Source organism: Rhabdothermincola salaria, assembly GCF_021246445.1.
GTDB lineage: Bacteria > Actinomycetota > Acidimicrobiia > Acidimicrobiales > Acidimicrobilacustridaceae > Rhabdothermincola_A > Rhabdothermincola_A salaria.
This window is the reverse complement of record NZ_JAJQXW010000001.1, coordinates 1-922,746: the sequence shown is the minus strand read 5'-3', so window position 1 is coordinate 922,746 and position 922,746 is coordinate 1. Positions and strand designations below refer to the sequence as shown.

General features: G+C 72.0%; 832 protein-coding genes, 10 tRNA genes, 1 other RNA gene, 10 pseudogenes and 1 riboswitch (1 of these 854 only partly in view). Of the genes and pseudogenes, 342 read left to right on the top strand and 511 right to left on the bottom strand.

Translation table 11 applies throughout. The features are described from left to right. The 16 genes from LUW87_RS04250 to LUW87_RS04175 all read right to left on the bottom strand — a co-directional run. A protein-coding gene (locus LUW87_RS04250) for a phage holin family protein (protein ID WP_232669832.1) crosses the window boundary here: on the bottom strand, positions 1 to 6 show its beginning. Its footprint begins 369 nt before the window's first position; 6 of the gene's 375 nt are visible here — the first part of the coding sequence; the start codon lies at positions 4 to 6; its stop codon lies beyond the left edge, outside the window. A 69-nt stretch (positions 7 to 75) separates the two neighbouring features. Beyond that, the gene (locus LUW87_RS04245; protein WP_232669831.1) at positions 76 to 783 is read right to left on the bottom strand and encodes an LON peptidase substrate-binding domain-containing protein; all 708 of its coding nucleotides are present in this window, start codon (positions 781 to 783) and stop codon (positions 76 to 78) included. Positions 784 to 831: 48 nt separating this feature from the next. Beyond that, positions 832 to 2,307: a proton-conducting transporter transmembrane domain-containing protein gene (locus LUW87_RS04240; RefSeq protein WP_232669830.1), complete on the bottom strand. Its 1,476-nt coding sequence runs from the start codon at positions 2,305 to 2,307 to the stop codon at positions 832 to 834. After that, positions 2,304 to 2,813 carry a cation:proton antiporter subunit C gene (locus LUW87_RS04235; RefSeq protein WP_232669829.1) on the bottom strand — a complete coding sequence of 170 codons (510 nt, stop codon included), beginning with the start codon at positions 2,811 to 2,813 and terminating at the stop codon, positions 2,304 to 2,306. Before LUW87_RS04235 ends, LUW87_RS04240 begins: the two co-directional genes overlap by 4 nt. After that, positions 2,810 to 3,247, bottom strand: a complete 438-nt coding sequence (locus LUW87_RS04230; RefSeq protein ID WP_232669828.1) for an MnhB domain-containing protein — start codon at positions 3,245 to 3,247, stop codon at positions 2,810 to 2,812. Before LUW87_RS04230 ends, LUW87_RS04235 begins: the two co-directional genes overlap by 4 nt. Next, entirely contained in the window at positions 3,244 to 3,774 is a 531-nt protein-coding gene (locus tag LUW87_RS04225) for a DUF4040 domain-containing protein (RefSeq protein ID WP_232669827.1), read from the bottom strand. Before LUW87_RS04225 ends, LUW87_RS04230 begins: the two co-directional genes overlap by 4 nt. Next, positions 3,771 to 4,079 (bottom strand): monovalent cation/H(+) antiporter subunit G, encoded by a 309-nt coding sequence (gene mnhG / locus LUW87_RS04220; RefSeq protein ID WP_232669826.1) that lies wholly within the window; start codon positions 4,077 to 4,079, stop codon positions 3,771 to 3,773. The genes LUW87_RS04225 and mnhG overlap by 4 nt, the downstream gene beginning before the upstream one ends. Next, positions 4,076 to 4,375, bottom strand: coding sequence for an MrpF/PhaF family protein (locus LUW87_RS04215; RefSeq protein WP_232669825.1), 300 nt, complete (start codon positions 4,373 to 4,375; stop codon positions 4,076 to 4,078). Before LUW87_RS04215 ends, mnhG begins: the two co-directional genes overlap by 4 nt. Then, on the bottom strand, positions 4,372 to 4,929 hold the full coding sequence (locus tag LUW87_RS04210; protein ID WP_232669824.1) for a Na+/H+ antiporter subunit E: 558 nt from the start codon (positions 4,927 to 4,929) through the stop codon (positions 4,372 to 4,374). The genes LUW87_RS04215 and LUW87_RS04210 overlap by 4 nt, the downstream gene beginning before the upstream one ends. Continuing rightward, the gene (locus LUW87_RS04205) at positions 4,926 to 6,578 is read right to left on the bottom strand and encodes a Na(+)/H(+) antiporter subunit D (protein ID WP_232669823.1); all 1,653 of its coding nucleotides are present in this window, start codon (positions 6,576 to 6,578) and stop codon (positions 4,926 to 4,928) included. Before LUW87_RS04205 ends, LUW87_RS04210 begins: the two co-directional genes overlap by 4 nt. Next, complete coding sequence (locus LUW87_RS04200) at positions 6,571 to 6,864, bottom strand: hypothetical protein (RefSeq protein ID WP_232669822.1); 294 nt, start codon at positions 6,862 to 6,864, stop codon at positions 6,571 to 6,573. Before LUW87_RS04200 ends, LUW87_RS04205 begins: the two co-directional genes overlap by 8 nt. Then, positions 6,861 to 8,330 (bottom strand): proton-conducting transporter transmembrane domain-containing protein, encoded by a 1,470-nt coding sequence (locus LUW87_RS04195; RefSeq protein ID WP_232669821.1) that lies wholly within the window; start codon positions 8,328 to 8,330, stop codon positions 6,861 to 6,863. The genes LUW87_RS04200 and LUW87_RS04195 overlap by 4 nt, the downstream gene beginning before the upstream one ends. A 391-nt stretch (positions 8,331 to 8,721) precedes the next feature. Then, the gene (gene dacB / locus LUW87_RS04190; protein ID WP_232669820.1) at positions 8,722 to 10,164 is read right to left on the bottom strand and encodes a D-alanyl-D-alanine carboxypeptidase/D-alanyl-D-alanine endopeptidase; all 1,443 of its coding nucleotides are present in this window, start codon (positions 10,162 to 10,164) and stop codon (positions 8,722 to 8,724) included. 11 nt (positions 10,165 to 10,175) lie between these two features. After that, complete coding sequence (locus LUW87_RS04185; protein ID WP_232669819.1) at positions 10,176 to 11,654, bottom strand: CoA-binding protein; 1,479 nt, start codon at positions 11,652 to 11,654, stop codon at positions 10,176 to 10,178. Then, positions 11,654 to 12,325, bottom strand: coding sequence for an acetate--CoA ligase family protein (locus tag LUW87_RS04180; protein ID WP_232669818.1), 672 nt, complete (start codon positions 12,323 to 12,325; stop codon positions 11,654 to 11,656). Before LUW87_RS04180 ends, LUW87_RS04185 begins: the two co-directional genes overlap by 1 nt. 46 nt (positions 12,326 to 12,371) lie before the next feature. Further along, positions 12,372 to 12,983, bottom strand: a complete 612-nt coding sequence (locus LUW87_RS04175) for a TetR/AcrR family transcriptional regulator (protein ID WP_232669817.1) — start codon at positions 12,981 to 12,983, stop codon at positions 12,372 to 12,374. A gap of 86 nt (positions 12,984 to 13,069) precedes the next feature. Between LUW87_RS04175 and LUW87_RS04170 the strand changes: the two genes are divergently transcribed. The 7 genes from LUW87_RS04170 (at position 13,070) to LUW87_RS04140 (ending at position 21,998) form a co-directional block, all read left to right on the top strand. Further along, positions 13,070 to 13,459: a hypothetical protein gene (locus tag LUW87_RS04170; RefSeq protein ID WP_232669816.1), complete on the top strand. Its 390-nt coding sequence runs from the start codon at positions 13,070 to 13,072 to the stop codon at positions 13,457 to 13,459. A 10-nt stretch (positions 13,460 to 13,469) separates the two neighbouring features. Next, positions 13,470 to 14,603, top strand: coding sequence for an FIST signal transduction protein (locus LUW87_RS04165; RefSeq protein WP_232669815.1), 1,134 nt, complete (start codon positions 13,470 to 13,472; stop codon positions 14,601 to 14,603). Positions 14,604 to 14,708: 105 nt separating this feature from the next. Continuing rightward, positions 14,709 to 16,673, top strand: coding sequence for a transketolase (gene tkt / locus LUW87_RS04160; RefSeq protein ID WP_232669814.1), 1,965 nt, complete (start codon positions 14,709 to 14,711; stop codon positions 16,671 to 16,673). A 72-nt stretch (positions 16,674 to 16,745) separates the two neighbouring features. Beyond that, on the top strand, positions 16,746 to 17,837 hold the full coding sequence (gene tal / locus LUW87_RS04155; RefSeq protein WP_232669813.1) for a transaldolase: 1,092 nt from the start codon (positions 16,746 to 16,748) through the stop codon (positions 17,835 to 17,837). After that, entirely contained in the window at positions 17,834 to 18,505 is a 672-nt protein-coding gene (gene pgl / locus LUW87_RS04150) for a 6-phosphogluconolactonase (protein ID WP_232669812.1), read from the top strand. The genes tal and pgl overlap by 4 nt, the downstream gene beginning before the upstream one ends. 89 nt (positions 18,506 to 18,594) lie before the next feature. Beyond that, positions 18,595 to 20,943, top strand: a complete 2,349-nt coding sequence (locus LUW87_RS04145) for a bifunctional FO biosynthesis protein CofGH (protein WP_232669811.1) — start codon at positions 18,595 to 18,597, stop codon at positions 20,941 to 20,943. Continuing rightward, positions 20,940 to 21,998, top strand: coding sequence for an LOG family protein (locus LUW87_RS04140; protein WP_232669810.1), 1,059 nt, complete (start codon positions 20,940 to 20,942; stop codon positions 21,996 to 21,998). The genes LUW87_RS04145 and LUW87_RS04140 overlap by 4 nt, the downstream gene beginning before the upstream one ends. Positions 21,999 to 22,016: 18 nt before the next feature. Here LUW87_RS04140 and LUW87_RS04135 read toward each other — a convergent pair whose 3' ends face one another. Further along, positions 22,017 to 22,226 carry a hypothetical protein gene (locus LUW87_RS04135; RefSeq protein ID WP_232669809.1) on the bottom strand — a complete coding sequence of 70 codons (210 nt, stop codon included), beginning with the start codon at positions 22,224 to 22,226 and terminating at the stop codon, positions 22,017 to 22,019. A 71-nt stretch (positions 22,227 to 22,297) separates the two neighbouring features. Here LUW87_RS04135 and LUW87_RS04130 point away from each other — a divergent pair, with 71 nt between their 5' ends. From LUW87_RS04130 to LUW87_RS04120, 3 genes are read left to right on the top strand one after another with little or no spacing between them, the layout of a single operon-like run. Then, complete coding sequence (locus LUW87_RS04130) at positions 22,298 to 23,071, top strand: DUF3109 family protein (RefSeq protein ID WP_232669808.1); 774 nt, start codon at positions 22,298 to 22,300, stop codon at positions 23,069 to 23,071. Positions 23,072 to 23,074: 3 nt separating this feature from the next. Further along, positions 23,075 to 24,010 carry an AAA family ATPase gene (locus LUW87_RS04125; RefSeq protein WP_232669807.1) on the top strand — a complete coding sequence of 312 codons (936 nt, stop codon included), beginning with the start codon at positions 23,075 to 23,077 and terminating at the stop codon, positions 24,008 to 24,010. Between the two features lie 10 nt (positions 24,011 to 24,020). Beyond that, on the top strand, positions 24,021 to 25,043 hold the full coding sequence (locus LUW87_RS04120; protein ID WP_232669806.1) for a hypothetical protein: 1,023 nt from the start codon (positions 24,021 to 24,023) through the stop codon (positions 25,041 to 25,043). Positions 25,044 to 25,052: 9 nt separating this feature from the next. Here the strand turns inward: LUW87_RS04120 and typA are convergent, their stop codons facing one another. Together typA and LUW87_RS04110 are read right to left on the bottom strand one after the other, a co-directional pair. Next, positions 25,053 to 26,873 (bottom strand): translational GTPase TypA, encoded by a 1,821-nt coding sequence (gene typA / locus LUW87_RS04115; protein WP_232669805.1) that lies wholly within the window; start codon positions 26,871 to 26,873, stop codon positions 25,053 to 25,055. A gap of 135 nt (positions 26,874 to 27,008) precedes the next feature. Then, positions 27,009 to 27,194, bottom strand: a complete 186-nt coding sequence (locus tag LUW87_RS04110; RefSeq protein WP_232669804.1) for a hypothetical protein — start codon at positions 27,192 to 27,194, stop codon at positions 27,009 to 27,011. Between the two features lie 85 nt (positions 27,195 to 27,279). On the opposite strand from LUW87_RS04110, the gene LUW87_RS04105 reads away from it, so the two are divergent. Then, positions 27,280 to 28,845: an alpha-amylase family glycosyl hydrolase gene (locus LUW87_RS04105; protein WP_430300528.1), complete on the top strand. Its 1,566-nt coding sequence runs from the start codon at positions 27,280 to 27,282 to the stop codon at positions 28,843 to 28,845. A 3-nt stretch (positions 28,846 to 28,848) separates the two neighbouring features. On the opposite strand, the gene LUW87_RS04100 is transcribed toward LUW87_RS04105, so the two are convergent. From LUW87_RS04100 to LUW87_RS04065, 8 genes are all read right to left on the bottom strand, one after another. Next, positions 28,849 to 30,009, bottom strand: a complete 1,161-nt coding sequence (locus LUW87_RS04100; protein WP_232669802.1) for a ribonuclease D — start codon at positions 30,007 to 30,009, stop codon at positions 28,849 to 28,851. A 70-nt stretch (positions 30,010 to 30,079) separates the two neighbouring features. After that, positions 30,080 to 30,715: a molybdenum cofactor guanylyltransferase gene (gene mobA / locus LUW87_RS19065; RefSeq protein WP_346742421.1), complete on the bottom strand. Its 636-nt coding sequence runs from the start codon at positions 30,713 to 30,715 to the stop codon at positions 30,080 to 30,082. Positions 30,716 to 30,732: 17 nt separating this feature from the next. Next, entirely contained in the window at positions 30,733 to 31,998 is a 1,266-nt protein-coding gene (locus LUW87_RS19060) for a pyridoxal phosphate-dependent decarboxylase family protein (protein WP_232669800.1), read from the bottom strand. 80 nt (positions 31,999 to 32,078) lie between these two features. Next, the gene (locus LUW87_RS04085) at positions 32,079 to 32,834 is read right to left on the bottom strand and encodes a class I SAM-dependent methyltransferase (RefSeq protein WP_232669799.1); all 756 of its coding nucleotides are present in this window, start codon (positions 32,832 to 32,834) and stop codon (positions 32,079 to 32,081) included. A gap of 11 nt (positions 32,835 to 32,845) precedes the next feature. Beyond that, a complete protein-coding gene (locus LUW87_RS04080; RefSeq protein WP_232669798.1) occupies positions 32,846 to 33,301 on the bottom strand; it encodes a DUF3151 domain-containing protein in 456 nt (151 codons plus the stop codon). After that, positions 33,298 to 34,086 (bottom strand): alpha/beta fold hydrolase, encoded by a 789-nt coding sequence (locus LUW87_RS04075; RefSeq protein WP_232669797.1) that lies wholly within the window; start codon positions 34,084 to 34,086, stop codon positions 33,298 to 33,300. The genes LUW87_RS04080 and LUW87_RS04075 overlap by 4 nt, the downstream gene beginning before the upstream one ends. 220 nt (positions 34,087 to 34,306) lie before the next feature. Beyond that, positions 34,307 to 35,740 carry a pyruvate kinase gene (gene pyk, locus LUW87_RS04070; RefSeq protein ID WP_232669796.1) on the bottom strand — a complete coding sequence of 478 codons (1,434 nt, stop codon included), beginning with the start codon at positions 35,738 to 35,740 and terminating at the stop codon, positions 34,307 to 34,309. Between the two features lie 89 nt (positions 35,741 to 35,829). Continuing rightward, positions 35,830 to 36,615: a SirB1 family protein gene (locus LUW87_RS04065; RefSeq protein ID WP_232669795.1), complete on the bottom strand. Its 786-nt coding sequence runs from the start codon at positions 36,613 to 36,615 to the stop codon at positions 35,830 to 35,832. 33 nt (positions 36,616 to 36,648) lie between these two features. Between LUW87_RS04065 and LUW87_RS04060 the strand changes: the two genes are divergently transcribed. After that, a complete protein-coding gene (locus LUW87_RS04060) occupies positions 36,649 to 37,416 on the top strand; it encodes a glycerophosphodiester phosphodiesterase family protein (protein ID WP_232669794.1) in 768 nt (255 codons plus the stop codon). A 33-nt stretch (positions 37,417 to 37,449) separates the two neighbouring features. Here LUW87_RS04060 and LUW87_RS04055 read toward each other — a convergent pair whose 3' ends face one another. Continuing rightward, entirely contained in the window at positions 37,450 to 38,823 is a 1,374-nt protein-coding gene (locus LUW87_RS04055) for an FAD-binding oxidoreductase (RefSeq protein WP_232669793.1), read from the bottom strand. Positions 38,824 to 38,993: 170 nt separating this feature from the next. Between LUW87_RS04055 and LUW87_RS19055 the strand changes: the two genes are divergently transcribed. The 6 genes from LUW87_RS19055 (at position 38,994) to LUW87_RS04025 (ending at position 45,566) form a co-directional block, all read left to right on the top strand. Then, on the top strand, positions 38,994 to 40,364 hold the full coding sequence (locus LUW87_RS19055; protein ID WP_232669792.1) for a lytic transglycosylase domain-containing protein: 1,371 nt from the start codon (positions 38,994 to 38,996) through the stop codon (positions 40,362 to 40,364). A gap of 342 nt (positions 40,365 to 40,706) precedes the next feature. Further along, complete coding sequence (locus LUW87_RS04045) at positions 40,707 to 41,660, top strand: ABC transporter permease (RefSeq protein ID WP_232669791.1); 954 nt, start codon at positions 40,707 to 40,709, stop codon at positions 41,658 to 41,660. Then, positions 41,641 to 42,630, top strand: a complete 990-nt coding sequence (locus LUW87_RS04040; protein WP_232669790.1) for an ABC transporter permease — start codon at positions 41,641 to 41,643, stop codon at positions 42,628 to 42,630. Before LUW87_RS04045 ends, LUW87_RS04040 begins: the two co-directional genes overlap by 20 nt. Continuing rightward, positions 42,627 to 43,823, top strand: coding sequence for an ABC transporter ATP-binding protein (locus LUW87_RS19050; RefSeq protein WP_232669789.1), 1,197 nt, complete (start codon positions 42,627 to 42,629; stop codon positions 43,821 to 43,823). Before LUW87_RS04040 ends, LUW87_RS19050 begins: the two co-directional genes overlap by 4 nt. Further along, entirely contained in the window at positions 43,823 to 44,869 is a 1,047-nt protein-coding gene (locus LUW87_RS04030; RefSeq protein WP_232669788.1) for an ABC transporter ATP-binding protein, read from the top strand. Before LUW87_RS19050 ends, LUW87_RS04030 begins: the two co-directional genes overlap by 1 nt. 4 nt (positions 44,870 to 44,873) lie before the next feature. After that, positions 44,874 to 45,566, top strand: coding sequence for a TetR/AcrR family transcriptional regulator (locus tag LUW87_RS04025; protein WP_232669787.1), 693 nt, complete (start codon positions 44,874 to 44,876; stop codon positions 45,564 to 45,566). Here LUW87_RS04025 and LUW87_RS04020 read toward each other — a convergent pair whose 3' ends face one another. Beyond that, the gene (locus LUW87_RS04020) at positions 45,567 to 46,193 is read right to left on the bottom strand and encodes a DNA-3-methyladenine glycosylase family protein (protein WP_232669786.1); all 627 of its coding nucleotides are present in this window, start codon (positions 46,191 to 46,193) and stop codon (positions 45,567 to 45,569) included. Positions 46,194 to 46,246: 53 nt separating this feature from the next. On the opposite strand from LUW87_RS04020, the gene LUW87_RS18630 reads away from it, so the two are divergent. The 3 genes from LUW87_RS18630 (at position 46,247) to LUW87_RS04005 (ending at position 47,315) form a co-directional block, all read left to right on the top strand. Continuing rightward, positions 46,247 to 46,726, top strand: coding sequence for a peptidylprolyl isomerase (locus LUW87_RS18630; RefSeq protein ID WP_346742393.1), 480 nt, complete (start codon positions 46,247 to 46,249; stop codon positions 46,724 to 46,726). A 7-nt stretch (positions 46,727 to 46,733) separates the two neighbouring features. Continuing rightward, positions 46,734 to 46,940, top strand: a complete 207-nt coding sequence (locus LUW87_RS04010) for a hypothetical protein (RefSeq protein ID WP_232669785.1) — start codon at positions 46,734 to 46,736, stop codon at positions 46,938 to 46,940. Positions 46,941 to 47,084: 144 nt separating this feature from the next. Further along, entirely contained in the window at positions 47,085 to 47,315 is a 231-nt protein-coding gene (locus tag LUW87_RS04005) for a hypothetical protein (protein ID WP_232669784.1), read from the top strand. 12 nt (positions 47,316 to 47,327) lie between these two features. On the opposite strand, the gene LUW87_RS04000 is transcribed toward LUW87_RS04005, so the two are convergent. The 3 genes from LUW87_RS04000 to LUW87_RS03990 all read right to left on the bottom strand — a co-directional run bounded on the left by LUW87_RS04000 (position 47,328) and on the right by LUW87_RS03990 (position 48,433). After that, positions 47,328 to 47,636 (bottom strand): DUF1905 domain-containing protein, encoded by a 309-nt coding sequence (locus LUW87_RS04000; protein ID WP_232669783.1) that lies wholly within the window; start codon positions 47,634 to 47,636, stop codon positions 47,328 to 47,330. Next, entirely contained in the window at positions 47,633 to 47,959 is a 327-nt protein-coding gene (gene cutA, locus LUW87_RS03995; RefSeq protein WP_232669782.1) for a divalent-cation tolerance protein CutA, read from the bottom strand. Before cutA ends, LUW87_RS04000 begins: the two co-directional genes overlap by 4 nt. Positions 47,960 to 48,037: 78 nt before the next feature. Continuing rightward, positions 48,038 to 48,433 carry a hypothetical protein gene (locus LUW87_RS03990; RefSeq protein WP_232669781.1) on the bottom strand — a complete coding sequence of 132 codons (396 nt, stop codon included), beginning with the start codon at positions 48,431 to 48,433 and terminating at the stop codon, positions 48,038 to 48,040. 58 nt (positions 48,434 to 48,491) lie between these two features. Between LUW87_RS03990 and LUW87_RS19045 the strand changes: the two genes are divergently transcribed. Next, complete coding sequence (locus LUW87_RS19045) at positions 48,492 to 49,043, top strand: VOC family protein (protein ID WP_232669780.1); 552 nt, start codon at positions 48,492 to 48,494, stop codon at positions 49,041 to 49,043. Here the strand turns inward: LUW87_RS19045 and LUW87_RS03980 are convergent. Together LUW87_RS03980 and LUW87_RS03975 are read right to left on the bottom strand one after the other, a co-directional pair. After that, positions 49,031 to 50,140 carry a hypothetical protein gene (locus LUW87_RS03980; protein ID WP_232669779.1) on the bottom strand — a complete coding sequence of 370 codons (1,110 nt, stop codon included), beginning with the start codon at positions 50,138 to 50,140 and terminating at the stop codon, positions 49,031 to 49,033. The two genes, LUW87_RS19045 and LUW87_RS03980, sit on opposite strands and share 13 nt — an antisense overlap. Then, complete coding sequence (locus LUW87_RS03975) at positions 50,137 to 51,714, bottom strand: glycosyltransferase family 39 protein (RefSeq protein WP_232669778.1); 1,578 nt, start codon at positions 51,712 to 51,714, stop codon at positions 50,137 to 50,139. Before LUW87_RS03975 ends, LUW87_RS03980 begins: the two co-directional genes overlap by 4 nt. A 124-nt stretch (positions 51,715 to 51,838) precedes the next feature. Between LUW87_RS03975 and LUW87_RS03970 the strand changes: the two genes are divergently transcribed. From LUW87_RS03970 to LUW87_RS03945, 6 genes are all read left to right on the top strand, one after another. After that, positions 51,839 to 53,452 (top strand): NAD(P)/FAD-dependent oxidoreductase, encoded by a 1,614-nt coding sequence (locus LUW87_RS03970; RefSeq protein ID WP_232669777.1) that lies wholly within the window; start codon positions 51,839 to 51,841, stop codon positions 53,450 to 53,452. Positions 53,453 to 53,540: 88 nt separating this feature from the next. Beyond that, complete coding sequence (locus LUW87_RS03965; RefSeq protein WP_232669776.1) at positions 53,541 to 54,707, top strand: glycosyltransferase family 4 protein; 1,167 nt, start codon at positions 53,541 to 53,543, stop codon at positions 54,705 to 54,707. Between the two features lie 71 nt (positions 54,708 to 54,778). Then, positions 54,779 to 59,215: an alpha-(1->3)-arabinofuranosyltransferase domain-containing protein gene (locus LUW87_RS03960; RefSeq protein WP_232669775.1), complete on the top strand. Its 4,437-nt coding sequence runs from the start codon at positions 54,779 to 54,781 to the stop codon at positions 59,213 to 59,215. Beyond that, positions 59,212 to 59,892 carry an alpha/beta fold hydrolase gene (locus LUW87_RS03955; protein ID WP_232669774.1) on the top strand — a complete coding sequence of 227 codons (681 nt, stop codon included), beginning with the start codon at positions 59,212 to 59,214 and terminating at the stop codon, positions 59,890 to 59,892. Before LUW87_RS03960 ends, LUW87_RS03955 begins: the two co-directional genes overlap by 4 nt. A gap of 18 nt (positions 59,893 to 59,910) precedes the next feature. Further along, positions 59,911 to 60,594 (top strand): 5' nucleotidase, NT5C type, encoded by a 684-nt coding sequence (locus LUW87_RS03950; protein ID WP_232669773.1) that lies wholly within the window; start codon positions 59,911 to 59,913, stop codon positions 60,592 to 60,594. A gap of 176 nt (positions 60,595 to 60,770) precedes the next feature. Then, entirely contained in the window at positions 60,771 to 61,034 is a 264-nt protein-coding gene (locus LUW87_RS03945) for a hypothetical protein (RefSeq protein ID WP_232669772.1), read from the top strand. 119 nt (positions 61,035 to 61,153) lie between these two features. Here the strand turns inward: LUW87_RS03945 and LUW87_RS03940 are convergent, their stop codons facing one another. From LUW87_RS03940 to LUW87_RS03925, 4 genes are read right to left on the bottom strand one after another with little or no spacing between them, the layout of a single operon-like run. After that, positions 61,154 to 61,777 carry a GTP-binding protein gene (locus tag LUW87_RS03940; RefSeq protein ID WP_232669771.1) on the bottom strand — a complete coding sequence of 208 codons (624 nt, stop codon included), beginning with the start codon at positions 61,775 to 61,777 and terminating at the stop codon, positions 61,154 to 61,156. Next, a complete protein-coding gene (locus LUW87_RS03935; RefSeq protein WP_232669770.1) occupies positions 61,758 to 62,147 on the bottom strand; it encodes a DUF742 domain-containing protein in 390 nt (129 codons plus the stop codon). Before LUW87_RS03935 ends, LUW87_RS03940 begins: the two co-directional genes overlap by 20 nt. Beyond that, complete coding sequence (locus LUW87_RS03930) at positions 62,144 to 62,566, bottom strand: roadblock/LC7 domain-containing protein (RefSeq protein WP_232669769.1); 423 nt, start codon at positions 62,564 to 62,566, stop codon at positions 62,144 to 62,146. Before LUW87_RS03930 ends, LUW87_RS03935 begins: the two co-directional genes overlap by 4 nt. Positions 62,567 to 62,626: 60 nt before the next feature. Beyond that, positions 62,627 to 65,254, bottom strand: a complete 2,628-nt coding sequence (locus LUW87_RS03925; protein ID WP_232669768.1) for a nitrate- and nitrite sensing domain-containing protein — start codon at positions 65,252 to 65,254, stop codon at positions 62,627 to 62,629. 471 nt (positions 65,255 to 65,725) lie between these two features. On the opposite strand from LUW87_RS03925, the pseudogene LUW87_RS03920 reads away from it, so the two are divergent. Continuing rightward, a pseudogene (locus tag LUW87_RS03920) lies at positions 65,726 to 66,157 on the top strand (RDD family protein); the annotation flags it as partial. Positions 66,158 to 66,200: 43 nt separating this feature from the next. Further along, positions 66,201 to 66,938, top strand: coding sequence for a hypothetical protein (locus LUW87_RS03915; protein ID WP_232669766.1), 738 nt, complete (start codon positions 66,201 to 66,203; stop codon positions 66,936 to 66,938). An 87-nt stretch (positions 66,939 to 67,025) separates the two neighbouring features. Here the strand turns inward: LUW87_RS03915 and LUW87_RS03910 are convergent, their stop codons facing one another. Both LUW87_RS03910 and gltB read right to left on the bottom strand, forming a co-directional pair. Next, entirely contained in the window at positions 67,026 to 68,489 is a 1,464-nt protein-coding gene (locus LUW87_RS03910; protein WP_232669765.1) for a glutamate synthase subunit beta, read from the bottom strand. Positions 68,490 to 68,520: 31 nt separating this feature from the next. Beyond that, positions 68,521 to 73,083: a glutamate synthase large subunit gene (gene gltB, locus LUW87_RS03905; protein WP_232669764.1), complete on the bottom strand. Its 4,563-nt coding sequence runs from the start codon at positions 73,081 to 73,083 to the stop codon at positions 68,521 to 68,523. A gap of 175 nt (positions 73,084 to 73,258) precedes the next feature. Here gltB and LUW87_RS03900 point away from each other — a divergent pair, with 175 nt between their 5' ends. Then, complete coding sequence (locus LUW87_RS03900; RefSeq protein WP_232669763.1) at positions 73,259 to 74,608, top strand: M18 family aminopeptidase; 1,350 nt, start codon at positions 73,259 to 73,261, stop codon at positions 74,606 to 74,608. Between the two features lie 118 nt (positions 74,609 to 74,726). Here LUW87_RS03900 and LUW87_RS03895 read toward each other — a convergent pair whose 3' ends face one another. Further along, complete coding sequence (locus LUW87_RS03895; RefSeq protein ID WP_232669762.1) at positions 74,727 to 76,238, bottom strand: AMP-binding protein; 1,512 nt, start codon at positions 76,236 to 76,238, stop codon at positions 74,727 to 74,729. A gap of 108 nt (positions 76,239 to 76,346) precedes the next feature. Here LUW87_RS03895 and LUW87_RS03890 point away from each other — a divergent pair, with 108 nt between their 5' ends. The 4 genes from LUW87_RS03890 to LUW87_RS03875 all read left to right on the top strand — a co-directional run bounded on the left by LUW87_RS03890 (position 76,347) and on the right by LUW87_RS03875 (position 78,517). Beyond that, positions 76,347 to 76,838 carry a hypothetical protein gene (locus LUW87_RS03890; RefSeq protein WP_232669761.1) on the top strand — a complete coding sequence of 164 codons (492 nt, stop codon included), beginning with the start codon at positions 76,347 to 76,349 and terminating at the stop codon, positions 76,836 to 76,838. Positions 76,839 to 76,853: 15 nt separating this feature from the next. Next, positions 76,854 to 77,453: a hypothetical protein gene (locus LUW87_RS03885; protein WP_232669760.1), complete on the top strand. Its 600-nt coding sequence runs from the start codon at positions 76,854 to 76,856 to the stop codon at positions 77,451 to 77,453. Between the two features lie 80 nt (positions 77,454 to 77,533). Next, entirely contained in the window at positions 77,534 to 78,133 is a 600-nt protein-coding gene (locus LUW87_RS03880) for a hypothetical protein (protein ID WP_232669759.1), read from the top strand. 39 nt (positions 78,134 to 78,172) lie between these two features. Then, positions 78,173 to 78,517 carry a YbjQ family protein gene (locus LUW87_RS03875; protein WP_232669758.1) on the top strand — a complete coding sequence of 115 codons (345 nt, stop codon included), beginning with the start codon at positions 78,173 to 78,175 and terminating at the stop codon, positions 78,515 to 78,517. Positions 78,518 to 78,526: 9 nt separating this feature from the next. Here LUW87_RS03875 and LUW87_RS03870 read toward each other — a convergent pair whose 3' ends face one another. The 5 genes from LUW87_RS03870 to LUW87_RS03850 form a co-directional block, all read right to left on the bottom strand. Beyond that, the gene (locus LUW87_RS03870; protein WP_232669757.1) at positions 78,527 to 78,928 is read right to left on the bottom strand and encodes a hypothetical protein; all 402 of its coding nucleotides are present in this window, start codon (positions 78,926 to 78,928) and stop codon (positions 78,527 to 78,529) included. A 37-nt stretch (positions 78,929 to 78,965) separates the two neighbouring features. Further along, positions 78,966 to 81,509 carry an FtsX-like permease family protein gene (locus LUW87_RS03865; RefSeq protein WP_232669756.1) on the bottom strand — a complete coding sequence of 848 codons (2,544 nt, stop codon included), beginning with the start codon at positions 81,507 to 81,509 and terminating at the stop codon, positions 78,966 to 78,968. Continuing rightward, positions 81,510 to 82,781 carry an amidohydrolase family protein gene (locus LUW87_RS03860; RefSeq protein ID WP_232669755.1) on the bottom strand — a complete coding sequence of 424 codons (1,272 nt, stop codon included), beginning with the start codon at positions 82,779 to 82,781 and terminating at the stop codon, positions 81,510 to 81,512. It lies immediately after the preceding gene. Further along, positions 82,778 to 83,680: an LCP family protein gene (locus LUW87_RS03855; RefSeq protein ID WP_232669754.1), complete on the bottom strand. Its 903-nt coding sequence runs from the start codon at positions 83,678 to 83,680 to the stop codon at positions 82,778 to 82,780. Before LUW87_RS03855 ends, LUW87_RS03860 begins: the two co-directional genes overlap by 4 nt. Positions 83,681 to 84,124: 444 nt before the next feature. Next, complete coding sequence (locus tag LUW87_RS03850; RefSeq protein ID WP_232669753.1) at positions 84,125 to 84,823, bottom strand: class I SAM-dependent methyltransferase; 699 nt, start codon at positions 84,821 to 84,823, stop codon at positions 84,125 to 84,127. Positions 84,824 to 84,934: 111 nt separating this feature from the next. Here LUW87_RS03850 and LUW87_RS03845 point away from each other — a divergent pair, with 111 nt between their 5' ends. Both LUW87_RS03845 and LUW87_RS03840 read left to right on the top strand, forming a co-directional pair. Next, complete coding sequence (locus LUW87_RS03845) at positions 84,935 to 86,179, top strand: NAD(P)/FAD-dependent oxidoreductase (protein ID WP_232669752.1); 1,245 nt, start codon at positions 84,935 to 84,937, stop codon at positions 86,177 to 86,179. A gap of 160 nt (positions 86,180 to 86,339) precedes the next feature. Next, positions 86,340 to 86,723 carry a hypothetical protein gene (locus LUW87_RS03840; protein WP_232669751.1) on the top strand — a complete coding sequence of 128 codons (384 nt, stop codon included), beginning with the start codon at positions 86,340 to 86,342 and terminating at the stop codon, positions 86,721 to 86,723. 27 nt (positions 86,724 to 86,750) lie between these two features. On the opposite strand, the gene LUW87_RS03835 is transcribed toward LUW87_RS03840, so the two are convergent. Both LUW87_RS03835 and LUW87_RS03830 read right to left on the bottom strand, forming a co-directional pair. Beyond that, the gene (locus LUW87_RS03835; RefSeq protein WP_232669750.1) at positions 86,751 to 87,098 is read right to left on the bottom strand and encodes a hypothetical protein; all 348 of its coding nucleotides are present in this window, start codon (positions 87,096 to 87,098) and stop codon (positions 86,751 to 86,753) included. 121 nt (positions 87,099 to 87,219) lie between these two features. Beyond that, on the bottom strand, positions 87,220 to 87,648 hold the full coding sequence (locus LUW87_RS03830) for a flavodoxin family protein (protein WP_232669749.1): 429 nt from the start codon (positions 87,646 to 87,648) through the stop codon (positions 87,220 to 87,222). Between the two features lie 140 nt (positions 87,649 to 87,788). Between LUW87_RS03830 and LUW87_RS03825 the strand changes: the two genes are divergently transcribed. After that, entirely contained in the window at positions 87,789 to 89,429 is a 1,641-nt protein-coding gene (locus LUW87_RS03825) for a fumarate hydratase (protein ID WP_232669748.1), read from the top strand. A 182-nt stretch (positions 89,430 to 89,611) separates the two neighbouring features. Next, positions 89,612 to 89,917 (top strand): hypothetical protein, encoded by a 306-nt coding sequence (locus tag LUW87_RS03820; RefSeq protein ID WP_232669747.1) that lies wholly within the window; start codon positions 89,612 to 89,614, stop codon positions 89,915 to 89,917. An 88-nt stretch (positions 89,918 to 90,005) separates the two neighbouring features. On the opposite strand, the gene LUW87_RS03815 is transcribed toward LUW87_RS03820, so the two are convergent. Next, entirely contained in the window at positions 90,006 to 90,296 is a 291-nt protein-coding gene (locus LUW87_RS03815) for a hypothetical protein (RefSeq protein WP_232669746.1), read from the bottom strand. An 84-nt stretch (positions 90,297 to 90,380) separates the two neighbouring features. Next, positions 90,381 to 90,566 carry a cold-shock protein gene (locus LUW87_RS03810; RefSeq protein WP_346742392.1) on the bottom strand — a complete coding sequence of 62 codons (186 nt, stop codon included), beginning with the start codon at positions 90,564 to 90,566 and terminating at the stop codon, positions 90,381 to 90,383. Between the two features lie 321 nt (positions 90,567 to 90,887). On the opposite strand from LUW87_RS03810, the gene LUW87_RS03805 reads away from it, so the two are divergent. Further along, the gene (locus LUW87_RS03805; protein ID WP_232669744.1) at positions 90,888 to 92,300 is read left to right on the top strand and encodes a C40 family peptidase; all 1,413 of its coding nucleotides are present in this window, start codon (positions 90,888 to 90,890) and stop codon (positions 92,298 to 92,300) included. Positions 92,301 to 92,447: 147 nt separating this feature from the next. Here LUW87_RS03805 and LUW87_RS03800 read toward each other — a convergent pair whose 3' ends face one another. The 7 genes from LUW87_RS03800 to LUW87_RS03770 form a co-directional block, all read right to left on the bottom strand. After that, positions 92,448 to 93,968: a class I adenylate-forming enzyme family protein gene (locus tag LUW87_RS03800; protein WP_249419851.1), complete on the bottom strand. Its 1,521-nt coding sequence runs from the start codon at positions 93,966 to 93,968 to the stop codon at positions 92,448 to 92,450. Between the two features lie 169 nt (positions 93,969 to 94,137). Continuing rightward, positions 94,138 to 94,692: a MarR family winged helix-turn-helix transcriptional regulator gene (locus tag LUW87_RS03795; RefSeq protein WP_232669742.1), complete on the bottom strand. Its 555-nt coding sequence runs from the start codon at positions 94,690 to 94,692 to the stop codon at positions 94,138 to 94,140. Between the two features lie 28 nt (positions 94,693 to 94,720). Next, positions 94,721 to 95,917: an amidohydrolase family protein gene (locus LUW87_RS03790; protein WP_232669741.1), complete on the bottom strand. Its 1,197-nt coding sequence runs from the start codon at positions 95,915 to 95,917 to the stop codon at positions 94,721 to 94,723. Between the two features lie 601 nt (positions 95,918 to 96,518). Next, positions 96,519 to 96,980: a 2,4'-dihydroxyacetophenone dioxygenase family protein gene (locus tag LUW87_RS03785; RefSeq protein ID WP_232669740.1), complete on the bottom strand. Its 462-nt coding sequence runs from the start codon at positions 96,978 to 96,980 to the stop codon at positions 96,519 to 96,521. 203 nt (positions 96,981 to 97,183) lie between these two features. After that, the gene (locus tag LUW87_RS03780) at positions 97,184 to 98,254 is read right to left on the bottom strand and encodes an ecdysteroid 22-kinase family protein (protein WP_232669739.1); all 1,071 of its coding nucleotides are present in this window, start codon (positions 98,252 to 98,254) and stop codon (positions 97,184 to 97,186) included. Between the two features lie 14 nt (positions 98,255 to 98,268). Further along, complete coding sequence (locus tag LUW87_RS03775) at positions 98,269 to 99,948, bottom strand: N-acyl-D-amino-acid deacylase family protein (protein WP_232669738.1); 1,680 nt, start codon at positions 99,946 to 99,948, stop codon at positions 98,269 to 98,271. Next, complete coding sequence (locus tag LUW87_RS03770) at positions 99,945 to 101,096, bottom strand: amidohydrolase family protein (RefSeq protein WP_232669737.1); 1,152 nt, start codon at positions 101,094 to 101,096, stop codon at positions 99,945 to 99,947. The genes LUW87_RS03775 and LUW87_RS03770 overlap by 4 nt, the downstream gene beginning before the upstream one ends. A gap of 341 nt (positions 101,097 to 101,437) precedes the next feature. On the opposite strand from LUW87_RS03770, the gene LUW87_RS03765 reads away from it, so the two are divergent. From LUW87_RS03765 to LUW87_RS03730, 8 genes are all read left to right on the top strand, one after another. Continuing rightward, a complete protein-coding gene (locus tag LUW87_RS03765) occupies positions 101,438 to 102,535 on the top strand; it encodes an Rv3169 family protein (RefSeq protein ID WP_232669736.1) in 1,098 nt (365 codons plus the stop codon). After that, a complete protein-coding gene (locus LUW87_RS03760; protein WP_232669735.1) occupies positions 102,532 to 103,419 on the top strand; it encodes an LLM class flavin-dependent oxidoreductase in 888 nt (295 codons plus the stop codon). The genes LUW87_RS03765 and LUW87_RS03760 overlap by 4 nt, the downstream gene beginning before the upstream one ends. A gap of 199 nt (positions 103,420 to 103,618) precedes the next feature. Then, complete coding sequence (locus LUW87_RS03755; RefSeq protein WP_346742420.1) at positions 103,619 to 104,554, top strand: aldo/keto reductase; 936 nt, start codon at positions 103,619 to 103,621, stop codon at positions 104,552 to 104,554. Positions 104,555 to 104,604: 50 nt separating this feature from the next. Continuing rightward, positions 104,605 to 105,408 (top strand): FadR/GntR family transcriptional regulator, encoded by an 804-nt coding sequence (locus LUW87_RS03750; protein WP_232669733.1) that lies wholly within the window; start codon positions 104,605 to 104,607, stop codon positions 105,406 to 105,408. Next, positions 105,408 to 107,774, top strand: a complete 2,367-nt coding sequence (locus LUW87_RS03745) for a xanthine dehydrogenase family protein molybdopterin-binding subunit (protein WP_232669732.1) — start codon at positions 105,408 to 105,410, stop codon at positions 107,772 to 107,774. Before LUW87_RS03750 ends, LUW87_RS03745 begins: the two co-directional genes overlap by 1 nt. A gap of 52 nt (positions 107,775 to 107,826) precedes the next feature. After that, a complete protein-coding gene (locus LUW87_RS03740) occupies positions 107,827 to 109,065 on the top strand; it encodes an amidohydrolase family protein (RefSeq protein WP_346742419.1) in 1,239 nt (412 codons plus the stop codon). A 5-nt stretch (positions 109,066 to 109,070) separates the two neighbouring features. Then, complete coding sequence (locus LUW87_RS03735; protein ID WP_232669730.1) at positions 109,071 to 109,769, top strand: class II aldolase/adducin family protein; 699 nt, start codon at positions 109,071 to 109,073, stop codon at positions 109,767 to 109,769. A gap of 53 nt (positions 109,770 to 109,822) precedes the next feature. Next, positions 109,823 to 111,307, top strand: a complete 1,485-nt coding sequence (locus LUW87_RS03730; protein ID WP_232669729.1) for a DUF2254 domain-containing protein — start codon at positions 109,823 to 109,825, stop codon at positions 111,305 to 111,307. A gap of 47 nt (positions 111,308 to 111,354) precedes the next feature. Here LUW87_RS03730 and LUW87_RS03725 read toward each other — a convergent pair whose 3' ends face one another. The 8 genes from LUW87_RS03725 to LUW87_RS03690 form a co-directional block, all read right to left on the bottom strand. Continuing rightward, positions 111,355 to 112,113: an SDR family NAD(P)-dependent oxidoreductase gene (locus LUW87_RS03725; RefSeq protein ID WP_232669728.1), complete on the bottom strand. Its 759-nt coding sequence runs from the start codon at positions 112,111 to 112,113 to the stop codon at positions 111,355 to 111,357. Further along, positions 112,110 to 112,796 carry an SDR family oxidoreductase gene (locus LUW87_RS03720; protein ID WP_232669727.1) on the bottom strand — a complete coding sequence of 229 codons (687 nt, stop codon included), beginning with the start codon at positions 112,794 to 112,796 and terminating at the stop codon, positions 112,110 to 112,112. The genes LUW87_RS03725 and LUW87_RS03720 overlap by 4 nt, the downstream gene beginning before the upstream one ends. Then, a complete protein-coding gene (locus LUW87_RS03715) occupies positions 112,793 to 114,505 on the bottom strand; it encodes an N-acyl-D-amino-acid deacylase family protein (RefSeq protein WP_232669726.1) in 1,713 nt (570 codons plus the stop codon). The genes LUW87_RS03720 and LUW87_RS03715 overlap by 4 nt, the downstream gene beginning before the upstream one ends. After that, the gene (locus LUW87_RS03710) at positions 114,505 to 114,978 is read right to left on the bottom strand and encodes a MarR family winged helix-turn-helix transcriptional regulator (RefSeq protein WP_232669725.1); all 474 of its coding nucleotides are present in this window, start codon (positions 114,976 to 114,978) and stop codon (positions 114,505 to 114,507) included. Before LUW87_RS03710 ends, LUW87_RS03715 begins: the two co-directional genes overlap by 1 nt. Beyond that, positions 114,975 to 115,757, bottom strand: coding sequence for an SDR family NAD(P)-dependent oxidoreductase (locus LUW87_RS03705; RefSeq protein ID WP_232669724.1), 783 nt, complete (start codon positions 115,755 to 115,757; stop codon positions 114,975 to 114,977). Before LUW87_RS03705 ends, LUW87_RS03710 begins: the two co-directional genes overlap by 4 nt. Further along, positions 115,757 to 116,710, bottom strand: a complete 954-nt coding sequence (locus LUW87_RS03700; protein WP_232669723.1) for a cyclase family protein — start codon at positions 116,708 to 116,710, stop codon at positions 115,757 to 115,759. Before LUW87_RS03700 ends, LUW87_RS03705 begins: the two co-directional genes overlap by 1 nt. 112 nt (positions 116,711 to 116,822) lie before the next feature. Continuing rightward, positions 116,823 to 117,941 (bottom strand): Rossmann-fold NAD(P)-binding domain-containing protein, encoded by a 1,119-nt coding sequence (locus LUW87_RS03695; RefSeq protein WP_232669722.1) that lies wholly within the window; start codon positions 117,939 to 117,941, stop codon positions 116,823 to 116,825. Beyond that, the gene (locus tag LUW87_RS03690) at positions 117,938 to 118,357 is read right to left on the bottom strand and encodes a nuclear transport factor 2 family protein (protein WP_232669721.1); all 420 of its coding nucleotides are present in this window, start codon (positions 118,355 to 118,357) and stop codon (positions 117,938 to 117,940) included. Before LUW87_RS03690 ends, LUW87_RS03695 begins: the two co-directional genes overlap by 4 nt. 112 nt (positions 118,358 to 118,469) lie before the next feature. Between LUW87_RS03690 and LUW87_RS03685 the strand changes: the two genes are divergently transcribed. From LUW87_RS03685 to LUW87_RS03675, 3 genes and pseudogenes are all read left to right on the top strand, one after another. Further along, positions 118,470 to 118,895, top strand: coding sequence for a hypothetical protein (locus LUW87_RS03685; RefSeq protein WP_232669720.1), 426 nt, complete (start codon positions 118,470 to 118,472; stop codon positions 118,893 to 118,895). A 12-nt stretch (positions 118,896 to 118,907) separates the two neighbouring features. Next, positions 118,908 to 119,570: pseudogene (locus tag LUW87_RS03680) on the top strand (TlpA family protein disulfide reductase); the annotation flags it as partial. A 28-nt stretch (positions 119,571 to 119,598) separates the two neighbouring features. Then, positions 119,599 to 119,934, top strand: coding sequence for a c-type cytochrome (locus LUW87_RS03675; protein ID WP_232669719.1), 336 nt, complete (start codon positions 119,599 to 119,601; stop codon positions 119,932 to 119,934). Between the two features lie 22 nt (positions 119,935 to 119,956). Here the strand turns inward: LUW87_RS03675 and LUW87_RS03670 are convergent, their stop codons facing one another. From LUW87_RS03670 to LUW87_RS03635, 8 genes are all read right to left on the bottom strand, one after another. Next, positions 119,957 to 120,208, bottom strand: a complete 252-nt coding sequence (locus LUW87_RS03670) for a hypothetical protein (RefSeq protein WP_232669718.1) — start codon at positions 120,206 to 120,208, stop codon at positions 119,957 to 119,959. Between the two features lie 162 nt (positions 120,209 to 120,370). Next, the gene (locus tag LUW87_RS03665) at positions 120,371 to 121,816 is read right to left on the bottom strand and encodes an aldehyde dehydrogenase family protein (protein ID WP_249419845.1); all 1,446 of its coding nucleotides are present in this window, start codon (positions 121,814 to 121,816) and stop codon (positions 120,371 to 120,373) included. A gap of 217 nt (positions 121,817 to 122,033) precedes the next feature. After that, the gene (locus tag LUW87_RS03660; RefSeq protein WP_232669716.1) at positions 122,034 to 122,612 is read right to left on the bottom strand and encodes a fasciclin domain-containing protein; all 579 of its coding nucleotides are present in this window, start codon (positions 122,610 to 122,612) and stop codon (positions 122,034 to 122,036) included. Between the two features lie 148 nt (positions 122,613 to 122,760). After that, positions 122,761 to 124,737: a hypothetical protein gene (locus tag LUW87_RS03655; RefSeq protein ID WP_232669715.1), complete on the bottom strand. Its 1,977-nt coding sequence runs from the start codon at positions 124,735 to 124,737 to the stop codon at positions 122,761 to 122,763. 109 nt (positions 124,738 to 124,846) lie between these two features. Beyond that, the gene (locus tag LUW87_RS03650) at positions 124,847 to 127,042 is read right to left on the bottom strand and encodes a heavy metal translocating P-type ATPase (protein ID WP_249419844.1); all 2,196 of its coding nucleotides are present in this window, start codon (positions 127,040 to 127,042) and stop codon (positions 124,847 to 124,849) included. Between the two features lie 71 nt (positions 127,043 to 127,113). Further along, a complete protein-coding gene (locus tag LUW87_RS03645; RefSeq protein ID WP_232669713.1) occupies positions 127,114 to 127,278 on the bottom strand; it encodes a hypothetical protein in 165 nt (54 codons plus the stop codon). Positions 127,279 to 127,300: 22 nt separating this feature from the next. Next, a complete protein-coding gene (gene hrpA / locus LUW87_RS03640; RefSeq protein ID WP_232669712.1) occupies positions 127,301 to 131,251 on the bottom strand; it encodes an ATP-dependent RNA helicase HrpA in 3,951 nt (1,316 codons plus the stop codon). A gap of 85 nt (positions 131,252 to 131,336) precedes the next feature. Continuing rightward, positions 131,337 to 131,813, bottom strand: a complete 477-nt coding sequence (locus LUW87_RS03635) for a carboxymuconolactone decarboxylase family protein (RefSeq protein ID WP_232669711.1) — start codon at positions 131,811 to 131,813, stop codon at positions 131,337 to 131,339. 100 nt (positions 131,814 to 131,913) lie between these two features. Here LUW87_RS03635 and LUW87_RS03630 point away from each other — a divergent pair, with 100 nt between their 5' ends. Next, positions 131,914 to 132,303, top strand: coding sequence for a DUF1622 domain-containing protein (locus LUW87_RS03630; protein ID WP_232669710.1), 390 nt, complete (start codon positions 131,914 to 131,916; stop codon positions 132,301 to 132,303). Between the two features lie 3 nt (positions 132,304 to 132,306). Here the strand turns inward: LUW87_RS03630 and LUW87_RS03625 are convergent, their stop codons facing one another. Beyond that, a complete protein-coding gene (locus LUW87_RS03625; protein WP_232669709.1) occupies positions 132,307 to 133,263 on the bottom strand; it encodes an NAD(P)H-dependent flavin oxidoreductase in 957 nt (318 codons plus the stop codon). Between the two features lie 133 nt (positions 133,264 to 133,396). Then, positions 133,397 to 133,783: a PilZ domain-containing protein gene (locus LUW87_RS03620; RefSeq protein ID WP_232669708.1), complete on the bottom strand. Its 387-nt coding sequence runs from the start codon at positions 133,781 to 133,783 to the stop codon at positions 133,397 to 133,399. Positions 133,784 to 133,944: 161 nt separating this feature from the next. Between LUW87_RS03620 and LUW87_RS03615 the strand changes: the two genes are divergently transcribed. The 4 genes from LUW87_RS03615 to LUW87_RS03600 are packed head-to-tail and all read left to right on the top strand — an operon-like array spanning position 133,945 to position 139,492. Continuing rightward, positions 133,945 to 134,964, top strand: coding sequence for a glutathione S-transferase family protein (locus LUW87_RS03615; protein WP_232669707.1), 1,020 nt, complete (start codon positions 133,945 to 133,947; stop codon positions 134,962 to 134,964). A gap of 51 nt (positions 134,965 to 135,015) precedes the next feature. Continuing rightward, complete coding sequence (locus LUW87_RS03610; protein ID WP_232669706.1) at positions 135,016 to 136,029, top strand: 3-oxoacyl-ACP synthase III; 1,014 nt, start codon at positions 135,016 to 135,018, stop codon at positions 136,027 to 136,029. 8 nt (positions 136,030 to 136,037) lie between these two features. Further along, on the top strand, positions 136,038 to 138,536 hold the full coding sequence (locus LUW87_RS03605) for an alpha/beta fold hydrolase (RefSeq protein WP_232669705.1): 2,499 nt from the start codon (positions 136,038 to 136,040) through the stop codon (positions 138,534 to 138,536). After that, a complete protein-coding gene (locus LUW87_RS03600) occupies positions 138,533 to 139,492 on the top strand; it encodes an NAD-dependent epimerase/dehydratase family protein (protein WP_232669704.1) in 960 nt (319 codons plus the stop codon). Before LUW87_RS03605 ends, LUW87_RS03600 begins: the two co-directional genes overlap by 4 nt. A gap of 57 nt (positions 139,493 to 139,549) precedes the next feature. Here the strand turns inward: LUW87_RS03600 and galE are convergent, their stop codons facing one another. Continuing rightward, positions 139,550 to 140,572, bottom strand: coding sequence for a UDP-glucose 4-epimerase GalE (gene galE / locus LUW87_RS03595; RefSeq protein ID WP_232669703.1), 1,023 nt, complete (start codon positions 140,570 to 140,572; stop codon positions 139,550 to 139,552). Between the two features lie 199 nt (positions 140,573 to 140,771). Here galE and LUW87_RS03590 point away from each other — a divergent pair, with 199 nt between their 5' ends. Further along, entirely contained in the window at positions 140,772 to 141,518 is a 747-nt protein-coding gene (locus LUW87_RS03590) for a hypothetical protein (protein ID WP_232669702.1), read from the top strand. Between the two features lie 13 nt (positions 141,519 to 141,531). Here LUW87_RS03590 and LUW87_RS03585 read toward each other — a convergent pair whose 3' ends face one another. Then, positions 141,532 to 141,921, bottom strand: coding sequence for a PaaI family thioesterase (locus tag LUW87_RS03585; protein WP_232669701.1), 390 nt, complete (start codon positions 141,919 to 141,921; stop codon positions 141,532 to 141,534). Positions 141,922 to 141,971: 50 nt separating this feature from the next. Then, positions 141,972 to 142,397 carry a DUF3237 family protein gene (locus LUW87_RS03580; protein WP_232669700.1) on the bottom strand — a complete coding sequence of 142 codons (426 nt, stop codon included), beginning with the start codon at positions 142,395 to 142,397 and terminating at the stop codon, positions 141,972 to 141,974. A gap of 58 nt (positions 142,398 to 142,455) precedes the next feature. Here LUW87_RS03580 and LUW87_RS03575 point away from each other — a divergent pair, with 58 nt between their 5' ends. Then, positions 142,456 to 142,857: an RNA-binding S4 domain-containing protein gene (locus tag LUW87_RS03575; RefSeq protein WP_232669699.1), complete on the top strand. Its 402-nt coding sequence runs from the start codon at positions 142,456 to 142,458 to the stop codon at positions 142,855 to 142,857. 41 nt (positions 142,858 to 142,898) lie between these two features. Here the strand turns inward: LUW87_RS03575 and LUW87_RS03570 are convergent, their stop codons facing one another. Both LUW87_RS03570 and LUW87_RS03565 read right to left on the bottom strand, forming a co-directional pair. Continuing rightward, on the bottom strand, positions 142,899 to 143,060 hold the full coding sequence (locus LUW87_RS03570) for a hypothetical protein (RefSeq protein WP_232669698.1): 162 nt from the start codon (positions 143,058 to 143,060) through the stop codon (positions 142,899 to 142,901). A 42-nt stretch (positions 143,061 to 143,102) separates the two neighbouring features. Then, positions 143,103 to 144,155, bottom strand: coding sequence for an NAD(P)H-dependent amine dehydrogenase family protein (locus tag LUW87_RS03565; RefSeq protein WP_232669697.1), 1,053 nt, complete (start codon positions 144,153 to 144,155; stop codon positions 143,103 to 143,105). A gap of 63 nt (positions 144,156 to 144,218) precedes the next feature. On the opposite strand from LUW87_RS03565, the gene LUW87_RS03560 reads away from it, so the two are divergent. Beyond that, positions 144,219 to 144,521 (top strand): hypothetical protein, encoded by a 303-nt coding sequence (locus LUW87_RS03560; RefSeq protein ID WP_232669696.1) that lies wholly within the window; start codon positions 144,219 to 144,221, stop codon positions 144,519 to 144,521. A 32-nt stretch (positions 144,522 to 144,553) separates the two neighbouring features. Here LUW87_RS03560 and LUW87_RS03555 read toward each other — a convergent pair whose 3' ends face one another. The 7 genes from LUW87_RS03555 to LUW87_RS03525 form a co-directional block, all read right to left on the bottom strand. Beyond that, positions 144,554 to 145,162 carry a mismatch-specific DNA-glycosylase gene (locus tag LUW87_RS03555; protein WP_232669695.1) on the bottom strand — a complete coding sequence of 203 codons (609 nt, stop codon included), beginning with the start codon at positions 145,160 to 145,162 and terminating at the stop codon, positions 144,554 to 144,556. Continuing rightward, positions 145,159 to 146,025: a potassium channel family protein gene (locus LUW87_RS03550; RefSeq protein WP_232669694.1), complete on the bottom strand. Its 867-nt coding sequence runs from the start codon at positions 146,023 to 146,025 to the stop codon at positions 145,159 to 145,161. The genes LUW87_RS03555 and LUW87_RS03550 overlap by 4 nt, the downstream gene beginning before the upstream one ends. A gap of 63 nt (positions 146,026 to 146,088) precedes the next feature. Next, positions 146,089 to 146,760 (bottom strand): hypothetical protein, encoded by a 672-nt coding sequence (locus LUW87_RS03545; protein WP_232669693.1) that lies wholly within the window; start codon positions 146,758 to 146,760, stop codon positions 146,089 to 146,091. Positions 146,761 to 146,784: 24 nt separating this feature from the next. After that, positions 146,785 to 147,234, bottom strand: coding sequence for a glycine/sarcosine/betaine reductase selenoprotein B family protein (locus tag LUW87_RS03540; RefSeq protein ID WP_232669692.1), 450 nt, complete (start codon positions 147,232 to 147,234; stop codon positions 146,785 to 146,787). 18 nt (positions 147,235 to 147,252) lie between these two features. Then, the gene (locus LUW87_RS03535) at positions 147,253 to 148,296 is read right to left on the bottom strand and encodes a cytochrome d ubiquinol oxidase subunit II (RefSeq protein ID WP_232669691.1); all 1,044 of its coding nucleotides are present in this window, start codon (positions 148,294 to 148,296) and stop codon (positions 147,253 to 147,255) included. Then, positions 148,293 to 149,639 (bottom strand): cytochrome ubiquinol oxidase subunit I, encoded by a 1,347-nt coding sequence (locus LUW87_RS03530; protein ID WP_232669690.1) that lies wholly within the window; start codon positions 149,637 to 149,639, stop codon positions 148,293 to 148,295. The genes LUW87_RS03535 and LUW87_RS03530 overlap by 4 nt, the downstream gene beginning before the upstream one ends. A 99-nt stretch (positions 149,640 to 149,738) precedes the next feature. After that, positions 149,739 to 151,739 (bottom strand): NHL repeat-containing protein, encoded by a 2,001-nt coding sequence (locus tag LUW87_RS03525; RefSeq protein WP_232669689.1) that lies wholly within the window; start codon positions 151,737 to 151,739, stop codon positions 149,739 to 149,741. A 137-nt stretch (positions 151,740 to 151,876) separates the two neighbouring features. On the opposite strand from LUW87_RS03525, the gene LUW87_RS03520 reads away from it, so the two are divergent. From LUW87_RS03520 to LUW87_RS03465, 12 genes are all read left to right on the top strand, one after another. Then, the gene (locus LUW87_RS03520; protein WP_232669688.1) at positions 151,877 to 153,070 is read left to right on the top strand and encodes a saccharopine dehydrogenase family protein; all 1,194 of its coding nucleotides are present in this window, start codon (positions 151,877 to 151,879) and stop codon (positions 153,068 to 153,070) included. Between the two features lie 48 nt (positions 153,071 to 153,118). Continuing rightward, positions 153,119 to 153,559: a DUF6325 family protein gene (locus LUW87_RS03515; RefSeq protein WP_232669687.1), complete on the top strand. Its 441-nt coding sequence runs from the start codon at positions 153,119 to 153,121 to the stop codon at positions 153,557 to 153,559. Between the two features lie 49 nt (positions 153,560 to 153,608). Next, positions 153,609 to 153,917, top strand: coding sequence for an SHOCT domain-containing protein (locus tag LUW87_RS03510; RefSeq protein WP_232669686.1), 309 nt, complete (start codon positions 153,609 to 153,611; stop codon positions 153,915 to 153,917). Between the two features lie 35 nt (positions 153,918 to 153,952). Beyond that, positions 153,953 to 154,408 carry a universal stress protein gene (locus tag LUW87_RS03505; protein ID WP_232669685.1) on the top strand — a complete coding sequence of 152 codons (456 nt, stop codon included), beginning with the start codon at positions 153,953 to 153,955 and terminating at the stop codon, positions 154,406 to 154,408. Between the two features lie 61 nt (positions 154,409 to 154,469). After that, positions 154,470 to 154,958, top strand: a complete 489-nt coding sequence (locus tag LUW87_RS19040) for a cation:proton antiporter regulatory subunit (protein WP_232669684.1) — start codon at positions 154,470 to 154,472, stop codon at positions 154,956 to 154,958. Further along, positions 154,955 to 156,640: a cation:proton antiporter gene (locus LUW87_RS03495; RefSeq protein WP_232669683.1), complete on the top strand. Its 1,686-nt coding sequence runs from the start codon at positions 154,955 to 154,957 to the stop codon at positions 156,638 to 156,640. Before LUW87_RS19040 ends, LUW87_RS03495 begins: the two co-directional genes overlap by 4 nt. A 51-nt stretch (positions 156,641 to 156,691) precedes the next feature. Then, positions 156,692 to 157,477 carry an enoyl-CoA hydratase/isomerase family protein gene (locus LUW87_RS03490; protein ID WP_232669682.1) on the top strand — a complete coding sequence of 262 codons (786 nt, stop codon included), beginning with the start codon at positions 156,692 to 156,694 and terminating at the stop codon, positions 157,475 to 157,477. Between the two features lie 70 nt (positions 157,478 to 157,547). Beyond that, positions 157,548 to 158,666: an AI-2E family transporter gene (locus tag LUW87_RS03485; protein WP_232669681.1), complete on the top strand. Its 1,119-nt coding sequence runs from the start codon at positions 157,548 to 157,550 to the stop codon at positions 158,664 to 158,666. 57 nt (positions 158,667 to 158,723) lie between these two features. Continuing rightward, positions 158,724 to 160,112 carry a sensor histidine kinase gene (locus LUW87_RS03480; RefSeq protein ID WP_232669680.1) on the top strand — a complete coding sequence of 463 codons (1,389 nt, stop codon included), beginning with the start codon at positions 158,724 to 158,726 and terminating at the stop codon, positions 160,110 to 160,112. Next, entirely contained in the window at positions 160,109 to 160,705 is a 597-nt protein-coding gene (locus tag LUW87_RS03475) for a GerMN domain-containing protein (RefSeq protein WP_232669679.1), read from the top strand. Before LUW87_RS03480 ends, LUW87_RS03475 begins: the two co-directional genes overlap by 4 nt. A gap of 173 nt (positions 160,706 to 160,878) precedes the next feature. After that, a complete protein-coding gene (locus tag LUW87_RS03470; protein WP_232669678.1) occupies positions 160,879 to 162,108 on the top strand; it encodes an amidohydrolase family protein in 1,230 nt (409 codons plus the stop codon). Positions 162,109 to 162,314: 206 nt separating this feature from the next. After that, on the top strand, positions 162,315 to 163,976 hold the full coding sequence (locus tag LUW87_RS03465; RefSeq protein WP_232669677.1) for a chloride channel protein: 1,662 nt from the start codon (positions 162,315 to 162,317) through the stop codon (positions 163,974 to 163,976). A 12-nt stretch (positions 163,977 to 163,988) separates the two neighbouring features. Here the strand turns inward: LUW87_RS03465 and zwf are convergent, their stop codons facing one another. Next, positions 163,989 to 165,455 carry a glucose-6-phosphate dehydrogenase gene (gene zwf, locus LUW87_RS03460; protein WP_346742418.1) on the bottom strand — a complete coding sequence of 489 codons (1,467 nt, stop codon included), beginning with the start codon at positions 165,453 to 165,455 and terminating at the stop codon, positions 163,989 to 163,991. Positions 165,456 to 165,567: 112 nt separating this feature from the next. Then, positions 165,568 to 166,416 (bottom strand): SDR family NAD(P)-dependent oxidoreductase, encoded by an 849-nt coding sequence (locus LUW87_RS03455; RefSeq protein WP_232669675.1) that lies wholly within the window; start codon positions 166,414 to 166,416, stop codon positions 165,568 to 165,570. Positions 166,417 to 166,670: 254 nt separating this feature from the next. Between LUW87_RS03455 and ahpC the strand changes: the two genes are divergently transcribed. The 3 genes from ahpC to LUW87_RS03440 all read left to right on the top strand — a co-directional run bounded on the left by ahpC (position 166,671) and on the right by LUW87_RS03440 (position 169,917). After that, the gene (ahpC, locus tag LUW87_RS03450) at positions 166,671 to 167,234 is read left to right on the top strand and encodes an alkyl hydroperoxide reductase subunit C (protein WP_232669674.1); all 564 of its coding nucleotides are present in this window, start codon (positions 166,671 to 166,673) and stop codon (positions 167,232 to 167,234) included. 93 nt (positions 167,235 to 167,327) lie between these two features. Further along, positions 167,328 to 168,920, top strand: a complete 1,593-nt coding sequence (gene ahpF / locus LUW87_RS03445) for an alkyl hydroperoxide reductase subunit F (protein WP_232669673.1) — start codon at positions 167,328 to 167,330, stop codon at positions 168,918 to 168,920. 85 nt (positions 168,921 to 169,005) lie between these two features. After that, positions 169,006 to 169,917, top strand: coding sequence for a LysR substrate-binding domain-containing protein (locus tag LUW87_RS03440; protein WP_232669672.1), 912 nt, complete (start codon positions 169,006 to 169,008; stop codon positions 169,915 to 169,917). Positions 169,918 to 169,950: 33 nt separating this feature from the next. Here the strand turns inward: LUW87_RS03440 and ppc are convergent, their stop codons facing one another. Beyond that, positions 169,951 to 172,674 (bottom strand): phosphoenolpyruvate carboxylase, encoded by a 2,724-nt coding sequence (gene ppc / locus LUW87_RS03435; RefSeq protein ID WP_232669671.1) that lies wholly within the window; start codon positions 172,672 to 172,674, stop codon positions 169,951 to 169,953. A gap of 143 nt (positions 172,675 to 172,817) precedes the next feature. Here ppc and nifJ point away from each other — a divergent pair, with 143 nt between their 5' ends. The 3 genes from nifJ (at position 172,818) to LUW87_RS03420 (ending at position 178,712) form a co-directional block, all read left to right on the top strand. Then, a complete protein-coding gene (gene nifJ / locus LUW87_RS03430; protein WP_232669670.1) occupies positions 172,818 to 176,387 on the top strand; it encodes a pyruvate:ferredoxin (flavodoxin) oxidoreductase in 3,570 nt (1,189 codons plus the stop codon). Continuing rightward, on the top strand, positions 176,380 to 177,399 hold the full coding sequence (locus LUW87_RS03425; protein WP_232669669.1) for a dihydroorotate dehydrogenase-like protein: 1,020 nt from the start codon (positions 176,380 to 176,382) through the stop codon (positions 177,397 to 177,399). Before nifJ ends, LUW87_RS03425 begins: the two co-directional genes overlap by 8 nt. A gap of 65 nt (positions 177,400 to 177,464) precedes the next feature. Next, positions 177,465 to 178,712 carry an amidohydrolase family protein gene (locus tag LUW87_RS03420; protein WP_232669668.1) on the top strand — a complete coding sequence of 416 codons (1,248 nt, stop codon included), beginning with the start codon at positions 177,465 to 177,467 and terminating at the stop codon, positions 178,710 to 178,712. Positions 178,713 to 178,722: 10 nt separating this feature from the next. Here LUW87_RS03420 and LUW87_RS03415 read toward each other — a convergent pair whose 3' ends face one another. Then, on the bottom strand, positions 178,723 to 181,284 hold the full coding sequence (locus tag LUW87_RS03415; RefSeq protein WP_346742417.1) for a DEAD/DEAH box helicase: 2,562 nt from the start codon (positions 181,282 to 181,284) through the stop codon (positions 178,723 to 178,725). A gap of 138 nt (positions 181,285 to 181,422) precedes the next feature. Between LUW87_RS03415 and LUW87_RS03410 the strand changes: the two genes are divergently transcribed. Next, positions 181,423 to 182,094: a PaaI family thioesterase gene (locus LUW87_RS03410; protein WP_232669666.1), complete on the top strand. Its 672-nt coding sequence runs from the start codon at positions 181,423 to 181,425 to the stop codon at positions 182,092 to 182,094. Positions 182,095 to 182,110: 16 nt separating this feature from the next. On the opposite strand, the gene LUW87_RS03405 is transcribed toward LUW87_RS03410, so the two are convergent. Together LUW87_RS03405 and LUW87_RS03400 are read right to left on the bottom strand one after the other, a co-directional pair. Further along, a complete protein-coding gene (locus LUW87_RS03405; RefSeq protein ID WP_232669665.1) occupies positions 182,111 to 182,938 on the bottom strand; it encodes a TauD/TfdA dioxygenase family protein in 828 nt (275 codons plus the stop codon). After that, positions 182,935 to 184,674 carry an N-acyl-D-amino-acid deacylase family protein gene (locus LUW87_RS03400; RefSeq protein ID WP_232669664.1) on the bottom strand — a complete coding sequence of 580 codons (1,740 nt, stop codon included), beginning with the start codon at positions 184,672 to 184,674 and terminating at the stop codon, positions 182,935 to 182,937. The genes LUW87_RS03405 and LUW87_RS03400 overlap by 4 nt, the downstream gene beginning before the upstream one ends. 155 nt (positions 184,675 to 184,829) lie before the next feature. Between LUW87_RS03400 and LUW87_RS03395 the strand changes: the two genes are divergently transcribed. Together LUW87_RS03395 and LUW87_RS03390 are read left to right on the top strand one after the other, a co-directional pair. Next, a complete protein-coding gene (locus LUW87_RS03395; RefSeq protein ID WP_232669663.1) occupies positions 184,830 to 185,267 on the top strand; it encodes a MarR family winged helix-turn-helix transcriptional regulator in 438 nt (145 codons plus the stop codon). A gap of 41 nt (positions 185,268 to 185,308) precedes the next feature. Then, positions 185,309 to 185,701: a cupin domain-containing protein gene (locus LUW87_RS03390; protein ID WP_232669662.1), complete on the top strand. Its 393-nt coding sequence runs from the start codon at positions 185,309 to 185,311 to the stop codon at positions 185,699 to 185,701. A gap of 45 nt (positions 185,702 to 185,746) precedes the next feature. Here LUW87_RS03390 and LUW87_RS03385 read toward each other — a convergent pair whose 3' ends face one another. From LUW87_RS03385 to LUW87_RS03365, 5 genes are all read right to left on the bottom strand, one after another. Beyond that, positions 185,747 to 186,514, bottom strand: coding sequence for a metal ABC transporter ATP-binding protein (locus LUW87_RS03385; RefSeq protein WP_232669661.1), 768 nt, complete (start codon positions 186,512 to 186,514; stop codon positions 185,747 to 185,749). Further along, complete coding sequence (aztB, locus tag LUW87_RS03380) at positions 186,511 to 187,353, bottom strand: zinc ABC transporter permease AztB (RefSeq protein ID WP_232669660.1); 843 nt, start codon at positions 187,351 to 187,353, stop codon at positions 186,511 to 186,513. The genes LUW87_RS03385 and aztB overlap by 4 nt, the downstream gene beginning before the upstream one ends. Positions 187,354 to 187,375: 22 nt before the next feature. Continuing rightward, the gene (locus tag LUW87_RS03375) at positions 187,376 to 188,608 is read right to left on the bottom strand and encodes a metal ABC transporter substrate-binding protein (RefSeq protein ID WP_232669659.1); all 1,233 of its coding nucleotides are present in this window, start codon (positions 188,606 to 188,608) and stop codon (positions 187,376 to 187,378) included. 65 nt (positions 188,609 to 188,673) lie between these two features. Beyond that, positions 188,674 to 189,792: an Rv3169 family protein gene (locus tag LUW87_RS03370; RefSeq protein ID WP_232669658.1), complete on the bottom strand. Its 1,119-nt coding sequence runs from the start codon at positions 189,790 to 189,792 to the stop codon at positions 188,674 to 188,676. Between the two features lie 72 nt (positions 189,793 to 189,864). Continuing rightward, positions 189,865 to 190,425 (bottom strand): TMEM165/GDT1 family protein, encoded by a 561-nt coding sequence (locus LUW87_RS03365; protein WP_232669657.1) that lies wholly within the window; start codon positions 190,423 to 190,425, stop codon positions 189,865 to 189,867. A gap of 156 nt (positions 190,426 to 190,581) precedes the next feature. Between LUW87_RS03365 and LUW87_RS03360 the strand changes: the two genes are divergently transcribed. Beyond that, complete coding sequence (locus LUW87_RS03360; RefSeq protein ID WP_232669656.1) at positions 190,582 to 192,675, top strand: heavy metal translocating P-type ATPase; 2,094 nt, start codon at positions 190,582 to 190,584, stop codon at positions 192,673 to 192,675. An 87-nt stretch (positions 192,676 to 192,762) separates the two neighbouring features. Here the strand turns inward: LUW87_RS03360 and LUW87_RS03355 are convergent, their stop codons facing one another. The 3 genes from LUW87_RS03355 to LUW87_RS03345 all read right to left on the bottom strand — a co-directional run bounded on the left by LUW87_RS03355 (position 192,763) and on the right by LUW87_RS03345 (position 197,091). Further along, complete coding sequence (locus tag LUW87_RS03355) at positions 192,763 to 195,213, bottom strand: glycoside hydrolase family 65 protein (protein WP_232669655.1); 2,451 nt, start codon at positions 195,211 to 195,213, stop codon at positions 192,763 to 192,765. Between the two features lie 118 nt (positions 195,214 to 195,331). After that, entirely contained in the window at positions 195,332 to 196,135 is an 804-nt protein-coding gene (locus LUW87_RS03350) for an ABC transporter permease (RefSeq protein ID WP_232669654.1), read from the bottom strand. Beyond that, complete coding sequence (locus LUW87_RS03345; RefSeq protein ID WP_232670876.1) at positions 196,132 to 197,091, bottom strand: ATP-binding cassette domain-containing protein; 960 nt, start codon at positions 197,089 to 197,091, stop codon at positions 196,132 to 196,134. Before LUW87_RS03345 ends, LUW87_RS03350 begins: the two co-directional genes overlap by 4 nt. Positions 197,092 to 197,298: 207 nt before the next feature. On the opposite strand from LUW87_RS03345, the gene LUW87_RS03340 reads away from it, so the two are divergent. Beyond that, complete coding sequence (locus LUW87_RS03340; RefSeq protein WP_232669653.1) at positions 197,299 to 198,831, top strand: MFS transporter; 1,533 nt, start codon at positions 197,299 to 197,301, stop codon at positions 198,829 to 198,831. A gap of 57 nt (positions 198,832 to 198,888) precedes the next feature. Here the strand turns inward: LUW87_RS03340 and LUW87_RS03335 are convergent, their stop codons facing one another. Further along, positions 198,889 to 199,125 (bottom strand): hypothetical protein, encoded by a 237-nt coding sequence (locus LUW87_RS03335; RefSeq protein WP_232669652.1) that lies wholly within the window; start codon positions 199,123 to 199,125, stop codon positions 198,889 to 198,891. A 125-nt stretch (positions 199,126 to 199,250) separates the two neighbouring features. Here LUW87_RS03335 and LUW87_RS03330 point away from each other — a divergent pair, with 125 nt between their 5' ends. The 3 genes from LUW87_RS03330 (at position 199,251) to LUW87_RS03320 (ending at position 202,287) form a co-directional block, all read left to right on the top strand. Further along, positions 199,251 to 200,909 (top strand): ABC transporter permease, encoded by a 1,659-nt coding sequence (locus tag LUW87_RS03330; RefSeq protein WP_232669651.1) that lies wholly within the window; start codon positions 199,251 to 199,253, stop codon positions 200,907 to 200,909. Positions 200,910 to 200,984: 75 nt separating this feature from the next. Beyond that, positions 200,985 to 201,410, top strand: coding sequence for a nitroreductase family deazaflavin-dependent oxidoreductase (locus tag LUW87_RS03325; protein ID WP_232669650.1), 426 nt, complete (start codon positions 200,985 to 200,987; stop codon positions 201,408 to 201,410). Between the two features lie 55 nt (positions 201,411 to 201,465). After that, entirely contained in the window at positions 201,466 to 202,287 is an 822-nt protein-coding gene (locus LUW87_RS03320; RefSeq protein WP_232669649.1) for an SDR family NAD(P)-dependent oxidoreductase, read from the top strand. A 172-nt stretch (positions 202,288 to 202,459) separates the two neighbouring features. On the opposite strand, the gene LUW87_RS03315 is transcribed toward LUW87_RS03320, so the two are convergent. From LUW87_RS03315 to LUW87_RS03305, 3 genes are all read right to left on the bottom strand, one after another. After that, complete coding sequence (locus LUW87_RS03315) at positions 202,460 to 202,921, bottom strand: hypothetical protein (RefSeq protein ID WP_232669648.1); 462 nt, start codon at positions 202,919 to 202,921, stop codon at positions 202,460 to 202,462. A gap of 462 nt (positions 202,922 to 203,383) precedes the next feature. Continuing rightward, complete coding sequence (locus LUW87_RS03310; protein WP_232669647.1) at positions 203,384 to 203,887, bottom strand: hypothetical protein; 504 nt, start codon at positions 203,885 to 203,887, stop codon at positions 203,384 to 203,386. Positions 203,888 to 204,264: 377 nt separating this feature from the next. Then, positions 204,265 to 205,470, bottom strand: a complete 1,206-nt coding sequence (locus tag LUW87_RS03305; protein ID WP_232669646.1) for an amidohydrolase family protein — start codon at positions 205,468 to 205,470, stop codon at positions 204,265 to 204,267. A gap of 250 nt (positions 205,471 to 205,720) precedes the next feature. Here LUW87_RS03305 and LUW87_RS03300 point away from each other — a divergent pair, with 250 nt between their 5' ends. Both LUW87_RS03300 and LUW87_RS03295 read left to right on the top strand, forming a co-directional pair. Next, positions 205,721 to 206,524: a crotonase/enoyl-CoA hydratase family protein gene (locus LUW87_RS03300; protein WP_232669645.1), complete on the top strand. Its 804-nt coding sequence runs from the start codon at positions 205,721 to 205,723 to the stop codon at positions 206,522 to 206,524. Positions 206,525 to 206,664: 140 nt separating this feature from the next. Next, positions 206,665 to 207,003, top strand: a complete 339-nt coding sequence (locus tag LUW87_RS03295; protein WP_232669644.1) for a hypothetical protein — start codon at positions 206,665 to 206,667, stop codon at positions 207,001 to 207,003. Positions 207,004 to 207,065: 62 nt separating this feature from the next. On the opposite strand, the gene LUW87_RS03290 is transcribed toward LUW87_RS03295, so the two are convergent. From LUW87_RS03290 to LUW87_RS03270, 5 genes are all read right to left on the bottom strand, one after another. Then, positions 207,066 to 208,163 (bottom strand): alanine/ornithine racemase family PLP-dependent enzyme, encoded by a 1,098-nt coding sequence (locus LUW87_RS03290; RefSeq protein ID WP_232669643.1) that lies wholly within the window; start codon positions 208,161 to 208,163, stop codon positions 207,066 to 207,068. Continuing rightward, complete coding sequence (locus tag LUW87_RS03285; RefSeq protein ID WP_232669642.1) at positions 208,160 to 209,263, bottom strand: N-acetyltransferase DgcN family protein; 1,104 nt, start codon at positions 209,261 to 209,263, stop codon at positions 208,160 to 208,162. Before LUW87_RS03285 ends, LUW87_RS03290 begins: the two co-directional genes overlap by 4 nt. Positions 209,264 to 209,360: 97 nt before the next feature. Further along, positions 209,361 to 210,104, bottom strand: coding sequence for a dipeptidase PepE (gene pepE, locus LUW87_RS03280; protein ID WP_232669641.1), 744 nt, complete (start codon positions 210,102 to 210,104; stop codon positions 209,361 to 209,363). A gap of 113 nt (positions 210,105 to 210,217) precedes the next feature. Continuing rightward, positions 210,218 to 211,345 (bottom strand): site-2 protease family protein, encoded by a 1,128-nt coding sequence (locus LUW87_RS03275; protein WP_232669640.1) that lies wholly within the window; start codon positions 211,343 to 211,345, stop codon positions 210,218 to 210,220. Positions 211,346 to 211,468: 123 nt separating this feature from the next. Next, positions 211,469 to 211,690, bottom strand: coding sequence for a hypothetical protein (locus tag LUW87_RS03270; protein WP_232669639.1), 222 nt, complete (start codon positions 211,688 to 211,690; stop codon positions 211,469 to 211,471). Positions 211,691 to 211,845: 155 nt separating this feature from the next. Here LUW87_RS03270 and LUW87_RS03265 point away from each other — a divergent pair, with 155 nt between their 5' ends. From LUW87_RS03265 to LUW87_RS03255, 3 genes are all read left to right on the top strand, one after another. After that, the gene (locus LUW87_RS03265; RefSeq protein ID WP_232669638.1) at positions 211,846 to 212,541 is read left to right on the top strand and encodes a mycothiol-dependent nitroreductase Rv2466c family protein; all 696 of its coding nucleotides are present in this window, start codon (positions 211,846 to 211,848) and stop codon (positions 212,539 to 212,541) included. After that, on the top strand, positions 212,541 to 213,362 hold the full coding sequence (locus LUW87_RS03260) for a maleylpyruvate isomerase family mycothiol-dependent enzyme (RefSeq protein WP_232669637.1): 822 nt from the start codon (positions 212,541 to 212,543) through the stop codon (positions 213,360 to 213,362). The genes LUW87_RS03265 and LUW87_RS03260 overlap by 1 nt, the downstream gene beginning before the upstream one ends. Positions 213,363 to 213,572: 210 nt before the next feature. Continuing rightward, positions 213,573 to 214,358: a thioesterase family protein gene (locus LUW87_RS03255; RefSeq protein WP_232670875.1), complete on the top strand. Its 786-nt coding sequence runs from the start codon at positions 213,573 to 213,575 to the stop codon at positions 214,356 to 214,358. A gap of 44 nt (positions 214,359 to 214,402) precedes the next feature. Here LUW87_RS03255 and LUW87_RS03250 read toward each other — a convergent pair whose 3' ends face one another. From LUW87_RS03250 to LUW87_RS03235, 4 genes are all read right to left on the bottom strand, one after another. Beyond that, the gene (locus LUW87_RS03250) at positions 214,403 to 214,936 is read right to left on the bottom strand and encodes a TetR/AcrR family transcriptional regulator (protein WP_232670874.1); all 534 of its coding nucleotides are present in this window, start codon (positions 214,934 to 214,936) and stop codon (positions 214,403 to 214,405) included. Positions 214,937 to 215,095: 159 nt separating this feature from the next. After that, positions 215,096 to 217,024, bottom strand: coding sequence for a hypothetical protein (locus tag LUW87_RS19035; protein WP_232669636.1), 1,929 nt, complete (start codon positions 217,022 to 217,024; stop codon positions 215,096 to 215,098). A gap of 363 nt (positions 217,025 to 217,387) precedes the next feature. Then, a complete protein-coding gene (locus tag LUW87_RS03240; RefSeq protein ID WP_232669635.1) occupies positions 217,388 to 218,635 on the bottom strand; it encodes a cytochrome P450 in 1,248 nt (415 codons plus the stop codon). 49 nt (positions 218,636 to 218,684) lie between these two features. Then, positions 218,685 to 218,921 (bottom strand): hypothetical protein, encoded by a 237-nt coding sequence (locus tag LUW87_RS03235; protein WP_232669634.1) that lies wholly within the window; start codon positions 218,919 to 218,921, stop codon positions 218,685 to 218,687. A 177-nt stretch (positions 218,922 to 219,098) separates the two neighbouring features. Between LUW87_RS03235 and gtfA the strand changes: the two genes are divergently transcribed. The 3 genes from gtfA to LUW87_RS03220 all read left to right on the top strand — a co-directional run bounded on the left by gtfA (position 219,099) and on the right by LUW87_RS03220 (position 222,278). Next, positions 219,099 to 220,586, top strand: coding sequence for a sucrose phosphorylase (gene gtfA / locus LUW87_RS03230; RefSeq protein ID WP_232669633.1), 1,488 nt, complete (start codon positions 219,099 to 219,101; stop codon positions 220,584 to 220,586). A gap of 91 nt (positions 220,587 to 220,677) precedes the next feature. Beyond that, positions 220,678 to 221,838 carry a thiolase C-terminal domain-containing protein gene (locus tag LUW87_RS03225; protein ID WP_232669632.1) on the top strand — a complete coding sequence of 387 codons (1,161 nt, stop codon included), beginning with the start codon at positions 220,678 to 220,680 and terminating at the stop codon, positions 221,836 to 221,838. Positions 221,839 to 221,846: 8 nt separating this feature from the next. Continuing rightward, a complete protein-coding gene (locus LUW87_RS03220; RefSeq protein WP_232669631.1) occupies positions 221,847 to 222,278 on the top strand; it encodes a Zn-ribbon domain-containing OB-fold protein in 432 nt (143 codons plus the stop codon). 53 nt (positions 222,279 to 222,331) lie between these two features. Here LUW87_RS03220 and LUW87_RS03215 read toward each other — a convergent pair whose 3' ends face one another. The 5 genes from LUW87_RS03215 to LUW87_RS03195 all read right to left on the bottom strand — a co-directional run bounded on the left by LUW87_RS03215 (position 222,332) and on the right by LUW87_RS03195 (position 228,859). Beyond that, on the bottom strand, positions 222,332 to 223,129 hold the full coding sequence (locus LUW87_RS03215) for a hypothetical protein (RefSeq protein WP_232669630.1): 798 nt from the start codon (positions 223,127 to 223,129) through the stop codon (positions 222,332 to 222,334). Then, positions 223,126 to 224,301, bottom strand: a complete 1,176-nt coding sequence (locus LUW87_RS03210) for an ATP-binding cassette domain-containing protein (protein ID WP_232669629.1) — start codon at positions 224,299 to 224,301, stop codon at positions 223,126 to 223,128. The genes LUW87_RS03215 and LUW87_RS03210 overlap by 4 nt, the downstream gene beginning before the upstream one ends. A 166-nt stretch (positions 224,302 to 224,467) precedes the next feature. Then, on the bottom strand, positions 224,468 to 225,214 hold the full coding sequence (locus LUW87_RS03205) for a hypothetical protein (RefSeq protein ID WP_232669628.1): 747 nt from the start codon (positions 225,212 to 225,214) through the stop codon (positions 224,468 to 224,470). After that, positions 225,211 to 226,161, bottom strand: a complete 951-nt coding sequence (locus LUW87_RS03200; RefSeq protein WP_232669627.1) for an ABC transporter ATP-binding protein — start codon at positions 226,159 to 226,161, stop codon at positions 225,211 to 225,213. Before LUW87_RS03200 ends, LUW87_RS03205 begins: the two co-directional genes overlap by 4 nt. A gap of 79 nt (positions 226,162 to 226,240) precedes the next feature. Beyond that, positions 226,241 to 228,859, bottom strand: a complete 2,619-nt coding sequence (locus LUW87_RS03195) for a polysaccharide deacetylase family protein (protein ID WP_232669626.1) — start codon at positions 228,857 to 228,859, stop codon at positions 226,241 to 226,243. Between the two features lie 154 nt (positions 228,860 to 229,013). On the opposite strand from LUW87_RS03195, the gene LUW87_RS03190 reads away from it, so the two are divergent. Together LUW87_RS03190 and LUW87_RS03185 are read left to right on the top strand one after the other, a co-directional pair. After that, positions 229,014 to 229,856 carry a PPK2 family polyphosphate kinase gene (locus tag LUW87_RS03190; protein ID WP_232669625.1) on the top strand — a complete coding sequence of 281 codons (843 nt, stop codon included), beginning with the start codon at positions 229,014 to 229,016 and terminating at the stop codon, positions 229,854 to 229,856. Between the two features lie 363 nt (positions 229,857 to 230,219). Continuing rightward, positions 230,220 to 231,143 (top strand): type 1 periplasmic-binding domain-containing protein, encoded by a 924-nt coding sequence (locus LUW87_RS03185; RefSeq protein WP_232669624.1) that lies wholly within the window; start codon positions 230,220 to 230,222, stop codon positions 231,141 to 231,143. A gap of 444 nt (positions 231,144 to 231,587) precedes the next feature. Here LUW87_RS03185 and LUW87_RS03180 read toward each other — a convergent pair whose 3' ends face one another. Beyond that, positions 231,588 to 231,953, bottom strand: coding sequence for a hypothetical protein (locus tag LUW87_RS03180; protein ID WP_232669623.1), 366 nt, complete (start codon positions 231,951 to 231,953; stop codon positions 231,588 to 231,590). Positions 231,954 to 232,422: 469 nt separating this feature from the next. After that, positions 232,423 to 232,704, bottom strand: coding sequence for a DUF4190 domain-containing protein (locus tag LUW87_RS03175; protein ID WP_232669622.1), 282 nt, complete (start codon positions 232,702 to 232,704; stop codon positions 232,423 to 232,425). Positions 232,705 to 232,841: 137 nt separating this feature from the next. On the opposite strand from LUW87_RS03175, the gene LUW87_RS03170 reads away from it, so the two are divergent. After that, the gene (locus LUW87_RS03170) at positions 232,842 to 233,759 is read left to right on the top strand and encodes a class I SAM-dependent methyltransferase (RefSeq protein WP_232669621.1); all 918 of its coding nucleotides are present in this window, start codon (positions 232,842 to 232,844) and stop codon (positions 233,757 to 233,759) included. A gap of 54 nt (positions 233,760 to 233,813) precedes the next feature. On the opposite strand, the pseudogene LUW87_RS03165 reads toward LUW87_RS03170, so the two are convergent. The 3 genes and pseudogenes from LUW87_RS03165 to LUW87_RS03155 form a co-directional block, all read right to left on the bottom strand. Further along, positions 233,814 to 233,933 (bottom strand): annotated as a pseudogene (locus tag LUW87_RS03165) (DUF1801 domain-containing protein); the annotation flags it as partial. A gap of 26 nt (positions 233,934 to 233,959) precedes the next feature. After that, positions 233,960 to 235,009, bottom strand: coding sequence for a zinc-binding dehydrogenase (locus LUW87_RS03160; protein ID WP_232669619.1), 1,050 nt, complete (start codon positions 235,007 to 235,009; stop codon positions 233,960 to 233,962). A 319-nt stretch (positions 235,010 to 235,328) separates the two neighbouring features. Beyond that, positions 235,329 to 236,375, bottom strand: coding sequence for a phosphatase PAP2 family protein (locus LUW87_RS03155; protein WP_232669618.1), 1,047 nt, complete (start codon positions 236,373 to 236,375; stop codon positions 235,329 to 235,331). Between the two features lie 248 nt (positions 236,376 to 236,623). On the opposite strand from LUW87_RS03155, the gene LUW87_RS03150 reads away from it, so the two are divergent. Further along, positions 236,624 to 237,553, top strand: a complete 930-nt coding sequence (locus LUW87_RS03150; protein WP_232669617.1) for an LLM class F420-dependent oxidoreductase — start codon at positions 236,624 to 236,626, stop codon at positions 237,551 to 237,553. Then, on the top strand, positions 237,550 to 238,407 hold the full coding sequence (locus LUW87_RS03145) for an acyl-CoA thioesterase (protein ID WP_232669616.1): 858 nt from the start codon (positions 237,550 to 237,552) through the stop codon (positions 238,405 to 238,407). Before LUW87_RS03150 ends, LUW87_RS03145 begins: the two co-directional genes overlap by 4 nt. Before the next feature lie 60 nt (positions 238,408 to 238,467). Here LUW87_RS03145 and LUW87_RS03140 read toward each other — a convergent pair whose 3' ends face one another. The 4 genes from LUW87_RS03140 to LUW87_RS03125 all read right to left on the bottom strand — a co-directional run bounded on the left by LUW87_RS03140 (position 238,468) and on the right by LUW87_RS03125 (position 242,709). Further along, on the bottom strand, positions 238,468 to 238,728 hold the full coding sequence (locus tag LUW87_RS03140; protein WP_232669615.1) for a hypothetical protein: 261 nt from the start codon (positions 238,726 to 238,728) through the stop codon (positions 238,468 to 238,470). A gap of 85 nt (positions 238,729 to 238,813) precedes the next feature. Further along, complete coding sequence (locus LUW87_RS03135; protein ID WP_232669614.1) at positions 238,814 to 240,805, bottom strand: hypothetical protein; 1,992 nt, start codon at positions 240,803 to 240,805, stop codon at positions 238,814 to 238,816. Then, entirely contained in the window at positions 240,798 to 242,024 is a 1,227-nt protein-coding gene (locus LUW87_RS03130) for an ATP-grasp domain-containing protein (protein ID WP_232669613.1), read from the bottom strand. The genes LUW87_RS03135 and LUW87_RS03130 overlap by 8 nt, the downstream gene beginning before the upstream one ends. Positions 242,025 to 242,241: 217 nt before the next feature. After that, a complete protein-coding gene (locus LUW87_RS03125; RefSeq protein WP_232669612.1) occupies positions 242,242 to 242,709 on the bottom strand; it encodes a hypothetical protein in 468 nt (155 codons plus the stop codon). Between the two features lie 567 nt (positions 242,710 to 243,276). Here LUW87_RS03125 and LUW87_RS03120 point away from each other — a divergent pair. Then, a complete protein-coding gene (locus tag LUW87_RS03120; protein WP_232669611.1) occupies positions 243,277 to 244,350 on the top strand; it encodes a S1 family peptidase in 1,074 nt (357 codons plus the stop codon). A gap of 423 nt (positions 244,351 to 244,773) precedes the next feature. Here the strand turns inward: LUW87_RS03120 and LUW87_RS03115 are convergent, their stop codons facing one another. The 9 genes and pseudogenes from LUW87_RS03115 to LUW87_RS03075 form a co-directional block, all read right to left on the bottom strand. Then, entirely contained in the window at positions 244,774 to 245,295 is a 522-nt protein-coding gene (locus tag LUW87_RS03115; protein WP_232669610.1) for a DUF6036 family nucleotidyltransferase, read from the bottom strand. Beyond that, positions 245,295 to 245,876, bottom strand: coding sequence for a helix-turn-helix domain-containing protein (locus tag LUW87_RS03110; protein WP_232669609.1), 582 nt, complete (start codon positions 245,874 to 245,876; stop codon positions 245,295 to 245,297). Before LUW87_RS03110 ends, LUW87_RS03115 begins: the two co-directional genes overlap by 1 nt. Before the next feature lie 319 nt (positions 245,877 to 246,195). Beyond that, positions 246,196 to 246,723: pseudogene (locus tag LUW87_RS03105) on the bottom strand (DUF418 domain-containing protein). Between the two features lie 304 nt (positions 246,724 to 247,027). Further along, entirely contained in the window at positions 247,028 to 247,600 is a 573-nt protein-coding gene (locus LUW87_RS03100; protein WP_232670873.1) for an iron-sulfur cluster assembly protein, read from the bottom strand. Beyond that, positions 247,593 to 248,810 (bottom strand): Fe-S cluster assembly protein SufD, encoded by a 1,218-nt coding sequence (sufD, locus tag LUW87_RS03095; RefSeq protein ID WP_232669608.1) that lies wholly within the window; start codon positions 248,808 to 248,810, stop codon positions 247,593 to 247,595. The genes LUW87_RS03100 and sufD overlap by 8 nt, the downstream gene beginning before the upstream one ends. Then, a complete protein-coding gene (sufC, locus tag LUW87_RS03090) occupies positions 248,807 to 249,583 on the bottom strand; it encodes a Fe-S cluster assembly ATPase SufC (RefSeq protein WP_232669607.1) in 777 nt (258 codons plus the stop codon). Before sufC ends, sufD begins: the two co-directional genes overlap by 4 nt. Beyond that, a complete protein-coding gene (sufB, locus tag LUW87_RS03085) occupies positions 249,583 to 251,025 on the bottom strand; it encodes a Fe-S cluster assembly protein SufB (RefSeq protein WP_232669606.1) in 1,443 nt (480 codons plus the stop codon). Before sufB ends, sufC begins: the two co-directional genes overlap by 1 nt. Before the next feature lie 79 nt (positions 251,026 to 251,104). Further along, positions 251,105 to 251,455, bottom strand: coding sequence for a HesB/IscA family protein (locus LUW87_RS03080; protein ID WP_232669605.1), 351 nt, complete (start codon positions 251,453 to 251,455; stop codon positions 251,105 to 251,107). A gap of 77 nt (positions 251,456 to 251,532) precedes the next feature. Beyond that, complete coding sequence (locus tag LUW87_RS03075; RefSeq protein WP_232669604.1) at positions 251,533 to 251,799, bottom strand: ferredoxin; 267 nt, start codon at positions 251,797 to 251,799, stop codon at positions 251,533 to 251,535. Between the two features lie 145 nt (positions 251,800 to 251,944). On the opposite strand from LUW87_RS03075, the gene LUW87_RS03070 reads away from it, so the two are divergent. Beyond that, positions 251,945 to 252,610, top strand: a complete 666-nt coding sequence (locus tag LUW87_RS03070) for a helix-turn-helix transcriptional regulator (RefSeq protein WP_232669603.1) — start codon at positions 251,945 to 251,947, stop codon at positions 252,608 to 252,610. Between the two features lie 502 nt (positions 252,611 to 253,112). On the opposite strand, the gene LUW87_RS03065 is transcribed toward LUW87_RS03070, so the two are convergent. Then, a tRNA-Leu gene (locus LUW87_RS03065) sits at positions 253,113 to 253,199 on the bottom strand. A gap of 244 nt (positions 253,200 to 253,443) precedes the next feature. Between LUW87_RS03065 and LUW87_RS03060 the strand changes: the two genes are divergently transcribed. Together LUW87_RS03060 and LUW87_RS03055 are read left to right on the top strand one after the other, a co-directional pair. Then, on the top strand, positions 253,444 to 253,755 hold the full coding sequence (locus LUW87_RS03060) for a DUF1330 domain-containing protein (RefSeq protein WP_232669602.1): 312 nt from the start codon (positions 253,444 to 253,446) through the stop codon (positions 253,753 to 253,755). 94 nt (positions 253,756 to 253,849) lie between these two features. Beyond that, positions 253,850 to 254,341 (top strand): hypothetical protein, encoded by a 492-nt coding sequence (locus tag LUW87_RS03055; protein ID WP_232669601.1) that lies wholly within the window; start codon positions 253,850 to 253,852, stop codon positions 254,339 to 254,341. Positions 254,342 to 254,355: 14 nt separating this feature from the next. Here the strand turns inward: LUW87_RS03055 and LUW87_RS03050 are convergent, their stop codons facing one another. After that, positions 254,356 to 255,762 (bottom strand): carotenoid oxygenase family protein, encoded by a 1,407-nt coding sequence (locus tag LUW87_RS03050; RefSeq protein ID WP_232669600.1) that lies wholly within the window; start codon positions 255,760 to 255,762, stop codon positions 254,356 to 254,358. Positions 255,763 to 255,882: 120 nt separating this feature from the next. On the opposite strand from LUW87_RS03050, the gene LUW87_RS03045 reads away from it, so the two are divergent. Beyond that, positions 255,883 to 256,032 (top strand): hypothetical protein, encoded by a 150-nt coding sequence (locus LUW87_RS03045; RefSeq protein WP_232669599.1) that lies wholly within the window; start codon positions 255,883 to 255,885, stop codon positions 256,030 to 256,032. 111 nt (positions 256,033 to 256,143) lie between these two features. On the opposite strand, the gene LUW87_RS03040 is transcribed toward LUW87_RS03045, so the two are convergent. Then, entirely contained in the window at positions 256,144 to 257,973 is a 1,830-nt protein-coding gene (locus tag LUW87_RS03040) for a M3 family oligoendopeptidase (protein WP_232669598.1), read from the bottom strand. Positions 257,974 to 258,300: 327 nt separating this feature from the next. On the opposite strand from LUW87_RS03040, the gene LUW87_RS03035 reads away from it, so the two are divergent. Next, positions 258,301 to 259,902, top strand: a complete 1,602-nt coding sequence (locus tag LUW87_RS03035) for an MBG domain-containing protein (protein ID WP_232669597.1) — start codon at positions 258,301 to 258,303, stop codon at positions 259,900 to 259,902. A gap of 99 nt (positions 259,903 to 260,001) precedes the next feature. On the opposite strand, the gene LUW87_RS18620 is transcribed toward LUW87_RS03035, so the two are convergent. Together LUW87_RS18620 and LUW87_RS03030 are read right to left on the bottom strand one after the other, a co-directional pair. Next, entirely contained in the window at positions 260,002 to 260,127 is a 126-nt protein-coding gene (locus tag LUW87_RS18620) for a hypothetical protein (protein ID WP_283250860.1), read from the bottom strand. A 19-nt stretch (positions 260,128 to 260,146) separates the two neighbouring features. Beyond that, positions 260,147 to 260,734, bottom strand: coding sequence for a hypothetical protein (locus LUW87_RS03030; protein ID WP_232669596.1), 588 nt, complete (start codon positions 260,732 to 260,734; stop codon positions 260,147 to 260,149). 340 nt (positions 260,735 to 261,074) lie between these two features. Here LUW87_RS03030 and LUW87_RS03025 point away from each other — a divergent pair, with 340 nt between their 5' ends. Further along, positions 261,075 to 261,566, top strand: coding sequence for a pyridoxamine 5'-phosphate oxidase family protein (locus LUW87_RS03025; RefSeq protein ID WP_232669595.1), 492 nt, complete (start codon positions 261,075 to 261,077; stop codon positions 261,564 to 261,566). Between the two features lie 446 nt (positions 261,567 to 262,012). On the opposite strand, the gene LUW87_RS03020 is transcribed toward LUW87_RS03025, so the two are convergent. The 6 genes from LUW87_RS03020 to LUW87_RS02995 all read right to left on the bottom strand — a co-directional run bounded on the left by LUW87_RS03020 (position 262,013) and on the right by LUW87_RS02995 (position 270,768). Further along, positions 262,013 to 263,611 carry a glycosyltransferase gene (locus tag LUW87_RS03020; RefSeq protein WP_232669594.1) on the bottom strand — a complete coding sequence of 533 codons (1,599 nt, stop codon included), beginning with the start codon at positions 263,609 to 263,611 and terminating at the stop codon, positions 262,013 to 262,015. 277 nt (positions 263,612 to 263,888) lie between these two features. Beyond that, positions 263,889 to 264,953, bottom strand: coding sequence for an ABC transporter ATP-binding protein (locus tag LUW87_RS19030; RefSeq protein WP_232669593.1), 1,065 nt, complete (start codon positions 264,951 to 264,953; stop codon positions 263,889 to 263,891). A gap of 1 nt (position 264,954) precedes the next feature. Further along, on the bottom strand, positions 264,955 to 266,706 hold the full coding sequence (locus LUW87_RS03010; RefSeq protein WP_232669592.1) for an ABC transporter permease: 1,752 nt from the start codon (positions 266,704 to 266,706) through the stop codon (positions 264,955 to 264,957). Between the two features lie 54 nt (positions 266,707 to 266,760). Next, complete coding sequence (locus tag LUW87_RS03005) at positions 266,761 to 267,993, bottom strand: thiamine ABC transporter substrate-binding protein (protein ID WP_232669591.1); 1,233 nt, start codon at positions 267,991 to 267,993, stop codon at positions 266,761 to 266,763. Between the two features lie 32 nt (positions 267,994 to 268,025). Then, a complete protein-coding gene (locus tag LUW87_RS03000; RefSeq protein WP_232669590.1) occupies positions 268,026 to 268,826 on the bottom strand; it encodes a thiamine diphosphokinase in 801 nt (266 codons plus the stop codon). 121 nt (positions 268,827 to 268,947) lie between these two features. Next, positions 268,948 to 269,061: riboswitch (TPP riboswitch) on the bottom strand. A gap of 648 nt (positions 269,062 to 269,709) precedes the next feature. Beyond that, positions 269,710 to 270,768, bottom strand: a complete 1,059-nt coding sequence (locus tag LUW87_RS02995; protein ID WP_232669589.1) for a hypothetical protein — start codon at positions 270,766 to 270,768, stop codon at positions 269,710 to 269,712. Between the two features lie 224 nt (positions 270,769 to 270,992). On the opposite strand from LUW87_RS02995, the pseudogene LUW87_RS19025 reads away from it, so the two are divergent. Both LUW87_RS19025 and LUW87_RS19020 read left to right on the top strand, forming a co-directional pair. Next, positions 270,993 to 271,214 (top strand): annotated as a pseudogene (locus LUW87_RS19025) (EAL domain-containing protein); the annotation flags it as partial. 53 nt (positions 271,215 to 271,267) lie between these two features. Beyond that, positions 271,268 to 271,381 carry an EAL domain-containing protein gene (locus LUW87_RS19020; RefSeq protein WP_346742416.1) on the top strand — a complete coding sequence of 38 codons (114 nt, stop codon included), beginning with the start codon at positions 271,268 to 271,270 and terminating at the stop codon, positions 271,379 to 271,381. A gap of 633 nt (positions 271,382 to 272,014) precedes the next feature. On the opposite strand, the gene LUW87_RS02985 is transcribed toward LUW87_RS19020, so the two are convergent. Continuing rightward, entirely contained in the window at positions 272,015 to 273,136 is a 1,122-nt protein-coding gene (locus LUW87_RS02985; protein ID WP_232669587.1) for a baeRF2 domain-containing protein, read from the bottom strand. A 43-nt stretch (positions 273,137 to 273,179) separates the two neighbouring features. On the opposite strand from LUW87_RS02985, the gene LUW87_RS02980 reads away from it, so the two are divergent. Next, positions 273,180 to 274,799 carry an alpha/beta hydrolase gene (locus LUW87_RS02980; protein WP_232669586.1) on the top strand — a complete coding sequence of 540 codons (1,620 nt, stop codon included), beginning with the start codon at positions 273,180 to 273,182 and terminating at the stop codon, positions 274,797 to 274,799. A 22-nt stretch (positions 274,800 to 274,821) separates the two neighbouring features. Here LUW87_RS02980 and LUW87_RS02975 read toward each other — a convergent pair whose 3' ends face one another. Both LUW87_RS02975 and LUW87_RS02970 read right to left on the bottom strand, forming a co-directional pair. Beyond that, positions 274,822 to 276,174 (bottom strand): ABC transporter permease, encoded by a 1,353-nt coding sequence (locus tag LUW87_RS02975; protein ID WP_232669585.1) that lies wholly within the window; start codon positions 276,172 to 276,174, stop codon positions 274,822 to 274,824. Further along, complete coding sequence (locus LUW87_RS02970) at positions 276,171 to 277,499, bottom strand: ATP-binding cassette domain-containing protein (protein WP_232669584.1); 1,329 nt, start codon at positions 277,497 to 277,499, stop codon at positions 276,171 to 276,173. Before LUW87_RS02970 ends, LUW87_RS02975 begins: the two co-directional genes overlap by 4 nt. 477 nt (positions 277,500 to 277,976) lie before the next feature. Between LUW87_RS02970 and LUW87_RS02965 the strand changes: the two genes are divergently transcribed. Further along, on the top strand, positions 277,977 to 279,737 hold the full coding sequence (locus tag LUW87_RS02965; protein WP_232669583.1) for an SLC13 family permease: 1,761 nt from the start codon (positions 277,977 to 277,979) through the stop codon (positions 279,735 to 279,737). 324 nt (positions 279,738 to 280,061) lie between these two features. Continuing rightward, complete coding sequence (locus LUW87_RS02960) at positions 280,062 to 281,210, top strand: SGNH/GDSL hydrolase family protein (protein WP_232669582.1); 1,149 nt, start codon at positions 280,062 to 280,064, stop codon at positions 281,208 to 281,210. A gap of 318 nt (positions 281,211 to 281,528) precedes the next feature. Here LUW87_RS02960 and LUW87_RS02955 read toward each other — a convergent pair whose 3' ends face one another. Next, on the bottom strand, positions 281,529 to 281,714 hold the full coding sequence (locus tag LUW87_RS02955) for a helix-turn-helix domain-containing protein (protein ID WP_232669581.1): 186 nt from the start codon (positions 281,712 to 281,714) through the stop codon (positions 281,529 to 281,531). Between the two features lie 210 nt (positions 281,715 to 281,924). Next, positions 281,925 to 282,350 (bottom strand): RES family NAD+ phosphorylase, encoded by a 426-nt coding sequence (locus LUW87_RS02950; protein WP_232669580.1) that lies wholly within the window; start codon positions 282,348 to 282,350, stop codon positions 281,925 to 281,927. 251 nt (positions 282,351 to 282,601) lie between these two features. On the opposite strand from LUW87_RS02950, the gene LUW87_RS02945 reads away from it, so the two are divergent. Next, positions 282,602 to 283,288 (top strand): ferredoxin, encoded by a 687-nt coding sequence (locus tag LUW87_RS02945; RefSeq protein ID WP_232669579.1) that lies wholly within the window; start codon positions 282,602 to 282,604, stop codon positions 283,286 to 283,288. Positions 283,289 to 283,711: 423 nt separating this feature from the next. Here LUW87_RS02945 and LUW87_RS02940 read toward each other — a convergent pair whose 3' ends face one another. After that, positions 283,712 to 283,876: a hypothetical protein gene (locus LUW87_RS02940; RefSeq protein ID WP_232669578.1), complete on the bottom strand. Its 165-nt coding sequence runs from the start codon at positions 283,874 to 283,876 to the stop codon at positions 283,712 to 283,714. A gap of 172 nt (positions 283,877 to 284,048) precedes the next feature. Beyond that, positions 284,049 to 284,378, bottom strand: coding sequence for a hypothetical protein (locus LUW87_RS02935; protein WP_232669577.1), 330 nt, complete (start codon positions 284,376 to 284,378; stop codon positions 284,049 to 284,051). A 274-nt stretch (positions 284,379 to 284,652) separates the two neighbouring features. On the opposite strand from LUW87_RS02935, the gene LUW87_RS02930 reads away from it, so the two are divergent. Together LUW87_RS02930 and LUW87_RS02925 are read left to right on the top strand one after the other, a co-directional pair. After that, entirely contained in the window at positions 284,653 to 285,219 is a 567-nt protein-coding gene (locus LUW87_RS02930) for a TetR/AcrR family transcriptional regulator (protein ID WP_232669576.1), read from the top strand. A gap of 251 nt (positions 285,220 to 285,470) precedes the next feature. Beyond that, complete coding sequence (locus tag LUW87_RS02925) at positions 285,471 to 287,567, top strand: EAL domain-containing protein (protein WP_232669575.1); 2,097 nt, start codon at positions 285,471 to 285,473, stop codon at positions 287,565 to 287,567. Between the two features lie 286 nt (positions 287,568 to 287,853). On the opposite strand, the gene LUW87_RS02920 is transcribed toward LUW87_RS02925, so the two are convergent. From LUW87_RS02920 to LUW87_RS02895, 6 genes are all read right to left on the bottom strand, one after another. Next, positions 287,854 to 288,840, bottom strand: a complete 987-nt coding sequence (locus tag LUW87_RS02920; RefSeq protein ID WP_232670894.1) for a hypothetical protein — start codon at positions 288,838 to 288,840, stop codon at positions 287,854 to 287,856. A gap of 187 nt (positions 288,841 to 289,027) precedes the next feature. Further along, positions 289,028 to 290,788 carry a hypothetical protein gene (locus LUW87_RS02915; protein WP_232669574.1) on the bottom strand — a complete coding sequence of 587 codons (1,761 nt, stop codon included), beginning with the start codon at positions 290,786 to 290,788 and terminating at the stop codon, positions 289,028 to 289,030. 335 nt (positions 290,789 to 291,123) lie between these two features. Next, entirely contained in the window at positions 291,124 to 292,053 is a 930-nt protein-coding gene (locus tag LUW87_RS02910) for a glycosyltransferase family 8 protein (protein WP_232669573.1), read from the bottom strand. 245 nt (positions 292,054 to 292,298) lie between these two features. After that, positions 292,299 to 293,288, bottom strand: a complete 990-nt coding sequence (locus LUW87_RS02905) for an HD-GYP domain-containing protein (protein ID WP_232669572.1) — start codon at positions 293,286 to 293,288, stop codon at positions 292,299 to 292,301. 194 nt (positions 293,289 to 293,482) lie between these two features. After that, the gene (locus tag LUW87_RS02900; protein WP_232669571.1) at positions 293,483 to 295,585 is read right to left on the bottom strand and encodes a 13E12 repeat family protein; all 2,103 of its coding nucleotides are present in this window, start codon (positions 295,583 to 295,585) and stop codon (positions 293,483 to 293,485) included. A 756-nt stretch (positions 295,586 to 296,341) separates the two neighbouring features. Then, positions 296,342 to 299,194, bottom strand: a complete 2,853-nt coding sequence (locus LUW87_RS02895; RefSeq protein ID WP_232669570.1) for an AMP-binding protein — start codon at positions 299,192 to 299,194, stop codon at positions 296,342 to 296,344. 452 nt (positions 299,195 to 299,646) lie between these two features. On the opposite strand from LUW87_RS02895, the gene LUW87_RS02890 reads away from it, so the two are divergent. Together LUW87_RS02890 and LUW87_RS02885 are read left to right on the top strand one after the other, a co-directional pair. Further along, a complete protein-coding gene (locus tag LUW87_RS02890) occupies positions 299,647 to 300,102 on the top strand; it encodes a PH domain-containing protein (protein WP_232669569.1) in 456 nt (151 codons plus the stop codon). Positions 300,103 to 300,386: 284 nt separating this feature from the next. Then, positions 300,387 to 302,192 carry a PH domain-containing protein gene (locus tag LUW87_RS02885; protein WP_232669568.1) on the top strand — a complete coding sequence of 602 codons (1,806 nt, stop codon included), beginning with the start codon at positions 300,387 to 300,389 and terminating at the stop codon, positions 302,190 to 302,192. A gap of 24 nt (positions 302,193 to 302,216) precedes the next feature. On the opposite strand, the gene LUW87_RS02880 is transcribed toward LUW87_RS02885, so the two are convergent. From LUW87_RS02880 to LUW87_RS02850, 7 genes are all read right to left on the bottom strand, one after another. After that, entirely contained in the window at positions 302,217 to 302,618 is a 402-nt protein-coding gene (locus tag LUW87_RS02880) for a type II toxin-antitoxin system VapC family toxin (protein WP_232669567.1), read from the bottom strand. After that, entirely contained in the window at positions 302,615 to 302,848 is a 234-nt protein-coding gene (locus LUW87_RS02875) for a FitA-like ribbon-helix-helix domain-containing protein (RefSeq protein ID WP_232669566.1), read from the bottom strand. Before LUW87_RS02875 ends, LUW87_RS02880 begins: the two co-directional genes overlap by 4 nt. 157 nt (positions 302,849 to 303,005) lie before the next feature. Further along, positions 303,006 to 304,955, bottom strand: coding sequence for an EAL domain-containing protein (locus LUW87_RS02870; RefSeq protein WP_232669565.1), 1,950 nt, complete (start codon positions 304,953 to 304,955; stop codon positions 303,006 to 303,008). Positions 304,956 to 305,160: 205 nt separating this feature from the next. Continuing rightward, a complete protein-coding gene (locus LUW87_RS19015) occupies positions 305,161 to 306,603 on the bottom strand; it encodes a lipocalin family protein (protein WP_232669564.1) in 1,443 nt (480 codons plus the stop codon). A 315-nt stretch (positions 306,604 to 306,918) separates the two neighbouring features. Next, the gene (locus LUW87_RS02860; protein ID WP_232669563.1) at positions 306,919 to 308,145 is read right to left on the bottom strand and encodes a branched-chain amino acid ABC transporter substrate-binding protein; all 1,227 of its coding nucleotides are present in this window, start codon (positions 308,143 to 308,145) and stop codon (positions 306,919 to 306,921) included. 325 nt (positions 308,146 to 308,470) lie between these two features. Beyond that, positions 308,471 to 308,839, bottom strand: a complete 369-nt coding sequence (locus tag LUW87_RS02855) for a hypothetical protein (protein WP_232669562.1) — start codon at positions 308,837 to 308,839, stop codon at positions 308,471 to 308,473. 159 nt (positions 308,840 to 308,998) lie between these two features. Then, the gene (locus LUW87_RS02850; RefSeq protein WP_232669561.1) at positions 308,999 to 311,212 is read right to left on the bottom strand and encodes a hypothetical protein; all 2,214 of its coding nucleotides are present in this window, start codon (positions 311,210 to 311,212) and stop codon (positions 308,999 to 309,001) included. A 567-nt stretch (positions 311,213 to 311,779) separates the two neighbouring features. On the opposite strand from LUW87_RS02850, the gene LUW87_RS02845 reads away from it, so the two are divergent. The 7 genes from LUW87_RS02845 to LUW87_RS02815 all read left to right on the top strand — a co-directional run bounded on the left by LUW87_RS02845 (position 311,780) and on the right by LUW87_RS02815 (position 321,049). After that, positions 311,780 to 313,585 (top strand): hydantoinase B/oxoprolinase family protein, encoded by a 1,806-nt coding sequence (locus LUW87_RS02845; protein WP_232669560.1) that lies wholly within the window; start codon positions 311,780 to 311,782, stop codon positions 313,583 to 313,585. After that, positions 313,582 to 315,723: a hydantoinase/oxoprolinase family protein gene (locus tag LUW87_RS02840; RefSeq protein ID WP_232669559.1), complete on the top strand. Its 2,142-nt coding sequence runs from the start codon at positions 313,582 to 313,584 to the stop codon at positions 315,721 to 315,723. Before LUW87_RS02845 ends, LUW87_RS02840 begins: the two co-directional genes overlap by 4 nt. Positions 315,724 to 315,936: 213 nt before the next feature. Then, a complete protein-coding gene (locus LUW87_RS02835; RefSeq protein ID WP_232669558.1) occupies positions 315,937 to 317,082 on the top strand; it encodes a sugar ABC transporter substrate-binding protein in 1,146 nt (381 codons plus the stop codon). A gap of 2 nt (positions 317,083 to 317,084) precedes the next feature. Further along, positions 317,085 to 318,119, top strand: coding sequence for an ABC transporter permease (locus LUW87_RS02830; RefSeq protein WP_232669557.1), 1,035 nt, complete (start codon positions 317,085 to 317,087; stop codon positions 318,117 to 318,119). After that, positions 318,116 to 319,624, top strand: a complete 1,509-nt coding sequence (locus tag LUW87_RS02825) for a sugar ABC transporter ATP-binding protein (RefSeq protein WP_232669556.1) — start codon at positions 318,116 to 318,118, stop codon at positions 319,622 to 319,624. Before LUW87_RS02830 ends, LUW87_RS02825 begins: the two co-directional genes overlap by 4 nt. A 132-nt stretch (positions 319,625 to 319,756) precedes the next feature. Then, positions 319,757 to 320,503, top strand: coding sequence for a GntR family transcriptional regulator (locus LUW87_RS02820; protein ID WP_232669555.1), 747 nt, complete (start codon positions 319,757 to 319,759; stop codon positions 320,501 to 320,503). Positions 320,504 to 320,623: 120 nt separating this feature from the next. Then, the gene (locus tag LUW87_RS02815; protein WP_232669554.1) at positions 320,624 to 321,049 is read left to right on the top strand and encodes a VanZ family protein; all 426 of its coding nucleotides are present in this window, start codon (positions 320,624 to 320,626) and stop codon (positions 321,047 to 321,049) included. Positions 321,050 to 321,361: 312 nt separating this feature from the next. Here LUW87_RS02815 and LUW87_RS19010 read toward each other — a convergent pair whose 3' ends face one another. The 3 genes from LUW87_RS19010 to LUW87_RS02800 all read right to left on the bottom strand — a co-directional run bounded on the left by LUW87_RS19010 (position 321,362) and on the right by LUW87_RS02800 (position 325,471). Then, a complete protein-coding gene (locus LUW87_RS19010) occupies positions 321,362 to 322,582 on the bottom strand; it encodes a post-COAP-1 domain-containing protein (RefSeq protein ID WP_232669553.1) in 1,221 nt (406 codons plus the stop codon). A gap of 35 nt (positions 322,583 to 322,617) precedes the next feature. Then, on the bottom strand, positions 322,618 to 323,271 hold the full coding sequence (locus tag LUW87_RS02805) for a hypothetical protein (protein WP_232669552.1): 654 nt from the start codon (positions 323,269 to 323,271) through the stop codon (positions 322,618 to 322,620). Positions 323,272 to 323,656: 385 nt separating this feature from the next. After that, the gene (locus tag LUW87_RS02800; protein ID WP_232669551.1) at positions 323,657 to 325,471 is read right to left on the bottom strand and encodes a polysaccharide biosynthesis protein; all 1,815 of its coding nucleotides are present in this window, start codon (positions 325,469 to 325,471) and stop codon (positions 323,657 to 323,659) included. A 320-nt stretch (positions 325,472 to 325,791) separates the two neighbouring features. On the opposite strand from LUW87_RS02800, the gene LUW87_RS02795 reads away from it, so the two are divergent. Continuing rightward, positions 325,792 to 326,439, top strand: a complete 648-nt coding sequence (locus tag LUW87_RS02795; RefSeq protein ID WP_232669550.1) for a NeuD/PglB/VioB family sugar acetyltransferase — start codon at positions 325,792 to 325,794, stop codon at positions 326,437 to 326,439. Between the two features lie 747 nt (positions 326,440 to 327,186). On the opposite strand, the gene LUW87_RS02790 is transcribed toward LUW87_RS02795, so the two are convergent. After that, positions 327,187 to 328,455 carry a nucleotide sugar dehydrogenase gene (locus LUW87_RS02790; RefSeq protein ID WP_232669549.1) on the bottom strand — a complete coding sequence of 423 codons (1,269 nt, stop codon included), beginning with the start codon at positions 328,453 to 328,455 and terminating at the stop codon, positions 327,187 to 327,189. Between the two features lie 207 nt (positions 328,456 to 328,662). Between LUW87_RS02790 and LUW87_RS02785 the strand changes: the two genes are divergently transcribed. The 8 genes from LUW87_RS02785 to LUW87_RS02745 all read left to right on the top strand — a co-directional run bounded on the left by LUW87_RS02785 (position 328,663) and on the right by LUW87_RS02745 (position 337,426). After that, positions 328,663 to 330,489, top strand: a complete 1,827-nt coding sequence (locus tag LUW87_RS02785) for an ABC transporter ATP-binding protein (RefSeq protein WP_232669548.1) — start codon at positions 328,663 to 328,665, stop codon at positions 330,487 to 330,489. A gap of 31 nt (positions 330,490 to 330,520) precedes the next feature. Beyond that, positions 330,521 to 331,498 carry a UDP-N-acetylglucosamine 4,6-dehydratase (inverting) gene (gene pseB / locus LUW87_RS02780; RefSeq protein ID WP_232669547.1) on the top strand — a complete coding sequence of 326 codons (978 nt, stop codon included), beginning with the start codon at positions 330,521 to 330,523 and terminating at the stop codon, positions 331,496 to 331,498. A gap of 2 nt (positions 331,499 to 331,500) precedes the next feature. Further along, the gene (gene pseC / locus LUW87_RS02775) at positions 331,501 to 332,589 is read left to right on the top strand and encodes a UDP-4-amino-4,6-dideoxy-N-acetyl-beta-L-altrosamine transaminase (protein WP_232669546.1); all 1,089 of its coding nucleotides are present in this window, start codon (positions 331,501 to 331,503) and stop codon (positions 332,587 to 332,589) included. Between the two features lie 235 nt (positions 332,590 to 332,824). Continuing rightward, positions 332,825 to 333,673, top strand: a complete 849-nt coding sequence (locus LUW87_RS02770) for a hypothetical protein (RefSeq protein ID WP_232669545.1) — start codon at positions 332,825 to 332,827, stop codon at positions 333,671 to 333,673. Continuing rightward, positions 333,670 to 334,218 (top strand): UDP-4-amino-4,6-dideoxy-N-acetyl-beta-L-altrosamine N-acetyltransferase, encoded by a 549-nt coding sequence (gene pseH, locus LUW87_RS02765; protein ID WP_232669544.1) that lies wholly within the window; start codon positions 333,670 to 333,672, stop codon positions 334,216 to 334,218. Before LUW87_RS02770 ends, pseH begins: the two co-directional genes overlap by 4 nt. Beyond that, the gene (pseI, locus tag LUW87_RS02760; protein ID WP_232669543.1) at positions 334,215 to 335,270 is read left to right on the top strand and encodes a pseudaminic acid synthase; all 1,056 of its coding nucleotides are present in this window, start codon (positions 334,215 to 334,217) and stop codon (positions 335,268 to 335,270) included. Before pseH ends, pseI begins: the two co-directional genes overlap by 4 nt. Positions 335,271 to 335,304: 34 nt before the next feature. Continuing rightward, on the top strand, positions 335,305 to 335,997 hold the full coding sequence (gene pseF / locus LUW87_RS02755) for a pseudaminic acid cytidylyltransferase (protein ID WP_232669542.1): 693 nt from the start codon (positions 335,305 to 335,307) through the stop codon (positions 335,995 to 335,997). Between the two features lie 296 nt (positions 335,998 to 336,293). After that, a protein-coding gene (locus tag LUW87_RS02745; protein ID WP_430300457.1) for an IS3 family transposase occupies positions 336,294 to 337,426 on the top strand; the annotation gives its coding sequence in 2 pieces (ribosomal slippage) (positions 336,294 to 336,558 and positions 336,558 to 337,426; 1,134 coding nt in all). Positions 337,427 to 337,623: 197 nt separating this feature from the next. Here the strand turns inward: LUW87_RS02745 and LUW87_RS02740 are convergent. From LUW87_RS02740 to LUW87_RS02725, 4 genes are all read right to left on the bottom strand, one after another. Next, entirely contained in the window at positions 337,624 to 338,217 is a 594-nt protein-coding gene (locus tag LUW87_RS02740; protein ID WP_232669540.1) for a class I SAM-dependent methyltransferase, read from the bottom strand. Positions 338,218 to 338,707: 490 nt separating this feature from the next. Beyond that, on the bottom strand, positions 338,708 to 339,334 hold the full coding sequence (locus LUW87_RS02735) for an FkbM family methyltransferase (protein WP_232670872.1): 627 nt from the start codon (positions 339,332 to 339,334) through the stop codon (positions 338,708 to 338,710). A 436-nt stretch (positions 339,335 to 339,770) separates the two neighbouring features. Continuing rightward, positions 339,771 to 340,349 carry a glycosyltransferase family 4 protein gene (locus tag LUW87_RS02730; protein ID WP_232669539.1) on the bottom strand — a complete coding sequence of 193 codons (579 nt, stop codon included), beginning with the start codon at positions 340,347 to 340,349 and terminating at the stop codon, positions 339,771 to 339,773. 589 nt (positions 340,350 to 340,938) lie between these two features. Beyond that, positions 340,939 to 342,036, bottom strand: a complete 1,098-nt coding sequence (locus tag LUW87_RS02725; protein WP_346742415.1) for a glycosyltransferase — start codon at positions 342,034 to 342,036, stop codon at positions 340,939 to 340,941. 197 nt (positions 342,037 to 342,233) lie between these two features. On the opposite strand from LUW87_RS02725, the gene LUW87_RS19425 reads away from it, so the two are divergent. After that, on the top strand, positions 342,234 to 343,154 hold the full coding sequence (locus LUW87_RS19425) for a class I SAM-dependent methyltransferase (RefSeq protein WP_430300455.1): 921 nt from the start codon (positions 342,234 to 342,236) through the stop codon (positions 343,152 to 343,154). Positions 343,155 to 343,235: 81 nt separating this feature from the next. On the opposite strand, the gene LUW87_RS02715 is transcribed toward LUW87_RS19425, so the two are convergent. Beyond that, a complete protein-coding gene (locus tag LUW87_RS02715; RefSeq protein ID WP_430300527.1) occupies positions 343,236 to 343,643 on the bottom strand; it encodes a transposase in 408 nt (135 codons plus the stop codon). A 169-nt stretch (positions 343,644 to 343,812) separates the two neighbouring features. On the opposite strand from LUW87_RS02715, the pseudogene LUW87_RS19420 reads away from it, so the two are divergent. Next, a pseudogene (locus tag LUW87_RS19420) lies at positions 343,813 to 344,172 on the top strand (transposase); the annotation flags it as partial. Here the strand turns inward: LUW87_RS19420 and LUW87_RS02710 are convergent. The 11 genes from LUW87_RS02710 to LUW87_RS02660 form a co-directional block, all read right to left on the bottom strand. After that, complete coding sequence (locus LUW87_RS02710) at positions 344,085 to 344,642, bottom strand: 2OG-Fe(II) oxygenase (protein ID WP_232669537.1); 558 nt, start codon at positions 344,640 to 344,642, stop codon at positions 344,085 to 344,087. The pseudogene LUW87_RS19420 and the gene LUW87_RS02710 overlap by 88 nt on opposite strands. A 54-nt stretch (positions 344,643 to 344,696) precedes the next feature. Further along, positions 344,697 to 344,870 carry a hypothetical protein gene (locus tag LUW87_RS02705; RefSeq protein ID WP_232669536.1) on the bottom strand — a complete coding sequence of 58 codons (174 nt, stop codon included), beginning with the start codon at positions 344,868 to 344,870 and terminating at the stop codon, positions 344,697 to 344,699. A 218-nt stretch (positions 344,871 to 345,088) separates the two neighbouring features. Continuing rightward, positions 345,089 to 345,928: a glycosyltransferase family protein gene (locus tag LUW87_RS02700; RefSeq protein WP_232669535.1), complete on the bottom strand. Its 840-nt coding sequence runs from the start codon at positions 345,926 to 345,928 to the stop codon at positions 345,089 to 345,091. A gap of 1,560 nt (positions 345,929 to 347,488) precedes the next feature. Continuing rightward, the gene (locus LUW87_RS02695; RefSeq protein ID WP_232669534.1) at positions 347,489 to 348,835 is read right to left on the bottom strand and encodes a hypothetical protein; all 1,347 of its coding nucleotides are present in this window, start codon (positions 348,833 to 348,835) and stop codon (positions 347,489 to 347,491) included. Then, complete coding sequence (locus LUW87_RS02690) at positions 348,832 to 350,034, bottom strand: glycosyltransferase (RefSeq protein WP_232669533.1); 1,203 nt, start codon at positions 350,032 to 350,034, stop codon at positions 348,832 to 348,834. The genes LUW87_RS02695 and LUW87_RS02690 overlap by 4 nt, the downstream gene beginning before the upstream one ends. Before the next feature lie 2 nt (positions 350,035 to 350,036). After that, positions 350,037 to 351,776: a tyrosine-protein kinase domain-containing protein gene (locus tag LUW87_RS02685; RefSeq protein ID WP_232669532.1), complete on the bottom strand. Its 1,740-nt coding sequence runs from the start codon at positions 351,774 to 351,776 to the stop codon at positions 350,037 to 350,039. 47 nt (positions 351,777 to 351,823) lie between these two features. Then, the gene (locus tag LUW87_RS02680) at positions 351,824 to 352,765 is read right to left on the bottom strand and encodes an NAD-dependent epimerase/dehydratase family protein (RefSeq protein ID WP_232669531.1); all 942 of its coding nucleotides are present in this window, start codon (positions 352,763 to 352,765) and stop codon (positions 351,824 to 351,826) included. Continuing rightward, entirely contained in the window at positions 352,762 to 353,937 is a 1,176-nt protein-coding gene (locus LUW87_RS02675) for a DegT/DnrJ/EryC1/StrS family aminotransferase (RefSeq protein ID WP_232669530.1), read from the bottom strand. The genes LUW87_RS02680 and LUW87_RS02675 overlap by 4 nt, the downstream gene beginning before the upstream one ends. Beyond that, positions 353,934 to 354,551 carry a sugar transferase gene (locus LUW87_RS02670; RefSeq protein ID WP_488169000.1) on the bottom strand — a complete coding sequence of 206 codons (618 nt, stop codon included), beginning with the start codon at positions 354,549 to 354,551 and terminating at the stop codon, positions 353,934 to 353,936. The genes LUW87_RS02675 and LUW87_RS02670 overlap by 4 nt, the downstream gene beginning before the upstream one ends. 168 nt (positions 354,552 to 354,719) lie before the next feature. Further along, positions 354,720 to 356,363 carry an ABC transporter substrate-binding protein gene (locus LUW87_RS02665; RefSeq protein ID WP_232669529.1) on the bottom strand — a complete coding sequence of 548 codons (1,644 nt, stop codon included), beginning with the start codon at positions 356,361 to 356,363 and terminating at the stop codon, positions 354,720 to 354,722. A gap of 613 nt (positions 356,364 to 356,976) precedes the next feature. Then, positions 356,977 to 358,290, bottom strand: a complete 1,314-nt coding sequence (locus LUW87_RS02660; protein ID WP_232669528.1) for an O-antigen ligase family protein — start codon at positions 358,288 to 358,290, stop codon at positions 356,977 to 356,979. Positions 358,291 to 358,503: 213 nt separating this feature from the next. Between LUW87_RS02660 and LUW87_RS19005 the strand changes: the two genes are divergently transcribed. Both LUW87_RS19005 and LUW87_RS02650 read left to right on the top strand, forming a co-directional pair. Next, on the top strand, positions 358,504 to 360,132 hold the full coding sequence (locus LUW87_RS19005; protein ID WP_232669527.1) for a polysaccharide biosynthesis tyrosine autokinase: 1,629 nt from the start codon (positions 358,504 to 358,506) through the stop codon (positions 360,130 to 360,132). 2 nt (positions 360,133 to 360,134) lie between these two features. Continuing rightward, entirely contained in the window at positions 360,135 to 361,382 is a 1,248-nt protein-coding gene (locus tag LUW87_RS02650; RefSeq protein ID WP_232669526.1) for a glycosyltransferase, read from the top strand. 15 nt (positions 361,383 to 361,397) lie between these two features. Here the strand turns inward: LUW87_RS02650 and LUW87_RS19000 are convergent, their stop codons facing one another. Then, on the bottom strand, positions 361,398 to 362,531 hold the full coding sequence (locus LUW87_RS19000) for a glycosyltransferase (protein ID WP_232669525.1): 1,134 nt from the start codon (positions 362,529 to 362,531) through the stop codon (positions 361,398 to 361,400). A 105-nt stretch (positions 362,532 to 362,636) separates the two neighbouring features. Between LUW87_RS19000 and LUW87_RS02640 the strand changes: the two genes are divergently transcribed. From LUW87_RS02640 to LUW87_RS02620, 5 genes are all read left to right on the top strand, one after another. Continuing rightward, on the top strand, positions 362,637 to 363,416 hold the full coding sequence (locus LUW87_RS02640; RefSeq protein ID WP_232669524.1) for a sugar transferase: 780 nt from the start codon (positions 362,637 to 362,639) through the stop codon (positions 363,414 to 363,416). Beyond that, positions 363,413 to 364,258: an ABC transporter permease gene (locus tag LUW87_RS02635; RefSeq protein ID WP_232669523.1), complete on the top strand. Its 846-nt coding sequence runs from the start codon at positions 363,413 to 363,415 to the stop codon at positions 364,256 to 364,258. The genes LUW87_RS02640 and LUW87_RS02635 overlap by 4 nt, the downstream gene beginning before the upstream one ends. Then, positions 364,248 to 365,549, top strand: coding sequence for an ABC transporter ATP-binding protein (locus LUW87_RS02630; protein ID WP_232669522.1), 1,302 nt, complete (start codon positions 364,248 to 364,250; stop codon positions 365,547 to 365,549). The genes LUW87_RS02635 and LUW87_RS02630 overlap by 11 nt, the downstream gene beginning before the upstream one ends. Continuing rightward, positions 365,546 to 366,628, top strand: coding sequence for a glycosyltransferase WbsX family protein (locus LUW87_RS02625; RefSeq protein WP_232669521.1), 1,083 nt, complete (start codon positions 365,546 to 365,548; stop codon positions 366,626 to 366,628). The genes LUW87_RS02630 and LUW87_RS02625 overlap by 4 nt, the downstream gene beginning before the upstream one ends. Before the next feature lie 83 nt (positions 366,629 to 366,711). Then, the gene (locus LUW87_RS02620) at positions 366,712 to 367,599 is read left to right on the top strand and encodes a glycosyltransferase family 2 protein (RefSeq protein WP_232669520.1); all 888 of its coding nucleotides are present in this window, start codon (positions 366,712 to 366,714) and stop codon (positions 367,597 to 367,599) included. 80 nt (positions 367,600 to 367,679) lie between these two features. Here the strand turns inward: LUW87_RS02620 and LUW87_RS02615 are convergent, their stop codons facing one another. The 4 genes from LUW87_RS02615 to LUW87_RS02600 are packed head-to-tail and all read right to left on the bottom strand — an operon-like array spanning position 367,680 to position 371,792. Next, entirely contained in the window at positions 367,680 to 368,723 is a 1,044-nt protein-coding gene (locus LUW87_RS02615; RefSeq protein ID WP_232669519.1) for a glycosyltransferase family 2 protein, read from the bottom strand. After that, a complete protein-coding gene (locus LUW87_RS02610) occupies positions 368,720 to 369,634 on the bottom strand; it encodes a sulfotransferase family protein (protein WP_232669518.1) in 915 nt (304 codons plus the stop codon). Before LUW87_RS02610 ends, LUW87_RS02615 begins: the two co-directional genes overlap by 4 nt. Further along, positions 369,631 to 370,815, bottom strand: a complete 1,185-nt coding sequence (locus tag LUW87_RS02605; protein WP_232669517.1) for a glycosyltransferase family 4 protein — start codon at positions 370,813 to 370,815, stop codon at positions 369,631 to 369,633. Before LUW87_RS02605 ends, LUW87_RS02610 begins: the two co-directional genes overlap by 4 nt. Beyond that, positions 370,812 to 371,792: a glycosyltransferase family 2 protein gene (locus LUW87_RS02600; RefSeq protein WP_232669516.1), complete on the bottom strand. Its 981-nt coding sequence runs from the start codon at positions 371,790 to 371,792 to the stop codon at positions 370,812 to 370,814. The genes LUW87_RS02605 and LUW87_RS02600 overlap by 4 nt, the downstream gene beginning before the upstream one ends. A 117-nt stretch (positions 371,793 to 371,909) precedes the next feature. Here LUW87_RS02600 and LUW87_RS02595 point away from each other — a divergent pair, with 117 nt between their 5' ends. Further along, a complete protein-coding gene (locus LUW87_RS02595; RefSeq protein ID WP_232669515.1) occupies positions 371,910 to 372,941 on the top strand; it encodes a glycosyltransferase family 4 protein in 1,032 nt (343 codons plus the stop codon). Here the strand turns inward: LUW87_RS02595 and LUW87_RS02590 are convergent. The 3 genes from LUW87_RS02590 to LUW87_RS02580 are packed head-to-tail and all read right to left on the bottom strand — an operon-like array spanning position 372,914 to position 377,594. Further along, a complete protein-coding gene (locus tag LUW87_RS02590) occupies positions 372,914 to 376,222 on the bottom strand; it encodes a glycosyltransferase (protein WP_232669514.1) in 3,309 nt (1,102 codons plus the stop codon). The genes LUW87_RS02595 and LUW87_RS02590 overlap by 28 nt on opposite strands. Further along, positions 376,219 to 377,370 carry a glycosyltransferase gene (locus LUW87_RS02585; protein WP_232669513.1) on the bottom strand — a complete coding sequence of 384 codons (1,152 nt, stop codon included), beginning with the start codon at positions 377,368 to 377,370 and terminating at the stop codon, positions 376,219 to 376,221. Before LUW87_RS02585 ends, LUW87_RS02590 begins: the two co-directional genes overlap by 4 nt. Next, complete coding sequence (locus LUW87_RS02580) at positions 377,367 to 377,594, bottom strand: hypothetical protein (protein ID WP_232669512.1); 228 nt, start codon at positions 377,592 to 377,594, stop codon at positions 377,367 to 377,369. The genes LUW87_RS02585 and LUW87_RS02580 overlap by 4 nt, the downstream gene beginning before the upstream one ends. A 259-nt stretch (positions 377,595 to 377,853) precedes the next feature. Here LUW87_RS02580 and LUW87_RS02575 point away from each other — a divergent pair, with 259 nt between their 5' ends. From LUW87_RS02575 to LUW87_RS02565, 3 genes are all read left to right on the top strand, one after another. Beyond that, positions 377,854 to 378,435, top strand: coding sequence for a DUF1269 domain-containing protein (locus LUW87_RS02575; protein ID WP_232669511.1), 582 nt, complete (start codon positions 377,854 to 377,856; stop codon positions 378,433 to 378,435). Beyond that, positions 378,432 to 381,008, top strand: a complete 2,577-nt coding sequence (locus tag LUW87_RS18610) for a DUF4012 domain-containing protein (protein WP_232669510.1) — start codon at positions 378,432 to 378,434, stop codon at positions 381,006 to 381,008. Before LUW87_RS02575 ends, LUW87_RS18610 begins: the two co-directional genes overlap by 4 nt. A gap of 242 nt (positions 381,009 to 381,250) precedes the next feature. After that, positions 381,251 to 381,724, top strand: coding sequence for an LPXTG cell wall anchor domain-containing protein (locus tag LUW87_RS02565; RefSeq protein WP_232669509.1), 474 nt, complete (start codon positions 381,251 to 381,253; stop codon positions 381,722 to 381,724). Between the two features lie 190 nt (positions 381,725 to 381,914). Here LUW87_RS02565 and LUW87_RS02560 read toward each other — a convergent pair whose 3' ends face one another. Next, on the bottom strand, positions 381,915 to 382,586 hold the full coding sequence (locus LUW87_RS02560; protein WP_232669508.1) for a TetR/AcrR family transcriptional regulator: 672 nt from the start codon (positions 382,584 to 382,586) through the stop codon (positions 381,915 to 381,917). Positions 382,587 to 382,755: 169 nt separating this feature from the next. Between LUW87_RS02560 and LUW87_RS02555 the strand changes: the two genes are divergently transcribed. Then, positions 382,756 to 385,326, top strand: a complete 2,571-nt coding sequence (locus LUW87_RS02555) for a DUF6351 family protein (protein WP_232669507.1) — start codon at positions 382,756 to 382,758, stop codon at positions 385,324 to 385,326. A gap of 240 nt (positions 385,327 to 385,566) precedes the next feature. On the opposite strand, the gene LUW87_RS02550 is transcribed toward LUW87_RS02555, so the two are convergent. Next, entirely contained in the window at positions 385,567 to 385,782 is a 216-nt protein-coding gene (locus LUW87_RS02550; RefSeq protein ID WP_232669506.1) for a helix-hairpin-helix domain-containing protein, read from the bottom strand. A gap of 415 nt (positions 385,783 to 386,197) precedes the next feature. Between LUW87_RS02550 and LUW87_RS02545 the strand changes: the two genes are divergently transcribed. The 6 genes and pseudogenes from LUW87_RS02545 to LUW87_RS18995 all read left to right on the top strand — a co-directional run bounded on the left by LUW87_RS02545 (position 386,198) and on the right by LUW87_RS18995 (position 391,890). After that, a complete protein-coding gene (locus LUW87_RS02545) occupies positions 386,198 to 386,911 on the top strand; it encodes an acetolactate decarboxylase (protein ID WP_232669505.1) in 714 nt (237 codons plus the stop codon). 87 nt (positions 386,912 to 386,998) lie between these two features. Then, entirely contained in the window at positions 386,999 to 387,403 is a 405-nt protein-coding gene (locus tag LUW87_RS02540) for a hypothetical protein (protein WP_232669504.1), read from the top strand. A gap of 193 nt (positions 387,404 to 387,596) precedes the next feature. Then, on the top strand, positions 387,597 to 388,745 hold the full coding sequence (locus LUW87_RS02535) for an acyl-CoA dehydrogenase family protein (protein WP_232669503.1): 1,149 nt from the start codon (positions 387,597 to 387,599) through the stop codon (positions 388,743 to 388,745). A gap of 265 nt (positions 388,746 to 389,010) precedes the next feature. After that, positions 389,011 to 389,217 (top strand): annotated as a pseudogene (locus tag LUW87_RS19415) (type IV toxin-antitoxin system AbiEi family antitoxin domain-containing protein); the annotation flags it as partial. A 72-nt stretch (positions 389,218 to 389,289) separates the two neighbouring features. Beyond that, entirely contained in the window at positions 389,290 to 390,060 is a 771-nt protein-coding gene (locus LUW87_RS02530) for a DUF559 domain-containing protein (protein WP_232669502.1), read from the top strand. Positions 390,061 to 390,543: 483 nt separating this feature from the next. After that, positions 390,544 to 391,890 (top strand): TetR/AcrR family transcriptional regulator, encoded by a 1,347-nt coding sequence (locus LUW87_RS18995; protein ID WP_232669501.1) that lies wholly within the window; start codon positions 390,544 to 390,546, stop codon positions 391,888 to 391,890. Positions 391,891 to 392,049: 159 nt separating this feature from the next. Here LUW87_RS18995 and LUW87_RS02520 read toward each other — a convergent pair whose 3' ends face one another. Next, entirely contained in the window at positions 392,050 to 392,466 is a 417-nt protein-coding gene (locus LUW87_RS02520; protein WP_232669500.1) for an ATP-binding protein, read from the bottom strand. A 396-nt stretch (positions 392,467 to 392,862) separates the two neighbouring features. On the opposite strand from LUW87_RS02520, the gene glgX reads away from it, so the two are divergent. The 4 genes from glgX to LUW87_RS18605 all read left to right on the top strand — a co-directional run bounded on the left by glgX (position 392,863) and on the right by LUW87_RS18605 (position 397,969). Beyond that, positions 392,863 to 395,106 carry a glycogen debranching protein GlgX gene (gene glgX / locus LUW87_RS02515; RefSeq protein ID WP_232669499.1) on the top strand — a complete coding sequence of 748 codons (2,244 nt, stop codon included), beginning with the start codon at positions 392,863 to 392,865 and terminating at the stop codon, positions 395,104 to 395,106. A gap of 179 nt (positions 395,107 to 395,285) precedes the next feature. Further along, the gene (locus LUW87_RS02510) at positions 395,286 to 395,708 is read left to right on the top strand and encodes a hypothetical protein (protein ID WP_232669498.1); all 423 of its coding nucleotides are present in this window, start codon (positions 395,286 to 395,288) and stop codon (positions 395,706 to 395,708) included. A gap of 147 nt (positions 395,709 to 395,855) precedes the next feature. Beyond that, complete coding sequence (gene treZ / locus LUW87_RS02505) at positions 395,856 to 397,715, top strand: malto-oligosyltrehalose trehalohydrolase (RefSeq protein WP_232669497.1); 1,860 nt, start codon at positions 395,856 to 395,858, stop codon at positions 397,713 to 397,715. Between the two features lie 131 nt (positions 397,716 to 397,846). Continuing rightward, the gene (locus LUW87_RS18605; RefSeq protein ID WP_283250858.1) at positions 397,847 to 397,969 is read left to right on the top strand and encodes a hypothetical protein; all 123 of its coding nucleotides are present in this window, start codon (positions 397,847 to 397,849) and stop codon (positions 397,967 to 397,969) included. Positions 397,970 to 398,252: 283 nt separating this feature from the next. Here LUW87_RS18605 and LUW87_RS02500 read toward each other — a convergent pair whose 3' ends face one another. The 4 genes from LUW87_RS02500 to LUW87_RS02485 form a co-directional block, all read right to left on the bottom strand. Further along, positions 398,253 to 399,026 (bottom strand): SigB/SigF/SigG family RNA polymerase sigma factor, encoded by a 774-nt coding sequence (locus LUW87_RS02500; protein ID WP_232669496.1) that lies wholly within the window; start codon positions 399,024 to 399,026, stop codon positions 398,253 to 398,255. A 2-nt stretch (positions 399,027 to 399,028) separates the two neighbouring features. After that, a complete protein-coding gene (locus LUW87_RS02495) occupies positions 399,029 to 399,415 on the bottom strand; it encodes an ATP-binding protein (RefSeq protein ID WP_232669495.1) in 387 nt (128 codons plus the stop codon). A 179-nt stretch (positions 399,416 to 399,594) separates the two neighbouring features. Then, a complete protein-coding gene (locus LUW87_RS02490) occupies positions 399,595 to 399,921 on the bottom strand; it encodes an STAS domain-containing protein (protein WP_232669494.1) in 327 nt (108 codons plus the stop codon). An 82-nt stretch (positions 399,922 to 400,003) separates the two neighbouring features. Beyond that, positions 400,004 to 400,204 (bottom strand): hypothetical protein, encoded by a 201-nt coding sequence (locus LUW87_RS02485; protein ID WP_232669493.1) that lies wholly within the window; start codon positions 400,202 to 400,204, stop codon positions 400,004 to 400,006. Positions 400,205 to 400,797: 593 nt separating this feature from the next. Between LUW87_RS02485 and LUW87_RS18990 the strand changes: the two are divergent. Continuing rightward, positions 400,798 to 400,908, top strand: a pseudogene (locus LUW87_RS18990) (plasmid stabilization protein); the annotation flags it as partial. A gap of 120 nt (positions 400,909 to 401,028) precedes the next feature. Here the strand turns inward: LUW87_RS18990 and LUW87_RS02475 are convergent. Next, a complete protein-coding gene (locus LUW87_RS02475; RefSeq protein ID WP_232669491.1) occupies positions 401,029 to 402,069 on the bottom strand; it encodes a glucose 1-dehydrogenase in 1,041 nt (346 codons plus the stop codon). Between the two features lie 235 nt (positions 402,070 to 402,304). Here LUW87_RS02475 and LUW87_RS02470 point away from each other — a divergent pair, with 235 nt between their 5' ends. Continuing rightward, positions 402,305 to 402,691, top strand: a complete 387-nt coding sequence (locus tag LUW87_RS02470) for an S-adenosylmethionine decarboxylase (protein ID WP_232669490.1) — start codon at positions 402,305 to 402,307, stop codon at positions 402,689 to 402,691. A gap of 3 nt (positions 402,692 to 402,694) precedes the next feature. After that, positions 402,695 to 403,453, top strand: coding sequence for a hypothetical protein (locus LUW87_RS02465; RefSeq protein WP_232669489.1), 759 nt, complete (start codon positions 402,695 to 402,697; stop codon positions 403,451 to 403,453). Positions 403,454 to 403,486: 33 nt separating this feature from the next. Here the strand turns inward: LUW87_RS02465 and LUW87_RS02460 are convergent, their stop codons facing one another. Continuing rightward, positions 403,487 to 405,829, bottom strand: a complete 2,343-nt coding sequence (locus LUW87_RS02460) for a putative bifunctional diguanylate cyclase/phosphodiesterase (protein WP_232669488.1) — start codon at positions 405,827 to 405,829, stop codon at positions 403,487 to 403,489. Positions 405,830 to 406,046: 217 nt separating this feature from the next. Between LUW87_RS02460 and LUW87_RS02455 the strand changes: the two genes are divergently transcribed. Next, positions 406,047 to 407,654, top strand: coding sequence for an ABC-F family ATP-binding cassette domain-containing protein (locus tag LUW87_RS02455; RefSeq protein ID WP_232669487.1), 1,608 nt, complete (start codon positions 406,047 to 406,049; stop codon positions 407,652 to 407,654). 272 nt (positions 407,655 to 407,926) lie between these two features. On the opposite strand, the gene LUW87_RS02450 is transcribed toward LUW87_RS02455, so the two are convergent. After that, entirely contained in the window at positions 407,927 to 409,051 is a 1,125-nt protein-coding gene (locus LUW87_RS02450; protein ID WP_232669486.1) for an Rv3169 family protein, read from the bottom strand. Between the two features lie 199 nt (positions 409,052 to 409,250). After that, entirely contained in the window at positions 409,251 to 410,516 is a 1,266-nt protein-coding gene (locus LUW87_RS02445) for a Dyp-type peroxidase (protein ID WP_232669485.1), read from the bottom strand. 95 nt (positions 410,517 to 410,611) lie between these two features. Between LUW87_RS02445 and LUW87_RS02440 the strand changes: the two are divergent. Beyond that, positions 410,612 to 412,885 (top strand): annotated as a pseudogene (locus tag LUW87_RS02440) (sensor domain-containing protein); the annotation flags it as partial. Then, entirely contained in the window at positions 412,827 to 413,264 is a 438-nt protein-coding gene (locus tag LUW87_RS19410; protein WP_430300450.1) for an EAL domain-containing protein, read from the top strand. The pseudogene LUW87_RS02440 and the gene LUW87_RS19410, both read left to right, overlap by 59 nt. A gap of 9 nt (positions 413,265 to 413,273) precedes the next feature. Here LUW87_RS19410 and LUW87_RS02435 read toward each other — a convergent pair whose 3' ends face one another. From LUW87_RS02435 to LUW87_RS02410, 5 genes are all read right to left on the bottom strand, one after another. Further along, the gene (locus LUW87_RS02435) at positions 413,274 to 413,609 is read right to left on the bottom strand and encodes a hypothetical protein (protein WP_232669483.1); all 336 of its coding nucleotides are present in this window, start codon (positions 413,607 to 413,609) and stop codon (positions 413,274 to 413,276) included. Positions 413,610 to 413,630: 21 nt separating this feature from the next. Next, positions 413,631 to 413,816: a hypothetical protein gene (locus LUW87_RS02430; RefSeq protein ID WP_232669482.1), complete on the bottom strand. Its 186-nt coding sequence runs from the start codon at positions 413,814 to 413,816 to the stop codon at positions 413,631 to 413,633. Positions 413,817 to 413,824: 8 nt separating this feature from the next. Further along, entirely contained in the window at positions 413,825 to 414,346 is a 522-nt protein-coding gene (locus LUW87_RS02425; protein WP_232669481.1) for a hypothetical protein, read from the bottom strand. 93 nt (positions 414,347 to 414,439) lie between these two features. Continuing rightward, positions 414,440 to 417,226: a cation-transporting P-type ATPase gene (locus LUW87_RS02415; RefSeq protein WP_283250857.1), complete on the bottom strand. Its 2,787-nt coding sequence runs from the start codon at positions 417,224 to 417,226 to the stop codon at positions 414,440 to 414,442. A gap of 133 nt (positions 417,227 to 417,359) precedes the next feature. Beyond that, the gene (locus tag LUW87_RS02410) at positions 417,360 to 418,340 is read right to left on the bottom strand and encodes a DUF389 domain-containing protein (RefSeq protein WP_232669480.1); all 981 of its coding nucleotides are present in this window, start codon (positions 418,338 to 418,340) and stop codon (positions 417,360 to 417,362) included. A gap of 90 nt (positions 418,341 to 418,430) precedes the next feature. Here LUW87_RS02410 and LUW87_RS02405 point away from each other — a divergent pair, with 90 nt between their 5' ends. Beyond that, the gene (locus LUW87_RS02405; RefSeq protein ID WP_232669479.1) at positions 418,431 to 419,108 is read left to right on the top strand and encodes a GAP family protein; all 678 of its coding nucleotides are present in this window, start codon (positions 418,431 to 418,433) and stop codon (positions 419,106 to 419,108) included. Between the two features lie 10 nt (positions 419,109 to 419,118). Here the strand turns inward: LUW87_RS02405 and LUW87_RS02400 are convergent, their stop codons facing one another. Further along, positions 419,119 to 420,471: a hypothetical protein gene (locus LUW87_RS02400; protein ID WP_232669478.1), complete on the bottom strand. Its 1,353-nt coding sequence runs from the start codon at positions 420,469 to 420,471 to the stop codon at positions 419,119 to 419,121. A gap of 181 nt (positions 420,472 to 420,652) precedes the next feature. On the opposite strand from LUW87_RS02400, the gene LUW87_RS02395 reads away from it, so the two are divergent. Further along, the gene (locus LUW87_RS02395) at positions 420,653 to 421,009 is read left to right on the top strand and encodes a hypothetical protein (protein ID WP_232669477.1); all 357 of its coding nucleotides are present in this window, start codon (positions 420,653 to 420,655) and stop codon (positions 421,007 to 421,009) included. A 137-nt stretch (positions 421,010 to 421,146) separates the two neighbouring features. Here the strand turns inward: LUW87_RS02395 and LUW87_RS02390 are convergent. The 3 genes from LUW87_RS02390 to LUW87_RS02380 all read right to left on the bottom strand — a co-directional run bounded on the left by LUW87_RS02390 (position 421,147) and on the right by LUW87_RS02380 (position 422,341). Next, a tRNA-Val gene (locus tag LUW87_RS02390) sits at positions 421,147 to 421,220 on the bottom strand. 74 nt (positions 421,221 to 421,294) lie between these two features. Beyond that, complete coding sequence (locus tag LUW87_RS02385; RefSeq protein WP_232669476.1) at positions 421,295 to 421,669, bottom strand: VOC family protein; 375 nt, start codon at positions 421,667 to 421,669, stop codon at positions 421,295 to 421,297. 27 nt (positions 421,670 to 421,696) lie between these two features. Beyond that, positions 421,697 to 422,341 (bottom strand): J domain-containing protein, encoded by a 645-nt coding sequence (locus LUW87_RS02380; protein WP_232669475.1) that lies wholly within the window; start codon positions 422,339 to 422,341, stop codon positions 421,697 to 421,699. A 136-nt stretch (positions 422,342 to 422,477) separates the two neighbouring features. On the opposite strand from LUW87_RS02380, the gene LUW87_RS02375 reads away from it, so the two are divergent. Together LUW87_RS02375 and LUW87_RS02370 are read left to right on the top strand one after the other, a co-directional pair. Then, positions 422,478 to 424,124, top strand: a complete 1,647-nt coding sequence (locus LUW87_RS02375) for a serine/threonine-protein kinase (RefSeq protein WP_232669474.1) — start codon at positions 422,478 to 422,480, stop codon at positions 424,122 to 424,124. After that, positions 424,121 to 425,056, top strand: coding sequence for a LysM peptidoglycan-binding domain-containing protein (locus LUW87_RS02370; RefSeq protein ID WP_232669473.1), 936 nt, complete (start codon positions 424,121 to 424,123; stop codon positions 425,054 to 425,056). The genes LUW87_RS02375 and LUW87_RS02370 overlap by 4 nt, the downstream gene beginning before the upstream one ends. Positions 425,057 to 425,064: 8 nt before the next feature. Here the strand turns inward: LUW87_RS02370 and hemW are convergent, their stop codons facing one another. The 8 genes from hemW to lepA form a co-directional block, all read right to left on the bottom strand. Beyond that, a complete protein-coding gene (gene hemW, locus LUW87_RS02365) occupies positions 425,065 to 426,162 on the bottom strand; it encodes a radical SAM family heme chaperone HemW (protein ID WP_232669472.1) in 1,098 nt (365 codons plus the stop codon). A 4-nt stretch (positions 426,163 to 426,166) separates the two neighbouring features. Beyond that, entirely contained in the window at positions 426,167 to 426,688 is a 522-nt protein-coding gene (locus LUW87_RS02360) for a transcriptional regulator (RefSeq protein WP_232669471.1), read from the bottom strand. Positions 426,689 to 426,831: 143 nt separating this feature from the next. After that, complete coding sequence (locus LUW87_RS02355; protein WP_232669470.1) at positions 426,832 to 427,539, bottom strand: RsmE family RNA methyltransferase; 708 nt, start codon at positions 427,537 to 427,539, stop codon at positions 426,832 to 426,834. An 11-nt stretch (positions 427,540 to 427,550) separates the two neighbouring features. After that, the gene (gene dnaJ, locus LUW87_RS02350) at positions 427,551 to 428,657 is read right to left on the bottom strand and encodes a molecular chaperone DnaJ (protein ID WP_232669469.1); all 1,107 of its coding nucleotides are present in this window, start codon (positions 428,655 to 428,657) and stop codon (positions 427,551 to 427,553) included. Positions 428,658 to 428,668: 11 nt separating this feature from the next. After that, positions 428,669 to 429,700 carry a heat-inducible transcriptional repressor HrcA gene (gene hrcA / locus LUW87_RS02345; protein WP_232669468.1) on the bottom strand — a complete coding sequence of 344 codons (1,032 nt, stop codon included), beginning with the start codon at positions 429,698 to 429,700 and terminating at the stop codon, positions 428,669 to 428,671. A 272-nt stretch (positions 429,701 to 429,972) separates the two neighbouring features. Next, on the bottom strand, positions 429,973 to 430,836 hold the full coding sequence (locus tag LUW87_RS02340; RefSeq protein ID WP_232669467.1) for an FxLYD domain-containing protein: 864 nt from the start codon (positions 430,834 to 430,836) through the stop codon (positions 429,973 to 429,975). Beyond that, positions 430,817 to 431,443: a hypothetical protein gene (locus LUW87_RS02335; protein WP_232669466.1), complete on the bottom strand. Its 627-nt coding sequence runs from the start codon at positions 431,441 to 431,443 to the stop codon at positions 430,817 to 430,819. The genes LUW87_RS02340 and LUW87_RS02335 overlap by 20 nt, the downstream gene beginning before the upstream one ends. A 171-nt stretch (positions 431,444 to 431,614) precedes the next feature. Continuing rightward, positions 431,615 to 433,399 (bottom strand): translation elongation factor 4, encoded by a 1,785-nt coding sequence (gene lepA, locus LUW87_RS02330; protein ID WP_232669465.1) that lies wholly within the window; start codon positions 433,397 to 433,399, stop codon positions 431,615 to 431,617. A gap of 237 nt (positions 433,400 to 433,636) precedes the next feature. Between lepA and rpsT the strand changes: the two genes are divergently transcribed. Further along, positions 433,637 to 433,918, top strand: a complete 282-nt coding sequence (rpsT, locus tag LUW87_RS02325) for a 30S ribosomal protein S20 (protein ID WP_232669464.1) — start codon at positions 433,637 to 433,639, stop codon at positions 433,916 to 433,918. Between the two features lie 283 nt (positions 433,919 to 434,201). On the opposite strand, the gene holA is transcribed toward rpsT, so the two are convergent. The 5 genes from holA to LUW87_RS02300 form a co-directional block, all read right to left on the bottom strand. Next, positions 434,202 to 435,248, bottom strand: coding sequence for a DNA polymerase III subunit delta (gene holA / locus LUW87_RS02320; RefSeq protein WP_232669463.1), 1,047 nt, complete (start codon positions 435,246 to 435,248; stop codon positions 434,202 to 434,204). 187 nt (positions 435,249 to 435,435) lie between these two features. Further along, positions 435,436 to 436,266, bottom strand: coding sequence for a dihydropteroate synthase (gene folP / locus LUW87_RS02315; protein ID WP_232669462.1), 831 nt, complete (start codon positions 436,264 to 436,266; stop codon positions 435,436 to 435,438). Between the two features lie 53 nt (positions 436,267 to 436,319). Continuing rightward, complete coding sequence (locus LUW87_RS02310; protein WP_232669461.1) at positions 436,320 to 438,233, bottom strand: ComEC/Rec2 family competence protein; 1,914 nt, start codon at positions 438,231 to 438,233, stop codon at positions 436,320 to 436,322. Continuing rightward, entirely contained in the window at positions 438,230 to 439,093 is an 864-nt protein-coding gene (locus tag LUW87_RS18985; protein WP_232669460.1) for a ComEA family DNA-binding protein, read from the bottom strand. The genes LUW87_RS02310 and LUW87_RS18985 overlap by 4 nt, the downstream gene beginning before the upstream one ends. A gap of 218 nt (positions 439,094 to 439,311) precedes the next feature. Then, positions 439,312 to 440,025, bottom strand: coding sequence for a tetratricopeptide repeat protein (locus LUW87_RS02300; protein WP_232669459.1), 714 nt, complete (start codon positions 440,023 to 440,025; stop codon positions 439,312 to 439,314). Between the two features lie 113 nt (positions 440,026 to 440,138). Here LUW87_RS02300 and LUW87_RS02295 point away from each other — a divergent pair, with 113 nt between their 5' ends. From LUW87_RS02295 to LUW87_RS02285, 3 genes are all read left to right on the top strand, one after another. Next, positions 440,139 to 441,179: a phosphotransferase family protein gene (locus LUW87_RS02295; RefSeq protein ID WP_232669458.1), complete on the top strand. Its 1,041-nt coding sequence runs from the start codon at positions 440,139 to 440,141 to the stop codon at positions 441,177 to 441,179. Between the two features lie 79 nt (positions 441,180 to 441,258). Continuing rightward, the gene (locus tag LUW87_RS02290; RefSeq protein ID WP_232669457.1) at positions 441,259 to 442,209 is read left to right on the top strand and encodes a hypothetical protein; all 951 of its coding nucleotides are present in this window, start codon (positions 441,259 to 441,261) and stop codon (positions 442,207 to 442,209) included. Between the two features lie 94 nt (positions 442,210 to 442,303). Further along, positions 442,304 to 443,158 carry a proteasome assembly chaperone family protein gene (locus LUW87_RS02285; RefSeq protein WP_232669456.1) on the top strand — a complete coding sequence of 285 codons (855 nt, stop codon included), beginning with the start codon at positions 442,304 to 442,306 and terminating at the stop codon, positions 443,156 to 443,158. Here the strand turns inward: LUW87_RS02285 and leuS are convergent, their stop codons facing one another. Next, positions 443,159 to 445,630, bottom strand: a complete 2,472-nt coding sequence (gene leuS, locus LUW87_RS02280; protein ID WP_232669455.1) for a leucine--tRNA ligase — start codon at positions 445,628 to 445,630, stop codon at positions 443,159 to 443,161. It abuts the gene before it with no gap. Positions 445,631 to 445,746: 116 nt separating this feature from the next. Here leuS and LUW87_RS02275 point away from each other — a divergent pair. Beyond that, positions 445,747 to 445,819, top strand: a tRNA-Ala gene (locus LUW87_RS02275). A gap of 224 nt (positions 445,820 to 446,043) precedes the next feature. Here the strand turns inward: LUW87_RS02275 and rsfS are convergent. The 3 genes from rsfS to nadD all read right to left on the bottom strand — a co-directional run bounded on the left by rsfS (position 446,044) and on the right by nadD (position 448,398). Beyond that, positions 446,044 to 446,463, bottom strand: coding sequence for a ribosome silencing factor (rsfS, locus tag LUW87_RS02270; protein ID WP_232669454.1), 420 nt, complete (start codon positions 446,461 to 446,463; stop codon positions 446,044 to 446,046). Next, positions 446,456 to 447,604, bottom strand: a complete 1,149-nt coding sequence (locus LUW87_RS02265; protein WP_232669453.1) for a LytR C-terminal domain-containing protein — start codon at positions 447,602 to 447,604, stop codon at positions 446,456 to 446,458. Before LUW87_RS02265 ends, rsfS begins: the two co-directional genes overlap by 8 nt. Before the next feature lie 191 nt (positions 447,605 to 447,795). After that, positions 447,796 to 448,398 (bottom strand): nicotinate-nucleotide adenylyltransferase, encoded by a 603-nt coding sequence (gene nadD / locus LUW87_RS02260; RefSeq protein WP_232669452.1) that lies wholly within the window; start codon positions 448,396 to 448,398, stop codon positions 447,796 to 447,798. Positions 448,399 to 448,656: 258 nt separating this feature from the next. Between nadD and LUW87_RS02255 the strand changes: the two genes are divergently transcribed. Continuing rightward, positions 448,657 to 449,487: a sigma-70 family RNA polymerase sigma factor gene (locus LUW87_RS02255; protein ID WP_232669451.1), complete on the top strand. Its 831-nt coding sequence runs from the start codon at positions 448,657 to 448,659 to the stop codon at positions 449,485 to 449,487. Positions 449,488 to 449,551: 64 nt separating this feature from the next. Then, positions 449,552 to 450,895 (top strand): class II 3-deoxy-7-phosphoheptulonate synthase, encoded by a 1,344-nt coding sequence (locus LUW87_RS02250; RefSeq protein ID WP_232669450.1) that lies wholly within the window; start codon positions 449,552 to 449,554, stop codon positions 450,893 to 450,895. 36 nt (positions 450,896 to 450,931) lie between these two features. Here the strand turns inward: LUW87_RS02250 and LUW87_RS02245 are convergent, their stop codons facing one another. Beyond that, positions 450,932 to 452,875 (bottom strand): glycosyltransferase family 2 protein, encoded by a 1,944-nt coding sequence (locus tag LUW87_RS02245; protein WP_232669449.1) that lies wholly within the window; start codon positions 452,873 to 452,875, stop codon positions 450,932 to 450,934. Between the two features lie 195 nt (positions 452,876 to 453,070). Between LUW87_RS02245 and LUW87_RS02240 the strand changes: the two genes are divergently transcribed. The 3 genes from LUW87_RS02240 to LUW87_RS02230 all read left to right on the top strand — a co-directional run bounded on the left by LUW87_RS02240 (position 453,071) and on the right by LUW87_RS02230 (position 456,533). Further along, positions 453,071 to 454,840, top strand: a complete 1,770-nt coding sequence (locus LUW87_RS02240; protein ID WP_232669448.1) for a nitrite/sulfite reductase — start codon at positions 453,071 to 453,073, stop codon at positions 454,838 to 454,840. After that, positions 454,837 to 455,520 (top strand): phosphoadenylyl-sulfate reductase, encoded by a 684-nt coding sequence (locus LUW87_RS02235; RefSeq protein WP_232669447.1) that lies wholly within the window; start codon positions 454,837 to 454,839, stop codon positions 455,518 to 455,520. Before LUW87_RS02240 ends, LUW87_RS02235 begins: the two co-directional genes overlap by 4 nt. A 65-nt stretch (positions 455,521 to 455,585) precedes the next feature. Continuing rightward, positions 455,586 to 456,533, top strand: coding sequence for a PaaX family transcriptional regulator C-terminal domain-containing protein (locus LUW87_RS02230; RefSeq protein ID WP_232669446.1), 948 nt, complete (start codon positions 455,586 to 455,588; stop codon positions 456,531 to 456,533). Between the two features lie 9 nt (positions 456,534 to 456,542). Here the strand turns inward: LUW87_RS02230 and LUW87_RS02225 are convergent, their stop codons facing one another. The 4 genes from LUW87_RS02225 to LUW87_RS02210 form a co-directional block, all read right to left on the bottom strand. Then, positions 456,543 to 457,727, bottom strand: a complete 1,185-nt coding sequence (locus LUW87_RS02225; protein ID WP_232669445.1) for an acyl-CoA dehydrogenase family protein — start codon at positions 457,725 to 457,727, stop codon at positions 456,543 to 456,545. 11 nt (positions 457,728 to 457,738) lie between these two features. Next, positions 457,739 to 459,238, bottom strand: coding sequence for a vWA domain-containing protein (locus LUW87_RS02220; protein ID WP_232669444.1), 1,500 nt, complete (start codon positions 459,236 to 459,238; stop codon positions 457,739 to 457,741). Then, positions 459,235 to 460,137: an AAA family ATPase gene (locus LUW87_RS02215; protein WP_232669443.1), complete on the bottom strand. Its 903-nt coding sequence runs from the start codon at positions 460,135 to 460,137 to the stop codon at positions 459,235 to 459,237. Before LUW87_RS02215 ends, LUW87_RS02220 begins: the two co-directional genes overlap by 4 nt. Before the next feature lie 416 nt (positions 460,138 to 460,553). Then, the gene (locus tag LUW87_RS02210) at positions 460,554 to 461,843 is read right to left on the bottom strand and encodes a glutamate-5-semialdehyde dehydrogenase (protein ID WP_430300526.1); all 1,290 of its coding nucleotides are present in this window, start codon (positions 461,841 to 461,843) and stop codon (positions 460,554 to 460,556) included. Between the two features lie 168 nt (positions 461,844 to 462,011). Here LUW87_RS02210 and LUW87_RS02205 point away from each other — a divergent pair, with 168 nt between their 5' ends. From LUW87_RS02205 to LUW87_RS02195, 3 genes are all read left to right on the top strand, one after another. After that, positions 462,012 to 462,536, top strand: coding sequence for a hypothetical protein (locus LUW87_RS02205; RefSeq protein WP_232669441.1), 525 nt, complete (start codon positions 462,012 to 462,014; stop codon positions 462,534 to 462,536). Further along, positions 462,533 to 464,155 carry a murein biosynthesis integral membrane protein MurJ gene (gene murJ, locus LUW87_RS02200; protein ID WP_232669440.1) on the top strand — a complete coding sequence of 541 codons (1,623 nt, stop codon included), beginning with the start codon at positions 462,533 to 462,535 and terminating at the stop codon, positions 464,153 to 464,155. Before LUW87_RS02205 ends, murJ begins: the two co-directional genes overlap by 4 nt. Before the next feature lie 141 nt (positions 464,156 to 464,296). Further along, the gene (locus tag LUW87_RS02195; protein ID WP_232669439.1) at positions 464,297 to 465,127 is read left to right on the top strand and encodes a PspA/IM30 family protein; all 831 of its coding nucleotides are present in this window, start codon (positions 464,297 to 464,299) and stop codon (positions 465,125 to 465,127) included. Positions 465,128 to 465,617: 490 nt separating this feature from the next. Here LUW87_RS02195 and proB read toward each other — a convergent pair whose 3' ends face one another. The 6 genes from proB to LUW87_RS02165 all read right to left on the bottom strand — a co-directional run bounded on the left by proB (position 465,618) and on the right by LUW87_RS02165 (position 471,613). Next, a complete protein-coding gene (gene proB, locus LUW87_RS02190; RefSeq protein ID WP_232669438.1) occupies positions 465,618 to 466,712 on the bottom strand; it encodes a glutamate 5-kinase in 1,095 nt (364 codons plus the stop codon). Positions 466,713 to 466,743: 31 nt separating this feature from the next. Next, positions 466,744 to 468,036 carry a GTPase ObgE gene (gene obgE, locus LUW87_RS02185; protein ID WP_232669437.1) on the bottom strand — a complete coding sequence of 431 codons (1,293 nt, stop codon included), beginning with the start codon at positions 468,034 to 468,036 and terminating at the stop codon, positions 466,744 to 466,746. 68 nt (positions 468,037 to 468,104) lie between these two features. Next, positions 468,105 to 469,715: a pilus assembly protein TadG-related protein gene (locus LUW87_RS02180; RefSeq protein WP_232669436.1), complete on the bottom strand. Its 1,611-nt coding sequence runs from the start codon at positions 469,713 to 469,715 to the stop codon at positions 468,105 to 468,107. Positions 469,716 to 469,719: 4 nt separating this feature from the next. Continuing rightward, entirely contained in the window at positions 469,720 to 470,292 is a 573-nt protein-coding gene (locus tag LUW87_RS02175) for a TadE/TadG family type IV pilus assembly protein (protein ID WP_232669435.1), read from the bottom strand. A 41-nt stretch (positions 470,293 to 470,333) separates the two neighbouring features. Continuing rightward, positions 470,334 to 470,963: a TadE family protein gene (locus LUW87_RS02170; protein WP_232669434.1), complete on the bottom strand. Its 630-nt coding sequence runs from the start codon at positions 470,961 to 470,963 to the stop codon at positions 470,334 to 470,336. Further along, positions 470,963 to 471,613, bottom strand: coding sequence for a hypothetical protein (locus LUW87_RS02165; protein ID WP_232669433.1), 651 nt, complete (start codon positions 471,611 to 471,613; stop codon positions 470,963 to 470,965). Before LUW87_RS02165 ends, LUW87_RS02170 begins: the two co-directional genes overlap by 1 nt. 311 nt (positions 471,614 to 471,924) lie before the next feature. Between LUW87_RS02165 and LUW87_RS02160 the strand changes: the two genes are divergently transcribed. Continuing rightward, positions 471,925 to 473,028, top strand: coding sequence for an HD domain-containing protein (locus tag LUW87_RS02160; protein WP_430300525.1), 1,104 nt, complete (start codon positions 471,925 to 471,927; stop codon positions 473,026 to 473,028). A 70-nt stretch (positions 473,029 to 473,098) separates the two neighbouring features. On the opposite strand, the gene rpmA is transcribed toward LUW87_RS02160, so the two are convergent. Genes rpmA through LUW87_RS02135 form a run of 5 tightly spaced genes read right to left on the bottom strand, consistent with a single transcriptional unit; the run spans position 473,099 to position 478,625 of the window. After that, a complete protein-coding gene (gene rpmA, locus LUW87_RS02155) occupies positions 473,099 to 473,350 on the bottom strand; it encodes a 50S ribosomal protein L27 (protein ID WP_232669431.1) in 252 nt (83 codons plus the stop codon). A 4-nt stretch (positions 473,351 to 473,354) separates the two neighbouring features. Further along, complete coding sequence (rplU, locus tag LUW87_RS02150; protein WP_232669430.1) at positions 473,355 to 473,660, bottom strand: 50S ribosomal protein L21; 306 nt, start codon at positions 473,658 to 473,660, stop codon at positions 473,355 to 473,357. A 52-nt stretch (positions 473,661 to 473,712) separates the two neighbouring features. Then, positions 473,713 to 475,902 carry an Rne/Rng family ribonuclease gene (locus LUW87_RS02145; protein WP_232669429.1) on the bottom strand — a complete coding sequence of 730 codons (2,190 nt, stop codon included), beginning with the start codon at positions 475,900 to 475,902 and terminating at the stop codon, positions 473,713 to 473,715. A gap of 15 nt (positions 475,903 to 475,917) precedes the next feature. Continuing rightward, positions 475,918 to 476,652: a TIGR03936 family radical SAM-associated protein gene (locus LUW87_RS02140; protein WP_232669428.1), complete on the bottom strand. Its 735-nt coding sequence runs from the start codon at positions 476,650 to 476,652 to the stop codon at positions 475,918 to 475,920. Beyond that, positions 476,649 to 478,625, bottom strand: a complete 1,977-nt coding sequence (locus tag LUW87_RS02135; protein ID WP_232669427.1) for a TIGR03960 family B12-binding radical SAM protein — start codon at positions 478,623 to 478,625, stop codon at positions 476,649 to 476,651. The genes LUW87_RS02140 and LUW87_RS02135 overlap by 4 nt, the downstream gene beginning before the upstream one ends. A gap of 112 nt (positions 478,626 to 478,737) precedes the next feature. On the opposite strand from LUW87_RS02135, the gene LUW87_RS02130 reads away from it, so the two are divergent. Further along, positions 478,738 to 479,403: a hypothetical protein gene (locus tag LUW87_RS02130; RefSeq protein WP_232669426.1), complete on the top strand. Its 666-nt coding sequence runs from the start codon at positions 478,738 to 478,740 to the stop codon at positions 479,401 to 479,403. 20 nt (positions 479,404 to 479,423) lie between these two features. Here the strand turns inward: LUW87_RS02130 and aspS are convergent, their stop codons facing one another. The 3 genes from aspS to LUW87_RS02115 form a co-directional block, all read right to left on the bottom strand. Beyond that, positions 479,424 to 481,160, bottom strand: a complete 1,737-nt coding sequence (gene aspS / locus LUW87_RS02125; protein ID WP_249419771.1) for an aspartate--tRNA ligase — start codon at positions 481,158 to 481,160, stop codon at positions 479,424 to 479,426. Between the two features lie 61 nt (positions 481,161 to 481,221). Beyond that, complete coding sequence (hisS, locus tag LUW87_RS02120; RefSeq protein ID WP_232669424.1) at positions 481,222 to 482,502, bottom strand: histidine--tRNA ligase; 1,281 nt, start codon at positions 482,500 to 482,502, stop codon at positions 481,222 to 481,224. A gap of 88 nt (positions 482,503 to 482,590) precedes the next feature. After that, positions 482,591 to 482,860, bottom strand: a complete 270-nt coding sequence (locus LUW87_RS02115) for a hypothetical protein (RefSeq protein WP_232669423.1) — start codon at positions 482,858 to 482,860, stop codon at positions 482,591 to 482,593. A gap of 95 nt (positions 482,861 to 482,955) precedes the next feature. On the opposite strand from LUW87_RS02115, the gene LUW87_RS02110 reads away from it, so the two are divergent. Beyond that, positions 482,956 to 483,168 carry a hypothetical protein gene (locus LUW87_RS02110; protein ID WP_232669422.1) on the top strand — a complete coding sequence of 71 codons (213 nt, stop codon included), beginning with the start codon at positions 482,956 to 482,958 and terminating at the stop codon, positions 483,166 to 483,168. Between the two features lie 352 nt (positions 483,169 to 483,520). On the opposite strand, the gene LUW87_RS02105 is transcribed toward LUW87_RS02110, so the two are convergent. From LUW87_RS02105 to LUW87_RS02045, 13 genes are all read right to left on the bottom strand, one after another. Further along, the gene (locus LUW87_RS02105) at positions 483,521 to 484,258 is read right to left on the bottom strand and encodes a ZIP family metal transporter (protein WP_232669421.1); all 738 of its coding nucleotides are present in this window, start codon (positions 484,256 to 484,258) and stop codon (positions 483,521 to 483,523) included. Positions 484,259 to 484,315: 57 nt separating this feature from the next. Further along, positions 484,316 to 484,864 (bottom strand): ferritin-like domain-containing protein, encoded by a 549-nt coding sequence (locus LUW87_RS02100; protein WP_232669420.1) that lies wholly within the window; start codon positions 484,862 to 484,864, stop codon positions 484,316 to 484,318. A 168-nt stretch (positions 484,865 to 485,032) separates the two neighbouring features. After that, positions 485,033 to 487,258, bottom strand: coding sequence for a RelA/SpoT family protein (locus LUW87_RS02095; RefSeq protein ID WP_232669419.1), 2,226 nt, complete (start codon positions 487,256 to 487,258; stop codon positions 485,033 to 485,035). 5 nt (positions 487,259 to 487,263) lie between these two features. Continuing rightward, a complete protein-coding gene (locus tag LUW87_RS02090) occupies positions 487,264 to 487,806 on the bottom strand; it encodes an adenine phosphoribosyltransferase (protein ID WP_232670868.1) in 543 nt (180 codons plus the stop codon). A 118-nt stretch (positions 487,807 to 487,924) separates the two neighbouring features. Then, a complete protein-coding gene (gene secF / locus LUW87_RS02085; RefSeq protein ID WP_232669418.1) occupies positions 487,925 to 489,076 on the bottom strand; it encodes a protein translocase subunit SecF in 1,152 nt (383 codons plus the stop codon). Continuing rightward, a complete protein-coding gene (secD, locus tag LUW87_RS02080; RefSeq protein WP_232669417.1) occupies positions 489,073 to 490,815 on the bottom strand; it encodes a protein translocase subunit SecD in 1,743 nt (580 codons plus the stop codon). Before secD ends, secF begins: the two co-directional genes overlap by 4 nt. Before the next feature lies 1 nt (position 490,816). Continuing rightward, positions 490,817 to 491,299 carry a preprotein translocase subunit YajC gene (yajC, locus tag LUW87_RS02075; RefSeq protein ID WP_232669416.1) on the bottom strand — a complete coding sequence of 161 codons (483 nt, stop codon included), beginning with the start codon at positions 491,297 to 491,299 and terminating at the stop codon, positions 490,817 to 490,819. Positions 491,300 to 491,463: 164 nt separating this feature from the next. After that, the gene (tgt, locus tag LUW87_RS02070; protein WP_232669415.1) at positions 491,464 to 492,621 is read right to left on the bottom strand and encodes a tRNA guanosine(34) transglycosylase Tgt; all 1,158 of its coding nucleotides are present in this window, start codon (positions 492,619 to 492,621) and stop codon (positions 491,464 to 491,466) included. After that, positions 492,618 to 493,697 (bottom strand): tRNA preQ1(34) S-adenosylmethionine ribosyltransferase-isomerase QueA, encoded by a 1,080-nt coding sequence (queA, locus tag LUW87_RS02065; protein ID WP_232669414.1) that lies wholly within the window; start codon positions 493,695 to 493,697, stop codon positions 492,618 to 492,620. Before queA ends, tgt begins: the two co-directional genes overlap by 4 nt. Positions 493,698 to 493,870: 173 nt before the next feature. Further along, positions 493,871 to 494,617 carry a YoaK family protein gene (locus LUW87_RS02060; protein WP_232669413.1) on the bottom strand — a complete coding sequence of 249 codons (747 nt, stop codon included), beginning with the start codon at positions 494,615 to 494,617 and terminating at the stop codon, positions 493,871 to 493,873. A 91-nt stretch (positions 494,618 to 494,708) separates the two neighbouring features. Next, entirely contained in the window at positions 494,709 to 495,794 is a 1,086-nt protein-coding gene (ruvB, locus tag LUW87_RS02055) for a Holliday junction branch migration DNA helicase RuvB (RefSeq protein WP_232669412.1), read from the bottom strand. Between the two features lie 16 nt (positions 495,795 to 495,810). After that, positions 495,811 to 496,425, bottom strand: coding sequence for a Holliday junction branch migration protein RuvA (gene ruvA, locus LUW87_RS02050; RefSeq protein WP_232669411.1), 615 nt, complete (start codon positions 496,423 to 496,425; stop codon positions 495,811 to 495,813). Continuing rightward, positions 496,422 to 496,949, bottom strand: a complete 528-nt coding sequence (locus LUW87_RS02045; RefSeq protein WP_232669410.1) for a crossover junction endodeoxyribonuclease RuvC — start codon at positions 496,947 to 496,949, stop codon at positions 496,422 to 496,424. The genes ruvA and LUW87_RS02045 overlap by 4 nt, the downstream gene beginning before the upstream one ends. Before the next feature lie 89 nt (positions 496,950 to 497,038). On the opposite strand from LUW87_RS02045, the gene LUW87_RS02040 reads away from it, so the two are divergent. Further along, entirely contained in the window at positions 497,039 to 498,184 is a 1,146-nt protein-coding gene (locus LUW87_RS02040; protein WP_232669409.1) for an ABC transporter ATP-binding protein, read from the top strand. Beyond that, positions 498,181 to 499,065, top strand: a complete 885-nt coding sequence (locus LUW87_RS02035; RefSeq protein WP_232669408.1) for an ABC transporter permease subunit — start codon at positions 498,181 to 498,183, stop codon at positions 499,063 to 499,065. The genes LUW87_RS02040 and LUW87_RS02035 overlap by 4 nt, the downstream gene beginning before the upstream one ends. A 9-nt stretch (positions 499,066 to 499,074) precedes the next feature. Here the strand turns inward: LUW87_RS02035 and LUW87_RS02030 are convergent, their stop codons facing one another. From LUW87_RS02030 to LUW87_RS01990, 9 genes are all read right to left on the bottom strand, one after another. Next, complete coding sequence (locus LUW87_RS02030; protein ID WP_232669407.1) at positions 499,075 to 499,551, bottom strand: redoxin domain-containing protein; 477 nt, start codon at positions 499,549 to 499,551, stop codon at positions 499,075 to 499,077. Between the two features lie 5 nt (positions 499,552 to 499,556). Continuing rightward, a complete protein-coding gene (locus LUW87_RS02025; protein ID WP_232669406.1) occupies positions 499,557 to 500,306 on the bottom strand; it encodes a YebC/PmpR family DNA-binding transcriptional regulator in 750 nt (249 codons plus the stop codon). Between the two features lie 43 nt (positions 500,307 to 500,349). Next, positions 500,350 to 500,934, bottom strand: a complete 585-nt coding sequence (gene pdxT / locus LUW87_RS02020; RefSeq protein WP_232669405.1) for a pyridoxal 5'-phosphate synthase glutaminase subunit PdxT — start codon at positions 500,932 to 500,934, stop codon at positions 500,350 to 500,352. A 76-nt stretch (positions 500,935 to 501,010) separates the two neighbouring features. Continuing rightward, positions 501,011 to 501,919, bottom strand: coding sequence for a pyridoxal 5'-phosphate synthase lyase subunit PdxS (gene pdxS, locus LUW87_RS02015; RefSeq protein ID WP_249419595.1), 909 nt, complete (start codon positions 501,917 to 501,919; stop codon positions 501,011 to 501,013). A gap of 75 nt (positions 501,920 to 501,994) precedes the next feature. Beyond that, a complete protein-coding gene (locus LUW87_RS02010; protein WP_232669404.1) occupies positions 501,995 to 503,122 on the bottom strand; it encodes a DUF3048 domain-containing protein in 1,128 nt (375 codons plus the stop codon). Beyond that, the gene (locus LUW87_RS02005) at positions 503,119 to 503,919 is read right to left on the bottom strand and encodes a M48 family metalloprotease (RefSeq protein WP_232670893.1); all 801 of its coding nucleotides are present in this window, start codon (positions 503,917 to 503,919) and stop codon (positions 503,119 to 503,121) included. Before LUW87_RS02005 ends, LUW87_RS02010 begins: the two co-directional genes overlap by 4 nt. Before the next feature lie 40 nt (positions 503,920 to 503,959). After that, positions 503,960 to 505,048 carry a glycosyltransferase family 4 protein gene (locus LUW87_RS02000; RefSeq protein ID WP_232669403.1) on the bottom strand — a complete coding sequence of 363 codons (1,089 nt, stop codon included), beginning with the start codon at positions 505,046 to 505,048 and terminating at the stop codon, positions 503,960 to 503,962. 3 nt (positions 505,049 to 505,051) lie between these two features. After that, complete coding sequence (locus LUW87_RS01995; protein WP_232669402.1) at positions 505,052 to 506,041, bottom strand: phosphatidylinositol mannoside acyltransferase; 990 nt, start codon at positions 506,039 to 506,041, stop codon at positions 505,052 to 505,054. Between the two features lie 5 nt (positions 506,042 to 506,046). Then, positions 506,047 to 506,730 carry a CDP-alcohol phosphatidyltransferase family protein gene (locus LUW87_RS01990; protein WP_232669401.1) on the bottom strand — a complete coding sequence of 228 codons (684 nt, stop codon included), beginning with the start codon at positions 506,728 to 506,730 and terminating at the stop codon, positions 506,047 to 506,049. A 169-nt stretch (positions 506,731 to 506,899) separates the two neighbouring features. Here LUW87_RS01990 and fusA point away from each other — a divergent pair, with 169 nt between their 5' ends. Together fusA and LUW87_RS01980 are read left to right on the top strand one after the other, a co-directional pair. Next, positions 506,900 to 508,966: an elongation factor G gene (gene fusA, locus LUW87_RS01985; RefSeq protein WP_232669400.1), complete on the top strand. Its 2,067-nt coding sequence runs from the start codon at positions 506,900 to 506,902 to the stop codon at positions 508,964 to 508,966. Between the two features lie 10 nt (positions 508,967 to 508,976). Further along, positions 508,977 to 509,483 carry a DinB family protein gene (locus tag LUW87_RS01980; RefSeq protein WP_232669399.1) on the top strand — a complete coding sequence of 169 codons (507 nt, stop codon included), beginning with the start codon at positions 508,977 to 508,979 and terminating at the stop codon, positions 509,481 to 509,483. A 107-nt stretch (positions 509,484 to 509,590) separates the two neighbouring features. Here LUW87_RS01980 and LUW87_RS01975 read toward each other — a convergent pair whose 3' ends face one another. The 10 genes from LUW87_RS01975 to LUW87_RS01930 all read right to left on the bottom strand — a co-directional run bounded on the left by LUW87_RS01975 (position 509,591) and on the right by LUW87_RS01930 (position 520,185). Further along, positions 509,591 to 510,358: a hypothetical protein gene (locus tag LUW87_RS01975; RefSeq protein WP_232669398.1), complete on the bottom strand. Its 768-nt coding sequence runs from the start codon at positions 510,356 to 510,358 to the stop codon at positions 509,591 to 509,593. A gap of 5 nt (positions 510,359 to 510,363) precedes the next feature. Next, complete coding sequence (locus tag LUW87_RS01970) at positions 510,364 to 511,107, bottom strand: SCO family protein (RefSeq protein WP_232669397.1); 744 nt, start codon at positions 511,105 to 511,107, stop codon at positions 510,364 to 510,366. Between the two features lie 102 nt (positions 511,108 to 511,209). Continuing rightward, entirely contained in the window at positions 511,210 to 511,782 is a 573-nt protein-coding gene (locus tag LUW87_RS01965) for an HIT family protein (RefSeq protein WP_232669396.1), read from the bottom strand. A gap of 7 nt (positions 511,783 to 511,789) precedes the next feature. Beyond that, the gene (gene thrS / locus LUW87_RS01960; protein WP_232669395.1) at positions 511,790 to 513,739 is read right to left on the bottom strand and encodes a threonine--tRNA ligase; all 1,950 of its coding nucleotides are present in this window, start codon (positions 513,737 to 513,739) and stop codon (positions 511,790 to 511,792) included. 134 nt (positions 513,740 to 513,873) lie between these two features. After that, positions 513,874 to 514,602 (bottom strand): lysophospholipid acyltransferase family protein, encoded by a 729-nt coding sequence (locus tag LUW87_RS01955; protein ID WP_232669394.1) that lies wholly within the window; start codon positions 514,600 to 514,602, stop codon positions 513,874 to 513,876. A 181-nt stretch (positions 514,603 to 514,783) separates the two neighbouring features. After that, positions 514,784 to 515,965, bottom strand: a complete 1,182-nt coding sequence (gene cysS / locus LUW87_RS01950) for a cysteine--tRNA ligase (RefSeq protein ID WP_232669393.1) — start codon at positions 515,963 to 515,965, stop codon at positions 514,784 to 514,786. A gap of 106 nt (positions 515,966 to 516,071) precedes the next feature. Further along, the gene (npdG, locus tag LUW87_RS01945) at positions 516,072 to 516,731 is read right to left on the bottom strand and encodes an NADPH-dependent F420 reductase (protein WP_232669392.1); all 660 of its coding nucleotides are present in this window, start codon (positions 516,729 to 516,731) and stop codon (positions 516,072 to 516,074) included. Positions 516,732 to 516,787: 56 nt separating this feature from the next. Beyond that, the gene (gene fabI, locus LUW87_RS01940) at positions 516,788 to 517,555 is read right to left on the bottom strand and encodes an enoyl-ACP reductase FabI (RefSeq protein ID WP_232669391.1); all 768 of its coding nucleotides are present in this window, start codon (positions 517,553 to 517,555) and stop codon (positions 516,788 to 516,790) included. A 114-nt stretch (positions 517,556 to 517,669) separates the two neighbouring features. Continuing rightward, positions 517,670 to 518,779, bottom strand: coding sequence for a hemolysin family protein (locus tag LUW87_RS01935; RefSeq protein ID WP_232669390.1), 1,110 nt, complete (start codon positions 518,777 to 518,779; stop codon positions 517,670 to 517,672). After that, entirely contained in the window at positions 518,776 to 520,185 is a 1,410-nt protein-coding gene (locus tag LUW87_RS01930) for a hemolysin family protein (protein WP_232669389.1), read from the bottom strand. The genes LUW87_RS01935 and LUW87_RS01930 overlap by 4 nt, the downstream gene beginning before the upstream one ends. Before the next feature lie 47 nt (positions 520,186 to 520,232). Between LUW87_RS01930 and LUW87_RS01925 the strand changes: the two genes are divergently transcribed. Further along, on the top strand, positions 520,233 to 521,051 hold the full coding sequence (locus LUW87_RS01925) for an ABC transporter ATP-binding protein (RefSeq protein ID WP_232669388.1): 819 nt from the start codon (positions 520,233 to 520,235) through the stop codon (positions 521,049 to 521,051). Positions 521,052 to 521,330: 279 nt separating this feature from the next. Here LUW87_RS01925 and LUW87_RS01920 read toward each other — a convergent pair whose 3' ends face one another. Beyond that, on the bottom strand, positions 521,331 to 522,977 hold the full coding sequence (locus tag LUW87_RS01920; protein WP_346742391.1) for an ABC transporter substrate-binding protein: 1,647 nt from the start codon (positions 522,975 to 522,977) through the stop codon (positions 521,331 to 521,333). Positions 522,978 to 522,985: 8 nt separating this feature from the next. Then, on the bottom strand, positions 522,986 to 523,216 hold the full coding sequence (gene secG, locus LUW87_RS01915; RefSeq protein ID WP_232669387.1) for a preprotein translocase subunit SecG: 231 nt from the start codon (positions 523,214 to 523,216) through the stop codon (positions 522,986 to 522,988). Between the two features lie 243 nt (positions 523,217 to 523,459). On the opposite strand from secG, the gene LUW87_RS01910 reads away from it, so the two are divergent. Next, positions 523,460 to 524,491: a linear amide C-N hydrolase gene (locus LUW87_RS01910; protein ID WP_232669386.1), complete on the top strand. Its 1,032-nt coding sequence runs from the start codon at positions 523,460 to 523,462 to the stop codon at positions 524,489 to 524,491. 69 nt (positions 524,492 to 524,560) lie between these two features. On the opposite strand, the gene tpiA is transcribed toward LUW87_RS01910, so the two are convergent. From tpiA to uvrC, 6 genes are all read right to left on the bottom strand, one after another. After that, positions 524,561 to 525,340 (bottom strand): triose-phosphate isomerase, encoded by a 780-nt coding sequence (gene tpiA / locus LUW87_RS01905; protein ID WP_232669385.1) that lies wholly within the window; start codon positions 525,338 to 525,340, stop codon positions 524,561 to 524,563. Continuing rightward, positions 525,330 to 526,457: a phosphoglycerate kinase gene (locus LUW87_RS01900; RefSeq protein WP_232669384.1), complete on the bottom strand. Its 1,128-nt coding sequence runs from the start codon at positions 526,455 to 526,457 to the stop codon at positions 525,330 to 525,332. Before LUW87_RS01900 ends, tpiA begins: the two co-directional genes overlap by 11 nt. Before the next feature lie 12 nt (positions 526,458 to 526,469). Continuing rightward, on the bottom strand, positions 526,470 to 527,480 hold the full coding sequence (gap, locus tag LUW87_RS01895; RefSeq protein ID WP_232669383.1) for a type I glyceraldehyde-3-phosphate dehydrogenase: 1,011 nt from the start codon (positions 527,478 to 527,480) through the stop codon (positions 526,470 to 526,472). Positions 527,481 to 527,588: 108 nt separating this feature from the next. Beyond that, the gene (gene rapZ, locus LUW87_RS01890) at positions 527,589 to 528,443 is read right to left on the bottom strand and encodes an RNase adapter RapZ (RefSeq protein WP_232669382.1); all 855 of its coding nucleotides are present in this window, start codon (positions 528,441 to 528,443) and stop codon (positions 527,589 to 527,591) included. Between the two features lie 85 nt (positions 528,444 to 528,528). Further along, complete coding sequence (locus LUW87_RS01885; RefSeq protein WP_232669381.1) at positions 528,529 to 529,302, bottom strand: class I SAM-dependent methyltransferase; 774 nt, start codon at positions 529,300 to 529,302, stop codon at positions 528,529 to 528,531. Further along, complete coding sequence (gene uvrC / locus LUW87_RS01880) at positions 529,299 to 531,191, bottom strand: excinuclease ABC subunit UvrC (RefSeq protein ID WP_232669380.1); 1,893 nt, start codon at positions 531,189 to 531,191, stop codon at positions 529,299 to 529,301. Before uvrC ends, LUW87_RS01885 begins: the two co-directional genes overlap by 4 nt. 151 nt (positions 531,192 to 531,342) lie before the next feature. Between uvrC and nadA the strand changes: the two genes are divergently transcribed. The 4 genes from nadA (at position 531,343) to LUW87_RS01860 (ending at position 535,777) form a co-directional block, all read left to right on the top strand. Next, on the top strand, positions 531,343 to 532,530 hold the full coding sequence (gene nadA, locus LUW87_RS01875; protein WP_232669379.1) for a quinolinate synthase NadA: 1,188 nt from the start codon (positions 531,343 to 531,345) through the stop codon (positions 532,528 to 532,530). Positions 532,531 to 532,590: 60 nt separating this feature from the next. After that, positions 532,591 to 533,490 carry an FkbM family methyltransferase gene (locus LUW87_RS01870; RefSeq protein WP_232669378.1) on the top strand — a complete coding sequence of 300 codons (900 nt, stop codon included), beginning with the start codon at positions 532,591 to 532,593 and terminating at the stop codon, positions 533,488 to 533,490. Positions 533,491 to 533,726: 236 nt separating this feature from the next. Next, positions 533,727 to 534,407, top strand: coding sequence for a hypothetical protein (locus LUW87_RS01865; protein WP_232669377.1), 681 nt, complete (start codon positions 533,727 to 533,729; stop codon positions 534,405 to 534,407). Beyond that, positions 534,404 to 535,777 (top strand): lipopolysaccharide biosynthesis protein, encoded by a 1,374-nt coding sequence (locus LUW87_RS01860; protein ID WP_232669376.1) that lies wholly within the window; start codon positions 534,404 to 534,406, stop codon positions 535,775 to 535,777. The genes LUW87_RS01865 and LUW87_RS01860 overlap by 4 nt, the downstream gene beginning before the upstream one ends. A gap of 16 nt (positions 535,778 to 535,793) precedes the next feature. Here the strand turns inward: LUW87_RS01860 and LUW87_RS01855 are convergent, their stop codons facing one another. Genes LUW87_RS01855 through uvrB form a run of 8 tightly spaced genes read right to left on the bottom strand, consistent with a single transcriptional unit; the run spans position 535,794 to position 548,450 of the window. Next, positions 535,794 to 536,912: a glycosyltransferase family 4 protein gene (locus tag LUW87_RS01855; protein ID WP_232669375.1), complete on the bottom strand. Its 1,119-nt coding sequence runs from the start codon at positions 536,910 to 536,912 to the stop codon at positions 535,794 to 535,796. Further along, entirely contained in the window at positions 536,909 to 537,889 is a 981-nt protein-coding gene (locus LUW87_RS01850; protein WP_232669374.1) for a glycosyltransferase, read from the bottom strand. Before LUW87_RS01850 ends, LUW87_RS01855 begins: the two co-directional genes overlap by 4 nt. 20 nt (positions 537,890 to 537,909) lie before the next feature. Then, on the bottom strand, positions 537,910 to 539,247 hold the full coding sequence (locus LUW87_RS18980; RefSeq protein WP_232669373.1) for a sugar transferase: 1,338 nt from the start codon (positions 539,245 to 539,247) through the stop codon (positions 537,910 to 537,912). Between the two features lie 53 nt (positions 539,248 to 539,300). After that, complete coding sequence (locus LUW87_RS01840; RefSeq protein ID WP_232669372.1) at positions 539,301 to 540,062, bottom strand: class I SAM-dependent methyltransferase; 762 nt, start codon at positions 540,060 to 540,062, stop codon at positions 539,301 to 539,303. A gap of 14 nt (positions 540,063 to 540,076) precedes the next feature. Continuing rightward, on the bottom strand, positions 540,077 to 542,929 hold the full coding sequence (gene uvrA, locus LUW87_RS01835) for an excinuclease ABC subunit UvrA (RefSeq protein ID WP_232669371.1): 2,853 nt from the start codon (positions 542,927 to 542,929) through the stop codon (positions 540,077 to 540,079). 46 nt (positions 542,930 to 542,975) lie between these two features. Next, positions 542,976 to 544,715: a hypothetical protein gene (locus LUW87_RS01830; RefSeq protein ID WP_232669370.1), complete on the bottom strand. Its 1,740-nt coding sequence runs from the start codon at positions 544,713 to 544,715 to the stop codon at positions 542,976 to 542,978. After that, positions 544,699 to 546,393, bottom strand: coding sequence for a hypothetical protein (locus LUW87_RS01825; protein WP_232669369.1), 1,695 nt, complete (start codon positions 546,391 to 546,393; stop codon positions 544,699 to 544,701). The genes LUW87_RS01830 and LUW87_RS01825 overlap by 17 nt, the downstream gene beginning before the upstream one ends. A gap of 41 nt (positions 546,394 to 546,434) precedes the next feature. Next, positions 546,435 to 548,450 carry an excinuclease ABC subunit UvrB gene (gene uvrB / locus LUW87_RS01820; RefSeq protein WP_232669368.1) on the bottom strand — a complete coding sequence of 672 codons (2,016 nt, stop codon included), beginning with the start codon at positions 548,448 to 548,450 and terminating at the stop codon, positions 546,435 to 546,437. A 117-nt stretch (positions 548,451 to 548,567) separates the two neighbouring features. On the opposite strand from uvrB, the gene dprE2 reads away from it, so the two are divergent. Genes dprE2 through dprE1 form a run of 3 tightly spaced genes read left to right on the top strand, consistent with a single transcriptional unit; the run spans position 548,568 to position 551,626 of the window. Beyond that, positions 548,568 to 549,332 (top strand): decaprenylphospho-beta-D-erythro-pentofuranosid-2-ulose 2-reductase, encoded by a 765-nt coding sequence (dprE2, locus tag LUW87_RS01815; protein WP_232669367.1) that lies wholly within the window; start codon positions 548,568 to 548,570, stop codon positions 549,330 to 549,332. A gap of 1 nt (position 549,333) precedes the next feature. Further along, on the top strand, positions 549,334 to 550,245 hold the full coding sequence (locus LUW87_RS01810; RefSeq protein ID WP_232669366.1) for a decaprenyl-phosphate phosphoribosyltransferase: 912 nt from the start codon (positions 549,334 to 549,336) through the stop codon (positions 550,243 to 550,245). Continuing rightward, complete coding sequence (gene dprE1 / locus LUW87_RS01805; protein WP_232669365.1) at positions 550,226 to 551,626, top strand: FAD-binding protein; 1,401 nt, start codon at positions 550,226 to 550,228, stop codon at positions 551,624 to 551,626. Before LUW87_RS01810 ends, dprE1 begins: the two co-directional genes overlap by 20 nt. 9 nt (positions 551,627 to 551,635) lie before the next feature. Here dprE1 and coaE read toward each other — a convergent pair whose 3' ends face one another. Beyond that, positions 551,636 to 552,256 (bottom strand): dephospho-CoA kinase, encoded by a 621-nt coding sequence (coaE, locus tag LUW87_RS01800; protein ID WP_232669364.1) that lies wholly within the window; start codon positions 552,254 to 552,256, stop codon positions 551,636 to 551,638. A 95-nt stretch (positions 552,257 to 552,351) separates the two neighbouring features. On the opposite strand from coaE, the gene LUW87_RS01795 reads away from it, so the two are divergent. The 4 genes from LUW87_RS01795 (at position 552,352) to LUW87_RS01780 (ending at position 555,516) form a co-directional block, all read left to right on the top strand. Further along, positions 552,352 to 554,145 carry a GAF domain-containing sensor histidine kinase gene (locus LUW87_RS01795; protein WP_232669363.1) on the top strand — a complete coding sequence of 598 codons (1,794 nt, stop codon included), beginning with the start codon at positions 552,352 to 552,354 and terminating at the stop codon, positions 554,143 to 554,145. 56 nt (positions 554,146 to 554,201) lie between these two features. Next, positions 554,202 to 554,858 (top strand): response regulator, encoded by a 657-nt coding sequence (locus LUW87_RS01790; RefSeq protein ID WP_232669362.1) that lies wholly within the window; start codon positions 554,202 to 554,204, stop codon positions 554,856 to 554,858. 209 nt (positions 554,859 to 555,067) lie between these two features. After that, positions 555,068 to 555,259 (top strand): Flp family type IVb pilin, encoded by a 192-nt coding sequence (locus LUW87_RS01785; RefSeq protein ID WP_232669361.1) that lies wholly within the window; start codon positions 555,068 to 555,070, stop codon positions 555,257 to 555,259. Between the two features lie 86 nt (positions 555,260 to 555,345). After that, on the top strand, positions 555,346 to 555,516 hold the full coding sequence (locus LUW87_RS01780) for a hypothetical protein (RefSeq protein WP_232669360.1): 171 nt from the start codon (positions 555,346 to 555,348) through the stop codon (positions 555,514 to 555,516). A 59-nt stretch (positions 555,517 to 555,575) separates the two neighbouring features. On the opposite strand, the gene LUW87_RS01775 is transcribed toward LUW87_RS01780, so the two are convergent. The 11 genes from LUW87_RS01775 to LUW87_RS01725 all read right to left on the bottom strand — a co-directional run bounded on the left by LUW87_RS01775 (position 555,576) and on the right by LUW87_RS01725 (position 569,936). Continuing rightward, a complete protein-coding gene (locus tag LUW87_RS01775) occupies positions 555,576 to 557,036 on the bottom strand; it encodes a hypothetical protein (protein WP_232669359.1) in 1,461 nt (486 codons plus the stop codon). Further along, complete coding sequence (locus LUW87_RS01770; RefSeq protein ID WP_232669358.1) at positions 557,017 to 557,943, bottom strand: type II secretion system F family protein; 927 nt, start codon at positions 557,941 to 557,943, stop codon at positions 557,017 to 557,019. Before LUW87_RS01770 ends, LUW87_RS01775 begins: the two co-directional genes overlap by 20 nt. 11 nt (positions 557,944 to 557,954) lie before the next feature. Further along, positions 557,955 to 559,982 carry a type II secretion system F family protein gene (locus tag LUW87_RS01765; protein ID WP_232669357.1) on the bottom strand — a complete coding sequence of 676 codons (2,028 nt, stop codon included), beginning with the start codon at positions 559,980 to 559,982 and terminating at the stop codon, positions 557,955 to 557,957. 10 nt (positions 559,983 to 559,992) lie between these two features. Beyond that, positions 559,993 to 561,348: a TadA family conjugal transfer-associated ATPase gene (locus LUW87_RS01760; protein ID WP_232669356.1), complete on the bottom strand. Its 1,356-nt coding sequence runs from the start codon at positions 561,346 to 561,348 to the stop codon at positions 559,993 to 559,995. A 47-nt stretch (positions 561,349 to 561,395) separates the two neighbouring features. Then, positions 561,396 to 562,634: a CpaE/TadZ family protein gene (locus LUW87_RS18975; RefSeq protein WP_232669355.1), complete on the bottom strand. Its 1,239-nt coding sequence runs from the start codon at positions 562,632 to 562,634 to the stop codon at positions 561,396 to 561,398. An 11-nt stretch (positions 562,635 to 562,645) separates the two neighbouring features. Continuing rightward, the gene (gene cpaB, locus LUW87_RS01750; protein ID WP_232669354.1) at positions 562,646 to 563,464 is read right to left on the bottom strand and encodes a Flp pilus assembly protein CpaB; all 819 of its coding nucleotides are present in this window, start codon (positions 563,462 to 563,464) and stop codon (positions 562,646 to 562,648) included. A gap of 300 nt (positions 563,465 to 563,764) precedes the next feature. Continuing rightward, on the bottom strand, positions 563,765 to 565,156 hold the full coding sequence (rpsA, locus tag LUW87_RS01745) for a 30S ribosomal protein S1 (RefSeq protein ID WP_346742414.1): 1,392 nt from the start codon (positions 565,154 to 565,156) through the stop codon (positions 563,765 to 563,767). Positions 565,157 to 565,403: 247 nt separating this feature from the next. After that, positions 565,404 to 566,243 (bottom strand): class I SAM-dependent methyltransferase, encoded by an 840-nt coding sequence (locus tag LUW87_RS01740; RefSeq protein ID WP_232669352.1) that lies wholly within the window; start codon positions 566,241 to 566,243, stop codon positions 565,404 to 565,406. A 13-nt stretch (positions 566,244 to 566,256) separates the two neighbouring features. After that, on the bottom strand, positions 566,257 to 568,953 hold the full coding sequence (gene polA / locus LUW87_RS01735) for a DNA polymerase I (RefSeq protein ID WP_232669351.1): 2,697 nt from the start codon (positions 568,951 to 568,953) through the stop codon (positions 566,257 to 566,259). 37 nt (positions 568,954 to 568,990) lie between these two features. Further along, positions 568,991 to 569,575, bottom strand: a complete 585-nt coding sequence (locus LUW87_RS18970) for an ANTAR domain-containing response regulator (protein ID WP_232669350.1) — start codon at positions 569,573 to 569,575, stop codon at positions 568,991 to 568,993. A gap of 67 nt (positions 569,576 to 569,642) precedes the next feature. Next, the gene (locus LUW87_RS01725; protein ID WP_232669349.1) at positions 569,643 to 569,936 is read right to left on the bottom strand and encodes a hypothetical protein; all 294 of its coding nucleotides are present in this window, start codon (positions 569,934 to 569,936) and stop codon (positions 569,643 to 569,645) included. Positions 569,937 to 570,020: 84 nt separating this feature from the next. Between LUW87_RS01725 and LUW87_RS01720 the strand changes: the two genes are divergently transcribed. The 7 genes from LUW87_RS01720 to LUW87_RS01690 all read left to right on the top strand — a co-directional run bounded on the left by LUW87_RS01720 (position 570,021) and on the right by LUW87_RS01690 (position 574,732). After that, positions 570,021 to 570,104 (top strand) — tRNA-Leu (locus tag LUW87_RS01720). Positions 570,105 to 570,107: 3 nt separating this feature from the next. Continuing rightward, entirely contained in the window at positions 570,108 to 570,260 is a 153-nt protein-coding gene (locus tag LUW87_RS01715; protein ID WP_232669348.1) for a hypothetical protein, read from the top strand. Between the two features lie 91 nt (positions 570,261 to 570,351). Next, complete coding sequence (fabD, locus tag LUW87_RS01710; RefSeq protein ID WP_232669347.1) at positions 570,352 to 571,527, top strand: ACP S-malonyltransferase; 1,176 nt, start codon at positions 570,352 to 570,354, stop codon at positions 571,525 to 571,527. Continuing rightward, positions 571,524 to 572,522, top strand: a complete 999-nt coding sequence (locus LUW87_RS01705; RefSeq protein WP_232669346.1) for a beta-ketoacyl-ACP synthase III — start codon at positions 571,524 to 571,526, stop codon at positions 572,520 to 572,522. The genes fabD and LUW87_RS01705 overlap by 4 nt, the downstream gene beginning before the upstream one ends. Continuing rightward, positions 572,519 to 573,238, top strand: a complete 720-nt coding sequence (gene fabG / locus LUW87_RS01700) for a 3-oxoacyl-ACP reductase FabG (RefSeq protein ID WP_232669345.1) — start codon at positions 572,519 to 572,521, stop codon at positions 573,236 to 573,238. The genes LUW87_RS01705 and fabG overlap by 4 nt, the downstream gene beginning before the upstream one ends. A gap of 79 nt (positions 573,239 to 573,317) precedes the next feature. Further along, positions 573,318 to 573,554, top strand: a complete 237-nt coding sequence (gene acpP / locus LUW87_RS01695) for an acyl carrier protein (protein ID WP_232669344.1) — start codon at positions 573,318 to 573,320, stop codon at positions 573,552 to 573,554. Beyond that, positions 573,554 to 574,732 (top strand): beta-ketoacyl-[acyl-carrier-protein] synthase family protein, encoded by a 1,179-nt coding sequence (locus tag LUW87_RS01690; RefSeq protein WP_232669343.1) that lies wholly within the window; start codon positions 573,554 to 573,556, stop codon positions 574,730 to 574,732. The genes acpP and LUW87_RS01690 overlap by 1 nt, the downstream gene beginning before the upstream one ends. Before the next feature lie 93 nt (positions 574,733 to 574,825). On the opposite strand, the gene LUW87_RS01685 is transcribed toward LUW87_RS01690, so the two are convergent. From LUW87_RS01685 to LUW87_RS01665, 5 genes are all read right to left on the bottom strand, one after another. Then, positions 574,826 to 575,308 (bottom strand): methylated-DNA--[protein]-cysteine S-methyltransferase, encoded by a 483-nt coding sequence (locus LUW87_RS01685; RefSeq protein ID WP_232669342.1) that lies wholly within the window; start codon positions 575,306 to 575,308, stop codon positions 574,826 to 574,828. A gap of 13 nt (positions 575,309 to 575,321) precedes the next feature. After that, on the bottom strand, positions 575,322 to 575,744 hold the full coding sequence (fabZ, locus tag LUW87_RS01680) for a 3-hydroxyacyl-ACP dehydratase FabZ (RefSeq protein ID WP_232669341.1): 423 nt from the start codon (positions 575,742 to 575,744) through the stop codon (positions 575,322 to 575,324). Further along, complete coding sequence (gene bcp, locus LUW87_RS01675) at positions 575,741 to 576,205, bottom strand: thioredoxin-dependent thiol peroxidase (RefSeq protein WP_232669340.1); 465 nt, start codon at positions 576,203 to 576,205, stop codon at positions 575,741 to 575,743. The genes fabZ and bcp overlap by 4 nt, the downstream gene beginning before the upstream one ends. 122 nt (positions 576,206 to 576,327) lie before the next feature. Then, positions 576,328 to 576,609, bottom strand: coding sequence for an HU family DNA-binding protein (locus tag LUW87_RS01670; RefSeq protein ID WP_232669339.1), 282 nt, complete (start codon positions 576,607 to 576,609; stop codon positions 576,328 to 576,330). A gap of 120 nt (positions 576,610 to 576,729) precedes the next feature. Continuing rightward, a complete protein-coding gene (locus LUW87_RS01665; RefSeq protein ID WP_346742390.1) occupies positions 576,730 to 577,143 on the bottom strand; it encodes a globin domain-containing protein in 414 nt (137 codons plus the stop codon). Between the two features lie 101 nt (positions 577,144 to 577,244). Between LUW87_RS01665 and LUW87_RS01660 the strand changes: the two genes are divergently transcribed. Next, a complete protein-coding gene (locus LUW87_RS01660; protein WP_232669338.1) occupies positions 577,245 to 578,390 on the top strand; it encodes an acyl-CoA dehydrogenase family protein in 1,146 nt (381 codons plus the stop codon). Positions 578,391 to 578,420: 30 nt separating this feature from the next. Here the strand turns inward: LUW87_RS01660 and LUW87_RS01655 are convergent, their stop codons facing one another. From LUW87_RS01655 to LUW87_RS01600, 12 genes are all read right to left on the bottom strand, one after another. Beyond that, positions 578,421 to 579,605 carry an alpha/beta hydrolase fold domain-containing protein gene (locus tag LUW87_RS01655; protein ID WP_232669337.1) on the bottom strand — a complete coding sequence of 395 codons (1,185 nt, stop codon included), beginning with the start codon at positions 579,603 to 579,605 and terminating at the stop codon, positions 578,421 to 578,423. Beyond that, entirely contained in the window at positions 579,602 to 580,477 is an 876-nt protein-coding gene (gene trpA / locus LUW87_RS01650; RefSeq protein ID WP_232669336.1) for a tryptophan synthase subunit alpha, read from the bottom strand. The genes LUW87_RS01655 and trpA overlap by 4 nt, the downstream gene beginning before the upstream one ends. Further along, positions 580,474 to 581,631, bottom strand: a complete 1,158-nt coding sequence (gene trpB / locus LUW87_RS01645) for a tryptophan synthase subunit beta (protein WP_232669335.1) — start codon at positions 581,629 to 581,631, stop codon at positions 580,474 to 580,476. Before trpB ends, trpA begins: the two co-directional genes overlap by 4 nt. Positions 581,632 to 581,742: 111 nt before the next feature. Further along, complete coding sequence (locus LUW87_RS01640; RefSeq protein WP_232669334.1) at positions 581,743 to 582,408, bottom strand: phosphoribosylanthranilate isomerase; 666 nt, start codon at positions 582,406 to 582,408, stop codon at positions 581,743 to 581,745. Positions 582,409 to 582,523: 115 nt separating this feature from the next. Continuing rightward, complete coding sequence (locus LUW87_RS01635) at positions 582,524 to 583,777, bottom strand: TrpB-like pyridoxal phosphate-dependent enzyme (RefSeq protein ID WP_232669333.1); 1,254 nt, start codon at positions 583,775 to 583,777, stop codon at positions 582,524 to 582,526. 86 nt (positions 583,778 to 583,863) lie between these two features. Then, positions 583,864 to 584,655 carry an indole-3-glycerol phosphate synthase TrpC gene (gene trpC / locus LUW87_RS01630; protein ID WP_249419730.1) on the bottom strand — a complete coding sequence of 264 codons (792 nt, stop codon included), beginning with the start codon at positions 584,653 to 584,655 and terminating at the stop codon, positions 583,864 to 583,866. Then, complete coding sequence (locus LUW87_RS01625) at positions 584,652 to 584,966, bottom strand: putative quinol monooxygenase (protein ID WP_232669332.1); 315 nt, start codon at positions 584,964 to 584,966, stop codon at positions 584,652 to 584,654. Before LUW87_RS01625 ends, trpC begins: the two co-directional genes overlap by 4 nt. A 50-nt stretch (positions 584,967 to 585,016) precedes the next feature. After that, positions 585,017 to 585,565: a J domain-containing protein gene (locus tag LUW87_RS01620; RefSeq protein ID WP_232669331.1), complete on the bottom strand. Its 549-nt coding sequence runs from the start codon at positions 585,563 to 585,565 to the stop codon at positions 585,017 to 585,019. Positions 585,566 to 585,584: 19 nt separating this feature from the next. Next, positions 585,585 to 586,526 carry a CAF17-like 4Fe-4S cluster assembly/insertion protein YgfZ gene (ygfZ, locus tag LUW87_RS01615; RefSeq protein ID WP_232669330.1) on the bottom strand — a complete coding sequence of 314 codons (942 nt, stop codon included), beginning with the start codon at positions 586,524 to 586,526 and terminating at the stop codon, positions 585,585 to 585,587. 60 nt (positions 586,527 to 586,586) lie between these two features. Beyond that, on the bottom strand, positions 586,587 to 588,107 hold the full coding sequence (locus tag LUW87_RS01610) for an anthranilate synthase component I family protein (RefSeq protein ID WP_232669329.1): 1,521 nt from the start codon (positions 588,105 to 588,107) through the stop codon (positions 586,587 to 586,589). A 4-nt stretch (positions 588,108 to 588,111) separates the two neighbouring features. Beyond that, positions 588,112 to 588,495, bottom strand: a complete 384-nt coding sequence (gene hisI / locus LUW87_RS01605) for a phosphoribosyl-AMP cyclohydrolase (protein WP_232669328.1) — start codon at positions 588,493 to 588,495, stop codon at positions 588,112 to 588,114. A 48-nt stretch (positions 588,496 to 588,543) separates the two neighbouring features. Further along, complete coding sequence (locus LUW87_RS01600; protein WP_346742413.1) at positions 588,544 to 588,840, bottom strand: GroES family chaperonin; 297 nt, start codon at positions 588,838 to 588,840, stop codon at positions 588,544 to 588,546. A 97-nt stretch (positions 588,841 to 588,937) separates the two neighbouring features. Between LUW87_RS01600 and LUW87_RS01595 the strand changes: the two genes are divergently transcribed. After that, a complete protein-coding gene (locus LUW87_RS01595; RefSeq protein ID WP_232669326.1) occupies positions 588,938 to 589,594 on the top strand; it encodes an alpha/beta hydrolase in 657 nt (218 codons plus the stop codon). A 704-nt stretch (positions 589,595 to 590,298) separates the two neighbouring features. Here the strand turns inward: LUW87_RS01595 and hisF are convergent. From hisF to nth, 9 genes are all read right to left on the bottom strand, one after another. Continuing rightward, entirely contained in the window at positions 590,299 to 591,075 is a 777-nt protein-coding gene (hisF, locus tag LUW87_RS01590) for an imidazole glycerol phosphate synthase subunit HisF (RefSeq protein ID WP_232669325.1), read from the bottom strand. Next, positions 591,072 to 591,740 carry a class I SAM-dependent methyltransferase gene (locus tag LUW87_RS01585; RefSeq protein ID WP_232669324.1) on the bottom strand — a complete coding sequence of 223 codons (669 nt, stop codon included), beginning with the start codon at positions 591,738 to 591,740 and terminating at the stop codon, positions 591,072 to 591,074. The genes hisF and LUW87_RS01585 overlap by 4 nt, the downstream gene beginning before the upstream one ends. Positions 591,741 to 591,796: 56 nt before the next feature. Further along, positions 591,797 to 592,516: a 1-(5-phosphoribosyl)-5-[(5-phosphoribosylamino)methylideneamino]imidazole-4-carboxamide isomerase gene (hisA, locus tag LUW87_RS01580; RefSeq protein WP_232669323.1), complete on the bottom strand. Its 720-nt coding sequence runs from the start codon at positions 592,514 to 592,516 to the stop codon at positions 591,797 to 591,799. Further along, positions 592,516 to 593,178, bottom strand: a complete 663-nt coding sequence (gene hisH / locus LUW87_RS01575) for an imidazole glycerol phosphate synthase subunit HisH (RefSeq protein WP_232669322.1) — start codon at positions 593,176 to 593,178, stop codon at positions 592,516 to 592,518. Before hisH ends, hisA begins: the two co-directional genes overlap by 1 nt. After that, entirely contained in the window at positions 593,175 to 593,789 is a 615-nt protein-coding gene (gene hisB / locus LUW87_RS01570) for an imidazoleglycerol-phosphate dehydratase HisB (protein ID WP_232669321.1), read from the bottom strand. The genes hisH and hisB overlap by 4 nt, the downstream gene beginning before the upstream one ends. Further along, positions 593,786 to 594,850, bottom strand: a complete 1,065-nt coding sequence (gene hisC / locus LUW87_RS01565) for a histidinol-phosphate transaminase (RefSeq protein WP_232669320.1) — start codon at positions 594,848 to 594,850, stop codon at positions 593,786 to 593,788. Before hisC ends, hisB begins: the two co-directional genes overlap by 4 nt. Further along, positions 594,847 to 596,163, bottom strand: coding sequence for a histidinol dehydrogenase (gene hisD / locus LUW87_RS01560; protein WP_232669319.1), 1,317 nt, complete (start codon positions 596,161 to 596,163; stop codon positions 594,847 to 594,849). The genes hisC and hisD overlap by 4 nt, the downstream gene beginning before the upstream one ends. Before the next feature lie 52 nt (positions 596,164 to 596,215). Then, positions 596,216 to 596,410, bottom strand: a complete 195-nt coding sequence (locus LUW87_RS01555) for a hypothetical protein (protein WP_232669318.1) — start codon at positions 596,408 to 596,410, stop codon at positions 596,216 to 596,218. A 324-nt stretch (positions 596,411 to 596,734) separates the two neighbouring features. Beyond that, complete coding sequence (nth, locus tag LUW87_RS01550) at positions 596,735 to 597,382, bottom strand: endonuclease III (RefSeq protein WP_232669317.1); 648 nt, start codon at positions 597,380 to 597,382, stop codon at positions 596,735 to 596,737. Positions 597,383 to 597,455: 73 nt separating this feature from the next. Here nth and mshD point away from each other — a divergent pair, with 73 nt between their 5' ends. The 6 genes from mshD (at position 597,456) to LUW87_RS01520 (ending at position 603,766) form a co-directional block, all read left to right on the top strand. Next, positions 597,456 to 598,070 (top strand): mycothiol synthase, encoded by a 615-nt coding sequence (gene mshD / locus LUW87_RS01545; protein WP_232669316.1) that lies wholly within the window; start codon positions 597,456 to 597,458, stop codon positions 598,068 to 598,070. Between the two features lie 9 nt (positions 598,071 to 598,079). Then, the gene (gene rlmN / locus LUW87_RS01540; protein ID WP_232669315.1) at positions 598,080 to 599,156 is read left to right on the top strand and encodes a dual-specificity RNA methyltransferase RlmN; all 1,077 of its coding nucleotides are present in this window, start codon (positions 598,080 to 598,082) and stop codon (positions 599,154 to 599,156) included. Positions 599,157 to 599,160: 4 nt separating this feature from the next. After that, positions 599,161 to 599,520, top strand: a complete 360-nt coding sequence (locus LUW87_RS01535; RefSeq protein WP_232669314.1) for a hypothetical protein — start codon at positions 599,161 to 599,163, stop codon at positions 599,518 to 599,520. Between the two features lie 131 nt (positions 599,521 to 599,651). Further along, complete coding sequence (locus LUW87_RS01530; RefSeq protein ID WP_232669313.1) at positions 599,652 to 600,110, top strand: MaoC family dehydratase; 459 nt, start codon at positions 599,652 to 599,654, stop codon at positions 600,108 to 600,110. A 103-nt stretch (positions 600,111 to 600,213) separates the two neighbouring features. Further along, positions 600,214 to 601,848, top strand: coding sequence for an acyl-CoA synthetase (locus LUW87_RS01525; protein ID WP_232669312.1), 1,635 nt, complete (start codon positions 600,214 to 600,216; stop codon positions 601,846 to 601,848). Positions 601,849 to 602,182: 334 nt separating this feature from the next. Then, positions 602,183 to 603,766, top strand: coding sequence for a SpoIIE family protein phosphatase (locus LUW87_RS01520; RefSeq protein ID WP_232669311.1), 1,584 nt, complete (start codon positions 602,183 to 602,185; stop codon positions 603,764 to 603,766). Positions 603,767 to 604,103: 337 nt separating this feature from the next. On the opposite strand, the gene LUW87_RS01515 is transcribed toward LUW87_RS01520, so the two are convergent. Both LUW87_RS01515 and LUW87_RS01510 read right to left on the bottom strand, forming a co-directional pair. Then, positions 604,104 to 605,330 (bottom strand): acyl-CoA dehydrogenase family protein, encoded by a 1,227-nt coding sequence (locus LUW87_RS01515; RefSeq protein ID WP_232669310.1) that lies wholly within the window; start codon positions 605,328 to 605,330, stop codon positions 604,104 to 604,106. Positions 605,331 to 605,372: 42 nt separating this feature from the next. Then, positions 605,373 to 606,494, bottom strand: coding sequence for a metalloprotease (locus LUW87_RS01510; protein WP_232669309.1), 1,122 nt, complete (start codon positions 606,492 to 606,494; stop codon positions 605,373 to 605,375). Positions 606,495 to 606,518: 24 nt separating this feature from the next. Between LUW87_RS01510 and LUW87_RS01505 the strand changes: the two genes are divergently transcribed. From LUW87_RS01505 to LUW87_RS01495, 3 genes are all read left to right on the top strand, one after another. Continuing rightward, on the top strand, positions 606,519 to 607,892 hold the full coding sequence (locus tag LUW87_RS01505; RefSeq protein ID WP_232669308.1) for a GNAT family N-acetyltransferase: 1,374 nt from the start codon (positions 606,519 to 606,521) through the stop codon (positions 607,890 to 607,892). A gap of 163 nt (positions 607,893 to 608,055) precedes the next feature. Next, positions 608,056 to 608,766: a ubiquinone/menaquinone biosynthesis methyltransferase gene (locus LUW87_RS01500; protein WP_232669307.1), complete on the top strand. Its 711-nt coding sequence runs from the start codon at positions 608,056 to 608,058 to the stop codon at positions 608,764 to 608,766. A gap of 47 nt (positions 608,767 to 608,813) precedes the next feature. Continuing rightward, complete coding sequence (locus tag LUW87_RS01495; protein ID WP_232669306.1) at positions 608,814 to 610,079, top strand: isochorismate synthase; 1,266 nt, start codon at positions 608,814 to 608,816, stop codon at positions 610,077 to 610,079. A 158-nt stretch (positions 610,080 to 610,237) separates the two neighbouring features. Here LUW87_RS01495 and menD read toward each other — a convergent pair whose 3' ends face one another. Continuing rightward, complete coding sequence (gene menD / locus LUW87_RS01490; RefSeq protein WP_232669305.1) at positions 610,238 to 611,998, bottom strand: 2-succinyl-5-enolpyruvyl-6-hydroxy-3-cyclohexene-1-carboxylic-acid synthase; 1,761 nt, start codon at positions 611,996 to 611,998, stop codon at positions 610,238 to 610,240. Positions 611,999 to 612,079: 81 nt separating this feature from the next. On the opposite strand from menD, the gene LUW87_RS01485 reads away from it, so the two are divergent. From LUW87_RS01485 to LUW87_RS01475, 3 genes are read left to right on the top strand one after another with little or no spacing between them, the layout of a single operon-like run. Beyond that, positions 612,080 to 612,877, top strand: coding sequence for an alpha/beta fold hydrolase (locus LUW87_RS01485; RefSeq protein WP_232669304.1), 798 nt, complete (start codon positions 612,080 to 612,082; stop codon positions 612,875 to 612,877). 50 nt (positions 612,878 to 612,927) lie between these two features. Further along, complete coding sequence (locus LUW87_RS01480) at positions 612,928 to 614,073, top strand: phospholipase D-like domain-containing protein (protein WP_232669303.1); 1,146 nt, start codon at positions 612,928 to 612,930, stop codon at positions 614,071 to 614,073. Continuing rightward, positions 614,070 to 614,978: a diacylglycerol/lipid kinase family protein gene (locus LUW87_RS01475; RefSeq protein WP_232669302.1), complete on the top strand. Its 909-nt coding sequence runs from the start codon at positions 614,070 to 614,072 to the stop codon at positions 614,976 to 614,978. The genes LUW87_RS01480 and LUW87_RS01475 overlap by 4 nt, the downstream gene beginning before the upstream one ends. A gap of 44 nt (positions 614,979 to 615,022) precedes the next feature. On the opposite strand, the gene LUW87_RS01470 is transcribed toward LUW87_RS01475, so the two are convergent. Then, positions 615,023 to 615,913, bottom strand: a complete 891-nt coding sequence (locus tag LUW87_RS01470; protein ID WP_232669301.1) for a 1,4-dihydroxy-2-naphthoate polyprenyltransferase — start codon at positions 615,911 to 615,913, stop codon at positions 615,023 to 615,025. Positions 615,914 to 615,988: 75 nt separating this feature from the next. Here LUW87_RS01470 and LUW87_RS01465 point away from each other — a divergent pair, with 75 nt between their 5' ends. After that, positions 615,989 to 617,104: a class I adenylate-forming enzyme family protein gene (locus tag LUW87_RS01465; protein ID WP_232669300.1), complete on the top strand. Its 1,116-nt coding sequence runs from the start codon at positions 615,989 to 615,991 to the stop codon at positions 617,102 to 617,104. 52 nt (positions 617,105 to 617,156) lie between these two features. Here the strand turns inward: LUW87_RS01465 and LUW87_RS01460 are convergent, their stop codons facing one another. Further along, positions 617,157 to 617,900, bottom strand: a complete 744-nt coding sequence (locus LUW87_RS01460; RefSeq protein ID WP_232669299.1) for an SDR family oxidoreductase — start codon at positions 617,898 to 617,900, stop codon at positions 617,157 to 617,159. Positions 617,901 to 617,964: 64 nt separating this feature from the next. Between LUW87_RS01460 and LUW87_RS01455 the strand changes: the two genes are divergently transcribed. Both LUW87_RS01455 and LUW87_RS01450 read left to right on the top strand, forming a co-directional pair. Next, positions 617,965 to 618,792 carry an enoyl-CoA hydratase-related protein gene (locus LUW87_RS01455; protein WP_232669298.1) on the top strand — a complete coding sequence of 276 codons (828 nt, stop codon included), beginning with the start codon at positions 617,965 to 617,967 and terminating at the stop codon, positions 618,790 to 618,792. Positions 618,793 to 618,873: 81 nt separating this feature from the next. Then, a complete protein-coding gene (locus tag LUW87_RS01450) occupies positions 618,874 to 619,479 on the top strand; it encodes a DJ-1/PfpI family protein (RefSeq protein WP_232669297.1) in 606 nt (201 codons plus the stop codon). A 39-nt stretch (positions 619,480 to 619,518) separates the two neighbouring features. Here LUW87_RS01450 and LUW87_RS01445 read toward each other — a convergent pair whose 3' ends face one another. Next, the gene (locus LUW87_RS01445; protein WP_232669296.1) at positions 619,519 to 620,325 is read right to left on the bottom strand and encodes an aldo/keto reductase; all 807 of its coding nucleotides are present in this window, start codon (positions 620,323 to 620,325) and stop codon (positions 619,519 to 619,521) included. A 151-nt stretch (positions 620,326 to 620,476) separates the two neighbouring features. Between LUW87_RS01445 and LUW87_RS01440 the strand changes: the two genes are divergently transcribed. Beyond that, complete coding sequence (locus tag LUW87_RS01440; protein WP_232669295.1) at positions 620,477 to 622,486, top strand: thioredoxin domain-containing protein; 2,010 nt, start codon at positions 620,477 to 620,479, stop codon at positions 622,484 to 622,486. Next, positions 622,486 to 624,564 (top strand): RecQ family ATP-dependent DNA helicase, encoded by a 2,079-nt coding sequence (locus LUW87_RS01435; protein WP_232669294.1) that lies wholly within the window; start codon positions 622,486 to 622,488, stop codon positions 624,562 to 624,564. Before LUW87_RS01440 ends, LUW87_RS01435 begins: the two co-directional genes overlap by 1 nt. A 116-nt stretch (positions 624,565 to 624,680) precedes the next feature. Here the strand turns inward: LUW87_RS01435 and LUW87_RS01430 are convergent, their stop codons facing one another. The 5 genes from LUW87_RS01430 to dnaE all read right to left on the bottom strand — a co-directional run bounded on the left by LUW87_RS01430 (position 624,681) and on the right by dnaE (position 631,263). Continuing rightward, positions 624,681 to 625,883, bottom strand: coding sequence for a thiolase family protein (locus LUW87_RS01430; RefSeq protein WP_232669293.1), 1,203 nt, complete (start codon positions 625,881 to 625,883; stop codon positions 624,681 to 624,683). A gap of 1 nt (position 625,884) precedes the next feature. After that, entirely contained in the window at positions 625,885 to 626,286 is a 402-nt protein-coding gene (locus LUW87_RS01425) for a Zn-ribbon domain-containing OB-fold protein (protein ID WP_232669292.1), read from the bottom strand. A 43-nt stretch (positions 626,287 to 626,329) separates the two neighbouring features. Beyond that, positions 626,330 to 626,932 carry a nitroreductase family protein gene (locus tag LUW87_RS01420; protein ID WP_232669291.1) on the bottom strand — a complete coding sequence of 201 codons (603 nt, stop codon included), beginning with the start codon at positions 626,930 to 626,932 and terminating at the stop codon, positions 626,330 to 626,332. A 32-nt stretch (positions 626,933 to 626,964) separates the two neighbouring features. Continuing rightward, positions 626,965 to 627,633, bottom strand: coding sequence for a hypothetical protein (locus LUW87_RS01415; RefSeq protein ID WP_232669290.1), 669 nt, complete (start codon positions 627,631 to 627,633; stop codon positions 626,965 to 626,967). A 90-nt stretch (positions 627,634 to 627,723) separates the two neighbouring features. Then, entirely contained in the window at positions 627,724 to 631,263 is a 3,540-nt protein-coding gene (gene dnaE, locus LUW87_RS01410; protein WP_232669289.1) for a DNA polymerase III subunit alpha, read from the bottom strand. Between the two features lie 283 nt (positions 631,264 to 631,546). Between dnaE and LUW87_RS01405 the strand changes: the two genes are divergently transcribed. Further along, positions 631,547 to 632,086, top strand: coding sequence for an HdeD family acid-resistance protein (locus LUW87_RS01405; protein WP_232669288.1), 540 nt, complete (start codon positions 631,547 to 631,549; stop codon positions 632,084 to 632,086). A gap of 114 nt (positions 632,087 to 632,200) precedes the next feature. Here LUW87_RS01405 and LUW87_RS01400 read toward each other — a convergent pair whose 3' ends face one another. Then, the gene (locus LUW87_RS01400) at positions 632,201 to 632,632 is read right to left on the bottom strand and encodes an RrF2 family transcriptional regulator (protein WP_232670864.1); all 432 of its coding nucleotides are present in this window, start codon (positions 632,630 to 632,632) and stop codon (positions 632,201 to 632,203) included. A 147-nt stretch (positions 632,633 to 632,779) separates the two neighbouring features. On the opposite strand from LUW87_RS01400, the gene LUW87_RS01395 reads away from it, so the two are divergent. Further along, positions 632,780 to 633,172 carry a hypothetical protein gene (locus tag LUW87_RS01395; protein ID WP_232669287.1) on the top strand — a complete coding sequence of 131 codons (393 nt, stop codon included), beginning with the start codon at positions 632,780 to 632,782 and terminating at the stop codon, positions 633,170 to 633,172. 13 nt (positions 633,173 to 633,185) lie between these two features. Here LUW87_RS01395 and LUW87_RS01390 read toward each other — a convergent pair whose 3' ends face one another. The 4 genes from LUW87_RS01390 to LUW87_RS01375 form a co-directional block, all read right to left on the bottom strand. Further along, a complete protein-coding gene (locus LUW87_RS01390) occupies positions 633,186 to 633,941 on the bottom strand; it encodes a YwiC-like family protein (protein ID WP_232669286.1) in 756 nt (251 codons plus the stop codon). A gap of 159 nt (positions 633,942 to 634,100) precedes the next feature. Then, positions 634,101 to 634,607 (bottom strand): bacterial proteasome activator family protein, encoded by a 507-nt coding sequence (locus LUW87_RS01385; RefSeq protein WP_232669285.1) that lies wholly within the window; start codon positions 634,605 to 634,607, stop codon positions 634,101 to 634,103. Between the two features lie 68 nt (positions 634,608 to 634,675). After that, positions 634,676 to 635,050, bottom strand: a complete 375-nt coding sequence (locus tag LUW87_RS01380; protein ID WP_232669284.1) for a DUF2203 domain-containing protein — start codon at positions 635,048 to 635,050, stop codon at positions 634,676 to 634,678. Continuing rightward, positions 635,047 to 636,153 carry an alkaline phosphatase family protein gene (locus LUW87_RS01375; protein WP_232669283.1) on the bottom strand — a complete coding sequence of 369 codons (1,107 nt, stop codon included), beginning with the start codon at positions 636,151 to 636,153 and terminating at the stop codon, positions 635,047 to 635,049. Before LUW87_RS01375 ends, LUW87_RS01380 begins: the two co-directional genes overlap by 4 nt. 158 nt (positions 636,154 to 636,311) lie before the next feature. Between LUW87_RS01375 and LUW87_RS01370 the strand changes: the two genes are divergently transcribed. Beyond that, positions 636,312 to 636,803, top strand: coding sequence for an RrF2 family transcriptional regulator (locus LUW87_RS01370; protein ID WP_232669282.1), 492 nt, complete (start codon positions 636,312 to 636,314; stop codon positions 636,801 to 636,803). Between the two features lie 49 nt (positions 636,804 to 636,852). Here the strand turns inward: LUW87_RS01370 and LUW87_RS01365 are convergent, their stop codons facing one another. From LUW87_RS01365 to LUW87_RS01355, 3 genes are read right to left on the bottom strand one after another with little or no spacing between them, the layout of a single operon-like run. Continuing rightward, entirely contained in the window at positions 636,853 to 637,773 is a 921-nt protein-coding gene (locus LUW87_RS01365; RefSeq protein ID WP_232669281.1) for an RluA family pseudouridine synthase, read from the bottom strand. 2 nt (positions 637,774 to 637,775) lie between these two features. Continuing rightward, entirely contained in the window at positions 637,776 to 638,414 is a 639-nt protein-coding gene (lspA, locus tag LUW87_RS01360) for a signal peptidase II (RefSeq protein ID WP_232669280.1), read from the bottom strand. An 11-nt stretch (positions 638,415 to 638,425) separates the two neighbouring features. Then, positions 638,426 to 639,046 (bottom strand): TraR/DksA family transcriptional regulator, encoded by a 621-nt coding sequence (locus LUW87_RS01355; RefSeq protein WP_232669279.1) that lies wholly within the window; start codon positions 639,044 to 639,046, stop codon positions 638,426 to 638,428. A gap of 251 nt (positions 639,047 to 639,297) precedes the next feature. Between LUW87_RS01355 and ileS the strand changes: the two genes are divergently transcribed. Further along, on the top strand, positions 639,298 to 642,387 hold the full coding sequence (ileS, locus tag LUW87_RS01350; protein WP_232669278.1) for an isoleucine--tRNA ligase: 3,090 nt from the start codon (positions 639,298 to 639,300) through the stop codon (positions 642,385 to 642,387). 51 nt (positions 642,388 to 642,438) lie between these two features. Here the strand turns inward: ileS and LUW87_RS01345 are convergent, their stop codons facing one another. The 18 genes from LUW87_RS01345 to LUW87_RS18965 form a co-directional block, all read right to left on the bottom strand. Continuing rightward, positions 642,439 to 643,518 carry a DivIVA domain-containing protein gene (locus tag LUW87_RS01345; RefSeq protein ID WP_232669277.1) on the bottom strand — a complete coding sequence of 360 codons (1,080 nt, stop codon included), beginning with the start codon at positions 643,516 to 643,518 and terminating at the stop codon, positions 642,439 to 642,441. Between the two features lie 74 nt (positions 643,519 to 643,592). Next, positions 643,593 to 643,850 (bottom strand): YggT family protein, encoded by a 258-nt coding sequence (locus LUW87_RS01340; protein WP_232669276.1) that lies wholly within the window; start codon positions 643,848 to 643,850, stop codon positions 643,593 to 643,595. A 9-nt stretch (positions 643,851 to 643,859) separates the two neighbouring features. Beyond that, positions 643,860 to 644,483, bottom strand: coding sequence for a cell division protein SepF (locus LUW87_RS01335; protein WP_232669275.1), 624 nt, complete (start codon positions 644,481 to 644,483; stop codon positions 643,860 to 643,862). A gap of 121 nt (positions 644,484 to 644,604) precedes the next feature. Then, the gene (locus tag LUW87_RS01330; RefSeq protein WP_232669274.1) at positions 644,605 to 645,345 is read right to left on the bottom strand and encodes a YggS family pyridoxal phosphate-dependent enzyme; all 741 of its coding nucleotides are present in this window, start codon (positions 645,343 to 645,345) and stop codon (positions 644,605 to 644,607) included. Further along, positions 645,342 to 646,163, bottom strand: coding sequence for a purine nucleoside phosphorylase YfiH/LACC1 family protein (locus tag LUW87_RS01325; RefSeq protein WP_232669273.1), 822 nt, complete (start codon positions 646,161 to 646,163; stop codon positions 645,342 to 645,344). The genes LUW87_RS01330 and LUW87_RS01325 overlap by 4 nt, the downstream gene beginning before the upstream one ends. A 114-nt stretch (positions 646,164 to 646,277) precedes the next feature. Further along, positions 646,278 to 647,363 carry a cell division protein FtsZ gene (gene ftsZ, locus LUW87_RS01320; RefSeq protein ID WP_232669272.1) on the bottom strand — a complete coding sequence of 362 codons (1,086 nt, stop codon included), beginning with the start codon at positions 647,361 to 647,363 and terminating at the stop codon, positions 646,278 to 646,280. A gap of 185 nt (positions 647,364 to 647,548) precedes the next feature. Next, on the bottom strand, positions 647,549 to 648,355 hold the full coding sequence (locus tag LUW87_RS01315) for a cell division protein FtsQ/DivIB (RefSeq protein WP_232669271.1): 807 nt from the start codon (positions 648,353 to 648,355) through the stop codon (positions 647,549 to 647,551). Continuing rightward, positions 648,352 to 649,323 carry a UDP-N-acetylmuramate dehydrogenase gene (gene murB / locus LUW87_RS01310; protein WP_232669270.1) on the bottom strand — a complete coding sequence of 324 codons (972 nt, stop codon included), beginning with the start codon at positions 649,321 to 649,323 and terminating at the stop codon, positions 648,352 to 648,354. Before murB ends, LUW87_RS01315 begins: the two co-directional genes overlap by 4 nt. A gap of 10 nt (positions 649,324 to 649,333) precedes the next feature. Further along, entirely contained in the window at positions 649,334 to 650,797 is a 1,464-nt protein-coding gene (murC, locus tag LUW87_RS01305) for a UDP-N-acetylmuramate--L-alanine ligase (protein WP_232669269.1), read from the bottom strand. Further along, the gene (locus LUW87_RS01300; RefSeq protein WP_232669268.1) at positions 650,787 to 651,923 is read right to left on the bottom strand and encodes a UDP-N-acetylglucosamine--N-acetylmuramyl-(pentapeptide) pyrophosphoryl-undecaprenol N-acetylglucosamine transferase; all 1,137 of its coding nucleotides are present in this window, start codon (positions 651,921 to 651,923) and stop codon (positions 650,787 to 650,789) included. The genes murC and LUW87_RS01300 overlap by 11 nt, the downstream gene beginning before the upstream one ends. Then, positions 651,923 to 653,134: a putative lipid II flippase FtsW gene (gene ftsW, locus LUW87_RS01295; protein ID WP_232669267.1), complete on the bottom strand. Its 1,212-nt coding sequence runs from the start codon at positions 653,132 to 653,134 to the stop codon at positions 651,923 to 651,925. The genes LUW87_RS01300 and ftsW overlap by 1 nt, the downstream gene beginning before the upstream one ends. Beyond that, the gene (murD, locus tag LUW87_RS01290; RefSeq protein ID WP_232669266.1) at positions 653,131 to 654,504 is read right to left on the bottom strand and encodes a UDP-N-acetylmuramoyl-L-alanine--D-glutamate ligase; all 1,374 of its coding nucleotides are present in this window, start codon (positions 654,502 to 654,504) and stop codon (positions 653,131 to 653,133) included. Before murD ends, ftsW begins: the two co-directional genes overlap by 4 nt. Continuing rightward, positions 654,504 to 655,538, bottom strand: a complete 1,035-nt coding sequence (gene mraY / locus LUW87_RS01285) for a phospho-N-acetylmuramoyl-pentapeptide-transferase (protein ID WP_232669265.1) — start codon at positions 655,536 to 655,538, stop codon at positions 654,504 to 654,506. The genes murD and mraY overlap by 1 nt, the downstream gene beginning before the upstream one ends. Continuing rightward, positions 655,535 to 656,980 carry a UDP-N-acetylmuramoyl-L-alanyl-D-glutamate--2,6-diaminopimelate ligase gene (locus tag LUW87_RS01280; RefSeq protein ID WP_232669264.1) on the bottom strand — a complete coding sequence of 482 codons (1,446 nt, stop codon included), beginning with the start codon at positions 656,978 to 656,980 and terminating at the stop codon, positions 655,535 to 655,537. The genes mraY and LUW87_RS01280 overlap by 4 nt, the downstream gene beginning before the upstream one ends. 6 nt (positions 656,981 to 656,986) lie before the next feature. After that, positions 656,987 to 658,936, bottom strand: coding sequence for a peptidoglycan D,D-transpeptidase FtsI family protein (locus LUW87_RS01275; protein ID WP_232669263.1), 1,950 nt, complete (start codon positions 658,934 to 658,936; stop codon positions 656,987 to 656,989). A gap of 350 nt (positions 658,937 to 659,286) precedes the next feature. Next, positions 659,287 to 659,715: a septum formation initiator family protein gene (locus LUW87_RS01270; protein WP_232669262.1), complete on the bottom strand. Its 429-nt coding sequence runs from the start codon at positions 659,713 to 659,715 to the stop codon at positions 659,287 to 659,289. Then, a complete protein-coding gene (rsmH, locus tag LUW87_RS01265) occupies positions 659,712 to 660,686 on the bottom strand; it encodes a 16S rRNA (cytosine(1402)-N(4))-methyltransferase RsmH (RefSeq protein ID WP_283250896.1) in 975 nt (324 codons plus the stop codon). Before rsmH ends, LUW87_RS01270 begins: the two co-directional genes overlap by 4 nt. Positions 660,687 to 660,927: 241 nt before the next feature. Beyond that, complete coding sequence (locus LUW87_RS18965; RefSeq protein ID WP_232669260.1) at positions 660,928 to 661,368, bottom strand: division/cell wall cluster transcriptional repressor MraZ; 441 nt, start codon at positions 661,366 to 661,368, stop codon at positions 660,928 to 660,930. 260 nt (positions 661,369 to 661,628) lie between these two features. On the opposite strand from LUW87_RS18965, the gene LUW87_RS01255 reads away from it, so the two are divergent. From LUW87_RS01255 to LUW87_RS01245, 3 genes are all read left to right on the top strand, one after another. After that, positions 661,629 to 662,930, top strand: coding sequence for a TrkH family potassium uptake protein (locus tag LUW87_RS01255; RefSeq protein WP_249419701.1), 1,302 nt, complete (start codon positions 661,629 to 661,631; stop codon positions 662,928 to 662,930). A gap of 16 nt (positions 662,931 to 662,946) precedes the next feature. Next, entirely contained in the window at positions 662,947 to 663,633 is a 687-nt protein-coding gene (locus LUW87_RS01250) for a potassium channel family protein (protein ID WP_232669258.1), read from the top strand. A gap of 139 nt (positions 663,634 to 663,772) precedes the next feature. Beyond that, positions 663,773 to 664,156 (top strand): hypothetical protein, encoded by a 384-nt coding sequence (locus tag LUW87_RS01245; protein WP_232669257.1) that lies wholly within the window; start codon positions 663,773 to 663,775, stop codon positions 664,154 to 664,156. Here LUW87_RS01245 and LUW87_RS01240 read toward each other — a convergent pair. The 4 genes from LUW87_RS01240 to LUW87_RS01225 form a co-directional block, all read right to left on the bottom strand. Beyond that, positions 664,153 to 664,842 carry a lipoate--protein ligase family protein gene (locus LUW87_RS01240; RefSeq protein ID WP_232669256.1) on the bottom strand — a complete coding sequence of 230 codons (690 nt, stop codon included), beginning with the start codon at positions 664,840 to 664,842 and terminating at the stop codon, positions 664,153 to 664,155. The two genes, LUW87_RS01245 and LUW87_RS01240, sit on opposite strands and share 4 nt — an antisense overlap. Continuing rightward, positions 664,839 to 665,345, bottom strand: coding sequence for an HNH endonuclease (locus LUW87_RS01235; RefSeq protein ID WP_232669255.1), 507 nt, complete (start codon positions 665,343 to 665,345; stop codon positions 664,839 to 664,841). Before LUW87_RS01235 ends, LUW87_RS01240 begins: the two co-directional genes overlap by 4 nt. Positions 665,346 to 665,458: 113 nt before the next feature. Beyond that, positions 665,459 to 665,761 carry a hypothetical protein gene (locus LUW87_RS01230; protein WP_232669254.1) on the bottom strand — a complete coding sequence of 101 codons (303 nt, stop codon included), beginning with the start codon at positions 665,759 to 665,761 and terminating at the stop codon, positions 665,459 to 665,461. Positions 665,762 to 665,770: 9 nt separating this feature from the next. After that, positions 665,771 to 666,694, bottom strand: coding sequence for an ROK family protein (locus LUW87_RS01225; RefSeq protein WP_232669253.1), 924 nt, complete (start codon positions 666,692 to 666,694; stop codon positions 665,771 to 665,773). 198 nt (positions 666,695 to 666,892) lie between these two features. Here LUW87_RS01225 and LUW87_RS01220 point away from each other — a divergent pair, with 198 nt between their 5' ends. The 3 genes from LUW87_RS01220 to LUW87_RS01210 are packed head-to-tail and all read left to right on the top strand — an operon-like array spanning position 666,893 to position 671,514. Further along, a complete protein-coding gene (locus LUW87_RS01220) occupies positions 666,893 to 667,861 on the top strand; it encodes an AAA family ATPase (protein WP_232669252.1) in 969 nt (322 codons plus the stop codon). Positions 667,862 to 667,864: 3 nt separating this feature from the next. Then, positions 667,865 to 669,073: a DUF58 domain-containing protein gene (locus LUW87_RS18960; protein WP_232669251.1), complete on the top strand. Its 1,209-nt coding sequence runs from the start codon at positions 667,865 to 667,867 to the stop codon at positions 669,071 to 669,073. Continuing rightward, entirely contained in the window at positions 669,070 to 671,514 is a 2,445-nt protein-coding gene (locus LUW87_RS01210) for a transglutaminase TgpA family protein (RefSeq protein WP_232669250.1), read from the top strand. Before LUW87_RS18960 ends, LUW87_RS01210 begins: the two co-directional genes overlap by 4 nt. Before the next feature lie 134 nt (positions 671,515 to 671,648). Here the strand turns inward: LUW87_RS01210 and LUW87_RS01205 are convergent, their stop codons facing one another. The 5 genes from LUW87_RS01205 to LUW87_RS01185 form a co-directional block, all read right to left on the bottom strand. Next, entirely contained in the window at positions 671,649 to 672,029 is a 381-nt protein-coding gene (locus LUW87_RS01205) for a DUF3040 domain-containing protein (RefSeq protein WP_232669249.1), read from the bottom strand. Positions 672,030 to 672,164: 135 nt separating this feature from the next. After that, on the bottom strand, positions 672,165 to 673,406 hold the full coding sequence (locus LUW87_RS01200) for a DNA polymerase IV (protein ID WP_249419697.1): 1,242 nt from the start codon (positions 673,404 to 673,406) through the stop codon (positions 672,165 to 672,167). A 35-nt stretch (positions 673,407 to 673,441) separates the two neighbouring features. Then, a complete protein-coding gene (locus LUW87_RS01195; protein WP_232669247.1) occupies positions 673,442 to 673,927 on the bottom strand; it encodes an NUDIX hydrolase in 486 nt (161 codons plus the stop codon). A gap of 75 nt (positions 673,928 to 674,002) precedes the next feature. Next, positions 674,003 to 674,737, bottom strand: a complete 735-nt coding sequence (locus tag LUW87_RS01190; RefSeq protein ID WP_232669246.1) for a helix-turn-helix domain-containing protein — start codon at positions 674,735 to 674,737, stop codon at positions 674,003 to 674,005. Between the two features lie 46 nt (positions 674,738 to 674,783). Then, entirely contained in the window at positions 674,784 to 675,548 is a 765-nt protein-coding gene (locus tag LUW87_RS01185) for a polyprenol monophosphomannose synthase (RefSeq protein ID WP_346742389.1), read from the bottom strand. A gap of 65 nt (positions 675,549 to 675,613) precedes the next feature. On the opposite strand from LUW87_RS01185, the gene LUW87_RS01180 reads away from it, so the two are divergent. Continuing rightward, on the top strand, positions 675,614 to 675,988 hold the full coding sequence (locus LUW87_RS01180) for a hypothetical protein (protein WP_232669244.1): 375 nt from the start codon (positions 675,614 to 675,616) through the stop codon (positions 675,986 to 675,988). A 10-nt stretch (positions 675,989 to 675,998) separates the two neighbouring features. Then, a complete protein-coding gene (locus tag LUW87_RS01175) occupies positions 675,999 to 676,841 on the top strand; it encodes an inositol monophosphatase family protein (RefSeq protein WP_232669243.1) in 843 nt (280 codons plus the stop codon). Positions 676,842 to 676,879: 38 nt separating this feature from the next. On the opposite strand, the gene LUW87_RS01170 is transcribed toward LUW87_RS01175, so the two are convergent. Beyond that, a complete protein-coding gene (locus LUW87_RS01170) occupies positions 676,880 to 677,287 on the bottom strand; it encodes a hypothetical protein (RefSeq protein WP_232669242.1) in 408 nt (135 codons plus the stop codon). Positions 677,288 to 677,482: 195 nt separating this feature from the next. On the opposite strand from LUW87_RS01170, the gene LUW87_RS01165 reads away from it, so the two are divergent. Genes LUW87_RS01165 through LUW87_RS01155 form a run of 3 tightly spaced genes read left to right on the top strand, consistent with a single transcriptional unit; the run spans position 677,483 to position 680,348 of the window. Beyond that, entirely contained in the window at positions 677,483 to 678,163 is a 681-nt protein-coding gene (locus LUW87_RS01165; RefSeq protein WP_346742411.1) for a response regulator, read from the top strand. A gap of 14 nt (positions 678,164 to 678,177) precedes the next feature. Continuing rightward, a complete protein-coding gene (locus LUW87_RS01160; protein ID WP_232669240.1) occupies positions 678,178 to 679,707 on the top strand; it encodes a sensor histidine kinase in 1,530 nt (509 codons plus the stop codon). Beyond that, on the top strand, positions 679,704 to 680,348 hold the full coding sequence (locus LUW87_RS01155) for a GerMN domain-containing protein (RefSeq protein ID WP_232669239.1): 645 nt from the start codon (positions 679,704 to 679,706) through the stop codon (positions 680,346 to 680,348). The genes LUW87_RS01160 and LUW87_RS01155 overlap by 4 nt, the downstream gene beginning before the upstream one ends. A gap of 57 nt (positions 680,349 to 680,405) precedes the next feature. Here the strand turns inward: LUW87_RS01155 and LUW87_RS01150 are convergent, their stop codons facing one another. After that, entirely contained in the window at positions 680,406 to 681,440 is a 1,035-nt protein-coding gene (locus LUW87_RS01150) for a 6-phosphofructokinase (protein WP_232669238.1), read from the bottom strand. A gap of 162 nt (positions 681,441 to 681,602) precedes the next feature. After that, positions 681,603 to 682,286, bottom strand: a complete 684-nt coding sequence (locus tag LUW87_RS01145; RefSeq protein WP_232669237.1) for an ACT domain-containing protein — start codon at positions 682,284 to 682,286, stop codon at positions 681,603 to 681,605. 183 nt (positions 682,287 to 682,469) lie between these two features. Between LUW87_RS01145 and LUW87_RS01140 the strand changes: the two genes are divergently transcribed. Continuing rightward, complete coding sequence (locus LUW87_RS01140; protein WP_232669236.1) at positions 682,470 to 683,105, top strand: TetR/AcrR family transcriptional regulator; 636 nt, start codon at positions 682,470 to 682,472, stop codon at positions 683,103 to 683,105. Between the two features lie 67 nt (positions 683,106 to 683,172). Here the strand turns inward: LUW87_RS01140 and LUW87_RS01135 are convergent, their stop codons facing one another. The 11 genes from LUW87_RS01135 to LUW87_RS01085 all read right to left on the bottom strand — a co-directional run bounded on the left by LUW87_RS01135 (position 683,173) and on the right by LUW87_RS01085 (position 693,894). Then, positions 683,173 to 684,348 (bottom strand): aminotransferase class I/II-fold pyridoxal phosphate-dependent enzyme, encoded by a 1,176-nt coding sequence (locus tag LUW87_RS01135; protein ID WP_232669235.1) that lies wholly within the window; start codon positions 684,346 to 684,348, stop codon positions 683,173 to 683,175. A 41-nt stretch (positions 684,349 to 684,389) separates the two neighbouring features. Continuing rightward, positions 684,390 to 685,355 carry an ROK family protein gene (locus LUW87_RS01130; protein ID WP_232669234.1) on the bottom strand — a complete coding sequence of 322 codons (966 nt, stop codon included), beginning with the start codon at positions 685,353 to 685,355 and terminating at the stop codon, positions 684,390 to 684,392. Between the two features lie 84 nt (positions 685,356 to 685,439). Then, entirely contained in the window at positions 685,440 to 686,561 is a 1,122-nt protein-coding gene (locus LUW87_RS01125; protein WP_232669233.1) for a baeRF10 domain-containing protein, read from the bottom strand. A 68-nt stretch (positions 686,562 to 686,629) separates the two neighbouring features. Continuing rightward, entirely contained in the window at positions 686,630 to 688,720 is a 2,091-nt protein-coding gene (locus LUW87_RS01120) for a hypothetical protein (RefSeq protein ID WP_232669232.1), read from the bottom strand. A gap of 48 nt (positions 688,721 to 688,768) precedes the next feature. Beyond that, positions 688,769 to 689,116 (bottom strand): hypothetical protein, encoded by a 348-nt coding sequence (locus tag LUW87_RS01115; RefSeq protein WP_232669231.1) that lies wholly within the window; start codon positions 689,114 to 689,116, stop codon positions 688,769 to 688,771. Beyond that, positions 689,113 to 690,273, bottom strand: a complete 1,161-nt coding sequence (locus tag LUW87_RS01110) for an ArsA family ATPase (RefSeq protein ID WP_232669230.1) — start codon at positions 690,271 to 690,273, stop codon at positions 689,113 to 689,115. The genes LUW87_RS01115 and LUW87_RS01110 overlap by 4 nt, the downstream gene beginning before the upstream one ends. A 16-nt stretch (positions 690,274 to 690,289) precedes the next feature. Then, on the bottom strand, positions 690,290 to 690,760 hold the full coding sequence (locus LUW87_RS01105) for an SRPBCC family protein (protein WP_232669229.1): 471 nt from the start codon (positions 690,758 to 690,760) through the stop codon (positions 690,290 to 690,292). 45 nt (positions 690,761 to 690,805) lie between these two features. Further along, positions 690,806 to 691,423 (bottom strand): hypothetical protein, encoded by a 618-nt coding sequence (locus LUW87_RS01100; RefSeq protein ID WP_232669228.1) that lies wholly within the window; start codon positions 691,421 to 691,423, stop codon positions 690,806 to 690,808. Further along, complete coding sequence (locus LUW87_RS01095; RefSeq protein WP_232669227.1) at positions 691,420 to 692,604, bottom strand: glycosyltransferase family 4 protein; 1,185 nt, start codon at positions 692,602 to 692,604, stop codon at positions 691,420 to 691,422. Before LUW87_RS01095 ends, LUW87_RS01100 begins: the two co-directional genes overlap by 4 nt. Continuing rightward, complete coding sequence (queG, locus tag LUW87_RS01090; protein WP_232669226.1) at positions 692,601 to 693,641, bottom strand: tRNA epoxyqueuosine(34) reductase QueG; 1,041 nt, start codon at positions 693,639 to 693,641, stop codon at positions 692,601 to 692,603. The genes LUW87_RS01095 and queG overlap by 4 nt, the downstream gene beginning before the upstream one ends. Before the next feature lie 52 nt (positions 693,642 to 693,693). After that, positions 693,694 to 693,894: a hypothetical protein gene (locus LUW87_RS01085; RefSeq protein WP_232669225.1), complete on the bottom strand. Its 201-nt coding sequence runs from the start codon at positions 693,892 to 693,894 to the stop codon at positions 693,694 to 693,696. Between the two features lie 538 nt (positions 693,895 to 694,432). On the opposite strand from LUW87_RS01085, the gene LUW87_RS01080 reads away from it, so the two are divergent. Continuing rightward, positions 694,433 to 696,706, top strand: a complete 2,274-nt coding sequence (locus tag LUW87_RS01080) for a molybdopterin-dependent oxidoreductase (protein ID WP_232669224.1) — start codon at positions 694,433 to 694,435, stop codon at positions 696,704 to 696,706. A 13-nt stretch (positions 696,707 to 696,719) separates the two neighbouring features. Here LUW87_RS01080 and LUW87_RS01075 read toward each other — a convergent pair whose 3' ends face one another. Together LUW87_RS01075 and LUW87_RS01070 are read right to left on the bottom strand one after the other, a co-directional pair. Continuing rightward, positions 696,720 to 697,967 carry a hypothetical protein gene (locus LUW87_RS01075; protein ID WP_232669223.1) on the bottom strand — a complete coding sequence of 416 codons (1,248 nt, stop codon included), beginning with the start codon at positions 697,965 to 697,967 and terminating at the stop codon, positions 696,720 to 696,722. Then, positions 697,964 to 700,120 carry an arylsulfatase gene (locus LUW87_RS01070; RefSeq protein ID WP_232669222.1) on the bottom strand — a complete coding sequence of 719 codons (2,157 nt, stop codon included), beginning with the start codon at positions 700,118 to 700,120 and terminating at the stop codon, positions 697,964 to 697,966. Before LUW87_RS01070 ends, LUW87_RS01075 begins: the two co-directional genes overlap by 4 nt. Positions 700,121 to 700,370: 250 nt before the next feature. On the opposite strand from LUW87_RS01070, the gene LUW87_RS01065 reads away from it, so the two are divergent. Then, the gene (locus LUW87_RS01065) at positions 700,371 to 700,988 is read left to right on the top strand and encodes a hypothetical protein (RefSeq protein WP_232669221.1); all 618 of its coding nucleotides are present in this window, start codon (positions 700,371 to 700,373) and stop codon (positions 700,986 to 700,988) included. Between the two features lie 15 nt (positions 700,989 to 701,003). On the opposite strand, the gene LUW87_RS18955 is transcribed toward LUW87_RS01065, so the two are convergent. Next, positions 701,004 to 702,416, bottom strand: coding sequence for an NYN domain-containing protein (locus LUW87_RS18955; protein ID WP_232669220.1), 1,413 nt, complete (start codon positions 702,414 to 702,416; stop codon positions 701,004 to 701,006). A 50-nt stretch (positions 702,417 to 702,466) separates the two neighbouring features. Then, positions 702,467 to 702,721 (bottom strand): hypothetical protein, encoded by a 255-nt coding sequence (locus LUW87_RS01055; protein ID WP_232669219.1) that lies wholly within the window; start codon positions 702,719 to 702,721, stop codon positions 702,467 to 702,469. 83 nt (positions 702,722 to 702,804) lie between these two features. On the opposite strand from LUW87_RS01055, the gene LUW87_RS01050 reads away from it, so the two are divergent. Together LUW87_RS01050 and LUW87_RS01045 are read left to right on the top strand one after the other, a co-directional pair. Then, a complete protein-coding gene (locus LUW87_RS01050) occupies positions 702,805 to 704,496 on the top strand; it encodes a DEDD exonuclease domain-containing protein (protein ID WP_232669218.1) in 1,692 nt (563 codons plus the stop codon). A gap of 8 nt (positions 704,497 to 704,504) precedes the next feature. Then, positions 704,505 to 705,164 (top strand): hypothetical protein, encoded by a 660-nt coding sequence (locus LUW87_RS01045; protein ID WP_232669217.1) that lies wholly within the window; start codon positions 704,505 to 704,507, stop codon positions 705,162 to 705,164. A gap of 55 nt (positions 705,165 to 705,219) precedes the next feature. On the opposite strand, the gene trpD is transcribed toward LUW87_RS01045, so the two are convergent. The 5 genes from trpD to LUW87_RS01020 form a co-directional block, all read right to left on the bottom strand. Next, on the bottom strand, positions 705,220 to 706,293 hold the full coding sequence (gene trpD, locus LUW87_RS01040) for an anthranilate phosphoribosyltransferase (RefSeq protein WP_232669216.1): 1,074 nt from the start codon (positions 706,291 to 706,293) through the stop codon (positions 705,220 to 705,222). A gap of 55 nt (positions 706,294 to 706,348) precedes the next feature. Continuing rightward, on the bottom strand, positions 706,349 to 706,585 hold the full coding sequence (locus LUW87_RS01035; protein WP_232669215.1) for a WhiB family transcriptional regulator: 237 nt from the start codon (positions 706,583 to 706,585) through the stop codon (positions 706,349 to 706,351). A gap of 90 nt (positions 706,586 to 706,675) precedes the next feature. Then, positions 706,676 to 707,296, bottom strand: coding sequence for a DUF3501 family protein (locus LUW87_RS01030; RefSeq protein ID WP_232669214.1), 621 nt, complete (start codon positions 707,294 to 707,296; stop codon positions 706,676 to 706,678). A gap of 135 nt (positions 707,297 to 707,431) precedes the next feature. Continuing rightward, positions 707,432 to 707,851, bottom strand: a complete 420-nt coding sequence (locus LUW87_RS01025) for a rubrerythrin family protein (protein ID WP_232669213.1) — start codon at positions 707,849 to 707,851, stop codon at positions 707,432 to 707,434. Continuing rightward, entirely contained in the window at positions 707,844 to 708,356 is a 513-nt protein-coding gene (locus LUW87_RS01020) for a Fur family transcriptional regulator (protein WP_232669212.1), read from the bottom strand. Before LUW87_RS01020 ends, LUW87_RS01025 begins: the two co-directional genes overlap by 8 nt. 132 nt (positions 708,357 to 708,488) lie before the next feature. Here LUW87_RS01020 and LUW87_RS01015 point away from each other — a divergent pair, with 132 nt between their 5' ends. The 7 genes from LUW87_RS01015 (at position 708,489) to rnpB (ending at position 715,945) form a co-directional block, all read left to right on the top strand. Beyond that, positions 708,489 to 710,180 (top strand): glycerol-3-phosphate dehydrogenase/oxidase, encoded by a 1,692-nt coding sequence (locus LUW87_RS01015; RefSeq protein WP_232669211.1) that lies wholly within the window; start codon positions 708,489 to 708,491, stop codon positions 710,178 to 710,180. Between the two features lies 1 nt (position 710,181). Then, positions 710,182 to 711,744: an FAD-binding oxidoreductase gene (locus LUW87_RS01010; RefSeq protein WP_232669210.1), complete on the top strand. Its 1,563-nt coding sequence runs from the start codon at positions 710,182 to 710,184 to the stop codon at positions 711,742 to 711,744. Next, entirely contained in the window at positions 711,741 to 712,115 is a 375-nt protein-coding gene (locus LUW87_RS01005) for a hypothetical protein (protein WP_232669209.1), read from the top strand. The genes LUW87_RS01010 and LUW87_RS01005 overlap by 4 nt, the downstream gene beginning before the upstream one ends. Before the next feature lie 14 nt (positions 712,116 to 712,129). Further along, positions 712,130 to 713,572 (top strand): FGGY family carbohydrate kinase, encoded by a 1,443-nt coding sequence (locus LUW87_RS01000; protein ID WP_232669208.1) that lies wholly within the window; start codon positions 712,130 to 712,132, stop codon positions 713,570 to 713,572. Between the two features lie 255 nt (positions 713,573 to 713,827). Continuing rightward, positions 713,828 to 714,595 carry a ferritin-like domain-containing protein gene (locus LUW87_RS00995; protein WP_232669207.1) on the top strand — a complete coding sequence of 256 codons (768 nt, stop codon included), beginning with the start codon at positions 713,828 to 713,830 and terminating at the stop codon, positions 714,593 to 714,595. A 17-nt stretch (positions 714,596 to 714,612) separates the two neighbouring features. Further along, a complete protein-coding gene (locus LUW87_RS00990) occupies positions 714,613 to 715,413 on the top strand; it encodes a ferritin-like domain-containing protein (RefSeq protein WP_232669206.1) in 801 nt (266 codons plus the stop codon). A 150-nt stretch (positions 715,414 to 715,563) separates the two neighbouring features. Beyond that, an RNA gene (gene rnpB / locus LUW87_RS00985) (RNase P RNA component class A) lies at positions 715,564 to 715,945 on the top strand. A 31-nt stretch (positions 715,946 to 715,976) separates the two neighbouring features. Here the strand turns inward: rnpB and LUW87_RS00980 are convergent. The 7 genes from LUW87_RS00980 to LUW87_RS00950 all read right to left on the bottom strand — a co-directional run bounded on the left by LUW87_RS00980 (position 715,977) and on the right by LUW87_RS00950 (position 723,980). Next, a complete protein-coding gene (locus LUW87_RS00980; protein ID WP_232669205.1) occupies positions 715,977 to 716,162 on the bottom strand; it encodes a hypothetical protein in 186 nt (61 codons plus the stop codon). 210 nt (positions 716,163 to 716,372) lie between these two features. Further along, positions 716,373 to 717,740, bottom strand: coding sequence for an ABC transporter substrate-binding protein (locus tag LUW87_RS00975; protein ID WP_232669204.1), 1,368 nt, complete (start codon positions 717,738 to 717,740; stop codon positions 716,373 to 716,375). A gap of 231 nt (positions 717,741 to 717,971) precedes the next feature. Next, positions 717,972 to 720,368, bottom strand: a complete 2,397-nt coding sequence (locus LUW87_RS00970) for a family 78 glycoside hydrolase catalytic domain (protein WP_232669203.1) — start codon at positions 720,366 to 720,368, stop codon at positions 717,972 to 717,974. Between the two features lie 79 nt (positions 720,369 to 720,447). After that, positions 720,448 to 721,221, bottom strand: coding sequence for a DeoR/GlpR family DNA-binding transcription regulator (locus LUW87_RS00965; RefSeq protein WP_232669202.1), 774 nt, complete (start codon positions 721,219 to 721,221; stop codon positions 720,448 to 720,450). Next, a complete protein-coding gene (locus LUW87_RS00960; protein ID WP_232669201.1) occupies positions 721,218 to 721,979 on the bottom strand; it encodes a class II aldolase/adducin family protein in 762 nt (253 codons plus the stop codon). The genes LUW87_RS00965 and LUW87_RS00960 overlap by 4 nt, the downstream gene beginning before the upstream one ends. Next, positions 721,963 to 723,342: an FGGY-family carbohydrate kinase gene (locus LUW87_RS00955; protein ID WP_232669200.1), complete on the bottom strand. Its 1,380-nt coding sequence runs from the start codon at positions 723,340 to 723,342 to the stop codon at positions 721,963 to 721,965. The genes LUW87_RS00960 and LUW87_RS00955 overlap by 17 nt, the downstream gene beginning before the upstream one ends. Continuing rightward, positions 723,339 to 723,980: a histidine phosphatase family protein gene (locus tag LUW87_RS00950; RefSeq protein ID WP_232669199.1), complete on the bottom strand. Its 642-nt coding sequence runs from the start codon at positions 723,978 to 723,980 to the stop codon at positions 723,339 to 723,341. Before LUW87_RS00950 ends, LUW87_RS00955 begins: the two co-directional genes overlap by 4 nt. A gap of 279 nt (positions 723,981 to 724,259) precedes the next feature. On the opposite strand from LUW87_RS00950, the gene LUW87_RS00945 reads away from it, so the two are divergent. Together LUW87_RS00945 and LUW87_RS00940 are read left to right on the top strand one after the other, a co-directional pair. Then, positions 724,260 to 725,552, top strand: a complete 1,293-nt coding sequence (locus LUW87_RS00945; RefSeq protein ID WP_232669198.1) for a sugar isomerase — start codon at positions 724,260 to 724,262, stop codon at positions 725,550 to 725,552. A gap of 35 nt (positions 725,553 to 725,587) precedes the next feature. Continuing rightward, complete coding sequence (locus LUW87_RS00940) at positions 725,588 to 726,910, top strand: rhamnulokinase (RefSeq protein WP_232669197.1); 1,323 nt, start codon at positions 725,588 to 725,590, stop codon at positions 726,908 to 726,910. Between the two features lie 64 nt (positions 726,911 to 726,974). On the opposite strand, the gene LUW87_RS00935 is transcribed toward LUW87_RS00940, so the two are convergent. From LUW87_RS00935 to LUW87_RS00910, 6 genes are all read right to left on the bottom strand, one after another. Continuing rightward, the gene (locus LUW87_RS00935) at positions 726,975 to 727,169 is read right to left on the bottom strand and encodes a ferredoxin (protein WP_232669196.1); all 195 of its coding nucleotides are present in this window, start codon (positions 727,167 to 727,169) and stop codon (positions 726,975 to 726,977) included. Next, positions 727,169 to 728,401: a cytochrome P450 gene (locus LUW87_RS00930; protein WP_232669195.1), complete on the bottom strand. Its 1,233-nt coding sequence runs from the start codon at positions 728,399 to 728,401 to the stop codon at positions 727,169 to 727,171. The genes LUW87_RS00935 and LUW87_RS00930 overlap by 1 nt, the downstream gene beginning before the upstream one ends. 63 nt (positions 728,402 to 728,464) lie before the next feature. After that, complete coding sequence (locus LUW87_RS00925) at positions 728,465 to 729,046, bottom strand: histidine phosphatase family protein (RefSeq protein ID WP_232669194.1); 582 nt, start codon at positions 729,044 to 729,046, stop codon at positions 728,465 to 728,467. A 34-nt stretch (positions 729,047 to 729,080) separates the two neighbouring features. After that, entirely contained in the window at positions 729,081 to 729,578 is a 498-nt protein-coding gene (locus LUW87_RS00920) for a metal-dependent hydrolase (protein ID WP_232669193.1), read from the bottom strand. Continuing rightward, entirely contained in the window at positions 729,575 to 730,288 is a 714-nt protein-coding gene (locus LUW87_RS00915; RefSeq protein ID WP_232669192.1) for a zinc ribbon domain-containing protein, read from the bottom strand. The genes LUW87_RS00920 and LUW87_RS00915 overlap by 4 nt, the downstream gene beginning before the upstream one ends. A 69-nt stretch (positions 730,289 to 730,357) precedes the next feature. Further along, positions 730,358 to 732,619, bottom strand: coding sequence for a transglycosylase domain-containing protein (locus LUW87_RS00910; RefSeq protein WP_232669191.1), 2,262 nt, complete (start codon positions 732,617 to 732,619; stop codon positions 730,358 to 730,360). Between the two features lie 76 nt (positions 732,620 to 732,695). On the opposite strand from LUW87_RS00910, the gene LUW87_RS00905 reads away from it, so the two are divergent. Then, positions 732,696 to 733,721 (top strand): Gfo/Idh/MocA family protein, encoded by a 1,026-nt coding sequence (locus tag LUW87_RS00905; protein WP_232669190.1) that lies wholly within the window; start codon positions 732,696 to 732,698, stop codon positions 733,719 to 733,721. Positions 733,722 to 733,731: 10 nt separating this feature from the next. Here the strand turns inward: LUW87_RS00905 and LUW87_RS00900 are convergent, their stop codons facing one another. Then, positions 733,732 to 734,016, bottom strand: a complete 285-nt coding sequence (locus LUW87_RS00900; protein ID WP_232669189.1) for a hypothetical protein — start codon at positions 734,014 to 734,016, stop codon at positions 733,732 to 733,734. 34 nt (positions 734,017 to 734,050) lie between these two features. Between LUW87_RS00900 and upp the strand changes: the two genes are divergently transcribed. Next, a complete protein-coding gene (gene upp, locus LUW87_RS00895; RefSeq protein WP_346742388.1) occupies positions 734,051 to 734,677 on the top strand; it encodes a uracil phosphoribosyltransferase in 627 nt (208 codons plus the stop codon). A 49-nt stretch (positions 734,678 to 734,726) separates the two neighbouring features. Next, positions 734,727 to 734,800 (top strand) — tRNA-Val (locus tag LUW87_RS00890). 29 nt (positions 734,801 to 734,829) lie between these two features. Here the strand turns inward: LUW87_RS00890 and LUW87_RS00885 are convergent. Next, on the bottom strand, positions 734,830 to 735,363 hold the full coding sequence (locus LUW87_RS00885; RefSeq protein WP_232669187.1) for an NUDIX hydrolase: 534 nt from the start codon (positions 735,361 to 735,363) through the stop codon (positions 734,830 to 734,832). Positions 735,364 to 735,367: 4 nt separating this feature from the next. Next, positions 735,368 to 736,114, bottom strand: coding sequence for an inositol monophosphatase family protein (locus LUW87_RS00880; RefSeq protein WP_232669186.1), 747 nt, complete (start codon positions 736,112 to 736,114; stop codon positions 735,368 to 735,370). Positions 736,115 to 736,204: 90 nt separating this feature from the next. Between LUW87_RS00880 and LUW87_RS00875 the strand changes: the two genes are divergently transcribed. The 3 genes from LUW87_RS00875 to LUW87_RS00865 all read left to right on the top strand — a co-directional run bounded on the left by LUW87_RS00875 (position 736,205) and on the right by LUW87_RS00865 (position 737,788). Continuing rightward, complete coding sequence (locus LUW87_RS00875) at positions 736,205 to 736,765, top strand: hypothetical protein (protein WP_232669185.1); 561 nt, start codon at positions 736,205 to 736,207, stop codon at positions 736,763 to 736,765. 28 nt (positions 736,766 to 736,793) lie between these two features. Then, a complete protein-coding gene (locus LUW87_RS00870) occupies positions 736,794 to 737,288 on the top strand; it encodes a hypothetical protein (protein WP_232669184.1) in 495 nt (164 codons plus the stop codon). A 110-nt stretch (positions 737,289 to 737,398) separates the two neighbouring features. After that, positions 737,399 to 737,788: a hypothetical protein gene (locus LUW87_RS00865; protein WP_232669183.1), complete on the top strand. Its 390-nt coding sequence runs from the start codon at positions 737,399 to 737,401 to the stop codon at positions 737,786 to 737,788. Positions 737,789 to 737,840: 52 nt separating this feature from the next. On the opposite strand, the gene LUW87_RS00860 is transcribed toward LUW87_RS00865, so the two are convergent. From LUW87_RS00860 to LUW87_RS00825, 8 genes are all read right to left on the bottom strand, one after another. After that, positions 737,841 to 737,913: transfer RNA gene (locus LUW87_RS00860), tRNA-Ile, on the bottom strand. A 129-nt stretch (positions 737,914 to 738,042) separates the two neighbouring features. Beyond that, positions 738,043 to 738,115: transfer RNA gene (locus tag LUW87_RS00855), tRNA-Asn, on the bottom strand. A 9-nt stretch (positions 738,116 to 738,124) separates the two neighbouring features. Further along, positions 738,125 to 738,757 (bottom strand): hypothetical protein, encoded by a 633-nt coding sequence (locus tag LUW87_RS00850; RefSeq protein ID WP_232669182.1) that lies wholly within the window; start codon positions 738,755 to 738,757, stop codon positions 738,125 to 738,127. A 136-nt stretch (positions 738,758 to 738,893) separates the two neighbouring features. Continuing rightward, positions 738,894 to 739,217 (bottom strand): YtxH domain-containing protein, encoded by a 324-nt coding sequence (locus LUW87_RS00845; protein ID WP_232669181.1) that lies wholly within the window; start codon positions 739,215 to 739,217, stop codon positions 738,894 to 738,896. Positions 739,218 to 739,318: 101 nt separating this feature from the next. Next, the gene (rpoD, locus tag LUW87_RS00840) at positions 739,319 to 740,656 is read right to left on the bottom strand and encodes an RNA polymerase sigma factor RpoD (protein ID WP_346742387.1); all 1,338 of its coding nucleotides are present in this window, start codon (positions 740,654 to 740,656) and stop codon (positions 739,319 to 739,321) included. 10 nt (positions 740,657 to 740,666) lie between these two features. Further along, positions 740,667 to 742,478, bottom strand: coding sequence for a DNA primase (gene dnaG / locus LUW87_RS00835; protein WP_232669180.1), 1,812 nt, complete (start codon positions 742,476 to 742,478; stop codon positions 740,667 to 740,669). A 91-nt stretch (positions 742,479 to 742,569) separates the two neighbouring features. After that, on the bottom strand, positions 742,570 to 745,215 hold the full coding sequence (gene ppdK, locus LUW87_RS00830) for a pyruvate, phosphate dikinase (protein ID WP_232669179.1): 2,646 nt from the start codon (positions 745,213 to 745,215) through the stop codon (positions 742,570 to 742,572). Between the two features lie 145 nt (positions 745,216 to 745,360). Then, entirely contained in the window at positions 745,361 to 746,491 is a 1,131-nt protein-coding gene (locus LUW87_RS00825; protein WP_232669178.1) for a helix-turn-helix transcriptional regulator, read from the bottom strand. Positions 746,492 to 746,657: 166 nt separating this feature from the next. Between LUW87_RS00825 and LUW87_RS00820 the strand changes: the two genes are divergently transcribed. Further along, on the top strand, positions 746,658 to 747,512 hold the full coding sequence (locus LUW87_RS00820; RefSeq protein ID WP_232669177.1) for an MBL fold metallo-hydrolase: 855 nt from the start codon (positions 746,658 to 746,660) through the stop codon (positions 747,510 to 747,512). A 102-nt stretch (positions 747,513 to 747,614) separates the two neighbouring features. Here LUW87_RS00820 and LUW87_RS00815 read toward each other — a convergent pair whose 3' ends face one another. From LUW87_RS00815 to LUW87_RS00805, 3 genes are all read right to left on the bottom strand, one after another. Further along, complete coding sequence (locus tag LUW87_RS00815) at positions 747,615 to 750,059, bottom strand: glycoside hydrolase family 65 protein (RefSeq protein WP_232669176.1); 2,445 nt, start codon at positions 750,057 to 750,059, stop codon at positions 747,615 to 747,617. Then, a complete protein-coding gene (locus LUW87_RS00810; RefSeq protein WP_249419680.1) occupies positions 750,056 to 750,793 on the bottom strand; it encodes an HAD family hydrolase in 738 nt (245 codons plus the stop codon). The genes LUW87_RS00815 and LUW87_RS00810 overlap by 4 nt, the downstream gene beginning before the upstream one ends. Positions 750,794 to 750,876: 83 nt before the next feature. Further along, positions 750,877 to 752,169: a glycine--tRNA ligase gene (locus tag LUW87_RS00805; protein ID WP_232670862.1), complete on the bottom strand. Its 1,293-nt coding sequence runs from the start codon at positions 752,167 to 752,169 to the stop codon at positions 750,877 to 750,879. A 157-nt stretch (positions 752,170 to 752,326) separates the two neighbouring features. Here LUW87_RS00805 and LUW87_RS00800 point away from each other — a divergent pair, with 157 nt between their 5' ends. The 3 genes from LUW87_RS00800 (at position 752,327) to LUW87_RS00790 (ending at position 754,682) form a co-directional block, all read left to right on the top strand. Then, positions 752,327 to 753,301, top strand: coding sequence for an RDD family protein (locus LUW87_RS00800; protein WP_232669174.1), 975 nt, complete (start codon positions 752,327 to 752,329; stop codon positions 753,299 to 753,301). 70 nt (positions 753,302 to 753,371) lie between these two features. Then, entirely contained in the window at positions 753,372 to 753,938 is a 567-nt protein-coding gene (locus LUW87_RS00795; RefSeq protein WP_232669173.1) for an RDD family protein, read from the top strand. 261 nt (positions 753,939 to 754,199) lie between these two features. Then, on the top strand, positions 754,200 to 754,682 hold the full coding sequence (locus LUW87_RS00790) for a Dps family protein (RefSeq protein WP_232669172.1): 483 nt from the start codon (positions 754,200 to 754,202) through the stop codon (positions 754,680 to 754,682). Between the two features lie 45 nt (positions 754,683 to 754,727). Here LUW87_RS00790 and recO read toward each other — a convergent pair whose 3' ends face one another. Beyond that, entirely contained in the window at positions 754,728 to 755,453 is a 726-nt protein-coding gene (gene recO, locus LUW87_RS00785; RefSeq protein ID WP_232669171.1) for a DNA repair protein RecO, read from the bottom strand. A 19-nt stretch (positions 755,454 to 755,472) separates the two neighbouring features. Further along, on the bottom strand, positions 755,473 to 756,192 hold the full coding sequence (gene uppS, locus LUW87_RS00780) for a polyprenyl diphosphate synthase (RefSeq protein ID WP_232669170.1): 720 nt from the start codon (positions 756,190 to 756,192) through the stop codon (positions 755,473 to 755,475). 71 nt (positions 756,193 to 756,263) lie between these two features. Between uppS and LUW87_RS00775 the strand changes: the two genes are divergently transcribed. Continuing rightward, the gene (locus tag LUW87_RS00775) at positions 756,264 to 758,156 is read left to right on the top strand and encodes an ATP-dependent DNA helicase (protein ID WP_232669169.1); all 1,893 of its coding nucleotides are present in this window, start codon (positions 756,264 to 756,266) and stop codon (positions 758,154 to 758,156) included. A 108-nt stretch (positions 758,157 to 758,264) separates the two neighbouring features. On the opposite strand, the gene era is transcribed toward LUW87_RS00775, so the two are convergent. From era to LUW87_RS00755, 4 genes are read right to left on the bottom strand one after another with little or no spacing between them, the layout of a single operon-like run. Continuing rightward, positions 758,265 to 759,104 carry a GTPase Era gene (era, locus tag LUW87_RS00770; RefSeq protein WP_232669168.1) on the bottom strand — a complete coding sequence of 280 codons (840 nt, stop codon included), beginning with the start codon at positions 759,102 to 759,104 and terminating at the stop codon, positions 758,265 to 758,267. After that, complete coding sequence (locus tag LUW87_RS00765; RefSeq protein WP_232669167.1) at positions 759,101 to 760,459, bottom strand: hemolysin family protein; 1,359 nt, start codon at positions 760,457 to 760,459, stop codon at positions 759,101 to 759,103. The genes era and LUW87_RS00765 overlap by 4 nt, the downstream gene beginning before the upstream one ends. 26 nt (positions 760,460 to 760,485) lie before the next feature. After that, the gene (gene ybeY, locus LUW87_RS00760; protein ID WP_232669166.1) at positions 760,486 to 761,139 is read right to left on the bottom strand and encodes an rRNA maturation RNase YbeY; all 654 of its coding nucleotides are present in this window, start codon (positions 761,137 to 761,139) and stop codon (positions 760,486 to 760,488) included. Next, positions 761,136 to 762,101, bottom strand: a complete 966-nt coding sequence (locus LUW87_RS00755) for a PhoH family protein (protein WP_232669165.1) — start codon at positions 762,099 to 762,101, stop codon at positions 761,136 to 761,138. Before LUW87_RS00755 ends, ybeY begins: the two co-directional genes overlap by 4 nt. 70 nt (positions 762,102 to 762,171) lie before the next feature. On the opposite strand from LUW87_RS00755, the gene LUW87_RS00750 reads away from it, so the two are divergent. Continuing rightward, a complete protein-coding gene (locus LUW87_RS00750) occupies positions 762,172 to 762,723 on the top strand; it encodes a hypothetical protein (RefSeq protein WP_232669164.1) in 552 nt (183 codons plus the stop codon). Positions 762,724 to 762,726: 3 nt separating this feature from the next. On the opposite strand, the gene LUW87_RS00745 is transcribed toward LUW87_RS00750, so the two are convergent. Both LUW87_RS00745 and LUW87_RS00740 read right to left on the bottom strand, forming a co-directional pair. Next, a complete protein-coding gene (locus LUW87_RS00745) occupies positions 762,727 to 763,149 on the bottom strand; it encodes a cyclic nucleotide-binding domain-containing protein (RefSeq protein ID WP_232669163.1) in 423 nt (140 codons plus the stop codon). 16 nt (positions 763,150 to 763,165) lie between these two features. Further along, complete coding sequence (locus LUW87_RS00740) at positions 763,166 to 763,381, bottom strand: helix-turn-helix domain-containing protein (protein WP_232669162.1); 216 nt, start codon at positions 763,379 to 763,381, stop codon at positions 763,166 to 763,168. Between the two features lie 313 nt (positions 763,382 to 763,694). Here LUW87_RS00740 and LUW87_RS00735 point away from each other — a divergent pair, with 313 nt between their 5' ends. The 11 genes from LUW87_RS00735 to LUW87_RS00685 all read left to right on the top strand — a co-directional run bounded on the left by LUW87_RS00735 (position 763,695) and on the right by LUW87_RS00685 (position 773,419). Further along, the gene (locus LUW87_RS00735; RefSeq protein WP_232669161.1) at positions 763,695 to 764,363 is read left to right on the top strand and encodes an SAF domain-containing protein; all 669 of its coding nucleotides are present in this window, start codon (positions 763,695 to 763,697) and stop codon (positions 764,361 to 764,363) included. Then, positions 764,360 to 765,655: a hypothetical protein gene (locus tag LUW87_RS00730; protein ID WP_232669160.1), complete on the top strand. Its 1,296-nt coding sequence runs from the start codon at positions 764,360 to 764,362 to the stop codon at positions 765,653 to 765,655. Before LUW87_RS00735 ends, LUW87_RS00730 begins: the two co-directional genes overlap by 4 nt. Then, positions 765,652 to 766,995 (top strand): TadA family conjugal transfer-associated ATPase, encoded by a 1,344-nt coding sequence (locus LUW87_RS00725; protein WP_232669159.1) that lies wholly within the window; start codon positions 765,652 to 765,654, stop codon positions 766,993 to 766,995. Before LUW87_RS00730 ends, LUW87_RS00725 begins: the two co-directional genes overlap by 4 nt. After that, positions 766,992 to 767,882 (top strand): type II secretion system F family protein, encoded by an 891-nt coding sequence (locus LUW87_RS00720; RefSeq protein ID WP_232669158.1) that lies wholly within the window; start codon positions 766,992 to 766,994, stop codon positions 767,880 to 767,882. Before LUW87_RS00725 ends, LUW87_RS00720 begins: the two co-directional genes overlap by 4 nt. Then, positions 767,879 to 768,793: a type II secretion system F family protein gene (locus tag LUW87_RS00715; protein WP_232669157.1), complete on the top strand. Its 915-nt coding sequence runs from the start codon at positions 767,879 to 767,881 to the stop codon at positions 768,791 to 768,793. The genes LUW87_RS00720 and LUW87_RS00715 overlap by 4 nt, the downstream gene beginning before the upstream one ends. A gap of 45 nt (positions 768,794 to 768,838) precedes the next feature. After that, entirely contained in the window at positions 768,839 to 769,102 is a 264-nt protein-coding gene (locus LUW87_RS00710; protein ID WP_232669156.1) for a hypothetical protein, read from the top strand. After that, the gene (locus tag LUW87_RS00705; RefSeq protein WP_232669155.1) at positions 769,099 to 769,560 is read left to right on the top strand and encodes a TadE/TadG family type IV pilus assembly protein; all 462 of its coding nucleotides are present in this window, start codon (positions 769,099 to 769,101) and stop codon (positions 769,558 to 769,560) included. Before LUW87_RS00710 ends, LUW87_RS00705 begins: the two co-directional genes overlap by 4 nt. Continuing rightward, complete coding sequence (locus LUW87_RS00700) at positions 769,557 to 770,048, top strand: hypothetical protein (RefSeq protein ID WP_232669154.1); 492 nt, start codon at positions 769,557 to 769,559, stop codon at positions 770,046 to 770,048. Before LUW87_RS00705 ends, LUW87_RS00700 begins: the two co-directional genes overlap by 4 nt. Positions 770,049 to 770,155: 107 nt before the next feature. After that, the gene (locus LUW87_RS00695) at positions 770,156 to 770,551 is read left to right on the top strand and encodes a hypothetical protein (RefSeq protein WP_232669153.1); all 396 of its coding nucleotides are present in this window, start codon (positions 770,156 to 770,158) and stop codon (positions 770,549 to 770,551) included. A gap of 448 nt (positions 770,552 to 770,999) precedes the next feature. Further along, positions 771,000 to 771,776, top strand: a complete 777-nt coding sequence (locus LUW87_RS00690; protein ID WP_232669152.1) for a hypothetical protein — start codon at positions 771,000 to 771,002, stop codon at positions 771,774 to 771,776. A gap of 296 nt (positions 771,777 to 772,072) precedes the next feature. Beyond that, a complete protein-coding gene (locus LUW87_RS00685; RefSeq protein WP_232669151.1) occupies positions 772,073 to 773,419 on the top strand; it encodes an MFS transporter in 1,347 nt (448 codons plus the stop codon). On the opposite strand, the gene LUW87_RS00680 is transcribed toward LUW87_RS00685, so the two are convergent. Together LUW87_RS00680 and LUW87_RS00675 are read right to left on the bottom strand one after the other, a co-directional pair. Next, entirely contained in the window at positions 773,412 to 775,439 is a 2,028-nt protein-coding gene (locus LUW87_RS00680; protein ID WP_232669150.1) for a penicillin-binding transpeptidase domain-containing protein, read from the bottom strand. The two genes, LUW87_RS00685 and LUW87_RS00680, sit on opposite strands and share 8 nt — an antisense overlap. An 84-nt stretch (positions 775,440 to 775,523) precedes the next feature. After that, positions 775,524 to 776,828, bottom strand: a complete 1,305-nt coding sequence (locus LUW87_RS00675) for a UDP-N-acetylmuramoyl-tripeptide--D-alanyl-D-alanine ligase (protein WP_232669149.1) — start codon at positions 776,826 to 776,828, stop codon at positions 775,524 to 775,526. Positions 776,829 to 776,903: 75 nt separating this feature from the next. On the opposite strand from LUW87_RS00675, the gene LUW87_RS00670 reads away from it, so the two are divergent. Both LUW87_RS00670 and LUW87_RS00665 read left to right on the top strand, forming a co-directional pair. Beyond that, positions 776,904 to 778,070: a D-alanine--D-alanine ligase family protein gene (locus LUW87_RS00670; protein ID WP_232669148.1), complete on the top strand. Its 1,167-nt coding sequence runs from the start codon at positions 776,904 to 776,906 to the stop codon at positions 778,068 to 778,070. Then, on the top strand, positions 778,067 to 778,921 hold the full coding sequence (locus LUW87_RS00665; protein WP_232669147.1) for an SMP-30/gluconolactonase/LRE family protein: 855 nt from the start codon (positions 778,067 to 778,069) through the stop codon (positions 778,919 to 778,921). The genes LUW87_RS00670 and LUW87_RS00665 overlap by 4 nt, the downstream gene beginning before the upstream one ends. Before the next feature lie 34 nt (positions 778,922 to 778,955). Here LUW87_RS00665 and LUW87_RS00660 read toward each other — a convergent pair whose 3' ends face one another. Next, the gene (locus LUW87_RS00660) at positions 778,956 to 779,192 is read right to left on the bottom strand and encodes a hypothetical protein (protein ID WP_232669146.1); all 237 of its coding nucleotides are present in this window, start codon (positions 779,190 to 779,192) and stop codon (positions 778,956 to 778,958) included. After that, entirely contained in the window at positions 779,189 to 779,824 is a 636-nt protein-coding gene (locus tag LUW87_RS18585) for a TetR/AcrR family transcriptional regulator (protein WP_346742386.1), read from the bottom strand. Before LUW87_RS18585 ends, LUW87_RS00660 begins: the two co-directional genes overlap by 4 nt. 47 nt (positions 779,825 to 779,871) lie before the next feature. Between LUW87_RS18585 and LUW87_RS00645 the strand changes: the two genes are divergently transcribed. The 8 genes from LUW87_RS00645 to LUW87_RS00610 all read left to right on the top strand — a co-directional run bounded on the left by LUW87_RS00645 (position 779,872) and on the right by LUW87_RS00610 (position 793,799). Continuing rightward, positions 779,872 to 782,229 (top strand): HAD-IB family hydrolase, encoded by a 2,358-nt coding sequence (locus LUW87_RS00645; RefSeq protein WP_232669144.1) that lies wholly within the window; start codon positions 779,872 to 779,874, stop codon positions 782,227 to 782,229. Beyond that, on the top strand, positions 782,226 to 783,443 hold the full coding sequence (locus LUW87_RS00640) for a zinc-dependent alcohol dehydrogenase (RefSeq protein WP_232669143.1): 1,218 nt from the start codon (positions 782,226 to 782,228) through the stop codon (positions 783,441 to 783,443). The genes LUW87_RS00645 and LUW87_RS00640 overlap by 4 nt, the downstream gene beginning before the upstream one ends. After that, complete coding sequence (gene larAH, locus LUW87_RS00635; protein WP_232669142.1) at positions 783,436 to 785,031, top strand: NPN-dependent hydroxyacid isomerase, LarAH14/15/16 family; 1,596 nt, start codon at positions 783,436 to 783,438, stop codon at positions 785,029 to 785,031. The genes LUW87_RS00640 and larAH overlap by 8 nt, the downstream gene beginning before the upstream one ends. 13 nt (positions 785,032 to 785,044) lie before the next feature. After that, a complete protein-coding gene (locus tag LUW87_RS00630; RefSeq protein ID WP_232669141.1) occupies positions 785,045 to 786,085 on the top strand; it encodes a lysophospholipid acyltransferase family protein in 1,041 nt (346 codons plus the stop codon). An 85-nt stretch (positions 786,086 to 786,170) separates the two neighbouring features. After that, positions 786,171 to 787,919 (top strand): Ig-like domain-containing protein, encoded by a 1,749-nt coding sequence (locus tag LUW87_RS00625; RefSeq protein ID WP_232669140.1) that lies wholly within the window; start codon positions 786,171 to 786,173, stop codon positions 787,917 to 787,919. Positions 787,920 to 788,126: 207 nt separating this feature from the next. Further along, positions 788,127 to 792,653 carry a glutamate synthase-related protein gene (locus LUW87_RS18950; RefSeq protein ID WP_232669139.1) on the top strand — a complete coding sequence of 1,509 codons (4,527 nt, stop codon included), beginning with the start codon at positions 788,127 to 788,129 and terminating at the stop codon, positions 792,651 to 792,653. A gap of 29 nt (positions 792,654 to 792,682) precedes the next feature. After that, complete coding sequence (locus tag LUW87_RS00615) at positions 792,683 to 793,210, top strand: MauE/DoxX family redox-associated membrane protein (protein ID WP_232669138.1); 528 nt, start codon at positions 792,683 to 792,685, stop codon at positions 793,208 to 793,210. A 13-nt stretch (positions 793,211 to 793,223) separates the two neighbouring features. Beyond that, positions 793,224 to 793,799 carry a DUF4190 domain-containing protein gene (locus LUW87_RS00610; RefSeq protein WP_232669137.1) on the top strand — a complete coding sequence of 192 codons (576 nt, stop codon included), beginning with the start codon at positions 793,224 to 793,226 and terminating at the stop codon, positions 793,797 to 793,799. 60 nt (positions 793,800 to 793,859) lie between these two features. On the opposite strand, the gene LUW87_RS00605 is transcribed toward LUW87_RS00610, so the two are convergent. Beyond that, complete coding sequence (locus LUW87_RS00605; RefSeq protein ID WP_232669136.1) at positions 793,860 to 794,591, bottom strand: GntR family transcriptional regulator; 732 nt, start codon at positions 794,589 to 794,591, stop codon at positions 793,860 to 793,862. A 114-nt stretch (positions 794,592 to 794,705) separates the two neighbouring features. Here LUW87_RS00605 and LUW87_RS00600 point away from each other — a divergent pair, with 114 nt between their 5' ends. Beyond that, positions 794,706 to 796,982, top strand: coding sequence for an aconitate hydratase (locus tag LUW87_RS00600; protein WP_232669135.1), 2,277 nt, complete (start codon positions 794,706 to 794,708; stop codon positions 796,980 to 796,982). Between the two features lie 70 nt (positions 796,983 to 797,052). Here the strand turns inward: LUW87_RS00600 and LUW87_RS00595 are convergent, their stop codons facing one another. Together LUW87_RS00595 and LUW87_RS00590 are read right to left on the bottom strand one after the other, a co-directional pair. After that, positions 797,053 to 798,456: an HAD-IB family hydrolase gene (locus LUW87_RS00595; protein ID WP_232669134.1), complete on the bottom strand. Its 1,404-nt coding sequence runs from the start codon at positions 798,454 to 798,456 to the stop codon at positions 797,053 to 797,055. A gap of 81 nt (positions 798,457 to 798,537) precedes the next feature. After that, positions 798,538 to 799,425: a beta-keto acid cleavage family enzyme gene (locus tag LUW87_RS00590; protein WP_232669133.1), complete on the bottom strand. Its 888-nt coding sequence runs from the start codon at positions 799,423 to 799,425 to the stop codon at positions 798,538 to 798,540. 441 nt (positions 799,426 to 799,866) lie between these two features. Between LUW87_RS00590 and LUW87_RS00585 the strand changes: the two genes are divergently transcribed. The 4 genes from LUW87_RS00585 to LUW87_RS00570 all read left to right on the top strand — a co-directional run bounded on the left by LUW87_RS00585 (position 799,867) and on the right by LUW87_RS00570 (position 804,843). Continuing rightward, the gene (locus LUW87_RS00585) at positions 799,867 to 800,856 is read left to right on the top strand and encodes a LysR family transcriptional regulator (protein ID WP_232669132.1); all 990 of its coding nucleotides are present in this window, start codon (positions 799,867 to 799,869) and stop codon (positions 800,854 to 800,856) included. A 111-nt stretch (positions 800,857 to 800,967) separates the two neighbouring features. Beyond that, the gene (locus LUW87_RS00580) at positions 800,968 to 802,287 is read left to right on the top strand and encodes an acyl-CoA carboxylase subunit beta (protein WP_232669131.1); all 1,320 of its coding nucleotides are present in this window, start codon (positions 800,968 to 800,970) and stop codon (positions 802,285 to 802,287) included. A gap of 141 nt (positions 802,288 to 802,428) precedes the next feature. Beyond that, the gene (locus tag LUW87_RS00575) at positions 802,429 to 803,697 is read left to right on the top strand and encodes a citrate synthase (protein WP_232669130.1); all 1,269 of its coding nucleotides are present in this window, start codon (positions 802,429 to 802,431) and stop codon (positions 803,695 to 803,697) included. A 9-nt stretch (positions 803,698 to 803,706) separates the two neighbouring features. Next, positions 803,707 to 804,843 (top strand): acyl-CoA dehydrogenase family protein, encoded by a 1,137-nt coding sequence (locus LUW87_RS00570; protein ID WP_232669129.1) that lies wholly within the window; start codon positions 803,707 to 803,709, stop codon positions 804,841 to 804,843. A gap of 207 nt (positions 804,844 to 805,050) precedes the next feature. On the opposite strand, the gene LUW87_RS00565 is transcribed toward LUW87_RS00570, so the two are convergent. Next, positions 805,051 to 807,798: a bifunctional acetate--CoA ligase family protein/GNAT family N-acetyltransferase gene (locus LUW87_RS00565; RefSeq protein WP_232669128.1), complete on the bottom strand. Its 2,748-nt coding sequence runs from the start codon at positions 807,796 to 807,798 to the stop codon at positions 805,051 to 805,053. A gap of 66 nt (positions 807,799 to 807,864) precedes the next feature. On the opposite strand from LUW87_RS00565, the gene LUW87_RS00560 reads away from it, so the two are divergent. Then, the gene (locus LUW87_RS00560; protein WP_232669127.1) at positions 807,865 to 810,174 is read left to right on the top strand and encodes a molybdopterin oxidoreductase family protein; all 2,310 of its coding nucleotides are present in this window, start codon (positions 807,865 to 807,867) and stop codon (positions 810,172 to 810,174) included. A 58-nt stretch (positions 810,175 to 810,232) separates the two neighbouring features. Continuing rightward, positions 810,233 to 810,616, top strand: a complete 384-nt coding sequence (locus tag LUW87_RS00555; protein ID WP_232669126.1) for a DUF302 domain-containing protein — start codon at positions 810,233 to 810,235, stop codon at positions 810,614 to 810,616. A gap of 35 nt (positions 810,617 to 810,651) precedes the next feature. Here the strand turns inward: LUW87_RS00555 and LUW87_RS00550 are convergent, their stop codons facing one another. Together LUW87_RS00550 and LUW87_RS00545 are read right to left on the bottom strand one after the other, a co-directional pair. Next, positions 810,652 to 811,779, bottom strand: coding sequence for an Rv3169 family protein (locus LUW87_RS00550; RefSeq protein WP_232669125.1), 1,128 nt, complete (start codon positions 811,777 to 811,779; stop codon positions 810,652 to 810,654). A 204-nt stretch (positions 811,780 to 811,983) separates the two neighbouring features. After that, positions 811,984 to 812,060: transfer RNA gene (locus LUW87_RS00545), tRNA-Val, on the bottom strand. Between the two features lie 154 nt (positions 812,061 to 812,214). On the opposite strand from LUW87_RS00545, the gene LUW87_RS00540 reads away from it, so the two are divergent. The 4 genes from LUW87_RS00540 to LUW87_RS00525 are packed head-to-tail and all read left to right on the top strand — an operon-like array spanning position 812,215 to position 815,278. Further along, a complete protein-coding gene (locus LUW87_RS00540; RefSeq protein ID WP_232669124.1) occupies positions 812,215 to 812,583 on the top strand; it encodes a hypothetical protein in 369 nt (122 codons plus the stop codon). A 7-nt stretch (positions 812,584 to 812,590) separates the two neighbouring features. Beyond that, positions 812,591 to 813,421, top strand: coding sequence for a polysaccharide deacetylase family protein (locus LUW87_RS00535; RefSeq protein ID WP_232669123.1), 831 nt, complete (start codon positions 812,591 to 812,593; stop codon positions 813,419 to 813,421). A gap of 46 nt (positions 813,422 to 813,467) precedes the next feature. Continuing rightward, the gene (locus LUW87_RS00530; RefSeq protein WP_232669122.1) at positions 813,468 to 814,250 is read left to right on the top strand and encodes a DUF6817 domain-containing protein; all 783 of its coding nucleotides are present in this window, start codon (positions 813,468 to 813,470) and stop codon (positions 814,248 to 814,250) included. Further along, positions 814,247 to 815,278: a glycosyltransferase family 2 protein gene (locus tag LUW87_RS00525; protein ID WP_232669121.1), complete on the top strand. Its 1,032-nt coding sequence runs from the start codon at positions 814,247 to 814,249 to the stop codon at positions 815,276 to 815,278. Before LUW87_RS00530 ends, LUW87_RS00525 begins: the two co-directional genes overlap by 4 nt. Before the next feature lie 61 nt (positions 815,279 to 815,339). On the opposite strand, the gene LUW87_RS00520 is transcribed toward LUW87_RS00525, so the two are convergent. Further along, positions 815,340 to 815,606, bottom strand: a complete 267-nt coding sequence (locus tag LUW87_RS00520; RefSeq protein ID WP_232669120.1) for a hypothetical protein — start codon at positions 815,604 to 815,606, stop codon at positions 815,340 to 815,342. A gap of 367 nt (positions 815,607 to 815,973) precedes the next feature. Further along, positions 815,974 to 816,045 (bottom strand) — tRNA-Cys (locus tag LUW87_RS00515). 66 nt (positions 816,046 to 816,111) lie between these two features. On the opposite strand from LUW87_RS00515, the gene LUW87_RS00510 reads away from it, so the two are divergent. Next, a complete protein-coding gene (locus tag LUW87_RS00510; protein ID WP_232669119.1) occupies positions 816,112 to 816,300 on the top strand; it encodes a hypothetical protein in 189 nt (62 codons plus the stop codon). A gap of 48 nt (positions 816,301 to 816,348) precedes the next feature. Here LUW87_RS00510 and surE read toward each other — a convergent pair whose 3' ends face one another. The 6 genes from surE to LUW87_RS00480 form a co-directional block, all read right to left on the bottom strand. Continuing rightward, positions 816,349 to 817,257, bottom strand: coding sequence for a 5'/3'-nucleotidase SurE (surE, locus tag LUW87_RS00505; RefSeq protein ID WP_232669118.1), 909 nt, complete (start codon positions 817,255 to 817,257; stop codon positions 816,349 to 816,351). A 125-nt stretch (positions 817,258 to 817,382) separates the two neighbouring features. Continuing rightward, complete coding sequence (locus tag LUW87_RS00500) at positions 817,383 to 817,982, bottom strand: hypothetical protein (RefSeq protein ID WP_232669117.1); 600 nt, start codon at positions 817,980 to 817,982, stop codon at positions 817,383 to 817,385. 144 nt (positions 817,983 to 818,126) lie between these two features. Continuing rightward, positions 818,127 to 819,071 (bottom strand): zinc-binding dehydrogenase, encoded by a 945-nt coding sequence (locus tag LUW87_RS00495; RefSeq protein WP_232669116.1) that lies wholly within the window; start codon positions 819,069 to 819,071, stop codon positions 818,127 to 818,129. 59 nt (positions 819,072 to 819,130) lie between these two features. Then, positions 819,131 to 819,445 carry a rhodanese-like domain-containing protein gene (locus LUW87_RS00490; RefSeq protein WP_232669115.1) on the bottom strand — a complete coding sequence of 105 codons (315 nt, stop codon included), beginning with the start codon at positions 819,443 to 819,445 and terminating at the stop codon, positions 819,131 to 819,133. A gap of 235 nt (positions 819,446 to 819,680) precedes the next feature. Then, positions 819,681 to 820,634, bottom strand: a complete 954-nt coding sequence (locus LUW87_RS00485) for a cupin domain-containing protein (protein ID WP_232669114.1) — start codon at positions 820,632 to 820,634, stop codon at positions 819,681 to 819,683. Beyond that, a complete protein-coding gene (locus LUW87_RS00480; protein ID WP_232669113.1) occupies positions 820,609 to 821,793 on the bottom strand; it encodes a lysylphosphatidylglycerol synthase domain-containing protein in 1,185 nt (394 codons plus the stop codon). The genes LUW87_RS00485 and LUW87_RS00480 overlap by 26 nt, the downstream gene beginning before the upstream one ends. Before the next feature lie 175 nt (positions 821,794 to 821,968). On the opposite strand from LUW87_RS00480, the gene LUW87_RS00475 reads away from it, so the two are divergent. Next, entirely contained in the window at positions 821,969 to 823,495 is a 1,527-nt protein-coding gene (locus tag LUW87_RS00475; RefSeq protein WP_232669112.1) for an acyl-CoA synthetase, read from the top strand. A 66-nt stretch (positions 823,496 to 823,561) separates the two neighbouring features. Here LUW87_RS00475 and LUW87_RS00470 read toward each other — a convergent pair. From LUW87_RS00470 to LUW87_RS00455, 4 genes are all read right to left on the bottom strand, one after another. Continuing rightward, positions 823,562 to 823,637 (bottom strand) — tRNA-Gly (locus tag LUW87_RS00470). 737 nt (positions 823,638 to 824,374) lie between these two features. Then, complete coding sequence (locus tag LUW87_RS00465; RefSeq protein WP_232669111.1) at positions 824,375 to 825,058, bottom strand: DUF4202 domain-containing protein; 684 nt, start codon at positions 825,056 to 825,058, stop codon at positions 824,375 to 824,377. Next, complete coding sequence (locus LUW87_RS00460; RefSeq protein WP_232669110.1) at positions 825,048 to 825,293, bottom strand: hypothetical protein; 246 nt, start codon at positions 825,291 to 825,293, stop codon at positions 825,048 to 825,050. Before LUW87_RS00460 ends, LUW87_RS00465 begins: the two co-directional genes overlap by 11 nt. Positions 825,294 to 825,347: 54 nt before the next feature. After that, positions 825,348 to 826,547, bottom strand: coding sequence for a hypothetical protein (locus LUW87_RS00455; RefSeq protein ID WP_232669109.1), 1,200 nt, complete (start codon positions 826,545 to 826,547; stop codon positions 825,348 to 825,350). On the opposite strand from LUW87_RS00455, the gene LUW87_RS00450 reads away from it, so the two are divergent. Next, positions 826,531 to 826,926: a hypothetical protein gene (locus LUW87_RS00450; protein WP_232669108.1), complete on the top strand. Its 396-nt coding sequence runs from the start codon at positions 826,531 to 826,533 to the stop codon at positions 826,924 to 826,926. The two genes, LUW87_RS00455 and LUW87_RS00450, sit on opposite strands and share 17 nt — an antisense overlap. Positions 826,927 to 827,218: 292 nt before the next feature. On the opposite strand, the gene LUW87_RS00445 is transcribed toward LUW87_RS00450, so the two are convergent. Genes LUW87_RS00445 through metX form a run of 3 tightly spaced genes read right to left on the bottom strand, consistent with a single transcriptional unit; the run spans position 827,219 to position 830,470 of the window. Beyond that, the gene (locus tag LUW87_RS00445; protein WP_232669107.1) at positions 827,219 to 827,998 is read right to left on the bottom strand and encodes a DNA-formamidopyrimidine glycosylase family protein; all 780 of its coding nucleotides are present in this window, start codon (positions 827,996 to 827,998) and stop codon (positions 827,219 to 827,221) included. Between the two features lie 13 nt (positions 827,999 to 828,011). Next, positions 828,012 to 829,271, bottom strand: coding sequence for a trans-sulfuration enzyme family protein (locus LUW87_RS00440; RefSeq protein ID WP_232669106.1), 1,260 nt, complete (start codon positions 829,269 to 829,271; stop codon positions 828,012 to 828,014). Then, positions 829,271 to 830,470, bottom strand: coding sequence for a homoserine O-acetyltransferase MetX (gene metX, locus LUW87_RS00435; RefSeq protein WP_232669105.1), 1,200 nt, complete (start codon positions 830,468 to 830,470; stop codon positions 829,271 to 829,273). The genes LUW87_RS00440 and metX overlap by 1 nt, the downstream gene beginning before the upstream one ends. A gap of 257 nt (positions 830,471 to 830,727) precedes the next feature. On the opposite strand from metX, the gene LUW87_RS00430 reads away from it, so the two are divergent. Then, positions 830,728 to 832,176, top strand: a complete 1,449-nt coding sequence (locus tag LUW87_RS00430) for an MBL fold metallo-hydrolase RNA specificity domain-containing protein (RefSeq protein WP_232669104.1) — start codon at positions 830,728 to 830,730, stop codon at positions 832,174 to 832,176. 47 nt (positions 832,177 to 832,223) lie between these two features. Here LUW87_RS00430 and LUW87_RS00425 read toward each other — a convergent pair whose 3' ends face one another. The 6 genes from LUW87_RS00425 to LUW87_RS00400 form a co-directional block, all read right to left on the bottom strand. Beyond that, entirely contained in the window at positions 832,224 to 832,898 is a 675-nt protein-coding gene (locus LUW87_RS00425) for an ABC transporter ATP-binding protein (RefSeq protein WP_232669103.1), read from the bottom strand. Between the two features lie 20 nt (positions 832,899 to 832,918). Next, positions 832,919 to 834,022: an ABC transporter permease gene (locus LUW87_RS00420; RefSeq protein ID WP_232669102.1), complete on the bottom strand. Its 1,104-nt coding sequence runs from the start codon at positions 834,020 to 834,022 to the stop codon at positions 832,919 to 832,921. After that, on the bottom strand, positions 834,019 to 835,143 hold the full coding sequence (locus tag LUW87_RS00415; protein ID WP_232669101.1) for an ABC transporter permease: 1,125 nt from the start codon (positions 835,141 to 835,143) through the stop codon (positions 834,019 to 834,021). The genes LUW87_RS00420 and LUW87_RS00415 overlap by 4 nt, the downstream gene beginning before the upstream one ends. A 10-nt stretch (positions 835,144 to 835,153) precedes the next feature. Further along, positions 835,154 to 837,109, bottom strand: coding sequence for an N-6 DNA methylase (locus tag LUW87_RS00410; protein ID WP_232669100.1), 1,956 nt, complete (start codon positions 837,107 to 837,109; stop codon positions 835,154 to 835,156). Continuing rightward, entirely contained in the window at positions 837,076 to 838,245 is a 1,170-nt protein-coding gene (locus LUW87_RS00405) for a DEAD/DEAH box helicase (RefSeq protein ID WP_232669099.1), read from the bottom strand. The genes LUW87_RS00410 and LUW87_RS00405 overlap by 34 nt, the downstream gene beginning before the upstream one ends. 156 nt (positions 838,246 to 838,401) lie before the next feature. Next, entirely contained in the window at positions 838,402 to 838,890 is a 489-nt protein-coding gene (locus tag LUW87_RS00400; RefSeq protein WP_232669098.1) for a glutathione peroxidase, read from the bottom strand. A gap of 218 nt (positions 838,891 to 839,108) precedes the next feature. On the opposite strand from LUW87_RS00400, the gene LUW87_RS00395 reads away from it, so the two are divergent. Next, a complete protein-coding gene (locus LUW87_RS00395) occupies positions 839,109 to 840,143 on the top strand; it encodes a phosphotransferase family protein (protein WP_232669097.1) in 1,035 nt (344 codons plus the stop codon). On the opposite strand, the gene lgt is transcribed toward LUW87_RS00395, so the two are convergent. Together lgt and LUW87_RS00385 are read right to left on the bottom strand one after the other, a co-directional pair. After that, positions 840,106 to 841,116, bottom strand: coding sequence for a prolipoprotein diacylglyceryl transferase (gene lgt / locus LUW87_RS00390; protein WP_232669096.1), 1,011 nt, complete (start codon positions 841,114 to 841,116; stop codon positions 840,106 to 840,108). The two genes, LUW87_RS00395 and lgt, sit on opposite strands and share 38 nt — an antisense overlap. A gap of 10 nt (positions 841,117 to 841,126) precedes the next feature. Beyond that, positions 841,127 to 842,932 carry an acyl-CoA dehydrogenase C-terminal domain-containing protein gene (locus tag LUW87_RS00385; RefSeq protein WP_232669095.1) on the bottom strand — a complete coding sequence of 602 codons (1,806 nt, stop codon included), beginning with the start codon at positions 842,930 to 842,932 and terminating at the stop codon, positions 841,127 to 841,129. 100 nt (positions 842,933 to 843,032) lie between these two features. Between LUW87_RS00385 and LUW87_RS00380 the strand changes: the two genes are divergently transcribed. Continuing rightward, positions 843,033 to 843,716: an enoyl-CoA hydratase/isomerase family protein gene (locus LUW87_RS00380; protein WP_232669094.1), complete on the top strand. Its 684-nt coding sequence runs from the start codon at positions 843,033 to 843,035 to the stop codon at positions 843,714 to 843,716. A 16-nt stretch (positions 843,717 to 843,732) separates the two neighbouring features. Here the strand turns inward: LUW87_RS00380 and LUW87_RS00375 are convergent, their stop codons facing one another. After that, a complete protein-coding gene (locus LUW87_RS00375; protein ID WP_346742385.1) occupies positions 843,733 to 845,025 on the bottom strand; it encodes a sensor domain-containing protein in 1,293 nt (430 codons plus the stop codon). A gap of 275 nt (positions 845,026 to 845,300) precedes the next feature. Here LUW87_RS00375 and LUW87_RS00370 point away from each other — a divergent pair, with 275 nt between their 5' ends. Next, the gene (locus LUW87_RS00370; protein ID WP_232669093.1) at positions 845,301 to 845,774 is read left to right on the top strand and encodes a nuclear transport factor 2 family protein; all 474 of its coding nucleotides are present in this window, start codon (positions 845,301 to 845,303) and stop codon (positions 845,772 to 845,774) included. Further along, positions 845,771 to 846,538 carry an SDR family oxidoreductase gene (locus LUW87_RS00365; protein WP_232669092.1) on the top strand — a complete coding sequence of 256 codons (768 nt, stop codon included), beginning with the start codon at positions 845,771 to 845,773 and terminating at the stop codon, positions 846,536 to 846,538. Before LUW87_RS00370 ends, LUW87_RS00365 begins: the two co-directional genes overlap by 4 nt. A gap of 350 nt (positions 846,539 to 846,888) precedes the next feature. On the opposite strand, the gene LUW87_RS00360 is transcribed toward LUW87_RS00365, so the two are convergent. Continuing rightward, positions 846,889 to 847,110 carry a hypothetical protein gene (locus LUW87_RS00360; protein ID WP_232669091.1) on the bottom strand — a complete coding sequence of 74 codons (222 nt, stop codon included), beginning with the start codon at positions 847,108 to 847,110 and terminating at the stop codon, positions 846,889 to 846,891. A gap of 87 nt (positions 847,111 to 847,197) precedes the next feature. On the opposite strand from LUW87_RS00360, the gene LUW87_RS00355 reads away from it, so the two are divergent. Continuing rightward, entirely contained in the window at positions 847,198 to 849,009 is a 1,812-nt protein-coding gene (locus tag LUW87_RS00355; RefSeq protein WP_232669090.1) for an AMP-dependent synthetase/ligase, read from the top strand. A gap of 126 nt (positions 849,010 to 849,135) precedes the next feature. On the opposite strand, the gene LUW87_RS00350 is transcribed toward LUW87_RS00355, so the two are convergent. Continuing rightward, on the bottom strand, positions 849,136 to 850,554 hold the full coding sequence (locus LUW87_RS00350; RefSeq protein ID WP_232669089.1) for a wax ester/triacylglycerol synthase family O-acyltransferase: 1,419 nt from the start codon (positions 850,552 to 850,554) through the stop codon (positions 849,136 to 849,138). Between the two features lie 101 nt (positions 850,555 to 850,655). Here LUW87_RS00350 and LUW87_RS00345 point away from each other — a divergent pair, with 101 nt between their 5' ends. Both LUW87_RS00345 and LUW87_RS00340 read left to right on the top strand, forming a co-directional pair. Beyond that, the gene (locus LUW87_RS00345; RefSeq protein ID WP_232669088.1) at positions 850,656 to 851,537 is read left to right on the top strand and encodes an MBL fold metallo-hydrolase; all 882 of its coding nucleotides are present in this window, start codon (positions 850,656 to 850,658) and stop codon (positions 851,535 to 851,537) included. A gap of 34 nt (positions 851,538 to 851,571) precedes the next feature. Beyond that, complete coding sequence (locus tag LUW87_RS00340; protein WP_232669087.1) at positions 851,572 to 852,327, top strand: NUDIX hydrolase; 756 nt, start codon at positions 851,572 to 851,574, stop codon at positions 852,325 to 852,327. Positions 852,328 to 852,369: 42 nt separating this feature from the next. Here LUW87_RS00340 and LUW87_RS00335 read toward each other — a convergent pair whose 3' ends face one another. Continuing rightward, a complete protein-coding gene (locus tag LUW87_RS00335; RefSeq protein WP_232669086.1) occupies positions 852,370 to 852,594 on the bottom strand; it encodes an FmdB family zinc ribbon protein in 225 nt (74 codons plus the stop codon). Between the two features lie 22 nt (positions 852,595 to 852,616). Next, complete coding sequence (locus tag LUW87_RS00330; RefSeq protein WP_232669085.1) at positions 852,617 to 853,387, bottom strand: SDR family NAD(P)-dependent oxidoreductase; 771 nt, start codon at positions 853,385 to 853,387, stop codon at positions 852,617 to 852,619. A gap of 190 nt (positions 853,388 to 853,577) precedes the next feature. Between LUW87_RS00330 and LUW87_RS00325 the strand changes: the two genes are divergently transcribed. Both LUW87_RS00325 and LUW87_RS00320 read left to right on the top strand, forming a co-directional pair. Continuing rightward, positions 853,578 to 854,411 (top strand): enoyl-CoA hydratase/isomerase family protein, encoded by an 834-nt coding sequence (locus LUW87_RS00325; protein ID WP_232669084.1) that lies wholly within the window; start codon positions 853,578 to 853,580, stop codon positions 854,409 to 854,411. A gap of 52 nt (positions 854,412 to 854,463) precedes the next feature. After that, a complete protein-coding gene (locus LUW87_RS00320) occupies positions 854,464 to 854,889 on the top strand; it encodes a nuclear transport factor 2 family protein (protein ID WP_232669083.1) in 426 nt (141 codons plus the stop codon). Positions 854,890 to 854,941: 52 nt separating this feature from the next. Here the strand turns inward: LUW87_RS00320 and LUW87_RS00315 are convergent, their stop codons facing one another. From LUW87_RS00315 to LUW87_RS00300, 4 genes are read right to left on the bottom strand one after another with little or no spacing between them, the layout of a single operon-like run. Beyond that, the gene (locus tag LUW87_RS00315) at positions 854,942 to 855,241 is read right to left on the bottom strand and encodes a TehB-like domain-containing protein (RefSeq protein ID WP_232669082.1); all 300 of its coding nucleotides are present in this window, start codon (positions 855,239 to 855,241) and stop codon (positions 854,942 to 854,944) included. Continuing rightward, positions 855,238 to 855,993: a TetR/AcrR family transcriptional regulator gene (locus tag LUW87_RS00310; protein WP_232669081.1), complete on the bottom strand. Its 756-nt coding sequence runs from the start codon at positions 855,991 to 855,993 to the stop codon at positions 855,238 to 855,240. The genes LUW87_RS00315 and LUW87_RS00310 overlap by 4 nt, the downstream gene beginning before the upstream one ends. A gap of 35 nt (positions 855,994 to 856,028) precedes the next feature. Further along, complete coding sequence (locus tag LUW87_RS00305) at positions 856,029 to 856,934, bottom strand: SDR family oxidoreductase (RefSeq protein WP_232669080.1); 906 nt, start codon at positions 856,932 to 856,934, stop codon at positions 856,029 to 856,031. 23 nt (positions 856,935 to 856,957) lie between these two features. Continuing rightward, positions 856,958 to 858,475 (bottom strand): class I adenylate-forming enzyme family protein, encoded by a 1,518-nt coding sequence (locus tag LUW87_RS00300; RefSeq protein WP_232669079.1) that lies wholly within the window; start codon positions 858,473 to 858,475, stop codon positions 856,958 to 856,960. A 218-nt stretch (positions 858,476 to 858,693) separates the two neighbouring features. Here LUW87_RS00300 and LUW87_RS00295 point away from each other — a divergent pair, with 218 nt between their 5' ends. Genes LUW87_RS00295 through LUW87_RS00285 form a run of 3 tightly spaced genes read left to right on the top strand, consistent with a single transcriptional unit; the run spans position 858,694 to position 861,542 of the window. Continuing rightward, positions 858,694 to 859,146 (top strand): Zn-ribbon domain-containing OB-fold protein, encoded by a 453-nt coding sequence (locus LUW87_RS00295; protein ID WP_232669078.1) that lies wholly within the window; start codon positions 858,694 to 858,696, stop codon positions 859,144 to 859,146. Further along, complete coding sequence (locus LUW87_RS00290; protein WP_232669077.1) at positions 859,143 to 860,345, top strand: lipid-transfer protein; 1,203 nt, start codon at positions 859,143 to 859,145, stop codon at positions 860,343 to 860,345. The genes LUW87_RS00295 and LUW87_RS00290 overlap by 4 nt, the downstream gene beginning before the upstream one ends. 48 nt (positions 860,346 to 860,393) lie before the next feature. Beyond that, positions 860,394 to 861,542 carry an acetyl-CoA C-acetyltransferase gene (locus LUW87_RS00285; protein ID WP_232669076.1) on the top strand — a complete coding sequence of 383 codons (1,149 nt, stop codon included), beginning with the start codon at positions 860,394 to 860,396 and terminating at the stop codon, positions 861,540 to 861,542. Positions 861,543 to 861,546: 4 nt separating this feature from the next. On the opposite strand, the gene LUW87_RS00280 is transcribed toward LUW87_RS00285, so the two are convergent. After that, entirely contained in the window at positions 861,547 to 862,983 is a 1,437-nt protein-coding gene (locus LUW87_RS00280; protein ID WP_232669075.1) for a sulfatase-like hydrolase/transferase, read from the bottom strand. 94 nt (positions 862,984 to 863,077) lie between these two features. On the opposite strand from LUW87_RS00280, the gene LUW87_RS00275 reads away from it, so the two are divergent. The 3 genes from LUW87_RS00275 (at position 863,078) to LUW87_RS00265 (ending at position 867,312) form a co-directional block, all read left to right on the top strand. Beyond that, positions 863,078 to 863,860, top strand: a complete 783-nt coding sequence (locus LUW87_RS00275) for a phytanoyl-CoA dioxygenase family protein (RefSeq protein ID WP_232669074.1) — start codon at positions 863,078 to 863,080, stop codon at positions 863,858 to 863,860. Further along, entirely contained in the window at positions 863,857 to 864,426 is a 570-nt protein-coding gene (locus LUW87_RS00270) for an HD domain-containing protein (protein ID WP_232669073.1), read from the top strand. Before LUW87_RS00275 ends, LUW87_RS00270 begins: the two co-directional genes overlap by 4 nt. 156 nt (positions 864,427 to 864,582) lie before the next feature. Further along, complete coding sequence (locus LUW87_RS00265; RefSeq protein ID WP_232669072.1) at positions 864,583 to 867,312, top strand: sensor domain-containing protein; 2,730 nt, start codon at positions 864,583 to 864,585, stop codon at positions 867,310 to 867,312. Between the two features lie 160 nt (positions 867,313 to 867,472). Here the strand turns inward: LUW87_RS00265 and LUW87_RS00260 are convergent, their stop codons facing one another. From LUW87_RS00260 to LUW87_RS00250, 3 genes are all read right to left on the bottom strand, one after another. Continuing rightward, positions 867,473 to 868,480 (bottom strand): glycine-rich protein, encoded by a 1,008-nt coding sequence (locus LUW87_RS00260; protein WP_346742384.1) that lies wholly within the window; start codon positions 868,478 to 868,480, stop codon positions 867,473 to 867,475. Between the two features lie 168 nt (positions 868,481 to 868,648). Next, the gene (locus LUW87_RS00255; RefSeq protein ID WP_232669071.1) at positions 868,649 to 869,848 is read right to left on the bottom strand and encodes an acetyl-CoA acetyltransferase; all 1,200 of its coding nucleotides are present in this window, start codon (positions 869,846 to 869,848) and stop codon (positions 868,649 to 868,651) included. Next, positions 869,841 to 871,229: an OB-fold domain-containing protein gene (locus tag LUW87_RS00250; RefSeq protein WP_232669070.1), complete on the bottom strand. Its 1,389-nt coding sequence runs from the start codon at positions 871,227 to 871,229 to the stop codon at positions 869,841 to 869,843. The genes LUW87_RS00255 and LUW87_RS00250 overlap by 8 nt, the downstream gene beginning before the upstream one ends. 298 nt (positions 871,230 to 871,527) lie before the next feature. Between LUW87_RS00250 and LUW87_RS00245 the strand changes: the two genes are divergently transcribed. From LUW87_RS00245 to LUW87_RS00230, 4 genes are all read left to right on the top strand, one after another. After that, positions 871,528 to 872,763 (top strand): cytochrome P450, encoded by a 1,236-nt coding sequence (locus tag LUW87_RS00245; protein ID WP_232669069.1) that lies wholly within the window; start codon positions 871,528 to 871,530, stop codon positions 872,761 to 872,763. A 218-nt stretch (positions 872,764 to 872,981) separates the two neighbouring features. After that, complete coding sequence (locus LUW87_RS00240) at positions 872,982 to 874,034, top strand: TIGR03857 family LLM class F420-dependent oxidoreductase (protein WP_232669068.1); 1,053 nt, start codon at positions 872,982 to 872,984, stop codon at positions 874,032 to 874,034. Next, positions 874,031 to 876,133: a molybdopterin-containing oxidoreductase family protein gene (locus tag LUW87_RS00235; RefSeq protein WP_232669067.1), complete on the top strand. Its 2,103-nt coding sequence runs from the start codon at positions 874,031 to 874,033 to the stop codon at positions 876,131 to 876,133. The genes LUW87_RS00240 and LUW87_RS00235 overlap by 4 nt, the downstream gene beginning before the upstream one ends. A gap of 10 nt (positions 876,134 to 876,143) precedes the next feature. After that, positions 876,144 to 877,391, top strand: coding sequence for a CaiB/BaiF CoA transferase family protein (locus LUW87_RS00230; protein WP_232669066.1), 1,248 nt, complete (start codon positions 876,144 to 876,146; stop codon positions 877,389 to 877,391). Between the two features lie 166 nt (positions 877,392 to 877,557). On the opposite strand, the gene leuA is transcribed toward LUW87_RS00230, so the two are convergent. Further along, on the bottom strand, positions 877,558 to 879,270 hold the full coding sequence (gene leuA / locus LUW87_RS00225; RefSeq protein ID WP_232669065.1) for a 2-isopropylmalate synthase: 1,713 nt from the start codon (positions 879,268 to 879,270) through the stop codon (positions 877,558 to 877,560). 186 nt (positions 879,271 to 879,456) lie between these two features. On the opposite strand from leuA, the gene LUW87_RS00220 reads away from it, so the two are divergent. Continuing rightward, the gene (locus tag LUW87_RS00220) at positions 879,457 to 879,903 is read left to right on the top strand and encodes a nuclear transport factor 2 family protein (protein WP_232669064.1); all 447 of its coding nucleotides are present in this window, start codon (positions 879,457 to 879,459) and stop codon (positions 879,901 to 879,903) included. Between the two features lie 24 nt (positions 879,904 to 879,927). On the opposite strand, the gene LUW87_RS00215 is transcribed toward LUW87_RS00220, so the two are convergent. The 6 genes from LUW87_RS00215 to LUW87_RS00190 all read right to left on the bottom strand — a co-directional run bounded on the left by LUW87_RS00215 (position 879,928) and on the right by LUW87_RS00190 (position 885,227). Continuing rightward, positions 879,928 to 881,085 (bottom strand): Rv3169 family protein, encoded by a 1,158-nt coding sequence (locus tag LUW87_RS00215; RefSeq protein WP_232669063.1) that lies wholly within the window; start codon positions 881,083 to 881,085, stop codon positions 879,928 to 879,930. A 70-nt stretch (positions 881,086 to 881,155) separates the two neighbouring features. Further along, complete coding sequence (locus LUW87_RS00210; RefSeq protein ID WP_232669062.1) at positions 881,156 to 881,632, bottom strand: MaoC family dehydratase; 477 nt, start codon at positions 881,630 to 881,632, stop codon at positions 881,156 to 881,158. A 43-nt stretch (positions 881,633 to 881,675) separates the two neighbouring features. After that, a complete protein-coding gene (locus LUW87_RS00205; RefSeq protein ID WP_430300524.1) occupies positions 881,676 to 882,764 on the bottom strand; it encodes an NAD(P)H-dependent flavin oxidoreductase in 1,089 nt (362 codons plus the stop codon). Between the two features lie 28 nt (positions 882,765 to 882,792). Then, positions 882,793 to 883,566: a CoA-transferase subunit beta gene (locus LUW87_RS00200; RefSeq protein WP_232669060.1), complete on the bottom strand. Its 774-nt coding sequence runs from the start codon at positions 883,564 to 883,566 to the stop codon at positions 882,793 to 882,795. After that, on the bottom strand, positions 883,563 to 884,420 hold the full coding sequence (locus LUW87_RS00195; protein ID WP_232669059.1) for a CoA transferase subunit A: 858 nt from the start codon (positions 884,418 to 884,420) through the stop codon (positions 883,563 to 883,565). Before LUW87_RS00195 ends, LUW87_RS00200 begins: the two co-directional genes overlap by 4 nt. Beyond that, positions 884,421 to 885,227, bottom strand: a complete 807-nt coding sequence (locus LUW87_RS00190) for an enoyl-CoA hydratase family protein (protein WP_232669058.1) — start codon at positions 885,225 to 885,227, stop codon at positions 884,421 to 884,423. Positions 885,228 to 885,316: 89 nt separating this feature from the next. On the opposite strand from LUW87_RS00190, the gene LUW87_RS00185 reads away from it, so the two are divergent. Both LUW87_RS00185 and LUW87_RS00180 read left to right on the top strand, forming a co-directional pair. Next, positions 885,317 to 885,751: a PPOX class F420-dependent oxidoreductase gene (locus LUW87_RS00185; protein ID WP_232669057.1), complete on the top strand. Its 435-nt coding sequence runs from the start codon at positions 885,317 to 885,319 to the stop codon at positions 885,749 to 885,751. Positions 885,752 to 885,868: 117 nt separating this feature from the next. Continuing rightward, on the top strand, positions 885,869 to 886,327 hold the full coding sequence (locus LUW87_RS00180; RefSeq protein WP_232669056.1) for a group III truncated hemoglobin: 459 nt from the start codon (positions 885,869 to 885,871) through the stop codon (positions 886,325 to 886,327). On the opposite strand, the gene LUW87_RS00175 is transcribed toward LUW87_RS00180, so the two are convergent. After that, complete coding sequence (locus LUW87_RS00175; RefSeq protein WP_232669055.1) at positions 886,320 to 887,390, bottom strand: hypothetical protein; 1,071 nt, start codon at positions 887,388 to 887,390, stop codon at positions 886,320 to 886,322. The two genes, LUW87_RS00180 and LUW87_RS00175, sit on opposite strands and share 8 nt — an antisense overlap. 149 nt (positions 887,391 to 887,539) lie before the next feature. Here LUW87_RS00175 and LUW87_RS00170 point away from each other — a divergent pair, with 149 nt between their 5' ends. The 5 genes from LUW87_RS00170 to LUW87_RS00150 all read left to right on the top strand — a co-directional run bounded on the left by LUW87_RS00170 (position 887,540) and on the right by LUW87_RS00150 (position 892,223). Next, positions 887,540 to 887,857 (top strand): hypothetical protein, encoded by a 318-nt coding sequence (locus LUW87_RS00170; RefSeq protein ID WP_232669054.1) that lies wholly within the window; start codon positions 887,540 to 887,542, stop codon positions 887,855 to 887,857. Continuing rightward, positions 887,854 to 888,531: a helix-turn-helix transcriptional regulator gene (locus LUW87_RS00165; RefSeq protein ID WP_232669053.1), complete on the top strand. Its 678-nt coding sequence runs from the start codon at positions 887,854 to 887,856 to the stop codon at positions 888,529 to 888,531. The genes LUW87_RS00170 and LUW87_RS00165 overlap by 4 nt, the downstream gene beginning before the upstream one ends. A gap of 90 nt (positions 888,532 to 888,621) precedes the next feature. Beyond that, entirely contained in the window at positions 888,622 to 890,001 is a 1,380-nt protein-coding gene (locus LUW87_RS00160; RefSeq protein ID WP_232669052.1) for an NADH-ubiquinone oxidoreductase-F iron-sulfur binding region domain-containing protein, read from the top strand. A gap of 80 nt (positions 890,002 to 890,081) precedes the next feature. Further along, complete coding sequence (locus LUW87_RS00155; RefSeq protein ID WP_232669051.1) at positions 890,082 to 890,837, top strand: SDR family oxidoreductase; 756 nt, start codon at positions 890,082 to 890,084, stop codon at positions 890,835 to 890,837. 24 nt (positions 890,838 to 890,861) lie between these two features. Further along, entirely contained in the window at positions 890,862 to 892,223 is a 1,362-nt protein-coding gene (locus LUW87_RS00150; protein ID WP_232669050.1) for a phosphotransferase family protein, read from the top strand. A gap of 33 nt (positions 892,224 to 892,256) precedes the next feature. Here the strand turns inward: LUW87_RS00150 and LUW87_RS00145 are convergent, their stop codons facing one another. The 11 genes from LUW87_RS00145 to LUW87_RS00095 form a co-directional block, all read right to left on the bottom strand. Continuing rightward, positions 892,257 to 893,084: an enoyl-CoA hydratase/isomerase family protein gene (locus LUW87_RS00145; protein WP_232669049.1), complete on the bottom strand. Its 828-nt coding sequence runs from the start codon at positions 893,082 to 893,084 to the stop codon at positions 892,257 to 892,259. Positions 893,085 to 893,271: 187 nt separating this feature from the next. After that, entirely contained in the window at positions 893,272 to 893,862 is a 591-nt protein-coding gene (locus LUW87_RS00140; protein ID WP_232669048.1) for a GNAT family N-acetyltransferase, read from the bottom strand. Between the two features lie 37 nt (positions 893,863 to 893,899). Continuing rightward, positions 893,900 to 895,048, bottom strand: coding sequence for a CaiB/BaiF CoA transferase family protein (locus tag LUW87_RS00135; protein ID WP_232669047.1), 1,149 nt, complete (start codon positions 895,046 to 895,048; stop codon positions 893,900 to 893,902). A 17-nt stretch (positions 895,049 to 895,065) separates the two neighbouring features. Beyond that, positions 895,066 to 895,830, bottom strand: a complete 765-nt coding sequence (locus tag LUW87_RS00130; RefSeq protein ID WP_232669046.1) for an SDR family oxidoreductase — start codon at positions 895,828 to 895,830, stop codon at positions 895,066 to 895,068. Beyond that, complete coding sequence (locus LUW87_RS00125; protein WP_232669045.1) at positions 895,827 to 897,011, bottom strand: acyl-CoA dehydrogenase family protein; 1,185 nt, start codon at positions 897,009 to 897,011, stop codon at positions 895,827 to 895,829. Before LUW87_RS00125 ends, LUW87_RS00130 begins: the two co-directional genes overlap by 4 nt. Beyond that, on the bottom strand, positions 897,011 to 897,919 hold the full coding sequence (locus LUW87_RS00120; protein ID WP_346742409.1) for an SDR family oxidoreductase: 909 nt from the start codon (positions 897,917 to 897,919) through the stop codon (positions 897,011 to 897,013). The genes LUW87_RS00125 and LUW87_RS00120 overlap by 1 nt, the downstream gene beginning before the upstream one ends. Before the next feature lie 235 nt (positions 897,920 to 898,154). Then, a complete protein-coding gene (locus LUW87_RS00115; protein WP_232669043.1) occupies positions 898,155 to 899,048 on the bottom strand; it encodes an amidohydrolase family protein in 894 nt (297 codons plus the stop codon). A gap of 89 nt (positions 899,049 to 899,137) precedes the next feature. Beyond that, positions 899,138 to 900,061 carry a cyclase family protein gene (locus LUW87_RS00110; protein WP_232669042.1) on the bottom strand — a complete coding sequence of 308 codons (924 nt, stop codon included), beginning with the start codon at positions 900,059 to 900,061 and terminating at the stop codon, positions 899,138 to 899,140. A gap of 61 nt (positions 900,062 to 900,122) precedes the next feature. After that, a complete protein-coding gene (locus LUW87_RS00105) occupies positions 900,123 to 900,878 on the bottom strand; it encodes an SDR family NAD(P)-dependent oxidoreductase (protein ID WP_232669041.1) in 756 nt (251 codons plus the stop codon). 58 nt (positions 900,879 to 900,936) lie between these two features. Further along, a complete protein-coding gene (locus LUW87_RS00100; protein WP_232669040.1) occupies positions 900,937 to 902,043 on the bottom strand; it encodes an alcohol dehydrogenase catalytic domain-containing protein in 1,107 nt (368 codons plus the stop codon). 102 nt (positions 902,044 to 902,145) lie between these two features. Continuing rightward, positions 902,146 to 903,615: an aldehyde dehydrogenase family protein gene (locus tag LUW87_RS00095; RefSeq protein ID WP_232669039.1), complete on the bottom strand. Its 1,470-nt coding sequence runs from the start codon at positions 903,613 to 903,615 to the stop codon at positions 902,146 to 902,148. Positions 903,616 to 903,949: 334 nt separating this feature from the next. Here LUW87_RS00095 and LUW87_RS00090 point away from each other — a divergent pair, with 334 nt between their 5' ends. After that, complete coding sequence (locus LUW87_RS00090; protein ID WP_232669038.1) at positions 903,950 to 904,228, top strand: hypothetical protein; 279 nt, start codon at positions 903,950 to 903,952, stop codon at positions 904,226 to 904,228. A gap of 5 nt (positions 904,229 to 904,233) precedes the next feature. Continuing rightward, positions 904,234 to 904,602 carry a hypothetical protein gene (locus LUW87_RS00085; RefSeq protein ID WP_232669037.1) on the top strand — a complete coding sequence of 123 codons (369 nt, stop codon included), beginning with the start codon at positions 904,234 to 904,236 and terminating at the stop codon, positions 904,600 to 904,602. A 161-nt stretch (positions 904,603 to 904,763) separates the two neighbouring features. Here LUW87_RS00085 and LUW87_RS00080 read toward each other — a convergent pair whose 3' ends face one another. Further along, positions 904,764 to 905,648: a TIGR03619 family F420-dependent LLM class oxidoreductase gene (locus tag LUW87_RS00080; RefSeq protein WP_232669036.1), complete on the bottom strand. Its 885-nt coding sequence runs from the start codon at positions 905,646 to 905,648 to the stop codon at positions 904,764 to 904,766. Positions 905,649 to 905,756: 108 nt separating this feature from the next. Here LUW87_RS00080 and LUW87_RS00075 point away from each other — a divergent pair. The 6 genes and pseudogenes from LUW87_RS00075 to LUW87_RS00050 all read left to right on the top strand — a co-directional run. Then, positions 905,757 to 907,514, top strand: a pseudogene (locus LUW87_RS00075) (N-acyl-D-amino-acid deacylase family protein); the annotation flags it as partial. 181 nt (positions 907,515 to 907,695) lie between these two features. Further along, positions 907,696 to 908,880, top strand: a complete 1,185-nt coding sequence (locus LUW87_RS00070) for an EAL domain-containing protein (RefSeq protein ID WP_232669034.1) — start codon at positions 907,696 to 907,698, stop codon at positions 908,878 to 908,880. Positions 908,881 to 908,921: 41 nt separating this feature from the next. Next, a complete protein-coding gene (locus LUW87_RS00065) occupies positions 908,922 to 910,676 on the top strand; it encodes an oxygen-binding di-iron domain-containing protein (RefSeq protein ID WP_232669033.1) in 1,755 nt (584 codons plus the stop codon). A gap of 91 nt (positions 910,677 to 910,767) precedes the next feature. Further along, a complete protein-coding gene (locus LUW87_RS00060) occupies positions 910,768 to 911,736 on the top strand; it encodes a calcium/sodium antiporter (protein WP_232669032.1) in 969 nt (322 codons plus the stop codon). A 21-nt stretch (positions 911,737 to 911,757) separates the two neighbouring features. Next, complete coding sequence (locus tag LUW87_RS00055) at positions 911,758 to 912,738, top strand: pirin family protein (protein WP_232669031.1); 981 nt, start codon at positions 911,758 to 911,760, stop codon at positions 912,736 to 912,738. Next, positions 912,735 to 913,514, top strand: coding sequence for a sulfite exporter TauE/SafE family protein (locus LUW87_RS00050; RefSeq protein WP_346742408.1), 780 nt, complete (start codon positions 912,735 to 912,737; stop codon positions 913,512 to 913,514). Before LUW87_RS00055 ends, LUW87_RS00050 begins: the two co-directional genes overlap by 4 nt. 173 nt (positions 913,515 to 913,687) lie before the next feature. On the opposite strand, the gene LUW87_RS00045 is transcribed toward LUW87_RS00050, so the two are convergent. Both LUW87_RS00045 and LUW87_RS00040 read right to left on the bottom strand, forming a co-directional pair. Next, complete coding sequence (locus LUW87_RS00045) at positions 913,688 to 914,749, bottom strand: acyl-CoA dehydrogenase family protein (protein ID WP_232669029.1); 1,062 nt, start codon at positions 914,747 to 914,749, stop codon at positions 913,688 to 913,690. Between the two features lie 34 nt (positions 914,750 to 914,783). Continuing rightward, positions 914,784 to 915,959, bottom strand: coding sequence for an acyl-CoA dehydrogenase family protein (locus LUW87_RS00040; protein WP_232669028.1), 1,176 nt, complete (start codon positions 915,957 to 915,959; stop codon positions 914,784 to 914,786). A 116-nt stretch (positions 915,960 to 916,075) separates the two neighbouring features. Between LUW87_RS00040 and LUW87_RS00035 the strand changes: the two genes are divergently transcribed. The 6 genes from LUW87_RS00035 (at position 916,076) to LUW87_RS00010 (ending at position 921,274) form a co-directional block, all read left to right on the top strand. Continuing rightward, on the top strand, positions 916,076 to 916,696 hold the full coding sequence (locus LUW87_RS00035) for an SDR family oxidoreductase (RefSeq protein WP_232669027.1): 621 nt from the start codon (positions 916,076 to 916,078) through the stop codon (positions 916,694 to 916,696). Beyond that, positions 916,693 to 917,454, top strand: coding sequence for an SDR family NAD(P)-dependent oxidoreductase (locus tag LUW87_RS18570; protein ID WP_232669026.1), 762 nt, complete (start codon positions 916,693 to 916,695; stop codon positions 917,452 to 917,454). The genes LUW87_RS00035 and LUW87_RS18570 overlap by 4 nt, the downstream gene beginning before the upstream one ends. A gap of 342 nt (positions 917,455 to 917,796) precedes the next feature. Beyond that, the gene (locus tag LUW87_RS00025) at positions 917,797 to 918,603 is read left to right on the top strand and encodes a hypothetical protein (RefSeq protein WP_232669025.1); all 807 of its coding nucleotides are present in this window, start codon (positions 917,797 to 917,799) and stop codon (positions 918,601 to 918,603) included. Beyond that, entirely contained in the window at positions 918,600 to 919,532 is a 933-nt protein-coding gene (locus tag LUW87_RS00020; RefSeq protein ID WP_232669024.1) for an NAD-dependent epimerase/dehydratase family protein, read from the top strand. Before LUW87_RS00025 ends, LUW87_RS00020 begins: the two co-directional genes overlap by 4 nt. A 9-nt stretch (positions 919,533 to 919,541) precedes the next feature. Further along, on the top strand, positions 919,542 to 920,471 hold the full coding sequence (locus LUW87_RS00015) for an NAD-dependent epimerase/dehydratase family protein (RefSeq protein WP_232669023.1): 930 nt from the start codon (positions 919,542 to 919,544) through the stop codon (positions 920,469 to 920,471). After that, positions 920,468 to 921,274: an SDR family NAD(P)-dependent oxidoreductase gene (locus tag LUW87_RS00010; protein WP_232669022.1), complete on the top strand. Its 807-nt coding sequence runs from the start codon at positions 920,468 to 920,470 to the stop codon at positions 921,272 to 921,274. Before LUW87_RS00015 ends, LUW87_RS00010 begins: the two co-directional genes overlap by 4 nt. Before the next feature lie 81 nt (positions 921,275 to 921,355). Here the strand turns inward: LUW87_RS00010 and LUW87_RS00005 are convergent. Continuing rightward, a partial coding sequence (locus LUW87_RS00005) for an HNH endonuclease (protein ID WP_232669021.1) occupies positions 921,356 to 922,746 on the bottom strand: 1,391 nt, incomplete at its 5' end.

Below are 922,746 nucleotides of genomic sequence, written 5' to 3'. Positions count from 1 at the left end.
GGTCAACGGCCAACCCTACCCACACCGCCGAAAGCCGATCTCCATGCCGGCGCAACGTCCTCCAGCGACGAGCGATCAGGTGTCGTCGTCCGGCGGGTCGTCGCCGGGTTCGGGCCGAGGGCGGTCGTCGTCGTCCGGGGGGCCGAGGTCCTCGGAGGCCATGGCCAGTCGACGCTCCAGGTACTCGGTCTCCTCGACCAACAGGTGCCGGAGGTGGGCCAGCCGGGCCTCGGGGCCCGGTTCGGCGAGGAGGTCGTGGTGGTCGGCGGGGCCGAAGGGGGCCAGGGCGCTGGCCTGGTAGCTGGCCAGGACCGGGTCGTCGGCCAGCTCGAGGGTGGCGGGCGCCGCGGGCAGGCCGAGCTCCGCGGTGGCCGCCAGCACCTGACGGAGGCGGGCGGTCACCTCGACGAGGAGGTCGGTGGCTGCCGGCCCGACCTGCTCGTCCTCCCAGTCGGCGATCTCCGCACGGGGATAGGGGTCGTCGGGCAACCAGTGATCCACCCGGACCCGGCGCACGCCCACGCAGCCCAGACCCCAGCGGCCGTCGTCGAAGCGCACGGCCTCCACGATGCGGGCGACGGTGCCGACGTCACGGCGCAGGTCACCGCCGCCGACCTCGCTCCCCCGTTCGATGAGCACCACGCCGAACTCGGGCTCCCCGGCGAGGCAGTCGTCGACGAGGGTCCGGTAGCGGGGTTCGAAGACGTGCAACGGCAGCGCCATGCCCGGGAACAGCACCGACCCCAGCGGGAACATGGGCAGCACGGTCGGCTCCTGGGTCATGGCCGCAACGCTACGCCTGGCTCGCGACAGTGGTCCGGTCCGGGCCGGTCACCGGCCGGTGAGGGCGACGACCGGCTCGAGCACGTTCTCCACGATCACCAGGTTGACCAGGCCCAGCACGATGGTGCCGACGGCGAGGACGGCGATCGGGAACACGACCGACGGGCGTGCCTCGTGGACGTCGACGTCGCGCTCGGGGGCGGGTCGGAACCAGATCGTCTCGATGACCCGGAGCATGTAGATCAACGTGATGACGCTCGACGCGACGATGACGACCGCCACCAGCCACGCTCCTGTCTCGGCCGCGCCGGCCACCAGGTACCACTTGGAGAAGAACCCGGCCGTGGGCGGCAGCCCGACCATCGACAGCGCGGCGATGGTGAAGCCCGCCGCTGTCCAGGGCATGCGGGGTCCGAGGCCGGCGAGGTCCCCCACCTTCTTGGCGCCGGCTTGTTGCTGGACGCTCCCGGCGACGAAGAACATGCACGCCTTCATGGCAGCGTGGTTCACCATGTGCAACAGGGCGCCGACCAGGGCGAGTGGCGAACCCAGGCCGATCCCGAGCCCGATGTAGCCGATCTGGGCGACGGTGGAGTGCGCCAGCATGCGCTTGATCCCCTCCTGGCGAACGGCCATCCAGGAGCCGACCAGCACCCCGGCGGCAGACGCCCAGGTCAGGACGGTGAGAAGGGAGGTGTCCTCGATCACGCCGAGGGGCACCACCAGGAACAGGATGCGGAACAAGGCGTAGGCGGCCACCTTGACCTGGACGGCGGCCAGGAGGGCGGCCACGCCCGGTGGGGCGTGGCTGTGGGCATCGGGCAGCCAGACGTGCAGAGGGAACACCGCCATCTTGATGCCGAGCCCGATCACGATCATGGCGATGCCCACCGCCACCGAGGGCGTGGCCCCGATGCGGTCGAGCTCGTCGCCCACCCCGGCCATGCTCAGGGTTCCGGTGCGGAAGTACAAGAAGCCCACCCCGAGCAGGTAGAAGCTCGAACCGACGGTGCCCACGAGCAGGTAGCGGAAGCTGGCCACCGCAGCCGCGGGACCGCCGAGGGCGACGAGCGCGTAGGAGGCCAGCGAGTAGATCTCGAGGGCCACGAAGAGGTTGAACAGGTCGCCGGCCAGCGTCACCCCGAGGAGGCCACCGACGAGGAGCAGCACCAGCCCGTGGATCGGGAATCGGGGCTCGGCCGAGGTTCCGAAGGCCAGCTTGGTCGGATACAGCAGCACCAGGAGTCCGATGGTGCCCACGAGGAGGGCGACGAAGGCCGAGAGCCCGTCGAGGATGTACTCGATGCCGAGGGGAGCAGCCCATCCCCCGACGGCGTGGACGAGCGCCTCGCTCTGGTCGATGTTGTGCCAGAGCCCCCAGGCTGCGAGCACGGTCACCACCGCGAGGGTGGCGACGGCGACAGCACGGGCGACGGTGGGACGCCACCAGCCCGCCAGGGTGGCGACAACTGCCGCCGTGAAGGTGATCGCCGGAAGCAGCGCGGGCAGGGCCGAGGTGGTCATGGTGTCTCACCGTCGCCGGAGCACGCCGGGTCCTGCCCCGCTGCCGAGGGGGCGGTACCCGTGGTCGGCGTGCTGTGCCCGCCCTCGGCGGTCTCGCCGACGGCTGCCGGCTGTCCGCCCGCATCGACGCCCTGCTCCGGGGTGCGGAGGCCGGACAAGACGTGGTCGTCGAGGGTCCCGTAGGAGCGCTGGATGACGACCATCAGGGCCAGGGCCACGCCGATGACGGCCGCTCCCACGACCAGCGCGGTCAGGATCAGCAGGTGCGGCAGGGGGTTCATGTAGCGGGTGGCGTCCGCACCGACCTCGGGATCGATCACCGGCACGTCCGCGCCGTCGCGGATGCTGCCCTGGATGAAGAACAAGAAGATGGCGGTCTGGAAGATCACGAGACCCACCAGCTTCTTGAGCAGGTGCCGCTCGATCACCATCGTGGCCAGGCCGATGACCACGAGGGCCACCACGGCCAGGTAGCCGGCTCGTCCGGAGAGCAGAGCGAGGGTCACGGCCGGTCCCCCGCTCGGCTGAGCTGATCGAAGAGGGTGAGGATGCCGCCGAACACCACCGCGCCGACCGCGACCTCGACCACGAGGATCCCGAGGTACCGCAGTCGCGAGGCGCTGGCGTCACCGGGCAGCGCGGCGTAGTCGAGGAGCTCGGCACCGGTGACGACGGGCAGGACGGCCACGGCGAGGAACAGCAGCATGCCCGTACCCATGGCCGCGATCCCGAGTCCCGGGGGGAAGCGGCGATCGCCGACGTCGCGGTCGAGGATCACCCGAGCCAGGACCACACCCACGGCGAGGACCACCCCACCGGCGAAGCCCCCGCCGGGGCCATAGTGGCCGTGGGCGATGACATAGGTGCCGAAGACGAACACGAAGGGGAGGACGAGCGCGCCGACGACGCGCACGTTCTCGCTCGGATGACGGCCGATCACGACGTGGACCTCCGGAACAGGATCACCAGGGCGGCCACCGCCGCGGTGAAGATGACGAGCGTCTCCCCGAGGGTGTCGAGCGAGCGGTAGTCGGCGAGCACGGCCGTCACCACGTTCGGTGTCTCCGTGTCGTCGAGGGCTCGCTCGACGTAGGCGCGTGACGCGCCGGCGTGGGCCGGTGCCTCGGTGTCGCCTCGCGCGGGCAGGTCGGTCGTGCCGTAGAAGAGAGCCCCCCCGATCACGAGGACGAGGGGGAGGCCGAGGACGGCTGCGCGACGATCGCGCCCTGCCGGACGGTCGCCGGTCGAGCGCAGCGCGACCAACACCAGCACGCCGACGAAGGCGGAGCCGAGCACGGCTTCCACGAAGGCGACGTCGGGCGCCCCCATGGCCGTGAACAGGAGGGCGACGAAGAGGCTGAAGGCGGCCAGCACCGCCACCGTGGCGACCATCGAGCGGACGAGGACCGCACCGATCGCGGTCAGCACGAGCAGGACCAGCAGCACGGCTTCGAGCTCCCAGCTCATGCCCCGTCCTCCTCGGGTGCGAGGCTCGACCCGCGGCGACGGGCGGCCGATCGGGCGAGGGCGTGGATCGCCGTCGGGTTGACCAGGAGGGAGAAGCCGGCGATCAGCACCAGCTGCAGGCTTCCCGGCCCGGCCCGTTCGAAGACGACGAGCCCACCCAGCACCAGGACCACGCCGAGGGTCTCGGCCTTGGCCAGGGCGTGGGCGCGGGTCCAGAAGTCGGGGAAGCGCCAGAGGCCGAGCGCGCTCACGGCGAGGAAGGCGACCCCAGACACCAGGAGGACGCCGGCGATGGCGTCGATCATTCGGACTCCTCTCCGGACGCGCCTGACTCGTCGGCTGCCGACGTGGCGTCGAGGTAGCGGGCCAGGGCGACGGGGAACAGGAAGGCGAGCAGGGCGTAGGCCAGTCCGATGTCCACGAAGAGCTCGGGGCGTCCGTAGCGGACGCCGATCAGCATGAGCATGATCACGCTGTTCACCGCGGCGAACGACGCGGCCAGGATGCGGTCGAAGACGGTGGGTCCGATGGCGACGCGGATGATCCCGACGATGGTGAGGCCGGCCACCACGAACGACGCGACGGTCAACAGCAGGTTCACGACACCGCCTCTCGGCTGATCTGGGAGGGGTCCAGCGGAGGTTGGGGGCCCTCGAGGAACAGGCCGGCCACCTTGTTCTGGAGCCGTCCGCTGGTCAGGTCACCGACCTGGGCCGGCGACAGCGCATGGACCCAGATCTCGTCGCCGTCGATGTCGACGGTGATCGTCCCCGGGACGAGCGAGATGGCGTTGGTCAACAAGGTGCGGGCCAGGGGGCTTTGCAGCTGGGTCCGGAAGCGGACCTCGCACGGCGCCAACGACAACCGCGGCCGGACGGCCAGCACACCGATCTGCACGCTGGACACGAGGATGCGCCCTGCCATCCAGAGGACGAAGCCGACCCATCGGCCCACCAGCAGGGGAACCCGGCTCAGCGGGATCGGCGCCTTGTCGGCGGCCAACGCCGAGCTCACCAGCCGAGCGGTGACGGCGGTGACGATGGTCGTGGTGGCCAGGCCCATGGCGAGGAACAACGGGTCCGTCCGACCGGAGAGCACGACCCAGAAGGCCGTCAGGCCGAGGAAGAGGGCGACGGTGATGCGGCGTGAGGTCATGAGAGCACGCTCGTCAGGAGCAGGGTGGCCATGGCCGCCATCAAGACGGTGCCGAGCACCCATCCCGGAAGAGCCCCCGGACGGGGTGGTCGGTCGGGCACGGGGATGTGCAGCCGGGGAGGACGAAGGGGGGGCACGCGCTCGCGGAGCGCGCCGGCACGGGCGCTGACCATCGCCGGGAGCTCCCGGTAGGCCCAGTCGGTGTCGACGCTCTCCCGGGCCTTGGGCACCAGGCGGGAGCGGAGCAGCCAGTAGCCGACTGCGGTGAAGGCCAGCAGCTGGACGGCCATCACCACCGCGTCCAGCGAGTAGGGCGCGAAGGTGACCGGGCCCGGCAGCTGGTCGTAGAGGAGGCCGGGGCGCAGCCCGAGCGCCAGGTTGGCTGCCGCGGCGAGGCCCATGGCGACGTACATCGAAGTCGGGATGCGCCGGACCGTGGTCGAACCACGAGCGGTCCCCGCCCAGGTGAAGAGCGGGAGCTTCAGCGCGACCGAGAGCACCGTGCCGACGGAGGCCGCCTTCAGCAGCCACTGGGCCGCGTACTCGCCGGCGTCCCCGACCGATCCGACCGACAGCTCCTTGGCGGGGAACCCGCTGAAGAGCGGCGCACCGGAGATGGACAGCGCACCGACCATGTAGAGGACCAGCACCCAGGGGAGGGCCCGGCTCAGGCCGCCGAGCTCGGAGGCCCGGCTGCGACCGGTGGCGTGGAGCACGGCCCCTGCGGCCATCAGCAGCAGGCCCTTGTAGAGGACGTGGGCGTAGGCGTGGGCGGTGGCGCCGTCGACGGCCATGGAGGTCCCCACGCCGATGGCGGCCACCATGAAGCCCACCTGCGACACGATGTGGTAGCTGAGCAGGCGGCGGATGTCGTCTTCGAGGATGGCGAAGACGACACCGAAGACCGCCATCGCCACCCCCAGCCACAGCAGCAGTTCGAGGCCGGGGAAGCCACGGGCCAGGGCGTAGACCGCCGACTTGGTGGTGAAGGCACTGAGGGCGACGGTGCCGGCCACCGTGGCGACCGGGTAGGCATCGGGCAACCAGGCGTTGAGCGGTGGGACAGCAGCCGACAGCAGCATCCCCACGAGGATCAGCGCGGCGGCCCAGGAGCCGAGACCGATCTCGTCGAAGGCCAACGAGCCGGTCGCCTGCCACCACCACAGGACGCCGGTGAGCAGGACCACGCCGCCGACGAGGTGGACGCCGAGGTAGCGCATGCCCGCGGGGTTCGAACGGGAGCTACGCCGAGCGAGGATCAAGAGCACCGCGGTGGAGACCTTGAGCTCCCAGAAGAAGAAGAGGGTGAGCAGGTCGCCCGCCAGCACGACGCCGAGTCCCGCACCGGCCGTGGCCAGGGCGGTGACCTGCTCCTGTCGGCCCATCGTCGCCCAGCCGTAGATCCCGACCAGCACGGTGACGGCGGCGAAGACCGTGGCGAAGGCCAGGGAGAGCGCGTCGGCGCGGAGCAGGACGACCTCGATGCCGTAGAAGTCGTAGGTCACCCGGTCCCCGGCGGCCAGCGTGAGCGTCAGCGCCAACGCGCCGATCCCGGCTCCGACCGTGAGCGCCGAACGCCACCTCAGGGGGGCCACGGCCACGACTGCGGCGGCCAGGAGGAGGAAGAGGCCAGGGTGGAGCTCAGCCATCAGACGCCTCCGTCGCTGCGTTGTGAGCTGCGACCGGCGGTTCGGAGCCCGCGTCCGTGGGTGCGAGGTCGTGGTGCACCGGTGCCGGGTCCACGTCACCCGGCCGGGAGTCGACAGGACGATCGAGGAGGTGGCGTCCGAGCCACTTGGCGCCGAGGATCAAGACCCCGGTCACCCCCGTCACGAAGACGGGCATCACCCCCGGTGGGTAGTAGCTGTCGGTCGCGAGGTCGGTCGCCAGACCGAGCACCAGCGCGGCGACGATGACGATGGCGTTCTCCCTCATGACGGCCCCCCGGTGACGGCGCGTCCGACGTTGCCCGCGAGGTCGCCGAGCGAGAAGAGATCGCCCAGGCCGAGCAACACGCCCAGCAGGGCGGTGATGCCGAGCGGGACGAGCATCGACGGCGCGGCCTCGCGGCGGACGGTGAACTCCGGCGACGACCGGAAGAATGCCCGGTGCACGATGGGCAGCAGGTAGCCGGCTGTGAGCAGCCCTGATCCGATGACGACTGCGGCGAGCAGCGGTTCGGCGGCGTCGATGGTGCCCTGGCCGAGGAACCACTTGCTCACGAACCCGCTGATCGGGGGCACGCCGGCCAGGCCGAGCGCGGCGATCCCGAACGCCGCCATGGTGAGGGGCATGCGACGGCCGATGCCGTCCATCGCCGACACGCGGTCGACGCCGGTGGTCACGTAGATCGCGCCGGCACAGAAGAACAGGGTGATCTTGAGCACCGCGTGGTTGGCGAGGTGCAGCAGCGCCCCTTGCCAGGCGGCTGCGGAGAGGATGGACACGCCGAGGACGATGTAGGAGAGGTGGGCGATGGTCGAGTACGCCAGACGTCGTTTCAGGTTGTCCTGGCGGAAGGCGATGATCGAGGCGACCACGATGGTCACCGAGGCGAGGACGGCCACGACGACTCCGGCTCCCACCTCTGCGAGCCGGTCCGGGCCGATCACGTAGCCGAAGACCCTGGTGAACCCGAAGACGCCCGCCTTCACCACGGCCACGGCGTGCAGCAGCGCGCTCACCGGTGTCGGGGCCACCATCGCCCGAGGCAGCCAGCCGTGGAACGGCATCATGGCGGCCTTGGTGCCGAAACCCACCACGGTGAGGGCGACGAGGACGAGCACGCCGGCGTCGGACAGCTTCCCGTCGAGCACTCCCCCAGCCGTGAAGGCCGCACCGGGCACCGTGGTCTGCACGATCACCACCACGAGCAGCACCGCGGTCCCGCCACCGAGGAGGGTGAACAGGTAGCGGCGACCGGCGGCGAGAGCCTGCGGGGTCTGCTTGTGGACGACGAGGGGATAGGTGGCTGCGGTCAACAGCTCGTAGAAGACGAAGAAGGTGAACAGGTTGCCGGCGAAGGCCAGCCCGAGGGTGGTGGCCACGCACAGGGCGAAGGCGGCGAAGAACCGGGTCCGGTGGGACTCGCCGGCACCGGCGACGTAGCCGAACGAGTAGCTGGCGGCGAGCACCCACAGGGCGCTGGCCGTGGCCGCCAACAAGACCCCGGCGGCGTCCACCTTGAGGACGACCTCGAGTGCGGGCGCCAGGGTCACCAGCGTGACCTCGGGCTCTCGGCCGTCGAGCACGGCGCGCAGGAGCACCACGACCAGACCGAAGGTGGAGACCGACGCCAGGGCCGTCCACAGCACCCGGAGCCGGTGCCGATCACCCGACAGCGCGATGGCCAGGGCGGCGAGGGCCGGGAGCGAGACCGCCATCACGGCGATCACGGGCATCGAGCGGAGCCTCCGGTTGGGTTGGGGCACCACGGATGGCGGGGGGGCATCGGACCTCGGGGGGGTACTCGAACGGGGGGCGGTGGTGGTCCGGGCGCGAGAACGCGGCGGGACGGGGACGGCGACGGGCCGTCGGTCTGCCCTACTCCCCTGTGCTCGGCCCGAGGGGCGGCACCAGTGCGCTGCCCACGGTCAGGGGCGCGCCGGAGGTGGCGGGCAGGAGTGGACAGGGCATGCGGTCCCCGCGGTGCCGGATGCGACGACGTCTCGACTCGGAGTCGAGCGGTGCACCTCGGTCAGTGGCGGTGGGCCGAGGCCTGATCCGCGCGGAGCCGTGTCGGGGGGTCCGGGATCCAAGGCATCCGAAGAGTCTAGAGGATGAGAACCCGAATCACTCCGCGGGCCCGACGAGCGCAGGCTCGGGTGACGACGGGCCGAGCTCGGCCAACGGGGGTGCGGCCGGGTAGCTCACGAGGGCATCGGCGAAGCGGTCGGCGGCCACGTTGCCCCTGGGGTCGTTGCCGTTGCCGAGGCCCACGAAGGTGAGGCGGGCTCCCGACGTGTCGGCCCAGCCCGCGAGGGCGTTGACGGTGTTGAGCGTGCCGGTCTTGGCCCGGACCTGTCCGGTCGCGGGCGATCCCACCATGCGCCGGTGCAAGGTGCCGGTCTGGCCGGCCACGGCCAACGACCCCGACAGCAAGGAGTCCGGCCCGTGGTGGTCGAGGACGGCCATGACCGCCCCGCACGTCACGCGGTTCTCGGGATCGAGACCGGACCCGTCCTTCAGTCCGAGGTCGCCGGTGGGCAGGCCCAGCTCGTCGAGCACGGCCACGACCTCGGCCAGGCCGGCGGCCGTGGTGCCCTGCCCGGCACGATCCAGGCCCAGCTCCTTGACCAGCATCTCGGCGGTGTTGTTGTCGGATTCGAGGACCATCTCGCCCACCAGCTCGCTCATCGGGCGGGAATCGACCCCCGCCACCTCGACCGCGTCGGGCGGACGTGCTCCGGCGACGCCACCACCGCCGACGGCGACACCCCGCTGCTCGAGCAGGGTCACCAGGGTCTGGGCAGCGAGCTCGGGCGGGTCGCCGGCTCGACGGTCGGCGTTGGGCTGGTCGGGCGTCTCGACGTAGCCGGTGAAGCCGTCGTTGATGTTGAGGGCGCTGATGGGGCCGACGGACGGGTCGCTGCGATACCGGGTGGGCCAGCTGGCGACCCAGCGCTCGCCGTCGTGGCGGCTGTCGTCGCCCACCACGTTGCCCCGCACCTCGCGGACACCCGCGTCGACGAGGGCATCGGCGATGAGGCCGGCGTCGACCCAGGGGTTCGCCGGGTCGTCGAAGCTCTGGGCGTATCCCGAGGTGGCCCAGAGGGGGTCGCCTCCCCCCACCAGGTAGAGGTCGCCGTCGATGACGCCGTCGACCGCAGGCTGCGCCGCCGCCAGCACAGTGCGCAACGTGTGGTCGGGGCCGAAGTGCTCGAGGAGCGCCGTGGCGGTGAACAGCTTGGTGACCGACGCAGGCGCGAGCGGCAGGTCCGGGTTCACCGTGACGACCGGGCGTCCCGCATCCTCGGCGACGAAGCACCAGGTCTCGGGGTTGCGGTCGATGGTGCCCTCGACGGCGGCCGCCAGCGCCGGACCGGCGACGGCACCCTGCACCAGGCCCGGGACGCGGCGGGCCGACAGCACGGGCGTCGAGGCCGGTGGTGCGACGACCTCGTCCTCCTGGGCCCCGCCCTCTCCGGCGAGCGGCACGACCAGCGCCAGCAGGGCCACGACGACGGCCACCACCAAGGGGGCACGTCGCGACCGGGAGCTCCAGGGGACCAGCACGGGCGGCAACCCTAGAAGCTGGGATCGAGCCCGCGGGCGCGGCGCCATCGGGCCAGCTTCCAGGCGTGCTCGAGCGCCAACACGGCCCGGTCGGCCGACGGGTAGCAGTACCGGCCGCTGTCGCGGACCCCCCGCACCGCGGCGTTGTGGGGGTCGGCGGCGGCCAGCTCGGTGGCGGTGAGCACGGGCTTGCCGTAGCGCTCGGAGACCTCGGCGGCGAAGGTGGTGTAGCGGTGGTCCTGGCGCTCGTGGAAGGCCGCGATGCGCTCGAGCCCGTGATCCGGGTAGAAGGGCCCGGCCTCCTCGAGGCGGCCCTGGTTGGATTGGATGCCCATGCCGAGGAAGACCACTGCGTCGACGGCGGGATGGGCGACGACCGCCTCGAGCACGGCGGGAACGGTGTCCTTGGTCTCCCCGCCGGCGAGATCGATCGGGTTGTTGCGGCTCCAGCGCGGGGGCAGGAGCCCGTCGAGCGTGTCGGTGAGGTCGGCGGGGAGGGCGATCAGCTCGAGCGTGGTGGCGGCGAGGGCATCGGCGGTGATGACGCCCCACCCCCCGACGGTGGTCACCACGGCCACCCGGGGTCCCGCCGGGACGGGCTGGCTGGCGAGCGTGGCCGCGGCCTCGAAGGCGTCCTCGACCGTGGTCGCCCGGGTGGCGCCGGCCTGGCGGCAGAGCCCCTCGAAGACCCGGTCGTCGGTCGCCAGCGAGCCGGTGTGGCTGGCCGCGGCCCGGGCACCGGTGGCCGAGGCTCCGCCCTTGAGGATCACGACCGGGAGGCGCTCGGCGACCGCCCGCAGTCGCCGGGCGAAGTCGGGACCGTCGGTGATGCCCTCCACGTAGGCGAGCGCGACGGTGGTGGCCGGATCGTCGGCGTAGTGCTCGAGGAAGTCGATGACCCCGACCTGGGCGGCGTTGCCGGCGGAGACCGCCCGGCTCACCCCGATGCCCGATGCCCGGGCCAGGTTCATGAACGACGAGACGAAGTTCCCGGATTGGCTGGCGATGCCGATGCCGCCGGCCGGCGGGTAGGGCGCCACGATCTGGGCGCACAGCGACGACGGGGTGGACACCACCCCCTGGCCGTTCGGGCCGACGATCAACAGGTCGAGCTCGTGGGCCAGGGCCACCAGCTCGTCCTGGGCCCGCCGGCCCTCGTCGCCGGCTTCGCCGTACCCGGCCGACGCGATGAAGGCCGCCCTGATGCCCTTGGCTGCGGCCTGGCGCAACAGGTCCGGGTTGGCCCGTGCCGGGGTGCACACGAAGACCAGATCGGCCGCGCCGTCGGGCATCTCGTCGAGCGAGCGGAGCGTCGGGCGGCCCAGCACCTCGGCCCCGTCCCGGTTGGTGGCGAACACCTCGCCCCGGTAGCCGGCGGCCAGGATGTTGTGGAGGGCCACGAAGCCGAACTTGCCGGGATGCGTGGACGCCCCTGCGACCACCACTCCGTCGGGATCGAAGAGGGCTCGGAAGTGCTCGGGACCGGGCATCAGCGGGCGCCTCCGGGGCCGGCGGGCTCGGCCATCTCGACCAGCGCGTCGACCGCCACCGGTCGACCATCGACGATCATGAGCGGGTTGAGGTCGACCGACACGAGCCCCGGCACGTGGCGGCTGGCCTCCGACAGGGCGAGCAGGACGTCGGCCAGCGCGGACCGGTCGACCTCGGGCTCCCCCCGGAAGGCCCCGAGGAGAGCCTGGCTGGCGAGGTCGCCGATCATCTCGCTCGCATCGATCTCGGTGACGGGCACGAGCCGGACCACCACGTCGGCGATGGCTTCGGCGAGGACGCCGCCGACGCCGAGCAGCACCGTGGGACCGAACTGCGGGTCCTGGGCCACGCCGGCGATCAGCTCCCGCGTGGCGCGGACCATGGGCGCCACCAGCACGGTGACCTCGCCGTCCTCGGGCTGTGCCGCGGCGAAGAGCTCGGCGGCCGCCACCTCGGTGGCCACCGGGTCGGCGAGTCCGAGGCGCACCAGACCCCGCTCCGTCTTGTGGGCGATGGCGTCACCACAGAGCTTGGCCACCACGGGACCCCCGAGCTCGACGCAGGCCGACGCGGCCTCGGCGGGTGTGGCCACCACGCGCTCGGGGAGGAAGGGGACTCCGTAGGGGGCGAGGAGGGCCTTGGAATCGGCTTCGGAGAGGGTTCGGGTCATGGTCGATCGGGGTGGGCGGGCGACGGGGACGGCCCGGTGCGGGTGGTCAGGGTTCGAGCGCGGCGCGAAACAGCGACCGCACGTGTTCGAGGCGCTGGTCGAGCGCCTCGGGCCCCGCGGGGTCCCGGCCGAGGAGCCCCTCGATGAAGGGCAGGTCCGAGAAGTAGCTGAGCAGGGCGCCGTAGCCGGTGAGCAGGAGCTGCTCGGCGTCGAACTGGCGGAAGCGGCCCGCAGCCATCTCCGCCTCGAAGTAGGCCACCGCCTGCTCGAAGAGCGGTCGCAGCGCCACGCCGAGGTCGATGCCGTGGCGGTCGGCCCCGTCGAGCGCCTCACGTCGGACCAGGCGGACGAACTCCGGGTGCTCCTGGAAGAAGCGGAAGCCGGCGGTGAGCACGAAGTCGACCTTGGGCCAACCCTCGACCGGGCTGGCCGTCGCCGTACCCACCCGGAGGAGCCACTCGCCCAGCGCCTGTTCGAAGACCTCGCGGTAGATGGCGTCCTTCGAGGGGAAGTGGTGCAGGACGCTCGACCGACGGATGCCGACGGCCTCGGCGATGTCGTTCAGCGAGGTCCCGTCGTAGCCGTGCTCGGCGAAGCAGCGCTGCGCCTCGATGAGGATCGCTTCGCGCGTGGAAGTGGTCCCCTCGCTCACGGCCATGCCGGCACCCTACCGGTCGCCCGGTCGGCGACAGCGGGACCGGCACCGGTGTGGCGCCATGGGGTGGGCTGCCTAGGGTGAAGTCCATGAACATCCTCGCCGCCTTGTTCATCGAGGCCATCGACCTGCGTCAGGTCGCCGGGCCGTCGACCCGCATCGACCTCTCCGGCGTGCAGTTCTCCGCGACCGCGCCGGCCCCGGTGCCCGTCACCGTCGAGCCGCACCTGGTCGTCATCGTCCACAACCCACCCGACGGCAGGGCCTCAGCGGCCCTGGAGGTGACCTACCTGCGCGACGGCGAGCAGGTGGCTCGCAACGTGCAGCCCCTCCAGGTGGAACCGGGGAAGTTCAACTACCGGCTGGTGCGCGCCGAGCTGGCCTTCGACGACTACGACACGGTCGAGGCTCACTGCCGCGTCGACATGGGGCCGGTCACCGTCGTGCCCTACACCCTCCTGCCGCCCGTCCCGGCCTAGGACCCCGCCCGTGCCCTTCGCCGCTGCGCTCTCGGAGCACCCGCTGCCCACCCACGCCACCGGCGAGGTGGTGGGCGAGGTGCTCGAGCGTCTGGGAGGCCAGCCCCCCGATCTGGCGGTGCTGTTCGTGACCCGAGCGCACCTCGGCGCGCTCGAGGACATCGCCGCCTCGGTGCGCACCATGCTCTCGCCGGGGGTGCTGCTGGCCGCCACCGCGGTCTCGGTGCTCGGCGGCCGCGACGAAGCCGAAGAGGTCCCGGCCGTGTCCCTCTGGGCCGGCCACACCGGGGCGGTCCGGCCCGTCAGCCTCTCGGCGGTGCCCACCGGCGAGGGGATGGCCGTCGTCGGGCTCGAGCCGGAGGCCCTCCAGGAGGCCGACACGTTGCTCCTGCTCGCCGACCCGTCGTTCCCGGTCGAGCCGCTCCTCGCCACGCTGCAGGAGCACCAGCCCCAGCTCCGGGTGGTGGGCGGACTGGCCTCCGCCGGCTTCGGTCCGGGCGGCAACCGCCTCGTCGTCGACGACCAGATGTTCGACCAGGGTGCGGTCGGTGTCGTGCTCGGAGCGCACCAGGTCGCCGACTCGGTGGTGAGCCAGGGCTGCGCCCCGGTGGGCTCCCCGCTCACCGTCACCCGCGCCGAGGGAAACATGGTCCACGAGATCGCCGGCCGCCCGGCGCTGGAGCGGGTGCAGGAGCTCATCGTGTCGCTGAGCGACGACGAACGGGCCAAGGCGGCCCAGGGACTGCACGTGGGGCGGGTCATCGACGAGCACAAGATCGACTTCGAACGGGGTGACTTCCTCGTCCGCAACGTGCTCGGCGCCGACCGGGACAACGGGGCGGTGGCCATCGGCGACGAGGTCAACATCGGCGACACGATCCAGTTCCAGGTGCGCGACGCCGAGTCCGCCGACACCGACCTGCGGCTGGCGCTCGACGGCCGCCGCGCCTCGGGCGCCTTGGTGTTCACCTGCAACGGGCGCGGCTCCCGCCTGTTCGGCACCCCCCACCACGACGCCGGGGTGGTGGCCGAGACGCTGGGCACCGTGGCCGTCGGCGGCATGTTCTGCGCCGGCGAGATCGGGCCGGTCGGCGGCCGCAACTTCCTCCACGGCTTCACCGCCAGCATCGTGCTCTTCCCCTGAGAGGTCCACACCGACCGGAGCCTGGTCAGGGTCCGGTCACGTGATCGCCATCTCGGGCCCCCGGAGCCGCCCACTAGAGTCCGCGGGGCCCGCCGAGGAGGACATGTGAGCGACCGCGCACTCGAAGCCCGAACCATCGACGTCATCCGTGGCCTGGCCATGGATGCGCCCCAGAAGGCCAACTCCGGCCATCCGGGCACGGCCATGGCGTTGGCCCCGTTGGCGTACACCCTCTGGACGCGGGTGCTGCGCTACGACGCGTCGGCCCCGCAGTGGCCCAACCGCGACCGCTTCGTGCTGTCCAACGGCCACGCGTCGATCCTGCAGTACTCGATGCTGCACCTCACCGGCTACGGCCTCACGCTGGAAGACCTCGAGGACTTCCGTCAGTGGCAGTCGGCCACCCCGGGCCACCCCGAGGTGCACCACACCGCCGGCATCGAGGTCACCACCGGTCCTCTCGGCCAGGGCGTCGCCAACGCGGTCGGGATGGCACTGGCCGAGCACTGGCTGCGGGCCCGCTTCGGACCGCAGCTGTTCGATCACCACACCTTCGCCATCTGCGGCGACGGCGACCTCGAGGAGGGCATCAGCCACGAGGCCGCCTCGCTGGCGGGCCATCTCGGGCTCGGCAAGCTGGTGTTGGTCTACGACGACAACCACATCTCCATCGACGGGCCCACGGAGCTGGCCCTCAGCGACGATGCCGCCCTGCGCTTCGAGGCCTACGGCTGGCACGTCGACCGGGTCGGGGAGATCGCCGAGGACGTCGACGCCCTCGAGGCGGCCCTGCGCCGGGCGAAGGACGTCGACGACCGTCCGTCGCTCATCGTGCTGCGCAGCCACATCGGCTACCCCTCGCCCAAGTACACCGACACGGCGCACGCCCACGGCAACCCGTTCGGGGCCGAGGAGATCTCCGCCACCAAGGCGGTCATGGGCATCCCCGACGAGGCGTTCTGGGTGCCCGACGACGTCCTCGAGCACATGCGGGCCGCCGGGCGGCGCGGCCGGGAGGCCCGCGAGGCATGGGAGGCCCTCCACGAGGGGTGGACCGAGGACCGTGAGGCCCTCGACGCCGCCCTCGGGGCCACCGGCGTGCCCGGCTGGCGAGACGCGCTCCCCACGTGGGAGCCGGGCGAGAAGGTGGCCACCCGCAACGCGGCCAAGAAGGTCGTGAACGCGCTCGTCCCGGTGGTGCCGGGCCTCATCGGAGGGGGTGCCGACCTCACGGGCAACACCGGCACCCAGATCGACGGTGCCGACGCCTTCTCGACGAGCGACCGAGGCGCCCGCCAGCTCCACTACGGCGTCCGTGAGCACGCCATGGGCGGCGTGATGAACGGGATGGCTGCCCACGGCGGCATCGTTCCCTTCGGCGGCACCTTCTTCGTCTTCTCCGACTACATGCGCCCCGCGGTCCGGCTGGCGGCGCTCAGCCAGATGAAGGTGGTCTACTCCTGGACCCACGACTCCGTCGGCGTGGGCGAGGACGGCCCTACCCACCAGCCCATCGAGCACCTGGCTTCGCTGCGGGCCATGCCCGGCCTGCGCCTCATCCGTCCGGCCGACGCCAACGAGACCGCCACCGCCTGGCGGCTGGCCATCGAGCTCGAGGGGCCGACGGCGCTGGTCCTGAGCCGCCAGAACCTCCCGGTGCTCGAGGGCACCGCCGGCAACGAGGGCGTCGCTCGGGGTGCCTATGTCCTGACGGCCACCGACGGGGATCCCGACCTGGTCCTCATCGGCACCGGCTCCGAGGTCCAGCTCTGCGTCGACGCCGCCGCCCGGCTGGCCGCGGACGGCGTGGCCGCTCGCGTGGTGTCCATGCCGAGCTGGGATCTCTTCGCCGCCCAGGACGACGACTACCAGGTCTCCGTCATGGGCGTGGGCACCCCGCGCCTGTCGGTCGAGGCCGGCTCGACGTTCGGGTGGGCCGCCTGGGCCGACGCCTCCATCGGCATCGATCACTTCGGCGCCAGCGCCCCCGGGCCGGTGGTGATGGAAGAGCTGGGCCTCACCGTCGACAACGTCGTCTCTCACGCCCGGATGCTGCTGGCGGCCGGCTGAGCTCCCGGGCTGCCCCCGGCCCACCTGTCCTCTCTCTCCCCCGACCCCATCGAACCTCGGAGCGATCCACCCATGAGCCGTCTCATCGATCTCCATGTCGTGCACGGGCAGAGCCCCTGGCTCGACAACATGCGCCGCGACTGGCTGGTGGACGGCCAGATGCAGGACTGGATCGACCGCGGGGTCAGGGGCATGACGTCCAACCCCACGATCTTCCAGAAGGCCATCGCCGGCGGTGAGGCCTACGACGACCAGTTCGCCGACCTCGTCGGATCCGGCACCAGCGTGATCGACGCCTACTGGGAGATGGTCGTCGACGACATCGAGGCGGCCCTGGGCCTGCTGCGTCCCGTCCACGACGCCAGCGGTGGTGAGGACGGCTTCGTGTCCGTGGAGGTCTCCCCCCTGCTGGCGCGCGACACCGACGGCACGTTGGAGGCGGCGCGAGGGCTCAACGAGCGCATCGCCCGGCCCAACCTGTACGTCAAGATCCCGGGCACGGCCGAAGGCCTCCCCGCCATCCGTCAGATGATCACCGAGGGGCGCAGCGTCAACGTCACGCTGCTGTTCTCCGTCGAGCGCTACCGCGAGGTGATGGAGGCCTACCTCTCCGGGCTCGAGGCCAACGACGGCGACCTGTCCGCCGTCTCGTCCGTCGCCTCGTTCTTCGTGAGCCGGGTCGACGGCGAGGCCGACAAGCGCCTCGATGCCGTCGGGACCCCCGAAGCGGCGGCGCTCAAGGGCAAGGTGGCGGTCGCCAACGCCCAGCGCGCCTACCAGGCGTACCTGGAGACCTTCTCCGGCCCGCGCTGGGAGGCTCTGGCGGCACGGGGCGCTCGGGTCCAGCGCCCCCTGTGGGCGTCGACGTCGACCAAGAACCCGGCGTACCCCGACACGCTCTACGTCGACACCCTCATCGGTCCCGATACCGTCAACACCATGCCCGAGGGCACCCTGGCCGACTTCGACGACCACGGCACCCTGGCCCGTACTGTCGACGCCGACCCCGCCGCGGCCGAGGACGTGCTCGAGGCGCTGGCCGGGGTCGGGGTCGAGCTGGCGGACATCACCCGGGTCCTCGAAGACCAGGGGGTGGCGTCGTTCTCGGCCTCCTTCGACGATCTGCTCGGAGCGCTCGAGCAGAAGGCGGCCACGTTCAGGTGAACGGGGACCTCGTCGTCGTCGACGACGTCCCGGGCGCGTTCGCGGCACGGGTCGTCGACGCCTTCCGCGAGCGCGAGGGCGACGCCTTCAGCATCGCCTTGTCCGGAGGGGGGACGGCCCGTCGCTGCTACGAGCGCCTGGCCGTCGACGGCGAGGACGCCATCGACTGGTGGCAGGTCGACGTCTACTGGGGAGACGAACGCTGCGTCTCGCTCGAGGATCCGGACTCCAACTACCGACTGGGCCGCGAGGCGTTGCTCGACCGGGTCGGCGCCGCCAACGCGACGTGGCCCATGCGCTGCGACGAGGGGGCCGAGCCCTACCAGCTCCGGGTCGGGGAGCTCGGTCGCTTCGACGTCGTCCACCTGGGCCTCGGCCCCGACGGCCACACCGCATCGCTGTTCCCCGAGTCGGCGGCGCTCGAAGCGACCAGCGGTCGCCTCGTCGTCATCAACGACGACCCGCTCGGCCACAACCCCCATCCGCGCATGACCCTCACCTTCGAGGGGATCGCCCGGGCCCATCTCGTGGTGGTCACGGTGGAGGGCGAGGCCAAGGCCGACGCCATGGCCCGGGTGGCGGCCGGCGACCCGACGGCACCCGCCAGCCGGGTGCAGGGCGGCCACGTCGTGTGGTTGGTGGACCCCGCCGCTGCCTCGCGGCTCTGATCGACCCCGCACGGGGCGCGGCCAGCGCCCTCCTCGAGCGGTCGTGCCGGAGGGGTCGGAGAACCCGGGCCCGGCAGTAGGGTTCGGGCATGCCCGAGCCCTGGGACCAGCCGCTGCACGATCTGATGGCCGAGGCGAGGAAGGTCCGTGACCTCGCCCACGGCAACCGGGTCACCTATTCCCCGAAGGTCTTCATCCCGCTCACCATGCTGTGTCGGGACAAGTGCGGCTACTGCACCTTCGCCCAACCCCCGGCCCGCCTCGAGGCCCCCTACCTCTCACCCGATGAGGTGCTGGCCATCGCCCGCGCCGGCGCACGCCAGGGCTGCCACGAGGCGCTGTTCACCCTGGGCGAGCGCCCCGAGCTGCGCTACCCGAGCGCGGCGTCATGGCTCGAGGCCCACGGCCACGCCTCCACCGTCGACTACCTGGCGGCCATGGCCCGCCTCGTGCTCGACGAGACCGGACTGCTCCCCCACGCCAACGCCGGTGCCCTCTCCCGCGACGAGCTGGCCCGGCTGCGGCCGGTCTCTCCCTCCCAGGGCATGATGATCGAGACCTTGCGGGACGACCTCGAGTGCCATCGGGGTGCGCCCGACAAGGAGCCCCAACGGCGCCTGGACACCCTCGAGTGGGCGGGCGAGCTGCACATCCCCTTCACGACCGGGATCCTCGTCGGCATCGGCGAGGACCGGGCCGATCGCGTCGCCGCTCTGGAGGCCATCGCCGCCTCGCACCGCCGGCACGGCCACGTGCAGGAGGTGATCGTGCAGAACTTCCTCCCGAAGCCGGGCACGGCGATGCACGCGGCGCCGCCCTGTCCACCCGACGTCTACCTCGAGGCCATCGCCTTGGCGCGCCTCATCCTGCCCCCGGAGGTGCACCTCCAGGTCCCGCCCAACCTCTCCGACGACTTCGGCGTCCTGCTCGATGCCGGGATCGACGACTGGGGTGGCGTCTCTCCGGTCACCGCCGACCACGTCAACCCCGAGCGGCCGTGGCCGGCGCTCGACCGGCTCCGAGAGGTCACCGAGGCCCGGGACTTCACCGTGGCCCCCCGGCTCACGGCCCACCCGGAGTACGTCACCGAGCCTGAGCGCTGGTTCGATCCCGATCTCGCCTTCGCGGTCATGGACCGCTCCGATGCCGAGGGCCTCGGCCGCGACGATCCCGGCGCAGTGCTGGTGCAGCAACTGAGCCCGGCCAGCCCCGAGCAGGTCGACGACGGGGTCGAGGTGCTCCACATCGGCCCTCGCTCCACCGCCTGGTACGCCGGCACCTCGAACCGACCGCCGGAGCTGGTCCCCGCCCCGCCGGGTGGTGCCGGTGCGGTGGCCGACGTCCTGGCCGGGGTGGCCATGGGCCACCAGGTCGGCATCGAAGAGATCGTCACGCTGTTCTCGGCGCGGGGCCCCGAGGTGGCAGCCGTGGCGGAGGTGGCCGACGAGCTGCGGCGCCAGGTGAACGGCGACGCGGTGACCTACGTCCACAACCGCAACATCAACTACACCAACGTGTGCACGTTCAAGTGCAAGTTCTGCGGCTTCAGCAAGGGCCCGTTGTCGCTGAACCTGCGGGGCACGCCGTACCTGCTCACGCTCGACGACATCGCCGGCCGGGCCCGGGCGGCAGCCGACCTCGGCGCCACCGAGGTGTGCCTGCAAGGGGGCATCCACCCCGACTTCGACGGCGACTACTACGTCGACGTGGCCCGGGCCGTGCACGACGCCGCCCCCGAGCTGCACATCCACGGGTTCACCGCCCTCGAGGTCACCGAGGGAGCCAAGCGCCTCGGGGAGCCCCTGGCCGACTACCTGCGCCGCCTGCAGGCGGCCGGCCTGCGCACGCTGCCGGGTACTGCGGCCGAGATCCTCGACGACGAGGTGCGGGCCGTGCTCTGCCCCGACAAGGTCACCACCGACGAGTGGCTCGAAGCCCACCGCACCGCCCACTCGGTCGGCCTGCGCTCCAACATCACGATCATGTTCGGGGCCGTCGAGCGACCGCGACACTGGGCCCGCCACATCGTGCGCACCCGTGATCTGCAGGCCGAGACCGGTGGCTTCACCGAGTTCGTGCCGCTCCCGTTCGTGCACATGGCCACCCCTCTGTACTTGCAGCACCGGGCCCGCCGCGGACCCACGTTCCGGGAGACCCTGCTCATGCACGCCGTGGCCCGCATCGCCTACCACGGCTTCGTCGACAACATCCAGACCTCGTGGGTGAAGCTGGGCCACGCGGGCGTGGCCCAGACGCTGCGGGCCGGCGCCAACGACGTCGGCGGCACGCTCATGGACGAGAACATCAGCCGGGCCGCCGGTGCCGACCACGGCCAGGGCATGGACGAGCTCGACTTCCGCCAGTGGGTCGAGCCCCTGGGTCGCACCCTCGAGCAGCGCACCACGCTCTACGGCCGGGTGACGCCGGCCCCGGTGTGAGCGACCGCCGGACCCCGAGCGCCCGCTCCCGGTACCGCACGGGCGACTCAGAGCTCGACCGTCGCCTCGCCGAGGTGCTGGCCACCGCCGGGATCGATCGCAACGACGACCTGCTGTTCGAGATGCTGGTCTCGGTGGTGCGGATGGGCCGGGAGTACCGCGACCGGGGTGACCTCAAGCTGGCCAACTCGGCCCTGAAGGAGCTGCGCTACTCCGCCAGCGTGTTCGAGCCCTACCGCGACATCCGCAAGGCCTCGATCTTCGGGTCCGCCCGGACCCGGGTCGACGATCCCGGATACCGCGCCGCCCGCGACTTCGGACGGGCCATCGCCGAGCAGGGCTGGATGGTCATCACCGGTGGCGGCCCGGGGATCATGGAGGCCGGCATCGAGGGGGCCGGGGTCGACGCCGCCTTCGGCGTCAACATCATGTTGCCGTTCGAGCAGGAAGCCGCCGCCATCCTGGCCAACGACCCCAAGCTGGTGAACTACCGGTACTTCTTCACCCGCAAGCTGGCGTTCATGAAGGAGTCCTCGGCGTTCGCGCTGCTCCCGGGTGGGTTCGGCACCCTCGACGAGGCGTTCGAGCTGTTCACCCTCATGCAGACCGGTCGTTCACCCATCTGCCCCGTGGTGCTGATCGAGCCCGAGGGCAGCTCCTACTGGCAGAGCTGGATGCGCTTCACCGAGACCGAGCTGGCCGGGCGTTCGCTGATCTCCCCCGACGACATGAGCTTCGTGAAGGTGTGCGAGCACGTCGACGAGGCCGTCGATGAGGTCTGCCACTTCTACCGTCGCTACCACTCCATGCGCTTCGTCGGGCGACGCTTGGTCCTGCGCCTGCTCGATCGACCTGACGACGACGAGCTGGCCGAGCTCAACGCGGAGTTCGGCGACATGGTCACCGGGGGGCCGATCGCCGTGGTCGACACGTCGGAGAGCGAGCTCGAGGACGACGACGTGCCGGACCTGCCCCGCATCGGGTTCGGCTTCGATCGGCGCAGCTACGCCCGCCTGCGCCACCTCATCGACCGCATCAACGACAACGCGGCCTGATCCGGCGCAGGGCGCGGGTCAGGCCTCGGCGAAGCCGTCCTCGTCGGTGCGCAGGAGGTTGGCGGCCTTCTCCACGGCCCGTCGGGCCCGCGTGAGGCGCTTCTCGTCGACGGGGAGCTCGTGGCCGCCGGCATCGATGGACTCCCGCAACCGCACGATGGCCAGGTCGGCCAGCTCCTCGGCGATCCCCTCGAGCCGTTCCCGGATGTCGTCGAACTCTCCAGCCATCCCCCCATCCTGACCGATCGACCCCGGTAGCCTGCGCTCGCCCCCCCACCGTCGACCGACAGGCTCCCGTCGTGGCTCGAACATCCCTGCCGATCCCAGTCGTGCCCGCCGGGGCCGGCGACGTGCACGAGTGGCTCTCGTTCGACCACGGAGGTGACACCTACACCTTCGACGTGACCTTCTTGTCGTCGAACTGGACGTGCATCTACGGCGACGGCTGCCCCGGCATCGGTGAGGAACCCGACATCGAGCGCGAGTTGGGCTGTTGCAGCTGGGGGGCCCACTTCACCGGCAAGAAGGACCGCAAGCGCACGCTCGCCTACGCCGCTCTCCTGGGTGACGACGAGTGGCAGTACGCCGCCGAGGCAGAGGCGGTCGGAGGCCCCGTGTACCGCAACGAGCAGGGCACCTGGCAGACCCACGTCGTCGACGACGCCTGCATCTTCTTGAACCGTCCGGGTTTCCCCACCGGCGCCGGCTGCGCCCTGCACCAGGCCGCACTGCGCCGGGGCGAGAGCTTCCTCGACTGGAAGCCCGAGGTGTGCTGGCAGGTCCCGTTCCGCCTCGACTACCACCGCGACGACAACGACCACCTCACCTACATCCTGCGAGAGTGGAAGCGGCGCGACTGGGGCGCGGGGGGCGACGACTTCCACTGGTGGTGCACCGAGGACCCGACGGCCTTCGTCGGCCACGAGGCGGTCTACCAGGCGTGCCGGGCCGACATCGAGCGGCTTGTCGGAGTGGGCCCCTACGCCGTGCTGGCCGAGATCCTCGACGCCCGCACGAGCCCGGGGCTCCCGCATCCCGCGCTCAACCCCGACCACCACGAGGTCGAGAGGTAGCAGATGATCTCCTTCACCGCGGCCGCTCTCAAGGACGCCACCGACGACGCCGGGCTGCTCTTCCCCGACTACGTGCTCGAGCAGCTGGTGGCGGCCATCGACTCGGGCAAGCACGTGATCCTCACCGGCCCCCCCGGCACCGGCAAGACGACTCTGGCCTACCTGGCCGCCGAGGTGGCCCGCCAGGCCATGTTCTGCACGGGCTACCTGCCCACGACGGCCACCAGCGAGTGGACGACGTTCGAGACCATCGGCGGCCTCCAACCGACGCCCGAAGGGCTCATCTACCGTCCCGGCCTCTTCATCGATGCCATCCAGAGCGGCCGCTGGCTGGTGATCGACGAGCTCAACCGGTCCAACTTCGACCGCGCGTTCGGCCAGCTCTTCACCGTGCTGGCCGGATCCGCGGTCGTGCTGCCGTTCAAGCGCAAGGGCACCCCCGACCCGATCTCGCTGGTGCCGGCCGGTGTGGAGGTGCCCGAGAAGACCGACCCCATCCGGGTGCCGGCCAACTGGCGCATCATCGCCACCATGAACGTCTTCGACAAGAACCTGCTCTTCGACATGAGCTACGCCCTCATGCGCCGGTTCGCCTTCGTGGAGGTCGGCACGCCACCCGACGACGCCTACGTGGAGCTGCTCAAGGGCCCTGGCGAGATCGTCGCCCGTCTCCTCACCCTGCGCCAGTTCACCGATCTGGGCCCAGCCGTCTACCTCGACGCCGCCAAGTACGCAGCGCGACGGGCCAAGGACGGCCCCACCCCGTCGCGGCTCGTCTACGAGGTCTTCTACGCCTACTTCCTGCCGCAGTTCGAGGGCATGGAGGACCGCCGGGCCACCACCTTGTACCGCGTGGTGGCGGCCGAGCTCGACGAGCCGGAGCGCCTCGAGGCCCAGCGCACGATCCGCGAGGTCCTGGGCGTGGAGCTCTCGGTCTGAGATGCCGGCCGTGCCCGGTTCGGCGGTGAACGCCGACGAGGTCCCCGAACCGCCCGACGAGGCCTTCGTCGACCTCTACGACCGCCTGGCCAAGCCCTTCGACGTGATCGCCACCACTGCCGCCCTCACGGGCATGGGCCAGGTCGCGGTCGGTCAGATCGTCGGCTCGGCCCTGGCCACCGGTGCCGAGGCCCAGGAGCTGCTCGGATCGATGTCGCGCAACATCCGCTCGCTGGCCACCTCGTTGCAGTCCCACAACGAACGCTGCATCGGCGAGCTGCGGGGTCCGGTCCAGTGGAGCGAGACCATGTCGGCGCGGGCGTCGAGCTTCGGCGACCGCGACCTCTTCGTGTGCGCCACCCCGACCCGGGCCTACGACATCGACGAGAACCAGGTGCTCGTCGCCGGTCTCACCACGGTCGTCGAGGGCGCCCGAGCCGCCACCGAGCACGTCCGGAGCCCGTCGAGCGACCCACTCCTCGACGCCGCCCGGCGGGCCGGCAACGAGGCGAAGCGGTGGCTCGACCACCCGTCGTTGAGCGGTGTGTCACGGCGTCGTCCCGGGCCTCGGGCCCTGCGCCGCACCCGATCGGGCAAGCACCGCGGAACCTACGAGCCCGCGCTGGCGGTGCTCGACCGGGCGGCCGAGCCGTTGAGCGCCGCCGTCATCGCGGCCTGGCGCGACCAGCGCACCCGGGCCCAGCACCGGGTCGTGGTGGAGATCATCCGTCGCCTCGAGCGGGGTGGGCGCCGCCTCCCCGAGCTCCGGGTGGAACGGGGGGCGTTGTTCGCCGGTCCCGTGCAGTACCACCACAACCGGCGTCTCGGGGACCACGCGACGGTCTCGGGCATCACCATCGGGCGCCTCCTCGTCGACGTCCCCGCCCGCCTGCACGACCCGGACCGGGCCCGAGCCGAGATCGAGCTGGCCGGGCGCAGCGGCGGTCGACCGACCATGGTCATCATGGACGACGCCGACCTCGACGTGGCGGTCGCCCGGGCGGTGGAGCTCGCCACCACGCCCCGGCGCTGACCGCGCCGGCTACTTCTTGGCTCGGCGGCGGTCGCTCTCCTTGAGCAGTCGCTTGCGGATCCGGAGGTTCTTCGGGGTCACCTCGACGAGCTCGTCGTCGGCGATGAACTCGATGGTCGACTCCAGCGTGATCTCCCGCGGCGGGGTGAGCTTGATGGCTTCGTCGGCGGAGTGCGTGCGGATGTTGGTCTTCTGCTTCTCGCGGACGACGTTGACCTGCATGTCGTCGGATCGGGCGTTCTCGCCCACGATCATGCCCTCGTACACCGCTTCGCCCGGACCGACGAAGAGCTCGCCACGCTGCTGGAGGTTGTCGAGGGCGTAGCCGGTGGTGGTGCCCTGCCGGTCGGCGATCATGGCCCCGCCCTTGCGGGTGGGCAGGTCGCCCACCCAGGGGATCCACCCGGAGTGGTGCTGGTGCATCAACGCGGTGCCGCGCGTGGCGGTGAGCAGCTGGGAACGGAAGCCGATGAGGCCTCGGGAGGGAGCCTCGAGGGTCACGACGGTGCGCCCCGTGTCGCCGGGCCGCAGATCGCTCACCTTGCCCTTGCGGGGCGCGACCGCCTGGGTGACGGTGCCGACGTGCTCGTCGGGGACGTCGATGACGACGCGCTCGAGCGGCTCGTGGCGGGCGCCGTCGATCTCCTTGACGATGACCTCGGGTCGGCTGACCTGCAGCTCGTAGCCCTCTCGGCGCATGTTCTCGATGAGCACGGCCAGCTGGAGCTCGCCCCGCCCGGCCACCTCGATGATGTCGGGTGAGGACGTCTCGCCCAGCTTGATCGAGACGTTGCCCAGGACCTCGCGGTCGAGGCGTTCACGAAGGTGGCGGGAGGTGAGGTAGGTGCCCTCTTTGCCCGCCAGCGGCGAGGTGTTGACCCCGAAGGTCATGCGCAGCACCGGTTCGTCGACCGTGAGACGGGGCAGGGGCTTCGGGTCGCTGGGGTCGGCCAGGGTGTCGCCGATCTCGACCTCGGGGAAGCCCGCCACCACGAACAGGTCGCCGGCGCTGATGTCGCCGGCCTCTTCGCGGCCGATACCGGAGAAGCGCATGAGCTGGGTGAGCTTGCGGCGCAGCGGCGGCTGTCCGTCGTCCTCTTCGCAGAGCGCCACCTGGCTGCCGCGCACGAGGGTGCCCTGCACGACCCGGCCGATGGCCAGCCGGCCGAGGTAGTCGCTGGCGTCGAGGTTGGTGACGATGGCCTGCAGCGGGGCCGACGGGTCGCCCGTCGGCGCCGGCACGGTGTCGATGATGGCCTCGAACAACGGGCTGAGGTCGTCGTCCTCGCCCGGCATGCCCACGCCCGCCACGGCCTTGGCGTGGACGGCGATGGCCGAGATGACGGGGAACTCGATGGACGACTCGTCGGCGTCGAGATCGAGGAAGAGCTGGTAGATCTCGTCGAGGACCTCGTCGGGGCGAGCGTCCTGGCGGTCGACCTTGTTGAGGACGACGACGGCCGGCAGGCCGGCCGCCAGCGCCTTGGAGAGCACGTAGCGGGTCTGGGGCAGAGGACCCTCGGCGGCGTCGACCAGCAGGACCACCCCGTCGACCATGGTGAGGGCTCGCTCGACCTCGCCCCCGAAGTCGGAGTGACCCGGGGTGTCGACGAGGTTGATCCGGATGTCGTTCCAGGTGACCGAGGCCGCCTTGGCGAGGATGGTGATGCCCCGTTCACGTTCCTGGTCGTTGGAGTCCATGACCCGGTCGACGAGGGCCTGGTGGTCGCCGAACACGCCGCTGGTGCGCAGCAGCGCGTCGACGAGCGTGGTCTTGCCGTGGTCGACGTGGGCGACGAGGGCGACGTTGCGGAGGGGGATGTCGGTCACGGGGGGAGGCTCACTTCGCAATTGGACGAAGGGACGATCCTACCGGGGTGCCGGGGTGCCAGAGCCCGTGGAGACCTCGGCCTCGACGGGCGACGTCCCCACGATCACGCCTCGGTGGTCGAGGCGTGACCGATGTCACCAGGACGAGCCCTGGTCCACCTCTCGCTCGTACATGCACCACGAGGCGTGGTCGTGACCCGGGTCCGCGCCGCACTCCGGACAGGGCTCGGCATCGCGCGCATCGAGGATGGCGTCGAGATCGTCGTTGGTGCGCTTGAGTGCTCGGGCTTCTTCGAAGCGCCGATGTCGCCCCTTTTTCACGGGCCAGCTCCCGTCCTGATGTACGTAAGGTCCGCGAGTGTACCGGGCCCGAAGGTGGTCCCCGGTACATCCCCTCGACCGTAGGATCGGGCCGGTGAGCACCGAACCGTGGTGGAAGAGCGCAGTCGTCTACCAGATCTACCCCCGTTCCTTCGCCGACACCAACGGTGACGGGGTGGGCGACCTGGCCGGCGTGCGGGCCCACCTCGAGCACCTCGTGTGGCTCGGGGTGGACGCCATCTGGCTGTCCCCGTTCTACCGCTCCCCCATGGCGGACTTCGGCTACGACGTCGCCGACCACTGCGACGTGGACCCGGTCTTCGGGACGCTGGACGACTTCGACGCCCTCGTGGCCGATGCCCACGCGTCCGGCATCAAGGTGATCGTCGACTGGGTGCCCAACCACACCTCGGACCACCATCGGTGGTTCGTCGAGTCCCGTCAGGGGCGCACCAGTGCCAAGCGCGACTGGTACGTCTGGCGGGACCCGGCCCCCGACGGCGGCCCGCCCAACAACTGGGTGGCGGCCTTCGCCCCCGAGCCGGCCTGGACCTACGACGAGGCGAGCGGCCAGTACTACCTGCACTGCTTCCTGCCCGAGCAGCCCGATCTCGACTGGTCCAACCCCGAGGTCGAGGCCGCCATGCACGACGTGTTGCGCTTCTGGTTGGACCGGGGCGTGGACGGCTTCCGCATGGACGTCACCCACCTCATCGGCAAGGACCCCGAGCTGGCCGACGATCCCCCGGAGTACCTGCCGATCCCCCACTCTGCGCTGAACGATCGACCCGAGACGCATCCACTCTTGCGCCGCATCCGCACCCTGCTCGACGCCTACCCCGGCGACCGCATGATCGTGGGCGAAGTGTACCTGCTCGACACGGCGCTGGTGGCGCCGTACTACGGCGACGACGACGAGCTGCACCTGTCGTTCAACTTCCCGCCGTTGTTCACCCCCTGGGACGCCACCCAGTGGCGAGCCCAGATCGACAAGACCGTGGCCGAGCTCGAGCCCCTGTCGGCCTGGCCGACGTGGGTGCTGTCGAACCACGACAACCCGCGCCACCGGACCCGCTACGACGGCGACGAGGGGCGGGCCCGGGCGGCCGCCGTGCTCCTCCTGGGCCTGCGGGGCACGCCGTTCCTGTACGCCGGCGAAGAGCTCGGCCTGCTCGATGCGGAGGTGCCCGCCGATCGGGTGGTCGATCCCGGGGGTCGCGACGGGTGCCGGGCCCCGATCCCGTGGGAGCCCACCCTCGGCCACGGGTGGCCGGGCGAGCCCTGGCTCCCGTTCGCACCCGAGGCCCAGACCCGCAGCGTCGCCGACGAGAAGGCCGACCCCCACTCGATCCTGCACCTCTACCGCCGGCTCCTCGCCGCCCGTCGTGGCTCCGAGGCGCTGCAGCTCGGCGCTCAGCACATGCTCGCCGCGCCGGAGGGCGTCGTGGCCTGGACACGCCAGACGCCGGCCGGCGATCGTCGCGTGGTCGTGGTCAACTTCACCGACGCCGTGGTGAGGCTGGAGGGCACCGAGGCCCTGGCGGCCAGTGCCCACACGACGATCGAGGTGGCCTCCGACGGCCTCGGGGAGGGCGCCGCGTTCACCGGTGCTCTGGCCCCGGACCAGGCCGTGGTGCTGCGACCCGGCTGAGCGTCACCCCACCGGTCGGTGGGAGCGCTCCTCGATGACCAGCTCGCCGCCACCGGCGAAGGCCAGCGCCGCCTCGCCCTGGACGAGACGGCGGATGGGCTCGCCGACGATGTCGTTGCGCCAGCCCTGGGCCAGACGAGCGTCGACATCGCCGCGCAGGAGGGCCTCGAGGTCGGCTCTGGTGGCGAGCAGCGTGGTATCGAGCTCGAGGTCTCGGGCCAGCTGGGACACCCACGCCGAGACCAGGGCGACCGCCGGGCGCAGGTCGCGATCGAGGGGGCCGTTGCTCGGCTCGTCGGCGACCGGTGCCGGCCGGTCGGTGCCGGCTCGGACGGCGGCCAGGAGGCTCTCGACGGCGTCGTCGCGCAGACCCCGGTCGAGGCCGCGGATGCGCTCGAGGTCCTTGCGGTTGGACGGGGGCCGTTGGGCGATGCCGACCACGGCCATGTCGGCCAGGACGTAGCGCACCGGGATGTCGAGGCTGGCGGCGCGCCGCTCCCGCCAGGCGGCGACCGCCTGGGCGACGGAACGAGCCCGCCCCTTGAGCTGACGGGCCTCCTTGATGCGCCGCCAGGCCTCCTCGGGGTCGCGCTGGCCGCGCGTGCGGGCGAGGGCGGCGGCGCACTCGTCGAGCGCCCACTGGCGTCGGCCTCGACGCTCGAGGTCGTCGAGGAGCCGGTGCTCGACCTCCAGCAGGTGGGCGACGTCGTTGGCCGCGTAGGCCAGCTGCTCGTCGGTGAGGGGCCGGTGCAGCCAGTCGGTGAGGCGATCGGCTTTGCCGACGCGCACGTCGACGATCCGCTCGTACAGCGAGGCCAGCGAGGGGGTGCTCATCCCGACGAAGCCGGCGGCCAACTGCGTGTCGAAGAGGGTCGAGGGCACGGTGCCGCAGGCCAGTTCGAGCACTTCGAGATCCTGGTCGGCGGCGTGCAGCACGGCCGTGGCCGCACTGTCGAGGACCTCGGCGAACGGCGCCAGGTCGACGGCGAGCGGGTCGACGAGGACGAGCTCACCGGGCCAGGCCAGCTGCATGAGGGCGAGCTTCGGGTAGTAGGTGCGCTCGCGGTGGAACTCGGTGTCGAGGGCGTACTCGGGCTGGTCGAGCAGTGCGTCGATGACGGCCCGTAGCTGGGCGTCGGTGTCGACGATGCGATGGGAGGCCACCGGAGCGGTCAACGTCCGGGCGACGGACGGGCGGTCGTCGGTGCCCGGTCGGGTTGCGGTCGATCGTGGGTCACAGGGCCTCGTCAGGGAACAAGAGATCACGGCCCGATGAGCCCCGAGAGGGATCGTGGCCGAGGTCGTCAGCGTAGCGGGCCAGGTCCTGGGGGCTGTCGACATCGCCGACGGCGTCGTCGAGACCCTCGACACCCACCAGCGCCAGCTTCGGGAGCAGGCGACGGGGCGCGCGCTCGCCGGCGGCGAACGCCGCCCGCAGGACGGCACCGGCCTGCGACGGTCGCCACACCGCAGTGAGCGGTTGGGGGCGTCCCTCGACCAGGGCCGCGGCGACCGCCAGGGTCGGGTCGGCGGTGGCGGCCTCGACGAGTGCGCCGATCGTGCCGGCGTCGAGCCGGGGCATGTCGCAGGCGACGACGGCGACGAGGTCCGCGGGGGCGTCGGTGGCCGCCACCGCGTCGAAGGCGGTGAGGATGCCCCCGAGGGGCCCTTCGCCCGGGTGCTGGTCGGCGACCGGTCGGGCCCCCGGCGCGGCGTCGGCGAGCGCGGCACCGTCTCCGCCGATGAGCAGCACCTCGATCGCACCGGCGTCGGCCAGCGCGTCGGCGGCGACGGCGGCCAGGGACCGGCCGCGTACCCGCAGCAGCGCCTTGTCGCGTCCCATCCGGCGGGATGCGCCACCCGTGAGCACCGCCCCCACCCACGGTGTCACGGTGCAGGTGGGGCGCCGCCGTAGGTCGACGCCCTCCCCCGGCTGGCGTCGTGGTGGGCCACGGCGTCGGCGAGGTCGGCCAGGAAGCGGTCGACGACGTGGGCGTGGTACGGCGACACCATCAGGTGCAGCCCCCCTTCCTGGCGATCGAGGCCCCACCCCCGGTCGTCCATGACGTCGGCCACCCCGGCGATGTCGAGGACGGGTCGACCGTCGCCGTCTGCGGCCGCGCCGAACTCGAACAGCGAGAGGTCGGGCCGGTGGCGCACCTCGAGGCCGTCGATGGCGCCGATGCCGTTGCGGAAGCGAAGGGTGGTGTCGCGCACGACGCGGGCCTTGGCCTGGTAGCCGGTTCGCCCGAGGTGGCGGATGGTGGCCCATGCCCCGGCGATGGGCGCCGCCGGCCGCGTGCCCGCCGCGGTGGGTGACCCGTAGAGCCCGCCGGGCCAGTCGTCGTAGAGGAACCACTGCCGGCGCATCATTGCCGGGTCGCGGTAGAGCACGACCGACGCGCCCTTGAAGGCGTAGCCGTACTTGTGGATGTCGGCGGAGAGCGACGTCACCCCGGGGACCCGGAAGTCCCACGGGGGGACGCGTTCGCCGATCTCCTCCCAGAACGGGAGCAGCCAGCCGCCGAGGCAGGCGTCGACATGGCACGGCACGCCCCGGTCGGCGGCCGCGGCCGCCAGGTCGGCCACCGGGTCGATCACGCCGAACGGATAGCAGGGGGCGGACGCCACGACGAGGGCGCAGCGCTCGTCGAGCGCGTCGATCATGGCGGCGGGGTCGGCGCGACCGTCCGGACCGTGGGGGGTGCGGAGGTGGTCGAGCCCGAGGTAGTGGCAGGCCTTGGCGAAGGCAGGGTGCGCCGTGGCGGCGGTGAGGACGCTCGGGTTCTCGACCCCGCGCGCCCGGGCGGCCTCACGGGCGGTGTGCACGGCCAGGAAGATGCTCTCGGTGCCGCCCGACGACATCGAACCGTCGCCTCCCTCGAGGTGGACCAGGGCGGAGGCCATGGCCACCACCTCGGCCTCCATGCGGCGCAGGCTGGGGAAGGCGAAGGGGTTCAGGGCGTTCTCGGCCAGGAACATCGAACCGACGGCGTCGTGGAGGGTCTCGAGCTCGGCGTCGTCGGCGTTGTAGACGAGGCTGAAGGCCCGGCCTCCCCGCCAGTCGGCATCGTCGGCCCGCAGCTCGCGGATCGCCTCGAGCAGCTCTTCGGTCGGTTGGCCCCTCGCGGGGAACGAGGCTGGCTCGGCCACGGGTCGTCCTCCCCCTGGTGATCCGTCGCCGAACTGCATCGGCAGGTTCTATCCTCCCACCCCGATTCGACGACGCACCACTAGAAGGGCCAGGGCTTGTCGTCGGGGAAGCCCAGGGCCCGGGCCACGGGGCGCAGACGAGCCTGGATCAGCACCTTGATGACCACGTTGCTGGCGAACCACGGGAGCTGGGCCGCCTGGGCCAGGGCCGAGCGGCGGCGCTGGTCGGCCGCGAGCGGCACCTTGCGGTACTCGGCCATGGAGCCCGAGCGCCCCACGTACTGCCACTGGTCCGACGGTGCGAGCGTCGCCAGCAAGGCGAGCGTCACGCCGATGGAGCTGAACGAGTCGTGGATCAACATGGTGCCGCCCGGTACGACTCGTGCGCCCCACGTGACGATGTCGTCGCGGGCCGGCGCGAACCGGTGGGCCCCGTCGATGTAGAGCAGGTCGATGTCGCCCTCGACCGCGTCGTGGGCCGCGTCGGAGAACTGGCGCACGTAGTCGACCCGGCCCCGTACGCCGGCGCGCTCGAGGTTGGCCAGGAACACCGTGTGGTCGGTCTCGGCCTCGGCCTCCTTGCCCTCGATCTCCTGGGGACCCCGGTCGTTGCCCGCGTGCGGGTCGATGGCCACCAGCCGGGCGGTGTCGGGCAGGCCGAGAGCGGTGATGACCGTGGAGCGGCCCCGGAAGCTGCCGATCTCCACTGCTCGCGCGCCCGGCTGCAGCCGGCGGGCGCTGTCCCAGAGTCGGCGGGCCTGGTCGTCGGTGAGCCAGCCCTCGATGCCATCGAGGGTCGGGAGGGCGTCGGCGAAGGTGGTGGGAGCGTCGAGCACGACGCAGGACCCTACCGTCCGTCCGGGGTCCCGGAAGGGGGCCAGCTCGGGTCGAGCTGGCGCAGGAAGAGCTCGCACCGTTCGGCTTCGTCGTCCTCGCCGATGACGGCGGCCTGCGCGGCCAGCCCGGCGAGCGACCGGAGGAAGCCACGGTTGGACGGGTGCTGCCAGCGCACGTAGCCCGACCCGCGCCACCCGTTGGCCCGGAGGGCGTCGAGTCCCCGGTGGTAGCCCACCCGGTAGGCGGCATAGCGCTCGACGGGGTCGCGGCCGAGGTCTCCGAGGGTGGCCCACGCCTCGCTCCAGCGCGGGTGGTCGGCCACGATCGCGGCCACCTCCGCTCGACGCTGGTCCTCGCCGGCGGCGACCGCCTCGTCGAGGCGTCGGCGGACCTCCGCGCCCTCGGTGGGAAGCACCGTCTCGGGTGGTCCGGAGGCGGAGAGGTTGACCGGTGTCGTGTCGCTCATGATGGGGCGAGCCTAGTGATCGCCGGCCGCGGAACCGCCCGGTGGATGAGGTCGGCGACCGCACCGGGGTGGGTCAGGTGAGCGCCGTGGCCGGCCCCGTCGAGATCGACCAGCACGGCGTCGGGCAGGACGGCGGCCAGCTCCTCGGCGCCCCGCCGGTGGTGGGCGGCCGACTCGGTGCCTCGGGCCACCACCACCGGCACGTGCACGTCGTCGGGGCGGAACGGCGCCGCGGCGGTGCGCAAGGCGGCCATCTCGGCGAGCAGGGCCGGTCCTTCGGCGCGGCGGGCGGCGCGGGTGCGGGCGGGCAGCCGCTGCCAGAGCTCGTCGCCGATCATGCGCCGCATGAACGCCTCGGCTGCCCCACCGGGGTCGTCGCCGTGGTCGTGGACGGCGCGACTCCCGGCACTGCTGCGAGGCCACCACGACACCCAGGACAGCGGGGCCTCGTAGGCCACCACGGCCGGGACCACGTCGGGCCGTCGGGCGGCGGCGGCCAGGGCCACCACGCCGCCGAGGCTGTGCCCGAACACGACCGCGGGCACGTCTCCCACCACGGCGAGCAGATCGTCGACGTGAGCCGTGATCGTGTCGGCGGTGCCGGCGTCGATCGACCCGCCGTAGCCCCGCCGGTCGTACACCGTGCAGTCGAGGTCGGGAAGGCGGCGGACCACCTTGCGCAGCGAGCTGGCCCGATCCATGGTGCCGTGGACCAGGACGACCCGATCTGCCCCGGCGACCCGTTGGTGGCTCACGGCGAGGCCGCGGATGGTGAGCTGTTCCACCCCGCCATGGTGGCCCAGAGCGGTCGGTGACCAGACCTCGGCCTGCGGGCGACGACCAGGTGAAAGGACCCTGGTCCTGATCGCCGGGACCTCTGCGTTCGCCGGAGGGGTCACCTTCGTGTTGCGCTCCGCAGCCGTCCTCCCGGCGTCCGCGGCGAGGACGGCCGACGCCGCCTGAGGCACCGGGGAGCCCCGGTGACTGCCGGCAGGGCTGCGACGGTCAGGGGATGCGCACGATCCTGACCGTGTCGGTGACGCGGCCCTTGTGGATGCCCGAGCCGGCGAGGACCACGACCACGTCGCCCGAGTGCACGTCGCCCTCGGCGACAGCGTGGTCGATGGCCTCGGGCACGAGCTCCTCGGTGAGCAGACCGCCCTCGAGGTGGTAGGGCTTGGTGCCCCAGCTCATCGAGAGCTGGTTCACCGTGCGAGGGTCGGTGGAGAACCCGAGGATCTTCGCCTGGGGTCGGAACCGGGCGATGGAGCGCACGGTGAACCCGCTGCGCGACAGGCAGATGATGGCCTTGGCCCCCACCCCGTTGGCCGCCCGGTGGGCCGCCGAGGTCATGGCGTCGGTGATCGAGTCCTCGACCACGTCGGTGGGGTCGAGGTGCAGTTCGGCGAGCCCCTGGGACCAGCCGGGGTAGTCGAACTCCTCGTCGGCTCGGGCGGCGATGCGCGACATCATGCCCACCACGTGGATGGGGTCGACACCGATGGCGGTCTCGCCGGAGAGCATGAGCGTCGACGAGCCGTCGAAGACGGCGTTGGCCACGTCGGAGGCCTCGGCTCGTGTCGGGCTGGGGGCCTGCACCATCGACTCCAGCATCTGCGTGGCCGTGATGACCGGGCGGCCGACCGTGATGCAGCGGCGGATGATCTCCTTCTGGAGGTGGGGCAGCTCCTCGATCGGGAACTCCGAGCCGAGGTCGCCACGGGCGACCATGACCGCCCCGGATGCCTCGATGATGGAATCGAGGTTCTCCACCGCCGCCCGGGTCTCGATCTTGGCCACCACGAGCGGACCCCGCGGGTAGGGCTCGGTGCCGATGCGGCGCACGTCGTGGGCTGAGCGGACGAACGACAGGGCCAACATGTCCACGCCGGCGTCGACGAACGCATCGGCCAACCGGAAGTCCTCGGGGGTCGGGGTGGGGATGCGGAGGCGGTCCGAGGGGATGTGGATGCCGGGACGCCCCTTGACGAGGCCGCCGTGGATGATGCGCACCTCGAGGAGGTCGCCCTTGCGTCCGAGGCACTGGGCCTGCACGGCGCCGTCGCCGAAGGTGAGCAGGTCTCCGTCGTGGATGTCGGTGAGCAGCTCGTCGTAGTCGACCTGGATGACCTCGGGGGTGCTGTCGCTGCGCCCCGGGGTGAGCGACACGACCATGCCGTCGGTGAGGTGGAGGCCCTCGCTGGGCATGCGCCCGGCGCGGACCTTGGGCCCGGGCAGGTCGGCGAGGATGCCGATCGGCTTGCCGGACTCCTCGGCGACCTTGCGGATGCGGTGGTAGCGATCGAGGGCCAGCTCGAGGGTCTCGTGGGCCAAGCCGATGCGGGCGATGTCCATGCCCGCATCGATCATGCCGCGCAGGGTCTTCTCGTCGTCGGAGGCGGGACCGATGGTGGCGATGATCTTCGTGCGGCGGGGCATGCCCCGAACGCTACCGGCCGGGGTGGGTGCCCGGATCAGGGTTGGCGTGACGGGCTGGTGAACTCCACCAGCCGCGGGTGGCCGTGGCGTCAGTTGAGCCGGGATCGCAGGCGGACGGCCGCCTGCGCGTGCTCTGCGGCTCTCGGGCCGGCGGTGCTGCGAGCCAGGTGCTCGAGCTCGTCGGCGGCGGCGGCGAAGCCCCCGGTGGCGGCGAGCACCTCGGCCAGCTCGGCTCGCTCCGCAGGCGGCACCCCGGGCACGAAGGTGCGCAGGCGCAGCACCCAGGCCAGCGCCGAAGGGGTACGGCGGGCGGTGTAGACGGCGCGCAGGTTCGCCAGCATGCGCGCCGCGATGGCATGGGCGCCGACGGGCTGCAGGTAGGACGGGTGGAAGGCGGCGTCGGGTCCCTGCAAGGAGCGGAAGATGCGCTCGCAGCCCGCGGCGTCGAGCACGTTGCCGCCGTGGAAGGGGTCGAGGTAGACGTCGTGGTCGACGCGGTCGCCCACGAGGAAGTGGCCGGGCATCCCGACGCCCACCAGGGGCACGCCCACGCGACGGCCGACCCCGATGGTCAGCACGGCCAGGCTGATCGGCAGGCCCAGGCGACGCCGCACCACCTGGTCGAGGTAGGAGTTGTCGGGGTCGTGGTAGTCGCTGCGGTTCCCCCGGAACCCGAGGTCGTCGAACAGGCGGGCTCTCAACCCGTCGAGGGTCGGGACACGGACACCATCGGCGAGTCGGTCGAGCCGGACGGTCTCCTCGACCAGGTCGAGGGCGGGCCGGGCATGGGCGGCGATGAGCAGGGCCACCTCGTCGGGGTGCACCGCAGCCTCGGGTGTTGCCATGAGCTCGGCGAAGCGCTCGGTGGCCTCCACCGCGCCGAGGGTACCGCCACTACCGTGCCCGCCATGGGTGAGACCGGTCGCACACGTCCTGCCTTCCTCGACCATCCCGGTCCGCTGGCGATCGCCCATCGCGGCGGGGCGGGCGACTGGCCCGAGAACACGATGCCCGCCTTCGCCGCGGCGGTGGAGCTCGGCTACCGCCACGTGGAGACCGATGTCCACGTGACCGCCGACGGTGTGGTCGTGGCCTTCCACGACGAGCGCCTCGACCGGGTGACGGACCGCTCGGGGCTCATCCGGGAGCTCCCCTACGCCGACGTGCGCCGGGCCCGGGTGGGCGGGACCGAGGTGGTCCCCCGCCTCGATGAAGTGCTGCTGTCCTGGCCGGAGCTCTTCGTGAACATCGATCCGAAGCACGATTCCGTGGTCGAGCCGCTCGCCGAGGTGCTCCAACGGTCCGGGTCGGTCGAGCGGGTCTGCATCGGAGCCTTCTCCGACCGGAGGATCGCCCGGCTGCGGGCCATGCTCGGGCCTTCCCTGTGCACCGGCATGGGGCCGGCGGCCATCGCCCGGCTCCGGGCCGCCGGCTACGGGCTGCCGTACCGCCCCACCGAGGACTGCGCCCAGGTCCCCACCCACCAGGGACCGATCCCCATCGTCGACGAGCGCTTCGTGCGCCGGGCCCACCAGCTCGGGGTGGCGGTGCACGTCTGGACGATCGACGACGCCGTCGAGATGGAGCGCCTCCTCGACCTCGGCGTCGACGGCATCATGACCGATCGCCCTCGCGTGCTGAAGGACGTGCTGGTGGCACGGGGGCAGTGGCCCTGAGGGGTCACGCGGGCGAGGCCGGCCCGCATCGCCTCAGCACAACACGTTGGGGTTGAGGATGCCGGCGGGGTCGAGCGCGGTGCGGATGGCCCGGAAGGCGGAGAGCTCGGCGGTCGACCGGCTCAGGTGGAGCCATCGCCGCTTGGCGGTGCCGATGCCGTGCTCGGCGCTGATGGACCCGTCGTGGCGGGCCACCAGGTTCAGCACGGCGTCGTCGACGCGCTCGTCGTGGGGATCGACGCCGGTCACGTTCACGTGCACGTTGCCGTCACCGAGGTGGCCGAAGAGCCACACCTGGGCGCGGGGGTCGAGGGCCGCCACCACGGAACGGACCTCACCGCAGAACTCGGCGAGGCGGTCGGCGGGAAGGGTCACGTCCAGCTTGTGGGGCGGACCGAGTGTGTTGATGGCCGTCGTGTGCTCCTCGCGGAGCGCCCACAGCTCGGCTCGTCGTGGCCCGTCGAGGGCGACCGCCACGTCGCCGACGCCGGGGGCGGACCCGACCAGCTCGGCCAGCTCGTCGGTGGGGTCGTGGCGACCGGCCGCCTCGACGAGCACGTACCAGCGGGGGTCGCCGGCGAGCGGGAGGCTCCTCCCCGACCGAGCGGCCACGAGCTTCACGCCGTCGTCGCTCATGAGTTCGGCTGCGTTGAGGTCCGGGAGCTGGCGGCGCCACCTCCCCACGGCCTCGACGGCGTCGCCGACCTGCTCGAAGCCGCAGAGGGCGACGACGTGGTGGGTGTCGACGGGTACCAGGGCCAGGCGCACGGCGGTGAGCACCGCCAGCGTGCCTTCGCTGCCGCAGAGCAGCTGCCCGAGGTCGTAGCCGGTGTTGTCCTTGGTCAGCCCGGCGAGGTGGCGCACGATCCCGGCGTTGCCCAGGACGGCCTCGTGGCCCACGACGTGGCGACGCATCGCCCCGTGGCGCACGACGTGAAGGCCCCCGGCGTTGGTGGCGACCATGCCCCCGACGGTCGCCGAGTCGCGGGCCGCCAGATCCACGGCGAGGCGCAGGTCGTGACGACCCGCCGCCTGCTGGACTGCGGCGAGGGTGGCACCGGCGCCGACGGTGACCTGCGCGGCCAAGGTGTCGACGGCCCCGACCGTGTCGAGCCGGCGTAGGGAGAGCACGAGCTCGCCACGGAGGGGCACCGAGCCACCCACCAGCCCGGTGTTGCCACCCTGGGGCACCAGAGGCAGGCCGTGGTCACGGCAGATCGCGACGACGGCGGCGACTTCGGCGGTGTCGGCGGGCCTCAGCAGCGCCGGCGCCCGGCCACGGAAGCGTCCGGTCCAGTCGGTGCTGTGGGCCCCCACGACGTCGGGGTCGAGGACCAGGCCGTCGGGCCCGAGGACGTCGTGCAGCGCCGAGCGAGCAGGGCCGGGGAGTGCCGGGGCGACGTCCATGGGGCCATGGTGGCGCGTGCGGCGATCCCGATGGGGCGTCAGCGCTCGGCCCGCACCGAAAGTTTCGGGGCCAACGTGCCGATGACGTAGGAGTGAACCCTCGGCGTCGACCTGCCCTGCGACGCGTCGCGACCCTTGCCACGGCCTCGGACCGGGGTGAGGCTGGGCGGGTGATCGTGTCCTCCCAGCCCCCTCGGAGGCGGCGCGCTCGCGCCCGACAGATCGGCGCCGGGCTCTCCGTGGCCCTGTCCCTCACGGTGGTCGCCCCATCGCTGCTGGCGGTGTCCGGCGCCCAGGAGGCGGTCGTGGTCGACGACCCCCGCCTGCACCCCTCGCTGGCCGGGGTGGAGGTCAGCGGCTCCGGCCGGCAGTCGGTGGTGGGCGCAGTTCGCGGGGCCGAGGCCCGGGTGGGCGAGGCGCGCACCGCCCTGGCCGAGACCGATGCGGCCCTCGTCGACGCGACGACCCGCCGAGGCGACCTGGAGCAGACTCTGGCGGCGGCCCGCGACGAGCACGCCGTCGCGACCGAGCGAGCGGCCTCGGTGCGGGCGCGCCTGCGGCAGCTGGCCGTGCACAGCTACACGCGGGGCAACTCGGCGCCTCCGGACGGGATCGATCTCGAGCGGGTCAACGCCGAGATGCGCCAACAGGCGCTGGTGAACACCGTGAGCACGGGCCAACAGGCCGACCTGCGGGCGACCGTCGCCGTCGTCGATCGCTCCCGCGTCGTGATCGAGGAGTCGACGGCGGCGCTCGACGCCCTGGGCCCGGCGATCGCGGGGCTCGAGGCGCGACGCGCCGAGCAGTCCGCCGCGCTGGACGCCGCCGGGTCGGACCTGGCTCGCAGTCGCCAGGCGCTCGCCGACTGGCGCATCGGGGCCGACGTGGCGGGCAGCGACATCCCCCTGGTCGTGCTCGACGCCTACGTGAAGGCCGCCGAACGCATCTCGGCCGAGCGTCCCGAGTGCGGGCTGCAGTGGTGGGGTCTCGCCGGAATCGGCAAGGTCGAGACCCGCCATGCGACCTACCTCGGGACGAGGCCGGGCCCGGACGGGGTCACGCTGCGCCAGATCATCGGCATCCCCCTCGACGGCACCAACGACACGGCGGTGATCACCGACTCCGACGGTGGGCTGCTCGACGGCGACCCGGTGTGGGACCGGGCGGTCGGGCCGATGCAGTTCATCCCGGGCACCTGGCGGACCCAGGGTCGCGACGCCGACGGGGACGGGCGGGCCGACCCGCACAACGTCTACGACGCCGCCCTCTCCGCCGCGGGACTGCTCTGTGGGGCCGCCGGCAGCGGGCTCGATCAGGCCCCGGTGCTGCGCCAGGCGGCGCTCGCCTACAACGCGTCGGGGGCCTACGCCGACCTGGTGGTGCGGACGGCCTTCGACTACGCGGCACGAGCCGACCAGCTCATCCCCCCGCTCCCCGACCTCAGTTGGCTGCTGGATCCCCCGGCCGAGCCGCCGGCCGAGCTGCCGGACCCGGCGGCGGGCCCCGTCGTGGTCGGGCCGCCGGTCGTCGCGACCCCGTGAGCCGCCGCGACCAGGCCGCCCACCGTTGTTGACACTCCGCAAGTAGGAGGGCATGCTGGCTCGTCCTGTGACGAACGCCACAGGATGGAAGGGGCGGGCCTGCGCAGCGGCGCTCGTGGACCGGGGGAACCAGGTGAGCCAGGCTGGGCGCGTGCAACGCAGCGAGACCGATGCCCTCGGCGCCCGAACCCACCGCCACGCGGTCCGGCCGATCAGCTGGCTCGCCACCGTCACGGAGGGGTCGACCGTCGGGGGGCGGTCGACCCCTCCTCTGTCGCGGGGTGCCGGCTGTCGGGGGGCGGCCGGCACCCCGCCTGACCGCCCGGGCCGGGAAGGCCCCGCATGAGGTTCGTCCGCAAGAAGCTGATCCAACTCGTCGTGGTGCTGTTGGCCGTGACGTTCTTGTCGTTCCTGATGCTCAACCTGCTCCCCGGCGACACCGCCGAACGCCTGTGCGCCGGCGCGGGGGGCGACGAGTGCGTCGTGCAGAAGCGAGAGGAGCTCGGGCTCGACAAGCCCATCCCGGTTCGCTACGCGGAATGGCTCGGCAACGCCCTCACCGGCGATCTCGGGACGTCGGCCCGCAACCAACAGCCGGTCTGGGAAGCCATCACGCAGCGCCTCCCCGTCACCATCGAGCTGTTGGTCTACTCCCAGTTCCTCGCCCTGGTCGTCGCCGTGCCCATGGGCCTGCTCGCCGCCCAACGATCGGGCGGCCTCTTCGACCGGCTGTCCACCAGCGCCCTCTTCGCACTCTTGTCGGTGCCGAACTTCATGCTCGCCCTCGTGCTCATCCTGGTCTTCGCGGTGCGTCTCCAGTGGTTCCCGGCCGTGGGCTACACGCCCTTCACCGAGAACCCGCTGGAGAACCTGCGCAGCTTCTTCCTCCCGGCGCTCACGCTGGCCGTGGCCGAGATGGCCGTCTACATGAGGCTCTTGCGCACCGACCTGATCGCCACGCTGCAGGAGGACTACATCACCATGGCCAAGGCCAAGGGGATGCCCTCGCGCCGGGTGCTGCTGCGCCACGCCTTCCGGCCGTCGACCTTCTCGCTGGTGACGGTCATCGGCCTCAACTTCGGGCGCCTGATCGGCGGCACCCTCATCGTCGAGGTCATCTTCGCCCTCAACGGGCTCGGAAAGTACACCGTCGACGGCATCCTCGGGCAGGACTACATCCCGGTCCAGGGTGCGGTCGTCGTCATCGCCACCGGCTATGTGCTGATCAACTTCGCCGTCGACATGTTCTACGCCGTCCTCGATCCCAGGATCCGCCATGCCCGCGCCCTCGCATGACCACCACGGGGTGATGCCGGAACCGAGCGGCGATGCCATCTTCGCCGGCTCGGACAGCATGGCCACCCAGATCTCGGAGATCGCCGACGGCGACGCCCGCGTCCTCGAACTGCTCCACGACCTCGACCCAGACCAGGTCGAGGGAGCCCTCGCCGGCAAGCGCCTCGGGTTCGGGTTCTGGCTCGCCGGCGGATGGTTCGTCGCGGTCGTGCTGGTCGCCGTGCTCGCCCCGATCCTCCCCCTCGACGACTACCGCGTGCCGACGGGGCGGCCCCGTCTGGCGCCGAGCGCCGAGCACTGGTTCGGCACCGACATGTTGGGCCGCGACATCTTCAGCCGTGTGGTCTGGGGGGCGCGGGTCTCCTTGATCGTGGGCTTCGCCTCGATCGTGCTGGGGCTCGTCATCGGCGGGACCATGGGCGTGATCGCGGGCTACGTCAAGAAGCGCACGGAGAGCGTGCTCATGGGCATGGTCGACGTCTTGTTGGCCTTTCCCGCCCTCCTCCTGGCCCTGGCGATCGTGAGCTTCCGCGAGGATCGCAGCATCCCCAGCGTGGTGCTGGCCATCGGGATCATCTCCATCGCCCCGGTCGCCCGACTCGTCCGCGCCGCCACGCTCGTCTACTCCCAGCGCGAGTTCGTGACCGCATCACGCTCGCTCGGAGCCTCCAACCTGAGGATCGTCGTCAAGGAGATCCTCCCCAACGTGATGTTGCCGGTGGTGTCGTTCGGGATCATCGGGGTGGCGGTGGCCATCGTGGCCGAAGGGGGCCTGGCGTTCCTGGGCCTGTCGGTGGCGCCACCACAACCCACGTGGGGTGGGATGATCAACGACGGACGGTCGCAGCTGGCCGACCACCCCTACATGAGCATGATCCCGGCGACGGTGATGTTCCTGACGGTGCTCTCGCTGAACCTGGCCGGCGACCGGCTCCGCGAGTACTTCGACATCAAGGAAGGGGCGCTGTGAGCCGCAAGGTCCTCGCCACCACGCCCCAGGCCCGCCCTGCGGGCCCGAGCACCCGGCTCCTCGAGGTGGTCGATCTCCGCACGCACTTCCGCACCGAGCGGGGAACCGTGCGGGCCGTCGACGGGGTCACGTTCTCGCTCGAACGAGGTCGGACCCTGGGGGTCGTCGGCGAGTCCGGCTCCGGCAAGACCGTCCTGTCCCGCTCGATCATGGGTCTGCTGCCCACGCGCAACACCGTGCGAGGCGGACACGTCCTCTACGAGGGCACCGACATCATCGGCTACGACCAGGCGCAGATGCGCGACGTCTGGGGCGCCGAGATGGCCATGGTCTTCCAGGATCCGATGACCTCGCTCAACCCGGTCATGAAGATCGGCCACCAGATCACCGAGTCGCTCGTCCACCACCTCCGCATGGACAAGGGCGAGGCGCGGTCGACGGCCATCTCGTTGCTGTCGTCGGTGGGCATCCCCGAAGCGGCTCAGCGCTTCGACGAGTACCCCCACCAGCTCTCCGGCGGCATGCGCCAACGCGTCACCATCGCCATCGCGCTGGCCTGCGGCCCCCGGCTGCTGTTCGCAGACGAACCGACGACCGCGCTCGACGTCACCGTCCAGGCCCAGATCCTGGACCTCCTGCAGGCTCAGCAGACGGACCGCCACATGGCGATGATCCTGGTCACCCACGACCTGGGGGTGGTGGCGGGGCGGACCGACGAGATCCTCGTGATGTACGGGGGGAAGGTCGTGGAGCACGCCCCCACCGACGTGCTCTTCGCAGACATGAAGATGCCGTACACCGAGGCCCTGATGCGATCGATCCCCCGGCTCGACCAGCCCAGCCACACCCGCCTCGAGGCCATCCCGGGCCGCCCGCCCGACCTGGTCAGGCCCGCCGCGGGGTGCAACTTCGCTCCCCGCTGCCGCTACGTCCAAACGCAGTGCCTGCTGAAGGAGCCACCGCTGGTGGGCGTCGACGGTTCCCCCCACCGGTACCGGTGCTGGTTCCCGGTGGGCACCCCCGAGGGGACCGAGGCGCTGGCCCGCAACGAGTCCCTCGCCGGACCAGGGGGCGATCCGGCCTCGGCCGGGCTGCTCGCGGCCACCGCCGCCGCCGCGGGGGCCGTGCGCCGCGACGGTGCCGAGGTCGCGGTCGATGGCGTCCGTGCTCCCGGCCCGGGTGGGTCCGGCTGATGGCCGGCAGCGGCACCTCGCACCTCCGGCCCGCCACCGACGTCCTCCTGCGCGCCGAGCACATGGTGGTCGAGTTCCCACTCGGTCGGACCGGTCTGAAGGTCAACGCGGTCTCCGACGTCAGCATCGACGTGGCCGAGGGCGAGACGCTGGGCCTGGTCGGCGAGTCCGGCTGCGGGAAGTCCACGACCGGCCGGGCGCTGATGCAGATGCCTCGACCTACGAGTGGTCGGGTGCACTACCGGGGGCGCGAGCTCACCGCGCTCACCGGCCGCGACCTGCGTCAGGTCCGACCCGAGATGCAGATGATCTTCCAGGACCCGATCTCGTCGCTGAACCCCCGACGCAAGGTCGGCGAGATCGTCGGCGAGCCGCTGAAGATCTGGAAGCGGGGCACACCCGCCGAGCAGGACCGCTTGGTCCGCGAGACGCTGGAGGCGGTGGGCATCGACCCCGGGGGGGCGCTCGACCGGCGCCCGCACCAGTTCTCCGGCGGGCAGTGCCAACGCATCTGCATCGCCCGTTCCCTCATGCTCGACCCTCGGCTGATCATCTGCGACGAGCCCGTGTCGGCCCTCGACGTGTCGGTCCAGGCCCAGATCCTGAACCTGCTCGAAGACATGAAGCAGCGCTACGGCCTGACGATGGTCTTCATCGCCCACGATCTGGCCGTGGTGAAGAACGTCAGCGACCGGGTGGCGGTGATGTACCTCGGCAAGCTCTGCGAGGTCGGTGCGCCCGACGACCTCTACGCGACGCCGGCCCACCCCTACACCGCCGCCCTCCTGGCCTCGATCCCGGTGCCGGACCCCGCAGTGCGCCCGGGATCTCAGGCCGCCCTGGGCGGCGAGCTCCCGTCCCCCGTCGCACCCCCCAGCGGCTGTCGCTTCCGCACGAGGTGCCCGTCCGCCGAGGAGATCTGCGCCCAGGTCGAGCCGGTCATGCAGGAGCTCGCTCCCGGCCACCACGTGGCCTGCCACTTCCCGCTCCCGGCGATCCCCGTGGCGGAGCCGGCGGCCCGTGGACCCGGGCCGCAGAGCTCCTGACGCCGTGGCCGACGAGGCGAGCACCACCGAAGGCCCGGTCGGCGCCCGATCACCGCGAACGCGACTCGAACCGGCGATCCGACGCGAGCGCATCCTCGACGCAGCTGAGGTCGTGTTCGCCGGCAGGGACGTCACCACCGTCACCATCGAGGAGGTCGCCGAGGCCGCCGGCGTCTCGAGGGCCCTGGTCTACAGCTACTTCGGCGACAAGGGGGGTGTGATCGCGGCTCTCTACTCCCGGAGCTTCGAGCAGCTCGACGCCGAGCTCAGCCGTGCCCTCGAGGGCACGGGGTCGCTGCCGCAGCGGATACGGGCAGTCACCGAGTGCTACCTGCGCTTCGCCGCCGACCACGCGGCGGCGTGGGCTCTGATCGGCAGCGCCGAGGCGCTCTCGCACCCCGAGATCAGGCTCGCCCGCCGGGTGCGCTTCGAGCGGATGGGGTCGGCCTGGGGCGGGTCACCCCAGGCTCGGATCCTCGCTCGCGCCCTCGTCGGCCTGCTCGAAGCGGCCACCTTGGAGTGGTTGGACGGCACCGAGGTGCCGCTCGACGACGCCGTCGACCTCGTGTGCCGGACCGTCTGGCTGGGACTGTCCGGTCTCGAGGACCACGAGGGCCTCCACTTCCCGACCGCAGGACCCGGCGCCGTCGTTCCCCGGCCCACGGCCCGCGGCACGGAGCGCTCGCCCCGGGGCTGATCAGCCCGGCTCGGGTTCGCACGCCCGCCAGCAGTACCAGGCCACGAGGCTGCGGTGGGGGCGGAACGGCTCCCCCAGCTCGGCCAGTCGCCGCGCGTCGGGCAGGTCGTCGAGCCCGTGGGCCCGAGCCCACCCGGCCCGGACGCCCAGATCGCCCACGGGCCAGACGTCGGGACGGCGCAGGGTGAACATCAAGAACATCTCCGCCGTCCACGGGCCGATGCCCCGTACCTGGACGAGCTCGTCGACCACCTCGGCGTCGGCCAGGTGCCCGAGCCGTTCGAGACGCACCCGGCCGTCGAGGACGTGGTGGGCCAGGTCCACCACCGCGGCCCGCTTCGTGCCGGACAGTCCGGCGGCGGCCAGGTCGCCGGGGTCGACGGCCACCAGTGCCTCCGGGGTGAAGGGGCCCGGCACGGTGGCTCGAACCCGGGACCAGATGGTGGCCGCCGCCCGGCCGGCGAGTTGCTGGTGGGTGATCGAGTGCGCCAGCGTCTCGAACCGGTCGGCGACGAGCGGGCGGCGTGGGAGACGGCGGGGCCCGTGGGCGGCGATGACGCGGCCCAGCGCCGGGTCGAGCACGGCGATCCGCCGGGTGGCATCGGCGAGGGGTCGGGCGGGGGCCACGGCCCCCGAGCCTATGGGCCGATGCCGCACCGGGTCTGTGCCACGATGGCTTCATGCCTTCGCGCCCTGAGATGGAAATCGACACCGACACGATCTACCGGGTGAGCATCACCACCGAACGAGGGACGATCGTCGCCGACCTCGACCCGCGTCTGGCGCCCGTCACCGTCAACAACTTCGTGGTGCTGGCCCGCCAGGGGTTCTATGACGGCCTCACGTTCCACCGGGTCGAGCCGGGGTTCGTGATCCAGGGTGGGTGCCCCGAGGGCAGCGGTCGGGGCGGTCCCGGCTACAAGTTCGAGGACGAGCCGGTCCAGGGCAACTACCGCGAGGGGGCGCTCGCCATGGCCAACGCCGGACCGGACACCAACGGGTCGCAGTTCTTCATCTGCCTGAGCGACCTGACGGGCAGACTGCCCAAGCAGTACAACCTGTTCGGCCACGTGGTCTCCGGCCTCGATGTCGTCCAGGCCACCAAGCGCGGCGACGTGATGCAGACCGTCGCCATCGAGGAACGGCCCGTCGAGGCCTGATCCGACCATGTCCGACCTGGTCGTCTCCGACGAGCCGCTCCACGTCGTGTGCCCCCGCTGCGGGGCAGAGGCCGATCTGCGCTTCTACGGGCCGTGCGCCGAGTGCCGCCAGCAGCTCCGAGCCGCGTACGCCGCTGAGGCGCGTGATGTCGAGGCCTCGGCGTACGAACCGAAGATGAACGTCACCCCCAACGCCGTCGCCCTGAAGGACTGAGGCAGCGCAGCGGCGGGCCCCACGGGCCGCTCTCCACAGGCCCGGGGCCTGTGACCCCAGGCAAGTCACAGGGTTGTTCCCCTTGTTGCCCACACGGAAGGCTTCGTACGGTTCGGGTGACCGACGTGACGAAGGAGCCCGACCATGGTCAGCCACGAGATCACCTTGAAGAACGACCGGGTGGAACGGATCGAGGGCGCCGACGCCTACGCCCAGGAGGGCCAGCTCACGACCTTCTTCCGCACTGATCCGGACCGCCGCATCATCGATCGCTGGAGCGTGCGCCTCGCCAGCTTCCGCACCTCCGAGGTGCTCGGTGTGCGCCGCGTCGAAGCCCAAGGCCCGGACGAGGCCTTCCTGCGAGCGGCCAGCTGACCGGGCGGGGGATCAGGCCAGGACCTCGAGATCGACGACCACGGTGGAACCGTCGCCGAGGTCCTCGGCGCGGCGCACCGCCTTCTTCACCGGCAGCAGGTAGGTGGCTCGCTTCGAATCGGGGAAGAGCGACGTCTCCCACCTGGTCTCGCCGATCCGTACGGCGACGCGGACCGATCCGAACCCGCGGGCTCCGTCGGCACGGGTGGCCTCGATCTCGTCGGCCTCCTGCTCCGGGAGGCTGACGAAGAACCACGAGGCGGGGCCGTGGTGCTCCCACACCTTCGCGGTGAACCGGAACGTCGAGGCCGGGCCGCTCACCGCGTCTCGGCGTCGACCCAGGTGGCATAGGCCGCCGTGGCCGTGGCCGACGACTGCAGGACCGAGGGCAGCTCGTAGGGGTGCGCCTCGGTGATCGCCGCCACCACCGCTTCCGCCCGGTCCGCCGTCGTGACGGCGGTGAGCTCGTACTCGTCGTCGACGACGAGCCGGCCCTGCCAACGGTAGGTGGAGCGTTCGGGGCCTCGCACGTGCACGCAGGCGGCCAGCTCCGAGTCGACCAGACGGCGCGCCATCTCGTCGAGGCCGGCGCGGTCGTCGGCCCGGGTGCGCACCTCGGTGACCTGGGTCGTGGGATCGGACATCTCACCGATTGTCGCGCCCGTCAGCGACACCGGCACGACGTGTCTCGACCGGCGGCGGCATCGACGGGGCGGGACGGTTCAGCTCCACCCGAGGAGGCTCGCGACCCGGGCCCGTGTCGTTGCGGGCAGGTCGACCAGCAGCTGCCCGGTGGCCACCGCGTCCGCCTCGGTGCACTCCCCCAGGCGGAGCCGGCGAAGCGTGCCGAGGGTGGTGTCCACGGTGCCGGCGGCCGCGGCTGTGCCGGTCTCGGCCAGGCGCAGGCGTCGCAGGCCCCGACGCTCGGGCGTGGCGGGGGCCACCGTGAGCCCGACCTCGCGACCCTCTCCCAGGGAGATGTCGACGGCCCATCCCTCGGCGTCGAGCGCGCCCGGGTCCATCAGGGCCAGGAGGGCCCCCCGCACCAACCGGGCCGGTGGGGGCACCAGGTCCGGGTCGGCCCACGACGCCACCCCGAACCGGGTGAGCTCGTGCACGACCGGCCCGAGCTCACGACCGCGGCTGGTCAGGCGGTAGCGGTGCCCCTACGTCGCGGTGGACGACGTCGAGGCCGCGGTGAGCCGGGTGAGCGCCGCCGGCGGGCAGGTTCTCCAGCCGCCGATGGACGTCATGACCTCCGGCCGGATGGCCGTCGTGGCGGACCCCGCGGGCGCCGTGCTGGGGCTGTGGCAGGCCCGCGACCACATCGGGGCCGAGATCATCGACGAGCACGGGGCGCTCACCTGGAACGAGCTCGTCACCCCCTCCCCCGACGCCGTCACCGGCTTCTACGCCGACGTGTTCGGCTGGACGGCCGAGACCGTACCGATGCCGGACGGCTCCTACACCGTCTTCCACGTCGAGGGTGGGAGCTCCGACGGCATCGCCGGGGCCATGGCCCCACCCGTCGAGGGCATGCCCAGCTTCTGGATGGTGTACTTCCACGTCGACGACGTGGCCGGCACGGTGGAGCGGGCCCGCACGTCGGGGGCGCAGGTCCACATGGAGGCGATGACCATCCCCGGTGTGGGGACGATGGCGACCCTCGCCGACCCCCAGGGCGCGGTGTTCTCGGTGATGACACCCGAGGCCGGTCAGGGCACGTAGGTGCCCAACCAGGCCATCGAGCTCAGCGCGACCATCCCTCCGGCCAGGGCGGTGAGGGCCACCCGTTCGACCCGGTCGTCACGGGTGAGCCCGGCCAGAGCCAGGGCCAGGGGGAAGGCGCTGAGGGCGTAGCGCTCCAGCGAGTTGAGGTTCTCGGCCGCCAGGGCCACGACGAGCAGGGCCGTGGCGAAGGCTCCGTAGGACGCCGGCCACCACCGCCACACCAGCACCAACAACACGACGAACGCCAGGGCGAAGGGGATGTGCAGGCCGTCGCCCAAGGCCTCCGGCCCGACCATCTGGCCCAGCCCGTCCCACACGCGAGCGAACGGGTTGGTGGAGTCGCCTCGCAGCGGGCTCTGCACGCTGAGTGGCAGCCACGGGTCGCCGTAGGCGGCGCCCACCCAGAGCAGGTACGCGCCCGAGCCGAGGGCGGGTGCGAGCGCCGCCACCACCCCGGCGATGCGCTCGTCGTTGCGGGCCCGTCGCCAGACACGGGCCAGCTCGATCACCACGACGACGGCCAGCAGGATGCCGAGGGGCCGAGTGCCCCCGGCCACCAGCCCGGCTCCGGCCGCCCACCACCAGTGGCGGGAGCGGGCCGCCCAGAACAGCACGACCGCGGCCAGCATCCACAGCGCCTCGGCGTAGGCCCAGCTCAACACGAAGGCCCCGGGGAACAACGCCGTGAACCAGACGGCCCGGTCGGCGAGGGCGGTGTTGCCGCGTTCGAACAGCACCAGGCGACGCACGCCCACGGCCAGGGCCAACGAGGCCAGGTTGGCCACGATGACGAGCGCCACGTCCCCCCGCCCGAGCATCAGGGGCGAGAGGAACCGGCCCAGCAGGGGGAACAGCGGGAAGAAGCGCAGGCCCTCGTCGGGCAGGGCCTGGTAGCCGACGTCGGCGATGTCGCGGTACCAGGTGCCGTCCCACGCCACGAGGCCTTCGGTGAGCGCGGTGGGCTCGTTGCCCGGAACCAGGCGGTCGGCCACGGCCATGGCCACGACGAATCCGATCCCGACGAGCACCCGAGCGGTGATCCACGGGAGGGCCACGGCGCGCAGGTCGGTGGCCGCACCCCGGAGCACGGTCATAGGGGAGGGCTCCAGCTCACGGTCGCGTGCTCGAAGAAGGTCCCGCCGCGGTTCGGGACGAGCTCGATCGTGGGGCGAGCGGTGGCGATGGCGGAGAGGAGCCGCTCGCACTGGGTCTCGAACGTGCGGTACGACGCGTTCCAGACGAGGAAGATGCCCCGATCGCCGGCCCGGGCGAGGGCTTCGGCGGCGAAGGCGTCCGGATCGGCGGCGGTGTTGCGCTCGCCGTAGTCCACCCAGTCGATCCGCTCGGGATCGCCGAACGTGGGGTACACGACCTGTTCGATGTCGTCACCGAGCTCCCGGCTGCCCGCTGGTCCCAGCTGGTCCGGGCAGTAGATGACCAGGTCACCGGGTCCGGCCTCGGAGGCGATCGCCTCCGCGTTGACGCGAGCCTGCGTGCGCTGGTCGCGGACGTTCCAGATGGCACCGATCGACATGGCGGTGAGGACCACCACCAGGACGCCGACACGCACGGCCCGGCCCACGAAGCGGGTGATGCCACCGGCCACGAGGACGAAGTAGAGGGGCAGCACCACGGCGGCATATCGGGTGGCGTAGGCGCTCCACGTGGCGTAGATGAACACGGTGCCGAGGACCATGGTCAGCGCGACCAGCGCGGCCTCGGGCCGCAGCTGGGGGACGGTGCGCAGGTCGAGGCGGATCGTGTGGCGGTCGATACCCCGCCCGAACAGCCCGAGCAGGGCGACCGTGGCCACGACGAACGCCACCAGCGGTCCGTCGGGGAACGACCCGGCGGCGAAGTCGACCATGGTGATGCTGACCACGGTGGTGGGTCGCACCGGCCCGGCCCACGGGGTGCCGGTGTTGGCCGACTGGTAGAGCATGGTGGGCACCCAGGGCAGGTAGAGAACCCCGCCGAGCACCATGGCGCCCAGCACCGGGACCACCGGCCCCCTCTCGCCGCTCCCCCGCCGGCGCCAGAGGCGCCAACCCAGCCCGAGGGTGACCGCGGCGAGCAACCAGATGGCCCAGTAGTGCGTGTAGAGCAGGGCCGCCGTGGTGAGGGCGATCCCGACCAGGCGCAGCGGGGTGGCGCGCCCCCGAGCCATCACGTCGTCGAGGAGCAGGGCCCCCACGAGCACGAGGAGCACCACCAGCGAGTACATGCGGGTCTCGGTGCTGTAGCGCAGCGCGAACGGCGACAGCGCCACCACTGCCGTGAGGCACCACCCGAGGACCGGGCCCCCTCGGCGGCGACCGTAGAGGAAGGCCAGCGGCAGGCTGAGCACCCCGAGCACACCGGACAGGGCGCGCACGGCCACGTCGCCGGTGCCGAAGAGCTCCATCCATCCGTGCAGCATCAGGTAGTAGAGCGGTGGGTGGCCGTCCTGGCGCAGCGCTTCGAAGAGGTCCGTGACCGCCAGCTCGGCGATGTTGACGGTCAGGGCCTCGTCGAGCCAGAGCGCCGAGCGGGTGACGAAGCGCAGCACGATGCCCGCCGCCACCGCCGCCAGCGCCACGACCAGGATCTCGGGCGGGGCGCCGAGACCGTCGGGGGACTCGGGGGCCCGTTCGTCGGGGTGCTCGCCCTGCGGGCGGGTCTCGCGCATGAGCGCGGAGACTACCTGCGGGCCCCGGCGTCCCAGCGAACCCCGGCCCGGCGCGGGGTGCACGGTCGCCCCCGGCACCTTCAGTAGACTCGGACGGTCCTCGATCCGTGAAAGTGACGCCTCCATGACCCCAGTCGACGCCTCGGCGCGCGCTGACCAGCGCCCCGATCCCCAGGTCGTCATCATCGGTGCGGGCCCGGCCGGGCTCACCGCCGCCTACCAGCTCAACAAGCACGACGTGGCGGCGACCGTGCTCGAGTCCGACAACATCGTGGGCGGCATCTCCCGCACGGTCGAGCGCGATGGGTGGCGCTTCGACATCGGCGGGCATCGCTTCTTCACCAAGGTCAAGCCCGTCGAGGAGCTGTGGCACGAGATCCTGCCGGCCGAGGACTTCCTGCTGCGCCCCCGGATGAGCCGGATCTTCTACGACGGCAAGTACTTCGACTACCCGCTCAAGGCGTCCAACGCCCTCAAGAACCTCGGGTTCGTCGAGGCCACCCGATGCGTGGCCTCGTACTTCTACGCGCGCGCCGACGGCGGCGTGCGGCGCCTGCTCGGGCGACCCAGGGCCGACACCAGCCTCGAGGACTGGATCACCGCCCGGTTCGGCCGCCGCCTCTACGAGCACTTCTTCAAGACCTACAACGAGAAGGTCTGGGGCGTCTCCGCCAGCGAGATCCAGGCCGACTGGGCGGCGCAGCGCATCAAGAACATGTCGCTGCTCAACGCCGGGCTCAACGCCGTCATCGACGAGCTGTCGAGGTACCTGCCGTTCCTGGCCAAGCGCAAGGCCACCGACATCACCAGCCTCATCGAGGAGTTCGAGTACCCCAAGTACGGACCGGGCCAGATGTGGGAGGTGTGCCAGGAGAAGGTCGAGGCCGCCGGCACCAAGGTCCACATGAGCACGCGCGCCACCAAGGTGCGCCACGCCGACGGCCAGGCCGTGGCCGTGGTGGCGGCGACCCGCGACGGGGTCGAGACCGAGTACCCGTGCGACGAGGTGATCTCGTCGATGCCGATGTCGCAGCTGCTGCGGGCGATGGATCCGCCGGTTCCGGCAGACGTGCTCCAGGCAGCCGACGACCTGGCCTACCGAGACTTCCTGACCGTGGCCCTCGTCGTGCCCGAGAGCGCCTCGTTCCCGGACAACTGGATCTACATCCACTCCCCCGAGGTCGAGGTGGGGCGCATCCAGAACTTCGCCTCCTGGTCGCCCTACATGGTCAAGGAGGGGCGCACCTGCCTGGGCCTCGAGTACTTCGTCTTCGAGGGCGACCACCTCTGGAGCGCAGACGACGCCGACCTGGTCGAGTTGGCCAAGCGCGAGCTCGAGCACATCGGCCTGGTGCCGGCGTCGGCGGTCGAGGCCGGCTACGTGGTGCGGATGCCGAAGGCCTATCCGTTCTACGACGAGCACTACAAGGCCAACGTGCAGCGCCTGCGCGACTGGCTGGTCGCCAACACCCCCAACGTCCATCCGGTGGGCCGCAACGGCATGCACCGGTACAACAACCAGGACCACTCGATGTACACGGCGATGCTGACCGTCGAGAACCTGGTCGAGGGCACCCACCACGACGTGTGGGAGGTCAACGTCGAAGAGGAGTACCACGAGGAGAAGGCCGACGCGGCCGCTGCATCGTCGGGCGGAGGGGGCACCGGACGTGACGCACCGGTGATCTCGCGGGACGCCTACGGGCCCGACCACCCCGTCAACCGGACCTCCCCCTGACCGGGGGCCGCACATGAGCGGGGGGGCACGAGACCAACCGGGGACCCCGTCGGGAGATCTCGGCGTCGCGTCCAAAGGGATCGAGGCGGTGGCCGCACTGGCCGCCGAGGCGGGGCTCGAGCGGATCCACGTGCTGGCCTGGCGAGACCTCGTCGACATCGAGGCGGGAGGCTCCGAGCTCCACGCGGCCAAGATCCTGGCCATCTGGGCCGAGGCCGGCCTCGACATCACCATGCGCACCTCCTACGCCCAGGGCCACCCCTTCGAAGGGACGCGCGACGGGTACCGCATCATCCGCAAGCACGGCCGCTTCATGGTGTTCCCCACCTCGGTGATCTCCGAGCTGCTGGGCGCGCACGGGCCGCGCGACGGCATCGTGGAGATCTGGAACGGCGTGCCCTTCCTCACGCCGCTGTGGGCCCGGGGCCCGAAGATCGCCTTCATGCACCACGTCCATCGCGACATGTGGGACATGGTCCTCGAGGACAAGCTGGCCAGCGCCGGCAAGTTCTTCGAGCATCGACTGGCTCCCCCGCTCTACCGACGCACGCCGATCGTCACCCTGTCGGAGTCGTCCCGACGAGAGATGATCGACTACCTCGGGCTCAAGCCGGGCCGGATCAGCGTCGTGCCGCCGGGCATCGAAGAACGCTTCGCTCCGGGCGACGAGGAGGAGAGCCCCGAGCCCCTCCTGGTGAGCGTCGGTCGCCTGATGCCCTCCAAGCGGTTCGACGTCCTGCTCGACGTGGCCGCCGAGGTGCGCCGCTCGGTGCCCGACCTGCAGCTGGTGATCGTCGGTGACGGCTACGAGCGCCCCGCCCTCGAGGAGCAGATCGCGGCCCTCGACGCCACCGAGTGGGTGCGCCTCGCCGGCCGGGTGTCCGACGAGGAGCTCGTGTCGCTCTACCGTCGGGCTTGGGCCGTGACCAGCGCCTCGATCGCCGAGGGCTGGGGAATGACCCTCACGGAGGCCGCCGCCTGCGGCACGCCGGCGGTCGCCACCGACATCGCCGGGCACCGCGACTCGGTCGCCGCGGGCCTCAGCGGTCTGCTCGCCCCCGATCCGCGACGCCTCGTCGAGGACCTGATCGCCGTGCTCACCGACGCCGAGCTCCGTCAGCGCCTCTCGCAGGGGGCGCTCGAGCACGCCGCCACCTTCACCTGGGAGGCCACGGCCCTCGGTGCGTTCACCCCACTCGCGCTCGACGCCATGCGGCGCGCCCGGGGCCGGGGTCGAGGCGCCACCCTCCGGTGACGGCGCCGACCGCGACCCGCTCGGGGAGCTCGGGATCGACGCCGCCGCGGCGCCGGTTCGACTGGCTGGGCGTGGCCCTGCCCGCCTTCATCGCCTACGTTCCGCTGCTGTTCACCCACCGGGGGATGGTCGGCGCCGACACCAAGACGTACCTCTACCTCGACCCCGGCAAGTTGCTGTCCGAAGCCCCGTACGTCTGGAACAGCGACGTCGGCCTGGGCTCGGTGACCCACCAGAACATCGGCTATCTGTGGCCGATGGGGCCGTTCTACTGGCTCTTCGAGACCATCGGCGTGCCCGATTGGGTGGCGCAGCGGTTCTGGATGGGCACGCTCATCTTCGCCGCCGGCATGGGCGTGCGCTACCTGCTGCGCACCCTGGGCTGGGGTTCGCTCTCGGCCCGCCAGGGCGGTGTCCTCGTCGCCACCCTCGCCTACATGTTGAGCCCCTACCTGCTCAACTACTCGGCTCGCATCTCGGTCATCTTGTTGCCCTGGACCGCGCTGCCGTGGCTCATCGCCTTCACCGTGCGAGCGTTGCGCCGCGGTGGTTGGCGCGATCCTGCGCTGTTCGCGCTGGTGGTGTTGACCGTCGGTGGGGTGAACGCGACGGCTCTGTTGCTCATCGGCCTCGGCCCGCTGCTGTGGCTGCTGCACGCGGTGGTGGTCGATCGAGAGGCGAGCGTCCGCCACGCGCTCGCCACCGCTGGCCGCATCGGGGTGCTCACGGTGGCCGCGTCGCTGTGGTGGATCGCGGGGCTCTGGGCCCAAGGTCGCTACGGCCTCCCGGTCATCCGCTACACCGAGACCTACGAGGTGGTCGCGCAGGCGTCGACCGCCCCCGAGGTCCTCCGGGGGCTGGGCTACTGGTTCTTCTACGGCACCGACAAGCTCGGTCCCTGGATCGAGCCGAGCCAGACCTACACGACCAACCTCTTCTTCCTCACCCTGAGCTACGCCGTCCCGCTGCTCGCCATGGTCTGCGCCGCGCTCCTGCGCTGGCGGTACCGGGCCTTCTTCCTCGTCCTCGTGGCGGTGGGGGCCCTCGCCGCCATCGCGGCCCACCCCTGGGACGACCCATCGTTCCTCGGGGCGGTGTTCAAGGAGGCCACGCGCACCGACGCCGGGCTCTCGCTGCGCTCCACCCCGCGGGCCGTCCCCCTCCTGGCCCTGGGCTTGTCGGTCTGCCTCGGAGCCGGCGTCGCCGCCTTCGGACGCATGAAGCCGCGGCTGGCGTGGCCGGCCACGGCGGTCGTCGCCGCCCTGGTCATCGTGAACCTGCCCACGTTGTGGAACGGTCAGATGATCGCCTCCAACCTCGAACGTCCCGAGGAGATCCCGGCCTACTGGGAGGAGGTGGCCGACTACCTCACGGCCACCGACGACGGCACGCGTGCGCTCGAGGTCCCGGGTACCGACTTCGCCAGCTATCGGTGGGGCAACACGGTCGATCCCGTCACCCCCGGGCTCACCGAGCGCCAGTACGCGGCGCGCGAGCTCTTCTTGTGGGGCTCGGAGCCCTCGGCCGACCTGCAGATGGCGTTCGACCACCGGTGGCACGAGGAGACGCTCGACCCCGAGGCCGTCGCTCCCCTCGCCCGCCTGATGGGCGTCGGCGACATCGTGCTGCGCTCCGACCTGCAATACGAGCGCTACCGGCTGGCCCGTCCCCGCACGATGTGGGAGTTGCTGCGGCGCACTCCCGGCCTCGACGAGCCGGTCCCCTTCGGGCCCACCGACCGCAACGTGGCCGGACCCGAGCTCCCGCTGCTCGACGAGATCGAGCTGGCCACGCCGCCCGAGTGGGAGGACCCGCCGGCGGTCGCCGTCTTCGGGGTCCAGGACCGCTTGCCCGTGGTCCGCACCCAACCGGCCGAGCGGCCGCTGGTCGTCTCCGGCGACGGCGACGGACTGGTCGACCTGGCCGAGGCCGGCGCCCTCGACCCCGAGCAGGCGATCTTCTACGCGGCCAGCTTCGCCGCTGAACCCGAGGCCCTGGACAGCCTGCTCGATGACGGTGCCGATCTCGTCGTCACCGACACGAACCGCAAGCGGGCCCGGTCCTGGAGCACCCTGCGCGAGACGGCGGGCTACACCGAGCAGGCCGGCGAGGAGCCGCTCGTGTACAAGCCCGGAGACCAACGCCTCGAGCTCTTCCCCGAGGCCGACGACAGCGCCGCGACCGTCACCCGCCAGCTCGGAGGAGTGCAGGTCTTCGCCACCGATTACGGCAACGAGGTCACCCTCACCGCCAACGACCGGGCGGCCGGCGCCCTCGACGGCGACCCCCAGACCGCCTGGAAGGTCGCCGACATGGGCGACCCGCTCGGACAGCGGCTCATCATCGAGGCAGCGGAACCACTCACGACCGACCACGTCGAGCTCCTCCAGCCCCAGAGCGGTGTGCGCACGCGTTGGCTCACCCAGGTCCGTCTCACCTTCGACGGCGAGGAGTCCGTCGTCGCCGACCTCGGCGAGGAGAGCCGTGCCGAGCCCGGCCAACGGGTCGACTTCGGGGAGCGCACCTTCTCCCGTCTGGAGATCGAGATCCTGGCCGACACCTCCGGGCGGCGACCCCGCTACGACAGCGAGAGCGGGGTGGGCCTCGCCGAGGTGCGCCTCGGCGACCTCCAGGTCCGAGAGGTGATCCGACCGCCGGTCGACCTGCTCGACGCCGCCGGGGAGAGCTCGGCTGATCACCGCCTCACCTACCTGTTCACCCGGTTGCGCACGAACCCCGCCGAACCGGTCCGCACCGATGCCGAGACCTCGATGGCTCGCATCGTCGACGTGCCCACGCCGCGCGCCTTCGGCATCGGCGGCGAGGCCCGGCTCGAGGCGTCGGCCTCCGAGGAGCTCCTCGACGCCCTGCTGGGCATCCCGTCCGCCGCCCAGGGCGGTGTCACCGCCACGGCCTCGGACTCCCTGCCCGGAGACCTCACCGCTCGAGCGCACGCCGCCGTCGACGGCGATCCCACCACGGCATGGTCGACGCCGTTCGCCGGCATCGACGGGCAGTGGCTCGACATCGCGCTGCCGGCACCGACCACCATCGACCGCCTCGATCTGGAGGTCGTCGCCGACGGTCGCCACTCCGTGCCTCGACAGCTCACCATCGCCGCCGACGGCGACCCGGCCCGCAGCCGCACGGTCACGCTCCCGGAGATCACCGATGGCGACGAGCCCGACGCGACAGCGTCGGCGCCCGTCACGTTCGAACCGCTCACCGGCTCGACCTTCCGGGTCACCATCGACGACCACCGCCCGGTCGAGACCATCGACTGGTACACCAAGAACCCGATCGCCATGCCGGCCGCCATCGCCGAGCTGGGCCTTCCCGGGGTCGTCGCCCCCGCCGCCGCCGAGACCGTCGACTCGGGGTGTCGCACCGACCTCGTGACGGTCGACGGCGAGCCGGTGCCGGTCCGCGTCAGTGGTCCGGCAGCCGCCGCCCTCGCCCGCCGAGCCCTCCACGTCACCCCCTGTGGAGGGACCGAGTCCGGTCTGGCCCTCACCGCCGGCGAGCACGAGGTGCGCACCGCCACCGGCCGCGAGGTCGGCCTCTCCGTCGACCGGCTGGTCCTGGCCTCGGCCCGCGACGGCGCCCCGTTGGGTGTGCCCGAGCTGGCCGCCCCGGTCGTCACGGGCGACGGAGCGGTCGACGAGCTCGAGCGGGGCGACGTGAGCTACGACTTCGTCGTGCCCGGGTCCGACGAGGCGCGCTGGCTCTCGGTCGGCCAGTCCTGGAACGATGGCTGGGAAGCCAGCGCCAACGGCGTCGACCTCGGTCCGCCGGTGTTGATCGACGGCTACGCCAACGGCTGGCTGCTCGACCCGGCCGTCGTCGGCGATGGCCCCCTCGAGGTCCACGTGGAGTGGGCGCCCCAGCGGATCGTGTGGATCGGCATCTGGGTCTCGGTGGTGGCGGTGGCGGTCTGCCTCGCCCTGGTCCTGTGGTCCGAACGACGGCGCCGCCACGCGGCCGACCCGGCGATCGCGGTCCTCGCCGACGACCGCGGTGCCGCCGAGCGCGCCGACCACCGGGCCTTGCCCCTCGACCCCGACCTGGCGCCCCTGCCGTGGCGCATCGACACCCGGGGCAGCATCGTCGAGCGAGCGTCGATCCGCGCCGCCAGCGTCGCCGCCGGCGCCCTGTTCGTGGTCATGCTCCTCGACGTGCCCACCCGACTGCCCGATCTGCTGGCCATCCCCCTCGTCGTGGCCGGCGCCTGGTGGGCCTTCCGCTCCCCCCGTGGGCGCGGGGTGCTGGGGCTGGCCGCCGCCAGCGCCTATGCCGTGGCGACGGCGTACATCGTGACGTCGCAGTGGCGGCGCGACTACCCGTCCGACTTCGAGTGGCCCCAGATGTTCGAGCGGGCCCACATCGTGGCGCTGGTCGCCGTCTTCTTGTTGCTCGCCGAGGGGATGCGCGACGTCATCGTGCGCCGGCGAGAGGCCGATCCCTCCCCGTCCTCACCTCCGAGGACATCGTCGAAGGAGCGTTCATGACCCCTCCTGTGGTGCTGGTCCACGGCTTCGCCACGTCCGCGGCGCGTACGTGGGGCGACAACGGTTGGCTCGACATCCTGGCCGACGTCGGCCGGGAGGTGCTCGCCCCCGACCTCCTCGGGCATGCCACGGCCGAGCGTCCCACCGACCCCGAGGCGTACGACGCGCTCGAGGCCCACCTGCTGGAGCGGCTGCCCGCCGAGCCCGTCGATGCCGTGGGCTTCTCGTTGGGGGCGCGCACGTTGCTGTTGTTGGCGTCCGCGCACCCTGAGCGCTTCCACTCGCTGGTCGTCGCGGGCGTGGGAGCCAACCTGTTCCGTGACGACGGATCGTCGGAGATGATCGCCGCCGCGATCGAGGGTCGGGCCCCGGCCGACGACCCGGTGGCGCGCTACTTCGCCACCCTGGCCGAGGCCCCCGACCAGGAGCCGGCCGCACTCGCCGCGTTGATGCGGCGCCCCCGGTCGCAACCTCTCACCGACGAAGGCCTGGCCCGCATCACCTGCCCGGTGCTGGTGGTGCTCGGGGATCAGGACTTCGCCGGTCCGGCCGATCCCCTCCTGGAACGTCTGGCGACCGCCCGCCTCGTGTCCCTGCGCGGGGTCGACCACTTCGCCACACCCAAGAACTTCGGCTTCATCGACGCCGTGCTCGAGTTCCTCGAGGCCGGCGGCTGAGAGCCGGGGGGCGCGACCGTGGCTGACGAGTTCGTGCTCGGCGTCGACCTCGACGGAGTCTGCGGCGACCATGCCGAGGCCTTCCGTCGTGTGGTCGCCACCACCCGCGGCATCGAACCGGGTGATCTCGAGCCCCAGCGGACCTGGGACTTCACCGAGTGGGGCCTCACCCGCGACGAGTTCGACGACCTGCACCGGGTCGCCGTGTTGGAGCACCGCATGTTCCGTACGATGCCCGTGGTCCCGGGCACGGCCGAGGCCTTGTGGCGGCTGTCCGACGCGGGGGTGTGGATCCGCCTCATCACCCATCGCCTCTATGCCAACTGGGGCCACGCCACCGCAGTGGCCGACACCGTCGCCTGGCTCGACGAACATGCCATCCCCTACCGCGACCTGTGCTTCCTGGGCCACAAGCCTCAGGTGGAGGCCGACGCCTACCTCGACGACGCCGCCCACAACATCGAGGCGCTCCGGGCGTCGGGGGCCGCGGCCGCCGTGTTCGACCAGCCCTACAACCGCGAGGTCGACGCCCCCCGCGTGGCCGGCTGGGCCGAGGCCGAGCAGTGGGTGCTGGGGCTCATGGCCGCGGCGGGCCGGCCGGTGCAGCCGCCGTTCGCCCTCGGCGAACCACCGGTCGGTCGCCTCCGCCGCGAACCCCGCCCCCCTCCCTCGCCGTCGGCGGCCCCCGCCTCCGACGCGTAGCTGTCGGTCTTTCGCGCCACCACGGACTGCCCATCTCCGCAGAGCTACGTCGCAGGCGTGGTCGTCAGTGGTTCACGCCAGTAGGCCGCGCCGGACCCCGTGGCTTCGCTCGGTGGTGGTGTGCCGAGCCCGGCCCGGATCCGGGACGGGGTGGGTTCGACCGTTACCGTGAGGTGGTGGACGGCATCCTCGAGCTCTTCGGCGCCATCGCCTGGACAGCGGTGCTCTGCGTGCCCCTCGGCGTGTCGCTGTGGGCCCTCCTCGACTGCGCTCGCCGCCCGGGCTGGGCGTGGGCCCTGGCCGGGCGCCGCCAGGTGGTGTGGCTGGCCGCCATCTGCATCGGGGTGATCTCGGTCGTCGGCGGTCTGGCCGTGTCGGGCTGGTACCTGCTCAAGATCCGGCCCCTCGTGGCCCGGGCCGAGTCCGGCGTGGGCACCTGAGGCGCACAGCCCCCTGGCACCCGTCGCGCCGCTTGCGACCACGAAAGGAACCAGCGGGATGACCCACCACCCGGCCACCTCGGGCGGCGAGCCGGCGAGGATCGTGGGCGCGTGGTCGCTCAGGTGGTCGTGGCCCGCAACAGCGCGTGCTGGACCAACTCGAGCAGAGCGACCTTGGTCTGGTTGCGGTCGCGGGCGTCGGTGGTGATGAGCGGCACGTCCTCGGGGACGGCGAGGGCTTCGCGCACGTCCTCGAGCCGGTGCTGCTGGCGCCCGTGGAACAGGTTGACGGCCACGACGAAGGGCACTCCGTGCGACTCCATGTAGTCGACCGCCGGGAAGCAGTCCGCCAGCCTGCTGGTGTCGACGAGCACCACCGCCCCGATGGCGCCGCGGACGAGGTCGTCCCACATGAACTGGAAGCGGTCCTGCCCGGGCGTACCGAAGAGGTACAGGATCAGGTCTTCGCCGAGGGTGATGCGCCCGAAGTCCATGGCCACGGTGGTCGAGGTCTTCCCGGTGTTGGTGCCACCGGTCTCGTCGATCCCCTCGGCCATCTTGGTCATCGCCGCTTCGGTGGTGAGCGGAGCGATCTCGGAGATGGAGCCGACGAACGTGGTCTTGCCCACCGCGAACCCGCCGGCGACGATGATCTTGACCGGGAGCGGCACCGTGCTCGCGTCGGTGGTGGCGGACACCCCGCCGGCGGTGTCGGTGGAGGGTTCAGAGCGCTTGAAGGCCATCGAGGACCCTTTCGAGGAGGCTCAGGTCGGGCCGGTCGCCGGCGCCGGTGTGCTGGGGGACGGTGGCGGTGAGCAGGCCCTCGCCGGTCATGTCACCGACGAGGACTCGTGCCACCCCGAGAGGGATCTGCAGGTGGGCGGAGATCTCCGCCAGCGACAGCGGCTGGTGACAGCGCGTGACGATGTCCTTGCGCTCGAGGGTCAGCTCCGGTGCCAGCATCTTGCCGCGCTCGGTGACGAGCACGAGCGATTCGAGCGGGAAGTCGGCCGCCGAGCGGGTGCGACCGCCGGTGAGGACGTAGGAGCGGACGCGGAGGACGGGCTCGTCGTCGGGGCCGGAGCGGCCGTACGAGGCACCCGTGGTGGTCATCGCGGGAGCGTCGCCTGGAGCTCGGCGCGGATCTCGGGGGTGAGCACCGTGCCCGCCCGTTCGACGAGGACAGCCATCTCGTAGCCCACCAGGCCGACGTCGCACTCGGCGTCGGCCACGCAGGCCAGGCACGAGCCGTCGCTGATCCCGGTGACGAACAAGAACGCGTACTCCATCTCGATGATCACCTCGTTCACCGCCCCTCCTCCGAAGCGTCCGGCTGCGCCGTAGGCCAGCCCGATCAGTCCGGACGCCACCGCCGCGAACCGGTCGGCGGCATCGCGGTCGAGCCCCGCCGACGTGGCGATGGGGAGCCCATCGGAGGACACCACCACGGCTTCGTTCACGCCGGGGATGCGCTCGGCGAAGCTCTGGACCAGCCAGTTGAGGTTCCGTGCTCCTGCGGAGAGCTCGATCATCGTGTCGTGATCCTTTGTGTGGGGACCGGTGAGGCGCCGGTCGTCGGGCCGGTCAGGGGGTCAGGCATCGGCGTCGCCAGGCGTGTCGTCGTCGGGGGTGCTGTTGCGCCCCCGGTCGAGACCGGAGCGGTAGCGCGACAGCATCCGGCGTACCTCGTCAGGGGACCGTGAGGTCCGGGTGGCAGCCCGGGGCATGGTGGCCGCGGCCTCGAGGGGGTCGACCGGGGCGGACGTCTGGCGCTTGGGGCTGCGCCGAACCAGCCCCGCCGCCGTCAGCTCGTCGTCGTCGACCGCAGGGGTCGGGTCGGTAGGGGCAGGCGCCGGTGAGGACGAGCGGGGCGGGGCGGTGGAGGGCGCCGCCCCCCTGACGGGCAACGGTGCCGGACGGGCGGGACCCGCCGCCGGAGCGGGTGGTGTCGTCGCTCGCACGGGCAGGCCACCGGGGCCCGGCTCGACGCCGGCGCGCACCGGCTGGCGGGTGGGCAGCGGAGCCGGCTCGGGGCTCGCCACGACCGGCACGTCGGGCGGGGCGAGGGGTTCTGCCTCCGGGCCCGGTGCGGGCTCCCGTTCGGGCTCCGGATCCGAGCTGACGGGTGCCGGAGCGGCGACGTCCGGGGCCGTGGGCCCGGACGGCCCCGTCGTGGTCCCTCGTGGCGGCGTGGCGGTGTCGGGCTCGCCGGCGCGGACCGCTCCGCCCATCTCGGGCCCGACGGCGGTCTCGTCGACCTCGTCGGCGGCCTTGGTGTCCTCGGCGTACTCCACCACCGAGTAGGGCAGGGTCACGGTGGCGACCGTGCCACCGTCGGGAGCTGCGCTCACCGCCACCGACAGCCCGAACCGGGCGGCGAGACGGCCCACGACGATGAACCCGAGGGAGCGGGTGAGGGACAGCCCGACGAGGGGTGGCCGGGCCAGCTGGGCGTTGGCGTCGGCCCGCTGTTCGGCGTTCATGCCGATGCCGGCATCGGTCACCGTGACGACGTAGCCGTTGCGGTCGTCGCGGCGACCGTCGACCCGCACGTTGGTGTCGGGCGGCGAGAAGTGGGTGGCGTTCTCCATCAGCTCCGACAACATGTGGGCCAGGTCGACGGCGACGTTGCCGGCGATGGTCGCCTGGTCGAGGGCCACCAGGTCGATGCGGGCGAAGTCCTCGACCTCGCCGATGGCGACCCGCACGACATCGGCCACGGGCACGGGCCGCCCCCGTCGGCGAGGGGGTTCGGCGCCGGCGAGCACGAGCAGCGACTCGGCGTTGCGCCGCATGCGGGTGGCCAGGTGGTCGAGGCGGAACAGGTTCTCGAGCTGGTCGGGGTCCTCTTCGTTGCGCTCGAGATCGTCGATGAACTCGATCTGGCGGTCGAGGAGGCTCTGGTTGCGGCGGGCCAGGTGCACGAAGATGTCGCCGATGCCCTTGCGCAGCAGGCGGCTCTGCTCGTCGGCCACGTCGACGGTCACGGCCTGGATGGTGTTGAAGGCCTCGGCCAGCTGTCCGATCTCGTCGCGGGAGTCCACCGGGATGGGACGCAACGTCTCGGCGAGGGATTCGGCGTCCTCGTCGTCGGGGTCCCGGAGCTGCTCGACCAGGGCGGGAAGCTGCTCGGTCGACAGGGCGTAGGCGGCGGTGGTGAGCCGGTCGAGCGGCCGGGTGACGGATCGGGTCACGGCCACGGCGACGGCCAGGGCCACCGCCAGGGCGCCCACCCCGCCGAGCAGGTAGAAGGTCACGGCCTGGGAGGCGTCGTCGCCCAGCTGACGGGCGGCGTCGATGACGCCGGTCGTGACGATGGTGTCCACCTCGGCGAGGGCCTCGAGGCGGTCGAGGGCCGCCGAGGTCACCGCGCCCGCCGGCACCGTGAGGGTCGTCCCGTCGGGCGCCTCGGACAGGACCTCGGCGGCGAGCTCGTCGAAGCGGGACCCGGCGGCCCGAGCATCCTGCTCGAGCTGACGTTCCTCGGGGGTGGCGCTGCCGGCCCCGAAGGCCCGGTTGGCCTGCTCGAGGTCCTGGGAGGCCTGGACGGCCGCGGTGTAAGCCTCGCATTCGGCTCCGAACGTCAAGCAGACGTCCCCGGCGAGGTTGGTGAACGCCCCCAGACGGGTGGCGGCCACGATCTGGGTGGCGTAGATCCCCTGGGCTTCGCTGATCCGCTCGAGCGACGAGACGGTGGCCAGGCCCCGCAGGAGCTCGGGGTCGTTGGCGCTCTGCACCAGAGAGGCGTTGACGCCGACCAGGGCGTTGATGGTCTCGGCGTAGGCCTGGCCCACTGCGAAGGGTTGCACCTGGCCGATGTCGACGGAGGTCCGGATGGTCTGCAGCGACGCCACCCGGTTGTCGGCCAGGCGGACCGCCTCGGCGACCGCCGTGCCTTCCTGGGCGGGGTCGACCCGGTCGGCGACCTCCTCGTAGCGGCCGAGGGCCTCGTCGGTGGCGCTTCGAGCGGCGGACAGGTCGTCGCCGCCCACCGCCCCTTCGGTGGCGACCGACGTCACCGACCAGATCGACTCCACCTGCAGGGCCTGGAAGAGGTCGGCGTCGGCGGCGGCCAGCTCGGCGACCTCGACGACGCGGTCGGCGCTGCGGGCCACGTCCAGGCGGTCACGCACGCCGAGCGTCACCAGCACGACGATCACCAGCGCCGGGGCCGCCAGGATGGCGAGGAGCTTGGTTCCGACCTTCAGGTTTCGCAGCATCGATCTCGGCCTCTCCGCCGGCTGGTTGGTCGTCCGGCGTGTCGGTGACGGCTCAGGAGGGCGTGGCACCTCTCAGGTTGGTTGATCGGGCCGTTCGGCCCATGACTTGAGGCTCTGGGACCGACCCGTCGGTCGCGGGACGCCACGATCGACGTCGTCATCGACCCGCCACAGGTCGCTGCGCCGGCTCAACAAGAAGTCCCTCACCCACGCGCCGCGCGTGAGTAAGTTGTCGCGCACCCGAGCGGGATCGCCCCCTCGGAGAGCCCGGTGCCGGGTCATGCAGCAGGCGGGTCCTCGAACGTGGGCTCGGGGAGGAACGCAATGAGTGACATGTCGCAAGGACCAGGTTGGTGGCAGGCCTCCGACGGCAAGTGGTACCCGCCGGAGCAGTCCCCCACTGCGGGGGCCGGCGCCAGCGCCGCCTCGGTACCCGGTGAGAGCGCCCACGGGCCGCTCGCCGACTGGGGCACCCGCGCCATCGCCTACCTGATCGACGTGGGCTTCGCCGTGGTCCTGTGGATCATCGGGTTCATCCTCGTCGCCATCGTGGCGGCCATCTCGGAGACCCTCGGCGCCATCGTGGGCGTGCTGCTCTACATCGTCTTGTCGTTCATCTTCCTGTACTACGGCTTCCTGGTCGGCGCCAAGGGACGCAGCCCTGGTATGGCGATCATCGGCCTGCGTTGCGTGGGCGAGGAGACCGGTCAGGTCATCGGTGGGGGCATGGGCGTCGTGCGCACCATCGCCCACATCGTCGACAGCATCATCTGCTACGTCGGTTGGTTCTTCCCCCTGTGGGATCCGAAGCGCCAGACCCTCGCCGACAAGATCATGAAGACCGTCGTCGTGAAGGACGACGCATCCAAGGCCGGGTTCGGTCCCGACCTGTTCAAGCCCTGATCACCGATCCGACCAACCGACACATCACAGGAGAACCAACTCGATGAGCGATTCCTCACAGGGCCCCGGCTGGTGGCAGGCCTCCGACGGCAAGTGGTACCCACCTGAGCAGGCACCCAGCGGGCCCACGCCCGGCGGAGGCGACTTCGCCATGGCCGGCGGTGGCACCGCCGGGACGCTCGACATCGGTGCCGCCCTCGGCTACGGCTGGAACAAGTTCGTCCAGTACATCGGGCAGATCATCCTGATCGTGCTGGTGATCTTCGTGGTGCAGGGCGCCTTCTTCGCCATCTCGCGCATCATCGGCGCCGACAACAGCATCAGCGCGTTGGTGCTCGGTCAGGCGGTGGCCATCATCGGCTGGGTGATCGGCCTCATCCTGCAGGCCGGTCTGATCCGTGCCGGGCTGGCCGTGACGAACGGTCAGGCCCCCGATGTCTCGATGCTGTTCCAGACGGCGAACCTCGGCTCGTTCATCATCGCCACGATCCTGGTCGGCCTGCTGTTCTTCGTGGGCTTCCTGGCCTGCTGCATCGGCATGATCGTGGTCGCCATCTTCACGCTCTTCTACGGCTACTTCGTGATCGACCGCAGCGCCCAGCCGGTCGACTCCATCTCCAGCAGCTTCAAGCTGGTGAAGGAGAACTTCGGGTCGGTCGCGCTGTTCGCCGTCGTGGTGTTCGTGCTGAACCTGATCACCTGCGGTCTCGCCGTGGGTGTCACCCAGATCGCCACCGCCTACGCCTACAAGAGCCTGACCGGTCAGCCCATCGCCGCCTGATCGTCCGGCCCTGCCCACGACGAGAGCGCCCCGGACCGTCCGGTCCGGGGCGCTTCGCGTTCGCTGGAGAGGGCCGTGAGCGGCCCGTCAGACGAGCGGGCCGACGTCGGGGGTGAGCGGGGCGGGCAAGAGGCTCTCGCCCATGAGGTGCCCATCCACCGCGGCGGCAGCGGCGCGTCCCTCGGCGATGGCCCACACGATGAGGCTCTGGCCCCGGCCCATGTCGCCGGCGACGAACACCCCGTCGACGTTGGTGGACCAGTCAGCGTCGCGGGCCACGTTGCCCCGCCCGTCGTAGTCGACGCCGAGCTGATCGAGCAGGCCGCCCTTCTCGGGCCCCACGAAGCCCATGGCCAGGAAGACGAGGTCGCACTCGAGCTCGAACTCGCTGCCCTCCACGGGCACGAAGGTCGGTCGTCCGTCGACGACCTCGGAGACGACCTCGACGCCCTGCAGGGCCCGGAGGCGCCCTTCGCCGTCACCGAGGAACTCCATGGTGTTCACGGCGTACACGCGCTCGCCGCCCTCCTCGTGGGCCGACGAGGTGCGGTAGATCATGGGCCACGTCGGCCACGGGTTGGTCTCGGGTCGGTCTTCGGGGGGTCGGGGCATGATCTCGAACTGGTGGACGGACGCGGCCCCCTGCCGGTGGGCGGTGCCCAGGCAGTCGGCGCCGGTGTCGCCACCGCCGATGATGACGACCTTCTTGCCGCCGGCGTGGATGGGAGGGGTCGCCATGTCGCCCTGCTGGACGCGGTTGGCCATGGGCAGGTACTCCATGGCCTGGTGGACCCCCCGGAGCTCGCGCCCCGGGATGGGCAGGTCGCGCGCCGCGGTCGCGCCACCGGCGAGGACGATGGCGTCGAACTCGCGGCGCAGGTCGTCGGCGGTGAGGTCGACGCCGACGTTGACGCCGGCCCGGAACTCGGTGCCCTCGGCCCGCATCTGCTCGAGTCGGCGGTCGAGGTGGCGCTTCTCCATCTTGAACTCGGGGATCCCGTAGCGCAGCAGGCCTCCGATGCGATCGGCTCGCTCGAACACCACCACCTCGTGGCCGGCCCGGGTGAGCTGCTGGGCGGCCGCGAGGCCGGCGGGCCCGGAGCCCACCACGGCGACCCGCTTGCCGGTGCGCTCGTCGGCGACGACCGGGGTCACCCATCCCTCGGACCAGGCGCGGTCGATGATCTCGACCTCGACCTGCTTGATGGTCACCGGGTCGGCGTTGATCCCGAGCACGCACGCGGCCTCGCACGGCGCCGGGCACAGGCGGCCGGTGAACTCCGGGAAGTTGTTGGTGGCGTGGAGGCGATCGATGGCCTCGTGCCAGTGGTCGCGGTAGACGAGGTCGTTCCAGTCCGGGATGAGGTTGCCCAACGGGCACCCGTTGTTGCAGAACGGGATGCCGCAGTCCATGCAACGGCTGGCCTGGTCGCGGACCTTGGTGATCGGGAAGTCCTCGTAGACCTCGCGCCAGTCCCTGAGGCGGACGGGCACCTCCCGTCGGGTGGGGAGCTCCCGGGGGAGCTTCAAGAAGCCGGTGATGTCACCCATCGTCGTCGTCCTCGCTGAGAGAGTCGGTGCCTCAGACCCGGGCGGCGGCCATGACGGCCTCCACGGGGTCGAGGCCGTTGGCCAGGGCGTCGCGCTCGGCGAGCAGCACCCGCTTGTAGTCCTTGGGCATGACCTTCACCACCCGTTCCGTGGTGGCCTCCCAGTCCTCGAGGAGGCGCTCGGCGACCGCCGAACCGGTCTCGGCGAGGTGGCGGGCCACACGATCACGCAGCCATTCGACGTCGTCGGCGTCGGGCGCCTCGAGGTCGACCATCTCGGGGTTGACCCGCGACGGGAAGGTGCCGTCCGGGTCGAGCACGAAGGCGATGCCCCCGCTCATGCCCGCACCGAAGTTGCGCCCGGTCGGCCCGAGGACGACGACCCGTCCGCCGGTCATGTACTCGCAGGCGTGGTCCCCCACCCCTTCGACGACCGCCACGGCGCCGGAGTTGCGCACACCGAAGCGTTCGCCGACCACACCTCGCAGGAAGACCTCTCCGGCGGTGGCACCGTAGAGGATGACGTTGCCGGCGATGATGTTGTCCTCGGCGACGAAGGGCGAGTCGGCCGGCGGTCGCACCACCAGCCGGCCCCCGGAGAGGCCCTTGCCCACGTAGTCGTTGGCGTCGCCCGACAGCCGCAGGGTGATCCCGCGTGGGACGAAGGCGCCGAAGCTCTGACCGGCCGATCCGGTGAAGTCGACGACGATCGTGTCCTCGGGGAGCCCCTCGCCGCCCCGGCGCCGGGTCACCTCGGCGCCGAGCATGGTGCCCACGGTGCGGTTCACGTTGCGGATGCCCATCTCGATCGACACGCGCTCGCCTCGCTCGAGGGCCGGCGCGGCCAGCTCGATCAGACGGTTGTCGAGGGCGTGCTGCAACCCGTGGTCCTGGGTGGCGACCTGGTGGCGGGCTGCGCCTTCGGCGAGCTCGGGCACGTGCAGGATCGGGGTGAGGTCGAGCCCGCTGGCCTTCCAGTGGTCGACGGCCGCAGCCGCGTCGATCAGCTCGGCGCGCCCGATGGCCTCTTCGAGGGTCCGGAAGCCCAGCTCGGCCAGCAGCTCGCGGACCTCTTCGGCGATGTACTCGAAGAAGTTGACGACGAACTCGGGCTTGCCGTTGAAGCGCTTGCGCAGCTCGGGGTTCTGGGTGGCGATCCCCACCGGACAGGTGTCGAGGTGGCAGACGCGCATCATCACGCATCCCGACACGACCAAGGGGGCGGTGGCGAAGCCGAACTCCTCGGCGCCGAGCAGCGCGGCGATGACCACGTCGCGTCCGGTCTTGAGCTGCCCGTCGACCTGCACCACGATGCGGTCGCGCAAGCCGTTGAGCAGCAGCGTCTGCTGCGTCTCGGCCAGGCCGAGCTCCCACGGTGCCCCCGCGTGCTTGAGCGAGGTGAGCGGCGACGCACCGGTGCCCCCGTCGTGGCCGGAGATGAGCACCACGTCGGCGTGGGCCTTGGACACGCCCGCCGCCACCGTGCCGACGCCGACCTCGGCCACGAGCTTGACGTGCACCCGCGCCTGGTCGTTGGCGTTCTTGAGGTCGTGGATGAGCTGGGCCAGGTCCTCGATCGAGTAGATGTCGTGGTGCGGTGGCGGCGAGATGAGTCCCACCCCCGGCGTGGAGTGCCGGGTCTTGGCGATCCACGGGTAGACCTTGCCGCCCGGGAGCTGCCCGCCCTCGCCCGGCTTGGCGCCCTGGGCCATCTTGATCTGGATGTCGTCGGCGTTGACCAGGTACTCGCTGGTGACCCCGAACCGTCCGGATGCGACCTGCTTGATGGACGAGCGCTTGGAGTCGCCGTTGGGCATGGTCACGAACCGCTCGGGGTCCTCGCCGCCCTCACCGGTGTTGGACTTGGCGCCCAGGCGGTTCATGGCGATGGCCAGGTTCTCGTGGGCCTCGGCCGAGATCGACCCGTAGGACATGGCTCCGGTGGAGAACCGCTTCACGATCTCGCTGGCGGGCTCGACGTCGTCGATCGGGATCGACGGGCGCTCCCCCGCCCGGAGTCGGAACAGGCCGCGCAGGGTGGCCAGGTGGGCCGCCTGCTCGTCGACGCGCTGGGTGTACTCCTTGAACACGTCGTAGCGCTTGGCCCGCGTGGAGTGCTGCAGCTTGTAGACGGTCTCGGGGTTGAAGAGGTGGTACTCCCCTTCGCGCCGCCACTGGTACTCGCCGCCGACGGCGAGCGTGCGGTGGGCTCGCTCGGTGGCGTTGACCGGATAGGCCATGGCGTGGCGGCGGCGGACCTCCTCGGCGATCTCGTCGAGCCCGATGCCGCCGAGACGGCTGACCGTGCCGGTGAAGAACTCGCCGACGAGCTCGTCACCGAGGCCGACGGCCTCGAAGATCTGGGCGCCGGTGTAGGAGGCCACGGTCGAGATGCCCATCTTGGACATGACCTTGAGGACGCCCTTGCTGGCGGCCTTGATGTAGTTGGCCACCGCCGCGGTGGGGTCGTGGAACTCGCTGAGCCCCTCGGCGATGCGGTCCTCGATGGTCTCGAAGGCGAGGTAGGGGTTGACGGCCGCCGCCCCGAAGCCGATGAGCAGGCACATGTGGTGCACCTCGCGGGCCTCGGCCGTCTCGACGACGAGGCCCACCTTGGTGCGGGTCTTCTCGCGGATGAGGTGGTGGTGCACCGCCGCGGTGAACAGCAGCGACGGGATCGGGGCCTGGTGCTCGCTCGATCCCCGGTCGGAGAGCACCAACATGGTGGCGCCGCCGGCGATGGCCTCGCTGGCCTGCCGGCGCACCTCGTCGAGGGCGCGGCGCAGTCCGGCGCCGCCCTCGGCCACCGGGTACAAGCACGAGATGTCGACGGTGGCGAAGTCCTCCATGCCGTCGTAGTCGGCGATGTGGCGCAGCTTGGCCATCTCGTCGTTGTCGAGGACCGGCCGGGGCACGAACAGCTGACGACACGACGTCGGCTGGGGGTTCAAGAGGTTGCGCTCGGGGCCGAGGGTGCCGCCCAGGGCGGTGACGAGCTCCTCGCGGATGGCGTCGAGGGGCGGGTTGGTGACCTGGGCGAAGAGCTGGTTGAAGTAGTCGAACAGCAGCCGCGGCCGATCGGAGAGCACGGCGATCGGGGTGTCGGTGCCCATCGAGCCGATGGGCTCGAGCCCGGCACGGGCCATGGGCTCGAGGATGATCCGGATCTCTTCCTCGGTGTACCCGAACACCTGTTGGCGGTTCACGACGGTGTCGTGCAGGGCCAACGTGTGGGTGCGCGCCGGGAGCTCGGCGAGGTCGATCTGGTGGGCCGCCAGCCATTCGCCGTAGGGGTGGGACTCGGCCAGGTGCCCCTTGATCTCCTCGTCGTCGATGATGCGGCCGGCCGTGGTGTCGACGAGGAACATCCGTCCGGGCTGCAGACGGCCCTTCTGGACGACCTTGGCCGGATCGACCTCGATCACGCCGACCTCGGAGGCCATGATCACCAGGTCGTCGCTGGTCACCCAGTAGCGCGAGGGGCGCAGGCCGTTGCGGTCGAGGACCGCACCGATGACGCTGCCGTCGGTGAAGGCGATGGAGGCGGGGCCGTCCCAGGGCTCCATCAGCGAGGCGTGGTAGCGGTAGAAGTCGCGCTTGGCCTTCGGCATGGACGGCTGGTGCTCCCACGCCTCGGGGATCATCATGAGCACCGCGTGGGGAAGCTCGTACCCGCCCATGTGCAAAAGTTCGAGCACCTCGTCGAAGGTGGCCGAGTCGCTGGCCTCGGGGGTGCAGATGGGGAAGATCCGATCGAGGTCCCCGGGGAGCAGGTCGGTGTGCAGCAGGGCCTCGCGGGCGCGCATCCAGTTGCGGTTGCCCTGCACCGTGTTGATCTCGCCGTTGTGGGCGACGTAGCGGAACGGATGGGCCAGGGGCCACGACGGGAACGTGTTGGTGGAGAAGCGCGAGTGCACGAGCGCCAGGGCGGACTCGACGCGCTCGTCGAGCAGGTCGGGGAAGAAGGCCGGCAGCTGCGCGGTGGTGAGCATGCCCTTGTAGACGAAGGTGCGACACGACAGCGACGGGAAGTAGGTGCCTCCATCGGCCGTCAGTTCACCCAGCTCGTGCTCGATGCGCTTGCGGACCACGTAGACCCGGCGCTCGAGGGCCATGTCGGCCAGGCCGTCCCCGGCGAGGAAGGGCTGGCGGAAGGTGGGCTCCACCCCTGCGGCCTGGCTGCCGATCATGGAGTCGTCGTGGGGCACGTCGCGCCAACCGAGGACGCGCAGCCCCTCGCTGGTGGCGATCTTCTCGATGGCGGCGGCGGCCTCGGCGGCCCGTTCGGGGTCTCGCGGCAGGAACCCGAGCCCGGTCGCGTAGTGGCCCTCGGGTGGGAGCGGGAAGTCGACGACCTCGCGCAGGAAACGGTCGGGCACCTGCAGGAGGATCCCTGCGCCGTCGCCGGTGTTGGTCTCCGCGCCGGCCGCCCCGCGGTGTTCGAGGTTGCCGAGCGCGCCGACGCCGTGGCGGACGATGTCGTGGCTGCGCAGCCCCTTCATGTGCACGACGAAGCTCACGCCGCAGGCGTCGTGCTCGAAACGGGAGTCGTAGAGGCCCTGGGGTGCCGGGACGGCAGAGGACAGCGAAGGCATGCGTCTTTCCTGAGAACGTGGGTGGGCGCGCGGGACGCGTGGATCACGACACGTCTCGGGGACGACGCTGGCCCCGTGACGGATGGAGAAATCTAGCGGGCAGGGCGCCGATCCGGCCAACCCGGGCGATCGGCCGGGCACCGTCGACGGTGACGCCCTTCGTTAGGGTGCGGGTGTGCCCCACCCCGAACGCCCTCTTGCGACCACGCCGGCCACGGATGCCGCGGTCGACCAGGCGACGGACCTGTGCGGGTTCCTCGACGCTGCCCCCTCCCCGTACCACGCGGTGGGCGAGGTGCGCCGCCGTCTCGTGGAGCGGGGCTTCAGCGAGATCGACGAGTCCGCGCCCTGGCCCCGACAGCGCGGTCGACACCTCGTCAGCCGGGGCGGCACCCTGGTGGCCTGGTCGACGGAGGACCCGGCCCGGGTCGAGGACGGCTTCCGGATCGTGGGCGCCCACACCGATTCGCCCAACCTGCGGATCAAACCCCGTGCCGACGCCGGACAGGCCGGGTGGCGCCAGCTCGGCGTCGAGGTCTACGGCGGAGTGCTGTTGAACTCCTGGCTCGATCGTGATCTCGGGCTGTCGGGGCGCGTCGCCGTGCGTTCGGGCAGCGATGGCGGAGCCGAGGTCAGGCTCGTCCGTGACGACCGACCGCTGCTGCGGGTCCCCCAGCTGGCCATCCACCTCGACCGGGGGGTCAACGACGGGCTGAAGCTGAACCCCCAGACCCAGATGACCCCGGTGTGGGGCACCGGCTCCGTCGACGAGGGCGGGTTCCGGGCCCACCTGGCGGACCTGGCCGAGGTCGAGCCCGGCGACGTCTTGTCCTGGGACGTGATGGCGCACGACCTCACCCCTGCCACCCTGCTCGGCCTCGATCGGTCCCTGCTGGCGGGCGCCCGCATCGACAACCTGCTGTCGTGCCACGCCGGCACCAGCGCCCTGCTGCGGGCGCTCGACGAGATCGACGACGGCGCGGCGGGCTCTCACCGACCCGTCCCCGTCGTGTGCCTCTTCGATCACGAGGAGGTCGGCAGCGAGTCCTCCTCCGGGGCATCGGGATCGGTGCTGGCCACCGTCCTCGAGCGGATCGCCCTGGGGGCCGGGGTCGACCGCGACGGGTGGTTCGCCGCGCTGGCCCGGTCGGCGTGCATCTCCGCCGACGGCGCCCACGCCACGCACCCCAACTACACCGAGCGCCACGAGCCGGCCCACCACGTCGCCGTCAACGCCGGACCGGTGGTGAAGGCCAACGCCAACGTGCGCTACGCCACCGACGCCCCGAGTGCGGCCCTGGTCCGGCTCGCGGCCGAGGCGGCGGCGGTGCCCCTGCAGGAGTTCGTCGTGCGCACCGACATGCCGTGCGGCTCCACCATCGGCCCGGTCACCGCGGCGCGCCTCGGTGTGCCCACCGTCGACGTCGGGGTCGCGCAGCTCTCGATGCACTCGGCCCGCGAGCTGTGCGGCAGCGCCGATCCCGAGCTCTTCGCCCGGCTCCTGGTCCGGTTCCTGCGTCCCTGACCCGCCCCGAGGTCGCCCCTCCCTCCCCAACCTGTCGGGAGAGGGCGTCACCTGTCAGCGCCCTGCGCCGACCGCTACGACGCGGGGCGAGCAGTGCCGGGGGCATGGGTCGTCAGCGTCAGATCCGGCGGCCCTCGTCGGGCCAGTAGCGGTCGCGCAGTACCCGCGTGTGGAGCTTGCCCGTGGGGTACCGCGGCAGGTGCTCCTCGAAGTCGACCGACCGCGGCACCTTGTAGCCGGCCAGGTGGTCGCGGGCGAACGCCAGCAGCTCGGCTTCCATGTCCGGGCCGGCCGAGTGGCCCGGGAGGAGCTCCACCGCGGCCTTCACCTGCTCACCCCACTCCTCGTCAGGGATCCCGAACACCGCGACGTCGGCCACGGCCGGGTGCTCGGCAAGCGCCTGGGCGACCTCGGTCGGGTACACGTTGACCCCTCCGGAGATGATCATGTCGGCCGCACGGTCCGAGAGGTACACGTAACCGTCGGCGTCGACCCGGCCGATGTCGCCCAGGGTGTAGGTGCCGGGTGCCCGGAACGCGGCCGCGGTCTTCTCCGGCGCCCGGTGGTACTCGAAGACGCGGTCGACGCGTGCGTTGTGGCACCACAGCGTGCCGGTCTCCCCGGCCGGGAGGCGCCGGCCGTCGTCGTCGGTCGCGTACACCTCGTAGGTCGACACGGGGCGACCGACGGTGCCGGGGTGGCTGAGCCAGTCCTCGCTGTCGGCCACCGTGACGTAGCCGCCCTCGCTGCCACCCCAGTACTCGACGAGCACCGGCCCCCACCAATCGATCATGGCCTGCTTCACGGACGGCGCGATGGGCGCCGCCCCGTGCAGCACGGTCTGCAGCGGGGACGGGTCGAAGGCGGCCCGCTCGTCTGCGGGGAGGCGCAGGAGGCGCACGAACATGGTGGGCACGAGGTGGGTGGTGGTGACCTGGTGCTCGGCGATCAGTGAGAGGGCACGACGTTCGTCCCAGCGGGGCATGACGACGAGCGGCGCGCCGTTGTGCAGGTCGATGAGGGCGAATCCCAGCGGGGCGGCGTGGTGCAGCGGGCCGGTGACCAGGTGGGCACCCAGGCCCTGCAACCCGAGTGGGCGTCCCGAGGCCGCCAGGGAGCGCAGTTGGGCCCCGAGGTCCGATGCCACCGCCCGGCGGACCCCCTTGGGTCGACCGGTGGTGCCGCTGGTGTAGAGCATGGTGCCCCCGGCCGGGCCGGTGAGGGGGAACGGCTCGTCCGGCGCCGCCGCGAGCACACGGTCGAGCTCGGCACCGGCGACGACGACCGTCCGGTCGCCGGCCGCCTCCCGGACCAGTCCTGCGTGCTCCGCGTCGGTCACCACGACCGTGGCGCCGCTGTCGTCGAGGACGTAGCGGACCTCTTCCGTGGTGAGGTGCCGGTTCACCGGCGTGAGCCACATCCCGGCCAAGGTGGCCGCCAGCACGGCCTCGACCGCCTCCGACCGGTTCCCGAGCAGGCAGGCCACGTGCCCACCGGGCGACACGCCCTCGTCGCCCCACCAGCGCCCGAGGCGGGTGGCGCGATCGACGAGCTCGGCCCGCGTGAGCGAACGGGTGAGGTCGGTGACGGCCACCCGATCGGGCGCCGTCGCCGCGAGGTCGAGCAGCACCTGCGCATCGTGGCACGCCCGTTGCCCTGGAGCGCACCCGTCGACCCGGGCGACGGCCCGCGGGAACGGGTTCTGCTCGACTCCCCCGCCGGGCTCTACCCTCGGGCCGTGGTCATCCCCCCGCCCCGCTCTCCGGTGCCTCGCCGGCCGGCCCCCTTCGCCCTCGCCGTGCTCGCCGTGCTCGCCCTCGTCGGTGTCGGCTGCAGCGACGACCAGACCACCGACGGGGCACCGGCCACCGACACCACGACCATCTCGCTGCCCGACAGCCTGGTACCGACGACCACCGCGATCGGCGACACGACCACCACCGAGGCGGCACCGACCGGCGTGGTGGTCGACTCCTTCGCCGTGCGAGCGCCGCTGTCGTGCACCGAGCCCACCTACGACGCAACCGTCGAGTGGGAGGCCCGGAGGGCGGTCGCCGCCACCGTGATCGTCGACGGCACCCAGGTGGCCGGGCCCGTGCCCGTCGAGGGTCCCTTCGTGGTGACCCTCCCCTGCGACGGCGTGGGCCACGCCGTGGCGCTCGTGGTCGTCGGGGCCGACGACTCGAGGGTGATCCGCACCCAGGCGGTGCTGCCCGGTCCCCGGGACTGAACGACGGTGGCCTCAATGTCGCTGACCGAGGCGTTGGGGGTGCTCGGCGTGGTGCCGGGCACGCCCCTGGCGGACGTGCGACTCGTCTATCGCTCGCTGGTGCGCCGCAGCCACCCGGATCTGCGCCACGAGCCGGACGCCACCGCCCGCACGGCCCGCATCACGGCCGCCTTCGCCACGGTCCGGGCCGCGACCCTCGCGACAGGGGGCGAGCTGGTGCCGGCCCCCGCGCCGACGCCGCCGAGCGCGTCGGCCCGGACGGCGGCCGAAGGGCGTCCGCCCACCGGGGCCCCGGGTCCCACCGAGGCGACCGAGGCCGACACCGTCGATGGCGACACCATCGCCATCACCGTGCCGCCCTCGGAAGCCTTCGCCCTGCTGCTCGACGCGGCTGCCCGCGTCGGTTCCGTCGGCTACGTCGATCGCCAGCTGGGCCTGCTCGAGGTACTGGTGCGCTTCGAGGGCGGACCCACCTGCTCGGTGCTGTGCACCCTGCAGGGCCGGGCCTTCGTCACGGAGGTGTTCTGCACCATGGACTCCATCGAGGCCGCTCCCGCGCCACCGCTGCGGCCGGTGGTCGAAGCCCTCGTCGACGCCCTGCGTTCACCTGGGTGAACGCCGGACGACGCAGCATCCACCCAGGGAGGGCACCGACGCGTCAGCATTGAGGGAACCCACGAGATGAGGGGGTGCCCATGTCGATGATGAGCCGTGCGTGGATGCTCGACCCGATCGAGTTCCACCTCGATCTCGAGGCGCTCCGGCGATCGCCCGACGGTGACGTGGCCGTTCGGGAACAGGCACTGCGCACCTGGGTCAGCACCGATCCCATCGTGCGCTCCTACCTCGAGGTCCTCCCCGTCTCACATCCGGATGAGTGGATGAACGGCACCGACGCGTCGTACCTCACCGACTGGTACCGGGTGCTCATGGCGCCCTACCTCATCCCCACCAGGGCCTTCCACGCCCCTGACCTGCTGCGCCGACGGCTCCCGGACCTCGGCTGGCCGCCGTGCGAGGCCCGACGGCTGGCCCGGGGGCGCGAGCTGATCCAGCTCACCGAACGCTTCGGCAGCGACGGTCTCTCGGCCGTGCTGTCCCCGCACCTCCGGCTCGGGAACAAGGGCTGGCTGGCCCACGAGGACCTCCTCACGGGTCTCGATCGGATGCGCCGCCTCGACCGGGCCGCCTTCCGCCACCACCAGGACCTGGTGCCGGTGGTCGAGAACGCCTTCGAGGTCCTCGAGGCCGCGGCCACCAAGCCCGACCACGTCATGCTCAGCATCGCCGACTGACCTCACCCCCAACCCGCAACCGACCCTCCGAGGATCCTCATGGCCGAACCCGGCGCCACCCCCCTGCCCATCCCGTGCTCCACCACCTACGAGCTGCCCGGGCTCTCCGTGGACCAGAACGTGGGCCTGTGCTTCGGTCTCGTGGTGCGCAGCGTCGGCCTGGCCAAGGGGTTCACCGGCGGCATCCGCTCGCTGAAGGCGGGCGAGGTGCCCGAGTACACCGGGGTGGTGGAGGAAGCCCGACGCCACGCCCTCGAACGCCTCGTCGCCCACGCCCAGGAGCTCGGTGCCAACGCCGTGGTGGGCGTGCGCTTCGACTCCTCCGACGTGGGCCAGGGCCTGTCGGAGATCGTGGCCTACGGCACCGCCGTCATCGCTCGCTGAGCCCGGCGCTCAGCGCCACCGTCGGCCGGTCAGCCAGGCCGCCCCGGCGACGCCGGCGTAGGCCACGGTGATCGCCCAGAACCACGGATCGCCCGGGGCATGGACGTACCGGGTGAACCCGAGCCCCAGCCCGACCCCGAGGGGCACGCTCACGATCACCATCCGGCGCGGCGACGGCCTCGACCACCCCAGGTGCTCGAGCACGAAGTCCACCAGCGCCGGCAGGGTCGCCACGGCGTAGCCCGCGATCTCCACCGTCGGAGGCAGTCGCACCCCCAGCACCCCGACGACGAGCACTCCGAAGGCCAACGGATACATCCACAGGCACCGGCGGCAGACGTGGCGACCGCCCACGAGGGTGCAACGCTCGTAGTCGTCGGGCCAGTGGTGCGACAGCCAAAGGGGGGTCACGTCCTCCTCGGGGCGGCTCATCGGAGCCCCGGCGCCGTCACGTCGACCCCAGGGCCGAGACGATGTCGGTGCGTCCCGCCCGCCAGGCGGGCACCACGGCGGCGAGGACCCCGGCCCCGACGGCGACCACGAACGCCACGGCCACCGTCACCCACGGCAGGGCCAGCACGGCATCGGACTGGGCGGCCACCACGGCGGCACCGAACGCGAGGCCGAGCACCACCCCCTGGGCGGTGCCGAACAGGGCGACGAGCACGGCCTCCCCCCGCACGGTGGCTGCCGCCTGGCTGGCGGTCATGCCCACGGCCCGCAACAAACCGAGCTCGTGGCGCCGTTCGAACACCGAGAGGGCGAGGGAGTTGGCGATGCCGAGCAGGGCGATCGCCACCGAGAGGGCCAACAACCCGTAGACGATCACCAGCGCCAGGTCGATCGCCCCGGCGAGGGCGTCGGCCTGCCCCTGAGGCGTGGACACCTCGACCTGGGGTGCTCCCTCGGCCACCGCCTCGACGGCGGTCTCGAGTCGACCGAGCGCGGCGCCATCGCCCGCGGCTCCGGCCACCAGCACCTCGCGTACGACGAGGTCCGGCGGGGCGACGCCAGCGGTGAAGGCCGCAGGGGTGATCACGGCGTCGGCGAGGACGTCGTCGACGCCGTAGACGGCCACCACCTCGAGGGTCCGACGAGCGGTGGGCAGGTCCACGGTGATGGCGTCGCCCACGGCCACACCGAGGTCGTCGGCCAGCCCGGCCCGCAGGGCGATGCCACGATCGGTGAGGGCGCGCAGGTCTCCGTCGCGCACGTCGGCCACCACGACCTCCTCGAGCGCATCCGGCTCGGCGCCGATGACCGTGCGGACCTCGTCACCGATCCCCGCCGACGTCGCCCGCAGCGCCACCGCGAGCTCGACGCCGTCGGTGGCGCCGATCGCGTCGACGGTCTCGTCGGGCACGCCGAGCGTGCTGCCGCCGCTCACGATGACGTCCGCGGCGTAGGACGACGTGAGGCGACTGGCCGAGGTGGCCTTGAGCGACTCGGCGAACGTGGCCACCAGCACGACGAGGGTCACACCGATCATCAGCGCGGCCGCGGTGGAGGCCGTCCGGCGGGGGTTGCGCACGGCGTTGGCCCGTCCGAGGCGACCCGTGGGCCCCGTGGCCCGTTCCAGCGGCCATCCGACCACCGAGGTGAAGCGCCCGGCGGCCAGCGGCCCCAGGGTGGTCACGGCCACGAAGAGCAGCGCCAACCCGACCCCGACCACGGCCTCCCGGCGGGGGGGTTGGCCGACCAGGCCCCAGAGGAGCAGCCCACCGCCGACGATCACCTCGCCGGCACCGATGAGGCCGCGACGCCAGGGGCGGACCTCGGCGTCGAGCGCGCTCTCCCGCAGCGCGGCGATCGGAGGGATCGACGCGGCTCTCCGGGCCGGCACGACCGCGGCGACGGTGGTGACCGCCACGCCGGCGGCCGCCGCCAACAGCAGCGATGGCTGGAGGACGAGAGCGATCTCCGCGTCGGCGACCACGGCCGCGCCCACCCGGACGGCGAGGAAGAGGCCACCGCCCACCAACAGCCCGAGCAGCGAGGCCAGCAGGCCGGTGAGGAGGCCCTCGGCCAGCAACGCGCCCAGGACCTGTCGTCGCCCGGCCCCGATTGCTCGCATCAGGGCGATCTCGCGCCCTCGGCGGGCCAGGAGGATCGAGAAGGTGTTGAAGATGATGAAGCCCCCGACGAAGAGGGCGATGCCGGCGAACACGACGAAGAAGCCCGTCGCAGCCGAGGCCAGGAGGCGCACGAGGTCGCGTATGGCCTGGACCAGCTCGTCGCCGGGAGCGACCTCGACCGCGGGTCCGAGTGCGGCCTCCAGCCGGCGGATGAGCTCTTCTTGGGCCACCCCTTCGGCGGCCGCCACGCGCACCTCGTCGACGAAGCCCTCCGGTGCCCCCAGCAGGGGGCCGGCGGTCGGGGCGACGCCGAGGACCGTGTCGAAGCTCAAGGCCGCACTGGTGGTGGGTTCGGCCAGCCCGACGACGGTGAGGGTCCGGGCCCCGTCGCGCAGCGAGATGTCGAGCGTGTCGCCCACCCCGACCTCGAACATGGTGGCGTCGGCCGATCGCAGCACGACCTCGTCGACGCTGACCGGGGCCCGCCCGAGATCGAGGGTGGCGCCGTCGAGCTCCGGGTCACCGATCCAGGTGGTGACCTCGGCCGGGGCGTCGTCGCCCGGCGCGAAGGGCAGGGACACGTCGGTGAGCACCCCGGGGGCGCTCACCACACCCGCCGCGAGGCGGACCCCCTCGATAGCGGCCGCCGCGTCGACCACCGTCGCGGGCAGTGGGGGGCGAGTGGCGAGGACGCCGAGGCTGCCGCCGCCGCTGTCGTCGGCGTCGAAGGGCAACGGCGCTCGCACCAGGGCGACACCGGAGATCTCGTCGGCACCGATGCCGTCGATGCTGCGGTCGAGAGCGCCCGACAGCAGCAGGGTGGCGACCAGGAAGGCCACGCCGACGACCACGGCGAAGCCGGTGAGGGCGAGGCGCAGCGCGTGGCCGCGGAGGTTCGCCCGCAGGAGGCGCAGCACTCAGGCGCCGCCGCGGATCCGCTCGGCGCGGGAGCGCACCTCGGCGATGACCTCGGCCTCACCCGCGACCGTGCGGCCCTCCATGAGCACCCGACCGGCGACGACGGTCGTGTCGACCACCGAGCCGTTGGCCGCGTACACCAGGTTCTCGAGCAGCGGACCGGGCACCATCTCCGGCCGTTCGGTGTCGATGAGCAGGAGGTCGGCGGGGGCCCCCGGGGTGAGGCGGTCGCCGCCCAGCAGGGGTGACGAGGCGGCCAGGGCGGTGGCCCAGGCCTCCTCGGCCGGGAGCACCGTCGGGTCGCCCGAGCCGCCCTTGTGCACCAAGGCCAGCACCTTGAGGTCACCCAACAGGTCGAGGGCGTTGTTCGATGCGGTGCCGTCGGTGCCGATGGCCACCGAGGTGCCCGCCGCCCGGGCCCGTGTCCACGGGAAGGTGCCGGCCGCCAACTTCATGTTGGAGACCGGGTTGGTGGCCACGGTGGTGCCCCGTTCGGCGAGCAGGGCGAGCTCGTCGTCATCGAGCCAGCACCCGTGGGCGACGACGGTGCGCGGGCCCAGCAGGCCGTGACGCTCCAGCAGGGCGGTGGGCCGAGCCCCCGTGGCGGCCACGCTGGCGGTGTTCTCGCCCTCGGTCTCGGAGAGGTGGATGTGCACGGGGGCCCCGGTGCGGTCGGCCAGCTCGCCGAGCGCCTCGAGGGACCGGGGGGAGACCGTGTACACGGCGTGGGGGCCGAGCGACGCCACGACCAAAGGGCCGAGCCGGCCCAGCTCCTCGAGGGAGGCCTCGGCGGTGGCGAGCAGGGCACCGGTGTCGGCGCCGGGGTTGCCGGGCCCGCCGTCGATCAGCACCTGGCTGGCGGTGGTGCGCAAACCGGCGTCGGCCGCCGCCCGGCCGACGGCCTCGGCGTGCCAGTACATGTCGACGAAGTGCACCGTGCCGCCGCGGATCATCTCGAGCGCGGCCAGCCGGGTGGCCCAGTAGACGTCGTCGGCGGTGAGCCGGGCCTCGGCGGGCCACACCCTCTCCTCGAGCCAGGGCATGAGGTGCAGGTCGTCGCCGAAGCTGCGCAGGAGGGTCATGGCGGCGTGGGTGTGGGCGTTGACCAGGCCCGTGACCAGCGCCATGCCCCGGGCGTCGACGACCTCGTCGCCAGCCGCCACGACGACCTCGGGGCCCATGGCGTCGATCACCCCGTCACGGCACCGCACGTTGGTGGGACGGCCGTCGACGCGTGCGTCGACCACGACCAGGGGCGGGGCCGGGCTCACTGGCCGAAGCTCGCGATGATCTCGGCCGCACCGGGCTCTTGCAGCTCCAGCACGGCGGCGCCTCCCGAGGTCGTCCGTGGGGTGACGGGGAGGGCCACCGCGTCGGGTGATGCCCCCCGGAAGTCCCAGGCCAGGCGGAGCGCGTCGAGGTAGCCGAGGGCGTCGTCGATCTTCATGCCGGCGCCGAGCGAACCGGGGATCCGGGCCAGCGAGAGCGGGTTCCGTTCGCCGCCGATGGCCGACATCATGGCGCTGAGGAACTCTCGTTGGCGCTCGGTGCGCCCGATGTCGCCGGTCGGATCGGGTCGCCACGTGCCGTCCACCAGTTCTTCGTAGTACCGGCTGCGGACGTAGGCCAGGGCCTGGGTGCCGTCGAGGGTGACAGGGCCGGCCGTGTCGATCTGGAGCCCGGAGTTGGCGTCGCGGGCGGGCGCGGGCACGTCGATGGTGATGCCTCCCACCGCGTCGACCAGCCGCCCGAAGCTGACGAAGTTGATCTCGAGGTAGTGCTCGACGGGGATGCCGAGGTTGCGCACCGCGGTGACGAGGTTGGCGGGTCCCTCGGCGAAGGTGGAGTTCACCCGGCCCATCTCGCCCGTCGCCGGGTTCTGCACCCAGAGGTCACGGGGGATCGACAGGAGCCGCGCCCCTCCGCTCTCCATGCGCAGGACCATGATCGTGTCGGTGCGCGCCCCCGCCACGTCCTCGGCCAGGAAGGCCCCGGCGTTGGGGTCGTCGGGGGAGATGCCCTCGCGCGAGTCGGTGCCCACGATGAGGTAGTTCGTGCCGCCGGCACCGCTGCTGGAGGAGAGGGCGGCGGCGACGTCGACGCGGGGGATGCGCGAGAACTGCCACCAGCCGAACAGGAACAAGCCCACCGGCAGGGCCAGCAGCGCCACGACCGCGAAGACGACGAGGCGGCGCCACGGGACACCTCGGGCTCGGCGAGGCGGCCGAGCGCCTCCTCCTCCCCCTCGGCGCCCGCCCGGGGGCACCCCGGGGGGTGGCGGGGAGGCCGCGAGCGACGGGGCCGGCGACGAGCTCGAACTACGCCCGATGACCGTGACGGGGCGCTTGGCCGGCGACGGGGCCACGGCGGGCGGTGCCGGGGCGCTCGCCGCCGCGCCCACCGCCGGCGCCGAGGGCGCTCCTGAGCTCTCCGGTCGCGCCGGTGTCCCCACCACCACGTGGCGCAGTTCGGCATCGACGGACCGCCCGATCACCCGACGGGCCGCCGGTTCGGGGGACGGCCCCGGGGCGTCGTCAGCCACGAGCCGGGGCGAGGGAGGCAGGACCGCAGGGCACGGACGACGAGCGTAGGGCGACGCGGGCGTCGACCTGTGTCACGGCAGACGTCCCCAGACCACGAGGTGGCGATCCGAGATGACGTCGACGCGCAGGGCATCGAGCCCGGCGGTCACCAACTGGTCCCTGACCTCGTCGGGGCGGTACGCCGCCGCCAAGGAGTTGCGGAAGTCCTCGACCAGCACGTCGGGCTCACCCGTCGCGTGGCGGGCCACCAGATCGTCGAGGGTGGCGCCGTCGCCGGGGCGGCAGAGGTCGGCCACGTGCACGGCGCCCCCCGGGGCTCCCAGCACCTTCACCGAGGACCACAGCGCACCGGGATCGTCGAGGTGGTGCAGCACGCTGTTGGACACCACCAGCCCGAACCGGCCGGACAGGTCCTCGTCGACGTCGGGCAGACGGGCCTCGGCCACCGTCACCCGGACGGCCAGGCCGAGGGCGTCGATCCGGGCCCGGGCCAGGCCCAACATGACGGGCCCGGCGTCGAGCCCGAGCACCGACGCCTCGGGGAGCCGTCGGGCCAGGCGGACGGTGACATCGGCCGGGCCGCATCCGAGATCGACGACCTCGAGGCCGGCGCCGCGACCGAGCTCCGGGTGACGCCGCACCACGTCGTCGACGATCGCCTCGTGCGCCGCCGCGAAGTCGCCCTCGCTGTAGGCGCGGGCCTGGTCCCTGTCCTCCATGAGCGCCGGTTCCGGCACCCGCTCGGCCAGCGTGGGGTCGGAGGGGGTCACGGGACGCGAGCGTACCGAGGGCCAGCGTGGGCGGCCGGACGCCGACGTCCGCCCCGGTCTGTGCGCCCTCGACCCCGAGGCGAGGGACGGGCATCGGTAACGTCGTCAGCCATGGCACACGACGTGGTGATCGTCGGGGCCGGCCTGGCCGGTCTCGCCGCTGCCCGGACGCTCGTCGAGGCCGGGCTCGACGTGGCCCTGCTCGAGGCGTCCGACGGCGTCGGCGGCCGGGTCCGCACCGACGTCGTCGACGGACACCGACTCGACCGGGGCTTCCAGATCCTGTTGACGGCCTATCCCGAGGTGCGTCGCTGGGTCGACCCCGAGAGCCTGTCGCTGTGCCGCTTCGAGCCGGGCGCCGTGGTCCGGATCGGCGGTCGGTTCCACCGGGTCGGTGATCCTCTCCGACGGCCCCAGGACCTGATCCCCACCCTGCGGGCGCCGATCGGCAGCCTGGCCGACAAGGCCCGGGTGCTGGCCCTCGTGGCCTCGGATCGCCGGGGCCCGGCCGGCGCCCTCCTGAGGCGGCCGGATCGCTCCACCCAGGAACGACTCGAGCGCTTCGGCTTCAGCCCGGTCATGATCGAGCGCTTCTTCCGCCCCCTCTTCGCCGGCATCCAGCTCGACCCCACCCTCGAGGTCTCGGCGCGGCGCTTCGACATCATCTGGCGCATGCTCGCCGAGGGTGATGCCGCAGTCCCGGCCGGCGGCATGGGGGTGCTCCCCCAGCGGATCGCCGCGCCGCTCCCCCGCGGCGTGGTCCACCTCGACCGCCCGGTGGACCACCTCGTGGGCACGACGGCGGTGGGCCAGGACGGGTCACGCGTCGAGGGCCGGGCCCTGCTGGTCGCCACCGATGGCCCCACGGCGTCACACCTGCTCGGGCTGCGCGAGGTCGGCTCACGGCCCGTCGCGGCCGTCTGGTTCAGCGCCCCGGAGCCACCGAGGAGAGGGGCGGTGCTGATGCTCGACGGCGACAGCTCCGGCCCCGCCGCCAACGTGGCGGTGATGAGCGAGACCGCTCGCTCCTACGCCCCGCCGGGTCGGTCGCTCATCGTGGCCGCCGTCCCGGGACCGGCCGCGCTGGACCCGGATCTGGCCGTGGCCGTGACCCGCCAGATGCTGCGCTGGTTCGGTCCCGGCGTCGAGGAGTGGGAGGTCCTGCGGGTGGACGTGATCCGCCACGGCCAGCCCGACCAGAGGCCGCCGCTCGACCCTCGCCAGCCCGTCGCCGTGGGCGAGCGGCGCTACGTGTGCGGCGACCACCGCGACACCGCGTCCATCCAGGGCGCGCTCGTCTCGGGTCGCCGGGCGGCCAGGCAGGTGTGCCTCGACATCGGGTCCGGAACGGGCTGAGCGACCGCGGCGGGCCGGCACCACCGGTGCCGACCAGCTTCACTTGTGCGGTCATGGTCGGCCTTGTCGGTGCCAGTTCGCTGTGGTAGCACTCTGCCTTCCGCCGGACGACCGCCGAGCGGGTCTCCGGGTGACCGGAGCAGGGAGCGCAGGGAGCGCGGTGGACACGAGCGAGCAGCAGCGGAGGGTCTTCGGGCGGGCGGTCCGACAACGACTGGAGGACATGGGTCGCAGCCGGGCCTGGCTGGGCGCAGAGGTCGCTCGCATCGAGTTGGGCGACGGGTCTCGGCCCTACACCGCGTCGGCTGTCACCATGTGGGTCAACGGAGACACCGAGCCCACTCGTCCCAAGGTGTGGGCCATCGAGCGGGCTCTGGGGGCCAAGGCCGGAGCCCTCTCGCGGCTTCTCGGCTACCTGCCCCTCGACGCCCGGGCCGTCACGTCGGTGCCCGCCGCGATCGAGCACGACAGCCTCCTCGACGACGAGGGCCGCCGGGTGCTGATGGCCGTCTACCAGGTGCTCACCGGCCCACCGGCGCGCTGACGGGGCCCACCGCTCGTCCGACCGGGTTCAGCCGGTCACGGCGAGGGCGAGGAGCAGCGCCGCCTCGCCGCGTGTGAGCGACGCCGGTCGGCCCACGGCGTGGGGACGGTAGAAGTAGGCCCGGTCGTCCACGGCCACGGACCACCCGTCGTCCTGCGGGCCCGTGCTGTCGAGCTCGTCGAGGGCGAGGCGGTAGGCCGCGCACCGCAGGCGCGGGGCGGTCGAGAGGTCGTCGAGGATCCGGACCCGCACGGCCTCCCACGCCTGTTCGCGGGTGGGGGCCCAGGTGGGGCGCTCGGTGGGATGGGCGGGGCCGACGTCGCCGACGAGGTAGAGCCGGTCGGCGTGGTAGGTGGTCGAGCCGGTCGTAGCCATGATGGCCCCCTCACGTCGCCGGTCGGAACGGTCGCTGTCTCGCTACCCGGATGATCGGCAGGTTCGACCACCGACCGGAGCGAAAACCGCCACCCTCGGCGCGGCGCCGCGCCCCGCCGGCTCAGGAGCGGGTGGACAGCACCCCGAGGACCCGATCGACGAACTCCCGGGAGCCGGCCTCGAGCCGGTTGCGCTTGATGGCCATGCCGCCGATGACGTCGCCCCCGCGGTCACGCATGATGTCGCTCAGCTTGTCGAGCGTCTTGCCGGTGTCGATGGCGTACGTGCAGAACACGGCACAGGTCTTGCCGGTGATGAAGGGCAGCTGGGCCAGCCGTCCCGCCTTGGCCGGACGCTGACCCACGAAGAAGAGCCCGTCGGTCCAGCTGCCCACGACGACGAGATCGGCGTCGGCCAGGGCCTGGTAGTCGATGGCGGTGGTGGGGCAGGCGATCGCCGGCACCCCTTGCTCGGTGAGTCCGGCGGCGATGAGCTCCGCGGCGCGGGCGGTGTTGCCGGTGAGGCTCTCGTAGATGACGACGGCAGGCATGGCGAGATGCTCCTGGAGAAGCGGGGGAACCGGCAGAGACTAGTGCTCGGGGTAGGCGTCGCCGAGCGATGCCGACCCGCGGCGCGGAGCTCCTCGGGCGGGTTCGCGGCCGCTGGTCACCAAGCGGTACCTTCGCAGCCATGGCCGAGTTCGCCCATCAAGACCTCCTCCCCCTGGGTGAGGACACCACCCCGTACCGTCTCCTCACCGCTGAGGGCGTCTCGACGGTCGAGACGCCCCTCGGGCCCTTCCTCCAGGTCGACCACGAGGCCATCCGGTTGCTCACCGCCGAGGCCATGCGCGAGATCGCCCACTTCCTGCGGCCCGGCCACCTGGCGCAGCTGGCCTCGATCCTCGACGACCCCGAGGCCTCGGGCAACGATCGTTTCGTGGCCCTCGACCTGCTGCGCAACGCCAACATCGCCGCCGGGGGCGTCCTCCCGTCCTGCCAGGACACCGGCACGGCCATCGTGAAGGGCAAGAAGGGCCAGTTCGTCGTCACCGCCGGCGGCGACGAAGCGGCGATCTCCCGGGGCATCTTCGACACCTACCAGACCTCGAACCTGCGCTACTCGCAGATGGCCCCCCTCGACATGTACCGGGAGGTCAACACCGGTACCAACCTCCCCGCCGAGATCGAGATCGCGGCCGTCGATGGTGACGCCTACAAGTTCCTCTTCATGGCCAAGGGCGGCGGGTCGGCCAACAAGAGCTACCTGTTCCAGGAGACCAAGGCGCTGCTCAACCCCCACAGCCTGCTCGACTTCGTCGCCGCCAAGATGGACCTGCTCGGCACCTCGGCCTGCCCCCCGTACCACCTGGCTGTCGTGGTCGGCGGCACCTCGGCCGAGCTCGCCCTCAAGACGGCCAAGCTGGCGTCGGCGCGCTACCTCGACTCCCTGCCCACCTCGGGCAACGACCTGGGACGCGGCTTCCGCGACCTCGAGCTCGAGGGTGAGATCCTGAAGGTCTCCCAGGAGTCCGGCATCGGTGCCCAGTTCGGTGGCAAGTACTTCTGCCACGACGTGAGGGTGGTCCGCCTCCCTCGCCACGGGGCCTCGTGCCCGGTCGCCATCGCCGTGTCCTGCTCGGCCGACCGCCAGGCCCTGGGCAAGATCACCGCCGAGGGCGTCTTCCTCGAGCAGCTCGAGCACGACCCGGCGAGGTTCCTGCCCGAGATCACCGACGAGCACCTCGACGACGACGTCGTGCACATCGACCTCAACCGACCGATGGACGAGATCCGCGCCGCGCTGTCGAAGCTGCCGGTGAAGACCCGTGTCTCGCTCACCGGGCCGGTCATCGTGGCGCGCGACATCGCCCACGCAAAGCTCAAGGAGCGCATCGACGCCGGCGAGGGGCTTCCGCAGTACATGAAGGACCACGCCGTGTACTACGCCGGTCCGGCCAAGACGCCCGAGGGTCTCGCTTCGGGCTCGTTCGGCCCTACGACCGCCGGCCGGATGGACTCCTACGTCGACCTCTTCCAGCAGCACGGCGGGAGCTACGTGATGCTGGCCAAGGGCAACCGCTCCAAGGCCGTGACCGAGGCCTGCGCCCGTCACGGGGGCTTCTACCTGGGATCGATCGGTGGTCCGGCGGCCCGTTTGGCCCAGGACTGCATCCGCAAGGTCGAGGTCCTCGAGTACCCCGAGCTCGGCATGGAGGCCGTCTGGCGCATCGAGGTCGAGGACTTCCCGGCCTTCGTGGTCGTCGACGACAAGGGCAACGACTTCTTCGAAGAGGTCGTCAAGAGCCGACCCGTCACGCTGACGCGCTGAGCCGGTCCGGGCAGGCGACCGAGCACCGATCGGGATCGTCCCGGAGCGTTCACCCTGGCGTCATCGGCCGGTCTCCACAATGACGCAGTGCGTTCTTGGCATGGGGCGGCCCGGTGGGTGCACCATGGCGAGGAACGGGCCGGCTCCGTTCGGAGTGGCCCCCGTCCCCAGGAGGTTCGCCCATGGGAGCACGGCATCGTGGCCAACGCCGCGACCGGCGGGTCCTGCCCGCTCGGGAGATGCGCCAGGTGGAGCACCGCAAGGTGCGACATCAGGCCAACGTCCAGCTTCACCAGGCGGTGAACGGCGCCGACCTCGACGACCTCGTCGTCGTGGAGGAGGTTCGCCGCCACGGTTACGACGAGGCGGCCGACGAGCCGAAGGAGGTGCGGCCCAACCGCATCCGCCACTGGAAGACGCCGTTCTGGAAGCGGCGCAACGTGCTGCGCAGCCAGCGGTGGCAGCTCGCCATGGTGACCGAGGAGTGACCTGACGCGACGAGGCCGGCCCGATGGGCCGGCCTCGTCGTCGTTCATGGGCCGGGCTGGGAGAGCCCGGGCCGGGCGCCGCCGTCGGTCAGTCGACCGGGAGGCGCTGGAGCAGCTCGATCTTGCGCTCCTCGAACTCCTCGAACTCGATCTCCTTGGCGTCGTAGCGCCGGTGGAGCTCCTCGACGAGCGCCAGCAGCTCGCCCGCGGTCAACTCGTGACCGTCGTCGGCCAGGAGCGCCTCGGCGTCGGTGGAGACGGCCGGCTCGTCGGGGTCGGTCTCGGCGCGACCTTGGCGCTTCTCCCGCTTGTTGGCGGCCTTGGCCTTCTTGGCCCGGTCGCGCTGCAACTTCTCGAAACTCGTGCGCTGTGCCCCCACTAGGACACCGCCTTTCCTCTCACGGCAGAAAACTGCGTGGAGCCGCCGACGTCTCCGCCGACGGCTCCAGGGGCGACCCGAGGGTCAGATGGGGCGGACGTTCTGAGCTTCCTCGCCCTTACGGCCGGGTGCCACGTCGAACTCGACCTGCTGACCCTCTTCGAGGGTCTTGAAGCCGGAGCCCTGGATGTTGGAGAAGTGAACGAACACGTCGTCCCCCTGCTCCCTGGAGATGAAGCCGAAGCCCTTCTCGTTGTTGAAGAACTTCACGGTTCCAGTAGTCACTTGATTCTCTCTCTTCACGCAAACGAGGAGGTCGGATCTGACCTCCTCGGTTGACAGCTTAGAGATGTTTTGGGCACCTTCCGCGCCAGGGGCCTGCGGAGGGCGCCCAGCGCCCGGTCGCGACCGCCTGACACGCGGTCCCGGCAGGTCGTAGCCTCGGGGTCCGCCAGGCATGACCGTGTGACACATGTCGCCGTCCGGACCGCTCGGGCGGCGACCGAGCCACTCGAGTCCGGGCTCCGACGTGCCGACACTACGACTGCGATGAACCACTCTTCTCCTCCACTCCGGCGTCGCCTCCTCGCCATGGCGCTCGGCGTGGCCGTCCTGGCGAGCCTGCTGGTGGCACCGGCCGCGCCGGTGGGCGCGGTCGAGGATCCGGCGACGGCGGTGGCCCCCGCCATGGAACGGCTCCAAGCGACCATCGACGCCGTCGTCGGGGCCGAGCAGGCCCGCGACGCGGCGGCGGGTGAGCTCGCCGACGCCGACCAGGCGCTCGCCGCCGCCACCGACGCCTTCCGAACGGCGACCGACGCACTCACGGAGCAGCGCCGCCTGTACGGCGAGCTGAGCGCCGCCAGCTACGTGCGCCACGGGGTGGCGTCGCCTCGTGACCACCAGGTCATGGTGGGGGCGCTCAGCGCCCGGCGACACCAGCTCGAGCTGACCATCGACGGGCGCGACGAGGCCGAGGACGTCCTCGACGACGCCATGGCGGCACAGGCCGAGGCCAGCGCGGCGTTCGGCGAGGCCGAGGCCACGCGTGAGGGGGCCGAGGCCGACCGGGTGAGCGCCGAGGAAGCCGCCGACGCCACCCTGGCGGCAGTCGGCGCCACCGACCTCCCCGGCGTCGCCTACCTCGCCTACCAGCGGGCGGCTGCCGACATCAACGCCATCGACCCGGAGTGCCGGCTGCCGGCCGCGGTGCTCGCCGGCATCGGGCGGGTGCGCTGGCGCCACGGTCGTCCGACGGGACCGACCGCCGAGCTGGTGGAGACCGCCCCCGGACCCGACGAGCCGGCCGGCGCCTACGACCTCCCCCGCGTCCTCACCCCGCTCGCCGAGGCCCTGTGCGCCGGGGACGCCCCGCTCGACGCCCACGTCCCCCTGCAGGCCGCGGTGTACGGCGAGGAACGAGACTCGGCTCGGGTGCGCATCGTCCTGGCCGCTGCCCGCCGCTACGCCCGCACCCCCGGCGTCGACCTCGGCCTCGTGCCGTCCGACCCGTATGCCACCTCCGACGGGGTCCCCCAGTTCGACACATACGGCGTCGCTCTGGAGCCCGGCGACGTCCCCGGCATGCTCGACTGGGCCGCGTCCCGCCTGGGGACGCCGTACTCCCAGTGCCTCGGACCCGACGCCCGCCCCCAGGACCCGCTCTGCCCACCGGGGACGAACCGCTTCGGCAACGGCTTCTTCGACTGCTCGGGCTTCACCCACACCGCCTACCGGCTGATCGGGCTCACGATCCCGGCCACCACCTACGCCATGGAGGCCGACCCGGCGTTCATGGCCACCCAGGTGGCCACCCGGTTCGACACGGCCCTCATGGAGCCCGGCGACATCTTCTTGATGGACGGCCACACCGGGATGTACGTCGGCGACGGCCACATCATCCACGCCGCCGGAGGTGGCCTGACGATGGAGCCGGTGCCGCGCTGGGTGGCCCACGCCACCTTCGCGGTGCTGCGCCCCATCGACCTCATGGGCAACGCCTGACCCGGTCGCCGGTCAGCGGGCCCGCCACACCGCGGCGCTCCCCGGCGCCGCCACGAACGCACGCCGAACGCGGTCGACGGGTCCGGGTCAGGTGGCGGCGGGCACGCGCCGCGTCGCCGCCACACCGCGGCGCTCCGCGCCGCCATGTCAGGGCCAGGGCTTGTCGCGGAACTGGTCGCGCAGATCGGTCTTGAGGATCTTGCCCAGGGTGTTGTTGCGGGGCAGGGCGTCGACGACCTCGAGCTGCTCGGGGACCTTCTGGCGCATGAGGTCGGCCTCGGCGAGGTAGGCGACCATCTCGTCGAAGGTGAGGGGGTCGGTGCCCTCGGCGGTCTCGACCACGGCGCACACCCGCTCGCCCCGGTCGCGGTCGGGGAGGCCGATCACGGCGACGTCGCCCACCTTGGGGTGCTGGTACAGCAGGTCCTCGATCTCCTTGGCCGAGATGTTCTCGCCCTTGCGGATGATCACGTCCTTCAGCCGTCCGGTGAGCACGACGTACCCGGCGTCGTCGAGGTGGCCGAGGTCGCCGGTGCGGAACCAACCCTCGTCGTCGAAGGCATCGGCGTCGAGGGAGGCGTCGGTGTAGCCCTTGAACACCATGGGGCCCTTGACCCGCACCTCCCCGTCGACGTCGGTCCCTGCGACCTCGCCGTCGAGGGTGACGATGCGCACCTGGCAACCGGTGACGGGGTGCCCGTCGGTGTACATCAGCTGGTGCTCGGAGTCGTCGGGACCGCCCTGGGAGATCATCGGGCACTCGGTCATGCCGTAGCCGTGGCACACCGGGATGCCCATCTCGTTCTTGACCTCGGTGTACATCTCCGGGGGCTTCGGGGCCCCGCCGCCCGACAGCAGTCGCAACGAGGGGATGATCGGTTCGCCGGGCTGGCTGCGCTGCTTCGACAGGTACATCTGGTAGAAGGCCGGGCCGCCGCCGGCCATGGTGGCGCCCTTGCGGGCGAACAGCTCGACGGCGGCGTCGAGCGCGAAGGCCTCGATGAGCACCGCGCCGCAGCCCCGGTAGAGCAGCATCATCAGGTAGTCGGGCCCGGCGATGTGGCTGTAGGGGAAGGCGATGGAGCCGACGTCGTCGGCGGTGAGCTCCAAGGCGTCGGCCAGGCCCAGCCCGCCGGCCATGAGGGTGCCGTCGCTGTGCTGCACGCCCTTGGGCGCCGACGTGGTGCCGGACGTGTAGTAGATCCAGCGGACCTCGTCGCCGTCGCTGGGGGCCGGGGGAAGGGTGGCCGGATCGCCCTCGGGGAGGTCGTCGTAGGTGACGAGCACCCTCGGGTGCACGCCGTGCTCCTCGGCGATGCGCTCGGCCATGGCCACGAAGTCGAAGCCGTTCCAGTCGCCGGGCACGCAGAACACGTCCGCCTGGACCTGGGACACCACGAAGCCGACCTCGCGGTCGCGGTACAGGGGCAGGATCGGGTTCTGGACCGCGGCCAGGCGAGCGAGCGCGAGGGAGAGCACCACCGTCTCGATGCGGGTGGGGAGCTGCCAGGTGACCCGCGTGCCGCGGCCGATGCCGAGGTCCTGCAGCCCGGCGGCGACCCGCTCGGCCTGGTCGCGGAGCTCGGCGAACGTCAGCTCACGGTCGCTCTCGATGAGCGCGGCCACCTCGGGTGAGGCGGACGCCCGGGCCTCCACCAGCTCCCACATCGTCCGGGCCTGTTCGATCGCCTTGTCGTCTCCGGGCACGCGTCCCCTCCTGGTCGGCCGTCTGTCCGCCATCATGCACCAGCCGAGGAACCCGGGCGGGACCGGGGGCATCCCCCGGCGCCCTGGCCTCGACCTGGGCGGGCGCCGAGGACGGCCCGCGTACGAGGCCTCAGACCTCGTCGGGGTCGAGGTACGGCGTCGACTGGAGGTCGTCGACGAGCCGCAGGAGCAGCCGGCCCAGGTCGGCTCGTTCGGCGGGCGTCCAGTCATCGAGGGCGCGGCCGAGCTGCCCGGTGCGCACCTTCTCGTAGCGCCGCTGCAGGCGACGTCCCTCGTCGGTGGCCTTGACCAGCACGATGGACCCGTGCGTGGGGCTGCTCTGGCGGGCCACCAGGCCCTGTTCCTCGAGCCCGCGCAGTTGGCGGCTGACCGCGCCGGTGTCCATGCGGGCGGCTCGGGCGAGGTCGCCGACCGGCTGGGGTGGGCCGTCGGCGAGGGTGCGCAGCACCTGCAGGCCCTGTTCGGAGAGTCGCACGCCGGCGGCGGCAGCCATGTTGGCGTGGATGCGCCGGCTGGCGAACAGGCGCTGCAGGCGGGTCATCCCCAGTCGGATGGGGGCCAGGTCGTCGGGTCCGGACCCGGCGGCGCCGGGCGGGGAGGGGCGCGCCGCCGGCGCCGTCACGTCGGTGACGGCGCCGGAGACGCGGCCGGCAGGAGCAGGCACGGCGACGATGGCCTGGCGACCGAGGCCGTCAGGCCCGCTGGAAGGCAGGGCTCTGGTGGTCGGGGACGGCGTCGAGCGGCGTGGCGATCTCGTCGACGGTCGGCCCGATGCGGTCGGCGATGGGCGCCAGGGCCTCGAGGTCGAAGCCGTACACGTGCGCCTGGTTCTCGGCCAGGATCTGGCGCAGGTCGCCTTCGCTCCAGCCCTCGAAGCTGCGGCGCAACGACTCGCGGCTGAGCGGAGAGCAGGCCTCGTTGTGGGGGTAGTCGCTGCCCCACATGATCTTGTCGATACCGATGTCGTGGAAGGTGGCGGCCTCCGACGGCGGCGGGAAGCTGGCGCCGATGAAGCAGTTGCGCTTGAAGTAGTCGCTGGGCTTGTGCGGCAGCGCACCGGACTCGGGCATGCCGATCTCGCCCATGCGGCCCCGCACCTGTGAGGCGTGGATGTCGTCCATGCGGGTGAGTGCGGGCGGCAGCCACGACGAGCCCTGCTCGGTCATCACGAACTTGAGGCCCGGGAAGCGCTCGAACACGCCCGCCATGATCAGGTGCCACAGGGCCCGGTTGGCGAACCAACCCGACTCGAGCACGAACATGGTGAGGGCGGCGGGGTGCTTGCCGTAGTTGGGGATGCCACTGCCCCCGGCGTGGTGGGTGATCGACAGATCGGTCTCCTGGCAGGCGGCCCAGACGGGGTCGTAGGCCTCACTGAAGAGCGGGTCGATCCACGGCGTGTCGGGCGACACGCCGGGCAGCAGGATGCCCGAGAGCCCCTGCTCCTTGGTCCAGTAGACGTCCTTGACGGCCTCGTCGACGTCGTTGAGGGCGATCTGGGCGAGCCCGGCGCGGCGCAGCGGTGCCTCGGCCACGAAGTCGACCAGCCAGCGGTTGTGGGCCCGGAGGCCGGCGAGGCGCTTGGGGAAGTCCTCCGGCGAGGGGGCGGGGGCGATCACCACACCGGTCGGGAAGAACGGCGGCACCGTGTTCGGGAACAGCACCTCGGCGGCCACGCCCTCGGCGTCGAGGTCGGCGAGACGGCGCTCGGTGTCCCAGTTGCGGGTCCGACCGTCGTCCTGGAGGTCACGGAAGGGGTTCTTGTAGCGACCGCGCCAGGCGTCGAACTCGTCGCGCCAGGCCGGATCGAGGTACTCGCGGTACTGGGCGTGGTTGCCGCCGGCATGGCCGTCGGCGGAGATGATCGTGTAGCGGTCGGAACCCGGCATCGATGCTCCCGTGGGTCGTCGGTGCCACCGAGGTGTGGCCCGTGACGTGATGCTACGACTCAGTCTTGACCCAGTCAATGCCTATGGCGCCCTCCTCGCGAGCTCGTCGGGACGCGGTGTGGCGGCGACGCTGCGCTTGCCCGCCGCCACGTGACCTCCAGCATCAGCCGACTCCCGACAGGCGGAGGAGCGCAGCGACGGAGCCTCAGACCGGCCACGCGCTTCGCCGAAGGCGGCGAAGGGAGGCTTGCCGACCGGAGCAAGACATCACGTCCCTCGGGGTCCCGGCGGGTCCTGTCCCGCACCAGAACCTGACGTGCTCGGTCGCTCGCAGCGGCGGCTTCGCCGACCTCGGGCGTGGGTCGACGAACCCTTCGTCGATCGCAGGCGACGGCCGCCGGGCCGCACTCGCTCCCGTGCGCGCGTCAGAACCAGTGGTGCGGGCCACCCCCCGGAACCCACTCGCCCCCGAAGAGAGACGCCGGGTCTGTGCCGACTTGCAACAGGCGCAGGAGCGCAGCGACGGAGCCTCAGACAGGCCACGCGCTTCGCCGAAGGCGGCGAAGGGAGGCTTGCCGACCGAAGCAAGATGTCGCGGTCCTCAGTCGGTGATGACGGGTGGGGTGCCGAGGCCCTGCTGTTCGCACATGGCCAGGTAGAAGGCCAGGGTGCCGGCCCCGTCGGCGACGGAGTCCACGTTGCCCTCGTCGTCGAGGTTCAGGTTCACGCCGTACATGTGGAACCACACGCGCGTCTCGTCCTCGATGCACTCCAGCGTGTGCACGGAACCGGCGGGTTCGTAGAGGAACGACCCGGCGCGGTTGACGTAGTCGTACTCCTTGTACTTCCACCCGCCGGACTGGGTGTAGCCCCACACCGGCCCCGTGTGGCGGTGGGTCTGCACGGAGAACCCGGCCTGGAAGATGTTCTCGATGATCCAGAGCCCCTCCTTCTCCTTCACCTGCAGGACGCGGAGCTTGTTGCCGTTGCCGATCTCGACGAACGGGAGGTCGTCGGTGCCGATGTGGACGGCTTCGGGAGCGGAGATCTCGGAGATGGCCATGGGTCCTCCTCGGGACGGTGCTGCGGTGGTGGAGACGGGAGCGAACGGGACGGGTCCGTGGCCCACGGGGTGTCGGTGCCACCGGGCGCACACCGGCAGCCGCTGGCTGCCCATGAGGCGGGCACGGTGGGGACCCCTTCCCCCGGGCGTCGGACCTGGACGTGTGCCTTCGATGCTGCCACAGACGGCGGCCGCGGGTCCGATCACCGGCGGCTTCCGAGGCCGGCGGCGTGGAGCGCCCCCAGCGCGTCGAGGTCGTCGACGGCCGCGGTGGCCCGGGCGAGGAAGGCCTCGGCGAAGGACCGGCGGCGGGGGGTGGCGTCGTCGGGGAAGGTGACGACCTGGCAGCTGGCGGGCACGGTGTAGGCCGCCTGGAGGCGGTGGGCCGACCACGCCTCGTCGAACGACGTCTCCGGGCCACCCTCGGCGGCGAACGCGGCCAGGTAGAGGCGCAGCAGCGTCTCTTCGTGACGGCGCCGGTCCTCGGGGTCCATCGCCATGGTGAGGAAGTAGCTGACGTCGCGCAGCGAGGTGCTGCGCATGACGATGCCCCAGTCGAGGAAGCCGATGCGACCGTGGTCGTCGAACACGTTGCCGAGGTGAGGGTCGCCGTGCACCACCGTCCACGGCTGGGGGTGCCAGAGGGCCTGCATCTCGAGGCGGTGGGCGCAGTAGAGCTCGGCCACGGCGACGAAGGTGTCGTCGAGGCGGTCGCGATGGTGCTCGATGCCGTGGCGGAGCATGCCGATCGCGTAGTCGCTCCCGGGACCGGCCGGTGCGACCCACGCGGCCTCGACGGCCCGGACCCTCGGGTCGAGGTGGTGGGCGTGGAAGCGGGCGAGCTCCTCGAGCGCTCGGGCGGCGGCGTCGGGTGTCACCCCGCGGGTGCCGTCGGGGATCGTGCAATCGGACGCGACGAGGTCCTCGAGCACGAGCACGAAGTCGCCGCTCTCCTCGTCGAGGGCCGCGCCGTGCAGCTCCGGGGTCCTCAGCGGTGTGCGGGACGCCAGCTCGTCGTAGAAGCGCACCTCCTTGGGGCCCATGCCCGTCGCCGCGATGTGCCGCCGCCGCTCCGGTTCCCGAGGGGGGAGCTTCACGAAGAGGTGCTCGGGAGCGCCGGCGGGCGAGGCGTAGTCCACCTGCAGTCGGACGTGGGTGTTGGTGAGCTCGGCGACGTCGATGACCGCCACCTCGTGGACCTCGACCCCGGGGTGGCGCCCGCGAAGAAGCGTCTCGACGCTGGTCGCGTCGAGATCCTCCACCTCGGGGATCACGGCGAAACCGCCCCTCAGCGAGGGGCCCGGGGCACCGACGCCACGAGCTGGCCAGGGAGGGGGTCGCCGTCGACCCGTCGGCCGTCGCGGACGATGGGGGTGCCGTTGACCACGACGTGGTGGATGCCGACCGGCTGGTCGGCGGTGAGGCGGTCGGCGTCGGCCGGGAAGTCGCGGACCCGACGGACGGGCCCCGGATCCACCGTGGCCGGGTCGAACACCACCACGTCGGCCCACATGCCCTCGGCGAGCACGCCCCTGTCCGGGATCCCGTAGAGGTCGGCCTGGACCTGGGTGAGCTTGTGGATCGCCTGCTCGAGGGGCATGAGCTGCCGGTCGCGCACCCAGTTGCCCAGGAAGTCGGTGGCCTGCGGGGCGTCGCAGAGCTGGCCGACATGGGCGCCGGCGTCGGAGAGGCCGAGGGTGCAGTGCTCGTCGGCCAGCAGCCTGGCCACGGCCTCGGTGTCGTCGTTGGCCAGGATGCAGCGCACCCGGAGCTCGAGGTCGGGTTCGGCGAGGGCCATGTCGAGCAGGAGGTCGAAGGGGTCCGAACCGAGCTCGTCGGCCAGGTCCGTGAGCCGCCGTCCCACGGCATCGGGCCGGGCCTCGCTCTCGGCGATCTCGAAGGTCTCCCACCGGGGCACGAACGTCGTGGCCCCCGCCCATGCCGCTCGGGCCTCGGCCCGCCACGACGGGTCGGCGTAGGCGCGCTGGCGGTCCACGAGTGCCCGACCCATGAGATCGGCGAAGGCGGGGTTCACGTTGAGGGTGAAGGGCTCCACCATGGTCATGGCGAAGGCCAGCGGACGCGGCGACACCTGTGGCCAGACCTCTGCCCCCCTCGACCAGCCCTCGCGGTTGAGCTGCTGGAGCGCGTCGTGGCTGCCCGTGGGCATGGTGAGCAGGGCCGTGTAGGTGAACGGCACCCCGACCTTGGGCTGCAGGTCGTACATGTCGGGGATGGGGCAGGGATCGCCGACGGCGATGGCGACGGCACCGCGGCGCTCCTCGGCCATGACGTCGAGCAGGGCCTCGAACTCCTCGCGGGTGGCGAGACGCGACGGCACTGGCTTGCCATCCACGCCGCGATGGGTCACCGCGAAGCTGGTCGCCAACCCGATGGCGCCGGCGCGCAACGCCTCGCGCAGGACCTCCTGCATGGCCGCCACCTCCTCGTCGGTGGCGGCCCGCTCGTAGGCGTCGTCGCCCATCACGAACAGCCGCAGCGGGGTGTGCCCCACGTAGGCGGCGTAGTTGAGGCCGATCCCCCGCCGCTCGACGGCCGTCAGGTACTCGGGGAAGGTGGAGAAGTCCCAGGGGACGCCCGCCTCGAGGGTGTCGACGTTCATGTCCTCGACGTTCTCGAGGGTGCGGGCCACCAGGCGCCGGTGCTCGGGGCGGGTGGGCGCGAGGGAGAAGCCGCAGTTGCCGGCCACCACCGTCGTCACGCCGTGGAAGCACGACGGGGTGAGCGCCGGATCCCAGAACACCTGGGCGTCGTAGTGCGTGTGGATGTCGATGAAACCGGGCGCCACGACCAGCCCGGTGGCGTCGACGACCTCGGCGCCGTCGGCGGCGAGGTCCGGCCCGACGGCGACGATGCGGCCGTCGGTCACGGCGACGTCGGCGCGCCGCCCCGGCCCGCCGGTGCCGTCGACGACGTTCCCTCCCCGGATCACGAGATCGATGGTCATGGGGTGTCCTCCTCCTGCGGGCGCTCGCTCGAGCGGCCCGCGTCCAATCCGTAGAGTCGGGCGCAGTTGCGCCACACGATGTCGTCGCGGACCGCCGGGTCGAGCCCGGCGGTGTGCTCGGCGAGCAGGGCCTGGCTGTTGGGCCAGGTGGCGTCGCTGTGCGGGTGGTCGTTGGCCCACAGCAGCTTCTCGTGGTTGACCAGGTCGACGACCCGAAAGGCCGTCCAGTCGTCCTGGAACGTGAACGAGACGTGCTCGAAGAGGTACTCGCTGGGTCGCCGCTCCAGCGGTGCCGTGAGCCAGTTGCGATGGCGTTCGAAGGCGTGGTCGGCGCGGTAGGCCCAGTGCGGGACCCAACCGGCATCGGCCTCCACGCAGACGACCTGCAGCGCCGGCACGCGGTCGAACACTCCGCCGAAGACCATGGTGCCGACGATGTCCTGGTTGGCCCGCAGGATGCCGAGGAAGCTGTTCATCTTCGGCCCGCGGTAGCTGGCGTCGCCGAGGTTGCGACCGGCGGTGAGGATGTGGAAGGACAGGGGGAGGCCCAGATCCACCGCGGCCTGCCAGAACGGGTCCCAGCGGGGGTCGTCGTAGTCGCCCTCGTCGACGCACGCCGGGACGCCGGGCATCATCACCCCACGCAGCCCGAGGTCGGCGATGCGGCGCAGGTCGTCGATCCCCTCGTCGACGCTGCGCAAGGCGGTCTGGCCGACGCCGACCAGACGATCCGGGGCCGTGGCCTGGAACTCGGCGATCCACTGGTTGTAGGCGTCGAAGCAGGCCTTCTTGTAGTCGGCGTCGGGCAGGTTGGAGAGCAGCATCCCGACGCTCGGGTACAGGATCTCGGCGGACACGCCGTCGCGGTCCTGCTCGACGAGGCGGGCCTCGGGATCCCAGCCTCCCGGGTGCAGTTCGTCCCAGCCCACGTACTCGAACGGACCGATGCGGTCCCAGGGGCGACCGGCCGCGGCGACCATCCCGTAGGGCACCATGCTCGCCCCGTTGTCGATGATCATCACCGCTCCCATGCGCTCGTCGGTGACGGCCACCGGCGCACGATCCCGGAACCGGGGGTCGATGCGGTCGACGTAGCAGTCGCCGGGCTCGGTGATGTGGGAGTCGGCGGAGATGGTCAACAGGGTCATGGTGGCTCCGTCCCCGATGGAGGGATCGACCTCGCTCAGGCGAGGCGTAGGGGGCTGCTGCGGATGGTTTCCTCGATGTTCGAGCGGGTGGGGGCCGCAGGGCAGGAGGGCCCGATCGAGCCCCGGCGGTGCGGCATCGCCTCGATGGGGACCCGCCTCCGGCCGTCGGCAGAGCGGGCGGACTGGTTCTCGTCGACGGTCGTCGGCACGGCTGTCTGGCCCTCCCCCTGCGCCGCCCCCCAGGCGTCGCTCGTCCATTGTGACATGTGGCGGCGAGAGCCCTCACCGCCACATAGGGTTCGAACCCGTTCGCCGCGCTCCCCCCGTCTCAGGAGGTCACCGTGCCCGTCCCGCTCGACGAGTTCCCCATCCACCAGGGCCCTCAGACGATGAAGTACTTCGTCACGAGCGACCGCAACACCTATGACCGGTGCATCATGCACGCCCTCTCCCGCGACGGCGAAGGGCAGGTCGCGGTCGGGCTCGGCGTGTACCCCCACGTCGGTGTGATCGACGCCTACGTGGCGGTGCGTGAGGGCCGACACCTGTCCTCGCTGCGGACCTCGGGTGCGCTGGGTGACGACCGCATGCGCCAGGAGGTCGGACCCATGCGCATCGAGGTGGTCGAGGGGCTCCAGCGCGTGCGCTTCACCTGCGACGACGACGTCGACGGCATCACCGCCGACCTGACCTGGGAGGGATCGTTCCCCGCCGTCGACGAACCCCGGCACATCCGCCGTCAGGGCGACGACGTCATCCTCGACGCCTTCCGGTTCGTGCAGACCGCCACGGTGACGGGTTCGCTCATCGTCGACGGCCGTGAGCTCCTCGGCGACGCCGTCGACTGGGTGGGAGCCCGTGACCGCTCCTGGGGAATCCGACCGGTCGGACAGGGCGCCCCAGCCGGCAAGCCCCACGAACCGGCCATGTGGTGGTGCTGGATCCCCTTGCGCTTCGACGACTTCGCGCTCATGTTCGTGCTCGAGGAGGGGCCGGACGGCTACCGCACCATCAACGAGGCGATCCGCGTCCACCCCGACGGTCGCATCGAGCAGCTCGGATGGGCTGAGCCGCAGATCACATACCGTCCGGGCACCCGCTACCCCACGCACGCCAGCATCGGGCTCAAGGAGCGCGGCGGCCGCGAGCTGACCCTGGAGATCGAGCCCCTCGGACCCATGCCCCTCAGCCTGGGGCTGGGCTACGGCCCCGACGACGACGGCTGGAACCACGGTCGCTGGATGGGCGACTCCTGGCGGCAGCGGGTCGACCACGACCTCGACGACGAGGCCGTGGGCCAGCGCGTGGCCTGGAGCATGATCGACCACGCCGCCCGAGCGACCCTCGACGGCCAGGTCGGCTACGGGATCTTCGAGCACATGGCCCTCGGCCGCCACGACCCGAGCGGCTTCGCCGATCTGCTGGACGTGGCGTCATGACGATGGACCTCTCGATGACGTTGCCGACGATGCTCCCCCACGGTCGCCAGGAGGTGCTCGACTGGTGTCGGTCCGTCGACGAGGGCCCGTGGGCCAGCCTGGCGGTGCCCGAGCGCATCACCTACACGAGCCACTCGTGGACGGTGCAGCTGGCGGCGGCCGCCGCGCTCACCGCACGGGTGCGTCTCTGGACCACCATCGTCGTCCTCCCCGCCCACGACGCCGTCGAGACGGCCAAGCACCTGGCGTCGGTCGACCGGTTGAGCGAGGGACGCCTCACGGTCGGGGTGGGCGTCGGCGGCCGGGAGCACGACTACCGCGCCATCGGTGCCCCCTTCGAGCGGCGCTGGTCCCGCATGGACGAGCAGGTGGCCCGCATGCGGTCGATCTGGGCCGGGGAGCCGCCCTTCGATGGCGCCGATCCGGTGGGCCCGCCCCCGGTACAGCCTGGCGGTCCGCCCCTGGTCGCCGGGGTCATGGGACCCAAGGCGTTGGCCCGGGCGGCGCGATGGGCATCCGGTGTCGATGACGGCTCGACGGTCTTCGGCGTCGACCGCGAGACCGTGGGCGCCGCCTTCGAGCGCATCCGGGCCGCGTGGCGCGATGCCGGCCGGTCCGATGCGCCCCACATCTCGGCCAGCCTCTGGTACGCCCTCGGCGACGGCGCGGCCGACCGGCTCCAGAGCTACTGCTACGACTACATGCGCATCTTCGACGAGGGACTGGCCCGCTCCATGGCGGAGGCCATGACCTGCCACACCCCTGAGGCGCTGCGGGCGGCCGTCGACACGTGCGCCGACCTCGGCTGCGACGAGCTGTTCCTGGTGCCCACCACGGTCGACGTGACCGAGCTCGACCGCACCCGCGAGGCGCTCGGGCTCTGACCCGGGTCTCACCGAGCAGCCCGGCGCTCTTGCCCCCGCAGCCCTGCCCCACTCGCGTACCTGTCGGAGAAGTGCGCCACCCCTCAGCGCCGTTCCCTGACAGCTACGCGGGAGAGGGAGGCGCCGGCCCGGGAGCTCGATCGTCGCGGAGCTCGAGAGGGCGGGTCGCGGGACCGGCCATGATGGGTGCATGAGCGACATGACCCATCGCCGTCTCGGCGACTCCGGCCTGGCCGTCTCCACCGTCGGCCTCGGCTGCAACAACTTCGGGATGCGCATCGACCTCGACGCCACCCGGGCGGTGGTCGACGCCGCCCTCGACGTCGGGATCACCCTGTTCGACACCTCGGACTCCTACGGCGACAGCGAGGAGTTCCTGCGCGAGGCCCTCGGTGATCGACGCGACCAGGTGGTGCTGGCCACCAAGTTCGGCACCGACCTGAAGGGCGCCAACGGGCCCGACTGGGGGGCGCGGGGCTCACGCCGCTACATCCGCGCCGCGGTCGAGCGCTCGCTGCGCCGCCTCGGCACCGACTGGATCGATCTCTACCAGATCCACTACCCGGACCCCGAGACCCCGGTCGAGGAGACCCTCTCGGCGCTCACCGAGCTGGTGCGCGAGGGCAAGGTCCGCTACATCGGCTGCTCGAACTTCGCCGCCTGGCAGGTCGTGGACGCCGACTGGACGGCCCGACGCGGTGGTCTCGAGCGCTTCGTCAGCGCCCAGAACCAGTACAGCCTCCTCGAGCGCGACGCCGAAGCCGAGCTGCTCCCGGCCTGCGAGGCCACGGGCGTCGGCGTCCTGCCCTACTTCCCCCTCGCCAGCGGGATGCTGACCGGCAAGTACCGACGCGGCGATGCCCCTCCGGAGGACGGACGGATCGCCAAGTGGGGCATGAGCCACCTCCTGTCGGACGAGAACTTCGACGTCGTCGAGGGGTTGGAAGCCTATGCCCGAGAGCGCGGCGTGTCGTTGCTCCACGTGGCGATGGGCGGCCTGGCCGGCCGTCCCGCGGTGGCGTCGGTCATCGCCGGGGCCACCACGCCGGCCCAGGTCCGGGCCAACGCCGAGGCCGGCCTGTGGGAGCCGACCGGGGCCGATCTCGACGCACTCGACGCGCTCCTCGCCGGCTGACGCACGTCGGCGCACCGCCTGCGCTGGCCTCAAGGTGGCATCATGCGAGGATGGAAACCCGTCCCTCGCCACGTGCACGACTCCGCCGCCGCAGCAGTCCGGCGGAGATCGTCGCCGACGAGCTCCGCGAGCGCATCCTCTCGGGGACGGTGCCCGATGGTGGTGAGCTCCCGAAGCTGGACCAGCTGATCGAGGAGTTCGGGGTCAGTCGGGCCACCGCCCGCCAAGCCTGCCAGATCCTCGAGACAGAGGGCCTCATCCAGGTCCGACGGGGCAACGTGGGTGGCTCCAGCGTGCGCGTGCCCCGGCCCGCCAACGTGGCCTACACCCTCGGCCAGGTCCTCGAGGCCCGGCGGGTGACCGTCGGCGACGTGGCTGCCGCCGTCGAGCACTTCGAGCCGCTCTGCGCCGAGCTCTGCGCCGAGCGGCGCGACCGGCGGCGCGAGGTCCTGCCCGCCCTCGACACCGCCCAGGACGACTTGATGGCGTGCATCGAGGCGGGCGACGGGCACGGCGCCAGCCTCGCCGCTCGACGATGGCACGAGGCCCTGGTGGACCGGTGCGGCAACGACACCGCCACCGTCCTGCTGGGCACCCTCGAGTCCGTCTGGGGGGCTCACGCCCGCGCCACGTCGGCGGAGCTCGACGCCGCCGGGGTGCCGTTGTCGGATGAGCTGAGCCGACGGGTGCACGCCGAGCACGATGAGATCCGTCGCCTCGTCGCCGAGGGCGATGGTCCGGGAGCGGCCGCGGCCGCCCGGGCGCACCTGCGCACGGCGCAGATCCACCCCACCGACCGGCGTGACGGCAACGTCGTCGATGCCCTCACGATCCGCGACGAGCTGCTCGGCTGATGGGCGCTCCTCCGAACGACTCGCCCCGCGGGCCTCTCCGTCTCGAGGACCCGGCCCTGCTGCGGGGCCAGGGCCACTACCTCGACGACCTCGCCCCCGCGGGGGCCACGGGTGCTCCCCTCCACGCCGTGTTCGTGCGCTCCCATGACGCCCACGGCCACCTCGCCGCCGTCGATGTCGCCGACGCACTCGAGGCACCCGGGGTGGTGGCCGTGCTGACCGCGTCGGACCTCGGCGTGCAGCCGGTCCCGGGCCACGCCATGTTGGCGCCGGCGTTCGCCCGGCCGCCGCTGGCCACCGACACGGTGCACTTCGCCGGCGAGGCGGTGGCCGTGGTCGTGGCCGAGTCGCGGGTGGCGGCGGTCGACGCCGCCGAGATGGTGGTGGTCGACATCGACCCCCTCCCGCCCGTCACCGACCTCGAGGCATCGTGCGCGGCCACGGCCGCGAGCGGCTCCGGGACGGTGCTGTTCCCCGGGCTCGGCACCAACGTGGCGTTCGAGGGGCGCTTCGGGACGGCCGACGACCCGTGCGCCGACGCTCCCCACGTGGTCGAGGGACGCTTCGTCAACCAGCGGGTCGCACCGGCACCCATGGAACCCGACGGCGTGCTCGCCGTCCCGGACGGCGACCGCCTGCTCGTCTGGGCCTCCACCCAGCGGGTGCACCACGTGCGCGACGCCATCGCCTCGTCCCTCGGGCTCGATCCGGCCCTGGTGAGGGTGGTCGCTCCCCTGGTCGGCGGCGGGTTCGGCGGGAAGTTCGAGCCCTCCGCCGAGGCCGTGGCGGTGGCCGCGTGCGCCCGCACCCTCGATCGCCCCGTCCAGTGGGTGCAGACGCGCACCGAGAACCTCCAGTCGATGCCGCAGGGCCGGGGCCAGCGCCAACGGGCCCGGCTGGCCGTCGACGCCGACGGCGGCTTCCTCGGCCTCGACGTGGACGTCCTGGCCGACGCCGGCGCCTACCCCATGGTGGGTGCCGTGATCCCGAATGCCACCGGCCTGATGGCGTCGGGTCCCTACCGGATCCCCCTGGTGCGGGCCGCCGGCCGGGCCGCCGCCACCACCACGTCGCCGGTCGGCGCCTACCGAGGAGCAGGTCGACCGGAGGCCACCGCGATGCTCGAGCGCCTCGTCGACGTTGCCGCCCGTCGCCTGGCCATCGACCCGGTGGAGCTGCGCCGCCGCAACCTGCTGGAGGTCGGGGACTACCCGTACACCACCCCGACCGGCATGACCTACGACAGCGGCGACCCACGACGCTGCCTCGACGAGGCGTGCGCCCGCATCGACTACGACGCGCTGCGCGCCCGACAGGCGCAGCGCCGGGCCGGGACGGGGACCCGCCACCTCGGCATCGGCATCGCCATGTGGCTGGACTGCACGCCGATGAACCGGCCGAGCGAGTACGCCTCCATCCGGATCGATCCCGATGCGTCGGATCCCGATGGTGTGCGGGTGCTGGTCCGTGACGGGGCCAACGACCAGGGCCAGGGCCATCGCACCACGTGGGCGGTGCTGATCTCGGCGGTCCTCGGCCTCGCGGCGTCGAGCGTCGAGCTGCCCGGCGGCGACACCGACGAGGTCCCCACCGGCGAGGGCACCGGATCGGCCCGTTCGCTGATGCTGGCCGGCGCCGCGGTCGACGGCGCCGCGCGCCAGGTCCTCGACCAGGCCCGGGCCGTCGCCGCCCACCTCCTCGAGGCCGCACCCGCCGACATCGTGGTGACCTCGGAGGGAACCCTCGCCGTGGTCGGTTCGCCGTCGGCGGAGGTGAGCTGGGCGCGGGTGGCGAGGGCGGCGGCCGATCCCTCCCTCCCCGACGACGTGCGCTCGGTGGTGCCCGAAGGCCACCTCGGTGCTGCGGTGGAGTCCTCGCAGCCGGGGCCGACCTTCCCCGAGGGGTGCCACGCGGCGGTGGTGGAGGTCGATGCCGAGACCGGCCACGTGGAGCTCGTGCGCTTCATCGCCGTCGACGACTGCGGCCGGGTGGTGCACCCGACGCTGGTGGCCGGCCAACAGCATGGCGGCATCGTGCAGGGCATCGGCCAGGCGCTCTTCGAGGCCGTGCAGCACGACGAGGACGGGACGCCTCTCAGCACCACGCTCCTCGACTACGCGGTGCCATCGGCGCCGGAGCTGCCGAGCATCGAGGCCACCACGATCGACCTGTCGTCGCCGGTCAACCCGCTCGGGGCCAAGGGCATCGGCCAGGCCGGGGCCATCGGGGCCACCGTGGCCGTGCAGAACGCGGTGATCGACGCGGTGGCCCACCTCGGCGTCGAGCACATCGACCTGCCGCTCACCCCCGAGCGGGTGTGGAGCGCCCTCGCCGGTGCTGGCTGCCAAGATCGCATCATGCAATGATGGGGCCCTCTTCGAGACGGAAGGCACGCCAGTGAGCATCAACTTCGACGACATGGAGGCCCGCGAAGGCTTCTTCGCCACCTCCAGGCCGGAGACCCCCACGTTCCTCCCCGACCCGGAGCGCCAGCCCCGCCACTTCACCTTCATCTCCGTCGACGACCACCTCGTCGAACCGCCGAACACGTTCGAGGGGCGGGTGAAGGGCGCGTACGCCGACCTCGCCCCCCGGGTCGAGGTGGACGACGAGGGCATGGAGTACTGGCTCTACGACGGCCAGCGCCAGTACAAGGTCGGGCTGAACGCCGTGGTGGGGCGACCCCGCAGCGAGCTCAGCTTCGAGCCGGCCCGGTTCGACGAGATGCGCAGGGGTGCCTACGACATCGACGCCCGCATCCACGACATGGACCTCAACGGCGTGTACGCCTCGCTCAACTTCCCCTCCTCGCTGGCGGGCTTCGCCGGCCAGCGCTACCAGCTCGGCGTCAGCGACCCGGAGCTGGCTCGTGCCGTCGTACGAGCCTCCAACGACTGGCACCTCGAGGCCTGGGCCGGGCCCTACCCCGACCGCATCATCCCGGTGCAGCTCCCCTGGCTGCTCGACCCCGATGAGGCCGCGGCCGAGATCCGGGCCAACGCGGCCCGCGGCTTCCACGCCGTCACCTTCCCGGAGCTCCCCGAGCGTCTCGGCCTGCCGTCGCTGCACACCGGGTACTGGGACCCGTTCATGGCCGCCTGCGAGGAGACCGAGACCGTCATCTGCCTGCACGTGGGCTCCTCGTCGAGTGCGCCCATGACCTCCTCGGACGCCCCGTCGGACACCATCGGCGTGCTGTTCTTCGGCTGGGCCATGTTCGCCGCCGTCGACTGGCTCTACTCCAAGATCCCGGTGAAGTACCCCGACATCAAGATCTGCCTGTCCGAAGGTGGCATCGGATGGGTGCCCGGTCTCATGGACCGCCTCGACCACGTCGGGCGCTACGCCGAGATGTACGGCACCTGGACCGACATCGACCTCACCCCTCGCGAGGTGCTGGCCCGCAACTTCTGGTTCTGCACCATCGACGACCCATCGGGGCTGGAGCTGCGCCACCGCATCGGCATCGACCACCTCCTGCTCGAGTCGGACTACCCCCACCAGGACGGCACCTGGCCCGACACCCAGAAGGTGCTGCACGAGCAGATCGGCCACTTCCCCACCGACGAGATCCGCAAGATCACGTGGGAGAACGCCTCGAAGCTCTTCCACCACCCCGTCCCCGAGGCCGTGCAGGCCGACCCGGAGGCCTTCTGAGCATCATGGACATCGACGACATCCGCTTCCGCATCGCCGCCGGCCGTCGCATCCTCTACCGCGAGGGCTGCGACTCGAACGTCGGCGGTCACGTCAGCGCCCGCGCCGAGGAAGACGACGGGTTCTGGGTCACCGGCTTCGAGTACCTCGACCAGACCGTGCCCGACGGGGTCGTGAAGCTCGACTTCGACCTCAACCCGCTCGTCGGCCACCACGAGCTGTCACCGGCGGTGAACTTCCACGCCCTCATCTACCGCACCCGCCCCGACGTGAATGCGGTCGTGCACGTCCACAGCCACCACATCTCGGTGCTCTCGTCGATCGAGGGCCAGACCGTCGGCATGTACAACGTGCTCTCCGTGCTCTTCCACGACGATCAGGCGACGTACTTCGACGACGGGATCAAGGCCCACACCGACGTGGTGGAGGCGCTCGGGGACAAGCGGGTGGTGCTCATGAAGAACCACGGCGCCATCGTGGCGTCGGACTCGGTCGAGAACGCGGTCATCGAGGCCATCACCCTCGAGAAGGCGGCGCAGTACCACCTCGAGTGCGTCGCCGTCGGGGGCACCGAGATCGCCGAGGCCGAGGTGCTCGGTGGCAAGGCCATGTACCGCAAGCACTACCTGCCCCAGGTGTGGCGGGCCAACCTCGACCGCATACGCGGCACCGACCCCGACCTCTTCGCCCTCCTCGACGACTGAGGCTCGCCGACGAAGGGTGCGGACGTGGCGCGACTCGGGGAAGATGGTCGCCCATGGCAGCTCCCCGAGGTGCGCGTCTCGACCTGATCCGGCTCCGCTCGCGGATCGCCAACTCCTACCTCACCATCCCGTTGCTGGGCGTCATCGCCGCCGGCATCGCCGCCGAGTTCCTCGTCCGCCTCGACACCGACGCGTCCGACGACGCCTTCGGGTGGGCCTTCGGCGGTGACGCCGACGCGGCCCGCGCCATCCTCAGCGCCATCGCCGGGGCCACCATCACCATCGCCGGTCTGGTCTTCTCGATCACCATCGTCGCCCTCCAGCTCACCTCCAACCAGTTCTCCCCCCGGGCGCTGAGCAACTTCCTGCGCGATCGCGTGAACCAGGCCACCCTCGCGGTGTTCCTGGCCACCTTCACGTTCTCGCTGATGGCCCTGCGGGCGGTGCGCGACAGCGGCCCCGACGGCGAGGGCCTGGTCCCCGACGTCACCATCACCGTGGCGTTCGTGCTGATGCTGGCCAGCGTGCTGATGTTCATCGAGTTCATCCACCACGCCACCCAGTCGCTGCGGGCCGTCACCATCATCGAGCGGATCGCCAAGGAGACCCGGCACTCCATCGCCCAGGGGCGAGAGGAGCCGGGCACCGTGGACGTGCTGCCCACCGACCTCACCCGGTTGCTGCGCTCCGACGAAGCCGTACCGCCCGGCCAGGTGGGTCTGCTGCGCCGCCGCGGGACCAAGCCGATCGAGGACGGCAGCGTCGAGTCCCGACGCGACGACTCCGACACGCGACGGGCCCCGGTCGGGTTGCTGGTCGCCTCCGGCCCCGGCGCGGTCACCGACCTCGACGTCGGGAACCTGGTCGCCCTGGCCGCCGAGCGGGGCCTGACGCTGTGCCTGGCGGTGCGCGTCGGCGACTTCGTGCCGAGCGACGGTCCCTTGCTGGTGGTGCGCCGGGTGATCGGCGACCCCAACGCTCCCGAGGGCCTGACCGGCGTGAGCGGTGACGACCTCCACGGCTTCGAGCACCTCATCGGCCAGGACAGCGAACGCAGCATGCGCCAGGATCCGGCGTTCGGGTTCCGCCAACTCGTCGACATCGCCGAGCGGGCGCTGTCGCCAGGCGTCAACGATCCCACCACGGCCGTGCAGTGCATCGACCAGCTCCACGATCTGCTCCGCCTCGCCCACGGGTCCTCCTATCCCTGCGGGGGCTACCCGGACGACGCCGGGACCCTCCGCTTGGTGATCCCTCCCTGGCGGTGGCCGGACCTGCTCGACCTGGCCCTCGACGAGGTGCGCCACTGGGGGGCCGACTCCATCCAGGTCCACGCCCGCCTCTCGGTCCTGCTCGACGACCTGGCCGACCTCACCCGTCGTTGCGCCGACGACGAGGGGCTCAACGCGGTGCAGCGGCACCGCCAGCTGCTGAGCGCCCGCCTCGACGACCTCCCGTCGGTCGAGCGCCAGCAGCTGGCCCGTCAGCTCGCCACTCGGCCCTCGGCCGTGGCCAAGGAGGGTACGCAGGTGCCCTGACCCGCCTCGATCGGCGGCGGAGGGCGCGACGGGGGCGCTGCCCGCGATCAGGTGATGGGACAGCTGGCCCCGTCGGCCATGAGGGTGTTGCCGGTGACGAAGCGCGATTCCGGCCCGAGCAGGAAGCGGGCCACCGGCCCGATGTCGTCGGTGGCATCCCCCAGGCGGCCGAGGGGGTTGCGGCCGAGCACCCGCTCGGCCATGGCCGGTTCGTTGGCGAACGCCGCCTCCATGGCCGGGGTGGCGGCCAGCGGCGCCAGGCAGTTGACCCGGATGCCGTCGGCCCCCCACTCCCGGGCGAGGGTGCGGGCCAGGCCCCGTTGGGCGGCCTTCACCGCCGCGTAGGCCGGCAGCTTGGCCTTGCCCTCGAACCCGGCCTCCGAGGTGAGCACGACGTAGGCACCCCGGCTGGCCGCGAGGTGGGGCCGGGCCGCCACGGCCAGCAGGTAGGTGCCGCGCAACGAGACGCTCACGTGGCTGTGCAGGTCGGCGGCGGACAGCGTGGCGAGCACGGACGGCACCGGCGAGAGCCCGCTGGTGGCGTTGTGCACCACCCCGTCGAGGCGCCCGTCGCGCTCGACGACGGCGGCGACGGCGGCTCGCACGGACCCGGGGTCGGCGACGTCGCAGACGATCGATCGGCCGTGCCCGCCGGCCCGGTCGACCTCGTCGGCCACGGCGGCCGCCGCGTCGGCGCGCCGGGCGGCGATCCAGACCGTCCATCCCGCCTGGCCGCACGCCAGGGCGATGCCCCGGCCCACCCCACCGCTGGCCCCGGTGACGAGCACCACCGTGTCGGCGCTCATCGCCACGACCGCCCGCAGTCGGCGTGCACGACGGTGCCGGTGACCCCGCCGGTTCCCGAACCGAGCAGCATGGTGACCGCCCCGGCGACCTCCCCCTCGATGGTGCCGGGATGGCTGGCCAGGGACGGCGCCGGGGCCACCGGGTGGTCGGGCGCCAGCCGGGTCGGGGTGGTGACCAGGTTGACCCGCACGCCCCGGGGCCCCTCGGATCGGGCGAGGGAGCGCACGAGCGCCTCGACGCCGTCGGCCACCGCCGCGGCCGCGCCGTGACCGGCGCAGTCCAGCGGGGCCGGCCGCTCGGCGACGGCCACGATGGTGCCGCTGTCGGCGACCCTGGAGGCCGCCACGCCGAGTGCCGCGCACCACGCCGCCAGGGGAACCTCGGCTTCGTCGATCCACGCGGCCAGGTCCACGTCGACGACCGGACGGGGGGCGGCGACGGGCGCCCACACGGCGACGACGACCCGTTCGGCTCGCTCGCCGGTGACGTGCTGGCCACGCCAGGCGTCGAGGTCGTCGGCCCACGCCCAGCCCTCACCCCCGCCCGACGGGACCGGCACCGTGACGACCGGGCCGCCCAGGACGTCGGCGAGGGCCGTCGCCTCGGCGGTGGACAGCACGAGGGGTGGGGCGAGGTCGCCGCCGTCGTGGGCGATGACGTCGGCGGTGCTGGCGATGCTCATCGGGGCCGCACCACCTCACCGGGGGCGGCGCCGGTGATCTCGCCGTCCTCCACGGTGATGGTGCCGTTGGTGATGGTGGCCTTGATGCCCTGGGGGACGGCCCGGAAGCGTGCCGCGCCCGTCACCCGGTCCGCTTCCTCGCGGCAGGTGCCCACGTCGACCGTCTCGGGGTCGAAGACGAAGAGGTCGGCGGCCCACCCGGCGGCGGCGACGCCCCGGTCGTTCAGCCCCAGGATGGCGGCGGGCACGGCGGTGATGCGCCGGATCGCCTCCTCCAGGCGCCACACCCGCTCCTGCTTCCACCACGTCGACAGGAAGTGGGTGGACCACTCCTGGCCGTCGTCGCGGTCGAGGTGGGCGCCGCCGTCGGAGACGCCGACGATCATCTGGGGGTGCTTCTGGACGTCCTTGAGCAGTTCGCGCCACGCCGGGGTCTCGTTGGACCAGTGGAAGACGGTGGCCAGGTCGTCGGCCAGGGCGATGTCGAAGAAGACGTCGGCCGGGTGCTTGCCGCTGTCCGCGGCCAGAGCCGACATCGACCGACCCAGGTGCGGTTCGTTCTCGGCACTGCGCACGTCCGAGACGCGCAGGCTCTCCCAGAACGGCGGCGGCAGGGTGGAGCCCCGGGCCGGATCCCGGTTGGGTTCGTCGATGGCCCGGCGCAGGGCGTCGCGTCGGGTCGGGTCCTCGAGCCAGGTCCGCTTGGTGGCCACGTCCAGCGCCATGAGCTCGTTCCAGAGAGGCACGCCTTCGTAGCGGGTCGTTCCGTCGATGAGATCGAACGGGCCGTTGAGGGGCCGGGTCATCAGCAGCGAGTACACCGGAGCACCGAGGGCGGCCGAGCGATCGAGGAACGCCCGCGACTCCTGCCACGTCTTGGTCGGGGCATCGACCTTGGAGCGTCCACCGAGGCCCTGGGTGATGACGGGCACACCGCCGCGCTGGGCCAGCTCGATGAGGAAGTCCCGGTCGGCGGAGTCGATCCCCTCCACTGCGCTCTCGGGGGCGTAGGCGATCGACCCGCGCCCGTGGCGCCCCTGGGCGTCGGCGAGGGCGCGCATCTCGTCACGCGACGACAACCGGCTGGGCACTGGTCGGTCGGCCATGTCGAGGTGAGTGGGGGCGTGCGACGACGACAGGCCGAGGGCGCCGGCGTGCATGGCGGCGTCGATCATGGCGGCCATGGTGGAGATCTCGTCGGGCGTGGCCTCTCGCTCGTAGGCGGCGTCGCCCATCACCCAGCGCCGCACCGCGGAGTGGCCCACGTACATGCCGAGGTTCACGCCCAGCTTGCCGGGGCGGGTGGCGAGGAACTCCTCGAACGTCTCGAACTCCCAGCCGACGTGGCCCAGCGAGTCGAGGTCCATCCCCTCCACCCGGGCGAACACCTGGGCCAGGTAGTCGTGGTCGTCGGATCGACACGGCGCCACGGAGAAGCCGCAGTTGCCGGCGGCGACGGTGGTGACCCCGTGCAGCGCGGCGGTGTCGCACACCGGATCCCAGGTGATCTGGGGGTCGTAGTGGGTGTGGGCGTCGACGACGCCGGGAGCCACGACGAGGCCCTCGCAGTCGATCGTGCGCCGGGCCGCCTGGCCCCGCAGGCGGCCCACGGCCACGATGCGATCACCCTCGACGGCCACGTCGGCGAGACGGCCGGGCACCCCCGTGCCATCGACCACCAGCCCTCCGGTGAGCAACAGGTCGTACATCAGCGCTGCCTTTCTGCGAACGACTCGAGGTCGTGCGCGAAGCGGGAGAAGAGTCGGGCCAGGTCGTCGACGTCGGACGCCGGCCAGTCGGTGAGCACCTCGGCGAGCATCTCGCGCCAGCTGGCCGAGAGCGCCTCGAACAGCTCCCGACCGGCGGGGGTCAGGTCGAGGTGGGAGATGCGGCGGTCGTCGGTGTCGATGGCGCGGGTGACGAGGCCACGTTCCTCGAGCGCCTTCACGCGTCGCGAGATGGTGGACAGCTCGAGGCCGAGGCCCTCGGCGAGCTGTGAGACGGTGCAGGGCCCACCCAGTCCCAGGCGTGCAAGGGTGGCGTAGTACGGGCCTTCGAGGCTGTAGCCGACCCGCTGGCCGAGAGCCTCGTGCAGGGCGAAGTCCTTGGCCCGGCGGGCCGCCACGCCCAGCGCGTCCTGGATGGCGGCGAGGCGTTCGTCGGTGCCGATCGGGACGGTCACGGCTCGCTCCGTGAGATCTCGGCCGGTCGTCCGGCGAGGGCGCCGCCCTCGACCAGGAACTCGGCTCCCGTGGAGTACGACGCGGCGTCGGACACGAGGAAGGCGACCAGCTCGGCCACCTCCTCGGGGCGGCCCATGCGGCTGATGGGGAAGCCGCGGCAGGCGGCCTCGGGGTCCACCGAGCCGAACTGGGGGTTGTTGACCATGAGCGTGTCGATGACCCCCGGGTGCACCACGTTGACCCGGATGCGGTCAGGTCCGAACTCGATGGCCGCCGCCTTGGTCATGCCCCGGATGGCCCACTTGGAGGCCACGTAGGGCACGGCTCCGGCCACGCCCTGGAGCCCGGCGATGGAGGACACGTTGACGATGGCCCCGCCCCCGGCCTGGCGCAGCGCTCCCACGGCGGCCTGCATGCCCAGGAAGGTGCCGAGCTGGTTGACCCGCACGACCTCCATGTAGTCGTCCTCGCTCACCGAGTCGATCCAACCAGCTCGCACGATGCCGGCGTTGTTGACCAGGGTGTCGAGGTGCCCGTGGTGCTCGACGGTGCGGGCCACGGCCGCGGCCCACTGCTCGGCGTCGGTGACGTCGAGCTCGACGAAGGCACAGTCGGCCCCCAACTCGTCGGCCAGGGCCCGGCCCTCGTCGGCGAGCACGTCGGCGACGACCACCCGGGCACCACGTTCGAGGAACAGGCGGGCTTCGGCCGCGCCCTGCCCCCGCGCCCCGCCGGAGATGAGCGCCACCTTGCCGTCGAGGCGGGTGCGGTCGGTCATCACAGCACCGCGACGGGGTTGACGGGGCAGCCCGTGCCCCCGACGACCCGCAGCGGGGCCAGGGTGAAGAAGAACTCCCAACGGCCCTCCTCGGCACAGACGTCGCCGAGGGGCCCGAGGGCCAGGTTGTCGATGAGGTGCAGGCCCATGCCCACGATGCCCACCTGGTGGATGGGGAAGGGCCAGTCGGGGATGCCCAGCCCGGGTGTGGGGTCGGAGATGCCGTCGCTGCCGAGCACGGCGATGCCCCGGTCGTGCAGCCACGGGAGGCACTCGGCGTGCAGCCCGGCCAGCCCGTCGCGGAACGGGTCGAGGCGGCCCGTCTCGGCCTTGCGGGCGTCGCGACCGGTGCCGACGACGAGGATGTCGCCCTCGCCGACGGCCACGCCGAGGGCCGCCTCGGCGGCCTCGAGGTGGGCCACGCCGAGGGCGGTGTTGCCCGGGAGGTGCGGCAGGCCGAACGCCCGGGGGACGTCGAGGAACACGCCCCGGCCGCTCAGACCTTCGGCCAGGGCCATGATGGTGTTGGCCTCCGAGCCGGTGCTCTTGACCTGCTCGGCGGGTCGGCCGTTGTACATCTGGCCTCGGATGAACATGTGGCAGAGGGCGTCGACGTGGGTGACGCCCATGCCGTGCACGTCGGTGCCGACGTAGTCGCGCGACGCCTCGTAGCCCGGGATGCCGTTGGAGTCGCGGGCGTCGCCGCTGGCCAGCATGTGGTGGTGGGCCGGCGAGGGGGTCTCGGGCGACGGGGTGACGGGCAGGTCGTGGGCCAGGCTCACGCTGCGGCCCCGCCGCACGAGGGCGGCGCCGGCCGCCCGGTGCTCGTCGGTCAGGGAGTTGAGCGCCCCCCGCTGGTCGTCGTCGCCCCACCGCCCCCAGTTGCTGGTGGCCTCGTAGTAGGCCTCGACCTGCTCGGCGCTCGGCGCCGGTGGTGGCGTCGGGAACTCCATGCGCTCTCCCCCTCGTCGCGACGCCGGCGGTCCGGTGCCGTCGATCCAGACTAGGCAGACGCAATGCTTCCGTCAAGCAACCTTTGTCGGTGTCGGTCTCCGTGTCGGGCTGTCAGGCCTCGAACGTCGGCCTCGACCGGGGGCGTCCCCCGGGACCGCTGTAGGCGTGGCCCCACCCGGGAGCCCGTTCGAACGTCACCTCCGGGAACCCGGCGAGGGCCGAGTCCCACGCCGCGAGCAGGCGGTCCTCGGCGTCGTAGTCGAACGGGTCGGTGAGGATCACCTCCTCCATCCCGCCGGGCTCCGGTCGGTTGGCGGCCAGCCAACGCGCAGTGCGTCCGACGGCCTCGCGGGCCGGCACGACGTCGTGGTAGCCGAGCCGATCCCGCAAGGTCGACGTGTCGAGAACCCGGTGGGTGGGCAGGGGCTGCATCACCAGCGGTCGGGCGGGCACGGCCAGTTCGAAGGGCAGCGACACCACCTCGAGCTCGTGGTCGAGGGCGGCGGCGCACAGCTCGATGACCTGGGCCACCGACAGGACCTCGTCGTCACCGCAGTTGAAGATCTGCCCGGATGCGGCCTCGGGGTGGTCGACGCCCAGCAGCACGGCGTGGGCCAGGTTCTCGGTGTAGCCGTGGTGGTGGAGCGTGAGCCCACCGTCGGCCACGATGATGCGGCGGCGGCCGTCGAGGATGCGCCGCACGACCATCCACTCCCGGGGCACGACCTGGTACGGGCCGTAGGCGTACGGGTAGCGGAAGTGGGCGGCGTCGGGGTGCTGCTCGAAGACGTGCTCCTCGGTGCGGGCCACCCGGAAGCCCTTCTCGTCCTCGTCGGGGTGGGCCACCGTGGGTGCGGTGTCGGAGAGCGGCACCGGGGTTCCCGCCGGGTCGGCCAGGAAGGGGTTCATCCAGCCCCGCAAGGCGGGGACACCCCCCACCGAGAGGAACCGTCCCACCCGACCGCGGGTCACCTCGGCCACCCGTCGCAGCCGGCCGTACATGGCCAGGCCGACATCGAAGGTCCGGCCCTGCAGGGCGGCGGTCAGCGAGTCGGCGTCGTAGGGGTCGGCATGGATGTGCTCGACGGAGTCGGGCGTCTCGGCCCGCTCGTGGGTGCCGCGGTGCAAGATGGTGACGGTGTGGCCCCGTTCGACGAGACCGGCGACGATGGGGATGCCCGTGGGGCCGGTGCCGCCGATGACCAGCACCCGCTCGCGTGGCGGCGTCATCCGAAGCTCACGTCGCGCCGGGCCAGCTTCCAGCCCGAGGGCGTGCGCCGGAAGGTGTCGCGGTAGGACCCGCACACCTTGAGGGTGGGGCTCTCGGCGGTGTCGACGTAGAAGAGCCAGTAGGAGTCGGCCACGGCTGCATCGGAGCCATCGACGTCGACGGTGATGGTGGTGATCATGTGGCGGCTGTTGCTGCCCGGACCGGCTTCGCCCGAGGCCCGGCGGGCCTCTCCCCCGGCCCGGATGTCGTCGCGACCCCGGCGAGGGGCCCCCGGCATGTTCCAGAAGGCGTCCTCGGTGAACAGCTCGACGTAGTCGTCGAGATCACCTCCGTCGGCGTACTGGGCCAGGCGGGCCACGACGGAGCGGATCTCGAGGTCGTCGGCCACGCGGCGCAGGAGCGTGTCATCGGTCATGGCCCGGACGGTACCTGCCGGCCGTCCCGGCTCGCGGACCCCCTGCGCGGCGAGGACCGCCGGACGACGCTCGACCCGGCCGGCGGGAGAGCTGCCCCGCTACGCTCCGGCCATGTCCCGACGCGCCGTGACCGTGCTGACCGCGGAGGGCGACACCGAGGTCGACGCCCACGACGACGGCGACCGCGTGTGGCTCGAGGCCGACGCGATCCATCGCCTCACCGGGTGGGAGCCCAAGCCCGAGGGCCTGTGCCGGGGGGACCTGTGTGTCCCGGTCCGCGATCCAGGGGCGCGGCACGCCGATGGTCGCCTCGACCTCGCGGCGGTGTCCGCGGCCCTGCAGCGCCCGTTCGCGGTGGCTCGCCCGTCCGGTGGACCCACGGTGGTCTCCATCGGTGATGCTGCCCACGAGCGGGCGGCCGCCCTCGCCGGTGGACGAGCGCCCCAGCTCCGCCTCCCCGACCTGTCGGGGACGCTCGTGGAGGTCCCGGCGCTGGAACGCCGCAAGCGGGTCCTGTTGGCCTGGTCCTCGTGGTGAGGGTGCCGCTACGAGCTGCCGGTCTGGCAGACCCTCCACGACGAGCTCTCCCCCTTCGGCCTCGACATCGTCGCCGTTGCTCTCGACGACTCCCCTGAGGCGATCCGCCCATGGGTGCAGGACGCCGAGCCGCCGGTGACCACCATGACCGTCGTCCTCGATGCCGACCACGCCGTGGCCGAGACCTACGGCATCACCAACGTGCCGGCCACGGTGTGGCTCGACGAGGACGGTCGGGTGGTGAAGCCGCCGACGATCACACCGGGCACCAACGAGTTCAAGGACTTCACCCGCATCGATGCCGAGGAGCACCACGACGCGCTGCGTCGCTGGGTGCACGACGGAGTGCTGCCGGCCATGGGCGGCCACGAGGCACCTTCGGGGACGGCGCGCCCACCCACACCTGAGGAGCAGGCCGCTCGGGTCGAACGGCGCCTCGCGTCGTGGTTGGCCCGCCACAGCTTCGACGCGGAGGCCGAGGGGCACTACGCACGCGCCGTCGAGCTGGCGCCGCTGGACTGGACGATCAGCCGGGGGTCGATGCCCGCTCGGGGCCTCGATCCCTTCGGTCAGGACTTCTTCGAGCTGTGGCAGATCTGGGACGACGCCGGCCGTCCGGACTACGTGGGCCTGACGGTCGACGACCGGCCCGGCGAGGGCGATGCCGGCGCCTGATCCGACCCGAGCCTGGCGGGGCCTGCGGTTGCGACGCCGACGGGAGCCCGTCGCGGTCGCCCTGGCTCTGGTCGCCCTCGTCGCCACCGGGTGCGGGTCCTCGGCCGAGCCCGGCCGGGGACCGGCGATGGGCGAGGCTCACAGCGCGGTGACCGGCGCCGCGCTCTTCGCCGAGCACTGCGGCACCTGCCACCGACCGGGAGGCACCGGGGCGGATCTCGTCGCGCTCGATCCCGATCCCGTGCTGGTGGAGGACGCCGTGCGCGTGGGTCGCTTCGAGTCGGGCATGCCCGCCTACGAGACGACTCTCGACGACGACGAGATCGACGCCATCGTCGACTACGTGGTCACCTACCGGCGCTGACCACCGGTCTGTTGCGGGTCGGTCAGGCGGCCCGGACGGCAGCCACGAACTCGACCGCTTCGTCGACCGGGACGACCTGGCGGTGCGCGGACGCCCGCAGGGCGTCGTCGACGGCGTCCGTGGCCGGACCCGTGGTCTCGGCCCGGGCGTCGAGCAGGGCGTCGACCAGCCGGTTCGACGACAACAGCATGTCGCCGGCCGCCTCGGCGTCGGCCACGAGGGCCACGAGGGAGTCGAGGCCGGTGTTGACCGTGGTGGAGACCGTGTCGAGCATGTGGGTGTCGCCTTCCTGGTCGGATCTTGCGTCGTGAGAGGTACAACCAGCCGCACCGGTGAGGTCATCCCGAACGGCTGCGGTCATACGTCACCGTAGGGCTGTCGCGCCGTTTCGCGGTCGATCCCGAGGCCGAGCGTCATCGAATCGGCGGACGGCCGCTCAGTAGCGCAGGGTGACGTTCTTGCGCTGCACGAACTCCTCGATGCCAGCTCGCCCCCCTTCGCGACCGAAGCCGCTGGCCTTCATGCCGCCGAACGGGGCCGACGGCGACATCGGGGGGAAGCCGTTCACCGTGACGGTGCCCACCTCGAGCGCTTCCACCAGCCGCAGGGCTCGCGACAGGTCCCGGGTGTGAAGGTAGGCCGCCAGCCCGAACGCGCTGTCGTTGGCCCGGGAGACCACCTCGTCCTCGTCGGCGAAGGGCAGGACGGCGAGCACCGGCCCGAACACCTCCTGGGTTGCCAGGTCGCTGTGCTGGTCGACGTCGCAGAACACGGTCGGGGCCACGTAGTAGCCCTCCTCGAGGGTGTCGGCGAGTCGTCGCCCGCCGGTGGCGAGGCGGGCCCCATCGGCGTGGGCTCGCTCGATCACTCCGAGCACCCGGGTGCACGCGGCCTGGTTGACCAGGGGTCCGACGAGGGTGGAGGGGTCGAGTGGATCGCCGATCGGGAGCGACTCGACCTGAGCCACCACTCGCGCCACCACCTCGTCGACCACGCGCTCGTCGACGTAGAGCCGGGTGGGCAGGGCACACCCCTGCCCACTCAGCAACCCGGCGCCGAGCACGGCAGCGACGGGCACGGCCGTGTCGAGGTCGGCATCCGCGAAGACGATGTTGGCCGACTTGCCCCCGAGTTCGAGGGCCAACGGGGTGCAGTGGCGAGCCGCGATCGCCATGACCTCGCGAGCGGTCGCGGTGCCGCCGGTGAAGCTGATCTTGGCCACGCCGGGGTGTCCGACCAGCGCCTGGCCCGTCGCCGCTCCGCCCGGTACGACGTTGAGCACGCCGGCGGGCAGACCGGCCTCCAGGGCCAGCTCGGCGAAGCGCAGCGCGCCGAAGGGGGCCAGTTCGGGTGGCTTGACCACCACCGTGTTGCCGGCGGCCAGGGCGGGCGCCACCTTCTGGCCCATCCCCATCATCGGGCCGTTCCAGGGCACGATGGCGGCCACGACGCCGTAGGGCTCGGTGCGGGTGTAGTCCAGCGCTCCGGTGTCGTGGACCGGGAGCACCTCACCGTCGAGCTTGTCGACCCACCCCGCGTAGTAGCGCGTCCAGCTGGCGGCGTAGTGGCCCGACGGCATGGCGCTCACGGGGGTGCCGTTGTCGAGGGCGTTGAGTGCCGCCGACGACGCGGCGTGCTCGTCGAGCAGGTCGGCCAGACGGGCCAGTACGGCGGCGCGTCGGTGCGGAGGCGTGCGCCGCCAGGAGGGAAACGCGGCGCGGGCGGCACGGACCGCATCGTCCACCTCCCGGGCGCTGGCCAGGCCCACATCGGCCTGGTGGCGACCGGTGGCGGGATCGTGGTGGGCGTAGGTCCCCCCGCGTCCGGGACCGGCCCAGTCGCCGTCGATCAACAGCCCCCGACCGGCCAACCCCTCGAGCATGGCCCGCGCCTCTGGCTCACCGTTCCTCGTCGCCACGTGTCGCCCCTCCCGATCGACGCCCCTTCGTGCGGGGCGGCCTCACTGTACGGGGTGGGTCCGGGCTGCCGGACGGGGCCGGGCGCGGGACAGGGCCGGACCCTGGGGTCCGGCCCTGTCGTCGTGGGTCCGTCGCTCAGCCTGAGCGGGGAAGCTGGCGCCGTTGTCCCACGGTCCTGGCTCAGGAGCCGGGCAGCAGCACGGCGTCGATCACGTGGATCACGCCGTTGGAGCCCACGATGTCGGTCGTGACGACCTGGGCCTGGCCACCCTCGGCGTCGGTGATGAAGACGTTGCCGTCCTCGACCGAGATGGTGAAGGTGCCACCCTCGACCGTGGTGACCTCACCGGGCTCGACGTCGGCGGCCATGACCTCACCGGCGACCACGTGGTAGGTCAGCACGGCCTGGAGCTGCTCGATGTTCTCGGGCTCGAGGAGAGTCTCGACGGTGCCCTCGGGCAGCGCCTCGAACGCCTCGTTGGTGGGGGCGAACACGGTGAAGGGGCCGTCACCCGAGAGGGTGTCGACCAGATCAGCGGCCTCGAGCGCGGCTACGAGGGTGGAGAAGTCGTCGTTGCCGGCGGCGATCTCGACGATCGTCTCGCTGGCTTCCATCTCCTCGGTCTCGGCCATGGTGGTCTCCGAGGATTCGGCGGCCGTGGTGGTGGTGGCGGCGTCGTCGTCGGAATCGCTGCTGCACGCGCCGGCGAACAGCGCCAGCGAGACGGCGGCGGCGAGGACAGGGGTCTTGAGCTTCATCGGGGGGTTCCTCCAGTTATCGGTGTGTGGTGGGTGTGAACCGGCCGTGATTAGCGCTAATTCCCGACCCACGTGATTTCTTCGGAACCGCCCTTCGTCGCGGATGACGGAAATCTGCGAATTTCCTCTCCGCCGCCACCGTGGCGCGTCAGCGGCGGGACGTCGTGGTCGCTTCGATCGCTCCCACCAGATCGCGCACTCCCCGGATGCCGGCATCGGCGTCGAGGCGACCGGGAAGCACCCATCGGGTCCGGTCGCCCTCGCGCTGCACGGCCACGCGCCGGCACGCGGCCCGCCGCGCCGGGCTCGTGGGGTCCCCGGCGCAGAGGCTCACGCTCGTGGCGCCTTCGGCGAGCTCCACCCGACCACGGGGCTCCCCCTCGACGACCAGCACCACCTCGTCGGCCCGCACCGACAGTGCCACGACCGAGCCGCAGGGCACCGTCGTGGCGCCCGTCGGTGGGTTGGCGATGTCGCCCGTCGGGCGGAGCACCACCTCGGCGGCAGCCCCGCGGGGCGCGCCGGCGCAGCCCACGGCCACGCGTCCCTCGTGTGCGGTCGCCCAGGCAGAGACGGCCACCTCGTGCAGCTGCGGTACCGAGACGTCGCGGCCCTCGACGGATTCGAGCTCGGTCAACGCGACGAAGGTGTGGCGCCCCGGCCACCGCTCGACGGCGTCGAAGATCGGGCCGGGGTCCTCCGCGGGGACGGCGACGACCGAGCCGGAATCGCTCGCCACGTCGTCGAACGGCTTGCCCCGGTGGCGCGACTCGAGCAGGACCAGCGCCGGCTTCTCCGTCGCGGAGAGCTCCGCATCGAACGCCGCCCACGCGTCCGCCAGCTGGAGCTGGCGGCTGACCGGTGCCCACAACACCGTCGCCTGGACCGCCAGCGCGCCGACCACGAGCGCCCCCACCAGCAGGCGAGGGCGCACGGCGCGCAGGCCGAGCAGACCCAGGACGGCCAGCGGAGGCACCACCCAGAGCAGGTAGAAGGGGCCCACGGCGTCGTAGTGGCCACCCCGCAGCGCGTTCTTGTGCGACCACTGCACCGCATACGCGAGCGGGACGACTGCTCCGAGAGCCACCAGCAGCACGACTGCGGGGTTGCTTCCGAACCGCCACACCGCCACCGCCGCACCCACCGCCAGGGCCGACCCCACTGCCGTCCACGGGAGCAGCAGGCCGGCGCCGACCACCGCCGCCCAAAGCCCACCCAGGAGGTCGAAGCCCATGAACGGATCGGTGTCGAGGGCACGGCGCAGGCCGAACCCGGGGCCGTCGTCGGGCGACACGAAGACGAACGGGGGCCGCAGCGGCGAACCGGTGAGCACCCAGGTCGTGACCACGACCGCCACGATGGCCGGCGCCGCCCCGGCCGCGAACGCCAGCGCTGCGTCCCATGGCTCGCGGCGCTGGCGCCCGGGGGCCGTCGGGAGGGCGGCGTCGTCGATGTGGCCGGCACCGGGGTGGGCCTGCCCGAAAGGCTCGTCCGTCGACCGAGGGCCCCCGCCGTGCCACCGCCGCGAGCGGGAGGTCACCGCCAGCCAGCCCACGATGACGAGGCCCCAGGCCACGGCCTCGAGCTGGCGGAAGAACAACGTCGCCCCCAGCACCGCACCCGCGACCACCAACAGCCGGAGGCGCTCCTGGTCGACGGCGGCCAACACCACCCACAGCGACGTGGCCCCGAGGGCCACCCCCGGCACGTAGCTCAGCAGGCGGGTGTCGAGGGCGAGCACCATCGGCGACAGGCCGGCGGCGGCCCCGGCGAGCGCCGCCCCCCAAGGTCCGAGGCCCACCCGACGAGCGACCCCTCCCACAGCCACGACGAGCAGCACGATCGCGGCGACGGAGGCCAGTCCGAACGTCCCCACCACCGCGTGGCTCGCCGCCCCCAGCACCGCCGTCCCGGGGAGGTATTTGGGCACCAGGCCATCGCCTCGCGTGGCGGTGAACACCAACGGGCCTCCGGGATCGTCGCTCGGGAGGGTGAGCGACCCGTCGAGCAGGGCGCGAGCCTGTGCCTCGTAGACCACGTGGTCGACGGTGGGGTGGAAGTCGTCGTAGACGAGGCTCGCCGCCAAGGCGAGCCCGACGAGGGAGACGCCGACGGCGACCAGCATCGGCCCCCACGTCCTGCTCTGTGCCCCCAAGCGTGCCCCCCGGCTCCCCCCGCCACGACGCCCGCCTGATGTCGCAGGTTAGGCCACCGAGGGCACCCGGGAGGGTACCTCAGCGGAAGCGCCGGAGGCGCAGGCTGTTGGAGACGACGAACACGCTCGAGAAGGCCATGGCGGCGCCGGCGATGAGGGGGTTGAGCAGGCCGGCGGCGGCGAGCGGGATGGCCGCCACGTTGTAGGCGAACGCCCAGAAGAGGTTGGCCTTGATGGTGCCGAGCGTGCGACGCGAGAGGCGGATGGCGTCGGCTGCGGCCGTGAGGTCCCCGCGCACGAGCGTGAGGTCGGAGGCCTCGATGGCCACGTCGGTCCCGGTGCCCATGGCCAGGCCGAGATCGGACTGGGCCAGAGCGGCGGCGTCGTTGACGCCGTCGCCGGCCATGGCCACCACCCGCCCCTCGTCCTGCAGGCGTCGCACGACCATCACCTTGTCCTCGGGCAGGACTTCGGCGACCACCTCGTCGATGCCGAGCTGGGCGGCCACGGCGCCGGCGGCTCGCTGGTTGTCGCCGGTGAGCAGCACCGGGGCGAGACCCAGGCTCCGCAGCTGGCGGATCGCCTCGGCGGAGGTGGGCTTGATGGTGTCGGCCACCACCAGCACGGCACGCGCCCGTCCGTCCCACCCGGCCAGCACCGGGGTGCGCCCGGCCGCTTCGGCGGCCTCCTTGGCGGCCGTGAGCTCCGCGGGGAGGTGCAGTCCCCAGTCGGCCATGAAGCGCTCGCGCCCGGCGACGACGGCGTGGCCGTCGACCACGCCCTGCACGCCCAGGCCCTGGGTGTTGGCGAAGTCGCTCGGCGCGGTCAACGCCATCTGCTCCCGGCGCGCCCCGTCGGCGATCGCTCGGGCGATGGGGTGCTCGCTGGCGTCCTCGACGCTGGCCACCAGGCGCAGCACCTCGCCGCGGTCCTCGCCGTCGGCGACCACGACCTCGACCAGGGCCATGTGGCCGGTGGTGACGGTGCCGGTCTTGTCGAGCACGATGGTGTCGACCCGGCGGGTCGATTCGAGGATCTCCGGGCCCTTGATGACGATGCCCATCTGGGCGCCCCGCCCGGTGCCCACCAGCAGCGCGGTGGGGGTGGCCAGACCGAGGGCGCAGGGGCAGGCGATGATGAGCACCGCCACTGCGGCGGTGAAGGCGGCCGTGGCCCCTTCGCCGGTCCCCAGCCAGAAGCCGAGCGTGGCCGCCGCGAGGGTGATGACGACCGGCACGAACACCCCCGACACCCGGTCGGCCAGGCGCTGCACCGGCGCCTTGCCGCTCTGGGCCTCGGTGACCAGCCGGCCGATCTGGGCCAGGGCGGTGTCGGCGCCCACCCGGGTGGCCCGCACGACGAGTCGGCCTCCGGCGTTGACGGTGGCACCCATCACGGCGTCGCCGGGGGCCACCTCGACGGGCACGCTCTCGCCGGTGAGCAGGGAGGCGTCGACGGCCGACGTGCCCTCGGTGACCACGCCGTCGGTGGCGATCTTCTCGCCGGGCCGGACCACGAAGTGGTCGCCGACACGCAGATCGTCGGTGGGGATGCGGACCTCGACGCCGTCGCGGAGCACGGCCACGTCCTTGGCGCCGAGCTCCAGCAGGGCTCGCAGGGCGGCCCCGGAGCGACGCTTGGCCCGGGCCTCGAAGTAGCGACCGGCGAGGATGAACACGGTGACGCCCGCCGCGACCTCGAGGTAGATGTGGTGGTCGCCCTCGCCGCGCTGGACGGTGAGCTCGAAAGGCATGCGCATGGATGGCTCGCCGGCGCCTCCGAAGAAGAGGGCGTAGAGCGACCACCCCAGCGCCGCCAGGGTCCCGACCGAGATCAGCGTGTCCATGGTGGCGGCGCCGTGGCGCAGGTTGACCCATGCGGCCCGGTGGAAGGGCCAGGCCCCCCAGACCACGACCGGGGCGGCCAGGGTGAGCGAGAGCCACTGCCAGTTGTCGAACTGCAGAGCCGGGACCATTGACATCAACAGCACGGGGAGCGTGAGGGCGGCGGAGATCGCCAGGCGGTCGCGCAGGGCCCGGGTGGGATCCGGTCCCTCCGGCTCCGGGCCCGGCCCCTCCCCCGGCGCGTTGGAGGGCGGCGCCGGTTCACGCACCCCGTAGCCGGCAGCCTCGACCTCGGCGACCAGGCGATCGAGGTCGGTGCCGGCGGGGGCGACCACGTGGGCGTTCTCGGTCGCGTAGTTCACCGACGCGGACACCCCGTCGAGCTTGTTGAGCCGGCGTTCGATGCGGTTGGCGCACGAGGCGCAGGTCATGCCCGTGACGGCCAGGTCGACGGTGACGGGCGCGGCGTCGCCGGCATCGGATCGGCTGTCGGCGTCGATGCTCACCGGTGGCCTCCCGCGTGGTCGGGATCGGCCGGGGTCGACGCGGGCGCGGGTCCCGTCGGCTCGTCGCCGAACGGGCCCACGGCCTGACCGACGCCCCAGCCGATCCCGAAGGCCAGGGCGAGGACTGCTGCGAACCCGGTCAGCCGTCGTCGTGTGCTCATGCGTTTACCATACCCCCCCTCCCTATCCCTGTCCACCCTCGTCGCGGCGCTCCACGTCGGCGAGGGCCCGCAGCACCCGCTTCTCCGATATCGGCCCGGCCGTGCCGAGGGACTGGGCGAAGAGACTCACGCGCAGCTCCTCGATCGCCCAGCCGAGCTCCTCGAGCTCCGCATCGAGGGGTCCACCGGGGGGCACCCGATCGAGCACGGCCGCGTAGCGCTGCACCACCCGGTGCACCGACGCCATGTGGGTCCCGTCCCTGGTCACGCCATCGGCCAGCTTGTCGAGACGGACCACCATGGCCCGCAGGTAGCGCTCGACGTCCGCCATGCGATCGGGCCCGGTGGCGGCCATGAAGCCCTCGTACACGAGCCCCTCGAGCTGGCCTTCCATGTCGCCCACGGCCGCGGCCACGCCGGGCACCCCGGCCAGGGCCTCCAGACGACGGCCGACCACCCGGCCGAGGGCCAGGACCCGGGCGGTGGTGGCCAGCAGCTGCCGCAGTCGGCCGGGGACCTCGTCGACGGCTCGGAGCCGGAGGGACTCGTACTCGTGCGCCGTCCACCCCGGCCCACCCCGCTCTCGGAGCAGGGCATCGAGGACGGTGGTGTGGGCATCGGCGACGAGCGCATCGAACCCACGGGGGTAGGGGTTGCTCGCCAGCGCGAGACGCTGCTGGTTGCCGAGCCCGGACTCCACCCGCCGACGGGCGACGACGGTGGCCAGGGCGAGCAGGCGGCGGGTACCGGCCCACATGGCCCGACCCTGGGCCACCGGGTCGTCGAACAACGCCACCCCGACGGTGTCGCCCTCGTCCACCAGCGCCGGGAAGGCCTGTACTCGGTGGGCACCCACCTCCCTGTCGATCCGTCGGGGGAGGTCCCCCACCTCCCAGGTGGTGAGCCCGTGGCGTTCCAGGTCACCCGCCGCGTCCCCGAGCGCGCGGCGCACGGGCTCGGCCAGCGCGGCCTGCAGCGCGGCCAGGTCACGGCCCTGCCCGAGGACCGTGCCGTCGTCGTCCTCGACCAGGAAGATCATGCGCAGGTGCGGGGGCAGCGCCCCGGGATCGAGGTCCGCCGGACGCACCGCCGCCCCCACCTCGTGGCGCAGGTGCTCGGCGATCACCGTGGTCAGCGGCGCACACCCCGACAAGGGTCCGTCCGGCTCGGCGGCGGCCAGCGTGGCGACGACGGCCCGGGCCCGCTCCGGGAGCGGCGCCACCTCCTTGCGCAGGTGCTTGGGCAGCGTGCGCAGCAGCGACGTCACCAGCTCCTCGCGCAGGCCCGGCACCAGGCGATCGAACCCCTCGGCGCGCACCTGGTTGAGCACCACCAGCGGGATGTGCACGGCGGCACCGTCGTCGGCGGTGCCCGGTTCGAACCGGTAGGACATGGCCAGCTCGAGGTCGCGCTGGCGCCACCGGGCCGGGAAGGCCTCCTCGTCGAGCGTGTCGGTGGCGTCGCCGACGAGGTCCTCGAGCGTGAAGGCGAAGAGGTCGGGGTCGGTGCGACGGGTGGTCTTCCACCACTTGTCGAAGTGACGGGCCGACACGACCGACGGCGGGACCCGAGCCCGGTAGGCGTCGTCGAGGTCGTCCTCGTCGGCGACCAGGTCGGTGCGGCGGAAGCGGTGCTCGAGCTCCTCCACCTCGGCGAGGAGAGCCCGGTTCTCGTCGACGAACCCCGGTCGGCCGGGCCAGTCGCCTCCGACGAGGGCGTGGCGGACGAACAGCTCGTGGGCCTGCTCGGCATCGATGCGAGCGAGGGGCACGACCCGGTCCTCGACGATCGGGAGACCGTAGAGGGTGACCCGCTCGTGGACCATGGCGGCCGCTCGCTTTCGCGACCAGTGCGGCTCGTGGTGGTGCCGCTTGACCAGGTCCCCGGCGAGCTCCTCGATCCAGTCCGGGTCGATGCGGGCCACGGTGCGAGCGAACAGCCGCGACGTCTCGACGAGCTCGGCCGCCATCACCCACGCCGGTGGCTTGCGGGCCAGGGCCGAGCCGGGGAACACGGCGAAGCGGGTGTGGCGGGCCCCCACGTACTCGCGGGACTCGCCGTCGCGCTGGCCGACGTGGCTCAACAGCCCCGAGAGGATGGACCGGTGGACCTGCTCGGTGTCGGCGGGTGAGGCGTTCTGGGCCATGTCGAGCGAGGCCACCACCTGACGGAGCTGGCTGTGCACGTCCTCCCACTCGCGCACCCGCAGGAAGTTGAGGTGCTCCTGACGGCACCGGCGGCGAAAGGCGCTGGAAGAGAGCGAGCGCTGCTGGTCACGCAGGTAGCGCCACAGGTCGACCAGGGCGAGGAAGTCCGACGTGGGATCGGCGAAGCGGGCGTGGAGCGCATCGGCCTCGGCGGCGTCGTCGCTGGGCCGCTCGCGCACGTCGGGGATGGACAGCCCGGCGGTGATGACCAGCAGCTCGCGGAGGCAGCCCCGGCGGTCGGCTTCCACGATCATGCGGGCGAAACGGGGGTCGACCGGGAGTCGGGCCATCGCCCGGCCCACGTCGGTCAGGCGCCGGTTCGGCCCGTCGGTGTCGGGGGCCAGGGCGCCCAGCTCCTCCAGGAGGCGCACGCCGTCGGCGACCGCTCGCCGGTCCGGGGGATCGACGAACGGGAAGGCCTCGATGTCGCCCAGTCCGATCGCGGTCATCTGCAAGATGACCGACGCCAGGTTCGTGCGCAGCATCTCCGGCTCGGTGAACGCCGGACGGTCCTCGAAGTCCTCCTCGGCGTAGAGGCGGATGCAGATGCCGTCGGCCACTCGCCCGCACCGGCCGGCGCGCTGGGCGGCCGAGGCCTGCGAGACGGGCTCGATGGGCAGGCGCTGCACCTTCTGGCGCGTGCTGAACCGGGAGATGCGGGCCAGGCCGGTGTCGATGACGTAACGGATGCCGGGCACGGTGATCGAGGTCTCGGCCACGTTGGTGGCCAGCACGATGCGGCGTCCGCGATGCGCCTCGAACACCCGGTGCTGCTCGGCGCTGGACAAGCGGCCGTAGAGGGCGAGGACGTCAGTGCCGGGCAGGTCCAACGCCCGTAGGGCCTCGGCCGCGTCGCGGATCTCGCGCTCGCCCGAGAGGAAGACCAAGATGTCGCCTTCGGGTTCGCGTCGCAGTTCATGGACGGCGTCGATGATGGCGTCGATCTGGTCGACGTCGGCACCGCCCCGTCGGGGAGCTCGACGGCCCTGGCCCCCACCGCCGGGCCCCCGGCTGCGGCGCCCCGCCGGCCGAGACGAAGGAGGCGCCGGCGCCTCCTTCGGGGGTGGGACCTGGTAGGGCCGGTAGCGGACCTCGACGGGATAGGTGCGGCCGGAGACCTCGATGATGGGGGCGCCGCCGAAGTGCTCCGAGAAGCGCTCCGGATCGATGGTGGCCGAGGTGATGATGACCTTGAGATCCGGGCGGCGGGGCAGCAGCTGGGCCAGGTAGCCGAGGATGAAGTCGATGTTCAGGCTGCGCTCGTGGGCCTCGTCGACGATGATCGTGTCGTAGGCCAGCAGCTCGCGGTCGCGCTGGAGCTCGTTGAGCAGGATGCCGTCGGTCATCAGCTTCACCAGCGTCGAGTCCGACACCTGGTCGGTGAAGCGCACGGCGTAGCCGACGGCGCCGCCGAGCTCGACGCCGAGCTCCTCGGCGATGCGGGCGGCCACGCTGCGCGCCGCCAGGCGGCGGGGCTGGGTGTGCCCGATCATGCCCGTCACTCCCCGCCCGAGCTCGAGGCAGATCTTGGGTAGCTGGGTGGTCTTGCCGGAGCCGGTCTCCCCGGCCACGATCACCACCTGGTGGTCGCGGATGGCATCGGCGAGGTCCTGGCGCCGTTGCGAGACCGGCAGGTCCTCGGGGTAGCGGACCTCGGGCACCGCCGCCCGACGCCGCTCGATCGCGGCCGGGGTAAGGGGGGCGCCGGAACCACGTCCCCGCCGGGCCGGGCGACGTCGGCGGGGACGGGGGGCAGGGTCGGGCATGGCGTCGCCCAGGATACGGAGCCCGTCGGGTGTGCCGAGCGGGACGGCTCGGGCCCGGGCGGCGGCCGGCGCGGCTCGGCGGGGCTCAGATGGTGCAGGCCACGTCGATGCCGAGGACCTGGTTGAGGCGACCCAGGCCGAGCCACTGGGCCATGCAGAGGCTCAGCTCGACGATCTCGTCGTCGGAGTAGGCCGACCGCATGCGGGTCCAGAACTCGGCGTCGAGGTTGCGGTGGTCGAGGGCGTAGCGCTCGGCGTACTCGGCGGCCAGGCGCTCGCGGTCGGAGAGGTCCGGCGCCGAGCGCCACTGCTCGACCGAGGCGTAGAGGTCCTCGCCGACCGGGCCCTGGTCGTCGCGCTGGCTGCGCCAGCTGAGGCAGATCTGGCAGTCGTTGATCTGGGCGATGCGGTACCGGGCGGCCTCGAACTCGCGCAGCGGCAGGCGGCTGGCGGCGTAGGTCGCGCCGGAGAACCCGCCGGCTGCGGCACCGATCTCCGGTGAGGCCTGTCCGAAGACGTAGGCCATCGGGTCGACGCCTTCAGGAATGTCGATGGTCGGCATGGTCCCCCCTGGATGGTTGCCGTCGCGACGATGCTATCCGGGTGGTGGTGGGCGCCACCGCGGCGCCACCCCGGCGACCGAGCCCAGGAGGACCGCACCCATGGAGTTCAAGGAGGTCATCGAGTGGATCGGCCTGGCCATCGAGGCGGTGGGCGTCGCCATCATCTGCGTCGGCGTGGTGGGCGCGCTCCTCGTCGGCGGCCGGCGGGTGCTGGCCGGGACGCACGGCGGCCTCTACGTGCAGGTCCGACGCCAGGTCGGACGGGCCATCCTTCTGGGACTCGAGGTCCTCGTCGCCGGCGACATCATCCGCACGGTGGCCACCGATCCGACCTTCACGTCGGTGGGCGTGCTGGCCATCATCGTCGCCATCCGCACCTTCTTGTCGTTCACCCTCGAGATGGAGGTCACGGGCCGCTGGCCGTGGCAGAGCGCCGGGAGCGACGATGCCGGACCGTCCCGCGAGACCTCCCCGTCGACCGCGTCGTGACGCTCAGCCCACCGGGTGGGCGTCGAGGGGGTAGCGGTGGCCCAGCTCGTGGATGACCTCCAGGCAGTCGTGGGCGCACTCGGCGATGACGTCGGCCACGGGGCGCACCGCGTCGATGCGACCCGCCACCTGCCCGCTGAAGGCCAGACCGGCACCGAGGTCGCCGCCGAAGTAGAGGTCCATGTGGCGGGCCATGGCCTCCATGGCGTTGCGGTCGGTGTCGAACTCGTAGCGCTCGGAGACCTCCGTGCGCAGCACCCGCACGGCCGGCGCCTGGTGGCGGTTGAGCAGCACCGTGTCGGTCTCGGCGGCCCCGACGATGGCCTGCTTCCAGTTGTCGTGGATGGGCGACTCCGCCGAGGCCACCATGCGGGTGCCCATCTGCACGCCCTCGGCCCCGAGCGCGAACGCAGCCGCCATGGTGGCCCCGTCGATGATCCCCCCGGCGGCGATGATCGGCACCTCCACGCGTGAGGCCACCAGGGGCAGCAGGACCATGGTGGAGACGTCGCGCGGGTTCTTGAAGCCGCCGCCTTCGGCACCCTCGACGACGAGGCCGTCGACACCTGCGTCGACGGCCTTCAGCGCCGCTCGCAGGGTGGGCACCACGTGGAACACGGTGAGGCCGGCGGCCTTGAGCTGGGCGGTGTAGCGGTTGGGGTCGCCGGCGGAGGTGGTGACGAACCGGACGCCCTGCTCGACGACGAAGTCGACGATGGAGGGGTCCCGGACGAAGGCCTGGGCGATGTTCACGGCGAAGGGCCGGTCCGGCGCCAGGGTTGGCATCTTGCGGATCTCCTCGCGAACGGCATCGAGGTCGCCCGACGAGGTCTCGATCATGCCGATGGCGCCGGCGTTGGCCACCGCCGAGGCGAGCTGGGCGCGCGAGATGTAGCCCATGGGGGCCTGCAGGATCGGGACCTCGGCCCCGGTGAGCTCGGTGATGCGGTTCCGGAACATCCGACGAGCATCCCAGATGCTCCGCTCCCCCGCCCACGAGCTGGCCGGTGGCGCGGGTTCGACACCTGGCTCGTGGCCGATCGCGTGGCGCACCGCGAGGGAGGGCCGACGCTGTCGGCGGGGACCGCCCCCCTCAGATGGCGTTGTACCAGGCGTTCTCGCCGGGTCGGCCCTCGCCCACGAGGTCGTTGACCAGCTCGCGCACGTCGGGATGGAGGGTGGTGAACTCGACCCCGTAGTGGATCACGCCCGGCTGATCCGTGGCGGTGGCCCGCGCCACCCGCACGGCCGACACACGGCCCTCGATGTCGAGGCGAGCCGCGGTGCCGGGGCTCATGGACAACGACTCGGGGCCCTCGAGGCCGGCGCCGGTGACCGAGACGTCGACCATGGTCGCCCGCTCCGGTGGCGACGCGCCATCAGGCCCGCCCACGGCAACCGGGATCTCGGGGCGGACGTCGATGCGCCGCCCGATCCGTCGCTCGAAGGACCCGACATCCGCTTCGAAGGCAACCGTCATCACGCACCCCGACATCTCGTCGATCTCTGCTCACAGTCTCCCCCCAAACGCGCAGAGTGTCCATCACCCTCGCCCTCGACCTCCCGACGACGGCCCGCCCTCGTCTCCGGGCGCGCCGCCCGATCCCCCGTCGCGGGCGCGACGGGGCGAGACTCCGTTCCATGACCAGCAACGACCAGGGCGCCTACGTCGAGGACGAGTTCAACCGGGACATGCACTACATCCCGACCCGCATCACCGCCGACGGACGCGACGGCTACCCGGTGGAGCCCGATCGCTACCGCCTGGTCGTCGCCCGGGCCTGCCCCTGGGCCAACCGGGCGATCATCGTGCGCCGCCTGCTCGGCCTCGAACCGGTGCTCTCCATGGGCATCTGCGGACCCACCCACGACGCCCGCAGCTGGACCTTCGACCTCGACCCCGACGGCGTCGACCCGGTGCTCGGGATCCCTCGGCTCCAGGACGCCTACTTCGCCCGCTACGCCGACTACCCGCGTGGCATCACGGTGCCGGCGATCGTCGAGGTCGACTCCGGGCAGGTGGTCACCAACGACTACCCCCAGCTCACCCTCGACCTCTCCACCGAGTGGAGCGAACACCACCGCGACGGAGCCCCGGACCTCTACCCCGAAGCCCTCCGCGACGAGATGGACGAGGTCATGGAGCTGGTGTTCCACGACGTCAACAACGGCGTCTACAAGTGCGGCTTCAGCGGGTCGCAGCGGGCCTACGAGCGCAACTACGAGAAGCTCTTCGACCGCCTCGACTGGCTGTCGGAACGCCTCGAGGTCCAGCGCTACCTGATGGGCGACACCATCACCGAGGCCGACGTCCGCCTCTTCACCACCCTCGCCCGCTTCGACGCCGTGTACCACGGGCACTTCAAGTGCAACCGTTCCAAGCTGAGCGAGATGCCGGTGCTGTGGGCCTACACCCGCGACCTGTTCCAGACCCCCGGCTTCGGCGACACCATCGACTTCGACCACATCAAGCGCCACTACTACGAGGTCCATCGCGACATCAACCCGACCGGGGTGGTGCCGGCGGGCCCGGACCTGGCCAACTGGCTCGAGCCCCACGGACGGGATGACCTGGGCGGTCGACCCTTCGGCGACGGCACCCCACCCGGCCCGGTGGCGCCCGGCGAAGAGGTGCCCGACGACCACACGCCGAGGGGCTGATCGGGGGCCGCCCCCGTCGGTGTCAGCGCCCTCACGCCGTAACCTGCCCTGGTGGCTCCCCCCTCCGCCTTCACGCGCGCCCACATCTGGTCGGTCGCCCATGCCGAAGCTCCCGAGGTCGTGACCTCGGACTGGATCGACGAGCAGCTTGCCGAGACCTACGAACGGGTGGGGGTCCGCCCGGGACTGCTGACCTCGGTGGCCGGCATCGAGGCCCGGAGGTGGTGGCCCGAGGACGTCACCTTCGACCAGGCTGCGGCCATCGCCGGCCAGAAGGCCATCGACGCCGCCGGCGTCGACCCCCACGAGATCGACATGTTGATCTCCACGTCGGTCTGCAAGCACCACCTCGAGCCCTCCGTAGCCTGTGCCGTGCACCACCAGCTCGACCTGCCGGCCACCTGCGCCAACTTCGACCTCGGCAACGCCTGCCTCGGGTTCGTGAACGCCATGACCCTGGCCGCCACCGCGATCGAGGGGGGCCGGGCCCGCACCGTGCTCATCGTCGACGGCGAGGGCAGCCGCCACACCCAGCGCACCACCATCGAACGGCTTCAGGCCGACTCCACGACCCTCACCGACGTGTTCGACCAGTTCGCCTCGCTCACCCTCGGCTCGGGAGCGGCCGCCATGGTCATGGGCCCGCCTCGCGAGGGCAGCCACGCCTTCCTGGGCGGGGTGACCCGGGCCGCCACCGAGCACCACGACCTGTGCGTCGGCGACCTCGACCAGATGCGCACCGACACCGCGGCGCTCCTGGTGGGTGGGCTCGACCTGGCCAGAGAGACCCTCGACGCCGCCCTCGCCGAGGGCTGGGCGTGGCTCGACTGCGACCGCTACGTGATGCACCAGGTCTCCTCCGTGCACACCTCCAAGCTCTGCGAGCTGCTCGGCATCGACCCCGACAAGGTGCCCCTCACCTATCCGGAGTTCGGCAACATCGGCCCGGCGGCGGTCCCCTACACGCTCTCCACCGTCGCCGACGACCTCTCACCCGGCGATCGGGTGCTGCTGATGGGCATCGGATCCGGCCTCAACTGCTCGGTCGTCGAGCTGGTCTGGTAGGGCGACCCGTGACCCCACCGGACGCGCCCGGAGCCATCTCGCCCGCGGCCGATGACCTGCGCCGCTGGGGCCTCGACCCCGCCTGGTCCCGCCGGATCACCATCACCGGTGCCGATGGTCGGACGGTCGACTGGCACGTCCTGGACACCGGCCCGGGCCCGAAGGGCACCATCGTCTGCGTCCACGGCAACCCGACCTGGGGCTACCTCTGGCGCGACGTCCTGCGCCGGCTCTCACCCGACTGGCGGGTGGTGGCCGTGGACCAGACGAACATGGGCTGGTCCGAGCGCACCGGACCCCGCAGCATGGCCGAGCGGGTCGACGAGCTCGTGGCCTTCTGCCGCCAGGAGGTGTCCGGACCGCTGGTGCTCATGGCCCACGACTGGGGCGGTCCGATCGCGGTGGGGGCCTCCGCCGAGCTGACGGTGCAGGCCGTCGTGCTGGCCAACACCGCCGTGGCCAAGCCGGAGGGGGTTGCCGTCCCCCCTCTGATCGCCACCGCCCGCCGGATGGTCGACCTGGCCTGTCGGCGCACACCGCTGTTCGTGGCCGGTACCGCGGCGATGACCGCCGCCGAGCACCGGGCGGCGCTGCGGGCTCCGTACGGGGCTGCAGATCGCCGGGAGGCGGTGGCCCGCTTCGTCGCCGACATCCCTCTCGATCCGTCGGACCCGTCATGGGCGGCCCTGGGCCGCAGCGCGGACGCCCTCGCCGCGCTCGACGTCCCGTTGCTGTTGGTGTGGGGCGGACGCGACCCGGTGTTCCACGACCGCTTCCTGGCCGACCTGCTCGAGCGGGCGCCCCATGCCGACGTCCACCGCTTCCCCCGGGCCGGGCACCTCGTCCCCCTCGACGAGCCCATCGGCGAGGTGGCCGCGGCCTGGCTCGACGGGGTCCTCGCCGAACCCCCCGACCTCGACAGCGCCGAGACCGATGCCGTCGCAACCGACGCGCCGAGCGCCGGCCCGACCGCCGCCCCCGACGAGGCCCGATTCCGAGCGGTCACCGCCGCCCTCGGCGAACGCGCCGACCACACCAGTGCGGCCTACACCGGTCCCGACGGGTCGGTCACGTGGGCCGAGCTCGCCGCCCGCAGTGACATGGTGGCCCGTCGCCTGCTCGGTGCCGGCCTGGCCCAGGGCGACCGCGTCGCCCTGCTGGTGCCACCGTCCGGCGACATGTTGGTGGTGGCCTACGGCATCTGGAAGGCCGGCGGCGTCCTCGTCGTGGCCGATGCCGGCCTCGGACCCAAGGGCCTGCGCCACGCCCTGCGCGGGGCCACGCCCTCCTGGGTCGTCGGCACCCGCCGCACGCTCGTCGCCGCCCGCCTGCTCGGTCTCACCCCCGGGGCCCGGCGGGCCTCGCTCGACCGCGTCCCCGGCGCGTTGGCGCTCGCCGCCCCCCTGCTCGGCGCCCCTGCTCCCCTTCCCGCCCTCGGCCCCGACGACGTCGCCGCCGTGGTCCACACCTCGGGCGCCACCGGCCCGGCCAAGCCGGTGCGATACCGCCACGGGGCCCTGGCCCACCAGCGAGACGTGGTGGCGTCGTCGTTCGCCATGACCGGCGACGAGGCCTTCACCACGTCCTTCGCCCCGTTCGTCCTGCTCGGCCCGGCTCTGGGGGTGCCCTGTGTGCTCCCCGACATCGACGTGACCCGCCCGGGCGACCTCGACCTCGACCGGCTGGTCGCCGCCTGCGAGGGCCACGACGTCGGGGTGGCCTGGCTCTCCCCCGCCTCGGCGCGTCGCATCGTGGCGACCGCCGAGGGTCGCCGGGCGCCGTTGCGCCTGGTGATGCTGGCCGGCGCGCCCATCGATGCCGACCTGGCCCGGGGCATCACCGCCGTCACCGGCGCCGACGTGCGAGCCCCGTACGGGATGACCGAGGCCATGCCCGTCACCGACGGCACCGACGCCACCCGACCCGGACCGCTCGGGGGCACCGCCACGGGCTGGCCGCTCGTGGGGGCCGAGGTGCTGGTCGTACCGCTCGACGACCCCGACGGCGAGGCCCTTCCCGCGGGGCAGTGGGGTGAGCTCCTCGTCTCCGCGCCGTGGATGCGCGACGGCTACGACCGACGTTGGCGCACCGACACCGACGCCACGGTGCACCGCCAGGGCCGGCGGTTCCATCGCACCGGCGACGTCGGCTACGCCGACGACGAGGGTCGCCTGTTCCAGCTGGGGCGGTTGGCCCACGTCGTGTGGTCGGACCCCGAGCCTCTCGCCAGCGTCGCCGTCGAACAGCCCATCGCCGAGGCGCTCGGTCGCCCGGTGGCCGCGGTCGGCGTCGGGCCGGTCGGCAACCAGGTGCTGGTCGTCGTCGTCGACCAACCCGGCCGCCTGGGGCTGGCCGACGCCACGACCACCGACGCGGTGCGCGCCGCCGCCGCCCATCCCGTCGCGGCCGTGCTCGCCGGGCCCCTGCCGGTCGACGTCCGCCACCGCTCCAAGGTCGATCGGGCTGCCCTCGCCGCCGCCGCCGACGCCCTCCTGGCCGGCCGATGAGGGTCCTCGTCACCGGCGCCTCCAGCCTGCTCGGCGGACGGGTGGCCACCGCCCTGGCCGAACGGGGCGACGACGTCACCTGCTTCCAGCGTCGCCCCTCGGGCACCGGCCTGCGCGACGTGGCGGGAGACGTGCGCGACCGTGACGCCCTGCTGGGGGCGGCCGCCGGCCACGACGCCGTCGTCCATCTGGCCGCCCTGGTCGTGCCCCGGGCTCCGTGGGCGGACTTCCTGGCCGTCAACCTGCACGGCACGATCCACGCCCGCGAAGCGGCCCGGCGCAGCGGGCGGTTCGTGCACGTGTCCACGCCGTCGGTGGCCTTCCACGATGCCCCGGCCGTCGGCGTGGGCGCCGAACCCGCCGACTACGTCGGCCGCGACGGATACGCCCGCTCCAAGGCGGTCGCCGAGAGGCTGGTGCTCGCCGACCCACCGGTGCCCACGGTGGTCGTACGGCCCCACCTCGTCTGGGGCCCGGGCGACACCCAGCTCGTCGGCCGGATCGTCGAGCGGGCCCGAGCCGGGCGCCTGGCGCTGCCCGACGGGGGGCGCGCCCTCATCGACTCCACCTACGTCGACGACGCCGCCGACGCCCTCGTGGCCGCCCTCGACCACACGACCGCCGGCGACGAGGCCACCGGCCGGGCCTGGCTGGTCACCGGTGGCGAACCACGTCCGGTGCGGGACCTGGTCGCCGCCATCCTCGCCGCGGCCGGCGTCGACGCCGCCCCGCGCCGCGTTCCAGCACCGGTGGCGGCGTGGGTGGGGCGCACCGTCGAACGGGTCTGGCGAGGCGACGAGCCACCCCTCACGCACTTCGCCGCCCGCCAGCTCTCGGTGGCCCACTGGTTCGACCAGCGTGAGACCCACCGGGTGCTCGGCTGGCGGCCGCGGGTGGGCCTCGACGAGGGCTTCACCCGGCTGCGCGCCTGGTACGCCGACCATCCCGCCGCCTGAGCCCGGGTTCCCGGGCGTCGCCCGCCAGCGGCGGCCCGGAGCCGGGTCGACGGGCGATCAGGGCGTGGCGTAGCCCTGCGGGTTGTTCGACTGCCAACGCCAGGCGTCGGCGCACATCTCGTCGAGGCCACGACCGGCCTGCCAACCGAGCACCTGCTGGGCCCGGGAGGGGTCGGCGAAGCTGGCGACCACGTCCCCGGCCCGCCGGTCACCCACCCGGCGGGGCAATCGGCGCCCCACGGCGCGCGACGCGGCCGCCACCACCTCGAGCACCGTCGATCCCGAGCCCGTCCCCAGGTTGACGGGTCGGTAGCCGGGGAGGTCGTCGAGGCGGTCGAGGGCGGCGCGGTGGCCCTCGGCGAGGTCCATCACGTGGATGTAGTCGCGCACGCAGGTGCCGTCGGGGGTCGGGTAGTCGTCGCCGAAGACCACGAGCTCGTCGCGGCGCCCGACGGCCACCTGCATCACGAACGGCATGAGGTTGTTGGGGATGCCGCGGGGGTCCTCGCCGATGCGCCCGCTGGGGTGGGCGCCCACCGGGTTGAAGTAGCGAAGGGCCACCATGTGCCACGCCGGGTCGGCGACGGCGACGTCGGCGAGGATCTGCTCGATCACGAGCTTGGTGCGGCCGTAGGGGTTGGTGGCGCCGACGGGCGCGGCCTCGTCGATGGGGACGGTCTCGGGTTCGCCGTAGACGGTGGCCGACGAGGAGAACACCAGGCGGCGGATGCCACGGCGCTGCAGCACGTCCAGAAGGCTCACGGTGCCGCCGACGTTGACGTCGTAGTAGCGCAGGGGTTGTTCCACCGACTCCCCGACCGCTTTCAGCCCGGCGAAGTGCACGACCGACTCGATCGGGTGCTCGGCCACCACCGCGTCGAGGGCCTCGGTGTCGCGCAGGTCGACCTGGTGGAAGGCCACGGGACGGCCGGTGAGCTCGGCCACCCGCCGCAGCGACTCCTCGCTGGCGTTGGACAGGTCGTCGACCACCACGACGTCGTGGCCCGCTTCGAGCAGGACCAGGCAGGTGTGGCTGCCGATGTAGCCGGCACCACCGGTGAGCAGGACGGCGCCGCTCATCGTGGCGCCCGCCTCCGTCTGCCTGGCTGGTCCCCGTGCATCCCTGCAGGATGCCACCGCCGGAGGCCTCCACGCGACCGGTGGCCGCCGCGCCCGGACCGTTGCCCGGCCCCTGAGGTCAGATGGCCGACAGCAGGCCTTCATCGAGGTGTCGCGGATGCCGCCTCAAGCACCGATCCCGCCACGACGATCCGGTGGGGTGCCCTCTTCGACGTTCACCCTCACCTCTCTCGGCGCAGCGCTCACGCTCCACGTCGAGGGGACCGCACCCCCGGAGGTCGAGATCAGCTACGACGGCTGCGCGCCCCCGCTCGAGCTGCTCGGACACCTGCGAGCGCTCGGATTCGTGGGCCTGGTCCCCCAGCCCCCGCCGTCGACCGCGATCGACTGGACCCGTCCCGACCACGACGGGGCGGTCACCGGGTTCACGCTGCGCCCGTATGCGGCGATGTCGCGCGGACGGCTGGACGTGGCCCGAGACCTGCGCACCCGCGCGCTCGACGCCACGCGGTACCTCCTCGAGCGCATGGCGGCGGCCTCGGCGCCTGCCCCCGCCGGGCCACCGTCGTCGACTCCTGACGACGACACCTCCCACCCGGCCCCGGGCGACATCGCGGCCATGTCACAGCCGGGCCCGTCCTCGCCCGCCCCGCTGTCGCCACCCGGGACGCTCGGGGACGCCGGTCGCCAGCTGATCGAGGTGACGGTGGCGGCGGAGCACGCCGCCGCGGCGCGACCGGTCCTCGCCGCCATCGGGGAGCTGGTGGGTGAGGCCCCGACGTCGTGGACGACCACCGCGGTCTACCGAGGACAGCGGATGGAGACCCGCCACCTCGGCACCGGCCTCGTGGTGGAGATCGCCGCCGCCGACCGCGCCGACCTGCTGTCCGCCTTGGGCGCGGTGCCCGTGCACTCCGTGCGGGAGCTGTCGGCTGCTGCGGAGTGACCTGGGCGGGGCTTCAGCGGCGCGGCTCCACGTTCTGCACCCGCAGCTGGCCGGTGGCGACCAGACGATCGTCGGAGGCCCGTCGGATGTCGACGCTCCAGAGCTGTTGGGTGCGGCCCTGGACGATGGGCTCGGCCACGACGGTGACACGACCTTCGCTGATGCCGGCGACGAAGTGCGTGTTGTTGTTCACACCCACGACGCTCAGGCCCCGCTCCTGGGCCGAGATGCTGGCCCCGATGCTGGCCGCCGCCTCGATCGCCGCGCAGTAGACACCGCCATGCACGAGGCCCATGGGCTGGTGGTGCTCGGCGCCGAGGTCGATGTGGCCCACCACGCGGGTGGGCCCGACCTCGTCGAGCTCGAGGCCCACGGCCTGCGCGAACGCGCTGTCGCCCGACATCGTGGTGGGCGATCCTGTTGCGGGCTCCTCCGCCATGCGTCGATCCGTCCTCAGTGGGGCTGGTAGATCTCGTAGGTGAGAGCCCCGCCGCCGCCGACCTCGCCGCGACCGAAGAGCTGCAGGCCGTTGAGCCAGCGGTAGCGCTCGTCGCCCGCCTCGAACTGCATGCCCACGTACACGGGCGCCTGCCCCATGCCGCCGCTCCAGTCGGCCCGACCTTCGTAGGCCAGGTAGAGCACGGCCCCGTCATCGGTCTCGAGGGTCATGCGGATGTCGAAGGTGGCGACGCCGGAGGCGTCGACCGCCAACCAGTCGGCACCGGCCTGGCCCACCATGGAGGCCTTGACCTTCTCGCCCTCGAGGCGGGCCGAGGCGATCTCCTGGATGATCCGGGTGCCGGCGGGGGTGGCGCCGAGCATGTAGAGCCGGTCGGAGGCGAGGCCGAGGGTCAGCGAGGCGAAGTGGGTCAGTTCCATGGCGTCGATCCTGTCACGCCGCGACGCGGTGGCGCGCCGAGGGAGGGAGACTGTGGTCATGGACCAGGCGAGGGTGGACCGTTGGTTGTGGGCCATCAGGGTGTTCAAGACCCGATCGGAGGCCACCGCCGCCTGCCGCGCCGGTCACGTCCGCGTCGACGGCCGCCCCGCCAAGGCGGCCACGACCGTCGCCGCCGGCCGCCGGGTCGACGTGCGAGCCCACGGCCGGGACCGGGTCTTCGAGGTGCTCGAGCCCATCGAGAAGCGGGTGGGTGCGGCGGTGGCCGCCACCTGCTACGTCGACCAGTCGCCCCCGCCCCCTCCCCGGGTCATGGCCGGCCCCGCAGGGCTGCGTGACCGAGGGACGGGCCGGCCCACCAAGCGCGACCGCCGCCGCCTCGAGCAGCTCAAGGGCCTCCCTCCTCCCGACCTGCCCCCGATCGACGTCGACGACACCTGACGTTCGTCCCGTCGGACCGTCGTGCCCATCCTGCTCGAGGCTCAGGTGTCGTTGCTCACCGGGTCGTCGTCGGCGAGGCCGATGGCCTCGGACAGCTCGTCGGACACCTCGGCGTAGGCGTCGTCGGTGCCGTCGCGCCGATCGACCGCCCCTTGTAGCGGATCGCCTTGCTCGTACTCACGGTTCTCGTCGTTCTCGCTCATCCTGGGTTCGTGCCCATCGCCGCATCGGGGCAGAACCCGCGCTCAGGAGGGGCGAGCGGCGATCAGCGGCAGGTCGGCGTAGGTCACGATGCCGGGACGCGCCTGGCACACCGCGGGGATGGCGTCGACCGCCGGCATGGCCGTCATGATCATGCCCAGCACCATGAAGTCGGCGAAGGAGGTGGCCTGGAAGTCGGGGGGCGGGGCCACCTCCACCTTGGTGTGGACCCGGGGCTGACCTTCGACGTCGATGACGTACCCGTGTTCGACCGGCCAATCCGGGTCGAGCGTCCGGCCCTTGCGCCACCGCACCCGCAGGTCGATGAGGCAGCGACCGTCGACCCAGCCCTGCCAGCTGGCGGCCACGCCGGCCACGCCGTCGGCCGGGATCGTCCACGAGCCGAGGTCGAGGGCGTGGGTGGTGCGGGCGTACTCGGCCTCGAACCGGACCTCGTCGAGGTCGACTCCGAGGGCGTCGGCCATCATGTGCACGGCATCGCCGAACACGGCGGTGCCCTCTCGGGTCATCTCGGCCAGCCCGGGGGCGTCGATCGGTTGGGCGAAGCCCACCTTCAGCTCGGTGTCCGGTGAGTCGTAGCCGGTGGAGTCGACCGACTCGAGCACGGTGATGCGCTCGACCCGGTCGCAGATGCCCGTGGACACCAGGGCGATGAGGTTGGCGAAACCGGGGTTCATGCCCGAGCCGAACAGCGTGGAACCCCCCGTCTCGCAGGCCGCCAGCAGGCGGTCGCGGCCCGCGCCCAAGGCATGGCCCGTGATGAAGCCGGCCGTGCTGACGATGTCGACGCCGGCGGCCAGGATGCGCGCCATCTCGTCGACGTCGGGCCACATCGGGTTGTAGACGACGCAGTCGGGTCGGAGGGCGAGCAGGGCCTCGACGTCGTCGGTGGCGGTCACGCCCAGGGGCTCGAGTCCGCACAGCTCACCCACGTCGCGCCCCGCCTTGTCGGCGCTCCATGCGTAGCAACCGACCAGTTCGAGGTCGGGGCGGGCTGCCACCGCCCGCACGGATCGTCGGCCCACGTTGCCCGTGGTCCACTGCACCACGCGATACGGCGGTCGTTGCGTCGTCATGTCGGTTCCCCCCGGAGATCGGCTCGGGCATCGTAGGCAGCCCTGGGGGTTACCGTGGCCGCCATGGCCCGGATCCCCACCGCCCCCGTCGTCGCCGCCTCCCTGATCGGGGGCTACCTCGTCGCCCGAGAGACCGGGGTCCGTCCCCTCGGTGGGGCCGTGCTGGCCCTCGGTGGGGCGGTCGCCGGCCGAGAGTGGCTCCGCCACGCCGGACCCGTCGGCACCTCGGTGCTCGGCGTGGTCTACCTGGGTTCCTTCGGTGCGTCGCACCCCCTGGCCAAGAAGATCGGCCCCTGGCCGGCTGTGGTCAGCGCCGCGGGGGCATCGGCGGTGGCCTCCTGGGCGCTCTCTGACCGCCGGGCCTGAGCTGACGTCGACGGCGCATCACCGGTCCGACCTCAGTCGGGTCCGACGTCGAGCAGCGCCACGCCGGCGGCCTGGGCCGCCCGGCGGTACCAGGTCGCCAAGGTTTCGACCGTCTCGTGGGCGTTGAGTCCACTGGGGTTGCCCAGCACCCAGAGCTCGGCGCCCTCGAAGTCGTCGTCCTGGCGACCGATGGCGGCCTGGCGTCGGCCGAAGGCCTGGCGATAGGCGGTCACGCCGAGCACCGCCACCACCCGAGGGGCCCGCTCGGCGACCAGCCGGCGGAGGCGATCGCCGCCCTCGGAGAGCTGCGCCGCGCTGAGCTGGTCGGCCCGGGCGGTGGCCACGGGGGCGATGTTGGAGATGCCCACCCCGGCCTCGGCCAGGACGCGCCGATCGGCAGCAGTGAGCCCGGCCGAGGCGTCGACGACGTGGGAGGTGATCCCGGCGCGGTGCAGGGCCGGCCAGAAGCGGTTGCCGGGCCGGGCGAAGTGGGCGTTCACCGCCGCCGTCCAGAGCCCGGGGTTGATGCCCACGAACAGCAGCCGGAGCGGGTCGGCCAGGAGGTCGTCGACGGTCGCCCCGTCGTAGGCCGCCAGTTCGGCTCGGGTCGGGCGTCGCTCGAGTGGCGGCGGGGACGTCACCTGGTGTCGCGACCCGTCTCGTCGCCGCGCCCGTCGAGCAGCAGGCCCTCGATCCGCTCGAGCCGGGCCATGAGCTCGGCGTGCTGCGCGGCGCTCATCGCCGGCAGCGGGGTCGCCCGCCCGGTCGGAACGTCGGTGCCATCGTCGGCGGGGCCCCGCTCATCACCCCGCGACTGGGCCGCCTGGTCGTTGAAGTTCGACGCGATCTGGGCGGTCACCACCGCCGCCACCACGATGGCCAGCACCATGAGCAGGGTGGCGGTGAGGCGCCCGCCGACGGTGACGGGCGTGAAGTCGCCGTACCCGACCGTGGCCACCGTGACGGCCGTCCACCACAGCGCCTCGCCCATCGTCTCGATGTTCGAGCCCTCGGCGCCTGACTCGAACGCGAAGACGATGACGGCTCCGTTGAGCACCAAGAGCGCGGCGACGACGAGGAACTGGGCCAGGTTCCCGCGGGCGAACATGGAGCGCAGCAACCGGAGGCTGAACAGGATGCGCACCGGGGGGACGATGACGGCCAGGCTCAGCGCGGGGTGCTGGCTCACGTAGCGCCATCCCTGCCCGGAGAGACGGGAGCGGACGAGCAGGTCGACGCCGAAGACGACCGACAGCGCCATGCGACCGACGTCCCAGCCCCACCCCTGGTCGGGTCGCAGGCTCGGGGTCATGGGCACGACCGTCAGCCAGATGGTGACCAGCGCGAAGAGGTCGAGATACGCCTCGGTGCGGGCCACGTAGGCCGCGTAGGCGGGCGTCTCCCGGGCGGCGGCGCGGGCGGCGGCGCGGCGACGCCACCAGCGCTTCGGCCCGGCCCGGTCGGGGCCGGATGCATCGGTGTCGGGCTGGGGCGGGGAACTCATCGGGGCCAGTCCAGCACCTGCGGACGGACCGGTCGGTGACCCCACGCCGGCGCGCCTCCCTGTTCAGGAGCGCACGCCTGCGGCCATGTAGAACCAGAAGGCGAACGGGGCGTCCTGCTCCTTCATGCGCCGCCGGGCGGCCAGGAGCGTCTGGCCGGCCTCGGTGACCTCGGAGAACCAGACCTCGGCGGAACCGCCGGTCACGTCGTCGGCCAGGGCGATGGCCGCCTCTTCGTAGTAGGTGCGCAGGTCGTGGGCGCAGCTGACCGGGTCGCCCGGGAGGCCGACCTCGTCCCACCGCTCGCCCTCGGCGATGCGGACCAGCCGGCCGACCAGATCGGGGATGCCGTCGGCGTCGGTGACCCGCCCGACCGAGGTGAGCCCCAGACGGTCGAGGCTGCGGTCCCATGCCGGGCGCAGAGCCCGCGCCTCGTCGACGGCCGCCGGCACCGAGGTGTCGTAGCGGGGCGGGAGCGCACAGGCGAGCGGCGTCTCGTCGATCTCGATGACCTCGGGGTGATCGACGAGCACCGGCACCTCGGGGCTGTCGAGCAGGGCGAACCCTCGCATCAGCACGTCACGCTGGAAGGCGGGGTCGCCCGGCTTGCCGAGCGGTCGGCCGAGCGGGAACTCGCCGTAGAGGGCGCGCGGCGGGTGCATCTTCTCGGCCACGACCCGGTTGGACACGAGCGCGACGGTGGCGAGGCCGGCGGCCTCGAGGACGTGGGCGAGCACACACACGGTGCGCGTGCAGAGCGGTCAGACGGGGGTGAGCACCACCACGTCGACCCCGTCGCCGCGCAGCAGCTCGCCGGCCGCCGGACCGGAGTCGAGGCGGATCCGGGTGACGGTGTCCTCCTGGTTGCCGGCGAAGGAGACGTGGCGGGCGGCGACCCGTCCGATCACGCCCTCGTCGGCGAGCTCGGCGAGGCGTGCTCGCGGCAGCACGACCTCGGGGTCGGCGGCGAAGCCGGCGTGGTCGAAGTTGGGGCTCCAGTGCCCCATGACGACCTCGGGGCGATCCTGGTCGATGACCCGGAAGCCCGTGTCGTCGAAGCTGAAGCCCTCGTCGCCGGGATGGTGGATGGCGGCGGTGGTGACGATGGCGACGGTGGCCTGGGACAACGCCTTGGGCTCGGTGCGGGCCGTGGTGGCGAACTCGGGGTTCGGGAGACCGGCGGCATAGGCGCGGGACGCGGCGTCGCTCATGGCACCGATGCTGGCACGTCAGCGGCCGTGGGGGACGTTCTCGGCGGCCACCTCGGACAGGTCCTCGGTCTCGAGGCGGTTCTGCTGGCTGAGGCTGAGCAGGAGCCACAGGGCCGGGCCGACGATGAGCACGGCCAGCACCACGACGCCGACGAGGGCCCACATCGTGCCCGACGGCGCGGCGGCTTCTTCGATGGTGAGCGTGGTAGGCAGCATGTAGTCGTACTGCGCCACCCCCCACCCCCACACGACCGCTCCGACGGCGACCACGGCGAGGACCCGGGCGAGCGCCGGACGCAGGCGGTGAAGGGCCCACATGGCGCCGAGGCCCCCGAGTCCGGACAGGATCAGCAGGGGCAGGGCCCGACCGACCAGACGATCGAAGAGCCACTCGGCGTCGCCCCGCAGCACGACGATGCCCACCAGGGCCAGCACCCCGGTGGCGATGCCGGCGCCGATGCCCCGGCGCCGGAAGTACTCGACGAGACCGGCGTCGTCGCGGTGGCGGGCCTCGTCGACGAGGAACGTGGCGGCCAAGAACGAACAGGTGGCGACGGCGAGCACCCCGGCGAAGACGGACGTGGGGTTGATCCAACTCGTCATCTGGTCGCCCGACCCGTCGAGGGGCACCCGACCCGAGGCGATGGCGCCGGCGATGGTCCCCATGGCGAACGGGGTCACGATCGACGACACCGCGAACGCCACGCCGAAGGCGCGCCGGGCGCCGAACTCCCGGGTGACGTGACGGAACGCGAAGCCCGACCCCCGCAGCAAGATGCCGATGACCGCGATCATGAGCGGCACGAAGAGCGTGGTCATGATGGCCACGAAGGCCGGCGGGAACGCCGTCCAGAGCACGACGAGGCAGAAGATGAGCCAGACGTGGTTGGCCTCCCACACCGAGCCGATGGCCAGGTCGACGAGGGCCCGCGGCCGGGCACCGCGTTGGGCCCCTCCTGCGGTGAGGTCCCAGAAGCCGCTGCCGAAGTCGGCCCCGCCCAGCACCGCGTAGGCGCTGACGCCGAGCCAGAGGACGAGGGCGACGAGGTCGGCGAGGTTCACGACGCCCCTTCGGGGGTCTTCTCGTCGTGCACGTCGGGGCCGTAGGGCGAGCCGACCGCCGCCTCCTCGCGCCAGCGTCGGGCCATGCGTCGCAGCACGACGACGGCGGTGACCCCGAGCAGCGTGTAGATGCCGACGATGCCGGCGAACCAGTACCAGAGGCCGCCCTGGGAGGTGACGGCGTCCTCGGTGCGCAGGTAGCCGTAGACCACCCACGGCTGGCGGCCGACCTCGGTGACCACCCACCCCGCCCAGGTCGCGACCACGGCGGCGATACCTGAGACGGCCACCGCCCGCAGGAACCAGTCGGTGTTCGGGATCCGACGTTTGCGCCACCACACGAACCCGAACCAGACCGCCAGGCCGAAGAGCGCGGTGCCGATGCCCACCATCACGTCGAACGCCCAGTGCACGATGGTGACGGGCGGGCGGTCCTCGGGCGGGACGGTGTCGAGGCCCTGGATCTCGGTGTCGGTGCTGAACCCCGACAGCAGCGAGGCCAGGCCGGGGATGCGGATGCCGCCTTCGACCTCCCCGTCGACGTAGCGGCCGAGCAAGATCTCGGGGACGTCGGTGGAGGTCGTCGGCACCATCTCCATGGCCGCGAACTTGACGGGCTGGTTGTCGAACACCTGGCGGGCGGCGAAGTCTCCGACGAACATCTGCAGCGGCATGGCGATGGCCGCCACGGTGAGCGGGATGAGCAGGCCCACCTTGTGGTACCGGTCGCGCCGTCCCTTCAGCATCGCGAAGGCGTAGACCGAGGCCACACCGAACCCGCTCACGATGTAGGCGGCCAGCAACATGTGCGGTACCTGGTGCCAGACGCCGTCGTTGAAGAGGACCCCGAAGAGGTTGACCTCCGAGAGGCGACCATCGGCGCCGATCTCGAAGCCTCCCGGCTGGTTCATCCAGGCGTTGGCGGCCACCACGGAGAAGGTGCCGCCGATGCCCGCCAGCACGATGGGGATGCCCGACAGGAAGTGCTTCCAGGGCGAGAGGCGGTCGAAGCCGTAGATGTAGATGGCGATGAAGATGGCCTCGGTGAAGAAGAAGAGGCCCTCGTAGCCGAACGGCAGACCGAAGGCGTCACCGAACTGCTCGAAGAGACCGGGCCAGAGCAGGCCCAGCTCGAACGACAGCAGCGTGCCCGTGACGGCCCCCACGGCGAAGAGCACCGCCATGGCCTTGGCCCACCGGCGCGCCAGCAACATGGCCTCGGCGTCGCCGTGGCGGATGCCGCGGTAGTTGGCGATGAGCGCGATGGCCGGGAACGACACGCCGAGGCAGGCGAGCACGATGTGGAACCCCAGGGTGAACGCCATCTGCTGGCGAGCGGCCATGAGGTCGCTGGCGGAGGCGGCCGCGGCGAGGACGTTGATGGCGCTACCTCCCAGAAGGCGGACCCGGAACCCAGCGGCAACGTAGCCGACGGGGGCGGCTCAACCGGTGAAGGTGGGCAGGGCGACAACGGCGACCGCCGGGGCGGCCGGTCGGGCTCGGGGCACGGCGGGTTGCACCGGGGCGGCGAGGCCGACGTAGGCGACGATCTGGTAGCCACCCGGGTTGGTGGGCACCGGGATCTCCTTCCAGTGGTTCGTGGCCCACACGTTGCCGGAGGGGTCGATCGCCACTGCCGAGGATCGAGTGAGCCCGTCGAAGCCGTAGCCGGCGTCCGGGGAGATGGCCGACCCGACCGACCCACCCGGGCGGCAGTCGGTGGCGGGCACCCCGCAGAACTGGGAGATGCGTTTGCCGGCGAAGTTCGAGATCCAGACGTTGTCGTCACCGTCGACGGCGATGCCCCACGGGATGGTCAGGCCACCGCCCTCGAACGCGGCCACCGGCTCGCCCTCGGCACTGATGAGCGCGACGGATCCCTTGGTGCCGTCGGTGCCGGCCCGCCCCGGGCAGGGGGGCTCCACGAACCCGGAGTTGGCCACCCACTGGTTGCCGGCCTGGTCGGCGGCGATGCCCATCGGCCGGTTGAACACGTCGCCGGTGAGCGGGGAACCGGGCCGGGGTCGTCCATCGGGATCGAGCACGGCCACGCTGCTGCTCCCGACACCGGTGATGAACGCGTTGCCCTCGTCGTCGAAGGCCACGTCGAAGGGCTGGCTCACGCCCAGGTCGGTGAGGGTACGCGGCCGGGTGGGATCGCCCATCGAGTAGAGGGTCACGCTGTCGGACCCGCAGTTGGCGATCCAGATCGAGCCTCGATCGTCTGCCCCCGTGCCCTGGGGCCAGTCGACCGACCCCTGGGTGTAGCCACGAGGCGGCGACACCGCGGTGCCCTCCAGGGTGAAACGGGACACGCTGTCGTGGGAGGGCTGATCCCCCTGGGTGCAACCCGGCGCGGCAGCGCCGTAGTTGCCCACCCACACGTCACCGAAGGGGTCGATGGTGACGCCGTGACCGGGTCCGTTCAGACCGCCGCCCGTGAAGGGGGAGCTGGGCACGTGGCGCCCGTCCGGCGAGAACTTCAGCAGCGCCTCGCCGGCGCACACCGGTTCGGTCGGGTCCGGGGAGTACTCGTAGCTGTTGCCGACGTAGAGGTTGCCCTCGTGGTCGACGGCGACGTTGCCCGGGCCGTTCATCGTGCGGCCGTCACCGGCGAAGCGCAGGGCGACGGTCCAGGCCTCGGGAGCCGCGACCCGGGCGGGCTGGCGAGGCACCGACCCCCGCGTGGCCACCACGAAGAGCTCGGTGGCCGAGCTCCACGGGTCGCGAGCCACGTTCACCAGGGCCTGGTGGGTGTCGGCGGGGACGAGCCCCTCCGGAGAGGTGGCGGCCCGGCGCAGCGCACCGCATGCCGCGGCCGAGTCGCCGCAGGCGACGACCATGTTGGCGAGCGAGTTGACGGTGGACAGGGTGGAGGTCTCGTCGCCGTTCGGGGCGGTGCGCAGGACGACGCCGGCCTCCCCGGTGGACGGATCGACGAGGTTGTGGGCCATCCCCACGGCGTTCGGGAGCCCCGGGTCCGGGCCCCGGACGACGTTGGTGCCCGGCGCGGTGAAGCGGGCCAGGGCGTAGGCGGCCGCCACCGTGGTCATCTCGTTGACCACCGCCGTGCCGGGGACGGTGCCCACGCCGAGCACGCTGACGAGGCGGAGGTCCAGCGATGCCCTCGGGGGGTCGGGCGCGCTGGCCACCAGGTACAGCACCGCCCGTGGCGGGGGGCTCCCCTCGAGCACGAGCTCGAAGGCTCCTGCGCCATCGGCGGTCGCCGTGGCCAGGATCATCGGTTCGGCATCGGCGGCGGCCACCAGGGCCACCTCGTAGCCGCCGAGGCCGATGTCGGCGAGGCGGACGGTGCCCCCGATGCGCGCCTCGGACGGTTCCGGCTGGGCGGCGGCGAGCTCGGGGCCGAGGAGCGAGGCCACCAGCCCCACGACCACCACCACGACCGTCACGATCCGGTGGCCGGTGACCCGGAACCTCACGACAACGTCACTCCTTCGCGCTCGGACGGCGGCGACCCTAGTGCTCGCTCAGCCACCTCGCAGATGCTCGCCCGGAGCCCGCGGTGGCGCCTCGGTGACGCTAGAACTGGCGCTGGCAGCCGTCCGAGGAGGCACCCATGGCCCAGCGCGACCGCAACGCCCGGGAGTTCGACGTCGTGCTCTTCGGCGCCACCGGCTTCACGGGCGGTCTCACCGCCGAACGCCTCGTGGCCCAGGCGCCCCGGGGGTGCCGGTGGGCGTTGGCCGGACGCGACCGTGAGCGGCTCGGTCGGGTACGTGACGCCCTCGGTCCCGACGGTGCGGACGTGGGCCTGGTCATCGCCGACGTCGACGACCGCGCCAGCCTGCGGGCCATGGCCGAGCGCACCATGGTGCTGGCCACCACGGTCGGCCCGTACCTGCGCTACGGCGATGGGGTGGTGGAGGCCTGCGCCCAGGCCGGCACCGACTACGTGGACCTCACCGGCGAGGCCGAGTTCGTCGACGCCACCTACCTGCGCCACCACGCCACCGCCGTGCGCACCGGCGCCCGCCTCGTCCACGCCTGCGGCTTCGACTCGGTGCCCCACGACCTCGGGGCCTGGTTCACGGTCGGCCTGCTCGACCCGGACCGGCCGATCACCGTGCACGCTCACGTTCGGGCCAGCGGGAGGTTCTCCGGCGGCACCGCCGCGTCGGCGCTCGGATTCCTCGGCCGCATCCCTCAGGGGGTACGGGTTGCTCGGCAACGTCGCGGCGTCGAGGACCCACCCGACCGACCGGTCCAGGTGCGGCTCGGGCCGTGGCGGGAGCAGGGCGACTGGTCCTTGCCGTTCCCGTCGCTCGACCCCCGGATCGTCGCTCGTTCGGCGGCTGCGCTTCCCCGCTACGGCACGTCGTTCACCTACTCGCACAACCTCGTGGTGGGCCCCCTCCCCCTCGCCGCCGCCGCCGTGCTCGGCGCCACCGCGCTGACCGTTCTGGCCCAGCTCCCACCGGTGCGCACGGCCCTCGAGGCTCGGGTGCCGGCGGGCTCGGGCCCCGACGCCGAACAACGCCGGCGGGGCCACTTCGAGGTGCGCTTCCACGGTTCTGACGGCCGCCGCGAGGTGACGACTGCGGTGCGCGGAGGCGATCCCGGCTACGACGAGACCTCCCGGATGCTGGCCGAGGCCGCCCTGTGCCTGGCGTTCGACGACCTCCCCCACGTGGTCGGTCAGACGACCACGGCCGTCGCCATGGGGGCCGCCCTCACCGACCGCCTCATCGCCCGAGGCATCCGTTTCGACCTGCTCGACGGGCCCACCCCGGTGCTCGACACCGAACACTAGGATCTCGCCGCTGCCCATCTCGGGCCTTGACCCTCCTGGAGGCAACTCGTGGCCGTCGTCCCCGATCCGCACCGGCTCGCGCCGATCGACGTCGCCGTCATCGGCTTCACCGGCGATTCCTTCAACGGCGAGATCGCCCCGGCGCTGCTGGAACTGGCCGAGAGCGGCGTGGTTCGCATCATCGACCTGGTCTTCGTGCGCAAGGCGGCCGACGGCTCCACCACCTGGGTCGAGGTCACCGAGGACGAGGCCCCCGACGCCTTCGGAGCCCTCGCCGACGACCCGCTCGACATGTTGAACGACGAGGACCTGTCGTCCATCGCCGAGGAGCTCGAGGTCGGGACCGCCGCCATGGTGGTCGTGTGGGAGAACCTCTGGCTGGCCCGCCTGGCCGGAGCCATCTGGGACTCCGGCGGCTTCCTCATCAGCCAGGACCGCATCCCCCACGACGTCGTCGTGCGGGCCGTCACCGCCCTCCAGGAACAGTAGGAGTCAACGCATGCGCCGTCGTAGGGGTCGCCCCGGTCTCATGGGCACCATGGCCCGCACCGCTGTCATCGCCGGAACCGCCACCGCCGTCTCGGGCGGGGTCCACAACCGCCAGGCCCAGAAGGCCGAGGCCCAGCAGGCCACCGCCGCCCAGCAGCAACAGGCCATGGTCGACCAGGCGGCCACCCAGGCCGCCGCCCAGGTCGCCGCCCAGCAGGCCGTGCCCGCGGCACCTGCGCCGCCGGCGGGCGGCGACGATCCCATCGCCAAGCTCAAGGAGCTCGCCGAGCTCAAGGCACAGGGCCTGCTCAGCGACGACGAGTTCGCCGCCGCCAAGGCCAAGCTGCTCGGTCTCTGACGCCGCGCCGGTCGGGGCCCGGGTACGGTTCCGGGATGGTCGCTCCGATCCTGCTCTGCACCGACGGGTCCCCGTTGGCCATCGAGGCCCTCGCCTCGGGCCTGGAGCTCCTCGGCCCCGGCCGGGAGCTCGTGCTCGTGACCGTGGTCGACGAACCGGACCCCTCGCTCGTCACCGGCACCGGTTTCGCGGGTGGGGTCATGACCCCCGAGGAGCTCGAGGCCCGCACGGCCGCCGCGGTGGCCCACGCCGAGACCGTCCTCGACGAGACCTCCGAGGCGCTCGAGCTCGACCCGGTCGAGACACGGGCCCTGCACGGCGACGCCGGGGTGGCCATCTGCGCCCTCGCCGAGGAGCTCGGCGCGGGGGCCATCGTGATCGGTTCGCGGGGTCGAGGCGGCATCCGCCGGGCGGTGCTCGGCTCGGTGTCCGACCACGTCGTGCGCCACGCCCCGTGTCCCGTCCTGGTCACCGGCGACCAGTCCGACTGAGCAGACCCCTAACCCCCTGGGGCACCTGGAAGAGCGCCCGATCCCCAGCAAGGAGACCTCCGTGGACGTCCACCTGCACGAACATCCCGTTCCCGGCAGCGACCGGAGCTACGAGCTGCGACTCCCCGATCGGGCCTGCGTGACACTGGTCGTGCACGGCGCCGACGGTCGTCGCGAGCTCTCCGCCATCGCCCCGGGTCGAGACAGCCCGGAGCTCACCGTGACGCTCTCGGAGGCCCAGGCGGTGACCCTGGGCATGCTGCTGAGCGGGTTGGTCGTCACCGGGCACGACGCCGCGGCGCCAGCCGTCCACGACGAACCCGTCCAGGTCGTCACCCTCGAGCTGGCTGCCGACTCCCCCGCGCTGGGCCGCGTGCCCGACGAACTCGCGGACGAAGGACGGGCGCGAGTCCTCGCCGTCATCCGCGACGACACCCCCGAGCTCGTCGAGGACGACCCCTCACGCGCACTGCGGGTCGGTGATCGCCTGGTGGTGGCGGCCCGACCCGAGGAGCTGGACGCGGTGCGCCACCGCCTCGGAGCCCGATGAGCGATCCCTTCTACCTCACCGCGGCGGTGCTGGCGGTCGCGGCAGTCGTCGGGCTGCTGGCGAACCGGTTGCGCCAGCCGCTGATCGTGGCCTTCATCGCGGTGGGCATCCTCGTGGGCCCCTCGGTGCTGGGATGGGTCCAGGACGCCGAACCGCTCGAGCTCTTCGCCGAGATCGGCATCGCGGTCCTCCTGTTCCTGGTCGGGCTCAAGCTCGACCTCCGCCTGGTGCGCGCCACGGGGTCGGTCGCGCTGGTGACCGGGCTCGGTCAGGTGGCGTTCACGTCGATCGTCGGCTTCGGCCTGGCGATGCTGCTGGGCATGGACGCGACCACCGCGCTCTACGTGGGGATCGCGCTCACGTTCTCGTCGACGATCATCGTGGTCAAGCTGCTGTCGGACAAGCGCGAGATCGACGAGCTCCACGGGCGCATCGCCTTGGGCTTCCTGATCGTGCAGGACATCGTGGTGGTCCTGGTCATGATCGTCTTGTCGTCCTTCGGTGGCGACAGCGACCGCAGCCTCGCCGCCGACCTCGGCATCACGCTGGCCAGCGGGCTCGGCTTCGTGGTCGGGCTGGCCATCGCCATGCGATGGGTCCTCCCCTGGGTCCTCCACCGCCTGGCGGCGTCCCAGGAGCTGCTGTTGGTGGGGGCCGTCGCCTGGGCGGTCTCGCTGGCCGCCCTGGGTGATCTGCTGGGGTTCAGCACCGAGGTCGGGGCGTTCCTGGCCGGGTTCGCCCTGGCGTCCACCTCGTTCCGCGACGCCATCAGCTCGTCGTTGACGCCGCTCCGGGACTTCCTGTTGCTCTTCTTCTTCATCGAGCTGGGCAGCCAGCTCGACTTCTCGACGATCGGCAGCCAGGTGCCCGCCGCGCTGGTCCTCTCCGCGTTCGTCCTGATCGGGAACCCGGTGATCGTGCTGATCATCATGGGCGTCATGGGCTACCGGCGACGGGTCGGCTTCCTCGCCGGCCTCACCGTTGCCCAGATCAGCGAGTTCTCCCTCATCTTCGTGGCCCTCGGCCTCACCCTCGGTCACATCGGCAACGAGACCGTGGGGCTGGTGACGCTCGTCGGCCTGGTCACCATCGGGCTGTCGACCTACATGATCCTGTACTCCCATCCCCTCTACGACCGGCTGGCCCCGTACCTGCGGATCTTCGAGAGGGCCAAGCCCTCCCAGGGCGACGAGCCCGAGGGCGACGAGCCGGTGGACGTGGTCGTCTACGGCTACGGCCGCTACGGGCGCAACCTGGCCTGGCGTCTCGCCGATGGCGGCCACCGGGTGCTCGTGGTCGACTGGGACCCGCAAGCGGCGGCCGAGGTCACCGAGCACGCCGGCCTCGACGTCGTCTTCGGCGACGCCGAGGACAACACGTACCCCTCGAACCTGCCTCTCTCCACCGCCCGAGTGGTCGTGTCCACCGTGGCACGGGTCGAGTCGAACCGCATCCTGGCCAAGGCCCTGCGCCGCTGGGGCTTCGACGGCACCGTCGCCGTCACCGCCCACACGACCACCGACGCCGAGGCACTCGACCGCGACCTCCCCGAGGCCGACCTGGTGCTACGCCCCTTCCATGACGCCAGCGAGGTGGCCACCGCCGAACTCATCGCCCTCCTGCACGAACCCGGGGGGCACGCCGCACACCAGCGCGACGCCGAGGAGGCCGGCTCCGCCTGAGGACCGAGGGCCGAGGGCAGCCGCCCGCCTCGACGCGTGGCACCATCGGGCATGGCTCACGACGATCGCGGCCTGCACGTCCGCCTCGAGGCGCCGCTCACCCGGCTGACGCTCGACCGGCCGGCGTCGCTCAACTCCCTCGACGACGGCATCCGACTGGCCCTGCGCGAGGTCCTCACCGAGCTCGAGGACCGGCCCGACATCCGGGTGGTCCTCCTCGACGGGGCCGGGCGGGCGTTCTCCGCCGGCGCCGACCTGCGCGCCACCGCCTATCCCCCCATCGAGGGCGACTGGTCGACCCGGCGACACCGGGCCGGCACCTGGCAACGGCTGCTCGACCAGCTCGAGCGCGTCCCCCAGGCCACCGTCGCCCGCCTGCACGGCCACGTGGTGGGAGGCGCGGCACTCCTGGCCGCCGCGTTCGACATCCGCGTGGCCTCGGCCGACACCCGCCTGCGCATTCCGGAGCTGGCCATCGGCATCCCCCTCACCTGGGCCGGTCTGCCCCGCCTGATCCGAGAGGTGGGGCTGCCCCTCACCCGTGACTGGGTGATGTCCGGGCGGGTCGTGCTCGCCGAGGAGCTCTCGCGGAGCGGCTTCGCCCAACGGGTCGCGGCGCCGGAGGACCTCGACGACGCCGTGGAGGCCTGCATCGGCGAGCTGCTGGCCATGCCCCCGGCCGCGCTGGCCATGACCCGCTCGATGACCGCCGCGCTCGGACGGACGACACCGGGGATGGCGGCCGCCTGGGGCGACGCCGATCACCAGCAGTGGGCCTTCACCGAGCACGAGTACCACGACGCGGTGCGGGCCTACGTCGACGGGCTCCGTGGCTGAGCGCGGGCCTCGCGGAGAGGACCCTCCCGCCGATCGGCTCCTCGCGGGCCCGACGGGGTAGGGGGCCGGGGTGCCGACCGACGAACCCAGCCCCCGCACCCTGCCCGTCCCCCCGCGCCTGACCTGGCTGGCGGCGGTGGCCATCCGGCTCCTCGCCATTGGGGCGGCGGTGTTCGTGCTCGGGGTCGTGCTGTGGCGGCTCAAGATCGTGGTCGTCCCGATCTTCGTGGCGCTGTTCCTCTCCACCGTGCTCGCTCCCCCGGCCGTGGCGTTGCGTCGCCGCGGCATTCCGCCGTTGCCGGCGACCGCCCTCGTCTTCCTCGGCCTGGCCGGCATCCTGGCCCTCGTCGGTGTGGTCATCGTGCCGCCCTTCGTGGACCAGTTCGCCGAGCTGGGCGACGCCACCTCCGCCGCGCTCGACGACCTGCGCACCTGGTTGCAGACCGGTCCTCTGGAGATGGCCGAGGGCGACATCGACGAGCTGGTCGAGTCGGCTCAGGCCCAGATCTCCGAACGCCAGGACGAGCTGGCCACCGGGGCCATCGCCGGGGCCAGCGTGGCGGCCGAGGTGGCCGTCGGCGCCGTGTTGACCCTGGTGCTGACGTTCTTCTTCGTCAAGGACGGCGACCGGATGCTCCGCTTCGGCCTCGACCAGATGAGCGCCGGGACCGCCGCCGATCTGCGGGCGATCGGGCAGCGGGCCTGGCGCACCCTCACCGGCTACTTCCAGGGGGTGACCATCGACGGCGTGGTGGAGGGGGTCCTGATCGGCACCGGCCTGGCCGTGCTCGGGGTGCCCCTCGCCCTGCCGCTCGGGGTCATCACCTTCTTCGGTGGCTACTTCCCGCTGGTCGGGGCCGTGGTCGCCGGGGCCCTGGCCGCGGCCGTGGCCCTCGTCACCCAGGGGTTCGTCACCGCCCTCATCGTGATCGCCCTGGCGCTGATCGTGCAGAACGTGGTGACCAACCTCATCGATCCCCTCGTGATGGCCAGGACCGTGAAGCTGCATCCGGTGGTCATCCTCGTGGCGGTGACGACGGGAGGGGTCCTGGGCGGCATCATCGGGGCCTTCGTGGCCGTGCCGGTCGCCGCCGTCAGCTTCGAGGTCGTCGACTACTTCCACAACGTCAAGAACCCACGGCGGCGCTCGGTGCCCGAGACCGAGACGCCCCCGGGAGACGGCGGCTAGGCCCGGCACGACGGGCCCCTCGGTCGCCGGCGGGGGCGGCTGCGCTAGGAAGGTGGGGTGTCGACCTGGAGGCAGCGCCGCCCACTGCGCGTCCCACTGCGGGTACGCGCCATGCTGGCCTTCGGGCTGGTCTCGCTCGTCCTGGCCGGCACCTTGGCGATCATCACCTTCACCCTGGTGCGCACCTGGACCGTGGAGGACCGTGAGGACGCGGCGATGGCCCAGGCGTACACCAACGCCCGGCTGGTACGCACCCGCCTGCGGGCGCCCGGTACCGATCTGCCCGAGCTCCTCTCGGGGCTGCAGGTCTCCAGCAGTGGGGAGGTCCTGCTCGAGCAGGGCGGGCTCTGGTACGCCAGCGCGGTCGGGGTCGACCGCTCCGCGCTGCCCTCGGGACTGCGCGACACGGTCGCCGACGGCCACGTGGCCCGGCAGATCACGATGACCAGCACCGGCCCCGACCTCGTCATCGGCATCCCCCTGCCCCAGGTCGGCGCCCGCTACTTCGAGCTCGTCGACCTCGGCGACACCGAGACCACGTTGCAGACCCTGGGGCGTTCGCTCGCCGTCGGGGCCATCGCCGCCGCCCTCATCGGGGCGCTCACCGGTGCCGCCGTCACCGGACGGGTGCTGCGGCCGCTACGTCGGGTGTCGGCGGTGGCCCAGCAGGTGCGCGAGGGCGGCCCCAGCGCCCGCCTCGAGGTGGTGGGCGACCCCGACCTCGACCCCCTGAGCGAGTCGTTCAACGGCATGCTCGACGAACTGGAAGAGCGGACCCGGCGCGAAGCCCGGTTCGCCTCCGATGTCAGCCATGACCTGCGGGGCCCGCTCACCGCGCTGTCCGCCGCCGTGTCGGTGGTGAACCGCCGGCGCGACCAGCTCCCCGAGGAGGCGGGGGAGGCGATCGACGCCCTCGACGAGCAGGTCGTGGCCTTCAACCGCCTCGTCCTCGACCTGCTCGAGATCTCACGGTTCGAAGCCGGCACCGCCAGCCTCGAGACCCGCGAGGTCGGGGGCATCGAGTTCGTGCGGGCCGTCCTCGGCGAGTCCCACTCCGACGTACCCCTGTCGGTGGCGCCCGGCTACGACCCCCGACTCGTCGTGGACCCCCGCCGCATCCGCCAGGCCATGGGCAACCTGCTCGAGAACGCCGACCGCTATGCCGGCGGGCCCACCCGGGTGATCCTCGAACCGGGCTCGGAGGGACGGGTTCGCATCGTCGTCGACGACACCGGCCCCGGGGTGGCACCCGAAGACCGAGACGCCATCTTCAACCGCTACGAGCGGGGGCGGGCGCACCGCGACCCCGACCTGCCCAAGGGCACCGGCTTGGGCCTCGCCCTCAGCGCCCAGCACGTCTCGCTGCACGGCGGCACCATCACCGTGGAGGACGCCCCTGGGGGCGGCGCCCGCTTCGTCATCGAGCTCCCCCCGACACCGACATGACGCGCCTCGCCCGCCTCCTCGTCCTCCTCGGGCTCGGTCTCGTGGTGGCCGGCACCGTGCTGGCCGGCTGCGGCATCAGCCCCGACGACTCCCCGCGCGCCCAACCCGACGAGGACGTGCCCTTCGGCCTGCTGGAGCGGGGCGACGGCGCGACCACGACGGTGGCGGCCCCGACGGCCGTGCCCATCAGCATCTGTCTGGTGCGCACCGACGGGCAGCTGGTGTCGATCCCCCGTGACTTCGCCCCGAACCCTTCGCTGTCCGAGGTCCTCGGTGCCCTCGGCGACCCACCGACCGACGCCGAGCGCACCCTCGGCCTCTCCACCGCCATCAGCGACGACGCGGTCGTCAACGAGGTCCGGACCAGCGCAGGGGTGGCCAACGTGGACCTCGGCGCGGGGGTCGTCGAGGGCTCGGCCCGCAACCAGCTGGCCGCGGTGGCCCAGATCGTGTGCACGCTGACCCAGCAGCCCGGGATCGGCCAGGTGCGCTTCCTCGTCGACGGGGTGAACGTGGAGGTCGCCCGCGGCGACGGCTCCACCACCGCCGACGCCGTCTCGCGCCGCGACTACGCCACCGTGATGCCCTCCTGAGTCGGCCACCGGCCCACACCCGGTGCACGACGGGCTGCGACCGGTCGCGGCGCCCGGAACCGAGGAACCTCCGTCGGGGCGTGACGAAACTGAAGCCGTGTTCTAGTATGGGGGAGCCCGCGGTCCCCCCGGCCGCTCGAGCCAACCCCCACCCCCGACGCGAAGGAACTCCCGTGCTTGGACCCGACGACCGCTACATCGTGATCTCTGCTGACACCCATGCCGGTGGCAGCCACGCCCAGTACCGCGAGTACCTCGACCCGAAGTACCGCGACGACTTCGACGCCTGGCGCGAGAAGTACAAGAACCCGTTCAAGGACCTCAAGGACACCGACATGAGGATCCGGAACTGGGACGGCGACATGCGCGACGAGCAGATGAACGCCGACGGCGTGGTGGGCGAGGTCATCTTCCCCAACACCGTGCCGCCGTTCTTCCCCAACTTCGTGCTCTTCGCCCAGCCCCCGACGCCGGACGAGTACGAGCACCGCCACGCCGGCATCCAGGCCCACAACCGGTGGATGGCCGACTTCGTCTCCCAGAAGCCCGAGTCCCGCGCCGGCATCGGGCAGGTCTTCCTGAACGACATCGACGACACCATCGCCGACATCGAGTGGTGCCACGAGAACGGTCTGCGCGGCGGCATCCTCGTGGGCTCGGTGCCCCCCACGACCGACTGGATCAAGCCGCTCTACCACCCCGACTACGACCCGGTGTGGGCCAAGTGCCAGGAGCTCGGCGTGGTCGTCAACGCCCACAGCGGCACGGGAGGCCCCGTGTACCAGAAGGCCCCGGCGATGCCTCTGGTCCACTTCCTCGAGATCCCCTTCTACTCGCAGCGGCCGCTGGCCTACATGATCCTCGGCGGCGTCTTCGAGCGCTTCCCCGACCTCAAGTTCGTCCTCACCGAGGCCGGCTGCGCCTGGATCCCCGCCTTCCTCCAGCAGATGGACGACCTCATGGACGGCATCCGCTCGAACAAGTCGGGTGAGATGCGCATCGGTGGCGAGCTGGTGCCGCCCCGCTCGGCCACCGAGTACTTCATGCAGAGCTGCTACGTGGGCACCAGCCAGCCCGCGCCGGCCGACGTCGCCGCCGCTCTCGGCCCGGTCGGTCTCGAGCGGGTCATGTGGGGCAGCGACTACCCCCACGACGAAGGGACCTACCCCTTCACCCGCGAGCATCTCCGCCAGGTGATGGCCGACCTCGATCCCGAGAAGAAGCAGCAGTACCTGGCCGGCAACGCCGCCGAGCTGTACGGCTTCGACCTCGACGCACTGCGCCCCCTCGCCGACCAGTTCGGCCCGACGGTCGCCGAGCTCTCCCAGCCCCTGGACGCGCTGCCCGAGAACGCCAACCAGGCCCTCGAGCGCTCCGCCCGCCAGTTGGCTCGCGCCAGCTGATCATCGCGTTCGGACCACGGCCCGCCGGTGCACCTGCGCCGGCGGGCCGTGGCGCGTCCGCACCCGGGTGACCTCGGCGCGGCCGGCCGGTGGGAGCTCGGGCTGCGGTTGCTCGCGGGTCGTGCGGCGACCCATCCTGGGTGGGTGGTCGTCGTCTCTCACACCGTGAGCTCCCTCACGGTGACGTCGACGTCCCCCCGCGGGGCATGAAGGTCCGGGCACGGCTGGTCCGTGACTTCGGCGTGCGCTCGCAGCGCACGCTGCTGTTGTCCGGTGCCACCGGGGTGCTCACCGGTGGCGCCGTCGCCGGCTACGACTGGGCCGTCCAACAGGAGCTCTTCGAGCGGGTGATCGAGACCCCGGTGGCCGTGCAGGCCGGGTTGCTCGCCGTGGGCCTCCTCGTCGCCGCCGCCTCGCTGCTCTGGATCGCCGGGGGCGCCTCCCCCGCCACGGCCGACGCCTACATCGAGAACTTCCACGAGCCCGATCGGGTGCTGCCGTTGCGGCCGGTGATCGGTCGCCTGACCGCCGGCGCCGCCACCCTCGGCAGCGGTGGCTCTCTGGGCTTCGAGGGCCCGTCGCTCTACATGGGCGCCGTGATCGGCTCGGCCCTGCAGGCCCGCTGGTCGCGCCTGTTCACCCGCGACGACACCAAGGTCTTGATGGTCGCCGGTGCCGCCGCCGGCGTGGCCGCCATCTTCAAGGCGCCGGCCACCGGCGCGGTCTTCGCCATGGAGGTGCCCTACCGCGACGACACCGCCCGCCGCATGCTGCTGCCGTCGCTGGTCGGCGCGGCCATGGGCTACCTCACCTTCGTCGCCCTGCTGGGCACGGCCCCGCTGTTCAGGGTCGAGGGGTCGCCTCCGTTCGACCTGCGCGAGCTCGGCGGCGCGGTGCTGCTCGGCATCGTGTGCGGTCTGGGGGCGCGGGGCTTCGCCCGACTGATCCGCCTGGCCAAGCGCCTCTCGACGCTCGGCCACCCCCTCACCCGCATCGCCGCCGCCTCCGGGGTCCTCATCGCCCTGCTGGTGCTGTCCCAGGTGCTCTTCGACGACACGTTGTCGAGCGGATCCGGCTACCGGGTGCTCGACTGGCTGAGCGAGCCGGAGCGTTCGATCGGGCTCATCGTGGCCCTCCTGGCCATCCGGGTGGTGGCCACCACGGCCACGCTGGCCGGTGGTGGGGTGGGCGGGCTGTTCATCCCGCTCGTCGTGGCCGGGGCCCTGGTGGGCGACGCCACCTCCACGGCGCTCGACGACCCGTCGAGCCTGTTCCCCCTCATCGGCGTGGCCGCGTTCCTGGGCGCCGGCTACCGCACGCCGCTGGCCGGCGTGATGTTCGTCGCCGAGGCGACCGGCCGGCCCGGCTTCGTGGTCCCCGGACTCATCGCATCGGTGGCGTCGCAGCTGGTGATGGGCAACGACTCCGTGTCCGCCTACCAGTCGGCCGGCCGGGTCGGACACCTCGAGCGTCGCTTCCAGCTCCCCATCGCCGCGGCGCTGACATCGGACGTGCGCGCCGTGCCCCCGGACGCCACCATCGAGGAGTTCTACGACCACCACCTCTTGCTGACCCGCAAGATGGACGTGCCCGTGCTCGACGGCAACGAGTACCTGGGGATGATCTCGGTCGACGACCTCGCCCGCCTGGCCCCTGAGGAGTGGCCCACCACCACGGTGGCCGAGGCGCTCGACGCGAGCTGGCCGACGGGCGCCCCGGACTGGCGCCTGGAGCAGGCGATCCGCACGATGGACGCGGCCGGCATCGACACCCTGCCGGTCGTCGACGGCACCACCTTCGTCGGGGTGGTGAGCACCTCCGACATCGTGCGCCTCGACGAGATCCTCGGCGACCGCGAGATCAGCTGAGCGAGCCGACCCTCAGCTCGAGCGCCAGGGCCGTTCGAAGGGAAGGCGCCAGGCGTAGGGGGCGATGAGCTGGTGGATGGCGTTGGGTCCCCAGGAGCCGGGCTGGTAGGGCCGTACCGGCGGTGGGTTGTCCAGCAGCGGCTGGGACACCTCCCACAGGCGCTCGACCCCCTCGGCGGAGTTGAAGAGGGTGTGATCACCGGCCATGGCGTCGAGGATCAGTCGCTCGTAGGCCTCGAGGATGTCGTGGCTGCGACCCGTCTCGTGCAGCGAGAACTGCAGGCTCTGCTTGTCGAGGGTGAGTCCCGGACCGGGACGCTTGCCGTAGAAGGACAGCGACAGCTTGGAGACGTCGGCCAGATCGAAGGTCAGGTGGTCCGGCCCGTGGGCACCCACCCCGGAACCGACCGGGAACATGCTCTTGGGCGGTTCACGGAAGGCGATCGAGATGATGCGGGCGCCCTCGGCCAGCTGCTTGCCGGTACGCAGGTAGAAGGGCACGCCCGCCCAGCGCCAGTTGTCGATCTCGCAGCGCAGCGCCACGAAGGTCTCGGTGTCGGAGTGGGGTGCCACCCCCGGCTCGTCGAGGTAGCCGCTGTACTGCCCCCGCACGACGTCCATCGGCTCGAGCGGCGTGAGCGAGCGGAAGACCTTGCTCTTCTCCTCGCGGATGGCTCGCGAGTCGAGGTGGGTGGGCGGTTCCATGGCCATGAAGGCCAGGACCTGGAACAGGTGGGTGACGACCATGTCCCGGTACGCCCCGGTGCCCTCGTAGAAGCCGATGCGCTGGCCGATGCTGAGGGTCTCGGGCACGTCGATCTGGACGTGGTCGATGTGCTCGCGGTTCCAGATCGGCTCGAAGAGCCCGTTGGCGAAGCGGAAGGCCAGGATGTTGAGCGCCGCCTCCTTGCCGAGGAAGTGGTCGATGCGGAAGATCTGGTCCTCGTCGAAGGCTTCGTGCAGCGAGGCGTTGAGCTCGCAAGCCGACGCCAGGTCGGTGCCGAAGGGCTTCTCCATGACGATGCGCGCCCGGTCGGTGAGCCCGGCGGCGCCGAGCGTGGCCACCACCTCCTGGGCGGCCCGCGGCGGCACGCTCAGGTAGTGCAACCGTTGGGGTTGGCCCCCCAGCTCGGCTTCGAGGGCGGAGACCCGGTCGGCCAGCGCCTCGGCGCCCTCGGCCTGGCCGATGTGGTGCAGACAGCTCGAGAAGAGGGCCCAGTCGGAGTCGGAGAACACCCGACGGGAGAACTCGTCGACGGCGCCGCGGGCGAACGAGCGGAAGCCCTCGTCGTCGAGGTCGTCGAGGGACACCCCGAGGACACGGCAGCGGCGCAGCAGGCCGGCCTGGTAGAGGTGGAAGAGCCCGGGGATCAACTTGCGCCGGGCCAGGTCGCCGGTGGCCCCGAACAGCACGACGACGTGGGCGTCGACCGGGTCGACGAGGTGGCTGTTGATGTCGTGCGGATCGCCGTTGGTCATGCTCGTGGCCTCCTCGGTTCGCGCCATCGGTCCCAGCGTGGCCCAACCACCTTCCGGTCGGGTTTCCACTCGCTGACCCGATCGGCTCGGGCCGGGGCGGACGACGCCGCGCTCACGCCTCGGGGCGCAGCAGCACCTCGGGTACCCGACCGTCGACGTCGGTGAACCCGAGCTCACGGGCGAGGCCGGCCGACGTGAAGGCCCGTCCGGTGCGAGCTGGGAGCCCCTCGTCACCGAGGAGGGCGACGACCGCCCGCCCGAGGAAGCGGGGCGACTCCGCCCCGGAGAGGTCGAAGCGCCCCTCGCCCGGCAGCTCCAGATAGGCCTGGTCGCCGTCGTACTGCGCCCCCATCTCGAGCAGCTCGGTGCGCACCAGCCCGGGCCACAGCGACACCACGCTCACCCCGGTGCCCTCGAGGTCGACGGCCATGTCCGCGGTCATCTTGTCGACGGCCGCCTTGCCGACGCCGTACACGACGTTGTGGGCGTAGGTGACCGCACCCGAGGAGGAGATGTTCACGATCAGCCCGCCGCCGGCGGCCAGCAGCAGGGGCATGCCCAGCACGCTGGCCACGTAGTGCGAACGGGTGCCGATGTCGATGACCTGGTCCCACGCCTCGACCGGCAGCTCCCAGAAGCGCTTGCCCAGCCACGGCACCAGGTCGGGGGCCGAGTAGACGTTGTTCACCAGCACGTCGAGGCGTCCCTGCTCGGTGCGCACCCGATCGAACAGGGCCGTCACCTGGTCGTCGTCGTGGTGGTCGCAGGCGACCGCGATGCCGCGGCCGCCCAGGTCGTCGATCTCGGCGGCCGTCTCGCCCACGGTCCCCGGCATGGCGCCGGCGGTGACCGTGCGACCGGTGACGTAGACGGTGGCCCCCGAGGCTCCGAGCTCGAGGGCGATGCCCTTGCCGATCCCCCGGCTGGCGCCGGTCACCACGGCGACGCGTTCACTGCTCATCGATGCCCCTCTCGTCGATCCTCCCCCATGGCGGATCCCCGCCATCTTGGCTCACGACGCACCGCCCCGGACGCCCGGGCGGACGGAACACGACCTCCTCGGGGCCGTGAGCCCCGGCGCCGACGATCGCGACTGGGAGTGGTGATAGCCCTCGACTATGGGCGTGATGGGGCCAAACGATCGTCTGTCGCTATGGATCGCCGCCTTGTCCATCTAGCGTGCCTATCCACACACATCCCCCCGGAGGAACCCAGATGGCACTCGTCAACACCGAGATCAAGCCCTTCACCAGCACCGCCTACCACAACGGCGACTTCGTCCCCGTGAGCGACGAGGACCTGAAGGGCACCTGGTCGGTGGTGTTCTTCTACCCGGCCGACTTCACCTTCGTCTGCCCCACCGAGCTCGGCGACCTGGCCGACCACTACGCCGACTTCCAGCGCCTGGGGGTGGAGATCTACTCGGTCTCGACCGACACCCACTTCACCCACAAGGCCTGGCACGACACGTCGGACACCATCGCCAAGATCGAGTACCCGATGATCGGCGACCCCACCGGCGAGATCACCCGCAACTTCGAGGTCATGCGCGACGGCCAGGGCCTCGCCGACCGCGGCACGTTCCTCGTCGACCCCGACGGCGTCATCCAGTTCATGGAGATCACGGCCGAGGGCATCGGCCGCAACGCCACCGAGCTGCTGCGCAAGGTCAAGGCCGCCCAGTACGTCCGCAACCACCCCGGCGAGGTCTGCCCCGCCAAGTGGGAGGAAGGCGAGGACACCCTGGCCCCCTCGCTGGACCTCGTCGGCAAGATCTGACCCTCCGGTCGGGGAACCGGTCGCCGCCGGTTCCCCGACCCTTCCCCCTCCCGCCAGGACCTCCCCCCGTCCGCCCGATCCGAGGAGATCACCGTGCTCGACGACGCCCTGAAGACCCAACTGCGCACCCACCTCGAGAAGCTCCAGCGTCCGGTCGAGCTGGTGGCCTCCCTCGACGACGGCCCCAAGTCCCGCGAGCTGGCCGACCTGCTGGCCGAGATCGCCGCGCTGTCCGATCGTGTCGGCGTCGTGCGCACCGACCAGGACGAGCGCCGACCCTCCTTCGCCATCACCTCACCGGGCACCGAGATCTCGGTGCGCTTCGCCGGCATCCCGCTGGGCCACGAGTTCACCTCCCTGGTGCTGGCCCTGCTGCAGGTCGGCGGCCATCCCTCCACGGCCACCCCCGAGATCATCCAGGCCGTCCAGGCCCTCGACGGCGACTACGCCTTCGAGACCTACATGTCGCTGTCCTGCCAGAACTGCCCCGACGTGGTCCAGGCCCTCAACCTGATGAGCGTGCTGAACCCCCGAGTGCGCCACGTGGCCATCGACGGTGCCCTGTTCCAGGACGAGGTCGACGCCCGCCAGGTGATGGCGGTGCCCACCGTGTTCCTGAACGGTGAGCTGTTCGACTCCGGGCGCATGAGCCTCGAGCAGATCGTGGCCAAGCTCGACACCGGTGCCGCCGAACGGGTGGCGGGCGAGATCGACGCCAAGGAGCCCTTCGACGTCCTCGTCGTCGGCGGTGGGCCCGCCGGCGCTTCGGCGGCGATCTACGCCGCCCGCAAGGGCATCCGCACCGGCGTGGTCGCCGAGCGCTTCGGTGGCCAGGTCCTCGACACCATGGCGATCGAGAACTTCGTGTCGGTCCCCCACACGGAGGGACCCCGGCTGGCCGCCGCGCTCGAGCAGCACGTGAAGGACTACGACGTCGACGTCATGGACCTCCAGGCCGCCTCGCGCCTGGTGCCCGCCGGCGAACCCGGTGGCCTGGCCACCGTGGAGCTGGCCAGCGGGGCCACCGTGCAGGCCCGCACCGTCGTGCTGTCCACCGGCGCCCGGTGGCGCAACATGGGCGTGCCCGGCGAAGCCGAGTACCGCAACAAGGGCGTGACCTACTGCCCGCACTGCGACGGCCCCTTGTTCAAGGGCAAGCGGGTGGCTGTCATCGGGGGCGGCAACTCCGGCGTGGAGGCCGCCATCGACCTGGCCGGGGTGGTCGGCCACGTGACCCTCCTCGAGTTCGACGATCGCCTGCGGGCCGACGAGGTCCTGCAACGCAAGGCCCGGAGCCTGCCCAACGTGGACATCGTGGTCAGCGCTCTCACCACCGAGGTGGTCGGCGACGGCGCCAAGGTGACGGGCCTCGTGTACGAGGAGCGCACCACGGGAGCGTCCCGCCACGTCGAGCTCGACGGCGTGTTCGTCCAGATCGGCCTGCTCCCCAACACCGAGTGGCTCGAAGGGGCCGTTGACCTCTCACCCCGCGGCGAGATCGTCATCGACGATCGCGGCCAGACCTCCGTCGAGGGCGTGTTCGCGGCCGGCGACTGCACCACGGTGCCCTACAAGCAGATCGTGATCGCCATGGGTGCCGGCTCCACGGCCGCCCTGTCGGCGTTCGACCACCTGATCCGCAGCTCGGCCCCCGCCGACCAGAGCCCCGAGCCGGCGGTGGCATAGAGTCCGGGCGGGCGGTGACCGTTGTCACCGTCCGCCACGGTCCGGCCCATCGACTCGGGAGCACGGCACCCGACGGGGAGCACCGATGAACCTTCGTGATCTCGGCTACCTCGTCGCCGTCGCCGAGCACCGCCACTTCGGCAAGGCCGCGGCGGCCAGCTTCGTGAGCCAACCGACCCTCTCCACCCAGCTCAAGAAGCTCGAAGCCGAGCTCGGGGTCGAGCTGGTGGAGCGCAACCCCGGCCACATCACGCTCACCCGAGCCGGCGAGCTCGTGGCCGAGCGAGCCCGCTCGATCCTCGCCGAGGCCGATCAGATCCGACACATCGCCGCCCAGGCCCGCGATCCCGAGTCGGGCAGCATCCGCCTCGGGCTGTTCCCCACCCTCGCCCCCTACCTCCTCCCCCACGTCGTCGGGCCTCTCCACGCCCGCTTCCCGCACCTCGAGCTGCTGCTCGTCGAGGAAAAGACCGAGGTCGTGGTCGAGCGGCTGCGCGACGGCCAGCTCGATGCCGGCGTCCTGGCCCTGCCCATCCACGAGCCCCTCCTGCACGAGGAGCTCCTCTTCTCCGAGGACTTCGTCCTGGCCGTGCCCGCCGAGCACCCGCTGGCGTCCGACACCGGCGCGATCGAGAGCTCGGTGTTGGCCGGTGAGCACGTCCTGCTCCTGGAGGAGGGCCACTGCCTGCGCGATCAGGCCCTCGCCGTGTGCCAGCTCAACGGGGCCTCCGAGCGCAGCGGGTTCCGCGCCACCAGCCTCGAGACCCTGCGCCAGATGGTCGCCGCCGGGGTGGGGGTGACGCTGCTGCCGGAGCTCGCCGTCCAGCCGCCCGTGCCCGCCTCCCCGAGCGTCGTGCTGCGCGACTTCTCCGACCCTCCGCCCCGTCGGGACATCGCCATGTTCTGGCGCCGCACCAGCGTGTACCGCGATCTGCTGCCAGCCGTGGCCGAGGTGATCCGGGTGGAGGCGGCCGCCCTGGTCGGCGGGCGGCGCTGAGCCGCGCCGCCCACACCGCCGCCCACCCGATGGTCAGCCGGTGTTGCGCAAGCCGTTGGCGATCCCGTTGATCGACAGCAGCAGGGCCCGACGCAACGTCGGCGAGGGGTCGTCGTCGGCGCGGGCCCGGCACAGCAGCTCGACCTGCACGACGTGGAGGGGCTCGAGGTAGGCATCCCTCAGCTCGAGGGTGCGCGCCAGCGCGGCGCTGTCCTCGAGCAGCTCGCCCTGGTCGAGCACCCGGAGGACCTCGCCGACGGTCGTGGCGTACTCGCCCTCGATGAGGGCGAACGGGTCCCGATCGTCGGGATCGACGAGGCGGTCGACGTAGAGCGAGGCGATCCCGAGGTCGGTCTTGGCCAGCACCATCTCGACGTTGGACAAGAAGCTGCGGAAGAAGGGCCACCCGCTGGCCATCTCGGCCAGCTCGTCGCCGTGGCCGGCGTCGCGGGCGGCGGCCAGCCCCCGGCCCACCCCGTACCACCCGGGGACGTTCTGGCGGGACTGCGTCCACCCGAAGACCCACGGGATGGCCCGCAGCTGCTCGACTCCGTCGGGCCCGCGACCCCCGGGCGAACCCGGTGTGGACCGCGACGCCGGCCGGGAGCCGATGTTGAGACCGGCCAGCTCGTCGACCGGCGTGGAGCTGCGGAAGTAGGCGACCAGGGACGGGTGCTCGAGCAGTTCGCGGTAGGCCCGGCGGGAGGCGTCCGAGACGAGGTCCATGATCTCGTCCCACCGGGCCAGGCGATCGTCCGACAGACGCGACTCGGTGTGGAAGAGGGCTCCCTCGACGACTGCCCCCATGGTCGTGGCCAGGTTGTGGCGGGCCAGCTCCGGGGTGGCGTACTTGTCGGAGATGACCTCGCCCTGCTCGGTGATCTTGATCGACCCCCGCTGCACCCCAGCCGGCTGGGCGAGGATGGCGTCGGCCGTCGGCCCCCCGCCCCGACCGGTGGTGCCCCCGCGGCCGTGGAAGAGGGTGAGCACCACGCCGTGCTCGGCGGCGACGTCGCGCACGGCGCGCATCGCCCGATGGATGCCCCACAGCGAGGTGGTGGTCCCGCCGATCTTGTTGGAGTCGGAGTACCCGAGCATCACCTCCTGGTGATCGCCTCGCAGTTCGACGAGACGCCGATACGCGGGGACCGACAGCAGGCGGTGCAGGACGTCGGGTGCCCGCTCGAGGGCATCGGGCGTCTCGAACAGCGGCACGAAACCGAGACGGGCCACGCCGTCGGCGACGCTGACCAGCCCGGCGTCCATGGCCAGCACCGCCGGTGCCAGCACGTCGTCGACGTCCATCGCCATCGACACGATGTAGGACTCGATGGCCTCGGCCCCCACGCGCCGCAGCTGGGTGTCGATGGTGGCGAAGAGCTCGAGTGTGGCGCCCAGCCGTTCGTCGAGGCGCAGACCGGGCGGGGCGAGCGGGCGCCCCGACGCCAGCTCGGCCCCCAACAGGTCGATGCGGGCCTCACGGTCGAGCTCACGGTAGGAGGTGGTCGCGCCGGGGAGACGCTCGTAGAGGACCGCCAACAGGTCGTGGTGCGCCGACGCGTCCTCGCGGATGTCCATGGTGGCCATGACGAACCCGAACGCCACCACGGTGCGCAGGTAGCGGTCGAGCGGCCCCTGGGCGATGCGCTCACCGCGCGACGCCATCAGCGAGCGCCGGAGGCGCAGCAGGTCGGCGACGAGCCCGTCCACGTCCGCGTAGCCCTCGCGACGGTCGGCCCGGGTGCGTTCCAGGCGGTCGCGGACGAAGGTGAGGGCCAGACGGTACGGCTCTTCGGCGTCGAGCTCCCCGAAACGGGCCTGCACCCGGGGCAGCACCTCGGCCTCGCGGGCCAGGTGCTGGACCAGCTCGTCGCTGCAGCCCCGCACCGCGGTGGACCCGGACAGCTCGCTGATGAGGACGTCGACCCCTTCGATCGCCCCGTCGAGAGCCATCCGACGCTGGGTGCCGAGCACGTCGCGGGTGACCGCAGGGGTCACGTACGGGTTGCCGTCGCGGTCGCCGCCCACCCAGGTGCCGAAGCGGAGGGGCCGCCGCGTGGGGTCGGGGTCGACGCCGGCCCGACGGAGGCTCTCGGCCCAGTCCTCCAACAGTCCGGGCACGACGTCTCGGCGCAGGTCGTCGAGCACGGCGAGGACGTTCGCGGCCTCGTCGACGGGTGTCGGCTTCCGGCGACGCAGCTCGTCGGTCTGCCAGAGCAGGTCGATGGTCTCGGCCACGTGGCGATCGATGCGGGCCCGAGCTGCGTCGTCGCCTCGAGGGTCGCCGCGAGCCATCAACAGGTCGGCGATCTGGCGGCGCTTGTGGGCCACGGTCCGCCGCGTCGCCTCGGTCGGGTGGGCGGTGAACACCGGACGGACGTCGAGGTTCCGGGCCAGGGTGGCGAGCGTCTCGACCGAGACCGGCCGCGGCGTGTCCCCGGACGCGGCGAACCCGATGGCAGGCTCCGACGGCCCCACCAGGTCGGCCTGGCGGTGGACCTGCTCGGCGATGTTGGCGAGGTGGAAGTACGAGCTGAAGGCGCGCACCATCCGGATGGCCGTCACCTCGTCGATGCCGGCCAGGCGGTCGAGCAACGCCAGCCGGTCGCCGCCCACCCGGATCTGCTTGGCCAGGGCCCGCACCTCCTCCACCAGGTCGTAGAACTCGCGTCCTTCCTGGCGGATCAGGGTGTCGCCCAGTTGCTGTCCGAGGCGGCGGATGTCGGCCCGCAGGGCATCGTCGAGAGGAGACGTCACCCCGCGAGGCTTGCAGACGGAAGCGGGCCCCACGACCCGGATCTCGTGAACCCTCTGTGTCCGATGAGCCGGCCAGGTGGGGTCGGATGGCCGTGTCGCCCCGAGGTCCGGGCCGGTAGGTTCCCCGCGAGGGAGGTGTGCCGATGGCCGCAGACCGCATCATGACGATCGACGCCAACGAGGCGGTGGCCGACATCGCGTACCGGCTCTCCGAGGTCGTGGCCATCTACCCGATCACGCCGGCGTCGCCGATGGCCGAGCACGCCGACGAGTGGGCCTCGACCGACCGCCCGAACCTCTGGGGCGCCGTGCCCGAAGTGACCGAGATGCAATCCGAGGGCGGCGCGGCCGGCGCCGTCCACGGGGCGTTGCAGGCGGGGGCGTTGACCACCACCTTCACCGCGTCGCAGGGCCTGCTGTTGATGCTGCCCAACCTCTACAAGATCGCCGGTGAGCTCACCCCGTTCTGCCTCCACGTCGCCGCCCGCAGCATCGCCACCCACGCCCTGTCGATCTTCGGCGACCACTCCGACGTGATGGCCACCCGCGGCACCGGCCTGGCCCTCCTCGCCTCCGGCTCGCCGCAGGAAGCGGCCGACCTGGCCGCCGTGGCCCATGCCGCCACCCTGCGGTCGCGGGTGCCCTTCCTGCACTTCTTCGACGGGTTCCGCACCTCTCACGAGCTCCAGAAGGTGGCGGTCGTCGGCGACGAGACGCTGCGGGCCCTCATCGACGAGCCCGCGGTCGAGGCCCACCGGGCGCGAGCCCTCTCCCCCGACCACCCGGTGGTACGGGGCACGGCGCACAACCCCGACACCTTCTTCCAGGCCACCGAGGCCGCCAACCCCTTCCACGACGCCTGCCCGGGCATCGTGGCCGCCACCATGGCCGCGTTCGGCGAGCGCACCGGACGGCGGTACCGCCTCTTCGACTACGTCGGCCATCCGGAGGCCGAGCGGGTGCTGGTGATGATGGGCTCGGGGGCAGAAGCCGCCCACGAAGCGGTCGAGCACCTCGTGGGCGCCGGCGAACGGGTCGGGCTGGTGAAGGTGCGCCTCTACCGCCCCTTCGCCGTGGACGCCTTCCTCGACGCCTTGCCGCCGTCGGTACGTGGCGTCGCGGTCCTCGACCGCAGCAAGGAGCCGGGCTCGGTCGGCGAACCGCTGGTCCTCGACGTCACCGCCGCCCTCGTCGACGCCCTGGCCCGCGGCCGGCGGGCCGAGCTCCCCCGGCTCATCGGGGGCCGCTACGGGCTCTCCTCCAAGGAGTTCACCCCGGCGATGGCCAAGGCCGCCCTCGACGAGCTCGAGGCGTCCGACCCCCGCCCCCGCTTCACCGTCGGGATCAACGACGACGTCACCCACCTCTCGCTCCCGGTCGACGACGACTTCCACTGCGAGGACCCCGCCGTCACCCGGGCGGTGTTCTACGGACTCGGCTCCGACGGCACCGTGAGCTCCAACAAGGCGTCCATCAAGATCATCGGCGACCGCACCGACGCGGCATCGCAGGGCTACTTCGTCTACGACTCCAAGAAGTCCGGGGCCATGACGGTGTCGCACCTGCGCTTCGGGCCCGGACCCATCCGAGCCACGTACCAGATCCGCCACGCCGACCTGGTGGCGGTGCACGACCCCGGGCTCCTGGACCGGGTCGAGGTCCTCGAACGGGCCCGCCCCGGGGCCACCGTGCTGCTCAACGTGCCCGGCCCCACCGGTGCCGTCTGGGCGGGCCTGCCCCGGGAGGTGCAGGACGCCCTGGTCGAGAAGCGGTGCCGGCTCTACGCGATCGACGCCGCGGCCGTGGCCGCCTCGACCGGGTTGGGGCGCCGCATCAACACCATCATGCAGACCTGCTTCTTCGAGCTCTCCGACGTGCTCGACACCGACGAGGCCATCGACGCGGTGAAGGAGTCGGTCGCCGCCACGTGGGGACGACGCGGCCCCGAGGTCGTGCGCCGCAACGTGGCCGCCATCGACGCCGCCCTCGCCGGGCTCCACGAGATCCCGGTGCCCGATGCCGCCGACGCCACCCGGCGGCGGCGTCCGGCCGTCCCCGACGACGCGCCGGACTTCGTGCAGCGGGTCACCCGACTGCTGCTCGAGGGTCACGGCGACCGTCTCCCGGTGAGCGCCTTCCCCCCCGACGGCACCTGGCCGACGGGCACCAGCCGGTACGAGAAGCGGGCCATCGCCCTCGACATCCCCGTGTGGGAGCCCGACGTCTGCATCCAGTGCAACCGGTGCTCGATGATCTGCCCCCACACCGCCATCGTCACCCGGGCGTTCGAGCCCGCCGACGCCTCCGGGGCGCCGGCCGCGTTCCGCTCCCAGCCCGAGACCCACACTCCCGAGCTCGAGGGGCTGAGCTACGTGGTGCAGGTGGCCCCCGACGACTGCACCGGCTGCGGGCTCTGCGTCGAGGTGTGCCCGGGCAAGGACCGCAGCCAACCCAAGCGCAGGGCCATCAACATGCGGCCGGCGGCCGAGCACCGCGAGCGCGAGCGCGAGGCCTTCTCGTTCCTGCGGGAGATCCCCGAGATCGACCGCACCCGGATCCCCCGCATCCCCCGGGCGCTCGGGCTGCTTCCCGCCCGCTTCGAGTTCTCGGGCGCGTGCGCCGGGTGCGGCGAGACGCCCTACATCCGCACCCTCACCCAGCTCTTCGGCGACCGCCTGGTGATCGGCAACGCCACCGGGTGCTCGTCGATCTACGGCGGGAACCTGCCCACCACCCCGTACACGACCGACGCCGACGGGCGGGGTCCGGCGTGGAGCAACTCGCTGTTCGAGGACGACGCCGAGTTCGCCCTCGGTCTGCGCCTGGGGGTCGACGTCGCCTCCCGCCGGGCCCACGCCCTGCTCGACGACTGCGCAGCCGAGCTGCCGCCGGAGCTGGTCGCCGCCCTCGACGGCCCGTGCCACACCGATGAGGAGGTGGCGGCGCGGCGCCGCGCCATCGCCGAGCTGCGTCGGCTGCTGGCCCACCGCGACGATCCGCCGGCCCAGCGCCTCTCGGCGATCGCCGACGAGCTGGTCCCTCGCTCCGTGTGGGCGATCGGCGGCGACGGCTGGGCCTACGACATCGGCTTCGGGGGCCTCGACCACGTGCTGGCCTCCGGTCGCGACGTCAACGTGCTCGTGCTCGACACCGAGGTGTACTCCAACACCGGTGGCCAGCAGTCCAAGGCCACCCCGCTCGGGGCCGTCGCCAAGTTCGCCGCCGCTGGCAAGGCCACCCGCAAGAAGGACCTCGGACTGCTGGCCATGAGCTACGGGCACGTCTACGTGGCCAGCGTCGCCATCCAGGCCCGCAGCCGTCACACGCTCGAGGCGCTCCGCGACGCCGAGACCTATCCGGGCCCGTCGCTGGTGATCGCCCACAGCCCCTGCATCGCCCACGGGTACGACCTGGTCGATTCCCCTGCCCAGCAGGGCCGGGCCATCGCCAGCGGGGCCTGGCCCCTCTACCGCTTCGACCCTCGCCGCCTGGCCCACGGCGAGCCGCCGCTGGTCGTCGACGCCGACCCCACCTCGCTCCCCGTGCGCTCCTACATGGAGCACGAGGCCCGCTTCCGCATGGTCGAGCTGCGCGACCCGACGCGCTACGAGGAGCTGGTCGCGGGCGCCGAGGCGGCCATCCGCGATCGCCATGCGCTCTACGAGCAGCTGGCCCGCATCGCCCTGCCCCCCGAGGAGCCCCACCATGGTTGACCTGTCCACCTCCTGGTTGGGTCTGCGCGTGCCCAGCCCGCTCGTGGTGGGGGCCTCCCCCGTGGCCGACGACGTCGAGGCCCTGCCCGGCTACGTCGACGCCGGAGCCGGTGCCGTGGTCGTGCGCTCGGTGTTCGAGGAGCAGATCGTGGCCGAGCAGCTGGCCGCCCACCGCCTCATCGACAGCTACGTCGACACCGACGCCGAGGCCCGTTCGTTCCTGCCCGAGTCGGAGGTCTTCTCCCTCGGGCCCGAACCGGCGTTGGCCCACCTCGCCGCGGTGCGGGCCGCGGTCGACGTGCCCGTGCTGGGCTCGCTCAACGGGGTGACCCCGGGCGGGTGGACCGACATCGCCCGCCAGATGGCCGACGCCGGCGCCGACGCCATCGAACTCAACCTCTACGACGTGGTGACCGCCACCGACGAGTCGAGCGCCGAGGTGGAGGGCCGCCAGATCACCGTGGTGGAGGAAGTGGTCGCCGCCGTCGACGTGCCGGTGGCCGTGAAGCTCTCGCCCTTCTACACCGCGCTGCCGGCGTTCGTGGTCCGTCTGGCCGCGGCCGGCGCCGCCGGTGTCACCGTCTTCAACCGCTTCTACCAACCGGGCATCGACCTCGACACCCTCGACGTCGATCGCCACCTCACCCTGTCCTCTCCCGACGAGCTGCCCCTGCGCCTCCACGCCCTGGCCCTGCTGCACGGGCGGGTGGACCTCTCCCTCGGCTCCACCGGCGGGGTGCACCGTGGCCACGACGCGGCCAAGGCCATCCTGTGCGGCGCCTCCGCCGTACAGGTGGCGTCCGCGCTGTTGGTCGGCGGGGCGCCGGGCCTGGCCTCGATCCGCGACGAGCTGGTCGCCTGGCTCGACGAGGGTGGCTACCGCACGGTCGACGAAGCGCGTGGGGCCACTGCGTTCGACAACGTGGCCGACCCCCACGCCTTCGAGCGGGTCAACTACACCCGGCTGCTGCAGGGGTGGCGCCCCCGACGCGACCCCGACGCCCTGGACTGAGCTCCGGCGCCCGAGCCCGGGCGACCCGGCTCACTAAGGTGCGGCGAGACCTTGGAGGGGGAACCATGAGCGACGACCCGGTGGTGATCGTCTCGGCCGACTGCCACATCGGCCCGAGACTCGAAGAGGACCTGCGCCCACTGTGCCCACCCGAGCACCTCGCCGCCTTCGACGCCTACGTGGCCGACGGCGAGCGCAGCCGGGGCCGCTACGTCGAGCACGACCCCAGCAACGACGACCCGTTGTCGCCGTGGCGCAACCAGTGGACACCGGGTCACCACGACCCCGACGCCCGCCGGCGCGACCTCGACTTCGAGGGCATCGCCGCCGAGGTGGTCTTCCACGGGAGCCAGAACAACCAGCCCATCCCGTTCCAGACCTCGATGCTCGGGCCCCCCGACGATCCCGAGCTGGCCGCCGTCGGCATCCGCATCTACAACACCTGGCTGGCCGAGATGTGCGCCGCCGGCGCCCCTCGCCACATCGGCCTGGCCCACCTGCCGATGTGGGACGTCGACGCCGCCGTCGCCGAGGTGCGTTGGGCCGCCGAGGCCGGGTTGCGGGGGATCAACTTCCCTGCCCCTCGAACCTGGCTGCGTCCCTACAACGATCGGGCCTGGGAGCCTCTGTGGGAGGCGGCCGAGGAGCTGTCGATGCCGCTGACCACCCATTCGGGGGCCGGCGACCCGGCGGTGTTCCAGGGCCCCGAGCTGGTGGCGCTCATGTCCATCGAGAGCGGCGGGTGGTTCAGCCGCCGCGCCGCCCACCTGCTCGTGTTCGCCGGCGTCTTCGAGCGCCATCCCGATCTCAAGCTGGTGCTCACCGAGCAGCCCGGGGAGTGGTGGCCCTACCTGGTCACCGAGCTCGACACCGTGCACATGGCCAACACCAGCTACGGAGGGGCCCTGGCCCGCCAGGTCCCGAAGCGGCCGTCGGAGTACCTGCACCGCAACGTGTTCATCGGTGCCAGCTTCCTGTCCCGGGCCGAGGCCCACGGGGCGGTGCGTGACGGCTACGCCGATCGGGTCATGTGGGGCTCGGACTACCCGCACATGGAGAGCACGTTCCAGGTGGGCGACACCCCCTACAGCCTGCTGTCGCTGCGCCACACCTTCGCCGACCTCCCCGAGGACGTCGTGCGGGCCATGGTGGGGGGCACCGCCATCGAGGTGTACGGGCTCGACGCCAGCGCCCTGGCCGGCGTCGCCTCGGCCATCGGCGCCCCGACCCACGACGAGTTGACCCGGCCCCTCGAGGCCGTCCCGGCCGGTGCCAGCCCCTTCGCCTTCCGCACGGTGGGCCCCTGGGCCTGACCGGCCCCGGTCACCCGTGGGGCGTCGGTGCGCCCCGGCGGGTGACGCCGACGGGCCGCACGACCACCTCGCCCGCCTCGTCGGAGGCCTCGAGGTCGACCGTCGCGTCGATGCCCCACTCGCGGTCCTCCTCTGGGTCGGCCAGCACCTGACGCACCCGCCACTCGGTGGGGCTCTCGGCGATCTCCAGCCAGGTCGGGTTGCGGGCATCGGCGTCGGTGACGATGGCGTCGTGCTCGGCCCAGTACGGAGCGAAGGCCTCCTCCCAGTCGGCCGCCCGCCAGCCCCGGTTGACCTCCCCGTCCTCGAGGCCGAGCCCGGCCAGCTGCTGCCAGTGGCGCCGCGACGCCAGCTCCACCCGGCGGAACATGGCGTTGCGGACGGCGACCGTGAACGCCCGCCGGTTCTCGCTGAACCGAGGAGGCTCGGCGTCGCGGCGCACCTCGAGCTCGTCGACGACGTGCTCCGGGTCGGGGTCGCGCAGGGCCTCCCACTCGTCGAGGAGGCTGGAGTCGACCTGGCGGACCAGCTCCCCCAGCCATTCGGTGAGGTCCACCAGCCCCTCGGTCTTGAGATCCTCGGGCACGGTCTTGACCAGGGTGCGGTAGGCGTCGGTGAGGTAGCGCAGCAAGGTGCCCTCGGACCGTCCCAGACGGTAGAAGGCCACATAGTCGCCGAAGCCCATGGCCCGCTCGTACATGTCGCGGACCACCGACTTGGGGCGCAGGGGCGAGTCCGCCACCCACGGGTGGGCCTCGCGGTAGGTGTCGAAGGCCGGTTCGAGGAGGTCGGCGAGGGGCCGGGGATGCGTGATGAGGTCGAGCTCGGCCATGCGCTCGTCGTACTCCATGCCCTCGGCCTTCATGCGGGCGACCGCCTCGCCCCTGGCCTTGTCGAGCTGGGCGGCGATCACCTGGCGGGGGTCGTCGAGCACCGACTCGATCACCGACACCACGTCGAGGGGGTGGGCCACGTCGTCGGGGTCGAGCAGCTCGAGCGCGGCGAGGGCGAACGGGGCCAGCGGCTGGTTGAGGGCGAAGTCGTCCTGGAGCTCGACGGTGACGCGCACCGTGCGTCCGTCCTCGTCGGGCTCGGCGAGCTCCTCGATCACCCCGCCGGCGAGCAGTGACGCCTCGATCTCGGCGGCCCGGTCGAGGTGGGCCTGGCGGTCGCGGTCGCGCTCGTAGTTGTCGGTCAGCAGGGTGTGGAGGGCGGTCCGGCCGTCGCCGGGCCGGTCGAGCACGTCGAGGACCATGGTGTGACTCACCGCGAAGCTCGACGTGAGGGGCTCTGGCTCGGCGTCGACCAGCCGGGTGAACGTGGGCTCACCCCACGAGACCATGCCCGGCGGCGGCTTCTTCTTCACCATCCGCTTCAGCTTCTGGGGATCGCCGGCGGCCTTGGCCACCATCTTGGCGTTGGCGATGGCGTGCTCGGGGGCCTGGACCACCACCGTGCCCATGGTGTCGTACCCGGCGCGGCCGGCCCGGCCGCCGATCTGGTGGAACTCCCGGGCGCTCAGCAGGCGGACGTCGATGCCGTCGTACTTGGACAACGACGTGAAGACCACGGTGCGGATGGGGACGTTGATGCCCACCCCGAGGGTGTCGGTGCCGCAGATCACCTTGAGCAGGCCCTCCTGGGCCAGGCGCTCCACCAACCGGCGGTACTTCGGGAGCATCCCGGCGTGGTGCACCCCGATGCCGTTGCGCACGTACTTCGACAGGGTGCGACCGAATCCGGCCGCGAAGCGGAAGCTCCCGATCGCCGCCGCGATGGCGTCCTTCTCCTCGCGGGAGCACAGCTTGAGGCTCATCAGCGACTGCGCCTGCTCCACCGCGCCCGCCTGGGTGAAGTGCACGAGGTACACGGGCGCCTGGTGGGTCTCGAGCAGCTCGGTGATGGTCTCGGTGAGCGGGGTGACCCGGTAGTGGTGCACGAGGGGCACCGGCCGGGTGGCGGAGCGCACCACGGCCACGGGGCGCCCGGTGCGCCGTTGCAGGTCGGTCTCGAAGGCCGAGACGTCGCCGAGGGTGGCCGACATCAGCACCTGCTGGGCGTCGACGAGCTCGAGCAACGGCACCTGCCAGGCCCAGCCGCGGTCGGGGTCGGCGAAGTAGTGGAACTCGTCCATCACCACCTGGTCGACGGGGGCGTCGCGCCCGTGGCGCAGGGCCATGTTGGCCAGCACCTCGGCGGTGCAGCAGATGATCGGGGCGTCGTGGTTCACCGCCGCGTCGCCGGTGAGCATGCCCACGTTGCGGGCGCCGAACACGTGGGAGAGGTCGAAGAACTTCTCCGAGACCAGCGCCTTGATGGGGGCGGTGTAGAAGCTGCGGGCCCCGGGCCGGGCCAGGGTGGCGAAGTGGGCGGCGATGGCCACCAGGCTCTTGCCCGAGCCGGTGGGGGTGTTCACGATCACGTGGGCGCCGCCGAGGATCTCCAGCAGCGCCTCCTCCTGGGCGGGGTACAGGCTCAGGCCGCGGTCGGCCACCCAGCCGGTGAAGGCGTCGAGGATCTCGTCGGGGTCGTCGCGGGCGGGCACCCGCTCGCCGAGCGTGGCCCCGGTCATGGTCGACATCGACGGTGCGGCATCGGGCCCAGGGTACGCAGAGCCGCCGACGGGCCCGTCCCGAGCCCCCTGCGCCACCACCTAGGCTCGCCGCCGGCACCTGCCGTGGGAGCGGTGCCGACGCGAGGGGGATGGATCATGACGTCGGGTGAGCGGCGCGACGCCGGGTCGGCCACGGGCCAGGTCGGCGAGCACGAGGCCACGGCGGGGGCGGCGCAGGCCGTGCGCTCGCTCATCGAGGGCCTGCGGGTGGCCGACGCGCCGGCCGAGGTGCTCGAGCAGGTGGCCGGCCTGGCCGCCGAGGCCGCCGCCCTGCTCGCCCCCCACCGGGTGGAGGCCATGCGGATGCAGGGCGCCCTCTATCCGGAGGTCATGCTCGGCGGCGGCGGACCAGCAGGGCGCGACCCGGCCGGCTTCTTCCCGTACAGCCCCGTGGTGGGCCCGTTGAACCCCTTGTCGCCGCCGATCGTGCTGACCTCCGACGGCGAGCGCACGACGGGCACCGCCGTGCTCGGGGCGCCCTACGTCGGTCCGCCCGACATGGTCCACGGGGGCAACATCGCCCTGATCTTCGACGAGCTGCTCGGGGTCACCAACGTGATCAACGGCCTCGGCGCCTTCACCGGCACCCTCAGCGTCCGCTACGAGCGCCCCACGCCTCTCGGCACCGAGCTGGAGCTCGAGGGCTGGATCGACCGGGTGGAGGGCCGCAAGGTGTTCACCGTGGGCACGATCAGCCACGCCGGGCAGGTCACCGCCCGTGGCGAGGGCATCTTCATACGCACGGAGCTGTCGGCCCTCGACGTCTGACGCCGTCGGCGCGTGGTCAGACGGGCACGTCGCCGGTGAGGGTGATGCGGTGCATGATGCGACGCGTGCCCGTGTAGTCGGCCACGGCGTAGTGCTGGACCCACCGGTTGTCCCACATGGCCATCGACCCGGGGCGCCACGAGAAGCGGACCTGGAACGCCGGGTCGCGCACGTGCTCGAAGAGGAACGGCAACAGCACCTCGTTCTCGCGCTCGGTGAGGCCCTCGATGCGGCTCACCCAGTTGCGGCTCACGAAGAGGGCCTTGCGGCCGGTGACGGGGTTGGTGCGCACGACCGGGTGACGTTGGGGCGGGTACTGCGCCTGCATGGCGTCGAGCGCCTCGCTCGCCTGGCCGTTGCTGTGGGCGATGCGCAGCATGCGGGTGAGGTCGTGCACGCCGGTGAGCCCGTCGAGCAGCTGCTGCACGGGTGGGGAGAGGCCTTCGTAGGCGGCGTACATGCTGGCCCAGAGGGTGTCGCCACCGTGGTCGGGGAGCTGCACCGCCCGCAGGATGGAACCGAGCGGTGGCGCGGGCAGGTAGGTGTTGTCGGTGTGCCAGCTGTCGGCGCCTTGGCCTCGGGGGGCGTCCTGGTCGAGGACGGTGATCTCCGGGTGGTCGGGGTGCTTGGGCCCGAACGGGGCGACGTCGATGGTGCCCATGCGCTGGGCGAAGCGGAGGTGGTCGGCGGGCTCGAGGCGCTGGTCGCGGAAGAACACGACCAGGTGCTCGTCGAGGGCGGTGCGGATGGCCGCCGCGGTGGCGTCGTCGACGTCACGGAGGTCGACGCCGCCGATCTCGGCGCCGATGGCGGTGGTGAGGGGTCGCACCTCGAGCTCGGTCATGCCGGCACCTCCCGTGACGGCCGGGCCACCTGCCCGGGCGTGGCGCCGGTGGGCACGTCGTCGACGATGACCGGCACCCCGTTGACGATGGTGGCCCGCACGCCGATTGGCCAGGCCTTGAACCGGCCGGCGCCGCCGGGCAGGTCGCGCACGAACTCCTTGCGACCGGCGTCGATGGTGTCGGGATCGAAGAGGAACAGGTCGGCCCACTTGCCCACCTCCACCGTGCCCCGGTCGGCGAGGCCCAGCAGGGCGGCGGGGTAGCCGGTGATCTGGCGGATCCCCTCCTCGAGCGACCACACCCCACGGTCGAGCACCCAGTGGCGCAGGAACCACGAGCTCCAGTCGGCGCCGTCGTCGCGGGCGAGGTGGGCGCCGCCGTCGGAGGTGCCGATGAGCATGTGGGGGTCGAGCTGGGCCTCGGCCACCGCCGCCGCCCACTCGTCGGTCTCCCAGCTCCAGCGGAACTCCGTGGCCAGGTCTTCCGCCAGGGCCAGGTCGAGCATGACGTCGGCGGGCGCCTCGCCCGACTCGGCGGCCAGGTCGGCGATGGTGCGGCCGACGAGCTTCTCGTGTTCGGGGAGGGCGACGTGGGCCACGGTGACCGTGGTCCACAGCGGCGGCGGGGTGGTGGTGCCCTGGTCGGGGTCGCGGTTGTAGTTCTCGACCGCGTGGCGCAGCTCGTCGCGGGCGGCAGGGTCGCGCAGCAGGGCCACCCGTTCGTCGTGGGGCAGGGCCAGCATGGCCCCCCACGAGGGCACCGAGAGGTAGTGGAAGCAGTTCTCGTCGATGCGCAGGGGACGGTCGGGAGGCCGGGCGATGAGGATGGAGTACACCGGTGCGCCGGCGGCACGGGCCCGCTGGAGGAAGGCCTGGGCCCGATCCCAGGTGGCCGTGGGCGCGTCGACCTTGTTGCGGCCGCCGAGCCCCTGGATGACCACCGGCAGCCCGCTGCGCCGACCGAGCTCGATGAGGAGGTCCTCGTCGTCGGGCGTGATCCCCCCGATCGCGCTCTCGGGCAGGTAGGCGATGGTGCCGGGGCCGGCCCGACCGGCGGCCCCGGCCAGGGCCAGCAGCTCGTCGTGGTCCGCCAGCCGGGAGGCGACCGGCCGGTCGTCGCCGTCGAGGTGGCTGGGCGCGTGCGAGGAGGAGAGCCCGGCGGCGCCGGCCGCCATGGCGTCGGCCACGACCTGGGCCATGGCCTCGACCTCGGCGGGGGTGGCCGGCCGACTCGAGCCGTCGTCGCCCATCACCCACCGGCGCACGTTGGAGTGGCCGATGTAGCAGGCCAGGTTCACCCCGAGGCGCCCCTCACGGGCGGCCAGGTACTCGCCGAAGGTCTCGAAGTCCCAGTCGATGGCGTCCATGGCGCTCGGGTGCATCTGCTCGACCTTGGCGAACAGGGCCTGGACGTAGGCCCGGTCGGACGTCCGCGTGGGGGCCACCGAGAAGCCGCAGTTGCCGGCGAGCACGGTGGTGACCCCGTGGTAGGAGGACATGGCGGCCACGGGATCGAAGGTGACCTGGGGGTCGTAGTGGGTGTGGGCGTCGACGATGCCCGGCGCCACCACCAGCCCCTCGGCATCGATCTCCTCGCGAGCCGAGCGCCCGTCGAGACGGCCGATCTCGGCCACCTTCCCGTGCCGGACGCCCACGTCGACGCGGCGACGGGAGGTGCCGGTGCCGTCGACCAGCATCCCTCCCCGCACGATCAGATCGAACTCTTCCTCGGCCATCGGTCGTCCCCCCGGTTCTGCTTCCCCGAACATTACTTCCCGGGCAGCCATCTGGCCACGCGACTACCCTCGGCGTTGTGTCGACCGACCCCGTTCCGGCTGAGACCGCCCCCCCGTCCGCCACCGAGGTGACCGAGATGTGGGGCGCGGGACCGATGGGCCTTTTCACCCATCTCACCCGCAGCGCGCTCTTCCTCGATGCCCTGCAAGAGGAGTGCCTGGCCCCGCTCGCCATCACGTTCGCCGACTACTCGGTGTTGCGGGTCCTGGAGTACGAAGGGCCGAAGGCGGCGCTCACCCCCACGCGCCTGGCCGACATCCTGGTGCGCACGACCGGAGGGATGACCAAGACCATCGACCGCCTCGAACGGCGCGGCGTGGTGTCCCGTGGGCCCGACCCCACCGACCGTCGAGGCGTGCTGGTGCGCCTCACCCCCCGAGGCCGCCGCCTGTGCCAGCGGGCGTCCGACGCCTACGCCGTCGGTCGCCAACGCATCCTGGCCGGCCTCGACGACGACGAGATCGAACGTATCGACACCGCCTTGCGCCACCTGGTCGCCGTCTTCGAACAGGACCGGCGCGACCGCACCTGAGCCCACCGAGGCGCCCGCCGCCCCGATTCCCCGGAGGAACCATGACGCTCCTGCACCACCACTTCGAGAGCACCGACTGGATCGACGAGTTGGCCCGGGCCAAGGTCGACCGGGAGGTGGCCCTGGCCGCCATGGCCGCCGGCGCCCGACGCAAGATGCTCGCCGAGGGCGAGACCGGCCTGTTCGTGCAGTACAGCGATCTGCCGGCCGACTACCGCATCGAGCCCCACACCCACTCCCACGGCGAGGTCATCGTGGTGCTGGGCGGGTCCTGCACGGTCGACGGCGCCGAGGGCGCCGCCCCCACCGAGATGGGCCCTCGCGACAGCGTCTCGATCTCGGCCGACACCCGCTACGGCATCACCTGCGGCCCAGAGGGCCTCACCATGCTCACCATCCGGGCCGGCGAGGCGGTCGTGACCTTCGCCGAGTGACCGACGTGACCCCGGCGGCGACGCTGTCGGCCGGTGGCCGAGGCCTCAGTGCTCGTGGGGCCCGTGGGCGTGGTCGTCGAGGAAGTCGCCCGAGGGGTGCAGCGCACCCAGCCCGTAGGCGACCTCGAGGTTGCGTCGGGTGCAGACCTCGGCCGGAGGGCCGGAGGCCACGACGCGACCGCTCATGAGCACGACGTGGTCGGCGGCGCGGGCCTCGTCGAGGTCGTGGGTGGTGATGACGACCGACGCGCCCCGGTCGCGCGCCGAGTGGATGATGCCGTCGATGGTGCGCGCTGACACCAGGTCGAGCCCGACGAGCGGCTCGTCGAGCAACAACGCGTCGTGGTCCTGGGCGATGCCCTGGGCCACGAACACCCGTTGGCGCTGGCCACCGGACAGCTCGGTGAGGTGGCGGCGCGCCAGGTGGGTGATGTCGAGCAGCTCCATGGCCTGGGCCACCCGCTCGTGGTCGTGCCGGGAGAGCCGTCCCAGCAGGCCCAGCCCCGGGTAGCGGGCCATGCGCACGGTGTCGAGGACGGTGATGGGGTTGCCGGGGGCCACCTCGGTGGACTGCAGCACGTAGCTGATCCGCCGTCGGGCGCGGTGCGGCGAAGTGCCCAGCACCTCGAGGGTGCCCCCGGCCGGCTCGACGAGCCCGACCATGGCCCCCAGCAGCGTGGACTTCCCCGAGCCGTTGGGACCGATCACCGCGGTCACCCCACCGACGGGGATCTCGAAGCTGGAGGGCTCCACCACCCGGGTCGCCCCGAAAGCGACGACCAGCTCGTGGGCTCTCGCCACCGCCTCGCTCATGCCCGCACCGACCGGCGCTGCCACGCCGCCCGCACCCGGGTGACGAAGAGGGTGACGAAGAAGACCACGATCGGCACGAGCGCCATCGTCGCCGATCCGGCGGTGCCCAGGTGGTAGCTGAGGACCAGCCCGAACCAGACGGAGACGAGGGCGATGGCGGTGGCCAACGCCATCATCGACCGCACGGTGCGAGCCACGAGGGCGGCGGTGGCCGGTGGGCCGATCAACAGGCCGAACACCAGCAGCGTGCCGACCGACTGGTAGCTGGCGATCACCGCGGCGGCGATCATGACCAGCAGCACGCCGTGAGCGCGTCGGGGATGCAGCCCCAGCAACTCGGCCTTGCGGCCGTCGAAGCACAGCGCCAGCAACGGCCGATAGAGGACCAGCGACACGGCGAGCACCACCACGCCGGCGATGGCCTGGCCCACCAGGTCGCCCGTGGTGACCCCGAGCGCATCACCGAAGAGGATGGCGGTGAGGTCGCCCGTGTAGGCGTTGGAGCTGGAGATGATGACCACGCCGAGCGCCAGCATCCCCACGAACAACAGCCCGATGGCGGTGTCCTCCCGTAGGGCGGTCTGGCGGTTGACCAGCTCGATGCCGGCCACCATCACGGCCGCCGCGACCACGGCACCCAGCACCGGGTTCACATCGAGCACCACGGCCGCCGCGATCCCGGGCACGACCCCGTGGACGAACGCGTCCCCGAAGAAGCTCATGCCCCGCAGCACCAGCCACGTACCCACGACCGCCGAGATGACCCCCGCCAGCGCGCCCCCCATGAGGGCGCGCTGCTGGAAGCCGAGCTCGAACGGTTCGATCAGCCAGTCGATCATGGGTGGGGCGGGGTCACGGGCGTCAGCCTCCGAGGGCCGCAGCGATGCGCTCGGCGTTGGTGCGCATCATGCCCGCATACGTGTCCGCGCCGGAACCCTCGGGCCCCAGCGAGTCGACGTAGAGCTCCACCACATCCACGTCGTCACCCACCTCGGCGCTGAGCGCGTCGACCAGGCTCGACGAGAGCGTGGCGTTGGAGAAGATGGCCGAGACACCCTCGGCCGAGACCACCTCGACCAGATCGGCCAGCTCCTGGGAGGAGGCTGCGGCCTGCGTGGAGCCACCGGGGACCACCACGCCGGCGATCTCGAAGCCGTAGGCGTCCGCCAGGTAGCCGAACGCGTCGTGGTCGGTGATGAGCACCCGCTGATCCTCGGGGACCGTCTCGAGCAGCGCCCTCACCTCGGCGTCGAGCGCCCGGAGGTCCTCGGCCACCTGCTCGCCGCAGGCCACGAAGGCCTCCGGGTCGTTGCTGACCTCGGCCAGCTCGGCCCCGATGAGCTCGACCGCGGTGGCCATGCGGGCCACGTCCTGCCAGAAGTGGGGATCCTCGTCCCCGTGGTCGTGGTCGCCCTCGTCCCCGTGGTCGTCGTCGGCCACCGGCACCTCCTCGCCGTGGTCGTCGCCCGCGACCCCTTCGGCGTGGTCGTCGGCGTGATCATCGTGCTCGTCGCCCGCCGCGACCTCGTCGGCGTGCTCGTCGGCGTGGTCGTCGGCGTGATCATCGTGCTCGTCGCCCGCCGCGACCTCGTCGGAGTGGTCGTCGGAGTGGTCGTCGGCGTGATCATCGTGGTCGTCGTAGGCGATGGGGTCGACGAGCGGGGCCACCTCGAAGACCGTCGCGCCGTCGGCCTCGGCCCCTTCCATGGCGTTCTGCAGGGCCCCTTCCAGGCCGAGGCCGTTGGCCACCACCAGGTCGGCCCGCACCAGCTCCGCCACCTGGGCCGACGACGCCGCGAAGTCGTGGGGGTCGACGCCCGGGCTCATCAGCGTGGTCACCTGGCCGCCCGCGCACTCGACGATGGCGCCCGTGACGTCGCCCAGCATCGTCGTGGTCGCCACGACCGTCACGCCCCCGCCCCCGCCGCCGGCCCCGTCGGCAGCGCCGGCCGCCCCGCCGTCGTCGGACCCACAGGCCGCGGCCAACAGTGCGGTGGCGGCGCCCAGCCCGATGAGGGCACGCCGGCGGCCCCCCTTCCGGGAGGGGGAGGCGTGGGTCGTGGGGCGGCTGCGTGGCGTCGGCGAGAAGCGCATGCCGGCACCATACCAGAACCGGGAACGATTCCCACTACTGATCCCCGCCGAGGTGGTGCCTCAGGTCACCGGGCACCGTCGAGGATGTCCGAGAACCCGAACTGGGTGTGGGGACCGAAGATGATCTGCTCGAACACCCCGACCCCCACCCGATCGCCCATCCGGACCCGGGTCACGTGGTGGACGTGCTGGTGCGTGTAGTCCTGCGCCGACACCTCGTCGAAGCGCCAGTCCTCGCGAGCGATCTCGAGCTCGCCGTGCCACATGCCGTGGCCCCACTCGGGATGCATGTAGCCCAGGCCCCGCATGTCGAAGCGCATCAGCGGCTCGAGCACCATGGTGTGGGTGCCCCCGTCGCCGTCGACGAGGTCGATCTCGGCTCCCGTCACCCAGCGGGTGCCCTTCTGGAACTCGAGGCGTTGGCCCACCGGGTCGAGGCGCGACACGGCGTCGTCCTGCAGCGAGACGGTCTCGGGCACCGGGTCGCTGACCTCGATGCGGTGGCCGTCCGGGCGCCAGAACTCCCCGCCGGGCACCTGGAACCAGCCGGCGACGACGCACCCGTCGTCGAAGTGGGTCGGGGCCCACAGCCAGGCCCGAGGTGGCGCGGACGACGGCTTGCCCGGGGCCGACGCCCCCACGGGCCGCACCCCCCACGAGCGGTCCCGCACGCCGACGACCTCGTCGTGGCGCAGCTCGTGTGTGGTGCCGTCGACCGTGACGGTGCCCTCCCACGTGCCGAACTGCACGAAGCGGGACATGTCGACCATGACGTGGATGCCGTCCTGCATCACCGTGTGGTCCTCGAGCAGCGCCCCGGTGCGGGCCCGCCACCGCAGGTCGGCCGAGATGCCGGTGTCGTTGTCGTCGAGCACCACCCGCAGCTGGCGGAAGGGCTCGACGATCTCGAGGCGCAGCGGGCCCACGGTCATGTCCGACGGGTCGCCGGGGGCGCGACGCGAGCCGTGGAAGGAGTGCTGGGCCCCGTCGACCGAGATCGACAGCGACGTGTCCTGCACGGCCAGGTTGGGGTAGCGCCCGAAGGCGATCTCGACCTGGAAGCGGCCCTCACGATGGGAGGCGCCCATCCAGTAGCGGTCGTAGGCGTTGCGGTCCGAGGTGGCCGGTACGGCCAACGGCTGGGGGACCTGGTGGATCGGGAACTCGTCGAATCGGCTCAGCATGGTCGCCGACCTTAGGTGGTCTCGTCCGCCGGGGCGGGCCCCGTCACGTGCGTCGCCGAGAGCTCCGTGGGTTCAGAGGCTGGTGGCGATCAGCCCCACGCCGAAGACGGCGAAGAGCACGGAGGAGCCGATGCGGATGGCGCGCTGCGGGAGCCTCGCGCCCGTGGCCCGGCCGACCAGCACCCCGACGAAGCCGCTGAGGATGATGCCGACGGTGGCGCCGATCCACACCAGCGCCGGGTCGCCCTGGGCCGCCAGGGTGGCGGTGGCGAGCATGGTCTTGTCGCCCAGCTCGGCGACGAACATGGCCAGCGCCACCGAGGCCACCACGTGGTGGCCGGGCCGGGCGAGCGCCTCGGCCTCGTCGTCGTCACCGCCGTCGCGCAGGTTCCACGCCGCGAAGCCGAGGAACAGCACGCCGCCCCCGATGCCGAGGGCGCGGGTGGGCAGGGCCACGCCGAGGACCCCGCCGACGACGACCGACAACAGGTTGGTGACGGCGTAGGCCAGGGCCACCCCGACGAGCACGGGAGCCAGCCGGTGACGTGCCCCCAGGCCCATGGCGACCAGCTGGGTCTTGTCGCCCAGCTCGGCCACGAACACCAGCCCCAGGGCGGCCCACATCGGTCCCATCGCCGGGTGACGGTAGTGCTCCCGAGACGAGCCCCCCGAACGCCGCCGACGCCGTCGATCGCCCCGCCGGGTCCGGGTTCGGCGATGGCCGAACGGCGGCCGCAGCACTGCTCTACGGTCGGGTGCGGCGGACCACCGTCCGGGAGGGGACCCACGATGGACCACAGCGCAGAGGTCGGGGACGCCGTCGACGAGACCGGGCACGCCGACGAGGCGCCGTCCGCCGCTCACCGCTCGCAGGACGAGCAGCGCGGGCACGGCGGCCACGACCAGCACGGCGGGCACGACAAGCACGCCGGGCACGACCCGGAGATGTTCCGCCGACGGTTCTGGGTCTCGCTGGTGCTCACCGCACCCCTCGTGGTGACCAGCCAGATGGTGATGGACTGGTTCGGCTACGAGCTGTCCTTCCCCGGCCTGTCGTGGGTGGGGCCGACGCTCGGCTCGGTGGTGTTCTTCTGGGGCGGCTGGCCGTTCCTGGTGGGCGCCGGGCGCGAGATCCGCGACCGACAGCCCGGCATGATGCTGCTCATCGGCATGGCCATCACCGTCGCCTACGTGGCCTCGATGGCCACCAGCGTCGGGCTCTTCGACCTCGACTTCTGGTGGGAGCTGGCCGCCCTCGTCACCATCATGTTGCTGGGCCACTGGCAGGAGATGAAGGCCATCGGCCAGGCTCGCGGCGCCCTCACCGCCCTGGCCGAGCTGCTCCCCGACGACGCCGAACGCCTTCTCGACGACGGCGGCACCGAGACGGTGGTGCTGGACGAGCTGCGCCTCGACGACGTCGTGCTCGTACGCTCCGGCGCACGGGTGCCGGTCGACGGTGAGATCGTCGACGGCGAGGCCGAGGTCGACGAGTCGATGATCACCGGCGAGTCCCGACCCGTCACCAAGGCGCCCGGCGATCGGGTGGTGGCCGGCACCATCGCCACCGGTGCCGCCCTCCGGGTGCGCGTCACCGCCGTCGGCGACGACACCGCCCTGGCCGGCATCGAACGCATGGTCTCCGAGGCGCAGACCTCCAGCAGCCGGGCCCAGGTGTTGGCCGACCGCTTCGCCGCCCTCCTCTTCTACGTGGCCACCGGCACCGCGGTCGTCACCTTCCTCACCTGGTGGGCGCTGGGCGACGCCGACGACGCCGTGGTGCGCACCGTCACCGTGCTGGTGATCGCCTGCCCTCACGCCCTCGGGCTGGCGATCCCCCTGGTGATCGCCATCTCCACCGCGGTCTCGGCCCGCTCCGGGATCTTGATCAAGGACCGCCTGGCCCTCGAGCGCATGCGCTCGATCGACGCGGTCCTCTTCGACAAGACCGGCACCCTCACCAAGGGCGCCCACGTCGTCACCGGGGTGGCGGCCGCCAGGGGCCGCACCGAGGACGAGGTGCTGGCCCTCGCCGGGGCGGTGGAGCGCGACAGCGAGCATCCTCTGGCCCGGGCCATCACCGAGCGCGCCGCCGAGGTCGGGTCGGTGCCCGAGGCCTCCGACTTCCGGTCCCACGCCGGACGGGGCGTGGAGGCGACCGTCGACGGCACCCGCTACGCCGTGGGCGGGCCCACCCTGCTGCGCGAGGCCGGGGCCGAGGTCCCCGATGATCTGGACGCCACGGTGGCCGAGTGGACCGCACGCGGTGCGGCCGTGCTGCACCTGTTGGCGGGCGACGAGGTCCTCGGGGTCTTCGCCCTCGAGGACGAGGTTCGGCCCGAGGCCCGCGAGGCGGTCGCCGAGCTCCGCCAGCAGGGTCTGGAGGTGGTGATGATCACGGGTGACGCGCAACAGGTGGCCGATGCCGTCGCCGCCGACCTCGGCGTCGATCGCGTCTACGCCGAGGTGCTCCCCGAGGACAAGGACGGCGCCGTCGTCGAACTGCAGGGCCAAGGCCTCTCGGTGGCCATGGTGGGCGACGGGGTCAACGACGCCCCGGCGCTGGCCCGGGCCGACGTGGGCCTGGCCATCGGAGCCGGCACCGACGTGGCGATCGAGTCCGCCGGGGTCGTGCTCGCCTCGAGCGACCCCCGGGGTGTGTCGGGCGTGATCCGCCTGTCCCGGGCGACGTACCGCAAGATGGTGCAGAACCTGGCCTGGGCGGCCGGCTACAACATCGTCGCCCTGCCCCTCGCGGCGGGGGTGCTGGCCGGGGTGGGGGTGACGCTCTCCCCCGCCGTCGGCGCCATCCTCATGAGCCTGTCCACCATCGTCGTCGCCCTGAACGCCCAGCTGCTGCGTCGGGTCCAGACCTCGCTGTGACCCACCGGGTCGGCGGCCCCGGACGGCGAGCCGGGGGCGGTCAGCGCGACAGGGCCGGGCTCGCCGGCGCGAACCGAGGGGCCGGGATCAGGCCATCGGCCGCAGGTGGCCCCCGTCGAGCTCGACGTCGACCGCCTGGCCCGGCTCGAGCACGTGGGTCTCGCCGGCGACCTCGACGGTCATGGGGCCCCCTTCGTCGGGATCGACCCGCACCGAGGCGCTCGTCGGGGTGCAGTGCAGGTGGACCAGGTGGCCGCGGTAGCGCACCGGGAACGCGAGGGACCCCAGCGCCGCCGGGATCGCCGGGGCGAGCCGGAGGGCGTCGCCCGTCGTCTCGAGGCCCGTGTAGCACCGCTGGAGCAGGTCGACGGCACCGGCCATGGCGCCTAGGTGGATGCCTTCGGCCGTGGTGCCGCCCTGTACGTCGTCAAGATCGCTGTGCAGGGCCTCGCAGAACAGCCCCCACGATCGTTGGCTGTCGAGGCGGGCGCTGCTCCACGCGCTCACCACCCGGCTCAGGGTGGAGCCGTGGGCGGTGCGGGCCTCGTAGTAGGCGTGGCAGCGGGCCAGCAACCCGGGGTCGGTGTCGTAGCCGAGCCGGGCCAGCAGGTCGCGGACCTCGTTCGGCGACAGCAGGTAGAAGAGCATCATCACGTCCGCCTGCTTGGTGAGCTTGTAGCGGTCCGCGGTGTCGCCCTCGGCTTCGAGGATGCGGTCGAGGCGGTGGATGTCGCCGTAGCGGTCCCAGTAGTCGGCCCAGTCCAGCTCCTCGAGCTCGCCGAAGCCCTCGAACTGGCTGATGACCCCGTCGTGGAAGCAGACCTTCATCTTGCGGGTGAGATCGGTCCAGCGGGCCACCTCCTCGCCGGTGAGTCGGAGGCGCTCGCGGAGCTCGGTCGCCGAGACCGGCGGGAGTGCGTCCAACACGTCGAGGGCCCGGCACAGGCACCACACCGCCATGACGTTCGTGTAGGCGTTGTTGTCGAGACCGGGTTCTTCGCGGTCGGGATAGCCCTCGTGGTACTCGTCGGGGCCCATCACCCCGAGGATCTCGTAGCGGTCGAGCGCGTGGTCGTAGGTGGCGATGCTCGACCAGAACCGGGCGATCTCGAGGATCATCTCCCCGCCGTACAAGCGGAGGAACTGGTCGTCGCCGGTGGCCTGGACGTAGTTCCACACGTTGTAGGCGACGGCGGCGTTGACGTGGCGTTGCAGATGGCTGGCGTCGGGCAGCCACCTCCCGGACTCCGGGTTGAGGTGCCGGGTCTGGGTCTCCTCGCGGCCGTTGCTGGCGCTCTGCCACGGGTACATGGCGCCGGCGTACCCCGCGTCGCGAGCGGCCCGGCGGGCCTGTTCGAGGCGCCGGTAGCGATAGCGCAGCAACGACCTCGACACCTGCGGGAGGCGGACGTTGAGGTAGGGCAGGATGAACAGCTCGTCCCAGAAGATGTGCCCCCGGTAGGCCTCGCCGTGCAGGCCGCGGGCCGGCACGCCGACGTCGAGGTCGACGGTGTTGTTCGACGCCGTCTGGGCGATGTGGAACTGGTTGAGGTGCAGCGCCCGGGCCAGCCCCCCGTCGACGCCGAGGTCGGTGCGGAACCGGCCCCAGACGTGCTGCCAGCTCACCAGGTGGCGGGCGAAGGCCTCGTCGAAGTCGCCCGCGATGTGCGTGACCCAGTCGCACGCCTCCTCGGCCGGCTCGGTGATGCCCTTGTCGCGCGAGGTGAACAACGCCACCATCTTCTCGATGGTGAGCTCCTGGCCCTCCTCGAGCGCCACCGTCGTCTCCGACGCGGCGTGGCCCGGTCGGGAACGGAACCGGATCTGGGGCTCGATCCGCTGGCCGTCCAGCCGCATCCTCGTGCGGGCGGCCTCGCCGATGCGCACCCGGGACTGGCTGGTCTCGGCCACCAGGCAGATCACGTCGGGCGGGTGGTGGTGCTCCCCGACGGGGACGAGGTGGCGGTCGTCGAGCCCCGCGTAGCGGTCCACGCCGTCGTTGCGAACGGTGCCGTCGAGGGCCGAGACCACCTCGAGCGCACCGGACCAGTTCTCGGCGACGAGGGTGGTCTCGAGCCCGGCGAGGTGCGGGTGGCGCATGCTCACGAAGCGCCGCTGGGTGACGCTGACGATCCGCCCCTGGTCGTCTCGCAACCGGCTCCGCCGGATCAGCGCCCCGCGGTCGAGCTCGAGCTCGAGGTGGTGATCGAGGACGTCACAGGTGTCGCAGCCGAACCAGGGTCCGTCGGCGGCCCGGAACCGCAGCGCCAGCCAGTTGGGGACGTTGACGAGGCTCTCGTTCTCGACCCGATGGCCCTCGACCTCGGTGACCAGCCGGTTGTACACCCCGGCCACGTAGGTGCCGGGGTGGTGGGTGCCGTCGGAGGCGGACTCCGGCAGGGCCCCTCTGGTGGCGAAGTACCCGTTGCCGAGGGTGCACAGGGCCTCTCGGAGCCCGACGTCGTCCGGTCGGTGCCCCGAGAAGGTGACGACCCATGCGTCGACGTGCCCGTCGGCGTCGGGAGCGGCAGCGTTCATCGGTGTTCGATGTTGCCAGGCCCGGCCCTTCGCCACACGGACTCCGGCGCGCCGCCCGGTCCCGCGGCGCCCGACGGGACGCGGATCGTGGTGCTCGGCGGCGCCGACGCCAGGGCCCTCAGCGTGACGTGCGCTGGAACTGGCGGATCGAGAGCGGCACGAAGACCGCCAGGATGATGGCCACCCAGATCAGGGTGTAGGCGACCGGGTTCTGCATGGACCAGGCGTCGGAGATCGGTACCGACGGGTCGGTGTTGCCGAAGAGCTCCCGGGTGGCCTGGGTGACCGCCGAGACGGGGTTCCAGTCGGCGAAGTACTGCAGGGGCGTCGGGAAGGTCTCGATGGGGACGAAGGCGTTGGAGATGAACGTCAGCGGCATGATCACGATGAAGCTGGCGTTGTTGATGACCTCGACGCTGGGGACGAGGAGGCCGACGTAGGCCATGATCCAGCTGAAGGCGTAGGCGAACACCAGGAGCAGCACGAACGCCCCCAGGGCTTCGAGCAGGGAGTTGTGGATGCGCCAGCCGATGATGAGGCCGGTGAGAGACATGATGATGATGGACAGCAGGTTGTAGGCGATGTCCGACGCGGTGCGCCCGACCAGGACGGCGGATCGCGACATCGGCAACGATCGGAAGCGGTCGATGATCCCCTTCTGCATGTCCTCGGCCAGGCCGGCCCCGGTGAAGGTGGCCCCGAACACGACGGTCTGGGCGAAGATCCCGCCGATGAGGAACTCCCGGTAGCTCACCTCGCCGCCGGGATCGATCGCCCCGCCGAAGACGTAGGCGAAGAGCAGCACGAACATGATCGGCGAGATCAGGACGAAGACGAGGACCTCGGGGACCCGCTTCAGCTTGATCAGGTTGCGGTTGGCGATGATCGACCCGTCGACCAGGACGCGGCGGGCCGAGCTCACGGGGCGACCTCCGTGCTGCTCGGGTCCTGGGTGTCGTGCCCGGTGAGGGTCAGGAACACGTCGTCGAGGCTGGGTCGGCGCAGCCCGACGTCGTCGAGGACGATCTGGAGGGCGTCGAGTCGGCGCAGCACCTCCATCAACGTCTGGGCGCCGTCGGGCGCGGGTGCGGTGAGCGTGCGGGTGACCGTGTCGGTCTGCACGTCGCTGTCGCCGACGGTGGCGAGCACGGCACTCGCCTCGGCCAGCCGGGCCTGGTCGCGGACGACGAGCTCGACGCGCTCACCCCCGATCTGGCGCTTGAGCTCGTCGGCCGTCCCCCGGGCGATGGCGTGGCCGTGGTCGATCACCACGATCTCGTCGGCCAGCAGGTCAGCCTCCTCGAGGTACTGGGTGGTCAACAGCAACGTGGCCCCACCGGCGACCAGTTCGCGGATCACGTCCCACATCTCGAGGCGGGAGCGGGGGTCGAGGCCGGTGGTGGGCTCGTCGAGGATCAAAACGTCGGGCTCGGCCACCAGGGCGCCGGCCAGGTCGAGGCGGCGGCGCATACCCCCCGAGTAGGTCTTCGACGGTCGGTCGGCGGCGTCGCTGAGGGCGAACCGCTGGAGCAGCTCGCGGGCCCGGCTCCGGGCCCGGGCCCTCGGGAAGCCGTAGAGGCGGCCCACCATCACCAGGTTCTCGAAGCCGGTCAGGTACTCGTCGACGGCGGCGTACTGGCCGGACAGACCGAGCCGGGCCCGCACCGCGTCGGGATGGGCGACCACGTCGATCCCCGCCATCTCGGCGGTGCCCCCGTCGGGCGTCAACAGCGTGGCGAGGACCCGGACGCACGTCGTCTTGCCGGCCCCGTTCGGTCCGAGCAGACCGAGCACCGTGCCCTTGGGCACGTCGAGGTCGAGGCCGTCGAGGGCCACGACGTCGCCGTAGGTCTTGCGCAGACCCCGGGTCCTGATCATCGTCTCGGTCACGTCACCGACCCGTCCGCCGTCTCGTGGTCCATGGTCCGTCGCGCCGGCGGGGCGGCGCTCCGGATCGAGACGGTACCTCCCGCGGCGTGGCTCCCGCCCGGGGTCGCGGCTCCTCCGTTCGACGCCGCACGCGGGGAGGCGCTAGAGAGAGTGCGGTGCTCCGGGAGCGGGGTGCGGCTCATGGGGGATGCCACGGTGACAACCGATCCGATCGTCGTGCCGCCGGCACCCACGGACACCGGAAGCTCCTTGCGCCATCGAGCCTTCCTCGTGGTCGTGGCCTTGCAGTTCGCCCTGATCATCGCCATGGGCGCGGCGGGCATCGCCCTGCCGGCCGTGCAGGAGGGTCTGGACGCCTCCGATGGCGAGATCCAGTGGTTCGCCGCACTGTTCCAGCTCGGGTTCGCTCTGGTCCTGGTGCTCGGTGGCCGCCTCGGCGACCTCTTCGGCACCAGGCGCCTGCTGTTGATCGGCTTCGGGCTCTTCGTCGGCGCCACCGTGCTCGGGGCCGTCGCCCCCAACATCGCGGTGGTCCTGCTCGCACGGCTCGTCCAGGGGATCGCCGGGGGCATCGCCTCCCCGCAGCTCCTCGCCGTGATCCAGCGCACCTTCGTGGGCGACACGAGGACGCGCGCCTTCGCCGTGTTCATGACCGTGGCCGCCAGCGCGTTCATGGTCGGCCAACTGGTCTCCGGCGCCCTGATCAGCAGCGACGTCCTGGGCTGGGGCTGGCGGTGGGCGTTCCTCGCCTTCCTGCCCCTCGGGTTCGTCACCTGGCCGTTGGCCAGCCGGTTGCTGCCGCCGGACCCCGTCCGCGTCGGCGGTCGGGTCGACGTCGTCGGATCCGTCGTGCTGGCGGTCGCCAGCCTCCTGGTGCTGTTCCCCCTCATCCAGGGCCAGTCGGCCGGGTGGCCGCTCTGGCTCCTCGGCCTGCTCGTCGCCGCGCTGCCGGCGCTGGCCGCCTTCGTCGCCGTCGAGCGACGGCTCGTGCGCCGGGGGGCCGAACCGTTGGTCGACCCGGCGCTGTTCGGTCTGCGCAGCTTCCGGGTGGGCAACGTCATCGGCGTGGTGACCGGGCTGCTGTCGTTCGCCGTGGTCGTGTTCGTGACCCTCACCATCCAGTACGGCTTCGATCGCAGCGCCCTCGAGGCCGCCGCCCTCACCGCCCCCATCCCCTTCGCCAACATGTTCGGCTCCCTGGCCGCCGCTCCCCTCCTGCGCACCATGGGCCGCACCACCATCGCCGTCGGGGCGGTGCTCACGGCGGTGGCCGCCGTGGTGGTGCTCGTCACCCTCAGCTTCGGCTCGGACGTCCTCGAACCGTTCCACCTGGTCCCGGGGCTGGTGCTGTTGGGCTTCGCCCTGGGCATCTCGATCTCCGCCACCGTCGCCATCACCCTCGCCGACGTGCCCGAGGTGAGCGCCGGCAGCGCGTCGGGGGTGCAGTCCACCGTGTTGCAGTTGGCCAGTGCCGTCGGCATCGCGGTCTACGGGATCGTCTTCTTCGGGGTGGTCGGCGACGTCGACACCGAGGCCTCCTACCTCGACGGCCTGGGCGCCACCATGTGGCTGACCGCCGGGCTGTGCGTGGTCCAGTTCGTGCTCTACCCCCTGCTCCCCCGCCACACCGCCGGCCGACCCCACGCCATCCCGGTGGCCGACCCCGACAACCTCATCATCCCGGCCTTCGAGCCCGACGCTGCCGGCGGCCACCACGGCGGACGCTGAGGTCACCAGCTGCGCCGCGGCGCGTGCCGGGCGGCGACGCCACCCGTGACGTGCTGCTCAGGACGCCGAGGGGGCGGAGAACCAGCCGGAGGGGTCCACGACGCCAGCGAACTCGTAGGTGCCGGTCAGCAACCCGGTCGCCGGGTCGAGCGTGACCACGCCCGCCGCGTCGTGGGGCACCGCTCGGGCCACGGTGTGCTGAAGGCGTTCGGCGAACGTGGTCACGCCGAGCCCCGCCCGGCACACCCGCTCGACGTCCTCGCGCACCCGACGGCGCCGCACACCCTGGTCCACGCCTCCAGCTCCTCACCGCGACGCGTCCGGCACCTCCGGCCGGGACCTCCGACCGTGGCGCCCGCCAACCGAGGGCGACATGCTCGCGCCATGGTGCCCTGCGACCCACGGCGGTCACGATGACGGTGGCCGATGTCGATACCCGCACCACCGCGGCGCGTCCGGGGCCGGCGGCGACGGCACCGGGCCACACCCTGGTGGGGACCTGGGCGATGGTCCGGGCCACCTTGCGCCAGGACCGGGTGAAGCTCCCGGGCTGGATCGCCGGCTTCGCCCTCTTCGCCCTCTACGTCGGCGTCGCCGTGCCCGTGGCCTATCCCACCGAGACCGATCTGCAGAGCGCTTTGGGGCTCCTCGCCGACCCCATGGGCCGCCTGCTCACGGGCCCGGGCTACGGCTTCGACGACGTGTCCTACGAGCGCGTGGTCGCCAACGGCTACGGCCTCTACCTGATGTTGATGGCCGCGATCATGAGCATCCTGTCGGTGACCCGCCACACCCGCCTCGAGGAGCAGACCGGGCGCTACGAGCTGGTCCGCAGCGCGGTCGTGGGTCGTCATGCGCCGCTCGCCGCCACGCTGGTCGTGACTGCCGGCGCCAACCTCGTGGCCGGCCTCGCCATCGCCGCCACGCTGGTCGCCGCCGCTGGCTTCGGTCTCGCGGGCTCCACGCTCACCGGGGCATCGGTGGCCGCGGTCGGACTGGCCTTCACCGGGGTCGCCTCGATGACCGCCCAGGTGACCCGGTATGCCCGGACCGCCTCCGGCCTCGCCGGCATCGTACTCGGGGCGTCGTTCGTGCTGCGCGCCGTCGGGGACATGGGCCGGGCGGGCGGGGGGACCCTGTCGTGGCTCTCGCCGCTCGGGTGGGGGCAACAGAGCGCACCGTTCGTCCTCGACCGCTGGTGGCCCCTCGCCCTACCCCTCGCCTTCGGTGCGGCGACGACGATCGCCGGCGTCACCCTGTCGGCACACCGCGACCTCGGGTCGGGGCTGCTCGCCGGCCGGCCGGGCCCGCCGACCGCGAGCCGGGCCCTCACGGGCTCGCTGGGTCTCGCCGTCCGGCTCCAACGAGCAGCGATCCTGGGGTGGACGGCCGCCCTGGCGGTGAGCGGAGCGCTCTTCGGGGCCTTCACCGATGCCATGGGTGAGACGGCCGGGGACATGCCCGAGGTCTTCCGCGACGTCTTCGGCAGCGACGAGATGATCGACGGCTACCTCGCCTACATGGCCGTGTTCATGGCGTACCTCGCGGCCGTGTACGCGGTGGCGGCCGTGCACGCCTGGCGGGGCGAGGAGACCGGCGGGCGGGTGACCCCGGTCCTGGCGACGCCGGTGAGCCGGTGGTCCTGGCTGGGCGCGAACCTGCTGGTCACCGCGGCAGGGGTGGTGCTGGCCATGGTCGCCACCGGCGTGGCCACCGGGTTCGGAGCTGCGCTCGTCACCGGCGAGTGGTCGTCGGTCGGTGAGATGACCGTCGCCCACCTCGTCCAGGTGCCCGGGGTGCTGGTGGTGCTCGGCCTGGCGGTGGCGTGCTTCGGCTGGCTCCCGCGTGCGGTGCCCGCGGTGTGGGGGCTGATCGTGTTCGGGGTGGTCGTCGGGACCTTCGGCGCCCTCCTCGACCTCCCCTCGGTCGTGGTCGAGCTCTCTCCCTTCGAGCATGCCGCCCGACTGCCCCTCGAGCCGTTCGCGTGGGCCCCGACCATCGGCCTCTCGGCCGTCGCCGCCGCCTCGATGCTGCTCGGGCTCACCGGCTTCCGCCGCCGGGACCTGGACGGGAGCTGACCGCCACCCCAGCGCCGCGGGCGCCGTTGCGCCACCATGACCCCGACAGGTGCGCGACACCACGTGGAGGTCACCATGAGCGACGCCCCCGATCCCAACGACTGGAACGAGCAGGTCATCGCCGAGTTCCGGGCCAACGACGGCAAGGTCGGCGGCGCCTTCGAAGGCGCACCGATGGTGCTGCTGCACCACAAGGGAGCCAAGACCGGCACCGAGCGCGTCACCCCGCTCATGGCCCGCGTCGACGGCGACAAGCTCTACGTGTTCGCCTCCAAGGCCGGTGCCCCCGACAACCCCGACTGGTACCACAACCTCAGGGCCCACCCCGAGACCACCATCGAGTTCGGGTCCGACCCCGACGTCTCGGTGCGCGTGGTGGAGCTCGAGGGCGCCGACCGCGACCGCGTCTGGGAGGCCCAGAAGGCGGACTGGCCGCAGTTCGGCGGCTACGAGGAGTCCACCGACCGCACCATCCCCGTCCTCGAGCTGCAGCGACGCTGACGAGCCCGCCCTCCGTCGCGACCCGGCGTCCGGGTGGGCACTACCGTGCCCGGCCATGCGAGGACTCCAGGACAACGTGATCGTGGTGGCCGCCGGGGGCATCGGTGCCAGCAGTGGGGGCACCGAGACGGCGAGCAGCAACAGGGCGTCGATCGGAGGCGCCACCTGTCGCCGGTTGGCCGAGGAGGGCGCCAAGGTGGTGGTGGGCGACATCGACGGTGCCGCCGCCCAGCGCACCGTGGACGTCATCGAGGCCGCCGGCGGGCAGGCGGTGGCCCACGTCTTCGACGCCGCCGAGGACGACCAGGTGGCGGCGCTCATGGCCAAGGCAGTCGACACCTACGGGGGCATCGACGGCCTGCACTTCAACGCCATGGACATGTCGGCGCGGGCCATCGGCACCGACTCCGAGCACGACCTGCTCACGCTTCCTGTCGACGCCTGGCAGCGCACCATGGACGTGGGGATGACCGGCTTCTTGCTGGCGGCGCGCCACGCCCTGCCGTCGATGCTCGAGCGGGGCGGCGGGTCGATCGTGGTCACGGTGTCGGGGGCCGTCTACGCCGGCGAGCCGGTCAGGGTCGCCTACGCCTCGGCCAAGACCGGGATGACGGCCATCGTGCGCCACATCGCCTCCCGCTGGGGTCGCGACGGGGTGCGGGCCAACGCCGTGGCGCCGGGCATGGTGCCCGGCCCCGAGATGCTCGCCGGCCTCAGCGAGGAGAACGAACGTCGCATGCGGCGCGCGTCGCGTTCGCATCGTCTCGGCACGGCCGACGACATCGCCTCCGCGGTGACCTTCCTGCTCTCCGACGACGCCGAGTGGATCAACGGCCAGGTCCTCTGCGTCGACGGCGGCACCATCCTGCGCGCCTGACCGACACACGCGGTTCTTGCATGGTTTCGGCGCGGTGGAGTGCGACGAAACCATGCAAGAACGAAGACGGAGCGTCTCGGCGCTCTCGCCGCGCACCACGGCGACGGGTCAGACGGCGGTGGCTCCGAGGCGAGGATGCCCGGAGAGGCATCCGAACCGCCGCCCGACGCGATCAGCCGGTGAAACGGGGGGTGGCAGCCGCGGCGGCGGCCGCCGCGGGTGCCGCAGTGGTGGTGGAGGAGGACGGAGCGGCCGTGGTGGTGGTCGTGTCGTCGGGGACGCAGTCGACGGTCACGTCGCCCTCGAAGACCTGGATCTCCTCGTTGATCCAGTCGACGACCACGGTGTAGGTGCCGTCCACCAGCGGGCCGAAATCGGTGACGCCCTCGTCGACCCCGAGGGCGCTCTCGACGGGATCGAGTTGCTCGCCGAGGAAGAGGAACACGTTGTAGCCGGCGCCGAAGTCGTCGAAGATGTCGACCAGCACGACACCGTCGCCGTCGACGCACGCCGCACTGACGGTGACCTCACCCGGCCAGGTCTCGCCTGCGGAGACCGGTGACATCATCCCGATCGCGCCCAGCCCGAGCGTACCTACGGCCAGCACTGCCATCGCTCCGCGGCGAACCTTCATCGTCGTCATCGACCCTTGCCTTTCGCACGTTCCTGGACCCTCGAACCGACCGACGGAGGCGGCTCGCGGTGACCCGACAGGTCGGCCGGAGATTAGCAGCCGGCTCATGATGGGGCGAGCACCACCAGGACGGCGGCCACCGGAGTGCGCCGCCGGCTGCAATCTGGCGCCGGCCCCTCGAGCGCGACTCGGCCTCGACCACCTTCACCGGCACGATCGACGAGGTGGCCGTCTACAACCGGGTCCTGGGGGCCCACGACGTCCTCCGCCACTGGGCGGCCGGCACCTGACGACGCCCCGGTGGTCGTCCAGCGAAGACCGACCTCCCTCCCCTCCCGGCCTTCTTGCATGGTTTTGACGTCCTGGGCGACGTCGAAACCATGCAAGAAGCGGAGTGGGTGCGCCGGACGCGACTCGGCCCCGGCAGGACGCCGGGGCCGAGCGTGGCAGATGTGGTGAAGATCAGCCGGTGAAGCGCGGGGTGGCCGCGGCGGCGGCCGCCGCGGCCGGGGCAGCGGTGCTGGTGGACGACGGCGACACCGCGGTGGTGCTGGTGGTCGTCGTGTCGTCGGGCACGCAGTCGACGGTGACGTCACCGTCGAAGATCTGCAAGAAACCGATGTCGCTCTGCTCCTGGATCCAGTCGACGATGACCGTGTAGGTGCCGTCCTCGAGCGGACCGAACTCGATCGTGTTCTCACCCTCGTCGGTGTCGGTCGTCGCCTCCACGAGGTCGATGATGTCGGAGCCGAGGAGGAGGGCCACGTCGTACTCCGCGCTGAAGTCGTCGAAGATGTCGACGTAGACCACGCCCTGTCCCTCGACGCAGCCGGCCTCGACGACGACCTCGCCGGGCCAGGGCTCGCCAGCCGAGGCCGGCAGGGTCAGGGCCAGCGCGCCCGCCGCCATCGTGACGGCGGCAACGACCGCCATCGCCCCTCGGCGGACCTTCTTCGTCGTGTTCATCGGCTCTTGCCTTTCGCGCGTCCTGGGTTCGGGGAGCCGCCTGCTCGAGACGGCCCTGCTGACCGCGGTGGGTCGGGCGGAGCGTAACAGGCGCCGATCATGAGGCGGAGAACTTCTGCCCCGGTCCCGACGGACGAATCCCTTCCCGGCCACGTACCTGTCGGGAAGACGTGCCACCCCTCCAGCGCACGTTGCCGACAGGTACGCGAAAGGGTCGGGCCGGTGGTGTCCAGCCTCCCCTAACCCCTGGCTTCTTGCATGGGTTCGACGTCCCCCAGGACGTCGAACCCATGCAAGAAGCGGGAGGGAAGGCCGGACGCGGCTCGGCCCCGGCGGAGGGCCGGGGCCGAGAGCGATGTTGCTGGTGCGTGCCCGGGTCAGGCGGGGCGACGCACGTTGAGCTCGGAGACGTTGTCGAGGAGGATCCGCTTGCGGTCCTCGTCGCTGAACACCTTGAGCTCGGGGAGGTAGTCGAGGGGGTTCTCCATGCCCTCGATGTGGGGCCAGTCCGAGCCGAAGATCACGCGATCGGCGCCCATGTGGTCGACGGTCTCGCGCACGTCGTCCTCCCAGAAGGGGTTGATCCAGACGTTCTCGCGGAACAGCTCGACCGGGTCGGTGCCGAAGTAGCCGGGCATCTTGTTGGAGGCGCCGCGCATCTTCTTGAACAGGTCGCCGAGGAACCCGGACCCGTTCTCGACCGAGGCCAGGCGGATGTTGGGGAACCGCTCGAAGATCTTGTCGACCATGATCGAGCCGAGGAAGTCGTAGATGGCCCGCTCGATGCCGATGTGCAGCGCACCGAGGTTGGGACGGAAGCCGCCGGAGAAGCTGGCCGAGAAGCCCTTCTCGGGGGCGTAGCCCTGCAGGGAGTAGCCGGTGTCGCCGGCGTGGACGACGACAGTGACACCCGACTCGTTGACCCGGGCCCAGAAGGGATCGAAGGCGGGGTCGGCCGGCGGGAGCACACCGTCGGCGGTGTGGATGGGCGCCGGGCGCATCACGATGGTGCGGGCGTCGTTGTCGAGCGCCCACTCGAGCTCGGAGACGGCCCAGTCGACGTCGGCGAGGGAGATGTAGGGACCGGCGAAGATGCGGTCCTGGTAGTTGAAGCCCCAGTCCTCGAGCAGCCACCGGTTGAACGCGGTGAAGAGGTGGGTGACGGCCTCGGGGTCGTCCTTGAGCGGCTCTTCGTAGATCATGCCGAGCGTCGGGAACAGCCAGATCTTCTGCAGGCCGTGCTCGTCGAGCTGGGCGATGCGGGCGTCGCGGTCGCGGTAGCAGGGGCGGATGGGCTCGGGCTTGCCGAGGTACTCCATCGGGGTCTTGCCCGACGGATTGCCCCGGAAGTACTCGGCCATGGCGCCGGCCGGTGACACCGGATCGAAGGTGGGGTTGGTGACGGCCCGGTTCACCTTGCCGCCGATGACGGGGTACTTGCGCTTGCCGATCTGGCACCACTCGTAGACGCGTGGGCCGAGCTTGGGGTCGAGGTGGCGGGTGAAGGCGTCCTCGGCCTCGTAGTAGTGGTTGTCGCAGTCGAAAGGCCGGTAGCCCAGCTCGCGGGTGGCGTCTTCGCTCATCTTTGTCCCCCAGGGGTGACGTGATCGGCCGCGGGTACGGCACTCGGTGGCCACAGCGTAGGCCCACGTGCGTCACTTCGCCACAATCCGGCGACGTTGTGTCACAGATCACCTCGGCGGGCGCCCGGGCATCCTGGTGGGGGCGTGTCCCCGGCGCCCGGCGTTCGACGGACCGGGACCCGTGTCCGCCGGCCCGGCGTGGGCCCGGTACGGTCGTCGCGTCCTGACGAACTCCGAGGGGGAACCGCAGATGTCCGAACCGCTGGTGCTGGTGGAGGCCGACGGCCCGATCCTCGTGGTCACCATCAACCGACCCGAGAAGAAGAACGCCGCCAACGCCGAGGTGCTGTGCCGCCTCTACGACGCGTGGGTGCGCCTCGACACCGACGACGACCTGCGTGTCGCCGTGCTCACTGGCAAGGGCGACACGTTCTGCGCCGGCATGGACCTCGCCGAGATCGGTCGCCTGCGCGAGGGCGTCGTCGACAACGAGTGGCTGCAGCGCTTCAAGGACCAGCCCGAGGTCATCCTCGGCGGCTGGCTCAAGACCTACCGGCCCACCAAGCCGGTCATCCTCGCCGCCGAGGGCTTCGCCCGGGCCGGCGGCACCGAGATCCTCCAGGGCACCGACATCCGCGTGGCCGGCGAGTCCGCCGTGTTCGGGGTGACCGAGGTGCAGCGGGGCCTGTTCCCGATGGCGGGCTCCGCCGTGCGGCTGCGCCGCCAGGTGAGCTACGCCATCGCCGCCGAGATGCTGCTGGCCGGCGACGACATCAGCGCCCAGCGGGCCTACGAGCTCGGGCTCGTGAACCACGTCGTCCCCGACGGCCAGGCCCTCACCAAGGCCCTCGAGATCGCCGACCGGATCGGCCGCAACGGCCCTCTGGCCGTGAAGGGCATCCTCGCCACGCTCCGCCAGACCGAGGCCATGCCGGAGGAGGAGGCCTTCACGATCGAGATGGCCGAGGGCGGACGGGTCATGTCGTCGAAGGACGCCGCCGAGGGGCCCCGCGCCTTCCTCGAGAAGCGCGAGCCGAAGTTCACCGGCACCTGAGCCACGCCCGGGCCCTCCCCACGCTCGGGGAGGGCTGCGGGTGGCACTCCATCGGGGTCGTCGCCGATCGCGTCCTCGTGGCCCGCGGCCACGATGGGCGGCGACGGTTGGCGAGGCGCCGGATTGGGAAGGTGACCGTCATGAGCAACGATCCCGTGAACCCCGTCGACCGCCGGCCGACCAACGTGGCCTCCGACCTCCCGGGTGACCGTGAGCACCAGTTCCGAGCCGAGCTCGGCGGCTTCATCCGGTGCCTGACCTGCGACTCCCGGGTGCCCGCCAGCGAGGCCACCGCCGAGGGCGACAATCGCACCGAGGGTGCCTCGGACCCCGACGACATGCTCCTCGTCGTCGAGGTGTCGTGCGACAACTGCGGGGCGAAGGGGTCGATGAACCTCGGATTCGGGCCCACCGCCTCCCCCGAGGACCTCGACACGGTGGCCGCCCTCTCGGCGGAGGACCACCCCGACCCCGACTGACTGCTCGGCCCCGCCGACCGGCGGTGGCCACCGGGACGGCGCGCGCAGCAGGCGCGGTGCGCTCAGCCGGCCGCAGGGGCCCTGACGTCCGCTCTCGGTTCGACGAGGTGCTCCACGAAGGGCGACGTCATGGCCCGCAGGAGCGCCGAGTAGTCGACGCCGAAGCGGATCTCGGCCCCTGCTTCGAGGGGCGTCGGCGACGAGACGACCAGGTGGTCGCTGCTGGCGCCGACGATCCGGGTGCCGAGCGGCGGGTCCAGACCGGCGGGGTCCGTGTCCTGATGACCGATCGCCACGATCGTCCTCGCCGTCCCTGCCTCGTCGAGCGGGCCCGGGGGCGCCCAGCCGAACGCGGTCTGGGCGATTCGGCCCACCGGGGTCGAGGGTTTGACCTTCGACTCGATCACCTCGGCGAACAGCGACGCGGCATCGACTCGCAGGCCTGGCACCGGGTGGCGGTGCAACGTCTCGCGTCCGAGCAGGATGGACTCGCCCAGGCGCAGATCGTTGATGCGGCCCACGCCGACCGCCGGATCGGACAGGGCCCACTCGAGGTTGGCGGAGTTGCCGCCCGAGACGAGCACGAGCTCCACCCCGAGCGCGGCCTCGACGCGGTCGGCGAGATCGGACAGCTGGGCCATGTTCGTCAGGTCCGGGCACACCCCGTTCTGGCACGCCAGGTTGGTGCCGATCCCGTGGAGGCGGACGCCGGGCAGCTCCAGCACCCGTCGGGCGGCATCGACGAGATCGTCCGGGAGGACGCCCTCGCGACGGTCGCCGAGGTCGACCATCACGACCAGCCGGTGCACCGTCCCGGCGGCCATCGCCGCCGCCGACAGGGCCTCCACGACGCTGGCCTCGGTGACGCAGGAGATGTCGGCGACCGCCACGACGCGGTCCACCTGCGACCGCATCGGCGAGCGGATGAGCATGGTCTCGGCCGTGATGCCGGCACCCCGCAGGCGTTCCAGGTTCTCGACGCGCGACTCACCCAGCCGGGCGACCCCGGCGTCGAGCATGGCGCCGGCCACGGCCGGCGACCCCAGGACCGCCTTGGTCACCCCCGTGACGGCGATGCCGAGCGGCGCCAGGGTGGAGACCAGCACCCCGGCGTTGTGGTGGATCGCAGCCAGGTCCAACTCGAGGCGAGGCGCGCTCACCCCGCAGCCGCGGTGCGCTGCTCCATGAGGCCGGGGAACGCGGTGAGCACCATGTCGACCAGTCGGTCGGTCGGACGGGTGAGGGCATCGGTGGCGGGGATCCCGAGGGCCGCCTCGTAGAGCGTGATGGCGGCGCTGACCTCGGCGTCGGTCATGTTCTCGTGGTTGAGGGTGAGGCCGATGACCTTGGTGTCGGCGAAGGTCTCGATCAGCTCGATCTCGCTCGCCGGGGTCGGCATGGTCACGTCGCCGAAGTCGCCCAACCGGGTGCGGCCCGGAGCGTGCTGCAGCACCACCCCGTCGGGTCGGGCACCGCGGAGGATGAACGTCGACGTCAGGTAGGCCGGGTGGCTGAGGGCGCCTTGGCCCTCCACGATGATCACGTCGGGCTGTTCGGCCTCGAACGCCTCGAGGACCGTCGACTCCATCTCTCCCGAGCAGAACTGGGAGGGGATGGCGTCGAGGGCGATGCCGTAGCGGGCGCCCTGGATCAGCCCGGTCTGCCCGGTGCCGATCATCACCGCCCGCAGCCCGGCTTCGTTCAGCGCCCGGGTCAAGATGGTGGCCGTCGTCCGCTTGCCGATCGCCCCGTCGGTGCCGAGCACCGCGACCACCGGGCAGGTGACCTCGGCGATGCGGCCGCTGAACATGCGGAGGTCCTTCTTGGCTCGAGGGCGGCGCACGTCGTCGATGGTCACGCCGTGGGTGGCGGCGGCTGAGGCGAGTTCGGGGTCGTCGTTCAAGAACTCGTGCAGGCCGTTCACGATGTTGAGTCCATGGCTCATCGCTCGCAGCACGAGCCGGCGTTCCTCTGGCGACAACATCCCGCTGGAGGGCGCCATCCCGAAGATGAAGACCTCGGCGGACGGCGTCACCGCAGCCAGGGCCTCGTCGAGGTCGCGGTGGATGGCGATGCCGTTGGGTCGGTCGTCGAGGACCGTGCCCGCGTCCTCGCCGGCGTGGCGGCTGTCGATGACGGACGCGATCCGGTAGCGCTCGGAGTGGCGCACCAGCCCGTTGGCGGTCTTGCCGTCGATCTCGGCGAAGTTGGCTTCGCAGTAGACGATGGCGGACGGTCGTGCGGACGCACTGGTGGACATGCAGCTCCTCGAGGCGGGCTCAGAGGAGGCGACGGGCTCGGGTCCGGCGGTGTGGCCGGGTGTCAGCGAGAGGTCCCAAATGAGTCGGTTGGACGGCTCACGATACCGCAGGATCGGCCCATGGCCGCCGTCCGCCACCGAAGACGGGCGTCAGATCGAGCAGGTGCGAGACGTCGAGGCCATCGGCGAAGTGGTCGCACCCCTGGCGCCGGAACAACCTGGCGGGCCCCTCGACCCAGGCCCCGTCGCCGGCCACCCGGAGCCAGGACCCCTCGTACATGGCCAGCACCGGGCAGTCGTTCTCCTCGAGGAACTCCTCGATGCGCTCGTCGCGGGTCTCGCCCATGAACGTCGACTCGGGGTCCGGGTCGACGTAGTGCAGGTTGATCTGGAACGGCAGCAGGCCCAGGGCGGTGAACGACGGGGGCTGGCAGATGGGCATGTCGTTGGTCGTGGCGATCGTGGGGGCGGCGACGTTGGTCCCGGCGGAGGCGCCCATGTACCCGGCGGCACCGCGGCGGACCCGGTCCGCCAGGGCGTCGACGACGCCCAGGCCGTACAGCGTGTCGAGCAGGCGGAAGGAGTTGCCGCCTCCCATCATCACCACGTCCGCGTCGAGGATGGCCCGGGCCGGGTCCTCGGCACGATGGGCCGAGTCGGCCCGCAGTCCCATCGACCGCAGCGCGCCGAGTGCCCTCGAGGCGTAGTCGTCCCAGTCGGCGAGAGCGAAGGGGACGAAGGTGACGGCGCGGTCGCGCACCAGGGCACGCATCGCCTCTGCCGCGTGGGCGTACATCTGCCCGCCGTGGTTCGTGGAGTTCGACAGCAGGAGGAGGTCCACGATCACCGATCCGCCGTGTCGTGCGGTGAGACCCGGCCCGGCCACCCTAACCAGCGACGGCTCGGAGCGGTCCCGACCGACGTCGACAGCCCGTCAGGGACGGGGATGGGCTGTCAGCTCGACATGAGCGAGCGGCGCTGCAGGCACGACACCACGTCGGTGCGTGACACCAGCCCGACCACGCGGCCCTGGTCCACGACCACCAGTCGGCCCACCGGGGAGGCCGACAGCGTGGCCAGCTGGTCGGCGAGGGATGCGCCCGGAGGGGCCTGGGGCACCTCTGCGGCGGGGAAGCCGGCATCGAGGACCCGCGTGCTGCTCCGCTCCTCGGCCGGGACACGACGCACGGTGTCGAGGGTGGCCAGTCCGAGCAGGCGGTCGTCGTCGTCGACGACGGGATAGGCCGACCAGCGGTGGGTCAGCACGTGCTCGTCCACCAGGCGGTCGACCGTGAGGTCCGCCGGTACGCACGCCACCGGCGCGGACATGACCTCGTCCACGGTCACGTCCTCGAGCAGCCGGCGTTGTTCCACCCCGGTGGCCTCCGCCTGCCCCATGCTCACCACGAACCACCCGAGGAGCATGAACCAGACCCCTTGGAACACCGCGCCGAGGAACACGACCATGACCCCGAGCCCGACGAGGCCGAAACCGAAGGCCCGACCCACCGCCGCCGCCGAGCGGGTGGCCTGGAGCCGGTCGCCGTGGCGGGCCCAGAGCAGGGCCCGCACCACCCTCCCGCCGTCGAGGGGGAACGCCGGGGCCAGGTTGAACAACCCCAGCACGACGTTGATGGTGGCCAGCCACACGACGGTGGTGACCACCAGGTCGCCGGCGCCCAGCGCGGCCAGGCCGGCGGCGGTGGCGAAGAAGGCGACGCCGAGCACCAGGCTGGTGGCCGGGCCGGCGATGGCGATGCGTAGCTCGTCGCGAGCGCGGGAGGCGTCGCCCCCCAGCTTCGACACGCCGCCGAGCGCCCACAGGGTGATGCCCTCCACGGGGAGGCCCTTGGCTCGGGCCACGAGGGCGTGGGCCATCTCGTGGGCCAGCAGCGAGCCCAGGAACACGGCCGTGGCCAGGAGTCCGGCCACCCAGTAGAGCCCGGTGGCGTGACCCGGCGCCGCCTCGGGGAGCACCCCCGCCGCCAGACCGAAGGCCAGGATCCACCCGATGATCAAGACGCTCCAGTTGGCCCCCACACGGATGCCGGCGAGCCGGCCGAAACTCACGGTCTCGCGCATCGGGCCACCTCCTGCGCCATCGCGACGAAGCGCCGAGGAACATCTCCTCGATCTGCGTCTACCCGGTCACGGGTCGCCCCACCCCCCGGAGGCCTGTGACATCGGTCCGGATCGGCCAGGGCGTCAGTCCGGGGGTGGGGTCGTCTCCTCGGAGGTGCGGTGCTCGACCCGCGTGCCCGGGGCGGCGTCTCGGTCCTCTGTTCGCTCGTCGCCCTCGGCCAGGATCGCCGCCGCCTGCGCCTCGGGGTCGTCGCTGCCGGCGCGCTCCTCCTCGGGGAGCAGGTGGGACCTCTCGACCACCCGGTCGAGGTCGCGAGCCGTCTCGTCGTCGCTTGGATCGTCCATGGTGCAGACCTACCCCGACCTGGCGTGGTCCATCGACCTGACCCACCGAGCCCGGGCCACCACGGCGCACCGGTCGCAGCTGGTCGCGGCGGCACCCGGTGTCCACCACCCGGATGCCCGCTGCTCGTCGGACGGCAGGGCGGTACGGTCGCGCGGTGGCCGACTCCGAGCCCGAACCCGCCGCCCCCACGTCGGTCGACTTCCACTTCGACGTGATGTGCCCGTACGCCTACCAGACGTCGCTCTGGATGCGCGAGGTGCGCGACCGGGCGGGGGTCGAGGTCCGCTGGCGGTTCTTCAGCCTGGAGGAGGTCAACCGGGTCGAGGGCAAGAAGCACCCGTGGGAGCGGCCGTGGTCCTACGGGTGGTCGATGATGCGCATCGGCGCCCACCTGCGCCGCATCGATCCCGACCTGCTCGACCGCTGGTACGCCACCGCCGGCCGGGCACTGCACGTCGAGGGCCGCAAGCCCCACCGGCCCGAGGTGGCCGAGGCGCTGCTCACCGAGATGGGCCTCGACCCCTCGTGGGTGGCCGCCGCGATCGCGGACCCCACGACCGGTGACGAGGTGCGTCGCGAGCACGAGGCCGTCGTGGCCCTCGGAGGGTGGGGGGTGCCCACCCTCGTGTTCGGCAGGGACCAGGCCCTGTTCGGTCCGGTGCTGATCGACCCGCCTACGGGCGACGCGGCGGTACGCCTCTGGCACAGCGTGACCGCCTGGATCGAGTTCCCCCACGTGTACGAGTTGCAGCGCCCCAAGGGGCCCGACGACATCGCCGCCATCGGCGCCGCCTTCCGTCCCTACCTCGAGGCCCGTGACTGGGTCACCATCCGAAACGAGACGCCCTGATGCCCACCATCGTCGACCACGACGCCATCGTCGCCCTGCTCGAGAGCACCTGGGCCGCCATCGACGAGCTCTACACGGGCCTCGACGACGTCGACTACGACCGGCCCACGTGCTGCCCGGGGTGGACGGTGCGCGACCAGTTGGCCCACATCGCCGCCACCGAGCTCAGCCTGTCCGGTGAAGCGGTGCCCGAGGTCGATGTGGGCGGCGTGGCGCACGTCCGCAACGAGATCGGGGGGATGAACGAGCGGTGGGTGGCGTCGATGCGGGCCCTGTCGGGCGGTGAGGTCCTCGACGTGTTCCGGCGGGCGACCGCCCAGCGGCTCGAGACCCTGAAGGGAATGACCCAGGCCGACTTCGACGCTCCCTCGTGGACGCCGGCCGGCCCCGACGAGACCTACGGGCGGTTCATGCGCATCCGCCACTACGACAGCTTCACCCACGAGCACGACACCCGCGAGGCGGTGGGCGCAGCGGACAGGGATGACCCTGCTGCGGTCGCCTCCTGCCTCGACGAGACGGCCACCGCCCTCGGCTTCGTGGTCGGCCGCCGGGCGGGGATCCCCGAGGGCCAGCGGGTGCGGATCGAGCTCACCGGGCCCGCCGCTCGCACCTACTCGGTGGAGGTCACCGACCGGGCTCGCCTCGTCGACGGCTTCGACGGCGAGGCGACCGTGGGGCTGACGATGCCATCGCCGCTCTTCCTCCGGCTCACCGCCGGTCGCCGTGACGCCGGTCCCCACGTGGGCCGAGAGATCGTGCTGTCGGGTGACGACGAGCTGGCCCGGCGACTGGCCACCAACCTGGCCTTCACCATCTGAGCTGGTCGAGGCCGAGCGGGGCGCGACAGGCCTCGCACGGTCTGCGCGCTGCGGACGACCGTGACCCTGCCATCTGCCGTCCCCGCTGAGGTGTCCCAACGGAGTGGCGGGGCGCCGCTCACGGGGTGGTCGTCCGGGGTCGTCGACGTCGCTCGCCACGCCACATGGCGGGGTGCCCGGGCCGACGAGTAGGAAGGCGGGGTGGAGGCCATGTTCATCCCCGACGGCGACGACGCAGTCGTCGCCACCGTGCTCACCCAGGGTCCGTGGGACCCCAACGCCCAGTACGGCGGCACACCCGCCGCCCTGCTCACGTGGGCGGTCGAGCGGGTCCCGACGCTGGTTCCTATGCGCATCGCCCGCCTCACCGTCGACATGCACCGTCCGGTGCCCCTCGGTCGCCTCGGCGTCGGCACCGAGATCGTGCGCGAGGGCAAGCGCCTCCAGATCGTGGTGGCCACCATCACCGCCGACGGAGCCGAGGTGGCCCGGGCCACCGCGCTGCGCTTTCGCACCGGCCCCGGTCCCGACACCTGGAGTGACCCGGACCAGGCCCCCATCACCGCTCCGCCGTTCGGGGCGGTGCGACCCCAGCGGGTGCAGTTCGAGGGCCGCAACGGCTTCACCGGTGCGCTCGAGGTGAGAGAGGCCGGCGACCGGAGCCCGGGCACCAGTTGGTACCGCGCCACCCGACCGGTGATCGCCGGGGAGGAGGCCTCACCGACGGTGCGCCTGGCCTGGGCATCGGACTTCACCGCCAACAGCGCCAACCACCTCGATCTCGCCCGTTGGTCGGCCATCAACGCCGATCTGACCATCAGCCTGGCCCGCGCGCCGCGGGGCGAGTGGACCGGGGTGGCCACCCGCTCCTGGTACGGCACCGACGGCATCGGTCTCTCCCGCGCCGACCTGTTCGACCGCGACGGGTTCGTGGGCACGTGCACCGCCGCCCTGCTGGTGGACGAGGTCGCCGCCCCCTACAACGACCCGAGCTGAGCGACCTCCCAGCCGACCACCGGCGGGCGGGGAGTGAAGTCGGATCAGTCGCGGTCCCGGCGCAACAGGACGAGCAGCGTGCGGGCGAGGTCAGCCACCAGCACGTCTGGTTCGAGGCCATGCTCCTCGCGAAGGAGGTGATAGGTCTCGAACGAGCAGAGAACGTCGGCTGCGCCGAGCACCCGACGGGCGTCGTGCGGGCCCATCGCCTCGAGCTCTTCGGAGAACAGTGTGCGGATCTGCTCACGTCGTGCGGCGTTGATCTCGGCGAGCTTGGCCGCCACCAGGGGTCGGCGGTGGGCCACGGCACGGGCAGCCCGGGCGGCCGGCGCCAGCAGCTCGTACTGGCGTACCCGGCCGTCCACGAGCTGGGCGACCCGGACCTCGACGGGATCGTCGGCCGCGACGTCGACGGCGAGCAAGGGGTACACGAGCGACGCTTGCCGTTCGATGACGGCCGCGGCCAGGTCCTCGACGTCGTCGAAGTATCGAAACAGCGAGCGCACCGAGACCCCGGCCCGCTCGGCGATCGCGGCTGCGGTGGGGGTGTACTGGCCGTCGGAGTACAGCGACATCATGGCGTCCACGACGGCTCGGCGGTTCGCCGCCCGACGCGCCCGACGACCGTCGACGGATGCCGGTTCCTCATCTGACGGGATCGGGCCCGTTGGAGTGGTCGACATCGGCGTCAGGTCGCTCGGTGGCCGGACGGGACGAACCCGACGCTACAGGGAGGCCTACTCTTGCGGCCCGCTCCGGTCCTGCTGGGGTCCTCCGGTGACCACGCAGTTGCGCATGACGACGCCTGCGGTGCAGATGCTCGAACCGGTGCCGCCGTCGATGACGTCGTTCCCTCCCCCACCGTTGATGATGTTGTTGCCGCTGACGCCGGCGAGGCAATCGTCGCCCGCGCCCCCGATGAGGAGGTCATCGCCGTCGTAGCCGACGATGAGGTCGCGGTCTCTTGTGCCGATGAGGCGATCAGCGGTGGCTGCGCCAGGTGTGCCGAGGATGACGTTGTCGAACGTCATCGAGTCGCATTCGGCCGGCACCGGCAACCGGTTCTGGACCGTGCAGATCAGGTCCTCACCACCGCTGAGGTCCAGGCTCGTGCTGGAACCGGCACCGAGGGCGTGGCCGGCGCTCGCCGTGTGGATGGCACCGGTGTCGTGGTCACGGCAGGTGATCGAGATCTCGTAGTAGCGCAGGTCGGCGTCGCTGCCCTCGACCTCGCCGATCAGGCGTGTGCCGGGGTCGACCACGTGACGACCCGTGGTGCCGCCGTCGCCGACGTCGGCGGCCAGCGTCTCACCGTCGATCTGGAGATCGAAGACGCCGGGGGCGATGCTCGGCACCACGGCCTTGCGGATCTCGATGACCGGCCGGGGTACCAGGTCGAACGGTTCGACCTCGATGGAGGCGAAGCCATCGAGCTGGAACGATCCGTCGAACAGCGTGGTGGGGCCGCCCGAGCCCAACGGGAAGCCCTGCTGGTAGACGGGACCCACATTGGTGCTGGTGCCCGGCCACAGCGTCAAGCACTCGCCGGCGAAGCACACCCGCCGCCGATCGGTCCCGAGCGTGAACGACAGCGCCTTGAGCTCCATGTTGCCGGAGGTGACGCTGTGCGTGTGGTTCGACATGCTCGCCGACGCCATCGCCACCGTCGGATGGAGCGAGAGCACCTTGCTGCCGACCTGAGGGGTGACCAACCTCAGCGTGTCGCCGACGGCGAGCGTGGCCGACGTGCCCGTGCCCTGCTCGAGGACGTCGCCGGTCTCGGGCGCGACGACCTCGTAGTCGAGCTGGTCCCCCCAGGTCAGGGTGACCTCGACGTCGGGGTCGAGGACGAGGTCCTGGCGCATGGTCTCCAACGCCGTGACGATGGCGTTGAAGGTGGTCCAGCCGATGCTCGCGCCGCGATAGCTGACGGTGTTCAGGTTGGGTACCGCCCAGAGCGGGGCGCCCACCCCGCGGAAGGCCCAGGTGACCCCGCTCACCGGGATCACTGCGTACAGATCGGTGCCGCTGGCGGACAGCGTCCCGTCGGCGCCGAGCTGGGTGGTCAGGTCGACGGTCGGGTTCATCAGGTACGGCGCGCCGTCGCAGCGACCGCTGTCGTACTGGTCCATGCCCAGCGTGATCATGGTGGCGACGCCGAGGAGGGTGTCGAAACATCCGACCCGCAGCTGGTCGCCCTCCAGTCGCACGATGTGGCCGCCGTCACCGCCTTGGAGCTCGAACAGCTCGCGGTTGTCGCAATCGATGAAGCACAGACGGGCATCGGCCGCGGCGCTCGCCTGGAAGTCCCCGGTCCAGGCGATGCTGCCGAGGTCCGGGAACTGGCCGCTGATGCGCGCGTCGTCCTCGTCGACGGTCATCGCCGTCGCGATCTCCACGGTGTCGCCCGGGTCGAAGGAGTTGTCGGCGGGAGCCGTGAACTCGACGGTCACCGGGTACGTGACGTCGATGGTGCCCTCCGCGCCGAAGCTCCCGAGCTCGAGGCCCATGCCCATCTCGCCCTGCACCGACGCGTCGACCTCCAGCCCGAAGCGGCCGCACTCCCGCCCGATGCCGTCGACTCCCACGCATTCCCGCGTGGTGCCGCCGAACCCCTCGCTCTCGTCCCATTCCAGGTCGAACCACTCGATCGTCCGCGTCGGCACGGAGGCACCGCCCCACATCGGTTGATCGGTGGTGGCCAGTGTCGATGAGCGACGGACCGTCTTCGTCGCAGGCTCTTCGGTGGGGTCCGCACTGACCGTGTCCGCCGACGCATCAGCGGAGCGGATGGGGACGGAGGCCACCGGCACCACGAGCAGGACCACTCCGAACACCGCAGCCAGCGCTCTTGATCGCACAACCTCTCCTCACCTGTCGCCCACGCCTGTCCTGCCGAACAGCAGGGCGGACGCTAAACAGTTGGCACGCTCGATGTCAATAGTTTCCCCGCATGGTGGGGCGGGCGGTTCCGCCCTGGCCAGCCTGGGCGCGAACCGTTGGGCGAGCACACGCTCGGGGGCCCACGCTCAGCGGGCGACCGCCACCACCGGGTAGTGCAGCCACCCGGCGAACTGGTTCGAACGGAGACGGACCGGCTCGCCTGCCGCTTCGAAGTGGTCCACGGTGCGAAACAGCTCTCCGAGGACCAGGCGCAGGTCGAGGCGGGCCAGCTGGGCGCCGATGCAGAAGTGAGGGCCACCGCCTCCGAAGGCCACGTGGTCGTTGGGGTTCCGGTGGCCGTCGAAGCGGTCCGGGTCATCGAAGCGGCGTTCGTCGCGGTTGGCCGACGCGTATGACAACAGCACCTTGTCACCGGCGCGGATCGTGCGTCCGTGGCGCTCGTGGTCCTCGGTGGCGGTCCGGCGGAACGACATCACCGGCCCCCGCCATCGCAGGAGCTCCTCCACGACGGAGGCGGGACAGTCGGCGCCGGCCCACTCGTCGAAGAGGGACGGGTCCTCGATCCAGCTGTTGACCGCCTCGGTCATGACATGAGCTGTGGTGCTGAGACCCCCGACCAGCACCGCCGGGAAGAACGCCGCCAGGCCCAGGTCGTCGAGGCGGTGGCGCTCGCCGTCCTCCTCGATCTCGGCGTTCACCAGATCGACGACGACCCCCGTGTGCGCCTCCGGGTCGGACCGGACCCTGGCGATCAGGTCGGCCGCGTAGGCGAACATGGCCTGCTGGACCTCGGGACGGGGGGCCAGGTCCGGGTTCACCTCCGGGTCCTGGAAGTCGGCGAGTGCCCGGGTGATCTCCAGCAACGAGGGCCAGTCGGCCTCGGGCACCCCGAAGAGGGTGGCGACCATCTGGAACGAGAGCGCCTCGGCAGTCGCGACGAAGTCGTGGGGTCGACCGTCGCACAGCTCGTCGACGAGCCGGGCACACGTCGCCTCGATGAGCGGGGTGAGCCGCCGGACGTGCCCGGGCGTGAACGCCGAACTCACCAGCTTGCGGTACCGCGTGTGCTCGGGTGGGTCCTGGTTCACGAAGATGAGTCGGCGCAGCGCCAACTCGTCGTCGCTGCGGGCCTCCTCGATGGACGAGCCCTTGGCCGCGTTGGAATAGCGACGCCAGTCCCGGTTGGCGTCCACCACATCGTCGTACCGGCTGAGCACCCAGTACCCGGGCCCGTCGACCTCGTCGTGCCAGGCGACCGGTTCGTGGTCGCGCAACCATCGGAGGTAGTCCCGGGGCACACCGTCGAGGTAGAGACCCGGATCGATCAGGTCCAGACGCTGCGTCGCCGGTCCCCCACCCCTGCTGTCGTCCATGGCTGCCCCCGAGATCCGCTGTCCGCTGGGGGTCAGGGTAGGCGTGGCGTCACCGCAGCAGCAGGCTCACCACGCCGAGGGCGTACAGCACGAGGATGCCGATGCCTTCGAAGCCGATGCCGCGCTTGCCCCGATGGACCAGGCCGGCCCCGAGGACGGCGGTGAGCAGCACGGTCAGCGCCAGCAGGAAGGCGGTCTGGGCGTCGATGGCGTGGTACACGCTGCCGCCGCGGTAGAGGACGTCGGCGACGGCGACGAACAAGATGTCGAAGGTGTTGCCACCCACGATGTCGCCGACGGCGAGGAGCGCTCGCGCCGGGACGTCGGTTCCCGCATGCCGGGTCCTCCTGGTGGTCCGCTACGAACGGCTGCTACCCAGCGGGCCGTGCATCATGTTCCCCTCCCCCCCGCACCCGGTCGAGCCCTCCGAGGCGGCGCGCCCGGCGGTAGCGTCGCCGACGAGATGCGGAACGAACCACAGCTGATCGCCTATGCGGACCGCTTCGGTGGGGACCTCGCCGGGCTGGGGTCGTTGCTCGACGGGCCGCTGGCGGGCGCGTTCGGGGGTGTGCACGTCCTGCCCTTCTTCCACCCGATCGACGGGGCCGACGCCGGGTTCGACCCGATCGACCACACCACGGTCGATGCCCGTCTGGGCACCTGGGACGACGTGGCCGCCCTCGGTGCCGACCGTGAGCTGGTGGCCGACCTGATCGTCAACCACGTGTCGGCCCGCTCCCCCCAGTTCCTCGACTGGGCCGCCCGGGGGGAGTCGTCGCCCTACGACGGCATGTTCCTGACGTACGAGTCGGTGTACCCCGAGGGGGCCACCGAGGCCGACCTGCTGGCCACCTACCGGCCCCGCCCGGGCATGAGCTTCTCGGTCAAGGGGGTCGCCGGCGAGCGTCGCCTGGTCTGGACGACCTTCACGTCCGAGCAGGTCGACGTCGACGTCGGGCACCCGGCCACCCGTGAGTACCTCCACGCCATCCTCGACCGCTTCGCGGCCTGCGGGGTGGGCCTGGTCCGCCTCGACGCCGTGGGCTATGCCGTCAAGGGCCCCGGAACCTCGTCGTTCATGATCCCCGAGACGTTCGTCTTCATCGACCAGCTGGCCGACGCGTGCCGCGCTCGTGGCCTCGAGATGCTCGTCGAGGTCCACGGCCACCACCGGACCCAGATCGACATCGCCGGCCACGTCGACTGGGTCTACGACTTCGCCCTCCCCCCGCTGGTGCTCGACGCGCTGTTCCGTGGCAGCAACGAAGGGCTCGTGCGATGGCTCTCCGTTCGTCCCACCAACGCCGTGACGGTGCTTGACACCCACGACGGGATCGGGGTCATCGACGTCGGTCGTGACCAGTCCGACCACTCCCGCCCCGGCCTGTTGACCCAGGAGCAGATCGACGGGCTCGTGGAGGAGATCCACCGGCGCAGCGGTGGAGCCAGCCGGCTGGCCACCGGCGAGGCAGCCGACAACCTCGACGTGTACCAGGTCAACTGCAGCTTCTACGACGCCTTGGGTCGCGACGACGCCCGCTACCTGGCCGCCCGGCTGATCCAGGTGCTCGTGCCCGGGGTGCCGCAGATCTACTACGTCGGCGCCCTGGCCGGGACCAACGACATGGAGCTGCTGGCCCACACCGGCGTGGGACGCGACATCAACCGCCACCACTACACCGACGCCGAGATCACCGCCGCGGTCGAGCGCCCGGTGGTGCAGCGCCTCCTCGCCCTGCTGCGCTGGCGGCGCGGGGCCGCCGCCCTGTTCGAACAGGGCGCCTTCTCGGTGGAGCCGGGCGCCGACCACGAGCTGATCCTGGCGTGGCGAGGTGACGACTCGGTCGTGGCCACGATCGACCTGCGCACCGGCACGGTGGCGCTGGAGCTGACCGAGGCCGGCTCGACCAGGACCGTCACCGACGTCGCCGACCTGTCGCGACCCGGTTGACCTCGCGAGTTGTCGACTGCAGCCTCGTTGGGTTCAGATGACCGGGGATCGAGACGGTGGGACCCACCGCCGTCGTGTGGGGAGGACGACCGTGAGCCTGGCTGATCGGTGCGCGATCGTCGGCGTGGGCAACACCGCCTACACCCGGGGCACCGACCGGTCGACGCTCGAGCTGCACCTCGAGGCCTCGCTGCGGGCCCTCGCCGACGCCGGGCTGTCGACCGACGACGTCGACGCCGTCCTGCCCAGCGCCACGGCCGGGCGCCACGCCGAGGAGTTCGCCATGAACCTCGGCCTGCGGAACCTGCGCTTCTCCACGACGGTGCACATGGGCGGAGCCAGCCTGATCGCGTCGGTCCAGAACGCCTGCATGGCCATCACCTCCGGCGTCGCCTCGTGCGTGCTCATCCCGGCCGGGCGGCGCGGCTACTCGGGTGAGCGCGTCTCGACGGGCCGGTCGGTCCCCGAAGGCGTGATGGACTCCACCACCGAGTTCGAACGCCCCTACGGAAACGTGGCCGCCGTGCAGTGGTTCGCCCAGGCGGCCATGCGCCACATGCACGAGTTCGGCTCGACCAGCGAGCAGCTGGGACATGTGGCGGTGAACAGCCGGGCCAACGCCAACCTGAACCCGCAGGCGCTCATGCACGGTCGGCCCATGACGATGGCCGACCACCAGTCGTCGCGGATGATCTCGACGCCGTTCCGTCTCTTCGACTGCTCGCTCGAGTCCGACGGCGCCGGCGCCGTGGTCGTCACCAGCGTCGAACGGGCCCGGGATCTCGATGCCGTGGCGGTGCTCATCGGCGGGGTGGGCGAGGCGCACTCGTACCCGTCGACGTCGTTGACCCAGAAGCCGGACCTGGCCCGGGTGGGCAGCCTCACCGAGGCGTCGGCCCGGGCCTTCACCATGGCGGGGATCACCGTCGACGAGCTCGACTGCCTGCAGATCCACGAGGGGTTCACCTGGTACGTGCTCGCCGCGCTCGAGGCCATTGGCGCGGTCGGGCCCGGCGAGGCCGGTCCGTTCGTCGAAGAGGGCCACATCGCCCTCGGGGGGCGGCTGCCGGTGAACACCCACGGCGGGTCGCTGTCGGAGGCCCACGCATCAGGCATCAACCACGTGATCGAGGCCGTGCGCCAGCTGCGGGGCACGGTGGAGCCGGCTCGCCAGGTGGCCGAGTGCCGCCACGTCGGTGTGGTGGTGGAGGGCAACTTCTTCGAGGGCTCGACCCTGGTGCTGCGGAGGTGAGCGAACCCATGGACCAGCTGACGGCCAGGCCCCGACCGACGCCCAGCGTCTTCTCCGAGGGCTTCTGGGCGGCCGCCCGCCAGCATCGCCTCGTCGTGCAGCGTTGCGACGGTTGCGGCCTGCTGCGGCACTATCCCCAGCCGATGTGCCCCGAGTGTCATGACGACTCGTGGACGTGGACGCCGCTGTCGGGCCGCGGGACGATCTACACGTTCACGGTGACCCACCAGGCGTTCCATCCGGCGTGGGCCGACCGGGTGCCCTTCGCCGTCGTCACGATCGAGCTCGAGGAAGGCGTGCGGATGGTCACCGACCTCCCACCCGACGACGTCGACCACGTGGCCATCGGCGCGCCGGTCGAGTGCTGGTTCGAGGACCACGAGCTCGCCGACGGCACCACGTTCACCTTCCCGCGCTTCCGTCTGGCCGCCACGGCCTGAGCCCGCCCGGCCTGAGCTCGCATGGCCTGAGCTCGCATGGCCTGCCCTCGCACCTACTGCTCGCGGTGCTCGGCCCTCCAGGCGGCCACACGGACCAGCAGGACCGTCAACAGGACCGTGACGACGGCGGACCCGATGTAGTCCGACGCCGGTGCCCCTTCGAGGAGGTCGCCGATGGCCGCCAGCAGCTCGCTGGGCAGCCACCTCGAGACCGCCGGCACGAGCGACACGATGGGGAGCACCAACAGCACGGCGAGGCTGGCGAACACGGTGCCGGCGATGCTGCGGACGAAGCCGGCCATCGCCGCCACGACGCCCACCGCGAACGCGAGGTAGAGCGATCCGAGCAGGGTGCCGAGCACCATGGCCCCGACCGGCAGGCCCCCCAGGAGCGGCACCGTCATCGCCCAGGCGAGGCCCGTGCCCACCCACAGCGCCGCCACCGACGTCACGGTGGCGACCACGTAGCGGGGCACGAGCAGGGTTCCGACGCGGGCGACCTTGGTGCGCAGGAAGGCGGCGAACTCCCGGTGGGCGTCGAGCGCCAGCGCACTGGCCGACAGCACGATCACGGCCAACAGCCCGATCTGGCCGCCGTTGCTGACGAACTGCATGATGCCGTCGACCGGTCGGGGGTCGCCGGCGGTGACCGCGACCTCGCTCCCACCGAAGTTGGAGATGATCTCCTCGAGGTACCGCGCCAGCAGCGGCCCGGTGACGCCGAAGAAGGCGTAGACGCCGACCACGAGCATCCAACGGTGGGTCCGGAGCGTGCGCAGCACCTCCAGTCGCCACAGGGTCATGGGACGGGGGCGACGGGGCTCGGCGACGGGGCGCCCGGCGGTGGTCATGACGTGAGCTCCAGGAACGCGCTCTCCAGGTCGGTGGCCGGTGTGAACGAGACGAGCGGAGCCCGACAGGCGGCCAGCAACCCGGGGACGTCCTTCTCGGCGGTGATGGCATCGCTGACCACCATGCGGATCCGCCCCGGCGCGTACTCGTGGACCTCCTCGGCCCACTCCTGGGCGCCCAGCATCGTGGCGAGGTCATCCGCCGGTGGTCGGACCTGCAGGAGGTAGGAGGTGGACGTGCGGGCGAGGAGGTCGGAGAGCGGCCCCTGGAAGAGCAGGCGGCCCCGGTCGATGACCCCGACCGTGTCGCACACCTGCTGCACGTCGGAGAGGATGTGCGTCGACAGCAGCACGGTCTTGGTGTGGGCCAGGCGGCCGACCAGGTCGAGCACCTCGCGACGACCGGCGGGGTCGAGGGCCGAGGACGGCTCGTCGAGCACGACCAGATCCGGGTCGCCGACCAGGCAGCCGGCCAGACCCAGGCGCTGCAGCATGCCCCGGGAGAAGCCGCCGCAACGCCGGTCCACGGCATCGCCGAGCCCGACATCGCCGAGCACCTGGTCCACCCGCTCCGCGGGTGCCTCCGGGGCGGTGAGGTGGCGGGCGAGGTCGACGACCTCGCGGGCGGTGAGCCACGGTTCGAAGAGGGGGGTGTCGACCAGCAGCCCCATGCGCTGACGGGTGGTGGCGAGCTCCACCTCTCCCGAGGTGGGGCGACGGAGCCCGGCGAGCACCGAGAGCATGGTCGTCTTGCCGGACCCGTTGGGGCCGATCAGACCGTAGGTGCTGCCGGTGGGAACGCAGAGGTCGACGCGGTCCAGGGCGGCCGTGTCGCCATAGATCTTGCTCAGTCCCTCCGTGCGCACCATCGCCGGGCGGGTGGGGTCGAGGCCTGCTCCTGGTGCCGGGCGCTGGGAGGCTGCCGCACGGATCGGGCGGGCCGCCGTCGCGGACGGCGGTGGCGGCACGGTCTGCGGTCCGGCCTCCTCCCCCGCCGGCACCCGCCCGACCAGGAACCAGGCGATCGGGCCGACCGGGAACGAGACGAGCACGATGATCAGCGCCCAGGCCCACTTGGGCAGGTAGCGGGCGTCGTGGCGGGCCAGATCGACGAGGCACACCCCGACGAGCACCACGAAGACGGCGACGACGACCCACAGCACGTCCGACACAGTCACTCACGGTAGGGATCCCGGCGCGGGCCCGACAGGGCCGTCGGTCCCCCCGGGGCCAGGCCCTCTCACCGGACTCGACCCCCGCGTCGGGGCCAACCCCTCCCGACGGCGATCCGTGCCGGTGGGTCGCCGCGACCCTCGCACCGAGAGGGGGCGGGTGCGCTCAGACCACGTCGCGCCGGCGGACCGCCAGGATCGCCAGCGCGGCCGGCACGGCGGCCCAGCCACAGATGGCGGCCGCGGCCGAGGCGATGCCGACCTCGGTCGTGACGCCGGACAGGACCGACGCGAGCGTGGCCGGCATCCACGACGCCGTGCCGCTGGCGAGCTGCACGACGAGCGGCGGCGCCACCAGCAGGACGAGCACGGCACCGGTGACGGCGCCGCCGGTGTTGCGCACCAGGGTCCCGATCCCGGCGCCGAGGACGGCCCCGGCCGCACCGCACAGCGTCGACGCGGCGAGCACCTGGGCCACCCCGTCGGCGGGGATGAGGAACCCGAAGTCGGTGGTGGGCAGGGCGAGCGTCATGCCGAGGATCGTCAGGGCGGCACCGAGCAGCCCGAGCAGGGCCCCACCGAGGCCGACGGCGGCGAACTGGGCGAGCACGGCGCGGTGGCGGCGGGGAGCGGCGAGGAAGGTGTGGATCACCGTGCCGTGGCCGTACTCCCGGGCGACGGCGATGGCTCCGAAGAGGCCGGCGAGCATGGTGGCGTTGGCCGCGAAGGCGACCAGGGAGCGTTGGTCGGCCGCCGTCGAGACGAACGCCTTGGAGCCGTCGGCGTCGGTGCCGAAGGCGACCGCCACCGCGTTGATGCCGGCGAGGACGACGAGCACGGCGACGAAGGCGAGTGGCATCGCCGTCGTGGTGAGCTTGCGCAGCTCCGATCGGAACAGGCCGGTCATCGTCATGCCGGTCGGCTCGGGTCGCCCGGCTCGCTGGTGGGCGTCGTGGTGGTCCAGGCGAGGAAGCGCTCCTCGAGCGATCCGACGTGCGTCGACAGCTCGTGGAGGACCACCCCGCACCGGTGGGCGCACTCGCCGACCGCATCGATCGACAGCCCTCGCACGAGCAGGCGATCCGAGGCCTCGAGGGTCTCCTCGACCATCACGTCGGGGCCGACCCGGCGCAGCGCAGCGGCCAGGATCTCCGTCGACGGGGTCCGCACGACGATCTCCGCGTGTTGCAGCTCGGCGAGCGAGGCGCTGGCGACCAGCCGTCCCGCCGCGATGACGACGAGGTCGTCGGCGAGGAGCTCCATCTCGGCGAGCAGGTGGCTCGAGACGAGCACCGTCCGTCCTCGGTCGGCGTAGCCGCGCAGGAGGTCGCGCATCGTGTGGATCCCCTGTGGGTCGAGTCCGTTGGCGGGCTCGTCCAGGACCAGGACCGCCGGATCGCCGAGCAGGGCGCCGGCCACGCCGAGGCGTTGGCGCATGCCGAGCGAGTAGGCGCCGACCCGCTTGTCGGCCGCGGCGGTGAGCTCGACCGTCTCGAGGACCTCGTGCACCCGCGAGGCCGGGAGCCCGGCGGCGTCGCAGAGGACCCGGAGGTGGTTGCGGCCGCTGCGGCCCGGGTGGAAGGCGTTGGCTTCGAGGAGGGCGCCCACGGTGCGCACCGGTGCGTCGAGGTCGGCGTAGCGACGACCGCCGATCGTGGCCCGACCTCGGGTCGGTGCGGCCAGTCCGAGGATCATGCGCATCGCCGTGGACTTGCCGGCACCGTTCGGCCCGAGGAACCCGGTGACCCGCCCGGGTCGCACGCTGAACGTCAGGTCGTCGACCACGCTCGCGTCGCCGTAGCGCTTGGTGAGGTTCTCCACCTCGATGGCCACGCCGGCTGCGCCCTGCTCCTCGCTCATGGACCACTCCCGTCGTCGGAGCTGCGGTGGCCGAGGACAAGCTAGTCGGCCCACCCGCCGCACCGAGGGAACGGGCCGCTCAGCAGACGGGCTCGAAGCGCCAACCCTCGTCGGTGAGCCGGTCGAGCGCGGCGTCGAGGCCGGAGACGGTCTGGCTGCGGAGCTCATCGCCGCCGTCGTGCAGCAGGACGACCGCGCCGTCCTCGGCGCCGGCGACGATGCGATCGGCGATCACGTCGGCGCCCGGCAGCCTCCAGTCCTCGGTGTCGACGGACCAGAGCACCACCTCGTACCCGAGTGCGGCCGCCCGGTCGCGAACGGTGTCGTCCACCGCTCCGTAGGGCGGGCGAAGGCACTGGGTGCCGTGCGGGCTGATGGCTGCCTCGGCGGTTTCGACCTGGTAGGTGAACTCCTCGAGGTCGACCTCCGTCAGCCGCACGTGGTCGTAGGTCTGGTTGCCGAGGGTGTGGCCCAGGGCCGCGATCTCGTCGACGAGCCCCGGCTGCTGCTCCGCGGCGCTGCCGATCGGGAAGAAGGTGGCGGCGGCGCCGTACCGGTCGAGCACGTCGAGGACCTCGGGCGTCCAGGTGGGATGGGGCCCGTCGTCGAACGTCAGGTGGATGACGCCCGGCGCCGACGCGACCGTCAGGGTGGCGCAGCCGAAGGCGGTGGGCACCTCGCCGGCGTCGGCGGGTAGCGCCGTGACGCAGATCTCGTGGGGTCCGGGAGCGAGGCCACGGCGAACTCCGAACCCGTGGTTGGGGCCGAACATCGTGGCGGAGGCCACGTCGGGACGGTAGCCGTCGGCGAGCAACCTCTCGGGGACGCCGTCGATGCTCACCTGCACCTCGATCGGCGTGGTGGGCCAGTCCGGGTCGGCGGCCCACCCCGCGACGAGGACAGCGTCGCCGTCGAGGCGCAGGACGTCGAGCACGCCCACGGGGCGCTCGCCCACGACGGTGACGGTGCGGCACCCGAGGAGGACGTTCGGCTCACCGGGCTGCACGGCGATGGCGTAGGCGCACACGTCGTGGCGTCCGACATCGAGACCGAACCGAGCGTCGAACCCATGGTCACGGCCGACGCCGTAGGCCCGGTCGACGTCCGACCGAGCCCGGTCGGCGGTGGTGACGGCGACGCCACGACCGTTGGCGTAGACGTGGACCGGCAGGGCCTCGTCGGGCACCTCGGCGTCCACCGCCCAACCCTGGACCCGGACGGTCTCGTCGCCGACGGTGCGTACGACGTCGAGGGCACCGGTGGGCTCGTCGCCGAGCACCGCGGCGCTGGCGCAGCCCAGCAGCTGGTTGCTCTCGCCCCTCTGCGCGGCGATGGCGTAGGCGCAGGCTGTGTGGCCCCCGGCGGGCACGTCGACGGTCAGGCTGAACCCGTGGAAGCCTCCGAACGGGGTGCCCGCCTGGAGGTCGGAGCGGTACTCGTCGGCGCGCACGGCGTATCCGACACCGTCGACGTAGACGTGGACGTCGAGGGCGCGTTCAGGCAGGTCGGGGTCCGCGGCCCAGCCCCGGATCCGGAGCGCGGTGCCCTGGGGGCGAACCTCGTCGAGGCTGCCGACCGGCTCGGCGGTGGAGACCTCCACGGTGCGACAGCCCAGGAGGCGGTTGGCGTCGCCGGGGCGGTCGTTGATGGCGTAGGCGCAGACCTCGTGGGTCCCCTGCCCGAGCACGAGGGTGGCGCGGAATCCGTGGTTGGGTCCGAACGGCGTCTGCTCGGCCACGTCGGGGCGGTGGTCGTCCGCCCGCACGATGGCGGCCCCCTGGCCGTCGACGTAGAGGTGCACGTCGATCGGCCCGGTGGGGACGTCGGGATCGGCGGCCCAGCCCGCCACCGTGACGCGTGTCCCGTCCACGCTCACGCGGTCGAGGAAGCCCACGGGGCAGCGGCTCGGGGCGTCGGGATCCTGCAGGTCGATGACGTCCTGGGCGCACCGGAGCCGGTCCACACCGACGTACACGTACTGCCACGGCTCGGGCACGGGTCCGATGTCCGTGGCCCCCTCGGGGTAGCTCGGGATGAACCCGTGGATCTTGGCGTTGGCGTGGTTGTCGGCGGCGAGCCAGGCCTGGGCAGCGCTGCCCTCGAAGGCGCCGAGCCCGCTTCCCGGCACCGTGACGTCCACGGCGTGGCCCGAGTGGTGGTGGGAGAAGCCGGGCACCGAGTGGAGTCGGAGCACCTCACGGATGGCCGCATCGGCGGACCCGATGGCGATCTCGGACGTGGTGTAGGGCCGGCCGATCCGCTGTCGCCCCTCCGCGCGCAGCTCGGCGAGGAAGATCTCCCGTTGCTCGTCGACGCTGCGGAACTCGGAGACGGCCACCAACGGGTTGCCGGCGGCCCAGGCGGCGGCGGCCAGGCGATCGAAGGGGGCGGCGGCCGCCGGCTGCACCAAAACGCCACCGGTGGCGGTGAGGGGCACCGACGCGACGGGTCGCAGCTGGTAGCCGGCGAGGCGGGCGAGGTCCACGATGCGATCGTCGGCCCCAGGCACGCCCGTGATGCGCGGCGCCGCCGTCAGCGGTCGGGTGCCCGGCAGGTCGAGCTGGTCGTAGAAGGCGACGAACTCGTCGGCCGTGAAGTCGGGCAGACCGCTGGTCTGAGCCGCCGCGGGGCGGGACCAGCCCACGAGGGCGACCAGGCCCAGCAGGAGCACGGTTCGGACCAGGGCACGTGCCGTCATGGGGCGGCGCCTACCCGCGTACGGGCGGTCCCATGCAGGAGGGCGCCACCGTCGGGGACCCATGCCGATCCGTCGGCGCGGTGAGACGCCCGGCGCGTCGGCGCAGGGGACTGGGGTGCACCGGGCGGGTAGGTCGGGGCTCCGAGGAGGTCAGATGCCCGACCCACGCCAGATCCACCAGGAGTTCCGCGCCCGCCCCGCCGACGGGACCGTCAACCTCGCCGGCTACGACGCCGGCTCGACGCCTCTCGTCGACTCCAAGTCGACGGCGAAGGACCAGCTGAAGTCAGAGCTTCGCGATCGGCTCTTCCACGCCCACGAGCTGCTGTTCGCATCCGAGACCCGGCAGGTGCTCCTGGTCCTCCAGGGGTTGGACTGCTCGGGGAAGAACGGGACGATCAAGCACGTGATCACCGCAGTCAACCCGGTCGGAGTGCGGACCGCATCGTTCACGAAGCCGACGGACGAAGAGCTCGAGCACGACTTCCTCTGGCGGCACCGGCGCGCCCTGCCCGAGCGCGGTCGGCTCGGCGTGTTCGATCGGTCCCACTACGAGGACGTGATCGTCCCCATGGCCACGAGGTCGCTCCAACCCGACGAGATCGCCGGGCGGATCGCCGACATCAACGCCTTCGAACGCGAGCTCGCCGACGACGGCACCGTGGTGGTGAAGTGCATGCTGCACATCTCCTTCGACGAGCAACGCGAACGGTTCTTGCGGCGCCTCCGGCGCGACGACAAGCGGTGGAAGTTCTCGCCCACGGACATGGACACCCGCCGTCAGTGGAACGAGTTCCAGGCGGCCTACGGCGATGCCATCGGCCAGACGTGCACCGATCACGCGCCCTGGTTCATCATCCCCTCGGACCACAAGTGGTACCGCAACTGGGCCATCGCCTCGCTGCTGGTCGAGACCCTCGAGTCGATGGGGCTCGCCTACCCGGATCCTGACCTCGACCTCGACGACCTGCGAGCCAGGCTCCAGCCGCCCAACTGACGTCAGCTACCGCCGTCCGCCCGACCGGCGCAGGACTCCAGCGGGCGTCGCGCCGGCCCCTCGATCCATGGCAGGCGGTTGCCACAGAGAGGGGCCGACGGAATGGCCCGTAGGTCGGTGTCGAACCCGTCCCCTTGGACCGCTGTCGGGGAACGTACCCTCCTCGGGCCCGGATGCAGAACCGACCGCGTCGGTCGGTGGTGGTGTCGGGGCGCCCACCCGACGATCTCGCCCACGACGCCGGGCCGCGGCCGGAGTCGGGGTAGAGATGGTCGTATGGCCGCCGATGACGCTCCCCCGATCGCAACCGGCGAAGTCGACGCACCCACCCCTGGACCTCGACCGAGGCGCCGCAGCGGGCTGGTGCTCGCCGGACTGCTCGTCGTGGCGCTGCTCGCGTTCGGGGTGGCGTGGGTGCTCGATCGGGACTCCGGTCCCACGGGGCCGGCGGCCGAGCCGTGGACGCTCGAGCCCTACCAGGGGCTGGGCGCCTGGGTCGACGCGTTCGACTGGTCCCAGGCGCTGGGGGGCGAGACGCCCGTGGTCGGCGAGGACGACCTCGCGGCCATGGCCGACCTCGGCATCCAGACCGTGTACCTGCAGACCTCGCACCTGGGCGTTCCCGACCAGACCGTGCTCGAACAGGAGCGGGTCGAGGGGCTCATCGACGCCGCCCACGAGCACGGCCTGTCGGTCGTGGCCTGGTACCTCCCCACTCTGGAGGACATCGACGTCGACCTCGAACGCCTCCTCGCGTCGGCGGAGCTCGATGTCGACGGCCTGGCGGTCGACATCGAGTCGACGACCATCGAGGACCCGGTCGAGCGCAACGCCCGCCTCGCCGAGCTCAACGACGGGCTGCGCGCCGCGCTCCCCGACCAGGTCCTCGGGGGCATCACCCTGTCCGCAGTCCACGTCCAGGAGGTCAACCCCGACTTCTGGCCCGACTTCCCGTGGGTCGACATCGCCGAGACCTACGACGTGGTCCTGCCCATGACCTACTGGTCGATCCGCCTCCCCGAGTGGCAGGACGGGAACCGGTACGTGGGCGAGAACATCGACCGCATCCGCGCCGCCACCGGCGACCCCGACCTCCCCATCCACGTCATCGGCGGCATCGCGGACGGCGCCACCGTCGCCGAGGTGCAGGGCATGCTCGAGGCCATCGAGGCCCGCGACGGCGTGCTCGGGGCCAGCTTGTACGACTGGGCCACCTCGTCACCCCCGCAGTGGACCGTGCTCGGCGCGCTGGGCGACCGCAACCCCGCGGGCCCCGACGGCCCCTGAGCGCCGCTCGGGTCCGAGCGACTCCCACAGGTGGGACCGGGTGCCGAAGTGCCGTTCGCCGACGAGATCGTGACCTTGGTCCCGAACCACCTCGGCGCAGTCGGTCGATCCACAGCTATGACGACGACTGAAGCGGTGCCGCCGGGTGGTGGCACGGAGCCGGAGGGCGGCGAGCAGGCCACCGCGGAGCTGCAGGGACACCCGGCCATCGCACACACCTCGACCGGGAGCACCAGCGTCGTCGTGCGGTTCGATCCCAGCTCCGGCTGCCAGAGGCCCCGCCCGCAGGGCCGGTTGCTCGCGGAACAGGACTTCCGGATCGGGACTGCGCTCCGGGTCCACCTGGAGAACGGGTGCCGAGGCGCCGTGGCGATCGTCGGGCCCGCCAACCGCTTCATGGCCGAGAGCCCGTTCTGGAACTAGGCGACTCTGGACACGACCCCCTCAGGTCGTGACGCGAAGCAGCAGGTCGCCCTCGGCGAGGGCCGCATGGATGCTGTCGAACTGGGCCAGCTCGCCGGCCCGTTCGGCGCTCAGCGGCACCACGGGGGCCTCCAGCTGCCAGGTCTCGCGGAAGTCGCCGGCGCGGATGTCGTCGGCGACGAGCTCGGCCAGGTGCCGGGCCGCCCCGTCGAAGAGCAGGGTCAGCCGCCGACCCTCCTTGTACTTGCGGCGGTAGTCGCTGCCCGCCACGATCCCCGCCGTCTGACCGAGGTAGGTGCCGTCCCTCGTCACCTCGACCGTGACGATCATCCCGTCACGGGTCATGTCCGGCCGCTTGTCGGAGAAGTTGATGTCGTAGTCGGCCATACCCTCAGGCTACGCCGTACCTGCCGATTGCCCCCGCGGGCGACAAGGGGGCTCGGACAGTGGGACCATGGGGGCAATGACTGCTCGATCCCACTCACGTTCACGACGAAAGACGCGCCAACGCGTCACGAAGCGCTCGCTGGCGCGCCGCGGCCTGAGCCGCTCGCCCGAGAAGAAGGCGGGGCGCCGAGGCGCCTGACCATGTCGTGACCACGGCCGGCGAACGGACGAACCCCAGGCCTCGGGCCTGGGGTTCGTCAGCGTCGCTGGGGCGAGTCGCATCTCCACCCCACAGTGGACGGAGACCAACCGGTGAGCACCCCCGCCGCTCGGAACCCGGCTGCGGGGCTCCACTTCTCGAGCCTCGTCTCTCGGGCGCGGGCGGCCGCTGTCGTGCTCCGAGCCGGCCGAGACGCGGCTCCGGCGCGGCCATGAGCCGCGCCGGAGGTACCCGTTGGTCGTTCGGCTGCTAGTTGCCGGCGTAGGCGATGGCGGCGATGATCCCGGCGAGCACGGCGATCGCGATCGAGATCCAGCCGAGGATGATCCCCCACTTGGCGCGGACCTCGCCGCCTTGGAGGCCTCCCGAGGCGATGATCTCGCGCTGTGCCTGCTTGCCGATGATGATCGCCAGGATGCCGGCGATGAGCCCGCAGATGGTGATGCTGAGGATGCCCAGCACCAGCGACCAGGTCGCCTTGCTGTTGGTCTTCGTCTGGCCCGCCGGTGTGCCGAGGTTCTGGTCGCTCAACGTCTGTCCTTCGTTCGTGGGTTCGCAGGACCCTAACCCTCGCCCCGTGGTGGGGACGCCATGGTCCGTGACCGACCGACCCGGTCCCTGCATCCCCTCGTCACCGGCTGGTGCGGGGGTCCCGTAGCTTCGGCGCCATGCCGCACCTGCCCGGAAGCCCTGTCTGGCAACGCGACAGCGCCCATGCCACCGTGCTCGACTACCACCTGAGCATGCTGCACGACGCCGAACGGATGGACGCCTTCCGGCGGGCCATCGATGCCTCGGTGCAGCCCGGCGACGTGGTGGTCGACATCGGCTGCGGGAGCGGCGTGCTGTCGTTCATGGCGTGCGAGGCGGGCGCCCGGAAGGTCTACGCCATCGAAGGGGGACCGGTCATCGAGCTCGCCCGGGAGCTGGCCGTCGACAACGGCTTCGCCGATCGGATCGAGTTCCTCGACGGCTGGTCGATCAAGGTCGGCCTCCCGGAACCGGCGGACGTGCTCATCTCCGAGACGATCGGCAACGCGGGGTTCGACGAAGGGATCGTGGCCTGGACCTTCGATGCCCGGCAGCGGCTGCTCCGCCCCGGTGCGCTGCTCGTGCCTCAGCGGCTGCGCATGTGGGTCGCGGCCGTCGAGTCGTTCGACGACCACTCGCTGGTGTCGGATTGGTGGGAGACCGCGCTCCCCTACGACTACACGGCGGCCCACCGGCGGGCGGCGCGGATGCTGTGGTTCGCGGACCTCACGCCGGGCAACCTGCTCGGCCAACCCGAGCTGGCCGCAGACGTCGACCTGAGGACCGCGTCCGACGAGGCCATCACCTCCGCGGGCCGGCTGGGGGTGGACCGCGACGGCACGCTCCACGGTCTGGCGTGCTGGTTCGACTCGCTGCTGTGCCCCGGCGTCACCGTCGACAACACGCCACCGCGGACGGAGTCGAGCTGGTCCCACGGGTTCCTCCCCCTCCCCGAGGGGCGGGCCGTGTCGGCGGGCGACGAGCTGACCTGGGAGCTGTCGGTCTCGCCCGACGGCGAGGACTGGACCTGGCGGGTCGATCCCGTCGAGCGCTGACCCTCGCGCTCAGAAGGTCTCCTCGCCCGGAAGCGCGGCCGCCTGGTGGATGCCCTTCCATCCGGGCATCGCCGCGATGTAGGCCTGCACCGGTTCGTCGCCGTCGCCTTTGGGGATCTGAGGGTTCCCGCCGGAGAGCAGCTTCACCTCTGCGCCCTCGTTGCTGTCGGTCATCGTCCCTTCCGCCGTCGGGTGGCTCGTCAGTGCAGCCGCACGACGGTACGGCCCATGGTCTCGCGTCGTTCCTGGCGTTCCATCGCCTCCGGGAGGTCGTCGAAGCCGACCGTCGAGGTGACCACCGTACGCACCTCGCCTGTGCGCAGGAGCTCGATGATGCGCCGATGGGATTCCAGACCCTCGGAGCGTGACGGCCAGTTGAGCCCGGTGCTGAGTCGGGTGGCGAGCGGGTCGGGGGCGTAGGCGAGGCACACCCCGCACAGCGAGAAGTTGCCGTAGATCGCCGGTTGCACGGGAAGTGGCTGACCGTCGTTGGTGATGTCGGACGCGTAGCCGACGATCAGGTGGCGACCGTTCATCCCCATGGACCCGAAGGTCTCGGTGGTGACGGCCCCGCCCACCGAGTCGAGGGCGACGTCGACGCCGGTCTGGTAGGTGGCGTCCATCACGGCCTGGGCGAACCCGCCGTCTCGATAGTTCACGACCTCGTCGGCGCCGAGCTCCCGGCACAGGTCGAGCTTCTCGGGGGACCCGGCCGTGGCGATGACCTTGGCCCCGCGGTGCTTGGCCAGCTGGATGGCGGCGGAGCCCACGCCACCCGCACCGGCGTGCACCAGCACCGTCTCTCCTGGCTGCAGCCGTGCCCGCTCGAACAGGGCGAACCAGCTCAGGTGGAACGGGTAGTGGAGGGCGGCGCCGTCGACGTCGTCCATCCAGTCCGGGATCAGCATGGCGCTGGTGGCGTCGACGACCGCCCACTCGGCGAACCCGCCGTGGGCGCCGGCCGGGATGCCGACGATGCGCCGCCCGACGAGGTGTTCGGCGCCGGGCCCGGCGCTCTCGACGACGCCCATGGCCTCCATGCCCGGGGTGAAGGGCGGCTGGAGGGGGACGATGGACCATCGTCCCCGAACGATGTCGGTGTCGTTGAAGTTGACGCAGAAGGTCGAGACCTGGACGCGCACCTCGTTGGGACCGGGTGGGCGAACCTCCACCTGTTGGCGTTCGAGGACCTTCGTCGGATCCCCCAACGCCGTCGCGACCCAAGCATCAGCCTTCAGTTCCCCCGTCATGGCCGTCAGGCTCCCCGAGCGGTCCCCCGGTGTCAACCGATCTGCCGGTCCTCCGCAGAGCTACCGCACACCTCGGGGAGACCGTCGACATGGGTGCTGCTTCCTCAGGGCCTGGGCCGTTCCAGTTGGGCGCGTGCTGCGAGCCACGACCCCGGTGCCACCGTCGCGGGAGCGCGGAGCCGCCGTCGGGGGCACGGATGCCCTCGCACCCGTGGAGCGGTCCGCCGCGCTGGCCGGGGTCTCCCCACCAGGGCGAGCGTCGGTGCCGGGAGCGCGGGTGAGGCCCTTCCATGTCGTCGTCGGCGTCGAGATGGCGCGCTCAGCGAGCGTCGCTCTCGGGCAGGCCCCACGCCTCGGGGAACGGCACGACGCGCTCGTCGGTCTGATCGCGCGGTGGGTCGATGCGCGCCCCGCGCAGGATCCACAGCAGGACGCTGAGGATCACGATGGCGACACCGGCGATGGCCGCGACGGCGCCCACGTAGGAGGGTCCGAGCTGCCCAGCATCCAGGTCACGGCCGTCGAGCACGACGACCACGGTGCCCGTCACGAGGCCGGCGGCGGCGACGAGCGCGACCCCGAGCACGAGCAGACGCCAGCTCGAGAGGGTTCGACCGAAGATCTCGGGCATGGGGGAGGTTCCGATCCCGCGCCACGCGAGGAGCCCGGCCAGCACTGCCGTCACCCACACCGTGGCGACCAGATAGGCGGCGATGACGTCGCTGGGGCGATGCCATCCCGCCGTGAGCGTCGCCGCCCCGACGGCCACGGCATAGCCCATCCCGATCAGGCCGGCCATGACCCTGAGGCGCGCCGGCACCACCAGTACCAGCGCCAGCGCGAGTGAGACGGCCACGGTCGCGTGACCGCTGGGGAAGCTCGGCACGGTGGCCGCCCCCGGCCGGTCCAACAGGTCCGGCCGACTCAACAGCTCCGTCTTCAGCACCTGCGTCGTGACGTTCGCCCCCGCGATCATCACGGCGACCCCGAGCGCCAACCGAGGCCGCCGCCGGGTCACGGCGAACACCAGCAGCACCGCGGCGGCCACTGCGAGGGAGGAGAGGCTGATCGTGTCGAGCGCCCTCGTCGAGGTCAGCTGGATGAGCTGGCCGCCACCTCGCCCGACGATGGCGGCCTCGTCCACCCGTTGACCGGGGCGGGTCCGGACCGCACCGAGGTAGAGGCCGGCCAACGCCACGGCACAGAGCAGCCCGAACGCGAGGAGCAGGATCGCCCGCCATCGGGCCGTCAGCCGCCGCTCGTCGCCATCCGAGGGCGGAGAGACGGGATCGACCGAACCCGAGTCGTCCACCACGCCGTCCCGTTGCGGTGACAGCGACACGGAGTCGCTCGACGGGTCGGCCATTCCGGAGAGTATGGCCCGACGCGAAGACCCTCCCTCGATGCTCGTGTCCGAACCTGGGAGGAGAGGGATGAGAGCATTGGGCCACCGACGACGTCCGGGCCGACCGCCGCACCCGACGGTCTCGTCACCGCCTGCCCACCCTCTCGCCATCCGACGAGCGCCGGGAACCGCCGCTCACCTCCCAGGAGCATCACGCCAATGGACCCGACACCCAGCGACATCGCCGAGCGCGCCGAGGACGGCGGAGCATGAGGTTCTCGTGGGGCTACCCGTTCACGACCTGTCCGCCCATCGAGGAGTTCTTGACGGCGCAGGCCCTGATGGAGCTCGCCGCGTCCGCCGAGGCGGCCGGCTTCGGCGCCGTCTACGTCACCGAGCACCCTGCGCCGGCCGAACGCTGGCGTCAGACCGGCGGCCACGACGCCCTCGACCCGTTCGTCGCCCTGTCGTTCGCGGCGGCGGCCACCTCGCAGCTGCAGCTGCTGACGAACCTCACCGTCGTGCCGTACCGCAACCCCTTCATGCTGGCCAAGGCGGTGGCCACCCTCGACAGGGTCTCGGACGGGCGCGTGATCCTGGGCATGGGAACCGGCTACCTCAAGGGTGAGTACCACGCGTTGGGGGTCGACTTCGACGAACGCAACGCACTGTTCGACGAAGCGGTGGACGTGATGCGCATGGCGTGGACCGGCGAGCCCGTCACGTACGAGGGTCTGCACTTCTCCGCCCGCGACATCACCTCGCAGCCCACCCCGGCCCGCCAGCCCCACCCGCCCCTGTGGCTGGGCGGCAACTCCAAGCTCACCCGTCGCCGCGTCGCCGAGTGGGGCCAGGGGTGGATGCCGTTGCCGAACCCGGCCGAGCTGGCGGCGCGACGCCGGTCGCCGCCGCTCGAGACCACCGAGCAGCTGCGCGACATGCTGGCGTACCTCCACGACCACGCCGCCTCCGTCGGGCGGACCGCGCCGGTCGACGTGATGTACATGTGCTTCGAGGGCGGGGCCCCCGGGACGCCGGACTGGAACCCGCAGCAGCATCTCGAGGCGCTGCACGAGCTGGCCGAGGCCGGCGTGACGTGGATCGCGGGCAACGCGTCGGGACGCACCCGCGCCGAGGTCATCGACAACCTCACCCGCTACGGCGAGGAGATCATCGCCGCCCTCGCCCCGGCACCGTGAGCGTCGCCGTCCTCGATGCCATGGTGCGGGCGCTCACGCTCGAACCGATCGGCGAGGACCGCTTCGCGGCGCCCGGAGAGCCGGGCCGCTTCGACCGGGCCTTCGGCGGCCAGCTGGTGGCCCAGGCGGTGGCCGCCGCCGGCGCCACCGTCGCGGGGAAGGTGCCCCAGTCCATCCACGCCTCGTTCGTGGCCGCCGGATCACCCGGTGCAGCGGTCGAGCTGGTGGTCGACCGGGTGCGGGACGGCCGTTCGTTCGCCACCCGTCGGGTGTCGGTGCTCGAGGACGGCCGGGAGCTGCTGGCCGCCCTCGTCTCGTTCCACGACACCCCACCCGGGGTCGACGTGGCCGCCCCTCCCCCGCCGGCCGACCCACCCGAGACGCTGCCCTCGCTCGAGGACTGGGCGCGCCGCGCTCCCGCCGAGCACCAGGCGATGACGTCGCGCTGGGTGGAGGTGCCCCCCGCGGTGGAGATGCGCATGGCGGAGCCACCCACGTTCTTCGGTGGCCCGGTGGGCCAGGGGCCCCGTTCCCACTGGATGCGCCTGGCCCGCCCGGTCGACGACGCCGTGCTCGACGCGGCGCTCCTCGCCTACGCCAGCGACTACTTCCTGCTCGACATGGCCTACCGGTCGCACCCCGACGGTCCCGGGGTGGCCGCCCTCACCGGGGTGAGCCTCGACCACGCCGTCTGGTTCCATCGGCCGGTGCGGTTCGAGCGGTGGCACCTGTACACCCAGTCGATCGTCACCATCTCCGGTCAGCGGGCTCTCGTGCAGGGCTCGGTGCACGATCCCGACGGCCGCCTGGTCGCCACCGTGGCCCAGGAGGCCCTGGTGCGTCCCCACCGCTGACCGGGACCTCGCGGCTCGCTCGAGCGACCGTCGGCTGCGTCCACCGAGGCCAGGTCGTTGTCAGCCCTCAGGGGTCTCGAGGGTCCTGGCTCGCACCCGGCGCCGGAAGGCCCAGGCGACGGCGCCGAGCACCAGCGCGGCCACGACCACCACGACGAGGGCGACCCATCGGGCGCCGATCGCCAAGGGCATGGCGGCGCCGATACCGAGGCAGACCACGACCAGCAGCGGGCCGTCTTGGGCGACCGCGAGCTTCCGCTCGTACTGGTCGTCGGTGTAGTTGTCGACCTTGGTCCGGGTCCGTTGGTCCGACGACGTCACGTCGTCCATGATGGCCGACCGGCCCGGCTGTCCGTCACCGGCGCCAGCATCGGAGCGGTCGAACCGTCAGGCCGGGGGCGCACCGTCAGCGGTCCGCGGCCCAGCTGGCCCGGGCGAGAGCCTCGACCTCGTCGGCGACCTCGGCCGGGACGGCAGCCACCTCCCCCACGTCCGGGGGGTCGTAGTGGTACAGGTACAGCCTCGAGGTGAACGCGGCGATGGGCAGAGAGGACTCGCCGAACCGCTCGCCGCAGCCCTCGGTGGAGACCACCACGCCCTGACCCCAGTCCTGACCGCCGTCGTTGTTGGGGTTGAAGAAGTACACCCGCATCTCCTCGGAGGGATCCATGCCCACGCGCAGGATGGAGATGGCATGCCACCCGATGAACCGACCGAGGCCGTCGGTGACGGCGATGCCGGCGGGCTGAGGGTGGATCACAGGCCGATCGCGGTTGTGCAGCGGGTGGTACAGGGCGTAGAAGCGGCGCACGAAGCTCGGGTAGTCGTCGAGATGGCCACTGGCCAGGTCGACGGCCAGTGCGGTCTCCCGTCCCACCCACCAGCCGTGCATCTCGCGGTTGATCCAGGCGTGCGGATCGCCGCTGCGGGACGCGCACCGTCGGCCCATCTCGATGTAGATCCGGTCGAGATGGGGCACCAGCACCATGGAGACCGGGTCGACGTCCACCAGCGGAGCGGTGAAGGTGCCCGCGGGGACCTCGGCCGAGGAGATGGCATCGCCCTCGAAGAACAGGCGGATCTCGTCGTCGCGTGCCGCACGGGTCACGAGGCGCAGCACGTAGCTGGGCGCGGCCAGCGACCACATGGAGATGGCCCGCGCCGCCTGGCACGTCGGGTTGTTGCCCTGCCCGATGCCGAGGGGTTGGCCGAGCACGTCGATCACGCCGGCCAGCAGGACCGTCGACGCCGTCTCTTCCCCGGTGATCCCGGCGAGGGCCAGCTCGGCGCTCGGGGACGGGACCAGGCCGATCATGGCCCACAACGACGGGGCGACTGCGGGGTCGAACAGCACGGCCCGTTCGATCATCTGGGCCAGCGAGTAGATGGTCTGCGTGGTGCCCGGGGTGATGGCCACCTCGATGAGGCGACGAACGAGGGGGGCGTAGCACGACAGGGCCTCCATGCCGGTGCGGCTCAGCCCCAGCACCTGGCCGAGGAGGTCGTCGCGAGTGCCGTTGACGTGGTGGACGAAGACTTCCTGGTAGGGCGACACCAGGCCCGTGGAGTGCATGGCCAACGCGAACTCGCGGGCCTCTTGCCACAGCGCGCTCTCGTCGAGCGACGTCAGCCGTTCTGCGTAGGTCTCGACCCCCGGGTCCTCGCGGCAGTTGGCGGTGGGACCGAACAGGGCGCTCACCAGCCGGTTGAGACCGAGCGTGGAGCCGGTGCCCGACAGGTCGGGGTCGTCGAGGTTGGCGGCGATGCGGCCGATCATGACCTTGACGTGGTCGACGGCGATCGGGCGCTGGGCCAGGATCCTCTCGATCTCGGCCACCAGGCTGTCGAGCACGTGGTCGTAGCCGATGCCGTCGGCGACGAACGACAGGTGGTTGCGCACCGCGTCGCCGTGGCTGCCCGCGGCGCGGTCGGCTTCGGATCGGGGCCCGAAGAGGTGGTCGAGCTCGAAGGCCAGCAGCTGGGCCAGGAAGTGCGTGGCGCTCTCGGAGGAGACCGCGAGGTGGAAGGCCTCACCGCGGGCCACCGCCAGCAGACGCAGCTCGCTCAACATCTCGAGGCTGGCGGTCTCGGCCGACCCGTGCTCGAGCGTGCCGGATGCCAGGCGGGGCTGGAGGGTCTCGGGATGGTCCCAGTCGGTGCCGGCGAACACCCCGCCGTCCTGCATCCGCTGGATCCGCCGGTAGATGAGCTCGGGGCCTTCGGGGTGGCTCATGAGCCGGTGGGCGACGTCGGCCACGCGCAGCGCGGGGCTCGCCTTGGCGAAGGCGGAGGCCTGCTCCAGGGCGGCGATGGCGGCGTCGAGCCGCTCGGCGAGCTGGTCGGCGCTGACCACCGGGGCGGTCACCTCGTCCTGGGTGGCCCCAGGGACCTCAGACATAGAAGTCGAGATCCTCCTGGTGCTTCAGCAGCTCTCGCATCACGATCGGGTCGTCCCCGGTGAAGTAGACGAGGCCCCAGTGGGTGCCGAACGCGGTGCGCTTGGTCACCTTGGACTCGAGCGGCGAGACCAACTCGTGGGACTCGAAGTAGGGGTGCTGCACCGTCTCTTCGGGGAGATCGAGCTGGCTGACCACTCGTTGGCGCGGGTACACGCCGAAGCACCCGGCGAAGCCGTCGGCGTCGACCACCTCCCGTGGGAAGAAGGCGGCGACCTCTTCTTCGGTGGTCGTGGGGTCGAAGCACATGATGAGGGCCTGGTAGCCGTTGAAACCGTAGACGCGCTCGAGCAGCTCGAGCACCTTGAACCCCGGCGGCCGGAAGGCCACCTCCCCGAAGTACATCGTCCCGTCGCTGGTGACGAAGTACTCCGGGTGGATCAGCCCGAAGTCGATCTCGAAGGTCTTGATGAGCTTCTCGATCTCCTCGGTGACGCGCTCCCGCCAGGCTTCCAGCTCCGGGGAGGCGGGCACGAACACCGAGTAGCCCAACGTGACGTACTCCGAGATGTTCAGGAAGCGGATCTTGCCGTCGTGGATCCAGGCCTCGACCGCGAACTCCCACCCGTCGAGGTGGCTCTCCATCAGCAGCGGGAAGTCGATGTCGGGGATGAGGTCGACCTCGTCGGGGGTGCGGATCACCCGGTGACCCAGGCAGCCCGCCTTGTCGAAGGCCTTGAGGTGCACGGGGTCGTTGGGGTCGCCGTCGAGTTTGAGCAGCGTCTGGTTCACCCGCTTGAGGAAGCGGACCACGTCGCCGTGATCGTGGGCCTCTTCGAAGATGCCGACCCGGATGCCGCCGAGCTGCGCCCTTCGCTTCATCAGGGCCTTGTCCCGGAACAGCACCGCCTGACCGTGCAGTCGCGGGCTGCCGAACAGCACGGCGTTGATGGCGCCGGCCCACTCGACGGTCTCCTCGAACAGGGGGATCGTCACGTCCACGCCCATGTCCTTCAGCGTGGTGGCGACCTCCATGGAACGGTCGTTGAGCCGCTCGAAGTCCCACGCCAGGAACGGGATGTCGTTGGCCTCGGCGAACTCACGGGCCCACTCGGGGGCCACCACCACATAGCGACGGTCGAAGTTCTCGGCGGCGTCGATGGCGCTCAGGGACCAGCCCAACAACGCCACGTAGCCCTTGGTGGGGTCCTTCTCAGCCATGCTGCGCAATGCCCTCTCGGTCTCGGCGGTCGAAGCCTCCGGCGCCGGTGGCTCGTCGAGCAGGGGATGCGGCCCAGAGCGGTCACCACCGGTCGCCCGGCAGGCCCGGACCAGGGTGGGTGGGTGCCGGTGACGGGTCAAACCGGGCGGCGTCACCATCAGCATCGGGGTTCGCCCATTCGGCTGGCGGGACGTCACCTCTGCGGGTGCCCTGCCGTCATGTCCTGACGTGTTGTCGCAACGCGGCGGCGGCCCCCGCTTCGTCGACGAGGCGACCCCCGTCGACGATCTCCCACCCGCCGGGGGTGATCCGCAACCGCACCGTCTCACCCCAGCCTGGTCGTGCCCGCGGCCCCTGGCGCAGCCCGGTCGACCAGTGCTCGTGGTGACCGGCGTCGTCGACCCATTCGAAGGAGCCGAGGACGTAGGCGTGACCGACCGGTTCGTAGCGGACTCGTTCCCGGCTGCCCAGCAGCGAGAGGCGCGACGTGACGACGGTCCGCACCAGCTCGTCCGGAGCCACGCCGGCGTTGCGGAGCAACTCGAGGCCGCGGTTCTGCAGCAGCCAGCGGGGCGACTCGGCGTGGCTCGTCGGGTGGGCCGCCCGGTCGGCGACCAGCCTGGGTGCGCACTCGGAGCACACGTCGGTGAACCGACGGGTCTGGTTCTCTCCCTGGTGGGACATGCAGAACGCCTGTCGGCACCGCCGGCAGCGGCCGATGGCGGCGACACCACAGGCGTCGACCGTGCAGCCCGCGCTCACGCCATCGTTGGGTGGAGGGTGCCCGACATCGTCCGCACGATACGTCGGCCGCGTGTCCGGGCCACACTGGCGCGGCTGGCCGGCGTGTCCGAGCGGACGGCCCCAGCGATTGGCTCACTCCAGCAGGTCGAGCATGAAGGGCCCGACCTTCCCGAACGGCTCGACCCCGCGCTCGCCACGGCGCACGACGTCGTCGAGACCAGAGCGAGCGCCGGCCTCCAGCGAGCTCGATCGAGGGCAAGGACTGGTACCTGCAGGTCATGGTCGCCCGCGGCGATGACGACAGGGCCACCTCGGCCCAGGTCGCCGAGATCGCGCTTGGCCGGATGAGCGGGTGACCGGGCGACGAGCCGGGTCCGGACCAGCTCGTGGTCGTCCATGGTCGAGGCACTCGCGCCCCGGTGCCCCCGGCCGGTGCGGGGCACTCATGGCGGGCACTCGTGACCTTCGGCCGGTGACCGCCCAGGAACCCACCGGTACGTTGATCTCGTGCTCCATCCCCTGAGCAGCGACCGGTGGCCTGCCGTCGTGGCCGTCGCTCTGGCCTTCTCGCTGGCTGTGGTGGGGATGACGGCACCGGGTTCGGCCCGCGCCGACGGCGCCGACACCCCTGCAGGCCTGTCACCGCAGATCGCGCACGGCGAACCGGTGCCCTCGGCCGACGCCTACCCCTGGATCGTCAGCCCGCTCTTCGCCGAGGTCGACCAACCCGACCCCGTGCTGGGACAGTTCTGCGCCGGGTCGCTCATCGCCCCCGGGTGGGTGCTGACCGCCGCCCACTGCATGGACTTCCTCTCCGGCCCGGAACAGTTCGAGATCGTGGTCGGCCAACCCGACCTGGAGCTCATGACCTCTGCGGATCGTCAGGCCGTCGCCTCGATCGTCATCCACCCTGACTGGGACCGGGCGACGGGCCCCAACCACGACATCGCCCTGGTGCAGCTGGCCGACCCGTCGCGGAACGCCTCGGTACCGACGCTGGCGCTGGTGGCGGCCGGCACCCGGCTCGAGCTGGGCACCCCGGCTCGGGTGCTCGGATGGGGCGTGACCGAGACGTTGTCATCCCCGACCTTCCTGCGCCAGGGCGACGTGGCGGTGGCGGCCGGACCCGACTCCCCCACCTGCCGGTCCCTTCCCACCCTCGACCAGCCCGACGAGGACGGCTTCTTCTACCTGCCCGAGACCATGGTGTGCGCGTTCGGTGAGTCTCCACTGGGTCCCGGGACCTGGGTCAATGCCTGCGGTGGTGACAGCGGGGGGCCGCTGGTGGTCCGCCAGGGCGGTGAGTGGGCCCTGGCCGGCATCGCCAGCTGGAACGAGGTTCCCTGTGGGTGGATCGACTATCCCGAGGTGTACACCCGGGTGAGCAGCCACCTCGACTGGATCGCCATCCACGTCCCAGAGCTGTTCGAGGATCCCGACGCGCCGGTCGACCCGCCGATCCCACCGATCCCGCCGATCGAGCCCATCGAGCCCATCGAGCCGCCGGTCCAGACCGTCTCGTCGAAGCCTGCCGAGCCGTCCCCGGCCCTCGCCGAGGTCACTCCCCGCTTCACCGGCTGAACGAGATCCTCAGCGATCGCTGCGTAGCCCGTGGACGTGATCAGCGAGGTGTTCGGGAACACCTCAGCAGCCAGTTCCATGCCGACTTCCTCGAAGCGCGCACGATCGTCCTCAGGACTTCCAGCAGCTACAACCGGCGCTGAGCGCCGGTCCAGCGTCGGGTAGGACGAACCCACCCGGTGGTGTCGGAGGAGCGAGGCGCGCTGCGACCCGACGACTGCTCGGGACGGCGCAGTACACGGTCACGTAGGACGGCACGACCTTCCGCCCGCCGCCGGGAACGGGAGGTCGGAGACCCTGCTTCAGTTGGCCTCCGGTCCGTCAAGTCCGTCCTCCCGCCACCCCGATCGGCTGGACATCTCGACAACCGGTTGTGTTCGGTCGGGGCGAGCCAGACGACGGGTGAAGTGTCAAGGGGAGGCCTCACCCCAGTCGACGCTCGAGTTGCCGCCTGGCTCGAGGCTTGAGGTCCTCTTCCGGGTAGTACCGCTCGTAGATCTCCAGGGCTTCGTCCAGGCTCGTGATGCCGCACGCGTCGAGGAGGACGTCGATGTCATCGGAGTCGCGACGTCCCCGGGCGGCGAGGAGCTTCATGGCGAGCAGGAGTCGTGCGCTCGCGACCCGCACGACCACGCCGTCGTTGACCGTCAGCTCCATCCAGTCGTCAGGCTGCTCGAAATGGGACCGGAACTGGTTCGCCCGGTCGTTGAGCCAGTTCTCGGGCCATCCGCGGCGAGCGGCGATGTCCTTGACGGCTTCGCAGACCGCCACGTCGCCCCCGTAGAACGCGTCGACATCGGTGGTGGTGACTGCCCGGCTGTACGCGATGGTGATGGCTGCACCGCCGATGAGATGGATCTGGCTGCGTGCGCCGGACTCGGCGAGGGCATCGACGAGCTCGTCCAGCGCCGAGATGATGTCGTCACGGCCGAGGGTGACGGCCATCAGACGCTGGCGAGCTCGGCTTCGGCCAGCAGCACACCGTGGCGACGGAACGCCTGGGGGGCCTCGTCGACGATGTCCGGCCCGGCGTAGGGGTCGGGGATCCAAGCTTCGGTGAGCACGCGGCCGGGGCCGTCCACCCACTCGGGGAGGACTCCTGCGCCCTCGAGGTGGTACTCGACGATGGCGGCGATGGCCGCGTCGATGCGCTGGTCACCCGTGGGCGGAGGGGGCGCCACGCACAGGGCGATCCGGGTGGCAGCGTCGACCGATGCGAGGCCGTCGGACAGCGCGAGGAGCGCCCGGAACGCGGCGTCCGAGTCGCCGGCCGGGTGGCCAGGAGCAGCCCCGTCCGAGATGGCGAGGGCGACTGCGGCGGCGGTGGGGGCCCGGGTGGGTAGAGCGGCCAGTTGCCAACCGATCGCACCGAGCGTGTGCTCAAGGGTACCGACGCCGGGGTCATGCTTGGCGTGCTCGATCTCGGAGATGCGAGCGGGAGCAACCTGCGCCCGACGGGCAAGGCCACGACAGGACGCACCCGCTGAGATGCGCGCCTGCTTGAGTAGTGCGCTTGCAAGCGTCATCGTTCGCCTCCCTCACCTTCCGGTATACCGTAACACTCATCGCTCGCGGAATGACGGGGCGGAAAGGGCCTGGCAGCGCCCCCAACGCTGATCCGAGAAGCGCCGGGCGGCCGCTGCAGCCGACCCCTGACGTGGCGGGCCAGGAGGGGGCTTGAACTCACCTCCCCGAGTACTGCACTCGTGCCGCTACGCAACGCTCTGAACCCGAAAGCGAGCGGATTGCCGAGCGCACGCTGTGCAGCGCCTGGGCCCGATCGACTTCGATTGAGTGTCAGACCCAGGATGGGTCTGCGACGGTCATGGCTCTGCGAACGTTGGTTCAGGCGACGGCGTGTGGCCTCCGGAGTGATTGCCATGTCCGGTAGGTGGCGCATCGCCAGGCCCATTCGAAGGGCCCGTAGCGGAAGCGGTCGAGCCACCAAGTCGACCACCAGAGCTGCAGGGCCCAGACGGCGAGGATCCAGCCGGCGATCATGGTGCGGGTGAGGTCGACGTCACCGAGCAACCAGCCCAGCGTCGTCAGCCCGATGACGGTCTGGGTGAGGTAGTTGGTGAGCGCCATGCGGCCGGCGTTGCGGAAGCGTTCGAGTTAGCGGCTGCTGCTGCGGTTCCACAGGATGATGGCGGCCATGTAGCCGAGCGCCGTGGGGATGGTGCCGAGCCCGGTAGGGATGGTGCCGGTGAGGGCGTAGTCGACGGACCAGTCGGTGGCGATGTGGAGCACAGAACCGACTGAAGTGACAGCGGCGCCGGCCCCGATACCCCAGGCTGCAAGCCGGCGATAGTACGCGTTGTTGCGTTCGCCTTGGACGATGCCGAGTCGGTAGAGGGCCACGCCGATGAGCATGAGACCAAGCGCTCGGCCGCCGGCGTTGAGCAGGAACCAAGTCTCCACTTCGGTCGACTTCGCGCCGGCTCCCACGAGCCAGTAGTCGCCGAGTTCGCCGCCGGCGGCGCCGACCGTTGCCTGGAAGAACGACGCGAGTGCAGCGTCGGCGAGGGAGAGGTACACGACCCGCCCACAGCCCGTGTCAACACCGAGCCGCCGCGCACCAAACCGCACAGACCCAAGTGACTCGTCCCACTCCGGGTCACAGACCCGCTCGGGCCGGCCGCGCCGAGATCGGTGGCGGTGTCGGCCGTTGGGTCGGTCACATCATCCCCAGTTCGAGCCGCGCGACGTCGGACAGGCGCGAGGCGTCCCACGGGGGGTCGAACACCAGGACGACCTCGACCACTTCGACGCCGGGCAGGGCAGCCACCGCGTCGTGGAGGTCTCGGCGAAGGATGTCACCCATCCCGCAGAACGGTGCGGTGACCGACATGTCGATGTCGACCCGCTTGTTACCGCTCGGCAGATCGGATGGTTCGATCCGGTAGACCAGGCCGAGTTCGACGATGTCGACGGGGATCTCCGGGTCGTACACCGTCGCTGCCGCCTCCCAGACGGCCTCGATGCTGAACTCGCCGATCGGCGCTTCGCCGCCGTCGCCTTCCTGCGACGGCTGGACGAAGCCGAAGTCGACCGAATCCTCCCGGGTCAGCCGGGCCATCTCTCCTTCACGGGTGGTGACGGTCGCCGTTCCCCCGAGTGCCTGCACGAGGGTGACCCGTTCGCCTGCCGGCAACACCGCGGTGTGGCCGGCCGGGATGATCGTGGCCCTCACGTCGCGCGGGAGAGTGAATCTCTGGGATCCGCCGATCGCGACCTTCGATTCACGCATCGTCACGCCCGAGTCGCTCGGTGATCCAGGATCGCACCGCCTCACTCTCCAGGGTGTCCATCACCTGATCGGCGAAACCGTGGACCAACAGTCGGCTGGCTTCGGCTGCGGGGATGCCACGAGAACGCATGTAGTAGAGCGCTGCTTCGTCGAGTTGGCCGACGGTGGCGCCGTGCCGGCACGACACCTCATCGGCAAGGATCTCGAGTCTCGGCATCGAGTTCACCTCCGCTTGCCGGGAGAGCAACAGATTGTCGTTGGACTGCTCGGAGTCGGTCCCGTCGGCACCGGCACGAACCGCGACGCCACCGTTCCAGACGCCGGTGCTGGCGTCATCGAGCACCCCGCGGTACGACTGCCGGCTCGTGCAGTCCTTCGCGGCGTGGACCACGGTGATCTGCTGATCAAGGGTCTGTCGGCCTGAGCCGAAGTAGAGCCCGGACAGGTCGGCGTGGGCGCCCTCGCCGGCGAGGAGGACGTGATAGGCGACTCGGCCGTAGTCCGATCCCAGGTTGAAGAGCCGGGCGCGAAGCGTGCTGCCGGCGGCCTGGACCACATCCACCCGACCCAGGTGGATCTGGCTGGCGGGGAGGTCTTGGAGGATGATGTGCTCGAGGCTCGCGTCCGTGGCGAGTGAGACCTCGCTGCGGACGTTGGAACCGCCGAACGTGTCGCCACTCCCGATGCGGGTCTCGACCACGGTGGCCGAGCTCCCGGCTGCCAGTTCGATCACCACGCGACTGGCCGAAGCATTGTGTGCGCCATCCGGGACCGCGACGTCAACGATGTGGATCACCTCATCGGGGCGGCCATCGATCAGCAACAGTGCGCCGCCGGTTCCGTAGGCCCGGTTGATGATCGAGAACGCGTCCTCTGGCTCCTCGTGTTCGCGCCCGAGCGCACGAGCGGCACGGTCGCCGGATGCACCTTCGATGCTGACCAGTTCGACACCGGCAGGCATGACGTCGAGCTTCGACCGCTCACGATCGACGACGCCGTTGACGATCACGAGTCGCGGACCATCGATGTGGGGGATCTGACCGTCGACGACGGCCGGCACCACATCGGGAGCCGTGGCCGGTCCGAACGTGAGCTGACCCAATGCCTTGTGCGGTGCGTAGCGCCACGCCTCATCGCGTCTGGTCGGCAGACTCAGCGAACCGAGCTGCTCGAGCGCCACCGTGCGAGACGGCAGGATGGCCACGCTCACGCTGTTGCTCCCGAGAGCGGGGCGTCGTCGAGATCGTGATCGACGAAGTCCGCATAGCCGTGGCGTTCCAGGTGGAGGGCGAGGGTGTGATCGCCCGACTCGACGATCTTGCCGTCGACCAACACATGCACGAAATCCGGCCTGATGTACTCGAGTAGTCGCTGATAGTGGGTGATCACGATCATCGAGCGCTCGGGGTCGCGCATTGCGTTCACGCCCCCGGCGACGACACGGAGCGCATCGATGTCGAGACCGGAGTCGGTCTCGTCGAGCACGGCCAGCCGCGGCTGCATGACCGCCATCTGCAGGATCTCGTTGCGCTTCTTCTCGCCGCCACTGAATCCGGCGTTGACCGATCGATACAGGAAATCCGAGTGCATCTCGACCAGAGCCATCGCCTCCTCGGCCACTTCGAGGAAGTCACGAGCCCCGATCTCGTCGTCGCCACGGGTGCGGCGAACGGAGTTCACTGCGGTGCGCAGGAAGTACATGTTGTTGACGCCCGGGATCTCGACTGGATACTGGAAACCCATGAAGACACCGGCAGCAGCGCGGTCCTCCGGTTCCATCTCGAGCAGATCGACGCCATCGAGGGTGACGACGCCACCGATCTCGTAGCCGTCACGGCCCGCGAGCGCGTGAGCGAACGTGCTCTTGCCGGACCCGTTCGGACCCATGATCGCGTGGACCGCTCCGGCACCGACGTCGAGGTCGAGGCCCTTGAGGATCGGGACGTCCCCGACCGAGGCAGTCAGATTCTCCACGTGCAGCATCAGCCGACACTTCCTTCCAAACTCGCACTCAACAGGCGCTGAGCCTCGACCGCGAACTCCATGGGGAGCTCGTCGAACACCTCACGACAGAAGCCGTTGACGATCATCGCCATGGCATCTTCTTCGGTCATGCCGCGCTGGCGGCAGTAGTACAGCTGGTCCTCGCCGACAGTGGAGGTCGATGCCTCGTGCTCGACCTGGGCTGTCGGGTTCTTGACCTGGATGTAGGGCACGGTGTGAGCACCGCACTCCTTGCCCAGCAGGAGTGAGTCGCACTGGGTGTAGTTGCGGGCACCCTCCGCTGAACGCATCACCTTCACGAGGCCTCGGTAGGTGTTCTGGCCTCGGCCGGCCGAGATGCCCTTCGAGATGATGCTGCTGGTGGTGTCGGCACCGATGTGGATCATCTTGGTGCCGGTGTCGGCCTGCTGGTGCTTGCTCGACAGCGCGACCGAATAGAACTCGCCGATCGACCGATCGCCCTGCAGGATGACGCTGGGGTACTTCCACGTGATGGCGGAACCGGTCTCGACCTGGGTCCAGGAGATCTTGGCATCGGTGTGGGCGCGACCCCGCTTGGTGACGAAGTTGTAGATGCCACCGACACCGTTCTCGTCACCCGGATACCAGTTCTGCACGGTCGAGTACTTGATCTCGGCCCGGTCCTTGGCCACGAGCTCCACGACCGCGGCATGCAACTGGTTCTCGTCTCGCTGCGGCGCCGTGCATCCCTCCAGGTAGGAGACATGCGAGTCGTCCTCGGCCACGATGAGCGTGCGCTCGAACTGACCCGTGTTCATCGAGTTGATGCGGAAGTACGTGGACAACTCCATCGGGCAGCGAACGCCCTTGGGGATGTAGCAGAACGATCCGTCAGAGAACACCGCCGAGTTGAGCGCCGCGAAGAAGTTGTCTCGCACCGGCACGACCGAGCCCAGGTGCTCGCGCACCAACTCGGGGTGATCCTGCACGGCCTCGGAGAACGAGCAGAAGATCACACCGGCCTCAGCGAGCGTTGCCTTGAACGTGGTGGTGACCGAGACGGAGTCGACGACGGCGTCGATGGCCACGTTGCTCAGCATCTTCTGCTCGTGTAGCGGGATGCCGAGCTTGTCGAACATGTCGCGGATGTCGGGGTCGACGTCGTCCATGCTGTCGAGCACAGGCTTCTGCTTGGGTGCCGCCCAGTAGCTGATCGACTGGTAGTCGATCGGATTGATCTCGAGCTTGGCCCAGTCGGGCTCTTGCATCTCCTGCCACGCCGCAAAGGCGTTCAGACGCCACTCGAGCAGCCACTCGGGCTCGTTCTTCTTCGACGAGATCAGACGCACCGTCGCTTCGGTCAGCCCTGGTGGTGCGACGTCGGTGTCAAGATCGGTGCTGAAGCCGAACTCGTAGCTGGCGTCAGTGAGTGCCTCGACACGTCGCATGGTTTCGCTCATCGAGAGTCCCTTCCGTCACCGGCGCCGACCGCGAACAGGTCCGTGGCGGTGGATGGTCGGTGCGAGTCGTGCCGGCCTGTCACCCGAACGACTTCCCACACCCGCAGCTGCGCTGCGCGTTCGGGTTGTCGACGCTGAACCCCTCGCCTTGCAGGCCGTCGCTGTAGTTCAACGTGGCGCCGGTGAGATGGGGTGCACTCTCGGCATCCACCCTCACCGTCACCGATCCGAACGTGACCTCGTGGTCATCACTACGGGACTCGGTGTCGAAGAACATCTCGTAGGAGAGCCCCGAGCAACCGCCGGCTCGGACCGCCACGCGCAGAGCCAGCCCCTCTTCGTCCATGTCGCTGAGCAGCTGGGCGACCTTCGTGGACGCGGCATCGCTGAGCATCATCACCGGTTGGGCTCGTTGTTCGGTCGTCGTCATTCCCATCGTCTCCTTCGTTGACGTGACCCGGCGGTCGATCCACCCGGGACACTCGTCCAGTCGTTCCCGCGAGGGGACTAGCCGTCCACCTCGATGAAGATGCACTCGCCGGGGCATTCCTCGGCCGCCTCGACGACCCGGTCCAACCCGCCGTCGGGGATCCGAGCCATACCCTCGGCCCCTGCGGGGTTGGCCGCGCCGTCGAAGAGCTTGTCCGCGCCGAAGTTGTCCGCCGATTCCTTCACATAGAAGAGCCCGTCGTCCATCCCGAAGAAGACGTCCGGGGCGATCTCCTCGCACAATCCGTCGCCGGTACAGAGATCCTGGTCGATCCAGACCTTCATCGTGGTTCCTGTTCTGTCAGTCGCCCGAACGCAACGCCGGTGGGCTGGTTCACTTTCGACCCGGCACGCTACACGGTAACCATAGTTTCGCCAGTTCCATCTTGTACAACTGTGGATGGTGGTGTGGCCGCGCTACCATCGGACGGTGGCCAGCACCGACGGCACACCCTCGCCGACGCAACGCCGAGTTCTCGTCGCCCTGAAGCGACGTGGCGACGCGACCGCCGACGAACTCGCCAGTGCCCTCGACATCTCCGCCAGCGCAGTTCGACAGCACCTGAGCGCGCTCCGGTCCGCCGGCCTCATCGCGGCGCGCCCAGACCGCGGACATCCCGGACGCCCGGCCGACAGGTACCACGCCACCGAGCTCACCGAATCGCTGTTCGTCGGCACCCAGGGCAGCCTCTCGATCGAGCTCCTCGAACACGTCGAAGAAGAAGACCCCGAGCTCGTCGGCCGGGTCTTCGAACGACGCCGCCATCGACTCGTCGAGGAGGCCAGGGAGCGGCTGCAGGGCAAACCGGTCGATGAACAGGTCGCAGTCCTGAGTGATCTACTCGACTCCCAGGGCTTCCTTGCCGACGCCGACGCACTCAGCGACACCCGCTACCGGATCAACCTCCACAGCTGCGCCATCTGGCCTGTCGCCAACCGCTACCGACAAGCCTGTACCGCCGAGCTCGACTTCATCCGCGACCTCATCCCCGGCGCAACCGTGGAACGCGTCACCCACAAGACCGAGGGCGCCCACACCTGCACCTACGAGATCACCCTCGAGGAGGGAATCTCAACGAATCCCGGACTTCCCTAGACCTGGGTGACACTGATCTGTGGCCCGGAGCGGTGCGATGAAGAGCTATATGGCCGGAGCAGCGGGGGCGCACTCCCGGTGCACGTCACCGCCGCCCCTCGACTCGAACCCCGGATGCCATGTCGTCACGTCGTGGAGTGTGGCCGCAACGCTCCGGCGGCCAGCGGGGCTACTCGGCGTGGCTCGTCGGGTGCGCGGCCCGGTCGGCGACCAGCGTCGGTGCGCACGCGGAGCACACGTCGGTGAACCGGCCGGTCCGGTTCTCTCCCTGGCGGGACATACAGAACGCCCGCCGGCACCGCAGGCGTCGGCCGTGCAGCCGGCGCTCACGCCATGGTTGGGTGCGGGATGCCCGACCATCACCCGAACGATACGGCCTTCTCGCTCCTACGTGACACGAGGGTCGGGGGGTCGGGGGCCACTCCGGCCTCTCGGTGCAGCACCGGCAAGCTGGCGTCCAGACCGGCTCTCGCGAGGAGACTCCGGCCCCGGTCTGCCTAGTTGGTGTCGGAGGGGGGACTTGAACCCCCACGCCCTTTCGGGCACTAGCCCCTCAAGCTAGCGCGTCTGCCTATTCCGCCACTCCGACGTGGCCATCGATCGGGTACTGCGGCACCCGTGATGCGGAGGGTCACACTAGCGCGCTCCCCCGCCCCTTCCGCCAAACGCCACGGCCCCAGCGAGGCTCGTCGCCCGCTGCCACCTGGGCCTTCTCGCTGGGACGCCGGCGGCCCAGCCACCGCCGATCCGGTGCCATCGCTCCCGGACCCAGACGCAGGCGTCCCAGCGGCTGGGCCAGACTCGCAGCGACCGACCGACACGAGGGGGAACCGGTGAGCGACGAGATCTTCATGTTCAACGCACTGTGGTTGAAGGGCCAGGAGGGGCGCCGCCAGTACGGCGAGTACGGCGCCCGAGCCATGGACCTCGTCGAGCGCCTCGGCGGTGGCCTCGACTACGCCCTGGTGGCCGACAAGGCGGTGCAGGACGACTTCGTGCCCGACGTGCTCGCCGTGGTCCGCTACCCCTCACGTGAGGTCTTCGAGGACATGATCCGCAGCGACGAGTACCAGTCCTTCGCCGACCTGCGCACCCAGGCCGCCGAGCGGGCCATCCTCACCCAGTGCCGCCGCGTCCATCCCTGACGCTGTGGAACTCCGGGTCCAGCGTCATTGCCGACGGCAACGACCCGACCCACACCGCGGGTCTCGACACCGGAGCTGTGCTACCACCACGACCATGGCTGAGGACCGTCTGACCCAACTGCTCCGAGAGGCCCATGGCGGTGAGGTCCTCGGCGCCACGCTCTTCGGCGAGCTCGCCGGCCGGGCCACCGATCCAGACCGGCGCCGCAAGCTCGCTGCCTGTCGCCTCCTCGAGGAGCAGACCGCCACCACCATCGCCGCGCTCGCCGCCGACCACGGGGTGGAGTTGGGTGAGGCCGGCGACAAGGCCGAGGTCGGCCGGTCGGCGGCCACCACGATGGCGGAGCTCGACTGGCCGACCACCATGGCCGCCATCGCCGACGGCACCGGGGCGTACCGGTCGCTCTATGCGCAACTCCTCGAGGTCGTCGCCGACCCCGACAATGAGCGAGTCGCCGAGATCGTTGCTCACGAGCAGGCGCTCAGCGGGTTTGCGCGCGCCGAGGCCGACGGCGACCCGGACGCCATCGAGCGCCTCCTCGCCGCCCTCACGCCCTCGACGCTCGCCCGGCTGCCCACCGGCTGAGCGACGGCGGGGGCTCAGCCCTCAGCGGGGAGCCAGTTGCCGTGCAGGCCGTTGGGGATGCGCTGGGGCATGCGCACCTTGGCCACCGGGTCGGCCGGGAACGAGGCCGCGTCCCAGATCACCAGCCAGGAGCTCTCGGCCGCCCGGTCGGTGCCGTAGGTGACGTAGAACCCGTCGAGCTCGTCGGTGCCGCCCTGGCGGGGAGCGAACACCACCTCGCCGAACACCAGGTCGCTGTCGTAGGCCTTGCACTCGCCGGTGGCCATGTCGTAGCGGGCCAGTTGGTCGAACTCGCCGGGCACCAGATCGCCACCGCGAGGGGACTTGCGGGACACGGTGACGTAGCGGTGCTCGCGCCCCGTGCGCCGGTCGTCGATGCGGCCGAACTCGCCGGGCACGTCCTCGACGTGCTCGATCTCCGCGGTGCCCGCCGACGGGTGCAGCGTGGCCCGGGCGAACGCGCCGCGCTTGTCGGGATCGGGGCCGAGGGAGAACGAGCTCCACCACGAGAAGTCCATGACCACGTCGTCGCCCAGGTCGAAGCCGTTGCCGAAGTGCCACACGAAGAACGGGTCGGTGTGCACCCACTGCACCGGGCTGCCGTCGCGGGGGATGCAGGCGATGCGGGTGCCGAGGTCGGGCTTCCAGGCCAGCACGTCGCCGCCGGTCATCATGGCGTCGAGGTCGAAGACCACCGGTGCCAGGGTGAGCACCAGGTAGCGCTCGGTGATGACGCAGTCGTGGACCATGTAGCCCTCGTCGACGCCGTCGATGACGGTGGGGCCACGGGTGAGGTCGCCGTTCGCGCCGATGGTCATCCACGACAGGAACGGTGCCTCCACGTCGTAGGTGAACAGCACCATGTCGCCGGTGACGGGGTCGATGCGGGGGTGGGCGCACATCCCCTTGACGCGTCCGTCGAAGTCGAAGCGCCCGATCGTGTCGAGGTCCGAGGTGATCTCGTAGCCGGGTGCGGACTCGGTGAGGGCCAGGTGACGTCCTGCGTGGCGTACCACGTTGATGAACGGGTCGAGCTTGAACGGCCAGCCCGGGTCGGGGTCGTTGCCGAGCAGCGACGGGTCGACGAACGCGGGCGTCATGAGCCCGCCGAACAGCGCCTTGCCGGCCCGCTCCTCGGCGGCCATGCCCTTGGAGCGCACCCACCGGTTGCGGTAGCGGATGGTGCCGTCGGCCTCGATCCAGGTGCCGTGCACCATGGCGTCGCCCTCCATCGGGAACGTGTAGCTCCCGAGCGGCGTGAACTTGGGGTTCGGGCCGTTGCGCAGGTAGGCCCCGACCAGCCCCTCCGGCAGGGTGCCCTCCACCTCGAGGCCCTCCACGGTGATCTCGCTGTGGGTGGGCGCGAACCGCCCACGCAGGTGGGCGTTGGTGGTCGGGTCGACGGGTTCCAGGTCGGGCATGGTCGTGTCCTCCTCGCCGATGCCGCGAACCTAGAGCACGGGAACGCCCGGCCGGGGTGAAGGTCCGACCCCTCACCGTGCCGACCGCGCGATCACGGCCCGGGCGGGTAGAGGACGGCGATGACCGTCGTCGTGATCGTCCTCATCGTCCTCGCCCTGCTCATCGGCATCGGGGCCCTCATCGAAGGGCTGGCGTGGCTGCTGCTCGTCACGCTGGCGCTCATCGCCGGCGCCGTGATCCTGGGGCGCCGGGCCTTCGCCCGCCACTGACTCGACCGACCCGGGACGCCCGCGGCGCCGGTCCCTTCTGGTCGACCGGCGACGTGGTGCAGCCGCCGGCCGTCGCTGGCGATCCGCCCGCGCGGGACCGGGCGCGATGCGTCAGAGGCGGCCGGCGTCGCGTGCGGCCTGCTCGGCGGCGGCGAGCTGGGCGTCGATGATGGCGAGGCCGCCGTCCCAGAACCCGGGGTCGGCCAGGTCGACGCCGACGATGCGGCCCAGCTCCTCGGGCGGCAAGGAGCCACCGGCGCGCAGCAGGTCGAGGTAGGCCGGCACGAACCCCGCCCCTTCGGCCTCGTAGCGGGCGTACACCGCCAGGGCCAGCAGCTGGCCGTAGGCGTAGGCGTACACGTAGCCGGGCGTGCCGATGAAGTGCGGGATGTAGCTCCACCACGTGCGGTAGCCGGGGGTGAGCTCCACGGCGTCGCCGAGCATGTCGCGCTGGGTGCGCTCCCACTCGTCGCCGAACGCCTCGACCGACAGCTCGCCCTCGGTGCGACGCCGGGTGTGGGCCGCATCCTCGAAGCGGTTCATGGCCACCTGACGGAAGACGGTGGCGATCTGGCCCTCGAGGCTCTCGGCCAGCAGGGCCAGCCGGGCCGCCGGGTCGGTGGTCTCGTCGAGGAGGCGGCCGAAGGTGACCGTCTCACCGAACACCGACGCCGTCTCGGCCAGGGTGAGCGGGGTGGCCTGGTGGAAAACGCCCTGCTCGCGCGCCAGGTAGGCATGCAGGCCGTGGCCCAGCTCGTGGGCCAGGGTGAGCACGTCGCGGCGGCGGCTGGTCCAGTTGAGCAACAGGTACGGGTGGGCCGAAGGGACGGTGTAGGCGCAGAAGGCGCCGGGACGCTTGCCGGCCCGCACGGGGGCGTCGACCCAGCGGTCGTCGAAGAAGCGCTGGACCACGCCGGCCAGCTCGCCGGAGAACGAGCCGTACGCGTCGAGCACCAGCTCGCTGGCCTCGCTCCACCCGAACGTCTCCTCCACGTCGGCCACCGAGGAGTTGCGGTCGTAGTCGGCCAGGCGGTCGACGCCGAGGAGCTGGGCCTTGAGGGCGTACCAGCGTTGCGGGATGTCGTAGCGGGCCACCACGCTGTCGACGAGCGCCTGCACCGACTCGTCGCTGGCCTCGTTGGACAGGTTGCGGCTGGCGATCCAGCTGTCGTGGCCCCGCAGCCGGTCGTCGCTGGCCAGGTCGGCCATGAGGGTGTTGTAGACGAAGCCTCGGGTGCGCAGGCCCGGTTCGAGGGCGGCGGTGACGGCCTCGGCGGCGACCCGGCGGTCGTCGCGGGTCGGTGAGCCCAGCACGCTGAGGGCCTGCTCGAGCGATGTCGGGCCGTCGGGCAGGTCGACGGTGATGGCCGAGGTGAGCTCGCTGAAGAGCCGGCTCCAGGCGCTCGAGCCGGTGACGGCCTTCTCGCCGAGGATCTGCTCCTCGGGCTCGGTGAGCAGGTACGGGTGGTAGCGGCGGGCCGAGCGCAGGTGGTGGCGGCAGAACTCGAGGGCGGGATCGGCGGTGAGCTCGGTGGCGCGGGCGTCGTCGACCTCGGCCCACTCGAGCTCGACGAACAGCACCCGGTTGGAGATGGCGGTGGCCTGCTCGGAGAAGCGCTGCATGGCGGCGCCGAGCTCGGCGTCGAGGGTGTCGACGGCGAAGCGCAGGCTCACGTAGGAGCCGGCCCGGCCGAGAGCGTCCTGCAGGTCGGCCACGTGGCCCATGAGCTCGGCCAGACCGGCGGCGTCGAGGCCGGGGATGCGCCCGCGGTAGCCCTCGATGGCGGTGGCCACCTCGTCGGCGCGGGCCATCAACTCGTCGACGCCCTCGGTGCCCTTGCCGGCGACGAGGGGTTCGAGGTCCCAGGCGATGTCGGCGGCGGTGAGATCGGGGTCGTTCGGGGTGTCGGCGTGCTCGGCGTTGGCGTCGGTGACCGTCATGATCCCCAGGCTAGGACCGGCCTGCGACCCTCCGACCCTCCGACCCGCCGGACGGCCCCGCCCCGCCGACCCGCCCTGCACCCGCCGGGCCCGCCGGAGGCCTCCGCCCCCGTTCGCCCCGGCCCAGAACCGTTCCTGCATGGTTTCGACGCACTCCACCGCGACGATTCCATGCAAGAACCCCAGAGGAGCGATGGTGCGCGGGTGCGCTGGTGCGCGGGTGCGTGGGTGCGCGGGTGGGGGTGGGCGACGTGGTAGGCACAGGGGCGCCGCGGCGAGCGGGAAACCGCCGCGAGCCACTGGACAACCGATCGACAAGGACGCCTCGTGCCCCACCTCCACCTTCCTCGTGCCAGCGCGCGGCTCATCGCCGCCGCGCTGCTGGTCCTGGCCGCCACCACGACGATGCTCGTCGGCACCAGCCGTCCGGCCGACGCCAACGGCCTGCCGCACCCCACCACCACCGCCGTGTCGTGCCCCGACGCCGACACCTACGGCAGCCCGTCGACGTGCACCATCACCGTCACCGACATCGCCCCGGGCTGGATGGGCGCCAAGAAGGTCCCCACCGGCACCGCCTACGTGGACACGATCCTCAACCGCCTCGACGTGCAGGGCTCGCCGTGCACGCTCGCCGGCATCAGCGACCGGGCCGCCTCCTGCGACGTCACCGTCACCCCCACCGACCTGGGCCACATCGCACCGGGTGCGGTCTACGTGCCGTCGGGGAGCTTCCTTCCGTCGCTCGGGGCCACCGTGATCTACGCCGACCCGGCGCCGCTCACCATCACCGCCGACGACCTGTCCCGCGCCTACGGCGCCGACAACCCCGAGCTCACGGTCTCCTACGCCGGCTTCGTGCTCGGCGAGGGCCCCGCCGACCTCGACGGCACCCTCGCGTGCACCACCACCGCCGTGCTCGAGAGCCCGGTCGGCGGGTACCCGATCGCCTGCGACGGCCTCACCACCACCAACTACGACATCGACTGGATCGACGGCACCCTCGACGTCACCGCCGCCGACCTCACCATCACCGTCGACGACGACACCCGCGTGTACGGCGCCGACAACCCGGACTTCACGGTCTCCTACGCCGGCTTCGTGCTCGGCGAGGGCCCCGCCGACCTCGACGGCACCCTCACCTGCACCACCACCGCCGTGACCGACAGTGCGGTCGGCGGGTACCCGATCGCCTGCGACGGCCTCACCACCACCAACTACGACATCGACTGGATCGACGGCACCCTCGACGTCACCGCCGCCGACCTCACCATCACCGCCCAGGACGCCCAGCGGGTGACCGGCGTGGCCAACCCGAGCTTCTCCGTCTCCTACGCCGGCTTCGTGGCCGGTGACGACGCCGCCGACCTCGACGGCACCCTCGCCTGCACCACCACCGCCGTGCTGGCGTCGCCCGTCGGCGACTACCCCATCACCTGCGACGGGCTCACCTCCACCAACTACGACATCGCCTGGGTCGACGGCACCCTCGAGGTGCTGGCCGCCCCCACCGGCGAGGTGGTCGACGACTCGAACCTGGTCCCCGGCGGTGACATCGACATCGACACCGGCGGTTGGATGCCGGGCACCACCGTCACCGTCACCGTCTGCGGCATCGAGGTCGGCACCGCCGTCGTCGACGCCGACGGCCGGGTGCGAGCCACCTTCCCCCTGCCCGCCGACCTCCCCGTCGGCGAGTGCGAGGTGGTCATCTCGGGCACCGATGCCGCCGGTGAGCCCTACAGCGAGGTGCTCGGCATCACCGTGGCCGCCGCTCCCACCCCACCGGCTCCCGCCCCGGTCACGCCGGCCGGCGTGCTGCCCTACACCGGCGGCATCGTGACGCCGCTGGTCGCCTTCGGCGGCCTCGTGCTCGCCGCCGGCGCCGCCCTGGTGGCGCTGTTCCGCCGCCGCCTCGCCCAAGCCTGACCCCGGGTCGACCCTCCTGAGGGACGACCCACCTGAGACGACACGACGGCCGGCCTCCTCGGAGGCCGGCCGTTCCGCGCCGCGCATGGTCCACCCGCCTCACCCGACCGGCACCGCTTCCTGCATCCGTTCGGCGTGCTCCAGCGCGACGATTCGATGCAAGAAGCCCGCCAGAACCGCTTCCTGCATGGGTTCGGCGTGCTCCAGCGCGACGATCTCATGCAAGAAAGAGATTGCGGGAGGGTCAGGCGGGGTCGGACACCAGGTCCAGGAGGCAGGGCTTGGAGCGCTCGATCTCGTCGCCGAGGAGGCGTTCGAGCAGGTTGCCGCCGAACGACCCGCCGTAGTGGAGGTTCATGACGAGCCGGCTGGCGGCGCCGCCCTCGAGGGGAACGATGGTGGCGTCGAGGACCCACGGCGAGTGCTCCCGCCCGTCCGTCTCTCGGCGTTCGAAGCGCAGGTGATCGGCCTCGTCGACGGTGCGCACCATGCGGAGACGCTTGGAGCGGGCCAGCGGGCCGAGCGTGGCCCGCAGCTCCACCGACCACGCCGGCGGCTCGTCGGTGTCGGCTGAACCGTCGCCGTCGCCGTCGCTGTCGCCGTCGCCGACGCCGCCCGATCCGGTTGAACGGTCGGCGTCGCCGGAGCCACCCGGGCCGGCAGGAGCATCCAGGGCGCCGGGGAGGTCCGGATCGGCAGAGTGGCCGACGGCGGCCTCACGCTCGGCGCGGGGAACGATGGAGAGCCAGGCCGGGTAGCGCTCGAGGTCGTCGACCCACTGGCGGAGCCGGTCGGGCGGGCAGGGGGCGTCGAGCGAGGCGTTCACGTCCATCGCCACCGAGTCTGCCCGCTCCCCCGCCGCGGACCGGACATCACCGGACGTCCACCCGCCCCACGGCACGGACAGGCCACCGCTGTGCGTGCACCCGCCCCCGGCGCGAGCCGGACATCGCTGTGCGTGCACCCGCCCCCGGCGCGACCCGGACACTGCCCAGACGTCCACCCGCCCCACGGCGCGGGCCGGATATCGCCGGGCATCCCCCCACCGAGGGCCGGACACCGCCGGATGTCGAACCCCTCCGCTCTCAGACCCGACACGGCCGGGTCCCACCGAGCCTGGCGAGGCGGAGGCCTCGACGGCGCCTGTCCCAGGGGCTGGCGATGATGGAGAGATGGCTTCCTGGCAGATGTTCCACGACGAGGCGCCGGAGCTGGCCGACAGGGTCCGCGCCCGCTTCGCCGCCAACACCCACCACGTGCTCGGCACCCTCCGGGCCGACGGCACGCCCCGGCTCAGCGGTACCGAGGTGCACTTCTGGGGCGACGACGTGGTCGCCGGGTCCATGTGGCAGGCCCGCAAGGCCCTCGACCTGCAGCGCGATCCCCGCTGCGCGGTGCACGCCAACCCGTCGGACCGCCACATGGTCGGCGGCGACGCCAAGTTCGACGCCCACGCCGAGGAGGTCACCGGCGCCGAGCACGCCGCCTTCTACGAATCGCTCGGTGGCCCCGACGGCACGGAGGGACCGCCGGCCGACGAGAGCCACCTGTTCCGCTTCGACCTGCGCCAGGTCATCCTCACCGAGGTCAACCCCGATGCCGGCACCCTCACCGTCAACCTGTGGCAGCCGGGTGAGGGGGTGCGCCAGATGACCCGCACCTGACGCCGGGTCGCGGCCAGTCGCTGCGGGCAGCCCACCGGCAACCGCGACAAGCGCTGCCGTGGAACCCCGCCAGCAGCCCACCCCGACCACGACAAGCGCTGCCGTGGAACCCCGCCAGCAGCCCACCCCGACCACGACAAGCGCTGCCGTGGAACCGCGCCAGCAGCCCACCCCGACCACGACAAGCGCTGCCGTGGAACCCCGCCAGCAGCCCACCCCACGACCCCACGACCCCACGACCCCACGACCCGCACGACCCGCACGACCCGCACGACCCGCACGACCCGCACGACCCGCACGACCCGCACGACCCGCGCGACGAGCGAAGCTCGGTCCGCCGACCCATGCCGGGCTGACGTCGCCGGGCACCCTGTTCGGGCCCGAGATCGGCTCACACCGTCGGCCTCGGGCCTGGCCGACGGGCACTGTTGGCGACGCGGCGGGGATCAGCCCTGGGGGGCCTCCTCCCGCCACTGCTCGCGGACCTCGGCCACGTGGGCCAACAAGGCCTGCACGGCCACGTGGGGTGCGGCGGCCTCGGCCGGGGTGCCGGCGAGGTCGACCCGTTCGGGCACACCCCAGGCCCCCGTCCACGCCTCCACGAGCGCAGCCGCCAGCTGACTCGGCGAACCGGCCGGCACCACGGTGCCGGTGCGCCCCGGCTCCACCAGCGAGGCGGTGCCGGACTTGGACGAGGCGATGACGGGCACGCCGGCGGCCAAGGCCTGCAGCGCCACCTCGTCGACGTCGTCGAACAGGGGCGGCACCACGACAGCCACCGCTCGGGCGGCGATGGCCACCAGGTCGCCACCACCGAGCGGCTCCCCCGGACCCTCCGGCACCGGCGCGCCGAGGGCGCCGGCCACCGTCGCCCGGGAGCTGCTGTCGTGGATGTCCGACCCCTTGGCCGCATTCCCGCCCGCGGAGCCCGAGCCGGAGCGGCGCACGTTGCCGGACGACGCATCGTCGTCGACCGCGCCTGCGCCACCCGGGCCCGATGCCTGGGCGGAATCGGGGTCGGCGCCCTCGGAGGGATCGGCGTCGCGGGCCGCCCGGCGGCGCATGTCGGCCTTGGTGCGCGGTGGGCGCCGCTCGATGGTGCGGTCGAGGCCGAGGAGCTCGCCCACGTGGGTGACCAGACGTCCCTGGTCGCGCCACTCGGCGCGCCAGTCGGCCAGGAGCATGCGGTCGACCGGCCCGGCCAGCACGATGGCCAGGTCCGGCGCCTGGCGCCAGGCGATCGGCAACGCCGCGGCGAGGGTGATGGCCCCGTGGCGCAGGTCGAGGGGCCCGCAGAGGGCGAGGTACCGGCGCGGCAGGCCGCGCCGACGGGCGCCGGTGTCGGGCTGCACCGGCATCGGTGGCGCCAGCACAGTGGCCTCCACCCCGAGCTCGTCGAGCACGGCGTCGGCCACCACCGCACTGGAGGCGTAGACCGCCTGGGCCTGGGTGAGGACCTTCTGTTGGTCGGCCACCATGCGGCGCCGGTGCGGGGAGTTGTCCTCGTCGGCCACCCGCCACGCCTCGGGAGCGCTGGTGGCCCGCACGATGTGGGGGCGACTGCGCCGGGCCGGCACGAACAGCCCGGCCAAGCCGGCCTCGGTGGAGATGGCGGCCTGGAAAGGGGCCTCCTTCTGACGATCCTCGACCGCGGCGCCGAGATCGCGAGCCTCGCTCTGGCGCTCGAAGTACTGGCGCCGTTCCTGCATGCGGGTGCTGGCCAGGAGCTCGCGACGGTTGGTGGCCTTGCGCAGCCCGGCGGCCAGGATGGACCGGTCGAGGATGCGCTCAACGCCCTCGGCGAGCGGCATGCCGGGAGGCGGCACACCGCGAGGCACCCGGTGCACCAGGATGCCGTCGTCGTCGAGGGGGCCGGCTTCGTCGGCCGGGCAGAACACCTCCGGGGTCCAACCCGCCTCCAGCAGGGCCACGCAGAGCCGTTCGGCGTGCAGCGCCTCGGCGCCGGGGTCGTCCTCGGTGGTGGGCCACTCGGGGGTGACCACGGCGATGCGCCGGGCCGGCTCGTGCACCCCGGTCTCTCCCATCCCGCCGACGCTACCGGCCCCCTGTGACCGTCCGGCCCGCACCGCCTCCTCGCCGGACCCCGAGGCGCGACCCGGGCCCCTCGCCCGGTCCAGCCTCCCCTCCAGTGCACGGACCGCCCAGACCATGGGGTGGCTCGAGAGAAGACCATCACCCCTGAGGAAGCCACCCCCACACCGACGCGCCCCCCACCCGCGGCAGACGCGTACCCCCGGGCGCGAGGACGGCACCGGTCCAGCCACCCTCTCCAGCACGCCGGACCGCCCGAAACCCGGGGGATCAGGGGAAGGCCACGACCCCCGAGGGGTCGACCGCCACGCCCACTCGCTCGCCCACCCGGGGCAGACCCGGACCCCCGGGGGCGAGGACGGCGCCGGTGGCCACGCTGGCCTCCAGCACCGACCCGTCGGTCAGGCGGACGCGCACCTCGGCCCGTGCGCCGGTGAAGACCACCGCCTCCACCACCCCGACTCCCCGCTCCCCGGCAACCGGTGTCGGGCCGCCCGGCGCTCGCGCCTCGACGCCCCCGACCGCAGGCGCCGCCTGGTCGGGCAGGGCGGTCAGCTCCACGGCGTCGGGGCGGACGAGGTGGTCGTCGTCGACGTTGGCGAAGCCCAAGAAGCGGGCCACCGACGCGGTGGCGGGACGGGTCCACACCTCGGCCGGGGACCCGATTTGGGCGATGCGGCCCTCGTCCATCACCACCACGCGGTCGGCCATGCCCAGGGCCTCGCCCTGGTCGTGGGTGACGTGCAGCACGGTGGTGCCGAGCGTCCGGAACAGCTCGGCCATCTCGGGCAACAGCCGGTCGCGCAGGCTGCGGTCGAGGGCGCCCAGGGGCTCGTCGAGCAGCAGCACCCCGGGGGCCGGGGCCAGGGCGCGGGCCAGCGCCACGCGCTGCTGCTCGCCGCCCGACAGCGGGGCCACGGCCCGAGACTCCCAGCCCGCCAGGCCCACCATGTCGAGGACCTCGGCCACCCGGCGGCGCTGCTCGTCCTTGGACCGGCCCAGCATGCGCAGGCCGAAGGCCACGTTGGCGCCCACGTCGCGGTGCGGGAACAGGGCGTAGTCCTGGAACATGAGCCCGACGCCACGCCGGTGGGCCGGCAGCGCGGTGACGTCGACCCCGTCGAGGAGGACGCGACCCGAGGTGGGGCTCTGCAGGCCGGCGACGCCGCGCAGCACGGTGGTCTTGCCGCACCCCGACGGTCCGAGGAGAGCCACCACCTCGCCGGCGGCCACGTCGAGGGTGACGTCGTCGACCGCCGGGCGCTCCGCGTCGGGGAAGCGGACGGTGAGGTGGTCGACGGTGAGGGTGGCGGGAGCAGCGGGGGCGGCAGGCACGTCAGAACTCCGAGGCGCCGGCGGGCCGGAGCCGATCGATGACCAGCACGACGACCACGGTGAGGGCCATCAAGATGGTGGACAGGGCCATGGCCTGACCGAACTCGAGGGGGCCGGGCCGACCGAGGAAACGGTAGATGGCCACCGGCAGGGTGGGCCGGTCCACCTGGACGAGGAACACGGTGGCGCCGAACTCCCCCAGCGAGACGGCGAAGGCGAAGCCGGCGGCGGCGGCCAGGGCCCGGCCGACGACAGGCAGGTCGACCTCTCGCCACACCCGCCACGGCGACGCCCCGAGGGTGCCGGCGGCTTCGCGCAAGGCCGGGTCGATGGCCCGCAGGGCGGGCACCACCAGGCGGATCACGAACGGGAGGGCCACGATGGCATGGGCGAGGGGGATCAGCCACAGCGAGTCGCGCAGGTCGAGGGGTGGTTCGTCGAGGGCGATGAGGAAGCCGAAGCCCACCGTCACCGCCGAGGTGCCCAGCGGGATCATCAGCGCCGTGTCGACCCACCGCCACGCGCCCGGCCCCCGCCGTAGCGGCCGCCCCCGGGACGTGCCCCGGTCCCGTCCCCGGTCCGCGCTGGCGACCTCCACCGCCGCGGGGTCCGCGCTCCCGACCTCCACCGCCGCAGGGTCCCCGTTCCGGCCCGCACCCCCGGCGATGGCCCAGGCGGCGAGGGCGCCGAGGACCACCGCCACCACGGTGGCGCCGCTGGCGAACAGCAGCGAGTTGGCGATGGCCTCCACCGGGGCCACGAACGACGTGGAGCCCCGGGGGTTGGTGGACAGCGCCCGGTAGAAGTCGGTGCCCCATCCGCCGCCGGGCACCCGGAACGAGCGCACCACCAGCACCCCGAGCGGCAGCACCAACAGCACCGCCATGACCGCCAGGTTGGCGGCGAGGAAGGCACGGGCCCGCCAACCGCGCACGGGGCGGGCCGTCTCGGCCGCCGACCGGGGCCGCAGCGCCACGGCGCGCCGTTCCTGGGTACGGGCGAACCAGGCCAGCGTGGCCACCACGAACACCAGCTGCACCAGGGCCAGCCCGGCGGCGACGTCGAGGGCGAGGAACTGGGTCGTCTGCTCGTAGATCTCGACCTCGAGGGTGCGGTGGCGGGTGCCGCCCAGCACGAGCACCACCCCGAACGAGGTGAAGGTGAAGAGGAACACGATGGAGGCAGCGGCCGCCACCGCCGGGCGCAGGAGGGGCCAGGTCACCTCGAGGAAGGTGCGCCACGGCGGGGCGCCGAGCACCCGGGCGGCATCGACCACGTCGGGGTCGAGGGAGGCCCAGAACCCGCCGACGGTGCGCACCACGACGGCGTAGTTGAAGAAGACGTGGGCGATGAGGATGGCCCACACGGTGCCGGAGAGGTCGAGGCCGAGCACCCCGGTGGGGCCGATCACGCCGAGGAAGGCGATGCCCACGACCACCGTCGGCAGCACGAAGGGCACCACCAACGCCGCCCAGATCACCCGTTTGCCGGTGAAGGAGTAGCGGGCGAACAGGGCGGCGCCGGGCAGGCCCACCAGCAGGGTGAGCACGGTGGAGGCCACCGCCTGCCACAGCGTGAACCAGGCGACGCGGCGGATGACCGGGTCGGTGACGACGTCGGCGATGGGGCTGAGGTCCCACTGGCCCTCGGGGCGCAGGCCCCGCACCACGATGGCGGTGACGGGCCACACGAAGAACACCCCGAGGAACGCCAGCGGCAGCGCCGCCAGCCCCCATCGCCAACGTGCGCTCACCGTGCGCTCAACGCCCGGTCAGCGAGGTCGTCGCCGGCGGGCCGGCTGCGGCGGTCACCGGAAGATGCCGGCCCACTGCTGCACCCAGCGCTCGGTGTTGGCGGCCACCTCGGCCGGCGGCACCGTCAGCGGGTCGGACACCTCGGCGGTGAAGGTCTCGAAGACCTCCGGCAGGGCGGCCTCGTCGTTGACCGGGTACACGTACATCTGCTCGGGCACGTCCTCCTGGAACGGCACCGAGATCATGAAGTCGATGAGGGCCTCGGCGGCGCCCCGTTCGGTGGTGCCCCGCAGGATGCCGGCGTACTCGACCTGGCGGTAGCAGGTGTCGACCACGGTGCCGGTGGGGGCCTCGTCGACAGGGATGGAGGGATCGGTGACCTCGGCGGGCGGGCTGGAGGCGTAGCTCACCACCAGCGGGCGGGGGCCCTGGCCCTCCGAGCCGGAGAAGTCGGTGTAGTAGGCGGTGGACCACGAGTCGGCCACCTGCACCCCGTTGTCCTGCAGCTGGCGCCAGTAGTCGAGCCAGGGGGCGTCGTCACCGGTGACGTCGCCGCCGCCCATCTCGGCGATGGTGCCCAGCAGGAAGGCGAGACCGGGGCTCGACGACGACGGGTCCTGCACCACCAGCAGGTCGCGATAGGCGGGGTCGACCAGGTCCTCGAACCCGGTCGGCAGGGCCAGGCCCTCGTCCTCGAACCAGGTCCGGTCGTAGTTCACGCACACGTCGCCGTAGTCGACCGGGGTGACCACGCCGCCGGCATCCGCGGTGAAGGCGGGGTCGATGTCGGCCAGGCCCTCAGGTTCGTAGGACTCGAAGATGTCGGCCTCCACGGCCCGGGTGAGGGTGTTGCCGTCCACCCCGAACAGCACGTCGCCCTGAGGGTTGCCGGCGGTGAGGACGGCCTGGTTGACCAGGGTGACGGCGTCGCCACCGAGGACCAGCTCGACCTCGACGTTGGTGGACTGGGTGAACTGGTCGAGCACCTCTTCGCTGACGGCGAAGGAGTCGTGGGCCAACAGCCGCACGGTGGTGCCGTCGGGGAACACCCCACCTTCGGGGGTGGAGAGGGCGGGGCCGACCTCGGCGTCGCCGGCGTCGTCGTCGGCCGGGCTGGAGCAGGCGGCCAGCACCATCACCAGGGTGGTGAGCAGGGCCACGACGACCGCGGCACGGCGGGGTCGGCGACGTCGGGTGGGGTCCGGATCGGCGGCCGGGCCGGCGGCCGGGCCGGGGGCCGGGACCGGGCCGGCGGTGGAGGCGGGACGGGGGGCGGGGGACGGCATGGGGCTCCTCGGGTGGGGATGGGGCCGGACGGTCACGGTCGCCGTCCGGCGGGGTTGTGGGGTTGGCTGGGATCGATCGGGTCGTCGCCGGACCCGGTCGAGTCGGTGGACGCAGACGGTCCGGTGGACCCGGACGGGTCAGGGGACCCGGGCGAGTCGCTGGACCCGGCGAGCGGCCGCGACGGGACGGGGTCCGCGTCGCAGCCCGGACGCACGACGAGGAGGCAGCCGCCGGTGAGGCGCACCTCGGCCTCGTCGGCGGTCATCTCGTTGGACACCCCTCGGGTCGTGCCCTCGACGAGGGTCTCCATGTCGAGGGGGAAGCCCAGCCCGCTGGTGCTCACGCCCTCGGCGGGACCGTTCACGGGGAGCAGGGTGACGAGGTCGCCCGGACGTCCCCGAAAGCGGGTCGGCACCCACGGCCGGGCCACGTGCACCCGGGCGTCGCCCATGACCCCGTCGATGACGAGGTTGGCGTAGCGCGGTGAGGCCAGCAGCAGGGCGTTGCCGAGGAAGTGGTCGAGGCGGCCGCCGTGGCCGCCGAGGACGACGACGCGCAGGGCGCCGAGCTCCACGGCGGCGTCGAGGGCCAGCTCGAGGTCGGTGGCGTCCTTGGCCACCGGGTGGCGCTGGACGTGGGTGCCCGCCGCTTCCACGCCGGCGAGCACGGCGGCCTCGACCGAGTCGAAGTCGCCGACGGCGTGGTCGATGCCGAGGCCGAGCCGCAGGGCGTGCTCGATGCCGGAGTCGGCGGCGACCACGGGGGCGTCGTCGGGCACGTCGGCGAGCATGTCGGCGACGAGGTCCACGTCGGGCGCCTCGCCTCCGGTCACCACCACCACGGTGCGCCGGTCGTGCCCGGGCAGCGGCTGCTCGGCCGGATCGGCCGGATCGGCAGGGTGCCTCGGTGAAGTGGGTTGGTGCATGGGCGGCTCGAGTCCGACGAGAACACGGGCACGCGTGAACCGAACCTCCCTGCGCCGGCATGACCCGGATCAGGTTCGAACGGTCGGAGGGGATCTGCCCCTCCCTCTCAGCCCGGCTCCCCGGGCTCCCGTGTTCGTCGACGACCGTAGCGCACGTCGACGGCGGCGCCACCCCGACGCGGCCGAGCTACCCGCTGGACCGCCGCCGGACGACCTCGCCCCCACCTCCCGTGAGCCGGCTCAGCGTCGATCGACGGGCCCACCGTCGAGCGGCACGTGGCGCGGCGGGGAACGGTCGAGGGCCGACCCGGGCGACCGGTCGCGTTGGCCGGTGCGGCCGACTCCGTCCGGTCTGGGCGATGATCACACCACCGAGGTGGTCACCGCCCACGCCCTGGCCGACCTGGTCACCGCCATGGTGCAGGGGCGCGAGGTGGTGGTGCCGGCCCAGGTCGTGCTCGACGGGGAGCTCGGTGGGCTGGTCGGCGTGGGCGCGGTGCCGGTGGCCCTCGGGGCCCGGGGCTGGACCGACGCCGTCGACGTCGAGCTGGCCGCCGACGAGCGAACGGCGCTGGAGACCGCCGTGGCCCTGGGCTCCCGGCCACCGCTGACCCGCACCATCGCCACCGCACAGACCCGCAGCCTCGGAGGCCGCCGCGCGGACCGGCACGAGCGGAGTCCGACCCTGGCAGTCGGGGGTGCAGGGCACCGCCGGCGGCCGGGTCGATCGGTGGCCCGGGGTTCGCGGGCCCTGGGTGGCAAGACCTTGCCGGAGGCCCCGCCGAGCCCCTCAGCGGGGGGTGATCCGGCCGACCAGCGCTCGGGGGATGTACAGCGCGCCGTCGAGGCACCGGGGGATGATGGCTCGGGCGAGTCCGAAGGGGTCGACCAGAGCGACCAGTCGACAGCCCGGAGCGCTTCGCTGGTCCGGGCGGTGGCCACCGTCCGACGCGTCCCGCCCGTCCCGGATGGCCCGCCCGCTCGACGCGTACGGCCCGTCCGAACCGCTCCGCTCCTTCGGGGTGGCCTCGTCGTCGGGGGCCCGATCGGCGCTCGACGGCGCGGGCATCTGCTTGCCGTGCTCCGCACCGGCGTCGCCCGCCCCGCCCATCGACCGGTCGCTCGGCGACCCCGCCAGCGGCTCAGCTGGCGTTTCGGCCGGCGGTTCGGCCGGGCGGCCGCCGCCCCCTGCGGGCCCGGGCTCGGCCCCGGCGATGGCCTGCCCGGCGGCAGGCGAGGGGGCGATCTCACCGCGGCGACCGACGAGGGCGCTCACCGTGTCGGCCAGCACCTCGGTGACCTCCTGCAGCTCCCGCCGCAGCGACTCGGCCGCTTGGGCGGCCATTCGGGCTCGCTGCCACGGGTCGGCCACCGCGGCCAGCTGTGCGGCCAACGACCCCTCCTCGGCAACGGGTGCGTCTTCCCCTGGTACCACGGGAGCGTCCGCCGACCCCTCGGCGACCGGCACGGGTCCGCCCGACCCTTGGGGAGCCGCTGCCGGCCGCCCGGCCACGGGCACCGAATCGCCGGCGCCCGGGGCGGCACCCGTGGGACCGGTGACGGTGGGCTCTTCCCTCTCAGAGCTCGCAGGTGGCGTCCTCCCCCACCCACCGGGCTCGTCCGCCACGTCGGGGGTGCCGGCCTCGTCCGCCACGTCGGGGGTGCCGGCCTCGTCCGCGACACCGGGCTCCTGCGCCACGTCGGGGGTGCCGGCCTCGTCCGCGACACCGGGCTCGTCCGCCACGTCGGGGGCATCGGGCTCCTCCCCGAGGTCGGGGGCGTCGGGACCGGTGCCGTCCGGATGCTCCTCGACGGTCATGGCGTCGCCGGTCTCGGCCCGACGCGACACCCCAACCGAGGGGCGGGGGACGACGGCAGCGGCTCGACCATGACCCGGTCAAGGTACCGGTCCACCCCGATCACCGCATCGCGGGTGCGAGACGCCACCACGGTCCAGCCGAAGTGCGGTCGTCACGTGCGGCGCGGGCAGAGTGACGTGCTGCGCGGGTAGACGCGATCGGTCCGCACCACGTCCTGACCTGCGACACCACGCTGGTCTTGGCGCAGGTGTCGATGGAGCAGCTCACCTTCGAGGTCATCGAGACCGAGCACATCAGCGACATCCCCCACCTGCGGTCGATCGTCGACCGCTACCGCGAGATGGGAGCCCAGGTGGCCCTCGACGACGTCGGTTCGGGCCATGCCTCGCTCGACGTGGCCGAGCAGCTCCGACCCGACGTCATCGAGCTCGACGGCGCCGTGGTGCGCGGCGCGCTCGACGACGACCGGGCGCGCGCCTTCGTGAGCGAGCGGTCGCGTTCGGTCGCACCGGTGACCCGCCGTTCACCGTGCTGGCCGAAGGGGTGGAGACCGCCGAGCAGCTCGATGTGGTGCGCGAGGTCGGCGTGGACCTGGTCCAGGGCTGGCACCTCGGTCGCCCGGAGCCCGCACCTCGACCGTGATCCCACCGGCGAGGATCCGTCGAACCCGGTGCGACCCTCGCCGATGCCGGCGGTACGATTGGCGGGCATGACGGCTGGCCATCGCTCGGGCCCGCCCACGGCCGCCGACGCCGGGGACGGTTGGGAGGTCGTCGAGGAGGGACCCCTGGCCGACGAGCTGCGCGACGAGCTCTGGCGGGAGGCCGGCCCCACGCACCTGCTGCACCGCAGCCCGGCTCGGGCCATGGCCCGCTGCACGCAGTGCGGCATGGTGGCCTTCCATGTCGGCCAGGGCGCGTTCGTGCTCGTGGAGCTGACCTGGTCCGGCCACGAGGAGGAGCCGCCGCTCCCGGCGCTCACCCAGCTGCCGTCGTTCGACGCCCTGCGCGAGACCATGGCCCGCCACCGCCACTGGTGACCCGGGACGAAAGGCGGCCCGTCACCTCCTGACCGACGCCGCGCACGGCGTGCCGGCGGACCGGCCGACCGGCCGACCGGCCGATCGGCCCATGGGCCATCTGACGGACCGGCGGACCCGCCGACGGACTGCCCGACTGTCGGCGCGACCTGCTCGCCGACCAACGGGAACGGCTGACCGGCCGACCGATCGACCGACCAGCGGGAAGGGTCGACCGGCCACTCGCCGGCGAGGGATCAGCCGCGCAGGAGGGCGGCCAGTCCGGCCCGGGGGGCGTTGGGGCCGTGGGCGGGCACCAGGTGCACCTCGGCGCCGGTGCGCAACGCCGCCCAGATGGTGGCGTCGACCAGCGGGACCTCCACCGGGTGGAGTCCCAGCTCGGTGAGCGGGGCACCGTCCGGGGCCAGCTGGCCGGTGGCGAGGTCGACGCACGCGGTGCGATCGTCGGCGTCGTCGACCGCCACCAACAGCACCTCGACCCGACCCTGGCTGAGCATCTCCATGGTCTGCACCGGCCCGTCGGCGGCGGCGCCGGGGCCCCCGGCGTTGCGGGCCGCGCCGAAGCGGTCCAACAGCTCGACGGTGTCGGCCGCGGCCACGGTGGCGAGCAGCTTCTCGACGTCGTGGGCAACGGCCTCGAAGGGGTCGGCGTCGTTGCGGCCGGCCCCGTGGACCACCTCGAGCACGTCGGCCAGCTCCGCCGAGGCGTGCTCGGTGAGGAACTGCACCGCCCGCTCGTCGCCGACCACGACCACCAGCCGGGCGCCCACCTCGCTACGGAGGCGTTCGACGGTGTCGGCCACCTCGGCGGCGTTGTGCTCCCAGGTGTTCTCGGCGCGCTGCTGGAAGCGGCGCTGGGACCAGCCGCCGGGGGCGCTGCGGGCGATGTTGCCGGTGTCGCCGTCGACGCTCGCCTCGTCGGTGGCCCCGGTCGGGCCGACCACGAGGATGTCGGCGCCCACCCGGTCGGTGACCACCACCAGGTGGGGGACGGCCGCCTGGCGGGCCACGAGCAGCGGCGTCAGCCGCGGCAACGCGCCGACGTGGGCCCGGGCGCCATCGACCTCGTCGGCCATGGGCACCAGGGCCACATCGTCGCCCCTGCCGTAGAGCACCACGCTGTGCCCTTCGGCATGGAGAGCGGGGTCGGCGGTGGCGGCATCGAGGGCCGCCAACGTCTCGGCCGGCGCCGACTCGGCGACCTGGTCGCGGACGTTCTTCCATTCGAGCCGCAGTCGCTCGCGGGCCTCGTCGGTGGCGCTGGGTGTGGGCAGCCACACCGTCGTCACCGGTCCGGAGGGCTCGAGCCACGGCTCGAAGTCGAACGTGAGGGACTCGCTGGTGGGAAGGGGTGCCATGTCGGGTTCCTACCCCGCGGATCGGTCCTGTCAGACTCCGACCATGCCCCGTGACCGAAGCCTGATCGTCGCCCTCCTCGTCGTGGCCGCACTGGTGGTCGGAGCCGTCTGGCCGACCCCCGACGACGGCAGCCGATCCGGGGTCGGGTCGGACCGCCCCGAGTCGACCGAGATCGCCTGGGAGGCGTGCACCGTCACCGACGAGGACGACCCCGACATCCGGGCCTCGATGGAGGCGGTCTTCGCCGACTACCAGTGTGCCATCGTCGTCGTGCCGGTCGACTACGACGACCCCACACGCGGCACCCTCGAGCTGTTCGTGCAGATGCGCCCGGCTCCCGCGGCGGACCCCATCGGCCCGTTGTTCGTGAACCAGGGCGGGCCGGGCGCGTCGGCGGCCGCCTACACGGCCACCTTCGCCACCTACGCCGAGCTCGACCGCTTCGACATCGTGGGCATGGACCCCCGGGGCACCGGGCGCTCCACCCACCTGGACTGCGGGGACACCCCCCTGCCCAGCAGCGAGCCGCAACCCCCGGGCGACGACCCCGGCACCCTCACCGCCTTCGAGGAGGAGGTGGTGGCCTTCGCCGAGGCCTGCGCGTCGGACCCGAACCTCGACGCCTTCGGTTCCAACTCCGCCGCCCGCGACATGGATCGCCTGCGGGAGCTGATGGGGGCCGAGCAGATCACCTACCACGGCAAGTCCTACGGCTCGGACCTGGGCACCGCCTACGCCAGCTCGTTCCCGGAGCGGCTCCGGGCGGGCGTGTTCGACGGGGTCAGCGACCTGACCCTCGACCCGGTGGACTTCGTGGCCCAGCAGACCAACGCCGGGCAGGCGCTGGTCGACGGCTACCTGCAGCGCTGCGCCGAGGCGGCGGCCACCGCCGACCCGTGCGCGTGGACGCAGGGCCAGGAGCCCGATGCGGCCTGGGCGGCGCTGCTCGACCGCCTCGAGGACGAACCCGTCGTCGACGCCGACACCGGCGACGAGCTCACCGCCGGCGGCCTGCGCGAATGGGCCAACGACTTCGTCGGCGCCCCCGACGAGATGCGCACCGCCGCGCTCGATGCGCTGGTGCTCGACGGCGAGATCGAGGACCTGGTGGTCGAGGACCTGGCGGAGTCCGACCCGGACCTGGCCACGGCGTTCGTGGCCATCACCTGCCTCGACCTGCCCATCGACGACTACCGCGACGCGTTCGCCCGCCTCGACGCCCAGGTGGGTGACATCCCACCCGATCCGCTGTTCACCCTCGCCGCCTGCGCCCACTGGCCGGCGGCCGATCCCATCACCGTCACCGAGGCCGACGGGGCCGGCCCGATCCTGGTCGTCGGCACCACCGGCGACGTGCCCACCCCGTACGCGTCGGCGGAGAGCCTGGCCGACCACCTGGCCACCGCCACGCTGCTCACCTGGGAGGCGGAGTCGCACACCGCGTTCCTGGCGAGCGTCTGCGTGCTCGACGAGGTGCTCACCTTCCTGGTCGACCTCACCCTCCCGGCGGCGGGCACGGTGTGCCGCGACCCCAACCGGTTCCTCGACCCGGGCGCCGTCGAGGGCCTGGCCGCCGACGACCTCGACGCCGACAACCTCGACGAACTCGACCCCGGGGACCTCGGCTTCGAGGACCCCGACCTCGACCTCATCCCCTCGTAGCCCCTCCGACGCCCACCGGGGCTCAGCCGGCCGAGGAGCGCAGGACCTCGGCGAGGTGGAGGCGTTCGCCGGTGCGCACGATGGCCCGGCGGTAGACCACCGACGCGAAGCGGACGGCCACGGCCACCGTCGCCACGCCGAGCGCCAGCGAGAGCAGCACGCCGGCGAGCCCCACCTCGTCGAGCGCCACCCGGGCGGGCATGACCATGGCCGAGGTCAGCGGCAGGTACGACAGCACGATGCCGAGCGTGCTGCCCGAGGCGAACTGGCCGACGAGGTAGCCGCCGATGAGGACGACGGTGATGGGCCCCACCGTGCTGCCCACGTCCTCGGCCCGGGCCACCAGCGCCCCGAGGGCACCGGCCACGCTGAGGTACAGGGCGATGGAGACCAGAGCGAACGCCACGCTGACGACGAGGGTGGGGCCGGTGCCCGGCGGCACGCTGCCCCCGAGCACGAGGCGCGCCACCAGGGGCAGGGTGCCGACCACGATGGTGGCCAGCCCGATGAGGCCCACCCCCACGACCTTGCCGAACAGCAGCGCCCGGGGCGACACCACGGCGAGCAGGACCTCGCTCACCCGGTTGGACTTCTCCACGGCCACGCCGTTCGCGACCTGCATGGCCAGGAACATCAACAACAGGTAGACGGCGAGGCTGGAGGCCAGGGCCACCCCCTGGCGCCCCCCTTGCTCGGTGTCGAGGATCTCGACGCTGACGGGGGCCGCGCCGGTGACCTGGGCGATGTCGGCCTCGGGCACGCCGGCGTCGGTGAGGAGCTCCGTGGTGGTGACGACCTGGGCGCTCTGGCGCAGGGCGGCGAGGAGGCGCTGGTCGCTGTCGTCGTCGGTGAGGATGGTGATGCCTTCGGCGCCGAACACCACGGCGGCGTCGGCGTCGCCATCGCTCACCAGGGCCACCGCGGGGTCGGTGCTCTCGGGGTCGGTGGACGCGCCGGACGGGTCGGCGGTCGGGGGTTCTGCACCCGCTGGAGCGCTGGTCGGGGGTTCGCCGGCTGCGGGCGCACTCGTCGGGGGTTCTCCGCCCGCGGGTGCACCGGTCGGGGGGTTCCCGTCGGCGGCCGCCATCTCGGCGGCCGGGGTGACGGTGATGGTGAGATCGACGGCGGGACCCACCTCGGCCACGACCTCGTCGAACCCGGGCGGCACGTCCCCGGCGGTGACGACGGTGCGGTCGTCGTCGGGGTCGGTCGAGAGGATCTCGGGCAGCACCACCGCGGCCACCGAGGCGGCGAAGAGCACCGCCATGGTGATCCACACCGACTTGCGGCGGGCTGCTTCGCGCAGCTCGCGTCCGGCGACGAGCCAGAGCGCGGCGCCGTCGCCGATGCCGTCGTGACGCACCTCGGCACTCATGAGCCCTCCCCCTCGTCGCCGAGGCCTTCGCCGAGCCGCGGCGCCTGGCCGGACGGTGGGCGCCCCGCCCGCCCCGGACCGGGATGGGACCCGTCGCCCGGCCCGTCACCCGATTCTCCGATCGGCCCGACATCCGAGTCCCCGACCGGCTCCGCCCCCGGCCCGTCACCCGATTCTCCGACCAGCCCGTCACCCCGCTCGTCGACGGACCCGTCGGGCGCGACCTCGTCGGTCGCCGACGCGGGGCTGTCACCGTCCCGAGCGTCACCGTCCCGAGCGTCACCGTCCCGAGCGTCACCGTCCCGAGCGTCACCGTCCCGCGTGTCTCCGTCGCGGGTGCCGCCGCCGGTCGATCCGGTGGCGGGACGGTCCTCGTCGGAACCGTCGACCTCGACGCGGCGGCGACCGACGGCAGAGAGGAAGAGCTCGGACAGCGATGGCGCCTCCACCCCGAAGTCGGCGATGGGGCGGTGGCCGCGCACCACGTCGAGCACGGCGAGGGCGTCGGCCCCCGGCTCGAGGCGCAGGCGGGTGCCGGTGCCGTCGACCCGGCTCACCTCGGCGGGGACGCCGTCGAGCCAGCCGGAGTCGACCTCGCCGTCGAGGCGGAGGAAGCGATCGGGGCTGGCCGCCTTGAGCGCGGCGACGTCGCCCTCGAGCACGACCCGGCCCTGGTCGAGCATGGTGATGGTCTGGCAGAGGTCCTCCACCAGGTCGAGCTGGTGGCTGGAGAACAACAGGTGTCGACCGGCGGCGACGTGGTCGAGCACGACCTCGGAGAGGAACTCGACGGCTGTGGGATCGAGGCCGGCGAAGGGCTCGTCGAGCACCAACAGGTCGGGTTCGTGGACCATGGCGGCGGCCAGCTGCACTCGCTGGGCCATGCCGCCGGAGAGGTCGCCCACGTTGGCGTCGGCCCGGTCGTCGAGGCCGAGGCGGCCGAGCAGGTCCATGGCCCGGTCGGTGGCCTGGCGCCGGTCGACGCCGTGCAGCCGGGCGATCCACACCAGGTGGTCGAGCACCCGCATCTCCCGGTAGAGCCCCCGCTCCTGGGGCATGTAGCCCCAGCGGCTGCGGTCACCGGCGACGACCGGCCGTCCCAGCCAGCTCACCGTGCCGCCCTGGGGGGTCACCACCCCGAAGATCACCCGCATGAGCGTGGTCTTGCCGGCCCCGTTGGGTCCGAGCAGGCCGATGACCGCGCCGGGGGGCACCACCAGGTCGACGTCGTCGAGCACCACTCGGTCGCCGAAGCGGTGGCGTACGCCGCGCACGGCCAGCCCGGCATCGGGGTCGGCGTCGAAGGGGGCCGAGGATGGCGTCACTGCGCCGGAGGAACCGGGAGCGGGGGTGGCTGGGCTCGAGTCCGTGGGATCGGACCGTGGCGTAGGCGATGCGGTCGACATGGGCTCCTTCCGTCCGCCGGCGTCCAGATCGGCGGACGCCCCCATGGTGGCGCGGTGCCGTCGACCCCGCTCACCGGACCCACACCCACCCTCCGTCCCCCTGCCTCCCTTTGCCCCTCCCCCCTGACCAACTTCCCCTGGCCAACTCCCCTGGCCAACTCCCCTGGCCAACCTGTCAGGAAACGGCGTCACCCCCCGACGCCCTAACCCGACACCTACGCAACTGGGCTCGACCGGTTCGGTTCGTTCGACACGTCGGCACGGCGGCACGGCGGCACGGCGGCACGGCCGTCCTGATCGGCCCCGGCGGGCGGTGACGTGGCAATCCACCCAAAGATGGCAATGTCGACCGAGATTTCCGACAATGCGGGCTGACCTGGGGTAACGTCGCCCGCCGTGTCCGCTGACGCCGTCGCCACCCTCGTCGTGCTGGTGGTGATGTTCGCCCTGTTGGCCACCGACCGCTTCCCACCGTCGGGGGTCCTGCTCGGGGGTCTGGGCGTGCTGGTGCTCGGTGGCGTGGTCGACCCGGCGGAGGGCTTCTCCGGCTTCGCCAACCAGGCCCCGCTCACCGTGGCCGCCCTCTACGTGGTGGCGGCCGGCGCCCGCCGAACCGGCCTGCTGGCCGGGGTGACGGCCCGCCTCCTCGGCGGGTCGGGCGGCCGGGACTCACTGGTGCGCCTGTGCCTGCCCGCCTCGGGGCTGTCGGCGGTGTTCAACAACACGCCGCTGGTGGCCATGTTGTTGTCCGAGGTGGCCAGCTGGGCCCGCTCCAAGCGCCTCCCCGTCAGCCGGTTCCTCATGCCGCTGTCGTTCGCCGCCATCCTGGGCGGCACCGTCACCCTCATCGGCACGTCCACCAACCTGGTGGTCTCCGGTGTGCTGCAACAGCAGGGCCTCGAGCCGTTCGGCCTGTTCGAGCTCACCCCGGTGGGCCTGCCCGTCGCCGTGGTCGGCCTGGCCGTGCTCATCGTGGTGGCCGTGCGCTGGATCCCCGACCGCTCCGACCCCGCCCTCGAGGCCATGAGCGCCCTGCGTGAGTACGCCCTGCACCTGGTCATCGAGCCGGGCGGGCCGCTGGTGGGCACATCGGTGAGCGACGCCGGGCTGCGCAACCTCAAGGGCGTCTACCTGGCCGACATCGTGCGGGGCGAGCGCCACCTCGGGCCCGTCTCCCCCGACGAGGTGTTCGAGGGCGGCGACCTGTTGATCTTCGTGGGCGACGTCACCGACGTGCTCGACCTGCGGGCCCGTCCCGGGTTGGCCCCACCCGGCGAGCAGGCCGAGGTGCTGGCCCAGGCCCGCGAGCCGCAGTACTTCGAGGCGGTCGTGGGGCGCGAGTCGCCGCTGGTGGGTCGCACCCTCAAGGAGGTCGGCGGCCGCACCGGCTACCGGGCCGCGGCGGTGGCCATCCACCGGGCCGGCTCCACGGTCGAGGGCAAGCTCGGCGACGTCGACCTGCACGCCGGCGACACGCTGGTGCTGCTGGCCGGCAGCGACCTGCGCACGGCCCGCCGGGCGGTCGAGGACTTCCTGGTGATCTCGCCGCTCAGCCACACGGTGCCGGTGATCGGCAAGGGCGCCAAGTGGGTGGCGCTGTCGTTGCTGGCCTTCGTGGTGCTGGCCACCACCGAGGTCGTCAGCGTGTTCGAGGCCTCGTTGGTGGCCGCCGCCGTCGTGGTGGCCACCCAGGTGGTGAGCTTCGCCGAGGCCAAGCGCTCCATCGACCTCGACGTGGTGCTGATGATCGCCGCGTCGCTCGGCATCGGGGTGGCGGTGGAGACCTCGGGGCTGGCTCGCGACATCGCCGATCTGGCCACCGACAGCCTCGGTGGTCTCGGCACGCTGGGCATCGTGCTCGGCATCCTGCTCACCACCCAGGCCCTCACCGAGATCGTCACCAACAACGCAGCGGCGGCCGTCGTCGCCCCCATCGCCCTGCTCAGCGCCCAGTCGGTCGGCCTCGACCCCCGGGTGATGGCCGTCGGGGTGGCGGTGGTGGCGTCGTGCTCGTTCCTGACCCCCATCGGCTACCAGACCAACGCCATGGTCTACGGCCCCGGCGGGTACCGCTTCGCCGACTTCGTGCGGGTGGGTGGGGTGATCAGCGTGGTGGTGCTGGCCACCACCACGACCATGGTCATGCTCCTCGGCTGACGTCGCCGGGACGAGACCGCGGCCGGCCTCGACCCGACGAGCGGCGCCGGCCTCCGCGCCACCACCGCTCCTGATCCGCACCCGCTCGCCACCGAGGCGACCCGCTCTCGATGTGACGGATGACCGGACCCGACCGGGCCGCGGTCCTTGTCCGGTTCACCGCGCGAGGGACAGAATTCTGCCATGAGATTGCCAGCGCCCGGCGGGGGCGCTGCATGGTGGCCATGGCGGAGATCTCCAGCGGCCCGACGGCGGTATCCCCTGCCCGATCACGTCCGGGACCGATCAGCTCTGCGGCCACGCGGCCGCCGCACCGCCACGGGGGTGCTCGCCCTGCTCGCCGTGGGGGTGCTCGCAGCGTGCGAGCCCGAGCCCTACGTCGGTCACCCGACCGCCCCGAAGATGGCCGTGGTGGGCGACAGCCTCACCCTCGACATCGAGGACGCCGCCATCGACCGGTTCACCGACGACGGATGGGCCGTCTCGGTCACCGCCTTCGGCGGCTACACGTTGCGCGACCACCAAGACACCCTCCAGCGGGCGGTGGGCACCGGACCCGAGGTGCTGGTCGTGGCCCTGGGCAGCAACGACATCCGCGAGTTCGCCATCGGGCACCAGGACCTCGGGGGGTACCGCGATCTGGTGCGCGCCACGCTGGCGACGGCCCGCGACGTGCCCTGCGTGGTGTGGGTGGGGGTCAACACCACCAGCGGCTACTGGGGCCCCGGCGGTGACCACGTGGTCTACGGCCCGTGGGTCAACCTCATGACGTCGGTCGAGATCACGGCGTCGGGGCGGGCGCCCGGGCGCACGTTCCTCGCCGACTGGGCGAGCCGGTCGGCCGGTCGCCACGACTACTTCGTCGCCCCGGGCGACGTGCACCACACGTCGAGGGGTTCACGCGCCTTCTTGGACCTGATCGCCGACACCGTGGCCCAGTGCCCACCGCGCGCCACGCTGGCGAACCTCGACGCCGTGGTGGCCCGCGCCGACAGCGTCACCGTGGCCGGATGGGCCAAGGACCAGTCCGATCCCCATCGGCCGACGCAGGTGGAGATCGTCGTCGACGGACGACTGGTCGCCACCGTGCCCGCCGATGGCCGCCGATCGGACGTGGCGCGGGTGTTCCCCCATCTGGGCGCCCACACCGGCTTCTCGGCCACGGTGCCCGCCGAACCCGGGCTCCGACGGGTCTGCGCCCGGGCCGTCGACAGCACCGGGGCTCGCGCCCGGCCCTTGGGTTGTGCCACCGTCACCGTGCCCGAGCCACCGACCACGAGCAGCACCACCACGACCACGACCATCCCCGAGCCGTCGACGACCACGACCACGACCACGACCACGGTGGAGGCTCCCACGACCACGACCAGCACCAGCGTCCCCGAGCCGTCGACGACATCGACCACGGCGGAAGCCGGGTCGCCCGCGATCTCCGACGACGTCTCCGGGGAGCCCGGAACGCAGGCGCCCTAGCGGGTCAGGCCCCGGCCACGCGCCGGGTCCGGCGCCCGGGAACCCGAAACGCAGTGGCCCCGCCCGCCATGCCCCCAGCCACCCGCCGGGTCCGGCGCCCGGGAACCCGAAACGCAGTGGCCCCGCGCGTCAGGCCCCAGCCACCCGCCGGGTCCGGTGCCCGGGAACCCGAAACGCAGTGGCCCCGCGCGCCATGCCCCCAGCCACCCACCGGGTCCGGCGCCCGGGAACCCGAGACGCAGTGGCCCCGCGCGCCATGCCCCCAGCCACCCACCGGGTCCGGCGCCAGAGAGCCCGGGGCGCAGGTTCGCTGGGGGGTCAGGCGCCGGCCAGGCGCTGGGCCTCCACCTCGGAGCGGCGGAGACGACGGTCGCCGTCGCCGACCGGCGTGAGGAGGCCTTCGTTGATCATGACCGCCACCCGGCCGGGCTCGACCTCGAGGATCTCCACCGCCTCTTCGTCGGTGATGAGGTCGTCGTTGGTGGCATTGCCTTGGTCGCTCATGTCGTCTCCTGGGTCTCGTGGTTCCGACTGCTCCCTACCCCAGGGGCCGCCCGAGAAGGTTCGAGAGGCCCACCCCGCGGACGGGTGCCCGACGAGATCGAGATGCCTGACGAGGTCGAGGTGGCCGCCGAGGTCGGCGCGCCGAGCGGACCGGCAGTCAGCCGAGCGGGGCGATGGCCGCCGAGGTCGGCGCGCCGAGCGGACCGGCAGTCAGCCGAGCGGGGCGATGATGGGCTCGGGGCTGCCGGCGAAGGTGAGCCGCAAGCGCCCTCCGGCCGCCACCGGGGGCAGGAGCGCGGGACGGAAGCAGGCGACGTTGGTGCCGCCCGGGTGGCGCGTCGAGGGGTAGACGACCCCGGCGGCGTCGTCGACAGGCAGCGTGGCGGCCAGCGCCTGGGCAGCGACGTGGGAGGCGGGGTCGAGGCAGGCCCGGGCCCGGGGGTCGTCGGGGCACAGGTCGGCGAACCACGGCCCGCCGACGGTGCAGGTGTAGCCCTGGTAGTCGACGACGTCGTGCCACCAGTCGGTCTCTGGAGGCGGTCGGGGGGCGTCGTCGCGAGGGCCGACAGCAGGCCCGGGGAGCCGGGCCGGGCGCAAGCGTCCGGCCCGCCCTGGGTTCACGGCCAGCGGGCTCATGGGTCCGCCGCGGGCGGCGGGTGCATCGGGGCGAACAGCTCGAGGGTGCCGCGTGCGGGCTCGTCGTGGTCGACGGGTACGGCGACGGGGCCATCACCGACGCCACCCTGCGTCCGGGGAGGGGGCCCAGGGGCCGCGCTCCACGTCGGCCCGGATCGCGTTCACGATCGCTGGTTTCTCTAGTTTCTGCTAGATTTTCGATCGTCGGCCGAGCCCACGGCCGCACCGACCGACCCGCAGGGGAGGCAGAGGTGGACGTCACGATTCACATCGACCGCACCCAGTGCATCGGATCGGGCCAGTGCGTCTACGTGGCCCCCCGGGCCTTCGAGCAGGACGACGACGCCAAGGCGGTGGTGCACGACCAGCGCGGCGAGCCCGAGGACAAGGTCGTGCGGGCCGTCACGGCCTGTCCCGTTGGGGCCATCACCCTCCGCGTCGGCTCGTCCGAGATCGGCGCCCAGGACCTGCGGGACTGGGCCCACGCCGCCCACCTCGACGATCCCCTGGTGGAGCTCCTCGGCGAGCTCGGCGACGACCACCATCGGCTGCACACCGCCCTCGACCAGGGCTCGGGGCCCGGTGCCGGCCCGGGTGCCGGCCCAGGTGGCGGTCTGGGCACCGTCCCTGCGGCACTCGCCCACGACCCCGAACGCCTCGCCGACTTCGTGCGCCAGGCCCGCACCCACCTGCTCGCCGAGAAGGGGGCCTACGCGGCGATCGCCGAGCGGGTCGACCCTCGCCTGGCCGAGACCTTCGGCGCCGACCTCGACGCCATCGCCCGGGCCCTCGACGAGCTCGAGGCTGGCGGCACCGACACCGCTCGACGAGAACGGGCGCTCATCGAGGTCGGCCGGGCCCTGCGCGAGCACATCCGCCTCGAGGAGACGGTCCTGTTCCCCGTCGCCATGGCCGCCTCGGTGAACCAGCCCCAGTAGCGACCGACGCGCCCGACGACCATGCCGGTGCCGACGACCAGGTCGTCGCCGAGGGTCCGATGTCGCGCCGCGACCCCCACGACGGGCGACCCACGCCACGAGCCCAGGCACCCTCACCACACCGACCCACGACGGGGCGACGGGGCGACGGGGCGACGGGGCGACGGGGCGACGGGGCGACGGGGCGACGGGGCGACGGGGCGACGGGGCGACGGGGCGACGGGGCGATCGTGCACGACCCCGAGCACCAGCGCCGCCGCGACGAGAGCTTCGTGCTGGCCGAGCAGCTGCCGTCGGCCATCGCCGCCGGGCAGCTGCGCCTGGTGTGGCAGCCGATCGTGGCCGCCTGGCGGGGTCCGGTGTGGGCCGAGGCCCTGGTGCGACCGCCGCGGCGACGGAGCGACGAGGCGGCGAGCCGACGTGCTAGCGGCGGTGGAGGCGGCGCAGCCGGCGCTTGCCGGCCTTCTTGGCCCAGGACCGGGTGGGGCGCCAGCCGGTGGTGTGGGCCACGCCGGTGATCTCGTAGCCCCACCCGATGCGCCGGACGACGAGGTCGAGGTAGAGGGGTCCGCCGTTGTGCGTGGCCACGCCGCGCTCCTGTGCAGTGTGCGATCCGGATGCCGTCGACGACCCGAAACCGCTCCGCCGTCGCCGTGGCCCGCCGTCCAGGGGGCCACGGCCATCCTCTCCCCCACCCCTACCGTCGGCAAGCTCACGAGACGCGGTGGTCCACCACGCCCCGTGGTCACATGCTGGGGGTTCAGGACGACTGCTGGGTGAGGGCAGGACGGCTGCGACGCATCGCCCGGATGCCGGCGCGGCGGGCACCACCCCGCGTGGGCCGCCAGCCCGTCGCCCGATCGACGGGTGCTCCCCCGCCGAGCGCCCCGTCGTGGACCTCGTAGCGCCAGCCCAGGGCGGCGGTGCGGACCTCGAGGCGCAGCCGTGCTGCGGCCGACGCCCGACGGACTCGCGCTCCAGCCAGCACGGCCGCCACGTCGGCGGCGGCGGCGTTCGTCGTGCCCTCCCGTGGAGGAACGCCGATGGCCCGCGTCGCCCCGGGTCGAGCTGCGGTTCCATCCACCGACATCGTCGTGATCCTTCGTCAGGCAAGCGTTTGGTGAACGGTGGAGGTGTAGCACAGTTGGAAGGACCTTCCATACTCCGGGGGTGCCCTTGGCCGTCGGCGAGCCTCCACCCACCGCCGACCACCAGCGTGTTCACCGGGTCGATGTCGGGGACCACTCGCGAGCACCTTCGGGCCGGTGGCACCCCGCGGCGGGCCGTGCGGCCCTAGCGTTGGCGGTGGTCGGCGAGGATCCTGGTCTGCAGCACCTCGCCACCGGGAAGTTGGCCACATCGAGATGAGTGACACCGTCCTCCCCCGCCGTAACCTGCCCACGCCGCGCGCCGAGGGCATGGCCAACATGGTGCAGGCCACCGTCGGGCTGCTCCACGAGATGGGGCCGGACCAGATCACGGTGCGGGCCATCAGCGAGCGCGCCGGTCACCACCACCGCTTCGTGAGCGAGTGGTTCGGCGGCAAGGCGGGCCTGTACCGGGCCGCCCTCGAGTCGATGCTGGCCGACATGACCCGCGACCTGGCTCCCTTCGCGCCCGACGGGGCAGGCATCCCCGGCGACATCCGCATCGTGGTGCAGGTCATCAACTGGTTGACGATCATCGCCCCGGAGATGCTCGACGGGCCCGCCGATGGCTTCTTGCGCCAGCGGATCGTGACCCCCTTCGTCGAGGACTTGGGCCTCGATCCCGAGGTGGCCGACCTGCTGGCCCGGCGGGTGGTGGCCTGGGTCTTCGGGGTGGTGCTCTTCGGCGACATCATCGGCATCGACGACGAGGCCTTCGCCGAACTGCGCCGCCTCGAGGTGCGGATGGCCCTCCTGCTCGCCCAGGACCTCCGCGACGCCTGAGGCGGCTGGCGAGGGTCGGTCCGGAGGGGGTGGATCCGCGCCCGGAGCCGATCGGCGAGGAACGGGCCCATCTGCGACCACGGCCGGTCCGCAACGTGTGGATCCGCGCCCGGAGCCGTCCGCGAGCGCGAGACTCAGGCGCATTCGCTTGACCACATCCCGTGAGATGAGTCGTCAGTGACGACTCGCCCGCCTGAGCGGGCTGTCTCACGGTCCACCCGGCGGGAGCGTAGGACGTGTTGGGACTGACCATGACGAGCAGGGCGACTGCTCCGCTCGGCGCCGAGGCGACCTCCGGCGCCGGGCCGCTCCCCCATCGTGCGGTGTCCGAGCCTCGGGTGGCGGTGGTGGCCCTCGACGCCGAGGCCTGTGCCGTGCTCACCGACCTGCGCTGGGACGAGCCCGCCCTGCACCACCCCCGCCTGTTCGCCGGTCTCGCCCCGGGCGAGCAGGTCGGCCGGCGCTGGGACGACGCCGCCGCCGAGGGGGTGGCCCATGCCCGTGACCTGCGCGACTCGTTCGGCGTCGCCCTCGTCGACCCCGAGGCCCCGGGCGTCCGCTTCGCGCTGGGTACGCCCGATCACCCCTGCCCACTCGACGTCACGGTGCGGGCCCACCGTCCCGACCGCGACGGTGCGACACCGACCGTCGTGGTCACCGTGGCCGAAGCCCGCCCGGGACGAGCGGTCGAGGACCAGACCTTCGGGGCCGTGAGCGCCCTGTTGGGCGCCCACGACGACGGCGTGCGCCGGCGGGTCGTCTACTCCCGGGCCGGGTATGTGGTGGAGTGCAGCGAGGCGGTGTGGCGTCGGGCCCAGGTGGCGCCGGGCGATCACATCTCGCGGGCGCTGCACCCGTTGCACCCCGCCGATCGCCCGCTGTTCCTGGCAGACGTCACCGACGTGGCCGAGGGTCGGGTGGACTTCGCCGAACGGGTGGTGCGCTCGCGGCGCGGCGACGCCGGCTGGGGCCACTCGCTGCTGCAGGCGGCGCGCACCCGGCGGCCCCACCGCGACGTGATCGACGTGGCGGTGACCGCCGTCGACGTGACCGACGTGGTGCGCGGGCGGTATCGCGACCGCCTGGAGGGGGTGGCGGCGGAGCACCACCGGGCGGCGGTGGTGGTGCTCGACGACGACGGGGTGATCGACTACTGGAACCGGTGCGCCACCGCCCTGTTCGGTCTGGACGAGCGCCACGTCCTCGGCCACAGCATCGGCGAGACCGGCTTCCTCGCCGGCACCGACGCCGCCGCGCTGTTGGCCCAGGTGCTGCGCCATCCCGCCCGCACCCACCACGAGATCATCTCCCCGATGGACGCCGACCCGGGTGCAGGACCTGACGCAGGGCGCCACCTGCGGGTGGTGCTGGACCGCACCCTGTCGGCGCTGCTCGGGGCGGAGCGCACGGTGCTCAGCGCCACCGAGGTGGCGGCCCCGACGGCGACGTCCGGCTCGACGATGCGCACGGGCGACGACCGCGGACCATCGGCCCGACCGAACCGGACCGGCCCGGGCGGCACCGGCCACCCCTCGGCGCCGTCGCCGCGGGCCCGCGCCCCGCTGTCGCACGACGACCAGCGACGGGCGGCCGAGCTGGCCGAGGCCCTGGCCGACGGTCAGCTGAGGGTGTGGTGGCAGCCCCAGGTGGAGATCGACACCTCCCGGGTGGTGGGCGCCGAGGCCTTGTTGCGCTGGGAGCGCCCGGGCGCGGCGCCGGTGTCGCCCAACCAGTTCATCCCGCTGGCCGAACGCAGCGGGCTGATCCACGACCTGGGGGCCCACGCCCTGGTGGAGGCCTGCCGCCAGGGGGCCCGGTGGCCGGTGCTGACCACGGGGACGCGGCGCACGGTGAGCGTGAACGTGTCGGTCCACCAGTTGGCCGACCCCGGGCTGCCCCAGCTGGTGAGCGACGCGCTGCAGGCGTCGGGGCTGCACCCGCGTGCGTTGTGCCTGGAGATCACCGAGTCGACGCTCATGGAGGACGCGCGCCGTTCGTTGACCTCGCTCGAACGCCTCAAGGCCCTGGGGGTGCTGATCGCCGTCGACGACTTCGGCACCGGGTACTCGAGCCTCAGCTACCTGGCCCGCTTCCCGATCGACGTGGTGAAGATCGACCGCAGCTTCGTGGCTGGCCTGGCCACCAGCCGCCGTGACGCGGCGGTGGTCGACGCGGTGATGGGCCTGGCCGCGTCGTTGGAGCTGCACACCCTCGCCGAGGGCGTGGAGACCGAGGCCCAGCGTCGGGCCCTGCTGGAGCTGGGCTGTCGCCACGCCCAGGGCTTCTTGTGGTCGCGTCCCATCCCCGCCACCGAGCTGAGCGTCCTGCTCTCCCAGGACGCCCTCTGAGGCTCACCCGCCCCGGCGCCCATCCGGTCGGACCGAGCCGGGGTGGCCACGCACCCCGTCGTGGTCGACCGCGGCGCGTCGGATCCGACCCTCCAGCCGGTCGCTGTGGTCGAGCGATGCGGGGCACCCCAGCGCTCATCGTCGGTGCACCCGGCGATGTCGGACACCGACCCGGTGCTCCGCCGACCGGAGGCGCTCTCCGGCCGTCGCCCGGATCGTGGTCCCCGCTCCATGGCGGCCACTCGGGTCCGGAGAAGCGACTGGGAGCGCCCTACCGGAGCGGTGGCTACCCGGTGAAGCGGGGGGTCACCACCGCCGGCTGGGCGCCGGTGCTGGTGGTGGGGGTGGCGGTCGTGCTCGGGGACGTCGTCGTGGTCGGGGTGGAAGTGGAGGTGGAGGTGGTCGGGTCGACGCAATCGGCGGCCGGGGTGATCAGGGCCTGGCCGTTGCCGTCGCCGTCCTGGCCGAGCGAGCCGGCCGCCACATCGACCCCGGAAGCGTCCACCGAGGAGCTCCCGCCGCCACCGCCACCACCGCTGCTGCTGACGGTGGCGCCGCCGCCACCGCCGGCACCGAACCAACCGCCGCCGCCGCCACCACCGGGACCGGCGGTCGGCGCGGTGACATCGCCGCCGTTGCCGCCGACCATCGCGGAGCCGTCCTGACCGGGGTCGGCGCCGACCCCGTCGCCGGGCTCGCCGCCGAGACCGACGCCGGATTGCGTGGCGCCCGTGCCGGCCCCGCCGGCGAACGTGTTCCCGGGGGTGCCGCCGTCATCACCGGCGGCGGCGCCGATGGCCCCGTCGCCGCCGTCACCGACGTTGGCGCCGGCGCCACCACCACCGCCGGCGGCGATCCGCACCGTCGAACCGAACGCGAGGTAGCTGCCGCCGCCCCCACCCGTGCCGAACGAGCTGATACCGGTCTCGCGAAGACCTCCGTCGCCACCCGGGGCCATGCCGCCCCAACCACCGTCGGCGCCCTGTCCGGCGCCGCCGACGACCACGGTGTACACGTCGCCGGGGTTGACCTCGAGCGTCGCCGCGATCGCCCCGCCCACGCCGGGCGAGGCGGGCGCCGTGCCGGCGAGGTCGTCGCCGTTGCCGCCGGAGAGCTCGACGCGGATGGCGCACACCCCGTCGGGGATGGTGTAGCTCTGCGTCTCGCCGGTGAAGGCGTAGGCGGTGCCGCCCTCCTGACCACCGGCTGGTCCGGCGAAGCCGAACAGCCCGAGAGCGGTCACGGAGACGCCCGTGACGGCGAGCTTGGACACGGTTCCAGATCGCATCGAGATCCCTTCGTCCGCGGCGAGACGCGCCCTCGCCGGGTCCGGCCACCGTAGCAACCGACCGGCCGCCGAGATGGGAAGCATCGTCCGTCTCCGGTCCTCCGCCGGAGCACGCGTGTGGACCGCAGGCCGCCCGTCTCGCGGTGGGGCCGCTGGCGTCCACCGACCGATGTCAGGTGAGGGGGATCCAGAAGACCTGTTCGGGGATCCTGGATGCCTGCACGGCCAACCAGATGTCGACCCCCAGCGCGAAGCCGAGGGTGCCCACGGCCACGATCCGGGACAGCGGGTTCGGCAGCAGTCGGTCCACGAGGGCGGCCACGCCGATCACGATCGGGGCTGCAGCCACGTACACGGCGCGGGGGCCCAGCGACGACATGCCGAAGGCGATCACCACGTAGGCGACGAACGTGATCGTGGCCCACGCCCAGGCGAACGCCACCTCCGGCCGCACCCGCGGCCGGGATCGCGCCCACCCTGGATCCGGTGACCGTCGTCGTCCTGTGTCCGGTTCCGGCGGCTCCGCCGACGACGCCAGGGGTGCCTCCCTCGACGCCACGTCCGGCGGGAGGGACGAGTGCGCCGGCGTCGACGACGACGGGAAGGTGGAGGTGGAGGTGGAGGTGGCCGGGTGGGATCCTCGCCCCCTCCACCGGGTCGCCAGCCACCACACCACCAGGGCCACGACCGCCACGGTGGCGGCCACGGCCGCGCCGCGCAGCACGAGCGGCGCCTCGTAGGCGTTGCGGTGGTACTCGGTGGGCACCCACACCGCGCTGATGAGCGACCGCACCCACGAAGCCACGTCGCCCAGGCCGGCGAGCGGCAGCGGGTCGAACGTCTCGCCGGAGCGTTCGATGGCGCTGCGCCCGGTCGGGTCGCCGTAGACGGCCAGGTTGCGCAGGAACCACCATCCGCTCACGACCGCGGCGGCCAGCAGCGCCACGCCCGCCCCGACCAGGGCCCGACGCCGGTTGGCCGCGGGCACCATCAGAGCGCCGACGACCACGGCCGGCACCAGCGCGAGGGTCTGCACCTTGGTGAGCACGGCCACCCCGATGACCGCCCCGAGGGCGATCCAGCGCCACCAGTCCTCGGTCGCTCCGGTCCTCCCCGTCCCACCCTCGTCAACCGACCCACCCTCGCCAGCCGATCCAGCCGACGCCGGCCCCTCCCCCGATCCACCCTCGTCAGCCGACGCGCCACCCGCGGCCCCGGCCGCCCCGAACCCCCGACCGACCCCGGACGCAGCAACCGACCCACCCTCGTCAGCCGACGCGGCCGACGCCCGTCCCTGTCCCGACACGACCGCCGGTGCCGGCTCGCCCCGCCCCGTCGGCGACCCATCCCCCACCGCCGAGGCCGGCCCCCCAGCCGGCACGTACGGCCTGACCGACGCGTCGCCCAGGCGGGCGAGCAACCCGGAGGCCAGCACGGCCGCGGCCAGGGCCGCCACCAGCGCGGCGGTGTCGTTCTGCACCGATCCCGAGAACAGCGTGACGGTCGGGGTGAGGCCCATGAACGCGGCGGACGCCAGCGCCACCCCTTCACGTCCCGGCACCAGGCGGCGGGCGAGGCGGTGGGTGAGCACCACCACGGCCGCCACGAGGGCGACGCTGAGGAGGCGCACCGCGGAGAAGCCACGCTCATTGGTGACGTCGGCGCCCATCGCCCACAGCACCGCGCCGCCGACGCCGTAGAACACCGGTCCCATCTGGGCCTGGTAGGTGACGCCGGGGCGCCCGAGCTCGGGCAGCCGGTGCTCCGCCCCGTAGAAGGCCACGGTGTCCCAGTGCGAGGGCTCGTCGTAGGGCTGGCCGGCCGGCGTCGCGAAGGCCACGACCGCGGCCATCCCCACCGCCACCACGACGACGGCAGCCAACCAGACCGGCGATGACCACCGGGCCTTCTCGTCCACGCCCTTCGCCGCCACCCCGCTCTCCTATCACGGCCAGCACCCCTCCGAGTCACCGTCGGGCGGCCACGCGAGACGGCTGCCACTCCGGCCCCCGCCGCGCCCCGGCCACGGGACCTCGAGTTCACCCGGAGCGTGCGGGCCGGTCACCGGCTTCAGCCGTGGCGCAACCCCCTCGCCACCAGCCGCCGCCCCACCAGAGACACGAACCGAGCACCCACCTCAACCACGACACCACCCGCCCGCCACCCCCGCCGCCCCACCAGAACCACGAACCGAAGACCCACCTCAGCCGTGGCGCAACACCCCGCCGTTCACCGCCGCCAGCAAGAGACACGAACCGAGGACCCACCTCAGCCGTGGCGCAGGACGCCGGCGGCGCGGCGGAAGCGGCCGGGGGGACGCCGCCGGGGCGGGGGCGGAGGGGCCCACTCGGTCAGCCCGGACGAGGCCAGCACGTCGAGCCACTCCGCGACGTAGGGGTGGGTGCTGATCGCGGCCCACGGACGGCCGAAGTGGGACTCGTTGAAGTGCACCAGGGCGGGGTCGGTGCGGGCGGCCTCGAGCTCGTCGGCGGGCTCGGCCACCCAGCCCAGCGTGTCGCGCCGGCCGAGGTGCCCGGCCTGCACGTTCCAGCACGGGGGCAGCGGCGTCCACGCCCCGTCGAGGGTGAGGTTCAGCCCGCACTGGTCGCCGTAGGAGAGCCGGTGGCGGCGCACCAGGTCGAGGGCTCGCTCCCCCACGTGGTCGGTGCGCCAGCGGTCGAGGTCGATGACGAGCACGCCGGAGTTGAAGTAGGGGGTGGCGGGATCGAGACCGAGCTCGTCCCAGGCGATGGCGCCGGGCGCCCCGAACCAGGGCAGGACCGGGTCACGCACCGCCGCCAGGGTGGTGCCGCCGAGATCGACATCGGCCAGATCCGAGAGGGAGCGGCGCACCATGGTGTCGGCGTCGAGGTAGATCACCCGGCCCACCTCAGGTGGCAGCAGCGAGCCCATGAGCAGCCGCCAGGCCGACGGCCGACCGAGGTACCTGGGGAGGTGCACGCCGTCGACAGCCGCGTCCGGCACCGGCAGCGGCCGCACCTCGAGGCGCGGCGCCGACCGAGGCGCGAGCAGCGCCTGCGGCTCGACGGGGTCCACCTCGGAGGTGAGCACGGTCACCTCCACGCCCTGGTCGTCGGCGGTGTCGGCCAGGCTCTGCAGCAGCACGGCGAGCGGCGCCACGAAGGCCTCGTCGGCCGCCGTCACCACGTGGATGCCCTGCCCGCCGCCGTTCGCCATCTCACCAGTACAGCAGCCACCCGACCGGCGAAGAGACGTGGAGGCCCGGCCCTCGTCGAGGCCCTGCCCGCCGCCGTTCGCCATCTCACCAGCAGCGAGCCACCCGACCGGCGGGAGGGGAGGCGGAGGCCCGGCTGTCGTGGGGCGACACCGTCGCGCCGTGCTCCCAGGACCCGGACACCCCGACCGGGTGAGGGCCCCTTCGGCCCCGCGCGGGGCGGCGTCGTCGACGCCGAGACCGGGTGTCAGATGTCGCGGGCCTCGTCGACGTGAGGATGGCCGTAGGCCGGGGGTCGCAGCCTGATCCCCGGGCGGGTCAGCACCGCCAGGGCGGCGTCCACGACCTCGGGGTCGTAGCGGGTGTCGGCGCCCTGCTCGAGCTCGTGCAGGGCGACGGCCAGAGGGTGCGCGGGCCGGTAGGGACGGTGTGAGGCCATCGCCTCGGCCACGTCGGCGACGGCGATGATCCGCGCTTCGGGCAGCATGGCGTCGCCCTTCAGCTGGTTCGGGTAGCCCGATCCGTCGATGCGTTCGTGGTGCTGCAGGATCATCTCGTCGACCGGCCAGGGGAACTCCGTACCGGTGATCAGGTCGTGGCCGACCTGGGGGTGGGTGCGCACCAGCGCCATCTCGGTGCTGCCGAGGATGCCGGGATAGGTGAGGATCTCGCTGGGCACGCCGATCTTGCCGATGTCGTGGATCATCGCCCCGGTGACCACGCCTGCCTCTTCGTCGGTGGAGAGCCCGAGCTCCCGTGCGATCAGGCCGGCGAGGTCGGCGACGCGCATCTGGTGGCGGTCGGTGTAGGGGTCGCGTCGACGCACCACCGAGCCGACGGTCTGCACGATGGTTCGCAGCTGCTGTTCGGCGTACACCCGGGCGCTCATCAACTTGGTGAGGTCCTCGACGTGGATGCAGCGCAACACCCGGCCGTCGACGGTCACGTTGAAGGCGTGCACCCACACCGGGATGGGGCTCCCGTCGGCGTGGACGTGGAGGTTGTCGCGGTCGGGGTCGTCGACCGCCTCGATGGCCCGGTGGGCGACGTCCCACGCCGAGGTGGCCACGAGCTGGTCGACGCTCAGCGTGAGGAGCTGCTCGAGCGGGTAGCCGTAGAACGCCGCCGCCGCCGGGTTCGCCTCGACGATCGCCAGAGACTCCGGGTCGAAGACGTAGGCAGCGAACGACTCGGCATTCGCGAACGCCCCCAGCAACGACCCCTCGAACGTGCTCAAGCCCAAATCGTCGCACCAATGCGCCCCTACGGGCAACGACGTCCAGGCGCCACCTCGGCGACCGTCAGCACGGGGCCTCGTAGACCTCCTTGAGGGCCGCCGGTCGGCCATCGACGCCGTCGCGCCGCCACACCACTGGCGCAGCCGTCCGATGCCGCGCGTGAAGCTGGGCCAGAACCTCGAGCCCGGCGAGGTCACGGGGGGAGGAGCGGGCGCTTGCCCCGGCCGGGGGCGAGGCGGTAGCCGTCGTGGGTCTTGAGGCGGTGATGGAGCGTGCAGAGGTGCTCGAGCTCGTCGAGGACGGTGTGGCGGGTGAGCCGCCACTCCCGGATGTGGTCGGCCTCCAATCTCGCCTGGTTGGGGCAGCCCAGGACACAGCACTCCGGGGCCATCCAGGCCAGGGCGGTCTGCTGCACGGCGTTGGGACGACGCCCGCGATGGACCAGCTCACGCAGGTCGACCCCCTTGGCCGCGACGGCGGCTCTCAGCTCCGGCGGGCCCGCTCGTCGGAGCCAGCGCTCGGTGGCGTGCACGACCACGGTGACGTGAGCGTGGGGACCGGATGCCCCCGGCTGCCGAGACCGATCGCCCTGACCGCGAGGCCCGCCACCCTCCGGGCGGCCACCTCCGTCGCGCCCATCGGGGAAGCAGCGAGGGTGCCGACCCAGCCGAGCGGCCAGGTGGACATCGAGGGGATCGTCGCCGCTGACGACCACTGCCACGAACGCCCCACCATCCATCCAGCGCCGCACCTCGCCGATCGGCACCGGCCCGACGCCGACGACCTCGCAGACCTCTGCGTCGAGCGTGCGACCCCGCAGAAGAGCGGTCGCGCTGACCCGCACCGTCGACTCCCCCACCTTCGCCCGCACCGCGCGTGCCTGGGGAGGATCGCCGTCATCGGAGGGCCCGCCGGCCTGGGAAGGACCACCAGCACCAGACGGGACGGTGCCACGCTCACGGGAGCCATCGTCGACGTCCCCCTCCGCGCCCGTCGGGAAACCTCCGCGTCGAGCAACCCCCGGTCCACCGCGGCCACCGGCGAAGTCGCCGCCACCAAACGAACCAACAGGTCCACCGGCGCCGCCACCTCCGCCACCATCGCAAGACCGGACCGATCCAGGGGACGTACCGCCATCATCGGAGGAACGATCGGAGCCACCCGCGCGGCCGGAACCACCAGCACCACCACCCGGAGAACGGCCGGAACCACCCGCCCCGGCGGCGCCACCACCGGAAGGACCACCAGGTCCACCGGTACCACCACCGTCGGTTCCCTCGCCGTCGTCGTCGGCACCGTGGTGTCCCTCGTCGTCGTCGTCGCTCGAGTGGAGCCCGGGGTCCGAGCCGAACCCCGGAAGGGCGACGTCGGTGGGCTCCGACGCCACGCCGGTGGGTGGGCCGACCGGGCCCGCTGACCCACCCACGGTGGGTCGAGGGGACAGCGGCGACGACGAGCCCGACGCCAGCGGCGGTCCCGCCGACGACGAGCCCGACGCCAGCGGGGACTCCAGCCGACCCTCGTCGGACGGCGCGTCATCGGTCGGACCGGCCCCACCGCCGAGGCCAGCCCGTCGGGCGGCCGCGGCATCGTTGGCGAGCAGCACGAGCGCGTCGGCCCCATAGGCCTCGGGCTTCTCACGCCGACCCTGGCGGCGGGCGTTTCGGAAGATGGCGTCCTTGCCGCTCTCGATCTGGGCCACGAACTCAGAGTGCGGCGCCAACGGCATCCGCCACTGCCCCCACCCCTCCTCGCCGTCGACGCCGTGACGGAAGTACCGGTTGCGCTGGGCGCGAGCCACCCGGTCCTCGGCCCCCGGGGCGGCGGCGCGGATGCGGTTGCCCCGCCGGCGCAGCTCCCCCACCGACTCCGCGCCGGCCATGGTGAGCATGTCTTGTTCGGCCTCGGGAGCCACCTGCGTGGTGCGCACGATCTCGACCGCTTGGTCGGTGGAGATCTGCCCCGCGCCCAGCTTCTCCCTGGTGGCCGGCGCCTGCTCCAACCCGTCGACCAGCGTCAGCAGCTCCGCGGCGCGAGCCCGCGTGGTGCCCATCTGGCGCGCCACCCACTTGGAACCGTCCTCGTCGCCTCGACGCGGCCTCGCCGACACCGCCGCCGCCCGCCGGAAGCACACCGCTTGACCGAGCTCGGCCATCGTCTTGATGCGCCCCAGGCGCTTGCCCAACACGGTGGCGTCACCCGCCGACAACGTGCCGGCTTCGAGCCGATCGAGGAACTGACCCAAGGCGCGCTCGAGGTCGACCGACGACAGCACCGGTTCGTCCGCCATCGTCATCGGGCCCGCACCCCCGATCGCCCACCACGACCACCAGGACCACCAGGACCACCACGACGGCCCGAGTGGCCACCCGCTACGGCTGCGTGGAGCGGCGCGGCCAGGAAGCCGACGATGCCGGGCACGACCCCTCCGGACATGAGCCTCACCTACCGGTGATCGACGGAACAGGAGGACACCGAGGTGTCGAAGGGGAAGAATCCCCATAGTACCGGACCGAACAGGAGTACGCAACCCGACAGTCCCAGAACCCGATAGTCCAAGAACTGTGGGACGCCGACGTGGCGACGACACCCCCACCGAGGGGACACTGCGAGCGCCACCCCAAGGAGGCCGAGCCCCGTGGGATGGGGCAGCGTCATGCTCCCAGGCGGGTGGGACATCGTGGCCCCGTTCTGGTCGAGCGCGAAGAGGTTCTGGGTGCCGTCGGGGGCCTGCACCAGCCCGGCGACCGGCTGGTCGGCGATGGGGGCAGCCCGGTGCTCGGGGTCGAGCCCACCCAGGTGCCGGACTCGCCTGGACCTCCCCAGTGGCCTCGGTGTCGTGGTGGGTGAGCCCGGGAGACCCGTCGACGACGAGCTTCGGCAGCATCTCGATGTGCTGGTCGCGCCGGTCGAGGCCGCGCAACCATCACAGGCACCGCAGCCGCCGCAACCACCGTCCGGACGTGGTTGCTGAGCACGGCACGCCGTCCCGTGTCAGGGGACCGGTCCGCCGCTTCGGCACCGGTGCCCGTCTCCTGGTGCCAGCCGTGGCTCAGGTGAGGCGGCCGAGGGTGGCGGCCAACCCCTCGGTGTGGGGCGGGTTCAGCATCGAGTTGTGCGTGCCGTCGGCCGCCACCACCGCCACCTCGTCGGCGTAGGGCGCCCAGCTGGCGCCGGCACCACTGCCGGCGACCTCGACGACGGTGACCGCCACGGTGGAGCGAGGAGGGCGGTAGCGCCGGCCGGTCTCGATGCCGTGGTGGAACGCGGCCATGTAGCGCTCCACCACCGCCCGCCCGTCGGCGTCGCCGTCACCGGGAGCCGCCTGCGTCGCGACAGACCCGGCCCCGGTACCGGCCCCGGCCCCCGCACCAGACCCGGACCCGGCCCCGGCCCCGGTACCGGACCCCGCGCCAGAGGCACCAGGCCCCGCTCCAGACCAGGCATCGGATCCGGCCCGGCGTTCCCGGAGGCGGTCGAGGCGCCAGCGCACGGAGGCCACCACCCGACGTGGATCTCGGACCATGGCGGCAAGGGCGCGGCGACGCTGCTCGGCTCGGGTGCCGGCCCACAGCACGGCGGTGTCGAGCAGCACGAGGCGGACGCCGACGCTCTGGCCCTCCAGGCGCTGGGCCATCTCGTAGGCCACCAGCCCGCCCCACGAGTGCCCCATCACCATGAGGACCGGAGGCCCATCGCCGTCGGGCTCGGATCCCCCGACCCCGTCCGACAGCGAGGCGCCATCGGCACGGCGGCCGGCGTCGCCACCGGGAAGACCAGCCGCACCGCGAGCGACCCCACCGCCCGGAAGACCAGCCGCACCTCCAGCGACCCCATCGCCGGGGAGGCGGCCGGCGCCATCCGCACGGCCCGAGCGCTCGCCCCGCGCCGCCAGCACCGTTCGCAGGTCGTCCAGCAGCACGGCGGCGGCCGCCTCCACCGAGGGCGGAACCGCCCGACCGTCGTGCAGGCCGGGGTTCTCGAGCACGACCAAGGGCTGGTCGGGGCCCAGACGGCGGGCGAGGTCGCGATACGCCAAGGCGGTGCCGCCGGCGCCGGCAACCGCGAACCAAGGGGCGCGGGTGCCGTCGACGTTGTAGGTGACCGGCTCCCCGCCGCTGCGCCCCGCGCCCACGTGGGCACGGGGCCGAGCGCACCGCTCGGCCAGGAGACGGGGGGTGGGGCACTCGAGCAGGTCGGCGGGGGTGAGGGGCCCGAGGCCGGCGTCGTCGAGGGCGGCGATGAGCTCGGTGGCGCCGAGGGAGTCGAGGCCGAGGGTGAACAGGTCGTCGTCGCGTCCGAGCAGCGTCTCGTCGGTGTAGCCGAGGATCTCGAGGGCGTGGCCGACCACCACCCATTCGAGCTCGGGCACCGGCGCCACGTAGGTCCCTGTCCGCCACGGCACCACCGGCGCGGCCCGCAGGCCGGCCCGGTCGGCCTTGCCGCGAGCGTTGATGGGCAGGCGGTCGTGGCGCACGAGCACCGACGGCACCAGCGCGGCGGGCAGCACCTCCGCCATGGCGGCGCGCAGCTCGTCGGGACCGACGGCGTCGCGCCCGTCGAGCCGGGCCGGCTCGACGTGGCCGACGAGTCGGACCCCGTGGCCCACCCGTTGGCCCAGCACCACGGCCTGCACCACGCCGTCGAGGCCGGCGAGGACCCGTTCGGCCTCGGCCGGTTCCACGAGTCGGCCGCCGATCTTCACCAGCTCGTCGACCCGTCCGCGGTGCACGATGGCCCCGTCGACCCACTCCCCCAGGTCGCCGGAGCGCCAGAAGCGCTCGCCGTCGGCGCCCACGCCGAAGCGGGCGGCGTCGAGCTCGGGGTCGTCCCAGTAGCCGGGTGAGATGTTGCCGTACACGACGATCTCGCGGGGAGAGCCGGGATCGGTGGGGTCGAGCGCTTCGAGCGTGACCCGCCGATCGGGTTGGGGCACCCCGAGGGGCATGGGGCCGTCGCCGAGATCGTCGCCGGGGGCGATGGAGAGGTTGCACACCCCACCGGAGGCCTCCGACGCGCCGTAGCTGACCGCGATGCGGGCCCCCGGTGCCAGCCGGCGCAGGGCGGGGACGTCGGACCAGCGCAGGGCCTCGCCGTAGGTGGCGAGCCGCACCACGTGCTCGAGGCAGCGGCCCTCGGGCCAGTGCTCGAGAGCGCTGCGGGCGAACGAGGGCACGACCGAGACCTGGGTGAAACGTTGCTCGTCGAACCACTCGAGCAGGGCGATCGGGTCCCACTCCGCCGGGGTGACGAGGTGGACGCGGTTGCCGGTGGCGATGTGGCCCAGGGTGGTGAGCCCGGCGAGGAAGCTGAACGGGGCCATCGCCGGTGAGGGGCCCGGGCCCTCGTCGGCGCGGACCTGGCTGCGGGCCTGCATCGACGTGAAGTTGGAGTGGTCGAGGCGCACGCCCTTGGGCCGCCCGGTGGAACCGGAGGTGAAGACCACCGCCGCCAGGTCGTCGTCGTGGACCTCGGGGGTGAGGTCGAGGTGCTCGGCGGGTGGGCAGTCCTCCACGGCGAGCGAGGCCAGGCCGGCGCCCAGCAGGTGGAGGTCGTCGGCGCGGGCCATGCCGATGTCGGCGCCGACCCGTTCGATCACCTCGGCGATGCGTCCGGGCGGGTCGGTGCGTTCGATGGCCACGAACGAGCGCCCGGCGAGCAGCACCCCGAAGAGGGCGAACACGGTGCCCACGTCGCGCCCCACCACCACCGGCACGGGCACCGGGTTCGGCACCGAGGGCCCGACGCTGGTGGCGAGCAGCCGGTGGGCGACCCCGGTGGCGGCGTGGGCCAGCTCGGCGTAGGTGACCTGCAGGTGGCGGTCGGCCACTGCCACCTCGTGGGGCTGTGCCTCGACGGCCGCCAGCAGGTCGGCGATCACCGGGGGGACGTAGGGATCGGACACCGGCGGCCACGCTACCTCCCACCCCCTCGCCGACCCACCGGCGACCAGGCGCACCGATGACGGCGACCGGCGCCGGTGCCCTACGGTCGACAGCGCCTGCGACACCACCCCCGCCCCCGACCCGAGGGATCGCCTCGATGAGCGCCCCCGACCACCACGTCCCCCCGACGACGCCGCCCCCGAGCCCGGGGTCGGACGATGCCCCCGAGCCCACCCGGACCTGGGCGCCCAGCCCAACCGAACCCCCGTCCATACCTCCGGGGGTGGAGCCGACCCATGCCCCGGCCGTCGACCCGGCCACGCCCCCGACCGAACCCCCGGTCGGCGACCCAACCGACGCCCCGACCACGCCCCCGGCCCCTGCCCCTGCCCCTGCCCCGACAACCCCGGCGCCTGCCCCCGACCCGTCCGGCGGCCACGCACCGGCGCAGCTGCGGCCCCCGCAGCACCCGGTGGAGCGTCGCACGGTGTGGTGGTGGACGTTGCAGGCCGTGCTGTTGTGGGTGCCGATCCTCGTGGCCGGCGCGGTGGCGTTCGTGCTGTGGTCGGCGGCACGACCGTGGCTGGCCGGGCTCTTGGTGGTGGCCGCGGTGATGGCGGTGGTCGCCACGGTGGTGGAGCCGTGGTGGCGGCTGCGGGTGCACCGCTGGGAGGTCACCGAGGAGGCGGTCTACGCCCTCACCGGTTGGTGGGTGCTGGAGTGGCGGGTGGCGCCCATCTCGCGCATCCAGACCGTCGACACCATCCGGGGTCCGCTCGAGCAGGTCTTCGGGCTGGCCACGCTGCGGGTCACCACGGCGTCGTCGGCGGGGGCGATCGACGTGGTGGGCCTCGACGACGAGGTCGCCGCCCGGGTGGCCGAGCGGTTGACGGCCATCACCCAGCGCACCCCGGACGACGCCACGTGAGCGTCCCCACCGGCGACAGCGTCCCTCCACCGCCGGGCGACCCCGGCGCCGATCCCGGCGGCCCGCCGGCGCCGCCCGGCTCGTTCCCGGACACGCGACCACCAGCACCCCCCGGGCCACCCCCGGAACCACCCCACCCCGACGCGGCCCTCCCCGGGCCACCCCCGACTCCCCCGGCGCCGCACCACCCAAACGCGCCCCTCCCTGGACCGACCCCCGGCGGAGCCACCCCGGATGGAACGACGCAACCGGACGACGCTCCGTGGCTGCGCCTGGATCGGCGCATGATCGTGGTCGACGCGGTGGTGGTGCTGGCCTCCACCGCCGCATTGTTCGTGCTCAACTCGCTGACTGGCGCCGACCAGGGCCCGCCGACCCTGGTGGTGGTCGTCGTCGTCGGCGCGGTGATCGGCGCGCTCTTCGACGCCTACCGCTGGGTGGTGACCCGCTACCGGGTGACCGACGAGGTGGTGGAGCGCCGTTCGGGGGTGGTGCAGCGCAGCCATCGTTCGGTGCGCAGGGATCGGATCCGCACCGTCGACGTGCACGCCAAGGTCCGCCACCGTCTGGCCGGGCTGCGGGTGGTGTCGATCGGCGCCGGGCAGCAGAGCAGCGCCGGGGAGGCCGCCTTCGATCTCGATGCGGTGTCGGTGGCCGACGCCCAGGCCCTGCGCACCCTGCTGTTGCACCGCACCACCCCGGAGGCCAACCCCGCCGCTCCCCCGGCTCCGTCCCACGCCCTTCCGTCCCACGCCCTTCCGTCCCACGCCCTTCCGTCCGACGCACCACCCACTGCCGCGACCATCCCGCGGCGCGACGGCCGCCCCGTCGACGGCATCGCGCCGGTCGACGCCCTCCCGGACGGCGGTGCCTCGAACCGCAGCGTCCCCCACGACGGTGCCCCGAACCACGGGGCGCCCAGCGACGGTGCCCCGCGGGTCGCCGGGGTCGGGCCGGTGGCCGACACCGCGGCGGCCTCCGCACCCCACCTCTCGACTCGCCCCACGAGGAACCCGCCCGACACCAGGGTCCTGGCCCGCCTGCAGCCGCGCTGGGCGCTCTACAACGTGTTCAGCCCGTGGGCGTTCGTGATGGCGTTGGGCCTGGTGTGGGGTGCCTTCTGGGCGGCCTCCACGGTGGGGGTGGACGCCCGGGGGGTGGTCGGGGGGCTCGCCGACTGGGAGGCGATCGGCCCGGTCTGGACGACGATCGCCGCGGTGGCGGCCATCGCGGTGATCGGGGTGGTGGGCCTGGCCGTCAACTTCTTCGTGGAGCACGGCCACTTCGAGCTCGCCCGGGTGCCGAGCGACGACACCGACGGCACGGTGCTGCGCACCCGCCAGGGCCTGCTCACCACCCGGGAGGTGACCCGCGACGACCACCGCCTGCGGGGCGTGCAGATCGCCGAGCCGTTGTCGTTGCGCTGGTTGGGGGCCACCGACGCCTCGGTGATCACCACCGGGTTGGACATGGGGGCCACCTCCCAGCCCGCGGCGGTGCTCCCCCGCACCCCGTTCCCGGTGGCCCGCCGGGTGGCCGGCGAGGTGCTCGGGGTGGAGCCCAGCCCACTCGTTGCCCCGCTGGTCGGCCACCCGCGGGCGGCGCTGCGTCGGCGGGTCACGTGGGCGACGCTGGCCACCGCCGCGGTGGTGGGGGTGCTGGGGTGGCTGGTCGTGACCGGGGTGGTGCCGTCGTTCACGCTGGCCGCCGGTGCGGTGGTCTGGCCGCTGGCGCTGACGGGGGCGGTCATCGCCTATCGGGCGTTGGGGCACGCCATCAGCGGCGACTACGTGGTGGTGCGCTCGGGGCTCGACAGCCGCACCACGTCGGCGTTGCAGCGATCAGCGGTGAGCACGGTGGCGGTGCGCGAGTCGGTGTTGCAGCGTCGTCTCGGCCTGCGCACCGTGACCTTCATGACCTCCGCCGGCGCCGGCGCCTACGCCGCTCCCGACCTCGACGCCGGCGAGGCCGTGGGCTTCGCCGAGCGGGCCGCCCCCGGGGTGCTCACCGCCTTCCTCGCGCCGGCCGAGACCCCGCCGACGCAACCCGCCCAGCCTCGGGGCGCCTCGAGCACCGCGGCGCCAGGCTGACCGAGCCCACCCGCCGGGTGGGCGCTACGACCGGTCGGCCGGTGTCCGGAATCGGCAGGTCGGGCCGGGCGCGGCCACGAGTCGCTGGTCGAGGGTGGCCAGCGGGGCGTCGAGGAGCTCGGCCACCGCCACGTACCACGCGTCGTAGGCGGTGAGGTTGCCGCGCAGCTCCCAGACCCGGTCGGCGACCGTGTCGTAGGCGACGAGCTGCACGCGCAGGTCGAGCAGGTCGGCGTGAGCCAGTGAGGCGACGTCGTCGGTGATCTCGCCGGCGTGCACCGCTCGTCGCAGCACGTTGGCCGCCTCCACGGCGAGCAGGGGCGGCGCGGCGAGGTCGGAGGTGAGCAGCGCCTCGGCCCAGCGTCCGTCGGGACCGGTGTCGACGAGCGCGGCGACCAGCGCGGAGGCGTCGATCACCACCGTCATCGACGGTCGGTGTCGCGGTGCCCGATGATGGTCGCCGCGGGAAGGGTCGTGGCGGTGCGTCGCTTGCGCTCGACGATGCGGGCCGCGAGCTCGGCGGGATCGGGTCGGCCGGCGAGGTCGATCAGCTCTTGGCGGAGGTACTCCTGGAGGGATCGACCGCTTCGGGCGGCGCGGGCGGCGAGCTCGTCACGGGCGCCGTCGGGCACGTCGCGGATGGTGATCGACGTCATGCATGCATTCTAGCTGCACCACCTGCGTTTTCGCAGCACCGGATCGACAGCGCACGGAGCAGCTCCATGGCCACATGTGTGCACCCAGGCGCGCCGCGGGTTGTGGGCGAACCGACGCCGACGTGCCGTGCATCGGGGCCGGCCACCGCAGGGCGTGTCAGGTGGCGGTGAGGGCGGTGAACTCCTGCGGCCCGGGCTGGGGGTGGGTCGCCGGGCTCAGCCAGGGCGGGGCGGCGCGCATGGTGGTCATGGCGGCGGTCTCGATGGGGGCGGAGAACAGGTAGCCCTGCAGCAGGTCGCAGCCCATGGCGCGCAGCAGGTCAGCTTGCTGCTGGGTCTCGACGCCTTCGGCGACGGTGGTGAGGCGCAGGACGCGACCGAGGTCGATGGTGGACGCCACGAGGGTGTCGATGCGCTCGGACTGGCCGAGCTCGCGGATGAACACGCGGTCGATCTTGAGGGTGTCGGCCGGGAGGTGGGCGAGGTGGCCGAGTGAGGCCCATCCCGACCCGTAGTCGTCGATGGCGATGCGTACGCCGAGGTGCTTGAGCTCGGTGATGACGCGGGCGGCGGAGCCCTCGAGGGCGGCGGTCTCCACGATCTCGAGCTCGACCTGGTCGTGGGCGATGCCCATGTCGCGTAGGAGGTCGTCGAGCTCGGTGACGAAGCCGGGTTGCAGGATCTCGGCGACGGACACGTTGAGCGAGACCCGTTCGAGGCCGTTGCCGAGCCAGTTGAGGCTCTCTCGGAGGGCCCGGTGGCGCAGGGTGCGGCCCAGCTCGTTCATGAGCCCGGTCTCCTCGGCGAGGGGGAGCACGACGCTCGGTGCCAGGATCCGCCCGTCGGCGTCTCGGAGGCGCACGAGGGCCTCCACGGCGACGATCCGGCCGTCGGAGCAGGCGATCTGGGGTTGCCACCACGGTTCGATGCGGCCTTCGGCCATGGCGGCGCGCAGGTCGACGGCCGGCGTGTCGCCCGCCCTCACCCGGGAGACCGTGGCGCTGGCGACCGACACCGACGAGGGGAGGTCCTCGGTCTGGGAGAGCACGTGGGCCAGGCGTGAGGCGATGGTCTCGAAGCGGGCCACCTGCCGGTCGTCGAAGGGGCCGCCGAAGCGCGAGTCGAGGGTGAGCACCCCACGCACGGCGCCTCGCCAGACGATGGGCACCGCCAGCGACGAGGTGAAGCCGGCCGCCGTGGCCCGCTGCCCCCACCGCGCCGATCCGGGGGCGCGAGGGTTCATGCGCACTGCACGGCGTTCGCGGATCGCCACGCCGGCGGGCCCGTCGCCGAGCGGGCCCTCGTCCCAGCGGGCCTCCAGCTCGTCGGGGTCGCGGTCGTCGCCCGCCGACGCGATGGGGGCCACCGTGCCGTCCTCGAGCGGGATGCCGGCCCAGGCCACCTCGACCTCCATCACCTCGACGAGGCGTTCGCAGGTGCGTCGGGTGATCGCCACGCGGTCGGTGCCCTCCTCGAGCCAGCCGAGGATGCTGTCGCCGACGGCGGCGGCGGCGACGTCTCGACGGCTGTCGGTGACGTCTCGCAGGCGCCCTTCGATGGCCACGACGCGACCGCGCCGGTCGTGCACGGGACGCACGTCGTGCTCGGTGTGCAGGATGCTGCCGTCGGGCTTGAACCACCGGGTGCGGATCCGCTCGGCGTCCTGGGGGCCTCCCATCAGCGCTCGCAGCCGCTGGCGGTCCTCGGGGTGGGCGACGCGGACGCCGAGGTCGGGGGTGGAGTAGAGGTCGTCGGGGGTGAGCCCGACGAGGTCGTGCACGCCGTCGCTGATGTAGTCGACGCGCACGGTGGGCCGCAGGCGGATGCGGTAGGCCACGTCCCCGGCGGACTCGATGAGGTCGCGGAGGCGTCGGGCGGTGCCCCGCACGTGGCGTTCGTAGCGCGAGATCAGCAGGTACAGCAGCAGGGAGGTGACCAGCACGAAGGCGAGGCCCTTGAGCAGCTCGAACGTGGCACCGCGGTCGGTGGTGGCCGCCAGCGACGACGACACCAGGATCCAGGTGGCGGCGACCACGAAGTAGATGGCGGCGCGCCAGCGAGACGGCCACGGTGTCCACGTCCGCCGCTGCTGCTCGAGCCTGGTCACCGGGAGCACCCCCCTGTTCCCCAAGCCGTCAGTATCCCTTGGCGATCCACCCCGTACAAGGGCCAGACGGCCCGATGAGGTGGTCAGCGCACGCACCCCGCCACCAGCGAGACGCGGGCTTGGGCGTCGGCGCCTGGTGGGACCCGTCGTCGGCCCCTGTCACACCAGGGCCCTGCCGCCCGGCGGGGGTCGAGCCCCGCCGGGACTAGACGGATCCGGCGGGTTGGATCTCGGCCCAGGCGTAGCCCTGCACGGTCTCGCCGTCGAGCTCGCCGGTGACCCGGAACAGGCCCTCGTAGACGGTGCGCCCGGCGACGGTGAGCTCCTGGTCGTCGTAGAGCGCCTCGTAGGTCAACGACGAGCGCGTTCCGTCGGCGGCGGTCAGCTCGGCGGTGTAGCGCATCGTGTAGGTCTTGCCCGATCGGGGGCTGGTCCAGGTGGCGGCCGCGTCGGGGGTGAGGGTGATGCCGTCGATCGGCCAGCGCTGCGACGCGGCGAGCGAGCCGTTGGCGAGCCGGTCGCCGTCGGCTCGCAGCTCGATGGCGTAGGGCAGGGTGCCCACCGACGCCTGTTCCACGACCCCGACCTTCATGGTGCGGTCGTCGTCGAGGAGGGTGGAGAACTCGGTCCACTGCACGCCGCCGTCGACCACAGCGGCGGCGGCGGCGTCGAAGCTCTGGGTGACGTAATCGATGAGGAGCTCGCCGCCGGTGCCGCGGGCGACGACCTCGTCGCCGCTGGTGATGGTGAAGGACTCCACGTCGACCACCGGCGAGGAGTAGTAGTACGAGCCCTGGTCGGTGAGCGGCTCACCGGTCGCCTCGAGGTACGCCTCGACGTCACCGTCGAAGCTGTCGGTGACGGCACGGTGCTGTTCGGGCAGCAGCCACTGCGGGAAGAACCCGGACGGCCCGTAGCCCCACTGGCCCACCCCGGCCACGTCTCGGATGCGCACCGACACCTGCAGGGGCACGGTGCCGTCGTCGGGGTCGGCCATGCGCTCAGCGGCGAGCTGGCCGGTGAGCTCGACGACCGCCCCGGGCCGGCCCAGCTGGCCCTCCACCACCCGGATGTCGACGTACTCGGGCGGCAGGTCCGAGCCGTCGGACTGCTGGGTGCGCCGCGAGAACGGGTTGGTGGTGGACGACTCCGTGACGGTGCTGGAGAGCACGCCGTCGACCCCGCCGATGGCGATGCCGTCCCCCGGGTTCACGGTCATGGCCGTGACCCGCAGCGCCGGCGACTCGGCCGTGCCCAGCTCGGCGGCCTGGCGTTGGGTCAGGGTGGAGAACGGGATGGTGGTGCCCTCCGCGGTCTCGAGGTGGCCGTAGAACACGTAGGACTGCAGGTCGAAGCCCGGCTGGGGGGTGGCCAGGAAGGTGCGCATCCGGTCGCAGTCCTGGGACTGGGGTGCGACCGGCTCGGTGTCGTAGGAGGCCGACTTCCTCGAGGTGTCGCTGGGCGGGGTGAACAGCGGCTCGCCGACCAGCGCCTCGGCGTCGCAACCCCCCGCGGTCCGCCCGGCGTCGGTGGACGACTCCTCCCCGGCCGACGAGCCGCACGCGGCACCGACCAGGGCGCAGGCCAGCACGACGGAGGCGACGGCGAACGAGCGCGACGAGCGGGAAGAACGGGGCGTGGGAGTCACTGGACCTGCCTGGGAGTCGAAGGGCACGCCTCCCGACTTCGGCACTCCCGCCGCCGACCTTGATGCCGCCGATGCTGCAGTACGGACGCGAGACCCCAAGGTGGCTGCGAGGGCAAGGCTGGCAGCGAAGGCAAGGGCCGCCGATGGCGAGACCGGCCGCGAAGGCAAGCGCCGCCGAGGGCAAGGGCCGCCGATGGCGAGGCTGGCCGCGAAGGCAAGGGCCGCCGATGGCGAGACCGGCCGCGAAGGCGAGGGCCGCCGCGAGGGTGACCGCCTCGGCCCCTGACGCTGAGGCCGCCGGTGCTCCGCGGCGGATCAGTAGGTGAAGCCGACGGCGGCGGCCCAGGTGTCGTCGACGTGGAGGTGGCCGTCGTCACCGAGGGTGTCGACGGTGACCGGGGCCGGCTCGCGATCGCCGGTGTCGGCGTCGAAGGAGACGGTGCCGGTCCACCCGGTCCAACCGCTGGTGGTGGCCAACGCCTCGGTGAGGGCTTCGGGGTCGGTGCTCCCGGCGCGCTCGATGGCGTCGGCGAGCAGGAGCACGGAGTCGTGGGTGTAGGGCGTCCAGGCGCCGGGCTCGGCGTCGAACGTGTCCTCGAAGGCGGCGACGAGCGATGCGCTGTCGGGGAAGTCGTCGGGGGCGGGCACGCCCACCAGCGAGCAGCGGGCCCCGGCGTCGCCGGCGGCAGCCACGAACCCGTCGTCGTAGCCGCCGTAGTCGATGAGGCAGCGGATGTCGCTGCGGTCGGCGGCGGCCATGTCCTGGGCGATGGCACCGGCCTCGGGCGAGTAGGTCACCACGTAGACGAGCTCGGGGTCGGTGGCCAGTGCCGCCTCGACGGCGTCGGTGTAGCTGTCGGCACCGGGTTGGATCTCCTCGACCCCGGTGATCGTCACCCCGGCCTCGGGCAGCAGCTCCTCCATGGCGGCGGCGGCGTCCTGGGTGTACTCCTCGGTCGAGTCCACGATGAGCGCGACCCGGTCGGCCTCGGCCCAGGTGGTGATGGCGGTGACCGCCGCCGGGGCGATCTGGGAGGTCATGGGCTGGAGGGTGAAGCCGAGGCCGGCGGTGCTGTCGGCGCTGGTGAGGCGCATCGGCACCAGCCCGGCGTCGATGTACAGCGGCAGGGTCACGCTGCCCACCCCGGAGTTGTAGGGACCGGCGACGGCATCGAGGCCGGCGTCGATGGCCTCGGTGGCGGCCGCCTCCCCGGTGTCGGGGTCACCGGCGTCGTCGATGGGCACGATCTCGACCTGCCGCCCGTCGATGCCACCGTCGGCGTTGAGGGTCTCGGCGGCCATCTCGGCGCCGCGCAGCATGCCCTGGCCGAGGTCGGCCAGGCTGCCGGTGAGGGGTCCTTGCAGACCGATGCGGAAGGTGTCGCTCGTCGAACCGCTGGCGTCGGCGGTGGTGTCGGACCCCGTCGTGGTGGTCGATGACGAGGTGTCGCTGCCGCAGGCGGCCGCGAGCAGCGCCAGCGTGAGGGCGGCGGCGACGACGAGCGCCCTCGTGGGGCGTCGCCTGGATGCGGTGGTGGTCATGGGGCTCCTCGGTCGGTGGCCCGGTGTCGCCCCGGAGCCGTCGGCTGCGGAAGACCACGTCCGGTAGCCACTGGTCACCTCGACCGTTCGGCCGCCGACCTTGAGCGACAACCGCCGCTGAGCCCTCATCGACGCTCCCCTGGAGGCCGGCACCGAGACGGTGTCCTCGCACGAGCCCGGGCTCCATCTCGTCGACACCGCGAGCACCGTCGACCCGCGAGCGATGCCGACCGAGACGGCACGCCGCCCACCTCGGTGGCGGGGAGCGGTCGGCGCCTACAGGTCGAGCATCGAGCGCAGACGGTCGGGCCGCATACGGCGTTGGTCAGGAGGCGACGCGGGTCCGGTAGTCGTCGATGGCGTCGACAGGGACGTGGGCGATGCCGTCGATCATGACGTAGCGGATCATCCGGTCGTGGATGAGCCGGAGGAGGTCTTTGGTCGGGATGCCGAGGCGGCGTGCCGCCTCGGAGGCGCGGAGGGCTTCAGTGGGCATCGGGGCCTCCCTGCGGGTCGTCGACGTCGAGTCTATGGCTGAGGTCCGGATCTGGGCCTCCAGGGTGATGACGACGGCGAGGTGCCTGGAGTCGGTGAGGGCGTCGCGGGCGTCTTCGAGCACGGCCAGGAGCTCGAGGGCTTCGTCCAGGTCGTACCAGGCGTAGCGCGGCGGCTCCTGGTCGCCGGGGAACGACATCTGACGGTCTCTCCTCTGGTCGGGTGCGACGGTCGAGACCGTCGACGCCGGTGGCGCGGTGGGAACGAGCCGCAGCCCAGCGATGGCCGGCCTCGGGGATCGGCGATGACTGCGCCAGGTCGGCGATGACTGCGCCAGGTCGGCGATGACTGCGCCAGGTCACGGAGGCAGCAGGGGGCGCTTGCCTCGACCGGGGGCGAGGCGGTAGCCGTCGTGGGTCTTGAGGCGGTGGTGCGGGGTGCACATGTGGTCGAGCTCGGCGAGCACGGTGTGGCGGGTGACGTGCCAGTCCCGGAGGTGGTCGGCCTCCAACCGGGCCTGGTTCGGGCAACCCAGCACGCAGCACTCCGGCGACATCCAGATCAGCGCCATCTGCTGCACGACGTTGGGTCGCCTCCCCTGGTGCACGAGCGTGCGCAGGTCGACGCCCTTGCGCTCGACGGCGGCCTGCAACTCCGCCGGACCGATGCGCTGGAGCTGTCTTCGGGTCACGTGCACCACCACGGTCACACTGGCGTGGGGTCCCGACGCCCCCGGCGGCCTCGCTGATGTCCTGGCGGTGCCGCGATCGCGAGCGTCGGGCTTTCCGTCCTCGCCGCTGCGGCCGACGTCGAGCAGCCAACCCGGGTGCCGACCCAGCCGTGCCGCGAGGTGGACGTCGAGCGGATCGTCGCCGGTGACCACCACGGCCACGAACGCTCCGCCGTCGATCCAGCGCAGGACCTCCCCGACGGGCACGGGCCCGACGCCAACCACCTCACACACCTCGCCACCGAGCGCTCGACCTCGCAGCAACGCCGCGCCGCTCACCCTCACCTTCGACTCCCCCACCGCAGCTCGTCGCGGTTGGGCTCGAGTAGGTGGCGCAGCACCGTCGGCTCGCCTCGTGCGGCCTTGCAGGGGCAGCCCAGCCGCATCGGCTCGTTCCGCACGGCGGCGAGCCGGTGGACCAGCACCGTCGGCGTCGACGTGGCCGGCGGGCACGTTCGATCCGTCGTCGGCAATCGGCTGCGCAGCCGAATTCGCGGCGTCGGACCGTCGCCCGGCGGGACCGGCTGCCAAACCACCGAGCTCCTCGTCCTCGGCGGCGCTGTGCGTCGCCGGCGCATCCGGCGCATCCGGCGGACCCGTGGCACCGCTGGACGCACGACCTGGGCCTGCCTTCTCGGCGGCGGACTGCGCCGGCGCGCCATCCGGCTCCCCCTGCTCGGACGGGGGCTGCGGCGCCGCGCTCGAGCCGGCCGGCTGCACCCCGGCATCACCCGACGACGAACCCGAGTCCGCGGGCTCGGCGTCGGCGCCGAAGCCGGGCAGCGTGGGTTCGTCCGAGACAGGCCCGTGGTTCGCGTCCGAGGACGCAGGTCCATCAACCGGCCAGTCCCGCGCCTCGCAACCCGCCGCACCGGCTGACCCACTCCCCACCCCACCGGGCGGGTCGGGCGGCGGCTCGTCCCCCGCAGTGAGACCTGCCTCGCCGTCGCCGTCGCCGTCGCCGTCGCCGTCGTCGTCGTCGGCGCAGAGCCGGGCCCGTCTGGCCGCGGCGGCATCGCGGGCCAGGGCCAGGAGCGCGTCGGCGGCGTAGGCCTCGCGGCGTTCCCGGCGCCCCTCACGGCGGGCCTTGCGGAACTCGTGATCGGCGCCGGCTTCGAGTTGGGCCACCAGCTCGGCGTGCCGAGCGAGCGGCATGTTCCACCCACCCCACCCCATGACACCGTCGTCGCCATACCAGAGGCGACGGTCACGATGGGCCTGCGCCACTCGATCCTCGGCCCCTGGCGCATTGGCCCGGATCCGCTTGCCGCGCCGCCGGGTCTCGCCCAACGACTCCATCTCCGTCAGCGTCAGCAGGTCCTTCTCGGTGCCCGGCGCAGCCTTCTCGGTGCGCACGACCTCGATGGCCTGCTCGGTGGAGATCTCCCCTGTCTCGAGCTTCTCCTTGGTGGCCGGCGCCGCCTGGAGCCCGCCGATCAGCTCCAACAGCTGCTGGGCCCTGGAACGGGTGGTGCCCATTCGGCGGGCGACCCACTGCGAGCCGTCCTCGTCGCCTCGGCGCGGACGAGACGACACCGCCGCCGCCCGGAACAAGCACCTCGCCTGGCCCACCTCGGCCATCACCTTGATGCGCCCCAGCCGCTTGCCCAACGCCGTCGCCTCTCCCGCGTCGAGCGTGCCCACCTCCAGACGCTCGAGGAAACCGGCCAGGGCGCGCTCCACATCCGCCGAGGTGAGCTCCGGCGCCTCGGCCGTCGTCACCGTGACCACCCACCCGGCATCGACCCGGGCACCCGGTCGGCGCAACGGCCGAAGGGCAACAGCGACATCGACATCGACAGCGACATCGACATCGACATCCCGGGCGAGCAGCAACGCCACGGGTGGCGAGCGTCGTCGCAGACAACCCCTCCGAACATGTTCCTCACCTCGTGCGGTGATCGACGGACTGAGGGACACCGAAGTGTCGAAGGGGAAGAAGCGAAGCGTACCACAGACGAACTGACGTACGCACCCCATTGCGAGAAGAACGCAGGAACCTCGTCACAATCCCGACTGGATCGACAGGTGACCGGCCGACCCACCGAGCCGATGAGGCGTCCCTCGATCATGCCCAGGGGGTGCGACAGTGCAACCTCCTCCGCACGGGTGAAGGCACCACGCGGCTCGCTTCCCCGCCGCCTCCGGAGCGCACCCAGTGGCTCGACCGGCACGCGAACGGTCGGCGGAGCACCACCTCAGGGTGGCGCTGCCACCGGTCGACCAGCCGTTTCCCCAGCTCAGCACGGCCCTGCAGCCAGGCGAACCTGGCGCAACGGAGGCGTTACACGCAGGCCCCGCGATCGAAAGACTCCGGCGCGACCTTGATCTGCGTCCGACCGGTGGCGATGCGATGCCAGCAACCCCGGTGGATGTCATCCGCTCCATCCCCGACCCAGGAGGATCATCGTGTCCGACTCCGACGACACCGCAACGGTGGCGATCGACCCGATCACCTTCGAGGTGATCCGCAACTCGCTCATCGCGGCGAGCAACGAGATGGCCCTCGTCGTCGCCAAGACCGCCTACTCCACCCCGGTCAACGAGGGGCGGGACTTCGCCGGGACGATCTACGACCGGCACGGGAACCTGGCGTCGCAGGGCGAGTTCGACCTGCCGGCCTTCACTGGCCTCACGCTGCTCACCGTGCCCGAGGTGATCCGCACCATCGGACTCGAGAACATGCAGCCGGGCGACGTGTACATGATCAACGACCCGTATGTGGCGTCGACGCACTGCAACGACGTGCACCTCATCAAGCCGGTGTTCCGTGACGGCGAGCGCATCGCCTTCGTCGCGTCGACCTGCCACTGGTCCGACGTCGGCGGCGTCGTGGCGGGTTCGCTGAACTGCCGGGCCCGCAGCCACTTCGAGGAGGGGGTGCGGATCCCGGCGGTGGCGATCTACAAGGCCGGTGTGCTCAACGAGGACGTCCTCAAGGTGCTGCTCCTCAACATGCGTGAGTCGTGGGAGCGGCGCGGTGACTTCAACGCCCAGATCTCGGCGCTGGCCGCCGGTGAGGGGCGGATCCAGGCGATCGCCGACCGCTACGGCGCCGACGTGCTCATGGCCTCCATGGAGGAGGCGCAGAACCACTCCGAGCGCTTGATCCGGGCCGCCCTGCGGGCCCTTCCCGACGGCCGCTACGACTCGATGGACAAGGTGGACCGTGACCTGAGCACCGACGAGCCCAAGGTGATCCGCCTAGCGCTGACCGTCGATGGCGACGAGGCCGTGTTCGATCTCACCGGGTCGGACACGGCGGCCGACTGCGGCATCAACTGCACCTTGCCGGCCACCACGTCGGCCGTGTTCATCGCCCTGGCGTCGATCCTCCCGCCGATGCCGATGAACGCCGGGGTCATGCGGGCGATCGACCTGAAGGTGACGAAGGGTTCGCTGCTGTGGGCCCAGCCTCCGTCGGCCATCTCGGGCCTGGCGGCCACCAGCATGGAGTGCGTCATCAGCTGCGTGACCCAGGCCCTCTCCAAGGCCTTCCCCGAGCGTGGCGCAGGCAGCCCCTACAGCATCCTCAACGCGGTGTTCGCCGGGTTCGACGACCGGGCCGAGTTCGGTTCGTCGTTCATCAACTACTCGTGGGGGTTCGGCGGGATCGGCGCCACCAAGACCCACGACGGGGCCAGCTGCGTCGGGTCGCCCTACACGGCCAGCACCCAGAACATCCCGTGCGAGCTCCAGGAGCGCCGCTACCCGGTCCTGTACTGGCGCAACATGTTCCTGCAGGACTCGGGTGGGCCCGGCAGGACGCGGGGCGGGCTGGGGCAGGACCAGCTCCTGTCGTTCCCCTACGCCACCGGCACGGTGTCGTGCATCGGCAACCGGGAGCGCTTCGGCCCGCCGGGGGTCTTCGGCGGCCACCCCGGCAAGCTCGCCCACCTGATCCTCAACCGGGACAGCGACCAGGAGCGCATGATCGGCATCTTCGCCGTGAACGAGCACGCCGAGAAGGGCGACTCGATGTCGTTCTGGTCCTCCGGGGGCGGTGGCTACGGCGATCCGCTCGAGCGCGATCCCGCCGCCGTGCTGGAGGACGTGATCGACGACTACGTGTCCATCGAGGGCGCGGCCGAGGACTTCGGCGTGGTGGTCGTGCCCATCGACCGCCGACGCCTGATCTACGAGATCGACCTCGAGGCCACGGAGTCGCTGCGGGCCTCGCTCCGTGAGCGCACCAACGAGGAGGTGCCGGCATGAGCCGCTATCGCATCGGTGTTGACGTGGGTGGCACCTTCACCGACTTCGTCCTCTACGACACCGCCACCGCCGAGACGACCACCCTGAAGGTGCCCACCACCCCGGACGATCCCTCGATCGGGATCATCGAGGGGATCGAGAAGCTCGGCGTCCCGCTCGCCGAGGTGGACGGCATCGCCCACGGCACCACCACCGCCACCAACGCCCTCATCGAGCGAGGCGGGGCCAAGACCGCGGTGTTGGTCACCGAAGGCCACCGAGACACCCTCGAGATGCGGCGCTGCAACCGTGAGGAGCTGTACGACGCGCAGTGGTACCCGCCGGCTCCGCTGGTGCCCCGGAGGCATCGCCTGGAGCTCAAGGAGCGCCTCTTCTGGGACGGCGAGGTCGCCCAACCCCTTGACGAGGAGCACCTCCGCGACGTGATCGAGACGCTCCAGGCCCGTGAGATCGAGTCGGTCGCCATCTGCTTGATGCACTCCTACCAGCACCCGGCCCACGAGCAGCGGGTCAAGGAGTTGGTGCAGGCGGCGCTGCCGGATGCCTTCGTCACGGCGTCGCACGAGTGCTCCCAGGAGTTCCGGGAGTTCGAGCGCGGTTCGACGGTTGCGGCCAACGCGTTCGTGGGCCCGAAGGTGCGCACCTACATGCGCAACCTCGAACGGGGCCTGGGCGACGCCGGGCTCACCGCCGACGTGGCGATCATGCAGTCCAACGGCGGGGTGTGCTCGATCGACGAAGCGGCGTCGCTGCCGGTGAAGCTGGCCCGCAGCGGGCCGGCGGGCGGGGCCATGGCGTTGCAGACGCTGTCGTCGCTGACCGGCATCGGCCAGCTCGTCGGGATCGACATCGGCGGCACCTCGGCGGACGTGTCGGTGATCGTCGACGGCACGCCTCGGTGGACGAGCCCGCTGACTGTCGAGTGGGGTCTGCCCCTGCTGTTGCCGAGCGTCGACGTCATCTCCATCGGCGCCGGTGGCGGGTCGTTGGCCTGGATCGACGAGGGCGGCGTGCTCCACATGGGCCCGCAGAGCGCAGGTGCCCGGCCGGGACCGGCCTGCTACGGCAAGGGCGGGGTGCGTCCCACCTCGACCGACGCCCACGTGGTGCTGGGCCGGGTGGCCGCCGATCGGTTCCTCGACGGTGAGATGACCATCGACGCGGAGCTCGCCGAGGAGGCCATCGCCACCTACGTGGCCGAGCCGATGGGCATGAGCGTCGAGGAGGCGGCCGCCGGCATGGTGCGGATCCTCGACACCACCATGTTGCAGGCGATCCGGTTCGTGACCGTGGAGAAGGGGTACGACCCCCGCACGTTCGCCCTCGTCGGGTTCGGCGGTGGCGGCCCGCTGCACGTGGTGGACCTGGCCCGGGAGCTCGGCATGGCCCGGGCCATCGTGCCGGCAGCGCCCGGGGTGCTGTCGGCGTGGGGGATGCTCACCGTCGACATGGTCCAGGACCGCAGCCGCACGGTCCTGCGCCGCCGCAAGGCCGTCGAGAACGACGCCCTCAGCGACACCTTCGCCGAGCTGAAGGACTCCATCGCCGAGTCGTTCCACCGCCAGGGCGTCGAGGACGCCGCCATCACCTACGAGTACTTCGTCGACATGCAGTACTACGGCCAGGCCTATTCGATGGCGGTGGGGCTCAGCGACCTCACCGAGCGTCTGGACGGACCCGGCCACGACGACATCCGGGTGAGCGAGGAGGGTGTGCTGTCGGTCCCCCTCGCGCTGGACCCGGACGCCCGTCCCACGGTCACCGACGAGGTGCTGGCCGAGGCCACCGGGCACTTCCACGACGAGCATGCCCGTGAGTACGGCCATGCCGATCCGGACCAGGAGGTGCAGTTCGTCCACGCCCGGGTGTTCGGGCGGGCGAGCGTGGCCCAGCTGGCCCTCGAGCCCGGTGAGCTCGTCGGACCCGACCCGAGTGCGGCCCGGGTCGGGGCGAGGTCGATGCTCTTCGACGGCGTCCGCCAGAACACCGCGGTCTACGACCGGTCGCGGCTGCGGCCCGGCAACGAGATCGTCGGCCCCGGGGTCGTGGAGGAGGCGTCCTCGGCCACCGTCTTGCCGCCGGGCTCGTCGGCCACCGTCGACCCGTTCGGGAACCTGCTCATCACCACCGGCGTCTGAGCCGGCCCGGCGTGTCGTCCCGGCCTGCCGGGACGACACGCCCCCACCGGACCCGCCGTCCGCCGCGCCCCCCCCCCCCCCCCCCCCCCCCGGCCCCCCCCCCCCCCCCCCCCCCCCCCCCCCCCCACCGGACCCGCCGTCCGCCGCTCCCCCAGCCCCCACTCCCCCGCTTCCCCCAACCCCCATCCCCCCGAAGACCCTGGAGGTCCCCCCATGTCCCGTTCCCCGCGCCTTCGATCTGGTCGCACCCGAGTGGCCACTGCGGTGGTCGCCACCACTGCGGTGGTGGCCATGGCCGGCTGCGGCAGCTCCGATGATGAACAGTCCTCCGCCGAGGCCGCCACCCCCGAAGCCTCGGAATGCGTGGAGACGGCCCAGGCGGTGGTCGACGCCGGCCGGGCCGAGCTCGAGCTGGTGGCCCCCGAGAGCGAGGTCGACCAGGCCGAGCTCGAGGGCAAGAGCCTCTGGTTGGTGAACGTGGTGAACAACCAGCTGACGACGGTGGTGGCCGACGGCTTCACCGCAGGCGCCGAGGCGCTGGGCATGGACACGACGGTGATCGACGGTCAGGGCGAGACGAACACCTGGATCGCCGGCATCGATCAGGCGGTCGCCCAGGGCGCTGATGGCATCGCCATCCTCGGCATCGATCCCGACCTGGCGTCGGCGCCGTTGCAGAAGGCCGAGGACGCCGGGATCCCGGTGGTCGACATCTTCAACAGCAACCCGGCAGACCCGATGGGCACCGGGATCGTCGCCCACGTCACCCCGGACTTCACCCGCTCAGGTGAGCTGGTGGCCAACTGGATGATGGCCGACTCGGGTTGTGAGGCCACGGCGTTCGTGCTGGGCGCCGACGTGCTCGAGCTGCAGGTCGAGATGATGGAGGCCATCGAGGCCACCATGGCCGAGGACTGCCCGGACTGCTCGGTGGTCCGCGAGAACGTCGACCTGGCCAACCTGGCCAACGACCTCGGCACGAAGGTGCCGAACGTGCTGCGCCGTGAGGGCGACATCGACTACCTGGTCCCGGTGTTCGACTCGGCGGTGACGTTCGCCCTGCCGGCGGCCCAGCAGGCCGGGTTCGAGGGCAAGGTGCTCGGCCACGACGGCGTGCCGGCCAACCTCGACCTGGTGCGGGCCGGCGACCAGGCGCTCGACGGTGCGTTCCCGCCGAACGAGTGGATCGGTTGGGCCACCGTCGACGTGCTGGCCAACGCCATCCTCGGCAACCCGTTCGAGGGCTACACGATCCCTGTCCAGCTGTTCGACGAGACGAACATCGGCTCGAGCAACGACGAGCTCTTCCCCGCCTACGACGGCTACGAAGAGGCGTTCACCACGGCCTGGGGTCTGTGACCGTGGCTGCGTCCACCTCCACGGCGACGCCGACCGCGGCCGAGCCCACGACGGCGGACCAGTCGGCCCCGTCCCCGTCCGGCCCTGGTGGCCGGACGGGGGCGGCGCTGCGCTCCATCGGTTCGCGCTACGGAGTCGTGTTCTGCCTGGTGGCGCTGACGCTGGTGTTCAGCGTGTGGATGCCGGACACGTTCGCCACCGCCTCCAACTTCCAGACCATGGTCAACTCCCAGGCCGTGCTGCTGTTGCTGGCCGCCACGGCGACCATCGTGTTGCGGGCGGGCGACTTCGACCTCTCGATCGCCGCCACCATGACGCTCTCGGCGTCGGTGGCGGCGGTGCTGTCCACCAACGACGTCGCCCTGCCGCTGGTCGTGCTCGCCAGCCTGGGCGTCGGCCTCGTGGTCGGGATCGTCAACGGCGTGTTGGTGGTGAAGGCCGACGTGAGCTCCTTCATCGTCACCCTCGGCATGCTCACCGCGCTCGGTGGCCTCGCCTACTGGGCGACCGACAGCCGGGTCATCGCCGGCGTGCCCGACCCGCTGCGGGACTTCGCTCGCACCGAGGTCCTGGGGTTCCCGCTGTCCACGCTCTACGGGTGGGTGCTGATCGGCGTGCTCTGGTACGTCTACGAGCGCACACCGCTGGGGCGCTACCTGTTGTTCGTGGGCGGTGGCCGGGATGCGGCTCGCTTGGCCGGGCTGCCGGTCGATCGTCTGCGGCTGGGTGCCTACCTGGTCTCGGGGACGCTGGCCGCCTTCGTCGGTCTGGTGCTGGTCGGGAGCCTCGGTTCCATGGATCCGAGCATCGGTGGCCAGTACCTGCTCCAGCCGTTCGCGGCGGCGTTCCTGGGGGCCACCACCCTCAAGGTGGGTCGCTTCAACGCCGTGGGCACCCTGGTGGGCCTCTACCTGTTGACCGTCGGCATCACCGGGCTGCAGCTCCTCGGAGCCGACCCGTGGGTCTCGAGCGTGTTCAACGGTGCGGCGCTGGTGATCGCGGTCACGTTGGCCAAGCTGGCGGGGCGGGGACGATGACCGCCCCGTTGGCGCTCGGCGCCTCCGGGGTGTCGAAGACGTTCGGTGCCATCAAGGTGCTCCACGACGTCACCTTCGAGGTGCGCGCCGGGGAGATCCACGGCCTGGTGGGTCAGAACGGGTCGGGCAAGAGCACCCTCATCAAGATCCTCACCGGGGTCCACGAGCCCGACCCCGGCGCGGAGCTGGTGTCGTGGGGGCTGCGCATGGACCTGCCGGTCGGACGGCCCCAGAACCACGGCATCGCCGTGATCCACCAGGACCTGGGCCTCGACGGCCAGATGACGGTGCTGGAGAACCTCGGCATCGCGTCGGGCTACGGCCAGCGGGCGCTGGGACCGATCGACTGGCCGGCGGAGCGACGCCTGGCCGAGCAGCAGATGACCCGGTTCGGCTATCGGGTCCCCCTCGACAGGCTGGTGGACGACCTGCCGGCTGCGGATCGGGCCATCACCGCCATCTTGCGGGCCAGCCGTGCGCTGTCGGTGAGCCCGAACCGGGGGCACCAGCTGTTCATCCTCGACGAGCCCACCGCCTACCTCAACGAAGCCGACGCCGAGCTGCTGCGCGATCTGATGCGGCGCGTGGCCGAGAACGGCGACAGCGTCATCTTCATCAGCCACTTCCTGCCCGAGGTGCTGTCCACGTGCCATCGGGTCAGCGTGCTGCGCGACGGGCACCTGGTGGCGACGCGCCCGACGTCGGAGCTGGGTGAGGACGAGTTGATCCAGCTCATGCTCGCTCGACGGATGAGCGACTTCTATCCCCCGCCGCCGAGCGGGCCGAGCGGAGATGTGGCCCTGTCGGTGAGCTCGCTGTCGGGCGCGGTGGTCAACGGGGTCGACCTGGATGTGCGGCCCGGCGAGCTGGTGGGCATCACCGGCTTGACCGGCTCGGGCTACGAGGAGCTGCCGTACCTCCTCGCCGGGGCCCGACCGAGGCGGGGGCGGATCAGCGCCTCCGGCACGGAGCTCCCCGTCGGCGTGCGCCACGCGGTGAAGGCGGGGATGGTGCTGGTGCCCTCGGACCGCAAGCGCGAGGGCGTGTGGACCGAGGCGACCGCGGCGGAGAACCTGAGCCTGCCCGTCCTGGGCCGCTACCGGTCGAGGGGCTTCCTCGCCCTGCGGCGAGAGCGAGCCGTGGCCGGCGAGGCGATGCGGCGCTTCCAGGTCTCACCGTCGGATCCGGTGATGCCTGTCGGCCGCTTCAGCGGCGGCAACCAGCAGAAGTTGGTGCTGGCCAAGTGGCTCCAGGTGGACCCGCGCATCCTGGTGCTCGACGAACCGACCCAGGGCGTCGACGCCGGCGCCCGTCGCGACATCCTCGAGCTGATCAGGGCCCAGATCGAGCAGGGCACGGCCGGGCTGATGTGCTCGGCCGACCACGAGCAGCTGGCCGCGGTGTGCAACCGGGTGCTGGTCATGCGAGGGGGCACGATCTGTGCGGAGCTGAGCGGCGAGGATCTCACCGAGGACGCGGTGCTCGGCGTGTGCCACGCCGCGTAGGCGGCGGCGCGCAGCCCTGGCACGAGCCTGGCAAGACCGCGGCAAGACGTTCGATGCGAGGTGTTGACATCGACGAAACCTGACGGCGGCACCCTGGGAGGGGTGCTGTCAGAGTCGGCGAGTCCCAGGAACGTGCGACGGGCCGATGACGCGCTGCAGGTCCTCGACATCCTGCGCACGTCGATCCTGGCCGGCCACATGGGCGAGGTGGGCGATGCCCTGCCACCCGAGGCGGAGCTCATGGCGGCACTCGGGGCCGGTCGCAACGTCGTCCGCGAGGCCCTCGACGGGCTGCGCCAGGAGGGCATCGTCGAACGGGTTCGAGGCGCGGGCACGTTCATCGTGACCTCCAAGTTGCACCACCGCTTCTCCACCCTGCGGGCCGTGGGATCGGACCTCGAGGACCGCGACGGGCGGATCCGCGGCGAGATCCTGCGTGAGGAGCGCCTGGGGGCACCGGAGCTGGTGGCGACCTTCCTGGGGGTGGCGCCGGGCGAGCTGCTGCACCGGATCGAGGTGAGGACGTTCCTCGACGACCAGCCCTGCTGGCTCACCACCAGCTATTTCCTCCCGGAACTGGTGGGGGTCACCCACTTCGTGGAGAAGAACGGCGACTGGTACCTGGCCCTCGAGGCGCTCGGCTACGTGCTGGGCGATTCCGAGGTCGTCATCGAGGCGGTCGTCGCCGGCCCCGGGGTCGCCACCCTGCTCTGTGTCGAGGTGGGCAGCGCCCTGATGCGCTTCGAGCGACGGATCTTCGACCACCACGGCCGTCCGCTGGAGATCGGGTTCGTGCGCAGCCGCGGCGACAAGGTGGCGCTGGTGCAGACCTTGCCCCGCGTGCGCCTGGACGGCATGGGCAGACCGCCGCGCGGCTGACAGCGAGTGCCTGATCGACAGGGGCGTGGGCACACTGCACGAGTGTCGAAGCTCCCTGCCACCTCGGCTCCCCGCTCGCGACAAGAGCTAAGGGACGATGCGCCGCCGACGTGGCTGCGGATGGCGGTCGCCCTCGGGGGCCTCGGCGCCCTGGCGGTCACGGCCGTGCTCATGCTGGCCGATCGGGCGCCCGGTGCCCTGCGGAGGCTCTCCGACCGCATCGACGTGTCGGCCACGGAGGCCGGCCGCCTGACGGAGCTCGTGCCGGTCTCTCGATCCGACACCGAGGTCCACATCGCGGTGTGGTGCGTCGTCACGCTGTTGTTCGCGTTCGTGGTCTGGTCCTGGTGGGGTGCGGCGCTCGTCGGGGTGGCCGCGTTCGGGCTGAGTGTCGCCGTCGAGATCGCCCAACGGGTGCTGACCGACACCCGGGACTTCCAGCGCAGCGACGTGGTCGCCAACGCGGTAGGCGTCGTGCTCGGTCTCGGGCTGTTCGCGTGCGGGCGCGTGGTGTGGTGGGCCTGGTGCCGGCTCCGTGCCCACTAGCGGGGTGCTGAGCACTCGGCTGCAGGTCCCCGGCGTGACCACGCTCGATCCACCCCGTCAGTCGCGACACCGGTGACGCACGGCGGACCCGACGAGAGAGGCGACCAGTCAGGCCGACTCTCGCCGCGACGGGTCCGAGCGGTGTTCTACGACAACTCCCGCGACGACGGCCCCTTCGAGACCGCCTCGTTCCGCTACGGACTCGCCGACTACCCGCCCCGGTGGCCCACCACGACGTCGTGGGCGCTCGTCGATCCGCCTGGCCCGACCAGCTCACCTCGCGCCGGTCAGCGCGCACCGTCGACCCGCCGATCAGCGGCGATGGATGATGATGTTGCCGCCGCTGACGTCACCCGATGCTTGGTAGGTGGCCGAGTCGGCAAGCGGGTCGTCTGCGAGACCGAAGACCCGGAGTCGGAAGCGGTCCGCCCCGTTCCTTCCTCCGTCGATGGCCTGCACGCTGAACCGGTACGACCCGGGGAGCCCGTCGATGGTGGCCGTTCCCTGGAACTGGGCCATGGTCGGGTTGGTGACCAGCCATTCGAGCGACTCGGAGTGCAACCGGAAGTCGCCTGCGCGGTATACGAACTGCAGGTTGCCGTCGGGCGTCGTCGAGGCGCCGTTGCGGTACTTCACCACGAACCCGAAGTTCGCCTTCGACGAGCCGTCGAGTCCCGGCAGGTCGTCCCCGGAATCGGAGAAGTCACCGCCCGGCACGATCCAGCCACCTCCCGTGACGAAATCGCCGGTGGGGTCGTAGACGACGAGTGAGATGGTCACGGTATCCGACCAGTTCCCGGCGGCATCGACCACGCGCACTCCGAGGTTGTGCACGCCAGGAGACAACAACCCTCCCGTGATCGTCGCGCTTGCCTCGCCCTCGTCGACCAACATGACCTGACCCGCGCCAGCACCCGGATCCGCCCCAACGAAGTACTCCGCTCCCACGACGCCGGAGAGCTCATCAAGGAAGTCCGCGCCTACCACAGTGTCTTGCGCCATGGACACAGGCGAGACCGAAAGCCAGAGATCTGTCACCAGCGGGGCGCTCAGGTCGACGTTCAGCCCTGCACTCTGTGCGGTGGCCTCGTTGCCAGCAACATCAACCGCATTTCCCTCGACGGCCTGGTCTCCACCCTCTCCAACGGTCGCCGGCTCCGCGCAACTCGCTATACCTGACAGGGCGTCGGCGCACGCGAAGGACACCGTGGGCATCTGGTTGAACCACCCGGCATCGTTGGGGCTCGAGTCCAGCACCGGCGAGATCGCGGGAGGGGACGAATCAATGTTCACTGGTCCGTACTGTCCCACTGCACAGTTGCCCGCGGCGTCGCAGACAGAATCAGACGATGCGAATTGATCCGATCCATCTGTGCCCAGGGTGACAGGGGCCGGACTTGGGAGGACCCCGTCCACGTTGTCCTCAGCCCACCAAGAGATCGAAACCGGACCGTTGTACCAGCCCTCGCTATTCGGTTCGCGATCCGCCGTCCCAATGACCGTCGGCGGCTGAAAATCATTGGTCACTGCCACGGTCTCGGATGCTGGGCATTCGTCAGACCAACGGTTCACCGCATCACGCACGGCACACCGAACGACGTAGGTCCCCGAAGGCGCATAGCGAGGCAAAACCACCGTTGCCTCCCACGTGCCCCACTGACATCGTCCACCGCTCCGGCCACCAACGACACCGGCACCGCAGCAGCCGACACATCAGCCGACGTCGGCGACACCAACAACGACGACAACACCGGACGCAGAACATCACCACCAGTCACCGTCACCGAAAACGAGCCAGGGCAGTCGTCAGACCAACGGTTCACCGCATCACGCACGGCACACCGAACGACGTAGGTCCCCGAAGGCGCATAGCGAGGCAAAACCACCGTTGCCTCCCACGTGCCATCCAAGGCATCACCATCAACCAGCGACGCCCCAGCCGCATACGTGACATCCTCCGCCACGTTCACCAACTGGAACGACATCCCGTCAACACCACTGACATCGTCCACCGCTCCGGCCACCAACGACACCGGCACCGCAGCAGCCGACACATCAGCCGACGTCGGCGACACCAACAACGACGACAACACCGGAGATTCTTGGTCGTTTCCAATGACGACAACTTCGGCCTGCGCTTTCGCCGGCGTCACCAGCACTAGTGCCAAGAGGCAAGCACTCACGCTTAAAAGGCCCCAGCTCCGCCTGAAGTCACCCATCATCCCACCCCATGTTGAAATATCTAATCAAGGCGCGGGACCCTAGCGCGCTTTGGCCGACGAAGCCTCCATGGAGCTCGGGCAAACAGCTCACGAGATGTCACGTTCGCCTGGCGGAAGTGAAGCCTGGCTGTAGACGATCGGACTCACGCACGGTGTGACCCAATTGGCGCAGATGGCTGCCGAGAGGGGGGTGCGCTGGACGTGAAGCCTGGGAGAGCCATCTCCATCCGACATCAGCGAACCGGCAGGGGCCGTTCTCTCGTTCTCTTGGAGCCACGTGGATCACCCCGGGCACCTGATGCCCTCGGGTGCTCGCGCTGCGAGATGAAGCGGATCGGTTCAGAATCTCTCCCGACCAAGCGCTTCTCGATGATCGACCTCTGGGTCATGGAGATTGGGTACGCCGCATGTCGTCCGACGCACCGGGCGCCATGGTCTCGAGGGCCATGCGGCGCAGCACGGGGATAGCGGCGTCGTCGCTGTCGCCCGAGGCCTTGTGCAGCACGTCGAGGTCGCCCGGCCGCAGCACGGGCACGACCACGTGGGAGATGAGGGGGTGGGCGGGGCGGTGGTCGTTCTCGCCCTCGGCCAGCAGCACCTCGTGGAGCTTCTCCCCCGGACGCAGGCCGGTGTAGACGATCTCCACCGGCCGGGGGGACTGGGCCACCAGCTGGCGGGCCACGTCGTCGATCTTGACCGGTTCGCCCATGTCGAGCACCAGGGCCTCGCCGTCGGCACCGACCGCCCCGGCCTGCACCACCAGGTGCACGGCTTCGCTGACGGTCATGAAGTAGCGGGTGACGTCCGGGTCGGTGACGGTGACAGGCCCCCCAGCTTCGATCTGGGAGCGGAACGCCGTCAGGACGCTCCCCCGACTGCCCAGCACGTTGCCGAAGCGCACCGACAGGAACCGCCCGGGGTACTGCCCGGCGGCCCAGGTGGTGAGGCCTTCGGCCAGGCGCTTGGAGTAGCCGAGCACCGAGGTGGGGTCGGCGGCCTTGTCGGTGGAGATGTTGACGAACTCGGTGACGTCGACCGACCCGGCGGCATCGAGCACGTTCAGGGTGCCGTACACGTTGGTCTTGACCCCTTCGCAGGGGTGCATCTCGAGCAGTGGCAGGTGCTTGAGGGCGGCGGCGTGGAACACCACCTGGGGCCGGTGCTCGCGGAAGACCTCGAACATGCGGTCGCGGTCGCGGATGTCGGCCACCACCAGGTTGCGCGAATCCAACATGGCCCGCCCCGAGAGGTCGAGCTGCAGGGCGTGAAGGGCGGACTCGTCACGGTCGAGCATCACCAGCTCGGCCGGTCCGAACACGGCCACCTGGCGGCAGATCTCCGAGCCGATGGAGCCGCCGGCGCCGGTGACCAACACCCGGCGGTCCTGCAGGTAGCCGGCGATGGCAGTGAGGTCGGTCTCCACCATCTCGCGGCCCAGCAGATCGGCTTCGGTGACGGGGCGGATGTCGCCCACGCCGATGGCCCCGCCGAACAGCTCGGAGACGGGTGGCAGCACCCGCACCTCGAGCCCGGCGTCGACGGCCAGCCCGGCGAGCTCGCGGATGGTCTCGGACCGGGCTCCGGGGATGGCGATGACCACGACGCGGGCGCCGTGTTCGGCGGCGACGGCGGCCAGGGCGGTGCGGTCGCCCATGACCCGTACGCCGCGGATCTTCAACCGGGCCTTGGTGGGGTCGTCGTCGATGATGGCGACGGGCAGGTAGGGGCTGTCGGGGTCGCGCAGCATGGCGGTGACGGTCTGTTCGCCGCCTTCGCCGGCGCCGACCACCACCACGGGCTCGGCGGTGACGCCGGGGCGCAGACGGCGTTCCCGGTTCAGGCGCCAGGCGAAGCGCACCCCGGCGGCCACGGCGAACCCGGCGAGGGTGCCGCCGGCGATGACCGAGGCAGGGAGGATGGCCTGGTCAGGGATCTGGTTGAGGACCAAGAGCACGACGGCAGCCACGAAGAAGGTCTCGACCAGGCGCATGACCTCTTCGAAGGATCCGTAGCGCAGCTGGCCTCGCATGGCTCGGGCGAGGAGCCCCACGATGGCGAGCACCAGCACGGCCAGACCGAGCCCCTCGAGGAGCTCACGACCGCCGTAGACGCCGAAATCGGTGATCGGGCCGTTGCCGTCGAAGCGCAGCACCATCGCCAGCACCAGGCCGACCGCGAACGCGCCACAATCGATGGCCACCTGCACCGCTGTTCGGATCCCGAACCTGGCTCGCTTCCTCGTCACACTCCCGCCTTCCGCCGGTGGCTCCGCAGTCCCTCGACCGCAGGATCCTACGCGACCCCTGGGACTGGGGCGACCGATGGGTTGAGCCCGCACCACCTACCCCGCAGGTCCTCCGCCCGTACACCGCTGCCTCGAGACGGTCGGCGCCACGGCACCCAGTCGACCAGTTCCCCTCCACCGCACGAAAAGCCGGACTCGGTCGGCGAAGTTAGGTGCGACTGCTGATGACGGCCTGATCGTCTCAGTCGAGGTCGAGCCGAGGCTACGTTGGCCGCGTGCGTGTCGTACTCATCGGAGGCGGAGGCCACGCCAGCGACGTCCTCAGTGGTTTCGAGGCCCTGGCCGAGCACCTGGCGATCGATCTTCCCGTGGTCGGCCTCCTGGCCGACGACCCACCTCCTGAGCAACGGTTCCGTGGGCGAATCGCCCATCTCGGTCCGTTGTCCGAGCTGCCCCACCTCGATGTCACCCACTACATCCTTGGAGTGGGCTGGCCCCACACCCGCCGACAGGTGATTGATCAGCTCCCACCGCACAGCCTGCGGGCGGCCACGCTGATCCACCCCCGAGCGACGGTCGGCACCTCGGTCGAGATCGAGGAAGGAACAGTTGTCCTCGACGGCGCTCACATGTCGGCGACAGCCGCCATCGGCCGGCACGTGTACATCGGCTACCAGAGCGCAGTCGGCCACGACGACGTGGTCGGCGACTTCACTTCCGTCATGCCGGGAGCGGTCCTCAGCGGGAACGTGACAGTGGGAGCGGGGGTCCTCATCGGCACCAACGCCACCGTCCGCGAAGGCATCCGCATCGGAGCCGGTGCCACCGTGGGAGCCGGCGCCGTGGTCGTCCGAGACGTACCCCCTGGGGTCACCGTCGTTGGCAACCCCGCCCGGCGAGCTCAGATCCCACCGGGCGACTGAGAGCCACCCGCACGAGTGGGCCCCGCCTGCCGCATCTCTACGTTGGCAACGCAGACCGCCGGACGAACCACGTGCCCGCAACGAGACACAGCGCGAGTCCGGCCGCCGCGACTGCGACTGACAACAAGGCTGGCCACGGGGAGCGGGCCAGTCCCCCGGTACGGGCCACTGCGACAGCAGCTCCGGCGAGCAGCCCGACGACCACCGCCGGCGCCATCCCTCCAAGTGGGGCACCCCGCAACGAACGAGCCAGCAGAGCGGGGACCCCCAACAGAGCCACCATGAACAGCGTCGCGATGAGAGCACTCTGCCGACCGGTGGCACCGTAGAGCCCCGCCCCCAGGGTGGCTGCAGCAGCAATGGACCATGCCGACTCGAAGCGCTCGCGGCCTCGGAACCCTTGAAGGACCGCCAGCACCGCTATCAGGAGAATCAGCGGCAGGTACTGGCGGTTCTCGGGCACACACAGGTAGCCGGCGCCGGCCACCCCAGCCAGGAGCACCCACGACCACCCCTCACCGAGGACCCGCGCCGACTCGCGGCCCATCGCTGGCAGGCAAGCACCGAGAAGCACGGCCGCCGGGATCGCCCACCACCGGTCGGGGCGCCGGAGGAAGCTGGCGAACCACGACCACACGACGGTGAGCCCACCGAGCGCCGCGCCGTCGATCGCCGAAGGTCGCCACCTCGCTTCGGACCCAGCGGGCATATCCGGAGGCGTCACCACCTGGGGTCCCGTCTCGCCGCCTAGAGCGGCACAACGTTCGGCGCCGTGAGCCTGTTTCGCGTGTCGAAGACGAGGGTGGCGTGCCGAACGAGCAGATCGAGGTCGAAGTCGTCGTGGTCGACGATCAGCACCGCGAGGTCGGCGCTCGCCGCCTCTTCAGCGGTCAGCTCGACCCTTGTCACGCCCGCCGGAACATGGTGATCCACCACATGGGGGTCGGCAACCCGAATGTCTGCGCCCAGCCCGAGGAGGAGCTCGCAGATGCGCCGAGAAGGGCTCTCCCGGGCATCACCCGTGTTCTTCTTGTAGGCGAGGCCCAGGAGGAGGACACGCCGGCCGTTCACCGGAAGGCTCCGTCCGTTCAGGAGCTCCACCACCCGCTGCACCACGTAGTCCGGCATGTGATCGTTCACGTCGTTGGCGAGTTCGACGAAACGAAACGAGTGCCCCAGAGACTGTCGAACTCTCCACGAGAGGTAGGACGGGTCGATCGGCAGGCAGTGCCCCCCCACGCCCGGGCCGGGGGTGAAGCGCATGTACCCGAACGGCTTGGTGGTCGCCGCGTCGATGGCTTCCCACACGTCGATGCCGAGATCGTGCGCGAACATCGCCAGCTCGTTGACGAGGGCGATGTTGACGTGTCGGAAGGTGTTCTCGAGGAGCTTGGTGAGCTCGGCCTCCTTGGGACTCGACACCGCCACCGTCTTCTCGACCAGCTCGCCATAGAAGGTCTGCACAACTGCCAGCGAGGCCTCATCGATCCCGGACACGACCTTCGGGGTGTTCTCGAAACGCCACTCGGCGTTCCCCGGATCGATCCGCTCGGGGCTGTACCCGAGATGAAAGTCGGGACCTGCCCGCAGTCCGCTTCCCTGCTCCAGGATCGGGGCGACGACCTCCTCGGTCGTACCCGGGTATGTCGTCGACTCGAGGATCACACACGCGCCAAGTCGGAGGTGCGCCGAGAGGTCAGCGGCGGCCTGTTCGACGTATTTGAGGTCCGGTACTCCATCGAGGAGGGGGGTAGGCACCGAGATGACCGCTACATCGAAGCCTTTGCTGCCCGCAGCGTCGCTCGTGGGCTGGTAGCGGCCAGAGGCCAAGGCCACCTCGAGGCGCTGACCGCTGACGTCTTCAACGGGCGACTTGCCACCCCGGATCGCCGAGATCTTGTCGTCGTCAGTATCTACTCCGACGACATTGAAACCTACTTCGACCGCTCGCATGGCAAGAGGCAACCCCACGTAACCCTGCCCTACGACGACCAACCGCCGACCATTCGTCTCCATTACCGTCCTTGCTGCCGGACAATCCCGACAATTGTGAGCCGACCCCACGCCATCCTGACCGCACTAGGTCCACGTCAACGCCGATCAAGGGGCCACCCAAGGTCCGGCTGCCTCGCCCCGTCGAGGCTCTACACTATGCGCAAGTGGCGGATATCGAGGACGTGAGTTGAAGTCGAGCACTGGGTCAACCTCAGGGAGCCGGCTGTGATGCCCGAGTACTTCACGCAGGCTCGGCGGATCCTTGATCGTCGAATCGTTCGACGTTTTGCGGGCCTGTCGCTGCTGTCGGTGCTGGCCGCCGGTCTCGATGCCATCGGCATCTTGTTGTTGGTGCCCCTCATCGACACCCTGTCCGACTCCTCGGGCGAATCCCCGGTCGGCGTTCTTCCCTTCATCGATGGACTCTCAGTGGGCTGGCTTCTGGCGCTGGTCGTCCTCTTCTTCACTGCCAAGAGCGTTGCCATGGCCCTCATCCGCTGGTGGAGCGTGGGCGTGGTTCTCAACGCAGGGGCCACCACCGCCACCCGCCTCTTCGCTGCCTACCTCGACGCCCCGCTCTCGTTCCATGACGACCACAACACGTCGGCGTCGCTGCGCACGCTGACCACCTCTATCCAACAGTTCTTCCAACAAGGGGTGCTGGCCACCGCCAGCGGCGTGGCCGAGGCGGCCACGCTGATGGTGCTGGCCATAGTGCTCGTCGTGTCGGCCCCCATTCCCGCCATCATCGGCGTGGCGTACTTCGGGCTGGCGTCGTTGTTCTACGTCAAGGTGCTGCAGACGCGCACCCGCCGCAACGCCCGCATCGTGCAGCAGAAGGCGGCCACTGTCATCCGGCTCATCCAGGAGGGCCTGGGCGGCCTCCGGGAGCATCGTCTCCGCGGTTCCGAGACCGACCTGGTCGAGGCGTTCGCCGTGGACCGGCAAGCCCAGGCACGGGCGCAGCGCTTCACGACCTTCGCCGCCGAGCTGAGCCGCTACTACCTCGAGATCCTCGTGATGGGTGGTTTCGGCATCATCGCCGGCGTCGTGGTGGCCACCAGCGATGGCTCCAGGGCAGGTCTGGCGACCTTGGCCGTGCTCCTCGCCGTGGCCTTCCGAATGCTGCCGTCGTTGTCGCGCCTGCTGGCTGCCGTCACCAACGTGAAGGTTGGTCGTGCTGCCCTGGAGTCCATCACTGCGGACTTGGACGACCTCTGCATCGAGACGCTCTCCGGTCCAACGCTCGTATCAATGCCGCCCCGACGGGCGGAGGGACGCCCCCGCCGACTGGTTCTCGACCGTGTGTCGTTCCGCTACGGGGAGGCACCCACGGATGCACTACAGAACGTGTCGCTGGCGGTGGAACCGGGAACATCGCTCGGCGTGGTGGGACCCTCCGGGGCAGGCAAGTCCACCCTCATCGACGTGGTGTGTGGCCTGCGCCTGGCCACAGCCGGCAAGATAGAGGTCGATGGCCATCCCCTCGCCGAGGACGGTCGGACCTGGCGACGCGAGATTGGGCTGGTGCCCCAAGACGTGTTCTTGGCTGATGCCACCGTTGCCGAGAACGTTGCCTTCGGCCTTGCCGTCGACGAGGACCTCCTGTGGGACGCCCTTCGCCGGGCCCAGCTCGACGAGTTCGTGCGCAGTCTGCCCGAGGGGGTATCGACCATGGTCGGTGAACGCGGCACCCGCCTGTCCGGCGGTCAGCGCCAGCGCCTGGGCATCGCCCGTGCCCTCTACGCCCAACCCTCGGTGCTGGTGCTCGATGAGGCCACCGCTGCGCTAGATGTGGAGACCGAAGCGGCGGTCGTCGAATCTGTGGCAGCCCTGGCCGGTGAACTCACCCTCGTTGTCGTCGCCCACCGTCTCTCCACGATTCGTCGCTGTGACCGCGTCGCCTACCTCGAGGCCGGCAGGGTGCGTCACGTCGGCAGCTTCGACGAGACGGCCGAACTGATCCCCGAGTTTGCCCGGGCGGTGGCCCTCGCCGGCCTGACCCCCCAGAGCCATCACGCCGCCGCCCCACCGCACCCCGGAGCAGTGGCATGACTCCTTCCCCATCACGAAGAGAACACACACCATGAGCTACCTGAGCGGCAAGTCGGTACTAGTCACCGGAGGCACCGGCAGCTTCGGCAAGGCCTTCATCCGTCACGCCCTCCAGCATCTCGAACCGGAACGGATCGCCATCCTCTCGCGTGACGAACTCAAGCAGTACGAGTTCCGCAGCGAGATCGGCGACGATCCACGTCTGCGGTGGTTCATCGGCGACGTCCGTGATCCCGGTCGTCTCGCCCGCGCCTTCAGTGGTGTGGACGCCATCGTGCACGCTGCGGCCATGAAGCAGGTGGACACCGCCGAGTACAACCCCTTCGAGTGCATCGCCACCAACGTGTTGGGTGCCGAGAACGTCATCAACGCCGCCATTGATGCCGGGGTCGAGCGTGTGGTCGCTCTGTCCACCGACAAGGCCTCGTCACCCATCAACCTCTACGGGGCTTCCAAGCTCTGCTCCGACAAGCTCTTCGTGGCCGGCAACCACTACGCCGGGCACAGCCCCACCCGCATGTCGGTGGTGCGCTACGGCAACGTGATGGGCAGCCGGGGGTCGGTGGTCCCGTTGTTCCGCCGTCTGGCGGCCGAGGGTCGTCTCCCCATCACCGACGAACGCATGACCCGCTTCTGGATCACGCTCCCCCAGGCCGTGAGGTTCGTGGTCGACAGCTTCGATCGCATGCACGGCGGAGAGATCTTCGTGCCTCGCATCCCCTCCACCACCGTCATGGACCTGGCTGCGGCCATCGCCCCGGGTGTCCCCACCGAGGTGGTCGGCATCCGGCCCGGCGAGAAGCTTCACGAGGAGATGATCTCCGCGGACGACGCCCGCAGGACCTTCGCCCACGACGACCACTACGTGATCGCCCCGGTCATCGAGGGGTGGCGGTCGGGTCGCGAGCGCTCCGGCAAGCCCACCCCGGACGGCTTCGCCTACCGGTCCGACACCAACGACATGTGGATCAGCGTGGAGGAGATCCGCGACCTCCTCGCCACGGTCTGACGATGATCCCCTACGGCCGCCAGAGCATCGACGAGGACGACATCGCCGCCGTGGTCGATGTACTCCGGGGCGATTGGCTCACCCAGGGACCGGCCATCGAACGCTTCGAGGGTGCCGTGGCCGAGCACACGGGGGCGCGCCATGCCGTGGCCTTCTCGTCGGGCACGGCCGCACTCCACGGTGCGGCCTGGGCGGCCGGCCTCGGCCCGGGCGACACGGTGGTCACCTCTCCCCTGACGTTCATGGCCAGCGCCAACTGCGCTCGCTACGTGGGCGCCCGCCCTGCGCTCGTCGACATCGATCCGTCCACCTGGAACCTCGATCTGGCCAGGGTCCCGGCTGGCACCGATGCCGTGGTGGCGGTGCACTACGCGGGGCTGCCGGTGGACCTGGCCAACCCTGGGTGGTCGGAACGACCGAGAGTGGTCATCGAAGACGCCGCCCATGCCCTCGGTGCGATGAACCCGGACGGGCCGGTCGGCAACTGTGCCCACAGCGACATGTGCTGCTTCTCGTTCCACCCCGTCAAACCGGTGACCTCTGGAGAGGGCGGGATGGTGACGACAAATGATGATGACCTCGCTGAGCGCCTACGGTCGTTTCGCTCGCATTGCATGGTTCGCCAGCCTGACCGGGGAGCCTGGGTCTACGAGATCAGCGACGTCGGTTACAACTACCGCATGACCGATCTCCAGGCTGCGCTCGGTGCCAGCCAGATGACCAAGCTCGATCTGTTCATTGCCCGCCGCAACGAAATCGCCGATCGCTACCGCGAGATGTTGGCCGACCTCCCCGTTGGTCTTCCCCCGGCGGCACCCGAGGGCTTCCGGCACGGCTACCACCTGTTTCCGATCACGGTGGCCGACCGCAGGCGCGTCTTTGGGGAGCTTCGAGCCGCCGACATCGGCGTACAAGTCCACTACGTGCCAATCCATCACCACCCGCTGAGCAGCGACACCGGAATCCAACCGGGAGACCTTCCGAGCTGCGATGCCTTGTACGAGCGCTTGATCAGCCTTCCGTGCTTCCCCGGGCTGACCGCCGCTCATCAAGAAGCGGTGGTTCGAGCGCTCGAGTCCGCCACGCAATGAGGCCCCAGCCCACTGCAGCCGATCAGCAGCCGTCGTTTCCATGACGGCGCCGACATCTGACCACCGCCCCCGAACGTGGGTGCTTCGGGCCGACGCCTCGGCACTCCTCGGGGTCGGTCACGTGATGCGTTCACTCACCCTGGGGGCTGCTGCCCGCCGACGAAGGTGGCGTTGCGAGCTGTGGAGTGCCTCACTCCCCACAGCACTGCGAGAACGGGCCCGTGGACTGGGCATTGTGATCGTGGATGTTGTCGAGCCCCCTGGATCAACGACCGACGGCGCCGCGCTGGGTCGGGTTGATCCAGATGCGGTCACGCTCGATGGCTATCACCTCGGCGAAGACTTCATGGATGGACTCGGGCTCGGGCCGTTCGTCGTCCGGATCGACGACAACGGGGAACACAGCCAGCTCCCGGCTGACACCATCCTCAACCAGAACCCCCACGCTCCACTGATCGAGTACCCAGCCCCTGGCGCCTCAACTCTTCTCCGCGGGCTCGAGTACGCGTTGATCAGAGAAGAGATCCGCGACCAACGGGCCATCACGCGCTCGTGTGGCGACTCACCTCGAGTGGCGGTCTCGATGGGTGGGACCGACCCCGCGAACACGACCGCATTGATCGCACGCAGCCTTTCGCATCTTTCTGCCGAGGTCGGGATAGTCATCGGCATGGCCAACCCGAGGTGCGCTGAACTCAGATCCCTCATCGGAGAAGAACCCGCTCTTCACGAGGTCACTCATGAAGCACTACCTGCAGCACTCGCAGATGCAGACGTGGCCGTGCTCGGAGCTGGAACCACGCTCTGGGAGGCTGCGTGCTTGGCCACACCAGTAGTAGCCGTGATCACCGCTGACAACCAACGCCAGTTGGTAGACACAGACGAAGTCCGTTCCTTCTGCCTCACCCTTGACGGATCGCATCCCGACCTATCCACTGCTGTGTCAAACGAGGTGGCGCGCCTGCTCAACGATGATTGCCGACGAGCACGCATGGCCTCTGCCGGCGAGTCGCTCGTGGACGGTCTCGGAGCAGACCGCGTGGTTCGTGCGGTCGAAGCTGTCCTGGAAGGAAGCGACAGGTGACAAGACTGCGCCCGTTGGAAGCAGCAGATGTAGAGCTTCTCTACCGGTGGAGGACCGATCCGGAGGTGAGTCGCTTCATGTACACCTCGGGGCCAGCCTCACCAGCTGAACACGAAGCGTGGTTCGCTGCGGCTGCAATCGATGGCCCCGCTCATCGTCATCGTATGTTCGTCGACGGAACGACTGCGGTGGGGCTGGCATCGCTGACCAACATCGACACGCGGCTGCACCGGTCCTGCTCGTGGGGCGGCTACATCGATCCGGCGTCTCACGGACGTGGCCTCGGGGCCACGCTCCTCGTGCTGTCCATGCGCATGGCATTTGACGATCTCAGCCTCGAACGGGTCTGGGTAGAGGCGATGGCCACCAACGATCGAGCGATCGCACTCTATGAGCAGACCGGCTTCCGAAGGGAAGCCTTCTTCCGTTCCTTCGTATGGAGAAGCGGCACGCCGCTCGACGTCGTCGGCTTGGCCCTCTTGCGCAAGGAGTGGCTGACCTTGTACCCAAGACAGACCGACTCGCAGCCAGGCGGTGGAGCATGAGCGACGACCGACTGAGAGAGGCCCTCGCCGGCGTAGCCGGCTCACCTTGTCTCATCGCCGAGATCTCCGGGAACCACAGCGGCAGAATCGAGCGTGCCCTCGAGCTCGTAGGGGCCGCTGCTTCGGCTGGCGCCGACGTCGTGAAGTTCCAGCACTACACACCCGAGTCCATGACCGTCCGCTCTGACCACCCCGACTTCCAGGTCACGGGCGGGACCCTGTGGGATGGTCGCCAGCTCGCGGATCTCTACGCCGAGGCCATGACGCCGTGGGAGTGGACCGAAGAACTCGTCGCCGAGTGCGATCGCCTCGGCCTCGCCTGGCTCTCGACCCCGTTCGACCCCTCGGCTGTCGACTTCCTCGAGTCGTTCAACCCACCGGCCTACAAGATCGCCTCATTCGAGATCGTCGATCTTCCTCTGATCCGATACTCCGCGTCCAAGGGCCGGCCGTTGATCATCTCGACGGGGATGGCGACCGTGGACGAGATCGACCGGGCCGTCCGTGCCGCGAGCGAAGGCGGAGCGCCCTCGGTGGCGTTGTTGCGCTGCAACTCCGCCTACCCCGCTGACCCAGGGCAGATGGATCTTGCGGCCATCCCGGTGATGCGATCTCTCTGGGACGTACCCGTCGGGCTCTCGGACCACACCCTCACCAGCACTGCTGCGATCGCTGCCGTCGCACTCGGTGCTTCGATCGTCGAGAAGCACGTGACACTGCGACGATCAGACGGTGGGCCCGATGCTGAATTTTCCCTAGAGCCGCAGGAGCTCGCGAGGCTTAGCTCGGTGCTAGGGGAGGCCCATGCTGCCATCGGACGTCCACGCTTCGGCCCATCCGCCGGCGAAGCAGCGAGTCTCGCGTTCCGCCGCTCACTCCGAGTGATCGCTCCCATCGCCGAGGGGAAGGCCTTCTCAGAGCGCAACGTCCGTTCGGTGCGCCCCGCTGGCGGGCTGGCGCCGGACCTCCTTTCAACCGTGATCGGCAAACGGGCACGTCGATCCCTTTCGGTCGGGGATCCGCTCACTTCGGCGGACGTCGCCGATGAGTAGCGTTGAGCTCCCGCGACCCGAGAACTGCCTCGCCGTGATCCCTGCCCGTGGTGGCAGCAAGCGCATCCCGCGCAAGAACATCCGACCGTTCCACGGATTGCCCCTCATCGTGCGGCCCATCCAGACCGCCCTTCGCTCGCAGCTCTTCCGTGATGTTGTCGTGTCCACCGATGACGACGAGATCGCCGCCGTCGCCGAGGAAGCCGGGGCAGCGGTCCCCTTCAGCCGTGACTCGACCCTCGCTGACGATTTCACGCCGCTCCAGCCGGTGGTGGCCGATGCCATCGATAAGTACTCCAGGCACACCACGGCTGAGATCACCCATGTGTGCCTGATCTATCCGGCTGCTGTCTTCACGCTGGCGAAGGACCTCGCCGAGTCACTCGCCCTTCTTTGCACGAGCGGCGCCGAGCTTGTCTTCTCAGCCTGCGCCCACCCTGCCCCGGTTCACCGTGCCTGGCAGCAGGACGAGTCCAACTCCGCCTCGATGATCTGGCCCGAATATCGCCTCACGAGGTCGCAGGACCTTCCCGAGGCCTACTTCGACTGCGGGCAGTTCGCGTGGGGGACACGGACCTACTGGGCCCACCCTCCACGGAAGCTACAGACTCGGACGGCCCTGTACGTCCTCCCCCGAGAGCGCGCCCACGACATCGATACCGAGGTCGACTGGCACCTGGCTGAGGTGGCCTTTTCCCACTACCGGTCTGAAGCGCCCCAGGTTTGATGCCGCATCTTTCTGAGTTGGAAGGATGCGAACCATGCCCAAGAAGATCGATCCGAGGGTCAAGGAGCGCTGCGTGCGCCAGGTCCTCGACCACTTGCAGGAGTACCCGTCGCTGACCGCGGCGGCCGAGGCGGTGGCTCGCCGTGAGGGCGTCGGGAAGGAGGCGGTGCGCCGCTGGGTGATCCAAGAGATCGATGGCGGCCAACGCCAGGGTCCGACTGCGCTGAGCCCCCTGAAGTGGTCCACCTGTTGTGCGAGTCCGTTGCCCCAGGATGGGGCGAAGGAGGACCACGACGATGGCCAAGCGACGGCGGCACACGCCGGATCAGATCATCCGCAAGCTCGCCGAGGGCAACAAGCTCCTCGCCGGCGGGACCGAGCTCGACGAGGTCTGCCGGCATCTTCAGATCGCGGAGTCGGCCTGGCATCGTTGGGTCGCGCAGTACGGCGGCATGAATGCCAGCGATGCGAAGCGGCTCAAGGAGCTCGAGGGTGAGAACACCCGACTGAAGAAGCTCCTCGCCGAGGCCGAGTTGGACAAGTCTGTGCTCAAGGAGATCGCGGAGGGAAACTTCTGACCCCGAACCGTCGTCGCAGCGCCGTGAGCATGCTGCGTGACCGGTTCGGGGTCTCCGAACGCCGGGCCTGCAAGGTGGTCGGTCAGCACCGCTCGACCCAACGACTCGAGGCCCCGCCACCAGCTGATGACGACGCCGAGCTGCGCGGGTGGCTGCGAGCGTTTTCGAAGCAGCGGCCCCGGTGGGGGTGGCGTCGCGCTGCGAAGCAGCTGCGCCGAGACGGCCGGAAGATCAACAACAAGAGGGTTCAGCGCTTGTGGCGCGAGGAAGGGCTGCGCGTGCCGTACAAGAGGCGCAAGAAGCGCATGGTCGGGATCGGCTCGGCGGTCGGGGCGTTGTGCCCGATCGCCCCGAACACCCTGTGGGCGATGGACTTCCAGTTCGACGTCGCCGTCGACGGCCACACGTTGAACCTGTTGAACGTGGTCGACGAGTACACCCGCGAATGCCCCGCCATCGTCGTTGACCGCTCGATCGACGCCGACCAGGTCGTCGCCACCCTCGACCGGCTCGCCGTCGTGCGCGGCTTCCCCGCCTTCGTCCGATTCGACAACGGCCCCGAGTTCGTTGCCCACGCCGTCGCGGACTGGTGCCGCTTCAACGGCGTCGACAGCATCTTCATCGACCCCGGCTCGCCATGGCGGAACGCCTGGATCGAGTCGTTCAACAGCCGGCTACGCGACGAGTTCCTCAACGGGTGGATCTTCGACAGCCTCCTCGAGGCCCAGGTGATCATCGAGGACTGGCGCGTCGACTACAACATCAACCGGCCCCACAGCGCCCACGGCGAGCTCACACCCGCCGAGTTCGCTCAGGCTTGGATCACCCGACACCAACCAGCACTCGCATAGCAGCTGGACCACTCATCGGGGCCCGCTCACCCGCTCAGCAGCTCCTCACCGGCCCCCACGCTTCATCGCGTAGATCCATCATTCGAGACGTCTACCGCACCCTACGAGCCGAGCTCGCCACCCTCGAAACACACCTCGACGCTCTATGGGAACGTCCCGGGGTGGCTCAGATAGTCGTGACCGACGGGCTCGTCTGGTCAGGCCCGTTGAAACCACCATGCGGTGTAGTTGACCAGCCCACCCGAGTCACTGGACTCGTCGACCAGCGTCTTCATCGGCGTCTCGTCGGCCACGACCCAACCGAGCCGCCGGAAGGTACCCGGCACGTCGTGGGGGTACTCCCGGTGGGTGGCGCCGGCCACCGTCGGCTCGATGGCCAGGATCTGCTCGGACACGCGCCCGATGTGCTCGAACACGGATCGGCTGTCGGGATGGATGTGTTGCAGCACCGCCATGGTGAACGTGAGCCCGAACTGCCAGTCCTCGAAGCTGGGCAGCACACCCTCGGCGGCGCCGACATGGACTGGCCGAGCCTCAAGCTGCGGGTAAACCTCTCGCAGTCGCTCAACGGCATGCGGGTTGATCTCGACTCCGGTTACGTTTTGGTAGCCATGGTCATGCAAGTAGGCGAGGTTCCGCCCCACGTTGCAGCCGACTTCGAGAATCTCCTTGTCTGCAGCGAGATTGTGGTTCTCAAGGAGTTGCGTGAGGGCGGCGCTGCGTGTGGTCGCCTTGACGTACTCGTCAGGGTCGTTCTTGGCTGGTGAAGGTTGCCGCCAGAATTCGTACACGGTCTCGCGATCATCGATCAGTCGAGAACCAACGAGTCTCGTCACCCCCGAGTTCGGGGCGAGTGGCCGCAAGACCTTGTGAAACAGCCGATGGTTGATCTTCCGTACCAACCTCATGGAACTGGGTCTCCTCCCTGGCGGGATGGGGTGGGTGGTCCCCGATGAGATGAGCCCTCGGAGCGAGGCTGTGTGTCTTCCACAACGCAAATCCCGCAAGGGCCCGCCCATGGTAGAACCGAGCACCCGAACGCGCCCCTGATCCCTGAAGGCGCCGGCGCATGCTGGGCCTCCAACGAAGCGCGCCGTTCACCTGTTGCCCTCGGCGAGCTTGCGGATGATCCAGTCGGGCGCCTGCCGACGTCGGGCCACGACTGCTGTCCTCCTCATCACGCCAGTCTGGGGTAACGGACTCGCACAACACCTAGACCACTACGAGGGGGCCGCCTCAGCGGAACCAGACAACCGACGCTCGCGTCCAATCCAACTTCAATCATGGCCTAGAACGGATCGCCAGCGTATCGCCGCCATTGGCGATGATACTGAACCCAAACTCTTGGAGATAGGAGGTGAGCTCCTTTGCTCTTAGCCCACTGAGATGTCGACTCTCGAAGTTGATCACAGATGGGAGCAGCCTTTCGATACTCGACTCATATATCACTGTGTCGTCAAATCCCTCGGTGTCAATCTGCAACAGATCGACGGAGTCTCCGAATCCGGTATCTACAAGAAGAGGTAGAAGCGGCGTGCTAGGTACGGTTAGCTCAACGACCACTTCCGATAGCGGCAAGGAACCGACATAGTACTTCTGCACCCAAGCTTCAACGTGACCGTAGTCTGCGGAGGTGATACCAGTTGGTGCTCGGTAGCTAGGCCAGCCGTCGGCATATGGAACGCTGCAGTCACTCCAGCACTCCGGATTTACAGCGAAGAGCTTCAACTCGCCCGCCGGACCTACAGCCCGCCCCACAATGGTCTTACTTGGATGACCACCATAGGACTCTTCAAGCATAGAATGAAGGCTCTCCTGAGGCTCGATTAGGAGAAGATCAACCCGATCCTGGTGCGCAGCTGCAAACCCATGAATCGGGTCAGCTATCCGCCCATCATTCGCCCCCACTTGCACGATTCGAAGAACAGACTTCTGACCCAATAGCACCGTCAGCGCAGTCTCCAATAGAGCTGAACCAGCCGCTCCTTGACGGATGCGCCTAACCTCGAACCCCGACTTCCTCAATATTGCTTGCGCTCTTGAAGCTATCCTATTCACTCTACACTCCTATGCTGAATAGACGGTGCACTTCTGTCCCGCTTCGGGAGTCCGGCTCATGAGGAGTCCCCGATGAGCGGTCCAGGGGCCGTGCGAGTGCTGGTTGGCATCGGGTGACCCATGCCGCCCACGGCGAGCTCGGTGGGGGGTGAGCACGCCGTGCGCGGTATGGGCCCGGTTGATTTTGTAGTCGACGCGCAAGTCCGAGACGACGACCTGGACCACTACGAGGGACTTGTCTCAGGGGCATGAGAGACCGGCTACGACGCTTGGTCGCGTCGAGCACTCAAACCGGCTCGCGCAAGAGTTCATCATAAAGACGCACAATGGAACTGACATGCTGATCGGTCGAGAACCGTTTCTCATTGATTGCTCGCAACTCCCGCGCCTTTCGAGGCGTTTCCCGATCCGAGAGCAGCTGAATAATCGCGAGAGCAAAAGCATCCACAGCATCTGATCGGACCAGCCGCCCGGACAATCCTTCGGGCGTAGATTCCTTATGACCTCCCGAATCCGATGCAACGAATGGAACCTCAACCAGCGAGGCCTCGACTGGCGTGCGCCCAAAAGGTTCGCCGACCGCAGGTATCACCAAAGCGTCAAGCCCAGCCATCAATCGCTCTGCGTCGAGGACGAACCCCAGGAGGTGAAACCTATCGCCAATGCCGAGGTGTCGTGCCTCTGCGAGGATTTGTCGCTCCGTAATGTCGTGTTCGCGGCCCATCATCACGAAATGGGGCACCTTGCTTCCACGCCACTCGCGCACGATTCTCTGGGCAATTCGGACGAACTCCAGCGGTCGCTTGTAGTCGCGGAAGTTGCTCACAAACCCGATCAACACAACACCATCCGGCAGGGCACACATCGACAACAAGCGTTTACGCTCTCGCCCCTTCCAGGCGGTGCCCGGCCCGGGAGCGCCTACGGGATTGTAGACGATCGTTGCGGGACCCCGAATGTAGGCTGGCCGTGACGCCCGGACGTAGCGCGATATCTCCACAATCTGAGTTCTGTTCCAGGCGCTAAGCGGGGACCTTGGCCACTTGTCGCCACGTTGGTGCCAGACGTGGCGAGACCGATCCATCCGGACCGCAGCTGCCCAGACTACGTGAAGAGCCGTGTCGTTAGTATGGACGATGTCAATCTCGGCCTTCCTCATCCAGCGGACCAATTTCGGGACGTCAGCAGCTAGGCACTTCGCGTACCGAGACCACGTCATTGATTTGCCCGTGTGCCGAGTAGGCAGGATCTCATACTCGATCCCCCGCGCTTCCGCCCACTCTGCCACCGGTCCGACCTGATGCAGAACCACTACAGGCTCGAACCTCGAGTGGTCGGTAAGACTGGCAGCCAAGACCAACCCGGATATGTGGCTACCACCTACCCGGTATCCCTCGAAGGGGAATGCCACCCGGCGCCTCTTAGGACTCTCGACGGTTCGACGTGCCACGCCATCACCTACCTGAGCCCGCAAGGGCTGATCGTCCGTCCGCTGCAGCGAGGCGCTCGTAGAGCGCCGAGATCGCATCAACCCCGCTGCCGAGTGAAAAGTGTGACACCGCACACGACCGACACCGCTCGCTCGTGCCTGGGTCCGAAAGAAGCTCAAGAATGGAATCACATGCCTTTGCGACGGCCGCATCCGAAGAATCCTCGAGCGCGACCCCGCATTGATACTTCTCAATCAAGGCGTCCATATCCCCAAGGCCTCGGTTCACCAGCACTGGGCTACCGCTAGCAAGAAGCTCTCCGATCTTGGTCGGCATCGCCGCGAGCAGCGCTGGACCGGCGTCCCTCCTGCAGACGGCCAGTCCAACATCCGCTTCCGCCGATAGCGTCGCTACCTGACTGGGAACTGCACTGTAGATGAGGTGATCCGACCTACGCGATAGTTCGTCAAACCAGGGAGACATCGGGTCGGCGCCGACCCACAATACTTCCCATGACGAGCGCCTCCGCATCTCATCAATGATCTTCCCGAGAGCCGGCCCATCGTAGAAGGCGTTGAACGACCCGTTGAGGATGATCCTCCGAACCACTCCCTTCCGCAAGCCCACTCGCGGCCGGAATAGTTCGGTATCAACCGCTGTAGGAACAACGACGGTCTTATCCCTTACTGATGGCCCATAGCGCCCCACAAGCTCATCTACAGCAGCCTCAGTCAGGGAGATGATCCCAGAGGACCGCTTCACTGCCTGATCCTCGGCCCAGCGCAGAACACGCTCCGTCGCCGAGCCGGGCTGGAGCGCACCGAGTGCGATCCGCTGCTCACGCCAGAACGCACGCATGTCCCAAATCCAGTTCGGGTGGCGTACGACCACTGCTGCCGCCGCCGGCAACATGCCACGCGCATGGAGGAGGTGCTCTTGCGAAGCTGCGGTTTCGCGCAAAAGGCGGACCGGTGGCCGCCCCAAATAGCGTGCGCCTTCCGAATGTGGAAACCACCTGACGCGCGCGGGACTCGGGGGGATCACCGCGGCTGCGTCACGCTCAAACGAATGCAGATACATGTGGTGCCCAACGGAGGCCAGACCGGAGACGTACTCCCACACCTGTGATCTGCCCACACCCGAAACCACCGAATTCCGGGTGATGTAGCTGACATCCGCCACCGCTTCAGTCTCCCTCAGTCGTGACGACTCCAGTCAGTGGCCCCAGGCTAGACCGCAGGCACCGCTAACAAGGGCCTGTCGCGCAACAGTAGCCTGTCCATCTAGTCCATCGAGTGACGAGGCTACCATGGCGTCCGATGGACAAATGCACTCTTCTTCCCCAGCGCTGTCCCGTCTGCTCGTCGCTCAGCGATCGCCATCTGAGCGGCTACGCACACCCGGAGCTCGCAAAGTGTCATCGATGCGGGCACGTCTGGCACTGGATGTCACCTGGAGGCTTTCACGAGGAACTCTACTCGTATTATGAGCAGCGCCGTCTTCTTCCCGCCGATCAACTGTTTCCGGAGCGGAACCATCGGCGGCTGACAGGTCTGCTCGAAGTCCTGGCTCCACAAGGTGAGCCTCCGCGGATGCTTGATGTGGGCTGTGGAATAGGAGGTTCTGTACGTGTGGCACTTGCTCTTGGATGGGACGCCACGGGTATTGATCTCGCCCCAGCTGCAGTTGACATTGCGGCCGCTCACTCGCTGCCCTGCTTCCGACTGGACTTGAACGACACCAGGTTGGATGCGAGGGGCCCCTTTGACCTCATCACACTCTTCGAGGTAGTCGAGCATGTCTCAGATCCGGTGGCATTCTTGGGACGGACCGCAGACCTACTCTCAGCAGGTGGGATCGTTCATCTCACCACACCAAATTGGCGCTCGGTCAGCCGACTAACACTGAGGCACCGCTGGCGCGCCATCGATCCGCAGCATCTGCAGTACTTCAGTGCCCCAAGCATCAGGCTGGCCGGCGAGCGCGCGGGACTTGAGGTGCTACACCTCAGCACTGAGAATCTGGCAATCGGGAGCCTCGTCAGTGGCGTGAGGGCTAGGCTCACTGGACGCGACCCTGATCCTTCGGCTGGTCGAGTGCACGATCAGCAGTGGCGAGCTCGCACAGACGAACGGGCGCTCATCAGCGGGCTCACCAAAACCGCAAACGTTCTCCTTCGATCGACTGGGCTCGGTGACACGCTGAAAGTCACGCTACGAAAGAGACCGACCGTGTCATGAGCGGCCATTCCCGCCACGAGAACGTCCCACTTGGTGGTGTAGATCGGCGTCGGCGTAAGGCCTGACTGGAAACTCTGTCGCTCAGGCGGTGATGGCCCAGGGGCGGTTCCTCTTCGTCGGACGGATCGATCTCGGGTCGTCGTGGATCTTGGCCATGGATTCTTCGGAGAGGTAGCGACGTTCGGCGACGGCCCATCCGTCGTGGTTCTCGACGACGACGGCGGGGACCAGGCGGGCGAGCGTGGCGTCGTTGGGAGACACGAGAACGACGTTCGTGCCGCGTTTGATCTCTCCGTTGAGCCGCTTGAGGGGGTTCGTGGACCGGATCTTCTTCCAGTGAGCCTGCGGGAAGTGCCTGACGCCAGGAGGTCCTCGGCGGGGTCGCCGAGCATGGCGGCGACATCGGGGAACTGGGTGGTAAGCATGGGGGTGATCTCGTCGAGCGGCGGGGCACGGGCGTCGCCAGGTGAAGGTCCGCGATCTGCACATCGCGGGTCGGCCGATGGCGTGGTGTGAGGCCATGCGCATCTGGCGCTGCCCGGATCGCGACTGCCCGGCGGGCACGAGGTCAAGGAGCTCGTGAGGGAGGTGTGCTCCGCCGTCGACCCGGGCCACGCCCGCCGACGCCTCGGGCGGTTGGTTCCTCACCCACTGCGCCGACTGCGACGTGCCCGAGATCCGCAGTCTGGCACGCACCGTCGACCGGTGGGCCGACCGAATCCTGGCGTTCCACACCACCGGCCTCTCGAACGGCCCCACCGAAGCGGTCAACCTGCTCCCCGAGACGGTCCATCGCATCGGACACGGCTCCCACAACTTCGAGAACCATCGCCTCCGGCTACTGCTGCGCTGGGCGTCGAATGGCATTCTCCACAGTCGCTCGAACGGAGGACGCCAACCATGGTTCGTCGTGCAGGACCGGAACACCCCTCAGTGTCGGCGACGCAAACGCTTGACGGCATCAATTGCTACCGGCGGCACCCAGTCCCGCATGAGTCGTTCGCCCGGTCGCCGTTGATACAGCGTGTTGTGGGCGATCGAAGCCTCCTCGGCGGGCCGACCCGAGGTGTAGTAATAGGTCGCGACCGACTTGCGGGTCACCCCCGGAGGGCAAGCCAACGGGTCCGGATGGCCGTGATAGGACCAGTCGGTCGTGGCGAACACCACCGTCCTATTGAAGACCGGAGCGATGCGATGAATGGCCTGCTCCATCGATCGGTCCCACAGTTCGAGATGCCCACCCCAGTCCTCTTCCCAGTCACGATTCAGGTAGACGAGGGCGTTGAGCCTCCGATCGAGCTTGAGTTCCTCGTGAACATTGAAGTCGGCGTGGACCTTGAGGTAGCCGCCACGTTCGATCTGATGTAATCCACCGCCCGCATAGTGAGGGTCTGGTATCAAGCCCCCGATGCCTGTGAGCCGTTCGAGGAACTGCATGAACGCCGAGCAGTTGAGCTGGTTGAGGAACTGCCGGGTGGTCGGACCCATCTGCCAATCATGGCTCAGCGCCAACTTAACGGAGGTGTCCTGATCGAATCGCTGCTAGTCGACGGGGCCGTCGGTCGACGGGTACTCAGCGACGACCCCGTTGAGCACATTGGGGTCGAACAGACCGTCGATGATCACGTGCGGAAAGGGGTCGGCCTCCGCAAACGCTGCACGGTGCTCGCCAGCGATAGGCAGAAGCCGATTGGGGTCGAGGGGCAGCTGGTTCATATGCCCATGCATAGTAGATCGACAAGATCCTCACCCGGGTGATGCCACAGACGATGACCTCACCCGAGCTCATCGCGGCCCTATACGTGCTTCTTAGATCGACAGCGCTCGGGGACCGCTGAAAGTCACACTACAAAGCAGAACGACGCTCTCGCGAGCGGCACTTCCCGCACTGGCAGTTTCACTCGCGAATCACCGGACCCTGTCCACCAAGTTGGTCATTCGGGTGTCTCTGGAGCGGCTGAACCGGCCTGCAGCGCAGCGCTCCAGACATCCCACCAAGCCTCGTAACTGTACTCGGCATGGACAAGGCGCCTAAGGCTCCCACCGAGTCGCAGCCGCTCAGGCCTGTTCGTGATCAGCTCATCGAGCGACCCGAGCCAGTCTTTCTCGCTCGTCGCAACGACCCCACCCGCTCGCCGCAGCACCTCACCAGTTACGCCCACATCGTTGCCCACCACGGGCAGAGATGTGCACCCGTATTGTAGGATCTTATAGGCACACTTTCCTCGCTCCCATTCGCCATCCGATAATGGTGCGAGCGCAATGTGAAGCTGGGCGAGTTCCGCCGCCTGCGATCGCTCCGTCCATCGACGCCGTTCAACAACACACCCGTCCATCACTTCCGTCCGCGAAGGGCCGGCAGAGATCAGCCGCACCGTCACGCCGTATCGCCGCTGGAGGACCGCCAACGTAGGCATGAGCGGCAGTAGGTACCGCTCCGTCGTTCGCGAGCCAATCCAACCCAGGACGACCGGTCCCTCATCCTCGTTGCTACAGCTCGACACGTAGTCGCTGGGTTCCACACAGCTCGGAACCACGGTCACACTTGCAGCCCGGGATCTGACCTGGTCAGCCAGGTACTCATTGCCAACGATCACGAGGTCTGCTGCATCAAGTAGTGATGCGGCCCTAGCTGCACGCTTCGGGCCTCGACGAGAGGCGCCCTCAAGGAAGACAGCGTCGTCGATGTCATAGACGAGTCGCTGAGCATTCAAAGCAACCGCACGCTCCAATCCGCCCCTACCTAGACGGGAAGCCTCCTTCTGCACCAGCACTGAACCAGGAGTGACCTCCCGCCGGCGTGAAGCAATCCTCGATGAGAGCTCGTAGCAAACAGTGTCGACATACTGTCCAGCCTTCCTGCTGCCACTCACAGGTGTGAAACCGAGAAATCTAGGTCGAAGGTTTCCATGGGAGAGCCAACCTCCGACCCTTACCCTGTAGCTCGCACCCCAGGGTCGTAGCGGCGACACGACGCAAAGCTCTCGGGTCTCACCCTCCGTTCGAGGGACGTGATCACTTGCCATAGCCACTTACCAGACACCGAAGCGCGTCCGACCAGGTCGGGCGCGCTGCAGACCTGGGCAAGCCGGACCTATGGGCCATTTGTGACTCGTAGTGGTTTCGCACCTCAGCGACGGACAACTCGGATAGCGGATAGCCGTACCGAAGAGGGGGAGTGTCGTGTGCATTCCAGTAGCTGTCGTCACCGTCGAGAGAGTCCAAGCCCGGTATGGACACGACAGGAACGCCGAGTTCGATCAACCGGTCGCATACGCTCGTGTTTCCCGCAATCACCAGGTCGCAGGATTCCGCGAACGCCTCGAGGCTCTCACCGCTCTCGGTAACGACGATATCCACGCACGTTGCATTCAGAAGCTTGTAGGTTTCGGATCGCGCCACCCGCGGATGAGGGCGGACCCTGATGCTCGCAATTCTCGAACCCAACTCAGAGGCGTTGAGCTCACGGCACCTATCGAGCACGGCGTCAAGACTGCCCCACGCGTTCAGGGCAAAGCCCAAGCGGAGCCTCTCCTCTTCCAAAGGAGCGAGATCCACCGAGCTTCCAACGGGAGTTGGAAGAGCAAACATGGCTGGAGCTCGCGCCCGGACGCTCTCCGCCTGACTCTCTGCTTGTCCGAACACGACATCCACCGGAAAGGGTGGAGCAGGACGACGGCGACCCGGCATCAACACGTAACCAATAGGGATCCTCTCGATGAACGCGGCCAGACCCAGTGCAGTCCTCTCCGCTGAGAGATCATCGACGATTAGGACTGCGCATGGCGGGGTTCGTCGGAGCAGTGCTCGCCAGGTGAACACAGCGGCCCAGAATCTGGCGGCGACGGCCAGGTCAGTCCGTGACTTGCCGTGGCGGTACTGCGATCCAGCGACCAGGCACAAGCTGCTGACAGCTGAGCGGGCCCGATCACACTTTGCTGGTAGGACCGGTTCGGCAGCGTGCCATTCCCTCGATCCGCTGCCCCGGGCCTGCTCGATGACAGTCTCGATCACGCGACTCGAGTGATCAGCAAGCAGGAGGGGACCCAGATGGGCAATGCCCCGGCGATGAGAAAGGAGAGAATATGAGGCCGCCGCCAGGGCGAAGCCTGGCTTTCCCAGCGATGTGATCAGTGCGATCAAGCCAGCCAGTTGAGCTCTGGGTCCAGTACGGCGATCAGTCTGTCCTGATTGGTCCTGTGACGCGGCCTCGGCAGCTCGGGCGGAAACCCACTCAAGACAACTCACAATGACCTCAGGTGAGACGGCACCAACGGCACCCTCAGACTGCACAGATCGCCTGCGCGACACGCGGCGACCGGCGGCTGGATTCATCAGCGGGTCCATGACGACTTGGTGTCATGTGGTGTCGATCGTGGCGAGGCCTTCGGTAAGCGATTCGAAGACGCTTCCTGCAGGGCCAAGACCAGCAGGAGCGACATAAAGGGCCAGACCTGCATTCGTTGACGCGCCAACAGTCCGAAGTTGCCATAAGTCACGACAACGCTACTGAAAGCGAGAATGTATCCGGACGAATAGAGTGTCCAAAACCCTCGCTGCCGATACAGCCGAGAGAATCCGCCCTTCGCCAGGCCGTAGACACCAAGCACAAGGGCCGCGGCTGCCTCGGCGGCTGTCAGCAGCTGAAATACGCTACGAGCCTCCCAGAGATAGGGGCGGAAGAGCGTGGTCAGTACAGCCGAAGGGAGGGAGCCAAATGAGTTGACGGGTTGAGCCTCGTAACTGGCGTCGCCGAGTCCCTCCGACGTTGCCTCGGCTCGGTCCACTGCGGCGTCATACAGACTCGCACCCTCTTCAACATTTAGAAGTGACGAAGTGAGCGGAATCAACGCGAGCAGTACTCCGGCACCGAGGAGCAAGCCAACCGCTCGACGCACCGGCGCTATCTCCCTTCCATGTGCAAAGAGGAGCGGCAATAGGAGCGCACCCACCGCGACCATTCCGATGTGGGGACGAATCATGCCTACGGTGAGGACGAAGACAGCGATGTACAGAAGCGCTCTCACTGGCTTACGGCCCCGGCGCCACAGTGCTACTGACGCAACGAACGAGCCAATACCCAAGAGAACTAGTGGCTCTTTGCCGAATCCTGAACTCCAGTAGATCGTGGTTGGAGCAAAGAACAGAATCAATGCGTACCACCGTCGCCAGGAGTCTCGCACGACCTCGCGTGTCGAGATCCAGAAGAGGACAAGGCCCACGGCTGATACGAAGCTGGCGGCGACTGACACGATCAGAAGCGAATCAGCGCCGAGGCTCCGGTAGAAATGGCCTAGACTTAGCTCAACGGCACCAGTACCAGGCACACTGCGCTGACTCGTGGCGATTCCAGTCAGCTCCAGCTCGGCCGAGATCTGCACAGCACGATTGTGATAACCCTGACTGTCCCAACCGCTACTGAAGAGCGCTTCTGCGTTTGAGCCGATCACGTAGGCCCCGACAGCGGCCGCACCTTTCAAGATCAGGAAGGCTCTTAGTACCTGGCGCTCAGCATCGCTGAGGCTGCGGAGTGTCGCTCGAGGAATCAGAACGTGCCAGAGCAGAAGGACTACAAGAATGGAGAACAGGGCGAGACGCACGAAGGGCTCGGCGAGTATGAGAACAGTGGTCGCGGTCAGCGCGATGAAGCCGATCCCGGACCAACTGACACGGATATTCACGGAGTGTCCCCGCTATAGCGGGGGATGCCCACAGCAAACTTCTCATCGACGGCGCCCTGCCAGAGTCCGAAGTGATCTCGGAGCGTCGAGTGAACTTGCCTGCGATCGAAGCGATCGCGCACCCACGATGACGAGCTTGAACCGGCGACGGGACAGTTGGCCGCTGCAACTAGCGCAGTAGCTAGAGCCTGAACGTCTCCTATTTGAACTAGACGACTGCAGGGCGCTGGCGAGACCGCGTCCACCGTCCCCGTGGCCGTATACCCCACGACCGGGACACCAGCGGCTTGAGCCTCAAGAGGCGCATTGGGCAACCCCTCCCGAAACGACGGGAACGCCAACACGTCCATGGCCGCGTACATCTGGTCGGGCTCGTCCACCCAACCGACGTGCAGGATCCGCATATCCGCCGCCACCCGAACCCGCGTCGCCTCGTCGACCGGGTCGCCCGGTTCGTAGTCCCCCACCACCAGCAGGCGCATGTCCTCCCGAACCCGGGCCGCAATATCGAAAGCCTCGATGAGGTCCACGAAGCCCTTGTCGCGCACCAGGCGTCCCACGAACCCGACCACAAAGGCGTTGTCCGGCAGGCCCAGCTCAGCCCGCACCACGGACTTGTCGGGCAGATTGGCGAAGCGCTCCACGTCTACCCCGTTGCCGGACCCCGCTCCCAGCACGATCCCGCGACCCGGGGCGATGATCCCCTCGTACTCGGCCAAGGCCCGCAGGCTCCGACTGTTGAACAGCGTCTGTGTCGAGCACCGGACGGCCAGGCGCTCCAGCGCCTTGAAGAGCGTGCGCCGACGGCCAGTGAGGGTCTCGAAGCGCAGGCCCCGCACCACATACACCCGCACCCCCACCCTGCACAGCCACGCCGCCACCGTGCCCAGCAGGCCCGCCTTGGGCGTCGAAGCACTCACCACCTGCGGCCGGCGCCGGCGGATCAGCCGCACCGTGGCCACCAGGGCTCGCATGTCCTTCCAGGGGGAGGGCTCGCGCACGAAGGGCAGCTCGTGCGCAACCACGCCCTCCGATGCCCCGAAGGCGTGGAGGTCGGCGCCGGGAGCCGACGCCAGTTCCACGTCGAAGCCGTGGTCGCGCAGGTAGGCCAACTGGCCCTTCAACAGGCGGGTGCTGATGGGGTCGGTGATGAGATAAAGGATCCGGGGCACACCCGGCCCGCCGGCCGCCGCATTCATAGTCAGCGTCGCATCAAGCGGGAACGACGGGAGGCCGGCGGATCCTGGTCAGGATCCGCACTGGCTGCAGTGCCGGCGGTTGTGACACCTGGCCCGAACGGGTCGCCGGCCATGTCGGGTCGCGCTCCGTTCCTCACCGGCGCGTCGGACTGGTAGTGGCCATAGCCGTACCCATAGCCGTAGCCCCCGTAGCCAGAGACGCGTCCGGGCTCGAAGCGGTTCAGGACGGTGCCGATGAGCGGGGCGTCGACCTGGCGGAGCTGGGCCAGGGCCCGCGCCAGTTGGCGGCGGTCCGTGCGGCTGGCCGACGCCACCATCAAGAGCGCATCGGAACGTGCGGCCATGATCAGCGGATCCGAGACCGCCAACACCGGCGGCGTGTCGATGATCACCAGATCGGCCGACTCGGCCAGCCGGTCGATGAGCTCCGACATCCGTCCCGAGCCGAGCAACTCGGCCGGGTCCGGCGGCACCGGGCCCGTCGGCAGGATCACCAGGCCGGGCAGATCCGGCAGCCGTCGCACGGCCTCAGTGAGCGACGACTGGCCGGTGAGCACCGTGGTGACACCGGTGTCGTTGGCGAGCGAGAAGCACTCGTGCAGCCGGGGTCGGCGCAAATCGCAGTCCATCAGCACGACTCGCTGACCGGCCCGGGCTGCGGTGACGGCGAGGTTGGTGGCGGTGGTGGTCTTGCCGTCGCCCTGGCCCGGGCTCGTGACCTGCAGGGTCTTCAGCGGCCGATCGATGCTCAGGAACTGCACCGAGGTGCGCAGCCGGCGGTATGCCTCGGCGACGTCCGAGCGGGGCTGCACGAGGGACACCACCCCGGCCTCGTCGAGCGTAGCGGCCCCCTTCTTCCGGTGCTTCCGGCTGCCGTAGAGGGGCACCACGGTAAGCGTTGGCAGGCCGCTGACGTCTTCGAGCTCCTGGTCGGTGCGCAGACGGGTGTCGAGGTACTGGAGGAGGTAGGCGAGGCCGACGCCGGCCACCAGACCGAGGATGGCGGCCAGCAGCACGTTGCGGACGATGTCGGGCGAGAACGGCGACGAGGGGACAGTGGCGGGATCGGTCACTCGGACCCCACCGCTCTGGGCCAGCCCGAGGTTGATGCTCAGGTTGTCGAGCAGAGTCCGATACCTGCCCCGGGCGTCCTCCAGAGGTTGGCGCTCTTCCTGGAAGTCAGCCTCGATGGCCACGCGAGCCAAGGGGTCGAGCACCCCCACGAGCGCCTCGGCTTCGCGCTGGTTGACCTCGGCGATCTGAGCATCGACGTCGTTGAGCTGGCCCTGCAGTACTGCACTGGCGGCCTCGTACTCGGCCAGGCTCTGCGACTGACGCTCGGCGATGAAGGCAGCGGCGTAGGCGTCGGCCGCCTCGGCGGCGACCGTGGCATCATCGCTCACCGCCGTGAACGTGAGCGAGGCGGTGGTGTTGTCGCCGCTCACCGAGAGGGTCGGGCCCGCACCCACCTGTTCCCGGGCCACCGAGCGCACCACGGCGCTGTCGGCCAAGTTCACCTCGGCGGCAACGCTCTGGGGCTGGGTCACCGTTCCGGTGAGCGACGGTGTGCCGCTGATGGCCACCTGGGTAGTGGACCGGTAGAGCTCCGTGCGGGTGAGCGAGTACGCCAGTGCGGCGGCTACGGCGACGACCACACAGGCCAGGATCCACCACTTGCGACGCCACAGGATGGCGATGTGCTCGCGAGGATCGGTCGCGGCTGCGGGTTGGGGTGCGGCCATAGCTTCGTCACCATAGACCTGCGGCGGTGCGTGGTCGTGGGAGCCACTCACGTAGCGGCCCCGGCGCCAGTGGAGCGGAACCAGGCGACGGTGCGAGCCAATGCCTCGGGCAGCGGCGTCGGTTCCACGTCCGGAAACAGCGAACGGAACCGGGTCTGGTCGGCTTGGGAGTGGGGCACGTCGCCGGCTCGAGGCTCACGATGCTCCCGTTCCAATGGATGGCCCAAGATCGTCTCGAGCTCACCGATGAGCTCGAGGAGCGTGGTGCGCGTGCCGAAGGCCAGGTTCACCGGCAGCGGACTATGGGTCCGGTCGGTCACCGCTCGAGTGAGCACACTGGCCACACTGTCAACGAACGTGAAATCGCGGCTCTGGCTGCCGTCGCCGTTCACCGGTAGGGGCCGACCGGCCAGAGCAGCGTCGACGAAGGCCGGAACCACCGCCGCGTAGGCGTGGCCGGCAGGCTGCAGGGGCCCGAAGACGTTGAAGAAGCGGAAGGCCAAGGTCTTGATCCCGTAGCTGGAGCCCCAGGCCAGGGTGTAGGTCTCCGTCGCCAGCTTCGATGCCGCGTAGGGGCTCACCGGGCGCAGGGTGAGGTCCTCTTGCTTGGGCAGGGTGGGGTTGGCGCCGTAGACCGACGACGACGATGCCACGACCACTTGGCCGACATCGTGACGGCGCACCGCCTCGAGCACCTTCACGGTGCCGGTGGCGTTCACCTCGTGGGCACTCCACGGATCGGCGATCGAACGGGGTACCGACGGACGAGCCGCCAGGTGGATGACGGCGTCGGCCCCGGGGAGGACCTCATCGAGGGCGGTGTCATCGAGGATCGACCCCTCCACGAGGGTGGCACCGATGCCCTCGAGGTTCGACCGGAACCCCGACGAGAGGTCGTCGAGAGCAACCGCCTCGATGTTGTGCTCGGCCAGCAGCCGGCAGGTGTTGGCGCCGATGAACCCAGCACCTCCGGTGACGACGACCTTCAACTGGTGCTCCTGACGATGCTCGGGGCCGGGCTGGAAGCGCCGGAGACCTCGAGGAATGACGTGATCTGGTCGAGCGCGGGGCGCAGCTCGGTGTCGTCCATGCCGCTGCCGCTCGGCAGACAGAGACCCGTGGCGAACAGCGCGTCGCTCGTGCCATCGAGGCGAGCCGGCGCCTCGACGAACACGGGCTGGAGGTGCATGGGCTTCCACAACGGTCGGGACTCGATGTCGGAGGCCTCGAGGTGAAGACGCAGCTCCTCGGCGCTGAAGCCCGCCCGCTCGGCATCCACGGTGATGCACGTCAGCCAGTGGTTCACGGTGCGGCCGTCGACGATCGGGTTGAACTCCACACCGTCGACGTCGGCGAACACGTCGACGTACAGAGACCGGATCTCCGCTCGACGGGCGATCCGGTCGGACAACCCGACGAGCTGGCCCCGCCCGAAGGCGGCCAACAGATTGGACAGGCGGTAGTTGAAGCCCACCTCGACGTGCTCGTAGTGCGGGGCCCGCTCACGGGCCTGAGTGGCCAGGTGGCGCACCCGGTGCGCCATGTGCTCGTCGTCGGTGACCAGCATCCCGCCGCCCGACGAGGTGATCAGCTTGTTGCCGTTGAACGAGAACACCGCGGCCTCACCGAACGAACCGGCCGGCCGCTCCCCCAGCGCCGCCCCGATCGCCTCGGCCGCGTCCTCGATGAGCGGCACCTCGTACTCGGCCAGGATCGGCACGATGCGGTCGTAGTCGGCGCACTGGCCGTAGAGGTCCACCACCATCGCCGCCGCCGGCATCGGACGGCCCGCCCGGCGGCGATCGGCCAGCTCCTCGGCCAGCAGCTCCGGGGACATGTTCCAGCTCTCGGACTCGCTGTCGATGAACACCGGGGTCGCCCCGCAGTACGTGACCGCCGCGGCCGAGGCGACGAAGGTGAAGGTGGACACCAGGACCTCGTCGCCGGCCTTCACCCCGAGCTCCAACAGGGCCAGATGCAGCGCAGCGGTGCCGGAGGCGAGGGCCACCCCGAAGCGGCGGCCCGAGAGCTCGGCCACCTCGGCTTCGAAGGCGTCGAGGTCCGGGCCGATCGGGGCACACCAGTTGGAGTCGATGGCGGCCAGCACCATCTCTCGCTCAGGGCCCCGCACGTCGGGGGCGGACAGGTAGATGCGGCTCACGGTTCCATCCTCGTCGCCCGGCGCTGCTCATGGGGGGTGAGCTCGGCCATGGTCGCATGGTCCGGGGCGCTCACCCCACCACCGTGCAGAACCACGGCCACGGTGCGGGCCAGGATCTTCAGGTCCAGGCGGAACGACCGGTTGTCGACGTACCAGACGTCTGCCGCCAGGCGCTCGTTCCAGTCGAGGGCGTTGCGGCCCTGCACCTGGGCCCAGCCGGTGATGCCAGGACGGACCAGGTGGCGGCGGCGCTCCTCGGGGCTGTACCGCTCGAGATAGCGCTCCGGCAACGGACGAGGGCCCACCAGGCTCATCTCACCGCGCAGCACGTTCACCAGCTCGGGCAGCTCGTCCAACGACGTGCGACGCAGCACCCGGCCGAGACCGGTCAGGCGCTCGGCATCGGGCAACAGGGACCCGTCGGGGCCCCGAGCGTCGGTCATGGTGCGGAACTTCACCAGCTCGAACGGGCGGCCCATGCGGCCGAGGCGCCGCTGGCGAAACAGCACCGGCGAACCCAGCCGCAGGCGCACCAGCACGGCCACGACGGCCACAACCGGCCAGAGCACCACCAGCGCGGTCGCCGCCACGACCACATCGAACATCCGCTTCACTCGCCGCTCCAACCCGACCACCGCACGTGGTCGCAACTCTAGCCACCGACGCACAGGGCCCCGGTCCGGTTGCCACCTCCCACCGCCCCTCGACGCGAGTGCAGGGGCCCGAGGTGGTCGGGCCCCTGCACTCGAGATCTGCTCAGCCCCGCTCAGGGGGCGAAGCGATCAGTCGGCGATGAACGCCTGGTCGAGCAGGACCATCGACGCGACGGTCGGCACCATGCCGTACACGTCAGGAGCCCACGCGATGAGGTCGGGCTGCTGCGACAGGTTCACTGCCGGCTGGTCCACATCCCACAACGCCTGGACCTCGTCGAGGACCTCCTGGGTCTCGGCCTCGTCGCTGGCGGCGCGCAGCTCGGTGAGCAGCGCGTCCATCTCGGCGCTGGCGTAGCCGCTCGGGTTGGTGGCGCTCTCACTCGACAGGTCCCGGTACATCGCCACCCAGGGCTCGGCGTCGTCGACGCTCATGCCCCACAGGATCATGTCGAAGTTGGCATCGACGAACACCCGGTTCAACATGTCCGAGACGGTCGGGACGACGTCCACCTCCACGTCCATCCCCACGGCGTTCAGCGAGGCCTGGGTGCTCAGCGCCCGGTCCTCGGAGCCGACGGTGGTGATGATGCTGAGGCTGCCGTCCCAGCCGTCCTCGGCCTTCACCTCTTCGACGAGGCGCTGAGCCTCTTCGGGGTTCGGCTCGATCGACGACTCGGTGCTCCACTGCGACGAGGGACCCATCACCGTGTACGCCGGGAAGCCCTGGCCGTTGTAGCCACGCTCGTTGTACGCCTCGGAGTCGACAGCGTGACGAACAGCGAGGCGGACGCGGGGATCGGCGGTCGGGCGATCGGTCTGACCGCGAGACCCGTTGTTCAACAAGATGATCTCGCCGCTGTTGTTCAACACCAGATAGCCGGGGTAGCCGGCGTCGATCAGCTCACGAACGGGCTCCGGGTCGCGCACGAAGCCGGCCTGGAAGTCACCCGCGAGGATGGCGTCCGCCGTCGGCTGGGCACCCTGGAGCAGGGTGAAGCGAACCTGGTCGAGGTTCGGACGGCCGTTCCAGTAGTCCTCGTTGGCGTTGACCGACAGCACCTCGTTGGCGGCGAACTCGTCGAGCACGAACGGACCGGCGCCGACGGGGTTCGACGCCCAGCCCTCCGGATCGGCCTGGATCGCGGTGGGCGAGGCGATGTAGCCCGCCGTCCACGACAGCAACCACGGGAACCCGGCCCACGGGTCGTCCAGGGTGAAGGTCACCGTCTGGGCGTCCGTCGCCTCGAACGTGATGCCGTTCAGCAGCGCCCCGGTGCGGTTCTGCTCGTCGACGTGGCGCTGGAGGTTGAACACCACCGCCTCCGCGTCGAGCGGGGTGCCGTCGGTGAACGTGACCTCCGGCCGCAGCTTCAGGGTCCACTCGGTGAAGTCGTCGTTCGGCGTCAGGCTCTCGGCCAGCTGCGGCACGTACTCGTCCGCCTCACGGTCGAAGCGCATCAACACGTCGTAGAGCGCAGCCAGCTCGATGCCGCCCGCGGTGCCGCTGCCGGTGATGACGGCCGGGTCCAGACTGCGCACCGGGGAGAACATGCCCATCGTGAGGGTGCCGCCCTGTTGGGGCTCGGGCGCCTCCTCCACGTTCACCAGACCCGACGTGAGGCCCTCCTCGAGCAGGGCCCCGCCGCCGTCGCCGTCGGCCGAGCTGTCGTCACCGCTGCTCGCGCACGACGTGGCGACCAACAAGGTGAACACGACGAGGCCGAGCGCCCTCAGCCACCGTGCTCGTGCCGTTCCGTTGGCACGTTCCATCTGCATCAATCCTCATCAACTTTCCAATGACGTTCCGACTCTCGAAACGCCGCGGCGACCGTTGCGGCCACCCGTCGCCGTCCGAAGTGCACAGCACTTCAGGCGACGACGGCTGAACGCCCGACGCCGACCTCTCCCCCTCGACCCGGCCAGAACCGGACCCGAGTGGAACGCACGCTCGCCCCGGGGGCGCTAGCCCCCGGCGGTGCAGACCGTCGAGGTGCGCTGCTCGTCGAGCATCGCCGCGCAGGGTCGCCCGGCAGCCTCTGGGTCACGTAGCTGCATCATCCATCCCTTGTTGACATGCGCGTCAGCAGGCGACCCCGGCCCAACCGAGAGCCGATCATCCCGGGCGAGATCCCCACCACCCAGATGCCGTCGGTCGCGAACTCCCACGCCAACGCCACCGTGGTGTGGTTCAACGCCAGGGGCGAACGCTGCGGTGTGAGACGCCATGAGAGGCCAACCTAGTGCTCGCCGTCGACGTCTCGAGACACGAGCGGCGCGGCCCAGCGACGGCGCACTTCGCCGTCGTGTGGCGACGGGCCGTCGACCCCGACCGGGTCCGCGCCCGGCCGCTCACCATGGCCGTCGGGCGCCGACCTCGTCTTCTTCACGCCGCGCCAGCGTCGAGCCTGGCGTCGTACCGCCGGGCGGGCGAAGCAGGCGGTTCTCGGTGTCCTCGCGCCTCGGCCAGCGCCATCCCGATGAACACGTAGGCGCAGCCCACGCGGCCGGCGACCCAGAACACGTCGAGGAGGGCGGCCACCACCTCGACCACGAAGATCATGGTGCCCAACATGGCCAGGTCGCTGCGGCTGCGGCGCACCGCCCGCCACGTCACCCACAGCACCAGCACCACGCCGGCCAGGCCCACCACGCCGGCCTCGCCCAGCTCGTTGACCACGATGTTGTGGGCCACGCTCGTCTCGAGGTCCGGGTCGGTGAAGTAGCGCACCCCCGCCCCCAGCACCGGCTGCTCGCGCCACAGGTCGAGCGCCTGGCCGAACACCTCGGCCCGAGTGGCCACCGCGTTGCCGGGGCTGGCGTCGGGGGCCAGGTCGCGCTCGCTCACCGACACCGCCACCAACGCCATCAACACCAGCGCCACCACCCCCGCCGCCATGGCCCGCTGGCGGCCCCGACCCCCCGACGCGCCCAGCACCGCCCGGGCCACCAACGCCAACGCCAGGGCCAACGCCGCCCCACGCGACTGGGTGGCCAACAACCCGGCCAGCAACAGGCCCTGCACCGGGTGGCGCAGGAACGGCGCCCAGCGCAGGCGGTGGCGGGCCGCCACCGTCACCACCAGGGCGAAGGCCATCACCAGGCCGGCCGCGTTCTTGTTGATGTCGAACGGATAGGCGGGCTGCCCGCCGCTCGACACGGCGAAGCCCACCGCCCCCAGCGCCACCACCCCCACCACCAGCACGAAGGCCCGCAGGGCCACGTCCACCGCCCCGGTGCGCACCAGGGCCACCCCCACCAGCAGCGGCCCGGGCACCAGCACCAGGCGGTGCAACCACTCCAGCACCGCGTCGGTGCTCGGGTTGGCGGCCACCACCACGGCGATGGCCCCGAAGTACACGGCGAAGGCCACCAGCACCCGGCGCAGCTCCACGTCGTCACGCCGGGGGGCGAAGCGCAGCGCCACCAGGGTGCCGAGGATCATGGTCAGATCCGCGTAGCTCATGGCCCCGCCGAAGAAGGGCACCCGCATGGTGGCCACCGCCCCCACCAGCGCCACCGCCAGCACGGCCTGGGGCACGGCGAAGGCGGCGGTCACGAACAACACGAAGGCCGCCAGCGCCAACGCCCTCCCGGCGGCGGAGGGGGCCAGGTAGCCGGCCATCACCGACAGCACCACCAGCACGACGAGGGGCCCCACGACGGTGAGGGTGAGGGTGCGATCGAGGAGGCGGCCCATGAGCGTGAGGTGAGCGGCCGCCGGCACCGCCCGCCGAGAGAGCGGACGACGATGGCACCGGTGCGCAGCGGCTCGGCGCCCACGCTATTGCCTGGCCCGCCCGGCGGCCGCCACCGGGTGCCCGACGCCCCCAGAGCCGAACGGTAGGCTCCTCGCTTCCGTCCCGGGCCGGAGCACCCGCCGCGCCCGCCGACCCCCATGGATGCCCACCGCGTGAGCCCGACCAGCGCCACCACCAGCCCCGACGACACCCCCACCCGCGGCCTCGTCGACTACCTGGCCGCCCTGCGGCGCCGCTGGTACTTCCTCGTCATCGGCCCGCTCGTCGCCCTGCTGGTGGCCGTGGGCATCACCCAGCTGCAGACCCCCGTCTACTCGGCCACCGCCGAGATGCTGGCCCGCCCCGGCACGGGCAGCCTGTTCAGCGACGAGGGCCCCACCGACACCAACAACCGCCAGCTGGCCACCCAGCTCCAGCTCATGCGCTCGGCCCCGGTGCGCCAACAGGTGGCCGACATGCTCGGCATCGGCGTCGGCGAGGTGCCGCCGGTGTCGCCCTCCCCCATCGGCCAGACCCTGGTGGTGGCCGTCCGCGTGGAGTCCGACGACGCCGAGTTGGCCGCCGCCGCGGCCAACGCCTACGTCGAGGTGTTCATCGACAGCCGCCGCACCGCAGCGGTGGAGGACCTGGCCGCCGCCGGCAGCGAGCTACAGCTCCAGGTCGACACCCTCCAGACCCGCATCGACGAGATCGACCTCGAGCTCTTCGGCCTCGACCCCGACGCGCCCGGCGACGCCTTCGGTGAGCTCGAAGCCGAACGGTCTTCCCTCGAAGCCCAGCAACGGCTCTACCAGGACCGCATCGACCAGCTCCAGGTCGACACCGCCCTGCAGGACGGCGGCGGCCAGATGGTCACCCCCGCCACCCCGCCGGCCAGCCCCATCAGCCCCACCCCGGCCCGCAACGCCGCCATCGCCCTCGTCGCCGGGTTCGTGCTCGGCCTGGCCCTCGCCCTGTTCGTCGACCACCTCGACGACACCGTGCGCGACGACGACGACCTGGCCCGCGTCGCCCCCTCCGTGCCGCTGCTGGCGGCCGTGCCCGCCGCCAAGGTGGACGGGCGCCGCCCCGTCGTCATCGACGACCCGGGCTCGCCCGCCTCGGAGGCCTTCCGCAACCTGCGCACCTCGGTGCAGTTCCTCGGCATCGACCGTCCCCTCAAGATCATCGAGGTCACCTCGGCCGTGCCCGGCGAGGGCAAGACCACCACCGCCTCCAACCTGGCCGTGGTGCTGGCCCGCGCCGGCAAGCGGGTGTGCCTCGTCGACTGCGACCTGCGCCGGGCCCGCCAACACGTCGTGTTCGGCGTGCCCGCCGAACCCGGCTTCACCTCCGTGGTCCTCGGCACCTCCAGCCTCGACCAGGCCCTCGTGCCCGTCACCGGCGAAGAGCGCCTCTACCTGCTGCCCGCCGGCCCCCCGCCGCCCAACCCCTCCGAGCTGCTCTCCAGCCCCCGGGTCAAGCAGGTCTTCGACGCCCTCACCGCCGAAGGCGCCTTCGACACCGTCATCGTCGACGCCCCACCCGTGCTGCCCTTCAGCGACGCGGTGGTGCTCTCCGGGCGCGTCGACGGGGTGCTGCTGGTGCTGTCGGCCGGGCAGACCAAGCGCCCCCACGTCACCAAGGTGCTGCACAGCCTCGGGCTGGTCGCCGCCCCCGTGGCCGGCCTCGTGCTCAACAAGGCCAAGGGCGGCAACGGCCTGGGCAAGGGCTACCAGGGCTACGGCTACTCGGGCTACGACACCGGCTACGCCGACCGCGAACCGGCCCCACCGCGCTGACCGTGCCCGGCCCCCACCGGCTCCGGGTGGTGCTGGTGTCCCCCCACCGCATCGTGGGGCCGGGGGCCCTGCCCCCCACCGACGGGTTCTCGTTCCGCTACCGAGCCCTGGCCTCGGTGCTCGACCGCCACACCGAGCTGCGCGTCGTGCAACCCCGCCCGGCCCGCGGCGAAACCGCGGCGCCCGCGACAGACGCCGAAGCGACGCACCCATCGGGCGACCACGACCCGGTGCTGATGGAGACCGCCGGCCCACCCCGCGTGTCGCCCGGTCGCCTCCGCCGCCTCGCCACCGTCGCCGGCAGCTTCGTCCGACCGGCCGGCCGACCGGCGCGCCGCCAGGCCCGCTGGGTGGCGGCGATGACCATGGCCGCCCTCGACGGCGACCCCGACGTGGCCGTGGTCATCGGCCACGACGGCGACGACACCTTCGCCTCGCTCACCACCCAGGTGCCCACCGTCGTGTGGGCCGAGGAACGCCTCTTCACCCCCGTCGGGCGCCTCGGCGCCGCCCTGCGCCACCTCGAGGACCGGGCCCGGCGCCGCACCCACTCCGAACCTGCCGCCGTGGTGGTGATCTCGCCCGCCGAACGGGCCTGGGCCGAGCAGCGCTACCCGGGCACGCCGGTCCACGTCGTCGACCACGTCGTCGACACCACCTACTGGACCCCCGAGCCCCACCCGCAGCCCGACGACCCCGACGACGAACCGATCGCCGTGCTGGCCGCCGGTCGGCTCGACACCGTGCGCAACACCGACGGCCTCCTCGCCGTAGCCGGCGCCCTCACGCAGGCCACCGCCGCCTCCGGACGCGACGCCGTGGCGGTCGTGGCCGCCGGGGTGGCCGGCGACCCGGCCACCCAGGCCGCCCTCGTCGACGCCGGCGTCCGCTACGCCGGGGCCCCGCCCGACCTGCGCCCCCTCTACCGACGAGCCGCCGTGGCCCTGGTGGCCTCGTTCGCCACCTCCGGGGCCAAGACCACCATCCTGCAGGCCTGGGCCATGGGGGTCCCGGTGGTCACCACCCCGGCGGCAGCGAGGTCGGTGGGTGCCCTCCCCGGCACCGACGTGGTGGTGGACGACACCCCCGAGGCCGTCGCCCGCGCCGTGCTCGGCCTGCTCGACGACCCCGACCGCCGGGCCGACCTGGCCCGGGCCGGGCGAGCCACCCTCGAACGCCACCACACCGTCGCGGCCTACGAACAGCAGGTGTCTGCCCTCCTCGAGGAAGTGGGCACCGGCCGGGGCTGACCCCCGGAGCGCCCCTCAGCCGCCGAGCACCCAGCGCCGCAGCTCAGCGGCGAAGTCGGGGCGGTCGACGCCGGCCACTGCCGCCGGGTCCCACCCGGTGCCCAGCAGCCGCTCGAGGCCGGCCGCCACCGACCCCACCGTCGGGTCGTCCACGAACAGCCCGTTCACCCCCTCGACCACCGTGTCGAGGTACCCGCCGGCCCGCAACGCCAGCGTCGGCGTGGCGAACGACGCCGCCTCGAGCGGGGTCAGCCCGTAGTCCTCGTGCGACACCGCCACCAGGCCCGCCGCGTGACGGTAGAGCCACCGCAGCTGGGCGTCGTCGGCGTCGGTCACCAGCGTCACCGGCGGACCCGACCCGCCGGCGTCGGCCAGGGCGCGCAGGCGGGCCTCGTCGGGACCCCGCCCCACCACCACCAGGGCCACCCCGGCCCGCCGGGCCGCCTCGATCACCACGTCCACGTTCTTGTACGGCAACAGCCGCGCCACGCACAGCCCGAACGGCGCGTCCGAGGCGGGCCCGCCGGGCACCGGGCGCTCGGGCCCGCCCGGGGTGAGCGCCGGCGGGGGCGGTACCACCACCGCGTCGCGGCCGTAGACCTCGGCGATGGCGCGACGGGTCACCGTGGAGTTGCACAGCACCACGTCGAGCGACGCCATGGCCCGGCGGTCCCACGCCCGCAACGGTGGACCGCCCACCGCCACCAGGCCCCGCTGCGCCACCCCGCCGGACCCCTCCCCCGTGTAGCGCCGGGTCTGGTGGAGCCAGCGGGCCGGCGCGTGCACGTAGCCCACCTTGCGTCCGTCGGTGCGCACCCCGTGGGCCCACCCGCTCGACGAGCACACCACCACCTCCGCGTCCACCCTCGTCGCCGAGAACGCCGGGGCGTACAACGGCAGGCCCCAACGGTGGTGGCGGGCCAGGCCCGGCACCCGCTGCAGCGCCGTGGGCCGCACGTCGACCTCCGCGAACGCCGGGAACGTGCCCGCCGCGTCGTAGACGCTGGTATGCAGCGGCGCCCCCGGGAACGCCCCCACCATCTCGAGCACCACGCGCTCGGCGCCGCCGCGCTGGGTGAGGTAGTCGTGGACGAGAGCGACGGAGGTCATGGGAGAGGTGGCCGCGACCCCGCCCCGGAGGCCCTGCACCGCACCTGACACTACGGCGCCGACAGCCCCTGCCTCTCGGACCGGAACGAAAATCCCCGGTGCTAACCTCGCCGCCTTGTGGCGGACGGCCCGAGGAGACCCTGGATGTCCAGAGCTGTCGAGACGCCGACCCTCGGGCCCCGGCCCGTCCGTCGGCGACGCCGTCGCGGCGCGCTCGCCGTCAAGCGGCTCCTCGACCTCGCCGGCGCCTCGGTGATGCTCGTCGTCCTGTCGCCCCTCATGGCCGCCATCGCCGTGGCCATCCTGGCCAGCTCCGGACGCCCGGTGCTGTTCCGGCAGGTGCGGGTGGGCCAGGACGGCCGGCTGTTCACCATGTTGAAGTTCCGCACCATGGTGTGCGGCGCCGAGCACCACCAGCCCGCCCTGCTCGACCGCAACGAACGCCTCGGCCCCCTGTTCAAGATGGCCGACGACCCCAGGGTCACCCGCATCGGGCGCTGGCTGCGCCACTCCAGCCTCGACGAGCTGCCCCAGCTGCTCAACGTCATCGCCGGCGACATGAGCCTGGTCGGGCCCCGCCCGGCCCTCCCCGCCGAGGACGCCCAGTTCCCCGCCCAGCTCCACCGCCGGGTCGAGATGCCCCAGGGCATCACCGGGCTGTGGCAGCTCGACGGACGCAACGACGCCGACTTCGGCAAGTACACCGAGCTCGACCTGCGCTACGTCGAGCAGTGGTCCCTCGCCCTCGACCTGCAGATCCTGGCCCGCACCCCTCACGTCGTGTGGCGGCAGATGAGGGCCCGGGCCGACGAGGCACCCGACGTGGTCGACCTCACCGACCCCGCGAACACCGGCGACGCCGACCCCACCCGGACCGACGGCCCGGCGGCGACGTTCGCCGCCGAACCGTCGTCCCTCACGTGACCGACCCCACTCCACTCCCCAAGCCGCTGCTCACCATCCGGCCCAAGCGCTCGTGGCTGCCCCCCGGTCCCCGCGAGCTGTGGGAGTTCCGCGAGCTGCTGGTGCGCCTCGCCGCCCGCGACATCACCCTGCGCTACCGCCAGACCGTGCTCGGGGCCGTCTGGGTGATCCTCGTGCCCCTCCTCGGCGCCGGCGTGCTGTCGTTCGTCTTCGGCGGCGTGGCCGACCTCGAGGCCCCCGCCGGCATCCCCTACTTCGTGTTCACCCTCGCCGGCATGGTCACCTGGACCACCTTCAGCCAGGTCACCACCCGCACCAGCTCGTCGCTGCTCGGCAACGCCCAGCTCGTGTCCAAGGTGTACTTCCCCCGGGTGATGCTGCCGCTGTCCACCATGTTGTCCACGCTCGTCGACGTGGCCGTCTCGCTCGGGCTGCTCGTCGTGCTGCTCGTCGCCACCGGCGTGCACCCCGGCCTCGGCGTGCTCACCCTGCCGCTGTGGTTCCTGCTCGTGCTGGCCCTGGCCCTCGGCGTCGGCCTGGCCGCCGGCGCCCTCATGGTGCGCTACCGCGACGTGCAGTACATCCTCCCCGTGGCCGTGCAGTTCCTGCTCTTCGCCAGCCCCGTCGCCTACACGCTGGCCAGCGTCCCCGAGGGCTCGCGCATCTTCTTCGAGCTCAACCCCCTCACCGGCCTGCTCGAAGGCATGCGCTGGGCACTCATCGGCACCCCCCGACCCTCGCTGGTGCTCGCCGCCTGGTCCGCCGGGGCCGCCCTCGCCGTGTTCGCCGCCGGTATCGCCATCTTCAGCCGGATGGAACGGGCCTTCGCCGATGTCATCTGACCTCGCCATCCGCGTCGAGGGCCTGTCCAAGGCCTACACCATCCGCCACCACCACAACGACCACATCACCCTGGCCCAGGTCGCCCTCGACCGCCTGCGCCACCCCCTGCGCCGCAGCCAGACCGAGGAGTTCTGGGCCCTGCGCGACATCAGCCTCGACGTGCCCCGCGGCGAGGTCATGGGCGTCATCGGCCGCAACGGTGCCGGCAAGTCCACCCTGCTCAAGCTGCTCACCCGCATCACCGGGCCCACCGCCGGGCGCATCGACCTGTGGGGCCGCATCGGCAGCCTGCTGGAGGTCGGCACCGGCTTTCACCCCGAGCTCACCGGGCGCGAGAACATCTATCTCAACGGCGCCATCCTCGGCATGCGCCGCACCGAGATCGACCGTCAGTTCGACGCCATCGTCGACTTCGCCGGCATCGAACGCTTCCTCGACACCCCCGTCAAGCGCTACTCCAGCGGCATGTACGTGCGCCTGGCCTTCGCCGTGGCCGCCCACCTCCAGACCGAGATCCTCCTCGTCGACGAGGTCCTCGCCGTCGGCGACCAGGAGTTCCAGGCCAAGTGCCTGGGCAAGATGCACGACGTCGCCGCCGACGGGCGCACGGTGCTCTTCGTCAGCCACCAGCTCGACTCCGTCGCCCGCCTGTGCACCTCGGCCATGGTCCTCGTCGAGGGCCGGCGCGACTACCTCGGCCCCGTCGACGACGCCATCGCCCACTACCTCGACACCTCCGGCGCCGACACCCACTCCGGCGAGATCCCCACCACCCGGGCCCGGGCCCGCACCCCCGTGGCCGTCACGTCCGTGGCCGTCGTCTCCGAGCCCACCACCACCGCCGCCCCCAAGCGGGTGCGCTTCTCGCTGCGCGCCAAGGGCGACGACCGCCACCGGGTGTACGTGCAGGTCGTGGTGCGCAACCGCCGCGGCGAAGCCGTCGTGGTCTGCGACTCACGCCACACCGGCGACTGGTTCGAGGTCGACGGCCACCTCACCGCCGAGCTCACCATCGCCACCCCCTGGCTGGTACCGGGCACCTACCACGTCAGCCTCGAGGTGGGCATCCCCTACAACCGCTTCGACCTCGTCGAGAACGTGTGCTCGTTCGAGGTGCCCGAGCTGCTGCCCTACCCCCACCCCGCCGGCACCGACGCCATCACCGGGCAGGTGTTGGCCGACTTCTCCTACCGCCAGCTGGAGAACGGCCCGCCGGTCCAGGGCGGCGGGGCCGTTGACACTGCGGCGAGGGACCGCGACGCAGCCGCCGAGCGATCGGAACGGGCGTGAGCGACGCCCCGGCAGCGAGGGCCCTGGCCTTCTACCTGCCCCAGTACCACCCCGTACCCGAGAACGACGAGTGGTGGGGCGCCGGGTTCACCGAGTGGACCAACACGGCCAAGGCCCGCCCCCGCTACCCCGGCCACCACCAACCCCACCTGCCCGCCGACCTCGGCTTCTACGACCTGCGGGTACCCGAGACCCGCGCCGCCCAGGCCGAGATGGCCCGCGCCGCCGGCCTCGAGGCCTTCGTCTACTGGCACTACTGGTTCGGCGGCCGCCGCATCCTGGAGCGCCCCTTCACCGAGGTGCTGGCCAGCGGCCGACCCGACTTCGGCTTCGCCCTGGCCTGGGCCAACCAGAGCTGGTCCGGCGTGTGGCACGGCGCCCCCGAACGGGTGCTCATCGAGCAGTCCTACCCCGGCGCCGACGACGAGCGGGCCCACTTCGACCACCTGCTCGACGCCTTCCGTGATCCCCGCTACGTGCGCGTCGACGGCCGTCCGCTGTTCTACGTGTTCCGCCCCGAGCACCTGCCCGACGCCGCCGCCTTCGTCGAGCGCTGGCAGGCCATGGCCCACGACGCCGACCTCGGCGGCCTCTACCTGGTGGCCGAGGTCGCCGACCTCGTCGGCCTCGGGCCCTCCTACCGCCGCGCCGCCGCCGACGGCTTCGATGCCACCTGCGCCATGCGCCTCCCCCTCGACACGTCGCCGTGGGCCCGGCGTCGCATGCGGGTGCTGCGCAAGCTGGGCCTGCCCGAGATCTACCCCTACGCCACCGAGCCCGTCGCCCACCCCGCCTCCACCGTCGAGCACCCGGCGCTGCCCTGCGTGTACCCCAACTGGGACAACACCCCCCGCTCCGGGCGCCGCGGCGTGGTCGCCCACGGCTCCACCCCGGCCAAGTTCCGCACCCACGTCGACGCCGCCCTCGGCCACCTCGACGCCATCGCCGGGCTCCCCGCCGAGCAGCGCCTGCTGTTCGTGAAGTCCTGGAACGAATGGGCCGAGGGCAACCACCTCGAACCCGACCAGCGCCACGGGCACGGCTACCTCGACGAGCTGCGCGCCGCGCTGGGATCGTGACCGCAGGGCAGGCACCCGACCCCGGGCCGGACGGCGACACGGCCCGGGACACAGCCAGTGACACGGCCCGCGACACCGTCGACGTGACCGTCGTGATCCCCGTGCGCGACGGTGCCGCCACCATCGCCACCCAGCTCGACGCCCTCGCCGCCCAGACCACCCGGTGCCGCTGGGAGGTGGTGGTGGCCGACAACGGCTCCACCGACGCCACCGTCGCGGTGGTGGCCGCCCACCCCCTCGGCCACCGGGTGCCGGTGCGGGTGGTCGACGCCGGCCCGGTGCCCGGCTCCAACCGGGCCCGCAACGCCGGCGCCGCCGCCGCCCGAGGCCGCATCCTCGCCTACTGCGACGCCGACGACGCCGTCACCCCCGGGTGGCTCGACGCCCACTGGCGCACCCTGCGCCACGGCCCCGACCGCATCGCCGCCGGCCCCCTCGACCCCACCGCCCTCAGCGGCCCCCGCTCCCGTCGCTGGCAGTTCGCCCTGCCCGCCCCCGCCGAGGGAGCGAACGGCTTCGTGTACGGCTGGGGCGCCAATCTGGCCCTGCCCCGCGCCCTGTGGGGGCGCCTCGGCGGCTTCCGCGAAGACATCCACGCCGTCGGCTTCGAGGAGGTCGACCTGCAGGGCTGTGCCCACGAGGCCGGCGTGGCCTTCGTGTGGGTCGACGACGCCCGCGTGGACTACCGCCTCACCCCCACCGTCGGCGGCCTGCTGGCCAAGACCTTCCTCCACGGGCGCGGCCTCGTCGGCTTCGCCCGCCGCCACCCCGGGCTCGTGGCCGACGACATCCGCCTCGCCGCCGCCCTGCGGGCCGCGTGCCGCACCGCGGCCGCCGCCGGCGTGCACCTGGTGCGCGGCGACGACCCCCGCCCCGCCGTGCGCCACGTCGCCTACCTGGCCGGCGTGGCCACCGAGGTGACCGCCACCTCACCGCCCGCCGAGCGCCTCCGTCGCCTCACCCGCCGCTGAGCCACCGCGGGCCAAGAGCCCGTCGTCCGACGTTCCCGGCGCACTCCGGGAGGCCGACGACGGCGACCACACGCCGCTCGTCACGTTCGCTCGATCCTGACCGCCGGGCGGGTGAACTCCACCCGCCACCGCAGCTCCAACAGCGCCTCCACCAGCGCGGTGAGCGGCCCGGGACGGGTGCGGCCGGCCCGCGCCTGCGCCACCAGGTCAGGCAGGTGGCGCAGCTGAGGCAGACCGAACACCACCAGGTCCACCACGTCGACCACCGCCGGGTGACGACCCGGACGGTGCACCCGGTCGGCCACCACCCGCCGCGCCGCCGTCACGGCGCGCTTCGAGGCCCCCGGACGGGCGGTTGCCGGTCCGGGCACCACCGACGGTCCCGACGGCGTCCGCGAGGGCGCGCTCCCCTGCTCGTCGAGATCCGGTCGAATCCCTCCGGCCCGGTAGCGGCGGGCGGTGGCCACCATCGAGCGGGGGCGGCGGGGGTGCCCGTGCAGCACGGTCGCCCCCTCGGTCGTGGTCACCACCAAGCCGGCCCGACCCAGCCGGTCGGAGAGGTCCATGTCCTCCCCGGCCGCCAGCGGGAACGACTCGTCGAACCCGCCCACGGCCTCGAGGGCCGGGCGCCGGACAGCAGCGTTGGCGGTGAGCAGGCGCTTGCCGTGGGGCCCGCGGCGGTGGTCGAGGTGGCCGAAGTCGGTCATCATCCGACTCACCACGTTGCGGGGGTGCAGCGGCTCGATGGTGCCGCCGACGGCGGCCACCCCGGGGTGCTCGGCGAAGAACGTACGCAGGTCGTCGAGCCACCCCGGCATGACCGCCACGTCGTCGTCGAGGAAGGCCACCACGTCACCCGACGTCGCCCGCCACCCCGTGTTGCGCGCCGTGGCCGGTCCCGCCTGGGGCTGGGCCAGCAAGGTCACGTCGAGGCCCACGTCGGCCACCACCACGTAGTCGCCCGGGTCCTCGCCGTCGAGCACCACCACCACCTCGAGGTGATCGTCCGGCAACAGTTGCCGTTGCAACGACAACAGGGCCAGCTGCAAGCGGTAGCGGCGATGCTCGCCCGCGGTGGGGATCACCACCGACACCGTCGGGCGGGCGCCGGCGCCGGCACTCACGGTGTGCTCCAGGGCAGATCGCGGCCGAGCCAGGTGGCCAGGGCCTCGTTGTACGGGGCGAACGCCTCGACCAGGCAGGCCCGGGTGGCCGGCGCCATCGGCGGCGGGGTGAAGGGCACCAGGCTGCGACCGTAGACATGGCGCCCCCACCGGGTGCCCCGCCGGCGCCAGACCGGGCCCCGCAGCACCGCCGGCAGGCGATTGAGGCGCGCCGGGTTGCGCAGCTCCAGGCCCAGCGCCAGCGGTTCGACCCCGAGGAAGCGCTGCACCGCCTCCACCCCGGCCACCGGGTCGGCCACGAGCTCCTCGAAGATCACCACGTGCAGCGCCGCCCGGTCCAGGCCCGCCGCCTCGTAACGCCGCAGCTGGGTGACGTAGCGGCCCCGGTCGACCAGCGACGTGAAGCTGTAGCGACCCCGGCCGAGCACCCGCGCCTCGTCGTCGAGGGCCTGCTCGAAGCTGCCTCGGATCACGCCGGTGCGCACCCCGTGCCAGTACGCCGACCAGGCCCGGTCCACCGGGTCGCGCAGCATGGCCACCAGCCTCACCTCCGGCAGATAGCCGAGGATCTGGCGGGGCGCCGACGGCAGGTACAGGTACTCGGGGGTGGCTTCACCGATCAGGCGCTCGCCCTGCCATCCGGCGAAGAACCCGGCGTAGTCCTCACCGCCCACCCCGGCGTCGTGCACCGTGCCGAAGTGGTGGGCCTCCTTGCCCGCCGGCACGAAGATGTCGGGGTGCCGGCCCAGGGCGACCGCCAGCGACGTCGTCCCGCACTTCTGGGCGCCGATGATCAGCCAGTCCGGGCGCAGCGGGCGCAGCCGCTCGCCCCCGGGGTCGACCGCGGGCCGGGCTCCGGCCGCTGCGGTGGCGTCGGTCGGCTCGGTCGGCTCGGTCGGCTCGGGGCTCACGATGCCGACCCCGCGCCCGCCGCCGTCGCGTCGACCACGGCGCGCAGCCGCTCGAGACGGTGAGCCCACGTCGAGGCCTCGGCCTGGCGGCGACCGCGCTCACCCTGGGCCCGCCGGCGCTCCGGGTCGGTGGCCAGCACGGCCAGCACCGCGGCCAGGCCCTCGGCCCCGTCGGCGTAGTCCACTGCGTCGGCGCCGATCTCGGGGGCGCCACCGCGCGGGGTGGCCACCACGGCCAGGCCGGAGGCCATCCCCTCCAGCACCACCAACGGGCACGGGTCGGCGAACTGGCTGGGCACCACCAACACGTCGGCGGCCCGGTACAGCTCGGGCACCTCGGCGTTGGGCACGTAGGGCACCAACGTCACCCGGTCGCCCAGGCGTTCGGCTCGGCGCCGCAGCCGGCGCTCGAACCGGCTCAGCGGCAGCCCGGGGGCATGGGTGGAGCTGCCCACGAAACGGGCCTGCACCTCCACCCCCCGCTCGGCCAGCAGCACCAGGGCGTCGAGGAGCACGTCGGGGCCCTTGGCGGGGATCATGGCCCCGACGAACAGCACCACCGGCGGCCCCGACCCGTCGGCGTGGGGCTGCGCGACTGCCGGGGTGAACCGGTCCACGTCCACCGCGTTGTTGACCACCGCCAGCCGGTCGGCCCACCGGCCCCCGCCGAGACGGTCGGCGAGCACGTCGCGCATGGCGCCCGACACGCACACCACGGCATCGACCGGGTCGAGCAGGCGCCGCAGCTCGCGCCGCGAGTACGTCTTGGACACCTGGGCGTGCAGGTACACGAACAACCCGCCGTCGTAGCCGGTGGCGCGCACCAGCGACGGGGCCACCGCCCCGTAGAACCCCTCGTGCACGAACACCGGCCCGTCGACCGAGCCCAGCTGCTCGGCCGCCGGCCGGTAGAGGCGCCCCGCCCACGGCCGGGCCCGGCCCACCCGGCCCAGGGCGGCGTCGGCCAGCATCTGCGGGCGGGTCAGGTACTCGTGGTCGAGGTGGGCGGCGTGGTCGACCGTCTCCACCCGGGCGTGGGGGAACTCGTAGGTGCGGTTGTGCGAGCCCACCACCACCGAATCGATGCCGTCTGCCGCCGCCGCCCGGGTGACCTCGCGGATCACGTTGTTCACCGCGCTGCCGTCGGTGGAGAACGGCATGGTGAGGTGCCACCAGGTCACGGCGCCACCTCCGGCCACGGATGCACCCGGATGCCCCGCCCCCCGGTGCGGTGGTCGATCACCGCGTCGAAGTCGCCGGCGTACACGGCGTCGAGGGAGGCCAGACGGGCCCGCATGTGGCCGTCGGCCTGCAGGCGGTGGCGGCTGTCGGCGGTGGTGCCACGGGCCGCCAGGGCGGCGAGGCGGCGCCGAGCCACCTGGGCGTCGCGCAGCGGGTGGTGGTGCAGCACCACGCTGCGGGCGCTCTCGCGCAGTCGCCCCCGGGCCCGCAGGGTGTGGAACCCCGGCGACACCGAGATCGGCGGGGCGTCGGCGTCGACCAGGAACAGCGGGTGCTTGTGGTGCCCGGCCCGGCAGGCGTCGTAGCCCACCTCCCGGCACAGCGGTTGCTGGGCCAACGGGTTCGTGCGAGCCACGTAGCCGTCGGGGGCGGAGGGGTAGTGGTCGAACACCCGGGCCCCCACCACCCTCGCCTCGGCCTCCACGCCGGCCAGGAAGCCGGGCAGCGAGCCACCCGGGACGTCCAGGAACTCGTCGGCGTCGAGCATCAGCCACCAGGCCCGGTCGAGGCCCCGCTCGGCGGTGAGGCGGGGGATCTGCCGGTTGACCAGCTCGTACTTGAAGGCCTCGTCGAACTGCTCGGTGGCGTAGGTCATCACCACCGTGGCGCCGGCGGCCTCCACCTCGGTGCGGGTGGCGTCGTCGCTGGCGTTGTCGAGCACGAACACCGCGTCCACCCCGAGGGCGAGGGCGTGGCGCACCGACGCGTAGGCGATCTCCTCCTCGTTCCACGTGGCCATCAGGGCCAGGATCGGGATGCCCGGACCGTGGACCGCACCGGGCGTGCCCGCCGCCTTCTCGGGCGTCGGCGTGACGATGTCGTCGGTGAGGCGCCGGCCCCGTTCGGTGCGCCGGATGGCCTCGCGCACCCGGCCCTTGAGCCCCGCGGGCAGGACTCGACGAAAGGCGGCGGCCATCGCCCGGACGATAGGCGACGCCGCCGAGCGCCCGGGACGGTCTTGGAGCCGTCGTACCATGCGGCCCGTGCGTCGAGCCCCGCGGACCCCCGCCTCCCCTCGGGGCGGATCGTGGCCATGAGGGTCGTGCACGTGGTGTGCACCGACGCCTTCGCCGGCGTCGAGCGCTACGTCACCTACGTGGCCGCCCGCCAGGCCGAGCTCGGCCACCAGGTCACCGTGCTGGGCGGGGCCCACTTGCCCATGACCGCCGCGCTGGACGGCGCCGGTGCCGAGTGGGCCCCCGCCTCGACAACGGCGGCCGCCGCCCGGGCGCTGGGTTCGCAGCGACCCGACGTGGTGCACGCCCACATGACCGCCGCCGAGGTGGCCGCCGTCGCCTCCCGGCCCCGCCACCACGCCCCCGTCGTCGCCACCGTGCACTTCGCCCAGGAGCGCGGCGCCGGCCGCCGCCGGGCCCGCCTCTACCGCCTCCTCCCCCGGTTCCTCGCCGCCCAGGTGGCCATCAGCGCCTTCGTGGCCGAGCGCGCCGGGCTCGACCTCGGCGACCCCCGCGTGCACGTGGTGCCCAACGGGGTGCCGTGGACCCAGCCGCCGCGCCCCCGCCGGCCGGTGGTGCTCGTCGCCCAACGTCTGGAGGCCGAGAAGGACACCGCCACCGCCCTGCGGGCCTGGGCCGCCTCCGGCCTGGCCGAGCAGGGCTGGCACCTCGACGTGGTGGGCGACGGCGCCGAGCGCCCCCGCCTCGAGGCCCTGGCCCGCTCGGGGGGCGTCGAGGGCTCGGTGCGCTTCGCCGGGTTCGTCGGCGACGTGCCCCGCCGCCTGGCCGAGGCGTCCATCGTGGTGGCCCCCGCCCCCGCCGAACCCTTCGGCCTCACCGTGGTGGAGGCCATGGCCGCGGGCACCCCAGTGGTGGCCGCCGCCGGCGGCGCCCACCTCGAGACCGTCGGCTCGGCCGGGGTCGGCGGGCTGTTCACCCCGGGGTCGGCGTCCGAGGCGGCCACCGAGCTGCGGGCCCTGGCCGACGACGAGGGACGGCAGGCGAGCGTGGGCGACGCCCTGCACCAGCGGTGGGCCGAGGCCTTCACCATCGAGGGCCACGTCGACGCCCTCGACGCCGTCTACCGCCGGGTGGGCAGGGACTCGTAGACGCCCAGCAGGCGCTCGGCCACCGCGGCCGGGGTGAACACCGCCGCGGTGCGCGCCGCCTCGCGGCCGAGCCGGGCCCGCAGGTCCGCATCGGCGGCCAGCCGGGCGAGGGCGGCGGCCAGGGCATCTACGTCGTCGGGGGCCACCAACAGCCCGTCCACGCCGTCGGTGACCACCTCGGCCGGTCCGCCGGCGTCGGCGGCCACCACCGCCCGCCCCGCGGCCATGGCCTCGATGACCACCTGCCCGAACGGCTCGGGCAGCACCGACGCGTGCACCACCACGTCGGCCGCGGCCAGGCGAGCGGGCACGTCGTCGACGAACCCGGTGAACACCACGTCGTCGTCGATGCCGAGGCGGCGGACCTGGGCGCGCAGCTGCGCCTCGTAGTCGTCCTCGCCGAACAGTGCGGCGCCCACCAGGTGCAGGCGCACCATCCCCGGCGAGAACGCCCGGGCCACCGCGTCGACCACCACGTGCTGACCCTTCCACGGGGCCAGGCGCCCCACCATCACCACCTCGAGGGGCCCCGGCGCTTCGGTGGACGTCTTCGCCCCCCACCGGCCCGGGCCCTCCCCGCCCGGCGACGCCGCCGGGCCGGGAGGCGCGCCCACCAGCTCGGCGGGCAGGGCATCGTGCACCACCGTGGCCCGGGCGGCCTCGGCACCGAGCGTGGCCCGGGTGGCCTCGGAGTTGGCCACCACCGCGGAGGGCAGGCGCCGGGCCAGGGCCCGCAGCGCCACCACCGCCGGGCGGGGCAGGTAGTCGGCGGCGATGCGATCGCGCACGTGCCACACCACCGGCGCCCCGGCCAGGCGCCCGGCCAGCCCGCCGTACAGGTGGGCCTTGAGCGAGTTGGTGTGCACCACGTCGGCGCCCACCTCCACCAGCAGGCGGCGTAGGCGGACCACCTCCCGGGCGGCCTGGGCGGCACGGGAGAGGGCCGACCATCCGACCACCTCGTCGCGCCGGGTGGCCCCGAGGCGGGGATCGAGGGGGCGTACGAGCACGGTGGCCCCGGCGGTGCGCAGCCGGTGGGCCAGCGGACCGTGCTCGCCGAGCACCACCACCACCTCCACCCCTCGGGCCCGCACCGCCGGCACCATGCGCTCGAGGGCCAGCTCGGCGCCCCCGAGCTGGGCGCAGTGGGTCACCAGCGCCACCCGCAGGGGACGATCGCGGTGGCGGCCAGGGCCGCCAGCGCGGCCCAACCGGTCGAGCACGGCGGCGAAGGCCTCTCCCCGCTCGTCCCAGGTGGGCACCGGCCGGGGCCGGGAGGCCACGGGGCGGGCGTCGACCAGTTCGGCGACCGTGGCCACGAACCGCTCGGCGCTCACCGTGCGCACCGGGTCGCCCAGGTCGCGGAACCCGGCCACCGGCGTGGCCACCGTGGGGCGGCCCACGGCCAGCACCTCGTAGGCCTTGATCGGGTCGAGGCTCTCGGTGAACGCCGACACCACGTGGGGCACCACCACCACGTCCGCGTGCTGGAGCCACCCGGCCACCTCGCCCTGGGGACGGGCCCCCACCAGGTGCACGTTCGGGTGGGTGGCGAGCCGGGCCTGCGCCGCCGGTGCCAGGGCGTCCGGGCCCACCAGCACCACCGCCATGTCGGGCCGGGCGGCCGCCAGGCCCTCTACCAGGTCGACGTCGAGGCGGTCCTCGTGCAGGGTGCCCACGTACACCGCCGTGGGGGCGGGCGGCATGGCCTCGGGCCGGGGCTGGGGGGTCGTGAGCCGGCTCACATCAGCGCCGTTGGGGATCACCTCCACGTCCGGGCGCACCGCCCGGCGGGGCCCGGCCAGGGCCTCGGAGCACACCACCACGGCCTCGCACTCCGCCAACAGCTTGGCCTCGTCGGCGCGCACCCGGGCCGCCGCCCGCGCCGCGGCGGGATCGCCACGGCCGGCCTCGGACCAGTCGTCGGTCACGTCGTAGAGCGCCGGCCACCCGGTGCGGGTGGCCAGGTGGGCGTAGTGGGCGTCGTTCACCCACAGCCGGGGCGCCACCAGGCCCAGCTCGTCGGCTGCCTCGCGCACCTGGCGGCGCAGCGACCGGTCGGCCAGCGTCCCCAGGCGCAGCGGGCCCAGGTGGCGGGGCCACCCCTTGCCGGGCTCGACGCGCACCACCCGCCCCTCGCCAGGCACCGGCCGCAACCCCCGCCGGCGACGGCGGCCGGCGCCCCGCCGGCGCTCGTGCACCCAGTCGAACGGCGGCTCCACGAACAGCACCCGCAAGTCCGGGTCGCGCCGCAGCAGTGTGTCCACCAGGAACTGGTTGCGCCGCCACACTTCGTCCCACGGCTCGAGGGAGCACACCACCAGCCCCCGACCGGGGGCCCGTGTGGCCGGGCTGTCGAGCGCCACCGAGGTGGGCCGCCGCACCAGCTGGGCGACCAGGCGCCGCGACCGCAGCCGGTGCAACGTGCGGCGCACGGGCGAGCCGGGCACCACCGCCCGCACCCCAGCCCCCAGCAGCTGGCCAAGTCGGTACGAGACCAGGGCGGCCTTGCCGGCGTGCACGGCCACGAAGTGCTCGCCGCCCCGCTCGAAGTGGTCGAACACCTCCGGGTCCAGCGGCGCGGCGCTGGCCCCACCCACGTGGGCCGCCTCGAGGTCGTCGGCCACGGCCACCCGCCAGCCGGCGTCGACCGCCCGACGGCACAGCTCGGCCTCCTCGCCGTAGAGCCAGAACCGGGTGTCGAAGCCACCGAGGGCGTCGAACACCGACCGGCGCACCAAGAAGCACGCCCCGATGACGAACCCTCTCCCGGCGGCGCCACCGACGCCGTCGTCGGCCCCGCCCCTGGGGCCCGACGGCCCACGGCGTCCCGCCGGCCACCGGTGCCGACCGATCGCCTCCGACCAGGCCGAGGCCGGCGACGGGAACGGCCACCACACCCGCTGCTGGGAGCCGTCGGGGTGGCGCAGCCGCGGCGACACCACCGCCAGGTCGGGCTCGTCGACCAGGCGCTGCACCAGGGCCCGCACCATGTCGGCGTCGACGACCGCATCGGGGTTGAGGAACAGCACCGCCTCGCCCGTCCCGAGGGCGGCCCCCCGGTTGGCCCCGGCCGCGAACCCGGCGTTGACCGCCCCGGCCACCACCTCGGCGCCGGCCGCCTCGGCCACCGCCACCGACGCGTCCGGTGAGGCGTTGTCCACCACCACCACGTGCGCCTCCGGCGGTAGGCCGGCCAGGCAGGCGGCCAGGTGGTCGGCCGAGCGGTGGCTCACCACCACCACGTCGAGCGCCAGGGCGGGGGCGGCCGGCCCGGTCACGCCACCACCTCGTCGTAGAGGGCCCGGTGGCGTGCCGCCACCGCCGCCCAGGTGAAGTGCCCGGCCCGGGCTCGTCCGGCGGCGGCCAACCGGGCCCGGCCGGTCGGGTCGACGGCCAGGCGGGCCAGCACCGCGGCCAACGCGTCGGGGTCGCCCCACGGCACCACCTCGGCCCCGTCGCCCACCACCTCGGGCAGGGCACCGCTGTCGGACACCACCACCGCCACCCCGCTGGCCATGGCCTCCACCGCCACCCGACCGAACTGCTCGACCCACGCCGGCGTCTCCAGCGATGGGACGACGACCACGTCGAGGGCGGCGTACACCGCTCCCAGGTCGTCGTGGTCGACCGGGCCCCGGAACCGCACCCGATCGGCCACCCCCGACCGGTCGGCCAGGGCGACCAGGGCGCCCCGCTCGGGGCCGTCGCCCACCACCACCAGCTCGGCGTCGGCCACGGCGGCCACCGCCCGCACGGCCACGTCCACCCCCTTGAAGGACTCGAGGCGCCCCACGTAGCCCACCCGCAACGGACCGTTCGAGTGGCTCGACGACTCGCCGCCCGACGCCGCGGGGGACGCGCCGGGAGGGGCGCCACGGGGCGGGTCGACGCCCAGGCCGAGGTCGGCGACCATCCCGGAGAAGCCCTTGGCCACCACGATCCGCCCGGCCTCGGCGTTGCAGCTGTGCACGCCGTCGGCCCGGCGCAGGGCCCACCGCTCGAACCACCGGAACGGCGGCGGATAGCGCTTGGCGATGTTCTGGGCGCTGTAGAGGCACACCCGGGCCCGTCCCCGACGACGGCCCCGCCCGGGGAGGCGGCGCGACAACCACTCCAGCGCCAGCACCTCGGCCGTGGCCAGGGCCGCCGGCTCCTCGTGCACGTCGAGCACGTCGAGCTCGTCGATCGGACCCGAGCGCAGGGCCCGCCACACCGGCCGCGGGTCGTACACGAACCGGTACGGATGGCGACCCCAGGTGTGCGCCCCCGTCACCCCCGGTTCGGGCTGCAGCACCACCCGGCGGCCGCCCTCGTCCCACGCCTTGGCCGACACCAGCGCCACATCCACCCCCAGGCGGCGCAGCTCGGCCTCCCGCCGACGCCACTCACCCACGACCGCCGAGTGCGACACCCGCAGCACCCTCACGACGCCCCCACCTGCTCGACGATGGCCGCCGCCATCGCCTCGGCGTGCGGCGACCGCAGCATCGAGACATGGCCGCCGTCGATCTCCACCACGTCCACCGGAACCGTGCAGGTTGCCGCCACCGCGCCCGCGACCTCCGCCGCCGCGCCCCCTGAGGCCGATGCGGAGGCGCGCCGCGAGGCAGCGGCATCGGACACCACGGGTCCCTTCCACATCTCGCCCAAGTCCGGCGATGCTAGACCGCCGCTCGGCGCCGCCTCCGGAAGCCCCACGCTGCTCCTCCTTCAGGTCAACCGGCCCGCCCTGAGACGCAACGCCACCTCCACCAGTGGCACCTGCACGCCTCGAAGCGTTCGGCACCCGCTGACCCGGGCGCCCGCACGCTGGGCGACAGGCGGCCCTCCCGCCGGCGGGGCGCGTCGTAGAGTGAGCGGCGCGTCGCGGGCCGCCGGCCCGCCCCTCGCGTGAAAGGCCCCGCCACCGATGACCCAGCAGCTCGTCGTGATCGCCGTCGACGACCCCATGAAGGCCCAGGAGATGTTGATGGCCGCCGGCCGCCTGGCCAAGGACGGCAAGCTCGGCATCGACGACGCCGTCGTCATCTCCAAGACCGCCGACGGCCGGGCCCACAAGCTGGAGACCACCGACATGACCCCCGTCGAAGGCGGCCTCGGCGGCGCCTTCTGGGGCCTGCTGTTCGGCACCCTGCTCACCGGCCCCGTCGGCGGCCTCGTCACCGGTGCCGTCACCGGCGGCGCCGGCGCCCTGCTGGCCAAGATCATCGACAAGGGCATCTCCGACGACTTCATCAAGGAGATGGAAGGTCTGCTCGAGCCCGGCCACGCCGCCCTGTGCCTGCTCACCGACTTCGCCGACAACGAAGCCGCGGTGCGCGAGCTCAACCGCTTCGACGGCAAGCTCATCTGGTCCAACCTCCCGCCCGCGGTGGCCTCCGAGATCAGCGCCGCCATGGACGAAGGCGCCGACCACGCCATCCCCGTCACCGGCACCGCCACCACCGAGGGCGCCACAACGACCGCCGACGAGGGCCGCGCCTCGGAGTGACCACTCCCCCCGACCCCCGCGATCCCCGCTTCTCCGGCCGCCCCACGGCGCCTGGCGAGGGCGTTGGCCCCGACCCGGGCGCCGACCGCCGCGACCATGACCCGGGCGGCCACGACCTGGGCGACCTCTTCTCGGACCTCGTGGACGAGCAGCGGGCGACGGCGGCCGCCGCCTCCGCGGGGGGTGCAGGCCAGGACCCGGAGGACGAAGGCGACGACTGGGGCGACGGGGGAACGGCCGGCGACGCCGGACCGGGCCGGGGGCCGAGCGGACCGGGCACGAGAGCACGAGCCCGGCGGCCCAGCAGCCCCCTGGCCCGCAAGCTGCGCGAGCTGACCCCCACCCTCATCGCCGTGGTCGCCGCCGTCTCGGCCATCGAGGCCGCCCTGTCCCCCGCCCGTCCGGTGGGCCTGCGCGCCGCCGACGTGGTGTGGTGCGCCCTGCTCGGCGCCGGTGTCGTGTTCGCCGCCTCCCGGGCCCGGCGTTGGGCCCTCATCTGGTTGGGCGGCGTGGCGGCCGTGGTCGGCATCGGCGGCGACGCCACCGCCAAGGTCAGCGCCGTGGCCGCCCTGTTGCTGGTCGGCATCGTGGTGTTCTCCGACCGCCGTGACCGCCTCACCGCCGCCCTCATCGGCGCCTTCGCCGTGCAGGCCCTGCTGCGCGGCCCCGACTACGGCTTCGTGGGCCTCCCCACCCTCGTCGGCGCGGCCGCGGTGCTGCCCGCCGTGTGGTCCGGCTACCGCATGGCCCGCACCCGCGAACGCAAGGTCGCCCGCCGCGCCACCTACGTGGTGGTCGCCGTGGTCGCCCTGGCGTCGATCGGCGCCGCGGTGGCCGCCCTCGAGTCCCGCACCCGACTCGAAGCCGGTGAGGACCAGGCCACCAACGGCCTCGACCTGATCCGGGCCGGCGACACCCCGGCCGCGGCCGAGAGCTTCGGCCTGGCCGCCCTCGACTTCGAACGGGCCTCCGACCGCCTCGAGGGACCCCTCACCTGGGCCGGCCGCTACGTGCCCGTCGTCGGCCAGCACGTCGACGCCCTGCGCGCCGTGGCCTCCGCCGGCGGTGACCTCGGCGACAGCGCCGCCATCACCGCCTCCACCGCCGACTACCGCACCCTCACCGCCGAAGGCGGCCAGGTCGACCTGGCCCAGATCGTGGCCCTGCAGGAGCCGGTGGCCGACTCCGCCACCACCGTCACCGGCGCCCTCGACGCCGTCGACTCGGTGCGCTCCCCCTGGCTGGTCGGGCTGGTCGACGACGAGCTCGACCGCTTCCGCGAGGAGCTGGCCGATGTGTCCCAGCAGACCGAGCTGGCGGCCGAGGCCCTCGCCGTGGCCCCCGCCCTGCTCGGCGCCGACGGCACCGCCCGCTACTTCGTGGCCATGTCCACTCCGGCCGAGAGCCGGGACGGCGGCGGCTTCATCGGCGCCTTCGGCCTGCTCGACGTCACCGACGGCGACCTGAACCTGGTCGAGACCGGCAACATCGGCCGCCTCTACCCCGAGGGCGGTTTCGCCGCGCCCTACGCCTTCGACCCACCCCCCGACTGGGAGGAGCGCTACGGCGCCTACTTCGTCGAGGTCTTCGTGGGCAACACCGGCGCCAGCCCGGACTGGCCCACCAACCGCGACGTCATCGGCCAGCTCTACCCCCAGACGCCCGCCGGCACCGAGATCGACGGGGCCATCTACGCCGACCCCGCCGCCCTGGCCGGGCTGCTGCGCCTCACCGGCCCGGTGGAGGTGGAGGTCGAGGGCGAGACGCTCACCATCGGCGCCGACAACGCCGAGCAGTTCCTCCTCGTCGAGCAGTACGTGCGCTTCGACGGCGACAACCCGAACCGCCGCGAGCTGCTGAGCGACGTGGCCGACGCCACCTTCAGCGCCCTCACCTCCCGGCCCCTGCCCGGCATCACCGACCTCACCGACGTCCTCGGCCCCCTCGTCGAGGACGGCCACCTGCGCGTGTCGGTGTTCGACGAGCGACCCGAGGCCTTCTTCGACCGCATCGGCCTGTCGGGTCGGTGGTCGGTGCCCGACGGCTCCGACGTGCTCTCGGTGCGCTCGGCCAACCTGCTGGCCAACAAGATCGACACCTTCTTGTTCCGCGACATCGACGTGGCCACCGTCGTCGACCCCGAGACCGGCGCCCTCACCTCCACGATCACCGTCGCGCTGCGCAACGACGCCCCCGCCGACGGCCTCCCCCGCTACATCCTCGGCAACAGAAACGACCTGCCCTTCGGCACCAACCGCCAGGTGGTCACCCTCCACTCCCCCCACCGCCTCGACACCGTCACCGTCGACGGCCGGCCCGGTGGGGTGCAGGCCCAGACCGAGTTCGGCCAACCCGTGTACTCCACCACCGTCGACGTGGGCCCCGGCGCCACCCGCACCGTGGTGTTCGAGCTGTCCGGGGTGGTGCCGTCGTGGCCCTACCGCCTCGAGGTGCTCCCCCAGCCCACCGCCAACCCCGACCAGCTCACGGTGCGCATCGAAGGTGCCCCCGACCTGGGCGCGGCGCCGCAGTTCGAGGGCCCCCTCGGCCCCCCGTTCTCCATCGGCGGCTGAGCGAGCCCACGAGCTCACGCGGGGCGCTCTCCGCCCAGGAGCTCGTCCGAGCGGATGCCCCCGAGCGCGATCCACCGTCGGGCAGCGATGGACGGCCATCGCGGGCCCCGACCAAGAAGAACCCCCTACGGGCGGAGGAATTGCACTACGGTGATTGACCAGGTGGTGCTGGCTGTAGGAGCATTGCCGCACGGCGTGGCGGGAGGCCCGTCGTCCGAACACCCAGACGAAAGGGTCCCCCCATGACCAAGCTCACCCGTTCGATCGCCGCCTTGGCGATCGTGCTCGCCGGAATCTTCGCCTTCGCTGGCACCGCCAGCGCGCAGGAGTACTCCGGTGCCACCATCGAGACCCCGCCCACGGCGCAGGTCCTCGGTGAGGTCACCACCCGCTGCGTCGGCTTCCCGCCGGACACGGCCGTCGACTTCACCCTCAACGGTGCCGCTCTCGGTTCGGTCACCACCGACGGCGCCGGCAACTGCACCTTCACCTTCACCATGCCGGCCGAGTGCGGCACCTACACCCTCGTCGCCACCGGCGGCGGCGTGTCCCGCTCGTCGGTCATCAACGTGCCCTGCCCGGCTCCCGCTCCGGTCGCCGCTGGCGCCCTGCCCTACACCGGTGGCGACTCCGCCCCCATCGCCCAGCTCGGCATCGCCCTGCTGGCCGTCGGCGCCCTCGTCACCTTCGCGGTGCGCAAGCGAGCCACTGCCTGAACTGACTCCCGCCATGTGACGGGGATCGTCGGCAACGACTGACCCCTGTACCGGTGAAGGCCGGCCTCCGAGGAGGCCGGCCTTCTCCGCGTTCCCACCCATCGGCTTCTTGCATGGTTTCGGCGTGCTGGAGCACGCCGAAACCATGCAACTAGGAGGAGGGGCACGACGACCCCAGGAAAGGCTGCGGCTAGCGAGCGGGGCGCCGGCGGCGGCGGGGGGGGCTCGTCGGGGTGTCGGCGTCGGTGACGATCCACTGGCTCACCACGAGATCCACCACCCGCATCCACTCGTCGGGGTCCACCGGCTCGCTCGCCACGTCCGACAGCACCCTGCCGAACGTGTAGGCCTGGATGAAGTAGGCCACCGCCCGCGCATCGAGGTCCGAGCGCATCAGGCCCCGCTCCTGGGCGTCTCGGATCAGCTCGGCGGTCACCGCGGTGAGGTTGTCCTGCTGCTCGCTCAGCGCCGCCCACAGCGCCGGCCGGTCGGCCGCCGAGCCCAGGATGGCCAAGCGCTCGCGCCGTCGCGGGGCGCGGTTCGGATCCTGGACGGCCCGGTTGACCTGCAGGATCCGCTCGAGCAGCTCCGATCCCGTCTCGGACTCGTCGAGGATGGTCCGCAGCACCTCGATGTCGCTCGCGACCGATCGGGTGAACATGATCACCCGGGCCGCCTCGATCAGCCCGTCGCGGTTGCCGTAGTGGTGGTACAGCGAGCTGGGCGACGCACCGGCCTCGCTGAGCACGTCCTCGACGCGCAGACCGCCCTCACCGTGCTCGCCGAGCAGGCGGATGGTCACCTCCAACAGCACGTCGGCCGTCTTCGGCTCGCCGCTGGAAGCCCCACCTCGCCTGGTCATGGAGGGCGAGCATAGGCACGCTCTCCGCGGTGGCTCCGCCACCCTGGCGAGAACCTGACCCGGCGCCTCCCGATGCCCGGGTTCGGCGTCGGCCTTCCCCAGGCGTCGGCCCGGGATTGCGCCGGGGTGCCCGGCCGAGGGCACGGCCGTGCCGTAGCGTCTGCGGTCGATGCCGATCGCTCACCGCCGCCTCACCACGCCGCCCGCTCGTCCCCTTCGAGCGCTCAGGGGGCTGGTGGTGGTCGTGGCGCTGGCGCTGGTGGCCGCCGCCTGCACCGGTGGCGGCGACGAGGCCGACCGTCCGGGCCCGGTCGCCCCCTCCGTCGACCCCGACGCCCCCCTGCGCATCCTGTCGCTGTCCACCCCGGCCGCCTACGTCACCAACGGCAACGTGCTCGTCGGCATCGACTCCCCCACCGGCCTGTCGCTCGACGACGTCTCCGTCGACGTCGACGGCCGCGACGTCACCTCGGCCTTCACCTTCTCCGACGACCCCCACGCCGCCCCCGACGCCCCACCCCGCCTCGTCGGTGTGGTGCAGGGCCTCCCCCTCGGCGAGAGCACCATCACCGCGGCGCTCGACGACGAGGCAGCCGAGCTCACCGTCGACGTGCACCCCGTCGACGGCCCCCTCATCTCCGGGCCCCAGCTGAGCCCCTTCGTGTGCACCACCGAAGCCGCCGGCCTGGGGCCGCCCGAGGACGACTGCTGGGCCCGCAGCCAGGTCCGATGGATGTATCGCACCACCAGCGGCACGCTGCGCGACCTCGCCGACCCCGCGGTGGTGCCCGACGACGTCGCCGTGCTCGACGGCGACCGTCCCTTCATCGTTCGCCTCGAGACGGCGGTGCTCAACCGCTCGATCACCACCTTCGCCATGCTCGACCCCCACCCCGGGGCCCCCGCCGGCACCACGCCCGGGCCCACCCCGGTGCGGGCGTGGGACGACTCGGCGTGGAACGGCCGGCTCGTCTACCGCTTCGGCGGCGGCTGCGGTGCCACCTTCGGCCAGGGCGAGGAGAGCGGTGCGGCCCTGGCCACCGACCTGTTGGCCGACGGCTACGCGGTGGCGGCCTCGTCGCTCACCACCTTCGCCACCGCCTGCAACGACGTCGTGGCCGCCGAGACCGTCATGGTGGCCAAGGAGCACTTCAGCGAGGCCTACGGCCTGCCCCGCTACACCATCGGCGAGGGCGGCTCCGGCGGCGCCATCCAACAGCTCCTCATCGCCCAGAACTACCCCGGCCTGCTCGACGCCGTCGCCCCGTCCATCCCCTTCCCCGACGCCATGAGCATCGCCGGCGGCGTGGCCGACTGCGGGCTCCTGGGCCGCTGGTACGGCGACGCCGGCACCGGCCTCGGCGGGCTGGGCGCCCTGCTCGAGCTGGCGCTCGGTGGCGGCACCAGCGCCGACCCGTCCGACGCCGCGGGCGAGGGCGCGGGTGAGGGCGCCGACCTCACCGACGAGCAGCGCCTGGCCATCAGCGGCTTCGCCTCCCCCACCACCTGCGCCTTCTGGCGGGCCACCTACCTGCAGAACATCGACCCGTCGGTCGGCTGCGCCGAAGCCCTCTTCGACGCCGGGCAGGAGTACGACCCCGACAGGAACCCCCGCGGCGTGCGCTGCACCCTGCAGGACTCCAACGTCAACCTCCTCGGCACCGACCGCGAGACCGGCTACGCCCTCAGCCCGCTCGACAACACCGGCGTGCAGTACGGGCTCGACGCCCTCAACGAGGGCGTGCTCTCCGTCGACGAGTTCCTCGACCTCAACGAGGGCATCGGCGGCTACGACGTCGACGGCAACTGGCAGCCCACCCGCACCCGTGCCTCCGACGAGGTGCTCGAGCGCGTCTACCGCGACGGACGCCTCACCGCCGGCAGCGCCACCGCCACCGGCGGAGCGCTCACCCACGACGGCGCCGGGGGCCTGGTCGACGTCCCCGTGCTGCTCATCGGCGTCTACAACGACCCCGTCGGCGACATCCACGACCGCCAACGCCTCTACGCCATCCGCGACCGCCTGGCCCTCCGCGACGGCACCGCCAACCCCAACCTCGTCATGTGGTCGAGGCCCGGCATCACCGATCTGGCCAGCCTCCTCGGTGCCGCCCTGGGCCACGACAACACCACCCTCGAAGCCGTCCGCCTCCTCGACGAGTGGCTCACCGACGCCGACGCCCTGGCCGCAGACTCCTACGGCGGCGTGGAGGCCGTCCCCCGCGCCGGCGACCCGTGGAGCGGCGCCTGGTCGCTCGTGCCCGCCGCGCCCGACACCGACCCTCCCCCCACCGCCGACTCGGCTGAGGCGGACGACTCGGGTGACGCGGATGACGCCCGGGCCCGCCCGAGCGCCGTGGCATCGCCCGACGAGATGCGAGCCATCTCGGTGCGCGCCGCCCTGCTGGCCGAGGCCCGCCCCGGCGACGGCGCCGACCGCTGCCGCCTCCCCGACGGCGCCGTGCTCACCGGGCCCGAGGCCTACGAGCTCGACGGCCCCTGCAACGAGGCCTTCCCCCTCCACGCCGACCCCCGCCAGCAGGCCGGGGCCCCGCTGGTGGGCACCACCATCGCCTGCACCCTCGTGCCGGCCGACGCCGCCTCCGACGTCTACGCCGTCGACTTCACCCCCGCCCAGGCCGAGCGCCTGGCCGCCATCTTCCCCGACGGCGTGTGCGACTGGACCGTCCCCGGCCGGGGCCAGCAACCCCTCGCCGGCCCCTGGCTCACCTACGAGTAGCCGCCCCCGGGGCGCCCACCTCTCCGGGCGTTCGCCTCCTCGAGCCCCCGCCGCTCACCCCCCTCCCCGCGCGCCATCCCTCCCGCAACTCACTCGCGCACCTGTCGGAAAAGGAGCACCACCCCTCGACGCCCAACGCCGACAGCCACGCCCCCTCGCGAACCTGGCGGTAAAGGGCGTCACCTGTCGGCGCCGAAATCCGACAGGTACGCGCACGGCGACTGCCAGCGATCGAGTCCGTCAGCGAGTCGGAGGGGTGGGGTCGCCGAAGCCTCGACCCTGCTCGGCCAGGGCACGACGCAACACCTCGATGGTGCGCTGGCCCACACCATGGAGGACCGCGAGGTCTCGTTCGTCGCAGGCCGCCACGGCCTCGAACGACGTCAAGCCGTTGCGGACCAGCGCTCGTCGGGCCGGAGCGGGCAGACCGGGGATGTCGAAGATCCTGGACGTCACAGCGATCGAGAGCCTCCGTTCGGGGATCGGGCCGGGCGGGCCGGGCCTGGTCGGCACGACGCGCTGCGGAGCCGACGTCGGCCACCCCGGCCGGCATCCCCACCGCAGCGGCCACGCCGCCGACGCGACCAGCGCCGATCCTCGCGCGACTCCACACCGGCTCGCTCCGCCACCCCGCTGTGACGCGAGCCTGTGACGCGAGCCGGCGCCACCGCTCCCGCCCAGAGCCAGCCCGGCACCCCCGCCCGGTCCGATCCCTCGAGACCGACGACATCGCGCCCGGTCCCCGACCAGCCCGCCAACATCCAGCCTGCCCGGTCCGGCCCCTGGGGCGCAGCCACATCGAGCCCGCTCCCCGACCAGCCCGACGACTTCCACCCCGACACGGCGCCGCTCGTCGGTAGGGTCCACGACCGTGACGATCGACCCCGTCCTCGCCCACCGCCTGCGCGTGCACACCTTCCGCAGCGACCAGCTCACCGACGAGGACCACGACCCCGGCGACATCATCCAGATCCACACCGCCCAGGACGTGCAGGCCGGCGCGTACGAGGGCGACGTCACCGTCGGCGACCTGCGCCCGCTCGGCCACTTCGGGATCGGCACCCTCGAGGGCCTCGACGGCGAGCTCGTCGTCGTCGACGGCGAGTTCTGGGACATCGACGTCGACGGCGTGGCCCGGCTCGCCCCCGACACCGCCCGGGTCCCCTTCGCCGTGCTCTGCGACCTGGTCGAGGCGACCACCATCGACGTCACCGGGCCTCTCGACCGGGCCGGGTTCGAGGCCCTCGTCCGCGAGCACCTGCCCGATCCCGACGGCTGCTACGCCCTGCGGGTCGAGGGCCGCTTCGCGCCGGTGCGCTTTCGATCGGTCGCCCGCCAGCACCCGCCCTACCGGCCCCTGGCCGAGGTGCTCGCCACCGACCAGCACGACTTCACCGTCCCCGAGCTGGTCGGCACGATGGTCGGGTTCTGCTTCCCGCCCGACGCCGGCGACCTCGAGTTCGCCGGCTTCCACCTGCACCTCCTGGCCGCGGATCGCTCCACAGGAGGCCACGTCTTCGAGGCCGACCTCCACGATGCCCGGATCACCCTCGCCCACCCCCACGCGGTGCACGTCGAGCTCTGAGCGGCGCGCCTAGGCCGTACGGCTCGTTTTGGCCCCAGAGGGCGCGATTGTGCCCACTTTGCGTGGCAGATGGGTCACAATCAGTTCATGGCGGCCACCACCACTCCCCCCAGCAGTGCCACCCTCTGCCCCTGCCAGTGCGGGCGCTACCTCGGTCCTCGCAGCCTGGGCCCGGCCCGGCAGTACCCCGAGCTGGCCGAGCTGCTGGTCGCGGCCACCCCCGCCCTCGACTGGATCCGTGAAGCCCGGGTCGACGATCCCGAGTGGATCGCCACCCAAGCCTCCACCGAGCGCTTCCGGAGCAACTGCAGCCAGGTCCTGCGCCACCACCTCGACCACCTGCACGGCACCGCCACCGCCGGGCGCACCCCCGACATCGCCTCGTTGTCGCGGATGACCGTCGCGGCAGCCGACGGCCTGCGTGAGGCGGCCTCCGTCTCGGCTTCCATGGGTGGCCCCGGCCTGGTCGACCCCCGCCGCCGCCCCCGCTGAAGCGACCCGCGGACAGGCCGCCCGGACCGCCCCCGGACCGCCCCCCCGGACCGGCCCCACAACCAGCCTGCCCCACAACCGGTTCTTGCATGCGTTCGTCGCGCCCCATGGCGCCAAGACCATGCAAGAACGTCGGATTCGTTCTGGCTGACGGCCTCGTCAGCCAGCGCGCCCGAGGCGTAGCCTGACCGCCATGGAACGCACGCTGCTCACCGACGACCACGAGATGTTCCGGGAGTCCGTCCGCGCCTTCGTGGCCAAGGAGATCACCCCGCACACCGAGGAGTGGGACAGCGCCGGCATCGTCCCCCGAGAGCTGTTCACCAAGGCGGGCGACAACGGCTTCCTCGCCATGGCCGCGCCCGAGCAGTACGGCGGCGGCGGGGTCGACGACTTCCGCTACAACCAGGTCCTCGCCGAGGAGATGGCCTACGCCGGCACCGGCGGAGCCGGGCTGGGCATCACCCTGCACAACGACATCTGCCTGCCGTACTTCCTCAGCCTCACCACCGACGACCAGAAGGCCCGCTGGCTGCCCGGCATCGCCTCGGGCGAGCTCATCACCGCCATCGCCATGACCGAACCCGGCATCGGCTCGGACCTCGCCGGCATGTCCACCAGCGCCATCCGCGACGGCGACCACTACGTGGTCAACGGCTCCAAGACCTTCATCACCAACGGCATCAACGCCGACCTGGTGATCACCGCCGTGAAGACCGACCCCAGCCAACGCCACAAGGGCATGAGCCTCATCGTGCTCGAACGGGGCATGGACGGCTTCGAACGGGGCCGCAACCTGGCCAAGGTCGGCCTCAAGAGCCAGGACACCGCCGAGCTGTTCTTCAACGACGTGCACGTGCCGGTCGACAACCTCCTCGGCACCGAGGGCATGGGCTTCGTGCACCTGGTCGAGAACCTGGCCCAGGAGCGGCTCTCCATCGCCGTGGGCGCCATCGCCATGGCCCGCCAGGCCCTGCGCTGGACCCTCGAGTACACCGACGAGCGCCAGGCCTTCGGTCGCCCGGTGTCCTCGTTCCAGAACAGCCGCTTCGAGCTGGCCGACATGGCCACCGAGATCCAGATCGGCGAGGTGTTCGTCGACCGCTGCGTGGAAGCCCTCGTGGCCGGCACGCTCAGCGTCGAGGAGGCCGCCATGGCCAAGTACTGGACGACCGAGCTGCAGAAGCGGGTCGTCGACCGCTGCGTGCAGCTCCACGGCGGCTACGGCTACATGCTCGAGTACCCCATCGCCCGGGCCTACCTCGACACCCGCATCCAGACCATCTACGGCGGCACCACCGAGATCATGAAGGAGATCATCGGCCGCTCCCTCACCCCCTGACGCCTCACCCCCGACTCCGCTCGAGGCCGATCCCAGGAGTCTCCCTCCCAGCCGGACCTGCCCGGCTTCCCGGCCCTCGCGAACCTGTCAGGAAAGGGCGTCACCTGTTGACGCCCAACCCTGACAACTACGCGCGGTTCGAGCGAGGAGCCGAGCCTCGATGTGTCGGTCGCCCGAACGTGCCCTTGTCACTGCGTGCTTCCAGTGATGGACTCCGGCGATCGGCGGCCGTGCCGTCCACCACTTCCCGTCCCAGGGAGTCGAGATGGACGATGCCACGCCGAACCCTTGGGTCATACCGACCCCGCCGGGGCCACTCCCAGCGATCCTGGCCAGTGAACCCCATCACCCCAAGGACGACCGAAGGACCCGAGTCCGCGAGATCGCGGCCGGCCAGCATGGGCTGTTCACCTCGGCCCAGGCCCGGGAGGCCGGCCTTGGCCGTGACAGCCTCCGTCGCTGGCGGGAGACCGGCGAGATCGCCAGCGCCACCAGGCGGGTCTGGTCCTTCGTCAGCGCCCCGCCCACCGAACGCCGATCCGCCATGGCCGCACTACTCCGTGAGGGCGATGATGCGGCCCTCGCCACGTCCTCCGCCGCCGCGGTCCTCGGGTTCGGCGGGTTCGCTCTGCTCCCCCCTCACGTGATGCGGGTCCGGCGCGCCCGTGACCCGAGGACCCCCGTGAGCCACACCTCCACGAGGTTCCACGTCGGCCACGTGACCGTGATCGACGGGCTGCGGGTCACCACGGCGGCCCGCACCCTGTTCGACCTCGCCGCCCGTGTGCACCCCGATCGCGTCGCCCGCCTCACGGACCGGTGCTTGAGCCTGCGGCTCACCACCTACCGCGATCTGCTCGCCATGCTCGAGGATCTGCAAGGTCGCGGCCGTCCCGGGATCCGCACCATGCGTTCGATCCTCGAGGACCGCAGCGATCCGGACTACCGGCCGACCGATTCCAACCTCGAGCACCGCTTCGAGCAGATCCTCCGGGACCACGACGTCGCCGGCTTCGAGCGCCAGGTGACGATCGGCGACGACGGCGGCGTGATCGGACGGGTCGACTACACCCATCGCCAGGCCACCGTCATCGTCGAGATCCAAAGCGAGCTGTACCACCGCAGCCTTGTCGACCGCGAGCGCGACCAGGTCCGCCTCGGTCGGCTCCGCGCCAGCGGCTGGACCGTGCTCGAGATCGCCGAGGTCGACGTCTGGCACCAGCCCGGGCGGGTCGTGGCGACCCTCCGCAACGCCGTGCGGTCCTCCCGACACGCTCACCCCGCCGCCCATCCACCCGCCCCCCAGCACGAGTAGCCGCGTTCCACCGGCGGACCTGTCAGGAAACAGCGTCACCTGTCGACGCCCTAACCCGACAACAACACCCCACCGGCGAACCTGTCAGGAAACAGCGTCACCTGTCGACGCCCTAACCCGACAACTACGCGTGGTTCGGGCGAGCCGCTTCGAGCGAGTCCGGGCGGCGGTGAAGGAGGCTGTCGCCGGTTCAGGGCCCACGTCGAGGCACGCTCGGCCCGCGCCGCCCAGATGACGAGCCGAGCTGCGCCTCGCACGCAGTGCGACCGGCGCCCGGAGTGATCCGGACGGTCCAGCCCCGGCCTGTCCCCGGCACCTCACCCACCGAAGTGAGCGACGGACCTGGGACGGAGCCGGTCGTGTCGACGGCGGGGCCGCCGGCACGTGGCCAGACAACCGCACGCTGACGCCCTGGTCAATGAGCACGAGCGAGCGTTGCACTAGACATCAGTGTCTAGTGAACAGTCCTGTATAGTCGGGGCCGTGCCGAACCCGTCCTCCCCCCCCACCACACGTGAGAAGGTCCTCCAGGCCGGCCTCGACCTGTGGATCGACACTCCGCCCGCCGAGCTCTTCGGCGGGCTCAACGTCTCCCGGCTGGCCAAGGCGGCCGGCATCACCCGGGCCACCTTCTACGCCTACTGGAGCACCACCCAGGAGTACCTCGACGAGCTGGTCGACCACATCACCGACCCAACCGCCGACGGCTACGACCCCGCCGTCGTCGACCTCATGAACCAGATGGCCCTGGGCGACGGCGACCTCCACGCCCAGTTCGAGCAGGCCTGCCAGATGCAGCTGCGCACCGTGGTCGACGACCCCGCCCTCCGGGTGCGCCTGGGCATGCTGGCCAAGCTCGACGACCCGGTGGTGGCCGAGAAGCTCCGCCGCCAATACCGCATCACCGAGAAGCGAGCGGTCGCCGCGTCGGAGCTGATGCTCACCCGCTGGGGCCGGGAGGCCCGTCCCCCGGTGACCATGGACAACCTCGCCGCCCTCTACTCCACCTTCATGGACGCCTTCGCGGCTCGCCACCTCATCGACCCCGAGGGTGCTCCCGTCGAGCTGTACTCCTGGGCGGCGTTCGCCATGCTCATCACGCTCACCCGCATGCAGGACGACGGCGCCGACCTGCCGGTCGTGGCGGGCCTCATGACCCGCTTCCCCTCCGACGGCGAGCGCGTCCGCCATGGCCGCACCACCCCCCAGAGCCAGATGACGGCGTTCGCCCACACCCACGACCGCGTCGTCACCCCCTTCGACATCGCCGCGACCGCCCGAGGGCTGCTCACCGAACGGCCATGGCAGGAGCTCAGCATCGAAGAGGTGGCCACCGCTGCCGGCATCTCCGCCGGTGAGATCCACCGCCTGTTCGGCTCCAAGCACGCCCTCGGCATCGGGGTGTTCCTGATGCTGGCCGACGAGTCGTTCACCTCCATCCCCGACGGACTCGATCCCATCACCGAGCTGCGGACCATGATCGCCCTGGCCACCGCGCTCATGGAGCGCTCCCAGCCGCTCACCCAGAGCGCCATCCTCGTGTTCGCGGGCATGAGCGAGAGCTACGCGCCCGGGGCCGTCACGTGGGGCCCCATCCCCCGCATCGTCGCCCTCGTCGGCGCCGCCCAGCAGGCCGGCCAGCTCGACCCCGACCTCGACACCGAGGCCTTCGCCATGGCCATGTTGCGCACGCTGCTCACCCACGCCCAACCGGCCGTGCGCACCGGCGACCTCAACCCGGTGGACCCCACCGAGCTGATGCTCCTCGGCGCCGGGGCCCCACCGGCCGACGACCAGGCGCCCATCGCTACCCTCCGCACCGTCAGCTGAACCACCGCGGCCGCATCCGCCGAAGGCGGGGAGGTGCCCGGTCGGATCAACCGGAACGGGGGCGTCGGACCAGTCGGAACGCGGGGCCTCCGCTGGCGGGTCCGGGGCGGAGCCACGACCGGAGAGCGGGGCGTCAGCCAGAGAGCCGCGGGCGGGACCTCAGCCGGAGGCGGACCTGCCCCGCACCGAGGGGCTGGTGAGCTGACGGTCCAGCTCGAACCACACGACCTTGCCCGCGTCGAACTCGTCGACACCCCACCGGGTGGCGAGGGCATCGACGATCATCAGGCCGCGGCCGGTCGGGGCATCGGGCTCGTAGGGCCGGCGAGCCACATCCCCCTCGCCGCCATCGACCACCTCGGCGCGCAGACAACCCACGTCGAGCTCCAGCGTGAGCCTGGCCGGAGTGCCGGTGTGGAGCACCGCGTTGACCATGAGCTCGCTGACCAGGAGCCGGGTCGACTCGACGAGCTCCTCGGCGCCCCATTCCCGCAGGCGGTCCTCGGCGAAGTGGCGAGCGGCCGCCGCGCTCTCGAGATCGGCTGCGAACGTCGCCGTGGCCCGCTGGGTGCTCATCGCCGGGTCCCCCGGATCGGAGGTCCGACGCCGCGACAGCCGCCCCGAGCATTCGTTCCCCGCCGGCTGCGAATGCCTGGGTCTCGGGGGGCGGACATCACGTCGGGCATCTCCAGGGCATCTCTCGGCGGACGTCGGTGCCGGCGATGCTGGCACACCTGTCGGCCCGGTTGGTGGCTGCTGCCACGGGTCGACTGGGAACCTTCCCCCCGCAGCGCTCGCTAGAACCGGTGGCCGCCCTCGCCACGGCGATCCCACGCACGCCCGAGCGGACCGCCGATGGCACCGGTGAACGGATCGACGCCCCGCCCGAACAACGGGCGACCGACGCCATCGCCATGTGAAGAGTCGGGGTCGGCCGACCGCATACGCCCGGAGCTCGGCTAGAAGGGAGCCATGCATCCTTGGCCCGGTGAGCCCTTCCCCCTCGGCGCGACCTACGACGGGGGCGGCACCAACTTCTCGGTGTTCACCGAGATGGCCGAGAAGGTCGAGCTGTGCCTCTTCGACCCGGGCGATCCCGGCGGCACCACCGGCAGCACCGAGGAGGTGCGGGTCCGCCTGCGCGAGGTCGACGGCTACTGCTGGCACGCCTACGTCCCCGGCGTGGGGCCCGGCACCCGCTACGGCTACCGGATCCACGGCCCCTGGAACCCGGAGGAAGGCCAGTGGTGCAACCCCAACAAGCTCCTCCTCGACCCCTACGCCAAGGCCGTCGACGGCGAGGTCGACTGGACCCAGGCCTGCTTCCCCTACGACTTCGGCGAGCCCTTCTCCCGCAACGACGACGACAGCGGCCCCCACGTGCCCCGCGGCGTGGTGCACAACCCGTTCTTCGACTGGGGCAACGACCGCCACCCCAAGGTGCCCATGCACCAGACGGTGATCTACGAGGCCCACGTCAAGGGCCTCACCGCCACCCACCCCGACGTCCCCGAGGAGCTGCGCGGCACCTACGCCGGGGTGGCCCACCCGGCGATCATCGACCACCTCACCGGATTGGGCATCACCTCGCTCGAGCTGCAGCCCGTCCACCAGTTCGTCCACGACAGCCACCTCGTCGACAAGGGACTGCGCAACTACTGGGGTTACAACTCCATCGGCTTCTTCGCCCCCCACAACGGCTACGCCAGCGCGGCCACCACCGGGAGCCAGGTCCAGGAGTTCAAGACCATGGTGAAGGTGCTCCACGAGGCGGGCATCGAGGTGATCCTCGACGTCGTCTACAACCACACCGCCGAGGGCAACCACATGGGGCCGGTGCTCTCGTTCAAGGGCCTCGACAACGCCGCCTACTACCGGCTGATGGCCGACGACCGCCGCTACTACATGGACTACACCGGCACCGGCAACACACTGAACATGCGCCACCCCCACGTGCTGCAGCTGGTGATGGACTCGCTGCGCTACTGGGTGACCGAGATGCACGTCGACGGGTTCCGCTTCGACCTGGCCTCCACGCTCGCTCGCGGCCTGCACGAGGTCGACCGCCTCTCGGCCTTCTTCGACCTCATCCAGCAGGACCCCGTCGTCAGCCAGGTGAAGCTCATCGCCGAGCCGTGGGACATCGGTGAGGGCGGCTACCAGGTCGGCAACTTCCCGCCGCAGTGGTCGGAGTGGAACGGTCGCTACCGCGACACCGTGCGCGACTACTGGCGAGGGGAGCACGCCACGCTGGCCGAGTTCGCCTCCCGCTTCACCGGCTCGAGCGACCTCTACCAGAGCGACTCGCGCCACCCCGTGGCGTCGATCAACTTCGTCACCGCCCACGACGGCTTCACCCTCCACGACCTCGTCTCCTACAACGACAAGCACAACGCCGACAACGGCGAGGACAACAACGACGGCGAGAGCCACAACCGGTCCTGGAACTGCGGCGTGGAAGGACCCACCGACGACCCCGAGGTCGTGGCCCTGCGGGCCCGCCAGCAACGCAACTTCCTCACCACGCTCTTCCTCTCCCAGGGGGTGCCCATGGTGCTCATGGGCGACGAGGTCAGCCGCACCCAGGGTGGCAACAACAACGCCTACTGCCAGGACAACGAGATCGCCTGGTTCGACTGGGACGACGTCGCGAACCACGAGGAGATGCTCGGCTTCACCCGCCGGCTCAGCCGCCTGCGGGCCGACCACCCCGTGTTCCGCCGGCGGCGCTGGTTCAAGACCCGGTCCATCCGCGGCTCCGACGCCCACGACATCGTCTGGCTGCGGGCCGACGCCACCGAGATGACCGACGAGGACTGGGACGTCGGCTACGCCAAGTCCATGGCCGTGGTCCTCAACGGCGACGCCATCCCGTGGCCCGGACCCCGAGGCGAGCCCGTCGTCGACGACACGTTCATGATCATCTTCAACGCCCACCACGAGCCGCTGTCGTGGACGGTGCCCGGTCCACCGTGGGGGGAGGCCTGGGTGCCCGTGCTCGACACCAGCCGCCCCACCCTCGGCACCGAGGACGCCCTGGTCGCGGCGGCCACCGCCGCGGGCGTGAGCCAGGCCACCGCCGAAGCCGTGGGCACGGTGGGGGCGGTCGTGGCGGTGGGGGCCATCGGCGCCCCCGACGGACTCCACGAGCTGCAGGCCGAGGGCCAGTTCCAGGTGGACGCCCGGTCCGTCGTCGTGCTGCGCCGCACCCACTGACCCCCAGAACGCGCCCGCACCTCTCCCGCCGACCCGCGCCCCCATCCCGCTTCTCGCATGGAATCGGCGTGGTGGAGTGCGCCGATGTCATGCAAGAAGGGGGAGGTTTCGGGCTGGGACCCAGGGCCGTGGTTCGGGCCGTGGTTCGGGGCCGACGCGATCGCGGGAAGATGGTCCCCATGGCAGACGAGCAAGACCAAGCCGAGCAGTTCGACGCCTTCGACGAGGACGTCGAGGGCGACACCGGGCAGGCCTCCACCGGCGCCTCTCTCGACGACATGCCACCCGACACCCAGTGGGGGGCCGAGGCCTACGGCGCGGGCGGCACCGAGACCGCCGACTCCGTCGCCGGCCGGGCGGCACGCGAGAACCCCGACCGGCTCACCCCCGACGAGCACGTGGCCCGCGGCCTCTACGAGCCCTCCGACGATCCGCTCGGCGCCGACGAGGAAGCGGCGATGGTCGGTGACCTCGACCCCGCGGCCGACGGCCCGACGAGCGCCGAGGAGGCTGCCGTCCACGTCGTCGATCCCGACGAGGCCCGCCGACGCAGCGGCCTCGACCCCGATGGCCCCGACGGCGACGGCTACACCACCCCATGACGTCACCCGCCTCCCGCCAACGAACTCGCATGAGATCGACGTGCTCCACGACGTCGATCTCATGCAAGAAGGCCTGGGAGGGTGGGGCGCACCCAGGCAAGAGGGCGGCGGAGCGCCAGGCGCACACGCAGGACGATCGGGTCGACGATGGCGCATGAGTTCCGGGTGTGGGCGCCGGCCGCCGAGCAGGTGGAGCTCGAGCTGCCCACCCGCACCACCGAGCCCACCGCGGCCCCCCAGGGCACCGACTCCACCGGCACCACGGGCGGCAGCGACGGAGCCAGCCGCCGGCTGCCCATGACGTCGGACGACGGCGGCTGGTGGAGCCTCACCGTCGACGACGCCGGCCCCGGCACCGACTACCTGTTCCGCGTCGACGGCGGCGACGCCCGTCCCGACCCCCGCTCCCCGTGGCAGCCCCACGGCGTGCACGGGCCGTCCCGGGTGCTCGACCACGAGGCCTTCACCTGGCACGACGACGGCTGGGACGCCGGCCCGCTCGCCGGAGCCGTCGTCTACGAGCTCCACATCGGGACCTTCACCGGCGACCCCCGCACCGTGGCCGCCGCCACCGGCGACGACTACCACGGCGGCACCTTCCGCACGGCCATCGAGCACCTCGACGCGCTCGTCGAGCTCGGCGTCACCCACGTCGAGCTCATGCCGGTGGCCGCCTTCGCCGGGCGCTGGGGATGGGGCTACGACGGGGTCGACCTCTACGCCCCCCACCCCACCTACGGCGACCCCGACGACCTGAAGACCCTCGTCGACGCCTGCCACCAGCGCGGCCTCGCCGTCCTCCTCGACGTCGTCTACAACCACCTCGGGCCCGAGGGGAACTACCTCGGCGTCTTCGGGCCCTACTTCACCGACTTCTTCACCACCCCGTGGGGCGACGCCGTCAACCTGTCGGGCCCCGGCAGCCACGAGGTGCGACGCTTCCTCGTCGACAACGCCCTGATGTGGCTGCGCGACTACCACATCGACGGCCTGCGCCTCGATGCCGTGCACGCCCTCATCGACACCAGCGCCGTGCACATCCTCGAACAGCTCGCGACCGAGGTCGACGAGCTCTCCGACCAGCTCGGCCGCCGCCTGGTGCTCGTCGCCGAGAGCGACCGCAACGACCCGCGCCTGCTCGAACCCCGCAGCGCGGGCGGCTACGGCATCGACGCCCACTGGAACGACGACTTCCACCACGCCGTGCACACCGCCCTCACCGGTGAGCACGACAGCTACTACGCCGACTACGTGGGCCTCACGCCGCTGGCCGAGTCGCTACGCCACGCCTACGTCTACCGAGGCCAGTACAGCGAGCACCGCGACCGCTACCACGGGCGGGCCCCCGAGGGCCTGAGCGGGGCGTCCTTCGTCGGCTACGCCCAGAACCACGATCAGATCGGCAACCGGGCCCGGGGCGAACGGCTCGGCCACCTGCTCTCGACCGATCGCCTCAAGATCGCCGGTGCGCTCGTGTTCACGTCGCCGTTCGTGCCCATGCTCTTCCAAGGCCAGGAGTGGGCGGCATCGGCGCCGTTCCCGTTCTTCGCCGACCACCACGCCGACCCCGCCCTGGCCGAGGCCGTGCGCAACGGACGGATGGCGGAGTTCGCCGAGTTCGGCTGGTCGCCCGAGGAGGTGGCCGACCCCGAGTCCCCGGCGACCTTCACCGAGGCCGTGCTCGACTGGTCCGAGCGTGATGCGGGCCGACACGCGGAGATGAGGGCCTGGTACGCCCGCCTCCTGCAGCTGCGCGCCGGCCGACCGGACCTGCTCGACGGCCGCTTCGACCGCGTCACCGTCGCCGTCGACGACGCTCACGGCACCCTGGTGCTGCGCCGCGGTGCCGTCGCCGTCGCCGTCAACCTCGGCGCCGAGCAGGCCACCCTGCCCATCCCGGGCGCCGGAGCCGACGCCGACCTGCTCATGGCCTCCCACGAGACGGTGGCTCTCGAGGGCCCCGGCGTGGCCCTGCCCCCGGACAGCGTGGCCGTCATCGGCCTCTGACCGGCCCAGCCGGGAACGGACGCCGCGCCACCCCGCGCCGGACCGTCCATGACGATTCCGTGACACCGGCACATGGGCGACGCGAGCGGGTAGGGAACCTGCTGTCCAGGAATCTCAAGGAGCGTCCCCGAATGACCATGATCTTCGTCTCCGTGCTCGGCCTCGTCCTCGCCGCCGGCCTCGGCGTGCTGCTGCTCTCCCTCGCCGCCGACAGCATCGTCGGCCACCCCACGTCCGACTTCCCGGAGTCCTGAGCCGCACCGCGTCGAGCCGCCGCCGCTCGACACCGCTGGACCGCCGCCGGTCGATCGGCCGAGGCCCCGCCGGTCCATCACTGATGACCGCCACACCACGCCTGCCGCCACCACCACACTGGCCCGCACTTCCCGCTCGACGAGCTGGGTGTGCGGGCCAGTGGCGCGCCCGACGTTCCACCCGCGGCACCGAACGCCCCGCCCCGAAGGCCGAACGAACGCACCAACGCCCCCATCCACCGCCCCCGGCCACGCCCGTGGCCGCCAGAGAGACCCTGGGGTCCTACAGCCCCTCGTCGTAGAGGGGGAGGTCGCCCAGGCGATCCTTCAGCTCGAGCAGCGTGCGCCGCAGGATGCGCGAGAGGTACGACTGGCTCACGCCGACCATCTCGGCGATCTCGGGCTGGGTCTTGCCCTCGAAGAAGCGCAGGAAGATGATCGTGCGCTCCCGCTCGGGCAGCCCTGCCACCAGCTCGCGGATGATCATCTCGCGGTCGACCCGACCGAAGCCACCGTCGACCTCGCCGAGCAGACGCTCGCCACGGGTGGCCCCCTCGTCGTCTCCGCCCGGTGCGGGCTGGTCGAGGCTGGCCGCCTGGTGGGCGGTGCCCGCCTCGAGCGCTTCGAGGACGTGGTCCTCGCTCACGTCGAGCGCGTCGGCCAGTTCGGCGACGGTGGGAGACCGGCCGAGGGCGTGGGTGAGCTCCTCGTCGGTGCGCCGCAGGTCGAGGTGCAGCTCCTGGGCCCGGCGCGGCGGGCGCACCGACCAGGTCTTGTCCCGGAAGTACCGCTTGAGTTCGCCCTCGATGGTGCGGCTGGCGAAGGTGGAGAAGGCCACCCCGACCTCGGGGTCGAAGCGGTCGACGGCGTTGACCACCGCCATGAGCCCGACCTGGCGCAGGTCCTCGGTGGGGACCCCCCGGTTCGAGTAGCGGCGCACGGAGTACTCGACGACACGCATGTGGTGCTCGACGAGCTTGTTGCGCAGGCGGCGGTCGCGAGTGCGCCGGAACTCGACGAACCACTCGGCGATCGGCGGATCCTGGGTCTCGGCCATCATCACACCGACGTGGCGTGGCGCTGCTTGACCATGCGGAACGAGACGCGATCGCCGGCCTTGGCCACGGTGTAGTCGTCGGTCGTCATCTTCAGCAGCTCACGGGCGACGGAGTGCAGGTCGGCGTCGGCCGCGCCGTTCTGGCACTCCCCCTCGACGACCACCTGGTCGCCGACGACCCGGTAGGTGACGGTGGCGTCGGCGTCGGGCCCGGCGCCGTCGACGAGCACGGCGCACAGCTCGTCGACCGCCACCCGCAGGTCCTCGATCGCGTCGAGCGAGAAGCCGGCCTCACCGGCGACACCGGCCGCGGTGAGACGAGCGATCCGCAGGTTGCGGGCCTCGGCGGGAAACGTGAGACGGACCGGTCGTGACTCGGCGTCGGTCATGGCGGGGGCTCCTCGGGCGGCGGCGGTCACCGGCGGCGGGAGCCGGCCGGCGCAGGGCTGGTCGTTGGGTTGGTGGGCGACACCGGATGCGGCAACGGGTGGTGGGCACGCGAGCCGGTGCCGGACGCAGCATCGCCCGGGGGCGGACACCCCTGGGCGATGCTGATCGGATCGGTACGTCAGACGATGTCGATGTGGCCGAGCAGGCCCGTGAGCTCCAGCAGGCGGCGAACGGTGTCGCTCGGGGCTCGCAGCACCAAGCGGCCACCGGACTCCTCGAGGCGCCGGTGGGTGGCGATCACCACCCGGAGGCCCGACGAATCGATGAACGTGAGCCCCGACAGGTCGAGGGCCACCGAGGTGGCGCCGCCGTCGATGGCGTCATCGAGCTCGTCGGCCAGCATCGGCACGGTGTGGGGGTCGAGCTCCCCGGTGAGCGACACCACGACGGTGTCACCCTCGGAGGAGACGACGATCTTGAGCGGTTGATCGAGATCAGCGGACACCGTGCCACCCTACCGACGAGCCCGGCGTCGGGGCGCTGACGCCCACCGGGTGGAGACGGTCTGCCACCATGCGACGGCCCACTCAGATCTCGCCTTCGCCCTTGACGTTGGCACCGCGCTCGGCCGCTTCCTTGTAGGACTCGGCCACCTCGGGATCGAGCTCCTGGCTCTCGGCGAGCCGCTCCTCTTCGGGGGTGGGCATGCGATCGGCCTTGTGCGTCGCCTCGGCGTCGGCCTCGTCGGCGCTCTGGGTCTCGGGCGTGGTGTCGGCGTTGTCGGGCATCGCTGCTCCTTCGTTCGGCGGGACGTCCGGTGCGCGCCGCAGACGCGCAGGCCGGCTCGACGGGGCGTCTACCCCCGGACGCTGGTCCGTAGACCTCCATCCGGCCGAGCATCCGGCCGAGAGCGGTCGCCCATGGGTAGCGGTGGGCGCTCTCGGGTAGGACGCGGCCATGCGACACACACAGCACGCGCCGCTCCCCGCGGGATCGCCCAGCCGCCCCCGGGCCACCACCACCGACCCCAGTCCCATCCTGCCCGGGCACGAGCCGTCGCCGATCCTCCCCGAGCCCACTCCGGGGGACCCGGTGGTCCCCTCCCCGCCGGGCCCGGCCGAACCCGGCCCGGTGGTCCCTCCGGAGGAGCCCTCGCCCATCGATCCGCGACCCGAGCCCTCGCCGGTCGTGCCCCAGCCGGGCGAGGACGTGGCGTCCTGACGCCGCCACGCGACCGCTTCGCCACGACACCACGTCTGCCCAGCGACGCAGTGGGTAGGAGCACGGCTACCCCGTCGTCTCGCATCGGAGGAGAACCCACCCCATGCCCATGACCAAGATCGCCACCCGCCCCAGCTCCTTGGCACCAAGCTCTCAGGACGACGGCCCCACCTACGACCAGCTCTACGACGAGGCCAAGCGCCGCAAGATCCCCGGCCGCTCGAAGATGTCGAAGACCGAGCTCGAGCGGGCTCTCGCCGGGCGTCGCTGACGCACCGGGCGCCACGCGCCACAACGCCATCCCCCCCCCGGCACACGGGCGGGACCCGCCACCGGGTCCCGCCCGTGGCGCGCCCGGCATCAGCTCCGGTCGTGGGCGGGGCGCCCGGCTTCAGGTCCAGTCGACGACGGCCTTCACGTCGTCGCCGCCCTCGCGCAGGGCGTCGACCGCCTCGGTCGGGCTCATGCGACGGGTGATCAGCCCCGCCAGCCAGTCCTGGTCGGCGGCGCACAACACGTCGTGGGCCTTGACGAAGTGGCGTCGGTTGGCGTTCACCGAGCCGACCACCACCGTGTTGTCGAGCACCAGCTGGGTGGCCAGCTCGGCGAGGGTCGACCGGGGCCGGTGCCCGTCACCGCCCAGGCCGGTGAGGCACACCACCCCGCCCGGCGCCACCCGATCGAGGGCTCCGGCGATCACCGTGCCCGCACCGGTGGCCTCGACCACCACGTCCGGATCGTCGTCGAGCTCGTCGATGTCGAACACGAGCCGGGCCCCCAGGCCCGTCACCAGGTCGGCCTTGGGACCGGTGTCGTGGCGGCCCAGCACGACCACGTCGAGGCCCCGCTGGCACCCGATCAGGGCGGCCAGCAGGCCGATCGGCCCGGTCCCGGTCACCAGCACCGTGCGCGGCTCCCAGAACGCCCGGTCGCCGACCCGGTCGACCTGCTCCCACGCCTTGGCCACCACCGACGCCGGCTCCATCAGCACGCCGAGCGCCCCCAGAGCGGGGCTCACCCGCACGGCGTGCTCGGGTTCGATGCCCCACCGCTCGGCCATGAAGCCGTGGCGACCCTTGATGCCCCGCTCGGTGAAGCGCCCGTTGCGGCACATGTCCGACTCCCCCACCGCACAGCTGCGGCACGGCACCGGGTCGGGGCGGCGCACCACGCCCACCACCAGGTCGCCGACCTCGAACCCGCCGTAGGGGCCCGGGTCGACGACGCGCCCCAACGACTCGTGGCCGAGCACCAGGCGGCCCTCGCCCTCGGGGGCCTCGCCGTACTCCCCGGCCACGATCTCGGCATCGGTGCCGCAGACCCCGGTGGCGATGCTCTCCACCACGATGGGGCCCTGCTCCGGGCCGGGTTCGGGCACCGGCTCGAGGCGCACGCTGTTCGATCGACCCGGTTCGATGGTGATGGCGTCCATGTCCGACAGCCTTACCCCGTCCGGGCAGTCCCACCCCGATGCACCGATCACACACACGTAGCGTGAGGCTGTCGCCACGGTGCGTCCGCACTCGGGACGAAATCCGCTCGGAAGGCGTGAAATCCGCCGCAGATCCTTTCCCTCGGCGGGCCGCGCCCTCCATACTCTGCGGCGGGTGGAGTCCCGATCGTGTGACGCGCCGTGCGTCCACCTGGCCCGATGAGGACCCCTCAGCGTGATCGACGTACGAAGCCCCCAGCTCGTCCTGGACCCCGCCGAGCTCCCCGACCTGGCGCCCATGATCCATCGCCAGCGCCTCGTCATCGAAGGCCAGGTCGACCACCTCATCTCCGCCGAGGAGATCTCCAGCTACCTGTCGCAGCTCTCCGGCGTCATCGACATGACGGCCCTCATGGAGCCCGCCACCCACCGCTCCGACCTCTACGGCTGGGCCGGCTGGATCCACTGGGAGACCTCCGGCGCCCACTTCTACGCGTGGGAGGAACCGGTCAAGTTCTTCAGCGTCGACATCTACACCTGCAAGGCCTTCGACCCCACCGCGGCCCTCGACTTCACCGCCGACTTCTTCCGCACCAACCGCTGCGTGGCCAAGGGGTTCTGACCGGTGGACCTCCAGGAGCTGGCCTCGGCGGTGATGCGAGAGGAAGGGCGCAGCGCCACCCCCTTCGGCCTCTACGTCATCCCCGCGTCGGACCCCCGCTCCGAACTCGGTCGCCACGTCGAGCGAGCCGTGTTCGGCGAGTTCTTCGGCGAGACCGAGGAGTTCCTGCGCGAGGAGTACGACGAGTACGAGCCCGGGTCGGTCTTCCTCGTCGTCCTCGACCACCCCCGCCGGCTGCCCGCCGGCGTGGTCCGCCTCATCGTCGACTCCCCCGCCGGCTTCAAGAGCCTCAACGACCTCGAGCGCATCTGGGGCGAGGACATCGACGCCGTGCTGGCCCGCTCGGGCCTCGACGTCGACCCCAGCACCATCTGGGACGTGGCGACCATCGCGGTGATGCCCGAGTACCGCAAGTCGTCCACCAACGGCCTCATCAGCCTGGCCCTGGTGCAAGGCGTCATCACCCTGGCCGCCAAGAGCGGGGTGGAGCTCGGCCTCGCCGTGTTCGACCTGGTGGCCCTCGACCTCATCCAGGCCGTGTGCGGCCGGGCCTGGCAGACCTTCGCCGGGCTCGAGCCCAAGGGCTACCTCGGGTCGCCGTCGAGCATCGCCTGCTACTGCGACATGCAGGAGTTCGGACCCCGGCTGGCCTTCACCGACCCCGACCTCTACGAGATGCTGTGGCTCGGCCGTGGCCTCGAAGCCGGTGTGTCGGCCCCCGAGTGGGAAGCCGACAGCGGTCGGGTGCGCGCCGCCAGCTGAGCCCCCTCCGGCGCGCCACCCGCGCCGGGACCGTCAGGCCGAGTGCGGCACCACCCGGAGGCGGGTGCCGGCCGCCAGGCCGATCTCCTCCATCACCGCCACCGCCTCACCGGCGGGCAGCGGACGGGAGTAGAGGAAGCCCTGACCCTCGGTGCAGCCGAGCTCGCGCAGCACGTCGGCCTGCTCCTCGGTCTCGATGCCCTCGGCCACCGTGGCGATGCCCATCGAGCTGGCGATCGCCACCACGGCGGCCACCACGCTGGTGCCCGAACCGCTCTGGGGGTCCAGATCGCTCACGAAGGCCCGGTCGATCTTGACCTCGTCGACGGCCAGGCTGCGCAGATAGGCCAGCGACGAGTAGCCGGTGCCGAAGTCGTCGATGGAGATCTTCACGCCGCAGGCCCGCACCGCTTCGAGATGACGGCGGATGCCATCGAGGTTCTCCATGAACATCGACTCGGTGAGCTCGAGGCACAGGGCGTTGCCGGGCAGCCCGTGGCGCAGCAGGGTGCGGGCCACGTTGTCGACCAGGGAGTCGTCGCGCAGCTGGCGCACCGACAGGTTCACGCTGACGGTGAGCAGCTCGGGCTGGCGCAGCCCGGCCCGCTGGCGGGCCAGGTGGCCACAGGCCTGATCGAGTACCCACAGGCCGATCTCGTCGATCATCCCGGTGTCCTCGGCGATGGGGATGAACAGGTCCGGACGCACCGTGCCCCGCTCGGGGTGGTTCCAGCGCAGGAGGGCCTCCATGCCGACCACCCGCATGTCCGAGAGGCGCAACTTGGGCTGGTAGTAGACCTCGAGCTCGCCGCGCTCGAGCGCGTGGCGCAGCTCGCGCTCGAGGGTGAGGCGCTCGGCCACCCGCTCGCGCATGGAGGTGTCGAACACCGAGACGGTGTCGCGGCCGGCGTCCTTGGCCCGTGACATGGCGGTGTCGGCGTCGCGCAGGAGCGACTCGGCCCCCGCCTCGGGCAGGTAGCCGGGCGGGGCGTAGGACACACCGACGCTGGCCGACACGGTCATCTCCACGTCGCCGGCGGCCAACGGGTACTTGAAGCTCAGGCGGGTGCGCTCGGCCGCGTCGCGAGCGGCGGACTCGTCACGCACCCCGTGCAACACCACCATGAACTCGTCACCACCGATGCGGGCGACCACGTCGCCGGGGCGCACGCTGTCCAGGAGCCGGCGAGCCACCGCCAACAACAGCTCGTCACCGAAGGTGTGACCCATCGAGTCGTTGACCAACTTGAAGCGATCGAGGTCGATGACGAGCACGGCGATGGAGCCGCGCCGGTCGTCGTCGAGGGCCTTGGTCAGGTGCTCGACCACGAACAGGCGGTTGCCCAGCCCGGTGAGGACGTCGTGGGTGGCCTGGTGCACCAGGCGATCCTGGGCCCGGGCCTGCTGGCGCAGCGCCCGGAACATCCGCCAGGACGCGGCGCCGGTGAGCAACAACACGATGGCGCCCACGACGACCCGCTCGCTGGTGGTCTCGAGGGTCTCGGCCGGCACCAGCAACACGATGACCGGGATGGAGAGGGCGGCGGCCACGAAGACCAGGCGGCCGATGCGGGGGGTGTCGTCGGCGGCGCTCACCGGCTCGGACACCCGACGGATCGAGGGGTGCAGCACCGCGGCGGCCAAGGCGACGTAGGCCATGGCGTAGGGCACATCGAGGATCGTGGTGGGGATCTCGGCCAGGCGGGTGTCGGCGAGCATGTAGAGCACGTCGCCGACGAGCAGCCCGACCATGCAGGCCATGACGAGCCGGAAGGCCACCGGGGGCTTGCGGGCCGACGTGAAGAGCATGCGGGCGGCCATGGCCACCACGAACATCGACGCCGGCGGGTAGGCCGCCAGCACCAGGCGCACCGACAGCGGGGCGTCGGCCTGGGCCAGGGCCGGGGTGACCAGGTACACCCAGGCCAGGGTGAGCAGGGCCAACGAGGCGATGACGGCGTCGAGGACGGCGTCGAGGTTGGCGTCGCGGCTGCGCAGGGCGGAGCGGGCCAGGCCGGCCAGGCTGACGGCCAGGAGGATGTAGGCGGGAAGGGCCAACAGGTCGGGCACGAGCGACCGGTCGGGGCTCAGGTCGCCGAGCGTGTCGAGCAGGGCCCGGACCCCACCACCGACGAGCGCCAGGATCTGGGCGGCCAGGAGGGTGAGCCAGGGCCACCGGGGCTCCGGCTTCCAGCGGTAGACGCCGACGGCGGTGGCCACCGCGGTGGTGAGCCCCAGCAGGCCGAAGGTGATCTTGGCCTCGGGATCGAGCCAGCCCACGGCGTGCAGGACGACCCAGGTGGTGCCCACGACGAGCACGGCGACCGACAGGCGCGCCGAGGCAGGCTTGGTGGTCACCTCCTGCGTCGGCTCCATGTGGTGCTCCCTGGCTGATGCGCGAATGGTCCGTTCGGACCATTTTCGGATGCCGTGTTCTCGGCCCGCGTTCCGGTCAACTGAAGCACTTCGCGCGGAAATTCGTCGGGTGACCACATCGAGCGCGAACCGCCCTCAGATCTACCACGGTGAGTGAATATCGCGCCACTGAACGGCGCATGTCGGGACCGGAGACCCCAGCTGGCATCCTTGGAGGGTGTTGAACGTACGGGACCTGGTGGTCGAGATCGGTGGCAAGACCATCGTCGACGGCGTCACGTTCCAGGTGCGCGCCGGCGACAAGGTCGGCCTGGTCGGCCGCAACGGCGCCGGTAAGACCACGCTGTTCAAGGTCCTCGGCGGGGCGGTGCCCCCCAAGGCGGGAACCGCCCGACGCGAGGGGGCCACCGGCTACCTCTCCCAGGACCCCCGCCAGGAGCCGGTCCCCGACGACACCAACTGCCTGGCCCACGTCCTGTCGGGCCGAGGCCTCGACGCCGCCGCCGAGCGCCTCGAGAAGCTGCGCATCGCCATGGAGGAAGACGCCAGCGAGCGCAACATCATCCGGTTCACCGACGCCCAGGAGCGCTTCGAGAACGACGGCGGCTACAGCGCCGAAGCCGAGGCCCGCCGCTTCGTCGACGGCCTCGGCCTGGCTGCCGACCGCCTCGAGCTCACCCTGGGCGCCCTCTCCGGAGGCGAGCGCCGGCGCCTCGAGCTGGCCCGCATCCTCTTCGCCGGCTCCGACCTGTTGCTGCTCGACGAACCCACCAACCACCTCGACGCCGACGCGCGCGACTGGCTCCTGCGGTTCCTCCGGGGCTACCGCGGCGGTCTGTTGGTCATCAGCCACGACCTCGACCTGCTCGACGAGGCCATCACCCGCGTCGTGCACCTCGACCGAGAGGAAGAGGAGGCCGTCGGCGAGATCGTCGAGTACAAGGGCACCTACTCCCAGTACCTCAAGTCCCGAGCCGCCGACGAGGAGCGCCTGGCCAAGGTGGCCGAACAGCAGCAGTCCGAGATCCGGCGCCTCTCGGCCCAGGCCGACAAGATGCGCGGCCAGACGGCCAAGCGGGCCCGAGTGGCCAAGAACCTCGACCGCCGGGTGGCCCGCATCGAGGAGCACCGGGTGGACGGGCCGTCCGCCCGACGGTCGCTCGACCTGCGCTTCCCGGAACCCCCGTCGTGCGGACGCACCGTGATCACCGCCCGAGAGGTGTGGAAGAGCTTCGGGGCCCTCGACGTGTTCTCCGACGTCAGCTTCGACGTCGGTCGAGGCGAGCGGCTCCTCATCATGGGCCTCAACGGCGCCGGCAAGACCACCCTGCTCAAGGTGCTCGCCGGGCAGCTCGAACCCGACCTCGGTGACGTGGAGCTGGGACTGCGGGTCGAGCCCGGCTACTACGCCCAGGAGCACGAGGGCATCACGGGAGGACGCTCACTCCTCGACCACATGCGCGACCAGGCCGGCCTCGGCGACGAGATGCTGCGCGCCCTCATCGGCATGTTCGGCCTGTCGGGCGACAAGGCCTTCCAGGACGCGGCCACGTTGTCGGGCGGCGAGAAGACCAAGCTGGCACTGGCCCAGCTGGTGGCGGGGCGCCACAACCTGCTGCTCCTCGACGAGCCCACCAACAACCTCGACCCCATGAGCCGCGCCGCCATCGGCCAGGCCCTGGCGTCGTGGCCGGGCACCATGATCGTGGTCAGCCACGACGCCGAGTTCGTGCGCCACCTGGCCCCCGACCGCTGCCTGATGATGCCCGAGGGCCAGCTCGACTACTTCAGCGCCGAGATGCTCGACCTCGTCGAGATCGCCTGACATCCCGCTTCCCGTAGTTGCATGGTTTCGGCGTGCCAGGGCACGCCCAGACCATGCAAGAACCGTCTACTTGCCGTAGTTGCATGGTTTCGGCGTGCCGGAGCACGTCGAAACCATGCAAGAACCCGGTGGGGGCATCCAGCGTTGAGGGCACCCAGCGTTGAGGGCACCCAGCGTTGAGGGCACCCAGCGTTGAGGGCACCCAGCGTTGAGGGCACCCAGCGGTGGGGGCAACCCAGCGTTGGGGGCACGCAGCGTCGTTGGGGGACCCGTCAGGGGGCGACGGACATGAAGTCGGTGAACCCCGAGGGATCGTGGCGGCCGATGGAGGCGTGCTCGAACAGTCCGGCACCGACCTGGCCGTTGCAGCGGGCGATGCCGACGTGGTCGAGCATGCCGAACTGGGTGGCCGCGGCGTTGGCCGGGTCGTTCAGGTCGTAGGTGGCCCGCTCGACCCAGTCGCGGCCCTTCCAGAGGCCGTGGGTCCACTGCGGATCCGAGCCGTAGCCGCAACCGGCGGCGAGGGCCACGTAGCCCTTGCTCTCGATCTCGACCACCAACGGCGTGCCGTCGGGCTCGGTGGCGGTGATGGTGGCGCCCGTGGGGATGCGGGTGCCGGAGCGGTACTGGATGTCGACCTTGGGGAAGCCGAGGGTCTCGACCCCCCGGCCGCTCTCTTCGGGCCACACCCGCAGGGCGTCGTTGAGGAAGCGGTGGCCCTCGGCGGTCTCCTGGAAGATGAAGACCAGGGCGTGGTCCTCCATCCGGATCGGGCAGTAGAGCCACCAGAACCCGTAGTTGGGATCGGGCTCGGCGGCGGCCCGTCCGGCGGGCTCGGCCTCGCCGACGGGGCGGATCCCCCAGGAGCGGTCACGGGTGCCGACCCACTGGTCGGGAGAGACGGTGAGCTCCTCGCCGTCGACCCGGATGAACCCCTCCCAGGTGCCCACCTGGGCGAAGCGCTGGGCGTCGAGGATGATCTTGCCGCTCGGCCCCCGCATCACGTGGGGTGACTCGTCGACCGCCGGGTACGAGCCCCGCCAGTGCAGGTCGAGCGAGAGGCCGTGGTCGTCGCCCTCGCACACCACCCGCAGCTCCTTGAGGGGGTCGAGGACCTCGATGCGGTACGGACCGACCGACTGGTCCATGCGGTCGTCACCGAGGGCGTCGGACATGCGGATGACGTGTTGCTGGTCGCCGCGACGGATGCAGGCGAAGGCGTCGATGACGCCGAGGTTCGGGTAGACGCCGAGCCCGGTGATGAGGAAGACCTCGCCGGTGCGATCGTGGGCGTTGATGTAGCAGCGGTCGTAGAAGTTGCGGTCGCTCGACGCCGGGTAGGCCAGGGACAGCGGGGCCTGGTGCAGGGGGTACTCGTCGACGGGGATGGGCGGCACGGGTCTCTCCAAGAGGGTCGTCAGGTGTCGCCTGTGACACTGTCACATTCACAACCGACGATGGGTCGGAACCGGCCGGACGACCGCGGGCGGGCCCGCCGAGGCGAGACGCGCACGACGCACGACGCACGACGCATACGGCGGACAGCGGACAGCGCGTGGCCGGCGGAGCGTCAGCCCGGCCGGACCCCGACACCGCTCAGCCGAACAGGTGCTGGGACCAGGAGTCGCCGGGCCGCAGGCCGGGGAGCACGGCGAACACACCGGACGCGACGGTGCGCTGGTAGGTGCCCAGCAGGTCGCCGGCAGCGAGCGCCTCGAGCACGGGGGTGAACTGCTCGGCCGGGTCACGGCAGAAGGCCAGGAACAACAGACCACCGGCGCCGGCCCCCTCGGCCTGCGGGATGCCCTCCACCACGTTGTAGCTGCGACGAAACAGCGGTCGTCGGCCCTGCGACGCCCGGTGGGCGACGGCCACGTGCGAACGGGGATCGGTGACGGGGCGCCCGTCGGGCCCCTCCGCCTCCAGCTCGAGAGGGGCGTCCTCGGCGACATCGCCGAGCGGGGCCCCCGAGCGGCGGTGCCGTCCGATCACCCGCTCCCGGTCGAGGAGGGTCAGCTCCTCCCACGCGCCGAGGTCGAGGTCGACGCGGCGAAGCGCCAGATAGGTGCCACCCACCATCCAGGACGGGTCGTCACCCTCGGCCACCCAGACCGCGTCGTCGAAGCGGGGGCGGCCGGGGCGAGGGTTGGCCGTACCCTCCCGGAACCCCAGCAGGTTGCGATGAGACGACGCGCCGTCGCCGACCACCGGTGCCGCCCCCGGCGGCGGCCCGGTGCCCACGTGGGACCAGCGCACGCTGGCGCGCCCCTCGGCCACCCGCACCAGGTTGCGCACGGCGTGCAACGCCACCTGGAGGTCGTCGGCACCGACCTGGAGGCAGAGGTCACCCCCGGAGAAGCGCGGATCGAGGTCGTCGCCCGCCACCGCAGGCAGCTCGACGAGGCCCGGTGGCCGCCGGGCGGCCAGCCCGAAGCGATCCGACCGGTCGAACGCCGACGCCCCGACCGCCACGGTGACGGTCAGCCGCGACGGCGGACGGTCGTCGGCCTCACCCGTGTCGACAGGGGGCAGCCGCGAGCTCGGCGACCGCTCCCCCACCTGGGCCCCCGCCGTGAGCCGGGCGGCGGCCACCGACCAGGTGTCGAGCACTGCGGCCAACTCAGCCGCAGAACCGGCGATGTCGACGCCGGCCAGCACGACGTGGGCCTGGGGGGCGGTGGCCACACCGGCCTGGTGGGCGCCGTGGAAGGCGACCGCCGTGGCGTCGGCCCGCGGCGCAGGATCGTCGTCGGCCCCGGTGCCGCCCGCCGCCAGGGGCCCCACGACGCCGCCCACCACGAAGCCCCCGGCGGCGGCACCCGCCGCGCCGAGGAGCTGGCGACGGCTCACCGGACGGGACATGCCCGAAGTCTCGCACCGGCTCCGGCCCCGCCGACAGCACGGCCCTCCGCCCTCCGACGACCAGGGCTCACTCTGCGTGCCCCTGGTCTCCTCCGGTGAGCACGGCCCGCCGTCGGCTGGACATCCCCACCGACGGAGGGCCCCGCACTAATCTGGTGCGATCGACGGCTCACCCCACCAGTCGGGAGCCACCACACCACGTGACCACTTCAGCGGGGAGAGCCCCGGATCCCGAGGATGCGACCACCCTCGGTGAGGGCGCGGCCGACGCGGTGCTCGCCCATCTGCCCGGGATCGCCTACCTGTGCGATCACGACGCCGACTTCACCGTGCGCCACGTGTGGGGCGAGGTCCGGGCCCTCCTGGGCCTCTCGCCCGACGACCTCGTGGGGCGAGACTTCAGCGCCTTCATCCACCCCGACGACCTGGCCATGGTGCACCGCGAGGTGAGCATCGCCGTCGACGCGGAGAAGCCCTACGACCTGCGCTACCGGATCCGCCGGGCCGACGGCGCGGTGCGCTGGGTCTGGGAGCAGGGAGGGCGGGCGGCGATCGAGGGCCTGCTCGAGGGGCTCCTCCTCGACGTCACCGACTGGGTCGAGGCCGAACAGGAGCGCAGCGAGCTCGGGGCCCGCTACCGCAGCCTGCTCGAGAACCTCGACGAGGCCGTCGTGCTCGTCGATGCGGGCGTCGTCGTCTACGCCAACCAGGCGACCGAGCTCCTGCTGCGGGCCCGCGAGCGGCCGGTGGTGGGCCGACGCGTCGCCGACGTGGTGCACCCCCACGACCTGGGCCGCTCCCAACAGCACCGTGACTCGGTGCGGAGCCGACCAGACCGCGTCGTGCGCCACACCTACCGCGTCCTGGCCGACGACGGCGCCACCCTCGAAGTGGGTGCCCGCGTCACCGTCGTGCAACTGCAGGGCCGCCAGCACCTCCAGATCGTGATCCGCGACATCTCGTCGGCTCGCCGCGCCGCCCGGTTCCGCCAGGGCGTCGACCGGTTGCTGGCCCGGGCCGTCGCCGGCGTCGACGTCGACGACGTCCTGGTGGACCTCGCCCGACTGGCCGAGGAGCGACTCGGAGCCCGCCGGGTCGTCCTGCTCTCGGTGCACGACGGCCGGCTGCGGGTCCGCGCCGACCCGGGCCTGCCTCCCGAGGTGCGCGCCATGATCCACGATGTCCCGCTGGCGTCGCTGCCCTGGCTGGACCGGGCCATGACCTCCGGGAACCTGGCCACCCACCTCCCCTTCCAGCCGCCACCCGTCGACGCGGCCGACCACGGCCCCGCGAGTCGAGGCTGGGTGGCGGCGGCGCGAAGCCGCACCAGCAGTGGCGACGACGTGGTCGCCCTCGTCATGGGCCGCGACGACCGACCCCCCGAGGACCTCGACACCGACCTGGTCCACGAGGTGCGCAACATCGCCGCCAGCATCATGGAGCAGGCCCGCCGCCGCGAGGCCGACATCGAGGCCGACCTCACCGACCCCCTCACCGGCCTGCCCAGCCGCACCGCGGTGGTCGAGGGGCTTCGCCGGGCGCTGCGTGAGGGCCTCGACGGCCGGGTCACCGTCCTGACCATGGAGATCGACGAGCTGGCCCGCGTCGACCAGTCGCTCGGCCACGACGCCAGCGGCGCCCTCGTCGTGCACGTGGCCCGCTGCCTCGAGAACGCCGTCACGTCCGACGAGTTCGTGGGTCGCCTGACCGACGGCCGCTTCGCCGTGCTGTGCCCCGGTCTCGCCGAGCGCACCACCGTCGAAGAGCGGATCGCCGCCCTGCGGGCCACCATCAGCGACGTCGCCGTCGACCACCACGTCCTGCGCCCGTCGATCTCGGTCGGGGTGGCCACGTCCCGTCTCGGCACCGAGGCCGACGCCTTGCTGTCCGACGCCATCGGCGCCCTCGGCCCGGCCGGGGACCACGGCCCCAGCCACACCGCCTGGTTCGACCAGGCCGACCGAGGTCGGGCGCGCCGACGCCTCGAGACCGAGATCGCCCTGCGTCAGGGCCTCGACCGAGGAGAGATCGTCCCCCACTACCAGCCTCGGGTCCGCATCCAGGACGGCACGGTGGTGGGAGCCGAGGCCCTCGCCCGCTGGGAACGTCCGGGTATCGGCACGGTCGGACCCAACGACTTCATCGCCCTCGCCGAGGAGATCGCCCTCATCGGCGCCATCGACCGTGCCATCCTGCGCCAGGCCTGCCACGACGCCGCGGCCTGGCCGGACGACGAGCGGGCCCTGTCGGTGTCGGTGAACATCTCGGCCCGGCAGCTGGCCGACCCCGACCTGGTCGGCGTGGTCACCGATGCGCTCGCCGAGAGCGGGCTGGACCCCACCCAGCTCGTCCTGGAGGTCACCGAGAGCACGATGGTGGAGGTGCTCGACACCCAGCACCGCCACCCTCCAGGCCCTGCGAGCCATGGGGGTCCGCGTCGCCATCGACGACTTCGGCACGGGCTACTCGTCGCTGGCCTACCTCAAGCGCCTCGAGATCGACGAGCTCAAGATCGACCGGTCCTTCGTGGTCGACCTCCCCAACGACGACGACGTCGCCCTGGTGGGGGCCATCTGCGGAGTGGCCCGGCTGCTCGGCATCGAGGTCGTCGCCGAAGGGGTCGAGACCGAGCAGCAGCGCGCCACCCTGCTCGGGCTCGACTGTGAGCTGGCCCAGGGCTTCCTGTGGTCACCGGCGGTGCCACCGCACCGCTTCACCCCGATGCTGCAGGCTCCGCCGACGTCGTAGTGAGGCGACTCAGGAAACGGCGAGCAACCCGGCACCAGCGGCCAGAGCTCCCAGCCCGAACCCGGTGCGGGCCACGCCGGTCGCGAAGCCCTTCGGCACCTTCACAGGCGAGCGCCCGACCGAGGCCAACCACGAGAGCACACCGAGGGCCACGAGCGCGACGACGGTCACGGCGAGGGTGACCGCCACGATCGTGTGGTCGACACCGAAAACCAGATGGCGGACGTCGTCGCCGACGTCACCACTGGAGTGGCCGGGATGGGCGCTCGCCGGCGCGGCGACCAGGACCAGGGCGGCCACCATCGTTGAGGCCGCCAGCGCGGCGCGTGAGAGGGATCGGATCATGGGAGCAGCTCCAGGGGCGCGTCAGGCGACGCGGTGCAAGGTGTTGTGGTCGGTGTGGGGGAAGGGTTCGTCGAACTCGCGCATGCGCAGCATGGTGGTCTCGGCGTAGGACCACGAGTCGCCACCGATGGTGAGGTCGACGGTGTAGCTGAGGGTGGAGGCGTTCTCGGCCAGGTAGAGGTTCTCGCCGATGCCGGCGGCGGGCATCGGGCCCGTCACTTGGCGGCCCGCTTCGCCTGAGCCCGGCGGGTGGTGGAACGCGCCGAGGCCGAGGACCGCTTCGAGATCGGGGTGCGGGACTTCTTGTTGTCCTTGGCGTCGCCCTTCTTGGCCGACGAGGCCTTGGCTCGCCCCTTGCCCTTGCTGGCCGACGCGCCCTTGCCCTTGCCCTTCTGGCCGCGTGCGGCGGCCAGACGCTCGGACTTCAGGGCCTCGGCGCTCTGACGGGCGGCCTTGGCCAGGTGACGGCTCACCCGGGCCAGGGCGTCCTCGTAGACCTCGGCCTTGGCCGACGTGCGCTGGTTGGCCTTGCTGGCCACCGCCCGACTCTTGTCGGCGGTGACGCGCGACGCCGCTTGGCGGCGGTAGTTCTTGGCGTACTTGTTGCGGGCCCGACGGATCCGGGCGTGCAACGCCAGCAGGTCGTCCTCGTCGAGCTCCCGGAGCCGAGCCGGTTCGGTCTCGCGCAACAGGTCCTGGTCGGCCGCACTGAGCGTGCGCAACGTCGCCTTGTTCATCGTGTTCCTCGGGTCTCGGGGGGCCGCACCGACGCAGGCCGAGCGCAACCGTAGCCCTCGCCGCCAGGCGGACCGAGCCGAGACGGCTCCCCGTCAGGTCGAGGCGGCCGCCCGTTCGGCGAGACGACGTCGGACGGTCTTGTCCGTCGTCACGACCGCCTGCGCCACCGCCCCTCCGAGGACGATGAGACCCCACGCGCCGAGGCTGAGCGGCGCCGTGCCGAACACCGTGTTCATGAACGGCAGATAGGTGATGGCCATCTGGCCGGCCACCTGGACCGCGATCCCGAACAGCAGCCAGTGGTTGGAGAAGAACCCGATCTCGCGCATTGGTTGGGTGAGCGAACGGCAGCTGAGCAGGTACGCGATCTTGATGGCGATGAACATGTTGACGGCGGCCGTTCGGGCCTCCTCGATCGGCGCGCCGTTGCCCTGCTCCCACTCGAAGATCCACCACGCGCCGCCGACCAGCAGACCGGCCACCATGAAGATCCGGGCGACCAGGGTCCCGCTGAAGAGCGGTTCGGACGGGTCGCGCGGCGGCCGGCGCATGATGCCGTGCTCCTTGGGCTCGAACGACAACATGAGGCCGAGGGCCAGGGCCGTCGTCATGTTGATCCAGAGGATCTGCACCGGGAGGATCGGCAGGGCCAGCCCGAGCACGATGGCGGACAGGATGACGAGGCCTTCGCCCATGTTCGTCGGCACGGTCCACACGATGTACTTCTTGAGGTTGTCCCACACCCCCCGGCCCTCTTCGATGGCCGCCTCGATCGTGGCGAAGTCGTCGTCGGTGAGGACCATGTCCGACGCTTCCTTGGCGACCTCGGTCCCTCCCCGACCCATGGCCACGCCGATGTCGGCCTGCTGGAGGGCGGGGGCGTCGTTCACCCCGTCGCCGGTCATGGCCACCACGTGCCCCCGAGACTGCAGCCCTTCGACGAGGCGGAGCTTCTGCTCGGGCGACACCCGAGCGAAGACCGACGCCCGCTCCACGGCGCCCGGGAACTCCTCGGGGTTGAGCTCGGCCAGGTCGGGGCCGGTCAGCACGTCGCCGTCGTCGCGTTCACCGAGGATGCCGAGCTGCTCGGCGATGGCCGTCGCGGTGGTGGCGTGGTCGCCAGTGATCATCTTCACGTCGATACCGGCCAGTTGGCAGGCGCCGACGGCGTCGATGGCCGCCTGACGGGGCGGGTCGAGCATGGCTTGCAGCCCGGTGAAGACCAGCTGCCCCCGCATGTTCTCGACATCGGGGGCCACGTCGGGATCGATGTGGCCGGTGGCGGTGGCCAGCACCCGCAGGCCCTCGGCCGCCAGCTCCTCGGCCGCCTCGTGGACGCGGTCGGGGTCGACCGGCCGGGTCGACCCGTCGGCGAGGAGCTCCTGGCGGCACAGCTCGACAACCCGCTCCACCGCGCCTTTCACGGCCACCCGCCGCTGCTCCTGCCCGTCCTCGTGGACGGTGACCATGTACTTGCGATCGGAACTGAACGGGATCCCGCCGCGTCGAGGCAGCGCGCGACTCAGCTCCTTGCGGTCGATGTTCGCCTTGGCTCCCGCCACCAGGAGGGCCGCTTCGGTGGGGTCCCCCACCACGGTCCAGGTCTCCCCCTCTCGGTTGAGGCGGGCGTCGTTGCACGCGACGCCGACGGTCAGGGTCCAGTGCAGCGCCCCCTCTTCGTCGAGGTCCACCCCACCGCGGTCGGGACCACCCTCTCCGTCGGCGGAGCCAACGCCCTCCGGCAGCACCCGGATGATCCCTTCGGGCTGGTAGCCCGAGCCGGTCACCTCGTAGCGGGTGTCCGCGGTCCAGATGACTCGGACGGTCATCTGGTTCTCGGTCAGGGTGCCGGTCTTGTCCGAGCACACCACCGTCGTGCTGCCCAGCGTCTCCACCGCCGGCATGCGACGGATCACGGCTTGCCGGCGAGCCATCCGGTTCACGCCGATGGCCAAGGTGATGGTCACGACGGCCGGGAGCCCCTCGGGGATCGATCCCACGGCCAGGGCGACGGCAGCGGTGAACATGTCCACACCGCTCTCGCCCCGTGCCAACCCGATCAGGAACGTCACCAGGGCCAGACCCAGGATCGCCGCCGTGAGCACCTTGGAGAACCACGTCAGCTTCTTGGTCAACGGGGTGGCCAGCCGGTCGGCCGTGCCCACCAGACGATGGATCTCGCCCAGCTCGGTGCGCGCGCCGGTGGCCACGATCACACCCACCCCGGTACCAGCGGTGACCAGGGTGCCCGAGTAGACCATGTTCCGACGATCCGCCACCGGAGTGGTCGGGTCGAGCGCGACCTCGTCCTTCTGCACGGGGACGGACTCACCGGTCATGGCCGACTCGTCCACCTGCAGCTCGCTCACCTCCACCAGGCGCAGGTCGGCGGGGACCTTGTCCCCCGCTTCCACGAAGACCACGTCCCCCGGTACCAGGTCGACCGACGGCAGCGTCTGCTTGGACCCGTCGCGCCGCACCCGCGAGTCGGTGCGCACCATCGACCGCAGAGCGTCCAGGGCGGCCTCGGCCTTGGCCTCCTGGATGAACCCGACGATCGAGTTCACCACGACCACCCCGAAGATCACCCCGGAGTCGATGTACTCGCCCAACACGAGGGTGACGACCCCGGCCACGAGCAGCACGTAGATCAGGGGGTGGTTGAACTGTCGCAGCAGACGCCGGATGGGGCCGGCCGTGGCCGCCGCGTCGAGCTCGTTCGGCCCGTAGCGCCCGACTCGACGCTCGGCCTCGGCGGTATCGAGGCCGCGATCGACGTCGGTCTCGAGGAGGAGGATGACCTCGTGGGAGGCCAGGGCGTGGTGGTCGGCCTCGTCGACCTCCGCCAGGCTCGTGGCCTCGCGTGCGGTGCTGGTCATCGGTCGCCTTTCGTCGGCGGTCCACGAATACGAGCCGACCAGACTTCCCGGCACTCCGGGTTCGACCCTACCCGCCGGCCTCGTCGCGGACGCAGGGCCTTTCGACCCAACCGGCGCCGGCCGGGATCTGGCTTCAGAGGGTGAGGCGGGTCACCGGGATGAGCTCGAGCTCCACTTCCGTGCCGGCCAGGCCGGCCGTGTCGAGCTCGGCGCGCAGGTCCCCCACCTCGGGTTCGGGCAGTTGGCCGGTGACCCTCACGGACACTCCCTCGGACGTGGTCGTGATGCCCACGAGGTCCCAGCCGGCGGCTTCGGCCCAGGAGCCGACCACCTGGTCGACGGTCGCCTCGGTGTTGCGGTCGGCGGTCACCCGGGCCGAGGTCAGCCCCAAAGGGATGGAGATGACCACGAGGCTCACGATGATCGCCGCGGTGGCCCGACCCCGGCGGAGCGTCCGGACCGACCCCTCGGGTCGGGGCTCCACCAGACGGTGCACCCGGTAGGCGGCCATGACCGCCAGGCCACTGCCGAGGATGGCGCTCACGTTGGTGAGGAACAACAGCAGCGCCCCGAACGCTTCTTCGGGCGCCCCCGACTCCAGCGTCAGGCCCACCACGGCCAGGGGCGGCACGAGCGAGATGGAGATGGCGACGCCGGGCAGCGTGTCGGAGATGTCCTCCCGGGCGAGGGCGACGGACCCGACCGCCCCGGTCGCGAGGGCGGCGATCAGGTCCACCAGGCGAGGCGACACCCGACCGGCCACCTGGCCGTTGGTGGAGGCTGCCACGATCGGCTCGACCAGCACCCCGAGCAGGTAGCCGACACCGACCACCGCGGCCGAACCGGCCACCACGAGCACGACGCAGCGGATGAGGTTGTCGCGATCGGCGAGGACCACCCCGAGCAGGGTGCCGAGGATGGGCACCATGAGCGGCGCCACGATCATGGCGCCGATGACGGTGGCGGTGGAGTCCGCCACCACCCCCGCCGACGCGATCACCGCGGCCAACAACAACAGCAACCAGTAGCGGCTCAGCTTGTGGGCGGCTCCGTCGCCCTCGAAGAAGAGCTGGCCCCGCATGCGGGCGATGTCGGCATCGGAGAGGCTCAACACGGCGGGAATCCTGGCACGCGGACCGCCTGTTGTCGGGCATCGGGCGGGCGCTCACCCACCAGGCCCGACGCCGCTGCCAGACTCCCCACGATGACCGTCGACGCGATCGCCGATCTGCTACCCACGGCGATGGCGGTCGCTCTCAGTCCCTTCCCGGTCGTGGCGGTGGTGATGGTGCTGGCCGGCCCCCGGGCCCGGTCCGCAGGACCGACGTTCGCGGTGGGCTGGGTGGTCGGGCTCAGCGTGGTGAGCGTGCTCGTGGTCCTCGTCGCCGGAGGGGCCAGCGACCCCGACTCCGACGTCGCGACCGGCGTGAACTGGCTGCAGATGGCCCTCGCCGTCGCGCTGTTCACCATGGCGGGCCGCCAGTGGCGCAAGCGACCGGCGCCGGGCAGCACCCCCGAGATGCCCGGCTGGATGGCCGGCATCGACGCCATGGGCCCCGGCCGGGCGTTGGTGCTCGGCCTGGCCCTCTCGGCGGCCAACCCCAAGAACCTGGTGCTCACCCTGGCCGCCGCCGCCTCCATCGCCCAGGCCGGGCTCGAGGCCGATGGTGAGGCGCTGGCGGTGGCGGCCTTCGTCGCCATCGCTTCGCTCAGCGTGGTCGGGTCGGTGGTGTTCTCCCTCGTCGCCCCGGCCCCTGCCTCCCGGAGCCTCCGCTCCGTGCGTCGGTTCATGACCGACCACAACGCCGCCATCATGACCGTGGTGTTGCTGCTGCTCGGCGCCAAGGTCCTCGGCAACGGCCTCTCCGGGCTCTCCGGCTGAGCTGCCGGAGTCAGCGGCCCGACTCCGACCGCGCCGGGAGGCGCCGCCGGACGACTCGATCCACCAGGACCACCAGCGCACTCAGTCCCGCAGCGACGAGGAAGACGACCAGGGACCCGACGGGCTCCTCGAGGACCTGTGGGGCGGTGACGATGGTGAAGCCGATCACGATCATCACCATCCCGCCGACCAGCTTGAGGGCCCGCCCGTGGCGTTCCTGGAGCTTGGTCACCCGCATCGTGACCACCGCCGCACCGAAGACCACCAGCTCGTCGAGCAGGTAGACGACGAGGTAGACCGCCAACAGCACCCCGAAGGTCGCTCCCGACGCACCCGTGTTGGCGACCAGATCGCTCCACACCACCGGGAACCCGGCGGTGCACGGCAACTCGACCAGGGCCACCCCGGCAGCCATCACCGCCGCGGCGACCAGCGCCGCCGGCAAGGCCAGATCGGCCCCGGCCAGGGAACGGGCGCGCCGGTACAGGCGTGGCTTTCGCTCATCAGCGATGGTGAGCGATGGACCGGCGCCGAACCACAGGTAGTCCTTGACGTTCACCAGCCCGAAGCAGATGGCGAACACGGCGACCAGTGCCCGGATCCAGCCGAGCGAGCCGACGAGCGACATCGCCCCGTACACCCCGACGATGAACAAGCCGTAGACGAGAGTGGTCACGAACAGGAACGTGCCGCCGATCGCGGCCACTCGCCGGCGCGAACCGGTGTGCAACACCAGAGCCAGCAGCATGGTCAGGACCCACAGCGAGCAGGGGTTCAACCCGTCGACCACGGCGATGAGTGCGGTGGCCACCAGCAACGAACGACCCTGCACGTCGACCTCGCCCACGAGCGGGACGTCGATGACCGTCGCCTCCCCGGCATCGGGCACCGCGTCGCCACCGCTCGGTGCCGGCGCAGCTCCCCCACGCTGGCGGAGGACGGCGGCCTCGATCTGGGCACCGATCGGTCCGCTGTAGCCAACCCACGCCTGATCGCCCACGATGGTCAACGGCACCGCGTCGGAGCGGACACCGATGGCCCGGGCCCGCTCCCCCATGAGCTGCTGGGCGGCCCGGTCGTACCAGACCTCTCGTGCGACCACCGTCACCCCGTCGACGCGACCGGTGAGCTCGTCGAGGAACTGCAGGAGGGCCTCGCAGTGCGGGCACCCATCGCCCCAGAAGACCTCGACCACCACCTCGGAGCGATCGACCCCATCCCGACCACCATCCTCTTGGGCGCCGGCCGGGCGAGCCGGCACGGCCACCAGCACCACGAGCGCGAGCAGACCGAGCAGGGCTGCAGCTGCCGCCAGGATCCGCTGGCGACGGGAGGCTGTCGCAGGGGAGGTCACTGCTGGCATCGTCTGCACCTGTCGGCGTTGATCACAGGGCACGAAGTCCCCGGAACGACGCCGATCGCACCATGTGCGAGAGCGAGGATGATCCGCCGACCCTGCGGCCGCGCCAGGCGACCGAGAGGCGAGCATCACCCGCCCGGCGCGCAGGAGCGTGCTCCCCTCGCGACCCGATAGCGTCGAAGTCGTGCAGGACCCACTGGACCTGCTCGCGCAGGCTCGAGCCCGAGCCGAGGCCGACCTCACGGCCGCGAGCGGCGGGGCACCCCTCTGCCGCATCGACGGGCGTGACGGCGCCGCCACGGTCAAGCACGCCGAGGGGCGGATGGCTGCGCTGGCCGAAGCCCAGCGCGCCGCCCGCACCCACGGAGTGGTCGACACCGTGTCGCTGCTCGCCCTGGTGCAGTCACTCCTGGAGGCCTGGCAGGACGCGGCCGACGCCTCGCTCGACCCAGGACCGTCCTGGGTGGCCTACCGCCAGGGCGGCATCACCGCCCTCGGCGACGTCAGCGACGAGCTGTCCGCCCTGCTCGGCCGACGGTGACCCCCCGACTTACCTGAGCCGCCGTCCTGAGGCGGTCGAGCCGGGCGGCGATCCGTGTGCCCCGACGGGCTCGCGGTACGTCCGCGGCACAGTGCCCCGTACGCGTAGAAAGCCCCGCCGATGGCGGGGCTTCCGGGTGGGCGTAACAGGACTCGAACCTGTGACCTCTGCCGTGTGAAGGCAGCGCTCTAGCCAACTGAGCCATACGCCCGGGGCCGATGACCCTATCCCAGCCGACGAGAGGCGCCCAACCGGGGCCGGGCGTCCCGTGGGGCGTCGATCGCGTCAGGGGTAGGTGCGCAGCTCCACGGTGTTGCCGTCGGGGTCGCGCACGTACAGCCCCGTGCCCCAACCCTGCGCGCCGAACAGGGTGGCCGGCGCCCCGAGCACGTCGAAGGTGCCCGAGGCCGCCACCTCGGCGAGGTCGCCCCCCTCGACCACCACGCAGAGGTGATCGGCGTTCACGCCCGTTCGTTCCGTCTCGAACAGGTCGATGATCGTCGTGGCGTCGAGGCGCACGGAGAGGAACGGCGCGTCGCCCGCCTCCCACTCCTCGAGACGGACCGCCTCGGCCCCCAGCAGATCTCGCCACCAGGCGAGCGACCGGCGGGCGTCGGCGACGTTGAGCACGACATGATCGAGTCCGGTGGCACGCAGCACGGGGTCCAGCCTAGGAACCGCACCGAGTCAGCGGGTGCTCTTCAGGCACAGGGTGGTGCGGTTGTCGTCGAGGGGGAGGCCCACGCTGTCGGGCGGGCACGGCCGGGGTGTCGCCACGATGGAGTCCACCCGAGCCGAGTTGCCGGTGCCGCACGCCACCTTCACCGGCTGCGGGCCGGTGTCGAGCGCGGCCACGAGGACGCACGACCCCACGGGGAACGTCGGCGCGGTGGTCGTCGGACCGGTCGGGGTGGTGGTGTCCTGGGACGTGGCGTAGGCGCTGAAGACGAGGATCCCGCCCAGCACCACGACGGCGACGACGACGGGCACCCACCGGAAGAAGCCGGCATGGGCCGCGGGCACGACGACCCCCGACGCGATGCGCTCGCCCCCCACCCCGCCCGATGGCCGCGCCGACGCGGTCGATGACGACGGGGCCGTCGCCGGCCGGGACAGCGTGCGGTCGTACTCGGAGCGGCGACCGGGATCGCGCAGGACGAACCACGCCTGGTTGGCCCGCTTCATGGTGGCGTCGGCCGCGGCCCGGCGGGCCGGATCATCCGACGCACGCCGGTCGGGGTGGTTGGCCTTGGCAATGGCCACATAGGCGCCTCGAATGGCCTCGGGACTGGCGGTGGCCGCCACGCCCAGCACCTCGTAGTGCGTGCTCACCCCTGGGCCGACTCCCTGTGCCGCGGACGCTCCCAGGCTACGTGCCGGAACGTGCTCCGCCTCGCGTGTTCGATCACCTCAGACCTTTTCGAGTTTTTCATTGCTTTTCCGTTGTTCTGGGGTCAACACTGCCGGTATGGGAGATCGGGTCCGAGTGGTGCACGACGACGGTGGTCGACTGGTGGCGGCGAAGTCGCCCCCACCCGACGAACCCGACCGGGGCCGGCGGGAAGCAGCGATCCTCGATGGTCTTCACCACCCGGGCGTGGTGGAGCTCGTCGGCCTGGTGGACGCCGACGGCGAACCGGAGGTCCACACCCGGTGGGTCGGGAGCCGGTCCACGGCCGACCTCGCCCGGCCGCTCACCCCCGCCCGGGCGGCCGGGCTGGTCGTGGCGGTGGCGGCGACCGTGCGGGACCTGCACGGCCTCGGGGTGGTCCACGGCGGCCTCGATCCCAGCCACGTGCTGCTCGACCCCTACGGTCGACCGGTCCTCTGCGGCTTCGGCGACGCCCGGCGCCTCGACGCACGCGACGACGGTCGAGATCCCGTCCGCCCCTCCGACGACGTCGCCGGGCTCGGCCGCCTCCTGGCCGACCTGCTCGACGCCGACGGCGGTGGCGCCTCGACCACTCGAGCGACGGAGGCCGACGGTCGGCGCCGCCGCGACGACCGCCGCACCCGGGCCCAGCGGCGGGCGCTGCTCGGAGTGGCCGCCCAGGCCACGGGTCCCGACCCCACCTGCCGACCAGGGCTGCAGGCGTTCGTCGACGCCGTTCGCCGGGCCGTGCCCGAGGCTGCGCTCGGCCGCCCGTGGGGGTCCGGTCCGACCCGCGGGGCGGACGGCCCCGACGAGACGACGGAAGCGCCCGCCCCGACGAGCACCGCCGACGGCGCCGTCGATCCCCTCATCCGTCTCCTCGGCGACGTCGACCGTGGACGGCTCGCACCCGCCGACCGCGTCGACCTCGTCGCCGACAACGACCACCACCGAGACGACGGGTCTCCGCCGCAAGGAACTCGTCGAGACCCCGACCGCCGCGAGGGCGCCGACCCCCGGCCCTCGGAGCCCATCCCGGGCCAGTTCGGCGGCGCGACCAGAGTGGTCATCGACTCGCCCCGGGCCGATGACCCCGTCCACCCCTCCGACCGCCTCTTCGGCGACATCGCCCGACTACGGCCGGACGACGACCCCGCACGGCGGCCACTCCCGGTCGGGCCCGTCGCCGCGGTCGGAGGCGTCGCCGCCATGTCGCTCGCCGCCTTCTTCGGTGTGTCGGCCTGGCTGGGTGGCACCTCCTCGGCCACGGCGCCGGCCCCGTCGGTGGCGGACCCACCAGCGCCCACCACCGTCACCAGCGCCGACCCCGCCCGATCGGACGCCCCCGCCACCGACCACACCGAGGCCGCGAGTCGCGGGCCGCAGCCGGCACCGGACGCGAGCACCACCACCGAGACGACCCCGCCCGAGGGGGAGGCCACGGTCGTCGAGCACGGCGGCCGCCGCTATGCAGTGGGCGGTCCCGGCGACGTGGTGGCCGTGGGCGACTGGCACTGCACAGGTCGCGAGGTGCCCGCCGTGCTGCGCCCCGAGACCGGCGCCCTCTTCGTGTTCTGGTCGTGGCCCGAACCGGGGGTCCCCCACGCCACCGAACCGGGCACCAGCGTCGCCGGCGGCGTGGCCCTGCAGGCAGGGGAACCCGACACCGCCGGCTGCACGCCACTGGTCGTGAGCGACGCCCAGGGGACCACCACCGCCTTCGGTCCGGAGGCCTGGCGATGAGTACGATCCATCCTCCTGCCGGTTCCGCCGCCGCGAGCGCACCCGCGCCGACCCGGCCGACCCGCACGTTGGTGCTCGGCGCAGCCGTCCTCGCCGTGGTGGCCGGCGTGCTGTGGTGGACGGGGCACGCCCTGCCCGGTCCCGACACCTACGACCACCAGGGCTTCGTCCAGTGGCTCACCACCACCGACCCGATCGTCGCCGCGTTCGCCGTGGTGCGCCTCGTCGGCCTGGGCCTCATCACCTGGACCGCCGCCACCGGCGTCCTCGGCCTCGTCGTGCACCGCAGCCCGCTGCGGCGACGACGCCGGCTGGTGGGTTTCGTCGATCGCCTCTGCCTGCCGGCGGTGCGACGCCTGGTGCACACCGCCGCCGGCGTGGCCCTGGCCACCGCCACCCTCGCCCCGGGCGCGGCGGCCGCCGCCACGGGCGAGCCCGCTCGCCAGGTCGCCACGGTGATGGTGCTCCCCGACCGGCCCGTGGCCGACACGGCCGTCGCCGCGACCCCCTCCACCACAGGCCCGTCCGCCACGGGCCCCGCCACCACAGGCCCGTCCGCCACGGGCCCCACCGAGCGAGCCGTGGTGATGGCCCTCGACGACATCCCACCCGGCATCGGGTCCGACCTGCCGTCCACGGACCCAGCCCCCGCCGAACCCGCCCCGACCCCGGCAGACCCCGAGGCGACCCCCGCGCGGCCGACGGACCCCCAGGCCACGTGGCGGATCCAACCCGGCGAACACCTCTGGCACGTGGCCACGGCCGTCCTCACCGACCACCTCGCTCGTCCACCGGCCGACCAGGAGGTGGCGACCTATCTCACCGCCCTCGTCGAGACCAACCGCGATCGGCTGGTGGTGCCCTCCGATCCCGACCTGGTGATGGTGGGGCAGGTGTTCGACCTGCCCGACCCGTCGACGACCACCCGTTGACGATGCCGTCAGCGCAGGCGGACGGCCACCTCGTTGGCCAGGAGACGACCCTCGACGGTCAGCCGGATCCGACCGGCGCGGTGCTCGACCAGCCCGTCGAGCACCGCCAGGTCGTCGGCGGCCAGCGCCGCTTCGGGCACGCCGGCCCCGGTGCGCAACGACAGCTGCAGCCCCTCGATGCGCCGGCGGTCGTCGTCGAGGTCCTCGTGGGCCGCCTCGGTGGACTCGCCGGCCTGCACCGCCTCGATGTAGCGCTCCGGGGTGCGCAGGTTCCACCACCGGCGCCCGCCCCGATGCGAGTGGGCGGCACAACCAACGCCCAGGTAGTCGCCCTGCGCCCAGTAGAGCTCGTTGTGGCGGCAACGGTGCCCCGCACGGGCCCAGTTGGAGATCTCGTAGTTCTCCAACCCGGAGGCGCCCAGGACCTCGTCGGCCATGAGGTACTTGTCGGCCTGATCGTCGTCGTCGGGGTGACGGGCCGGGTCGGCGGCCAACGGGGTACCGGCCTCGACGGTCAAGGCGTAGGCGCTCACATGAGGCGGGTCGAGGGCCACCACCGCCTCCAGGGTGGTGCGCCACTGCGCCAGCGTCTCGCCCGCACCGCCGTAGATGAGATCGAGGTTGAACGTCTCGAACCCGACGGCTCGCGCCGCGTCCACGGCGCGCCTGACGTTGTCGGGGTCGTGGGAACGTCCGAGGGCGACGAGCACCTCGGGCACCATCGACTGCACGCCGAACGAGAGCCGGGTCACCCCGCCGGCCCGATAGGTCGCCAGCGAGTGCTCGTCGACGGTGTCGGGGTTGCACTCGACGGTGACCTCGGCGCCCGGGGCCAGCGGGATGCCGGCCAGCACGGCGACGAGGTCGGCCGCCGGCACCAGCGACGGGGTGCCACCGCCGACGAACACGGAGGTGGCGGGGCCCATGGCCCCCGAGCGACGGTGACCGTCGATGTCGGCGCGCACGGCGCCGAGGTAGGCGTCAGTCAGGTGGTGGCGGTCGGTCCAGGTGGCGAACGCGCAGTAGTCGCAGCGACGAGCGCAGAACGGGATGTGGACGTAGACGCCGAAGGCCGGGGCGGGCGCCCCGAGGGGGGCCGACGTCACCGGGTCAGGAGACGCCGTGGCCGAGTCCCAGGTCGCCGAGACGCTCGGTGGCCGAACTCGGGCCCACGCCGAGGATGCAGGCGATGGCTCGCAGGTCGTCCTTGCGGATGGTGAGCACCCGACCGTTGAAGTCCTGGCGTTGCACCTGGATCATGCTCAGGTAGCGGTTCAACATGTCGGCCTCGGGGCCGGTGAGGTCCTCGAGGCGGCGCAGGTCGATGGTGAAGGAGCGCTCGTCGATGATGCCCATCGCGGGCCCGTCCTCGGCGAAGGCGGGGCCGTCGTCGTTGGGCAGCAGCTGATCGACCGGGACGTTGTAGAAGCGGGCCAGCCGCTGCAGGCGCGGGACCGAGATGGCCCGCTCCCCGCGCTCGTACGCGCCCAGCACCGACGCCTTGAACTCGAGGTCCGACGCCGCCTCCACGTCCTGGAGGCTCAGCCGCTTCTGGCGTCGGATGGCCCGTAGACGGTCGCCGACCTTGCGGCTGTACGTCTCGGTCATCTCACCGGTCACGGTGTCGGTCATCGGGGTTCCTCCATGGAAACGAGCGCCGAGGCGAGACGGCGGCAGAGAGGCCGCCCGGCGGCTTCGCCACTCAGCGTGGTCAGCGTACTCCCGGGGCATCGCCACGACAACGACCCTCGGTGGCCGTGGTCCGACGGAGCACGTCAGGCGTCCGGCGGCGAGACCGGTCGAACGACCGCCGAGCGCAGCGCCGAGAGGACGACCCCGGCGGCGATGGCCGCCGTCTCGGCCCGCAGCACCGTGGGCCCGAGACCGACCAGACCGGGCAGCCGTCCGCGTTCCTCGTCGGACCAGCCCCCTTCCGGACCGATGAGCACGACGGGGTGCTCGAGTGACGGGGCGGCGCCGTGGCGTTCGGCGGCGACCGCCCCGGGAAGCGCGGCGACGACCTCGAAGCGGGTCGTCTCCACCACCTCGGGCCACCAGGTCCGGCGACACTGCATGGCCGCCTCCCGGGCGATGCGCACGAGGCGCTCGTGGTGCCGGGCCGCCTTGGCCTCGTCCCAGCGCACCACCGACCGTTCGGCGAAGAACGGCACGATGCGGTCGACGCCCACCTCGGTGAGCTTCTGCACCACCAGCTCGGGCCGCTCCCCCTTCACCAGGGCGAAGGCCACCGTGATCGGCGGCGACGGCGGCGGGTCCGCCTCGACGGGACCGTCGGGCACCAGCTCGGGACCGAAGCGGCACCACCGCCACCGACCGGCGCCGTCGGTGACGCTGACACGATCGCCGGCGCGGAGCCGAAGGGCCCGCTCGAGGTGGTGCCGGTCGTCGCCAGCGAGGATCGGGACCTCGACGTCGTCGACGCCAACGTGGGGCGCAGTGCCCCCGGGGACGCCCGCCGCCAACGAGGGCACCTCTACTTGAAGGCCGACTTGAGCCGCGAGAACAGCCCTGACTCCGGCGAGGCGACCTCCTCGCCTCGGAGCTCGGCCAACTGGCGCAGCAGCTCGGCCTCCTCCTCGGAGAGCTCGGTGGGCGTGTCGACCACGATCTGGACCAGCAGGTCGCCTCGCCCGCGGCTCTGGAGGTGGGGCACGCCCTGGCCTCGCAGCCGGTGCACCTTGCCGGTCTGGGTCCCGGGGGCCACCGCCACGACCTCGTCGCCGTCGAGCGTGGTGAGGGGGATCTCGGCGCCCAGCGCGGCCTGGGTGGCGGCGACGTGCAGGTCGTGGTGGAGGTCGTCGCCGTGGCGCACGAAGCGGTCGTCGGGTGCGACCCGCACGTGCACGTAGAGGTCGCCGGCGGCCCCGCCGCGGGGACCCACGGCGCCCCGACCGGGCAGGCGCAGCGTGGCGCCGGTGTCGACCCCCGCCGGGACGTCGACGTTGAAGGTGTGCTCCTCGATGCTGCGGCCTTCGCCCCGACAGGTGGGGCACGGCGTGGGCACGACCGTGCCGAACCCGTTGCACCGGGGACACGGGCCGGCCGTGACCATCTGCCCGAGGATCGACTGGCGCACCCGGCGCACCTGGCCGACGCCCGCGCACTCGACGCAGGTCTGGGCCTGCGAGCCGGGCGCGGCCCCCGTGGCCTCGCAGTCGTCGCAGGGCATGGCCGTACGCACCGACACGGGTGCCTGGGCACCGAACACGGCGTCGGCGAACTCGAGGTCGACCACGGCTTCGAGGTCGCTGCCCCGCGGCGGGCCGCTCGGGGCCGTCTGGCCACCACCACCGAACCCGCCCTGGTTGAAGAACATGTCGAAGATGTCGCCCAGCCCGCCGCCGCCGAAGGGCGACTGCGCCCCGGGTCCGGCCTCGCCGAACATGTCGTACTGGCGGCGGCGCTCGGGGTCGGAGAGGGTCTCGTAGGCCACGGCCACCTGCTTGAAGCGGGCCTCGGCCTCGACGTCGCCGGGGTTGGCATCGGGATGGTGCTCGCGGGCGAGTCGACGATAGGACCGCTTGATGTCGTCGGCGGTGGCGTCGCGGGAGACCCCGAGGAGCTCGTAGTAGTCAGCCATGGAGGTTGGTGTCAGCCCTCGCTGAGACGGCGGCCCAGCCGGTTGCTCACGACGGCAACGGCGGCGAGGGCCTGTGAGTAGTGCATGCGGGTGGGGCCGAGGACCCCGATGGAGCCGGCGGCCTCGCCGTCGACCACGTAGGGGGCCACGACCAGGGAGCAGTCGGCCAGGGCCTGGTTGCCGGTCTCGGTGCCGATGGCCACGGACAGGCCGCGATCGAGCACGTCCTCGAGGAGGCTCACGACCACGAGCTGCTGTTCGAGGATGCGCAGGATCTCGCTGACCGTGCCGACGGCGTCGAACGCGGCGGCCATGTCGGAGGTGCCGCCGATGTAGACCTGGTCGTCGTGGCGGTGCTCGCCGCGCAGAGCCGCCATGGCGGCGCGGACCACAGACCCGACACCGTCGGCGCCGGCCGGCGACGAGGCGGGGCGGGTGAGGTCCTCGTCGACCTCCACCGAGGCGGCGTCGGCCAGCGACCGACCGATGACCATCGACGCCAACCGGACCCCGGCGGCGTTGACCACCAGCTCGTCGACGTCGTCGTCGAGCTCGATCGTGTGCTTCTCGATCGCTCCATTGGACAGCACCAGCACCACCAGCACGACCCGGGCCGTCAGCGACACCAGCTGCACCGACTTGATGGTGGCCACCTCGTGGGGCGGGCCGACCACCACGGCGGCGTAGCGGGTGAGCTGGGACAGCAGGCGGCTCGTGTCGGAGAGCATCTGCTCGATCTCACCGTGGGTGCGCGAGAAGAAGGTGCGCACCTGCTGGGTCTCCGTGGCACCCAGGCGACCGGGGCCGCCGAGGTGATCGACGAAGAAGCGGTAGCCCTTCTCGGTGGGGATGCGACCCGCGCTGGTGTGGGGCTGGTCGAGGTAGCCCTCGGCCTCCAGGGCGGCCATGTCGTTGCGCACCGTGGCCGAGGACACGGTGACGTCCGGCGCCTTGGCCACGTGGCCGGAGCCGACTGGTTGTGCGGTCTCGATGTACTCGGTGACCACCGCCCGCAGGATGGTGGCCTTGCGATCGTCGAGCATGGGACGTCCGTTGATCGGGTGCTGCGGCTACGAGTGGGTCCGGCCGTGGGCCGAGGTGGTGACGGCCGGTGGGCCGATCTTCATCCGATCCTACCGGGCCGGGCCCACGGCCAGCAGACGACCCCCGCGACTGCTAGCCGGCGAGCATCCCATCGGCGTCGCGACGACGGGCCAGACCGACGCGGTGGGCCTCTGGTCGAGCCCGGACGGTGCCGCCTGCGAGATCGTCGGCCTTCTGCGTCTGGGCCGGGACGGGAGTGAGGCGGCTTGTCTCAGCAGTCGCCGGTCACCGACTCGGCCAGCTCGAAGTCGATCATGTGAACCCTGACGTCGGCACTCGCCGGGTCGAAGTCGGGTGGAGGGTTGATCGTGAGCTCACCCCCGACGACCGTGGTGTCACCCGGACAGAGCACCTCAGCGTTCGCTGACGCCCAACCGCCGCTGACGAGCGTGCCGTCGGCGGCGTAGACCGCGAGCGCGAAGTCCGGACCCCACCCGACCGTTCCGACGTTCTCCACCTCGACGTCGGCACGGACCACGAAGTCCCGGCCGTCGTCGAAGACGACGTCGACGAGCTCCCCGGTGAACGTCGCGGTGCCCACCCGCTCGGCACGGAAGTCCGGGAGGTCGTCGAGCAAGAGGGCGCTCTCGACGGACGTCGCCTCGGTCGGGAGGCGACCGATGGCGAGGCTGAAGGGCATCTGCTCGCCCGGAGCGACGAGCCAGGGGAACTGGCTGTCGGCCGAGCCGAGCGTCTCACCATCGGCATCCAGCGCCTCGATCTCGACGGACACCTCCACCGGCTGCGATCCCACGTTCTCGACGATCCCGGTCCATCGCACACGAGGGCGATCGAACTGGTCGATCTCGTTGAACCAGTGCTCCTCGACCACCTCGGCGGCGGCGTCGTCGGACTCGGCGTCGTCGGACTCGGCGTCGTCGGACTCGGCGTCGTCGCCCGTGGGCGGGTCGGTCGAGGAGTCGTCGGCGTCCTCGGCCGTCGGGACCGCAGGGTCGCCGCCGCCGCCGGCGGTGTCGTCGTCGCCGTTCCCGCAGCCCAGCAACAACGGGCTGAGCACCGCGACCAGCACCAGCGCGGCGGCGGCCTTCATGGCATCAGGGACAGGTGAGGTCAAGGGACATCGCTCCTTGGTCGGTCGACCCCGTCCCGCTCACGGTGCCACCGTCGATGTCCAGGAAACGGTGGGCGGGGTCGGTCGGATCTGCGGTCGTGACGATGGGCTCCGACTCCGTGATGATCGCGAGCTGGTCTCCTCCACCTTCGACCCGGGTGACGCTCAACACCGGGCCGTGGGCCAGCGCGGGCGCGAGGGCAGCCGCCACATCGGTGCCTTCCTCGATGACCCCGAGGAGGTCAGCGACCACGCCATCGGGTGTGCCCGCCGTGACACCGTCGGCTTGCAGCGCCACGACGCTGTCGGTGATGGCCGACGGCACGTCGCGCACGCACTGGATCACCACGAACTCGTACTGGGAGCCTGCGTGGGTGACCGTGGCCGAGCCGCTGCCGGTCCCGGCTTCGCTCGTGGTCGACCCGCCCGTGCCGTCAGAGCCCGTGTCCTCAGAGGCAGTGTCATCAGAGGCCGTGTCGCCGCCCGACGACGCATCGCTGGTCGCCGCCGTGGTGTCGGTGGCGCCGGAGCTGCCGGTGGCGCCGTCCTCGCTTCCGCAGGCGGTGCCGGCGAGCGCCAACACCACGAGGAGAGCCAAGCCCCGCACCATGGGTGAACCCTATCGGTCGTCGCGGGGCTCATGTAGAGGCACAGCGTCGCTGGGTGCAGACTCAAGGCGCACGCTGTCCACCCGGGTGACAGACGACGCCGCGACGAGAGGAGGCTCGACCAGGCCGAGGATCTCGACGAGCCGGCAGAGCAAGACCCGTCCTCTGGTGGCTCAGTCCTCCAGGCGGAGGGCGGAGACGAAGGCCTCCTGGGGGACCTCGACGCGTCCGATGTTCTTCATCTTCTTCTTGCCCTCCTTCTGCTTCTCGAGCAGCTTGCGCTTGCGGCTGATGTCGCCGCCGTAGCACTTGGCCAGCACGTCCTTGCGCTTGGCCTTCACCGTCTCGCGGGCGATGATGCGCCCGCCGATGGCGGCCTGGATGGGCACGTCGAAGAGCTGGCGGGGGATGAGCTCCTTGAGCTTCTCGGTCATGCGCAGGCCGTAGGCGTAGGCCTTGTCCTTGTGCACGATCATGCTGAAGGCGTCGACAGGCACCGCGTTGAGCAGGATGTCGACCTTCACGAGGTTCGAGCTGCGGTAGCCGGCCGGTTCGTAGTCGAGGCTGGCGTAGCCCTGGGTGCGGCTCTTCATCTGGTCGAAGAAGTCGGTGACCACCTCGGCGAGCGGCAGCCGGTAGACGAGCTCCATGCGCTCGGGCGACAGGTACTCGATCTTGTCGAGCTCGCCGCGGCGGTTCTGGCACAGCTCCATCAGTGCACCCGTGTAGGTGGTGGGCGTGAGGATCGTGACCGTGAGGAAGGGCTCCTCGATGTGGTCGACCTCGCCGGCGGGCGGCAGCTCGCTCGGGTTGTCGATGGTGATCGTGTCGCCGGTGTCCTTGTGCACGATGTACTGCACCGACGGTGCGGTGGCGATGAGCGACAGGTTGAACTCCCGCTCGAGGCGCTCGCGGATGATCTCCATGTGCAACAGCCCGAGGAAGCCGCAGCGGAACCCGAAGCCGAGCGCGCCGGAGCTCTCGGGCTGGTAGGTGTAGCTGGAGTCGTTGAGCCGGAGCTTCTCGAGGGCTTCGCGCAGCGACGTGAACTCGTCACCGTCGATGGGGTACAGCCCGCAGAACACCATGGGCTTGGGTTCGAGGTAGCCCTCGAGCGCCGGGGCGGGCCGGGCCACGGTGGTGACGGTCTCACCGGAACGGGCCTCGCCGACGTCCTTGATGCCGGCGATCAGGTAGCCGACCTCGCCGGCGCCGAGCGCCTTCACCGGCGTCGGGTTCGGGGTGCGCACCCCGACCTCGTCGGCCTCGTAGGTGGCGCCCGCCTGCACGAAGCGCAGCTTGGCGCCGGTGTCGAGGGTGCCCTGCATCACCCGCACCGACGACACCACGCCCCGGTACTGGTCGAAGTGGGAGTCGAAGATGAGCCCCTGCAGCGGCGCTTCCGGGTCTCCCTCGGGCGGCGGGATGCGGTCGACGACGGCGTCGAGAAGGTCCTCGACCCCCTCGCCGGTCTTGGCGCTGATGCGCAGGATCTCGTCGGCGGGGATGCCGAGCACTTTCTCGATCTCGGCGGCGTAGCGATCGGGCTCGGCCGCGGGGAGGTCGATCTTGTTGAGGCAGGCCACGATCTCGAGGTCGTGCTCGATGGCCAGGTAGCAGTTCGCCAGGGTCTGGGCCTCGATCCCCTGGGCGGCGTCGACGATGAGGATGGCCCCCTCGCACGCGGCCAACGACCGGCTGACCTCGTAGCCGAAGTCCACGTGGCCGGGCGTGTCGATGAGGTGGATCGTGTGGTCGCGGTGCTCGAGGCGGACGCTCTGCAACTTGATGGTGATGCCCCGCTCGCGCTCGATGTCCATCGAGTCGAGGTACTGGGCGCGCATGTCACGGGGGTCGACGGCACCGCACAGCTCGAGCAGCCGATCGGCCAGGGTGGACTTGCCGTGGTCGATGTGGGCGATGATGCAGAGGTTGCGGAAGCGTTCGAGCGTGGGCAACGGGAACCGGCGATCCTTGAACGTGACGGGGGGCGAGCAGCCACGAGGCGACGTCGTGGCCGGCGCGGCGGTGTCGAGCCTACTGCCGAGGGGCCGGCGGCCCTGCGGTCGTCGGACGCGGTTGTGATCCCTGCTCCCTCGCCCGCTATCATCGTCACTTCGTGTCCGGCGCCGCGCGCCCGGACCCCGTTCCCCCTCTCGCACGACCCCCCATCTCGCACGAACGAAGGTCTCCACGTGGCCAACATCAAGAGCCAGATCAAGCGCAACCGGCAGAACGAGAAGCGGCGCCTTCGCAACAAGGCCGTGCGCTCCGAGCTCAAGACCCGCACCAAGCGGGCCGAGGTCACCGCCGCCGAAGGTGGCGAGGAGGCGACCGCCGCCCTCAACGAGGCCATCAAGCGCATCGACAAGGCGGCCAGCAAGGGCGTCATCCACAAGAACCAGGCCGCTCGCCGCAAGAGCCGACTCATGAAGCGCGCCGCGGCCGCCGCCGAGGCCGACACCGAGGCCAGCTGAGCCGACGGGCCGCACCGACGGCCCGCACCCGCATCACCGAACGACCGGAGCCCAGGCTCCGGTCGTGTCGCGTCTGCCACCCCTCGCCCTCGGGTCCATGACTCTCGCGACCCCCTCCGACCCACGACCCCCTCGTGCCTTCACCCGAACGGCAACCTGTCAGGTTTGGGCGTGGACAGGTAGCGCCCAAACCCGACAGGTACGCGTGGGGTCGGGTGGGTCCGGGCGGGTCGGGTGGGACGTACCAGCGCCAGGGCGGTGAGGTGCGCTCTGGGCGGTGTGGTCAGCGGCGGGTGGCGGCCCGGCTCCGGCCGGCCAGACGGGCCACCAGCACCTCGACCACCAGCTCCGGCGGCCACGCCTTGGCCCCGTGCAGATCGAGGTCGGCCTGGGCGACCAGGCCCACCAGCTCGGCCAGCCGTTCCGAACCGAGCCGCTGGGCCCCGGCGAGCGCCTTCTTGGCCGGGAAGGTCGAGCCCTTGATGCCCAGGGCCTCGGCGGCCGCCTTCTCCCCCCGGATGGTGGGGTCGTCGAGGCGGACCATGCGCACCACGTGGTTGGTCAGCGTGGCCATGACCTGCAACGGATGACGGCCGCCCCCGGCCAGCATGCGGTGCAGCTGGTCGAGCGCCTTGGGGACATCGCCGGCATCGATGGCGTCGGTGAGGTCCCAGGGGGCCACGTCCCCGGCCTCGCCGAGGTACGGCATCACCTGGTCGACCCCGAGCCGGGCACCGGGCCCGAAGACGCCCTCGAGCGTCGACAACAGGCCGGGGAGACGGTTGGCCTCGTCACCGAGGTGGGTCACCAGCGCCGCTCGGGCTGGGTTGTCGAGGGTGACGGACGCGTCGCGCAGGTGCTCGTCGACCCACGAGGCGCGGGCCTTGCCGGTGCCGGGCGCGGTGTCGACCACCACGCCGCCGGCCGTGGTGACCGCGTCGCTCAGGCTGCGGGGCACGTTGGCCAGGCGGCCCTGCTTGTTGGGGCGCGTGTCCTTCTCCCACACCAGCACCAGCGACGTGGTGGGCAGCGGGTCGGCGAGGTAGCCGACCAGCGGCGCCACCGCGTCCTTGGTGCTGAACACCCCGGCATGGCGGGCGACCACGACCCGGCGCTCGGTGAGGAAGGGAGAGGTCTGGGCGGCGTCGACCAGCGGGGCGATGTCCATGCCCTCGTCACCGTCGTAGGCGTCGGCGGTGAGCTCCTCGACCATCAGCGACCGGTCGCCGTCGCCCACCAGGGCCCGCACCAGGTCGACCACGGCATCGCCCAGCAGCACCTCGTCGGCCCCCTTGACCAGGTACACCGGCGCCGAAAGATCGACGTTCATCGCAGCGACCCCGCCCCCCGCGGCGACGCCCCCGACCGCCCCGAAGCCCCCGACACGCCTTCTTGCATGGTTTCGGCGCACTGGAGTGCGCCGAAACCATGCAAGAACGGATCGGGAGTGGCCGGCGGCGCGGGGGCCGGCGTGGCCGGTGGCGTGGGGGGCGGCGCGGGGGCCGGCGTGGGGGGTGTCACGCGGCCTCCAGGATGGCGGCCATGGTGTCGGCCACCCGGCGGCCGTCGCGGACGTCGTGGGCCCGGAGCACCCGACAACCGAGGGCGATGCCGAGCGCATGGGCGGCCATGGTGCCCTCGCCGGCCTCGTGGCGCTCGACCCCGAGCAGGGTCCACAGGAAGCGCTTGTTCGACGCCGACAGGAAGACCGGGTGGCCCAGCTCGGCCAGAGCGTCGGAGCGGCGCAACAAGATGAGGGACTGCTCCTCGGTCTTGCCGAGATCGAGGCCGGCGTCGACCATGATCCGCTCGGCCGGTATGCCGGCCTCACGGGCCCTCCGGGCCCGGTCGCGCAGGAAGTCGCACACGTCGACGACGAGGTCGTCGTAGTGGGGGTCCGGGTCGGGCACCCGGGGCGCCAGGCGGATGTGGGTGGCGACGACCGAGGCGCCGGCCGCCGCACAGACAGCGAGGTAGTCGGGGTCGGCGAACCCGCTGATGTCGTTGCCCACCACCGCGCCGGCCGCGAAGCAGGCCTCGGCCACCGACGCTCGCCAGGTGTCGACCGAGAGCGGGAGATCGAATCGGGCCCGCAGGGCCTCGACCGCCGGCACGACGCGCTCGAGCTCCTCGGCCTCGGTGACCTCCTCGCCGGGCCCGGCCTTCACGCCGCCGACGTCGAGGAAGTCGGCGCCGTCGGTGACCAGCTGCTCGGCCTTGCGCAGGAAGGCGTCGAAGTCGTAATAGGCGCCCTGGTCGTAGAACGAGTCCGGGGTGCGGTTCAAGATGCCCATGACCACGGCGCGGTGGGTGATGTCGAAGCGCGTGGTGCCGAGGTCGAGGAACACGGGGACCGACCCTACAGCGGGGCCCGATGGCCTCGACCGGTCGGACCGAGGGCTCACCGAGCCGAGGGTCGGCTGGCGCCGAGGACGGCGACATCCACCTCGAGCCGCGGCGTCACGGCCCGCACGTCGACCTGCACCCCACCGGCGGCCGAAACGCCCACGGGAGGGACGACGGCCCCGGCGATGTCGTGACCCGACGGGGCCCACACCTGATCGATCGACACCCGACGGGCCAGCACGGCGAGCGTGGACGCGGCACGCGAGCCGCCGGACCGGGACACCACCAGGTCGACCCGTCCGATGCCCGCCTCACGCAGGTCGCGGAGCAGGTACTCCGCCGAGGCGTCACCGTCGAGCACCACCACGACGGCCCGGCGGCCGCCGGCGCCCTCGCCCGCGGCACCGCGCCAGACCACGCCACCGGACACCTCGGCGACCCCCGGGCGAGGGTCCCGCCTCACCTCGCCCACCGCGGGCGCGAGGAGGGCCGCCACGACGACCAGAGCGCACACCAGCGCCCACCCGGGCCGGGACCGGGCGCGAGCCAGACCGAGGCCGGCCCCGCCGGCGACGGCCACCACGACCCCGAGGAGCCCCACCTGCCCGAGCGGCAGGGCCCCTCCCCAACGGGCCACGCCCGCCACCCAGGCGATCCCCAGCCCGGTGGGCCACTGCAGCAGGCCGGCCACCGGTCCACCGACGACCCCGGCCACCAACCCGGCACTGCACCCCCACATCATCACCAGCCCCGCCACCGGTCCGGCCAGGAGGTTGGCGGGAATGGCCGCCACCGGCATGGGCCCGAAGATGGGCACCAGCACCGGGGCGACGGCGGCCTGCGCCGCCAGGGTCACCGCGAGGGGCACGACGACGAACCGGGGACCGGGGACAGCGCGCGCCAGCGGCCCCGAGAGCAACAAGATGCCGGCCGAGGCGGCGGCCGAGAGCCGGAAGGCGATCGAGTGGATGAGGAAGGGGTCGGCCACCAACAGCGCCGTGCCGGCCAGGGCCAGGACCCGCACGCCCGACGCGGGACGACCGAGGCTGGCCCCGAGCACGGCCAGAGCGGCCATGGCCGTGGCCCGCAGCACCGACGGCTCGAAGCGCGTCACGGTGGCGAACACCACCAGCACGGCGACGGTGGCCACCAGGCGGGCGCGCGGACCGAGTCGACGCAGGCCCGGGCCGATGGCGGCGAGCACGAACGCCACGTTCTGGCCGGACACGACGAGGAGGTGCTGCAGACCGGCGGCGTCGAAGTCGTCGGCCACCTCGGGCGGTTGCTCGCGACCGTCGCCGAGCACGAATCCGAGCAGCAGCGCACGCTGCTCGCGAGGCAGGCGCTCGGCACCCCGACGCACCAGCGCGCGCACCGCGTTGGCCAGGCGGGACAGCGGGTCACCGTCCTCCCACTCCCCCACGTCGTCGATCACCAGGCGCCCGGCCACGTGACGAGCCGCCAACCAGGGCACACCCTGCACCGGCTCCACGCGCCCACGCACCCGCACCCGCTGGCCGGCGGCCCGGTCCTTCAGCGCCGCGCCGGCCCCACCGCGAGCCCACGCCTCGAGGCGGTGACCGTCGGCGACGACCTCCACCCGCCAGGCCCCCACGACCGCCTCCGGGTCTCGGGCCAGGGTCACCATCCCGTCGTGGGGCCCGGCCTCGATGGCGGCCAGCCCCGCCCAGGCCTGCGCGGCCAGGGCCGAGGTGAGCAGGGCGGCGGCACACCACACCAGCAGGACGCGTCGGGCGGCGAGCGCGGCCGCGGCCAGGACCGCCGCCACCGGCACCGGGACCGGAACGGCGGCCAGCGTCCCCAACGCCGCCGACCCGGCCAGCACCACCGCCGCCGGATCGTCGAGTTGTCGGGCCCGAGCCTGGCGGGCCCACCACCACCACACCCGACGGGCCACCGCCACCCCGCCCCACTCGGGGTCCGGTCCCACCGCGGGGGTGGTGCTCACCCGATCACGACGTGGTCGCGCAGCCCGTCGAGCTTGGACGGACCGATGCCTCGCACCCCGAGGAGATCCTCGACCCGTCGGAAGGGTCCGTTGGTCTCCCGGTGGGCCACGATGGCCTCGGCGGTGGCGGGCCCGACGCCGGGCAAGGCGTCGAGCTCGGCCACGGTGGCGGCGTTGACGTCGATCGGCCCCGTGCCGCCTTCGGAGGCACCGGGTCCCGACGCGGAACCGCCGGATGGACCGCCACCGGATCCGGCCACCAGCGGTGGATCGGGCTGACCCAGACGGGGGACGTAGAGCCGCTCGCCGTCAGCGACGGGCGCGGCCAGGTTCACCCGGTCGAGGTCGGCATCGGGGGTGGCCCCGCCGGCGGCGGCCACCACGTCGGCGACCCGGGCCCCGGGTTCGAGGCGGTGGACACCCGGCTGGTGGACGGCACCGGCGGCGTGCACCACCAGCGCCGTGGGGGCGGTGGACGGCGAGCCCGAGCCGGCCGGGGGCGTCTCCTCGGCTGCCGCCGCTGCGCTGGTGGAGGTGAACGCCAAGGTGGGAGGCGGCCCGCCTCCTGACGACCCGCCACCGGTCAGCCACCACGCCCCCACTCCCACCAGGACCGCCCCGACGACGGCCAACAGACCCACGGTCCACCCCGGACGCTCGTCGAGGACCGGCCAGCGAGCCGCCACCCGCCCGTGGATGTCCTCGACCCAGGCCGGGAGGCCGTGGTCGACGACGACGCCCTCGAGCTCGTAGTCGGGCGCGACCACCGGACTGCGGTCGGAGGGCTCGTGCGCTCGCAGCGCCTCGAGGGCGATCCGAGCGCGCTCGTCGACCGTGTCGCTGGCACCTGGTTCGGCCACCCGAGACCCCTACGAAACCGTGACGTCGCGCTGGTGCGCGCCATCGGGCCGTCGTCGGGGGAAGTGACGTGCTGGGCACCCGACCGGGTCCGACCGGAGGGCGCCCCGAGCCTAGAACGCCCGACGCCGAGGGGGAAGGGGGGCTGACCGGCCCCGGGTGGCCCGGCCACGCCCCGGGACCGGGACCGGGTCGGCGGCCGAGACCGGGATCGACCGGCTCAGAACAGACGGGTGGTGAGCTTCTTGCGGTACGTCGCGGTGCGGGGGTCGTCGGGCCCGAGCAGCTCGAGGAGGTCGACGTACTCCTGGCGGGCCGCGTCGTCGTCCTTGACCCGGTCGAGCAGCTCGACGAGCTTGGCCTCGACCTCGGCCTCCGACGCGAAGTCGCCACCGCTGCGAGCCAGGGCGGCGACGCGACGGATGGCGGGGGTCTCGGGCACCCGAGCCAACAGCTCCAGCGCCTCGTCGCGACGCTCGTCGCCCACCAGCAGCTCGGCCAGGTCGGCGATGACGTCGGGGTTGTCCGGCTCGAGCTCGAGCGCCTGGCGCAGGGACGCCTCGTCGCCGGCCTCACGCAGCAGGTCGATCTCGCTCGGTTCGCCGCCCCCGCCGAGCTTGTCGACGAACGCCTGCACCTCGTCGGGACCCTGGGCGCCGACGAAGCCGTCGACGACCTGGCCGCCGCTCACCGCGTAGACCGCAGGGATGCTCTGCACCCGGAAGGCCTGCGAGGTCGCCGGGTTGTCGTCGACGTTGACCTTGGCCAGCACGACCCGCCCCTCGGTCGCCCCCACCACGCTCTCGAGCAGCGGCCCGAGCGTCTTGCACGGCCCGCACCAGGGGGCCCAGAGGTCGACCACCACCGGGGTGGTCTGGGAACGGTCGAGGACCTCGGTCTGGAAGGTCGCGTCGGTCACATCGATGACAGTCACGAGCCCAGGATAGGGATCGCGGGTCGAGGGACCGCGCGGTGCCAGGCCGAGCGCCCACGGCGGCACCGGTAGCGTGACGGCTCGGACCGAACGATGGGGAACGAGAGGGAACCGTGACCGACACCGCGCCCGTCGAGGGCATCGACGCCGAACGCGTGACGGCCTGGCTGGCGGCCCGGGTCCCCGAGATCGCCCCTCCGCTGCGCTTCGATCTCATCGCCGGAGGTCACTCGAACCTGACCTACCGGGTCACCGACACCGCCGGGCGCCGGTGGGTGCTGCGCCGCCCGCCGCTCGGGCTGGTGCTGGCCACCGCCCACGACATGGGCCGCGAGCACCGCATCATCTCGGCACTGGCCGGGCACGTGCCGGTGCCTCCCGTGGTCGGTCTGTGCGCCGACGACGAGGTGAACGGCGCCCCGTTCTACGTCATGGACTTCGTCGACGGCACCGTCGTGCGCGACGTCCCCGAGGCCGAGCTGCTCGACCTCGACCAGCGCCGGCGGGCCGGCGAGTCGCTGGTGGAGGTCCTGGCCGCCATCCACGACGTCGACGTCGACGCCGTGGGCCTGGGCGACCTGGGCCGCAAGGAGGCCTACCTCGAACGGCAGCTGAAGCGCTGGCACGGCCAGTGGGAGAGCTCACGCACCCGTGACCTCCCGGTCGTCGACGAGGTCCACGCCCGCCTGGCCGGCGCTGTCCCCGACCAGGGGCCGGCCACCATCGTCCACGGCGACTACCGCCTCGACAACTGCATGCTCGCCGCCGACGGATCGGTGGTGGCCGTCCTCGACTGGGAGCTGTGCACCCTGGGCGACCCCCTCGCCGACCTCGGCCTGCTCTGCGTGTACTGGGCCGACCCCGGCGAGCCCACACTCTCGGGGCTCCCGGCGGCGACCACGGTCGAGGGGTTCGTCACCAAGGCCGAGCTGGTCGAGCGCTACGCCGCCCTCACCGGGCGCGACGTCTCGATGGTCGGCTACTACACGGCCTTCGGCTACTGGAAGCTGGCCTGCATCCTCCAGGGCGTGTACGCCCGCTACTCGGCCGGCGCCATGGGCGACCGGGGCGAGGCCGGTGAGTTCGACGTGTTCGGCCAGCAGGTCGAGGCGCTGGCCGAGGCGGCCAAGGCCACCCTCGACGGCCTCGGCTGAGGCCGACGGCTCGACGGCGGGTCGAGAAGCTCGACCCGGGTGGTCTCGCAATGCTCCGGGCCTCACTACTCTGCGCCTCGTGATCGCCGTTCTCGCCGTCTGCCTCGCCCTCGCCGTGATCGCCTGCGTCTGGCTGGCCGCCCGCGGCAACCGCACCGCCCAGGACCTCACCGCCGCTCGCGCCTCGGTGGAGCAGCTCGAGGAGCAGCTGGGCGCCTCTGACGCGGCCCGCACGGCCGCCGAGTCGGACCTGGCCGCGGCCCGCGGCGAGCTCGACGAGGCCCACCGCGACCTCGAGCGGCTGCGGTCCGAGCTCGACGAGTCCCGGACCACCGCCGCGGCCGCCGACGCCGCCCGCATCGAGGCCGAGGAGCAGCTCACCGAGGCAGGCCACGATCTCCAGACCGCCGAGCAGCGGGTCAGCGAAGCCGAGGAGCGCGTCAGCGTCGCCGAGGCCCGCCTCGTCGAGCTGATGCTCGAACGAGCCGACGCCCCCACCCTCACCGACGTCGTCGACGGCGACGAGACCCCAGCCCGTGGCGAGCCTGCGCGCAGTGGGGCGGACGAGGGCTTCGACGGCGGCCCCGGGCCGGACACCCTGTGGGCGCTGGAGCTGGCCCGCACACGGCGCACCTGGCACACCAGCGTGAGCGCCGACCCCACCGCGGAGACCTTCGACGACGGGGGCGATCCCCTGCGCGCCGCGATCGACGTCGACGTCGCCGCCCTGCGCGAGGAGGCCGGCGTCGACGTCGCCGTCGACTGGGAGCTCGACCGGGTGCTCGAGGGAGCTGCCGCTCTGGCCGTGCTGCGCAGCACCCAGGAGCTGCTGGCCGCCGCCACCCGGATGGCCGACGACGCCCGCCTCACGGTGCGTCGCGACGCCACCGACGTGGTCATCGACGTCACCGAGCCCGACGGGACGGCCGGACGCTTCACCGAGCTGGCCGGTGCCCTCACCGGGCGAGGCCTGAGCGCCTCCGACAGCGGCATCCGCGTCCTCGGCGCCGCCGATGCCACCCCGACGTGACCGCGACATGGCCCCCACGTGACCCCCAGGTGACCCCCACCGGCCCTCCCGGCGGGGAGACGCCGGGCCCCCGGACGTGGGAGGGTGGACCGCAGTGACCGACCTCTTCGAACTCCACAGCCGACCCGACCTCGACGAACCCGTCCTCGTGCTCGGCCTCGACGGCTGGATCGATGCCGGTCTGGCCGCCACCAACGCGCTCGGCACGGTCATGGAGGACCTCGACACCGAGACGGTGGCCGTCTTCGACGCCGACCGGCTCCTCGACCACCGCTCGCGCCGTCCCACCATGCACCTGGTCGACGGCGTCAACACCGGGCTCACGTGGCCGACCATCGAGCTGCGGGTGGCCTCGGACCTCGACGGCAACGACGTGCTGTTCCTCGTCGGCGCCGAACCCGACCACCGGTGGCAGGCCTTCTCCACCGCGGTGGTCGACCTGGCCCTCGAGTTCGACACCCGCATGGTCCTCGGTCTCGGCGCCTACCCCGCCCCCGTCCCCCACACCCGCCCCACCCGGCTGGTCTCGACCTCCACCGATCCCGACCTGGCCCACCGCGTCGGCGTCACCCACGGTCGCATCGACGTCCCGGCGGGCGTGCACGCCGCCGTCGAGACGCAGTGCTCCGAGGTCGGTCTCCCGGCGGTCGGCCTGTGGGCCCAGGTGCCCCACTACGCCGCCACCATGCCGTTCCCGGCGGGGGCGGTGGCTCTCGTCGACGGTCTGTGGACCATCGGCGGGCTGCGCTTCCCCATGGGGTCGTTGCGCGACGACGCCGCCGGCACCCGCGAGCGCCTCGACTCGCTGGTGGCCAACAGCGAGGAGCACGTGGGCATGGTGCAACAGCTCGAAGTCCAGTTCGACGCCCTCGACTCCGTCGGCGACGGACCCCTGCCCACGGGCGACGACCTCGCCGCCGAGGTCGAGCGCTTCCTCCGCGACCAGTAGTCAGCCGGCGACGAGGTTGACCAGCTGGGGAGGGCGGGCGATCACCTTGCGGGGCGGCTTCCCGCCCAGGAACCCCTGCACCTTGTCGCTGCCCAGAGCGAGGCGCTCGGCCTCGGCGGCGTCGATGCCGGACGGCACCTCGAGACGGTCTCGGACCTTGCCGTTGACCTGCACGACCATGGTGACGGTGTCCACCACCAGCAGGGCCGGGTCGGCCTCGGGCCAGGGCTCTTCGTGCACGTGCCCCCCGTGGCGTCGCTCCCAGAGCTCGGCGGTCAGGTGCGGGGCCATCGGCGCCATGAGCAACAGCAGGGTGTCGAGCGCAGCGGCCAACGTCTGGACGCGTGGACCCTCGGGCGCCTGGGCGTAGCGGTAGAGCTCGTTGGTGAACTCCATGAACGCCGCCACCGCGGTGTTGTAGGACCACCGCTCGTAGTCGTCGTCGACCTTGGCGATCAACCGGTTGGCGGCCCGGTCGATGGCCACGTCGGCATCGGTGGCCGGACGCTCGACCGCCGGGTTGCCGGCTTCTCCCGCGGCCAGCCGCCACACGCGGTGCAGGAAGCGGGCGCACCCGTCGATGCCCACGCCCTCCCAGTCGACGTCGTCCTGCGGGGGGCCGACGAACAGGTGAGCCAGGCGCAGGGCGTCAGCCCCGTCGCGCTCGAGGATCTCCTCGGGGGCGACCAGGTTGCCCTTGGACTTGGACATCTTGTCGCCGCCGAGGCGGATCATGCCCTGGGTGAACAGGCGGGAGAAGGGCTCGCGCATCTCCTTGGGAGCGACCCCGAGGTCGGCGAGGGCCTTGGTGAAGAAGCGGGCGTACATCAGGTGCAAGATGGCGTGCTCCACCCCGCCGATGTACTGGTCGACGGGCATCCACGATGCGGCCGCGTCGAGGCCGAACGGCGCCTCGGTGTTCCACGGGTCGGTGAAGCGCAGGAAGTACCACGACGAGTCGACGAACGTGTCCATGGTGTCGGTCTCACGGGTGGCGGGGCCCTGGCACGTGGGACAGGTGGTGTGCAGGAAGCCCTCGTTGCTGCGCAGCGGCGACTCACCGGTGGGGAGGAACTGCACGTCGTCGGGAGCCAGCACGGGGAGCTGGTCGTCGGGCACGGGAACGATGCCGCAGGTGTCGCAGTAGATGATGGGGATCGGGCAACCCCAGAAGCGTTGCCGGCTGACCAGCCAGTCGCGGAGGCGGTAGTTGACCCGGCCCTCGCCGATGCCTTCGCCTTCGAGGAAGGTGATGGCGGCGGCGATGGACTCGTCCTTGCCCATGCCGTTGAGGAAGCCGCTGTTGATGTGGATCCCGTCGCCGGTGTAGGCCTCGCCCTCCCAGCCGTCGGGGGGCTGGATGGTGCGCACGATGGGCAGGCCGTGCACGGTGGCGAAGTCCCAGTCCCGTTGGTCCTCGGCCGGCACGGCCATGATGGCCCCGGTGCCGTAGCCCATGAGCACGTAGTCGGCCAGGTAGAGCGGCACCGGCCGGCCGGTGAACGGGTTGCGCACGTGGGCGCCGGTGAAGATGCCCCGCTTGTCGAGGGCGCCTTCCGACGACATGCGCTCGACGTCGCTGGCCTGGCGAGCGGTGGCCACGAACGCCTCGACGTCGGCGCGCCGGTCGTCGGCGACGATGGAGTCCACCAGCGGGTGCTCGGGCGCCATCACCGCGTAGGTCATGCCGAAGCTGGTGTCGGGACGGGTGGTGAACACCCGCACGGTGGCCCCGTCGGGGCGGGGCACGCCGTCGGCATCGGTGACCGCCATCTCGAACTCGGCGCCCTCGGAGCGACCGATCCAGTTGCGCTGCATGACCTTGACCCGCTCGGGCCAGTCGAGGTCGTCGATGTCGTCGAGCAGCTGGTCGGCGTAGTCGGTGATCTTGAAGAACCACTGCTCGAGGTCGCGCTTGTCGACGAGGTCCCCGGACCGCTCGCACGTCCCGTCGGCCAGCACCTGCTCGTTGGCCAACACCGTCTGGCAGCCCGGGCACCAGTTCACCGGGGCGTTGCGGCGATAGGCCAGCCCGGCCTCCAGGAACCGCAGGAAGATCCACTGGGTCCAGCGCTGGTAGGCCGGATCGTGGCTGGTCACCAGCCGACGCCAGTCGTAGACCGCCCCGATGCGCATGATCGAGCTGCGCAGCTGCTCGATGCGCTCGTCGGTGAACTCTCGAGGGTGGCGACCGGTCTTGATGGCGGCGTTCTCGGCCGGGAGCCCGAAGCTGTCGAAGCCCATGGGCGACAGCACGGCGTGGCCCTTCATGGTGCGGTAGCGCACGATGAGGTCGCCGAACGTGTAGTTGCGCACGTGCCCCATGTGCGCCGCCCCGCTGGGGTACGGGTACATGCACAGCGTGTACCAGTGCGGTCGGGGGTCGTCGTTGTCCACCTCGTAGGTGCCGTGCTCGGCCCACCAGGCCTGCCACTTCGCCTCGATCGCCTGGGGGTCGTAGCCGTCAGCCATAGGGGCGACATGCTACGCGAGCCCCATCGGGGCCCTGGCGTGACGCCCGACCGTCAGACCGCCCCCGGGGCGATTTTGCTCCCGGTTGAGGGGCGGATAAAGTCAGCGACTCTTACGGGGCTATAGCTCAGTTGGTAGAGCGCTTCCATGGCATGGAAGAGGTCAGGAGTTCGATTCTCCTTAGCTCCACTCCGTCGAGTCGATTCGCCACACTCCGACCGTACGGGTGGCGGCACGGTCGCCGGCCACGGGTCGGCGGTCGTCACCGGCCCACCGGGCCGCCGGGAACGAGCCACCGGACGCCGGCGCCGACGGGTCAGGGCCTCCCCGAACACGAGCCCGCCGACCGCCACTCTCGCCTGTCCCCCATGGCGGGCGACGCTCGTGCTCTGTCCAGGAACGTTCGTGGGAGCTCAGGCGACGAGCGCCTGCCAGTCGACCCGAGGCACGTCGCTCCAGAGCCGCTCGAGGTCGTAGTAGTCGCGCTCCTCGTCGAGGAACACGTGGACCACGAAGTCGCCGTAGTCGAGCAGCACCCACCGCCGTTGGTCGAGGCCCTCGACCCGCAGCGGCTTGGGGCCGCCCTCGGCGGTGATGTGCTCCTCGACCTCTTCGGCGATGGTGCGCACCGCCCGGGTGTTGGAACCGCTGGCGATGACGAACCAGCCGGTGACGGCGAGCACGTCGCCCACGTCGAGCACGACCGTCGACTCGGCGGCCTTGGCGGCGTCGGTCTTGGATGCGGCGGCCCGGGCCGCGAGGGCCACCCACCGCAGGGAGTCGGACTCGGCGCGGGCGCCGTCGTCGTCGGAGGAGCGCTTGGGGTCAGGCACCGGGGTCTTCCTCGGGTAGGGGAACGCCGGGCACCGTGGACGGTGCCGGGGCGAGGGCGGGCACCGAGAGGGCGTCGGCGCCGAGGACCACCGTGACGTCGACCGGGCTCTTCTGCTCGCTGCGGATGACCTCACCGACACCGAGGGCGTCGCGGACGGCCTCGGCGGCGGCCTGCTGGCTGTCGTCGTAGTACACGATCTCGGTGGTCTCGATGTCGAAGTCCTCGGCGTTGCCGATCACCCGCACCTGACCGCCGGCCGCCCCGATCACGATGGCGGCGGACACGCCGCGGTCGAGCTGCCCGGTGCCGTCGAGCACCCGGGCGGAGGGGCGGGTGCCGGGTGGCCCCTCCGGGAAGGGCACCAGCTCGCCGACGACGCGCGCCACGTCCTCGGGCTCGGCCCGGTAGACCTCGACGCCCTCCTCGCCCACGTCGGCCACCGGGAGAGTGACGAAGCGCACCTGCTCGGCGCCCAGCGTCCCGACGAAGAGCCCGAGGCCCTGGTCGAGGGGTTGGGGTACAGACTCCATGCCGGCGACGCCCACCGCGTTCAGCCAGGAGCGCCAGAGGGCCTCGACTCGCACCAGCCGGGCCACGTCGGTCTCGCTCGGACCCGTGGCCGACATGTACGCGGGCACCTCGGTCGCCTCGAGCTGGATGGACCCTCGCGGGAAGACCTCGACCCCATCGGGTCCGGTGGCGGCGTCGGGGCTGTTGACCGTGAGGGGGGCGACCGGAGCCACGACCGAGGCCCAGTCCTCGGGGGTCAGGACCCGGGTGTCGGTGAAGGACAGGTCGAGGAGGCGCCCGGTCATGTCACGAGCGCCGTCGGCCCCGTTGGCGAACCAGCCGAAGGCGAGGCTCACCTCACCCACGTCGGGGCCCATGTCGACGAGGGTCTCGGCGGGCACCTGGAGCACGGCCCCGCTGCCTTCGCCGGAGAGGACCAGCACCGCGACCGATTCCAGCTCACCGGCGGCGTCGACGGTGAGGACGAGCTCGGTCGGGGTGGGGTCGAGCACGGCCTCCCATCCCGGGGCGGCGGGGTCGGTGACGCGGTTCACCAGGCGCCCGTCGCTGCTGTCGAGCACCACCCGAGCGCCGATCACGATCAGCACCGGGATGGCGAGGACCAACACGACGAGGAGCCCGGGGAAGCCGTAGCGCCAGAACAGCGACGACGTCGGGGCCGCGTGTCGGGGGCGCCGGGCACGCCCGGGTCTCGACCCCTCGGACCGGGGACTGATGGGGCCGTCGTCGACCGGTCCTGCGCCGCTCCGGGCGGCCGAACCTTCATCGGCTCCGGTCGCCGGGGAGTGCGTCGAGCTGATCATGTCGTCCCCCAACCATAGAGGCGGCGGGCCTCGATGCAGGCGATCACGGGTGCCGGCACCAGCACGTCGAGGGGGCGCCCGGTGCGGACCCGGTCACGCAGCTCCGAGCTCGAGACGTCGAGGCGGGGCACCGAGACGTGCACGAACCGCCACCCCGCAGGGGGCGCCGGGCTCGGCAGGCCGGGGCGGTCGACCAGCACGAAGGTGGCCAGGTCGGCCAGCTCTCCGGCCCGCTCCCAGGTCGGCAGGCCGGCGGCGGCATCGGCGCCGAGCACGACGAACCACTCGACCTCGGGGTGCGCACGACGAAGGTCGACCAGGGTGTCGACCGTGTACGACGGCCCGCCCCGGTCGATCTCGACGCCCGAGGCCTCGAGGCCGACGATGTCACGAGTGGCCTCCTGCACCATGGCCAGGCGATCCACCGCCGGGGTGATCGGACGGCTCCCGACCTTCTGCCACGGCTCGTTGGCCACCACCAGCCACACCGCGTCGAGGTCCAGGACGTCTCTGACCTCGACCCCGGTGGCCAGGTGGCCGACGTGGGGAGGATCGAAGGTTCCCCCGAGCAGGCCCACCCGGGCGGCGTCGCGGGGCATCCGGGAAGTCTACGGGGACCGTAGAGAGGGGTAGGTTCACCCAGACCCCCCTTCACGAGCGCCGCCACGCCGTTGCGTTCGACCCCCAGCGTGCCCCGCCCGTGACGCGGGTCACCACCGAAACCGGAATCTTCCGGCCCCCACCGTGGTTACACCTGTGAAGTTTCCCGCCGGTTTATGTGCCGTGAGGGAAGCTCGAACACCCCCAACGCTACCGGGAACGGGTCTCTCCCCCACCCCGGATGGAGCAGCGCAGCAATGAGTGATTCCGTCGGCCAGTACCTCAACGAGATCGGCCTCGTCCCCCTCCTCACCGCCCAGGAGGAACGAGAGCTGTCCCAGGTGATCGAAAAGGGACGTGACGCGGCCGCCCTCCTCGAGGCGGGCGAGACCGGCGTCGAGCTCAAGCGAGCCGTGCGCACCGCCGCCGCCGCCAAGGACCGCTTCATCCGCGCCAACCTGCGCCTGGTCGTCAGCGTGGCGCGCCGTTACCCCCTCCCGCCGGGCATGGAGCTGCTCGACCTCATCCAGGAGGGCAACCTGGGCCTCGAGCACGCCGTCGACAAGTTCGACTGGCGCAAGGGCTTCAAGTTCTCCACCTACGCCACCTTCTGGATCCGCCAGGCCATCGGCCGGGCCCTCGACCAGAAGGCCAGCCTGGTTCGCCTGCCGGGCGACCGCTCGGCCAGCCTGCGCGCCGCGCTGCGCCAGGTCAGCGGCGACGGCGACGAGCTCGACGACGAGCACGCCCGCCTCCACCGCCTGACCACCCCCACCTCGCTCGACCGCACCATCGGCGACGACGATTCCAACGAGCTCATCGACCTGCTCCCCGACGCCCTGCCGGGGCCCGAGCAGATCGTGATGAACCGCCAGGAAGAGCAGATGATCACCGACCTGTTGTCGGTGCTCGACGCCCGGGCGCGCTTCGCCGTGGAGCAGCGCTTCGGCCTCAACGACGGGCGCAAGCGCTCCTACCGCGAGGTGGGCGAGGAGCTCGGCGTCACCGCCGAGGCCGCCCGTCGCCTGGTCAAGCGGGCCGTCACGGCCGTGCGCGACCAGGCCCCGGATCGCATCGACGCCGCCTGACCCGGTGGCCTCGCCAGAGGAAACGGCTTTGCGCCCCGGCCTCGCCGTCCGGCAACGTTGACCCGTGAGCACCACGTGGTCCCCTTCGTCCTGGCGCCAGTTCCCGGCGGTCCAGCAGCCCGACTGGCCTGATCCGGCCGCGCTCGACGCGGTCGTCAAGACGCTGTCGACGCTGCCGCCGCTGGTGTTCGCCGGCGAGGCCCGGAGCCTCACCGACGACCTGGCCAAGGTGGCCGCCGGCGAGGCCTTCCTGCTCCAGGCCGGCGACTGCGCCGAGTCCTTCGACGCCTTCTCCGCCGACGCCATCCGCGACAAGCTCAAGGTCATCCTCCAGATGGCCGTCGTGCTCACGTACTCCGCCGGGGTCCCCCTGGTGAAGGTGGGCCGCATCGCCGGGCAGTTCGCCAAACCCCGCTCGTCGGGCACCGAGACCGTCGAGGGCCTCGAGCTGCCGTCGTTCCGGGGCCACATGGTCAACGACATCACCTTCAGCGCCGCGGCGCGGGGGGCCGACCCCGAGCGGCTCATCACCGCCTACAACCAGTCGGCGTCCACCCTCAACCTGCTGCGGGCCTTCACCAAGGGCGGCTTCGCCGACCTCACCAGGGTGCACGCCTGGAACCAGGAGTTCGTGGCCTCGAGCGCCGAGGGCCAGCGTTACGAGCTGGTGGCCGCCGGCATCGAACGGGCCCTGCGCTTCATGGCCGCGTGCGGCATCGACACCGAAGCCACCCCGCAGCTGCACACCACCGACATCGCCACCAGCCACGAAGCTCTGATCCTGGGCTACGAGGAGGCGCTCACCCGCCAGGACTCGCTCACGGGCGAGTGGTACGACTGCTCGGCGCACATGCTCTGGATCGGTGAGCGCACCCGTCAGCTCGACGGCGCCCACGTCCACTTCCTCTCGGGGGTGCGCAACCCCGTCGGCTGCAAGGTGGGCCCCTCCGCCACCCCCGACGACGTCGTGGCGCTGTGCGAGGCCCTCAACCCCGAGAAGATCCCGGGGCGGCTCACCCTCATCAGCCGCATGGGCGCCGACACCGTCGAGACGGCGCTGCCGCCCATGCTGCGGGCGGTGCAGGAGTCCGGCCACCCCGTGGCCTGGGCCTGCGACCCCATGCACGGCAACACCTTCACCGCGCCGAGCGGCCGCAAGACCCGCCACTTCGATGCCGTCCTGGCCGAGATCGCCGGCTTCTTCCGGGCCCACGAGCAGGTGGGCACCTGGCCGGGCGGCGTGCACATCGAGCTCACCGGTGACGACGTCACCGAGTGCCTGGGCGGAGCCGAGGAGATCCTCGACGCCGATCTCGGCACCCGCTACGAGACCATGTGCGATCCGCGGCTCAACGCCCGCCAGTCGCTCGATCTGGCCTTCCGGGTGTCGGAGCTGCTGCGGCGCTGAGCGCCTGCCGGGTCGGCCGCGGACGCCGGACCCAGCTCAGACCGCCCGCGGAAACCTCGTGGGTTCGGCCGAGGCCTCGCCCGTCGGCGACGCCGGCGCCTCCACGGGCGACCCCCGGCGAGCCACCTCGGCGCCGCGCACCACCGCCAGGTACTCGACCAGCCGGTCCCGGGTCACCCGATCGAGGTCGTCGAACATGACCCCGACGCCGGTCATGTGGCCGTCGACCGTGCGGCGCGACCGCACCAGGCCCACCAGCACGTTCTCGCGGACCGTGCCGGTGCTGTCGGGCAACCACAGCCGCAGCTCGATGATGTCGCCGACCCGGCGGTCGACGAGGCCGTCGAGCCCGGCGCCCTTGGTGCTGAGGTCGCGCACCCGCACCAGTCCGCCGTCGACGCGGCCCGACAGCTGCACGGGGTAGCGGTAGTCGTGGCGCAGCTGGCGGCGGCGGACGAGGGGACCGAGCGTCCACAGCATGACCCACAGCTCGTAGGCACCGAGGGCCAGCGTGACCCAGAGGGCGAACCCGACGAGAGGCGGCAGGCCCAGCCAGCCGACGGCGGCGACGGCGCGGGCCACCACCGCCACCGCCAGCACGGCGGCGAAGGCCACGACCATCTTCGCGGCGCGCAGGACCTCGACGCCGCCGGCGTCGGTGCCCTCCTTGGGGGTGACCTTGAAGGTGCCGACCTTGCGGGTGAACAGCACGCCGGCGGCGCGGGCGAAGATGGCCATGGTCAACAACCCGTAGCGCGATGCGTCGAGCGGCCCGAGGCGTCCTCGCCCCAGCGCCAGGGTGCTGGCGAAGGCGGCGACCGTCCACGGCAGCCACAGCGCCAGCAGGGCGACGGGGTCGGCGTGCAGGGGCAAGCGGCCCGAGACGAGGGTGACGATCAGGACGACCAGCAGGGCCAGGCGCTGGTAGGCGGAGAAGTAGTTGAGCAGCGAGGCGGTGTAGCTGAGGCGCTGCTTCACGGTGAGGTTGGGGCACGTGACCGGGTTCTCCCGGGTGCGGAAGACCCGGAGGTTGCCTCGGGCCCAGCGGTCGCGCTGCAACAGGAAGCCGGCGAGGTCGTGGGGGGCCAGGCCCTGCACCAGCGTCTCGTGGTGGTAACGGGTGGACCACCCGGCGGCGTGCATGGCGAGGGTGGTGTGGAAGTCCTCGGCGACGGTCTCGGTCTGCACTCCGCCGACCTCTTCGAGGGCAGCTCGACGGATGACGGTCGCCGACCCACACCAGAAGGCGGCCCCGTGACGTCCCTTGCCGGGCGCGATGACCTCGTAGAAGAGGCTCTGCTCGTGGCGGTCCGGGCGGGTGTGCTGCATCGAGTCGCGGTTGGCGAAGTCGTGAGGGGTCTGCACCAGGGCGACGGACTCGTCCTCGAAGTAGCCGACGGTGGCGTCGAGGATGTCGGGGAAGGGCACGTGGTCGGCGTCGAGGGTCAGGATCAGGTCGCCCTCGGTGCGGGTGAGCGCGGCGTTGATGTTGCCGGCCTTGGCGTGGGCGTTGTCCGCCCGCGTCAGGTAGCGGGCCCCCATCGACTCGGCGAGGGCCTCCATCTCGGGGCGGCGTCCGTCGTCGAGGAGCCAGGTGGTGTGGGGGTGGCGGATGGCGCGGCAGCCGACCAGGGTGGCGTGCACCACGGGCACCGACTCGTCGTAGGTGGTGACGAAGACGTCCACCGTCCGGGGGCTGACGATGGCCGGCCGCACCGTCTCGGGGACCTTCCAGGCCATGAAGGCGTAGAGGGCGAGGCTGAGCCACCCGAAGGCCTCGGCCGCCACCAGCAGCCAGAAGGTCCACACCAGGGCGCCGTCGCCGGTCCAGCCGACGCGCCACACCAGGTAGGCACCCCCGAGCAGCAGGGCCAGCACGGCGAGGACCTGACGGGCGCGCACGCCCACGCCCCGTTCCCCGGGGCGCACCGGCACGCCGGGCGGCGGGGAGATCGCAGGGGTGCTCGCGGACGTGCTCACACCGACGTGTCGGCCACCCCGGCGGCGTCCTTGAGCGGGAAACGACCCAAGGGGCCGTCGGACCCAGGCGCCATACCCCACCGGGTATTCTCGCAAATTCCGATCGGAACAGTCGCCTTTTGGCCCCGACCCGAGTACATTCCCGACCTGGCACGTCAGGATTCAGGTCTCCCGCGGGGGACGGGGAAGGACGACATGGGCGATCTCACGATCGACGCAGGAACCGCAGCCGACATCGCCAAGTTCGAGGCCCAGCTGGAGCGCTACCTCAACGGAGACCTCGCCGAGGACGTCTTCCGTGTCTTCCGCCTCAACAACGGCATCTACGGCCAACGCCAGGGCGGCCACAACCAGATGGTGCGCGTCAAGGCCCCCAGCGGGGTGATCACCGCCGAGCAGCTCGACCGGATGGGCGACATCGCCGATCGCTACTCGCGGGGCTGGGGCCACCTCACCACCCGCCAGAACGTGCAGTTCCACTACGTCCAGCTCGAACGCATCCCCGACGTGCTGCGCGACCTGGCGGCCGTGGGCATGACCACTCGGGAGGCCTGCGGCGACACCGTGCGCAACGTGCAGGGCTGCCACCTGGCCGGAGCGTGCCCCTTCGAGGTGCTCGACATCACCCCCTGGGCCGAGGCCGCCTTCCAGCACTTCCTGCGCAACCCCATCGCCCAGCGCCTCCCCCGCAAGTTCAAGATCAACTTCTCGGGGTGCAGCACCGACTGCGGGCAGGCCATGTTCAACGACGTGGGCGTCATCGCCACGACCCGGACCCACGACGACGGTCGGGTCGAAGCCGGTTTCCGCGTGTACGTCGCCGGCGGCTTGGGCGCCAACCCCCACCCGGCCCTCGCCCTCGAGCCCTTCACCGCCCGCGAGGACCTGCTGCCCACCATCGAGGCCCTCCTACGGGTCTTCGACCAGACCGGCAACCGCGACAACAAGCTGCGGGCCCGCATGAAGTGGCTGGTCGACACGCTCGGCTTCGAGGAGCTGCAGCGGCGGGTGTTCGCATCCCGTCACCTGCTGCTGGCCTCCTCGTCGTGGCCCGGCGGCATCCCCACCGAGGTCGAGAAGGCGGGCGACGCCCCCGCAGGCGTGGCCGCCGACGTCGCCGCCACCCCGATGGGCCACGGCACCCCCGTCTCGTTGCGCCGCACCGGCGCCTACGAGCAGTGGGAGGACGCCAACGTCGTGCGCGGCGTCGCCAACGGCACCGTCTCGGCCTACGCCCACGCCCACCTCGGCGACATCACCTCCGAGCAGTTCCGCGGCCTCGCCGCCGTCCAGCGCGAGCTCGGCGCCGAGGTCCGCATCACCAACCGGCAGAACTTCGTGTTCCGCGGCCTCTCGGACCGGCAGCTGCCGACCCTCCACGCCCGCCTCGACGCCATCGGGATGGCCGCCCCTGGCGCCGAGCTGGTCCGCGACGTCGTGGCCTGCCCCGGGGCCGACACCTGCAACCTCGCCGTCACCCAGAGCCGCGGCCTCGCCGACGCGATCGCCCAGGCCCTCGAGGCCGAGGGGCTGGCCGAGGTCGGCGGGCTGCGCATCAACATCTCCGGCTGCACCAACTCGTGCGGCCAGCACCACGTCGCCGACATCGGCTTCAACGGCGCCGAGCGCCGGGCCCACGGCAAGTCCGCTCCCGGCTACCAGATGCTGCTCGGCGGCTACGTCGGCGACGAGCAGATCCACTTCGGCGAGAAGGCCCTGCGTGTGCCGGCCAAGGCCGCGCCCGAGGCGACCGTGCGGGTGGTCCGCCGCTTCGCCGGCGAGCGCGAGGCGGGCGAGACGTTCCGCCAGTGGATCGACCGCAACGGCGGCACCAAGGCCCTGGCGGCCGAGCTGAAGGACCTCGACCACTTCCCCAAGCCCGAGGAGAACCCCGACTTCTTCGTCGACTACGACGAGACCGGCCCCTACGTGGCCGAGGTGGGTGCGTCGGAGTGCGCCACGTGAGCTTGACCAACCTGTCCTCGCCGGGGTTCTCCGACGCCGACCTCGCCGAGCTCAGCCACCGCTTCGAGACCTGGTCGGCCAGCCAGGTCATCGAGTGGGCGGTCGAGAACTTCGCCCCCCACCTCGCCCTCACCGCGTCGATGACCGACGGGGTGCTCATCGACCTCGCCGTCAAGGTCGACCCGGCCATCGAGGTCGTGTTCATCGACACCGGCTACCACTTCCCCGAGACGCTCGAGACCGTCGAGGCGGTACGCCGACGCTACGGGCTGAACCTGCGCATCATGACCGTCGAACGCCAGAACGAGCCGCTGTGGCAGGCCGACCCGGAGAACTGCTGCTCGGCCGTGAAGGTCGGCCAGCTCGACCGGGCCCTGGCCGGCAAGGCGGCCTGGATGAGCGGCCTGCGCCGGGCCGAGGCCGACAGCCGGGTGCGCGCCCCCATCGTGGCGCGCGACCTGCGGGGGCTCATCAAGGTGAACCCCATCGCCACCTGGAGCGACCTCGACGTGCAGGGCTACATCGACGACCACGACGTCATCGTCAACCCGCTGCTGCACCAGGGGTACCCGTCGATCGGGTGCCAGCCCTGCACCCAGAAGCCCCTCGACCCCGACGACCCCCGCTCGGGCCGCTGGGTCGGACGAGCCAAGACGGAGTGCGGCCTGCACACCATGTGAGCAGGCAGACGTCCTCGGATCCGACCAGATTGCGGGAACCCTGCCGGTCGGGGTTGACTACGGCCGTGACGACTCCGACCAGCCCCCGGACCGAGGCGTCCGACGAGTCCGGCGAGCAGCCGCCTCACCGCCCCACGCCGTTCGGCAGCGACACCGAGATCCCCACCCGGGTGCTGGTGCTGGGCATGGTGCGCAAGGACGGCACCCTGCACGCGGCCGACATCCACCCGGTGGCCGAAGCGTCGGGCCAGAGCGTCGAGCAGGTGCGCTCCTGCCTGCGCCGCCTGGTCGCCGAGGGCCTGTTCGAGCGCGAGGGCGAGGGTCGCGACGCCTCGTTCCGGGCCACGTCGGCCGGGCTGCGGGCCATGGCCGCATCGATGGAGCGCACCCGCCTGGCCTTCGCCCAGGACGCGGCCGGACGCGGGTGGGACCGCAACTGGCACCTCGTGGCCTTCGCCGTGCCCGAGGCCCGGCGCAGCGCCCGCGACGCCCTGCGCGACCACCTCCTCGACCTCGGTGGGGCGGCCGTGCACAACGGCCTCTACGTCTCACCTCACGCCTGGGAGGACGACGTGCGGCGCACGGTCGCCCACCTCGAGGTCGACGACCACGTGACCCTCGCCTCCACCGACGACCTCGAGGTGGGCGGCGCCACCGACCCCAAGGCCATCGCGGCGAGGCTCTGGCCCCTCGACGAGCTGGCCCGGCGCTACGAGGGCTTCGTGACCACCTACCAGGGCGTGCCGCCGATGCTCGAGCAGTGGCGCAAGGACAAGCGCCGCCTCACCGAGGCCGAGTTCCTCCCCGGGAGCCTGGCCATGGGCATCGACTTCCAGGAGTGCTTCAACCACGACCCGCTCCTGCCCCCCGAGCTGCTCCCCCGCCCCTGGCCGGGCCGCCAGGCCCGCGAGCTGCTCATCACCTGCCGCCGCCTCGGCGTGCTGCTCCGCGAGGCCCACGACGCCCCCCAGCTCTTCGCCCCCTGGGACGACCTCCTGCTCAGCTTGAGGTAGGGGCCGGACTCAGACCATGTCGGTGGGGCCGGGTTCGAATCCGGCCATGATCCGGCCCCTGGTCTCGGCGGCCCGATCGTGGTCGAACACCGCATGGCTCGAGCCGATGGTGAGATCACGCAGGAACCGCTGCATCGGCTGGTCGAGGAAGTGGGCCGACCCCCCGGCGGCGTCGGCCAGGCTCCTCACCGCGTCCTTGGCCAGGTGTACGGCATGGGCGGCGGCCATGCGCAGCGCCGACCGTTCGGCGGCGTCGAGCGAACCGCCGGTTCCGTAGCTGCCGGCGATGCGGTCCGACACGTCGTCGATCAACAACGACGCCGCCCGCAGATCGGCCTCGGCCACCGCCAGGCGGATCTGGGCCGCGGGCTTGTCCTGCTGACGTTCGCCCAGGGAGTAGGCGAGCACCCGCTCACGGAGGCGGGCCGTGAACGCGTCCAGCGCCCCGAACCCGCCACCGACCAGCGGGGCGGCGGCAGTGAGCGCCAGGATCGGGACCAGGGGCCGTCGCAGCGACGGCTCGTCGTGACCGCTGCGGTCGGCAGCGCGGCCCTCGACGAGGTCGAAGAACGACACCGTGCGATCGTCGGGGACGAACACGCCCTCGACGACGATGTCGTTGCTCCCCGTGCCGCGGAGTCCGTCGGTGTGCCAGACGTCCTCGACGGTCACCTCGTCGGGCGAGAGCAGCACCATGCGCAGGTCCGGGGCGGAGCCCTCCACGATCGCGGTCAGGAGGATCCGGTCGGCGTGGGCCACACCGCTCCCCCACCCCCACCGGCCCGACACCCGCAGGCCACCCTCGACCCGTTGGGCGGCACCCGACGGGGACAGTGCCGCGGGAGCCAGCGCGTGGGCGCGCTCGGCGAAGACCTCCCGGCACACGGTCTCGGGGAACTGGGCGAGCAACCAGTTGTGCATCACCAAGAAGGTGGCCACCCAGCCGGTGGAGACATCAGCGGCACCCAGGACGCGTCCGATCTCGGGCACCAGCGAGACGTCGTGGCCCAGTCCGCCGTAGCGCCGGGGCACCAACGCGGCGAACACGCCGGTGGCGCGCAGGTCGTCGATCGTGGCCTCGGGCAGGCGCCGCGACGTCTCGGCCTCACCGGCGCGAGCCGCGAGAGCGGGGACGAGCTCGTGCAGGCGCACCAGCAGCTCGTCGCGACCCGTCACATCGCTCGCGTCGGACATCGAGGTCGCGGTCAGGCCAGGTGCTCGACGAAGCGTTCGAGCTGGCGCAGGTTGCGGCACTCGAACACCCCGTCGCAGTGCACGCCGTACTCGCCCACGATGCTGTCGCCGGTGTCCCAGTAGGAGGCCGGCTCGGGGTTCAGCCAGTAGACGTGACGGGCCTTCTTCTCGATCTCCTTGAGCACCCAGGCCTGCGAGGCGTGGTAGTTGTTGCGGGCGTCGCCCAGGATGATCACCGTGGTCTTGGGGCTGATCTCGCGCCCCCACTTGTTCCAGAACACCTCGAAGGCGTGGCCGTAGTCGCTGTGGCCGTCGACCCACACCACGTCGGCTTCGGTGTTGACCCGGTGCACGGCCTCGCCGATGTCGTCGACCCCTTCGAAGAAGCGGGTGACCTCGTCGATGCCGTCGATGAACACGAACGAGCGCACCTTCGAGAACTGCCCGGCGATGGCGTACACCAGGTGCAAGGTGAAGCGGGCGAAGCTGGCCACCGACCCGGAGATGTCGGCGACGACGAAGATCTCCGGCTTGGACGGGCGCGGGTAGCGGAACTTCGGCTCGGCGGGCACGCCGCCGTAGCTCAGCGAATGGCGCACCGTGTTGCGGAAGTCGAGTGGTCCCTTGCGGCCGTGGCGGCGCTTGCGGGCCAGGCGCACGGCCAGCTTGCGGGTCAGCGGGTAGATCGCCTTGCGCAGGCTGGTCAGCTCCTCCCGGCTGGCGTGCATGAAGTCGACGTCCTCGGGCAGCGGTTTGCGCAGGGTGCGCGCCATCGCCTCGGGGCCACGGTCGGCCACCAGGCGCCGGCGGATCTCGGCCTCGACCTCCTTCTTGAGGCGATCGATGCGGCTCTCGTACTCGTCGCGCTCGAGGCGCTCCTCGAGGGGGGTGAGGGGCTGCGGGGAGTCGTCACGCGCCTGGTCCATCAGCTTCTCGAGCGTGTCGTCGAGATCGAGGTTCCGCAGCGTGCGGTACAGGTAGTAGGTGCCGCCCACCGGACGCCCCGGTTCCATGCCCGCGAACCGCTTGACGGCCTGGCGGGCGAGGGCCCGGATGAGCGGGTCGTCGCCGTGGCTCAGGGCCTGGAAGAGCATGGCCTGGAGCTCTTCAGGGGTGAGCCCCTCACCCGCTCCCCCGGCGCCGCCGGCCCCGTCGGACAGGGCCCCCGCGGTGTCGTCGTCGTCGGGATCGGGCCCCTCGGCGGTGTCGTCGGACCGCAGGGCGAACTCCTTGCCCCGCAGCGAGAAGTAGACCTCGAACACGGTCTCGAAGGCCCGCCAGTGGGCGTTGTTCTTCACCAGGGTGGCGGCCAACGCGTACTTGAAGGCGTCGCGGTCCTCGAGCGGGATGTGGCGCACCGCCTCCATGGCGTCGAGGTTCTCGGTGAGGCTCACCGGCAACCCGGCCGCCCGGAGCTCGCCCATGAAGCCCTCGAGCAGCTCGAGCAGGGGCGACGGCTCCTGACCCGGGGCACCGCCGGCGACGGTGTCGGGGGCGGTGGGCGGAGTCACGTGCGGGGCACTCCCGGCTTGCGGGCCCCGCTGGTGTCGCCGGCCAGCTCCTTGGACGCCTTGGCGATGTCGCTCTGGTACTTGAGCAGGATGTTGATGGTCTCGGTGGCCTCCGCCTCCGACACCGAGTCCACGCCCAGCAGCAGCAAGGTGCGGGCCCAGTCGAGCGTCTCGGACACCGACGGCGACTTCTTCAGCTCGAGCTGGCGGATGGACCGCACGATGCGGGCCACCTGGTCGGCCAGCTGCTCGGTGATGTCGGGGATCTTGGTGAGCACGATCTCCTTCTCGCGCTCCATGTCCGGGTAGTCGATGTGCAGGAACAGGCACCGGCGCTTGAGGGCCTCGGAGAGCTCCCGGGTGTTGTTGGAGGTGAGGAACACCATCGGGATCTGGGTGGCCTCGACCGTGCCCAGCTCAGGGATGGAGACCTGGTAGTCGGAGAGGATCTCGAGCAGCAGGGCCTCGGTCTCGACCTCCACCCGGTCGACCTCGTCGATGAGCAGCACCACCGGGTCGGTGGCCCGGATGGCCTCCAGCAACGGTCGGGTGAGCAGGAAGTCCTCACCGAAGATGTCGTCCTCGATGTCCTCCCAGGTCGACTCGTTGTTGCGCTCGGCCTGGATGCGCAGCAGCTGCTTCTTGTAGTTCCACTCGTAGAGGGCCTTGGACTCGTCGAGGCCTTCGTAGCACTGCAGCCGGATGAGCCGGGCCCCGAGGACCTCGGCCACCGACTTGGCCAGCTGGGTCTTGCCCGTGCCGGCTGGGCCCTCGACCAGCACCGGCTTGCCCAGGCGGTCGGCCAGGAACACCACGCCGGCGATGCCCTCGTCGGAGAGGTAGTCGACCTCCTTGAGCGACGAGCGGACAGCAGCAGGCGACTCGAAGCGGTAATCCATGAAGATCGACCCTATCCCCGCCCCCGCCGACGCGGTGCGGCCCTTCTTCTCCTGCTCACCGTTGCGGCCGTGACCGTTCGTCGAGCGGCGGGTCCTGTCCACCGCCGGGCGCTCCGTGCTCGCCTCGCTCCGCAGCGGCGGCTTCGCCGACCCGGGCAAGGTCGCCGAACGCTTCGGCGACCGCAGGCGGCGGCCGCCGGGCCGCACTGCGCTCGGCCTGCGCGCGGAGCTGTCCCGACGGCGGCCACCCACCGCTCTCCTCACTCGACGCGGATCCCACACGGCGTCGGCCCACCCGTTGCGCCACACGGCGCGCCGGGCCGTCCCCTCGACGGCCACCAACCGCTGTGCTCATCCGACGCGCATCCCAGGTCCGGGCGACTGCCCCTGCGCTCGGCCTCCCGGTGGGCGGGGCGTCAGGCGCGGGTCTGGCCGGTGCCGTGGACCAGGTACTTGACGCAGGTGAGCTCGCGGAGGCCCATGGGGCCGCGGGCGTGGAGCTTCTGGGTGGAGATGCCGATCTCGGCGCCGAAGCCGAACTCCTCGCCGTCGACGAAGCGGGTGGAGGCGTTCACCAGCACGGCGGCGGCGTCGACCTCGTGGGTGAAGCGCTCGGCGGCGGCCAGCGAGCGGGTGACGATGGCCTCGCTGTGGCCCGAGCCGTAGGTCGAGATGTGCTCCACGGCGTGGTCGAGGGAGTCGACGACCTTGACGGCCAGGCGCAGATCGAGGAACTCGGTGGCCCACGCCTCGTCGTCGGCCGGCACCGCCCCGGGCATTCGAGCGCAGGCCTGCGCGTCGCCCAGCAGCTCCACCCCGTGGAGGGCGGCGGCGGCCCGGGGCAGGAAGGCGTCGGCCACGTCGGCGTGCACCAGCATCGTCTCGGCCGCGTTGCACACCGACGGCCGCTGGGTCTTGGCGTTCACGATGATGTCGAGGGCCATGTCGAGGTCGGCATCGGCGTCGACGTAGACGTGGCAATTGCCGTCGCCGTCGATCACGAACGGCACCGTGGCGTTGTCGAGGATCGACTGGATGAGCGACGGGCCACCCCGGGGGATGAGGCAGTCGACGGAGCCCCGCTGGCGCATGAACTCCACCGCGGCCTCGCGGCTGGTGTCGGTGACGAGCACGACGCTGTCGGCGGGGAGGCCGGCATCGGCCGCGGCGTCGCGCAGGGCGTCGGCGATCACCGTGTTGGACGAGATGGCCCCCGACGACCCGCGCAGGAAGGCGGCGTTGCCGGACTTGAGGCAGAGCCCCGCGGCGTCGGAGGTGACGTTGGGTCGGTTCTCGTAGATGATGGCCACCACGCCCAGCGGCACCCGGACGCGGCGGATGCGCAGCCCGTTGGGACGCACCCAACCGTCGAGCACCTCGCCCACCGGGTCGGCCAGGGCGGCCACCTGCGCCAGGCCGCCGGCCATGGCCTGGATGCGCGCCTCGGTGAGGCGCAGGCGATCGACGACCGTCGGGGACACCCCGTCGGCCTCGGCCCGGGCCACGTCGGTGGCGTTGGCGGCGAGGATCTCGCCGGACCGGGCCACCAGGAGGTCCGCCGCCCGCCGGAGGGCCTCGTCCTTGACCTCGGTGGAGGCGGTGGCCACCACCCGGGAGGCGGCCTTCACCCGACGGGCCAGGTCGGCGACGGCAGTGGCGGCGGCGGGGGACGCGGAGAGGGAGGCTTCGGTCGACACGGTCGTCAGGCTACCGGCGGGCACCACGGGGCCCGGAGCCGGTGCAGGTACGTTGTCGCCCATGGCCGACCCAGGACCGACGCGAGACGACGGGCGCGTCGTGGTGGGGTCGTGACGCGCCGCTCTCGATGGCGGAACCGGCTCGCGGCCCTCCTCCCCCGCCGGTCCCGCTGGAGGATGCGCAGCCGGGCCCTGGGCCCCCGCTGGCGCCCCTTCGTCGACGACGCCGTCGCCGCCGAGGATCGTTACCACGCCGCCGTCCGCCGGCTCGACAAGGGACCGCTGCGAGACCGCCTCGAGGTGGTCGGCCGCGATGTGGCCACCGCCGTCGACCAGACCTGGCAGGTGGCGTCGGCCGGCCAGGATCTCACGGACGCGCGTGAGGCGATCGACCTCGGCGACATCCTGGCCGAGCTCGAGCGCAGCGACGGGGCCGCCGCCGAGGCCCGCCGCCGACAGCTCGAGATCGCCAAGCGCATCGACCAGCGCCTGGTGTCCACCGAGGCGCGGCTGGGCGACCTCGACGCCCGCCTCGACGAGGTCGTGACCCGCGCCCTCGAGCTGGGCGCCACCCAGCAGACCGACTCGCTGGCCCTCATCGGCTCGGCCGTGACCGACGTCGTCGCCGAGCTCACCAACCTCTCTGCCGGCCTCGCCGAGCTGCCGGCCCTGCCGCCGGCCCCGGGCACCTCCGAACGGTGACCGCGCCGAGCGGCAACCGCCTGCTCCGGTCATCGGCCACGGTCGCGGTCGGCACCGCCCTCAGCCGGATCAGCGGGCTGGTCCGCACTGCGGTCATCGTCTACGCGCTGGGCACCACTGCGCTGGCCGAGGCCTTCAACCTGGCCAACAACACACCCAACATGCTCTACGACCTGGTGCTCGGCGGCATCCTCGCCGCCACCCTGGTCCCGGTCGTGGTCGAGCACATGGACCGCGACGACCAGGACGGCATCGACGCCCTGGCCACGGTGATCACCGTGGTCCTCGCCGCCATGACCCTGCTGGCCATGGTGGCGGCACCGTGGATCATCCGGGCCTACAGCATCACCACCGACCCCGCCGACGCCGAGCGCCAGGCCGAGGTGGCCGTGCCGCTGCTGGTGATGTTCCTGCCCCAGATGTTCTTCTACGGGCTGACCACCCTCGGCACCGCCTTGTTGAACGCCCGGCGCTCGTTCGCGGTGCCCGCCTTCGCCCCGGTGCTCAACAACGTCGTGGTCATCTGCCTGTTCCTGGCGCTGCCCCGCTTCGCCGGCGGGGACCAGCCCACCTTCGATCAGGTCCGCGACGACACCGGGCTGCTGCTCCTGCTCGGTCTGGGCACCACGGCCGGCATCGTCGCCATGACCGTGGTGCTGTGGCCCGCCATGCGCCACGCCGGCATCAAGCTGCGGTGGCGCTTCGAGCTGCGCAACCCGGCCGTGCGCCAGGTGGTCCGGCTCTCGGCGTGGACGCTCGGCTACGTCCTCGCCAACCAGGTCGCCTTCTTCACGGTCATCGTGTTGGCCAACGGGGTCGACGGGGTCACCGCCTACACCGTCGCCTACATGTTCTTCCAGCTCCCCTACGGCCTGTGGGCGGTGTCGGTCATGGTGGCCTTCACCCCCGAGATGGCCGGCGCCGCCGTGCGCGGGGAGATGGCCGCACTGCGAGCCCGTTTCACCTACGGCCTCCGCCTCGTGCTGGTGCTGTTGTTGCCGGCCGCCGCGGGACTCACCCTGCTGGCCGGACCCGTCGTGACCGTGGCCCTCGAGCGTGGCGCGCTCGACGCCGAGTCGGGCGACACCATCGCCGGCACGCTCGCCGCCTTCTCCGCCGGCCTGCCCTTCTTCGCCGCCTACCTCTACGCCATGCGGGGCTTCTACGCCCTGCGCGACACCCGCACCCCCTTCTGGATCAACCTGGGCCAGAACGCCCTCAACGTGGTGCTGGCCATCGCCTTCGTCGGGCCCTTCGGCGTCGAGGGCCTGGCGGCGTCGTTCTCGGTCGCCTATGCGGTGTTCGCCGTGGTCGCCCTGGTGGCCCTCCAACGCCGGATCGGCCCGTGGTTCGACCGGCGCACCCTGGTGGGGATCGCCCGCCTGGTGGGGGCGACGGCCGCCCTCGTGGCCGTCATCGTGGCGGTGCAGGCCGTCCTCGGCCACGGCGTGGTGGCCGGCCTCGCGTCCGGGGCTCTCGGGACGCTCGCCTACGGGCTCGTGCTGTGGGCCCTGCGGGCCGAGGAGCTCCAGGCCGTCACCAACCGCCTGCGCGGTCGCCGTCTGGCCCCCGCCGACGACCAGTCGCCTCCGACACCCCCGACCTCTCCCCCCGGCTGACCTCTGCGGCGCTGGGCGACGCCGAACCCCCTCCCCGGCGACGTTGCACCACGTCGTCGCGGGGGAGCCCGACGAACCCTGCACGAGCGGGTGTCGGGCCCGGCCGCCAAAGGCGACGGAAGGCCGGTTAGCCTTCCGGGCATGTTCAAGGCGCTCAAGCGATGGTGGAAGTACCTCGGGGCCAAGGCCGACACGTCACTCGACGAGCGGGCCGACCCCAAGGTCCAGCTCGAACAGGCGATCCGCGACGCCCAGGACCAACATCGGCGCCTGCGGGAGCAGGCCGCCAACGTCATCGCCAACCAGAAGCAGGCCGAGATGCGCCTGAACCGGACGATGGGCGAGTACGAGACGCTCACCGCCAACGCCCGCCAGGCGTTGGTCATGGCCGACCAGGCCAACAAGGCCGGCGACCAGGACAAGGCGGTCGAGTACACCCACGCCGCCGAGGCCTTCGCCAACCGCCTCATCGCCATCGAGGCCGACGTCGAGGACTCCAAGACCCTGGTCCTGCAGTCCTCCCAGGCGGCCGAGCAGGCCAAGGCCGCGGTCTCGCAGAACTCCGCCGCCCTGCAAGAGAAGCTGGCCGAGCGCCAGAAGCTGCTGGGCCAGCTCGACCAGGCCAAGATGCAGGAGCAGATGAACGCGGCCATGGAGTCGCTGTCGGTGACGGTCGGCGAGGACGTGCCCAGCTTCGAGCAGGTCCGCGAGAAGATCGAGCTGCGCTACGCCAAGGCCAAGGGCGCCCAGGAGCTCACCAACCAGGGTGTCGAGGGTCGCATGCTCGAGGTCGAGAAGGCGGCGCAGAACACCGAAGCCATCGCCCGCCTCGATCAGCTCCGCGAGCAGATGGGCCTGCCCGTGGCCAGCCCCGGGGGCCACGAGGCCGCCGCGCTGCTCGAGGAGGCCAAGAAGCTCCAGGCCGAGCTGCCCGGCCAGCAGTCCGCTCCCCAGGACCAGCCCCCCGCCTGAGCCCGCTCATCGGCTGACTGCTCGTCAGCTGACCGCTCGTCGGCCGAGCGCTCGTCGAGCGGCGGGTCCTGTCCACCGCCGGGCGCTCCGTGCTCGCCTCGCTCCGCAGCCAGCCCGGGTGGTGTCCGGCGGGTCCTGTCCGCCGACCGGCGCCCGGTGCTCGCCTCGCTCCGCAGCGGCAGCTGCGCCGACCCGAGCCCGGTCGACGAACTCTTCGGTGAGCGCAGGCGGCGGCCGCCTGGCCGCACTGCGCTCGGCCTGCGCGCCGGGCTGTCCGCTCGACGGCCACCCACCGTCCACCACCCTCGTCTCGCAGAGTCCACAGACGCCGACGCGCAGCGAGGCGGCTCAGAGGAGCTACGCGCTTCGGCGAAGCCGGCTCGGCGAGGCTTGCCGGGGCTACAGACGCCGACGCGCAGCGAGGCGGCTCAGAGGAGCTACGCGTTTCGGCGAAGCCGGCTCAGCGAGGCTTGCCGAGCTGAGCAGAGGATCACGGCAGGATGACGAGGTCGTCGGCGTGGATGAGCTCGTCGGGGGCGCCCGGGGGGAGGTCGCGGGTGCGCTTGCCGACCATGGTGGCGGCGGTGACCGAATCGGCGGCGATGAGCCCCTTGGCGAAGACCCGGCCGGAGGGGTCGGTGATCTCGACGGCGTCGTCGGCGTCGAAGCGACCGGTGACGGCGGTGACGCCGGCGGGCAGGAGCGACACACCGCCCCGTGACAGAGCGGCACGGGCCCCGTCGTCGACGGTGATGGTGCCGGAGGAGCCGACGGCGAACGCGATCCAGAGCTTGCGGGCGGCGAGGCGGCGGGTGTGGGGCACCACGACGGTGCCCACGCCGGGCACGCCGTCGGCGGCATCGCGCAGCACGTCGCCGCGGGTGGCGGCAGCGATGACGGTACGCACCCCGGACCAGGCGGCGATCTTGGCGGCGGCGATCTTGGAGGCCATGCCGCCGCTGCCCCCGGGCGTGCCGGGTCCGCCGGCGAGCGACTCGAGGGCGTGGTCGACCTCCACGATCTCTTCGATGAGCGACGCGGAGGGGTCGAGCCGGGGGTCGGCGGAGAGCAGGCCGGGGGTGTCGGTGAGCAGCACCAGCAGCCCGGCGTCGACGAGGTGGGCGACGAGGGCGGCGAGGCGGTCGTTGTCACCGAAGCGGATCTCGTCGTCGGCGATGGCGTCGTTCTCGTTCACCACGGGCACCACGCCGAGCTCGAGGAGGCGCAGGAGGGTGCCTCGGGCGTGGAGGTACTGGCGGCGCTCCATGAAGTCGAGCGGGGCGAGCAGCACCTGGCCCGACACCAGCCCGTGGCCGGCGAGGGCCTCGTCGTAGACCCGCATGAGGCGGCTCTGGCCGACGGCGGAGACGGCCTGGAGGGTGCCCGCGTCGCGGGGGCGGGCGGGGCCGCCGAGGCCGAGGGCCGGGAGCCCGGCGCCGATGGCACCGGAGGTGACCACGACAACCTGGTGGCCGGCGGCGCGCAGGGCGGCGACCTCGCCGCAGAGCTTGGCCACCGCGGCGACGCTCACGTGGCCCTCGGCATCGGTCACCGAGGAGGTGCCGATCTTGGCCACCACGATCATGGGGTCGCTCCCACCGCCCGGGCCTCGGTGGTCATTCGTCCTCGTACTCGAAGCTCAGGCCACCGATGTGCACGATGTCGCCCTCGCGGGCACCGGCGCGGGCGAGGGCCCGGTCGACACCGAGCTTCTTGAGGCGGGCGTGGGCGAAGTCGAGGGCTTCGTCGTTGGTGAGGTCCGACAGGGCCACGGCCCGCTGGGCTTCGCGACCGAGGACCCGGAAGCTGCCGTCGTCGTCGCGCACGACCTCGACGCCCTCGGCGAAGGGCCGGTGGATGACGAACCCCTCCTTCTCGGGGACGACCGCCCGCACCTCACGCACGGCGTCGGCCAGGCGACCCCGCAGGTGGGCCAGCCCGGCACCGGTGACCGCCGAGATGCACAGGTCGAGGGCGACGCCGTCGCCGGTCACCATGCCGTCGCCGGCTTCGGCGAGGGGCAGGACCTCGGGGACCAGGTCGGCGCGGGACCCGACGAGCAGGCGGGGTCGGTCGACGAGATCAGGCTGGTACTGCTCGAGCTCGCGCAGGAGCACGGCGATCTGCTCGGCGGGGTCGGCGGAGGTGGTCCCGGTGTCGCCGCCGGCGAGGTCGATGAGCAGCACCAGCACCCGGGCCCGTTCGATGTGGCGCAGGAAGCGGTGGCCGAGGCCCTTGCCCTCGCTGGCCCCTTCGATGAGGCCCGGGATGTCCGCCACCACGTACTCGAAGCCGTCGTCGAGGCGGACCACGCCGAGGTTGGGCTCGAGGGTGGTGAAGGGGTAGTCGGCGATGCGGGGCTTGGCGGCCGACACCCGCGAGATGAGGGTGGACTTGCCGACGTTGGGGAAGCCGACGAGGGCGACGTCGGCCATGAGCTTGAGCTCGAGGTTGAGCCAGAACTCCTCGCCCTCCTCTCCCTGCTCGGCGAACATGGGGGCGCGGCGCTTGTTGGACAGGAAGCGGGCGTTGCCCTTGCCGCCCCGGCCGCCGGCGGCGGCCATCCAGCGGTCGCCGGCGTGCACCAGGTCGGCGAGCACGGTGCCGTCGCGGTCGAGCACGACGGTCCCTTCGGGGACGTGCACGATGGTGTCGTCGCCGCCGGCGCCGTGCTTCTTCTTGCCCGACCCGTGCGCGCCGTTGCCAGCCCGCCGGTGGGGGTGATCGCGAAAGGCGAGCAACGAGGCCACGTTGGTGTCGGCCACCAACCAGACGTCGCCGCCCTTGCCGCCGTCGCCGCCGTCGGGGCCGCCCTTGGCCACGTGGGCTTCGCGTCGCACGGCGACCGCGCCCGCGCCGCCGTCGCCTGCTCGCACGTGGATCTGGCACTCGTCGACGAATCCGGACACGGCGGCCAAGCCTACGGCGCCACCGACCCCGCTCCGACGAAGGTTCTCAGGCGGACGCTGCCGTCGGGTCAGTCGTTGGGGATCAGTCGCACGGGGTCGCCCTTCACGGCGACAGCCCACGTCGTGCGGTCGGTGGGGGCGCTGCCCACCGTGTAGCGGATCCTCCACCAGGTGAGCCCCCCATAGGCGGCGGTGATGTCGGTGGGGAGCTCGATGGTGAGCTTGAGGAGCCGATCGCTGTACTTGGAGGTCGACACCCGGTGCGGACCGGGCTGGGGATAGTCGCTCGACGGGTTCCCGAGGTCGAGCTCGTCGTCCACCTGAGGCCCGTAGCCACCGTTGGGTGCGATCTCGCCCGCGCACGGCGCCGAGCTGCCGTCCTGGCAGAGGACTTCCCATCGGAACGTCGCGGGGTCACCGGTCGGGTCGAGGACTTCGAGTTCGAGCGAGCCCTCGCCCGGGTCCCACAAGCTGATCTCCATGGTCTTGTTGTTGTGCTCGGGGCCGATCTCGGCCAGGTAGAACGACGGCGTGGTCCCAGCGAGCGCGGCCAGGATCCCCATGTTGTTCACGCCGTAGACGTTGGGGCAGTCGACTCGGGAACCGGACTGGCTCGGGTCCGACGTGCACGGCTGGAACGACCCTCCGTAGCGGGTCTCGAGGGCGCGGAGCCCAAACGAGTTGGAGCCCATCTGGTCCTGGCTGCCGGCCTCGGCCTGCGATTGCCCCTGCACCTGGATGAAGTAGGTGCCCGCCGTCGGGTTCACGAGGGTGTGGAGGGTCTCCCATCGCCCACCCCACGAGCCGCAATCCGAAGGCGAGAAGACGCGACTGTTGATGACGCCGGTGTTCAAGGGGTTGAAGGAGGTGTTGTCCCTCACCGTGAAGCGCGTGGTGAAGGCGCCGGTGGAGTCCCCTGCCCCACCGCTGGTGCAGTAGGGGGCGTCGTAGACCTGGAGGCGCACCGAACCGGCGTAGTCCTGGGCGAACTCGACTGCGTAGAAGTACCCGTTCGGGTCGTAGCTCTGGTTGACGATCGTGGTGGAACCGGTGCACCGGTTCCACCCGTTCGATCCCGTAGGGGGGTTGTTCGTCGTGGTGAAGTTGGCGTCGGTCTGGGTCATGATGCGGTCGCCCTGCTCCTTCGAAGAGCATCCCCCGCTCACCGCCAAGAAGAAGTTCTCACGATTGGACCCACTGAGCAGACCGCCGGTGCCGAGGAAGTTCTTGGGGCTGCCCATGGGCACCGGCTTGATGTACTCGGCGGTTGACGCACGAGTGATGTCGACAGCACCCCCGGTGAAGGGCTCGGTGAAGTACTGGTCGGCGCCGGCGTCGGTGATGGTCACGCGGAGCTGAGCGCTGTTCCCGGAGACCGGTGTGACCGAGACGGAGATCCCATCGGTGCCGTCGGTGAACCCGTTGGCGGTGGCCACCTCCCGCGCCGCGCGGTCGGCGCGGCCGGTGTCGGGCAGGTAGGCCACGCCGGCCAGTGCGGCGGCATCCGCCGCCTTCTGGATCTGTGCGGCTCGCCCCAGCCACGAGCCGAGGTCCACGGCGAGCCCCGTGAAGGCCAGCAGCGGTAGCAACAGCAGCGCGGTGAGCACGAGGATGAACCCGTCCTGAGCCCTGAGGGGGCGCTGCGCTCGCCCTCGCTTCCGGTTCTCGACTCGGTGCACGCTCTCAGCTCCCTGCGGCGGTGGGCTCGAGTTGGTAGATCGCGCTGCGTTCGACGGTGAGGCCGCCCGCAGGCAGCAGACCCGTCAGCGGCGCGTAGCTCACCTGGACCCACACGCCCACCCGGTCGGGGTTGACGTCGCGCTGGCGGCTCGTGGGGCACCACCGGCGGTCCCAGCTGCCCGCTGTGCAGCTCGAGGTTCCGGCGAAGCTGGCCTGGGTGGCACTGGCCACCTGCGCACCCGTGTACACGTTGCACCGACCGTTCACGCCGAAGGGCGGGGACCCCGTCGTCGAGACGCTGAGGCAGTTGGCGGGGACCGCACCATCGGCTGCGGTCGAGTCGTAGATGATGACCTTCTCGATGCTCACGCGACTGCTGGTCTCGAGGCTCGAAGCCAGCGATTGGACGGTGGCGAAGTCGGCCTGGCGACCGTCGGCGACCGACGACACCGTGCGCCCTGCGCTCAGCACGGCGCGGTCGACCCGGTTGGCGTCGTTGAACGCGGAGCCGTAGTCGACGACCCCGAGGAAGATCAGCACGAGGAAGGGCAAGACCAGAGCGAACTCGACGAGCACCGCTCCCTCGTCGCCCGTCCCGCGGTGCTGCGTCGTCGGCCTCATCCGCTCAGGTCCCCGGGCTCGATGCGGGTGATGCTGGCCCGCTCGATGTCGAACGCGGAGCCGAACAGCCCCGTCAGGTAGTCATGGCGCACCTCGACGTAGACCCCGAGGTACTCGATGTCGGCGACGGTCGGCCCGTCGACGCGCGTGGTCGGGTCCCAGCCGCACGCCGGGTCGCCGGCATCGACGCACTCGAAGAACTCGACGTCGCCGTCCTGGATGGCGACGAAGGCCGTTGCGGGGAGGTACACGTTGCAGTCGGCGGCGGTGCTCGATCCTCCGGTGCGGCATGCCGCCGGGACCTGGGACAACGGGCTGCCGTCGCTCGGCGGGCCCGCCTGGTAGACGACGATCCGCTCGATCGATTCCGGGTCCAGCCCGGCCAAGCCCATGCGGACGGCATCGACGATCGTGTAGTCGGCGGTGGCGCCGGTCACGAGCACGTCGTTGCCCTGTTGCGACCCGACGCGAGCGCCGTCGCTGGCGGCGTCGGCCGCCGTGAGGATGTCCCGGTAGACGAGGCCGTACTCGAAGACCGCGAGGAGCAACGTGAACAAGATCGGCGACACCAGGGCCATCTCCACGATGGCTACTCCGTGGTCGCCTCGGGCCCGAACGTCGTTCATCACGGGCGCGGGATCGTGAGCTGGGTCGGGGTGACGGGTTGCCCGTCGACGGTGATCACCGTGATCTCCACCGATGGCACATCCGACCGCCACATCCAGGGGCTCGCAACCGAGCAACGCCCTGCGTTGGGACCCCCAGCCGCGTTCGACGTCTGACACGAGACGGTCGAAGCTCCCGACTGGCCCGCCTCTTGGATGGTGAGCACGACAGTCACACCCCGGGCCGGCGCGCCATCAGCATCGACGACGTAGATGGCGCCGAAGGCTCGCCACCAGAGATAGAAGCTCTCTGTCGAACCGGTCAGGGTGAGGTCGAACTGCTCCGGAGGGGCGGTCGTGCTCGTGGTGCTCGACGGCGGCGCTGTCGTGGACGTGGTGGTGGTCGTGGATTCGGTGGTGGTGGTCTCGGGAGCGATCGTGGTGGTGGTCTCGGGCGGGATGGTCGTGGTGGTGGTGGTGACCGCGCGGGCCTGGCAGCTCGGCGGAGGGGGCCGGGTGGACACGCAATCGGCCTGGTTGGCCACCTCGGCCTCGCTCTGATTGGTGAGGAACTGGATGGACGCGACGGCAGCCACCACCACGAGGGCGAGGATCAGGGCGTACTCGACCAGGGTGGCCCCCCGGTCGCGGCGACGCGACGACAGCTCCATCCGGCGTTCCCTTCAGATGTCCAGGGAGGACGGCGACCCGAATGGGTCGCCGTCCTCGTCTCACCGCGAACGGTCCAGGAACTGGTGAGACGACAATGGTGTACCACGCTGCGTGGCCGACGGGAAGGGCACGGCCCCCGAACGGGCCCTTCGACTCAGGCCCGCACCGGACACCCCGACCCCACGCGGCGGGCCGACCACCTCCCGCGGTCGCCGGCACTGTCGCAGGGTGACGTCATGATGGAGCCATGACCTGGACCGCTCCGGATGGCTCCGCCCTCAGCGACCGCGCCCGCACCTGGGCCGCCACCATGGAAGGCCGTCACCTCTCCCCCCGCACCAGCTCCCCCATCGAGGTGCGCACCGCCCACACCGAGCCCGGGGCGGTCGTCGATGCCGGTCCCCCCATGGCCCGCCAGGACCGCGAGGCCCTCGAGGACACGCTCATGGCCCCCGGTGCCACCCGGGCGGCGGGGGCCGGCCACCGGGCGAAGGCCGAGCTCCCGGATCCGCTGCGTACCTGCTTCGAACGCGACCGCGACCGCATCCTGCACCAGGCCACGGCGTTCCGCCGCCTCGCCGGCAAGACCCAGGTGTTCATCTTCCCCGACGACCACCAGCGCACCCGGCTGACCCACGCCCTCGAGGTCGCCCAGGTGGCCACGGCCATCGCCCGGGCCCTGCGCCTCAACGTGGCCCTCACCGAGGCCATCGCCCTCGGCCACGACTGCGGTCACGGTCCCGGCGGCCACGCCAGCGAGGACGCCTTCGACCCCTACCTCCCCGACGGGTTCGACCACGCCCCGTGGGGGGCCGACGTCGTGCTCGCCCCGCTCAACCTGTGCGCCGAGACCCTCGACGGGGTCCGCAACCACTCATGGTCCCGCCCCACGCCCGCCACCCCCGAGGGCGAGGTGGTGAGCTGGGCCGATCGCATCGCCTACGTGTGCCACGACTTCGAGGACGCCACCAAGGCCGCCCTGCTCGGCACCGAGGCCCTCCCCGCCATCGTCCTCGAGCGGTGCGGACCCCGGCGCAGCTCCTGGCTGCGGGCCTTCATCGGCGGGGTCGTCGAGGGCACCGCCGCCGCCGGACGGGTGGCCATGACCGAGCCGATGGCCGAAGCCCTGGCCGCCTTCCGCACCTTCAACTACGAGCGCATCTACCTGCGCCCCGACTCGATGGCCCAGGCCCGGGCCGTCATCGCCGTGCTCCAGGCGCTCGTCGAGCACTTCGTGCAGCACCCCGAGCTCCTGGCCGACACCCGCGACGCAGAGCCGGGATCGGCCGCCGCGCTCACGGCGGCGGTGACCTGGGTGGCAGGCATGACCGACCGCTACGCGTGCGACACCGCGGTGGCCCTCCTCGACTGGCCCGAGGCCGACCTCCCCCAGGGGCTCACCGGCCGCCGCTGACCCCCGAACGCGCCACGACCCCCTGCCAGAGGGGGTCGTGCCAGTGGTGTCGGCGCCGAGCGCCGCCAGATCAGCTCGGCAGGATGTCGACGAGCTTGCGGCCCTTGCGCGAACCGAACTTCACGGTGCCGGGAGAGGTGGCGAACAGCGTGTCGTCGCCGCCACGGCCCACGTTCTCGCCGGGGTGGATGCGGGTGCCACGCTGGCGCACCAGGATGGTGCCGGCCTCGACGAGCTGGCCGTCGAAGCGCTTCACGCCGAGGCGCTTGGACTCTGAATCGCGGCCGTTGCGGGTTGACCCGCCGCCCTTGGTCTTTGACATCGGCTCAGCCCTTCTTGATGTCGGTGATCTCGATGGTGGCGTAGCGCTGGCGATGACCCCACCGGCGACGCTGGTTGGACTTGTTCTTGTAGGTGAAGCCGGTGATCTTGGGGCCCTTGCCCTCGCCCACCACCCGAGCGGTGACGCTGGCACCGGACAGCTGGGCGGGGGTGGCCAGCACGGAATCACCGTCGACCAGCAGCACCGGGGTCAGCGAGACCTCCTCGGCATCACCGAGACGCTCGACGTCGAGGCGCTGACCTTGCTCGACGCGATATTGCTTGCCACCACTCTGGATCACGGCATACATAGGGGCGCCATCCTAGCGAGGTGGACCCGGTGGACCAAACCCGCAGGTCGGCTCATTCCAGCAGGGCGCGGTCGATCTGCAGCCCCCGCCCCTCGCACTCCGGGCACTGGGTCGAGAACGACTCGAGCAGGCCCTCACCGATGCGCTTGCGGGTCATCTCGACCAGGCCCAGCTCGGAGATGTCGAACACCTGGGTGCGGGTCTTGTCGCGGGCGAGCGCATCGCGGAACACCTTGATGACCTCGTCGCGGTTGGCCCGCACCTCCATGTCGATGAAGTCGATGACGATGATCCCGCCGATGTCGCGCAGGCGCAGCTGCTTGGCGATCTCGACGGCCGCCTCCAGGTTGTTCTTGAAGACCGTCTCCTCGAGGCTCGACGACCCGACGTTCTTGCCGGTGTTGACGTCGATGACGGTGAGGGCCTCGGTGTGCTCGATGATGAGCGAACCACCCGACGGCAGCCACACCTTGCGATCGAGGGCCTTGTGGAGCTGCTCGTGGACGTGGTGGCGTTCGAAGATGGACAGCGGCTCGACCTTCGGGTCGTAGAACTGCACGCGGTCGGCCACCGCCGGAGAGATGCTGGCCACGTAGTCGCGCACCTCGGTGTAGAGCTGCTCGTCGTCGATGACGATGCCCCGGTACTCGTCGTTGAACTCCTCGCGGATGACCCGCACGGCCATGTCCGGCTCGCGGTACAGCAACGCCGGGGACTGCACCTTGGCGGCGAGCGCCTCGATGCGCTCCCACTGCGACAGCAGCCGGGTGACGTCGGCGGAGATCTCCTCGGCGGTCACGCCCTCGGCCGCGGTGCGCACGATCACCCCGTGCTGGGGCGGCTTCACCTTGTCGAGGATGGACCGCAGGCGCTTGCGCTCGTCGTCGGCCAGGCGCTTGGAGATGCCGTAGGTGCTGGAGTTGGGGATCAGGACCACGAACCGGCCGGGGAGGGAGACCTCCTGGGTCAGGCGGGCGCCCTTGTGGGCGATGGGGTTCTTGGTGACCTGGCAGATGATGTTCTGCTTGGGCTTGAGGATCTGCTCGATGCGGGCGTTGCCGCCCTCCTCGATGTCCTCGGCGTCGTACTGCACGTCGCCCCGGTAGAGCACGGCGTTCTTGGGGGTGGCGATGTCGACGAAGGCCGCTTCCATGCCCGGCAGCACGTTCTGGACCTTGCCCAGGTAGATGTTGCCGTGGATCTGGGCCACGTCGTCGGCCGGACGCGAGACGTAGTGCTCGATGAGGTTGCGCCCCTCGAGCACGGCGATCTGGGTGGCCTGGGGGCGCACGCTGACGGTCATGAGGTAGCGACCGACCGGGCGGCCCTTGCGCTCACGGCCCTTGCGCTTCTCGAGGGTCTCCTCGTCGAGCTCGGGCCCCGTACCGCCGACGATGGCTTCCACCGGCTGGTTCGAGGGGCCGGAACGGCCGCCGCCCCCGCCGCCACCACCACCGCTGCTCTTGCCCCGTCCGCCGCGGCGCCGACGCGACCCGGACCGTGACGATCCGCCCGATCCGTTGCCGCCGCTCTCGCTGCCGCCGTCGCCACGCGACGGGCCCTGGTCGCCTCGGCCCTTGCCCTTGGCCGGCGCCCGGCCCGAACCGGACGTGTCGTTCTCGGCCTCCGGAGCGGGACGGGTGTCACCGATGCGGGGGCGCTTGACCAACGCCCGTTCGGCGGCGGCGGGGTCCTTGGGACGGCCCTCGGACTGGCGACCGGGGAGCTCAGGGGTGCGCTCCCCCTCGGCGGCCGAGCTGTCGCCCGCAGCGTCGGCGCCGTCGGCCGGACGGTTGGCCCCGTTGCTGCGGCTGCGGCTGCGGCCGCCACGCGAGCCACGGCGGCGGCGCGGCCGTGGGCTGCCGTCGCCGCTCCCGCCCGAGCGCTCGCCGCCGGCGGCGTCGCCCGATCCGGCGGCGCGGTCGGCGTCGCCGGCCGGGCTGTCGCCCTTGGCCGAGCGGTCGGACGTGTCGGCGCGGTCCGACCGGCGCGGTCCCCCGGCCGGGGCCGAAGAGCCGCTCGTGGTGGCGTCGCCGGACGAGCTCGAGGTGTCGCGCTCAGCCGAGGGGGCCTGCTCGCTCCGCCCCCGGGGGGCGGTGTCGCGCTCTTGGCGAGAGGGGTTCGACCCGGACGCGGAGGGCTCAGACCTCTGGTCGGGAGCCGGCGTCGTGGAGGCCCCGTCGGCGGTGGCCGCGGGGCGGGCCGGGCGGCCCGAGGTGTCGTCGACCGTGGGGTCGGTCATGGAGTGAGTCCCTTCTCATGAGGCGCGCGCCGTGGGTTGCGCCGTCGACGGCGCGCCGGGCGGGAGCAGTGGCTCTCGCGTCGCGCCGTCGGCTGTGATCCATTGGTGAGTGCGACAGACCCGCCCCTCGGCGAGGGGTGGGTCGTAGGCGGCCAGCAGCTCTGCGGGCCGGACCGAACGGGGGTGGGTGGCCAACTGGGCCACCAACACCGCCCCCGCTTCGGGTGCGTCGGGGGGTGTGGGACCGTCCACCGAGAGGTGGAGGATCCCCGGGCGCAGGTCGTCGGTGACCTGCTTGCCCTTGCGCTCGCGGGTGACCTGCACCACGTCCTTGGCGAGCAGCGTCTTGGTGGCGGCGGCCAGGACCGCCGGTTCGGTGTCGGGGACCTCGATCCGCCACGAGCACGAGGTCACCGCCTTCTGCAGGGAGTCGTCGGCCCGGTCGACCACGGCCGCCACCTGGACCTCGAGCCCCGGCGGGAGCAGCGGTGAGAGCCGCGCCGGCAGGGCGTCGAGGTCGACGTCGTGGGCCTCGGGCTCGAGCAGGTCGATGTCGAGGTACTCGCCCTCGGACTGGTGCCCGGTGGACAACGCCAGGCCGAAGTGCAGCTTGGGCCTGGGCGTGAAGCCCTCGGAGGTGGCGACGGGCAGCTCGGCACGGCGCAGCGCCCGCTCCCAGAGCCGGGCCACGTCGCGGTGGCTGGTGAAGCGCACCTTGCCGTGCTTGGTGAAGCGGACGCGGATCCTCACGACGGGGGTGCTCCCCCGCCGGTGCCGGCCACGACCGGCCGACGTGACAGCAGCTCGACCGGCACCGAGCTCGACGAGAGGTCCTGGCCGGTGCCCTGCGAGCCGCCGGCCGGCGGGGTGGCCGAGGCCACGATGTGCTCGATGGAGTACCCGGTGCAGGCCCCGCAGTCGTAGCAGGGCGTCCAGCGGCAGTCGGGCAGGCCGACCTCGGCGAGGCTGTCGCGCCAGTCCTGCCACAGGAAGTCCTTGTGCAACCCCGCCGAGAGGTGGTCCCACGGGAGGACCTCGTCTTCGGTGCGGTGGCGGTGGGCGTACCAGTCGGGCGACAGCCCGTGGGCGGCCATGACCTCGACCCACAGGTCGAGGTCGAAGCGCTCGCTCCATTCCTGGAAGGTGCCGCCGCGGCGCCACACCTCCTCGATGACCGGCCCGAGCCGGCGATCGCCGCGGCTCATGATGCCCTCGACCAGCGTGGCCTTGGGGTCGTGCCACTTCATCTGCACGCCGTGGGCCTTGCGGGTGGCGTCGCGCAGCAGGTTGACCTTGCGGCGCAGCTCCTCGACGGTGTTCTGCCCGAACCACTGGAACGGGGTGAACGGCTTGGGCACGAACCCGCCCACCGACACCGTGACCGACGGGCTCTTGGTGTGGGCCTTGCCCAGCTCGACGCAGTTGCGGGCCAGCTCGGCGATGCCGAGGGTGTCCTCGTCGGTCTCGGTGGGCAGGCCGGTGAGGAAGTACAGCTTCATGCGGCGCCAGCCGTTGGCATAGGCGGCGTCGACGGCGCTGTAGAGGTCTTCTTCGCGGATGAGCTTGTTGATGACCTGGCGCATGCGCCAGGTGCCGGCCTCCGGAGCGAAGGTGAGGCCCGTGCGCCGGGCCCGCTGGAGCTGGGTGGCGATGCCCACGCCGAAGGCGTCGACGCGGAGGCTGGGCAGCGACACCGACACGGGAGGCCCGTCCTCGGTGGACTGCACGATGTCGCCCACCAGGCCCTCGATGCCGGAGAAGTCGGCGGTGGACAACGAGGTGAGCGCCACCTCGTCGTAGCCGGTGCGGCGCAGGCCGCGCTCGACCATGTCGCGCACCTGGGCGGCCGGCCGCTCGCGCACCGGCCGGGTGATCATGCCCGCCTGGCAGAACCGACAGCCCCGGGTGCAACCGCGGAACACCTCGACGTTGAGCCGGTCGTGGACCACCTCGGTGAGGGGCACGAGCTGGTTCTTGGGGTACGGCCAGTCGGCCAGGTCGGGAAGGGTGCGCTTCTCGACCAGCTCGGGGACGTCGGCGTACCGGGGGGTGACGGCCACGAGGCGCTCGCCGTCGTAGGCGACGTCGTACAGCGAGGGCACGTACACCCCGGTGATGCCGGCCAGGGCCCGCAGGACCCCCTCGCGGCTGCCCTCGGTGCGCCCGGACGACTTCCAGTCGAGGATCACCTCGGTGATCTCGGCCACGATCTCCTCGCCATCGCCGAGCACCACGAAATCGAGGAAGTCGGCGATCGGCTCGGGGTTGTAGGTGCAGTGGCCGCCCGCGGCGACGAGCGGGTGCTCGGGGCGACGGTCGGCGGTGCGCACCGGCACCCCGGCGAGGTCGACCATGTTGAGCAGGTTCGTGTAGGTCAGCTCGGCCGACAGATTGAACCCGATGACGTCGAACTCCCCGGCCCGCCGGTGGGTGTCGAGGGAGAACAGCGGCATGTTGCGGGCGCGCAGCTCCGACTCGAGGTCGACCCACGGGGCGTAGGTGCGCTCCGCCACCGCATCGGGATGCTCGTTGAGCAGTTCGTAGAGGATCTGCAAGCCCTGGTTGGGCAGGCCGATCTCATAGGTGTCGGGGTAGGCGAGCAGCCACGCGACCTTGCGGGGGTCGTGGTCGGGCCGCTGCGCACCGTCCTCGAGGCCGATGTAGCGGGCGGGTTTGGCGACCTTGGCCAGCAGGGGTTCCAGCTGGGTCCACAAACCGTTCATTCGCGCCGATGCTACCGGCTGGACCACCGGCGGCACGACCGTGGGCCCGCGAGACCGCCGACCAGGGGCTTCGACGTTCCTCGCGGAGCGGAACCTGTGCCAGCATCGAGACGTGCAGCAGGTCCTGGTCGTGCTCTTCTGGCTGTGGTTCGCGGTGGCCCTGGCGGTGTACGGCTACCGCCTGTGGCGACGCATGACCCAGGGCCCCAAGGCCGAGCGCGACGCACGGGCGGCGGCGGCCGAGGGCCGCGCCGTGGGGCTGGGCGACAAGGCCGCCGGGCGCCTCGGACGCCGCGAGCTGCCTCCCCTGCCCGACGGTCCCCTCGAACCCCGGTTGCCGAAGTCCTTGGCCGGGGTGGGTCCCCCCGAAGGCGAGCGCGAAGCGGCGTCGAACCCCGGCGACGCGACGGCTACGGAGACCGCTGGGCCGACGCCGGACGGAGGCGCGGCCGGGGCCGGCGTCCCCACCGGCCGCCCCACGGTGGCCGCCGCCCTGCGAGGCATCGACCTGCCCGGCGACCTGATCCCGTTGGTCGACGGCGACGATCCCGAGGTCGCCGCGGGCCACAAGGTCACCTTCACCACCCGCGATGCGACGCTGCGCACGGTCGTGGCCGGCCTGGCCGACGAGCTCGAGCGCCTCGGCTACGAGGTCGACCAGACCGTCGTCGGCGACGGTGCCGAGCACCGCCTGGGCGCCGTGCGCGACCACACTGCCGTCACGCTGGTGGTGCAGGTCGACGACAGCAGCGCCGTCACGGTCGTGGCCACCACCTGAACCCGGGACCGTCGGGTCGCTCAGTCGGTCTTCTTGGCCGGGAGCAGACGGAGACCCAGCTCCTCGAGGTGCCCGGTGTCGATCGGGGTCGGGGCGTGGGTGAGGGGATCGGTGCCCGACTGCGTCTTCGGGAAGGCGATGACCTCGCGGATGTTCTCCTCGCCGGCGAGCAGCGCCACCAGACGGTCGATGCCGAAGGCGAACCCCGCGTGGGGCGGGGCCCCGAAGCGGAAGGCGTCGAGGAGGAACCCGAACTTGGCCTGGGCCTCCTCCTCGGAGATCCCGAGCAGCCCGAACATGCGCGCCTGGATGTCGCCTCGGTGGATTCGCACGCTGCCCGAGCCCAGCTCCCAGCCGTTGAGCACCAGGTCGTAGGACTGCGAGCGCACGTCGAGCAACGCCTGGGCGTCGTCGTTGTCGAGCAGGCCGACGTCGTCGGGGTGGGGCATCGTGAACGGGTGGTGGGCCGGGATCGGTGAGCCGTCGTCGCCCACGGCCTCGAACAGCGGGAAGTCGACCACCCACAGGAACTGCAGGCCACCCTCGGTGACGGGGGGCCGGCCCAGTTCGAGGCGCAGCAGGCCCAGCACGTGGCGCACCGCGGGCCGCTCGTCGGCCACCAGCAACAACAGGTCGCCCGCCTCGGCGCCGGTGGTGTCGACCAGCGCGGCCAGCTCCGCCTCGCTGAGGAACTTGGCCACCGGCGAGTCGAGCTGCCCGCCGTCCTTGACCCGCATCCACACCAGGCCCTTGGCCCCCCAGCGCTTGGCCTTGTCGGTGAGGTCGTCGAGGCGTGAACGGGTGGCATCGCCGCCACCGGGCACCCGGATGCCCTTGACGCACGGGGCCTTGAAGGCGTTGAACCCGGTGTCGGCGAACACCTCGGTGAGCTCCATGAGCTCCAGACCGAAGCGGGTGTCGGGCTTGTCCGAACCGAAGCGCTCCTGGGCCTCGAGCCACGTCATCCGGGGGATCTCCGCCACCGTGTCGCCGGTGACGGCCTCCACGGCGGCCGAGATGGCCACCGAGATGAACTCGAGCACCTCGTCCTGGGAGACGAAGCTGGCCTCGGCGTCGAGCTGCATGAACTCGAACTGGCGGTCGGCGCGCAGGTCCTCGTCGCGCAGGCAGCGGGCGATCTGGTAGTAGCGGTCCACGCCGCCCACCATGCACAGCTGCTTGAACAGCTGCGGGCTCTGGGGCAGGGCGTAGAACTGGCCGGGCGACAAGCGGCTCGGCACCACGAAGTCGCGGGCCCCCTCGGGGGTCGACGCGATGAGCATGGGGGTCTCGACCTCGACGAAGCCCTGGCGGTCCATGGCGCTGCGCAGGGCGCCGTTGACCTTGGCCCGCACCCGCAGGTTGCGCTGCATGCGCTCGGTGCGCAGGTCCACGTAGCGGTGGGCGAGGCGCACCATCTCGTCGACCTCGACGCGCTCGTCGAGCTGGAACGGGGGCGGCTCGGCGGTGTTGAGGACCTCGACCTCGCAGTCGCCGATCTCGACCTCGCCGGTCGGCAGGTTGGGGTTCTCGGTGCCCTCCGGGCGGGCCCGCACGGTGCCGACGACGCGCACCACGTACTCCGAGCGCAGCTCGGCGGCCCCGTCGACCACGCACTGCACCAGCCCGGTGTGGTCGCGCAGGTCGAGGAAGGCCAGGTGCTCACCGTGCTCACGGCGCCGGGCCACCCACCCGCACAGCGCCACCTGGCGGCCGATGAGGGCCGGGGAGAGCGCGCCGCAGTAGTCGGTTCGCATCGGGAGGGTGGTGGGATCGCTCACGGGAGATGTCCTCGGGTGTTCGGCTGGGGGCGGGTGGTCAGCGGCCGGCGGCGGCGCGCACGTGGGCCACGAGGTCGTCGCGGCCCACGCTGGTCTGCGAACGGTCGCCGTCCATGTGGCGCACGGTGACCGTGCCGGCGGCGGCCTCGTCGTCGCCGACGATGGCCACCAGGACGGCGCCGCTGCGATCAGCGGACTTCATCTGCGACTTCATCGAGCGGCCGTCGAAGGCCCGATCGGCGGCCAGGCCGGCGCGCCGCAGCTCGAGGGTGAGGTCGCGGGCGTGGCGGCCACCGGCGGCGTCGACCACGAACACGTCGATCGGGGCCGGCCCGGCGGCGAAGACGCCTTCGGCGTCGCAGGTCAACAGGACCCGTTCGATGCCCGATCCGAACCCGATGCCCGCGGTGGGAGGGCCGCCCAGGCTCTCGACCAGGCCGTCGTAGCGACCGCCGCCACCGATGGTGGACTGGGCCGCGTCGAGGGCGCCGCTGACGAACTCGAAGGTGGTGTGGGTGTAGTAGTCGAGGCCCCGCACGAGACGTGGTTCGAGCCGGAACGGCACGCCCACCGCGGTGAGCCCGTCCTTCACCCGGTCGAAGTGGGCGACGGCGTCGTCGCTCAGGCGGTCGGTGATGGCGGGGGCGTCAGCGATGGCCGCGATGGTGGTCGGCCGCTTGGAGTCGAGCACCCGCATGGGGTGGGCCTCGACCTTCTCGGCGTCGGCCGGGTCGAGCTCACCGATGCGCCCGACCAACCAGCTGCGCAGGTCGTCGACGTAGCGACGGCGGTCCTGGGTGGTGCCCATGGAGTTGAGGACCAGCTCCACCTGGCGCAACCCGAGCGAGGCGTAGAAGTCCCACAGCAAAGCGATGACCTCGACGTCGAGGTCGGGGTCGGCGCTGCCGAGCGCTTCCACGCCGAGCTGGTGGTGCTGGCGGTACCGGCCGGCTTGGGGACGTTCGTAGCGGAAGCTCGGGGCGGCGTACCAGACCTTCCACGGGGTGGCCGGCCGGTGCTGCACGAAGGCCCGCACCACCGAGGCGGTGCCCTCGGGCCGCAAGGCCAGGTGGCGGTCGCCCTTGTCGAGGAAGTCGTACATCTCCTTGCGCACGACGTCGGTGCCCTCCCCCACTCGGGAGAACACGCCGATCTCTTCGAACATGGGGCTCTGCACCAGCCCGTAGCCGGCGCGGCCCACGTGCTGGGCGAAGGCGGCCACCAGCGCCTGCCACCGCCCGGACTCCGGGGGGAGGACGTCGCGGGTGCCGACGGGGGCCTTGAACGCCTCGGGACGGCGGGACGACGGTTCGGACACGGCGGCCGAGGTTACCGGCGCCCTCTGCACCGCCACGAACCCGTTCGCCCGGAGCCCGTGCGACCGTGCCCGGACGACGCTCGGTTGCTCAGCTGCCGATGGCCGGCATCCCGCGGGCGATCACCCGGCCGCCGTGACGTTCGAACGCCGCCTCGACGTCGTCACGTCGACCGTGGCTGCACACCGCCACGATGACCTCGCCGGGCTGCAACGGCAGGTGCTCGAGCGCCTCGTGCTCGTCGCGCTCCTCGGACGCGGCGGCGATGCCCAGATAGCCACCGAGCATGGCGCCGCCGACCGCGGAGGCCACCCCCACGCCGAGCAACCCGCCGACGCCCAGCACACCGATGCCGGGCACGACCAGGGCGGCGAGCGCGACGCCGGCGACGAGCCCACGGGCACCCCGACCTCGGCGCCGATCGTGGCGTCGCTCTCCATGTCGGCCTCCTGGTCGTGCTCGAAGACGACCAGGTCGGTGCCGTGCACCGCGACACCGAGGTGCTCGCTGCCGAACCCGAGGCGTCGAAGGTCGTCGACGGCACGCTCGGCCGCGGCCCGGTCGGGGAAGATGGCGGCCGCGTGGTCGTGCTCGCAGTGGGCCCGCAGCTCGGCGGCCGACGGGGGCGCCTGGTGCAGGGCGGCGGTGACGTCCTCCTCCTCGGGTGAGGCCGCGGCGCCGTAGGGCAGGGTGAGCGTCCCGAGCGGCGCACCGTCGACTGTGGCGAGGGCGAACAGGATGGCCTCGTCGTCCGGATCGGACTGCCCCTCGAAGCGGTGCGTGTCGACCACGACAACGTCGTGGGTGGGGTCGAACCGCCGGCCCGACGGGCGCGCCACGAGCACTCCGTCGACCACGACCAGGTCTTCGACGAACCCGGTGTTGGCCAACCATCCCTGGACCTGCGACAGCGTGTCGGTCCACATGGCGCCTCCTCGCGACGCGAACTCTCTCGAGTGGAGCTTCCCAGGCCGCGCCCGCTCCGGTAGGGGCGAAGGACGGCATCAGGCGGGCCGACGCCTACCCGAAGGTGGTGGCGGCCAGCAGGATGCTCAGGCCGGCCACGAAGGCCAGCGTGGTCTCGAGCTTGTCGCGGGTGCGGGGATGCGACGACAGCTCGGGGAGCAGGTCAGCGGCGGCGATGTAGACGAAGTTCCCGGCGGCGAACGGCAGGAGGTATGCCACCTCGACCCTCCCGGCGAGGGCGTAGGCGAGGAGGGCGCCGAGGAGGAAGGTGAGGGCCGACCCGAGGTTCCAGAGCAGTGCCGCGCTGCGGCGCCAGCCGCTGTGGACGAGCACGCCGAAGTCACCGAGCTCCTGGGGCACCTCGTGGGCCGCGGCGGCCAGCCAGGCGACGATGCCGACGCTGATGTCGACGGTGAACGCCGCACCCACGGCCAGCCCACCGATCAGGTTGTGGAGCCCGTCGGCGACCAGGATCAGGTAGCCCAGCGGCTGGTGCCCCGTGTGGTCGCTGCGGTGGCAGTGGTGCCAGTGCAGGAACTGCTCGAGGACGAAGAAGACCCCGAAGCCACCCACCAGCCAGAGATAGACCGCCAGGTCGTTGCCGAGCGCGTCGACGGCCGCCGGGAGCATGTGGAAGAAGGCGCCCCCCAGCAGGGACCCGGCCGCCAGACCCACCAGCGGCAGCAGGATCCGATCGAGGGTGCTCGGCGGCAACACCAACGTGACCGCGCCGACCAGGGCCAGCGAACTCATGGCCACCCCGGCCACCACGATCCAGGCGAGGGTGCTCACCGTCGCCCCCCACCGGGACCGGAAGCGTGCCGGTGCGGGACGACCCGCACGAGGTCCTCAGCTCCGGCCGGCGTTGCCAGGGCCACCGGGACCGTGACCACGGCCGCCAGCACCCCGGCCCGGACCGCCTCCGCCACGACCTCCCCTACCAGGCCCCCGGCCCCGACCACCTGGGCCTCCGCCCGCGCCTCGACCCTCGGAGCACCGTTGGAACGCCGGCAGGTGGTTGTCCTGGGAGGCCCGCTGCAGATTGCGGTACACCTCGAGCACCTCGTCTCGATGCGTCCCCTGCAGCACCCGGTCGTAGAGCGCCGCGTTGTCCACCTCGGCCTCCACGCCCGCCCGGCAGGCCTCGGCGAGTGACTCGTAGCGCGGCACCTGCCCGGGCCATGGGTCGTCGGGGACGGCCAGCCCGTAGCGCTCGAAGAGGACCACCAGTGCGTCGATGTGGCGCTGTTCCGCGTCGACGATGTTCATGAACGGGCGGACCTCACCGAAGTCGGCGATCACCTGCCGGTAGGTGGCCCGGGCCTTGTACTCGTCGTCGATGGCCTCGAGGAGGTCGGCGACCTCCCGCTCGGTGAGGTCGTTCTCTGTCGGCGTCACGGCTGCCTCCTCGTCCGCGGCCCGCCACGGGCCGGACCCGTCCGACCACAGGTCGATCCTGCCCCACGCGGCCCGGCACGACCAGGGACCCTGGTCACCAGACCGGCGGTCGATGTGCCGAGACGATGCCCAGGACGGTGCCGGTGGCGCCGAGCCGGGGCTGGGTGCTCAGTCGCCCTTGCCGGGCAGCACGCGGGAGGCGTCGTAGATGCCGTCGATCCGCTTGATGGCCGAGATGACCGAGTCGAGGTGGGAGGGGTCGCCGAGCTCGAAGTCGAAGCGCATCTTGGAGATGCGGTCGGTGCCGGTGATGGTGTTGCACGACACGATGTTGACGTGGTGCTCGGCCAGCGCCGCCGAGACGTCTCGCAGCAGCTTCGAGCGGTCGAGCGCCTTGACCTCGAGCGAGGCCACGAACACCGAGTTGGTGGCGTCGTCCCACTCGACGTCGATGAGGCGGTCACGCTGGCCCACGGCGAGGGACACGGCGTTGGCGCAATCGGCCCGGTGGACCGACACGCCTCGGCCCCGGGTGACGAAGCCCATGATCTCGTCGCCCGGCACCGGCGTGCAGCAGCGGGAGAGGCGCACCATGACGTCGTCGAGGCCCTCGACGTGCACCCCGGACTTGGACGCACCGTTGCGACGCCGCTTGCGAGGCTCGCGCACGGTGACGGGGAGTTGCTCCTCGCGGGTGGGATCGACGTCCTGGAGGTGACGTCGCACCCGTTCGGCCACCGACGCCGCCGAGACGTGGTGCTCGCCGATGGCCGCGTACATCGACTGGCGGTCGACGTACTTGAGCAGGTCGGCGACCTCGTCGAGGGCGTCGGACGCCTGGATCTTCTGCACCGGCAGGCCCTCGCGCCGCATGGCCTTGATGAGGTCCTCGGTGCCGGCGTCGATGGCGTCGTCGCGCCGCTCCTTGGAGTACCAACCCCGGATCTTGTTGGCCGCCCGATGGGTGACGACGAACTTCAGCCAGTCGCGGCTGGGACCGGCGCCGGGCACCTTGGACGTGAAGATCTCCACCGAGTCGCCCGAGTTGAGCTCGGAGTCGAGCGGGATCAGCCGCCCGTTGACCCGGGCCCCGATGCAGGAGTGACCGACCTCGGTGTGGATGGCGTAGGCGAAGTCGACGGCGGTGGCGCCCTTGGGCAGGGTGATGACCTTGCCCTTGGGCGTGAAGACGAAGACCTCGTCCTGTTCGAGGTCGGTCTTCAGGTTGGCCATGAACTCGCCCGGATCCGACGTCTCGGACTGCCAGTCGACGATGCGGTTCAGCCAGGTGAGGTCGGCGGTGGAGGTGTTGTTGTCCTTGTAGTTCCAGTGCGCGGCCACCCCGAACTCGGCCCGCTGGTGCATCTCGAGGGTGCGGATCTGGACCTCGAGGGGCTTGCCCTGAGGCCCGATCACGGTCGTGTGCAGCGACTGGTAGAGGTTGAACTTGGGCATGGCGATGTAGTCCTTGAACCGCCCCTGCACCGGCTTCCACGTGGCGTGGATGGAGCCCAGCGCGGCGTAGCAGTCCTTCACCGTCTCGACGACGACCCGGATGCCCACCAGGTCGAAGATGTCGTCGAAGTCGCGCCCCTTCACGACCATCTTCTCGTAGATGCTCCACATGTGCTTCGGGCGCCCGGTGACCTCGGCGGTGATGCGCAGCTCCCGGAGCCGCCCGCTCACGTCCTCGAGCACCTGCATCAGGTAGAGCTCGCGCTCGGGGGTGCGGGTGGCCACCATGTGGTCGATCTCGGCGTAGCGCTTGGGGTGCAGCGAGGCGAACGAGAGGTCCTCGAGCTGCTGCTTGAGCTCCTGCATGCCCAGGCGGTGGGCCAGCGGGGCGTAGATGTCGAGGGTCTCCTGGGCCGTGCGCTCCTGCTTCCAGGCCGGCATGGCGGCGATGGTGCGCATGTTGTGCAGGCGGTCGGCCAGCTTGATGATCAGGACCCGCAGGTCCTTGGCCATGGCCACCAGCATCTTGCGCACCGTGGCGGCCTGCTGGGCCTCCTTGGAGTCGAACTTGATGCGGTCGAGCTTGGTGACGCCGTCGACGATGCGCACCACGTCCGGCCCGAACTTGGCCTCGAGGTCCTCGACGGTGGCCCCGGTGTCCTCGAGGGCGTCGTGGAGGATGGCGGCGGCCAGGGTGACGTCGTCGAGACCGAACTCGGCGCAGATCTTGGCCACCGCCACCGGGTGGGTGATGTAGGGCTCACCGCTCTTGCGGGTCTGTTCGCCGTGGGCGTCCTTGCCGTACTCGTAGGCCCGCGTGATCAGGCCGATGGGCGCCTTGGGGTGGTTGGTGCGGAACGCGGAGATGAGCGGCGCCAGCTCCTCGATGGGCGGGGCGCTGTGGCGACGCCACGGCAGCACGCGGTCCACGGTGGCCATCGCCCCTAGGCCTCCGCTCCAGCGGCGCCCGACGGGAAGGTGGCCAGCACGTCGATGTCGTGCCCGGCGAGGGCCTGGCGACCACCGAGCCCCTCGATCTCCATCACGAAGGCCAGCCCCGCGACCACCCCGCCGAGCTTCTCGACGAGGCGGATGGTGGCGGCCGCCGTGCCGCCGGTGGCCAGGACGTCATCGACGATCACGACCTGCTCGCCGGGGTGCACGGCGTCGCGGTGGATCTCGAGGAGGTCGACCCCGTACTCGAGGACGTACTCCTCACGCTCGATCTCCCAGGGCAGCTTGCCGGCCTTGCGCACGGGCACGAAGCCGGCGCCGAGCTTGTAGGCCACCGGTGCGCCGAACACGAAGCCACGCGCCTCGACGCCGAGCACCCGGGTGACGGGCCGGCCGGGCACGGTGGCGACCTCGACGAGCGCGTCGACCACGGCACCGAAGGCCTCCGGGTCGTGCAACAGCGGGGTGATGTCGCGGAACACCACACCGGGCCGCGGCCAGTCGGGGATGTCGCGCACCAGCGCGCTGACCATGGCCGCCGGGTCGGTCACCGGCGGTCGCTTCCGATCCGACGACGAAGCCGACCTGGCGCGATCATCCCCCCACGGTACCGCGTGGCCCCACGAGCCCGGCCCGGCGGTGACGGCTGGCTCAGCGCTTCTTGGTCTTCTTGCGGGGCCGCGGTGGGATGGCGCTGCTGGGCGTCGGCGGCTTCGGACGCCCGGTGCCGGCGGAGGAGGAGGGCGTGCCGGCCGAGGAGGAGGATGTCGAGGTGGTCGTGGCGGCGGACACGGCCTTGGCCCCGCGGACGCCGGCGGCCACGCCCCGAGCGTCCGGGTCGGCCCCGGAGACCCCGCCACCCGACGCCGCCAGCCGCTCGCGCACGGTCTGGTTCTTCGGTTCCTTCTCCTTGAGCCACACCAGCGCGGGGGCGGCCACGAAGATCGACGAGTAGGCGCCGACAGCGAGACCGACGAACAGCGCCAGCGCGAACTCCTGGAGGGTGACAGCCCCCATGATCGCCCCACCCACCACCAGCAGCGAGATGACCGGCAGCAGCGAGGTGATCGTGGTGTTGATGGAGCGCAGCAGCACCTGGTTCATGGAGAGGCTGACCATCTGGGTGTAGTCCATCCGGCCGCTGAGACCGACGAGGCGCTCGTTCTCCTTGATCTTGTCGTCCACCACGATCGTGTCGTAGATCGAGTAGCCGAGGATGGTGAGGAAGGCGATCACCGTGCCGGGGGTGACGTCGAACTGGAACACCGAGTACACGCCCACGCTGATGAGGACGTCGTGGGCCACCGCGACCAGGGCGGCGACCGCCATGCGCCACTCGAGGCGGATCGTCAGGTAGATCAGGATGGCGGCGAAGAAGAAGAAGAGGGCCCGCACCGCGGCGTTGGTGATGTCGGAGCCCCAGGAAGCGCCGACGGTGGACACGCTGACCTCGGCGACCTCGGTGCCCGCCACGTCGGCCAGCACCTCGCGCACGGAGGCCACGCCGGCGTCGTCCATCTCGGGGCCCTGCACCCGGAGGGTGTCGTCGCCCACGATCTGGATCTTGGCCCCCTCCTGGCCGACCTCGGTGAGGGCCTGGCGGGCGTCGGAGACCGACACCCCGGGGGCGGGGACCTCCCACGACACACCGCCGACGAAGTCGATGCCCAGGCTGAGGCCACGGGTGAACAGCGAGCCGATGGAGATCAGCACCAGCAGAGCCGAGAGGACCAGCGCCCGCTTCCACCACGTCGGGAAGTCGATGGTGCTCTGGCCCCGTAGGAGGCGTGCGAAGGCGGTCATCGGGCGGCTCCCGCGGTGCTGGCGGCGACTGGGGGGTCGGTGGGCCGGGCGCCGGTGGGCGGCACCTCGGCCGGCAACCCGAGCAGGCCGGGCCGGGCCCGCAGGAACGACGACTTGGTGGCCAGCTTGACCGCGGGGCGCATGAAGGCCCAAGAGGCGAGGAGGTCGAGCAGCCCGGCGATGCCGAGGTAGAAGGCGAAGCCCCGAACGGGGCCGACGGTGAGCCACCACAGCAGCCCGGCGCCGATGAGGGAGGCCACGTCGGCCTTGACGATGGTCGAGAAGGCGGCCACGAACGACTTGTCGGTGGCGCTGCGGATGCTGCGCCCGGCCCGGACGTCTTCCTTGAGGTGCTCGTAGTAGACGACGTTGGAGTCGAAGGACACGCCGATGGACACGATGATGCCGGTGATGCCGGCGAGGGTGAGCGCCAGCCCGCTGTTGGAGCCGAGGTAGCTGATCACGGTCCAGAGCAGGGCCCCTTCGACGGTCAGCTTCAGCACGGACAGGAGGCCGAGGAACCGGTAGACGGTGATCATGTAGGCGCTGGCCAGGACGAGACCGACGACGCCGGCCACGAGACCGGCCTCGAGGGCGTCGCGGCCGAGCGTGGCCGAGACCAGCTGGGCCTGCTGCTGCTCGAGCTCGACGGGCAGGGCGCCGTAGTTGAGGGCGGTGGCCAGGTCGCGGGCCTCGCGCTCGGTGAACTGGCCGGTGATGGACACCTCGTCGCGACTGAACGTCGGCGTCTGGATGGTGGGCGCCGAGATGACCCGACCGTCGAGCACGATGCCGAGCTGGCCGGTCGGGCACGACGGCGACTGCGAGAAGCACTGCGACGCCGCCCCGTTGAAGGCGTCGATGCCCTCGGAACCACCCTTGAACACCGGGCTCACCTGCCACTCGGCGCCGAAGAGGCTGGCCGCCGCGCTCTCGAGGCCGGCGCCGGTGAGCAGCACCGGGCCGAGCTGGTAGGTGGCCACCAGCACCCCCTCCTCACACTGGGGCAGGGTGACGTTCTCGTCGGGCGGCAGCTCGCTCGACGGGATGCCGGTGGTGCACACGTCGGCCGGGAGGCCACCGGTGAGCAACTCGGTGGCGTCGATCGGGGGGGCGAGCGTGGTGTCGGTGCCCTCGGGGGCCGCCGGGGCCGTGGTGTCGGGGGCCGGTTCGGGCGGCGGCTCGGCCTGGGCCGACTCGAACGCGCTCTGGGCCACGACGCCGCCGGCGCTCTCGCCCACGCCCAGCCCGAGCCCCTGCTCGGTCTCGTCGGTCGCGTCGGGCGCAGTGGTGTCGGGGGCAGTGGTGTCGGGGGCCTCGGTCGTGGTGTCGGAGGAGTCGCCCGGTGCGGGGGTGTCCGTCGGTGCCGACTCGAGGTCGAGTCCGGCCGGGATGGCGCCCAGCACGGGCCGGAACTGCAGCTCGGCCGTCTGGCCCACCAGGGCCAGGGCCCGGTCCCGGTCGTCGACGCCGGGGATCTGGATGAGGATGTTGTCGCCCTGGCGGGTGATCTCGGGCTCGGCCACGCCGAGGGCGTCGACGCGCTGGCGGATGATCGAGATGGCCTGCTCGAGGGTCTCCTCGGTGACCTCGTTGGTGGGCTGGAGCACCACCGACACCCCGCCCTGGAGGTCGAGGCCCAGGAGCGGCTTGTTGCCGACCCCGAAGGTGTAGACGAGGCCGAACGTGGCCACCACGACGATGACGATGAGCGAGCCGAAGCCCCTGAAGCGGCGCACCTCAGCGGCGCCCGGGAGGTTCGGTGCCGTCGGCGTCGTCGTCGACCACCTCGACCTCGACGACCTCGACCTCGATCTCGTCGACCTCTTCGTCGTCGTCCTCGTCGTCGTCGTCCTCGTCGTCGTCGTCCTCGTCGTCGTCGTCGACCTCGTCGTCCTCGTCGTCGGCGGTCGGCCAGGCCTCGAGGACACCGTCGCCGTCGACCAGCTCGTCGTCCTCGTCGTCGACGTCGATCACCGTCGCCACCTTGGACGCCACCGCCCGGCGGGCCACCTTCAGCTCCAGCCCAGGAGCCACCTCGAGGTGCACGACGTCACCGTCGATCTCGGTGATGGTGCCGTAGATGCCCGCGCCGCTCATCACCTCGTCGCCGACCTCGAGCGAGGCCACCAGGGCGTTGTGGCGCTTGAGCTCCCGCTGCTTGGGCAGGATCAGCACCACCCAGGCCAGCACGAAGAGGACGATCAACAAGATGGTGGACATGGGCTCAGTTCGAGAGACGGGTGCGATCGGGGGCCGGAGGGGGCCAGGGGCCCACCGGCGAACCGGTTCAGGTTAGTGCTCCGGGGAGGGGCGGCCCGCTCGCCCGTCCCGCGGACGCCGCGAGGGCGGCCCCGGCCACCGATCGGCCCGGCCGGCTCGCCGGGTCACGACCAGACCTCGGCCACCTCTCGGCGCACGGTGTCGAGGGTCCCGTCGACGATCGCCGCCCGCGTCCGCTCCATCAGGCGCAGCAACCAGTGCACGTTGTGCAGCGACGTCAACCGGGCCGCGGTCGGCTCGTTCACCAGCAGCAGGTGCCGCAGGTACCCCTTCGAGTGCCGCACGCAGGCCGGGCAGATGCACCCTTCCTCCAGCGGCGACGGATCGCGGGCCCAGCGCAGGTTGCGCAGGTTGAGCCGCCCCTCGCTGGTGAGGATGGTGCCGTGGCGCGCCAGCCGGGTCGGCAGCACGCAGTCGAACATGTCGACGCCGAGGGCCACCGCCTCCACCAGGGAGACGGGGTCGCCGACGCCCATGAGGTAGCGGGGCTGGTCGGGCGGGAGCCCGGCGAGGGCCGCGGCCAGGGCGGGCAGCATCTCGTCTCGGGACTCGCCCACCGACAACCCGCCGATGCCGTAGCCGTCGAAGTCGAGGGCGACCGTGCGCTCGGCGCTCTCGGTGCGCAGCGCCGGGTCCACCCCGCCCTGGACGATCCCGAAGAGCGCCTGGGTGGAGCCCTCTTCCCGGGCCGGCCGGTGGGCGGCGCGGGCCCGGCCGGCCCACAGGGCGCTGCGGTCGACCGCCGAGCGCACCACCGAGTCGGCCGAGGGCAGCGGCGGGCACACGTCGAGCACCATCTGGATGTCGGCCCCGAGCAGTTGTTGGATGGCCACGCAGCTCTCCGGCGTGAGGTGGTGGCGGCTGCCGTCGTAGGTGGACACGAAGGTGGCACCGTCGTCGGTGACCTTGGGTTCGAGGGAGAACACCTGGTACCCGCCGGAGTCGGTGAGCACGTGCCCGTCCCAGCCCGAGAAGCGGTGCAGGCCTCCCAGCTCGGCCACGAGGTCGGCGCCGGGGCGCAGCATCAGGTGGTAGGTGTTGGCCAGGACGACCTCGGCGCCGAGGTCCTCGAGGTCCTGGGCGGTGAGCGCCCGCACCACGGCTCGGGTGCCGACCGGCATGAAGCACGGCGTGCGGAACGAACCCCGGGCCGTGTGCACGGTGGCGGCCCGCGCCGGGCCGTGGGTGGCCTGGAGGTCGAGGCGGACCACGTGGCCGGTCGGGTCGGGCACGAACGGGGCGGACGACGGGGACGGGGTCACGGACGGGGCCCTTCCGAGCGGTCGAGGAGCATGGCATCGCCGAAGGAGAGGAACCGGTAGCCGTCCGCCAGGGCGGTGGCGTACAGGTCGCGCCAGCGGGGGCCGACGAAGGCGTCGATCATCACCAGCAGCGACGAGCGGGGCAGGTGGAAGTTGGTGAGCAGTCGGTCGACCACCCGCCACGGGTAGGGCCGGTGGATGAAGAGGTCGGTGCGGCCGACGAGCGCGCCGGTGGCCGCCGCGCTCTCCAGGGCCCGCACCGCCGTGGTGCCCACGGCCACCACCCGCCCGCCCGCAGCCCGGGTGGCGGTGCAGGCCTCCATGGTGGCGGCCGGGACCCGGTAGTGCTCGGCGTGCATGACGTGGTCGCGCACGTCGTCGACGGCGATGGGCCGGAAGGTGCCCAGCCCCACCACCAACTCGACGTCGGCCCGACCGACCCCCTTGTCGGCAATGCGCTCGAGCAGCTCGGGGGTGAGGTGCAGGCCCGCGGTCGGGGCGGCCGCCGACGCCGGACGTTCGGCGTAGACGGTCTGATAGCGCTCGGCCTCGGCCAGCGGAGCGGTGATGTAGGGCGGCAGAGGCATGGCGCCGTGGCGGGCCAGCACATCGAGCTCGTCGCCCACGGTGCGCAGCTCCACGATCCGGCGTCCCTCGCCGAGGTCCTCCCCCACCTCCACCTCGAGCTCGTCGTCGCCGTCGGGCGGGTGGAGCACCGAACCAGGGGCGACGCGTCGGCTGGGCCGCACCAACGCCTCCCAGCGCGACCCCCCTCCCCCACCGTCGCCACCGGCGGCAGACCCGTCGGTGGGCCCGCCGAGGCGTTCGAGCAACAGCACCTCGGCGGCACCGCCGGTGGGTTTGACCAGGGCCAGCCGGGCGGGGAGCACCCGGGTGGTGTTCACCACGAGCAGGTCGCCCGGGTCGAGGAGTTCGGCGAGGTCGGCGACCTGGCGGTGCTCGGGGGTGCGGCCCGGTCCGCGGTCGACCAGGAGCCGGGCCGCGTCACGCCGGGCCAGGGGCTCCTGGGCGATGGCCGCCTCGGGCAGGTCGTAGTCGAAGGCGGCCGTCTCCACGGCGCCCGAGGCTACGGGCTGGCCACCACCACCCGGCACCACCCGGCACCACCCGGCACCGACCCGAACCCCCGAGCCCCCGAACCCCCGACGCATGAGCGGCGGCCGAGGGGGACCCCACCGTCGACGCCGGCCGTCGACGCCCGCAATCGACGCCCGCCATCGACAGCGCCTCAGGCGGGGTGTGGGGGCCCGGGGGTGCTGGGGGCGCCCGGGACCTCACCGGGACGGGGGCCGGGCGGGGAGGCCGGGGTGCGCGGCGGAGGGTCGGAGGCCAACAGGGGCCAGAGGACCGCCGCGAACAGGGCCGTGGCCAGCACGAGAGGAGGCCAGGCCCCGTACCGGGTGAGCCAGGCGCCGACGGTGGCCCCGACGATGAACAAGGCGATGGACCCACCCCGCCGCCGCCAGCGTTCGTTGTGGCCCCGGGCGAGCGCCGAGTCCGACACGAGGGCGGTGAAGGTGAGCGTCATCACGTTGGTGGCGAGGTCGGGCACCCCGTGGGTGCGCAGCAAGGTGTTCTGCAGCCCCATGGCCACGCACAGCAGGGCGACCACGACGTCGCGATCCCACCCGGTCTGGCCCGGGTCGGTGACCACGGCCACGACGGTGGCCACCACCAGGATCGCCAGCTCCACGAAGAACCCGAACCGCCGCTCGGTGAAGACCCGCGGCCCCCGCATCACGTGCCCGCCGAGAAGGGCACCCAGGGCGAAGAAGGCCAGCGCGGCCAGGTACCGCGCCGGCGTGCCGTTGCCGAAGTCCTCGCCGGTACCCAGGCGGAAGCCGAGCAGCACCATGTTGCCGGTCATGAGCTCGGCGAACACCCCGCCCATGGCGATGAAGCAGGCCGCGTCGATGATGCCGCAGATGGCCGAGATGCCGAAGAGGCCCGAGAGGTACGGCGGCCGCCAGCGCACGCCGTGGGACCGTAGTCGCCGGCCCCGGCGCGCCTCGTGATGCGCCGACGCTCGACGCGGGCCGACGGACGGCTCGGCGGCGACCCGCGGGTCAGGGCGAGAAGAGGTCCGGTGGGGGGTCGGCTGCCATCAGCGGCGCCGAGGGCGGCGCGATGAGGCCCACGTGGGCCCAGGCCGCCGGCGTGGCCACCCGACCCCGGGGGGTGCGCATCAGCAGGCCCTGTTGGATGAGGAACGGCTCGTAGACGTCCTCGACCGTCTCCTCGGCCTCGCCCACGCTGATGGCCAGCGTGCCCAGCCCCACCGGGCCGCCCCCGAACTTCTGGCACAGGTTGGTGAGCACGGCCCGGTCGACCTTGTCGAGGCCGAGGTCGTCGACGCCGAACAACGAGAGGCCCTCGCGGGCGGTGTGGCGGTCGATGCGCCCGTGGCTGCGCACCTCGGCGAAGTCGCGCACCCGGCGCAGGAGCCGGTTGGCGATGCGGGGCGTGCCCCGGGCCCGCCCGGCGATCTCGGCCGCGCCGTCGTCGTCGATCTCGAGGCCGAGGATGCCGGCGGCACGGATCACGATGTCCTCGAGCTCGCCGGCGTCGTAGTAGTCGAGCCGGGCGACGAGCCCGAAGCGGTCGCGCAGCGGGCCGGTGATGAGGCCGGTGCGGGTGGTGGCCCCGATGAGGGTGAAGCGGGGCAGGTCGAGGCGGATGGACCGGGCGGCGGGGCCCTTCCCCAGCACGATGTCGAGCTGGTAGTCCTCCATGGCCGGGTACATGACCTCCTCGACCGTGCGGCTGAGGCGGTGGATCTCGTCGATGAAGAGCACGTCGCCCTCGCCCAGACGGGTGAGGATGGCGGCGAGGTCGCCGGCCCGGTCGAGCGCGGGGCCCGACGTGACGTGCAGGCCCACACCGAGCTCGGCGGCCACGATGCCGGCGAGGGTGGTCTTGCCCAGCCCCGGAGGTCCGGCGAAGAGGAGGTGGTCGACGGCCTGGGCCCGGCGGCGGGCGGCCTCGAGGACGATGTCGAGGTGCTCCTTGAGCTCGCGCTGACCGACGAACTCGTCGAGGCGGCGGGGCCGCAGGCCCCCTTCCTCGCCGATGAGGGTGGCCGCCGGGGTGAGGGGGTCCTCGATCTCGACGTCGTCGGGTGACGGGTCGGGGGAGAGCAGCTCGTCGCGCATCAGCGGTCTCCTCGCATCAGGCCACCGCCAGCTTCTGCAGGGCCAGGCGCAACAGCTCGGCGGAGTCGTCGCCGTCGTCGGGCAGCTCGCGCAGCACGCCGGCGACCTCCTCGTTGCCGTAGCCCAGGTTGGCCAGCGCATCGCGCACGTCGGCGTGGGGGCTGGCGGCCGTGGCCGCCGGCGCGCCCGTGTCGGTGGCGGCGGTGGCGGCGGTGTCGAGGCCGGGGATCTCGAGGCGGGACTTGAGCTCGACCAACAGCCGGGCGGCGGTCTTCTTGCCCACGCCGGGCACCAGGCAGAGGGCGGCGAGGTCGTCGGAGGCCAGCACCCGTTGCAACGCCGCCGGCGGGTGCACCGAGAGGATGGCCAACGCCAACGACGGGCCCACGCCGTGAGCCCCGAGCAGGGCCTCGAAGGCCAGGCGCTCCTCGCCGCGGCAGAACCCGTAGAGGGTCTCGACGTCCTCTCGGCGGTGGTGGTGGACGTAGACGAAGACCTCGGTGCCGAGCTCGCCGACGTCGAGCGCGGTGGCGGCCGACACGGTGAGCCGGTAGCCGACGCCGGCGACCTCGACGAGGATCTCGCCGCTGGGCCAGCGTTCGAGCAGGGTGCCGCGCAGCGATCCGATCACGACGCACCTCCCGAGGCGACGGCGGCCGCCCGCAGCGGGGCCATGGCCAGGTGGCACAGGGCCAGGGCGGCGGCGTCGGCGGCGTCGGGCGGATGGGGCAGCTCCGGCAGCCCGAGCAGGGTCTGCACCATCTGTTGGACCTGCATCTTGTCGGCACCTCCCCATCCGGTGACCGCCATCTTGACCTCGTTCGGGGAGTACTCGACGACGTCGCAACCGGCGGCCACCGCTTCGGTCATGGCGATGCCGCTGGCCTGGCCGACCGACATGGCCGTGCGCACGTTCACCTGGAACAGCACCCGCTCGACGGCCACGGCCGCCGGCCGGTGCTCGGCGATGAGGTCGCGCAGCTCGAGCTGGAGCTCGGCCAGGCGCAGGTGCACGGGCGCCGACGGCGGGGTGGTGATGACGCCCAGGGCCCGGGCCCGGGCGCCGCCTCCGGCCGCCCCACGTCCGGCCGGGCGCGCCTCGAGGACGCAGTACCCGCAGCGCGAGAGACCAGGATCGATGCCGAGCACGAACACCCGTACGAGGTTAGCCAGGCGGGGAAGCAGCGCGGCGGATCCCCCGTTGCACCGGAGGACGACGCTCAGCCCGAGGCCCCGATCTGCCGATGACACATCCTGTGACCTCCACGACGGCTGCGGCCGCCACCACTGCCGTGCCCACCGCTCCCCCACCGACTCCCGACCCGGGATCCGCCGTGGAGCTGCGCGGGGTGGGCCGCCGCTTCGGCGCCGTGCCGGCCCTCGCCGACCTCGACCTCCGCGTTCCCACCGGGCAGATCACCGTGCTGTTGGGACCCAACGGTGCCGGCAAGACCACCGCCATCCGGGTCATCACCGGTGCGCTCGAACCCGACGACGGCGACGTGCGAGTGTTCGGCCTCGACCCGCTCGTCGACGGCGAGGAGATCCGCCGCCGCTGCGGCGTGGTCTCGGCCAAGCCCGCGCTCTACGACCGCCTGTCCGGCCGGGCCAACCTGCAGTACGCCGCCGAGCTCTACGGCCTCGGACGCAAGGCCGACGGGCCGATCCACGACGCGGCCGACCGTTTCGGCATCGTCGATGCCCTCGACCAGCAGGTGGGTGGCTACTCGACCGGCATGAAGACCCGCCTGGCCCTGGCCCGCTCGGTGCTCCACGACCCCGACCTGTTGCTCTTCGACGAGCCCACCTCGGGCCTCGACCCGGAGTCGTCGCACGCGGTGCTGGAGCTCATCCGGGAGATGACCGCCGGAGGCCGCACCGTGGTGATGTGCACCCACCTGCTGATCGAGGCCGAAGGCCTGGCCGACCGGATCGTGGTGCTCGACGCCGGCACCGACCTGCTGGCCGGCACCCAGGCCGAGCTCACCGGGCTCTACTGGCCCCCGAACCTGGTCCACCTCGCCGCCGAGGACCCCCGCTCGCTCGACGGGCTCGAGGGGTCCGACGGGGTGCTGGCGTACCGGCCCGACGCCGACGGCCGCCCCGGGGTGGCCGAGGTCCAACTGGACGACCTGACCCGGCTCCCCGACCTGATCGCCCGCCTGGTCGCCCACGGCGTGCGCCTCACCCGGGTCGAGCCGCACGACCCCACGCTCGAGGACCTCTACTTCGCCGTGCGCCGCGACCACCGGGAGCGCCTGGCGGCGGAGGGCCGGTCGTCGGCCGCGGCCGGCCTGGCCCCGGTGCTCGCCCCCCACGAGGGCACTGCTCCCGCGGCCCCACCGCCACCGCGCACCCGCATCGACCTGGCCGAGGAGGACGGGCGATGACGGCCTCCGCCTCCGCCTCCGCCGCGCCCACCCGGACCCGTCGCCGGATCAACACGGCGCGCATGTTCACGGTCATGCGCACCGACCTGCGCCAGCTGGTGGAGTCCAAGGACTTCTGGGTGCCGATGCTGCTGTTGGGCGGCTTCTTCTTCCTGATCGTGCCGGCGTTCCTGTTGTCGATCATCACCAGCATCGGCAACGTGAGCGCCATCCAGCAGGTGTCCCAGGCGCTCGAGCTGCTCCCCCAGTCCGCCCAGCAGGCCGTGCCCCAGGACGTCGATCCCTCCACCCAGGTGGGCTACGTCCTCGCCGTGTACCTGTTCGCCCCCATCGCCGTGGTGGTGCCGCTCACCATCTCCACCGCCGTCGGCGCGGCGACGATCGTGGGCGAGCGCGAGCGAGGCACCGGCGAGTTCCTCGCCCACTCGCCCGCCGACGTGCGCGAGATCTACATGGGCAAGCTGATCGCCAGCCTCATCCCCGGCTACGTGACCACCATCGTCGGCTTCGGGATCTACTCGGTCATGGTGAACCTGCTGGTGGGGCGCAAGGTCGGCGGCTGGTTCTTCCCCACCACCTCGTGGTGGCTGCTCATCTTGTGGGTGCTGCCGCCGTTCCTGGCCATCGCCTTGTCGCTCGTGCTGCGCCTCTCGGCCCGGGTGAAGTCGACCGCGGCCGCCCAACAGGCCTCCGGGCTGGTGACCTTCCCGCTGATCCTCATCGCCTACGGCCAGTCCACCGGCGCGTTGCTGGGCTCGGGCACGCCGCTGCTGGCGCTCGTGATCGGCGCGGTGGCGTGGGTGATCGCCCTCTTGTCGTTGGCCACCGGCTTCCGGTCCCTCACCCGGGCGCGGTTGCTCGGCGTGGCCAACGAGCAGTGACCGGGCCGGCTACGACGAACGCAGGTCGGCGACCACGTCGACGATCTCGTCGACGGGGCGGAAGGTGAGCCCGGCCGTGGCCCGGTGCGACCACCGCACCACCCCCAGGGCGTCGACCACGAAGATCGAACGCCGGTAGAAGCCCACCGGGCCGAGGATGCCGTAGGCCCGGCCGACGTCCTTGCCCGTGTCGGACAGCAGCGGGAAGGCGAAGGGTCCGTGATCGGCCGCGAAGCGCTCGTGGTCCTGGACCGACTGCGGGCTGATGGCCAGCACCTGGGCGCCGACGTCGGCGAAGCGCCCGATGTCGGCCGAGTAGGTGTTGAGCTGCACGGTGCAGACCGGCGAGTTGTCGGCCGGGTAGAACACCAGCACCACCGGGGCACCGCCGAGCTCGCCGAGTGAGTAGCGGCGACGGCCTTCGGGCGTCCCGTCGGTGCCCTCGAGGGAGAAGTCCGGGGCCTCGGCCCCGGCCCGCAACGTCACCGGGCTCAGGCCTCGAGCGACTGGAGCAACTCGTCGGGGATGTCGAAGTTGGCGTACACGTCCTGGACGTCGTCGTTCTCCTCGAGGGCGTCGATCACCTTGAGCACCGCCTTGGCCGCCTCGGGCGTCTCGAGGGGGATCGTGGTGCTCGACACCATGGTGACGTCGGCCGAGTCGAACGGGATGTCGGCGCCCTCGAGGGCGCTGCGCACCGCCGGCAGATCTGACGCCGCGCAGGTGAGACGCCACGTGTCACCCTCGTCGCCGATGTCCTCGGCGCCGGCGTCGAGGGCGGCCAGCATGATGTCGTCCTCGGCCACGGACCCGGGGATGACCACCACGCCCTTGCGCTCGAACTGCCAGGCCACGGCGCCGGGCTCGGCGATGGAGCCGCCGGTCTTCTTGAGCAGCGAGCGCACGTCGCCGCCGGTGCGGTTGCGGTTGTCGGTGAGCACCTCGATGAGCACGGCCACCCCGTTGGGGGCGTAGCCCTCGTAGGTGATCTGCTCGTAGGTGACCCCTTCGAGCTCACCGGTGCCCCGCTTGATGGCCCGTTCGATGGTGTCGAGCGGCACCGACGCATCCCGGGCCTTCTGGTACATGGTGCGCAGGGTCGGGTTCATGTCCGTGTCGCCGCCCCCCTCGCGCGCCGCGACCTCGACCTGGCGGATCAGCTTGGCGAAGAGCTTGCCGCGCGCCTTGTCGGCCGCGCCCTTCTTGTGCTTGATGGTCGCCCATTTGGAGTGGCCGGACATCAGGTTCCCCTTTGTGGCTGGTGGAGCGGATGAGGGCGCGTGCTCACGCGGCCAGCACCCGGGAGACGAACAGTTCGTGGATGCGCAGGTCCGAGGAGAGCTCGGGGTGGAACGCGGTGACCATGACCGGGCCCTGGCGGCAGGCGACGGGACGGGTCTCGACCTCGGCCAGCACCTCGACCTCGGAGCCCACCCGGTCGACGACCGGGGCGCGGATGAACACGGCGTGCACCGGCGCCTCGTCGAGCCCGATGACCTGCAGGTCGGTCTCGAAGGAGTCGACCTGGCGGCCGAAGGCGTTGCGGCGCACGTCGATGTCGATGGCGCCGAGGCAGCGCTGGTCGGCGCGACCGTCGAGGACGTCGGCGGCCAGCAGGATCATGCCGGCACAGGTGCCGAGGGCGGGCATGCCTTCGGCCAGCCGGGTGGCCAGCGGATCGAAGAGCCCGTTGGCCTCGAGCAGCTTGGACATGGTGGTCGACTCGCCGCCGGGCACGACCAGCGCGTCGACGGCGTCGAGGTCAGCGGCGGTGCGCACCTCGCGCACCGACGAGCCCAGGCGCTGGAGGGCACGGGCGTGCAGGCCCACCGCGCCCTGCAGGGCGAGCACGCCGACGACAGCCGGCACCTGGGGGCTCCGATGGCGGGGACGACGGCACGGGGGCGACCCTACTGCCGGTGGCGAACGGGAGCGGCGGGGCCGGTCACCAGCCGCGCTCGGCGAAGGTGGTCTCGAGGCCGCTGATCTCGAGGCCGGGCATGGCCCCACCGATGCCGCGGCTGACCTTGGCCAGGATGTCGGCGTCGCGGAAGTTGGTGGTGGCCTCCACGATGGCCTTGGCCCGACCGGCGGGGTCGTCGCTCTTGAAGATGCCCGAGCCGACGAACACGGCCTCGGCGCCGAGCTGCATCACCAGGGCGGCGTCGGCCGGGGTGGCGATGCCACCGGCGCAGAACATGGGCACCGGCAGCGCGCCGGTCTCGGCGATCTCCTGCACGAGCGGGATGGGGGCCTGCAGCTGCTTGGCCCACCCGAACAGCTCGGCGGAGTCGGCCTGGCTGATCTTGCGGATGTCGCCGAGGATCGAGCGCAGGTGGCGCACCGCCTCCACGATGTTGCCGGTGCCGGCCTCGCCCTTGGAGCGGATCATGCAGGCGCCCTCGGAGATGCGGCGCAGCGCCTCTCCCAGGTTGGTGGCGCCGCAGACGAAGGGCACGGTGAAGGCCCACTTGTCGATGTGGTGGGCCTCGTCGGCGGGGGTCAGCACCTCGGACTCGTCGACGTAGTCGACGCCGAGGGCCTGGAGGATCTGGGCCTCGACGAAGTGCCCGATGCGAGCCTTGGCCATCACCGGGACGGTGGTGACCTCCTTGATGCCCTCGATCATCTCCGGGTCGCTCATGCGGGCCACCCCGCCGTCGCGACGGATGTCGGACGGCACCCGCTCGAGGGCCATCACGGCCACCGCGCCGGCGTCTTCGGCGATGCGGGCCTGTTCGGGGTCGACGACGTCCATGATGACGCCGCCCTTGAGCATCTCGGCCAGGCCTCGCTTCACGAGCTGGGTGCCCGTCTCACGCGCCACGAGACCTTCGGAGAACTGATCAGCCATGCCGCTGAGTGTACGACCGGCGAGGCCCCGGCCACGAAGCGAACGCGCCGCCTCGAGGCCGACGTGCCCGACGTCTCAGCGGCGCACGGCCAGGAGGGCGTCGGCGGTGGGCTGATCGAGGTACGGCGCGGGGGTGCCGGCCTCGGGCAGGGCCACCCACGTGGCCCCCGGCGTCAGCAGGATCGGCTGGCCGGCAGCGTCGGTGAAGCGGGCCGGCTGGTCGCGGGTCGGCCGGCTCCAGCGCCCCGGGATGGCCTGGCCGGCGGTGAGGACCAGCGCGTCGCCCTCGCCCACCGTGATGGCGCGCGGCGAACGGCTGTCGGCCGCGCTCACGCCGTACTCGACCCACTGGATCACCACGTTGGCGGGGGCCACCTGCCGACCGTCCTGGTCGACGGCCGCCGAGTTCTCGCGGGCGTGGCGGGTGTCGACCTGGTAGCGGTTCCAGCCCTCTCGCTCGGCGTCCCAGACGTAGTCCACCACCTGGCGCAGACCGAAGTCGACGCTGACGCCGGCCACCGGGACGGCCTCGGCGGGGACCGGGTGAGGCTCGGTCTCGGCGACCCGGTACTCGAACAGCGGCGCCGGCCCCCACTGGCCCTCCGGGGAGCGCTCGGCCACGAGGGGCACCAGGTTGACGTACAGGTTGTGCGGGGACCGCCGCTCGCTCGATCGGTAGTAGAAGCCTTCGGCGGCGTCGAAGGACGCGTTGGTGAGCACGTCCTCGCGGGCGGCCTGCAGGACCTCGCCGGTGACGCCGGCGTTGCCCCCCGACCACACGAAGAGGGGCCGTGACAGGTCGGCCACCAGGTCGATGTCGCTGGAGCGGGCCGACCGCACGGGACCCACGCCGTCGACGATCCGGGAGTGGAAGACCACACCGAAGCGGGTGATCCCCTCGACCTTCATCTCGTAGACGATGTCGGCGTCGTTGATCCCCGACTGCGGCCGGGCATCGGGGCTGTTGTCCATCTTCACGGTGACGGCCGGGTGCAGCTCACCCACCGGGTCGTCGGTGGGCAGGCCGGTCAGCGGTGAGCGCACCGGCGGGGGTGGCTCGGTGGTCGTGGTGGGGATGGTCGTGGTCGTGGTGGTGGTGGGGGCCACCTGTTCGTCGTCGGAACCCAGGACGAAGACGAACACCACGACGGCGCCGATCACGGCGAGGACGGCGGCCGCGATGGCTCCGATGCGCAGGTTCACAGCAGCTCCAAGGCGTCGGCCCGGTCGGCCAGCGGGGGCCGAGCGGAGTCGGAGGCGTTCCCGGTGGGGTCGGCCAGCCACAACGCCGCGGTGGCCCCGACGGGGTGGTGCACCTGGGTGGAGACGGCGTCGAGCTTGCGCAGGGCGGCGCACAGACCGGGCGGGTAGCGGGTGAGGGTGACGGCGTCACGGTCGAGGAGCACGTCGTCGTCGGGGGACACGGCCCGCTCGAGGCGACCGGCGAGCACGCCGGCCACCGGCTTGGCCAACAGCGCGGCGCCCGCACCGCTGCCGGTGAGCACCTCGACGGCGGTGGTGGAGGCGGCCAGGTCGCCCCGGCGGATCTGGGTGACGGCCCGGGCCAGCACGCCCTCGAGCTCGATGCGTTCGAGGTGCTCGAGCAGGCCGGTGGTGACCACGAGGTGGGCGTGGTGGTCGTCGACACCGAGGACCATGAGGTTGGCCCCGGTGTCCTCGACCACGTGCAGGGTGGGGGTGGCGATGCCGCCGGAGACGCTGAGGCCCTCGACCAGGTTCACCAGGCGAGCGTGGGCGTCGGGGTCGGCGGGGCGCGCCCCCAACCCGGCCAGCACGTTCTGGGTGGGGTCGGCCGCGGCCCGGCTGGCGGCCCAGGCCCCGAGGGCGACGGTGGCGACCAGGCCGATCACCAGGCCGATCCAGGACAGCACCACGGTGAGCACGGCCGTGGCGACGAGCCCGAGGGCGACGGCGGGGATGGTGGCGACCGTGACCAGCCAGGAACGGGTGGGCGCGGGGGCGGTCTGCGGGGTGCTCACGGTCGGGTGGGCCTCGTGGGGTCGTCGGGACGCCGTGATGCTACCGGCGGGTACGACGCCGCCAGAGCACTCTCTCGTAGAGGTCGACGTAGACCTCGGCGAGGTGCTCCATGGAGAAGTGGGCGGCCCGGGCTTCGCCCGAGGCGACCAGGCGCTCGGCGGTGGCGGGCTCGGAGAGCACCCGGCGCAGGGCGGCCGCCAGCGCCACGGCATCGCCGGGCGGCACGAGGAGCCCGTCGAGGTCGGCGCGGGCCACGTTGGCGTACCCCGGCAGCTCGCTGGCCACCACCGGGGTGTGGGCGGCCATGGCCTCGAGCAACACCACCCCGAACGACTCGCCTCGCAGCGAAGGGGCGCAGAACACGTCGGCACCGCGGAGGCGGGCGGCCTTCTCGTCTTCGGAGATGCGTCCCAACCACTCGATGCGGACGTCGCCGGCGACCCGCCGGCGCAGCACCTCGGTCTCGGGCCCGTCGCCGGCCACCCACAGCGTGACCGTGGGCGGCAGCTCGGCCATGGCCTCGAGCAGCACGGCCAGGCCCTTGCGGGGTTCGTGGCGGCCGAGGAAGAGGATGGTGGGGCCGGTGGTGGGGGTCGGGGTGGCCTTGGCGAAGTGCTCGAGCTCGACCCCGTTGAACACCAGCGCGTAACGGCCCCCGAGGGCGGCGACGGCCATGGACCGGGCATCGGCGGACACGGCGCAGCGCAGGTCGAGCTTGTCGGCCCCCCATCGCACCAGCGGGCCCAACCACTGGTACGGGGCGCTCTCGCCGGCCGCGTGGAAGGTGCCGACCAACGGCTGGGACTTGAACAGCAGCGCCGTGTGGGTGGGCCCGGGAGCCAACGGCTCGTGGAGGTGGACGACGTCGAAGCGCTCGTCGCGCAGGGCCCGGATGGTGCGCAGCTGGGCCGACGGGTCGGGGGCGATGGGGGCCATCGACCCGTTGGCCGCGGTGGGGATGCTGTCGCCGAGCGGCGTGACGCCGGCGTCGGGGGGCGGGCCGTCGCACGGGCCGAGGACCCGCACGTCGTGCTCGAGGGCCCGCAGGCTGCGCGCCAGGCCCAGCACCTGGCCCTGCACCCCTCCGGGCACGGTCAGGCTGTAGGGGCACACCACGCCGATGCGCATCCGTCAGCCCTCCCCGCCGGGAGCCGACCGGGCGGCGGCGGCTTCGGCGGCCGCGGCGGCGGATGCCGGGCCGTGGAGGGGCCGGGGGTGCGCCTTGCCGATGGCCTCGAGCGCGTCGTAATCGCTCGGCCAGTTGGGCTGTTGGAGGTGCCACTGCTCGGGCGCGGCGCGGATGAGGGTCTCGAGCCAGGCGACGAGGTCGTCGGTGACGCGCTGCACGTCGGCGCGCAGCTTGCCCTGCCGGGTGGTGTCGAGCGGAGCCTCGACCCGCCCGTGGTGGCGGGAGCCGTCGAAGTAGACGGCGGTGGGCAGCACCGGGGCGCCGGTGCGCAGCCCGAGCGCGGCCGGTCCGGCCGGGACGGTGGTGCGCTCGCCGAAGAAGTCGACCTCGATGCCGTCGCCGTTGATGTCGCGGTCGCACAGCAGGGCCACCACGTGGTTGTCCTTCAGGGCGCGGATCACCTCGGTGCCGGCACCGGGGCCGAGCGGCACGATCTCCATGCCCAGCTGGCGCCGGAAGGCGGCGAAGAACTCGAAGAGGTCGGGCGGCTCGACCGGCTCGACCACGACGGTGACGCGCACCTGCTTGACCTGGGTGAGCCAGAACCCGGCCCACTCCCATCCGCCGAGGTGGGGCAGGGCCAGGATCACGCCGTCGCCCTGGTCGAGGGCGGCGTCGACGTGCTCGTAGCCGGTGACGTGCATGCCGGCGTCGAGGACCTCCGGCGAGGTGCCCGGCAGCCGGAACGACTCGATCCAGTAGCGGGCGTAGCTGTCGAAGGTGGCGTCGACGGCCTGGTCGAGGGCGCGGCCCTGCAGGTCGGGGCCCGCTGCTCGACGCAGGTGGCGGGCCACCAGCATCCGCCGCTCACGCGACACCGTGGCCGCGGCGCGCGACAGCACCCGGGCAGTGAGCCCGGCCACGGGGAGCGGCACGGCGCGGGAGTAAGCGGCGGCGCCGCGGTAGGCGGCGGTGACCGGGTCGAGGCCCATCGCCCTCAGCGGCGGGAACGGGAGCGCAGGTTGCGGCGCCACTCGGTGGACGCCGAACGGGCCGCTCGACGGCGCGAGGCCCGGCGGGCGGTGAGCACCGGCGGACGCTCACGCGATGCCTGTCGCCAGACCTTGACGAAGCGCTGCACGGCGGTGAGCAGGGTGAGGGCGAGCATGACCCACAGCACCGGGATCAAGAGGGCCTCGAACAACAGGCCGAGGCCCAGCACGACGATGCGCTCGGCCCGTTCCATCACCCCGCCCTTGGCGTTGAAGCCGAGGGACTCGGCCTTGGCCCGCTCGTAGCTGATGACGAGCGAGGCGGCCAGCACGGCCATGGGCAGCAGCGGCATGAGGCCGCCCTCGGTGGTGGCGAGGTACCAGGCCACACCGACGAGCAGGAGCGAGTCGGAGATGCGGTCGGCGACGCTGTCGAAGAAGGCGCCGCGCGGTCCGGCGGTGCCGGCGGCCTTGGCCACGGCGCCGTCGAGGGCGTCGGGGAGCCCGGTGAGCACCAACAGGAGCAGGCCGACGTGGAGGTTGCCGGTGGCGATGGCCACCGCCGCCCCGGCCGCCATGACCATGCCGAGCGCAGTGAGGTGGTCGGCGGAGATCCCGGTGCGACGCAGGTTGCGGCCGACCGGTCTGAGGCCCTTTTCGATGCTCGTCCGCCAGTGTCCGTCGAGCATGGCTGCTCCAGTTCGCGATCGTGAGGCGGCGCGCGAGGCGCGCCTCATGTACCCCCGGAGGCTACCAGCACCCCTCGGCGCGCCGACGTACCGCACCAGTACGCTCCGGGGCGTGCGCCCGGGCGCCACCGCCCGCGGGTCGTCGCGGCCACCCGGGCAAGGAGGCCTCGTGCAGCCGTTCGCCCCCGAGAAGATCCGCAACGTCGCCCTCGTCGGCCACAGCGGCGCGGGCAAGACCAGCCTGGCCGAGGCCCTGCTCACCGAGGCCGGCGTGATCGCCCGCCCCGGTCGGGTCGAGGAGGGTACGACCGTCTGCGACGCCGAGCCCGAGGAGCAGGCACGGCACATGTCGCTGGTGGTCACGCTCGCCCCCTTCGAGTGGAAGGGCCACAAGATCAACCTGCTCGACACCCCCGGCTACGCCGACTTCGAGGCGGAGACCCTCGCCGCGCTCGGGGCCGCCGACCTGGCCGTGTTCGTGGTGAGCGCGGCCGACGGGGTGGAGCCCCAGACCCGCCACCTGTGGAAGGTGGCGGCCTCGATGGGCCTCCCGCGCATGGTGTTCGTGAACAAGCTCGACCGCGACCGCTCCGACTTCGACGGCGTGCTCGCCGAGCTGCGCGACGCCTTCGGCGCCGGGGTGGCGCCCCTGGAGCTGCCCATCGGCGCCGAGGGGGCTTTCCACGGCGTCGCGGACCTGCTCACCGACACCGCCTTCCTCTACGACGACGGCGTGCACACCTCCGGTCCGGTGCCGCTCGAGATGGCCGACGAGGAGCACGAGGTGCACGACAACCTCGTCGAGGGCATCGTCGTCGGCGACGACGACATGCTCGAGCGCTACCTCGCCGGCGACGTCCCGAGCTTCGAGGAGCTCGAACGGGTTCTGGCGGTCGGCGTCGACCAGGCCACCGTCTTCCCCGTGGTGTGCGGGTCGGCCACCGCGGTCATCGGCATCGACCGCCTCGCCGACCTGCTCTGCGAGATCGGCCCCTCACCCCTCGATCGCCCGCCCGTGGAGGTCCACGCCGGCGACACCGTCGTCTCCGTGCCCCCGGACCCCACCGCCGACCCTCTCGCCCTGGTGGTGCGGGCCACGTCGGACCCCTTCGTGGGCCAGGTCAGCCTTCTCCGGGTCCTGTCGGGCACCGTGAGCACCGACACCCACCTCGTCGACGTCCGCACCGGGGCCGACCTCCGTCTCCACGGCCTGTTCACCCATCGGGGTCGCGACCGGGTGGAGGTGTCGTCGGCCCTCGCCGGCGACCTGGTCGCCGTGCCCAAGGTCGAGACCCTCGCCGGTGACACCCTCGCCCCCAAGGGCTCCCCCGTCGTCGTGCCCGCCCCCGAATGGCCCGAGCCGGTCCACGCCATCGCCGTGGCCGCACGCAGCAGCGCCGACGAGGACAAGCTGGCCACCGCCCTGCACCGCCTGGTGGCCGACGACCCGTCGCTGCGGGTCCGCCGCGACGACGAGACGCACCAGACGCTGCTGGCGGGGCAGGGTGAGACGCACCTGGCTGTGGCCCTCGACCGCCTGCGGCGCAAGTTCGGGGTGGAGGTCGACGCATCGGACGTGCGCATCGCCTACCGCGAGACCATCACCGCCGAGGCCCGGGCCGAGGGCAAGTACAAGAAGCAGAGCGGAGGCCACGGGCAGTTCGGGGTGGCCGTGGTGGCCGTGGCCCCGGCCGCCCGGGGCGAGGGCATCACCTTCGTCGACGAGGTGGTGGGCGGGGCGATCCCCCGCCAGTTCATCCCGGCTGTCGAGAAGGGGGTGCGCGAGGCCCTCGCCGAAGGCGGGCCCCACGGGTTCCCGGTGGTCGACGTGGTCGTGCGCTGCCTCGACGGCAAGCACCATCCGGTCGACTCGTCGGAGATGAGCTTCAAGGCCGCCGGCCGCCTGGCCGTGCGCGAGGCGGTGGCGGCCGCCTCACCCGTGATCCTCGAACCGGTCTCCCGGGTGGAGGTGACCGTGCCCACCGCGTCGCAGGGCGACGTGATGGGCGACCTCAACGCCCGTCGGGCCCGGGTCCAGGGCACCGACCTGGCGAGCGAGGACGAGACGGTCATCACCGCGCTGGTCCCCGGCGCCGAGCTCACCCGCTACGCCGTCGACCTGCGGGCCCGCACCCACGGGCTGGGCCGCTTCCACGCCGAGCACGACCACTACGACGTGCTGCCCGCCCACCTGGCCGCGGCCGTCTCGACGGCCGACACCGGCGCCGCTGGGTAGGTTCGCTCCCATGAGCTCCTACGACCTGTCGACGTTGTCCCCGTCCGACGCCACCGCCGCCCTGCGCTCGTACCCGCGCCGCTACCGCGAGGCGCTGCGGCCCCTCGCCGACGACGAGAGCGTGGAAGAGCTGGCCCGGCGCTACGACGACGACGGCAACTGCGCCCTCGACCTCGTGGCCGACACCGTGCGCACCTGGACGGTGCAGGCCGAGGCGCTGCGCCAGATCGACCTCGGCGAGCAGCCGGTGGTGCACCCCGGCGTGGTCGATGCCGCCGAGCGGCACTGGGAGACGAGCACCGACGAGTCGCTCGACCAGGTCCTCGAGCACCTCGAGGAACAGGCCACGGCGTTGGCCGACCAGGCCGACCGCATCAAGGGGTCGAGCTGGAACCGTTCGGCCACCACCGCCGGCCACGGCCCGGTGAGCGCGCTCGACGTGGTGCGCGCCGCAGTGCGCACCGGTCGCGACAACCTCACCGCGGCCGAGAAGGCCCTCGACGCCGTACGGCGCTGAGCGGTCGACCAGCCGACATCCGGGAGCGGACGAACCCGGCTGACCAGCCGCGGCGAGATGACGGGCGTAGCGGCCGGCGATCCGGGGCTCGACCCGCCGGCCGGCCGCTAGATGCTCAGGTCGGTCCAGTCCTCAGGATTGTCCTCGACGAACCACTCGACCACGGATGCGTCGAGGCCGTCGACGAGGACCAGGCCCCGCTTGTCGGGCGGGTCCTCGGCGGAGTAGAGCAGGATGCGCCAGGTGGGTCGGCTGAGCAGCCCCCGCCAGCCCATCTGGGCCGACGCGTGGCCCACCGGGAAGCCGACCTGGCGGGTGGCCACCACCAGGGCGTCGCGTTCGTCGACGTCGAGGTTCCAGCCCGACACGAAGCTGTAGGCACCGATGAGCACCAGCCCGATGGCGGCGGCGAGGAACCCGCCGTTGACCACGGGGTTGTCGCCGTCGCGGTAGATGAACCACACCACGGCGCAGACCGCGGCGATGCCCCAGTAGAGGTAGGCGGGGATGCGGCGTCGGTTGTTGTTCGGGAACAGGTACGGGCCCACGTAGCCGGCGGCGTCGAGGTCCTCGGGCAGGGCGTCGCGGATGTCGGCGTCGGCGAGCGCAGCCGGGGTGGCATCCCCCGAGGCGTCGCCGGCGGCATCGAGATCGGTCGACTCCGGATCGCCGACGTCGGGGAGGTCCCCGCGACCGGTGGTCTCGTCGGCGGGTGAGGTGCCGTCGGGCGGCGGTGTGTCGTCGGGGGCGTCGTCGGGCATGAGGAGGCGACCGTAGCGCCCGCCGTCACCGATGTTCCAAGCCGACCCGCCCCCACCGTGCCGAGCGATGACGCGGACCTCGGACCCGCGGGCGAAGCTCAGGGTGATGGGCACCGCGCTCAGGTGCTCGGGTAGGTGCTCGCCAGCAACGAGCGCAGGCCGGCACCGATCTCGGGGCCGGCGGTGCCGTAGGGCCAGCGCCACACGAGGCGGCCCTGGTCGTCGACGACGTAGGTGTCGCCGGTGTGGGCGACGGCGTAGAAGTCGCCGGGCTCGTGGGGCTCGATCTCCCACTGGACGTTGAACCGGTAGGTGACCTTGTACAGGGCGCCATCGTCGGCGGCGCGCAGAGCGTGGGTCCCCGAGTCGGGGAAGAAGTGGGACAGGTAGTCGGCGATGCGCGGACCGTCGTCGCGCGCCAGATCGACGGTGACGAACGCGACCTCCACCCGCTCACGCTCGTCGGGTGAGAGCTCGGCCAGGCCGGCCGCGGTGTCGGCCATGGTGAGCGGGCAGACGTCGGGGCACGAGAGGTAGCCGAAGTAGACCACCAGGAGCTGGCCCTCCGGCGCCGCCACGGCGAAGGGCTCGCCGGCCGGCTCGGTGGCGTGGTCGGTGAGCACGAGGTCGCCCACCTCGACGGCGGGATCGGGAGCGTCGCCGACCAGGTCGCTCGCCCCGACAGTCGGACCCGGAGCCGAGGCGCCGTCGTCCGACGACGACCCGCACCCGGCGGCGAGCAACGCGATCGCGGCCCCGACGCCCACGGCGAGCACGGCGACGCGGTGGGCGCGGGAGGACATGGCGAGAGTGTCGCCCACCGCGACGAGGTCGACGACCGGATCGGGCCGGTTCGGGAACATCGGCGCCTCCATTCGGGCCCAAGGTCCCGACGCCACCACCACCAGCGCCTGGCGGGCGATGGCCCGACGCGTCGGCGGCGCGTTGGGGCCGGGGTCGCCGGTTCAGCCCGGCCAGGCGGCGCGCAGGCGGCGCCAGGACTCGTCGAGCGGCTCGGGCAGCACCCGGGTGAGGGCCACGGCGGTCATGAAGTTGGTGTCACCCGACCATCGGGGCAGCACGTGGGTGTGGAGGTGGTCGGGCACCCCGGCCCCGCCGGCGCTGCCCAGGTTGGTGCCCACGTTGACGCCTTCGCAGCGGTACGCCGCCTTGATGGCCACGACCGAGTCGCGGGTGAGCAGGGCCAGGTCGGCCAGCTCGTCCGGTTCGAGGTCCTCGAGGTCGGGCACCGCCCGGTTGGGCAGGACCAGGACGTGGCCGCTGGTGTAGGGGTAGGCGTTGAGCAGCACCGAGCACCGGCTGCCGCGGTGCACCACGAACCCTTCGTCGTCGGGGAGGGCCAGGATGCGCTCGAACAGCGAGCCGGTGGCATCGGGGGCCAGCGACATGTCGTCGGGTTCGCTCACCGAGGTGATGTAGCTGGCCCGCCAGCCGGCCCACAGGTGCGCCAGGCCGGGGGCCGGGGCGGCCGCGTCGGCCGCAGTCGTCGGTTCGGTCGGGTCGGTCGGTGAGGTCACGGCCGGCTCAGAGGTGGGCCATGACGTCGACCGAGAGGCGGTGGATGAAGTCGTCGCAGGTGACCCCGCGCTCGACCTCGCCGCCCCGGGGGTTGACCCCGACGGTGCCGTGCTCCACGTCGTCGTCGCCGACCACCAGCACGTAGGGGAGCTTCTCGAGCTTGGCCCGTCGGATGCGGCCGCCCAACGGTTCGGAGGCGTCGACGAAGTCGGCCCGGAAGCCCTCGGCCTTGAGCCGGTCGACGAGGCGGTGGGCGTAGGTGTCGTGGTCGTCTCGGACGGGCAGCACCCGCACCTGCACCGGGGCCAGCCACGCGGGGAAGGCGCCGGCGAAGTGCTCGAGCAGCACCCCGAAGAAGCGCTCGACCGACCCGAACAGGGCCCGGTGCAGCACCACCGGCTCGTGGCGCTGGTTGTCGGGGCCCACGTACTCGAGGCCGAAGCGCTCGGGCAGGTTGAAGTCGGCCTGGATGGTGGAGAGCTGCCACTTGCGACCGATGGCGTCGCGCACCTTCACGTCGATCTTGGGGCCGTAGAACGCACCGCCGCCCTCGTCGATCTCGTAGGGCAGCTGCTCGCGCTCGAGGGCGGTCCGCAGGGCGTCGGTGGCCATCTCCCACTTCTCGTCGGTGCCGACCCACTTCTCTTCGGGACGGGTGGAGAGGTTGGCCTCGAAGTCGTGGAAGCCGAAGGCCCGCAGCACCGACAGCACGAACTCGAGCGCCCGCGACACCTCGTCGACCACCTGGTCGGGGGTGCAGAAGATGTGGCTGTCGTCCTGGGTGAAGCCCCGGATGCGCATGAGCCCGTGCAGGGTGCCGGATCGCTCGTAGCGGTACACCGTGCCCAGCTCGAACAGGCGCATGGGCAGCTCCCGGTAGCTGCGCTGGTCGCTGGAGAAGATGAGCATGTGGAACGGGCAGTTCATGGGCTTCGGGTAGTACGACCCGTTGTCCATCTCCATGGGCGGGTACATGCCGTCGGCGTAGAAGTCGAGGTGCCCGCTGGTCTCCCACAGCACCGACTTGGCCAGGTGCGGGGAGTACACGTACTGGTAGCCGCCCTGCTCGTGGCGGTCGCGGCTGTAGTCCTCCATCAGCTTGCGCACCGCGGCGCCCTTGGGGTGCCACACCGCCAGTCCGCCGCCGAGCTCCTCGGGAAAGCTCAACAGGTCGAGCTCGACCGCCAGCTTGCGGTGGTCGCGCTTCTCGGCCTCCTCGAGGTGCTGGAGGTGCGCGGCCAGCTCCTTCTTCGACGGCCACGCCGTGCCGTAGATGCGCTGCAGCATGGGGTTCTTCTCGTCGCCGCGCCAGTAGGCGCCGGCCACCCGCATGAGCTTGAAGTGCCCCAGTCGCCCGGTGTCGGGCACGTGGGGGCCACGGCACAGGTCGATGAACCGAGGCGGGTTCTCGTAGGTGCGCACCAGCCCCGTCTCGGTGGCCGACATGGGGTCCTCCGCGGCACCCTTGATGATCTCGACCTTGTACTTGTGGTCCTTGAACAGCTCGAGGGCGTCGTCCTCGGTGATCTCGTCGCGGATGAAGGGCTGGTGCTCGGCGATGATCTCGCGCATGCGCGCCTCGATGCGCTCGAGGTCGTCGGGGGTGAAGGTGCCCCCGTCGGGCAGCTCGAAGTCGTAGTAGAAGCCGTTCTCGACGGGCGGCCCGATGGCGAACGTGGCCCCGGGGAACAGGTCGAGCACCGCCTGGGCCAGCACGTGGGCCGTGGAGTGGCGGATCGTGTACAGCCCGCGGCTGCTGGTGTCGGTGACGATGGCGACCGTGTCGCCGTCGTCGAGGGGCCACACGAGGTCGCGCTCGACGCCGTTGACCTCGGCGATGACGGCGGCCTTGGCCAACCGGGACCCGATGGCGGCGGCGACGTCGCCCGCAGTGGAGCCGGCCGGCAGTTCTCGCGTCGATCCGTCGGGCAGGTTGATGGTGAGGACGTCGGCCATGGCTGCGAGCGTAACGCTGCGGCCACCGGCCTCCCGCAGGAGTTGGTGGCGCCGCCAGCGTGAGTGCCGGACCCACGGGGTGGGGGCCGCCCGGTCGCCCGGGGGCGCGGCCGCGGATCGAGGCGGCGAGGCCCTCAGGCCGAGACGGCCACCCTCTCGGCCTCGGGGATGCGAGCCGTCTCGGTGGGCAGCTCTTCGCTGGTCTTGGTGGCGTAGGTGTCGACGTAGCGCTGGGCGGAGAGCTCGCGGATCTCGAACATGACCTCGTCGGTGATCTGGCGCAGCACGATGCGATCGTCGGCCCGGTCGAGGTAGCGGGTCACGTCGACGGGTCGTCCCACCCGGACCCGCAGGGTGCGGAACGGCTTGGGCAGAGAGCAGTCGGGAGGCTGGACCTCGAGGGTGCCCTGCAGCCCGACGGGGATGATGGGGCAGCCGGTGCGCATGGCCAGGCGGGCAGCCCCGGTGTGGCCCTTGTGGAGCAGGCCGTCGCGGCTGCGGGTCCCCTCGGGATAGATGCCGAACAGCTCACCGGAGTCGAGCAGCTCGGCCGCCTTGTCGAGGGCTCGCTCGGCGGCGCTGCCGCCACCCCGGTCGATGGGGATCATGCCGAGGGCAGGGAAGATGTAGCGGGTCTTCCAGCTGTCCATGTACTCGGCCTTGCCCACGTAGGTGATGCGCCGGGGCAGGGCGGCGGCCACCGCGAAGTGGTCGAAGACCGACAGGTGGTTGGGGGCGACGATGGCGCCACCATCGGCGGGCACGTGCTCGAGGCCCTCGACCTCCCAGTTCCAGAAGAACGAGAACAGCGGGTCGAGCACCGCACGAGCCGGCTTGTAGAGCTGTCCGACCTCTCGACCCATGCTCCACCCCCCCCGACCTCGACTTCGTGCGATTGTGCCCCAGTCCCGGCCCCGGCGATAGGGCTGGTGACAGGAATCACGAAGTTGCTTTCCTCGGTCAACCACACCCCAGAGCGCTTCTTGCATGGTTTCGTCGCTCTCAGGTGCGCCGAAACCATGCAAGAACACCAGAGGGGGTTGGTCAGGTGACGGGGTCGCCGACGAGGAAGACGCCGAGAAGGGCGGCGGCACGGGCCACGCCCTCGCCGCGCTCGACGGCGGCGTCGATGGCCGCCACCGCGCCGGGGGTGTCGAGATCGTCGTCGAGGCGCTGGCGCACCGCGGCGAGCGCGGCGTCCGAGTCGGCCGCACCGACCGCCTCGGTGGCGGCCAGCCAGCGCTCGAAGCGCTCGTCGGCGGCGGGCATCACGGTGTCGTCCCACTCCCACGAGTCGCGGTAGTGGCGGGCGACGATGGCCAGGCGGATGGCCCTCGGGTCGTGGGTCTTCAACAGCTCGGAGATGAAGACCAGGTTCCCGAGCGACTTCGACATCTTCTCGCCGTCCATCCGGACCATGGCCTGGTGCATCCAGTGGCGCACGAAGGGCTGACCGGTGGCGGCCTCGCTCTGGGCCGCCTCGCACTCGTGGTGGGGGAAAACCAGGTCGGACCCGCCGCCGTGCAGGTCGATGGTGGTGTCGAGCTCACGCAGCGCCAGGGCCGAGCACTCGATGTGCCAACCGGGACGTCCCGCACCCCAGAGCGACTCCCACGCCGGTTCGCCCTCGGCCGACGGCTGCCACAGCACGAAGTCGAGCGGGTCGCGCTTGTTGGGGTCGTCGGGGTTGCCGCCGTGCTGGCGGGCCAGGTCGAGCATCTCGTCGCGGGAGTAGTGCGAGACCTCACCGAACTTCTCGAAGGACCCCACCGAGAAGTAGACGGCTCCGCCGCTCTCGTAGGCGTGGCCGCGGTCGAGGACCATGCCGATGAAGCCCCGGATGTCGGGGATGGCCGACGTGGCCCGCGGTTCGCTCCAGCTCTCGATGACGTTGAGCGCCACCATGTCGTTGTCGAAGCGGGCCGTCTCGGCGGCGGCGAGGTCGAGGTAGTGCACCCCGAGCTCCTTGGCCTTGCGCAGGATGTCATCGTCGACGTCGGTGATGTTGCGCACGCAGCGCGTCTCGTGGCCCCGGTCGCGCAGACGCCGCTGGAGGACGTCGTAGGTGACGTAGGTGGCGGCATGACCCAGGTGGGTGGCGTCGTAGGGCGTGATGCCGCAGGTGTACATGGTGACGACGGGCCCGGGTTCGAAGTCGACGACCGCGCGCCGGGCCGTGTCGTAGAGGCGCATGGGCGCGTCGTTGTCGAGAGGGCTGTCGGTCATGCAGGTCCTTCCGGCTCGGCGTGCACGTTACCGCCGTGTCCCCACCACAACCCCCGACGGGGCCCGGGCAGTCCCGCAACCGTTCCGCGGCCGCTCCGGCGGAGGGTCAGATGTCGTCGAGACCGGTGAACTTCACCGCCACGCGCGTCTTGTAGCGGACGTTCAGCTGCAACAGCACGGCGGTGAAGGCCTCGATGGGGGCGGCCTGGGTGAGGTCGCCGGCGTCGAGGGGACGCAGGTCGTGCATCTCGGCCAGCAGCTCCATGCACCGGGCCTTGGCCTCGGGGTGGTCCGAGCAGATCAGCACGTCGCTCTCGACGGGGTGATCGAGGTCGCCGAGCTCCTTGGCCGGCACGTGGTGCAGGGCGGCCACGACCTCGGAGTCCGGCACCGCGGCCTGCACGCTGGCCGCCACCGACCCGCGGGGCGGCACGAGGGGCTGGAACTCGTGGCCGACGCGCACCAGGGCGTTGGCCATGGACAGCACGATCTTGCCGGCGAGCTGGCCGCGCACGGACTTCGCCGTGGTCCAGGCCGCGTCCCAAGGGGTGGCCACCACGATGAGCTCGGCCTCGGCCGCCCCCGCGTTGTCGGCCGCGGCGATGGACAGGTCGCGCCCCTCCCACCGGGCGTGGAGCCCGTCGACGACTTCGCCGGCGCGCTCCGCCGATCGCGATCCGACCACGACGTCGTGGCCGACCGATGCCAGCCGGGTCGCCAGGCCACTACCGGCCGGGCCGGTTCCTCCGAGAATGCCGATCTGCATCCCAGTGAACCTAGTTGAGTGGCATCACCTGTCTGCGAACAAGCAGACGCCGGGGCTCAGGCGCCGGTGGAGTGGTAGCCGCCGTCGACGTGGACGATCTCGCCGGTGGTCAGGGGGAACCAGTCCGAGAGCAGCACGACGCAGGCCTTGGCCACGGCGGACGAGTCGCGGACGTCCCAGCCGAGCGGGGCCCGTTCGTCCCACACGTCCTCGAACTGCGAGAACCCGGGGATGGATCGGGCGGCGATGGTCTTGATGGGCCCGGCGGCGACGAGGTTGACCCTGATCTGGTGCTCGCCCAGGTAGCGGGCGAGGTAGCGCGACGTGGATTCGAGCGAGGCCTTGGCCACGCCCATCCAGTCGTAGGCGGGCCAGGCGACGGTGGCGTCGAAGTCGAGGCCCACGAGCGAGCCGCCCTCGGTCATCAGCGGCGAGACGACGTCGGCGAGGGCCTTGAACGAGTAGGCCGACACGTTGAGGGCCACGGCGACGTCGTCCCACTGGGCGTCCATGAACGTGCCGCCCAGACACACGGGAGGGGCGAAGCCGATGGCGTGCAGGGCGCCGTCGACCCGGCCCCAACGCTCGGCCAGGTCGTCACGCACCGCGGCGAGCTGGGCCGGGTCGGACACGTCCATCTCGAGCACGGGCGGCTCGACCGGGAGCTTGGCCGCCGCCCGACGGGTGTTCTTCATGGCGTTGCCCACCCCGGTGAGCACGATCTCGGCGCCCTCCTGTTGGGCCAGGGCGGCCACCCCGAACGCGAGGGAGGAGTCGCTGAGCACTCCGGTGACGAGCAACTTCTTGCCTTCGAGCAGTCCCATGAACCTCTCCGATCCGGATCCGACCGCCGACGTTACGCCCCGTTCGGCCACCCCTCGGCCACCTCGATGCCCCCGCTGCCGGCCCGAGCGGTGCCGACCTCGGTGCCCGGTGGGTCAGACCCAGGGCTCCTCGTGGCCGCCGGTCCGGTCGTCGCCGGTGGCCTCGCCCGTGTCCGCGTCGCGCTCGTGGCGCCCGTCGACGAGGTCGCCGACCAGCTCCTCGAGCAGGTCGTCGAGGGTCACGATGCCCGCCGTGGTGCCGTCGAAGTGCTGCACCAGGGCGAAGTGGACCCGCGAGCGGCGCATCACCAGCATCACGTCCTCGAGGGAACGGTCCACGGGGACGACCAGCATGCGCCGCACCAGCCGCAGAGGGATGGGGCGATCGGCGGCCGGGGCGGCCAGGGTGAGCAGGTCCTTGGCGTGCACGAAGCCCATGACGTCGTCGAGGCCGCCCGGACCGGTGAGCGGCAGGCGGGTGTGGGCCCGCTCGACGACCATGGCCTCGGCCTCGGCGACGGTGGTGTCGCGAGGGAGAGCGCAGACCTGGTCGCGGTGCACCATGACCGAGTCGACGGTGCGCCCCGAGAAGTCGAGGACCCCGGTGAGCAGGTCGGCGGCGAAGTCCTCGATCGCCCCGCCCTCGCGTGAGGTGGCCACGACGGCGGCCAGCTCCTCGGCGGTGCGGGCGCTGGCGATCTCGTCGCGGGGCTCGACCCCGGTGAGGCGCACGACCACGTTGCCGAAGGCGTTGAGCAGCCGCACCACCGGGCGGGCCAGCTTGAGGAACGCCCGGTCGATGCCCGCCAGCGCCTTCAGGGCCCGTTCGGGGTCGGCCAGGGCCAGGTTCTTGGGCACCATCTCGCCGATCACCATGTGCAGGAAGACCACGATGGCCAACGCCACGGCGAAGGAGATGGCGTGGACGGCCCCCTCAGGGATGGCGTCGACGTTCTCGAAGAGCATCTCGAAGCCGGCGGCCACCGCCGGCTCGCCGACCATGCCCAGCAGCAGGGAGGCGACGGTGATGCCCAGCTGGGCGCCGGCCAGACGGGTGCTGAGGTCGGCGATGGCCTCGAGGCCGTGCTGGGCGCGACGGTCACCGGCCTCGGCCAACGGCTCGAGGCGGCTGCGCCGCGAGCCCACGACCGCGAACTCGAGCGCCACGAAGTAGCCGTTCACGACGAGCAGCACGACGACGGCGGCGAGCGCCCAGACGTTCACGAGCCCGTCCTGTCGTCGCGAGGCCGGCCGTCGCGGGGCCGGTCGTCATCGGGCCCGGCGTCGGGTCGCGGGGCCAGGCGGACCTCGGCGATGCGGCGACGGTCCATGGCCACCACCTCGATGGTCCACTCGCCCTCGGCGACCCTCTCGCCCACCTCGGGCACGTGGCCCAGTCGGTCGAGCACGAACCCGGCGATGGTCTCGTACTCCCCTTGCGGGATCTCGAGGCCCACCAGGTCGAAGACCTCGTCGGCGTGCAGGGTGCCCGACACCACGTACTCGCCGCGACGCCGGGCCTGGGTGAGCTTGGGCAGCGGGTCGTGCTCGTCGTCGATCTCGCCGACGATCTCCTCGATGACGTCCTCGAGGGTGATGATGCCGGCCGTGCCGCCGTACTCGTCGACGACGGCGGCCATGTGGGTGCGGGCCCGACGCAGGTCGACCAGGACCTCGTGCAGGTCGCGGCTCTCGGGCACGGCCAGCACCGGCACCATGAGGTCCCCCATGGTGGTGGTCGATCGCTGGTCGCGGGGCACGGTGTGGGCCCGGCGCACGTGCACGACGCCCCGGATGTCGTCGAGGTCGACGCCGTAGACCGGGAAACGGCTGTGGCCGGACTCGGCGGACAGCGACACCAGCTCGATGACGTCGGCGGCGATGGGCAGGGCCTTCACCGCGATTCGGGGCACGAGGGCGTGCTCGGCGGTCTTGGAGCCGAAGCGGATGGACCGGGTGAGCAGGTCGCTGGCGCCGCCGCCGAGCGTGCCCTCCTCGGCCGAGGCCTGGACGATGACCTGCAGCTCGGGGAGCGACTGCACGTTGGACAGCTCTTCGCGGGGTTCCACCCCGAGGGCCCGCACGGTGCGGTTGGCGGCGCTGTCGAGGAAGCGGATGAACGGGCCGGCGACGATGCCGTAGAACCGGACGATGGGGGCCAGGGCCAGTGACGTGGCCTCGGGCCGGGCGATGGCGTAGCTCTTGGGGGCCAGCTCGCCCAGCACCATCTGGACCATGGTGGCGAGGATCAGGGCCACGACGACGGCGACGCCGGCCACGGCCCGCTCGCCGACGAGGGGCCGCAACACGGGTTCGAGCAGCACGGCGATCACCGGTTGGGCGAGGAAGCCGAGCACCAGGGAGGTGACGGTGATGCCGAACTGGGCGCCCGAGAGCTGGAACGACAGGTGGCGCAACAGCCCGTCGGCGATGCGGGCCCGGCGACTGCCGGCGTCCTTCTCCCGCTCGATCTTGGTGCGATCGACGGCGACGAGGGCGAACTCCGCGGCGACGAAGAGGCCGTTGGCGGCGATGAGGACGATGACGGCGACCAGGCCGAATGCGAGCTCGATGGGGGTTCGTCTCTTCGTGTGACGGGCAGGCCGCCGACGGGTTCGTCGGCGGAGCAACGCTACTCGGGCTGCGAGCGCGAACGTGGCGGTAGCGTCACCGATCCGTGAGCGCCGTCGATCCTGTCCCCCACGCCCCCGGCGTCGAGCTCGCCCTGGCCCTGCACGGGGTGAGCCTGGTCCGCGAGGGGCGGGCCCTGCTGGCCGACGTCGACTGGGAGGTGGCCCCCAGCCAGCGCTGGGTGGTGCTGGGCCGCAACGGGTCGGGCAAGTCGACGCTGGTGCGCATCGCCTCGCTGTACCTGCACCCCAGCACCGGCACGGTGTCGGTGCTCGGGCAACGCCTGGGACGCACCGACGTGCGCCGTCTGCGCACCCGGGTGGGTCTGGCCAGCGCCGGCATGGCCGACCTGTTGCGCCCGGACCTCACCGCGGCCGACGTGGTCATGACGGCCAAGCACGCGGCGCTCGAACCGTGGTGGCACACCTACGACGACGAGGACCGGGCCCGGGCCCGTCGGTGCCTGGCCGACGTGGGGGTCGGCGACTTCGCCGACCGTCGCTTCGGGTCGCTGTCCTCGGGCGAACGCCAGCGGGTGCTGTTGGCCCGCACGCTGATGACCGATCCCGGCCTGTTGCTGCTCGACGAGCCGACCGCCGGGCTCGACCTCGCCGGGCGCGAGACGCTCGTCGGGGGTCTGGCCACGTTGGCGGCACGGCCCGACGGCCCGGCGATGGTGCTCGTGACCCACCACGTCGAGGAGATCCCCGCCGGCTTCACCCATGTGCTGATGCTGGCCGAGGGCCGGGTGCAGGCCGCCGGCCCGCTGGCCGAGGTGCTCACCGAGGAGGCCCTGTCGGCCTGCTTCGGGCTGCCTCTCGGCCTGGAGCGCCGCCACGACCGCTGGTGGGCCTGGGGCCGCTGACCCCAGGCCCCCGCTGCCCTCGGCGCCCGCGCCCCTGACCCGCGCCCCTGACCTCGGCGCCCGCGCCCCGTTGCCCTTCTTGCATGGTTCCGGCGTGCCAGAGAACGCCCGCACCATGCAGGAACGACATCCCTCCCGTTCTTGCATGGTTTCGGCGTGCCAGAGAGCGACGAACCGATGCAAGAAACCGGGCGGGCGGACCGGGCGGGCGGGGCTGGTGGGCCGGGGAAGGCCTCGGCGGGGTGGGCGGCCCGCCCCGGGCCGGGAGGGGCCGGTGGGTCAGGGCTCGGGGTCGTCGGGGGCCAGCCAGAGGTCGGCGAGGACGGGGGTGGCGTCGAGGCGGAGGCGGTAGCCCTGCACCGGGGCGGCCACGGCGGTGGCGGCGCGGGCCTGGGCGATGGGCACGGCCACCGTGCGGTCGAGGACGAGGGCGTGGGCGTCGCCCCACAGGCCGGCGCGCTCCTCGGGGTCGAGGGTGGCGGCGGCGGCCGCCAGGGCGGCGTCGACGTCTGCGTCGCGCAGGCCGACGACGTTGTCGGGGGCGTCGGTGCGGAAGGTGGGCTCGAGGTAGGCCCCGGCGGTGGGGGCCAGCCCCACCCATCCGAACCAGAACAGCTGCCGGTCGGCGGCCAGCACGCCGTCGCGGTAGGCGTCGAAGGGCCGGGACTCGACGGCCACCTCGACGCCGGCCTCGGCCAGCTGGGCGGCCATGGCCTCGGCCACCGCCACCACGGTGGGGTCGTCGTAGACGTCGAGGGTGAGGGCAACCGGAGCATCCGGTGACGCCTCGGCCAGCAGCACCTCGGCGGCGGGCACGTCACGGGTGCACGGATCGCCACAGACCACGTCGCCGCCGGGTACCTGGGGGGCGACGAGCCCGTCGAGGCCGCTCGTGCCCTCGAGGACCTCGACCAGGGCGGGGCGGTCGAGCGCCAGGGAGACGGCCTGGCGGACCCGTTCGTCGGCGAGCGCGGGGGCGTCGAGGTTCAGGCCCAACCACCACAGGGCGCCCAACGCGTCGAACTGCACCGTGCCGACCCCGGGCGGCACCGTCTGCCCGGCCCCGGCGGCCGGGAGGGGCACCAGGTCCACCTCGCCACCGGCCCACCTCTCCACGGCGGCGTCCACGGACTCGGTGCGCGCCAGCTCCACCCGTTCGGGGCGGGCGGCCTCGGGGTCGACGCCGTCGGCCCGCACCAGCACCGCACCCTCGGCGTCGCCGGACTCCCATCGGTACGGGCCGCTGGTGACCGGCGCCGGCCCATCGGCCGCGGGCGGGCCGAGGGCGGGGGCGTCGGCGGCCACGGTGGCCGCCGGGCGGATGGCGAAGGCGGGCGCGGCGAGCAGCGCCGGGAGGTCGACGTCGGGCCGATCGAGCTCGACGACCACGGTGGTGTCGTCGGGGGCGGAGAGCCCGGCCAGGGCGTCGGCGGTGCCGTCGACGGCGAAGGCGCCGTACCCGGCGACGGCGTCGAGGCGAGCAGAGGCCAACGAGGCCGGTCCGAGGGCGGCGACCCGGGTGAGGGAGGCGACCACGTCGGCGGCGGTGACGGGTGAGCCGTCGGAGAACCGGGCCTCGGCGCGGAGCCGGAACGTGAACGTGGTGGCGTCGTCGGACACCTCCCAAGCCTCGGCGAGGGCGGGCTCGGGCTCCACCGCACCGGGCGTGGTGGACGTGAGCCGAGCGTGGAGCAGCTCGGCCACGAGGGCGGCGCCGGCATCGGTGGGGGCGGCGAGCGCCGGATCGAGGGGCAGGGCGGCCGCCGGCAGGGCCACGCGCAGCGTGCCGCCCACGACCGGTTCGGCCACCACCGGCGGTTCGGGGTCGGGCTCGGCCTCGTCGTCCCCGGAGCAGGACGCGCCGACGACCAGCAGCAGGGCCGACGCGGCGGCGAGGAGGTGGCGCCACGGCCTGCGGGCCGGCACCGCCAGCCTCAGGTGTCGATGATCAGGGCGAGGGTGACCGTGGTGAAGGTGAACATCAGCGAGGCGATCACCGTGAGGCGATCGAGGTTCTTCTCCATCACGGTGGATCCCGCCGCCGACGCGCCCATGCCGCCACCGAACATGTCGGACAGGCCGCCACCCTTGCCGCTGTGCAACAGCACCAGCAGGATGAGGGTCAACGACACGATGACGTGGAGGACGACGACAGCGATCAGCACGGCGAGGGACTCTACCAGGGGTCCGGTGCGGTCCGTCCCCACCCCGGGTGGCCCGGCGTGGCGCCGCCCGAGGCGCGAGGAGCGCGGCAGGGGCGCCGTGTCGGGCAGCCGCGGCAGCGGCGCGTCGCTCCGAGGCCGGCGATCGGCCCACCGTGGGGCGATCGTCTCAAGGCCGGTGCATCGAGGTGCCGATCCTAAGGCGATGGTCGAGGACCTGGACGGGTCCACGGGAGAGGAACAGCCATGTGCACGGGCCTTCGGTTGGCATGCGCGGACGGGGCGGTCGTCCACGGTCGCACCGTCGAGTTCGCGGTCGATCTCGACCTCGACGTCATGCACGTCCCAGCCGGGACGACGTTCACCAGCGGCCTCAGCGCCGGTGCCGGGGCGTCGTGGACCACGGCCCACTCGGTGGTGGGAGTAGGGCGCGCCAGCGCCGACGCGGTCATGGACGGCATCAACGACGCCGGGCTCACGGCGGGTGCCTTCTACTTCCCCGGCACCGCCGACTACGCCGCCGACGACGGGGGCGCCGACGGGGTGGCCCCCCAGGACTTCGTCCACTGGGTCCTCACCACCTGCGCGTCGATCGCCGAGATGCGCGACCGCATCCACGAGGTGCGCGTCCTCGCCGTCGACGCCCCCGAATGGGGAGGGGTGGCTCCGTTCCACTACGTCGTGTACGACCCCGACGGCACCTCGGTGGCGGTCGAGCCGATCGCCAAGACCCTCCAGATCACCGACAACCCGTTCGGGTCGCTGACCAACTCACCCGAGCTGGGCTTCCACCTCAAGAACCTCTCGCAGTACATGCAGGTCACGCCCCACACGCCCGACACCATCTCGATCGGCGCCACGCCCATCACCGGCTTCGGCACCGGCACGGGTTCGCTCGGGTTGCCCGGCGACTTCACCTCGCCGTCCCGCTTCGTGAGGGCGACGCTGTTCAGCGCCGACCACAGCACGCCCGCCACCGCGGCCGCCGGGATCCAAGAGGTGTTCCACATCCTCAACCAGTTCGACATCCCGTACGGCTTCATCACCGTGCACGAGGCCGGCGAGGAGCGGGTCGAGTGGACCCTCGGCACGGTCGCCCACGACCCCGGGGCGGGGGCCTTCTACTTCCGCAGCTACGGCGACCAGACCTTGCGCCGGGTCACGCTGGCCGACCTCGACACCGCCGAGAACGGCCACATCACCCGCACGTCGATGGGTCCCGCCATCGGCGACCTCACGGCTGTCGTCGACGCCAACGCCACGCTGGCGCCCAGCTGAACGGTCACGGCACGCCGCTGCTCGACCGGCCGGCCGAGCACCGCGGCGCACCGCGGCGCTGCTGCCGGCTCAGGCCAGACGGAACTGGACGATCTTGGCGAACTCGTCGGGGTCGAGGGCCGCTCCGCCGACGAGGGCGCCGTCGATGTCGGGCTGGCCCATGAGCTCGGCGGCGTTGGCCGCCTTCACCGACCCCCCGTACTGGATGCGCACCGCGGCGGCGGCGTCGGCGCCCTTCATGTCGGCCACCTTGGCCCGGATCCAGCCGCACACCTCCTGGGCGTCGTCCGCGCTGGCGGTGCGGCCGGTGCCGATGGCCCAGATGGGCTCGTAGGCGATGACCATGGTGGCGACCTGCTCGGCGGTGAGGACCTCGATGCCGGCGTGCACCTGGCCGGTGATCTTGCCGTGGTGGGCCTCGCCCTCGCGCTCCTCGAGGGTCTCGCCGCAGCACAGGATCGGCGTCATCCCATGGGTGAACACGGCCTTGACCTTGCGGCCGACCTCGACATCGGTCTCGCCGAAGATCTCGCGGCGCTCGCTGTGCCCGACGATCACGTAGGCCACGTTGAGCTTGGCCAGCATGGGCGGGGCGACCTCGCCGGTGTAGGCGCCCTTGTCCTCCCAGTGGCAGTTCTGGGCGCCGATGGCGATGGGCACCTTCTCGCTCTCGAGGAAGGTCTGCACGGTGCGGATGTCGGTGAACGGCGGGTGCACCGACACGTCGACCACTTCGTAGTCGTCCTTGGCGAGCAGGTAGCGCAGCTTGTCGAGGGTGGCGGTGGCCTCGAAGTGGTTGAGGTTCATCTTCCAGTTGCCGGAGATGAGGGGTTTGCGCTCAGCGGGCATTGGGTGCTCCTCGCAGGGCCTCCAGGCCGGGCAGGTCGCCGTTCTCGAGCAGTTCGAGCGAGGCTCCCCCACCGGTGGAGACGTGGTCGATGTCGCCGGCCAGGCCGAAGGCGTCGAGGCTGGCCGCGGAGTCGCCGCCGCCGACGACGGTGAAGCCCCGGGCGTCGGCCATGGCCTGGGCGACGGCCCGGGTGCCGGCCGCGAAACGGGGGTCCTCGAACACGCCCATGGGGCCGTTCCAGAACACGGTGCGGGCCTCGGCCACGAGGTCGCCGAACTCGGCGGCCGAACCGGGGCCGATGTCGAGGCCCTTCCAGCCGTCGGGGAGGTCGGCGCCCAGCTGGCGCACCTCGCCGCCGGCGTCGGGGTCGCCGATCTGACCCTCGGGCGACAGGGCGGTGATGTCGGTGGGGATGCGCAGGTCGATGCCGGAGTCGAGCAGCCGGCGGCAGGTGTCGACCTGGTCGGGCTCGACGAGCGAGTCGCCGATGCTGTGGCCCTGGGCGGCGAGGAACGTGAAGCACATGCCGCCGCCGATGACGAGCGTGTCGGCCACCTCGCTGAGCGCCTCGATGACGCCGAGCTTGTCGGAGACCTTGGAGCCGCCGAGGATGACCACGAACGGCCGCTTGGGGTCGTGGCGCAACGGCAGCAGCACCTCGACCTCACGTTCGAGGAGGCGCCCGGCGGCCGACGGCAGGAACTGCGGGGGCCCCACGATGGACGCGTGGGCCCGGTGCGACGCCCCGAAGGCGTCGTTGACGTAGGCGTCCTGGCCGTCGATCAGCGTCTGCACGAAGGCGGGGTCGTTGCCGGTCTCGCCCGGGTCGAAGCGCAGGTTGTCGAGCAGCTCGACGCCGGGGGCCAGCTCGGCCAGGCGCCGGCGGACCGGCTCGACGCTGTACTTCGGGTCCGGGGCGCCCTTGGGGCGACCCAGGTGGGTGCAGGCGGTGACGGTGGCGCCCCGGCCCTGCAGCCACCCGATGGTGGGCAGGGCGGCCCGGATGCGGAAGTCGTCGACGATCTCGCCGTCGGCGATCGGGACGTTGAAGTCGGCGCGGACGAGGACCCGGCGACCGTCGAGGTCGCCGAGGTCCTCCAGCGTGGGAACGCTCATCGGGGCGGCGGGCTACTTGTTCGCCGCGCCGACGGTCTGGACGAGGTCGACGAGGCGGTTGGAGTAGCCCCACTCGTTGTCGTACCAGCCGAGGATCTTGACCAGGTTGCCCATGGCCATGGTGATGCTGGAGTCGAAGGTGCACGACGCCGGCGAGCCGACGATGTCGGAGCTGACGATGGGCTCGTCGGTGTAGACGAGCACGTTCGACATGGGACCGGACGAGGCCGCGGCCTTGAACGCCTCGTTCACCTCTTCCTTGGTGACGTCGGTGTTGAGCACGCCCACGAAGTCGGTGATGGAGCCGTCGGGGACTGGGACCCGCAGGGCGGTGCCGTCGAGCTTGCCCTGCATGGACTGCAGCACCAGGCCGGTGGCGCGGGCGGCGCCGGTGGAGGCCGGGATGATGTTGACCGCCGAGGCCCGGGCCCGGCGCAGGTCCTTGTGGGGCCCGTCGACGAGGTTCTGGTCGCCGGTGTAGGCGTGCACCGTGGTCATGAGGCCCTTCTCGACACCGAAGGCGTCGTCGAGGACCTTGATCATCGGCACGAAGCAGTTGGTGGTGCACGAGGCGTTGGACATCACCTTGTGCTGGGCTGCGTCGAAGGTGTCGTCGTTGACGCCGACCACGAAGGTGGCGTCGGCGTTGGTGGCCGGCGCGGACACGATGACGAACGGAGCGCCGGCGTCGAGGTGGGCGGCGGCCTTGTCGCGGTCGGTGAAGAAGCCGGTGGACTCGACCACGACGTCGACGCCGAGGTCGCCCCAGGGGAGGTCCTTGGGGTCGCGGATGGCGGTGATCTTGACCAGCTTGCCGTCGACCACGATGCCCTCGTCGGTGGCTTCGACGGTGGCGTCGAGGCGGCCCATGACCGAGTCGTACTTGAGGAGGTGGGCCATCTCGGGGATGGCGCCGAGGTCGTTCGCGGCGACGATCTCGACGTCGGCACCCGACTGCTTCACCGCCCGGAAGAAGTTGCGACCGATTCGGCCGAAGCCGTTCACACCGACGCGGATCGTCATAGCAGGTGCCTCCAAGTGAGCTCGCCAGAGAAGTGGCCCCCATCCGATCAGATCGTCCGGGGTCCTGCCAGTCTCGCCCATCGGGGAGGTCGAGGTTGACGAAAGGCCTCAGCGACCGAGGTCGCGATGGGTGACCCGCAGGTCGAAACCGTCGGCGCGCAGCCCGGCGGCGATCTCCTCGGCGATGGCCACCGAGCGGTGTCGGCCGCCGGTGCAGCCGAACGCGATGGTGAGGTAGGACTTGCCTTCCTTCACGTACGCCGGCAACAACAGCTCGAGCAGCGACCGCATCTCGTCGAGGAACTCGGCGGTGATGTCCTGGCCGAGGACGTAGTCCTTCACCGGTTGGTCGAGGCCGGTCTGGGGGCGCAGCTCCTCCACCCAGTGCGGGTTGGGGAGGAACCGGCAGTCGATGACGAGGTCGGTGTCGAGGGGCAGCCCGTGCTTGTAGCCGAACGAGATGAGCGTGGTCTGCATGCCCGACGCCGGGGTGTCCTCGGCGAAGAGGTCCTGCACGCGGGTGCGCAGCTCGTGGACGTTGAGCTCGGAGGTGTCGACGACGACGTCGGCCTCGGCCTTCACCGGGCCGAGCAGCTCACGCTCGGCCTCGATGGTGTCGGCGAGGGTGAGGTCGGGGGCGGCGAGGGGGTGACGGCGACGGCTGGACTCGTAGCGGCGCACCAGCACGTCGGTGCCGGCCTCGAAGTAGGCGATGCGCACCCGTCCGCCCTGGCGGCGCAGCGCCTCGAGGGCGGGCAGCACCTCGTTGTGGTACGGCCCGGTGCCGACGACGAGCACCACCTTGGCGATGCCGGCGCCGGGGGCGTGGGCCAGCTCGGCCACCTTGGTCATGAGCGCGGGCGGCAGGTTGTCGATGACGAACCAGCCGAGGTCCTCGAGGATGTTGGCGGCCTCGGACCGGCCCGCCCCGGAGAGCCCCGTGATGACCACGAAGTCGCTCATGCCCGGCACGCTACCGGCCTACGGGCGGCGCCGAGGTCCCCGGAGACCGCTCGGAGCCGAGGTTCAGGCCGAGTTCACGCCGCGGTCACACCCGTCGGGCCACCAGCGTGAGCAGGCGCGGGATGGAGGCGGCCTCGGGGTACTCCGGGGCTCGAGCGAGGAAGCCGGCCGGCGGAGCCGGCTCCAACATGCGCTCGAGCTGGAGGCCCACGTCGGCCATGGCGTTGACGTAGCGACTCAAGGGGCGGTGCACGAAGCGGATGAAGACGCCCTTCTCGACCTGCTCGACCACGGCCTGCTCCGAGAGGTACGCGCCGATGCGCCAGTACTGCTCGGGTGGGTCGAGGATCTGGTCGTCGATCCACCCGGAGCCGGGGGTCTGCAGCAGCGGATGGTTGAGGCAGAAGACGAACCGCCCACCGGATTCGAGCACCCGGGCCACCTCGGCCAGGGCCCCGTCGACGTCGTCGATGTGCTCGAAGACCAGGCAACACACCACCGCGTCGAAGGTGCCGTCGGCGAAGGGCAGCGCCTCGGCGCCGGACCGGGCGTAGACCGGGCCGCCGGCGCGGCGAGCGGCCTCGGTGATCTGGGCGACGGTCGGGTCGACCCCGACGACGAGCGGCTCGGGCCTGCTGTCTCGTCGAGCGGCGGCCGTGACGGCCCGGGCGACCTGCCCCTCCCCCGTGCCGACCTCCAGCACCCGGGAGTGCCCGGCCGTCCACTCGGTGACGATGGGCAGGATCTGCTCGGTGTACTCGGGGTCCACGCCCTCGGTGAACTCCCGCTGCCACCAGTCGGCATGCGCCTCCCACAACTCAGCGTTCTCGGAGGGCAGGAGGTCGTCGGTGCCGGTCACGAGCCGACCGTAGGGCCTGGCGTGCGACTGCTGGAACCGTGGATCTTGGTATGGACGGCCTCGGCGACGGTGTCCGGGAGCCAGGAGAGCTCCTTGAGGTTCTCCAGCGACGCCTTCTTCACGGCGCCGACACCGCCGAGCTCCTTGACCAGGCGGGCCTTGCGGGTAGGCCCGAGGCCGGGGATGCCGTCGAGGACGGAGGTGGTCATGCGCTTGCCGCGCAGCTGGCGGTGGTAGCTGATGGCGAAGCGGTGGGCCTCGTCGCGGATGCGTTGCAGCAGGTAGAGGGCGTCGCTGCCTCGGGGCACGCGCATGGGCGTCGGGTCGCCCGGGCGGTAGACCTCCTCGAACTGCTTGGCCAGCGAGGCGACGGGGATCTCCTCGTCGAGGCCCAGCTCCTCGAGCACCCGGACCACCACGCTGAGCTGCCCCTTGCCGCCGTCGACCAGCAACAGCTGGGGCGGGTACGAGAACTTGCCGCCCCGCTCGGTGACGGGCTTCTCCCGATCCTCGAGGTAGGCGCGGAGGCGACGGGTGAGCACCTCCTCCATGGCGGCGAAGTCGTCGTTGCCCTGCCCGCTGCGGATCTTGAAGCGCCGATACTCGCTCTTCTTGGGCAGACCGTCCTCGAGCACGACCATGGAGCCCACGTAGTCGCTGCCCTGGATGTGGCTCATGTCGTAGCACTCGATGCGCAACGGGGCTTCGGGGAGGTCGAGGTACTGCTGGAGCTCGTTGAGCGCCCGGGCCCGGGTGTTGTGGTCCGACGCCCGGCGCAGCCGGTGGCGCACCAGCTCCTCCTCGGCGTTGCGGGTGACCATGGCCATCAGCTCGCGCTTGTCGCCGCGCTGGGGCACCCGGATGGCGACCTTCGAGCCCCGGACCTCACCCAGGAACTCCTCGTAGAGCTCGGGATCGGCGCTCTCGGTGGGGACGAGGACCTGCTTGGGCACGCCCATGGGGGGCGGGTCGGCGTAGAGGCCCTCGAGGATGCGGTCGACCAGCTCACCGGGGGTGACGTCCTCGGCCTTGTCGACCACGAACCCCTTGCGGCCCACCACCCGGCCCCGGCGCACGAAGAACACCTGCACCGCCGCTTCCAGCTCGTCATCGGCCAGGCCGATCACGTCGAGGTCCTCGGAGCGCTCCACCACCATCTGCTGCTTCTCGATGGCCTGGCGCACCGCCCCCAGGCGGTCACGCACCCGGGCCGCCCGCTCGAACTCGAGCTCGCTGGCCGCCTCGGCCATCTGGGCCTCGAGGCGGCGGATGACGGTGTCGGTGTCGCCGTCGAGGAAGCTGACCAGCTCGTCGACGAGGTCGTCGTAGTCGGGTTTGGCGATCTCGCCCACGCAGGGGCCGGTGCACTTCTCGATGTGGAACAACAGGCAGGGCCGACCGAGCTTGGCGTGGCGGTTGAACTTGTTCTGCGAGCAGGTGCGGATCGGGAACGTGCGCAACAACAGATCGAGGGTCTCGCGGATGGCCCAGGCGTGGGCGTAGGGGCCGAAGTAGCGGGTGCCCTTGCGCTTGGCGCCGCGCATGACGGTGGCCCGGGGCCACTCGTCGTCGAGGGTGACGGCGAGGAACGGGTAGCTCTTGTCGTCGCGCAGGCGGATGTTGAACCGGGGCTGGTGCTGCTTGATGAGGCTGTACTCGAGCATGAGCGCCTCGACGTCGTTGCGGACCTGGATCCACTCGACGGACTCGGCGGTGGCCACCATCTGGGCGGTGCGCGGCGCCAGGTTGCGCGGGTTCTGGAAGTAGTTCGAGAGGCGCTGGCGCAGGCTCTTGGCCTTGCCCACGTAGATCACCCGTCCGTGCGCGTCCTTGAACTGGTAGGAGCCGGGAGCATCGGGGATCGTGCCGGCTGGGGGACGCTGGACCATCGTCCCAATCGTACGGGTCATCGTCAGCGGCGCTGTCGCCCACGGTGGGCCCTCCGGGAATGTTCGCGATCTCGCTGGCGCTGACCTAGAGTGACACCGCCGGCCTGGTATCCGGCGACATATCGGACACCGAGAGCGACATCCCCGTGGCGTGGCGACCAGGCTGCCCCCACCGCTCACCATCGGTGCCCTCTTCCCCCTGGGGGTTCCAGACAACATGTTGCGGCTCCAGATCCCGCTTCCCGAGCGGTACGCCGACGCCACGCTCGATGACCTCGCGTCCCGCATCGACGCAGCCAAGCGCACGCTCGGTGAACGCGTCTTCATCCTCGGCCACCACTACCAGCGCGACGAGGTCATGCGCTGGGCCGACGCCCGCGGAGACTCCTTCCGGCTCTCCGTGCTCGCCCAACAGCATCCCGAGGCCGACTACATCGTGTTCTGCGGCGTCCACTTCATGGCCGAATCCGCCGACATCCTCACCGATGAGCACCAGAAGGTGATCCTGCCGGACCTCAACGCCGGGTGCTCCATGGCCGACATGGCCGACCTCGACGAGGTGGAGGAGGCCTGGGAGGCGCTGGCCAAGACCACCGACATCTCCAAGGTGATCCCCATCACCTACATGAACTCCTCGGCCGCGCTGAAGGCCTTCGTGGGCGAGCACGGCGGTGCGGTGTGCACCTCCACCAACGCCAAGGCGGTGCTGGAGTGGGCCCTCTCACTCGGCGACCGGGCCGACGACGGCGCCGGCGGCAAGCAGGTTCTGTTCTTCCCCGACCAGCACCTCGGCCGCAACACCGGCCACCAGCTCGGCTTCACCGAGGCCGACATGCGCCTGTGGAACCCCCGCCTCGAGCGAGGAGGCTTGAGCGAGGCCGATGTGAAGGACGCCACCTTCTTGCTGTGGAAGGGGCACTGCTCGGTGCATCAGCGGTTCCGCCCCGAACACGTGGCCGAGTTCCGGGCCCAGCACCCCGACGGCATCGTGGTCGTGCATCCCGAGTGCGCCCACGACGTGTGCGAGGTGGCCGACCAGGTCGGCTCCACCGACTACATCATCAAGGCCGTCGAAGCCGCTCCCCCAGGAGCGGTCATCGGGGTGGGCACCGAGATCCACCTGGTGAACCGCCTGAACGACGAGACCCCGGACAAGACCGTCGTCTCCCTCGACCCGTTGGTGTGCCCGTGCTCGACGATGTTCCGCATCGACGCTCAGCACCTGTGCTGGGTGCTCGAAGGCCTCGTGGAGGGTCGGGTGGTCAACCAGATCACGGTCGATCCCGAGACAGCAGCGTGGGCCAGGGTGGCTCTGGACCGGATGCTGAGCATCACCTGACGCCCGTTCGCCTGAGGCTGATCGCGTTCGAACAGCCCTGGCCCTGCTGAGAAGTGTGCTGTGTACGCTGCAGAAGTGCAGAGCTTGGCGACCTCCCGACTCGGCCGGTTCATGGGCCATCACATTCGAATCAGGGGAGTCCAGCGACTGCTTACTGCGTCATACCGCAAGCCGGGGTGGGTGCCGCCCGAACAGCCGGTTGTCACCAGAACAACGCAGGGTGACTGGTTCCTTGCCGACCTGCGGAGCTGGGTCGATTGGTCGGCATGGGTCTACGGCGAGTACGAGCCAGCACTTGGCCGGATCCTGGAAGCCGTCGTAGATCCTGGCGACGACTGCATTGATGTGGGAGCCAACAGTGGGCTCCACACACTTCGGCTCTCCCGACTCGCGCCAGACGGTACGACCCATGCTTTCGAACCGGTCCCTGACCTCGCCAACCGAGTGCGGTTGAATTGCGAGATCAACGGTCGGTCAAACGTCGTCGTCCATGAGGTCGCTCTCGGAGCCAAGCCCGGTGTCGCTTCGCTGAATCTGCCTGAGCCCAGCACCCGCAATCGCGGGACCGCAAGTCTCCTACGCAACGAGAAGCACCACGGAGCTGCAACCCTACGGATCCCGGTTAGCACACTCGACAGCGTCGAGCTGAACAGCCCCAGGCTCGTGAAGATCGACGTCGAGGGATTCGAACCCGATGTCCTCGAGGGTGGAACCCTCATGCTGGAGTCCGCCCGCCCCGTGGTGGTGTTCGAAGAGAACGCTGATTATCGGAGAACGGGCGACAAGTCAGCGAGGCGGATCCTGCATGAGCTTGGGTACCGCTTCGCCGAGGTTCGCCCGGTGGGCGCCTATGGAGCAGGTCGGTTCCGGTTGACTAAGCCAGCACCTGTGCCCGTTGGCAATCCGCTGTTGCTGGCAGTTCACGCGTCGGACCGCCGCACGCCCCTCGATCTTCCATGACTGCCCACGACGTCCCCGCCTACCAACGGCGGGAAACGAGGGCCCTTCTTCGCTGTTCCGAATTCATGAGGGCCCGTCTTCCCGCACGTCGGCTCGACCTATTTCGTCGCTCTAAGGCAAGCTCAATACACGCCGTGGTGTCACTCACGACCATCCCTGAGCGCTTACCCAAGGTGCACCTAACCCTTCGGTCCCTACTCAAGCAATCGTCCCGGCCGGACTCGATCCAACTGGTCATGTCACGAGACCAGATCGGGCCATCGGATCTGCCGGAATCCCTTACCAGGCTGACCGGCTACGGAGTCGATCTCGTCTTCGTCGACGGTGACCAGCGGAGCTACAAGAAGCTCATCCCAACCGTGGAACGCTTCCCTACAAGCCTCGTGGCCACCGCCGACGACGACGTGTTGTATCCGAGGCATTGGCTTCGCCAGTTGCTTGAGGTCCACTCCCGGTGCCCGGGGACGGTGGTGGCCCACCGAGCCCTGGCCATGGAGTGCAGCGACGGGGTGGTTGCCCCCTACGCGACATGGAAGGAGGCCAGATCCGACACGACACCGGCATTGACATTCCCGGTCGGCGTGGGAGGAGTGCTGTACCCACCTGGAGCGCTCGCACCCATGGCTCTGGACCACGCCCTCGCTGAGCGGTTCTGCCCGACGGCGGACGACGTGTGGTTCAAGGTGTCGGCCGTCCTAAACGGGACCGGCGCGGTACGGGTACCTCGCCCCAACGTGCTCTACCTGCCGCCGAACGGGGCGGACCAGTCGAGTGCTCTCAAGCACGACAACGTCACCGGCGGCTCGAACGACGCCCAGATCCATCGGGTCCTCGAGCACTTCGCACCCCAACTACGAGCCGTTGGCTTCTCTGCTGGCCTGGGCCCCGGTGACCCGTCCGAGCGGCCGCCCCGGTGAAGCCTGCCTCCGTTCGCCGTGCCGCAGGCCGCGCGCTCGCTGCATCGGGCAGTGGCCAAGCCATCGCCATGGCGGCGACGTTCGCGTCGACACTGATGCTGGCCCGGATGCTGGCCCCCAGTGACCTCGGCCTCTACTACCTCTACTCGGTGGTGGCGCTGTTCGCCCCAATGATCGCCCGCCTGGGCCAGGACCGGGTGATCGTGCGGGAGCTCGCGGCGCACGAACACCTGCGGAACGTCACGGCGATCAGGGTCCTCGCGAGCTCGCTGACCGTCAACGCAGTCGCGGCGATCATCCTGGCAACGCTGGTCGCGCTTACGCTCCCGATAGTTGCTCGAGAGCTCTTCGGGGCCGGAGAGGCCGCGGCCACTGGGGTGTTAGTCGGCCTGTGGGTGCTGTTCGAATCACTTCGGCTCGTGCCATCCGAGGCTCAGCGCGGCATGCGCCGCCATGGACTCGCCACGATCGTCGGGAGCCCTGGGCGAACCGTCATCTTTGCGGTTCTCGTAGGCGCGGTGTGGATCGCCACGCTCGGCAGCCCCACACAGACATCTCTGAAGCTGGTGCTCGCCCTCTCACTCGGCGCATCAGCAGTCACCTTTCTCGTCGGACTGCTCTTCCTCCTGGTCGAGATGCGCCGTGCACCGGTGCAGTCAGGCTTCCCGCACCGCGAAGACATGCTCCGACAGGCGAAGGCGGGAGCCCTAATAGCTACAGTCGGGGCCGTCGCGCTCGGAATCACCCAGGCGGACACATGGGTCGTGGGCGCGTTCTTTGGTACCGAGGACGCCGCCGCCTATGGGGCCGCCGTCCGCGTGGCCTCCTTGGCGCTGGCGCCCATCCTAGTGAGCCAGCTGCTCCTCCAACCGTACGTCGTGCGCTTCAGACTCCGGCATGAAGATGCACGCTTGGAGAGTCTGCTGCGCTGCGCTGCAACCGTTGGTTTCGTCCTCCTGGCGACGTCGACCGCCCTCATCGCCGCGCTCGGGGGATGGCTTCTCCCTCTGTTCTTCGGCGAGTTCTTCTCCCAATCCCACTGGCCCGCAGTGATCCTGATGTCGGGACTCACCATCGCGGCCGGTCTCGGCCCTGCGTTCCAAACGGTCGTGATGGCTGGCGGCTCCGACCGGGCCGTACTCGGCGTCATGAGCGCAGTCGCCACCATCACCATCATTTCCGAGCTGACCGTCGCCGGCGTGTCCGTGCTCGCCGTCGCGACGGCCTCCGGCGTCGGAAGCGTTCTTCAGGGTTTCGGGGGTTGGTGGCTTGCCCGTACACGCCTCGACCTGGACACCAGGCTCTACCTGAGCCCGCGCCAGTTCGTCAGAGCGGCCCGGGCGACCGGCATCGTGTCAGGAGCGGCCTGACACCTCGAGGGGTGGCTCACGGCTCCAGTTCCTGGAGTGCCTCGTACACACCAAGCAACGTGGGCACCTGGGAACTCCACGTGTATCGGTCGAGCACCGACTGTCGCCCCCTCATCCCGAGAGCCCGCGCTTCCTCCGGGTGATCGACCATCCACCTCATATGGGCCGCCAGCGCATCAACATCGAATGGGTCTACCAAGAAGCCGGCGCCGGCAGGCTCTACGACGGCCCGAATCTCGGGAAAGTCACTTGCGATGACCGGCAGACCTGCAGCCATGTACTCAAAGAGCTTCACCGGGACTGCACCGCCAGCGTGCTTCGGGGTTGGGTGCCAGATCACGAGCCCCACAGCCGACCCAACCAGAACCTCGCAGGTCCGGGCCCTGTCACAACGGCCGTAGTAGCGCAGCTGCTGCGCCCCCCCCGTCGCCATCACCTCGGCGCGGAGGTCGGCCGGCATCTCTCCGATGAGCCGAAGCTCGATGTCAGATCCAGCCCGTTCGATGGCCCCAACCATCTCCAGCAGGCCTCGCTCCCGGCTGACAGCGCCCACGTATACACACGCTCTCGCTCGTACATCAGGCTCCGATCGAGCCATGAGTTCGATCTCGCTGTCCAAGACATAGTTTCGCAGAACGGCGACGTGCCGCTTGCCGAACCGTTGGGCCCCCGTGTCCTCCGCAGAGATCACTGCCGACGAAACCCGAACGACGAGGCCCTCGAGAAGCCGAACCGTCCACGCCGCCGTTCTCCTGAGTCTCTTCGGGATGTAGCTGCGACTCTCGACGAGAAGCGGGTAGTCCTCGTGGAAGTCAACAATCACCTTGCGACCAACCAGGCCGAGGACGATCGCCACGGGGAGAATTTCTATGTCGTGAACATGGATTACGTCCGTCCGGTTGCGAAGGATGGTCCTCACCACATGGGCCAGGTTGCGCAGGCGACCCCAACTTCCCTTTCCACGGCGCAGCCCCACGATCCGGATACCGTCCAGGTCCTCGTCACGATCGTGAAGCGCGACGATCGTGACCCTCCACCCGGCGTCTCGTAACGAAACGCACTCTTTCCAGAAGACTCGAGTGTCGGTAGCCACATGCGCCGGTGCCAAGTGGAGGGTGGTGGGGTGTCTCGTCATTCGAACACGGCGTCACGCAGAACACCTGACAGCCAGCCACTTCCGACTGCGACCATGCCGGCGATGGCCCATCCGCGCTCAACTGTACCGGCGGTCCCCTCTTGGGATCCAAGTTCCTCGAGAGCGACCGCCGCCCCCAAGGTGCCGACAGTCAAGACACTCATTCGACACATCCGGCCCGACCTTGGCACCAAGAAGGCAATCGCTGCAATGAGCATGAGGACTGGCGCAACGATAATCCCCATCTGGCGCTGCTGTGGTCGATCTCCGGTCATCCGCCAATAGCGAACCTTCCACCGGCCGAAGCGGTGGTATTGCATCCACAGCTGCCTGACTGAGGACCGCGGGCTATACCCCACCTCGAGGGACGATTCGAACCAAACGTGACCATGATGTGCAATTCGCCGGTTCAGGTCGAAGTCCTGGTTCGTTGGAAGGCGCTCGTCCCAGCCGCCCACGCCGCGAAGCTCCGCAGTGCGAAATGCACCGAGGTAGACGGTGTCGGCGCGGCCACTCCTCGCACCTCGACGGTAACGGGACAGACCCATGCCGTAGCGATTGTTCAGGGCGCGAGCGATCCCCTGGTCTCGGTTCGACTCAGAGCGAGGCACCGCAACCTGGGCGCCACCGACGACTGCGACGTCGGGGCGAGACTGGAGGGTCTCAATACAGGCGCGCACATACCGAGGCGGGACCATGCTCCGAGCATCGACCCTGCACACCACCGGAGCTCGAACCAGCGCCAGACCGGCGTTGAGGTTGGACGGCGTCGATCCGCCCTTGTTGCAGTGAACGACCCATCGATCAAGACCCGCCCTCTCGAGGATGGCAGCCGCGATCTCACCGGTGCCGTCGGTCGAGTCCCCGTCCACGACTATGACCTCGAGGCGATCGAGCCCGATATCCTGCGCCAGGACGTGCTCGAGGCACCTACCGATCGAGTCAGCCTCGTTCCTTGCCGGGATCAGCACCGCCACGTCGGCTACCCCAACACCGGTCATTGCCCGCCACCTCTCAGAACGCTTCGAATGGTGCGGCTCACGATCCTCAGATCCAGCGCCATGCCTTGGTGGCGCAGGTACCAGAACTCGTACTGGAGCTTCTCCTTCGCATCGGTCTCGTCGGCCCCGTACGGATACTTCACCTGAGCCCAACCAGTGAGTCCGGGACGGACGAGGTGGCGCAGGTCGTAGTACGGCAGTCTCTCGGACAGCTCAGCGACGTAGTGGGGTTGCTCTGGCCGTGGCCCGACCACCGACAAGTCGCCCCGGAGGATGTTGATCGCCTGGGGTAGCTCGTCGACGTGGGTTCGCCGCAAGAGGTTCCCGAACGGTGTGACGCGCGTGTCATCAGGCCTGGTCCACTCCCCCGCTCCGCTGCCGCCGTCTTGGTTCGGGGCCATGGTGCGGAACTTCAGGATGCGAAAGGTCTGGCCCCGTTTGCCGACGCGCTCCTGACGAAAGAGGAGCGGACCCCGGTTCGCCACCAGGTCGCCCATCGCCACGAACGGCACGGCCACCACGAAGGCCAACAACCCGAGGGTTCCGGCGCCGAGGTCCATCATCCGCTTCACCCTGCCATAGCGGGTGCGGTGTACCTCCCCGACGTCGAACAGGAGCGACACCCGTTCCAGCTCGAAGAGAGGAACCTTGCCCAGCCACTGGTCCACGAACAGCGCGTAGCTGCGGATGCGTAGCCCACGGGCGTGCAGCTCCGCGGCCTGGTCCACCACCGAGCCATCCGCCTCGGCCTCACGGTCCAAGACGACGAGGCTGGCGCCGAGCTCAGCGGCCCTTGCCACGAGTGGGCCGTCGGCCGGCGGCGTCCCGACCGGCTGCCCGGCATCAGGAGGCAGCATCACCCCGACGATGGCCGCCGACATCTCCGAGGCTCGTCGCAGGTCCTTGCGGAGCGCTTCCACTTCCTCCACGGAGGCCACCACCAGCACCCGGTCGCGTTGGGCATCCTTCTGCGACCCTCCCTTGGCCAGCCCGGCGCACAGCAGGTACCACGGCACCAGGAGCACCGCTGATCCGAACACGACGAACCTAGGCAGCAGGGCATCACCGGTCAGCAGCTGCAGCACTGAGATCACGACGGCACCACTCACGGCGGCGATCACCGACGAGATGAGGGCCCGCCCTGCGGTGCGCGGGAGCTCCGGCAGTCCGAGCCCGTAGGCCGTCACCACCAGCACGCCGATGTAGAGCAGCGACCATCCGAATCGGAAGGTGCCGGTATACGGGTAGGGCGGATCGGCGATGACCCGTGAGTGGTAGAGCGCAAGACCCACGACGGTCGCGACGATGCCCCCGTAGACCAGCCACCTCGCCACTCGAACCATCCCTACAGCCTCCCTCGCCGATCGCCGGATGCTGCGGATCCGCCTCAGCGGGCGGGCTTGGTGCCGCTCAGCTCCACGACGCACGACCAGGCGAGGGCTCGACTGCGAGGAATCCTCTCGTACATCCAGGCATCGGCCTCCTCCAGGCGCTTGAGTGCCACATCGAAGGCCTTCAACCGGCGCAACGGAACCGCCGCCAACGAAAGGGTGTGGTAGTAGTCGACCTCCACCTCGTCGAACCACCGGCGAGCATCGTCGAAGTCGCTCTCGACGAGCGGATGCTCGTCAGGCGTGCGCATCCGAGGAGTCATCCGCCGGTACAGGTTGATGAGCGGGTTGCGACCCAGCGGTTCGATGAACGCACCTTTTCCACCCGAGCGGAGCACTCGGGCCAACTCGGGGTAGGCCCGGTCGAGATCGAGGTGGTGGAGGATCCCGGTGCCCACGACGAGGTCGAAGGCCTGATCTTCGAAGGCCAGCTCTTCGGCGTTCATGACCTCCACCGAGACGCGACCCGGGAGGTCGAGGGACTCACACTGCTGGCGCATCTGCAAGGCGGCGACCGGGGAGATGTCCACGGCCACGACGTCGACTCCCCGCTGGGCGAGTTGCACCGCATGGTTGTGCAGACCGCACCCGAGCTCGAGCGCTCTCGCTCCCGCCGGGACCATCTCGAGGATCTGATCCATCCGCATCGAGCTGGCCCGCGTGACGGCGTAGTACTTCTTCGCGGCCGCTCGCTCACCGTCATCGGTGAAGCGCTCGTCGTGGAACTCCTGCTCGCGCTGCAGCCGGGTTCGGTCCATGCCGCCAGTGTCGCTCAGGTCGGGGACAGCAGCGAGGCGAGGAACTGGCCGGTGTAGCTCTCCGGGGTGTCCGCCACCTGTTCGGGCGTGCCCTCCACCACCACGGTGCCGCCCCCGGTGCCCCCCTCGGGGCCCATGTCGATGAGCCAGTCCGCGGTCTTGATGACGTCGAGGTTGTGCTCGATGACCAGCACCGAGTTGCCCTGGTCGACCAGGCGGGACAGCACGGTGAGCAGCTTGCGGATGTCCTCGAAGTGAAGGCCCGTGGTGGGCTCGTCGAGGATGTACATGGTGTGGCCGGTGGAGCGCTTGGCCAGCTCCGAGGCCAGCTTCACCCGCTGGGCCTCACCGCCCGAGAGGGTGGTGGCCGGCTGGCCCAGGCGCACGTAACCGAGACCGACGTCGACGATGGTCTGCAGGTGCCGGGAGATGGCCGGCTGGTTGGCGAAGAACTCCACGCCCTCCTCGCAGCTCATGTTGAGCACGTCGGAGATGTTCTTGTCCTTGAACGTGATGTCGAGGGTGTCGCGGTTGTAGCGGGCGCCCTTGCACACCTCGCACGGCACGTAGACGTCGGGCAGGAAGTGCATCTCGATCTTGATGGTGCCGTCGCCGGCGCAGGCCTCGCAGCGGCCGCCGGCCACGTTGAACGAGAACCGCCCGGGCAGGTAGCCGCGCACCTTGGCCTCGTGGGTCTGGGCGAACAGCTTGCGCACGTGGTCGAACACACCCGTGTAGGTGGCCGGGTTCGATCGGGGCGTGCGCCCGATGGGCGACTGGTCGATGTTGATGACCTTGTCGATCTGGTCGAGCCCCTCGACCGTCTTGTGGCGCCCCGGCGGCGTCTTGGACCCGTAGACCTGCTGCATGAGGGCCCGGTAGAGGATGTCGTTGACCAGGGTGGACTTCCCCGACCCCGACACGCCGGTGACGGCGACGAAGCACCCCAACGGGATCTCCACGTCGATGTTCTTGAGGTTGTGCTCGCGCGCACCGCGCACCCACAGCGACCCGTGCCCGGCGTCGCGCCGCTTCTCGGGCACGGGGATGGACCGACGGCCCGACACGTACTGGCCGGTGAGGCTCTTGCGGCTCTTGAGCAAGCCCTTCACCGCGCCGGCGTAGACGATGTCGCCGCCGTGCTCACCGGCGCCGGGGCCGATGTCGACGACGTAGTCGGCCACCCTGATGGTCTCCTCGTCGTGCTCGACGACGAGGACCGTGTTGCCCAGATCGCGCAGGCGGATCAGCGTGTCGATGAGGCGGCGGTTGTCGCGCTGGTGCAGCCCGATGGAGGGCTCGTCGAGCACGTAGAGCACGCCCACCAGCCCCGAGCCGATCTGGGAGGCCAGCCGGATGCGCTGGGCCTCGCCGCCGGCCAGCGTGCCCGCCGAACGGCCCAGGCTGAGGTAGTCGAGGCCCACGTCGAGCAGGAAGCCCATGCGGGCGTTGACCTCCTTGACCACCCGCTCGGCGATCATGCGGTCGCGCTCGGACAGCTCGAGGCCGGCGAGGGCCTTGGCCGCATCGGCGATGGACATGTCCGACAGGTCGGCCAGGGTGTGCCCGGCGATGGTGACGCCGAGCGAGAAGGGCTTGAGCCGGGCGCCGCCGCACTCCGGGCACGGCACCTCGCGCATGTAGCCCTCGACCTGATCGCGCTGGGAGTCGCTCTCGGCGTCGGTGTGGCGGCGCTGCAGCCACGACACCACACCTTCGTACTTGGCCTCGTAGGAGCGCTGGCGCCCGTAGCGGTTGCGGTACTGGACCTTGATGCGCCCCCCGCTGGTGCCGGTGCCGTGCAACAGCAGCTTCTGTTGCTTCTTGGGCAACGACGAGAAGGGCTCGTCCATGTCGATGTCGTGGGCGGCGCACACCGATTCGAGTAGGCGCCCGAAGTACTGGGTGCGGGCGGTGGCCCACGGCGCCAGGGCCCCCTGGGCGACGGTGAGGTCGGGGTTGGGGACCACCAGCTCGGGATCGACCTCGAAGCGGGTGCCGAGCCCGTCGCAGTGCTCACAGGCCCCGTAGGGCGAGTTGAACGAGAAGTTGCGGGGAGCGAGCTCCTCGAAGCTCAGCCCGCAGACCGGGCAGCCCAGATGCTGGCTGAAGGTGAGGATCTCGTCGTCGAGGCCGGAGTCGTCGTGTTGCACGCCGACGATCTGCACCTCGGCCACCCCCTCGGACAGGCGCAGCGCCGTCTCGAGGGAGTCGGTGAGGCGCCGCTCGATGCCCTCGCGCCGGATGAGGCGGTCGACCACCACCTGGATGGTGTGCTGCTCGTAGCGGGCCAGCTCGACGGTGTCGGTGAGCTCGTTCAGCTCACCGTCGACGATGGCCCGGGCGAAGCCCTGGGTGGCCAGGTCGGCCAGCAAGGTGTCGTAGGTGCCCTTGCGGCCCCGCACCACCGGGGCCAGCACCTGGAAGCGGGTGCCCTCGGGCAGCTCGAGCACCCGGTCGACGATCTGCTGGGGGGTCTGACGCGTGATAACTGCCCCGTCGTTGGGGCAGTGCGGCACCCCGATGCGGGCGTAGAGCAGCCGCAGGTAGTCGTAGACCTCGGTGATGGTGCCGACAGTGGAGCGCGGGTTGCGCGAGGCCGACTTCTGGTCGATGGAGATGGCCGGCGAGAGCCCCTCGATGAAGTCGACGTCGGGCTTGTCCATCTGGCCGAGGAACTGGCGGGCGTAGGCCGACAGCGACTCGACGTAGCGGCGCTGCCCCTCGGCGTAGATGGTGTCGAAGGCGAGCGAAGACTTGCCCGAGCCAGAGAGACCCGTGAAGACGATCAGCCGGTCGCGCGGCAGGTCGAGGGAGATGTTGCGCAGGTTGTGCTCACGGGCACCACGAATGACCAGTCGATCCACCCCGAGAGCATACCGGCCCCACCAACCTCACGAACGGGCGTTCGCCTCAGTCCTCGACTCGGGCGATCAGCACCTCGTACGACCCCACTGAGCGATGCGAAGAGACCGACCACCCCACTTCTGCGGTGATGTCCTCGAAGGTCGACACGTTGGGTGTCACCACCACCGCTTCGTCGATTCCCATCGACGCCAACCGCTCGAAGCCCTCCGGCAACGCGCTGGGGCGCCCGACCACCCAGGCGTACCGATCGAAATCCGTGTAGGCGATCTGGGGCAGCAGTCGGTTCTCCGACACGATCACCGGCATCGAGCCCGCTGCCGCACTCGAGTCGAGCGAACCGGCTGCGTCCTCCATCGCCACCAACAACTCCTCGGTGAGTCCGTGCACATGGCGCTGCACCGCGACGATGCTCAGCGACGACAGGCCGACGAAGGCCACGAGGAGACCGCCCAGCAGGCGACGAGGAATCGGTCCCACCGAGCGGAGTCGCTCCACCGACCCTCCCACGGCGACGGCGATCCAGAGCGGGAGCAGAATGGCGAAGTACCGGCCACCCCACTCCACCCCTCCGCCGATCCCGTACTGGGTGAGGATGACCCCGGCTGCGACGAAGGCCACCACCAGCCACACACATCGAGCCTCCCGCCTGCTCCGGTCCGGAGGAAGGGCCAAGACGGTGGCCCCGACCCCGAGTGGGAAGGCCATGAACAGACCAGGGACGAGCGCTGGTGGATCGGCCCCTTGCCGCACGACCCAGGCGACGACGACGAACGCCGAACCAAGGATCAACAGGTCGACTCGGGCGGCCCAGCGCCACGCCAGCAGGCCGACCACCAGGACCGCGAGGGAGACCCAGAGCAGCACGTCGGCCACCCCCAGAGCCAGGTTGGTGGTGCGCAGCAACGTGGTTCCCGCCCCGCGGAAGCGATCGATGAGCCAACCCGACGACTCGAGCGGCACCCCGCCCGGCTGCCGATCACCGACGATCCGGTCCGCCCAGGCTCGGTCGGCCGCCCAGGCCACCACCGAGGAGACGCCCGCGGCCAGCGCGACCGGAAGCGCCCGTCGCAGACGATGGCGGTCCACGATCCCCACCGCCAAGGCCACGGCTGGACCGACGAAGAGCGCTTCGGTCCGCAACATCGAGGCGCCGACGAGCAACAGCCCGCCCCCTAGGGCCGTGACGACGAGCGGGAGAGCTCGCGCCGCACGTGCCGCCAGCAACGCCAGCACCCCGAACACGACGAGGGCCGCGGCCACGGTATGGGCGAGGACCAATCCGCTGTCGAAGAGCAACGGCGAGCCGAGGCCGACCGACCACAGCACGATCAGCTGGGTGGTCGATGGTGCCCGGAGGACTCGGCGCGCCAGCAGCGCAGCACCTACAGACGCCGCCACCGTGCCGGCCACGGAGAGGGCCAGCATCGCCGACACGTTGGTGGGACCGAGCAAAGACAGGATGACCGGATAGAGCGGATGCTTGGCGTAAGGAGCGACCCCGTCAACGCTGCGATCTCCACGGATGAACGGACTCAGATCCGGGTCCTGCCCCAACGATCCGAGGGGTGAGACGTACTGCCAACTGCCAGTGTCCACCAAAACCTGAGCCTGGAGGACAGCGGCCCCCTCGTCGCTGAAGTAGGCCACGCCGGGTTGCCCGAGCGCGACCACGATCGTGATCGCCGCGGTCAAGAGCAGGGCGTGCAGCCAGAGGCTCGTGGCGGCTCGCTGACCCCCCCGGAGCGGGAGGGCACCGTTGACGTCGGGTTCAAGGGTCTCGGTCATAGCTCACCACGGTGAAGGCGACCCCCAGCCAGGTGTAGGAGCGTTCCCGCACCACCTCGAACCCCTCTACGACCGGGGGTCCGTCGGTCGTGCTGGTGCCCAACAAGGCGAAGGAATCGACGGCCTCGGCGTCGATCACGTCGATGGCTTCGGGGAGCTCGTCGGCACCACGGACACTCAACCACTCGGTGTCCTCACCCTCGTAGACCGCCCCGAGCTCGCGCAGCCAGAACGCCTGCGTCGAGATCACGGCGTCCTCGGGGAAGGCGGCGACGTCGCGGGCGGCCCGTCCCACCTCGTGGGTCCGTTCGGCGAGCCACGCCAGGCCGAACACGGTCACCGCCACAGACGCTACGACGAAGAACCGTCGCCCCCAGGGCGGGAGGCTCGAGAGGGCGATGACGCCCAGTACGGCCAGCACCGCACCCGACGAGAGGATGTAGCGCCCTCCCCACTGGGGGGCTGCTCCGCCGGTGAACTGGAAGAGCCAGACGAGGGGCAGGGCGACGAGGGCGATCGCTCCGAGGAGGCGGGCGTTGCGGTTCCCGGGCATCCTGGCGATGCCGAGCGCGGCCAGCGGCGTGGCCGCCAGCATCCCGGGCACGAAGCCGAGCCCCTGGCCGAGGCGCATGGCGAAGAGCCCGACGGCGACCGCGGCCGAGACGGCGGCGATGCGCTCACCATCCTTCCGACCGGCGAAGAAGGCCGCCGACAACAGGGCGGCCGCGATCATGCCGGCCAGGACCAGGTCGCCGGGCTCGAGGCTGGGCACGAGTCCGGCACCGGTCACGACGGCCTCCTTCAGGCGGAGCTCCAAGCCGGACCCGGCCGCCTCGGCCGTACCCGATGCCCGGCCCGAACGAAACGACTCCCCGAGCGCAGCGACCTCGAGGGCCGTGGTGACGAGGACCGTGACCGCCAGGCCGGCGAGCACCCCTGCGCCATTGGCCACCATCTCCCGCCAGCGCCTGACCACGAGCAAGGAGATGGAGACCGCGGCGGTGGCCACGAAGCCGTAGACCAGCGCCTCCGTGCGCATCGAGAAGGCGGCGCCGAACGCCAGGCCGGCGAGCGCACCCCACACCGCGCAACGGGCTGCTCGGTGGGTCTCCAGCGTGGCGAGGAGGGCGACGAGACCCCACAGGACGAAGGCCACCCCCAGCGTGTGCTCCCAGAAGTCGAGGGCATAGACCGCCAAGGGCGACGCCAAGCCCAGCACCCAGAAGGCGATCCACCCGGTCCGCTCGTCCCCCCCGGCTCTCCCAGCCAGGGCCCGGCCCGCGAACGCCGCGGCGACGGCTCCCAACATGGGCAGGAACAGCGCCGCCCGGTAGCCGCCCGCCCGGTACAGGGGGGCGCCGAGCTCGAGCATCGGCAGGGTGGTGACGTTGACGAACCGGTCGCCGATGCGGCTCGTGTAGAAGAGCCCGTGGAGCTCGGCGTCCGGATCCTGGTCCGCGGCCCAGTAGCCCACGTCGGGATCGAGGCCGAGCGGACGCTCGGCCATGACCTCGAGGGTGGCCACCTTGCCGCCGGTGTCGGTGCCGAGGCTCCCCATCGGATCCATGAGGAACGACAGCCCGACGTAGACCGCCAGCAACACGAGGCCGGCCGTCAGCGGCGTGGTGACGACACGGCACGCTCGCGGCCCGAGCCCTCGTCGGGCGGCGATGGACATCTGGTCATCATGGACCAACGGCCGCCCTTGGCCGGGGAGGCTCAGCCCACCTCGCGCAGCTCGCGCTTGAGGTCCTTGATCTCGTCGCGCAGGCGGGCGGCGTACTCGAAGCGGAGGTCGGCGGAGGCTTCGTGCATCTCGTCCTCGAGGGTGCGGATGAGGCGCTCGAGCTCGGCCGAGGGGAGCTCGGCGAAGTCGGTGCGGGGCCGATCGCGCCGGGTGGAGCGCTGGTCCTTGCCCGGCATCGGCGCCTTCTCGCTCGGGCGCAGGTAGGCGAGGATGTCGGTGACGGCCTTGCGGATGGTCTGGGGGTTGATCCCGTGCTCGTCGTTGTAGGCCTGCTGCACGCCCCGCCGCCGATTGGTCTCGGAGATGGCCCGCTGCATCGAGTCGGTGACGGTGTCGGCGTACATGATCACCTGGCCGTCGACGTTGCGGGCGGCCCGGCCGGTGGTCTGGATGAGCGACGTCTCCGAGCGCAGGAAGCCCTCCTTGTCGGCGTCGAGGATGGCCACCAGCGACACCTCGGGCAGGTCGAGGCCCTCGCGCAGCAGGTTGATGCCCACCAGCACGTCGAACTCGCCGAGGCGCAGGTCGCGCAGGATCTCGATGCGCTCGATGGTGTCGACCTCGCTGTGCAGGTAGCGGACCTTGACCCCGAGCTCGAGGAGGTAGTCGGTGAGGTCCTCGGCCATCTTCTTGGTGAGGGTGGTCACCAGCACCCGGTCGCCCTTGGTGACGCGGGTGTTGATGTTCTCGATGAGGTCGTCGATCTGACCCTTGGTGGGCTTGACGATGATCTCGGGATCGACGAGGCCGGTGGGTCGCACGATCTGCTCGACCACCGCGCCCGAGTTCTGCAGCTCGAAGGAACCGGGCGTGGCCGACAGGAACACCACCTGGCCCACCCGTTCGGTGAACTCCTCGAAGCGCAGGGGGCGGTTGTCGGCCGCGGACGGCAGCCGGAACCCGTGCTCGATGAGGGTGAGCTTGCGGGAGCGGTCGCCCTCGTACTGGCCGTGGAGCTGAGGCACGGTGACGTGGCTCTCGTCGAGCACCACCAGGAAGTCGTCGGGGAAGTAGTCGAGCAAGGTGTAGGGCGGTTCACCGGGGGAACGCCCGTCGATGGGTGCCGAGTAGTTCTCGATGCCGTTGCAGTAGCCGACCTCGGCCATCATCTCGAGGTCGTACTGGGTGCGCATGCGCAGCCGTTGGGCCTCGAGCAGCTTGCCCTCCTTCTCGAACTGGGCCAGCTGCTGTTGCAGTTCGGCCTCGATGCGCACCGTGGCCGCCCGCAGGCGCTCCTCGCCGGTGACGTAGTGGGTGGCGGGGAACACGATGAGCTCCTCGAGCTCGGTCACCTTCTCCCCCGTGACGGGATCGACCACCTGGATGCGTTCGACCTCGTCGCCGAAGAGCTCGATGCGCACCGCCGTCTCGTCATACGCCGGGTGCACCTCGATGGTGTCGCCCCGCACCCGGAACTTGCCCCGCACCAGGTTCATGTCGTTGCGCTCGTATTGCAGGTCGACCAGACGCCGCAGCACGTCGCGCTGGTCGTGGCGCTCGCCCACGCGCACCACCAGCAGCTGGTCCTTGTACTCGTGGGGTGAGCCCAGGCCGTAGATGCACGACACCGACGCCACCACGATGGTGTCGCGTCGGGTGAGCAGCGCCGAGCTGGCCGAGTGGCGCAGCCGGTCGATCTCGTCGTTGACCGACGAGTCCTTCTCGATGTAGGTGTCCGAGGCCGGCATGTAGGCCTCGGGTTGGTAGTAGTCGTAGTAGCTGACGAAGTACTCGACCCGGTTGTCCGGGAAGAACTCCCGGAACTCGTTGGCCAGCTGGGCGGCGAGGGACTTGTTGGGCGCCATCACCAGGGTGGGTCGCTGGAGCTGCTCGATGGTCCAGGCGATGGTGGCGCTCTTGCCCGAACCGGTGATGCCCAGGAGGGTCTGGTAACGGTTGCCCGCGTTGATGCTCTCGGTCAGTCCGGCGATGGCTCGGGGCTGGTCACCGGCCGGAGAGAAGTCCGAGACCATGCGAAACGGCGGCATCCCCGGAGTCTACGGAGGGGGTGGGACGGTCCTCCCCGAGCGCTTGACGCCGTCTCCGCCCCCGGCGGGCACGTCTAGGCTCGCCCGGCGGTACGACCCATCAGGTGGAGGATGACCATGCGAGACGCCCTCGGGGCGGTGCAATCGGTGCTGGTGCTCGGGGGGAACTCCGAGATCGCCCGGGCCACGGTGCGCAGCCTGATCGCCGGCCGGTGCCGCACGGTCGTGCTGGCCGTCCGGGACCCGGCGTCGGCCGCCGAGGCCGCGGACGAGCTCCGCCGGCTCGGTGCCACCACGGTGGAGACGGTGGCCTTCGACGCCACCGATCCGGCGTCGCACCAAGGGGTCGTCGACGACTGCTTCGACCGCTTCGGCGACCTGGACCTGGTCATCTCGGCCTTCGGCGTGCTCGGCGACCAGACCACGTTCGACGCCGACCCCGTGGCCGCCGCCGACGCCGTGACCGTGAACTACACCGGCGCCGTCTCGAGCGGTTTGGCCGTGGCCGAGCGCCTCCGTCGCCAGGGCCACGGCACCCTGCTGGTGCTGTCGTCGGTGGCCGGGGTGCGGACCCGACGCGACAACTACGTCTACGGGTCGTCCAAGGCCGGCCTCGATGCCTTCACCCAGGGCCTCGGCGACGCCCTCATCGGCACCGGGGCGCGCGCCGTGGTGGTCCGACCCGGCTTCGTGCACACCAAGATGACCGAGGGCATGGACCCGGCGCCGTTCTCCACCACCCCCGAGAAGGTGGCCGAGGCCATCGTCGAGGGTCTGGCCAAGGGCCGAGAGGTCATCTGGGCCCCACCGGTGCTGCGCTACCTGTTCTTCGTGCTCGGCCACCTCCCCCGAGGCCTGTGGCGCAAGGTCAGCGCTCGCTGAGATGACCCACGCCGACCGCCCCACGGACGCGCCGCGCCCGTCGCTGGCCGCCGGCATCGTCCGCTCCCTGCGCCCCAAGCAGTGGGCCAAGAACGTGCTCGTGGTGGCGGCCCCGGTGGCCGCCGGGGTCATCGACCAGGGCGAGGTGCTCCTCCACACGGCCGGGGCCTTCGCCTGCTTCTGCGCAGCAGCCAGCGCCACCTACCTGGTCAACGACGCCACCGACGTGGAGGCCGACCGCCTCCACCCCACCAAGCGCAACCGGCCCATCGCCGCCGGTGTCGTCTCCCCCGGACTGGCCTACGCGCTGGCGGCGGTGCTGCTGGTGGCCGCCCTGGTGGGCGGCTTCCTGCTGGAACCGGACTTCGGGTGGGTGCTGGTGGCCTACCTGGGCCTGACCACCGCCTACACCTACTGGCTCAAGGAGCAGCCCGTCCTCGACATCGTGGCCATCTCCGCCGGCTTCGTGCTGCGCGCCGTGGGCGGCGCCGCCGCCGTCGGCGTGCCCATCTCGGAGTGGTTCTTCATCGTCACCTCGTTCGGGGCGCTGTTCATGGTCACCGGCAAGCGCCACGGCGAGTCCCTCGACCTGGCCGACGACGCCGTGGCCGTCCGCCCCGCCCTCGGCGCCTACACGCCCAGCTTCCTGCACTACCTCCGCGCCGTGTTCTCCGGCGGGGTGCTCATCGCCTACTGCATCTGGGCCTTCACCTCCGGGCAGACCAACCCGGACGGGGCGGTGCTGTTCCAGGTGTCGATCGTGCCCTTCGCGGTGGCCATCCTGCGCTACGCCCTGCTGCTGGACCAGGGCAAGGGCGCCGAACCGGAGGTCCTCATCCTGTCGGACCGGATCGTCCTCGGTGCCGGCGTGGTGTGGGCCATCATCTACGGCTGTGCCGTCTACACCTCCTGAACCCAACGCCCCGGCCCACCGTCACCCGGCCGAGCTGACCGGGTGGGGTCGCACGGCACCCTCCGCCGCCGACCTGCGCCGCCCCACCTCCACCACCGAGCTGCGCCGGGCGCTGCCCACCACCGACCGGCGTGGCCTCATCGCCCGGGGCCTGGGTCGCAGCTACGGCGACGCCGCCCAGAACGCCGGCGGGCGGGTGGTCGACACCGTCGACGTCGACGGGTTCTGGGTCCACGACGCCGACCCCGACGCCGACCGGGTGCTGGTCACCGCCGAGGCCGGCACGTCCATCGACCGGCTCCTGCACGCCTTGGTGCCCCAGGGCCTGTTCGTACCCGTCACCCCCGGCACCCGCTACGTGACCGTCGGCGGGGCCATCGCCGCCGACATCCACGGCAAGAACCACCACCACTCCGGCTCGTGGTGCGACCACGTGGTGTCGATGCGCCTGCAGCTCCCCGACGGCGAGGTGGTCGAGATCGGCCCCGACCGGGACCCCGAGCTGTTCTGGGCCACCGCCGGCGGCATGGGGCTCACCGGCGTGATCGTCGACGCCACCTTCGCCTGCCCCCGCATCGGGTCGAGCCAGCTCCTCGTCGACACCGACCGCGCCCCCGACCTCGACGCCGTCATGGGCCTCATGGCCACCGGTGACCACGCCTACGACTACTCCGTGGCCTGGATCGACCTCATGGCCTCGGGCCGCTCGCTCGGTCGCTCCGTGCTCACACGCGGCCGCTTCGCCACTGCTGACGAAGCCACCGAGGGCGGGGCATCCTGGCCCTTCGACTACCGGGCCGGCGTGCTGGCCTCCGCTCCGCCCGTCGTCCCCTCGGGGCTGCTCAACCGGCTCTCGGTGAAGGCGTTCAACGAGCTGTGGTTCCGCAAGGCCCCCGTTCGCCGCCGCGACGAGCTGCAGTCCATCCCTGCCTTCTTCCACCCCCTCGACATGGTCGGCGGCTGGAACCGCCTCTACGGCCCCGCCGGCTTCGTGCAGTGGCAGTTCGTCATCCCGCCGGGCACCGACGACGTGCTGCGCCGCATCGTCGGCGACCTCAGCGCCGCCCGCTGCACCTCGTTCCTCGCCGTGCTCAAGCGCTTCGGGCCCGGCGACCCCGGGCCGCTGTCGTTCCCCACCGAGGGCTGGACCTTGGCCCTCGACATCCCCGCCGGGGTGCCCGGCCTGGGCCCGCTGCTCGACCGCCTCGACCGCGAGGTGGCGGCCGCCGGTGGGCGCATCTACCTGGCCAAGGACGCCCGCATGGCCCCCGACCTGCTCGACACCATGTACCCCCGCCTCGACGAGTGGCGCGCCGTGCGCGACCGGGTCGATCCCGACCGGCGCCTGCAGAGCGACCTCAGCCGCCGCCTCGGGCTCTGATCTGGTCGGTCAGCCCGCCGCGTCGGGTGCCTGGCCGGCGTGGAGCTCCTGGATCCACGCCCAGCAGCGCTCGACGTGGGCGTCCAGTGCGGCCCGATCGCCGTCGTTGGGGATCACGAAGTCCGCTCGGGCCAGGCGCTGCTCGCGCGACGCCTGGCGCGAGATCCGGGCCCGGGCGTCGTCCTCGGTGAACCCCCGGTGCTCGACGAGGCGCTGCACGGCGATCTCGGGGTCGGTGTCGACCACCACGACGGCCGCCACCTCGAAGGCCTCGTTCTCCACCAACAAGGGCACGTCGAGGACCACCACGTGGTCGGTGCCCTCCTCGGCCTCGATGCGCCGCATGATCTCGGCTCCCACCGCCGGGTGCACGATGGCGTTGAGGTCGGCCAGGGCCTCGGCGTCGGTGAAGACCACGTCGGCCACGGCCTGGCGGTCGAGGCTGCCGTCGGCGAGCAGGATGCCGGGGCCGAAGCGCTCGACCATGGCGGCCAGCACCGGTTGGCCCGGGGCCTGGAGCTCCTTGACCACGGCGTCGGCGTCGATGACCACCGCCCCCCGCTCGGCCAGGCCCGCCGACACGGTCGACTTGCCTGATCCGATGCCCCCTGTCAGCCCGATGCGCAGCACGCGGCGACGGTACCATCGGCGCCGGGCACGGGATTCCTGGAGCTTCGACGCGTCTCGAGGTTCAAGGTTCGCGGCCAGCGACCGACAACTGAGTGGTGAGCGTCGACGAGGACACCATGACCTGGCGCCAGCGAGTGCGGCAGTTCTCCCAGAGCGATGACGGCTCGACCCGCGACGACGGGATCGGCCTCACCCAGCGCGTCGACCGGGTCGCGGCGTTCAACCCCGCCATCCTGGCCATCCGCTGGGGGGTGGCCATCGCCTCGGTCGCCCTCGCCACCCAGGACTACGACGCCGCGCCCGCCCGCACCGCCATCTGGTGCAGCGTCCTGCTCACCTACACGATCGTGCGCACGTTCCGGCCCATCCGCTACCTGGGCGACGTGCGCAGCCTGGTGGCCGTGTTGGCCGAGGTCGTCCTCTTCTCGTTGTGCGTCATCACCACCGGGTACTGGGAGAGCCCTTTCATCCTGTCGCTGCTGAGCGCCACCGCCGTCGCCGGCTTCGCCCGGGGCTTCGCCTTCGCCATCCGCGTGGCCATCGCCACCACGCTCGTCGTCAGCCTGCCCTTCCTCATCGAGGACCAGGCCAACGACCGCATCGTCCAGTCCGCCCAGTGGACGCTCGTGCTGCTCCTCGTGGGCGTCATCTCCGGCTACGCCCGGCGCATCTCCGGTGAGGCCGACCGCCAGCACGAGCTGGCCCTCGACCGCCTGGGCCAGCTCTCCGACGCCAACGCCCTGCTCTACAGCCTGCACCGCGTCACCCAGACCCTTCCCGCCTCGCTCGACCTCGACGACGTGCTGCAGACCTCGGTCACCCGCCTCCGGGGCCTCTTCGAGTTCGACACACTGGCCATCCTGGGCCTCGACGACACCGACGGCCACTGGGAAGTGCTGCGCCGCGAAGGAGGACGGCCCCTCCCCGCCCGCCTCCAGCTCTCCGACCTCCCCACCCCGGCCAAGAAGGCGGTGGCCGAGAAGAGCCTGCTGTCGGTGCCCAGCCTCAACGGCTCGAGCTGGACCGGCCTGGCGCCCCGCTCGGCCTCTGGCATCTACGCCGTGCTGGCGGCGCGGGGCTCGGTGATCGGCCTGCTCGTCATCGAGGACGGCCAGGAGGGCCACTTCACCGAGCGCGACGTGGAGCTGCTGCGGGGCTTCGTGGAGCCGGTCGCCCTGGCCATCGACAACGCCCGCTGGTTCAACCGGCTGCGCACGGTCGGCGCCGACGAAGAGCGCACCCGCATCGCCCGCGACCTCCACGACCGCATCGGCCAGTCGTTGGCCTACCTGGCCTTCGAGCTCGACCGCATCGTGGCCGCCCAGGCCGAGGGCGCCGACGTGGGGGCGTCGCTCGACCAGTTGCGCAACGACGTGCGTGGCGTCATCCGCGAGGTGCGCGACACCCTCTACGACCTGCGCACCGACGTCACCGACACCCAGGGCATGGCCGACACCCTCGAGACCTACGCCACCCGCGTGCGCGAGCGCAGCGACCTGGTCGTCGAGCTGCACTGCGACCGCGACGCCCGACTGCCCCTGCTGCAGGAGCGCGAGATGTGGCGCATCGCCCAGGAGGCGCTCACCAACGTCGAGCGCCACTCCGGCGCATCCCGGGTGCGGGTGCTGTGGCGTTGCAACGGCGAGGCGGCCGCCCTCGAGGTCACCGACGACGGCAAGGGCTTCCCCATCGGCAAGGCGGGACGGCTCGACTCCTACGGCCTCATGGGCATGCGGGAGCGGGCCTCCAGCATCGGCGCCACCCTCGAGGTGGCCAGCGAGGAGGGCAAGGGCACTCGCGTCCGCTGCAGCCTCCTGCGGGCCAACGGCAACGGCAACGGCAGCAGTGCCGCCGCTCGCTCCACGGCCGCGTCCGGCGTCCTAGGCTGATCTCGCCCTCCTCAGGGGGCCGCCCCGGCAGGGGACGAGGCGACGGAGGACCCCACGTGACGATCCGCTTGATGCTGGCCGACGACCACCGCATGCTGCGCGAAGGCCTGCGGCGATCCATGCTCGAGCAGGGCTTCGACGTGGTCGGCGAGGCCGGCAACGGCGAAGAGGCCGTGCGCATGGCCGACGAGCTGCGCCCCGACGTGATCCTGATGGACGTCACCATGCCGGAGATGGACGGCGTGGAGGCCACCCGCCAGATCCGGGGCAGCCTGCCCTCCACCCGGGTGGTGATGCTCACCATGCACGCCGACCAGGAGGTACTGGCCGCCGCCATCCGGGCCGGGGCCTCGGGCTACCTGGTCAAGGACTGCTCCACCACCGAGATCGCCACCGCCGTGCGCCTGGCGGTGAGCGGGGAGACCGCCCTGTCACCGCAGCTGGCGGCGTCGATGCTCGACGAGGTGCGCCGCCTCGACAGCGACCCGTCGTTCGGCGCCGCCGAGGAGGAGCGCATCATCACCCGGCGGGAGGAAGAGGTCCTCCAGCTCATCGCCGACGGGTGCTCCACCCCCGAGGTGGCCGAGCAGCTCTACATCAGCCAGAAGACGGTGAAGAACCACCTGGCCTCGATCTACCAGAAGCTCGACGCGCGCGACCGCACCCAGGCCGTGCTGCAGGCCGTGCGCATGGGCATCGTGCACCTCGACTGAAGGGGTGTGGGCGCCCGCTGAGCAACGGGTCTCCGGCGACCGACTAGGTCAAATGGCTCATTTCGGCCTCTGGAGGTCTTTTTCAGGGGAAAGGGCCGGATTGCCCATAAAGTCCGCTGCCCCTGCGCCGATACTTCTCCTGTCGCAACGACAACGGGTCCGGTGCTCCGGGCCTTCCGACAGCACCAGCACAGGGAGAACCCCCGAACATGATGACCTCCTACGACTTCATCAGCGCCTGGCTCCAGGCCCGCACCAAGTCCGACCGTGGCGCCTCGCTCGTCGAGTACGCCCTTCTCGTCGCCCTCATCGCCGTGGTGTGCATCATCGCCATCAGCTTCATCGGCGACTCGGCGAGCGATCAGTTCAACGAGGTCGGCTCCGAGATCCAGGGCGCCTGACACCTGCCACTTCGGCTGACGAGCGGGACGGTTCCACCGTCCCGCTCGTTCGCATTTCCGGTCACCTGACCACCAAGCGAGGTCCGATGCCCCACGGAGACGAGCTCCGCGAGGGCGACGAGGGTGCCAGCCTCGTCGAGTACGCACTCCTCCTCGCCCTCATCGCCCTGGTGTGCGTCACGGCGCTGATCTTCCTCGGTGACAGCCTGTACGACAGCCTGGACCGTTCCGGCAGCTCCGTCAGCAGCGCTCTCTGACCGCATCCCTAGTCGTCGAGGGGCGGGATCCTCCGGGGTCCCGCCCCTCGTCGCGTTGCTCAACCCAGCGACGAACTGTCGCCATCGGCCGGGGTGAACACCAGCCATTCATCGTCGCTGTAGCCCAGCGCCCATGCCGAATTCGCCAGCAGGGCCTCGGACAAGGCAGCAGCGCGGGGCCAGATCACGACATCGGGGTGCCACCGCTCGACGATGGCGAGACCCCCGACGCCGCTGCCCTTCAGCGCCACCGCGTCCTCGATGATCCCGCTGGGGTACATGTCGACCCGATCATCGACGAACACAGCTGCCTCGGGACCGAGCACCAGCTCCAGGTAGTTCCCGGCGGTGTCCGGCGCCATTCGACGCTGCTCGGGCCCGAGCAGCCCTTCCTTTTCCGTCCACGCCACTGCGTCCACCGGGAACCGACTCAGGTCGTAGGCCGGCCGAGCCAGGCCTCCCACGACGACAAGGACGCCGATGGCCAGCAGAACCGCCCCACCGATGACGGTGCCCCGACCCCGCTCGCGACCCTTCAGCCCGCCCAGCCCGGCCAGGCCCGCGGCCATCCCCGGCAGGAGCACGATCGAGGCCACCGCGATGTTGCGCGAGGCCACGAAGCCCATCGCCCCGAAGGCGACCAGCGGCAGGGCCACCCGCCAGCTGGGACGGCGGACCAGGGCGGCGACAGCAATGGCCAGCTGCAACAGGAAGAGCCGCCCCAGGGTCCCCGAGAAGTCAGGTGGCTGCCACTCCACCACGTAGCCGAAGACGTCGCGCTGCTCGAGCGCCCGCAGGGGGAAGGTGAGCAGGGACAGGCCCAGAGGATTGACGGCACCGAGCAGGGTGCCGACACCAGCCCACAGCAGAGCGCGGAGCTCGACACGGGGCTCACGTCCGTCGAGGTGGGAGCCCAGGGCCAGCACGGCCAGGAGCGCCAACCCGAGCGGGAACGAACCGTGCGTGTTCACCCACAGCCAGAAGACCGGGACGAGGACAGGCGCCGGCCAGCGCCGCTCCACGGCCAGGAGAGTGAGCCCCAACAGCACCAAGCCGAAGAGCAGCGGCCGAGGCGACCAGGCCACCGCCCCCACGGCGGCGGCCGAGGCGGCCACCGCGAAGCGGACGACCAGACCGTCGGCCGGTCGCGTGAGGGCCCAGATGATGCCCATGAGCAGGGCCATGAGGGCGGCGGTGAGCAACCGGACCCCGTCGATGCCGCCGAGGCGTTCGACACCGGCGTAGACGATCGAGGCCAGCCAGCTCTGCACCACCCACGGCTCGCCGGCGGCGGAGAACGAGTACGGGTCCGACCGGGGGATGGACCCGGTGTCGAGGATCAGCCGGCCCGTGGCCAGGTGGGTGAGGAAGCTGTTGTCGCTGATCCGGGCCATGCCCAGGTACACGCCCCACAGGACGAGGATCCCCCCGACGAGCGTGCTGAGCGCGGGGGCCCGGAGCCATCCCGGAGCCGTCGCCGAGGCCCGGGTGGCGACGGCCTCAGCCTCCGAAGCCTTCACGGATGTTGATGATGGCGGGGCCGATGACGACGACGAACAGAGCCGGGAAGATGCAGAACACCATGGGGATCATCATCTTCACGGGTGCCTTCTGGGCCCGCTCCTGGGCCGCCTGGCGGCGCTTGATGCGCATCTCGTCGGCCTGGGCCCGCAGCACCCGGCCGATGGAGACACCGAAGGTGTCGGCCTGCAGGATGGCCAGCACGAACGAGCGCACCTCGGGCACGTCGGTGCGCTGCTCCATGGACCGCATGGCGTCGGCCCGGCTGGCGCCGGCGCGCACCTCGCCCAGCATGCGGGCGAACTCGTCGGAGAGCGCCCCCGGTACGGCGGCGATGGTGCGGTCGAGGGCCTGCTCGAACCCGAGGCCGGCCTCCACGGAGATGGTGAGCAGGTCGAGGATGTCGGGGAGCTTGCGCTGCAGCTCGTTGGCCCGTTCCTCGACCCGACGGTTGAGCACGGCGTCGGGCCCGGCCACGAGGGCGAAGGCCAGCAGGGCGAACGCCCCGAGCTGCATCAACCCCTCGAACCCGAGGGGGTTGAGGACGAAGACCAGGATGAAGGCGAACGGCACGAGCGCGACGGTGAGCACCCGGATGGCGAGGAACCGATCCACTGCCTCGGCCGACGGGTTGCCGGCCGATACGAACTTGCGGCGGACCGTGTCGACGTAGCCGGCGGGGGTGAAGCGGCGCCCGAGGTCGCTGAGGCCGGTGAGCACCGGGGCGATGGCCCGGTCGCGCAGCGGCACCAGCAGCTCCTGGTCGCGGACGTTCTCGACCTCGTAGCCCTCGAGCTGGCGCAGCGAGGACCGCACCACCGCCTTCTCGTCGGCCTGGCTGCCCAGGGCCCACACCACCAGGGCGATGACCAGGGCCACGAGGGCGAGTCCGATGATGAGCGCCATGGCAGCTTTCCTCAGATCTCGATGTCGATGATCTTCTTCATCCAGGCGAAGCCGATGAGCATCGACACCACCCCGACGGCGAGCATCAGGTTGCCCAGTCCCTCGGTGATGAGCTTGTTGGTGTAGTCCGGGTTGAGCACGAACATGACCGCTCCGAGACCGATGGGCAGGGCCCCGAGGACGAAGGCGCTGACCCGCCCCTCGGCGGTGAGGGCGGACACGTCGCGGCGGAGACGCTCGCGCTGGACCATGGTGTCGGCCACCGTCATGAGCAGCTCGGAGAGGTTGCCACCGACCTCGCGCTGGATGCGGATGGCCATGACGGCCCAGGCGAAGTCCGGCGAGGCCATGCGCACGGCGGTGTAGTCGAGGGCCTCCTCGAGCGGACGGCCGAGGCGGGCCTCGGTGACCACCCGGCGCAGCTCGGTGCCCATGGGCTCGGCCACCTCCTGGGACACGGCCTCCACGCCCTGCATCAGCGAATAGCCCGCCCGCAGGGTGCCCGACAGCAGCGAGAGCGTGTCGGGCAGCAGGGCCATGAACTGCTTGCGCCGCCGGGCGGCAAGGAAGTTCACCACCGCCGGGGGGACGATGGCGGCGAACAGCCCGACGATGAGGCCGAGGATGAGGCTGCCGCCCACCACGAAGGCGAGGATGGTGAGCAACACCACGCCGGCGGCGTAGAAGAAGAGGCCCTCGCCGGCGCGCAGCGGGAGGTTGGCCCGCTCGAGCGCGTTCTCGACCTTGACCAGCAGCCCCCGATCGGTGGCCACCTGCTCGGTGATCTGCACGGCCCGCTGCACGATGGCGGTGCGGGCCAGCGAGGTGTCGGCGTCGTCGTCAGCCCCGTCGCCGAGCGCCGAGGTGGTCATGGCGTCGTCGTAGGGCTGCAGCACCTGGGCCAGGCGGTCCTCGCGGACGAACAGCGAGAAGATGGCGAAGGCGAACAACCCGGCGGCCAGCAGACCCACCAGCACCAGTGCGATCAGCCCCAGGTTGCCCTGCAGGGCCGAGACGCCACCGGAGGACTCGATGATCTCGGGGTTGAGGGCGACCTCGCCCTGCACCGACGAACCGGTGACCACCGATGCGGTGGCGCTCTGACCACCGACCTCGAGGGTGAGGTCGACCACCGTGCCCGGATCGACGCCGGCGTCGTAGACCATCTCGTACTGCTGCTCGGTGATGGCGGTGGCGATCTCCTCGACGAGCTCGCCGAAGTCGGGGCCGCTGTCGGAGCGGAGCACCAGCCCGCCGTTGGTGGCCACCAGGGAGTCGACGGCGGCCGGGTCGAGCCCCGCGTTGAGGTACTCGGCGGCGAAGACGGTGGCCCCCGACGACGTGACGTCGCCCCGAGCGGCGGGGCGCTCGGCGGACGGAGTGGCGTTGTCGGTGGTGCCCGTCATCACCACCAGGTTCGGCTGCTCGGCGTTGCGGGCATCGAGGGCCGAGGCGGCCTGGCCGACCGCCGACCACATCGCCGACAGGCCCTGGTCCTCGGTGGCGGCCGCGGGAGCGACCCGGTCGATGGCGGCCACCAGGCGCTCGGTGTCAGAGGTGAAGCCCTGGATCTGGATGCCGGTGTCGCTGGCCGCGTACACCGCGAAGACCTGGTTGGCCGCGGCGGCACCGCTGCGATCCTCGACCCACTCCTTGGCCGCGTCCTTGGCCGCCACCAGCGCACCCGACTCGTCCATGGCGGTCGACGTGTCGAAGACCAGGGCGGTGGCGATGGGGGTGGACCCGGGCAGGGCCCGTGGCGGCGCCGACGAGATCTGGTCGCCGTTGCCCACCAGGCGGGCGTCCTCGACCTCGGAGGCCGGGCCCGTGTAGACGAACTGCAGCCTGGAGTCGGCCGGCTCGGACGTGTCGACCTGGCGCAGGACCAACGAGCCGGTGTCCTGGGCTCCGACGGGGCCACCGACGACCACCGCGGCCAGGGCCAGGAGCAGCACAACGAACACGGCCGCGACGGCGACGGGCCGGGCGCTCCGGGCGCGGCGCCCTGTGGATGCCGGGGTCGTCGGGGTGGCGGTCATGTCAGCTCCGTCAGCCCGAGGCCCGGCGAGCGAAGCCCTCGGGCTGGAAGACTTCCTGGCCGAGGCGGATGCCCATGTCGGACAGCTTCTCGGCGAACTTGGGTCGCACGCCGGTGGCCTTGAGGTGCCCCTTGAAGCGGCCGTGCTCGTCGACGCCCATCCCGTAGTCGAACAAGAAGATGTCCTGGAGGGTGATGACATCGCCCTCCATGCCCTGCACCTCGGTGATGTGGGTGATGCGACGGGTGCCGTCGCGGAGCCGGCTGAGGTGCACGATGACGTCGAGCGCCGCCGCCATCTGCTCGCGGATGGCCCGCACCGGCAGATCGAAGCCGGCCATGAGCACCAGGGTCTCGAGGCGGGCCAGGGTGTCGCGCGGGCTGTTGGAGTGCACCGTCGTGAGCGACCCGTCGTGGCCGGTGTTCATGGCCTGGAGCATGTCGAGGGCCTCACCGGAGCGGCACTCCCCCACCACGATGCGGTCGGGGCGCATCCGCAGGCAGTTCTTCACCAGGTCGCGAATGGTGATCTCGCCCCGCCCCTCGATGTTGGCCGGCCGGGCCTCGAGGGCGAGGACGTGGTCCTGGTGGAGCTGGAGCTCCTTGGCGTCCTCCACGGTGACGATGCGCTCGCCCTCGGGGATGAACGATGACAGCACGTTGAGGGTGGTGGTCTTGCCGGTGCCGGTGCCCCCGGAGACCATGACGTTGAGCCGACCCACCACGCAGGCCTGCAGGAAGCGGGCCGAATGGGCGTTGAGGGTGCCGAAGCGGATGAGGTCGTCGATCTGGAGCTTCTCTTTGGCGAACTTCCGGATCGTGAGGAAGGGCCCGCCGATGGCGAGGGGGTGGATGACGGCGTTGACGCGCGAGCCGTCGGGCAGACGGGCATCGCAGAGCGGGTTGGCCTCGTCGATGCGCCGGCCGATCTCGCCGACGATCTTGTCGATGATGCGCCGCAGGTGGACGTCGTCGACGAAGTTGGCCGTGGACTTCTCGAGCTTGCCGTTGCGCTCGACGTAGACCTGCTCGGGGCCGTTGACCATGACCTCGGAGATGTCGTCCTCCCTCAGGAGGCGATCGATCGGGCCGTAGCCGAGGATGTCGTCGGAGACGTCCTGGATGAGCTGGGCCTTGTCGGCGGCCGACAGCGGGGCCCGCTCGGCGGCCAGGGCCACGTGCAGCTGTTCGTTCACCCGCTTGCGCAGGTCGTCCTCGGACAAGCGCTTGTCGTAGATGATCGGGCCGAGCTCTTCGATCAGGTGGTGGTGGATCCGCTGGCGCAGGTCGTCGAGGATCGGGTCGCGACGGGGTGCCCCGGCTTCCGGGGCACCCTGCACATCGTGGAGACGCTTGTAGAGGGACATCCGCGGGCTACCTCAGTGCTCTCGAAGGGTCTCGTCGGGGGGCAAGGTCACCGCCGGCGCTTCTTGGCCGGCGCAGGGAGGAAGAGGTCGGCCAACTCGTTGAACGACTTGGCGACCGACGACTTGGGGGCCACGTGGACCACGGGCTCGCCCCGGTTCACCGACTGCGGCACCACGATGTCGCTGGGGATGAGGGCATCGGCCTGCACGCCGAGGGTGCGCTCGACCTCCGAGGCGTCGAGGCGGACCTTGGAGTTGGCCCGGTTCAGGATCAGGCGCAGCTTCTCCATCGGGGTGTTGAGCAGCCGGAGGGTCTGCAGGCCGATCTTGACGTTCTTGATGTTGGGGATGTCCATGCCCGCCACCAACAGCACGTCGTCGCTGATCTCGATGAGCCCGAGCACGACGTCGTTGAAGTACGCCGGGGTGTCGATGACCACGTGACCGGCGAAGCTGCGCAGCTGCTCGACGATGCGCACCATCTCGGCGGCGCCGATCTGGTCGGCGAACGCCGGCTCGAGCGGGGCCGGGAGGACCCAGAGCCCTTCGGGCTCGTGGGTGGCGAGGAGCTCCTTGAGCAGGGTGTCGTCGAGGCGGTCGAGCGAGCCGACGGCGTCGACGATGGTGTGCTGGGGCGTGAGCTTGAGCATCACGGCCACGTCGCCGAACTGCAGGTCGGCGTCGACCAGCACGACCGGCTTCTCGCTGCGCTCGGCCAGGAGCACGGCCAGGTTGGAGGCGATGACCGACTTGCCCGAGCCGCCCTTGGTGGAGAACACCATGATGACCCGACCGAGCTCGCCGGGAGCCTCGCCCTCGACGACCATGGGCGGGGCCGTCGCCGGTGCCGGCCGCAAGGTGGCCGCCACCCGGCCGATGGCCTCGTCGAACTGGTTGGAGTCGACCGGGGCCTGCAGCACGTCCTTGACGCCGGCCCGCAGGGCCCGCTGGAGCGTGTCGGTGGACAGCTCGTCGGTCACCATGATGGCGCCCACCTCCCGCCGGGCGGCCAGCAGCTGCTCGGTGGTCGAGAGGTCCGAGCTGGTGGCCAGCGACGGCCCCAGCACCACCACCACGGGCGCACCCGTCAGCGACGCCGCCAGCTCCCCGATGCTGGCAAAGGCGGCCGTGCCGTTGCCGAGCTGCATCGCCATGCGCGACCGGGTGGCCTGGTCGTCGTCGACCACCGCCACCGCGACCCGCGCCTCCCCACCACCGCCGTCGCCGGCGGTCGGGGGGAGGTCGGGAAATCCATCACCGGACGATCCGGAGAACGGGCTGGTCACCTACGTCTCACCTACTCCTGGTTGCCTTGGGGGCCGTACGGGGTCAACACGGCGGGGTCCTCGCCGGGCAGCGGGCCGGCCAGGTCGGGGGCCGGCAACGGCTGCGGGGTGTAATCCGGGGCCACGAGCGTCATGTAGAACCCGCCGCCCTGCTGAGCGGCCGCGATCCACTGGGCGGCATCGGCCGGCACGTTGAAGGTGATGATGCCCGAGTTGGCCGCAGGGGTGGCCGCGGCGTCGGTCTCCTCACCCGGAGCCAGGATGGTGGACTCGCCCACGGCCAGGATCTGCACCTTCTGGTACAGGTAGCGGCCCGCCTGCTGGATGGCGCTGCTGGCGGCGTTGGGGTCCTCGCTCGCCGGCACGTCGGAGAAGACCATCAGGTTGACCTCGTCGCCGGGGACGAGGAAGCCGGCCACACCGCGCACCTGGTCGGTGGAGACGGACACGGCCACGTGCTCGGGGTTGCGCAGACGGGCCCGGAAGCTGATCTGGGTCTGGGCCGGGTCGACGAACATGCCCCGCACGATGACCGAGCTGGCCGGGATGTCGAACAGCGCCACCTTGCCCTGCAGCTCGTCGGTGGTGGTCACCGCGCTGGCCGGACGGAACTCCTGGGGGATCTGGGACTGACCGATGCTCCCGTCGGCGGTGGCCGTCTCACCGGGCACCCCTCGGGCGATGTCGCGATCGGCCACGTAGACGTCGACGCGCCGGGCGTTGTCGTTGGCGCGATCCTCGATGCCTCGGACGTAGTTGAACAACAACAACGCGGCGACGACGCCCAACACGATGGCGCCGATGAGGATCAGGGTTCTCCGCGAGCTCACGTACGTCCTCTTCTCGATGCATCCAGGGCTGGAACCAGTCGCCGGGGCCTGGGGGACCAGCGACCATCATGGCAAACAACATGGGCGCAGACGGCCATCGGCCGAACACGCCTCTCCTCTTTCGGCGCGTCGGGCCACCGGGCTTAGCGGTCGACCACATTCTTTTTGCGGCCCCGGTGCACCCCGACCGGCGCGGCCGGGATGCGGACCGACGCGACGATGGCGGCGCGGTGGACGCCGCCATCGTCGCAACAGTTGGTGGTGGACACCTCCCCGAGCCGCAGCGCAGGGAGGCGCCGATCAGGCCTCTTCGGCCGGGGGCTCGGGCTCGGCGGCCTCCGCAGCCTCCGGGGCGGCCGCCTCGGGGGCCGCGGCCGGCGGGGCCTCGGCCTCGGGGGCCGCGGGTGCGGCGGGGTCGACCTCGGGGGCCTCGGCGTCGACGCCGTGCTCGGCGTAGTACTCGGCCCAGGCCTCCTGGCCCTCGCTCGACTCGGTCTCACCGGTGAAGCCGATGTAGTTGCCCTCTTCGTCGTAGGCGTGCTCGCCGAAGTGCTCCTGGTACTCGGCGGCCACGATGCCGCCCTCGGCGGCCTGCTTGATCGACAGGCTGATGCGACGACGCTGCAGGTCCAGGTCGATGATCTTGACCCACAGCTCCTCGCCGGGGGTGACGACCTGCTCCGGGAGGTCGACGTGGTGCGCCGACATCTCCGAGATGTGCACCAGGCCCTCGATGCCGTCGCCCACCTGCACGAACGCACCGAACGGCACCAGCTTGGTGACCCGGCCGTAGACCAGCTCGCCGACCTGGTGGTTGGAGGCGAACTCCTGCCACGGGTCCTGCTGGGTGGCCTTGAGCGACAGGCTGATGCGCTCGCGGGACAGGTCGACCTCGAGCACCTGCACGTCGATCTCGTCGCCGACGGCCACCACCGAACCGGGGTGGTCGACGTGCTTCCAGGACAGCTCGGAGACGTGCACCAGGCCGTCCATGCCGCCGAGGTCGACGAAGGCGCCGAAGTTCACGACCGACGACACCGTGCCGCGACGGACCTCGCCGGGCTTGAGGTTGGCGAGGAAGTCCTCGCGCTGCTCCTTCTGCGTCTCCTCGAGCCAGGCTCGGCGGGAGAGCACCACGTTGTTGCGATTCTTGTCGAGCTCGATGATCTTGGCCTCGAGCGTGCGCCCCACGTAGGGGGCGAGGTCGCGGACCCGGCGCAGCTCGACCAGCGACGCCGGCAGGAAGCCGCGCAGGCCGATGTCGAGGATGAGGCCGCCCTTGACGACCTCGATGACCGGGCCGCTGACGACGCCTTCTTCTTCCTTGATCTTCTCGATCGTGCCCCAGGCCCGCTCGTACTGGGCCCGCTTCTTGGACAGGACGAGGCGACCCTCCTTGTCCTCCTTCTGCAGGACGAGGGCTTCGATCTCGTCGCCCAGGGCGACGATCTCGGCGGGGTCGACGTCGTTGCGGATCGACAGCTCACGCGAGGGGATGACGCCCTCGGACTTGTAGCCGATGTCGAGCAGGACCTCGTCGCGGTCGACCTTGACCACGGTGCCCTCGACGATCTGGCCGTCCTCGACCTGGACCATCGACTGGGTGTACGCATCGTCGAGCGAGACGCCCTCGAGGTCGTCGGCGACCACCTGGCGGGGCACGTACTGGCCCTGTTCGTCGAAGCTCCCCATGCCCGAGGGTGCCTCGGCGGTCATGGTGGCGGTTGCTGCGGAGGACTCGGGGGTGTCGTCGGCGGGGATGCCGGCGTCGGCCTGCTCGGACAAGGTGAGACTCGCTTCGGAAACGTCGGGGAACGGCCCTCGGCGGAGCACCGGTGGGCCGGGCGTGCGCGGGCGCGCACGACGGGCTGAAAGGGTAGCACCGCGGCCTCGTCCCGCCCCATCCGGGGACGATCCGGCCCTTCCGGCCCGTGGGCTCTCAGGCGGACGTCGGCGCGGAGGGGCGGATGGCGACCATGAGGAACTCGGGGTGGTCGAGGTCCGGGTCGCGCCGGGCGTACTCACCGGGGGTGACCGACCAGAGGTCGCGCACCAGAAGGCCCGATCGCACCGCCAGCAGGCGCAGCTCGCGCGGCGTGAAGCAGGTGGTCCACAGATCGGTGGTCACCTCCTCGCCGCTCGGCGAGCGCACGCTGGTGACCTCGTGGTTCACCCCGGAGGCGGCGTCGAAGCGGTCGGTGTGCTCGAGGAAGCGCACCTGGAAGTAGGCCGAGAAGGCCGACACGGCCAGGCGACCACCGGGCTTCAGCGCCCGGGCCATGCCGTCGAGGACGGCGGCGTCGGGGTCGCCGGCGCGCGCTCCGGGCCCGGCCATCGGGGCCACCCCCGCCACCCGGCCGGCCGAGACGTCGGCCAACGGCGCCGCCATGGGACCACCCCCGGACAGCCCGAACGCGCCCTGGCACAGCGAGATGACGGCATCGAACTCGCCGTCGAAGGAGAGGGCACGGGCGTCCATGCGCTCGAAGGTCACCCCGTCGGGGGCGTCGCGACGGGCGAGGTCGACGAAACGCCGGGCGATGTCGACGCCCACCACCTCGATGCCCCGCCGACCCAGGGCGTGGGCGTGACGGCCCGGGCCGCAGCCCACGTCGAGCACCCGGTGCCCGGGACCCAGCCCGAGCTCGTCGACCAGGAACGCCACCTCGTTCTCGGTGCCCTTGGTGAAGGAGTACCGCAGGTAGGCCTCGCCGAGGTGGTCGGCGACGGACTCGAACCAGTGGACCGGGTCGTCGGGACGGGAACCGTGGTCGCTCACCGGCGAAGCCTCCTCAACCCTTGGCGTCGGCCCACGAGTCCCCCACCGCCAGGTTCACGGCCAGCGGCACGCGCAGGGCGAAGGCCCCGGACATGGCGTCGAGGACGAGCCCGGTGACCGCGTCGAGCTCGTCGGGGGTGACCTCGCAGATCACCTCGTCGTGGACCTGCAGGATGAGCCGGCTGGTGGTGCCGGCGTCCTCGAGGGCCCGGTCGAGGCGGACCAGGGCCACCTTGAAGATGTCGGCCGCCAGGCCCTGGATGCCGGCGTTCATGGCCTGGCGCTCGCCGGCCTGGCGGATGCGGAAGTTGCCCGACGACAGCTCGGGGATCTGGCGGCGCCGACCGAACAGGGTCTCGGTGTAGCCCCGCTCGCGAGCCTCGGCCACCGTGCGGTCCATGTAGTCGTGCACCGCGGGGAAGGCCACGAAGTAGGCGTCGAGGATGGTCTGGGCCTCACCGGTGGGGATGCCCAGGCGCTGCCCCAGCCCGTAGGCCTCCATGCCGTAGGCCAACCCGTAGCTGACCATCTTGGCCTTGGAGCGCTGCTCGAGGGTGACCTCGCCGGGCTCCACGCCGAACACCCGCGCCGCGGTGGTGGTGTGGATGTCCTGTTCGGTCTCGAAGGCCTCGATGAGGCCCGGGTCCTCGGCGAGGTGGGCGATGCAGCGCAGCTCGATCTGGTTGTAGTCGGCCACCAGCAGCTGGTGGCCGGGGGCGGGCACGAACGCCCGGCGGAACGCCCGGCCGATCTCGGTGCGCACCGGGATGTTGTGCAGGTTGGGCGCGTCGGAGCTGAGCCGTCCGGTGCGGGCCACGGTCTGGTTGAACGTGGCGTGGATGCGGCCGTCGTCGGCGACCTCGGCCAGCAGGGCCTCGCCGTAGGTGGACCGCAGCTTCTCGACCTCGCGGTAGGAGAGGAGGTGCTCGACGATGGGGTGCTGGCCCTTGAGCTTCTCGAGCGACGCGGCGTCGGTGGAGTAGCCGGTCTTGGTCTTCTTCTGGGGGGTGAGGCCGAGCCGGTCGAAGAGGACCTCGCGCAGCTTGACGGTGGAGTTGACGTTGAACTCCTCGCCGGCGTCCTCGCAGATCTGGGCGCGCAGACGATCGCACTCGGCCACGAGCTCGTCGCTCAGACGCTGGAGCTCCTGGCGGTCGATCCCCACCCCCACGATCTCCATGCGGGCCAACACCCGCACCAGCGGCGTCTCGACGTCGTCGTGGAGGGTGCGCAGTCCCCGGGCGTCGAGGGCCGCCTGGAGGGGCTCGACCAGGCGGTGCACGGCGAGGGCGTGGCGGGCCGCCTTCTGGCCGTCGGGCCCGGCCTCGCCGCCGAAGTCGAGCTGGCCCTCGGCCACGTCGCCCTCGTCGGGGAGGCGCAGCTCGGCGTAGCGCTCGAGGAGCTCCTCGAGGGCGTAGCGGGCCTCGGCCGGGTCGAGCAGGTAGGCGGCGATCATGGTGTCGAGGGCGAGGGTGCGCACGTCGACGTCGAGCTCGTCGAGGCTGCGCATCAGCGCCTTGGCGCCGTGGGCCACCAACGGTCGGCCGCCGTCGCCCAGCAGCGCGGCGAGCGCGGTGTGCACATCGGCCTGGCTCAGCACCGCGGCGGGCAGCCACGCCACGTCGGCCGTCTCGGGATCGGTGACGACGGCCAGGCCCTCGAGCGCCGAGCGCCCCTCGGTGCCCACCCACGTGGCCGCCACCGCCAACGGGCCTTCCCCGGCGGCCAGCGCCTCGAGCACACCGACGGCGGCAGCAGGGTCGTCGAGGTCGCGTCGTTCGGCCTCGAGCACGTCGAGCCCGGACCCGGTGCTCACCACCGAGTCGTCGCCGGTGAGAGCGGCGAGCGCTTCGAGCAGACGGTCGTAGAGGGTGCGGAACTCGAGGAAGTCGAACAGCTCGCGGACCTCGTCGAGGTCGTAGTCGCCCAGGACCAGCTGATCGGGATCGACGTCGACCGGGGCGTCGCGCACCAGCTTCATGATCACCGCGTTGGCCCGCACCTGGGTCTCGTGCTCGCCGAGGTTCTGACGCAGCTTCGGGGTCTGCTCCTCGAGGTGGGCGAAGATGCCGTCGAGGTCGCCGTGGTTGTTGATCAGCTTGGCCGCCGTCTTCTCCCCCACCCCCGGCACGCCCGGCAGGTTGTCGGAGGGATCGCCCCGCAACGCGGCGTACTCGAGGTACTTGGAAGGATGCACCCCGGTGCGCTCGGCGATGCCGGCTTCGTCGTAGAGGGCGTAGTCGGAGACGCCGCGCTTGTTGTAGAGGACCTTGACGTGCGGGTCCTCGACGAGCTGGTAGCTGTCGCGGTCGCCGGTGACCACGAGGACGTCGTCGCCTCGGTCGCGCCCGGCGGTGGCGAGGGTGGCGATGATGTCGTCGGCCTCGTAGCCGGCCAGCTCCAGCACGGGGATGTGCAGCACCTCCACCACCTGGCGGACCAGGCCGAGCTGCTGGCGCAGGATGTCGGGAGCCTCTTCGCGGTTGGCCTTGTAGGTGTCGAGCGCCTCGTGGCGGAAGGTCGGCTCGGGTCGGTCGAAGGCCACGGCCAGGTGGTCGGGCTCGTGGTCGCGGATCAGGTTGACCAGCATCGACGTGAACCCGAACACCGCGTTGGTGACCTGGCCCGACGCGGTGGCCAGATCGGTGGGCAGGGCGAAGAAGGCCCGGTAGGCCAACGAGTTGCCGTCGATGAGCATCAGCTTGCTCATCGGGGTCGATCCCCCCGTGCGAGCCGACGGGCCGGGGTCACGACGCCGGCGGGACGAGCTCGCCGGCGATGATCCGCTCGCTCACCAGCTTCATGGTGAGGCGCTCGCGCATGGCCGTGCGCTGGATGAACGAGAAGGCGTCGCCCTCGGACATGGCGTGGCCGTCCATGAGCTGGCCCTTGGCGCGGTCGACGATCTTGCGCGTCTCGAGCTGGTCCTCGAGGTTCTGGGCCTGGTCGGCCAGCGCCTTCATCTCCTGGAACCGGCCGATGGCCAGCTCGATGGCGGGGATCAGCTCGCTGCGCTGGAACGGCTTGACCAGGTAGGCCAGCGCCCCGGCGTCGCGGGCCTGCTCGATGAGGTCGCGCTGGCTGAAGGCGGTGAGGATGAGCACCGCGGCCCGGCGCTCACCGGCGATCTCGCGGGCCGCGGACAGCCCGTCGAGGCCCGGCATCTTGATGTCGAGGATGGCGATGTCCGGAGCATGGGCCTTGACCAACTCGACGGCCTCGTCGCCCCGTCCGGTCTCGCCCACGACCTCGTAGCCCTCCTCGAGGAGGGTCTCCTTCAGGTCGAGGCGGATGATGGCCTCGTCCTCGGCGATCACGACACGGGTCGGCACGTCGCCGAGCGTACAAGACCGATCGCGCCCGCTCGACGGGCACCCGTCGGCGACGCGACCGCCGGCGTCAGGCCGACGTGTCGAGCAGCTTGTCGAGCAGCTCGTCCTGGAGCGCCTCGAGGCGGACGATGTCGCCCATGACCTCGCCGCGGTGGCGCTGCATGGCCTCGGCGTGGCGGGAGGCCTCGCGGTGCTCGCGCTCGGCGAGCGGGGTCTCCGACACCAGCGAGCGCAGGCGAGCGTCCTCGGCCTCGTCGGACAACTGGGCCAGCTGCTCGTCGGTGACGGCCAGCTCGCGCCGCAACTCCTTGAGTTGCGTGCTGACGTCGGTGAGACGCCGTTCGACCATGGCCCTGCTCATCACCCGGGAGTGTAGGACGGTTACCCCCCGGTAAGCCGGACCACGGTCCGGCGAGCGCTACCGTAGGCCTGCTCCTCATCGCACGCGGCGGTGCTGGAACCGGCATACAGGGCGGGCTCAAACCCCGCTGCCCGCAAGGGCTTGAGGGTTCGAATCCCTCCCGCCGCACCCATGGCTCACCCCACCCGACGACGCCACCGACCCCCGCGCGCCCTCGTGCTGGTCGTCGCCGTGGCGCTCGGCGCGGGCTGGGTGAGCCGCACCCGCAGCCGGGCGATGGCCCGCAACCTCGCCGAGTTCCACGAACGGTACGGATCCACGTGAAACCTCTCCCGACCCTCGCGGGTCACAGCTGTTCCCGGCGCCGGTGCACACCCGGCGCCGTCCCCCTACTCCCGGAGGTGCCGGCCACCCGATGATCGTGTTCACCTTCCCTGGGCAGGGCTCTCAGAAGCCCGGCATGGGCGAGGCCTGGCGGGACCACCCCTCCTGGGAGCTCGTCGACGAGGCCTCGTCGGTCGCCGAGCGCGACCTGGCCCGCCTGCTGCTCGAGGCCGACGCCGACGAGCTCAAGGCCACCCACAACGCCCAGCTGGCCACCTTCCTCACCAGCCTGGTCGTCCTCGACGCCGTCGAGCGCGTCGGCGTCGAACCGGCCGCCACCGCCGGCCACAGCCTCGGCGAGTACACCGCCCTGGTGGCCAGCGGCGCCCTCTCCCTCGACGACGGGGTGCGCCTCGTCGCCGAACGGGGCGAGGCCATGCTCGAGGCGGCCACCACCCAGACGGGCACCATGGCCGCGGTGCTGGGGCTCGACGACGGCGACGTCGAGATCGCCTGCGCCCGCGTCGACGGCGACGTCTGGGTGGCCAACTACAACGCCCCCGGCCAGGTGGTGGTGGCCGGCAGCCCCGACGCCGTCGCTGAGGCCGCCGACGTGGCCAAGGCCATGGGCGCCAAGAAGGTCATGCCCATGGCGGTCAGCGGCGCCTTCCACACCCCGTTCATGGCCCCGGCGCGCGAGCGGCTGCGCAAGGCCGTCGGCGCCGCCGAGCTGCGGGCCCCCGACGTGCCCGTCTACGCCAACGTCGACGCCCTCGCCCACGGCGACGGCGACGAGTGGCCCGGCCTCCTCGGCGCCCAGCTCTGCAGCCCGGTGCGCTGGCGCCAGAGCCTGCACCACCTCGCCGACGCCGGCGCCACCGTGTTCGTGGAGCTCGGCCCCGGCAACGTGCTCACCGGGATGGCCAAGCGCACCGTCAGCGGGGCCACCACGCTGTCGGTGTCGGTCCCCGACGACCTCGACAAGCTGCTCGCCACCCTGGCCACCCCGTCGGCCGCCAGCGCCGGCGTGCACGAGGGCGAGCACCTCTTCGCCACCGAGCGCGTCGTGGTGAGCCCCGCCGCCGGGGTGTTCGCCCCCGCCGCCGACGTCGATGCCGGCACCGAGGTCACCCCCGGCAGCGTGCTCGGGCTGGTCGGCGACCAAGAGGTCCGCTCCCCGTTCGCCGGCACCGTCATGGGCATGCTCGCCGTGGACGGCGAACGGGTCTCGGTCAGCCAACCCATCGCCTGGTTGCGCACCTCGTGAGCGACACCCCCACCGGCACCCGGCCGGCACCCGGCACCCGTGGCGCGGCCATCGTCTCGTGGGGCACGGCCCTCCCCGACAACGTCGTCACCAACGCCGACTTCGAGGCCCGCCTCGACACCACCGACGCGTGGATCACCGAGCGCACCGGCATCAAGGAGCGTCGCCACGGCGGCAGCACGGCGTCGCTGGCCACCGAGGCCGGTCGCGCCGCGCTCGACGCCGCCGGCCTCACCGGCGACGACATCGACTACCTCCTGCTCGCCACCACCACCCCCGACTACCAGATCCCCTCCACGGCCTCCGAGGTCGAGGACGCCCTCGGCATCCGCGGCGGCGCCAGCGACCTCAACGCCGCCTGCTCCGGGTTCGTCTACGCCCTCGTGCACGCCCACGGCCTCATCGCCATGGGCCTGCAGCGGGTGCTCATCATCGGCGCCGAGACCATGAGCCGAGTCACCGACATGGAGGACCGCAACACCGCCATCCTCTTCGGCGACGGCGCCGGGGCCGTGGTGGTCGAGGCCACCGACGACGACGGGCAGCTGCTCGGCTTCGACCTCGGTTCCGACGGCTCGCTGCGCTCGCTGCTCGACGCCCCCATCGGCGGGGTCATGCAGATGAACGGCAAGGAGGTGTTCCGCCAGGCGGTCACCGTGATGGTGCGCTCCGCCAACGCCTCGCTCGCCGCCGCCGGCGCCACCGCCGACGACCTCGCCCTGGTGGTCCCCCACCAGGCCAACATCCGCATCATCGACGCCGCCTGCAACCGCCTCGGCATCGGCTCCGACCGGCTGGCCACCGTGCTGCACGCCACCGGCAACACCTCCTCGGCGTCCATCCCCCTGGCCCTGGTCGACGCCCTCGACGCCGGTCGGGTCGCCCCTGGCGACCTGGTGCTGCTCGTCGGCTTCGGTGCCGGCATGAGCTGGGCCTCCGCCGTGGTGCGCTGGCCCGACGTCGACGCCCTGCGCTCGTCAGGAGCCACCTCGTGAGCGGCCGGGTCGCCCTCGTCACCGGCGGCAACCGGGGCATCGGTCGGTCCTGCGCCCAGGCCCTGGCCGACGCCGGCCATCGCGTCGCCGTCACCTACCGTTCCGCACCCCCCGACGACGTCCCCGCCGACTGGCTGTGCGTCGCCTGCGACGTCACCGACGCGGAGGCCGTCGACGCCGCCTTCTCCCGCATCGAGCAGGAGTGGGGACCGGTCGAGATCCTGGTGTCCAACGCCGGGGTCACCGCCGACATGCTCGTGCTGCGCATGAACGAGGACGACTTCAGCGGTGTGCTCGACGCCAACCTGGTCGGCGGCTTCCGGGTGGCCAAGCGGGCCGTGGCCAAGATGATGCGGGCCCGTTTCGGGCGCATCGTCTTCGTCGGGTCCGTGGTGGGCAGCACCGGCCAAGCCGGCCAGGCCAACTACGCGGCGTCCAAGGCCGGCCTGGTGGGCCTGGCCCGCTCGCTGGCCCGTGAGTTCGCCTCCCGGTCGATCACGGTCAACGTGGTCGCGCCCGGCCCCGTCGCCACCGACATGTTCGCCGCTGTGGCCGACGACACCCGAGCCGCCATCGAAGCCGCCGTACCCCTCGGCCGCATGGCCGAACCCGAGGAGGTGGCCGCCGCGGTGGCCTTCCTCGCCTCCGACCAGGCGGGCTACATCACCGGTGCCGTCGTCCCCGTCGACGGCGGCCTCGGCATGGGCGCCACCTGACCCCGGGCCCACCCCCGACCACCCTTTTCCCCAGCCCTCGCCCGACTACCGTTGGGCTCTTCACCACCAAGGAGCAACAGTGAGCGACGATCCCTTCGAGCGGTTCAAGAAGTGCGCCGTGGAGCTGCTGGGCGTGACGCCCGAGCAGGTCACCATGGACGCCAAGTTCGGTGACGACCTCGACGCCGACAGCCTCGACCTCGTCGAGCTGGTCATGGCCCTCGAAGAGGAGTTCGACGTGTCCGTCGACGAGTCGGAGCTGGAAGGCGTCGACACCGTCGGGCAGGCGTTCGAACTGATCACCTCCAAGCAGTGATGGCGGAGCGACGGGTCGCCGTCACCGGGATCGGCGTCGTGAGCCCCTGTGGCATCGGCGTCGAGGCCTTCTGGGACGGGCTGCTGTCCGAGCCCCCGGAGGGCCTGCGCCGCATCGAGGACTTCGATCCGGCGCCCTACTTCGACAACCCGAAGGAGGCCCGTCGCACCGACCGCTTCGCCCAGTTCGCCCTGGCCGCCGCCGCCGAGGCCCTGGCCCAGGCCGGTGACATCGGCGGCGACCCCATGCGCAAGGGCAGCTGGATCGGCACCGGCATCGGCGGGCTCACCACCCTCGAGGAGCAGGTGCTCGTCAACGAGCACAAGGGGGCCCGACGGGTCAGCCCGTTCATGGTGCCCATGCTCATGGCCAACGCCGCCTCGGCCGCCGTCTCCATGCGCTACGGCTGGCAGGGCCCGTGCGAGACCACCTGCACGGCCTGCGCGGCCGGCACCCAGTCCATCGGCAACGCCTACCGGCTCATCACGTCGGGCCGCTGCGACGCTGTCATCACCGGCTCGTCGGAGTCCACCATGACCCCGACCTGCATCGCCGGCTTCACCAACATGACCGCCATGTCGGGCAGCTACACGTCGCGCCCCTTCGACAAGGACCGCGACGGCTTCGTGCTGGCCGAGGGTGCAGGGGTGCTGGTGCTCGAGGAGTGGGAGGCGGCCCGCAGCCGCGGCGCCACCATCCTGGGCGAGATCATGGGTGCCGCCTCCAACGCCGACGCCCACCACATCACCGCGCCCTCGCCCGGCGGGGTGGGCGCCATCGCCTGCATGGAGATGGCCCTCGCCGACGCCGGCATCACCCCCGACCAGGTCGGCCAGGTGAACGCCCACGGCACCTCCACGCCGCTCAACGACGCCGCCGAGGCCGACGCCATCGGCAAGGTCTTCGGTGCTCCCGGCCCCGCGGTCACGTCCATCAAGGGCGTCACCGGCCACTCCCTCGGTGCCGCCGGCGCGCTCGAGGCCGTCGCCACCATCCTCTCCATGGGCAAGGGCCTCATCCCGCCCACCGCGGGGTACACCACCCCGGACCCGGACATGGCCCCCATCGATCTCGTCGTCGGCGAGGCCCGCCCCTGGGAGCCGGCCCCCACGCTGTCGAACAGCTTCGGCTTCGGCGGCCACAACGGCTGCATCGTCATCGGCCCGCCGACCGACTGACGCACCCTCCCCCACCGACCACGGCCGCGGGTCGGGGCGCGGGCGCCGATCGCGGACCCCGCCCCGACGAGGCGGGGGATGCGGAACCTCCCGTCAGGCGGGGAGGGTCAGGCCCTCGAGGGCGAGGAGGCGGGCCTTGACGTCCGGGCCCCCGCCGTACTGACCGAGCGCACCGCCGCTGCGCACCACCCGGTGGCACGGCACCACGATGGGCCACGGGTTGGTGGCCATGGCCGACCCCACCGCCCGGGCGGCGTTGGGGTTGCCGGCGCGGCCGGCGAGCTCCGCGTAGCTGACGACCTCGCCGAAGGGCACCAGGGCCAGCTCGTGCAGGACCCGGGAGCGGAAGCCCGACGTGGCCCGCGCCCAGTCGATGGCGACGTCGAAGCTGGTGCGCGACCCGGCGAAGTACTCGTCGAGCTCGGAGCAGGCCTGCTCGAGCACCGCGGTGGCCCGCGCTGACACCTCGTCGTCGGGCGGCGGCGGCCAGGCACCGAACTCGATGCGGCGCAACCCCGCGGCCCCGGCTTCCACGGTCAGGGGCCCGACGATCGTCTCCAGAACGGCTGTGGCCACGATGGTCTCCCCCTCAGGCGAACACGAACAGCAGATCGGCCTCGCAGGCCGTCTCGCCCGCCACGTGGGCCCGCCCGTGCCCCTTGCCGGCCCGAGCGGACATGCGGCCGAGCTCGATCTCGAGGGTGAGGGTATCGCCGGGCACCACCTGGCGTCGGAAGCGCGCCTTGTCGACCCCGCCGAACAACGGGAGCTTGCCGGCGTAGGCCTCGTCGCACAGCACCGCGTAGGCGCCGAGCTGGGCGATCGCTTCGAGCATCAACACGCCGGGCAGGGTGGGGCGGCCCGGGAAGTGCCCTCCGAAGAAGTCCTCGTCGCCGGTGAGGTGCCAGCGCCCCTCGGCGGACGCCCCCACCTCGAGGCGGACGACCTCGTCGAGGAAGAGGAAGGGCGGCCGATGCGGGAGCACCTCGTCGGGCGCCGCCAGCGGGCTCACTCGGCGAGGGCCTTCAGGAGGTTCTTGGGCGTGTCCTTGGGGCTGACCTTGGGCCAGGCATGGGCGATCTTGCCCTTCTCGTCGACGAGGAACGCCGAGCGGATGATGCCCATGTACTTCTTGCCGTACATGCTCTTCTCGCCCCACGCCCCGTACTTCTCGGCCACCGCGTGGTCCTCGTCGGACAGCAGCGGGTACCCGAGGCCGTGCTTGTCGTCGAACTTCTTCTGCTTGGCGGGGGCGTCGGGGCTGATGCCGAGGATGGCGGTGTCGCCGATCTCGGCGGCGACGTCGCGCAACCCGCACGCCTGGGTGGTGCAGCCCGGCGTGTCGGCCTTCGGGTAGAAGAACACCATGACCTTGCGGCCCTTGTAGTCGGTGAGCTTCACCTTGGAGCCGTCCTGGTCGAGCAGGGTGAACGCGGGGGCCTTGTCGCCGGCGGCGGGTGCGGTGGCAGTCATGGCCGCCGAATCTACCGCCCCGCAGCGACGCCGGACGCGGTCAGGGGAGCGCCGGTGGGGCGCTCCCCTGACATCCGCGATTCGTGGGTGGGCGACGGAGTCGCCCCCGCCGCCGGTGAGGCTCAGGCGCCCTTGGCGGAGGCCTTGAGCTTGGAGCCGGCGGTGACCTTGACGGCCTTGGAGGCCGGGACCTGGATGGTCTCGCCGGTCTGGGGGTTGCGGCCGGTGCGGGCGGAGCGCATGGTCTGCTCGAAGGAGAGGAAGCCCGGCATGGTGAGCTTCTCCTCACCCTTGGCGACGACCTCGTGGACGACGCCCTCGAACTCCTTCATGCACTTCTCGACGTCGGACTTGGCGAGCCCGCTGCGCTCGGCGATCTCGGAGATGAGCTCGGACTTGGTCATTGGATCCTCCTGTTGGCCCGGACGGGGCGGGGGTGACGTCCCTGGCGGGCGGTGACGGGGCGGATGAGGCTCATCCACTCCGGGACAGCATGGCGGCTCTGGGCGCACCGCGGGTGGATTTCAGGTCCCCGATCCAGCGCCGGGGGCGTTGACCATGTGCTCGGCGGCACGATGGAAGTACGAGAGCATACGGGCCTCGTCGTCCGCGGAGAGCTCGCCGGCGTCGGCCGCGGCACCCACGGCGGTGGCCATGTGACGGAACCAGGCCTCGCGTTCGGCCTCGCCGATCACGAACGGGGCGTGGCGCATGCGCAGCCGGGGATGGCCCCGCTGGTCGCTGTAGGTGGTCGGCCCACCCCAGAACTGCACGAGGAACCCGGCCAGGCGGGCCTTGGCCCCCTCGATGTCGTCGGGCGGGTACAGCGGGGCCAGGACGGGGTCGGCGACCACGCCGGCGTAGAAGCGATCGACCAGACGCACGAAGAACGCCTCCCCGTCGACCCTCTCGAAGAGGAGCTGCTCGTCGCTGGTCACCGGCTGGTCCTCCCGTCGCGCACCGCTCGACGCTACCGCCGAGCCGCGCCGGCCCCCACGCCACCACCCCGCCGCGTGCCACCAGTCACTACCCTCGCCGCATGTCGAGCTTCGAGCTGTCCGAGGACCACGAGCAGTTCCGCTCCGTGGTGCGGGACTTCGCCGAGGCCGAGATCGCCCCCCACGCCGAGGAATGGGATCGCGACCACGTCTTCCCCGTGGACACCGTGCGGGCCATGGGCGACCTGGGCCTGTTCGGCATCCCCTTCCCCGAGGCCTACGGCGGGGGCGGCGGCGACCTCACCACCTTGTGCGTGGCCATCGAGGAGATCGCCCGGGTCGACCAGTCCCTCGCCATCACGCTCGAGGCCGGGGTGGGCCTGGGCGCCAACCCCATCTTCCGCTACGGCACCGAGGACCAGAAGCAGCGCTGGCTCCCGGACCTCTGCGCCGGGCGCACCCTCGGGGGGTTCGGGCTCACCGAGCCCGACGCCGGCTCCGACGCCGGGCGCACCCGCACCACAGCCCGCCTCGACGACACCACCGGCGAGTGGGTGATCAACGGCGAGAAGGCCTTCATCACCAACTCGGGCAGCGAGATGACGGCGCTGGTCACCGTCACCGCCCGCACCGGAGCCGACGAGATCAGCGCCGTCATCGTCCCGTCGGGCACCCCGGGCTTCGAGGTGCAACCGGCGTACCGCAAGATGGGGTGGCACGCCTCGGACACCCACGGGCTGGCGTTCGCCGACTGCCGGGTGCCGGCCGAGAACCTCCTCGGGGAACGGGGCCGGGGGTTCCGCCAGTTCCTCGAGATCCTCGACGAGGGCCGTGTGGCGATCGCCGCGCTGGCCACCGGCGTGGTGCAGGCCTGCCTGGAGCACGCCACCGCCTACGCCCAGCAGCGCCAGGCGTTCGGCCGCCCCATCGGGGCCAACCAGGGGGTGGCCTTCCCCATCGCCGACCTGGCGGTGATGGCCGACACCGCCCGGTTGCTCACCTACCGGGCGGCGTGGCGCCGCGACCAGGGCCGGCCCTTCGCCCGCGAGGCCGCCATCGCCAAGCTGCAGAGCTCCGAGGCCGCCGTCACCGCCACCCGCATCGCCACCCAGGTCTTCGGCGGGTACGGGTTCATCGACGAGACGCCGGTGGCCCGCTTCTACCGTGACGCCAAGATCCTCGAGATCGGCGAGGGCACCAGCGAGATCCAGCGGATGATCATCGCCCGCAGCCTCGGGCTGGGCTGACCCTCGCCTCGCCCAGCCGACCGGGCGAGGTCAGCGGCGACGGACCGCCACGATGGCGGCGGTGCCGGCGCCCAGCACGACCACGACGGCGACCACCGCGATCCACGGGAACGAGGAACCGTCGTCGGCCGCCGGGGCCGACGCGCTCTCGACCGCACCGGCGCTGGTCGTGGTGGCGTCGTCACCCGACGAGTCGCCGCCGGCACCCAACTGGGCGGTGAGGAACGCGGCCGTCGGACCCCAGGCGTCGTCGCTGTACTGGATCGAGTGGCGGTCACCGTCGAGCTCGAGGAAGTCGTGGGTGACCCCGGCGTCGGCCAGCTTCGACACGTACGCCTCGACCTGGTCGAGCGGAACGACCTCCTGCTTGGAGTTCACCACGTAGGTCGGTGGTGTGTCCGAGGTGACCCAGTTGGTCGGGGACGCGTCGCGGTAGGTCTCCGGGCACTGGTTCGGCGTGCAGTTCAGGTACTTCTCGATGACCGGGCTCGACCAGATGTAGTCGCAGGCCGGATCACCGTCGCACTCCGCGGGGGCACCACCGCCGTCGGGCGGCACCAGGGGCGCCAGGTCGACGGGAGGCGACCAGAGGGCCACGGCGCGGATGCGCGCGGGCGACGCCACCGAGATGGTGGAGGGGTCCGGCGAACCGGTGATGAACACGCGGTCGGGGCCCAGCGAGCCCACCAGGGCCGACAGGTTGGCCCCCGCCGACCCACCCATGAGCATCATCTGAGAGGGGTCGATGCCGAAGCGCTGGGCGTTGTCGGCGACGAAGCGCACGGCGGTGTTGACGTCCTCGACCTCGTCGGGCCAGGCGGTGGGATCGCTGTCGTCGAGGCGGTAGTTGACGGAGAACACGGCCCAGCCCTGATCGGTGGCGGCCTTCTCGGCCAGCTCCCCGTAGGCGTCCTTGTCGCCGCCCTCCCAGCCACCGCCGTGCACCATCACCAGCGCCGGCCGGTCGGTGCGGCCGTCGCGGGGCAGGTAGGCGTCGAGCTTCAGGCCGGTCGAGTCGTAGGTGACGTCGGTCTGGACCTCGTAGGCGTCGGTGGAGGTGGGCGCGGTGGCGTCGGAGGAGTCGATGAGCCCGGCCCCGGCCACACCGGCCCCCGGGCCGCCACCGACGGCGACGGCGACGACCCCGAGCAGGGCCACCAGCACCACGCCGACGAGGCGCGCCGCGTGACGCACGGTCGCAGGAGCGGGGTTCACGCGCCGCGGCTCTCGCCGTCGAGGGCCCGACGCACCTCGGCGATGAAGGCCCCGGCACCGGTGGGGCCTTCCCCTTCGAGCACCCGCCGCATCAGCGCGGAGCCGATGACGACGCCGTCGGCGACCTCGCTCACCTCGACCGCCTGGGCGGCGTTGGAGACGCCGACCCCGACCAGCACCGGCTTGTCGGTGACCGCCTTGACCCGCGCCGCGATGGCCAGAGACGACGCCGCGAGCGTGTCGCGTTCGCCGGTGACGCCGAGCAGGCCCACGGCGTAGACGAAACCCCGGGCCCGGGCCACGATGCGCGGCAGGCGATCGTCGGGGGCGGTGGGGGCGGCCAGCATCACCGTCTCCACCCCGTGGGCGTCGGCGGCGGCCGCCCACGGACCGGCCTCCTCGAGGGGCAGGTCGGGCAGGATGGCGGCGGCCACCCCCGCCCCCGCCACGGCGGCCGCGAAGCGCTCGTGGCCCATGTGGAAGGCCACGTTGTAGTAGGTCATGACCGCCAGGGGGACGCCGGCGTCGACGGTGCGCAGCGCGTCGAGCACGGTCACGGGCGTGGCTCCGGCGCGCAGGGCCAGCTCGCTGGCCTGCTGGATCACCGGGCCGTCCATCACCGGGTCGGAGAAGGGGATGCCGATCTCGATGGCGTCGGCCCCGGCGTCGGCCACGGCGCGCACCACCTCGGGCCAGTCGTCGCCGAGGCCACCGGTGACGTAGGGGACGAGCAGCTTGCGGCCGGTGCTGCGGGCCGCTCGCAGCGACGCTTCGAGGGCACCGGGTTCGCCAGGGGCGGCGGGCACCGCGCCGGGCTCGGACGCGCCGTCGGTGGGCGCGGGGACAGGTCGGGCCGAGTCGGTGGTCGTCACCCGAGGATCTCCATCATCTGGGCGACGTCCTTGTCGCCGCGACCGGAGAGGTTCAACAGCACGGTGCGACCGGCCAGGGCGTGCCGGTCTCGGCTGATCCAGGCCAGGGCGTGCGCCGGCTCGAGGGCGGGGATGATGCCCTCCGTGCGGCTGAGCAGCTGGAAGGCGTCGATGACCTCGGCGTCGGTGACCTGCTCGTAGCGGGCGCGACCGATGGCCGAGAGGTGGGAGTGCTCGGGGCCGACGCCCGGGTAGTCGAGGCCGGCCGAGATGGAGTGCGCCTCCTGGACCTGACCGAACTCGTCCTGCATGAGGTAGCTCTTCATGCCGTGCACGACGCCCGGCACACCCCGACCGACCGCCGCGCCACCGGCGGGCTCCACCCCGACGAGCTCGGCGTCGGTGTCGGCGAAGCCCGAGAAGATGCCGATGGCGTTCGACCCGCCCCCGACGCAGGCGGTGACCACGTCGGGCACACCGCCGTCGAGCAGCGCGGCGCACTGGGCGCGGGCCTCGGTGCCGATGACGGTGTGGAACTCGCGGACCATCCACGGATAGGGGTGCGGACCCATGACCGACCCCAGGCAGTAGTGGGTGTGCTCGACGGTGGCCACCCAGTCGCGCATGGCCTCGTTCACCGCGTCCTTGAGGGTGCGGCTGCCGGACATGGCCGGCACCACCTCGGCGCCGAGCAGGCGCATCCGGAAGACGTTGAGGGCCTGTCGCTCCATGTCGACCTCGCCCATGTACACCATGCACTCCATGCCCATCAGCGCCGCCGCGGTGGCCGTGGCCACGCCGTGCTGGCCGGCGCCGGTCTCGGCCACGAGCCGCTGCTTGCCCATGCGCCGGGCCAGGAGCGCCTGACCGAGGACGTTGTTGATCTTGTGGCTGCCGGTGTGGTTCAGGTCCTCGCGCTTGAGCAGGACCCGCACGCCGAGCTCCTCGGAGAGGCGGTGGCACTCGGTGAGCGGCGACGGACGACCGGCGTACTCCGACAGCAGCTGGTCGAGGTCGCCGCGGAACTCCGCATCACCCCACGCCGACCGGAAGGACCGCTCCAGCTCCTCGCACGCGGGCACGAGGGTCTCGGGGACGAAGCGCCCACCGAACTCGCCGAATCGACCGCTGGCGGAGGGCTCGGATAGGGCCATGGGGGATCTGCACCTCGGGTGGGGGAAGACGATGCCGGCGACGGAGCCGATCGGGCGAGGTTAGGTCCCACCGGGTGCGGGCGAGAACCCGGAAAGGCACTCGGCCGACGGTCAGGTGGGAGACGCCTCGTCGAAGATCCCCGGTGGGTCGACGGATGGCTCGGTACCGGGCCCGTCGCCGGCGGCGCGGGCCTCGGCGATGAAGCGCCGCACCCGACGCACGTCCTTGAGCCCGGGACCACGCTCCACCCCGCTGGACACGTCGACCCCCCAGGGATCCACGGCGCGGATGGCCTCGGCGACGTTCTCCGGGTCGAGCCCACCGGCCAGCAGCACCCGGCGGCGACGGGGCAGGTCGCCCACCAGCGACCAGTCGAACGTGGTGCCCGACCCCGGCACGGCGGCGTCGAGGAGGACGGCGTCGACGTCGTAGTCGTCGACCCGTTCGAGACGGGGGTCGCCGGCGGCGAAGGCCTGCACCACGAACGGCACCCGGGCCTTGATCCAGGTCGCCTCGCCCGGGGACTCGCGGCCGTGCAGCTGCACGCCGCCGAGGCCGGTGGAGGTGACGAGCTCGACGATGCGCTGGGCCGACTCGTCGCGGAAGACCCCGACGGTGAGGACCTCGTCGGGCACGTGGCGGACGATGTCGCGCACGTCGTCGGGCCCCACCCGACGAGAGGAGGGCGCGAAGACGAACCCGAGCGCATCGGCGCCCATGGCCACCGCCATCAGGGCGTCGGCCTCGTTGGTGATCCCACAGATCTTCACGAACATGTGGGCGAAACGGTACCCCTGCGCTCCCGTGGTGGGGCGGGTGGATTCCGAACGGTCCGTGGCGGACGGCGGGCCGGGTGCGGTCCCGAGCGGCCGCTCCGACCCGGAGCGGGGGTCAACCGTCGATCAGGCGCCCGTTGAGGTAGTCGTCGTAGGCGGCCAGATCGAGGTGGCCGTGGCCGCTGTAGTTGAACAGGATGACCTTCTCCTCACCGGTCTCCTTGGCGGCCAGGGCCTCGTCGATGGCGCCCCGGATGGCGTGGGCGGTCTCGGGCGCCGGGATCTTGCCTTCGGCGTTGGCGAACTGGATGGCCGCCTCGAAGACCTTCCCCTGGGGGTAGGCGACCGCCTCCACCCGGCCGTCTCGCACCAGGCGCGAGACGATCGGTGAGTCGCCGTGGTAGCGCAGCCCGCCGGCGTGGATGGACGGCGGCATGAAGTCGTGGCCCAGCGTGTACATGCGCATCAGCGGGGTCATGCCGGCCACGTCGCCGAAGTCGTAGTCGAAGCTGCCCTCGGTGAGGGTGGGGCACGAGGCCGGTTCGACGGCCACGAGGCGCACGCCGTCTTCCTCCACGAAGGGGAAGGCGATGCCGGCGAAGTTCGAGCCGCCGCCGCAGGACGCCAGGATGACGTCGGGGCGCTCCTCGCCCGCCGCCGCCAGCTGGTCCTTGGCCTCCAGGCCGATGACCGTCTGGTGCAGGCACACGTGGTTGAGCACCGAGCCGAGCGCGTAGTGCGTGTCCTCCCGGCTCACCGTGTCGCGCACGGCGTCGGAGATGGCCGCCCCCAGCGAACCAGGGCTGTCGGGCTCGTCGACCGGCGACGGCACGACCTCGGCCCCCCAGACCTCCATCATCGACTTGCGGTACGGCTTCTGGTTGTACGAGGCCCGGACCATGTACACCTTGCACTCGATGCCGAACTGGGTGGTGGCGAAGGCCAGCGACGAGCCCCACTGGCCGGCACCGGTCTCGGTGGCCAGCCGGGTGATGCCCTCGGCCTTGTTGTACCAGGCCTGCGGTACGGCGCTGTTGGGCTTGTGCGACCCGGCCGGTGAGACCGACTCGTCCTTGAAGTAGATGCGCGCCGGGGTGCCGAGGGCGGCCTCGAGGCGGGTGGCCCGCACCAACGGCGTGGGACGCCACAGCTTGAGGATGTCGAGCACCTCGCCGGGGATGTCGATCCAGGGCTGCGCCGACATCTCCTGTTCGATGAGCGCCATGGGGAACAGCGGGGCCAGGTCGTCGGGACCCACCGGCTGACGCGTCGCCGGGTGCAAGGGCGGCTCGAGCGGCTCGGGCAGGCGAGGCAGCAAGTTGAACCACGCCGTGGGCAGCTGGGACTCGGGCAGGTTGAAACGAGGCATCGGAACTCCCCTGAGTGGCCGGACCCGCGGAGTGTAGAACCGCACCCGAGGGCGGACCCAGAGCCCTTCGACCCCCGCCGGTCGGGTCAGCGACGAGCGACGCGGAGGGCGGCCGTGGCACCTCGGGGGTCGCCCGACGTCACCAACGACTCCCCCACCAGGACGGCGTGGTAGCCGGCCTCGGCCAGCACGGCGGCGTCGGCGGGACCGGTGATGCCGCTCTCGGCCACCCGCACCACGCCGGCGGGCATCTGCGGCGCCATGCGCACCGCTCGATCGGTGTCGACCGCGAAGGTGACCAGATCGCGTTGGTTGACCCCGATGAGGTCGGCCCCGGCATCGACGGCCCGTTCGAGCTCGCCCTCGTCGTGGATCTCCACCAGGGCGTCGAGCCCCACCTGGCGCGCCAGGGCCATGAAGTCGACCAGCTCGGGCTGGTCGAGGGCGGCGGCGATCAACAGCACGCAGTCGGCGCCCATCAGCCGGGCATCGACCACGTCGCGGGCGTCGACGGTGAAGTCCTTGCGCAGCACCGGCAGCGCGCCGGCGGAGCGGGCGGCGGCGAGGTCGTCGGACGAACCACCGAAGAACTCCACGTCGGTGAGCACCGACATGGCCGCCGCCCCGCCGGCCTCGTAGTCACGGGCCAGGGCCACAGGATCGAGATCGGGCGCGAGCGGCCCCTTCGACGGCGACCGCCGCTTCACCTCGGCGATGACGGCCACGTCGCCGCCTTCGGCCACCGACACCAGCGACCGACGCAGACCACGCACCGCTTCCCGCCCCGAGGCGCGCTCGATCAGGTCGTCGAGACGACGCTCGTCGTCGCCGGCCGCCGCCCGGTGGGCGGCGAGGATGCCGTCGAGGTAGGTCTTCAGCTGGGAAGGCCCTTGGCCTCGGCCGTGGGCGTGGCCATCACCATCATCGGCGGCTCGGCGAAGAGCGGACCGAGGGCCTCGAAGCAGCTCTTCATGGCATCGCTGCCCCCGTGCAGGGCGAGGGCGTCACCGTCGGAGTAGAGCTCGAAGATCCAGATCGTGTTCTCGTCGCCGGCGTCGAGGTGGAACGAGTACACGAGCGTGCCCTCTTCCTGGGCCACCTGGGGCAACATGCCCTCGAGGGCGGCGAGCATCTCGTCGCGCTTGTCGGGCAGGGCCACCATCTTCACGAACAGCGAGGTCTGTGCCATGGCCCGGCACCCTACAGAACCGGGCCGGGCCCGGCGGACCGCCTTCCCGGTCAGGCGTCGCGGTCGGAGCGGTAGCTGCGCATCACCGCCACCACGGGGGTGGCGATGAACGCCCCCACGCCGAGGACGGCCACGATGGCCCCCCACGCGGCGAGCAGGTCGGACTGCACCGCCAGGCCGACGAAGACCACCATCACGCCGACGGCGGCGGCGATGACGGGCAGCACCTGCAGGCGCTGGGAGACCCGGGCCCCCTCCCCGACCGGTTCGTCGTCGAGGGCGGCGGCGTAGTCGGTGTCGTCGCCTTCGTCGAAGGGCACGAAGTCGCGACTGGGCGCGCCCGGCGTGCGCTCGCGGCGGTGCCGGCGCCGCAGCTCGTCGTCGTAGGCCCGACGCCGTTGCTCGTCGCTGAGCACCGACCAGGCCTCGTTGATGCGCTGCATCTCCCGCTCGTTGGCCGCCCGGGCGTGGTCGTCGAGGGCGGTGTGGAAGTCGGGGTGGTGGTCGCGGGCCAGCGCCAGGTAGGACCGACGGATCTCGGAAGCCGACGCGGTGGCATCGACATCGAGGACGTCGTAGTGCGTCAGTTCGTCGGCCACCCGTCGAGCCTACGAGCGCTCAGGGCCGCATCGGCGGGTCGACCAGCGTGGCCGGCACGGCACTGCCGTCGAGCTCCACCGTGACCTGCGTGCCGACGGCGACGGCGCGGCCGACCGGGGCCAGCACCAGCGCCGGGTGACCCTCGCCCAGGGCTGGCACGGCACTGGTGACACGCCCCACCTCGGCGCCGTCGTGGAGGATGGCCGCTCCGGGCACGGGCATGGCCTCGGGCTGGTCGATGCGCAGCAGGCGCACCGGCCGCGGCACCGTGTTGCCCCGGCTGTCGATGCGGGCCACCAGCTCCTGTCCGGTGTAGCAGCCCTTGGCGAAGTCGACCGAGGCCTGCACCAACCACTGCCCGGCCTCGCCGGGGATGGTGGCGTCCGTGAGCTCGGCGCCCATGCGGGGCACGGCGTGGGCCACGCGGTAGCGCTCGAGCGCGGCGGCCGGCACCGTGGCCTCCTCCGCGGCTGCGTCCCCGGCGGGGAGGATCCAGTCGACCCCGGCCACCGACGGGCCGGCGACGACACCGGCCAGGCGTCCCTCGGCCCCGCCGGGAGGCTCCGCCCCGATCTGCACCAGCGTGGCCTCGTGGCGCACCGACAGCACCTCTCGGACCTCGACCTCGCCGATCTCGGCCTTGGTGCGCAACAGGAACCGGCGCAGACGTGCGATCACCGCCTCGCCCCAACCAAGGTCCACGTCGAGGGCGTACTCCTCGTCGCCGGTGCGGTGCACCCGCAGCCAGGCGTCGACCTTGCCCGTGGGCTGCAACAGCAACGACCAGGCGGAGGCGCCCACCGCCAGCACGACGACGTCCTGGCTGAGCTGGCCCTGGAGGTAGCGCCCCGCCTCGGGGCCGGTCATCGTGACCAGCTCCCGGGTGTCGGGAGCCGATCCTCCCGTCCCGCAGAGCGCCTCGAACCCGTCGATCACATCGGTCAGGGTGGCGGAGTCCATGGTCGAAGTGTGCCAGCGCCGCCGCCGATCCCGACGGGTGCGGCACCGGATCGGTGTCGCTCAGCGGCGGGCGGCTCGGCGGGTGGCCGTGAGACGACGGGCGCCGGGGACGGCGGCCAGCAGGCCGCCGGCCTTGTTGTGGCACTCGAGGTCCTCGTGGGCGGGCACGCTGTCGGCCACGATGCCGGCCCCGGACTGGACGTGGGCCCGACCGTCCGGGCCGACCATCAGCGTCCGGATGGCCAGAGCCGTGTCGATGGTGCCGGAGAAGTCGATGTAGCCCACCACCCCCGCATAGGGACCCCGCTTGATCGGCTCGAGGGCGTCGATGATCTCCATGGCCCGCACCTTGGGGGCACCCGACACGGTGCCGGCGGGAAGCGTGGCCCGCAGCACGTCGATCGGGGTGCGACCGTCGGCGAGCTCACCCGACACCTGCGAGGTGAGGTGCATCACGTGGCTGTAGCGCTCGAGCACCATCATCTCGTCGACCTGCTCGCTACCGAAGCGCACCACGCGACCCACGTCGTTGCGGGCCAGGTCGACGAGCATGACGTGCTCGGCGACCTCCTTGGGGTGCTCGCGCAGCTCGGCCCCGAGGCGCCGGTCCTCCTCCTCGGTGCGGCCCCGACGGCGGGTGCCGGCGATGGGCCGCGAGATCACCCGACCGTCGACCAGCTTCACCATGGGCTCCGGGGACGACCCGGCCAGGGACACCTCGGCCGTGCGCACGAAGTACATGTAGGGGCTGGGGTTCACCTGGCGGAGCACCCGGTAGAAGTCGAACGGGTCGGCCTCGAGGTCGAACGAGAAGCGCTGCGACAGCACCACCTGGAAGATGTCGCCGGCGAGGATGTGCTCCTTGGCCGCCTCGACCGCGCCGGCGTAGATATCCGGCGAGACCGACGACTCGACCTCGGGGAGGGGCTCGTCGAGCGGAGGGGGCTCGAGGAGGGGCTCGTCGAGCGGGCGGGCGCCGTCGGCAGCCAGCTGGTCGAGCCGACCCAGGGCGGCGTCGTAGAGGCGATCGAGCTCGTCGGGAGAGGTGCCCGGAGCCACCAGGACGTTCTCGATGAGGGTGACCCGCTGGCGGAAGTGATCGAACGCGGCGAGCTGGCCGATGACCGACAGCACCGCGTCGGGGTACCCGGTGACGTCCTCGGGCACGTCGGGCAGCCGCTCGACCTCGCGCACCACGTCGTAGCCGAGGTATCCCATGAGGCCCCCGTGCAGGGGCGGGAGCTCGTCGAGGGTGGGCGAGCGGTAGCGCTCGAGGAGCCACTCGACCGCGGCCAGCACGCCGTCCGTGGTGGGCAGGTCGGCGGGCAGGTCGCCCTCGACGCGCAGCTCGCCACCGGCCGAGACGATGGTGGCCAGCGGATTGCGCCCCACGAACGACCAGCGTCCCCACCGGTCGCCACCCTCGACCGATTCGAGCAGGAAGCCTGGTTCGTCGTCGCCGCAGAGGCGGGCGAACGCGGCGACCGGGGTGATGAGGTCGGCCAACAGCTCGCGCCACACCGGCACCACCGTGTGCTCGGCCGCGAGGGCGTGGAAGTCCTCCCGCGAGGGCCGGATCACGCGCTCAGCGCCCGGCGTGGCCGGTGTCGCCCTCGGGACCGAAGGGCCGGTAGAAGCAGGAGTAGTTGCCGGTGTGGCAGGCGCCCTTGCCCTCCTGCTCGACCACGAACAGCAACGTGTCGCCGTCGCAGTCGTAGGCCGCCGAGCGCACGTACTGGCGGTCGCCGGAGGTCTCGCCCTTGCACCAGTACTCCTGGCGCGACCGGCTCCAGAACCAGGTGCGGCCGGTCTCGAGGGTCTTGCGCAACGACTCCTCGTTCATCCAGGCCATCATCAACACCTGCCCGGTGCCCTCTTCCTGGACGATGGCCGGCACGAGCCCATCGCTGTTGTACGTCACCGCCGCGAGCTGGTCCTCGGTGGCGTCGATGGGGATGGAGGCGGGCATGCCCGCCACGCTACCGGGGCCACCGGAGCCCCCACGAACGCATTGCGCTCACAGGTAGAGACCGGTGCTGCCCTCCTCGAGGCGCTTGGCCGCCACCGCGTGCACGTCCCGCTCCCGCAGGATGATGTAGTCGTCGCCGCGGACCTCGACCTCGTAGCGGTCCTCGGGGTTGAACAGGACCTGGTCGCCCGGTTGCATGGACCGGACGTTGGGACCGGCGGCCACGCACTCGGCCCACACCAGGCGCTTGCCCATCTGGGCGGTGGCCGGGATGAGGATGCCGCCGGTGGAACGGCGCTCGCCCTCGTTGCCGCCCATCTTGACCAGGATCCGGTCGTTCATCATCTGGATGGGCAACTTGTCGACGGCCCGCACCGGTGCGTCGTCGGGGGCCAGGTCGTGGCTCGGAGGGGTCACCTCGTCGACGGTACCGTCTGCAGCCGTGGCCGACGACACCGAGATCCGCTCCCTCACCTGCACGACCAGCGACGGTCTGTCCCTCGAAGCCGAGCTCGCCCTCCCTGGCGAACCGGCCGAGGGCCACCCGCCCGTGACGGGCTCGGTGGTGCTGGCCCACCCCCACCCCCTCCACGGCGGTTCCATGACTTCGCTGGTCACCGGCGAGCTCTTCCGTGCCCTCCCCCGGAGCGGGCTGGCCGCGTTGCGCTTCAACTTCCGGGGCGTGGGCGCCAGCGAAGGCGAGCACGGCCACGGTGAGGCCGAGGCCCTCGACGTGGTCGCCGCCATCGACGCCCTCGCCGCGGCCACCCCCCTGCGACCGTTGGTGGTGTGCGGCTGGTCGTTCGGGGCCGATGTGTCACTCGGGGTCACCGACGAGCGCCTCGCCGGATGGGTGGTGATCGCCCCGCCGCTGCGGTTCCGACCCGCAGCCGACTACGACGTGGTGGGCCACGACCCGCGCCCCAAGCTGATCATCGTCCCCGAGCACGACGAGTTCCGCTCCCCCGCCTCGGCCGCCGAGGCCACGGCCGACTGGGTGAACACCACCCTCGAGGTCGTGCCCGGCGCCGACCACTTCCTCGTCGGCCGCACCGACAAGGCCGCCCGCCTCGTCATCGACTTCATCGCTTCTCTCTGATCGCGAGTTCCCGCCTCCTCGGCGTCCCGGCGGGTCCTGTCCCGGACCAGAACCTGACGTGCTCAGTCGCTCAGAGCGGCGGCTTCGTCGAGCTCGGGCGGCGGCTGACGAACCCTTCGTCGGTCGCAGGCCGCGGCCGCCGAGCCGCACTCGCTCCTGTGCGCGCGTCAGAACCGTGGTCCGGGCCACCCACCGGAACCCCTTGTCACCGGGAGGGCCAGGCGACGACCGCAGGGAGGAGCCTCAACACGCCCACGCGCTTCGGCGAAGGGAGGCTTCCCGACCGGAGCTGAGTGTCATGGCGCCCTCCTCGCGAGCTCGTCGGGACGCGGTGTGGGCGGGTCGCTGGCGCTCCCATCGCCCACCTGTCGGGTCCTCGGGGTCCCGGCGGGTCCTGTCCCGCACCAGAACCGTGTCCATGGCGCCCTCCTCGCAAGCTCGTCGGGACGCGGTGTGGGCGGGTCGCTGGCGCTCCCATCGCCCACCGGACTGAGCTTCTCAGCCGACTCGCAAGAGCCGAAGGAGCGCCAGCGACGAAGGCTCAGAAAGCTCTCGCGTTTCGGCGAAGCCGGCGAAGGGAGGCTTGCCGACCGGAGCAAGATGTCACGACCTGCAACAGCCGACGCCGCGCAGCAAGGAGGCTCAGACAGCCCACGCGCTTCGGCGAAGCCGGCTCGGCGAGGCTTGCCGAGCTGAGCAAAGCATCACGGCCGGACGGTGACGCCGGCGGCGAGCATGTGGGCCTTGGCCTCGTGGACGGTGTGCTCGCCGAAGTGGAAGATCGATGCCGCCAGCACGGCGTCGGCATGGCCGGCGGTGACGCCCTCGACGAGGTGGTCGAGGCGACCGACACCGCCGGAGGCGATGACGGGCACGTCGACGGCGTCGGCCACCGCGCTGGTGAGCGCGGTGTCGAAGCCGTCACGGGTGCCGTCGCGGTCCATGGAGGTGAGCAGGATCTCGCCGGCGCCGAGCGTGGCGGCCCGGCGGGCCCACTCGACGGCGTCGATACCGGTGGGGGTGCGCCCGCCGTGGGTGAAGACCTCCCAGCTCTCGGCGGGCTGGCCGTCGTCGGTGCGGCGACGACGGGCGTCGATGGCGACGACCACGCACTGGTTGCCGAACTCGGCCGCGATCTCCGAGACCAGCTCGGGGCGGTCGACGGCCGCGGTGTTGACCGAGACCTTGTCGGCGCCGGCGCGCAGGAGGCGTCGGGCGTCGTCCACGCTGCGGATGCCACCACCGATGGTGAAGGGGATGAACACCTCTTCGGCGGTGCGGCGCACCACGTCGACGATGGTCTCTCGCTGGTCCGATGACGCCGTGATGTCGAGGAAGACCAGCTCGTCGGCGCCTTCGGCGTCGTAGCGGGCGGCCAGCTCGACCGGGTCGCCGGCGTCGCGCAGGCCGACGAAGTTCACGCCCTTCACGACCCGCCCGGCGTCGACGTCGAGGCAGGGGATGACGCGGGCGGTCCTCACCCCACGTCCTCGCCGATCGGACCGAGGTCGGCGACGCTGATGGTGTCCAGCCGCCGGGCCCGCACGAGGGTGTCGATGGCGATGCGCTCGCCGTCGGGGGTGGGCACCGGCCGGTCGACCCGTTCGGCGCGCTCGACGTCGAGCTCGAGGCCGTACTCGAGGCTGGCGGAGGCCATGTCGTCGACGATGCCCTCGGCGGTGGCCAACACGACGGCGTCGTCGGGGCCTCCGTAGCCCTCGGAGAGGTTCAACAGGTCGTGGGCGACGTACACGAAGTGGCCCCCCGGGGCGAGGGAGCGCACAGCGTTGGCCACCGCCGCCCGGCGCTCGTCGGCGGGGAGCTGCAGGTAGAACACGATGACCAGGTCGTAGCCCTGTTCGGGCGGCTCGAACTCGGTGGCATCGCCGATCTGGAAGTCGACCTCCACCCCCCGCTCGCCGGCCAGGCGTCGAGCCTTGGCCACACCGACCGAGGAGAAGTCGACGCCGGTGACGGTCCAGCCCTGGGTGGCCAGCCAGATGGCGTTGCGCCCCTCGCCGCAGGCCAGGTCGAGTGCGGTGCCGGGTTCGAGGTCGGCGATCTCCGGGGGCAGGAACTGGTTCGGCTCACCCGACCACACCAGTTCGGCGGTGTCGTAGCGGGCGTTCCAGGCGTCGGCGTCCATCCGGGGAGTGTAAACAGCCGCCGCCGGTGCCACTCCCCCCGGGCGCATGGCCGGGTTCAGAGCACGGCGAGGGCGTCGGTGACGCTGAAGGCGCCCTCGTAGATCGCTCGCCCCACGATGGCTCCGTGCAGGCGTCGATCGCCCACCTGCAACCCGGCGAGGGCCACCAGGTCGTCGAGGGTGCCGACGCCGCCCGACGCGATCACCGGCAGCGGGCTGGCCTCGAGCACCTCGGCCAGCCCCGAGAGGTCGGGGCCGGCCAGGGTGCCGTCGCGGCCGATCTCGGTGACGATCAGCGCGGCCACGCCGGCGTCGGCGAACTCGCCGGCGACCTCGAGCAGGTCGCGCCCCGAGCCCTCTTCCCAACCGCGCACGGCCACCTCTCGCCCCCGGGCGTCGAGGCCGACGGCCACCGAGAAGCGCGCCGCGAGCGAGCGGACCAGCTCCGGCTGCTCGAGCGCAGCGGTGCCGATCACGATGCGGCTCACCCCCGCCTCGAAGAGGGCCTCGGCGGCGGCTTCGTCGCGGATGCCCCCTCCGGTCTGCACGGGCACGTCGACGTGCTGGGCGATGCGGGCGATCGCCTCCCGGTTGGCGCCCTCGCCAGTGCGGGCGCCGTCGAGGTCGACGACGTGGATCCAGGGGGCCCCGGCCGCGGCGAACGCCTGGGCCTGGGCCACGGGATCGTCGCCGTAGACGGTCTCGCGTCCGTAGTCGCCCTGGTAGAGCCGGACGCACTTGCCCCCACGGAGGTCGATGGCGGGATACAGGTCCATCAGGGCACCTCGGTGTCGGTGGTCGCACCGGTGGCGGCCGCCGCGGTGCGGACGAACCCGGCGAGCAGCTCGAGCCCGGTGGTGCCGGACTTCTCGGGGTGGAACTGGGTGGCCCAGACGTCGTCGAGCTCGACGGCCGCGGCGACCGGCCCTCCGTAGTCGCAGGTGGCGACGACCCCGGGCGCATCGGCGGGGGCGGCGTAGGAGTGCACGAAGTACATCCAGATGGGGTCGGTGAGGGGGGCGAACATGGCGGAGGGGCCACGCACGTCGAGGGTGTTCCACTGCATCTGGGGACGCTTGACCCCGTCGGGGAGGCGGCGCAGCGTGCCGGGCAGCACGCCGAGCCCGGGTACCGCGGGCGACTCATCGGAACCTTCGTACAGCAGCTGCATGCCCACGCAGATGCCCAGGAACGGACGACCGCTGCCGGCGGCGCGCACGGCGACCTCGTCGAGGCCGGTGGCGTGCAGGGCGGTCATGCAGGCGCCGAAGGCACCGACTCCGGGTAGGACGACGGCGTCGGCGTCGGCCACGAGCCCGGGATCGGCGGTGAGGCGGGCGTCGGCACCGACCCGTTCGAGGGCCTTCTGGGCCGAGCGCAGGTTGCCGATGCCGTAGTCGAGGACGGCGACGAGCGGTCGCCCACCCGTTGCGTTCACAAGGTGCCCTTGGTGGACGGCACGCCGCTGCCCTCGACCCGCACGGCGTCGCGCAACGCCCGGGCCACGCCCTTGAAGGTGGCCTCGATCAGGTGGTGGGTGTTGACCCCTCGGATCGAGGTGACGTGCAAGGTGATGGCCGAGGACACCACGAACGCCCGCCAGAACTCCTCGACCAGCTGGGGGTCGAAGGGCGGGTCGCCGAGGATCTGCTGGCCGGGGAACTCGACCTCGTAGTGCAGGTAGGGCCGCCCCGACAGGTCGAGGGCCACGTCGACGAGCGCCTCGTCGAGGGGCACGCGGACCGACGCGAAGCGGCGCACACCGGCCTTGTCGCCCCACGCGGCGCGGAACACCTCGCCGAGTGCGATGCCGACGTCCTCCACGGTGTGGTGGGCATCGATCTCGAGGTCGCCGGTGGCGCGCACCACCAGGTCGAAGCCCCCGTGGCGGCCGAGCTGGTTGAGCATGTGATCGAAGAACGGGATGCCGGTGGAGGTCTCGACCCGGGTGCCGCCGTCGAGGTCGAGCTCGATGGCGATGTCGGTCTCGGAGGTCGTGCGGGCCACGGTGGCCGCCCGTCGGCCGTCGTCGGTGCGTTCGGCGCTCATGTGAGGATCTCCTGGAGGGCTCGGATGAAGGCGTCGTCTTCGTCGGGGGTGCCGATGGTGACGCGCAGGCAGCCGTCGAGGCGGGGCCACGACGAGCAGTCGCGCACCAGGACGGAGCGGTCGACCAGGCGCTGCCAGACCTCACGGCCGCCCAGGTGGCGGGGCCGGAACAGCACGAAGTTGGCACCCGAGGGCCACACGTCGACCGGCAGCTCGCCGAGCGCCGCGACCAGGCGGCCGCGCTCCTCGACCAGCCGGGCGACCCGTGCGTCCATCTCGGCCTCGTGGTGCAGCGCCAGCACACCGGCGGCCTGCTTGAGCGCGTCGAGGTGGTAGGGCAGCACGACCTTGTCGAGTTCGGCGACCACCCACTCGGGCCCCACCAGATAGCCCAGCCGGGCCGCAGCCATCGACCAGGTCTTGGAGAAGGTGCGGGTGACCACGAGCGGCACCTCGTCGCCGACGAGCGACAGCGCCGACCACGGGGCGAACTGACCGTAGGCCTCGTCGACCACCAGCAACCCGTCGACGCCGGCGACGAGCTCGAGAGTGGCGGCCACGGTGGCGGCGTCGTCGACCATGCCCGTGGGGTTGTTGGGCGAGCACAGGAACGCGAGCGACGGCCTGGCCTCCTCGACGACGCGCAAGACCTCGTCGGTGTCGATCGAGAAGTCGGCGGCTCGTTCGCCCTGGGCCACCGCGGTGCCGGTGATGCGGGCGATGTGGGCGTGCAGGGCGTAGGTCGGCTCCCACGTGGCCGCCGTGCGACCGGGGCCACCGTAGGTGAGCAGCAGCGTCTGGAGGACCTCGTTGGAGCCGTTGGCCACGAAGACCTGCTCCGGCCCGACGCCGTGCAACGCCCCGATGGCCCGGCGCAGCTCGACGGCGCCGCGGTCGGGGTAGCGGTGCCACTGGACGCGTCGGGCGGCCTCGGCCACCTCGTCGACCCAGGCCGAGGGGCTGGGTTCGGGTGACTCGTTGGTGTTGAGCCGGACGCGCACGTCGAGCTGCGGGGAGTGGTACCCCTCCATGAGGGCGACGTCGTCGCGAGGTCGGATCACGTGGTGCCCGCCTCGACGTCGGCATCGAGCGCCCGTTGGCGCAACCGCACCGACTCGGCGTGGGTGGCGAAGCCCTCGGCATCGGCGATGGCGGCGACGACCGGCGCGGCCGTGGCGAAGCCCTCGGCGTCGACGTGCACCACATGGACCTGCTTGGTGAAGTCGCTGACCGTGAGGGCGCTGCCGTAACGGGCCGTGCCGAACGTGGGCAGCACGTGGCTGGGACCGGCGACGTAGTCGCCGATGGACGCCGGAGCGAGCGGCCCGCAGAACACGGCGCCGGCATGACGCACCCCGGGGACCAGCGAGTCGGGGTCACCGGTCATGAGCTGCAGGTGCTCCGGCGCCACGTGGTTGACCACGGCCAGCGCGTCGTCGGGGCCGTCGACGAGCGCGCAGAACCCACCGGACGCGAAGGTGGCGCTGATCTCGGCCTGGCGAGGCGCCTCGGCGACCAGACGGGTGAGGGCCGCGTCGACGGCATCGGCGACGGCCTCGTCCCAGGTGACCAGCCACGCCAGCCCGTCGGGCCCGTGCTCGGCCTGCACCATGAGGTCGACGGCCACGAAGTCCGCCGGGGCGGTGGCATCGGCGACGACCACGATCTCCGACGGCCCGGCGAAGGCCATGGGGACGCCGACCTGCCCGGCGACCTCCCGCTTGGCCAGCGCCACGTAGACGTTGCCGGGGCCGGCGATGACGTCGACCCCGCGGATGGACTCGGTGCCGTGGGCCATGGCGGCGACCGCCTGGGCCCCGCCGATGGCGTACACCTCGTCGACACCGGCCAGGGCAGCAGCGGCGAGGGTGGAGGTGGCGACCTTGCCGGTGCTGCGGTCGGGGGGGACGCACAGCACGACCTCGGGGACGCCGGCGACGCGGGCGGGAACGGCGGTCATCAGCACCGACGAGGGGTACGAGCCCCGCCCTCCGGGGACGTAGCAGCCGGCCCGATCGACGGGAACGGACCGGCCCTCGACCGTGACGCCCCGGCGGCGGAAGACATGGGGTTCGAGGAGCTGGGTCTCGTGGAAGGCCTGCACGGCATCGCGGGCCTCGGTGAGGGCGGCGACCAGCTCCGCGGGTGCCGCGTCGATGGCGGCGGCGACCTCGGAGGGGTCCACCCGCAGGTCGTCGAGGACGACCCCGTCGAAGCGCTCGGTGTACTCCCGAACGGCGGTGTCGCCTCGCTCCGCCACGTCGGCGACGATGGCCCGCACCGCGGCGACGGGCCCCTCGCCCCCCGGATCGGGGCGGGGCAGGTCGGCGGTCAGATCGCCGCGACGGCCACGCAGGTCGAGTCGGTTCAACACGACGACGAACGCTACCCGGCCCCGCACTCGGCCCCGGCAGGGGTTGCGCCGATCAGCGCCGCATCCGTCTGGTCACCGCGTCGAGCCGCCGCTGGGCCATCCGCAGGGCCCGCTCGACCTCGAACAGGTCGTGGGCGACGGCATCCTGGCCCTGGTTGTGCATGCCCTCGGCGATGTCGGCCACCTTGGCCACGAGATCGTCGAGGGTCGTCCTGGCCGATGACAGCTGCGCACGCTCGGAGTCCACCCCAGGAGTATGGAGGACGCCGGGGGCGCTGCCTCCCGGGCCGGCCCGGAGAAGCACCGTGCGGGTGGGCAAAAAGAGGCCGACGCCCCTCGAAGGGGGCGTCGGCAGGCGACACTGGGCGGCGGATCCCAATATGTGTCGCCGGATGTCAGGTGGCGGGAACCTGACAGGGATGACGATAGCCCCTCAGATCGCCACCTGTCAGGCCAGGGCCGGAAAAGTCGCGCCCAGCCCCGCCCGACGACCCGACCGGACGCCCCTGAGCAGGGGAAACGGGCGGAAGAAAAAACCGGTCGAGAGACCTGGCCCGCACCGCCGGCACCGTCAGACACCCAGCCCGGCGGACGGACAGATGTCGGCCAGGACGCACACGTCGCACTTCGGTCGGCGCGCCGGGCAGACCCGGCGGCCGTGAAGGATCAACAGGAGGCTGAAGCGACCCCGCTCCCGAGCCGGGACCATGGGGTCGAGCACGCGCTCGACCTTCACCGGGTCGGTCTCGGTCGTGAGCCCCAGCCGAGCCGACAGGCGCAGCACGTGGGTGTCGACGGGGAGTCCCGGCAGGTCGAGGGCGACGCTGCGCACCACGTTCGCCGTCTTGCGCCCCACCCCCGGGACCTTCACCAGGTCGGGCATGGCCCCCGGCACCTCCCCGCCGTGGCGCTCGACCAGCGCCTGCGCCATCCCGATGAGGCTGCGAGTCTTGTTCTTGTAGAAGCCGGTGGAGTGCACGAGCTCTTCGACCACCTCCGGGTCGGCGACCGCCAGGTCCTCGGGAGTGGGGAAGCGGGCGAAGAGCGCCGGGGTGACCATGTTGACCCGGGCGTCTGTGCACTGCGCCGACAGGATCGTGGCCGCCAACAGCTCGTAGGCATTGCGGTGGTCGAGCTCGCACCGGGCGTCCGGATACTCATCGCTGAGTCGCCGAAGCACTTCGCGAGCTCGGCCCTTGGGCGTTCGGGGACGTGCCATCGTCCGTGAGGCTACGGCGCCACGCCCCCGGTGCCGGACGGAGCGGCCGGGCGCGATCAGTAGGGTCGGCGCCGTGGAACGAGCGACACGAGACCCCGACGGCACCCTGGTCGCCCTCGAGGCCGATCCCGCCGACGCGGAGCACGACCGTCTGGCCCACGAGGCCGGCCTGGTGCTCACCCGCGAGGTCCTCCAGCTGCGCTGTCCCCTCCCCGCCGCCGACCCCGAGCCCCTCGATCTCCGCTCCTTCCGGCCCGGTGTCGACGACGACGCCTTCCTCGAGGTCAACAACCGCGCGTTCGCCTGGCACCCCGACCAGAGCGGCTGGACCGCGACCGAGCTCCGGGACCGCGAGGCCGAGCCCTGGTTCGATGCCGACGGGTTCCTGCTCCACGAACGCGACGGCCGCCTCGCCGGGTTCTGTTGGACCAAGGTCCACCCCGCCAGCGACCACGACCCGGCACTGGGGGAGATCTACGTCATCGCCGTCGATCCCGCCTTCCACGGCCTCGGGCTCGGACGGGCGCTCACCCTCGCCGGCCTCCAGCACCTCGCCGCCCGGGGCCTGCACCACGGCATGCTCCACGTCGAGGCCGACAACGTGCCCGCCCGTCGCCTCTACGAGGACCTGGGCTTCACCGAGCACAGCGCCCACCGCTGGTGGGGACCTGCCGACCCCGGTCAGTAGCCTGATCGGGTGCCGACCCGCTACGACGTCGACCGCCCGACGCTGGCGGGGCTGCTCTCCGGCGAGCCGCGCTTCCGCGTCGACCAGGTCTGGCAAGGGCTCTACGAGCAGCATCGCTCCCCCGCCGAGCTCACCAGCCTCCCCAAGTCCCTGCGGGCCCGCCTCGACCGCGACCTGCCGCCGGCCCTCGTCCCCGTGGCCGAATCCACGGCCGATGACGGCCAGACCGTGAAATGGCTCTGGGAGCTCCACGACGGCGCCACCATCGAGACCGTCCTCATGCACTACCCCGACCGCTCCACGGTGTGCGTGAGCACCCAGGCCGGGTGCGCCATGGGCTGTGGGTTCTGCGCCACCGGGCAGGCCGGGTTCGAGCGCAACCTCGGCGTCGGTGAGATCGTCGAGCAGGTCGTGGCCGCGGCGCGCCGGGCCGAGGACTCCTCGCCGCCGCGGCGCCTGTCCAACGTGGTGTTCATGGGGATGGGCGAACCCCTCGCCAACTACGACCGCACCTGGGCCGCCGTCACCCGCATCCACGACGACCTGGGCATGGGCGCCCGCCACCTGACCCTCTCCACCGTCGGCATCGTGCCCGGGATCCGCCGCCTCGCAGGCGAGGCCCTCCCGGTCAACCTCGCCGTGTCCCTCCACGCCGCCAACGACCTCCTTCGCGACGAGCTCGTCCCCATCAACCGCCGCTACCCGCTCGCCACCCTGCGCGACGCCTGCGCCGAGTACCTCGAGGCCAAGAACCGCCGCCTCTCGTTCGAGTGGGCGCTCATCGACGGCGTCAACGACCGGGCCACCGACGCCGAGGAGCTGGCCGCGTTCGCCCGCCCGTTGCGGGCCCACGTGAACCTGATCCCGCTCAACGCCACACCGGGGTGGCCCACCACCGGCACACCGATGCCTCGGGTGACCGCCTTCCGCGACCTGCTGCGGGACCTCGGGGTCAACGCCACCGTCCGGGCCAACCGGGGCAACGACATCGACGCCGCGTGCGGCCAGCTGCGGGCCAACCACACCGCCACGCCCGTCCAGCTCGGGCCGCGACGCATGCAACCGGCCGACCCCCCGCCATACTGAGGTGATGGAAACCCGCCGGTGGACCAACCCCGGGCAGCCCCAGACCCTCCAGATCGCGGTCTTCCTGCTCTACATCAGCGCCGTGTTCTCGCTGCTGGGCGGCATCGGGGGCCTCGGCATCCTCTTCGCCATCGCCTTCGCCGTCGGTGGCTTCGGCATCGCCAACGAGCAGAAGTGGGGGTACTGGACGGCGGTCATCGCTGCCGGAGCCCGCCTCGCCCTCATCCTCCTGCTCGTGGCGGGCGACGGCCTCGGATCGATCTTCGGCCTCGGCGTGCTGCTCGCCCTCGCGTTCCCGGTGGCGCTGTTCGCGCTGCTCGTCCACCCGATGAGCCGCAGCTACCAGCGCATCTGGTTCACGTAGGAACCCCTGCCCGGGCCGCGGCCGCTGGGTGGCCCGAGACGGTCGATGCAGGCGACACCGATGGATCGGCCCCGCCGACCCGGCACGTCCCACATTCGGCGCGACCGGCGCGGAGGGGCCATGATCAGACCATGACTACCACCGTGACCGGCATCGCCGGGCTGAAGGAACTGGTCGGCCAGCACCTCGGCTACAGCGACGAGATGGAGATCACCCAGGAACGGGTCAACACCTTCGCCGACGCCACCGGCGACCACCAGTGGATCCACGTCGACCCAGAGAGGGCCAAGGACGGGCCCTTCGGCGGGCCCATCGCCCACGGCTACCTGACCGTCTCGCTGGGCCCCGCCCTGCTGCCGACCATCGTGCGCGTCGAGGGCATGTCGATGGCCGTCAACTACGGGATGGGCAAGGTGCGCTTCCCGTCGCCGGTGCCCGTCGGGTCCAAGCTGCGCCTCGGCGCCGAGCTCACCGCCCTCGAGGAGCTGCCCAACAACGGCGCCCAGGTCACCATGACCTTCACCTACCAGGTCGTCGACGCTCCCAAGCCGGCGTGCGTGGCCGAGGTCATCTACCGCTACTTCGAGTAGGCGACACCCACCCGGCCCCGGCCAGACTGCAGGGCAGGGAACGACGACGAACGACCGGCCGACGGTGGATGCCACCGTCGAGCTCGGTACGACTGGGGGGAACGTGGACTTCGACCTGGCTGGTGTGGTGCGGGCAGTCGCGGCGGCGGTGCCGGACCGTGACGCGATCGTGCACCGAGAGACGCGGCTCACCTACGCCGACTTCGTCGCCCGGGCCAACCGGCTCGGCAACGTGTTGCACGACCACGGCATGGGGGCCCACCGCGACCGCGCCGAGCTCTCGGGCTGGGAGTCGGGCCAGGACCACCTGGCGCTGTACCTGCACAACGGGCCCGAGTACCTCGAAGGCATGTTGGGCGCCTACTGCGCTCGGGTGGCGCCGTTCAACGTCAACTACCGCTACGTCGCCGAGGAGCTGCGCTACCTGCTGGCCGACTCCGGGGCGCGGGGCATCGTGTACCACTCGTCGTTCGCGCCGACGCTCGAGGCGGTGCGGGCCGACCTGCCCGAGCTGCAGGTGCTGTTGCAGGTGCCCGACGGCAGCGACCACGAGCTGCTCCCCGACGCCGTCTGGTACGAGGACGCCCTGGCCGCATCCTCTCCCGAACCGCCTCCGGTGCAGCCCTCCCCGGACGACCTCTACATCCTCTACACGGGGGGCACCACGGGCATGCCCAAGGGCGTGCTGTGGCGCCAGGGCGACATCTACCCGGCCGCCCTCGGGGGTCGGGAGCTGGCCACCGGTGAGGAGTGGGTCGACATGGACGCGGTGATCGCCAACGCCGTGAACGGCGGCGCCCGGGTCCTGCCCGCCGCCCCGTTCATGCACGGTGCCGCCCACTGGCTGGCGTTCAACGCCCTGGGCGGCGGCAACACCGTGGTCCTGCCCCACAACACCACCAGCCTCGACGCGGCCGACGTGTGGGCCACCATCGAGGCCGAGAAGGTCAACATCATGCTGATCGTCGGCGACGCCTTCGGCCGGCCGTTGCTCGACGAGCTCCAGCGCAACGACTACGACCTGTCCTCGATGATCCTGTTGGTCTCGGGCGGGGCCGCCCTGTCCGCCCCGGTGAAGACCGCCTTCCTCGAGGCGCTTCCCGCCATGGCCATCATGGACGGTCTCGGCTCGTCCGAGACCGGCCAGCAGGCCAGCCAGGTCACCGGCGCCGGGGCGCAGGTCAGCACCGGCACCTTCACTCCCGGCACGGGCATGGCCATCGTCTCCGAGGACCTCTCCACCGTGCTCGCCCCCGACGACGAGGAGTCGGGATGGCTGGCCCAGAAGGGTCGGGTGCCCCTCGGCTACCTCGGCGACGAGGCCAAGACGGCCAAGACCTTCCCCGTCATCGACGGCGTGCGCTACTCCGTCCCGGGCGACCGGGCCCGCTTCACCGCCGACGGCCTGCTCGACCTCCAGGGCCGCGACTCGGTCACCATCAACTCGGGCGGCGAGAAGATCTTCGCCGAGGAGGTCGAGGCCGCCCTCGCCCACCACCCGGCGGTCTACGACGTCGTCGTCACCGGCCGACCGAGCGAGCGCTGGGGCAGCGAGGTGGTGGCCGTGGTGCAGCTGCGCGAGGGGTTCACGGTCTCGATGGCCGACCTCCTCGAGGAATGCGAGCGCCACGTGGCCCGCTACAAGGTGCCCAAGGACATCGTCTTCGTCGACCAGGTGATGCGCTCACCGGCCGGCAAGGCCGACTACCGCTGGGCCAAGGAGACCGCCGCCACGTAGCGCCGGCGCCCGACCAGAGCGGCGTCAGGGGACGCTCAGGTCGCGTTGGGGCCGGACCCGAGGACAATGCCGGATGGAAAGGGGCGCATGCCTCTGCGCGGGCCGGTTCGTGGCGTGATTCACTGATTCCGGAGCCATGAGGACTGGCGTCTCGGGACGGGGCGGCATCGGCAAGGGCCTCCGTGGGGGGAGAGATGGTGGGTCAGGAGCTTCGGTCCGCTGAGACGACCGCGTTTCTCGCGCCGACATGGAGGACGGTGCCGGGAGGCATCGAGGAGCCTCGTCTCACCACCGCGGCGCCCTCCGGGTGCTGGCCTACGTCCGTGCGGCACTGATGCGTTCCAGCGACGTCGATTGGGCCGGGGTGGTTTCGGCGGTGGGCGAGCTCGGCACCGCCGACGCCGACGTCGCGACGGTCGGGTCGGTGCTCGTGACCAGCTGCCACCGCGCGCTCGGGGCGACGGCGAGCGCGGTGTGGTTCGGGACCCCCGGCGGCGCCGACTGGCAGCTCGTCGCCTCCCACGGGCGCGTCCCGAACGCCGCCGAGCTCCCCGCGCCATGGCGTCGCCGAGGATCGTTGCGTTGCAGCCGCGATGCACACGGCTCGCCGATCTGCACTACGGCCAGTGCCGCGCTCGATGGCCAGGTGGTGGTGACGTTCTGGGTGCGGTTCGCTCCCCACGAGTACCTCGGTCCTCAGCGCGTGGGCGCCCTCGACTTGCTCATCGCCGTCGGGACGGGCGCATTGCGCCGATCGCAGAGCAGCGAGCATGCCCGCAAAGCCGGAGTCCTCTTGCAGCGGCGTCTGCTCCCGGAGGTCCAACCCGGAGACAGTGGTGAGGCCGCCACTCGCTACGCACCCGCCGGCGACGGCAGCCAGGTCGGTGGCGACTGGTACGACATCGTCCACACACACGACCAGCGCACCGTGCTCGTGCTCGGCGATGTCGCCGGCCACGGGATCGAGGCCGCCGTCCAGATGACCCAGTTCCGCACCGTCCTGCACAGCCACCTGCTCGAGGGTCTCCCGGCCACGATCGCCCTGGCCCGGCTCAACGACCTCGCCCTGGACCGGGATGGCTTCGCGACCTGCTGCTGCATCGAGATGGGTCCCCAGGGCACTGTCGTCACCTCCGCTGGGCATCCTCCGCCCATCGTGGTCGGGCCCAACAACCACGCAGCCCTGTGCACGATCCAGCCAGGCCCGCCCCTGGGCGCCATCCCACACGCCACCTACCCGGCGCAGCGCAGCGACCTCCAGCCCGGCGACACCGTCGTGCTCTACAGCGATGGACTCGTCGAGAGGCCAGGCACGATCGTCACCGACGAGATCGAACGCCTCCGTCGGGCCGCGGCCAACGCCGTCACCAATGACCCCAGCGAGCTCGCCGACCACTTGGTCGGCCTCGCTGGCCCTCTCCCACGGCTCCGCGACGACGTCGCGGTGCTCGCCTTCCGACCGGTCCTGGGCGTGCTCGACCCCACGACCCGCTCTGGCCCCGCATCCGTCCCGATCGGGCAGCTGCCCCTCTCCGACGACCTCATCTGGCAGCTCATCGAGGCCACGCCCGATGCGCTGATCGTCACCGACACCGTCGGCACCATCGTGCTCGCCAACCAACGCATCGAGACGTTGTTCGGGTACAGCCGGAGTGAGCTCATCGGCACCCCCATCGACAGACTCGTGCCCGAAGACCTCCGGACCCGCCACGCCGAACACCGCCAGCGCTACCTGGAGGAGCCGACCATCCGGCCGATGAGCAACAGAGAGCTCCACGGCCGGCACCGCGACGGCACCACCATCGTCGCCGAAGTCACGCTCAGTCCCGTCCACGTCGACCACCACACCTACGTCATCGCCACCATCCGACCACGAACGCCGGGCGCCAGTCCCACGCGGTCCACATCGGCGCCGTGACTTCGAGACGAGGAGCACGACGCTTCCCTCGTCGCGAGCTCCTCGGGACGCGGTGCGAACGGGTCGCTGGCGCTCCCATCACCCACCCCACGGCACGCGGTAGCCGACTCGCAAGAGGCGGAGGAGCGCCAGCGACGGAGCCTCAGAACGGTCCCGCGTTTCGGCGAAGGCGGTGAGGCGAACGCTCCCATCGTCCACCTGACAGCTCACGGGGTGGCGACAGGCGAAGGAGCGCCAGCGACTGAGCCTCAGACAACGTCTGCGTTTCGGCGAAGCCGGCGCAGGGAGGCTTGCCGACCGGAGCTGAATGTCACGGCTTGCCGACCGAAGCTGAATGTCACAGCGGGAGCTTGCCGGTGGCCGCCTTGGTGGTTCCGTGGTCGGTGTAGGCGGCGATGGTGCGCTGGGCGATGCGCATCTGGTGGACCTCGTCGGCGCCGTCGGCGAAGCGGGCCCAGCGGGCCTGTTGGGCCATGTGGGCCAGCGGCGTGTCGGTGGAGTAGCCGAGGGCGCCGTGGACCTGGATGGCCCGGTCGACGATGCGGTTGAGGGCGTTGGCCACGAAGTGCTTGGCCATCGAGACCTCGGAGGTGAAGTCCATCCCGCCGTCGATGAGGTAGGCGGCGTGCAGGACCATGAGCTTGGCCTGGTAGAGCTCCATGGCGGAGTCGGCGATCATCCACTGGATGCCCTGCTTCTCGGCCAGCAGCGAGCCGTGGGCGTAGCGGTCGAGGGAGCGGTCGACCATCATGTCGAGGGCCACCTCGGCCTGGCCGATCCAGCGCATGCAGTGGGCCAGACGGGCCGGCCCGAGACGGGCCTGGCCGAGCAGGTGCCCCTGGCCCCGACCGCCCAACATCTGGTCGCGGTGCACGCGCAGGTCGGTGATGCGGATCTCGCAGTGGTTGTGGCTGCCCGACATCGTCTCGATGTCGCGTACGACCTCCCAGCCGTCGGTGGGGATGTCGACCAGGAAGGCGGAGTTGGCCGCCTGCGGGAGCTCGGGGTCGTCCTCCGTGCGGGCGATGAGGATGGCGAACTTGGCGCCGCGGGCACCGGAGATGAACCACTTGTGGCCGTTGATCACCCACTCGTCGCCGTCGGGGTAGGCGTGGGTCTGGATGAGGGTGGGGTCGGACCCGGCGACCTCGGGTTCGGTCATGGCGAAGCACGAGCGGGCCCGTCCCTCGCACAGCGGCGCGAGGTAGCGCTGCTTCTGGTCGTCGGTGGCCCAGTGCAAGAGGGTGTGCATGTTGCCCTCGTCGGGGGCCTGGGCGTTGAGGGCGAAGGGACCCATCCGGGTCTTGGCCGCCTCGGCCGACACCGCCGCCATGGCCACGTGGCCGAGGCCCATGCCACCCCACTCGGCCGGCATGTGCGGCAGCCAGAGGCCCCACTCCTTGGCCGCGGCGCGCATCTCGACGATGGCGCCGATCCAGCGCTCGCGGTCCCAGTCCTCGTCGGCCGCGGCCACCTCGATCGGCCGCACGACCTCGTCGAGGAAGCGACGGACCCGGTCGCGGACCTCGTCGATCTCGGGCGGGAAGGAGAAGTCGATCGCCATGGGCGGAGTGTGGCACAGCACCCTCTGGCCTTGACCGGCCGGTCAAGCGAGGACGGCAGCCACCTCGTCGGCCGCGGCGGTGTGGCCGAGGTGCCCGAGAAGGTCGCGTAGGAGGGCGGCTCCGGCCCACCCGGGCTCACCCAGCAGCACCAGCTCGGAGGCGACCGGTCCGGCCACGCCGGCCGACGCGACCGCCACCGCCAGGAGGCTCTTGGGCAGCGCCGGGTCGTCGTGGGCCAGCGCCCACGCGGCCAGGGCCACGCCCCCGTCCGGATCGGCGCCCAGAAGAGCCTGCGCCGCCGACAGCGAGGCCGAGGGCCGGTCATCGGCCGCCGGCCCCGGTCGCGTCGACGGGGTCGGCGGGGTTGGTCGGCCCTGGAACACGTCGCTCCATGCGGTGAGCTCGTGCCACCACCGGCGCGCCTCACCGGTGGGACGAGACGAACCCACCCGCGACAGCACCGTGTCGGCGTCGGCCGGGCGGCCCTCGAGCAGGAAGCGGTGAGCGGCGGAGAGCTCGTCGAGCAGCTCGTCCTGGCGCACCTTGCGGAGCTGGCTGAGGTTCAGTGCCCCGAGGCCGCCCGCCAGCAACGCCCCGAACAGGAACCCCCGGCTGTAGGCCCACACGGCGATGGCGGCGGCGACCGCCACGGAGACGATCTCGGCGACTCGACGACCGCGACCCTTGGTGACGAGGTCGCACACCGCGAGGAAGACCTGGCCGCCGTCGAGCGGGAGGACGGGGACCAGATTGAGCACCGACCACCCCACGTTGATCCACACGACCTGGTCGAGGACGGTACGGGCGTCGCCCGGCGAGACCACGCCCGCCCCGGCCATCACCACCGCAGGGAGGCCCAGCAGCACCAGGGCCGACAAGGGCCCGGCCAGGCTGGTGACGATGCGAGCGGACGGCCCCAGCGCGCCTTCGCCTGTCGTCAGGCCGCCCATGCCGTGCAGCACGACCCGCGGGCTGAGACCGTACGCCCGGAAGGCCACGGCATGACCCATCTCGTGCACCAGGATCGAGATGGTGGCGATGACCACCCAACTGATGAGGAAGCGCGGCTCCTGGCCCAGTCCGAGCAGCAGGATCACCACGAAGAACACGGGCTCGAAGCGCACGGGGATCCCTGCGACGCGAACCTCCGGGGCCTTGAGCACCCACCCAGGCTACGGTCCGGCGACGTGTCCGGACCCGACGCCCCCCACACGGCGGCCCCATCGAGCGGCACCGGTGGAGCCTCCTCCGCACCGAGCGCCCCCTCGGCGCTCGAGGGCGGGCTGGTGCTGCGGGCCGCCCGGTCCGAGGACCGCGACGGGGTCATCGCCCTGAACGAAGCGGCGTTCGGTGTGCAGGACGCATCGGCCGTGGCCTCGGTCTTCGAGCCGGGATCGTCGGTGGAATGGCTGGTCGTGGCCGACGAGGGCCCCGGCGCCTCCAGCACCGTCGTCGGGGCGTGCTGCCGGATCCCCCACCGGTTCCGCCTCGACGGTGCCACCATTCCGGGCAGCCAGATCGAGTTCGTGGTCACCGATCCCTCGGTGCGGGGACGAGGGCTGGTGCGGGCCCTGTTCGCCCGCCACCACGCCCGGGCCGCCGAGCTCGGCGAGCAGCTCCAGGTGATCGGCGGGATCCCGTACTACTACCGCAAGCTCGGATACGGATACGCCATCGACTACCCGCCGCTCGTGGTGGTGGAACCGACCACCCTGCTCGCACCGGACCCGTCGGTGCTGACCATCCGGCCGGCCCGAACCGACGACATCGCCGCGCTCGTCGCGCTGGACGTCCGACGAGACGACCACGGTCTCGTCGTCGAACGCGACGACGACGTGTGGCGGCGATGGCTCTCACGGACGTCGACGTCCGCGGCACCGGACGCGCCGGGGTTGGGCCTCGGCGAGCCCGAGGTGTGGGAGGCCCTCGTCGTGGCCGAGCGGGCCGGCACCATCGTCGGCTGGCTGCGCGTCCAGGTCTACGTCGACGAGGCCCAGGTGCACCTGCTCCCCGGCCCAGTGCCCGACGCCGACGTGGGGCTCCAGCTGCTGGCCCGGGTGCGACAGGCGGCCGACCACCTGGCCGGCGCCGTCCTCGGTCGTCCGGTCGAGATCCTCACCGCCGACCGGCCGGGGTCGGCCTGGGCCCGCGTCCTCGCCGTCACCGGGCACCCCCGCGACGAACCGAGCGGCATCTACGGGCGCACCCCCGACGAACTGGGCCTGTTGCGCACCCTCGAACCGGTCCTGTCGCGCCGCCTGGCCACCTCGCACCTGGCCGGCGACCGCGGTGAGGTGGTGATCTCGCTGTACGAGCGGGCGATCCGGCTGGCGTGGTCCGATGGGCGCGTGACCACCCTGGAGTCCTGCCCGGCGGATCCCGACCCGTTCGACAGCGGCCAGGTCGGCGTGGCCCCGGACTGGTTCCCGGCTCTCGTGCTGGGCCGCTGGGGTGCCTCCGGGCTGGCGGCCCGGGTCGACGACGTCCAGCTCGGCCACCACACCGCGGTGATGGACGTGCTCTTCCCACCCCGCCCGAACGACCTCGTCGCCGACCTCTGACGCACTCCCCCCTCTGCGACCCTGTCAGGAGAGGGCGTCACCCCCCAGCGCCCTATCCCGACAGCTACGGCAGTGGGCGGTGGGCGGACAGCAGCACCGCCCGCACCGCCCGCACCCGGCGTGGACTGAGGGCCGCGGGTCCGACAGCCGTAGGCTCCACGGCGTGGTGGACATCGATCCGGAACGACTCCCCGAAGGCGACGAGAAGCGGGCGGCGGTGCGGTCGATGTTCGACGCCATCGCCCCCCGCTACGACCTGGTGAACCGGGTCATGACGTTCCGCATGGACGTGGCCTGGCGCAAGCGAACCGTGCGAACCCTCGGGCTCGGCGCCGGTTCCACCGTCGCCGACCTGGCCTGCGGCACCGGCGACTTCTGCCGTGAGCTCGACCGCCAGGGCCTGCGCCCCATCGGGTTCGACCTCTCGTTCGGGATGTTGGCCGCGGCCCGCACGGGAGCACCGCTCGCCCAGGCCGACATCGTGCGCCTGCCCGTCCCCGACGGAGCCCTCGACGGGATCACCTGTGGCTTCGCGCTGCGCAACCTGGTCGAGCTGCAGGCCTTCTTCGTCGAGCTGGCGCGGGTCGTCCGGCCCGGCGGGCGCATCGCCCTGCTCGAGGTGGCCGAACCTCCCAACCCCGTCCTGCGGTGGGGCCACGGCGTGTACTTCGGCAAGGTCGTGCCCCGCATCGGCGGCCTGCTGTCCGATCCGGGCGCGTACCGCTATCTCCCCAAGTCCGTCGCCTACCTGCCCGACCCCGGCGTGATGCTCGGCTGGCTCGAGGACACCGGGTTCGTCGACGTGCGTCGCGAGCTGCTCTCGACCGGGATCTCCCAGTTGGTCACCGCCACCCGTCGCCACCCCGGGCGCTGACCGTGCCGACCGGTCCCGGGGTCCGCTCCGGCCCGACCGCGGGGCTGGTGGCCCGCACCCGCCTCCTCGACGTCGACCCGGACCTGATCGCGGTCGCCGCCGACGACGGTGTCGTGTTCGTCCGTGACCGGGTGGGCGTGGCCGGCGTGGGCGTCGCCGCCCGCATCCGGGTGCCCCGCACGGGAGGCGCCGACGACGCCGGCGCCGTCACCGAGGCCTTGGGTGCGATCACCCACGACGATCCCGTCCATCATGCCGGTTCGGGACCGGTGGCCATCGGGGCCCTGCCCTTCGAGCCGACCCGCCCGGGAGCCCTGGTCGTCCCCCGGATCACCGTCGGTCGGGCCGACGACGGCACCCGATGGGTCACCACCGTCACCCCGCCCGACGACGCCTGCTCGACCGAGGAGGTCGACGCCGTCCTGGCCCGGGGGCTCGCCACCGGCACTGGCTTCGGGCGCGATGCAGGGTCGAGCCGAGCCGACGAGGGCCCCGGGTCCTACACCCTGCGGGCCACCGTGGCTCCGGCCGAGTGGTGCGACACCGTCGCCGAGGCCACCACCCGCCTGCGCGCCGGCGTGGCCCGCAAGGTGGTGCTGGCCCGGGCGGTCGAGGTGAGCACCGACCGTCCGCTGCGGGCGAGCGTCCTGCTCGGTCAGCTGCGCCGCAGCTATCCCACCAGCCACCTGTTCTCCGTGGAGGGGTTCGTCGGGGCGACACCCGAGCTCCTGGTCGCCCGGGCCGGTGACCGGGTCCTGGCCCACCCGATGGCGGGCACCGCCCCCCGCAGCGGCGACCCGAGCGCCGACGCCCGCCTGGCCGCCGGCCTGCTGGCCTCGACCAACACGCGCGACGAGCACCGCCACACCATCGACATGGTGCACGACACGCTCCTGCCGTGGTGCAGCTACCTCGACGAGGAGGCCGAGCCCCAGATCGTGGCGATGGCCAACGTCCAGCACCTGGCCACCCGACTCGAGGGTCGCCTCTCGAGTCCTCCCGCATCGGTCCTCGAGCTCGTCGGGGCCCTGCACCCGACGCCGGCCGTCGGCGGCAGCCCGCGCGACGTGGCCCTCGACCTGATCGCCGAGCTGGAGGACCTCGACCGGGGCCGCTACGCCGGCCCGGTCGGTTGGGTCGACGCCGCGGGCAACGGCACCTGGGCGGTGGGCATCCGATCGGCCGAGCTGCACGGCACCACCGCCCGCCTCTACGCGGGAGTCGGCGTGGTGGCCGACTCCGATCCTGCGGCAGAGCTGGCCGAGACCCGGGCCAAGCTGCAGGCCCTCCTCTCGGCTGTCGTGCGACCCTAGGGCTCTGTCCACGAACGTTCGTGGGTGGGTCGTCGAGTCAGGGGCGTCGCTCGCAAGGACGCAGGACGAAGTACCTGCCTTGCCCAACTGCGAGGACGAGGACGCCGCGAGCGGTGCCACTGGCCGACGAGACGCCGCAGAGGTTGGTGGTCAGGGCCCTAAGGGAGGTCGCTGATCGCGTCGGCGGTGAGGCGGTGCAGGTGGTCGTGGAGCTCCACGTTGGCCGCCCGGTCGGTGGTCACGAGCACCACGTGCACGCCACCCTGGGCCACCGCACCCGCCACCGCCGGTCCCAGCTCGGCGACGCGGTCGATCGTGGTGGCGGGGATCCCGTGCGCCCGGACCAGGGCGGCCAGGTCGACGCCGTGGGGGGTGGCGAAGAGGGCCTCGAAGCGCTCGGGGGCCACGGCGGAGGCCTGTGGCAGGAACGAGAAGATGCCGCCGCCGCCGTTGTCGACGACGACCACGCAGAGGTCGATGTCGCGCCGGGCGGCACCCAGCAGCCCGTTGGTGTCGTGCAGCAGGGCGATGTCGCCGATGAGCAGCGCCGTCGGGGCTCCGGCCAGGGCCACCCCGACCGCGGTGGAGACCACGCCGTCGATGCCGTTGGCTCCCCGGTTGGCGTGGACCGCCACCCCGGGGATCGGACCGGCGAACCACTCGAGGTCGCGCACCGGCATCGACGACGACACCACCAGCGCGCCGCCCGCCGGCAGCGACCCCGCGACCACCCGGGCGGTGCCGGGTTCGGTGAGGGACCCATCGCCGTCGAGCGCGTCGACGAGGACGGCCTCGACGGCGTCGTCGGCCCGGCGCCACCGCTGACCCCACCCCGGGCTCGTCGACCGCGAGCCGAGCGCGAGCATGGCGCGGGCCCAGGCGCCGGGGGCCGCCGGCACGAGGAGCCCGGCCGTCCGGTCGGGGTCGAACCAGGCGCCGTCGCGGTCCACGACCACCTGGGGCACGTCGAGTCGGGCCAGCCACTGGGCCTGGACCTTCGAGGCCGGGACGGATCCGAGGCGCACCACGGCGTCGACCTCGTCGCCCACCGCCGCGCTGCGCAGCAGGGCGTCGGCGTGGGCGATCGCCGCCCGGTGCCCGGTGCGGCACCCGCTGCGGGGATCGGCCAGCACCGGCCAGCCCCAGGCGTCGGCCAGGGCCAACACGGCGTCGGGGTCGTCGATGTCGCCGCCCGCCACGATGACGCCCCGTTCGGCCCCGGCGAGCGCCTCTCGCGTGGCGCCGGCCTGGTCGCCGGAAGCCGGCGACGGTGCGGCCATCCGGTGCCAGGGGCGGCCGCTGTCGCGGCCCGGAGGGAGCGGCCCGGGCCGGCCGACCAGCGGCTCGCGAAAGGGCAGGTTGACCTGCACCGGCCCGGGGTGGGGTCGGCCGGCCTCGAGCACGGCCCGGGACGCCAGGCTCCGCCAGGAGTCCGCGGCCTCCCACGACGGCGGTCCCGGGTCGGCGAACCACCGCACGGACCGCCCGTAGAGGTGTGTCTGGTCGATGGTCTGGGCGGCGCCGACGTCACGCTTCTCGGGAGGGCGATCGGCGGTGAGCACCAGCAGAGGCACCCGGTCGAGGTCGGCCTCGACGACTGCCGGGTGCAGCTCGACGGCGGCGGTGCCGCTGGTGGTGAGCACGGGCGCAGGCCGACCCGTGGCCCGACCCAGCCCCAGCGCGAGGAACGCGGCCGATCGCTCGTCGTGGTGGACGTGGACCCGGAGGCGCTCGTCGCCGTCGATGGCCAGGGCCATGGGCGTGGACCGCGAGCCCGGGCACACCACGGCATCGGTGACCCCACTGCGCACCAACTCGTCGACGAACGCCGCGCAGAAGGTGGCGTTGAGGTCGCCGGTCTCGCCCTCTCCACCCGGCTGGGCGGTCGTGGCGCCAGCTCCTCGCCCGTCGTCGGTCACGGCGAGCAGCCTACGGGGCGGGCCGGGCCCCACTCGGCGTCGGCCGGGGCCCTCGTGGTGGCGGCGCGTACAGTCGCCCGCGTGTCCGACCCTGCCTCGCTGCCCGTCGACCACCTCGGAGGTCCCGACGGTGCCCCTCGGCTGGTGCTGGTCCACGGCTTCACCCAGACGAGCCGTTGCTGGTCACCGTTCGCCGACGACCTCGCCCGTGAGCTGGACGTCGTCGCCGTGGATGCCCCCGGGCACGGACGCGCCGTCGACATCCGAGCCGACCTCGTGGCGGGCGCCCGCCTCCTGGGCGAGGCCGGAGGTCGAGCCACCTACCTCGGCTACTCGATGGGAGGACGGCTCGCGCTCCACCTCGCCCTGCAGGCCCCCGAGCTGGTCGAGCGGCTGGTCCTCATCGGCGCCACCGCCGGCATCGTCGACGAGACGGAGCGGGCGCAGCGCCGGCGGGCCGACGACGAGTTGGCCGACCACATCGAGGACGTGGGCGTGGCGACCTTCCTCGACGAGTGGCTGGCCCAGCCGCTCTTCGCGGGACTCCGACCGGAGACGGCACACCTCGGAGCACGACTGGCCAACACCGCCGAGGGCCTGGCGTCCAGCCTGCGCCTCGCCGGCACCGGGACCCAGGAACCGCTGTGGGACGACCTGCCGCGCCTCTCGATGCCCGTCCTGGTGCTGGCGGGGGTCGACGACCCCAAGTTCTCGGCCGTGGCCGCCCGGATGGCCAAGGCCATCGGGCCCAACACGACCGTGGCCCTCGTCCCCCGGGCCGGCCACTCCGCCCACCTCGAGAACCCCGGCGACACCGCCTCGATCGTGCGACGCTGGCTGCGGACCCACCCAGGGATGGCGCCACCCCCGCCCGGGTAGGAAGCCGGACGGCCAACGCCCCACCGACGCCCCGCGGCCCAGGAGAGACCTTGACCCGACTGTCCGACGTCGTGACCACCGCCCTCGGCACGCCACCGACCGATGGCAACCGCATCGACCTCCTGCGCAACGGCGACGAGATCTTCCCCTCCATGCTGGCGGCCATCGACGAGGCCGAGGAGTCCGTCGACCTGCTCACGTTCGTGTACTGGACGGGCGACATCGCCCGACGGATGGCCGCCGCGCTCAGCGCGGCGGCGCACCGCGGGGTGGCCGTGCGGGTCCTGCTCGACGCCATCGGGGCCAGCAGCATGGACGAGCACCTCGTCGACGTGATGGCCCGAGCAGGGGCCGACGTCCGACTGTTCCGACCCCCGCTGTCGCGCTTCCGCTTCCGCACCATCGAGCACCGCACCCACCGCAAGGTCCTGGTCTGCGACGACAAGATCGGGTTCACCGGGGGCGTCGGCATCGCCGCCGAGTGGGAGGGCGACGCCCGCGGCCCCGACGAGTGGCGCGACACCCACGCCCGCGTCGAGGGGCCCGCGGTGGCCAGCCTGCGGGCCGCGTTCATCCAGAACTGGTCCGAGACCGAAGAGGTCTTCCTCGCCGAGCCCTCTCGTCCCCTGCCCGAGCCCGCAGGCAACGTCACGGTGCACGTCGTGCACGGACAGTCGAGCGTCGTGTGGTCCGACGTCGGCTACCTGTTCCGGGTCCTCGTCGCCTCGGCCGAGCGGCGCCTGCGCATCTCCACGGCTTACTTCTCCCCCGACGAGGAGTTCCTCGATCTCCTCGTCCGGGCGGCGCGACGTGATGTCGACATCCAGATCCTGGTGCCCGGTCCCAACATCGACAAGCGGGTGTCGTTGGTCGCGTCGCGCTCCTCCTACGCGAATCTGGCCACGTCCGGGGTGCAGATCCGGGAGTTCCAGCCAACAATGCTGCACACCAAGGTGATCACCGTCGACGGCGAGACCGCTGTCATCGGCTCGGCCAACATGAACGGGCGCTCGATGGAGCGCGACGACGAGGTGAGCCTGGTGATCCACGATGCTGGCCTCACCGCCCGACTCGACCAGGACTTCGACGAGGACCTCGAGCGCTCCGAGATCGTCGTCGCGGAGCGCTGGGTCGACCCACCCCTGCACCGGGTGGCCCTCGACAAGGTGGCCGCCGGCGTACGGCGGTTCCTGTGAGCGACGGCGCGACCACCGGCCGCGGCGGGTGGCTGGTCGTGGGGTCGACCTCGGCCGGCTCCAGCGGGCGCGAGCTCATCGAGACCGTCGCCGGACGCCTCGCCGGCGACGGTCCCACCGAGGTGGCTGTCACCTCCAGTCCCGAGGACCTCGACGACGCCCTCGGCCACCTCGGCGACCGCACCCTCGTCGCCGTCGGCGGTGACGGGAGCGCCCACGTCGTGGTCAACGCCCTGGAGCGGGTCGGCCTGCTCTCGTCCGCGACCGTCGGGTTCGTGCCCCTCGGCACGGCCAACGACTTCGCCACCCACCTGGGCATGTCCGCCGAGCCCCGCGAGGCGGCCGACCAGCTGCGCCACGGCCACCGGCGGGCGGTCGACCTGATGGCCGTCTCCGACGGAGGCCATGCCGCCGAGCTGGTGGTGAACGCCGTCCATGCCGGCCTCGGCGTGCTCGGCGCCGAGCGGGCGACGCCGCTCAAGCCCTTCCTCGGCCGCCTCGCCTATCCCGTCGGGGTGGCCGCCACGGGTGCGGTGTACCGCGGCCTACGCAGCCGGGTGCGCATCGACGGGCAGGCGGTCGACGTCGACGGACCGCTTCTGGCGTTGGCGGTGGCCAACGCCCCCCGCCTCGGCGGAGTGGAGCTGGTGCCCGGCGCCGACATCACCGACGGGGCCCTCGACGTCATCGTCGTGCCGGCCCGACCGTGGGTCGCTCGTCTGCGGGCGGTGCGCCATGCCGCCGGTCGCGACACCGACGCGGTCACCGTCACCCGGGCCCGCACCGTGGAGCTCGACGGCGACGTGGGCGAGCTCAACGCCGACGGCGAGGCCATCGATGTCGGGGGCAGCTGCCGCATCGAGATCCGCCCCGGGGCGCTCAGGGTGCTCTGCCCCACGCCCTGACCGCGCCGCCACGCTCAGGGCCGCGACGCTCAGGGCCGCGACGCTCAGGCCCCCAGCCAGAGCCCGGCGGCCATCACCACACCGAAGACCAGCTGTAGGCGACCGGTGGCCCCCAGCACCGGGATGAGCGCCGGCCCGCGAGCCCCTTCGAGCACCCGCTGCACCGCCGGACGGGCCAGCACCACCGTGAACAGCGAGGCCGCCGCCAACGGGCGGGCGGACAGCCCGGCGATGAAGGGCACCGACAGGTAGGTCATCAGCACCAGCCCGACGTAGAAGATCCGGGTGCGCTGGTCGCCCAGACGCACCGCCAGGGTGCGCTTGCCGGCCGCGGTGTCGCCGGGGATGTCCCGCAGGTTGTTGACGACCAACAAGGCCGTGGCCAACAGCCCGACGGGCAGCGAGACGGCCAGGGTCAGCGGCGTGACCGCCTCGATCTGCACGAAGGCGGAACCGGTCGTCGCCACCACCCCGAAGAACACGAAGACGAAGGCCTCGCCCAGCCCCGCGTACCCGTACGGGCGGGGGCCACCCGTGTAGAACCAGGCCGCGGCGATGGCCGCCGCCCCCACGACCAGCAGCCACCAGGTGGTGGCGGCGGCCAACACCAGCCCGGCGACCGCCGCCACCGCGAAGGCCACCAGCGCCGCTCGCTTCACCGCGCCGGCCGACTTGGTGCCCGAGCCGACCAGGCGGAGCGGACCGACCCGGTCGTCGTCGGTGCCCCGCACGCCGTCGGAGTAGTCGTTGGCGTAGTTCACGCCCACCTGCAGGGCCAACGCCACCACCAGGGCGGCGCCGGCGCGCCAGGCCACGATGCCCTTGCCGGCTCCCTCGAGCCCGGCCATGCCGGCCGCCGCCGCCGTGCCCACCAGCACCGGCACCACGGCGGCGGGCAGCGTTCGGGGCCGGGCCCCCTCGATCCAGGCGTTCACCCGGCCAGCTTGGCCCGTCACCGAGAACCCCGCCGAATCCCGACCGGGTCGGCATCGCCCGTAACCTCGGCGGTGATGCCTGAGCTGGTGGCCGTGGCCCGCACCGGGCCCGAGTTCGTGGACACGCTCCGGCGGGTCTGGGACCGGGGCGACGCCGTCCTCCCCCTCGACCCCCGCCTGCCGCCGGGCGCGGCGGCCGCCACGCTTCGGGCGCTGGCCCCGAGCCGACTGGTCGACGCCACCGGGGAGGAGACCCGCCTCCCCGACGGACGTCCGGTGGCGGCCGGCGACGCCGCCGTCGTCGCCACCAGCGGCAGCACCGGCGTGCCCAAGGGCGTCGTGCACACCCACGATTCCCTCGCCGCGTCGGCGCGCGCCGTCAGCGCCCTCCTCGGCGTGGACCCGGACACCGACCGTTGGCTGTGCTGCCTCCCCGTCTCGCACATCGCGGGATTCGCCCTGGTGGTGCGCGCCATGACCCTCGGGGTGGACCTCGAAGTCCACCCCCGTTTCGACGCCGAGGCCGTCACCGACGCCGCCGGGCGCGGCGCCACCCTCACCAGCCTGGTGCCCACCGCCCTCGAGCGCATCGACCCCCGCGCCTTCCGCCGCATCGTGCTCGGGGGATCCGCACCCCCTGCGGTCGTGCCGTCCAACTGCCACGTGACCTACGGGATGACCGAGACAGGGAGCGGGGTCGTCTACGACGGCCTCCCGCTCGAGGGGGTCGAGGTCCGCATCGTCGACGGCGAGATCTGGCTGCGTGGCCCGATGCTGCTGCGGGCCTACCGCGACGGCACCTCGCCGGTGGACGGTGAGGGCTGGCTGCACACCGACGACGCCGGCGCCGTGGGCGCCGACGGACGCCTGCAGGTGCAGGGCCGGCGCGGCGACCTCATCATCAGCGGCGGCGAGAACGTGTGGCCGGCCCCGGTGGAACAGGTCCTGGCCACCCACCCCGCCCTCACCGAGGTGGCGGTGGTCGGGCGCCCCGACCCGACCTGGGGACAGGTGGTCACCGCCGTGGCCGCCCCCTCGGACCCGGCAAACCCACCGACGCTGGACGAGCTGCGCGACCTGGTGAAGGCGACGCTGCCCGCCTACTGCGCCCCTCGCCGCCTCGAGCTGGTCGATGCGCTCCCCCGCACGCTGTTGGGCAAGGTCCGCCGCCGGGCGCTCGGCGCCGGGTGACGACGACCTGCTGAACGGGCCGGGCGCCGCCGCGCTCGCCACCGAGGCGCGGTCAGGACCGCATCAGCACCCCGCCGTCGACCACCAGGGTCTCGCCGGTGATCCACGAGGCGGCGTCGCTGACGAGGAACATGACGGCGGTGGCGATGTCGTCCGGTTCGCCCAGGCGTCGCAACGGCATGCGCTCGGCGATGGCGTCCTCGTGGCGTTCCCACAGGGCGCGGGCCATGTCGGTCTTGACCAACCCGGGCGCGACGGCATTGACCCGCACCCCGGGGGCCAGCTCGGCGGCGAGCGTGCGGGTGAGGTGCAACAGGGCGGACTTGGTGCCGTTGTAGATGCCGATGCTCGGTTCGACCGACAGCGCCCCCACCGACGCCACGTTGACGATCGACCCACCGTGCTCGGCCATCCATGCCTCCCACACCAGCCGGGACCACGCCAGCGGGCCCTTCCAGTTCACCTGCACGGTCTTGTCGAACTGGCTGTCGCTGATGGCGAGGGTGGGACCCTGGTACGGGTTGGTGGCGGCGTTGTTGACCAGGATGTCGACCGCGCCGAACCGCTCGATGGTGGCCGCCACGCAGGCTGCCGCCGCGTCCGGGTCGCCGGCGTTGGCCGCGAACACCGCCGTCTCGCCATCGATGCCGGCGGCGGTGGCCTCGAGCAGCTCGTGCTTGCGGGACGAGAGCATCACCCGGGCGCCGCTCTCGGCCAGCACCCTCGCGGTTGCCGCGCCGATCCCCTTCGAGGCCCCGGTCACCAGGGCCACCTTGCCGTCGAGTCGCAGTTCCATGCCGGCAACGTAGTGGCGTGACAAGGTGCAGCGACCCGTTCGATCCGTTGCCGAGGTGCTTCCCATGTCCGACCCGTCCACCGCCCCCGAACCCACGCTGCTCGTCGAGCGCGACGGCCCGGTGCTGGTGCTGACCATGAACCGCCCGCACCGCCGCAACGCCCTGGTGCCCGACATGCTGGTGCGCTTCGCCGACGCCTGGGCGATGGCCGACGAGGACGACGACATCCGCTGCGTGATCCTCACCGGCGCCGGCACCGAGGCCTACTGCGCCGGCGGCGACCTGTCCGACGGGTGGATGTCGGGTGAGGTCACCGAGGAGGCCAAGCGCATCCAGGAGCGGCTGAAGGCGGACCCGGGCATCACCGGCCGCGGCCTGCTGCTCACCGACTGGTGCCGCAAGCCGATCATCGCCGCCGTCAACGGCCAGTGCCTGGGCGGGGGCTGCGAGATGCTGCAACAGACCGACATCCGCATCGCCGAGGAGCACGCCACCTTCGGGGTGCCGGAGGTGAAGCGCGGCCTCATCGCCGGGGCGGGCTCGACCATGCGCCTGAAGCGCCAGATCCCGTACGCGGTGGCCATGGACATGTTGCTGACCGGCCGCACCCTCACCGCCGAGGAAGCCCTGCAGTGGGGCCTGGTGAGCCACGTGGTGCCGTCGGGGGCGTCGATGGCCAAGGCCCGAGAGCTCGCCGAGGTCATCTGCGCCAACGGCCCCCTCGCCGTCGCCGCCGCCAAGGCCTCGGTCGTGGAGACCGGATGGCTCCCCGAGGCCGAGGCCCAGCCCATCGAGATCTCCCACGTGGTGCCGGTGATGCGCTCCGAGGACGCCAAGGAGGGCATGCGGGCCTTCGCCGAGAAGCGCACGCCTGAGTTCAAGGGTCGCTAGTGCCCTGACCGGCCCCTCGGGGGCGATGGGGTGCGCCCATCCACCCGACCGGGTCCACGCGTGGCGTGCCACGATCGGGGGATGGACGCCACGCGGGTCGACATCTGCATCTTCGACGGCACCGACGAGCTCGATGCCGTGGGACCGCTGGAGGTGCTCCGGGCGGCGGTGGCGGCCGGGGCGGACCTCGACGTGCGGCTGGTGACCCGCCAGCCGTCCCGCCTCGTCACCGCCGCCTTCGGCCTGCGCCTCGAACCCGACGGGGTCTTCGAACCGGGCGCCGCAGGCGTGATCGTGGTGACCGGCGGCGGGTGGGCCCGCAAGGCCGACCGGGGAGCGTGGGGCGAGGTCCGCCGGGGCGACTGGTCGGCGCCCCTGCACGACGCGGCCGAGGCCGGGGCCCTCATGACCAGCGTGTGCACGGGTGCCATGTTGCTGGCCGCGGCGGGGGTCATCGGCGACCGACCGGCCACCACCCACCACGCGGCCAAGGGCGATCTGGCGGCCACGGGCGCCACCGTCCTCGACGACCGGGTGGTCGACGCGGGGTCGCTCGTCACCGCCGCCGGCGTGACCAGCGGCCTCGACCTGGCGCTGCACCTCGTCGAGCGCCTCGTCGACGCCGGGACCGCTGATCGGGTGGCCCTGGGCATGGAGCACGCCCGCACCCCCGCCCACGTGGTCTGAACGGAGCGTCGACGGTGAGGGACGCCCGGGAGCCGGGCGTCAGCTGAACGTGTCGGGGTGAGGACCCGTGCGACCCTCCTCACCGGCGTCGAGGGCGTCGATGGCCGCCATCTCCTCGGCCGAGAGCTCGAAGTCGAACACGTCGAGGTTCGACGCGAGCCGCTCGCGGTGGACCGACTTCGGGATCACCACGATGCCCTGCTGGAGCTCCCAGCGGATCGTGACCTGGACCGGGCTCACCCCGTGGGATCGACCGATCTCGACGAGGGTGGGATCGTCCGCCACCTTGCCCCGGGCGATGGGGCCCCACGCCTCGGTGAGGATGCCGTGGGCCCGGTGGAACTCCTGGAGCTCGTGCTGGGGCAGGTAGGGGTGGAGCTCGATCTGGTTGAGCACGGGGACCACGCCCGTCTCCCGGATGATGTGTCCGAGGTGGGCGGGTTGGAAGTTGGAGACCCCGATCGAGCTCACCCGCCCGCTGTCGCGCAGCTCGACGAACGTCTCCCAGGTCTCGAGATACAACTCGTTGGCGGGGGCCGGCCAGTGGATGAGCAGGAGGTCGAGCCGGTCGAAGCCGAGCCGCTCGAGGCTGCCCTCGAACGACTCGATGGTCTTCTCACGGCCCTGGTAGCTGTTCCAGACCTTGGTGGTGACGAAGACCTCGTCGCGCGCCAGGCCGCTGGCGGCGACGCCACGACCGACCCCTTCCTCGTTGAAGTAGCCCCACGCCGTGTCGATGCTGCGGTAGCCCAGCTCGAGGGCGTCGAGCACGTTGCGCTCGGTGTCCTCGGCCGGCACCTGGAACACGCCGACCCCGAGCTGGGGGATGATCCGTCCGTCGTTCATGGTCAGGCTGGGTACGTCGGGCACGGGGCCTCCCGGGATCGCAGGGTCCCTGGCATCTTGGCCCATCAGCACGCGACCCGGACGACCACTGCCCACGACCGTTGGCCCGGGCCCGGGCGGGTGTGTCGTACGGCGTCGGTAGGTTGGCGCCATGACCGGGACCAACCGCCTCGCCCAGGAAGCCAGCCCCTACCTGCGCCAGCACGCCCACAACCCGGTCGACTGGTACCCGTGGGGCGACGACGCCTTCGCCGCGGCACGCCAGCGCGACGTGCCGGTGCTGATCTCGGTGGGCTACTCCGCCTGCCACTGGTGCCACGTCATGGCCCACGAGTCGTTCGAGGACGACGAGGTGGCCGCCGTCGTCAACGAGCACTTCGTGGCGGTCAAGGTCGATCGCGAGGAGCGCCCCGACGTCGACGCCGTCTACATGCAGGCCACCCAGGCCATGACCGGCAGCGGCGGGTGGCCCATGACGGTCTTCGCCTTCCCCGACGGGCGCCCGTTCTTCGCCGGCACCTACTTCCCGAAGGTGGCCCGCGGGGGCCAGATGGCCTTCGACGACCTGTGCCGGCGGGTGGCCGAGCTGTGGCGCGACCGTCGCGACGACCTGGTCGAGCAGGCCGACGCGCTCACCGAGGCCATCGGCTCCGGCGACCGTCTCACACCGGCCGAGGTCGCCCCCAGCTCGGCGATCGTGGCCAAGGCCGTCACCGGGCTGCTCGGCCAGCTCGACCAGGACCACGGTGGCTTCGGTCGGGCCCCCAAGTTCCCCCAGGCCATGTCCATCGACCTGCTGCTGCGCCACCACGTCACGACCGGCGACGAGCTGGCCCTCGCCGCCGCCACCACGTCCCTCGACGCCATGGCCTCGGGTGGCATCTACGACCACCTCGGCGGTGGGTTCGCCCGCTACGCCACCGATCAGCGCTGGCTCGTCCCGCACTTCGAGAAGATGCTCTACGACCAGGCCCTCCTGGTCCCCGCCTACCTCCATGCCTGGCAGGTGACCGGAGAGGCCCGCTTCCTCCAGGTCGTCGAGGAGACCGTCGGCTACGTCCTCACCGACTTGCGCCACCCCGCCGGTGGCTTCTTCGCCGCCGAGGACGCCGACTCCGAGGGCGTCGAGGGCAAGTTCTACGTCTGGACCATCGACGAGATCCGCGAGGTGTGCGGCGACGACGCCCAGGCGGCCATCGACTGGTACGGGGTGACCGATGCCGGCAACTGGGAGGGCGTCACCATCCTCGAGCGACCGGTGCGGGGCGACCTGGCCCGTCCTCCTGCGGTCGAACGGGCCCGCCGGTCCCTCCTCGCCGCGCGGTCACAGCGAGTCCGGCCCGGCCTCGACGACAAGGTCCTCACCGAGTGGAACGCGCTCATGCTGGCCGCCCTCGCCGAAGCGGGCGCGGCCACCGGCAACGCCGAGTGGCTGGCCGCGGCGGTGGCCAACGCCGAGTTCCTGGTCGCCCACCTCCGCGGCCCAGACGGCCGCTGGCTCCGTTCCTGGCAGGGTCCCGCCGACGACCCCGAGGCCGGTTCGGCCCGGTTCCTGGCCTACGCCGGCGACCACGCCGCCCTCGTCGAGGCCTTCGTGCGCCTGGCCGAGGCCACCGGCCAGGCCCGTTGGATCGACGAGGCCGACCGCATCGCCCGGGCGCTCGTCGAGCTGTTCTGGGACGACGAGGCGGGCGGCGTGTTCACCACCGGCGTCGACGCCGAGGCGCTGGTGACCCGCCCCAAGGACCTGATGGACAACGCCACGCCCTCGGCGAACAGCCTCGCCGCGGTGGGCCTGGCCCGGCTCGCCGCCCTCACCGGCGACCACACCCACCGTGACCGGGCCGACGCCGTCGTCCGCCTCCTCGGCGACGTCGCCGGCAAGCACCCGACCGCCTTCGGCCACCTGCTGGTCGCCGTCGACCTGCTCGACCGGGGCACCACCGAGATCGTGATCACCGGCGACCGCCCGGACCTGCTCGCCGAGGTGCACCGCCGGTGGCTCCCCCAGGCCGTGCTGGCCTGGGGCGACCCCCGCGAGACACCGCTGTGGGAGGGTCGCGCCGAGACGGGATCCGACGGACGGGCCTACGTGTGCCAGGGCTACGTGTGCCAGGCGCCCGCCTCCACGATCGACGAGCTGCTCGCGCGCCTCGATTGATGGGCACCACCGACCAGGCCCGCCTCGGCGACCTCGCCGATGCCCACCTCGACGCCGTCATCGCCGCCATGGCCGGGCCCGACGCCCGCCCCCGCGACGACCAACGCACCGCGGTGCGGGCCCTCGTCGCCGATCAGGCCCGGGTGCTCGTGGTGCAGGCGACGGGGTGGGGCAAGTCCGCCGTGTACTGGGCCGCCACCGCCGCCCTGCGCGCCGACGGGCGGGGCCCCACCATCGTGGTCTCGCCCCTCCTCGCGCTGATGCGCGACCAGATCGACGCCGCCACCCGAGCGGGGCTGCGAGCCGCCACCATCAACTCCGGCAACGTCGACGAGTGGGACGACATCCTCGAGGCGCTGGGTGCGGGCCACCTCGACGTGCTGCTCATCTCACCCGAGCGGCTGGCCAACCCCGGCTTCGCCGCTCGCACCGCCACGCTGCTCGCGGGCGCCGGCCTCATCGTCATCGACGAGGCCCACTGCATCTCCGACTGGGGCTTCGACTTCCGTCCCGACTACCAGCGCATCTCCCGCCTGCTCACCGCCACCGACGGCGTCCCCGTCCTGGCCACGACGGCAACGGCCAACCAGCGCGTCACCGACGACGTGGCCGACCAGCTCGGGGCCCACACCCTGGTCCTGCGCGGCACGCTGGCCCGCCGCTCCCTGCGCCTGGCCGTCATCGACGGCCTCGGCCCTCTCGAGCGCTACGCCTGGGCTGATCGCGCCCTGCACACCCTCGAGGGATCGGGCATCGTGTACGTGGCCACGGTGGCCGAGACCGAGCGCCTCTCGGCCTACCTGCGCCACCAGGGCCACCACGTGGCCCCCTACTCCGGTCAGCTCGACCCGGCCCAGCGGGCTGCCACCGAGGACGACCTGCGGGCCAACCGGGTGAAGGCCGTGGTGGCCACCTCCGCCCTCGGCATGGGCTACGACAAGCCCGACCTGGCCTTCTGCCTCCACCTCGGCTCCCCCGACTCCCCGGTGGCCTACTACCAACAGATCGGGCGGGCGGGCCGGGCGCTCGACGACGCCGCGGTGGTGCTCCTGCCGGCCGAGACCGACGAGCGCCTCTGGGAGTACTTCGCCACGGCGTCCATCCCCCGGCCCGACGAGGTGGCCGCCACCCTCGCCGCGCTCGACGACGCCGACGGCCCCCTCAGCGTGCCGGCCATCGAGTCAGCCACCGGGCTGCGACGCGGCCGCATCGAGCAGCTCCTGCGGGTGGTGGCCGTCGACGGGGCCGTCGAACGCGTCCAGGGTGGGTGGCGGGCCACCGGCGCCGGCTACGACCACGACGACGCCAAGTGGGACCAGATCCGGGCCGTGCGGCGCCGCGAGTCCGACATCATGCGCGACTACGCCCGCGGCCGCGGGTGCCTGATGCGCTTCCTCCAGGACGCGCTCGACGACCCGGACCCTCGACCGTGCGGGCGCTGCTCGGTGTGCACCGGCGAGCTCCCACCCCCCGCCCGCCAGCTCGACCCGGCCGACGTCGAGCAGGCCCGGGTGTTCCTGCGGGGCACCGACGTGGTGCTCGTGCCGCGCAAGCGCTGGCCCGGAGGGGTGGGCCGCAAGGGCGCCATCGTGGGTCCCGACGAGGGGCGCGCCCTGGCCTTCGCCGACACCCCCGGGTGGCACGACGAGCTGATGGCCCTCGGGCCCACCGGCGCCCCCTACCCGGACGCCATCCTGCAGGGCGCCGTCGACGTGCTCTCGCGGTGGAAGGCGCACTGGCCCGCTCGTCCCGTGGCCATCGTCCCGGTGCCCTCCCGACGACTCACCGGACGCATCACCGGCCTGGCCGAGCACCTCGGGCGGGTGGGCCGGCTGCCGGTGCTCGACGTCCTCGAGTCGGTCGGCCCCCCGCCGCCAGACGACGCCGCCTCCAAGGTCCGGGTCGAGCACCTCCTCGCCACCATGTCGGTGCGGCCGGGGGCCCGGCTGCCCGACGGCCCCCTGCTCGTGGTCGACGACACCTACCGCAGCGGCTGGACCATGACCGTCGCCGCCGTGCTCCTGCGAGAGGCGGGCGCCACCGGGGTGCTCCCGTTGGTGGTCCACCAACTGCCCTGAACGCCCGCCCGCCATGGCGCCGGACGCGACGGAGGGCCCACCCCGAAGGGTGGGCCCTCCGTCGAAACCGAAGCGGACCATCCGGCCCCTCACGGACCCCGACGGTTCGCGCCCGATCAGGCCGCGGACTTCTCCAAGATGTGCACACCGCAGGCCGAGCCGAGGCCGATGACGTGGGCCAGGCCCACCTTGGCCCCTTCGATCTGGCGGTCGCCGGCCTCGCCGCGCAGGTGGTGGGCCACCTCCCAGACGTTGGCGATGCCGGTGGCGGCGATCGGGTGGCCCTTCGACTCGAGGCCGCCGGAGACGTTGACCGGCGTCGAGCCGTCGCGCCAGGTGGCCCCCGACTGGAAGAAGTCGACCGCACCACCCTCGGGGCACAGCATCAAGTTGTCGTAGTGCACCAGCTCGGCGGTGGCGAAGCAGTCGTGGAGCTCGACGAGGTCGAGGTCCTCGGGACCGACGCCGGCCTGCTCGTAGGCCGTGGTGGCCGCGTTGCGGGTGAGGGTGTTGACGTTGGGGAGCACCTGGCAGGCCTCTTCCCACGGGTCGGTGGTGAGGACCGAGGCGCTGATCTTCACGGCCCGCTTGCGCTGCTCGAGGCTGAGCGTCTTGAGCTTGGCGTCGCTGACCAGCACCGCGGCGGCGGCCCCGTCGCAGTTGGCCGAGCACATCGAGCGGGTGTTGGGGTAGGCGATCATGGGGTCGCCCATGATCTGCTCGAGGCTCATCGCCTTGGTGTAGGCGGCCAGCGGGTTCAGGGTGGAGTGGGAGTGGTTCTTCTCGGCGATGCGGGCGAACAGCTCGAAGCTGGTGCCGCCGTAGCGGTGCCCGTACTCCATGCCCACCTGGGCGAAGACTCCCGGCATCATGTCGGTGCCCACCCGGCCGTCGAGGCCGGTAACGGCGCCGTAGCGACCCGAGGGCGTCCACTCGTCCGAGGCCGGCTTGCCCGCTCCGGCGCCGAGCATGCCGGCGCCCGAGAGCTTCTCGACGCCCACGGCCAGGCCCATGTCGACCTCGCCGGCCTTGATGGCCATCATCACGGTGCGCAGCGCGGTGGCGCCGGTGGCGCAGGCGTTGGCCACGTTGTACACGGGGATGCCGGTCTGGCCGATCTGCTTCTGCACCTGCTGGCCGATGCCGGCCGAGGCGTTCATGAGGCTGCCGGCGGCGACGACCCCCATCTCCTTCATGGACACGCCACCGTCGGCGAGGGCCGCGATGGCGGCTTCGGAGGCCAGGTCGACCGCTTCCTTGTCGGGATGCTTGCCGAACTTGGTCATGTTGATCCCGAGGATCCAGACGTCGTCTGCCATGTCAGTTCCCCTCGATGGGTTCGAAGCCGAAGCCGATGGCCTCGGTGCCGGTGGAGTCGGTGCCGATCGGGAAGGTGGTGAGACGCACCTTCATGCCGAGCGTGACGTGGTCGGGATCGGGCGGGGTGTTCACCACGTTGCCCTTCACGCTGGTGCCACCGCAGTCGACGATGGCCGCCACGTACGGCGCCGGGACCCCCGGAGGGGCCCATCCGACGATGGTGAAGGCCCGGACCTCGCCGTCGGTGGGCACGGGAGCCTTGGTGAACTCCTGGCCGCCACAGCTGGCACAGGCCACGCGGTGATCGAAGAACCGGGCACCGCAGTTGGTGCATTCGTTGGCGACCAGGCGGGGCTCGTCGCCGAGCTCCAGGTAGTCGACCATCGGGACAGGTGTCCCCATCTGGGCAATCCCCCTCTGACGCAGGCGTTGCGGTGGCGTCACCTCACCAGCCGCCCCGGTGGACGACCGATTCGAGGCTACGCCGCGGACGGGCGGCGGAGAAACTCCGCCGATCGCCGAGGGGATCGGCGTAGCCCAGGGCGATGGTGCCGACCGGGCACCGGTCGGCGGGGATCCCGAGGCTCGCCTTGAGGGCCGACTCGTGCTCGAACTGACCGAAGAAGCAGGCGCCGAGCCCCTCGTCGACCGCGGCCAGCAACGCCACCATGGCGGCGAAGGCCGTGTCCACGTACCAGTACGGCACGGGCCAGGCGTCGGGGTCCGTCCCCAGGCCCGTGGCCACCTTGTCGGGCTCGGCGTAGCGCTCGACGTAGGCAGAGGGGTCGCCCACCGGGACGAGCAGGACGGGGGCCCGCAACAGGCCGGGCCACGGGAAGTCGCGGCGGCGCTCGGCGGGCAGGGAGACGTCCCAGTAGCGGGCCGTCTCGGCGCCCTCGAGCACCACCAGATCGAGGCCCTGGGTGTTGCCGGCTGCCGGGATCCGCACCGCCAGGTCGAGGATGCGATCGAGGACGTCGCCGGGGACGGGACGGCCGTCGAAGGCCCGCACCATGCGGCGGCGGCGGACGACGTCGGCGAACTCCACGGGGGCGGGCCCCGGTCCAGGGGCCGTGCCGCTCAGCGGAGCTTGGCCAGGTCTTCGGCCATGGCCCAGCCGAAGACGATCAGCGAGTCGCCCCGCTCGGGCTCCATGCCGGCGAAGAACTCCTCGCAGCGCCCGTCGAGCTTCTCGGGCTTGAGCGTCTCGTGATCGAGGGCCAACGGGAACGAGCCGTCGCCCTTGGCCACGAAGACCTTGTCGTCGTAGGTGCCGTTGTCGATGCCGAAGCGCTTGGCCAGGCGGCGACCCCAGGCGCGCTCCTCGCCCGTGGCCTTGTGATCGGGCCGGGGCACGATGTCATCGAGGGCCTTGAACGCCTCGTACCCGCTCGGTGACGCGAAGCGGGTGCCGACGAGGACGTCCTCGTCGGGGAAGGCCAACACCGCCCTGCGGTACTGGTCCATCATGAGCGCCCGCAGCACCGAGTCCCGCTTGGAGATGCGCTTGATGGACGCCAGCCCGATGAGGACGCTCGGCGTGCCGCCGATGCGCTCGAGCGTGCAGAACGAAAACCCCTTGAGGCCCGCGCCTTCGCGGGCCAGTGACACGAGCACCCAGGCCTCGGCCTGCTTCGACAGCAGACCAGCCTCGAAGTGGGCCGGCCCGTCGGCGCAGATGTCGGCCATCTCGGCCAACTCGGCGTCGCTGAGCTGGGTGCAGTCCTTGGTCGTGACCTCGATCGCCATGTTGCTGTGCAGCCCCCAGGAAGCCGAAAACGAACCTCCAGTCCAGCCCGTCAGGCCGCCGGACGCAAGCTGAGTGCCGCCGAGCGGCGCTCAGGAGCTCACCGCCGCGGGCCCCAACAGCACCCTGAGCTCGGCCAACAAGCCGGTGCGGACCTCGACGCAGAACGCCTCGGGGAGGCGCAGCACCTGGCGGTCGCCGAGGTGCAGGAACACCTGGGACTCCCCCGGGTGCTCCAGCAGCAGCGCCTTGAGCGAGGTGAGCATGGCCTCGCTGAGGGCGGCCGGCGAGACCGTGACCCGCAGAGGAGGCGCACCGTCGGTGATGGGCTCGAAGCGCTCGAGCTCGGTGGCCATGAACTTCGTCTGGTCCTCGCGCTTGTCGACCCTGCCCTTGACGATGACGACGGCATCGTCCTCGAGGAGGTGGCCGTAGGCCTGCATGGTCTTGGGGAAGACCATGCACTCGACCGAGGACTTGAGGTCCTCGAGGACGAACACGGCCATGAGGTCGCCCTTCTTGGTCCACTTGCGCTGCAGGGAGGTGACCAGGCCGCCGACGACCCGGATGGCGCCCTCGTCCACCTCCTCGAGCTCGTCGAGCGTGCACTCGGTGCGCCGCCGCAGCGACGCCTCGGCCCCCATGAGCGGATGGTCGCTCACGTAGAGGCCGAGCATCTCCTTTTCGAAGGCCAGCCGCTGGCGCTTCTCGAAGTCGTCGGTGGGGATGAGGTAGCGGTTGGCCGTACCGGCCTCGCCGTCCGAGTCGGGTTCGGCCATCGAGAACAGGTCGAACTGCCCCTCGGCCTCCTTGCGACGCCGGGCCACGGTCTCGTCGATGATCTTGTCGTAGAAGCCGAGCAGGCCCTTGCGGCTGTACCCGAGCGAATCGAACCCGCCGGCCTTGATGAGCGACTCGATGGTGCGCTTGTTGAGCACCGTGGTGTCGACCCGGTCGCAGAAGTCGTAGAAGTCGAGGAAGGGCCCGTTGGCCTCACGCTCGGTGAGGATGTGACCGACCAGGCCCTCCCCCACGTTGCGCACCGCCGAGAGACCGAAGGCGATGGCCGGGTTCTCGCCCGGGCGCTCGACGGCGATGAAGTCGCTGGCCGAGACGTTGACGTCGGGCACCAGGACGTCGAGGCCCATCTGGCGGCACTCGGCCAGGTACACCGCGGCCTTGTCGAGGTTGGTCTTGACGCTGGTGAGCAGCGCGGCGAAGTACTCGACCGGGTAGTGCGCCTTGAGGTAGGCGGTCTGGTAGGCGACGTAGCCGTAGCCGTAGCTGTGACTCTTGTTGAACGCGTAGTCGGCGAAGGGCTCGATGATGTCGAACAGCGAGGTGCCGATGGCCCCGCCGTACCCGGTGGCCTCGGTGCCGGCCACGAACTTCTCGCGCTCCTTGGCGATGAGCGCCCGGTCCTTCTTGCCGCAGGCCTTCCTGAGGTTGTCCGCATCGGCAAGCGAATAGCCGGCGAACTTCTGCGCCACCCGCATCACCGACTCCTGGTAGATCATCAGGCCCTGCGTGTCACCGAGGATCTCCTCGAGGTCCGCATGCAGGTACTCGATGGGCTTGCGACCGTTCTTGCGGTCGGCGTAGTCGTTGTGCATGTTCGCCGACATCGGACCCGGTCGGTAGAGCGCCACCAGAGCCGCTACGTCCTCGAACGAGGTCGGCGCGAGCGAACGCATGAGGGCCCGCATGGGCCCACCCTCCAGCTGGAACACACCGATGGAGTCGCCGTCGCGCAGCAGCTGGAGCGTCTTGTCGTCGTCGAGGGGGACGTCGTCGATGTCGAGCTCGACGCCCTGGGTCTCGCGCAGCATCACCACGGTGTCGGTGATGACATCGAGGTTGCGCAGGCCCAGGAAGTCCATCTTGAGCAGGCCCAGCTCCTCGACCCCGTGCATCTCGTACTGGGTGACCACCGGGGAGTCCTCGGGGTCCTTGCCCGCTTCCGGCTTGCGCTGGATGGGCAGGTACTCCGTGAGCGGCTCCTTGGTGATCACCACCGCGGCGGCGTGGATGCCGTCCTGGCGACGCAGCCCTTCGAGCCCCTTGGCCACCTCCATGACCTGACGGGCGTCGGGATCGGTGGCGAACATCTCGCGGAGGTCGGCCGCCATCTTGTAGCCGTCGAGGTACTTCGGGTGCTCGTCGAGGCAGGCGTAGAGCGGCGTGTCGCGCCCCATGACCAGCGGCGGCATGGCCTTGGCCACCTTGTCGCCCACTGCGTAGGGGTACCCGAGCACCCGCGCCGCATCGCGCACCGCGGCCCGGGCCTTGATGGTGGAGAAGGTGACGATCTGGGCCACGTGGTCTCGCCCGTAGCGCTCCGCCGCGTACCGGATCATCTCGTCGCGGAAGCGGGAGTCGAAGTCCATGTCGATGTCGGGCATGGAGATGCGGCTCGGGTTGAGGAAGCGCTCGAACAGCAGGTCGTACCGGATGGGGTCGAGGTCGGTGATGCGCAGCGTGTAGGCCACCGCGCACCCGGCCGCCGAGCCACGCCCGGGCCCCACCCGGATGCCGGCGTCGCGCGCATGGCGGATGAGGTCCCAGACGATGAGGAAGTAGGAGCTGAACCCCATGTCGCCGATGACCTTGAGCTCGTACGCCAGGCGCTCGACGACGGAGTCGGGGAGCTGGTCGCCCCAACGTTGGTGGGCGCCCTCGAAGGTGAGGTGGCGCAGGTAGTCGGCGTCGTCGGTGAACCCCTCCGGGAGAGGGAAGTTCGGCAGCTGCGGCTTGCCGAACTCGATCTCGACCTCGCAGCGCTCGGCAATCCAGAGGGTGTTGTCGCAGGCCTCGGGCACCTCGTCGAACAACGAGCGCATCTCCGCCGCGGTCTTCAGGTAGTGCTGGTCGCCGTGGAACTTGAAGCGATCGGGGTCGCTCATGAGCGACCCCGTCTGCACGCACAGCAGGGCGTCGTGGGAGACCGCGTCGTGCTGGTGGGTGTAGTGGCTGTCGTTGGTGGCGAGCAGCGGCGCCCCGATGGTGCGGGCGATCTTCAGCAGCTGGGGGTTGGTGGTGCGCTGCTCGGGGATGCCGTGGTCCTGGAGCTCGACGAACAGGTTGTCCTTGCCGAAGATGTCCTGGAGGCGGGCGGCCTTCTCGACGGCCCCCTTCTCGTCGCCCTGCATGAGGGCTTGCAGCACCTGACCACCGAGGCAGCCGGTGGTGGCGATGATGCCCTCGTGGTGGGCCTCGAGCAGCTCCCAGTCGACCTTGGGCTTCATGTAGTAGCCCTCGAGGTAGGCCCGGCTCGAGAGCTGGATGAGGTTCTTGTAGCCGGTGGCGTTCTCGGCCAGGGCGGTCAGGTGGTAATAGGCCTTGCGCCCCCCTTCGGCCTCGCCGCCGGAGTCGTCCATGCGGCCCCGCCGGGCCGGACGCTCGGTGCGGTGCTCGTAGGCCTGGTAGAGCTCGGTGCCGATGATGGGCTTGACGCCCTGGGCCTTGGCCGCCTTGTAGAAGTCGAGGATCCCGTACATGTTCCCGTGGTCGGTGATGCCGACCGCCGGCTGGCCGTCGGCCGCCGCCGCGGCCACGACGTCGCCGACCCGGGCGGCGCCGTCGAGCATCGAGAACTCGGTGTGCAGATGCAGGTGGGTGAACGAATCCGGCACCCGACGACTCCTCGAAACCGCTCGCGCTGCGCACGGCGCAGCAGGCCCTCCACCCCACCGATGCCACGCCCACAGACCCCTGTGAACGCGAACTACACCGGTGTGGTGCTCCGACGACCGATGGTAGCCCGCGATCTTCTCGCTCATCGCGTCCCGACGAGCTGGCGAGGAGGGCGCCATGGACACGGCGGGATCCACGCCGACGGCCGGGTCCGGCCGTACGATCCGCGCAGAACACCGACGCAGGGGGAGGCCCCAGATGGCCCTAGACGATCGTTCCACCATGGATCTGCTGCGCGGGTCGCGCATCACCGCCTACACGGTCGGGGCCCTGAGCCTCATCGCCGGCATCGTGTTGCTGGTGTGGCCCGACCGCACCACCGTCGTGGTCGCCCGCGTGCTCGGGATCTTGTTCGTCGTGGTCGGGTTCGGCCAGATCGTCGAGGCCGTCACCACCCACCGCCAGGGCAACTACTGGGGCCTGCTGTTGCTGCGCGGGGTCGTCAACCTCGGCTTCGGCCTGGCGCTGCTGTTCTGGCCCGACGTCACCGTGAACGTGGTGATCTGGTTGATCGGGCTGAACCTGGTGATCACCGGCCTGCTCGGCCTCATCGTCTCGTTCCAGGTCCCCAAGGAGATGGGCCGCAGTGCGATGGGCCTGCAGGCCGTCATCACCATCGTGGTCGGGGCCCTGATCATGCTGTGGCCGAGTGCCACGCTGGCCGTGGTGGCGGTGCTGGCAGGTGTCGTGCTGATCCTCCTCGGCCTGGTCCTGTTGGCATCCGGTTACTCGCTGTCGAAGGCGAAGGTCACGACGGTCTGACCCGGGGAGCCGGCCCCGAACCCCGGGGCCGGCTCCGGTCGACCCCGATCGCCGCCGGCAACCCGAGAGCCGGGCGCTTCGCCCACCGGGCTCAGGGCGCCCCGCCCACCGGACTCAGGGCGCTTCGCCCACCGGCGGAGCAGCGACGACGACGTCGAGATCCGAGAGCGGCGTGGCCCCGAGCTCGTCGAGCAGGTGGGCCCGGGCCCGTGACCAGGGGTGGTGCAGGGCACACGGCCCGATCTCGGTGCAGGGCCGGTCCTCGAGCACGCAACGGCCGGTGACGGTGGGCCCGTCGACCGCCTCGATGACCTCCAGCACCGAGATGCCCTCCAGCGGCGCCACCCGCGTGTAGCCGCCGGCGGGCCCCGGCTCGGACCCCACCCATCCCTTGGCCACCAGGGGATGCAGGATCTGGGGCACGAAGCCGGCCGTGGTGCCCAGCACCTCGGCGAGCTGAGCGGCCTTCATGCGCCGACCGTCGTCGGTGAGGGCGACGAGCGCCCGGGTGGCCAGGTCCGCTCGACGGGTGATCTCCAATCGCACAACCATTGACTAGCCGGTGCAGACCCTCGCGTCGAGATCGGCCATCGACGATCCCGACGCGCGCCCCTCGGCGGTGCGGACTGTCCCACCGTCGAGCGAAGATGGCGCCATGACCATCCCCTCCAGCCGATCCGGCCCGCCGCGCCGATGAGCTTCGGTGCCCGCAGCGGGCCGCCCGCGTCCGCCAAGCAGCTCGCCTACCTCGAGTCGCTGGTCGAGCAGGCCGGCTTCGCCAGCTTCCGGGAGGCCCGTCACCCCCTCGGCCTCACCCAGCGCCAAGCCGGCGGCAAGTTCTCCAAACAGGAGGCCTCGGCGCTGATCGATCAGCTCCTGAACGCCGACGCACCGACGGACGACACCGACGCGGGACCACCCGACCTGGCCCACCCCACGCTGTCGCCCGCCGCCGAGCGGCGGGCCCAGGCCGCGGCGGAGCGCCTCGATGCCGAGCGGGCCCTCACCCTGCGCGGCATGCCGGCCGAGCTGTTGGCCGCCGAGCTCGAACGACGGGGGTGGGAGGCCACCGCGCCGCCCGGCTGAACCGGCGGTGCGCTCACCCCAGCCAGACCCCGGCGGCGGTGAACCCCACCAGCACCAGCCCGGCGACCAGCTGGGCCACGCCCAACCGTGTGGCCGGCACCGGGGGCCGCCGCACCGCCACGGCCTCCGCCACCAGCAGCACCGCCACGACGACGACGCCCAACCACATCCTCCGGTCCACCACCACCGCGACCAGGGCCAGGACCGCGCCACCCAGTTGGGCCAGATCGCTGAGGCGGATCGCACCGGTTCCGTGGCGCAGTCGCTCGATCTGCACCCGCACGAACGGGATGGCGGCGACCGACCGAGCCGAGAGCACCAGCCACGTCCCGGCGGCGAGGGCCGTGGAGCCACCGCCGGCCACCACGATCGCCGGGGCGACGGCGGCGATGCCCAGCGCCCCGGCCAGCTCGGGCAGCAGACGACGGGAGCGGCTGCGCATGTCGAACCAGAGCTCGAGCGCCACCAGCGGCGCCGCCAGGGCCGCCGGCACCAACCACGACCACCCGGCCGCCACCAACCCCACGGTGGCCAGCACGGCGAGCAGCGCCACCTCGGCGAGCAGGATGCGCAAGGCCAGCGAGCTGCGGGGCAACCACCGCCGACGGTGACGGTCGACGAGGACGACCTTGAGCGGGGTCCGGGCCAGGAAGGCCACGAAGGCGCCCAGACCGAGCGCCAGCCCGGCCAGGGACGGACGGACCAACAGCCCGAGGAGGGCGGGTTCGAGGGTCAGTCCCCACCCGCCGTGCTCGGACGGGAGGGCCACGGCCCTCCACGCCCGGCGGGGGGCGTGAGTGACCGGTGGGCCCGTCGTCTCCGATCCCATAGCGCAACACTGCAGGATGGCGGAGGGGATGGGGAAGGGACCTTGGGCCCGATCCCACGTCGCTGCAGAGGTCTCGTGTCGCCCCGAGACCCTGCGTCGCTACAGGTAGGTGCCGGGGCGCTCCTCGGGCGGACCCGGACGAGCACCCGGAGGTAGCTGGCCCCGCATGTTCTCCAGCTGCTGGCGGGCCGCCATCTGCTGAGCGAACAACGTGGCCTGGATGCCGTGGAAGAGACCCTCGAGCCACCCCACCAGCTGGGCCTGGGCCACGCGCAGCTCGACCTCGCTCGGGGTGCCCTCCTCGGCGAAGGGGAACGCGAGGCGCTCGAGCTCTTCCTGCAGATCAGGCGAGAGCGCAGAACCGAGCTCGGTGATCGAGGTGTCGTAGATGGCCCGGAGCCGTTGGCGGGACGGCTCGTCGAGCGACGTCGAGCGCACCTCGTCGAGGAGCTGCTTGATCATGGAGCCGACCCGCATGACCTTGGCCGGTTCGGACACGAACTCCTTGTTCTCGTCCACTTCCGTGTCGGCGGGCGCGGGCTCGTCTCCGTCCCGGTTCCCGCCAGGGGTGATGAGCTCTCCTCGTTCGACCGGTGCATCCGTCATGAGGGCATCCTTTCCCACTGGTCCGCCGCCCCACAACCACCCGGCCGATCCGGCGGCGATCGGCGGGCTCAGCCCAGGTCGCTGAGCGGGCGCCGCCCGGCGAAGCCGTGGTCGAGCTCGTGGTACCACGACAGCCGACGGTCGCCCTCCAACCAGCAGAAGAGCACCTGGCGGCCGTCGACCTCGACGGGGATGTCGACCAGCAACGGCGCCCACCCCTTCAACTGCACGCCGAGGCCCACCACCTCGTCGAGGAGCTCCGACAGCCGGGCCTCGAGCGCCTTGACGTCGGCGATGGGGGCGGGGGGTCGATCACGGGCCGCGGCGGTGAGCTCGGCTCGCACCCGCACGGCGTCGTCGGTGAGCACCAGCAGGTCGGCGACGAGCGCGTGGGCCTGGTCCGGGGTGCGGACGGGCTGACCGTCGGCGTCGGCCGAGCTCAACGGGCGACGCCGACGAGCAGCGGCACCAGCATCTCGCCCCGGGTCAGCGAACCGTGGCGACCGATCAACTCGTAGGGACCCGAATCGTCGGGGTCCACGAAGCTCACCGGCTCGCGGGCGACGAGGGCCACGTCGCCGAGCCGGGCGCGGGCCGCGTCGGAGACGACCGGTCCCAGCCATCCGTCGTCGACCACGGTGTCCACGCTCACCACCCACGCCACCCCACCGTGGTGCTCGGTGGCGGCCTCGAGCAGCTGTCGGGCGTGCCCCGGGCGGGCGTGCAGCCACCGGAACCGACCCTCACCGGACTGGCTGCGCACGTGGCTCATGACCTCCGGGGCGGGCACGACGAGGTTGTCGCCCACCTCGACGTGGCCGTGGTCGGCGGTGACCACCAGGGCGGCACCAGGGGGCAGCGCCTCGAGCAGGTCGGCGACCAGCCGGTCGCAGGCCACCAGCTCGGCGTCGTAGTGCGCCCCGAGGCCGTACTCGTGAGCCACCTTGTCGATGCCCTCGTAGTAGGCGTAGACGAAGGGCTCACCGGCATCGAGCAGCTGGCCGACCTCGGTGACCAGGGTCGAGCTCATCCGCCATCCCGAGATGCGGGTGCGGTCGAGGTGGGCGGCGGTGAACCCGGAGGTGCGGAACTCGGCCTTGGTGACCACCGGCGGCCGGTGCCCCTCGAACGCCTCGTGGAACTGGATCTTCTCGGGAGGGATGGTGGCGCGGGCGTCGCGTCCCGAGGCCTGCCAGCGCAGGACGTTGAGGACCTCGCCGTCGACGTCGATGCGGTAGCCGACGACGCCGTGCTCGCCCGGAGCCAGCCCCGTGGTGATCGAGGTGAGGGCGGTGGCGGTGGTGGACGGGGCCACGGTGGTGATGGGACCCCCGGCCAGAGCGCACAGCGTGGGGGCCAGCGATGCCCGCTGCTGGAGCTGGTCCCAACCGAGGCCGTCGAGCACGAGCAAGACGACCTGCTCGGCGTCGGCGGCGCCTTCGGGGAACCAGGTCGGCCACACGGCCGGTGGGTCGAGCAACGCCGGAACGACGTTGGTGATGCAGGCTCCCTCGTAGTCGGGGAGCACGGGTTGGGCGTCGGCCACTGGCAGATCCTCCGGGCGTCAGGCCCCACGGTAGCGCCAGCAGAGAGCCCCGCGACCACATGGGGGCCGCCCGGGAGGTGTCGTCGGACACGGGCCGTGGCGACCCGGCAACGGGCGTTGGCGACGATCCTGCAGATGCGGGCCCTACGATGCCGGACGTGAAGGTGTCGACCAGAGGCGACTACGCCAGTCGGGCCCTGCTGTCGTTGGCGTTGCACGCCGACTCCACAGGACCGACGTCCGTGCGCGACATCGCCGAGCGCACCGCGCTCCCCCAGCCCTACCTCGAACAGATCCTGCTGGCCCTCAAGGGCGCCGGGCTGGTGCGCTCCAAGCGCGGCGTCGGGGGCGGCTACGTGCTGGCCCGCCCGCCGGACCAGATCAGCCTCTCCGACATCGTCAGCGCGGTCGACGGTCCGATCGTGGCCGGCGACTTCGGCGAACCCCACACCGACGGAGCCTGCGACCACGAGGGCCAGTGCGTGCTGCTGGCCGTGTGGGCCGACGTCGGCGAGCACATGCGGCGCTACCTCGAGGCGGCCACCCTCGCCGACATCGTCCGCATGGCTCGCGGCGAAGCGGCGTGGCCGGGCGAGACCACGTCGAGCCCCGCGATCACCCCGACCTGGGCGGGCACCACCGCCGACTGACCTCGACCCGATCGAACGGCACCCGAGCGGCCTTCGCCGCCGGTGCGCCTCAGCGCAGGCCGTCGATCACCGCCGCCAGGTCGGCCGGGAGGGGCGACTCGAAGCGGAGCTCCTGGTCGCGGTGCACCGGGTGGCGCAGCTCGAGCGACGCCGCGTGCAGGACCATCCGCGGTGCCGCCAGCGCGGCGCGGGCGCCGCGGTAGCGGGCGTCTCCCACGACCGGGTGACCGATCGCCGCCAGGTGGACGCGGATCTGATGGGTGCGCCCCGTCTCCAGCCGGCATTCGAGGAGGGCCACCTCGACCGGCTCGTCGAACGTCTGGCGGACCTCGTAGCGGGTGCGGGCCTCCTTGCCCCGAGCGCTCACCGCCATCTTGGTGGGCTCGCGGGCGGACCGGCCGATGGGGGCGTCGATGAGGCCGCTGGCGGCCTCCGGGTGGCCCCAGACCAACGTGAGGTAGCGGCGCTGCACCTCACGCGCCGCCATCATGGCGGTGAGGGCCTCGTGGGCGGCCGGCGTGCGAGCGACGAGCAACAGCCCCGACGTGTCCTTGTCGAGGCGGTGGACGATGCCCGGCCGGAGCGGGTCGCCCACGTCGCGCAGCTCGGGGAAGCGAGCCAGCAGGCCCTGCACCAGGGTCCCGGTGTCGTTGCCGGCACCGGGGTGCACCACCAGCCCGGCCGGCTTGTCCACCACGATGAGGTCGTCGTCGACGTGGACCACCGACACCTCGATACCCGGCTCGGGCTCGAGGGACGGCGGAGGGGCATCGAGGTCCACGTCGACGGCCACCATGTCACCTTCAGCCACCCGCGTGGAGCGGACGGCCACGACCTCGTCGTTGCGGGCGACGAGCCCCTCGGACAACCACTTCGAGACCTCCGATCGGGAGGCGCCCGTCATCATGGCCACGACGCGATCGATGCGCTCACCGTCGAGTGCGGCGGGGACCTCCTCCTCGACGGCCACGGTCAGGGCTCGTCTCGTCGGGGGTCGCCGGGTGTCCGGTCGCCGGGTGTCCGGTCGCCGGCGCCGTCGGGCTGTTCGCCGGCGCTCGGGTCGGGCCCGTCCGGCTCGATCGGTGCGTCGGGTTCGTCCGACTCCTCCGGGACCCGGAGGGTGGACCACACCAGGAGGATGCCTCCCACGACGATGCCGACGTCGGCCACGTTGAAGATCGGCCACCACTGCAGGTCGACGAAGTCGACGACGTCGCCGCTCATGAAGCCGTCGTCGCCCCGGAAGGCCCGATCGACGATGTTGCCGATCGCGCCGCCCACGATCATCCCCAGCGCGACGGCGCCGAGGCGGGTGCCCACGCTGCGACCCTGCCACAGCAGGATGGCGACCACCACGAGGGCCACCACGGAGATCCAGGCGCCGTACCCACTGCCGAGGCCGAACGAGGCGCCGGTGTTGTAGGCCAGGTTGAAGCGCAGGCTCCCGACCAGATCGATGTTGCGGGTGAGCAGCGCGGACTCGGCCCACGACTTGGTGAGCTGGTCGGCGAGCAGCCAGCCGATGGCGACAGTGGCGAAGAGGACCCGATGGGTGCCGGCCGAGCCGAGTCCGCCGCCACCCCGTGCTCCTGAGGTGCGAGGCGAGGTCATGGGTGCTCGGACTAGCGGCGTCCGAAGCCCCCGACCTTGTGCTCCACCCGCTCACGAGCCCACGGGATGGCCTTCAGGCGTTCCTTGGGGATCGGGGTGTTCGAGATCTCGCAGATCCCGTAGGTGCCCTTGTCGAACTTGGCCATGGCGTGGTCGATCTCCTCGACCTGGTGGCGGAACTGCGCCGACAGGGCCAGGTCGCGTTCGCGCTCGACTGCGAGCGTGTCGCCTTCGCCGGACTCCTCGTCGAACTGGACGTCGCCCGGCTCGCGCAGCTCGGCCAGGGAGTTGGCCTCGGCGGTGAGGCTGTCGGCGTCGTGGACCAGACGACGGCGCTCCTCGATCAGCAGCGCCTTCTGGGACTCGAGGAACTTGTCGTCGAACGGGCTCTCGACCTTGGCCGGGGCCTTCTTGGCGGAGGCCTTCTTCGCCGGGGCCGCCTTCTTGGCCGGCGCCTTCTTGGGCGTCGCCTTCTCGGCCGGGGCCTTCTTGGCGGAGGCCTTCTTCGCCGGGGCTGCCTTCTTGGCCGGCGCCTTCTTCGCCGATGACGACGACGGAGCCTTCTTGGGCGCCGCCTTCTTGGCGGGGGCCTTCTTAGCGGAGGCCTTCTTGGCCGGAGGCTTGCTGTTCACGCGAGTGGATGACCTTCTCGGTTGGGTGGCAGAGCGGTACGGGACGGCTCCACCGACTGCGAACGTCGTTGACAGGGTGACGGGGCCGTCGCCGGGACCGACGCCACCCGGCGGCGACCCGAGGGCCACGTTGGGTGCTTCTCGGCCTCGGTGAGCTCCCCCACCCCGCCACAAAGGTGCCGGATCATACGTCCGGAGACTCCCCGGGTCAACGTGCCGAGGGGTTGGCCGCCGCCACGTAGCCTGGCGGGATGGCTTTCGGCCCCGTCGATCCCGAGTTCGATCTCCCCTCGCTCGAGCAGCGCGTGCTCGAGCGCTGGCGTGCCGCCGACGTCCCCGGCGCCGCTCGCCAGCTCCGCAAGGGCAACGAGCCCTGGGTGTTCTACGAGGGCCCGCCGACCGCCAACGGCCGACCCGGCCTGCACCACGTGTGGGCGCGTGCCTTCAAGGACCTCTACCCCCGCTTCCAGACCATGCGGGGTCGCGACGTGCCTCGCAAGGGCGGATGGGACTGCCACGGCCTGCCGGTGGAGCTCGAGGTCGAAAAAGAGCTCGGCCTCTCGACCAAGGACGAGATCGAGTCGTTCGGCATCGCCGAGTTCAACCGCCGCTGCCGCGAGTCGGTGCAGCGCTACGTGGCCGACTGGGAGGCCCTCACCGACCGGGCCGGCGTCTGGATCGACACGGCCGACGCCTACTGGACCCTCGACAACGACTACATCGAGTCGGTGTGGTGGTTGGTGCGCCAGCTCTGGGACAAGAGCCTGCTCTACGAGGGCCACAAGGTGTCGCCGTACTGCGGGCGCTGCGGCACCGCCCTCTCGAGCCACGAGCTCGGTCAGCCCGATGTGTACCGCGACGTGGTCGACCCGTCGGTGTACGTGCGCTTCCCCCTCGTCGACGACGACGCCGACCTCATGGTGTGGACCACCACCCCCTGGACGCTCGTCTCCAACACCGGCGCGGCGGTGGGTCCCGACATCGACTACGTGCGGGTCCGCGACACCGGTGGTGGCCGTGACCTGGTCATGGCCGCGGCCCGGGCGCCCGAGGACGCCGAGGTGGTGGCCCGCATGTCCGGCACCGATCTCGTCGGGCAGCGCTACCAGCGGCCCTTCGACCTCCTCGAGCCCCCACCCGGCGCCGACGGCTGGCGCGTCGTCCCCGGCGACTTCGTCTCGACCGACGACGGCTCGGGCATCGTGCACCTGGCGCCTGCGTTCGGCGAGGACGACGCCCAGGTGGGGCGGGCCGAGGGCCTCCCCGTGCTCAACCCGGTCGATGCCTCCGCCGCCTTCGACACCTCGGTCGCCCCCTGGGCCGGCCGCTTCGTCAAGGACGCCGACGACGACATCATCGCCGACCTCGCCGAGCGGGGGCTGCTGGTGCGTCGCCAGGACTACGAGCACAGCTACCCCCACTGCTGGCGCTGCAGCACCCCGCTCATCTACTGGGCCAAGACCTCGTGGTTCGTGCGCACCTCCGAGCAGCGCGACACGCTGATGCGCGAGAACGAGGCCATCACGTGGCACCCGGAGTTCATCAAGCACGGACGCTTCGGCAAGTGGCTCGAGGGCAACGTCGACTGGGCGCTCTCGCGCGATCGGTACTGGGGGACCCCCCTGCCGATCTGGCGGTGCGACACCTGCGGCCACGACCACTGCATCGGGTCGGTGGCCGAGCTCTCCGAACGCCAGGGCCGGGCTCTGGACGAGCTCGACCTGCACCGCCCCTCGATCGACGACGTGACCTTCCCCTGCACCGAACAGGGGTGCGCCGGCGCCATGAGCCGGGTCACCCCGGTGCTCGACGCCTGGTTCGACTCGGGCTCCATGCCCGCGGCCCAGCACCACCACCCCTTCGCCGACGACGGCGGCTTCGACCGGGCCTTCCCCGCCGACTTCATCTGCGAGGCCATCGACCAGACGCGCGGTTGGTTCTACTCGTTGCTCGCCGTCAACGGTCTGGTGTTCGACACCACGCCGTACCGCAACGTCGTGTGCCTGGCCCTCATCGTCGACGAGCACGGCCAGAAGATGTCGAAGTCGCGGGGCAACGTCATCAGCCCGTTCGAGATCTTCGACACGCTCGGCGCCGACGCCCTGCGCTGGTACTTCTTCTCCGCCGGCCAGCCCTGGACCCCTCGACGGGTCTTCCCCGACGGCATCCGGGAAGCCACCCGACAGACCCTGCTCACGCTGTGGAACGTCTGGTCGTTCTTCGCCACCTACGCCGACCTCGACGGGTGGTCCCCGCCGACCGACGACACGACCCCGACCGCCGACCACGTCCTCGACCGCTGGATCCTCTCCGAGCTCGACGGCACCGTCGCGACCGTCACCGAGGCCCTCGACGGCTTCGACGCCTTCGCCGCAGCCGGTCGCCTCACCGCCTTCGTCGACGACCTCTCCAACTGGTACCTGCGCCGCTCACGGCCGCGCTTCTGGAAGGCCAGCGACCCGGTCGCCCACGCCACCCTCCACGAGTGCCTGGTCACCGTGAGCCAGCTCATGGCACCGTTCACCCCGTTCCTCGCCGACGAGCTCTACACCGCCCTCACCGGTGCCCCCTCGGTGCACCTGTCGGACTGGCCGGCGGACAAGGGCCGCCGCGACGACGCCCTCGCCGAACGCATGGCGGCGGCGAGGCGCCTGGTGACCCTGGGCCGGGCCGCCCGCACCGACGCCGAGGTGAAGGGCCGCCAGCCCCTCTCGCGGGCGATGCTGCTGCACCCCGGCGTCGAGCTCGACGACGACGTCGAGGCCGAGATCCGCAGCGAGCTCAACGTCAAGGCCCTCGAGCGCATCGACACCCTGTCCGGGCTCATGAGCTGGACGGTCGTGCCCAACTTCCGCACCCTCGGGCCCCGCCTGGGACCTCGGGTCAACGACGTGAAGGCGGCGCTGGCCGCGGCCGACGGCTCGCAGCTGCGCACGGCGCTCGACCGCGACGGATGGATCGAGATCGCCGGCGAGCGCCTCGAGGCCGGCGACGTCGAGGTCCGCGCCGAACGTCACGCCACGCTCGCCCTCGTCGAGGACGACGGCTGGGCTGCGGCGCTCGACCTCGAGATCGACGACGACCTCCGGGCCGAGGGCACCGCCCGAGAGCTGGTGCGTGCCCTCAACAACGCCCGCAAGGCCGCCGGGCTCGCCATCGCCGACCGGGTACGGGTGACCCTCGACGCCGATCCGGCGCTCCAGGCCGTGATCGACCGCCACCGCGACGAGATCCGAGCCGAGGTGCTGGCGGTCGCCCTCGACGTGGGCGCCGCCGACCGGACCACGGTCGAGATCGACGGTCGCCCCATCGGCGTGTCACTCGAGCGCGTCGACGCCTGAGTACCCGGCCCCACCGTGCGGCCCTACCGCGACGGTGGTCGCCGCTCCCGGTCAGCGACCGGGATCGTCGTCGAACTCGGCCTCGAAGAACGCCCGCATGGCGGCATCGGCCTCGTCGTCGGGAGGACCGAGCGGGGAGTCCTCCTCGCCCTCCTCGCGCCCGGAGGCACCGAAGAGGCTGCCGGGCCCGGTGGCGGGGACCGCCGCGGTGGCCTCGTCGTCGAAGACGACCGTCGCCGGCACCTGGTCGGTGGCGGGACCGCCAGCACCACCGGCCTCTGACGCGTCGCGGTCGGCGACTGCCACCGGAGCCCAAGGCTCGGGCTCGGACTCGCCCGCCGTCTCGGGCTCGGGCTCGGGCTCGGGCTCGGGCTCGGGCGCCGCGTCGTGGACCGGTTCCGGCGTGTCGTCCTCGATCAGCACGTCGCTGGCCGTCGCCCCGCTGAGGCCGGGAGCGAAGCCCACCCGGAACGCCGAGGGGTCGTCGAGGACGCTCTGGAGGCGGGCCACCGCACCCTGGATGGCGTCGCGCTGCTCCCCCGCGTGCTGTTCGAGGGTGGCCAGATCGGCGGTGACCGCGTCGCGCACCGATTCGAGGCCCCGGACCTCCTCGGCGAGGGTCTCGCGGCGTCGCGTCACGAGGGACTCGGCTTCAGCCCGGGCCTGGGCCAGGAGGCGGTCGGCTTCCTGCTGGGCGTCGCTCATCGTGGCCGTGGCCTGAGAGCGGGCATCGGCCAACGTGCTGCGGGCGCTGGCGTTGGCCTCCTCGATGGCGGCGTCGGCCGTGCGCTGGGCCATCAGCAGCATCGTGGAGGCCTGCTCGACCTCCTCTTCCGGGTTCCGGGCGGGCATCGGAGCCGCCGCGGCCAGGCCCTCGCGGGTGGCGGCCAGCTCCGCTTCGAGCTCCTGGATGCGCTGGTGGAGCCCGTCGCGGGCCCGGGCGGCCTCGGTGGCGCGGACCTCGGCGGACTCGGCCTGGGCCGCGGCCTGACGGAGCTTGTCCTGCAGCTGGGCGACGGCCGCACTCACGCGCTCGAGGAAGTTGTCGACCTCGTCGGGGTCGTAGCCCTTGCGACTGACCGAGAACCGGACGTCGGTGAGCAGGTGCGGGGTGCCGGAGGTGCCTTCCATCCGGGCGATGGTACCGGCGCCTCGGCACCTCGGCGGTCATGCCGGCCCGATCGCACCACCCACACCGAAGTGCCCTAGAGACCGGCCAGGAAGCCGATCAGCAGCTGCAGCAGGATGAACACCACGATGGGCGACAGGTCGAGGGCCATGCCCCCGAGACGCACCGGCGGGAGGATGGCCCGGACGGGGGCGAGCACCGGTTCGGTGATGCGGAAGAGCACCCGCTGCACGCTGTCGAGCGCACCGCCGGTGGCAGGGAACCAGCTGAGGATGATGCGCGCCAGCAGGGCCAGCAGGAACAGCTGGAGCAGCGCGAGGAGGAGACCGATCACCGCCGGCGCCTAGGCGTCGGCCAGGGAGGGGTCACCCAGGCGACGGCGTTCCTCAGGGGCGACCTCCACCCCTGCCGGGGTCAGCAGGTACAGCTGGCCGACCACCTTCTCCATGTGCCCCCCCAGGCCGTAGCACAGGCCGCTGCAGAAATCGATCAGGCGCCGCGAGAGGTCGCGATCGGCATCGCCGAGGTCGAGGGCGACCGGTTGGGAGGCCTTGAAGCGGTCGGCCACCTCTTGGGCCTGGTTGAACGAGGACGGCGTGACGAGGTGCGGCTTGGCCTGCGGTGTGCGCGGCACGGCACGCACCCGGGGCTTGGGGTTGTCGTCGCCCGGGGCGGGCAGGGTGCGCACCGACGGCGGCTCACCGCCGTCGGGCGGGGGCGTGGAGAAGGGGTTGGGCGGGGGCGGGGCGGCGCTGGGTCCCGGGGTGGGACGGGGGCGACCGGCCGGGCGACCACCACCCTGGGCCGGGGCGGGACGCGACGCCGGGGCCTGCCGGGGAGGAGGGGCCTGACGAGGCGCTGGCTGCTCGCGAGCGACGGGCTCGTCGTACCCCGCGTCGTAGTCCTCGTACTCCTCGTCGGGGCCGAGCCCGAGGTAGGTCATGGCCTTGCGCCAACTGTTCGCCATGGAAGGTCCTCCGTGACCGCGCGGGGCCACCCGCTCGGCGTTCGATCGTGTCGGGAGAGGGTAGTGCGCCGGGACCCCATCCCACGCCTCGACCCCCCGAAGGACGCGACCCCGACCTCCGTCACCCTCCGTCAGAGGGTGAGGGCGCGCCTCCACTCGACGGTGAGGGCGGGTCGGCACGGGAGGGCCGGGGCCCGAACAACGCCGTGCCCACTCGCACCTCGGTCGCACCCTCGGCGACGGCCACCTCGAGATCCCCTGTCATGCCGATGGACCGCTCGACCAGGCCGAGCTCGTCGGCGAGGGCGACGAGCATCCGGAACCCGGGCCGGGCGGCCTCGGCCGGCCCGGCCGGCCCGACCCCCATGAGCCCCCGCACGGCGAGGCCGGCGTCTCGGGCCCGCGCCACCAGCCCCGGCACCTCGGCCGGAGCCGCCCCGCCCTTTTGAGGCTCGCCGGAGAGGTCGACCTGCACGTACACGACCGCGCCGGGGGCCCGCTTGGCGATCTCGTCGACCAACGGGCCGCGGTCCACGCTCTCCCAGACCCCCACGTGCGGGGCCAGCAGGCGGACCTTGTTGCGCTGCAGGCGGCCGAGGAAGTGCCAGCGGGGCATCGGGTCGCGATCGGTCCCGAGGGCCTCCACCTTGGCCACCAGCTCCTGGGCGTAGTTCTCGCCGACGGCGGTCAGGCCCAGCTCCAGCGCGGCCTCGACGGCGTCGGGCCCGAACCCCTTGGTGACGGCCAAGACCCGGATGCCGTCGTCGCCACCGGCGCCGGCGATGCGACGCCGCACATCGGCCAGGCGGGCGGCGACGGCGTGGCGGTCGACGGGGGCAGGGCCGTCGACGGGGCCGGTCACGCGGGACCCCCGAGGGACGGCCGCTCGAGCCACACCAGCATCGCCTGGCGTCCCGCGTCGGCTCGAGCACGGTGGGAGAACAGCTGCGCTCCTCCGCTCCCCCACCCGCCGCGGTCCGGGGCATCGGTGGTGGTGCCGCACGCCGTGCACCGCACCGACCGCGTGACCAGCTCGGCGCCGGCCTCTTCGAGGGCGCGGCGCACGCCGAGGCGCAGGTCGAGGGCAGGACGACCCTGCCGGGTGCGCCCGGCCACCGTGGGCCCGAACCGGGCCACCAGGGCGTCGAGCTCGGGGCCGTCGAACTCGTAGCACTCCGGGCCGATGCACGGGCCCAGGTGGGCCTGCACCCGGTCGACACCGAGCCGGCGCAGCGCCGCCACCCCGGCGCCGACCACCCCGGCCTGCAGCCCCCGCCAGCCGGCGTGCACGACGCCGATGGCGGCACCGTCGGCCAGGTCGGGACGGTCCACCACGGTGGACGCGGGGCCAGCCCCGGCTGCCCCCACCAGGGCGATGGCGGCGCAGTCGGCGGAGTTGGCGGCCAGGACGACGTCGGTGCGGCGGGTGACGACGGCATCGGCGTCGACCCCGGCCACGGCCTCCGCCGGGTCGTCGTCGCCCAGCACCACCACGTCGGAGCCGTGCACCTGGCGCATCCACACCCAAGGGCGATCGAGGATCTGGCGGCGGCGGGCCTGCAACGGACCGGGCTCGCCCTCGACGTGCAGGTCCCCGTCGCGGACGTCGGTGGTGCGAACCAGCGCGATGAGGTCGGGACCCATCATCGACGGCACACCCCGACCCCTGGGAGGGGCCATGCCCTCCACCGCGACACGGTCGGCACCCGCGGGGGGCGCGCCCGGTGCCGGGCGCGAGCGAGCCCCCGGGGCGGAGACCGGGGGCTCGTCGTCGGGCACGGGGGAGGGTGCGTCCTACTGCAGGAACGACGGGACGTCGAAGTCGTCGTCGTCGCCGTCGATGTCGTCGTCGTCATCGTCGGAGGCGAAGACGTCGCGCACGGGTGCATCGCCGCCGCCGGCGCCACGGATGGCACCCTTCTTCTCGCCGTCCCAGCGGTCGAAGCCGGCGGCGATGACGGTGACGCGGACCTCGTCGCCCATCTCGTCGTCGATGACCGTACCGAAGATGATGTTGGCGTCGGGGTGGGCCACGCCGTGGATGACCTCGGCGGCCTCGTTGACCTCGAACAGGCCCAGGTCGCTGCCACCGGCGATGGTGAGCAGGATGCCGCGGGCGCCCTCGATGGAGGCCTCGAGCAACGGCGAGGAGATGGCGGCGCGGGCGGCCGAGAGGGCCCGCCCCTCACCAGAGCCGTAGCCGATGCCCATGAGAGCCGAACCGGCATCGCTCATGATCATCTTCACGTCGGCGAAGTCGGTGTTGATCAGGCCCGGGGTGGTGATGAGGTCGGTGATCCCCTGCACGCCCTGCAGGAGCACCTCGTCGGCCATCTTGAAGGCGTTCAGCACCGACGTCTTGTCGTTGGAGACGGTGAGCAGGCGATCGTTCGGGATGACGATCAGCGTGTCGACCTTCTCCTTCAGGATCTTGATGCCCGACTCGGCCTGCACCGCCCGCCGCTTGCCCTCGAAGCCGAAGGGCCGGGTGACGACGCCGATGGTGAGGGCACCGAGGCCCTTGGCGATCTCGGCGATGACCGGAGCCGCACCGGTGCCGGTGCCGCCGCCCTTGCCCGCGGTGATGAACACCATGTCGGCGCCCTTGAGCACCTCCTCGAGCTCGTCCTTGTGGGCCTCGGCGGCGGCCTTGCCGACCTCGGGGTCGCTGCCCGCGCCGAGGCCCCGGGTGAGCTCACGGCCGATGTCGAGCTTGATGTCGGCATCGCTCATGAGCAGCGCCTGGGCGTCGGTGTTCACCGCGATGAACTCCACGCCCTTCAGTCCGGCGTCGATCATGCGGTTGACGGCGTTGACGCCACCGCCGCCGACACCGACGACCTTGATGACCGCAAGGTAGTTCTGCGGGTTGGCGGCCATGGGCCTCTCCTCTTACGAGATGGTTGGACGTACGGGGCGAACTGGTGGAGACGACGGGAGCGGTAGCGGCGTCGACCGGGTGCTCAGCACCCGCCGCCCGTCGACCTCACGTCGATGGTGAGAGCTGGCCGAGGATACCCGACACCTGGCCGTCACCCGGGTATCTCCCGCTGGTGCGGCGGTGGTCATGGCGTGTGGCGCGTGGCCGTGGGCAGCTCGGGCACCCGCATGCTCACGGTGGCGAGATCGGTCTGGTCGACCTGGGACAGCCAGGTGACCAGCGAGGCCAGCTTGGTGTCGAGCTCGGTGGCCCGACCCAGCTCGACCACGATGTCGGGCACGAGCGCCAGCTCGAGCTCCCCTGAAGGGGTGATGCGAACGGCGGTGAGTCGCGAGCGCAGGCCCGGGGTGAGGTGCTCGACCACGCCGAGGGCGCCGTCGGCCGCCGGTCCGAGCGACTGGCCCGCGACGGGGGCGGTGACGCCCTCCACGGGGACCAACGGCGGGTCGTGCGCGGCGAGCTCCTCGGGGGCGACGACGGCGAGCACCCGACCGGTGCCGTCGACCAGCGCCGGGGCCCCCTCGGGCGTGGCGACGGTGACGGCTGCGGCCCGCTCGACGACGGCGAACCGCACGGTGCCGTCGACGTTGCGCCGCACCGTGGCCGAGGCCACCCAGGGCAGGGCCTCGATGCCCCTGATCGCGGCGCCCTCGTCGATCCAGAGCAGGGGATCGCCGGGGACGACACCCGATGCCCCGCGGATCTCGTCGGGAGTGGTCTGCGTCGCCCCGTCGACCCGGATCACCTCCACGTCGAGCAGCGAGCTGTGGGTGGCGTACCAGACCCCGGCGGCGGCGGTGGCCGCGACCAGGAACCAGGCCGTCCAACGCAGGCGACGCCGTCGGCGATCAGCGGCGACGGCGACACGGCGCGCCGCGATGCGCGGGTCGACGCCGTCGTCGACCGGACGGTCCAACGTCCGGGTGCTCAACCCTCGACCTCCTGTCGAGGGTTGTCGGGCGTGGCGCCGGCCGCGGCCACGACCTCCGGGGCGAACCCGACGAGGCGCGTCTCGGCGTGCAGGTCGACCCCGGTGTTGGCGCGCACGGCGGCTCGGACCGCCGCCATCAGCGCGGCCACGTCGGCGGCGGACCCGTCGTCGTCGACCTGGATGAAGTTGGCGTGCTTGGTGGAGACATGGGCGCGGCCGACCCGATGGCCCTTCAGCCCGGCGGCCTCGATGAGACGACCGGCGGAGTCGCCGGGCGGGTTGGTGAACACCGAACCGGCGTTGGCTCCGCCCGGCTGGTGGGCCCGCCGCCACCGCACGATGCCGGAGAGCTCGGCCTCGGCCCGTCGGGCCTCACCGGCGGCGAGCGCCAACTCGGCGGCCACGACCACCTGGGTGGCGGTGAGCGCCGAACACCGGTAGCCGAGGTCGAGCGCGGCAGCGGGCATCCACCCATCCTCGCCGGTGGCCAGGTCGAGGACGCGGACCCTGACGAGGCTGGCCGCCATGTCGGAGCCGTGTCCGCCGGCGTTCATGCGCACGGCCCCACCCACCGAACCGGGCACCCCCACCGCCCACTCGAAGCCCGTGAGCCCGGCGGCGGCGGTACGGCGGGCCACGACCGGCAGCGCGGCGCCACCGCCGGCGACGACCGTGGTGCCCTCGAGGATGACCTCGGCCAGGCTGTCGCCGAGGGTGACGGCGATGCCCGGGAAGCCGTCGTCGGCCACGAGGAGGTTGGACCCCCGCCCCACGACCAGCACCTGCACGCCGGTGGCCCGAACCACGTCGGCCACCCGGGCCAGCTCGGCCAGGCCGGCGTCGGCCACCAGCAGAGCCGCCGGTCCGCCCACCCGGTAGGTGGTGAGCGGACCGAGGGGGACGTCGGCCCGGGCGATGGGGCCCAGCTCCGCAGCCGCCCGTTCGAGCACCGCAGCGGGCTGGCTCACGACGACTCCGTCACGAGGCCGGCTGGTCGGCCAGGGCCAGGCGGTCGAGCACCTCGTCGGGGGCGGCCGTGAGGTCACCGGCGCCCAGAGTGAGGCACAGGTCGCCGGGCCGGAGCCGGGTCGTCAGGTAGTCGACGACGTCGCGCCGACGAGGCAGGTACGCCACCTGGCGATGGGGGTGGGCGTCGAGCACGGCGTCGACCACCAGCTTGCCGCTGATGCCCGGCCTCGGCATCTCGCCCGAGGCGTACACGTCGGTGATGACGACCGCGTCGGCGCCTTCGAACGCGTCGGCGAACTCGGGCCAGAGGGCCTCGGTGCGGCTGTAGCGGTGAGGCTGGAAGACGACGACCACCCGCGACCACCCGCCGTCGAGGGCGGCGCCGAGGGCGGCACCCACCTCCGTGGGCAGGTGGGCGTAGTCGTCGACGAACGTGACGCCGGCGGCCTCGCCCCGGAACTGGAAGCGGCGGGCCACCCCGGCGAAGCGGGCCAGCGCGGCCGCCGCCGGCGCGAAGTCGACCCCGAGCTCCAGCGCCAGGGTGACCGCGGCCGCCGCGTTGCGGGCGTTGTGGGCCCCGGGCACGGGGAGCACGACCTCGCCCAGCAGCTGGCCGCGACGGTGCAGGTCGAAGCGAACGCCTCCCCGGCCGCTCTGCAGGTCGACGAGGCGGTAGTCGGCGTCCGCGGCGGTGCCGTAGGTGACCGCGTCGTGGGCTCGGCCCAGCGCGCTCGCGACCGGGTCGTCGGCACACACCACCCGCGGGCCGGGCGTGGCCGCCAGGAACGACGCGAAGGCGGCGTGCAGCGCCTCGACCGACCCGTGGAACTCGAGGTGGTCGGGTTCGACGTTGGTCACGATGCACCCGTGGCGGGGCAGGGCGAACCCGGAACCGTCGCTCTCGTCGGCCTCGATCACGAACCACTCGCCGCTGTCCCACGCCGCCCCCGAGCCGATCTCGTTGACGTCGCCACCGATGATGAACGACGGTCGCTCGCCCGCCTCGACCAGCACGAGGGCCAGCATCGACGAGGTGGTGGTCTTGCCATGGGTGCCGGCGACGGCCAACGCTCGCCGGGTGGCGGCGACGGCCGCCAGGAGCTCGGCCCGACGCACCACCGGCACCCCCCGGGCCTCGGCGGCGCGGACCTCGGTGTTGCGGGCGGGGATCGCCGTGGAGACGGCGACGAAGTCGGCGTCGTCGGGCACGTTGTCGCCGGCATGGCCGATGGTGACGTCGATGCCGAGCGCCCGGAGCCGCTCGAGGCCGGGGGACTCCTTGAGATCGCTGCCGCTGACCCGGTGGCCCATGGCGGCGAGCACCTCGGCGATGGCGCTCATCCCCGCCCCGCCCACGCCGACGACGTGGACGACCCTCGTCCCGGACAGGTCGATGCGTCCGGCGGCCTCGGCGATGGCGGCGGCCGCGCTCGTGGCCGGGGCCTCCTCGGTGGACTCGGGCTCAGTGCTCACGGCGGGCGTGCTCCTCCACGAGGTCGGCCACCCGGTCGGCGGCATCGGGATGGGCGAGGCTACGGGCGGCCGTTCCCATCGACGCCAACCGGTCCGGGTCGTCGAGGAGCGGTTCGACGACGGCGACCAACCGGTCGGCGTCGAGCTCGACGTCGGGCACCATGATGGCCGCGCCGGCCCGCACCAACGGGGCGGCGTTGGCCGTCTGGTGGTCGCGGGGCGCGGCCGGGAAGGGCACCAGCACCGAGGCCAGCCCGACCTCGGCCACCTCCGCCACGGTCGTCCCTCCCGACCGCGACACCAGCAGGTCGGCGGCGGCGAGGACCTGGTCCATGTGGTCCTCGTAGCGGACGGCCTGGTAGCGCAGACCGTCCGGCGGGATCTCGGGCACCGGCGGCGGACCGGCGTCGTGGTCGCGGCTGCCGAGCACGTGGCGCACGGCGAGGTCCCCCCTGCCGGCCCACCTGGGTAGCGCCCCCCACACGGCGTCGTTGACCCGGCGTGAGCCGAGCGACCCGGTCACCACGGCCACGACCGTGCGGTCGTCCGGCAGTCCGAGGGCGGCCCGCGCCGTGGCCCGGTCGGCCACGCGATCGACGGCCAGCACCTCGGAGCGCACGGGGTTGCCGGTGACGACCCGATGGGGCAGGTCCGTCTCGTCGAAGGGCACCGCACAGGCCTTGGCGAACCGGCCGGCGAGGCGGTTGGCGGCACCGGCCCGGGCGTTCTGCTCGGTCACCACGATCGGCACCCGCCACAGCACGGCGCCGAGCACGCACGCCACGCTGGCGTAGCCGCCCAGCACGACGACCACCGCGGGCCGCTCGCGCCGGATGAGGGCGATCCCCTCGACCATGGCCCGCAGCAGACCCCAGATGGCGCCGATGTTGGCCACCGTGAGACGGCGCTGGATGCCGCGACCGGGCAGGAGCGTGATCCGGAACCCGGCCTCGGGGACCAGGCGGGCCTCGAGCCCCCGCTCGCTGCCCACGAAGTGGATCGAGTCCTGCGCACGACCCCGGGCGACGAGGGCCCGGGCCACGGCGAGCCCGGGCAGCACGTGCCCAGCGGTGCCGCCCCCGGCGACCACCGCCCAGGAGAGCGGGCTGGAGGCCCTGCGACCCATCAGCGCGCCTGGCGGGCGATGTTGAGCAGCAGGCCGGCGCCGGCCATGGTGAACAGCAGCGAGGACCCGCCGGCCGACACGAACGGCAGCGGGACGCCGGTGATGGGCAGCACGCCCACGACCGCCCCGATGTTCACGAAGGCCTGGACGAGGATCCACGCCGTGATCCCGGTGGCGAGCAGCATCCCGTAGCGATCGGGCGCTCGCAGCGCGGTGCGCACCCCGAGCACGCCGAGCAACACGAACAGGGCGACGACGGCCAGCGCACCCAACAGGCCGAGCTCCTCGCCGATGATGGCGTAGATGAAGTCCGTGTGGGCCTCGGGCAGGAACCCCCACTTGGCCCTCCCCTCACCGAGCCCGGTGCCGAGCAGGCCGCCGTTGGCCAGCCCGGTCTGGCTCTGCACGGTCTGGAAGCCGAGGTTGAGGGGGTCGGCCCAGGGGTCACGGAAGGCCATCAGGCGCCGGAAGCGGTACGGCTCGGAGAAGGCGAAGAACGTGGCGCCGGCCACCAGACCGCCGGTGGTGACCGCAAGGGGGGTGGTCGGGGTCCCGGCCACGAAGCACATCACCAGCACCACGGCGGCCAGCACGAGGGTGGTGCCCAGGTTGGGCTGAGCCATCACCAGCGCGGCCACGACGATGAAGACCACCATCACGGGCTTGAGGCCGAGGTGCCAGTTGCGCACCTTCGAGCCCCGGCGGGCGAGCAGGTCGGCGGCGAAGAGCACCAGAGCCAGCTTGGCCAGCTCCGACGGCTGGAAGCTGAACGGGCCGTAGCCCAACCACCGGGTGGCGCCGTTGGCGTCGACGCCGACGCCGGGCACCAGCACCAGGACCAACAGCGCGATGGCGGCCAGCAGGACCAGGCGCGTGTACCGGCGCCACCGGTGGTAGTCGATGCGCAAGGCGATGAGCAGGGCCACCGACCCGATGGACAGCCACAGGAACTGGCGCTGGAACTGGTACCAGGGCGAGCCGTACTCGTAGAGGGCGGTGACGGCCGACGCCGACAGCACCATCAGCAGGCCGATGAGGTTGAGCACCACCACCAGCCCGAACATCCACGCGAACGACGAGCCCGACCCGAGCGGCTCGCGCTCGACCCGCTCGGCGCGATCGGCGCGATCGGCGCGATCCAGACCGTCGGGGCCGTCGACGGGGCTGCGACCGGTGCGCCGCCGACGCAGGGCGACCAGGGGGGAGGTCATGATCGCTCCGTCGCGTCGTGGAGGGTGCGCACGGCGCGGGTGAAGGCGTCGCCCCGTTCGGCATAGGAGCCGAACCAGTCGAACGAGGTGCAGGCCGGGGAGAGCACCACGACGTCGCCGGGACGGGCGAGGTCGGCGGCGGCTCGCACCACGTCGCCCATGTCGGTGCGCACGACCTCGACGGGCAGTCCGGTGCGGGCGAACACGGCGGCCACCTCGTCGGCGGCCTCCCCCATGGCGACCACGGCTCGCACCGGGGGCACGGTGCCGGCGAGGACGCCCAGATCGAGGCCCTTGTTGCGCCCGCCGGCCACCAGGACCACCGAGTCGAAGCCGGCCACGGCCGCCAGCGTGGCGTGGGTGGTCGTGGCCTTGGAGTCGTCGAACCAGCGGACGCCGTCGACGACCGCCACCTCCTGCACCCGGTGGGCCGGGGCGGTGAACGACCTCAGGACGCCCCGCACGGCTTCGACGTCGGCCCCGGCGCACCTCGCCACGGTGGCCGCGGCGAGGGCGTTGGAGAGATCGTGCGGGAGGGCTCTGGGCAGCTCGTCGACGCCGACGAGGTCGACTCCGTCGGCGGCGACCAAGCGCCCGGCGCGCACGGTGGCGTCGGGTCGCTGGTCGGGGTCGAGACCGAAGGTGACGACCCGGGCGGAAACGGGCCGGTGCGATCGGACGACGGGGTCGTCGAGGTTCACCACCGCCGCGGCGTCCGCAGGGAGGTCGGCCCACAGGCGCGCCTTGGCCCGTTCGTAGGCTTCGAGGGAATCGTGGACGTCGAGGTGGTCGGGAGCGAAGTTCAGCCAGGCGGCGACGGCCGGGCGGAAGCGGTGGGTGTGACCGAGACGGAACGACGACGCCTCCACCACGAACACGTCGGTGGCAGGGTCGTCGATCGCCTCCACCAGGGGCACATCGGTGTTGCCGCAGGCGACGGCGCGCCGGCCGGCGGCGATCAGCATCGACGTCACCATGGTGGTGACGGTGGTCTTGCCGTCGGTGCCGGTGACGGCCACGACCGGCCGGTCGTCCCACGCCCGGGCCAGGTCGAACTCCGATCGCACCGGCACCTCGAGGCGGCGGGCGGCGGCGAACACCGGATGGGCGTCGGGGACACCAGGGCTGGGCAGGACGGCGTCGACCCCCGCCACTGCCCGCTCGAGCTCGTCGGCACTGGGCGCCGCCAGAAGGTCCACGGCGAGGGATCGTGCCGCAGCCTCGGTGCGGGGGGTGGGATGGTCCTCGACCACCGCGACCTCGGCCCCGCGCGCTCGCAGAGCACGGGCGACGGCGCGGCCGGTGATGCCGAGTCCGATGACCAGCGCCCGGCGGGGGGTCGGCTCCGTGGTGTCGTCGCGGGCGCCCATCAGTCGATCGTCCCCGGGAGGCGGACGAAGTCGGCGTAGTAGAGACCGAGCGCCAGCGCGGTGAACAAGCCAGCCACGATCCACAGGCGGATGATGACGGTCGTCTCCGGCCAACCACCCAGCTCGAAGTGGTGGTGGAGAGGGGCCATGCGGAAGACGCGGCGACCGAGGAGCCGGAAGCTGCCGACCTGGAGGATGACCGACACCGTCTCCATCACGAACAGACCACCGACGATGGGCAACAGCAGCTGGGTGTTGGTCGACAGCGCCAGGACGGCCAGGCCGGCGCCGATCGCCAACGACCCGGTGTCGCCCATGAAGATCTTCGCCGGGGCCGCGTTCCACCACAGGAACCCGGCGCAGGCCCCGAGCATGGCCGCGGCGACCACTGCGGTGTCGAGGAAGCTCTCGTTGCCGTACACGCCTTCGTGGCGGAAGCCCCAGAAGGCGATGACGGTGTAGGCCGCGAACGCGAAGATCGACGAGCCCGCCGCCAGGCCGTCGAGCCCGTCGGTGAGGTTCACGGCGTTCGTGGTGGCGAGGATCAGCACGACCGCGAAGACGGCCCACCCGATGTCGCCCAGCTCGAAGCCGGGATAGTCGTAGCGGGTGAAGGAGATGGTCGTCTGCACGTTGGTGAACACCAACATGCTCACCGAGAACCCCACCGCCACGGTGAGCAGACCGAGGATCTTGGCCCGCTTGTTGAGGCCCAGGTTGCGCTCCCGGAAGACCTTGAGCCCGTCGTCGACGAGACCCACCACCCCGGCCAGGAAGATGGCGGCCATGCACAGCAGACCTCGCCGGGTGTAGACGGCGCCCGAGAGGTCGCTGATGCCCCAGGCGACGGTGGCGGCCAGCACGATGGCCACGCCGCCCATCGTCGGGGTGCCGGCCTTGGTGATGTGGCCCTCGGGCCCGTCCTCCCGGATGGGTTGGCCGATCTGGCGGCGCTCGAGGGCGGTGATGAGCAGGCGGGTGCCGATCAGCGACACGGCCAGGGCCACGCCGGCGGCGACGAGCAGGCGGATCACGAGGCGCCCCCGATCCGCCGCAGCTCGTCGCGGGCGACCTGGCGGTCGTCGAAGGGCGTGAGCACCCCGCCGATGTCCTGGGTGGCCTCGTGGCCCTTGCCGGCCAGGACCACGACGTCGCCGGGCTCGGCCGCGCGCAACGCGGCGGCGATGGCGGTCCGGCGATCGGGCTCCACCACCACGGCGTCGGCCCGACGGGGCCGAGCCCGGTGGAATCCCTGCGTCACTGCGTCGATGATGGCTCCGGTGTCTTCGCCCCGCGAATTGTCCGCGGTCAGGATTACCCGATCCGCTCCCTGCGCCGCCACCTCGCCCATGAGGGGCCGCTTCTCGCGGTCACGCTCGCCGCCGCAGCCGAACACGACCGTGACCCGGCCCGTCGCCGCGCCCGGGGCGTCGCCGCCCGGCCCGACCAGCGGAGCGACGCTGGCCAGCAGGTGGGCCAGGCCGTCGGGGGTGTGGGCGTAGTCGACGATGACGGCGTAGGGCTGGCCCTCGTCCACGATCTCGAACCGTCCCGGGACGACCACCGGATCCGAGAGCCCGGCGGCGACCACGTCGTCGGGCACGCCGAGGAGCCGGGCGGCAGCGGCGGCGGCGAGGGCGTTGGCCACGTTGAAGGCACCACCGATCCCGAGCCGCACGGGGTGGTCCCGCCACCGGAAGCTGGAGCCGGCGACGGAGAGCTGCAGGTCCTCGGCGTCGGCCAGTCGGTAGCCCTCGGTGGGCACCAGAGCGGCATCGGCCAGCAGGCGCCCGTGGGGGTCGTCGAGGTTGACGACGGCCCGCTCGCACAGCTCGGGTGTGAAGAGGCGGGCCTTGGCCTCGAAGTAGGCCTGCTCGCTGCGATGGAAGTCGAGGTGGTCGCGGCTGAGGTTGGTGAAGACCGCCACGCGGAAGCGGGTGCCGTCCACTCGGTGCAGTGACAGGGCGTGCGAGGAGACCTCCATGGCCACCGCGTCCACCCCGTCGGCGCGCCAGCGGGCCAGGCGCCGTTGGAGGTCGGGGGCCTCGGGCGTGGTACGAGCCCCCGACAGGGTGCCGAGGAGCTCCGTCGACCGACCGGCCCGGCGCAGCACGGCGCCCAGCAGGTGCGTGGTGGTCGTCTTGCCGTTGGTGCCGGTCACCCCCACCACGTCGAGGGCCTGCGACGGCTGCCCGTGGAGGTGGGCGGCAGCGAGCGCGGTGGCCAGCCGGCTCTCGGGCACGACGATCTGGGGGACGGCCACGTCGAGTCGGCGTTCGGTGAGCAACGCAGCGGCGCCGGCGGCCACCGCGGTGGCCGCGAAGTCGTGGCCGTCGTGGTGCTCGCCCCGCACGCAGCAGAACAGCCACCCCGGGGCGACCTCGCGTGAATCCAGGGTCAGGTCAGCGACCGGGGCCGCCGCGTCCCCGATCACGACGGCTCCAGGGAGGACCGAGGCGACCTCGTCGACCCTCACTGCCGTCTACTCCTCGGCCTGGGCGCCGTGCGGGACGGTGCTCGGTGGGGCCACCGGGGTGCCGGCGGGCAGGGCGCGGACACGACCGTCCTCGCCCACCTCGCCGACCGCCTCGACGCCGGGCGCGGCCGCCGGGCCGACGCCGCCGTCGACGACCGCACCTCCGTTGGCGCTGTCGGTGGCCGGGGGGGCGATGCCGAGGCGACGCAGGGCGAAGCTCCCGAGCTTGGAGAAGACCGGAGCGGCGGTGGCCCCTCCCGTGTAGCGCGAGCCGGACGGTTCGTCGATCATGACGTAGACCGACAGCGCCGGCTGCTGTGCAGGCACGAACCCGATGAAGGTGGACTGGTACTGGCGCACGCCCAGCTCGTCCTCGTAGCCGCCGCCGTCCTGCAGCTTCCACGCCGTGCCGGTCTTGCCCGCCACCTCGTAGCCGGGGATGGCCGCCAGCTGGCCGGTGCCCGTCTCCACGACGCTGCGCATCATGACGTTGAGCTCCGCGGCGGTCTCGGGCGTGATGACCTGGCGGGGGGTGGGCGGAGCCGAGGGCCGTTCCACGCCGTCGCCGTCGACCGTGGCGGCGACGAGGCTGGGGGCCACGTAGCGACCGTCGTTGGCGATCACGTTGTAGGCCAGCAGCATCTGCAGCGGCGACACGGCGACGCCCTGGCCGATGGCGATGGTGGCCAGCGACGTGCCGGACCAGTCCGACGGGTCGGGGAGGGCGCCCGGAGCCTCGTTGGGGAACCCCAGCTCGGTGGGCTCGGCCAGCCCGAAGCTGCGCAGGGCGCCGTGGAGCCGGTCGGGGCCGAGCATCTGGCCGATCTTCACCGTGCCCACGTTGGACGAGTCGGCCAGGATCTGGCTGACGTCCCAGGTGACCGGGCCGCGGGGCTCGGCCTCCTGGATCTCGTAGTCGTAGATGGGCAGCGTCGACGGCAGGTAGAGCTCGCTGCCGGGCTCCACGTGGCCGTCCTCGAGGGCGGCGCCGATGGTGACCGGCTTCATCACCGACCCGGGCTCGTACTGGGTGGTGAGGGCGGCGTTGTTGGTGCCGATCACGACCTCGTCGCTGTCGGGGTCACGGACCACGTTGGCCATGGCCAGGATCTCACCGGTCTCGGGCCGGCTGACGATGGCGATACCACCCTGGGCGTCGACGGCGGCGACCTGCTCGGCGAGGAGGCGCTCCGCCTCGAACTGGATCGACCGGTCGAGGGTGAGCATCAGGTCGTCGCCCGGCACCGCCGGCACCACGTCGCGCTCGCCCACGGCGATGGTCTGGCCCTCCGGGGTTCGCTCGTAGCGGATCTCCCCGGGTGTGCCGGTGAGCACGTCGCCGAACTGGGCCTCGAGGCCGGAGATGCCCTGGTTGTCGACGTCGACCTGGCCCAGCAGGGAGCGGGCCGAGTCACCGGCCGGCAGGTACCGCTCGCTCTCGTCGAGGAACGCCACCCCCGCCAACCCCAGTGCGGCGATGCGGTCGGCGACGTCGGCCGACACCTTGCGGGCCAGGTAGGCGAAGCGCCCCTCCCCGGCCATCTCGGCGGTGACCTCGTCGACGTCGAGCCCGAGCAGCGGCGCGACCGCCGAGGCGGCGACGGCGGGCTCCTCGATCAGCTCGGGGTCGACGAAGACCGAACGGGTCGGACGCGAGACGGCCAGCTCGGCGCCGTTGCGGTCGAGGATGGCCCCCCTATCGGCGGCGAGGACCGTCGTGTCGAAGCGCTGGGCCACGCCCCAGGCCAGGTGGCGGTCGGGGTTGAGCACCTGGAGGTCGATGACCTTGGACGCCACGATCGCGAACAGCAGCCCCACCACCGCCAGCACGGCCAGGAGGCGGCGACGGTGGTCGGGCGGGGCGCCGGCGCCGACGTGGACCGATCGGCGGGCGGCCCGTCGCCGGCGGCCCCCCTCGGGCACCGCCGCCAGGCGGCGGGAGAGGACCTCACCCACCCGCGAGGGGACGTGCGGTCGACGCGCTCCCGGAGGGTCGTGCGGGGCGGCGGCGCCGACCCCACCCCGACCTCCGACGCGGACGGGCCCACTGCGGGAGGCGGGTGTGGAGCGGGTGCGGGCGCGCCCTTCGATCGCCGTGTCGGAACGCGTCGTGCCATCCGGCCGGGAGGTCGACGTCCGTCCCTCGTCGCCCGCCGCACCGGCGCGGGCGCGCGACCGACGGTTGCGATCCGGCGCGCGGGTCGCGGGCCGCGGGCGGCGAGCCCGCTCACCCATGACCGCCGGGTCGTTCCAGGGGGCGTGGCGGGTCGGTGACTCGTGGACAGGCGCGGTGGGGCCCGGAGGTGTCACCGCCCGGGCACCTCGGCGGCGCGGGCGTCGTCGTCGGGTCGAGGTTGGATGTAGACGACGCCCGGGGGCGAGACCATGCCCAGCCGGTCGCGCGCGGCCTCGGTGATGCGTTGGGGGCTCTCGAGCTCGGCGAGCTGGTCGTCGAGCTCGCGGGCCAGGTCGGCTTCGACCGCGATCCGGTCGGTGAGGTCGTCGAGCCGCTTCTGCTGGGACACGATCAGCGTCTGGAAGCCGGCGACGGCGAACAACGAGGCGAACAGCACGATGCCGGCCACCGTGCCGACCTGCCACCGTCGGCGACGCCGGTGGACGACCCGGAGATCGGGGCGCGGGTCGCGCTCGGGAGTCCGCGCCGGCTGCGGGAGGGCCGCCACGCCTCCCCGGGCGAGGGGAGCGGCGGCCGCGGCGGAGGGCGGGGGGGTCACGACGGTGCTCCCTGGACGTCAGCGGCGGCCAGCCGCTCGGCACCACGGAGACGGGCGCTCTCGGCCCGGGGGTTGGCGGCGATCTCGTCGGCCGTCGGCTTCCACGCGCCCTGCTTGAGGAGGCGCACCGTGGGAGTGGCCCCGCACACGCAGGGGAGACTCGGTGGGCAGCTGCAGTCCCCGGTGGCGGCCGAGCGCAACCGGGCCTTGACGATGCGGTCCTCGCCGGAGTGGTAGGCGAGCACGACGATGCGGCCGCCCGGAGCCAGCAGGTCGATGGCGGCGTCGATGCTGGCCGGGAGGATGCCCAGCTCGTCGTTGACCTCGATGCGCAGGGCCTGGAACGTCCGCTTGGCCGGGTGCCCGCCGCGCCGGCGAGCGGGAGCGGGGATGGCATCGCGCACCAACTCGGCCAGCTGGCCGGTGGTGGCCACCGGACGGGCGGCGACGACGGCCTTGGCGATCCGGGCGGCGAAGCGCTCGTCGCCCAGCTCCCGCAGCACCGCCGCCAGGCGGGCCTCGGGGTAGGTGTTGACGACGTCGGCCGCCGAGCGCGCTGCGTCGGGGTCCATGCGCATGTCGAGAGGGGCGTCGTGGCGATAGCTGAAGCCCCGTTCGGCCCGGTCGAGCTGGGGCGAGCTCACCCCGAGGTCGAAGAGCACCCCGACCACCGGGGCCCCGTCGAGGGTGCGGTCGGCGACCTCGGGCAGGGCGTCGAAGCGGGCCCGCACGGTGCGCACCCGATCGCCGAACGGCGTCAGCCGGGCCCGGGCCGCCTCGAGCGCCGAGGGGTCCTGGTCGATCCCGAGCACCCGCACCTGCGGGTGGGCGTCGAGCAGAGCCCGGGCGTGGCCGGCCCCGCCGAGGGTGGCGTCGACCACCCAGCCGGCGGCCACCGGGGCGAACAGGGCCACGATCTCGTCGGCCATCACCGGCTGGTGGGCGAAGCGGGGATCGGGGCGGTGGTCCATGACGGTGCGGCCCGACACGCAGGGCACCGACCGGGCCCGCTCATCGGCAGCCCCTCGGATCACGGTCGCCCGCCGGGATGTCTCCCCGACTGGGCTCGATGGGAAGCGGGCGGAGTAGGGGCCTTCCATCGTGTGATCCGAGAGGCTGCGGGTGAGCGGACCGCAGCGGTGTGCACAGAGGTGTCGGTGGGCGGGGTCCTTCGGTCGGGTGGCGGTGAGCGGGGACATGGCGGGCAGGTGGTCAGAGCCCGAGGGCGGTGACCGCCTTCACGAGGCTGTGGTCGGCGGCGGAGGACTGGTCGGTCCAGCGCTCGGGGTTCCAGATCTCGATGCGGTCGATGGCGCCGATGAGCACGGCGTCGCGGTCGAGTCCGGCGAACTCCCGGAGGCGCTGGGGGATGGTGATGCGGCCCTGCGAGTCGGCGCTGACCTCGTGGGCGTTGGACGAGAAGGCCCGCATGGCCTCCTGGGGGGCCTGGCCCTCCCTGATCTTCTGGGTCAGTCGCTGTGCCACGTCCTGGAAGCCCTCCTCGGTCCACACGCCGAGACACAGGTCCCACTGCGAGATGTAGCCCCGCTGGCCGTTGAGGTGGTTGCGGTACGTGACCGGGAGGACCACTCGGCCCTTGTCATCGAGCGAATGCTCGAACGTCCCGACGAACACGTTCCACGACCTCTCCACCGGCCCCCTCGGAGCCCCACGAGGCCCCACTGTATGCCACTTCCCCCCACCTGTCCACACCTCACCCCCCGTCGCGCCCCGCCGGGTCCACCGCCCGACGTGCACCCCCGCCCACGCAGGGCGCGGGCCCCGGAGACGACGGGCGCGACCTCGGGCGCCGGCGGCCGGGGCCGCCCCGTCGACGATGGCGACAGCAGGGCCCCTGGCGGAGTAGGAAGTGGGGAGTGCCGTTCGCCCGTCGAGCCCTCTCCCCCGCCCGCATGGTGGTGATCGCCTTCGGCGCCGCCATCGCCGTGGGCACGGTGCTGTTGATGCTGCCCTTCGCCACCGAGTCCGGATCGGTGACCAACCCCGGCGAGGCGCTCTTCACCGCCACGTCCGCGGTGTGCGTCACCGGGCTCGTCGTGGTCGACACCCCGACGCACTGGAGCACGTTCGGTGAGGTCGTGATCATGGTGCTGTTCCAGCTGGGCGGCTTCGGGATCATGACCCTGTCGTCGCTGGTGGCCCTGACGCTCTCCCGCCGGCTCGGGCTGCGCCAACGGCTGTTCGCCCAGGCCGAGACCGGCACCATGGACCCCGGCGACGTCCGCCGGGTGCTCATCGGCGTCGCCGCCTTCACCGTCCTGTTCGAGAGCGTGGCCACCGTCGTGCTCTCCTGGAGGTTCTACGCCGACGGCGACGTGTCGGTCGGACGCGCCGTGTACCTGGGTCTGTTCCACGCCATCTCGGCGTTCAACAACGCCGGGTTCTCCCTGTTCAGCGACAGCCTCATGGGCTTCGTCACCGACTGGTGGCTCATCGTCACCATCGGCCTGGCCGTCATCGCCGGCGGCATCGGCTTCCCGGTCTGGCTCGACCTGCGCGAGCACCTCACCCGACCCCGTCGCTGGGCGCTGCACACCAAGCTCACCGTCGGCACCACGCTGCTGCTGTTGGTGGTGGGCACGGTGCTGCTCAGCGCCACCGAGTGGACGAACCCCGCCACCCTCGGGGCCCTCGACGGACCGGACAAGGTGCTCGCCGGCTGGTTCCAGGCGGTCATGCCCAGGACCGCCGGCTTCAACAGCCTCGACTACGGCGCCATGCGCGAGAGCAGCTGGCTCGTCACCGACGCGCTGATGCTCATCGGCGGCGGTTCGGCCTCCACCGCCGGCGGCGTCAAGGTCACCACGTTCGCCCTGCTGGGGTTCGTGATCTGGTCCGAGGTCCGCGGCGACCCCGACGTCAACGCCTTCGGTCGCCGGATCCCCGACACCGCCCAACGTCAGGCCGTGGCCCTGGTCCTGTTGGCCGTCGGAGCCGTGATCACCGCCACGTTCGCGCTGGTGGTGCTGGCCGACGTGACCATCGGCCCCGCGCTGTTCGAGGCCCTCTCCGCCTTCAGCACGGTCGGGCTCTCCACCGGCATCACCGGCGAGCTCGGGACCCCGGCCCAGATGGTGCTGGTGGTGCTCATGTTCCTCGGGCGGGTGGGCCCCATCACCCTGTTCGCCGCGCTCGTGCTGCGCGAGCGTGGGCGCCTCTACCGACTCCCCCAGGAAAGGCCGATCATTGGCTGAGCACCAGATGCCCCGCATGCCCCGCCGACGGCCCGCGGGCATCCGCCACTCCACCGCCGACCAGGTCCTCGTGATCGGTCTCGGGCGCTTCGGCGCGTCGCTCGCCACCAGCCTCATGGGCCTCGGCTACGAGGTGTTGGGCGTGGACACCTCCCCCGCCCTGGTCCAGCGCTACAGCGGGCTGCTCACCCAGACCGTCGAGGCCGACAGCACCGACGCCGACGTGCTGCGCCAGCTCGGTGCCGGCGAGTTCCCCATCGCGGTCGTCGGCATCGGGACGGGCATCGAGGCCAGCGTGCTCACCGTCGCCGCACTCGGCGACCTCGGCGTGCCCGACATCTGGGCCAAGGCCATCACCGAACCGCACGCCCGCATCCTCGAACGGGTGGGCGTGCACCACGTGGTCTTCCCCGAGGCCGAGATGGGCGAGCGGGTCGCCCACCTCGTCACCGGTCGGATGATGGAGTACCTCGAGCTCGACCCGGGGTTTGCCCTCGTGGAGACCACCGCGCCGACGGAGATGCTGGGCAAGTCCCTCACCGAGCTGATGTTCCGGTCCCGCTACGGCGTCACCGTCGTGTGCATCAAGCCCGCCGGCGGCGTCTTCACCTACGCCACGCCCGACACCGTCGTCGGCGAGGGCGACACCATCCTCGTCGCCGGCGAGACCGCTCGGGCCGAGGCCTTCGCCAACCTGACCTAGCCCTCCCCCTCCAGACGCGTTCTCGCATGCTCTCGACGCTCCCCGAGGCGCCGATTCCATGCAGGAACCAGGGAGGGAGCCACCGAACCGGACCGCCGGGACACCGGAGCGCCGGAGCCACCCACGAAGGGACCACGCGATGTCCACCCCCACCGAGGATCGCCCGCCCATCGACCACGACGTCCACACCGCCGACCTGCCCCCGCTGCCCCAGAGGGAGTCGATGATCCCCGCCACGCGCTGGATCGAGGCCCCGCCGTTCGTCCGCGACCTCGGCCAGGAGATCGGGGTGGAGCTGGTCACCTACATCCGTCGCATCCACGACTACCTGCTGTGGCGGGCCGGGCGGGCCGCCGGAGAACCGGCTCGCTACTGCGCGGTCAACGTCGCCGATCCGGAGGACCGCTGGTTCTTCGCCCTCGACGCCGACGGCAACGGCGACGGCCTCGGCCCCGACGGCGAACGCCACACCCGCTTCCGCACCTGGAAGCTGTCGCTGCGCGACGCCAGCACCCCCGACTAGCTCGGGAGACGGGCCAGGACCGCGTCGACGACGTCTGTCGTCGTCGACGTGGTCATCGGCGCCACCGGCAGGTCGCGGAGGTGGCGGGCGCCCGCCGAGCCGGCCACCCGGGCCAGTCCCGGGGCCAGCAGGGCGACCTGGCGCTCGGCATCCCACGAGAGCAACACCGAAGACTGCAGGCGGGCGGTGGACCGGGTCCGTCGCTGGGAGATCCCGACCGCCTTGGCCCCGCCGACGGTGACCTCACCGGGCCCGAGCCCGGCGAAGCAGACCACCGGCGACAACGGCGTCGTCACCAGTCCGGCCTCGTGCACCGCCACCTGGTCGGGCGGCACCCCCAGGTCGCCCAGCACCCGGGCCCAGAGCTGCCCCAACCAGGCGAACGCCCGCCCCACGTCGTCGTGCCAGAGCTCGTCGTCGCGGGGCACGACAGCGTCGACCCACACCACCGCCCCGGGGTCGAGCAGCACCGCACCTCCCCCACTGCGCCGACGCACGACGTCCACCCCCAGACGCTCGGCGGCACCGGTGTCGACGTCGGTGGCGGGCTGGGTGGAGCCGAGCACCAGCGCCGGACGGTCGACCGTGAACACCCACATCTCGCGCCGGGGCGGATCGGACGGGTCGCGTCCGTGGAAGGGGCCGGCGGCGCCGGCCAGCTGTTCGATCGACCAGCGACCCGTCACCCGGTGGCCGTCAACCAGGGCATCCACTCGGCCCGGGTGGCGCCGGCCCGCACCACCAGCGACCCGATACCCCGGGGCTCGAAGGGGTTGGCGAGCAGCGGCATGCCCGCTTCCTCGGGAGTGCGGTTGCCCTTGCGACCGTTGCACGTGCGGCAGGCGGCGACCAGGTTCGCCCAGGTGTGATGGCCTTCGGGTCGGGAACGGGGCACCACGTGGTCGACGCTGTCGGCGTGCCCGCGGCAGTAGGCACAGCGATGGCCGTCGCGCGTGAGCACCCCTCGCCGGGTGACGGGGGCGGTCCGACCTCGGGGCACCCGCACGTAGGACAGGAGCCGGATGACGTGGGGCCTGGCCACCGACACGCTCGGCGAGCGCACCCGTCGGTGCTCGTCCGCGGTCACGATCTCGGCGACCCCGTCGAGGACGAGGACCACCGCCCGCTGCCAGCCCACCGTGCTCAGCGGTTCGTATGTGGCGTTCAGGACGAGGACGTGCTCACCCACGGTTCCCCTCGGGGCCGCGAGCCGGGCGGATGCCCCGCTCCTGGCCGCAGCGTAGTGGCCGGCGGGCGGAGCAGGTCAGGTCGATCGGACGCACGGCACCCGCCTGGCCCGGCTCAGCTGCCCGTGACCCGGGGCCAGGCCCGGCACCAGTGCAGGTAGGTGACGACGTCGGCCGGACGAGGGTCGTGGCCCTGGCCCCCGTAGGCGGTGACGAGACGAAACCGCAGGTAGGCGGGGTCGGGCACCGGCAGGTGGGGGCGTCGACGCCACCACCGGTCGGGCACCAGACGGCCGAGCTGGCGAACAGCGGTGGTCCACAACCAGGGCCGCACGACGACCGCGACCGCCGCCCGACCCATCCACGCGATCGAGACGGTAGCGGCGCCCGCCCCGTTGCCTCGACCTCGTCGCACCATGACCCGAGCCTACCGTCGGCCTCCCGGACGGTCGGCGCCGGCGGCCGAGCCGCGCCAACCGACGGCCGCGGCCCCCACGAGCGGACCGTCGCCACCGAGACCGCCCGGTGAGATGACGGTGCCGCGGGAGAACTCCAGCCGGGCCAGACGATCGATCTCGCCCTGGGCGGCGGCGAAGAAGACCTCGCCGAACCCCAGGGCCACCGAGCCGGCGACCAGCGCCGAGCGCAGGTCGAGGAGGTTGGCCACCGACGCCACCGCCCGGCCCACCAGCACGCCGGTGCGGCGCCGCACCTCGTCGCTCGCCTCGGCAGCAGGGCGCCCGGTGATGGCGGCGATGGCGGTGCCGGATGCCTCGGCCTCGAGGCAGCCGACGCCGCCGCAGGCGCACCGGCGCCCGTCGGGCACCACCACGACGTGGCCGATGTGCCCGGCGTTGCCCCCGGCGCCGTCGAGGAGGCGCCCGTCGAGGACGATCCCGCCCCCCACCCCGGTGGAGACGACCATGGCGAGGAAGTCGTCGACGCCGGCGGCGGCACCGATCCAGCCCTCCGCCAACGCCAACGCCTTGGCGTCGTTGTCGACGAAGGTGGGCAACCCGGTGTGGGTGCGGAGGTGGTCGCGCAGGGGGAACCCCCGCCACGCCGGGATGTTGAGGGGTGAGACGTCGACGCCGCCGGGAGCCATGGGCCCTCCGCAGCCCACGCCGACGACGGCCGGGGCGGGCCCCGGTCCGGCGGCGAGCACCTCGTCGACCGCGCCGGCCAGCAGGTCGAACAGGCCCTGCGCGGTGAGGTCGCGCCGGGTGGGCACCTGGCGGCGGACCAGGACGACACCCTCGGCGTCGACCAGCCCGGCGACCATCTTGGTGCCACCGATGTCGACGGCCAGGCACGTCCTGGCGGGTGTTCCCCCTGTGTCGTCGGCGTTCACGCCACGGCACCCTACCGACCGCCACTCCGTGCCGACGGGGCGCCCGGCACCGATCGCCGGCCGGCCGCGGGCGGGCCCAACGGCCCCGACCTCGTGGATCCGCCTTCGGCGACCTAGCCTGACCGGGCGGATGGCCCAGTTGGACCGTCCTCCCCCCCGCCTCTGGCCCCGTCGGCACCCGCCGAGAGGAGCTCGGTCTTGACCACCCAGGAAGCCGGTGTCCGCACCGCCACGTTCGCCGACCTGTTCGGGTCCATCACCGACTCGATGGCCCGGGCGATCCAAGGCAAGCGCGAGGTGATCGAGCTCGCCGTGCTCTGCCTCGTGTCCGAGGGCCACCTCCTGGTCGAGGACGTCCCGGGCGTGGGCAAGACCACCCTGGCCAAGGCACTCGCCGCCTCCATCGACTCCAGCTTCGGACGCATCCAGTTCACCCCGGACCTGCTGCCCAGCGACGTCGTCGGCGTGACGGTCTGGAACCGCTCGACCGACAACTTCGAGTTCCGTCCCGGGGCGGTGTTCGCATCGATCGTGCTGGGCGACGAGCTCAACCGCGCGTCACCCAAGACGCAGTCGGCCCTGCTCGAGGCCATGGCCGAGAACCAGGTGACCGTCGACAACGTCACCTACCCCCTCGGTCCGCCGTTCATGGTGATCGCCACCCAGAACCCGATCGAGCACGAAGGCACCTACCCGCTGCCGGAGAGCCAGCTCGACCGATTCCTGCTGCGGGCCAGCATCGGCTACCCGAGCCGGGCCGACGAGCTCGCCGTGCTCGACACCCACGGCGACGTGGAACCGCTCGCCCGGCTGACGCCGGTCGCCACCGCCGCCGACGTCCAGGGCCTCATCGCCGCCGCTCGCACGGTCCACGTCTCCGAGGCCGTCCGGGGCTACCTCGTCGATCTGGCCGATGCCACCCGGCACCACCCCCACCTGGCCCTCGGCATGTCACCGCGAGCCACGCTCTCGCTGTTGCGGGCCTCCCGGGCCCGAGCCGCCAGCCAGGGACGGGGCTATGTCGTGCCCGACGACGTGAAGGCCCTCACCGAACCGGCGCTCGCCCATCGCCTCATGGTCACGCCCGAAGCCCAGCTCCAGGGCATCGGCGCGGCCGACGCCCTGGCCGAGGTCGTCGCCACCGTCCCGGTCCCCACCGCCGGGTAGCCCGTGCTCACCCGTCGAGGCTGGCTCACCGGTGTGAGCGCGGCTGCGCTGTTGGTCGCCGGGCGCGTGTTCGGGTTCGTGGAGGCCTACGTCGCCGGCGCCGTGTTGGCTGCGCTCTTGGTGCTCTCGGGCCTGTGGCTCGTCGTGACCCGCATCTCGGTCGAGGTCAGCCGGGACCTCCACCCACCACGGGTGAGCGCCGGCTCCCCGTCGCGCATCGACCTGCACGTCACCAATCGGGGGCGACGACGCTCGCCGCTGCTCACCCTGCGCGATCGCGTGTCGGGCACCCGGGGCGCGCTGCTCGTCGTGAACCCGCTCCGACCCGGCGGGTCGGCGAGGGCCGCCTACCGCTTCCCCACCGAGCGGCGCGGCGTCGTCTCCATCGGGCCGCTCGAGGTCGAGATCGCCGACCCCCTGGGCCTGGCCCGGTTGGTCATGCCGGCCACGGGGATCTCCGAGCTGATCGTGTACCCAAGGGTCGAGGCCGTGTCGCCCCTTCCCCTCACGTCGGGCAACGATCCCATGGCCGGCGCCGAGCACCCCAATGCGCTGGGTCGGTCGGGCGAGGACTTCTACGCCCTGCGCGCCTACGTGGTGGGCGACGACCTCCGGCGGGTGCACTGGCCTTCCACCGCTCGCCACGACGAGCTCATGGTGCGCCAGGACGAGTTGCCCTGGCAGGGGCGAGCGACGCTCGTGCTCGACGCCCGGGTCACGCGCCACGACGAGGTCACCCTCGAGCGAGCGGTGTCCGCCGCCGCCAGCCTCGTCACCGCCGGAGCCCGACGCCAGGACCTCATCCGCTACCTCGCCACCGACGGTGCCGACTCGGGCTTCGCCGCCGGCCACGGCCACGCCGAAGCCGTCCTCGAGCACCTGGCCTGCATCGGACCGACCGGCGAGGGCGGCTTCCGCCGCACGCTGGACACCCTCGCCGCCGGCACCACCGGTGGCGCGCTGGTGGTGGTGGGAGGCCTGTTCACCGACGCCGATCTGGAACAGCTGGGCCGGCTGGGCCGGCGCTACGGCGCAGCGATGGCGGTGGGCTTCGACCGGGTGACCGCCGCCTCCCCCCAGACCAGCCCGGGACCCGGAGGCCTCCGGGTGCTCCGTGTCGCACCGGACACCGCGTTCGCCGCGGCCTGGGCCGAGGTCCAACGCCGCTCCCGATCCACGTCGACGGCGCGCCCGGTGGGGAGCCGACCATGACCATCACCTCGCCGCCTCCTCCCCCGCCCGACGGGCCCGCGCCGGCCCCTGCGCTCGAGCCACCGCCCGACGCCCGGGCCGATCGCTTCGGAGGCACGCGCCCGGCCCGCCCGGCCCGTCGGGGGGCCGACCGCCCGCCGCACCTGCTCGGCGCCGAGGTGGCGCTGGGCGCCCTCACCGCTGCCGGGGTGTACGGCTTCGCCCGCATCTTCGACTCCTTCGACTTCCTCTGGCCTCTCTTGGTCATCGCCGGCGCCGTCCACGTGCTCAGCGCCGTCCTGCGCCGACGCGGCGTGGGCATCGCCCTGTCGTTCCTCGCCGTCGCCGCGGCCTGGGTCCTCGTGGCCACCTGGCTGTTCTTCCGCGAGACGACCTTCGCCCTGGTCCCCACCCCCTCCACGCTCGACGCCGCCCGGCTCGAGCTCGACCGCTCGTGGTCGGCGTTCAGCGAGCTGGTCGCCCCCGCTCCCGTGCTCACCGGATTCGTCGTGGCCGCTGCCCTCGCCGTCGGGGTCGGCGCCTTCCTGGCCGACTGGGCGGCGTTCCGACTGTGGTCGTCACGCGACGCCGTGGTGCCGTCGCTCACCCTCTTCGTGTTCGCCACCTTGCTCGCCGGTGGACGTCAGAGGGTGGCCAGCGCCGTCGTGTACGTGGCGGCGGCCTTGGTCTTCGCGCTCTTGCACCGGGTCGTGCGCCTGGAGCGCAGCAACGGGTGGGTCACGAGCGAGCGCGCCACCGGCGGGCGGGCCCTCCTCGGTGTCGGGGTGGTGATCGTGGCCATGGCGCTCGTCGCCGGCGTGCTGCTCGGTCCCCGGCTGCCCGGCGCCGACTCCGACGCCATCGTCGACTGGCGCGGGTTGCAGGAGGACGACGGGCGGGTCACCGTCAGCCCGCTGGTCGACATCCGCAGCCGCCTCGTGCAGCGCAGCGAGAGCGAGGTCTTCCAGGTGTCGAGCCCGGTGCCGGCGTACTGGCGGATGACCGCCCTCGACGACTTCGACGGCGTCATCTGGCGATCCAGCGGCACCTACGACCGGGTGCAGAACCGGCTTCCCGTGCCTTCCTTCCCCAGCCGCTCGGTCGAACAGGTGGACCAGGAGTTCCGCATCCAGAGCCTCTCGACGCTGTGGCTGCCCGCCGCGGCCGTGCCCGTCGGGGTCTCGGCGGACCTGCCGGTGAGCTATCAGGCGGAGACCTCCACCCTGATCGTCGACCCCGACCTCGCCGATGCCGACGGGGCCAGCTACACCGTCGAGTCCCTCGTCCCCACGTGGAGCGCGGAGCAACTGCAGCGAGCGGACCCGGCTCTGCCGGACTCGGTGGGCGACGCCCTCGACCTACCGGAGGACTTCCCCGAGGTGGCCAGCGCCACCGCGCGCGAGGTCGTCGCCGCGGCCGGGGCCACCACCCGCTACGAGCAGGTCCTGGCCCTGCAGGACTTCTTCCGGACCTCGGGTGGCTTCACCTACGACCTCGAGGTCGACTCCGGGCACAGCGGGAACGCCATCGTGGCCTTCCTGGAGAACCGCCGGGGGTACTGCGAGCAGTTCGCCGGGACATTCGCCGCCATGGCCCGTTCCCTCGGGATCCCCGCCCGCGTGGCCGTGGGCTTCACGTGGGGCGACGAGCTGGGCACCGACGAGGCCGAGGGCACCACCACCTTCCAGGTGCGGGGGCGCAACGCGCACGCCTGGCCCGAGGTCTACCTCGGCGAGTACGGGTGGGTCCCGTTCGAACCCACACCGGGCCGAGGTGCGCCCAACGCCGAGGCCTACACCGGCCAGAGCGCCTCGCAGGTGGCGCCTGCCACCGGAGGCACCGAGCCCACCCCACCCGAGGGGGCCGAGGGCGAGCCGGCGCCGCCCGTGACACCGGAGACCCCCGACAGCCTCCCCGGCGAGGAAGCCGGCGACGTCCTGAACAGCGAGGGCGCCGCCGGAGCGGATACGACCTCGGGTCGTGGCGGGGCCGGCACCCTCGCCCTCGCCGTCGTGCTGCTCCTGGCCGCGGCGGCCGGGTATCTCGCCCTCGTGCCGGGACGACGCGCGCTCACCCAGCGGCGGCGCCGCCACGCCGCCCACGGCGATCCCTCCGCCGAGATCCGCGTGACCTGGCGCGAGGTCGCCGACGACCTCGCGCTGGCTCGGCTCTCACCCCGTCCGGGCGAGACCCACGCCGAGACCGCCAGCCGCGTCAGTGCCGCCCTCCCCGATCAGGCCGCCGCGCTCCACCGGTTGGCCGACGCCGCCGACACCGCTGCCTATGCGCCGAACGGGCCCGACCAGGCCCTGGCCGACGCGGCCCGAGCCGACGCCGGCGAGGTCAGGGCCTGCGTCGCCGAGCGGCTGCCCCGCTGGCGTCGGTGGTTGGCGGCGCTCGACCCCCGGCTCGGTGCCGACCGGGCTCCCCGACGCCATCACGTCGATCGCCCTCACGGCTGATCCGCCCCCATCGCGGCCCCGGCCACCGGTTCCGGGCACTCCTGCTCACCGCCGAGGGAGGGCTGGCTCGGCCCAGGCGCGACACCTGGGCGGCGGTCTCCGGCGATGGTCGAGACGGTGCGGGCGGGTGCCCGTCAGGCGTCGTCGTCGCGCCGCATGCGGTCCTTGAGGCGCGAGTTGGTGTTGCCGAGGGCGTCACGCAGGCCGGCGACCTTGGTCGACTGGGTCATCTGCTGCATGCCCACCTTGCCGAGGCGCCGGGCGTTGCGTTCGGCAGCGAGGGCCGACACCAACATGACCAGGAAGCCGCCGAAGGCGAGGAAGTACGAGGTGCCCAGGGTGAGCACCAGGCCCACGAGACCGACCACCAGCCCGAGCAACGACCACTTCAGGTTGCGGTACGCCGAGGTGTAGACGGTGGTGTCGGCGATGTCGCGGGCCAGCGAGGGATCAGACTGGTAGAGCTGCTGCTCGATCTCGCTGAGGATTCGCTGTTCGTCCTCGGATAGCGGCACCGTCTCGACCCCTTCAACCAACCCAAGTGTGTCCCGGGAGACCCATCTTCCCACCAAACGTGCCGGGCGACAACGCGGACCGCGACGAAATCTGACTTCTCGTCGTCAGCAGGGGTTCTGCGACACCCCACTTCGTCACCCGACGTCCTCCGGAGCGGCCTCGGCACCGGGGCCCCACTGCTGACGTCCCGGGCCCTTCACGTCCAGCCCGTCGGGCCGAGCCAGGGCGGCGGGGCCGATGGCGTCGGCGCCGAACCGGGCTCGGATCTCGTCGACCGTCCGGCTGGCCCCGGCCCAACCCACCCGCTCGTCGACCGCATCGTCGAGGGACAGCTGGCGGATGCCCCCCGGGCCGAGACCGCTGACCGACACGCCCAGCAGGCGCACGCCCGGCGCCGGGTCGACACCGTCGAGCAGGCCCCTCGCCGCCCGCCGCACCGCCGAGGCGTCGTCCACGGGCCCGTCGAGCGTCGTCGACCGGGTGATGGTGTGGAAGTCGCCGAAACGGACCTTGATCGTGATCGTGCGCCCAGCCACCCCATGGGCCCGGAGGCGGGCCGCGACGGCGTCGCTCAGACCGGTCAGCTCCCGCTCGAGCTCGCCGCGCCGGTGCAGGTCCCGGGCGAAGGTCTCCTCGTGGCCGATCGACTTGGGTCGTCGGTCCGCCACCACCGGCCGCGGGTCGAGCCCGTTGGCGAGATCGTGCAGGTGCTGGCCCTGGGCCCGGCCGAGCGCCCCGACCAGCATGCCCCGATCGGTGGCCGCCAGGTCCCCGACGGTGACGATGCCCAGGCGCCCGAGCCGGTTCAGGGTGGCCGGTCCCACGCCCCACAGGGCCCGGACGGGCAGGGGGTGCAGGAACGCCAGCGTGTCGCCCGGAGCCACCACCCTCACGCCGTCGCCGAGGACCGGGCCGGCCTCGGACACGCCGGGCTTGGCGTCCTCGGTGGCCAGCTTGGCCACGAACTTCGTGGCGGCCACCCCCACCGAGCAGGTGAGGCCGACCTCGTCGAGCACCCGGGCCCGCAGGCGAGCGGCGATGGTCGGGGCCGGACCCATCCGACGCTCGGCCCCCGCCACGTCGAGGAACGCCTCGTCGAGCGAGAGGGGTTCGACGAGCGGGGTGACCTGGCGGAAGATCGTCATCACCTCGGCGCTGACCTCGGCGTAGCGCGCGTGACGTCCGGCGAGGAACACGGCGTGTGGGCACAGGCGGCGGGCCCTGACCGAGGGCATGGCCGAGTGCACGCCGAAGGCCCTCGCCTCGTAGGAGGCGGCGGCCACGACACCCCGTTCGCCCTGCCCGCCCACGACGACGGGACGGCCCCGAAGCTCAGGACGGTCGAGCAGCTCCACCGACACGAAGAAGGCGTCCATGTCGACGTGCAGGATCGTCGGGCGGTCGCGGACGGTCACACCCGGGTGACCTCCAACGCCCGGGGATCGCGCCCGACGATCCGGTACCCGTACCGGCGTCGCCCGGCCCACGGTTCGGCCAGCCACTCCTGCACCGGGTCGGCCACCCAGGGCGACGCCTCGGCGAGGTGGAGGGCGCAGTCGGTGGTGCTCACCCAGCGGGCGTCGACCACGATGCCGTCGGGGTCGTCGACGACGAGGTCGCCCCGCCAGCTGACCGCCCTCCAGGCCTCGACCCGCAGGCGCCACCCGAGCGTGGGGGCCTCGGCCTCGATCTCGTAGAGGGGACCGGCCCACTCGGTGACCGTCAGGCCTGTCTCCTCGAGGACCTCCCGGGTGAGGCCCTCGACGAGGGACTCGCCGCGGTCGATCACGCCTCCGGGCGGGCTCCAGTCGTGGCGGCCGTCGCGGCGCCGGTTCTGGACGAGCAGGAGCCCATCGGGGCCCTCCATGACTGCACCGCCCACGAGCCAGTCGCGCATCGCGCCATCATCGCACTGCGTGGGGAGGCCGGGGAGACCGCGCCGGGCACGGTCGAGGTGACCGGCCCGGCCAGGTCAGGGATCGACCTGCACCGCTCCGGGGGAACCGTCGGGGTTGCGTTCCTGCACCGCGCCGGGGATGAGCGACACGGACGGGTCGACGGGTGCCTCGACCGCAGAGGGCCGGGTGGCCGGCTCCGGCGGCGGGGTGGCCTCGTCGCCGGCGCGCAGCACCAGCACGGTGCCCACCCCGGTGGCGATGACGACGGCGCCCACCACGGGGAAGACGAGCTTCGAGCGCAGCAGCCGGTGGAACAGGCTCAGGTCGGTGCTCGGCTGGCGCATGAGGCCGGTGAGGCGGGCCTCGACGTCCGGCTCGGCGAGGCGCAGGGCACGCGACAGCACGGCAACGTCGTACTGGCGCAGCACGAGCGGCGTGCCCGGATCGGCGTGGCGCAGCGTGTAGACGAGCGAGAGATAGGCCGAGAGGACCTCGTCGGCGGTGGGGGCCGACGTGTCGATGGCGGCCGCTTCCTCGGCGACGAGGAGCTGCCCCTGGTCGAGGTCGACCACCACCTGGCTGCGGGCGGGGATCAGCTCTTCGACGGGGACGCCGTAGGCGTCGAGGACGGGCTGGACCTGATCGTCGGCGAGACGCAGGTCGCCGCGCTCGAGGGCGTCCAGCTCCTCCTCGTCGAAGGAGCACGCCGACGCCACGTCGGTCAGCGAACGACCGCGGGCGTGTCGCCCCTCCGAGAGGAGGACACCGAGCCGCTGAGGCGGGAGCAGGGTGAGGGTCGCAGTGGTCACGTTCATGGAATCGGCACGAGGGAGGAGCGACTTGAGCGAGCAGGCATCAGCGCGCGGGGTCGGCGGGTGAGGCATCGTGGCGGCGACGGCGCAGCAGCCGGTCGCGGATCGCCCACCAGGTCACCAGCACCAGCGCCTCCACGACGATGCGGCCGGACATCTTGGAGGTGCCGCGGACGCGATCGGTGAAGCTGATGGGCACCTCCACGATGCGGCCGCCTCTCCCGGCGACCGCGTAGGCCATCTCGATCTGGAAGCCGTAGCCGTCGGCCGTGATCTCGTCGAGGGCGATCTGGGACAGCATCGGCGCCGCATAGCAGCGGAAGCCGGCGGTCGCGTCGCGGACCTGCAAGCCGAGCAGCAGAGAGGCGTAGCGGTTCCCGCCCCGTGACAGGTACTCGCGGTGCTTGGGCCACTCCGGGATGCTGCCTCCCGGCACGTAGCGCGAACCGATGGCCAGATCGGCGCCGGCGTCGACCGCGCTGAGCAGCGACGGCAGCGCCGCCGGATCGTGGGAGAGGTCCGAGTCCATCTCGACGAGAGCGTCGTAGCCCTGGGCCAGTCCCTCGGCGAAACCGGCGCGATACGCCGAGCCGAGTCCCTGCTTTCCCGCCCGGCGCAGCACCGAGAGCCCGCCACCGTGCTCGGCGCCCCATCGCTCGGCGAGGCCGGCGGTGCCATCGGGACTGGCGTCGTCGACGACCAGCACGTCGGCTTCGGGCACGGCATCGCGGAGTCGATCGAGAACCTCGACGATGTTCTCGGCCTCGTTGAAGGTCGGGAGGATGACCAGGGGCTTCACGAGCGTCATGCTACGGCCCGCCGCGCTGGCCCCGGCGGAGGGGGCCCGACGCCCGATCGGTAGGATCGGTGGCCGTGAGCACCCCCGAGGACACCGACCGGACACCGAGCGGACCGGGCGCGCCCCGCACCGCCCTGCCCTCGGTCGGCGCGAGGGTGCTGGCCTTCGCCGCCATCGTGTTGGCCGGCGCCGCCGGCGGCTTCATCGGCTTCGCCTTCGTCGACCTGCAGTGCGAAGGCGACGACTGCGGGCTGCAGACCGGTCTGGGTGGGCTCGTCGGCGCCGTCGTGGCCGCCGGCGGCACGGCCGTGGTGGCGGTGCTCACCCTGCGGGCCATGGGCGAGTGGCACACCATCCAGGCCCGCGGGGGCCCGGCTCCCACTCCGGCCCCACGGGGCGGCCGCCGACCTCCGCCGGGGCCCGACAACCCGCCCCCGCGGGTGCGCTGAGACGACGACCGTGGCCCGACCCGAGGAGCCCGTCACCGAGACCTCTGCGCCCGCCGCCCCCGTCGACCACCGAGCCCTGCTCGAGCTGGCCCTCACCGCGGCCGCCGAGGCCGCCACCGTGCTGAGCGAGGGTGTCGGCCGGGTGCGCACGTCGGTGGCCACCAAGTCCACCAGCACCGACATGGTCACCGAGATGGACCGCGAGGCCGAGCGGCTCATCGAGCGGCGCCTGCTCGGCGCCCGCCCCGACGACGCCATGCGCGGCGAAGAGGGCACCTCCCGCACGGGCACCTCTGGCGTCGAGTGGATCGTCGACCCCCTCGACGGGACCACCAACTACCTCTACGGCCATGCCGGGTTCGCCGTGTCGATCGCCGCCCGGTTCGATGGCCGGGTGGTGGCGGGTGTCGTCCACGATCCGCTCCACGGCGACGTGTTCAGTGCCCGCGTCGACCACGGAGCCTTCCGCAACGGCGAGCGGATCGCCGTGTCGGGCGCCCACGACCTGGCCCATGCCCTGGTCGCCACCGGCTTCTCCTACGATCCCGAGCGGCGCGAGCGCCAGGCTCGGGTGCTCACCTCCGTCCTCCCGGCGGTCCGCGACATCCGCCGCATGGGCGCGGCCGCCGTCGACCTGTGCTCGGTGGCCTGTGGGCGCGTCGACGCCTTCTACGAGCGCGGCCTGCAGCCCTGGGACCATGCGGCCGGGGCACTGGTGGCCGCCGAGGCGGGTGCCCTCGTCGGCGACCTCGAGGGAGGCCCGCCATCCGGCGAGTTCTGCCTGGCCGCCGGGCCGGGCCTCTTCGAGCCGCTCGCGTCGCTGCTGCGCCGTGCCGGGGCCGGCCAGGCCTGAGCTCGCCCCCCACACCGGGAGGTCCCCTGTCGCCGGGGTCAGTCGTCGACGTCCATCCATCCCCGTACGAGCTGCCGGGCGGCGGCCGCCCGCTCCACGCCTCCCGGGACCGCCCCGCCCGCGGCCACCCGCCGCTCGTCGACCCGGAGGTGGGCCTCGACCCGACGAGGGTGCCTGCGGGCGATCCCCTGCACCACGCGCAGGGTGTCGTCGAGGCGCATCCGCACCAGGGCTCCGTTGCCCTCGGTGAGCTGGGCGTCTCGCTGCCCTCCGGCCTGCACCAGCCGCTGCACGGCGCCGGGATCGCCTTCCAAGCCGGCGGCCATGGTGGAGAACCACGCTCCGAACTCGCCACTGGCATCGATCACCAGGTCGACGGCACGGACCACGACGTCGTCGATCGCGGCCACCGTCTCACGGACACCGAGGGCGGGGGGAGGCGTCATGGCGGATCACCTGCTCCTGGAGGTGCCTCCCGTTCGGTCGGCACGGCGTCCATCCTCGTGGCCCGAACGAGCCGAGAGGGGGACCCTCGGGCCGCCTCCCCGACGCCGTCGTCCCACCTCGATTCCCTCCGACGTGGGATTTCTCGGTCGAAATGACCGCGAACGCCCGCCACATCGGGCACGATGGGGATGGCTATGGGCACCCGCATCCTCACGGTGGAAGACGACGAGCGCATCCGAACGGCGGTGAAGATGGCCCTCGAGGACGAGGGCTGGGTCGTCGAGGAGGCCGACACGGGCGAGGACGCGCTCGAATCGTTCACGCGCCACCCGTGTGACGTGGTGCTCATCGACATCATGTTGCCGGGCATCGACGGGTTCGACGTGTGCCGCTCCATCCGCCGCGTCAGCGACGTGCCCATCGTCATGGTGACGGCCCGAGCCGACACCCACGACGTGGTCGCCGGGCTCGAGGCGGGCGCCGACGACTACCTCACCAAGCCCTTCGCCCCCAAGGAGCTCTCCGCTCGCATCCGGGCCCTGCTGCGCCGGGCCCGGACCTCCGACCCTGCCGTCACCCACCTGCGCTTCGGCGACCTCGAGATCGTCCCCGACGAAGGGGTCGTGCTGCGCGACGGCGACGAGGTCCACCTCACCAAGACCGAGTTCCGTCTGCTCGTCGAACTGGCGTCGAGCCCAGGACGGGTGTTCAGCCGAGAGGTCCTCCTCGAACGGGTCTGGGGCTACGGGTACTTCGGCGACGGTCGCCTGGTCGACGTCCACGTCCGGCGGCTGCGCATGAAGGTCGAGACCGATCCGGCCAACCCGCGCCATGTGGTGACGGTCCGCGGTCTCGGCTACAAGCTCCAGCCCTGAGCGCCTCGGGCCCTGTGACCGCGACCAGCCCCGCCGAGGCCCGCAACGCCGCCACCGACGCGCGGACCGCCGCCACGCGATCGACGCGCCGCCGACCACGGTTCATCCCCATCGGCCACGGCCTGGGCCTGCGCACCCGTCTCACCCTCACCTTCGCGCTCGGCGCCGGGGTGCTGTCCGCCGTGCTGTCCATCGTGACCTTCGGACTCACCCGCGAGAACCTGCTCACCCAGCGCGAGGAGTCCTCGGTGACCCAGGCCCTCGCCAACGCCGAGCGGGTGGGCAACCGCCTCGGCACCGACGCCGACGGCACCGCGGTCGAGCAGGTGATCGTCTCGCTGCCCGCCCCGGCCGGGGCCCAGCCGGTACTGCGCTACCGGGGCGAGTGGTTCGCCCGCAACAACCTCGAGTTCGGCCGCGAGGACATCCCCGCGTCGCTCCAGGAGCGCGTCGACGCCGGCCGGGCGGCCCGGATGCGCTTCGACAACCGCGGCGAGCCCTTCCTGGCGATCGGGGTCCCCGTCCCGTCCCTCGACGCGCAGTACTACGAGGGCGTGTCGCTGCTGGACCTCAGCGAGACCCTCAACGGGTTGGCCATCTCCTTGCTGGGGGCCTCGGCGCTGACCACCATCGCCGGTGGACTGGTCGGCTTCTGGGCCAGCCGACGGGTCTTCTCCCCCCTGCTCGACGTGGGCCGAGCCGCCGAGGCCATCGCCGGCGGACGTCTCGACACCCGCCTCGACGTGGGCGGCGACCCCGATCTCGACCTCATCGCCTCCCCGTTCAACGAGATGGCCCAGGCGCTCGAGGACCGCATCGACCGTGACGCTCGTTTCGCGTCCGAGGTCAGCCACGAGCTGCGCTCCCCGCTCATGACCCTCTCCGCCACCGTCGAGGTGCTCGAGAACTCTCGCGAGGAGATGCCCGATCGGGCCCGTACCGCCCTCGTGTTGCTGTCGGCCGACGTCGATCGGCTCCAGCAGCTCGTCGAGGACCTCCTCGAGATCTCCCGCTTCGACGTGGGCGCCATCAAGTTGCACCTCGAGGAGGTGGTCGCGGTCGAGATGGTGATCCAGGCCGTGTCCGTCCTGGGGGGCGGCGGGGTTCCTGTGCGCTACGACCCCGAGGTCAGCGACGTCGTGGTGCGGGTCGACAAGCGCCGGTTCGGCCGGGTCATCGCCAACCTGCTCGACAACGCCACCAAGTACGCGGGCGGCGCCACCGCCACCACCCTCACCCTGGTCGACCACCGCGTGCAGATCGCCGTCGAGGATCGAGGCCCCGGCGTACCGCCGGAGGACCGCACCGCCATCTTCGATCGCTTCGCCCGCGGCGGCGAGAGCGGCAAGCGATCGACCGACAGCGGCGTCGGGCTCGGCCTGTCGCTGGTCGACGAGCACGTTCGCCTCCACGGCGGGCGGGTGTGGGTGGACCGCCGCGTCGACGGCGAGCCGGGGTCCCGCTTCGTGGTGGAGCTCCCCGTCGTCGAACCGGCCACGAGCCCCACCCGGGACGAGGACGAGGACGAGGAGGAAGAGGCATGAAGCCCTTGCGTCGCCTCGTCAAGGTGGGCCTGGCCGTGCTCGCCGCGATCGTGCTCCTGGTGGGCTGCGGCATCGCCTCCGACGACAGCGCCCGCGACATCCCGGACAACGCGCTGCCCGAGGCCCTTCAGAACGAGACGACCACCACCACCGTGTCCGACGAGCCGGGGCGGACGAGCATCGAGAGGCTCTTCCTCGTCGAGGCCAGCAGCGACGGGGCCACCGAGCAGCTGGCGGAGATCCCGGTGGAGATCGAGGTCCCCGAGGGGCCCTCGGGCCTTCCCGCGGCCCTGGTCCAGGCGCTGGCCGACGCGCGCCCGACCGAGCTCGGCTTCCCGTCGCTCACCAACTCCGTGCCGCCCGGGCTCGAGGTGCTCCGCACCGACCTCGGCGCCGACGGGGTCCTCGACCTCGATGTCAGCGAGCTCGACTCGGTCGAGGGCAGCGGGCAGCGCCTCGCCGTGGCCCAGATCGTGTTCACGCTCACCGAGCTCGCAGACATCGATGCGGTGCGCTTCTTCGACGACGGTGAACCGGTGGCCGTGCCCATCGAGAGCGGCACCGCCCCGGCAGGCACGCCGGTGCGCCGTATCGACGACCCGTCTCTGCTCGCCTCTCTGCGTCGATCCGAGACCGGCTGATCCACCAAGGCCCGGCACCCGGCGCCGCCGACCCGGCTGGTGCCGGGCCGGCATCGGTCAACCGGCGAAGAAGACCTCGGCCACGCCGTGGTACAGGTCGGGGTCGACGGTCTTGAGGGTCCCCACCGCTTCGGTGAGCGGGACCCGCACGATGTCGCCGCTCTGCAGCGCCACCATCTGACCGAACGCACCGTCGTGGACGGCGTCGATGGCGGCCACCCCGAACCGGGTCGCCAGCACGCGGTCGAACGCCGTGGGGGTACCACCGCGTTGCACGTGGCCGAGCACCGTCTGGCGGGTCTCGAAGCCGGTGCGGTCCTCGATGGCCTCCGCGAGGCTGTTGCCGATGCCACCCAGGCGGACGTGGCCGAACTGGTCGACCTCGCCGGTCTGCAGCTCCATGGTGCCCTCCTCTGGGACGGCACCCTCGGCCACCACCACGATGGAGGCGTAGTTGCCCTTCTCGTGGCGGCGACGCAGGGCGTCGCACACCGAGTCGATGTCGAAGGGCTCTTCGGGGATGAGGATCATGGTGGCGCCACCGGCGATGCCCGACCACACGGCGATGTGGCCAGCGTGGCGGCCCATGACCTCGACCACCATCACCCGGTGGTGGGACTCGGCGGTGGTGTGGAGACGGTCGATCGCCTCAGTGGCGATCTGCACGGCGGTGTCGAAGCCGAAGGTCAGCTCGGTGCCCGACAGATCGTTGTCGATGGTCTTGGGCACGCCGATGACGTGCACGCCGAGCTGGTGCAGCTTCTCGGCCACCCCGAGGGTGTCCTCGCCGCCGATGGCGATGAGGGCATCGATGCCGAGGGCCTCCATGCTGGCCTTGCAGGCATCCACGCCACCCTCGATCTTGAACGGGTTGGTGCGCGAGGAGCCGAGGATGGTGCCCCCACGGGGCAGCGTCCCCCGCAGCGCTTCCACGTCGAGGGGTCGCACGGCGCCGTCGATGACGCCTCGCCATCCGTCGAGGAAGCCGACGAGCTCGTCGCCGTAGTGGCGCTCGCCCTTGCGGACGACGGCTCGCATCACGGCGTTCAGGCCGGGGCAGTCGCCCCCGCCGGTGAGCATGGCTACGCGCATCGAGATCCCTGCTTTCGTCGGTGCCGAGCGGACCCGGTCACCCTACCCAGGCGGTCGAGAACTGTCCCCGGCCGGAGTGGGAACACGAGGTGACCGGAGTCCGACGCCGACGCCGCGGCGCCCGCCTCTCGTGCTCGGTCGGCTGAGAACCAGCGACCGCTCTCAGCGGCTCACCGACGGGTGGGAGATCCTCGAGCGCATCGCCCTCAGCTCACGAAACCGAGTGTCGACGATGCGGGCCAACGCCGCCGCCTGCCTCCGTTCCCGGGCCCTGAAGGCCTGACCATCACGTCCCAGCACCAGTACCAACGACGCGGCGGGCAACGGCGCCCAGGCCACGTCGACGGGGCCGGCGCGTCCTCCCGCCACCCTGGCCGAGCTCTGGCTCCCGGCCACGAACGCCGCCAACCACGCTGGCGACGGGGGCTCGCCCTCGGCGACGACGACCTCCTCGAGGTCGAGGTCCACGATCGCTCCCCAGGAGGCTCCGACGGTGCGCACCGCGTGGGTGCACAGCTCGGCGATGGCGTCTTCGGGGGTCGGCGCCCCGACCAGGACCGCCGCCGTCTCCAGGGCATCGAGACGGGGATCGTGCAGGGCCTGCGCCGCCGGTCGCACGTCCTCCACGTCGACGCCGTCGACCTCTTGCATCTCGCTGATCAGGAGGTCCACGAGCCCGGCGTCGGGGATCTGGACCACGAGCTCGTCGATGGCCCGTTCGGCGCCGCGCTCGAGGATGTCGATGCCCACGACGTCACCCCCCACAGCCCCGATGCGACTGGTGAGAGCACCCAGGGCACCGGGTCGATCGGGCATCCAGACTCGGACGATGTAGGTCAAGCTCATGTCGACGACGCTACGGGCGGGTGGTGAACGCCGTGTTTCGTGCTCGCGACGACCATGCGAAGGCTCGCCGGCCGCAACGCCCCGGCCGCAACGCCCCGGCCGCCCCCGGCACCCCTCGCCACCTCTCGGTGCGGCGGTCGACGACGGTCGTGGCCGCCGAAGCCGCTGGGATACGGTCGGGCCATGGCGCGCCGCTTGACCCCTCGTGGCCTCGAGCGCCGTCGACAGCTGATGCGCTACGCGACCGAGCGCTTCGCGGCCCAGGGCTACCACACGACCTCGGTGGCCGAGATCGTCGACGGCATCGGGGTGGGCAAGGGGGTGTTCTACTGGTACTTCGAGTCCAAGGACGCCCTGCTCACCGCCATCCTGCAGGAAGCCCAGCGAGACCTGCGTCGGGCTCAGCAGGACGCCATCGAGGGGGTCCAGGACCCGGTGCGCCGGATCGAGCTCGGGATCAGGGCATCCGTGCGCTGGTACGCCGCCAACCGGGCGGTCGACCAGGTCAGCTCATTCGCCCGCTCCGAGGCCCGTTTCGCCGACGTCCTGCGCCAGGGCACCGAGGTGGCGGTGAGCGACACGATGCGCCACCTCCGTGAGGCGGTGGCCCGGGAAGCAGTGCGCGACGGCGACCTCGAGCTGCAGGCAAACGCCATCCTGGGCGTCACCCGGCACCTGGCCCGCCGCTTCCTGCGCGAGGCCGACCGGCCCATCGACGCCGTGGCCGACGAAGCCGTCGCCTTCTGCCTCGGCGGGCTGAACGGCCCCCTCGCCCGTGTCGTGGGAACACCGGAGGCCGACCGGGGCACGGTGGCCTGACCCACCGCGCCTTCTTGCATGGTTTCGACGTGCTGGAGCACGTCGAAACCATGCAAGAACCAAGAGCTCAGCCCAGCTTGGTGAGCACCCGGCGCAGGTTGCGCACCGCCTGCAGGGTGCGCTGCTCGTTCTCGATGAGGGCGAAGCGCACGTGGCCGTCGCCCCCCGGTCCGAAGCCCACCCCGGGCGACACCGCGACGTGGGCCTCGCGCACCAGGAACGATGCGAACTCGACCGACCCCATCTCCCGGTACGGCTCCGGGATGGGAGCCCAGGTGAACATGGTGCCCTTGGGGGGCGTGAGCTCCCATCCGATCCGGTTCAACCCGTTGCACAGCGTGTCGCGCCGCGCCTGGTAGATCTGGTTGACCTCCCGAGGGAAGTCGTAGGCCTCGTTCAACGTCACGGTGGCCGCGATCTGGATGGGCTGGAAGGTGCCGTAGTCGAGGTAGCTCTTGAGCTTGGCCAGGGCGGCGATGACATCGGGCCGTCCGAGCATGAAGGCGACCCGCCAGCCCGCCATCGAGAACGACTTGGTCATGGAGTAGAGCTCGACGGCCACCTCCTTGGCCCCTTCGGCCTGCAGGATGCTCGGCGGGCGGTACCCGTCGAAGCCCAGGTCGGCGTAGGCGTTGTCGTGCACGATCACCACGTCGCGCTCGCGGGCGAAGTCGACGATGCGCTGCATGAACTCGAGGTCGACGCAGGTCGTGGTCGGGTTGTGGGGGAACGACATCACGATGACCCGTGGCTTGGGCCAGGAGTACTCCCACGCCTCACTCAGGTTGTCGAAGAAGTCGGTGTCGGTGCCGAGGGGCACTTCGCGGATGTCGGCCCCGGCGAACAGCGGACCGTAGATGTGGATGGGGTACGAGGGCGACGGCACCAAGGCGGCGTCGCCCGGCTGCAGCAGCGTCCACATGAGGTGCGAGAAGCCCTCTTTGGCCCCGATGGTGTTGATGACCTCGGTGTCGGGGTCGATCTCGACACCGAAGCGCCGCAGGTAGTAGCCGGCGATCGCCTCTCGCAGCTTGGGGATGCCCCGGCTCGCCGAGTAGCGGTGGTTGCGGGCGTTGTGGGCGGCTTCGGTGAGCTTGTCGACGGCGATGTCGGGCGAGGGCAGGTCCGGGTTGCCGAACCCCAGATCGATGACGTCCTCGCCGGCGCGCCGGGCCTCGACCTTCAGCGAATCGATGATCGTGAAGACGTACGGCGGCAGCGACGTGATCCGGCGGAACTCCATGGGGCGAGCGTACCGGCACCGGCCGGAGCGCCCGAATCAGATCAGGTCACGAGTTCGCCGGCCAACAAGGCCGCGCCGATGGCCCCGGCGCCGGAGCCCAGCCGGGCCGGCTCCACCGCTGGGACCTCCCGGTGCCCGTGGCCCAGGACCATCGGGGCGTAGTGGCGCCGCACCGGTTCCAGGAGCAGGTCGCCCGCGTCGACGAGCCCGCCCCCCACCACCACGAGCTCCGGGTCGAGCAGGTCCACCAGGTCGGCGAGACCGACCGCCACCCAGCGGGCCAGCTCGTCGAGCACGGCCGACGCGTCGGGGTCGCCCTGTCGGGCGAGGGCCACCACCGCTTCGCCCCGGATCCCCTCAGGGGCACCGGGCAAGGCCTCCAACCCGGGCGCCCGGCCTTCGCGCACCGCGCGGCGGGCGAGGTGGGCGAGACCGCCGCCCGAGGCGTACCGCTCCCAGCAGCCCCGGCGACCGCACGGGCAGGGCAGGCCGTCGTCGGCGACCTGCATGTGGCCGGGCTCGCCGGCGAAGCCCCTGGCTCCCCGCAGAAGGCGCCCTCCGACGATGAACCCGGCGCCGATGCCGGTGCCGAGGGTCACCACCGCGACGTCGTCGGACCCCGCTCCGGCACCGACCCGTGCTTCGGCGAGAGCGGCGCAGTTGGCATCGTTGTCCACCACGACCGGCAGCGCGAGCTCGCTCGACAGCTCCCGTCCCACGGCCAGGTCGGTCACGCCGGCCAGATGGGTGGCGAAGCGGATCACCCCATCGCGATCGACCAGCGCGGGCACGCCCATCCCCACGGCCACCGCTGGCTCGTGGCCCGCCTCGTCCAGACGGACCTGCAGATCACGGACGACACCGGCGAGGGCCTCCAGCAGCGCGGCGGGACCCAACGGCGTCTGGACGCGCTCCTCGGCCAGCACCGCGGTCGGTGCGGCGGTGCTGACCGCCCGGCCGAGGATCTTGGTACCGCCGACGTCGAGGCCCACGACCACCGCGGCCATCAGGTCCCACCGCCTGCCGGCGGGTCCCCTCCGACCGGTCCCGGCCGGCGGGTGGTGACGACGTCGAGAGGCGGCGGGCGCCGATCAGTAGCGCAACAGCGCACCGATGCGGCCCATGACGTCGAGGTCGGCGTTGCCCACGCACACTTCGACCTTGGCGCCGTGGGTGAGGGCGTGCTGCACCGCCTCCTCGACGACGTCGTCGAGGTGGGACATCTCGGCGGCGTCGACCGGGCAGGTGGGGCCCTTGGCGAAGAGCCCGTCGCACGAGGGGCAGCGCCAGCCCACCTCGTGGTAGCCCTGCGAGACCAGCAGGTGGGCGACGCGTCGCTCGGCCAGCGCGGCCATGACCGGCACGAGGCCGGCGGTGCCTCGGTTGTCGGCGCCCACCGCGTCGCGGAGGCGTTGCACGAGCGCCTCCTCCCGAGCGCGCTCGACCGCGTGCTCGACCTCGAGCGCGGCGGCCAGCACCTCTGAGTCGGATGCCGCGGCCGACAGGCCCACCCGCCCGCAGAGGCCTTCGCGCAGGTACGGGTGCAGAAGGCCCTCGACGGTGTTCATCAGGTCGTCGGGGCCACCGATGGCCAGATGGGTGAAGCCGTGGTCCTGGAACAGACTGAAGGCCACCTCGGCGGCGTGGCGCAGGTGTTGCAGCGCCGCTTCGTCGACGTGGTGGTCGTACCGGTCGGCCCCGCGAGAGGCGTCGTCGTGGCGGTCGAAGTCGTTGCGCGGCAGCTGCTCGAAGAGCTCCGTGCGGTCGACGAGCTCACCGAGGTGGTACACGAACATCCGGGCCCGCTGGCGGTCGACGAGCAACAAGCCGAGCGGCTCGAGCTCCTGCACCACGGCCTCGAGCTGGGCCACGGCCGGGCTCTGGTTGACGTGGAGCTGAGGGGCCACCGCCATCGGGAGGGGTTGCACCTCCCACAGGTCGAGCTCACCGCAGACGAAGATGGCCAGCCCACGAACCCCCGAGCGGTCGAAGTCGGTGGTCAGGAAGTCCTCGACCCGAGCCAGGTCGGCCGGCGCCGGCTCCTGGTCGCGATGACCGGCGCTCTCGCGGACGAGGCGCTCGAACTGCCGCTCGACGTCCTGACGCAGGATCTGCCGGCGTCCGTCGACGTCGAGGTACACGGACACGACCGGGCTGGCGGTGCTGCGGATCGCGGCCAGATCCTTGACTGCGGCTTCGGTGATGGGGGCCACGCTGCCTCCTGGGGGTGGTGTTGCCCCGATCGTAGGTCGGCCCCGGGACCCGCTCGACCGAGACGGTGTCAGGCGCGTGTCTCGGCCACCGCCGACGACCACGACACCACGGCCGCGGTGTCGGGGTGTTCCCGGGCCCAGGCCAGCACCGACGGATCATCGGTGAGGTACACCACCTGCACGGCGGCGGACATCCGGGCGAGCCCGTCGAGCACCCGCCGCACCGAGTCCTGCGGCACCCCGGCCAGGGCGTCGTCGACGAGCGCCGGCACCGAGCCCGAGTAGGAGACCTGGCGCTGGGCCGCCAGGCGGGCCAGCAGATAGAACTCGATGGCCTCGGGGTCGATCTCGGACCAGCCGGGGCGCACGGTGCCCGGGTCGGACGACCCGTCGGACCCACCCTCGCCGGCAGCCGGGGACGCGTTGCGCAGCGACCGGGCCACGGACAGGGCCTGCTCGCGGGCCTGCCGTTCGGAGTCCACCGCGGTCTCGAGCAGGGCCTCACGAGCCTCGAGCACCTCGGCCAGGTCGTCCTCGCGACGCCGGGCCTCGGCGAGCGCCTCTTCGAGCTCGGCCAGCGTGGCCTCACCGGGATCGGCCATCTCGACGGAGGCCTCGAGCGCGGCCCAGGCCTCGGCTTCGGCCCGCGACCGGGCGTCGGCCAGCCGGGCCTCGAGGCGACGACGCTCGACACCGAGCTCATCGATCCGATCCCTGATGCCGGCCGCTTCTTCGAGGAAGGCGCCTGCGACCCGCCGGACGTGCTCGGGGTCGGTGGCCATCTCCCCGAGGTCCATGCCGATGCTGGTGAGGTGGAAGGCGAGGGCGTCGACCAGCTCGGTGGGGTCGACCTCGTGCTTCGGCTCGCGCAGGGCACGCAGCGTCTCTTCCAGGCCGTTGCGCTCGTCGGGCACCCCGATGCCCCGTTCCAGCAACAGTCCGACCGCGTCCAGCTCGACCTGCTCGAGCTCGTCGAGCAGCGCGTGGTGATCGGGGTCGGCCTCCAACGCGGCACTGATCTCGACCCAGTGGGCCTCGGCCGCCTCGAGGTCGGCCTGGGCGGCGGCCAACCGCTCCTCACCGGCAGGGTCGGCCCCCATGAGGCTGGCGCCCATGATGAACGCGCTCCAGGTCGGGTAGCCGACCCGATCGAGGATCTCCTGTTGGCGGGCGAGGGCGTCGGCCAGCTTGCGTTGGCCGGAACGTGACCGCAGCCCCGACGCCTTGCGCTCGGACTCCAGGACCCGTTCGTGGGCCCGGCGCAGCTCGGCTTCGTCGTCGGGGGTGACCTCGGCGCGGTCCCGCATGCGCTCGGCCGCGGCGACCTCGGCCCGGGCTTCGTCGAGTCGGCGCATGGCCGACACCGGCCCCCGTCCCTCGGCCTCCAGCCCCTCCTCCAACGCTGCGACCTGCCCTTGCAGGGCGACGAAGCGATCGGCCAGGGCCTGCGCACGCGGCGACGGCACCTCCTCCACCGGACCCGGGTTCTCGATGGCATCGAGCAGGACGGCGATGGGACGGATGTCGAGGCTCTCGAGCTCGGCGACACCGGCTTCGATGTGGGCGATCTCCGCTTCCAGCTCGGCCACCTCGACCCCCGCCGGCCCGGTGCGGTGCTCCGGACCGAGCGGTTCGGCAGCCCGTTGGTGGGCCCCATCGAGGTGCTCGACGGCGCGGCGCCGGTCGCGCCCGGCGGCATCGAGGTCGCGGGCCGCCTGGGCCGCCGCCTCCTGGAGCACCTCACGGGTCTGGACGGCGTCGTGGAGACGGCGCCGGTGCCGGTCGAGCTCGGGATGTGCCCCCTTCGGGGCCGAGGACAACAACACCTCCGCCGGATCGACCGACGAGCCGAACGCGTCGTCGGCGCCGTCCTCGGCGGGCGAAGGCGCGGCGCCGGGAAGGTCGCGTCGGCGAACGAGCGGATCCACGTCCGCCCCGGTGTCCAACAGCGCGAGGACCTCGGACGTGAGGTCCAGGACCACCCCGTGGGCCTCGACGAGGCCCGGGGTTCCCGGGTCCTCGCCCTTGGCCACGGCGGTCACGATGCGGATGAGGCGCTGGCGCTCGCGGTCGCTCATGCCCGTGATGACGGTCATGGCGCCGTGGAGCTCGAGCACGGCATCCCGTTCGGGATCGAGGGTCAGCTGGAGAAGGCGCATGGTGTCCTCACTCAATCGGCGTCCGGATGGCTCGGGTTGAGCGTTGATTCACTCGACCGGGATGCGCTGCACCGCACCCCCGTCGCCCTCGTCGCCCTCGTCGCCCTGGTCGGCGTCGTCGGGCCGGTCGGGTCCGGAGCTCCCCCGGGCGGCCGAGCGGCCGGCGTCGGACGCCAGGCGCGCCGCGTCCCGGGCCAGGCCGCCGAGGGTGCCCACGGCATCGCGCACCAGAGCGGGGTCCTCGAGAGCCACCTCGGCGGCGTCGAGCAGCCCCCGGGCTGCCGCGATGAGCTGTCGGGCTGCGCCCTGCAGCGACGCCAGCGTCTCGTCCGCAGTGGGGTCCGGCGGGGTCTCCGACGGCTCCTCCCGGTGATCAGCCGATCCGGTGTCGCTCATGTGAAGTCCACCACCAGCTCTCCGTCTCGCAGCCTCGCCCCCACGACGGTGCGCACGCGCAGGGAATCGGGCAGCACCACGGCTCGACGATAGGGGCCCACCCGCACCATCAACTCATCGTCGCGGCGGCCGAGGTCGAGCTCGCCCCGCTCGCCGAAGGGCAGGCTCAGCACGAGGGAGTGGACGCCGTCGACCGTCTCGACCCGCATCGGATGGCCCCGATGGTGGACGTCGGCGGCCCGGCCGTCACCGTAGAGCTCGGCCGCGAAGCGCCGCAGCCCCTCGAGGCCCACCGGCTCCTCGGGGGCCAGTTCCACCGTGAACACCGGCACGGGGGCGAAGCCCTCGTGGATGGCGGCCAGGTGCTCCGCGTGGGCGGCCTTCCATCGGTCGAACCACGGATCGGTGATGGCCTCGGGAAGGAGCCGGTTGGCGATGACCGCATCCACGCCGTAGCCGAAGAGCGCCAGGTAGGTGGCCGTGCGGCGGGCCTCGGCGATGACCATCCGCTCCGGGTTCACCACCAACCGGATGCTGGCGGCGTCGGGATCGCCGAGCAGCCCCCGCACGGTCTGGAGGCGCTCGTAGACCCGGTTGGTGGCCCCGAAGACCTCGTCGCCGGCGACGGGCAGGGCCGTGACCCGTCCGAGCACCGGCGCGACCATCCGGTTCAACCGACGGCTCACCGGGAACAGGCGGGCCATGTACCAGGCCGCCACATCGGGCAACGAGAGGAGGCGAAGGGTCTCGGCCGTCGGCGCGCAGTCGACGACGATGACGTCCCAGCGACCGCTCTCGGCGTGGTCGGCGAGGTCGGCGAGCGCGAACACCTCGTCGAGTCCGGGGACCACGGCGAGCTCCTCGGCCTCGATCCCCTGCACCCCCGCCCAGGCGAACACCTCGAGCAACCAGTCTCGGATCTCGGACCAGGAGTCCTCCATCCGCGCCCGGGCGTCGAGCTGTTGCCCCCACAGCGAACCGGTGAGGGCGGCGGGCTGGTCACCGAGCGCGAGGCCGTAGGCGTCAGCCAGGCTGTGGGCCGGGTCCGTGGACACCACGAGGGTGCGGTGGCCCTCGTCGGCGCAGCGCAGAGCGGTGGCCGCGGCGGCGGTCGTCTTGCCGACCCCGCCCTTGCCGGTGAACAGCAGGATCCGCACCAGGGCGCGCCAGGCGTCAGTCGTCGTCGAGGTCGGGCCGCGGGGCGCCCTCGACACGAGCCTTCAGCTCGATCAGGGCGGTCTTGATGATCTTGGCCTCGGCCCGCCGCTTGACGAAGCCGGGGATCGGATAGACGAGGTCGACGGCCAGCTCGTAGGCGACGTCGGTGGCCTCCGGGTCGTCGGAGGCCGGGGTGAGCAGGTAGGCGCCGTCGAGCTCGCGGGGCAGATCGCCGGTGACGAGCCCCCAGGCCAGGCGCCCGGGTGCCCCGGCGTAGTCGTAGCTCAGCTGGTAGGTGGTGCTGCGCCCCATGGCGGCCGCTCGGAACTCGACCACGACGGCGCGCCCGTCGTCATCGCGCTCGACGACCTCGACCTCTTTGAGGTCGCCCGCCCACTCCGGGTACGCCGCGAAGTCGGTGAGCACCTCGAAGCAGCGCGCAACCGGCGCCTCGATGCGGATCTGCTCTTTCGCCTGTTCGACCATCCGATGCCTCCCGGTGGGGCCCGTCGCCCGTCACCGGTGGCGACGTTACTCGCCGCCCCCGGGGGCCTGGCCCGCGTCGTCGGAGCCCCTCTCGACCGGTGGCTCGGTGGAAGGGCCGGGGCGGTCGGGCGTCGCCGGTCGGGAGCCGGTGACGCGCCGGTGCGCGGCCCGCTCGGCATCGCGCCGGCCGGCCCGGGTCAGCTCGGGTGGGCGGGGAGGGAACCAGCCGTGACGGGCCACCCAGAGCCCGGCCAGGCCCAGGCCCCACATGGGGGCGAGGGTGCCGAAGGCGACGGCGGTGTAGGGACGCAGAGCCGCCGCGGTGATCGCCACGACCACCTCGAGACCCAGCGATCCGAGCAGCAGCGCCTGCACCCGCGCCGGGGCGGCACCGGCACCGAAGAAGAGGCCTCCGACCCCGATGGACTCGGTGCGGCTCCGGTCGACCGCCCGGAGGAAGGCGACGACGAAGGCCAGGGTGCCCCCGGCGAAGAGCAGCAACGACACCACCACGAACGCCGGGACCACCCCGTCGACGAAGAGGGCGAGCACGGCCAGGAGGGTGAACACCACGGTGCCGCCCGCCGACGCCCGGAGGATGGCCCTCCCGGCGGTGGGGTCGGCGGGGCCGGGCCGCTCAGGGGGTGCCGGCACGTCGTTCATACGTCGTCCTCGTCGTCGGCCAGGCGTGGAACCTCGTCGGTGGGCCGTGGGGGCCTGGATCGCACCGTGGCCTCGATGGCGGCGCGCAACCGTTCGGCCAACAGGTCGTAGGTGAACTCCCCTTCCGCCCGGGCCCGAGCCTCGCGGCCCATGGCCGCCCGTCGGGCCGGGTCGCCCAACAGCCGATCGAGCGCGAGCGCCACACCGGCGACGTCGCGCGGGCGATCGACGACGAGACCCGTGACGCCGTCGCGGACGGCCTCGGCCGATCCCCCGCTGCGCCCGGCCACCGACGCCACGCCCGTGGCCGCCGCTTCGAGGAAGACGATCCCGAACCCTTCCTGCTCGAGCCCTCGCCAGCGGTTGCGGCACAGCATGGCGAACACATCGGCGCAGCCGTACAGGGCGGGGAGCTCGGCATCGTCGACCCGCCCCAGCATGACGGTGGGGCTGTGGTGGGTGGCGGCGACCCGATCGAGACGACGGCGGTCGCGGCCGGTACCGGCGACGACCACCTGCAGGTCGGGGTAGCGATCGGCGAGCACAGCACCGGCCTCGACGAGGACGTCGAAGCCCTTGCGCGGGACCAAGCGGCTGACGCCCACGACCACGAGTGCATCGGGATCGAGACCCAGACGAACGCGGGCCTGGCGCCGCTGGTCCGGGGAGAGCACGGAGAACCGTTCGACGTCGACCCCCGGCGGGACCACGACCGTCGGGAGCTCGACGCCGGCCGCCCGCACCGCTTCGTCGGCGGGATATCCCCCGGCGGCGACGACCAGCTCGGCGCCCCGCAACACGCGCCGCAGCGCCGAGCGCGGACCCGGGATCCGGCCCGGCACCGTGACCTCGGCGCCATGGAGCACCACCCCGTAGGGCCGTTCGAGGCGAGGGCCCACGAGGCCGAGCGGAACCGCAGGGTCGAGCAGGACCAGGTCGGCCTCGACCTCGGCGGCCAACCGGTCGATGCGGCGCACCAGGGCGCGTGTGGGGAGCAGGACCCGGGCGCGATCACGCTCGACCCGGATGGGCTGCTCGGCGTCGAAGCGGGCGGCGCCGCGGTGCGGGGTCGTGAGCACCGTGGTCTCGTCCGGGGGCAGCCGCCGCCACAGCTCCCACAGATAGGACTGGATGCCCCCCACCTTCGGTGGGAAGTCGTTGGTGACGAGCAGGTGCCTCATGCCGAGGCCCTCTCCTGCACCCGTCCTCGGGCCCAACGAGCGTGCTCCGCGAGCAGCTCGTCGTCGCCGGCCGCGTAGCGCTCGAGGACCGCGGCCACCTCCGCGTGCCCGGGCTCGGCCACGTTGCCGAGGGCGACCAGGGCGTTGCGCCGCAGATACCTCGGGTCGCGCCGAGGGATGTACCAGCGACCGTGGGTGTCCAGCAGGTGCTCGTCGGAGCTCTCCAGCATCTCCAGCAGGTCGACCCAGGCCCCCGACGAGGCCACCTCGGCCCGTCCCTCAGGGCTGCGCCGGCTCGGCGGGCAGACCTCCTGGCAGTCGTCGCAGCCGTAGATGCGGTCGCCCAGGGCGACGCGGTGCTCCTCCGGGAACGGACCATCGGCCTGCACGAGCCAGGCCAGGCAACGTCGGGCATCGACCACGCCCGGGGCGACGATGGCTCCGGTGGGGCAACCGTCGAGGCACCGCCGGCACGAGCCGCACCCGTCCGGGACCGCCTCGCTGGTGCCCAGCTCGGCGTCGGTGACGACCGCTCCGAGCACCACCCAGCTGCCGTGCCCCGGCACGAGGATGTTGGCGTTGCGCCCGAACCACCCCACCCCGGCCCGTTGGGCCGCCGCTCGGTCCACCAGGGCGTTGTCGTCGGCGACCACCCGGGCCCGCCAGCCCGCCCGCTCGAGCACGCCGGCCATCTCCGACAGCGCCGCTCGCAGCGCGCCGTAGTGGTCGTCGGTGGCGTAGCGGGCGACGCGACCCCGCAACCGCGGGCCATCCGTCCCGCCGTGGTCGACGGGCCCCCCGGCGTAGGGGTGGGCTCCCACCACCAGCGAGCGGGCCCCATCGAGGATCCGGGCAGGCTCGGTGGACCTCGCCGGGTTCCGATAGGTGAACTGCATCCCGCCGTGCAGACCGACGCGGCGGCGCTCCTCGATAGCTGCGCGGGCCTCGACCAACGGCCCCGCGTCGGTGACGCCCACTGCGACCAGGCCGTTGGCCACGCCGACGTCACGCAGCGCTTGGAGGGTCGGGACCGACATGGCTCCAGTGTGGCCGGTGCCGACCCCCACCTCCTCGCCAGGGGCTCGGACGTCAGCCGCTGCGTCGTCGGTGACGCAGCTCGGGCACCAGCCCGCTCTCGGTCAGGAGCTTGAAGGCCCGCACCTCGGCCACGTCGATGACGAGGGCGTCGTCGGGCTCTCGGGAGCACACGTAGGTCACCATGCAGTCGGCGCAGGCCTCCGTGTGCTGCATGGCGCACTCACCGCAGTCGATGACGAGGGGAAGAGTCATGCCCAGAGTCTCCCCAGCCCCTGCGACAGTGACCATGGCGCCCTCCTCGCGCGGGGTTTCGGGTCCTCGGGGTCCCGGCGGGTCCTGTCCCGCCCCAGAACGGTGTCCATGGCGCTCCTCGCGAGCTCGTCGGGACGCAGTGTGGGCGGGTCGCTCTCCCGGTGTCGGGTCCTCGGGGCTCCGGCGGGTCCTGTCCCGCACCAGAACCTGACGTGCTCAGTCGCTCAGAGCGGCAGCTTCGTCGAGCTCGGGCTTCGGCCGACGAACCCTTCGTCGATCACCGGCGACGGCCGCCGAGCCGCACTCGCTCCTGTGCGCGCGTCAGAACCAGTGGTACGGGCCACCCCCCGGAACCCACTCGGCCCCGAAGACAGATGCCAGGTCTGTGCCGACCTGCAACAGGCGGAGGAGCGCCAGCGACGGAGCCTCAGACAGGCCACGCGTTTCGCCGAAGGCGGCGGAGGGAGGCTTGCCGACCGGAGCAAGGTGTTGCGAATTAGGGTCCGGAGCGAGACACCACCCGGGGGGGGGACCAACCATGACGACCACGGATGCGCCCAGCACGCGACGGCTGATCGGACCGATTCACGAGTTGCGCGAGGACGGCACCCGGGTGCACAAGCGCACCTGTCCGCTGTGCGAGTGCATGTGCGGGCTCGAGGTCCACCTCGACGACGACGACGGCGTGAAGGTGATCCGGGCCAACGCCGACGACGTCTGGTCCAAGGGCTACCTCTGCCCCAAGGGCACCGTGCTGGGACGGCTCCACGACGACCCCGACCGCCTCCGTCACCCCATGATCCGAGACGGTGAGACCTGGCGCGAAGCCACGTGGGACGAGGCCTTCGCACGCTGCCACGAGCTGATCGACGGCGTCCGCCAGACGTACGGCCCCACTGCGATGACCGCCTTCGTGGGCAACCCGGTCGGCCACTCCTTCACCCTCGGCCGCTACATGGCCATGCTCATCGGGCAGGCCGGCTTCGAGATGATCTACTCGGCCGGCACCATCGACCAGTGGCCCAAGAACGTCACCTGTGCCCTCATGTACGGCAACCAGTGGAAGATCCCGACGGTCGACATCCGCCGCACCGACTTCCTCGTCGTCATGGGCGGCAACCCCCAGGCCTCGGGCGGCTCGCTCATGGCCTGCCCCGACGTGCTCGGCGAGCTCGACGCCATCCGGGAGCGGGGCGGCACGGTCGTCGTCGTCGACCCCCGCCGCACGGGCACCGCCGATCGAGCCGACCAGTGGGTGCCGATCCGACCCGGTACCGATGCCGCCCTGCTGCTGGCCATGGTGCAGGTGATCGTCGAGGAAGGTCTGCTGGACCTGGGCTCGGTGGCCGACATGGTCGACGGTGTCGACGACCTGGTGGCCGCCGTCGAGGGGTTCACCCCCGACGCGGTGGCCGACTGGTGCGCGGTGCCGGCAGAGACCATCCGTGACCTGGCCCGGCGCTTCGCAGCGGCCGAGCGGGGCGCCGTGTACGGACGCATCGGCCTGTGCAACCAGGAGTTCGGCACGCTGGCGTCGTGGCTGGTCGATGTGGTCAACATCGTCACCGGGCACTTCGACACCGAGGGCGGTCTGATGTGGGGCCGACCGGTCAACGCCCCGATCGCCTGGTTCGCCGACACCGCGGCGACCGGTGAGCCCACGTTCGGTCGATGGACGAGCAGGGTGCGGGGCGCGCCCGAGGTCCTGGGGCAGGTCCCCTGCTCGTGCCTGGCCGAGGAGATCGCCACGCCGGGCGAGGGGCAGATCAAGGGCCTCATCACCATCGCCGGGAACCCGGTGATCAGCGTGCCCGAGTCCGACCGGTTGGAGGAGGCCCTCCCCCTCCTCGACTGCATGATCTCGGTCGACAGCTACCTCAACGAGACCACCCGCTTCGCCCACGTCATCCTCCCCGGTCCGTCTCCTCTCGAGACACCGCATTTCGACGAGCTCATTCCGGCCTGGGCGGTGGGCTCCGCCGTCAAGTGGAGCGACGCCCTCTACGCCCCGCCCGAAGGCGCGGTGCCCGAGTGGGAGACCCTGTGCCGGTTGGGCTGGTACTGCGCCGGAGGCACCGAGGAGACCTTCGATCTCGCCGCCATCGACGACGGCTGGTTCTCGGTCCTGTGCCAGATGACGGGCCGCGATCCCGAGGCGACCCTGGCCCTCTACGGCGAGGGCGGGCCCGAGCGCATGATCGACCTCATGGTGCGCATGGGCCCCTTCGGTGACCGCTACGGAGAGGTGCCCGACGGCTTGACCCTCGCCCGCATCCGCGACCAGGTCGACGGCATCGACCTGGGGCCGATGGTCCCCCAGGCCCATGAGTTGGTGGGCACGCCCTCCGGGCGGATCCAACTGGCCCCGGAGTACGTCGTCGGTGACCTGCCCCGGCTTCGCCGGGCCATGGCCGACGAGCCCGACGGGATGGTGTTGGTCAGTCGGCGCCACCTGCGCTCGAAGAACTCGTGGATGCACAACGTCGACGTCCTGGTGAAGGGCAAGGACCGCTGCACCCTTCTGGTGCATCCCGACGACGCGGCGCGCCACGGGCTGGCCGATGGCGGCCGGGCGCTCGTGAGCAGCGAGGCCGGCCAGCTCGAGGTGCCGGTGGAGGTCTCCGACGAGATGATGCCCGGCGTGGTGTGCCTCCCCCACGGATGGGGACACGACCGGCCCGGCACCCGACTCTCGGTGGCCCGCGAGCACGCGGGCGTCAACAACAACCTGCTGGCGCCGGGAACGTTCGTCGACGAGCTGTCCGGCAACGCGGCGGTGAACGGCATCCCGGTGGAGCTGGCGCCGGCCTGACCGCCGAGGCCGCTCACCACGCCAGGCGGCTCACCGTGCTGAACGAGCAGAGGTAGACGCACCGGTCACCCGGGGCGGGGAACAGCACCGATTGCAGTGCGCTGCCCGAGTCGAGGCGGGCCTGCTCGACCCCGGTCTCGATCTCTCGGACGACGAGCTGCTCCATCCACCGCTCCCCGTCGTGGTCGGCGGTGAGGACCAGGCCGCGGTCGGGGTCGAGGAGCAGGTGCGAGCCGTGGTCCTGATCGACGCGCCACCTCGGCGTGGTCTCGCCGTCGGCACCGATGTCGAACGCCGCCATCACCCCGTTGCCGCTGTCGTAGGCCACCGCGAGGCGACGGACCGGGTCGATCAGAGGCGGGTTGGCCACCAGGCCGCCGCTCAGCCCGGAGACCTCGGTGAGCGACACCGAACCGTCCACGAGGCCGACGCGGACCAGGTGCAGCGGGGAGGTCGACACCCCCTGCCCGCGGAAGGTGCCTGCGTAGCGCTCGCTGCCGGCACCGTCGTCGAGGAACCACGCCGCTCCCATCGACAGCACGGCGTCCCAGCCGTGCGTCTGTCCGGCAAGGGTGCGGTAGCGGGGGGCGAAGCCCTCGTCGAGGGCCAGGTCGATTCCGTCCCACGCCAGGCGGAACAGCGAGGTGTCCCCCACCACGTAGACGAGCGCGCCGTCGGCCGAGAGGCGGGCGATGGACGGCTCGGGCACCTCGGCCCGGGCCACGATCTCGAGCGAGACCGGGTCGAGCACGCAGAGCTGAGCCGGGGGTGCCGGCTCGATCGCGGACTCGCCCGGCCGCAGCCCACCGAAGTCCTTGGTGACGAGGTGGCCGTCCGGCAGGACCACGAAGCTGTTGTAGGCGCGCTCCCGCGGCAGCTCGGCGGAGGCCGCGACGGAGAGGTCGGGACGCAGCCGGTGCGCGTGGCGACCGAACACGACGTGGAGGCCTCCGTCGGCGTGGGCGGCGATGCCCCCCGGCCAGGCGGGCCCCCCGAGCAGCTCGACGGAACGAGCGCGAGGCGCGAGGGTCAACGGGTCGAGGCGTTCGACCCAGGCCACGGCGTCGTCGCCTGCCGTGTGACCGAGCAGGTAGAGCTCGTCGGGGTCACGCCACACGACCATCGTGGCGCCGGCCACCTCCCGTGAGCTCACCGATGCCGTGCTCGGCGACCAGCCGGCGAAGGCGCCGGCGCAGGCCTGGGGCCGCGTGGGCCCACCGTCCTCGGCCGGCCACCGACCGGCGTGGTAGCCGGCGCTCACTGGCGCCCCATGGCGGTGCGGGCCTCGGCCTCGGCCTGTGCCGGGTCGGGTGGGGTGCGAACGTCGACGAGGGCGATGTCGACGCGGTGGAGGGTCCCGGCGAAGGGGAAGGGCCCGTCGTGGCGATCGCTCACCGCGAGGCGCTGGTCGTGGCCCACCGAGGCCCCGACGCTCGACACGATGCGCATCACGAAGGGGACCCGGCCCGTCCCGCAGTCGTGCCCGTCGACGACGAGGGTGACCTCGCCCTCACTCCCGGTACGCCGGAACCGCACCCCCAGGACGGATCGGCCGACCGGGACGCGGTCGGTCGACTCCACCACGGTGTGCTCGCCGAAGGCGTTGTAGTCGAAGACGAGCTGGTCCCCCTCGACGAACAGCGACAGCCCGGCGTTGCCGTTGCCGAGGGCGTACAGGACGCCGTCCTGGCGTGACGACCGCTCGACGGTGGCCGCGAGGTCCCAGCTCCGGCCGGCGATGGCGGCGGCCACCTGCGCCGGCAGCGTGGTCATGGGCGGGCGGTAGGTGTAGCGCCGGCTGGGTGGGTGCGGGGTGTGCTCGGCGAACGTGATGCCGAACAGCTCCACGGTGCGGTCGTCGAGGGGCAGGACGCCGTGCTCGGCCGCCTCGATCCACCACCGGTCCACCATGGCGGCCAACCGCTGGGGCTCCGAGGCGGCGCGGTCGTCGCACTCGGAGCGGTCGACGTCGAGGTGGTAGAGCTCCCACACGTCGTCGTCGAAGGGCACGCCGGGCTGGTGGCGGGTGACGGCCTTCCACCCGTCGAGGTAGAGGCCCCTGTGGCCCATCATCTCGAAGTACTGCACCCGACCGGTGTCGCCCGTGGCCCGGCCCGACAACGACGGGGCCAGCGACCGCCCGGTGATGGGCAGCTGGGGAACGCCCCGGTAGGTGTCGGGGGCGGTCACCCCGGCGGCGTCGAAGACGGTGGGGGCCAGGTCGGTGACATAGGTGAAGCCGTCGCGGAGACCGCCGGGGTCGGCCACGCCCTTCGGCCAGTGCACCACGAGCGGGACGTGGACCCCACCTTCGTGGGTGTTCTGCTTGTACCACTTGAAGGGGGTGTTGCCGGCCTGGGCCCAACCCCACGGGTAGTTGGCGTGGCTGCGGGGACCACCGATCTCGTCGAGGTGGCGTACCGCCCGGTCCGGGGTCTCGAGCACGCCGTTGAAGAACTTCATCTCGTGCAGCACGCCGAAGGGCCCCCCTTCCTGGCTGGCGCCGTTGTCGGAGAGGACCACGAGCAGGGTGTTGTCGAGGCGACCGAGACGGTGCAGGGCATCGACCAGTCGCCCGATCTGGGTGTCGGTGTGCTCGAGGAAGGCGGCGAAGGCCTCCTGGAGACGGATGGCCAGCCGTCGGTCGTCGTCGGGCAGGGAGTCCCATGGCTCCACCCCCGGGTTCCGGGGCGCCAGCTGCGTGTCGGCACCGATCACGCCGAGATCCTTCTGGCGGGCGAACCAGCGGTCGCGGGCCACGTCCCAGCCGTGGTCGTGCCGGCCGCGCTGGCGGGCGAGGTACTCCTCGGGGGCCTGGTGGGGGGCGTGGGTGGCACCGAAGGACAGGTAGGTGAAGAACGGCCGGTCGGGGCGGATCGACACGGTGTCGTGGATCATGGCGATGGCCTGGTCGACCAGGTCCTCGGACAGGTGGTAGCCGTCCTCCGGCGTCGAGGGCGGGTCGATGCGATGGTTGTCGCAGACGAGATCGGGGCTGAACTGGTCGGTCTCGCCGTCGAGGAAGCCGTAGAAGCGGTCGAATCCCCGCTGCAGCGGCCAGCTGTCGAAGGGCCCGGCGGCCGACGCCTCGTGCATGGGCGTGAGGTGCCACTTGCCCACCGCGAAGGTGGCGTAGCCGGCGTCGCGGAGCACCTCGGCCATGGTCGTGGCCCGGTCGGTGACCTTGCCCCGCATGTTGGGGAAGCCGGTGTTGAAGTTGGACACGGCGCGCATGCCGACGGTGTGGTGGTTCCGTCCGGTGAGCAGCGACGCCCGGGTGGGCGAGCACACCGGGGTGACGTGGAAGTCGGTGAAGCGCAGGCCGCCCGCGGCCAAGGCGTCGATGCGGGGGGTCTCGAGGTCGGAGCCGAAGCAACCGAGGTGGGCGAAGCCGAGATCGTCGAGGAGCACCACGACGACATCCGGGGCGTCCGCACCGGGGTGGGCCGGCACGGGCCACGAGGGAGTCGAGTCGGCGACCGTCCTCCCGATCACGCCGTCGAAGCCCTCATCGGGACGCGGTCCCGTCCGTGGTCGGACCATCACCGGCTCCCCTCGTCGGGCCGATCGCCCTCGCCGATGGCCTGCCGGCGGCAAGCGCCTTCGCCGGTGGCGGCGGCCCGGAAGTATTGACAGTACAAGTGCAAATATCTACGGTAGCCGAGTGACGCCCGCCATGCACGAGGCCGGGTGGGCCGACCGGGAGGCCTCCGTGACCACCGACCTCACCCTCGATTCGCTGCAGCGGCGGATGGCGGCGATGCACGGGCTCTACTACCAGGCCGTGTCCACCATGGACATCGACCACGTGAACCACTTCGAACGCGCCGGGGTCCTCCCCATCGCCTTCTCCCTGTTCCACTACACGAACATGGAAGAGGTGGGGTTCTTCCTGATCACCGGGAGCGAGCCGCTGTGGGGCCCCGAATGGCAGGACCGGGTGCAGATGGCGATCGACGACCACGGCAAGCACCGCACCGTCGACGAGATGGTGCACCAGCGCATCGGCGACTACGAGGCCTTCAAGGCCTACCAACGGGCGGTCTTCGACCGCACCGAGGCCTACCTCGACGGGCTGGATCCGTCCGAGTTCGGCCGGGTCGTGATCACCCGACCCTTCCCCGAGCAGGTGGCCAGCACCTACAGCGCCCGGGTGGCCGGGCCCGAGGGCATCACCGTGCTCGACGGCCTCGAGTGCTGGCTCTACCAGCACGGCCTGCGCCACATGGGCGAGATCGAGCTGGCCCGGGGCCTCGTCGGCCTCGGCGGCATGACCAGCTGAGCCGCCGACCGCTGATCAGCCGGCCAGCAGGTCGAGCAGCTGCGACGCGGAGAGCGAGGCCGCGCCCCGGCGCGCGCTGCCGGCCACGACCCGCCGGTCGCTCGACACCACCGTCACGGGCCGGTCGAGTGGAAACTCCCCGACCAGGGACAACAGAGCGTCGTCGGCCTCGACGCCGGGCACGGTGAAGCGCACCTGCACGCCACGGGGCCGCGATTCGCCCGGAAGGCCACGACCCTCCTCGGCGCCGTCGAAGACGACCAGCGGCTGACAGCCCGTCCGGGCGGCGAGACCGGCGAGGGCGTCGACCAGACGGTCCCGCTGCGCGTGCAACGCCAGCGACGGCCATCCCTCGAGGCTCACGTTGTAGCCGTCGACCAGCACCACTGCGCCCGGCAGCCGCGCCAGGTGGTCGGCGGCGTCGACCGAGTCGTCGAACATCCCGACGGGGAGGCGAGGCGCTCGCCGGGCACCGCCGCCGCGCTCGGGGTCCGGTGCCGACGAGGAAGGTTCGACGATGGGAGCCCCGGTCGGATGGAGAGACGGAACCGGGGTGGGTTCGGCCGGGTCCCCCGCCACGGCCTCCGACACCGAGCCCAGAGCCGCGGTGAGCGCGGCGGCGGCGTCGGTCACCCGCGCCAGCGCGGCGACGACCCTCGCTCGATCGGCGCGCCCACGGTGCAGGTCGTCCCCTCGGCGTTCGTCGGGTCCGGACTCCGGGGGTGACGATCCCGACGGACCGGGGTCGTCACCCCCGGATGCCTCGGCGGCCTCCTCGAGCTCCCGGAGCCGCTGGCGAGCATCGTCCAGCTCGGCAGCCTGGCGCCGGTTGTCGGCCTGGGCGAGACGGAGCTCCTCGTGACGAGCGGTCAGCCGGGTCTCGGTGGCCTTGAGGTCGCGCACCGCCCGTTGGCGTTCGTCGGTCAGCTCGGCCTTCGCTCGCGAGGCCTCGTCCAGGCGCCGGCGCAGCTGGGCCACCACGTCCTGGAGCTCGGAGAGCTCGCGCCCTGCCGCGGAGAGCTGAGCTCGGGCCGCTCGGGCGGCGGTGAGGGCCTCGTCGCGCTCGGTGCGCAACCGCTCCCGGTCGCGGTCGAGGCGCCGAGCCCGAGACACGGCATCGACCTCCTCGGCCTCGGCCTCGAGCACCGAGGCCATGGCCTGTACCTCGGCCCGCCAGCCCTCGCCCTGCTCGAGGACGAGCACCGCGGCCGTCGCAGACGGGTCCGGCTCGTCATCGCCTCCATCGCGCTCCCCCGCCGCCGACCAGTCGGACGCGGCGCGCACACGGGCCCGGAACGCCTCGTCGACCTCGAGCGCCTTCAGCGCCGCGTCCAGGGCCGGGCCGGTCAGGCGCCGGAAACCGAGATAGGGCCGCAGGCTCACCGGTGGGGGCACCGCCGGGCTGGCCCGTCGGCCGTCGCGGGCCACGGCGACCGCCGTCTCGAGGACCGGCCGCAGCAGGGCCGCCTCGGCAGGGGTCAGCGGGCCGACCCCTCGGTGTCGTCGTGGGCCCGGGCGGCGGCCTCCGCCGCGCTCAGCTCCACCACCGACGTCCCCGTGCCGCACCACCGGCACGACACGTCCTCGACCGCCTCGGCCAGGACGTCCTCGTGCTCGACCCGCAGCTCTCCACCGACCGAGTAGTGGTGGTAGGCCCGGGTCGTCCGCGTGCTGGTGACGTCGAAGCGGGTCAGGTTGCCACAGGCCGTGCAGCGGTAGCGCGAGCTCGTCACGCCCGGAGCCTACCCAGCCGCTGGCGAGCCACCGGCGCCGACGAACACTTGTGCGCCGAACGGGCGTTCGCCAGACTGGTGGGGTGCCTCGCGCCGGACAGCTCTCCCTCGACGATCTCGGCACACCGTTGCGCGACGTCACGTTCTGCGTCGTCGACCTCGAGACCACCGGCGGTTCGCCCACGACGTGCGGCATCACCGAGATCGGCGCCGTGAAGCTCCGAGGCGGTGAATGCCTCGGCACCTTCCAGACCCTCGTCAACCCGGGCCGGGCCATCCCACCGACCATCACGGTGCTCACCGGGATCACCGAGGCCATGGTGCTGCCGGCGCCGCGCATCGAGGACGTCCTCCCGAGCCTGCTCGAGTTCGTCGGCGACGCGGTGATCGTCGGCCACAACGTCCGCTTCGACCTGTCGTTCCTCCAGGCCGCCCTCGAGGCAGACGACCGACCCCGCCTCACCAACCGCAGCGTCGACACCGTCGCCCTGGCCCGCCGCCTGGTGCGTGAGGAGGTGCCCAACTGCAAGCTCGGCACCCTGGCCGACCGCTTCCGACTCCCCCATCGCCCGTCGCACCGCGCCCTCGACGACGCCCTCGCCACCGGCGACCTGCTGCACCTGCTGCTCGAGCGGGCCGGTCGCCTCGGGGTGACGGGCCTCGACGACCTCCTGACCCTGCCCACCATGGCCGGCCACGCCCAGGCCGCCAAGCTCCGCCTCACCGAGGGGCTCCCTCGCTCCCCTGGGGTGTACCTCTTCCGCGACGCCCGAGGCGATGTGCTCTACGTGGGCAAGGCCACCGACCTCCGCGCCCGGGTGCGGTCGTACTTCTCCGGCGACGAGCGCCGCAAGATCGGCGCGCTGCTGCGCGAGACCGTCCGCATCGACCACGTGGCCCACCCCCACACGCTGGCGGCCGCGGTGCACGAAGTACGGCTGATCCAGCGCTTCAGCCCCCGCTACAACCGGCAGGCTCGGGAGTGGGGGCGCTACGTCTACGTCAAGCTCACCTTGAACGAGGCCTTCCCCCGACTCTCGATCGTCAAGGAGGCCAGGGACGACGGCGCCGTCTACCTCGGCCCCCTCACGTCGCGCCGGTCCGCCCAGCTCGTCGTCGATGCCATCCACACCGCCAGCCGCCTGCGACGCTGCACCGCCCGGGTGGGCCGCACCCCCAGCCGCCAGGCCGCCTGCGCCTCGGCCCAGCTCGGGGTCACCCTGTGCCCGTGCGCGGGCGGGCTGTCGGCCGTCGACTACCAGCCCGTCGTCGATCGAGTGGTGCGAGGTCTGCGCCACGACCCCGATCTGTTGCTCGACCCACTGCGCCGGCGCATCGAGGAGCTGGCCGCGTCCGAGCGCTTCGAGGAAGCGGCGGACGCTCGTGACCGGGCGGCCGCGCTGGCCGCCGCGCTACGCCGCCAACGCCGCCTCGACAGCCTCCGCCGGTCGGGGTTCGTGCGCCTGCACCTCGCCGACGGCAGCGGTGCCGATCTCGAGCACGGCCGCCTGCTCCGGGTGTGGCCTCCGGACGCCGAACCCCCGCTCGAGCGGCCCCTCGACCTCCTCGCCTCCACCGACACGTCGGCACCCCTGCCCCGCGACCGGGTCGACGAGGCGCTGTGCGTCGCCGCCTGGCTCGACCGCAGCGCCGATCGCGTGGCCCTGTCCCTCTGCGAAGGCGAGCTGGCCTCACCGCTCCCGTCGCTGCCCACGTTCCAACCGGCCAAGGGTGCCGCCCCGCGACGTCATCGTGAGGTGGCGCCGGTACCCTGAGCCCTGCGATGCGCAACCTGGCCGTCTTCCTCCTCGCCTTCGTCACCACCTGGATCGTGCTGCTCACGCTGGCCGTCGTGGTGGCCCGCTGGAAGCTGCAGCGACGCAACCGCGTCAGCCCGGCGGTCAAGAGCCCGGCGCCGCTGCTGTGGCTGTGGTCACCCACCCAACCCGCCCGTCTGCACCGCCGCCTGCAGGGCGCGGTCACCGAGATCCACCTGGCCCCCAGCCGGCGCGCCCAGTCCACCGGCTCGGTCGACGACATGCGCCGCGAGCTCGAGTACCAGGCGGTGGAGATCGACCACCACCTCGTCGTGGCGTCGCGTCACCCACGCCGCAGCCGTCGAGCGCTCATGGCCACGCTGCAGTCCCAGGTCGACGAGGTCGAGCAGCTGTCCATCCGCCTGTCGCGTCTGAGCCGCCCGGCCGGAGCGGTGGCCACGGGCTGGGAGCTGAGCCAGCAGCCCCCGGAGGTGCTGGCCCGCCTCAACGAGCAACTCGACCTGCTCGACGCCGCCGGCGACGAGCTCGACGCCATCGAACGGGCCTCCGGCCTGGGCGACGTCGAGGTGGTCCTGGCCCCGCTCGAGCGCAAGGCCCACGCACCGGTCTCGCCGCTGGCGCCGGCCCCCGAAGCCTCGTCCTCGCCGCCTGCCGCCGCCGGCTGACATCCCCGGCGCGGGTCCTCTCAGCGGCCCGCGGCCGCCCATCCGGGAGGTGCCGTCAGGAGCGGGCGGCCTCGTGCGAGGCGGTGACCAGGCGAGCGAGCACCTCGGCGGCCGCGCCCGAATCGATCGATCCCCGAGCGGCGTCGAGTCCGGCGGGCAGGTCGTCGACCACCTCGGCCACCACCAGCGCGGCCGCGGCGTTGAGCACCACGATGTCGCGGTAGGGACCTTCCTCCCCGGCGAGCACCCGCCGGGTGATGCCGGCGTTGGCGACCGGGTCGCCGCCGGCCACGGCCGCCACGTCCACCACCGTCAAGCCCAGGTCGGCTGGTTCCACGAGGAAGGTGCCCAGCTGGCCGTCGCGGATCTCGTGGACCTCGCTCGGACCGGTGGTGGTGAGCTCGTCGGTGCCGTCGGCCCCGGCCACCACCATCGCCCGGGGTGCACCTCGCTCGAGCAGGACCCCGGCGACGAGCGGCGCCAGCCGACCGTCGGCCACCCCGACCACCTGGCGGGTGACGCCGGCCGGGTGCGACAAGGGCCCGAGGAAGTTGAACACGGTCGGCACGCCGAGCTCGCTGCGCACCGGTCCGGCGTGGCGCATGGCCGGATGGAAGCTGCGGGCGAAGCAGAAGCCCACCCCGGCCTGCTCCACGCAGTGGGCCACGCCCACGCCGTCGAGGTCGACGACCACGTCGAGGGCTTCGAGCAGGTCGACCGAGCCGGAGGTGGACGACGCCTTGCGGTTCCCGTGCTTGACGACGCGCGCCCCTGCGCCGCCGGCCACGAAGCTGGCCATGGTGGACACGTTGAGGGCGTGCGCCCGGCGGCTGGGCCCGCCGCCCGTGCCCACGATGTCGACGGGATCCGGCCCCGGGGGCAGCTCGATCGGCGCGGCGGCGGCCAACATGGCGTCGACCAGGCCCGCCACCTCGTCGACGGTCTCGCCCTTCATGCGCAACGCCACGATGAACGCCGCGATCTGGGCATCGGTCGCCCGGCCGGCCAGGATCTCACCGAGCGCGGCCCCCGCGGCCTCGGCGCTCAGGTCGCCGCCGGCGGTCAAGGTGCCGAGGATGCCCGGCCACCCACCGTGCGCTACGAGCAGGTCGGCGGGTTCGGTCGTCACGACGGGTCTCCTGATCCGGGGGCGGTCGGGTGCGAAGCGACCCTACCGGCGGGCGTCAGGCCGTCCGGCGGCGCTGCCGGATGATGCGCCGGCGCTCACGTTCGGTGGCGCCACCCCAGATGCCGTCCTTCTCCCTGATGGCCAACGCATGCTCGAGACAGGCCTCCCGCACGACGCACTCCGCACAGACCGCTTTGGCGGGTACGGCGTCGTCCTCGTCTTCCGACGAGGGGTAGAAGATCTCGGGTTCGAGACCCTTGCAGGCGGCCTTTGAGCGCCAGAGGGGGTTCATCGGGAGAGCTCGGCTCCTCCGCTGGAGCGGTGGTCGACGACAGGACGTTCGAGTATCACCCGCCCCGGACGCCGAAGTCCAAATGGCCCCTCAGCCCCGCAGGTCGGCGAGCAGCTCGGCCCGGGTCACCTCGGAGAGCTCCAGTTCGTGGTGGTACTCGGGATGCGTGACGGCGAGCACGACCGGCCCGGCGGTGAACGCCTCGATCTGGGACGGGTCGAGCTCCCAGCCCACGTAGTGCACCGACGCGGTGATCTCGTCCCGGGTGAGCTGAGCCTCGTGGGCGGGATCGAGCAGGCATGGGATCGCTTCGGCGTCAGGTCCGATGCGCAGCTCGACGGAGCGCTCGACCCCCACCAGCTTGGGCAGCCACTCCCTCAGCTCGGCCTCGGTGGTGAGCTCGATGAACATGGTGGCCGACAGGTGCCCGGGGTCGGGGATGAGCGGGTTGTAGGCCCGCAGCTCGCCCTCGATGCCGGTGTCGGAGATGATCTTCTCGACGCGTGCCATCTCCTGGATCTGGAAGCGGATGGTGTCGCGGTTCTCGAAGACGAAGGTGACGAACGGCCCGACGTGCACGCGCCGCTTGGCCTTGAGCTCTATGACGCGAGCCCGGAACTCGGCGCGCTCGCGCTCGTAGGCACGCAGGTCGGAGATGTCGTCGAGGGTGAGCTTGGACATGGGATCCTCCTGGGACAGCCACGCAGGCACCGGTCGCAGCGTAGGGGCGGCCCGGCTCGGGACGGGCATCGGAGCCGGGGATCGGCAGTGCCATGGGGCACCCCCGAAACGGCGGGTGGCCGCCCCGAGGGGCGGCCACCAGGTGTTCGGTACCGAGACGTCCGATCAGGAGATGGCGGACAGGCCCTCGGTGAAGCGGCCGGCGTGGCTCTTCTCGGCGCGGGCGAGCGTCTCGAGCCATTCGGCGACCTCGGTGAAGCCCTCCTCGCGGGCGGTCTTGGCGAAGCCGGGGTACATCTCCGTGTACTCGTAGGTCTCGCCGGCGATGGCCGACTTGAGGTTGTCGGCGGTGGGGCCGACGGGCTCGTCGGTGACGGGGTCGCCGACCTGGGCGAGGAAGTCAAAGTGACCGAAGGCGTGACCGGTCTCGCCCTCGGCGACGGAGCGGAACAGGGCAGCCACGTCGGGGTAGCCCTCGACGTCGGCCTTCTGGGCGAAGTAGAGGTAGCGGCGGTTGGCCTGGCTCTCGCCGGCGAACGCCTCCTTGAGGTTTTCCTGGGTCTGGGAGCCCTTGAAGTCAGCCATGTGGTGCGTCTCCTGATGGGGTTTGGGAGCCGGCCGGCGAGAGCCGGGCGGCGGGGTCCGGGCTCGGCCCGGGGTGCTGCACGTCCTTCGCGGCGCGGCACGGGCCGCACCTTCCGCGGAAGACGATCTCGGTGCCCGAGACCTCGAAGCCACCCTCGAGGTCGTCCGGCAATCGGACAGAGGCGAAGGTCGCCTCCACATCGTGCACCTTCCCACAACGGTCGCAGACCAGATGGTGGTGAAGGCTGGTGTTGGGGTCGAAGCGGGCCGAGCCGGTGCCCAGCTCGAGCTCTCCGATCTCGCCCATCGCCGCCAGGTCGTGGAGCGTGGCGTACACGGTGCGCAACGACACGGTGGGCATCTCCTGCACGACCAGGGCGTGCACGGCCTCGGCCGTGGGGTGCCCGTGGTTGCCGTGCAGGGCCCGAAAGACGCTCTGACGCTGGGGCGTGACCCGCAGGCCATGGGCCCGGAAAAGGTCGGTCAGCTGGTCAGGCGTCTTCATGTGCCACCTACCGTAGCACTTGTCGTCAACGATTGTTATCTAGAAAGCGCTGGCTCGACCGCGAGCGCCGACGGCGACCTCCCCGCCGGCGCCGCTCGTGGTCCCGGCGGCGAAGGTTCGTAAGCTCCCTGCATGCTCCCCGGCGCGTTCGACCGATCCGATGCTCTCCGTCGCCTCGCCGACACCCGCTTCGACGTGGTGGTCGTCGGGGGTGGCATCACCGGAGTCGGCTGCGCGCTCGACGCCGCCTCACGTGGCCTGCGCACGGCTCTGGTGGAGCGCGACGACTTCGCCTCGGGCACGTCGTCGAAGTCGTCCAAGCTGGTGCACGGGGGGCTGCGCTACCTGCAACAGGGCGACATCCGCCTCGTCTACGAGGCCCTGCTCGAACGCCAGCGGCTGCGCCACAACGCTCCCCACCTGGTCAAGACCCTCCCGTTCCTGATCCCCATCTTCGGTTCGCGGGGGGTGGTGAACAAGAAGCTGGCCCGGGCCATGGGGTCGGCCATGTGGATGTACGACCTCACCGGGGGCGTCCGCATCGGCAAGCTCCACAAGCGGATCTCACCCCGCGAGGCACGAGCCCACTTCCCCGTCCTGCCCGAGGAGCGCCTCCTACCGTCCTACCTCTACTACGACGCTCGGGCCGACGATGCCCGGCTGTCGCTCGCCGTGGCCCGGACCGCCGCCCTCGAGTTCGGCGCGGTCGTCGCCAACCGCGTCGAGGTCAGCGGGCTGACCAAGGACGACCAGGATCGGGTGGTGGCCGTCGAGGTGGAGGCCGACGGCCAGACCCTCACCGTGCGCACCGACTCGGTGATCAACGCCACCGGCGTGTGGGCCGACGACATCCGGGCCCTCGACGACCCGACCGCCGACGCCACGATCCGACCGGCCAAGGGCATCCACATCACCGTTCCGTGGCACCGGCTGCGCAACGACATCGCCGCAGTCATCCCCGTACCCGCCGACAAGCGGTCGGTCTTCGTCGTCCCCTGGGGGGACTTCTCGTTCGTCGGCACGACCGACACCGACTACGACGGCCCCCTCGACGACCCCCAGTGCACCCCGCAGGACGTGCAGTACCTCCTCGACGCCGTCAACGGCTCCACCACCGCCGCGCTCACGGTCGACGACGTGGTCGCCACGTGGGCCGGTTTGCGACCTCTGGTGGCCTCGGCCTCACCGGGGCGCACCGCCGACCTGTCCCGGCGCCACAAGGTGCAGCGATCCCCCAGCGGCGTCGTCACCATCACCGGCGGCAAGCTCACCACCTACCGGGAGATGGCTGCGGACACGGTGGACGAGGTCCTCGAGCACGTGCTCGAGGCCCGGGTCCTCGAACGGGCCCAGCGCCACAGCCGCACCCGCCGCCTGCGCCTCCACGGCGCGGCGGGCTACGAGGAGCTGGTCGAGGACGCCGACGGGGTCTCGCCGCTCGGCGCCGAGATCGTGGTCCACCTGGCCGACCGCCACGGCGGGGAGGCCCGCACCGTGCTGGCCATCGCCGAACGCGACCCGGACCTGGCCCGCCCGCTCGTCGACGGTCTCCCCTATCTGCGGGCCGAGGCCGTCTACGCGGTGCGCTACGAGATGGCCCGCACCCTCGACGACGTGCTCAGCCGCCGCACCCGGGCCCGCCTCCTGGCTCGCGACGACTCGGCGGCCGCAGCCGCCGACGTCGCGGCCCTGATCGCACCGGAGCTGGGGTGGGACGCGGCCGAGACCGCTCGGCAGGTCGAGCGGTATCGGGCCGCAGTGGCCGACGAGCGCCGAGCCCCGGACCTGCCCGAGGTGGCTCTCGACGCCGCCGTGGGAGCCTGAGGTGGCCACCGAACCCACCACCGAACCCGTCGGTCCGGGTCGACCCACGGCGCCCATCGCCCTGGCCGGAGATCCCGCGGCGACCACGGCACGGGTCGAGGCCGCCCACGTGGCCGTCGACGACGCGCTGCTGGCCCGCCTGAGGAGCGTGTGCGCCGACGTCACCGTCGATACGGCCGAGCGCACGGAGGCCAGCCGCGACTGGTGGCCTCTCGCCATGACCTGGGCCCTCGAGAACCAGGTCGGCGGCCTGGCGGCCGCGGTGGCCCGGCCCACCAGCCCGGCGCAGGTGGCGGCCGTGCTGCGCCTCTGCCACGAGGCGTCGGTACCGGTCACCCCGGCGGCGGGCCGCAGCGGTGTGGTCGGCGGCTCGATCCCCCTCCACGGCGGGGTGGTGCTCGACCTCTGCGGCCTGGCCGGGATCCGAGCCGTCGACGAGACGTCACTGGTCCTCGACGTCGCGGCCGGCACCTTCGGCGACCGCCTCGAAGCCGACCTGCGTCGCGACCACGCCCTGACGGTCGGGCACTGGCCACAATCGATCTCGCTGTCGACGGTGGGCGGCTGGCTGGCGTGCCGTGGGGCCGGACAGCTCTCGAACCGCTACGGCAAGGTCGAGGACATGGTGCTCGGCCTCGACGTGGTGCTCGCCGACGGCCGCACGCTGACCACCGGCGGCCACGCCCGCCAGGCGGTGGGACCGGACCTGAACCAGCTCTTCGTCGGGTCCGAGGGCACGCTCGGGGTGATCACGGGGGCCCGGCTGCGCGTCCACCCCGCCCCGGACACCGAGCAGCGCGCTGCCTACGGGTTCGCGTCGTTCGCCGACGGGCTCGAGGCCTGCCGCCGCATCCTGCGTCGGGGGGCGACGCCGGCCGCTCTGCGCCTCTACGACGCCGTCGAGGCCGATCGCAGCTGGTCGACGGGCGACACGACCGTGCTGTTGGTCCTCGACGAGGGCGACCCCCTCCTCGTGGAGGCCGCCATGGCCGTCACCGCCCAGGAGTGCCATACCGCCGACCGCCTCGACGACGACCTCGTCGAGCGCTGGCACGCCCACCGCAACGACGTCAGCGCTCTCGAGGCGCTGATCTCTCGGGGCTACGTGGTCGACACCATGGAGGTCACCGGACGCTGGGGCGCCCTGCCGGACATCTACGAGGCCGCCCGCGACGCCATCGCCGCCGTCCCCGGGGTGCTGGCCGCCTCGGCCCACATGTCGCACAGCTACGCCGACGGGGCGTGCCTCTACTTCACCTTCGCCGGCAAACCGTCAGACGATCCCTCCGCCACCGAGAAGCTGACGTTCTACGAGCGCTGCTGGGACGCCGGCACCACCGCGGTGCTCGACCGCGGCGGGTCGCTCAGCCACCACCACGGCGTCGGTGTCAACCGGGCCCGGTTCGTGTCGCGGGCGCTCGGGAGCGGCGGGCTGGAGGTGCTGGCCGCCGTCAAGCACGCCCTCGACCCCCACGGCATCCTGAACCCCGGCAAGCTGGGGATCCCCTCGCCGTTCGGCCCGGCCCACTTCCCGCCCTCGAGCATCGGCACGGAGACACCATGAGCGTGCTCGATCGCCGCGTGCTGCTCGCCGGCATCCTCAACGGGCTCTTCTTCGCCCTCCCGGCCGCCGTCGTCAGGCAAGCCGTCGGGCCCGGCCTCGTCGCCTCCGCCATGTTCGGCATCGTGCTGTTCAGCGGGGCGCTCGCCGGCTTCGCCGCCGCCCGCTCGCTCCCCGACCGCGCCTTCATGCACGGAGCCATCGCCGGCGCCATCACCTTCCTCGGCGCCCAGCTCGTCTACACCGTGTGGACCCGCACCCTGCCGAACCCGATCGCGCTGGCCTTCTGGGTGTTGGCCTTCGCCTCGCTCGGGTCCATCGGCGCCTACGTGGCCCTGTGGAGAGCGGCCAACACCAACGCCCGCAACGACTGACGAGGGGGAACCAGATGAGCATCCTGGTGATCGACGTGGGGACGTCGGGTGTGCGCGCCGCGGTGGTGCGACCCGACGCGACCGTCGCGGTCGAGGCGCGCATTGAGGTGCTGCCCGACAGTCCGGCACCCGGCCTCGTCGAGTTCGACGCCGCGGCCATGGCCGACGCCGCCCTCGACGTGGCCCGGCGGGTGCTGGCCGAGGGCGGGCCGGTGGAGGCCGTCGGCATCGCCAACCAGCGGGCCTCTGTGGTCGTGTGGGACCGGGCCACCGGTGAGCCGGTGGCTCCCGCGCTGGGCTGGCAGGACCTGCGCACCGTGGGCGACTGCCTGACGCTGCAGGCCGACGGCCTGCGCCTGGCCCCCAACCAGTCCGCCACCAAGATCGCCCACCTGCTGGACGCCGCCGACCCCGACCGGACCCGGGACCTGTGCGCGGGCACGGTCGACGCCTGGATCACCTGGCACCTGACCGGCGGCACGACCCACGTCACCGACCTGACCAATGCCGCCGTCACCGGCCTCCTCGACGGGCCGGCCACCGGCTGGGACGCGGCCGTGCTCGACCGCCTCCGGATCCCGGCGGGCACGCTGCCGCGCCTCGTCGACTCCTCGGGGCCCATCGCCGAGGCGTCGGCCCTCCCGGGCGCCCCACCGATCTGTGGGCTGGCCGGCGACCAGCAGGCGTCGTTGATCGGGCAGGGGTGCGTGGCACCCGGACCGGCCAAGATCACCTTCGGCACCGGCGGCATGCTCGATCTGGTGACCGGCCCCGAGCGTCCCGTCGCCGCCGCCCGCTCCGAAGGCGGCACCTTCCCCATCGTCACGTGGCGCCGGGGCGACGAGCTCGTGTGGGGCCTCGAGGCGATCATGTTGTCGGCCGGCACCAACGTCGAGTGGCTGCGCGACGACATGGGGCTCATCCCCACCGTCGCCGAGTCCCACGACGTGGCTCAGGGCTGCACCGACACCGAGGGCGTGGTCTACGTGCCGGCCCTGCTCGGGTTGGGCACGCCCCACTGGGACTACGGGGCGCGGGGCACGCTGCTGGGGGTCACCCGGGGCACGGGCCGGGCCCACGTGGTGCGCGCCGTGCTGGAGGGGGTGGCCCACCGGGGGGCCGACCTGGTGGAGGCGGCCGCCGCCGACGCCGGCCAGGACATCGACGCCTTGCGCGTCGACGGCGGGATGAGCGACAACCCCACCTTCGTCCAGGCCCTCGCCGACGCCACCGGCCGCCGTGTCGAGGTCTCCCCCGTCACCGAGGCCACCACCCTGGGGGCGGCCTACCTCGCCGGGCTGGCGATCGGCACCTGGGGCGGGTGGGACGACGTGGCCGCCACCTGGAGCCCCCGGGTCGTCGTGGACCCGGCGTCCGAGCCCGACCGCGACCGCTGGCAGCGCGCCGTCGCCCGGGCCCGTGAGTGGTACCCGGAGCTCTCGGGCCTGGACTTCTGAGGCCGGCGACATCGCCGCCGGTCCGCCCGGGAGCCACGAGGCAGTGCGAGACTCGCCCACGGCAGCACCTGCGGCGCGCCGGGCCGATGTGATCAGCCGACCTGCTTTGCGCAAAGCTGCTCGGTATCCGGCGTCCCCTCCGGCCGCCACCGACCGCAACATCCGGAGCCTCGGCCCCGGGACGGGCCACGGGGCCAGCGCTCTCGACGCCCACCACCTGCACCGACTGCACCCACCGTACGAAGAGGACACACCATGTCGATGAGGATCCGCCGCCTGGTGGACGAGGTTGACGACCAGCACCGCGACGCGATGCGCACGATCGGCGACGATCTGGCCGCGGTCCACCTGGACGACAGCGACCCCGACCTGGTCGCCTCCCGCCGTCGCTTCGTCCGCAACCTCGGCGCCGGCGCCGTGGCCTTCGGCGCCGTCGGCATCTCCGGGCTGGCCCTCGCCCAGGCCGCCTCCGCCGCCGAGGACAGCGGCAGCGGTGCCGGCAGCAGCAGCGACGGCGAGGAGGACGGCGCCGACCTCCCGGCCGCCGACATCGAGCTGGTCTCCTTCGCCCAGGGCATCGAGCTGGCCGCCGTGGCGGCCTACGGCCTCGCCGTCGACACCAACCTGCTCGACCCCATGGCCGTCGAGACCTGCCGCACGTTCGCCCGACACCATCGCGAGCACGCCACCGCCCTCGGTTCGCTGCTGCCGTCCGCCGACGTGGTCGCCGACCCCAACGGGGCCGTCGTCGACGCAGTCGTCCCCCAGATCGAGGGGGCCGGCGACCAGGACGCGCTCCTGCAGGTCATGTACGGCGTGGAGGAAGGCGCGGCCGCGACCTACCTGCTGGCCCTCGGGTCCCTGCAGTCCTGGCTCGCCGCGGGGCCGGCGGCCACGATCCTCCCCATCGAGTCCCAGCACGCGGTCGTGCTCGGCCAGATGCTCGAGCTGCCCGAGTCGGACTGGATGCCGGCCTTCGGCACCACCGAGGCCGCCTTCAACCCCGCCGACTTCGCCGGCTGATCCCGAGAGGACCAACCATGCCTGCCGATCTTCCCAACGACGAGATCCGCCGTCAGCTCCGGGCCTCCCAGCGCGAGCACGACGCTGTCCTCCCGGCCTGGCGCCGCGCCCTGAGCCGGGTGTTCGACCCCGCCTCGGGGGCCAGCACCGATGATCAGGCCCAGCTCCTCGGTCTCCCGGCCCGCCGCACCTTCCTCGCCGGAGGCGCCACCCTCGCCGCCGGTGCCGTCCTGGCCGCGTGCGGCTCGGACTCCACCGACCAGATCCCGGTCACGGGTGCGGGACCGACCGTGCCGGAGAGCACGACCACCACTGCGCCGGGCTCGCCCGCCGAGAACATCGTGCTGCTCAAGACGGGGCAGTCCATCGAGCTGCTGGCCGTCGACGCCTACCAGGCCGCGCTCGACTCGGACCTGGTGACCTCCTCGGCCATCGCCGCCACCGCTCGTCTGTTCCAGGGCCAGCACCGAGAGCACGGCGAGGCGCTGGGCGAGACGCTGCGCAACCTCGGCGCCACCGAGGTCTCCGGACCCAACCAGTTCCTCCTCGAGAACGTCGTCCAGCCCGGCCTCGAGGCCGCCGCCGACGAGACCATGGTGGTCCAGCTGGCGGTGTCGCTCGAGAGCCTGGCCGCCGCCACCTACGTCAAGGCGGCCGGGGTGCTCACCACCCCCGAGCTGCGCCAGACGATCATGTCGATCGGAGGGGTGGAGGCCCGCCACCTGTCGGTGCTCTACGGCGTGCTCGGCACGTCCCAGGTGCCCACGCCGTTCTTGCGCACCGGGGCGGCCGCGCCCGAGTTGGCCTACGTCGACTGACCCGTCGCCCGTCCCGACCCGGGGCGACGACAGACCGCAGCACGAACCTCGGAGGGGTGCCCGGCGCACCCCTCCGGCGCGTTCGGGCCCCGGCGGGCCGGGTCTCCGTGCCCATCCGGGGGCGAGACGCGGCACACTGGAGGGCGATGGTGAGTCGGCCGGGTGACCGCGGTCCGGCGCCGCTGCTCGCAGCGACGACCGGCTCGAGGAAAGTCGGGACTCCGCAGGGCAGGGTGCTGGCGAGATGTCAGTCGGGGCGACCCGCAGGACAGTGCCACAGAGAACAGACCGCCGATGGCCGACCGGGAGACCGGGCGGCACAGGCAAGGGTGAAACGGTGCGGTAAGAGCGCACCAGCGCCCGGGGTGACCCGGGCGGCTCGGTAAACCCCACCCGGAGCAAGGCCGAATGTCGGGTACGGGCGGCCCGTCCGCCCCCTCGGGGGCAACCCGCTGGTAGGCCGCACAGATGGATGGTCACCCAGGCGCCGGGAGGCGCTGGACAGAATCCCGCTTACAGGCCGACTCACCATCGCCAACCAGCGACGTGGCCCTCTCGGTGGGTCAGGCGTCGCCGGGCGACGAGTTCGACGGCCGCCGCGGACTCACCTCCGTGGGGCGGAGCGAGGTCACACCCAGGTCCTCGGACATGGCCGCGAGCGTCCACAGCGAGACCCCTTCGGGATCGGCAGCGGCGACGGCTGCCATGCAACGCTCCCAGAGCGGACGACGTTCGGGCGTGGTCTCCATGGAGCCTCCTGGGCACCTTGTGTGACGCCCGTCACGCTAGAGCCCCCACCCGGCCGCGTCCAGCACCCGGGGCCGCAGCGCAGCGGCGACGGTCGGCCTCCGAGGCGGCGATGCGAGCCACGGGGACGGGGTCCGGACCCCGTGAGAGGGGCCGCGGGTGAGCCCGCGGCCCCTCTCACACGGATCGCTCGAGCGTCCGGCGAGTTGGTGTCACCCGAAGGCGCGTGACACCCGGTCGTCGTCGAGTTGGGCCTGGTCGACGACCGGTCCGGTGATGGTGACGTTGTAGCGAGGGTCGCAGTCGAACTCGCCGAGCGTCTCCGGATAGGCCTGCTCGTAGGTGGTGCCCTCGAGCTTCACGATCATCCCGCACGTGGACGGCAGGTTGGCACCAGGGTCGGTGGTGGCCTGCAGGCCGCCACCGGTCCAGTCATCGACCTCGAGCAGCGTGTCGATGACACAGGCCCTGGTGAGCTCCGACCCGCACGCCTGGGCACCCGTGGCCCACAGCAAGAACGCCGAGATGGCCTGGGCACCGAGCAGGCTCACCCGACTGCCTGCCTCCTCGAGCAGGTCGAGGTACTGCTGGGTCGCCGGGTTGTTCGCCGCCTGCTCGAAGGGCGTGAAGGTCATCCGCACGTAGACGTTGTCGGCGAAGCCGTTCTGGTTCCATGCCGCGAACGACTCTTCGTAGAAGTTGGCGTCCATGCTCCAGACGGGCTCGAAGTCCAGCTGGGCGGCGGCGTCGAGGACGTTCTGGAAGTTCGGTGCCGGTGAACCGGAGAACAGCACGATCTCCGCACCGCAGTCCTTGAGGCGCTGGACGAACGGCCGCCAGTCGGCCTCGCCGGCGATGTTGTAGGTCTGTTCGCAGTCGAGGAACTCCCACCCGGCGGCGGGGAAGGCCAACTGCGCCTTGTCCGTCGTGTCCTTGGTGGCGGCGTAGTTGGCCGTCATCACGGCCGCCTTGGTGATCTTCTCGGGGAAGAGCTCGGCCAGGGCGAAAGCGTTCTGGATGCTCACCACGTCCACCGGGTTGGGGGCCGGCTGGACCATCAGGGGCCCATTGGCGAAGGCCGGACTGACGGACCACGCGGGAACCGAGGCCAAGCCGCAGCCGACGCGCGTCTGCTCCTGGCCGGAATCGAGCGAGAACCCCTGCCCGACCAGCATGAAGACCTGGGCACAGGCCTCGGTCATGACGTTGTTGACCTCGGTGACCTTGGCGTCGTAGTAGCGACCCACGACCTCGCGACCGTTGATGCCTCCCTGCTCGTTGCACCAGTCGATCATGGCGGCGACCGCCGCGGACTGCTCTTGGTTGAGGCCGGGGGCGCCGCTGAAGCCGGCGTCGTCGCCGTAGCCGATGGTGATCGAGGTGTCGGTCACACCCTGGTCGGTGGCCCCGGACGCATCACCGGGACCGCAGGGCGAGGCCAGGTCCCCGAACCCCGTCGTCGGCGCCTCGGGAGCCGAGGTGGTCGTGTCGGTGGCCCCGGGCTCGCCGGGGTCGGCGTCCTCGCGCCCCCCGCCGCACGCGCCTGCGGTGAGGGCGAGCGCGACCGCGAGCGCGAGCACCGCCCGTCGCCTGGGCCGTGCACGACCGTGATCCCCTGCTCTCTCGGTCGCTGTTCGTCGGTGGTGGTCTGTCGTCATCTGTCCCCCTGAGGCATCGTTCGACGATGCCGAAAACTCGGTGTGTGACACGGTCCATCGACCGGAGCTGCCGGTCGGTGGGTCTGCTCGCGCTCGGCGCGGTGACGCTTCCTCCTCCCTGTGCGATCGTGGGCCGGTGGCCCGTGCGGGTCCTCAGGCCCGCACGACGGGCACCGGGCTGTCGACGTGGACGGACCCGTCGGCGTGGGCCTCGACGGTGATCGGCCCGTGCGGTGTCGGCACGACCCCACGAGCCCAGGCGAGGTCGCCCAGACGGGGGGCCACCCGAACGGACGCGTAGCCGGGCTCGGCGGGCGTCACCCCCAGGGTGTGGGTGACGAGGTCCCATGTGGGCGTCGACGACCAGCCGTGGCACCGCGTCCCCCCGGTCCAGCACTCGGGCCAGGTCGTCTCCCCGACGTCGAGGAACACCTTCCAGTCACGGCAGAGATCGGCGATGAGGTCGGCACGTCCCGCTCGGGCGAGTCCCTCGTGCACCACGTAGCGGAAGAACGGCTCGGCCTCGACCATCATCGTCTCGGCATCCCACTCCGGGGGCGGGTAGCCCATCATCAGGTGCACGTAGCCGGTGGACCCACCGGTCGGGGTCACCGGGTCCATCACCCAGGAGTGGCGCAACAGGTGCTCACGGTCGACGAGGCGCTCGACCACGCGCGCCACCCGCTCCGCCGGCACCAGGCCGGCCGCCAGCGCCGCCGCGCCCCCGTGCTGCGCGGCGGGTCGCTGGGGCACGCCGTCGACCACGTGGTCGATGTACACGCCCCTCGCCTCGTCCCAGAACACCTCGAACCCGTCACGCACCCCGGCCCATCGGGACATGGCCCATCGGGCCGACGCCTCGTTGCCGAGGGCACGCGCCATCTCGGCGAAGTCCTCGAGCGCCCGCGCCCACAGCGCGTTGACCGTGGACGAGCAGCCCGACGAGTACACACTGGCCCAGTCGATCAGCACCCAGCCGGTCACGTCGGACAGGAGGCCCGAGTCGTCGAGGTAGCCCTCGAACCACCGGAGCGTGCGCTCCGCGACGGGCAACAGGTCGGCGACGAGCTCGGTGTCGCCGAGGTAGCGGTGGAGGTTGAGCACGGATCGCACCCAGTGAAGGGACCAGTCGGGCACGAACATGCGGTCGTCGGCCGCGAAGTCCGACGCCACGGCCATGGCGAGCATGCCGTCGGAGCGCGACATCGATGCCAGCTGCGGATGCCACGCCGCCATCGACCAGTCCGGGTTGGCGACGAGGTCCACCATCTGGTGCACCACCGAGTCGCCGGTCCACGCCCGCTGTTCGCGGGTGGGGCAGTCCACGTAGGCGTCGAGCGCGCAGAGATCGACGGTACGGAGCCCGACCTCGTAGATGCGGTTGAGCAGCGCATCGGAGCACTCGAAGGACGCCCCCTCGGGGCGGGGCCGGTGGAGGTCGTCCACGGAGAGCCCGATGGCGGGCACCGGCTCGCCGCTCGGGGGGCGGACCGACACGTGCAGGTACCGGGTGCCGATGATGTCGAGGGTGTCGAACACCTCTTCGGAACGGCCTGCCGTGACGTAGCGGAACCCCGCGTGCTGCCCCAACGGGACCAACAGCCCGTCATCGTCGAGGTGCTCAGCGGCGGCGACGTCGACGATCGTCCCCTCGGCCGCGCCGGTGACCACCAGGTGCACGGTGCCGGCGGCGATGTGCCCGAGGTCGAACGAGAGCAGGTCACCGTGGTCGCCGCTGCCGCCCGCCCGGACCCGCGCTTCGTCGTCGAGGACCTGACGGACGGGGTCGAGCACCTCGGTCTCACCGGCGAGGGCCCGTCGGCCCACCAGTTCGGCCGGGTTTCGCCGGCCGACCGGGAAGGATCGCCGCACCGGCGGCCGCAGCATCCCGAACGGCTCGCTCGGAGGTGACGGGTCGCCGTGTGCGCCCGTGTGCATCGGCGTGATCTCCCAGGCCTTGGACCAGTCGGAGTCGTCGAAGGACGGCGACTCCCACCCGTGGGGGTGCTCCCGGGCGTCGAACGACTCGAGCGGCAGGCAGGCGACGTCGCCGGGGACCGGGACGGGGGTCCACGCCTCGCCCCGCCGGCAACGCCACGTGCGATCGCTGACGATCCACTCGTCGCCGAGGAGGGCTTCGAAGAGCAGCGAGCCCGCCCCGAGGGAGTAGCTCGGTGGTACGGGCATCCACCAGGAGGTGGCCTGGCCGAAGTGACGGCCGGTGATGCCGATCACGTTGTCGCCGACGCGCAGCTCGGGGGCCAGGTCGACGGTGTCGTAGCGGGCTTGGCGGGGGTCGGACCGCACCGGCCCTCGCGCCACCTCCTTACCGTTCACCCGCAGGACGTAGCGCCCGTCGACCCAGATCCGGCAGGGCACGGATTCGGGGACGGCGGCGACCTCGACGACGCGTCGGAACAGCACGACCTTGTCGGTGGGGTCGGCCAGGGCGGGTCGCGTCGCGGTCTCCATCGTCAGCGCCGGGGCGCCGTCCCATATCCACTTGGCCCGCCAGCGTCCGGCGAACGGTTCAGGGTGTCGTGGCTGCATCAGGAGCTCTCCTCGAGGGACGGACGGCAGAGGGCGCGGCGGATGGCGGGGTCGCGGCGCCGAGCGCTCGGCGACGTGCTCATCGGACCTCCGTGACGGCGCGTAGCGGGGCCACCCGAGCGCTGTCGGGGCCCAGTTCCGTCACGACGGTGTCGATGTCGCCCCACCGCAGGCTGATGACCGCCGCCGATGCTTCGAGTTTGGACACGTCCGCGCCGAGCACGACCCGGCGCGCCTGCCCGGCGAAGGCCTGGACCATCGCCGCCTCCTCGAGGGTCACCTCGCACGCCCCGTGCACCGGATCGACGGCCGCGGAGGAGACGAAGGCCACGTCGTAGCGATAGGAGCGACCGACGGCGGCGGCGGCCGAGCCGATGAGGCTCCCCGTGCGGGGGTCACGCTCGCCGCCGGTGAGCACCGCACGGACACCCGGACGATCCTGGAGCGACTCGAAGGCCTCCAGGCCGTTGGTCACCACCAACAGGTCGCGAGCGGCCGGCAGGAGGTTGGCCAGGTAGGCCATCGTCGACGACGAGTCGATGGCGATGGCCCCCACCGTGGGCACCATGGCGAGCAGCTTCTCGGCGATGGTGATCTTGGCGCGGGTGTTGCGAGGTGATCGATTCTTGAAGAGCGCCCCACCCACCGCCTGGGCGCCGCCTCGGGTCCGCCGCACCTCCCCGAGCGCCTCGAGCGTCCCGAGGTCGCGCCGGATGGTCATGGCGCTGGCACCGAGGCTGGCGCTGGCGTCGGCGACGGAGACCGATCCGTCGGCGTCGAGTCGGGCGCGGAGCCACGCGAGGCGGGACTCCCGAGCCTGGCCACCGGCCTGGGCCCGGCGCGGCGGGTTCATCGGCCGCCCTCGACCAGTCGACGACGGCGGCGCTGCTCGTCGGTCCGTCCGAGCAGCGCCTCGACCTCGTCCCGCGGCAGCGCTCTGAGCCCCCCGGCGGCGAGGGCGACCGCACGGACGCGGGCCGCCTTCTCGGCCATCGTGGTGATGGCCAGCACCTCTGCGGTGGACTCACCGATCGCCAACAGCCCGTGGTTGCCCAGCACCACCGCCCGCGGCCACTCGTCCCACGCGGCCCGGTACTCGTCCAACGACGCCGCCAACCTCCCGGCCAGCTCCGGGCCCGGGGAGGCGTAGGGCACGACCAGGTAGGCCGGCCCGCACACCACCACCTCGTCAGGGAAGACCGAGCCCTCGAAGGCCACGTCGAACGCGGTGCTGGAGGCCAGCCCCACGATCGTGGTGGGGTGGGTGTGGCCCACGAACCCCGCCCCGGTCCGGTCCAGGACCACCGCGTGCAGCGCCGCTTCGATCGACGGCGCACCACCGTGGGTGCCCGCATCGGTCACGACGGCCCGGGCGAGGACCTCGCGGGTCGCCAGCGTCCCGGGCGCCCTCGCGGCCTGCAGTGCCCCGGCCAGGTCGACGGTCACGAGTTCGGTCGGTGCCAGCGTGGCCAGGTGCGAGCCGCTCGTGGTGACGAGGAAGTCGTCCGCACCCAGCCGTGCCGAGGCGTTCCCCTCGGCCAGGACGGCCAGGTCGCGGGGCACCTCGCCCAGGCGACGACACATCTCGACCAACTCATCGCGGACGTTCACGCAGGCTCCTTCGACGTTCGTGGCATCGTTCTCTGAATCGCTCGTACGCCACCGTCCAGGCGTCGGCCCACCTGGGATCGGGATCGACGCGGGCGCGGTGGCGGACCATCTCGCCGACCGCACCGACCACTCCTCCATGGGCCGAACCCGCCGCGACGATCGCCGCACCGAAGGCAGAGCTCGGCTCGACCGGCAGGTCGAGCGGCAGCTGGAGGACGTCTGCTCGCAGTTGCGTCCACACCTCGGAGCGGACGGCCCCACCGGCGGCGGCGATCGCCGAGGGCGGCGCACAGCCGTCGGCGACCAGTTGCTCGCAGCCCCAGCGCTCCACGAACGCGGCGCCGAGCACCTCGGCCGCGTAGCGGTCGTCCGGGGTGGCGGCCTCGACCCCGAAGGGCTCGAAGCACGGATCGGCGAACGGGAACCGCTCGCCGACGACGACGCTCGGATAGGCAGCCGGGGTGGACGGCGTGATCCTGACGCTCGCCGCCAGGTCGTCGAGCTGCTCCGGGGTGGCCCACGTCGACAGGATCCGGGCGCCGGCGTTGGCCGCGGCACCCGGGAGCCACCAGGACCCCGGTCCCCGATGGCTGTAGACACCGTGGTCCATCGCCGTCACCGGGTGCTCGGCCACCGTCTTCCAGACCATCGTCGAACCGATCACGGTCACCCAGCGACCGGGCCCGGCGCCGCAGGCCAACTGCCCGGCCACGCCATCGGTGAGACCGACCACGATCTCGACGTCGGGATCGAGACCGGTGGCCGTGGCGACGGCAGGATCGATCGAACCGAGTGAGCTGCCCGTCGGGACCACGTCGGGCAGGAGGTCGGCGGCGACGGGCATCAGACCCCACGTCCACGACTCGGGCTCGAACCCGAACTTCAGGGCCTGTGTCTGGTCGATCGGCGCCGATCGACCGAGGAACCGGCCGGCGAGGTACCCGCCCGGGCTGGTGATCTCCCGTGCGACCTCGAGCACCGCTGGAGTCTCCGCCGCCAACCAGGCCAGCTTCGACACCGCCCAACTGGCGTCGGCGCCCGGGGTGGGAACGGCTCTGGGGTCCGAGTACAGGAGGGCGGGTCGGACCGGGGCTCCGTCGCCATCGAGGACGCACACGGTGCCCGAGGTGCAGGCGACGGCCAGGGCACGGACGCGGCGGCGGGCACCACCGAGTGCCTCGAGGGCCTGCACCACCGCGTGCCACCACGTCTCCGGATCCTGTTCCTGGGGACCGGCGCCGGGGACCGGCTCAAGCGGGTGGTGGCCTCGCGCCAACACCCGTCCGGCCACGTCGACCGCCACGGTGCGCACGCCTTGGGTCCCGACGTCGATACCGAGGTAGAGGGGCTCGGCGCTCGTCATGGCTCACCCCCCTCTCCTGCGTCCCGGCCGGTGCCGGGCACCACGCCGTAGGCGACGAGGCGCCATCCGCCAGCGGCGTGCTCCAGCCGGGACCAGGAACCGTTGCCCGGCCGCGCCAGCCGGAGGCGGTAGTGCTCCACCGGGATGCCCAGCAGCGACGCGACCAGGATCCTGATCGTGGTGGCGTGGGTGACGATCACCAGGCGGTCGCCCGGGTACCGGTCGAGGGCGCCGCCCGCTCGATCGGCGATGTCGGCGACCCGGTCGCCCCCGGGGAACCCGGAGACCGCCCCGCTGGCGAAGCGTTCGTGGTCAGAGGGATCCAGCGCGGCGACCTCGTCGCGGGTACGGCCCTCCCACCGACCGAAGTCGACCTCCCGGAAGGCGTCGTCCAGCACCGGGTGGTGCCCACCGGCGGCCTCGACGAGGGTCTCGGCGGCGCGGCGAGCCGGGCTGGTCACGAGCACCTCGGGCGCGAAGGAGGCCAGCACCGGCGCCAGCTGACGCGCCTGGCACCGCCCGCGCCCGTTGAGCGGGGGGTCTCCCCGTCCGAGGAAGCGACCCCGGACGTTGTCCTCGGTCTCTCCGTGGCGGACGAGGAGGACCTGGCGAGAGGAGCTCTCGGCACCGTTGCTCAACCGCCCGGGCTCCCATGGTGAGAGTGTGTGCGAACTTGTTCGATACCTCAGATCCTGTACGGTGACGAGGCATCATGCAAGCCGGAAATCCTTACTTTTACACCCCTTGGACTTCGGATGCGGATGTTCAGACACGTCTGATCACTCACCGATCCTCGGGCGCGAAGACGGCTGGGTGGATAGGGTGGCGTCACGCACGCCGCCGGCGATCGGGTCGACCGCCGGCGACACGGAGAGACCGTCGGTCGGTCCACGACCACCCACGAAAGGTCCGTCGCCATGGCCATCCGGATCGAGACTGCGAGCATCGCCGAGGCTGAGGCGGGGCTGAGAGACCACCACGACGCCGACCTCGACCACGCCAGCGAGGTCGTCGCCCGCTCGGGGGCCTCGGCCCACGACGTGGTCGCCGCCCTCAGGGGCTTCTCGGTCGCGGCACCTTCCTGGGCACTGGGCACGGGGAGCACCCGGTTCGGACGCTTCCCGATCCCAGGTGAGCCACGCACCGTGGAGGAGAAGGTCGACGACGTGGCCGCGCTGCATGCCCTGACCGGCGCCAACGCCAGCATCAGCCTGCACGTCCCGTGGGACCGCCCCGCCGAACCCGTGGCCCTGCGCGAGCACGCAGCCAGCCTCGGACTGCGCTTCGATGCCATGAACTCCAACACCTTCCAGGACAATCCGTCCACCACCCGGGAAGGCGCGATCACCTACAAGTACGGGTCGATGTCGGCCTCGTCGGAGTCGGTGCGGGCCGCTGCCGTCGAGCACAACCTCGAGGTGATCGCCCTCGGCGACGCGCTCGGCTCGACCGGGCTGACCGTGTGGCTGGGTGACGGGACGAACCATCCGGGCCAGGCGGACTTCCGCACCCAGTTCGACCGGGTGGCGACGTGCCTGCGACAGGTCCACGACGCCCTCCCAGAGGAGTGGACCCTGTACACCGAGCACAAGCCGTTCGAGCCGGCCTTCTACTCCTCGGTGAACGCCGACTGGGGCTCGTCGCTCCTGCTGGCCCAAGCGGCCGGCTCCCGAGCCCGATGCCTGGTGGACCTGGGCCACCACCTGCCCAACTGCAACGTGGAACAGGTGGTGAGCCGCCTCGCGATGACCGGCCGGCTCGGAGGGTTCCACTTCAACGACTCCAAGTACGGCGATGACGACCTCACCGTCGGGTCGATCCAGCCGTACCAGCTCTTCCTGATCATGCTCGAGCTCCTCCTCCACGGAGGAGGGTCGCTGCCCGATCTGGCGTACATGATCGACGAGAGCCACAACGTGAAGGACCCGATCGAGGACCTCATCCAGGCGACCGACCAGATCCAGGTGAGCCTGGCCCAGGCCCTCCTGGTCGACCGTGGTGCGCTCACCGAGGCCCAGGACGCCGACGACCCTGTCGCCGCCGCGGAGATCCTGCAGCGGGCCTACCGCACGGATGTCCGCCCGCTCGTCGCCGAGGCCAGACGGCTCGGCGGGGCGGCCATGGACCCGATCCGGACCTTCCGCCGACTGGGCTACCGGCGAGCGGTGGCCCAGGAGCGAGGCTTCAACCGGGTGGCGACCGGGCTGTGACCCGACCCCGGGCTGCGCACCGCAGCTTGGAGACGTTGCTGGTCGCGGCCGTCGACCTCGGGGCTTCCTCCGTCCGTGTCTCGGTGGTGGACCTGAGCCGACGACCTCTCGACGCCATCCTCGTGCACCGACACACCCATGCGCCGATCCGCCACTCGGACGGCTCCCTGCGGTGGGACTGGTCGCGGCTCGTGGAGGAGGTCCGTCTCGGGCTGGCCCGGGCCAGGGAGCACGGCCCCATCACCTCGATCGGCGTCGATGGGTGGGGTCTCGACTACGGCCTGTTGGACCGCCGGGGCGCCCTGGTCGCCCCTCCCCACTCGTACCGGGACGACCGACTCACCGGTTGGGAACAAGTGGCGGAGCGCATCGGGCGGCGCCGGCTCTACGACACCACGGGCATCCAGCTCATGGCCGGCAACACGATCTTCCAGCTCGCGGCCCACGACCGGCGTGAGCTGGCCCAGGCCCGTCACGTCCTGATGCTCCCGGAGCTGCTCCTCCACGAGCTCTGCGGCGTCGTGGTCGCCGAACGCACCACCGCCGGAACCACCGCCCTCGTCGACCACCGCACGGGAACCTGGAGCGATGAGCTGCTCACCGCGATCGACGCCGACCCGGGCTGGTTCCCCGAGATCCATCCCTTCGGCGAGCGCGTCGGGTTCCACGAGGGCGTGCCGGTGCACCTCGTCTCGGGCCACGACACGGCCTGCGCGGTGTTGGCCATGGCCCCGGATCCCTCCCCCGCAGCCGCCTTCCTCTCGGCCGGAACCCTCTTCCTGGTGGGGCGAGAGCAGGCTCAGGTGCGCACCGACGATGCGTGCTTCGAGCGGAACCTCTCCAACGAGCCGGGTGCCATGGGCGGGGTCCGCCTCCTCGGCAACCTCCCCGGCATGTGGCTGCTCGAGGAGTGCCGACGGCGCTGGGATGTGAGCTCGGTGGCTCAGCTGCTCACCGATTTGCCGCCGCGACCGGGCTCACTGCCACTCGTGGACGTCCACGATCCCGCGTTCGTGGCACCGTCCGACATGCCCGCCGAGGTCCGGCGACGGTCGGGGCTGCCCGCCGATGCCGATCCTCGCACCATCGTGTGGTGCATCGTGGAAAGCCTCGCCGAGGCAGTGGCAGCCTCCGTGTCCGTCCTCGACGACCTCGACCCGATCGACGAGCTCCTCGTGATCGGTGGCGCCACCCGGGCCCAGGTGCTCCTCGACCAGCTCGCCGAGCGGACCGGCCTCCCCGTCCGGGCTGGCCCGGCCGAAGCGACCACCCTCGGCAACGCCCTCGCCCAAGGGCGGGCGATCGGCTACTTCGATGACCAGGCCGCCGCCCGGGCCGCCCTTGCCGCGCCGGCCTGACCTCGGTGGAGCCCGCCCGGGGCGGCGTCGTGCTCGAGAGGGTGGGCGGCCGGCGACGCGGCCGCTACTCCACGATGCCGATGGCGAACTCGGGGCAGTTGTCGGCCGCCAGGCGCGCCGCCTGCTCGTGCTCGACCGGCACGTCCCCGTCGACGAGCACGACCGCGTAGCCCTCGTCGTCGGAGTCGAACAGCGCCGGGGCCAACGAGTAGCAGCGGCCGTGGCCCTGGCAGGCGTCGCGGTCGTAGACGATGCGCATCAGACGGGGTCTCCGTGGTCGAGGATCCGGATCGGGAGCTGGCGGGGCCCACGCACCTGACCGGTGGACCAGGTGACCGCGGTCGGGTCGGGATCGGCGAGCTCGAACTCGGGGATGCGGGCCAGCCACTCCTCGAGGGCCACGGTCAGCTCCATGCGGGCCAGGTTGGACCCGAGGCAGCGGTGGATGCCGACCCCGAAGGCCACGTGGCGGTTGCGCTGACGATCGATCACGAACCGGTCGGCGTCCTCGAACACCTCGGGGTCGCGGTTGGCAGCCGGAAAGGGCAACAGGACCCAGTCGCGGGCGCGCACGTGCTCGTCGCCCAGGTCGACCTCCGAGGCGGCGATGCGGGCCATGGTGACCGGGGCGTAGAACCGCAGGAGCTCCTCGACTGCGAAGGGGACGAGCTCGGGCTCGGCCCGGAGGCGAGCACGGTGCTCGGGGTGCTGGGCCAGGTGCCAGAGGCTGGCGCCGATGGCCGACCAGGTGGTGTCGATGCCGGCGATGATGAGCAGGGCGATGGTGCCCCGGATGTGCTCGTTGTCGAGGCGCTGGCCCTCCATCTCGGCCTCGAGCAGGTAGCCGATGAGGTCGTCCTGCGGCGGCGCGGCGCGGCGCGACTCGATGATCTGGTTGAGGTAGTAGTCGAGCGTGTCCTCGTAGCTGAGACCCTCGAGCCCTTCGCCCGGGGTCTCCATGATGCGGTGGATGAACACCCGGAAGCGGTCGCCGTCCTCGCGGGGGACGCCGAGCATCTCGGCGATCACCCGCACGGGGATGTGCTGGGCGTAGTCCGCCGCCGCGTCGACCACTCGGGCGTCGCCGGCCAGTACGTCGTCGACGAGCTCACGGCAGGCCTCGCGGGTGGCCCCCTCCCAGCGGGCGATGGCCTTGGGTGCGAAGGCGGGCAGCAGTAACCGGCGCGCCTCGGCGTGGAACGGTGGATCGGAGGTGATGGGCGGCGCGTAGCCCCTCGGCGCGATGCCTTCGGGCTTGAAGGGGCTGGCGATCACCCCCTCGGAGCTGTAGTGGTCGGTGTCGCGGGCGACGGCCTCCACGTCGGCGTGGCGGGTGGGCAGCCAGATGCCGCCGAAGCGATCGGAGTGCGCCACCGGACAGCGCTCGCGCAGGTCGTCCCAGATCTCGGGGGCGTGGGCGGCGTACTCCGGGTGGGTGTGGTCGAAGTCGGTGGCCCAATCGGCAACGGGAGCCTTGTCGGTGGTCGTCATGCCTTCCCCCTCGCGCATCTGCTCGACGGCGTTCAGGTGCCCACCGTACCGCTGACGGCCTCGTCAGTGGCGGGCGAGATGGGCGATCTCGTTGAAGGTGTGCAGCACGGCCCCCCGGTCGGTGACCTGGAGGCGGGTGATCGAGGCCGGCGCCACCCACAGCTTCCAGGTCGTGAGGTCGTCCGTTCCGAGGGCCCAGGTGACGGCGGCCTTCACCGGCGACACGTGGGTGACGACCACGGTGGTCCCCGTCCCGGGACCGCTGGCCTCGGCGAGGTCGTCGAGCGCGGCCCGCACCCGCACCCCGAGTGCGGCGAGGCTCTCCCCTCCCGGCGGGGCGAACTCCGCGTCTCGGCGCCAGCGCTGCCACAGCTCGGAGGGGACCTCGGCGAGGGGGGTGCCGTCGAGCGACCCGTAGTCGAGCTCGATCCAGCGCTCGTCGACCTCGACCGGCAGACCGAACGCCTCTGCCGTCTGACGGGTGCGCAGCAGGGGGCTGGACACCACCCGGTCCACCGGCCCCACGGCCTCGGCCAGCGCGGCGGCCTGGCGCTCGCCGGTGGCGTCGAGCGGCGGATCGAGGCGGCCGAGCAGGCGGCCCGATGCGTTGTGGGCGGTGCGGCCGTGGCGCACGACGACGATCATCGAGGTCCTCTCCGGTGGCGGCGACGCCTCTGCCTCAGCACGTCGGGGGTCGCTCGACCACCCGGTCGAGGTGCCCGGTGCGCCAGAAGAGGTCCCGGGTGGCGCGCTGGTCGAAGCCGAAGGAGCGCCACGCCCACGCCAGGCAGGCCACGCCCACGAGCTCGAGCAGGACGATGACGGCCACCGGACGGTCGAGCTCGGGCAGGCCTCCGTCGCCGAACGAGGTACCGAGGAAGGGCCACCAGAAGACCTCGGCCCGGGCCCAGATGCCGTCGAGGGCGATGTGCATCAACAGACCGATCGGCAGCCCGATCCACCGACGCCGGACGAGGCGCCGCTTCTGGGTGGCCAACATGACGATGGCCAGCAACGCCACCGCGGCGAGCAAGGTGTGCAGGAGTCGGGGGCCGCCGAGCACCACCTCGCCGACGGGCAGGACGGATCCGAGCATGACGAGGCGGTAGTCGAGCGCCGGGCTCTTGAAGACCCACCAGACGAAGACGAAGCTGACCCCGGCGAACCAGAGGATCATCGCACCAGGATCCGCTGGCACTCCGGGCAGCGCACGATGGCATCGGGCGGCTCGTGGCGGAGCCGATCGACCTCCGTGGCCGAGAGGGAGAGGTGGCAGCCCTGGCAGGTGGGCCCTTGCAGGCGAGCCACCGCAACGCCGTCGAACTGGGGCCGCAGCTCCTCGTAGGTGGTGAGGAGGTCGGCGGGCACACCGGAGGTCAGCTCGGCTCGCCGGGTGACGGCGTCGTCCAGTTCGGCGCTGATCGAGGCCTCGGCCTCGGCCAGCGCGGCCTCGGCGGCGGCGATGTCGACATCGAGAGCGGCCACGGCGACATCGTTGCGCGCCAGCTCCTCGTCGAGCGGCTCGATGGCCTCCATGAGCTCGAGCACCTGGTCCTCGAGCTCGCCCTGACGCCGCTTGAGCGACTCCATCTCGGCCTGGAGGGCCTGTGCTTCCTTGGGGGAGGTGACCCCGCCGCCGTAGAGCTGACGGTCGACCGTGGCGACCTTGTCCTCGACACCGGCGACCTCGTCCTCGAGCCGCTTCTGCTCCCGGCCGAGCTCGTCGCGCTGGGCCCGCGTGTCGACGACGCCCTCGATCACGGAGCGGCGCTCGATGCCCAGGTGTTCGAGCGTGGCTCGCTCCGGCAGGGTCCGCTGGCGATGGCGGAGCTGATCGATGCCGGTGTCGCAGCCCTGCAGGTCGAGCAGCGCGGTCAGAGAGGTCATGGCGACAGCTTCACCCAGAGCGCCCGGCCGAGGCGACTCCCGGCGCGCCATCCATGGCCCGCGAGGCGCTCACCCGGGGGCCGGTGCCGGCGGCGGCGTGGGGACAGGGGTCTGCGGCGCAGGCGGCGGGGCGGGCGCGGGTGGCGCCGGGGCGCCGCCGTCCTCGGCGGGCGGGTCGTCGCCACCGCCGTCGGGGGCCTCCTGCGACTCGGCTCGGCGGGGAGGTGAGGGCGGTCGGACTGGCCCGTCGTACCCCTTCAGCGGGCCGGCGACGACCCCGACGCCGGTGGGGTCGTACCCGCCGTTGAGCGAGCCGTACGGGTCGTTCTTGCCCTGCAGCGGACGGCCGCTGCGGCTCGGAGGCTCGCAGCCCGGGAAGCCGCGCTCCTCCTTGTCGTTGTGGTAGAGCTCGTTGAAGCGCTGCCAGATGGCGGCCGGGAAGGTGCTACCCCAGGCCTGCCGGCCGGGGAGCTGCGACAGGTAGGTCGAGCCCGAGATGGGTTCGCCCTCCCCGTCGACCCGGGCCGCGCCCTGCTCGGGGTGCCCCACCCACACCGCGGTGGAGAGGTACGGGGTGAAGCCGATGAACCACACGTCGCTCGGGCCCGTGGTGGTGCCGGTCTTGCCGGCCGCGGGCTGACCGGGCAGCGCCGCGTTGCGACCCGTGCCCCCGGTGACGTTGGCGGCCAGGATCTCGCTGGCCAGGCAGGCGGTGCGGGGGCTGAGGACGCGACGGCTCACGCCCTCGTGCTCCCACAGCACGTTGCCGGACCTGTCCTCGATGCGCTCGATGAAGTACGGCGGGTTCTGGACGCCGCCGTTGGGGATGGCGCTGTAGGCGCTGGCCATCTGCAACGGGGTCTGGTCGGAGACGCCGAGGGGGAGCGAGGGGATGCCGGCGGCGTTGGACGGAAGGTTGTCGAGGCCCATCCGGGTGGCCAGGTTGACCACGTTCTGGGGACCGAGCACCTGGTTGAGCCGGACGAAGGCGCCGTTGGAGGAGGCCGAGGTGATGGAGTTCAGCGTGCCGCCCCGGCCCTCGACCTCGTAGTCCTCGAAGGTGCCCGGATCGACCATCGACACCGTGCCTCTGACCGTGTCGAAGGGCAGGGCGCCCTGCTCGAGGGCTTCGAGCAGGACGAAGGTCTTGAAGGTGGAGCCGGTCTGGCGGCCCGGGGTGGTGGTGGCGATGTCGTACTTGTTCTCGCCGATCTCTTCACCGAAGGGAGGGCCCCCCACCAGGGCCCGCACCGCACCGGTGGCCGGCTCGAGGGCCACGAAGGCCGAGGTGACACCGACGTCGTTCGGCGGGGTCTCCTCGGCGTGGGCCACCTGGGCGGCGAACTGGGCCACGATGTCGACGGTGGTGTGCACCCGCAGGCCACCACCGAACACGGCGGCGAAGCGCTCTTCGTCGGTGTCCCCCAGTGCCCCGGAGAACTTCGGATCGTCGAGGAGCTGGTTCTTCACGTACTCGACGAAGTAGTTGTCGGCCGGTGGTGTGTCGACCTCACCGCACCACTCGGGGCGCTCGCCCACCCCGCCGGTGCACCGGGCGGTGGGCAGGGGCACCAGCCCCAGCAGGGTGGCCTCGTCGCGGGTGATCACGTCGAGCGAGACGAGCCGCTCGAGCGCGATCTGACGTTGCTGCCGGGCCCGCTCGGGCGCCACCGTCGGGTCGTACGCCGACGGGTTGGAGATCAGCGCGGCCAGCATGGCCCCTTCGGCCCAGCCCAGGTCCTCGACGTTCTTGCCCCAGTAGGTCTCGGCCGCCGCCTGCACGCCGTAGGCGCCCGACCCGAAGTACACGGTGTTGAGGTAGGTCTCGAGGATCTCGTCCTTCGACATCTGCTCCTCGAGGCGCAGGGCGAGGACGGCCTCTTCGATCTTGCGCTCGAAGGTGCGCTCGTCGCTGAGCAGCGCGTTCTTCACCAGCTGCTGGGTGATCGTGGACCCACCCTGGGCGACCCCGCCGGCCGAGACGTTCTCCACCAGGGCTCGGGCGATGGAGCGCACGTTGATGCCGTTGTGCTCGAAGAACTCGGCGTCCTCGACCGCCAGGATGGACTCGAGCACCGGCTCGGGCACCCGATCGAGCGGAACCGGTGACCGGTTCTCCTCGCCGTGCAGGGTGGCGATGGGGGTGCCGTCCATGGCGAAGACCTGGCTGCGCACGGCGTAGTCGCCGAAGGCGTTCAGATCGATCGGCTCGGGCTCACCCGATCCCGCCGACGCCACCATCGCCAGCTGGGGCCCGACGGCCACCACGGCTCCCGCCAGGAGCCCACCCGCCGCGAAGACGGTGACGACGAAGACGATCAGCTTCTTCACCGATCCGAGCCTACCCGGGGGTCCGCGGGACCAGTCGTCGCCTGGGGTGTGCCGGGTGGGACCGTAGGGTGAGGCCATGGCTCGCCGTCGCCCCACCCTCGCCTTGGCCGGCGCGGGGATGATCAGCGTGGTCCACGCCATGTCCGCCTCGCTGGCCGGCTTCGACATCGTCGCCGTGGCCTCCCGTTCCGAGGAACGGGCCCGAGAGCGGGCCGACCAGGTCGGCGCCCGAGCGTGCCGCTACCAGGACTTGCCCGCAGGCGCCGACGCCGTGGTCGTGGCCACGCCGCCCTCCTGTCACGTCGACGATGCCATCGCCGCCATGGAGGCGGGGGCGGGTGTGCTGGTCGAGAAGCCCTTGGCCACGACCCTCGCCGACGCCGATCGGGTCGTCGAGGTGGCCGAGCGCACCGGGCGACCCTTCGTCTACGCCGAGAACCTGGTGTTCGCCCCCGTCGTGCAGCAGGCCGCGGCGCTGGCTCGCACCCTCGGCCCCCTCCACCACCTGAGCGTCCGGGCCCTGCAGCCCCGGCCCGACTGGGGCGGCTTCCTCGATCCGTCCTGGGGCGGGGGCGTGCTCTTCGACCTGGGCGTCCATCCGCTCGCCGTCGCCCTCCTGATCGCCGGCGAGGACCCCGCCGTGGCCGTGAACGCCCGCCTCGAACGCGGCGAGGGCATCGACGTCGACGACCACGCGGTGGTGGAGGTGCACCTGGCGTCCTCGCTGCCCATCACCGTGGAGGCCAGCTGGCGACACCCGACGACCGTCTGGGACCTGCAGGCGGCCGCCGACACGGGGGTCGTGCGCGCCGAGCTGCAGCCCGGCCTGCTGCTGGAGCACAACGGCGACCCGGTTCCCACCGCGGCCACCGCAGAAGGGGCCGATCCGCGCCTCGAGGGGCTGGGCTACGTCGCCCAGCTCGGCGTCCTCTCCGAGGCGCTGCGGGGCGGTCCGTCGGTGTTCGGAGCCCGCTTCGGACGACAGGTGCTCGACATCGTGATGGCCGCCCACCAGTCGGCCAACCAGGGCGGCGCCACGGTCGCGCTGCCCTTCGCCGGGCCGCGAGACCAGACCCCGTGGCAGCTGTGGACGGCCTCGTGAACCGCCCCGATCAGCGCTCGACAGGCTTCTCGGTCGCATCCGCGATCTGACGCAACAGCTCGGCGAGCGCGTTCACCGTCAGCTGGGGTTCGCCGCCCTCCTCGGAGATCCGGCGCAGCACGGGGCGCACCTCTTCGGACATGAAGGCCCCGAAGAGCTCGATCAGCCGGGTCGCCAGGACCTGCCCCTCCGCGCTGTCGTTGAGCACCGCCCGCTCGATCAGCTGCTCGTCGCCATCGTCGTGCGCCATCACTGCCTCCAGATCGTCCAGCGTTGGGTGCAGGTTGGCACGCACGGTCGCTGGGCAGGCAGATGCCACGATGTCCCCCGTGGACGTCACCGTGATCGATCACCCCCTGGCCGGGGTTCACCTGGCCACGCTGCGCTCGGGCGAGACGTCGAACGCCGCCTTCCGCCAGGCCCTCCACCAGCTCGGCGTCATCCTGTTGCACGAGGCCACCCGCGACCTGCCCACGGAGCCCGCCGAAGTCGTCACGCCCCTGGGCGTCGCCCCGAGCGTCCGCCTGGCCGCGGCGCCCGTGTTCGTGCCGGTCCTGCGCGCCGGGACCGGGCTGCTGGGCCCCGCGCTCGATCTCGTGCCCGACGCCGACGTGGGTTTCGTGGGCCTCGCTCGCGACGAGACCACCTTCGAGCCCCACCCCTACCTGGCCAAGCTCCCCGATCGACTCGACCAGCGGCGCGTGATCGTGCTCGATCCGATGCTGGCCACCGGCGGGACGCTCGCCTACACGTGTCGGATGCTGCTCGCCCGGGGTGCCGCCGAACCGGTGGTGGCCGTGTGCGTGGTCGCGGCACCCGAGGGCCTCGCCCTGCTCGAGGAGACCGGCCTGGCCATCCGGGTGATCACCGCCGCTGTCGACGACTGCCTGGACGAGAGGGCCTACATCGTGCCCGGTCTCGGCGACGCGGGGGACCGCCAGTTCGGACTGTGGTGATGAGGGCCGTGGCGTTCGGGAGCGCCCGAGGTGCGAGACTGGATTCCCCGGTCCGGTAGCTCAGTTGGTCAGAGCAGTGCCCTTACAAGGCAAAGGTCGCCCGTTCGAGTCGGGCTCGGACCACTCGAGGCGAACCCGTCTCCCGGCGAGCGTCACGGACGCTCGCCGCGCTCGTCGGCGGGACGGGGCGCGGCCAGGCCCAGGTTGGCCACCCGAGCCAGGGCGACCAGGGCCTCGGCGGCCTCTTCCTGGAGCTCGGGCAGCTCATCGCGGGCGAACCATCGGGCCTCGTCGATCTCCGAGGAGTGGGCTCGAACCGCATCGGGGTCGGCACCCGGGGCCGGACGGGCACGGAACACCACGTCCACGCGTCGCCACTCGGGGGCGACCACGACCGCGGGTTCGCCGACGAGATCCACGTCGAGGCCGACCTCCTCGCGCACCTCGCGCCGAGCACCGTCGAGGGGATGCTCCCCCCGCTTCAGGAAACCCCCGGGAAGCCCCCAGCGGGGCCGATAGGCGTGGCGCACGAGCAGCACGTGCCCGTCGGCGCGCTCGATGACGCACAACCCGCCCACCGTGTACGAGGGCGCCACCCGCCGTACCAGCCAGCGGCGGACGATCGCCGGCAGGTGCCGATAGCCGCCGAGGACCCGGCGTTCGAGTCGGGCGCGGGTGGGGGACACGCCGTCAGCCTACGGAGCGCCGGGCCGTGACCAGTTGATCCAACAGCGCCGGGCTCGCCGCGGCCAGGGGCGTGAGGCGGGCGGCGTGGTCCAGGCTGACGAGATCGCGCCCGTCCGCGTCGACCACGACGGCGCCGGCTTCCTGGCAGACCAGCATGCCCCCGAGGTAGTCCCACGAGCCGTGCGCGTTGTGGCTGCAGTCGATGTAGCCATCCGCGGTGCCCATGGCCACCGCGCACAGGTCGAGGGCACAGGCGCCGAGCGCTCGGAACTGCTTCCACCCGAGCCACCGGCCGGGGAAACCCGACAGCAGCACCACCGAGCGGGACAGGTCCTCGGCCCCGCTCGGCACGATGGGCACCCCGTTGCGGGTGGCACCGCCACCCCGGCGGGCCTGGAAGCGGTCACCCGTGGCCAGGTTGACCACGAGAGCGGCACGGGGCCCGTCGGCGTCGACGGCGCAGAGGCTGGTGGCGTACCAGGGGATGCCCCGACTGGCGTTGGTGGAGCCGTCGAGGGGGTCGAGCACGACGGTGAGCGAGGCATCGGGGCGGTGCCGACCGGACTCCTCGGACAGCACGCCGACCCCGGCCTGCTCGAGCACCTCGAGGGCGGCGGCGTCGGCGGCGAGGTCCGAGTGGTACTGGCCCGCCCTGGTGCCGGCCAGGCCCCAGTCGTCGAGATCGCCCAGGGCCAGGCGGATGGCCTCGGCGGTCTCGTCGAGGACCTCGAGCAGCGACTGGTCGTCCACGCAGGCGACGGTAGCCGTGGAGCAGGGGCCCGTGGCAGGCTGGATCCCCTCCCCTCCCTCCCGCGACCCAGCAGAGGAGCCAACAGCGCCTTGGCCATCATCGACGTCCCCGGCTTCGTGGCCGACCTCAAGGACCACGCCGTGGACCACGCCTTCCACGTGCACGACGAACGCCACTTCGTCGAGACCTACTCGCTGCGTCAGGCGTGGGAGGTCGACCTGCACCCGGAGGAGGCCTGCGGTGGCCCCCTCGACCTGCATCTCTCGCTCGAGGTCGATCCACGGGTGATGTTGGCGTTCGAGGACCGCATGCTCGAGCTCCCCGAGACCAGCGAACCCATCGAGGGCTTCCACTTCCCGCTCGTCTTCACGTGGGTGCTCCCGCCCCTCCCCCAAGGTCCGGACCTGTTGGTGCTGGCCACCGACCTCGCCGGCCTCGGCGGACCCGACCTGCCCCTCGAGGTCTCTGCCATCGACTCCTTCGCCAGCGTGACCGACGCCGCCGAACGCAGCCTCACGATCGTCGCCCGGGTCGAGGTCGCCCTCGACCGCATCTACCTCGGCCAGGAGCAGCTCTGCGAGGTGCTCGACACGTGCCACGAGGTGAGCACCTACCTCCTCGACCGGGCGCCTCGATGGCTCGGCGACTGAGCCCCCTCGCCCGAGCCAGGGCCGACGGGTGAGCCGCACGACGGAGGTCCTGCGCTTCCGCCCGACCGACACGGCCGATCTGCTCGCCGTCATGGAGGAGCTGGCGACGGATCGCAGCGGCTGGGTCAACCTGCAGGCAGTGGTCGGCGATGATGAGGCCCCGGCTCCCGACGCCCCACCCGGTCGGGCCGGCGTGTTCGCCTGGCTGTCGTCGAGCGGGCCGGCGGTGCCGGTGGCCTCGTGGGTGCCGGGCCCGACGACGCGCAAGGGCGGCCACGAGCCCGACTCCCTCGGCCTCCAGCACGCGGCCGGCCCGCGCGCGGCCGGGACCCTGGCCGAGGCCGGCCTCCCCGTCCCGCCGACCTGGCGCCGGGTCGCCGACCACCCGCGCCGGGGTCTGGTGATGGAACTGCCCGACGGCGTGGCCCCGACCACGGTGCTCGAGTGGGCCTTCCCCGCCATGAACATCCTGGCCGGCGCTCCCCTGCCCGACACCTGGGTCGCCATCGTCCACCGCCGCTGAGGGACGACGTCCTCGACCGCCGCGCTGATCCGGTACGACGACAGGACACCACGACCGCCGGGTAGAACTCCGCGGTGCGACGACGACTGCGACCACGACGAGCGGTGCCCATGATCATCGTCACCCTGATGGCGCTGGGGTGTTCGAGCGGCGACGACGCCGAGCGGACGACGATGCTGTCCCCTGCCGAGCAGGTCCACCCCGACGTGATCGAGGCCGAGGTCACGGCCGCTGGTGACCGCTTCAGCGTGGCGGCCACCATCTCGTCGCCCTACGACAGCGAGGAGCGCTACGCCGACGCTTTTCGGGTGCTGAGCCCCGACGACGAGGAGCTGGGGGTGCGCGAGCTCACCCACCACCACGCCGACGAGCAGCCCTTCACCCGCAGCCTCAGCGGGTTGGAGATCCCCGACGGGGTGGCCTCGGTGACGGTGCAGGCGCGAGATCTGGTCAACGGGTGGGGTGGCGAGACGGTCACGGTCGCCGTCCCCGGTCGCTGAGCCCAGGGACCTGCGGGACTCACGGAGCGGAGCGAGCGACGCGTCCTGGCGGTGGGGCGGGTGGGGATCGAACCCACGACCAAGGGATTATGAGTCCCGCGCTCTGACCACTGAGCTACCGCCCCGGAGACGGCACACACTAGGGACTCGGCGCGGAACCGACGGTCGCGCACACGTGGCACCCGACGACTGCCGGGCCGCTCGACCCCGGACGCGACGATGCCCCGAGGCCGCTGGCCACGGGGCATCTGGTGCTCCGGGGGTGGGGCTCGAACCCACGACAATTCGGTTAACAGCCGAGCGCTCTGCCAACTGAGCTACCCCGGAAGGGAGCCTTCACGATAGCAGTGCCTCGACCAGGCCCATCACGGCCCGGTGTGTCCTCGAGCAGGAGTAGACGATCGCTGGGCACCCCATGGGGTGCTTCGACCGGCGGATGGAGGGATCGGGAACCGCCCGATACGGCTTTGTGAACTGGCTGGCCGGGATCGAGGTCAGCGACGACCAGAAGGTGATGGCCTCTTCGAGGTCGAGTCCTCGATGCAGATAGAGGCTCACGCGGAGGCGGGACTCGTCGACCTCGAAGAAGGTCCGCAGCCACTGGCAGAAGATGCCGATCATCCGGGGATCGCTGTTGGCCAACTTCACGGCGCCGTCGGTCTTGGCGCCCTCCCCCGCGTAGAGCGCGGCACCGGCGATCAGGAGGTCGCGCTCGCTCAGGGTGCCGATGCGGCGGCGGCCCTCGTCCGACAACTCCTCGATCTCGGCGGCCTTGCGTCGTTGCAGGGCGTTCGGTCCCCGCTTGCGGGCCGTTGATCGGGGCTTCGGTACGAACTCGACGTCGCGCACCCACACCGACACGGAGCCCTTGCCCACCCCGAGCTCATCGGCGATCTCCTGCAGCGTCCACGCCTGGGCCCGCAGCTCGCGGGCACGCTCCCGTTCGACGACCTTGCCTCGATACCCCATCAGCCGAGTCTGGCGAGGGGGTGGGACATCCACCGTCTGCGGCTGCGGAGAGCCCGGAATCGGGGCTCTGGTCGCCGGTGGGCCCGGTCGGCAGGAGAGATCGGCCCAGTTCACCGACCCGGGGCCGGCCCCCGGATCAGGTCGGTCCGGCTTGGGGCTCGCGACCGAAGACGTCCTCGCGGATCTCCTCCTCGGTCGGGCGGTAGTCGGGGTTGAACTCGAGGCCCGGCTCCCAGCTGGGCTCGTCACCACCGTTGAAGGCCCCCGAGGCCTTGTCGCGAGCCAGACCCTTGACCTGGTCGAGGCCCTCGCCCACCTTCTCGGTGGCCACCTGGTACTTCGGGTGCGACCGCACCTTCTCCAGCTGGCGATCGATCTGCTCGTAGCGATCGCGGCCGGCCTTGGCCCCGAAGTAATAGCCGACGGCCGCCCCGACGATGAATCCGGTCTTGAAGCTCATGACGCAGGTCTACCCGCTCGCGACGACTTGTGTGCGCGGATACCGGGACGACCTGGACGAGCCCGGAACCAAGCCGCACCAGCCCGGCGTGGGACGCAGCCCTACTCGCCGTCGAGGTAGTCGCGGAGCTTCTGGCTGTGCTGGGGGTGGCGCAGCTTGGCCAGCGTCTTGGACTCGATCTGGCGGATGCGTTCACGGGTGACCCCGAACTCGCGACCGACCTCCTCGAGCGTGCGCGCCTGGCCGTCGTCGAGACCGAAGCGCATGCGCACGACCGCCTTCTCTCGGTCGTTGAGGTCGCTCAGCGCCTCCTCGACCGCGGTGTTCAGCATCATGCGGGCGGCCATCTCGGCCGGGGCCTCGGCGCTCTGGTCCTCGATGAAGTCGGCCAGGTTGGAGTCGTCCTCTTCGCCGACCGGCGAGTCGAGCGAGAGCGGGTCCTGGGAGATGCGCATGATCTCGCGCACCCGGGCGGGAGTCATGTCGACCTTGGCGGCGAGCTCTTCGATGGTCGGCTCCCGCTCGAGGTCCTGGACCATCTGGCGCTGCACACGGTGCACCTTGTTGATCGACTCGACCATGTGGACCGGGATGCGGATAGTGCGGGCCTGATCGGCGATCGCCCTGGTGATGGCCTGGCGGATCCACCATGTCGCATAGGTCGAGAACTTGAACCCCTTGGTCCAGTCGAACTTCTCGACGGCCCGCATGAGGCCGAGGTTGCCCTCCTGGATGAGGTCGAGCATCAACATGCCCCGCCCCACATAGCGCTTGGCGATGGAGACGACCAGGCGCAGGTTGGCCTGGGTGAGCTCCGCCTTGGCATCCTCGCCTTTGCGGACGAGACGGGTGAGCCGGCGCTTCTCGAGCGGATCGACCGCCGCCAGCTCCCCCGATGCGCTGAGGTCGGCCAGCCGTTCGGCGGCCGCCGTCCCCCGCTCGATGATCTGGGCCAGTTCGACCTCTTCCTGGCCCGTGAGCAGCGAGACCCGCCCGATCTCCTTGAGGTACATGCGCACCGGGTCCGAGGAGCCTCCGACACCGAGCTGGGCCCCCATGCGCACCGCGTCGCGCGACCCGACCGAGCGGTAGCGGGCCTTGGTCCGCCGCGCGACCAGGTCGTCCTCGTCATCGGTGTCGTCGTCGTGGGCGTCGGCTGCGACGATGACCTCCACCTTCTCGTCGGCGCAGGGCACCAGCGGCGCGCCCAAGAGGGCCTCGTCGGTGAGGGCCTCGACGTCGGGCACGCTGTCGTCGACCGTCACACCACGCTCGCCCAGCGCGGCGCGAACCGACTCGAGAAGCTCGGGTGTGGGGCCGTACGCGGCCAGGTCGCCCATGACCTCGTCGACCGTGAGCACCGGCTCGTCGCGCCCGGCCGCCCGGTCGACGAGCGCTCGGAGGACGGGGTCGGGGATGCCCATCACGGGAGATGGCACGCCGCCAGCTTCACCCATCGTCCTCCTCCGTCTGACCGGTGAGCCACCCTAGCAACTGCTCCGTGGCGCTCTCCGCGGTGTCCGCCTCGCGGAGCTCGAGCATCCGGTGCTTCACCCAGGCGATGTCCCCGGCGACCGTCAGCGGGTCGTCGGCCACCCGGGCCTCGGCCTGCAGCGCCGAGATGGCCCGCGAGGCACCTTCCTCCACCAGGCGGAGGAGCACGTCGCCGGCATCGGCATCGGTGTCCTCCACTGCGAGGCGCTGGAGGAGGTCGGCCGCGTCGTGCTCTCCGTCTGCGCCGAGCGCAGCCACCGCATCGGCCAGGGTCGGGCCGGCCACGACGGCACGGTAGGCCGCCACCACCGTGGGGTCGCCGAACAGGGCCTCGTCGAGCCACGGGGCGATGTCGTCGGGCCGCTGGAGCAGGACCAGCAACGCCTCGGTCTCGGCCGTGTCGCGCCGGACGGGAGCCACGCGCGCCGGGGGCGGACGTTCGGGACCACGGGCGTCATCCGGGCCCCGTCGGTCGCGCCGATCGGTCCGACGGGGCGGAGGGAACGTGCGGCCCCGCAGACGTTCGGGGTCGACCCGACAGCGGGCGGCGACCTCCAGGAGGTACTGGTCGCGGACCATCTCGCTGGGATGCTCGCCCACCACCCCCATGGCCGCCTCCGCCGCCCGCACCCGGTGCTCGGGGGTGTCGAGCGCCGCCGCGTCCAACACCCGGTCGAGGCGGAACTTCAGGAAGGGACGGGCGTCGGCCACGGCCCGGGACAGCTCGGCCGGGTCCGACAGGGCCAGCTCCGCCGGGTCGACGCCGGCGGGGAGGTCGGCCACGGCGACGTCGAGGTCGTGGGCCCGCTCCCACGCGTACACCCGCTCGGCGGCGTTCTGGCCGGCGGCGTCGGCATCGAAGGCCAGCACCAGGCGGCGCGCGAAGCTGCGCAGGAGACGCACGTGGTCCTCGGTGAGGGCGGTGCCGCAGGTCGCCACCGCTCGGGGGATGCCCGCCTTGGCGAAGCCGATGACGTCGGTGTACCCCTCGCACACGATCGCCTCGTCGGAGCGCACGATGTCGCCCTTGGTCCAGTTCAACCCGTAGAGCAGGCGGGACTTGCCGTAGATGGCGCTGTCGACGGAGTTCTTGTACTTGGCTCCCTCGACGCCGGGCATGATGCGCCCGCCGAACCCGACGGCATCGCCGTTCACCTCGTAGATGGGGAACAGGATCCGGCCCCGGAAGGCGTCGGTGGGTCGGCCCCGGCTGTTGAGGAAGCCCAGACCGGCTTCGACGAACACGTCGGTCGGGACCCCGAGGCCCCGCGCCAGCTCGTCCCACCCTTCGGGGGCCCACCCGATGCGGTAGGCCCGCACGTCGTCACCCGTGAGCCCACGGGACCGCAGGTAGCTGCGCGCCGGCGCAGCGTCGGGCGCGGACAGCAGGCGCTGGTGGTACCACTCGACGGCCCGGGCCACGGCGTCGAGGAGCCGGGCCCGACGCTTGCGTCCCTCGTTCTGGCCCTCGTCGGTGTAGCGCAGGGCGATGCCGGCCTTGCCGGCCAGCTTCTCGACGGCGCTGACGAAGTCGAGGTGCTCGACCTCGCGGACGAAGGTGATGACGTCGCCCTTGGCGCCACAACCGAAGCAGTAGTAGAGCTTCTCCTCGGCGTTGACCGAGAACGAGCCGCTCTTCTCGGAGTGGAACGGGCACAGCCCCTGCCAGCGACGACCCACGCGCTTGAGGGCCAGGTGCTCGCTGACGACCGCGACGATGTCGGTGGCCGCCCGCACCCTCGCGATGTCGTCGTCCTCGATGCCCAACCCAGCCCCTCCGGCGGACCGCGGTGCCGTCCGTGGCGGGACGGTAGCAGCGCGACCAGCCCATCGGACCGGCCGGGGCGAGGTCCGCGGATCAGGCGTCGGCGGCGACGCCCCCGCCGGCGCCCAGCACGGCGTGAGCGGCGGCCAGGCGGGCCACGGGCACCCGGAACGGCGAGCACGACACGTAGTCGAGACCCAGCCCGAAGAAGAAGGCGATCGACTCGGGGTCGCCGCCGTGCTCTCCGCACACACCCATCTTGAGCCCCGGCTTGGTGGTGCGGCCCCGCTCGACGGCGGTGGCGACGAGCTCGCCGACCCCCCGCTGGTCGACCGACTTGAAGGGGTCCACCCCGAGGAGTCCCTGCTCGAGGTAGCTCTCGAGGATGGGGGCCACGTCGTCCCGACTGAAGCCCAACGTCATCTGGGTGAGGTCGTTGGTGCCGAAGGAGAAGAAGTCGGCGGCCTGGGCGATGTCGTCGGCCCGGATCGCCGCCCGCGGCGTCTCGATCATCGATCCGATGATCACGTCGAGGCGCCCGTCGTGCTCCGCCAGCACGGTGGCGACCTCCTCCTCGACCCACCGCCGCGTGAGGTCCAGCTCGGGGAGGTTGATGACCAGCGGGATCATGATCTCGATCACCGGTCGACCACCGACGGCCTGGCGGCGGAGCGCGGCCTCCACGAGGGCGCGGACCTGCATGCGATAGAGACCGGCCTTCGCGATGCCCAGGCGCACACCCCGCAGGCCGAGCATGGGGTTCTGCTCCTGCCAGTGGCGGGCGGCGGTGAGCATGGCTTGACCCTCGGGCGGGAGCTCGCCTCGGGCGTCGAGCACGATCAGCTCCTCCACCGACGGCAGGAACTCGTGCAGCGGCGGATCGAGCAGGCGCACGGTCACCGGCAGGCCGTCCATGGCCTCGAGGACCTCCTCGAAGTCGGCCCGCTGCACGTCGAGCAGCTCGGCGAGGGCGGCGAGCTCCTCGTCCGGGTCGTCGGCGAGGATCATCCGGCGCACCACCGGAAGGCGGTCCTCCTGGAGGAACATGTGCTCGGTGCGGCACAGACCGATGCCCTCGGCCCCCAGCTCCCGGGCCCGGGCGGCGTCGGGACCGGTGTCGGCGTTGGCCCGAACGCCCAGGCGCCCGGCGCGGATCTCATCGGCCCACCCGAGGACGATGCCGAACTCCCCGGGGACGTTGCCCTCCTTGAGGCTCAGCTCGCCGAGGAACACGGTGCCCCGGGCGCCGTCGAGGGAGATCCAGTCGCCCTCGGCCACGACGGTCCCGTCCGCAGCAGTCATCGAGGTCGGGCCGATGTTCAGGCTCTCCGCACCGCACACCGCCGGTTTGCCCCACCCTCGGGCGACCACCGCGGCGTGGCTCACGAGACCACCTCGAGACGTCAGCACACCCTGGGCGACAGCCATGCCATGGACGTCCTCGGGGGAGGTCTCCTGGCGCACCAGCACGACCCGCTCACCGCGCTCGGCGGCCTCGACCGCCCGGTCGGCGTCGAAGTAGGCGTGGCCCACGGCGGCCCCCGGCGACGCGGGGAGGCCGGTGGCCAGCAGCGGGGCCTTCACGTCGCCCAGCTGAGGGTGCAGCACCTGGTCCAGGTGCTCGGGCCGGACCCGCTGCACCGCTTCGGCCCTCGAGATGCGGATGGTGGGATCCTCGGTGAGCGCCACCGCGATGCGCAGCGCGGCGGCCCCGGTGCGCTTGCCGACCCGGGTCTGCAGCATCCACAACCGGCCGTGCTCGATGGTGAACTCGCAGTCGAGCATGTCGCGGTAGTGGCGCTCGAGCCGCTCGAGGATGAACGTCAGCTCGGTGTGCACGGCCGGGAAGAGATCGGCCATGGAGTCGAGGGGCAACGTGGTCCGGATCCCGGCCACCACGTCCTCGCCCTGGGCGTTCACCAGGAAGTCGCCGTAGGCACCCGAAGCCCCGGTGGAGGGGTCGCGGGTGAAGGCCACGCCGGTGCCGGACTGGTCGTCGCGGTTGCCGAAGACCATGGACTGCACGTTGACGGCCGTGCCGAGGTCGTCGGCGATGCCCTCTCGCCGGCGGTAGGCCCGGGCGCGCGGCGAGTCCCACGAGCGGAACACCGCCTCGATGGCTCCCCGCAGCTGGACGTGGGGGTCCTGGGGGAACGGGGACCCGGTGTGGGCCTCGATCAGCTCCTTGTACCGCCCGACCAGTTCGTCGAGACGCTCCGCCGGGACCTCGGCGTCGGTGCGCACCCCTTCGTCGATGCGGGCTTGCTCGAGCAGGTCGTCGAACGGCTCGCCGGGCACGTCGAGGACGATGCGGCCGTACATGGCGAGGAAGCGCCGGTAGGAGTCGAGGGCGAAGCGCTCGTCGGTCCCGGCGGCCAGGCCCATCACGGAGTCGTCGTTGAGCCCGAGGTCCAACACCGTGTCCATCATTCCGGGCATGGAGAAGGCCGCACCGGATCGGACGCTGACCAGCAGCGGGTCCTCGGTGGCACCGAGGCGGCGGCCCATGAAGCGCTCGAGGCTGCGGACGTGTCCGTCGATCTCGGCGGTGAGGTCGCCCGGCCAGCCGCCGAGCATGTAGGCCCGGCACGCCTCGGTGGTGATGGTGAACCCCGGCGGCACCGGGAGGGCCAGCACCGAGGTCATCTCGGCCAGGTTCGCTCCCTTTCCCCCGAGCAACGCCTTCAGGTCCCTCGGGGCCCGACTGTGGCGGTGAGCGAAACCGTAGACCCAGGTCATGACCCGTCCTTCCCCTCGCGAGGGGCCGGCGCCGCCTCACCCCCCGGACGCTACCGACCTCGCGGCCGGCAACAAGGTCCGTTGGTCCCGACCTCGGCGGACACCGGGCCGCATGCCGCAGCGCCGGAGCACCGGCGTGGCGGCCTCAGGGCTCGGCGAACCACCCCGAGGGCGCCAGCTCCGACCCCATGCGGGGCACGTACTGGTCGAAGAAGACCCGGGCGATCAGCTCTCGCCGGCTGCGGACGGCGGCCTTCTCGAACACCGACTTCAGGTGGTCCTGCACGGTGTAGGGCGACATGTGCAGCGTGGCGGCGATCTCCTTGGTCTCCACACCCTGGAGCACCATCTGGGTGACGTCGCGCTCCCGCGGGGTCAACTCGAAGGCGGCGACGACCAGCGGCACGATCTCGGGTGGCCGGGCTTCCTCCACGGTGACGACCACGTCGCCGCTCGTCCCGTCGAGCGACGCCAGGGGGGAGGCGTGCAACACCAACCAGCGACCGCTGCCCACCCGCACCCGGCATCTGGGCAGCACGGTGGTGCTCCCCGCCGCGTAGCGTCGAGCTCCGGCGACCAGCGCGGCGATGGTTCCGCTGGCGGCAGCCGAGTGCTCCTCCGAGCCCAGCTCGGCGAGTGCCTCCTCCGCCCCCACGCTGAGCTGCCGGTACTGTCCGTCCGCACCGACGATCAGCACCGCCGGCCCGGACAGCGAGGCTGACGGTGTCCGACCGGCCCGGGCCAGCAAGCCGGCGCGCATCCCGGCGGCCAGGGCATCGGACAACGTCGCGAGGAACGCCACCTCTTCGGCGGCGAAGGGTCCCTCCTCGGCCCCTCTGAACAACGCCATCGCGCCCCACGCCCGCGCCCCTTCGCACGCGAGCAGCCGCGCCTCGTCGGCATAGCCGTAGTGCGGGATGATCAGGTCCCGGAGCCGGTCGGAGCAGGCCACGTCGCCGTTCGTGGCGAGGTGCACCCCGACGGCGGGCTGCTCCCGCCGCAGGAGCTCGGCGAAGGACGTCGGATCGGAGCCCCCGAACTCGATCGTCCCCCACTCGTCGTCGTGGTCGTCCCGGCCGAAGAGGTCACCGAACTTGTACGTGCCGGTCAAGAGGTTGGTGGCCGGGTCGAGGATGGGGATGCAGGCCGCCACATGCGGCACCGCTCGCTGCAGCGAGGCATCGGCCTCGGCCAGGAACGTCGATGTGTCGAGACCAGCGCGAGCGAGGACCTCGATGTCGCTCTTCACCCGACGAAGGGTCAACGCACTCCCCATGGCGACGATCATCCGCCATCGGCTGGCGCTTGGCCATCCCACCCTTCTGGGGGGTCGGGGTGGCCCAGGGTCGTCGCCCCTGGAGAAGCCCGGACGGCGGGGATGGTCTCCTCCGCCCGGGTGCCGGACTGTTGAGCCGACGAATCCGACGTCCCCGGAGGCACCCATGACCACGTCGACCCCATCCGGACCCGCAGCCCACCCCAAGCCCCGCCACCACCCGGTGCTGATCGCCCCGGAGACCTGGGTCATCCAGGACACCCTCGGAGAGGGCACTGCTCCGATGACCGTGCACCTGAACTCCATGGTCATCCGCTCGGAGGAACCGATCGTCGTCGACACCGGGGTGCCCGACAACCGCGAGCGGTACCTGGAAGACCTCTTTGCCCTGGTCGAACCGGACGACGTGCGGTGGGTGTTCGTCAGCCACGACGACATCGATCACTACGGCAACGCCGTCGCCGTCATGCAGGCCTGTCCCGACGCCACCCTCGTCGCCAGCTGGTTCATGTGTGAACGGATGGGTGGCGAGCTGTCCGGGGTACCTCCCCACCGGTGGCGGTGGCTCGGCGACGGCGACACCCTCGACGTCGGGGATCGCGTCCTCTCCCTGGTCCGGCCACCCAGCTACGACTCCCCCACCACCCGAGGTCTCTACGACCCCACGACGGGCGTGTACTGGGCCTCGGACGCCTACGCCACCCCGGTCGAGGCCGGCACGGAGTTCGTCGACCAGCTCGACCCGTCCGCCTGGGCCGACGGGTTCAGCACCTTCCAGACGTGGAACAGCCCGTGGCTGTCGATGGTCGACCCCACCCACTTCGATGCCGCGTGCCGTCGGGTGGAGGACCTCGCGCCCACCACCATCGCCACGACCCACGGGCCGACCGTCCCGCCAGGGCGGGTGGAGCAGGCGTTCACCATGATGCGCTCACTCGCCGGCACCGTTGCCCCACCCCAACCCGACCAGGTGGTGCTCGATCAGATCGTCGCCGAGATGAGTCGGACGACCCCGGACTGATCCACTCGATCTAGGCCCCTGCCCGAGCCCAGCGCGTCCCTCCCGTCGAGGTGGAGGCGCCCCGCCCGTCCGACCTCCTGGTGATCGGACCTCCCTGAAACGTCACGAGCCGGAGCGGGCCGCCTCGTCCCAGTTGAGGTGCAGCGGCTCCCCGGGCAGGAGGGTGAACGGCTGGCCGTCGTGGAGGATCTCGAGACGGGTGCCCGACACGAGCGTGTAGGTGACCCAGTGGGTGGTCATCGACAGCTCCACGACCGCGCCGTCGGCTCGACACCGAAAGCCGAGCGCCTCGAGGTCCGGCGGCATCCGGGGCCGGAAGTGCAGCACCCCGCCGACGTTGCGCAGCCCACCGAAGCCACAGGCCAGGGCCATCCAGGTGCCGGCCTGCGACGCGATGTGCACGCCGTCGTGCACGTTGTGCTGCACGTTGTGCAGATCGGTCAGGGCGGTGCGCTGGGTGTAGGCCCAGGCCTTGTCGAGGTCGCCGACCTCGGCCGCCAGGATGGCCTGGATGCACATCGACAAGGACGAGTCGGCCGTGGTGATGGGGTCGTAGTAGGCGAAGTTCGCCGCCTTCTGCTCGTCGGTGAAGGCATCGCCGCGCAGGAACATCGCCATCACCAGATCCGCCTGCTTGATCACCTGGGACCGGTAGAGGTCGAGCGGGTGGTAGTGCAACAGCAGCGGGAAGTTCTCCGCCGGGGTGTTCTCGAAGTCCCACGGCTGCTTGTCGAGGAAAGAGTCGTCCTGTCCGTGCAGGCCCCGCTCCTCGTCGAAGTGCACGTACATGGCCTCGGCCGCCGCTCGCCACGCCCCCGGTTCGTCCTCGCCGAGGCCGATCGACTGGCGTAGGGCCTCGAGCGCTGCGGGCGCCTCGACCGCCATGCGCTCGACGACGTCGGCGGCGGAGGCCAGGTTCGACTGGGCCATGAGGTTGGTGAACGTGTTGTTGTCGACCAGCGCCGTGTACTCGTCGGGGCCGGTGACCGCGTCGATGCAGAAGGCTCCGCCCCGGCTGGGGTTGTAGAAGCCGAGGCCGATCCACAGGCGGGCCGTCTCGGCCAACAGCTCGGCGCCCTCGGCGAAGAGGAACTCGTCGTCGCCGGTGACCTCGGCGTAGTGGCGCACGGCGTAGGCCACGTCGGCGTTGATGTGGTACTCGGCGGTGCCGGCCGGGAAGAACGACGACGCCTCGTCGCCGTTGATGGTGCGCCACGGGAACATGGCGCCCGGCTTGGACAGCTCGCGCGCTCGCGCCCGGGCCCGGTCGAGGGTGGCGTGCCGGAACAGGAGCGATTCGCGTGCCTGGCCGGGCGAGAGGTAGGTGAGGACGTGGAGGACGTAGACCTCCATGTCCCAGAAGTAGTGCCCCCCATAGCCCTGCCCGGTGAGGCCCTTGGCCGGGATGCCGTTGGACGACGTGAGGGCGGACGACTGCAGGACCTGGAACAGCGCAAACCGCACGGCCTGGCGCAGCGAGTCGTCGCCCACGATGTCGATGTGGCACTCGCGCCAGAACGCGTCGAGGCGGTTGACCTGGGTGTCGAGCAGGTCGTCGAAGGTGTGCTCGACCGCGTCGTCCATGAGCGTGGCGACCCGCGCCGGCATGGCGTCGCTGTCCGACGCCGGCCCCGTGGCGTACACGAGGTACTTGCGCAGGTGGGCGGTCTGGCCCGACGAGAGCCGGAACGTGTAGGTGCGGTCGATGCGCGAGTCGTCGTCGCGGGTGGTGGCGGCCTCGTGGTCGACGTGAGCCGTCACCACGTGGTCGGTGAGGCAGAACACGGCGAGCTCGGCGCGCTCGACCCGGTGGCCCAGGCCGATGCGCTCGCCCTCGGCGTGGCCCCACACGGGCAGGAGCACCTGCCCCCAGTAGGCGGCCATCTCGCGAGGATCGTCGGAGTGGCGCCGATCGCTCTCGTTGGCCACGAGCTGGGAGGTGATCTCGATGGTCATGGGCCCGTCGGCCTCGGGACCGAGCGCCTCCACCTCGTACTCCATGCAGGCCAGGTGGGCCTGGGTGAGCGAGACCAGGCGACGGGTGCGCACCGAGACCCGGCGGCCCGAGGGTGACTCCCAGACCACCTCGCGCCCGACGAAGCCACGGCGCAGGTCGAGCACCCGGTTGTGCTCGATGAGCTCGCCGGTGGTGACGTCGAAGGGCTCACCGTCGACGGTGAGGGTGATCATCTTGCCGTCGGTGACGTTGAGCATGGCCTGGTCGTCGGTGGCGTAGCCGTAGGCCGCCTCCGGATAGACGATGGGCCGCGACTCGTAGAAGCCGTTGACGTAGGTGCCCCGCTCGAAGGCCGGGGCACCCTCCTCGAGGTTGCCGCGCAGCCCAAGGAAGCCGTTGGAGACCGAGAAGATGGTCTCGCTCTGGGGCAGGGCGTCGAGATCGAAGTCGGTCTCACGGATGTGCCAGCCCTCGACCGGGTACTCCGGAGGGGCCCCGACGGTGGACGCTCCGGCCGGCTCACCGAAGGTGCTGCGGGTGGCGCCACCTCGTGGTGAGGGGGCGCGCTCGGAAGGCTCGTCGGTGCTCATCGCGGCAGGAGCTCCGCCAGGTCCTCCACCACGACGTCGGCGCCGTGGTCGCGCAGGGCGTCGGCCTGGTCGGCGCGATCGACTCCGACGACGAGGCCGAAGTGCCCGGCCCGGCCGGCCGCGACACCGGCCAGGGCGTCCTCGAACACCACCGAGGTGGCGGCGTCGACGCCGAGCCGCCGGGCGGCCTCCAGGAACGTGTCGGGTGCCGGCTTCCCGGCGATGCCACCCTCCTCGACATCGATGCCGTCGACGCGGGCGTCGAACTGGTCGGCGATGCCGGCCGCCTCGATGACTGCCTCGCAGTTCTTCGACGACGACACCACGGCCGTCTTGAGGCCGATCTGGCGTACGTGGTGCAGCAGCCGGACCGATCCGGGGAAGGCGGAGGCGCCTTCACTGGAGAGGATGTCCTGCACCAGGTCGTTCTTGCGGTTGCCGAGCCCGGAGACGGTGAGGGCGTCGGGTGGGTCGGTGGGGTCGCCGTCGGGGAGGGTGATGCCACGTGAGGCGAGGAAGCTGCGCACGCCGTCGTAGCGAGGCTTGCCGTCGAGGTAGGTCGGGTAGTCGCGTTCGAGGTCGAAGGGCACGAAGTCCTCGCCGTGGTCGGCGGACCACGAGCGGAGGAACTCGTCGAACATCTGCCGCCACGCCTTGGCGTGGACGGCTGCGGTCTCGGTGAGCACGCCGTCGAGGTCGAACAGCACGGCGGTGTAGCCACCACGGTCGATCATCCCGGCCAGGTCGTCGGTGTCGGTCGTCTCGCTCGTCACGGCAGGCACCCTATGGGACCGAGACCCCGGCGGCGCCGACCGGATCAGGCCAGGCGGGTGGCGAGGTAGCCGACCAGTTCGTCGACGGCGACACGCTCCTGGGCCATGGTGTCGCGCTCGCGGACGGTGACGGCGCGGTCGTCGAGGCTGTCGAAGTCGACGGTCACGCAGTAGGGGGTGCCCAACTCGTCCTGGCGGCGGTAGCGGCGCCCGATGGCCTGGGTCTCGTCGTAGTCGCACATGAACGACGGCTGCAGCAGACCGAGCACCTCGCGGGCGAGCGGGGTGAGGGTGTCCTTCTTGGACAACGGCAGCACCGCGACCTTGTAGGGGGCCAGACGGTGGTGCAGGCGCAGCACGGTGCGCACCTCGCCCCGAACCTCTTCCTCGTCGTAGGCAGAGAGGAGGAAGGCCATCATCGTGCGGGTCGCGCCGGCGGCGGGCTCGATGACGTGGGGGGTGTAGCGGGTGTTGGTGGCCTGGTCGAAGAAGTCGAGCTTCTCGCCCGAGTGGGTGGCGTGCTGGGTGAGGTCGTAGTCACCCCGGTTGGCGACGCCTTCGAGCTCGCCCCAGCCCCACGGGAACAGGAACTCCACGTCGGAGGTGCCCGAGGAGTAGTGGCTCAGCTCGTCGGGGTCGTGGGGCCGCATCCGCAGCTTGTCCTCGGGGATGCCGAGGTCGACGTACCACTGGTAGCGCTGCTGGCACCAGTACTCGTACCACTGGTCGGCCTCCTCGGGCGGCACGAAGAACTCGAGCTCCATCTGCTCGAACTCGCGGGTGCGGAACACGAAGTTGCCGGGCGTGATCTCGTTGCGGAAGGACTTGCCGATCTGGGCGATGCCGAACGGCGGCTTCTTGCGGCTGGCGTTCAACACGTTGGCGAAGTTGATGAACATGCCCTGGGCCGTCTCCGGGCGCAGGTAGGCCACGGCCGAGTCGGACTCCACCGGCCCGGCGTTGGTCTTGAACATCAGGTTGAACTGGCGGGCCTCGGTGAAGCTGCCGGTGGCGCCGCAGTTGGGGCAGGTGTTGGGGTCCTCGAGCTGGTCCTCGCGGAAGCGCTCGTGGCACTCCTTGCAGTCGACGAGGGGGTCGGTGAAGTTCTTGAGGTGGCCCGAGGCCTCCCAGATCGCCGGCGGCGACAGGATGGCGGCGTCGAGGCCGACCACGTCGTCGCGCATCTGCACCATCGACCGCCACCACGCGTCCTTGACGTTGCGCAGCAGCAGCACGCCGATGGGCCCGTAGTCGTAGGTGGACCGGAAGCCGCCGTAGATCTCCGCCGAGGGGAAGACGAACCCGCGGCGCTTGGAGAGGTTGACGATCTTCTCCATGAGGGTGGGATCGTTGAGGACCTCGATGGGGCGGGGGGCGTCGTCGGAGGTCGTTTCGGCGGGCTCGGACATGGCGGCAGAGCCTAGTGGTGGCCCCCGGGACCCCCGACCGGGTTCTCGTCGACGAGGCACTGCGGCGTTGGGCGATGATGGCGCGGTGAGCGCCCTGCCGACCCCTCCGGACACCGGCCCCGAGGCCCCCGACCCCACCGACGTGTCATGGAAGCGGGCCATCGCCGCCGTCATCGACGTCGGCATCGCAGCGGTCATCTCGATCCCGCTCTTCGCGGTGCTGAGCGAGGAGGTCTACCGCTTCGACACCGTCACCCGCGAGCTCGTGGTCTCTCAGCAGCTCGACGGGCTCGGAGCGGTCGCCTTCTACAGCTGGTTGCTGGCCTACGCCGTCGGTGTCTTCGTGCTCCAGCGGGGGTTCACGGGGCGCACCGTGGGGACGTTGCTGCTCGGCGTGGCCGTGGTCGGGGCCGACGGGCGCCCGTTGGGGCCGGCCAACGCCCTCGTGCGCTCGGTGGCCGGGGTGGTCGACTACTTCCCGTGCTGCCTCCCCCTGGTCGGGCTGATCACCATGTTCGTCACCAGGGACCACCGACGGGTGGGCGACATGGCCGCGCGCAGCTACGCCATCGACGCCGGCCGGATGGGCCACCCCGTCCTCGTCCCCGGCACCCGCACCGCAACCGCGCCGCCCACTGCGCCGGCCCCACCGGACCCACCGGGCCGTCCGGTCGCCCCGCCCCCGCCGGCGGGATGGCCGGCCCCGACACCGACCGGCTGGTCGCCGCCGGGATCGACCCCGGCCCGAAGCCCGGCTCCTGGCCCGCCGACGCCACCGCGTCCCGCAGCCCCGGCGACCGCGGGCTGTCCGGCCCCGTCCGGCCCCCCGACCCGCCAGGTGCCGCCCACTCCCCCACCGGCGGCGGCACCCGTCGTGCCGGAGGCCCCCATCTCGCCGCCGGCGGCTCCGTCGCCCACTGCGGTGTGGAACCCCGAGCGCCGCGCCTACATGGCCTGGGACGCCCGTCGCCGTGAGTGGCTGCAGTTCGACCAGGCCACCCAGCGCTGGTTGCAGTACGACCTCGTACAGCGTCGTTGGCGGCCGGTCGGACCCCGGTGACCCGACGCGATCCGCACCGCCGGGCAGGGGGAGCGGCCAAGATGGGACCTCCTGCTCGAGGAGGACCCCGATGACCGAGTCGATCGCCCCCGCCGACACCCCGGACCTGTTGTGGCGCCGCGTGGGTGCCGCCATCATCGACGTCGCCATCGTGGTGGTGATCGCCATCGTGGCCGGCCTCGTGCTGCGCAGGGTGGCCGGGCTGGCCGGCCTCGTCGTGCTGGCCTACGAGCTGGCGGCCTGGGTCTGGTGGCAGGGTCGCACGGGGGCCTCGCCGGGCAAGCAGATGGTCGGGCTCCGGGTGGTCGACGCCACCGGCCAACCGTGCGGCACCGGAAAGGCCGCCGTGCGGTGGGTGGCCTGGTTGGTCGACGGCTTCCCCTACTGCCTGCCCCTGGTCGGTTTCATCATGATCTTCACCAACGCCGACCAACGTCGCCTCGGCGATCGGTGGGCGGGCACCTGGGTGGTCACCGCCGACGAGGTGGGACGGCCTCCCGGCGCGCCGACCGAGACGGCCGACCCGGAGCCGGTGTGGGACGACGACCGCCAGGCCTATGTGCGAACCGACCCCGCCTCCGGCCGACGCCAGGTCTTCGACGAGTCGGCCGGCACCTGGAGCGCGCTCGAGGACTGAGCGTCCCCCGGCGCCCGAGCCACCCACACCGACCGGGCCGGGCTTCCCCTGACCGGCACCGATAGGCGACGACTATCGGTGGCCGCGTCATGATTGCTTGGACACTGATCCGCGACCGGAGGAGACTTCAAGGGTTCCCTCTCCTCCCGCCGGCCCGCTCGGGGACTGCCCGTCCGTCTGGGGCGGCCCTCTCGCCGACACTCGCCGCCCCGCCACCGGGAACCGGCACCGACCCCATCCCCGAAGCAGAGGAAGACCACCGTGACGACCGTTGACCCGAACATCGACATCGGCATCCCCGCCGCTCAGCGCGAGGAGATCGCCCAGGGGCTGTCGCGCCTGCTGGCCGACACCTACACGCTGTACCTGAAGACCCACAACTACCACTGGAACGTCACCGGTCCCATGTTCCAGACGCTGCACCTCATGTTCGAGACGCAGTACAACGAGCTGGCGCTGGCCGTGGATCTCATCGCCGAGCGCATCCGGGCCCTCGGCGCCGCCGCACCAGGCAGCTACCACGCCTTCTCGGAGCTCTCGAGCATCACCGAGGAGACCGACAGCCCCGATGCCACCACCATGATCCGACGCCTCGTGGAGGGCCAGGAGACCGTGGCCCGCACCGCCCGCGAGGTGTTCCTGGTGGCCGACGCCGCCGGCGACCAGCCCACCGCCGACCTGCTCACCCAGCGCATGCAGGTGCACGAGAAGGCGGCCTGGATGCTGCGCAGCCTCCTGCAGTAGCGCAGTCGCCAACGACCGACCGCCACTGAACTGCCGGCCGGCGGTTCAGTGGCGGTCGAGCACCGTGACCGAACGCAGCCGCCGCTCGAGGTGGTGCTCGACCGCGCGCGTCGCCAGATGGTCCACCTCGTTGGTGGCGGCCGACGGCGCCTCGGCCAGGGCCTCGTTGAGCCGACCGCCCAGGATCTGTTGCATGAGGTCCACGGCGTCGCCCGACAACGCGGTGCCCCGCCGACAGCCGCGGCACAGCGTGCCCCCGCTCTCGAGGTCGAAGGCGACCAGGGCCGCGTCGTCGCCGCAGATCGCACACGTGTCGACCTCCGGGCGGTAGCCCTCGAGGGCGAGCACCTTCCAGAAGAAGGCGGGCACCACCAGGGGGGAGTCCGAGGCAGCGAGGGTGCGCAGCGCTCCGAGCAGCATCTGGAAGAGCCGGGGGTTCACCTCCCCCTCCTGGGCCAGCTGGTCGGTGGTCTCGAGCATCGACACCGCCCGGGTGATGCGGTCGAGGTCGTCACGGATGGCGCGGAAGTGGTCGAGGCTGTCGGCCTGGGTGACGATGTCGAGCTCACGTCCCTCGTAGAGCTGCACGGCGATGTGGCTGGTGGGCTCGAGGCGGGCCCCGAACTTCGATCGCGTCTTGCGCACGCCCTTGGCCACCGCCCGGACCTTGCCTCGCCCCCGGGTGAGCAGCACCACGATGCGATCGGCCTCACCCAACTTGTAGGTGCGCAGCACGATGCCCTCGTCGCGGTGCAGGGTGCCCTTGCTCACGGTCGTGGCACCCCCGCCATCACTCGTTGAGGCCGCCGAAGCGGCGGTCGCGCTCCTGGAACTGGCGAACTGCGGCGAAGAGGTGCTCGCGTCGGAAGTCGGGCCACAGCACGTCGGTGAAGACGAGCTCGCTGTAGGCCGCCTCCCACAACAAGAAGTTGGACAGCCGGTACTCCCCCGACGTGCGCACCACCAGATCGGGGTCGGGCATCTCGGGGTCGTAGAGGCGTCGGGCGATGGCCCGCTCGTCGATCTTGTCGGCGGGGACCCCCTCGGCGACGAGCGCTCGCACCGCGTCGACGATCTCGGCTCGCCCGCCGTAGTTGAAGGCGATCGTCAACGTGAGGGTGCGGTTGTCACGGGTGAGCTCGATGGACTCGTCCATGCGCCGCAGGAGCCGCTTCGGCACCCGCCAGTCGCGCCGTCCGACGAAGCGGATGCGAACCCCTCGCTCGTTCAGCTCGTCGCGCCGGCGCACCAGCAGCGACTCGTTGAAGCCCATGAGGTAGCGGACCTCGTCGCGGGGGCGGCGCCAGTTCTCGGTGGAGAAGGCGTAGACCGTGAGCCAGTCGATGCCGAGCTCCAGAGCCCCCTCGACGGTGTCGAACAGGGCCTCCTCGCCGGCGGCGTGGCCCTCGGTGCGCTTGAGCCCTCGACGTTGGGCCCAGCGCCCGTTGCCGTCCATCACCGCGGCGATGTGGCGCGGGATGCGAGAGGGGTCGAGGTCGGCGACGGACACGGCCGGAGGTTACCGCTGCCCCCCGCCACCTCCCGGCACCCGCTCGGCCGGGCGGTACGCTGCATCGCCTCATGGCCCCCGCAGACCGCCTCTCCCGCGCCACGAGAGCGGCGTTGGCCTCGATCACCGACGCCCTCCCCGCCGGCGAGCCCCGACCCGGGCAGGTCGCCATGGCCGAAGCGGTGGCCGCCGCCATCGCCGACGAGCGCCACTTGGTGGTCCAGGCCGGCACCGGCACCGGCAAGACGTTCGCCTACCTCGTTCCGGCGGTCCTCTCGGGCCGCAAGGTCGTGGTCACCACCGCCACCAAGGCGCTCCAGGACCAGCTGGCCGACAAGGACCTGCCCTTCCTCGGTGAGCACCTCGACCGACCGGTCGAGTGGGCGGTGCTCAAGGGGCGCTCCAACTACGTGTGCCTCCAGCGCATCCGGGAGCTCGCCTCGGAGGACCAGCTGGCCCTCGACGTCGGCCCGCGCCCGCCGCGCGAGGAGCTGGCGGCGCTGGTGGCGTGGGCCGCCGCCACCGAATCCGGCGATCGGGCCGAGCTCGACCGTGAACCCTCGGTGCGGGCCTGGTCGGCGGTGAGCGTCGGTCCGCGCGAGTGCCCGGGCGCGGGCCACTGCCCCAAGGGCGACGAGTGCTTCGCCGAGCGAGCCCGGCGGGCGGCGGCCGCCGCCGACGTGGTGGTGGTGAACACCCACCTCTACGGGCTGCACCTGGCCACGGGCGGGGCGGTGCTGCCCGAGCACGACGTGCTCGTGGTCGACGAGGCCCACCAGCTCGAGGACACGGTGGCGGCCACCGCCGGCCTCGAGATCACCGGCGGCCGCTTCGTCGCCCTGGCCCGATCGGTGGGGGCCATCATCGACGACCGCGAGATGGTCGACGGCCTCGACGAGCTGGGCGATCGCTGGAAGAGCGCCCTCGTCGAGGAGCGAGGGCGCCGGCTCCGGGGGCGCCTGGACGGCGACGCGGCCGTGGTTCGCGATCTCGCCCGGAACCGCATGGACCTGGTGATGGCCGCGCTGCGCGGCGTGGCCGAGGACGGCCCCGGCGACGTGGGGGCGCGCAAGCAGCGGGCGATGAAGGCGGCCACCGGGCTGGTCGACGACCTCGATGCGGTGGCCGAGGTCCGTCCGGGCGAGGTGGCCTGGGTGGAGGGCCCGCCCGAGAACCCCGTCCTGCGGGTCGCACCCGTCGACGTCGCCGAGCTGCTGCGCGAGTCGCTGTGGTCCACCACCACGGCCGTGCTCACCAGCGCCACCCTGCCCGCCACCCTCCCGGAGCGGGTGGGCCTGCCCGACGCCGGCTTCACCGTCGTCGACGTGGGCAGCCCCTTCGACTACGAGCACCAGGCGCTGCTGTACTGCTCGGCCCACCTGCCCGACCCCCGTTCGGCGACGTTCGACGACCGGGTGCACGACGAGCTCGAGGCGCTCATCGAGGCCGCCGGTGGCCGCACCATGGCCCTGTTCACCAGCTACCGGGCCCTGCACGCCGCGGTCGAGGCGCTGCGCCCCCGCCTCGACGTCGAGATCCTCGCCCAGGACGACCTGCCCAAGGCGGCCCTCGTGGCCCGGTTCACCGCTGAACCCGAGGCCTGCCTGTTCGCCACCATGGGCTTCTGGCAGGGGGTCGACGTCCCCGGGGAGACGTTGAGCCTGGTCACCATCGACCGCCTCCCCTTCCCCCGCCCCGACGACCCCCTCCTCCAGGCCCGGCGCGAGCGGGCCAGAGCCGACGCCTTCCGCGTCGTCGACCTCCCCCGGGCCGCCACCTTGTTGGCCCAGGGGGCGGGCCGCCTCATCCGGGGGGCCACCGATCGCGGGGTGGTGGCCGTGTTCGACCCCCGCATGGCCACCAACGCCAGCTACCGCTGGGACATCGTCAACGCCCTGCCGCCGATGCGCCGCACCCGCCAGCGCGCCGAGGCGGAGGCCTTCCTGCGCGACCTACGCGACTGACCCCCCCCAACCCGTTCTTGCATGGTTTCGTCGCGGCGGAGCGCGCCGAATCGATGCAAGAAGCGCAGCGGGGCCACGACCCAAGGCCGCGGTTCAGGAAGCCGGCGGTCAGAAACCGAGGCGGTCGAGCGCGCGGGCCTGACGTTGCCAGTCCTTGTCGACCTTCACGAAGAGCTCGAGGAACGCGCCCTCGGGAAGCTGCTTGCGCACCTCGGTACCGACCTGCTTGAGCACCGAGCCCTTCTTGCCGATGACGATGCCCTTCTGGGAGTCGCGCTCCACGAGGATCTCGACGCGGATCCGAGGCCACTCCCACTCGACCACCCGGGTGGCGATCGAGTGCGGGAGCTCGTCGTGGGTGACGGCGAGCAACTGCTCGCGCACGAGCTCGGCCACCCAGAAGGCCTCCGGCACGTCGGTCACCGTGCCCGGCGGATACCAGGCCGGACCTTCAGGCAGCCGGCTCACGATCTCTTCGACCAGTTCGGGCACGCCCTGGCCGGTGAGGGCCGAGACGGGGAAGTAGGCGGACCGGTCGAGTTGCTCGGCCGCCCGGACCAACTGGGCCATGACCTCGTCGGGCGAGGCGATGTCGGTCTTGTTGACCACCACGATGGCGTCGGACGGCACCCGCTCGGCGACGAAGCGGTCGCCCGGGCCGATGGGCGCAGTGGCGTCGACGATCAGGCACACCACATCGACCCCACCCGTCGCCTCGGTGGCCGTGCGGTTGAGCCGTTCGCCGAGCAGCGTCCGGGGCTTGTGGATGCCGGGGGTGTCGACGAAGACGACCTGCACGTCGGGCCGTTCGAGGACCCCGCGGATCTGGGCCCTCGTGGTCTGGGGCTTGTCGGAGGTGATGGCCACCTTGGTCCCCAGGATGGCGTTCAACAAGGTGGACTTGCCCACGTTGGGACGCCCCACCAGCGACGCGAAGCCTGACCTCATCGACCCACCTCCTCGGGACGCTCGCCGCTCGCATCGCCACCCATGTCGGGGGACGTGGCCCGTGCCTCGCCGCGACCGACCCGTTCGTCGTGATCGGTGTCGGCGTCGCGGTTGGCGGCGATGCGGATGCGGGCGATGCGGCGACCCTGCACCCGCTCGACCACCAGCAGCCGACCGTCACACTCGACGACCTCGCCCTCGGCGGGCACGTGGCCGGCGAGGTGGAACACCAGGCCGCCGAGGGTGTCCCAGTCGCCCTCCGGGAGCTCGAGGTGCAACAGGTCGTTGACCTCGTCGATGGCCATGCGGGCCTGCACCCGACAGCTGCCGTCGGGGAGGGGCTCGACCATGGGCTCTTCCCGGTCGAACTCGTCGACGATCTCGCCCACCAGCTCCTCGATGAGGTCCTCCATGGTGACCAGCCCGGCGGTGCCCCCGTACTCGTCGACCACGATGGCCATGTGGAACTGCTCGGCCTGCATCTCGGGCAACAAGGTGGCGACTCGCTTGGTCTCGGGCACGAAGTGGGGTTCACGGACGAACCCGCCGACCGGCTCGTGGTCGCGGCCGTCGCGCTCGGCCCGCATCAGGTCCTTGGCGTAGACGACGCCGACGACGTCGTCGATCCCCTCGCCGCACACCGGGATGCGGCTGCGGCCGTTGAGCAGCACGATCTCCATGACGTCGGCCACCCGGAACTCGGCGTCGACGGTGACCATGTCGGGCCGAGGGACCATGACCTCGCGCACGATGGTGTCGCCGAACTCGATGATCTGGCTGATGAGGTGACGCTCCTCGAGCTCGATCACGTCCTCCTCGACGGCGGCGTCGACGATGGCGAGGAGCTCCTCCTCGGAGACGAAGGGGCCCTCCTTGAGGCCCTTGCCCGGCAGGATGACGTTGGCCAGGCCGATGAGGCCGCGCGACAACACCCGCAGGGGCCAGAAGTGGGCGAGGGCCCACACCGGCGGTGCTGCCACCAAGGCGGCCCGCTCGGGGTGCTCGATGGCCCACGTCTTGGGCGCGGCCTCCGCCAGCACGAAGACCACCACGATGTTGACGACGGTGGCCACGACCACCCCCCAGCCCCCGACCAGCTGGCTGGCCAAGATGCCCACGAGGGTGGCCTGCACCAGCTGGCAGACCAGCACGACCAGCAGCACGACGTTCAGGAAGCGCTCGGGGTGGGTGACGAGGAGCACGAGGCGAGCGGCGCCACGACGGCCCTCGTCGACCATGCCCTGGGCCTTGGCCCGGGTCATGCGGGTGAGGGCGGTCTCGGCCAGCGCCAGGAGGATCGAGGCCAGGAAGGCCACGACGATGACCACGACCATCCAGGTCTGGGTGGTCGTCAAGGCCAGCACGGTCGAGGGCATCGAGGTCAGCGCTCCCCCGCCGGACCGGGAGCATCGGTGACGGGGGCGGGCTCGTGGTCACCCGCGTCGCTCGCTTCCGCGGCCAGCGCGGCCCACGGATCGGCGGCGAGGGGCCCGTGGTGGGCCGCCAGCAGCTCTCGTTCGCGCGCCTGCATCGCCTCACGTCCGACGTCGTCGGCGTGGTCCATGCCGAGGAGGTGCAAGATGCCGTGCACCACCAACAACGCCAGCTCGTCGTCGTCGCGGCCGGCATGGCTCGGTGCGTTGGCAACCGCCACCTCGGGGCAGATGACCACGTCGCCGAGCAGGAGGGGCAGATCGTCGGGGTCGTCCTCGCGGTCCGGGCCGGCCGCGCCCCCGTCGGGCCACCGCCCCGGGGTGTTGCCCTCCCCGTCGATGGGGAACGACAGGACGTCGGTGGGTCCGGCATGGCCCATGAAGCGCTGGTTGAGTGACGCGATGGTGTCGTGGCTCACGAAAAGCACCGAGAGCTCGCACTCGCCCTCGACGCCCTCGTCGAGCAGCACCTGCTCGGCCAGGCGCTGCCACCGGACGGTGTCGACCGGGTGGCGCGCCTGTTCGTCGGCCACGAACACCGTGACCTCTCCGTCCTCGGGGCCCCGGCGTCGCCGGCGCCGACTCGGGGGGCGGTCGCTCACCCCTCACCTCCGGCCGTGCCGGCGGCATGGGCCTCGTAGGCGTTGACGATGTCCTGCACGATGCGGTGGCGGACCACGTCGGCGGCACCGAGGCGCACCCAGCCGAGCCCGTCGATGCCCGAGAGCACCGACTCGAGGCCGAGCAGGCCGCTGCGGCCCCCTGGCACGTCGACCTGGGTGGTGTCGCCGGTGATGACGGCCTTGGAGCCGAAACCGATGCGGGTGAGGAACATCTTCATCTGCTCGGGCGTGGTGTTCTGGGCCTCGTCGAGGATGATGAAGCTGCCGTTGAGCGTGCGCCCGCGCATGAAGGCCAGCGGCGCCACCTCGACGGTGCCCCGGTCGAGGAGCCGCTGGGCACCTTCGGGTTCGACCATGTCGTACAGGGCGTCGTAGAGCGGGCGGAGGTAGGGGTCGACCTTGGCCATGAGGTCGCCCGGCAGGAAGCCGAGGCGCTCGCCGGCCTCCACCGCGGGACGGGTGAGGATGATGCGGTCGACCTGCTTGGACTGCAGGGCCTGCACAGCCATGGCGACCGCCAGCCAGCTCTTGCCGGTGCCGGCCGGACCCACGCCGAAGGTCACGATGTTGTCGCGGATGGCCTCGATGTAGCGCTTCTGCCCGCTGGTCTTGGGGCGGACCATGCGGCCCTTGGCCCCGCGCATGACGTCGGCCGAGAGCACCTCGGAGGGCCGTTCGTCGGCCTTCACCATGTCGATGCTGCGGCGGACCCCGGCCTCCTCGAGCACGTGGCCCTGCTGGAGGAGTACGACGAGCTCCCCGAAGAGGCGGCCCACTTGCTCGGCCCCCTGGCCGTCGACGGTGATCTCGTTGCCTCGCACGTGGACGACCGCGCCGGGGAAGGCGGCTTCCACCAGGCGCAACAGTTCGTCGCGCTCGCCGAGGAGGCCGACCATCAGGTGGTTGCCGGGGACGTTGATCTTGACCTGCGTGTCGGCCATGGGATCCACCAGCGTAGAGGCGCCACGACGGTGAACGGTCGTGGAATGCTCACCCCATGAGGAGAGCCCCGTGAGCGACGTCCGATCGCCCGAACCTGATGACCCCGCCATGGCGCGGTGGCTGGCCGAGGTGCGGGTGGACGAGGCCGCTCGCAGCCGCTCAGCTGCCGCTGACCTGCGGACCCGACGCGGTGAGGACGCCACGCTCTCGGGCGTGCTGTCCGAGCTGGCGGTGCGCGGTGAGCTGGTCGGCCTGGTGATGCGCTCCGGTCGACAGCACCGGGGGCACGTGCGCCTCGTGGGACCCGACGCCGTGGTGCTGGCGCTGGAGACACGCCAGTGGCTGGTGGCCCGCATCGGGGCCATCGCCGCCACCCGCACCGTGCAGGGACCGGCCGTGGCCGGCGAGTCGGAGCCGTCGACGGCGAGCCGGTTCGTCCGGCTGGCGTCGGCTCTCGCCGAGCCGGGCGACTGGGCGCTCGTGGCATCGGGCACGGCCACCTTCGGTGGCGCGCTGCAACAGGTGGGCGCCGACGTCATGGTGCTGCGCCTCGACAACGGAGACCACGCCTACGTCGGCCTGGCGTCGACCGACGAGATCTCGCTGCGCCCCGGAGGCTGAAGCTCAGCCGAAGGCGTGCTGGTCGAGCCGGGACATGCGCTCGGCCAGGTTGTGCAGCAGCTGGATGGTGAAGCCGGGGATGTCCTCGACGAGCTGGCCGAACTCGCGGCGATCCATCACCAGCACCTGCAGTTCGGTGTCGGCGGTGACGGTGGCGGTGCGAGGTCCGGGGATGAGCAGCGACATCTCGCCGATCACGTCGCCCGGTCCGAGCATGGCCAACCGCTCACCATTGCGCTCCACGAAGGCGGTGCCCGCGGTGATCACGTAGGCCTCGCTGCCGGGGTCTCCCTCGCGGACGAGCACTCGACCCGGGGGCAGGGTGACCGGCGTGGTGGCCCCGGCGATCTCCTGCAGCTCCTTCTTGGAGCAGCGCGAGAACATCGGAACCTTGGCGAGATGGGTGAGCCAGTTCTCCCGTGTCATGGGCGCAGCATAGGGATCAGACCTCGGGATGGAGGTGTTCCAGCGTTCCTGGCTCGATGCGCAGCGTCTCCACGAACGCCTCGACGTCGGAGGCCTTGAGTCGGATGACGCGGCCAACCCGATAGCCGGGCAACTTTCCCTCGTCGATGAACTTGTAGAGGGTGCGAGTGGTGATGCCGAGGTAGTCGGCTGCCTCGCCGCTCTTCATCCACTCGATCGGGGTGGGGGCCATATGGCTCATTTTAGCCAGACCACTCCGGATCTGAGTGCATTTCGTTGAGCTTCCGTGCTCTTCAGGGTCCCATTCGACCACCCACGGTGGTGGGGGCTCCCTTGTGTCGCGGCGAACGACTTCGTACGGTGCAGCGATCGGCGGACGCCACGAGCGTCGCCCGACGGCGAGACCTGGAGACGACGACATGGCAAGAAGCCCCTTCCCGGGGCTCGGACCTCGCACGCCCTCGCGGCAGTCCGAGCCCCACGACGACGACACGAGCCCACGCCGCCCGACGCGTGCGAACCGAGGCCTCCCGAGCGGTCGAGCGGTGATCGGAGCCCTCCTCGTCACCGCCTCGGCGCTGGCCGTCTTCACGGCCTACGCCGGCGCCAGCACCGGACCCAGCGGCCATGCCGTCAAGGTGACCAGCTCGGTCCCCTCGGGCCACGTGCTCACCGCATCCGACCTCGCCATCGTCGAGATCGACCTCCCGGAGGGCACGGCGACCGGTTCCTTCGCCACCGTCGACGACGTGGTCGGTTCGGTCACGCTCACCCCGCTCGAGAGCGACGACCTCGTGCAACGCAGCGCCGTGCTGGCCGGCGATGCCGATCGGCCACCGGCCCACGAGTTCTCGTTCCCGATCGCCCCGGATCGAGCCGTCGGCGGGGGGTTGCGCGCCGGTGAGACGGTCGACCTCTTCGCCACCCACGGGTCGGGACCCGGCGCCTACACCACGGTCCTGGCCCGGGGGGCGCCGGTCATCGGCGTGCAGGATGCCGGCCGCAGCGCCCTCGCTGGTGGCGGGCTCGTCCTCACCATCGCCCTGGACACCCCCGATCAGGTCCTCGAGGCCGCCCATGCGGCGCAGGTCGCCGAGCTCACGGTGGTGCGATCGACAGGCGTCACCGGGGTCGAAGGATCCCGGGACCGAACCGAGTCTCCCACCCGGGCCGCCACACCCTCTGGGGCGGTCGGCGACGGCGGTGGGCGATGACGTCCGAGCACTATGTCCTCCTGGGCGTGGCCCGGCCCCGAGCCGGGTGGTTCACGGAGGTGGGCCGCTGGGCGAACTCGGCTGCGCTCCCCGCCGACTTCGTCAGGTGCGTCTCCGTCGAGGAGGTCCGTGCCCGGCTGACGACGGGCCGAGCGTGGTCGGCGCTCCTCCTCGACCAGTCCGTCCCCGGACTCGAGCGAGATCTCATCGACGAGGCCCGACAGATCGGGTGCGCCACGATCGTCATCACCGACGGCTACGCCCGTCGCGACTGGATCGAGCTGGGCGCCGCCGCCGTGCTCGACGAGCCCGTCCACCGCGATGCCCTGCTCGACGTGCTCCGAGCCGCCGCGCCGTCGCTCGACCGGCCGGCGACGTCGGGATCAGACCTCGTCGGACCGACCCTCGGCGGCGCGTGGGAGGGCCGGCTGGTGGCCGTGACCGGCGGCGGCGGGACCGGCGCCTCCACCGTCGCCGCCGCGGTGAGCCAGGCGCTGGCCGCCGACCCCGCCCACGGCGGGCGGGTGGCCCTCGTCGACGCCGCGCTCGACGCCTCCCAGGCGTTGCTGCACGACACCGGCGACGTCGTGCCCGGCCTCCAGGAGTTGGTCGAGGCCCACCGCACCGGTGAGCTCGACCCCGAACAGGTCCGTGCCTTGACCTGGCACTGCGCCGAGCACGGGTACGACCTCGTCCTGGGCCTGCGTCGACACCGCGACTGGACAGTCCTGCGGCCCCGAGCCGTCGAGGCTGCGTTCACCGCCCTGCGGCGCAGCTACTCGGTGACGGTCGCCGATGTCGACGACGACGTCGAAGGGTTGGCGCTCACCGGCTCCACCGATGTCGAGGACCGCAACGTGCTGGCTCGTCACCTGACGAGGATCGCAGACCTCGTCCTGGTGTCGGCCAGGGCCTCCGTGACCGGCCTCCACCGACTGGTGCGTACGGTCGGCCACCTCCTCGAGCACGGCGTGGAGGCGCCGCGACTCGTGCCCGTCATCACCCAGGCGCCCCGATCGGCGCGCAGCCGAGCCGACGTGAGCCGGGCCGTCGCCGAGCTCGCCGGACCGGCCGGGTCCGCCCTGACCACGTCGCCGCTCTTCGTCGCCCACCGCAAGGACCTGGACTCCCTGCAGCGAGATGGCGCGCCCTTGCCCGGCCCGCTCGTCGACCCGCTGGGGGCCGCAGTGAGCGCCCTGCTGCGGAGCATGGAACCGGCGGGCGCCGAAGGCGGCCTCGAGGTCCCCGTGCCCATCCGACCCGGATCGCTCGGCGAAGGGATGACGGCATGAGCACCACCACGAGGACGCCGAGGCAGACCGCCGACGACACCGAGCCACCCCTCGTCGCCATCGAGCAAGCGGTCCAGGAACGAGCCAAGGAGGCCGATCTGGACATGTCGAGCGAGGCCGGGCGAGCGGGGCTGCGCCGCCTGATCGACGAAGAGCTGGCCCGGTGGGACGACGACGTGCGGCGCGGCCGACGCTCCCATGGGCTGGCCAACCCCGAGCTGGTGGCCGAGCGGGCCTGGCGCAACCTCGCCCTCCAGGGACCCCTCACCGAGCTCCTCGGGGATCCAGAGGTGTGGGAGATCGAGATCAACTCCCCGGACTCGATCTTCGTCAAGCGCCACGGCGGGACCTCCGGCTACCACCACGAGTCGTTCCACGACGACGACCACGTGGTCCGCACCCTCACCAAGTTGCTCGACGAGTCTTCGTCCAGCCACCGCAAGCTCGATCCGACCGAGGGCCTCCAGGACGCACAGCTCGACGACGGGTCCCGCCTCCACATCGTCCACGGCGACCTCAGCCGTGGCGGCCACGTCATGGTCAACATCCGTCGCTTCACCGGCGTGCCGTTCACGACGCTCGCCGAGCTGGTGGAGAACGACACCCTCGACGCCGAGGTGGCTGACTTCCTGGCCACGTCCGTCCGCGCCGGGCTCTCCATCGTGTTCGCCGGGGCGCCCGGCTCGGGCAAGACCACGCTGCTGTCGTGCTGCATCGGGGAGCTCGACCCCTCTCGACGGGTGGTCATCGCGGAGGAGGTCTTCGAGGTCGACGCGCCCCTGCCGAACGTGGCGCAGATGCAGACCAGACCGGGTCGGGCCGACCGTCCGGAGATCGACCTCCGCCGGCTGGTCTCGGGGTTCCTCCGCATGGCACCCGACGTCGCCATCGTCGGCGAAGTGCGGGACCGGGAGGCCCTCCCGCTGTTGCTCACCCTCTCGTCCGGCGTGAAGGGCTTCACCACCATCCACGCCGGCAACGCCCGCCAGGCCCTCTCTCGTCTCCGATTCCTCGCACAGCTGTCGGACGCCTCGAGGAACCTCCCCCACAGCGCGCTCACCGCCCTCGTCTCCGAAGCCGTCGACCTCGTCGTGTTCAGCGAGAGGGGACCTGACGGACCGCGCGTGCGTGAGGTCGTCGCCGTCGAGGACCATGCTGCCGGTGTCGACGCCGTGGCCTTCACCACCACCGACGTGTTCAGCCGACACGGCCACGACAGCTCCCTGCACTGGTCGGGCAACGTCCCCGTACGAGCCACGGCCGCCTTCGACGCCATCGGCCGAGACCTGCGCGCCACCCTCGCCGCCACCGGCACCAGCCCATCGGGCAGGGATCGATGACCGCCGCCGTCCTCGCGGTCGCCGCCGCCTACGGCGCCTACCTGCTCTACACCGCCGTCATCCTCGGTTGGAACGGCGTCGGCCCCGGACCCCGGGGGCCACGCCGGGAGCGACCTCCGCTCGGGCATCGCGGCCGAGAGTGGCTGACCCAGGCCGGTCTCGGCCACGTCGCGCTCGGCGAGTTCGCCGCCGTCATCGGCGTCGTCTTCGTCCTGGGATCGGCGCTGGCCCTGGTGCTCTTCGGAGCCCCCCTTCCTGCTCTGGTGTTCGGCACCTTCGCCGCCTCGTTCCCCGTCGCCGCCTACCGGCAGCGCCGTCAGGCCGCCCGGGCCGTGGCCCAGGACGCGTGGCCTCGCCTCATCGAGGAGCTGCGCATCATGACGTCGTCGGCAGGGCGTTCCATCCCCCAGGCGCTGTTCGACGTCGGCGCCGCGGGACCGGTCGAGCTCCGTCCTGCCTTCGCCGCCGCCCACCGCGAGTGGCTGTTGACCACCGACTTCGAGCGCACCCTGCACGTGCTCCGCGACCAGCTCGCCGATCCCACCTGCGACGCCACCTGCGAGACCCTCCTCATCGCCCACGAGCTCGGTGGCACCGACGTCGACCGGCGCCTGGCCGACCTCGCCGAGGACCGCCGCCAGGACGCCCGCTTCCGCAAGGACGCCCGGGCGCGCCAGGCCGGGGTCCGCTTCGCTCGTCGCTTCGTGCTCCTCGTCCCGCTGGGCATGGCCGCGGCGGGCCTCTCGGTGGGCAACGGCCGGTCGGCCTACCAGACGCCGCTCGGCCAGGTGGCGGTGCTGGTGGCCATCGGCATGGTCGCCGCCTGCTGGGCATGGGCTGGTCGCATCCTGCGACTGCCCGAACAGGACCGGGTGTTCGCCCGATGACGCGGCTCGTCGTCCCCGCCGCCCTCGCCACATGGATCGGCACGGCGCTGCTGCTGTCGAACCACCGCTGGTTCCGCCGCGTCTCCCTCGCCGAGCGACTGCGGCCCTACGTGCCCGGCGCGGCGGGACCGAACCGGGCACTTCGCTCGCCGGGCGGCTGGGCCCACTCCGTCGTCGACGTGCTCGGGCCTCTGGCTCGTTCGGGTGGCGCCACGCTGGCTCGCCTCTTCGGGGTGTCCGAGGAGCTGAGCCTGCGACTCCGACGCGTCCACTCCCCCCTCGATCCCACCGCCTTCCGCCTCCGACAGCTGGGCTGGGTCGTCGGGGCCTTCGGCCTCGTCGTGGTGCTCGTCGCCGCGGTCCGCCCACCGGTCGCACTCGTCGTGCTGGCCGTCCTCGGTGCACCGCTGCTCGCCTTCCTCGTCGTCGAGCAGCAACTCGCCCGTGCGTCCGCGGCGTGGCAGCACCGCCTCTTCCTCGAGCTCCCCGTCGTCAGCGAACAGCTCGGCATGTTGCTGTCCGCCGGCTACTCGCTCGGTGCTGCCCTCACCCGGCTGTCGCAACGCAGCAGCGGGGCGGTCGCTCACGATCTCCGCGGCGTCGTCGGCCGGGTCCAGCAGGGACTCGACGACGTGGCGGCGCTGCGCGAATGGGCGACCGTCGCCCGCCTCCCCGCGGTGGACCGCCTCGTCGCCGTGCTCGCCCTCAACCGGGAGGCGTCCGACCTCGGGCACCTGATCTCCGAGGAGGCCCGATCGCTGCGAGCGGACGTCCATCGCGAGCTCATCGAGGCGATCGAACGCCGGGGCCAGCAGGTCTGGATCCCGGTCACCGTCGCCACCTTGCTGCCCGGCGTGCTGTTCCTCGCCGTCCCCTTCATCGAAGCCATGCAGCTGTTCACCTCCGGCTGAGACCGGTCCTTCCTCCAGCAGTACCGACAGAAAGGCAGTCCCGTCATGTCCATCACTCCGCTGACAACCCTGCAGTGGGCCCATGGGGCCCTGCTCGCCCGGCACAGCGCCCCACCGCGTGCCGTCGGTCTGGCCCCGCGCCCACGCGGCCGGGCCCGAGGCGACCTCGGGGAGGGCGTGATCTCTGCGGCCATCGCCGTGTTGATCATGGCGTTCCTCGGTGCAGCCATGTGGATCGGCTTCCAACAGATGTGGAAGTCCACGGAGTCGACCACCAACACCAAAATCGAGCAGATCGGCTCGGAGTGACCCGCCGCCGCTGGACGATCGGTGCCTCCCCACCTGGCCGGGCCATCCCGGTGGGGGGCACCACCGATCGGGGGGCGGGCTTGATCGGGGCCATCAGCGGGCTGCTGGTCTTCCTCGCCCTGCTCTTGTTCGCGGTGCAGACCCTCGTGGGCCTGTACACGCGATCGGTGGTGACCGAAGCCGCCCACGAGGGAGCCCGGATGGTCGCTGGAGCCCGGGTCGACCACTCGAGCCCCGGCGCCGTCGCCGACGCCCGGGTTCGGGCCGAGGCGGAGGTGCGCCGGCTGTTGGGGCGTTTCGGCGACACCGTCGAACTCGACTGGTCCGGATCGACCGCCGAGACGGTCGCCCTGCGCGTCCGCGCCCACCCGCCCGGGTTCCTCTGGGCCGCCCTGCGCGGCCCCGGTTCCGCCCTCGTCGAACGCACCGTGCACGTCCGGGTGGAGGCCCTGCGATGAGCCGGTGCCCGACCGGCCCCGACCGAGCCGGCCGACGGGTCGACTGGCGGGACGACCGGGGTCAGGTCGGCGGCATCGAGGTCCTGCCCTTCGGGATCCTCGTGTTCGTCATCGGATCGCTGCTGGTGGCCAACGCGTGGGGCGTCGTCGACGCCAAGCTGGCGGTCACCAGTGCCGCTCGCGAAGCGGTGCGCGCGTACGTCGAGGCGCCCGACGCGGCGAGCGCCCTGGCCGCCGCCGACGCCGCCGCCCGCGCCAGCATCGAGGGCCACGGGCGCAACGGGGCCCGGGCCACAGTGCACATCGAGCACCCCGACGGACGGCCCTACGGACGCTGCACCCGGGCCGTCGTGACTGTGCACTACCCGGTGCCCGCCCTCGCCCTCCCATGGATCGGCGGCTACGGCGCGGCGTTCGACGTCGTCGCCCGCCAGAGCGAGGTCGTCGACCCCTACCGGTCGGGGCTGCCGGGCGAGGCATCGTGTTGAACCTCCGGGGAGCCCCCCGCTCCTCACGCCGTGACGCGACAGCTCGGGCCGGACCCCGGAGCGGTGCCGACGACCCGGCCGGCCACGCCGATCGCGGCAGCGTGCTCATGTTGATGCCGGCCGCGGTGCTGATCATGCTGCTCCTCGGGGCCATCACCGTCGACCTCACCGCGGTGCGCCTGGGCCAGCGCGAGCTGATCGCGGCCGCCGGTGACGCCGCCAACGACGCCGCCACGCTCGGCATCGACCAAGGGGTCCTGCGCGCCGGCGGCGGCACCGTCATCGACGCCTCCCGGGCCGAGCACGCCGTCATCGCCTCGCTCGACGCCAAGGGCCTGCTCGACGACCTCGCAGCACCACCGTCGGTCACGTTGACGCCCGACGGCACCGTCGAGGTCCGCCTGATCCGGCGAGTGCCCTACATCTTCGCCAAGGCACTGCCCGGCCTCGACGACGCCGTGGTCGTGCGAGGTACCGGTGCAGCCCGGCTCGTCGTCGACTGATGCGGCAAGGAGAACCGGTGCAGCGGCCGGTCCCACGCCCGGCTGCGCTGCGGAATGCCCGGGTAGGAAGCAGGCATGACCGATCCCACCCCGGTACCCCATCCCCCGAACCCGCCCGAGCCCCCGGTCCCCGACAACCCGGAGCCGACGCCGCCACCAGACCCGACACCCGACCCCATGCCCATGTAACGAGGATCCCCTGCTGGCCTGTCCCTGGGTGCCACCCGTACCGAGCTCGGTCCGAGGTCTCTTCGGCCAGGACGACCTGCGGGTGCAGCCGTGGTGGCTGGGTAGGAAGCACAAACACTCGCCGCCCGTTCGATGGCGGCATGCGCTGAAACGCTGCGCGGCAGCGACACGTCCCATCGTCGTCCTCGCACGAGTTCAACGCGCCTCGCTACGGAACCCCGATAGCGATAGCTGGCAAAATGTCATCTACGTTGCATCGATGCAACGACGTTCGAAACAACGTGCTCTGGTGGCTCCGGTCGCTCTACTGGCTCTTCTCGCCGTGTCCTGTGGCGGTAGCGACGAGGGTGGCGACGCCGCTTCGTCACCCGAGGAGTTCTGCAGCCGGCTCCAGCAGTTCCAGGACACGTTCGCGAACGAGGAAGCCGACCCCGAGACCATGGCGGAGTTCGCCGCTCTGGCCGATGACGCCCCCGACGAGGACCTGCGGACGGCACTCCAACAGATGGAACAGATTGCCGAAGAGGTGTCCGGCGTCGACGAGAACGACCCCGACGCGATGGCCGCCATGCTCGAGCTCGCCTTCTCGCCCGATGTCGTGGCAGCGACGGAGACCATCGATGACTACGGGGTCGAGAACTGCGGCTTCGAGGCGTCTTTCACCGCCGACGAGTCGACATCGAACGATGACGGCACCCCAGCCGGTGCCGCCGACGGCGGCGACTCGTCCGGCGCCGGCACGGCCATGAGCGATCTCGACACCACCGAGTTGGCGGAGGCGTTCCGGGATGCCCTCGAGGAGTCGGACGTGAGCGAGAACGGCGTCGGGGTCAGCATGTTGAACGGTGAGGAATCGGTGCTCGTCAGCTTCGAGGTCAACACCAGCGACGACGTCGACGGCGTGGCACTGTGCGACGCCGTCGCCGCCATCGTCGAGGCGGGCACGGAGGACCCCGAGGTGGCGGTCGAGTTGCTCGTCAACAGCGAGGTCGTGTCCCAGCGCCTCCTCGGCGAGAGCAACTGCGTCAGCGTCTGATCGCCTCGGGCTGCTGCTCCGCCCGTGTGACCCTTGACACCCTCGCGGAGTGGGCGGAGAGTGAGGGGCACAAGAGGTCGTGGCCGTGACCGCCACTCCTTCCCCGCCAGTTGCGAACCAACGGATGCGCACCGATGTCGTCGCCGCAAGGGACGCCGGTTCGACACCGGGTTCGGCCGCACCAGGGCGAGGTCGAGGGGGTGGCGGTCCCGCGTCGGGGCACCCGCTCCTCGTGAGCGGTCCGGCGGGTGCCGGTTGTCCCCGCCGTCGGGGCCACCCCTAGCCTGAGCCGGGCCATGCTCGACCGCCGCCTGCCGCCCGACGACGCCTCCGGCGACGGCGCGCCCGAACACCAGCCGGGGTACACCGCCGAGGACGTCGAGGACGCCCTGGTCGACGGCGATCGCACCGTCACCGGCAGCCCCATCCGTTCGGCCCTGCGCAACCGCCAGTTCCGGATCGTCTACGTCGGCTCGATCCTGAGCAACACGGGCAACTGGATGCAGAACGTCGTCATGGCGGCGTTCGCCTACAACCTCACCGGCAGCGCCGGCTACGTGGGCCTGGTCACCTTCGCCCAGCTCGGACCGCAGCTGTTGTTCTCGCTCGTCGGCGGGGCGCTGGCCGACACGTTCGACCGTCGCAAGGTGATCGTCGTCATGGCCGTGTGGCAGATGGCCTTCTCCGTGGTGCTGGCGGTGCTCGCCGGCCGCGACGACCCGTCGCGGGTCGGCCTGCTGATCGCCGTGTTCCTCGTCGGGTCGGGCCACGCCCTGCAGAACCCGACCTTCGCCTCGCTGCTGCCCAACCTGGTGCCGCGTCGTGACCTCAGCGGGGCCATCGCCCTCAACTCGGCCAACATGAACGTCTCGCGGATCATCGGTCCCGCGATCGGCGGCCTGCTCTACGCCGGGGTGGGGGCCCAGTGGGTGTTCCTGCTCAACGCCGTCACCTACGTCTTCATCATCGTGGCCATGCTGCGCATCCGGGTGCCCCGCCTGCACCGTGGGTCCGACGAGGCCACCGGGCTGCGGCGGGTGCTCGAGGGCTTCGCCGTCGTGCGCCGCGACCCGGTCATCCGACGGGCCGTCGCCACCGTCACCTTGTTCTCCTTCTTCTCCCTCACCTTCCTCACCCAGATGCCGGTGATCGCCGAGGAGAACTTCGCCATCCCGGCCAAGAGCACGGCCTACGGGGTGCTCTACGCCGTGTTCGGGGTGGGGGCCCTGGCCGGGGCCCTCTCCATCGGCTCGGTCTTCGCCAACCGCCCGATGGAACGGGTGCTGCGCTGGTCGCTCGCCGGCTTCGCCGTCTTCCTCGCCGCTTACGGCCTGGTGCGCGCCGCCCCCCTCGCCTACCCCATCGGTCTCGTGCTCGGGTTCTTCTACTTCGCGGCCGTCACCTCGTTGTCCACGCTGCTGCAGCACCGCCTCGACGATCGGGTCCGGGGCCGGGTGCTGGCCGTGTGGATGATGGCCTTCGGCGGCACCGTGCCGATCGGCGGTCTGGTGGCCGGCTGGGTGGTCGAGCGCACCGACGTCACCGTGATCGTCATGGTCGGGGCCGTGGTGGCCGCCTTCCTGGTGTGGTTCGCCGACCTGCGCGACCCGGCCGACCGGGAGCGGGCCACGGCGCTCAGCTGAGCGCGGTCAGGAAGTCGCGCACGATCGGGCCGGCCGCCTGGGCGCCGAAGCCACCGTCCTCCACCACCACGGCGACGGCGAGGTCGCCCTGGACGGCGATGACCCACGCGTGGGTGCGAGGCGGCACCTCGGTGCCGAACTCGGCCGTGCCGGTCTTGGCGTGCACCGCTTCACCGGGCACGTCGGCGAGCACGGTGGCGGTGCCACCCGTGACCACGTCACCCATCAGGGCCTTCACGGTGGCGGCCACGGTGGGATCGAGCGGGGGGAGGGGCACCGACCCGGAGGCGACCGCGGGCTCGACCACGAACGACGGCGTGACCGTGGCGCCCTGGCCCAGGCTGGCGGCCACCACCGCCATGCCCAGGGGGCTGGTGACCACCCGACCCTGGCCGATCATGGACGCCGCCTGCTCCACCACATCGGAGGCCTCAGGGACCTCACCGCCCCGGTTGGGCACGCCCAGCGGGTACTCCGCGGCCAGCCCGAGGGCACCGGCGGCGTCGGCCAGCTGGGCCTGGGTGATCCGGTCGGCGAGGCTCACGAACGCGGTGTTGCAGGACTGGGCGAAGTCGACCCGGAAGGCGACGTCGCCGAGCGCACCGCCCTCGGCGTTGACGAACTCCCGGCCCCCGACGTTCAGCTGCGGCGGGCAGGGCACGATCTCGTCGGGCGACAGCCCGGCGCCGAGCAGAGCGGTGGTGGACACCACCTTGAAGGTGGAGCCCGGCGGGAACTGGCCGAGGAAGGCCTGGTTGAGCCCGGCGGAGCCTTCGCCCCCGTTGCTGGCGGCCAGGACCTCGCCGGTGCTGGGTCGGATGGCCACCAGGGAGGTGGGCCGGGGTGCCCCGTCGACGGCGGCGTCGGCGGCGAGCTGGACGTACTCGTCGAGGGTGACGGTGACGTCGGCTCCGGACGCCGGGGGCGACGAGAAGACCTCGACGGGCTCCCCTGCCGGCGCGGTCGTGCCGGTCTCGCCCGCCGGCGAGGCGGCGGGGTCCTCGGCGGCTTCCTCGGCGGAGGCCTCGTCGCCCCCCGGGAGGGGCACCACCGACACCCTGATGCCCGGGCTGCCGGCCAGGCGCTCGTCGTAGGCGGCCTGCACCCCGCCCTTGCCGACCAGGTCGCCGGGCTGGATGCGACCGTCGGACTGCTCGATCTCCTCCGCGGTCGCGGGGCCGACGCTGCCGACCACCCCCCGGGCGAAGTCGGGGGTGGGCGCCAGCAGCATCGTGGTCACCGGGAAGCGGGTCCCGGGCAGGTCGAAGATGGCGGCGCGGACGGCTTCGAAGTCGGGGCGTCGCAGGCGGATGGCCTCCACCAACTGGTCGTCGGGGGCGGTGAGCACCCGCTGGCGCAGCGTGTCGGGGTCCACGCCGACGGCCGCAGCCACCTGGTCGGAGATGGCCGCCTTCTGCTCGTCGGTGGCGCCCAGCTCGGGGGTCCCACCGGTGGCACGGGGCTCGATGCCCACCCGCACCACCTCTTGTTCGCTGAACAGGGGCGTCCCGCCGGCGCCCAGGACGTTGCCGCGCGGGGCCGGCACCCGCTCGGCCTGCAGGCCCTGCCCTGGGCCGATGTCGGGGTGCACCGTCGACGGCGTCCATGAGGCCGTCCACACCCCGTCGGCGCGGGTGATCGCCGCCGGGGCGACGTAGGACCACTCGACCCCGTCGGCGAGGGACCAGCGGTAGTCGAGCTCGAAGGTGGCCGTGGTCTCGTCCTCGTCGGCCACCACCGGCGTCGTGGTGACCGCCGTGGGACGCAACGGTCCGGCGCCCAACCCGGCGGTGATGGCCTCGTAGGACCCGGCGACATCGGCGGCCGGTGTCTCCACGGGGAGGGGCACCGAGGTGAAGTCACCGGACCGGACCGCCACGGCCAGCGCGTCGGCCGCCTCCTGGGCGCCGTCCATGGGGTCGTCGCCCCCGGCCACGACGACGACCAGCAGCCCCACCACGACCGCCGCCACCACTCCGGTGGCCACCGCCACCAGCCAGATCATGCCTCTGCGTTCCATCACCACGGAACCCCCACCGCCTCTCGCCGGCCACCAGTGTGGCCGACGGCGACGAGCACCGGGAGCCGCTCTGGCCGTCGCCCCTCAGCCCAGGATGGCCTCGGCCACCTTCTCGAGCCCGGCGACGCGGCTGCCCTTGACCAGCACGGCGTCGCCGGGTCCCAGCTCCCCCAGGGCGGCCAGGGCCTGGGGGACGTCGGACACCGGGGGCCGGCCGTAGGCGTCGGTCTGGAAGGCCACCACCTCGATGCCGAGGTCGTCGGCCAGGGCGGCGATGCGGCGGTGCTCCTCGGGGCCCTCGGCACCGAGCTCGGCCATGGGACCGAGCACGGCGTGGCGGCGCTCGGCGGCCAGGCGGGCCAGGGCCCGCAGCGCGGCAGCCACCGACGCCGGCCCGGCGTTGTAGGCGTCGTTGAGGACGCGGGCGCCGCCGGGTGCGGTGGACAGCTCCATGCGCCACGGCGACAGGGCCCCCTCGGCCAGGCCCTCGGCCACCTCGTCCACGGGCACGTCGCTCACCAGGGCCACGGCCGCGGCCGCCAGGGCGTTGCCCACGTGGTGCTCGCCGCGCACGCCGAGGCGCACCCGCGCCGATCCCCACTCGGACTCGAGGAGGAACGAGGCCCGCAGCTCGTCGTCGACGGCGACGTCGCTCGCCCGCACCTCACCGGTACCGATCCCGTAGCGGACCACCCGAGCCGTGGTGCGCGCCGCCATGGCCGTCACCCGGTCGTAGGCCGCGTTCAGCACCGCCACCCCGTCGGCAGGCAGGGAAGCCGGCAGCTCGCCCTTGGCCCGGGCGATCTCGTCGAGACCCCCCATCCCTTCGGCGTGCACCAGCTCCACCGCGGTGACCACGGCGATGGTGGGACGGGCGACCCGGCAGAGGGCTTCGATGTGGCCGTGCCCCCGCGCCCCCATCTCGATCACCGCCACCTCGGTGTCGTTCGGGGCGTTGATCAGCGTGAGGGGCACCCCCAGCTCGTTGTTGAAGCTCTTCTCGCTGGCCGCCACCACGTAGCGGCGACCGAGAGCGGCCGCCGCGAGGTCCTTGGTGGAGGTCTTGCCGACCGACCCGGTGATGCCCACCACCCGGTCCGGCAGACGCCCGCGGGCATGGCCACCGAGCGCGGTGAGGGCCTCGACGGCATCGGCGACGACGATGCTGGCCACGCCGGGCTGGGGCGCCCTCGAGGTGAGGACGGCCGCAGCACCTCGCTCGACGGCGGCGGGGATGAAGTCGTGTCCGTCGCGGTCCCCCACCACCGGGACGAAGAGCTGCCCGGCGCCGAGGGTGCGCGTGTCGATGCCGGCCCCGTCGACCTCGACGTCGGGTCCGACCAGGGTGCCGCCGACGACGCGAGCGATCTCGGATGCGGTGAACTCCACCTCGCCACCGTACCGAGACGGCACGAGGCGCCGGACCGGCCCCCGTCGGCACCGGGGAGGACTACGTTCGGCGCCATGCCCGCTCGCTCCTCGCCCGGTGCCCGCCCTCGGCTGGTGGTGCTGTTCGGAGGGCAGTCGGCCGAGCACGACGTCTCTCGCGTCACCGCTCGCCACGTCCTGGCCGCGCTCGACCACGAGCGCTTCGACGTCGTGCCCGTCGGCATCACCCGGGGGGGCGAGTGGGTGCTGGCCGAGGCCGCGGTCTCGGCCCTGCTGGCCGGAGCCGAGACCCTCGCCGAGCGGCTGCCCGACGCCTTGGTCATCGACGGTCCCACCGTCGACCCCTTGCCGATGCTGGCCCCGGCCCCCACCGACGGCCCGTCGGGTGGTCCGGGCGGGCCGAGCCCGGGCGTGGTGGTGTTCCCCCTCCTGCACGGTCCCATGGGCGAGGACGGCACGGTGCAGGGGCTGCTCGAGATCGCGGGGGTGCCCTACGTCGGCTCGGGTGTCCTCGGCTCGGCCGTCGCCATGGACAAGATCGCCGCCAAGCAGATGGCCACCGCCGCCGGTCTGCCCCAGGCCCGGTGGCGGGGCCTGCACCTCACCGAGGTGCTCGAACCGGGGTCCCCCATCCCGCTCCCGGATCTCGTGGGCGCGGACGTGGTGGCCGATCTGGTCGAGGACCTCGGCTTCCCGATGTTCGTGAAGCCGGCGAACATGGGCTCCTCCATCGGGGTGTCCCGGGCCACCGATGTCGAGTCGCTGCGCGCCGGGCTGGTGGCTGCCCTCGAGCACGACGAGTGGCTGGTCGTCGAGGAAGGGGTCGACGGCCGCGAGGTCGAGGTGGCCGTCCTCGGCCACACGGTGTCGCCTCGGGCTTCCGTGCCCGGCGAGATCGTGCCCGGCGCCGACTTCTACGACTACGACGACAAGTACGCCGACGGCACCGCCGAGCTCTTGATCCCGGCCCCGCTGCCCGACGACGTGGCCGACGAGGTCCGCGGCCTCGCCTGTCGGGCGTTCACGGCGCTGCGCGCCGAGGGCATGGCGCGCGTCGACTTCTTCTACGAGGCCGAGGGGCGGGGCCTGTTGCTCAACGAGGTCAACACCATCCCCGGGTTCACCCCCATCTCGATGTTCCCCCGGCTGTGGCACGCCTCCGGGCTCACCTACCGGGCGCTGCTCGACGAGCTGGTGGCGCTGGCTCTGGAGCGCCACGAGGCGGTGCGGCGCCGACGATGACGGGATCGACGGTCTTGCTCGACCAGCTGGCCTTTCCCAAGTTCCCCCGGTGGCACGCCGACCGGCTCTGGTTCTCCGACGTCCACGACGGTCGGGTGTGGGCCATGACCGAACAGGGGCAGGGCGAGCCCGTCACGGCGGTCGAGGGGTGGCCGGCCGGACTGGGCTGGTGGCCCGACGGCACGTTGATCGTGGTGTCCATGAACGACCGGACGCTGGTGGCCGCCGACCGCACCGGCACCACCACGCCGATCGCCGCGCTCGACGCCTTCGCCGCGCACCCGTGGAACGACATGGCGGTCACCACCGACGGTCGCGCCTACATCGGGGAGTTCGGCCACGACCCTCTCGGCGACGGTGCACCCGACGGCGCCCGCCTGGTGTGCGTCGAGCCCGACGGTGAGGCCTGGGTGGTGGCCGAGGACCTGCTGTTCCCCAACGGCGCGGCGGTGCTCGAACGCGCAGACGGCGTCACCCTGCTCGTGGCCGAGACGTTCGGACAGCGCATCTCCGCCTACGACGTGCAGGCCGACGGCTCCCTCGCCCGCCCCCGGGTGTGGGCCGACCTGCGCCCCAACGTGCCCGACGGCATGTGCCTCGACGTCGAGGGCGCGCTCTGGGTGGCGGACCCGGTGAACGAGGGGGTGATGCGCGTCGTGGAGAGCGTGGGGGCGGTGGCCTGGGTCCCGTTCCCGGGCCGTTCCCCCTACGGCTGCGCCCTCGGCGGATCCGACGGGCACACCCTCTACGTGTGCACCGGCGCCTCGACCAACCCGGCCCGCACCATCACCGAGCGCCGGGGTCGGGTCGAAGCGCTCCGCGTCGAGGTACCTGGCGTCACTCGATCCTGAGGCGACCCGACCGGCCGACGCCGTCCGGGTGGGGTCAGCCCCGGGGAGGCTGCGATCCCTCCCCGCGCCCTCGACCGGCCCCCCGACGGAAGCCGAACCAGGCCAGCCCGGCGCCGAGCAGGACGGCGATGGCGCCGGCGACGGTGACCGGCCACGCCGACTCGGAGATGCCGTAGACCAGGGTGCGCACGCCGAGCAGCACCAGGCCCAGACCGATGAAGGGCACCGCCGGGGCCAGCGCGGCGAGCGACAGGCGAGGCTCGTCGGTCACGGCACCAGCGCCGAGCGGAGGAAGGCGAGCAGCTCCTGGCGGCGCTTGACGGTGGTGCGCAGGGTGGGCTCGATGCCCACTGCCCGCAGCACCTCGACCTCGGTGGCCACGCCGATCACGGTGGAGTAGGCCGACACCAACAGCAGGTTCGGGTCGCTGCGGCGCACGTGGCCGGCGTCCATCTCGGATTCGAGGAACGCCCGGGCCCGGTGCACCAGGACGTCGAGGTTGGCGGCGACCCGGGTGGCGGCCGGAGGGCCGAGCCGGCTCACCTCGCGCAGCAGGCCCAGGAGCTCGGGGCGGCGCAGGGCCAGCCGGAACACGGACCGCACCACGGTCTCGACGCGTTCCCACCCGGGACCGGCGGCGGCCAGAGCGGCGTCGAAGGTGGCGACGAGGTCGGCCGACGCCCGGTCGATCACGGCGTCGAGGAGGGCCGCCTTCGACGGGTGGTGGTAGAGGATCGTCTGCTTGGTGACACCGAGCTCGGCCGCCAGCTGGTCGAGGGAGGTGGCGTCGTAGCCCTTGGTGCCGAACGACTGCAGCGCCGCCGCGAGGATGCGATCATCGGTGAGGCGGGCCCTCTCCGCTCGAGTCCCACCGGCGCGGGCCGGCTCCACCGTGGTCGCCACGAGGGCGATGGTAGACCCCCTCACTTACCAAGTGGTAGACAATGACGGTGATTCCTGCGGCCCTGGCCGGAAAGCGCCTCTTCATCACCGGTACCACCGGGTTCCTCGGCACCAACCTGCTCGAGCGGCTCCTGCGCAGCGTGCCGGACTGCGAGCTCGTGCTGCTGGTGCGACCGGGCAAGCGCTCCTCGATCGAGCAGCGTGTGGCCCGCGAGATCCTGAAGAACGACGCCTTCGACCGCCTCCGGGGCGAGCTCGGCAAGGACGGCTTCGCCGAGATGACCGCTCGGCGCATCACCGCCGTCGCCGGCGACGTCGGCCGCGACGGCCTCGGGCTCGACGAGGCCGGACGCGCCCTGCTCGCCGGCTGCGACGTCGTCATCCACTCGGCCGCCACCGTCAGCTTCGACTCCCCCCTCGACAGCGCCGTCGAGGTGAACCTGCTCGGCCCCAGCCGCATCGCCGCCGTGCTCAACGAGATGGGGGTGGCACCTCACCTGGTGGCGGTGTCCACCTGCTACGTGGCCGGCAACCGACGGGGCTCGGCCCCCGAGCAGCTCGTCGACGAGAGCCCCTTCTTCGTCGACGTCGACTGGCGCAAGGAGGTCGAGGGGGCCCGCCGGGCCCGCAGCGACGCCGAGGCCCAGAGCCGCACCCCCGAGAAGCTCGCCGAGTTCCGGGCCCGGGCCCGCCGCGAGCTCGGTGCCGCCGGCAGCCCCCTGCTGTCCGACAAGACCGAGCAGCTGCGCAGCCGGTGGGTCGGCGACCGCATGGTCGAAGCCGGGCGGGCCCGCGCTGCGTCGCTCGGCTGGCCCGACGCCTACGCCTACACCAAGGCCCTCGGCGAGCTGGCCCTCAACGAGAACCGCGGCGACGTGCCCGTCAGCATCGTGCGGCCCTCCATCATCGAGACCGCCCTGGCCGAACCCCGCCCGGGCTGGATCCGCGGCTTCCGCATGGCCGACCCGGTCATCATCAGCTACGCCCGCGGCCTGCTCAAGGAGTTCCCCGGCGTTCCCGAGGGCATCGTCGACGTCATCCCCGTCGACCTGGTCAGCGCCGCCATCATCGCGGTCGCCGCCAAGGGGCCCGAGCCCGACATCGAGGTCGTCCAGGTCGCCTCGGGCTCGCAGAACCCCTTGCACTACCGCCGCCTCGTCGACCTGGTCTCGGACTGGTTCCTCGAGCACCCCCTCTACGACCCCAAGGGCCAGCCCATCGTGGTCGCCAAGTGGTCGTTCCCGGGGCGGGGTCGGGTGCAGGGCCAGCTCCAACGGGCCCAGAAGACCCTCGAACGAGCCGAGAGCGTGCTGGCCCAGCTCCCCCTGCGAGGCAAGCAGGCCGAGTGGAGCGCCTCGCTCGAGTCCAAGCGCGAGGAGGCCGAGCAGGCCCTCGGCTACGTCGAGCTCTACGGCGCCTACGCCGAGTGCGAGGCGGTCTACGGCCTCGACCGGCTCCTCGCCCTGTGGGACGACCAGACCGACGACGACCGACGCGACTTCTGCTTCGACCCTCGCGTCATCGAGTGGGACTCCTTCACCACCGACATCTTCCTCCCCTCGGTCGTCCAACAGGCCCGGGTGCGCACCACCCCCGGCGGCCGCACCGGCCCCAGCCGCTCCGAGCGCCTGCGCGCCCAGGTGCTGGCCCCCGAGCGCCAGCTGGCCGCCTTCGACCTCGAGAACACCCTCATCGCCTCCAACGTGGTGGCCAGCTACGCCTACCTCGCCACCCGCCGCATGCCTCGCGACGAGCGCCTGCGCTTCGCCGCATCCCTGCTCGCCGAGGGGCCGTCGCTGCTCAGCCTCGACCGAGCCGACCGCAGCGACTTCCTGCGCTTCTTCTACCGGCGCTACGACGGCGCCCCGGTGCAGCAGATCGACGAGGACGCCGCCGAGATGTTCAGTCGACTCATCATCGCCAAGTCGTTCCCCGCAGCCATCCGGCGGGTGCGTGAGCACCGGGCGGCGGGCCACCGCACGGTGTTGATCACCGGCGCCCTCGACTTCGTGGTCAAGCCGCTGACCCCTCTCTTCGACGACATCGTGGCCGCCGAGATGGGCGTGCGCCACGGCGCCTACGACGGTGAGCTGACCGACGTGCCCCCCACCGGCGAGAGCCGGGCGCAGGTGCTCATGGACTACGCCGCCGCCCACGGCCTCGACCTGTCCGAGACCGTCGCCTACGCCGATTCCACCAGCGACCTGCCCATGCTCGAGGCGGCGGGCTTCCCGGTCGCCGTCAACCCCGAGACCCGCCTGGCCGCCCTGGCCCGCAAGCGGGGCTGGCTGGTCGAGCACTTCGCCAAGGCCCCGGGCGCTCCCCGACGCCTCGTGCCCATCGGCCCCCGTCGCACCCGACACGGCGGGCTGGCCAACCCACTGGTCCCCGGAGGCACGGCGTGAAGGCCCTCCGCTTCGAACGCAACGTGCCCCGCTTCGCGGCGGCGGCCGTCGCCGGACGGCTGGCCGGAGGCGCCGGCGCCAAGGTCGGACCCCTGCGGTTGCGCTCCGTCGACCCGCCCGAGCCGCCCGGCTCCGACTGGACCGAGATCAAGCCCCGACTGGCCGGCATCTGCGGATCCGACCTGGCCACCATCGACGGTCACAGCTCGCGCTACTTCGAGCCCATCGTCTCGTTCCCGTTCGTGCCCGGCCACGAGGTCGTCGCCGACCTCGACGAGGCCGTGGGCGAGGTGCCCGCCGGCCGCGTCGTGGTGGAGCCCGTCCTCGGCTGCGTCACCCGCGGCATCGACCCCGTCTGCGACGCCTGCGCCCGCGGCGACCTCGGCAACTGCGAGCGCATCGCCTTCGGGGCCATCGAACCCGGGTTGCAGACCGGGTTCTGCTGCGACACCGGGGGTGGCTGGTCCACCCGCATGGTCGCCCACGCCAGCCAGCTGCACGCCGTACCCGCGCACTGGAGCGACGAAGCCGCGGTCATGGTCGAGCCCACGGCCTGTGCGGTGCACGGTGCCCTGGCCGCCCAGGTCCGCGAAGGAGATCTCGTGGTGGTCCTCGGCGCCGGAGCCCTCGGCCTGCTGACCATCGCCGCCCTGACCCGCTTCGCCCCCGCCTGCACGGTGCTGGCCGTGGCCAAGCACCCCGTGCAGCGCGACCTGGCCGCCCAGCTCGGCGCCCACACCGTCGTGGCTCCCGGAGAGATCGCCCGGGCCGTGCGGCGGGCCACCGGCACCATGGCGATCGGTGACGGCGACATCGTGCGCCTCACCGGGGGCGCCGACGTGGTCATCGACTGCGTGGGCAACGACACCTCCCTCGCCCAAGCCCTCGCCGTGGTGCGCCCCCGGGGCCGCATCACCATGGTGGGCATGCCCGGCCACACCCAGGTCGACCTCACCGGCCTGTGGCAGCGCGAGATCACCCTGGCCGGGGCCTACGCCTACGGCACCGAGGTCCTCGCCGACGGCGCCCGCCACCGCACCTTCGACCTGGCCTTCGACCTGGTCGACGCCGCCGACCTCGGTCGGCTGGTCAGCGCCACGTACCCGTTGGCCCGCTTCACCGACGCCATCGCCCACGCCGCGTCCGCCGGCCCCCGAGGGGCCGTGCGCATCGCCTTCGACCTCCGCAACGAGAAGGAACGCAACCGTGCCTAGACCAGGCTTCGTGCTCGACGTCGATCGTTCGACGCCGCCGATCCTCTTCCACCACGGCGAGGGGTTCCGGCTCGAGAAGCTGCCCGCCGGGCGCAGCCGGGTGCTCTACCCGGCCGAGCCCATCGAGGCGCTCGAGCACCCCGACGCCGCCATCCGGCACGCCCTGCTCAACCCCCTCGGCGACAGCGAGCCGCTTCCCGCCCTGCTCACGCCGGGCATGAAGCTCACCATCGCCTTCGACGACATCTCCTTGCCGCTGCCGCCCATGAAGCGGCCCGACATCCGCCAGCGGGTCATCGAGGCGGTGCTCGACCTGGCCGCGGAGGCCGGCGTCGACGACGTCATGCTGATCGCCGCCCTGGCCCTGCACCGGCGCATGACCGAAGCCGAGCTGCGCCACGCCGTGGGCGACCGGGTCTACGACGCCTTCGCCCCTCACGGCCTGCTCGTCAACCACGACGCCGAGGACCCCGACAACCTCGAGTACCTCGGCACCACCGACCAGGGCGAAGAGGTCGAGATCAACAAGCGGGCCGCCACCAGCGACCTCATCGTCTACGTCAACATCAACCTCGTCTCCATGGACGGCGGCTGGAAGTCCACTGCCACCGGCCTGGCCAGCTACCGCAGCCTGCGCCACCACCACAACGTCAAGACCATGCGGCACTCCAAGTCCTTCATGGACCGCCACGCCTCCGAGCTGCACTCCTCGAACTGGCGCATGGGCAAGGTGCTCAAGGACTCCGGCGTCAAGGTCTTCCAGGTCGAGACGACCATGAACAACAACGTCTTCGGCACCGAGGGGCCCATGAGCGTGCTGCAGAAGCGCGAATGGGAGTGGAACGCCAAGGACCGCATCTCCTTCGCCGCCATGAAGGCCGGCCTCGACCGCATGCCCCAGCGCACCCGCCGTTCGGTCTTCCAGAGCTGGCAGGCTCCCCACGCCATGACGTCGGTGCAGGCCGGCGAGGTCGAGGCCGTCCACGAGCTCACCACCGAGAACGTCTACAAGCAGCACCTGGTGCCGGTGGAGGGCCAGACCGACATCCTCACCATGGGGCTGCCCTACATCAGCCCCTACAACGTGAACTCCATCCTCAACCCGATCCTGGTGGCGTGCCTCGGGCTCGGGTACTTCTTCAACCTCTACCGGGGCAAGCCTCCGGTGCGAGAGGGTGGCGTGGTCGTCATGAGCCACCCGACGCCGTGGGAGTTCCACCCGGTGCACCACCCGAGCTACATCGACTTCTTCGAGCAGGTGCTGGCCGAGACCACCGACCCGGTGCGCATCGAGGCCGAGTTCGAGAAGGGCTTCGCGGAGGACGAGTGGTACCGCCACCTCTACCGCACCAGCTACGCCTACCACGGCGTGCACCCCTTCTACATGTGGTACTGGTGCGCGCACGCACTCCAGCACGTGGGGCAGGTGATCATCGTCGGCGGCGATGTCCGGGCCGTGCGCCGGTTGGGGTTCAAGCCGGCCAGCACTCTGCAGGACGCTCTGGAGATGGCGAGCGACGTCGTCGGTCCCGACGCCTCCATCACCCACCTGCACAACCCGCCCATCCTCATGGCCGACGTCACCTGAGGCCGGCGAGATCATGAGCCGTCACAGCACCGGCAACGGTGGCCTCGGAGACTGGACCGGTCGGCGCATGCCGATCACGCGGTCCCAGGCCGTCGAGCTCGTCAAGCGCCTCCCGGTGAACCGCACTGCGGCGGGCACGGCCGGGCGCGCCGGCGCAGCCGCCCTGGGACGCGCCCTGCCGGCGCCCCTCCGCGCTCCCACGGTGCCGGCAGGGGTCGAGGTGCCTCCGGCCGAGAGCAAGGTGGGCGCCGCCTACGACACCGAGTGGGCCCGGTCCTATCCGGCCCGCGCCGCCCGGGTCCTGCTGGTCGAGGGCGTCGTGCGTCCCACCATGGACCTGCTGGCCACCCCCACCGTCAAGGGCACCGACCGCCTCGCCGACCTCGACGGACCGGTGGTCTTCGCCGCCAACCACCACAGCCACGTCGACACCCCCCTGATGCTGTCGGTCATCCCCGAACCGTGGCGGCACCACCTCTTCATCGGCGCGGCCGCCGACTACTTCTTCGGCAACCGGGTCACCTCCACCCTGTCGGCCCTGGTCATCGGCGCCATCCCGATCGAGCGCACCAAGGTGACCCGCACGTCCGCCGACCAGGCGGCCGAGCTGATCGACGACGGGTGGAGCATGCTCATCTTCCCGGAGGGCGGACGCTCCCCCGACGGGTGGGGCCAGGCCTTCCGCGGCGGCGCCGCCTACCTGGCCATCCGCTGCCGGGTGCCCGTGGTGCCCGTCCACCTCGAAGGCACCGGGCGCATCCTGCGCAAGGGCAAGAACGTGCCCCGCCCCACCCCCACCACCGTCACCTTCGGCGACCCCATCGTGCCCGGGCCCGACGACGACTCCCGCAACATGGCGGTGCGCATCGAACGAGCCGTGGCCGCTCTGGCCGACGAGGCCGGCAGCGACTGGTGGCAGGCCCGCAAGCGGGCCGCGGCCGGGGAGACCCCGTCGCTGCAGGGTCCGGGTGTCGGGGCATGGCGCCGCACGTGGGCCCTCGGCGACCGACGAGGCGGCCGGCGCCGGCCCCGTCGCGCCTGGCCCGAGGTCTGACCCACCCCGCGCCAAGCCAGACCTTGCCGTCCGCCCCACCGGGCGAGCTGACAAGATCGACGGGTCCACGTCCCGGGAGCCATCGATGCCTCGAACCCTGCCGCCCTCCGCACCCACCCGCCGACGACTCGGCGTCGTCGCGGTGGCAGCGGCGCTGATCGCCGTCGTGACGGCACCCTTCGCCGGGGTGGCCGCCGCCCAGACGTCGACGGACGACCCGCGCTCCGAGAGCGCCACGACCTCGACCTCGAGCCCGTCACCGGACGGGTCGGCGGCGCCGGCGAACGGAGAGCCGTGGATCATCTCGCTGGGTGACTCCTACATCTCGGGCGAAGCCGGCCGCTGGGCCGGCAACACCTCCACCCTGCCCGAGAGCGCCAACGATGCCCTCGGACCCACCGCCTACTTCGACAACCCCACCGACACCGGCGAGCTGATCCCCCTCTGCCACCGCTCCAAGTCCGCCGAGGTCCACATCCGCGACGACGGCGCCGCCACCGGGCTCAACACCCTCAACCTGGCCTGCAGCGGCGCCCAGACCAACACCTACTGGTCCAACGGGTACCTGACCGACGCCTTCAAGCCCGGCATCGACTTCTACGACGACGGTAAGGGGAACAAGGGCCAGGCCCTCATGCTCCAGGAGTTCGCCGCCGGCGAGGACGTGGGGCTGATCGTGCTGTCCATCGGCGGCAACGACTTCGACGTGTCCGGCATCGCCACCGCCTGTGTCGAGGACTTCCTCTCCTCCAACGTCTTCGCCACCTACACCTGCCACACCGACGCCGCCCAGCGGGCCAAGGTCTCCGCGACCGCGGCCGAGGAGGTGCAGGGCAAGATCGTCGGTGCCATCGCCAACATCCGCACCGCCATGGACGCCGCCGGTCACGCCGAGGGCGACTACACACTCGTGGTGCAGACCTACCCCCAGCCTCTCCCCTACGGGAGCAACTTCCGCTACTCCGAGTCCGGCTACACCCGTCAGACCACCGGTGGCTGCGGGTTCTGGGACACCGACGCCAACTGGATGGTCAACGACGTGCTCGGCGTGGTCAACAGCACCGTGCGCGCGGCCGTGGCCGAGGCCGGTGGTGACATCGTCACGCTGGAGCTGAGCCCCCTGCTCACGGGTCGGCGGCTGTGCGAGACGGGCGTCGACCAGCTCCAGGCCGGAGGGGTGACGTCGTGGACGCAAGCGGACGCCGTCGACCGGACCGAGTGGGTCAACATGATCTACATCAACACCGCCGGCACCTCCCACTTCCAGCAGGAGTCGCTGCATCCCGACTACTGGGCTCAGCTGGCCCTGCGCAACTGCCTGACCCAGGTGTGGAACGACGGGGATCCCAGGAGCGGCACCTGTGTGCGGGGCACCGGCAAGAACGCCGACGGCGAGCCCAACGTGATCCTCCAGGACCAGTTGGTGACGGTGCGCCCGCAGAGCAGCGCCGACCGCTTCGACGTGGTCGGCGCCACCGACGTGCCCGCCCCAGGGGTGTTGGCCAACGACACCGGCACCGACCCTGTCCTGCTGGGGGCGGCCGGCGCCGCCGACGGGCCCCACGCCGTGGCCGAGGGCGACGACCTCCGCCTCGTCGTACCCGCCGACGGCATCACCGCCCGCATGGTCGACCCGCCGGCCCACGGAACCCTCGAGCTGCGTTCCGACGGGAGCTTCACCTACCGCCCGGCCGACGGCTTCGTCGGCGACGACCGCTTCACCTACGTGGCGGCCGACCACTACGGCACTGGTGAGGTCACCACGGTGGTCCTCGCCGTCGGGGCGGGTGCCACTCCCGCGACGGCACCGCTCGTCCCAGCCTTCACCGGCTGAACCACGACCCGATGGCGACCGGACTACCCCACGGGCGGGTGGGTAAGGTAGCGGTCAGCCCGGTCGGGGCTGATGGGCAACGGCGCCACGTTCACCAATGACGTTGACGTCCCCGATCGTCTGGGCGACGACCCATCGCCGGCGGGCCGGCGATGACGGGTCGGCGCCAACGAATCGATCCGACCATCCGCTGCAGAGGAGACACGCGTGCGTGAGCTCGACGCCTGCGGCATCGGCTTCGTCGCCGATGCCGAGGGCCGCCCGTCCCGTTCCATCGTCACCGCCGCCCTGACCGGCCTGGCCAACGTCAAGCACCGTGGGGCGGTGGCGGCCGACGCCCGCACGTCCGACGGCACCGGGCTGTTGACGACCATCCCCGCCGAGATCTTCGGCGACGGCAACGGCGTGGCCATGCTCTTCGTCCGGGGCGCCGACCCCCGTGCCGCGGTCGAGGCCGCGGCCGCCGAGGAAGGCCTCGAGGTCGTCACCTGGCGCACCCCACCGACGGACGGCGAGGCCCTGGGTGAGCTGGCCGCCCGCACCCGGCCCGAGATCCTGCAGGCCGTGTTCCGACCGACCCCTGCCACCGCCGCCCAGGTCGACGCGCTGGCTCCTCGGGACGACGACGACCCCTTGTTCGATGCCGCCTCCGAGGAGCTCGAGCGCAAGGCGTTCCGCCTCCGACGCCGCATCGACCGGACCACGTCGGACACCTACGTGGTCTCCTGCTCGTTTCGGACCGTGGTCCACAAGGGCCTCGTCGCGGCCGACGCGCTCGCCGACTTCTACCTCGACCTCGCCGACGAGCGCTTCATGGCGCCGCTGGCCATCTTCCACCAGCGCTTCAGCACCAACACCCTGCCGACGTGGGAGCGGGCCCAGCCCTTCCGGATGCTCTGCCACAACGGCGAGATCAACACCATCCAGGGCAACCACAACCGCATGCGGGCCCGCAGCCGTCTCGGCACCGCGGAGGCCGGCCTCGGACCGGAGGAGCTCTTCCGGCCGGTGCTCGACCCCGACGGCAGCGATTCGGGCCTCCTCGACGAGGCCGCCGAGCTGTTGGTGCGCGCCGGCCGTCGGCTCAGCCACGCCATGGCCATGCTCGTGCCGGAGGCGTGGGAGGAGACCCGCGACCTCGACCCCGAGGTCCGGGGGTTCTACGAGTACCACTCGGCGCTCATGGAGCCGTGGGACGGCCCGGCGGGGGTCATCTTCACCGATGGCATCCGGGTGGGTGCCACCCTCGACCGCAACGGCCTGCGTCCGCTGCGCTACGCCGTGTGCGAGGACGGCCTCGTCGTGTGCGCCTCCGAGATGGGCGCCGTGCCCACTGCCGACCACGGCGCCGTCGACCGGGGCCGCCTCGGGCCCGGCCACATGCTGGTGGTCAGCCCCCGATTCGGCGTGGTGCGCAACCACGGCGTCAAGGAGCACCTCGCCGTGCGCGCCGCGCCCTACGCCGCCTGGGCCGGCGACGGCTTCTACCAGCTCGGCGCCGGAGATCCCATCGAGGAACCGCCCGAGGACCTCGTCGCCCTCCAGCTCGCCCAGGGCTTCACCAAGGAGGACCTGTCCATGGTCCTCAAGCCCATGTCCACCGACGCGAAGGAGCCCACCTTCGCCATGGGCGACGACTCGCCGCTGCCCCCCATGGCCGGCCGTCCCCGCCCGGTGAGCCACTACCTCAAGCAGCGGTTCGCCCAGGTCACCAACCCGCCCATCGACCCGCTGCGCGAGCGCCTGGTGATGAGCCTGCGCACGCTGATCGGGCCTCGTGCCCACCTGCTCAGCGAGCATGCCGACGCCGCCCGACTGCTCGCCCTCGACTCGTTCTTCGTGTACCCGTCGCGCATCGAGTCGCTCACCCGTCGCGACGTGAACCCGTACTTCACGGTCCGCCTCGACGCCACGTTCGACACGGCCGAGGGCGCCGACGGCCTCGAGACCGCCGTTCGCCGGCTCGCCGACGACGCCGACCTGGCGGTGGCCGACGGCGCCGGCGTCGTCGTGATCGACAACGGGGGCGTGGCCCCGCAGCGAGCCCCGATCCCGTCGTTGTTGGCCCTCGGCGCGGTGCACCAGCGCCTCACTGCCGGCCAACGCCGCTCCGACACCAGCCTGGTCGTCGTCGCCGACGACGTTCGCGACACCCACGCCATCGCCGCCCTGGTCGGGTTCGGTGCCGATCTCGTCTGCCCTCGGCTGGCCCTGCAGAGCGTGGCCGCCGAGGCCGACGCCACCGACACCGGCGACATCGTGAGCTCCGAGGCCCAGGAGCGCTACCGCGCCGCCATCGAGGCCGGCGTGCTCAAGATCCTGTCCAAGATGGGCATCTCCACGATCGAGTCCTATCGCGGCGCCCAGGTGTTCGAGGTGCTCGGCCTGGCGCCCGAGGTGGTCGACCTGTGCTTCACGGGCACCGCCAACCACGTGGGGGGCATCGGGTGGCTTCGCCTGGGCGAGGACACCCTCGCACTGCACGCCGAGGCCTTCGGTGACGGCGAGCCCGACCTCGGCTCCCCGGGCTACTTCCGCGATCGCAAGGGGGGCGAGTACCACGCGCACGACAAGGAGGTGACTCAGGCGCTGAACGTGCTGACGCTGAGCGCCGACACTCCGAAGCTGTCCGATCGGGACCCCCAGGCCGTCGACCAGGCCGCGGCCCACCTCCTGCAGCGGGCCATCGCCGGCGACAGCTACGAGAAGTACACCGACTTCGTGGACCTCGTCACCGCCCGGCCCCCGACCGAGCTGAACGACCTGCTGCAGTGGCGCACCCTCGGCCCGCCCGTGCCGGTCGAGGAGGTCGAGTCCACCCGCGACATCGCCCGGCGGTTCTCCACCGGGGCCATGTCGCACGGTGCGCTCTCCAAGGAGGCCCACGAGACCCTCGCCCAGGCCATGAACATCATCGGCGGCCAGTCCAACTGCGGCGAGGGCGGCGAGGACCCGTACCGCTACCACACCAGAGGTCAGGGTCGCGACGACAAGAACTCGCGGATCAAGCAGGTCGCGTCGGGCCGGTTCGGGGTGACGCCGGAGTACCTGGCCCACGCCGACGAGCTGCAGATCAAGATGGCCCAGGGCTCCAAGCCGGGCGAGGGCGGCCAGCTCCCGGGCCACAAGGTCTCCGCCGAGATCGCCCGGCTGCGCCACACCCAGCCCGGGGTGGGGCTCATCTCCCCGCCACCGCACCACGACATCTACTCGATCGAGGACCTGGCCCAGCTCATCTACGACCTCAAGCAGGTCAACGCCGCCCAGGTCTCGGTGAAGCTGGTGTCGACCGACAACGTGGGCACCATCGCCGCCGGGGTGGTGAAGGCCCTGGCCGACGTCGTGCACATCTCCGGGGGGAACGGGGGCACGGGTGCCAGCCCGCTGTCGTCGATCAAGCACGCCGGCATGCCGTGGGAGCTCGGCCTGGCCGACACCCAGCGAGCTCTGGTCGACAACGGGCTGCGAGGACGCGTCCGGCTGCGAGTCGACGGGGGCTTCAAGACCGGCCGCCACGTCGTGCTCGCCGCCCTCCTCGGTGCCGACGAGTACAGCTTCGGCACCGCGGCCATGATCGCCGAGGGGTGCATCATGCTGCGGGCCTGCCATCGAGACACGTGCAAGCCCGGTGTGGCCACCCAACGGCCCCACCTGCGAGCCAACTTCACGGGCACCCCCGAGGGGGTGGCCGCCTACTTCTTGTTCATGGCCGAGGAGGTCCGCCACCACCTCGCGGCGATCGGAGCTCGGTCCCTCGACGAGGTCATCGGTCGGGTCGACCTGCTCGAGCGTCGGGTCACCGGCGACGAGCGGTCCGACGCCTTCGACATCTCCTACCTGATCGAAGCCCCCGTCCACGTCGACGAGCCCCGCCACTTCACCGAGCGCGTCGACCTCCAGGACCCTCGGGCCGAGCTGGGCGACCAGCTGCTCGCCGATGCCTTCCGCCCGGTGTGGGACGGCGACGACGTCGATCTCTCCTATCGCATCACCAACGCCGACCGGTCGTTCGGCGCCGCCCTGTCGGGGGCGCTGGCCCTCGAGTACGGCGCCCTGCCGCCACGGGGCACGGCCCGAGTGCACCTCGAAGGATCGGCCGGTCAGAGCTTCGGCGTGTTCCTGGGCCACGGGGTGGAGGTCGACCTCGTCGGCGAGGCCAACGACTACGTGGGCAAGGGCATGGGCGGGGGCCGCATCGTCATCCGCCCGGCGGCCAACGACGCCACCCTGCTCGACCAACGCCACGCCGGATCGTCCACCGTGCTGGTGGGCAACACCTGCCTCTACGGCGCCACCGGCGGCGAGCTCTTCGTGGCCGGCGCGGCCGGCGAGCGCTTCGGGGTGCGCAACTCCGGGGCCCTCGCCGTCGTCGAGGCCGCCGGGGATCACTGCTGCGAGTACATGACCGGCGGCACGATCGTCGTGCTCGGCCGCATCGGCTACAACCTCGGGGCCGGCATGACCGGCGGCCAGGCCTTCCTCTGGGACCCGCTCCCCGAACGGGTCCTGAGTCGGGTCAACGCCGACCTGGTGGAGGTGCTCCGGCCCGATCACGACGCGGCGGCCGAGTTGCGCTACCTCGTCGAACGCCACGCCGAGCTGACCGGCTCGGGCCGCGCCCGCGAGCTGCTGGAGCGGTGGGAGGCCGAGACCGAGCACCTCTGGCACCTGATGCCGCGCGATCGCGCCGAGGCCCTCGCCGACACCGCCGCCCGTCGGGTCACCACCGCCTGATCGTCGTCGGGGCGGGCCAGACTGGCCCCATGACGGCGAGCGGCATCGGCTACGTGGCAGCAGTGGTGGTGGCTGCCGTGTTCGCCGTGGCCGGGGCGACGAAGCTGCGCGATCCGGCCGGCACGGCCCGGGACTTCGAGGCGCTCGGCCTGCCGCGGGCCCGGGTCCTCGCCGTGTTCGTGCCGGTCGCCGAGCTGTCGGTCGTCGCCTTGTTGTTGATCGTGCCGGCCGCCGGCGCCATCGGTGCGCTCGTCACGCTCGCCTTCTTCACCACCTTCCTCGTCGGACGGCTGCGGGCCGGGGTGGTGGCCCCCTGCGCCTGCTTCGGATCGGCGCGACGTGACCCTCTCTCCGTGGTGGAGATCGTGCGGAACCTCGGCCTCATGGTCCTCTCCGCCGTCGCCCTCGCCACCGATCGGCCGGTGCGACCGAGCCTGGTCGACCTGGCGGTCGTGCTGGTGCCCGTGGGGGTCGCCGCGCTGGCGATCGGTGCGGTCCGACGGCACCGTCGCGGGTCCGCGGCGACCGCCTCCGATCACCGCGGGACGAGCCGGTAGCCTCGCCCCCGCCATGAGTGACGACCCCCGCAGCGGCGACGACGCACCCCGAGACCCGTGGGGCAACCCGCTGCCGCCCGAGGACCGCCCACCCGCCGATCCCCGCCCCGAGGACTTCCCGCCCCCCTTCCCCGGCGAGGCGCCGGGCACGCCCGGGGCGGTGCCGCCCGGCTACAACCCGGCCTGGCCCCCCTCGGCGGACGGCCCCACGCCACCACCCCCCGGCGTCCCCTCGCAGGGGTGGGGTCAGGGCGAGCCCTGGGCCCCGGCCAAGAACGACGGCCTGGCCGTGGGAGCGCTCATCGCCGGCATCGCCTCGTTGCTGTGCGGGATCGCCGGGATCCTCGGCGTGGTCCTGGGGCCCACGGCCATCACCATGGGCGTCCTCGCCCGTCGGCGGGTGGCGGCGTCGGGTGGCCGGGTCCGGGGTGAGGGGCTGGGGACCGCCGCCATCGCGATGGGGGTGATCGGCACGACCGTGTCGATCGTCTACCTCATCATCTTCATCCGCAACCCCGACATCCTCACCGACATCATGGATCAGCTGAACACCACGACGACCACGGTGCCCGCCGACTCGGCGAACTGATCGACGGGCACGCCTCGGGCGCCGAGCGCGCCGCGCAGGGCGACAGGGCCGTCGCGGTGGCTACTCGACCAGGCGGAGCCCGCTCGGGGCCATGGAGGCCTCGGCGTGGGGCAGGTCCACGACGAACACCGTGAGGTGGGCCGGGAACACGTGCTCGGAGAGCAGCACCGGCTCGTCGTCGACGGAGCGGGTGATCCGCTCGCAGCGCAGCACCGGCGATCCGACCGGCACCCGCAACTGATCGGCGTCGGCGGCGGTGGCCGCGGCCGCGCCGATGGTCTGCACCGCGCCTCCCAGCGCGATGCCGAGCAGCTCGTAGAAGGGTGTTCGCTCGACGTCGGCTCGGCTGAGCTCGGCACCGTACTCCTCCGGGCACCACACCGTGACCAGGGCGAAGGGCTCGCCGTCGGCCAGGTTGAGCCTTCGCACCCGTAGGACGGTGTCGCACCCGAGGACCTGGCGGGCCCGGGCCGGGGCGTCGACGAACCGGAAGTCGAGCACCTGGCGGGTGGACTCGACCCCCTCGTCGGTGAGCTGACGTTCGATGGTGCCGAGCCGGCCCAGGCTCTGGCGCAGCGGGTCGGTGGCCACGAACCAGCCGAAGCCCTGGCGGGAGTCGACGAGGCCTGCCTCGCGCAGCACCTCGAGGGCTCGGCGGACGGTCACCCGCGACGCCGCGTACGCTTCGGAGAGCTCCGACTCGCTGGGGAGGAGGCGGGACGTCCCGAGGTCACCCGACTCGAGGCGGCGACGCAGGTCGTCGGCGATGGTCTGGTACCGGGTCTCCCTCACTTGTCCTATACTTGTCTACATCGTTGGGCTCGGCAAGCCGCATCGCGCCGGCCCCTCCTCCTCACCGCACCCGTCACGCCGCTCCGGGCGGCCCGACCGAAAGACCGAGACGCCATGGCCGTCGCTGCCAACACCCCGATCGACCTCATCGAGTCCATCTACGGACAGCTCCCCGAGCGCATGGAGATCGGCCGCCGCCGGCTCGGACGAGGGCTCACCTTCGCCGAGAAGGTGCTCGTCAACCACCTGCGCGACCCCGAGACCGGGGGGCTCGAGCGGGGTCGCAGCTACACCGACCTCGATCCCGACCGCGTCGCCATGCAGGACGCCACCGCCCAGATGGCCCTGCTGCAGTTCATGACCGCTGGGCTCCCCGAGGTCGCCGTGCCCTCCACGGTGCACTGCGACCACCTGATCCAGGCCAAGGTCGAGGGCAAGCAGGACCTGGCCACCGCCATCGACGTCAACGCCGAGGTCTACGACTTCCTCGAGTCGGTGTCGGCCAAGTACGGCATCGGCTTCTGGCGACCGGGATCGGGCATCATCCACCAGGTCGTGCTCGAGCAGTACGCCTTCCCGGGCGGCATGATGATCGGCACCGACAGCCACACCCCCAACGCCGGCGGTCTCGGCATGGTGGCCATCGGCGTCGGCGGCGCCGACGCCGTCGACGTCATGACCGGCTACCCGTTCAACGTGCGCTGGCCCAAGCTCATCGGCGTCAAGCTCACCGGCACCCTCAGCGGCTGGTCCGCCCCCAAGGACGTCATCCTGAAGGTGGCCGAGATCCTCACCGTGAAGGGCGGCACCGGCGCCATCGTCGAGTACTTCGGCCCGGGCGCCGAGTCCCTCTCGTGCACCGGCAAGGCCACCATCTGCAACATGGGCGCCGAGATCGGCGCCACCACCTCGCTGTTCGCCTACGACGAAGCCATGTCGCGGTACCTCAAGAGCACCGGCCGCGAGGCCATCGCCAGCGCCGCCGATGCCGTGGCCGGCGACCTGCGCGCCGACGACGAGGTCTACGCCGACCCCCAGCAGTACTTCGACGAGGTCATCGAGATCGACCTCTCCGAGCTGCGCCCCCTCATCAACGGCCCCCACACGCCGGACCGGGCGCGCCCGGTCAGCGAGCTCGGCGCCGAGGCCGCCACCGAGGGCTGGCCCATGGAGATCTCAGCCGCCCTGGTCGGGTCGTGCACCAACTCCTCCTACGAGGACATCAGCCGGGCGGCCAGCATCGCCCGCTTCGCCGCCGACAAGGGCCTCGAGCTCAAGACCTCGCTGCTCGTCACCCCGGGCTCCGAGCAGGTGCGCGCCACCATCGAGCGCGACGGCCTGCTCGCCGACCTGGAGGCGCTGGGCGCCACCGTGCTGGCCAACGCCTGCGGCCCGTGCATCGGCCAGTGGTCGCGCAGCGACGTCGAGGAGGGCGACGCCAACGTCATCGTCAACTCCTACAACCGCAACTTCCCGAAGCGCAACGACGGGCTGGCCTCCACCCTGTCGTTCGTGACCTCGCCAGAGACCGTCATCGCCCTTGCCCTCGCCGGGCGGGTCGACTTCGACCCGGTGAGCGACACCCTCACCGCCCGCGACGGCTCCGAGGTCCGCCTCGAGGTACCGGTCGGCGAGGAGCTGCCCGCCAAGGGCTTCACCGGCGGCGACAGCGGGTTCCTGGCCCCGCCCGCCGACCGCAGCGGCGTCGACGTCAAGGTGTCGCCGGAGTCCGATCGCCTCCAGCTCCTCGAGCCCTTCGAGGCGTGGGACGGCCAGGACTTCGTGGCCCTGCCCGTGCTCATGAAGGCCAAGGGCAAGTGCACCACCGACCACATCTCGGCGGCCGGCCCGTGGCTGAAGTACCGCGGCCACCTCGAGAACATCTCCGGCAACCTCTTCATCGGCGCGGTCAACGCCTTCACCGACGAGGTCGGCATGGGCAAGGACCACCTCGACGGCCAGACCAAGAGCTACCCCGACATCGCCCGGCACTACCACGAGGCCGGTCAGCCCTGGGTGGCCATCGGCGACGAGAACTACGGCGAGGGCTCGTCACGCGAGCACGCCGCCATGGAGCCCCGCTTCCGGGGCGCCCGGGTCGTGTTCACCCGCAGCTTCGCCCGCATCCACGAGACCAACCTCAAGAAGCAGGGCGTGCTGCCGCTGACCTTCGCCGACCCGGCCACCTACGACGCCGTCGACCAGGACGACCGCATCAGCGTGCTCGGTCTGGCCGATCTGGCCCCCGACACCCCGGTGCGGTGCCAGATCGTGAAGCCCGACGGCACCACCGTCGACTTCGAGGCCAACCACACCATGAACGATGAGCAGATCGAGTGGTTCCGCGCCGGCGGCGCCCTCAACATCATCCGGGCCCGCCAGAACAGCTGATCCACGCCGTCCACGGCGAGGCACCACTCACGAGGGCGCCCCTCTGCGGGCGCCCTCGTCGCGCTCCGGCTCAGGCCGGGGGCAGAGAGCGGGCCAGCTCGCCCGGCGTGGGCTCGTGGCGCTCCCGGGCCTCGGGGGGCAGGAGGTCGACGATGGCCGCCATGATCGCCTCGGTGTCCGCTGCCGGGTCGTGGAGGCCCAGCTCGACCGGCGGGCCGAGCTGCACCCGCACGGTCGGCGGGTCGAAGACGTTGAGCAGGTTGGGCAGCCGGGCGTTGCGGGGCCAGACCTTCTCGGTGCCCCACAGCCCCATGGGGACGACCGCCACGGGTCGCCCCTCCTCCGCCATCTCCGCCGCCAGGCGGGCGGCGCCCCACTTGCCCCGCAGCACCGGGTCGAAGAAGTTGAGGCCCCGGGGGATGGTCCCCTGCGGGAGGATGGCCACGATCTCGCCCGCCCGCAGGCAGTCGGCGGCCTCGAGCAGCGGCTCGTCGGAACCCGTCCCCCGTTCGACCCGGATGCCCCCCATCGCCCGGGCCAGATCACCCACCACCGGCGCGTCGAACACCTCCTTCTTGCCCAGGAAGCGGATGGGGCGGCCGCGGCGGGCAGCCGCGTACCCCACCGCCAGAGGGTCGAAGTAGCTGCGGTGGTTGGAGCACAGCAGCGCCGGCCCGTGCTCGGGGATGTGCTCGGTGCCCATCACCTCGAAGCGCACCCAGGGCATGAGCTCGTTGCGCAGGAAGGGGAAGGCGGCGGTCTGTGGCTCGATGCCCAGCACCTTGGGCACGCCCGGTGGGGCGTCGAGGAACTGCACCGGCCAGCGACGTAGCACCGCGTAGGCGGCCAGGCGAGGGTCGGGGTTGACGGCGACGGGCTGGCCCACCGCGTCGAGCAGGGGCCGGTCGTAGAAGCTGTCGGAGTAGGCCCAGCACTCGCGCAGGGCGATGCCGTTCTCGCCGGCCCAAGCGGTGACCGCCGCCAACTTGCCCTTCCCCCACACGAACTCGCCGTCGAAGGTCCCGTCGTAGCACCCCGTCTCGTCGACCCGGTACCGGGTGGCGACGATGGCGTCGAACCCCAACATGGTGGCCAGGGGCTCCACGAGGTCGTAGGGCGTGGTGGTGGCCAGCACCACCGGGCGACCGTCGCGCTGGTGGTCGTCGATGATGACGCGGGCCCACGGTTGGACCTCGTCGGCCAGGCGCTCCGCCGCCTGCCGTCCCGCCTCCCGCACGACCTCGCGGTCCCACCCCTTGGCCGCCTTGACCGCCTGGCGGGTGAGCATCATCGACGGACGGATCTCACCGACCAGGTCGAACAACCCGAAGAGCAGCCCCTCGCCCGGCACCGAGCGATCGGGCAGCAGCCCCGCGGCCCGCAGCGACGCCGAGATGACGGGGCCGCTGGCGCCGCGCAACAACGTGCGATCGAGATCGAAGATCGCCGCGCCCTGCTCCTCGACGTCACCCATGGGCGCACGGTACCGCCCCGCCTCGCCCCGGTGACGGGCCGTACCCGCGCCTCCACTCGCAGCCGGGGCCCGAGCCGACGGTCAGATCGTCAGGTGCTCCCGGCGGGGCAGCCCGAGGATCTCGGCGGTCTGGTCGCATGTGGCGACCTCGACGCCGAGCCGCTCGCAGACAGCCACCGCCTCGGTGACCAGCTCCACGTTGCCGGGGGTGCGGTCACCGTGGTGGAACTCGAGGCCCAGGTGGACGTGCCCACCCAGCTCGATGGCGTGCTCGGCCAGGCCCGACGCCACGACGTCGCCGCCGGCCACCGACACCGCCCACGGCACCGGGCAGTCGCCGAGCATGGCCACGTACATGTCGAGCGCCTGGCGGGTGGGGGGCAAGCCGAAAGGCGCCCCGATCAGGCCGCGTTCGGTGGACAGGTAGAACTTGAACATCGACCCGGCGGGCAGCCGGCCGGCCTTCCACCACGCCAGGGCCGTGCGCAGGAAGCCGGGCTCGTAGATGGCAAAGCTCGGACCGAGGTCGTGCTCGTGGTGGATGTCCATGATGTGGGCGATGTCGTCGAAGCTGTTGGCGTAGACGAAGGCGCCGACGGGGATGCCGTCCTCGCTGCGCCCGAGGTTCACCGAGCCGGGGTCGCAGATGCCGATGCGCAGGGCCTCGGCCCGGGCCAGCACGGCCAGGTGGTCGACGCTCACCTTGCCGTCGCCGAAGGCCAGGGTCGGGTAGATCAGCGCGTCGGGCCGTTCGCGCAGCACCGGTCGCCAGCCGGCCAGGTAGCTCTCGGCGACGTCGTCGGGCTTGCCCTGCACGTCGGCGTGGTTGTGCACGATCGCCGCGCCGGCGGCGAAGCAGGCCAGCGCGTCGGCCGCGATGTCGTCGGGTGAACGCGGCACGTTCGGGTTCTGCTCGGTGGTGGTCGATCCGTTGATCGCCGCCTCGATGATGACTGGCCCCCGGTTCATCCTCCGACCCTATGCGAGGGCCGTCACACTCAGTCCGCACCACCGGTTCTGACGCGCGCACGGGAGCGAGTGCGGCTCGGCGAACGTCCCCTGTGATCGACGAAGAGTTCGTCGGCCCATGGCGATCGTCGACGAAGTTGCCGCTCTGAGCGACCGAGCACGTCAGGTTCTGGTGCGGGACAGGACCCGCCGGGACCCCGAGGACCCGACAGGGGGGCGAGGAGGGCGCCATGGGCAGAGCAAAACGGGCGAAGCCGGCCCGGGGGGAGGCCGGCTTCGCAAAGAGGGCGGCCCGAGGGGGGATCGGTGCCGCGCCTCTGTCGAGCTCACGTCGGAGGGGGGATCCGACTTCATGTGGCTCGGCGTTGTTGAACCACATTGTGATCGCACGCACGTGATCTGTCCAATGGTTACTTCTGATATGTGCCATCATCGGAAGCGATGGACCTCCGGCAGCTGAACGCGGTGTTGGCCGTGGCCGAGCACGGCAGCTTCTCGGCCGCGGCCCGGGCCCTGCACACGGTGCAGTCCAACGTCTCCACCCACGTGGCCCGCCTCGAGCAGGAGCTCGGCGTGATCCTCATCGACCGCAGCACCGGCCAGGCCACCGACGAGGGCGCGGCCGTGGTGGCCCGGGCCCGGCGGGTCCAGGGCGAGCTCGACGCCCTCGCGGCCGACGTCGCCTCGGTGCACGACCAGGTCGCCGGCCCCGGTCGCCTCGGGGTCATCGGCACGACTGCCCGCTGGTTGGTCCCCGAGCTCGTCGAGGCCATGGCCGCCCGCCATCCCCGGGTGCAGGTGGTGATCCACGACGCCACCACGTCGTCGCTGCTGCTGCAGCTGGCGAGCGGCACGATCGACCTGGCCGTGCTGTCGCTGCCCGTCGCCGACCCCGACGTGCAGGCCGAGCCCCTCTTCCACGAGGACCGCATGCTGGTCACCCCGACCGACCACCCCCTCGCCGAGCACGACCGGCTCTCGCTCGAATCGCTCGACGGCGTGCCCATCCTCCTCGAGCCACCGGGCTCGCCGTTCCGTGACCAGCTCGAAGCCCTGGCCCGCGACCGCGACGTGACCCTGGTCCCCCAGGTCGAGGTCGACGGCACCCGCCTCATGGCGTCCCTGGCCTTCCAGGGCTTCGGCCCCGCCATCCTGCCCGCCAGCGCGGCACCCACGTGGCTGGGCGGCGACTGGCGGCGGATCCCGGTCGACGACCTCCCCGGGAGGTCGGTCGGTCTCGGCACCCGTCGCCGGGGCCTACTGTCGTCGCCGGGTCGAGCCCTGCGCGAGGTCCTCCACCGGGTCGTGGCCGAGACCGGCCCCGACCAGCCGGGCGTCCACCCCACCACTCCCGATGCAGCCCCGCCCGCCGCGCCTCCTGCGCCCGGGCCCCGATCCCGAAGGGCAGGTAACCGGCTCCCCTCCTCGTGAGTCGCACCGCCGATGGTCTCCAGCCCCCTCCCCCGCCCCACCCCGTCCGACCGATGGGCCGAACGTTCCCAGCCACCCGGCTTCCTCCCGCTGCGGAGCCAGGTGCCGGGCGTGGCCCGCGCCGCGGTGACCCCCGTCGAGACGCTGAGCGGCGACCGGCCCGTCATCACCGTCGCCATCGACGGCGACGACCGCGCCGGCGCGCTGTCGCCGGCGGACGGCGCCACCATCGAGGTGGCCGCCCGCACCGCGCTCGCCGAGCGCCTGCCCCTGGTGCTCGAGATCGCCTCCAGCGGCGCCGCCATCGACGAAGGCCTGGCCGCCCTGCACGGCTGGGGTCGGGCGGCGTCGGTCCTCACCGCCTGCTCGGGCCAGGTCCCCACCATCGCCATCGTCAACGGCCCGGCGGTGTCGGGGCCGGCGCTGCTCCTGGGCCTGGTCGACCACGTGGTCATGACCTCCGACTCCTACGCCTTCGTGAGCGGCCCCCACATGGTGCGCCAGTTCACCGGGGTCCCCATCGGCACCGAGGCCCTCGGGGGCTCCGGCGCCCACGCCCGTTCCAGCGGGGTGGCCTCCCTGGTCGTGGCCGACATCGACGCCGCCCGTGCCGCAGTGGCCGCGCTGCTCGACTTCCTGCCCGCCCACAACGGCGAACTCCCGCCCACCATCGCCACCGACGACCCGGCCGACCGGGCGGTGCCCGAGGCCGGCGCGGTGATCCCCGAGAGCGCCACCGGCTCCTACGACGTGCGCACCGTCATGCGAGCGCTGGCCGACGACGGCGAGGTGCTCGAGCTGCGGGGCGGCTGGGCCCAGAACCTGGTCACCGCCTTCGGCTCCATCGGCGGCCGCCCCGTGGGGTTCGTCGCCAACCAGCCGTGCGCCCTGGCCGGCACCCTCGACATCCCGGGATCGCAGAAGGGAGCTCGCTTCGTGGCCTTCTGCGATGCCTTCAACATCCCGCTGATCACCCTGGTCGACACCCCCGGCTTCTATCCGGGCAAGGACCTCGAGTGGCGCGGCATGATCCGCCACGGAGCCCAGATGGCCTTCGCGTACGCCCGGGCCACCGTGCCACGGGTCAACGTCACCCTGCGCAAGAGCTACGGCGGGGCCTACATCGTCATGGACTCCAAGCGTATGGGCAACGACGTCGCTCTGGCCTGGCCCATGGCCGAGATCGCGGTGATGGGCGCCAAGGGGGCCGTCGAGATCCTCCACCGCCGTGAGACGCCCGAGCAGCGCCACGCCCTCGAGCAGGCCTACGAGGAACGGCTTCTCAACCCCTACATCGCCGCCGAGCGGGGGTTCATCGACGCCGTGATCGACCCCGGGGAGACCCGCCGCGAGGTCGCCGCCGCCCTCGACGTGCTGGCCGACAAGCGCGAGCGCCTCCAACCCCGCAACCACGACAACACCCCGCTCTAGGCGACACCGCCCCCACCGAGCACCGTCTCGGCCCGGCTCTCGACGGTACGGCGCCCCGCCCCCGCCCACTAGGATCGCCCCGTTCGCGGGACCCAGCGCGTCCCGGACCTCCTCCCCCCGAACAGAGACCTTGGAGCTGCTGTGGCTGAGAGCGTGACCATCACCGACAACCGCACAGGGGAATCGGTAGAGATCCCCATCACCAACGGTGGGGTCGACGCCGCGCAGTGGTCGAAGCTGCTGCCGGGCGTGTGGTTCTTCGATCCGTCGTTCTCGACCACGGCGGCGGCCTCCAGCTCCATCACCGAGCTCGACGGCGAGAACGGCATCCTGCGCTACGGCGGCTACCCGATCGAGCAGCTGGCCGAGAACTCCAGCTACCTCGAGGTCGCCTACCTCCTGCTCCACGGCGAGCTGCCCACCGCCGCCGAGTTCGAGGTCTGGGAACACGACATCACGTACCACACGTTCATCCACGAGAACGTGCGCAAGCGCTTCATGGAGGGCTTCCACCACGACGCCCACCCCATGGGGATCATGGTCTCCACGCTGGCTGCGCTGAGCACCTTCTACCCGAACGCCAAGGACATCGACGATCCCGAGGTCCGCTACAAGCAGATCATCCGGCTCATCGCCAAGATGCCCACCATCGCCGCCGGCGCCCACCGCCACAGCGTGGGCATGCCGTTCGTCTACCCGGACAACAACCTCGACTTCTGCTCCAACTTCCTGTCCATGATGTGGAAGGTGGCCGAGCCTCACTACGAGGCCGATCCGGTGCTCTCGCGGGCCCTCGACGTGCTGTTCATCCTTCACGCCGACCACGAGCAGAACTGCTCCACCACCGCCATGCGGGTGGTGGGCTCGTCGCACGCCGACCCGTACTCGGCCACCGCCGCCGCTGCGGCCGCCCTCTACGGTCCCCGCCACGGTGGCGCCAACGAGGCCGTCATCCGCATGCTCACCGAGATCGGCTCCATCGACAACGTCGAGGCCTTCATCTCCGACGTGAAGGCGGGCAAGGGCCGCCTGCAGGGCTTCGGCCACCGGGTGTACAAGAACTACGACCCCCGGGCCAAGATCATCAAGCAGACCGCGTACGACGTGTTCGAGGTCACCGGCAAGAGCCCGCTGCTCGACATCGCCCTCAAGCTCGAAGAGGTCGCGCTCAACGACGACTACTTCGTCAGCCGCAAGCTCTACCCCAACGTCGACTTCTACTCGGGGCTGATCTACCAGGCCATGGACTTCCCCATGGAGATGTTCACGGTGCTGTTCGCCATCCCCCGCGTGTCGGGCTGGCTGGCGCACTGGCAGGAGATGCTCGACCAGAACAGCCGCATCGCCCGACCCCGCCAGCTCTACGCCGGGCCCGCGGTGCGCGACTACGTCCCCGTCGAGGCCCGCTGACCCGCCTGCATGGACTTCGCCGAGCCCGAAGAGCTGCGCGACCTGCGCGACGAAGCCCGCGCTCTCGCCACCGAATGGGCCGGCCGGACCGACCCGAACCCCACCCCCGACCCCATGGGCACCACCTTCGGGGTGCCCGAGGACTCATGGCTGATCGGGACCTCCAAGGCCTTCTCGCTCGAGTTGGCCCAGCGAGGCTGGATCGGCATGACCTGGCCGGTCGACGAAGGCGGCCAGGGCCGTAGCACCATGGAGCGCTTCGTCGTCTACGAAGCGCTCATCGCCGGCGGCGCCCCGCTCGCCACGTCGTGGTTCGCCGACCGCCAGATCGGCCCTACCCTGTTGCAGTTCGGCACCCCCGAGCAGCGGCGGCGGTTCCTCCCCGAGATGATCGCCGGCCGCTCGGCGTGGAGCATCGGCATGAGCGAACCCGACGCCGGCTCCGACGTGGCGTCGATCTCCACCCGAGCGGTGCGCGACGGCGACCACTGGGTGATCAGCGGCGCCAAGGTGTGGACCAGCGGAGCCGCCGAGGCCGACTGGTGCTACCTGATCGCCCGCACCGACCCCGATGCGCCACCGCACCGGGGGCTCTCGGAGTTCCTGGTCGACCTGCACTCCCCGGGAGTGGAGGTCCGCCCCATCGTCGACGTCACCGGCAACGCCCACTTCTGCGAGGTGCGCTACGACGAGGTCCGGGTGCCGGTCGAGAACCTCGTGGGCGTCGAGAACGACAGCTTCCGCCAGGTCATGCGCCAGATGGAGCACGAGCGGGGCGGCATCGACCGCTTCGTGTCGAACCGAGCGCTCTACGACCTCGTGCTGCCCATGGCCGACATCTCCGACCCCCGGGTCCGCCAGGACGTGGCCCGCATCGAGTCGACCTACCGCATCGGGCGCCACCTCGTGCTCCGCGAGATGCTGGGTCAGGCGCCCAAGGGCTTCTCGGCCGCCACCAAGACCATCGGCACCGAGTTCGAGGTGGCCGTGGCCGACTTCTGCGCCCGCGTCGCCGGCGCCGAGACCATGCTCTGGAACCGCATCTCCCGCAACGCCTGCTACGCCCCCGCCTACACCATCATGGGCGGCACCACCCAGATCCTGCGCAACATCGTCGCCGAGCGCATCCTCGGGCTACCGCGCTGATGGCCCTGCTGTTGGCGGCGCGGAGCGCCGCGGTGTGGCGGGGTCGCTGGCGCTCCAGCCCCGCCACCTGACACCACCCCACTGGGGACCCAGCCCCACCCCACCGATGGCGGCGCGGAGCACAGCGGTCTGCCGGCGTCGCTGGCGCTCCAGCCCCGCCACCTCACCGGCTGCCGCAGGCGCAGCAACCGGGGCACCGCGAAGCACTCAGCTCAGACGGCGGACGTCCTGGAGCGCGTCGACCCGATACGGGGCCAGGCGGATCCAGGCATCGGTGACGGCGGCCCCGCCGTCGCCGACGATGACCGGGTTCAACATCACGTCGCTGATCTCGGGCACGTGCTCCATGAGGGCCGCCAGGCGCACGAGGAAGTGCTCCATGGCCCCGCGGGCCGCGCCGTCGGCGCCCTCACCGGCGAGCACCCCACGTACGGGTGACGCGTCGACGAGAGCGGTGGCATCGGTGTCCGAGAGGGGCAGGACCCGCACCGGCAGGTCGCTGGTGGCGAAGGCCACCGAGCCGCCGAGGCCGATCGAGAGCACCGCCCCGAACGACGGGTGCTGGTGGCCCACCACCAACACGTCGGCCCCGGGGCCGGCCATCTGCTGCACGAGCGCCGGTTCCATGGCGGCACCGAGCGACGCCCGCATGCGTTCGTACACGGCGCGGACCGCCTCGGGGTCCCGCAGGTCGAGAGCCACCCCGCTGGCCTCGCCCCGGTGGTAGCGACCGACGTCGGTGGCCTTGACCACCAACGGGTAGCCCAGGCGCTCGGCCGCGGCCACGGCGCCGTCGGCGTCGTGGACCACCTCGGTGGCGCACACCTCGATGCCGGCGGCGGCGAGCAGCGCCGAGGCCTCGTCGTGCTGCAACCACCGTCCCTCCGGGCGTCCGTCGAGGGCCTCGGCCACCATCTGGCGGACCGTGCCGATGTGCAGGCCCAGCTCGTCGGGCTCGGGCAGGTTTCCGACGGGTCGGGCCAACCACTCGCCGTAGCCGGCGATGCGGCCCAGCACCTGGGCCGCTTCGCTCGGGAACCGGAACAGCGGCAGGACCTCTCCGCCGTCGAGGTCGGTGCCGGGATCGGTGCCGAGGAACGTGGCCACCACCGGCTTGCCCGAACCGGCCGCGGCCTGGGCCACCGCCCGGGCCACGTCGTGGCGCTCCGGGCGCACCGGCGGCGCGTAGACCACGATGACGGCGTCGACGCCGGGGTCGGCGACGACGGCTCCGACGGCCGCCTCGTAGGCCTCGGGTCCCGCTTCCCAGGTGAGCTCGAGCGGGTTGGCCAGACGAGCTCCGGCGGGCACCACGCCCTCCAAGGCCGAGAAGGTCGCCGGTGCCAGCTCCGGCGTGGCCAGCCCGGCGCCGATGCAGGCGTCGGCGGCCAGGACCGACGCCCCTCGGGCGTTGGACACGACCGCCACCCGACGGCCGGCGGGAACGGGCTGACGTTCGAGGACGCGAGCGACGTCGAACAGCTCGCCGGCCGTGTCGACTCGGATCACGCCGCTCTGGGCCAACAGCGCGGCCACCGTGGCGTCGGTCGGCCACGCCGCCGAGAGCCCTTCGGGTCCACCGGAGAACCGGGGCGGCCGGGTGAGCCCGCTCTTGACCGCCACGATCGGCTTGCTGCGGGCCACGCTGCGGGCGATGCGGGTGAACTTGCGCGGATTGCCGAACGACTCGAGGAACAACGCCACCACCGCGGTGCGGTCGTCGGCCGCCCAGTACTGCAACAGGTCGTTGCCCGAGACGTCGAGCTTGGCGCCCACGTCCACGAACGCCGAGATCCCCACGCCCAGTCGGTGGGCGTGCTCCAGGGCGGCGATGCCCAGGGTGCCGGACTGGGTGAGGAAGCCGACGCGCCCGGCGCGGACCGACACGTCGGCGAAGGTGCCGAACAGCGAGACCGCGCCGTCGGTGTTGAGCGCCCCCATCGACTCCGGGCCGATCACCCGCATGCCCACCGAGCGGGCCCGCTCGACGATCCGGCGTTCGGTGCCGTCGGGGAGCTGGTCGAACCCGGCGCTGATGATGAGCAGGCCCTCCACCCGCTTGGCCCCGCACTCGTCGACCACCTCGAGGACGTTGGCGGCGGGGACGGCCACGATGGCCAGGTCGACCTCGTCGGGCACGTCGAGGATCGACGCGTGGGCCCGCACGCTGGCCACGTGGCCGCCGGCCGGGTTGACCGGGTAGACGGGCCCTTCGAACCCGCCCCCGAGCAGCGAACGGAAGACCTCGTGGCCGATGCCGCCCCGCTCGCGGCCGGCGCCGATCACCGCGATCGACCTCGGCGACAGCAGCCGGGCCACCGACGCCGCCTCGGCTCGCTGCTCGCGCTGGGCGATGAGGTCACGTGACCGGTCGGTGGGCTCGAGGCCGAGGTGGACCTCGACGACGCCCTCGTCGAAGGCGCTCGACACCTGGAACCCGACCTGGTGGAAGACGCCCAGCATCTTGCGGTTGCTGGGCAGGACCTGGGCGGTGAGGCCGTCGAAGCCGTTCTCCCGCGCCGCCACCAAGAGGTACTCGAGCAGCACGGTGGCCAGGCCCCGCCCGTGGTGGGCGTCGTCGACGATGAAGGCCACCTCGGCCTCGTTGCGGTCGTGCCAGGTGTCGTAGCTGGCCACACCGACGATCTCGTCGCCCAGGAGGGCGACGAGGGCCAGCCGCGAGACGTAGTCGACGTTGACCACCCGGGCCAGCTCCCGGGCGCCGAGTCGGGGCATGGGGCTGAAGTACCGGAAGTAGATCGACTCCCGCGACTGGCGGCCGTGAAAGGCCTCGATACGAGCGGCGTCGTCGGGTCGTACGGGCCGCACGTGGACGGTGCCGCCGTCGCTGAGCACGGCGTCGAACTCCCAGTGGGCGGGATAGTTGGCGGGGACCTCCACCGGGGCGTCCGACGTGGCGGCCTCGGTGGCTGGGGCGTCAGGGGGGTCCGCCATGCCCGCAGGTTACGCGGGGCTGCGGCGGCGAGGCGGGCGTACTGTCTGCAGGGGGGAGGACACACCATGACGATCGATGCGACGACCGACGGCGGGGCCGAGGCCGGCGACGCGACCGCGTCGACCTCGGTGCACCACCGCACCTGCCCGTTGTGCGAGGCGACCTGTGGGCTCGAGCTCACCGTGCGCGAGGGCCAGGTGGTGCGCATCCGCGGCGACCGGGCCAACACCTTCTCCAACGGCTTCATCTGCCCGAAGGGATCGGCTCTCCAACGCCTCCACACCGACCCCGACCGGCTCCGCCACCCGGTGGTGCGCCACGGCGACGACCCGGCCACCGCCACGTGGCAGGAGGTCTCGTGGGAGGAGGCCTTCCGGGTGGTGGCGGAGGGCCTCCAGGGGGTGATGGAGCGCCACGGGCGCGACGCCGTGGCCGTCTACCTCGGCAACCCCAGCATCCACTCGCTCGGCGCCACCGTGTACAACCGCCCGCTGGTGAAGGCCCTCGGCACCACCAACGTCTACTCGGCCTCCACCGTCGACCAGATGCCCAAGCACGTGTCGAGCGGCTACCTCTTCGGCGACCCCCTCCTCATCGCCGTGCCGGACCTCGACCGCACCGACCACCTCCTGATCCTGGGAGCCAACCCCTACGAGAGCAACGGGAGCCTGTGCACCGCCCCCGACTTCCCGGGCCGCCTCGAAGCGATCCGCGAACGTGGCGGCAAGGTCGTCGTCGTCGACCCACGCCGCACGGCCACGGCCGAGCACGCCGACGAGTGGGTGCCCATCCGGCCGGGCACCGACGCCCACCTGCTGGTGGCCATGGTGCAGGTGCTGTTCGCCGAGGACCGCGTCGACCTCGGCCGCCTGGGTGAGCACGTGGTCGGGGTCGACGAGCTCCGCGCCGCGATCGAGCGCTTCACCCCCGAGGTGGTGGCGCCCCGCACGGGCGTCTCGGTCGACACGATCCGCCGCATGGCCCGCGAGGTCGCCGAGTCGCCCACCGCCGCCGTGTACGGGCGCGTCGGCACCCACACGGTGCGCTTCGGCACCATCGCCGCGTGGGCGGTGGACGTGCTCAACGTCGTCACCGGGAACCTCGATCGCGCCGGCGGCGCCATGTTCTCGCTGCCGGCCCACACCGCCGAGCGGACCGCCGGCCCCGGCCGGGGGTTCGCCGTCGGTCGCCGCCACAGCCGGGTGCGGGGCCACCCCGAGGTGCGCGGGGAGCTCCCGGTGGCCACGCTGGCCGAGGAGATCCTCACCCCCGGCGAGGGCCAGGTCCGCGCCATGGTCACCGTGGCCGGCAACCCGGTGCTGTCGACACCCGACGCCGCTCGCCTCGACGCCGCCCTGGGCGAGCTCGAGTTCATGGTCAGCGTCGACCCCTACCGCAACGAGACGACGCGCCACGCCCACGTGATCCTGCCCCCGCCGTCGGCGCTCGAGCGCAGCGAGTACCACCTGGCCTTCTACGCCATGGCGGTGCGCAACTACGCCGAGTGGTCTCCGCCCCTGTTCGCCACCGAGGCCCCCCAGGAGCACGAGATCCTCGCCCGACTGGCGCTCATCGCCACCGGGCCGGAGGCCGGCGACGACCCTGGCGTCATCGACGACCTGCTCATCACCGGCGCCCTCCAGGCCGCCATCGACCGGCCCGGCTCTCCCGTGGCCGATCGCACGGTCGAGGAGCTCAGGCGCACCGTCGCCGCGCCCGAGGGACGTTCGGCGGTCGACCAGGTCGTCGACGTCATGATCCGCACCGGCGATCGGGGCGACTGGTTCGGGGAGGTCCCGGATGGCCTGTCGCTCGACGTGCTCGAGGCCAACCCCCACGGAGTCGACCTCGGTGCGCTCACCTCCCGCCTCCCGGCGGCCCTGCGCACCCCGTCGGGCCGCGTCGAGCTGGCGCCCGAGCCGGTGCTCGCCGACCTGCAGCGGCTCGCGGCCGACCTGGAAGCGGGTGCCGGACGAGCCGACGACGGATCGCTGCTGCTCGTCGGGCGGCGTCATCTGCGCTCCAACAACTCGTGGATGCACAACGTGGAGGTCCTGGTGAAGGGCCGCTTCCGTTGCACGCTGCAGGTCCACCCCGACGACGCCGACCGTCTCGGCCTGGCCGACGGGGGCACGGCCACGGTGAGCTCACGGGTGGGCCGGCTCACGGCGGCCGTGGAGGTCACCGATGCGCTGCTCCCGGGCGTGGTGAGCCTCCCCCACGGTTGGGGGCACGACCTGCCGGGCACGTCCGCCGAGGTGGCGGGCCGGCGCCCCGGGGTCAACAGCAACCTGCTCACCGACGGCGAGCAGCTCGATCCGCTCTCGGGGAACGCCGTGCTCAACGCCATCCCTGTCTCGGTGGCCCCGGCGTGACCCACCCCGTGACAAATACCCGGGAGGGTATGCTGGAACGGATCGAGGAGGATGCCCGATGAACGCCATCACCGTGACCGTGCCCACCGACATGGCCGAGACCGAGGCTCGTGTGAAGGAGGCCCTGGCCCAGAACGGCTTCGGGGTCCTCACCGAGATCGACGTGGCCGGAGTGCTCAAGGCCAAGATCGACGTCGACCGGGCACCCCTCAAGATCCTCGGGGCGTGCAACCCCCACCTGGCCCACCGGGCCCTCGAGCTCGATCCGTCCGTGGCCCTGCTCCTGCCGTGCAACGTCACCCTCGCCGCGGTCGACGGCGGAACCCGTGTCGACGCCGTCGACCCCAGCGAGCTGATGGACGATCCCGGTTTCACCGAGGTCGCCGCCGACGCACGCGCCAAGCTGCAGGCCGCCCTCGACCAGGTGGCCGGGGGCGCCTGACGCGCCCGCCGTGGCCCCACCCGGCCGAGGAGTGCTCAGCCGGCGGAGCGGTAGCCGTCCACGACGCCGGTGAGGCCGGTGGGCCCGTGCTCACCGAAGGCCAGCTGCTCGAGGATGCCGACGCCCTCGGCGTCGCCCATGCGCACCTTGCAGAGGGTCTGGATGTGGATGCACGAGGGGTCCTGGGGATCGAAGTCCTCGAGGCGCACCGACTCGCCGCCCACCTCGAGCTCACCGTGCAGCGAGCCGTGGGACCAGTGCGGGTGCATGTAGCCGATGCCTCGCATCCGGAAGGTGAAGAGGCGTTCGAACTCGATGGCCTGCTCGACACCGTCGGCGTCGCGGAACCCGAGGCGGGCCGACGCCATCTCGCGGGTGCCCGGGATCCAGTCGATGTCGTAGGTGATGTCGCCGACCTCGGTGGGTTCGGTGACATCCCCCCAGGTCGGGGCGTCGGGTCCGGCCAGGGTGGGGACGATGAGGGCCGACTCCATCCAGCGGGTGCCGTCGGCCCGTTCGAACATGGCCAGGTGGGTGCAGCGGTCCTCGAAGTGCAGCGGGGCCCAGAGCCAGAAGACCTGCGGGGCCCCTCCCGGGAAGTTGGTGGCGACCTGGTCGCCCACGCCGCGCACACCCCACGAACGGTCCCGCACGCCGAAGGTGGACTCGGGAGCCACGTCGACGGTGGTGCCGTCGACGTCGACGGTGCCCTCCCAGGTGCCCCACTGCGTGAGGCGGGTGTAGTCCATGATCGGCACGCTGTTGCGCACGATGCGCTGCTTGGGCTCCTCGATGGCTGCGGTGCGGGCGCGGAAGACCAGGTCGCAGCTGGGTCCGTGCTCGTTGGCGGCGACGGTGAAACGGATGGCCCGCAGCGGTTCGAGCACCTCGATGGTGACGGGACCGACCGTGGTGGCCCGGTCGAAGGACATCAGCCCCGACGCGAACACCGAGTGCTGCACCCCGTCGATCACGATGCTGAAGGCGGCGTCGATCACCCCCCGGTTGGGGTAGTGGCCCATGGCGCCACCGATGAAGAAGCGCCCGTCCTGGTCGAAGCCGTCGAAGAAGTACCGGTCGTAGTGGTTCGGATCGGCGCTGACCGTCTGGGCGATGGGCTCCGGGGTCTGGTGGATCGGGAAGTCGTCGAACGGCGTCAGCATCTGAGAAGTCCCCCAAGGACGATCGGGCCCCCAGCCGGCGACAGCTGCCGGAGGGGCGCGGTGGCGTGGTGTGCGAGCGCGACCCTAGGCGAGGGGTCCCCCGCCCGACGTCCCCGCCGCACCAGGGCCCCAGGCGCGCGCTGACCCCGGCTCCGCACTCCGACCACGCGACGAAGGCGCCCTCGAGGGGCGCCTTCGATCAGGTGGTGGACCCGACTGGACTCGAACCAGCGACCTCTTCCGTGTCGAGGAAGCGCTCTAGCCAACTGAGCTACGGGTCCGCTCAGGCGCCGGACGCGGGGCCCGACAGGCAGATGACCATAGCAGTCGGGGCGGCGGGCCAGGGAACCCGGCAGGGGGCAGGGGGCCCGCCGACACCACGACCACGCACCCACCCGATGGGCGCCGGAGGGCCCGAACGCCTAGAACATGGGGATGGATCATCGCCAGGTCGTCAGGGTGCTCGCCGCAGCGCGGGCCGTCGTGGGGCTCGCCCTCGTGATCGCCCCCGGTGCCATGGGCCGGCGCTGGCTCGGCGACGTGGCGGCCGACCGACGGGTCCGCGTGGCGCTGCGCGGGCTGGGTGCACGCGACCTGGCGCTCGCAGCCGGTACGCTTCACGCACTCGATCAGGGCACGTCCGTGCGTCCCTGGGCGGCGATGTCGGCGGTCGGCGATGCGTCGGATGCCATCGGAGCCACCCTGGCCTGGCCGACGCTCGGCACCCGCCGGGTGCTGCTCACCGTACTCACCGCCGGCCCTGCGGCCGTGCTCGGCGCCCTCGCCGCTCCAGAACTGGACTGACCTCCGCGTGACCACCTCCACCACTCGCCAACGCGCCGCCATCATCTTGGCCGTGGTCTTCCTGGCCGGCGTCGTGGTCCTCGCCAGCGGCGCGATCGGCCGTTCCGAGGCGGCCACCGGCAACGACGTCCGCACCGACGACGGCACCGTGCCGGTCGACACCACGGCGCAGGTCGCCGAGACGACCACCACCACCGTGCCCGTCACCGAGCCACCCACCACCACCACCTCGGCACCGCCCACGGCCGTCGCACCCTTGCCCAGCGATCCGGCAGGCGTGCCGCTCATCCACTCGGTCGACACCACCGATCCGGTCATCTTCATCACCATCGACGATGGCAACGTGGCCGACGAGCCGGCCCTCCAGTACATCGAGCAGACCGGCATGCCCGTGTCGATGTTCCTGAACGATCCGCCGGTGCGCACCCACCCCGAGTACTTCCAGCGGCTCATCGACCTGGGCAACAAGGTCCACACCCACACCCGCAGCCACGCCAACCTCACCACCCTCGGCGCCGACGGCCAACGCAGCGAGATCTGCGGCATGGCCGACCTCCTCGACCAGACCTACGGCCAGCGGGGCTACCTGGTCCGTCCTCCCTACGGTGCGTCGAACGAGACGACCAAGCAGGTGTCGGCGGGATGCGGTCAGAAGGCCGTCGTGATGTGGATGGGCGTCATCGACGACGGGGTGGTGACGCTCCAGAAGCCCACGCTGGAGCCGGGTGACATCATCCTCACCCACTTCAAGCCCGACCTGCGGGCCAACCTCGAGGCCATCACGGCCATGGCCGACGCCGCCGGCCTGCGCATCGCCCGCCTCGAGGACTACATCTGAGCCTGGGCCCGTCCCCGGCGCGGCCATGGGACCCTGGAACCCATCGATGGCTGACATCGCCCAGACCTGGCCCCAGATGGTCTGCCAGCTGGGAGAGGCCGACTTCGACCCGTCGCAGCTGGCCGTCATCCGGGCCGCCTTCGACCGGGCGAGCCTGCTCTTCGCCGGCGCCGAACGACCCGAGGGAAAGCCCTTCCTCGACCACCTGATCGGCACGGCGTCGGGCACGCTGATCGCCGGGGCGCCGGCCGACACGGTGGCCGCCGCCCTCGTCCATGCCGCCTATGACCAAGGCGACTTCGGCGACAGCCGCCGAGGGGCGGACCACCGGCACCGCCGCGACCTGCGCCACACGGTCGGGGCGAGGGCCGAGGCCATCGTGCACCGCTACCACACGCTGGGGTGGAGCCCCGAGATCGCTCGCCGGTGCCGAACCGAGCTCGCCGTCCTCACCTGGCTCGATCGCCAGGCGATCGTGGTCCGCGTGGCCAACGAGGTCGACGACAGCCTGCACGGGGCGCTGCGCATCTCGGGCAAGCTCTCCCACCCCACCCACGATCGCGGGACCCACGACGAGCTGATGAGCCTGGCCGAAGCCCTGACCACCCCGGCATTCGTCGCTGTCGCCCGCGAGACCCTCGTGGGCGATCCCCCGCCGCCGCCGCCCGAGCTCGTGGTGGGCCGAGGACGATCTCGCGTCCAGCTGCCGGCCTCGGCGAGGTGGCGGACGCGCCGCGTCGCCGAGGACACGGCTCGACACCTCCGACGACGAGTCCACGGCCTGGCCGGCCGGGCCCGCCGCCGCCTCCCCCGACCGCGACCGCGATGACGGGCACCACCGACCTCTCGTCCACCGTCACGCTGGTGGTCGTGCCCCGCGAGCGCTACTCATCGACTGCGGCGACCCTGCGGGCGCTCGTCGACACCACTCCCGACAGTGTCTCGATCGTCGTCGTGCGGGGCGGCATGCCGGCACGGGTCGAGGCCGAGGCGGAGGCCATCGCGGGTGATCGCCTCCAGCTCGTCGGGCCGGCGCGCCACCTGGCCCCCAACGTCGCTCGGCGCATCGGCCTCAGGTCGGTCGCCACCCGTTTCGTCGTGCTCCTCGACAACGACGTCCTGCCCCGACCGGGCTGGCTGGAACCTCTCGTGCACGCCGCCGTCGAGCACGACGCCTGGGTGGTGCGCCCGCTGGTGCTGCAGACGGACCGCCACGGCACAACCGTCCACGATGCCGGGGGCGACTGCCACGTGCGAGTGGAGGCCGACGGCCGGCGCAGCCTCCAGGAGTCGCACCGCCACCTGGGTGACCCACTCGAGGCCGTCGACCACCTCGAGACCGAACCCGTCGAGCTGTTCGAGTTCCACACCGCCCTCTTCGACCGCGCCCGCCTCGAGGACCTGGGCGGACCGGACGGGCGCATGCTCGCCCAGGGCGAGCACCTCGACCTGGCTCTGCGCATCCACGACGCCGGCGGCTCGGTCTGGCTGGAGCCGGCCTCTGTCGTGGGCTACCCGATCCCCGAACGGCTCCGGCCGAGCGACCTGAGCTTCTTCCTGGGCCGGTGGTCACCGAGCTGGGTCCGTTCGTCGCGGCGGCACTTCAACGACGTGCACCACCTCGACGACGCGGACCGCTGCTTCACGTGGGGCTACCCGGAGGTGCATCGCACCTACGCCTGGCTCCCCATCGGCCGCGCCGCGCACCGCATCACCGGCCGAGCGGCGCCGGCCCGCGTGGCCAAGGGGTTCGACGTGGTGATCGGCGCCCGGCTGGCCGACGCCGTCCTGCACCTCGACCCGCGCTGGCGCCGCGGCGGGCGCGGCGGGCGCGGCGGGCGCGGCGGGCGCGGCTGACCCTCACAGCACCGGGGGCGGGCGGGATGCCCTCCCCGTCGCCGCCCCGGTCGGGCGCGCGCTATGGCGCCTCTGTCGTCGTCGTCGGGGGCTCGGTGGTCGTCGTGGTGGGGGCGGTGGTCGTGGTCGTGGGGGCGGTGGTCGTGGTGGTCGGCGGCCTGGTGGTGGTGGTCGGACGCGTCGTCGTGGTCGTGGTGGACGACGACGTGGTCGACGACGACGTGGTGGTGGTGGTCGTGGGCGAGTCGTCGCCCGAGATGGCCATGCCGATGCCGATCCCCACGATGATCACCACGATCACGGCCAGGATGCCCACCACGATCCACAACGCCGTGTTGCTCCCACCGCCCGATGGCGGCGGCCCGGTCGGGGGCTGCCCGGGGGGAGGACCGGAGGGTGGCGGGACGGGGGGCATCGCCTGGGTGGGAGGCGGTTCGGCCGCCGGGACGGCTTCGGTGGGGGCCGACGCCGCATCGGGCGGTGTCGACTCGGGAGGCGGACCGCCCTCGACCGGTGGCACCGGCTGCGTCGGCTCGTCCGGCGGTGGCACGTTCGACATGGCTCGCATCCCCTTCTCGGCGCCGGTCCAGGTCCGGCTCGGCCCGGCGACGAGGGTAGGGGCTGGCGCCACCCGGAGGCTGGACCCCTGGGCGCGAAGAGGGCCTGACCACGTCGTGCGTTGGTCAGGCCCTCGGAGGCGGCGGTGGGAATCGAACCCACGTACAGGGCTTTGCAGGCCCTTGCCTCAGCCACTCGGCCACGCCGCCCGGCCGACCCACGTTAGCGCCCGTGGCCGCGGCACCCGACCGTGTTGGCGGTAGCGTCCTCGACTGATGGCCACCCCCCGCCGGCGCCCGCCGCTCGCCCATGTCCCCGCCCCGGTCCGCATCGGCATGGCCCTGGGCGGTCTGGTGGTGGGTCTGCTGCTGGTGTTCGTCGGGGCGCAGTCCTGCGAGGAGTCCTTCGAGGACCCTGCGCCCGCACCGCTGACCACCACCGAGCCGGCCCCTTCGGGCAACTGACCGACCCGCGGGCCCACCCCGCCGCCGACCCGCCAGGCAGGGGCGCGCTCAGTCCGGGCGTCGCGGATGGAGGTGGTCGGCGACCTCGGGGTCAGCGAACAGGTGCGCCGGTGAGAGGTCGTCACCGGGAGCGGCGTGGGCCTCGACGTGCAGTCCACCGGTGGGACCCGTGACCCCGCCGGGGTCGGCGTCGGCGGCGTCGGCCGGACCGTCCGGCGGTGAGGCCCACACCTCCGCCAGGCCGCCGAGTGCGGTGAGCGTGGCGATGCCCTCACGGATCATCGCCGTGTCGGTGTCGTGGCGCAGCTCCTGGTCGACGGCGACGAGCTCGAACTGCAACGCCCCCTCCTCGGCACCTGTCATCGACGAGCGCACGGTGCCGAACGACGCCAGCCGGGCCCACCGCAGCGGCGGGGTGACCCCGGAGGGCACCGCCGGCACGTTGAGGTTGAGGGTGGCGCGCAGCGGGGCCTCGAGCAGACGGCGGGTGACCTCGACGGCCAGGTGCGACGCACAGTCCCACTCCCACTCGTCGTCATCACGTTCGGCCAGGCTCACGGCCAGACCCCGGTAGCCGAAGTTCTGGGCGGTGAGGGCGGCACCGACCGTGCCCGAGTGCAGGATGGCCCGACCGGTGTTGGCCCCGGCGTTGATGCCCGACACGATGGCCTCGGGCTCGGGGCCACCGAAACCGCCGAGCACGGCGGCCAGCACGCACATGGCCGGCGGACCGGCGAGGGCCCAGGCTTCGATGCCGGGGGCCCCGGGCAGCTCCGCCTGCTGCACGGGAAGGTGCCCGCGCAGATCGAAGCGCCCCAACGACGCCGAGGTGCCGCTGGCGTCGTAGTCGGGGGCGACCACGACGACGTCGTGGCCGTCGGCTTCGAGCGCTCGGGCGAGGGCATGGAGCCCCGGACCGTGGATGCCGTCGTCGTTGGTCACCAGCAGTCGAGCCATGGCCGTGACCCTACCGGGGCGGAACCGGCGCGCCGCCACCGCTCCCGGGGGTGTCGACGGGGCCGACCGGGAGCGGTGGAAAGGAGGCGTCCGGGCCGGCCGACAGCACCGACCGGACCCTGGTCTCAGGAGCCGAAGCGCTCCTGCATGCGCTGGCGCGGACCGCCCTCGGGAGCGCCCTCCGGGCGCTCTCCGTTGACCATGGCGCTGATCCGCTCGGTGACGGCGGCGAGGCGCTCGTCGGCCTCTTCCTGGGTCAGGTCGCCCTCGTCGACCTTGTCGGCCATGTGGGACCGGGCCTCGGCCACGAGGGCGTCGACGACGACCTGAACGTCCACGCCGTTGGCGACGGCGAGGTCGGCGATGGACTGGCCGTCGCGCCGCGCCGTGCGGAGGTCCTCGACGGAGACCCCCAGGACTTCGGCCGCGGCGTCGAGGCCGGGGCCGCCTCGCATGCCGGGACCGTGGCCGCCACGAGGCAGGGCCTCGCGGAGGGTGTCGACCACGGCGTCGAGCTGGTCCTGGGTCAGGGTGCCGTCGTCGAGCAGGGGCTGGAGGGCGTCGGTCAGGCGGCCGTCGCGCTCGACGCTCTCGTCGACGGTGCCTGTTCCCTCGTCGGTGGCTTCCTGGGCGAACGAGACGCCTGGGCCGACCAGGGCGAGGGCGCCGGCGCCACCGGCGACGAGGGTGGCGGCGAGGCCGATGGTGGCGAGTTGCTTGCGCATGGGGTCTGCTCCCTTGGTGGGTGGACGGGTGCTGTCCTTCTCGGGACACCCCCACGTTCTCGTCCGGCGGTAAGGACTCCGCCGGGCCAAGGTGAGAACCAGGTGTGAATCCGCCCATGACCGCCGAAGCGGCCCGTGACCTGCTCAGTCGGGCGCCAGGAGCACGATCTTGCCGAACTTGCCGCCGGCTGCGAAGCGCTCGAGCGCAGCGGCGGCGTCGGCCATCGGGTAGGTGGCCGCCACCGGAACCCGGACCGTCCCTGCGTCCAGCAGCGGCAACACGTGGGCCTCGACCTGCCGGGCGGCCAGAGCCTTGTCCTCCAGCGAACGGGCGCGCAGCGTGGACCCGTGGATGCGTCCTCGCCGGGTCATCAGGGCCCCGAGGTTCACCTCGGCCTTGGCCCCGGCGCCGATGCCGATGACCGAGATCCGCCCACCCCCGGCGAGCGCCCGCAGGTTGGCGGCCATGTTGGGGGCACCGACCAGCTCGAGCACCACGTCGTAGGGCCCGTGGTCGACGAAGCCGTCGGGGGCCACGGCGGTCGCGCCGAGCGCGGCGACGTCGGCCCGGCGGGCCGGATCGCGGACGGTCGCCACCACCGAGGCGCCGGCCGCCACCGCCAGCTGGACTCCGGCGATGCCGACGCCTCCCGCCGCACCGTGCACGCACATCCGCTCACCCATTCCCAGGTGGCACTGGGTGAACAGCGCGTCGTGAGCAGTAGCGAAGACCTCGGGGAAGCCGCCCGCTTCGGCCCACGACAGGCCGTCCGGGACGGGGAGCAGGTGCCGCTCGTGCACCACCGCCAGCTCGGCCTGACCGCCACCGCCGACCACGGCCATGACCCGGTCGCCCTCGTGCCATCGGGTGACCCCCGACCCGACGGCGGCCACCTCACCGGCCAGCTCGAGCCCGAGGATGTCGGGGGGAGAGCCGGCCGGCGCCGGGTAGAGCCCGGCCAGCTGGATGCGGTCGGCGCCGTTGAGGCCGGCGGCGCGCACCCGGACCAGGACCTCGCCGTGGCCGGGCCGGGGGTCAGGGTGCTGGCGCCACTCGGGGCGCTGGTCGACGATGGTGACGGCGTGCATCGCCCGATGCTGGCACGGCGCCGGCGCCGGCGACCGAGTCTCCCGTCGCCGGCGCGGGGTCAGCGGGTGACGGGGAGCCCGGCGTCGGCCCAGGCGATCATGCCGCCCTCGACGTTGACGGCGTCGACGCCGGCGCCGATGAGCGCCTCGGCCACCTTCCCGGAGCGGTTGCCGCTGCGGCAGATGCAGTACACGGGGCGACCCTCGGGGATGTCGTCGATGCTGATGCGACTCATCGGCACCGAGACCGCGTCGGGGGCGTGGCCGTCGTTCCACTCGTCGTCCTCGCGGACGTCGACGAGGGGGGTGCCCGGCGGGCGCTCGTTGGCCTCCTGAACGGTGACCGTGGGGAGGGGGGACGCCGAGATGTTCATGGCCCGACCGTACCGGGGCGGAGGAGGCCGGCGGCGCCGGCCGGCCCGGAGCGGGCAGCGGGACATGGGATCGTCGGTCGCATGGGGTACTCCTCGCTCACCCGGCCTCGCGCTCGGGTGTCGGACCGGTTCTCGGCCGGTTGTCGGATCGGCATTTATACCCCTGGGGGTATATGAGGATGGTAGTGGCCGCTCACTCCCGCGCCAACCCCCTCCCGGAGGGGCTCTCCGGCCGTCAGCTCCGCGCCGGTGGGGCGAAGCGGATGTCGAGCGACCGCAGGTGCGTGTGCAGACCGGCGTCCTGGATGGGCACGATGATCGCCGGACGGTCCGAGGTGTTGTAGTGGGCGTGCCAGAGCCCCGGCGGGGTCACGAACGCCCCCTGGGGCTCCCAGTCGACGCGGACCGGGTCGACGATCTCGCCCCGCTCGTCGATCTCGCGACCGACCAGCGTGAAGCAGCCCGGTGGGCACTCGGCCACCAGATCGAGCGCCACCGACTGGTGGCGGTGGGGTCGCTGGACTGCGCCGGCGGGCACCAGGCCGTACATGGCCCACAGCACGTGGGTGACGGTCTGGGTGCGGTCGTTCGGGGCGGTGTTGAGCAACACGGCCAACCGGTTGCGGTCGGTGGCGTGGGGTGAGGCCACGACCCGGTCGAGCTCGGCGCGGACCTCGCGGGCGGCGAAGCGGGTGGCCGCGAACCGGGCGTCGACGGGGGCCACCCCCAGGTAGCGCAGCAGCGGCTCGTCGTGCACCCAGTAGAGGAGGGCGTCGACGTCGGCCCGGTGACGCCGCGGGCCCCCGGCCGGGAGCACGAAGAAGTCGCCCTCTGCCCACGACAGCTCGGTGCCGCCGACCAGGGTGGAGCCGCCGCCCTCGAGCACGTGGAAGAGCTCGGAGGTGGCGTTGGCGTCGGTGATCAGCTCGTCGCCGGCGGCGACCCGCACGAACGATGCCAGCAGCGCCGGCGAGGTGGCGGGACCGTCCCCGACGGCGAGCTCGTCGGAGAGGTCGAACGGCACCACGCCGGTCGCCGTCTCGCGGTGGCGGGCCGCGGGGAAGCGCTCGAGCGGCACCTTGGGCACCCGGCCCGAGCCGACCGGGTTGGCGGCCCGGCTGTACTCGAAGTAGCGGGCGTCGCCCGACCAGTCCTCGAGGGCCTCACCGACGCTCAGCAACGGCTCCATGGCTCCCAGTGTGCCCGAGTGCGGCGGGGTCGCGTGGTGTGCGGCGGGGCAGGCGCTGCCATCGACGCCACCCCAGGTACACGGCCGAGCCGGTCACGATGGGCAGCGCGTAGGTGAGACCCCGGTAGACGAGCACGGCCGCGAAGGCGGCCGCCGGGTCGGCGCCGGCGGCGACCAGACCCACGGCGAGGGTGCCCTCCACCACGCCCACCCCACCGGGCGTGGGTGAGAACCCGGCGGCGACCCGCGCCAGCAGGTACACCCGCACCACGTCCCACGCCCCGGGCGCGCCCTGACCCTGGACGCCCTGGACCACCAGCACCACGATCAGTGCGCCGCCCATCGTCACGGCCGCCGACCCCGCCAGGAGAGCGCCGGTGCGGTGACGCAGGAGCGAACCGGCGCCCACCCGCAACCGCCCGACGAAGGGCTCCACGAGGGTCTCTCGGAGAGCGGGCACCCGCCGGCCGATCCGGTCCACCGCCCGTTGGGTCTGGCGGACCAGCCAACGACCCGCCGCCGTGTCGCAGGACACGACCCACCAGAAGACGGCGCTGGCCCCCACCGCGGCCACCGCACTGCCCAACACCAGCAGATCCAGGCCGCTCGCCGCTCCGGTCACGATCGAGCCCAGCAGCACGGCGACGATCAGCAGCCATCGGGCCACCGACATGGCTTCGCCGACGGCGAGCATGCTCAGCGCCATGTCCTCGGGGCGGTGCCCGAGGCTGCGCCCGATGCGGTAGCGCAGGGTGGCCGAGACGATGCCACCGCCCGGCACCGAGTTGGCCACGGCCAGGTTCACCTGATCGAGCACCAGCCCCTGTCCGGTGCCCGCCCCGGGCAGGGACCACCGGTACAGCGACGCTCGCGCCACGACCACGACCACCCAACAGGTCAGCACGCCGACCACGGTGAGCGCAGGCAGATCGAGCAGCGACGACACCGCCTCGGCGAGGGTGCCTCGCAGGCGCACGGCCCCGGCGACCATGGTGATCGCGACGGCGAGGGTGAGACCCCGGGACAGCCAGCGGCCTCGGGACCGGACCGGGCGGGCGGCGTCGCCCGGAACCGGGGCCGTGACCACCGTCACCATCGGGCCCGGAACGACAGCGGGTTCGCTCCCGCTGGCTGGCGCCGAGCGGATCGAACCGATCACGACGGCGAACGTACACACCCCGCCGTGGGCACCCCGAGCCGGAACGCGAGGAATTGGGTGAACGGTGGCACAGCGGTCACCGTCCGTTCCCCCGGGTGCCGGCTGGGCGACACTCGGCCGCCCCGAGGACGTCGCAGCACCCGGACCCCGACGAGCAGGGCAGCATGGAGAGCACATGGACGACGACACGCCCACGACGGACGACCTCCCGCTCTTCACCGACCAGCTCGGCCGGGGCGGCGACCGTCCCGCGATCGTCGATCCGCTCGGCACGATCAGCTACGCCGCGCTCGACGGCGCAGCCCGTGCGCTGGCGGCCCAGCTGCTGGCGGGATCTTCGGACCTCGACGGGTCACGGGTGATCGTGCTGTGCCGGCCTGGCCGCCAGTTCGTGGCCGCCCTGGCCGGCTGCTGGCACGCCGGGGCCACGGCCGTCCCCCTCCATCCCGACCACCCCGTGGCCGAGCTGTCGGGCCTGGTGGCCGACGCCGATCCCGTGGCCATCGTGTCCTCCGAGGAGCACCGAGACCTCGCCGACCAGCTGGCTGCGGGCTGCTCGTCGCGGGTGGTGGCGGCCGGTCCCGCCTTCGATCCCCGCTCGTGGGTAGCGGACGCACCCCTGCCCTCGGTGAGCGCCGACCGGCCGGCGCTCATGGTCTTCACCAGTGGAACGACGGGGCGTCCCAAGGGCGCCGTGCACACCCACGCCAGCCTCCGGGCCCAGATCACCGCCATGGTGGAAGCCTGGGGGTGGACAGGCGAGGACCGCACCCTGCTGGTGCTGCCGCTGCACCACGTGCACGGCATCGTCAACGTGGCCCTCACGCCGCTGTGGGTGGGGGCGGTGTGCGAGGCGCCCGGCGGCTTCGATGCCATGGCCACGTGGGAACGCCTGGGTTCGGGCGAGATCTCCGTGTTCATGGCCGTGCCCACGATCTACGCCCGGCTGATCGCCACGTGGGAGGCCGCCGATCCGGCCACCCGCGACCGATGGAGCGCCGGGGCGGCTCGGGCGCGGCTGATGGTGTCGGGGTCGGCCGCCCTCCCGGTGTCGGTGCTCGAGCGCTGGCGCTCGATCAGCGGTCAGGAGCTGCTCGAGCGCTACGGGATGACCGAGGTGGGCATGGCGCTCGGCAACCCCCTCGAGCGACGGGTGCCAGGTCACGTGGGCGTGCCGTTCCCGGGTGTGCGCACCCGGCTGGTCGACGACCACGGGGCCGACGTGCCCGACGGTGAGCCCGGCGAGCTCCTCCTGCAGGGCCCTCAGCTCTTCGCCGGCTACTGGAACCGACCCGAGGCCACGGCCGAGGCGTTCACCGACGGGTGGTTCCGCACCGGCGACGTGGCCGTGCGTCACCCGGAGGGCTTCCGGCTCCTCGGCCGATCGTCGGTCGACATCCTCAAGACCGGCGGCGAGAAGGTCTCGGCGCTGGAGATCGAGGAGGTGTACCGCACCCATCCGGCCATCGCCGACTGCGCCGTGGTCGGGCTCCCGGACGAGGAGTGGGGCGACCGGGTGGCCATGGCGGTCGTGCCCGCCGACGCCGCCGCACCCATGCTCGTCGACGAGCTGCGGGCATGGGGCAAGGAGCGCTTGGCACCCGCCAAGGTCCCCACCCGCTACCTGGTGGTCGGGTCGCTCCCCCGCAACGTGATGGGGAAGGTCACCAAACCCGCCGTGGTCGAGCTCTTCGACGCCTGACCCCGCTCGAGCCCTCCGCCGACGCGCCGCAGGCGCCTCCGGAGAGGCGCCTGCGGCGATGCTTCGTGGAGCGGACGACGAGATTCGAACTCGCGACCCTCACCTTGGCAAGGTGATGCTCTACCAACTGAGCTACGTCCGCGTGGGCACGTCACCATAGCAAGCGGGTTCGGGCCCACACCAAAGCCGCGACCGACGAGAGCCGGTGGCCGTCAGGACGCCCCCGGCGCCTGGCCCCTCGGCTCCGTGTCGTCGATGGTCTCGTCCCGGTTCCGCCCGAACCACCGCCGCACCCGTGGATGGGCACGGCGCTCCGGGACCTGCCGTGACTCGGGCCGTGAGCCCGCGGGCACCGCCGCGGCAGGCCCGGCCGACGGGGCTGGCGGTGGCGGGGACGGCGGCGGCCCAACAGGGCCGACGTCGAGTGGAGTCGCGAGCGGTGGGGCCTTCACCGGCGGCGGGTGCCACCTCGGTCCCCGGTGCACGGCCGCAGCAAGCGCCTCGTCGGCACCGACGGTCGGCCCGAGGTCCGCGTCGGGGGAGACGAACGGCGGCGGCTCGGCAGTCGACTCGGCCGGCATCTGTTCCGTCCGGGCCCGTCCCGACTCGGCCGCAGGACTCGTCGTGGCCGTCGTGGCCGGAGGCCCGACCGGACGACCGGCGGCGGCGGTGCCTCCGGACGGGGGAGGTTCGTCGTCCAGCCGGGACGTGTCGACCGGGAGGGGCCGGGAGCCACCTGATGCCAGCCCCCGCGATGGCGTGACGTAGAGGCCCGGAGCTCCGGTGATCTCGTCGTCTTCGTCGCTCAGCGGCTCCGTCGGCGACGCCAACAGCTCGTCGAGCCCGGCGAGGTCGGAGACCGGGTCGAGGCCGCCCTCCTCATCGCTCACCGGCGCCTCCCGCACGTTCGACCGCGGCCGCGACGAGGACCAGGGCCCGCTCGTCGAGATCGAGACCCAGCGCCTCGGCCCGCCCACGGGCGCCCATCTTGGCCAACGTGCGCGCCAGGACGTCGACCATCTTGTCGTCGCCCAGCTGATCGGCCAGGGGATCGAACTGGGTGGTGAGGAAGACCAGGCAGAGGGCGTCCTCGTGCGTCTGCACCGCCGGCGGGCGGCCGTCGACGTCGGGCAGGTCGCCCCGGCCCAGCCCCACCTTGCCCACCAGCTCACGCACGCGGTCGACCACGTCGGGCCCGTAGCCGACCGAGGTGAGGAGCTCGGCCACCTCGGCCGCCTGCCGGGCCTTGGCCTCGGTGCGCCACCGCAGGTACCCGGCCCGCCCCTCGGGGAAGGCCGAGCGGGGATGGGTCCAGCGCCGGAAGTGGTGGGCTCGCGCCGCCAGCAGCTGGGCCTCGTCGGCCTCCGGGTCGAGCCGGCGCACCCAGGTCGTCATGGCCGCGGCGTGGGCCAGTTCCTTGGGCAGGGTGGTGCCATCGACCTCCATCTGGTTGGGGTCGTGGGCGTTGGCGGCGTCGATGGCCTCGACGGCGGCGACGAAGCGCCGGGGGTCAGCTCCCGACGGGGGCGCCGGGACCGGGACCAGCTCCGCCTCAGGCCCCACCGGCGTCGCCCTGCCGGGCCTCCGGTGGACGCAGGTCCACGCGCAACGTCAGGATGCCGTCCTCGACCGTGGCCTCGGCGTCACCGATGATGGCGAAGTCCTGGTAGTCGACCTGCGCCTGGGCCACGAACTTGGCCCGTTCCGCTCCGGCGACGGGCGGCAGCGGCCTGGTTTTCACCGCTGTGGCCCGCTCTCGGAACCGCGTGATCATCTCGTCGGGATCGAAGGTGGCCATGCCCCAACCGTACCGCCCACCCCCGGCAGGGTTCGGGCCGGCGGATCGACGACGTCAACGACGGTCGGGTCCGAAGAGGTCCTCGGGGCTGAGAGGAGCGATCTGCGGCGCCGGTTCGTCGTCGTCCCACAGCGACAACGTCAGCGGTTCGTCGGCAGCGGCGGGGTCGTCGTCGGCGTCGGTGCGGGCGGGCTCGACCGGGCGGGGTCCCTCGCCGTCGGGGAACAGCGCCGGCGCTTCGATGGCCGGCGCGTCGACGGCCGGCGCGTCGTGATCGCCCGGCGGGGTCACCGCGTCGCGTCGAGCGGGCTCGACCGGCTCCACCGGCTCGAGCTCCTCGCGGGTCACGAAACGGAACGGCGCCGCGACCGGGCTCACCACGGGCGCGGCGGAGACCGCAGACTCCTCGACCGCAGACTCCTCGACCGCAGGCTCCTCGACCGCAGGCTCCTCGACCGCGGTTTCGTCCACCGTCGGCTCCGCAACCGGCGGTTCGCCCGCCGTGGGTTCGATCACCGGTGCGGCGATCGTGGTCTCGTCGACCGTGGGCTCGTCGGTGCGGTGGTCCGGGGCGGAGCCTGCAGATCGGCTCGCCCCAGGCTCGTCGTCATCCTCCAGGGGCGCCGCGGCGCTCTCGTCCGCCGCGGCAGCTGCGGTCGGCGCGCCGCCCCCGTCGACCGATGGGCGGTCGTCGGCCTGGTCGACGGGTTCGTCGTCACCGGACGCGGCGGCGGCCGCAGCCGCGCCGGCGGCGACCGGGCCCACGACACGGAAGCCCGGGCCGCCCGGGACGATGGGCGACGCGTCCGCCTCGAGCGCCGGGACCGCACGGGTGGAAGGCGCCGGGTCCACGGGGACGTCGTCGTTCGCCGGTCCTGGGCTGCCCACGACGGCGGCGGCCACGGTGGGCTCACCCGAGGGTCCGACGGGGCCGGCGCGGGTGGGCGACTCCTCGGCTCCGAGAGGTCCGTCGACCCCGAGGGGGCCGTCGAGGACCGTCGGTGCCCCGGCGACCACCGGACCCGAGCCGGTGATGGGGGGCGGACCGGCCAGCTCGCCCAGGGCGTCGAGCGCCGCGTTGTAGGGCACCGGTCGGGTGCGGCGCCAGTAGAGGAAGGTGAGGACCGACAGGCCGCCGGCCACGGCGACCAGCCCGCCCACGACCAGGGCCAGCTGGGTGGAGGTCGAGGGGCCACCGCTACCGCCATCGTCGTCGCCGGGGGCCACGGTGGTGGTGGTGTTGCCCGGGATCACGACCGCGGGATCGGCGGTCGTGGTGGTGGTCGAGGCCGTGGTGCTCGGCGCCTCGGTGGTGGTCGGGGCCGTGGTCGGCGGGCTGGTGGTGGCCGTGGTACGAGGGGGCGAGGTGGTCGCCGGCGCGCGCGTCGTGGGCGGGTTCGTCGGCGGCGGCGGAGGGGGGGGTGGGGGCGGAGGCGGCGGCTGCGTGGTGGGCGGGGCGGTGGTGGGCGGGGCCGTCGTCGGCGGCGGCGTCGTCGGTGGGGCGGTCGTCGGCGGCGCCGTGGTGGTCGGGTCGTCCGCGGCCGACGCCGGCGTCGAGAGCAGCGCGACCAGCAACGCCGTCCCGGCCACCAACGCTGCCACGAGGCTCGCCAGAGTCCGCAGGCGTGCCTGATCGGCGACGCCTCGGACGGGCGGTTGGCTCGTGGGGAGGGGCGACACCAAGGACAGCCTTCTGATCGGGTCCGGGCGACTGGTCGTGTCCAGGATCGACCCGGGCCGGGACGATCCGGCGATGCTACCCGCCGACCCCCCGTCGATCGGTGGCACCGACAACCCGATCGGAACCCTGGCTTCCTGCATGGTTTGGACGTGCTCCAGCACGCCGAAACCATGCAGGAACCGAGGAAGGGGCCAGGGTCGCGGTGGGAGCGAGTGTCGCGCCGACAGGCCTCGGGGGCGAGGGATCAGTGCTGGTGGTGCGGGCACGAGTACGTCGTGCGCCCGCCCACCGTGCGGCGCTCGAGCTCGGCGCCGTCGCGGGGGCACACACCGCCTCGGCGACGGCTGGCCTGCAGGTCCCCGGTGTGGGACCCACCCCGCTCCCCCAGCTCGTCGAGCGTGCGCCGGATGTGGGTCAGCAGGCGCCGCTGCTCGGCGGGCGAGAGGCTCCCCGCCGGGCGGGCGGGGTCGAGGCCGGCGCGCCAGAGGGCTTCGTCGGTGAGCAGGTTCCCCAGCCCGGCGACCCGGGCCTGGTCCATCAACCGGGCCTTGAGCGGGGCCTGGCTGGTGCCCAGCACGGCTCGGAGCCCGGCCGGGGTCAGGGCGGCGGCATCGATGCCGAGGCGGGCCTCGTCGGGGTCGAGCTCCACCCCGCCCAGGCGGCGGGCGTCACGCACCTTCAGCGCCCGATCGCCCTCGAACACGAGGGTGAAGCGATCCCACGCCGGCTCTCGGCGGCTGCCGCCGTACTCCAGGCGCTCGACCCCGTCGACCCCGTCGACGTCGAGCACTCCCGTCATCCCGAAGCGCAGCCCCAGGGTGGGCCCGTCGGTGTCGATCACCAGGAGCTTGCCGATCCGCCGGGCATCGGTGAGCCGCCGGCCCACCAGGGCGTCGGTGACCGTGAGCGCGTCGAGCCCACCCTTGAGGAACCACGGGTCCGGGGCCGCCACGGCGACGACGTCGAGGCCGACCACGCGGCTGGCCAGGCGACGGTAGGCCTCCACCTCCAGCAGCTCGGGCACGGTCGGCTCGGCGTCAGCGGTGTCCGGCCGCGGCCACGGCGTCGAGAGCCTGGGCCATGTCGGCCACCACGTCGGCCGGGTGCTCGAGACCCATGGACACCCGCACCGTGCCGGGACCGATGCCGTTGGCGCACAGCTCGTCGGGGGTGAGGTTCACGTGGGTGGTGGAGGCCGGGTGGGTCACGAGGGTCTCGGGGCCGCCGAGCGACGTGGCCAGCTGCGCGATCTGCAGGGCCTCGACGAAGACGCACCCGGCCTCGAGACCACCGGTGAGGTCGAAGGTGAGCAGACCGCCGAAGTGGGCCAGCTGGCGCCGGGCCAGCTCGTGCTGGGGGTGCGAGGCCAGCCCCGGCCACCGCACGTCGGCGACCAACGGGTGGGATTCGAGGAAGGCGGCCAGCTCGGCCGCCCCCTCGCTCTGCTGGCGCACCCGCACCCCGAGGGTGCGCAGGCCCCGCAATCCGTTCATGGCGTCGAAGGGCGAGGCGTTGGCCCCCTGCAGCACAGCGAACGAGTACAGCCAGTCCACCAGCTCGGCGCTCCCGGCCACCACGCCGAGGGTGGCGTCGTTGTGGCCGGCGATGGCCTTGGTGGCGGAGTGCACGACGAGGTCGACGCCGTGGGCGAGGGGTTGTTGGCCCAACGGGGTGGCGAAGGTGGAGTCGACCACGGTGATGGGCCCGGCGATGGCGCCGATCTCATCGAGGTCGACCAGGTCCAGACGAGGGTTGGCGGGTGTCTCGGCCAGCACCATCGTGGTCACGCCCGGTCGGATGGCCGCGGCGAAGGCGTCCGGCTCGGTGGCGTCGACGAAGGTCACGTCGATGCCGAAGCGCGGGCAGGCGGTCTGCAACAGCAGCTGGGTGCCGGCGTAGAGCTGGCGCTGGGCGACGATGTGGTCGCCCTGGGAGCACAGGCCGAGCACCACCGCGCTGATGGCCCCCATGCCCGAGGCGAAGGCGCGGGCCCGCTCGGCCCCCTCGAGCTCGGCGATGGCGTCCTCGAAGCCGGCGACGGTGGGGTTGCCGTAGCGGCTGTAGAAGCGAGGCGAGCCCACGGCCGTGGCCATGCGCCGCCCCTCCTCCACGGTGGGCGTCACGAAGGTGGTGGTGGCCCACAGGATCGGGGCCAGGGCGGTGTCGTTGTCGGCCCGGCCGGCACGGATGGCCCGGGTGTCGGGGTGCAGGCGGGCATCGGCCCCGGGGCCGGGAGCCGCCGCGTCGGCCGGCTCGGTCGCGGCCAGGGGCCCGTCGGGGGCATCGAAGGCGGTCATCAGCGGGTCTTCTCCACGTCGGCGAGGAAAGGGGCGAGGGCCGCTCCCACCTGGGCGGTCTCGATCAGGAAGGCGTCGTGGCCGTCGGGGCTGTCGATCACGACGTGGACGCACTCGCGCCCGATGGAGCCGAGCGTGTCGCAGATCAGCTCTTGTTGGTAGGGCGGGTACAGGGCATCGGAGCCGATGGCCATGGTCATCACCGGGGCTCGCACCCGGGCCAGGGCCGACTCCACTCCCCCTCGGCCTCGCCCGATGTCGTGCAGATCCATGGCCCGGTTGATCACCAGGTAGGAGTTGGCGTCGAAGCGCCGCACCAGCTTGGCCCCGTGGTAGTCGAGGTAGCCCTCGACGTCGAAGCGCTGCCAGAGGGTGTAGCGGTCGTCGAGCGGATCGAGCTCCTTGCGGCCGAAGCGCTCGCCGTAGACCCCTTCGGTGCGGTAGGTGATCTGGGCCATGCCCCGGGCGACGGCCAAGCCCTGGTGGGGGCCCTCCCCCGGACCGGCGTCGTAGTAGTCGCCCCCTCGCCAGGCCGGGTCGAGGGCGATCGCGCTGCGCTGCACGCTGGACAGGGCGATCTGCTGGGCGCTGGCCGCCACGGTGGTGGCGATGGCGACGACCGACGCCACCCGATCGGGGAACATCACGCCCCACTCCAGGGCCTGCATGCCGCCCATCGATCCACCGATGACCGAGAGCCATCGGGTCACGCCGAGCTGATCGGCGAGGGCGGCCTGGGTGCGCACCATGTCCCTGACGGTGACCACCGGGAACGAGGATCCGTAGGGGGCGCCGGTGGCGGGATCGAGCGACGCCGGGCCGGTGGAACCCTGGCACCCACCGAGGACGTTGGGGCACACCACGAACCAGCGGTCGGTGTCGAGCGGGCGACCGGGACCGATGAGGGCGTCCCACCACCCCGCCGTCGGGTGGCCGGGCCCGGCTCGGCCGGCCGCGTGGCTGTCGCCGGTGAGGGCGTGGCACACGAGCACGGCGTTGGCCCCGTCGGCGTCGAGCTCCCCCCAGGTCTCGTAGGCGATCTCGACGTCGTGGAGCGCGCCGCCGCCCTCGAGCACGAACGCCCGGTCGGTGGCGAGGTGGGCGAAGCGGCGATCGCCGATGGGGTCGCCGGGGCGCCAGGCTCCGCTGGCCGGGAGAGGGTCGGCGCTGAGCGGCGCTCGACTCGTCGGTTGGTTCATGGCACTCCTCGGACACTTCGTTGCCCACGCACACGTGAGCCACATCCCCGCCCGCCACCCAGGGGGTGTCGGAAGGGTTGGCACCTTGGGTGTCCTTCCCAGGTTGCCGGACCCGCCGGGCGGGCCACTCCTGATGTCGTGGGCGAGATCATACCGTCTGGGCCGTGGGGGCCCGAGAACCCGTTCGTGCCACCATGACCCCCGCACGGCGCTCGCCGGCGTGCGACGACCCCGCTCGAGCCGGAGGCAGACGCCCAGTGGACCCATCGATCCCGCGCCCCGAAGCCCCGGTGCTCACCTTCCTCGGTGCCACCGGGACCGTGACCGGCTCGCGGTTCCTGCTCGACACCCCCGATGCGCGGGTGCTCGTCGACTGCGGGCTGTTCCAGGGCCTCAAGGAGCTCCGGCTGCGCAACTGGGCGCCGTTCCCCGTCGACCCGTCGACGATCGACGCCGTCGTGCTCACCCATGCCCACGTCGACCACTGCGGGTACCTCCCGGCGCTGGCCGTCGCCGGCTTCGAGGGCCGGGTGCACTGCACGCCGGCCACCGCCTCCCTGGTCGGCATCGTGCTGCCGGACTCGGGCCACCTCCAGGAAGAGGAGGCCCGCTGGGCCAACCGGCGGGGGTACTCCAAGCACTCCCCCGCCCTGCCCCTCTACACCGAGGACGACGCCCGGGCCCTGCTCTCGCAGCTGCGGGTGACGCCCTTCGACACCCCGACGGAGGTGGCGCCGGGGGTCGAGGTGACCTTCCGGCCAGCGGGCCACATCCTCGGTTCGGCCATGGCCACCCTCGAGGCCACCTGGGGCGACGACCACGAGCCACACGCCCGCCGGTTCACCTTCTCGGGCGACCTCGGCCGGCCCCAGCACCCGCTGCTCTCGCCGCCGGCCACCCTCGGCCCGGTCCGCCCCGACGTCATCGTGGTGGAGTCGACCTACGGCAACCGACGCCACGACGACGAGGGCGCCGTCGCCGCCCTGGCCGATGCCATCACCCGGACCACCCGCCGAGGCGGCACCGTCGTCATCCCGGCCTTCGCGGTCGACCGCACCGAGGTGCTGTTGCACCACCTGCGCCGGCTGCGGGCGTCCGGGGCCATCCCGGCGGTGCCCATCTCGGTCGACAGCCCCATGGCGCTGCGCTCGCTGGCCGTCTACCGCGACGCGGTCGACCGGGGCGACCCCGACGTCCGGACCGACCTGTCCGAGCTGGCCGACGGCGGCGGCGACCCCTTCGACCCCGGTGACCTGCGCGAGGTCCGCGACGTCGAGGGGTCCAAGGCGCTCGACACCGCTCGGGGGCCCCAGATCATCATCTCGGCCTCCGGGATGGCGAGCGGGGGCCGGGTGCTGCACCACCTGGCCCGCTACCTGCCCGACCATCGATCGACCGTGATCCTCGTGGGGTTCCAGGCCCAGGGCACCCGGGGACGGGCCCTGGCCGAGGGAGCCCGCCAGGTGAAGCTGCTCGGCCGATACGTGCCGGTGCGGGCGGAGGTCGTCGACCTCCCCGCCTTCAGCGTGCACGCCGACGCCGCCGAGCTCGTCGACTGGTTGGCCACCGCCCCCACCGAACCCGAGGCGGTGTACGTGGTCCACGGTGAGCCCACCGCGTCAGCCGCCCTGGCCGAGGCCGTCGCCGATCGGCTGGGCTGGGTCTGCGTCGTCCCCCGCTACGGCGAACGGGTGGAGCACGGCTGACCCGGCGGCGGATCGACCGGACCGACAGCCACGCCGGCCGCGGCGCGTCAGTCGGTCAGGTGGCCGTCGACGATGGCCACGCTGCGATCGGCGTAGTGCGTCATCCGCTGGTCGTGGGTGACGATGACCGCGGCGGTCTCGCGGCTCTTCACCTCGTTGACGATGAGCTCCATGACCTGCTCGCCCAGCTTGGTGTCGAGCGCCGAGGTGGGCTCGTCGATCAGTACCAGATCGGGCTCGTTCATCAGCGCCCGCCCGATGGCCACCCGCTGGCGCTCGCCACCGGAGAGCTGCCCCGGCACGTTGTCGGTGCGCTCCGAGAGCCCCAACTCGTCGAGGAGGCGCTCGGCTCGCTCCCTCGCCACCTTGTGGCTGCGCCGGTTCCCGAAGTCGTTCACCACCATGAGGTTCTCCCGGGCGGTGAGGAAGGGGACCAGGTTGACGGCCTGGAAGACGAAGCCCACCGCGTCGCGGCGGAAGGTGGTGAGCTGCTTGGCCGAGTACGCGGAGATGTCCTGACCGCCGACCACGACGGTGCCCTCCGACGGCGTGAGCAGGCCACCGGCGATGGACAGCAGCGTGGTCTTGCCGGACCCGGACGGCCCGACCAGGGCCACGATCTCGTCGTCGCCCACGGTGAGGGTGGCGTGGTCGAGGGCCACGATCTCGGCATCGCCGGATCGGTAGGTCTTGCGGACGTCGGTGAGCTCCAGAGCGGGCACGATCGGCTCCTGGGACGGGGTCAGCCGATGGCCGACGCAGGGTCGACCCGGACGACGCGGCGCAGCGAGACCGCCGCACCGAGAGCGGACATGACGACGAGACCCACGCCGATCTGCACGACACGGGAGGTCTCGATGGCGACCGGCACCTCGGCCGGGAGCAGCTGGGCCAGACCCAGCATGACGGCCAGGCCGATGGCGAAGGACACGACGGCGACGGCGACGGACTGGGCCACCACCCCGGCGAAGATCTGCCGGGTCGAGGCTCCGATCGCCTTGAGCACGCCGTAGAGGCCGGTGCGTTCGAGGGTGAGCAGGGCGAAGAAGAGGGCGATCACCAGCCCGGCCACGAACAAGGTGACGTAGATGATGGCGCCGAAGGTGGAGTTCTGCTCCTGGATGCCGGGAAGCGCCAGCACGGCGGCCTCCCGGGTCAGGGTGCTGGTGGCTCCATCGGTGGCGGCATCGATGGCGGCGGCCACCTCGTCGACGTCGGCTCCCGACTCGAGGGTCACGGTCAGCACCTGGAAGGTGCCGTCGGGGAGCACGGCGTCGGGCCGGGACTCGGCGAGGATGCCGCGCCAGGTCTCGGGGCGGACCCAGAAGCCGCTCTGCTGGAGGTAGTCGGTGTCCTCCACCCACCCCACGACCTCGACCGGCGTCTCCCCGCTACCCACCGCCACCGTGTCGCCCAGTGCCACGCCGGCGGCTTCGAGGCTGCGGTCGGCCAGGGCTTCGTCGGGGGCGAGGTCCACGTCGTCGGGCATGGAGCGCACGGGCTGCTCGAAGCCGGCGACGGCGAGGTTGGCCAGCTCGTCCTCGTCCGGGACCCGGCCGCCCACGAGGGCGATCCCGAGGCCGGCCGTGGACGCCACGCCCGGCACCGCCTCCACCTCGGATCGCACCTCGGGCGAGACACGGGAGCGGATCAGCGACTCGCGGGCATCGGAGGAGAAGGTGATCAGGGGGGCCTCCTGGGCGCGCAGGGCACCGGTGGACCCGAGGTACAGACCGTCGAGCAGCCCCCCGAGGAACAACAGCAGCACGGCCAGCAGCACCAGGGCCGAGCCCGCCACGCCGAAGCGCAGCGGCCGCCGCAGGAGCTCGACGAGACCGAGCTTCACGACAGCCCACCGAGGTTCTGTCGGCTCACGACACCCGCCGGATCGATGCGGGCCACCCGCACCAGGGTGACGACGGAGCCGAGGGCGGCCAGCACCAGCACGCCGACGGCGAGCAGCCCGAGGGTGACCGGGTCGAGGGAGATGGGCAGGCCGGCGGACGCTCCCCGCACCGCGAGCACGGTGAGGGCCACCCCGACCACGAGCCCGCCACCGACGACGAAGGCGATCTGGGTCAGGAGGGCCCGCACCAGGTAGCCGGTGGGCGCCCCCACCGCCCGCAACAAGGTGAGCGAGTCGAGCTTCTGCACGGTGAGGATCAAGAAGAAGAAGCCGATGACGAGCGCGACGACCACGAAGGCCAGCCCGAGGATCAGCTGGAACGAGGTGTTGACGGCGGACACCCCGGGCGCCTCGGAGACCGCCTCGGCCCGGGTGAGAGCCTCGACGTCGGGCACCTGGGCGTTGATCCGGCCCGCCAGCTCCGAGGGTGAGACCCCGTCGGCGGGGATCAGGGCGACGAGGGAGGGCAGCACGCCCTGGGCGTCCGGGTTGGCGGCGCGCCGGAGGGCTTCGTAGCCGTCGAAGGTCACCCACAGGGTCGGTGCCACCGAGAAGCGGCTCTCCTCGGTGAGCCCGACCACGGTGAGCACGACGTCGCCGCTGACGCTGGTGACCTCGTCGCCCAGCGCGAACCCGTCGTCGGCATCCTCGCCGCTGGCCACCACCTCGGTGGGCCCCGTCGGCAGCCGTCCGTCGGTCAGACGGGTGGGCTCGCCGGGACCACCGAGCTCGAACCCGAAGACGGAGGCGTCGACCTGCTCCCCACCGGCGGCCACCGTGAGGGTGGCCTCCCCCAGCGGGGCACTGGACCCGACGCCGTCGACGGCCTCGACGGCGTCCTGGGTGGGCGGCGGGATGACGCTGCCGGCGACGTTCTTGCGGGCCTCGGCGCTGTAGACGAGCACCTGGGCGGACTGGTTCTCGATGGCCCCGGTGAAGCTCTTCAACAACGACCCCAGCAACGCCTGCTGGAACATGATCAGGAAGACCAGCAACCCGACGGCGCCCGCCAACAGGCCGAAACGGACCTTGGCCCGTCTGATCTCGCGTCCCGCCAGCACGCCGGAGACGTTAGCGATAATTCCGTGGACTTCCTCCCCGCGGGTGGCGGTCCCACCACCACCGCTCGACCTCTTCCGCCAGGGCCTTCTCGAGGCCGTGGGCGGCGATGAGCACCCGCCCGAACGCCGCCACCGCCTCGGGTCCGGGGGCCACGCTGCCCTCCTGCGAGGCCGAGCGCAGCAGCGCAGCCCCTTCCGCCCACGCGTCGACATCGACCGGCAACGGGGCCCGCAGCACCTGCCGAGCGCTCAGCTTGAGCGCGCCTGCCGAACGGGCCGTGCCGCCCGTCTCGAGCACCGCCCAGGCCGTCACGGGCGGGGCCATGAGCGCAGCCGCGACCAGCCACAGCCGGGTCGCCACCTCGTCGTCATCGAGCTCTGCCTCGTCGTCGCCGACACCTTCGGGGCCCGCCTGGTCGTCGAGCCGCACCGACACCACCGGCACCGAGGGCCAGAGGCTGCCGTCGGGATCGACCACGGCCTCCACCACCCGCGTCTGGGTGGCCACCAGCACCTTGGGGGCGGTCCGGGCGTCGACCACGCGGTCGAGCCGGGGTTCCGACGAGGCCCGCACGACCCCGAGGTCGAGCATCGGAGCCGCGTAGCGGGCCCCGCCCAGCACCGCCGACCGACGCCCCCACCCCGTCGTCGCCCACTCGAGCAGACCGGTCGTCACCACTCGGGACACCGTTGGCGGCCGACCGGCCACCGCCCCCTCCGCGGCCGGGAGCCCGTCGACGACGAGGTCGGCCACCGCGTAGAACTCGTCGCGGAAGCCGGCCCCGGACCGGCACCGGTCGCCGAGCACCTGCGGGCCCAGCTCCACCGGCGGCACCCCGGAGGCCTCCGCCCACAGGGGGCCCCAGCTGCGGTGACGCGAGAGGCGTTCCCGCGGCACCTCACCGAGCGGGTCGGCCGACGCCCCGGATCGCACCACCACCGTGCCGCGGGACCGACGGTCCCCCGACCCTCGCCGCAGCACCGGCGCGCAGACGTGGACGGAGGCGTCGAAGAGCCGACCGTCCGGCACCCAGAGCGCCACCAGGTCGTCGCCCACCGCCTCGCGCACCGGGGCGGCGTCGCGGGTGGCCAGCACCGAGAGCGGCTGCACCAGGGCGACCACCCCGCCGGCGGCCACCTCGTCGACCCCTCGCCGGAGGAACAGCGCGGCGGTGTCGGCGTACCCGTGGCGGCGACCGCCCGGTTCCGCGGCCGGGAGGGCCCGGGCCGTGAGGCGCCGGAGCTGACCCCCGAACGGCGGGTTGCCGACGATCAGGTCCGGCGCCCGACCCGGCGAGGACCACCATGCGGTCGTCGGGTCGAGGGCGTCGGCCCGGTGGACGACCCCCTCGTCGAGGGGCGGGTCGGCGATCCCGGCGGCCCATCCCCACAGCGCCAGGGCGGCGATGGTGACCTCCACTGCGAGCGGGTCGACGTCGATGCCCCGCAGCGACGCCAACACCTCGGCGGCGCCGACTCCCTGCGCGTGCATGGTGCGGGCGGCCGCCAACAAGAAGGCGCCGCCACCGCAGGCTGGATCGAGGACCATCGCCGGCCGACCTCGATCGGGTGCCCCCGACTCCCACTCCGCCCACGCCAGCGACACCAGGGTCTCGGCGGCGACGCGAGGCGTGTAGTGCACACCTCGCCGACGGCGTTCGTCGGCGGCGACCAGCACCTGGTGCAGCGATCCGAGCCGGTCGGCGTCGCGCTCCGGGCCGTCGTCGCCGCCCGGCGGATCGAACACGGCAAGGTGGGCGACCACCCGCCCGGCCTCGTCCGGCACCGGGACCCGTCCGAGCGGGCCCAGCCGGCTGCGGTCGACGCCGTGGCGGGAGGCGGCCTCGGCCACCACCGCGGCCATGACCGCGCCCGGGCTCAGGCCCTCACGATCGGCGAAGGCGGCCAGGTCCGCGGCGGCGGACGGGGTGTTCAGCCGGCGGCGGCGTCGTCCGCGGGGTTCCACGCCACCAGGTCGGTGAGGCGGGGATCGTTGGAGAAGACCTCGACGATGGGCTGATCGATCTTCAGGCGCTTCTGCATCCGCTTGATCTCGAGCTCCTCGTTCCAGAGGGCGAGGGTCACCACCACGCCGGACTCACCGGCCCGGGCGGTGCGGCCCGAACGGTGCAGATAGGCCTTGGCGTCCTCGGGCGGGTCGTAGTGGATGACCACGTCGACGTCGTCGACGTGGATGCCGCGAGCGGCGACATCGGTCGCCACCAGCACCCTGAGCTTGCCGGCCCCGAAGTCGGCGAGGGCCTTCTCGCGGTGGCTCTGACGCAGGTCGCCGTGGATCGAGGCGGCCTCGACGTCCTCGCGCCGCAGGTCGGAGGCCACCCGGTCGGCGGCGCGCTTGGTGCGCACGAACACGATGGCCCGGTTCGACGAGCGGGCGATGGCGGCCGCCACCTTGACCTTGTCCATGTCGTGGACGTGGAGGAACCGGTGGTGCATCTCCTCCACCGTGACGGTGGTGGACTCGACCTCGTGCATGGCCGGGTCGGTCTGGTACCGCTTGATGAGCGTGTCGACCACACCGTCGAGGGTGGCCGAGAACAGCAGCGTCTGGTGGCTGCCGGGGATGTGGCGCAGGATCCACTCGACCTGGGGCAGGAACCCCATGTCGGCCATGCGGTCGGCTTCGTCGAGCACCACCTGGGTGATGTCGTCGAGGAAGATCTCCTTGCGCTCGATCAGGTCGATCATGCGCCCCGGTGTGGCCACCACCAGCTCGACGCCCTTGACCAGCTGCTTCACCTGCGTGTCCATGCTGGCCCCGCCGTAGACGGCGCCGACGGTGACGTCGCGGGTGGATCCCAGGGCGACCAGCTCGTCGCGGACCTGCACGGCCAGCTCACGGGTCGGCACCAAGATGATGGCGCGGGGGCGGCGCGGCTCGGCCGACTTGACCCGCTCGAGGACGGGAAGGCCGAAGGCGAGCGTCTTGCCCGACCCGGTCTTGGCCTTGCCGCACACGTCGCGGCCGGCGAGGGCGTCGGGGATGGTGAGCTCTTGGATGGGGAACGGGGCGTCGATGCCCTTGGCCGCGAGCGCGGCGACGAAGTCGGGCGAGACGCCCAGATCGGCGAAGGAAGTCATGGTGGTCGGCAGGCCTCAGCGGTTCGTGGTGCCGACGATCGCCACCGTCGGTGGGGCCGGCACGAGGGGAGCGACGCCCTCCGGCGCCGCTGGGCAGCCGAGCGGCAGCCCTGTGTCAGCTTCCAGGGTACCGGCTGAGGCCGGCCGGTGGGCCGATCAGGCCGGGAGGGAGGCCTCGATGGCGGCCACCACCTCCTCGGCCTCGGGCTCGACGGTGGGCCGGAACCGGGTGACCACGACGCCACCGGGCGCGACCAGGAACTTCTCGAAGTTCCACTGGATGTCGCCCGCCTCGCCGGCGGCGTCGGGCACCGAGGTGAGGTCCTCGTAGAGCGGATGGCGGCCTTCGCCGTTCACCTCGACCTTCTCGGTCAACGGGAACGAGACGCCGTAGGTGGTCGAGCAGAACGTCTGGATCTCCTCGGCGCTGCCCGGCTCCTGGCCCATGAACTGGTTGCAGGGCACGCCCAGCACGGTGAAGCCGCGGTCGCCGTAGCGCTGCTGGAGCCGCTCGAGGCCCTCGTACTGGGGCGTCAGCCCGCACTTGGAGGCCACGTTGACGATCAGGACCGCCTTGCCCTCGAGGTCGTGGAGGTCGGCGGTGGACCCGTCGAGGTTGTTGACGGCGTGGTCGTAGAGCGACACGGTGGAGCCTCCTGGAAGAACGCGCGTCGGCGCGGTGCCGACCCTCGACGTCAACGTCGAGGGTGGCCGCCGTATGCCCACGGGCCCGGCGGAGGTAGACAGTGGGCGGACGACGACGCACGGAAACGACGGTCGAGACGATCGGGGCGCAGGTCGATGCAGCGCAGATCACGACGACGACCAGCACCCCATCGCGTTCTTTCAGCCGCGAGAACGCGGTGAGCGACTTCGCCGAGGCTCGCGCCCGCCGAGCCCTCACCGAGGCGGGGCTCGACTACACGATGCCCCTCACCCGGGCCTCCAGCGTCACCAACGAGGTGTGGCTGGCACCCGAGCACGTGATCCGGGTGAACCGGCGCCCCAACCAACGCCTCCGACGCGAGGCCTACCTGGGGCCCCTCCTCCCCCCTGCGATCGGCTATCCCGAGATCGTCGCCTACGGCGGCACGTTGGGCGCCGACTGGCTGGTCATGCGCCGCCAGCCCGGCGAGGTCCTCGCCCGGTGCTGGCCCTCGATGTCCAACGGCGAGCGGCGCAGTGCCGTGCGCCAGCTGGCCCAGATCCTCCGCCAGCTCCACCAGGTCCGGCGCCCGCCCGACCTCCCCTTCATCGACGCCGCCCCCCAGCTGTTGGCCGAGCGCGAGTTCGCCGTGGTCGAGCCGCTGGCCCGTGCCATCGACCTGGTCGCCACCATGCCGTTCGTCGACCCGCTCCTCGCCGAGCACGCGTCGCGGTTCGTGCGCACCACCTCGCCGGTGCTCGAGCCGTTCGACACCTCCCGGCTGGTCCATGGCGACCTCACCTTCGAGAACGTGCTGTGGGACGGGCGGGCCATCACCGCCCTGCTCGACTTCGAGTGGGCCCGAGGCGGACCGTGCGACCTCGACCTCGACGTGCTGCTGCGCTTCTGCGCGTACCCCTACCTGCACGTGGCACCCGACTACGAGGACGACACCCTGGCCCGCGACTACGCCCTCGTGCCCTACTGGCTGTGCGAGGACTATCCCGCCCTCTTCGAGCACCCCCACCAGCTCGACCGGGTGCGGCTCTACTGCATCGCCTACGACGTACGAGAGCTGCTGGCCTTCCCCCCACCGGGCCCGGCCGACCAGCTCTCCCCGCATCACCCCGTGAACCGCCTCGACCGCACCCTGCGCGGCATCGGCCACCTCGACCGCCTGGCCGGCGGCCTCGACCCCGAGCTGCCCTGGGACTTCACCCCGGTGGACGGTCCTCCCCTGTCTCGGAGCTGACCTCCGACTCGGCGCTCACCCCGGGCCCGGACCCGTGCCGGCCGTCGCTCGCGCCACCAGCCGGCTCGGTGGGCCCGTCGGCCGACGCCGTGCCTCCGTCGGTCACGGCCGCCGGTTCCCACCGGTGTCCGTCGCGGTAGGGCTCGTCGCTGTCGTCGGGGCGACGCCGCACCCCTCGCACCACGAACACGATGGCGGCGCCGGCGATGCCGATGATCGACATCCAGATGTTCACCCGCAGGCCCAGGATGATGCTGGCATCGTCGATGCGCAGGGCCTCGACCCAGAGCCGACCGAGGAAGTAGCCCCCGATGTAGAGCGGGAACAGCTGGCCGGGGCGCAGGACCTTGCGGCGGTCGACGGCGATCAACACCCCGACCAGGGCCAGGTTCCACAGCAGCTCGTACAGGAAGGTGGGGTGGAACGTCTGGAACTCGGCGTAGTCGAGTGGACGGTTGCCACCGTCGATCTCGAGGCCCCAGGGCAGGTCGGTGGGCCGACCGAAGAGCTCCTGGTTCCAGTAGTTGCCGAGGCGACCGATGGCCTGGGCCAGCGGGAGGGCCGGGGCCACGGCGTCGAGCCCGACCGGCAGGCGCATGCCCCGCCGGTACGCGATCCACACCCCGACGCCCACCCCGGCGGCGATGCCCCCGGGGATGCCCAGGCCGCCCTCCCAGATCTTGATGGCGTCGCCCCAGCGCCCCTCGTAGCTGCGCCAGTCGGTGGCCAGGTGGTAGAGCCGGGCGCCGATCAGGCCTGCCGGCACCGCCCACAGGGCGATGGCGTAGATGTCGTCGGGGTTGCCGCCCCGGTCGCGCCAGCGGACACGGGCGAGCTCGATGGCGGCCAGCACGCCGAGGGCGATCATGAGGCCGTACATGTTGAGCGGACCGAGGCGGCCGCTGCTCGGGCTGGGGATGGAGGCCAGCGCCGAGAGGTCGGCCGTGACGGAGAGGGCTGCGACGGTGCTCATCGACGGCGACTCAGCCGGCGAGGGCGTCGGGGCCCACGGCGTAGAGGTCGGCGTGACCGGCGGTGACGGCCGGGGCCAGCCCCTGGACCCCCGGGAGGAGGTTCTCGGCGTAGAAGCGAGCGATGGTGATCCGGGCCTGCAGGTGCTCCTCGTCGCCGCCACCGGCGTCGAGCGCGGCCCGGGCCGACAGCGCGGCCTCCGCCAGGTAGCGGCCGCCGACCAGCAGGCCGAACATGCGCAGGAACGGCGTGGCCCCGGCCAGCGCGTCGCGGACGTCGGCCAGACCGTGCTCCATGAGCCAGGCCACCGTGTCGCCGACCGTGGCCCGGGCCGCCGCCAGCTGCGTGCGCACCGGGGCCAGCTCGTCGCCGGCCTCGGCCAGACGCGCATCCAGCGCGTCGACGTCGGCCAGGAAGTCGGCCATCACCCCACCGCCGCGCATCGGCAGCTTGCGCCCCACCAGGTCCATGGCCTGGATCCCGTTGGTGCCCTCGTAGATGGACGTGATGCGAGCGTCGCGGAAGTGCTGGGGCACCCCGGACTCCTCGATGTAGCCCATGCCGCCGTACACCTGGATGGCCAACGAGGTGACCTCGATGCCCATGTCGGTGCCGAAGCCCTTGGAGACGGGGATGAGCAGCTCGACCAGCTCGCCGTAGCGCTGGCGCACGTCGGCATCGGTGTGGTGCTCGGCCAGGTCGATGGCCTGGGCGTTGGTGTAGATGATCGCCCGCATGGCATCGACGAGGGCCTTCATGGTGAGCAGCATCCGGCGCACGTCCGGGAGCTCGACGATGAGGGAGGTCTCGCCCGCCGGGGCGCCCGGGGCACGGCCCTGGCGACGCTCCTGGGCGTACTGCAGGGCGTCCTGGTAGGCCCGCTCGGCCAGCGAGAGGCCCTCGAGGCCGACCGAGAGGCGGGCGTTGTTCATCATCGTGAACATGTAGCGCATGCCCTGGTTCTCTTCACCGATGAGGTAGCCCACGGCGCCGTCGCCCTCGCCGTAGCTCATGACGCAGGTCGGGCTGGCCTTGATGCCCATCTTGTGCTCGATGGACACGCAGGTGACGTCGTTGCGCTCCCCCAGCGAACCGTCGTCGTTCACCAGGAACTTGGGCACGATGAAGCACGAGATGCCCTTGGTGCCCGGAGGGGCGTCGGGCGTGCGGGCCAGCACCAGGTGGACGATGTTGTCGGCCATGTCGTGCTCACCGAAGGAGATGTAGATCTTGGTGCCGGTGATGCGCCACGTGCCGTCGTCGGCCGGGACCGCCTTGGTGCGCACCGCCCCCACGTCCGAGCCGGCCTGGGGCTCGGTGAGGTTCATGGTCCCCGTCCACTCGCCGGTGACCATCTTGGTGAGGAAGGTCTCCTTCTGCTCCTCGCTGCCGTGGTTCATGAGCAGGTCGATGGCGCCCTGGGTGAGCAGCGGGGCCATGGAGAAGGCCATGTTGGCGGAGGAGATGAACTCCTGGAGCACGATGCCGATGAGCCACGGGAACCCACCGCCGCCGTAGGGCTCGGGGAACGGGACGCCGCCCCAACCGGCCGCCACGTACTGGTGGTAGGCGTCGACGAACCCCTCGGGGGTCGTGACGGTGTTGCCGGACGGGTCGTGCCGGCTGGTCTCGACGTCGCCGGACCGGTTGAGAGGCGCGATGAGCTCGGCGGTGAAGCGGGCGTTCTCCTCGATGACCCCGTCGATGACGTCGGGCGCCAGGTGGGCGAACGCCGGGAGCTCGCACAGCGCCGCCACGTCGGTGAGGTGGTCGAGCACGAAGCGGATGTCGCGGAGCGGAGGTCGGTAGTCAGCCACGAACCGAGGCTAACCGGGTCACATCGGTCACACTCGGGCGGGCAACCCGGCGGCCCCGGCTCCGAGCGGGCCACGCTCCCGTCTGGCACCATCCCCGACGATGATCGAACTCGAATGGCACGACGACATCGCCCTGCTCACGATGGACGGCGGCGAGAACCGCTGGAACCTCGACACCGCCACCGAGCTGGCGTCCGCCCTCGATCAGGTCGAGGCCCGCAAGGGCCCGGTCGGGTTGGTGATCACCGGCACCGGCAAGTTCTTCAGCAACGGCCTCGACCTCGACTGGGTCATGGCCGACGTCGGCGGCACCGGCGACTTCTTCCCCGTCCTCTTCCGCAGCCTGGCCCGGATCCTGCGCTTCGCCGGGCCCACGGTGGCGGCGGTCAACGGCCACGCCTTCGGCGCCGGGGCGATGCTGTGCACGGTGTGCGACCACGCCGTCATGCGCGAGGACCGCGGCTACTGGTGCATGCCCGAGGCCGATCTCGGCCTGGCCGTCGATCCTCGGATCTACGCCCTCCTCGCCACCCGCCTTCCCAAGCGGACCCTGACCGAGGCCATCAACACCGGCCACCGCTGGTCCGGACCCGAGGCCGTGGCCGCCGGGTTCGTCGACCGCACCGCGCCCGAGGACCAGGTGGTGCCTGTCGCCCTCGAACGGGCCCGGTCGCTGGCGGACAAGGACCGCGCCGTGATCGCCGAGCACAAGCGCCTGCTGCACCACGAGGCCCTCGAGATCCTCGACCCGGGGGGACCGAACCACCCCGGCGCAGCCGGCTGAGGCCGCGTCGCCTCGTTCAGGCGTCCTCGGGGTCGGTGACCACGACGTAGCGCCCGCGCCCCGCGGCCTTGGCCCGGTACATGGCGGAGTCGGCCAGGGCGACCAACGTGTCGACCTCGTGGCACGACGCCGACGCGACCGCCAGCCCGATGCTCACCCCGATCTCGGTGGTCACCGGCCCGACCGGCACCGGTTCGGCGACGCGCGAGACGAGCCGCTGGGCGACCGCGGTGAGCTGGTCCATGTCGTCGACCCCCTCGACCAGCACGGCGAACTCGTCGCCGCCCACTCGGGCCGCGGTGTCGGTGTCGCGCACCACCGAGTGGATGCGATCGGCCACCTCCATGAGCACGGCGTCGCCGACCGCGTGGCCGTGACGGTCGTTGACCGGCTTGAAGCCGTCGAGGTCGCAGAACATGAGGGCCACCGGTGTGCCGTAGCGCACGTAGCGGTTGAGGGCGAGCTCGAGGCGGTCGTAGAGCAGCAGCCGGTTCGGGAGCCCGGTGAGGTAGTCGTGGGTGGCGAGCTGGCGCAGGCGCCGTTCGGCGTTCTTGAGGTCGGTGATGTCGCGGGCGAAGATCGAGATGGCCCCCGCCGGGTGGGCCTCCCGAGTGGTCCCGACGGGCTGATGGGAGACGAAGCGAGCCGACACCGGGAGCGCCTGGTCGTCGCGGTCGCGGAAGAACAGCTCTCCCTGCCACGCTCCGTCAGCCGCGACCGCGGGCTCGACCACCTCGCGGAAGAACTCGAGGCTGTCGCCGTCGAGCACGTCGACGAGCGTGGTGGTGCGAGCCACTGAGGTGTCGACCCCGAGGGCCCCGCGCGCGGAGCGGTTCCCGTAGGACACCGTGCCGTCGGCCTCGACGACCAGCAGGAAGTCCGAGCCTTCCTCGAGGACCTGGACCAGGCCCTTGGGCAGCGGTGTCGACGGCTCGGCGGCCTCGAAGTCGAAGACCTGGCCGACCAGGCCGGCCACCCGGCCGTCGGCCCCGTAGTACCCGGTGAGGTGCATCGTGACCGGCCACTGACCACGCGGGCCGGAGCCGGTGGACGACACCGCCCGCGGCACGAGGGCGTCGGGACCGGCGACCCGGATCACCACCGACGCCGCGTTGCGGTGGCCGTCGAGGACGTCGGTGACGGCCGCCGCCGCCGAGACCCGCTCGCCGGGGTCGACCAGGTCGAGCAGCTCCCCGCCCACCAGTTCGGGGGGTGTCGCCCCCAGCAGGTCGCACAGGACGGGGTTGGCGTGCTCCAGGAACCCCTCGGGCGACCAGAGGCCCACGCCGATGGGCATCAGGTCGAACACGCCGGGCCGCCATCCCTCGCGAGACGGAGCACCACGGCGCGGCGCACCGAGTGCAGCTCCCCGTCCGTCGTCTCGCTCCATCCCGACCTCCGGGCCCGGCCCCACGTGCGGCGCACGAACGTGCCCGCCACCTTGGGTGACGGTCTCCGGCCCTTTCCTGAGAACAGACTAGGCGGCGACCACGCTGCGTGACCATCGCTCGGGCCGATTCGGTCCGTTCGGCCCAGACGCACGACTCCGAGGCGAGGTCGACGTCCAACCGGTACTGTCCGGCCATGACGACCGATCACCGGGGCGAGATCGAGAACCTCCTGCACCTCTACGCCGAGGCCATCGACGCCGGCGACTTCGCCGGTGTCGGCGAGCTGTTCGCCCATGGCCGCATCTGTGGGCCCGACGGCAGCCCCATCGCCACCGGCGCGTCGGCGGTGACCAAGCTCTACGAGAGCACCACCCGGCGCTACGACGACGACGGGACCCCCAAGACCCACCACGTGATCACCAACCCGATCATCGAGATCGCCGACGACGCCACCACCGCCACCGGCCGGTCGCGCTTCACCGTGCTGCAGGCCACCGACGAGGTACCGCTGCAGGTGATCATCACCGGCGGGTACCGCGACCGCTTCGCCGTCGTCGACGGGCGCTGGACCTTCGCCGAACGGGTCATGGTCCCCACCCTCTTCGGCGACCTGTCCCGTCACCTCCTCATCGACGCCGGCGGTCCGAGCCGCGACGCACCGTCGTGAGCGATCTGTTCGACCTGCGAGGCAAGACCGCCCTCGTCACCGGCGGCAGCCGGGGCATCGGGCTGATGATCGCCCGGGGGTTCGTCGAGGCCGGCGTCGAGGTCGTCATCTCCTCCCGCAAGGCCGACGTCTGCCACGAGGTGGCCGCCGAGCTCTCGGACCTCGGCACCTGCCGGGCGATGCCCGCCGACCTCTCCACCGAGGACGAGTGCCGGCGTCTGGCCGACGACGTGTTGGCGGCCGGCGACGGGCGCCTCGACATCCTGGTCAACAACGCCGGCGCCACCTGGGGCGCACCCATGGCCGACTTCGACGACGCCGCATGGGACCGGGTGCTCGACCTCAACGTCAAGGGCGTGTTCCACCTCACCCGCTTCCTGCGCGACGGCCTCGCCGCGGCCGCCACTGCCGATGACCCCGCTCGTGTCATCAACATCGGCTCGGTCGACGGGCTCCACGTGCCCCTGTTCGAGACCTACTCGTACTCGGCGTCGAAGGCCGCCGTGCACCACCTCACCAAGGTCCTCGCCGCCCGCCTCGCGCCGGACCTCATCACCGTCAACGCCATCGCCCCCGGCCCCTTCGAGTCGAAGATGATGGCCTCCACCCTCGAGGCGTTCGGCGACGAGATCCGCCGCAACGTCCCCCTCGGCCGCATCGGCGAGCCCTCCGACATGGCCGGCACGGCCATCTTCCTGGCCTCACGTGCCGGCCGCTACCTCACCGGCACCATCATCCCCGTCGACGGAGGCCTCTCGCTGTAATTCCTTTGCTCCGGTCGGCAAGCCTCCCTCCGCCGGCTTCGCCGAAACGCGGGACCTGACTGAGGCTCCGTCGCTGGCGCTCCTCCGCCTGTCACCAGCACCAGCTCCCCTCAGCTTCGGGTTCGAGTGGGTTCCGGGGGGTGGCCCGCACCACCGGTTCTGACGCGCGCACGGGAGCGAGTGCGGCTCGGCGACCGCCGCCTGCGATCGACGAAGGGTTCGTCGGTCGTCGGCGGCTGTCGACGAAGCTGCCGCTCCGAGCGACCGAGCACGTCAGGTTCTGGTGCGGGACAGGACCCGCCGGAGCCCCGAGGACCCGACACGGTCGGCGAGGGGAGGCCTGCCCAGCCTCAGGTGAAGAGGATCAGACCCAGCACGCCCAGGGCCAGCAGCACGGCCACGATCACGGCGACGATCAGACCGACGGCCCGGCTGCGGGGACCGGCCAGGCCGAAGTCGACCAGGTCGCGCCGGCTGTGCTCGAGGCGGTAGGCGTCGTCGGCGGGGGTGCCCACCTTGGGCAGGGGGTGCCGGTCCTTGCGAGGCTTCTTGGTCTTCTTGTGGTTGGCCACCACGGGGACCGTAGTTCGCCCATCGACCGTGTTGTTTCGTGACCTCCGCCCCGGGTCGAACGCAGTGGGGATGGGTACGGTCTGGGTGTGGCTGAACATGCGCAGGGCTCCACCATCGTCGATGTCTTCTGGCACAACGCGGCGCGCTACGGGCCCCGCCCGGCGCTGCGCCGCCGCGTGGGCGACGGGTGGGAGACCCTCACCTGGGACGAGTACGCCCGCACCGTGCGCCGGCTCGGCGCCGGGCTCGTCGACCTCGGACTCGAGGCCGGCGATCGGGTGGGCATCTTGTCCAGCAACCGCCGCGAGTGGCACCTGGCCGACCTCGCCGTGCTCAGCGTCGGCGCGGTGACCGTGCCGGTGTACCCCACCAACTCCTCGAGCCAGGTCGCCTACGTGGTCGGCCACTCCGACTGCCGTGTGCTGTTCGTCGAGGACATCGATCAGCTGGCCAAGGTGCTCCTGCGCCGCCACGACCTGCCCGAGCTCGAGCGGGTGATCATCTTCGACCACGCCGACGGCCTCGACCACGACTTCGTGCTCGAGCTCGAGGAGCTCGCCGAACTGGGCGACGACGAGCTGTCCCTGCACCCCACGGTCGTCGACGAGCGCAGCGCGGCCATCCATCCCGAGGACCTGGCCACCATCGTCTACACGTCGGGCACCACCGGTCCGCCCAAGGGGGCGATGCTCACCCACGGCAACATCTCGGCCAACATCGAGCACGTCACCGCGGTGGTGCCCATCGGCCCCGACGACCGCTTCTTGTCGTTCCTGCCCCTGTCGCACATCGCCGAACGGACGGTCAGCCACTTCGGCCAGATCCTGTCCGGGGGCGAGACGTGGTTCGCCCGCAGCCTGGTGTCGGTCCCCGACGACCTGCTCGACTGCCGGCCCACCATCTTCTTCGCCGTGCCGCGCGTCTGGGAGAAGTTCCGCGAGGGCATCCGCGAGAAGGTGGAGGAGTCCCCGCTGCCCCAGCGCCAGCTGGGCGAGCGCTACCTGCACCTCGCCGCCCGCAAGGGCGGGGTCACGGGCGCCGGGGGCACCCTCAGCACGATCGAGACAGCCCAGCACCGCCTCCTCGACGCCGTCGTGGGCCGCCAGGTCCGCTCCGGGCTGGGGCTCGACCGAGCCCGCTTCCTCGTGTCCGGGGCGGCCCCCATCCATCCCGACCTGCTGCGCTGGTTCAAGGGCCTCGGCCTCCCCATCGCCGAGGTCTACGGACAGACCGAGGACGGCGCGGTGACCTCCATCAACCCGCCGGGCGCCATCAAGATCGGCACCGTCGGCCCTGCCGCTCCGGGCGTGGAGGTCTGCATCGGGGCCGACGACGAGATCCTGGTCAAGGGGGCCAACGTCGGCCCCGGCTACTGGCAGGATCCGGCCGCCACCGCGGAGCTCCTCGGCGCCGACGGCTGGATGCACACCGGCGACCTCGGGGCGCTCGACCGCCAGGGCTACCTCAGCATCACCGGCCGCAAGAAGGACCTCATCATCAACGCGGCCGGCAAGAACATCTCGCCCCAGGAGATCGAGACCCGCCTGCGCTACGAGCCGCTGATCTCCCAGGCGGTCGTGATCGGCGACGGCCGTCCGTACCTGACCGCCCTGCTCACCCTCGACCCCGACGCGGTGCGGGAGTGGGCCGCCCACCACGGCAAGTCGATCAACGACGCCGAGGCGATGGTCAGCGACCCCGAGGTGCACGCCGCCATCGCCGCCAGCATCGAGCAGGTCAACGACGAGCACGCCCGGGTCGAGGGCATCAAGCGCTGGAGGCTGCTGCCCCGCGACCTGAGCATCTCGAGCGGGGAGCTGACCCCCACCCTCAAGGTGAAGCGCCAGGTCGTGGCCAACCGCTGGTCCGAGCTCATCGACGAGATGTACGCCGGCTGACCCGCCCCCCCCACCCGCCAACCTGTCAGGAAAGAGCGCCACCCCCCAGCGCACTTCTCCGACAGGTTCGCGGCGAGGGTCCGGGCGGCAAGGGTCCGGGCGGCGGGCGACGAGGGCCCGGGCGGGTCAGAGGGGATCGGCGAGGGCCAGCACGGCCGCGAACTCCTCGACCAGGGCCTGCTGGAGGCGGTCGGGGTCGGGGACCGCCACGCCGTCCGTGGCGATGCCCACGCAGGCGATGCCGATGTGCGACATCAAGGTCACCGACAACGCCGAACCCCCGGGCGGGGCGAAGGCGAACTGGCGCTGCACCTCGGCCCCCGCCAACCACGCCCGGCCCGGCAGGCCGGGAACGTTGGAGCACACCAAGTCGATGTTGCGCAGCATCGAGCCCATCACCGCCGTCGTGACGGGGCGAGGGAGCGCGTCGAGGGCGGCGGCCACCGCGTCGGTGAAGGCGTTGGCCGGCTCGTTCCGCCACCGGCGGGCCAGCTCGCCCAGGCGGCGGATGCGCTCGGCCGGATCGTCGATGTCGGCGGGCACCGAGAAGCGGGCCGGCGTGAACCGGTTGCCCACCATGTCGTCGCCCGCCCGGCGGGCGTTGATGGGCATGGTGACCCGCAGCTCGTCGAGCGCCACGGCGTGATGGACGTGGTAGCGGGCCAGACCCCCGATGACCGCCGCCAGGTAGGCATCGTTGGCGGTGCCGCCCACGGCGTGGCCCGCCGCCCGCAGCTCGTCGAGGGGCACCTCCATGACGTGGAGGCGCCGTGCGAGGCTGCGCCCCCGCATCAGCGGTGAGGCGGGCTGGCTCACCGGGCGGACCAGCCGGCCCAACGAGGGCGCGACCTCCCCCAGGTGGGGCAGGGTGTCGCGAGCGAACGCCGGGAGGGCCCGGGCCGCCCCGACCAACGCCGCCAGGCGCTCACCGGCGGCGTAGAGCGAGAGCTCGGCCAAGCTCGAAGCCGATCGCGGACGGGGTGCCGGACGGTCGGGCGGGGGCATCGCATCGGGCCCGTCGTCGAGGAGCAGCAGCGCCAGCTCGACCCCGCCGACGCCGTCGGTGACCGAGTGGTGCAGCTTCTGGATCAGCGCAGCGCGTCCGTCGGCCAGGTCCTCGACGACGGTGAACTCCCACAGGGGCCGGGACCGGTCGAAGGCGGCCATGGCCGCGGGCTGCGCCAGGTCGAGCACCGCCCGGATGTCTCCCGGCGCGGGGCAGCGGACCCGACGCAGGTGATAGATCAGATCGAAGTCGTCGTCCACCACCCAGCGCGGCGGCCCCAGACCGAGGGGCGGATCGACCACCCGCTCCCGCAGGCGCGGGATGCGACAGCTCACCCGGTCCAGGCGATCCCGGAGCCGTTCCCAGTCTGGGGGTCGGTCGAGCAGAGCGACCGCCACGATGGTCGAGCGCAGCACCGGGTCGTCCTCGATGTCCCACAGCACCGCGTCGGCCGGACCCATGGCGTCGTGCAACCAGGCCCCGCGCCCGGCGGCCGCCGCTGCCGCGGCGGCGTCCACGATGTCTCGATCCTCGGCCACGTCGGCTCCCCGGGTTCGCCCTTTGGCACAGCGTCGCCCGACACCGGCTCGGCGGACAGGGCCGAACGTCATGGGCATGGCGCCCGCCTAGCCTGGCCGCCATGTCCGACCTGCTCGGTCCGATGCCGCCCACCCCCGACGAGGGGCCGGTCGCTCCCGATGCCGGCCGGCTCGAACCGATCGCCCCCGGCGTGTTCGTGTGGTTGGGCACCGACGGCGCCGGCCGCCCGGGCCCCAACGCCGGGGTGATCGTGGAGGCCGACGGCATCACGGTCGTCGACACCCTGTCGGCACCCTCGGCGGCTCGGGCCCTCAACGAACGGCTGAAGGGCTTCGGCGTCCCGGTGCGCCGGGCCGTCTACACGTCGAGCCACGTCGATTCCGTCGGTGGCTCGTCGGTGTTCTGGATGGCGGCCCGCTACGGCCGGGCCCAGACCAGCGCCTTGCTCGACCAGCCCGTGCCGCTCGACGCCTACCGCCGCCTGGTGCCCGCCTACGCCGCCGAGTTCGACGACGACTTCGCCACCCGACCCGTGTCGCACACCGTCGCCAGCGCCGCCTGGCTCACGCCGCTCGTGTGCGCCGTACCCGTCTCGGGCCCTCAGAGCGAGAACCTCGTGGTGCTCGTCCCCTCGGCCGGTGTGCTCTTCGCCGGGGCCGTCGCGGTGTTCGGCACCACCCCCAACGCCTACGACGGCGACCCCGAGGGGTGGGCCGACACCCTCGGCGAGCTCGGCGACCAGGCTCCCGTCGTCGTGCCCGGTGTCGGGCCGGTGGGCGACGCCGGGCACCTCCTGGTCCTGCAGGCGTACCTCTACGCCACCGCCGACGCCGAGGGCGACCCTCGACGCATCCCCGACGGCCCCTGGGACGAGTGGTCGGATCGGGACCTCGACGAGGTGAACGTGGAGCGGGCGGCCCGGTTGGCCCAGGGCGACGACGCGGTGCCCGAGGCCATGCTGCGCCGCCTGGGTCTGGCCTGAGCGGCGTCGGACGGGGTCGCCGTAGGCTGGCGCCATGGGCGACGGAACACCGGCGGAGTCGACAGGACTGGAGGGGCGCTTCGGTGAACCCGGGGGCGAGACCGCGCTGATCCCCGCCGCCACCACGGTGTTGCTGCGCGACGGAACCGACGGCGTCGAGGTGCTCATGGTGCGCCGCAACTCCAAGCTCGAGTTCGCCGGCGGCATGTGGGTGTTCCCGGGCGGGCGGATCGATCCGGAGGACTACCCCGACGGACGAGTGGACACCGACGACCCGGAGGTCGTGCTGGCCGCCGCCCGCCGCGCCGCCGTGCGCGAGGCCGCCGAGGAGACGGGTCTCGCCGTCGACGAGACCACCCTCGTGTGGTTCTCGCACTGGACCCCTCCACCGATCACCCCCAAGCGCTTCGCCACCTGGTTCTTCGTGGCCCCCGCCCCCACCGAGCTGGCCGGGCTGCGCATCGACGGCGGCGAGATCCACGACCACGGCTGGCTGGTGCCCCGGCAGTGCCTGAGCCGCCGCAACGCCGGCGAGATCGAGATGGCCCCACCCACCTGGATCACCCTCGAGCAGCTCGCCGGCCACGCATCGGTCGACGAGGCCCTCGGTGCCCTCGGTTCACGGCCGCCCGAGCACTTCGCCACCCGCTTCGGGCCCGTGGAGGGCGGCATCGTGGCCATGTACCACGGCGACGCCGGCTACGACGACGAGGATCCCCGACGCCCCGGCCGTCGCCATCGGCTCTGGATGGTGGCCGACGGCTGGCGCTACGAACGCGACGCCGACTGAACAGCACAGGCTGGCCGTGAACGGGGGTCCGGGCCGGGTGGCTCAGCCGCAGCCGCAGCCCCCGCCGCAACAGCCTCCGCCCCCACCGACGGGGCCAGGGACCGGGCCGGGCGACGACGATGCACCGACCGAGGCGAACACCGACAACAGCCGGCGACCGCCGGGATGACCCTCGGGGCACGAAGCCGGCGCGCCGGACTCGGCCATGGGCCGACGCTCGGCGTAGGTCACGTCGCAGATGGGGCAGCGGTACTCGTAGACGGGCACGGCCGCAGGATACGCGCAGCTGTCAGTGGGGCACCATGCCGCCGTCGGCGAGGATGCACTGGCCGGTGACGAAGCTGCCGGCGTCGGAGGTGAGCAGCAGCGCCGGACCCACCATCTCGTCGGGGTGGGCCATGCGGTTCATGAGCGAGGCCTCCTTCATGCGCTCCTGGGCCTCGGGCGGGTTGTTGCGCACCATGTCGGTGTTCACCGTGCCGGGGGCGAGGGCGTTGACCCGGATCCCCTTCGACGCGTAGGCCCCGGCCATCGACCGGGTGAAGCTCATCAGCCCCGCCTTGGCGGCGGCGTACATGGCCACGTTGGCCGAGAACAGGAAGGCCCCGGCCGAGATGACGTTGAGCACCGCCGCGTGGTCGCTGGCCTCGAGGTGGGGCAGCGCCTCCTGCACCAGGAAGACCGGCCCTCGCAGGTTGGCGTCGAAGGACTTCTGCCAGGCCTCGGGGGTGTACTCCCCCATGGGCTGGGTGAGGGCGTTGGCCGCGTTGTTGACGACCACGTCGAGGCCACCGAAGCGCTCCACGGTGACGGTGACGAGGTGGGCCAGCGCGTCGAGGTCGTTCACGTGCGTGGCCACCCCGAGGGCCTGTCCCCCCATGGCCGTGAGGTGGGCCTCGGTCTCGGCGCAGGCGTCGGGCTTGCGACTGGCCACCACCACGTTGGCGCCGGCGGCGACGTAGGCCTCGGCCAGCGAGCGCCCGATGCCACGGGTGCCGCCCGTGACGATGACGGTGCGGCCGGACATGTCGAACAACGACTCGAACTTCTGGCGGTCCACGTGGGCCCTTCCTCTCCTGCGTCGACGGCGCCCCGTGCGGGCGCTCCCCCGGCCGACGGATGTCGACGCTACCCCAGCACCGCCCCGCCACCGGAGGGGTCGGGGCGGAGGGGCGGGACCACCATGGATGGTAGGAAGAGGAGACGACGCGCCGGCCAGGGGGCCGCGCCCGAGACGTTCGAGGACGACGATGAGCGACAGCACCGTGGACCAGGACCTGCTCTGGGAGGTCGGCGACGACGGCGTGGCCTGGCTCACGCTCAACCGGCCGGACGCGGCCAACGCCATCACCCCGGACCAGCGCAACCGCACCATCGAGCTGCTCGACGGGGCCAGCACCGACCTCAACGTGCGCACCGTCGTCATCACCGCGGCCGGCGAACGGCACTTCTGCACCGGCGCCGACCTGCGGGTGTCGAAGATCCCGGTGAACCCCGGCCCCGACGACGCCCCCGAGAAGGCCCTCGGCGACGTGGGACGCAACATCAAGCGCGGTGCCCAGCGCCTGATCTCGTCGATCCTCGATTGCGAGAAGCCGGTCATCTGCGCCGTCAACGGCACCGCCGCCGGGATCGGCGCCCACATCGCCTTCGCCAGCGACCTGGTGATCGCCGCCGACAACGCCAAGTTCATCGAGGTGTTCGTGCGGCGCGGCATCACCCCCGACGGCGGCGGCGCCTATCTGCTGCCTCGCATCGTGGGCCTGCAGAAGGCCAAGGAGCTCATCTTCTTCGGTGACGACATCCGCGCCGACGAGGCCCACCGCATCGGCCTCGTCAACAAGGTCGTCGCCCAGGCCGAGCTGCGCTCCGCCACCGAGGAGTGGGCGGCCAAGCTGGCGACGTCGCCCACCAAGGCCGTCGCCCTGTCGAAGTGGTTGCTCAACCGCAGCCTCGACTCGAGCCGCGGGCAGGCCTTCGAAGACGAGGCCTGGGCCCAGGAGATGGCCTCGTACACGCAGGACTTCCAGGAGGGCGTGGCCGCCTTCAAGGAGCGCCGCGAGGTCCGCTACCGAGGCTGGTGACCCGGGGCCGGCGAGACCGGCGGCGCCGCTGACGAACGATCGAGGAGGGACCGTGGACGACGTCGACCGGCTGGTGGCCGTGCACGCCATCACCCAGCTGAAGGCCCGCTACTTCCGGTGCCTCGACACCAAGGACTGGGACGGCTTCGCCGCCGTCTTCGCCCCCGACGCCGTGATGGACATGCAGGACGAGGCGGGCGCGGTGGTCGAGGGTGCCGAGGCGATCGCCGCGTTCGTGGCCGACTCGGTCGACGGCGTGGTCACCGTCCACCACGGCCACATGCCCGAGATCACCGTGGACTCGCCCACCGAGGCATCCGGCACCTGGGCCATGGAGGACCTGCTGCAGTGGCCCGAAGGGGCCCCGCTGGGCTCGATGCACGGCTTCGGCCACTACCACGAGCGCTACGTGTGCCTCGACGGGCGCTGGCACATCGCCCACCTGCGCCTCAGCCGGCTCCGTCGCGACTTCGCCTGAGCAGGCGCCCAGACCCCTGGCTCCGGGCGGGCCGGTCGGGTCGGCAGACCCGTCATGCCGACGGGCGGTGGAACTCCACGGAGAAGACGGCATCGGCGGAGGGCTCGACGTGGTGCTCGGCCTCGGGTGGGATCACCTGGCGCTCGCCCGCCCCGACGGGCCGACGGGCCCCGGTCGCCTCCATCACGAACACCACTGTGCCGGACTCCACCACCAGCGTGCCCCAAACGCCCGGGCCGACCCGATGGGCCCGCAGCAACCCGGCGGGCACGGTGGTGGCGGTGAAGGCCGGGGTGGTGCGCTCCAACACGAGGCCGGCCGGGAGGACCATCGCCGCGAGCGGCTCGCTCATCGTGGGTCGCCGCCGGTGAGCGCGGTGTGCAGGATGCGGGCCACGGTGGCCACCATGGCCTCGCGGCTGATGCCCCGCTGCTCGAAGGTGCCCCGGAAGGTGGTCAGCCGATCGAGCACGGCCAGCATGGCCCCGGCGGTGGCCAGCGGCTCGAGGTCGAGCGGGAGCCGTCCCGCCGCCTGGGCCTCGGTGACCTTGGCCACCATGGCCTGCAGCAACGGTTCGTTGTAGGACCGTCGGACCTGGCGGAACCGGGGGTCACGCTCGTCGGCGCGCAGGTGCATGGTGCGCAGCACCGCCTGGTGCTCGCCCCAGAAGTCGATGTAGGCGTCGACCAGCACCCGCGCTCGGTCGAGTCCGTCGGGAGCCGTCCAGTCGTCGGCGAAGCGTTCGGCGAAGGTCTCGGCGCCGGCCACGGCCTCGGTGGCCAACGCCAGCACGGCGTCCTCGACGTCGGCGAAGTACTGGTAGAAGGCCGCCGGGGAGAGACCCACCTGGCGGGCCACGTCGATCACCTTGAGGTCGAGGGCACCCTGTTCGCTGAGCAGCACGTCGGTGGCGTCGAGGATGCGCCGGCGGGTGACGATGGCGCGACGGCCGATCACCCGGCCGTCGGTGGCCATCACCCCGATGGGCACGGCGTCGGACCGCTCGGGACCGTCGGATCCGTCGGATCCGTCGGATCCGTCGGACCCATCGGGCTGTTCGGGAGGGCCCGCGGCCCCCGATGTCGACGCTCGGCTGGCGGCCACGCGAACCCTCCTCTCGCCCGCCGCGTGCGGTCGGGCTACTGGGTGCCGTAGACGGGTGCCGGGGTCGGGGCCTCGGCCAGCAGGTCGTCGACGACCTTTCCCAGCTCGGACGGCTCCCAACGGGCGCCCTTGTCGACCGGGGTGCCGTGCTGCCAGCCGTCGGCCACGCTGAGCTCACCACCCGCGCACTCGAACATGCGCCCGGTGACGTGCCCGCTCTGCTCGCTGCCCAGCCACACCACGATGGGGCTGATGTTGGCCGGGTCCATGGCGTCAAAACCGGACTCGGGCTTGGCCATCATCTCGGGCATGGCCCCCTCGGTCATGCGGCTGCGGGCCGACGGGGCGATGGAGTTGGCGGTGACGCCGATGCGGCCCAGCTCGGCGGCGATGTTGATCGTGAAGGCGGCGATGCCCGCCTTGGCCGCGGCGTAGTTGGTCTGGGCGATGCTGCCCATGAGCCCCGCCCCCGACGAGGTGGTGACCACCCGGCCGGCGCGCTGGCGGTCGGCCTTGGCCTCGGCCCGCCAGTACTCGACGGCGCGCTTCACCGGGCAGAAGGTGCCTCGGAGATGGACGCGGATGACGGCGTCCCACTCGTCGACGGTCATGTTCACGAACATGCGGTCGCGCACGATGCCGGCGTTGGTCACGACCGTGTCGAGACCGCCGAAGGTGTCGATGGCGGACTGCACGAGGTTGCCGGCGCCGTCCCAGTCGCTGATGTCGTCGCCGTTGACGATGGCCTCGCCGCCCATCGCCTCGATCTCCCCCACGACCTCCTGAGCCGGGGTGCCCTCGACGTCCTGACCGTCGAGCGTGGCCCCGAGGTCGTTGACCACGACCTTGGCCCCCTCGGCGGCGAAGGCCAGGGCGTGGGCCCGTCCCAGCCCGCGGCCGGCCCCGGTGATGATCACCACGCGTCCGTCACAGATTCCCATGTCGTCTCCTCGTTCCTAGTGGTTCAGCGTTCCCAGGCGGTCTCGGCCTCGGCCGCGGCCGGGGCGAGCGCCCGCTTGTCGAGCTTGCTCATGGCGGTGAGCGGCAGGTCGTCGACCAGCACCAGGCAGTCGGGGGCCTTGTAGTCGGCCAGCTCGACGCGACACCAGTCGCGCAGCTCGGCGAGGGTGGGCTCGGCGCCGTCGGCCGCCACGACGAACGCCACCCCGATCTCGCCCAGCACCGGGGCCGGGGTGCCCACCACGGCCACCTTCTGCACCGCGGGGTGCAGGCCGAGGCGGTTCTCGACCTCGGCCGGGTACACGTTGTAGCCGCCCCGGATGTACATCTCGGTGGAACGACCCGCCAGGCGCAGGTTGCCCCGCTCGTCGAGTCGTCCGAGGTCGCCGGTGAGCAGCCAACCCTCGGGATCGATCGCCTCGTCGGTGAGCTCGGGCTCGCGCCAGTAGCCCCGGAACATGGCCCGGCTGCGCAGGCACACCGTGCCCACCTCGCCGGTGGGGACGACCGGGCCCCGCCCGTCGTCGGCGCGCAGCTCCATCTCGACGCCGGAGCCCGGGGTGCCGACGGTCTCGGCCACCACGTCGTCGGGGTCGTCGAGGGCGGTCCCCGTCGACACGCACGCCTCGGTGGAGGTGTAGCGCACCACCACCGGGCACCCGAAGGTGGTGCGCAGGGCCCGCACCAGCTCCGGCGGCACCCGCGCCGCGCCGGTGCTGACGATGCGCAGGCTGGAGGTGTCGGTGCCGGCCAGATCGGGATGGGCCAGCATCATCTGCCACTGGGCGGGGACGCCCTGGCCCACGGTGACCCGCTCGTCGGCGATGAGGCGCAGGGCGTCGCTCGCCGTCCAGGGGCTGGGGATGACCACGGTGGTGATGGCGTGGGCCAGCTCGTCCCAGACCCTGGTCATGTAGCCCACGTGGGCGAACGGGAGTGGCGACAGACGGCGGTCGCCGGGGCGCGAGAGCGGGCCGGCGGCCTGGGCCATGGCCTCGAGGCACCCGTGATCGAAGATCGCCCCCTTCGGCCGGCCGGTGGTGCCGCTCGTCCAGACGATGGCCACCGGATCGGTGTGGTGCCGCCTCGGCCGGGCGGAGAACACCTGGTCGGCCTCGGCCTCGCGCAGCTCGGCGACGGTGAGGCGGCGCGCCGAACCGGGCAGGTCGGCGTCGGTGACCACGACGCGGGGTCGGCTGCGTTCGAGGATGTGGGCGGTCTCGGAGGGCCCGAGCCGCGGGTTCATGCCGCTGGCGACGGCCCCGAGGCGCAGCACGGCCTGGTAGGCGACGGCGTAGTCGATCGACGACGGGAGCGAGATGCCGACGACGTCGTCGACGCCCACGCCCATGGAGGCCAGCCGACTGGCCACGCCGTCGGCGGCGCGGCCCCAACCGGCGAAGGTGATGCGGCGCTCGCCGTCGACGAACGCGTCGACCTCACCGGCGGCCTCCACCGTGGCGTCGAAGAGCTCGAGCACGGTGCCGAAGTCGCCGGTGATGGGCTGCTCGGGCACGGGCATGCCGCCGACACTAGCCCGACGTCCCGATTTCTCTGACGGTGCGTCAGATCTGTCCGGCGGCGTCGGGCGACGCCGGTCCGGACGTGATCGCGCTGGTGGCCATCGATGCCTCCTCCGGCTCCACGACGAGGCCGAGACGATCCTTCTAGCGGCTCGCCCGGCCCACGACGCGGACCGCGGCGTTTCGTGGCTTTTGGACGGCCCGTTAGATTGGGCGGGTGACGACCCGAGAACGAGTGCCCGCGGTCGAGGGGTGGTTCACCACCTCCGAGCCCTACACGCTGATCGGCGGGAAGTGCCCCACGTGCGGCACCTACGTGTTCCCGCCCCGATCCGGCGCCTGCCCCAACCCGGGCTGCGACGCCACCGAGCTCGAACCCACGCCGTTGTCCCGGCGGGGCCGGATCTGGTCCTACACCGAGAACCACTACGCCCCACCGCCACCGTTCGTGGCGCCCGACCCCTTCGAGCCCTACGCCCTCGCCGCGGTCGAGCTCGAGGAAGAAGGCCTGGTCATCCTGGGCCAGGTCGCCAAGGGCATCATGGCCGCCGATCTGCGGATCGGCATGGCCGTCGAGGTCGACCTGCAGGTGCTGTGCACCGACGCGGACGGGCAAGAGACCTGGATCTGGACGTGGGCGCCGGTCGCCGACGAGGAGGAGGGCGCATGAGCTCCGACCGCGACCTGGTGGTGCTCGGAGCGGGCATGCACCCATGGGGGAAGTGGGGCCGCAACTTCGTGGAGTACGGCCTCGTCGCCGCTCGTGAAGCCCTCGCCGACGCCGACGTCGCCTGGCGCGACATCGAGTTCGTCGCCGGGGCCGACACCATCCGCAACGGCTACCCCGGGTTCGTGTCGGGGTCCACCTTCTCCCAGGCCCTCGGCTGGACCGGCGCCCAGATCTCGTCGTCCTACGCCGCCTGCGCCTCCGGGGCCCAGGCCCTGCAGTCGGCCCGGGCCCAGCTCCTCGCCGGCTTCGGCGAGGTGGCCATGGTCATCGGCGCCGACACCACCCCCAAGGGCTTCTTCGCCCCGGTGGGTGGCGAGCGCAAGGAGGATCCGGACTGGCAGCGCTTCCACCTCCTCGGGGCCACCAACCCGTCGTTCTTCGCCCTCAACGCCCGGCGCCGCATCGACGTGTTCGGCGACACCACCGACGACTTCGCCATGGTGAAGGTGAAGAACTCCCAGGCGGGCGCGGCGAACCCCTACGCCCGCTTCCGCAAGGAGTTCTCGCTGGAGGACTTCGCCTCGTCCCCGATCGTCAGCGACCCGCTGCGCCTGCTCGACGTGTGCGCCACCTCCGACGGCGCCGCCGCCCTCATCATCTGCACCCCCGAGTACGCCCGCCGCAAGCTCGGCAGCCTCGAGGGCACGGTGCGGATCAAGGCCGTGGCCAACACCACGCCCACCTATCCCCAGATCCGCCTCGAGCTCCCCGACATCGCGACCGACTCGCAGGCCGTCGTGGGCCCCCCGGCCAGCGGCTTCAAGGACTCCATCGCCCGCAACGCCTACGAGCAGGCCGGCCTCGGTCCCGAGGACCTCAGCTGCGCGGAGGTCTACGACCTGTCCACGGCCCTCGAGCTCGACTGGTACGAGAACCTCGGCCTGTGCGCCGAGGGCGAGGGAGCCAAGCTGGTCCGCGATGGGACCACCGCCCTCGGCGGACGGGTGCCGGTCAACCCCTCCGGTGGGCTGTCGTCATTCGGCGAGGCCATCCCCGCCCAGGCCATCGCCCAGATCTGCGAGCTCACCTGGCAGCTGCAGGGCCGTCGCCCCGGGCACCAGGTCGAGGGCGCCACGGTCGGCCTCGCCATCAACCAGGGCCTCTTCGGTCACGGTTCGTGCACCATCGTCGCCACCTGATCCCAACCGTCCTGCGTCATCCCACCCCTGAGATCGAGGTACCCCCCAATGGCCGAGGCCTACATCGTCGATGCCGTCCGGACCCCCGTGGGCCGCCGTGGTGGCGGACTCTCCACCGTGCACCCCGCCGATCTGGGCGCGGCGAGCATCGCCGCCCTCCTCGAGCGCACCGGCATCGATCCGGGGGCCGTCGACGACGTCGTGTTCGGCTGCGTCGACACCATCGGACCCCAGGCCGGCGACATCGCCCGCACCGCGTGGCTCGTCGCCGGCGGGCCCGAGCACGTGCCCGGCACCACCATCGACCGCCAGTGCGGCTCCAGCCAGCAGGCCGTGCACTTCGCCGCCCAGGGCGTCATGAGCGGGACCCAGGACCTGGTGGTGGCCGGTGGCGTCCAGAACATGTCGATGATCCCCATCTCCGCGGCCATGACCGCCGGTGAGCAGTACGGCCACGAGACCCCGTTCAGCGAGTCCCCCGGTTGGCAGGAGCGCTACGGCGACCAGGAGGTCAGCCAGTTCCGCGCCGCCGAGCTCATCGCCGAGAAGTGGAACTGCACCCGCGACGAGATGGAAGCGTTCGCGGTCGAGTCCCACGTGAGGGCCATCCGGGCCCGGGCCGAGGGGCGCTTCGACGCCCAGATCGTCCCGGTGGGCGACACCACCGCCGACGAGGGCCCTCGCGAACCCAACTGGGACAAGATCCGCTCGCTGCCCACCCTCGTCGAGGGAGGCCGCCTCACCGCGGCGTGCGCCAGCCAGATCTCCGACGCGTCGGCGTCGCTGCTCATCGCCAGCGAGCAGGCCCTCGCCGACCACGAGCTCACGCCTCGGGCCCGCATCCACCACCTGTCGGTGCGCGCCGACGATCCCGTGTGGATGCTCACCGCCCCGATCCCCGCCACCCGCCACGCCCTCGAGAAGACCGGGCTGAGCCTCGACGACATCGACCTGATCGAGATCAACGAGGCCTTCGCCTCGGTCGTGCTGGCCTGGGCCAAGGAGACGGGGGCCGACCTCGAGAAGGTCAACGTGAACGGTGGCGCCATCGCGCTCGGTCACCCGCTGGGCGCCACCGGCGCCCGTCTCATGACCACCCTGCTCGCCGAGCTCGAACGCACGGGTGGCCGCTACGGCATGCAGACCATGTGCGAAGGCGGCGGACAGGCCAACGTCACCATCATCGAGCGGCTCTGACCCCTCAGTCCGACCCCGACCCGAGCGGACCGATCAGGGTGCCGGTGTGGGTGCGCTCGGCGTGCTCGGCCCGCCAGGCCAACAGCGCCCTCGCATCGGCCCACGCGGCGTCGGCGTCGGCGGCGTACGTCCGCCACGTGGGGTCGGCGGCCAGGTCGTAGGCCACGGCATCCCCGTCGCCGAACTGGACGTAGGCCCGGTCGGCGGTGCGGCGCACGACCAGGTTGCGCCGTTCGAGACGCCGGTCGACCGGCCATCCCGACGGGCGCCCCGACAGCATCGCCAGGAAGCGCCAGTCGAACTCCCAGTGGGCTGCGTCGCGCCACTCGTCGGGCACCGCGCCGGAGAGGAACGGGGTGAGCGCACATCCGTCGCACTGCCTGGGCACCTCGACCCCGAGGAGCTCGGCCACGGTGGGGAGCAGGTCGACGTTCTCGGTGAAGTGCTCGACCACCGTGCCGTGGGCCTCGGGTCGGGACGGGTCGCGCACCAGACAGGGCACGTGGTAGCTGGCGCCGAACCAGCCGAACTTCTCGACCAGGCCCTGGTCGCCCAGCTGGTCGCCGTGGTCGGCGGTGACCACGACCACGGTGTCGTCCCACTGCCCCCGCTCTCGTAGCGCCGCCCAGATCCGCTGCAGCTGGGCGTCGACGTCGCCGACCATCCCGAGGTACTGGGCGCGCATCCGGCGCAGCTCCCCCTCGTCGGTGGGGGCCGCGGTGAAGAACAGGTCGAGCATCATCCGGTGCAGCGGGAGCAGGTCGCCTCGCGAGCCGGGTGCCACCGGGAGATCGACCTCCTCCGGGGAGAACGCCGTGGACCACTCGCCGGCGGCGGCATAGGGCGGATGAGGTCGCAGGTAGCTGAGGTGGGCGAACCACGGCTCGTCGCGTGCGGCCGACCACTCGAGGAAGCGGTCGGTGAGGAAGGCGCTGATCCCGACCTCGGCCGGCCGATCGGGCTCGGACCGCAGGGCGTCCCCCGCCCCGTTCCCCGGGGCGTGTCCCTGCGCGTCCAGCCACGCCCGCCACGGGGCCTGGGACCCGGTGAGGTCGAGGCCGACGCGGAAGCCGGGCAGGACACCTTCGTAGGTGGAGAGTCGCGGATCGGTCGGGTCGGCGACGGTGCGCGGGTCGACCGTCTGGTCGGTGTAGCCGAACAACGTGGGGTCGTAGCCGGCCCGCCGAGCGAGGCGGGCCACGTTGTCGAACCGATCGTCGAGCGGCGAACCGTTGGCCACGACCCGGTGGTTCATCTGGTATGTGCCGGTGTAGAGGCTGGCTCGGCCCGGACCGCACGGCGCCGCCTGCGCGTGGTGACGGGCGAAGCGAACCCCGTGGGCGGCGAGGTCGTCGAGGCCGGGCGTGCGGGCCAGGGGGTGGCCACCCACCCCGAGGTGGTCGCCACGGAACTGATCGAGGGTGATCACCACGACGTTCACCGCGTCGGACGCTACCCCGCCATCGGTTCGCGGCCCCGGACGGGCTCCCTGCGGACGGGCTCGCTGCGGACGGTCCCCGCTACCGTTGGCGACCATGGCGACGGTGCGTCCTCAGGTGCTCGCCCCCGGCGACGAGGCGGTCGCCCACTTCGCCCGCACCGGTTGGGTGCTGACCGAACCCCTCGCCGCCGACGTCGCCGATCGCCTCTCGGACTGGGTCGACGAGGTGTCGGCCTGGCCCGACGGCGAGGGCGACTGGCTCCACCACCGCGAGGCCACCGAGGCGGGCGCCGTGCTGTGCCGCACCGAGAACTTCGTGCCGTTCCACACCGAGCTGCGCGACCTGCTCACCAGTGGTGCGCTGCTGGACCTGGCCTCGGCCCTCCTCGGCGAGCCGGCCGTGCTGTACAAGGAGAAGGTCAACCACAAGGCGCCCGGGGGTGGTGGGTTCGCCCCCCACCAGGATGCTCCCGCCTACCGCTTCGTGGACGTGCACGTCTCCTGCATGATCGCCGTCGACGATGCGGTCGTCGAGAACGGCTGCCTGGAAGTGGTGTCCGGCGCCCACCACGACCTGCTCCCCACCGACGACACGGGGTGCGTCCGGCCCGACGTCGTGGCGACCCTCGACTGGCAGCCCGTGGCGGTCCGGGCCGGCCAGGTCCTCTGGTTCCACTCCCGCACCCCCCACCGTTCGGGGGCGAACCGTTCGGACCGTCCGCGACGGGCCCTGTACCCCACCTACAACGCGGCAGCCGAGGGCGATCTGCGCCAGGCGTACTACCGCCAGAAGCAGGCCGAGTTCGCCGCCGGCGCAGCCGACGGTCGGGTGCCGATCTCGCTGATCGGCGACTTCCAGGGCACGGTCCTGTCGTGATCGTCGGGGCTCGGGCCACATCTGTCGACGACGTGGTCGCGCTGCTCGAGACCCACGGCGCCGACCCCTACGACGAGGCGGTCAGCCAGCTCGACCACGCCCTGCAGTGCGCGGCCCTCGCCCGCCGCGACCATGCTGCGGACGCCCTTGTCGTCGCCGCCCTCGTCCACGACATCGGACACCTCCTCGTGGTCGCGCAGGGCGACGGCTTCCGGCCGGGTCTCGACGACCACCACGAGCGCACTGGGGCGGCGTGGCTGGGCGACCTCTTCCCGGTTTCGGTCACCGCGCCGGTCGCCGCCCACGTCGAGGCCAAGCGCTACCTCGCCGGCGTCGAGCCCGGCTACCACGCCTCGCTCTCGGAGGGGTCGCGCCACAGCCTCGCTCTCCAGGGCGGACCCATGACCCGACGAGAGGCCGCCACGTTCCGTGCTCTCCCGTGCGCCGCCGACGCTGTCGCCCTGCGGCGCTGGGACGACCGGGGCAAGGTCGACGACCTCGACGTGGCTGCACTCACCACCCACCGGGCCCTGCTGGATCGGGTGGCCCGCACGACTTCGCCCTGAGCGAGCGAAGCCCTGACGGCCACCACCCCGGTGTTCCGCGCCGCACGAACCGCCCCCGCCTCCGGGACCGGAGTTGGCGACCGGCCCAGGCAGTAGCCTCCGATGACAGCTCCGCGGTCGGCCGGCGGCCGCGGGCCGTAGAGCTGGAGCACCGTCATGACCGAGCCGAGCGGACCCGGGGGCACCTCACCCGGCCGGAAGGCCGATCCGTCGACGAGCTCCGGCGACCCCGCCCAGATCCGCTCGTTCGTCGCCCGCGACGCCGAGGCCGACGCTCGCCAAGCCGCTCGGCGGGCCCACGCCGAGGCGTCCGCCCTCCTGCGCCACAGCCGCGACGTCGTGGCCATCCTCGAGACCGACTACTCGGTGCGTTGGATCAGCGAGTCCATCGAGGACCTCACCGGCCACCCCGCCGAGCGCTACCTCGGTTCGCTCCACCTCGACGTCCACCCGGACGACCTGCAGGTGGCCATCGAGCAGGCCGAGGCGAGCGGACTGAGCCGCCCCGGCGCCACCACCCTCTACACCATGCGGCTGGCTCACCGTCTCGGGGGCTGGCGGTGGTGCGAGATGCACCTCAGCAACCAGCTCGACGACCCGCTGGTGCGCGGCCTCGTGGCCAACTTCCACGACATCACCAGACGCAAGGCCGCCACCGACGACGCCGCCTTCCAGGCCCACCTGCTGGCCTCGGTGGGCGATGCCGTGGTCGCGGCCGACGACGAAGGCCGCATCACCTACATGAACCGGGCCGCCCTGCGCTTCGGAGGGTGGTCGCTCGAAGAGGTGGTGGGGCAGCCGGTGCCCGAGGTGTTCCCTCGACCCACTGCCGGCGAGGCGATCCACGACGTGATGCGCACCGTTCGGGACGGCCATCCCTGGAGCGGGGAGCTGGCGTTCGACCTCCCCGACGGCCGGCGCCGCTGGATCATGGCCAACCTCGCCCAGATACGCGAGGGCCAAGGAGCCGGCGGGGTCATCGGGGTGGCCACCGACATCACCTCGCAGGTGCGCGACCGCCAGCACCTCGAGTCCCGTGAGCGTATGCAGTCCGAGGTGTCCCGCCTCGGACAGATGGCCCTGGCCACCCACGAGCTCGGCGCGGTGGCCGCCGCCATCGCCGACAGCGCCGGGCAGACCCTCGGCTTGGACGCGTGCGCCATCGCCGAGCACGTGGGCGACGACCAGTCCCTCATCCGGGCGTCCTGGGGCTCGTATCCGTTCCCGGTCGGCACCGCACCCGTCACCAGCGGCAAGCTCGACCTCCAGCGCCTCGTCGACGACCTCGACGGCCCCCTCCTGGTCGAGGACTTCGAGACCGACCCTCGCTTCATGGACGCGCTGCCCGAGGAGGGCTCGGAGTACCGGTCGGGGGTCATCGTCCGCATCGGGAGCCCGACGCGCCGGTTCGGCACCCTCACCGCCCTCAGCGTCGAGCACCGGGGGTTCCCCGCCCACGAGCGGCGCTTCCTCGAGAGCCTGACGACGATCCTGTCGACCGCCGTCGAGCGGGCCGAGGCCGACCGGCGCCTCACCCAGATGGGGCTGCACGACACCCTCACCGGCCTCCCCAACCGAGTCCTGCTGCGCGAGCGCATCGACCGGGCCACCGCCCGGACGGCGCGCCGCGACCGCACGCTGGCCGTGCTGCTCGTCGACCTCGACCGCTTCAAGCTGCTCAACGACGCCATGGGGCACGGGGCCGGCGACCGCCTCCTCGTGGCCGTCGCCCGCCGTCTCCAGCACGCGGTCGCGACCTCCGACACGGTGGCCCGCCTAGGCGGCGACGAGTTCGCCGTGCTCTGCGAATCGGCCGAGGACCTCGACGACGTCTTCGACCTCGCCTCCAACCTCTCCACCGCGCTCGCCCCACCGTTCGAGATCGACGGCACCGAGGTGTTCGTGACCGCCAGCATCGGGATCTCGGCCCACCGCTCCGGCACCACGACGAGCGACACCTTCCTGCGCGAGGCCGACGCCGCCATGTACCGCGCCAAGGACAGCGGTCGAGCCGGCTACGAGGTGTACAACCCAGCCCTCCAGGAGCGCGCCGCCCACCGCCTCGACACCACCACCGCGCTGCGCCGGGCCCTCGATCGCGACGAGCTCACCGTCGCCTGGCAGCCCGAGGTCCCCCTCTCCGGGGACCCCGAGGGCGACCCCCACGCTGACCCGCACGGCGACCTGGGCCGGGGCGAGCTGTGGGCCGAGGCGCTGGTGCGCTGGAACCACCCCCAGCTCGGTGTGGTCGGCCCCGCCGCCTTCATCGAGCTGGCCGAGGAGACCGGCCTCATCGTCCCCCTGGGCGAGGTCGTGCTGCACGCCGCCCTCCGCCAGCTCCGCACCTGGCTCAGCCAGGACGACGGATCTCCCCGCCGGATCTCGATCAACCTCTCCCCCCGACAGCTCAGCCAGTCCGCGCTCGTCGGCACCGTCGAAGCGGCCTTGGCCGAGCACGACATCGACCCCACCCACGTCGTGTTCGAGATCACCGAGTCGGCCGTCATGGAGAACCCCGACGCCGCGGTTCGGCGCCTCAACGAGCTCCACGACCTCGGGCTGGGGCTTGCCGTCGACGACTTCGGCACCGGCTACTCGTCGCTCAGCTACCTGCGGCGCCTCCCCGTGAGCCAGCTCAAGATCGACCGGGCGTTCATCTCGGGAGTCACCCACCACGAGGCCGACGAAGCCATCGTGCGCGGCACCATCGAACTGGCCCACGCGCTCGGCCTCGTCGTGGTGGCCGAGGGCGTCGAGACCGTCGAGCAGCGGGCCCGCCTGCTCGAGATGGGCTGCGACCGGGCCCAGGGCTACCTCTGGAGCCGCCCGGTCCCCGCCACCGAGCTCGATCACATCCTCATCGAGCTGTCGTCGCACCGACGCTGAGCGCCACTCGGGTGGCAGCGGGGCGGGGTCTGCATCGGAGGGAGGTCGGTGCCGACCACGACCGGGGTCCGCACCAGGGCGGCCGTCGACCGGGCCGGGGCGCGCACGGGGCCGGCACCCGTGGGGGCCGGGGCCCGGCCAGGATCGGCGTCGGGGTGGATCAGCCGGTGAAGCGGGGGGTGACCACCGCCGGGCTGGCCGCCGCCGTGGTGGTGGTGGAGCTCGGCGTGGTGGTGGAGCTCGGCGTGGTCGTGGTGGTCGTCGAGGGCGGCGGGCAATCGCCGGCCACCAGGGTGATGGTGCCAGAACCGTTGCCGTCCTCGTCCTGGAGGGCGTCGCCGGCCTCGACCTCGACGGCCGAGGCGATGGCGTAGCTCGAACCGCCACCACCGCCACCACCAGAGCCGCCGGGCGCGGCCCCGCCAGCACCGCCACCACCGAAGTAGCCGCCACCGCCACCGCCGCCACCACCAGCACCGCCGGCGTCGGTCGACCCACCGGTACCGCCGGTCAACAGCGCACCGGCGGTGCCCGGATCACCCAAGACCCCGCCGACACCACCGACGCCGGCAGTACCACCGGCCGTCAGCGTGCCGCCACCACCGGATTGCCCCCACTCGGGTTGGCCGCTGACATCCTCGCCGGCGCTGCCCGCTCCCGGTCCGACGGCGCCGCCGCCGCCGTCGCCGTTGTAGGCGCCGCCGCCGCCACCACCACCAGCGACGAGGAGGGGCGAGTCGCCGATGGCGACCCAGGAGGCACCGCCGCCACCGCCGCCGTTGAGGTTCCCGACTCCGGTGTTGATGCCGCCGTCGCCGCCACCACCGAAACCACCGGCCGGGGTGTCGGCGACACCCGGGCCCCCGATCGCGCCAGCACCGCCGATGACCACGGTCACCACGTCGCCGGGGGCCACGGGCACGAGTCCGGCGATGCGGCCACCGATGCCGGGAGCAGTCTCGGCGTCACCGCCGTCGCCCGCAGCCAGCTCGGCGTAGATCGAGCAGATGGAGCCGTCGCCCGGGATGTCGATCGTGACCGGAGCACCGGTGTACGCCACTTCGATGACCTCCACCGACTGGGCGCCGGCACCGGGCACGGCCACCCCGCCGAGGACGAGGACCGCAGCACCGGATGCGGCGACGAGGACTGAGCGACGAACGGGCACGGGGGCCTCCGAGTGCGTGCAGGGCGTTGGGGAACCGGCGAACGATATCCCATGGACGCCACGCTGTCGCTGACGCCGTGACCCCGACCCGTCGTGCCGGCTCGACCGGACCCGGCACGACCCCCGACGCACGCCCGTGCGGCGGTGGCCCGTGACCGAGCGGCGTGGTCAGCTCTTCTCGGTGCCGAGCAGCGAGATGAAGCTCACCATCTCCCCCGGGTAGCCGCCCAGGTTGTGGGTGAGGGCCAGCTTGCGACCGGCGGCGAGGCTCTTCACCGTGCGCTCCTCGGGGGCGTCGCCGCGCAGCTGGAGCCAGGCCTCGAACATCATCCGCAGGCCCGAGGCGCCGACCGGGTGACCGAAGCTCTTGAGGCCACCGTCGGGGTTGACGGGCAGCTCCCCGTCGAGGTCGAAGACCCCGTCGAGCACGTCACGCCAGGCGGTGCCGCGCTCGGAGAACTGCAGGTCCTCCATGAGCACCAGCTCGGTGGGGGTGAAGCAGTCGTGGACCTCGGCGAGGGCCACCTCGGACCGGGCGTCGGTGACGCCGGCCTGCTGGTAGGCGTCGACGGCACAGGCGGCGATCTCGGGGAAGGTGGTGTAGTCGTAGCTGGGGTCGATGAGACCCGAGCCGTTGCCGGCCACGAACGACAGGGCCTTCACGTAGACCGGGGTGTCGGTGTAGCGGTGGGCGTCCTCGGCCCGACACACGATCGCCGAGGCGGCGCCGTCGGCCACACCGGCGCAGTCGAACACGCCGAGGGTGCCCGCCATCTTGGGGGCCCGCTCCACCTGCTCAACGCTGATCTCCTTGCGGAACTGGGCCCGCTCGTTGCGAGCACCGTTGAAGTGGTTCTTGCGGGCGATGTGGGTGAGCACCGAGCGCATGGTCTCGTCGTCGACCCCGTACTTCTTGCCGTAGGCGGGCACGAGCATGGAGAACATGGCGGCCGCGGTGAGCGTGCGAGCGGTGCCGTCGTTGGGGATGGGGAAGGCGTTGAGGCCCTGGAAGCCGGTGTCCTTCACCTTCTCGGCGCCCACCACCATGACGAGGTCGTAGGCGCCCGACGCCACCGCGTAGGAGGCCTGGCGCAGCGCTTCGGAACCGGTGGCGCAGTAGTTCTCGACCCGGGTGACGGGCTTGTTCTGGAGCTGGAGCGGCCGGGCGAGCGTGATGCCGCTCATCCCGCTCTGGGCGGTGCCGAACCAGTAGGCGTCGACGTCGTCCTTGGCCACGCCCGCCGAGGCGTAGGCGTCGTTGGAGGCGTCGATGATCAGGTCGTCGAGGCCCTGGCCCCAGTTCTCGGTGAACTTGGTGCAGCCCATCCCGACGATGGCCACACGGTCGCGGATGCCATGACTAGCCACGGACCAACCGTCCCTTCCAGAAGTAGTTGTGGATGCCGTCGGCGGTGAAGAGGCGCCGGAAGGTCATCTCGATCCGCTTGCCGATCTCCACCTCCTCGAGGTCGGTGTCGGTGAGCTCGATCGGCAGACGTCCGCCACCATCGAAGTCGACGACGGCGAAGATGACCGGCGGGCTGGGCGAGTAGGCCATGCGGTCGACGGTGAAGGTGGCGATGGTGCCCTGCACGTCGGCCATGGGCACCTGTTCCATCTGGTCGGTGCGCTCACCGTCGAACGACACCCGCGACGGCGGCAGGAAGACGGTTCCCGACTCGGTGTCGCGGGACGCCACGAAGCCGTACTTCCAGTCGCTGGAGCGGGCCGCAGCCGTGCCCGAGGGTCGGGCCGGCTCGGGACGACGGGGAGGCTCCACCTTGAGCATCCCGCGCCACGACAGGAACCGCCCGTAGGCCAGCGGGGCACCCGCCTCGAGCTGCGTGGCGATGGGCCGACCCACCTGGTGCGACGCCAACGTGTCGGTGGCCAGGAACACCAGGACCTCGACACCGTCGCCCACGGTGACGAGCGCCAGGGCCTGGCCGGGCTGGGCCTGCTCGAGCAGCGCGGCGAGCAGGAGTGCCGGCTGGGCCGCGCCGGTGGCGCCGACGGTGTCGGTGAGATCGCCCACCACGCCGGCGGCCCCGAGCTTGCCGGCCACGGACTTGCCGATGCGGGCAGTGGGGGCGGCCACCGCGACGGTGACCCGGTCGGCCTCGACCCCGGCCGCGGTCAGCGCCGACGCCCAGGCATCGCGGGCCAGGCCGCCGTAGGTGACCTCGGAGAACTTGTCGTCCCAGACGCGGGAGCGCACGTCGCCGGGCACCCGCCACCGGTCGAGGAACTCGGCGGTGGCCGACCCCCCGCCCAGGTACTCGGCCACCACGGCATCGCCGTCACCGACGACCAGGGCGGCGCCGGCGTCGCCACCGGCGGCTTCGTCGGCGGAGCCGGCCAGGCCGGTGCGCAGGTCGCCGGCGGCGACGAGGGCCGTGCCCGACCCTTGCAGGGCCAGGCGCAGACCGCCGACGGCGGACCGCGTGGACGCCCCGAGGTCGAGGGCGGTGACCGTGGGGTCGAGGCGCAGGGCGGCGTGCACGGTGGTGGCGCTGGTCTTGTCGGCGTAGGGCGGCGAGGCGGTGGCGAACAGCAGCGTCTCGGGACGGCTCTCGGTGGCCTTCAGCGCCAACCGGGAGGCCTCGACCGCCAGGGTGGCGGCGTCCTCGTCGTAGGAGGCGACGGTTCGGGTGCCCTTGCCGCCTCCCTGGCCGACGAAGGCCGCGATCTGGCTGCGATCGAGACGTCGGTAGGGCAGATACGCCCCCCACGAGAGAATGCCGCGCATGCCGCGGACCCTATCTGAGGGTCCGTCAGATCCGACAAACGACGTGCAAGCCGAGAACCCCCCACCCGTACCTGTCACGAAAGGGCGCCACCTGCCGACGCCCTTTCCCGACAACAACACCCGCTCACCCGTACCTGTCAGGAAAAGGGCGCCACCTGTCGACGCCCTCTCCCGACAGCTACGCGGGGGCGGGGACCTTCGGCTCTGGACCACCCGGCCCGCGGTGGGGAAGGCTCGGAACCCACCAGGCCCGACGGTGCCGCGTGCGGCGGCCGGGGCACGACGACGAGGAGAAGTGGTGAGCGACGAACGAGGGCGCATCTTCATCGACCCGGCGGCCTATGCCGACCCCGAACGCTGGCATGCCGTCGCCACCGAGCTACGGGCCGAGGGCCCCCTCCACCGGGTCGAGGGGCTGGGCCGCCACCCCTTCTGGGCGGTGCTGGGCCTGCCCGAGGTCATGGAGGTGGAGAAGAACTCGGACGTCTTCACCAACGCTCCGGCCCCGGTCGTGATGGCCGACCCTCCGGCGACGCAAGAGCGCAAGGAGAGCCCGGTGAACACGCTCATCCAGATGGACGGCGAGGAGCACCGGGCCCACCGGGCGCTGGTGAACGACTGGTTCAAGCCCGGGCAGGTCAAGAAGCTCGCCGACCAGGTGGCCCTGCAGGCCACCCGCTCCGTCGACGAGATGGCAGCCCGCGGTGGGGCCTGCGACTTCGCCACCGACGTGGCCATGAACTACCCGCTGCGGGTCATCCTCGACATCCTCGGCCTGCCCGAGGAGCAGTTCCCGAAGATGCTGCGCCTCACCCAGGAGCTCTTCGCCGACAGCGACCCCGACTTCGAGCGGGTGGGAGAAGACGAGCAGGCCATGGCGGTGATCATGGACGTGATCGCCATGTTCACCGGGGTGAACGCCGAGCGGCGGGCGCACCCCACCAACGACCTCGCCACCGTGATCGCCAACGGCGAGATCGACGGCAAGCCGCTCGAGGACATGGACACCTACGGCTACTACCTGATCGTGGCCACCGCCGGCCACGACACGACCTCGAACGCCGTCGCCGGAGGCATGCAGGCCCTGCTCGAGCACCCGGCGCAGCTCGAGAAGCTGCTGGCCGATCCGTCGCTCGTCGACGGGGCGGCCGACGAGATCGTGCGCTGGGTGAGCCCGGTGAAGCACTTCATGCGCACCGCCCAGCAGGACTACACGCTGGCCTCGGGCCACCGGATCGCCGAGGGCGACTGGTTGTTGCTCTCCTACCAGTCGGCCAACCGAGACGAGCGCGTCTTCACCGACCCGTTCACGTTCGACGTCACCAACCCCGAGGCCGACAAGCACCTGGGCTTCGGGTTCGGTCGCCACTACTGCCTGGGTGCCCACCTGGCCCGCTTGGAGATCCGGGCGCTGTTCGGCGAGCTGCTCGGGCGACTCGAGTCAATCGAGGCCGCGGGCCCGGTGGAACAGACGGCGTCGGTGCTGGTGAACGGCCCCAAGCGGATGCCGGTCACCTATCGCTTCAAGGCCTGACGGGGCCGCGTCGAGGCCTGTCGTCGGTCGCGGCGCTCGGCGAGTCGGCTCCGGGCGCGGATCGTGCCCGGTGTGCCAGGATCCAATATCAGAACGCCTCTCGGGGGACGCTGAACGGACGGGCCACCCGGCTCGCGCCCGTCGCGACCGTCCTCGTCCGTCCCGGCCGGCCGTCTGCCCCATCGATCGAGCGATCCCGACCCACCAAGGAGCCGCAGATGGCCCCCGAGCCCACCCCCGAGACCCTCCCCGAGCTGGGCTTCTACACGCTCGCCGGGCAACCCCGCTCCTCGCGGGACCTCGTGGCCGAGGTCATCGACGCCGAGGCCATGGGCCTCGGGCACTGCTTCATCTCCGAGCGCTACAACAAGAAGGAAGCGGCCACCCTCTCGGGCGCCGTGGGGGCGGTGAGCCAGCGCATCGCCATCTCCACCGCGGCCACCAACCACAACACCCGCCACCCGATGGTCACCGCCGGGTACGCCCGCACCATGCAGAGCCTCACCGGCGGACGGTTCGTGCTGGGCCTTGGTCGCGGCATCCCGATGATGCAGGACGCCTTCGGCATCGGGCGCATCACCACGGCCCAGATGGAGGACTTCGCCGGGCTGATGCGGCGGCTCTTCCGGGGCGAGGTGATCATGGGCCACGAGGGCCCCGCCGGCTCGTTCCCGGTGCTGCACCTCGACGCCGAGCTCGACGAGCACCTGCCCATGGGCATGGTGGCGTTCGGCCCGAACACCCTGGAGCTGGCCGGCCGTTGCTTCGACGAGGTCGTGCTGCACACCTTCTTCACCGACGAGACCACGGCGCGGTCGGTGCAGACGGTGAAGAAGGCCGCCGAGCAGGCCGGACGTGACCCCGACGAGGTCAAGGTGTGGTCCTGCTACGCCACCATCGGCGACCACATCCCCGCCGACGCCCGGCGCATGAAGCTCGTGGGCCGGCTGGGCACCTACCTGCAGGGGTACGGCGCCCTCCTGGTGGGCACCAACGACTGGGATCCCGCCGTGCTCGAGCGGTTCCTCGCCGACGAGGTGGTGCAGAGCGTACGCGGCCTCGACATCTCGGCCACCGACGAGCAGCTCCAGCACGTGGCCACGCTCATCCCCGACGAGTGGCTGGCCCCCAGCGCCACCGGCTCGCCGGCCGAGTGCGTGGCCGCCATCCGCAACCAGTTCGACCTGGGCTGCGACGGCGTGATCATGCACGGGGCCACGCCCGCCGAGCTGGCGCCCATCGTCGCCGAGTACCGCGCCACCCGCTCGTGAGCACCACCCGGCGCACCTACTGCCGGCTCTGCGAGGTCGGCTGTGGACTGGTGGCCGAGCTCGATGCCGACGGCCGCATCGACCGACTCCGCCCGGACCACGACCACCCGATCACCGCCGGCTTCGCGTGCAACAAGGGACTGCTGGCCAAGGAGATCCACCACGATCCCGACCGCGTCGACCGACCCCAGCGCCGCCGGACCGACGGCACGCGCACCGAGGTCGAGTGGGACGACGCCCTCGACGACATCGCCGCCCGCCTGGCCGCCATCATCGACGAGCACGGCCCGTCGGCGGTTGCCCTGTACCTCGGGAACCCCACGGCGTTCAACGCCACCGCCGGCCCGGCCGCCGGCCTGTTCCTTTTGCAGGTCGGCTCCGACCGGCTGTTCAGCGCCGGACCCCAGGACTGCGCCAACAAGTTCGCCGTCGGCGAGATGCTGTGGGGGTCGGCCCAGGTCCACCTCATCCCCGACGTCGACCACACCGACCACCTGCTGGCCTTCGGCACCAACCCCCGCATCTCCAAGAGCTCGTTCCTGTCGATGCCCGACCCCGTCGGTCGGCTGGCCGCCATCGAGGAGCGCGGCGGCGTGGTGCGCTTCGTCGACCCCCGCCACGCCGAACCCAACGTCGGCCAGACCTTCCAGGTGAAGCCCGACACGGACGTGTACCTGCTGGCCGCCATGCTGTGCGAGATCGATCGCACGGTCGGCTTCGACGAGGCGGGCGCCGCCCGGCTCACCGAGCTCGACAGCCTTCGCCGCTTCGTGGGCCGTTTCCCGCCGGAGCGGGTGGCGGAGGTCGTGGGGCTCGACGCCGACACGATCATCGGTCTCGCTCGTGACTTCGCCGCCGCTCCCACGGCCTCGGCCCACATGTCCACCGGGGTGAACATGGGACGGCAGGGGGCGCTCGCCTACTGGCTCATGCAGATGCTGGTCCTGCTCACCGGCAACTTCGACCGGCGCGGCGGCAACGTGGGGACCTCCCGGGGCACGGCTCCGGCCCCCCGGTCGAGCGACACGGGCCCGGAGGGCTTCGTCGACTCGCCGTGGGGCACCTATCGGACCACTGCCGGCGGCCAACCCGGGGCACTGCTCGGCGACATGTTGCGCGATCCCGACCAGCCCATCCGGGCGCTGATCGTGCTCGCCGGGAACCCAGTGCTCAGCATCGGCGGGGGCGACGACCTGGCGACGGCCCTGGCCGACCTCGACCTGCTGGTCACGATCGACTACTACCGCAACGCCACCGGGGAGATGGCCGACTACGTGCTCCCGGCCGCCGACTGGTTCGAGCGCGAGGACCTCAACACCTTCGTGCAGGGCACCCAGCCGGTGCCCTACGTCCAGTGGACCGCCCCCGTCGTGGCCCCCGCCGGCGAGCGGCGCACCGAGCGCGACGTCTTCGCCGCGCTGAGCGATCGCCTCGGCCACCCGCCCATCTTCGACCCCGAGAGCGACATGTTGTCGATGCTCTACGACGGTCCGCTGGGCGAGCACGGCCTGGCCATGGAAGCGCTGCGGACCTCCGACGCGGGCGTGGCCCTCCTCCCGCCGGCCCCGGTCGGGTCGTTCCTCGACACCATGACCCCCCACGGCACGCTCGAGGGCGCACCCGCCATGCTCGAGCCCGCCCGGCTGCGGGCGGCGGAGCAGTTCGAGGAGCTGGCCGCCGAACCGCCCGGGCAGCTCAAGTTGATCACCCGGCGCACCTCCCACACCATCAACTCGGCGATGCAGAACGTGGCCCGTCTGAAGCAGACGGCCGGCGACAACCCCTTGTACCTGAGCCCCGTCGATGCCGAGCGGCTCTCGATCGCCGAGGGGTCCGAGGTCCGGGTCTCCAACCGCTACGGCGCCGTCGAGGCGTTCGCCCGGATCGACCCCACCCTCCGACCCGGCGTGGTGGCCATGACCCATGGCTTCGGCAACGCCGGCACCACGGGCATGGCCGTGGCTCGGCGCCATCCGGGGGTGAACGTCAACGTCCTCTCCCCCGTCGGGCCCGGCACCTTCGATCCGGTCAGCACCATGTCGCACCTCACCGGGATCCCCGTCGACGTGGCTCTCTTGGCCTCTTCGACGGCCCGGTAGGGTCGGCGCCATGCAACTCGGAGACACCGGCAACCCCGACGCCCTCCCCTTCGGACGCCCCCTCGAGGGCGTGCGGGTGTTGGCCCTCGAGCAGATGCAGGCCCTGCCCTACGCCACCCAGCTGCTCACCCGCCTCGGTGCCGAGGTGGTCAAGATCGAGAGCGTGAAGGGCGGCGACCTCGGTCGTGGCTCACAGCCCTCGGTCACCGACCCCGAGGGCCGCACCGTCGGCGCCACCTTCCTGCGCAACAACCTCAACAAGCGGTCGATCTGCGTCGACCTCAAGAGCGATGCCGGGCGCCAGCTGGTGTTGGACCTGATCCCTCGGTTCGACATCGTGGCCGAGAACTTCAAGGGCGGCGCCCTGGCCCGGATGGGCCTCGGCTACGACGACGTGGCCGCCGTGCACCCGGAGGTGGTGTACGTGTCGGTCTCGGGCTTCGGCAACACCACGCCCACCCCGTACGACGGTTGGCCCGCCTACGCCGCCATCGCCGAGGCCATGTCGGGCATCTACGACTACAAGCGGCCCCCCGGCCAGCCCCCCATGGCGTCGCCGGTCGGGGCGCTGGGCGACATCGGCACCGCCCTGTTCGCCACCATCGGCCTGCTCGCCGCCCTGCGCCACCGCGACGTCACCGGTCAGGGCCAGTACGTCGACGTGGCCATGTTCGACTCCATGGTCGCCATGACCGACATCGTCGTGAACTTCTGGTCCATGGGCGCCTGGCCGAAGCCCGGACAGGGCCTGCCCATGATCCTCGACGGCTTCGAGGCGTCCAACGGGTGGTTCATCGTCCAAGTGGGCCGTGAGCACGAGTTCGCCCGCCTGGCCGAGCTGGTGGGCCAGCCCGAGTGGACCACCGACGAGCGCCTGGCCACCCGGCAGGGGTGGCGTGACCACATGGACGACATCATCCGGCCGGGCCTCGCCGCCTGGGCCGCCGACAAGACCAACGTCGAGGCCTGCTTCGCCCTGGCCGAGGCCGGCGTGGCCGCCGGACCGTGCCTCACCCCGCCCCAGGTGATCGACGATCCCCACCTGGCCGCCCGCAACATGGTGGTCGAGATCCCCCGCCCCGAGGGCGGCGACCCGGTGCTCACCCCGGGCAACCCCATCAAGATGTCGAAGATGCCCGACGGTCCCGAGACGCGCATGCCGTGGCTGGGCGAGCACACCGACGAGGTGCTGGCGAGCGAGCTGGGCCTCGACGCCGACGCCATCGCCCGCCTGCGCGACGAAGGCGTCATCGCCTGACCACAGCCTGGTCCGGACCACCACACGGCATCGGGGGATTGCCAGAAGCCTCTTGGTTCGTCAGGGTTGCCCCACGACAGGGGTGGCGTCGTTCGGCCTCGTGCAGCGCGCACCCAGGTGGCGATCGCCCCCGGCCGGCGGTGCCCGAGAGGTCTCGTCCGCTCCCTCAGACCTCACCCTGGCGGTGCAGCGCCGACAGCACGGCCCGGAACGAGGCACCGATGATGCTCGGATCGGTGCCCACGCCCCAGCGCAGGGTGCCGTCGGGGCTGCTCGTCTCGACGTAGGACACGGCCACCGCGTCGGAGCCCACCCCCAGGGCGTGCTCGCTGTAGTCGACGACGTCGAGCCCCACCCCGAGGTCGTCGCGCAGGGCGTGGACGAAGGCGGCGATGGGTCCGTTGCCGGTGCCCTGCACCGTGCTCGGCACACCGTCGCGCAACAGGTGGGCGGTGACGGTGGTGGCGCCGTCGGAGCCGGTGGTGGTCTCGTGGCCCCGCAGCTCGACCGTGGGCTCGTCGGGGAAGTAGGTGTCGGAGAAGGCGGCCCACATGGCGGCCGCGGTCACCTCGGTGCCGGTGTCCTCGGTGATCGCCTGGATGGTCTTGGAGAACTCGATCTGGAGGCGCCGAGGCAGGCTGAAGCCGTGCTCGGTCTCCATGATGTAGGCCACGCCGCCCTTGCCCGACTGGCTGTTCACCCGGATGACGGCCTCGTAGGTGCGGCCCACGTGGGCGGGGTCGATGGGCAGGTAGGGCACCTCCCACCGCTCGTAGTCGCGTCCCCGTCCGGCCGCCTCGGCCTCGGCGTAGAGGGCGGCGAACCCCTTCTTGATGGCGTCCTGGTGCGAACCGGAGAAGGCGGTGTAGACGAGGTCGCCGGCGTAGGGGTGGCGCTCGTGCACCGGCAGGCGGTTGCAGTGCTCGGCGGTGCGGCGCAGGGCGTCGATGTCGCTGATGTCGAGCTCGGGGTCGATGCCCTCGGTGAACAGGTTCATGGCGAGGGTCACGATGTCGACGTTGCCGGTGCGCTCGCCGTTGCCGAAGAGGCAACCCTCCACCCGGTCGGCGCCGGCCAGCACGCCCAGCTCGGCGGCGGCCACGGCGCAGCCCCGGTCGTTGTGGGGGTGCAGCGACAGCACCACCGACTCACGGTCGCGCACGGTGCGCAGGAACCACTCGATCGTGTCCGCGTACCGGTTGGGCGAGTACATCTCCACCGTCGCCGGCAGGTTCATGATGAGCGGCCGTTCGGGCGTGGGCTCGATGATCTCGGCCACCGCCTCACAGATCTCCACCGCGTAGTCGACCTCGGTGCCGGTGTAGCTCTCCGGCGAGTACTCGAAACGCACGTCGGTGCCCGGCAGGGTCTCGGTGAGCTTGCGGCACATGCGGGCGGCGTTCACGGCGATGTCGGTGATGCCGGGCCGGTCGAGCCCGAACACCACGCGGCGCTGCAGGATCGAGGTGGAGTTGTAGAAGTGCACGATCGCGTGGTGGGAGCCCTCGAGCGATTCGAAGGTGCGGGCGATCAGGTCGTCGCGGCACTGGGTGAGGACCTGGATGGTGACGTCGTCAGGGACGAGGTCGTCCTCCACCAGCTGGCGGACGAAGTCGAAGTCGGGCTGCGACGCGGCCGGGAAGCCGACCTCGATCTCCTTGAAGCCCATGTCGACCAACGTCTGGAACATGCGGCGCTTGCGAGCCGGGTCCATGGGGTCGATGAGGGCCTGGTTGCCGTCGCGCAGGTCGACCGCGCACCAGGTGGGGGCCTTCTCGAGCGTCCGGTTCGGCCAGGTGCGGTCGGGCAGCTCGAGCGGATCGAAACGCCGGTACTTCTCGAAGGGCATCCGGCGGGGCTGGACGGGTTCGGGCGGCATGTTGGGGGTCCTCGGAGGAGACGGCGTACGCAGCGTGCAGGAGATGGGAGCGGAGGGCGAAAACGAAAGAAGCTCCCGGCCCGCAGGCACAGGAGCTTCGGCGAGCGCTGGTGGGGCGCTCGCCTAGACGAGAAGGAGGAGGGTGCGAGAGGTGATCGGCACGGCGACCACCTTGACCGCCCGATCGTGGAACTGTCAAGCACACCGCCGCAGATCGGCTACAACCTGCACATGAGCACCCCCCATCCGGCGCGACGCGCCATCGAGGAACACGCCGCCCGCTGGAACGCACGCGACCGCGAGCGCTGGCTGGAGCTGTTCGCCGACGAGATCGTGTTCGAGGACCCGGTGGGCAAGGCGCCCAAGCCCGGACGCACGGCGGCCGAGGGTTCGTGGGACAACTCCTACACCGAGGGTCGGGTGTGGACCCTGCACCCCCAGCGCATCGTCACCGGTGGCGACGAGGCCGTGGTGCTGATGCGCAACCAGGGCGTCGTCCACGGCGACGAGGCCGTGGTCGACAGCATCGAGATCTGGAAGGTCCGCGACGACGGCAAGGTCGTGTCCGTGCGGGCCTTCTTCGAGCAGCCGACCGCCGTGGAGCTCAACCCCTACTTCGTCCCCGACAGCTGATCCGCGGGCTCGACGCTGCTCAGCTCAGATGAACGAGGAGTCGGCGTCGAGGCCCAGGTCGGGGAACGCCCCGGTGACGATGGGCTGCATGTTGCCGTAGCCCACCCCGCCACCGACGGGGTCGGTGACGCGCACCACGGTGTCGCGGATCTGGTGCAGGCGTCGGGCGTTCTCGGCGGTGGTGCAGTCGTCGATGCGCTCACCCTCCACGTTGAGCGGTCCTCGCCACTCGCCGTGGTGGTGCCCGGCGAAGCCGAAGTACAGGCCGGCACCGAGGTGGAAGCCGGTGTCGGAGACCACCTCCACCTGCAGCGCCCGGGCGGAGCCGTCCTCGAGCGTGGCGTGCAGCGTGCCGCCGCGCAGGCGGCGGTTGGTGGGGTCGTAGGCGAGCTCGGGTTCGAGGTCGACGATGCGCTCGATGCGGCCGTCGGGGTGCTCCACCATGGCCATCGTGGTCTTCTGCTCGAACCCGGGGAAGGCCATCTTGGACACGTTGAGGAACAACCCGTAGCGGGTGCCGTCGGGCCGTTCCATGAGGATGGGGCTCCAGACGAACTGGAACGTGCCGCCCTCGAGGCCGCGCGTCGGCTCGAGGTCGGTGGCCGGCTCCCCGATGTCGTAGCGCACCCCCCACGAGTGGTCGCGGGTCGACACCCAGGAGTCGGGGTCGAGCTCGGTGCGCTCGCCGTCGACCTCCACCCATCCCGAACAGGTGCCGATCTGGTGGTAGCGCACGAGGTCGGCCGACACGCGGTAGCCCTGGCGGGTGTGGGTGCGGTCCTCGAGGGTGGCGGGCAGCTCGGCGGTGAACAGCCAGTCGAAGGCGATGGGCTGGGTGTCGTTGGCCTCGAGCACGAAGCGGATCTGGCGCAGGGGCTCCACGATCTCGTAGCGCACCGGGCCGGCGCCGATGAGCTCGGCGTCGTCGGCCAGGCGGCGACTGGCCCGCACCGTGATCTGCTCGACGCCACGAGAGATCCCGGCGTAGCAGTCCATGACGTTGCGGTTGGTGTACTTGCCCAGACCGAAGCCCAGCTGCAGGCTCCCGTCGGTGGCCGCGGCCATGGCACAGACCTTCTCGGTCCATGCCGGGTCGCTGGTGCCGACCGCGGCGAAGGTGTCGACGATCTGGTGGCTGAACCACTCGTCGGCTCCGGTGAGCGGCCCGATCGGATTGGTCACGTTCTCCCCCTGCGCTGACGTGCGATGGACATCGTGAGCGTAGGCGGGGCCACCGCTCGGCGGCGCCGGTTCAGGACAGCCAGCGGCTGAGCGAGTCGATGACGCACGCCGGCTTGGCGCCGCCCTCGATCTCGATGGTGATGCGCACCAGGGTCTGGATGCCGCCCTTCACGTCGGTGACCTCGACCAGCTCGGCACCCCCGCGGATGCGGTCGCCCACCTTGACCGGGGAGATGAACCGCACCTTGTCGGCGCCGTAGTTCACCCCGGCCGAGAAGCCCTTGGTCTCGATGATCTGGGGCAGGAAGAGGTTGGACAGCGAAAGGGTGAGGTAGCCGTGGGCAATGGGACCGCCGAAGGGGCCGTCCTTCGCCTTCTCCGGATCGACGTGGATCCACTGGTGGTCGCCGGTGGCGTCGGCGAACAGGTTCACGCGCTCCTGGTCGACCTCGAGCCAGTCGCTGTGGCCGAGGTGGGTGCCCACCGCGGCCCTCACCGCGTCGGGCCCGTCGAGCACGGTCTGGGCGTTCGGGGTGTCATCGCTCATGGGGTTCGCCTCTCACGGGATCGGGTCTCGGACACCGGTGTGCTCAGTCGGACTCGCGGGCCGGGGATCGGCGAGCGGGCACGCCACCGGTGAGGCGACCGAGCACCTCGCCGGCCTCGGCCACGATGCGGTCGACCACCTCGGCGGCGGTGGGCAGGTCGTCGATGACGCCCACCACCTGCCCGGTGGGCAGGATGCCGGCATCGAGACGGCCGTCGACCAGGGTGGCCTTGGTGAGCATGGGCGTGTTGCCGGCCATGATGACCTCGGCCCACGACAGGTCCATGCGCTTCTTCATGGCCAGGCCCTCGCGGGCCATCTCGAGCCACGACAAGCCGGTGTAGGAGCGGAACTTGGCGGCATTGGCCACCGCCTTGGGCACGGCGGTGAGCGCGGACGCAGAGTCCATCTCGTCGACCAGCTCGGTGCGGATGACCCGATGGGGAGCGCCGTCGATCTTGGTGGTGACGACGGTGCCGGTGACCGGTGTGCCCAGATAGGCCTGCTTGACCTCCACCGGCACCGACGAGTCGGAGGTGAGCAGGAAGCGGGTGCCCATGGCCACGCCGCTGGCTCCGTAGGCCAGCGCCGAGACCAGGCCGCGCCCGTCGAAGTAGCCGCCGGCGGCCACCACCGGCACCCGGCCGTCGACCACGTCGACGACCTCGGGGAGCAGCAGGGAGGTGGGCACCGCACCGGTGTGGCCGCCGCCCTCGCCGCCCTGGACCAGGATGGCGTCGACACCCCACTCCATGACCTTCTCGGCGTGGCGCTTGGCCCCGATGGAGGGCATGACCTTCACGCCGTGGTCGTGGAGGTGGTCGATCAGGTCCTTCTTGGGGGCCTGGGCGAACGAGGCCACCGGGACGCCCTCGGCGATCAACAGGTCGAGCCGGGCCCGGATGTCGTCGGCGTCGGCGCGCAGGTTCACGCCGAACGGGGCCTGCGTGCGCCCCTTCACCGTGGTGATGGCCCGGGCCAGCTCGTCGTAGGTCATCGTCGCCGAGGCGATGATGCCGAACGCGCCGGCGTTGGAGGTGGCCGACACCAGGCTGGGGCCGGCCACCCAGCCCATGCCCGTCTGCACGATCGGGTACTTCGAGCCGAGCAGGTCGACCAGGGGGGTGTGCAGGGCGGGGTGCATCAGCGCTCCTCGGCGGTCACGACGGCAGCTCGCGCTCGCGGAAGCCCTTGGGGTCGAGGACCTCGCGCAGGATGCGCAGCTCCTCGGCGGTGGGCAGCCGGGTGGTCGCCACGTCGTCGCCGACGACCAGCTCGAAGCCGGTGTTGGACACCACGTCGTCGACGCTGACACCGGGGTGGGTGGACACCAGGTGCATGCGGTGGTCGGGCGAGTCGAAGTCGAGCACGGCCAGGTTGGTGACCACCCGGCGGATCTCGTGGTGGGCCTTCACCCAGTCGCCCAGCTCGGCGGCGCGGTCGTAGCCCACGCCCGACACGGTGTCGGCCTTGGGCACGAACACCCGGTCGGTGTGCTTGGGGATGAAGTAGGTGGTGGTGTGGTTGATGGTGTTGCCGGGGCCGCCGCGCACACCGAGGAGCTGGGCCTTGGGCTTGTCCCACGGGCCGATGTTGGCGATGTTCTGGTTGCCGTGGGCGTCGATCTGGCTGGCACCCATGACCACGTGGCGCCGCCCGCCCCACAGCGTGTCGAACACGGTGCGGAACGGGATCCAGCCCTCGACCTGCTTGTCGGAGCTGCCGACGGCGAGGTCGTTGGCGACGAAGAAGGCCTCGCCGTCGCTGATCAGCAGATCGGGCTCGTTGGTGGCCCGGGCCAGGCGGGCGCCGAGCATGGGGATGGTGCCCATGCCCGAGGCGAAGATCTCGCCGTCGCCGGCGAAGGCATCGGCGACGGCGGCCACGCAGATCTCGGCGAGGGTGGCGTCGGTGGTGGTGTTGGCATCGCTCATCGGTTCTTCACCGCCTGCTGGTAGTCGGCTTCGGAGCCGGAGAGGTAAGTCTGTTCGAACTGGGCCCAGGCCTCGGGATCGGCGGCGGCCTTGGCGTACTCCTTCTGGAAGGCCTCGTCGCGCTCGTAGTCGGGCTGGCAGTTGGTGAAGTGGGCGCCGTTGGGCGCCTCGATCACACCGTCGACCATCGATCGGTTGATCTTCAGGGTGTGGAACGAGCCGTTGGCCAGCAGCTCCTCGGTGGCGACGACCTTCTCGACCGACACGAAGCGACCTCCGGTGGCGGCGGCGCCGAGGAAGAGGTCGTCGAAGTAGAGGTCGGGGCCGAGGAACTGGGCGTTGCCCCGCTCGTCGGCCCGGTTGAGGTGCACGAAGGCGGCGTCGAGGGGGATGGCCGGCACGGCCAGGAGCTCCTCGGCGTCGGCGTAGGGGCTGGTGACCGTGCGCAGGTCCGGGGAGTTCTTGACCACGTCGGAACCCAGCCCGGCCCTGGTGGGCAGGAAGGGCAGGCGCAGCGAGGCGGCGTAGAGGCCCCACTGGAGCATGCCCTCGTCGTACTCGACCACCTCGGGGATGGTGCCGGCCTGGCGCGCGGCCCGGAAGTGGGGCTCGAGGGCGATGGAGTCGAGTGACACGAAGCCGTAGACCAGCTTGCGCACCTTGCCGGCCGCGCACAGCAGACCGACGTCGGGTCCGCCGTAGCTGACGATCGTGAGGTCGGTGAGGTCGCTGCGCAGCAGCGCCCGCACCAGCGACATGGGCTTGCGACGGCTGCCCCAACCCCCGATGCCGATGGTCATGCCGTCGGACAGCGTGGCGACCGCCTCGTCCTCGGTCGTGCGCTTGTTGGCCATCTACTTCCCCTTCTCGGTGTTCGTGGCGTCAGCGCCGCTGGCAGCAGAGCCCTTGTCGCCCTGGTGGCCGTGCTCGACGAAGTCGTCGCGCAGCTCGTCGGCCACGCCGGACAGGTTGAGCTCGAAGGTGAACCCCTGCTCGAAGCGGTAGCTCTTCTTCACGTCCCACAGGTCGATGCCGTTGAGGCTCTCCTTGGCGGCGCGGATGACGGTGGGCGACTTGGCCGCGATGTTGCCGGCGACCTCGCGGGTGGCGGCGAGCAGCTCGTCGCGGGGCACGACCTGCGACACCGAACCCCAGCCGTGCAGCTGAGCGGCGGTGGCGGTGCCCGACGTGTAGACCATCTCGCGCATCTTGTGCTGTGGCACCAGCCGGGCCAGGTGGGTGGCGGCGCCGAGCGCACCCCGGTCGACCTCGGGGAGACCGAAGAAGGCGTCGTCGGAAGCCACGATGACGTCGGAGTTGCCGACGAGGCCGATGCCACCACCGACGCAGAAGCCGTGCACCGCGCTGATGACGGGGACGGGGCAGTCGTACACGGCGGCGAAGGCGGCGAAGCAGCCCCGGTTGGCGCCGATGAGGGCATCGAAGCCCTCGGTGTTCTGCATCTCCTTGATGTCGACCCCGGCGTTGAAGCCCTTGCCCTCGGCCCGCAGGATGACCGCTCGGACGGCCTTGTCCTCACCGAGGCGCTGCACCTCGTCGGCCAGCTGGAACCACTGCGCCACGGTGAGTGCGTTGACCGGAGGGCAGTTCTGCACGACCTCCGCGATGCCGTCGTCGCCGACGGTGACTTCGATGCCCATGCCGGCCGACGCTAGCGAGGATCTGATGGGCAGTCAGATTGCGGCGACGTCCGGGGAATGGAGCCGACGGCCCGCCCGTTCCACGACACATGGCCTACAACGACGCCCCGCCCGGCTGGTGGAAGGACTTCCTCACCGCGCTCCCCGCCCACACCGCCAAGCTGGCCGTCACCCGCGCCGACGGCAGCCCCCACGTGGCACCCGTGTGGGTCGACCTCGACGGCGACGACGTCGTGTTCATGACGTCGGCCGAGACGGTGAAGGGACGGGCCATCCTCCGCGACGGCCGGGTCGCCCTCTGCCTCGACGACGAACAGCCGCCCTTCAGCTTCGTCACCATCACCGGCACGACCACCACCTCCACCGACCCCGACGAGCTGCTGACCTGGAGCACCCGCATCGCCGCCCGCTACATGGGAGCGGAGCACGCCGAGGCCTTCGGGCGCCGCAACGCGGTCCCACCGGAGATGGTGGTCCGGGTCCGTCCCACGAACGTGGTCTCCAAGGTCGACGTCGCCGACTGATCGGGGCCTCCGCGTCGGCGCACCCGGTCGCCGCCCGGCCGCCGCCCGGCCGCCGCCCGGCCGCCGTAAGGAAGTTCTTCTAGCATTTGCTAGATTTGCGGTGACCGAGGAGACGACATGGGCGACAGGAACCACGATCCGAGCGGGGCCGATCTCGACAGCCCCGAGCAGATCGCCGAGCTGGTCCGCCGGTTCTACGCCGACGTGGCCCAGGACGAGCTGCTCGGCCCGCTGTTCAACGACGTGGCGCGGGTCGACTGGTCCGAGCACCTGCCCAAGCTCACCGCGTTCTGGTGCCGCGCCCTGCTCGGCCAGGCCGGCTACACGGGCAACCCCTTCCAGGCCCACGCCCACATCCACGCCCAGCGCCCGTTCACCGCCGCCCATTTCGTGCGTTGGCTCTCGCTCTTCCACGAAACCGTCGAGCTCGGCTGGTCCGGCCCCAACGCCGATCGGGCCCTCGAGCTCGCCGACAACGTGGCCCGGGTCCACAGCAACCAGCTCGTCGGCCACCCGGTCTCCCTGGCGGAGGCGCCCGGCGGGGCCGCCCGCACGCACCTCCCCCGGGTCACCTGATCAGGAGCACCAGCCGGACCACGACGTCGACGGCGAGCACCCCCAGCGCCACCGCCGCGAGCGTCGGCTGGGACGCCGCCAGGCCGACCGCGGCCACGTTGCACGCGCCGAGTGCCAGCCACGACCGGGTGAGGCCGAAGCCCTCCGTCAGCCGCTCGTGGCCCCCACCGCGGAGCACCGGCCCGAAGTAGGCCAGCGAGCCCAGCACGATGGGCAGGAAGCCACCCACGGCCACCAGGACCAGGGTCGTGCGATCGGACGTCTCGCGACCGCCAGCGGCCTCGACCGCGAGGGCGACGGTCGCTCCGACCCACCACGCCATCCCGGTGGCCAGCAGCCAGACCCGGGGCCCGGCCCAGCGCAGCTGGCGGCGGACGGGTCGGGGGCAGAGCCCCACGGTGGCCATCAGCCCCACGGCGTAGAGGACGAGCCCGACCGCGGTGAGCGCCGCCGCCTCGAGGATGGCCCCCGCCGAGGCGAGTGCGGCGGCGACGGCCAACGCCACGAGCACCGTCCGGATGGCCGGGGCCGACGCCCGGGGCCCCATCTTCGACCGGATCTGGGTGGCCACGAAGAACGGCAGGGTGGCGGCCACGACGATGCCCACCAGCCCGTAGAGGTTGGCCACCATGTGGGCCTGCCCCAGTGCGACGGCCCGGTCCGGCCACGCGTCGACGGCCCGGGCCAGCCCGAGCCCGCTGCCGGCCACGACGACCACGACGTCGGACAGGTCGAGCTCCCGGGCGAGCACCAGCCCGACCGCCCCTGCGGCCAGCAGCAGCCGTTGCCACCGCACCACCGCGTCGGGCGGCGGGATGGAGGTCGACCAGGTCACCGCGAGCAGCGGCGTGGCCCCCGACACGGCCAGGAGCAGCCCGCCGACGAAGAAGAGGTGGAGGGGCACCCACCGGCCGGTGCTCGTGGGAACCACCACGACGATCGCCGCCGCGACGGTGAAGCCGACGGCCAGCAACAGGGTGCGTCGAGCCTGTCGGTGGACCACCGCCACCCGATCGGCCCGGCGGTCGGGCTCGTCGGCGGCGGCTGGCGGCTGGTCGGTCATGGAAGGGCCCGCTCGCAGGAGGTGGGGGGAGGGCAGAGGCGCGGCGCCGACCTCGGCCGCAGCGTCCACCCTCGCTCGATTCTCTAGTCACGAGTAGAGTAATCAACGTCACCCGAGACGTGCCCTCCTTCGCCTGCACGAGGACCGCCATGCCGGCCGAGACCCACCAACACCGAGACCAGGTCACCTCCGACGACGTCCTCGAACTCCTGCTCGTGGTGCTGGAGGTCCCCGACCGGTCCTCCGCCGGCGCCGACACGGAGCTCGGCGAGGTCGGCATCGACAGCGACCTCGCGTTGCTCGACCTGTGGGACGCCATCGTCGAGGAGTTCGGCGAGCGGACCCTCGGCGAGATCGACCTCGACGACCTGCGCGCCGCCCACACCGTCGGCGAGCTGGCCGAGGTCGCCACCAAGGGATGGAGCGCCGGCTCCCTGGCGCCCACCGACGGCGACGAGCCCTCGTGACCACCCTCCAGGTGCAGGCCCGGGCCCTCGGCGACCCCACCCGCCACCGCCTCTTCCGCTACATCGCCGATGCACCCAGCGCGGTCGGGGTCGTCGAGCTCACCGACCACGTCGGGCTGAACCACAACGCGGTGCGCCAGCACCTGGCCAAGCTGGTCGACGCCGGGCTCGTCACCGAGGCCACGGCACGGCCGGCCGGCCCCGGCCGGCCCCGGCTCGTCTACCGGGTCGACCCCACCGCGGCCAGCCGCTGGGAGGTGCCGGGCCCCTACGAGCGCCTGGCCCAGTGGCTCAGCGAGGTGATCCGCACGGGGCAGACCCCGGCCGAGATCGGTCGACTCGCCGGCCGAGCCGAACACGAGCGAGGCCCGAGCGAGGACGATCCCATCGCCGAGCTGACCCGGGTCATGGCCCGCCAGGGCTTCGACCCGATCGAACGCCGTCGCGGCTCCAGCGTCGATCTGGTCCTGCAGAACTGCCCGTTCGAGACGACGGCGCTCGCCGATCCCGCGACCGTCTGCCAGCTCCACCACGGCCTGGCCGTCGGGGTGGCCGACGCGATCGGTGGCGTCGTCGTCGACGACCTGGTCGCCAAGGACCCTCGGCGGGCCGGCTGCCGCTTGCGTTGCCATCTCGACGAGTCCACCCTCGACACCACCACCGGCCCCGCCTGACCCCCGACCGTCACGTCGAGCCCGCGGCCGCCACCATGGTCGAGCCCGACCGCCGGTGCCCGCCCGACCCCACCCGAGGAGCGACCGACCATGGCCTTCGACCCGCGCATCCTGCCGTCGGACCCCGTCGTGACGCTCGACGCCCACCTGGCCCGGGGCGGCGGCGCCGGCCTGGTGGGGGCTCGCCACGTCGGCGCGGAGGAGACCCTCGCCGTGCTGGCCGCCTCGGGGCTGCGGGGCCGGGGAGGGGCCGGGTTCCCGGCGGCCGTGAAGTGGCGCTCGGTGGCCGGTGGCGCACCCGGCACCCGCTACGTGGTGGCCAACGGCGCCGAGGGGGAGCCCGGCACGTTCAAGGACCGCACCCTGTTGCGCACCAATCCCTTCGCCGTGCTCGAGGGGGTCCTGATCGCGGCGGAGACGGTGGGGGCTCGCCAGGCGTTCGTGGCGTTGAAGGCCAGCTTCGAACCGGAGACCGCGGCGCTGAGGGGAGCGTTGCGGGAGATCGAGGGAGCCGGGTGGCTGCACGGCATCGAGGTCACGCTCGTCACCGGGCCCGAGGAGTACCTCTTCGGCGAGGAGAAGGCCCTGCTCGAGGTGATCGAGGGGCGTGAGCCGCTCCCGCGCTGGCTCCCGCCGTACCTCCATGGCCTGTTCGCCACCGGCCCCCAGCTCGGTTGGCAGGCCACCGACGGCGACATCGACCCGGCCGCGGGAGCCAACCCCACCCTGGTCAACAACGTCGAGACCCTCGCCCACGTGGCGTGGATCCTGGCTCACGGGGTGGAGGCGTTCCGATCCGAAGGCACCGAGGGCACGCCCGGCTCGGTCTCGTGCACGGTCGTGGGTGACGTCGACCGGCCGGGGGTGCACGAGGTGCCGGCCGGGACGCCGCTGCGCCAGGTGCTGGACACGTGCGGAGGGCCTCGCCCGGACCGGAGCGTCAAGGCCGTGTTCTCCGGGGTGTCGAACGCCGTGATCACCGCCGACCTGCTCGACACCCCGCTCTGCTTCGACGCCATGGAGCAGGCCGGGGTGGGCCTGGGTTCGGCCGGGTTCGTCGTCTACGACGACTCGGCCTGCATGGTCGAGGTGGCCACCATGCTGTCCCGGTTCCTCGCGGTGGAGTCGTGCGGGCAGTGCCCACCCTGCAAGCTCGGCTCCGGGCAGATCACTGCCGCCCTCGACCGGATCCGCACCGGCCAGGGTGAGGATGCCGACCTGGGGCGCATCGCCGAGAACCTGCGCATCGTCGCCGACGGCAACCGCTGCTACATCCCGGTGCAGGAACGGGTGATGGTGTCGAGCATCCTGCGGGCCTTCCCCGACGACGTGGCCGCCCACCTCGAAGGCCGCTGCCCGTCCGACCGGTCCGTCGTGCCCACCCCCAAGATCGCCGACATCGTCGACGGCCGGGTCACCTACGACGACCGCCAGGACCGCAAGCGACCGGACTGGACCTACGACACGTGAGCTGACGGTCCGTCAGATGGCCGACGGTGCGGGCGGTAGCGTCGCGGCGTCGAACACGTGAGCACCCGAGGAGGCCCGCAGTGGCGCTGGAGATCGATCTGAGCGGCAAGGCGGTGCTGGTCACCGGGGGCACCAAGGGCGTCGGTCGCGGCATCGCCCAGCGCTTCGCCGACGCCGGAGCCACCGTCGTGGTGTGCGCCCGCCGTGAACCCGAGCAGCCGCTGCCCGAAGGCTGGATCTTCGTCCCCGCCGACCTGCGCGAGGGCGAGGCCGCCTGGGCCGCGGTCGACGCCGCCCACGAGGCCGCCGGACGCCTCGACTGCGTGGTCAACAACGCCGGCGGCTCGCCCCCCGCCGACTCCGCCGACGCGTCGCCCCGGTTCTCCGAGCGCATCGTGGCGCTCAACCTGCTGGCCCCCCTCTACGTGGCCCAGCGCGCCCACCACCACATGAAGGACCAGGACGGCGGCGGGTCCATCGTCAACGTCGGGTCCATCGTGGCCCAGCGCCCCTCCCCCACCACTGCCGCCTACGGGGCGGCCAAGGCCGGGCTCAAGCAGCTCACCACCACCTTGGCCATGGAGTGGGCACCGACGGTGCGGGTGAACTCCATCACCTGCGGCTACATCCTCACCGAGCAGGCCGAGCTCTTCTACGGCGAAGGCGAGCGTCGCCAGCAGGTGGAGTCGCTCATCCCCATCCAGCGTCTGGCGAAGCCCACCGAGATCGGCGACGTGGCCGTCTGGTTGGCCTCCGACCTCGCCGGCTACGTCACCGGCGCCGACGTCGCCGCCCACGGAGGCGGCGACCGACCGCCGGTGATCGACGAAGGCTGAGCGCTCCCGGACCACACTGGACCGATGAGCCCTGATGATCCGACCGCGGACCGCTGGGGGGCGGCCACCGAGCAGGTGCGCCGATGGCTGGAGACCAACCTCGGCGAGGTGCGTGACCTGCGCCGTCAGCCCCGGTGGCGACCGGTGTGGTTCGCCGACGTGGAACGAGACGGGGAGCGCCTCGAGCTGGTGGTGCGCGGCGATCGCACCGACATGCCGCTGATCTTCCCGCTCGACCACGAGATGCGCCTCCAGCAGGTGCTCCACGACCACGGCATCCCGGTGCCGAAGGTGCACGGGCTCATCGACGAGCCGCTGGCCTATGTGATGGACCGGGTCGGCGGCCAGCAGGACTTCCGGGGGACGTCCGACGAGGACCGTCGGGCCGTGGTCGACGACTACCTGCAGATCCTCGCCCGCCTGCACACCCTGCCTCTCGAGCCGTTCCGCGCTGCGGGGATCATGGGTCCCGAGCGCCCCGAGGACGCCGGCACCTTCGGGCTGGCGAGGTACGAAGCCGTCTATCGGTCGACCAAGAACGGCCCCGACCCCTTCATGGAGTTCTGCCTCGGCTGGCTGCACCGCAACCCGCCCGACTCCCAGGGCCGGCAGTCCGCCATCGTGTGGGATTCCGGCCAGTTCCACCAGGCCGACGGGCACATCGTCGCCCTGCTCGACCTCGAGATCGGGCACCTCGGCGACCCGATGATGGACCTGGCGGCGTGGCGGATGCGCGACACCATCGTCGGCTACGGCTCGTTCGCCGAGCTCTACGCCCGCTACGAGGAGCTGACCGGTGCCCCGGTCGACCTCGAGGCGCTGATGCGCCACCACTTCGCCTTCACCCTCACCAACCAGCTGGCCCTCGGCCAGGCGGTGCGGGCCCCGCACGCCGACACCGACCTCATGACCAACATGCAGTGGTGCCTGGAGACGAACCTGTTCGCCACCGAGGCCCTGGCCGAGATCCTCGACGTCGAGTTGCCCACGGTGGCGGTGCCCGAGCCGCGCCCGTCCCGGGCCACCACGGCGCTGGCCAACATGGCCGACGTGCTGCGCGACCTCGAGACCGACGACGAGTGGCTGGCCTATCGCCTGCGCACCCTGTTCCGCAGCGCTCGGCACGTCCGCCGGGTCGACGAGGTCGGTGACGCGCTCAGCGACGCCGACCTCGACGACATCCACCAGGTGCTCGGCCACCGCCCCGACGATTGGTTCGCCGGGGAGGCCGAGCTCGAACGCTTCGTGCTCGCCGATGCCGGCACGGGCCGGTGGGACCTCGAGCTGTTGGCCTTGTTCCACAAGCGCAACCTGCGAGCCCACACGCTCCTCGGCCCGCCGGGCAGCGCCATGGCCACCCACCTGCCCATCCAGACGTTCCGCTGACAGCCGCCCTCCGCTGCGGGGAACCCCGGAGCGTCAGGCATCGCCCATCGTGGCGGCCAGCAGGGCACTGATGTCGCCCCGTTCACCTTCCCTCGTCTGGCCGCCGGCGGCGAGGAACCTCCGCATCGGTTCCTGGTGCCCGCCCGTGGCCATGAGCCGGGTCAGGGCGGCGTTCTCGACGGCGAGCACCTCGGCGTCGTCCGTGAGGGCGGCGTCGACCACCTCCTTGACGGCGGCGATCGATGCTCGGGGGAGCCGGGCCACCCTCCGCGCCAGCGCCATGGCGTGCTCGTCGAGGTGCTGGGCCGGGAGCAGCGCGTCCAACCAGCCCAGCGCCAGCGCCTCCTCGGCGGGCACGTCCCGTCCGGTGAGCAACAGCTCGAGCGCTCGGGAGCGCCCCACCAGCCGGGACCACCGGACGGTGCCACCCGCGCCGGGGAGGATGCCGAGGGCGGCCTCCGGCTGACCCACCACCGAACCGAAGGAGCCGATCCGCAGGTCGAGCGCCGAGAGGAACTCGCAGCCCCCTCCCCGCGCCACCCCGTCGAGGACGCCGATGGTGAAGAACGGGGCCCGGTGCAATCGCTCGAACGTGGCCTGCGCCACGTTGGGCTCGGTCACCTCGGCCCCGCGGTCGGGCACGACGTCGACGAGTTGGTGCACATCGCCGTGCATCAAGAAGAAGTCGGGGTCGGCGCTACGGAACACCACCACCCGCACCGAGTCGTCGCCCTCGGCGTCGGGCAGCCAACCGAGGAGCGCGACCATGAAGTCGGCGTCCACCAGGTTCAGGGGCGGGGCGTCGATGGTGACGGTGACGACCCCTTCGTCCTGTTCGACGTGCAGCACCTCGTCGTTCACGACCGACCACCCTTCGTGTGTCCCACCGGTGCACCCCGCACCAGCTCCTGCGACGTCGGCACCGGTGCCGGACCCGACCGCCGCGAAGGGCGGCCCCGACTCGGCCAGGTGACCCCTCCGTCCCCGGGAGATCCGGATTCTGCCAGGTCGTCGAGACCTGCGAGCCGACGCTCGATCACCACCTCGCTCAGCGCGCCGGTCGCACCATCGGCCAGATGGGTGGGCTGTCGTCGACGGTGAACTCGGTGGTGACCTCGAACCCGTGGCGCTCGTAGAGCACGACGCTGCGGGGCGTGGTGGCCTCGAGGTAGGCAGCCGCCCCGTCGCGGTCGACCGACGCCAGCGTGTGGGCCAGCAGGGCTCCTCCCACCCCCTGACCGTGGGCCACCGGGCGCACCCCGATGGCGGGCAGGTACCAGTGGACCTCGTCGGGGTGGTGCTCGGCCATGGCCGCCCCGAGCACCATGGTCCGCTCGATCTGGCCCTCGAGGACCTCCACGAAGCCGGCGCCGTGCTGGGCCCAGAACGACTCGCTGTCCTCACCTCGGGCGCCCGGAGGCTGCCACAGCGCAGCGGCGCCACGGTCGTCGACCACGACCTCCCCGTCGGGCAGGTAGAGGTGCTCGGCGAGGAAGCCGAACATGCCCCGCAGGACCCGGGGCCTCGACTCGTCGTCGGGGAACGCCCAGATCATGAGCGGATCGTCGGTGAACGCCTCGCCCAGGGCGGTGGCCACCACGTCGAGGTCGGTGAGGGTCGCGGCGCGGGGTCCGTCCATCCCGGCATCTTGGCAGCTGACGCGGCGGGGTCGAGCGTCAGATCACGCCGTCGGCGCGCAGGGCCTCGATGGCCTCGGCGTCGTAGCCGGCCGCCGCGAGCACGTCGGCGGCGTGCTCGCCGAGCGCCGGCGGGCGGGTGCGCCCGAGGGACGCCTCGTCGCCGTCGGTGGTGCCCACCCGAACTGGGTTGGCCACCACCGGGAGGCCGTCGTCGAGGGTCAGCACGCCGCGGCGGGCCTTCACCTGCTCGTCGTCGGGGAGGTCGGCGGGCGCCAACACCGGGCCCACGCCCCCGGCCAGACCCGGGTCGGCCAGCCAGTCGGCGGCGGGACGACGGTCGAACAGCTCGGCGAGGCGCGCCGCGGCGGCCACCTCGTCGTCGATCCCCATGCGGTGATCGACCAGGTCCGGCGCGTCGAGGGCCTCGCACAGCGCCTTCCACGACCGGGGCTCGGTGGCGGTGAGGGTGACGTGGGCGCCGTCCGCGCAGCGGTACACGGCGCTGGCCGCGAACTGGCCCCACTCCGGTCCTGCGCCCGACACGTGGCGGGTGACAGCGTCGGACATCACCCACTGGACGGCCTCGGTGATCGAGGCGTCGACGCGGGCCCCCTCCCCCGTGCGGTCCCGCTCGGCCACCGCGGCCAGGATGCCCACCACCGCGGTGAGCGCCCCCACCGGGACGGTGAGCACGACGTCGGGCTGCCGGGGGTGCTCCCCCTGCCCCAGCTGGGACAGCACCCCGGCCGCGCCCAGGTACGTCAGGTCGTGGCCGGGCGCCTGCGCCCGCGGACCGGTGGATCCGAACCCGGTGATCGAGCACCAGACGAGGCGCGGGTTCTCGGCCCGCAGGTCGTCGTAGCCCAGCCCGAGGGCGTCGAGCTGACCGGGGCGGTGCGACTCGACGATCACGTCGGCCTGGCGGACGAGCCGGTCCAGGACCTCGCGGGCCCGGTCGTGCTTGAGGTTCAGCGTCATCGAGCGCTTGCCCCGGTTGAGGGCGGAGTGCACGGCCTTGACCTCCCCGGGCTCGAGGTCGCGCAGCCCGTCGCCCCGACCGGGCGCCTCCACCTTGACCACGTCGGCGCCGAGGTCGGCCAGCAACAGGGTGCAGTAGGCGCCCGGGTACAGGCGCGAGAGGTCGAGCACCCGCAGGTGCGACAGCGGTCCTCGTCGGTCGTCCACCGGTGGGCGCCGGCCGCCTAGGGGTGCTGGCTGGAGACCGACACGACCTCGCCGGTCATGTAGGTCGAGTAGTCCGAGGCCAGGAAGACCATGACGTTGGCGATCTCCCACGGCTCGGCCGCCCGACCGAAGGCCTCGCGGCTCTCGAGCTCGGCCAGCAGCTCGTCGGTGGTGACCTTGGCCAGGAACGGGTGCATGGCCAGGCTGGGGGCCACCGCGTTGACCCGCACGTCGTGCTCGGCGGCCTCCACCGCGGCGCAGCGGGTGAGGGCCATGACCCCGGCCTTGGCCGCCGCGTAGTGGGCCTGGCCGTGCTGGGCCCGCCAGCCGAGCACCGAGGCGTTGTTGACGATGACGCCGCCACCGTGGGCGTAGAGGTGGCTCATCTCGGCCCGCATGCACCGGAAGGTGCCGTTGAGGGTGACGTCGAGGACCAGGTTCCACTGGTCGTCGGTCATGTCGACGATGGGCACCTCGCCACCGAGGCCGGCGTTGTTGATGAACACGTCGATGCCGCCGGTGGCCTCGTTGGCCCCGGCGATCAGACGCTGCACGTCGTCCTCGACGGTGACGTCGCACGGGATGCCGGCGACGCCGAGCTCGTCGGCGGACTCGGCCAGGCGCCGCTCGTGCTTGTCGGAGATGACCACGGTGGCCCCCTCCTCCACGCAGCGCTTGGCGGCGGCGAAGCCGATGCCGGTGCCGGCCGCCGCGGTGACCAGGACCTTCTTGCCGGCCAGCAGGCCGTGGGGGGCGGGGTACTCGGGGGCAGCGGGGCTCACGACGGGTTGGGCTCCTTGGGCAGGCCGAGCACGCGTTCGCCCAGCACGTTGCGCTGGATCTCGTTGCTGCCGCCGTAGATGGTCTCGGAACGGGTGAAGAGGAAGAGCTTCTGATCGAGCGTGAGCTCGTAGGGGAAGCCCTCGGCGATCATGGCCTCGGGGCCGGTGAGGTCCATGGCCAGCTCGCCGAGGTCGGAGTGCCACTGGCCCCAGAACAGCTTGGAGATGGAGGCCTCGGGGCCGGGGACGCCGGCGCCCATGGACCGCAGGCCGTTCCAGCGCATGAGCTGCAACCCGATGTGGGCGTCGACCAGGCGCTGGCGCACGACCGGGTCGGTGGCGCGCCCGTTGGCCTGCGCCAGGGAAACGAGGTGGTCGAGCTCGCGCTCGAAGCCGACCTGCTGGGCGAGGGTGGAGATGCCCCGCTCGAAGGCGAGCAGGTCCATGGCCACGCCCCAGCCCTTGCCGGGCTCGCCCACGATGAGGTCGGCCTCGGTGGTGGCGTCGGAGAAGAAGACCTCGTTGAACTCGCCGCCGCCGGTGATCTGGATGATGGGGCGGATCTCGACGCCGGCCTGGTCCATGGGCACCAGGAAGAACGAGAGGCCCTTGTGGCGGGAGGAGCCGGGGTCGGTGCGGGCGACCACGAAGCACCAGTGCGACACGTGGGCCAGGGAGGTCCAGACCTTCTGGCCGTTGATCACCCACTGGTCGCCATCGAGGAAGGCGCGGGTCTTGACGTTGGCCAGGTCGGAGCCGGCGTCGGGCTCGCTGTAGCCCTGGCACCAGCGCTCGTCGCCCCGCAGGATGCCGGGGAGGAAGCGCTCGCGCTGGGCCTCGGTGCCGTGGGCGATGAGGGTGGGACCGAGCAGGTTCTCGCCCATGTGGTTGACCCGCCCGGGGGCCTGGGCCCGGGCGTACTCCTCGGCCCAGATGATCTGCTGGCCCACGGTGGCGTTGCGGCCACCGTGCTCGACGGGCCACCCGAGCCCGATCCAGCCGGCCTCGCCCAGCACCCGCTCCCAGCGTTCGCGGATCTCGAACCCGACCTCTTCGTCGCCGGGGCCACCCCGACCCTTGAGGGTGGCGTACTCACCGACGAGGTTCTCGGCCAACCACGCCTTGGCCTGGCCGCGGAAGGTCTCCTCGTCGACGGTGGAGACGTCGACCGGCAGGCCCATCAGGCGTTGGGCTGCTCGTTGGCGGCGGCGGCCCGGCGGCTCTCCTCGGCCATCTGGATGGCCTTGAGCGGCTCGGTGCCGACGGTGCCGTGCAGCGACGTGGCGATCTCTTCCGGCGTCCAACGACCGTCGGTGTACATGGCCCGTACCTCCCGGGGCTGGTCCCAGACGGCGATCTTGCCGCCCACCACCGAGTACACCTGACCGGTGACGTCCTGTGCCTGGTCGGAGAGCAGATAGGTGACCATGGGGGCCACGTCCTCGGGTTCGCCGTTCTCGGCGAGGGCCATCGGAACGTTGGCCGACATGCGGGTGCGGGCCACGGGGGCGATGGCGTTGGCCCGCACGCCGTAGCGGTAGAGGCCGGCCGCCGCCGAGTAGGTGAGCGACACGATGCCGCCCTTCGCGGCCGCGTAGTTGGCCTGGGCGGTGGAGCCGAGCGACCACACACCGGAGGTGAACGACACCATGGAGCCGCCGCCGTTCTTGCGCATGTAGGCCGAGGCCGACTTGAAGACGGTGAAGGTGCCCTTCATGTGCACCCGGATGACGTCGTCCCACTCCTCCTCGGACATGTTGAACAGCATCCGCTCGCGCAGGATGCCGGCCACGCAGACCACGCCGTTGAGCGAGCCGTAGGTGTCGAGGGCCGCGCCCACGATGCCCTCGCCGCCCTCCATGGTGGAGACGTCGTTGGCCAGGGCCAGCGCGTTGCCGCCGGCGGCGGTGATCTCGGCGACGACGGCGTCGGCGACCTCGCTCGTGGGCTCGGACCCGTCGGCGGCCACGCCGTAGTCGGCGACCACGACGTTGGCCCCCTCGGCGGCGGCCGCCAGGCACACGGCCCGACCGATGCCCCGGCCTCCGCCGGTCACGGCGATCGTCTTGCCCTCGAGGAAGTTGCCCATCAGTTCGCTGTCTCCCGTGTCGACGTCGGGCGCCCGCGCCACCCGCCAACCGGGTCCGGCGCGTTTCTGACGCTCCATCAGATCCGCCGCTGACAGTACCGCGGCCTCCCGCCACCCTCCCACTTCCGACGGGCGCCGGGCGCCGGGTGCCGGGTGCCGGGTGCCGGGAGACCGGAGCCGGGCGCGACGAGACCCCGGCACCAGCCGGGGTCTCGAGGATGGTGCGGGGCGGGCCCTACAGCTTCAGGACGCGCTCGGCGTTCTGGTGCAGGAACTTGGGCCAGACCTCGTCCTTGAACGGGACGTTCTTCATCTCGGTCATGATCCGCTCGAGCGACAGCCCCATGGGGAAGTAGCCGGCGTAGATCACCTTGTCGGCCCCACGGGTGTTGGCGTAATCGATGATGCGCTGGTTGTAGTGCTTCGGCGCGAAGGCCGAGGTGGAGTAGTGCAGGCCCGGCCACTTGAGCATGAGCTTCACCATGAGCTCCGTCCATGGCTCGCAGCCGTGGCGGCTCACGTAGGTGAGCTCGGGGAAGTCGTACATGACCTCGTCGACGTGCTCGACGTGTTGCACCTGGAACTTGAGCCGGGGACCCGGAATGCCGGTGCAGACGAAGACCGGGATGTCGAGCTCGCAGGCCTTGGCGTAGATCGGGTACATCTTCTTGTCGTTGATGGCCACCTGCGGGAAGCACCCCGCCGGGAACATGGTGATGGCCTTCACACCCCAGGTCTCGTAGGCCCGCACGATCTTCTCGATGCCGGCCATGCCCTCGTTGGGATCGCCGTTCACGGCACCGAAGAAGCGGTCGGGGTGGCGCTCGATGGCCTCCTCACCGGTGGACTCGGCACCTTCTTCGCCGCGACCGCCGACGCCGACCATGCCCTTGGCCACGCCCCACTTGTCCATCTCGCCCAGGGTGTAGGCCACCGGGTCGTCGGACTCCTGGAGCGCCTTTTCCTTGTCCGGCGGCTTCTTGAACATGTACTCCGCCGGGAAGGCGAACTCTTCCTTGGACTCCTTGTCCTTGGTCTGCTGGGTGATGAAGGCGTACTGGGCCTTCATGTCCTTGGCCGGGAACCCGATCATCGTGTCGATGATCGGGAGGCCCTCGGGCATCGTCATTGGTGTGGCTCCCCCTGGAGTCGTCGGACCACTGCAATCTAGTTCTAGTTCAGCGGTGCTCCGAACACGCCCGGACGGCGCCTCGCCGACTACTTCAGGGCGATGGGGTTGACCGGCGACCCGGTGGCGTGGGTGATGGGCTGGGGCGGCGCCGACAACAAGAAGGTGTACTGGCCGTCGTCGGCGCAGTCGGCTGCCAGCTCCTCGAGGTCGAAGTGCTGGCCCTGGGTGAGGCCCATGTCGACCAGGTGCAGCAGGTGCACCGGCAGCGGCATGTCCTCGTACTCGCAGGGAAACACCTCGAAGGTGCCGTTGTCGACGGCGACGGCGGCGATCTCGTTGCGGTGGAACCACTCGACGCTCTGCAACGAGGGGCCCGCGGCGGTCATCGTGTAGTTCATCTTGTCGCCGGCCTTGAGCATCTGCATGGCCCCCGTGCGCAAGAGCACGATGTCGCCCGACTCGATGGTGACCTTGGCCATCTCGGCGGCGGCGTCGAGGTCGTCGCCGGTGACGGCGTAGCCCCCGTCGAGCTTGTCGACGCCCTTCAGGCGGGCGATGTCGAGCAGCACCCCCCGACCGGTGAGGGTGTCGATGTGGTCGATGCCGAGCACGGTGGCCCCGTCGACGGTGATCGTGTCGGCCGGCACGCCGTTGTAGAGCTGACCGTCGTAGCTCACGTGGGACAGCCCGTCCCAGTGGGTGGCGGCCTGCAGGCACAGCACGATCATGTCGTCGCTGGACTTGAACTCCGGATCGAGCACCCCGGGGCTGTTGATCTCGAGCATGGTGTGCTGCGGGTTCTGGCGGCGGCCGATGAAGCCGAGCTGGGGGCCGTCGAAGTTCAGCGGGAGGGCCAGCGAGATGGCCTTGCCGCTCTTCACCGAGGCCGCCGCTCGCCGGCGGGCCGCGTCGTCGATGAAGTTGATGGTGCCGATGCGGTCGTCGTCGCCCCACCGGCCCCAGTTGCGGACCTTGGCGGACAGCTCTCGGAAGTGGTCGTTCAGCGGCATTGGTTCCCCCGTGTCGGATCGTGTGGAGATGTGGCCCCGGCCCGGTGCCGGAGCGCGTCGGTCAGATGCTGATGCCGCCGTCGGCCACGACGATGGCGCCGGTCATGTAGTCGGCGTCGTCGGAGGCCACGAAGGCGAAGAAGCGGGCGAGGCGCTCCGGCGACGCCGGCGCCACGTTGTCGCGGCTCATCTTCTTCATGCGGTTCCAGTCGACGCCCTCGGGCGGCATGAACTGCCCGTACATCGGGGTGTCGACCCCACCGGGGGCCACCGCGTTGATGCGCAGGGGCAGGTCGTACTCGGTGGCCAGCGCCTTGGTGAGCATGATCACGCCCCCCTTGGACGCGCAGTACGCCGCGCTCCAGGGCTGGCCCATGATCCCCGCCGTCGAGGCGGTGTTGACGATCGAGCCCTCGCCGCGCTCGACCATGCCCGGCAGCACGGCCCGGCACACGTGGAAGGTCCCGGTGAGGTTGATGCCCACCATGCGGTCCCACATCTCGGGGTCGGCGGTGTGGGACTCCTGGAAGCCCCCGATCCCGGCGACGTTGCACACCACGTCGAGCCGCCCGAGCTCCGCCGTGACCTGCCCGACGGCGGCTTCGGTGGCCTCCCACGAACGCACGTCGCAGGACACGGCCATGGCTGACCCGCCGGCGCCCTCGATCTCGGCCACCGTGTCGGCCGCTCCGTCGGCCACCACGTCCATGACCGCGACCGTGGCCCCCTCGGCGGCCAGGCGCATCGCAGTGGCCCGCCCGATGCCCGATCCGGCGCCCGTGACGAGCGCGTGCTTGTTCGCGAACCGCTGTTCCATGTGTCCCCCGTGGGCGTGGTCGGTGCGGCCGCCGGGAGCCCGACGGCCGGTGGAGCGTCTAGAAGGTGAGCACGCCGCGGGCGACGCCGCCGCTCTCCATGTCGTGCACCGCGTCGTGGAAGCCCTCGAGCGGATAGGTGTTGGTGACCAGCTCGTCGAGCATGAACTCGCCGCGGCGGTACAGCTCGACGATCTGGGGCATGTGCACGTGGGGGCTGTAGGAACCGGCCCGCACACCGATGACGCCCCGCTCGTTCTGGGTGAAGTCCTGGTACGGAAGCTCGAACTTGGCGTCGCCACCGGGGGTGCCGATGATCACCACGTTGCCGCCCCAGTCGAGCATCTTCAGCGCGTTGAAGGTGACCTCCGGCCGGGCCACGACGTCGAAGACCCAGTCGACGCCACCGGCCCCGAACGGCCCCGACAGCTCGCCTTCCTCGTAGGGCTCGAGTGTCCGCACCTGCTCGACGATGTCGTCGGCCCGACCGTCGAGGAAGTCGGTGGCACCGAACTGCTTGGCCAGCTCCTCCTTCTGCGGGTCGACGTCGATGGCGATGATGCGGCTGGCCCGGCGCACCCGCAGGGCCTGGATGGCGTTGAGGCCCACACCGCCGCAGCCGTAGACCACGGCGGTCTGGCCCACCTCGACGTTGGTGCGGTACATCACCGCGCCGGCGCCGGTCATCACACCGCAGCCCACCAGGCAGGCGGACGTGAAGGGCACGTCCTTGGGGATCTTCACCGCCTGGATGGCCTTGATGACGGTGCGCTCGGTGAACACCGACGCCGCCGCGAAGTTCCAGCAGGCCTCGCCGTCGAGGGTGAAGGGCTGGGCCATGTTGCCGAGGGTCTTGCGGCAGCGGGTGGGCTTGCCGGCGCCGCAGGCCTGGCACATGCCGCACGCCGCCAGGGTGGAGATGATGACGTGGTCGCCCACCTCGACGTTGGTGACACCGGTGCCGACCTGGTCGACGATGCCGGCGCCCTCGTGGCCGAGCACGGCCGGGGCCGGCCAGCCGAAGGCGCCGGACGCGGCGGTGATGTCGGAGTGGCACACCCCGGCCGCCATGACCTTGACGACGACCTCCCCGGGGCCGGCGTCGCGGACCTCGAGCCCGTCGACGACCTCTGCGCCCTTGTCACCGGTGTAGACGATGCCCTTCATGTGCTCCCCCGTTGGGTGCGGCCGGGCCGTGGCCCGGCGATGTCGTGGTGGACTCGGGAAGGCGACCCCCTGCCGGGTGCCGCGCCATCCCCGTGGATGTGATCAGGCCGGCCAGATGACCGATTGCAGCTCGGTGTAGGCCTCTAGGCCCCAGTCGCCGCCGTCGCGACCCACACCGGAGAGCTTGAAGCCCCCGAAGGGCACCTCGTGGTGGCGCTGCACGGTGTTGATGCCCACGGTGCCGGAGCGGATCCGCTTGGCCAGCTCGTAGCCGCGGGCCCCGTCCTCGCAGTACACGTAGGAGAGCAGGCCGTAGTCGCTGTCGTTGGCGATGTCGATGGCCTCGTCCTCGTCGTCGAAGGGGACCACCACGACGACCGGGCCGAAGATCTCCTCGCGCACCGGGCTCATGCCGTTGTTGCACCCGGCCAGCAGGGTGGGGCCCACGTAGTAGCCCTTGTCCATGCCCGGATCGCGGCCGTCGACGACCAGCTCGGCGCCCTCGGCGACACCGTCGGCGATGTGGCCCAGGATCCGGTCGCGCTGGATGCCGGAGATGACCGGGCCCACGACGGTCTCGGCGTCGAGGGGGTCGCCCACCTTGAGGGCCTTGGCCGCCTCGGCCAACTTGCCCACCAGCTCGTCGTAGCGGCTGCGGTGGACGATGACCCGGGTGGGGGCGGTGCAGATCTGACCGGAGTGGAAGGCCCAGACGCTGGCGATGCCGGTGACGGCCTTGTCGATGTCGGCGTCCTCGGTGACCACGCAGGCGCCCTTGCCGCCGAGCTCCTGGAGCTGGCGCTTCATGGTGCGGGCGCCCGCCTCCATGATCTTGATGCCCACCGACGTGGAGCCGGTGAAGCTCACCATGTCGACGTTGTCGTCGTCGACGAGCACGGCGCCCACCTCGGGCTTGGCCCCGGTGACGATGTTGACCACGCCGGGCGGGAAGCCCACCTCGTCGAGGATCTTGGCCAGCTCGATGACGCAGAGCGGGTCCTGAGGGGCCGGCTTCATGACCACCGTGCACCCGACGGCCAACGCAGGAGCGATCTTGCCGACCATGTTGGTGGTGGGGAAGTTGTACGGCGAGATGCAGGCCACCACGCCGACCGGGACGCGGTTGACGACGCCGCCCATGAGCGCACCGGCGGCCAACGGCGTGGCCCCGATGGGCTGGGGCGGGAGGCCCCGGGTGAGGTCGGTCATGGCGCCGCGGGCGTAGCGATCGAAGCGGCTGATGGCCACCGGGATCTGCATGAGCGACCCGACCGACGACGTGGCGCCGGCCTCGGCGATCACCAGGGGGATGAGCTCGGGAGTGCGCTCGGCCAGGCGCTTGCCGGCCGCTTCGAGCAGCGCGGCCCGCTCGCGGGGGTCGGTGCGGCTCCAGGCCGGGAAGGCCTCGGCGGCGGCGGCCGAGGCCGCCCGCACGTCGTCGGCGGAGGCCTCAGGGGCCTCGGCCACGACCTCTTCGGTGGCCGGATTGACGATCTCGTAGGTGCCGGCGCTGCCGTCGCGCCACTCGCCCCCGATGAGCTGCCGGTACGCGTTCGTGGTGGTCGTTGCCATGGATCTGACGTTACGTCAGATCCATGGCAACCGTCACCGCGACAGCGGCCGACGGCGTTTGCCACCCGTCCCGCCAGCGACGCGTTCAACGCCCCCTGACGGGCACGTGGAGGGCACCCGCCGGAGCGCAGCTGGCGGGATCGGTCCCGGCCGCCGGGATCGGGTCGGGATGAATCGGCCCTTCCCGCTTGGACTCGAGACCAGAGGGCGGTGAACCGCGGGGCGGGTCTGGCCGTGTCACCGCCCCGGAACGCCGGGTCTGCAGCCAGGATGGCGGTCCGACGGCGGCCAGCACCCCGTTGAATGTCTACTACTCCAGTAGTATCTTTCGGCCATGCCGAGAGGGAAGCCGTCACCGAAGCTCGCCATCACCGTGGATGCTGATGTCCATGATCGGGTGCGCGACGCAGCAGCGGCCGAGGGCCTCAGCGTGTCGGCCTGGATGACCACTGCGGCGCGGCGCGCGCTCCTCGTTCGCGACGGGCTCGCAGCCGTGGCCGACTGGGAGGCCGAGCACGGGACACTCACCGAAGCCGAGCTGAGCGCCGCGCACCGCCGTGTCGCTGCTCAGGTCGGAGCGACGTCGGCTCGACCCAAGAAGCGCTCCGCGTGAGCGTCGTGTACGACGCCGGCGCACTGATCGCCGCCGAGCGATCGGACAGAGCCATGTGGGCGGATCACCGCGTGCGGCTCGAGATGGGCCTCGTGCCCGTCACCACCGCTCCAGTCGTTGCCCAAGTCAGCCGGTCCGGACGACAAGCGCAGCTCCGCCGCTTCCTGCGTGGCTGCGAGGTCGTTCCCTTCGATGTCGACGAGGCTCACGACGTCGGTGCCCTGGCCGGCCGCGCCGGGGTGACGGACGTCGTGGAGGTCCATGCCGTAGCCACCGCCCATCGACTCCGGTTCAGCGTCGTCACGTCCGACGAGGGCGACCTGAAGCCGATCGCCGACCTGCTTCGACCGCGGGTCGCGCTCGTCAGAGTCTGAGGACCGGCCCCACACACAGCGCCGAGCGCCAACCGCGCGGCACCAGACGAGGACCTGGACCATCCCATGTCGCCGGGTCAGGGTGGCGAGGGGTGCTCGGGCCGGTTGCTGTGGTCCATCCGCGGCCCGGGCGTGGCCACCACACCGGCCCGGGGAGCAGGTCAAGGAGCGAGAGGGGCGACCACCGTCTCGGCGAAGCGATGGATGGCAGCCACACGGTCGTCGATGGAGGCGGCGGCCGTCCCGTCGCTGTCGCCCGGCATCATGGCGGGCGCGGCGAGGAAGCCGGTCACGCCCCGGTCGGCGAAGCGGCGGAAGTCGTCGGGGTCCATCGAGTAGATGCCCATGACCACCTCGAAGCCGTCGCCGAGACGACGCCCGTTGGCCTGGAGGGCGGCGTCGAGGCGGTCGAGCACGGCCTCGGCCTCGTCGAGCGGGTAGGCGTTGCCGATCCATCCGTCGTTGCGGGCCGCCCGGGCCAGGGCGGGCTCGGAGTGCCCGCCGATCCAGATCGGCACGTGGCCGCCGTCGGGCGGCGGCGACATGGTGACGGTGGGGAACGAGTAGTGCCGGCCCTCGTGGCTGACGGGCTGGCCGCTCCAGAGCTTGCGGCAGATCTCGATGCCCTCGTCGGTGCGGGCCCCCCGGGTGCGGAAGTCCTCGCCCAGGATCTCGAACTCCTCGGCCATCCACCCCACGCCCAGTCCGAGCGAGACCCGACCACCGGACATCGCCGACGCGGACGCAGCCAGCTTGGCGACCTCCACCGGGTGGCGCAGCGGGAAGATGTAGATGTTCTGGGAGAAGCGGATGCGCTCGGTGACCGCGGCCATGGCCCCCATGGCCACCCACGGATCGATCCACGGCGTCTCAGGGCGCCATCCCGGCTGGCCGTCCTCCTGGTAGGGGTACGCCGAGCGCAGCTCGGCCGGGAACAGCAGGTGGTCGGAGAGCAGCACGCCACCGAAACCGGCCTCGTCGCAGGTGGCGGCGAGCGTCGTGAGGGCCCCGGGCGGGATCCATGCTGTCGTGTGCCAGAACTCCATGTGCGGGTGCTCCTCGGGCGGGGACGGGTGGTGCGGGCGACCGTAGCGGGCCGGTGGTCGGGGTGGCGGAGCAGGGGCACGGGTGTAATCTGACGGTCCGTCAGAAACGCGCCGGCACTCCGACCGGCCGAACGGAGGGGTCACATGCTCGACGAGCTCATCAAGGGCGGCACGGTCATCGACGGCACGGGCGCACCCGGTCGCCAGGCCGACGTCGGCATCCGCGACGGCCGCATCGTCGCCATCGGCCAGATCGACGAGGACGCCACCGTCGTCACCGACGCCACCGGCAAGCTCGTCATCCCCGGCATCATCGACCCGCACACCCACTACGACGCCCAGCTGCTGTGGGACCCGGGCGCGTCGCCGTCGGCCAACCACGGGGTCACCACCGTGATCGGCGGCAACTGCGGCTTCACCCTCGCTCCCCTTCGGCCCACCCCCGAGGAGGCCGACTACCTCCAGCAGATGATGTCGCGGGTCGAGGGCATGCCCCTGCCCGCCCTCCAGCAGATCGACTGGGACTGGGAGACCTTCTCGGACTACCTGTCGAACTTCGAGGGTTCCATCTCGGTCAACGCCGGGTTCCTGGTGGGCCACTGCGCCATCCGCCGCTACGTCATGGGCCCCGACTCCGTGGGCAACGAGGCCACCCCCGAGCAGATCGAGGCCATGGTCGCCGAACTGCGCAAGGGCATCGAGGCGGGTGGGCTGGGCTTCTCCACCACGCTGTCGGGCTCCCACAGCGACGGCGACGGCCAGCCCGTCCCCTCGCGCTGGTCCACCAAGGAGGAGCTGCTGGCCCTGTGCGGCGAGGTGCGAGAGCACGAGGGCACCACCCTCGAGGCCATCGTCCCGGGCTGCCTCGACCGCTTCGCCGACGACGAGATCGAGCTGCTGGCCGAGATGAGCGCCGCCGCCAAGCGGCCGCTCAACTGGAACGTGCTCACGGTCGACAGCCGCGAGCCCGACCGCGCCCCCCGCCAGCTCTCGGCCGGCGACCGTGCCGCCGAGCTCGGCGGCCGGGTCGTGGCGCTCACCATGCCCGTGCTGGTGCCCATGAACATGAACTTCCTCACCTTCTGCGGCATCTGGCTGCTCCCCGGCTGGCAGGAGACCCTCCGGGTGCCGGTCGAGGAGCGCATCGAGGTCCTGAAGGACCCCGAGGTGCGGGCCCGCCTGCTGGCGTCGTCGCAGTCGCAGGAGGCCGGCATCTACCGCCGCCTCGCCGACTGGGACGAGTACGTCATCGGCGACACCTTCTCGCCCGACAACGAAGGCCTCAGCGGTCGCACGGTCGGCTCCATCGCCGCCGAGCGGGGCGCCGAGCCCTTCGACACGCTCCTCGACATCGTGATCGCGGACGACCTCAGGACGATCCTGTGGCCGGCGCCCAAGGACAAGGACGACGAGACCTGGCGCATGCGGGCCGAGGTCTGGAACGACCCGCGCGCCATCATCGGTGGTTCCGACGCCGGCGCCCACCTCGACCGCATGCAGGGCGCCACCTATCCCACCCGGTTCCTCGGCGACATGATCCGTGGTCGCAAGCTCGTGCCGGTCGAGCGGGCGGTGCAGCTGATGACCCAGGTGCCCGCCGAGCTGTTCGGCCTGCGCGACCGGGGTGTGCTGGCCGAGGGCCTGGCCGCCGACATCACCGTCATCGATCCCGAGACGGTCGGCTCCGAGAACGCCCACATGGTCGCCGACCTCCCGGGCGGTTGCGAGCGCCTCACCGCCGGTTCCTTCGGCGTCGAACGGGTGCTCGTCAACGGCACCGCCGTCATCGTCGACGGCGAGCCCACCGGCGCCGTGCCCGGCACGTTGCTCAAGGCTGGTCGCGACACCTACACCGTCGAGGTGTAGGCCAGACTCATCTCGAGCACGCGTCCCTGGGGGGCGTGGCTCCGACCCGGTGCCCGGTCCGCTTCGGCGACCGGGCACCGGCGCGTCGGCGCGTCGGCCCCGATCTTCGCCAGACCTTGGGTTATCGTGCCCCCCACGGCGCCTGGGGGGCTGCCGCCGAGCCGATCGGGGAGGAGGTCTGGTGGCCGAGCACTCGTCCGACCGTCAGTCCACCCGTGCGCTGGGAACGTTGCTCGACCACCACGCCGCGGTGTCGATCGGCCTCGTTGCCGGGCTGTTGGTGGCCTCGTTCCTGCTGACCCTGGCCCTCGGTGGCGCCCACCGGGTGGCGCCGCACTGGTTCTACGCCCCGATCCTCCTCGCCGGCATCCGCTTCGGGCTGGCCGGCGCCTTCCCGGCGGCGGCCGCCGCCACCTTGTTGGCCGGCCCGCTCACCCCCGGCAACGTCGAGGAAGGCACCCCCCAGGACCTCAGCGACTGGCTCGTGCGCGGCCTGTTCTTCCTGGTCATCGGGGTGGCCGTGTCCGTGGCCATCCGCCAGGGCCTGCAGGTCGTCCTCACCGACCACCGAGCGCGACGGCGTCGGGCGGAGCTGCGACGGGCCCTGGCCCACGGCGAGGTGGAGCTGCACTACCAACCGATCGTCGACCTCGACGACGGCCGGATCGTGGGCGCCGAAGCCCTCGTGCGCTGGCGCCACCCGACCAAGGGCCTGCTCGCCCCGGTCGAGTTCATCGACGACTTCGAACAGCTCGACGAGAGCACCGACTGGGTGATCGGCCAGGTGGCCGAGACGGTCGGGGGATGGAAGGAGCGGCTGAGCCTCGACCGCTTCCACGTGGCGGTGAACATCAGCGGCCACGACCTCGGCCGGGGGAGTCTCCCGGAACGCGTCGAGGCCCTGCTGGCGCCCACCGCCCTCGCACCGAGCGATCTCTGCCTGGAGGTCACGGAGTCCGCGGTCGTGCAGGACCTCGACGAGGCGGCGGCGACGCTCGCCGCGCTCCGCCTCGCCGGCACCACCATCGCCATCGACGACCTGGGCACCGGCCACGCCACCCTCGCCTACGTGCAGCGCCTCCCCGTCGACATCGTGAAGATCGACAAGACCTTCACCGCCGAGCTCCGTCCCGGATCACCGAGCGAGGCGATCGTCGCCGCCCTCATCGGCCTGAGCCGACAGCTCGACGTGGGCTGCATCGCCGAGGGGATCGAGACCGAGGACCAACGCGCTGCCGTCGTCCGTCACGGCTGCCGCCAGGGCCAGGGCTTCCTGTTCTCCCCGGCGGTCCCCGCCGACCAGTTCGAGCGGATGCTCGCTGCGCCGCACCCCGCCGCACCGGGACAGCCACCGCGCGCCCGGTGATCCGGCGGCGGGGCCATGGGTCCCGCCTATCCTCCGCCTCGATGACCCCCCTCACCTCGAACGAAGATCTCGACCTCACCCGCCCCGTGGAGATCGCCGATCGGCTCTGGTGGGTCGGTGAGCACCTCGGAGACGACCCCTTCCAGTGCCACGTCTACCTCCTGGAGCACGACGACCAGTCGGTCCTGTTCGATCCCGGCGGACTGCTCACCTTCGACACGGTGTGGAAAAAGGTGACCGAGGTCATCGAACCCGAGCAGCTGCGGTGGATCGTCTGCCACCACCAGGACCCTGACATCACCGCATCGCTGACCCGTCTCGACGAGCTCGTGAGGCGGCCCGACGCAGCGATCGTCACCCACTGGCGGGCCGAAGCCCTCATGAAGCACTACGCGCTGCGGTTGCCCTTCCACCTCGTCGACCGCAACGACTGGCGCCTCGACCTCGGGGGCCGGGAGCTGCGCTTCCTGTTCACTCCGTACCTGCACTTCCCTGGCGCCTTCGTCACCTTCGACGAAGCGACGGGCACGTTGTTGTCGAGCGATCTCTTCGGGGGCTTCACCCAGGACGAACGGCTGATCGCCGACAGCATCGAGCACTTCGAGGACATCCGCCCCTTCCACGAGCACTACATGCCGAGCCGGGAGATCCTGGTCCACGGCCTCGAGGAGATCGAAGAGCTCCCCCTCACCCTCATCGCCCCCCAGCACGGCCGCCTCATCCCCCACGCGCTGATCGCGCCGATCATCACCGCCCTCAAGAACCTCGACTGCGGGCTCTACCTGATGACGAGGCAGGACTCGGACATCCGCCGGCTCTCTGCCATGCACCAGCTGTTGAGGGGCACTCTGCAACAGCTCGCCGTGCTGCGCGACTTCCGCGAGATCGCGGCGGCACTCGAGAACTCGGCCCGCGCCGTGTTCCCCATCACGTCGATCGAGTTCTGGGCTCGCGACGACGACACCATGTTGCGCTTCAGTGCCGCCGACCGCTTCGGAGGCGTGCCCGGCACCCTGCCCGAGCAGTGGGCCCCGCTGCTCCACGCCCACCGCGCCGACGACGACAACGGCGCCGGCCCTTCCTGGGTCTCCGCCGGAACGTCCACCGAGCCGGCCCTCGCCCTTGCCCTCTTCTCGCCGATCAGCAACGCCCCCACCGGCGTCACGATCATGCACCTCTCGCGCCCGGTCGCCCTGCACGAGTCGACCCTGGCCACCCTGGCCCAGATCAGCACCCCCCTGGAGGTGGCCCTCGAGCGCGAGATGCTGCTGCGCTCCGTCGAGCTCGAACGCGAGCGCTTCTACGGGCTCGCCATGCGCGACCCGCTGACGGGCCTGCTCAACCGCCTGGCCCTCAAGGACTCGCTGTCGAGGCTGCTCGCCCTCCACGATCGGGGCGACATCCCCGGTCTGGTGGTGACCATGTTCGACATCGACCACTTCAAGGCGGTGAACGACACTCACGGCCACGCCGTCGGCGACACCGTGCTCACGGCGGTGGCGAAGGCCATCGGGGACCAGATCCGCCCCGGCGACCTGGCGGCTCGCCTCGGGGGTGAGGAGTTCGCCGTGTTCCACGTGGCCGGCGACGACACCCCGAAGACCATCGCCGAGCGGATCCGCCAGAGCGTGGCCGCGCTCACCTTCGACGAACCCGGGCTCTCGGTGACGACCAGTGCCGGCGTGGCCGTACGCCGGCCGGGCGAGGGGTACGGCGCGGTGCTGGCCCGGGCCGACGCCGCCCTCTACGACGCCAAGGAGAGCGGGCGCGACCGCACCGTGCTGGCGACAGCCTGACGTCGCAGACCCACCACTGAGATTCGGCTCGGGCGGGCGACCACCAGACCCGGCCGGACCCCACGCCAGCGCACTACCCTCGGCTCGCGTCATGGGCACCACGTTCGTCCTCGTCGCCGGCGTGCTGGCCGCGGCGATCGGCGGCGAGCTCTTCGTCCGGGGCGCGGTTGGGCTGGCCGCCTGGGCCCGGGTCCCGGCCAGCATCATCGCCGTCACCGTGGCCGCCTTCGCCACCTCCAGCCCCGAGCTGTTCGTGACCGTGAACGCAGCCACCGACGGTGCCCCCGAGATCGGCTTCGGCGACGCGCTCGGCTCCAACGTGGTCAACATCGCGCTCGTCCTGGGCCTGGCGCTGTTGGTGAGACCGGCTCGGGTGGAGCGTGACGCCGTCCGGCGCGACCTCCCGGTGGCCCTCGCCGTGCCTGCGCTCACCGTCGTGTTGGCCCTCGACGGCTCGATGTCCCGCCTCGACGGCGGGCTGCTGCTCGCCACCTTCTTCACCTGGCTCGGCGTCACCGCCCGGAGCGCCCACCGGGCCCGGAGAGATTCGCTCGACGAGACCGACGACGCGCTCGACGAGACCGTTGACGCAGTGCTCGGTGAGCGCAACCGACATCGGATCCTCGCCGAGATGCTCGGCGGCCTGGTCCTGTTGGTGGTGGCCGGTCGCCTCATCGTGATCGCCGCCGAGACGATCGGCGAGGCCCTCGGGCTCGACGCGTTCGTGGTGGGCGCCACCTTCGTGGCCATCGGCACCTCGATGCCCGAGCTGGCCACCACCATCGCGGCCGGCCTCCGGGGCCACCAGGAGATCGGCATCGGGGCCATCCTCGGCTCCAACATCTTCAACGGCCTGTGGATCGTCTCGGTGGCGGCGTTGCTGAGCCCCTTCGACGTGGCCCTCGACGAGGTGTTGCTCAGCCTGGTCGTGGGCGCCCTGGCCCTGGTCATGCTCATCCCCGGCCGACGCCTGTTCCTCGCTCGATGGCGGGGCGCGGCCCTGCTGGCGGTCTACGCCGGGTACCTGGTGGTCCTGCTCGCCGTGCGGCCCGGCACCTGAGGGTCCCGGTACCGTGAGGTGATGAGCGGACCGGTGAGCACCGACGACTCCCCCGCCCACGAGGGCGACGAGCACCCGACCGCGCCGCCCACCCTCGAACGCACCGCGGCCCGAACCGTCGATCTGGCCGGCATCACGGTGCGGCGGGCCCTTCCCCGCCGCGGCCGTCGCACGGTCGGCGCCTGGTGCTTCGTCGACCACTTCGGGGCGGACGCGCCGTCCGGCGCCGACGAGGCAGGCTCCGCAGCCGGTGGCCCGACCATGGCCGTCGGCCCTCACCCCCACATCGGGCTGCAGACCGTGACCTGGCTGCTCGAGGGGGAGGTCCTGCACACCGACAGCCTCGGCTCGGAGCAGCTCATCCGACCCGGGCAGCTCAACCTCATGACCGCGGGGCGTGGGGTGGCCCACGCCGAGCACACGCCCCCTTCCTCCGCGGTCGCCCAGCGCGGCGCCCAGCTCTGGATCGCCCAACCCGAGGCCACCAGGCACGGCGACCCCGCCTTCGCCCACCACGCCGACCTCGACGCCGCCGACCTCGGCGGCGGGATCACCGCGACCGTCCTGGTCGGCGAGCTCGGCGGCGTGCGCTCCCCTGCCCGCACCGACACCCCCCTGGTCGGCGCCGCCGTGTCGGGCGGAGCCGAGGGACGCGGTGCCGTCGCCCTCCACCCCCGCTTCGAGTACGCCGTCGTGGTCCTGGCCGGAGCGGCCTCGCTCGCCGGGCCGGGGCTCGACGACGACGAGCCCGTCGTGCCGGGCCAGCTCGCCTACCTCGGCGCCGGCCGCGACGAGCTGGCCCTGCGCACCATCACCGGCACCGAGCTGCTCCTGCTCGGCGGAGAGCCCTTCGAGACCGAGCCCCTCATGTGGTGGAACTTCGTGGCCCGCACCCACGACGAGATCCGCGCCGCCCGCGCCGACTGGCAGGCCGGCCACGAGCGCTTCGCTCCGGTGGCGTCGTCCCTCGCGCCCATCGATGCCCCCGAGGTCCCCTTCTGAGCCCGGTCGAGCTGGTCGTCGTCGCCCTCGCCGGCGTCGGCGCCGGTTTCGTGAACGCCGTGGCCGGAGGCGGCACCCTCATCTCCTTCCCTGCCCTCACCGCCGTCGGCCTCCCGGTGGTGTCGGCCAACGTGACCTCGACCGTGGCCCTCTCGCCCGGGTACCTCGGCGGCGCGCTGGCCCAACGCGAGTCGGTGCGCCGCCAGCGCGACCGCCTGAAGGTCCTGGCCCCGGCCGGGATGCTCGGCGGCCTCGCCGGCGGGGCGCTGCTCCTGCTCACCGGGGACGAACTGCTCGAACGGCTGGTGCCCTTCCTCATCCTCTCGGCGAGCGCCCTGCTGGCCGGACAAGAGCGCATCCGCACGTCGGTCGAGCGGCGCCGGGCCCTCCGCCCCGACGCGGCCCGCGCCCGACCCGACCACGGGATCTCCGTGGGCGCCATCGTCGCCGTGTTCGCGGCGTCGATCTACGGCGGCTACTTCGGCGCCGGGCTCGGCATCATCTTCCTCGCCGTCCTCGGGGCGTTGCTCCCCGACGACCTGCGTGACGTCAACGCCCTCAAGCAGTCGATGTCGTTCGTGGTCAACCTCACCGCGGCGGCCTTCTTCCTCTTCTCCGGCCGGGTCTGGTGGCTGGCCGCGCTGGTCATGGCCGTCGGTGCCCTCGCCGGGGGCCACCTCGGCGGCAAGCTGGCCGTGCACCTCGACCCTCGGGTGCTGCGGGCGGTGGTGGTCGCCATCGGCGTGGCCGTCGCCATCGTGTACCTGGTGCGCTGAACCGGGCTCTCTCAGCGCGGCGCCGGCCCCGGTCGAGCCGCTCCACGCCGGCCGCTGAGGCTGGACGCAGGACGACCCCGGGCCAGTGGCCCGGGGTCGTCCTGGATTCCCCCTCCGGTGATCACGTACCGGGTCCCGCCACCCCCCGACGGCGGGACCCGGTCGGCGCCGGCCTAGGCCGGCGTGTCGGCGAGCAGCTGGCCGAGCCTGAGCAGGTTCGGGGTGGCGCCGCCGAGGAAGAGCTCCTGGTGCTTGGTCCACAGGTAGTAGCGGTGCAGCGGGTAGTCGCGATCGACGCCGACCCCGCCGTGGAGGTGGGTGGCGGCATGCACGACGCGCTGGCCGCCGTCGGCGGCCCAGAACTTGGCGGTGGACACCTGCTCGGAGGCGTCGAGGCCGGCGTCGATGCGCATGGCCGCCTGCCAGGCGGTGAGCCAGATGGCCTCGGAGTCGATGCGGGTGTCGGCGGCGCGCTGGGCGACGGCCTGGAAGGTGGCGATCACCCGGTCGAACTGGACCCGCTCCTTGACGTACTCGGAGGTGATCTCGAGGGCCTGGGCGCTGACCCCGGCCATGATCACGCTCTGGCCGGTGCGGCCCCGCTCGACCATCCACACCAGCCCCTCGGGGCCGGTGAGCTTCTCGCCGGGGGCGCCGTCGAGGGTGACCTTGGCGTCGGGGAGGTCGTCGACGGTGTCCTGGCGCTCGACGGTGACCCCGTCGGCGTCGGCGGCGACGTAGTAGAGGCCGTCGGTGGTCGACACGACGAAGGCGTCGGCCACATGCCCCATCGGGGCGCACACCTTGACCCCGGTGATGCGGCCGTCGGCGACGGTGGCGGCCGGCTCGAGGACGTCGCCCACGAGGTCGTGCACGGCGATCGAGACGATGCGCTCACCCGACGCCAGACCTTCGAGCTGGGCGGCGGTGCCGTACTCGGCGAGCACGGGCCCCGCCATGGCCATGACCGCCAGGGCGGGCACCGGGGCGACGGCCCGACCCACCTCTTCGAGCACGATGCAGGCCTCGGCGAAGCCCAGGCCACCGCCACCGGCGGACTCGGGCAGGCCGATGCCCACGAGGCCCAGCTCGGCCATCTCGCGCCAGAGGGCGAGATCGACGCCGGTGTCGGACTCGCGCACGTCCTTGAGGTGCTCGAGGGTGCAGCGGTCGGTGAGGAGCCGGCGGGTCAGCTCGCGCAGCTCGTCCTGGTCGGAGGTGAAGGAGAAGTCCATGGTGGCTTTCGTCGTCTCGTCGTCGGGTGGCAGGTCAGCGGGCCGAGCGGGGGAACCCGAGGCCGAACATGGCGATGAGGTCGCGCTGCAGCTCGTTGGTGCCGCCGCCGAAGGTGAGGATGATCGAGCTGCGGATGCCCGATTCGAGGCGGCTGCGCATGATCGCCTCGGGGCTGTCGGCCTTGACGTAGGCACGGGGTCCGAGGACCTCCATGAGCAGCCGGTAGGCCTCCATGTAGAACTCGGTGCCGAACACCTTGACGCTGGAGGCGTCGGCCGGGTGCAAGGAGCCCTGCTCGGACGACCACGCCACCTTCCAGTTGGCCAGGCGGAGGTACTCGAGGCGGGCGTGCACCCGGGCCAGGTTGAGCTGCACCCACTCCTGGTCGATGACCCGGCGGCCGTCGGGCAGCTCGGTGTCCTGGGCCCAGCGGCGCACGTCGGCCAGGTGGCGCTCGGTCGTGCCGCTGGCGCACAGGGTGACGCGCTCGTGGTTGAGCTGGTTGGTGATGAGCCCCCAACCGCCGTTCTCCTCGCCCACCAGGTACTTGGCCGGCACCCGCACGTCGTCGAAGAACGTGGCATTGATGTCGTGCTCGCCCATGAGGGTGAGGGGCTGGATGGTGATGCCCGGCGTGTCCATCGGAACGATGATCACCGAGATGCCCTTGTGCTTCTTGGCCTCGGGATCGGTGCGCACCGCCAGCCAGCAGTAGTCGGCACCGCCGGCCAGGCTGGTCCACATCTTCTGGCCGTTGATGACGTACTCGTCGCCGTCGCGCACGGCCCGGCACTGCAGGGCGGCGAGGTCGGTGCCGGCCTGGGGCTCGGAGTAGCCGATGCAGAAGTGCAGGTCACCCGAGAGGATCTTGGGGACGAAGAACTCGCGCTGCCAGTCGGTGCCGAAGTTCATGATGGTCGGCCCGACCGTGTTGATGGTGAGCATCGGGACGGGGGCGCCGGCTCGCATCGACTCGTCGAAGAACACGAACTGGTCGATGGCCTTGCGGCCCTGCCCGCCCCACTCCTTGGGCCAGCCGATCCCGGCCCACCCGTCGGCGCACATCTGCTTCCAGACCCGCTTGGTGGCTTCGCCGATGCCGTGGCTGTCGGACAGCTCGGCAACCGTCTCGTCGTCGAGCAGGTCGTCGTAATAGGCACGCAGTTCGGCGCGGAACGCCTCCTGCTCCGGGGTGTAGCGGATCTCCATGTGATGTGACCATAGTCAATGGTGAACCCGGTCACACATCCGCGGAGAAGTCCCACGTCGGGGCCCTGCGCCACCTCGCGGACTCTGGCCGGCGTCGGCCGTGGTTGACTGCGAGGATGCCGATCGACACCACCGCCGTGGCGCGCATCGACGGCACCGTCGCCGTGGTGGGCGCCGGGCCGCTGGCCGACCACCTGCGCCACGGCCTCGCCGCCGCCGGGAACGACGTCGCCTCCGACGTGGACGGCACCGGGCGCCTGGCCGCCGCCGTCTTCGCCCCCTGGGACCCGGACGAGGTGCGCCCCGTCGCCTTCCACGAGCTCAGCGACGCCGGCTTCCACCAGGCCTGGCAGCGCACGCTCGACGACGCCGTGGCCACCGCGGTGGCCGCCCGGGCCCGGTTCGGCCCCGAGGGTGGACGACTGGTGTTCGTGATCCCCACCATCGCCCTGGCCGGGGGCGCCGGGCACGCCCACTGGGCCGCCGCCGCCGAAGGGGTGCACCTGCTGGCCAAGTCGGCCGCCCGCCAGTGGGGTCCGGACGGCATCACCGCCAACGTCATGGCCGTCGGTCCCGACGAGGTGCTCGGCGATCCCGACTCGGCCGGGCCGGTCTCGATCGCCGAGCCGGCCCTCCCCGATGCCGATCCGGTGGCGGTGCTGGCCTTCCTGTGCGGGCCGGCCGCTGCCCACATCGGGGGCCAGACCCTCGTGGTCGACGGAGGGCTGTGGATGTGAGCCGGCTCAACGATCGCGTCGCCATCGTCACCGGAGCCGGTCAGGGTGTCGGTGAGGGCATCGCCCGCCGCCTCGCCGCCGAGGGCGCCACCGTGGTGGTCGCCGCCCGCCGCGCCGCCACCGGCGAGCCCGTGGCCGAGTCCATCCGCGCCGCAGGGGGCGACGCCTGGTGCCTCCCCACCGACGTCACCCGCCGAGCCGACGTCGAGGCCTGCGTGGCCGACACCGTCGAGCGCCGCGGCCGCCTCGACATCGTGGTGCACAACGCCTTCGCCGGCGGAGTGGCCACCCGCCTCGAGTCCACCCCCGACGACGTCTGGTTCCAGCTCTCGCACACCGCGGTGTGGGCCAGCTTCTGGTGCGCTCAGGCCGCCTTCCCCCACCTGGCCGCCAGCCCGGCCGGGCGCTTCGTCATGCTCACCTCGCCCTCGGGGGTGGAGGGCAGCGCCAACCTCCCGCTGTACTCCCCCGTGAAGGGCGCCCAGCGGGCCATCGCCAAGAGCCTGGCCCGCGAGTGGGGCCCACACGGCATCACGGTCAACTGCATCGCACCGGTGGCCGAGACCCCCGCCCTCACCGACATCTTCGACCAGGTCCCCACCCTCAAGGGCAGCATCGAGGCCCGCACCCCACTCGGGCGCATCGGCGACCCGGTCGACGACATCGGCGGCGTGGCCGCCTTCTTGTGCAGCGACGACGCCGGCTACGTCAGCGGCCAGACCGTCGTCTGCGACGGAGGCTCCTTCCTCGGGCTCTGACATCTTGCTCCGGTCGGCAAGCCACGACATCTTGCTCCGGTCGGCAAGCCGCGACATCTTGCTCCGGTCGGCAAGCCTCCCTCCGCCGCCTTCGGCGAAGCGCGTGGCCAGTCTGAGGCTCCGTCGCTGCGCTCCTCCGCCTGTTGCGAGTCGGCTGACGCCTTCCTTCAGGTGGGCGACGGGAGCGCCAGCGACCCGCCCACACCGCGGCGCTCCGCGCCGCCAGCATCGCGACCCGCCCACACCCCGTCCCGGCGAGCGGCACGGTCGGGTGACTTCTGACGGACCGTCAGATGCCCGTGTAGGTTCGGGCTCCGCACACCGCACGCAAGGGGGATCGCAGTGGCCCAGTCCGAGAAGGACTATCCGATCAAGGTCGGCACGTTCCTGTTCACCATGGTCGAGCCGCACCCGGGCCACGAGGTGGCCTACAACCGCTGGTACGAGCACGACCACTTCTTCTCGGGTTGCCTGGTCGGCCCCAACGTCTTCGCCGGCGACCGCTTCGTCGCCACCCGGCGCCTGAAGGACCTGCGCTCCACGGCCGACACCGACATGACCCCGGACCCGCTCACCGGGTCGTACCTCGCCGTCTACTGGTGGCTGAAGGACACCGACGACGAGACCAACCGCTGGAACGTCGACAACGTGAACTGGCTGCACACCCAGGGCCGCATGTACGCCGAGCGCGACCACATCCACACGCTGCTCTACTCGATGCGCTGGTCCGAGCAGAAGGACCCGGCGGGCTGCACCATCGACCTGGCGCTCGACCACGGCTACCCCGGCCTGGTGGTCGTGGCCGGCGACGTCGCCGAGGGCCACACCCACGACGAGGTCGACGCCTGGTTCCGTGAGCAGTGGGTGCCCGACGCCATGGCCCAGCCGTGGGGCCCCGAGCTGGTGGGCAGCGGCACCGTGATCCCCCTGGCCGACGACGCCCCCGCCGACGTCGTGCGCCCGAAGGCCGGACCCAACCGGTTCCTGCAGCTGCACTTCCTCGACCACGACTCGACCGAGGGCTGGGAGGAGGGCTACGCCCGCATCGGCGAGCAGATCGAGGCCAGCGGCCTGGCCCACCACGTGTGGACCGCTCCCTGGCAACAGACCAACTTCGGCACCGACGACTTCACGGACGAACTGCGATGACCACGACACCTGCGCCCCTCGAGGGGCAGAAGATCCTCCTCACCGGCGTCACCGGCCAGGTGGCCGCCCCCCTGGCCCGCAACCTGGTGGCCGCCGGCAACACCGTGTACGGCACCTCCCGCTTCGCCGACGACGCCGCCCGCGACAAGGTGGCGGCCGACGGCGTGATCCCGGTGCGGGCCGACTTCGAGACCAACGACCTCGACGAGATCCCCGACGACCTCGACGTGGTCCTGCACTTCGCGGTGTCCAAGGACCAGGACTTCGACCGGGCCCTGGCCGCCAACGCCGAGGGCACCGCCTTCCTCATCGAGAAGGTCAAGGGGGTCAAGGCCTTCCTGCACTGCTCGTCGTGCGCCGTCTACGAACCCGACGACCACGTGCCCCACGTCGAGACCTCGGCACTGGGCGACAACCACCGGCCCATGGGGTTCCTGCCCACGTACTCGATCTCCAAGATCGCGGCCGAGTCCGCCGCCAAGTACGCGGCGAAGCGCTTCGGTGTGCCCACGGTGATCGCCCGCCTCGACGTGCCCTACGGGCCCACCCACGGCTGGATGTCGTTCCAGCTGGTGATGGCCCAGCACGGCATGAAGGTCGACGTGCACCCCGACGCCCCCAACAGCCACAACCTGCTCCACGACGACGACCTGCTGTCGTCGCTGCCGTACCTGCTCGAGCAGGCCGCCGTGCCGGCACCGATCTTCAACTGGTGCAGCCCGGAGATCGTGAGCATCGAGGAGTGGTGCGCCGAGATCAGCCGTCTCACCGGCGTCGAGTTCGACTTCAACGTCACCACCGCCACCATCCCGCCCAACCCCACCGATCCCTCCAAGCTCCTCGGGCTCGGCTGGGAGCCCCAGGTCTCGTGGCGCGACGGCATCCGCCGACTGCTCGAGACCTCCTATCCAGACCTGCTGAAGAGCTGAGGAGGCACCGTGGCCGAGCTGTCCGGCGAGAAGATCCTCGTCACCGGGCCAGCGGGGCAGATCGCCTTCCCGCTGGCCGAGTACCTGGCCCGTGACAACGAGGTGTGGGGCATCGCCCGCTTCGGCGACCCCACCACCAAGGACAAGGTGGAGGCCGTCGGTGTGCGCACCGTCGTCGGCGACCTGGGCGACGGATCGTTCGGCGACCTGCCCGACGACTTCACCTACGTGGTCCACTTCGCCGCCCTCATGGCCCCGGGGTGGGACTTCGACGCCGCCTTCCGCGCCAACGCCGAGGGCACCGGCCTGCTGCTGTCGCACTGCCGCAAGGCCAAGGCCGCCCTGGTGATGAGCACCCACTCCACCTACCGGCCGCCGGCCGACGGCGACCCGTGGCACGTGTTCCCCGAGACCGACCCGCTCGGCGAGGTCAACGCCGCCCACGCGCCCACCTACTCCATGTCCAAGATCGCCCAGGAGGCGGTGGCCCGCACCTGCGCCCGCCTCTTCGACCTGCCCGTCACCATCGCCCGGATGAACGCCTCGTATGGCGTCAACGGGGGGCTGCCCACCCAGCACGTCGACGCCCTGCTGGCGGGGAATCCCGTCACCACCCGTTGGGATCCGTGCCTGTACTCGCCGATCCACCAGGACGACATCAACTCACAGACGGCCGCGCTGCTCGAGGCCGCCACCGTGCCCGCCACCATCGTGAACTGGGCGGGCGACGAACCGGTCAGCGTGCAGGAGTGGTGTGCCTACGTCGGTGAGCTCGGTGGCTTCGAGCCGGTCGTCAACGTGGTCGAGCAGCCCGGCACGCTGCGGGGCTCGGTGGCCGACAACACCCGACGCCTCGCCATCACCGGTCCGTGCCGGGTCGGGTGGCGCGAGGGCATCAAGCAGGTCTACGACGACCGCGCCGGCAGGGCGGCGTCGTGAGCTGGGACGGCACCGGCCAGCACGTCCTGCTCACGGGTGCCTCCTCGGGCATCGGCGCCGCGGCCGCCGTGGAGCTGGCGCGGGCCGGCGCCCGGGTCTGCCTCGTCGCCCGCCGCCAGGAGCGCCTGGCCGAGGTGCTCGAGCAGGTGCGCAAGCACTCCCCCGACTCCACCGTGCTCGCCGCCGACCTGTCCGACCTGGACGGGTTGGCGTCGGTGGCCGACCGGGCGACCGAGGCGCTCGGCGGCCGCATCGACGTGCTGGTCAACAACGCCGGGGTGCCCAAGCGCCGGCGCGTGGTGGGCATGAGCCCGGCCGACGTCGAGGGCGTGATGGCCATGAACTACTTCTCGCCCGTGCGGCTCACGCTGGCCGTGCTCCCCCAGATGGTCGAGCGCAACGCCGGCCAGATCCTGAACGTGTCGTCGATGGGGGTCCACATGGCCGCCTTCGGCGTGGGCGCCTACTCGGCATCGAAGGCGGCGCTGGAGATGTTCACCGAGTCGCTGCACGTGGAGCTGGCCCACACCGACGTGCGGGCCCACCTCTTCATCCCGGGCACCACGCTGTCGGAGTTCTCCACTCCCAAGGACGACAACGACCCGCCGTTCCCCGTCGACCCGGCCACCGCCGCCACCTCCGAGGAGGTCGCCGTCGCCCTGGTTGCCGCCCTCGGCGACGACCGGCTCATCACCTACGCCACCGAGAAGGACGCGGCCACGTCGGCCACCAAGGCCGCCGACCCCGACGCCTTCCTCGCCGGCCTGCGCCCCACCTTCGCCCAGATCACCGGCGCCTCGTAGCCCGAGCTCGGACGTAGCCCTGGCCGGGCGACGTGCCCGAAGTGCCCGAGGTGCCCGAACTGCCACGGGGGCGAGGATCCCTCAGGCCGCGGTGACGTAGACGGCGACGAGGGCGCCGTCGCGCGTCCGGGTGATCAGGTCCGGGGCTCGGCTCCCCTGCCGTCGACCCCGCCCGAGCGGCCAACGCTGGTGGAGGGCCGGGTCGCTGCCGTCGTCGCGGCTCGTCGGAGGGTGCTGGACGTGGTCTCGGATGCTCCGGAGCCGAACAGCGGTCGCGTCGGAGAGGTGTCCGCTGCTCGAGGGGTCGTCCTCGAGGTGGCGCCCAGGGGATGCGTCCCGACGGGCACGGGCGGCCGGCCTCAGCGGCCGCCCGACGGCAGCAACGACCCGCTCGTCGGTGTGGTGCGTGCGGTTCGGGGTCCGGCCCGCGGCCTGTGCTTCGGGGAGGCGGGCGGTGAGGGTGAGTCGGGCCTGGGCGTAGCCGCAGACGCCCGGGTCGGCTCGGTTCTCGTCGCTCTCGTCGTCCCCGTCGTTCTCGTCGGTGGGGTTCGGGCGGGGGGCTCCGTCGTCGGCCGTGTCCTTTGCGGCGGTGCTGCCGGTTCCGGGGGCGGCCTCGTAGGGACCGGCGTGATCGCTGTCTCGGTGGAGGGGGAGCCGGGGTGGGCGTCGGGTGTGGGGTGGTGGGCTGGTGAGGGTGGTGCCGTCGGGTCGGGTGACGGTGACCGTCCCGTGGTCGTCGATGGTGATGTCCCAGCCGTCGCGGTGCACGACGCCGTGGTGGTTGGCGCACAGGGCGAGCAGGTTGCGAAGCGAGGTGGGGCCGCCGTGTTTCCAGTGGGTGATGTGGTGGCCGTTGATCCACGCCACGGGGGCGTCGCAGCGTTCTCCGGTGGGGGTGGGGAACCGGCAGCCGCCGTCGCGGGCCAACATGACGTCACGTAGCGGTCCGGTGGCCAATCGGACCTGGCGGCCGTGGTCGAGGACCTGGCTGTCGGCGAGCATGACCCGCTCGAGGGTGGTGCCGGCTCCGAAGATGGTGGTGACCGCCTCTGGGGAGAGGCGGTGGCCGTCGATGGTGGTGGCCCGCCCGGTGGCGTGGTCCAACGCGTGGCGCAGGAACGCTTCTTCGACCGCGGAGACCGGTTGGCCGGCGAGGCGGCGGGTGGTGAGGAACCGGTCGAGGTCGCCCGGGTGGTGGATGCCGGCCCCGTACAGGGCGGCCCGGTAGAGGTCGGGCATGTCGATGAGAGCCATCAACTGCGGGGTGCGGGCCCGGCGGGGGCTCTCGCAGTCGGTGTGGTCGGTGTAGAAGCGGCACACCTCCGCCAGGGCGTCGGCTCGGCGTTGCGAACCCCACCGCGACGGTGCCTCGTTGTCGGGGTCGGTGCCCCTCGCCGCGGTGAGGGCGGCGTCGGCGGCGGTGAGGGCGGCGTCGATGACGGCGGTGGCGTCGGGGCCGAGGTCACCGTCGA

Bases quoted from the DNA above. Each gene is read 5' to 3' on its own strand.
- LUW87_RS04245 (WP_232669831.1), bottom strand. From the start codon at position 783: ATGACCCAGGAGCCGACCGTGCTGCCCATGTTCCCGCTGGGGTCGGTG.
- LUW87_RS04240 (WP_232669830.1), bottom strand. From the start codon at position 2,307: ATGACCACCTCGGCCCTGCCCGCGCTGCTTCCGGCGATCACCTTCACG.
- LUW87_RS04225 (WP_232669827.1), bottom strand. From the start codon at position 3,774: ATGAGCTGGGAGCTCGAAGCCGTGCTGCTGGTCCTGCTCGTGCTGACC.
- mnhG (WP_232669826.1), bottom strand. From the start codon at position 4,079: ATGATCGACGCCATCGCCGGCGTCCTCCTGGTGTCTGGGGTCGCCTTC.
- LUW87_RS04210 (WP_232669824.1), bottom strand. From the start codon at position 4,929: ATGACCTCACGCCGCATCACCGTCGCCCTCTTCCTCGGCCTGACGGCC.
- LUW87_RS04205 (WP_232669823.1), bottom strand. From the start codon at position 6,578: ATGGCTGAGCTCCACCCTGGCCTCTTCCTCCTCCTGGCCGCCGCAGTC.
- LUW87_RS04200 (WP_232669822.1), bottom strand. From the start codon at position 6,864: ATGAGGGAGAACGCCATCGTCATCGTCGCCGCGCTGGTGCTCGGTCTG.
- LUW87_RS04195 (WP_232669821.1), bottom strand. From the start codon at position 8,330: ATGCCCGTGATCGCCGTGATGGCGGTCTCGCTCCCGGCCCTCGCCGCC.
- LUW87_RS04185 (WP_232669819.1), bottom strand. From the start codon at position 11,654: ATGCCCGGTCCCGAGCACTTCCGAGCCCTCTTCGATCCCGACGGAGTG.
- LUW87_RS04180 (WP_232669818.1), bottom strand. From the start codon at position 12,325: ATGACCCGAACCCTCTCCGAAGCCGATTCCAAGGCCCTCCTCGCCCCC.
- LUW87_RS04175 (WP_232669817.1), bottom strand. From the start codon at position 12,983: ATGGCCGTGAGCGAGGGGACCACTTCCACGCGCGAAGCGATCCTCATC.
- LUW87_RS04170 (WP_232669816.1), top strand. From the start codon at position 13,070: ATGAACATCCTCGCCGCCTTGTTCATCGAGGCCATCGACCTGCGTCAG.
- tal (WP_232669813.1), top strand. From the start codon at position 16,746: ATGAGCCGTCTCATCGATCTCCATGTCGTGCACGGGCAGAGCCCCTGG.
- LUW87_RS04145 (WP_232669811.1), top strand. From the start codon at position 18,595: ATGCCCGAGCCCTGGGACCAGCCGCTGCACGATCTGATGGCCGAGGCG.
- LUW87_RS04135 (WP_232669809.1), bottom strand. From the start codon at position 22,226: ATGGCTGGAGAGTTCGACGACATCCGGGAACGGCTCGAGGGGATCGCC.
- LUW87_RS04125 (WP_232669807.1), top strand. From the start codon at position 23,075: ATGATCTCCTTCACCGCGGCCGCTCTCAAGGACGCCACCGACGACGCC.
- LUW87_RS04080 (WP_232669798.1), bottom strand. From the start codon at position 33,301: ATGAGCGACACGACACCGGTCAACCTCTCCGCCTCCGGACCACCCGAG.
- pyk (WP_232669796.1), bottom strand. From the start codon at position 35,740: ATGCCCCGCCGCACGAAGATCATCGCCACCATCGGTCCCGCCTCCGAC.
- LUW87_RS04060 (WP_232669794.1), top strand. From the start codon at position 36,649: ATGGGTGAGACCGGTCGCACACGTCCTGCCTTCCTCGACCATCCCGGT.
- LUW87_RS04055 (WP_232669793.1), bottom strand. From the start codon at position 38,823: ATGGACGTCGCCCCGGCACTCCCCGGCCCTGCTCGCTCGGCGCTGCAC.
- LUW87_RS04045 (WP_232669791.1), top strand. From the start codon at position 40,707: ATGAGGTTCGTCCGCAAGAAGCTGATCCAACTCGTCGTGGTGCTGTTG.
- LUW87_RS04040 (WP_232669790.1), top strand. From the start codon at position 41,641: ATGCCCGCGCCCTCGCATGACCACCACGGGGTGATGCCGGAACCGAGC.
- LUW87_RS04030 (WP_232669788.1), top strand. From the start codon at position 43,823: ATGGCCGGCAGCGGCACCTCGCACCTCCGGCCCGCCACCGACGTCCTC.
- LUW87_RS18630 (WP_346742393.1), top strand. From the start codon at position 46,247: ATGCCTTCGCGCCCTGAGATGGAAATCGACACCGACACGATCTACCGG.
- LUW87_RS04010 (WP_232669785.1), top strand. From the start codon at position 46,734: ATGTCCGACCTGGTCGTCTCCGACGAGCCGCTCCACGTCGTGTGCCCC.
- LUW87_RS04005 (WP_232669784.1), top strand. From the start codon at position 47,085: ATGGTCAGCCACGAGATCACCTTGAAGAACGACCGGGTGGAACGGATC.
- cutA (WP_232669782.1), bottom strand. From the start codon at position 47,959: ATGTCCGATCCCACGACCCAGGTCACCGAGGTGCGCACCCGGGCCGAC.
- LUW87_RS03980 (WP_232669779.1), bottom strand. From the start codon at position 50,140: ATGACCGTGCTCCGGGGTGCGGCCACCGACCTGCGCGCCGTGGCCCTC.
- LUW87_RS03975 (WP_232669778.1), bottom strand. From the start codon at position 51,714: ATGCGCGAGACCCGCCCGCAGGGCGAGCACCCCGACGAACGGGCCCCC.
- LUW87_RS03970 (WP_232669777.1), top strand. From the start codon at position 51,839: ATGACCCCAGTCGACGCCTCGGCGCGCGCTGACCAGCGCCCCGATCCC.
- LUW87_RS03955 (WP_232669774.1), top strand. From the start codon at position 59,212: ATGACCCCTCCTGTGGTGCTGGTCCACGGCTTCGCCACGTCCGCGGCG.
- LUW87_RS03940 (WP_232669771.1), bottom strand. From the start codon at position 61,777: ATGGCCTTCAAGCGCTCTGAACCCTCCACCGACACCGCCGGCGGGGTG.
- LUW87_RS03935 (WP_232669770.1), bottom strand. From the start codon at position 62,147: ATGACCACCACGGGTGCCTCGTACGGCCGCTCCGGCCCCGACGACGAG.
- LUW87_RS03930 (WP_232669769.1), bottom strand. From the start codon at position 62,566: ATGATCGAGCTCTCCGCAGGAGCACGGAACCTCAACTGGCTGGTCCAG.
- LUW87_RS03925 (WP_232669768.1), bottom strand. From the start codon at position 65,254: ATGCTGCGAAACCTGAAGGTCGGAACCAAGCTCCTCGCCATCCTGGCG.
- LUW87_RS03915 (WP_232669766.1), top strand. From the start codon at position 66,201: ATGAGCGATTCCTCACAGGGCCCCGGCTGGTGGCAGGCCTCCGACGGC.
- LUW87_RS03910 (WP_232669765.1), bottom strand. From the start codon at position 68,489: ATGGGTGACATCACCGGCTTCTTGAAGCTCCCCCGGGAGCTCCCCACC.
- gltB (WP_232669764.1), bottom strand. From the start codon at position 73,083: ATGCCTTCGCTGTCCTCTGCCGTCCCGGCACCCCAGGGCCTCTACGAC.
- LUW87_RS03885 (WP_232669760.1), top strand. From the start codon at position 76,854: ATGTCGCTGACCGAGGCGTTGGGGGTGCTCGGCGTGGTGCCGGGCACG.
- LUW87_RS03880 (WP_232669759.1), top strand. From the start codon at position 77,534: ATGTCGATGATGAGCCGTGCGTGGATGCTCGACCCGATCGAGTTCCAC.
- LUW87_RS03875 (WP_232669758.1), top strand. From the start codon at position 78,173: ATGGCCGAACCCGGCGCCACCCCCCTGCCCATCCCGTGCTCCACCACC.
- LUW87_RS03845 (WP_232669752.1), top strand. From the start codon at position 84,935: ATGGCACACGACGTGGTGATCGTCGGGGCCGGCCTGGCCGGTCTCGCC.
- LUW87_RS03835 (WP_232669750.1), bottom strand. From the start codon at position 87,098: ATGGCTACGACCGGCTCGACCACCTACCACGCCGACCGGCTCTACCTC.
- LUW87_RS03830 (WP_232669749.1), bottom strand. From the start codon at position 87,648: ATGCCTGCCGTCGTCATCTACGAGAGCCTCACCGGCAACACCGCCCGC.
- LUW87_RS03825 (WP_232669748.1), top strand. From the start codon at position 87,789: ATGGCCGAGTTCGCCCATCAAGACCTCCTCCCCCTGGGTGAGGACACC.
- LUW87_RS03820 (WP_232669747.1), top strand. From the start codon at position 89,612: ATGGGAGCACGGCATCGTGGCCAACGCCGCGACCGGCGGGTCCTGCCC.
- LUW87_RS03805 (WP_232669744.1), top strand. From the start codon at position 90,888: ATGGCGCTCGGCGTGGCCGTCCTGGCGAGCCTGCTGGTGGCACCGGCC.
- LUW87_RS03800 (WP_249419851.1), bottom strand. From the start codon at position 93,968: ATGTGGGAGCTGGTGGAGGCCCGGGCGTCCGCCTCACCCGAGGTGGCC.
- LUW87_RS03790 (WP_232669741.1), bottom strand. From the start codon at position 95,917: ATGCCGGGTTCCGACCGCTACACGATCATCTCCGCCGACGGCCATGCC.
- LUW87_RS03785 (WP_232669740.1), bottom strand. From the start codon at position 96,980: ATGGCCATCTCCGAGATCTCCGCTCCCGAAGCCGTCCACATCGGCACC.
- LUW87_RS03775 (WP_232669738.1), bottom strand. From the start codon at position 99,948: ATGACCATCGATCTCGTGATCCGGGGAGGGAACGTCGTCGACGGCACC.
- LUW87_RS03770 (WP_232669737.1), bottom strand. From the start codon at position 101,096: ATGACCCTGTTGACCATCTCCGCCGACTCCCACATCACCGAGCCCGGC.
- LUW87_RS03760 (WP_232669735.1), top strand. From the start codon at position 102,532: ATGACGATGGACCTCTCGATGACGTTGCCGACGATGCTCCCCCACGGT.
- LUW87_RS03755 (WP_346742420.1), top strand. From the start codon at position 103,619: ATGACCCATCGCCGTCTCGGCGACTCCGGCCTGGCCGTCTCCACCGTC.
- LUW87_RS03750 (WP_232669733.1), top strand. From the start codon at position 104,605: ATGGAAACCCGTCCCTCGCCACGTGCACGACTCCGCCGCCGCAGCAGT.
- LUW87_RS03745 (WP_232669732.1), top strand. From the start codon at position 105,408: ATGGGCGCTCCTCCGAACGACTCGCCCCGCGGGCCTCTCCGTCTCGAG.
- LUW87_RS03740 (WP_346742419.1), top strand. From the start codon at position 107,827: ATGGAGGCCCGCGAAGGCTTCTTCGCCACCTCCAGGCCGGAGACCCCC.
- LUW87_RS03735 (WP_232669730.1), top strand. From the start codon at position 109,071: ATGGACATCGACGACATCCGCTTCCGCATCGCCGCCGGCCGTCGCATC.
- LUW87_RS03730 (WP_232669729.1), top strand. From the start codon at position 109,823: ATGGCAGCTCCCCGAGGTGCGCGTCTCGACCTGATCCGGCTCCGCTCG.
- LUW87_RS03725 (WP_232669728.1), bottom strand. From the start codon at position 112,113: ATGAGCGCCGACACGGTGGTGCTCGTCACCGGGGCCAGCGGTGGGGTG.
- LUW87_RS03720 (WP_232669727.1), bottom strand. From the start codon at position 112,796: ATGAGCATCGCCAGCACCGCCGACGTCATCGCCCACGACGGCGGCGAC.
- LUW87_RS03715 (WP_232669726.1), bottom strand. From the start codon at position 114,505: ATGTACGACCTGTTGCTCACCGGAGGGCTGGTGGTCGATGGCACGGGG.
- LUW87_RS03705 (WP_232669724.1), bottom strand. From the start codon at position 115,757: ATGACCGACCGCACCCGCCTCGACGGCAAGGTGGCGCTCATCTCCGGC.
- LUW87_RS03700 (WP_232669723.1), bottom strand. From the start codon at position 116,710: ATGGAGTTCCCGACGCCACCACCGGCGCCGAGCGCCGAGCAGGTCGAG.
- LUW87_RS03695 (WP_232669722.1), bottom strand. From the start codon at position 117,941: ATGACGCCGCCACGCGAGCGGGTGCTGGTCATCGGCGGCACCGGCCCC.
- LUW87_RS03690 (WP_232669721.1), bottom strand. From the start codon at position 118,357: ATGACCGATGACACGCTCCTGCGCCGCGTGGCCGACGACCTCGAGATC.
- LUW87_RS03685 (WP_232669720.1), top strand. From the start codon at position 118,470: ATGTCCCGACGCGCCGTGACCGTGCTGACCGCGGAGGGCGACACCGAG.
- LUW87_RS03670 (WP_232669718.1), bottom strand. From the start codon at position 120,208: ATGCTCGACACGGTCTCCACCACGGTCAACACCGGCCTCGACTCCCTC.
- LUW87_RS03665 (WP_249419845.1), bottom strand. From the start codon at position 121,816: ATGCTCGAGGGGTTGGCCGGTCGGGGGCTGTTGATCGACGGCGACTGG.
- LUW87_RS03660 (WP_232669716.1), bottom strand. From the start codon at position 122,612: ATGAAGCTCAAGACCCCTGTCCTCGCCGCCGCCGTCTCGCTGGCGCTG.
- LUW87_RS03655 (WP_232669715.1), bottom strand. From the start codon at position 124,737: ATGCTGGTCGCCGTCGGCGTCTCCCTCGTCGGGCTCGCCTTGGCGGCG.
- LUW87_RS03650 (WP_249419844.1), bottom strand. From the start codon at position 127,042: ATGACCTGCGCCTCGTGCGCCAACCGCATCGAACGCCGGCTCAACAAG.
- LUW87_RS03645 (WP_232669713.1), bottom strand. From the start codon at position 127,278: ATGAGCACACGACGACGGCTGACCGGGTTCGCAGCAGTCCTCGCCCTG.
- hrpA (WP_232669712.1), bottom strand. From the start codon at position 131,251: ATGCCCGACCCTGCCCCCCGTCCCCGCCGACGTCGCCCGGCCCGGCGG.
- LUW87_RS03635 (WP_232669711.1), bottom strand. From the start codon at position 131,813: ATGCCGACCATCGACATTCCTGAAGGCGTCGACCCGATGGCCTACGTC.
- LUW87_RS03630 (WP_232669710.1), top strand. From the start codon at position 131,914: ATGGAGTTCAAGGAGGTCATCGAGTGGATCGGCCTGGCCATCGAGGCG.
- LUW87_RS03625 (WP_232669709.1), bottom strand. From the start codon at position 133,263: ATGTTCCGGAACCGCATCACCGAGCTCACCGGGGCCGAGGTCCCGATC.
- LUW87_RS03620 (WP_232669708.1), bottom strand. From the start codon at position 133,783: ATGACGGTTGCCTTCGAAGCGGATGTCGGGTCCTTCGAGCGACGGATC.
- LUW87_RS03615 (WP_232669707.1), top strand. From the start codon at position 133,945: ATGACCAGCAACGACCAGGGCGCCTACGTCGAGGACGAGTTCAACCGG.
- LUW87_RS03600 (WP_232669704.1), top strand. From the start codon at position 138,533: ATGAGGGTCCTCGTCACCGGCGCCTCCAGCCTGCTCGGCGGACGGGTG.
- galE (WP_232669703.1), bottom strand. From the start codon at position 140,572: ATGAGCGGCGCCGTCCTGCTCACCGGTGGTGCCGGCTACATCGGCAGC.
- LUW87_RS03585 (WP_232669701.1), bottom strand. From the start codon at position 141,921: ATGTCGGGCGACAGCGCGTTCGCGCAGGCCGTGGGCCTCGAGCTCGAC.
- LUW87_RS03580 (WP_232669700.1), bottom strand. From the start codon at position 142,397: ATGGAACTGACCCACTTCGCCTCGCTGACCCTCGGCCTCGCCTCCGAC.
- LUW87_RS03575 (WP_232669699.1), top strand. From the start codon at position 142,456: ATGGACCAGGCGAGGGTGGACCGTTGGTTGTGGGCCATCAGGGTGTTC.
- LUW87_RS03570 (WP_232669698.1), bottom strand. From the start codon at position 143,060: ATGAGCGAGAACGACGAGAACCGTGAGTACGAGCAAGGCGATCCGCTA.
- LUW87_RS03565 (WP_232669697.1), bottom strand. From the start codon at position 144,155: ATGACGACGCAACGACCGCCGTATCGCGTGGTGCAGTGGACCACGGGC.
- LUW87_RS03560 (WP_232669696.1), top strand. From the start codon at position 144,219: ATGGCCCGGATCCCCACCGCCCCCGTCGTCGCCGCCTCCCTGATCGGG.
- LUW87_RS03550 (WP_232669694.1), bottom strand. From the start codon at position 146,025: ATGAGTTCCCCGCCCCAGCCCGACACCGATGCATCCGGCCCCGACCGG.
- LUW87_RS03540 (WP_232669692.1), bottom strand. From the start codon at position 147,234: ATGAGCGACGCCGCGTCCCGCGCCTATGCCGCCGGTCTCCCGAACCCC.
- LUW87_RS03530 (WP_232669690.1), bottom strand. From the start codon at position 149,639: ATGGCCGCTCGCCAGCAGATGGCGTTCACCCTGGGGTTCCACATCGTG.
- LUW87_RS03520 (WP_232669688.1), top strand. From the start codon at position 151,877: ATGGCCCAGCGCGACCGCAACGCCCGGGAGTTCGACGTCGTGCTCTTC.
- LUW87_RS03510 (WP_232669686.1), top strand. From the start codon at position 153,609: ATGGCCCGCACCGCTGTCATCGCCGGAACCGCCACCGCCGTCTCGGGC.
- LUW87_RS03505 (WP_232669685.1), top strand. From the start codon at position 153,953: ATGGTCGCTCCGATCCTGCTCTGCACCGACGGGTCCCCGTTGGCCATC.
- LUW87_RS03495 (WP_232669683.1), top strand. From the start codon at position 154,955: ATGAGCGATCCCTTCTACCTCACCGCGGCGGTGCTGGCGGTCGCGGCA.
- LUW87_RS03490 (WP_232669682.1), top strand. From the start codon at position 156,692: ATGGCTCACGACGATCGCGGCCTGCACGTCCGCCTCGAGGCGCCGCTC.
- LUW87_RS03475 (WP_232669679.1), top strand. From the start codon at position 160,109: ATGACGCGCCTCGCCCGCCTCCTCGTCCTCCTCGGGCTCGGTCTCGTG.
- LUW87_RS03465 (WP_232669677.1), top strand. From the start codon at position 162,315: ATGAAGGTCCGGGCACGGCTGGTCCGTGACTTCGGCGTGCGCTCGCAG.
- zwf (WP_346742418.1), bottom strand. From the start codon at position 165,455: ATGACCAACGGCGATCCGCACGACATCAACAGCCACCTCGTCGACCCG.
- LUW87_RS03455 (WP_232669675.1), bottom strand. From the start codon at position 166,416: ATGAGCAGTGAACGCGTCGCCGTGGTGACCGGCGCCAGCCGGGGGATC.
- ahpC (WP_232669674.1), top strand. From the start codon at position 166,671: ATGGCACTCGTCAACACCGAGATCAAGCCCTTCACCAGCACCGCCTAC.
- LUW87_RS03440 (WP_232669672.1), top strand. From the start codon at position 169,006: ATGAACCTTCGTGATCTCGGCTACCTCGTCGCCGTCGCCGAGCACCGC.
- nifJ (WP_232669670.1), top strand. From the start codon at position 172,818: ATGGCCGCAGACCGCATCATGACGATCGACGCCAACGAGGCGGTGGCC.
- LUW87_RS03425 (WP_232669669.1), top strand. From the start codon at position 176,380: ATGGTTGACCTGTCCACCTCCTGGTTGGGTCTGCGCGTGCCCAGCCCG.
- LUW87_RS03420 (WP_232669668.1), top strand. From the start codon at position 177,465: ATGAGCGACGACCCGGTGGTGATCGTCTCGGCCGACTGCCACATCGGC.
- LUW87_RS03415 (WP_346742417.1), bottom strand. From the start codon at position 181,284: ATGACCGGGGCCACGCTCGGCGAGCGGGTGCCCGCCCGCGACGACCCC.
- LUW87_RS03410 (WP_232669666.1), top strand. From the start codon at position 181,423: ATGACGTCGGGTGAGCGGCGCGACGCCGGGTCGGCCACGGGCCAGGTC.
- LUW87_RS03405 (WP_232669665.1), bottom strand. From the start codon at position 182,938: ATGACCGAGCTCGAGGTGCGACCCCTCACCACCGCCATCGGCGCCGAG.
- LUW87_RS03400 (WP_232669664.1), bottom strand. From the start codon at position 184,674: ATGGCCGAGGAAGAGTTCGATCTGATCGTGCGGGGAGGGATGCTGGTC.
- LUW87_RS03395 (WP_232669663.1), top strand. From the start codon at position 184,830: ATGGGCCTTTTCACCCATCTCACCCGCAGCGCGCTCTTCCTCGATGCC.
- LUW87_RS03390 (WP_232669662.1), top strand. From the start codon at position 185,309: ATGACGCTCCTGCACCACCACTTCGAGAGCACCGACTGGATCGACGAG.
- LUW87_RS03385 (WP_232669661.1), bottom strand. From the start codon at position 186,514: ATGAGCGAGGCGGTGGCGAGAGCCCACGAGCTGGTCGTCGCTTTCGGG.
- aztB (WP_232669660.1), bottom strand. From the start codon at position 187,353: ATGATCGACTGGCTGATCGAACCGTTCGAGCTCGGCTTCCAGCAGCGC.
- LUW87_RS03375 (WP_232669659.1), bottom strand. From the start codon at position 188,608: ATGCGCTTCTCGCCGACGCCACGCAGCCGCCCCACGACCCACGCCTCC.
- LUW87_RS03370 (WP_232669658.1), bottom strand. From the start codon at position 189,792: ATGCTGAGCCGATTCGACGAGTTCCCGATCCACCAGGTCCCCCAGCCG.
- LUW87_RS03365 (WP_232669657.1), bottom strand. From the start codon at position 190,425: ATGGGACCGATGTGGGCCGCCCTGGGGCTGGTGTTCGTGGCCGAGCTG.
- LUW87_RS03360 (WP_232669656.1), top strand. From the start codon at position 190,582: ATGGACCACAGCGCAGAGGTCGGGGACGCCGTCGACGAGACCGGGCAC.
- LUW87_RS03355 (WP_232669655.1), bottom strand. From the start codon at position 195,213: ATGAACGCTGCCGCTCCCGACGCCGACGGGCACGTCGACGCATGGGTC.
- LUW87_RS03345 (WP_232670876.1), bottom strand. From the start codon at position 197,091: ATGATCAGGACCCGGGGTCTGCGCAAGACCTACGGCGACGTCGTGGCC.
- LUW87_RS03325 (WP_232669650.1), top strand. From the start codon at position 200,985: ATGAGCGACGCCCCCGATCCCAACGACTGGAACGAGCAGGTCATCGCC.
- LUW87_RS03320 (WP_232669649.1), top strand. From the start codon at position 201,466: ATGCGAGGACTCCAGGACAACGTGATCGTGGTGGCCGCCGGGGGCATC.
- LUW87_RS03315 (WP_232669648.1), bottom strand. From the start codon at position 202,921: ATGAAGGTTCGCCGCGGAGCGATGGCAGTGCTGGCCGTAGGTACGCTC.
- LUW87_RS03310 (WP_232669647.1), bottom strand. From the start codon at position 203,887: ATGAACACGACGAAGAAGGTCCGCCGAGGGGCGATGGCGGTCGTTGCC.
- LUW87_RS03305 (WP_232669646.1), bottom strand. From the start codon at position 205,470: ATGAGCGAAGACGCCACCCGCGAGCTGGGCTACCGGCCTTTCGACTGC.
- LUW87_RS03300 (WP_232669645.1), top strand. From the start codon at position 205,721: ATGTCCGAACCGCTGGTGCTGGTGGAGGCCGACGGCCCGATCCTCGTG.
- LUW87_RS03295 (WP_232669644.1), top strand. From the start codon at position 206,665: ATGAGCAACGATCCCGTGAACCCCGTCGACCGCCGGCCGACCAACGTG.
- LUW87_RS03285 (WP_232669642.1), bottom strand. From the start codon at position 209,263: ATGTCCACCAGTGCGTCCGCACGACCGTCCGCCATCGTCTACTGCGAA.
- LUW87_RS03275 (WP_232669640.1), bottom strand. From the start codon at position 211,345: ATGCGCGAGACCGTGAGTTTCGGCCGGCTCGCCGGCATCCGTGTGGGG.
- LUW87_RS03270 (WP_232669639.1), bottom strand. From the start codon at position 211,690: ATGGACGATCCAAGCGACGACGAGACGGCTCGCGACCTCGACCGGGTG.
- LUW87_RS03260 (WP_232669637.1), top strand. From the start codon at position 212,541: ATGCCCACCATCGTCGACCACGACGCCATCGTCGCCCTGCTCGAGAGC.
- LUW87_RS03255 (WP_232670875.1), top strand. From the start codon at position 213,573: ATGTTCATCCCCGACGGCGACGACGCAGTCGTCGCCACCGTGCTCACC.
- LUW87_RS03250 (WP_232670874.1), bottom strand. From the start codon at position 214,936: ATGATGTCGCTGTACTCCGACGGCCAGTACACCCCCACCGCAGCCGCG.
- LUW87_RS03240 (WP_232669635.1), bottom strand. From the start codon at position 218,635: ATGGACGACAGCAGGGGTGGGGGACCGGCGACGCAGCGTCTGGACCTG.
- gtfA (WP_232669633.1), top strand. From the start codon at position 219,099: ATGCGGAACGAACCACAGCTGATCGCCTATGCGGACCGCTTCGGTGGG.
- LUW87_RS03220 (WP_232669631.1), top strand. From the start codon at position 221,847: ATGGACCAGCTGACGGCCAGGCCCCGACCGACGCCCAGCGTCTTCTCC.
- LUW87_RS03215 (WP_232669630.1), bottom strand. From the start codon at position 223,129: ATGACCACCGCCGGGCGCCCCGTCGCCGAGCCCCGTCGCCCCCGTCCC.
- LUW87_RS03205 (WP_232669628.1), bottom strand. From the start codon at position 225,214: ATGACGATGACCGGCCTGTTCCGATCGGAGCTGCGCAAGCTCACCACG.
- LUW87_RS03200 (WP_232669627.1), bottom strand. From the start codon at position 226,161: ATGAGCGAGGAGCAGGGCGCAGCCGGCGTGGCCATCGAGGTGGAGAAC.
- LUW87_RS03195 (WP_232669626.1), bottom strand. From the start codon at position 228,859: ATGACGGCACGTGCCCTGGTCCGAACCGTGCTCCTGCTGGGCCTGGTC.
- LUW87_RS03190 (WP_232669625.1), top strand. From the start codon at position 229,014: ATGCCCGACCCACGCCAGATCCACCAGGAGTTCCGCGCCCGCCCCGCC.
- LUW87_RS03180 (WP_232669623.1), bottom strand. From the start codon at position 231,953: ATGGCCGACTACGACATCAACTTCTCCGACAAGCGGCCGGACATGACC.
- LUW87_RS03170 (WP_232669621.1), top strand. From the start codon at position 232,842: ATGCCGCACCTGCCCGGAAGCCCTGTCTGGCAACGCGACAGCGCCCAT.
- LUW87_RS03160 (WP_232669619.1), bottom strand. From the start codon at position 235,009: ATGACGGGGGAACTGAAGGCTGATGCTTGGGTCGCGACGGCGTTGGGG.
- LUW87_RS03155 (WP_232669618.1), bottom strand. From the start codon at position 236,375: ATGGCCGACCCGTCGAGCGACTCCGTGTCGCTGTCACCGCAACGGGAC.
- LUW87_RS03150 (WP_232669617.1), top strand. From the start codon at position 236,624: ATGAGGTTCTCGTGGGGCTACCCGTTCACGACCTGTCCGCCCATCGAG.
- LUW87_RS03135 (WP_232669614.1), bottom strand. From the start codon at position 240,805: ATGTCTGAGGTCCCTGGGGCCACCCAGGACGAGGTGACCGCCCCGGTG.
- LUW87_RS03130 (WP_232669613.1), bottom strand. From the start codon at position 242,024: ATGGCTGAGAAGGACCCCACCAAGGGCTACGTGGCGTTGTTGGGCTGG.
- LUW87_RS03125 (WP_232669612.1), bottom strand. From the start codon at position 242,709: ATGTCCCACCAGGGAGAGAACCAGACCCGTCGGTTCACCGACGTGTGC.
- LUW87_RS03115 (WP_232669610.1), bottom strand. From the start codon at position 245,295: ATGGCCGTCACCCTCGGCCGTGACGACATCATCTCGGCGCTGGACGAG.
- LUW87_RS03110 (WP_232669609.1), bottom strand. From the start codon at position 245,876: ATGACGCTTGCAAGCGCACTACTCAAGCAGGCGCGCATCTCAGCGGGT.
- LUW87_RS03100 (WP_232670873.1), bottom strand. From the start codon at position 247,600: ATGCGTGAATCGAAGGTCGCGATCGGCGGATCCCAGAGATTCACTCTC.
- sufC (WP_232669607.1), bottom strand. From the start codon at position 249,583: ATGCTGCACGTGGAGAATCTGACTGCCTCGGTCGGGGACGTCCCGATC.
- sufB (WP_232669606.1), bottom strand. From the start codon at position 251,025: ATGAGCGAAACCATGCGACGTGTCGAGGCACTCACTGACGCCAGCTAC.
- LUW87_RS03080 (WP_232669605.1), bottom strand. From the start codon at position 251,455: ATGACGACGACCGAACAACGAGCCCAACCGGTGATGATGCTCAGCGAT.
- LUW87_RS03075 (WP_232669604.1), bottom strand. From the start codon at position 251,799: ATGAAGGTCTGGATCGACCAGGATCTCTGTACCGGCGACGGATTGTGC.
- LUW87_RS03055 (WP_232669601.1), top strand. From the start codon at position 253,850: ATGGCTGAGGACCGTCTGACCCAACTGCTCCGAGAGGCCCATGGCGGT.
- LUW87_RS03050 (WP_232669600.1), bottom strand. From the start codon at position 255,762: ATGCCCGACCTGGAACCCGTCGACCCGACCACCAACGCCCACCTGCGT.
- LUW87_RS03045 (WP_232669599.1), top strand. From the start codon at position 255,883: ATGACCGTCGTCGTGATCGTCCTCATCGTCCTCGCCCTGCTCATCGGC.
- LUW87_RS03040 (WP_232669598.1), bottom strand. From the start codon at position 257,973: ATGACGGTCACCGACGCCAACGCCGAGCACGCCGACACCCCGAACGAC.
- LUW87_RS03030 (WP_232669596.1), bottom strand. From the start codon at position 260,734: ATGGACGTGAACGCCTCGCTCGACGCCCCCTGCCCGCCCGACCGGCTC.
- LUW87_RS03025 (WP_232669595.1), top strand. From the start codon at position 261,075: ATGGCTTCCTGGCAGATGTTCCACGACGAGGCGCCGGAGCTGGCCGAC.
- LUW87_RS03020 (WP_232669594.1), bottom strand. From the start codon at position 263,611: ATGGGAGAGACCGGGGTGCACGAGCCGGCCCGGCGCATCGCCGTGGTC.
- LUW87_RS03005 (WP_232669591.1), bottom strand. From the start codon at position 267,993: ATGCCGTCCCCCGCCCCCCGTCCCGCCTCCACCGCCGGCCCGGTCCCG.
- LUW87_RS02985 (WP_232669587.1), bottom strand. From the start codon at position 273,136: ATGGCACCCCTTCCCACCAGCGAGTCCCTCACGTTCGACTTCGAGCCG.
- LUW87_RS02980 (WP_232669586.1), top strand. From the start codon at position 273,180: ATGCCCCGTGACCGAAGCCTGATCGTCGCCCTCCTCGTCGTGGCCGCA.
- LUW87_RS02975 (WP_232669585.1), bottom strand. From the start codon at position 276,174: ATGAGTGCCGAGGTGCGTCACGACGGCATCGGCGACGGCGCCGCGCTC.
- LUW87_RS02955 (WP_232669581.1), bottom strand. From the start codon at position 281,714: ATGAGCGACCAAGGCAATGCCACCAACGACGACCTCATCACCGACGAA.
- LUW87_RS02950 (WP_232669580.1), bottom strand. From the start codon at position 282,350: ATGAGCCCGCTGGCCGTGAACCCAGGGCGGGCCGGACGCTTGCGCCCG.
- LUW87_RS02935 (WP_232669577.1), bottom strand. From the start codon at position 284,378: ATGTCGGTGGATGGAACCGCAGCTCGACCCGGGGCGACGCGGGCCATC.
- LUW87_RS02930 (WP_232669576.1), top strand. From the start codon at position 284,653: ATGAGTGACACCGTCCTCCCCCGCCGTAACCTGCCCACGCCGCGCGCC.
- LUW87_RS02925 (WP_232669575.1), top strand. From the start codon at position 285,471: ATGACGAGCAGGGCGACTGCTCCGCTCGGCGCCGAGGCGACCTCCGGC.
- LUW87_RS02910 (WP_232669573.1), bottom strand. From the start codon at position 292,053: ATGGCGAACGGCGGCGGGCAGGGCATCCACGTGGTGACGGCGGCCGAC.
- LUW87_RS02900 (WP_232669571.1), bottom strand. From the start codon at position 295,585: ATGACGATGGCGGACGAACCGGTGCTGTCGTCGGTCGACCTCGAGCGC.
- LUW87_RS02885 (WP_232669568.1), top strand. From the start codon at position 300,387: ATGATCGTGGTCGACGCGGTGGTGGTGCTGGCCTCCACCGCCGCATTG.
- LUW87_RS02880 (WP_232669567.1), bottom strand. From the start codon at position 302,618: ATGACGGTGGTGATCGACGCCTCCGCGCTGGTCGCCGCGCTCGTCGAC.
- LUW87_RS02875 (WP_232669566.1), bottom strand. From the start codon at position 302,848: ATGACGTCGATCACCATCCGCGACGTGCCCGACGGCGCCCGTGACGAG.
- LUW87_RS02860 (WP_232669563.1), bottom strand. From the start codon at position 308,145: ATGACCACCACCGCATCCAGGCGACGCCCCACGAGGGCGCTCGTCGTC.
- LUW87_RS02855 (WP_232669562.1), bottom strand. From the start codon at position 308,839: ATGTCGTTCCCCGGCGACCAGGAGCCGCCGCGCTACGCCTGGTACGAC.
- LUW87_RS02840 (WP_232669559.1), top strand. From the start codon at position 313,582: ATGAGCCGCTATCGCATCGGTGTTGACGTGGGTGGCACCTTCACCGAC.
- LUW87_RS02835 (WP_232669558.1), top strand. From the start codon at position 315,937: ATGTCCCGTTCCCCGCGCCTTCGATCTGGTCGCACCCGAGTGGCCACT.
- LUW87_RS02825 (WP_232669556.1), top strand. From the start codon at position 318,116: ATGACCGCCCCGTTGGCGCTCGGCGCCTCCGGGGTGTCGAAGACGTTC.
- LUW87_RS02815 (WP_232669554.1), top strand. From the start codon at position 320,624: ATGGCGGTCGCCCTCGGGGGCCTCGGCGCCCTGGCGGTCACGGCCGTG.
- LUW87_RS02805 (WP_232669552.1), bottom strand. From the start codon at position 323,271: ATGATGGGTGACTTCAGGCGGAGCTGGGGCCTTTTAAGCGTGAGTGCT.
- LUW87_RS02790 (WP_232669549.1), bottom strand. From the start codon at position 328,455: ATGGAGACGAATGGTCGGCGGTTGGTCGTCGTAGGGCAGGGTTACGTG.
- LUW87_RS02785 (WP_232669548.1), top strand. From the start codon at position 328,663: ATGCCCGAGTACTTCACGCAGGCTCGGCGGATCCTTGATCGTCGAATC.
- pseB (WP_232669547.1), top strand. From the start codon at position 330,521: ATGAGCTACCTGAGCGGCAAGTCGGTACTAGTCACCGGAGGCACCGGC.
- pseC (WP_232669546.1), top strand. From the start codon at position 331,501: ATGATCCCCTACGGCCGCCAGAGCATCGACGAGGACGACATCGCCGCC.
- pseI (WP_232669543.1), top strand. From the start codon at position 334,215: ATGAGCGACGACCGACTGAGAGAGGCCCTCGCCGGCGTAGCCGGCTCA.
- LUW87_RS02730 (WP_232669539.1), bottom strand. From the start codon at position 340,349: ATGTGTGCCCTGCCGGATGGTGTTGTGTTGATCGGGTTTGTGAGCAAC.
- LUW87_RS19425 (WP_430300455.1), top strand. From the start codon at position 342,234: ATGGACAAATGCACTCTTCTTCCCCAGCGCTGTCCCGTCTGCTCGTCG.
- LUW87_RS02715 (WP_430300527.1), bottom strand. From the start codon at position 343,643: ATGTGCAGATCGCGGACCTTCACCTGGCGACGCCCGTGCCCCGCCGCT.
- LUW87_RS02710 (WP_232669537.1), bottom strand. From the start codon at position 344,642: ATGGGTCCGACCACCCGGCAGTTCCTCAACCAGCTCAACTGCTCGGCG.
- LUW87_RS02705 (WP_232669536.1), bottom strand. From the start codon at position 344,870: ATGAACCAGCTGCCCCTCGACCCCAATCGGCTTCTGCCTATCGCTGGC.
- LUW87_RS02690 (WP_232669533.1), bottom strand. From the start codon at position 350,034: ATGAATGCGGCGGCCGGCGGGCCGGGTGTGCCCCGGATCCTTTATCTC.
- LUW87_RS02685 (WP_232669532.1), bottom strand. From the start codon at position 351,776: ATGGCCGCACCCCAACCCGCAGCCGCGACCGATCCTCGCGAGCACATC.
- LUW87_RS02665 (WP_232669529.1), bottom strand. From the start codon at position 356,363: ATGGAACGTGCCAACGGAACGGCACGAGCACGGTGGCTGAGGGCGCTC.
- LUW87_RS02660 (WP_232669528.1), bottom strand. From the start codon at position 358,290: ATGGGCCGCCTCCTCGATCGCACCCTCACCCTCACCGTCGTGGGGCCC.
- LUW87_RS02640 (WP_232669524.1), top strand. From the start codon at position 362,637: ATGTCCAGAGCTGTCGAGACGCCGACCCTCGGGCCCCGGCCCGTCCGT.
- LUW87_RS02630 (WP_232669522.1), top strand. From the start codon at position 364,248: ATGTCATCTGACCTCGCCATCCGCGTCGAGGGCCTGTCCAAGGCCTAC.
- LUW87_RS02600 (WP_232669516.1), bottom strand. From the start codon at position 371,792: ATGGCCGCCGCCTTTCGTCGAGTCCTGCCCGCGGGGCTCAAGGGCCGG.
- LUW87_RS02595 (WP_232669515.1), top strand. From the start codon at position 371,910: ATGAGGGTCGTGCACGTGGTGTGCACCGACGCCTTCGCCGGCGTCGAG.
- LUW87_RS02575 (WP_232669511.1), top strand. From the start codon at position 377,854: ATGACCCAGCAGCTCGTCGTGATCGCCGTCGACGACCCCATGAAGGCC.
- LUW87_RS02565 (WP_232669509.1), top strand. From the start codon at position 381,251: ATGACCAAGCTCACCCGTTCGATCGCCGCCTTGGCGATCGTGCTCGCC.
- LUW87_RS02560 (WP_232669508.1), bottom strand. From the start codon at position 382,586: ATGACCAGGCGAGGTGGGGCTTCCAGCGGCGAGCCGAAGACGGCCGAC.
- LUW87_RS02555 (WP_232669507.1), top strand. From the start codon at position 382,756: ATGCCGATCGCTCACCGCCGCCTCACCACGCCGCCCGCTCGTCCCCTT.
- LUW87_RS02540 (WP_232669504.1), top strand. From the start codon at position 386,999: ATGGCGGCCACCACCACTCCCCCCAGCAGTGCCACCCTCTGCCCCTGC.
- LUW87_RS02535 (WP_232669503.1), top strand. From the start codon at position 387,597: ATGGAACGCACGCTGCTCACCGACGACCACGAGATGTTCCGGGAGTCC.
- LUW87_RS02530 (WP_232669502.1), top strand. From the start codon at position 389,290: ATGGCCGCACTACTCCGTGAGGGCGATGATGCGGCCCTCGCCACGTCC.
- LUW87_RS02520 (WP_232669500.1), bottom strand. From the start codon at position 392,466: ATGAGCACCCAGCGGGCCACGGCGACGTTCGCAGCCGATCTCGAGAGC.
- glgX (WP_232669499.1), top strand. From the start codon at position 392,863: ATGCATCCTTGGCCCGGTGAGCCCTTCCCCCTCGGCGCGACCTACGAC.
- LUW87_RS02510 (WP_232669498.1), top strand. From the start codon at position 395,286: ATGGCAGACGAGCAAGACCAAGCCGAGCAGTTCGACGCCTTCGACGAG.
- treZ (WP_232669497.1), top strand. From the start codon at position 395,856: ATGGCGCATGAGTTCCGGGTGTGGGCGCCGGCCGCCGAGCAGGTGGAG.
- LUW87_RS18605 (WP_283250858.1), top strand. From the start codon at position 397,847: ATGACCATGATCTTCGTCTCCGTGCTCGGCCTCGTCCTCGCCGCCGGC.
- LUW87_RS02500 (WP_232669496.1), bottom strand. From the start codon at position 399,026: ATGGCCGAGACCCAGGATCCGCCGATCGCCGAGTGGTTCGTCGAGTTC.
- LUW87_RS02495 (WP_232669495.1), bottom strand. From the start codon at position 399,415: ATGACCGACGCCGAGTCACGACCGGTCCGTCTCACGTTTCCCGCCGAG.
- LUW87_RS02485 (WP_232669493.1), bottom strand. From the start codon at position 400,204: ATGCCCGACAACGCCGACACCACGCCCGAGACCCAGAGCGCCGACGAG.
- LUW87_RS02475 (WP_232669491.1), bottom strand. From the start codon at position 402,069: ATGGACGCCATCACCATCGAACCGGGTCGATCGAACAGCGTGCGCCTC.
- LUW87_RS02460 (WP_232669488.1), bottom strand. From the start codon at position 405,829: ATGGAGCCGACGCAGGAGGTGACCACCAAGCCTGCCTCGGCGCGCCTG.
- LUW87_RS02445 (WP_232669485.1), bottom strand. From the start codon at position 410,516: ATGTCCCGTCCGGTGAGCCGTCGCCAGCTCCTCGGCGCGGCGGGTGCC.
- LUW87_RS19410 (WP_430300450.1), top strand. From the start codon at position 412,827: ATGCGCTCGCCGAGAGCGGGCTGGACCCCACCCAGCTCGTCCTGGAGG.
- LUW87_RS02435 (WP_232669483.1), bottom strand. From the start codon at position 413,609: ATGATCCGATCCCTCTCACGCGCCGCGCTGGCGGCCTCAACGATGGTG.
- LUW87_RS02430 (WP_232669482.1), bottom strand. From the start codon at position 413,816: ATGCCCGCCGCCGGCATCGGCGAGAACCTCTACCTGGCCGAGAACGCC.
- LUW87_RS02425 (WP_232669481.1), bottom strand. From the start codon at position 414,346: ATGAACAAGGCGACGTTGCGCACGCTCAGTGCGGCCGACCAGGACCTG.
- LUW87_RS02415 (WP_283250857.1), bottom strand. From the start codon at position 417,226: ATGACCAGCACCGCACGCGAGGCCACGAGCCTGGCGGAGGTCGACGAG.
- LUW87_RS02405 (WP_232669479.1), top strand. From the start codon at position 418,431: ATGACCGTCGACGCGATCGCCGATCTGCTACCCACGGCGATGGCGGTC.
- LUW87_RS02400 (WP_232669478.1), bottom strand. From the start codon at position 420,471: ATGCCAGCAGTGACCTCCCCTGCGACAGCCTCCCGTCGCCAGCGGATC.
- LUW87_RS02375 (WP_232669474.1), top strand. From the start codon at position 422,478: ATGGGAGATCGGGTCCGAGTGGTGCACGACGACGGTGGTCGACTGGTG.
- LUW87_RS02370 (WP_232669473.1), top strand. From the start codon at position 424,121: ATGAGTACGATCCATCCTCCTGCCGGTTCCGCCGCCGCGAGCGCACCC.
- LUW87_RS02360 (WP_232669471.1), bottom strand. From the start codon at position 426,688: ATGACCGACACCGTGACCGGTGAGATGACCGAGACGTACAGCCGCAAG.
- dnaJ (WP_232669469.1), bottom strand. From the start codon at position 428,657: ATGGCTGACTACTACGAGCTCCTCGGGGTCTCCCGCGACGCCACCGCC.
- hrcA (WP_232669468.1), bottom strand. From the start codon at position 429,700: ATGCTCGACGATCGCAAGGCCACCATCCTGCGGGCGGTGGTCACCGAG.
- LUW87_RS02335 (WP_232669466.1), bottom strand. From the start codon at position 431,443: ATGGTGCGGGGCTTGGCTCTCCTCGTGGTGTTGGCGCTCGCCGGCACC.
- holA (WP_232669463.1), bottom strand. From the start codon at position 435,248: ATGAACGTCGATCTTTCGGCGCCGGTGTACCTGGTCAAGGGGGCCGAC.
- leuS (WP_232669455.1), bottom strand. From the start codon at position 445,630: ATGGCTGACGGCTACGACCCCCAGGCGATCGAGGCGAAGTGGCAGGCC.
- nadD (WP_232669452.1), bottom strand. From the start codon at position 448,398: ATGCCCCGCGACGCCGCCCGGGTGGGCCTGCTCGGGGGAACCTTCGAT.
- LUW87_RS02255 (WP_232669451.1), top strand. From the start codon at position 448,657: ATGAGTGATTCCGTCGGCCAGTACCTCAACGAGATCGGCCTCGTCCCC.
- LUW87_RS02240 (WP_232669448.1), top strand. From the start codon at position 453,071: ATGGGCGATCTCACGATCGACGCAGGAACCGCAGCCGACATCGCCAAG.
- LUW87_RS02225 (WP_232669445.1), bottom strand. From the start codon at position 457,727: ATGTCCGACGCGAGCGATGTGACGGGTCGCGACGAGCTGCTGGTGCGC.
- LUW87_RS02215 (WP_232669443.1), bottom strand. From the start codon at position 460,137: ATGGATTACCGCTTCGAGTCGCCTGCTGCTGTCCGCTCGTCGCTCAAG.
- LUW87_RS02205 (WP_232669441.1), top strand. From the start codon at position 462,012: ATGCGCAGCCGGGCCCTGGGCCCCCGCTGGCGCCCCTTCGTCGACGAC.
- LUW87_RS02195 (WP_232669439.1), top strand. From the start codon at position 464,297: ATGTTCAAGGCGCTCAAGCGATGGTGGAAGTACCTCGGGGCCAAGGCC.
- proB (WP_232669438.1), bottom strand. From the start codon at position 466,712: ATGATCGTGGTGGCCAAGATCGGCACCTCCTCGGTGACCGATGCCGAG.
- LUW87_RS02170 (WP_232669434.1), bottom strand. From the start codon at position 470,963: ATGAACGACGTTCGGGCCCGAGGCGACCACGGAGTAGCCATCGTGGAG.
- LUW87_RS02165 (WP_232669433.1), bottom strand. From the start codon at position 471,613: ATGGAGCTGTCGTCGCGTCGCCGCGACCGGGGGGCCACCCTGGTCGAG.
- LUW87_RS02160 (WP_430300525.1), top strand. From the start codon at position 471,925: ATGGAAGGCCGTCACCTCTCCCCCCGCACCAGCTCCCCCATCGAGGTG.
- rpmA (WP_232669431.1), bottom strand. From the start codon at position 473,350: ATGTCAAAGACCAAGGGCGGCGGGTCAACCCGCAACGGCCGCGATTCA.
- rplU (WP_232669430.1), bottom strand. From the start codon at position 473,660: ATGTATGCCGTGATCCAGAGTGGTGGCAAGCAATATCGCGTCGAGCAA.
- LUW87_RS02145 (WP_232669429.1), bottom strand. From the start codon at position 475,902: ATGACCGACCCCACGGTCGACGACACCTCGGGCCGCCCGGCCCGCCCC.
- LUW87_RS02135 (WP_232669427.1), bottom strand. From the start codon at position 478,625: ATGAACGGTTTGTGGACCCAGCTGGAACCCCTGCTGGCCAAGGTCGCC.
- aspS (WP_249419771.1), bottom strand. From the start codon at position 481,160: ATGCGAACCGACTACTGCGGCGCGCTCTCCCCGGCCCTCATCGGCCGC.
- LUW87_RS02095 (WP_232669419.1), bottom strand. From the start codon at position 487,258: ATGGCCACCGTGGACCGCGTGCTGCCGTGGCGTCGCCACAGCGCCCCG.
- LUW87_RS02090 (WP_232670868.1), bottom strand. From the start codon at position 487,806: ATGGTCAGCGCGCTGGTGCGCGACATCCCCGACTGGCCGCGGCCCGGT.
- secF (WP_232669418.1), bottom strand. From the start codon at position 489,076: ATGACCGCCTTCGCACGCCTCCTACGGGGCCAGAGCACCATCGACTTC.
- yajC (WP_232669416.1), bottom strand. From the start codon at position 491,299: ATGTCCACCATCTTGTTGATCGTCCTCTTCGTGCTGGCCTGGGTGGTG.
- ruvB (WP_232669412.1), bottom strand. From the start codon at position 495,794: ATGCGCGACGAGCTGCTCTCCCCCGACCCGTCACCCGACGACGTCGAG.
- LUW87_RS02040 (WP_232669409.1), top strand. From the start codon at position 497,039: ATGACACATCCTGTGACCTCCACGACGGCTGCGGCCGCCACCACTGCC.
- LUW87_RS02035 (WP_232669408.1), top strand. From the start codon at position 498,181: ATGACGGCCTCCGCCTCCGCCTCCGCCGCGCCCACCCGGACCCGTCGC.
- LUW87_RS02025 (WP_232669406.1), bottom strand. From the start codon at position 500,306: ATGTCCGGCCACTCCAAATGGGCGACCATCAAGCACAAGAAGGGCGCG.
- pdxS (WP_249419595.1), bottom strand. From the start codon at position 501,919: ATGGCTGATCAGTTCTCCGAAGGTCTCGTGGCGCGTGAGACGGGCACC.
- LUW87_RS02000 (WP_232669403.1), bottom strand. From the start codon at position 505,048: ATGCGCATCGGCGTGGTGTGCCCCTACAGCCTGACCGTGCCCGGAGGG.
- LUW87_RS01995 (WP_232669402.1), bottom strand. From the start codon at position 506,041: ATGGGCCTCGACCCGGTCACCGCCGCCTACCGCGGCGCCGCCGCTTAC.
- LUW87_RS01990 (WP_232669401.1), bottom strand. From the start codon at position 506,730: ATGCTCGACGGACACTGGCGGACGAGCATCGAAAAGGGCCTCAGACCG.
- LUW87_RS01980 (WP_232669399.1), top strand. From the start codon at position 508,977: ATGAGCTCCTACGACCTGTCGACGTTGTCCCCGTCCGACGCCACCGCC.
- LUW87_RS01970 (WP_232669397.1), bottom strand. From the start codon at position 511,107: ATGTTCCCGAACCGGCCCGATCCGGTCGTCGACCTCGTCGCGGTGGGC.
- thrS (WP_232669395.1), bottom strand. From the start codon at position 513,739: ATGGCCGACGTCCTCACCATCAACCTGCCCGACGGATCGACGCGAGAA.
- LUW87_RS01955 (WP_232669394.1), bottom strand. From the start codon at position 514,602: ATGGGTCGAGAGGTCGGACAGCTCTACAAGCCGGCTCGTGCGGTGCTC.
- cysS (WP_232669393.1), bottom strand. From the start codon at position 515,965: ATGACCGACAGCCCTCTCGACAACGACGCGCCCATGCGCCTCTACGAC.
- npdG (WP_232669392.1), bottom strand. From the start codon at position 516,731: ATGCAGATCGGCATTCTCGGAGGAACCGGCCCGGCCGGTAGTGGCCTG.
- fabI (WP_232669391.1), bottom strand. From the start codon at position 517,555: ATGGGACTGCTCGAAGGCAAGAAGTTGCTCGTCACCGGAGTGCTCAGC.
- LUW87_RS01910 (WP_232669386.1), top strand. From the start codon at position 523,460: ATGTGCACGGGCCTTCGGTTGGCATGCGCGGACGGGGCGGTCGTCCAC.
- tpiA (WP_232669385.1), bottom strand. From the start codon at position 525,340: ATGCCCGCTGAGCGCAAACCCCTCATCTCCGGCAACTGGAAGATGAAC.
- LUW87_RS01900 (WP_232669384.1), bottom strand. From the start codon at position 526,457: ATGAGCGTTCCCACGCTGGAGGACCTCGGCGACCTCGACGGTCGCCGG.
- gap (WP_232669383.1), bottom strand. From the start codon at position 527,480: ATGACGATCCGCGTCGGTGTGAACGGCTTCGGCCGAATCGGTCGCAAC.
- rapZ (WP_232669382.1), bottom strand. From the start codon at position 528,443: ATGAGCGACTTCGTGGTCATCACGGGGCTCTCCGGGGCGGGCCGGTCC.
- uvrC (WP_232669380.1), bottom strand. From the start codon at position 531,191: ATGGTCCAGCGTCCCCCAGCCGGCACGATCCCCGATGCTCCCGGCTCC.
- LUW87_RS01865 (WP_232669377.1), top strand. From the start codon at position 533,727: ATGTCACGAGACCAGATCGGGCCATCGGATCTGCCGGAATCCCTTACC.
- LUW87_RS01855 (WP_232669375.1), bottom strand. From the start codon at position 536,912: ATGACGAGACACCCCACCACCCTCCACTTGGCACCGGCGCATGTGGCT.
- LUW87_RS01840 (WP_232669372.1), bottom strand. From the start codon at position 540,062: ATGGACCGAACCCGGCTGCAGCGCGAGCAGGAGTTCCACGACGAGCGC.
- LUW87_RS01830 (WP_232669370.1), bottom strand. From the start codon at position 544,715: ATGACCGAGACCCTTGAACCCGACGTCAACGGTGCCCTCCCGCTCCGG.
- LUW87_RS01825 (WP_232669369.1), bottom strand. From the start codon at position 546,393: ATGTCCATCGCCGCCCGACGAGGGCTCGGGCCGCGAGCGTGCCGTGTC.
- uvrB (WP_232669368.1), bottom strand. From the start codon at position 548,450: ATGCCGCCGTTTCGCATGGTCTCGGACTTCTCTCCGGCCGGTGACCAG.
- dprE2 (WP_232669367.1), top strand. From the start codon at position 548,568: ATGCGAGACGCCCTCGGGGCGGTGCAATCGGTGCTGGTGCTCGGGGGG.
- LUW87_RS01810 (WP_232669366.1), top strand. From the start codon at position 549,334: ATGACCCACGCCGACCGCCCCACGGACGCGCCGCGCCCGTCGCTGGCC.
- LUW87_RS01785 (WP_232669361.1), top strand. From the start codon at position 555,068: ATGATGACCTCCTACGACTTCATCAGCGCCTGGCTCCAGGCCCGCACC.
- LUW87_RS01780 (WP_232669360.1), top strand. From the start codon at position 555,346: ATGCCCCACGGAGACGAGCTCCGCGAGGGCGACGAGGGTGCCAGCCTC.
- LUW87_RS01770 (WP_232669358.1), bottom strand. From the start codon at position 557,943: ATGGCGCTCATCATCGGACTCGCCCTCGTGGCCCTGGTCATCGCCCTG.
- LUW87_RS01765 (WP_232669357.1), bottom strand. From the start codon at position 559,982: ATGACCGCCACCCCGACGACCCCGGCATCCACAGGGCGCCGCGCCCGG.
- LUW87_RS01760 (WP_232669356.1), bottom strand. From the start codon at position 561,348: ATGTCCCTCTACAAGCGTCTCCACGATGTGCAGGGTGCCCCGGAAGCC.
- rpsA (WP_346742414.1), bottom strand. From the start codon at position 565,156: ATGGGGAGCTTCGACGAACAGGGCCAGTACGTGCCCCGCCAGGTGGTC.
- polA (WP_232669351.1), bottom strand. From the start codon at position 568,953: ATGAGCAAGCTGATGCTCATCGACGGCAACTCGTTGGCCTACCGGGCC.
- LUW87_RS01725 (WP_232669349.1), bottom strand. From the start codon at position 569,936: ATGAGCAGGGCCATGGTCGAACGGCGTCTCACCGACGTCAGCACGCAA.
- LUW87_RS01715 (WP_232669348.1), top strand. From the start codon at position 570,108: ATGGCTCACCCCACCCGACGACGCCACCGACCCCCGCGCGCCCTCGTG.
- fabD (WP_232669347.1), top strand. From the start codon at position 570,352: ATGATCGTGTTCACCTTCCCTGGGCAGGGCTCTCAGAAGCCCGGCATG.
- LUW87_RS01690 (WP_232669343.1), top strand. From the start codon at position 573,554: ATGGCGGAGCGACGGGTCGCCGTCACCGGGATCGGCGTCGTGAGCCCC.
- bcp (WP_232669340.1), bottom strand. From the start codon at position 576,205: ATGACTGCCACCGCACCCGCCGCCGGCGACAAGGCCCCCGCGTTCACC.
- LUW87_RS01670 (WP_232669339.1), bottom strand. From the start codon at position 576,609: ATGACCAAGTCCGAGCTCATCTCCGAGATCGCCGAGCGCAGCGGGCTC.
- LUW87_RS01660 (WP_232669338.1), top strand. From the start codon at position 577,245: ATGTCGAGCTTCGAGCTGTCCGAGGACCACGAGCAGTTCCGCTCCGTG.
- trpB (WP_232669335.1), bottom strand. From the start codon at position 581,631: ATGGCCCTATCCGAGCCCTCCGCCAGCGGTCGATTCGGCGAGTTCGGT.
- LUW87_RS01640 (WP_232669334.1), bottom strand. From the start codon at position 582,408: ATGTTCGTGAAGATCTGTGGGATCACCAACGAGGCCGACGCCCTGATG.
- LUW87_RS01635 (WP_232669333.1), bottom strand. From the start codon at position 583,777: ATGCCTCGTTTCAACCTGCCCGAGTCCCAGCTGCCCACGGCGTGGTTC.
- LUW87_RS01625 (WP_232669332.1), bottom strand. From the start codon at position 584,966: ATGGCACAGACCTCGCTGTTCGTGAAGATGGTGGCCCTGCCCGACAAG.
- ygfZ (WP_232669330.1), bottom strand. From the start codon at position 586,526: ATGGACTCCGCCACCCTGACCGATGTGATCGACGGGTTCGAGGCGCTC.
- hisI (WP_232669328.1), bottom strand. From the start codon at position 588,495: ATGCCCGCCTCCATCCCCATCGACGCCACCGAGGACCAGCTCGCGGCG.
- LUW87_RS01600 (WP_346742413.1), bottom strand. From the start codon at position 588,840: ATGATGAACGACCGGATCCTGGTCAAGATGGGCGGCAACGAGGGCGAG.
- LUW87_RS01585 (WP_232669324.1), bottom strand. From the start codon at position 591,740: ATGGACGCCGACGCCTGGAACGCCCGCTACGACACCGCCGAACTGGTG.
- hisA (WP_232669323.1), bottom strand. From the start codon at position 592,516: ATGGACCTGTATCCCGCCATCGACCTCCGTGGGGGCAAGTGCGTCCGG.
- hisB (WP_232669321.1), bottom strand. From the start codon at position 593,789: ATGAGCGCCGAACGCACCGACGACGGCCGACGGGCGGCCACCGTGGCC.
- nth (WP_232669317.1), bottom strand. From the start codon at position 597,382: ATGGCACGTCCCCGAACGCCCAAGGGCCGAGCTCGCGAAGTGCTTCGG.
- LUW87_RS01535 (WP_232669314.1), top strand. From the start codon at position 599,161: ATGGAAACCCGCCGGTGGACCAACCCCGGGCAGCCCCAGACCCTCCAG.
- LUW87_RS01530 (WP_232669313.1), top strand. From the start codon at position 599,652: ATGACTACCACCGTGACCGGCATCGCCGGGCTGAAGGAACTGGTCGGC.
- LUW87_RS01520 (WP_232669311.1), top strand. From the start codon at position 602,183: ATGCGTTCCAGCGACGTCGATTGGGCCGGGGTGGTTTCGGCGGTGGGC.
- LUW87_RS01515 (WP_232669310.1), bottom strand. From the start codon at position 605,330: ATGGCGATCGACTTCTCCTTCCCGCCCGAGATCGACGAGGTCCGCGAC.
- LUW87_RS01465 (WP_232669300.1), top strand. From the start codon at position 615,989: ATGCCTGAGCTGGTGGCCGTGGCCCGCACCGGGCCCGAGTTCGTGGAC.
- LUW87_RS01460 (WP_232669299.1), bottom strand. From the start codon at position 617,900: ATGGAACTGCGACTCGACGGCAAGGTGGCCCTGGTGACCGGGGCCTCG.
- LUW87_RS01455 (WP_232669298.1), top strand. From the start codon at position 617,965: ATGTCCGACCCGTCCACCGCCCCCGAACCCACGCTGCTCGTCGAGCGC.
- LUW87_RS01450 (WP_232669297.1), top strand. From the start codon at position 618,874: ATGGACGCCACGCGGGTCGACATCTGCATCTTCGACGGCACCGACGAG.
- LUW87_RS01445 (WP_232669296.1), bottom strand. From the start codon at position 620,325: ATGAACGACGGACGGATCATCCCCCAGCTCGGGGTCGGCGTGTTCCAG.
- LUW87_RS01440 (WP_232669295.1), top strand. From the start codon at position 620,477: ATGACCGGGACCAACCGCCTCGCCCAGGAAGCCAGCCCCTACCTGCGC.
- LUW87_RS01435 (WP_232669294.1), top strand. From the start codon at position 622,486: ATGGGCACCACCGACCAGGCCCGCCTCGGCGACCTCGCCGATGCCCAC.
- LUW87_RS01430 (WP_232669293.1), bottom strand. From the start codon at position 625,883: ATGGCAGACGACGTCTGGATCCTCGGGATCAACATGACCAAGTTCGGC.
- LUW87_RS01425 (WP_232669292.1), bottom strand. From the start codon at position 626,286: ATGGGGACACCTGTCCCGATGGTCGACTACCTGGAGCTCGGCGACGAG.
- LUW87_RS01415 (WP_232669290.1), bottom strand. From the start codon at position 627,633: ATGGCGATCGAGGTCACGACCAAGGACTGCACCCAGCTCAGCGACGCC.
- LUW87_RS01405 (WP_232669288.1), top strand. From the start codon at position 631,547: ATGGATCTGCTGCGCGGGTCGCGCATCACCGCCTACACGGTCGGGGCC.
- LUW87_RS01395 (WP_232669287.1), top strand. From the start codon at position 632,780: ATGAGCTTCGGTGCCCGCAGCGGGCCGCCCGCGTCCGCCAAGCAGCTC.
- LUW87_RS01385 (WP_232669285.1), bottom strand. From the start codon at position 634,607: ATGACGGATGCACCGGTCGAACGAGGAGAGCTCATCACCCCTGGCGGG.
- lspA (WP_232669280.1), bottom strand. From the start codon at position 638,414: ATGACCTCGCCTCGCACCTCAGGAGCACGGGGTGGCGGCGGACTCGGC.
- ileS (WP_232669278.1), top strand. From the start codon at position 639,298: ATGGCTTTCGGCCCCGTCGATCCCGAGTTCGATCTCCCCTCGCTCGAG.
- LUW87_RS01345 (WP_232669277.1), bottom strand. From the start codon at position 643,518: ATGGAAGGCACCTCCGGCACCCCGCACCTGCTCACCGACGTCCGGTTC.
- LUW87_RS01335 (WP_232669275.1), bottom strand. From the start codon at position 644,483: ATGGCGAACAGTTGGCGCAAGGCCATGACCTACCTCGGGCTCGGCCCC.
- LUW87_RS01325 (WP_232669273.1), bottom strand. From the start codon at position 646,163: ATGGCCCCTCCCAGGGGTCGGGGTGTGCCGTCGATGATGGGTCCCGAC.
- ftsZ (WP_232669272.1), bottom strand. From the start codon at position 647,363: ATGGCCGCCAACCCGCAGAACTACCTTGCGGTCATCAAGGTCGTCGGT.
- LUW87_RS01300 (WP_232669268.1), bottom strand. From the start codon at position 651,923: ATGGGTCGCAGGGCCTCCAGCCCGCTCTCCTGGGCGGTGGTCGCCGGG.
- ftsW (WP_232669267.1), bottom strand. From the start codon at position 653,134: ATGACCTCCCCCCTGGTCGCCCTGCGTCGGCGGCGCACCGGTCGCAGC.
- murD (WP_232669266.1), bottom strand. From the start codon at position 654,504: ATGGGCGCCCGCGACGACACCACGGAGCCGACCCCCCGCCGGGCGCTG.
- rsmH (WP_283250896.1), bottom strand. From the start codon at position 660,686: ATGGACCACCGCCCCGATCCCCGCTTCGCCCACCAGCCGGTGATGGCC.
- LUW87_RS01255 (WP_249419701.1), top strand. From the start codon at position 661,629: ATGGTGGTGATCGCCTTCGGCGCCGCCATCGCCGTGGGCACGGTGCTG.
- LUW87_RS01250 (WP_232669258.1), top strand. From the start codon at position 662,947: ATGCCCCGCCGACGGCCCGCGGGCATCCGCCACTCCACCGCCGACCAG.
- LUW87_RS01245 (WP_232669257.1), top strand. From the start codon at position 663,773: ATGTCCACCCCCACCGAGGATCGCCCGCCCATCGACCACGACGTCCAC.
- LUW87_RS01230 (WP_232669254.1), bottom strand. From the start codon at position 665,761: ATGGTGCGACGAGGTCGAGGCAACGGGGCGGGCGCCGCTACCGTCTCG.
- LUW87_RS01210 (WP_232669250.1), top strand. From the start codon at position 669,070: ATGACCATCACCTCGCCGCCTCCTCCCCCGCCCGACGGGCCCGCGCCG.
- LUW87_RS01200 (WP_249419697.1), bottom strand. From the start codon at position 673,406: ATGGACGCCTTCTTCGTGTCGGTGGAGCTGCTCGACCGTCCTGAGCTT.
- LUW87_RS01195 (WP_232669247.1), bottom strand. From the start codon at position 673,927: ATGCGCGACTGGCTCGTGGGCGGTGCAGTCATGGAGGGCCCCGATGGG.
- LUW87_RS01185 (WP_346742389.1), bottom strand. From the start codon at position 675,548: ATGACGCTCGTGAAGCCCCTGGTCATCCTCCCGACCTTCAACGAGGCC.
- LUW87_RS01170 (WP_232669242.1), bottom strand. From the start codon at position 677,287: ATGACGCCTCCCCCCGCCCTCGGTGTCCGTGAGACGGTGGCCGCGATC.
- LUW87_RS01165 (WP_346742411.1), top strand. From the start codon at position 677,483: ATGGGCACCCGCATCCTCACGGTGGAAGACGACGAGCGCATCCGAACG.
- LUW87_RS01155 (WP_232669239.1), top strand. From the start codon at position 679,704: ATGAAGCCCTTGCGTCGCCTCGTCAAGGTGGGCCTGGCCGTGCTCGCC.
- LUW87_RS01150 (WP_232669238.1), bottom strand. From the start codon at position 681,440: ATGCGCGTAGCCATGCTCACCGGCGGGGGCGACTGCCCCGGCCTGAAC.
- LUW87_RS01145 (WP_232669237.1), bottom strand. From the start codon at position 682,286: ATGAGCTTGACCTACATCGTCCGAGTCTGGATGCCCGATCGACCCGGT.
- LUW87_RS01140 (WP_232669236.1), top strand. From the start codon at position 682,470: ATGGCGCGCCGCTTGACCCCTCGTGGCCTCGAGCGCCGTCGACAGCTG.
- LUW87_RS01135 (WP_232669235.1), bottom strand. From the start codon at position 684,348: ATGGAGTTCCGCCGGATCACGTCGCTGCCGCCGTACGTCTTCACGATC.
- LUW87_RS01130 (WP_232669234.1), bottom strand. From the start codon at position 685,355: ATGGCCGCGGTGGTCGTGGGCCTCGACGTCGGCGGTACCAAGATCCTC.
- LUW87_RS01120 (WP_232669232.1), bottom strand. From the start codon at position 688,720: ATGCGCCTTCTCCAGCTGACCCTCGATCCCGAACGGGATGCCGTGCTC.
- LUW87_RS01115 (WP_232669231.1), bottom strand. From the start codon at position 689,116: ATGAGCGACACCGGATCGGCTGATCACCGGGAGGAGCCGTCGGAGACC.
- LUW87_RS01105 (WP_232669229.1), bottom strand. From the start codon at position 690,760: ATGGTCGAACAGGCGAAAGAGCAGATCCGCATCGAGGCGCCGGTTGCG.
- LUW87_RS01100 (WP_232669228.1), bottom strand. From the start codon at position 691,423: ATGAACGACGTGCCGGCACCCCCTGAGCGGCCCGGCCCCGCCGACCCC.
- LUW87_RS01095 (WP_232669227.1), bottom strand. From the start codon at position 692,604: ATGAGGCACCTGCTCGTCACCAACGACTTCCCACCGAAGGTGGGGGGC.
- queG (WP_232669226.1), bottom strand. From the start codon at position 693,641: ATGTCGGTCCCGACCCTCCAAGCGCTGCGTGACGTCGGCGTGGCCAAC.
- LUW87_RS01085 (WP_232669225.1), bottom strand. From the start codon at position 693,894: ATGACTCTTCCCCTCGTCATCGACTGCGGTGAGTGCGCCATGCAGCAC.
- LUW87_RS01080 (WP_232669224.1), top strand. From the start codon at position 694,433: ATGACGACCACGGATGCGCCCAGCACGCGACGGCTGATCGGACCGATT.
- LUW87_RS01045 (WP_232669217.1), top strand. From the start codon at position 704,505: ATGCGCAACCTGGCCGTCTTCCTCCTCGCCTTCGTCACCACCTGGATC.
- LUW87_RS01035 (WP_232669215.1), bottom strand. From the start codon at position 706,585: ATGAACCCCCTCTGGCGCTCAAAGGCCGCCTGCAAGGGTCTCGAACCC.
- LUW87_RS01025 (WP_232669213.1), bottom strand. From the start codon at position 707,851: ATGGCTGACTTCAAGGGCTCCCAGACCCAGGAAAACCTCAAGGAGGCG.
- LUW87_RS01020 (WP_232669212.1), bottom strand. From the start codon at position 708,356: ATGAAGACGCCTGACCAGCTGACCGACCTTTTCCGGGCCCATGGCCTG.
- LUW87_RS01015 (WP_232669211.1), top strand. From the start codon at position 708,489: ATGCTCCCCGGCGCGTTCGACCGATCCGATGCTCTCCGTCGCCTCGCC.
- LUW87_RS01005 (WP_232669209.1), top strand. From the start codon at position 711,741: ATGAGCGTGCTCGATCGCCGCGTGCTGCTCGCCGGCATCCTCAACGGG.
- LUW87_RS01000 (WP_232669208.1), top strand. From the start codon at position 712,130: ATGAGCATCCTGGTGATCGACGTGGGGACGTCGGGTGTGCGCGCCGCG.
- LUW87_RS00995 (WP_232669207.1), top strand. From the start codon at position 713,828: ATGTCGATGAGGATCCGCCGCCTGGTGGACGAGGTTGACGACCAGCAC.
- LUW87_RS00990 (WP_232669206.1), top strand. From the start codon at position 714,613: ATGCCTGCCGATCTTCCCAACGACGAGATCCGCCGTCAGCTCCGGGCC.
- LUW87_RS00980 (WP_232669205.1), bottom strand. From the start codon at position 716,162: ATGGAGACCACGCCCGAACGTCGTCCGCTCTGGGAGCGTTGCATGGCA.
- LUW87_RS00970 (WP_232669203.1), bottom strand. From the start codon at position 720,368: ATGCAGCCACGACACCCTGAACCGTTCGCCGGACGCTGGCGGGCCAAG.
- LUW87_RS00965 (WP_232669202.1), bottom strand. From the start codon at position 721,221: ATGAACCCGCCGCGCCGGGCCCAGGCCGGTGGCCAGGCTCGGGAGTCC.
- LUW87_RS00955 (WP_232669200.1), bottom strand. From the start codon at position 723,342: ATGACGAGCGCCGAGCCCCTCTACCTCGGTATCGACGTCGGGACCCAA.
- LUW87_RS00945 (WP_232669198.1), top strand. From the start codon at position 724,260: ATGGCCATCCGGATCGAGACTGCGAGCATCGCCGAGGCTGAGGCGGGG.
- LUW87_RS00935 (WP_232669196.1), bottom strand. From the start codon at position 727,169: ATGCGCATCGTCTACGACCGCGACGCCTGCCAGGGCCACGGCCGCTGC.
- LUW87_RS00930 (WP_232669195.1), bottom strand. From the start codon at position 728,401: ATGACGACCACCGACAAGGCTCCCGTTGCCGATTGGGCCACCGACTTC.
- LUW87_RS00925 (WP_232669194.1), bottom strand. From the start codon at position 729,046: ATGATCGTCGTCGTGCGCCACGGCCGCACCGCCCACAACGCATCGGGC.
- LUW87_RS00920 (WP_232669193.1), bottom strand. From the start codon at position 729,578: ATGATCCTCTGGTTCGCCGGGGTCAGCTTCGTCTTCGTCTGGTGGGTC.
- LUW87_RS00915 (WP_232669192.1), bottom strand. From the start codon at position 730,288: ATGACCTCTCTGACCGCGCTGCTCGACCTGCAGGGCTGCGACACCGGC.
- LUW87_RS00905 (WP_232669190.1), top strand. From the start codon at position 732,696: ATGGCTCGCCGTCGCCCCACCCTCGCCTTGGCCGGCGCGGGGATGATC.
- LUW87_RS00865 (WP_232669183.1), top strand. From the start codon at position 737,399: ATGATCATCGTCACCCTGATGGCGCTGGGGTGTTCGAGCGGCGACGAC.
- LUW87_RS00850 (WP_232669182.1), bottom strand. From the start codon at position 738,757: ATGGGGTATCGAGGCAAGGTCGTCGAACGGGAGCGTGCCCGCGAGCTG.
- LUW87_RS00845 (WP_232669181.1), bottom strand. From the start codon at position 739,217: ATGAGCTTCAAGACCGGATTCATCGTCGGGGCGGCCGTCGGCTATTAC.
- ppdK (WP_232669179.1), bottom strand. From the start codon at position 745,215: ATGACCTGGGTCTACGGTTTCGCTCACCGCCACAGTCGGGCCCCGAGG.
- LUW87_RS00825 (WP_232669178.1), bottom strand. From the start codon at position 746,491: ATGGGGAGTGCGTTGACCCTTCGTCGGGTGAAGAGCGACATCGAGGTC.
- LUW87_RS00820 (WP_232669177.1), top strand. From the start codon at position 746,658: ATGACCACGTCGACCCCATCCGGACCCGCAGCCCACCCCAAGCCCCGC.
- LUW87_RS00815 (WP_232669176.1), bottom strand. From the start codon at position 750,059: ATGAGCACCGACGAGCCTTCCGAGCGCGCCCCCTCACCACGAGGTGGC.
- LUW87_RS00810 (WP_249419680.1), bottom strand. From the start codon at position 750,793: ATGATCGACCGTGGTGGCTACACCGCCGTGCTGTTCGACCTCGACGGC.
- LUW87_RS00805 (WP_232670862.1), bottom strand. From the start codon at position 752,169: ATGGAGAAGATCGTCAACCTCTCCAAGCGCCGCGGGTTCGTCTTCCCC.
- LUW87_RS00795 (WP_232669173.1), top strand. From the start codon at position 753,372: ATGACCGAGTCGATCGCCCCCGCCGACACCCCGGACCTGTTGTGGCGC.
- LUW87_RS00775 (WP_232669169.1), top strand. From the start codon at position 756,264: ATGGCCCCCGCAGACCGCCTCTCCCGCGCCACGAGAGCGGCGTTGGCC.
- era (WP_232669168.1), bottom strand. From the start codon at position 759,104: ATGAGGTCAGGCTTCGCGTCGCTGGTGGGGCGTCCCAACGTGGGCAAG.
- LUW87_RS00755 (WP_232669165.1), bottom strand. From the start codon at position 762,101: ATGGCCGACACGCAGGTCAAGATCAACGTCCCCGGCAACCACCTGATG.
- LUW87_RS00745 (WP_232669163.1), bottom strand. From the start codon at position 763,149: ATGACACGGGAGAACTGGCTCACCCATCTCGCCAAGGTTCCGATGTTC.
- LUW87_RS00740 (WP_232669162.1), bottom strand. From the start codon at position 763,381: ATGGCCCCCACCCCGATCGAGTGGATGAAGAGCGGCGAGGCAGCCGAC.
- LUW87_RS00730 (WP_232669160.1), top strand. From the start codon at position 764,360: ATGACGTCCGAGCACTATGTCCTCCTGGGCGTGGCCCGGCCCCGAGCC.
- LUW87_RS00725 (WP_232669159.1), top strand. From the start codon at position 765,652: ATGAGCACCACCACGAGGACGCCGAGGCAGACCGCCGACGACACCGAG.
- LUW87_RS00720 (WP_232669158.1), top strand. From the start codon at position 766,992: ATGACCGCCGCCGTCCTCGCGGTCGCCGCCGCCTACGGCGCCTACCTG.
- LUW87_RS00715 (WP_232669157.1), top strand. From the start codon at position 767,879: ATGACGCGGCTCGTCGTCCCCGCCGCCCTCGCCACATGGATCGGCACG.
- LUW87_RS00710 (WP_232669156.1), top strand. From the start codon at position 768,839: ATGTCCATCACTCCGCTGACAACCCTGCAGTGGGCCCATGGGGCCCTG.
- LUW87_RS00700 (WP_232669154.1), top strand. From the start codon at position 769,557: ATGAGCCGGTGCCCGACCGGCCCCGACCGAGCCGGCCGACGGGTCGAC.
- LUW87_RS00695 (WP_232669153.1), top strand. From the start codon at position 770,156: ATGTTGATGCCGGCCGCGGTGCTGATCATGCTGCTCCTCGGGGCCATC.
- LUW87_RS00690 (WP_232669152.1), top strand. From the start codon at position 771,000: ATGCAACGACGTTCGAAACAACGTGCTCTGGTGGCTCCGGTCGCTCTA.
- LUW87_RS00685 (WP_232669151.1), top strand. From the start codon at position 772,073: ATGCTCGACCGCCGCCTGCCGCCCGACGACGCCTCCGGCGACGGCGCG.
- LUW87_RS00680 (WP_232669150.1), bottom strand. From the start codon at position 775,439: ATGGAACGCAGAGGCATGATCTGGCTGGTGGCGGTGGCCACCGGAGTG.
- LUW87_RS00670 (WP_232669148.1), top strand. From the start codon at position 776,904: ATGCCCGCTCGCTCCTCGCCCGGTGCCCGCCCTCGGCTGGTGGTGCTG.
- LUW87_RS00665 (WP_232669147.1), top strand. From the start codon at position 778,067: ATGACGGGATCGACGGTCTTGCTCGACCAGCTGGCCTTTCCCAAGTTC.
- LUW87_RS00630 (WP_232669141.1), top strand. From the start codon at position 785,045: ATGAGCCGTCACAGCACCGGCAACGGTGGCCTCGGAGACTGGACCGGT.
- LUW87_RS00625 (WP_232669140.1), top strand. From the start codon at position 786,171: ATGCCTCGAACCCTGCCGCCCTCCGCACCCACCCGCCGACGACTCGGC.
- LUW87_RS00615 (WP_232669138.1), top strand. From the start codon at position 792,683: ATGACGGCGAGCGGCATCGGCTACGTGGCAGCAGTGGTGGTGGCTGCC.
- LUW87_RS00610 (WP_232669137.1), top strand. From the start codon at position 793,224: ATGAGTGACGACCCCCGCAGCGGCGACGACGCACCCCGAGACCCGTGG.
- LUW87_RS00600 (WP_232669135.1), top strand. From the start codon at position 794,706: ATGGCCGTCGCTGCCAACACCCCGATCGACCTCATCGAGTCCATCTAC.
- LUW87_RS00595 (WP_232669134.1), bottom strand. From the start codon at position 798,456: ATGGGTGACGTCGAGGAGCAGGGCGCGGCGATCTTCGATCTCGATCGC.
- LUW87_RS00590 (WP_232669133.1), bottom strand. From the start codon at position 799,425: ATGAACCGGGGGCCAGTCATCATCGAGGCGGCGATCAACGGATCGACC.
- LUW87_RS00585 (WP_232669132.1), top strand. From the start codon at position 799,867: ATGGACCTCCGGCAGCTGAACGCGGTGTTGGCCGTGGCCGAGCACGGC.
- LUW87_RS00570 (WP_232669129.1), top strand. From the start codon at position 803,707: ATGGACTTCGCCGAGCCCGAAGAGCTGCGCGACCTGCGCGACGAAGCC.
- LUW87_RS00565 (WP_232669128.1), bottom strand. From the start codon at position 807,798: ATGGCGGACCCCCCTGACGCCCCAGCCACCGAGGCCGCCACGTCGGAC.
- LUW87_RS00560 (WP_232669127.1), top strand. From the start codon at position 807,865: ATGACGATCGATGCGACGACCGACGGCGGGGCCGAGGCCGGCGACGCG.
- LUW87_RS00555 (WP_232669126.1), top strand. From the start codon at position 810,233: ATGAACGCCATCACCGTGACCGTGCCCACCGACATGGCCGAGACCGAG.
- LUW87_RS00550 (WP_232669125.1), bottom strand. From the start codon at position 811,779: ATGCTGACGCCGTTCGACGACTTCCCGATCCACCAGACCCCGGAGCCC.
- LUW87_RS00540 (WP_232669124.1), top strand. From the start codon at position 812,215: ATGGATCATCGCCAGGTCGTCAGGGTGCTCGCCGCAGCGCGGGCCGTC.
- LUW87_RS00530 (WP_232669122.1), top strand. From the start codon at position 813,468: ATGGCTGACATCGCCCAGACCTGGCCCCAGATGGTCTGCCAGCTGGGA.
- LUW87_RS00525 (WP_232669121.1), top strand. From the start codon at position 814,247: ATGACGGGCACCACCGACCTCTCGTCCACCGTCACGCTGGTGGTCGTG.
- LUW87_RS00510 (WP_232669119.1), top strand. From the start codon at position 816,112: ATGGCCACCCCCCGCCGGCGCCCGCCGCTCGCCCATGTCCCCGCCCCG.
- surE (WP_232669118.1), bottom strand. From the start codon at position 817,257: ATGGCTCGACTGCTGGTGACCAACGACGACGGCATCCACGGTCCGGGG.
- LUW87_RS00500 (WP_232669117.1), bottom strand. From the start codon at position 817,982: ATGCGCAAGCAACTCGCCACCATCGGCCTCGCCGCCACCCTCGTCGCC.
- LUW87_RS00495 (WP_232669116.1), bottom strand. From the start codon at position 819,071: ATGCACGCCGTCACCATCGTCGACCAGCGCCCCGAGTGGCGCCAGCAC.
- LUW87_RS00490 (WP_232669115.1), bottom strand. From the start codon at position 819,445: ATGAACATCTCGGCGTCCCCCCTCCCCACGGTCACCGTTCAGGAGGCC.
- LUW87_RS00485 (WP_232669114.1), bottom strand. From the start codon at position 820,634: ATGGAGCCGTTGCTGAGCGTCGGTGAGGCCCTCGAGGACTGGTCGGGC.
- LUW87_RS00475 (WP_232669112.1), top strand. From the start codon at position 821,969: ATGGACGACGACACGCCCACGACGGACGACCTCCCGCTCTTCACCGAC.
- LUW87_RS00460 (WP_232669110.1), bottom strand. From the start codon at position 825,293: ATGGCCACCTTCGATCCCGACGAGATGATCACGCGGTTCCGAGAGCGG.
- LUW87_RS00440 (WP_232669106.1), bottom strand. From the start codon at position 829,271: ATGACCGCCTTCGATGCCCCCGACGGGCCCCTGGCCGCGACCGAGCCG.
- metX (WP_232669105.1), bottom strand. From the start codon at position 830,470: ATGAACCAACCGACGAGTCGAGCGCCGCTCAGCGCCGACCCTCTCCCG.
- LUW87_RS00405 (WP_232669099.1), bottom strand. From the start codon at position 838,245: ATGACTTCCTTCGCCGATCTGGGCGTCTCGCCCGACTTCGTCGCCGCG.
- lgt (WP_232669096.1), bottom strand. From the start codon at position 841,116: ATGAGCACCGTCGCAGCCCTCTCCGTCACGGCCGACCTCTCGGCGCTG.
- LUW87_RS00380 (WP_232669094.1), top strand. From the start codon at position 843,033: ATGATCGAACTCGAATGGCACGACGACATCGCCCTGCTCACGATGGAC.
- LUW87_RS00370 (WP_232669093.1), top strand. From the start codon at position 845,301: ATGACGACCGATCACCGGGGCGAGATCGAGAACCTCCTGCACCTCTAC.
- LUW87_RS00345 (WP_232669088.1), top strand. From the start codon at position 850,656: ATGTCCGACCTGCTCGGTCCGATGCCGCCCACCCCCGACGAGGGGCCG.
- LUW87_RS00340 (WP_232669087.1), top strand. From the start codon at position 851,572: ATGGGCGACGGAACACCGGCGGAGTCGACAGGACTGGAGGGGCGCTTC.
- LUW87_RS00325 (WP_232669084.1), top strand. From the start codon at position 853,578: ATGAGCGACAGCACCGTGGACCAGGACCTGCTCTGGGAGGTCGGCGAC.
- LUW87_RS00315 (WP_232669082.1), bottom strand. From the start codon at position 855,241: ATGAGCGAGCCGCTCGCGGCGATGGTCCTCCCGGCCGGCCTCGTGTTG.
- LUW87_RS00305 (WP_232669080.1), bottom strand. From the start codon at position 856,934: ATGGGAATCTGTGACGGACGCGTGGTGATCATCACCGGGGCCGGCCGC.
- LUW87_RS00300 (WP_232669079.1), bottom strand. From the start codon at position 858,475: ATGCCCGTGCCCGAGCAGCCCATCACCGGCGACTTCGGCACCGTGCTC.
- LUW87_RS00290 (WP_232669077.1), top strand. From the start codon at position 859,143: ATGAGCTCCGACCGCGACCTGGTGGTGCTCGGAGCGGGCATGCACCCA.
- LUW87_RS00285 (WP_232669076.1), top strand. From the start codon at position 860,394: ATGGCCGAGGCCTACATCGTCGATGCCGTCCGGACCCCCGTGGGCCGC.
- LUW87_RS00275 (WP_232669074.1), top strand. From the start codon at position 863,078: ATGGCGACGGTGCGTCCTCAGGTGCTCGCCCCCGGCGACGAGGCGGTC.
- LUW87_RS00265 (WP_232669072.1), top strand. From the start codon at position 864,583: ATGACCGAGCCGAGCGGACCCGGGGGCACCTCACCCGGCCGGAAGGCC.
- LUW87_RS00250 (WP_232669070.1), bottom strand. From the start codon at position 871,229: ATGCGCGGCATTCTCTCGTGGGGGGCGTATCTGCCCTACCGACGTCTC.
- LUW87_RS00240 (WP_232669068.1), top strand. From the start codon at position 872,982: ATGGCCCCCGAGCCCACCCCCGAGACCCTCCCCGAGCTGGGCTTCTAC.
- LUW87_RS00230 (WP_232669066.1), top strand. From the start codon at position 876,144: ATGCAACTCGGAGACACCGGCAACCCCGACGCCCTCCCCTTCGGACGC.
- leuA (WP_232669065.1), bottom strand. From the start codon at position 879,270: ATGCCGCCCGAACCCGTCCAGCCCCGCCGGATGCCCTTCGAGAAGTAC.
- LUW87_RS00210 (WP_232669062.1), bottom strand. From the start codon at position 881,632: ATGAGCGATGACACCCCGAACGCCCAGACCGTGCTCGACGGGCCCGAC.
- LUW87_RS00200 (WP_232669060.1), bottom strand. From the start codon at position 883,566: ATGAGCGATGCCAACACCACCACCGACGCCACCCTCGCCGAGATCTGC.
- LUW87_RS00195 (WP_232669059.1), bottom strand. From the start codon at position 884,420: ATGGCCAACAAGCGCACGACCGAGGACGAGGCGGTCGCCACGCTGTCC.
- LUW87_RS00190 (WP_232669058.1), bottom strand. From the start codon at position 885,227: ATGGGCATCGAAGTCACCGTCGGCGACGACGGCATCGCGGAGGTCGTG.
- LUW87_RS00185 (WP_232669057.1), top strand. From the start codon at position 885,317: ATGGCCTACAACGACGCCCCGCCCGGCTGGTGGAAGGACTTCCTCACC.
- LUW87_RS00180 (WP_232669056.1), top strand. From the start codon at position 885,869: ATGGGCGACAGGAACCACGATCCGAGCGGGGCCGATCTCGACAGCCCC.
- LUW87_RS00175 (WP_232669055.1), bottom strand. From the start codon at position 887,390: ATGACCGACCAGCCGCCAGCCGCCGCCGACGAGCCCGACCGCCGGGCC.
- LUW87_RS00170 (WP_232669054.1), top strand. From the start codon at position 887,540: ATGCCGGCCGAGACCCACCAACACCGAGACCAGGTCACCTCCGACGAC.
- LUW87_RS00160 (WP_232669052.1), top strand. From the start codon at position 888,622: ATGGCCTTCGACCCGCGCATCCTGCCGTCGGACCCCGTCGTGACGCTC.
- LUW87_RS00150 (WP_232669050.1), top strand. From the start codon at position 890,862: ATGAGCCCTGATGATCCGACCGCGGACCGCTGGGGGGCGGCCACCGAG.
- LUW87_RS00140 (WP_232669048.1), bottom strand. From the start codon at position 893,862: ATGGACGGACCCCGCGCCGCGACCCTCACCGACCTCGACGTGGTGGCC.
- LUW87_RS00125 (WP_232669045.1), bottom strand. From the start codon at position 897,011: ATGGGCCTGCCGGTCGACGTCTCCACCGTCGACGAGGAGACCTTCCGC.
- LUW87_RS00120 (WP_346742409.1), bottom strand. From the start codon at position 897,919: ATGGGCAACTTCCTCGAGGGCAAGACGATCGCCGTGACCGGCGGAGGC.
- LUW87_RS00115 (WP_232669043.1), bottom strand. From the start codon at position 899,048: ATGACGATGCCCGAGGGCCTCCCGATCATCGACACGATGATCGGGTTC.
- LUW87_RS00110 (WP_232669042.1), bottom strand. From the start codon at position 900,061: ATGCCGCTGAACGACCACTTCCGAGAGCTGTCCGCCAAGGTCCGCAAC.
- LUW87_RS00105 (WP_232669041.1), bottom strand. From the start codon at position 900,878: ATGGAACAGCGGTTCGCGAACAAGCACGCGCTCGTCACGGGCGCCGGA.
- LUW87_RS00100 (WP_232669040.1), bottom strand. From the start codon at position 902,043: ATGAAGGGCATCGTCTACACCGGTGACAAGGGCGCAGAGGTCGTCGAC.
- LUW87_RS00095 (WP_232669039.1), bottom strand. From the start codon at position 903,615: ATGGCAACGACCACCACGAACGCGTACCGGCAGCTCATCGGGGGCGAG.
- LUW87_RS00090 (WP_232669038.1), top strand. From the start codon at position 903,950: ATGCCGAGAGGGAAGCCGTCACCGAAGCTCGCCATCACCGTGGATGCT.
- LUW87_RS00080 (WP_232669036.1), bottom strand. From the start codon at position 905,648: ATGGAGTTCTGGCACACGACAGCATGGATCCCGCCCGGGGCCCTCACG.
- LUW87_RS00065 (WP_232669033.1), top strand. From the start codon at position 908,922: ATGACCCCCCTCACCTCGAACGAAGATCTCGACCTCACCCGCCCCGTG.
- LUW87_RS00060 (WP_232669032.1), top strand. From the start codon at position 910,768: ATGGGCACCACGTTCGTCCTCGTCGCCGGCGTGCTGGCCGCGGCGATC.
- LUW87_RS00055 (WP_232669031.1), top strand. From the start codon at position 911,758: ATGAGCGGACCGGTGAGCACCGACGACTCCCCCGCCCACGAGGGCGAC.
- LUW87_RS00045 (WP_232669029.1), bottom strand. From the start codon at position 914,749: ATGGACTTCTCCTTCACCTCCGACCAGGACGAGCTGCGCGAGCTGACC.
- LUW87_RS00040 (WP_232669028.1), bottom strand. From the start codon at position 915,959: ATGGAGATCCGCTACACCCCGGAGCAGGAGGCGTTCCGCGCCGAACTG.
- LUW87_RS00035 (WP_232669027.1), top strand. From the start codon at position 916,076: ATGCCGATCGACACCACCGCCGTGGCGCGCATCGACGGCACCGTCGCC.
- LUW87_RS00020 (WP_232669024.1), top strand. From the start codon at position 918,600: ATGACCACGACACCTGCGCCCCTCGAGGGGCAGAAGATCCTCCTCACC.